The following is a 796,396-nucleotide window of genomic DNA, read 5'->3' on the forward strand; positions in this document are numbered from 1 at the left end:
ATATAGTTAGTTATTAACTAAAATAAAAATAAGAACACTATCGATAATATACAAATAGAAAACAAACAATAACAGTAATTTAAATATCTATTTATAGTTATCATTAATATTTGACAACATAACACTACAAAAAGTCAGTTAATTGTCAGCATTTCAATACAGCCATTCCTAAAGAAATAAAACGGAGTATTATCGCCCGCCATAAGAATCCATATACATAATCATAAGATTGATACAATATAAGTATCAACTGGAATAATCATGACTGACACCAAAATATACAGCGATGACCGTAGTCAATGCGCTAAATTTCTTTATCGTGGCTCATTTGGCCCTAAAAAAGGCCAAATTGATCTCCTCCAAAAAAATGGCTTTGATGCTTGGTTTGAAGACCAATTTTCTGTATCTCCTACTTATCATCTACCAAAACTCAAAGCACTTTTTGCCAGTTCAAGTTATAGCCGCGTGCAAGATGACATGCGCCAAGGTGTATGGTGGCAATGTGTTATCACAGGTGAAGATCAGTTACGTCAACGTATGGCTTATGCATTGAGTCAATTATTTGTTGTATCTTCACATGGTGTCGGATCATTAAATGAAGGTTTGGCTAATTATTATGACTTATTGGTTAGCCATGCTTTTGGTAATTTCAAAACGTTATTTAAAGCAATTACTATTAGTTCGATGATGGGGCAATATTTGACATTATCTGGTAGTAAAAAGCATGATCCTCAAACCAATACTTTTCCTGATGAAAACTTTGCCCGTGAATGTATGCAATTATTCACTATAGGGTTATGGCAACTAAATAAGTATGGCCAGCCTATTCTTGATCATAATGGCAATAAGATACCCACTTATAATCAAGATGATGTCGAGGATATGTCGCGTTTACTCTGTGGTTGGAATATTAATTATACAAATTGGCGTCATGATTGGATCAACCCTATGCAAGCAGATAATAGTCAGCATGATATGGGTGCAAAGACAGTAATGGGAACCCATTTCCCAGCAGGTCAGAATGCAGACCAAGATCTTGATGCTGTGGTTGAGATGCTATTTAACCATAGTAATACACCTGTTTTTGTTGCTATTCACCTTATTAAGCGCTTCGTTACTAGTAATCCAGGTCTGCACCATATACGGCGGGTTGTTGAAGTTTTTGAAGATAACGGCGATGGCGTGCGTGGTGATTTAAAAGCAACAATTAAGGCTGTCCTTACCGATCCTGATGTTTTTGCTGGAATCGCTCACGGAGCAGGACAAGGTCTTAAAGGTGAACATCAACATTTCGGTTTACTAAAAGAGCCTTTAATTGTGGTTGCCAATCAATTACGTGCATTAGATATGCAATCTGTCGGTGAGCATTGGTGGGATACCCAATGGGCAGGAGTAACTTACGGCCAAGATGCACTTGGTGCCGAAACTGTATTTAACTTTTATAAGCCCAATGATGCTCCTCAGGGCGAAATTGCTAATTTAGGTCTTGCTGCCCCTGAATTTACAATTATAACTACCGATATCATGCGTCGAACACATAATAGAATGTGGTACAACATTTTAAAATTGAATCAAACAAACGAAAAAGATTGGTATTGGGATAATACCGATTTTAACGACCACTCAATGGGAACAACAGAATATGTCGCGCTAATTAATGAACGTTTCTTTGGAGGGTTAATGTCGAAAAGTTTACAAGATTATATGTATAAAGCCTTGTCGACTCATACGTCACCTAGCCAGCTTAAAATCCGTTTTATTAATACTATTTATATTGCAACAACTGCACCTGAATTTTTCTGTGAAGGGTAATTAAAAATGAAATTATCACGTCGACATTTTTTAAAAACCAGTGCTATTGTCAGTGCGACGACCCTATCTGCATCAACATTCGCCTCATCACTACTACCTACTGGCGATGCACAATCATCAGACAACACCAATAAAGCATTAGTGTGTGTGTTTCTGTTTGGTGGTAACGATGCTTACAATATGATCGTTCCAACTCCTGGTTGTGATGCCTACCAAGACTATAAAGCCGCTCGACCTAAAATGGGCTTGCCAGAGAATCAGTTAAGTCCTTTAAATTTAACGACTACTAATGGTGTACCACTCAGTCTTAATAGTAATATGGCTTCATTATTACCGCTATTTGAAGCAGGAAATGCAACAGCTATTATCAATTCAGGCCAACTAATTCAACCTACGACTCGAGATGACATCAGTAATAATAGTGTTAAATTGCCACAATTCCTTATGGCACATAATCAGCAACAAGATTTGTGGCAATTAGGCACTGAAAACCTTGGTAATGATTATGGTTGGGCAGGACGAATGATGGAGATGCTCGGCGCTAGCGGAAGTCTATCACCTCTAATTTCCGTCAACCAAGGCCAAAAATTACTTCGTTATAAAAAAGCCCAGCAAACGGTTGTCAACAGTGCGGGAAGCGGTATATATACCGGTTGGAAGGACGAAGAGCGTCTTGATGGTTATTTTGCCCATTTTACCCAACGTCAGTATAGCAATATTTATATGCGTAATTATGCGAGTACAATGTCGCGTAATGTATCTGAAAATGAAGCGCTAAAAACAATTCTAGCTAAGCAGCCAAATAATTATTCTTACCCTAAATCAGATTTAGCAGAACAACTAGATATGGTAAGTCGTTTAATTAAAGCCCGTGATGATATGCACCAACATCGGCAGGTATTTTTTGTTGGTCTAGAAGGTTTTGATACTCATAAGGACCAACAAAGACTTCACCCACAACTTCTTAAACAAGTAAGTGATGCCCTAAGTGCCTTTAATACTGATATGGTAGATTCAGGCCTAAATGATCAAGTAACTTGCGTAACAATGTCTGATTTTGGGCGTCGTTTACAAGCAAATGCGAGTGGTACTGACCATGGTTGGGCTGGACACCAAATTGTGACAGGTGGTGCGGTACGTGGTAATAATGTTTACGGTGAGTGGCCACAATTGACCAATAATAGCCAACATAATTATAATAGTGGTCGAATTATTCCAACCATTGCAGCAGATCAAGTCAATGCTTCATTATGCCGTTGGTTAGGTTTATCAGAAACACAGACATTATCAATATTCCCAAATTTAAATAATTTCAATTCACCTTATATTGAATTTATTTAATTATCGTTAAAAATGTCGAGCCTATTCTCTATCTATCAAGAGAATAGGCTCGACGCTTTATTTAATCTTCAACAGCCATTACATGTACTGGAATACCGCGAGCCGGATTAAGTTGTGCCGCTAAGTTTGCAGCCAAAGCTGGGGTTTCCATAACAGCAGTCACAATCTCAATATATACCCCTGTTGTTGCTGTTTGTGCCATTGCTAATGCTTTATCAAGTTCAGCGTTAGTTTCTACTTTAGCCACTAACCAATCACTAATACCAAACGCCTCAGGCAATAAAGTGTAATTCCACTGACATAAATCGTTATAAGCGATCATCGGGTCTTTACACAAAATGCGTTCAATCAAATAGCCATTATTATTAATAACAAAAATAATCGGTGTTTGATGATAACGATGAAATTGTCCAATTTCCTGCACAGTTAATTGATGAGAGCCTTCACCAGTTAATAACACCGTACGCTGCTGAGGATTCGCTAATGCGGCACCTAAAGCGGCAGGTGTCGCCCAACCAATACTGCCCCATAATGTTTGATTATGAAAACTCGCTTGCTTAGGTAAATGTGCCATGCCAAGCCCCATCGATACCGTACCAGTTTCAGCAATAATCTGATCACCCTCTTTAAAGAACTGCTCTAAGCGTGGGTATAAAGAAGCGGCATCAATAGCAGTATCAGCTGATACTTGAGTTGGGCTGTAACCCATATAACATGGATAATCAACATTCGTGCGTGGCTTTAATAAGACTGTAATAGCGTCTAATAGGGCGACTAAATCCACCGCATCATAATGACACTCATCGCATTCAATTCGATCACCATAGACATTAATAGTATTTTGCGGCCATTCAGCACTAAAGGCACCGGTATTAAAGTCAGTTAATAACGCCCCTAAATTAACCACGCAATCACTATTTTCAATTACCTCACGCACAGCACGATTGATAACCTTACCATCATATAAGCCAATAAAATTAGGATGTGTTTCATCAATAATTGCTTTATCAGCAAACATAGTCGCGAATGGCAGGTTAGCTGTTTCAATCAACGTTTGAGCTGAAACTAAGGCATTATAAACACGTAAATGTTCACCGACCATAACCACTGGATTGCGGGCTTCATTAATCTGCATTGCTATTTTTTGTGCGAGTGCATCAACATTTTTAGACTCATTAGGTGCTGCATAACAAAAATCAAATGGCTGTGGGTTATCTAATTTTAGATAGGCAATATCTTCTGGAACACCAATATAAACAGGAAGTTTAGTCATTAACGCCATTTGGATAATACGTTGTATTTCAACCTCGGCATTATCAGCACTCAATACTACATTGCCTATGGTTACTTCAGCAGCCATTTTCACAAAGGTATCAAATTTACCATCACCTAATGTATGGTGAATTAATTTATCCGTTGTCATTAAGCTTGAACTTGGCATACCTGCAATAAATATTATTGGTAAATGCGCCGCAAAAGAGCCAGCAACACCACATAATGCGCTTAACTCTCCTGGACCATAAGTCGTATTTAATGCTGCAACACCATGAATTCGTGCATAACCATCAGCGGCGTAAGATGCGTTTAATTCATTAGAACAACCAATCCATTCAATGTCGCTATCATTACAAATAGCATCATTGATTGGAAAGGCAAAATCACCAGGAACACCAAAAACATGATGTAGATTAATCGCTTTTAATGCTTCAATAAGATATTCAACAACGGTAAGTGAAGGTTTCATATTTATAGCCTTGATCATAATAATTATCTACTTAACAATAAGCAGTGTGTTCAAACATCCTAATCCTTTTAAATAAAAGAGTAAGCGCCAAGACTCAAAAACTGTTTTGCACTTTTCGAAACAATAATCTGTATTTTAATATTTTCGCACGACAGTACGGAAATATGAGCGACAACAATATCGTGAGTTAATGCTATGAAATCTATCGAATCTTTACGTTATTTTATTGCTACAGTTAAACAAGGTAGTTTTTCTGCAGCAGCAGAACAGCTTAATGTTGCTGTTTCATCTATTTCAAGACATGTACAACAATTAGAAAAAGAATTTAATTGCCCGCTGCTGATTAGACATACGCGACGCTTATCATTAACGGAAACAGGACAACACGTTTATCATCAGGGAATAGCTATTTGTGCGCAAATCGATCAATTAGTCGATGAGATAGCCTTACACCAGCAACGCGTTCAAGGGCATGTGAAAATTAGCGCGCCACTATGGTATGGTACGCATTATATCGCGCCACTTTTACCAGCATTACAACAACAATGGCCAGATCTCACTATCTATCTTAATTATAGTGATGAAGAATTAGACCCTTATGGCGCTGATTACGATATTTATGTTCGAATTGAAGATTATTCTGACAGTAGTTTTATTGCTCGCCCATTACAACATATAGAATATTGGACCTGTGCCAGTGCGAACTATTTAGCAACTGCTGCGCCACTACATCAACCAACAGATCTAGAACAGCATCAACTACTAGCGCAGCATTTTAGACACATTAGCACTCAATGGTATTTTGAACAAACTCAAACAGAAATAACAACCAAGCAAAAAATAGAACTCAACGCCGCTTGGTTATCAAGTAATAGCTCACTGGCGCTATTAGAGGCAGCACTACAAGATGGTGGAATTGTTTTACTCCCTCATCATATGGTCATCGCTGCAATTAACGAAAAAAAACTGGTGCGCGTATTAAATGAATTTACCGCATCGCCCTTTAATACAACCCATTCAATGGCGCTTGTTTACACTAAAAACAAAACCCAAGAATTAAAAACAAAAGTGGTTGTTGAGCATTTATTAGCCCAACTTGGTCAATAATTAATATAAAAATGCCCCCTATTAATAACTTAATTAGGAGGCATTAGTTTGGATACCGCTCTTCAATAATTAATTATTGATGAATGCTTTACGGCCAGCATAAATAGCAGCCATTCCAAGTTCATCTTCAATACGCATTAATTGATTATATTTTTCAACACGTTCACCTCGACAAGGTGCTCCTGTTTTAAGATGTCCTGTACGTAAACCTACAGTCATATCAGCAATAAAACTATCAATGGTTTCACCTGAACGGTGTGAGACAAATGCTCCCCAACCAGCGCCGTAACACATCTGAATTGCGGCAATCGTTTCAGTCAATGTACCAATTTGGTTTAATTTAATTAACGCAGAGTTAGCGACCTTTAGATCAATACCTTTTTGGATATATTTAGTATTGGTAACTAATAAATCATCACCAACAATCTCAATACGATCACCTAAGGTTTTATTGAGGATAGGCCAGTTGTCCCAATCATCTTCAGCTAAACCATCTTCAATTAATACGATAGGGAATTCATTAACTAATTTCACGTAATACTCAACCATTTCAGCTGACGTTAATTGGCGATTTTCAGAACGAAGGTTATACATTCCATCTTCATAAAACTCACTAGAAGCAGGATCCATACAAATACCAACATCTTCACCCGGACGTAGACCAGCCTTCTCAATAGCTTTAACAATCAACTCAAGAGGTTCACGATTTGAATTAACCGCAGGTGCAAAACCACCTTCATCACCGACACCAACACTGAGGTTATTGTCTAATAAAACCTGACGTAGAGCGTGATAAACTTCACTGCCCCACTGTACTGCTTCACTAAAAGTTGCCGCCCCATAAGGCGCAATCATATATTCTTGAAAATCGGGTCCCTGCCAGCGAGCATGCACACCGCCATTAAGAATATTCATACAAGGAACCGGTAATAAATTCGCGCCTAAACCACCAATATATTGATATAGCGGTAACTCTGAAACATCAGCAGCGGCACGAGCAACAGCTAATGAAACGCCAAGAATAGCATTTGCACCAAGGCGACTCTTATTTTCAGTACCGTCAAGATCAATCAAAATCTGATCAACAAGTGCTTGCTCACGGGCATCAATATTAATTAAAGCAGCGGCAATTTCAGTATTAATTAGTTGAACGGCTTTTAGTACACCTTTACCGCCATATCGATTCATATCACCATCACGTAACTCAACAGCTTCTCGCGAACCCGTACTTGCCCCTGAAGGTACTCCTGCTCGAACGGTATGACCACAAGCTAACGTTATTTCAACTTCTACAGTCGGATTACCGCGAGAATCTAATATTTCGCGAGCATAAATATTATCAATTAAAAAATCCATATAATTAGCCTCAAAAAAAATTAATCAGAAAATCTGCCACATATATTTATTTAAATGTTTTAATTCTAATCTTTTCAAAAACATACTAAAGTTAATAAATAAGAGTAAAAAATATCTTTATTAAAAATAAAATACGCTACAGATATATTAGAGCCTAATTTCACTATACACCGAGATAAAACAAACACAATGTAAATGATAATTATTTTTATTTATAAGTAAATCACAAATGGAATATAAAATACTATTTATAATCTTAACCAAGGTGTAATTATAAATAATTGTAACCAACGTTAATATCTGGATTTTAAGATGAGTTATATTTAACAGATTGTTATAGTAACCGATTGGAAAAATAAATTTTAATGACTGTAAATATCAAAGAATTATAATCAGCCATAAATATTTATGGCTGATTTTTATGATAAAAAATCAGTTAAACATTAGACGATTCAATACTCATTTGGAGTACATCCTCACCAGCAACAGCAAAATGTAGTTCAATACCGCCTTTCGATGTTATGTTTTTTATTAGCTTAATATCATGTTGACTATATTGTTTTAAAACAAGCTCGTGAATTTCAGAAATCAATTTATCTTTATCCACTACCGTTGTCTTTTTTTTGCCTTCAAACCACATAAAACATTTCACATACTGATTATAAACACAGTAATAATAAACCAGATTAATCAGATTCAAAAGCAGATAACTGTTAACAAATATTAACCGTGTCACAAAGGTAACTACAATAATCAACATTTGAGTCAATTATGTACGATTTATCTTAAGCCTCGGCGTTTAAGATGCATAACACTGGCCTTAATAGTTACTTGCTATTAAATCACCAACAACAATTAACATCACATTAACTATTTTCCATCCGCGATATATGTTTTAAATTCATAGAAGCATATTTATAATATAAAAACCGCCATTATTATTAACTTTCGTAACAACAATAAATCCTGCTTAATTAAAATCATCTTTAATAAATAAAAAACCATTTTTAATAAGTGGTAATAATTACTTCTAAACAGTTTGACTTATATAACAAATAATACGTTGCAGATTTTAAATAATATTTGACGGTTGCTATTAACCCCGATATAAATGTAATTGATATCTATTTACGTTTAAATAAAACCATATAACTAATAACATTAATATACTTTTAACCTGATTTTTATTAGTGACTTTTCCTATTATCAAACTATGTTCGGAGAAATAATAATGGCAAATAGCATTGCCTTATTGGGTAACCCAAACTGCGGTAAAACCACATTATTTAATACCTTGACGGGTGCCAGACAGCGTACTGGTAATTGGGCGGGCGTAACTGTTGATAAAAAAGAAGGAACTTATCAGTATCATAACCAAACGGTAACCGTTGTTGATTTACCCGGCATTTATTCAATGAGCTCATTTGACGAACAAGGATCTGTTGATGAACAAATTGGCTGCGACTATATTTTAAGTGGTGAAGCAGATCTTGTAGTTAATATTGTCGATGCTGCTAATATCGAGCGTAATCTTTATCTTACGCTGCAATTAATTGAAATGAATGTACCCTGTCTAGTGGTACTCAATATGCTCGACATTGCGCGACAAAAAAATATTGTTATCGATGCTGAAGCATTATCAGCTCAACTCGGTTGCCCTGTTGTATGTTTAATCGCTAATAAAAATAAAGGTGTTGAACCATTAAAAGCCGCGATTGAAAAACAACTCATCACCCCACAAACATCCTCTTTTAAAACACATTTTCCACTACAATTGCGCCAGGTAATCACACAGTTAAGCGCTGATTTCCCCGACACATTAATTGCAGAAAACAATAAGCAATGGCTTGCTTTAAGATTACTAGAATCAGACATATCAGCACAAAAACATATTTTAAACACTGATATTCCTGATCGTGTAACGCATTATCAGGATTTACTTTTTCAAGCATATAATGAGCATGCAGATCTATTAATTGCAGATGCTCGCTATCAAACTGTCGCTGATCTCATCGCCCAATCAACCTCTCATGAACAAGCAACTCAGCATAAATTAACCCAATGGATAGATGCAATTGTCCTTAATCGCTATCTCGGATTACCGATCTTCTTATTGGTGATGTATTTAATGTTTTGGTTTGCGATTAACATCGGTGGCGGACTACAACCTATTTTTGATGAAGGCTCAGCTGCAATCTTTATTCATGGTACTGCATGGCTATGTCAATATCTCAGTCTACCCATGTGGTTAGGGGCGATTTTATCCCAAGGTCTTGGTGGCGGTATAAACACAGTAATGCCCTTTATCCCGCAGATAGGGCTAATGTTCTTATACCTTTCGGTATTAGAAGATAGTGGTTATATGGCTCGCGCTGCTTTTGTTATCGATCGCTTAATGCAAGCTATTGGCTTACCCGGTAAATCATTTGTACCACTGATTGTTGGGTTTGGCTGTAATATTCCATCAATTATGGCTTCGCGGACGCTTGAAACACCACGAGATCGCATCCTAACCTCTATGATGGCACCTTTTATGTCTTGTGGTGCTCGACTTGCAATCTTTGGGGTTTTTTCTGCCGCTTTTTTTCAAGGTATGGGCAGCTTGATTGTGTTCTCGCTATATCTACTTGGTATTTTAGTCGCAGTACTGACTGGTTTTGTATTAAAGAAAACACTCTTAACGGGTGAAGCATCTCCTTTTATTATGGAATTGCCAACCTATCATGTGCCAAGCCTTAAAACGACCTTAATCCACAGTTGGAGTCGCCTCCGTGGCTTTTTAGTTAAAGCTTGTCGACTTATCATTCCCATCTGTATGATTGTTATGGCACTTAACAGCGTTACATTTTCTGGACGTGTAATTGAACCAGGACAACAACAAAATTCTGCTTTATCAGACATTGGTCGCTGGGTAACACCGGTATTATCACCGCTTGGTGTTGACCAACAAAACTGGCCAGCAAGCGTAGGTTTACTCACTGGATTCTTAGCCAAAGAAGTTGTCGTGGGTACGCTTAATACCCTTTACAGCGCTGAATTAGCAAACCAAAAAATCATTGATGGTGCTGACGGTACGCAACCCTTCCATCTACTAACCGAGCTGAAAACAGCATGGCAAGATACCGTCACTGGTGTTGAAAATAGTTTCTCATTAACGACCTTAAAAAATCCGATTAAAGCCAGTGAAGCAGATGGCAGTATGAATACCACGGCGATGGGGCAAATGCATAATCAGTTTGGTTCGATGGTCGGTGCATATGCATATTTAATTTTTGTCTTATTGTATGTGCCCTGTGTATCAACAATTGGCGTAATAGCGAAAGAAATAGGCCGCAACTGGGCTTGGTTCTCTACTTTCTGGGGGATAGCTGTTGCGTATGCACTCGCAATTGCTTTTTACCAAACCGCGACATTTACAGCCCACCCAATGGCAACAATTGGTTGGTTGGTATTTGCTTGTTCACTAATAATAAGTTTTATTATTGGCATTCGTTATTTAAGTCAAAAAGTTGATTGGCAACTATCAATTCCAACAACACCAGCTCAACATAAAAGTGGAGGATGTCACTAATGACTTCCTTAATTAGCGTTAGAAATGCCGTACGAACAGCCAGAGTTATTTCTCTAGCTCAGCTATGCAAAAAATTTAATAGTGAGCCACAATGGCTACTCGTATTGCTAGATGATTTAATAAAAAGAGGCAAAATAGATCGCTGTGAGGCAACGAAAGCCTGCAATCAAACTTGCCATGATTGCCAAATAAACTCACAAGATATTATTTTTCGCTGGCGTGATGAGCAAATAGCGATAGCTAATATTTAACGATCATTGAGCAGCTCGTGTTATAGCCATAAAAAAGACCACTTTCACAGGTGGTCTTTCTATTAATGGTGGCTTTAACTTTTTATACAGTACCATTCTTCTGTTTTTTATAATGTTTATAAGCCTGAGCAAAGTTTCCATCATCATAGTGTTCTAACAAAAACAGTGACAATTCTTCATTAGAAATATTCATCATCGTATCCAATTCATCCGTTGTATTGGTTGCCTGACAATGAGTATGTTGATTATTTAAAACAATGTGTTGAGTATACATAAGCAATCCTTGCAAATTTGTATAGTCTTCATCATGTCTTAATTCATTTATTTCTTATAACGCTAGCTATCAAAAACACCACACAGATCAACATTACATTAACAATTTAGCCACTTTAACCACACTTAACTGCAAACCACATGTAATGAAAAAGGCACTAATATGCCTTTATTTTCATAGGCTTGATTGTATTTAAGCACCTGAGAAATTGTATAACTTATCAGTATCAATCGTTAACCGAGTAAACAATTCATTAGTTAAATCTTCTGTCAGAGCTAAAGCTAACCCTAAAGTCTCATGCTCAAAAGCATTAATAAGTGCAATAGCTTGCTCTGGTTGAGTAGCATGCAATACCATATATTCAGCTTCCATCAACTTTTGTTTATGGGCTGTTTGTTGTTCGAATTGATGGTAAGCCTGCTGTACAATTGGCGCAAATTGATTCCAGTCCACCATTGCTAACGTTTGTAGCTTACGGAATTTCCAATAGGCAGAATGGCTATCAGCTTTATTATCACCGAGCGTCAATGCTTCAGGAACAGATGTCATTCCTTGATAAAACGGTAAATACACGCTTAGGGCTGTCATACCATAAGCGATATATTGAATTTCCCCAATCGCAATTGGTAGCTGCGGACGTAACTGTAATACATGTGAATGTTCTGTTCGAAAAACAGCAATAGGGCGATAAGGATCACTAGGGTTACAATGAGCATAAGGATCATGATCAGTTGCTTGATAATGGTTACGTAAACCTTGCATCACATCATATACACTGAGCTTATTTTTAGGTGTTAAATAAACTGGAAATGATTCACCTTGATCTATTTTCGTTGTAAGACCATCAGTGTACATATGTTGCAATGTCCATACCCGTGGGTAATTATATGTTTTATCATGCTCAACATCTTGTGAATAAGCTCGATGAAAATTAAAGCTACTACTGTTTTCTGCTGATGGTAATTGGTGTTTTTTAGCAAAATCGACTAAACCAGCAGAGGCCATAAAATCAGGATGATTGGCGACATAATCAACTAATCGACCTTGATTAGCAGATACAAAATACTTATCAGCAGGAATCTTAGCAGCCATCCAATGATGTCCACTCCCCGTCTCTAAATACCAAATACCGTCTTTATCAACGAATGCGACCCCAAAACCTTCCGCTGTCCCTTGAGTTTCGATAATGTGCCCTAACAAAGCCACACCTTCTTGAGCACTATGCACTCGAGGTAAAATAACATTAACAATGGCATCTTCACCGATACCTGTTTTGGTTACATAGGGATCAACAGCTAAAACCTGAGCATTATTAAATACCGTTTCAGTCGCGGTGATACCGACACCTGCAGAATTAAATCCTGCAGCACCAAAACTGGTACCATTAGTATCAAAGTCAGAATTTGAGGTATATTGCAGCGCATTTTTGGCAGCAGGATAAGTAAAATCATTTCCCATCGCCCCAATAGAATGAAAATCATTTAATTGAGCCGTTTCTGCAGGGTGAAAGTTAAACCGCTTAGCATTGATCGCTTCGTGATCTTCATTACGAGCAATGATAAACGAACCATCAACAGTCACTTGGTTACCAACAAGAATCGTAGTGCAAGCGCTCGCTGCTATTTCAGGTTGCTCAACTTCGCTATCAGAATAATATCCTTTCATCAAAAATCGCCCTTTAAATAAAAAACACCGTTAAATATATACGGTGAAAAGCAGATGTATTTTGCGATCTATATCACACATTTATGTTATTAAAAGGTATTTTTGTATTTAAAATTCATTGTCGATCTCGATCCTGTAAATGCAATTATCAATGAATAGGGTAATAGACACCTTTCTATACCCCAATAATATGTTGTTTATTTGTTAACCGTATGGATAAACAAGGGCGAACAGTGAAAATCTTGTATTAAATTATCCACTTTATAAAAATATTCACTGCTTGTTTTTTGAACACTTTTCTAACTATTGATTCTAGGTTGGCTTACGCTATATCTGCGCGCTATTTTCTGACTGAGCAGTACCTAGATATTCGAGTTGTTCCGTTATATCGAGCCAACCAATAAAGATGAATCACCAAACAAGAAAGATAACGCCATTAAATCTATATTAAATACCGAAAAATAAAACACTGTAGCACTGATATTCGTTTCATATAAAAAACAACTAAATCAACCTGTAAATATACAAACTTACTTGTTTATTTTAGAAATATAAAATAACAATTCGTCGGCGCAGAATAATTAAATCAGCTACGAGGTGTTAATTTTTAAATTCACCGCTCGTAGATGAAATCGACATAACATTATGAATATTATGTATTTTAATTTAACAACAGGAGAAAAATGTAGTAATGACTAATCAAATTGCTTTAGTAACAGGAGCTAATGGTGGCATTGGTTCGAAAATTACTGAAGAGTTGGTAAAAGCAGGCTATCGCGTTATCGCAGGTTATTACCCAAGCGAAAAAGACAGAGCAACCGCTTGGATTAATGATGCCAAATATACTCAAGATGAAGTGCGCTTATTACCATTAGATGTAACTGATGCAGAACATTGCCAAGAAGTATTAACAGCTTTATGGCAAGAAGAAGGCCAAATCGATGTACTTGTTAATAACGCAGGTATTACACGAGATGCATTATTTAAACGTATGAATTTTGAACAATGGGATGCTGTTATTAAAACAAATCTTAATAGTTTGTTTTATGTTACTCATCCTCTTTTCACCTTCATGTGTGAAAAAGGTAGCTGTCGTATTATCAATATGACTTCTGTTAACGGTTTAAAAGGTCAATTTGGTCAAGTTAATTACTCTGCGGCAAAAGCAGGAGTGATTGGTTTTACCAAAGCGTTAGCCGCAGAAGGTGCAAAATTTGGTGTTACTGTTAATGCTGTTGCACCGGGTTATACCAATACTTCAATGGTCTCTGTTTTAAAACCAGAAGTGATTGATAGCATTTGCTCAACGATTCCTATGAAACGTCTAGCCGAACCCAGTGAAATCGCTGCAGCTGTTGTATTCCTTGCCAGTGAAAATGCTCAATACATCACTGGTGAAACATTATCCGTTAATGGCGGCTTGTACATGCACTAATGCTACAAAAGGATTGTAGGCATGAATAAAATTTACATTGTAGCGGCAAAACGTACCCCAATAGGTAGCTTTAACGGCTCATTAAAAACATTGTCTGCGGCAAAATTGGGTTCTATTGCAATCCATGCGGCTGTTGAACAAGCTCACTTGTCCAGTGAAGAAATTGATGAAGTAATTGTTGGTAATGTTATCAGTGCCGATCAAGGAATGGGAATTGGCCGTCAGGCCTCTTTATTATCGGGAATTCCAGAAACAGTTCCAGCCTATACATTAAATATGGTTTGTGGCAGTGGTATGAAAACTGTTATGGATGCAGCGTCACACATCAAAGCAGATGATGCCGAAATTGTTGTTGCAGCGGGGGCAGAGAGTATGTCTCAAATTCCATTCTGTGTACCTGCAGCCATTCGTAATGGTCAAAAAATGGGAAGTCTAACCCTCAAGGATTTGCTCGTTACTGACGGTTTGACTGATGCTTTTCATCACTATCACATGGGTGTAACAGCTGAGAATGTAGTTAGTAAAGAAGGACTTACACGTGAACAGCAGGACGTATTCGCATTAAATAGTCAAAAAAAAGCTATCAGTGCAATTGAACAAGGTAAATTTGTATCTGAAATTGTACCAATTGAAGTGGTAACTCATAGGGCAACGACTATTGTTGATACGGATGAATATCCAAAATCGAACACGACTATAGAATCGTTACAAAGTTTACGTCCAGTATTTAAGCTTGATGGTACCGTAACGGCAGGGAATGCTTCTGGTATTAATGATTGTGGCAGCGCGATTATCGTTGCATCTGAGAGTGCTGTTGAAAAATACAATTTAACCCCACTAGCTGAGATTGTCAGTTATGCTCAAGCTGGTGTTGCACCAGAAATAATGGGCTTAGGGCCAGTACCTGCCGTATTGCAAGCTTTAAGTAAAGCCAAATTGTCCTTAGGTGATATTGATTTATTCGAATTTAACGAAGCCTTTGCTGGTCAAGCATTAGGAGTCATGTCCGAATTAGCTAAAGATACAGGTGTACATGTTGAAGACTTAAGTCGACGTGTAAACGTAAATGGCGGTGCGATTGCATTAGGTCACCCTCTAGGAGCTTCTGGTAACCGTATTCTTGTTACTCTTATATATGAAATGCTTCGTTCCAATGCTAAATATGGATTAGCAACTTTATGTGTTGGTGGCGGTATGGGAACTGCGGTCATTATCAAACATATTTAATTATGTTTACGATAATAATCTAATTTTCTATTTCTCTTCCTGTTTTATTCTCTATGTTATAAGGAAAATAATTATGTACAACGAAATGTTTAAATCTTTTTCAGAGCAAGCAGAAAAAACGCTAGCTCCTTATATGAAATTCAATCATCTTTTTACTAAAAATATTGAAAATATAGCTGAATTACAACTTGCAGCTGTTCGTGCTTACTCAGATCTTGGTCTAAGTCAGCTAAAATCAATTGATCAAATAAAAGATATACAAAGTTTGGGTGTCTACAGTACTCAACAAATTCAATCATTAACTAAATTGTCTCAACAATTAATCGATGATAGCAACAAATTCTCTAATATTGCTCAAGAATTCAAGAACGATATTGAAGAGCTTGCGGCTGAAAATATGAAGCAAAGCGCTACCGCTAAATGCATCTGATATGTTTATAATTGCCGCCTGATCATTTAGGCGGCTTTTTTATAGCTAAAGAAGGTCGTTAAAATGGATAGCCGTTTTTTTTCAGAATATTTTTCTAGTTTAAATAATATTAACGAAACTTGGTGGAGTAATTTTAAATTAGAAAATACAGCTATTACTAGTCCATTAACTCAAGCATTGAATGATTTAACACTAAAAGATAGTCAAAAGTTGATTGAAGGTACATGGTCAAAACCTGATAGCCTTACAAAGATACAAATGGAATGGTGGGAAAGCCAAATGGCTATTTGGCAAGAAGTTATCACTTACGATAAAAAAACATCCCCTGTTATTCAACCAGACGAAGGCGATAAACGGTTTTTAGATCCAGCTTGGGATAATGATGCTTTTTATAACTGTATCAAACAATCTTATTTGCTTTTAAATAATAAAATTCAACAAGCTATCAATGATATTGATGGTGTTGATGACAAAGTAAAAGAGCGCTTAAGTTTTTTTTCTCGACAAGCGCTAAACGCTTTATCACCAACGAATTTCTTAATGACAAACCCTGAACTAACACGACTAACCATTGAACAAGATGGTGTTAACTTAGTTAACGGTTTGAAATTACTAGAGCAAGATATCGAATCAAGTGCTGATGTATTAAGAATTCGCATGACAAATAAAGAAGCTTTCCAAGTCGGTAAAGATTTAGCAAATACTGAAGGGAAAGTTGTCTTTAAAAATCATTTATTCGAATTAATTCAATACAAATCATTAACGGCGAAAGTTAATGTAACACCTCTACTTATTATTCCGCCTTTCATAAATAAATACTACATTCTAGATTTACGTGAAAAGAATTCCATGGTGCGGTGGCTTCTTCAGCAAGGTCATGCTGTATTCATGATTTCATGGAGAAATCCAGATGCATCTATGAAAGATATCGATTTTGCTGATTATATAATCGATGGTGTAATTAAGGCGACCGAAGTTGTTGAAGATATAACTAAGGCCAAAAAAATTAATGCCGTTGGTTACTGTATTGGTGGTACTTTGTTGGCAGCTAGCCAAGCATATATGATTGCAAAACGTATACGTAATCGTATTAAGACAGCAACGTACTTTACAACATTATTGGATTTTTCGCAGCCTGGAGAGATCGGTGCATATATCAATAATGAAATGATTTCCGCGATTGAACAAAGTAATGCTCAAAAAGGCTATATGGATGGCCGATCTTTAAGTGTTACTTTTTCATTATTGAAAGAAAATAGTTTGTATTGGAACTATTACGTTAATAATTATTTAAAAGGTAATAATCCAATTGACTTCGATTTATTGTACTGGAATGGTGACAGTACTAACGTGACTGAAAAATGTCATAGCACCTTATTAAGAAGTCTATATTTAAATAACAAATTGATAGATCCTAAAGGACTTAAAATAAATGATGTATACTTAGATTTAACAAAAATAAAAGTACCCTCTTATTTTATATCTGCTCAAGAAGATCATTTAGCACTTTGGAAAAGTACTTACTGTGGCGCTTTAAATCTTTCAGGCAAGAATACTTTTGTATTAGGTGAATCAGGACATATTGCTGGTATTGTAAATCATCCAGATCGGCAGAAATATGGTTACTGGACTAATGATACAATATCAAAAACACCAGAATCCTGGTTTGATAAAGCAAACCACCAAACAGGATCTTGGTGGGTCCACTGGAATGATTGGTTGAAAAAACAAGAAACTGCTAAACCTATTTTAGCCAATAGATTTGGAAGTAAAAATAATCCCGTTCTAGGTAATGCTCCTGGAGTCTATGTTTTACAAGGTTTACCTATTGTACAAGAAACTATTTAGGCATTAGTTTTACAATCAATTAAAAATATTTATTTGTTGTGATTTCTAATTGATCTGTTAATAAGTAATTTAATATAACGTCTCTTTATTACCACCGAAATTAGACAGAGTTAATCATTCTTCTGACATCGGTGGTGATCGAGTACTGCATCTTATTAATTTATAGAATACATCATCCACGCTCATATAAATAAACTCCCAATACTGTTTATCAATATAATTAAATTCTTTATTTGCCAACACTTTCCTTACAAAACACCTGACACCGTATTATGACAATTTTCATCCTGTTATAAAAAACTTTATAAAATAATGGCTTTATTTTCAGTCTCAAATAACGACTTCTTTTTGGCAGATTCAGAATAGAATGGTATCGCGATTAAATGCTGAGTAGCGGTGTATATTATAAAATATAGGGTGAAAGTGAGGATAGATTAAGCACAGGGCTTATCTTGAAATGAATAATATAACTTTTGGTGAGCTGAAAACGAATCTATATCTGTGTATATTCAAAATAAAAACAAACATAAAATTCAAGCTTTGACCCTTGAGTCAAAGCTTGATTGATTTATGTGTGAATATTTTCAACGCTAGACTTTTTAAGCTTTCGTCTATACATAGCACTAATGCTTTGTAGTTCGCAGCTATACGCGAAACTAAGTCTAAAACAATGACAGCTACTATTACGCTTCAGCGTTAAGCAGAGCAACTGATTGTTGAGCAATCACAAATTCTTCGTTAGTTGGAATCACCATCGCTAATGGCGTATTTGGTTGGCTAATGATACCTTCAGCACCAAAACGGGCTGCTTCATTACCCGCAACATCTTCACGGTAACCAAAAATTTTCAGTAGACGCATAATTTCACGACGTACTGGCAGTGAGTTCTCACCGATACCACCAGTGAAAATGATGCCATCTAACTCATCTAATGCGACCATATATGAAGCAATATATTTAGCAGCACGGTAGCTAAAGACTTCAAATGCAAGTTTAGCATCATGATTACCAGCTTCCATCGCTTCAATAACGCCACGACAATCACTGGTTAAGCCTGAAACACCTAAGAAACCAGAATTACCCACTAGTTCTTGATGTAAACGTTCAGGTGTCCAACCTTTCTTCAATAGATATTCAAGAATACTTGGATCAATATCACCACAGCGAGTACCCATCATTAGACCAGCAAGCGGGGTGAAACCCATTGAAGTATCAATACTCTCACCATTTTTAACGACACAAACAGATGCGCCGTTACCAAGGTGAACAGAAATAAAGCTTGATGCTTCAACAGGTTTATTAATCCTTTTTGCAGCTTCACGAGTAACATAATAATGGCTTGTACCATGTGCGCCATAACGACGAATATTATATTGCTGACAAACTTCTTTAGAAATTGCATATGTATATGCTTTTTCAGGCATTGTTTGATGGAAGGCAGTATCAAACACAGCAAACTGTGACAAGGTAGGAAATGCTTTAGCAGCGGCACGCATACCCAATACATGGGCAGGATTATGTAACGGAGCTAAATCACTCAACGCTTCAATATCAGCCATTACTTGCTCATCAACGCGAACCGTTGAATTAAACTTAGTCCCACCATGTACAACACGGTGACCAATAGTGACGATATTATCTTTCATACCAAGTTCATCAACCAATGCAACGATACGATCAATTGCTTGTTGGTGATGACCATCAAGGCCTGTAAGTTTGAACTCTTGTTTTTCACCGTTAACTTTCCAGCTAACGACTGCTTCAGGGAGATTAAAACACTCACCAAGGCCACTTAACGTAGCTTCACCGGTTACGGTATCAATCAACGCAAATTTAAGTGAAGAACTACCAGAATTGATTACGAGAACTAAAGAATTGCTCATGGTTATCTCATCAGAATTTTTAAGGGCGAATTTCGGATTTAGTAAAAACATCCAGTTTCGGATTTACTCAGTTCAATGCGTGATATTCATTCAACTCAGTAAGTACGTGCTAATCATATTACTCAATTTTTTTTTAATGTCTCAACTTTTGTTTCAAAAAACCCTCAAAAGTTTAAAATTTACTGGTTTAGATCAATTTTAAGACTAAAAATCGATTTAATTCGCATAAATCCGCACCATTTGATCAAATTAAGTTGAGTGTTTGATGGACTTTTTTTTGCCTTTTAAGCTATCACTAACGATATCTTATGGTTTTACCATCAAATCGATTAATAATTAACCGTATTTAGTGCGTGAATCTCAATTGAGAAATGGAATAGACACAATAAAAATAATATTATCAGTTATGCATTCTTGCAGCGAATACTAAATAGTAAGAAAACATTACTGATCACAAACAAATTCGCTTTTTTTGAGATGATAGTTAAATTATTCATCTACTGATGAGCTATCCATTGCTTGATAATAGTCATAAAGACTATCAATATCAGTACTACACATCATTGTCATTGCTGCTTTTAATTGTGGAACTGACCAATTCCACCACTTCATTTCTAGTAATTTATTAATCTGTAACGGTGCAAAACGTTTTTTAACACACCGACCAGGATTACCAACAACTATCGAATAAGGTTCAACATCTTTAGTGATCACCGCGCGCGTCCCAATCACAGCGCCATCGCCAATCTTAACGCCAGGCATAATCACACATTCAGCGCCAAGCCAGACATCATTGCCAATAACAGTGTTCCCTGCACGCTCAAAACCACTTTTGACCCCATCCCCGAACTCCTCAAAATCAAAAGGGAATGAAGAAATCCAATCATGGCGATGGCCTTGATTACCTGCCAGCATAATCACGACCCCACTCGCTATTGAACAAAACCGACCAATAATAAGCTTATCGACTTCACCAAAAATACCTGACTGCCAAACCTCATTACTCGATTTGTCGCCCAATAAATAGTGAACACATTGATCTTCAAAATGATGTTGATGGTAATAGCCAGAATAATAGCTGTAATCACCGACTTCTATATTAGGGTTCGTGATATGTTGTTTAATTTCATAACCACCAATCCAAGATGGAAAAATGCTCAACGCCATTACTATTCTCCTTTTTATACTCAACATTCAAAACAAAACGGCATATTATAACTAAAATATAAATCACCTTGGATCCCACTATGACACTCAATCATTTGCACGACGCTTATTTAGGTGAACTCTATGGTATTAGTTTTTTTACCACCTTTGTAGAACAGTATAGTGACCATAGTCATAACAATAAATGGCAAACCTTATTAGATATTGAGGTTATTACAGCCAAGAAACTAAAAACAGCACTCGTACCATTAGGCATTCAATGTCCTGATTACGATGTTGAAATGGCTCAAAAAGGCATAGCAGATGCTAATAAATGGCTCCATCTGCCATGGCCAACATTAATTAATACCATGGTTAGTTGGGTCGCTCCTTATCAACAGCGCTATCAACAACAAGCAGACAATGCTCAACAACATCAGGATTTATTTGCACTCGTTGCTGATCATGAAAATGCTATTTATGATTTTCTGCTAGCTGAGCAGGCAGGTTCAGCTGAAAGTCTTCAAATATTGCAGCGTTTTATTAATAAGCACAGTTGATATCTTTATAATAAATATTTTTATTACAATCATTTAAGCCTTATTCTTGTAAAGATAAAGGCTTTTTAATCTTCAAGAACCATTGCTTTAATTAGAAGTTTACCCCTATTTACACGCCTTAATATTCTTTTCTTACTAACGTTCAGCCTCTTGGGTTGCTACTGTAACCGCTCAGCAGTGAACGAAATAAACTATCGACCTCAGCCTTCACCTTCCCCCTCAAATGAAGCCATTATTTTTTTGCATTGGTAATTTAAATATAAAACAGCTTATAGATGTCGATGAAATACATTCATCTAAAAAACCAATATTTAATCAACCAAATAACATTTCCCCATTGATATTTAAGAGAAAATCATACACTTAAAACGCCTTTTGTGACGGCGATCACCAAGCATAAATTATTGAATAAGATGAAAAAAAAGCAAATTCATTGTGAGCACCTTCATATAATAACACTAGGTGTAATTATATATAATTACACCTAGTGTTATTATATCAACGTTGTATGAACATCTATCCCTGTTGTGATTTTAACAGTTGAATTAATATTAACGTGAAAGGAATAACAATATGCAATGGCTTGACTGGTTAGCACTCATAGCTTTCTTTTTAGTGATGATAGGGATAGGTCTTAACGCCTACCGAAAAATTAAAGGTTCAAACGATTTTTATGTTGCTGGAGGTGGACTTCCTTGGTGGCTTGCCGGCATTTCACACCATGTTTCAGGCTATTCTGGCGTTGTCTTCACCGGTTATGCTGCAATTGCTTATTCGACGGGATTTAACTTATATATATGGTGGGCGATGAACGTCGCTCTGGCTTGTTCTCTTGGTGCATGGCTAGTCGTACCACGTTGGGCTCGGCTTCGAAAAGCATTAAATATTCAGTCCCCAACAGAATACCTTAAACTTCGTTACGATATAAAAACCCAACAAGTTATTGCATGGTTAGGTGTATTACTAAAACTACTTGATACGGCAGGTAAATATGCCGCTATAGGGGTACTACTTTACGGTTTTGCTGGGGTTCCAATCCATTACGGTATTCTTATTGCTGGCTTCATTGCTATGTTATATGTCACTGTTGGCGGACTTTGGGCTGATACAATGAATGACTTTTTCCAATTCTTTGTTCAAGTTGCTGCTGGCTTAGCGATGTTTTTTATCATTCAAAACCAACTAGGAGCCGTTGGTACTAACTATTTATCAATGTGGGATAAACTTCCTGCTGGTCACTCTGACTGGTTCAATAGCGAATATTCACCGCTATTTTTTATTAGTTTTAGTATTGTTATTTTCCTTAGTTACACAGGCGGTACTTGGAACCTAGCATCACGCTTTATTGCTTCACCAACCGGGCGTGCAGCAAGAAAAGCCATGGTACTATCTTCAGTTCTATATTTAATTTGGCCACTATTCTTATTTGCTCCTATGTGGGCAGCCCCTCTTCTTCTTCCTGATTTAGCAATTGCCGACCAAACTCAAATATATTCAATGTTAACGGTAAAATATTTACCAGCAGGCGCTGTTGGGATTGTACTGGCTTCAATGTTTGCAGCAACACTTTCCATGGTAGCTTCAGATGCAAATGCGATCAGCTCAGTACTATCAAGAGATATTCTGCCATTACTTAGTAATAAGTTTAGAAATGAAAATGGTGATACGCCCTTAAAAATTGCACGTATCGTTACCTTTACTTTTACTCTTGCCACAATTCTTATTGCCTTAAACAAAGATTACTTCGGCGGTATTATTGGTCTAATCCTGGTTTGGTTTGGTGGTTTAATTGGACCAGCATCAATTCCTATGGTTTTAGGACTATTACCTTTCTATAAACATTGCGGACCTAAATCAGCCCTAGGCTCAATGGCTATTGGTTTATCCGTCTTTGTATTTACACGCTTATTCGTCGCAGAACCATCAATGGCTCTCTCTGTCGGCGGCCCAGTTATTTGTTCACTTATCTTCTTTAGTCTAGCGGCAATCTATAACCGTAAGTTCGAGGTTAAACCTGAAATCGAAGATCTGATGGTGAAATTAAGCCGAGATGAGCAAGAATCAGAAATGGAACTCGCTGAGAGCAAATAATAATGACATTGACACAGAATCCCTTAAACAACATTGAAACCATTTGGCGTAATGAGTTAGTCAATAATATCTTACCGTTCTGGAATGCTGCGATTGATACAGAAAATGGTGGAGTATACACCTGCTTTAGCAATGATGGTTCTACGCTTTTAAGCCATGATAAATACATATGGTCACAAGGACGTTTCTTATGGAACTGGAGTCGTCAGGCATACCTTATTGAACAAGGTTATCTTGATGGTGATGCTAAAAGCTATATTGACCAAGCAAAGCTTACTGCTGATTTTTTAGATAAAAACGCGTTACTAGAAAACGGTAATTGCTGTTTTGTCTTAACTGAAAACGGTAACAAAAAAGAACGCATGAATGGTGAAAGTTATGATCTTTCATTCTACGCTGATTGCTTTGTTGTGATGGGATTCTGTGAATATGCTTATGTCAGTGGTGAGCATTATTATTTTGAAAAAGCATTGTCACTTTATGACACGATTAAAAATAGATTAAAAAGCGGTTCAGTTAAAAGTGAACCTTACCCAGCAGCTGAAGGCTTTGAACCTTATGCATTTGAAATGATCGTACTTGGTATCACTAACGAATTATTACGCTATGCCATTAAATACAATCATAGTTCATTAACGCATTTAAAATTTGCATGTACACATAGCTTAAATCGCATCTTTTCAGACTTTCATCATCCAAAGTCATTAATGCCATTTGAAATGCGCACTAGCAAAATGAATCAACACACTTTATTGGCAAGCCATGTAACACCTGGGCATACACTTGAGAATATGTGGTTTTGTATACAAGCCGCACAGTTACTTGGAACATTAGAGTCCTACCTGCCTAGGATTATCACTATTACTAAGCAAATGTGGGCAATAGGCTGGGACAAAGAGCATGCTGGCCTATTCCGTTACACTTCTCGCCTTGGGAGCAAACCTAGTGGGAGTTTATTAGGTAACGACCGCTACGAAAATCTGGTTCTCGATACTTGGGACACTAAAATTTGGTGGGTGCATTCTGAAGCATTGTATACGCTGCTACTTACTTACCAATTAAGCGGTGATAAAACCCTATTATCTATGTATCAGCAAACTGAAGCTTATGTATTAGCAACCTTTCCCAACGATGAATTTGGTGAATGGACGCAAATAAGAAATCGCTTCGGTCAACCGCTTAACAAAGTGATTGCACTCCCCGTCAAAGACCCGTTTCACATCATGCGTAATTTGCAATTAATCGTGCAACTTCTTGGAATAAAAGAGGAAAACGTATGATTATTGGAATGAGTAAGGTTGATATTACACCTTCAATGCCAATGAAACTGGCCGGCTTTGATTTTCGTAGAGGTCATTACGAAAAAGTTGGAATGCCCATTTTTTGCCGTTGCTTAGTATTTGAACAAAAAATTGCATTGATAAGTCTCGAACTACTTTTCATTGGCGATTATCTCGATGCTTTAATTCGAGATAAAATTGCAACTTACAACGAACTAAAAAAGCTTAATCTACAGCTGTCAGCAACACACAGTCATTCTAGCATGCAGTCTGCGAATAACCATTCTCCAAGACTTGGCGAATTTAGTGCGACATATTGTGAAGATGTTGCCAACAAAGTAATTACAGCAATTAAGCAAGCACTTTTGAACCAAGAAATAGTTACGGTTAATAAAGCCATCACTAGCTGTGATATCGCAATATATCGTCGTGTTATCAATACTAAAGGGAAGATAGAAATGGCACCTAATAGTAATGTAGAAATTGATAAGAGCGCGCATATATTCCAATTTATTAGAACGGATGGAACCACAAAGGCAATCCTTATCCATAATCATTGCCACCCAACTGTCTCCGCAGACAACATCCTCTCAGGTGAATATCCAGGAGTGGTTTGTCATCAAGTAGAAGCGACATATGCCAATTCTGTTTGCTTGTTCTTACAGGGGTTCTGTGGCGACATTCGGCCGAACCTTTGCCGAGATAATCAATTTTATAGGGCCCATTTTGATGAGATCATTCGCATAGGTACTTCACTCGCCTCTCGCTACCTGAAGGCAATAAAAACATCGATTAAGATAAAAGAAGAATCAGTTGTCGTTTATTCAGAGAGGATGGTTTCTTTACCTTTAAATAAACCACAAAACTGGTTCGAGCTTGAAGAATATAAAAAATCACAAGCTCAAGATGATATTCATTTTGAATGGGCTGTTCATCAGCAAGGATTATTAAATAAAGATGCTATAAAAAGTAATAATTCACAACAACAAATAAAACTTTGCTTCTTAAATATTAATAACATTTTAAAATTCATAATGATTAACGCAGAAGTTGTAAATCATTACCAACACTATATAACTAAAAACATTGATTCATCCATCCTTGGGGTTGGATATTGCAACGGCATGATTGGTTATATTCCAACACAAGATCAAATTATACAAGGTGGTTATGAACCCGACTTATCATCTTATTATTTTTATTTACCCGCGACATTTACTCAACACGTTGAAAGCTGTTTAAAACAAGCATTAAATCAAATTATTGACGAGAACTAATCATGACTAAATTACTTAATAATAAAAAAGATCAATTATCTTACCAAGTTTATTCAACAAGACAGGCTATGGGTAAAGCAGCGGCAAACTATACCGAGCAGCTATTGATTAAACTTCAACATGAGCAAGATAGTGTGCGTATTATTTTTGCATCAGCGCCTTCTCAAAATGAGTTTCTGGCCCATTTAAAGGCTTCAACTAAGATTGACTGGTCAAAAGTCACAGCCTTTCATATGGATGAATACATTGGTTTACCAACGGGGGCTGAGCAAGCATTTAGCCACTTCATTAAAAATTCATTACTTGATGAAGTCAAACCCTCTACGGCACATTTTATTAATATTGATGCACAAGATAGCGTGCAAGAATGTCAGCGCTACGCCGCTTTATTACAACAAGCACCGATTGATCTTGTTTGCTTAGGAGTCGGTGAAAATGGTCATATTGCCTTTAATGATCCATGGGTTGCTGATTTTAATGACAAAGCCATTGTCAAAAAAGTTCAGCTTGATACTCAATGTCGTCAACAACAAGTTAATGACGGTTGCTTCGCAGCCCTAGACAATGTACCGCAATACGCACTAACGCTGACAATTCCAACCTTAGTCAACGCTAAACATATGGTTTGTATCGTACCAGCAGCAACCAAACGTGAAGCAATAACCGCAATGATCAATGGCGAGATTAGCGAAGATCTCCCTGCATCAATCTTAAGAAAACACCAGAGTGCCGCATTATTTCTTGATAATGAATCAGGAGCAGACTTGCTATGATCATTACAGGAAAAACCTTGGCCGAGCAGCCAATCCGAATCTATACCGAAGCGGGTATTATCTCTCAGGTAGAACCTATCGCGACTACTGATACGACTAGCCTACCCTACATAGCACCAGGCTTGATTGATCTTCAGGTCAACGGCTTTGCAGGGGTTGATTTTAATACATTACCATTAACAAAATCAGGCATCACCCACGCGACAGAGCAGATGCTGAGCTTTGGGGTAACGGGCTATTACCCGACAATTATCACTAACAGTGACGATAATATTTGTCAGCTATTTAGTGATTTCCAGCAGTTCAAACGTAATGATGCTCAACTTGCACAAACCTTACTTGGTTTTCATCTAGAAGGGCCATTTATCTCACCGAATGATGGACCTCGAGGGGCACATAATCGCGACTATGTTCAAGCACCTAATGTTAGCCTTGTTCAAAAATGGTATGACGCATCTGAAGGTCAGCTAAGTATTCTGACGTTATCGCCTGAGTGGGAAGATGGTTTACAAGCAACCATTGAATACTGTGTTGCGATGGGCATTAAAGTATCAATTGGCCACTCTGCTGCAACTCCAGACCAAATTCAACAAGCCACACAACTTGGTGCAACCATGTCAACTCACCTTGGTAATGGTTGTGATTTACAGATCCATCGTCATCACAACTACATTTGGCAGCAGCTCGCGGAAGACCAATTGTGGACGGCGATTATCGCAGATGGCTTTCATCTCCCTCCAGCAGTAATCAAAGTCATTTTAAAAGCCAAGCAAGATCAAGTGATTTTGACCAGCGATACCACTGCATTTGGCGGAATGAAACCAGGCCGTTATCAAACCCATATTGGCGGTGATGTCATACTGACAGAGCAAGGAAAATTACATCTAGCCAGTAATCCAGAGTTACTTGCAGGTTCTGCTAAATCCGTTCTTGATTGTATAAATTACCTCATTAATTCCGACTTACTGAGCGCAAACAGTGCTTGGAATAAAGCCAGTTATAGTCCATCAAGTTTCATGGGACTAAAAAACAGAGGATCTCTAGAAGTAGGTCAACGTGCGGATATCGTTATGTTGAATAAAAACGACAACGGACTGTCGGTCTTACAAACCATTCTTGCAGGAGAAGCAGTTTATACTGCTTAACAAACCATGAGTTTATCTAAAGATTACTTACATCAAATTACCCAACATTTGAACTGTATTCATGATTCTGAGTATCAAAATATCTTAGAAGCAGCAAAGCTCATTGCTTCACAAATAGCCCAAGATAAAGTGATCCATGTTGCAGCATCAGGTGGCCATTCAAATCTAGCAACCCAAGAGATTTTCTTTCGTGCTGGCGGATTAATGCATATTAATCCCATCATTGATGAAGGGACGTTATTAACCAATGGTGCCTTACGTTCGATGGCAATTGAACGACTGGCTGATTATGGAAAAATCGTCGTTCAAAACAATCCAATGCAATGTGGTGATGTTCTACTATTAATTAATGCCTATGGTATCAATGCTGCGGTTCTAGACATCGCACTTGAAGCAAAAAAGAAAGGCGTCACGGTTATTGCCATCACATCAATAGAGCATGCTCAGCAGACCTCGGCTGAGCACCCGGCACGTCACCCAAGTAAGCAAAACCTGTGTGACGTTGTTGATCTCGTCCTTGATTGCAAAGTTCAAGTCGGTGATGCCGTTGTTCAAATAGAAGGTATCACTCAAAAAGTCGCGGCAATATCAACATTCGCTAATTCGTTTATCCTTAACGCACTCGTCATTGAAACCGTTAACTTACTCGCTCAACAAGGAATCGAACCTCCAATTTGGAAGAGCGGTAACGTTATTGGTGGCGATGAATGGAACCAGCAATTCATTGCCCGCTTTAAAGACAGAATCCGCTTATTGTAATGCATCAGCTAGCGCGCTTCTTCTAGCGCGCTGCAACTTAAAAACAAACCAATCTCGGTTAATTCACCATTAACCGCTAGCAAGGTCTTGCCGAAAGACATGACCTAAAAATAACGATAAAAATATTTTTATTAAAAATAAATCTTTTGCAAGGAGAATACCGATGACAAATAGCATTAGTAAACTAAGTCTCTTATTATATAGCTGGGGTAAACGTAGCCGGTTTTATTTATTAAGCACTCTATTATTACTTGTTTCACAAGTACTTCATGCAGAGACAAATAATAGTGAAAATAAAAACAAACAACCTGTAATTGCATATCATGTCGATTTTCGCGTACAAGTTATGCCAATTACAGCGCTAAAAGCAATGGTAAAAGAAATATCATCTTTAGGGTTTAATACAATAATAATGGAATGGGAAGCAACATACCCATATAAAAAGCACAACATTATATCTAATCGTTATGCTTATACTCGAAAAGAAGTAAAAGAGTTTATTGAATATAGCGAAGATCTGGGACTTGATGTTATCCCGCTACAACAAAACTTTGGTCATGCTGAATATATTTTAATGCATGAACGTTATGCTTATTTAAGAGCCGACGCGAGACAACTATCACAAGTTGACCCAACACGATTAGATGCAGCCAGAGATCTGTTTGAAGAACTTTTTGACGATATGTTCTCCACGCATAATTCTCAATATGTTCACATCGGTGGAGATGAAACACGCTTACTCGATTGTGCAAATTGCCAAATCGCATGGGGGGATCTCGGTGAAGAAGCCGGTAAATCTAAAATCTATGTCGACTACATGAAAATGATAGCAGAAATTGTAACGGAACGAGGGAAAACCCCACTGATCTGGGCTGATATGATTCTTAAGCATCCAGACGCTATTAAAGATATGCCCAAAAATGTCATTTATATTGATTGGAATTATGGCTGGGCTTTTGATCGCTTTGGCTCTGACCCACGAGATTTAATCAAGCAATATGGCCTTGAGTTTTGGGGAGCACCTTCTATCCGCTCAGGCCCCGATGATTATCATAGTAATTCGTGGGAAAAACACCTTAAAAATATGGCAGACTTTATCCCTGAAGCTAAAAAAGCGGGTTATACCGGCATGGTGTTAACGTCTTGGTCTACATCCGGTGAGTATGGTTATAATTGGTTCAGTGGTGAAGTTGAAACAATTGAAATCTACCCTATTCGTCAGGTCTATCCACATTCATACCCTAATGATGCATTTAGAATGACAACCAGTGCTTTTATTGACGCACTACAACAAAATGAACCGATTAAAGTTAAAGGCTATGCCCGTAGTTATGCTAAGAATCGATTTGGTATAACCGCAGCAAAAGCGAATGCTCTTTGGAATATTCTGAGTGCTGAAGTGATGAATAACACAGTAGTAATAGGATCGGTTAAATTATCAGGTGAAAAAGGACTCTCTGAAGAAGATCGTCGTCTGGCAGAGCTAAGTCTAGAAAAAATAAGAGAATTACAAGCACAGCTTAAAAATATAGAGCCTAAATATAACAAAGCGGAATTTTCACATTATACGCTACAACTTGATTTACGTGAGTTTTGGTTAAATTATCGAACAATTCAAGGCTGGGTTCAATCTCAGGAATTTACCCGTAAAGATAAACCAGCAGCTATCGCAATGTTAACCACATTATTGGTTAAAGCCGAGCAACTCAATCAGCGTTTTTATGCTTCATTTGATGGTGCGCTATATGCATCAGAAATTGAAACCCTCAATGAATACCGCAACCATAAAATTGAAGTATTATTACAGCGACTATCAAATCAACGTTGATTATCAATAACCGTTTTTAAATTGACAAAATTGACTACTATTGTTTAAACAGATATTGCGAATTAAGCAATATCTGTTTTTCTAGTGTTCATCATATCGACTTTATTTAGCTTCAATAAATAGTATTAATATTTATAACCAAGATAAAAATCTAGTCATATATTTAGCTAAAATAAATAGCCACGACTGAAAAAACTATTTTAATATATAAAGTTAGTTGTCTATAAAATCAAAGCTAATAAATAATTTGTGCATTTAGAAGTGACTCGATATGATAAAGGTAGTTAGAGGCTCAACGATAATTAAAAACAATTATGAAACCAAAAAGTTTATCTCTAGAAAGAAAGATTCTTTTATTTGAGCAAATTATTAATGGCTACCAAAGCGATGAAATGATTACTCGTAAAGGCTTAGTCGAAACAAATGGCCTTCGTCCTGCAACCGTAACCCAACTTATTTCCGACCTAATCTCTCTTAATATGGTAAAAGAAGATACAAAAGCTCAGGTATCAGGCCCAGGTCGCCCTGAAGTATGTTTAATTCCCAATTTACAAGCATTTAATGCCGTTTTTGTATATGTAGACTCATTGACCATTATTTCATCATTGGTAAACCTCGCCGGAGAGGTTCTTTTTACAACTAATATTGAAGTTGATAATCGAGAGGCAACCAAAGAAGAATTAGTCTTAGCCGTCGAATCTTTAGTCATTAAAGCCATCGAATCTGCAACACCTGCGATGACAATTTGTGGCATTACTTTATCGCTACCAGGTATTATCGATCGCGAAAATCAGGTTTGGAAGTATTCTAATCGTTGGCCCAATGCGACTAATATTTCGTTTAAATCGCTTGCATCTACTATTAACTATAAAATTAATCTTGTTAAAAATCTTCAGTCTGAGCTCAATGCCTTTGTTTTAGAAAATAGCCAACTGCAATCAAGAAATACCCTATACATACACTGGGGAGAAGGAATTGGTGCTGCAAATTATGATTCTCAAAGAATGACTCGCTTTAGAGAAAAAGGATTATTCAGTGAATTGGGTCAAACGATTATCGATTCAAATGGTAACACCTTAGAACAAGCTGTTTCTCTTGCTGCTTTACGCAACGAATTGAGTCATTGCCTTGGTTGTCTAATTGGCAATGAGAAACAATGTGCTGAACAAGTGATTAAACAATCACTATCGTCATTACCATGCTTGGAAACGGCCACTCAGACATTTACGCGTGCGTTAGTAAATACCTATCTCACCTTATTCCCTGATACCATCATACTGACAGGACCATTTGTTCAAAATGAGCAAGTCTTCAACTTATTGAGCCAACAATTTTTTGCGCAACTACCAAGTTATTATTCGTCTGACATTCAGTTACTCGTCAATACAAACTCTGTAAAAAATGAACTGCAAGGCTCGATAGTGCCCTTTTTTAGCCAATATGTTAATGAAACAATCTCAAAAGAGCCTTGCTAACAAATACATATTACATAGCGTTATTTAATTGAGAAAGACAAGACAGGATAGAATTAACTAGTATGCTGAAAAACGACGAACCGTTTGATGTTAAAGTGATAAATAAAAGACTTCCCTGAGGAAGTCTTTTATTTTAAACATAAATCCTTAGCTGACTAAATCTGCCGCTTCACGTGCAAGACGACCTATTTCATCCCAACGACCTTCATTAATCATCGCCTTATCAACCATCCACGTACCACCACAAGCAAGTACTCTATCTATCGCTAAATACTGTTTAATATTCTTCGATGTAATACCACCAGTAGGCATAAACTGAATTTGGCCATAGGGACCCAGTAAAGACTTCACCATATTGATACCGCCCGATGCTTCGGCAGGGAAAAATTTAAGGGTGGTGATCCCCATTTCAATTGCCGCTTCTACCGCACTTGGATTATTAACACCTGGAATAATATCGATTCCAATCTCTTGGCATGCTTTTACTGTCTTAGGATTAAACCCAGGAGATACGACAAACGTCGCCCCTGCTTCTTTAGCTGCAATCGCTTGCTCAATATTTAAAATAGTTCCTGCACCAATAAGCATCTCAGGTTGCGCTTCACGTAATAAACGAATCGCATCAACAGCGGCATCTGAACGGAAAGTAATTTCAGCGGCCGGTAAACCATTATCAAAAAGAGCCTTACCCAAAGGGATAATATCTTCAGCGCGATCAATTGCAATTACAGGAATAACTTTAATAGCAGCAAGCTGTTGGGCTGTCGTCGTCATTACACAATTTCCTTGTTGATGTATTGATTAAAAATGTTAGTCGTCGTTTGATCGTTATTACAATTAATTTCTGCAGTTTCAGAGGCTGGAATGATGGCGCCTTTATGTTGAATAACAATACCTGCAAGTTGATGCCCTAATTCAGAACATTTAACAGGAGACAGTCCACGAATAACCCCTGCAATAAATCCAGCATTAAATGAATCGCCAGCAGAAGTTGTATCAACCACATTTTTCACAACGGTTGCCGCAACAAAAGTTCGTATATCCATCATGAAATTCTCATAATAATTCCCTTTCGGCCCCATTTTCACAACCGCTTGTTTTACCCCTGTTTGCTTAAGCCGAAGCAGTGTTTCTTCTTCAGAAGTATCTCCCCATAATGCGGCTTCGTCGTCATTGGTCACTAAAGCTAAATCAGTAATAGCAAATAGTTGTCGGTAACAATGACGAGTAGTCTCACTATCTTCCCAAAGTGCAGGTCGATAATTGGAGTCAAAAATAATACTGACACCTTTTTTACTTAAGCGAGTAAGCAAATCAATGAGTTGTTGACGATCATCAGGGGGTAAAATAGCAAGACTGATACCACTCAAATACACCATATCAACACCATCAAGATGTTTAACTACCCTTTCAAACTCAGAGTGGCGCAGCATATAACGAGCTGCGGATTGATCACGCCAATATAAAAAAGTACGCTCACCAAATTCATCAAGTTGAATCAAATACAAACCAGGCTGCCGATGCTTATCACGCAGCACAGTAGCCGTATTTATTCCCTCTTGTTGCCAACGCATGATCATACCGTCACTGATCGCATCACATCCCAATGCTGAAATATAATCAATGGCCACCGATTGCCCCGCAATACGAGCAAGATATACCGCAGTATTAAGAGAATCACCGCCATAGGTTTGTTGCATGGCACCAAATGATGAACCATTCAGTTCAATCATACATTCGCCAATCAGTGCAATACGCTTCATTTACGTACTCCTGATGGCTGAAAGTATTCTTTGGCATTGTGGTAACAGATATCTTGAACAAGCTTGCTTAGCATATTGATATCATTAGGAACTTCGCCATTCATTACCCAATTACCAATAGTGTTACATAGGATTCGGCGGAAATATTCATGGCGCGTATAGGATAAAAAGCTACGAGAATCCGTAAGCATACCGACAAATTGACTTAATAATGCCAATTGTGACAATTGTTCAATCTGACGCTGCATTCCATCTTTTTGATCGTTAAACCACCATCCCGATCCAAATTGAATTTTTCCGGCAATCCCACTACCTTGGAAATTACCAATCATTGTTGCCAACATCTCGTTATCACGGGGATTTAGACAATAAAGGATGGTTTTTGGTAGCTCATTAGTAATATCCATATCATCAAGCAACGCAGCTAATTGAGAAGCAAATGGGCGATCTCCAATGGAATCAAAACCGCAATCAGCTCCAAGAAGCTGGAACATACGAGTATTATTATTACGTTGGGCGCCAATGTGTAATTGCATAACCCAGCCTCGCTTAGCATATTGTCGACCAAGCCACACTTGAACAGCGGTACTAAACTGATCAATTTCATTATCAGTTAAGGTTTCACCGTTTAATCGACGACGAAGGATTGCATCTAAAACACGCTCTGAAGGTGTCTTACTATAACGAACGACCTCAATACCATGATCAGCAGCGCGACAATTATGTGCAGCAAAATGATCAAGCCGCAGCTCTAATGCGCTTAATAAGTCACTAAAACGATGAATATTAATATCAGCGACTTCACCAAGTTGCTGCATATACTCAGCAAAACCATCAAGTTCAATTTTAAAAGCACGATCTGGACGCCAACTTGGCGTTACATCAACATCAAAACTATCATCTTGTGCAATCATTTTATGATATTCAAGTGAATGGATAGGATCATCTGTTGTGCCTGCCATAACAACATTCATGCCTGTCATTATTCCACGTGCAGAAAATTCTGGTGTCGCCAACATTTCATTACATTGATGCCAAATACCTTCCGCAGTATCGGGACTAAATAATGTACCAGTAATACCAAAAGGACGACGAAGCTCTAAATGCGTCCAATGATAAAGTGGATTACCTAGTGTTTGCGGCACAGTTTTAGCCCATGCCATATATTTTTCAAAATCAGAACTTTCTTTTCCAGTAATTAACGCCTCAGGTATACCTGCTGCGCGCATACCACGCCATTTATAGTGATCACCTTCAAGCCAGATTTGGCCGAGGTTTTTAAACTGACGGTTGTGAGCTATTTCCTGTGGATTTAGGTGACAATGGTAGTCGTAAATAGGCATATCTTTGGCGTAGTCATGATATAACTGACGCGCTACATCATTAGAAAGTAAAAAATCATCACCAAGAAACGTTTTCATGTTTTGCTCCATGCAATATGCTGGGCATAACAGCCCAGCTTATTATTATCTTAAAGAGAGGCAACCGCAGCGCGAGCGCCTTGAGTAATGATTAATTGATATGCTTCAGTTAACGCATTAACAAAGCTTTGATTTTGAATTAAATCGGTACCGAAAATAGCCTCAATAGATAATAAAGCTGTCACGACCGAAGGCTGAATACCATGTTCAGCATAAATAGCATTAAATTGCGCAACCATAGGATCTCGCACATCTATCGGATTATTCTGCTCATCGACAGCTGCGACATAGCGCATCCAGCCAGCAATACCCATTGCTAACCATTTATAATCAGTATGTTGTTCTAAGTGATGACGTAATGATCCCCCCATTCGTTGAGGTATCTTTTGGCTACCATCCATGGCGATCTGCCATGTTTGATGCTTTAAACTCGGATTAGTAAAACGTTCAATTAATAACGAAGCATATGCTTGTAAATCTGTACCTTCAGGCATGGTTAGTGTCGGTGCTTGTGCTTGCATCATCATATCGAATGCCGCTTTACGATAACTGTCGTTAGTCATCGTATCTGAAATATGAGCATAACCACCAAGATAACCAAGATACGCTAGAAATGAATGACTTCCATTTAGCATCCGTAGTTTCATTTCCTCAAACGGAACAACATCAGCAACAAATTCAGCACCAGCAACATTCCACTGTGGACGACCATTAACAAAATTATCTTCAATGACCCATTGGCGGAAAGGTTCGCAAGCAATACCACAAGGATCTTCAATACCAACTAACTGCGCAATTTCTTCCAAAGTTTCAACTGTCGCAGCAGGAACAATGCGATCAACCATGGTACAAGGGAAAGTAACATTAGTCGCAATCCAATCCGCTAGCTCTTGATCAACTAAATATGCAAAATCAAGTACAGCTGCTCGTGCAACATGACCATTTTCTTGAACGTTATCGCATGACATTACCGTAAATGGTTTAAGATTTCGGTCACGTCGCATGCGTAACGCTTCAACAATATATCCAATCGCAGAAGTTGGCTGACAAGGGTTTTCAAGATCAGCTTGAATCAAGCTATTGTTTTTATCTAATCGACCCGTCGCCGGATCAGCGCAATAACCTTTTTCAGTTATGGTCATAGACACAATCGCAACTTGTTCTTCTGCCATTTTTTCAAGTACAGCAGATTTACCATCCAACATCGGATGCAGTGACTCATTAACTGAACGAATTAATTTCACATCGGTACTGTGTGCACCTTTTTCAATAACGGTATAGAGATGATCTTGTGCACGTAACTGATGAATAAGATCTTCACCACCAAATAGATTAATCTCACAAATTCCCCAGTCACAGCCCGTTTTTTCAAGCATTTCATCGGTAAATAGAGCTTGATGAGCACGATGGAAAGCCCCAAAACCGAGGTGAATAATACGGCTTTGTAAAGCACTACGATTATAGGTTGAGCAAATAACATGATCATGTAATGGAATATTTGAAATAGTATTCATTTATGCAGTCCTTTATCTCGTAAATTCACACTGACGGGATAGTTGTTAATAGAGATTAATAGCCAAGTACAAGGCGTGGTAGAAATAAACTTAGTTCAGGGATAAATGTTACAGCCATAAGTGCAATGGTGAGTGCAGCATAAAAGGGCAGTAATGGCTTAATAACTTTATCAATCGATACTTTTGCAACAGAGCAACCTATAAATAAAGCGCTACCTACAGGAGGGGTACAAATACCAATTGCAAGATTGAAGGTCATCATTATGCCGAAGTGCACAGGATCAACACCCAGATCTAAAACTATTGGTAAGAAAATAGGAGTAAAAATCAGTACTGCCGGCGTCATATCCATAAAGATGCCAACAATAAGTAAAATCACATTAATAATAAGCAGTATCATCAATGGATTATCAGAAATAGCTAATAACGCATCAGCGATCATATATGGAATATCAGCACTTGCCATGGCCCAAGACATCCCCATAGAAGCACCAACAAGAAGCAAAACAATGGATGTAGTGATCGCTGATTCAAGAATAATAGCGGGTAACTCTTTAACCTTAACTTCTCGATAAAATCCGACGGCTAATATTAAGGTATACACAACAGCAATTGCTGATGCTTCAGTTGCCGTAAAGATACCGCCAATGATTCCTCCCATAATAATCGCAATTAATAATAGTGAAGGTATGGCTTTGATTGAAGTATCAACCACCTCAGCAGTACTAGGACGTGGTGCGATAGGATAACCACGTTTCTTGGCAATAAAGCCAGCCACAACCATCAAGCTAACCCCCATAATAAGACCTGGAATATAGCCCGCTAAAAAAAGTGCTGCGACAGATGTTCCGCCAGATACCAGTGAAAATACAATAAGAGTATTACTCGGAGGAATAAGAAGCCCAGTCGGACAAGAGGTTATATTTACTGCTGCAGAAAATTGTTCGTCATAGCCTTCTTTCTTTTGTAAAGGTGCCATCGTTCCACCCACAGCTGCTGCAGATGCAACAGCAGAACCAGAAATCGAGCCAAACATCATATTAGCAATGATATTTACATGCGCCAGAGATCCTGGTAATCGACCAACGAGTACTTTGGCAAAATTAATCAATCGAATAGCAATACCACCTTGATTCATGATATTACCTGCCAAAATAAAAAACGGAATAGCTAATAGAGCGAAATTATCTAATCCTGCAGCCATTCTCTGCGCTACAACGGCAATGGCAGGCTCTAAAGGTAAACTCATCATTATGGTGATAAGTGATGATAAACCGATAGCAAAAGAAACAGGAATTCCTAAAGTAAGGAGAACTGCAAAACTACCAAATAACGCGAAAATGAGCTGCCATTCCATTGTAGAAATCCTTTTTAATTAGTGTTGTTGAGTTTCTGATGTGATCAAATTATCTGAAGTTAACTGTTGTACTTTTTCAATAGTGAAAACAGTGGAATAAAACATCATTAATGCGCCACTAATCGGTAAACAAAAATAGATATATCCCATTTGTAGCCCAAGTGCGGGAGTTAATTGGCCGGTTGATAAGGTTTTCAACGCGAGGTTGGTACCACCATAAATTAATACGATAAAAGCAAAAGCTGCGATGGCTAACTGAATAATAATTTCATTAATAATCTTACGTTTTCCAGTCAATCTCATTGTTAATAAATCAATCGCAAGATGTCGTTTTTGACCTGTCGTGTAAGCAGCACCAATAAGAGCCACCCACATAAACAAATATCGAGCAAGCTCATCGGTGATCGTACTTGGTTTACCTATGACGTAACGAGAAAGGACTTGCCAGATAACACAAAACACAAGAAAAATTGAGAGAGACACGGTAAACGTGGCTAACCCTCGATTTATATAATCAACCAATTTTCTCATTTGTCGTTCCTTAAGATGAGGTGGCATGTCAAACCCTACCTGGTCAACCAATGACATTTGGTCGCTACGATATTTGGATTCATCATATTGATAATGCGCATTAGTATATTTAACAGCCGTGAATAGTCACGTGAGCAACTTCACAGTTATCATTGGTCAACCAATTAAGGTATTTTATTGTGATTCCGGTCAATCAATTTGCTTTTTATCTTTGACTTCACCCTGATTACGCACCAATATGACGCTGTATTCACGTCTACTCCATACAATGGATGACCAATTTCACGGAGATATAAGAAATGATGACGCGTAAAAACTTGCTAACTGCAATTATTGGTACGGCTTTAACTTTTGGTGTATCGGCTTCTTCTTATGCATCAACTACGTTAAAGTTAAGTCATAACAACCCTCGCGATCATGCAGTGCATAAAGCGATGGATCATATGGCAAAAGAAGTGCGAAAATTGACAGATGGTGAGGTACGCATCCGTATTTACCCTGATGCTCAATTGGGTAACCAGCGGGAATCAATGGAGTTAATGCAAAATGGTGCGCTGGATATGGTTAAATCAAATGCCGCAGAACTAGAGGCATTTTCACCCGCTTACTCTGCATTTAATATCCCTTACCTATTCCGTGATAAAGGTCATTTTTATAAAGTGCAAGAAGGCACTATCGGAGAAGAAATTCTTGCCTCATCCCGTAACAGCGGATTCATTGGCATGACATATTATGATGCAGGTGCTCGTAGTTTTTATACAAATAAACCAATAAAGACACCTGCAGACCTGAAGGGTATTAAAGTACGTGTACAGCCAAGCCCATCAGCTATCAACATGATTAATGCATTAGGTGGTAATCCTACCCCATTAGCATATGGTGAGCTCTATACCGCACTACAACAAGGTGTTGTTGATGCTGCTGAGAATAATATTCCTTCTTTTAGTTTAAGCCGTCACAGTGAAGTTTCTAAATATTTTAGTTTAGATGAACATACTATGGTTCCTGACGTACTGGTCATTTCAACCAAAGCATATGATTCTCTCTCTGAAGAACATCAAAAAGCGCTTAAACAAGCAGCCTTAAGTTCAATGCAGCTAATGAAAGATCTTTGGGCTGAATCAGAAGCAAAAGAACGTGCAAAAGCCGAACAATTAGGTGTGAAATTTATTTCAGTCGATAAAACTGCTTTTGTTGAAGCGGTGCAGCCAATGTATAGTGATATTGAGCAAAAGAATCCAGCACTCGACCAAATAATTAAAAGAATTCAAGCCGTTCAATAATAAAACATCGAATTAAGCTAATAACAAAGAGGTTGACCAATTTAATTTGGTTATTATGATAGTACTAAGTGCAATTTAATATAGCGGTAATATCATCATGATCCCTTTTGAACCTAAACGGCCTTATCAAGAATTAGGATTAGTACTTAGACAAGAGCTAATTGAAAACTCATATAAAGTGGGTGACAGGTTACCACCCGAACGTGATATTGCTGAACGACTCAATGTCAGTCGTACAGTCGTTCGTGAAGCACTTATTATGTTAGAACTTGAAAATTTGGTTGAAGTAAAAAAAGGATCTGGTGTCTATATCATTAATATCCCCAACCAACCAAATAGCCGTGAAAATGTTATTAGTGACGATGTAGGTCCTTTTGAGATGCTACAAGCTAGACAGCTACTAGAAAGCAATATTGCTGAATTTGCAGCAACTCAAGTAACGCCTGGCGATATTGTAAAAATGCGGGCGGCATTAACATTAGAACGAAATGAATTTGTTAATGGCACCAAAGAATGTACTGGCGATGAGTTATTTCATCTCTGTATTGCTGAAGCGACTCAAAACTCAGTGTTAGTCGAGATGCTAAAACAATCTTGGGCGCGTCGTGAGCAAAGTCCAATGTGGCAAAAATTACATACGCGCATCATTGACTTAGATTATCGCGAAGAATGGTTAGAAGACCATGCACGTATTTTAGCAGCCATGCAACGCAAAGACTCCGTTGAGGCAAAAAATGCAATGTGGCAACACCTTGAAAATGTGAAACTGCGATTATTATCGCTTTCTGATATTGATGATCCTAATTTTGACGGCTATTTATTTAATTCAAATCCAGTCGTTTCATTAGGAATAGATAATTAACTATTATTAGTTTACATATTTAAGGCTAATCATCTATTAGCCTTTATTTAAAATAATTAAATTAATTAATTTTCATTTACCCCGTATATAACTTAATTCGAATGATATCGAATGGGTTAAGTATATCTGCTAAAAGGTAATTATAATGGAACAAACGTGGCGTTGGTATGGTCCTAATGACCTTGTCTCTCTTGATGATATAAAACAAGCAGGCGCAACAGGTATTGTTAACGCACTCCATCATATTCCAAATGGTGAAATTTGGACTAAAGATGAAATATTAAAACGCAAACAAATCATTGAAAATAAAGGGCTTACATGGTCTGTTGTCGAAAGTGTACCAGTCCATGAGGAAATAAAAACCCAAACAGGAAACTTTCAGTATTGGATTGACAATTATAAACAAACACTACGTAATTTAGCTGAATGTGGCATAGATACAGTATGTTATAACTTTATGCCAGTATTAGATTGGACACGAACAGATCTTGAATTCGAAATGCCAGATGGATCTAAAGCACTACGATTTGATCAAATTGCATTTGCTGCTTTTGAACTTCATATATTAAAACGTCCTGACGCCATCGATGATTATAACGCAGAAGAACAAGCTCAAGCATTAGCGTATTTTGAAAATATGTCTGCGGCTGAAATTGATCAGTTAACACGTAATATAATTGCAGGCCTTCCTGGAGCTGAAGAAGGCTATACATTAGCCGCGTTTCAAGCTCAACTTGATCGTTATGCAGGCATCAATAAAAATAAATTACGCCAGCATATGAAATACTTTTTAACCGAATTAATGCCAGTATGTGAAACAAATGGTATTAAGATGGCAGTGCACCCTGACGATCCACCACGACCGATTCTTGGTTTACCGCGTATTGTCTCAACAATCGAAGATATCGATTGGTTGACACAAGAAGTACCAAGCCAAATGAACGGGATCACTATGTGTACAGGATCTTACGGTGTTCGAGGTGATAATGATTTAGTCAACATGATCAAACAACATGGCGATCGTATTTATTTTACTCACCTCCGCTCAACACAGCGTGAAAATAACCCAATGAGTTTCCATGAAGCAGCTCATCTTGAAGGCGATGTCGATATGTATAATATCGTTATGGCTATTTTAGAAGAAGAGCATCGACGTAAAGAATTAGGAGATAACCGCCTAATTCCAATGCGTCCTGATCATGGACATCAAATGCTTGATGATTTAAAAAAGAAAACTAATCCCGGTTATTCGGCAATTGGACGTCTAAAAGGTCTTGCTGAAGTTCGTGGCTTAGAAATGGCACTAAAACGCACATTTTTTAATCATTAATATCTTTCAATTAATCGCGTGCTCCTCTGAGCACGCTTTTTTGTATAAAAAACATACCGTCATTTACCATAACTATAGTCATAAATAGACTAATCTTTAAATGCACTGCATTCATTCTAAGTCACGCGTGATGACTTTTATTCTCTATAGACAAAACGCAACTAAATTTACATTAAAAACCATCTCTAAAAAATAAACACCATAAAAACAATATAATAGCTCATTACCCTTTATTGCCGATTTTAAAGTTAAAATTTATTTGCATAAAATTGACACTAATAAGCATTAAAACATCCATAATGAACACAAATGTTGACAAATATTAACATTAAAGTGTTTATCAATAGGGATGCACTTAGCGTCTACATACCACTTTAATCGCAAGAGGAAGATAAATGAAAAAGATCTTACTGATAGCCTTAAGTGCTGCAGCAATTATGACTGGATGTAAAACGCTGCCAGTACCAGGTACGGCAAATATGTCAAATCCTGCCGCTGATTATTGTGTACAACACGGTGGTACCCACAAAATCACCACCAATAAAGATGGTAGCCAAGCCGGTGTCTGTGAATTTGATAACGGTAGTCAATGTGATGCATGGGCATTTAAACGTGGAACATGCACTAAAGAAAATAACGCGCCTATCGTTTACTGATACTAATCATATCAGCTAAAATACATAACGGGTATACGAGGATCCTCCCCCTTTCTTTGTATACCCGTTTCCTATTCTAGAATTAATTTTCTGCATCAATAAAATAAAAATGTTATTTAATAATGACTTGATAACTTACTCTCGCTCTACTGCCAACGTCAAGTTTTCCAAATAACTGCCAGGCAATCGTCCCCTGATAACCTAGCTGATTTATCCCCTCAGACGTAATAACTTGGCAGCGTAATGCAGATGGCAAATGATGATCATCACAAGTTATTATTGTTGCTAATGCTGTAAACTGAGGAACAGAAGTAGATATATGAATATTTGAGATAACACTTTCAGAACTATTTAGTACATCAATATTATATTCAATCACATCCCCTGGTATTGCTTCAATCGATGTTGAGACCTCACCACCTTGTGTAATATTTTTCACTGTCTCGGTGAAAGTAATACCAGACGAGTATGATGAATAACTAATTGATATAATTGAAATAAAAAATAAAAACTTACGTATAAAAACTAACATAACCTAGCCTCTACCAATACTGCTTCGTAAATAATAATTTTATTACTTATGATTTTATTGTTTCATTAATTACTCATTGTCTTATTTTTAAGAAATAGCCATACACCTCAACAACGGAACGATGATCAAGTTATATTTTTTTACGGTTAATGTAAGATCAATTACGACTATAATGATTAACTGGTTATTAAATCATTCAAAAAAGCTTATTAAGCTAATAAATAACCACTTATTAATCTACTCTAGAAATAAAAAAACCTTAAGAAACAAATGATTATGGTTTTTATGTCTCAATTACCTATAGATTCAAGCGATCATCCTTGATCATTGTTCCATACTGGTTTTATATTTAATATCTACGCTATGCCATTAATTACTAAACATCGATTAGTTTAAATAATAATTAATTCTTTATTATTACTATTAAATCGAAATAAATTCTTTATGCTAATAAAACAATTTAATAACTGATTAGAGATATATCTTGAATAAAACCAAACACATATGTGATTTTTTAAAAAATAATCACTTACTAACATTATGTACTAGCGCTAATTCAGATTTATGGTGTGCTAGTTGTTATTATTATTTTGATCAAAAAAAAATGTCTTTATTTATTATGACAAATAAAGATAGCCATCATAGTCAACTAATGATAATGAATAAAAATATTGCAGGTACAATTTCACCTCAGCCTAAAAATATAATTGATATTAAAGGTGTTCAATTTAAAGGTAAGATTGAGGAACTTACAAATAAAGATGCCGAGATAGCAAATACCATTTATTACAATAAGTTTCCTGAAGCAAAGTTTATTTCAGCACCAATTTGGGAAATAAAACTAACAATGTTAAAAATGACAGACAACAGCTTAGGATTTGGGAAAAAGCTTTTTTGGCGCCAATAATGCATAAAATAACAGACAGCTAAGAACACTTAACAATACATAATCAAAATGTCAACAGGTGATTTCCCCCCTTTTTTGTTGCCATAAGCTTAGATATAGTTGCAGCATTAATATTCAACCTAATACTGGTAAATATTAATAATTATCTGTTAAGGATAAAATCAATAAATGTTGTTCAAATAACAACTATTATTGGTTACCTCTTCTACACGTCGTACAGGATTATACTCTCAGGAGTCACGTCTTGTTTTTGCCGATCTATATGATCGGCTTTTTTTTATTAAATTTTTTTTTTGCTTATCGAGTGAGCATTACATACTATACATATTTACCCACTGTAATAAACTCATTACAATTGGCAAGAATAATAATTAATAAAAGATATAAAGCCCATAAAAAATGAACAATAATGGAAATCCCCCCTCATTCGAGATATTAAACCAATTACCTGGGTGTTGGGGTTGTAAAGATATAAATTCAGTTTTTGTTTATGTTAATGAGGAATATGCGAGGATCATCGGTTTTAATAACCCTCGAGACTGTATTGGTTTAACTGATTTTGATATACCACATTTAAGCGCTGAATATGCACATCTCTTTCAGCAACAAGATTTACAAGTAATGACATCTGAAAAGCCTTTACGCATACTTGATATTCATCCATACGCTGATGGCTATTGGCGAGCACATTTATTCACAAAAACAGCATGGAGAGATGATAAGAGCAAAATTATTGGAACCATTTTTTCAGGTATAGAGTTAAAACACACTTCTTTACTTGAGATAGGACATTGGATCTGTCGTAGCGATAAAACAAGACAACAAGAAAGAAATAACTTTAATAAACACGTAAATATTTTGCTTAACACTCGAGAATCCGAAGTGTTATTTCTCTTACTTTATGGAAAAAAACCACAATACATATCAAAAACTCTACAATTAGCAGTCAAAACTGTTGAGAATTATGTTGTTAGGTTAAGAGAAAAATTTAATGCTAATTCAAAAGGTGAATTGATTGAATTAGCACTTGATGCCGGTTTTGGTTCTCATATTCCAGAAAGTATGTTGAAAACCCAACAATCTATCATTTTAAAAGAATACTAACCGGTATGAGCAGAGTAATAATTACTCTGCTCATTCATTTAGTTATGGTGCTAAACGCTCAATATCCCAATCATTTTCATCATTACGTAAATAAATAAAACGATCATGTAAGCGATGTTTACCGCCTTGCCAAAACTCAATCGAATCAAACTTTACTCTATACCCCCCCCAAAAACTCGGAAGTGGTACTTCACCAGCAGAAAATTTCTGCTTTAACTCAAAAAACTTGCCTTCAAGAGCCTGACGAGCAGAAAGACGAGAACTTTGTTTACTCGCCCAAGCAGCAATTTGACTTTCTTTCGGTCTACTTGAAAAATATTTCATTACTTCAAGCGTCGACAATTGCTCAACATGCCCAGTAACATGTACTTGTCGCTCCAATATATGCCATGGAAAATGTAAACTTATTTTATTATTTATATGCAATTGTTCAGCTTTACGGCTACTTAAATTAGTATAAAAAATAAATCCATCATCATTAACATCTTTTAGTAACACAATGCGCTGGAAAGGTTGACCATCAGCATTTACAGTTGCAACAGTCATCGCTGTCGGGTCAGGTAAATTAGCATCAACAGCTTGCTGTAGCCATTTATTAAATAATTCTAAAGGGTCCTTAGGTAAATCATCGCGTCGTAACCCACCTTTAGTATATTCTCGTCGAATATCAGTCAAATCCATCTTTTCTCTCCTACTACAAAATACTCAATAATTAATTATTAATATCTAGTTCTTATGAATAACTGAATAAAGAGTACTTCCCTACTGCAAGCAGCTAATTGTTGCATAAAGAAATAGACACATTTATCGAAAAACAACTTTTGTTGAGAAACAGTCAACTGTACATCTCAGAGTTTTGATAAATTATATCAATCAGATATCTTCATATTCAGCATCTCTTTAATCAGCTCTTTACTCATTGAATGCTGCCGTTAACCTTTTTGGTGCTCCAATTATGACACTTTTCAAACGCCAAGTTATTAGTCTAACTGTGTTAGTTTGCGCTGTTGTTAGCGCAGCAACTGCACAACAACTTTATTCAAGTTATTCAACATTAAAACATCAACATATCCTAGCGTCACAGACAGATATTAATCGAGCTTTAGTTATACTACCTCAAGCGCTCACAAACCTAAATGTTCCAATGCTGTCAAACACCCAAGAGCAAGAACTATTAGTTATCACAAACCAATTATTTTCAAGTGCTAATTATAGCCAGATAAACCTGACATCAGCTGACTCTAACCAACTCATTCGTCAAGATAACGTTATACCAACGACACATTCGCCAGGTTGGTTTCAAGAAATATTTAAGATCCCATCTCATACAGAGCAGCGAGTTATTGAATATAAAAACGAAACATTAGGTCTGTTAACCGTCACAGCACAGCCGATACTTAATTACCAACAGTTATGGCAAATAAGTTATCAGACAGTAGCAATAAATATATTAATTACCATCATATCAATTTTTCTCGTTTATTTTATTTGTCATAAAAACCTTTCAGCATTAACTCGCCTAACGGTACGCGCTCGAACCATAGCCAATTTAAATCAAGCACCTCTTTCAATACCTAATGAATCAGATTTGGCAATTATTGTTCGAGCATTTAATAAAATATGTTATCAATTAGATACAAATTTCAGAAATCAAGCAGATGAAGCCATGAAACTAAGGCAACAGGCCTATCTTGACACAACATCAGGTTTAGGTAACCGCAGTTTCTTTATGCACCAACTTAGTTCATGGCTAAATGAATCTTACAAAGGAGGATTGGGGCTAATTCAAACGGATTTAATTAATGAGTGCTATCAAAATGAAGGGTTTAAACAGGGAGATGAATTAGTAAAAACAATAGCCGATCGATTAAATGAAGTACTTACTTTTAATGATGCGACACTGGCTCGTCTTTCTAAAGATGAATTTGCCATTCTTATTCCAAACATTTCTATAGAAAAGCTACAACTTTGTAGTAAATCATTAATTAATATTTTTAATGATTTAAGTGCAACAGCTACCACGATAAATAACAATGCAGCTATCGGTTTAGTCTTTAATGAAAACAAAAGCACACCAAGCCAAATATTAACTCAATTAGATAATGCATTAACCCAGGCAAAGATAATGCCTCAAGAAGCTATTTTTATCATAAAAGATATTAATACCCAAATAACGCTAGGTAAACAACAATGGAAATCTTTACTTGAAGAAGCAATCAGCCAAGACTTATTTACCTATAAATATCAGCCTGCAACTCTATCAAATGGCACTAATTATCATTATGAAGTTTTCACCGCAATCAAAAAAAATAGCAACTACTATTCAGCTGGCATGTTTTTAGGCGCGATAGAAGATTTAAAAATAGGAAGTTGGTTTGATCGACATGTTATTGTTGCGATTATTAATAAATTAAATGCAGATAGAACTAGCGGACCATTTGCAATAAATATCACCAACAGTTGTATCAATGATTCGAGTTTTATCCGCTGGCTAGATAACTTACTGCAAAAAAACACCCTATTAAATACTCGGCTATTTTTTGAAATTCAAGAGATAAGTTGTATCAGACATACAGATGCTACTGGTATTTTATGCTCAATCATTAGAAAACATCACTTTGGATTTGGCATTGATAACTATGGCCGCAATTTCCAATCATTAACCTATTTAAAAGAACTCCAACCTAATTACGTTAAAATAGATTATGTCTATACTCATCAACTAAATGATCAGACAAAATCAACGGTACTGTCATCTATCTGTAGAACGGCACATAGCCTTAATATAAAAGTTATCGCAACTAGAGTAGAGACAGAAACACAGTTAGAAAGACTTTCTGAATTATTTGTAGGTGGCTATCAGGGATTCATTACTGATAAGCAACGACAGACAGCTTAATATATTTACAGTGTAAATTAAAAACACCCTTAGACTCTATTTACAGTGTAAATTCAATATCCAACATGCTATCCCTAATTGAGATTTACAATGTAAATAATCATACCGTAAACAAACAATGAGCATCAGCATGCATATATGTTACTTCGAAGAAATCCTTAGCTGCAGTGTTTAGCTGCAGTGTTTAGCTGCAGTGTTTAGCTGCAGTGTTTAGCTGCAGTGTTTAGCTGCAGTGTTTAGCTGCAGTGTTTNCTGAGGGGTTTGGCTGAGGTGTTTGGCTGAGGTGTTTGGCTGAGGTGTTTGGCTGAAGTGTTTGGCTGAGGTGTTTGGCTGAGAGGTTTGGCTGAGAGGTTTGATTTATTTACAGTGTAAATCAGATAACTCAATTTACACTGTAAATATGATTTGATTTCAGTTTACACTGTAAACCGAAATACTATCGACTACCACTTATGCCCTTGGTATTGTTCCTCAACTAATTTACCTCGCTCAGTTAGAAACGCCAATAATGTCTGTGGATGCTGCGTTGTAATCAACTCTTGAGGGAAATTAACATGATCTAATAACGTTTGAATACTTGAGAAATTACCTACGTCAGCAGCAAAGTGAGCATCAGACCCCGTAGTTATTCTAGCGCCAACGTCTTTAGCTATCATAGCAATATCTTCACATCGTGGAGCACTACCCACTCGAGATCGTCCCAATGATGAATTATTAATTTCGACTAACACATTATATTCAGCAGCCGTACGAATAACTTTTTCAAAATCGAAATCATAATTAGGATTCCCCGGATGACCAATCGCATCAACAACACCAGATTTAATGGTATTGATCAGCGCCTCTGTATGATCTAATCGAGTGGTAGGTTTAAAAACTGGCTCATGCAAGCTAGCTATTACCCAATCTAGTTTAGCTAAAACAGTCTTATCCAAATCAACCTCGCCAGCAGTATTTACGATATTAGCTTCTACACCGCGTAATACAGCAACACCATTTAGAAAACGAGGAAGTACTCGTTGATTAGCAAAATACCAGAAATGAGGAGCGCCAGGCATTAAAGATGCGTGATCTGTATTACAAAACATCTTTAACCCCTTCGCTGCAGCAGCTTGAGAATTTTCAATAATTGTACTATAAGCATGGCCACTTGATAATGTATGGGTATGGGTATCAACTTGAATCTGCATAACGTAAACCTCTAGTGAACTGAAGAAGATAAAGAATAATAGCGAGCAACAACATCACGTAAATGCTGCTGGGCCAACTTTCGACTGGATAAATGGTACCGCTCGACCATAACTAACCAAGATTGTTTCTGTAAAATTTTTGCAATCGCAAAACCTAAATCATCATCCCAATGGCAATCATCTCGCAATAGAAACTGTGACAACCAACTTTCAAGGCTTGCAACCACGACATCATAACCAAGCCCACCGGCAACAAATATTTCCAATTGATGATTGATTTGTGATTGCGATAAACCATAATTTAGAGGTTGTTGAACATTATCAGAATATAATTTAAAGAATAAGTGACTATCTAATTGGTTGAATTGTTCAACACGCTGACAAGAAAAAGAAGCGCCAAACAAAGATTGGGCATCATCAAACCATAACTGAGCAGCATTCGATAATGGCTTAACGCACAACAATGAATGATGACCACTCGCAACATCTTTAGTAATACCTAATCTTAGGGGCCGCAATAAACAATGAGACCAAAAATCAACTAACTCACTAACCGCGCCAAAACTTGTACCGATATAATCAATATTCTCATCCTTCGCCTGTTGCAACACGGTATTAATTAATTGCGTACCAATCCCCTGTTGTTGAAAACCATACGCGACTGCAATACGCAATATACGATAACAATGCTGTTCTGCTGCAATAGCATAACCTAAATGTGCCGCCAGTGATTGCGCCAGCAAATGCCCTTGTGGACGACGCTTGCCCTGCATCACTAACTGGGCTAATTGTTTATCAAATCCGCCCTCTTTCGACACCACACAGCAACCAATAATTACCTCAGATTGTGAAGCAATAAGTAGTCTTAAATTAGGATCATCCAAGAGTTGTTGAATATCATTAGGAGAGGTTTGGTAATGAGCATTAATTAATAAACCAAAAAGTTGATTCAGCAATACTTCATTATGAGCGAGTTCTGCCGCTGGCAACACCGAATAACTTATCGATTCAGTAACAGTTGTGGTTTCTATATCAATAAGATTAGGCGCTTGAGCTGCAAGTAATAATGCTTTAAAAACCCAAGCCTCTAGTGGATCACCTTTCGCCCATCTTATTGGCTGCTCCAAATGATAACTTCTCCATTGGGGCATACTCTCAGTTAATCTTTGTTTAAATTTAATCTCAAATCCACGTCCAGTGCCTTCATAACCATGAATAGTGGTCGCAAAAACTAATCGGTTATGACATCCAAGTAGCGCAGTTAAAATCGATGCAGGGATAGCAGCAGCTTCATCTACAATAATAAAATCAAAATTATGAGCTTCATTCACAATCCTATCGGCAGCGATAAATTCAACTCGACTCGCTCCTAAATGCAATTGATGACGATGAGGATGATCGGTTGCTGGTAATCGTAACTTAGCATGTTTAAACACCGTCTCAGCGCAGGCAAATGAAGGCGCAGTAACAGCAACTTTAATCGTTCGAGTTTGTAATAATTCTGCCGCTGCAATACCTAACGCTGCTGATTTTCCACGGCCACGATCAGCTGATAAAACTAATGGTCGTTTACGGTGCCCTGTCATCACTTTAATAATCGCATCTACAGCTTCAGACTGGCCGGCGGTTAAACAACTACGCTGAGTGTTAATATCAATAAAGGTAGGCAGCGAAATTACCTGTTGGAACAACGTCATTAAAGAAAGCTGCTGCTGTGGTTGCGATTGCTGAATGAGCACTACTTCAGGGTTAACAAATAATCGACCTAAACGTTGATAAAACGGCGTAGCTGCATCGCTTAAACGCCATGTAGGTGGTGCTATAATCACTAATATACCACCGCCTCTAATCGTGCCAGAAAGTGCACCTAGCGTATCAGCATTGATCCCATCTAAACCATTAATAACCACCATATCAAACTCTTGTCCAAGCCATTGCTTTGACTGTTTAAATGATGATGATGTAAATGATACAGGTGCATTCTCACCACTCCATAACCGCTGTGGAAAGTGTTTACCAACAATGACAGCTGTTGTTGCTGCCCATTCTAAACTACCTTCTAATACCACTAATTGGCGGCAAAAATGCTGCGATAACTGCTGCTGAAGTTGAGCAAAAAAAGTATCTAACGGCACCGACATAAATAGATCCAAAAATAAATGACAAATAAATCATAACACAGCCACAACAGGCATAAAAAAACCACGCATAATAGCGTGGTTTTTATTAAGCAAAATAAACCGTTACTTCAGATAATCATCTAAATAAGCTAACACATCATTAATTTGACGATCACTCATCTTTTTTAATTTAAGCTGTAACTTATCACCGTCACGAGTATAAGAAACTTTTCCTTTAATTAAATCTTGTGATGTTGGCTTTTCTACTACAGCTTTAGGATGTAATTGCTCGCCTAATTGCTCTAGTTTTCCAGTCACTTCACGAGTAATACGACTAATCCCCTGCGCATTAATTGTTTTCCATAATGACGCATTATCACCACTTAAATCAGCAATCATCTGCTGTTGCTGCTCATGATTTAAACCAAAAAAGATACGATGAAGTTTCACAATTGTTGGACGACCAAGTTCACCAACACTTGGATAAGCCATCAACAATTCCATAGGCAAACTAGCCGCTTTTAACGCACCACTGACTAATGCTTCACTACATTGTAAATATTTAGCGAGCTCTTTTTGATCAGCAACTTTACCCGAGTCGAGCAACGATTGCATTTCTTTACCACGTTCAAACAGTGATAACGGTTTATGCGCGTTAGCTACATCAGATAGAAACTTAGCATGTTCAGTATTGATGCCTTGAGCGACATAAATTAAAAAATCTTTATGAGCAATAATACAAGACATGCGACGGCGACTACCGTCTAATACTTCAATACGACCATCATCAAGCCAACGGCCCACAGCTGGATATTGTTGGCCACGATCTTTTAATGTCACCAAAATATCCGCTAAAGCATGCTCATTTAAGAAGGCTTGTTCACGGGCATTTTCAGCAAAAACGATAGTTTGAGTACTGACATCATCTGCCTTTACTTTTACTAATTCAAAAGCAACAGTATCTTCACCCGCAACAGCTAATTCAATAACCGCAGCTTTATCACGAGCTGCTGTTTGTGCTTCTGTAACGTTAGTAGCGCGGCGTTTATCTGCTTTGCCAAATAAACGTGCGTTAAGATCTGTAGTTTTAATTGCCATCTGTCAATTACTCCTCGTTCAAGTTTGCCCAGTGGCTGTGCATAACACGTTCTAATTCAAGACCAACCCGCTGAATAGCTTCCTGAGCGGTTGAAAGGGTCTTTTTTCCCCCTTCAAATTCAGCAGCAGTAAGATCAAAAACAGTACTATAAGTATCAGCACATGTCTCAAAAGCACGGCTTCGTGGCACTGTTGCCATCATTACTTGCTCACGTAACAAGTAATTCATTTCCGTTAATACAGAAACTTGCTTTTTATTATCATCTTCAAACATAGTCGGCATTAGACGAATAAATTCTAATCCATGCCAATCTTCTGGAAACATCTCATAAACGGTAGGTAAATGCTGAAAAAAGTTAACCGTAGATGCCCAGTCTAAACGCTTTGCAGCACATGGAATAATCAAAGCATTAGATGCATACATTGCATTCCATACTAAAGGATCGATATGAGGGCCAGTATCAATCATAATGATATCAAACTCATCAGCGATAGGATCAATCACTTTCTCTTTAAGCAAACGGACAATATCAAGATCTTGATTTACGGCTAAATCCTGCCAAGCGTCAGCATTGAACATGGCATCTTCAGGGAAAGCTGCGATCGTTTTAAGGTTTGGATATTGAGTTGGCATTACCACATTATCCATCACAAAATGCTTATCCGTTAATACTCCCTCAGGCACATTATCTAACATAACATCGACAGCAGAATAAATCGTTTCTTGCTTACCAATACTGATCAAAGGGTTGAGAAATAAACGTAATGATCCTTGAGGATCGAGGTCAATAAGGCAAATTCGGTAGCGCTTATCTAAATCTAACGCTAAACAAGCAGCAATATGTACTGCTGTCATTGATTTTCCAGTTCCCCCCTTTTGATTCTGAACATTCACCACCCATGGTTTACGTCCAGCACCTTCTCGTTCATAAAAGGCAGGTTTTTTTGCTGCAGCCATCAATTGATGCGCTTCTTCAAGGGTTATTGAATAATGGTTAGCTTTATTTTTAGTAAATTGATGACCCGTTGCTTCCATCCGTGAAATTGCATCATCTAATTTTCGACGAGTTAAACCTGAACGTGTCTCCATTAGCGCTTTTGACATTGGCGGAAAAACCTCGTCACGACGCTCTTCTAAGACAATTTCAATACGATCAGCTTGTACTTGTTTGGTTTGCTCTGCAATGTTGAGCAAATTTTGTATCGTCTGTTCCCTATTCATTATTACTCTACGCCATGATGATTGACTGACTATATTGTACAATAGATATCACTATAAACAATAAAAAGCTGAACAAAAACATGTGAGACTAATCTCAACTAAAAAACATACTTTAATGCAAAAAGCATTAAATTTAATACTTTTTAGACTTAATCTAGTTTTAATATCTAACTTAATCCCCCAAGAAAAACCATTTCATAAAAATGTTACAGCGTCACAAGTTTACATTGTAAATCTTACTTCGGTCAGTCTTAAGCGGAACAATGAAAAAATAGGGATAGTTTACGGTCAATGCTATTTCAATATTAAAATCATCTTTTATACTAATAATATAATAATGCTAATGAAATTAGCCAATTTCATTAGCAAATCAGTCTAAAATTGAAAATAAAGGCTAATTATCTAAAAAACAAGCTGAAATTAGATATCCCATTATCAAAAAAATAGCTCGCTACTTGATCATTGTTCCATTGGAAATTTAAATAAAATGAAACGATGATCAAGCGACAAAAAGCATTAAAATAAGGCTGTAAACCACGTATTTTCAACTAATTAATAACGGAAAAATGATCAAGAGTAACAACGATGATCAGTTAGTTACTTTAAACGCTACGGAAGCATGTAAAATAAGAGTAGAACTACGGAGAATGCTGATTCAATAAGGGCTGTGAGAATATAAAGATAAGATTAAAGTAACTAAAACAAAGCGAAATTTAAGCATTCGGTCAGATTGAAATACACATTTTTCCTGATGATCATTGATCCAACAACGGATAGATGACATTTAGCCCTCTTTTTACGTTGAATGTCATTTCAATTAGCTGTTAAATCAACTTCAAATAGACACTAAAGAGAAGGCTCAAGGATAAAATATCAATTTGAAACTTGAAAACGCATAATCATGATCATCTTTCCAGTACAAGAAAGAGCAGAATCGACATAGAAAGTGCGCCTTTTCACTAAAAACACACACTTTACTATCATGGCTGTGGATAACATTGTGGAAAAGGTGAGAGTGAATGATGATCATGCTTTCATTATTATTATGATCATGTTTTCAGGTTGCTAATGATCATCTTTCCATAGCTATTATGATCATGCTTTCACGCTCTATATGATCATGTTTCTGGATTTACATTGATCATCGTTCCAATAGCAGTAAAAATAATACCACTTATAAACAAGTACTTACGTGGGTATTTTACACCTGATCATTAGATCATAATATCAATAAGATCAGATTTAATCATAAAGATCAGTTTTAAAATCTTTAAATAAAAAACTTTCTTTCTTGATCTTTTTCTATTAATCTTTACGGAAAGATGATGCTTCTACGGCCAATGACAAATGAACTCCGCTCGAAATACTAAAAAAAACCCGATTGATAAGATATTGATCGAAGCACCAAGATCACACAAAGATGGTCATTTATTTGTGATCCCAGCAAATCTGGTTGACTGGTTACCTCAGTATCAACATTTTAAAGGTGTGACCAAAAGTATTATTGAGTTATTAAATATTATTTCATTACGTGGCCTATCAACCCAAGATGGTATGGTTTCAACAACTGAACTTATTGAAGCTACTGAAGGGCAATTAACTCGAGCAGCAATTCAACAACGTTTACGAGCAGCGGTGACAGTTGGTTTATTTAGCCAACAACCAGTACGGTTTGAAGAAGGTCTGGCTGGTAAAACAATGTTGCATCATTTTATTAATCCAGCCTTGCTGATTTCTCAACTTGGTACCGGTAGTTTACTCTCAGAACAATTTAAACAACGTGAAAAACAAAAGCGTTCTAAAGCGTTAGCACAAAATCATGTTAATCGTCGTTTACTGACTGAATATGGCTTAGGTACTCCTCCTTCTATGCCTGATGAAGCAGATCAAATTGTGGTATCACCAACCAGTTGGGCTGGTATCATTGATCAGGCTTTAGCACCGCCACGGACTAAAAAAAGTTATCAAAAAGCAATGGTTGCGATCAGTGGAACGAAAGCGATCATCGAAACTCGATCTTCAAAATCGATCATGACAGTTGATGATCTTATGACGTTGTTTGCGTTGTTTACGTTAACAGTACAATACCATGATCATCATCTTGCGGATTATGAAATTCAACTACGATCAATGGCGAATAAAACCCCTGTATATATTACTGATATTTTGGCATTACGTGGTAAAAAAGACAGTGGTCCAGCACGTGATTCTATTCGCGAAAGTATTGATCGTATTGAATTTACTGATTTTCAGTTGCATGAATTAACAGGCCGCTGGCTTAGTGAAAATATGCCTGAAGGTTTTAAAAGTGATCGGTTTCGATTTATAGCACGTACAATCACAGCATCAGAAGAAGCACCTCAAGAAGGTGAAGATGGTGAAATTCGAATTAAACCTAATCTGTATATTTTAGTTTGGGAACCGTCATTTTTTGATGAATTATTAACTCGCGATTATTTTTTCTTATTTCCACCAGAGATCTTACGTCAACATACATTAGTGTTTCAGTTATACACATTTTTTAGAAGTCGAATGTCTCGTCGTGTGGTAGATTCAATGCTTTTAAGCGAGTTAAATCAAAAGCTTGCAAGGAATATTGAGTGGCGCCGTTTCTCTTCAGATATTATTCGGGAACTGAAGAAATTAGCGGAAGGAAAAGTAACCGAGACAATGTTTGCCGTGAATTTATGGGGATATCATTTAACGATATCTGCTGACGATATTGATAAACGTTATACTGATTATCGCGTTGATATTCGGTCTGACGCTGAAGAGGTTATTCGTTATTCTCGAGCGAAAACAACCAATGAAGGCAAACGTAACATGGCACCAACAATGCCAAATCCATTACGTAATGAAATTATGCCAAAGCAAGCATTGGATCAATTATCTGCAATTATTGATGGTGAATTTGAACCGATCCAGCGTAAAGAACCTCGTCCTCGTGGTCGTTTAGGACGTCGAATAAAGTTACGTAAACATTTAGTTGAAATTAACGCAGATGAATTAACAATCGTTTTATCTAAATATACCTCTTCAGAAGCGCTACAACGTAGTATAACAGCGTTATCGGCAATGACTGGTCATCCGGCTACTACAATTACAGAAGAGTGTCAGGGATATTTAGAGAAGCTTGATTGGCTTCATGTCGCGGGTGAGCGAGTGAGCTATGAAACGTTAAGCAAAACGGTCGAATTGTATAATAGCCGTCAAGATGAGCGTCATTTGTCGATTGAGCGTTTAATTTCAGGATTAGCTGTTCGTCGCAAGATATGTAAACTGGTTCATGAGGGCCATATTACCGAGCAAGTATTAACCGCATTAGACGATGTCGCTAAAGGTATTTAACGAAGAATCATTGTGGAGTACAGAGAAAGAGAGTGCTTCTAGGTGCTCTTTTTGTTTTAATAAACAGTAAATAGAGTTAACACGTAATGCCGAATGTGCAGGACGTGATACTAAGTATTATTGTTAGCGGAGTTAGACGATGTTGTTCAGTAAGAAGGATTTTAGCAGTGTCTTATTTTGTATTATTATTAGTACGCCAGCTGCTAATGCCTATGCTGCTGAAGCAGATCGTCCCGTAATTGATCGCCCTAAAATTGGGGTAGTGCTTAGTGGTGGTGGAGCGAAAGGTGCTGCCCATATTGGGGTGCTTGAGGTTTTAGAAGAAAACCGTATTCCTGTAGATATCGTGACGGGTACCAGTATGGGGGCCTATGTCGGTGGTATGTATGCCATGGGTCTCTCTGCCAAAGAAGTCAAACAACGTACTTTTGATATAAATTGGAATACGGGTTATATCGATCGAGCGAGCCGTAATGACTTATCGTTACGACGAAAAAAACAAAATGATACTTATCAGCTGCATACCGATTTAGGTTTAGGTATTGATGGTGAATTTAAATCTCGTCCAGGTGCTTTTCAAGGACAGGGGCTAGCTGTACTTTTACGTCAACTCACTGATAATTTACCGGCATTAAAAACGTTTGATCGACTCGCTATTCCTTATCGTAGTGTTGCCACTGATATAACTAAAGTAACACCTGTTGTAATTGGGTCTGGTCATTTAGCTACGGCAATGCAAGCATCTATGACCGTACCTGGTGCGTTAAAACCCGTCCATTTAGATAATAAATTATTGGTCGATGGTGGGGTGGTTAACAATATGCCAGTTGATGTCGCTAAGCAGCTTGGTGCTAATGTGATTATCGCTGTTGATCTTCGTGATAGTTTAATGCCCAAAAAAGATTTAGACAGTGCCTTAAATATTGTGTCGCAGTTAACAACCTTTATGACCAATGCTAGTGCTGATTATCAAAAAAGCTTAATGAAGCCTAGCGATGTTTATTTACAGCCTAATGTTTCTTTTATGACAGCGGCTGATTTTGATAAATTAGAACAAGCTTATCAAGCAGGACGCAAAGTGGCTCTAGCGTCGTTACCTCGTTTATTACGCTATCAATTATCACCGTCAGCATATGCTGAATATAATAAACAAAAAAATCTTCGTCGAGTGCGTTTATCTGCACATGACTCTTATTTTATTGATGATATTAAAATTGTAAATAATACTAATCTTCCAGATAAAACGCTATTAGCGCAATTAGAGTTAAAAACTGGAAAAGTTATTACTAATAAAGAGTTAGAGCAAGCCGTTAAGCGTTTACAAAGTGAAGATATCTATGGTCGAATTAATTATTCAATAAAACAAAAAGATAATAAAAATATTCTTATTATGGATATTAATGAGAAATCATGGGGACCTGGGTATTTAAACTTTACGCTCGCATTTGAAGATGATTTTGAGAGTCGTTCTGATTTTTCTTTTGGTGCTCAATATATTTATACCGATCTTACCGATAAAGGTGGTGAGTGGTTACTTGAGTGGAAATTAGGTAGCTGGAAAAATATAACTACCGAGTTTTATTTCCCAATTGATTACCAACAACACTTTTTTACCGCATTTGGTGCTGAAACAAGTAATGAAATTCGTCGGTTTGACAACTTCAGTTATTATAATCTTAACGAAAAAGAATTAAAAAATATTGATGCTAAATATAACCAAACCCATGCTTATGTTGAAATGGGTTGGAATATTAAACCTTGGGCAGCATTAACGTTAGGTTATAAAGGACAAACGGGTAGCATTACCGTTACTTCAATTGATCGTAAAGAAAATTATGATACCTATGGGCCATATATAAATCTGACTTACGATGATTTGGACAGTTTTTTCTTTCCAGCTCACGGTTCTTATTTTAATAGCGAAATTGGATATAGTAATACGCTCCGTCGGCCAGATACTGGTAAGCATGAATATGGTGATACGTTATATTATGATGTATCGATGATAAAACCATTTACATATGATAGACATACACTAGTCGCTTCAATAAAAACTGCCGGTTCAGATGCAGATGATTTATTGCCTATTTATGCACAAGATCTGGGTGGATTATTTAATCTATCAGGTTATCATCGCTATGAATTAAATGGTCGCTATAGTGCTTTAACTAGCTTAGTTTATCGTTATCGAGTGATTGATAATAATTTTGGTGCGATTAAATTACCCGTTTATGTTGGTGGCTCGCTTGAAAAAGGAGGTGTATGGGATCGTACATCAGCGATGAGTTGGAATAGTGCAATTACTGCGGGCAGTGTATATGTTGCCGTAGATTCTATTTTAGGGCCTGTTTATTTAAGTTATGGTCAAACATCTACTGGCGAAAGTTCATTTTATCTTTCATTAGGTGGAACATTATAAATATTAATAAATCCCAGCCTAAGTATGATTATTTTTTATTGTAGGTATAATTTTATTTAATACTTTACATGTTATTGACAATTAACTACTGCTTTTGTTGATAATCGTTCTTGATATAACCTTTTGCTTTTATTTGTATGTTTTCTATTTGTAAGGATACGAATGGATTAACAACCAAGCAGTTAAAAGTATTATATGATTTTTTTCGAGCCTTTTTAGGCTCGATTTTTTTTATGATTATTTTAATGTAATCATAAAAATACCGCTGACAGTGATCCACAATATGATACTGGCAATAATAAAAGCATCAGCAGCCCAATAACTTGTTTGCATTACGCTTTCCTTATTTTTAAGAGGCGGGAGTAATCAATCGCAATATGCTAACTATTGATGGTAATAAGCAGTGATTTTAAGGTGATAAATAAGCTACAAGCTGTTGTTAAATAAATAATAAATGTTAGATATGTTCGAATGAGATCTGCATCATTTATGGGGTAGGAATCGGTGTTATATTTTATAAGGCGAAATAATAGTCTTTATAATAAGACGTAATTGATAATTTGCGGTCTCTATAATTTTATCTTGTGTCAGGTGGGCTGACATCATAAGTAAAAATTAGAGAAGGACGTATTATGAAAAGGCTGCATTATTGGATCTTGCTGTGTTTATTGTTATCAATTGTTGGTTGTAATGATAGCAGCTCTAAAGTTGATGCAGTGACGGTTGATTTTTCACCTAAATTTAGTGCATTTCAGATATTAAATGATAGTAATGAAGCAACGGCTAAGAATGTACAAGCTCCGATATTAGTTGCTGGTAAGTTGACGGTAACTAATCTAGATGAAAACACCACAGAAACCTTTGATTGGAAAGCGTATTTAAATTTAGACAGTTTTGAAATATCATCGGCAACTACGTTAGGACTAGCACCTGCTAATTATCATTTTGTGCTTAATTTACAGCATAATGAACAAACCTATTATGGTGAGCTTACCACTGAAGTGACCGGTGACAAGGCACTAGTGGATATGGCAATAAGCCCAGTGCTAGGTAATATTGATACTCAAATATCCGTTAATCCTGAGATGGCAAAGCTATTTTTTAATATGGATGCGGCTCAATTAAATTTATTAGCATTAAATAATCCTATGGTTGGGATTGAGATTGATAATGCTGCCGAGATGAAATTCTTGATTAATCCGGCAACATCACGGTCTGATTTATATTTTAATATTGCGTTTGGTAATTATAATTTAGGGGTTAATTTTTATGATGATAATAAACATATAGGTAAACTTGCCCTTTCTAATTCACCACTGATTATTGATGCGACGACGACGAATATTCATTACGATATTGTGCCGTTAATGGCGGTTGCGGTGTTTGATTTTAACTCGCAGGGTGATACCACTAACTTAACAATCGAAATTCCTTCTAATATTGTTAACCATGTTAATGACATAAATAATTTACGTACTCAACTTAAAGTGATTAATCCTGACAGCATGATTGTCTTTGATAATGCAATTACGTTTAGTCCTCCAACAACGACTAATAGCGCTTATCAAGCAACCATTCCGCTTAATTTAAGCTTTGCTGATGCAAATAGTGAAGCATTATATTTAACCCTCAAATTTTTCGATGATAGTAGCCAGACGGTGAATGCAGATGCTTTTGCAAGTTGTACTTCTGATAACTTTGTTTTAGCCAAACAGGATAAAACATTAGGGTGCCAAGTAACGTTTAATGACTCTGAAGTTGATGTGATCACGGCTTTAAATGCTCAATTTGTAGTGAATGTTTATGATGTTAATGGTAATCCCATTAAGGGCGCTGAAGTTTATTTAGATGATGCATTAACACCGATAGGTATTACGGGGGAGGATACCTTTACCAGTGAAGGTGCTTTAGTGTTTAAAACCAGTGTTGGTGCGCATGATATAAAAGCCAAAGCGATAGGATTCATGGTTCAAAAGGCAGTAACGGCCGCACCATTAAGTATTAATAATGTCGATTTATATCTATCAGAACGTCAAGATACGACAGATCATATTGAAACCGCTAATTATGATATGCGAATAGCCTCAACGGCAAACGTTAATATTACGCCTACAACAACTCAGATAAATGCGCAGGCTATATTAAGTCAGCGATTACCAACACTGGATGTGGATTTCGATAAAAAAACCGGTGTGGCGCGGGTTATTTATAATAAAACTGGCTATCTAACCGAAGCGGATCCAGCGAAGCCTGTTGCAACGGTAGTGATGGATTTTCTTGAGCAGCAGCGTGATCTTTTAAGATTATCTTCAACAGACTTAGCTAATGTTAGTCAACAAGTACGTCAAACTGAGGTAACGGGAGCGCAGCGTTATTATTTTCAACAACAGCATCATGGACGCGATATTTTCAATGCTTTATTGCAGGTGAATGTTAATCGAGACGGACGTATTTTAAGTGTTAATAATGGTTTTTCACCCGCGGTTGATCAAGTTGTAACAAGTAAAGTTGCTCCAACGATCTCGATTCAGCAAGCGATCATTAATGGAGCGAAGGAGGTAGGGATCAATCTTATCCACCAGCCAACGATCGACAGTGAAGATCTTAGCCGCGATGATCAAAAATCGACCGTTCGTGCAACGACGGCATCGAAAGAATTAATTGAAGCAAAATTAGTATATTTTCCAATAAAAGGCGATCTGTTACGTTTAGCATGGAGTTTTGTTTTATTCACCCACGATCAACGTCATGTTTATCAAATGTTGGTGGATGCTCAAAATGGCGATGTATTAGCTTTCTTTGATCAAGTTGACAGTGATAGCTATGAAGTATTTCCCGTTCCGATTGAATCACCAAGCCATGCTACTCCCGTTAACACGCGTCAAACAATAACTAATCCGGCAGTAAGCCCTGGCTCACCGTGGAAGTGGCATGATACTAATGCCAGTATTGGTGCTGAATATACCATTATGCGAGGGAATAATGTTCATGCTTATAACGATTCAGATAACAGTGGTTCACCCTCAGCAACAGAACCTGATTGTGGTGCTGGATTAAATTGTTTATTCCCATTGGATTTAAGTTTAGCGCCAGCAGATAGCAGCTATGCAGCGACAGCTAATTTATTCTATTGGAATAATATTATTCACGATATTACCTATATGTATGGTTTTGATCAGGCCTCAGGAAACTTCCAAGTTAATCAATATGGTGGTGCAGGGCTTGGTGGCGATGATGTTCGCGCAGAATCACAAGATGGCGGTGGCTATAACAATGCTAACTTTTATACTCCAGCAGACGGTAGTCGACCGCGAATGCAAATGTATTTATGGAATCTTACTACCCCTGAGCGTGATGGTGATTATGATGGCGCCATTATTGTTCATGAATATGCCCATGGTATTTCTAATCGCTTAATTGGTGGCGCAAGTAATGTTAACTGCTTGAATAATTATCAGCGTCCTTCTGAAGGGATCAGTGATTTATACGCATTAATGTTAACGCATCAAGCCGGTGCAGCAGGGACAGATCCACGTGGTATCGGGACTTATGTATTAGGTCAGCCTGTTACTGGTGCTGGTATTCGTCCACAGCAATACAGTACTGATCCTGCCATAAACGATTACACCTATGAAAGTATTACCTCTGGCATGTCAGTACCGCATGGTATTGGCTCTGTTTGGACTCAGGCTGGCTGGGAAGTTTATTGGGCACTGATTGCTGCTCATGGTTTTGACAGCGATTTTTATAACTCAGCAGGTGGTAGTGGTAATCAACGTGCGTTGTTGTATTTCACCGAAGGGCTGAAAAATACTATTTGTTCGCCAAGCTTTATCGATGCTCGAGATGGGGTAATTCAAGCCGCGATTGATAATTATTCTGGTGAAGATGTGTGTTTGGTATGGCAAGCGTTTGCTGATTTTGGATTAGGCGTCGATGCGATATCTGTTAGTAATAACAGCTTAAATGTGACGGATGGGTTTGCTATTCCAACCGCTTGTGATAATACCGCTGATGTATGGGTTGAAGATACCCATTATGACTATACTGGTACCTTACCGGATACTGGCAATGAGCCTGATGCCAATATGTTCGGCTTGAGTATGTGGCGTAGTAAAGCGATTTGGAACCGTACTACCGTCGGTAGTACGGGTGGCCATCAAAACCCAGAATATGGCCAACCGAACGAGATCCACGTTAATGTTAAAAATCGTGGTGCAGCAACAGCCTTTAATACGACGGTTGAAGTGTATTGGGCGCATGCTGCAACAGGATTATCATGGCCTGCAGATTGGAACTTATTAGGCACTGATACCATCGGTAGTTTAGCTGTTGGGGCTGATGCAGAGGCAACTGTCGGCTGGACGCCATCGGGTACGGGTCATTATTGTTTAATTGCACGATTAGTTAACCCTCAAGATCCAATGACGAATCCTGAAACCGCGAACATCAATTACAATACTCGTTACAACAATAATATCGCTTGGCGAAATATGAATGTGGTTGATTTATTAACGAGCTTAACGGAAGAAGTTAGCTTTATTGCCCGTAGTATTGCCAAAGATAACAGTCCAATCATTCTTCAGATTGGTACTGCTGAGCAACAACGGTTTTTACAACAAGGCGGGCAACTACTGCTCAATTTAGTTAACTTTACAGGGCAAGATGAATGGCAAACGATCACTCAATTACCACATATTATTCGTAATTTAAATACAGCGACGACAACCACCAGCCAAGGTAAAAATGAAGGAGTGGTTAGATTACTGTTTAAAGCGGGTCCAATGGCGGTTACCGACAATATTCGTGGTGTTTATCATCTCGATGTGATGCAACTGGACGATAATGCGAATCAGGCTAATGGTGGTATTGCGTATGAGATTGTGACTCGAACACAGCTTACTGATAGCGATAACGATACTATTCCTGATGTGCAAGATATCGATGACGATAATGATCAGCAACTAGATACTGTTGATAATTTCCCACTTGATGTATTACGTCAGTAATTAACTGCTGGTCTAAAACAAGAAAACCCCTCCGTTGCTTTGTTATGGCAATGGAGGGGTTTTATTTTTAGGTGTGGTGGTAAGGGTTATAAACCAATTTGGTCTTCAATAATGGCAATGATTGCTTCAGGAGACTCAGCTTGGCGTAAACTGTCACGGAAACTTTCATGGATGAGTTTACGAGCAAGGCCTGCAAAGATACGCATGTGTTGATCACCTTGGTCTTTATTTAGCGTTAACATGATAATGAAATCGACATCGCCAGAGTCAGACATCCAATCAATAGGTTTATCAAGATGGGCAATACTGATACTAGAATGACGAATATGTTCAGATTTAGTATGTGGAATTGCAAACCCATGTCCTAAACCGGTTGAGAATACCGCTTCACGCGCCCACACATCATCTTCAAGCTTATACACATCATCAGTACGACCTTGAATACCTAAGTTACCGACTAATGCTTGGATTACTTCTTCTTTATTAGCAAAGTCTGCGGCTTTAAATACACATTGCTGAACTAAGATCGGCTTTAATTGTGCTTGACGTTGTTCAAGTAAGGCCTCAACGTCTTCAATTGTGGCGCACTCACACGCCTGTGCAAATAACGTTTGGCTATCAGTGAAGTTGATTGTAGTTAAATGCGCTTTAGTGGCAGCGATCTTAGGGGCGCTCATACTTATTTCATCAAGACCTGCGCCAACCAATAATGGTAGTACTTTACTGTCTGCACCAAGTTCGCCACATAAACCAACCCATTTACCGTGAGCATGGGCAGTAGTAACCACTTGCTTCAATAGGCGTAGGAAAGCGGGCGCTAAGCTGTTATACAGTTTTGAAACACTAGCGTTATCACGATCAACCGCTAATAGATATTGGGTCATATCATTGGAGCCAATACTGAAGAAATCAACTTCCTGACAGAATAAATCAACAATAAACGCTACAGATGGTACTTCAACCATGATGCCTAGTTGAATATCGGTATCAAAGGCAATGTTTTGTTCGGTCAGTTGTTGTTTTACTAATTGTAATTGTTGCTTAACCCAGCGGATTTCTTCAATGCTTTGAATCATTGGGATCATGATTTTTGCTTTGCCATGGACCGATGCACGTAAAATAGCCGTTAGTTGGGTATGAAATAGCGCTAAGAACTGTGGGTATATACGCACAGCACGGTAACCAAGGAACGGATTATTTTCATGAGGCAGGGCAAGGTAATCAATTGGCTTATCACCACCAATATCCATGGTACGAATGATCACAGATTTACCATTGGCTGCGGTTAACACTTCACGGTAATGATTAAACTGCTCTTCTTCATCGGGTGCTTGGTGGCGATCCATAAACAGCATTTCAGTGCGGAATAAGCCAATTCCCTCAGCACCTTGAGCAAAAGCATTAGCAGCTTCGACTGAACAAGCGATATTAGCCGCTACCTCGATTGTATGACCATCAGCGGTAGTTGCTTGCTGGTGGGCATACTGACTTTGCTGTTGTTTAAGGGTATTGGCGAGTGTGATTGCGCGGTTGAAGTAACCACTAACTTCGATGCTAGGCTCGATAGCCAATACACCTAATTGCGCATCAAGATAAACATTATGATTCAGTGCTGTTGTACACTCTTTTAGTTCAATGCCAGATAAGGTTGGAATATTAAATGCGCGCGCTAAAATTACCGTATGTGAGGTGCTGCCAGCGTGGGTTAATACCAAACCTTGTAATAATGCTTTATCAAGCCCTAAAAATTGACTCGGAGTTAGATCGTTAGCGATAACGATACTTGGTTGCTGTAGTGAGAAAGCCGTTTGGTTATCGAGTACGTTAGGGTAAGCGGCTGTTAATAATTGCAGTGAGACATCTTTGATATCTAGTACGCGCTCACGTAAGTAACTGCTTGCTGACTGTTCAAGTTGCTGACACAGTTTTTCCATTACCGCTAAAATAGCATTCGCAGTTGAATGGTTGGCTAGCAGTGCCATCACACCATCAATAAAACTTGAATCATTAATAATCGCTAGGTGAGCACTGGTAATTTCTTGTTCGTGGTGTGAGCCGTTAGTTATAGTCTGATTTAAGTTAGTGCTTACTTGCAGACGCGCTTGTTCAAAACGCTGCGCTTCATTATCATCGTGCGCTGCTATGGCAAACTGTTGTGGATCAATTTGGCTCATGGCAACTAACACGCCACAACCAATGCCTGGAGCAAGTCGTTTACCCGTGATCAAATGTGGCTGGTGGCGAAGTAATGATTGCGGCAATACAATTTCACTATCATCAGCTAATGTTTCAAGTGCTTCATCGCAATGAGGGAACTGCTGTTCAATATAGCTTTGTAATGTTTGGCAAGCTTGCTCACTGTCAATACCTTCAAAGTTCAAGGTACAGTTATCATTTAATAAAGTATCTGTACCGACTAACGCTAATACACTTTTCGCATCACCTGAATTATTAGTTCGGTGGTTAGTTAAGATAATTTGACAGGCAAACTGACGACACTGCTGCTCTAAATGATTCGCTGGACGAGCGTGAATACCATTAGGTAATACACATTGAAACTGAAATTGATGAGTCATAAATAAAACGCCTTAATTTATTTAATGTTAGTGGTGAGTTAACAACAGTTGCTGACATTGAGAAAAAATGCGTCGTGGATGCTGTAATGCATCTTGAATAGAAACTTCTAGACAGCGATGCTTTTTAAAACGATCACTTTGCTCGACATTAATATCGGCAGCGAGGATGACAATATCAGCACGCTCAACATCCTGGTCGGTGAGGCGGTTTTCAATTCCCATTGCTCCTTGGGTTTCGACTTTGATTGTGATCCCGAGTTTTTTCGCTGTCTCAATGAGCTTGTCGGCTGCCATATAAGTGTGTGCAATCCCTGTTGGACATGCGGTAATCGCGACAACTCTCATGTGTCTCTCCTGTTGTTAAATAATGTAGTGCTAGTTCGATGGCATGAATATAAGTATTTATGAGATTGCAAGATAGAAGATAAACGACGCTTTTATAGGACATTTGTAACCGTAATAACCAATCGTGATAGGGATCTCATTGCTTTATAGACTGGTATTAGAATAACGAACTAGCATTTTTGTGCGTTTTTGATGTTAGCTTTATTTGGGACTGATTGGGTATCAAATGGGTTGTTATATAAGAGTGTGGACTCAATGGCTAAAATAATGACAAGTAAAATGAGCAGGAAAGAAAAATGCAGCATGAGCGGGGGACTACATGCTGCGAAAGGTCATTTCAAGGGGATGAGAATGACAATATTTATATATTTAAGCTGTACATTAATTATTAATGATTTTAAAAATATAAAAACTGGATAAATATCGCTTTAATAGCCCTATTCTATCCAATCATTATTTATCTGATATAACGCAATACTACACAAATAATAGCTGAAGATTTTATTGATATATAAATAAAATAACAAACTGTGATATTGAGCCAAAATATCGTTATATAACAATGAGAGTCCACTCACAGCTATTTACGGTTGTTACAAATATGCAGTGAATGCGTAATTTATCCTATATCACCACGAAACTTTATTCTTAATAATGCTTGCCAATAACGATACCGAATATCATTTAAAGATAACGATAAAATTAAATTTGTGGTCATGAATGATAATTTCGACCGTGAATATATATTTAATAAATTACAAAAGGATTTGAAATGAAATTCAAACGTACGCTACTTGCAATGGCCGTTATCGCTGGCACATTTGGCTTAACTGGATGTGATGACGAAACAAATAATATTGACGTGAATGTTACTAATCCCAATGGTAATGGCGGTGATACTTTACCACCGGTTGATGAAGGTGATAAACCTGTTTGCCCACCGACAGGCGATGAAGACTGTGACGATAAACCAAGTACAGAAAAACCGGTGATTGATATGGGTGTCCATGTTCCCGTTGAGTTATCGGGTATGGACGTAACGCGCTATGTTAATCCATTTATCGGTACTGGTAATTTAGGTAATACTTATCCAGGCGCGACTACACCTAATGGTATGGTGCAATTATCACCTAATAACGGTTCTAACGGCTGGGAATATATTTCTGGTTACTATTATCATGATGCGCGTACCAGTGGTTTTTCTCATACTCACCTTTCAGGGGCGGGTGCCGGTGATTTAAATGATATTTTGGTCATGCCAATTAACTCCCGTTCTGATTTTATGATCAACGAAGGCTCTGCGACCCTGAATTTAGAAGCATCACATTTTAAACATAAAGATGAACAAGCGACTGCAGGTTACTACAAAGTCGATCTGCTTGATTATGATATTACTGCCGAATTAACGGCTTCTGATCGCGTCGGTGTTCATCGTTACACTTTCCCTCGTGATCAAAAATCAGAAATTATTGTCAATACTGGCTTTAAGCTTAACTGGGATTACACTTCAGACTCGTTTATCCGTTGGGATAAAGAAAATAACCGTTTGATTGGTCATCGCTTCTCTGATGGTTGGGCTGCATCTCAAAAAGAATATTTTGTGATGGAGTTTGATCAACCGATCAAAAATGTCCGTTTTGCTTATTACGATAAAGAAACCAAACAATATGTTAATGCGCCAGCTGATTTTACTGAAATAGGCTCAATTGAAGGCTCTCAAAACTATGATATCGTTAATGATCGTGATCTGTTTGGTAAGTATCAATATGCACGTGCTTATGTTGAATTTGATACTGAAAAACAAGAACTAACGGTTGAAGCAAAATTAGCCCTATCAAGCACAGCGATTGGTAACGACGGCACGAATAAAGCGCCATTAAGCGGCGCATTCTTAAACTTAACTGAAGTTGCTGATAAAAACTTTGATGATGTACGTTTAGATGCCACCAATGAGTGGGAAGCGTTATTAGGTAAAGTCAAAGTGGAAGGCGATGAAGCCTATAAGCAAACTTTCTATACTGCGATGTACCATGCTTTCTTAGGTCAAACCACCCACTCAGATCTTGATGGTAAATATTACCGCGCCTTCCAAGGCCGTAATGCTTATCCAAATGGACGTCCAGCTTGGGGCCAAGAAGCGCCATTGGTGGATGGTATTCGTTTAGCTGATGCTAACAATGACGGTAAGGCTGACTTTACTCGCTATGACACTTTCTCTCTATGGGATACATACCGTAACGTGCAACCACTAGCCTCTATCCTTACTCCGAATGCGTTAGCTGATGTTGTGCTGTCGATGTTGTCGTATGCAGAAGAAGAATTTACACCTTTGGATGCAGAAGGTAATGCAGGTCAACCACGTAAAGGCCGTCTACCTGAATGGACGTTTAAAGGTAACGAAACTGGGATGATGATGGGTATGCACTCAACCCCTGTTATCTATGACGTGTTGGCGAAAGGGATTCTTGATGCGCGGATGACTGAACTTGGCTTTAGTCAATTAGAGCAAGATGACATTAAAGCACGTTTAATTACCGCGATGGTGACGGATGCGCGTAGTGGGTCTGCTGTCTCGTGGATCAAAGAGTACGAGCAAAATGGTTGGGTACCTGCACAGTTACATGATGTAGAGGCTGATGCATATGGTAAGCACTCACCTTTTAAAGACTCATGGACAGCATCATACTCACTTGAATATTCAATGAATGATTGGATGATTGCTAAATCGATTGCGTTAGTGTTTGGTGAAGATGATCCGCGTTACACTGAATTTGCTGACCGTTCTAATAACTGGCAGGCACAGTTTGATTTCGGTGGTGAGCCTAATACACCGTGGAAAGGTTGGTTTAAAGCGCGTGATTATGATGGCCAATTTATTGATAAAAACTGGACCGATCCAGTAACGGGTGGTACGGCAGGTAAAAACTGGCGTCCTGATATGTTTAACTGGGCGTTCTCAGAGTCAAACGGTTGGCAGTATTTCTTTAGCGTGCAACACGATATGCATGGTTTAAAAGATCTCATGACCCAAGCAGATCGTAAGTTTAATCCAGACGCTAAAGATGGAGCATTATTTGCCGCTCGTTTAGATGAATATTGGTCAACTTACCCTGATCGTAATGCGGGTGACAACCAATTCCCAGTATTTAATACCGGTAACGTTGGTCAGCACGTTCAAGGTAATGAACCTGATTTACACGTTCCTTATTTGTATAACTACGCCGGTCAACCATGGAAGACCCAAGCCGCGATTGTGGCATCAACGAACGTTTGTTATGACAACACTGCCGATGGTATTTGTGGTAATGATGACTTTGGTACACTTTCATCATGGTTTGTTTTCCGTGCCCTCGGTTTCTATCCAGTAAACGCAGGCAGTATCTATGAGATTGGCACGCCAATGTTTGAAACAGCCTCGATTGATGTGGGTAATGGGCAGTCGTTTAACGTAACAGCTAAAAATGTTAGCCGTGAAAATATTTTTATTCAGAATGCGACTTTCAATGGTAAAGCGTTTAACCGTACGTATCTAACCCATGATGAGATTATGTATGGTGGCGATCTGGTATTCACTATGGGTGATACTCCGAATAAACTTTGGGGAGCCGCAGTAGATTCAACTCCGCCAGATACAGGTATTGGTCAATTCTTGCATGCTGACTCGCTACCTGCTGGAGCGCGTTAATTAAGTAACCTTGTTTAAATTATAATCATTGATATAAATCCCACGATAATAATCGTGGGATTTTTTATTTAAAGGTAAAAATATTATTAGTAATCGTTATCATGGCTAAATAATAAATTGTGATATCGAGTCAAAATATAGTTATAGAGCAATGAGAGTTTACTCACAGCTATTTATTGCGGTTACAAAGATGCTGTGAATGCGTAATTTATCCTATATCACCTTATTTTTTTATTCTTAATAATACAGCCAATAACGCAGTGATATTTATTATTAGCGATTAGGACTGATAATAAATTACATCAAGCGCATTTCTTTGGTTGTTTTAATAAATATTGTCATCGTTCTGGTAAGGGATGGATGCCACTAAATATAGGGATGGATATACGATGTTTAAACTGTCAATAGTTGCTGCTGCAATCGCACTCTCGATAGGTCTTAGTGGGTGTAATCATGATAATGGATCAGGATCGTCTACCAATAAAGATGATCATCAGCCAACATTGGCGGTATTAAAATATGTTGATCCTTTGATTGGCACTGATGGTTTAGGCAACGTTAATCCAAGCCCTGTTACTCCTGAAGGTATGATTCAGCCAAGCCCTGATAATTGGAATCCTAATAACTGGGGCGGTAAAGGCTCACCTTCGGATTATCATCATTATTTAAATCAATTGTCGGGTTTTAGTACGACGCATATTTCTGGTGCGGGTAAAGGTGATCTCAATGATTTCGCTTTTCTACCCTATACTGGCTTTCATTCGACAGCAGTGACGATGGATAAGCAGACTGAGATCTCAAAAGTTGGCTATTACGCGGTTGATCTTTTAGAAACCAAAGTAAAAGCTGAATTAACTGCCACTGATCGGGTTGCTTTTCAGCGGTATAGTTTCCCAGAGGGTACTGATCGTAAAGTAAAAATTGATTTACAACATGAACTGTTAGAGCAGTATGGTAACCATTCACGCAGTATCTACTATAAAAAAGTCGCTGATAATGCGATTGCAGGAGCCCGTACCAGTAATGAATGGGGTCAGTGGCAAACGGTGTATTTCTATGCTGAATTTTCAGAACCGTTCAGTGGCCATATGGCTTATGTTGATGGTAAACAAACAGCAGTGACGGAAGTTGGCCTAGCTGATTATCAAGGTTATGGCGATAAGCGTGATCGTGTCCGTGATGTAGTGACCCATTTAAACTTTGGCGAGGGTAAGCAACCGATCACCGTTAAAATTGCTATCTCTGGCACTGGTATTGATGGCGCAATAGCGAACTTAAGTGCTGACACTAATGGCTATGATTTTGATGATGTGGTCGCAGATAATCAGCAGCAATGGGCTGATGTGCTCAATAAATTTACCATTAAAGGTGGCACTGAAGCAGATAAAACCATGTTCTACACGTCACTCTACCGTACTTATATTGCCCCATTTGTATATCAAGATGTTGATGGTAAATACCGTGGTATGGATGGCAAGGTACATCAAGCTGAAGCGGGGTTTACTAACTATTCGGTGTATTCAATGTGGGATACTTTCCGCGCTGCACACCCACTTAAAACCATTATTGATAAAGATCGCGCTATTGAATATGCCCATGATTTAATGAATAAATTTAAAACAGGTGGGGTATTACCGAAGTGGGAATTACATTCTGACTACACCGGTGAAATGGTTGGCTATCCGGCGGTATCAGTCATTGCCGATGTAATGGTTAAATATCCAGAGGCATTTACTCAGCAAGATTTTGAATTAGCACTTAAAGCAGCCGATGTGTCAGCGAACTTTGATCTTACTATTACGCAAGATTGGGTACCTTATAAAGATGCTTGGAATGGTGATAAACGCTTTACGGTCATGACCCGTCATGGTGAATATGCTGAGCAGCATGGTTATGTACCTGCCGATGCTAAAAAACAGCCGCAAGATGGTGGCGTTGCCCAAGATAAATATGATGAGTTAGTCAATGAATCGGTGTCATACGGTTTAGAAAATGCGTATTACGATTGGTGTATTGCTCAAATTGCTAAGTTAGCCGGTAATGAAGCGCAATATGACCGTTATATAGCGCGTTCACAAGCTTATAAGCCTTACTTTGATCTTGATAAAGCTGAGTATGGTAAATATGGTGCGACTGGATTTATGCGCCCTAAAAATCATGATGGTTCATGGGTAAATAACTATCCATCATGTGCTATTGATAGCCAAGGTGATCCAATTACGCCGTTACCAGTAGACTGTGATATTAGTGATGCCACATCGTTTGATATTTTCTGGCCTTATCGCGCCGAGCACCGTGGTCAAGATTTTACGGAAGGTAATACTTGGCAATGGAGCTGGTTTGCACCGCATGATATTGATGGTTTAAAACAGACCATGGGTGGTGAAGCGAGCTTCTTGCAGAACTTAGATGCATTATTTATTGCCAACGATAAAGCTGATACCTCACAAGGGGATATGACAGGTTATATTGGTCAGTTCATTATGGGTAATGAGCCTGATCATCACGTGCCATACCTATATAACTGGACCGCAGAGCCATGGAAAACTCAAGAGTATGTCGATCAGGCAATGAAACAATTTTTCCATCCCACCAAAGCGGGTTTAATTGGCAATGAAGATGTCGGTCAAATGTCAGCTTGGTACATTATGGGGGCGTTAGGTTTCTATCAAGTAAACCCAGGTGCGCCAATCTATACCATTGGGCGGCCATTATTTGATGAAGTGAAATTTGATGTTGCTGGTGGTCAATTTACAATCACCGCTGAAAATAATAGTCCTGATAACTTGTATGTTGAGTCGGTGACAATTAATGGCAAGCCTCTTAATACTCACTTAACGTTTGCACATGATGAAATACGCGCTGGTGGCGAACTGCATTTCGTGATGACCAATAAAAAGCCAAGCAATAACTAATTTTATTACAAAAAGGTATTAAACTTTCGTGATAATGGTTAAATAAAAGATAGTTATAATATTATTAGTTGTTGATTATAAATGATAAAAATCCGAGTTTGTGTAACTAGATTCGGATTTTTTTAATTTGAAGCAGTAATTATGAGGTCAAAGCCACAAAATAAAACAACAACTATTGTTTAAGCTAATGTTTGATAATAAATTTATTGTGCTACGAAAATCTTATGCCTCGTTAAGTTGATTCTGAACAATTAGCTTACGAGGCAGTCCTTCCTTGATTATCATTCTGATTTAGTTCTGGTTATCCTCTGATTCACCTTAGTGTGGCATGGGGACTTTTAGTGCGCGCTTTTGTTCAAGATCCTCCTTTTATATGCTAACTCTCGTGTATTCCAAGTCGTTATTCAATATAACTATTACCTGTAGGTAATAATCTTTTGTTTTTTGATTGTATTGTTTGTTTTTGTGTAATTGTTAATATGACCCCATCGAAACGCAGACAGCGTTGACAAACAATTATAAAGACAAGGTTAGACGACTCATGAAAACAGTTATTAAAGCAATCATCGCTACCGCTATTATCGCCACTTCTTACACGGCATCTGCACGTGATGGCGCATTTACAGGTAACGTTAGTTTCAACAATCAAGCTAACAATGCTGTGGTTGCAAGCCACTACGCAGTCAATGGTAGCGCTGATAAATCACATTCAGGCATTGTGGTTACTAACAAAAATACCCACATGAGCTTTAATGAAAAACTGCTATCAGCCGCTGATAAGTAATATTTCACTACTATGGTAAACAAACGCTTATTACATCTTTTTATTATTACATTTAAGTAAAAGTGTTTTGGTTTTATCTCTATTGTTACCAAATGGGTGGGGTGTAGAATGACGACATCGACACCAACAAGAACAAATAAACTCGATATAGCTTCTTACGCTATCACCCCTTTATAACGCGCTATCAAACAAATTCAGACTTATGGCTATCGCGGTAAGTCACTATAAATTAATTAAAAATTATCGGAGTTTTACTATGAGCAATGTATTTTACATGCCACCTGTAACCTTAATGGGTCCTAATGCTATCCAATCTTTAGGGGCTGAATTAGCGTCAAAAGAATTGAAAAAAGCCCTTATCGTCACTGACGGTGTGTTAGTTGAAGTGGGTCTTGTTAGCAAGCTAACGGATGAGCTAACCGCTCACGGTATTGATTACGCAATCTACGATGGCGTTCAACCAAACCCAACTGAGAAAAACATCGAAGATGGTCTTACTCTACTTGCACAAAGCAACGCTGACTTCGTGATTTCATTCGGTGGTGGTTCTTCTCACGATACTGCGAAAGGTATCGCATTAGTTGCTGCTAACGGTGGTCATATCCGTGATTACTCTAAAGGTGTGCATCTATCTAAGAAACCACAACTTCCATTGGTTACAGTGAACACAACTGCGGGTACTGCATCAGAAATGACGGTATTTGCGATTATCACTAACCAAGAAGATGAAACTAAATACCCTGTAGTTGATAAGCACTTCACGCCTATCATCGCAGTTAACGATTCAGAGCTAATGGTCGCAATGCCTAAGTTCCTCACTGCAACCACAGGTATGGACGCATTAACGCACGCAGTTGAAGCGTATGTTTCAACAGCAGCGACACCAATTACTGATGCATCAGCAATCAAAGCGATTGAGTTGATTGTTAATAACTTAGAAGCAGTAGTCGCTAACGGTCAAGACCGTGCAGCACGTGATGCAATGCAGTACGGTGAGTACTTAGCCGGTATGGCATTCTCAAATGCTTCTCTAGGTTACGTACACTCAATGGCGCACCAATTGGGTGGTGTTTATGACTTGTCACACGGTCTATGTAACGCAATCCTATTGGCTGAAGTATCACGCTTTAATGCACAACAAGTACCAGGTCGTTTTGTTGATATTGCGAAAGCAATGGGTATCGACACTGCAGCGATGACACAAGAGCAAGCAGTAAATGCAGCCCTTGAAGCGATTGATGCACTCTCTGAGAAGGTAGGTACAAAACAACGTCTAGCTGACCTGGGTGTTACTGAAGATAAACTCGCATTCATGGCACAAAATGCCCTAAATGATGCCTGTTCTCTAACCAACCCACGAAAAGCGAGCCTAGAAGAAATCATTAATATCTTCAAAGCACGTATGTAATTACCCTGACTATCGGTAATGACTCTTAAATAAAAAGGCCGCTAAAGCGGCCTTTTTTAGATCTGGATGTTGATGAAGGATAATTGGTGTATTTAACCTGCGACTATCATTACATGAGATACTTTCATTAATTAATATATTTTTCACCAGCTTATAACCAAGTAGTATCATATGATTTTTTAATAAAACTTACATTCCTAAAACAAATAATACTGACTAATTAGATGGTTGAAAACTATAATAAACTCTTTATTTATGTGATTAATGTGACATTATATGCAGTAACACTTATATCTAATTGACGCATTCATAATGAGTAATATTTCAACTTTAAAAAATAACATAGACACAAAAACCCTTAACCTGTTTCTATTATCCATCGCAACTATGGGTATATACCCTTTACTATGGTTGTATAGAAGCAATCTAACGATTAGTGACATTACCAAATCTAAAATCACTGGTGACACCTATATAATTTGGATTGCTGTCTGTGTTGGATTAGGTGGTTTTTTTTCTCGTCATAATCAAAGCTTATTCCTTGTGTTAGGTGCTATTTTATCTATATCTTCAACAGTTCTTTATATTGTTTGGGCTTTTAAGGCTAAAAAAGTACTTCAAAAATACGCTCTTAATGAATTTAGATTTGAATTAAAGATGAATGTTTTTTATACCTTCTTTTTTAATATGTACTATATAAACTATTGCGTTAATGACCTTCCAGAAGCATTGAATAAACAACAAATACTCAATGGGCAAGCAACAGAGCATGTAAACTAACCCCTTCCCGTTGCTAAAACACCAAGCCGCACAATGTATGAGTGCGGCTTAAGAAACAACAAACGAACCGTCGTTATTACATACAACCTCAAGTGATAGTTAAACTTTCAGCTACATTATCCTTTTATACCTCAGTATTTGCCTTTCGCTTGTGCAAGCCTATATCGCTAACGTTTATAACGGTGTTAATAATCATTGCCTGCCATAACAGCAAACACGTAAACACCTACCTCAAGAAAATCGCCTATCTACCGCCTCCACAACCAAACAAAGTAGTTAAGCATTTATTAGCTTCTGTATAAAATCATCCAACTTTGTGTCTAATAAAAAACAGCCAAAATCAAAATCCAATAAATACACAAATCTTTTATTGTATTCTCCAACACTCAAACATATAAACACATTCCCCAAACTTCTAATTATTGGAATAATTTGGGATTTATTAGATATATCAGGATTATCAATATACGGTTTAAGTTCTACGTATGTAGCTTTTGCTTCATCAGCAGAATACAACAAAGGCCGCTTAGGCGGCCTTTGTTGTATATGGACGTTACCGCGTATAGGATCGCATTAGATGAATACTCCCTTTTGGTATACCTTGTCTATTATGAAATTAACATAATAGAAATAAAAAAGGCCCATCGATTTCTCGATGGGCCTTCTCTTAATCACACTTCAAAAATGAGATTAATAATAAATGCAACATTGCTGCACTTATTTATATATTCTTATAAGCAAACAACATTGGTAGCTAGTAGGCCTTTAGGCCCATTTTCTACATCAAAAGAAACCTTTTGATTTTCGTCAAGTGTTTTAAAGCCATCAGAGATAATTGAGGCAAAGTGAACGAATACGTCAGCACCGCCATTATCCTGAGATAGGAAGCCAAAACCTTTAGCTTCGTTGAACCATTTTACTAAACCAGTTGATTTGATAGACATAATATATCCTTGATAATTAAATAATAAGTAAGAAATTAGACGAATTATCTAATTACAAGCCAACAACGTTAGCAGCTTGAAGACCTTTTTGACCTTGCTCTACTTCAAATGATACTTTCTGACCTTCAGCCAAGGTTTTAAAACCTTCTGAAGCGATAGCACGGAAGTGAACGAATACGTCAGCACCACCGTTGTCTTGAGTTAGAAAACCAAAACCTTTCTCTTCGTTAAACCATTTTACTAAACCAAGTGTTTTATTAGACATAATGTGTCCCTTATATTTATTTCATTGAGGTGTCGCAACACGCGACGGCCGAAATAACGATGTTTGAACTATCGAGAAAGCAAAGGGAAACACGGATAAAACAACATAAATGCAGCGATAAACAGTTTTCTTCTACGAAAAGGATGACAAATTTCAATTTTCAGCGAGTAAGATTATTAAATTAAGCGAATTCGTTTATTCGATTAATTTAATACCCTTTAGCTATTAATAAGAGATGGTGAAATTACCAATGAGTTTATTATCAGCGTTAGTAATATCGCCTTTACAGGTTTTTTCACAATATGTGAAATTAATATCAGGATTATCAACATTGCCTTTTATTAATACATGTCGAGTTAATACATCACTATTTAACTGATGAATAGTCGAATTCCAAGAATGTTTATTTTTTAATAAATTAAAGTTTACGTTCATTATTTTATCGCTTCTTTTGTTTGTGTATCTATTGTATTTACAGGACGGTTTTGTTGAAACCAAAATCGTTTACGACCAAGAGTTCGAGACATAAGCATATCCTTAGCTTTATCATTAACTTAAATGCGTGTTTTTGATTTTTCTTAGTACATTCAAATTATAAAATGAGTATAAAATCTATTTATTATAGGTAACGAGGGAAATAGGAACGTAACGACAAATACAAACAAAAGTAGATATTAGAAGTGGTTATTATTTTCGATGGTACGGTATAACTAATTATTTTTACTTTTCAAAGCGGCGCAAATAGCATATGGCTCTTTGCGCCAACTTAAATTCTTATAGCCCTACAACGTTAGCAGCTTGCAGACCTTTTTGGCCATTTTCTACATCAAAAGAAACCTTTTGACCTTCAAGTAATGTTTTAAAGCCTTCAGAAACAATAGCTCGGAAGTGAACGAATACATCAGCACCGCCATTATCTTGAGTGATAAAGCCGAAACCTTTTTCTTCGTTAAACCATTTTACTAGACCAGTATTTGAATTAGACATATGTGTCCCTTAATTTTTAATATTCAGAAATTTGTCGCGAAAATACGACGAGCTGAGAGTTGAATTATTAAATTGCTATGATGATGAAGCTAAGGGAAACAACTGAGGACAAAAACTGCTAAGAAGATGTATCTGTGGTTTTACTTGGACTTGATTTTTCATTTTGTAATTAATAACTCTGAACAACAGAGCGAGGTCAATAATAGAGTAATACCTAACTAAGTCAACATAAATATTCAAAGAAAAATGAACAATCTTCTTTTTATTCTGTTCATGGCAAAGGGTAAGTATTTATTTTACTTATAAATCAACACCATAAAGAACACTCATCATCACCAAATAAGCCGCCGATTTTTAATTTGAATAATTATGCTAGCTAATATTTGTTAGTAAGAAAATTAAATTTAGTATTGTATGAGTGTCGTGCTAATAAGTTTGAGGTTAAATGATCGTCAATTAGAGTGATTTTTTCATACTTGAACGTTACAACATATAGAGTCACTTCATTGTCTTATTGTTAAATACATTATTCACCATACGCTAAAAAGCCTTGATCACTCATCAAGGCTTGTCTTTTCTACTCACCATCTACAATGACGTATATAACCCGTCATTTCAGTAGATGTACTCTCCAGCATATCGCAGTAGAGCCTAAGTGGTGCAGCGGTGATACGCTGCTCGATTGATGTGCCAGTTTAACTTAGTAGCCTTGATCGTTACCCGAATGAGACAAAACATTTGCAAAGCTTTTTTTGCCTGGTTGAACCACAGAAACAAAGGAGGCACGACTGTAGAAGAAGTATGTAAAACAAAGCTGTTTCTAGCTTTATGTTAAAATATTTTTAATACACAACCAAGTAATTACGCCGTGAAAAGGTACATTAATAACTACGTCTATTTCAATGTTTATTAGTTCAACCATTTATGAAAAACGAGGGTAATCTCCTTGTCTTTAGTAAAGATTAAGTTGATATCAGCGAAATCATCAATAATTACATTAGCTTCTTCAAGCTCATGTTTTGCATGACTAGTTGTAAGAGCGATAGTAAAGCAACCTGCTTTATGTGCTGATCTGATTCCAACAGGTGAATCTTCAAATGCGACACATTGTTGTGGAAGAAGGTTTAATTGCTTTGCTGCAGTTAAAAACGGTTCTGGGTGTGGCTTACCGTGGGTGACATCTTCACCACAGACCATGACATCAGGAAGGTTAAATCCTGAAGCTTTTAGACTTGTTGCTGCAACTTGACGAGGACCACTAGTGGCAATGCTCCACATTCCATTAGGAATTTGATTAACAAACTTTAATGCTCCTGTGATTGCTTTGGCTTTTTTCATCTTCTCGACAGCGATGCGTTTCACCTCAAGTACACCGTCTTCAGTATCGTACTTAGGATTAACTTCAGCTAACGTCTCGTTTATTTTTCGACCATGTACGAATGGACGAACATCGGTAAAATTAAGCTGCTTCACTGCAGACCATTCTTTCCAGATTTCATCGATTACAGAGGTTGTATCTACCAATGTTGCATCTACGTCAAAAATGAAACCACGTACTGTAATTGTGTTCATCAAGATAATATTCCATTTGTTACAATTAAAAAAATGGTTATTCAAAAGAGATAGACTAAGGAACAGTACATTTATTTAAGCAATGCCTTTTAAATAAATTTATCACTAGACTTAAACTATTTTTGTGACGATGCTCAATTAGATACGCATTAAATAATAAGCTCGTGGGTTTACAGCTCTCAGTTCACATAAAATCTTTCATATTAATACCGCCCTTTGTGACGATGTGTTTGCTGGTTATCGAATAGTAGATTTTAGATGTGATTAGTAAGCTATAACGGAGTGATGTTTTGATGAGATCTTAGAAATTAGATACAAAAAAACCACTCATCATGAGTGGTTATAATGTTGGAGCAGGCTGCCCGGAATCGAACCTTGCTTCTTCAACTTGGAAAGCTGACATAATACCATTATACGAAGCCCGCACTTCTAACATTAAATAGAATAGCCAATGACATCCCACTACGGGTGGTTATTCTCTATAAGCATGCTATGACAATAATCCTGAACTTAACCTTGATGAGCAGGGGTTACAATCTCGGATTGCATAAATAATCGACGGTTAAATATACCAATTATCCTTCATCAACATCCAGATCTAAAAAAGGCCGCTTTAGCGGCCTTTTTGTCTACAAGTAATTACCGATAGTCAGGGTAATTACATACGTGCTTTGAAGATATTAATGATTTCTTCTAAGCTCGCTTTACGTGGATTGGTTAGAGAACAGGCATCATTTAGGGCATTTTGTGCCATGAATGCTAACTTGTCTTCAGTAACACCCAGGTCAGCTAAACGTTGCTTAGTACCTACCTTTTCAGATAGTGCATCAATCGCTTCTAGAGCGGCATTAACCGCTTGCTCTTGGGTCATCGCTGCAGTGTCGATACCCATTGCTTTAGCAATATCAACAAAACGCTCAGGTACTTGTTGTGCGTTAAAGCGTGATACTTCAGCCAATAGGATGGCGTTACATAGACCGTGTGACAAGTCGTAAACACCACCCAATTGGTGCGCCATTGAGTGTACGTAACCGAGAGAAGCATTTGAGAATGCCATCCCCGCTAAGTACTCACCGTACTGCATTGCATCACGTGCTTCACGGTCTTGACCGTTAGCGACTACTGCTTCTAAGTTATTAACAATCAACTCAATAGCTTTGATTGCTGATGCATCAGTAATTGGTGTCGCAGCCGTTGAAACATACGCTTCAACCGCATGCGTTAATGCGTCCATACCTGTGGTTGCAGTAAGGAACTTAGGCATTGCGACCATTAGCTCTGAATCGTTAACCGCGATGATAGGCGTGAAGTGCTTATCAACTACAGGGTATTTAGTTTCATCTTCTTGGTTAGTGATAATCGCAAATACCGTCATTTCTGATGCAGTACCCGCCGTTGTGTTCACTGTTACCAATGGCAATTGTGGCTTCTTAGATAAATGCACACCTTTAGAGTAATCACGAATATGACCACCGTTAGCAGCAACCAATGCGATACCTTTCGCAGTATCGTGAGAAGAACCACCACCAAATGAAATCACAAAATCAGCGTTGCTTTGTGCAAGTAGAGTAAGACCATCTTCGATGTTTTTCTCGGTTGGGTTTGGTTGAACGCCATCGTAGATTGCGTAATCAATACCGTGAGCGGTTAGCTCATCCGTTAGCTTGCTAACAAGACCCACTTCAACTAACACACCGTCAGTGACGATAAGTGCTTTTTTCAATTCTTTTGACGCTAATTCAGCCCCTAAAGATTGGATAGCATTAGGACCCATTAACGTTACAGGTGGCATGTAAAATACATTGCTCATAGTAAAACTCCGATAATTTTTAATTAATTTATAGTGACTTACCGCGATAGCCATAAGTCTGAATTTGTTTGATAGCGCGTTATAAAGGGGTGATAGCGTAAGAAGCTATATCGAGTTTATTTGTTCTTGTTGGTGTCGATGTCGTCATTCTACACCCCACCCATTTGGTAACAATAGAGATAAAACCAAAACACTTTTACTTAAATGTAATAATAAAAAGATGTAATAAGCGTTTGTTTACCATAGTAGTGAAATATTACTTATCAGCGGCTGATAGCAGTTTTTCATTAAAGCTCATGTGGGTATTTTTGTTAGTAACCACAATGCCTGAATGTGATTTATCAGCGCTACCATTGACTGCGTAGTGGCTTGCAACCACAGCATTGTTAGCTTGATTGTTGAAACTAACGTTACCTGTAAATGCGCCATCACGTGCAGATGCCGTGTAAGAAGTGGCGATAATAGCGGTAGCGATAATTGCTTTAATAACTGTTTTCATGAGTTGTCTAACCTTAATCTTTATTATTATTGCTGAACGCTGTCTGCGTTTCGATGAGGCCATATTAACAATTACACAAAAACAAACAATATATCAAAAAATCAAAAGATTATTACTCAATGGTAATAATTATTATTTTATCCAGTAGTGGTAATTCAATCTATTATGGGGTGAACAAATATAGAGTGAGTGTTGTAATCGAATATTAGAAAGCAAAACCATACATTAGTATTCAGGTCAAACTATCTCAGTAAATAATGATGAGAGTTTAGTCAGTACGTCAGTATATAAGAGTTATTTAGGTATTGGTGATAGTTACAACAAAGCATTTTTAATGGTCATTCTATGTGATGGATGTGAGATAAAGTTTTGTCATGACATGATCTTAAATACGGTTTCATTGTTAAAAGAGCGAGATAAATCGGTTGGTTATGGAAAGGTTGGTAAGCGAGTTAAATAATGGATGGAAAGAAAACCTTTCGTATTAAAATGTTTACACATGTAAACAAAACACTGTATTAATGATAATCAATCTTCCAATAGAGAATTGCATAGTATTGCATGTATCAATACCATCTACGCCTTAAATGAATGCAAGCAATAGTCTTGTATATGCAGCATGGATGCTTAGTAAACTAAATGAAATGTTCAATCCAAACCAAATAGGTATATTAATGAAAGCTGCTCTTAAAACGTTCGCTCTTGCTTCTTTATTAACATCATTTACTGTAAGTGCTTCAACAGGTTGGATTATTACTAATAATGGTGTCATTGGTTCTCCTCAGGTTAAGCAAGGGGGAGTGACAGCAGTTTCATCGTTTGAAAAAGGTGATGGTGGCTTGGTATTTTCAGTCATTATGGTAACTGACAATAGCGCCGATGATGTAGGTATAAAAATGATTGAGGTTGATTCCCCAATCATGGTTAACGGTAAAAAGATCGTTATGCAAGCGCAGTTACAAGGGCAAATGAAAAGCTATAACCCTAAAACAAAGGCTGGAACTCAATATATTTTAAATGAGTTCAAGACTAAAGATGGCGTGACAATTGAAAATCTTACTTATTCAACCGTTGGTTTTAATAAAGTATTCCACGAACTTAAATAATTTAACTTATTAAATGATTAAATTGGTAATAGCTAAAGGTGGATTTGTGACATTAGTAAATAAAATAATAATAGCCCTGTTAGTAATATTAATATTTGGTGTTTATCTTGATTTTTTCCACTCAGGATCTTGTGATACGGCAGGATTAATTAATGAGTGTGATTTATCTGCTATTTATTTAAGTTAAATATATCAACTATTAATACTATTTCAGCGTATAAGTTAGAGATTGATTAATATCTTATTAATCAGGTGGATAAAATGATATTAATAGTTTGATATACAAGGTTAGATCAGCCGTGATATCAATAGCTATTATTCTAATAACAGCTTTTTAGCTTTAGTTATGAATATTGTTATTAGATATAAATGTTGGATAATTAGCTAATGTATATGTCAAAGTTAGAATTTATTATGATGTGTATAGCGTAAAATATCAGATATATTCAGATAAAAAGGCCACTGATTACTCAGTGGCCTTTTTATTAACAGCGTAATTACTCGTAGCCGAGGTAATTACATCCGTGCTTTGAAGATATTTACGATTTCTTCTAGGCTTGCTTTGCGTGGGTTGGTTAAAGAGCAGGCATCATTTAGGGCATTTTGTGCCATGAATGCGAGCTTGTCTTCTGTTACACCCAAATCAGTTAAACGTTGCTTAGTACCGACTTTTTCAGAGAGTGCATCAATCGCGTGAGTTAATGCGTTCATTCCTGTGGTTGCCGTTAGGAACTTAGGCATTGCGACCATTAGCTCTGAATCGTTAACCGCAATAATAGGTGTGAAGTGCTTATCAACCACAGGGTATTTAGTTTCATCTTCTTGATTAGTGATAATTGCAAATACCGTCATTTCTGATGCTGTACCCGCGGTAGTGTTCACTGTGACCAATGGTAGTTGTGGTTTCTTAGATAGGTGCACACCTTTAGAGTAATCACGGATATGACCACCGTTAGCAGCAACCAATGCGATACCTTTTGCAGTATCGTGAGAAGAATCACCACCAAATGAAATCACGAAGTCTGCATTGCTTTGTGCAAGTAGAGTAAGACCGTCTTCGATGTTTTTCTCTGTTGGGTTAGGTTGAACACCATCATAGATTGCGTAATCAATACCGTGAGCGGTTAGCTCATCAGTAAGTTTGCTAACAAGACCCACTTCAACTAACACACCGTCAGTGACGATAAGCGCTTTTTTCAATTCTTTTGACGCTAATTCAGCCCCTAAAGATTGAATAGCATTAGGACCCATTAACGTTACAGGTGGCATGTAAAATACATTGCTCATAGTAAAATTTCGATAATTTTTAAATAATTTATAGTGACTTACCGCGATAGCCATAAGTCTGAATTTGAGTTTACGTTGAGGGATATACTGTAGGAGGATGTAATGCGGCTATAATAACAATTACTAATTAATCAACAATGAAACTAAAATCAAAAACACTATTACCATTTGGTAATAATTAGAGGGTGGATAACAAATTGGTGTGTTTGATTATCATTTGAAATTATTTGTTACTAATAGATATTTTGATTAAAGACTAAGAATTATTTATATACTTAAAGAATCAACTAGTTATGAATTATTAATAATGTTGGAAAATCTATTAACAGCAGGGCGATTAGATAATGACTACTGATTATTATTCATTTTCATTAACAGATAATATCGTTTATGTGTTGTTATAATAAATATATGTAAAATTCTTGGATGTGTTTTTTATTATAATAGAGATATTACGTCTTCGAGTAATATTATCTAACTTATGCTTTATATCTAATTAAGAAATACTATTTTTATATTTAGTAATAATGGTTTTGATTATAAATATAATTATTATTATGATTTTTTTACTTTGTATTTATGTTTATACGATTAACTTATTATTAATGAATTAATTATATAAATATTGTTAAGGTAATGATGTTAGCCTATTGGAAATCCTTTTTAGCATGTCGTAGTCCTGTATTAGTACGCTAATTTTACATTTGTAAATTTAGCGTATTTTATTTTTAAACTAATTATATGCAGTGATAATTATTATTTATTTTGTTTTTTAACCATAGCGTGTAAGAAATAATAACAGTTAAAGTTGTTATTTTTTTGAATTATTTAGGAATTAATTTATGTCTAATGGGAACGTATTTAAGCAGCCCAAACCGTTTTATTTGATTTTTTCAATTGAGTTTTGGGAACGATTTGGTTTCTATGGAATGCAAGCTATTTTAACTGTGTATATGGTTAAAATTCTTGGGATGTCAGAATCAGCGACATTCACATTATTTGGTGCTTTCACTGCACTTGTTTTTGGATCTGTTGCTATAGGCGGGTGGGTAGGTGATAAAATATTAGGGACTAAACGTACTATTCATCTTGGGGCGATAATTCTAACGGTTGGTTATGCATTATTAGGATTATCAGCAAGTAGTCATTACGGTGATACTAGTTTAATTTATATTGCGATGGGTTTTATCGCTATGGGGAATGGTTTATTTAAAGCAAATCCATCAAGCCTATTAGCTAAAACGTATGGTGAAAATGATCCACGTCTTGATGGTGCATTTACAATGTATTATATGGCAGTAAATTTAGGTTCATTTTTCTCTATATTATTAACGCCATGGATTGCTGAAAATTTTGGTTATAGTTTTGCCTTTGGGGTCAGTGCTGCAGGTCTTGTTATTACTATTACTAATTTTATTATCAGCGGTAAGATAGTAAAACATATTGGATCTAAGCCCGATATGAGACCAGTTAATCGTACTCATTATTTGGGGATTTTAATCGGTGCTATTATATTGAGTTTTATCAGTTCAATTTTATTACAGCATCTATTTTATGCGCATTTAATCTTGATCATTGTTGGTATCATTATTGTTTTTTTGTATTTCCGTGAATTATTTTTAAGTCATGATCTTGAACGTGCAAAAATGATTGTCGCATTTTTGTTGATGTTGCAAGGTGTCATATTTTTTGTACCATTTCTTCAGATGCCAACATCGGTAAACTTTTTTGCGATTCATAATGTCTCTCATGATTTATTTGGCTTTTCGGTAGCTCCTGAGCAATTTCAAGCATTGAATTCATTATGGGTTATGGCTGTAAGTCCTATGCTGGCAATTATATATAATAAATATGGTGATCGTTTTGCTATGCCATTTAAGTTTGCAATTGGGATGGTATTTAGTAGCTTCTCTTTTTTAGTCTTGGTGCTTGGTGCTCATTTTGCAAATAGCGATGGCATTATCAGTTCTAACTGGTTGGTATTATCTTACATTTTTCAAGCTGTTGGTGAGTTACTTGTTTCGGGGCTAGGTTTAGCAATGGTTGCTCAACTTATTCCACAACGTATGATGGGATTTGCTATGGGAATGTGGTTCTTAACGTTAGCCACTGCCGCGGTGTTCGCTGGCTGGGTTGCAACATTAACAGCAGCACCTGCCGGTATTATAAATCCTCATCAAACACTCGCACTTTATAAGCATATATTTAGTTTTATTGGATATACTACAGCAGTAATTGCAGTCTTAACGTTAATTACTGCGCCTTTATTAACTCGTATTATTCGTGGAGAGTCAAAAGAGACTAAGGTTGTATTCGTATAATTTATTTGAAGAGGGTTATTATGAAATTAATAACCTTTTTCTTCTATGATATTTTTTCATTCTAGAATCAATGATTTAAGTTTGTACGTCAGTCATTTGCTCTTGTGTGATGGTTGCTTTATCAATACCTCTTTGCTAAATACAATCTGTGTTTCTAAGGAGACATATAATAATTATATAAAGTACATAATATGGATAAAATTCGAATGATTATTACCACATAGTAAGTATTGGTGTGACAGCTTATTTGTTAGAGAGGCGAGAGAAATATAAAATAAATTTGGTACTTTAGTATAATATGAACTTTGTTCTATCAATGAGTTTTGGCAAATTGTTAATGTTATAAAGTGATAGGCATTCCTGCTAATAATAGAAGTATATAAAAATGAGATATTTGTTGTTATGTCTGCCTTTGATGATCGTTGGTTGTAATAGCCAACCTAATTTCCAACCTGATTTGAATAAATCTGTGTCAGAAGCTACTCACGAAACTAAACCTCTTTTTGATGTTGGATATTCAGATCTCAATGGTGATGGGTTAAAAGATGCACTTGTATTGCTCAAAGGATCTGATTGGTGCGGTTCTGGTGGCTGTAGTTTTATGGTTTTTGAAAACCTCGGTAGTCATTATAAACTTATGTCACAAAGTTCGATAACAAGTCCACCGATTAGCATTGCCAACAGTGAAACTAATGGCTGGAAAAATCTAATTGTTTGGACGAGTAATATTGGCTCAGTATTAATGAAGTTTAACGGTAAGACGTATCCTTACAACCCATCATTAGAGCCTATTGCGAGTCAATCACAACAATTAGGTTCACAATTAATTTTAAAAAATTAGTACGTTTATTCAATAATATAATAAACACACTTGGGCTTGTCGCCGAGTGTGTTTATTTAATTTTATTGATATCTATCTAATATTGAATCAACTAAGCGCATAAACTCTTTGTCATTAGCGTATTCAACGCGACAACGTTGCATTTCTTTATCAATAAGCTCTTTACTACCATTAGGAAATAGGCGACCCCAAGCATAAGGAACAAAAACGCATGTCTCCGGCGAATAATGTTTATTGCCTGGGATTTTTAAGTCGCGGCTAACATAAAACCGTTCTTTTTTGTTGGCGTCGAACCATGCTTTATATTTAGAGAAATAGAACCAGTCATCACACACCGTTAATCCCTCCACTCGACGGTTTTTAATATTAGCGCCGTAGGCTTGACGAATCATCGCTCGCCACGTCCGATATTGATTGATATATCGACCGTTTTCCTTTAAGTCGATATCGGTATCGACAATTCCTGCCCCGCAAACGAGGCGTGTTATTTCTGTTGTCATAATTATTACCAAAAAGCCCGCACAGAGGCGGGCTATTTATTTAAAAGTCGTATTGAGCAGATAGCATGTAGTTTCGACCTCGACCAATAGTCGTGCCACTATAGTTACCGCCGCCCTCGTATTGTTTATCGAGAACGTTATTCACCTTAAATCGGAACGTTAGCTCGCTATCATCTTTCATTGGCATACGGTAAATTGCGCCCGTATCAACTAAGGTATAACCCGCTTTTTTGCCTTGGTTATTATCATCGTTACCGTAACGAGAGCCGACATAGTAAACTCCCGCGTTAATGTCGATATTGTCGTTAACTTCATAGTTACCCCAAGCGTTAGCGGTAAACTCCGGAACGTCGGCAGGCGTTTTCCCGTTGTGCTTCGGTTGGCCTTTATACTTGGCTTTCATGAATTGCATTCCAGCCTTCATGGTTAGCTTGTCAGTTACTCGACCAGTAATGCCAGCATCAATACCCGTATGAATGCGCTTTCCGCCTTGGGTAGTAATACGGCTAATGCTTGGGTTATTTGGATCGGTATAGTCGCTAGTTACTGAGATATTATCTTTTACGATCTGGAATACTGACGTGCTCACTATTGCACGATTGCCGAAGATTTCTTGTTTAAAGCCTAACTCGTATAAATTCCCAGTTTCTGGCGAGCGTTCCATCCCGTCATTGGCATTACGGCTACTATCAACCGGAGATTGAGGCATAAATGACTGAGAATAAGTCGCGTAAATAGTTGAGTCTGGGTTCGGATGGAACATTAACGACGCATTAGGGATCACATTGTTATAAATCTTGTCAGAGCCTTTACCGTCACGCTTATCATTAGCCGAACGATCCTTGCGGTAATGGTCAAAACGTAGGCCCGCAAGCACTTGCCATTGCTCATTTAACGAGACCAAATCTTGAACGTATAGACCATAGGTTTGATGAGCATACGAGTTACCACTTGCAGGATTCATAACCACAGGGTTAAAGCCCGGCGTCGGCTTTGATGGATCTAAGCTCGCGGCTGTCTTCTTACCACCCCAACGACTATTGCGGTTGTAAACGTGGTCGACAAGGTTTGCACCAATCAACACTTGATGATTCACGTTACCGGTGTCGAAGTCGCCGTTAACGTCAACTGACGCAGTATGAACAGTGTATGAATTATCACGTTTGCCTGTTCCGAACGTATATTCGCCCGTTTTTGCACTGTCTTTGTTTAGCTTAACGCTAGAGGTTCGAGCGCTATTAGACATGTCTAAATAGTGATATCTAGCCTTCGCCGACCAACGCTCATTAATTTGATGAGACAGCTTAATCCCATAACTGTTTTCTTCTTTGGTATTATCTGACCACGGCATATCAAGAATAGTGTTACGGTCTCCGATAATATTGCCGTTATCGTCAAAATGAGCGCCGCTGTCATTGTGGCCGTCTTGCGTTTTATGGTCATAGGTCAATGACAACATGGTGTCATCGCTAATGTCATAATCCAGCATGATAGCTAGCAGATCGCGATCAGTTTTAGGATGATCACCATTAGCATAATGACGCCAATTCTCCTTGCTCTGTTTTGAGCCAATGAAACGATAGCGAAGATTTTCCGTCGCCGATCCGGTCGTATCGACAACAGAACGGAAGAAATTATCACTCCCGATATCTTGAGAAATCATTGTATGGCGTCGAGCTTCCGGGGTCTTGGTTATCATGTTAACCAAACCGCCTGGCTCTGACTGTCCATAGAGTAAGCCTGACCCTCCTTTTAGGATCTCGATATTTTCGTACATTTCGACGGGCTCTTGAATAAGAGAGTATTTTTGTTCGCCGTCTCTCAGATAACCTTCATTAGTGGTTAACTGGAAACCACGAATATAAAAGTTTTCGTGTCCGTCGCTTTCATGAGTTTGCACTGTCGAAGCATCATTTTTAAATGCTTTTTCTAGCGATGTTGCTTGTAAATCATCTAATAACTTTCGGTCTATTGTGTTTGTAGATCGTGGGGTCTCTAGCTGACTAACATCCATTTTAAACGCGGTATTTGTCGTTGAGGCTTTATAATCTGGACGCTCAGCCTTAACGACAACCTCATCAAATATCGAAGTATCGTTCGGATCCGACTCAGCGAAAGCAGAGAACGACAGGAAAGTCGAAGCGACTAAACATGCAACAGTAGATAACTTAAAATTATTCATAATTACAACTTTATTATGGTGACTTTTTGCCCGAAGGCGGCGGCATCTATTTGCGACTCAAAGGCTCTCAATCGCTTATAGATCGACATTAATTCGACGCAACTTGACCAGCGACGAATTAAAAATCGTAAAGAACTTTCAACTTTTGAATATGATGAGGTGATTTGTTTTAGAACACCTAGCGTTATAGCGGCTTGTAGAATTGTTGGGCTCATAAATATGTAAACAGTGAGCTCTGAATATTTACCATAGGCACTCGAGAAACTGTCAAACATCAAGTAGCCGCGATACATATTGAAATAATTATGTCGAACATCATTAAATAATGCTTTTACTGTTTGAGGGCCGGCTTTGTCGACATTGTCTTCACCAAGAACAAGTTCTTTTCTATATGCTGCTTCTACACGTTGATTGTTATATTCAAGTCCAGGAAGCTTTCGGCCAACATACATAAGGAACGCCATTCCTCCGAATGAAGAAATAACGGCAACGATTACCATTGAGTGCTCAACTTCGCCAAAGAATGGGATAACCTTTACCTTTTTTGATAGCTCCCACAGTAGCGGAATAAATGTTGCCAAGGTCATAAAGTTTCTAAGGATACTGATGCCGAGATCTTCGACGAGTTTTGCAAATCTCATCGTATCTTCTTGAATTCGCTGACTTGAGCCTTCAATGTGACGAATTAAACTCCAATGTGACATGTAATGTTCGTTCATTGCACAGCGCCAACGAAAAATCCAATGGCGGACGAAATAGTCAACGACGACGGAGATAACGACGTAAATACTTGTTAGTTTGAAAAAGTCGATGACGGTGTTTTTAAAATCACCAATAGATACTGTATTTGGAGCGATTAAAGCGGCTTGAATAAGATCGTAAAATTCACCATTCCAATAATTCAATTTGACATCGACACCAACACGAAACCAGTTAATCAGGACGACAGCCGCTGTACCGTAAACCGACCAAAAGACCCACTTTTTATTAAGGTAAAAACAACGAAACATGAAAGTAGCCTCTTGGATTTGATCAAATGATAATGATTATCATTACCTCTTATTTATGGTAAATGTTAACCCAAGAAGCAACAAGTTTAAACTAAAAATTAAATTTTATTGACAATAAAAAATGAGCTTAAGGTGATATTTATGGAGGATATTGGGTTTGCTTATTTGATGGTTGATATTGATATACTCTGTAAATTAATCATATTGCAGAGTATGTAGAGCGTTTTCATTAAGATGTATAGTGAGGAGGAGTTTACCGTTCACATAAATGGATGGTGATTTTATTAATTAAGATAACCACGCTTGAAACAATAAACTGTTAACCTATAAAGTGCTATTTTTTATAGGGTAACTGCAAGCTTGGTCTAGGTATGTTTCATCACCTGGCTTCTCTCTAACGACAAACATTATAGTTTCTTCTGTTAAGCTATCTACTGGCTGTTAATTGTTAACCTGAAAAGCAACCAGGTTTATAAAAACTAAGAATAACTAAATCCAAGTAAATATAGTTAAATTACTTGAATCGCAGCACTTTTATAAATGAAATATATTATCAATTTAAAATCATAATCTTAATAAAAAAATATCTATTCATTATGAATAAAAAGTGTAACAAAAATTGACAATCAAACACAAATGCTTATTATTCTCATTCTTGGGTTACCTCGGGGTAACATTAATGATGGTTTATTAGTTGAGGTCATCTTTGATGAATAGAAATAAGCTTGTCCTTGGATTGTTATGTTTGGCTAGTACAAGTGGCGCTGTAAACGCTGCAAGTATTTATAAAACGGATGATTCTAAGCTTGAAATTGGTGGGCGAATTGAAGCGAGAGCAGAAAATCGCGATCACGATATTAGTGATCTAAGCCGAACGAGAGTTAAAATTTCAGGCGAAACTAAGCTGACAGATACTATTAGCGGAATTGGTGTATTTGAACAGGAGTTTAAGGCTAAATCAGAAAAGACCCGTCATTTATACGTTGGTATTAAAGCCTTTTTAGATAATGGTTATGCAACACTTGTTTACGGTAAGACGGATGGTTCGATGAGTGCTGTTACTGATCTTACTGATATTCAAGCTGCTTATGGTGCGATAGCTGCTGACAAGTTCAAAGTCGGTAAGCGAGTTGCAAACAGTATTGCCGCCACTTATGCAAATGACTCCGGAACCACTTTAAGCGCAAATTATGCCGGAGCAGAAGGTAAAGCCAAAGGTGACTTTGATGGCGGTTTTTCTATTGCTGGATCACAAGTGATTGCTGATAGCGGATTAATAGCAGGTATCGGTTATGCGAAACAAGCCAAGGTTGAGAAGAAATCGAAACAGCAATTCGATATAGGTTTAGGTTACCAATTAGATAAATTATATCTTGGTGCTTTATATACGAAGCGGAAAGTTAAAGATAAGACCGGTAACGGTTATGATCTAGTTGCAGCTTATAAAATTAATTCAACCTATAAGGCAACTATTGGTTTCGGTGAATTGCATTTTGATAAAGGTGATGCCACTCGTGCAGTTAATACTGATATTACCGCGAAGTGGAATAAGCAATTTCGAACTTATGCAGCAATTAATTACGATACCGTTAATAACACAGTGCAAGAAATGATCGGCGTTCGTTACGATTTCTAATCTCTAATAAGGTTTAATATGAAAACTAGTTTAAAAGTCTTAACTCTGACATTAGGCGCGATCATATCTTGCTCTGCGCTTGCTGCTGATTATCCGATGACAGTGACAGATGTAACGGGTAGAGCAATTACTTTCGATCATGAGCCGGAGCATATTGCTTTAGGTACGGCGAGAAATTTCCCGCTATTAGAGATCGTTTACGGTAAAGATGCCGGTAAACATCTAGTTGCTATGCGTGATGATATGAAGAACTCAGCGCCAAGCATGTATGAGCTTTATGTTAAGCGTTATCCATCGTTAGCAAACGCTCACACTATCGGTAAGATTAGTAAAGGGCAGTTTGATGCCGAAGCTTTTATTAATATGAAACCAAAACCCGATGTGTTAATCATTGGCTTAGACAGCGCCAAAAAGGCGGAATCAACTGGATTAATTCAAAAGTTAGATGATGCTGGGATCAAGGTTATAACGGCTGATTTCCGTGATAAGACGATTGATAATACATTAAAATCAGTTACCACAGTTGCGAAGGCATTAGGACAAGAGAAACGAGGTCAAGCATTCTCTGATTATTACCTCGAGCATTTAAATCACATTAAAGATGTGATTGCGAAGCATCCTGAAATCAAGACCAAAAATGTTTTCTTAGAGACAGCTGCGGGCTACACGTTTGAATCTTGCTGTGACACATATGCTGGCGGTAATATGAGTGATTTTATTACCTTACTTAAAGCTGAGAATATTGCCGCCAAGCCATTAAAAGGCGCTCATAAAGGTGTTATGTCACCAGAAACAATTATCACAGCTAGCACTGATGTTTATATTATGCAGTCAGCGGGATGGATTGATAAAAAAACGGGTAAAGCTACGCATGGAATTCCGCTAGGTTATGCGATGAATAAAGAAGAAATTGCGAGCCAAACTGCAATGCTAATGTCGCGTGATTGGTTAAAAGCGACCAAAGCTTTCCAAACTAAGAATGTTTATGCTGTTTATAAACCATTTTATAACTCGCCTTATAACTTGGTAGCGCTTGAATATTTTGCTAAGTGGATTCATCCTGATTTATTTAAAGATTTAAATCCAGAAGCGACTTTTGAAGAAATGAATAAAAAGCTCGGCAATAATGATGTAAAGGGTATCTTTGGCATCAATAACTTTGAAGCGATGTCCAATAAGTTTTGAATTCAATTAGATTCAATTAATTAGATATCAGGTTGAATATATCTTTTATTGCAAATATTTAGCCTCGTAATTGCGAGGCTTTTTATTGTTAACTTTTAACTTTATGTTTTTTATTTTCAAAAATATAAAGTGAATAGTAACCAAGAGAGCTTCGATGATGAAAAAGTTATTAATTTACCCATCAGTGACTGGTAGTAAATATATAACTAACGAGTTAATCCAGAATCATTCGGTTAGGTTTAGTGCATTTGTGATCCTCTCGAAGGGCTTTATTGATGGATTTTCGAAGGCTATTGATATTCGTTACGGAGGGACAGTATGATTTCACGTAAAATAGCAATTAAATTAGGTATATACGCACTGTTTATTTTTCTCGGTATTCTCATGAGATACTCTAATGATAATACTGTAGATAAGGTTATTGAGCTTGATGTATCGGCAAAGCAGCCTCAAATTGATTTAAATAATATGAGTGAAAATCCGTGGGGGGATGCATCAAAAGGCGAAATAACCTTATTTTAAATAATAAAAAGCCCCATTTATTGTGGGGCTTTTGCTAATTATTTTGTTTGCCTTGTTCTTCTTTCATTCGTTTAGCAATTCGAACAATTGCTTTGATATCTCGTTCTGAAATTATTCCGAGTAGTCCTTCAGCGATAGTTTGATTGGTTGAGGTATCAATCGAAATAAATCGTGAATTAGCTCCTGGCGCGATAGTAGGGACAAGATCTTCCACTTCACATCGAAAAACGTGGGTCATCTTTTCTAAAACATCGAGGTTAGGCATTGATCCCGTCTTTTCGTCGTCAGAAAGGTATCTAGTAACAGATGATCGAGATACACCTAATGTTCTCGCTAACTCAGCATGAGTCATACCGTCGCGGTTCATGTACTTGATTAAGTTTTGTTTGAACGCTGCTCGTAACTCGATGTATTTGTCGTCTGTTCTTCTGAATCTCATTTTTATTACTCCCGTACAAAAATTCCCTAAAAAATAGGAGAACGATTCGGAGAAACTACCCATTTTTACTGAGTTTGATTTTGTTATTTAATTGAATCACTCCGAACATAAAGTATATACCTTTAAAACAACTGACGGCATAAAGTTTTTCTATTTTTTATAGGGTTTTTGAAAGATATTTTTTAAATATAGCACAAATATTCAACAAAACTATTGTTATGTTTTTATAATAATTATTATTTTTTGTTTACTTTAAGGTGAGTTGTTGTTTTGTTTATTTTTATTATCATGTTGTATTATATGATTTTATTTAATAATTTGTGATTTTTAATAAAATTAAAATAATTAATAGTTGATTTTAAGGTAAACAAAATAGTGTTTATATTTCAGGGTTTGTTAGTGAAAGACAAGCCGTTTTCTTTTATTCGTTGCGGTATATTAGCGATAGCAGAATCGACGATTAAGCTTGTAATTATTATCAAGCTAACATCTTTGGTAACCTTTAGGTCGCAATGATGCATAATCTTTGATATGAATTAACTTACTTATGAGTGCTAGATTAGACCGTTATTGTCAATGCATCGCAGTGTTAACTTAACCTAGGATGTGTACAAGCTGGGACAGCAGAACAAGTAGAATATTGTTTATAAGCCTCTCAAACAGGCACAGAATAACTCTAGTCCATTGGCTAAATCGAACTCAAGCAATAGAGAAAAGATTTAATGTAGCGTCTTGCAGTGACGATTAAGGATTTGATTACTAATTGGATTGTAACGCTATAAATATAATTGATGACGTGTGACGTTTAAGAACGATCTTTTGGGGATTTTTTGTTGATGAATACCCATGTTGCGAGGCACTCAACATAAGTTTGAATTGTTATTTGTTTGTGTGAGTTTTTAACATTTATTGGCAACAAAATGACTCCTCCAAGTTGTTATTGATCGGGTATTTTTACGTCTTGTTTTCGAGTAATGATATGGACCATAATTTTACCATCTTCGTCGACTGATAGTTGTACAAATGCGTCATTGTTTACTTCATTTTGAGATGAATTTTTCAAGAGAAATCCTCTTTTGTTAGTGATGGTTTATTAATTGCCACTTACTATTATGAATAAGACAACAACAGATATTCAAGAAAAAATCTACAGAAAATGTGTCATAAATGGCCAAAAAACATGGGTGCTCTGGAATGCGATAGCGAGATATCAGCGTAAGATCATTATTATACGTAGTGGTTGCGATAGGAGTTGTGCGATTTAAGCACGTAGATAAAAGATAAAATATTTTTATAGCTTAAGTACGAAATATGTACAATTAATGTGAATGACGAGGACGTTTGTTTTTTATTGAGTAGTAAATGGAAAGCTAGCATTGGTTATAATGGCGACTTTATTCACTTTTATAGGGCATTAAATTAAACGAAATAAATGAAATCCTAAATTTTTCGGCTATGAAATATTTTGGTGTCGGGGGCTATTTTAAATAATATAACTCGACAGCTGATACTGATAATTTAGTCAAAGGATAACTATCATATTGAGGCACAATAAAAATCGAAACACGAATAATAGTTGTTAACATTTATTGGGGTTCGTTATCAATTCTGAAACTGATTAGTAGGTGCCTTAATTGGATATAATGTTTAATATCAGCGATGAAACATCGAGCTGTGTCGGCATGAGTAGGTGCTAAATGATCAACAAATTTGTACTTTCGATTAAATATAAAAAAAGGCTAAACATTAATGTTTAGCCTTATTAAATTAATACTTACTAATTATGAGCTCGTTATAAGAAAATACTCAATGTTGCTGCAATAGTGAAAGCGATGGTTCCTAATAACGTTTCCATTACTGTCCAAGTCTTAAGTGTTGTTTTCTCATCCATATCAAGTAGTCGACCGACTAGCCAGAAGCCTGAGTCATTAAAGTGCGATAATACTGTCGCACCAGATGCAATCGCGATTACGATAAAACATAAATCAAAAGCACTAAGGCCGGTAGTTGCTGCTACCATTGGAGCAATTAATGCAGCAGTCGTTGTTAAAGCTACCGTTGCCGATCCTTGAGCAACACGTAGTGCGGTTGCAATTAAAAATGCCGCCACAATAACAGGCATACCTGTATCGGTAAGAACACCAGCTAGCGCATCACCAATACCACTTGCACGTAATACCCCACCAAACATACCGCCAGCACCCGTTACCAGGATAACGGCACAAATAGGTGCTAATGAATCACCACATAGCTTTTCTAGTTTTGCCATGCCGTAATCTTTGGCAAATACCGCCAAACAGAATAGTAAGGTAATCATTAATGCGACAGGTGTTTTACCTAGCATACGCAAAATGTTTACCCAAGTTGACTGGGGATCAACCATGCCCATGACTGATAATGTATTCAGTCCTGTATCCATAAAGATAAGTACTAGTGGTAGCAGTAGAATTGTAATAACAAGTGAAAATTTAGGAAGTTTATCTTCATCAATAACACTTTGAGTTGCTAAAAATGCTTGGGGTAGCGGTAAATTAAAACGCTCACCAGCCCATAAACCATATAAATAAGCACCTAAATACCAAGTTGGTAAGGCAATCACCAGACCAACAAAAGTTAATAGTCCAATATTAGCGCCTAATAACTCACTGGCAGCAACTGGGCCTGGGTGCGGTGGCAGAAATGCATGCATCACGGCAAAAGCACCGGCAACAGGTAATGCATATTTAATAGTCGAGCCGCCAAACTGTTTAGCAACACTAAACAGAATCGGCATCATAACAATCAGTCCCGCATCAAAAAAGATTGGGAAACCAAACAGTAATGAAGCGACACCCAGTGCAAACGGGGCTTTATCAGAACCAAATCGGCCAATGAGTGTGTCGGCTAATACTTTTGCGCCACCAGTCACTTCTAGAATACGACCAATCATGGTACCGAGACCAACGAGAAGTGCAACAGATGCTAGCGTGCCACCAAAACCAGACATCATTGTTGGTACGACTTGATCAGCTTGCACGCCAGTAACAACTGCGGTTAAAAAGCTCACTAATGTCAGCGCTAAAAAGGCATGTATTTTAAAGCGCATAATGAGGATCAATAACAGGGCGATTGAGCCAGTAGCAACTAATAATAAGAATGTAGGATCTTGCGTCATACAGGATTTCTCCAGCAAAAATTAAAATTGAGGTAATAACGTTCTGTTTTTTTTATTGTGAATAACTTCACACACCGCGAAGTTACGGGTAACATGTTACCCGTAACATGGTAACTTACAAGCAATTCGATAAGCCCGTATCCAAAAATGAGAGGAAGGTAGAATAAATGACAGGCAGAAGCATCATTGTTATGGGCGTGTGCGGTTGTGGCAAATCAACAATCGGTGAAAACATTGCTAATAAGCTCAATGCAAAATTTATTGATGGCGATGATTTACACCCTAAAGCAAATATTCAAAAAATGGCAAGTGGTACGCCTTTAGAGGATATCGATAGAGCACCGTGGCTTGAACGTATCCGTGACGCAGCCTATAGCATTGAAACTAAGAATGAAACGGGTGTAATTGTTTGCTCTGCTTTGAAAAAGAAATATCGCGACCAAATTCGTGAAGGCAATAAAAATGTACAGTTTATTTTTCTTGATGGTAGCAAGTCACTCATTTTAGATCGAATGCGTGCGCGCCAAGGGCATTTCATGCGTGAAACCATGCTGGATAGCCAATTGGAAACATTAGAAAGACCGGATCAAGAAGTTGGCGTATTTACTATTTCAATCGATGGTTCTATCGATAACATTGTGGATGCTGCCGTTGCCGTATTGGTAGGAAATATCAATGAATAAGATTATTACTCGTATTACTCAACGAATTAAGCAGCGCAGTGAGACCAGTTACCGTCAATGGCTAGACATGACATTAGACATGGTCAACTCTGGTCGAGGTCGTCGTCAGTTATCTTGCGGAAACTTAGCCCATGTTGTTGCGGCTAATTGCTCTCAAGAGAAAAGCTCGATTTTAGATTTGTTACATTCAAATCTTGGTATCGTAACAGCCTATAACGATATGCTAAGTGCACATCAGCCTTACAAATTTTACCCTGATATTATCGCAGAAGCATTGCGACCGTTAGGGCATACCTGTCAAGTTGCTGGAAGTGTTCCTGCAATGTGTGATGGTATTACTCAAGGGCAACCGGGCATGGAGCTGTCGCTCTTTTCGCGCGATATTGTTGCTCAAGCAACGGCGATTTCATTAAGTCATAATGCGTTTGATGGCACATTATTGCTCAGTATTTGTGACAAAATTGCACCGGGTCAATTAATGGGGGCGTTATCGTTTGCTCATTTACCGACGGCTTTTATTCCCGTTGGCCCGATGGGTACAGGGATCAGTAATGATGAAAAAGTGACTGTTCGTCAGCAATATGCGGCAGGATCGGCAACCAAAGAAACCTTATTAAATATGGAATGTCAGGCGTATCACTCTCCAGGTACCTGTACATTTTATGGGACGGCGAATACCAATCAATTAGTTCTTGAAGCGATGGGATTAATGCTACCAGGATCAGCTTTTGTGGCTCCAAATAGTGCGTTACGCCATGCTTTAACTCAAGCGGCATCATGTAAAATTGCGGCTATGCATAGCCAATCACAACAATATCGCCCTTTATATGAAGTATTTACAGCGGAAAGTCTCGTTAATGGTCTTGTAGCTTGGCTCGCTTCGGGAGGAAGTACCAATCACAGCTTACATATGGTTGCTATTGCTCGATGTGCCGGACTTATTTTAACTTGGGATGATATTAGTGAGTTATCTGATGTGGTTCCGTTACTAGTGCGTATGTATCCAAATGGCCCTGAAGATATTAATGCCTTCCAACAGGCTGGCGGGGTGCCAGTATTAATGAAAAATCTGCATGCGTTAGGATTATTAAATACCAATGTTAAGACAGCATTTGGCGAGTTTGCTGACTTAATGACAACGCCGATTGTAAAAGATGAGCAGCTGGTTTGGGTTCCTTGCGGTGATAGTACCAATACTGAGGTGTTGGCAATACCGACACAAGTGTTTAGTGGCAGCGGTGGGTTAAAAGTATTGAGCGGTAATATCGGTAAATCAGTGATTAAAGTATCAGCCGTTGCGACTGAATATCAACAGATAACCGCACCAGCAAAAGTTTTTCAATGCCAAAATGAAGTAGAACAAGCATATAAAAATGGCGAATTAAATCAGGATGTTATTGTTGTTGTGACCCATAACGGCCCCGCAGCTAATGGTATGCCTGAATTACATAAACTAATGCCTATTTTGGGGAACATTCAAAAGTTAGGTTATCGTGTTGCGTTAGTTACAGATGGCCGACTATCTGGCGCATCAGGCAAAATAGCGGCGGCAATACATGTTACTCCAGAAGCTTTTTGTGGTGGTGAAATAGGCTTGATCAGAGATGGCGATATGATTGAGTTTGATGCCGTACGTGGCGTACTTAATGTTAATGCTGATTTGTCATTACGTCATGTGCCTGAGTTTACTTACCAAGATCAACCACAAACTTGGGGCCGAAATTTATTCGCAGGTTTTCGTTCTCAAATTTCAAGTGCTGATACTGGCGCGACTATTTTTAACTGATTTAGCATAAGGATATAAAATGAATTGTTGGCAACTAGACCCTAAAGACGTATTTAAGGCATCACCTGTTGTTCCTGTTATGGTTATCGAAAAGCTAGAGCATGCGCTGCCGATGACACAAGCATTACTCGATGGTGGGATAACAGTCTTTGAAATTACATTACGCACACCTGTAGCATTAGAGGCTATTCGTATCATTGCAGCAGCGATGCCGGAAGCAATGGTGGGTGCTGGAACGGTATTGAACTGTGAGCAGTATGATGCTGCTGTCGCCGCGGGTGCAAAATTTGTTATTTCACCTGGAATGACACCTGAATTATTAGCTCATGCTAAAAAAGGTCAAGCACCATTAATTCCTGGAGTGAGTTCTCCATCTGAAGTCATGCAAGCACTTGAACTTGGCTATCAACAGCTTAAATTCTTTCCAGCAGAAGCCAATGGCGGCGCGAAAGTATTAGCGGCAATTTCAGCACCATTGCCACAAGTGAGCTTTTGTCCAACGGGTGGTATTAGTCCAGCAAATGTTGATCAATATAAATCACTACAATGTGTAGCAACAGTAGGCGGTTCTTGGATGCTACCTAAAGATCTGATAGATAATGGCCAGTGGGATAAAATCACCCAGTTATCAAAACAAGCCGTAGCGTTACTGAGTTAATAGTATTTAAAGCGCATGATGTATTAGCATGATGCGCTTTAACCTAAGCTATCTCCTAAAAAGATTGAATAACCAATATTATTAATGGGTTTGGTTATCTTTTTATTTGATAGTTTTTTTAATAGTAACTCTGCCGCCATTTTACCCATTTGCTCTCGTGGTGTTTCAATACTGGCTAATGTGGGTGAAATAGCTTTACCTATATCTAATGCATTACAGCCAGCAATCGCAATTTGCTGTGGTATGACGATATGACGTTCTTGGCATAACATCATGGCACCAATTGCTAAATCATCATTGGTACAAAAAACACCATCTAATAATGGGTAGTCCAGAAGTGACTTTGCCATTAATAATCGTCCTTGAGTAAAGCTTGAGTGTTCTTCTGTAGCAATCATGATCGGCGTTAAGCCATTTTCGGTTATGGCGCGAGTATAACCATCGCAACGTAATTGAGTACGACGATCCATCCGCGCGGCAAAATACACAATCTGACGACGTCCACGCGCTATCATGAGTGATACCATTTCATAAGCAGCTTGCTCATGATCTAGGCCAACGACAAGCTCAATCGGTTTTTCCGGCAAATCAATTGTTTCTACAACAGATACCCCTGCTGACTCGATCATTTTTAATGTACGTCGAGTATGAATGCTTTCCGTTAAAATTAAGCCATCAACGTGATAGGACAATAAAGAGCATATTTTTTTCTCTTCTTCTTCGGGGCTATAACCGTAGTGGGTAATTAAGGTTTGGTAGCCTTGTGCTTTAGTTACTGCTTCAATTCCTTGAATTAAAGAGGCAAAGACTTGGTTAGAAAGGGAAGGAATTAAAATGCCAATCGCTTTACTATTACGGTTAGATAAAATATCCGGCGCTCGACTTGGTACATAACCCATTTCTTCAATCACAACGGCTATTTTTTCTCTTGTTGCAACCGCCACAGAGTTTGGATCGCGTAAGTAGCGACTAACCGTCATTTTGGTAACACCAACGTGTGAAGCAATATCATTCAGTGTTGGACGATGTTTAGGTATTGAAGACATAAAGTAGCCAAATCGAGATTTATTAAAATAGTCTAACATTTTATTAAGATAGACTCATAATGATTAAGACAATGTAAAGCAACAACTCTCATATTAACGAGATCTAAAAAAGGCCGCTCAAGCAACCTTTAATAAGATATTTAAGTGTTGTTACTCTAGATACCTTTTATCATTTTTTGTAACAGTAACAGTAACAGTAACAGTAACAGCATTTGTTGCTGTTCATCAGTCGATAATGGGCTAAGAAGGTTGTGGTTAACAGTAATCGGCACTGGTAATAAATGATGGCCATCTTTTGTGAGATAAATACGGAATTAGCGACGGCTATTTGGATCATTGCGTCTTTCTACTAGCCCTAGTTTTTCCAACTTATCTAATGTACGAGGTGTGGTTGAATTCTCAACTTTAGATTTTTCTGCAATTTCTCGTTGAGTAACTCCTTCCTTCTCCCGTAATTACATCATCGTTGGCCATAACGCAGCAGTAAGACCGTAGGGTTTGATGGTTTCTTCCCTTTATTTGCAGGTACTCAAGCTCTTGATTCTGAGATTAAACAACGTCAGCAGGTGTTTTCAAATATTGAAATATTGTCAGAACAAGGAATGGAATCATCTCAAAGCACCTGCCGTTTATTGCATTTAATGGGTTGTTAATTTTATTGCCCTGTGCGGTTTATTTATATCATTTGGCAAGTCTGAATCAGTTTGACAGTTGGCTTTATATTGTGCAGGTAGTTGAGTTGATCGCTGGATTTATTAACTTAATATTGATGACATTAAATATTCGTGATACCCACAGGTTAAGTCGGTAAGGTAATGGCAATTTATCGTATAACTTTATAAATATTTCTGATGCCTGATTCCATTTTTATTCTAGCAGATGAATTTGCAGAATGAACAGAGATCTTTGGTGGTTTAAAGTTTTGAGTATAAACAGCTTCTTCAATCCATAAGATTACATCGTAGCCTGTTCCACGCTCATCATCTCCTAAATCATGATCAAGACTTATCTCTGTAACATGACCTGTTTTTAATAGCTTTATTGCTTCATCTGGCCAATATACTCTTATCCAATTATTAGGTGTTACTCGTTCATCATCAAGAAAGACTTTCAAGGTAAACCTCTATAAATTAGTGACTTTTTTATCAATAAAAAACAGGTAATATTTAAAAATTCTTATATCGAGAACTTATTATAATACTTGAGTTAGCTATAAAGACTAGATTTTTATAAAAAGTTATAGAGAGAAGATCCATTCTTTTTTAAGTAATAGTTCTTCTCTCTATTTTAAGTGTTTAGATATTCATAGCGATCTATTGGATAAATTTAAACCTGATAATTTATCTTTTAAAAGCTCAATAGCATTTGGATTATTCCAGTTAACCTCGATTAACTCAGTACCCATTTTGCGACATGCTTGAGGTAGTACTGCATCATGAAATGCACTTATATCTTGTAAATATCTTAATGATAATGTCATTTCCTCTGGGCGTGCCCTTTTTTTCATTCGTTGATAAGCTATTTCAGGTTTTGTTTTTAAATAAATACAATAATCTATTGTTGGATAATCATGAATTTTAGCGATTAGATGCTTATAGCAATCCATATGTTTCGCAGCATCTTCAATTGTGTTTTCATAGTTTGACATGCAGGCATGAGTAAACACTAGATCACTTAATAACGATCGTTCAATAATATAACAATTATTAGGATTTAGGTTTTTTAATAAATTAGCTCTTTGTGTTGTGATGTAATATTGGAAATTATTTCGAGCATTTACATCCGCTGGATTAAAGCTAAATAATCCTAACAATCGTTGGAATTCAGTATCTGAATCTACGGGTTCTAAAATAGTAGTCGCTTGTAACATTGCTGCTAATTTAGGTAATAATGTTGATTTACCTGAGGCAATATTACCTTCGATACATATAATGAGTGCTTTTTGCATGAGTATTGTTCTCTATTTTTTACCTGAGAATAATATGTCTTTTTGCTTATTTTTATTCGACCAGAAATTAATATTAAACTGAGCATCATCTGATAACTCAATACGATGCCAGTATTGTGGTGGGCTGGTAGCAAATTGACCCGCATTTATTTCTACCCGTATTTCAGGTTCAGTTGCAGTACTATTTGCAAAGCCATAATAAATAACTTGACCCTCCATGACACATAATTGACCAAATACATCTTCAGCAGTGTTGTGATGCGATAAAAGTACTGGTGGTACGTTTTTTTTAGTAAAAAATGATGTTGAACGTTGAATTGTCCAATTTTCTGGAATTCTCAAATGACTCATATAAACCTCAACTTTTTAATTCAAACAAACATGCATTAATAATACATGTTTAAGTTGATAGTTCAATGTAAATGATAATTTTTATCATTAAGTTGTTCGTCTTGGTACGAAAATCATCGCTATCATCATTGGGCGAATTTAATCATTTATTATTTATCTATCTGTTTTTTTTATTGTTTTTTATTGGTGTGGGAGGTGGTGTTATATCTTGGGTAGAATGTCTTAATGTTAGAGTGAAATGTGAGCAAGTAAGATTGGTTTGCTGAGAGAAGAATAGATTTGTTTAACAGGTTCTGTATGTCATACAAAGGCCGCAGTGGGTGCGGCCTTTTGTTTTAAGTAAAAGATGTTAATCAACTGGTCAACTGGTCAATTGGTCAAGTTTGTCATAACTACGCAGTTTATAATTGAGGATAGATAATACCCAACAACCAATGAATATTGCGATAACAGCAATACCAACCATACCGAAGTGATCGGTCATTAGATTAATAGCATCCCAAAAAGAACCCGTTAACTTTAAACTTGATGCTAGTGCGCTAAGTGCTTCTAAGCCACCAATGATGACTGCGACAATGACTGATATTCCAGTGATGGTCATATTGTAATAGAGTTTACGTGACGGTTTTGAAAACGCCCACCCATAGGCTCCGACCATGACTAGATTATCAAGGGTATCAATTAATGACATGCCAACGGTAAATAAAATCGGGAAGATCATGATCAACCAAATATTCATCCCTTGAGAGGCATTGGTCGCTGATAATGCTAATAAGGTAATTTCACTCGCGGTATCAAAACCAAGTCCAAAGAGGAAGCCAATAAAATACATATGCCAGCTTTTATTTATAAATTTAAATGAAAAGTGGAAAAGTTTATTTAATGGTCCGGTTAATTGAATATTTAAATCCGCATCGGATGGGCGAATACCTTGTTTATAGGCATTAAATTTTTTATAGACCGATAGAAATATACGAAGGTTGATATAGGCCATAATTAATAAAAATAAAATTGATACGCTCGTGCCAATAATACCGCCAATATCACTAATAAAAGGGATTTTTGATTTAAAGGTGCCAACGGTTAGCGCAATTGCTGCTGCAGCTAACATTACAATCGTTGAATGACCTAATGAGAAAAAAGTGCCGATAGTGATTGGCTTTTTACCTTGCTGCATCATTTTACGGGTAGTGGTATCAATTGCCGCAATATGGTCAGCATCTACCGCGTGACGTAAGCCTAATGACCATGCTAAGAGTGACATTCCAAGCATTTCAGGGTGTTGATGAAAGGCAATTACCGCAATTACCCAGACGGTTATATTGATAAATATAAGGCTAGATACCAGCCATATCGCATTTTTTTTGGTGTTATCGCTGATTTTCATTAGATGTAGTCTCTAATATTTGTTGTTTATAATAAAAAGTTACGCTGCGAGGGTGAGTAAAATTTACTGTTTATCAACAACACAAAGCAAATATAATATCTCTGTTTTTAATAATAGTTATCATTCTCTTTTCTTTAATTGTTATGTAAATTTAAGTATTGGTATCATGTGATTAAGTTTATTATTTTCATATGGTTATCATTTTTAAATGATGGTTTTAATACCATGTTTTATGTGTGCTTATTATTTCTCTGTCATTATAAACATCCCTAAGGCGGATGTATTTATTTTTTGAGGGTTGTTATATATCAAAAAGTAGCACAGTATATTTTGGCTCTTTAATTTGATAATTAGTTTAAAATAATAAATAAAGGTGAATGTTATGTCAGTAACAGCTGAAGGAAAAAAAGTATCAATTTCAGGTTCATTTCCACAATCAGGGCAGCAAGCGCCTGAGTTTACACTTTGTGCCGCTGATCTAAGTGATTTAACACTCAGCTCATTAAAAGGAAAGAAGGTTGTTTTAAATATCTTCCCAAGTGTTGATACTCCAACTTGTGCGATGAGTGTTCGTGCCTTTAATAAAGCTGCTGCAGATGTCACTAATACAGTGGTAGTGTGCATCTCCGCTGATTTACCGTTTGCAACTAGTCGTTTCTGTGCTGCTGAAGGCATTGAAAATGTTAAAACAGCGTCGTTCTTCCGTGCGCCTGAATTTACCCAAGACTACGGCGTTAATATTAATGCCGGTCCTTTAAAAGGCTTAGCGGCTCGTGCGGTGATTGTTATTAATGAGGACGGACAAGTCATCTACAGTGAGCTTGTTGCTGAAATTAAAGATGAACCAAACTATGAAGCAGCAATAACGGCTTTACGCTAAAATTATTCCCCTATAGCCCATAGGCTATGGGGGTCTTTAGCTTCTATTTTGTTCGGCTTCGTTTATTATTACGGCTTATTCTTTTTATAGAAAGATGCGTTTTAAGATAATAGCCATACCCATAAAGCAATAATTATCCCTATTTATAGTGTTAATAAAAATCATAAAGCAAACGATTGCCTTTGGTTTTTTTTCAGGTAAAATCCCGCCATCTTAAATTCTGCTTGGTTAATATTAACGAACAATTCATTACGCAATATATTGAACAATAAGTGTTTATTGTTCTGATGTGTTATTTGTTGATGGTGAATTGTCATAATTCAATATCAACAATATTAGCTGCAGTTTATACGCAATAGCTGCCTCGTTAGTTTATTAATTGGTATAACGAAACATGATTAATATTGATGAAAAAATATCACTGCCTCGCTCTCTTTCTTTAGGTGCGCAACATGTTTTAGCGATGGATTTATATATTGTTCCTATTATTTTAGCGGGTTTATTATCATTAACTGTAGCTGATACTTCGGCACTGATTCAAATGACATTTGTGGTCGCAGGACTAGCAACCATTATTCAATCACGGTGTTTATTAAAATTACCCGTCATGCAAGGCCCGTCTTATATACCTATTGGTGCTATTGCGGCGATTGGCCAAACCATGGGAATGGGGGCGGTTTATGGCGCATTAATTCCAGTTGCATTATTGGTAGCATTACTAGGTAAGCCCTTAAATTTATTTAGTAAAGCGGTGAGAAAACTGGTGCCACCAATCGTTGGGGGAACAGTGATCATTGTGGTGGGGATATCATTATTACCGATCGCGTTTAATGGTATTTACAGTGGTGAACGTCCAACTGCAAATGTTGTGATTGCACTGGTGAGTATGGTGTCACTATCGAGCTTTATTTTATTGGGCTGTTTATTTAAATCATTGCATTGGTTGCGGTTAACCTCGGTGTTAAGTGCAATTGTATTAGGTACGTTGACTGCATCTTTTTATGGCATGACAGATTTTTCATCAGTGGCGACTGCGGCTTGGTTTGAATTGCCGAGTTTATTACCTTTTGGAGCGTTAACATTTGATCCGATTGCCATTTTGACGATGCTGTTTATCTCAATGATTGTGTTAGTTGAAACCACTGGCACATGGTGCGCTGTGAGTGCAGTGACTGGGGTTGAGTTAAAAGATGAGCGTTTAAACCGCGGTGCAACGGGTGAAGCTGTCGGGCATTTCTTTTGTGCAGCATTAGGTGGGAGCCCTGTTACGGGTTATTCAACCAATGCTGGCATTATTGCAGTAACTGGCGTTGCTTCGCGTCGTGCTATTATTGCCGGTGGCTTTATTTTGTTATTACTTGGATTAGTGCCTAAATTAACCAGTATCATTGCTTCTATTCCACATGCAGTGATTTCGGGGATTTTTACCGTTATTTGCGTTGTGATTGCGATGAATGGTTTTCGCGTTATTCAACATATTAACCTTAATGAACGTAATATGTTGGTGGTTGGTTTACCGATTATGTTGTCACTGGGCGCAGTATTAATGCCTCGTGAATTAGTTTACGCATTGCCGGAATTAATTGGTTATTTAGTTAATTCAGGGATTGCGATTGGTGCATTAGCCGCAGTAATACTGAATTTTGTTTTACCGAATGAACCTCAAATTGTAGCTGCTGAAATGGCAACTCAAACCGCGACTCAAACAAAAACAGAGACTAATGCATGATTGATATAACGATGATCAAATTTGCCGTTGTTGCTGATTGCTTTCATTGTCCGGTTAAAGGTGAGTTTGAGTTTAATGTTGATTGGTTATTATTAATCGATCATCAAGGGGATATAGCTGCAACCTATATTCCTCAACATCCACAATATGCCGATTTATTAGCGATATTTAAACGCAATAGCATTTTACACGTGATACCTAAAGGCGAATATTTATTACCGGGTTTAGTTGATTTACATTGCCATGCACCGCAATGGCCACAAGCGGGTAAAGGGCTTGATTTACCCTTGTATGATTGGCTACAAAATTACACTTTTCCGCTTGAAAATCGTTATTCAGATAATGCCTTTGCAGCGATGGTATACCAAGATGTTACCAAAACATTATTAGCGAATGGCACTACCAGTGCGGTCTACTTCGCGTCTATTCACCGCCAATCGACAGAGGTACTTGCACAAACATGTCTTAATGTCGGTCAGCGAGCTTATGTTGGCAAAGTTAATATGGACAATAGCGAACAGTGCCCAACATATTATTGTGAGCCTAGTGTTGCTGCTGCGATTGATGATACGGAATTGTTTGTTAATAACGTGTTTGAGCTTGCGGGTAACCAGTCACGGTTAGTGCGTCCGGTAATTACACCGCGGTTTGTGCCAAGCTGTACTAGTGAGTTATTACAGCAATTAGGCGGATTAGTTCAGCGTTATGATCTGCACATGCAAACTCATTGCTCTGAAAGTGATTGGGCGCGTGATTACAGCATGCAACATTACGATGCCAGTGATGTCACGATTTACGCGGATATGGGATTACTAAATAATAAATCGATTCTGGCACATTCTATTTTTCTAAATGATGCCGATATCGAAAAAATTAAGCAATTTAATGCAGGTGTTGGCCATTGTCCATTATCTAATATGTATTTTGCTAATGCAGCGATGCCAGCACGTGAGTTGTTAGATTTAGGTGTCCAAGTGGGCTTAGGAAGTGATATCGCAGGTGCGCCATCACCGTCTATTTTTCGGGCTGGTTTTGATGCTGTGAGTCATTCTCGTGTACGTGAAGAAGGGGTGAATATTTACTTACCAGCTTCTGAGCGTGGCACAACCAATGCACGTATCAGTTTTGTTGAAGCATTTTGGATGGCAACGGTTGGCGGTGGGCAAGTTCTTGATGCCAAAGTGGGTTTATTCAATCAGGGTTATCACTTTGATGCGATTGTCATTAAGTCTAATCCTGCTATTGGCAATTTACGCATTTGGCCTGAATTTGACAGTGCAAAAGATATTCTAGAAAAAATAATCACTTTAGCTCAGCCTGAAAACGTGGCTAAAGTATGGGTACAAGGTGAAGTAGTTATTTAATTTCGTTATTCTATTTGTTAATTATCAGCTTATTGATAATGCCGTTATATGTTTATGCATATAGCGGTTTTTTTATTTTTAATATAATGAAAAGTGTGATATTGAGCCAAGAGTAGCGGTTAGAAGAATATGCGGTATGTCACAGCGTATAATTGCTGCTACAAAAAGCCAGTGAATGCGTTATTTATCCTATATATCCTAATGTAAACTTTATTGATAATCCTGCCAGTATTTTTAACTGTAGTTATAAAAATAACAAGCTACAGACAACGAGATGAGCTAGGGAATGGATATGTCGACAATAAAAATAATGCCTTTGGCGCTGATGGTAGCGGCAGTACTCGCTGGGTGTAACAATGAAACCATATATAACACTACGACGATTGTGCCAGATAAAGATCGACCAGCGATTGAGTTAACGGGTAATACTAAGTTTGTCGATCCATTTATTGGCACTGGCTTTAACGGTCATACATTCCCTGGTGCAGTGGTTCCTGAAGGTATGATCCAATTATCACCAGATACTGAATTGCTCGGGTGGCACTCTTCATCAGGTTATCATTACGATAAAGATACCTTATTTGGTTTTTCTCATACCCACTTAAGTGGTACCGGTATGGGGGGATTAGGGGATATTTTATTTTTACCTTTTAGTGAAGATAATCAAAATTACATTGAAGGTAATGATGATTACCGTAAAGCTATTTCAGTTAAAATGGATAAAACAACTGAACATGCGGAAGTTGGTTATTATAGTGTCGAAATTGCAGATAATAATATTAAAGCAGAATTAACCGCTTCGGAACGTGTTGGTTTCCATCGTTATACTTATCCTCAAGGTGCTGATCAGAAATTAAAAATTGATTTAAATTCGATTTTAAACAGTGATTGGGGAGCAACCTCATTACGTAATCAATTAACCGTTAGCGATGATGGTTATACGATTACGGGTGAACGAGATGCTGCCCATTTTTCTGGATGGGCTAAAAATCAGAAAATTTTCTTCCATGCAACGTTTGATAAAAAAATCAAACATGTAGTTATTCTTGCTAACGGTAAAGCTGTAGATGGCTTAACGGCAGAGCATGTTTCAGAATTATTGAGAGATGACGCTGGTAAGCCACTTAAACGTATTACAGCTGACGTTACCGTCTATGTTGAATTTGAAGCAGGTGATACTCAAGTCGTGAATGCCGCAGTGGCTATTTCTGCCGTTAGTGCTGATGGTGCGAAAGCAAACCATGACGCAGAAGCACATCAATCCTTTGATGAAGCACGGACAGCGGCAGTGAAAAAGTGGCAACGAGCATTAAATTTTGATGTTAAGGGTGGCACCCCTGAGCAAAAAGAGATTTTCTATACTGCGCTTTACCATACAAAAATAGCCCCTCAAGTGCATCAAGATGTCACTGGTGAATTTAGAGGAATGGGGAAAGGCTCTATTCGTAATGGTGACGGTAATTACTCGATTGCCTACGGTCAAGCAACACCAGAGCAACCTAACTTTTCGGTCTATTCACTGTGGGATACTTTCCGCGCTTTACACCCACTAAAAACCATTACCGAACCTGAGCGCGCAGTACAGTACGCTAAAAATATGGTTCAAAAGTGGCAAGAAAGTGGTTTATTGCCAAAGTGGGAACATTTGGGTGATGAAACTGGCACCATGATTGGTTATCCAGCGGTAGCGGTTATTGCTGATGCTATCACTAAATTCCCTGGTGCATTTACGCTACAAGAGAAACAACAAGCGTTGCAAGCAGCAGTAGAATCATCGACTTATGATAACCATACGACATTAGGACAAGAGTGGGATCTCGATGTTTTAAAACGGGTGTTACCTGAGGCGATTAAGTTTTCTCAGCAGCATGGTTTTGTGCCAGTAGCTAATGAGAATGCTGAGAATATTAAAGAATCGGTGTCTTACGGTTTAGAAAATGCGTTTTATGATTGGGCGATTGCACAAATAGCAAAAGCGGCAGGTAATACTGAGCTTGAACAACAATATTTAGAGCGCTCACAAGCATTTCAACGTTATTTTGATCACAATCCAACCGAGTATGCTAAGCATGGTGTAACTGGGTTTATGCGCCCATTAACCATGGATGGTGAGTTTATTTCACCATTTGATCCGTATAAAACCGCCCATGAATCTGGCCCATATGCTGAAGGTAATGCATGGCAATGGACATGGTTTGTGCCACACGATATCAAAGGGTTACAAGATCAAATGGGCGGCGTTGCTGCATTTACCCAAAACTTGGATGCCACCTTTACCGCGGGCAGTAAAGGCACAGAAACTGCAGATATGTCAGGTATGATTGGTCAAGTTGCGTTTGGTAATGAGCCTTCGCACCATATTCCATACCTTTATAATTGGACGACTGAGCCTTGGAAAACCCAAGAGGTGGTCAACTATATTTTAGATGAAATGTACTTTGCAGAGCCTGCTGGCATTATTGGTAATGAAGATGTGGGTTCAATGTCAGCTTGGTATGTGATGTCGGCAATGGGTTTCTATCAAGTTAATGCGGCAGAGCCGGTATATACCGTTGGGCGTCCGTTATTTGATGAAGTACGTTTACCTGTTAAAGATGGCTTCTTTACCGTCAAGGCATTAAATAACGCCGATGATAATATGTATATTAAATCGGTTTCAATTAATGGTAAGGCTTTAGATAACGGATTGTTCTTTAATCACTCTGAGTTTAAAGCGGGTGGTGAGCTGAAATTTGTGATGACAGGTGATAAATCGCAAGTAATGAAATTACCAATGGTTGAATAAATTACTAATAATAAATAAAAAGGGAAGTTTAATTAACTTCCCTTTTTTATTAATTGTAATTACAAGCATTAAATATAAAAGTAGGATCGCGAAATTTAATTACTTGAAGTTTGATGCTTAAAGTAGCTATAAACATAATTTATTGACGCATAAAACATCAAAACATATCCTAATAGCTCAGAACTTTCTTCGGCAATATTTTTTACTATACGATGGTAATCATGCCCTAAAACTTGATGCCACATGCTTCCCATACCAAATAATCGGGAGTATACCAAGGTAATTCCAAGCCCTAAACATAGGATTGGAAAATAGTTGTTTTTCATAAACTCAGCTAAGGCTGAAAGCGTTTGTTCTCGTTCTTGAGAAGCATAGATAACGGTAATGAATGCTATTATGGATGCGGGGTAAACCCAAAAACCATGAAAGACTAATTGATCAAAAAATAAGTCTAGCTCTCTAATTAGCATACAGCTAAAAAAACCAGCAATAAGAAAGGCACAACGCCTATATAATGCTTGAGTCATGCCTAAATAAGCAAATGAAATGGAACAGCCGAATAATAATAACTCCTGAGTATATTCAGTTAACGATTGCTCCGGAATGTTATTTTTTAAATAAATAACATCATAGTTTATAATAATAAATGGGGTTGTTAATATCACTAAAAGAAAAATAAAATTAATGATTTTTAAAAAAATTATATTAGTATCTGAACGCATGTTATTACCAGTGGTATGGTTAAGCTATAAATTCTATTTCTTGTTTATCAGCATAAATAAAATATAGATATGATTGCAATGCTTATTTATATAAGTTCAGTATATGTTCAGAATTGTAATTTAGTAATGGTCATTTTTTCGATGAAATAAATATTCCGATCTAGGGTGTTGTTGTTATTTTTATTGTTTTATTTCATAGTGTTATGTTATTTGTTTTTTTAGTGTCCAAATAAAAACTTAATATTTATTAAAATCATTATTACTGTTAAGTAATAATGATTTTACGAGGGAAGATTATTCGTATGGCTTTATTGTTGTTGTTTTTGAGTTAAAACCAACGCAAAAAAGCAATGTTCAAGTGGTAACTATTGGATAAATGTCTCGCTATAAATAAAATACATTATTATGAGGTGTTAATATTTATACAAATAGCATTTATTTTCATCATAAACATTAATAGTTAATAAGGTGAAAATAGTACTACTCCCGCATATTTATTATAAAATGAAATAGTAAATATTATAATGGTCTGCTAAAAATAATTTTAAACGGATAGTTAGTATATTGAAGCAATGTCACTAAATTATCTTTCAGTTATAAAAATCCAGTAAATGTTCTTTTTTGCTACTACTTAAAGGTTATGTTTGTTTTTATTATTGAGCAATAGCTAGTTGACGATAGATTTCTCTATGTCGCTTCCCAATAATAAATAATATAGGTCGTAAATAATGACAAATAAACTGAGTCCAGTAGCACTCTCTATTGCATTAGCAATGGGATTAGTTGGCTGTAATTCTGATGATACTGCGGTATCTAAAGATAATATTGCTTCAGTTTCAGACGTATATTTACAATATGTAAACCCATTTATTGGCACTGGTGCTGATGGCCATACCTTCCCTGGGGCGGTGTTCCCATCGGGTATGGTGCAGTTAAGTCCAGATACTGAAATGGAAGGTTGGGGATCGGCAGCTGGTTATTTTGATCATGGAAAGCAGCAAGATATCCCTGTCTATGGCTTTTCTCATACCCATTTAAGCGGTACCGGTATTACAGATTTAGGTGATATATTAGTATTACCGTTTACTGAAAAATCGAATGTTACTTATAATACCTTTGATAAAGCCAATGAAACCGCTACTGCGGGTTATTATGCCGTTGAATTAAATCGTGGTGAGATTAAAGCAGAATTAACCACTACCGCACGGGTTGGCTATCATAAATATACCTTTGCTAAAGGTAGTACGCCTTTTATTAAATTCGATTTAGATCATACGCTAAATAAAAGTTGGGGTAACCGAACCACTGTCGGTAATATTGAAATTCTTGATGAATATACGATTCGAGGTCAACGTAGTTCCGACGGTTGGGCAAATAACCAACATATTTACTTCTATGCTAAATTTAACCAGCCAATTGTAAAAGCAACAGCATTAATCGATGGTGTTGAAACGGAAGTTAACTTAAATAACGAAAATATCGAAGCCACCAAGACCATCGCTTACCTAGAATTTGCCCCAACGACTCAACCGCTGGAATTAAAAGTTGGTTTATCTCCTACTGGGGTTGAAGGTGCAGAGAATAATCTTAATACTGAAGCCCCAAGCTGGGGCTTTGACGGAGTCTTAGCGCAATCTCAACAAGCATGGCATAACGAGTTAGCAAAGGTTGAAGTTGAGGGTGGTACTGAAGATCAAAAAGAGATTTTCTATACTGCTATGTATCATGCCTCGATTGCACCGATGATTTTCCAAGATGTCGATGGTAAATACCGTGCTATGCGTACTCAAGAGATCAAAGAAGCCGGTGAGACGCCTAACTATTCAGTGTATTCAATGTGGGATACGTTCCGTGCTTTTCACCCGCTACAAACAATCATTAACCCTCAACGTGCAACTGAATATGCTAATGATTTAATTCGTAAATACAAAGATGGCGGTATGTTACCTAAGTGGGAGCTACAAGGGCATTATACCGGCACTATGATAGGGTTCCCTGCGATTTCAATTATTGCAGATGCAATGGCAAAAGATTTAAAGGTTAATGCTCAGGATGCGTTAGAAGCGGCAGAGTTTACCGCGCGTTATCATGAGAAAAGTGAATTTCCTGATTGGACTGAAGATCAGAACATTGGTGCGGCTAACGTGGTACAAGTAAAGGCCTATGAAGAAAATGGTTTTGTTCATCATGGTTATTGGAACTCGGCATCATACACCTTAGAGTTTGCTTATGGTGATTGGGCAGTATCAGAAATTGCACGTATGGCTGGAGATGTGCAGTTACAAGATGAATTTCTGAAACGTGCCGATAACTGGTTACATCATTGGGATAAAGAGACGAGCTTTTTGCGACCAAAGAACCATCCATTAAGTGTTAGTCCTAATAAACCAGCGTTGCAGTTTAATCAACCAATCGATGAGTCACGCAAAGATGAATGTGTGGCGATTGATGTGGTGCAAACTGATGGCTCTATAAAAGAGATGGAAGACTGTCCATTATTGCCATTTGACCCATACTTTGTTGATGAATTTGCCTTTACTGAAGGTAATGCATGGCAATGGAAGTTCCAGCCCATGCACGATTTTGAGCGTCTAAAACAAGAAATCTATGCTGCTGATATGGCCAAAAATATACCTGATATGACGCCTGAAAAATCATTTCGTGAGGACTTAGATGAATTATTTACCGCTCGTTCTTCAAATACGGGCGAAGAGCTACCGGATCTAACTGGTTATATTGGTCAATACATGCATGGTAATGAACCATCGCACCATATTCCATATTTGTACAATTTGACTGATGAGCCATGGAAAGCTCAAGAATATTTAGATCAAATCATGAACCAATTCTATACCACAGAACCAACAGGTTTAATTGGTAATGAAGATGTTGGCCAAATGTCAGCATGGTACATCATGAGCGCATTAGGTTTTTATCAAGTGACACCTGCTGATCCTAGCTATTCAATTGGTCGTCCATTGTTTGATAAGGTGTCTATTGACGTTAAAGGCGGTGAGTTTACTATTGTTGCTGATAATAATAGCCCAGTGAATAAATACGTGCAGTCGGTAACAATTAATGGTCAAGCGTTGGGTGACAACTTAACCTTTAAGCATAGTGATATTAAAGCGGGTGGTGAATTACGGTTTGTTATGACGGGTGATAAGAAACAAGCTTTGCAGGCAACATTTAATTAGAAACGGCAATAGTCATTAATCGTTAATTAAAGCGTGCTCTTATATAAGAGCACGCTTTGTTATTATTAGTCAGTTGAGAGATCTAACCCAAAATGATCATCACATGTCGTTTGACTGGGTTGATTGGTATTATCATAGCCGCAGTGATCTGTTGCGAGAATATTATATTCAGTTCGAGCTTCTGCGAGTAATTGAAAAAACTCGGTTTTAGTTACTTTGCGCTCTCGGTAATAACTCGCATAAGTCGGACTGCCAGAGAAAAACCCTTGAGCGGTGCGTACTCGAGTATCATTTGGTGGTAAGGTCGTAAGCTGATTTTGCATAATACTGCCATCTGGCATCTGCACCTGATAAAGTACGCTATCATCGCCAATAAGAGTTGTTTTAGTGTCTAACGTCATTCCAAAAGACTCAAATGGCCCTGATATGTTACCACTGCAATCATTAGCTTTTTGATCAGCACTGAAGATTTTTTCATTACCATTAATACCGCAAATACCATTACCTAATGCGACGGTAGTTTCATCACATAATTCTGCCAATTTGGGTGGGTATAAAAATACATTACGTTGTTTAATCGCATTACCAAGCACTTCTAAATGAATAAAACCTCGATAATTATCATAACGATATGGCCAGCGACTGGAGACTTGAGGAGTACCGTCTGCGCCAAGTAAGGTATATTCACCAACCCAGTAGCCGTTTTCTCGTTGCCATGGCGTAAAATCAAGTAATCGAAAATTTTCAACATCACATTCATCGTCTTCGACTGCTAAAATAGGTGCTGATTGTTCAGTTTCAGTGATTGGTATTGGCGTTTCAACGACAGAGGATTCGGCATTTGTAGCTGTACTGTTGGTATTATCGTCATTACAAGCACTGAGCATGGCAGTACTTAAACATAATAATGTAGGAATAAGATAAGGAAATTTAGGCATAAGGAAACCTACGTTATGGCAAGAATATATAAAAACCTAGCCAATTTAGATGGTTATCGATGACTTACTTTTAAGAATATGTTGTCAATTATTATGAAAGAGTAGACTTTGTTACAACTTCGTATCTTTCATACAAATTGAAACATATTGCTGATATTTAAAAGAAACCAGAGCGAGTATATTTTATTTCAACACCCTTTCTTCTTTTTCCATTTTCACGGTTGTTGATCTTCTCAATCGTTTCAAGGACAGCAACAATGACAAGGTTTAAGTTAAGGATAACTCATGGTCTATCCCATCATCCTGATATTATAAAAGAGACCACGAATCCTCGACAGGCTTTACGTTTTCTTGAACGTGAAGTATCACCTTATACGTGTAGCTTTACTAAAATTATCACCACAGATAATAAACAGTATGTGAAAAGTGTGGCTGAGGATGATAGCCAAGCATTTCGCGATGATTATGTACCTGATAATCAGTTTGTTGTTTGGTGGCAAAGAGTGTGGGGGTTTATATCTAATAAGAGTAAATAATGACAATTTTTAAAAGCGCCACCCCGCGAGTATGATCACGGCAGGGTGGGGTTGGTGTTAGCGTGGTTGCATCATTTGAAGAAGGGAATGATCACTTGGTCATGATCACTTCAGCTTGACGTTCTTCAGGCTTATCCATTCCAGTTTGCCATAACCAGTAAGTAATATTACCTGGGCAATTTAAGCTCACTACTTTGTGATTACCGTGGCAATCAATCGCGTGAATAGTCACGCCCTCGGTATAACCATCCTTTAGGTAATCGAGATCACGAATCGCTTCATACACCGCTTCATCTAAACTCATGCCCATTTTCATATACAGCACCACAGCATGAGCAGTTGAACAACGAATACTCATTTCACCGGTGTGAGTACAAGCACAAGCACCATAGCGACTGTCAGCATAAGATCCTGCCCCAATAATTGGACTATCCCCTAAACGACCTGGGTATTTCCATGCCCAGCCAGATGTAGAAGTTGCTGCGGTAATTTTGTTATTAATATCACTGCTAAGAAAAACCGTGGTATCACGTACGCGCTCAGGATCGGTAGCATTGTTAGAAAGTGGTGCGAGTGGCACGTTGGGGAATGCCGCTTGCTGCTCAGGAGTCATTGCGAGTGCTAATTTCTGCCACCACACTTGTTTTGAATCTTCGATAAGGTTATTACCTGCAACTGCGTCAATTTCATTAGCAAAAATAGCCGCGCCTTCACCGACTAAAATTTCATGATTGAGATCGGTCATCACCTTGTAAGCAACTTCAATTGGGTGGATATAACCTTTTAATGCACCGACAGCGCCAGTACGTAAGTTATCGCCGTCCATCACCGAGGCATCTAATTCCATTTCACCTAATACATTTGGCCAACCACCATAGCCAACGGTGCGAACTCGTGGGTCTAACTCAACCAATTTAATGCCTTCAACCAATGCGCGTAAGCCTTCTTCTCCAGCTTGTAAGCGACGAGCTGAGGCTTCAATGCCCGGATAGGCTTCTGAGTTTGCTAATAAGATCATTTTTTCGTCCTTGTTATTGGTGCAACTGATCTTGCAAGATCAGCTGTTGGCAGAGTTCGGTTAATAATAGGGTGCCGTAGCCTGTGGCTGCTTTGCTGTAAATTTTGCGGTGACTCATACCGAGTGACATTGCGGCTGAATCAATATGGATCCATTTTTGATTAGGCTGAATAAAGTGTGATAAGAAGGTCGCCGCCACACAGGGACTGCCGTCAGGCTCTTCACTACCATGACGAAGATCTGCAAAGTCACTTTTAAGGGCGGTCGTAAACATGCCACCCATTGGCATCGGCCATAGAGGCTCTGAACATGCTTGACCTGCGATGTTAGCATCAGCTATCAAGTTATTATCATTACCCATCAATGAGGCATAAGCTTTACCTAGCGCAATCCCAGTTCCGCCGGTTAAGGTCGCAATATCAACTAAATAGTCTGGCTGATAGTGCTGTTGGGCATAGTGGAGTACATCGGCAAGTACCATCCGTCCTTCAGCATCTGTAGTGATGATCTCAACACTGGTTTTATTGAGCATGGTGACCACATCGCCAGGTTTAATTGCTTTACCAGAAGGCATGTTTTCAACTAATCCACACAATCCAATCACTCGAATCGGTAATTGCAGTTGCGCGATGGCATTTAATGCACCAACTACCGCTGCCGCCCCGCCCATATCAACTTTCATGGTACTCATATAACGTGGTTGTTTAAGGCTAATACCACCAGCATCAAAGGTGACCCCTTTGCCGACTAAAGCCACTGTAAATTTGGGGTTTTGTGGATGATAATCGAGGCACAATAAACGTGCTTCGCGATCACTGCCTTGAGCAATACTCATTAAACCGCCAAAGCCTTGTTCAAGCATCATGGCATCATCAAGATATGATAATTCAATGTTGTTAATGGCTAATGCTGCTACCGCTTCTACAAATGATTGCGGGTAAATAACATTCCCTGGTTTGTTGATTAATTCACGCGCAATGAGTTGACTGTGAGCCAGAATTTTACCATGGTCAAACGCATTGCTATCGGCGCTATTGGCATTAACGAGGGTGAAATCTGCCACTCGCGGCGCTAAGTTAGAGTTATTACTATGGCAATAATGATAGCTCGATAAAGCGAGCCCAAAAGACAACCATTTGAACCATTGCTGGTGGCTAAATTGAGTCGCAATATTATCGTCAATACATAGCTGTAGCGTTGTCGCTTGGGTAAATGTTGTTGCGATTAAATAACCAATATCTTGAATGTCTGCTACCGTAATTACACCTTTACTGATCTCAGCATTAAAATGACTAATGTCTTGGTTAACGGTTAATTGCTGACTTTTTCCTAGCGTAAGGTGGACCGTACGGATTAACTGATCGCACGGTTGGATACGGGAAAATGTTATCGTAAACAAAGAACTGTTCATTATTTAGTTCCGCCATCAGCAATTGGATGAGGCATTTCAGTTTGGGTTTGAAGTTGGTTGGTATCGCTACGCTGTTGCCAACGACGCATGCCTTTGTGAGAACGTAATTGTGGGTTCGCTATTTCATCCACGGCGAAGTTTAATAACGATAACCCGATGGCAATAAAGATTAATGCCAGACATGGCGCCAGAATTTCCCACCAAGCACCAACTAGCATCGATGATGAGGTTTGGACGTTATACAGCATCACTCCCCAGCTAATAGAATTGGGATCACCAAGACCTAAGAATGACAAACTGGCTTCGGTCATAATTGCGAGTAGTACACAACCAATAAAACTCGCGCCAACAATGGACATTAAGTTAGGAAGGATCTCGACAGCAATAATTCGCCATGGTGATTCGCCGAGTACTTCGGCCGCCCGAATAAATTCTTTTTCCCTAACCGATAAGGTTTGAGCGCGCACGACACGCGCTCCCCATGCCCATGAGGTAATTGCAATAACCACTGCAATTGTCAGCGGCCCTGCTTGACCGATGAAAGCCGCAATAATAAAGAGTAATGGTAGCTGTGGAATCACCAGCATGATGTTCATTGCTGCGGTTAGGATTTCATCGACCTTGCCACCAAAGTAACCAGCAGAGACACCAATAAGGGTCGCTAAAAAACACACCATTAGTCCAGCACCAAGCCCTACGGCAATGGATGTACGCGCACCATAGATCACTTGTGACCATACATCGCGTCCCATACGGGTCGTCCCCAGAATATGATCTGCGTCTTTTGACATCAGTAGAGTACGTTTGTTGGTGGCGAGGTTTGTTGCTATCCAACCTTCGGGATTGTTTTGGGCAGCTTTTACTACAAATGCTGGATATTCATGGGGATAGCCAGTACCACGGTCAGGGGCGTGTTGGGTGATCAATGGGGCAAAAATAGCGGCAAATCCAAAAAGCAGCAGGAGACATAAGCCTGCTAGTGATTTTGGGTTACGGATTAATAGTTTAATAAGACCCATCATATTATTTATCTCCTTTACGCAGGCGAGGATCTAGCACCACAATTAACAGATCAGCCATAAAATTAAAGAACAGCATAAACATGGTCATTAACAGTAATTGTCCTTGTAGGACTTGATAATCACGGGCGTGAATGGCATTTAATAGCACAGTACCAAGACCTGGGTAGTTAAAGATCATTTCAACGATTAACTGGCCACTAATAGCTGTACCTAATGCCATTGAAAGTGCAGTGACGCTTGGTAACATAGCGTTACGTGCAGCATAGTTAAAAATCACGCGATGTTCGCTAAGACCTTTGGCTTTGGCCATGGTGATAAAATCTTCATTAAGAAGGTTAATCATGTTGTTACGCATGCTAATTAGGAAACCACCAATTTGGCTAACAGTGGCACACAATAATGGTAGGGCGGCGTGGTACATCACATCTTTATAGAAAGCCCAACTTGACCAGTCTGGTGTGGTACCTGACGTGTAAGCATTGCCCGTTGGAAACCACTCTAAACCGATAGCAAAAGTGAACATTACCAGCATGGCAATAACGACCGATGGGATTGATTGCACCACCAACATACTTGGTGAAATAAAGCTATCGTAATAACTACCACGACGCCAAGCGGCAAAAATGCCCATTATCGAACCGATACAAAACGATAAAATAACCGCGGTGCCAGTTAAAAATAATGACCAGCCAATAGCACCACCTAATAAATCATTAACCGATAACGGATAAAATTTAATTGAGGTTCCCCAATGACCAGTAAATATATTGATAAGGTAGGAAAAATATTGTTCATATAAAGGACCATCGACAAAGCCAAGTAATTTCTTCATGGCTTCTATACGCTCTGGACTTACATGTGCTGTAGCGTTGGCAAACATCATTGTCACCGGATCACCGGGCATTGCACGAGGTAATATAAAATTTAATGTCGCCGCGAATAATAATGCGACAAAATAAAACGATAATCGCCGAAAAAAGAATCCCATCTTAGTTATCCCTAATAAAGATATATATTCGAGAAATAAAAACCGCAACCGAAAGTGCTGTTGCGGTATTTATTTATTATGCTTTTGGTTTAAGATCTAATACGTGTAATAAACGCTCAGGTACACCAGACCAAGCCAAAGGACGGCCTTTAGGATTGTCACTGCTCCACCAACCGGTGTAACGACTTTCATTGAATTGGTAGACATCAACGCCAGACATTACAGGAATGGTGATTTGATTTTCTGCAATGATTTTCTGGATCTTATGGGCAATATCTTTTTGTTGATCTTGATTGGCTGTTTTGTAGAAGCTATCAAGCAATTGGTCTAGTTCAGCGTTTTTAAAGAAGTGCATCGCAAAGCGTGGCATGCTGGCACCTTCTTGGTAACGGGAGTGATAGGCGCTGTTCCAATAACGGTAGGGATCGGCACCGTTGAAGTAGTTGGTGTAGGCCATATCATAACTACCACTGGTCATCGCTTGGTTATAAACAGCAAAGTCAGAGGTTCTGGCTTTAGCATTAATACCGGCTATTTGCAGTTGTTCAACGCCGAGTTGAACGGTGTTATTAAAATCGGTCCAACCTGTAGGTGATTGAATTTCAATTTCTATTTTTTTGCCTGTTGGGGTTTCAATATAGCCATCACCATCAATGTCTTTAAAGCCCGCTTGAGCTAATAGTGCCTTTGCATTATCAATATTATAGGTGTTGAAGCCTTTGTATTGATTGTAAATATCCTTATTTGCCCAGAACTCTAAGCCTTTTCCTAACCCTGATGCGTAATCATTGACGATGCCATTACCATAGAAGGCGACATCAATGATTTTTTGGCGATCGATAGCCATAGAAAGTGCGCGGCGGAAATCAATATTATTAATGGCTTCGTTATTACCAGGGTGAGGCGATTTGAAGTTCATCATAAAAGCTTGTGTGCTAGCAGCAGGGTACCAGTATTTATGGTTGGGGTTACGGGCGGCATAGATCATATCAACGTCAGGAATAAAGGCACTGGTCCAGTCGAGCTCTGACTTAATGATTTTATTGAGTAACTGATCGTTAGTGGCAATTTGTGGTACTCGCAGACAGTCAACTTCAAGATTGTCATTATCCCAATAATTAGGGTTACGACATTGCACATATAGCTGCGGAGTAAAAGTCTCGATTTCTGTAAATGGACCTGAGCCGACAGGGTTTTCATTAGTAAATAGTTCCGGGTTTTTAATGTCTTTCCAAATATGCTTGGGTACGATAGGAATCGTAGATATTTCATAAGGTAAGTTAGAATTTGCTTCAGTTAATTCAAAAATAACCTTGTCACCATCTTGATAAACACGCTTGATCCAGTTGTCCATGCTTTTAGGATCAAGTTCTGGCTTATCATGAATAAGTTGGAATGAATACACGACATCTTCTGCGGTAAAGGGCTTACCATCAGACCACTTTACACCTTCACGGATTTCAAATGTCACCTGCATAAGATCATCAGACATGTAGTAATTTTTAGCTAACCGCATAACGGGCTTATTACCATGCATTTGGTTAAAAATGACTAAAGGCTCATAAATAAAGTCGGAGGTGGTACGTAAGTTTGTCGCAAGGTAGGGGTTAAAGTTACGTATCATCGTGGGGTAAAAATCAGCCACAATCGTTAGGTGATTTTTTTCTTCAGCAAAAGCTGTTGGTGCGCTAAGGGCAGCTAATGTCACTAACGCTAAGCTATGCGCTTTATTTATAATCATGAAGATTCCTTATTATAGATGTAGGGTTTAAATTCCGTGTTAAACATGATGAAAGCTGGTTATACGTATTAATTACTATTATTTCTTTTGAATATAATTAATTTGAACATGGTCGCAAATGTTATTTTTACTTTTATTATTTATTTAGTATGGTGCTGATCTCATTTTTATATTTAAAGGTTAAATAGGAATAAAAAGTTTAAAAATAAAAGTCGTAACAAGATACGCATATAAAAATATGCGTATTTGAATTATTATTAATATGGTTTAATAAAGTTTATAAATTAATATGTGCCTCGAAGGTGATATAAGGTTAAATTTTGTTTTAGTGTTTCAAGATCACACTCACCAATATAATCAATTCGATGTTTAGCACCCGTTATATGGCTTGGTAATAAAGTAAAGCTACTGTTATTAAAGCGCCCCTGACATTCAAGTTGTGGTTCAACAAATAATGCAGGGTGATCACAGTCTAATTCTAGCCAAATACTATCGTTATCTTGCTGCCAGGTGGCGGCAATGGTCGAATGCTGTAATTGTGCATGTTTAAATAAACACGGGTAATGATCATTTTCTGTCACACTCCCATCTGCGCAAGTTAAGCTAACATGGTAAAAAAACTGTTTGGTTTCAGCCGCTGTTAGAGCTTCATCAGATCGCCATAGAATATCACTGCTATCTGGGGTTAACTGTGTCTTTAATGGCCATGTCGCAACGACATTACCTTGCCAATCTACCTTGATCACCTTTCCGCTAATTGGCATTGATTGATGATGATCATTAACCACATGTAGGCATAATGGCTGTTGCGGTTGCTGAATAAATGTTGCTAATACCGGAGCGAAGAAACGTTTAGCATGGTGGTGGAGCTGTTTCCAGCGTCCGGTATATTCAATGCTCGACCATGAGCTTACAGGCCAGCAATCATTAAGTTGCCAGTAAAGAATGCCACGACAATGTTGTTTATTTGCGCGCCAAAATTCGGTTGCGGTTTTTATTGCTAATGCTTGTTGGACTTGGCTTAAGTACAACATATTGGCAAAACCGACCGGGAAACGGAAATAACGGGTAAACATCTCGGTAATAATACTGTTACCACGGCCATTTTTTTGATGCTGTTCAAAAGTCGGTGAGGTGACGTTCCAATCTTCAACATCAGCAAAGGTTTTGACCGTTGGCAGTGATGGCCATGATTGATAACCAAATTCGGAACAAAAACGTGGCTTAACACTGTGGTAAGCATCAAACGATTTACCTGAATGCCATACATCCCAAAAATGCATATCACCACGGTTATCATCATGCCATGCATCACCAAAGTCGAGTTCGCCATTACACGGTGAACTGGCCCAAAAACGACGGCTTGGATCGTACTGTTCAACCACTTGTTGCAGCATGCGATTTAAACGGTCGTAGTTAACCACATATTTTTCACGATTGTGTTTAGATTCGTCATACCAGCCAATAGCACCAATCACTTCATTATCACCACACCATAATGCCAGTGATGGGTGAGCGGCTAAGCGTTTAACTTGATCACGAATTTCTAATTCAACATCCACTAAAAATTCAGAGGTTGATGGATATAACGCACAGGCAAACATCAGATCTTGCCATACCAATAATCCGAGCTCATCACACAATTCATAAAAAATATCGTGCTCATACATACCACCGCCCCAAACGCGGATCATATTCATATTAGCCGCAACGGCATCTTCTAATAATTGACGGTAGCGTTCTGGTGTCTGACGACTAGGCAGGGCATCTAGTGGAATCCAGTTAGCCCCTTTGGCGGTGATTGCATTGCCATTAACGACAAATGTCATTGCACTACCAATATCATCGGCTTGAGTATTTAAAACTAATTCGCGCAAACCGAGTTTTTTGGTGATGGTTTGATTATTGAGGGTGACAACCAATGGATATAACGGTTGAGCACCATAGCCCGCGGGCCACCACCGTTGTGGTTCAGTCACAATAACCGTTGTTGTTATCGTTTGGTGGCCTTTGGTTGCACTATCTAGGCTAATAGTATGCAGTTGCTGATTAAAATCGAGTGTAAGTGTTTGCTCCGCATGGGCAGTTATTACTTCGTATTCAATAGTAAACCTGACTTCACAGTCGCCATTGGTTAGCCATGTTTGTTGAGTACCAACATGATGTAAACGGGTGTGATACACAGGGGTTAATGTCAGTGACTGGTATACGCCAGTTGATAATAAACAAATGCCCCAATCCCAACCAGCATGACATTGCGTTTTACGAAGGGTATTCATATGCGGAATTTGATTATTACCCACGGCCCACGGTACAGCAAAAGGCAATCTATCCGCGCGGCGTTTGGCTTCAATATCATTACGCGCCAATGCAATACTAATATGGTTTATACCGCGCTGTAGATAAGGCAGTACATCAACTTGGTAAAGACGAAACATATTATTGCAGGTCAACACTTGGGTACCATTAATACAAATTACCGCCATGGTATCAACAAACGATAAATCTAAATCAAAGGCTGTTACATCAAGCTGATCTTGTTCGACAGTGAATTCACGAGTAAGTAACCATTCACTCTCACCAACCCACTGAATTAACGTTTCGTTACAGCCATAGTAAGGTTGCGGTAATAAATCTGCAGCGATTAGAGCAGAGTGAACATCACCAGGTAAGGTGCACGTTGTATGAATATGAGAATGCTGAGGTGAAGTGAGCGTCCACTGACCATCTAATGAAATATGTGACACGTAACAATCCTTATTATTGTGTGAAAATGAAGCAACACGGAACACAATGAAATAAGAGTGTATTACTATGTAAAGTGAATTAGCAGTGGATTAAACATGCAATAACTGGACTTTTGTATCAATTTGATGGATTTGTGACCGGCTTATATCACTTTTGTCGTTAGTCATTATTGTTGCAATTAACAATAATTTACGTTGAAAATTTTTAGTTATGTGGATTAAAAAAGCAGTAGTTAACAACCACTGCTTGGTTAATTAATGGACTCGGTATTCGGTAGGAGTCTTACCGGTTTTTCGCTTAAAGACTCGACAAAAATAATTAGAATCATGGTAGCCACAGCGAGTCGCGACTTCCTCCAAACGGAAGTTGTAGCGTTTTAACATAAATTTAGCCCGTTCCAATCGTACCCAGGCAATATAATCGGCAAAGCGCATATGGCCTTCTTGACGAAATAAACGTGACAAGTGATTTGGGGAAATATTAAACCGCTCAGCAACAGTATTGCGGTTGATATTACGATGGAAGTTTTCTTGCACGTAAATACAAATACCTTTAAATAAATCTTGGCTACGACGAGTACAATCGGTGGTCGGCATTTCCAACATATCTTTGCAATAACACAGTAATGCTATTAATAAAAATTTATCCGCCGGCTGTTTTTTCTTTTCGTGGGTGAGGCTTGATAGCGCATTGAGAATATGATCGATAGCATGGCTACTACGTTGTGGCACACTGTATTTTTGGACATCATAAAAACCATCTTCATTCTCACGCTTACTGACTAAGCTAAAGCCAAGCTGACTTTTACCAAATAATAAGCTTAATACTGAGCATTCGTGTTGCCAGTCAGGTTTATTCCAAGCGTTGGCGGGAATGAATAATGCGTCACCAACTCCAAGCGTGACATCGGTGATGTCTGGTTGTTGGTTATCAAAACTATTGGCATAGCGGCCTTTAAATACTAATTCTAAGCGTGGAAAGTTAACTTGGTAACTCGATTCAAGTGGCAGTAATGAATCACCTGCAAACCAGATGTCATTTAAAGATTCAAAATCAGAAATGGCACTATCGAGTAAATCGATAAAAATATTATGCATGTCTTGCGTCTACTTATTGTTATTTTTCATGGACTAACAAATCGATACAGACGTATTAAACGTACCTTATGTGTTAATGTGCGTATTATTATTTAGCTAGTTATTGAATGCGATACAATGCTTTTGAATTTGTTATGTTGATACAAGTTTATTGAGTTGATAGAAGTATTATGCGCATTTTTGAGTTGTTATAGAAAAAGCCACCTTAAAGAACGTGATCTAAGGTGGCTTTGTTTTAGGGGGAAATTGAGACACTTTAATTTAATCGTGTCTTATGTAGCATTAAGCTTGAGCTAGATGCGCTTCAATTTTATCCATGATCTGTGGTGCTTTCTTTACCGCATCAGCCACACCAACACGGACAATCTTTTTACCCGCGAAACGCTCTTCGTTTTTAATCGCAATGTCTTTCGTTAGAATCACGATATCAGCGTCAGCTACATCATTCATCGTAATTTCATTTTCAATACCGATAGATCCTTGTGTTTCAATCTTAACATCCCAACCTTTTGCTTTTGCTGCTGTTTCTAGTGCTTCTGCTGCCATGTACGTATGTGCAACACCAGATGGGCAAGATGTAATACCTAATAATTTCATGTGAATCTCCAAATTTATTATTGAATGCATTTAGCATGTTGATAAGTGAATGCGATGTTATTAATCAAAACTTAGGTCAAGGTCATCAGAAGCAGCGACTGGTGCTTTATCATTTTGACGTTGTTCAATCGGTTTTTTAAGGAAGTTAACCATTAGTGCTGTTGTTACTGAGCCGGCAATGATAGCAACCACGTAGAAGATACGACCATCAACTACGGGTAGTACAATCAGACCGCCCCATGGTGCATGGTTTAGTACACCAAATAAGAATGCTGTTACGTTACCAACGATGCCACCAACGACGATTGAAGGGATTACACGCATTGGATCTGAGGCTGCGAATGGGATTGCGCCTTCAGTGATACCGATACAGCCCATGATTCCAGCCGCTTTACCCGCTTCACGCTCTTCATCAGAGTAACGCTTAGGCGATAAAAGAGTTGCAAGGAACATACCTAGTGGCGGTACACAGATAGCAACACCAACACCACCCATTAACCATGGTTGAGTACCAACTTGTGTTTGAGCAAATAGGGTTGCTACTTTGTTGATAGGGCCACCCATATCAAAGGCAGTCATACCACCTAGAATGACACCTAAGAATGCTTTAGATGTGCCAGCCATGCCTTGAAGCCATGCATTCATGCCTTCCATTGCCATTGCAATCGGCGCACCGATAACCCAGATAACAAGACCTGAAACAATGAACGTACCACCAATAGGAAGAATGAAATAAGTTGAGATGGCTTTGAGTTTGTTTGATAGCGGAATACGTTTTAGTTGTAGTACTACGTAACCGGCAATGAAACCAACAATGATTGCGCCAATAAAGCCGGCGTTAACTTGGTTAGCAAGGTAAGCACCAATCATACCTGGCGCAAGAGCTGGACGGTCAGCGATAGAGTAAGCAATGTAGCCACCTAGCACCGGTACGAATAATGTGAAACCTGCGATACCCATGTCCCAAAGGCCTTCAAGGAAAACACCTTGAGGAACTGCGCCTTTACCACCTAGCATTACTGAAAGTGCAAGTAATACACCGCCAGCAACAACGAACGGTAACATATGGCTGGTACCAGTTAATAGGTGCCGTTTTAATTGCGACAATTGGTTTTTCATAAGAATAACTCCATTTCGTTATGACAACGTTGGCCACGGATAAGGACAAGAACATAACAGGTTTAAGATGGCGATAAGCCGTTTTGTTGGAGCTATTATGTGCGGCTAAAAAAATTATCGGTATGGGATAAAACGTGCATTTGCTGGACATTTGTAACCAGCCAAATGAGATGTGATTTAACTCTCAGGTTTGAGGTGGGGATAAAGAGATCTAGCGCACATAACATGCGCGAATGGTGTTTGCTTTTGATTGCAGCAACAAAAATAAAGCTTTGACAGCCTAATATTGTGGTGATTTGTATAATTGATCGCGGCAGTAAAGGTGGATTAATCTAACCGAAGACGATATTGATCTGGCGTTGCACCAGTGTATTTTTTAAATAGCGTAATAAACGGTGAGGCTTGATGATAACCTAACGTTAATGCCGTTTCGTTAACTGACATTCCTTGGCGTAATAGGTGTAGTGAATAGATAAATCTACGTCGTTGTCGCCACTCCGTAAAACTGATCCCTAATTTATTTTTATAATGGCGTGCTAAGGTACGTTCAGTCGTGTGCAGCTGTTGTGCCCATTGCGCTAAGGAAAGGTTATTAATCGGATTATGTTCTAATTCAATTAAAATCGTCTGTAATAACTTATCTTCGCTGGTGGGTAAAAATTGATCGTGTTCTTCACACAGTAATACTTGATCAAATAACACCGTGATTAAGTGTTTATCCTGTTCGCTGGTTGCGACCGTAATCTGACGCAGACGTAGATCCTCAATGATAGCGGTCATAATTGCACTGACTTCTAATAAACAAGGGTAAGCGGGAAGCTTATCTGACAGCGGTGGACAAATATTCATTGAACAGTAATTAAGGCTGCGTCGAATATAGCTTTTATGCTCTATCATCGGTGGCATCCATAGTGCATAACGTGGTGGCGCTAAAAAACGTTTGCTCGCAGTGCTAAGTTCAATAATACCATTGCTTACAAGATGTAACTGTCCCCAGTAATGACTATGATTGAGGGTGCTCGTATCTGGCTCAAACACTTCATGGACAAAAAATATATCATCAGGTGGGTTGTTATTATCAATAACTGGGTTGTAAATAGTAGTCATGATCTGATCCAAACAACATTGCTAAATTATAAGTATATCAGCCACTAAGAAGGTGATGAAAGAGGCAATTGATATGAGTAATTACTTTTATAGTGCCAAGTGTTAATTAAATAACGCAATTTAATAATTAACAAATGTATTTTAAATAATAATATTGTATTTGTTATTCATGGATATTTTTTATTTTAAAGACTATTTTTGCAATTAAAATTATTATTGTTGTTTTTATGACATTCTCATTGATGTAATCGTTTATTTTCTGATTCTTTATTTTTTTATCACAATTCCACACGTGAGCTATATAGGAATATTATGAGATTTAGAACTGATATAAATGGCTTACGTGCCTTAGCCGTTATTGCGGTGGTATTGTTTCATTTTAATCCACCTTGGGTTCGTATTCCTGGTGGTTTTGCTGGCGTTGATGTTTTTTTTGTTATTTCTGGTTTTCTAATGACCAGTATTATATTTAGAGGATTAGAAAATAATAATTTCTCTATTATTAAGTTTTATATAGCCCGTGCTAATCGTATTATTCCTCCATTGATGGCGATGTGCTGTGTATTATTAATATTAGGTTGGTTTTACTTAACGCCCGTAGATTATCGAATCTTGGGTAAGCATATTGCTGGCAGTAGCGGTTTTATCTCTAACATTTTTTATTTTAAAGAATCAGGTTATTTTGATGCTGGATCTCATGAAAAATGGCTATTACACACTTGGTCTCTCTCTGTGGAATGGCAATTTTATATCATCTACCCTGTAGTGTTGGTTATTCTTAAAAAAGTTTTTAGCTTCAAGAGTATAAAGAAAATACTGGTGATTATTACCGGCTGTGGTTTTGTATTTAATCTGTACATTAGTTATCAAAATCCGACTTACGCCTATTTTCTGCTTCCTGCTCGTGGATGGGAAATGATGTTAGGTGGATTAGCGTATTTGTATCCAATTCAACTTAATGAAAATAATAAGAAATATTGTCAGTGGCTAGGGGTACTATTAATTATTGCGGCTTATAGTACTATGGGTGAGCAAGACATGTGGCCGGGGTATTTAGCATTAATGCCAGTTGAAGGCGCATTTCTTATTATTATTGCTAATCGTCACCATAGTTTTTTTGAACACCCTATTTTACAACGATTAGGTACATGGTCGTATTCCATTTATTTATGGCACTGGCCGTTAGTTGTAATTGGGTATTATCTATCTATCCCATATTTTGAATTTGTCGGTCTTCCTATTTCAATATTATTAGGGTATTTAAGTTATCGCTATATTGAAAATCGAAAAGTGTCGACTCAATCGGTATCAATATCGCGTCAAATAGTAACCTCTATTCCATTGTGGTTAATTGTTGTGGTTGGGGGAGTTGCTGCGGTGGTATTTAAGCATCATGGTTTTGCTGTTGATAGATTTCCAACCAGTGTGAATAATATTGTTAAAGATATAAAGCCAACCCCTAATCGTGATAATTGCCATATTTACAGCTACCAAGACCCGACTAAAGCATGTGAATATTATGGTCATAATATTGATTGGGCGGTATTAGGAGATAGTCATGCTATTAGTATTAGTTATGCCTTAGCCAATCGTCTAAAAGCCACTGATCAAGGGCTTAAACACTTTAGCTTTGCTGGTTGTATTCCCTCGTATGGCCAAAAAAACAACTTTAGCCTCTGCTCACGGTGGTATAACGAAGCTGCTGACTATATTTTACAAAATAAAAAGATTCAAAATGTGGTGTTGATTAATCGCTACTCTGCCGGGTTATATGGTGAAAATGAAGGTATATATCCGCAGTTAGCACATAAAAAAATGCCAGAGTATGCGGGTATATTAACCGCATTTGATAAGTTGGTTTTACAATTAGCTCATACCAAAAAAAATGTTTACGTGATAAAACCTGTACCAGAAATGGGACGTAGCATAAGTAAGTTATTCTATGAAAATTATTGGGTAGGTAAGCCAGTTAAAGATATTATATCAATGTCAAAATCTTATTATAAACAGCGTAATTACGATATTTTGCGTCATTTTAAACAAGCTCGATATCCAGCTAATGTTCATTTTATAGATTCACAAAAAGAGTTTTGTGATGCCCGTTATTGTTATGCTGTACGAGATTCACATCCTTTGTATCATGATGCTCATCATGCCTCACAGCAGGGGGCTGAGAAACTTGTGTCGCAGATAGTCATTTAGCTTTGCTGTTTATATATTAGGAATAATAATCTGCCGCGGAAGGATGAACCCATTGTGACAAAATGGTATTATCTGCGCCCGTTTTACTCCGTGACTCTTGGATAACTTAATGAATTTTGATCGTATTGTCTGTTTTGACCTCGAAATGTGCTGCTGGAATGATGGCCGCACATCGCGAACTGGTGAAATCATCGAAATTGGAGTGGCGGAACTGGATTTAAATACTGGTCGTATTGTGCGACGCGCTCAACATTATGTTCGACCTGTGCATGATGAAATTTCGCCTTTTTGCACTGAATTAACAGGTATTAAACCTGATTTGATTGAAAAAAATGGTAAGCCATTAGCGACTATTTTACGTTCTATTGAACAAAAGTTTGGTGGGCGTCATAAAATCTATGCCGCTTGGGGTCATGATGATCGTATTTTAAAGAAAGAATGTGCAGCTAAAGAGTTAAAAGTTCCGTTTCGTGAGTATATAAATTTAGCGACGCTATTTAAATTACAACGCCATGTAACGAATAAGCGCCTTGGGCAACGTGCTGCGATGGAAATTGCAGGTGTGAGTTGGGAAGGACGTCAGCACTCAGGCTATGTTGATGCTTATAACTTGGCTCGATTAGCCGCGACGATGTTCTGTGACAAAGAGTCATTAACGAACGATTAGCGTGGTTGGTTAATAAACATAAATCTTTTTTCTAAACCTTAAATTTTTTACATTCTGATACAGAGTAAGAAATTTAAGGTTTTTTCTTTTAAATCCATAAATGTCCGACTAAGCATTTTCTATGTCCGATTACGAATATATGTTTCTCATAGGAAGTGACAAAATAACCTCGTTATCTATTTCAATTTCCCTTATTGAAATGACTGTTTTATCTAAGGCCGACAATGTTCTATTTATTACCTTTTTTTACTGTTGCAATCTGGGCAGGGAATGCCATTGTCAATAAGATGGCATTCAGTGTCATCGATCCTGGAGCGATTTCTTTTTATCGTTGGTTTTTTGCTTTAGTTGCGTTAACCCCTTTTTTAGCCAAGTCTGTGTGGCGTGAACGAGCAATTATTAAACCTTATCTCACTAAGTTAGCTTTTTTAGGCTTACTTGGAATGGTTCTTAACCAATCATTAGGTTATTTTGCCGCAGCGACCACGAGTGCGACCAACATCGCATTGATTATTTCATTGGTGCCATTGGTGAGTATGTTTTTAAGTGTGCCATTATTAGGTCAACGCTTATCACCTTTTGCACTCGTAGGGGCGGTTTTATCATTAAGTGGTTTGGTATTAATGCTAAGTCATGGCCATGTAAGTAGCTTAGTGAGTCAGGGTATCAAGCAGGGCGATGCGTTAATGCTGATCGCCGCTGTGGTGTATGCTTTATATTGTGTGTTACTTAAACGCTGGAAAATGCCGATTTCAAATTGGCACTCAGTTTATGTGCAGTGCCTATTTGCGGTAGTGATGTTAACGCCGTTATTGTTAACGAGTCATCGTATGGCTATTACAGCAGCAGCTGCCCCTCTAATTATGTATGCAGCATTACTTGCATCAGTATTAGCGCCATGGTTGTGGATGCAAAGCATTGAGCGTTTAGGCGCAGATAGAACGGCGATGTTCATGAACTTGTTGCCTATCATGGCGGCAGGTATTGCGAGTGTGATGTTAGGTGAGCATTTACACACTTACCATTATGTTGGTGGCATTATGGTGCTATCTGGGGTTGCTATGGCGCAAAAACGTGCGAAAGCGAAGAAGGTCGTTGAAGCGGTTATCGCATAGTCAGAATGTTATTTAATCCATAAATAAAAACGCCGCAATCATCATGATTGCGGCGTTTTTTTTGCTCTCTATAACGCTGGTGTTAAATAAAAGCCAGTAATGGTGAAATACACAGTAAAACACCAGTGACAATAATAAGGTTAGTTGCGATGCCTTTATATTGGTGTAACTGAGGAACTTGATACACTAAATACGCTGGAATCAAACAGCCAACAATACCGAATATCGGTGAGCAGATAGAGGTAAATGATAGGATGGGTAGATTTAAAGCAACGGCGCCCCATGCCACCAAGATAATAAAAAGAGTGGTAAATTTATCAACCAGCTTAGTGTTAATCTTATGACTTTCAAATTTACGCTCTAATATATTCATTGCTAAACCACGACACGCTTCTTTAAAGGCGAGGAAAACCCCAAAGAATGATGTCACTACGGCAAAGATATTGATCACAATTCCAACAATCGTCGCCCAACTACCAGGAAAGTAATGGGCAATCATGGCGAGAGCTGAAATATTCAATGCCATCGCATGTTTTGCTTCGGTTTGATTGATTGCAAAAGTAAATGATATTGCAAAGAAAAACACCACCACAAACAGAATAGTGAAAGCAATTTTCATGGCTCGAGTTGCTTTGTAGCGTGCAACTTCAATCGATTTTTCATGTGAGCGGTAAGAAATAACCATTGGGCTCAATGATTGAATGAACAGAATCGATGTCAGTGTAAAGGGTAAAGTAATAATGGCATTTTTAAGCATTAAGCCCCAGTTTGCCACAGGGGTGATATTATCAAAACTCCATTGTGGGACTAATAATACCGCCATCACCGCAACTAGTAGCAATACTGTTACCGCCATAAAACCAGAGATTTTAAATAAGAACTTTTCACTTTTCGAGCCGATATAACTTAATAAGCTTATTAAGGCCAAGCCATAAAAGACATTATTGTTGAGATGAGTTTTGGTGATCCCAAAGGAATGTAAGTAAGAGGCGCTATCATTGGTCACGGTTAATGAATAAACCAGCACCCAGATCACTAACATTAAGAAATATAATATCCCTAATGCAATGCCCCAGTTTTTGCCTAAATAACCTGAAATCACACCCGGATAGTCAGTACATTTTTTTGATTCCGCTAAGGTATTAATAAATAACTTTTGGAATAAATACATCGCAGGGTAGCCAATTACTGCGGATAGTAAAAAGACCCATAACCCCATCACTCCGACCTGAACCGGTAAGAATACTATCCCTGCACCGACAGCCATACCAATGCTCATCACTATCCAACCGATGTCTACATTGTCAAATTTGATCGCTTGTTGCCATTGTTCTTGGGTCATATTGGCTCGAACATGCAATGGCGTGTTCGTTGTTGTAGGAGATATCTTGACTGTTTGGTTCATATTAATTTCAGCCTTGAATAGTTAACCCAAACACAGTGTTTGGCTTATTATTTTGGCGGCGGCATGGCCAACCGTGTTCGCGTCTTGTTAGAAATATAAAACCGTCAAACTATAACTAGAGAGCAGTGAAAGAGTACTAGTTGCTCATGAAGCATGCTTTAAGTTGATGTTATTTAATATTTTATAACCACTTATCAAAAATAATAATAATGCGTAAACGCACAAAATGTCGTAATAACAGAATGTAGGGTTGTGTTATTTTTATAAGTTAGGCAGTGGTTTTTCTAATAGTGTTCGCGTTGTTTATTGCGGGAATTATTGCGCTAATAGGGTGTTTTTTAAATAACTAGAGGTAATAATATATCTCTAAAAAGAATATCAAGACGGGGTAAAACGCGGTTTTGACTGTTTTTTGCTGAGGATTATAGAAATAAGACAATATAATCCTCTAGATAAACATAAAAAAGCAAACGAGTTACCTAGCCTTTTCTATATATCTAGAGGAGTTACTCTCTATCTTACTGAATGTATGGTTATTTATTAATCATGATATCAAGGATCTGTACATCCGTTTGTGTCATTGAGCCATTGGCCAGTGCTGATAAGTTACGAATTGTACTGTCAACATCGTGTGCAACAATACCTTCATTACCCGTGACCCCAATACCATCTAGTGCCATCAATGCTGATTTTACGGCAGAGCCAGCTGACGATGATACTTTCATTGCGCAGCTCGTTTTTGCACCATCACAGATCATACCTGCAATATCACCAATCATGCTGTTGATTGCCGCGCTAATTTGCTTGATATCGCCACCGAGTAGCCATGTCATGCCTGCCACTGCACCCATTGATGCGGTGGTTGCGCCACATAATGCAGATAATTTGTTTTGGTAGCTTTTAATATAAATTGCCATTAGGTGCGACAACATTAATGCGCGAATAAGTTGCTCATCGTCAGCTTTGATAAATTCAGCAACCACAACAACGGGCATGGTGGCTGCAATACCTTGGTTACCAGAGCCTGAATTACTCATCGCAGGCTTCATCGCACCGCCCATACGGGCATCGGAAGCGGCAGCGGTGCGCAGTAATACGTCAGTTAATAAGCCACCGGCAAGTAAACCGCGTTCAACACTGCGTTGGAATGTAGCACCAACTTGAAGGCCATAATTACCTTGGAGACCTTCAATAGAAAGATCGTTGTTGAGCTGATAAGCCTGCTTAATAAATTCAATCTCAGCTAACGGTGCTTGGGTAGCAAAATCAAAAATGTCTTGTGCACACGCATCAATAAAAGGATTACTCTTGATGGTTTTTTTAGTTGCATGGGAGGTATTTTGAGGCTCAGCAATATAAGTTGTGATGCCATCTTCTTCAATTGCTAATACATGAGTATGGCTATCTGCAATTGTCACTGCTGCTGAATGGTTGGTACTAAAGATGGTGACTTTGGAGTAAAGAATATTACTAACATTGGCAACATTAACCGTCACTATTTTTTTATCCAGCATTGTTTTTGCGATAGCGACATTGTCAGTAGTTAGATTTTTGAGCACTTCCAACTGCGCGCTGCTATCACCTGCAACCGCACCTGCAGCGGCTGCTATTTCTAATCCTACCATACCTGTGCCTGGAACAGTAACACCCATACCATTTTTCATTAGATTAGCAGAAACAAGGACATTAATAGCCGTAATGTCTTGATGGTTTATATTGAGCTTATTGACAGCAATTGCTGCGGCTAATGCAACGGATACAGGTTCGGTACAACCCAGAGCTGGAACAACATCGCGTTTTACAACATCAATAAATGCTGGCCAAAGTGTGTGTTTCATTGCAATCACCTAATACTCTATATCAAAGAGTCAAAAATTACGGCTAAAAGAAAAATTTCATATTTACGAGGTAAATAATTAGTCAGCGGTGCATGTTATTTATTGATTGCGAGTATACATTTAGTCGTAAAGAAAAAAATCGTATATTTATTACTTACAGCAAGGTTAATTAGCAATATTTTCTACTATAACTATAGTGGGTAGTGTTATTGTTATATTGATCACAGTTTTTATGGGTTTATTTTTTACGTTAGCGGTGGTTAATTTTTATGGTGATGATGAAAAAATTGTTACGATAGGGACTGAAATATCAGTTTATGGTGGCAGGGATAGGCACTTTCTAGGTATCATTGTTATTTGAAAGATTATCTAAAGGTTGAGGAGCAATAACTTCAGCCTTTTATTTTCTTTAAAAAAGTAAACGTTTGCGTTGGTTGGCGATGAGGATTAACGACCAATGATAGCGGATTGAAACCAGACAATTATAGGAAGCCATCATGTCTGTTGACAGTACACATAATACTCCAAGTGAATCAACACGTGGTTTAGACCGTTATTTTCAAATCACTGAGCGCGGTAGCAGCGTTAAACAGGAAATTATTGCCGGATTAACCACCTTTTTAGCAATGGTATATTCGGTAATTGTTGTACCAAGTATGTTGGGTACGGCAGGATTTGATCAAAGTGCAGTCTTTATCGCGACCTGTTTAGTGGCGGCATTTGGTTCACTGTTGATGGGGCTATGGGCTCGTTTACCTATGGCTATTGGGTGTGCAATATCATTAACGGCTTTTACTGCATTTAGTTTAGTACTTGGTCAAGGGGTAAGTATTCCCGTTGCATTAGGTGCGGTGTTCTTGATGGGGGTCGTGTTTACTTTTATTACGGTTACCGGTATTCGCGGTTGGATCATGAGAAACATGCCAACGGGTATTGCTCATGGTACTGGTATTGGTATTGGTCTCTTTTTATTATTGATTGCCGCAAACGGCGTTGGTTTGGTTATCAAAAATCCACAGCCAGGCTTACCTGTTGCGTTTGGTGATTTCGTATCATTGCCTGTGATTATGTCGTTAGTCGGTTTAGCGACCATTATTGGACTTGAGAAACGTCGCGTACCGGGTGGTATTTTATTAGTGATTATCGCTATTTCAGTCTTTGGGTTAATTTTTGATCCTAATGTGAAATATCATGGTTTATTTGCATTACCGACATTCGGTGGTGACGGTTCATTATTAGGTTCTCTTGATATTATGGGCGCGCTTAACCCGGTGATCTTACCGACAGTATTAGCGTTAGTGATGACGGCTATTTTTGATGCAACTGGTACGATTCGAGCTGTTGCTGGCCAAGCTAACTTATTAACTGAACGCGGTAATATTATTAGCGGCGGTAAAGCATTAACTGCCGATTCTGTCAGTAGTATTTTTGCGGGTTTAGTGGGCGGCTCACCTGCTGCTGTTTATATTGAATCAGCGGCAGGTACGGCAGCTGGTGGTAAAACGGGTTTGACAGCAACTACGGTTGGTCTGTTATTTGTATTAATGCTGTTTTTAGCGCCGTTAAGTTATTTAGTACCTTCTTATGCGACGGCTCCGGCATTAATGTATGTTGGTTTATTGATGTTAAGTAATGTTAGTAAACTGGATATGGACGATTCTGTTGATGCATTATCAGGGTTGTTATGTGCGGTCTTTATTGTCTTAACGGGTAATATTGTTACTGGCATTATGCTCGGTTTTGTAAGTTTAGTGATTGGCCGTGTTGTATCTGGTGACTTTAAACGACTCAATATCGGTACGATTATTATTGCAATAGCACTAGTTGTCTTTTATGCCGGAGGCTGGGCTATTTAAGCTCACAAGACTATTTATTTATAATCAACCCGCGAATTAACGCGGGTTTTTTTATGTTCAAAATTATTATGTAGATATGTTTTTTTCAGATGCTCAAGCGTAAACTATTGTCAGATCTCTTTATTTTGGAGTTGTTATTTATGAAAAAAACCTTATTGGCGTTGGTTGTTGCCATCGGATTTAGCCAAGCTGCCAATGCCTGTACTGGGATCACATTAGCAACCACTGGCAATGATCATATTCAAGCGCGTACCATTGAGTGGGGACACAGTAATCTCAATAGTAAACTGGTTATTGCGCCACGCGATTATTCTTATACTTCAACCATGCCCGATCATAAATCAGGGCTAACGTGGGTGAGTAAATATGGTTTTGCTGGCATATCTGTTAGCGATGATAAGTTTATTGCGGAAGGGATCAATGAAAAAGGGTTAACTGCGGGGCTATTTTATTTTCGAGGTTATGGCTCGCTAGCAACGTATAATCCTAAAGATACTGCAAATAATATTACTGATATGGATTTTGTACGATGGATGCTCAGTCAATATTCTACTGTTGCTGAAGTAGAGGCGGCATTAAGTAAAATTAAGATCGTCACCGTGTATTTTGATGAAAAAGGCCAACCTTCGCCGACTGCGCATTGGCGAGTGTCAGATAAGCAAGGTAATAGCATCGTAATTGAAATTATGGATCACGGTAAGATCAATATCTATAAAAACACTGCTAAAGTATTAACGAATTCTCCTGATTATAATTGGCAGGTAACTAATCTTAATAACTATATTAATTTGCATCCTGGTATTAGTAAGCCTCAGCAAATTAATGGTGTTGCTGCGCAATCTTTTGGGGTTGGCTCTAACTTTGTCGGTTTACCTGGGGATATTTCACCACCGTCGCGCTTTGTTCGAGCGGCATTCTACGTAAATAGCGCACCAGCATTAAAAACCGCGCAGCAGGCAGTATCACAAGCATTTCATATTCTGAATAATTTTGATATTCCGATTGGGAGTGAATTTAACGATAAAGCACATATCCCTGATTTACCTAGTGCCACCCAGTGGACATCCGTAATCGATCAGAATAACGGTGAGTTGTATTACAAGACTATGTATAACAGCACTATTCGTCGAGTTGACTTAGCAACACTTAATTTCAATGCTAAACAAGAACATATTCAAGCGTTAGACAATGGCACATTTAGTTATCAGGATGTGACTGTTAAATAAAGAAAAGCCAGCGTAAATGCTGGCTTTTTATTAGGTTAATTGTACCTTTGGCGTCGGTGGTGGTGCTTTATGGATAAGCATATAAGCAGAAATACCGACAAAAATAAGAATGAAATAATCGAGTAGCCCATGTGGAACTGTCATAAATGGATGGGCAAATAAAGGACTGAGTACCGCGCCAATACTAAATGCAAAGAACATTATTTGGGCATTAGCAAATAAGAGCTCATCCGTCAGGGATTGGGTTGATTGTGCAATGGCTATTGGATATAGGGCAAAAATAGCGCTGCCAAATAGCGTTGTGCAAACAATTAGGAGTGGCGTATTTTCGGTTATTTGAAAACCCAAAATAGCGACAACACCAATTATACTAAATAATACAATTGATTGTGGTTTTGTTAGTTTCATTTGAATGATTTTTGATAGCGGTTTTGTCAGTATACCGCCAATAATAATACAGGCCATTAAATAGCTAGTTTTGTGTTGGTCATAACCGCAATTATGGAGCTCTAATGGCATCAAACCATATAGCGAGCCTAAAATTAACCCAGATGCTAAACAGCCAAGTAAACCTTGAATATTAATCTGACCAATAATATCTAAACTAATTTTAGTTGTACTGGTTATTATTGGTGCTGTTTTACACATTATGATTAAAGGCACTAGCGAGAAAGTAATCATTGCTGCAATAGCAATGAAAGGAGCGTAACCTTCAGTTCCCGTTATGCTGATCCCTGTTTGGCCAACGGCACGGCCTAAACAAAGTACTGCTGTATTCGTTGCTAATCGTGCTGCTTGTTGTGATTTTGGTGTGACTAATAATAGCCACGATTCACATGAAATAAAAATACCTGCGACAGCTATTCCAGCAAAAAAACGACATATTAGCCAAATGGAAATATGAGGATAAATAGCCAAAATAACAACGGTCACAATATACAATAAGATAAAGAGTAAAATCCCACCTTTATATTGCAGTTTATTAACGATCGGTTTTGTTACAAACGCACCCAACAATACACCTAAGTAAAAGATACTGGTGAGATCACGTGCAAAAGATTGGTCAAAGCCAAAATTTTTAAAAGTAAACGGTAAAATACTCATTAAGAAAGCAGTACCGATAGAAAAAAGCCCAAGAGAAACTAAGACCCCATTATAACTTGTATATTTGAGATGATTCTCTGTAATTCGAGTCATTTACCCCTTCCACGTATAAATTATTTTTATCTATTTTATGTTATAAGGGGTATTTTTTTCTACTAATAGCGTAACAAATGTAACTCATGTGAGATCTTGGTTACAAAAATAGAATAATTATTACAAATTGTTCAGGTGTTGTTATAGAAGCCTGTGATAGACAGTTGTTGATAAATTATAGCGATCAATATAATACTCACGTCTGTTAGCTATTAAACAAAGCGGTTGTTAATTGACCTTAATATTCATATTTGGTGTATTGTAACGATCAAAAATGGAAACTTGCTTTGCGAGATCTGCATTTTGTCTAGGTTAGTTTATTAACTTGAAAACTGTCGAAATATAGACAAAATAACAAAATAGCGTCATTTAATTGCTATTCAAGGACACTTTCGTTTTTAAACTATTTAAAATCAGTCGCTTATTTTTATTTTGTTACGTAATTGTAATGAAAAAATATTCATGGTTAATGAGAATATAACCTCAATTAGCATTTTTAATGATAGTGATTTTTAATTCATTCTATTTGTGTATCTAACGTTGCAATTTACATGGGATGACAATTAATTTAATGCTGGTAGATTTTAGAAAAAGACGAGTTACCTTAGGGTTTTGTCATTATTTTATTATTTATTAAACGTTGGGGTTAACTATGAAAGTTGTTATTGAAATTTTAGAATCAGGCACATACCGAGATCAGGCGTGGGAAGGAACGTTCTTATCTACTAAAGGTGAGTTGCGTGCTGTGACACCATCTTATGCAGCCCAACTGATTGGTCAATCAAAAGCCGCGCTTTATCTTGATGACCATGGGGAAATGAAATTTGCATAATTACCTATATGGTATCCAAAATTAGAAATGGCGTTTCTATTAACTAAAAATAGAAACGCCATTTTTTAAGAATGTATGTTAATAGTATTTACAATGTAAATTTGTTATTAATCAATTCATTACTTAAAATCAATGGTGGTAAAGTGTGGGTTTTTTGTGATTGCAGTCATTGATGAAAGATTACTTAATACTACCGGCTGCTGCTGTTGCTCAATCAATAACATAATACATTCTTCACGGTTCTTATTATAAAATGTATCGTGTGCAATACCTATAATATGGCTGCCATCATTTAACGTTAGCTTAATGTTCAAATGATGCATACAGGCTATTTCGATATAATCATGTTGGTGACAACTTAGCATGCGATTATCCTTATAGAATTGATAACTATCATTAAGTAATTATACTAATAGTTAGCGAAATAAATCTAATAGGTTATGTATAAAGGTCAGTAGCATACCTAAAAAATCCATTAGTCCTGCAAGAAATGAAAACATCGTGATATCTAATTTATGAGTAATACTATAAACAATAGCAAAAGGGTCGTAGAAAACGACCCTTTAATTGCATTCTTTATTTTATTACGCGGTGGCAGGTTGCTTTTTGATCTTTGCTTTTAAGAAGCGATCAATTGGCATTTCTATTAGTTTATAACATAGGAAACCAGCGATGGCGCTACCGATAATCATCGCCATAACATAAAGCGGTCCAATATTAATAATACCAAGCTTACGCATTACGATAGTAACACCAGTAATAATAAATGGATGTACTAGGTATAATGCATATGAAGACATGCCTAATTGATATAAGAGGTTAATCTTTGGTATTTTGGATTCTAAAGAAACAAAGCCAATAAATAATAGAAACATTGGAATGCCATAAACAATAATATGTCCTAAGGTATGGATCCAAAGTGAACTATAGAAATTATTTGTTATCATTATTGCTATTGCTATCAGTGTAGTAATGATAGCTGTTTTAGTTGAAAGCATTTTATTGGTTATAATCTTATATGCAACAATACCCATTACAAACTCTATTAGCACTGGGTTTGTAATAAATGTGGTTGGTTTTAGCACCCATTTTGGATCTACTGGTGGGAATACTAGACCTATTATTACAAGAATAATTAAAGTAATAGATGTAAATAACTTTTGATTATTTTTAGAGAATAAAAAGAAAGCAAAGACTAAATAGAAGAAAAATTCATAGCTTAATGTCCACGCATTATTAATTAAATAAGGGTTTCCATTAGGTATTAAAGTAAAAGAAGAAAATATAGATGTAGGTCGCGTTGATGATGAATTGACTAAATCTGGATTGATTAGATAAATAGTTAACGCGACGCAGGTTAAAATCCAATATAAAGGTGCGATCCTTACTACTCGAGCTTTCATAAATGAAGTAAAAGACTGTCGATTTCTATCTACAGTTAAGCACATGATAAAACCAGATATAATGAAGAATAGATCGACACCACTACCACCAATTTTAAATGAGCTCAGAAGATCAATGTTATAAATTGTTGCCTTATGGCTTGAGTGGGCAATAACCACCATAATTGCAGCTAAGGCGCGTAGATATTGTATCGATAGGTACACAGTAAATCTCTTTATATTTAGTGGATAGAAATTTTTAAAATATGTTAACACTAGCCAATATAAAGACAACCGAAGTGCAAGTTTTATTTGTGAAATGCACGTAAAACCATAACTAAAAACTATATAAATAATTTTATCATTTGTTTTGTGAATGTGACTCTGAGTCTAAATAATCATTATTGCCTCTGTTTTTTTTTATTATCGTTAATAAAGATAAAAAATCATAAATGACTAGGATTAAACATTTAGAGTGAGGAATCGCGTTTTAAGAATGCTAACTAATACTATGATAATGATTTGAATTTATTGAGTTTGGTATTTTGATAATAGTGTTACTGGAAATTATATAACGCGTTAATTTTGCTTACTCGAAGCAACCATTATTATCACCACATTTATATAATGACATGGAAAGTAATCTGTCATTGCTCGTGTTTTCATCCATTTTAAGCTTTACGCTCAAAAAGTAGTTAATTGGAACTTTTTTGTGTTTTTTTGCTTTACAGTTACGGCTGATAACTATAGTATTCACCGCAGTTACGGAGAGATGGCTGAGTGGTTGAAAGCACCGGTCTTGAAAACCGGCATACGTTTATAGCGTATCTAGGGTTCAAATCCCTATCTCTCCGCCAAATTTAATTGTTGAGTTTCGACTTGGCAATAAAAAAGAAATTAGTGTGCCGACTTAGCTCAGTAGGTAGAGCAACTGACTTGTAATCAGTAGGTCACCAGTTCGACTCCGGTAGTCGGCACCATTAAATTTCGGTGGGATTCCCGAGTGGCCAAAGGGAGCAGATTGTAAATCTGCCGGCACTGCCTTCGAAGGTTCGAATCCTTCTCCCACCACCATTATTTGTAAAGATACATCGCAGGTATCGTATAATGGCTATTACTCCAGCCTTCCAAGCTTGAGATGCGGGTTCGATTCCCGCTACCTGCTCCAAACAATTCCCTCTTAGTTCAGTTGGTAGAACGCCGGACTGTTAATCCGTATGTCACTGGTTCAAGTCCAGTAGAGGGAGCCAAATAGAAAAGCCCGCAAGCAATTGCGGGCTTTTTTACGTCTAAAATTTGGTAACAGTAGGGTGTTAATCCTTAAATAGTGGTTCATCATCACTAGGAAATTCCCTCTTAGTTCAGTTGGTGCTTCTTTATTGGGAAGATTAGCGGACTGTTAATCCGTATGTCACTGGTTCAAGTCCAGTAGAGGGAGCCAAATAGAAAAGCCCGCAAGCAATTGCGGGCTTTTTTACGTCTAAAATTTGGTAACAGTAGGGTGTTAAGCGCTCAAATACTGGTTCATCCGTCACGATATAATTCCCTCTTAGTTCAGTTGGTGCTTCTTTATTGGGAAGATTAGCGGACGGTTAATTCACATATCACTGGTTCAAGTCCAGTAGAGGGAGCCAAATAGAGAAGCCCGCAAGCAATTGCGGGCTTTTTTACGTCTAAAATTTGGTAACAGTAGGGTGTTAATCCTTAAATAGTGGTTCATCGATCACGATATAATTCCCTCTTAGTTCAGTTGGTGCTTCTTTATTGGAGAGATTAGAGCCTCCGGTATATATTAAATTCGGTATACTTAAAAACGTCATAATTTAGTCATATTATTTTCATTGAATGACAAGAAGATAGGTTACCTTGTTTAATAAATATGTAATTAACTATGAAAAAGTACCTTTTCCTTATTAGTCTACTAATAAATTGTACGTCAGTATTTGCGATACCAAATTTTTCAAAAATTGATACCTATACAATAAAAGCCGATCAAAATTACCTTGCAGCTACTGCGGCTAAAAATAAAAATGGCACTATTAATGCGGTCATTGAAATTCCGACGGGAAGCAATGAAAAATGGGAAGTTAGCAAAGTTGATGGCTCAATAATTAACTGGGAATTTAAAAATGGGCAACCACGTATTGTTCATTACCTTGGTTATCCAAGTAACTATGGCACGATTCCCAATACGGCATTACCGAAATCTCTAGGTGGTGATGGTGACCCATTAGATGTGTTAGTGCTTGGCTCTGCAATGGTGCAGGGAAGCATTGTACAAGTTCGTTTGATTGGTGGTTTAAAAATGCTAGATAATGGCGAACAAGATGATAAATTACTCGCAGTACCAATTACAGAGCAATCCCCATTTAAAAAAATCCATTCAATAAAGGAAATGCAGCAATATTATCCAGGTGTATTAACTATCATCGAAACATGGTTCTCTAATTATAAAGGCTCTGATGCAAAGGTTGATATTCAAGGGGTAATCTCTAAACAAGAAGCATTAGACGTTCTTGATAAAGCAATTAAATATTATAATGAGACTTAGAAGAGATAATTTATATTATTGATATATTAAATAAATTTAAAAGTTGCTCATAGTAGTGACTTTTTATTTCGTCGATTGCGTTGTCTACTTTGATAGTTAAGTGGTTTTACTTCTTTTAATGTTACGACTATAAAAAGATAAATTGAACTGATGTAATATATAAATAAAGATTTCATAAATAGTGAATTACTACTCATAAGTTTATTGTAATAATAAGTTAAAATTAATTATGAAGTTACTTGCACATGAGAAAAAAGAGATTATTTATTCCAAAGCTGCCTCAATTGATAAAAATTCAATCTCATAATAATATTATGATATTTAATGAAATAGATAACAGAATTGAATTTTGCAAATTAATGTCTGAGTTCGTAGAGAAATATAATGTATCTATTTATGGATTCTCTTTATCTGATTCAGAGTGTTATTTTATTCTTTATAGCGAGGATCTTGAAAGTTCTAGCCGTTATATACAATTACTATTGAAATCATATACGTCCTTTTTTAATAAAAAATATAAAAGAACTGGAACGTTATGGTCTGGACGGTATCATAATATGCCTTTTGAACTGAATGCATATTTATTAATTGTGTTATCCTATATAGAGAAAAAAGTTTCTCATGATGAGCTGTATAGGAGTAGTTATCTTTATCATATCGGTAAAGAGATAGACCCGTTAATATACAATATTTTAAATAAAAATTTTACTAAGAAACGGTTGGATGAAAAAGAATATATTCTTTTAAATTATAAATTGGTATTGAAAATAAACCATAGCCAATTCTTCAGAGAAAAAATAGAACCATATATTCATCAAAATTGTTTACTATCTACAATAAAAAATCTTAAAATCCACGAAGATAATGAGAAAAAAACATTAAAATTTCATTCTGTAGGTCGACCAAAAAAGCATGTTTTCAAATTTAATTTAAAAGAAAATATATTGAATTTTGAAAGAGAGTGTGGGATTTGCTTTAATAAGCATGGCTATCAAAAACTAAACCTACAGTTTTTTAATAACCAAGGTGAATTATCGACAGATGGAACGTTATCTATTATTTCATCGGCAAAAAATTTATTACTTGATAATGAATATTATTTTAAGGGGTGGTATCAATATGAATTTTTTTGTAATGAGCTTGATATACTTGAAGAACATTATGAATGTGGTTCTGAAATCATAGGTAAATCAAGCATTGTAGATGAGGTTGAGCAAATTGCTTTATATTGGGAAATATTATCTAAATTTGGTGTATCATCCTATGTTCACCTCCATATAAATAATGTTGGTGATTCAAAAACATTATCTTGTTATAGAGATGCTTTAAAGAAATACTTCTTACCATATAAATTATTGCTAACTGATAATGATCTTAAAATATTAGAATCAACACCAGAAATTTTATTATTAAAGCATCCATCAATATTATCTGATGTAGTAAAAATGGCACCTAGGGTATTAAATTTCATAACTAATGAGTCTTATTCTAAATTTGAACGATTTCAATTTTTGTTGAATAAATTTAATATACCTTTTATTTTTGATAAGAATTTAAAATTAACAAAAAACACTAATAATATTAATTATAATAATAATGTTTTTTGTTTTTATTCAGGTGATGATATTTTATGTTGCGGTGGAAACTACTTAATCAATAATATTAATGCATTTGGAGGATCATTAAAAACAGAAAAAATACTCTCTCTGTCTAATGCTGTTTCTATAGACAAAGATCCATTATCCATAACAGTATTGAGTTTTAGTAATAACCATTATAAAGCTATTGAATTGTGTACCGAGCTAAGAAATAGATACAAGTCTTTGATTGTAAGATATTATCCAGTAAAGAAAAGAAAAAAAACAGAGTCATTTTTAAGAGAAATAAAGGATAGATTTATTTGGTTTGTTGATGAAAAAGAAGATAAATATTTTTTGTATGATAGTGAAAAAAAAGAATATGTTGATAAAGATATATATTTATATATCTCTCAGAAAATATCTTGTTAAAGTTAACTTAGGTTATTCATAAAGATATATGAATAACCTACTTTCTTTTAATGGCTATAATAGAGATGATAATAAATCAGGTATTGAGTTAATAGTTTCATTATTATAATGACTATTATCTCTCAAATCCCATATGTTTATTTCTGAGTTTCTTTTTATCGTAATAATTAACTTGGGTTTTTTGCTTCTAGCTCTATTATGTTGTTTCTTAATTGATGAAAATGAAAAATCATTTAAAACGACAAAATTAGAAGCGATATCTCTAATCTTAAAATATGTTGCTACGATCTCATCATTATCATCACTGCTCTCATTAGTAATTATAATATCAATACTACTGATCGGTAAATTTTGAGATGTTTCTAATAATAAGAGAAGTCGCTCTAGACCAATTGCAAATCCAGAAGCCGGTGTTGCTTTTGAGCCAAATAATTCAAATAAGCCATCATAACGGCCACCACCACACACCGTACTTTGACTACCAAGCTCTGAGGTTACCCATTCAAATACAGTCTTATTATAGTAATCTAACCCTCTAACTAACCTTGGATTTATTGTATATTCGATACCAGATAGAGTTAATAACTTGGATAAGGATGAGAAGTGTTTTTGAGAATCTTCACTTAAATAATCTAATAATTTAGGAGCTTTATTAAGTAACGGTTGCATGTCCGGATTTTTAGAATCCAATATTCTTAAAGGATTTTTATCTAAACGATACTGGCTATCTTCATCTAATTGGTCGTAGTTATTAGTAAGGTATTGAATTAATACTTTATGGTATTCAGCTCGCTCTTTACTATCACCAAGAGAATTGATTTCTAACTTGACTTTATCCAGTAAATTTAAACTTCTAAAAATATCACGCGTCAAGATAATCAATTCAGCATCAATATCCGCTCCGGCCATGCCAAAAGTCTCAACACCTAATTGAGTGAACTGGCGTAAACGTCCTTTTTGAGGTCGTTCATAACGAAACATTGGACCTTGATACCATAAGCGCTGATAGCCCATACCTGATAGGTTATGCTCTATGGCTGCTCTAACGCAACCGCTTGTTCCTTCTGGTCTTAAGGTGATATGACGACCACTTTTATCTTGAAAATCGTACATCTCTTTAGTAACAATGTCTGTTACTTCACCCACCGATCTTTCAAATAATTTTACATCCTCTAACAGAGGTAATCGAATTTCATTATAACCGTATTGAGATAATACGTTATGGATGCGTTTTTCCATCCATTGCCAAAGAAATGATTGAGTAGGAAGGATATCGTTCATCCCACGGATTGACTGAATATTTAATGTCATGATTTGCTATTTCCCTTTCCAAAAAAGAAAGAGCACCCACCTTTAAGTAAATAAAAAGCGGGTGTTCGTCGGCGATAGATTATACGCCGTTTATTCTAATTATTAACGTTCTATAATAGCGCGGACTGTATATTGACCATTATCATCAACGACTACGCCGTGGATCTCATGCTCAAAACCAGGGAATGATTGGTCAAATTTCTGTAATGCTGATAAATAACAAAGAATCGCATTATTATCAGCTGGAACTCGCTCTCCTGGCATTAGAACTGGAATACCTGGAGGGTAAGGAACCAACATACTCGCCGCCACGCGATCCGCGAAATCATGAAGAGGAACAAATTCGGTTTCACCGCGCACTGTTTTTTGGTATGCCTCTGCGGGAGTGATAACTGGCTCAGGTTCGGCATTGACCGCGGCTTCTAACTGTTCTAATAGCTGAAGATCTGACATTTTTTTATGCATGGTATCGCACAAGTCTTTTAAAGACATATTTACGTACTCTGCAGCATGAGATTTTAAACTAGGAATTGCATCGATAACTAAAGTTCCATTGTCATACATACGTTTAAATTCTAGTAAACTCTCAATTAACGTACCCCATTTACCTTTTGTAGTACCAACAGAGAATAGAATTAGTAAAGTGTAATCACCGGTTCGAGCGATTTCAGTTCTGCGGCAATCGAGAAACTTAGTCACAATATAGCCAGGGATACCCATTTCTTTAACTTGACCACTAGGAGTCATACCCGGACATTTAATCGTAACCTTAACCGGATCTAGCATACAGTCAGTTGTTTGAATATCTTCTTTTGAAAAGCCATGCCAATCATCATCGGCACCTAAAGCCCAGCATGACGGCTCTGAAGAGAGTAAACTCATCGGTGCTTCTTCAAAGCTATACTCTTGATGTGTATTCGGATTTGTTACTTGACTTGGTTGCAACACATCAAAGAACCAAGCACTTTTACTATCACCATATTTTTCAAGTAATTGACGTTGAATTGATACCACCGTTTTACGGAATGAAATGGCATCCTCAATAGATTCTTGCATCAAAGATAAACCAGAGTCACCTTCCATCATTGAAACGGCAACGTCCATCGATGCGATAATCGGATAGAATGGTGAGGTAGTACCATGCATCATAAAAGCATCGTTAAAATTATGGTAATTAACGGGCGCTCTATCACTTTGCTTAATGTGAATCATTGAAGCCATGGATAACGCGGGTAGCATTTTATGCGTTGATTGGACTGCAATAATAGTAGGACGATCTGATATATCCTCATCGACACCCATTGCAAAACGACCTTTATATAAAGGATGGAATTTTGCGTATGCATACCATGCTTCATCAAAGTGAATACGAGGTACAACCCCTTTTAATTCAGAAACCACGTTATTAACGTTGTAACAGAAACCATCGTAAGTGCAGTTTGTGATCACCGCATATACTGGACGTACAGTTTCAGCTGGTTCTTTAATTAAAGCGCTATGGTGAATCAAGCTTATAATATGATCTTCAGATAAACGATGTGTTGGAATCGGACCAATCATACCTAAACCATTTCGAGTTGGTTTAAGATACACAGGACGAGCATGGGATAAGGTTAAACCTTGGTTTAATGATTTGTGACAGTTTCGGTCAACGATACAGACTTCATTTTCAGGGATCACAGCCTGAGTTACAATTCGGTTAGAGGCTGATGAACCACCGACTGAATAATAAGTTTTATCCGAACCAAATAAAGTAGAGGCACGATCCTCTGATAGTTTTGATGGACCAATATGCTCCAAATAGTCACCCATTTCACTGGTGGCAACACCAATATCAGCTCTCATCATGTTTTCGCCGAAGAAGTTAATAAACTCCGCACCGACAGGATGTTTTTTATAAGCCATACCACCCATGTGTCCAGGACAATCCCAGTAATAATCACCATCTTCAGTAAAATTTTTTAAAGTCTTAAAGTAAGGCGGTAATAGTTGATCATTGTATTGCTTAATAGCCATACTGATACGATTAGCGGTAAAAGAAGCCGTTTCAGAAAGTAAATAAATATACTCATGAACTTCTTTTAGTATTGATAAAGATAATTCAGCGATAGTATTATTTGAAGACAAAATAAAGAAAGGAATTGATTTATTTCTTTGACGAACATCTGTAATAAACTCAATTACTTTTTTTTCTTGATCTTGCGTCATTAATTTATCGTGAAAGTATAAACCAATCGCACTGAAGTTAGGGCATGATTGAAAATAAACAGTTGCATCATTAATGCTATTCGCATGACTAATATGAAACTGCAAACTTTCTAATTCAATTTGTAACTTATTAAATGAGTTGTTAACTGGGCTTGATTGGTTGATTTCAGATAAATCACCAACAAACAGAATCTCTCTATTTATTTTCATTATATTCTCATTTTTTATTTGGGATTATAAACACACATGGAAAAAAGTAATAAGATGTTACTTATATTATTTTACTTTACTTTTATCTATGAGTGCTCAGCTCAAAGAAAGTTAATAACAACGAGTAATTAAAGTATGTCGACTTTAATATGTATTACTTATTAACTTTCTTTAAGTGGATTTTTTATTATTACGGTTAGGTTAACGTATTACTATTGATTGGTATCCTTGATATAAAGTTCAAGTTCTCCTCTTTTTGCTTTGCCTGCCGCAACTAAAGCGTAAAGTGGTATTGTACAAACCATCATGGTAATGCCCCAAAATAGTGCATCATTACCAGAGCCTAGCAAAGCGAATACTGAATAAACCATACCGATGACGACAAGAGCTCCATATGTTACGTACGAATGTGTTTTATTGAGTTTCTTAGCTGACATGATGATTGGTAGTGCTACCAAGGCATACATGTATGGTAGTAAAGAAGCAAATACAGACATTAAAATAATAACTTGGAACTGTTTAGCTAGGTTTGGAGACGCAGTCATTAATAGAACAATACTCATTAATACACCTGTAAAAACGAGACTTTTTACGGGTACATCATTCTTGTTCACATCACCAAAGAATTTAGGGAAGATTCCAGATTTCGCACCAGCACGAGGCGCTTCAGATTGAAGAATCAACCAACCACAAATTGAACCAAAACAAGCAATAACACTCAGACCAGAAGCAATATTACCAGCCATTGGACCAAACATGTAACTAGCAGCAGCAGCAAACGGTGCTGGAGATTTAATTAACACATCATGGGGCACAATACCCATAATTACAGCACAACTTGCCACATAACAAACTGAAGTAATAAGTAGACCATAAATTGTTGCTTTTGGTACGGTTTTCTCTGGATTCTCTACTTGGCCACTGGAGACACAAGCGGATTCGATACCTAAGAACCCCCAAAGAGCGATGGATGATGATGAAATTATTGCGTGAGTGTCACTTTTCCCAGTTGCGTTCCATATCTGGATGTAATTGTGATAATCGAACCACCACCATCCTAATATAGCAACACCAAAAATAATGACGAAACCACAAATAGCGGTAAAAGATTGCACGCGACCTGCAGTTCTTGCACCAAAACTGGCAAGTGTAACGAATGCCCATAAAATGATAATAGCAGTGATCGCACCGGTTAATGGATGCTTTAGTGCAGGGAAGAAATAACTTAAATAACCAATGCCAGCAACAAGCAATGCAACGTTACCAACCCAAGCACTAATCCAATAACAGATGGTACTCTGAAAACCAATAAAAGGTCCGAAAGCATCGTTAGCATAAGCAACAATACCACCTGTCCTTGGCGTTAATAGACTAGTTTTAGCAAAGACTAACGCTAAAGCCATAACACCGATTATTGTAACAACCCAACCCCAAATAGATATTGAACCTATTGTTGCTAGATTAGTTGGTAGCATAAATACACCAGAGCCCATCATATTTGATGCACAAACTATTGTAAGGGCGAGAATACCCATTTTATTAGCTTGTTTGGCGCTCATCTGAGACGACATACTTATTAATCCTCAAGAAAACAACGATGGGCTGATATTAATAAATAAATGCCTTTAAAGTGTGATCCTCGTCACCATATATGATGTATTTAATTTTTCTATCGTATTTTATTAAAGATAAATAGTGTTTTTTGTAATAAATGACTCTGTCACCATTTTAGATAAAAATACAAATTAGCAATTTATGAGATTAATAAGTGGTAATTGAGACAATAGTTGATGGTTTTAAAATATCGGCAGTAATCCATGTTGCATAATGGGGAACGTGATCAGTTAATATTATAAGATAGCTATTTGTTGATATAGGAGGGCTCGGTTGTTAGTTAGAAATATAAAATGATTAATGTTGTAAATATGGCAATAGTTATATTTTTTTAAGTAAACTATAACCATAATTTAAATAAGGGTAATAGAGGAGGAGACAATTAAAATTAAGATATTAATAGAACAGGGATAAGCCAATATTAAAACGATCAGCGATACTGTCGGTGGATAATAGTTTTTAGTCGTGCGTTATATTTTATCTTTTTTGCGCATTTGTGTGAGTAAAATTTTGTAATGCATGCATAATTGTGCAAAAAAACAGTGCTTTTGTGTAAAGGGTATTAATTGGTATTCCCTTGGTGAATTATTTAAGTATTCTCTGAACCCAGAGATAAGAGCTTATCTCACATATTCTAAATTTAATTTCTAAATAAAAAACACTATATAATAAGGAACATGTATGACTAATTTTTCTCGTAACATTCTAATTGCAGCTGTCGCTATGGGTACAACATTTGCTTCAATGAGCTCAATGGCTGCACCTAAAGATGGTAATTTAAATTTTAACTTCCAAGGTACTATTCCAGCGAAACCTGTTACTCCTGGTGATTGGTCTTTCGTTACTCTTGCTGGTACAGCATATAACCCAACATCTATTAACTTAGCAGCAGTTGCTCAGTCAAATGGTGGATATGACCTAGAAACATCAAGCCCTGAAGTATTTGCTGTTAAAGTAACCGCTGGTGCCTTTACTGCAAGTTCTAAAATTCAAGCAACTTTATCATCAACCTCTGTATCTGGTTCTGGTTTAATTGGTGATACGGCTGCACTAATTCCTAGTGTAAGAATTAACGGTGTGACATTAACATCTGCAGCTCAGGACGTATCGACTCCAGCTGCTGGTGCAACCCAAGCAACAATGTCTCTAACGTCATCATTAGAGATCCCAGCTGCAAACGTAAATCCTACCGGTGGTAATGTTTCAACAACATCAGCAATTATTTTCTCTGCTGATGTAACAACATCATAATATAATCAATGAGATAGGAGAAGAGCTAGCTTAAGCTAGCTCTTTTAAAGTGGATGAACAAATTTTTTATTTTATTTCTATTTATCAGTCAACAAGTTTTTGCGATAAGTGTTGATAAGATGATTGTTGTCAGTAAAGGCAATAATGATAGTTCTATTATTACTGTTATGAATGATGATAGTTACCCTGTTTTTGTTAAGGCTCAGCTATCTGAGCTGATGCCCGATGGAAAATCGAAGTTATTTGATAATCATGATTTTAAACAGTGGCCAATATATCTTAATCATACAGATTTTATTATTGATCCTAAATCAAGAGTAAAAATAACAGTAAATAATTTACAAGAAATGCTAGGAAATAAAGAAAATAAAGATAGGATAATAGGTATTAGTTTTATTCCTGAATCATATGAAAAAAACAACTCTTCAGAGAAAAGCCTAAATATCTTAACTGGTTTCAAAGTTTGGTACATTATTCCAAATAACTTAAAAGAAGTCACTGGGAATGTTACATATAAAAAAGAATCAGCTGGGAAATACGATGTGTTCAATAATACAGATACGGTGTTAACGTTTAATATTAATGCTTGTCAGGCAATGAATGTAGAATTAAATAATGAATGTAGTGACACCATAATGATTCTTTCTGGAAAAAAGAAAACTATAAATCTCAATAAAGTAGAGCAAGGAACTGTTGTGATCACCGCTCAAGATTATAGAGATAGATTTAAGAAAAAAATAAATATCAAAATATAAAATATTAAATGGCTGAAATTATGAATAAATATATAGTAATGCTATTGGTAATGAATAGTTCTATAGCATATGCAGATAAGGATGTTTTGGTAACATCAATATTGACAAACAGACTTGTTGAAAATAATTATTCGAATTTACAGTCTGTTAATTTATTACCAACAGTTAAAAATAGCAGTAATTATAATAATCTTCTTAATTTTTCTAAAAAAGAAATAAAGGTAGTTATTGTTGGTTTAGAGGATAAGTTTGAACCATTGACTATATCTGCTCAAGTCTCTTATTATTCAGTTGTTATTAGTGATACTAAAGAGATAGTAGTCTATTTAAATAATATTGGTATTAAAAATAATGATGCAATAAAAATAGCAAATACGCTCGCGGCAGGTATATCCACAAGTAATAAATGTACTGGAGAAAGAAACTCATGTCTTATATCTAACCAAAATTTAGAGTTTGTTAATGATTATTATGATAAAGTGCTTAGAATATTTATTCCAAGTTCATATTTTAAGAAAAAAAGAAAAAAAGAAAAATATTTAAAAGATGATGGATTGTCAAACTTATGGATCACAAAGTTTTATGGTAACTATGAGCATAATAGCTCCAGTAGTTATTTTTCAACTCTAGATAACTATATTGGTTTAGGGCCTGGATATTTAAATTTTAATGGGTTAATTAATCAACAAGATCAAGATGTCAAGTCTGCACAGTATGTATATAACTTTAATAAGTATACATTATTATTTGGTCTTAATGATAATATTAATGATCTTTCTGATATTACTCAAAATAGCTTTTTATCCGATAAAAAATTTACGGGAGTGACATTCGCTAAAACGAATAATCTACTAGTAAAAAATATTGCTAATAACAGTATTCAATTTTTTACACCATCGGAAGGAACTTTAGAAGTAAAAAAAGATGGTAAAGTTATATTTCAAAAATATGTACAGTCAGGACAGAACAGTTTATTCTATTCTGAATTACCACCTGGAAGTTATAACGTATCATTAACTGTCACAAATAATAAAAACATTATATATCAAGGTGATGACTATATTTACAATCTAAACTATGGTGATTCTGGTAGTAGTCCATATGCTAGAGTTGGCAAGGTTGAAATAAATGATTTAGATTATAATGATCTTGAAGTAGGTATATCCTATCCTATTTTTGATAGTTTTAAATTGTTACTTAACAGTTATTTAATTGGTAATGATTTTTATTATTCTACTGGGTTAAGATATCGAGGTGAGCAGTTTAATACATCATTAAATTATTCAAAAGGTAATGCCGAAGAAAAAACAAGATTTAACTTGAATTATGGTTTTTTGTTTTTACAAGTTACAAGAAACAAGAATGATAACCAAAATGATAAATATTATAAAATAACCACTCAAAATAACACGCAGGCTAATTTAAGTGCTAATTATCAGTTGGATGGGAAAACAAACTTATATTCTAGTGTTTTTTATAATAAATATGATAATAATAATGATGAGAATTATGATTTTAATGTTGGTTTAACAAGGAGATTTGATAATAATATCTCTATTAATACTTCTTATGCGATTAGGAATGATAATAATCTATTCAGTGTTAATATTTCTATTCCATTAGGTAATAATATTAACTATTCAGGTTCGATTAATTCATCAGAAGATTATAATCAATTTTACTCGTCTATTAATTACACCGATAAGTTATATGGAAAAAATATAACTATAACACCATCTGCCACTTATACTCCTGAAAATGATGATTCATGGGTCAAATCTATTAATGCTAGCATTAATAGTAATAATAAAAATTATGATTCATCTTTGCGTATTGGATCTAATAACTCAGATGTTAATTATGGTATTTCATTTAGTACAACTCAAGTTGTGAGTGACTATGGTATTGATTACACAAATGAAAATACATTATCATCATTATATATAAATGCGCCTAACAGTAGTGATATTTTAGGAACGTTAAATTTAATTAATAGTTCTAATGGAAATAATCGAGAATATAATTTAAAAGATGGACAGAAAATTTATATACCTACATATAGTCAAGATAAAATTAATTATAGTATTAATAATAATATTTTTTTGCGTAATTCAACTATAAATAATCGTAATAATGTTGATTTTATCCCAGGTAAAATGAAAACATTATCGTTAGATGTTATAGATAGTTCATCGATAACTGTAATTAATTCAGGATTAGAAAATATTAATTGTAAAGGATCTGCATGTCTTAAAAAAACACCAATTCAAAATAATGTAGTTGATTTAATTGTAGAGCCAGATAAATACTTTGAAATACTTTTGGGTGAAAAAATATGTTGGCAGGGTAATTTATCTAAGTTAGATAAAAAAGCGATAGTCTGTGGTGAATAGTATGAGAAAAATATTAATATTTGTTACTGTAATATTTAGTTATTATGGACATGCAGCAACTAGTTTATCTGATATAATTACATTAAATGCTAATATAGTTAATATGGATGATATAAATAGTGCTGATATTAAATCTACAATTGTCGGTGATAATTATAAAACATTAGTCTATGATAATTCAGTATCAACGTTTAGACCGATTACATTTCAGCTGAGAAGTACAACGACTCAAGTAATTAATCAGTATAGCTTTAATGTTTTATATAAAAACATGACGTGTTCACAAAATAATTCTGTTATTAGTGTTCCTCTTTATTTATCAATAAATAATATTAATGAGCAAGATAATAAGATTACTCTATTAGGAAGAGGTTTTTGGTATAAAGTAACAACGGGAGAAGCTAACTCACCTTATAATCAATATATATCTGATGTTTATTTTAAAGTGAATTTTGGCAATATAACTAATAGCTCTACAAGTGATTTACCTTGTTATGGTAACGTCATTCTTCTAACATCTATTGATCTCTGAGGTTTGTTATGAAAAAAATCTTCCTTTTATTTTTATCAATATGTTATTCTCAGAATGTATTTGCAGCGGCAATACCTATAACCTATAACATCACAATGGATTATAACGCTGTTACAGATCAATTTGAAAATGCTCGAATAACGGGTGGTATAGCTAGTGTAATTACTGTCAATGGTTCATATCCAATACAAATAGATACAGCTAAAGATAGTATTGAGGGGAGGAATTATGGCAGTGTAATCGGGTTTACTGATGCTTTAGCTTTTACAGTATTACGGCGGACATCTTCTTTTTTTGATTTATCTTTAGTTAATCAAAATGATAATAAGTATAAAGTGCTCTCAAAAAATCAATTGATTCGTTCTTATGTAAATTTATTCTATAACGATGGTCGTTCTGCTACTATTTCTTCAAACTATGGTTGCAATATCGTAACACCAAGTTATACATCTTCCCAGCAAATAGTCGCCTCCGCTAATCGTGATTGTAGTGGGAACACTGTAGCAATGCTTGTTCAGCGAGGTGGTACATTTGGTGGATCAAGAATGAGTTATTTTTTTGATTTGAATAATAATATTAAAAGGTATTTAAGTAATCCTGCAACAAAAGTTGGGAATTATACAGGATCGGTTGTATATACTGGTGATAGTATTGCTTTGTGGGTTAATGGTGGGGGATTTGGTCCAAATACCGAGTCATATACTTTTAATTTTACTATTAATAAGAAATTAGAATTAACGTCAATAAATTTTCCTAATGGTAAAATATCTACTTTTAATGTAAAAAAAACTGGCAATAATTACATTGGAAATAGTGCATTAAATTTTAATGTTGATGGTGTGTTTAATTTTTCAAATAAGTTAAACTTTCAATTAACCTCAGCTAATACTATAAATAATAAATTAGTACTTAGAAATGGTAGTCATGATATTTTTTACACTGCTAACTTAATAAATATAACGACTGGAAAAAAAGAAGTATTTAATAGTAATAATCAAATGCAGCAATTTAATATATCATCAAATAATCAATTTCAGGGTTTATTAGATTTTAATTTTATATCGCCAGTAGCTAATACTCCAAATGGGAATTACTCTGATCAGCTGACAATGATAGTTTCTCTTGAACTTTAATTTTGTGGAATGTACTTATGTTAGATTTAGATAATTTAAAATCTGTGCTTTTTCAAAAAAAAATACAGCCATTCTTTCAGGATATAGTAGATGGTAATCGAAATATTGTTGGAATTGAAATATTAGCACGATGGGTTGAAGACGATAAAGTATTATATTTACCTGATTTTTTCATCACTAAATTTGAAAAACATGGTTTGTTGGTTGATTTTACCTGTTCATTAATAGAACAAATAATTAGTATTTTTTTGGTTAGCGTTAATAAATTTTCGGATGATTTTTATATTTCGCTTAATGTGACAGAAGAAATTTTATCTAACTATAAATTTAAAATTTATATCAAACAGTTATCATTATATTGTAATATTGTTTTAGAGCTAACAGAAAAAAAAAGTATTATATGTAGTGATTGTATAAAGAATGATATTGAAGAGTTAAGATCAGAAAAAATAAAGTTCGCAATTGATGATTATGGTATGGATAATTCTACATTATTATTACTATATGATTATAAATTTGATTTTCTTAAATTAGATAGGTATTTTATATCAATGTTGCTTGAAAATTCTCAAAGTGAATTTAATTATAAAAGGAAATTAATTATAAAAAATATTGTAGATCTATGTATTGTATTAGATATTAAATTAGTAGTTGAAGGGATTGAAAATATCGAACAAGAACGGTTATTAAAAGATATCGGTGTGAAATATTTTCAAGGATATTTGTATTCAAAACCGATGAGATTTAATAATTTTTTTCAAAACTAATTTTATTAAAAGTTTACTATGTTCTGCACAATAGTTACATATTAAAATATTCCTATGTATTTTATTTATTATTGGTTGCATAATATATGGATATATCTTATGAAATGCAAAGTTATAATAAAAACAAAAACAGATTTAACACCAACAATTATTGTAGATGATTATTGTTTTTTTTCTATAAATAATATTGGAAAACAAGAGTCTATATCTATTGGTTCAAAATCAGATAATATGATTATATTAATATTATCTGAGGATAATATTATTTATCAAGGGAAATCATTTTCAAAATTAGCTATATCTCCTATAGGAGATAACAGTGTTTTAGATATTGATATTTTTTCTAAGACATATGTTATTTGTTATGATTTAAGTGAGGATATTTGTCAAAACACTTATTCAGGATTATATAACTTCATTAATCCATATAACTATATTATTGAACAACTTATTCCTGATGTTAAAGCTAATGATGCCATAATAATAATGGCGTTAAAGCATCTTGCATTGTTATCATTAACATATAAGAAAACTATTCCAGATTTTAATCGTATTCAACAGTTTATATTCACTAATATTAGAAATTCTGAACTATCACTTGATCTTGTCGTTGATAATTTATTCATGTCGCGTAGAAAAATACAATATATCCTCAGTAGGAATAATACTTCTTACGGTAATTTAGTCGATGATATAAGATTTGAAATATTATCAAATGAAGAATTATCTGGACTGTCTATCCAACAAATTCTATCTAAAGCAGGTGTGAAAAATATAGCAACTGCAAATAGAGTTTTTATAAAGAAGGCTGGTATAACGATGCGGGATTTTTTATCTAATGAAAAAAAATGAAGTATATAATTTTATTGATAACTATTCAGAGGTTGCAATTTTAATGGATGATGATGGAATAGTTATTCATCACAATAATAATGTTTTTGATTATCAATTTTTCGAAAAACCTATTCTTGGGAAAAATATAGCTAAAATATTTCTGGAAAAATCTAAATTATTAGGGCCATTAACATATGCCCAGGCTTTGAATTGCCAAGAGAAAGATAGATTATGCTGGTTGCAACAGGACACTATATTAAATACCGAATATTATGAAGATATACTTTATACAACGATTAGGATTATTGTCGCTCTCGATAGAGAATATTTAATATTACTAATAAATAAAGCACAATCATTCAAATAAAAGATAACACCTTACAAAAGGTTAAATTGACAGTTTTTAACTTTATACATTATTAATGTGATTTTAGAATAATAATTTGTATTATATTGAAACTGACAATTATAATAGGTGCTTAATATTTCCTTCATTAAATTAATCTAAAAGTTACTCATAGTAGTGACTTTTTTTTAGTTAAAATGTTTAAATTTAAGGAATGCTCTGAGTTATAATATAATGGAGTTACAATTAATACAGTATTAGTAATTGTAACTTAATATATTATTTATTAGGCGTTTTTATTTTTCTAAACCACAGCTGTTAGATAGCTAATTTCAAAAAATATATGTATCTGTTATCAAAATTATAAACGATTGCATATGCTGTATCATCTTCTATATCGAGTTTATCATTAAGTAGTATTGCCCTCCTTTTAGCGTATGATAAATCTATTCTGTTTTTAGATTTATCATCATGTCAAAAACCATTGATTTTTATCACCAAAATGCTGGATTTCTAATTGAGCAATACCAATCACTTACTTTTGAGCAAGTTCATCAAAGTTGGCGAGCATATTGGCCACTGACTTCAAAAAGTGACGTTGCGAAAGTATTAGATGTTGGTGCTGGAACTGGACGAGATGCACTTTGGTTTGCGCAGCATCAGTGTGATGTTTATGCGATTGAGCCAGCAGCGGCATTGCGTGAATTTGGTCAACGTTATACGCAAGACTGCTTTGATAAAATTACATGGTTGGATGATAAATTACCCGAGTTAAATAGTATCACTGAGCTAGGAATTCGATTTGATTGTATATTGCTCTCGGCGATATGGATGCATATTGCGCCTAAATTACGGGAACGTTGTTTTAGAAAATTAGCTAATTTATTAGCACCCAGTGGCCAGCTTGTGATTTCTCTTCGGCATGGTGATTTTAATGATGCTCGAGTGGCTTATGCGGTAAGTGTAGAAGAACTCGAACAACTAGCGAAAAAACATGCCTTACAAGTGAATGCAATATCATCACTAGATACCGATGAATTAGGTCGTAGTAGTGTACAGTGGCAAACTGTTGTAATGCAATTACCTGACGATGGTACAGGTGACTTAATAAAAATACGGCAGATTATTGTTAATGATGCTAAATCTGCAACTTATAAACTGGCGTTGCTGCGCACTTTGTTACGCATTGCTGATGCGTACCCTGGAGCTGTGCTCGAGCGAAAAAATAATAAAGTTAAATTGCCACTTGGGTTAGTCGGTTTATATTGGATTCGACAATTTAAACGTCTTATTGATATCGATATTAACGGCTTTGGTATCCAGCAAAGTAATGCGTCGAAAAAAGGCTTAGGCTTTGTTAAAGATGCAGGTTGGAATAAATTAAAACATCTTACAGCTGATGACTTAGCTATTGGTGCTATTTTTATAGGCGATGAAGCTAAAGCATTACAAACGGCTATTCGTGATACATTAACAACCATTCAAAATGGGCCTGTGACTTTTATTTATCAAGGAAATAAATCGAATACTTTATTTCAAATAGAACGGCAGACGTTGCGCTCAACGCCTACCTTGGTCTTAGATCTTGAGACATTAACAAGCTTTGGGCACTTCATTTTAGATGAGAGTTTGTGGGAATGTTTACGGCTCTATAGCAGTTGGATAGAGCCATTGGTCGTTAATCAGTGGATAGCTGAGATGCGGCGTTATAAGTGTAATGAAGAGCGTGGTATTCAATTACAAACCTACTATGACTGCTTAAAATGGATTGATGAAAGCCATGATACTCGTGATGTTAGAGGAAAAATCACTCATTTACAGCAAGCAGGCTATGAATTAAAGAGTGTTTGGAGTGGCAAACGTTTACAAGCCGATTATCAAGTCGATCATTGCTTACCTTTTGCTTATTGGCCGAATAATGATAAATGGAACTTATTGCCAGCGAGTAAAATTGAAAATAATAACAAGCGTGCTCGCGTACCGACTAAACGTCGTTTGAGTGAATCTCGCGAACGGATTGTAAATTGGTGGCAAATAGCATGGCAAACTGAGACTGAGCAAAATCGTTTTTTTGATGAAGCCATATTATCATTACCCCATTTGCCGCTAACGTGCCGTAATTTTGATGATGTTTTTCAGTCGATGGGACTTCAAATTTATGGTGTCAAAAGTCGTTTACTTGTTGGTGAGTGGTAGTTGGTTAATAAAAGTATATTTAAACTTTTTATCTTTGTTGTGAAGATTAATGATGTGCAGTAATAGAGACTTTATTATTTAGTGTAAGGCTCTATTGCTATCTTATAGCTATCAGCTCGTTTCTAATATCTACATGCGTTTCCAGACCGATAATATTCTACCTCCATTGTTCACTTTTTATAAATAATGAATTCATATTTCACCTAATTATCAAAATATATTAAATAAATATAATGAGAACGATTCAAGCGCAATAACAACTAGAGATAAAAATGAGTCGGGGTAACGAAATAATGAAACAAGATAAAATGCCATTTCAGGTGTGGATATTAACACTTGCAGCATTCGCAATTGGCACTGCAGAGTTTGTGATTGCAGGTATTCTGCCGCAGTTAGCAACATCATTATCAATTACAGAAGGTCAAGCTGGTTATTTAATTAGTGCTTACGCATTAGCAATCGTTATTGGTGGGCCAATATTAACGATCTATTTGACTCGATTTAATAAAAAAGCAGTATTAAGTGGATTGATGGCGCTTTTTATTATCGGAAATCTATTCTCAGCTTTTGCGCCAAATTATCACTTACTTTTAGTTAGTCGGGTTATCGCAGGCCTTACTCAAGGCCCATTTTATGGTATTGGTGCCGTTGTTGCGACTAACCTTGTTGCTGAAAAAATGGCTGGGCGCGCTGTTGGACAAATGTTTGCTGGCTTAACGCTGGCTAATGTACTTGGGGTGCCTGCTGGAACATGGATCAGTTTACAGTTTGGTTGGCATAGTACATTCATTAGTGTTGCTGTATTAGGTACGCTAGCAATGTTTTCAATTCTAATGTTTATCAAAGCGGCGGGTCATAGCGAGGCAAAAGACATTAAAGCGCAATTAATGGCATTCAAAAATCCATTGCTATTAATAAGCTTAGCGATCACAGCTCTTTCATGGTCTGGTTTTATGGCGTTGTATGGTTATATTGCACCTATTGCGATGCATATTACGGGTTATAGTGCTGGTGCTATTACTTGGCTTCTTGTTGTGGTTGGTGTTGGGTTGATTATTGGTAATATTCTTGGTGGTCGTTCTTCTGATAAAAACTTAAATAAAGCATCTATTTTCTGGGCTACTGCAATGATCCTTTCACTTATTGCGGTGGGCTTAGTGGTTGATAATAAAATTTTATTTGTAATTGCTGCTTTTATATTTGGTATTGCATCTTTTGCAAATGTACCAGCAATGCAACTTCGAGTTATGAATCATGGTGGTGAAGGCCAAGAACTGGCAGCAACAGCGAATATCTCAGCGTTTAACTTAGCTAATGCATTTGGTGGCTTCCTTGGTGGTATAGTACTTGATAGTCAACTGGGGGCTGGAATGATCCCATTTGCCGCTGCAATTATTCCTGTTGTTGGGGTAATACTTATTGCAACTATCAACCGCCGAGAAACTCAGCAGGGGCGAGCGGTATTGGATACAATAAGCTAACAATATTAGAAATAGTTACTCGTACGGGCTTTAATTAATAGCGATGGTTACTTAAGCATTAATCGAGCTATTATTACCGTCATAATGATAAGACAACGGCTGATATCTTGATAAGTAAATTTTTGTACTTATTGAAGATGATCGCCGTTGTCTTTTTATCTTGTTATTGAAAAAATCTTTTATTTAGCGTTTTTCAAAGATCAGTTAGCCATAAGTGACGATATCATGTGGCTATATTAATTTATGTATTAGAGGTGGATTACTAACGTGTTACTTCAAGATCTTGAGGTTATATTAAAGGTTGCAGAGTTTCGTAGTATTACACTTGCAGCAACCCATTTAGATATGAGAATAGCGACAGCAAGTGCTGCTGTTAAACGTGTAGAGGCTTCACTCGGGGTCGAGCTATTCATTCGTACAACCAGGCAGTTACGTTTGTCTCCTGCTGGGGAGCACTATATACCGCAGTGTGAGCAAGCAATGTTAATACTGAAAAGTGCCAAACAAAATGTTCGTGAAGATTTAGGTATTATTGATGGCGAAATTAGAATCGCACTTTCGTCTGATCTTGGTAGGAATATAGTAATACCTTGGCTAGATGATTTTTTGGAACAACATCCTAAAGTCAGTCTTAGGGCGAGTATTAGTGATCGTAATATTGATTTTTATCATGACTCAGTTGATATGGCGCTGCGTTACGGTTCGCCTAGTGAAGCGAATGTATATGGATTTAAAATTTGTACGGTGCCGCGAGTATTATGTGCTAGTCCTGAATATTTGGAAAAACGTGGAACCCCGTTGACGGTTGAGGATCTTGGTGATCATAATGCGCTGTTATATCAGTTAGATAGACTTATTCATGACGAGTGGGTATTCACTAATAATGGCAGTTTGAACAAAATAAAACTTAAGGGGAATCGGGCTTCTGACGATGCTGATTTAGTAAGACGTTGGTGTGTTGCTGGTTTAGGCATTGCTCTTAAATCGAGCTTAGATATGTCTAAAGATCTACTGAATGGTAATGTTATTAGTATTATGGCTGATTATCAGCCAATAGGAACGGAGTTGTGGTTAATCTGTCCTAGTCGACAGTCAATTACGCCCACGGTTCGATTACTAAGAGATTACCTTAGAGCACAGACGAAAGGCGTGTTTAGTCGTTTAGTTGATAAAGGTATTTTAACCGCAGATATGCTCAAGTAATTTTTGAGAGAAAGTCAGTGGAAAAAGAGCGAGAGATTTTACTTTTTAGGTTACCTGTAATGCAGATAATATTTTGAAAAAATGACGAAATCACAACGATACAATGCTCATAACTTATTTATAAGCATTGTATATAATATTATTGTTGATTCAGCCAATTACGTGTAACTATATCGATATCTTGTCCGTCGCGGGATACTTGATAATCTAATTCAGCAATGATTGCGTTTGAAAATCGTAAAGCATCTAATTTAGCCAGTTGATTTTCAGTGAATAGATTTTTGCGGTCTTGGCGAAGTAATAAAACGGCTTTATCAATGCTACCTAATAACCCTTTGGGTTCTGAAAGCGCTCTAATTTTAAATGTATGGTGAAGGAATTGTGGTTTCCATAACGGCACGATGAGCCACTGTTTATTGCTAACCGCCTGTTCAAACGCAGTAAAGCAATCCTCCTCTGTTCCGGTATGAAAGCGATAGCCAGCGCTATTTAATCCATATTGCTCCATCATTTTTAGTGAAAAACGAGTAATACCTGCTCCAGCATTAATTCCTTGGATATCTTTAGCCATTTTTTCAATGACATGAGGTTTTAATAGATCGCTAATCTCTGCAACGTCTTCACTCGGAATATAGCTAGGTACTCCCCATAGTGCATAGGGCTTATAATGTAGGCCAAGCTCAATTAATGGCTGAACAGTATCAACATTAGCTTTATAAAGACCATGGCTAGACGGAAGCCATGCCGAACAAAGTATATCTATTTCGCCGAATGTTAGTTTTTCGAAATTTTCTTGATGTGGAGAAAAAATACGTTGTACTCTAAATCCCATGTCCATCAGGGTATGACGAACGAGAGAAGCTGTAATACGATGAAATGAAAGGTCAGTGACACCAATAGTTATAGCGTGATTCATAATAAACTCGTTTAGTTTTATTTGGTTATGAATATGATATTAAATCTATTATGAATTTTTTAAACAGGATAAGGGTTGATAAATTATCTAATTCTATTTGATAATTAACATGGTTAAAGACATCGGTAATATTCACTATTTTGTTTTGAATACGCGTTAATGTAAAGAACTATTCGTGAAAAAACAGAAGCTGGTGTTTTATCTTTAAAATCATTATCAAATCTAATTTGATAATGATTCAAGTCCCACGCTATTTTTCATTTGAGCTATGTTTATTAATCTCAGGCTTTCCATATCGTAAATACATAGGATTGCCTAAGATGTCATTACCCTCTGAAATGAAGATGATCGGCTTTAAAAAATCGTTACCAATAACAGCTATCGATAGTCTGATTGAAGTTGTAGCCCCATTGCCAACGATCGGTGATAGCGAAATTCTCGTCAAGATAACAGCAAGTTCGATTAACCCGGCTGACGCTAAGGTTCGTATACGTAGTGCTAAAGATAAAGTGCTTGAGCAACTTAGAGTTGTTGGCTTTGATGCTGTGGGTGAAGTTGTTGGTTGTGGACGTGATGTTGTTGGGTTTAAGCTCGGTGATCGCGTTTATTATGCGGGAGATGTGACTCATCAAGGCGCTAATGCGGAGTATCAAACAGTAGATTATCGTATTGCTGCGCATGCTCCTGCAAGTTTGTCTGATGAATCTGCCGCGGTAATGCCATTAGCAACGTTGACAGCTTGGGAAGCACTTTTTGATCGCTTACGTATTCGTCCAGAGGAAAAGAAAACCTTACTTGTGATTGGTGGTGCGGGTGGCGTTGGTTCTATCGCTATTCAATTGGCAAAACAATTAACGAACTTAACTGTTATTGCAACCGCATCACGCCCTGAAACAACACAGTGGGTGATTGATATGGGGGCCGATTATGTTGCTGATCACTACCGTCTTGTTGAATCTGTTCGTGATCATGATATTCAATATGTCGATTATATTTTTAACCTTGCAGATACTAAGGATCACTGGGACTCGATGGTAGAGTTAATTGCGCCACAAGGAATGATTAGTTCTATTGTTGAGTTTGATGGTGGGATTGATCTCTCGGCACTTCAGGGAAAATCAGTCGGTTTTATTTGGGAATTTATGTTTACTCGCTCATTATTTAAAACAGAAGATATCCAAAAGCAGCATGAGATCCTATTCCAAGCGGCAAATTTAATTGATTCTGGTCGTCTAAAGTCAACATTAACAACAACTTTAGATGGGTTTAATATTAATACTTTAAAAGAAGCACATCGCTTAATTGAGACGGGAAAAACCATTGGTAAGATTGCAATAAAATATTAACTTAAATTATTAATATCATAACCTTAATAGATTAATTTTGATGAAGTTTGCTAATTTTGTCGATTACTATCCAATAGTCAAAGACTAAATAAAGATGAACAACAACCCATTAACAACTTAATTTATAAGCGATTAATGGGTTGTTTGATGTAGATTATGCAAGTATCTGACTAATAAATAAAAATACACTCGTGAGCATAGGGATAGCACTGTATTTCGTTACTTGTTTAAGTGTCAGTTTGGTCATTTTTGGTGCAAAAATATTGACTAAGATACTGATATTACAAAAAATGAATACACCATAGGTTTTTATATCTATATCGTGATTTTTTAATAACTTTATTTGCGCCAGAATTAATATCACATTAAATGTAATACTAAGTAGTCGGGCTATTTGAAACTGTGGCGTTTTAAATTCACTTCTTGAGTCACTTTCACTTGCTTTGATGAGGTCATTTTCTGGCTGACTCATTAATATTACTTCCTGATATAAAAGGGATCATTGTTGCCCAGTTCATCAATAATATGGTTAATGATGAGTGATAGTGAGCAACAGGTTTTTAAATCTATAATATTATGATCGCACAGCAACGTAGGTTGTGCAATTATTCACAAAGCGAACTTAACTTGCATTAAATAAGGTTAGTTTTGGTTTCGTTGATCTTTCTTCCTTGCGAGTTTCTCTGCGCGTCGTGCTAGTCGGTGATGAGTACTTTCTGTACCAATATGTTGTTCACCTCTTGCGATGGCTAAAGATATTTGTTTTTCACGCTCACGAAAGCGTGCAAGTTGTTGTGGTGAATGTTGTCCATGACATTTAGCACAACTGATGCCTTGCTCGTATAAATCTGATTGTTTATCAGCTTCAGTAATGGGTAATCGACACGCATTACAAATATCATAATCGGCTTGTTCTAATTGATGATTGACCGCAACTCGGCCATCAAAGACATAACAGTCACCTTGCCATAAGCTGTCTTGCTGTGGGATTTCTTCGAGGTATTTTAAAATGCCGCCTTCAAGGTGATAGACCTCTTCAAAGCCTTGTTGCTTCATATACGCGGTAGATTTTTCACACCGAATACCGCCAGTACAAAACATCGCGACTTTTTTGTGTTTAGTCGGATCCATATTGTTTTTAACGTAATCAGGAAATTGTGTGAATGTCTCGGTATTGGGGTTAATTGCGCCTTTAAAAGTACCAATTTCGATTTCATAATCATTACGGGTATCTACAACCAATACCTCAGGATCGGCAATAAGATCATTCCACGCTGTAGGTTTGACGTAAGTGCCTACGACATGGCGAGGATCAATACCTTCAATGCCTAGTGTTACGATTTCTTTTTTGAGTTTTACTTTGGTGCGGTTGAAAGGCTGAAAATTTGAGAGGGATTCTTTACAAACAATGCCTGTGAGAGAAGCGTCAGCATTTAACCACGCTAACAAGGTATCAATTCCGTTACGATCGGCCGCAACAGTGCCGTTAATGCCTTCACTTGCTAGGAGTAAGGTGCCACGAATGTGATGTTTTTCCATTAGAGCGAGCATGGGTTCACGTAACTCAAGATAGTTCTTAAGCTCCACAAACTTATACAGCGCACAGACAACATACTGATTCATGATATTTCCTTGTTTTAATAGGGGGTAATAGCCAATTAAATTTATGGAAATAAGTATACCTGACTAAAATAGTCAGGTATACGTGGTGAATTAAATATTTCCTGAAAGCGGCTTATTTACTTGGGGGGAGTTTGATAATTATTTACAAGGTACTAATTTAAGGGTGTAATTTTCGCTAGCTGTTGTTGGTGGCGCATAAGTAATAAAACAGTTATCGCGAGCAAGGACGGTATTTTGTTGGTTGTTCCCCTCTGAGTCTGTGATTGCTTCTTTTTTGGTGTATTTTTTAAAGGTAATATTAACGGCGTGTCCACCATTTGCTAATGTTGCACGTGTAATCGCTAAATCACCGTTACTATCAAGATTACTTATTAATAATGGTAGTGAATATTCTTCTGGAGATGGATACCCATAGTTAAAGGTGCAAGATGAAGTACTGTCCATGCGACAACCTGGAAATGGTAAATTACTCATGGGATTAAAAGTCGTGCAAGTCATATCTAAACAATCATTAGATTTATTTGATACATAACGACGTTGCTCGAGCCCAGCAATCGCCATTTTGCTATACCCCATTTTAAGTCCGGAATTTACAGCGGCTTCGAGGCCTTTTAGTACGGCATTATTGGCATCTTTCTGAGTGTTAAGGAAACGGGGCATAGCAACAACAGCTAAAATACCGAGAATGATAATAACTACAATGAGCTCAATAAGAGTAAATCCATTTTTTTTCATATTCAGTTTAGGCGTGTATATTTGCGGTAAGAGTATAAGTGATGGATTTTGTTTTTTACTGGTAGTGGTGTCAATCTTTACAGGCATTATTGTGCTGTTGTTGTGTGGTCGTACACGGTTTTCAAAAATAAATTTAATTTGCTAAAATAGATCAGTTGATTTGTAGCATTGTCAGCGTAGCCATTAGCTGTTAGTGTCGCAGCCCTTATGCATGTATTACAGCGTGCAACCTTATATTAAACAACGTATCGATACCTCTTTTTAATGGTAATAGCGGTATGTTGACGTTTACAGGACATCATTTTGAGTCAGACGGCATTTTCTACCCTAAATCTTCATTCTGATCTATTGAGCAACCTAGACTCACTAGGTTATGAAGCAATGACACCTATTCAAGCTCAGAGCCTTCCGCTTATTATTGATGGCAAGGATGTTATTGCTCAAGGTAAAACGGGATCAGGTAAAACCGCAGCGTTTGGCTTAGGATTACTTAATAACCTTAATGTAAAACGTTTTCGCGTACAGACATTAGTATTGTGTCCAACGCGTGAATTAGCCGATCAAGTTGCTAAAGAAATTCGTCGTTTAGCGCGCGCAATTCATAACATTAAAGTACTGACGTTGTGTGGCGGTATGCCATTTGGACCTCAAATTGGTTCATTAGAACACGGTGCGCATATTATTGTTGGTACGCCTGGACGTATTGAAGAACATGTTCATAAAGGTTTCTTACGCCTTGATGAACTGAATACGTTAGTGCTTGATGAAGCTGATCGTATGCTAGAAATGGGTTTTCAAGACTCATTAGATACGATTATTGATGCCGCACCAAGTGATCGCCAAACGTTACTATTTAGTGCGACGTTCCCTGATCAAATTGCTTCTATTGCAAAACGTATCATGAAAAACCCAGTACAAGTGAAAGTCGAATCTAATCATGATAATAGCAGTATCTCACAGCATTTTTACAAGGTAAGTGGTAATGAAGATCGCTTAGATGCGGTACGTTTGTTACTGAATCAACACCGCCCTGAATCATGTGTGATTTTCTGTAATACTAAGCGTGAAGCGCAAGAGATGTCTGATGATTTAGAAGACTTTGGCTTTAGTTCTATTGCGCTCCATGGCGATTTAGAACAACGCGAACGTGATCGTACTTTAGTATTGTTCTCTAATAAGAGTAAATCAATCTTGGTTGCGACAGATGTTGCTGCTCGTGGTTTGGATATTGATAATCTTGATATGGTGATTAACTACCATCTAGCACGTGATACTGAAGTCCACGTACACCGTATTGGTCGTACTGGCCGTGCCGGTAGTAAAGGCGTTGCTTGTTCATTATTCAGTGATAAAGAACACTATAAAGTTAAATTACTTGAAGATTATCTTGATCGTGAAATTGAGGGTGAAGCATTACCTGCCGGAAATTTATTAGATCAACCGACTTTCCGTCCAGAAATGATCACATTAATGATCGATGGCGGTAAGAAGCAAAAAGTACGTCCTGGCGATATCTTAGGCGCGCTAACTGGCGATCAAGGGATTGCAGGTACTGCGGTTGGTAAGATTAATGTGTTTGACCACTGTGCTTATGTTGCAGTTAAACGTGAAGTTGCACGTGAAGCACTACAGAAATTAGAAAAAGGTCGTATTAAAGGCCGTAATTTCCGTTCACGTCAATTGCGTTAATCGATCCATAAACGCAGATAAAACACTATGATGCCGATGGTGTGCTTTAAAAGCACACCATCGGCTTTTTTGTTACTGTAATATGTGATTATAACAATTGCCGTATTCAGTAACGATTTTTAGCGTTGCATTTGAGAAGGCTAATATGACAGTATTGTAAATTAATTGTAACTATTAGGGTTTGGGGCTGCTGTTTCGTATATAAATTAGTATTGTTAAGCTAATGATTTAAGGTTATTACACCGTATTGCTACTTGTCTTATATTTAAAAAGAGTATCCATCTATGCATCAAGAAATGATTGGATTGACGATTGCAGGCCTTGGCGTATTGGGGCTTGGATGTCAATGGCTTGCATGGCGTATGAAATTACCCGCGATTTTATTATTGCTTATTGCCGGCTTAGTAATAGGTCCTGTGGCTGGCATATTTAACCCTAATATTCTGTTTGGTGATTTATTGTTTCCGCTGATCTCATTAGCGGTAGCGGTTATTTTGTTTGAGGGTAGCTTAACCCTCAATTTTGCAGAAATAAAAACAGTTCGAAAAAACGTTAAAAGTATCGTTACTATTGGTGCGATTATCACATGGATCATCACCAGTGTTGCCACACATTATCTGTTAGATTTCAGTTGGTCATTGGCGTTCTTATTTGGTTCGATGACTGTTGTGACTGGCCCGACAGTGATAGTGCCATTGTTACGTACCGTCAGGCCACAGGCTAAACTCGCTAACATTTTGCGCTGGGAAGGAATATTGATCGATCCGATTGGGGCTATATTTGTCGTGATCGTGTATGAGTTTATTGTTTCTAGCAGCAAAATGCACAGTTTGGCAGTGTTTGGTTTAATGTTATTGGTGGGATTAGTTATTGGCGCTATTGCTGGGTGGCTAATTGCTTATGTTCTGCGTAACCATTTAATTCCCGAGTATTTGCAACCGTTTGCTGTTTTAGCCGTTGTGCTTGGCGTGTTTGCTGGGGCTAATGCGCTTGAATCAGAAGCTGGATTATTAGCGGTAACGGTGATGGGAATGTGGCTGGCGAATGCCAAAGATGTCGATATTCGTCATATTCTTCATTTTAAAGAAAATCTGACGATTTTGTTAATTTCAGGATTATTTTTAATTTTAGCATCCCGTATCCAATTGGCAGATTTCCATGCGTTAGGCTGGGGCGCAATTACATTATTTGTTGTTATTCAGTTAGTCGCAAGACCTGCTTCTATCTTCATCTCGACAATGTTTAGTCAATTAGCGTTTAAGGAAAAGTTATTCTTAGCATGGGTTGCACCAAGAGGTATTGTTGCTGCGGCAATTTCAGCATTATTTGCGCTTAAATTAATCGATGATGGTGTTGCTGGGGCACAACTATTAGTGCCACTGACCTTTATGGTAATTATCGGTACGGTGGTGTTACAAAGTTTAACTGCTCGGCCAATAGCGCGATTACTAGGTGTTGCTGAACCATCACCGAAAGGATTTTTGGTTGTCGGCGCCAATGATGTGGCACGACAAATCGGTTTAGCTCTTAAAAAATATGATTGTCGCGTTATGATGACCGATTCTAACTGGGATTATATTCGTGCTGCTCGAATGGCGGGTTTAGAAACCTATTATGGCAATGCGGTTTCTAGCCATGCCGATGAGTATTTAGATCTGATCGGTGTTGGGCATTTATTAGCACTAACGCCAGATAAACATTTTAATGCTGTTGTCACTAATCATTATGAAACTGATTTTGGTCAGCGTAATATTTTTCGCTTAAATGGTCGTCGCCATAATAGCGGCTTAGAAAAACACTCGGCGACTCAAGCTCATAGTGGTGCGGTACTTTTTGGGGATGATATTAGTTATAAAAAATTAGCGAGTTTAATTAACCAAGGGGCTGAAATTAAGCATACTAGATTAAGTGATAGTTTTACTATTGATGATTATTATCAGCAATATAAAGGGATGCCACTTATTCCTTTATTTGCAGTTGATCTAAAGCAAAACATTCACCTATTTACCGTTGCTTCAACCGTGGAAGCCAAAGCAGGTTGGACGATTATCGCTTTAGTAAAAGAAGCAGATTAACGTTAATTATTGACTAATAATGATTGAAATTTAAAAGCACCATTAATGGTGCTTTTTTTATCCTAAATAGAGAGTGATGAAGTTCACAGTTCTATTAAAAATCTAGCTTGTTAGATGTTACGTTAGCCATTGAGAACAGTTACAAATGTTACAGAGAGGTGGTCTTTAAAAGCTGATGTTATTTTTGGATAGCAAGTCGCACTATTTTTTATTTAATGATCCATTTCTTGAATTAATGTCACATTGACTTTTATTATAAATAGTAATGGTAGTCTTATTTTATAAGGTTATTAATAACTGTATTTTCTATTCCTTATGGGGGATATTTTAAAGGTGTGATATTCCTTCATATATACTGCCGTTATTTGGTTGAAAATGTTTCTAAATGTTTCTGTTGTCGTTTACCCTCTGATTTTAGTAAAAGAATAAACGTGATTTACCTCTATTTTAGTTGTTTTTTTTACCTTTATTATCCTCCGCAATCACAGAGTACTTGGCAGTATTCTGACTAAACACAAAGTAGCTGTACAAATAATAATAAGATACGGCTCATCATTAAATCTCAGGGGATTTTAAATGATCAAGCAACAGACGTTGGCAAAGAAGACCTTATTAGCAGCAGCCATTGGCTCGTTAATGTTTACGGCAGGGTGTAATAGTGATAACACTAATTCCACGACGGAAGAGAAGAAAAAGCCACAACTTGCGGTAAAGTTTCAAAATATTCTTGATCGTACCGGCACACCTCAACATCTCGCAGAAGTGAGTGCTGGTAATCATATGGCTTATACACCATTGCATGATGATGGTGCATGGCATGGACATTTACTGCCAGATTTAGCCAAATATCCTCAAAACAAAGGTGGCTTTGGTGTTACTGCCATTGCTGAAGAATATAACACTTCGGTTGCAGAGTATTTTGATAAGCTTTCGATTTTAAAAGATGGCCAGCCTGTTAATTTTACAGCGAATGCATACAGTATTCCTGGCGCGTTAATTCAAACCATGGTTGCTGACGGTATTAAAGTTGAAATGAAGTTACAGTTTGTTTCTTCGCGTTCATCGATTGTTGAAACCATTATTACTAATGATACTGGCGCAAACCTAGAATTGGTTTGGGATGGTAAATTAGTTGATGGTTATTATGCTAAAGATGGTAAGGCTAATCCTGATTATAAAGCGACTGTCGCTGAGCAATTACCTAACTTTACCCGTACAATAACAGCTGACAAAACCGGTGATATTGATATTGCGTTTGGTAAAGAGCGTGATTCATGGATGGTGCGTACCAGTGGATCTTCCGCGTTTAATATTCAACGTAATATTGCCACTACGACCCATATTAATGGGCTTGAGTATCAATCTGTCGCTGAAATCGGATCACAACCAATTCATACTTTGTATACCGTGTTTAGCCATACATTAACTGCTGCTGAGTGGCAGCAAGAGCAAACCGTCGTTGCTGATATTTTAAAACACCCAATTAGCTATATGAATGCAACCACTGAGCGTTGGGAACAATATTTAAAAAATGGTTTAGTGAATAAAGGTGCTACGTCAGATCAAGAACGTGTAGCAGTAAAAGCGATGGAAACCTTAACCGGTAATTGGCGTAGTCCTGCAGGTTTTGTTAGTTATGATACGGTAACGCCATCAGTTACAGCGCGTTGGTTCTCTGGTAACTTAACTTGGCCGTGGGATACGTGGAAACAAGCGTATGCAATGGCACATTTTAATCCAGATTTAGCAATGGCAAACATCCGTACTGTGTTTGAGCATCAAGTTAAAGCCGATGATGTGTTACGTCCATACGATAAGGGCTATTTGCTTGATGTGGTTGGCATGAACATGTCTAAAGAGCGTGGTGATGCGCTTGGCCTGACTGAAATGAATGACTCACAGTCATGGAATGAGCGTAACACTAAACCATCATTGGCTTCGTGGGCTGTGTGGGAAGTTTACACAACCCTTAAAGATAAATATAACCGCGCTGATGATGCACAAGCTTGGTTACAAGAAATGTACCCTAAATTGGTTGATTACCATAACTGGTGGTTAACAGCACGCGATACTAATAATAATGGTATTCCTGAGTATGGTGCAGCAGTTGATCCTGCGCATACAACTGTAGATGGTCAGCTAATTTATGAATATAAAACAGCAGCAGATCCTGAAAAGTGGATTTCAGCAAAAGGTATTGCTGAATATAATAAATTATTAGAGTCATTCGATTACATTGATATCCATAGTCCAGCACAAACCGCTGCATCGTGGGAATCTGGACGTGATGATGCGGCAGTATTTGGTTTTATTGATACTATTGCTGATGCGCAAGGTCTAACTGACGTTAAAGAAATTGCAATTATCGATCAACTTGGTCGTTATGCTCATAAACAGCATGGATTTGATAATACTTATTCTGTGAATGGCGAGAAGGTGACTTATGCCAATACTGATCCTGAGAATATCGTTAAATTAAACCTAGCTAAAAAAGATTGGCAGGTTAAGTTTAGTGAAAACCGTGATGATAGTGGCCAATTGGTAGGTTATTCATTGATGCAAGAATCTGTTGACCAAGCATCATATTGGTACAGTGATAATAAATACTTAGCACAAATTGCGACAGTATTAGGCCATGATCAAGAAGCAGCAGCGTTTACTGAGAAAGCGGCAGAAACTAAAGATTATATCAATCAATGTATGTTTGACCGCGAAACAGGTTTTTACTACGACATTAATATCGATGCTAATCAAGCGCGTTCATTAAATAATGGCTGTGCAGGTAATCCGATTGTTGAACGTGGTATGGGTGCTGAAGGTTGGTCACCGCTGTTTAATGGCGCTGCCAATCGTATTACCGCTGCGGCAGTGGTTGAGAATATGATGGACCCTGCGAAATTTAATACCACAGTACCGTTGGGTACTGCTTCAGCTGATAACCCAGCATATGGTGCCGATATTTACTGGCGTGGCCGAGTGTGGGTTGATCAGTTCTATTTTGGCGTCAAAGGAATGGCTGACTATGGCTACACTAAAGAAGCCAACGAGATGGTTAATAAGCTATTTAAAAATGCTGAAGGCTTAACCCTTGATCGCCCAATTCAAGAGAATTACAACCCAGAAACAGGCGCAGTACAAGGTGCTAATAACTTCTCATGGAGTTCAGCGCATTTATACATGCTTTACAATGATTTTCTAAAATAGCGTTAGTACTCTTTAATCGAGTTTATCGCTGACCGAGTTTATAACGGATACTTTTCCCCTTGTATCCGTTTAAATCACGCCAATACATTAACATGTATTGGCGTTTTTTATGGCTGTTATTTCTTAATCAATCAAATTTTGTGCTTTTAATTGCGCTAAAATCATTAAAGTCGCTGTTGAGCTAATTTCGGTGTCGTTGCTGTTGAGCCATCGAATTTCTTCAATTTCAGATGCTGGTAATAAATCGCCATTATATTCAGCATAGTAACAGGTCATGTTCACCATAATTCCCGTCGCTTTACCATGGGCTTGGGCCTGAAAGCTCCCCGCATGGCACAATGATGTAGGAATAAGATCTACCGATAACTCTTCTTTAATTTCACGGACTAATGCTTGAGCGTCTGTTTCGCCAGTCTCTCGTTTACCACCGGGGATATAATAAGCTGTTTTTCCGTATGATCGAGCGCCTAACAACTTTCGTTGGTCAATATGAAGCCAAGCAAGTTTATCAATGTGTTGAGGTTTGTTCACGCTATTCTCCTTTGCTGTCGCTAGTGTAACAGTTTCAGCAAAGATAAAAAAAGTGACTATCATTATTTCAATCTATGTTTGCATTTATTTGTGGGGCGAACTGTTTAGATGCGTGTCTATTGTAAATGTTTATAGGCATAATCATCACCCTTTTTAGTTGGTAATGGTTAAATTTTATTTTGTTTTTAACTAAGGAATACGGCGTAATGAAATTCCGTTTAACGAGCACTTCTTATATATTATTAGTCGCTGTCTTTTTTGCTGCTATACAAAACCTAGCGTTGTGGAAGCATTTAAGTGAGTTATTTTCTGAAAGTGCCACCAATGATGGGATTTTTATCGCTACGATTCCGTTATTTATTATTGCAGCATTAAATATTATTTTTAATTTACTGCTTTGGCCGTGGTTACAGCGACCATTAGTTGCGATTCTGATATTTATCTCAAGTTTAGTCACGTATGCGATGTATAGCTACGGGGTTTATTTTGACTATGGGATGATTGTTAATGTATTTGAAACCAATCCTGCAGAAGCCGGAAGCTACTTTTCTATAGCGGGCATGGTATGGATGATTGTGATTGCGATTATTCCAATCTTTATATTGTGCCGAATTAACGTTGTTTATCGCTCAGCATTAAAAGAACTTATTGCACGTGGTGTTAGTATATTCGTTTCGTTATTAGTGATTATTGTCATCGCGGCTGGTTATTATAAAGATTATGCTTCATTAGTACGTAATCACTCTGAAATTAAAGCACTCATTAACCCTACTAACTATATTTCAGCGACTTTTCGATATGCTAAATATCAATTAATTGAAGCGAAAATGCCCTTTACTGATATTGGCTTAGATGCCAAAGACTTACATTTAAGTGATAAGCATAATGTTGTTGTCATGGTTGTCGGTGAAGCCTCGCGTTCAATGAATTATTCATTAAATGGTTATGATCGTGATACAAACCCTGAATTAGCTAAGCGTAATGTGATTAGCTTTTTGAATGTAAAATCATGTGGTACGGCGACTGCGGTGTCATTACCTTGTATGTTTTCAGTGATGACTAAAGCTAATTACGATGCTATAGCGGCTCGTCATCAAGATACAGCAGTAGATATTTTACAACGGGCTGGTATTGATGTTTCTTGGAAAGATAATGATAGTGGTTGTAAAGGGGTTTGCGATCGGGTTAAACATATTGTAATTAACGCTGATGTTGATCCTAAACTTTGTCATGATGGTACATGTTACGATGAGGTATTGCTTAAAAATTTACAGGCTCAGATTGATGATGCCAAGCAAGATACCTTTATTGTGCTTCATATCATCGGTAGTCACGGCCCAACATATAACGATCGTTACCCTGCGAAATTTAAAGTATTTAAGCCGACATGTAATACCAGTAATTTGCAAGAATGTAGTCGTCAACAGGTAACCAATACCTACGATAATACTATTTTATATACTGATCATATTCTAAGTAGTGTGATTGATATGCTTAAAAGTGATGATCATAATGCCAATACTGCGATGATTTATATGGCCGATCATGGTGAGTCTCTTGGTGAAGATGGAATCTATTTGCACGGTTTACCGTATTCTATTGCGCCTAAAGAGCAAACCACAGTCCCTTTAATTTTATGGTTATCGCCTGCTTACCAGCAGAGCCAACATTTAAACCGTCAGTGTTTACAACGTGAAGCTGCTGCTGGTGGTTATTCACAAGATAATTTATTCCATTCTTTATTGGGTATGATGGATGTTAAAACAAAGGTTTATGATGCGAAGTTAGATATATTTGCTCAGTGTCGACAATAATATTATTTAACCCTACACAAATAAAAGAGGGCATAGGTCCTCTTTTACTTTTATTTCACTGGTCAAAATGTATCATTCGGCCATCAATAAATTCATTATTTAAAATAATAAGACAGAGAGATAACCATGAAACCTGGTGCAACGGGATTAAAACGCATTATTGATGCAACTGGATATTCGATGCAAGGTTTAAAAGCCGCGTGGATAAACGAAGCTGCTTTTCGTCAAGAAAGTATTTTATTAGTTGTTATGACAATAGTTTCATTTTTTATGCCTGTTACAAAAGTGGAACGATTAATGATGATTGGATCATTATTTATTGTTGTGATTGCAGAGCTGATTAATTCAGCTATTGAAGCCGTGGTTGATCGTATTGGGCCTGAGCGTCATGAGCTGAGCGGTCGAGCGAAAGATATTGGCTCAGCAGCCGTATTTGTTGCGCTGGTATTAGTGGTAATCACTTGGGGCAGTATATTATTTTTATAATGATTATTGTGATAATTTAAAGATTAGTTAATTAACGCCAGTATTTTTAATTACGAAAATACTGGCGTTTTTTATTTACTTGCTATGGCTGATAGCTCGTGGCTTTATCTGAAATAATTTGTCCATCTTTGATGGTGATAATTCGATTTGTGCGTTCAGCTAAACTTACATCATGGGTTACAATTATCAGAGTACGACCTTGTTGGTGTAAATCATTAAATAACGCTTCAATTTCTGCCCCCGATTTAGAATCAAGTGCGCCTGTGGGCTCATCAGCTAAAATTATTTGCGGATCATTGACTAAGGCTCGCGCAATAGCTACCCGTTGTTTTTGGCCGCCAGAAAGTTGATTTGGCTTGTGATGCATACGATCGCCTAACCCCACTTGTTCAAGTAAAGCGGCTGCTTTTTGATGGCGTTGCTTGGTTTTAGTGCCTCTATACACTAAAGGTAGAGCGACATTATCAAGTGCTGTGGCATATTCTAATAAATTAAAGCTTTGAAAAACAAAACCTATATTATGATTTCTAATTTTGGCCAGCTGGTGGCTGGTTAAGGTAGCAACATCATCATCGTTAAGGCGATAATATCCGCAGGTGGGAATATCCAAACAGCCTAATACATTCATAAGGGTCGATTTACCTGATCCTGAGGGACCTAGAATAGATAAAAACTCACCTTTATTAATAGTAAGAGAAACATTATCCAATGCTTTTACGAGATGTTCCCCTTCACCATAATATTTACAAATGTTGGTCAATGAAACTAAAGGATGCTGATTCTTAGCAAGAATGGTGGGTATTTTACTCACTTTGTAATGCCTCTAATGGAGTAATAGTTGCGGCTTTATTGGCTGGAAACCAAGCAGCAGCAATGCCGACAATAATTAATGCCAATACCACAATAGCCATAACGGAAATTGATAATTCTGGTTGTGGTTTACCTAAGGAGGTATAAATATAACTATTAGAGATGGGGATTCTCTTTATAATATTGATTAAGCCAACCGTTAATCCTAACCCGATAACACCGCCAATCATCATGGTCATCATGGCTTGAATAAGATAATGGCAACGAATGTTATTAGGAGTGGCACCCACAGCCATACGAACGCCAATATCACGAGTAGCACGTTTAACGCTGGCATACATCACATTGGCAATACCAATACCGGCTACCATCAGTGTAACAAACCCAATAATGCCTAAAAATGTTTGCAAACCAAGTAGAAAATTTCGCATCGACTCTTGATTAAGCAGCATATCATCAGTTTGAATCAGTGTTTCATCATCGATGCTAGCGTTATATTTCTTGGCTAAGACTTGACGAATAGTAATCGCTAAACGTTCTCGGTTAGCGTGTGATTGAGGCTCAACATTAAACGCTTTAATCGGTTGTTGTGGAAAAAAACGCTGCCAAGTGACTAAAGGAACAAGCGTGGTATACGTTGACTCTGAGCCTTGTTCAATACGTCTTGGATCATCCAATATGCCGATAACGGTGAAATCAACATTACCTATTTTAAGTGTTTTACCAATTGGATTTGTATCAAGCTTATTGTTTTCACTGTAATGATAAGGCTTTTTATTAAATAACATCATCGCGGTGACTTTACCTAGAACGACCACCTTACGTTGCTCGGAAATATCGGTGGGATTAAACCATCGTCCTCCAGAATGGATTACTAAGTCATTAATATCCTGATAATTATTTTCTACTGCTAATACTTGAGTAAAAGCACTACGGTCGCCTTTGGTAACGGGTTCATCCCAAAGAGCGGAGCTTGAAAGGCGTTTTATTTCAGGTAATGCCGCTAAGGTTGCTTTATCTGTGATGTGTAAATCTACGTCTTTACCACGAAAAAAGCGCCCCTGAGTAATACTAGCAGTGCCGCCAGTGACATAAATAAGATCGCCATTACCGCTGGTGGTGTTTCTGATGAGTCCTTGGCGCAGCCCTTCTCCGGTTGCTAACATGGTACTGATGCAGACGGTTGACCATACAATTGCAAGAATTGTCAGACATAACCGCAGTTTTTCTGCAGCCATTTCATGAAAAATTTGTTGAAATGGAAACATATTATGCCCTCGCACTTAATGCTATAACGGGGGTGAGGTTAGCCGCTCTTCGTGCAGGAAAAAATGCTGCCAGCAAAGCTAATATCGCGGTGATGGTTAAGGTCAGAATAATAGCAGTACTGGTTAGGGTGGGAATGCCGAGCCATTGTGGTAACTGACTCATCGCTAAAAATTTAATGATTACCCATGATAAACTAAACCCCATCACCGTACCTATAATAACTAATACAGCTCCTTCAACCATAAATTGAGTCAAAATATGGGTTGGAGTAGCACCAATAGCAAGCCGCACCCCAATTTCACGGGTACGCTCTGTCACTGATAAAAACATAATATTAGCGACACCAAGTGCACCAACGGCTAATGTCATTGCACCACTGGCGGCTAAAAATAGTTGAATCCCCCTAAATAACGCTAAATATGTCTTAGCGAAGCGACTAAAATCAGGCATGTTAATGGCTTGAGTATCTTGAGGATTAAATTGAAGCACATGGGCAAAATAGGTTTGTACTACGTTACGTAATTTAGTCCGAGAGACCGTATCTTGAGGCTCAATGATCGCTTCTGATGGCAGATTTTGCCAAATATTGCCATAAGTCGCCGAAGGAATAATGGCGCTCTTAGGTGAGAATTGAAAATTATATTCACTTTTAGGCGCAATACCAATAACACTAAAAGGAATCGCATTAATTTTTATTTTATCCCCAATTGACAGCTTGGCTTGTTTTGCAAGTCGCCAGCCAACAATAACAACCCGAGTGTGATTGTGTTGATCGCTTATGGTAATGGGGCGTGAACCTGATATCAGTTTTATTTTTTGTAAAGGAATAAAGTGAGTATCAACGCCACTGAGTTTTGCTTTTAATTTGATCCCTGCCATATCTGTTATCTGTGGCTTGTCGGCATTAAAGATAATGGAAAGGTGTTTTACTTGTGGCAAGGTTGCGAGTGCCTCATAGTTTGCTTGAGTTGCATTGAGTGCTCGTCTTGCTGGGTAACCTTGCCAAGGCTGTGATGTTTTTCCCATCGATACTGTTTGAGTGTTTGATATGAGAGCCGACATTGATTGTTTATTGACTTGATAGAACCCCTCGCCGAGGGCAACTAACACTAACACGGAAATGATCCCCCAAATAATAGCAATAATTGCCAATGAGCTACGTAGTCGATGAGCAATGATTGTTTGTAGGGTTTGTGATAATAGCGCTATCATTGTTGCAGTGCCTGCGATAGCTGTACGATGCTTTTATCGTTTAATTGCCCGGTTAAACTCAATAATTGGATGCGGTGTAACCAGTAGGTATAAAGTAAATCTTGTAGACTTTCTTTGCTTTTATAAGCTTTTTCTTGGATCTGAATAATATCGAGTGCCGTAGTACCGTCAGTGCCAGAGGTATAAATGATTTGTTTAGTTTTAAGCGCTTTTAGATCGGCTTGTAATTTTTTACTTCCAATATCAACTCGTTGCCAATCAAGGTCTAACTGATTAAAACGGGTATTGATATCATTGGTTAAATCCAATTCAACTTGGCGCAATTGTTGCTGAGCGATTTGGACACCAACTTTAGCTTTACCGACTTGTGAGCGTATTTTTCCGTTAAGATCGAGTGGCACCTTGAGGGTGATGCTAGTACTAAGGTCATCACTATGGCCATTAAAATCATTGCTATAACTAATATTACCCGACAGGTTAGGATAATATTCTACTTGTTGTTGCTTAACGGTTAGTTTGCTTTGATGCAGTTTTTGCTGAGCTGCAAGTAGGTTAGGACTGTTATCTTGCGCCAGTTTTAACCATTGTTGTTTGGTGTTCTTTTGTAGCGGTGGTCGATGGAAATGATGACTATTAATTTCATCAACCTGTTGTGGTGGTTGATTGATCAGTTTTGCCAGTATCGCTTGTTTCTCTGCCAGCACTGATTGTCGACTTAATAAATCACTATAAGCGCCAAAGACATTGGTATTGGCATCATCAACCTCTGTTGACAGAATAAGACCTGCTTGATATTTCTTTTGAGTGAGGGTTAATAAATGTAATGCATCTTGATGTTGTTCATGCGCGATATTAACTGAAACTTGTGCTTGAGCGACTTTAAAATAAGCATCAATAACATTATAAGCGAGACGATTCTGTTCTTTTTTTACATCTAGTTGAGCATAAACGACCTGAGCTTGTGCTTGATCAAGCTCGACCCATGAACGACTATCCCAAATCGATTGACTGAGGGTAATTGTATAGCCTGGGGTCGAATTTTGGTCGTGATCAGCCCATGTTTTACTTGCTGTGGTTGATAAGTCAGGTAATAAAACGCTTCTAGCGATTCCGGTGTCAAATTGGTTTTGGGTTTGCTGGAGTTGCTTGATTTTATAATCGGGATTAGTGGCTTTAGCCGCAGTCCAAGCTTGCTCCATCGTAAGCGCATGACTTGATAAACTCCATAATGAAAAACTCATCGCAATAATGAGTGTTGTGGCTGAATGTATTTTAGTCATTAGTATCACCTACTGTACTGGCATCTATCAGTGATTGCTTAGTATCAATACCTTTTTTTATCTCTACATTAATGCCATCAGATAACCCCAGAGTGACAGCTTGGTAGTGATAACCTTGTTCTGAATCGTCAGGGATTAATACTTGCGCGGTATCGCCATCAAAGTGAAGTGCACGTTCAGGCAGTGTAATAACATTGTCAGCCTTGGTTAAGGTGATCTCTGCGGTGGCTGAAAACCCAGAACGAAGTGTCATACCTTTAGGAAACTTAATCTGGCTGACTTCAACCGCAAAGCCATTATCAAAGCTTTGTTGCGCTTGATTGCTATTGGTATTGCTGTCAGCATTGAGTTTTTCTGATTGCACTGCAACTTTAGTGAGTATGCCTTCAATTTTTGTCTCAGGATAAGGGGATAAGGTTAATGTTACTGGCATACCTTCAGATAATTGTGCTGCATCATGCTCACTTACCGCACCTTTAAAGACAATATTACTCATATTTGCCATGGTCATAATTTCAGTGGCGGCTTGGTTTGATTCTGTCGATATGATGGGTTCACCGACATCAACTTTAATATCAATAACCGTTCCTGTAATCGGCGCACTAATGATTGAGGTTAATTTCACATTACCTGCAGTCGATTCACCTCGACTTTTTAAATCCATATCTTGTTGTTTTTGTTCGACATCAGCTAGTGCAGATTTTAATTTAGCTTTACTCTCTATATATTGATCAAAATTAGAGGGAATGATTTTTTGGGCTACCAGTCGTTGGTAGTTTTGCAGGCTTTTTTTTGCACGTTCAAGTTCAGCTTGGCTTTTGAGTAAATTAGCATGTGCTGCAGTAAGATCTTGTGGGGTCGGATTTGGGCGTAACTTAACTAACGGACTGTGGGCTGTAACGTGTTCACCGACACGGACATAAATATCATCAATAATGCCAGTTATTTGAGACTTCACTTTTACCACTTGTGCCGGCATGATTTCACCGACAGCTACCGCTTGTTTTTTTATCGTCGCTTGTTTGGCGGTTAAGGTTGTAAAACTATGTTCCGGTGGTGAGTGAGTTGTAGCATAGTAAATGCCACCTAAACTAATTGAAGCTAATGCTGCAGCGGTTAACCAGCGTTTTTTCATATTAATGTCCAACAACAAGGTAAAAATAGAATGAGTTGGTCAGTAGGTTTTCTTTTCTGAGATAATAATTTTAAGAAATAGGAGCCTAAACTGATAACAATATAGGCTAATAAGATAACGATATTTTGCCACGGCATTGTTAAGATTCAGTGGTTTTTTGTATGACAAAGGATGTCATAAAGTATGATAATAGCTAAATTTAGGAAGGTTAAGATAAGAATAGCGGGTTATAGCCGATAAATCTGCCTGTTTTGCGTTGTTTTTGAGCAACGCAAAACAGGTTAAAACGTAACAATTATTGTTTTTGGATTGCCCAAAGATGTAACAAATCTGTTGCAATGGTTGCCGCTGCAAGCGCCGTAATATCAGCATGATCATATGCTGGTGCTACTTCAACTACGTCCATGCCAACAAGATTAATACCTTGCAAACCACGAATGATTTTCAGTGCTTTATCTGATGTGATACCACCACACACAGGGGTGCCAGTACCTGGCGCATAAGCAGGATCTAAACAGTCGATATCGAAGGTTAAGTAAACCGGCATATCACCGACAGTGGCTTTAATTTTTTCAACTATCTGGGCCACACTCCAATCATTAGCAGTATCGGCAGAGATAACATTAAAGCCAAGTTTGTCACTGTGTTCTGTACGAATACCAATTTGTACTGAGTGAGTAGGATCAATTAAGCCTTCTTTCGGTGCATGGTAGAACATAGTGCCATGATCAAACTTACTGCCTTGATCGTAAGTGTCAGTATGAGCATCAAAGTGAATTAATGCCATTTTGCCAAATTGTTTAGCATGAGCACGTAATAACGGTAGCGTCACGAAGTGATCACCACCAAAAGTAAGCAGGGTTTTACCTTGCTCTAATAAACCGGTCGCGTGTGCTTCTAAGCGTTCACACATCTGACCCGCATCACCACAATCAAATACTAAATCACCACAATCGGCAATTTTAATTGATTTTAATAGGTTAAAACTCCATGGCCAGCGTTTGCCTTCCCAGGCAAGGTTGGTCGAGATTTGACGGATAGCACCAGGGCCCATACGACTGCCAGAACGACCTGTGGTCGCCATATCAAACGGCACCCCAGTAATAATAACATCAGCGTCAGACTCCAGTGGTGAGAAGTTTAACGGTTGACGTAAAAAGCCAAATGCATTGGCGTATAAAGAATAATCTGGGTAATTAGCTAGTGTTGCCATGGTTTTCTCCAACAACAATATTATAGGGCGAAGGCCCACTAAAAGACCTATCACTGCCTTATTACAGTGATAGGATGCTCTAAAATAGGGTGACTAATTTTTAGTCTTAAATTGCGCGAACATCTTCTAGATAGGTATACCCTTCTAGCCCATCAGCTAGCTCTTTGAGAATACTCTCTCGTTCATTTTCTGCAAGGTGTTGCTGTGCCATTAGTTGATATTGATGCAGGAATTCATTGGAATCTAAATGCACGTAGCGCAGTACATCACCAACGTTATCACCACGATCAATTTTTTCGATGTTATAACCACCATCAGCAGTACAGCGCACAACAGCAGTATCAGTATCACCAAATAAATTATGCATATCGCCTAAAATTTCTTGATAAGCACCTACCATAAAGAAACCAATACGGTAAGGTTGTTCATCACTCCAAGTTGGTACTGGTAATGTGCTTTCGATACCTTGGTTTTCAACATATTGATCAATCGCACCATCTGAGTCACAAGTGATATCAAGAATAATCGCTCGACGCTCAGGGGCTTTATCTAAATTGCTTAATGGTAAAATAGGGAATACTTGTTCAATACCCCATGCATCAGGTAATGATTGAAACAGTGAAAAGTTCACAAAAAACTTATCCGCTAAACGTTCATGCAGCTCATCTAAAAGTGGGCGATGTGCTCGGTTTTTAGTTGATAATGTTTTTGCAAGTTCATGGCATAAACGTAAACTCACTTGTTCAGCCCAGGCTCGATCAATAAAGCTGATCATTCCAACGGCAAATAATGAGTGAACTTCAGCTAAATCACTTTGGTTATCGTGGTAAAGCTCGACTAAGGAACGGTGATCGGCGTTATCCGTCAATTCTTTCCACGAACGCCACATGTTATGCAAGATATGTGGCGCATCTTCAGCTGGCGCATTAATACTTTCCGCTTTATAGCTTTCGATGCCAACGACATCTGTAATTAATACAGCATGGTGCGCCGTCAAGTTACGACCTGACTCTGAAATAATACGTGGCATTGGCATGGCGTATTCTTGACAAATATCACCTAATACATACACCACATTATTTGCATATTCGTTGATGCTGTAGTTCATCGAACAACTGCTTTGGCTACGAGTACCTTCATAATCAACCGCCAAACCACCACCTACGTCAACGGTTGTAATACCTGCGCCTAATTTTTTAAGCTCAGCATAAACACGTCCAGCTTCACCGACACCATTACGTACATCACGGATATTGGCGATTTGTGAGCCTAAGTGAAAATGCAGCAACTGTAGACAATCGAGCATTTCTCGTTGACGCAATTCTTCAACTACGGTTAATACTTGCGATGCCGATAAACCAAATTTAGATTTTTCACCACCACTTGCTTGCCATTTACCTTTGCCTTGAGAGGCTAGACGTGCACGTAGGCCTAAGCGTGGTGCGACGCCAAGTTCAGCCGCTTCTTGTAAGATGATCTTTAGCTCGGAGAGTTTCTCAAGCACGATATATACTTCGTGACCCAATTTTTCGCCAATTAACGCTAACCGAATATATTCACGATCTTTGTAACCATTACAGACAATCACTGAGCTTGCTTCTTGCGCCATAGCAAGTACAGCCATCAGTTCGGGTTTACTGCCTGCTTCTAAGCCTAATTGACGTTGTTGCTTGGCATATTGGCTTTTTAAAATCTCGCTAACCACTTCTTGTTGTTGGTTAACTTTGATCGGATACACGGCAAGGTAATCACCTTTATAACCATAATTTTCAATTGCTTGATTGAAAACACTGCATAAACTATCAACACGATGATGCAGAATATCAGGAAAGCGTACCAAGACAGGTAACGATGCGCCTGCTGCAATTAATTCATCGGCAAGTTGCGATAATCCGATAGCATTGGTTGGGTTATTTACATCGGGACAGGCAACAACTGAGCCGTCTTGAGCTATATCAAAATAACCTTGGCCCCAGTAAGGCGTATTGTAAACGTCACGGGCATTATTAATTGTCCAATCACTCATTGTTTAATCTCTTCCTGAGCGAAAATACTTCAGCCTTAAAATATAGATGCATAACATCCCTGCTTGGCTGCAGTAAATATCGAAATAGTGTGGCGACTGACGCGATAATGGTCAGAATAAAAGTACTTTGTTATTGAAATCTAGTGGCGCTGTTATTAGCGTTGTAGCATTTTCAATTACAAGCTACTGGGACTACCTGAACTGGCATCATCATTACAAGTCATGAACAAGCGTGTTGTTCTTCTTGCTAGGTTAGGCTTGGCTTTGGTTATTGCGTTGTCGCATACTTTATTGAGACTAAAAATAGCCTTCGAGTATAATGCTGCGAGAGTTGTCATTGCCATTTCCATTAAAGGTCGTGCTATTACAGCAAGCACAGTATGACAGGGAATAAGAATGCCCGATGCAATCTCAATCTACACCTCAAACCAATAATTGGGTGCGTTGCGATTAGACAATCGAATCGTTTTTAGCGCAAACAAAAAAGATTCATCGTTATGATGAAATATAATTGTTACGATTGAAGCAGAGGATTAACATTTAAGAGAGTAAGCACAATAATTGCGTATTTAGTGATAGTTATGTTTAATTAATTAACGACTAGATAACTAAATCATTGATGTAAAAATAAGATTTTTCATTGGATAAACCAATGATGTGAATAGTATGTAATTATAATATGTAGCTGAGAATAGTGTATTTAAGGCACTTATTATCTTTATAAATATGAGATTGTTAATTTAGAACCATATTGGTTCAGATTTTAAGGAGTATTCAGTGGCAGGTGCAAGTTTATTAACATTGCTTGATGATATAGCAACCGTACTTGATGACGTTGCATTGATGACCAAAGTGGCAGCACGCAAAACTGCTGGTGTACTTGGCGATGATCTGGCATTAAATGCTCAACAAGTCTCAGGTGTACGTGCTGAGCGTGAACTACCTGTAGTGTGGGGAGTCGCTAAAGGCTCTTTTAAAAATAAACTAATATTAGTGCCAGCGGCATTATTAATCAGTGCAGTTGCGCCGTGGTTAATTATGCCGATGTTATTACTTGGTGGTTTATTTCTGTGTTTTGAAGGCGTAGAAAAAATAGCAGAGAAACTGTTCCATCATCCGCAAGATAGTGATCAGGATGCTAAAATAATACCAGATGATGTCGATATAGTTGCTTATGAGAAAGAAAAAATTAAAGGCGCAATAAGAACCGATTTTGTTTTATCTGCTGAAATTATTGTGATTGCGTTAGGCACAGTACAAGATCATCCCTTTTTGACGCAAGCGATTGTTGTGAGTGTAATTGCGGCAGTAATGACAGCAGGTGTTTATGGTATTGTTGCGGGCATAGTGAAACTTGATGATGCAGGGTTATACCTTGTTAATCATAGCAAAGGTGCTGGTTTTAAACGTAGTTTTGGTTCACTACTGGTGAATGTTGCTCCTTATTTAATGAAGGCATTGGCAGTAGTAGGTACTATCGCGATGTTTTTAGTTGGGGGCGGTATTGTTGTCCATAGTATTCCACACGTACATGTCGTGGTTGAGCATCTAGCCCAGCTAATCTCTTTTCCTGGTGCTCATGCTATTGTGCCACCACTATTGAATGGTGTTGTTGGTATTCTTGCTGGAATAGTGGTGCTGGTGGTTGTTAGTTTGATTAATAAAATACGCGGCAAATCAGCACATTAATTACTTCTTTTAGTTGCTGTAAATCATCGTTGTATAAAATTGGAAATGCCAGTGGTATGACTATCACTGGCATTTTTTATGGCTATTTTATGTTATTACCACGTGTATTTAATACCCATACGGTAACGAGTTTGGCGGTTATCGGTATAGCGGCTTTGACTCACATTACCCACTTCTACGAATGGACGCCACATTGTACCTTCAGCTGTTTTGTAGGTGTACATTAAACGGAAGTTATGCAGGTAGTTAGTATCTTTATTATCAAATTGTGGTAGAGCGTCGCCTTCCATTTCTTGCCAAATTTGGAATTCATATTGAAAGTCCCAATTATTGGTATTGTAGCCTAGCCAGAAATCCACTTCTTGAATTTTAGAGATATAATTTACATTATTAAGGTTTGTTTGGTTGTAATCCCAGAACTTCCACTTATAACGACCTTGAACGCGAATACCATTATCAAAGCGGTAATTTAAACGCGCGTAAGGCACATAGACTAAACCTTGTGATGTAAAGTCGAGAGAAAGACCGCCAATACCCATGATATTGTCAGTTAACTTTTTGTAGTAATACGCTGAAAACTCAGAGCCATTCATGGTCATACCATCAAACATGGTATTGAGTTGATCGTTGTTATAACGTGCGTCTAATTCAAAACCAATATTCTTACCCGTATCTAAAAAGGCTTTAATACGATCGCCATGTCGTTGGGTACCATCACGATATTCATGGCGGTATTCAATCGTGGTTTTGTAATCATTGGCATAGCTAAAACTTGTCGCAGACAAAAGGGTGGTCGCAAGGATTACTTTAGTAACAGTGTTCATTGATTGTCCTTAATTATAATGAGTGTTGTTACGCCTGCTCTATCACAAAGAGCAAGCGTTAATTGTTGTCGTTACAGGTATCGCAAATAATCGTTTTGGCGAATGCTATAAATAGGCATTGGCACTATGTGCTGGTACGGTTGTTGGGCGCCAAGGATCACCGGTATGTTCAAGCCATGGAATTAATTCTTCAGTAATTAATTTTTCAATAAGCATTGGGTTCGTGGCGGCAATATTGTCCATTTGATAAGGATCTATCTGATTGTCATGCAGCACATAAGTGAGTGGCTTTCCAATTTTTCGATCAATCATTAAGGTATAACGCTGGGAGCGGATTCCACGGCGGCCATATGATTGACCGCCATAAGGCATGAAAGTATAAAATTGTGATGTTGGCTGAATGTCACCATCAATACCGCGTAAAGTATTGGCAAAGTTGGTTCCTTCAACGGTATCTGGAATCAGATCCTCCATGCCCATTAAACCAAGCATGGTTGGGTAAATGTCTGGAGCGGAAAACAGTAGGTCATTCTGTTGTGGGTTAAGCTTGCCCGGCCAACGGAATATCATTGGAATACGCATCGCTTCGTCATAATGAACATTTTTGGTTGGGTTACCGTTAGATCCCATGCAACAACCGTGATCTGAGAAAAACACTACGAGGGTATCTTCAGTAAGATTGAGACGATCTAATTCATCAACAATGCGTCCGAATTGCTCATCAACACCATTAACCATCGCCATATATTCTTTGAAAAATTGCGGTCCATAACCTTCTTGGTAGGCTTTATCCCATTGTACATTTGGGCGGGTATTTAATTGTTGTGACGTTTTACCACTGAAACGATCTAAGTATTTTTGCGGAACTTCGTCGTAAGGTGAGTGAGGTGGATTCATTGATACTACAAGAGTAAATGGTTGATCTTGTTTACGATATTGCCCATTTTCATTACGTAAGTATTTAATCGCAATGTCAGCTTCGTGCTCTGGACTCCATTGATTAATACGTAGCGGTTTATCGCGAGTTGTATCATTAGTCCAATACATTGGCGTCATATGCTTGTCATAGGTGCCATAGGCATACCAGAAATCAAACCCATGGCGACGATCTGGTGCTGTCCAGTCATTCCAATAACGGCCTTCTGCGGGATTATTATAACTAGGCACAAAAGGGGCTTGTGGCGCATCGAGGTGCCATTTACCGATATAACCCATGCTATAGCCTTGTTTTTTTAGAACATCAGACCATGTTAGGGTGCTTTTTTTTAGTTCAATTCCAAAATCTTTACCGCCAAATTGACCTTCAACACCAGTATGGCTGTTTCCCTGAATACCGTTGCGATAAGGATATTGTCCGGTCATTAACATGCCACGGAAGGGGGTACATAGTGGAAAATTAGAGACCGCTTGACGTAATACTGCACTTTGTCGAGCAAATTTATCAATATTAGGCGTCATTGATGGATCTTGCTGCATAAAGCCTAATGCTTGAGCTCGAAATTCATCAGGAAAGATGATGACTAAATTCGGTTTTTTTAATGCTTTTTCTGAGCTTGTTTTTGAAGTCGTTGCAGCTTGGGCATAACCTGCTGATAAGGTTGCAGCAACGGCACCACTAGCAGCCATACCTTTCAGTAATCCTCGACGTGATATAGACATCAACAAATCCTTATTAATTGAAAATATATATTATCTGAACATGGGCTTTTGAATTGCTTCGGATCGTAAGGTAATGAAGGTGTTTTGGCTGTGTTATTGGTCACACAAAAGAGATCGAAAGCAAAATAATGTAATTATTTGCGGTTTGGTTGTAAATATGAGAGATATGAACTGATATTTTATAAATCTAAGCTATGAATAGTTGGTTTATTTACTTTCGTTCTATATGATAGAAGGACTTACGTAACCTTACGTAATATTTTAGTGAAAGATATCGAAAGAATGTGAAAGAGATCAAAAGTTTTGTCTTGTCGCATTGTGGCTTTGTTTTTTAAGTGTAAGATTATTTCGAAATTAAATGAAAGAGATTTTATTTGATTTCACAAGGAGACAAAAGTGAAAAGTGCAATTGAAAGGCGAATGGAAATCGTCAATGTGGTTAATCTGGAAGGAAAAGCCCGTGTCGAAGATCTCGCTGAAAAATTTAATGTCTCAAGTGTCACCATTCGCAGTGATCTGAGTTTCTTGGAAAAGAATGGTTATGTTGTGCGCTCTCATGGCGCTGCGATTCCTAACTCAGGTGTGATTGCGGAATTAACCATTCATGAAAAGCGGCGGCACAACGCGGGTGTTAAATCACTCCTTGGCCAAGCAGCTGCCAAGCTTATTCATAATGGTGACACCGTGATTCTAGATTCGGGGACAACAACACGCGAAATCGCAGCCAGCCTTAAAAGTATGGAAAATGTTGTTGTCATGACTAATGGTCTGGATGTGGCAATGGAGTTAGCTTCAGCACCTGGTGTTGAAGTGTTAATGTCAGGTGGCGTACTTCGTAAAGAAGCGTTATCTTTTTCAGGCTCACAAGCCGAAGCTGGCCTAAAGAACTTTCGTTTTGATAAAGTTTTTCTAGGTGTTGATGGTTTCGATTTGCGAGCAGGTATCACAACACACAGTGAACAAGAAGCAAGTCTGAATCGTTTAATGTGTGAAATTTCTGAACAGGTTATTGCGGTTGCAGACTCTACTAAATTTGGTAAACGTAGCTGCCACATGATTCGTGAGTTCGGAAACATTGATATCTTAGTAACGGATGCAGGTATTCCTGAAGATTATTTAGCTGGTCTTCGAGAAATGAAAGTTGAAGTTATTATTGTAGAAAAAGAGCACTGACTTATTAACTCCATAATCACACCAGAGACTATGATTGTGGAGTTAATTAATGAATACGCTACAAACTCTCGTTCAACGCCATAAAGCAGGCGCTAACAATGGTATTTATGCTGTTTGCTCTGCACATCCGCTGGTAATCGAAGCAGCATTTTCTCAGGCGTTGGATGATAATTCAGTTTTATTAATAGAAGCAACGTCAAATCAAGTGGATCAATTTGGTGGTTACACTGGAATGACACCGATTGATTTTCGTGAGTTTGTATTAGCAAAGGCTGAACAATTTAATTTTCCTACCGACAATCTTATTCTAGGTGGTGATCATTTAGGCCCTAATCGTTGGCAGCATCTTCTTGCTGAAGAAGCAATGTTGCATGCCGATGATTTAATTGCAGCCTATGTTGCTGCTGGCTTTAAAAAAATTCACTTAGATTGCAGTATGTCCTGCGCCGATGATCCTATCCCACTATCTGATGAAATTGTAGCTAACCGTGCAGCCCGTTTAGGTGCTATTGCTGAAAAAACCGCGATAGCAACTTTTGGCTATAGCGACTTAGTGTACGTCATTGGAACTGAAGTACCTGTTCCTGGTGGTGCCGCTGAAACGCTAGATACGATTGAAGTTACTTCACCACAAGCAGCAATGAAAACAATCGAAACCCATCGTTGTGCATTTGCCGCCGCAAATATCGCTGATTGTTGGACACGAGTCATTGGTCTTGTGGTTCAACCAGGGGTTGAGTTTGATCACACTGGTGTTATTGATTATTGCTCAGAAAAAGCTAATGCATTAAGTGGTGTCATTGATAATTTTCCTCATATGGTGTTTGAAGCCCATTCGACTGATTACCAAACCCATGCGGCTTATCGTCAATTAGTTCGTGATCATTTCGCTATTTTGAAAGTCGGTCCTGCACTGACATTTGCGATGCGTGAAGCGCTATTTAATTTATGTGAAATTGAAGCTGAAATTATACCTAAAGCGCATTGTTCTAATTTGCGTGAGCGTATTGAAGCGCAAATGTGTGAAGCTCCACAGCATTGGCAAAAATATTATCACGGTAATGAGGCTGAACAACGTTTTTCACGCTGTTTTAGTTTCAGTGATCGTATGCGTTATTACTGGCCTGATAGTGTCATTAATCAGGCTCAAGAAACGTTATTTAGAAATTTATCTCGGGTTGATATTCCATTCCCCCTTCTTAGTCAATATATGCCACAACAATTCCAACATCTGCGTGAAGGTTTGATTACAGCAGACCCTAAAGCATTGGTATTAGACACTATTCGTCAAGTTTTACGTGCTTATTCTCAAGCGTGTACTGAAAAATTAATCGCAGAGGTTTAAATATATGGAACAGTATTTAGGTTATTCAGAAGCAGAACTACAACGCTTATCGGGTTATTGGACAGCGAAAGAAATCAATCAACAACCAGATTGCTGGGCACAAACGGCAGCAATTACACGTGAGTGTGAAGCTCAAATTAAACGCTTTATGGATAATGTTTATAGTCACTCAAACTTGCGTATTGTGTTGACTGGTGCTGGTACATCTGCCTTTGCTGGACGTGCATTAGCGCTAGGGCTTTCGCAGCGCTTACAGCGTCGAATTGAAGCTATTTCAACCACTGATATTGTGTCAAATCCTAACCAGTGCTTTGCCGAAAATATTCCAACATTGCTAGTGTCGTTTGCGCGTTCTGGTAACAGTCCTGAAAGTGTGGCTGCGGTTGAATTAGCGAATCAAACATTAACCCAGTGTTTTCATTTGGTGTTGACCTGTAATGCTGACGGTAAGTTGTATAAATGTTGCAGTAAAGATAAGCAATCACTTGCACTTTTAATGCCTGCGGAAACGAATGATCAATCTTTTGCCATGACATCAAGTTTTTCATCAATGATGCTAGCTGCTTTTTCGATATTAATGTATGGGAACGATTACACGAAAGATATCGAAAGCATTTGTAAGTGTTCTGTGGGTTTGATCAAAGATTTAAACGCACAAATAAAGGATACTGCTAACCAGGAACTAGAGCGGGTTATTTATTTAGGCAGTGGTGGTTTACAAGGTTTAGCTCAAGAATCTGCATTGAAATTACTTGAGTTAACAGCCGGTAAAGTTGTAGCGACTTACGACTCACCATTAGGGTTCCGCCATGGACCAAAATCAATTGTAAATCAAGATACTATGATTGTGGTGTTTATCAGTAATGATCCATACACCCGTAAATATGACCTTGATTTATTAGCTGAAATTTGTCGCGATAACATTGCTGCTCAAGTAGTAGCGATTACGGCACAAGCGGATGAGATTGAAACGCGTGCTGATGTTATTTGCGTTCCAGGCATGGAAGCTGCGACGGATGTTGAATTACTTTTCCCTTATATGTTGTATGCACAAATGTACTCTTTTCATCGTGCATTAGCGTTAGGGAATACACCTGATAACCCATGTCCTACTGGTGAAGTTAACCGTGTAGTGCAAGGGGTAACTATCCATAAATTACATAACAATTTTAAATAATTACGAAAGGTAGAACAATCATGACAACGCCAAACATTGTATGGACACGAATTGATGAACGTTTGTTACATGGTCAAATTCGTATTACTTGGGGTAAACACTCAGGCGCTAACCTTATTTTAGTCGCTAATGATGACGCTGCTGAAGGCCCTAATGCAGCTTTTATGCAAGCAGGTATGAAGGCATCTGCGGGCGGGGAATATGCAGTACGTTTTTTCTCAATCCAAAAAACAATTGATGTGATTAGCAAAGCATCACCCCAACAAAAGGTCTTTATTCTGTGTAATAACCCAACGGATGTTGCACGTTTAGTCGAAGGCGGCGTACCAATTACTCATTGTAATGTCGGTAATATGCATTATCACGAAGGTAAGCGTCAGATTAATAAAACAGTTTCTGTTGATGCAAAAGATATTGACGCTTTTGAGCGTATGGTAGCAAAAGGAGTGACTTGTACGATTCAAAACACTCCAGATCAAAAACCAATCAATGTACTTGAACTGGCTACAAGCGCCGCTTAATCGCGATAGCCAAACTCCAAACGTGTAAAAAGGAATAGATCATGTTTTTAGAAGCTGCGTTAGTAGCGGTTTGGGCCTTCTTTTGTGGTATCGATAAATACGATGTTGCATTGAATATCCACCGTCCACTTATTACAGGTCCTGTTGTGGGCTTGATCATGGGTGATATGCAAATTGGTTTGATTGCAGGTGCTACTTTAGAACTTGCTTGGTTAGGTCTGGTACCTAACGCGGGTGCTCAGCCACCAGATGTGACATTAGGAACGATTGCTGCGGTTGCCTTTGCAGTGATGACGGGTCAATCAGCTGAAGTCGCGATGGGTGTAGGTATGCCTATTGCGGTAATGATGCAGATGTTGGTTATCGGCTTCTTTGCAATGACATCATTCACTATGGGTAAAGCGGATCGCTTTGCTGAACGAGGTGATTCATCAGGCATCGATAAACTATTAATTATAACCATTTTACTGCGTGCCATGCTGTATGCCTCGGTTGCCTTTGTAACTGTTTACTTTGGTGAACATGCTGCAACCTGGATTGATGAAAATGCACCTAAAGCACTACTAACTGGTTTAGGTATTGGTGCCAAGATGGTTCCTGCGATTGGTTTCGCAATGTTGTTGAAAATCATGTGGTCAAAAGAAGTGGCAGGTGTGTTCTTCATTGGCTTCGTAATGACGACTTACTTAAAACTACCAATTATGGCTGTCGCAATTATCGGCGCCTCAATTGCAGCACTGTACTACTTCTTTAGCGGTTCAAACAACGGTGGCTCTAACAATCAACCTGGAGAATTTGAAGATGGCATCTGATATCACAGCGGGAACACTTCGCGATAAAAACACGGAAGAACATGTAAATTTGGTTGATGATATCGATGCGTATGAAGATACCACACCACGTAAAGTGATTACCAAGAAAGACCTCTGGATGTGTTCAATCCGCGGTTTATTCATGGAAGGTAACTTTAACTTTGAACGTATGCAAGCGGGTGGTTTTGCTTACTCGATTATTCCGGCACTTAAAAAGATCCATGGTGATAACAAAGCTGATTTAGCCAAGGCACTAAAGAACCACCTGCAGTTTTTTAATGCTTCACCTAAGCTGTTTACCTTCTTATTAGGTACAGCGATTGCGATGGAAGAGAACAAAGAAAAACCATCAACTGTTAACGTAATGAAAGTTGCTGGTATGGGACCAACAGGTGGTATCGGTGACGCTATCGACCACATGACATTGATGCCATTAACGCTAGCGTTAGGTGCTTCAATCGCAATGGAAGGCTCTATTGCAGGTCCATTTGTATTCTTCTTCTTGTACCAAATTGTTCACTTTGCGGTTTACTTTGGTTTGATGTTCATGGGCTATAAAGCGGGTACTGCCGCGATGGTTAACATGAGTGATTCAACTGAGAAACTGGCTAAAGCGGCCAATATTATGGGTATCTTTGTTATTGGTGCGCTCTCCGCGACCTTTATTAAGGTGCAGACGACCCTCAGTCTCGAACTGGGGGGAAAGGTGGTGGACTTGCAGACCGCATTATTTGACAAAGTAATGCCGAATATTCTGCCACTGATGTTGGTGTTCTTCATGCTTAAGATGGTGAAAGGCACTGGATTCTGGGCTAAGCCACCAGTATTGATTTTCAGCACACTTGCTGCAGGCGTTGTTGGTCACATGTTGGGTATTTTGTAATAACACCATCGTTTAGTAGTGATGAGAACCATCATTAATAATCTCAAGGGGGACAGCGCTCCCCCTTATTTTCAAGGAAAGAATCATGATTGGTATCGTTGTTTCAGGTCATATTAACTTTGCATCAGGCATGGAATCTGCCGTATTAGCGATTGCTGGTGAACAACAGCAAATGGCGTATGTTGATTTCGTTGAAACTATGTCAACTGATGAGCTAGAGCTAGCTTTACGTCAAGCAGCAAAAGATGTTGATAGCGGTGATGGGGTATTGTTTTTAACTGATATTCCAGGTGGATCTCCTGCTAATCGTGCGTTAGCAATACTGATGGATACACCGAATGTTGAACTTATTGGTGGTGCTAATTTACCCATGATTGCCAATGCTGCATTTGAGCGTGATGATGCAGATTTAACTGAACTTGTAGATACTTTGCTTGATATTGGTATGTCATGCATGAAAGACATGCGTCGTGAACTTAATAGCATGATGACGCAATCGGCTGAACTTGAATGTGAAGACGGACTGTAATTATGCGCTTTGCACTTCATCCACAACGTATATTCACCCCCACTGGGATTCGCTATAACCACTATGTAGTAGTGAATAACGGCAAGGTTGAAAGCATCACTGATAGTCAACCTTTTGATTGTGAAGTGATTGAATTAGATGGTCAAACATTAGTCCCCGGTTTTATTGATATTCATATTCATGGTCGTGCGGGTGCTGATGTAATGGATGCCACTCCGCAAGCATTACAAACGATAGCACAAGCATTGCCAGCGACAGGAGTCGTGGCGTGGGTTGGAACAACAGTAACTGCACCTTGGCAAGATATTGTCTCTGCCTTACAGCAAGTACGGCACTTTTGTGAGCAACCACAGCAACAAGGCGCAAGGTTATTAGGCAGTTTTCTGGAAGGGCCTTATTTTACGGAGACTCATCGCGGCTCACACCCAACTCAATATTTAACAGCGCCAACCATTGCGGCGTTAGCAGAATTAAAAGAAGTTGCTGCAGATTCATTATTACGCGTAGCCCTTGCACCTGAATATGACGGTGCTAATGAAGCCATTCAATGGCTAACGGCTAACGGTATTAAAACCTCGATTGCACATACGAATGCTAATTTTGAACAAGTGACCCAAGCACATCAACACGGTGCTGATTGTGGAGTGCATTTATTTAACGGTATGAGTGGCTTGCATCATCGAGAGCCTGGCTGTGCTGGTGCTGTTCTGTATCACGATATGTTAGTTGAACTGATTGCTGATGGTATTCATGTACATCCAGTAATGATGCAACTTGCTTATCGAATCAAGGGTTATCAGGGCATGGCATTAATCACTGATTGTATGCGTGCTGGTGGGCTTGATGATGGTAAGTACCAACTTGGCGCGCAGATGGTTAACGTCATCAATGGTGAGGCTCGTACTGACGATGGTTCACTTGCAGGTAGCACTTGTAGTTTAGATCAAGCGATTCGAAATATGATTTTGTTAGCCAATGTACCTGAATGGGAAGCTATCCAGATGGCAACAATGGTACCTGCAAAATATTTAGGTATTGATCATCAACTAGGTTCGATAGCAACGGGATATAACGCCAGCTTTGCAGTACTTAATTCTCAATTTGAAATTCAAGCAACCTTAATCGACGGTGAGTGGTATTACCCAACATCGCATTAATAATAATTCGTAATCATTCACACCTTAGTTAAGTGTTGTGAGTAATGTAATGATTTAAGAGGTTTTTCATGGAAATTCGTCAACCAATTCATAGTCAGCATGCCAAGCAATTAGACACTGCAGGTCTTCGTGAGCAGTTCTTAATTGAAAATATGTTTCAAGAAGGTGAGATCACCCTTACTTACAGTCATATTGATCGCATCATTGTTGGTGCAGCTGTACCGACAACGAGTGCGATTGCTTTTGAAGGTGGTAAAGAGATCGGGGTTGATTACTTTTTGCAACGTCGTGAGTTAGGCATTATCAATATTGGTGCTCCTGGCTTAGTGATTGTTGATGGCGAAACCTTTGAAATTGGATCGCGTGAAGCTATTTATGTTGGTATGGGCGCACAAGATATTCGTTTTGAAAGTGTGGTTGCTAATAATCCAGCTCGCTTTTACTTAAATTGCGCGCCTGCTCATCATAGCTACCCAACCCGTAAAATTACTCGTGAAGAAGCATCACCAGAGCAAATTGGTAGCCAAGAAAACTGTAACGTTCGTACTATTTATAAATATTTACACCCATCTGTATTACCGACTTGCCAGCTACTAATGGGCATGACTGAACTCGCACCTGGTAGTTTGTGGAATACTATGCCATGTCATACGCATGAGCGTCGTATGGAAGTGTATTTGTACTTTGATATGAGCCAAGACAACATCGTGTTCCATTATATGGGCGAGCCACAAGAAACCCGTCATATCGTGGTGCGTAATGAACAAGCTGTGATCAGTCCAAGCTGGTCAATTCACTCTGGAGTGGGCACTGCGGCTTATACCTTTATTTGGGGTATGGTCGGTGAAAACCAAACTTTCCACGATATGGATCATGTCGCGATGAGCGATCTTAAATAAGCCGTTGTGGTTAATTATTAATGAATTTAGCTGGTAACGCTGGCAGTGATTGTCAGCGTTATTATACAAGGATAGAACTCGATGAAGATGTTTGATTTAAGCGGTAAAGTTGCGATTGTAACTGGTTGTAATACAGGTCTTGGCCAAGGTATGGCACTTGGACTTGCAAAAGCTGGGGCAAATATTGTTGGTATCGGCCATCAAGAAGCACCTGAAACCCAAGCACAAGTTGAAGCATTAGGACGTAAATTTCACTACATCACTGCCAATTTAATGCAGCAAGATAAGCTTGAAAGTATTGTTGCAGAAGCGGTTGAAGTAATGGGAAGTGTTGATATTTTAATTAACAACGCCGGCATTATTCGTCGTGAAGACTTACTTAAATTCTCTGAAAGTGATTGGGATGATGTGATTAACATTAACCAAAAAACCTTGTTCTTCTTATCCCAAGCCGTTGCTAAACGTTTTGTTGAGCAAGGTAATGGCGGCAAGATCATTAATATCGCGTCAATGCTGTCTTACCAAGGTGGTATTCGCGTACCGTCATACACCGCGAGTAAATCAGCAGTAATGGGCCTAACCCGTGCATTAGCGACTGAATTAGCTGAGTATAATATCAACGTTAATGCGATAGCACCTGGTTATATGGCGACAGACAATACAACCGCACTGCGTGCAGATGCTGAGCGTAATGCAGCGATCCTAGAGCGTATTCCTGCTAATCGTTGGGGTTTACCCTCTGATTTGGAAGGTCCAGCGGTCTTTTTAGCATCAAGTGCTAGTGATTACATTAATGGTTATACCATCGCTGTTGATGGCGGTTGGTTAGCACGCTAAGGAGAGCTGCTCATGACAACATTAGGTTCAAAAGAAACGATTTTAGCAGCAATGAAGCGAGTCTATCGTTACCAAGCGCAAAACCAAACTCGCAGCGTGGTACGTCGTAGTGGTAAAACACGTTTTATTAAAGATACCGACTGGGAACGTGGCGTGTTTTGGTCGTGTGTCTCAGCGGCATGGTTAGCGACTGATGATAATGAATATCTTGATGGGGTGATGAATTATACCCTCCATACGGGATTCCGTACTGGGCCGAATGATCGTTTTGCTGATGATCATATTTGTTGTCAAGCCTACCTTGATATTTACCCATTAGTTGATCAAATTGAAGCATTAGAGCCAACTATTAAAGCCTTGGATCTTATGGTTGAAAACCCACAGCCTGGTCGTAAAGATTGGTGGTGGTGTGATTCATTATTTATGGCACCACCTGCATTTGCAGCGTTAACTCAGCGTACTGGTGATAGTAAATATCTTGATTATATGAATACGGCATTTTGGGATTCCGTTGAGCATCTACTCGATCCTGAAACAGGTCTATTCTACCGTGATTATCGTTATATTCCTGATGGCAATGGTGGCGAGTTACGTGAAGCCAATGGCAATAAAGTTTTCTGGAGCCGCGGTATTGGTTGGGTATTAGCCGCTATACCACGCTTATTAGCGCGTATGCCTGAAGATTATCCTCATCGCGATAAATATTTAGCATTATTTACTGCGCTTGCTGCTGAAGTGATTAAGTATCAACAAGCCGATGGTTTTTGGCGTACAAGCTTGCTTGATCCTGAAAACTTCCCGGCACCAGAAAGCAGTGCGACTGCACTATTCTGTTATGGCTTAGGGTGGGGTATTAAGCAAGGCCACCTTGATGCTGAAACGTATATGCCAGTGGTTGAAACATCATGGGCTGCATTACAAACCTGTATTCACGATAATGGCATGATGGGTTGGGTACAATTACCCGCTTTCAATCCTCGTGATGTCGCGTTTGAGCATAATATTGATTACGGTGCAGGGGCTTTCTTATTAGCTGCAACCGCAGTCGCTGATTTAGTGTCATAAATAATAATAACGTCAATGTGAGTTGGTGAAAAAGCGAGGTTATGTTAAGCCGATTTGCTCGTCAGATCGGCTTTTTTATATCTAAAAAACAATAAATAAGGATATTTTAATGAATAAGTTAGTCATGATTGCTACCGCTACTATTACGGTGATGGCTAGTTATAATGTCGTTGCTGAAACAGTTGTACCTAAGTCTGCAATATATAATATTAACCATACCGAAATCGCGCCCGTTATTGATGGTATTGCGCATGATAATGAATGGAAGTCAGCACAAGCGTTAACAGTTTTCAGCTTTCCTTGGCGTGATACTCCAGCTCCTGCAACAGAATTTAAAGCATTATGGCATGCTGAGACACTCTATTTTCAATACACAGTGACGGATAAGAATGTTGCAATAGGGACTGATCCTGAGCGGGCGATTTTAGACTCCGATAGAGTCGAGATATTCCTTGCTAAAGATGCGGAATTATCGCGTTATTACACCATGGAAATTGATCCTAAAGCACGAGTATTTAGTGCACAAGCAAGCTATGACATGATGAATAAAAAGCGTGCGTCACTTGATAGTAATTGGACATGGAAAGGCTTAGAAACTAAAGCCAGCCTAACTGACAGTGGTTATATTGTTGAAGGTAAACTGCCATTGCAGACATTAACGGATTTATCGCTATGGCAAAATAAACAACAAACACAGCTATTATGTGCATTAATGCGAGCTGAGTTTACTCAACAAGCCGACGGTAAGTTAGATATGGGTTGGATGACATGGGTTGATCCTAAAACACCGACACCAAACTTTCATAATCCACAAACATTTGGTAGCTGTCGTTTAGTGAAGTAATTGCTTTAAAAGAAAATCACGGTAGTTAAAAAAGGTTTATGCCAGTATTTAGATAATACGGTGTAGGCCTTTTTTATTTTAGGTTGATGTTTTTTATCCTTAACCGTTAGCTTTTAGGCGTGAAGGGCTGCAAATATTGGGATAATCACTAAACTCTGTGAGATAATACTTGGCTAAGGTATAAATCGGCCAAGATTAGGGCTAGATTTATTCTCTCCGAGATATTTTTATTGTATTCCCAATCGAGTTAGTGGACTTAATGATACGTATTAATGAAGTTAAATTACCGTTAGATCATAGTGAAGTCGCTTTACATGATTTTGTCATCAACAAGTTATCGATAAATAAAGATCAATTGGTTGATATTCATGTTTTTAAACGAGGCTACGATGCCCGTAAAAAGAATGATATCTATCTTATTTATACTTTAGATATCACCTTGAAAGATGTTGATGAAGAGCAATTACTAACGACATTTGCTGACGATCATCAGGTGAAAAAATCACCAGATACTAGCTATAAATATGTTGCTCAAGCACCTGAAAACTTAACCGAGCGTCCAATTGTTATTGGTATGGGTCCATGTGGTTTATTTACTGGACTTATTCTCGCGCAGATGGGATTTAAACCTATTATTCTAGAACGTGGAAAATCAGTACATGAGCGTGCCAAAGATACTTTCCGTTTTTGGCGTACGCGCGAGCTCAACACTGAATCAAATGTTCAATTTGGTGAAGGTGGTGCTGGTACATTCTCTGATGGTAAATTATACAGCCAAGTGAAAGATCCTCGTTTCCTAGGGCTTAAAGTAAAACAAGAATTTGTTGCAGCGGGCGCACCGGCTGAAATTATTTATCTCAGTAAGCCTCACATTGGTACTTATAAATTGGTAACGATGGTTGAAAAGATGCGCCGTAAAATTATTGAACTTGGCGGTGAGATTCGTTTTGAAACTCGCGTTGAAGAAATCAATATTGAAGATAACCAAGTGTCTGGTGTGACATTATCAACCGGTGAAGTGATCCCGTCAAAGCACGTAGCATTAGCTATTGGTCACAGCGCACGCGATACTTTTAAGATGTTGTATGACAAAGGCGTACATCTTGAAGCGCAATCATTTTCAGTTGGCTTCCGTATTGAGCATAAACAAGAAACTATTGATGTAGCACGTTTTGGTAAAAATGCAGGTCATCCATTGCTTGGCGCCGCTGATTATAAACTGGTTCACCACTGTAAAAATGGTCGTTCAGTCTATAGTTTCTGTATGTGTCCTGGCGGCGTGGTTGTTGCAGCGACATCAGAGCTTGAATCAGTGGTAACTAATGGTATGAGTCAGTACTCACGCAGTGAGCGCAATGCTAATAGTGCGATTGTCGTTGGTATCTCACCGGAAGATTTTGCTAATGATCCAATGCAAGGTATTGCACTACAGCGTCAGTTAGAGCGTAATGCTTATATTCTTGGCGGTAGCAGCTATGATGCGCCTGCACAATGCGTAGGTGATTTCTTAGCAGGTAAAACGGTTAGTCAGATGGGTGATGTTGAACCATCTTACAAACCTAATGTTAAATTGACTGATCTAAGCACCAGTTTGCCGGCTTATGCGATTGAAGCTATCCGTGAGGCATTACCTGCGTTTAATAAAAAGATCAAAGGTTTCTCAAATGCCGATAGCATGCTAACAGGTGTTGAAACTCGTACATCTTCGCCGGTACAAATTAAGCGTGGTAAAGACTTCCAAAGCATTAATACCAAGGGTTTATATCCTGGTGGTGAAGGTGCTGGTTATGCTGGTGGTATTTTATCTGCGGGTATCGACGGTATTAAAGTTGCCGAAGCTATCGCACTTGATATGTTAAATGCGTAATTAGTTAAATATAGAGGTGTGATAACAACGAATCCGTGTTTGTTATTGCACCTTTTATTCTCGCTCAGCTACCTTGTTGTTATCTTTTTTAGCTTCGCTTCTCATCCTCATTTATTTTCACATCTGTAAAAGAATCGACCAGCAGAACATTTGCTAATTACACGACAGCTGTAATTTTAATGGTTAGTTTGTAAAGTAAAAAAGTGTAATGTCAAAAAAACGACAGTTTTAGTATTATTGATAAGAATATTAATTAATACCAATTGTTGGTTTTTTTAATGGTTATTGTTAATAGTTTTAAGTTGCTAGTCATGCTGAAATATTTGGTTACAATAACGCAAAATAAGAGTAAATAGCCTTTATCGATTGATAGAGTGCTAAGGGTTTACTGATAGTAATAATATGGAAATATAGTCGGATATAAATAGTAAATGTTAAATGAAAGGCGGTTCTTTTTATCATTAATGCCGTATTTGTTATTGCTTGTAGCGGGTATTGTTGATTCGGTTGGTTTTTTGCACCTTAAAAATGGGGTATTTGCTTCTTTTATGAGTGGTAACTCAACTCACATGGGAATGATGCTGAGTTATCACGATTACCCTCGTGCTTCTATTTATATTGCAATATTGGGTATTTTCATTATAGGGGCAATGTCTGGCGAATTAATTGCTTTATCTAGTCGCCGATTCTACCGTGGTGTTGTTATGACTTCGGTATCGATTGTGCTGCTATTTGCCACTATTATGCAGTACTATGTGCCTTTTTTAGTGATTAATTTTATTATTTGTTACGCCATGGGGATGCAAAATATTGCCTTGCGATTAACTATCGAAAAAGCGATACCATTAACCTATGCCACTGGTTATTTAGTTAATATTGGTCGTTTATTGGCGTTAGCCATTGTTGGCAAAGGTGATAAAAAGCGCTTGATGCAATACCTTGGTCTATGGGGATCATTGATCAGTGGCGCAGTGATAGGAGGGATCATTATGCAAACAATACCTCAATACTCATTATTACTGCCATTAGCATTAACAACTTTAATTGCTATTACATTGCTCTATATTGAGCATACTCATCGCTCGACGCCAATTGATACTGAGTTGTAACCGCGCTTATCAATTCACACTGTAAATAATAAAAAAGCCAGCATTAAAGATGCTGGCTTTTTTAGTTATATTTGAAATTTAAGCGCTTAAAATAGCATCACGCATTTTACATATAACATCTTGTTTTTGTTCCGTTGTTAACGTGCGTAATGGTAAACGTGGATCCCCTGCGTCAATATCATGCAGCATCATTGCCGTTTTGCCTGCAGCAACACCGCCGTATTCAACTAAGACACGAATAACAGCAATCACATTATCCATTTTATTGATCACAGTTTGGTGATCGCCTTTAGCAAAAGCATCAATCATGTCGTGATAAAGTGGTGCGGCATAATTATAAGTACTGCCAACGGCACTGATAGCGCCAACCGCTAATGCACCAGGGAAGTGCTCATCAACGCCCCATGGCACATCAAATTTACTATCACAAACACGTAAACAGCGTTGGTATTCATATAAATTAGTGCTATTAAATTTCACACCGTATAAATTAGGAATAACCTTATCTGCTGCCAATAAGAACTGTTCCATATCAACCGTTACGCCGCTCATTTCTGAGTGGTAGTAATAAAACCCTTTTGATGGAGCAGCTTCGGCAACTGCTTTACAGTAATTGACGAGATCAGTGACATTATTAGGTTTGAAGAAGCAAGGACCGATAGCAGAAGTCGCATAAATGTCTAATTGATCAGCATGACGCGTTAATTCAAGCGTGTCAGCGATACTCAAAGCACCAGTATGAATAATTAGTTTTAATTTACCTGTACTTGCTTTTACCCAACGTTCAGCGACTGCTTTACGTTCAGCCACTGAACAATGAATACCTTCACCTGTTGTTCCTAATACATAAGCGCCAACAACATTGGTGGCAATTAAATGCTTAGCAATTGCATCGATGGCATTATAGTCAATTTCACCATTAGCCAAAAATGGAGTATGAGGGGCTGCAATTAAACCTGTTAGCTTTTCCATGTCTCAGATCCTTACCTGTGAAGTTTAACTTCTAAATAATAATATTTGTGGAGTTTAGTTATCATACGAAGTGATATTTCGGTTGGCAATAAAAAAACAATGGCATTAACTGCTTTTGCTAGAAACTGTGATCTATTGCTATTAATTGTAAATATAAATTTATAAATGATTATTTTGCCGCGAAATAACAGTTAGATTTGATTTTGGAGTAAAACTTCATAATGATGATGACGCCATCAAGGCTAAAAATTGCAAGGATAACCTATGAATGCCGCCACCGACGCGATTCAAGTTGGTAAAATTTTAGACACGTTAGGCAGTTTACGCGATAGTTTGACTCCATCCGCTCGTCGAATTGCTGATTATGTTTTAGCTCAACCGCAGTATGTTACAGAGCTTTCAATTGCTGAACTGTCACAACAAGCTAAAGTGGGTGAAGCTAGTATTATTCGTTTCTGTAAAGGGCTTAATTTTAAAGGTTTTCAAGATCTTAAGATGAAGTTAGCCATTGAAGTTGCCACACCTAATGATGCAGAAAAACATATGCTTGATACCGAGTTAACCCCTGAGGATAACGCTGAGCATATTGGCCGAAAATTGCAGCAGACAATCAGTAATGTACTAGGTGAAACACTCAACTTATTAGATTTTTCTGAATTAGAAGCGGTTGCGAGTGCTTTTCAACAGCAAAAACGGATTTACTTTTTTGGCGTTGGTTCATCAGGTATCACCGCAGAAGATGCTAAAAATAAATTAATGCGGATTGGTTTTGATGTCGATGCATTAACCAATAACCATTTTATGTATATGAAAGCTGCGTTATTAACTGCTGACGATATTGCGATTGGTATTAGTCATTCTGGGACATCAAAAGAGACCATTAAAGCGTTAGAGTTAGCAAAAGAGTGCGGTGCTATGACCGTTGCCTTAACTCATAATCCTTTATCACCATTGGCTACATTGTCAGATTACGTGTTAATTAATGGTAATCGACAAGGACAGTTGCAAGGTGACTCTATTGGTACCAAAATCACCCAACTATTTGTATTAGATATACTTTATACGTTGTTAGTTCGTGATAATCCTGACTATACACGCCAGCAGAAATATAAAACAACTCAAGCTCTTGATTGATTAATTAATAGAGCAGCAGCGAGGCCACATTCTAATGTGGCTTTTTTTATGAGTAAATTTTAACGTTACATTATATTTTCTCCTTGAATCAATGGGCGCTTTTTTGAGCATTCAAGTGTGACTGGTATCGTTGTTTTGACGTTATTTTAGACAAATAGTGTGCAATATATCTCTATTTAAAATGTTTATTATTGCGTCACTCCAATGATAACGACAGTATGGAGTCAAACTTCATAACGTTGATATTTTTGGAGCTAACGATCATGGTTCAGCGCTCACAAGCACTTCTTGCACGTATAAATAATGGCTTTATTTCTTCTTGTCAGCCTATAGATGATAGTCCAATGGATCAGCCACAGATTGTAGCTGCAATGGCACAATCATCTGTTTTGGGCGGAGCCTCAGGTTTACGTATTGAAGGTATTGCTAATTTACGTGCAACTCGGCCTCATGTTGATGTTCCTATTATTGGCATCGTAAAACGAGATTTAACTGATTCAGATGTAAGAATTACGCCATTTTTACAAGATGTTGCAGATCTTGCTGCTGCAGGGGCTGACATTATTGCCATCGATGGTACGCAACGCCAACGGCCTGAAACCGTCGCTAACCTCATTAATGCCATTCATCAATACGGCTGTTTAGCTATGGCTGATTGCTCCAATTTGGCTGATGGTGATATGTGTCACCAACTTGGTGCCGATATTATTGGGTCGACATTATCAGGTTATACGGGAGGAAATATCCCTACGAAACCTGATTTAGAATTAGTGATGGCATTGCATCAGCGTGGTTATTTTGTGATGGCAGAAGGGCGTTATAACTCGCCAGATTTAGCTGCTCAAGCGATTACGGCTGGTGCTAATTGTGTCACTGTCGGTTCTGCAATTACGCGTATTGAACATATTTGTCAGTGGTTTAAAGGGGCTGTAACTAGTGCATCCGCCGCTCATGAATTACCAGCTAAGGATATCGCATGAGTGTTTGTCTAGCGGTGGATATTGGTGGTACCAAAATAGCGGCGGCACTCGTGGATTGTACAACTAGTCATATTATTGAGCGTTGCCAAATAGCGACCCCAAAGACGCAACAGCCTGCTATTTTATCTGCAGCATTAGAGTCACTATTAATTCCATTTATAGCCCAAGCAGATTTTGTTGCTGTTGCTTCAACAGGCATTATTAATAACGGTATTTTAACTGCTTTAAATCCTACTAATTTAGGTGGCTTAAATCGATTCGAACTCGTTGATTGTATTTATAAAATTACTCAATTACCTACTTATGCTATCAATGATGCCCAAGCGGCAGCGTGGTATGAATTTATTTCACTTAATCCTAATAGCAACACTGACAATATGTTGTTTATTACTATTTCTACCGGTATCGGTGGTGGGTTAGTGTTGAATCAACAATTACAAACTGGTGCTCGTGGTATTAGTGGTCATATAGGTCATACCGTAGTGAATGCGAATGGACCTTTGTGTGGTTGTGGCCGTCAAGGTTGTATTGAAAAAGTCGCCTCAGGTACTGCTATTGGTGAAATTGGAACGTCATTATTTAATCATTTATGCAGTGGACAAGACGTTTATCAATTGGCACTTGAAGGTAATAGTGCTGCGTTAAATATTATTCATTCTTCAGCTGCTGCGGTGGCTGAGTTAATCGCTAATCTGACCATTACATTAGATCTCGATACCGTTGTTATCGGTGGCAGTGTTGGTCTAGCGCCAAATTATTGTAATTACATTCAGCAATATCTAAATGAAAAACCAGAACTTTATCGACCTCGTATTATCCTCGCTCAATCAGGTGGAGATGCGGGGTTATTAGGTGCTGCAAGTTGGTTTGCACAACAACAAACTCATTAATAATTATTTAAATATTTTATCTCAACCCCTATATGGTGAGGCTTATATGGAAATTCAAGCATTTGGTACGGTAAACTATATCGTGCTGTTCGCATATCTAGTTGGCGTAATGTTGGTGGGTGTTTATTTTGCCCGTCGTCAAAAATCTGCAGATGATTATTTTAAAGCCGGTGGCCGAATACCGGGCTGGGCTGCGGGTGTCAGTGTGTTTGCTACCACATTGAGTTCTATTACTTTTATGTCTATTCCTGCTAAGGCTTATACATCAGATTGGACTTTTCTTGTCGGGCAGTATTTAGCGATTCTTATTCTGCCAATCGTATTTTATTTTTATATCCCATTTTTTAGAAAGCTCAATCTAACCTCTGTATATGAATATTTAGAGCGTCGTTTTGATATTAAAATGCGTTTATTCGCTAGTATGTCATTTATGTTATTTCATATTGGTCGTATTGCGATTATTACCTACTTAACGGCACTAGCATTAATGCCTTTTGTGAATATTGACCCACTAACAATTGTATTTTTAATTGGTGTGTTATGTATTGTATATACTTTCCTTGGCGGTATTGAAGGGGTTATTTGGACTGACGTAATTCAAGGTATTATGTTGTCAGTTGCTGCGGTTTTAATCTTTGTCACTATCTGTTTTCATGTTGATGGTGGTGTTTCTGAAGTGTTCCGTTTAAGTGCAGAACAAGATAAATACTTCCCTAGTTCAAGTTTTGAATGGAGCTGGACGAACAGTACCTTGCCAGTACTTATGATTGGTTTCTTATTCGCTAACTTACAGCAATTTACGGCGAGTCAAGATGTTGTACAGCGCTATATTGTTACAGATTCGATTGAAGAAACGAAAAAAACATTGATCACTAATGCTAAATTAGTCGCTTGTGTGCCTATTTTCTTCTTCGCTATCGGTTCGGCTTTATATGCCTTCTATAGCCAAAATCCACAGTTGATACCTGAGAATTTTAATACTGGCGGTATCTTACCTTTCTACGTTATTTCGCAAATGCCAGCAGGTATTGCTGGATTGATTATTGCCGCGATTTTTGCAGCATCACAATCAAGTATTTCAAGTAGCTTAAATAGTATCTCTGCATGTTACACCATGGATATTTATAACCGCTTTGGTGCAGAGAAGAATATGCAGCAAAGCTTTAAGACCGCACGTATTGTTACGGTTGTTGCTGGTGTGCTAGGTGTTGCCGCCTCTGTGTATTTAATTAAAAGTAATGAAAGTCAATTATGGGATGCGTTTAATAGCCTAATTGGTTTAATGGGTGGGCCGATGACGGGTCTGTTTATGCTGGGTATTTTTGTTCGCCGAGCGAATGCGGGCAGTGCGCTATGTGGTGTGATTGCGGCGGTGGTAGCAATATTGTTTGTTCGTGGTTTTACTGACCTTAACTTCTTCTTCTATGGTGTGATTGGTACTTTAATGGTGGTGGTAGTCGGTTTTATAACCGCACCTTTCTTTAAAAATAAATCAGCTGAAGAACTTGACGTAGTGACTGAATAATAAACTTAAAATAAAGCGGAAAAGATTGATACTTTTCCGCTTCTTATAAAGGATAAGAAGATGATTTTTGGTGAAATCAAACAACCGTTACACGCATTACCAACGGCTTTTCAGCAAGCGATAAATTTTATTAATAGTAATGATATGGCGTTATTGGAAAATGGTCGTTATGAAATAGATGGTGATCGTATTTTTGCTAATGTAATGAGCTTTGAAACCCAAGATGCGGCGAATAAACAGGGTGAAGTACATCAACAATATATTGATTTTCAATATTTAATCAGTGGTGAAGAACGTATTGATGTTTCATCAAGTTTAGCTGGCTGTATACCTGCAACTGATTATGACAGTGATAATGATTTTGCTTTAGTTGAAACGATGCCTGATACCAGCTCGCTATTATTAAAGCCGGGGATGTTTCTTGCTATTTTTCCACAGCAACCACATAAACCAGGCTGTGTTATCACGACACCGATGGTGATTAAAAAGGTCGTTATCAAAATTCATCAAGCATGTTTGTCGTGATCTTACGCTCAGCGTGATTGTAATGATAATTAACATTTATTGGAGATGTTATGAATAAATCATTTACTCAATTCGCAATAATGTGTTCACTATTATCCTTATCAACCAGTGCTATGGCTGAGCAGCTATGGCCTGATTTACCTCAACCGATTAAAAACGGTATTAGTGCCCAAGCTGATAATATTGTTTATGTCGGTTTAGGTGCTGCTGGTAAGTCGTTCTATGCAATGGATACTGCTAGTAGTAAGCCGCAATGGCAAAAGTTGGCTGATTTTACAGGTCCGGTTCCTGACCAAGCAACGGCAGCGGCTGTTGACGGGAAAATTTATATTTTTTCTGGATCAGGGAAGCTTAAAGCAACGGATAAATCGCCAATTATTTTTGATAGTGTTTATGTTTACGATATAAAAAATAATAATTGGTATAAGCAAAATACTCATACTCCTGTCGGTTTGTTAGGGGCCGCCGCTTATCCTTTAAATCAAACTGAAATCGCAATCTTTGGCGGTTATAACAAACCACAGTTTGATCAGTATTTGCGCGCTGTTTCTACGATAGATAAACATGCTGAACCTCATAAATGGCAACAAACAGTGACTGATTTTATGGCACGTGCACCAGAGTCTTATCAATGGAACCAAGACATTCAGGTTTATCATACTGATACTAATAGTTGGTCTACCAAAGGCAAGAGTCCTTATCTCGCTAATTGTGGTGCAGCATTAGTGGGGGAAGGGGATAATATTACTTTAATTAGTGGTGAAATTAAGCCTGGATTACGTACTCCGATAGTAAAAACGGTCACTATAAAAGGCTCTCAAGTTGATTGGCAACAGTTGGCATCCTTACCTGATGCTGCGAATGGTCAATTACAAGAAGGTGTTGCCGGTGCTTATGCAGGTAAAAACCAAGGTGTATTAATTGTGGCTGGTGGTGCTAATTTTCTTGGCGCAAGGGCGAAAGCGGAACAAGGCGATTGGTTTGCGCATGACGGCTTGAGTAAGCATTGGAGTCAAGATATTTACACTTACCATAATGAAAAATGGGCGTTGGCGACGACTAAATTGCCACAAGGATTAGCTTATGGTACTGCTTTTTCCACACCAACGGGTGTATTGATGGTTGGAGGAGAAAATGCTACGGGTAAACCACAAACAAAAGTATATATGCTGCGTTATCAGCAATCAGATATTCGTGTGATTGATTAACTATACAGTAACGTCAAGCTACTGTTTTTGAAGTAGCTTGATGAATAAAATAGCGGGTGATCATACTCTCTGAATTCGTCGTTGGTGATTGCCATTAAGTGCATATGTTCTTACACTGGTTATCGTTGCTTTGTTGATAATGGAGAATGATATGTATACGCCTATTCCTTGTAATATTATTAACGGCGTTATTTTTGATTTAGATAATACACTGGTAAGTTCAAAATTAGACTTTGATTGGTTACGGCAGCAGTTAGGCTGTACGGCTGATACTGATTTATTACAGTATATTGATGATATCGCGGATATTTCTCTGCGAATACAACTAGAAAACAAAGTTATTGAATATGAATTAGCCGATGCCCGTCAATCAGCGATTATGCCTGAATGTGATGAATTATTGTCTTATCTTGGCCAACAAAAAATCCCTACTGCGGTTGTGACACGTAATTGTTCTCAAGCTGCAATGTTGAAGATAAATCACCATAAGCTGCAATTTGAACGTATTGTTTCACGTGAAGATTTCCCACCTAAACCAGCACCTGATGCTTTAATCGATATTGCAGAACAGTGGCAGCTAGATCCTCAAAATATACTTTATGTTGGTGATTACGTTTATGATTTACAAGCAGCTTATCATGCGAATATGCCATCATGTTTAGTGACTAATGGTGAGGATTTACCTTTTCTTAATCAGGCATCGGTTGTGGTTCAACAGTTGGGAGGCTTAACCAAAATTTTACGTGAGCAAGCATATATGTTACCGCAAGAGCATGATAGGGTAGAGTCTAATGCCCAGTCAGGAAATTAATTATGGCTAATCCAGTGAACCCAAAAGCATTACTTCATAGCAAATGGACTAAAGTGGTTGTGGATAATAAAGAAAAGCATTTTGAGATAGTAACCGTATTATTTAATGATAATCAGCAAGTCGAAAAGTGTGTTATTCAAGCGGTAATGACTAATCGACTTTATGATATTAATTGGCAAGATTTAAAAGACGATCAGATTTGGCTTATAGGTTGGAATTAAGCGTTATTTTCTCAAGTTCCAATAATGTTTGTTTTTTATCGAGACCGCCAGCATAACCAGTTAATTTTCCATTTTTGCCAATCACACGATGGCATGGAATAACGATTGATAATGGATTTTTACTGTTTGCCATACCAACGGCTTGGCAGGCTTTTGGGTTACCAATCGTAATTGCGAGTTGTTGATAGCTCCAGTTGATGCCATACGGAATAGTCAGCAATGCTTGCCAAACACGTTGTTGGAACTCTGTACCTTGAGGGGCTAACGGTAAATCAAATTGTTGTCGTGTTCCTGTGAAGTATTGTTGCAGCTGTTGCTCACATTCAATTAAAAGTGGGTGTTGCGGTGCGTAAGTTGCTACTTCAATGGTTGGTGTCTGGTGTTTATATAAAATTGCAGTTAACGCATTATCAGTGGCATATAACGTTAAACAGCCTAATGGTGTGTCTATAGTGCGGTAATAAGTCGACATTATAAAAACCTTCGCGCTATACATTGAGAATCAAGTATAGCGCGATTAATTATAGGTAAGAAATTGATTAATGGTGCTGTTTTAAATACTCAAGTGCGCCTACGATCGCAGCAACTTGCGCCATATTACATTCATTATCTGTAACACGAGGGCTATCAGGATAGACTTCTGTTGTTGAGGTATATTCTGCATCAGTTACGCTAGCACATAGCCCTAACGCTTTTAGAGAATAGTTTATAACCCCTTCTTGAGTTATCGGTTCACCGATAATATTGCCATTGCTATCTGCTGGTGCAATATGGGTAACATGGCGAACCGAATCAATAATGGCTTTTTGGAAATCATATTGAGGGTTTTCACTGTCGCCAACACCATAAAAGCCGTCAGGTACGGTATCTTCGATATATTCTTTACCATCACGTGCTGCTAGCGCTGGTCTAAATTCACTTTCATCACTGTCTGTGGTTTCATGCAAATCGAGATGAGCAAGGAAATGCGTTTGCTGAGCTTGGACTAGTTTCATTAAGGCCGCTGATTCTTCTGCTGGACTATTAGCATAAAATGAACGGTTAGGATCAACAGCATTGGGGTTCCAACGATTAATCGTTTCATATCCCCACGGGCTGACACAAGGCACAACCAGAATATTAAAGTCAGCACTATATTGTTCAGCTTTTAGTGTCAGAAAAGCTAATGCGCCATGGACACCACTTGTTTCATAACCATGAATACCGCCAGTAATAAGTACCGTTGGTTTAGTTGGATCCCAATTATGAGTCTTAATCGCAAACAGTGGGTATTTTTCTGGCGCGTAAGACAGTGCACCGTATTGCTCAACGTCGAACTTTTCACTTAAAGTGTGGATTTTAGAAACAACTTGCTCAAGATAACTACGTTTAATAGTAGTTTGTGCTAACCATGCTGCTTTTTCTGTGGCACCCCATTTAATACCTGGTGTTCCAATTGCATATTTAAATGAATTATCCATTGCTTTACCTATTCATTATTATTGATTTGTCTGTTTTAGAGGGTAAACAGCTGGCAATATTTAAGCAAATTTTATTAAATTATCATGTCACAGAAATAGAAATGTTGATCAGTATAGTCAAATAAAATAGGGGTTATTAACCTAGAAGAAAGCAAATTTATGTTGCATTAATCTGCCGTTAAACACTATTGTCATACAAGTTGTTTGGCCTATAGTAACTATGTTCACAAAATTGTTATTATTAAGGAAAAGACGATGAGTACTACAATCTTGACTGAAGTTCAAATTGAAGACGCTAAGCAACACCTTACTCGTCCTCTAGCCACACCTACAGATTTATGTGTAGACGCGACTAAAGAGATCAGTGGAGCTCTAACTGCAATTTTAGCTGATGTATTTGCTATTTATATGAAGACCAAGAATTTCCATTGGCATATGAGTGGTGCACATTTCCGTGATTACCATTTAATGTTAGATGAGCAGAGTGCGCAATTATTTGCAATGACTGATGATATTGCGGAGCGTGCGCGTAAAATTGGTGGTCGAACAATACGTTCAATTGGTGAAATTTCACGGATGCAACGTATTTTAGATAATGATGCTGATTATGTTGAACCTGCTGATATGCTTGCTGAGTTGTGTGAAGATAATAAACAATTAGCTGCCGAACTTCGTGCTGCGCATATTTTATGTGATGAACGTAATGATTTCTCTTCAGTGAGTATGATTGATAATTGGATTGATGAAACAGAACGTCGTGTTTGGTTTCTTTATGAATCATACCGTCATTGAGTGATATAACATTTACTTAATTGTTAATTATGAAGGATAGATTTAATAATCTATCCTTTTTTTATTACCTGAAAAGCGGATATTTAAAACGAAAAGTTAGTTATTAAATTGATAACTTATTAATCAATATTTATTGGTCTTTTTGTTGTTTTTTAGAGGTGGGATACTTGGCATTTATAAATGTGAATAAATTATAGTTGATATATTAAAGAATAAATATTTTATATGAATTATATTGTTATTTTTATGTGTATTTGTGTGTGTTTATGACTCTTTTTCTTTTTTTATATGTCTTTTTTTGAATATGTATTCATGAGTTAGGTTCTAATTGACTGTTGTTTATATTGGTTGTGAGTATAAAATGGCGATGATAAAGAATATTTATTGTGTGTGAGCCGCTGTTTTTGGTCGATATGGTTGTTGGTTTTTATGTTTACTATTTAGCTTAGATAGTATTTAGCATAAATGAAAAATAACTATCGACTTGAAATAACCTATAAAAAAAATAATTAAAATGGTCAAGGAGTTAATCATGTCAATGGAACTTTCTCGAAGGAGTTTTATTAAGCATGGTATCATCGCTGGTATTTGTGTTTATACCGTCCCTGCATTAGCTAGATTTAATCTTAATTTAGATGGTAGTAATAGTTTAGTTGCTCCGGAATTAGCATCATCTTGGAAGTCTAATTTTAAAGTACGTTTTCGAAGTGACGCTATTGCTAAAGTAACGGGTGAAAAAGTATATGGTCGTGATTTACGTTCAGCTGATATTGATGGTTGGCCAAGTCAACAATCATGGGCTTATTATATTCGTTTAAATCGTGCCGATCGTATTTATCAAGGTGTTGATTTAAGTTTATTACCGGCGAATGCTCAGCCGAGTAAAATAGTTACTGCTGCAACATTAATTAAAGATAATATTGAATTACCGCAATTTTATGGCACTAATATGTTAGTGGCTGAAGGAGCAATGCCTGACTATATTGGTCAAGCTGCAATGCTACTTATTTTCGATGATTTTCTAACTTATCATCGAGCTAAAAATATGCTGCAATTTAATACTGACATTATTAAATATGGTAAACAACATCCTTTAGTGGCTGCTGGTAAAGACCCTTGGGGAGTGTGGCGCATCACTCGTGAGCAAGGTAATGCTCAAGGGATCCTTCCTGATAAATATAGTCCATTACAAAATGGGGTTAACTTTCCGAGTTATGTGGATTATAAACCATTTTGGCCTCAACCTGATCGTTTAGGTTCGCCATTGCAACAACAAATGGCTGTAGCAAAAGATATTGAGGCTAGCCTCGCTGCTGACAATAATTTTGTTTTAAAACGTGACTATCAAACCCAGTTTATTGACCCGATGTTTATGGAGCCTGAGTGCTTTAATGGTTGGTTTGATAGCAAAACACAGACAATGCACACCATTCCTTCTTCACAATCACCGAATAACTTTTTTGGCTTTGCCACCTCAATGCTTACCAAAGGGCCTCTTGCTGGCAAAGTTAAAAATTTAGTGGTTCATTCGCCATTTATTGGTGGTGGCTTTGGTGGTAAAGATCACTCAATTTTGCCTTATTATGGTTTATTAGCGGTGATGTACAGTGATCATCCAGTGCGAATGGCGAACGATCGTTTTGAACAGTTTCAAGCAGGTTTAAAACGTCATCCATTTACGATGACTAATCAATTAGCGATAGATAAAACAACCGGTAAGTTTCAGGGTATTGTCAGTAATATGGAGCTTGATGGCGGTGGTCGTGAAAATTTTAGCTCTGTGGTCGCTGAAGTAGGAGCGAGTGCATTACAGTCTATTTATTATTTCCCTAAAAATGATATTACTGCTGTCGCTAATGTGTCTGAAAATCCAGCATCAGGTTCGATGCGTGGTTTTGGCACTTTACAAACCATGTCTGCCATGGAAATGATGGTTAATGAAGCGGCTCAGTTACTCAATATTGATCCGATTGAATTAAGATTGCGTAATGTTATTAAAACGGGGCAACTTAATACTCAAGGTGCTGTACCAACCAGTACTGAACATTATGCTGAAATATTAACACAAGCCCAGCAGCATGAAATGTGGGTTAATCGTCACCAACGTCGTAAGGCATATGAAGCGAAGCATCCCAATAAACTCTTTGGTACTGGTTTCGCCATTTGTACTAAAGATTATGGTGCTGGTGATGATGCGCCAGCAACTTATATTGAAATGGATAAAACCGGTCGCATTGTGATGGGAATTTCTGCCGTTGAAATAGGTACTGGTGCACAAACGTCTCAAGCCGCAGTGTTAGCTGATTATTTTGGTCGTCCGGCAGATACGATTAATCTTGCTGAAGTGCATGGTTGGGATCCGCTCCAAATGATCAATACCCAATCACCGTTTACGATGAGCCAAGCCTACCAAGATAAAATGCAACAAAATCCGCGGTGGACACCTATTATTCCATACGCCTCTTCTGCATCGACATCAGCATATTTTCAATCGAAAGCGACCGAAAATGCCGCCAAAGTTATTTTTGAGTATGGGCTATGGCCTGCGGCGAAAGCAATTTGGAGTAAATTGTATTATAGCGGCGATCTCGCAGCGATGGATTTTGGTGCAATGGAAGATGCGGTCTGGGTTGACGGTAAATTAAGTGCCAATGGTATGGAGCCTTTACCACTTGATATGCTGGCTCAACATGTCCATCAACACGGTTTAGTAACCGCTGCAATGGTGCATACATTTAACCGTTGGGGTTGGGTTGAAGCTGAATTTACCGTTGAAGGGCAAAAGCAAACCTATCAGTTAGATGCAATGGCCATTAAATATGGTCATGGTGCCGATGATAGTAAGAAAAAATTAATGACCAGTAGTGGTTGGCATTTATTAGATCGTAATAAGGTTAATTATCCTGCCACTTCTTTGAATAATGCGATGGTCGTGTATTACGCGCCATGTGCAACCTTAGTTGAATTAGCGGTGGAAAAAGGCTCTGGAAAGGTTGAGGTTATTGCGACTCAAACTTGGCTTGATGCTGGAAAAGTGATCGTTAAAGAGTTGGTTGAGGGGCAGATTGAAGGTGGCTTAGTAATGGGTATGGGCCATGCATTATATGAGTATTTACCAGCAGGTGAAGAGGGGCCAGGCAACGGTACTTGGAACCTCAATCGTTATCAGGTGCCATTAGCCACTGATGTTGGTATATGGCAAATGAACCATACTATTTTACCGCCATTTAATAACTCAGATCAGCGCAAAGGTATTGCGGAAGTGGTGATGATCCCGATTGTCCCTGCAATTACAGAAGCATTGTATCAAATTACCAATACACGTTTTTACCATTTACCTGTTACCGCCGCTGATATTAAGGAAGCACTCGCATGATCACTGTAACTATGACAATTAATGGCAATATTGTGGGTCCAGTAGACGTTGATGAATCAGTTAAAATGATCGACTTTTTACATGAATATCAAGGGCTAACTGGTACCAAGTTTGGTTGTGGTATTGGTGTTTGTCATGCGTGTACCATTATTGTTGATGATGCGGATGGTAGCTCACACACTGAGCGCACTTGCATTAATGGTGTTGGCAACTTTAATGGTAAAAAGCTGCGTACTGTAGAAGGTCATGCTAAGCGTAATCTGATGGGACAAATTACGGCCTTAAGCCCAGTACAGCAGACCTTTGTCGATCACTTTTCCTTCCAATGTGGTTGGTGTACTTCTGGTTTTGTGAATGAGTCTACGGTGTTAGTTGAGCAATTAGCTAAGCAACCAGTAGATAAAGCACAGGTTGAAGATGTGATTGAGAATGCCTTGAAAAATCATATCTGCCGTTGTTCTGGTTACCGTAAATATTATGTTGGCCTCCGTGATCTAGTACTTTCACAGCCGGGGTTAGTAAAATGAAACCGAGCCTAAAAGTTAGCGTAATCTGCGGTTTGCTATTAAGTTCTGGCGCGGTTTACGCACAAGCGCCATTACCTGCAAACATGGCACAATTAATTGCTCAAGGTAAATATTTAGCGACAGCGGGTGATTGCGATGGTTGCCATACAATTGCGAGTGGTCAAGTCTATGGTGGTGGACGATCATTCGACACCCCTTTTGGGACATTATATTCAACCAATATTAGTAGTGATAAACAATACGGTATTGGCAACTATACTTATCAGCAATTTGTTGATGCGGTGCGTAATGGTGTTGCACCTATAGGTAATTTATATCCTGCGATGCCTTATGCGTCTTATCACCGTATTAGTGATCATGATATGCAAGCTTTGTATGCTTATTTTATGCATACCAAGCCAGCGACGCAGCCAAATCGAGAAAATGGTATAGGTTTCCCTTTCAATATTAGAATGGGATTAAAACTATGGAATTTGGTTGGTTTTGATAAAGCAACATTTAAGCCAACAGCTGATAAAAGTCCCCTTTGGAACCGAGGTAAGTATTTAGTCCAAGGTTTAGGCCATTGTGGAGAGTGTCATACTCCTCGTAATTTTATGATGGCAACTGAACAAGACCATGCGCTGGAAGGTGCAGTCGTCAATTACCTTAATGCGCCTAATATTACCGCGAAAAATCTGACTCAAGAAAAGTGGACATTTCATGATTTAGCACAATTCTTAAAAACAGGTCAATCACCGAAAGGCACTGCGTTTGACGATATGTATGTTGTCGAAAAACACAGTTTAACTCAGCTTAATGATCATGATATTACTGCGATAACCAGTTATTTATTAGATCAAGCACAGCCGCAATCAAGCTCAAAATCACAATCTAAATTAACACCCTTAGCTGTCTCACCGTTGGACACTAAGCTACCGGGATACCGTATTTATATGGATAAATGCTCTGGGTGTCATGGTTTAAGTGGTCAAGGATTACCAAATGTTGCACCGGCTTTAAAAAATAATGCCACGATTGAAGATAGCAATATATTCAATACTGTTGCGGTATTAACCAATGGTATTAGCCAGCAAGGTTATAATCAGCAGCAGTCTTATTATACGATGCCGGGTTATAAAAATAGCTTAAATGAGCAACAAATGGCTGATTTGATAACGTATTTGCATCATAGTTTTTCTACGCAAATAACAACAACGACTGCAAAACAAGTTGCTGCAATTAAAAAACAACTGTCAAACAACTGATCATGAAATTAGCCTGTGTTATCGCAGGCTAACTTCATTTTGTTGTCATCTAATTAAAGTGATAAACAACCTATGAATGCATTAGATAAACAGGTGTTGCTTGATTGTCAAACATGGTTAAACCACGGTAAATCGGTGTGGTTATGTACTATTTTATCAACTTATGGTTCAGCACCTCGTCCAATCGGCTCGTTATTTGCGACAGAAGGAAGTATCCGTTCGGGATCAGTTTCCGGTGGCTGTATTGAAGATGCTTTTATGAAATTAATTCAACAGCATCAGTTAGATAAACCGATGCAGGTCTTTGATTATGGAAGTCATTTAGCTGCTGATGGTAGTCGATATGAATTACCTTGTGGCGGTCATATTTCGTTGTTGATTGAGTATTTACAACCGAATATTAACTATCATTGGCTTAATGAGTGGTTAACGGCGGCGATGACAAATAATGCTTTTGTGCGGCTGATAAATATTGAATCAGAGCAGCGCTGTATTACAACCGATCTTGATGCCTCATCTTTTACTACGCCGTGGTTAACGGTTCATTACCAACAACATTGGCAACTATTATTATTGGGTATTAGCCAAGTCAGTGAAGAGGTTGCGCGATTAGCGGTTAGAGCTGGGTTTGCGGTTCGCTTGTGTGATATGCGTGATAATTATCAACAAAACTGGCGTTGGACATCAGCTGATGGTGGCATTGATGTTGAGTGGTGTGCTGCTGATGATTTTGTTGAGCGTTATGCTAATGATTATACTGCTGTATTAGCGCTAGCACATGATCCTCGGGTTGATGATCTGGGGCTAATGGGGGCGTTAGAGTCATCTGCATTCTATATTGGCGCTTTGGGATCACAGGCTAACAGTGAGCGTCGGCGGGAACGATTAATGCGTATTGGTGAGTATAAACAACAGCAATTAGCACGCTTACATGCACCCATTGGCGTGGCGATTGGTAGTAAAACACCGATTGAGATTGCTATTGCTATTATGGCTGAGGTGATTGCCGCTAAAAATGGTATTGAGTGTGATTCATGGCACTATCGCCATGGTTGATTGTGTTATTCCTGCTGCGGGGTTGTCATCTCGAATGGGAGCATGGAAACCAATGTTAGCCTATCAAGACAGCACATTATTAGATATCGCAATCAAACATGCGTTAATGTTTTGTTCTCAAGTGATCGTCGTTGCTGGGTATCGCGCCGAGGAGTTGATACGGCATTATCAACATCAACAACAGATTACAGTGGTGGTTAATCAGGATTATCAGCAGGGGATGTTAAGCTCAATTCAAGTGGGTATTAAGGCAGTAACAAGCTCGAAGTTTTTTATTACCCATGCTGATATGCCTTGTATTGAGCCGCAAGTCTTCAGGTGGTTATGGCAAGCTGGTTGTGCGCGAGTTGTATTTCCTGGTAATAAACACCAGACAGGACATCCTGTTCTGATTACTGCAGAGTTAATACCTCAAATTCTAGCACTACCTGTTACTGCTACCATGAAGCAAGTATTACAAACGGGATCAGAGCATTATTTACAGCTAACAGCGACGAGTGGTATTTATCTAGATATTGATACGCCTGAAAAGTATCAGCAATTAATAGCTGGAAATAAACAGCAAGCAGTAAAATAAAGAGTATAAAAAAGAGAAGCCGATATGCTTCTCTTTTTTTATTTTTGGCTTAATGATAAAGCTAATTTAGCTTGTCATGCCCCATTTTAAGTCATCATCAAGCTCTTCAATCGCCTCGTAAAGATAAGATTCAACTTGCTCTTCCACTAAGCCATCAGGCTCTTCAAAGAAAGCGATATGGAAAATAGCGTCACCTTCATTCACTAGTGGTAATGTTTGCTGGCCAATTACAATACCACCTTGTGGGGCAATAACCGTTGCTTCACTGCTGCCAGCCGGATCGCTAATAGTAGCAATAACTTGATTTTTATCTACTTTCTCACCTAATGCTACATGTGAGCGTAGTAAGCCATCAAAATCAGCACGTACCCAACGTGTCGCCTTAGGTACCATTGGCTCAACCACTTTTTTACTACGACTAGTACGCAACATTTCTAAGTGATGCATCACTTTTAATACTCCTTGTACGCCAGAGCCAACGGCATGGGCATCAAGGCGTAGTGCTTCACCTGCTTCAAAGGTGATCACTGGAATATTAAACTCTTCTGCCGCAGCACGTAATGATCCTTCACGTAAGCTGGCATCAACGACGACTGGAGATCCAAAAGCCATCGCCATTGCTTTTGCTTGTGGATTATCAAGGTTGGCACGAATTTGTGGCAAATTAGTACGATAGATAGCTGCAGTGTGTAAATCGACGACATGTGTCGCGCGGCGTACAACGTGATTAAAATATTGATAAGCCATTCGTCCAGCAATTGAGCCACGCTCTGCCCCTGGAAAGCAACGGTTAAGATCACGACGATCTGGTAAATAACGTGATTTATGGATAAAGCCAAAAACGTTAACCACAGGTACTGCAATGATAGTACCGTGAAGTTTTGATAAATCTATTTTTTCAATAACTTGACGGACAACCTCAATGCCATTGAGCTCATCACCATGAATAGCTGCATTGATCAGCAATACTGGGCCTGGATGTTTTCCATGTAGAATATCAACCGATACCGATAAAGGAGAGTGGGTATATAGGCGAGCAATTTCGAGTTCGCAGTTGGCATGGTTTCCCGGTTCAACCATTAAATCTGAAAATTCAAACGGGATATTTTTTGTGGCCATGGATACGTCCTGTATATGGGCTATTAGGATATGATGATCGTTTAATGTTTACGCATAGATAATCATGGCGTTATAACATATTGAGAATAATCATAAATTCCATTTTAAAACAGGAACAATATCACATTTAATTGGATTTAAAGTAGCGTAAATGTATCAATTTGTATCAGATGTAAAGATAAATGGTGCGAAGTGTATTAAAAAAGCACTGCAATTGGCTTGCAGTGCTTTTATGAGGATAGCTATGAGTCTTTAGGTTCGTTAACGGCTACCTGAATCGCACTGTTTTTATTGGCTAATGGTTGGCGCATTAAGCGATTATATTGTGCCACATCGAGCTCAAAGGCTTTTTTCTGTTGATGTGAAACCGATGCTGCTAATGGGATCTTCGCAGTTAATGGGTTAACAGGTTTTCCACGAACTAAAAATTCGTAATGAATATGTGGCCCTGTGACACGGCCTGTTCTACCTGATAGCGCAATTTCTTGACCACGTTTCACGCGTTGACCAACTTTGACCAGAATACGACTGTTATGTAGGTAACGAGTACTGTAATTAGCACTATGCTTGATCACAACATAACGACCTGCATAAGGGTGGTTTGTAACCCGTGTTACGACCCCATCGCCGGTAGCTAAGACGGGTGTCCCTATTGGCGCGGCAAAATCAACGCCGTTATGTGGTTGAATTCGCCCCGTTACTGGGTGTCGACGGTGGGGATTAAACGGTGAGCTAATACGGAACCGTTTTGTTGTTGGGTAACGTAAAAATGCCCGTTGCAAGCTTTCGCCATGTTGGTCATAAAAATTACCATCACTGTTTAAATACGCGGAAAACTGTTGTTTATTGGTATATAAACGGACAGCCTGAAGTTCCGTATCGCCACTGGCTTGATTATTGACATACTTTGCTTTGCGTACAACTTCAAAGCGATCGCCTGTTCTTAGATCACGATCGAAATTTAGTTTATCTTTAAAAATAGCCATAATTTCATGAATATCAGTGTAATTTAGGCCTGCTTTTTTTGCCGATGAACTAAAGCTACCATGAATTTCACCATTAATGACTTTTTCACGCCATATGCCAGGTAAGGTGATTTCTTTAACACTAAAGTCGTTATTTTTCTCTCGAGTATAGTTAATCATATGTGCAACGTTAAACTGTAGTTGCACTTTATTTAAACGATGATCACTATCTGTTACCCAAAATCGTAAGATATCACCTGGACGTAAGTTATCAATTTGTAAGCTATTTAAATCAGCTGCCATGATGTCTTTTACATCGGCTTGCGGTAAGTTTAATTGCGCAAAAATCTCACTGAGTGTGTCACCATTTTTGACTTTGTACTCATAAGTTGGTGGTAGCACAATATCTTTAGTTACAGCTGCTGGTGTCAGGGTTTTTAATACCACTTGGGGGGTGGTGATTAAAGGCAGTTGTATCTCTTTATGATGTGTTGAAGGGGTGGTGTTAATTGAGAATACGGCAGCAGCAGTAACAAGAGATAGTCCAATAAGACTAATAAGGCGGTAGTTTACAAAATTAGTTAGTACTGTCGTTTTAAACGTAGACATAATGCTCGTCAGTTCTTTTATTTTTAATGAGTGCGTCTGCACTTGGCTTATTTAGCGAGCATGTATGAAAACATACCCTTTCTGAACCTTAAATGAATTAATACCTTCCACGCGATTTTTTTGCTTAATTTTTCGATGATTACGTGCATAAAGTATACAAATGATTGTTATACGATATTTTGGCTCTTAGTTGAGTAGAAATTGCAGTTTCGTCCAGCAAGGGAAGCAAGGTTAAGCTGGACGAATGTTGTCCTAATAAGCATAAGTAATATGGTAATGTTTATTACCTGAATAATTATTAGGGGTGAGTATTGGCCTTGGTGTAGTAGGCGCTAGTGTATTTTTTCTTTGGCCGTCGCGCTATTTCTCGTTGTTCTAAATGCGCGTCTTTGTGAGAGTTTATTTGTAAATAATTATTTTTATTGATAGAGCTTACCACATCAGTTTGGACTTTTTCTGCCGTTGTTAATTGATGGGTATGATCGATATATTCAATCATCTGTTGAGTCGATAATGGACTTGATACCGTGGTTGAACTTGGCATTGACGCAAATGCCGATAATGAATGCAGTGCAACCGATAATGTTAGTGTTATGATCAATCGTTTCATGAAAAACCTCATGTTATTCAGTGAGGGTATTTAATCCTACAGCACCTGAATTGAGAGTGAGTTGTTAATTCATGTATAATTCATGTTATTCGCATAACAGATGAGCTTTATTTCGGTATAGAATAGTTTCTCTGAGATAATTAAAGTGAAGGTGTTATGGCAGAGTTAGCGCAAGAAATCGGTTTTATGCAGCGTGCATTAGCATTATCGCAGCAAGCACTTCCCGCTTGTCGTCCCAATCCTCCTGTTGGATGTGTATTGGTGAAAGAGGGGAAAATTGTTAGTGAGGGTTTTACCCAACCGCCCGGATTACATCATGCAGAAGCAATGGCATTGTCAAATTATGATTTACCATTAAACGAGGTGACAGCGTATGTAACCTTAGAGCCTTGCTCATTTGTCGGTCGTACACCGTCTTGTGCGCATACTTTGGTTGCGAAAGGTATTAAGCGAGTTGTTGTTGCGGTACTTGATTCGGATCCACGTAATAGTGGTAAAGGGATTGATGTTTTAAAGCAAGCTGGTATAGAAGTGAGTATTGGTTTGTGTGAGCAAGAAGTCTTTAACTTTATATCACCTTATTTATTAAAAAATAAATAATATTATTGTGATAATAAAACGAAAAGCCGATTTAAATGGATAATAAATATATTACCACTATTAAATCGGCTTTTAGAATATCACGAATAACAACGTAAACTTAAATAATTATTTAGTTGAAGTTTTGTGATGCTCACGAGATGATTCTTTATGATCATGCTCTTTAGTTTTGTGATGACGATGTTCGTCATGTTCGTGGCGATCGCCATGAGTTTGCTCTGGATGTTTATGACCTTTAGGATCACCACCGTGTTGAGTATGTGGATGGCTCTTCTCATGTTCGCGGTCTTCGTGATGGTCACGATTATGCTTATGCTCTAAACCATCGTCATAACGACGTTCCATTTTCTCATGTTCGAATTCAGCACCGTGTTGATGACCGCCTTGTGAACCTTTGTGCTCTTGACTATTGTTATGACTCATATCTTAATCCTTCAATAAACAGCGTTAATAATAAGTTGGTGTCTGTCTATGGAATTTAATTTACGCCGATTTTAAATTTGAACAATATTCTTTTTTATAATCAAATATTTTATTTTTGATAATTGCCGAATATTAAAAATAGGTCTATTAAGTAAAAATATACTGTGAGGTAAATTAAATTAAATGGGTGATTAAAATTTGTTCGATAGCTTATAAAAGTGAAAACATAGCTATTAAAAATAAACATTTATTTAATGAATGATAAGAGGATTATCAATTAAAGAAAAATCACAAATTAATTAATAGGTATTTATTATGATTGATAAACGTTCCGAGCATAAAGAACATTCTCATCACAATCATCGTCAAGAGAAAGTTAATGCGCCAACAACTAAATTAGAACAAAAGCAGCATTCACATCCTAAATTGAATAAGCAAGATCATAGCCATAAAGAAGAAATCACACCTAAACATAAAATGCATTGATTTAGATGTGAGTTTTTATAATAAAAGTCTCTATTAATCATATTATTAGAGGCTTTTTTATTTCGGTATTTTATAGTTGATATGTCTGTTCATTTGATTCAACTAATATAGCTCCCGCGAATTGCTGAATAGTTTTCCATGCGGTTGGAGTAATTGTGATGCCTCGTTGCCAAGTATTCTTTTTTGTAGTTAATAGGGTTGTCGATGCAATATGCTTAAGTGTGATTGATGGCATGGGTAATGATATACGATGCTTGTTAATTTCAATCGATAAGTAATGTAATGGATCGATATGTGTGTCTTTTATCGGCATTAGTGTGGTTGGATAAAGATATACTTCAGGTAATATTTGACCTGCATTTAAGATATAGGTCACATGATGTGATGCTAAAGGATTAAACCAATAGGCTCTGACTGATAAACCAATATTTGATAATTTAATTAATTCGCTAAATGCTAACCAACGGTTATGGCATTGTTCTATATTTAAAATAACTTGTGATTGGAAGGTGAGTTTTTCAACCGTATAATCGAGTAATATAGGTAAGTGACATAAAATACTATAACCGTGTAAATCAACTGTGACTTGTTGTGCTGTTTCTGTGGTAATTTCAACAGGGTAATCTTGTTCATGAGCTAATAGTGCTAATGCATTAATAAAGTGATCGATACCATGCAATCCTACCATTTCTAAATCTGCAACCATATTAGCAATAATGTCAGCCTCACCATTATACCGATGTAGCCCTGCAAAGGCTTTACTGCACATAACCACTAATTCATTGTGTGAGATATTCATGAATGGCGCTCCTTTATCTCAGAGTGAGATTTGGCTGTAGGAAGTATTGGAAATAACCATTCGTTAGCATGTATTTCATCGATAAGTGGCGCCCCTTGATAAAAAGTGACTCGTAGCCAGCGATCAGAACGCGGATCAAATTTAGTTGCACCAAGCATAGCTAATTTACAGCGTAATAAATGTATCGGTAAGGCTCGACGAGATAAAATATTGATTTGAATATCACCCATTGGGCTGTGTCCAAGTGTCCAAGTTCGGCGAGCAATAGTTCGAAAATGTGGCTGTTGTAATAAGAATGTCGCTATTTTTGTGTGTGGTGATACTTGCTTTAAAGCGAGATATAAAGCCTGTGTTTGGCGGGCTATATCTAATGGTAATTGTTTTTCTTCACCGAGATCGTCGCCGTGAATGCCGATGCGAGGTTCTTCTTTATCAGCAGAGCGATACCAAAACCAGTAATTATTATCCGGTTGTTCAAAATCAATCTTTAAAGCCCATTGATAACGTTGTTCTAATAATGCAGTAAGATCACTAGCCGTCGTGCCACTGATTAAAGCTAATGTCTCATCAGCATTCATTTGATGTTCAAGATTATCAGTTTGTTTAGGGTAAAGTTCTAATAAACACGCGATGATTATTTCTTGTGCTTCTTCGCTAAGAGATTGACTGTGGTGTAATAATGTTTGCCAGTATTGATGAGGGATAACTACGGCAGATAATTGGGATAAAACGTGCTGTAATTCAGATATTGCGATGTGATTTAGACGTTGTTGGTGGTTATCTATAGTGACTATTTGTTGTAAATGTATGACAGCTCGCCGCAGTAACGTAGTCAGTTGTCGATTTGTAGCGAGAGTAATAGTCTTGGTAGAAATTATTGCAATTGCTGTTTCTCGAACAAACATCCATTGATCAATTATCCGTGGGTGACAAATTAAATAAGGTGCCATCCCAAGTCCTGTTGCATTGCCGATACCTAAATAACGTTGTAGAGGACGCGAAAGCCGAACTGCTGTTTTTCCTCCTTGTTGTTTCGCTAAAAAATGCACCCAATCAAGACTGAATTGACGCAGAATATACACCGCGCACATTTGGGCACTAAACGATAAGTTAAAATCAGGGTTATCTGCTAATAATTCAAAATCGGCAATACCAAACTTACCGTTGCCATATACTGCGGTTGTCCGCAAAATATAGCCAACATTGACTAAAATATCATGATCAGGTTGTTGACCGTTAGCCAGTCTATCTACGAGATGATTAAAAACGCGCACGCTTTTATTGGCTCTAGCTAGAACAAGAACGTTATTTTTATTTCTCCCCGCTTCTTGTAATGGAACATTATTTCGCAGTTGATGTAAGCAATTATTATCAACTGCGCCTTGTATTAATGCAAAAGTAATGTCCCATTTTTCGGCAATAACCCGATCGTTACGATCTTCGTCATTGATTGCATTAGAAAATATGACTAAATGATAATACTGTGAAGGTGTTATTAGACGATAGATTACGGTGCCAAAGCCTTGAGAGGATAACTCCCACAGGGTCACTTTTATGTGCCATTGCTGATTAGCCATGCGCCGGATCAAACTACGTACGAAACTAAGCCGATGTTGATGCATTGCACCAAGTTTATGGGGATCCATCACCACATTAGGGGCGCGAAGAGCTAATAAGTTACGAGAAGAATAATGTGCATTCATAGTGCTCACCATATCTATTATCGCTAAAGTCAGTCATATTGTGGATGTTTACAGGCTGAGCATTATTCGTTCGCGAGAGATACACGCTACTACCCGCAATGGAACTTATGCTATAAGCCTTGTGCTTTGGCCATTCGTAGTGCAATACGTGGCGCATCCCATAATGATGGTAGTAAAATTAAAGAGACAGGTACTGCAGTGATCACAATAAAAGATTGCAATGCCGATACACCACCAGAACCTAAAGAAATTAAGATAATTGCGGTTATTCCCATAACAACCCCCCAGAAAGCACGAATTAATGCATTAGGCTCAGTACTACCACTGATGACAACACTAATGGTATAAGTCATCGAATCTCCGGTAGTGACAATAAATATCGTGGTGAGAATAAGAAATAACAGAGAAACAATCGTCGGGAATGGTAGTTGTTGGGTGATTGCTAATAATGCCCCTGGGAGATTAAATCCTTCAAATGCTTTACTGACTGAGCCGGGATCTGCGATTTCAAACGCGACACCTGTACCGCCAACAATGGTGAACCAAAAACAGGTAATTAAGGGTGCGCAAAGACTTAAGGTTAGGATTAATTGACGGATGGTGCGTCCTCGTGAAATTCGAGTGATGAAAATTGCCATCATAGGTCCATAACCAAGGAACCAACCCCAGAAAAAAACGGTCCACCAACTTAACCAATTTTCATCACCGCGGTAGGTTGCCATTGGAATGATATTATCAATCATCGTACCGACACCTTGTAAGTAACCACTGATAATAAATCCTGTTGGGCCAACGAATAAGATATAAGCCATAAGCGCTACTGCAAGGATGATATTCCAGCGACTAAGTATTTGAATACCGCGATTAAGGCCACTTAACGCAGATAATGTATAAATGGCGATTGCAAATAAAATAACAATAAATTGGGTTGTGAAACCATCTGGGATAGCAAATAGAGAATTAAGAGCAAAGCTGATTTGTAACCCTAGAAAACCAATCGGGCCGATAGTACCGGCCGCAACCGCAATCACACAACAAGCATCAATAATTGCCCCGGTTGCACCTTTGAGGGCTCGATCACCTAATAATGGATATAACAACGTACGAGGCTGTAAAGGTAATCCTTTGTCATAATGAAGGTGAGATAAAATGATAGAAGTTAAACAACCGGTAATCGACCAGGCCAAAAATCCCCAATGCATAAAGGATTGTGCTAGAGCATTAATCGCGCGTTGCCATGGTGATGCGACTTCACCATATAACGGCGGCACGGTGATGTAATGGGCTATTGGTTCAGCAGCTGCCCAGAAGACTCCTCCGCCAGCGAGAAGTGTACAAAGTAGAATTGGAATCCAACGAATAGTTTCAATTTCTGGTTGTTCAAGATCACCGAGCTTAACATTACCAGTACGGCCTAAAGCGAGCACTAATCCGATAATAAAAGTCAGTAATAATAATAATTGCCAGTAAGGGCCAAAAATTTTAATAGCCCACCCAAAGCCAGTATTGATTAAACTCGATAATAAGACACTATCATATAGAGCTAAGGCTATAAATAGTGCAATAAATCCGCCACTTAACCACAGTACAGGATTGGTGAGACCGAAATTTTCAGCGGCAGAGGGTGCTGTTTTATTGCCTTTTACCGTGTTGGTCAAGTCTGACATTGGTTGTCTCCACGCATGAGTGAATTAGCTGTAGTAACAGCGTATAAAGGTCATTGCCAACTTGGTTGTTATTGTTATTGGGCTAAATATTAATAATAGGCGGCAAATAAAAGTTGAGATCCTATTACTGGGTTAGAGTGTAGTATTGCTTGGCTGTTACAAACTTGATGAAGTTGGATTGTTGTTATTTATCAGGTCGCTATGAGCCCTTTTTTTAAAAAATTTAGCCAGTTAGTGCCGATAATTTGATTGCATTCGTGTAGATTAAAACCATGATCAAGCAGTCCTTGGTAAATATTCATCATGCCAGTGCTATTTTTGAACCAAGATAATGGCTCTGGCCAGCCTGCGTTATTTGATGAGCCTTCACCATAATCAATTGTTTTTGACCAACGGCCATTACGCATCCACTCAAGTACATGTTGAGGTTGGTTAAGGCATAAATCACTGCCAATACCGATATGTTCAATACCTATGAGCGCAGCAGTATCTGCAATCATGTGGCAGAAATCAGTCAATGTGCATTGACTGCCATTGGGTAAATGAAACGGATATAAACTAAACCCAATTAGGCCATCTCGTTGGGTAAGTGCACGTAGTACGGTGGCTGATTTATTACGTAACGCAGAATGTGCTGCGCTCGGGTTTGCATGGCTAATACAAAGGGGGCGCGAAGATAAATCAATCGCTTCTAAGGTTGAACGTTCCGCGCTGTGAGACATATCAATGATCATGCCGACTCGATTCATTTCAGTGATCACTTGCCGACCAAATCGAGTTATTCCACCGTCATGTTGCTCATAACAGCCACTCGCGAGTAAGCTTTGGTTGTTATACGACAATTGCATGATTAATAATCCTTGCTGGCGCATTACTTCAACTAAGCCGATTTCATCGTCAATCGGTGAGCAGTTTTGAGCGCCAAGTAAAATCCCAATCCGCTCACTGGTTATGGCGAGAATAATATCTTTTGAGGAGCGAATTGGCATAATAAGGTCTTGATATAATTCAAAATAGTGATTCCATTGTGCGAAACGAGTTAATGTTTCTCTGGCTGTCTCGTGATATACCAAGGTGATATGTACTGCTGTTATGCCACTATTTTTTAATGATTCAAAGTAGGCTCTATCCCAGCGGCAGTATTGTAATCCATCGATAATAATCGGTTTTTCGTTAGACATAGCAACCCCTCAATAGGCACGCTGATAGGTTGTTTTTACAATGGTGTAGAATTCTTTAGCGTATTGACCTTGTTCACGAGGGCCAAAACTGGATTGTTTTCGACCGCCAAAGGGGACATGGTAGTCTGTGCCTGCGGTGGGTAAATTGACCATGACACAGCCAGTTTGTGCTTGTTGCTTAAACAATGTACTACTCGATAAGCTTTGGGTAATAATGCCACTGGTTAAACCAAAGCGAGTGTCATTTACTGTAGCAATCGCTTCATCTAAATCATGCACTCGAATAACACAGGCCATTGGTGCAAATATTTCTTCTTGGTTAATATCCCATTGATTTTTAGTATTTAAAAAGAGTGTTGGCGCCATATAAAAGCCATCATGCGCTAAGGTTAGCTGGTGGCCACCAATAGCAAGTTCAGCGCCATGTTGATGAGCTTTATCAACCCACAGCATATTATTTGTTAATTGATGACCATCAACGACGGGTCCCATAAAAACATCGTCTTCTAGTGCATGACCTACCTTCAAACTTTCAATACGTTTAATGAGTGCCGAAATATAAGCATCATGAATATTGTCCATAACCACTAACCGTGAAGATGCAGTGCATTTTTGTCCTGTTCCAGAAAAAGATCCCATGATGGTTGCTTCAACCGCGATATCTATGTCGGCATCATCTGCGATAACTAAGGCATTTTTACTGCCCATTTCAAGTTGACAGCGCACAAAATTGGGTGATGTAGCGGTTGCTACTTGACGACCAACTTCAACTGAACCGGTAAAACTTACTGCATTAATCTGGGCTGAGTGGATCAGCGCATTACCAATCGTATTGCCACTACCAAGGATCAGATTAAAGGTACCGCAAGGAAGACCTTGGCGATGAATAATTTCAGTTAAAGCCACGGCACTGGCAGGAGTGAGGTTAGCTGGTTTCCAAATAACGCTATTCCCAAAGGCTAATGCTGGTGCTATTTTCCACGCAGCGGTTGCTGTCGGAAAATTCCAGGGTGAAATAATAGCCACTACGCCAACCGCTTCACGATTTATTTCTATTGATACTCCTGGACGAGTTGATGTCGCGAGATCACCTATTTGACGGAGGACTTCTGCGGCAAAATACTGAAAAAATTGTCCAGCTCGAAAAATTTCGCCACGGCCTTCAGCCATAGATTTACCTTCTTCTTGTGATAATAAGCGACCTAATTCATCACAGCGGTTAATGAGTTCATCACCAATGGCGTGTAATATTTTTTGTTTTTGTTCTAAGGGCGTTTTTTCCCATAGTGGCTGAGCTTCAATAGCTGCCTCAATCGCTTGTTGGAGTTGTTGTTCGCTAGCTTGAGCAAAATTACCGATGGGTGTAGAGATATCTGAGGGATTGATATTGGTGATAGTAGTAAGACCACGTTGCCATTCTCCATTGATATAGAGGGCGCTTTCTGCTTGTCGAGGGATATCAAACTTAGTGGTTTCTATCATATAAAATCCTTTATATTCATTGTGTTAATTAATTTATTAGCAAGCAATGATAGACAGTGATCAATATAAGTATGTATCTGAAAATCAAACAGTGCGTATTTTTATCAGATTATTTATTAGTGGTGAGAAGGGATATGAATGGCAGAATCAGTAATTTCGGCAAGATATAGAATGGTTAATTATTTATAAGTTCTTATTATAAGAAGAATTTTAGTAAAAAAAATGGCCTAACAGATGTTAGACCATTTTTAGATTCGTTATTTAACAACAATACTGTTCTTACGAAGAATAACTTATGCTAGTAATTCGTTCGCAGTGTTTACGATGTTTTCAACAGTAAAGCCAAACATTTTGAATAGTTCTTCAGCAGGCGCTGACTCACCAAATGTTGTCATACCGATGATGCGACCGTTAAGACCTACATACTTGTACCAGTAATCAGCAATACCCGCTTCGATAGCGATACGAGCAGTTACATCTGCAGGTAATACGCTTTCACGGTAAGCAGCATCTTGCTTATCAAATAAGTCTGTAGCTGGCATAGAAACTAGACGTACTTGACGACCAGCTGCCGTTAGCTCTGCGTATGCTTCTGCTGCGATACCTACTTCAGAACCTGTAGCGATCAAGATTAGCTCTGGCTTACCAGCACAATCTTTAAGGATGTAACCACCCTTAACGATGTTAGCTACTTGCTCAGCTGAACGATCTTGTTGAGTTAGGTTTTGGCGAGAGAAAATTAAAGATGTTGGACCATCTTTACGCTCAATCGCGTACTTCCAAGATACTGCTGATTCAACTTGGTCACATGGACGCCATGTGCTCATGTTTGGTGTTAGACGTAGAGACGACACTTGCTCAACTGGTTGGTGAGTTGGACCATCTTCGCCTAGACCGATTGAATCGTGTGTGTACACTTGGATGTTCTGAATTTTCATCAGTGCAGCCATACGTAGTGCGTTACGTGCGTATTCCATGAACATTAGGAATGTTGCGCCGTAAGGAACGAAACCACCGTGTAGCGCCATACCATTGATGATTGCAGTCATACCAAATTCACGTACACCGTAGTGAATGTAGTTGCCTGATGCATCTGTAGGTGTGATTGACTTAGAACCAGACCACATTGTTAGGTTTGATGGTGCAAGGTCAGCAGAACCGCCCATGAACTCAGGTAATAGTTTACCGAATGCTTCAAGTGCGTTTTGTGATGCTTTACGTGATGCAATGTTAGCTGGATTTGCTTGTAAATCAGCAATAACTTTACTTGTTTCAGCTTCCCAGTTAGCAGGTAGACCGCCGTTCATACGACGAGTAAACTCAGCCGCTAGTTCAGGGAATGCTGCAGTGTATGCCGCAAACTTCTCGTTCCAAGATGCTTGCTTAGCTTTACCTGCTTCTTTTGCATCCCACTCAGCGTAAACTTCAGTTGGGATTTCAAATGGGCCGTGGTTCCAACCAAGGAATTCACGTGCAGCTTTGATTTCTTCAGCGCCTAGTGGAGCACCGTGACAGTCGTGAGAACCCGCTTTGTTTGGTGAACCAAAACCGATGATTGTCTTACAACAGATCAAAGTAGGCTTAGCTGTTTCAGCTTTAGCTTCTTCAATTGCAGCATTGATTGCAGCAGCGTCATGGCCATCAACGTGACGGATAACATGCCAGCCGTATGCTTCAAAACGCTTCGGAGTATCGTCAGCAAACCAGCCTTCAACTTCACCATCGATAGAGATACCGTTGTCATCCCAGAAAGCAACCAGCTTACCAAGACCTAGTGTACCCGCTAGAGAACATGCTTCGTGAGAGATACCTTCCATCATACAACCGTCGCCCATGAAAGCGTAAGTGTTGTGGTTTACGATATCATGACCTTCACGGTTGAATTGTGCAGCCATTGCTTTTTCAGCAAGCGCCATACCAACAGCGTTAGTAATACCTTGGCCTAGAGGACCCGTTGTTGTTTCAACACCTGGAGCGTAACCGTATTCTGGGTGACCAGGTGTTTTTGAATGCAGTTGACGGAAGTTTTTAAGATCGTCAATTGATAGGTCGTAGCCTGTTAGGTGAAGTAGAGAGTAAATAAGCATAGAACCGTGGCCGTTTGATAAAACAAAACGGTCGCGATCAGCCCATTTAGGATCTTGTGGGTTGTGGTTCATATGACCACGCCATAGTACTTCTGCGATATCAGCCATACCCATAGGTGCGCCAGGGTGACCAGAGTTTGCTTGTTGTACACCGTCCATGCTTAGAGCACGGATAGCGTTCGCTAACATTTTACGTTCCATAGAATTTTCACCAAATATTTAGGTAAATGTAAACTTAAGAAAGCGGCTACATGAGCCGCTTTCTGAATATAGTGCTTAGCTATTAAAGACGATCTGCGATCATTGTCTCTAGTTTGCCTTGGTCAACTGCGAAGTTACGAATACCTTCAGCTAGTTTCTCAACAGCCATTGCTTCTTGGTTGTGATCCCATAGGAACTCAGAGTGAGTCATCGCTGCAGGACGATCTTTTAGCTCAGTTGTTGCAACAAGTTTTTGCTCAACAATACCAGTCGCATCTTCAAGTTCTTGAAGAAGTTGTGGGCTGATAGTTAGACGGTCACAACCTGCTAGCTCAAGGATTTCGCCAATATTACGGAAACTTGCGCCCATAACTACAGTGTTGTAGCCATGCTCTTTGTAGTAGTTGTAGATGCTAGTTACAGAGATAACGCCTGGATCTTCTTGAGCTTCAAAATCACGGCCTTCTTTCGCTTTGTACCAATCCATAATACGACCAACAAATGGTGAAATTAGGAATACGCCAGCTTCAGCACATGCACGCGCTTGAGCGAAAGAGAATAGAAGAGTTAGGTTACAGTTGATGCCTTCTTTTTCAAGAATCTCAGCTGCACGGATACCTTCCCAAGTAGACGCTAGTTTAATAAGGATACGATCATTGCTGATACCAGCATCGTTGTAAAGTTTGATTAGGTGACGTGCTTTAATAACACTTGCTTCAGTGTTGTAAGAAAGACGAGCATCAACTTCAGTTGAGATACGGCCAGGAACAACATTAAGAATTTCTTTACCAATGTTTACTGCAAGCATGTCGCAAGTATCTTGGATTTGTTGTGCTTTATCATTGCTCTGTGCTTTTGCGTAAGCAATAGATTGGTCAATTAGAGGTGCGTACTCAGCAATTTGTGCTGCTTTTAAGATCAACGATGGATTTGTTGTCGCATCTTCAGGCTGGTATTTGCTGATATCTTTGATGTCACCAGTGTCAGCAACAACAGTAGTTAGTGCGCGTAGTTGTTCTAGTTTTGTGCTCATATCTATCGACCTTATGTATAGGGCTTATGTCATGATGGCATCAGTTATAGCCTGAAATGCCCGCATGTTCAAAAGAATTCATACTGACTCTTAACCACATTGGTTATAACCATTAACTCACCAAGTGAGCAGATGGAATGTGCAAGAGCATTTGATGGATTGATAATTGTCTTTTTTGTCTTTATTGTCAATTTAAAATGGGAATAAATCATATTTAGATCGCAATAAAAGCGATTTTAAATTTCATTTATTGTTAATTCATGAGCTGGAGGCGTTTATTTACTTTTTAGAGGGTGAGCATTTGATCTGCTTGATGATCAAATGCTTGGTTGTGCGACGGATATAAAAGTTAAGGGTATAAAAGATATTGTTAAAATAAGATTAAAAAAAACCATCAGATCGTAATCTAATGGTTTCTTGTAGTGGTTTAACTTTAACTGTTTGATAAAATTAGAATTTGTAGTCAACACCCACAGAGTAAATCGTTGTATCTGAATCGATATTTAAACTTCTGTCATTATGACTATCTTCAAGTTCGGCTGTTAAATAATCAACACCAGCACGAACGTTTAAATGTTCAGCAACTGCAAAGTTAACTCCGGCGCCTGCCGTCCAACCAAAACCATCAACATCAATATCGCCACGATTTATGTCTTCATGGCCGTTATAATTAGCATCAGCAGCGACGTAAGCGATACCTGCTTTGCCGTAAACAGAGAAACGATCATTAAGTGGGAACATAATACGTGGCGTTAATGTCGCATAACCTTTTTTAACATGCTCTTGTTCACCGGTTTGACCGATTGTTGCTTCAAGGCCTAGGTTTTCAGTGAAGTTATAACCACCGTAAACACCGTAAGCAAGTACATCATCATCTAAGTTAAAGCTCTTGTCGTGTCCATGGGCACTAAGGTTAGTTGATGCATTACCGATGTTACCACCAATGTAAGCGCCTTGTTGATCGGCAATCGCTGAACCTGAAGCAAGAATTAATGCTAGTGGCAATAGTACTTTTTTCATGATGTTGTCCTTTTATTTCAATGAATAACTTGTGTTCTGATATTCATAGTACGGATAGCATAATGAGAAATGTCAGGGTTTTGAAAGGTGTTTTATTATGAAGCGTTATTTTACAGATAGCTGATACTATTCTGACGTTCAGCTTACATTCAGCATTTTTTGCGGTCGGTTTTATGATTAGTTAGCGATTAATGATGCTTAGCGTTGTATATTTGAATGTAAATAAATCTACGGTTTTGGCTGTGATCGATTGGCTGTTATAGGGGATCATGTCAATCGTACATAATGGTAGTGAGGTGTTGTTAGGGTAAGTCGGAGCCAAACTGAGCGTCGTTTTTGTTTGTATATAATAAAGGTTAATAGTGTCACTGATTGCAATTAGAGTGCTAAATAACGGTAAACGTGGTGATAGCTTATATAAAGTATATTCGATTGTGTAAAAGCTGTTGCTGTAACTGCGAGAGCCGCCTTTATTAAGATAGTTCTGATAAGCACTATTTTGATATACATGTGGTAATTGTAATAATAATGGCACTAAGAGATAGCTAAACCCAACCGCACTAACACTGTAAGTGATTAATGTGGATTTAGGAAAGGGAGCTAAAGCGAGGATCAAAGTGATACCGCTGGTTATTAGTATCTCAATAACATGATGTTGACTAAAATTGATGATGTCGTGGTTAGAAGCATTAATGATATTAACAATAATGTTAGTCGTTAATGTAGAGTGATAACTGAGTTGTACAAAAAAAGTAATAACAATCAATAATACGATGCTATAACGGATTAAGTAAATTGAAGCACACAAGCGTAATAAAGCATAAAGCAGTGTGGCTTGTAGCAAACTGTGGGTAATACCTCGAATAAGCTCAACGTGTATTGTGGCTTGATTTGATACGATCCCTACAAACATACAGCTTAAAATAAGAGCGATATGACCAGTATATTGATTGACTGTCATTCTACGCTTCATGGCGTACTCTCGACGTTAATAAGCTTTGTTTGCCCACTAATATGAACCTCATCGTCTATATTATTGCTGGTATCTTTTAACTATAGGCGAAGAAATTGTGTTGCTTTTAAAAAGCGTTTATTAATCCTAAAAGCACGACATAATAGCTATTGTAATAATTGTTCTAGTGTCATAGGAGAGGATATTAAGCCTAATTCTTGTGCTGGTGTGAACCCTGCTTTATTTTGGTGACAAAGGTTGTGCCAAGCGCGATAGATATCCAACAACGGTAATAAACTTGCAGGACGAAGTTTACGACGAGGCTCATTAACCATATGGCTAAATTGGTCATAAAAACGCTGTTGATAGCTAATTACCGCTCGGTGCGTGGCAACTGTTAACCAATGTTGCTGATTTTTTTTACTGCCACCAAGATGACAAATTCCTTTATTGCCTGTTTTATTACGACTAAATGCCCACCGATCTCGCCACCATCCCATCAGTACGATATCTATTTTTTCAACATGTTGTCCGTGTTGCCATTGATCGTCTTCAACAACATAAAGCGGGTCGATGGTGTGGTTATTAATACGATCAATAAAAACAGATAGGCAAGCTGAACGTAGTAATGTTTCCTGAGGCATAAATACCGTTAAGGTAGGAATACTCTGACTAAGTAATTCACGTAAATATAAAAAATGACTATATACCGTGTATTGAGGACGAATAAGGCAACCTTTAGTCGGGTAGTTAATCGTCACTTCACCACTAAGCGGATTTTCCATATTTTTTCGCGCTAAAATTTGACGATAAGTTGCATCAATATGAGCTAATAGCCCTTGTGATGTTGTCGATGTATTATGAGGATGATGGTAACTATGAGGCGCGATAAAACGTGTACCTATACGGTATGCGTCGTGATGAGCAACATATGTAGCTGCTGGTTGAGTTTGATAATTTACATGTTGACTAACAACATAACCTGAATCTGTCTCAGCAGTTGCTATCCATAATACGCCATTATTACTGTGAGGTTGCAATGGAGCAAGATCAGTAGCTAGATGACATGCTTGTGGTTGTTTGCCTAGTCGTGCATCAAAAATCGTCAGTTGGTGACGACAACGAGCTGCAATATTATTAAGCTGATCATAAAAGGTTTTAGGATTCATAGTAAGACGGCGGCAAATTTCTCGTACCGTATATCCAGTAAATAAATACGCTAATATTTTTTGCTGTAATTGATGTTTGTTATTACTGTTTGACCATGGATCAACAAAAGTATGCTGACAGGCTTTGCAACGATAGCGTTGGCGTTCTCCACTAAAACCAAAGGCATGATAAAACTGACGATAGGTGAGAACGGGTAGTCCGTTATGTGGACAAGCATTATTTGAACAGGCAGCGAGGCCACTATTTTGTTCTAGTGTAAAGCGCTGTTTTTCTGCAACAACGTCATGATTACTGAGTACTGGCGGAAAAGCACCGCATTCGCGGCAAATAAGTACTGGACGTTGTAAATTATTATTTTGGAGTACATATAATTGTGGATCGGTACGACTAAAATTAGCACAAGCGACCGTTTTACAATAATTGAATTGAATATTATCACTGGCGGGTGGCAACTGATCCAACGTTGTTTGTGTTGAAGATAAAGTCATGGAGCGTCGCCTTTTGCATGTTAGGTGGAGGTGATTATACCCAACGGCAATGATGATGCTGAGATATTATTAACATTATTACTTTTATGGATAATTTAAATGTTAGCAGGTATAAAAAAGTGAAAAACGTATCAGGAAGGCACGTCTTTCACTTTATGCTATAAAACTCTCGCCACAGTATTACTGCTGTAAGAAATTATAGATTGATTGCAGTTTCTAGTGCTACGTTCATCATTTCGTTGAATGAGTGTTGACGTGCTTCTGCACTTAATTTCTCGCCGCGCTTAATGTGATCAGAAACAGTTAGAATAGTTAATGCTTTAGCACCAAGTTCAGCTGCAACACCATAGATACCAGCTGCTTCCATGTCTACACCTAGGATGCCTAGTTTTTCCATTTTATCGAACAGACCAACTTCTGGGCTGTAAAATAGATCAGCAGAGAATACATTACCGACACGCACTGCAACATTTTGTGCACGTGCTTGGTTTACTGCTGTTTCAAGTAAGTGATAGTCAGCAATAGCAGCGAAATCATGGTTAGCAAAACGAATGCGGTTAACTTTTGAGTCAGTTGAAGCACCCATAGCAATGATTACGTCCATTAACTTAACGTCATCATGAACAGCACCACAGCTACCAATGCGAATGATGTTTTTAACCCCAAAATCTCTGATTAGCTCATGTACATAAATAGAGCAAGATGGGATACCCATACCATGACCCATTACTGATACTGGTTTACCTTTGTAAGTACCAGTGAAACCGTACATGCTGCGAACATCACATACGCGTTTTACATTTTCTAGGTAAGTTTCTGCAATAAATTGTGCGCGCAGTGGATCACCAGGCATTAAAATTGTTTCTGCAAAATCGCCAATTTCAGCATTGATATGTGGAGTAGCCATGAAGTGCTCCTTGGTTTATGAGTTATTCAGAAGCAAAGTTTATGCTTCAATTTATGGTAGTAGTTTATGGAATTAAATATTTACACCTTGAGATCTGGATCACAAAAATAAGGCTATTTCACTAGATTAATGATGTTGATTACCATATCTGTTGAAAATGTGAAGGGTATCGTTTTCTTTTTCGTGGCTAGTTAAGTGAGTTATTCAGCTGGAAGTGATAATTTAAATATTTAATTTATTGATTAATATGTATTTTATTTTCAATCGATAGTTTTATTTATCTGTTCTTAAAAAATCAATAACCACTAAAATGTAATGGATTACATTAAGGGTAATGATTATTGATGGTTGTTTATGATAAAAACAGTCATTCAAATAATGAGTGTTGAAAGAGGTTCTTCTTGAACATGAACTTGGGTAGAATTAACCAAAAAGGCCGCTGAGAATAATATGTATAATTTAACCCAATTATCAGACAGTGAGAGAATGCGTATCGAGTTAGATAAGCAAGCTTCGTACACCGTTTGGAAAGTGAAAAATGGCAAAGTGGGTTATGAGGCTTTTGCTGAATTAACCAATAATATTGAAGATGATGATGAGCGTGATTTTTGTCAGCAAGCCATTATGAAATATAAAACGCTAATGGGTGTTAACTAATACCGAATATAGCCATATAAAGCCCAGCATACAGATCTTATGTATGCTGGAGAAAAACTAGATACGTAAATCATCTGAATGTTAATGATGATGCGTTTTAGCCTGTTCATTACCAGTGTATGTCGCTGGTTTAACAGCAACATCCACTGTTATTTCACCAGCGTATTTAAAGATCAATGTCAGTGGAAAGTGTGAATCAATTGTTAGCACTTCGGTGAGATTAAATAGCATTACGTGAAAGCCACCAGGCTCTAATTGTTGCTGATGTTCAGCGGTAACTGTAATGGTATCAACCTGTCGCATTTGCATTAATCCATTGCCATTATTTAAAGTATGTAACTCGACAATTTCAGCGATAGGTGAGCGTGCTGCTATAAGGGTATCGTCAATCTTGCTGTGATTGATAATTGATAAAAAAGCGGCAGCAACCTTAGATGTGGGTGGAACAGCTTTTGACCATGGGTGATCTATTTCGATAGCAGTTGCAGCTACTGCGGTAGGGGTGGTGACAATAATAGTCATTAATAAGGCAGTAAGTATTTTCAACATAATGGCTTTCCTTTGCCTGTAATATGAAATTGAATGTACTTTAATAGTGTAGTATCTGTGACGATATTTCGCCGGATGTGCCAAAAATTTACACGCTAATGGTTGCTGCTAATTTATTCGAGGGTGATGATAGTAACGATTGTTTATTGAGCTTAGTGTTAATATTGTGCTCGCAATGATATTAATTGAGACTATTATTTTAATATTGCGTATTCTGTGTACAGAAACTGATCAAATGGTGAATTACAGTGAAAACAACTGAATTTTCTGCACTTGATGACGACAATGATAAACATGAGGTGTCGTTTTCATTACACGCAGAAAAACGTTCTGGGAATAGAGCGTCCCCAGCGAATACTCCTGACTTTAGTCAACCAGCATCTAGCTCTGATGTTGTTAATGATAGGATGGTGACTGAAACAATGACAAAGCCACGTTCTAAGCGTTTAACGGATTGTCCTGCTTGTGATGGTAGTGTTTCTCGTCGTGCCCATTTTTGTCCTCATTGTGGTGAACCCGATCCTTCGCGTCATATGCAGCGGACGCAATGGTTTTCTCGTATTGTGTGGACAATCATTATTGTTGCGGCTGGATGGTATGCTTATACTTCTTTGGTGCCGTTGATTGTTGATCGCCTTAAAGGCTGATGCCATAGATATAGCTATTAACAAATTTTCGCTAATATCTAGGTATAAATATATTTACCCCAATAGTCGCTTATCGATTATTGGGGTTTTTTGTAGGTAATCAATGTGTTTTTTGCATGCCACGAGTTTGATTCATTGTGCGTGAACCTGCGGTACCATAACTATTAATATCGTATCGATTAGGAGAATAGCCAATACGTGCGCGGTAACGTCGGTCGAGTGGATATAAATTAATATTGTAATTATCAATAAGTTGCTTGATCACCACATTCATTTCTTTTTGTGGTGTATTTTGTTCCCTAAGATAATAATAAAGATTCTCTGCGCGTTGTTGATTCATTGTGCCCTCCAATAGGAAATGTTTGCTGATGAGCAATCAGGAATACACAGGAATTGGGGTTAAATAACATCAAAGGGGTTGATGTTGTGTAGACTAATTATATTAAATTTAAAGTAAATGATAATAAGGTTAATACTCAAATTACTTTTACTTAATAGTAATAATGTATCGTTGATTGCGTCAATCGTTTCGTTATTTGAGTGCAAGTAATAATTTTAGTTGCTTAAAGGATTAATGCCCCTAACAATCAATTAGCCGTTAAATTAAGAGAAGACTCAGATGTTCAAGCAAAGTACCAAGATAAATATAGTGAGTATCGGAGTTGGGATATTAATTTTACCATGGCTACCGCTACTTATTAGTCAACATTCATTACTCAAAATGATGACCGATGCCATTGGTGGAATTGCGTTTGCATTAGCATGGGGAATTGGTTTGCCTGCGGTTGTAAGTTATGGTGTTGCGATAGTCGTTCTACTGGCACCAATGGCATTAGTGTTTTATTGGATAAAACACACACTAACGACCATCGCGAAGGCGTAGATAATTTATTCTGTAGTAGTAAAATCAAACACAATAACTACTACAGAATAATTAAGCTCAATAATTAAACCAATTTATGCTTCGCTGATGGTAATAATGCTGATTTTTTGGTTCGGATAACGAATCTCAAGCTCCTGCTGTGCAGTTTTATGCGAGTCTAATTCACTGGCTGCATTAATGTTGTATTGGCAAGGAACATCAAAATGTGGCGATACAACATAAGTAACTTTGAAGTTTTTCATTGATAATAGCCTTAATTATTTAATCGAATAACTAAACGAATTGGCTGAAATTCTACAAATAATGCAGTGTTTTTAAATTGATCTGGCAACGATAAAAAGTGCTTTTAAGTAAATAATTGAGCAAACTTAAATGCCGATTTTGTGAGCGATTGGGTGGCGATTGTTGCTGAAAGGCGATTTAAAACGAATAAAACAAGAAGATCAATGATGATCTTCTTGTTTTAATTGACAGTCGATCTGCGGTAATTAATTAAACTTACGCACCTTCAAAATGATAAGTCATGTCTGTGGTATATGTCATTTTGGTAAATAATGTATTGGTTAACTGCTCCGTTAATGCCAATGCATCAGCAACCGTTGTTTTCTCAAACTCGTTGATTAGAGCCTGTGCTTTTTTAGGTTGGCGCTTGTAAATTTTTAGATAATTCTTTTCAAGTTCGCGTTGTTTAGATGCCGTCTGTATTTCAAACTTGTGATAAGCCGTTTGTACGATTGGAGAGAAGTCTTTCCAGTTTGTCATCGCTAACGTTTGTAGTTTACGGAATGCCCAGTTTGCAGATTCACTATCAGCTTTATTGGTACCGATAGTTAGTGCATGTGGAACTTCAGTCATACCTTGGTAATAAGGCAAGTAAACCCCAAGTGCAGTCATGCCATATGAGATGTATTCTACATCGCCAATAGCTGTTGGTAAGTTAGGGCGCACTTGTAAGACATGTGATTCTTGGGTACGGAATACAGAGATAGGGCGGTAAGCTTCTTTAGGGTTTTGGGTTGCGTATGGGTCATGTGACGTACCTTGGTAATGATTACGTAACCCTTGTTCAACATCAGCAACGCTAAGTTTTTTGGTTGGTTTCAAGAAAACAGGGAAGGTTGTACCTTGATCTATCTTGGTTGTTAAACCTTGAGTGTACATGTGTTGTAATGTCCACACTCGAGGATAGTTATAAGTCACATCATTGAGTGTGTCTTGTGAATAAGCAGCATGGAAATTGAATGGCTTACCTGCTTCTGGTTTATATAAACCATGTTGTTCCGCAAAGTTAACTAATGTTGGTGATGCCATATAATTAGGGTTATTAGGTAAGTAAGTCGTTAAACGTCCTTGGTTTGCAGAAACAAAGTATTTATTTGCAGGGATTTTCTCTGCCATCCATTGATGACCACTACCACTTTCTAAATACCAAATACCGTCATTATCAACAAATGCAACCCCAAATCCTTCAGCAGCACCTTGAGTTTCAATGATCTTACCAAGTAACTCTACACCTTCTTTTGCAGAGTGAATACGCGGTAAAATCACGTTTTCAATAGCGTCTTCACCAATACCTGTTTTGGTTACATAGGGATCGGCTTTTAATGCTTTGGCGCCATTATAAATGGTTTCTGTTGCTGACATACCTACACCAGCAGAGTTAAAGCCTACTTCTCCCATACTTTTATTATGAGTATCAAAATCGGACATTGAGGTGTATTGCAATGCATCTTTTGCTGCAGGGTAGCTAAAATTATTCGCATTAGAATGGAAGTCACTTTGCTGCATTTTTTCTGCTGGGTGCAAAACAAAATGTTTAGCGTTATTTGCTTGGTAATCTTCATTACGAGCAATGATATAAGAACCATCCGTTGTGGCTTGGTTTCCGACTAAGATAGTAGTACAGGCACTGGCTGGAAAAGCGACAATTGCGGTTAATGCTGTGGTTACAGCTGATGCTAAAAACGTTATCTTTTTCATTTTATATATATATTGATTGAATGATAGATTAGTTATACGGGGAATTTTGGTGTGATTTTGTGAGGAAGGTCACTTTTGTATATCGATGATAGGTATAATTATTTTGCAGTTTTATACCTTATTATATTGATTTAAATTAAAATATTCGTTAATTAAGTATAGCCATTTGTGAGGATGTAGCGGTTATTTCTCGGGGTTGATGAATTATTAAGGTATTATAAATAATAGAAATTTATAATAAATATCAGTGATGTAATGTCATTTACTAGGGAATTAGAGGACGAGATTAACCCATGAGAAATAAAACATTCATTATCAGCGCATTTACTACGTTATTACTATCAACGTCGGCACAAGCTGCTGAATCTTTTGTTTTACAACCTGTTAGTGATAGTAATGCGGTTGCACCGTTAGTTAAATTCGATGATAGCACTCATTATTTTGTTGGTATAACGGGTGGCACAAGTAATATTAGTATGACAGCTATTACGGCTAATAACACTCAGTTATCTTCGCCTGATGCAGCAGGGGTTGTTGGTGCTGATATTGGTTTTTATACTGCTGGTGGTGCGGGGCGTATTTATTATAGTTGGCAGAAAATGTCAGCTCAGTCCAATTTGAATGGTACTAAAGCAATTGAAACGGATGTGACGTTGCATTTATTAAATGCTGATTATATTTTCCGTGCGGATAAAACAATTAATCCTTTTATTGGTGCTCATTTAGGCTACATGATGGCAGATAGCAAAGGTCAGGATTATGGTTCAAATAGTCAATCAGATAAAGTGCTTGGTATTCAAGCTGGCGTCGCTTGGCGTATTTCAAATCATATTACGGCTGAAATTGGAGTACGTCATACCGCAACGCAAAGCGAAGATATTAAACCGTGGTCATCAAAGAAAATGACGTCACAAATAAAAAGTATTTCAACAGGGTACGCATCATTAAATTATCGTTTCTAAGATCATGTTTTGATTATATCCCCGTGTGATCATTGATTTGTGTAATAGCCTCGTTGAGTTATTTTCTTAAACGGTGAGAAAACTGAAGGTTTACTCATCCGTTTAGCCGCGTATAATGCATCCCCCTAGTAAACGACAACCATTATCAATAAAGGACTTCACCTTGAAGCTATTCGTTAGAGATCTCACTGTAATTGACGCATCTTACTTGTGCCCACAACGGGGAATGGTGGGTGAGAGTTGGATTCTTGATGTGGTGATGTCGGGTGAGTTGAATGAAATGAGCATGGTGCTTGATTTCAGCCGCGTTAAAAAGCAAATTAAACAGTTAGTTGATCAATATGTTGATCATCGGTTATTGATCCCTGCTGCATCAGCTGCAATTCAGACCGCGACAACTAAAGCAGAATACATGACGGTTGATTTAGTGAGTGATCAACACACGATTCACTTACATAGCCCTGAACAAGCATTTTGTTTTATTGATGCAGAAGCTATCACTATTGAAAGTGTGACGAAACATGTACAGCAAGTGTTGCTTGGTAATTTACCTGCAAATGTACAAGGATTAGAAATCATCTTACGCCATGAGAAAATTGATGGTGCGTTTTACCATTACAGCCATGGTTTGAAAAAACACGATGGCAATTGTCAGCGTATTGCTCATGGCCACCGTTCACCGGTTGAGTTAGTAGTTAATGGTCAACGTAATGCTGATTTAGAGCAACAATGGGCACAACGTTGGCAAGATATTTACTTAGGTTCACAAGAAGATGTTATCAGTGTTCGTGAGTTAAATTTAAGCGCGGCAGCGGTAAATGTTAATGATGAAACGCATTATGGTTTTCGTTATACCGCCCCACAGGGTGAATTTGAATTAGCGATAGCAAAGTCAGTGACTGAAATTTTAGCAACCGACACCACTGTTGAGTTATTAGCTTGCTACATTGCTGAACAAATCAAACCACAATTAGTTGCAACTGATCGTCTTGATGTTTTTGCTTACGAAGGTGTAGGTAAAGGCGCGATGGTAACGATAGGCTAAAACTCTGTTTATTGCTTTGTAATTGATTAAAAAATAAGCCCAATGTGATATTTATTTTTAGGAATAATATCGGATTGGGCTTTTTTTGTGGTTGCTTTTTCATCAAAAAATGGTCAATAGTGAGAGCTTTCGCACTAAATCTAGTTATACCACTTAATAGTCAGTCATTTATGCGTAGACTTAGAATAAGTGTCATAAACAAGAGGGATCGATTATGCCTTTAGCGCCTCTAACCAGTGACAAGCTGTATCGTATTGCAGCCTTAAACGGATTGAATGATGCGTGTAAGTCAACCAAGCACCTTACACCATTAGATGAAATCGTAGGACAGGAGCGAGCTCAACATGCGGTTGAGTTTGCAATGTCGATAAAAGAAAAAGGTTATAACATTTATGCTATTGGCCGCAATGGCTTAGGTAAACGTACCATGGTGATGCGTTATTTAAATCGTCATGAGCCTAATGGCAATAGTCATACATTGTATGATTGGTGTTATGTGTCTAATTTTGGCGATACACGTTGCCCTAAGGTACTTAAACTTCCAGCAGGGGAAGGCTGTAGCTTTAAAAAAGACATTGAAAACCTGATGAAGCGATTAGTTAAAGCGTTTCCATTAGCGTTTGATAATGAGCTTTATTATTCACGCGCGGAAAAATTAAAAGCAGAGCTAGCGACTAAACAAGAAACGACCTTAAAGTCGCTAACAAAAAGCGCTGAAGAGCGTGGTGTCAGTGTATCAATCACAACTCAGGGTGATTACCAGTTAGTCGCAATGAATGGTAAAGAGCCGCACAGTGAGGATAGTTTCGCGGCATTGTCAGCTGAAGATCAACAATTGTTTGAGAATACCATTAATGATCTGGAAGTTGAACTGCGTGGTATCGTGCGTAAATTGACTGAATGGGAAGAACAATATTCAAATAAACAACAAAAGCTTGATGAAAATATCGCTCAAGAAGTTGTCGGTCATTGCATTAAAGATCTGCAGTTAAAATACAAAAAAGTAGCTGATGTAAAAGCATATTTAGCTGATATGTATACTGATATTTTAGAAAATATTGATATTTTTCTTGAAGAAAATGAAGAACAAGTAGCACTCGCATATGCTTCATTAGATAAGAAAATGCCGCGGCGTTACCAAGTAAATGTCTTAGTACATCAGCTTGATGAGCGTAAATTTCCTATCGAAGTTGAAGAAAGTCCTAGTTACCATTCAATTTTTGGTTATATTGAAAATGCGACTTATAAAGGAACGGTATTTACTGATTTTTCTTTAATTCGAGCAGGTAGTCTTCATCGTGCCAATGGTGGGGTGTTGATGATGGATGCGGTGAAAGTCCTTGAACGTCCGTATGTGTGGGATGGACTAAAACGTGCACTGCGTGCGCAAAAATTAAATTTAAGCTCACTTGAGCGAGAAGTTACCCTCTCAGGTACGATTTCATTAGAGCCTGAAGCTATTCCGTTAAATGTGAAAATTATTCTGTTTGGTGATTATCAGACTTATCAGTTATTACAGCACTATGATCCAGAATTTAAAGAACTGTTTCGTGTTACCGCTGATTTTGAAGATGATATGCCGCGTAATGATACATCAGAAGAGCAATATGCACGTTTCATTGCCAGTATTGTGCATGATAACGACATGCTACATTGTGATCGTAAGGCCATTGCTCGTATTATTGAATACAGCTCACGCCAAGCTGATGATCAAAATAAACTCTCATTGCACTCGGCTGATATTGCTAATTTATTACGTGAAACTAATTACGTTGCGCGAGCTTCTAATGCCACGATGATCCGCAGTAGCCATGTTGAACAAGCGATGTTAAATCAAGAGTTACGGGTTAGTCGTTTAAAAGATCATGTTATGCAAAGTTTCGTCACTGGGACAACATTATTAGATGTTCATACACATGCAGTTGGACAAGTGAATGCATTGTCAGTGATCTCAACCTCCGATTATCAGTTTGGCGCGCCGAGTCGTATCACCGCGACTACCGCTTATGGTAGTGGAGAGGTGTTTGATATTGAACGTAGTGCTGAATTAGGCGGTAATATTCACTCAAAAGGAGTGATGATTCTATCTGCTTATCTGGCTTCTGTATTTGGTAAAACAGCGAAAATCCCCTTAACCACCCACCTTACTTTTGAGCAATCGTATGGTGGTGTTGATGGTGATAGTGCATCTATGGCTGAAGTATGTGCAATTATTTCGGCTTTTTCTGGTTTACCACTACGACAAGATATTGCGATTACCGGTTCAATGAACCAGTTTGGTGAAGCACAACCGATCGGTGGTGTTAATCAGAAAATTGAAGGCTTCTTTGATGTGTGTGGTATTAAAGGCAGAACGGCAGGCCAAGGTGTGATAATACCTGAGTCTAACGTGCATAATTTAATGCTACGTAAAGATATTGTTGAAGCTGTTTCAAAAGGTGAGTTTCAGATTTGGGCGATCAGTCATGTATCGCAAGCGATTGAAATTTTCACCGGCAATGCGGTTGGCATTGAGGCTGAACAAGGTTTTTATCCATCAGATACCGTATTTGGTTTAGTACAAAGTAAGCTTAATGCATTACGTCGTTAGTAACGATTTGTGCTTTTATATCTACAAATGAAATAATTATATATTTTATGTCCAATTAATATGAGCTGACTACATTGTGGTCAGTTTGTATTATTATGAAAAGGAATAGTTATCTTTTTAGGTATGTTAACTGACAGAAAATTCCCATTTAACATATAAAATATCATTACTATCAACGTCATTTTAAATTAAAAATAAAGATCTAATAAAAAATCAATTCTAATCATTGTCATAAATTTTTACATTTTTATATTTATATATTATTGATACAAATAATATATAAGATTATTGTAATATGAAATTTATAACTATGAGTTTTAGATGTTAAGTAAAAAATTGGTTTATTTATTTGCTGTAATCTCACTTTCGGGTTGGTTAGTATCTTCTTTACTTATTGTTTTGGATAATAGAAATGAAAAACAATATATTAATGAAAAGATAACTGAAAATGCTTTCAATATTGTCCATCAAGCTTTGCAAGATAAAAAGAATGATGCTGAAATTGTTGCTCAAATGCAAGAATGGTTTGAAAAAGGATGGACAGCACAAACTGCTTCTATAACAACTATTTGCGATAATAATCGTAGGAAATTGAATCAAATTTTATCAAGTGATTCAATTGCTATTGTTTGTAGATTGCGTATTTAGTGAGTCTCATGAATAAAAAAATAATTATTTTGCTATTATTAATGTTGGCTCTTTCCGGTTGGATTACAACTGCTGTACAAATATATTTAGTTAGTGAAAACAAAGCACTTCTTTTGGATAAGATATTAGATAACCCTTTCAATTTGGTATCTTTACAACTACAAGTTGAAAGAGATATAAAAGACCCAGTAGAAATAATTAAATTTTGGGTTAAGAATGGTTGGACGGCTGAAACGGGATCATTATTAACTATTTGTAATAATAATAAAGAAAAATTATCGTCTATATTGTCAAATGCTCAGATTAATGATGCATGTCGTTTAGTTAATACGGGTGTTTAATAGGTATGTTTTTTTAAAGTCGCTTTGGCGGCTTTTTTTAATTTAAAGATAGCTAGAAATGAAGTGAGTAGTCGTATATAAAAGTAGCTTGTAATGAAGATTTTATTTGGACATATACGTTTTGTTGGCTATCAATGTTGTTCATTATGAAAGATGATTGGCAAATTATAGATATAAAAAATGCCGGCCATAGCCAGCATTTTTTTATTTATCTATAAAAAAGATAAATTATAGAGCTACAACGTTTGCAGCTTGAAGACCTTTTTGGCCTTGCTCTACTTCAAAAGACACTTTTTGGCCTTCAGCAAGAGTTTTGAAACCTTCAGAAGCGATAGCACGGAAGTGAACGAATACGTCAGCACCGCCGTTGTCTTGAGTAATGAAACCAAAACCTTTCTCTTCGTTAAACCATTTTACTAGACCAGTTGTTTTGTTAGACATGAGATGTCCCTTATTAGTTGAGATTAATTAACCGCTAAAATGCGATGTGCTACGTGGTTAAATTATTAATGTTACTGCCAATACAAGGGAAACACAGAGATACAAAACGAAACCGTCAATGTAGCTTTAGTTTAACTTTTACTTGGTGTTGCATTTAATAACTCTTAAACAACAGAGCGAGATGGATAATAGCAGTTGTGGTGCTGATGTACATCTATTTTTGCGTGTTTTTTTTAAAAGCATGCCATTAGTGGGGGTGTTCTTCGTTTTTTTTCTAATCTAAGATGCTGATAATAATTGATTTTGATGACAAATGACCGTTGGTGAAGATCTTTATCTATTGTCTTCATAATCTAGCGCATTAGAAGGCGTTATTATGCTAAAGTACTAGGTGTAGCTTAGCTTTTATGATTAAAACAATATGCTAGATTGATGGTTTAAGTGTAATCATCGTTCGTAGTTAGGGATCATATAAACATAAAACTAATCCTAGAGATGAACGAGAATAAGGAAAGCAATAATGACTCATGAAACTAAAACAATGGAAGTACCTGTTGCTATCGCTGATAGGGTACAGGCGCTTATTGACGGATTTAAAGCGAAAGAAATATTTAAGGCTGAGCGTAAAGCTGTGGTGAATAATTTTCTTGCTATGGATGGTCTTAGTTGTGAGATGGCGGTGTACAGCTTACCGCAAAGTGAGTTGCTTGATACACTTCGATTTGTCTATGAATTATCGGGTACAAATAGCAAATTCATCACAAATATTTTAATTCAATCAAGAGAAAATCCTAAGAAAGTGTTGTCTGATGCTCAGAGAACAGCAGCTAAGAGCTTATTATTTAACTTGATTAATGATCCGTCTGTAGTCTCGGCAATGAAAGAAATTTAATCGTCGTACATAGATTACAAATGATAAAAAACCCGCATTTATTCTCTATAAAAGAGCGTTATGCGGGTTTTTTTTATCTGTAACGTTTATTTATGAATGGATTATTTCTGTTGCTGTAGATGTAGTTTGTGACAATGTTCATTAACCTCATCAAAATGACGTAATGTTTTTTCGTTGGGCTTTTCGCCTTTTAAACTAACTACAACCAACGCAATAGATGCTAATAAGAAAGCCGGAATAATTTCGTATAAGCTAAAGACAGTTGAATTCGGCCATGCTGAGTGAGCGGCAATCCAACATAGCACAACTGTTGCACCAACAACCATACAGGCGATAGCACCATGAGCACTACAACGGCGCCAGAATAATGAGAATAAAACCACGGGTCCAAATGCTGCTCCCATGCCGGCCCATGCGTGGCCTACTATTGATAAAATAGTACTTTGTGGGTTACTCGCAAAAATCATAGCAACTAATGACACTGCAACTACAGCTAAACGGCCAAGAAGAACTTGGGACTTTTCAGTTAGTTTAATATCGAAGAAATGAGCAATATCTTCGGTTAATGCACTTGATGATGCTAATAGTTGTGCTGCAACCGAGCTCATTACAGCAGAGAGTACCGCAGCAATCAGAACAGCTGCAATCCAGCTTGGGAATAAGCCTTTTGCTAGTTCTAAAAAGATCATCTCGTTATCGAAGTGATGGTTTGCACCTGAGTAGTACATGGCTCCAGTAATACCTACGGCAAATGCACCTACTAAAGAAACAATCATCCAACTCATACAAATTTTTCGAGCAACACTCATGCCTTTTACATCACCAATAGCCATAAAGCGAACTAAGATGTGCGGTTGACCAAAGTAACCTAGGCCCCATGCAAGTAATGACAGCACACCAATCGTACTTGTATTATCACTAATAACTGAAAAGTAATGTGCGGGTAATACACTTTGATCAATTGCTGGATCTAGGTTGTACCATGTCACTATTGGTGTAATTAATAGCGCAAAGAACATTAATGAGCCTTGGAAGAAATCAACCCAGTTAACGGCTAAAAATCCACCAATGGCAGTGTAAACCATTAAGAATATTGCCCCGATCCATACTGCTTGTGTATAAGGAATGTGGAATAAGGTTTGAATTAAGAAAGCACCACTTACAAAACCTGCAGCAGCATAAAGTGTAAAGAAGATAAGGATAACTAATGCTGTCATTAATCTGAGTGTGCGATTATCGCTGCCAAATCGAGCATAAAAGTAAGAAGGGATCGTTAGTGCATCACCGACATTTTCAGTATAAATTCGTAGTTTTCTCGCCACGAAATGCCAATTTAAATAAGCACCAATGGTTAAACCAATAGGTAACCAAATTTGATCTAAACCTGAAACAAATACAGCTCCAGGTAAACCTAATAATAACCAACCGCTCATATCTGAAGCACCAGCACCAAGTGCTGTAACACCAGGGCTTAAGCTACGACCACCAAGAACATAATCTGAATTTCCTTCTGTTTTTCGTGCCGCGACTATTCCGATAGCAAATATAATACAAAAGTAAACTGCTAACACGATATAGTAAGTAGACATTGAATCTCCTTTATTGTTTGACCAGTAGTTTTTAACCAAGAAATGAGTTTTGGTATAAAGGTTACTGGTACCTTATTTATTACTTGATTTAGATTTTTTATATCTATTTATTATTCTGACGGAATTAGCGTTCTACTAACTCGTTAAAAATATCAAAATGAAACTTTTTACTTATAATAAAAAGTTTTAAATTATTTATGGTTATTAAAAATACCCAAAATGTGTTAATTATGCAAATTAAAGATTTGTTAGTATTGAGTGGTTCTCGTTTTTTACTGTTATTTTTTTATTTTGTATTAAAGTTTTTCTGTTTATTTATTTATTTAAGGTCTTGATCTTATTGTTTTTTTGTTTGGTTTTTTTATCGAGTTGATATTTGATGGCTTAGCTGTTTTTTAGTATGACTATTTTGTTTGTGATTAATAATTATTCGTGATTGTGAATTCTAATTTGGTCGTTAATATTCAGTTTTATCTGTGTTGATATATATCTATTAGAAGGGGGTAAGTGAGTTGTTATTTATCTTGCTTATGATTGGCGTTGATTAATAATACACATTGTAATGTGGTTTATTTGATTAAAACTAACATTAGTTGGCAGTGTTTAAGTCGATTGTAATTAACGTTCGATACGATGATAAGTTGTTATTATATTGCTTTTATTTCTTTAGGTAATGTGTAGATTTTGATATCGCTATGATTGACCATAAATCATATGCTGTTGAGGCTATTATCTTTAATTTTATGTGAGTTATCATGATATGACTCCTTTATTATATAGAGATAATCGGAATAAAATACTTTCCGTTATCCAAGAAGGAATCAGCATCTTGATGGCTGTTATTGGTCAAGCGATCCTAACGACTAAAGTAAAATGTTGTCGGTATTTTTTATCACTCATCGTTATTAGCATGTTCATTTGACTTAAATTGGCCACTTTAGATAAATAGGATAGTTTAGGTTTTATAAAAAGAGATACTTTAGCTTCATACCTCTGTATTGATCAAATGCAACTTGATGTACTCATTGTCGCGTCAAGCTTTCATAATGATAACATGATGTTATCTGAATTTTTAAAGAATAGTTAGATGACTAAACTTATTAAAATTTAGAATGTGTTTTTTGGCTTGTGATTATCAAAAACAGGCTAATTTATGAACGTAATTTGATGATGTCCATCTTATAATTAAATGTAATGTTAAATATATTATTTATGTCTCTGTGCGCTTCGGATATAAAATAGAGAGGTGAGTATATATGATTTTTTGTTAAATTTATCGCATTATAATGATATTTTTATTCATATAATCATGAATGGCAGACGCTAGGTGAGATTTATATAATTGATGGTGTTATATGGTTAATTTATTTCTAAAATAATAAACACGAGTAGCATCGATATTACTCGTGTTTATAAAGGATCATATTTATATGTGTTTGTATCTATAAGTTTTTTTTAGTCCCATTCATTTGATACATTTAATGTTTCTACGTTAACGTCAGAACCTTTTTCTAAAGTACCGAGGTTAGTGGTAATAGATAAATTTTTAGGGTAATTAATAAAAATAATATCATCCGAAATTTCTTCAATAGAATGAGATACACCATTAATTCCAATATGATCTTCTGATAAAATATTTTCGATTAGGTCTTTAGGGATTTTAATATAAACTTTAAGACGATCTTCTTCTTCAGTAATATTATCAACAGTAGCGACACCCTTTATATTTCCAGTTAAAGCACCTTTCCCAAGGAGTGATCCAAATTCTGGACGCACTTCTAAGTTCACCTTGTTACCGACTTCTAATTCTCTAAAGGTTGTAGTGTTAATTGCTTGATCTATATCGAAATAAACTACATCACCACTAATTCGAACAACAGTTAATGAGCAGCCATTTACGAGCATGACAGTACCTTTTTCAATTGATTCCAATATATCTTTTGGAAAAGTAATGCCATGTCTTTGGGTGTCATCATTTTTTGATATTTTTTTAATTATTCCAGCGCCCTGAACTATACCTTTGAACATAATAATCTCCTTTTGTCGATAAACATATTTAAAATGAAAATCTTCATTTGGAAATTAGTCTAATGATAAAAAAATAAAATTCAATACTAAATAATATTTTTTTGATATTTAATCCGTTTTTAATAATTAACTTTTTATTTTAATTTCTATTTTAGACAAGGTGTTTAAGATGTGATTTTCTTTAGATAGGTGTTTTTAGTTGAAATTAAAGCTAGTAAGTAGATGATTTAAAATGGTATTTGATAAACTAAGTAATTAATAATAGCCACTATAATATTAATCGAATATTTTATTTCTATGCGGCATTTAGTTTTGATTATTTTAAATTTTTATTATTATCAACATTGTAATTTGTTTTAAAATAAAGTATATGCATCAAGTTCTTGTTATTTTTATTAAAATCTTATTCTTTCAATTAATATGTAGTTAAATGCTCTTATTTTATATTTAAAGGTGTTTTAAAATAGACCTGAATTAATAAATAACAAAGTTCTATATTAAAAATGTGACATTAACCCAATAAATTTAACAATGCATCCATATCATACAAATTTCCCTTACATACCTAATGAAATTTAGTTAGTCTCTAGCCATACCTATGCAGCAAGGTTGTATGCTGATTGAGTATGTGCAATGCGGAATTTAAAGGAGATTGTATGATAAAGAAAATCCCAATGATTATTGGTGGCGGAGAGAGGGATACTTCAGAACATGAATATCGTGAACTCACACTAAATAGCTATAAAGTTAGTATACCTATCATTAATCAAGATGATGTTGAGGCGATTAAATCACAAAATGTGGAAAATAATCTAAATATCAATCAGATAGTGAATTTCTTATACACTGTTGGTCAGAAATGGAAAAGTGAGAATTATTCTCGTCGACTAACCTATATTCGTGATTTGGTAAGATTTCTCGGATATTCTCCTGAAATGGCAAAACTAGAAGCTAACTGGATCTCAATGATATTGAGCTCAAAAAGTGCCTTATATGATATTGTTGAAACAGAGTTAGGTTCTCGTCATATTGTAGATGAATGGTTACCTCAGGGTGATTGTTATGTCAAGGCCATGCCAAAAGGAAAATCTGTTCATTTGCTAGCCGGTAATGTGCCTCTATCTGGTGTTACTTCTATTATTAGAGCAATTCTGACTAAAAATGAATGTATCATTAAAACATCATCAGCTGATCCATTTACGGCAATAGCATTAGCTTCAAGTTTTATTGATACAGATGAACACCATCCAATTAGCCGTTCAATGTCGGTAATGTATTGGTCTCATAACGAAGATATTGCAATCCCACAACAAATTATGAATTGTGCTGATGTTGTTGTTAGTTGGGGTGGATATGATGCAATTAAATGGGCAACAGAACATACACCGGTAAACGTCGACATATTAAAATTTGGGCCGAAGAAAAGTATTGCGATTGTTGATAATCCTGTAGATATTACAGCTTCTGCTATTGGTGTGGCTCATGATATTTGTTTTTATGATCAGCAGGCCTGTTTTTCAACCCAAGATATCTATTATATAGGCGATAACATTGATGCGTTTTTTGATGAGCTTGTAGAACAATTAAATCTATATATGGATATATTGCCAAAAGGCGATCAAACATTTGATGAAAAGGCATCATTTTCATTAATTGAAAAAGAGTGTCAATTCGCAAAATATAAAGTTGAGAAAGGTGATAATCAATCTTGGTTACTTGTTAAATCACCGCTAGGATCTTTTGGTAATCAACCATTAGCTCGATCTGCATATATTCACCATGTCTCCGATATATCAGAAATAACGCCTTATATAGAAAATAGAATTACTCAAACTGTAACAGTTACTCCTTGGGAGTCATCATTTAAATATAGAGATGTTCTAGCCTCTCATGGTGCTGAGCGTATTGTTGAGTCAGGGATGAATAATATTTTCCGTGTTGGTGGTGCGCATGATGGTATGAGACCTCTTCAACGTTTAGTTAAATATATTTCACATGAAAGACCTTATACATATACAACCAAAGATGTAGCCGTAAAAATTGAACAAACACGTTATCTAGAAGAAGATAAGTTTTTAGTCTTTGTACCATAAAAGGGAATTAATATGAAAAGTGAAAACAATTCTGTACCAATTGATCATGTTATAAAAGTTGATAACGAACGTCATATACGTGTTTGGGAAACTTTCCCTAAAAATCAATGTGATAAAAGAAATAATACTATTGTTATTGCTTCTGGTTTTGCTCGAAGAATGGATCATTTTGCAGGTTTAGCTGAATATTTATCAACCAATGGATTTCATGTTATTCGTTATGATTCACTTAATCATGTTGGATTAAGTAGCGGTGAAATTGATCAGTTCTCAATGTCAGTAGGTAAGAAAAGTTTATTAACCGTTATTGACTGGTTGAAATCAGAGCATGGTATTGATCAGGTAGGTTTAATTGCATCGAGTCTTTCTGCTCGAATTGCTTATGATATTGTCGCTGATGTTAATTTGTCTTTTTTAATTACTGCCGTTGGTGTGGTCAATTTACGGAATACTCTTGAACAAGCGCTTAAATATGATTACTTGCAGATGGAGATAGATGAAATACCAGAAGATTTAGATTTCGATGGATATAATTTAGGTTCAAAGGTATTTGTTACAGATTGTTTTGAAAATAACTGGGATACATTAGATTCAACTATAAATAAAACGAAAAATTTAAATGTCCCATTTATAGCTTTTGTCGCCAATGATGATAGTTGGGTACAACAGCACGAAGTCGAAGAATTAATGAGTAATATCAATTCAGATAAAACCAAGATTTACTCTTTAATAGGTTCATCACATGATTTAGGTGAAAACCTAATTGTGTTAAGAAATTTCTATCAATCAATTACTAAAGCAGCAATTGCATTAGATAGTAATTTAGTAGGGTTAGTAAGTGAGATTATTGAACCACAATTTGAAGCTCTCACTATTGCTACAGTAAATGAACGTCGTTTGAAAAATAAAATACAAAGTAAGTCATTAGCTTAATTACAACTGATACATAAACCAACAAAAGGAATATATTATGAAGTTTGGAAATATTTGTTTCTCATATCAGCCTCCAGGTGAGTCACATAAAGAAGTCATGGATCGCTTTGTTCGTTTAGGCGTTGCATCAGAAGAACTAAATTTTGATACTTACTGGACTCTAGAGCATCATTTTACTGAATTTGGACTAACAGGTAACCTGTTTGTTGCTTGTGCTAACTTACTTGGTCGAACCACCAAACTGAATGTTGGTACTATGGGTATTGTTCTTCCAACAGCTCACCCTGCACGTCAGATGGAAGATTTATTACTTTTAGATCAAATGTCAAAAGGCCGTTTTAATTTTGGTGTTGTGCGTGGCTTGTACCACAAAGATTTCCGCGTTTTTGGTGTAACGATGGAAGATTCTCGTGCTATCACTGAAGATTTTCACACCATGATTATGGATGGTACAAAAACAGGTACACTTCATACTGATGGTAAAAACATCGAATTCCCAGATGTAAACGTTTACCCAGAGGCGTATTTAGAGAAAATTCCAACATGCATGACTGCTGAATCAGCAGTAACAACGACTTGGCTTGCTGAGCGTGGCTTACCGATGGTTCTTAGTTGGATTATTACAACGAGTGAAAAGAAAGCTCAAATGGAACTCTATAATGCTGTTGCTCGAGATAGCGGTTACAGTGAAGAGTACATTAAAAACGTTGATCACAGTATGACCCTCATCTGTTCTGTAGATGAAGATGGCAAAAAAGCTGAAGATGTGTGCCGTGAGTTTTTAGGTAATTGGTATGATTCATACGTAAATGCAACCAATATCTTTAGTGAAAGTAACCAAACTCGTGGTTATGATTATCATAAAGGTCAATGGAAAGATTTTGTTCTTCAAGGACATACTAATACTAAACGTCGTGTTGATTATAGCCACGATCTAAACCCTGTAGGTACACCTGAAAAATGTATTGAAATTATTCAGCGTGATATTGATGCAACAGGTATTACTAATATTACCCTTGGTTTCGAAGCAAATGGCTCTGAGGAAGAAATCATTGCCTCTATGAAACGCTTCATGACGCAAGTTGCACCATTCTTAAAAGATCCAAAATAAATAAATCACTCAGATTAACTTTAATAAATAATATAAGGAATATAACATGAATTTTGGATTATTCTTCCTCAACTTTCAGCCTGAAAATACATCGTCAGAAACAGTTTTAGATAATATGATCAATACTGTCTCTTTAGTTGATAAAGATTATAAAAACTTTACAACTGCTTTAGTCAACGAGCACCATTTTTCTAAAAATGGTATTGTCGGTGCTCCGATGACAGCTGCAAGCTTCCTATTAGGACTAACTGAACGTTTACATATTGGTTCTTTAAATCAAGTAATTACAACGCATCACCCGGTTCGTATTGCAGAAGAAGCAAGTTTGCTTGATCAAATGTCAGACAGCCGCTTTATTCTAGGTCTAAGTGATTGTGTTAATGATTTTGAGATGGATTTCTTTAAACGTCAACGTGACTCACAGCAGCTACAATTTGAAGCTTGCTATGACATCATTAATGAAGCTATCACAACTAATTACTGCCAAGCTAATAATGATTTTTATAACTTCCCTCGTATCTCAATTAATCCTCATTGCTTAAGCAAAGAGAATATGAAGCAATATATTTTGGCTTCTAGTGTGAGTGTTGTTGAGTGGGCTGCTAAAAAAGCGCTTCCACTAACGTATCGTTGGAGCGATAGCCTTGAAGATAAAGAGATTCTTTATAAGCGTTATTTAGAAGTTGCAGCAAAGCATAATATTGACGTTTCTAATGTCGAGCATCAGTTCCCACTGCTTGTAAATTTAAATCATGATCGTGATGTTGCTCATCAAGAAGCAACGGCCTATTTAGTAAGTTATATTGCTGAAGTATACCCACATCTAAATCAGCAACAAAAAATTGCTGAACTTATTAGCCAACATGCGATTGGTACTGATAATGATTACTATGAATCAACATTAAATGCGTTAGAGCGTACAGGTTCAAAGAATGTATTACTTTCTTTTGAATCAATGAAGAATCATGATGATGTTGTAAAAGTGATTAATATGGTTAATGAGAAGATTCAAAAGAATTTACCAAGCTCGTAAGTGTAAAGGAAGCGGTGTTATTATGAATAAATGGAATTACGGAGTCTTCTTCGTTAACTTTTATAATAAAGGCCAACAAGAGCCATCAAAAACGATGAATAATGCATTAGAAACATTACGTATTATTGATGAAGATACATCTATTTATGATGTGATTAATGTTGATGACCACTATCTTGTAAAGAAAGACAGTGAAGATAAAAAGCTAGCGCCTTTTATTACACTAGGGGAAAAGCTATATGTGCTTGCTACCAGTGAAAACACAGTTGATATTGCAGCGAAATATGCATTACCGTTAGTTTTCAAATGGGATGATATAAATGAGGAACGACTTAAATTGTTGAGTTTTTATAATGCATCCGCAAGTAAATATAACAAGAATATAGATTTGGTTCGACACCAGCTTATGTTACATGTCAATGTTAATGAGGCAGAAACTGTAGCAAAAGAAGAACTCAAATTATATATTGAAAACTATGTAGCATGTACACAGCCTAGTAATTTTAATGGCTCGATTGATAGTATTATTCAGAGTAACGTGACAGGGAGTTATAAAGACTGTTTGTCATATGTAGCGAATCTTGTTGGTAAATTTGATAATACTGTGGACTTCTTACTTTGTTTTGAGTCAATGCAAGATCAAAATAAGAAAAAATCAGTAATGATAGATCTTAATAATCAAGTTGTTAAGTTCCGCCAAGATAATAATCTAATCTAATCTACAATCATTGCCTCTTATAATGGCAGTGCTAATTTAAAGTTCTGCCATTATATTTAATTATATTTTAAATAGGATTAAACATGACTATTACATTAGATACTTGCGAAAAAGATATTATTGTAAGTACAGAGATCGACGATATTATTTTTACATCATCACCTCTTGATATTACTTACGATGAACAAGAAAGAATAAAGCATAAATTAATATTAGAATCATTTCGTTACCACTATAATAATAATGAAGATTATAAGTCTTTCTGTAATACTCAGGGGGTAGACGAAAATATTTCTTCACTTGATGATATCCCTGTTTTTCCGACCTCAATGTTTAAGTATGCAAAAATATGTACAGCAGATGAGTCTAACATTGAAAACTGGTTCACAAGTAGTGGTACGAGTGGTGTAAAAAGTCATATTGCCCGTGATCGTGTAAGTATTGAACGTTTACTTGGTTCTGTAAATTATGGAATGAAATATCTTGGTTCATTTCATGAAAATCAGCTAGAACTTGTTAATATGGGACCTGATCGTTTTAATGCTAAAAATGTTTGGTTTAAGTATGTAATGAGTCTTGTTGAGTTATTATATCCAACTACATTTACTGTAAATAACGATGAAATAGATTTTGAACTTACTATTAAAAGTTTAAAAGAAATCTATAATAAAGGAAAAGGTATTTGTTTAATTGGCCCTCCGTATTTCATTTATTTGCTATGCCAGTACATGAAAGAGAATGATATTGAATTTAATGCAGGTAATCGCATCTTTATTATTACTGGCGGTGGTTGGAAAACTAAGCAAAAACAAGCACTAAATCGTCAAGATTTTAATCAACTATTGATGGAAACCTTCCATTTAGCACATGAAAGTCAGATTCGAGATACATTTAATCAAGTTGAATTAAATACGTGTTTCTTTGAAGATAACCGTCAGCGTAAGCATGTTCCGCCATGGGTTTATGCACGTGCACTTGATCCTGTAACTCTAAAGCCTGTTGAAGATGGTCAAGAAGGGCTTATTAGTTACATGGATGCATCATCAACGAGTTATCCAACATTTATCGTTACTGACGATATCGGTATAATTCATACAATTAAAGATCCAGATCCGTACCAAGGCACTACGATTGATATTGTCCGTCGTTTGAATACGAGAGAGCAGAAAGGGTGTTCATTATCAATGGCATCAGGCTTGAAATAGCTTACAAGGAAGATGTATGATTTTAAATTGTAAAATAATTAAAATTGAAGCTTCTGAATGTAATATTTTTAAAGTATTTATTAAGCCTGATAAGTGTCTCAATTTTAAAGCTGGTCAATATGTTTTAGCATATTTAGATGGTAAAAAATTACCTTTCTCAATTGCTAATTGTCCGACATGTAATGAGCTTATAGAGTTACATGTTGGGAGTTCGGTAAAAGAAACCGCAGTTAAATCTATTTCTCATTTTTTAGATGCTTTTGTGAATAGCTCTGAAATACAAATAGATGCACCTCATGGTAATGCTTGGCTACGTGAAGATAGTAATTCTCCATTATTACTTATAGCTGGAGGTACTGGGTTATCATATATCAATAGTATTCTTAGTAATTGTGTAAATAGGAATTTGCCCCGTTCTATTTATGTTTACTGGGGAGTTAATAATATTGATTTATTATATGCAGACACTCAATTAAAAGCTCTTTCTAGCGATTTTAACAATGTTAAATACGTACCTGTTTTGGAAAACTTTGACAATAATTGGTACGGAAAAAAAGGCAATGTTATTGATGCAATAATAGAGGACTTTGGTGATTTATCAGAATTTGATATCTATGTTTGCGGCCCTCAAGGTATGACACGTAGTGTTCGTGAAAAGTTAACATCACTTAAAAAAGCTGATACTGATAAAATGTTTGCCGATGCTTTTGCATATATGTGATACTAATTTAAATTAATTAAAATCTAACTGATACCTTAAAGTTTATCTGAAGGTATATTGAATTAAATTATTAACTCTATTTTTTGGTTTGTAATCTCACCAATAAATAGAGTTATCATCAGACTTTTAATTAACTTTAAACTAAGAGGTTGAATATGTTTACCGGAATTATTGAGGCTGTTGGTAATATATCGGCCATCACTTCAAAAGGATCTGATTTTGAAGTCTCAGTTAATTGTGACACGTTAGATCTAGCTGATGTGAAAATAGGTGATAGTATTGCTACAAACGGTATATGTTTAACGGTAGTTAAACTGACAGCCAATAGTTATGTCGCTGATCTATCTATAGAAACATTAAGTCGAACTGCTTTTAATTATTATAAAGTGGGCCAAGCCGTTAATTTAGAAAAAGCGATGTTACCTACAACTCGTTTTGGTGGTCATATTGTCTCTGGCCATGTTGACGCTGTCGCTGAGGTAATTGAATGTCGAACTTCTGGGCGTGCGATAGATATTTGGATTAGAGTACCATCCCAGATAGAAAAGTATCTTTCGGAGAAAGGTTCAGTTACGGTTGATGGCGTTAGTTTAACTGTAAATGCAGTTAGAGGTAACGAGTTTAAATTAACAATTGTTCCGCACACTGTAGTTGAAACGACAATCGCTGACTTTAAAGTTGGAAATAAAGTTAATATCGAAGTTGATGTTCTTGCTCGTTATATTGAGAGGTTATTGTTAGTTGATAAACCAGAAGATAAGCAATCTAAAATATCAATGGATTTATTAGAAAGAAATGGTTTTCTCTTATAAGTTTCCCTTCAATAGAAGATAATAAAAGGAATAATTATGACTTTAAGTACAGCTCAAGAAATTATTGAGGATATTCACCAAGGGAAAATGGTAATATTAATGGATGATGAAGATCGCGAAAATGAAGGCGATCTTATCATTGCATCAGATAAAGTAACGCCTGAAGCCATAAATTTTATGGCAACTTATGGTCGAGGTTTAATTTGCCTGACATTAAATAAAGAACGTTGCCTGCAATTAGAATTGCCAATGATGGTGAAGAGTAATACCGATAAATTTGCCACCCCGTTTACTATTTCTATTGAAGCTGCTTCTGGGGTTACAACCGGTATTTCAGTAAACGATAGAGCCCGTACCGTTCAAGCGGCTATAGCGGCAACAGCAACGGCGAAAGATATCGTTATGCCAGGACACATTTTTCCATTAATGGCTCAAGATGGTGGTGTATTAGCTCGTGCTGGTCATACTGAAGCTGGTTGTGATGTTGCACGTTTAGCAGGGTTAGAGCCGTCAAGTGTTATTGTTGAAATATTGAATGATGACGGTACGATGGCGAGACGTCCGCAGTTAGAAGTCTTTGCTAAAAAGCATGGTTTAAAGTTAGGCACTGTTGCCGACCTTATTGAATATCGAAATAAATATGAAACCATGATTGAACGTATTTCTGAGTGTAAATTGAATACTGAGTTTGGTGAATTTGATATGATTACTTATCGAGATAAAATTAATCATCAAATTCATTATGCGTTACAGAAAGGTAATATTGAGCCTAACTCTCAAACTTTAGTACGAGTGCATTTACAAGATACATTCAAGGATATTCTGCAAACAGGATCAACTCGATGGACATTACCGGCAGCGATGGAGCGTATTAGTTCTGAAAATGGCGTTCTGGTTATAGTTACTAAACAAGAAGATCCCGAAATGGTAATCAGTAAAATTCAGAATCTAGCTTTGGAAAATAAAGAAACACCTGTCGTCAATAGTCAATCACGTCAGGTCGGATTAGGTTCACAAATATTATCGGATCTTGGCATTAGAAAAATGCGCTTATTATCATCTAGTAGTCAGCTTTATCATTCATTATCCGGTTTTGGTCTTGAAATAGTTGAGTATGTGTGCGATTAAGATTTTATTTGATATAGAAAAAACTCATTAAATATAGACGGTCACTCCCTATGTCTTATGCAGGAATAAGGCTAGCCGTTATTTATACTAAAATTAATTATAAATATTATAGGAATAACCATGAAGGTAATTGAAGGCGCCATCGTAGCACCAAATGCAAAAGTTGCCATTGTAATTGCACGTTTTAATAGTTTTATTAATGAAAGTTTATTATCTGGTGCGCTCGACACATTGAAACGTCAAGGTCAGGTTAGTGATGATAATATTACAATCATTCGTTGTCCTGGAGCTTATGAGTTGCCTCTTGTCGCTCAGTTAACGGCCAAAAGTGACCGTTACGATGCAATTATAGCCTTAGGTTCTGTCATTCGTGGCGGAACGCCGCATTTTGAATACGTAGCCAGTGAGTGTAACAAAGGTCTAGCACAAGTCGCGTTAGATTATAATATTCCAGTTGCTTTTGGGGTATTAACCGTTGATTCAATTGAACAAGCCATTGAACGTGCAGGTACTAAAGCTGGTAATAAAGGAGCAGAAGCTGCCTTAAGTGTACTTGAAATGGTTAATATTTTGGCTCAAGTTGAATCTTGATAGAAAAGAAGCAGCAATATAATGAGAATATGATTTTACCATCGTAATTATTATAAAACTGTTTACTAAAATTAAACTACGAGTGTTTAATTACACTCGTTTATAAATATATTTACTTAACGATAATTAAATAATATATAAGTAATATTAGCTGATTAAGTTTGTTGTTATTGAGAAAAAATAAATGCTTCTTTATTTTACTTAGAAGTATTTAAGAAATATTTAGGAATGTTATGGTCAATGTTAGGGAAAGAGTATCCTTAAAAGTGGGTATTAATAGTAATGCTCCTGCTGAGTTGCTTTCGTTTAATGGCCTTGAATCGGGTAAAGAACATATAGCGCTCATTTTTAAAGATGCAGATAAAGCTTTGGTTCCTTTAGTTCGTATGCACTCTGAGTGTTTAACTGGTGATGTTTTTCATTCATCACGCTGTGATTGTGGAGAGCAGTTAGATGAAACCATTGAAATAATGGCTGAGCTAGGTGGAATTATTTTGTATCTACGCCAGGAAGGCCGTGGGATTGGACTTTATAATAAGATCGATGCTTATAAGCTACAGAGTCAAGGTATGGATACTTATGAAGCGAATAATCATTTAGGTTTTGATGATGATTTACGAGAGTTTTCTGAAGCTGCTCAAATGCTTACAGCTCTTGGTATTAAGGATATACGCTTAGTAACAAACAATCCTAAGAAAATCTTTGATTTACAGCAAAATGGTATAAATATTGTTGAAGTTGTAGGCACTAAAGCTCATTTAAAAGAAGGTAATGAAGGATATTTAAAAGCGAAAGCTTCTCATGGCCACCATTGCTTTAATTTTGATAAATGAATATTGACCCTTTTTATGAATAAAATTAGCCCGCTTTTTATCGGGCTTATTTTATTTAAAACATATAAATTAGATTAAGTTTATGCGCTTAAAATGGTATTAAGATCTGCCTCTGGGGTTGATATCGAACGCATATCAAATTTTTCTGCAATAATAGCGAGTAGGTTATCTGTTAAAAATGCAGGTGCAGTAGGGCCGGTGTAAATACCTTTAACACCAAGTGCAAACAAGGTTAGTAGAATTACAATCGCTTTTTGTTCAAACCAAGACAGCACTAAGGTTAGTGGTAATTCGTTAATGCTACAATCAAATTCATTAGCTAATGCTAGTGCAAGTTGAATCGCTGAATAAGCATCATTACATTGGCCCACATCGAGTAGACGTGGAATACCATTAATGTCACCAAAGTTATTTTTATTAAATCGATATTTACCACAAGCTAAAGTTAAGATTAGTGAGTCTTGAGGTACTTGTGCTGCAAAATCAGTGAAATAACTACGTTCTTCTTTAGCACCATCACAGCCACCAACAAGAAAGAAGTGGTTAATATTACCTTGCTTAACTTGATCGATAACGGCTGGGGCAGCATTCATTAGAGCATTACGACCAAAACCGATAGTGATCATATGTTCGATTTCTGTGTGCTGAAAGCCATCTAAGGCTAAGGCACAATCAATCACTTGACTAAAATCATCGCCTTCAATATGTGCTACACCTGGCCATGCTACGATACTGCGAGTAAAGATACGATCTGCATATTTACCTACATTCGGATTAATTAGGCAGTTTGAGGTCATTACTATCGCGCCAGGGAAGTTGGCAAACTCAAGTTGTTGATTTTGCCATGCACTGCCGTAGTTACCGACGAGATGTGGATATTTCTTTAATTCAGGATAACTATGGGCAGGTAACATTTCACCATTAGTATAAACATTAATATGTTTACCTTCAGTTTGTTGCAAGATTTTTTCAAGGTCGTGCAAGTCATGGCCTGAAACTAAAATACACTTTCCTTGAATAGGTTTAACGTTCACTTGGCTTGGTAGTGGATGACCGAAAGTGTTGGTTTCGCCTAAATCGAGCATTTCCATCACTTTGTAATTCATCAGACCAATTTCCATTGAACATTCAAGTAAAGCATTAAGATCGGTTGGATCCGTACCTAACCAGCTCATGATGTGATGATATTGAGCATAAATAGCATTGTTTGTTTGCCCTAATACACGTGCATGCTCCATATAAGCAGCTGCGCCTTTCAGGCCGTATAGACATAATAAACGTAAACCAATAACATCTTCATTAATCGTTTCATAACCGCGGTTAACCGCTACTTGTGGCGCGAGCGTTAGGATGGCATCGATAGTATTCGGTAATGTAAATTCAGCCACGGTAGGTAGGGTTGGTAATGGTTGCTGCGCTAGTGTTGTTGCTGCTATTACTGCTTGTTTGAGACGAGTTTTATAATTTTCTGCGAGGTTAGCTAAAGCTAAAATACGTTCACGATCAAAGTTGACATTGGTTAAGGTTGCAAAAAATGCGCGTGGTGCCCAATGGTTAATTTCATCATCAATAATATCAAACTTATGCGCTAAATCGGCCCAATAAGAAACACCTTGTAGTATGTAAACTAACACATCTTGTAGGTCTGAAATTTCAGCGGTTTTACCACACATACCTGTGGCATAAGCACAGCCTTTCTTTTTAGGGGCTTCAAGGGTTTGTTCACATTGAATACAGAACATCAAAAAATCTCCAGTGTGGTGATTATTGTTATAAATAATAATTAATTCATCACCAAGCAGTAACTATGCCAATTTTTAAGTTTATGTTATATAACAATTTTATCGTTGGCATGGATTGTTTTGATGTCAAATACACATCTGGCGGGTTGTGTTTATGACATCATTTGCGCGATAAATCTTACTTAATACCGAGCTTTTTACCCATACGGTAAAGATTGCCACGATCCGTTTGTAAAAAAGTGGCAGCTTGGGACCAATTGGTATTTGTTTTTTCAAGTGCATGCTCAATAAGTTGTTTTTGATATTGCTCGATTAGTTGTCGCATTGGCTGGGAGTGAGATGGAAAAAATGGTGATGTGTTTTTAACATCATTGGTCAGGGGGATATCGAAATAGTGACTAGCTATCGTATGTTGGTTATCTTGAATTGCGCGTAATGCTGCACGCGTTAAGGTGTGCTCTAATTCACGAATATTCCCCGGCCATTGTTTCGTTTCGAGCATACTCAAGACACTAGGTGATATATGAAGGTTAGGAAGATTAAATTGGTGTCGAACTTTTTCTAGCAAGTAGCCAGCAAGAACCGGAATGTCATCGTGGCGTTCACGTAATGATGGCACAAAGATAGGAAATACATTGAGGCGATGGTACAAATCAGCTCGAAAGTGACCGAGTTCGACTTCTGTCTCTAATTGACGGTTAGTGGCAGTAATAATGCGGACATTGACATGCAAATGCTGATCACTACCGACGCGTTGGAGTTCACCTTGCTGAAGTACACGCAGTAATTTCGCTTGTAGTAAAAGAGGTAATTCGCCTATTTCGTCTAAAAATAAGGTGCCACCATCAGCGAGTTCAAATTTACCCGCTCGATGGTTATTGGCTCCAGTAAACGCGCCCTTTACATGGCCAAATAATTCGCTTTCCGCTAAGCCTTCAGGTAGAGCTGCGCAATTAATATAAATCATTGGTGTGTCTGCGCGCGAAGATTGAGCATGAAGGGCATGAGCGACTAATTCTTTACCTGTACCTGTTTCACCACTGATTAATACGGCATAGTCAGATGTGGCAACTGTAGCGATATTGGTGCGTAATCGTTGCATGGCTTGACTAATGCCAACCATCTCACCTTGTTGTGAGCGTGCTTGTTGGATCAACGTATCGGTTAGTGATTTTTGTTTTTTATGTTGATCTTTAAGGGCATTAAATTGGGCTATATTGCGTAATGTTGCAGCAGCTAGAGCGGCAAATGTTTCAATGGCAACTGTTTCTATATTATCAAATGCGCCTACTGTCAGTGAATCTAGCGTAAGTACGCCGACGAGTTGTCCCTCAACGTATAAACTACAACCAAGGCAATCATGAATATCAATGGCTTGATTTTCATTTAATAAAAGACCGTCAAAAGGATCGGGTAGTGCACAATCGGCATCAAACCGTAGCGGATGTTTAGTGGCCATTATCGCTTCTAAGCGTGGATGGGCTTGCGGGAAAAAACGTCGACCGAGAACGGCTGGAGATAAACCTTTAACTGCAACAGGAATTAACAGCCCTTGTTTATCGAGTACAAATAAAGCACTTGCATCGCAGGGAAATACTTGATCAATACCATCAATTAAATGTTGATAATGCTGATCACTGGCGAGATTAGCACTAAGATTAAGGGCAATATTAAGTAATACATTATTGAGTTTTGAATTCATAACAACCTAGCTAATGTGAGTTATTCTATGTCAGCAATATTGATGTCTTTATCACATCACAGCTTGGATGGTGATTCTTTATTTGAAAACAATAAAAAATAAAAAAGATGGATCTGAGATCCATCTTTTAAGTTGAGGAGGTCTGCTGATTATTGCGCTTGCCAAATTCGTTGACACTCAGCACTACCATTAGCAGCAATCGGTTTTTCAAATAGCCATTGCAGCGGTGCAACTACAGGACTCGTGGTGAACCGAATTGAGGTTTTAAGAATGGCTGATAATGGTACTTCAAGATTAAATTTGTCAAACGTTCCGTGAACTTCAATCGGAGTTTGTAAACTGAATATTTGTGCTTTTTTGGATTGCGGTGATAAATATAAATTGAAATCACGTTTCTTATAGCTAGCATCAAATGCGCCATGAACTTGAATTCGTGAAGTATCAAGCAGTAAATCACGTTGTTTCATGTTGCCATTATGAATATTAAAGCCGCCAGCGACGCAATTTAGTACTGAGTTATCTTTAGTGGTAAACGTTGGCAATACCGCATCAGCTAGACTGACCGCCCACAGGTCAATTAAGTTTGCTTGAAAGGCTTTAGGCCATGCTGCAAATCCAATAAAACCGTTGGCGTTATTCATTAAGCTTTCAGGTGTGTTAGCAATACTACTGAGATTAAATTTAGCGCTGATCTTACCGTGCATATCGGTTTTGGGATCGATACGGCGGGCAATAATGCCATAGTCGAAATTTTTAACCAGTCCATTAAGTTTAATCGCAAATTTATCACCCTTAGCGACAACGGAACCATCAATATTGATATCACCGCCAGGTAACTGGATATGTAATGGTTTCAGCGTTAGTAGACCATTATTTAAGGTCCAATCTAATTTACCTGCGCCTAACCAATCTTTGCCTGAACGTACGTTACCGACATTAAGTTTAAAAACAGCGTTGAGTAAATTTAATCCTTGTGGGCTAATTGCGTCGACAGGTTGATGATTTGAGGCAATCACTTGCTTCGACTTTTGATTCTCTGGTAGCCATGCTTGCCAGTTTTTAAGTTTGAAATCGTTGATCTGAATAAAAGGTGCATTAAGGACCAATTTCACATCGGGGCGATTGCGGCCATCACCTTTAAGCGGAGGTAAGAAATCACCATGGCCTTTAAGAGTACTACTACCAACGTTGATTATCATGTTACGTAGGTGGTAACCAATTTTATCCATAGATAGCGATGCCGCGACTTTAACTGGTCCATAAGGCGGTAACTTTATACCGGTAAAGTCATCGAAGCGATTTAAGTTTGGCGTAGTGGCTTCAAAGGTAAGATTGAGTTTTTTGGGATCAATCGGTAACACAACTTGCGATTGGGCTTTAAAACTAATCTCGCCAACATTTGCACTGAGCTTAACCGGAATCGATTTACGGCCATCATTGGCTTGTTTTAACGATACTGAATCGAGGTTAATCGCAACGGGTTTATTGGCTGCTCGTCCATCAAGTGTGAGGTGAGTTGCTGTATTTGGACCTGTAACGAAATGACCTTGATTAAGGATTATATTAAATGCTTTACCAGTGTAACTATCGGCAAGTTTTAATTTACCGCCATTAAGCTGAGCATCAATCTTTGCCTGTTCCATTAATTCTAACAGTGTGCGTCCTGATAACGACACTGCAAGTTTGGCACTATCTAAACTCATGCCTAGATTATTAACAATATCAAATTGGTGTAAAATGCGGCCAATGTTTGGTTTATTGACTGCTAAATTTAATTGTGAATTAATGAGTTGATTATTAATGTTAAACGCAATATCACCATGATAAACACTCCCTGCATAGCTAGCACTAAAAGGCGATTTACTTAGTTTTCCGTCACGTACTTTGCCTTTAAATGCCATATTATCGACTTGTTGTTTCGCCCATAGCATCTTATTGACGTGCAAATTAACATCAGCATCTGCAATAACGACTTTATTGCTCAAAATCGGTACATCAAGGTTAACGCCTTGGGTCGGGACTGTTTGTTCAACTTTCGGCAAAGCTGCTTTATCAACAAACTGACTAAGCTGAGTAAAATCAAGGGTGTTAAATTGGCTGTTAAGTTTTAAAAACTGATGGCCTTGTTGTGGTCGCCACTGTAAATCTATTTTTCCCTGACTATTCAGTAAGGTTACATCAGGAATCGCAAGATCCAGCCACTCACCGGTATTTGTTAGCTTACCCGTGAAGTTAATTTTGCCATGCATAGAAGCACGAGTACCTAACCATGGACTCAGTTTGCCAGCATCATTACTGTGGACGTTGAGATCAAACCAACTACCTTGTTGCCAGTGCGTATGAACTAATTTTCCTTGGGCTTTGATGTCGATCACTGGGCTTGAAAAGTGCAGTGATGGGGTCCAATCTCGATGATTAATAATGTCTGATAATGTGCCAGCCTTAGCAGTAATAGTGACGGGGATATTCATTATCTTACCGCTAACATTAGAGCTGAAAGGTTGTTCCATACCTGAGTGTAGCTTGGCTTTATCAATTGCAAATGAAGCTTTAGCGCCCCAGTCGACATTGGCATCATTAATCGTGAGCCCAAGTTGGCTATTATCTAACCATTCTTGTAGTTTTGTTCCTTCAGTCGTTAATTGCAGTTGAGCATTTTTAAGATGACCCGTTGCGTTAGGTAAACCTGAGATCCAGCCTGCCATTTCGCCTAATTGTGAATCTTTAGCACCTAAGGTTACGTCAACTTTAGATGTCCATTCAGTAGCATCAATACTGGCGTTACCTTTAAATGCTACATTGGCAATATTCGCTGCCATTGGTGCAGATAACTTGCCTTTTTCGCCATCAATATTGAGTGAGATAGTATTAACGGGAGTACCGAGTCCTTTAATCTCACCAATCTTCAATGCGAAATGAGTACGGGTTTTTACCAACCATTGGTCTAATGCTTTTTGTAGTGGGGATTGTTGTGCTGCTGCATACATAGAGGCACGCATCATTTGTGGCTGTGGTTGTAGCCATGGACGAAGATCGATTTCGGGAATATCTAACTTGCCATTAATGATATTTAATTGCTGTGCATTCTGTGCAAAACGAACGTTAATATGCCCATTAGCAGAGGTAATGGGGCTACGAACTTGTATATCTTTAAAGGCAAAACCTTTATTTGATGCACTGAGTTCTGTAGTAATAGATAAGGGAGCAACATGTTGTAAATCAAGATCTAACAGACTCGCAATTTGATTAGTATCTTTCCAATTTAAACTTATATTTGCCGTCGAATCATCACCGCTACTGAATGGCGTAATGTTGGCATCAACATCTAATTCCGCACCAGCAAAGCTGCCTTTTGCAAATAATTGACCGTGTTGATTATTAATTAATTTTTGCAGGTCACCCGTCAGTGAAAGGTTATATTCGCTACCCATGGCATCACCTTGAGCGACTAATAACCATTTATCAGGCTTGGTAAGTGCAAGATGATCGAGGTAACCATCGTAATAAGTGTTTTTAGCTTGATCTTCATAATTAACACGAACTTTTTCGGCATTGATGTTATTACTCAATACCAGTTTAAATGCTGTTGATGATGATGGCTGCTTTGACGGTGTCGGTTGTTTTTTAAATACCCAGTTTTCATGACCTTGTTGATCACGAAGTAAGTTTAAAGAAATATCTTTAAGATTAAGATAATCAATTTTGAGGGTGTTTTGCAGTAATGGTAATACCGAAATTTTAGCAGCAATGTAGCCTGAACTTAGCATTGGCTGCCATGGCATTGATTTAAGGTTGGCAATAGTCACATCGCTTAGCTCTATTTCAGGGCTAAAGGAAAGTGTTAATGCCATACTGCCTTTAATATCAGTTTTGCGGTCAAGAGTCTTAGTTAACCATTGATTAATTTCACTACGATGAGTACTTAGATCAAGTTTAACACCATAAGCGAGTACACCCGAGATCGTGACGATAGGCGTTAACAGTGCAACTATTGTCCATACTGCTACTTTTTGCAGTGTCTTTTTTTTGCGAACAGTAGGTGTGGTTTGGGGGGTATCTTGTGTCATTACTTATTCAGTTTCTATCCGTGGTCATGAAAGATAAATCCAGCAGTGATTATGAGTAAAAGGGTGATGTTTTACTTAGTTTATTGTTAGCGCTGGAACGGTATATTATGAGATCTATTATACAGTGTGACATTCCGCAATGTCTGTGGTTCCATTCATTTTTCGTATTTTCATTGCTAAAAATGCATTGTTAGTGGATTTTTAACGAAATATGTCGGCATACCTTAGTTATTAATTGGTTAAGTTGTTAATTATCGATTGACGAGCTATGCATTATAACTGAGTGTGATACTGGCTTTGGTGAGTTAATGCCATAAATAAGAGGTCAGTTAAGGTCTGCTGCGCTGCATGTGATGCAATTGAATAATTGTGTGGTTGATATTGGCTATGATTCGATGTTTCGATTGCTAGTGTATCAAGAGAAAATTGTGCTAATTGCCGTAACGGAGTGGAGTGGGGTGACGTTAAAGCAATTAATGTTGCGCCTTTCATTTTTGCACTATGAGCGGTAAGTAATGCATCTTGATGATTACCGTCATAACAAATATGACATTGAATATCGGTTGGGCCAAGGGTCTTTGCGATATCAATTTGGCTCCGACTGTCTTGTTCTGCAATAGCCATCATGCCAAGTGTGAGTAACTTAGTACTGAAATCTTTAGCGATTATGGCGGAATGACCAAAACCGACCAGTTGAATACGTTGTGCATTGATAAATAAAGCAATGATATTTTTAAGATTTTGCTCATCAATTGCATTCGTGGTTTCAATAATGGCATCTGTTTTTTGATGCGCTAATTTTTGGGCAATGGTTATTAATGTATCACTATGGCTAATTTGGTTTTGTAATTGTTGAGGATCATTACCAATCGCTTGCTGGCGAGCTAATTCTTCTTTTATGGCATTTTTGAAAGCAGGAAAGCCAGTAAAGCCGAGTTTTTGGGTAAATTTAACAATACTCGATTGGCCAACGTTCGCTTGTTGTGCGAGTTGGAGAGAAGACAATGACACGACTGCTGCGGGTTGTTGTAATATTAAGGCGGCAATTTTTTGTGCACTCGGTGATAGTTGCGATTTTATATTAGCAATTTTAGCGATAATGGTCATAGCGTTATTATCTGTCGATAGTTATGTATTTATCATAAGCGATAGTAGCTGATAAAAGCATGATTTTTCTCTTCTCTGTGTAGCAATGTATTTATCGCTATATTTTGATAGTTATAGCAGCGACTACTGTTGTGTGTCGGTGATTTTCTTACGAATAAATTCAATAACGTCAGAAAGGTTTGGCACTAATGATGGTTGCTTTTTCCATATACAACCGACATTCATGGTGGGTAATTGTTCATTAAGTGGGCGGCGAATAAGACGACGACCTTCTAGTGAGAATTGGCGATAGACTAAATCAGAAAGAATTGTCACACCTTGCCCCATCGCAACGAGGCTACGAACAGATTCTAGTGAGCGACTGTGAAAGTGAATATTAGGTGCTAATTGTGATGCTTCCCAGTAGGCGGCCGCATTAATAAGATGTTCGTCCATATCTAATAAAATAAACGGCTGCTGAGCGACATCTGCTAAGGTGATCGTTGTTGAGTATTGCAACGGATTTTCGGGGTCAAGCCATAGATTGCGTTCAGAACGTAACATTATCTCATAATGTAAATGCGTTTTTTCCTGTAGATTAGAAACAATAATAATGCCGAGATCGAGTGTATCGGTAAGGAGTGCTTGTTCAATATCTGCTCTATCGCATTCATGGATGTTAAATATAATATTGGGAAATTGCTTACGAAGTGCAGGAAGTAATGTCGGGAGTAGATATGCCGAAAAAGTTTCGGTAATGCCTAATCGGATTTGTCCTGTCATGTCTGCTGGTGGCAATACAATGCTTTCTACTGCATGTTCAACATCGTTTAGAATGTTACGAGCTTTTATAACAAATACTTCACCCGCAGCGCTAAGGTCGACACCTTTAGCATGTCGAATCAGTAGCTTGCAGTCTAGTATGTGCTCGAGTTTTTTTAATGCAATCGTCATTGATGATTGCGACACATTACAACGTAATGCCGCTCGAGAAATTTGCCCTGTTTCAGCTACTGCCACTAGGTATTCCAACTGACGTAAAGAAAGTGGATGGCTCATATTGTTTTTATCTATATTGGTTGTTAGAAAATATATATTAGCAATATTGGTGGTGGGTTTATACATTGGTCTTATTGTGTACCCAAGAGATCTATTTGTTTATGTCGATAGAATATAAGAAAGGTTATTGCTCATTATGTCGTTCTCGTTGTGGGACGATAAATCAGGTTAAAAATGATAAATTAATAAAAGTTGAGCCTGATCCTACACATCCAACAGGAGCTGCGATGTGTATGAAAGGGCGTGCTGCTCCTGAGTTAGTTCACAACCCTAATCGTATTCAGTTTCCGATGAAAAGGACGACCCCTAAAACAAATCCAGATCCTGGCTGGCAACGAATTTCCTGGGATGAAGCATTGGATATCGTCTCTGAAAACCTCACTAAGATAAAAAAACAAAGTGGTGCCGAGGCTGTCGCATTTGGAGTAACAACCCCCAGTGGTACGCCAATGTCCGATAGTATTGATTGGGTAGAGCGCTTTATTCATGCATTTGGTAGCCCAAATATTTGCTATGGCACCGAAGTGTGTAATTGGCATAAAGATCATGCTCATGCTTTTACTTTTGGCTGTGGAATGCCAATTGCTGACTATAGCAATGCAGATTTAATTATGTTGTGGGGACATAACCCTACCAATACGTGGCTCAGTCAAGCAAATGCTATTGGCGAAGGGCGTAAACGCGGAGCGCGAACATTAGTTATAGATCCTCGCAAGACGCCACTCGCTGCTAGTGCTGATGTATGGCTGCAAGTAAAGCCAGGCACAGATGCTGCTGTTGCAATGGGATTAATTCAGTTAATGATTACTGATGATATGTTTGATCAATCGTTTGTTCGTTGTTGGACTAACGCGCCATTTTTAGTACGCAGTGATGATCAGACATTATTAAAAGCGATTGATTGTGCCGAGATAACAATTGCTGATGGTGATTATGTGGTGTGGAATACCCAGCAGCAGCAATTAATGTCTTATAACAGTGATCTGGTGATTGCAGATAATCTTGGTGCAGAATTAGCGTTATCAGGCCAATATCCGATCCTCTTAAAAGATGGTACCACTGTTGTTTGTCAGCCCTCCTTTTCTTTGCTTAAACAAGCATGTGAGTATTACACCGCTGATCAAGTAGAAGCTATTTCCGGTGTAAAGGCACCAGATCTACTCAAGGCTGCCAAGTTAATTGCCTCCAGTCATCGAGTGGCTTATCACGCATGGACAGGTATTGCCCAGCAGTTGAATGCCACCCAAACTGAGCGTGCAATTGCGATTTTATACGCTTTAACGGGAAGTTTTGATCAGCAAGGAGGAAATCGTCGTTATACACAACCGCCAATTAATAAAATGAATGGCTTGGATCTTATGACTAAGCAGCAGCGAGCTAAAGCCTTGGGGTTGAAAGAGAGACCGTTAGGGCCAGCTAAACAGGGCTGGATTGGTACGCGAGATATGTACCAAGCAATCATTACAGCTAAGCCTTATAAGGTGCGTGGTTTTGTTGCTTTTGGCGGTAACTTGTTATTAAGCCAAGCAGATACTGAGCTTGGTATAGAGGCCTTTCAGCAGCTTGAGTTTCATGTTCATTGTGATTTATTTGAAACTCCGACAACCCGATATGCAGATGTACTATTACCCGTAAATACGCCATGGGAGCGTGAAGCGATTAGAGCTGGATTTGAGATTAATGCCGAGGCTGTTAGTCATATCCAATTGCGACAACAAATGGTGACTAGCCGCGGAGAAGCTAAATCAGACACTGAAATTGTGTTTGCTCTGGCAAAAAAATTAGGTATGGGGAATGTTTTTTTTAACGGTGATATAGAAGCCGCTTGGGATCATATGTTGCATCCATTAGGTTTGACTGTCGCCCAACTTCGAAAAAAACCTGCCGGCATAAGCTTCCCTTTGCAGCAGTCAACTCTGCAATATCGCCATCTTCATCAAGGAAAAGTGAATGGTTTTGATACGCCATCAAAGCGGGTCGAAATTTATTCTGAAACGTTACTTAATGCAGGTTATGCGCCATTACCAGAAATAAAGCAGGCTAATGCCGTTGATGTAGCCTTGCCGTTGCTATTGACTTCCGTTAAAAATGGCTATTACTGCCACAGCCAACAGCGTAATTTAGTTTCATTACGTAAGCGTGCACCATTACCGATGGCTTTTATTAGTCGCTCGGTGGCGACAAAGAAGGGGATTAATAATGGTGATTGGATAATAATTAAAACAGCAGAGGGGCAAGCGCATTTTTGTGTCTCAGTAGACCCTGATTTAGAGGATAACGTAGTGGCTGCCGAATACGGTTGGTGGCAAGCATGTGATGATATTGGTCGTGACGGTTTTCCTGTTTCAGGTTTGGGAAGCAGTAATTATAACCGTCTTATCAGCGCTAGAAAAACCGATGCTATTAGTGGCTCTGTACCAATGCGAGTAGGTTGTTGTGATATTGCATTATCAACTGAACTTGTGAGTAATAGGCGTCCATGGGCAGGAAAGATTGCCTTTGTTATCACTAAAAAGAAATTGCTTACTAATGGGGTGATGGAGATAACTTTTACGGCGAATGATAACCGTCAGCTCCCCGATTATCTTGCAGGACAGCATATTAGTTTATGTGTTAATCAAGGGACGGCGGCGGAAATTACTCGAGCTTACTCTTTAACGGGGGCTGCTCAAGTTGCAGATCGCACCCGTTATACGATTGCTGTACGACATCAAACAGGGAGAGATAAACAAGGAAATATCGTTGAGGGTAAAATGTCGAGCTACCTTCATCAGCATTTACAGCAAGGCGATATTGTTCATTTGAGTGCACCAAGTGGTAATTTTACTCTGCCGCAGAAGATTGATTATCCAGTAGTCATCTTTGCTGGTGGTATAGGGATCACTCCGTTTATTAGTTTTCTAGAATCGATTTCAGAACCCGAGACGATGCCTGAAGTGTGGCTATATTACGCTAACTTAAATAGTGACACACATGCATTTGCAGACAGACTGAATACGTTAGCTCATCGAATGCCAAAATTGCATGTTATTAACCATTATAATGATCCTCTGCCACGGGATAACAAAGGAGAAGATTATGCAACGAGTGAACTTATTACAGCGGCAGTAGTCAATGATACTTTACTTGAACAGCGCGCACGATTTTATTTGTGTGGACCTGAACCGATGATGCAAGCAATTACTGAGCAATTGATTGAACGAGATGTGGCAAAGTTTGATATTTTTAGTGAAGCTTTTCAATCTCAGTCAGTTGTTAAAATAAAAACTAATCAGCAGTTTAAAGTGAAATTCTTACGATCTAAAAAAGATGATGTAACTTGGACTTCTGCTGATGGTTCTATTTTAGATTTTGGGGATAAAATGAAAATTGCGATGCCTAGTGGTTGTCGAGTAGGGCAATGCGAAAGTTGTGCCGTTCGTATTGTTTCAGGACAAGTAATCCATCTTAATGGCAAGCAACCTGAAGATCCTCAAATGTGTTTAGCTTGCCAAGCGATACCAACGAGTGACTTGATCTTAGATATATAAATCGAGCAGCTATTTGAAATAAATAATGAAAATTGTTACTCAAATAACAGTATTTATCGATTATGCTATCGATAACGTTATAGGTATTAGAGAATTACAATGAAGATTGATTTAACGCATTTAGTCACTGAGAGTCGTAACAGTGCTAGCGAAGCGATAGATACTTTGTCTACGCTAGATATGCTGAAAGTTATCAATGATGAAGATAAAAAAGTGGCGCTGGCTGTAGAACAAACATTGCCAGCCATTGCACAAGCTGTTGATGCTATTGCTGCTGCTTTTCAAAATGGTGGCCGATTGGTTTATGTTGGTGCAGGTACTTCTGGCCGATTAGGCATCCTGGATGCAAGTGAGTGTCCGCCTACATATGGCAGTGCTCCAGAACAAGTTGTTGGTTTAATTGCTGGTGGCCATCAAGCTATTTTAAAAGCGGTTGAAAATGCCGAAGATAATATAGAAATGGGTGCTGAAGATTTAAAAGCAATTAATTTTTCAGCGCGTGATGTTTTGGTTGGTATTGCTGCTAGCGGTCGGACACCTTATGTATTAGGTGCAATGGCTTATGCGCGTTCAGTTAATGCTATTGTTGCTTGCGTAAGTTGTAATCCGCAAAGTCCCATGACGGCTGCAGCTGATATTGTGATCACTCCAGTTGTTGGTGCTGAAGTTGTGACTGGATCTTCTCGTATGAAAGCAGGCACAGCACAAAAATTAGTCCTGAATATGCTAACTACCGGCGCAATGATCCGTATTGGTAAAATTTATGGCAATTTGATGGTAGATGTTGAGGCCACTAATGCCAAACTGGTTGAGCGCCAAAAAAATATTGTGATGCAAGCAACTGAGTGTGATCGTGCACAGGCTGAGGCTGCATTAGATGCGTGTAATGGTCATTGTAAAACTGCAATTGTGATGATATTAACGGGAGTCAATAATGTGACAGCGAAAACACTTCTACAGCAAAATAATGGTTATATTCGGTCTGCAATTGCGAAAAACTGTTAAGTAATATCATTGTTAATGATAAACACACACCAACACGTGGTGTGTGTTTTATTTATTAACTAACATTATTATATTTTTGTGTGTGCTTATGCTGTACTACAGATTGTTTGTTAGAATTATCATTAAATCTACATAAACGCAAAGAAATAACTAATGCGGATGAAGACAATATAAATAGTACTAGTAAAGAAGTCATACTGTAATCAAAATACTTATATCAGGAGTAGTATCGATACAATATACAGAGACAGTCGTCCTATTGTTATCGTTATGTCAGATCTGCTATATAGCGAGTAAACATTTTTAAAATAAATGTTGAACTATTCGTTTATAGTAAATAAACAATGTATTAAATAATTGAATTTATTTTAAGTGATTAATATTTATTTGTTTTTTATATGGCATTTTGCCATGTGTGATTTTTTATCTATTTTATATTAATTTGATTTATTTTTAATTTAATACTTTATTTATACCAAAATTTAAAAGCCGCTATAAAGCGGCTTTACTGGGTTACATCGATTCAAATTCTTTTTGAAAATTGAGTACTTTTTCTAAATAACGGCGGGCTTCTGCTTTGGGGTGCTTATTGGTTAATGCCCAATAAACCTGATTGGGTTGTAATTGATTGATATCTTTCATTGCTTGTTTTCGATCAGTATCAAACGTTGCCAATACGCCACCAGTGCCGCCATTATAAGCTGAAATCATAGCGTAGTCTTTTGTCACTGGATGCTGGACTTCTTTTAAGTAACGGTTTTTTAAAATATAGAAATAGGCAGTGCCAGTATCAATATTATTTGCGGGATCAAATAAATATTCTTTTGTCGGAATACCTGGCTTGTTTTTTACCAGATTAAAGACATCTGCACCTGCAGTTTTAGGAATAACCTGCATTAATCCATAGGCGCCAGCATGACTAACTGCGAATGGATTAAAGCTACTTTCTGTTTTGACGATGGCATATATTAAATCTTCATCGATATCGTAACGTTTGGCTGCTTGACGTATAAGATCTGCATATTGATATTCACGTTGCTCAAGATGATCATTTACCATATCAATTTCAACATAATACGCAGTGCCATGCTGGAGTTTCTTTGTTTTAAGTTTATTAGCTATCAGATAGTCAGCATATTTACCCGCGCGCCAAGGCCATTGAATATTTTGATTTTCATGATCTTTTACTTGGCCTAATAAAAAAGGTTTACCATTTAATGGGATTGACTTATCACTAAAAATATCAACTTGAGATGGATCTGCTGGCATTAATAGGGTTTCTTCAATCGCTTTTTTAAGCGTCGCTTCTGGAGCATAATTCGCAACCGTAGATACATAAATCTTACCATTGTCAAAATCAATATGCGCTCGTGTACGGTAGCCATCAAAATATTTCACATAGCGGTGTTTACCTGCTTGTAAATAATCTTTGTCACCCCATTGCTTTTTGACTTGGTTCTCGAGGTATTTGAATAATGCTTGACGTTGCGCTTCAGTAAGAGCGGTATGATTGTTATTACTATTATGGTTGTGGTTACCATTATGGTTACTGTTATGATTATTATTGCCAGCATTAGTCGAAGGCGCGCAATTATAAATACAATCAGGTGTCGGAGATGATGAACATGATACGGTTAATAAACAAGCAGTGACCGCGAGCCAAGCCTTTTTCATTATGATCCCTAATTATTTTGAACCATGGATCTGCTTTGAAGGTATCAATAGCATATCTATGATATTTGATGCTAAATGTCATTGATTTTAGAGGGATTAGTTTACCTAAGCTATAGCGTTTATTGATGTAATTTTTTTAATGGTTACGATGAATTATTTTAATCATAAAAGGCGTTATTTATTAATAACTATCACCTATTGAATTAATAGAAAACTAATATTGTCTTTATCTCTTTTAGTGCTATAAATTATCTAAATAGAATAAACGAGCTGGTCAACTACGATGGGTAAATCTAAAGAATTAGATTTTAAATTTATCCATAAAAAGAACGTTACTATGTTTTTTGATTACGCTATGTTTATAAACAATATGATATTTAATGATTATCAATAATCATACGAACAATTAGGATAATAATAATGTCAAAGTGCCCTTTTAATCATACACAAACCGTTAATCCATCCATTAACCCAGGTAATGGTACTTCTCCAAGTGATTGGTGGCCAAATCAACTTAAATTAGGTTTATTACATCAACACAGTAGTGAATCAAATCCAATGGGTGCAGATTTTGACTACGCAGCTGCATTTAAAACATTAAACCTAGAAGCAGTTAAGCAAGATCTTCGTGATTTAATGACTGATTCTCAAGATTGGTGGCCTGCAGACTTTGGTCATTATGGTCCTTTCTTTATTCGTATGGCTTGGCATAGTGCAGGTACTTACCGTACTTCTGATGGTCGCGGTGGTGCAAGTACTGGTAACCAACGTTTTGCACCATTAAACAGCTGGCCTGATAACGTTAACCTTGATAAAGCACGTCGTCTAATTTGGCCTATCAAGCAAAAATACGGTAATAAAATCTCTTGGGCTGACCTAATTATCCTTACAGGTAACGTTGCTCTAGAATCAATGGGCTTTGAAACAATCGGTTTTGCTGGTGGTCGTGTTGATATCTGGGAACCTGAGCTAGATGTTTATTGGGGTAAAGAAAAAACGTGGTTAGCTGATGATACTCGTTATGAAAAAGATGACGCAGTTCGTGAATTAGAAAATCCATTAGCAGCTGTTCAAATGGGTCTTATTTATGTGAACCCAGAAGGTCCAGATGGTAACCCAGATCCATTACTTGCGGCTGATGATATTCGTCAAACGTTTGCTCGTATGGCAATGGATGATGAAGAAACTGTTGCACTAATCGCTGGTGGTCACTCATTCGGTAAGACTCACGGTGCAGGCGATGCTGCGCATGTTGGTGCAGAACCTGAAGCTGCTGCTGTTGAAGAACAAGGTTTAGGCTGGTCTTCAAGCTACGGTAGTGGTAATGCTGCTGATACAATTTCAAGTGGTCTTGAAGTTACTTGGACAACAACACCAGCAGAATGGAATCATACTGGTTTCTTCCATAGCTTATTTAGCCATGAGTGGGAATTGGAAAAGAGTCCAGCAGGTGCACATCAGTGGATCGCTAAAGACGGTCGTGATGAATACCCTGATGCATTCGGTGATGGAATGCACAAAGGTACAATGTTAACAACAGATATCTCACTACGTGTTGATCCTGTTTATGCTGAAATCTCACGTCGTTTCTATGAGCACCCTGAACAATTTGCAGCTGCATTTGCTCGTGCTTGGTTTAAACTTACTCACCGTGATATGGGTCCTCGTGCTCGTTACTTGGGTTCTGAAATTCCAACTCAAGAGTTCATCTGGCAAGATCTGATCCCTGCAGTTGAATATGATCTTGTTAATGATGCAGATATTGCAACATTAAAAGAAGAAATCGCAGATTCTGGTCTATCAGTACGTGAGCTTGTATCAACAGCATGGGCATCAGCATCAACATTCCGTGGTTCTGATATGCGTGGTGGTGCTAACGGTGCACGCGTTCGTCTAGCACCTCAGAAAGATTGGGAAGTTAACGAGCCAGCTCAACTAGATAAAGTACTAACTGTACTTGAATCAATTAAGGCTAACTTTGCGAAAGAAATTTCTCTAGCTGACCTGATTGTACTTGCAGGTGGTGTTGGTATTGAAATGGCAGCGAGAAAAGCTGGCCGTGATGTATCTGTACCGTTCGCTGCTGGTCGTGCGGATGCAACTCAAGCACAAACTGATGTTGATTCATTTGCAGTACTTGAGCCTATTACTGATGGTTTCCGTAACTTCGAAAAAGCGAAGTACACTGTTGCAATGGAAGAGCTATTACTTGACCGCGCACAGTTGCTAACTTTATCAGCACCTGAAATGACAGTGCTAATCGGTGGTATGCGTGTTCTTGATACTAACTATCAAGCTAGCGAATTCGGTGTATTCACTGATCGTAAAGAAACATTAACTAATGATTTCTTCGTAAACCTACTTGATATGGCAACAGTATGGAAACCAACATCTGTTGACCAAGATATCTTTGCTGGTACTGATCGTAAGACAGGTGAGCAGAAGTGGATGGCAACACGTGTTGACTTAGTATTTGGTTCTAACTCTCAACTACGTGCAATCGCTGAAGTTTATGCGTGTGCTGATGCTGAAGATAAGTTCATTAATGACTTTATCAATGCGTGGGTTAAAGTAATGAATGCTGACCGTTTTGACCTTAAAAAATAAGGTTACAGCTCAGTAGTATCACTACTCGATAATATTGAATGAGAGGCGCTGATTATCAGCGCCTCTTTTTTTATGGGTATTATTCCGTTATTGTCCAACTCCCCCCATCATTCCCTGCCTATAGTGAATGCGAACCATCCTCCGTCATTCCCTACAGTGAGGTTACGAACGAGATAGGGAATCTATTATCAGCTTGTTGTATTGGAAAAAAGTCAGTAATTAAAAGATGAGCCCTCGATTTTGTGATTTATCTTGGATGTTAAATGTAATAAACCATCAGAGTTATAATTTTTTTGTATTATTACGTGAAGAATATGAACATATTTTCCAAAGAATAAATGCAGCTAAGTTTTTAATATAATAAGTTGTTGTGGGTTTGATAATATCTGAGGGAGATAATTTAAATGGTGAAGATGATTGAAGAAAAGAAACGTGGATTTTGGCTAACGGCATTTTTGGCGTTCATGATGGTCATAAATCTTTTGTCTGTCTTTGTTTATTTTTTAAATCCAGACATGATTATAACTGCATTTCCAAAGACATCTTTAGGGGTAGTTTATCTGTTAGGAGGTGTGTCCTTATTTAATGTATTTTTAGCTATTAGCATATGGATGTGGAAAAAGATAGCGATATATGGGTTTTATGCTGTTGTTATATTTGGTGTTTTAATGAATTTGTATATTGGTGTTGGGCTCATTGGTTCACTGTCTGGTTTAATGGGAGGTATTATTTTGTTTTTAGTAACAAAAAACAAGATGCAATATTTCGTATAATATTTTTGCTGGTGTCTTTAATGCTCAGTGGCACCGTAAATAGATCACGGATAGCTCATGCTTCGCTTTCGAGATGACGGATAATAACCAATGTCATCTTTTATGAAAACCATTACATTTAGTTACACTTGTTGTGTTTTCAACTATCGTATTTATTGCTTAAATACAGGCTCATTCTTTATTGAGGTATCAAAACACATATGGACGACCCCTCGAGTTGTTCTTTAATTCCTAACTCCTCTTCTATGGAGTTTGTTCAATGCTAGAATTATTTCTTCAACCTGAAGCGTTAATGATCTTTGCGACCCTATTTGCACTGGAAGTGGTATTAGGTGTCGATAATATTGTATTCATTTCTGTACTTTGTGAACGTTTACCATTACATCAGCGCAAAATGGCTCGTAATATTGGTATAGCGTTAGCTGTTGCTGCTCGTATCGGACTAGTATTCTCTATTAGTTGGGTAATGTCATTAACACAACCATTAGTGAATGTGTTGAGTTATGATTTTTCTGGGCGCGATTTGATTATGATTGGTGGCGGCGCATTCTTATTAGCGAAAAGCTTAAAAGAATTGTGGATGTGCTTCAGTCATGCTCATCATCAACAAGCAAGTACAGTGAGAGCGGGTATTGCGCTAGTATTATTGCAGATTGTTGCAGTTGATGCAGTGTTCTCAATGGATTCAGTAATCACTGCGGTTGGTTTAACAAGCGAAGTTCCACTTATGGTTGCTGCTATTTTGGCATCGGCTGTGATTATGGTGCTGTGTGCTGAGAAAATTAACGATTATGTGATGCGCTACCCTGGGTTGAAAACGTTAGCACTACTGTTCTTAGTTATGTTGGGCGGTATGTTAATGGCTGAAGGTTTTGCAATTCACTTGAACAAAGGATATGTGTATTTCGCAATGGCTTTTGGTTTAATTATTGAAACTTGTCATATTTTGCTTAAGAAGCAGAATAAGAAAATAATTAAACGTGTCTATCCACAACAATGTGGTTGGGCAATCAAAGCGAAGTAAGCTTCAAATAAAAAATAGTGCTAATACCGTTCACCCTAAATGGACGGTATTAGTTTCATACAATATCCATATAGCCACATTTTCTCCATCAATATTCTAATCGCTAAAAATAAAATCCGCATACTCCCTTAAGTGAGACACTATTCCTAACGGTATGTATTGATATAGTTAAATCATGTATTGGTTTAAAATATAGCGAATGCTGAACCATCATTAATACTAAAAACAGTTTAGTCCAGATCTTCTACCATCAATATATTTTCTTTTTAATTTTCCCTTTTAAATTGTATTTAAATTTATAACATTACGTTCAATGAACTGAGAGTAAATATCTTCCTCTATGATTTGCAGGTTGTGTACAGAGTTATCATTCTTTTTATAAGAATCAGAGTAAGAAAAATCGATAAACGCTCACGTTATGAAAAATTATGACAATTGATTAAATAATAACCCTTGAATTATTTGCTTTCTGATACCATTTAATGATGATATATCAATATTTTTTGATTATTAACTCAAAGGAAAATGAATATGTGGACTGTTGATCAATTAGTAGAAATTTTAAGTAAAAATGATCAGTGGAAAATTGAGCAAACGGATCAGACGATTATTATTCGTAATCAAGATGGTGTTTCAGCTTATGTGGCGCTTGCCGGCGAGCAAATTTTGGTGGAAGCACCTCTATTTCCAATGGCGATGGTTACTGATGTAGTAAAGCTTAATGATACGATTTTACGTACTCATGAAATGTTTCCATTGACCAATATTTCGATCCATACAGTTGATGGTGATGATTATTATATCGCATTTGGTAGTTTGAGTAGCCAATCTAAGCAAGAGAGTATTTTAATTGAAGTAGCAACATTATTTGTGAATGTTGAGGGCTTTCTTGAAATGTATCAACCATTATTAACCGAGGCGTAATCCATGAGTGTATTTAAAAAATTGTTTAATTTAGTGCGTGGTTCGGTGAATACCGCTGCAGAATCTGTTGCTGACGCTAATGCTATTACGATTTTGAATGAAGAATTACGTCAAAGTAAGGTTGAGTTGCGTAAATCGGATGAAGCGCTGGTTTCAATTATCGCAAAACGTAAGCTCTCACAACAAAAAGTGAATAGCTTTGATGCTAGCATTAATGAATATGAAAAACATGCTCGTACAGCAATGGAAAAAGGCCAGCAAGAGTTAGCGCTTGAGTGTGCACAAAAGGTCGCTGAGTTACGCAGCCAGCAATCTACAGAGCAAGCATATTGTGATGGATTTTTAAAATCTGAAACAACGATGAAAAGTAAAATTGCTCAGGCAAAAGAACGCTTACGTCAAATCGAACAACAGGTTGATGTTGTTGCGGCGCAAGAGAGTGTCATTAAAGCGCAAAGCTCTGTGGCGGCCGCTAATGCAGGCAGTAATAGTAAAATGAGTACCGCATTAGATTCTCTAGATCGTATTAAAGCGCGTCAAGCAGAAGCCTCTGCTAAGTTTGAAGCGGCAGAAGAGCTAGAGTCTGAGTCTTCATCATCGTCATTAGATAAAAAGTTAGCTGAGGCGGGTATTTCAAAATCAACGTCATCAGCAGAAGATGAGCTTGCTCGAATTTTGGGTAAATAACGTCATTCCTTGTGCGTCTTTTTTATACCTTTTATCGTGAGGTAAAAGGTATTTTTGGTGTTTATATGTTCGATTTTTTTAAGAAAAAACCAGTAGAGAAAAAGTCTCTCATTCCAGAAGTTCTTGGGTTGAGATTAGGCGGCGTCATCGAATTAGATGCGTTAAAAATGAAAATCATTGAACCAGATCTAACCATTTCTGGTGCAGCAAAAACCCAATTAATTCAGGCTGTCGGTGTGGTGCAGTTAGATAATTCGACGCGATTGATTCGTTATTACACTGATGATGAAGCGATGGTTCAGGTTTTGATGAATGGAGAGTCGGATGCTGATGTGCAGCAGTGCATGCTTTCTTATTATTATTCAACGACCCCGATTGATACTGATATGCGCTGGAATGAATGGTTATCAAAAGGTGTTGTAAAATCACATTGGGATCTTGATGGTGTTAATTTTACAAAGTTATGGGAAAACGAATTACCTGTCGCGATGACAGAAACAACATGGACTTCTGAAACTGAGTGTAGTCGAACGGATCAATTTGTGATGTTGTATAGCCGTGACGTAAACGCAGATTTATGTGAAGTGTTGATCGTGTCAGCAGAAGAACAGGTAGTTAATAATAGTGTTGATCGTTGCTTGGTATTAAGTACGGCATTTGAGCTACAACCAAGTGATTTTACAGTTAATTAAAAATACAAGGAATAGTAGATGTCGGATTTAATGGTGAGTTTATCGACCCTCGGTGATTTTGGGTTGTATTTTGGGATCTCTTTAATTTTCTTGGTCGTTTTTCGTTTTATTTTCCCACTAGTGACGCCTTATAAAGAATGGGAATTGATTAAAAGTGGTAATGTAGCGGCAGCTATTGGAATGGGTGGTTCGTTTATTGGATATGCCCTTGCTGTTAGCTCTGCGATTTCGAATAGTCAAAGTGTGTTAGATTTTTCTGTTTGGGGTGTTGTAGCACTCGTATCACAAGTGATAGCGTATTTTATTATTCGTATTATCTTCCTTCCTAAAATTGCTGAGCGTATTGAACGTGATGAAGTGTCTGCAGGCGTTATTTTAGCGTCTATTGCGATTGCTGTTGGTTTGTTAAATGCTGCGTGCATGACGTATTAATGACTTTGAGGATTATATTATGAAACGTAGTAGTAATATTCATCGTAATCAGATGCGTAAATCGTACCAGTATCAGAATTGGGCTCCGATCACGATAGTTGCTTTAGGGGCAACCATAGTGTTAGCTGGCTGTAAGGATAACGAAACGTTAGCGCAAACCCAATATGATTCCTTACAAGATTGTATTAATGCTGACAGTTCCAACCCCAAACAAGTAGAAATGTGTGCAACGGCTTATCAACAGGCTGTGGATGCTGCACCAAAGTTTGATTCAGAAAGTGATTGTCAGTCTTCTGGCACTGATAATTGTCGTCAGATACAAGGCAGTAATAACACGAGTTATTGGGTTCCGGCACTTGCAGGTTTTATTGTTGGACGAATGATGGACAATGGTCGTCAGTATTCATCTCAGCCCATTTATTATCCATCCTCAAAGCGAAACTCTGATATGGGTCAATGGACTCAGGGTCGCTATAAAGAATCGACATCTCAGAATTATAAAAGCAAATATAAAAATGAAAAACCTGCTGTTAGCCGTACAATTTCACGCGGTGGTTTTGGCTCTAAAGCGAGTGCAAAATCGAGTTGGGGTGGTAGTCGTGGCTGGGGTGGTTAATTAATGTTACGGATCCCAATAAAAGAGCGCTCAGATTGGCGAATTACGGCCAATGAATTTGGCTTTCGATTCCATACTTTTGATGGAGAGGAATACTGGACAGAACGTTATTACTATCAATTTTCTTTAAAGCAAATTGAACACGATCTCGAAGCTCCAACGGAGGAACTTAATCAAATGTGCCTTGCTGTTGTGAATGATGTCGTAAACAGCGATGTTCTAATGGAAAAATTTGCTATACCTAAGGCGAACTGGGAACTTGTACGGAATAGTTGGTATAACAAAGAACCATCGCTTTATGGACGGTTTGACTTTAGTTATGACGGCAAAAATCCGGCTAAATTGCTCGAAGCTAATTTTGATACACCAACCTCAGCATATGAGTGTGGTTTCTGGCAGTGGATTTGGTTAGAAGACAATGTGAAATTAGATCGAATATCACGCGCTGCAGACCAATTTAATTCATTTCAAGAAAAGTTTATTGAGCGTTTATCGACGTTAGCTAAAAAAGCCAAAACAAAAGTATTGTATTTTGCATGCAGCCTTGAGGGTGGTGAAGAAGATTATGGAACCATAACATACTTTGCTGATTGTGCTCGTGTTGCAGGATTAACACCCAAAATTATTTATCTTGAAGATATTGGAGTAGATGCTCAGGGTAAGTTTACGGATCTGAATGATCATGTTATTCGATGGATTTTTAAGTTGTACCCGTATGAAATGCTATTTCGAGAGGATTTTTCGAAATATTTAGATAATGGTACATTATATTTAGAACCACCGTGGAAAGCGATTATCTCAAATAAAGCGATTTTGCCGTTATTATGGGAGAAATATCCTCATCATCCTAACTTATTACCTGCTTATTTTTCAGATAAGAAACATTTACTCGATGATAAAAAAGGTATTGTTAAAAAGCCAATCTTTTCACGAGAAGGGGCCAACGTTAAAATAAAAAAAGAGGGCAAAGTTATTGCTGAATCCGATGGCGACTATGGTGAAGAAGGTTATATTTATCAGGCGTTTCATCCTTTGCCTAAATTTGGAGACGATTATACCGTTATTGGTAGTTGGGTTATTGGTGATCAAGCTGCGGGTCTTTCTATCCGTGAAGATAATACTTTAATAACTAAAGATTCATCTCGTTTTATTCCTCATATTATTCTATAAGACGAGAGTGTGGGATCTAAGAAAATCGGTAGCTAATTATAGCCTACCGAATTTTGGTACTCAGACTCTAGTTATTGTTGAGTAGCTCTCATATTGATGTACTTAACTAAAACGTTTACGTTCCACAAAGAAATGCAGTAGTGCCATGCCACCATGACCAATTAAATAAGCTTCAATTAGCCCTGTGAGTGATTTATGTATTTCACGTGCGTCATTGGCATAAGGGGAGTTATTTAGCCACAGTACTAACCATAGTAATGCCGCTACCTCAATTAAAATTAATGCGCCAATTCCTAAACCTTGAATAATATTACCTAAACCTTGTTCTCGTGGTTCTGGTAATTTCCCTTTTATAATCTGCTTTAAATCATCTTTTAAAACGGTGTTATCACCAAAAAGATAAGGGAAAAACTGTCTAAAAGATTGCTTAGTTAGCATGAAAATAATCATTCCAAGCGTAGCAATGACGGTCAGTGAGCCTAAAATAATATGCAGCCATAAAAAAAGCGTATTAAACATACCTGCTTTTACTGCTCCAGCATGTGTCATGTGCAATAGGTTGCTATTTAATATTTGGAGAATAATTAATCCAGCAAGGGTGGTGTGTAGATGGCGCAATCCGACATTAGGAAAGTAATAACTAATATAACGCCAAAAGGAACGTAAAAGGGGCATGCTGTCTCCAATAAAATAATAACGAAGGGGATTGAATTTTTATAAATTTAGCATAGGTGGTCGTTTTCGAGATGTAATTATCTGTCACTACAAAGCAAAATAATTATTCATAAATAAAGCTATTAGCTGTTTATTTGGCGATAAATGTTAAATAATTGCAGTTAAGTCTGTTAGGGATATTTTGTTTTCTGTGTATGGAGATCACCGTGAGTCAACCTTCAATAGTACCGACATTATCACAAATACATGTTTATCCAGTAAAATCGATAGCTGCGTTAACCCAATCTCAAGCTTGGGTTGAAAAGCAAGGGTTAGCCTTTGACCGTCGTTTTATGGTGGCCAGTGACGATGGGATAATGATAACCGCTCGTAAATATCCGCAAATGGTTAAAATTACCGCAACCCTGACGATGACAGGGTTAGTACTGCAATACCCTAATAAAGCTGATTTAGTCTTACAGTATGCTGATTTTGCGATGGAGGATGCTGCAGCGACAGTATGGAATGATAATTTTTCTGCATACACAACGACGGCATTAGCTAACCAATGGTTCAGCGAGATTATTAGTCATTCGGTACAGTTACTTTTTTGTGGTCAACAATCAAATCGGGTTCGACCTAAAATTGGTCATAATGTCAGTTTTGCTGATGGCTATCCGCTGTTGGTTATTAGTGAGGCATCATTATCAGCGTTAAATGAACGTAGTAGTGAGCGACATACAATGGCACAATTTCGAACTAATTTAGTCGTATCTAATACTGAACCATTTGCCGAAGATGGTTGGAAACGGATCCGTATTGGTGAGGTAGAATTTGAAGCTGTCAAACCGTGTGCGCGCTGTATTCTTACGACGGTTGATCCACTTACTGGATATTTTAGTCCCCTTAAAGAACCTTTAAAAACGATGGCTACCTTTCGCGCAGATGCGATGGGGGAAGTGTTTTTTGGACAAAACTTAGTTGCTCTTAATGAAGGTATTATTCGTGCAGGGGATGAGATTGAAATACTAGCAACAAAGCCAAAAGAAATTTACGCTGATAATATTGAAACGAAATTATTACTTACCTGCGTAGAGCGTGAGGATATTGCCGCTGATTTTACAACCTTTTGGTTTGAGTCGCATCAGCAGCTACCTTTACCGCCTTATTTGCCGGGGCAACATTTACCGTTGCAACTTGAAATTAATGGTGAATTTATTTCACGACGTTATACCTTATCATCTAGTCCTTCTCGACCTGGACGCTATGCTGTTTCTGTAAAGAGGATTGATGATGGACGAGTCTCTAATTGGCTACATCAACATTTTCAAGTTGGGGATGTACTTGTCGCTGACAAACCAGATGGTGATTTTCATTTAGGTATTCATACCGATAAATTATTATTACTGTCAGCGGGGAGTGGTATCACGCCGATGCTATCGATGCTGAGGTATTTATCTGATCACGATAATATTCGTGATGTTGTGTTTTATCATCAATGTCGTACAGAAGCTGATATTCCTTCTCTGCAAGAATTACATCAACTTGAAAATATGCATCCATCACTTGATTTACGTATTGTTCTTAGTCAACCAAGACGCGATTGGGAGGGGGAATCTGGGCGATTAAGTATTAGTCACTTAGCGATGATCAGTGATTTAGATAAACGACAAGTGTTTGTATGTGGACCCGATGCATTTATGGTTGCCGCTAAAAAACTATTGTTAAAAATGGGCGTATCCCCAGCGCGTTATCATCAAGAAGCTTTTGGTCCTTTACGTGGAACATTAGCGCCTAAACAAACATTAAATCTTAATATTAATGGGCATATATTTAGTGGTGACAATCAGAAAACCTTGTTAGAGCAAGCGGAAATTGCGGGTATTGGCCTTAATTACAGTTGTAGAGCTGGTTTTTGTGGTGTGTGTAAAGTGACATTAGCCTCAGGGCAAGTTGAGCAGCCTGATGTTCCTGGGTTATTACTACAAGAAAGACAGCAAGGTAAAATATTAGCCTGTTGCTGTATCCCTAAAACAGATCTTGAAATCACAAAGTAAGCTTTTTCTCTATAAAAAGAGCGCGGATATTATTGTCTTTGTTGAGTTTGAAAAATATTGATTGGTGAATATAACGGCAAACTGTCGTAATAAACGAGTTGATTTAAACGGCTTCTTATTCAAGAGGCCGTTTTTGTATAAATTCACAATAAAAAAGTCATTTAAAAGAAGAATATTTTGATACTTGCTGCTGAAAAGGTATTTAATGTGGAGTATGCTTGCGACGCAAACGATTACAATAAAGTAAGGATCTCGTATGTTCAATAAGCCACTTATCGCATTATCTATCGCTTTAGCTCTTTCTGGGTGTACAACAACACCAGCCGTTCAGCACCAACCTTTCTCACTGACTGTCGCTCATATTAATGATACCCATTCTAATTTTGACCCAGTGAAGTCAAGCTTTAAAGCTGATGGTACGCGTGTCTATAATGAATTTGGTGGCTATCCTCGCCTACAAACTATGGCGAAAGAATATAAAGAAGAAGCGAAGAAAGAGAATCAAAGCCTACTGTTTCTACATGGTGGCGATGCATGGCAAGGTAGTGCGTACTTTAAGCTAAATCATGGTGCTATGAATGCTGATATGCTAAGCAAAATGGGCTTAGATGCAATGGCATTGGGTAACCATGAATTTGATCTAAATAATAAAAAACTCAATGCTTTTATTAGTAGTATTAATTTCCCTGTATTAGCTGCAAATATCGATGCTAGCCAAGATGCAGATCTGAAAAATCAAACCAATTTACGCCCTTACCAAGTGTTTGCTTTTGATGGTAATAAGAAAACTATCGTCAAAGATATTAATCATTTACCGAAAGATAGAAACATCGTCGCTGTATTTGGTCTAGCACTCGATAATATGCCAAATATTGCGCCTAATACTGGCGATGTTAAATTTAATGACATGGTGAAAACGGCTCAAGCTACGGTCGATATGCTACAAAGTAAAGGGATCGATAATATTATTGCATTAACACATATCGGTAATGCAGTTGATTTAGATGTTGCATCGAAAGTGAATGGTATTGATTTAATTGTTGGTGGTCATTCACATACATTATTAGGCGACTTTACTGATTTAGGGTTAAATAATAATGGTATATATGCTCAGATGGTGAAGAATCCCGACGGTAAATCTGAAACTTGTATTGTTCAAGCGGGAGAGTATGCACAAGCGATTGGTCGAGTAAATGTAAGTTTTGATGCTAAAGGCGATGTGATCGAATGTGCGGGGCATAATACATTGCTAAGTAATGATGAATTTTATCATCATGCAGATCGAAGCAAAAAAGATAAATTTAGTCCGGTAGAAACTACACGAGTAGAACAATTTATCGATAATCATGAGAAAATCACTATAGTCGATGAAGACGTTTTATTGCGTCAGCGTATTGATAGCAAATATAAACCAGCCGTTGATAAAGCGTACGGAAAGACGATTGCCCAAGTACCGTTAGAAATTAAACATGAACGTCGTCCAGGTGATCGTGGTAGTGATAAACATGGCTCAGATGTTGCTCCATTGATTGCTGAGGGGCAATATTATTGGGCAAATGAACCTCAGGTACAAAAAGTCACTGGAATGAAAGTGGATTTCTCCTTGATCGGTGCCGGTGGTATTCGTACTAATATCGAAGCAGGGCAATACCGTGAAGGTAATGTATCCTTAGAGCTATTACCATTTTCTAATTTTATGTCTGTTGTTCCAGTTAAAGGCTCAGTGATTAAACAACTATTAGAACAAACAGTTGTTGCTACTCTTCCTGAAGGTTCTCATGCAGGTAAGTTCCCGTATGGCGGTCATATTCGTTATAGCTTTATTGAAACAGTACCACATAAAGCAGGTAAACTTGGTAAGGTTGAGGTAATGACTGGTACTGAGCAACATCCTGTATGGACACCAATTCAAGATAACAAAACTTACAATGTTGCTATTAATAATTATAACGCAACGGGAAATGATGGCTGGACGCCATTATATCAAGCACAGAAGAACCATTCTGGGCGTGTAGATCTTGCTTATATTGATGGCAAACTAACTGGATTCAAAGTTAAGAATATCGAGAAAGTAGGCGACAAATATCAAGTAATCTATCAAGGCGCAACGCCAAATTGTAAAGCCGCTAATACGGTATGTAATACTGATGCTCAAGCTTTTATTGATTACGTAGCACAGGCTCGTCATCAATTAGTACCATTGACATATTCAGTAGTGACTCTTGATCGTATAACAACAAAATAATATTTATTTAATCTATATAATGGGTAATGTGCTTCAGCATGTTGCCCTTTTTTTGCGATTATTTTAAGGTCAAAGCTCAAAAATAAAAATCTATTCATCTTTTTTGTAACCGCTATATTGGTGATATATACGGTATAAGTTGATAGAAAAATCAGCAATTTCAGTGTGTTGATTTAGATGTAAATAGATATTGAGATGGTTTTATGTAATGTAATATCTTGAATGATAAGTAATAAAAAAAATTTTTGTTTTTAGACCGTTAAAAATTAAAAATAATGCTATACAATCGGACGAATTTCATTAGTATAGACCTCGGCCTGTAATTCAGACCTATTTATATGTAACATTATGTTTTAGAAAACTTTCTCTGTAACGCTTTACCAGTGTCATGAAGCTTTCCACTCATAAGCTATAACATAAATAATTCTTTTTCTGGCTACATTACGCAATTTTGCGAATTATTTAATAAAATATTGGAGACATTCATGTCTAAATCAACTGGTATCGTTAAGTGGTTTAACGAAGAGAAAGGTTTCGGTTTCATTACTCAAGACAATGGCGGCGCTGACGTATTCGTTCACTTCCGTGCTATCACTGGCGAAGGTTTCAAAACTTTAGCTGAAGGTCAAAAGGTTTCTTTTGACGTAGAACAAGGCCAGAAAGGTCCTCAAGCTGCAAACGTTGAAGCTGCTTAATTCGCTTTTTCGTTAAAGTTTCTAAAATACCGACATTATGTCGGTATTTTTTTATTTAAATTTTAAATTTTTATTATTAACTCCCCGCGCTTTATTGATCAGATTAATAACGAGTATTAAATTAAACCATTTGAGTAATTTTCTGGTTTTTATACACTTATCGTTATTCGTTATCTCTGTGTAATTCTTCATGATGAACTCATCTTCAAATACTACCGCAGCATTGTCTTGTTTACACTTTTTTGAATTACGCTCGGGTTTTGAGCATCCTCAGTTAGTGCCTTTAAGTGCCGATCTATTACCCGGACAGCATCTTGCGTTATCTGGTGCATCTGGATGTGGGAAAAGTAGTCTCTTACAAGTGATCGCAGGATTGAAATCGCCACGGAGTGGCTATTTTAATTATCAACAGCAGCAGATTGATACAGGGTCATTGTCGTTTTGGCGTCAGCAAATATGTTATTTACCGCAACAAGCAGTAATGGGGGCTGAAACGGTGTTGGAGGTATTGTTATTACCATGGCACCTTAAAGCGATGCAATCTTCCCATCCATCGCAGCAATATTGTCAGCAAGCATTACTGCAAGCAGGGTTGAATATTACGCTCGATAAAGAAGTCACAATATTATCTGGCGGTGAAAAACAGCGCTTGGCGATTGCGCGAGCAATACTTATGCAGCGTTCGATATGGTTGATGGATGAACCAACATCAGCGTTAGATCCAGCGGCCCGTAATAATATTATTGAGTTAATCAAGTCATTGAAAATTATCTGTATTTCGGTATCTCATGATCCAGTATGGCTTGCGACGGCGGATCAGGTTTACCACATGGATATGGAACAGGAATAGACTAATGACAGCCACTATCACTCATACAATCGACTTACATTGGTCAGCTATGGCTGGATTTTATTTTTTCCTACTGATTCCATTAGTATTATTCCAGCGCTGGCAGCTCGGTTTGAGCCGTACGATGATCACTTCAGTGTTGCGAATGACATTACAATTATCTGTTGTCGGTATTTACTTACATACATTATTTGGTTGGCAGAGTATTAGTCTTAACGTTGTTTGGCTAACTGTTATGGCCCTTTTTGCCAGTTATACCATTTGTAAGCGGTCTGAAGTTAATTTAAAACGGGTACTGCCTGCTGTTATTTGCGGACAATTTGTCGCATTGTCGGTGGCACTACCCGCTGTTTTAGCGGGTGTTATTCAGGTGTCACCATGGTGGCAAGCACAATATATGATCCCAATTGCGGGAATGTTATTAGGCAATAGCTTAACTGCAAATGTATTGGCATTGTCACGTTGGGGAAGTTTACTTAAAGAAAATCATCATGAGTATCAATACTATTTAGCGATGGGAGCACCAAACCCAGCTCAACCGTTTATTCGTACTGCTTTTAAAGCTGCTCTCGCGCCACAATTAGCTTCAATGGCTACATTAGGGATTGTTAGCTTACCAGGTATGATGACTGGACAAATTTTAGGGGGAGCGATGCCATTGGTTGCGGTGAAATATCAATTAGTCATTATGGTCGCAATATTTGTCTCAGGCGTGCTTTCTGTCGCAACGACATTAACCATCGTTAACCGACGTTCATTTGATGCCTACGGTAACGTTTTGTAATTTTAAATGCGTTATAAAAATAAAAAGCAGCTAATTGCTGCTTTTTAATTATCTGCTTGGTAAGCACTATTATTAAATTTCTGTAATCGGAAAAATTTCAGTCGGCGTTATGATTTCATCTTGAGCTGCAATTGTTTGCAATTCCCATTCACCGCGGCGGTGGGTTTCTTTTAATATTGCGTAACATGCATTATGAGCATGTTCAAAGGCTTGTTGTGCTGACCAACCTTTTAATAAACCACCAGTAAATAACGATGAAATAAGATCACCCACTCCCACTGGTTGATTATCAAAGGCTAGATGCGGACGCTGCGCTAAATAACAACCATCTTTGGTCGCTAGCATCATCGAGAACTTATCTTTTGATAAACTGTGAAGATGTTTCACTAACACCATTTTGGGACCAAGTGTTAGCGCATGCTGACACGCTTTGACTGCATCATCTAATGTATTGATGGTCATACCTACAAACTGACTGAGTTCAAACTGGTTAGGGACAATCACATCAGCCAGTGGCATTACATCATTAATAAGGTATTCAGAAATACCGTCAGCTACGATACAACCTTTTTCAGGATCACCCATTACAGGATCACAAATGTAAATTGCATTAGGATTTTGTTGTTTTACCATTTTAACCGTATCAATAATGGCTAAACATTGATCAGCACTACCTTGATATCCGGTAAGGACTGCTTCACAGTTTTTAAGCTGATCAATGTTGTTGATGCCTTTGACAAGATCAATTAAGTCTGTTGCTGGAAATGCTTTACCTGTCCAACCTTGCTTATATTGAGTATGGTTAGAAAATTGTACGGTATGTAATGGCCATACTTCAAATCCCATACGCTGAAGAGGGAATACTGCAGAACTATTACCAGCGTGACCGTAAACAACATGTGACTGTATTGATAGAATGCCTTTCATCGAGGTTCCTTATAACCATCGTATCTATAGGTATACTTTACATGTGCTGATATCAGAAACCTAGTCATTTTATATCGTAATTATTCCTTGCAAAAATGCAGACTATTTATTGTTCGACAATAAGTACAATTTCTTTTTACTGCTAAATAAATAGAACAAGTAATGTAATTGAAATATGTTTTATTGGTTATTTTGTCTGTTTTTTGAACGATTAATGTGTTTTTATTGATTTTTATATTTTAATTTTTTATGTTAAAAAACATGTGGTTACTATCTTGTTCAGTGGTTATCCACAATTTTTCATCTGTTTTTATAAAAAAAATATTTACAGCATCAAAAATAGGCGTTAATGTTCGATTCGTCTGTTACTCGGACCTAATGTGTGTTGAACCAAAACCACAATGTCATTTCTAATCATTGTTATTCGTTTATGTTGCAAACGTAGTAGCAGTGCCAAGCTATAAGAAGGGTGATCTTATAGTTAAGAAGTAGTAGGTCAATGAGTAAAGCTCTATACCACGGTTAAGTAACTGTTTGGTATAAAACTATTTAAACTCAAATTGATAGCCTCAAATATATATGCTGATAAGAAAGCAATATTTGGGCGTAAAGGAAATATAAACTATGACTTCACAAACAGGTATTATTCGTAGCTTCAACCCAGTTGAAAAAATTGGTTTAATTACTAGCGATCTTGGTGGCGATATTCGTTTCGATGCATCTCAAGTTTGCAGTCGTTCACAACCTTCATCTGGTAGTATGGTTGAATTTACGTTAGATGATTCAAGCAATAAACTTAAAGCGGTTAAAATTCGTTTTATCTAATTTAATTAATGAGCTAAATGTTAGTAAGTACTAATGTTTAACCATGATTAAATAAAAAATCCCGGCTTTGGTCGGGATTTTTTATATCTATTATATTAATTTATATAGCCAACTAAATAAGTGGCCTCGCTGTGATAATGATGTCAATTTAAGCGACTAATTAATTATTAATTTTCATAATATTGATATTGTTGTTTTACATATTAATGACCAATAGTTGATATAAAAAATACTGATACTGCAATATTGATATTATGTCTGCTTAAATCTTGATAAGATAATAAAACTACTCATTGAGTGGTTTTGCTTAGAAAAGGTAGAGAAAATGCATGAGTTGACAGATAGTGATTATGATATTCTTCACGCAATGGAAAACATTGTTGATGGTATTGCTGCAATGTGGGGAGAGCATACTGAAGTATTACTGCATTGTTTAGATTCACGTAATCCGTCAATTATGAAGATTGCTAATGGACATATTACGGGACGTGAGGTGGGTGCACCAATCACAAATATTGCGTTAGTAAAATTAAATGAAGGACAGGATGTTTCTAAAGCTTATATTACTAAGTCTCCAGATGGTAAAACTTTACGTTCATTAACCACGGTGATTCGTAATAAGCAGCAGCAAGCGATAGGTTTACTTTGTGTTAATTTTAATCTTGACGCACCATTTCAGTCGATGATCCATAGTTTAATGCCAACGATTGGCGCTTATTGTGATCATGGTGTTACAGCAGAAACATTTGCACGTAATAATGATGAAATGATGCATAGTTCAATTGAAAATGTTCGTGAGCAGGTCACAACGGATAGTTCGATACCGCCATCAAAGAAAAGCCGAGAAATTGTGACGCGGTTACACGAGTTAGGTATTTTTGATCTTAAAGATAGTGCTCAAATAGCGGCAAAAGGATTAGATATTTCAATCCATACTATTTATCGTTATTTACGAGAAATACGTGCCCACTGATTTAGTGTATGAGTTCTAATATATAGGACTCATGATTAATATATGCATGCCAATTCAATCAATAAATCATCGTTTCAGCTTAAAATTAAAGCATCGAATTGGCATTGTTTTTATTATGTAATATTCATAATATCGACATTATTGTATTGTTACGCGATAAGTGACATACCCTTTTTCGGCAGGTGCTAATACACCATTTAATATCCACTTTATTGCGCCACTATAGCCATTGGTGTTACTTCCATCGGCTGTCAGAATATTACACGACGTAATGTTGGTTGGTGTTTGAGTGGCTGGTGAGTTACAACTAATCTGATTCGATAATAAAGTATGTTCTGGCACAGCATCAAAGATATTGATGGTACTAATATTGCCTAAGCCATTATTTATAAAATAAATTTTATACTCTAATATATCTCCCGGTCGAGCTTGGTTACTGCGACTTTCAGTATCTGCTTGAGTGATGTTTTTTACTGTTTTTTCAATATCTAATGTACCCGAATTACCAAAACTGACTTTAATTGTATCGGTATCACTAACGGTTGTCGTGAGTGCTGTGTTACTGAAATCCATAATAGCATTAAGTTGGTATTTGTATTCACTGTGCAAGGGGACATTTTTCGGTATGATAACTTTTATAATCACGCATACTTCAGTTATGGTATTAGCACTTACTGTTATTGGACTATTTATTAAGCTATCGGTTGGGTCTAATTTACCATCACAATTATTATCAGAGTACAGTATATGATTCCATGGGTATCCTGATGGCGTAGTGGTGACATTATTAATATTAAAGCTGACTGTACCGCTGGTATTAATTTTAAATTTATGACTTAAAAAGATAGGTAAACCGGGTTCACCTTCGATGTAATTATCAGGATCTAATGTAGCTATACTGACTTTACCAAAATTAATATTTTCTAAAATATTGCCCGCCGCCGCTGTTACGAGCATGAAACTATCACTGATTGAACTATTAATGACTTTGCCGACTAAACCTAATGCAGGATCAGTGATATCCGACTCTGATATGTCAATCCATGTTGCTTGCGGAATAACTTGAATTTTAATTTGTTTATTAGCTAACTCAACGGGAATAATAAATTGATAGTGTCCGTTACCTGTTGTGATTGTTTGTAGAATTTCTTGGCCGTTAGCATAGCCTGTTATGGCAATATCATCATAGATTGCTTTTACAATAAAATTAGCTAAACCTTGTTCTTCACTTTCTTGTTTGCCATCATGGGCAGTTGCAATGCCTTTACCATTATCTTCAAACACCTTGCCGTTTAATACAATTTGGTTAATGAGATTAAACATATAATCTTCGACTTCGCCATTATCGACAGTACCTGTTGGGCTGGTGCAAGTGTTTGGGGTATCACATAAACGAAACCGAATAAAGGTATCACCGTTATAGCCATTGGTATAGGCGGCATTTAAAAGAATAGCAATACTGGCTGTGGTTGTATTAACATTTTTATCGATTAGTACATTTTCTCCAACGCCATTAAAGTTACCGTCATGATTAAGATCGACAAAGACATTCAGATAACCACTACCACCTGATATTGCAATTGGAATGGTAGTCGGCGTTGCAACAATAATACTATTAGGCATTGTCACGCCTTCTTCATCATCCTCACCAGTAGTATTATCACCAGTGGCATCCGGACTGTAGAAGTAATATAAATCAGGATCCCATTTGGTTCCTAAAATTAGATCAGGCGTACCTGATACATCAACATCGTTATTACGGTGTCCTACCTGCCCGTAACTGCTAGGCGCATCGCCTTTATCAATACTTGAAATACATCCTGCTGCATCGTGAAATTCTACTTTTGTATAAGTACTTGGGATCACAAAGGTTGCATCTCCTGTCAGCATATTAATGCGATACATACCGACTTTATTAAATAAATCATAATTGCCATTGCCATTGGTATCGTGATCGCCACCAATGGTAAAGGCATAAAAATGATTTAAATCATCCGTTGCTACAGCTCCTGTCCAAATATTAGGCGCTTTAGCACCGTTAAAGTTTAAGTTAATAGTGGTCACGATATTTGAGTTAGGATCATAGCGGTATAGCATCGGCGTTGTTGGATTTGTTTTTGCAGCAGCAATTGAGCCCGCATTAATGAAACCATTACCGGTTAAATCAACCGCATATATAAATCCATCGGTTTCTGATACTGCCCAATCAGATCCTATACGTATGCCGTCAGGGTTAGTGCCTATAATCGTATTTGGAAGTTTTTTTACGCTGTAGGTCATCTCATTTAAATCAATACTGATCAAACTATCCCAGCGATTCATTGCGATATAATAGGTTTGTCCATCACGTGAAATGGTTCCCATATTAGCCGTGAACTCGCCACCGATATTTTCAGGTAATCGATCGCCTTTATTGATCGCGACGGGACCGTCATTATCGGTAGAATTTATGCTGTAATTATTATCAGCATAAATGTGACCCAATGGTATAAAACTTGTTCCGCTGGTATCTGTTACAACAAGGGCAATATAGCCGTTATCAACATAGGTGGAATACATTTTTCCTGTCATGCGATCAAAAGCTAAGCCATTCATTAATCGATAATTAACGTTGCTTTTTATTGGATCGAACATAAAAGTGAATGGTTGATCTGGTTCAACTGATGAGTAGGTGAAGTTATTACCGTTATCGACAGATTCTGTGACATAGAGTTTGTCACAAGTGTTATCTAAGTTGAGATCAGAGATAAAGATACGATAATCTTCAACTTCCCCATTAAATACTTCACCAACAGGACTATTACATGCAGTGCTAGAACAAACGCGAACTCGTAGATAGGTATAGCCTAAACTTGCCGTGGAGAGCACGGTAAAGGCATGTGCAACTGTTGTGTTCGGAGTGGTTGTGGTTGAATTTATAATTTGTTCATTGGCATCATTCCAATCACCATCCCGATTCCAATCGATCCATGCGTATAAATGCATGGTCGTTAAATTTGAACCAGTATCAAGCGTGGTCAAAATATTTAATGTTTCATTATCTCCTGGTTTCATATTGGTATTATAACTTACGCCATCTTCATCATTAGGGCTATCTGTGGTGTCATCTTTAGTCGCTGAACCATTTTGTAAGGTACCGTCATCAGCGTCCCAATGTATGCCTAAGGTAATATCAACTTGGTTATCATTATCAAAATTATATTGATGATGGCGAGCACCATTATCCGCTTTAGTTGTGTTGTAGTTAGCATTACTTGTATTCAATCCATTATCTGGAGCATCACCGTAATCAATAGCAATTAAACGAAACACATAGGTACAATTATAATTGTTGCCATTAGTTACAGTTAAAGGGTTTGCACATGAAAAAGAAGCTAGTTCATAATCTGCTGGTCCTGTCCATGTGAAATTGTAGGCGCTTGGCGTCACTGGCTTGGTATCACCAGAGGTGAAATTAACAGCGATGGCATTTGAATCAGTGGCAATAAGGTTAAAATCAGTAGGTAAAGCCGAGCCATTTTGTATGGTGGCATTTAAAGTAATACTGGCTTGTACAAAGGAATACGCTCTAAATCGTACTTTATCTAATGCCGCACCTGAGCGACCATTAAACCCTGCAATAGCTTGTCCTACTGGTGCCACAATACGATTATAATAAGTGCCGGGATAATTACGATTTGGTCCTATTTTTCCGGTAGATGGTGCAGCAGGAGCCGCACCAATTTGTAATCGGTTAGTGCCTGAGTTAAATGTAACAGGGGCACAATAGAGGCGGAACCAACCCATAACTGGCCATGTGGTTGTATCGGCATCAACACCAACAACTGCTTGATTGGCAGGACAATCCCCAGAATATAATGTGCCTGACGTCGGGCCTCCCCAAGGTGTTGTTCCCGCTGTGGTCAGCGTTGCCGTATTACTGATAACACTGACTTGTGAGCATTGTCCTCGCAATGCGGTGCCATCTAAATTACCACCTGTATTTTGATTATAAAAATCAAAGCCTGTCATTAATTGTCCTGGTGGACATACTCGTTCGCCAAACTCACCACCGCCATTACCACCAATATCAAGTAAGGTGCTTTGATAAACTAAACCGACACCTTCAGCGGCATAGATCGTCGGTGGCGGAATAATAAATATTAGCCCCAAAAAAATAATGACCATTGGTTTTAGTTTTTTTAATATCATATTTAACATTGATAAGACCTTATCTAATTGGGTGATAAGTATTCTTGAAATAATATATTTAATAAAATTATCAGTATTTTAAAATTTCATATTCTTTTTTTTGATAAAGTGTTTTTTTTTGAGGTTTTAATTTCATTAATAGTAAAAAAAAACATTTTGATAATGTTTTTTTTATTATTAGCTTTAAGACACTAGCTCTTGTTTTTTAAAGCCGTTAATTCTTTTTTTTAAGAGAAGATATTCATTTTTTCACCTTATAGTTGTTCTGCATGTGATTTTTTGTCGCTGATGTTTTATTTCCTCTAAATAAGATAATTTTATGAAACACTTTTTATTTGTAATATGTTGTAAGTTTTTTATTTTAATTGTTTTATCTTTATTTTCGTTGGTGAGCTACGCACAACAATGTAGTTCAGGGATCAATGTGTCTAATGGGCAGTATTATTTTGATGGTGATAATGTCCCTGGGACAACGGGATGGGGCGCACGTAACTTAACTGTTAATCCTACAGGGTTAAGTGGAGGAACTGGATCGGGCGGTCGTATTATTGTTGATTCAACATGGGGGTGGAATAATGGTAATCAGTGGACAAATCGTAATGATGCAACAGAAGCAATCAATATTACCTTAACCATTAATGGTGTCACTTATGCGAGGTTAACTACGCCGAGTAACAGTCAAAATACAGCCACATTATCAGCGTTAAATGGGGCGAGTTTTATCAGTGGTGGCGGTAATGTTAATGTGAATCCGTTTGGTCAATATACGCATGGTGCGCAGCTGTTATTACCCAATTCAGTGACAACAATCAGTAATGTTCAAATTTCAGGGACTGAAACCCCTTTTCAAGGTTCAGGTGGATTTTTTGGTATAGGCGCACAAGCCTCCGCAGGGGATGACGGTGGTATTCGAGTTAACTCTATTTTACAGTGTGGCTTTGAAGCAACAGATGCCCCTAGCAGTTATGGTATTGCCCGCCATAATCGTGATTTAGTGGCGACGAATTTACGTCTCGGCGCTAATGTTAGCTATGAGTCTACAAATTTAAATAGTACGTTAGCTGATAGAGATAGTTTCGATGATGGTATTAGTAGCTTTCCACAAAATATAATCGATCCCGTAACTGGAGCTATTAGTTTAACGGCAACAGTCACTAATGGTTCTGGAAGTAACACTAATCTTGTTGGTTGGGTTGATTGGGATCAAGATAATATCTTTCAAGCAGACGAAGGTGTTGCGATTACTGTCCCTGCTGCTGGAAGTTCTAATTCTGCGTGTACCAATACAAGTAGTAATGATTTTTCCTGTAATTTAGATTTTGTTGTACCTACAGCTGATCGTTCTAATAGCGGTTATTTTTTCTCCCGTTTTAGACTATCAACGGATGCATTAACGACGAGCACTATATCAACCAGCGTTACTGGTGGTGAAGTGGAAGATTACCGTTTTTGTATTGGTTGTTTTGATATTAGTGGTGCTATTTTTATTGATGAAAATGGTGATAGTAATATTACTGGAGATGGGGTTACAACTAATCAACCTTGGGTACATTTATACCGTGATGATGATAATGATGGTGTACCAAGTGCGGGTGATACATTAGTCAAACAGCAAGTCGCCAATAATGGTACTTATCTCTTTTCGATGCTACCTATCGATACCTATTTCGTTGCAGTTGCACCACCAAAACTAAGTGGTGCATTGGCGGAACAAACTTATGCTGCCAGTAACACTTATAGTAATGCTTTCTGTGATGCCAATGGTGATGGTGCCGTTGGTGATATACCAAGGACGACTTCGGGAGCATGTTATAGCGGTATCGATGGTGATCGTGCTGATTCAACATCCAATTCAACAACGCGTGAACATATTACCAAAGTTGATTTATCTTTTTCTTCTGGCAATCAAACCAATGTTGATTTTGGTTTTTCTTATAATGTGGTAACGAATACTGATAACAGTGGTCAGGGCTCGCTTGAGCAGTTTATCCGTAATGCAAATGCATTAGCTGGTGTTAATGAAATGCGTTTTGTGCCCACAGTACCTGCAAATGATAGTGACGGCAGTGCTGATTGGTGGGTCGTAACGCCAACATCAAATTTAACGACTATAACGGGAACTAATGGTGCCAATACAACGATTGATGGTACCGCTTATAGCAATGCCGATGGCACCACGATTATTGATCCAAATCCTGGTAATTTTTCTGCATCACAAACTATTGGTAGCAGTGATGGTTGTAGTGTTGAAACACTACCTGCGCTAGCAAAGCCTGAGCTACAAATAGATCGTCCGACAAATAGCAGTGCTTATAATTCAGAGCTGTTAATAGTTAATGCCGATAATACTACGGTACGAAATGTTTCTTTAACTGGAGGATCATTAGGTATTAATGTTTATTCAGGCGGGATCAGCGGAAGTTTATTTGAACAGAATTTGATTGGTATTGATCCTGCTGGTAATGATCGCGTGATTGGGCAGGATACTTGCGGAACCTCTACAGGGTGTGCAGGTATTGCAATTGCGAATCCGAGTAATGCATCGTTAATTAGTTCGACTGGTATTATTCAAAATAACGCTATTAAAACCGCCCATAACAATATCAGCTTTGGTAATTTAAATGGCCAAACAGCAACCGATCACTGGTTAGTTAAACATAATCAACTATTGGGTACGACATCAACGTCAAGTAGTTATGTTTATCATAATATTTATATCCGTTATGGTACTCCTGCTTATCTTGATGTACTTGGTAATCTGATGCGTGATGCAACAGGTGATGGTATTTATCAATTAGGTACCAGTAACGTGGCCCTTAACCAAACCTTTACCAGTAACGATATTCAAAACTCCGGTGCTGCGGGTATTCATGTCACTTCAGGCCATACCGATATTATTACCTGTAACGTTATTCATAATAATGGCGGTGCGGGTGTTTCTGTCGATGGTAATACTAATGTTGATGGTTACCTCATTACAAAAAATAGTTTTGTTGGTAATACATTAAACGCGATTGATTTACATCGTGGTACGACAGGGCAAGGAGTGTCATTAAATAATGATGCTTGTAATACAGATGGTACCGGTGGTGCAAATAATAATCTTGCACGTCCTGAAATTGATTTTTCATTCTTAACTGGAACGAGTTTACGTGTCATTGGTAATTACTGTGGTACAGGAACGTTTACGGTTGAAATATATAAAGCCAGTAGTGCGACAGGAGATATCGGAAGTGACGGTAAAGAGGCTGGAGAAGGATTAACTTTCCTCGGTGAGGTTACAGGACTTACTGGCGGTGCGCTTGATGAAACATTAACGGTTGCGGGACTCTCTATTGGCGATGAGATTACTATTATCGTGCACCGTACAGCGGATAGTGGGTTAGGTGTTGTTCAAGATACATCTGAGTTTAGTGCCAATAGTTTAGTCGATAGCTTAAATAAAGATTGGGGAGATGCGCCAGATAGCACGTTAGCAACAGGAGTAAATGATTATCACACCCTACGCGAAAATAATGGTGCTAATCATGTAATAAAAGATAGCAATAATGACAATACGCCAGATGTGATTCTGGGGGTGCTGATTGATGCTGACTTTAATGGTTTTAATACCTTAGATGCTTTAGGTGATAATCTAGATAATCTTAACGATGAAGATGGCGCTACTGCGGAAGGTTATTATGTTATTAACCGCCCTAAATCTATTAGTGTCACAATAACCAAAGATCCTACCTTAGCCACAGCAACATTCCATCTGCATGGCTGGTTTGATTGGAATCGAGATGGTGATTGGGATGATCCCGATGAACATGTCATAAATGAAACCACAGTTGCACCAGGTACGGCTAATTATAATTTTATGGTACCTGCAACGGCAGTATTAGGTGTCAGTTATGCTCGTTTTAGAGTTTGTAGTACAGGGGACTGTAATACCCCAACGGGTTCAAGTATTGATGGTGAGGTTGAAGATTATAGCGATATTAATATCAGTTTAGATTTTGGTGATGCGCCTGATAGTGGTGTCGGTGTTGGGCCTGATAATTATCGCACACTTGAAGCTGATGATGGCCCTCGTCATGAAACCAGTCCAGATCTGTATTTAGGTACGGGGACAGATACTGAAGTAGATGGATTACAAAATGCTACCGCAACGGGTGATAACACTAATAATACCAATGATGAAGACAGTCTGACCTTACCGCCACTGACCACGTTAACTACTACTTATAATGCTACTGCTGTGACAAATAATACGACGGGTAACGATGCTTATGTGTATGCATGGCTGGATTTGGATCGTAATGGACGCTTTGATCGTGATGAACTTGTGAGTAATGGTACCGGAGCTGGTGGTGCAGTAGTGGTTGCTAATGGTGATACCAGCAAAACATTAACATGGCTTGGTATCTCGAGTTTAACTAATAATAGCGCGATCTATTTACGGATCCGTATCGTTGCTTCGTTATTAACCGATACTGCAACTGGTTCTGATGAAGATCCGCGTTCATTTGGCTTACAAACCAGTGGTGAAGTGGAAGATTATCGCTTACAAGTAGCAGATCAAGATTTTGGTGATCTGCTAGATACCTATGATACGTTAGCGTTAAGCGGTGGTCCTTATCATGGTTTAGGCAATATTAATAACCTTCATATTGGCAGTAATAACATTGATACTGAAGCGGATGGGCAACCGAGTGCGGCCGCGAATGATGATGATAATAATGTTAATGATGATGAAAATGCTTTTGCTACTTTGCCTGCCCCCATTCTGGCTTTAACTGCCTCAGAATACACAATCGCGGTGCCAGTGCATAATAATACGGGTAGCAGTGTTAATTTATCCGCATGGTTAGATTGGGATAATAATGGCCAATTTGAAGCGGAAGAGTATGCCACCGTTGTTGTGCCACACGGTACGGTTGTAGGTAACCCGATGACGTTAACGTTTACGGGGATTTCAGCCGCGAATGTTTCTACTGCTGCATTACGTTTACGTTTGTCGACCGATAATTTGGCAAATACTGCATGGGGTGGTGGTGCTTCAGATGGCGAGGTAGAAGACCATTATATTCCCGTGGGTGACTTTGATTTTGGTGATGCAAATGATGTGATTGCAGGTACCGCTGGCGGCAGTGGCGATTATCGCTCTCGTTTAGTCGATAATGGACCTTATCATGGCATTATAAATTCGTTGTATTTAGGTGCTGAGATCCCAGATGCTGATCCAGATGCTTACCCATCATTAGGCGCCAGTTATGCTAATGGTGATAATGATAATAATCGTAATGATGAAAACGGGGTTGATTTTATTCCGCTGTCATTGGCACATGCTACTTATACCGCAAGAGCTACTGTCAATAACACCACCGGCAGTACAGCAACTGTTCATGCATGGATTGACTGGGATCAAAATGGTGAGTTTGAGCAAGATGAATATACCAGTGCACCCGTTACGAATAATACCACGGGAACGGTCGATTTAATTTGGACCACTTTTACTGGTCGCATTACCGGTTGGACGGTATCTCGCGTTCGAATCACTACTGACAGTTTAACCAATACAGCTGGGGCTACGAACCTTGAGGATACACGATCGCTTGGACTTGCCAGTGATGGTGAGGTAGAAGATTACCGAGTGTATATCGGCGAACATGATACAGGTGATGCTCCTAATAGTTATTTAACGATTCCATTAGATGGCGGTCCTTGTCATGCATTAACAGCAACGAATACGTTATATTTAGGTTCGACATTATTTGATAATAATCTTGATGGTCAACCAACACCTAATGCTAATGGCGATGATATCGATGGTATCGATGATGAAGATGGCATCTCTGGTGCGTTACCATTACTGTTAGTTTCTGACGCCACATATTCGATTAATGTTAAACATAATAATACGACAGGTTCGAGTGCAACCTTAATTGCTTGGTTAGATAAAAATCAAAATAATCAATTTGATGCTAATGAAGTTTTTGATGGCTTTAGTGTTAATAATGTCATTACTGCTACCAATGAATTAGTCACTGGACGCACGCTGACATGGTCAGGCTTATCTGGGCAAACCCAAGGTACGATGGCATTACGTATTCGTTATACAACGAAACCGTTAACCGCCAATGATTTTGGTGGTCCAGCACCTGACGGTGAGGTGGAAGATTATATGGTCTTCGTTGGTAGTTACGATTTTGGTGATGCCAGTGATGATAATAGTGGTGCAACATCGACTTCAAATTATCGCACTCGTTTAGTGGATGCTGGCCCATACCATGGCATTAGCAGTGATTTATATATTGGTCCGAAAGTGCCAGATGCTGAATCAGATGCATACAATAGTGTCGGTGCCGCAATGGCTAATGGCGATGATGATGATTTAAATGGTGATGATGAAGATGGGGCTCAGATCTTACCGTTAGATAATTCACCAATACCGACCAGTTATCACACTAAGGTTCTTGTTACCAATAATACAGGCAGTAATGCGACGTTACATGGCTGGATAGATTGGAATTTAAATGGCCGCTTTGATGGTGATGAGCATACGAGTTTAACGATTAATTCTGGTGTTACTAACCAAACGGTAGATTTAACGTGGACAAGCTTTACTGGAATCTCTGCTGGTGCCGCTGTTGCTAGGTTTAGATTAACCACCGATGATTTAATTAATGGTGCCGCGGCAACAAACCTTGAAGATACTCGCTCACTGAATGGTGCGTCTGATGGTGAAGTGGAAGATCATCGCTTGTATATTGGTAATCAAGATATGGGGGATGCTGCTGATAGCTTCTTAACCTTGGCCAATAGTTTAGGTCCTTTCCACGGTCAATCACTTTATACCTCGTTATTTTTAGGGCCAGTACCAACCAATGAAGGCGATATTGATGGCCAACCAACGACAGCTGCATTGGGTGATGATGATGATGGTCTTGATGATGAACAAGGTATAAATCAGCCATTAGCCTTTATCTCAACGGCCGATAATACCTTTGATATTGATGTGAAGTTGCAAAATACCACGGCTAATAATGCCACTCTCACCGCATGGCTAGATAAAAATCAAGATGGGGTATTTTCAGCAAACGAAGTTGTGAATACCGTAAATGGTGCTCCATGGGGGATTAATAATATTTCCCCTGGTAGTAGCTTTATTACTGATGGTACAGCCATTGCGTTGCATTGGTCAGGTATTAGTGGATTACAGTCAGGTGTTATGACGCTACGGTTGCGGTTATCAACTGATCCTCTTACCGCGACACAATGGGGTGGGCAAGCCATTGATGGTGAAGTTGAAGATTATGTGATTTATGTGGGTAAATTCGACTTTGGTGATGCGAGCGATAATGGTGCAGGTGGTACAAATGCGAGTAATTATCGCACTGAGTTAGGTGATTCAGGCCCTTATCATGGTATTACTGAACAGTTATTTATTGGCTTACAAGCACCCGATGATGAAACTGATGCCAACATTAATATAGGCGCTGGTGTTGCTGATGGCGATGATACAACGGGGCGTAATGATGAAAAAGGCGCTTATTTATTACCACTAGATAACAGCCCTGAATCAACAACTTATGTCGCGCAAGTCACCGTAACCAACAGCACTACAAAGGCAGCAACATTACATGGCTGGGTTGATTGGGATGGCAATGGTCGCTTTGATGGTGATGAATACTCTAGTTTACCTGTAGTTGCAGGTACTAGTGGTGATGTATTAGAGCTAACATGGACCGCGCCTTATCCGTCAATTATCAGCGGTGATGTTGTGGTGCGTTTACGTTTAACGACCGACACCTTAATTAATTCTGCTGCTGCGACTCCAACCCAAGAGGATACCCGCTCATTAAACGGTGCTTCTGATGGTGAAGTGGAAGATCACTCTCTTTATATCGGTAATTATGATTTAGGTGATGCACCTGATAGCTATCTTACACTTGCTATTAGTCGCGGTCCTTATCATCCACAGCGTGATTTTACGACATTATATTTAGGTAATATGCCCGTTAATGAAGGTGATGCTGATGGGCAGCCAAGTGCAGATTCATTGGGTGATGATGATGATGGCTTAGACGATGAACAAGCCATTTCACAACCATTAGCGATTGTTTCACCGTCGATTACGACATTCTCTATTCCTGTGCGATTAAATAACAGTACCGCAAATGCCGCTACCGTGATTGCGTGGTTGGATAAGAATCAGGATGGCTTCTTTAGTGCAGATGAAGTGGTTGATACCATTAATGGTGCAGCTTTTGCGGTTAATAACGTATCAGCAGGTACCAATGCTACCAGTGATGCTAATGCTCTTACTTTTGTGTGGAATGGTTTAGCTGGACTCACTTCAGGCAATATGGCATTGCGTATTCGTTTAAGTAATGATCCTCTAACAGAGACTCAGTGGTTTGGACGAGCATCAAACGGTGAAGTCGAAGATTATATGGTTTATCTGGGTGATTTTGATTTTGGTGATGCACCAGATACTAGCCCTGCTGCAGCAATTAATGATTATCAAACCGTATTAAGCAATAACGGTCCACGTCATTTAATTATTAATGATCTTTATATCGGCAAAAAGCCGGATATTGATGACGGTACATTAGAAAATGCCACGGCTACCGCTGATGATATTACTGATGATGATGATGAGGGAGGCTTTATTTTTCCACCATTAACGGCAGGAATGAATGATTATAAAATATCTGTTATCGCAACAAATAATACTGGCAGTAATGCTAGCTTAGTCACTTGGATTGATTTTAATAATAATGGTGTCTTTGAGGATGACGAAGGTCAAATCATTACTATTCCTAATGGCGCGATAGATGCAACGGGTGAGATTGAGTGGAATAATATTCCAACCATTAATAATGGCGCTACATTAACATTACGTTCGCGGTTAATTCCACGTGTTATTTCACAAATGAATCAAGCCTCGCCATTGGGCGTTGAATTAGGCGGTGAAGTTGAAGATCATCGTATCAATGTTGGTAAACAAGATATGGGTGATGCGCCGGAAACTTACGGCACAGATCCGCTCAATAATGGCCCACATCATATTATTATTAATACCTCTAACTTGTATTTAGGTAGCAGTAATATTGATGAAAATATTGTAGTTGTCGCCTCTAATAATGCTCAAGGTGATGATGTAGCTGGTGTTGATGATGAAGATGGTATTACAGAGCCATTATCACCAATTGCAATCGATGGCAGCGGTTATTCTCTTAATGTAAATGTAAAAAATACGACTGGAAATAATGCCTATTTAGTTGGCTGGATTGATGCTAATCGCAACGGTGCCTTTGAACCGATTGAAGGGCGGGTTGATATTATACCAACCACACAAAATGGTAATTATGTTTATAAGTTTGATAGTAATCAATTAACGTATTTAACGGCTGGTGTGAGCTATATCCGCTTTCGATTATCAACGGATCCATTAACCGTTACCGATACTGGTGGATTAGCCAGTGATGGTGAAGTCGAAGATTATTTAGTGATGATTGGTGCTGCTGATTTAGGTGATTTACCTGATACAAGTAATGCAACAGCAACCAATAATTATCAAACAGATTTAATTAATAATGGCCCATTACATAATATTAATACTTTACCAAGTTTGTTCCTTGGCAAGGTTGCACCAGATGCTGATGGTGATGCTCCTCAATCCGCAAATTCACAAGGAGACGATGATAATGGCAGTATTCCTGATGATGAAGAATCACTAGGGCATGCATTGATCCCTGTATTACCAATCAATACTGAATATCAAACTTTTGTGACTGTCACTAATGGTTCTGCTACGAATGCATATCTTTATGTGTGGATCGATTGGAATCGAAATGGTGATTTTGAAGCGGATGAAATTGCTCAGCAAGGTATTGTTGATGCAACAGGTACTGCACTAGTCAGTACAAATGGTGCCTTCCTTATTCCAGCCAATAGTGGTACTGCAAGTTATCGTCTTGGTTGGACAACGCCAGTCGCAACGGTTAACGATCGAACCTATGGTATTCGTTTACGTGTAACCACCGATGTTTTGGTTGATGATGTGAGTTTGACAATATTTGATGCTCGATCATTGGGCGCCGCTAATGATGGTGAAGTTGAAGATTACTTCTTGACTGCAAAAAATAGTGATTTAGGCGATGCGCCTGATAGTTACCGTACATCAACAGGGCGAAATGGTCCGTATCATGCTTATTTAAGTCTTTTATATTTAGGTTCTGCGAATATTGATAATGATTCGACCGTGATCCCGTCAGCGGCGAGTAATAGCGATGATAATACTAATAATGATGATGAAAATGGTGTCGTTCAGCCGTTGCCTTTCGTCGCTGCAACAGCTAACAGCTATAGTGTGGATGTCTCGGTATATAACCAGACCGGGGTAATGGCAACATTGGTTGCATGGCTTGACAAGAATCAGGATGGAGCCTTTACCGCTGATGAAGTCGTCGATGATCTTAATGTTGTGACGGGTAGCAACCCATTTAATAATGTTGGCTTTAATACTAATAATTACCCAACAGGTAGTGATAACCGAACGAATAAAGTGACTTTAACATGGAATAATTTACCCGCCTTAACACAAGGAACATTGGTGCTGAGAATTAGACTTTCTCATAGTGAATTGACTGATGCTGATTGGTTTGGTGGCGCTGCTGGTGGTGAGGTTGAAGATTATACGGTTTATGTTGGTAATTATGATTTTGGTGATGCCGAGGATGGTCAGGCAGGTACTGCAGCAGGGGCTGGAGATTACCGTACTCGTTTAAGTGATCAAGGGCCTTATCATGGTATCAGTGCTGATTTATTTATGGGGACTAATGTTACAGATGCTGAAGCTGATGCCTATCCTAGTTCTGCTACAAGCAAAGCGGATGGTGATGATGATAACGGTGGTAATGATGAAGATGCAGTGACATTTACCGCCTTAGATAATAGCCCTGCGCCGAGCAACTATAATGCGACAGTGAAAGTAACTAATAATACTGGTAATGCCGCAACTTTATATGGTTGGATTGATTTTGATCGTAATGGTCGTTTTGATGCTGATGAAGTCGCAAGTGTGTCGATTTCAACTGTGACGACAGGGGCTGATGTCATATTAACATGGTCAACAATTCCTAATATTAGCAGTGGTGATACCTTAACTCGGTTTAGATTAACCACCGATACTTTAGTTCATACTGGGGCTATGACAGATGAAGATCAGCGTTCATTAGGTGGCGCAAGTGATGGTGAGGTTGAAGATCACGCACTTTATATTGGTAATTATGACGGTGGTGATGCGCCAGATAGTTATCAAACTTCTGCGGCAACAGGAGGGCCGGCTCATCGGTATAATACTCAACTGTATTTAGGCACCAATAACATTGATGCTGAAGTTGCTGTGGGCAGTATCGGTGCCGATTACGATGATAATACTGGTGATGATGAAAATGGTTTAACACTTTCGACTGCAAATGATGGTGATAGTAACTATCAATTAACAGCAGATGTTTATAACAATAGTGGTGTTGATGCCAAACTCATAGTGTGGATTGATTGGGATCGTAATAATAGTTTCGATGCTGATGAAGCCATTGTGATTAATAATTTAGCCAGTAATGCTACTTTAACGCCGACATTAGTGACATGGAATACCATTTCCCCAGTTATCACTCCTGGTAATTACTATGTACGTGCGCGATTAATGGCAAGTACTGACGCTATTAGTGGCGCTACACCGGGAGGGCTCGCAAACTCAGGTGAAGTAGAAGATCATATTTTAGTGGTGAAAGATTCTACCGTGATTGTGGTGGAAGCTTGTCAAAATGCCAATGCTTCTTTTGCCGCTCAAGGCGGTTTTGATGTGGAACAATTTGAGCATGTAGGTACCACAACATCCATTGATTGGGTAACGCATAATTATCTACAATCCGCACGTGTGTTGTCTGCTAATTCGGTATTAAAAGACGGTACGTTAGGGATTAGTTTCTCTGGTAATGCAGCCAACCATATAGAAAATGGCACCACGCAAACATCAAATAATATCTATACCAATGTGCAATTTTATAATGGTTACGATGCGTCCAATAATCCAAATGCTAATGTTACTCGTTATCGTTTAGTGATGCCTGCCGATGGCTCGATCACTGTTAACAGCCTTAAATCCGGTGACGAAGATGCTGTGCTAGTGATCAGTGGGGTGACAACGTTGGGCCCTATTTTATATTACGGCAGTAATCAGACGGCTAATTTATCTGGCACCTTCACCTTCAATCAAAATGACACTATTGATTTTATTTTCCGTAATACGACCCCTACGGGCTATACGGGAACGGCGGATTTTGACATTACCTTTAACTGTAAATTGGATTATGGCGATGCGCCTACAGGCTACCCAACCCTTAAAGCTGATGATGGTGCGCGCCATATTATTGAAGGGACGACAGGCGTAGATACATTAGTGCTTGGATCAGGAAAAGATATTGATCTTGATGGTCAGCCAGAAGTTAATGCTTTAGGTGATGACAATGACGCTGAAGGTGATGATGAGACTTTAGTTATTCCTGCCAATATTACTGCAGGTACTGCTGAGTCGATTGATTTTGTTGTTGCTGGTGGAGCGGGCTTTATTAATGTCTGGGTTGATGCCGATATTGACAATAGCTTTACTACTGATGGCGAGCATGTATTACAAGATGTGGCTGTTGCTACAGGATCTAATCCTCTTGATGTAATTGCTCCTTATTTGGGAAGTAGCGGTAATACCTTTATGCGGGTGCGTTTATGTTCTATTGCCAATCACTGTAATACACCAACAGGATTAGCTGGTAGTGGTGAAGTCGATGATTATCAATTTAATTTATTGCCAGCTGAAAATGGTTTCGGTATCAGCAATTGTGATAACCATGCTCAATTAACCCAAGTTTGGTGGGTTCAAGGATCACAAAGAACCATTATTGATTTTACTAATTTAACAACCAGTGGTTATCCAACGATTAGTAATGCCAATGGTACTAATATGGCAACCGGTAATGGCGCAACAGAAGGTACTGTTACCATTACTGATCCACTAAATGGTGCTGTGATTGTTTATGGTGATGGGCGAGGTGTCTTTAATGGTTCGACGAATGCTGCCGTAGCTTTACCGTTTACCACGGGAGCGTCCGCAGATTTCCCTATTACCGTGACGCCAAGGCCAGGTAATGACCTCAATCAGTTTTATGTGTTTGGTAATAATTTCAATATTATCAATGCAGGAGAACTTGATTTTAGTACCTCAAATATTATCAACAGAGGTACCGTTCAAAATAATTCAGCACTTGAATCGCAATTAGTTGTTCCGCATGGTAACCGTAGTGATTCATGGTTATTGACCATGACGCGGAATGGTCAATTACAAGCCTTTGCTTTAACTGCTGGAGGAATTAATTTTACGCCAGTTATTAGTACAATTCCTAATGGCTCTGGGCCTGCGACGAATAAAGGCGCAATGGATTATTCACCTGTTACGGGTAAGTTAGTGATAGCTAGAGATGGTATTAGTCGTTTATTTATTGGTGATTTTAATCCTAATACTGGTGAGTTTATTAATGTTACATCGGTGACAACAGGTATTGCGAGAGTCGGCTCATCTCCTCGTTTTTCACCGGACGGCAAACGAGTGTTCTTTGAAAATGGAGCGGGCGGTGATAATGGTCCACTAACCTATTATGATATTCCTTCGAATACTGTCACAACGGTTAGTGGTATGCCAGGCAATGTCCAATCAATTAAATTTGGACCTGATGGACGTCTGTATGCATGGCGTGGAACGAATCTGGATGTGATTGAAAATTGGGCAACGACGCCAACGTATACCACCAGTTTAACAATGCCAGGCTCAATCGGTGTCGAGAGCTTACCTGAAGTTTATGCATATTGTGATTATGTGGGCGGTACTGTCACTATTAATGATTTTGGTGATGCTCCAGATTTAACCACTCAGACTGAAACGGGTGATTACCGTACTACGGCAGTCAATAATGGTGCCGAGCATATCTCAATATTTAGTGATGTTTATCTTGGTCAATTACCGCCAGATACTGATGATGGTACGTTACAGAATATTACTGCGACGCAAGATGATATTAGCGGTGATGCTGATGAAGATGGACTGCAATTATTACCGTTAGTGGCCAGTGCAACACATTACCAAGCAACGGTAACTGTTACCAATAATAGTGGCAATGACGCTTATCTTTATGCATGGATTGATTGGGATAATAATGGCAAGTTTGATAAAGATGAAGCAATAGCGGCGAATAAAATTACTATTAATACTGGGGCTAATTTAGCCGCACAGACACTGACATGGGCAACATTGCCTGAACTAACGAGTACTGATTCTTTCTATATTCGAGTACGGATAATGTACGAAGATCTAGCAGATACCGCGATGGGTGATGCCGAAGATCCAAGATCTTATGGCAGTGTTTCTGGTGGGGAGGTTGAAGATTATCAGTTGGTAGTTGAAGCCGTTGATTTTGGTGATGCTCCTGTAGGTTACGGTACATTAAATGCTTATCATCGCCCAAGTTCGACCTTATTCCTTGGTGAGCACCTAGGTGATACAGAAGCGGTACCCATTCCCGATCTACTTGCTATGACAGATGATAATAATGCCTCTCCAGATGATGAAGACGGTGTTAATGTTTTACTGCCTATTCCGCTGGATGCGACTGAATATAGTGTAGTGGTAGAGGCATCTAATTTATCCATAACCACAGATGCAACATTATGGGGTTGGATTGACTGGAATTCAGATGGTGCATTTGATGCAACTGAAGCACAACAATTGCTTGTTACGCCTGCGACAATAAATGGTCAATATACGTTAACGTGGAGTGGTTTATCTGCATTAACGCCAAGCGTATCTTATCTGCGTTTACGATTAACAACCGATACTTTAACTGCGGCAGATTGGAGTAGCGCTGCCACTGATGGCGAAATTGAAGATCATAAATTAGTCATTGGACTATTTGACTTTGGTGATGCTCCTGAGAGTTACGGTACTGACCGAGTTAATTTAACGGGCGAAGGTAATGGTCCGATGCACCCAATCAGTAGCACTATTTTCTTAGGAACAGTTGCTACAGATGAAGAAGGTGAAGGTTTTGTTGATGGTATAGATAATTATGGTACCGCTATTGATGATAACTTTGCCTTTAATAATGATGAGGATGGGGTCACGATTCCTACATCGATTGCTGCACAGCCTGGAGATACAGTCGCACTTACTGTGCATGTCCAGACCGATGTGGCCGCTAAAGTTCATGGATGGCTAGATTTTAATGGTAATGGTGTATTTGATCATGCCACTGAAGCTGCGACTGCGATACCGTTAACCAATGCTGATAATAATACCGCTAAAACGCTGAACTTTACTGTTCCCGGAGATGTTAAAGAAGGGATCAGTTATTTACGAGTACGTATTTGTGCTGATACGTTGGCTTGTGATACGCCACATGGTTTAGGCGGGGATGGTGAAGTTGAAGATTATCAAGTCACACTCGTTGTACTGTACGATTATGGTGATGCCCCAGAAGCCACAGGTTATCAAACTCTCTTCTTATCTGGCGGTCCTCGTCATGCATTAGGTAATACTACGATTAGTCTTGGTTCAATACTGGGTGATGTTGATACTGATGGTTTTGGTGATGGTACTGATACTAATGGTAATGCAACAGATGATGATATCAAAGGTGTGAGTCCTAGTGATGAAGATGGTATTACGAGTTCTTTCCCATATATTTATGATTTAGGCAGCGATTTATCGTTTACTGCAATTTGTAATGATCATGATGGTAGCAGTGATCTGGCTGCTACGGTTTATGCTTGGGTTGATTTCAATCTTGATGGCGACTTTATCGATGCCGGTGAATTTACCTCTCAGGCATGTACTGATACCAGTAATACGGCTAACGGCAGTGCTGTATTAGCCTTTACTGGGTATGCGACTCCAACGTCAGGTATATCTATTTTACGAATGCGTATTACCACCGATACGTTGTTACAAGTAGATGTTAATAAATCAGCCAGTAACGGTGAAATAGAAGATTTTGAATTATATCTTTATCAAGTCAGTGAGCTAGATGGGGGGGATGCTCCTGAGAGTTACTTGGTTGAATACAGCGAAGGTGGACCATCACATGTATTCTCAAGCTTAATGTATCTTGGGGCTAATGATGTTGATGGTGAAAATGCGGCGGCTAGCGCAATGGCAACCAGTGATGATAATAATACTGCGAATGATGAACAAGGGATCACTCTGCCAAGATTACTACTGGGTGCGACAACCTATAGTGCGACAGCAACTGTCTTTAATAATACAGGTAGTGACGCGACGTTACTGGCGTGGCTTGATAGTAACCGTAATGGTAGCTTTGAAGCCTCTGAAGCCCTGCCTCCAATTACGATTTCGACCAGCGCTTCAACCAGTGATCATACGTTAGCATGGACTGGATTATCTCCTATTGGTTATGGGACATATAATTTACGAGTACGGTTAGCACCAGAAACTGATGGCTTATCAATGGCAGATCATGGTGGTTTTGCCACTAATGGTGAGGTTGAAGATCATCAATTAACGGTTTATGACTGTATTACGGAAGAGACAACAACCTTTATGGATTTAACTGTTGGTTTAAGTAATGGTCGTTATCCGCCAACGACTTGGCAAAGTAAAGGCTTGCTTATTGAAGAAACCACCACAAGCTATCCATTCACACGCATTCAGGATGTTAATGTTATTGGTCATGGTGAACCGTTTGGTGGTGGCGATACTAAGATGTTGTGGGCTCAGACCAATGCGATCTCTTATACCTTGGTGAATACAGATGGTTCGCCACGTACATCTAATTCGGTTTCTTCTGTTGGTGATCCCGCGGGTTCTGCTGCAACCATTCATGTTATCGCTCTCGATTTGAATAACGTGATTATTGGTTCTAAAACCTACCCAGATAACGGTCCAACATTTGAGATTAATAGTAGTGATACTGGTGGTGTGGCTATTCATCGAATGGTGGTTTATACATCAGGATCGGGTGCTGGTTCGACCGCTTTTGATGGCTTCTTTGGTGGTATAACTGAAACGTGTACGGTTGCCGTTGCACGTGATTATGGTGATGCGCCTGATAATGGCTCAGGAACGAGTAACGCAAATTATAATACGACTTTATCTGATAATGGTGCGAGTCATGTTCAGTATGATTTTGATACCAACGGTCAAGTTGATATTACGTTAGGTAATGAGTGGGATACTGATGATGGCACGTTGCAAAATACACAAGCTAATGCCGATGATAATACAGGGACGCCTAATGATGAAGACGGTGTTGTTTATTCTACGACCATGAAGCCTGATGACGCTGAAATTATTCAAATTACAATTACGGTTGATCCTGGAACGAATTTATCTGGTTTAGAGCTTTATGCTTGGATTGATTGGAATCGTGATGGCGATTGGGATGATGCGAATGAGCAAGTTGTTAATGACAGCACAGCGACAGCAAATGCACAAACATCTTACACAGTTACAGTACCGACAGCATCGAGTTTAGGTTATACCTATATGCGGGTTAGAGTTTGTTCAGATGTTGGTTGTAATACTCCGGTTGGTGAAGTTAGTAATGGTGAAGTAGAAGATTATCGTATCTTTGTTTCTGATTTAAATTTGGATAATACTTGTGATCGGTTCCTTGTTACAAAATCGTCGAATAATGGTGCATCTTTTGAATATACTCGAGTAGACCCTCTGAACTCTGCATTTAATTTTAGTGACATAAAAACAGGGATCACTGATTATCCAGAATTAAATTCATTAGCTTTTGATCGTATTACTGGCATGGTATATGGCACTTATATTAATAGTGCGAATAATGTTGCTATCGTGATGACAGATAAGCAAGGTACTAGCTTTATTCCTCGTGGTGAAATTATATCGAATGGCAGTTATAACTTAAGTAAAATTAATGGTTCAAGTCCCCAAACTTATGTTGCAGGTGATGTCTTTACTGATGCAATAGGATCTCCGAATACCGGAACATTATCAACGTCAGGTAATGAGTATTACATTACTAATAGCGCATGGAATAGTGTTGTAACTGTAAACTTAGCGGATATGACATTCAGTATTAAACCATTACCACCAGAAATATTAGCCGGATCACTACAACGTATTGGGCCTGATTGGGCTGTGTCATATCATGATGGTTTAATTTATGGTGCAGATCTTACTGGCCTTAAGAATGCGGGTGTACCGAAATTGTATCAGTATGATATTGCCGCTGATACCGTTGTGAGTAGTAATCTTAACTTTAATGGACGTAAACCACCTAACTTTGCGAGTGGCGCTGTTGCAACCGATGATTCTACACATTTATACATGTTAACGAATGGGGGAGATCACGATACAACCGGTGACGGTAATTATGATTTGTTTAATCGAATTGGTATGTATCGTATTAACCTAGTGAGCGGCTTTACTACATTCGTTGATAGTAGTACTGATACGTCATTACAGTTTAATGATGCTGCTGGGTGTTTATTGAGTATCGATTATGGTGATGCGCCGGAATCATATGGTAGTGCTGGGCATCAAAACAATGATCCGTTGATGAATGGCATACCTAATTTGATATTGGGTACGCAGTGGGATCCAGACCTATCTGATAGATACAGTTCTGATGCAACGGGCGATAATTTATCGGGATTGAATGATGAACAAGGTGTTGCGATACCGGCTGATATTATTGTTGCTACCGTTACTTCTCTTCCAGTCACCGTAACAGGCATAATTGGTACAACTAATTATCTGAGTATTTTTACCGATTTAAATGGTAATGGTGTCTTTACTGATACATCCGAAATATTAGTTAATGATTATCCAATAACGTTAACAGCAGCGACTCAGATAGTGAATGTGTCTGTATTATTAGATGCGGTAGCCAGTGGTGGTTATAGCGGTGATAGCTTTATACGTTTCCGTTTATGTGATGCACAAAATATGTGTAATACCCCGACAGGATTAGCAATAAACGGTGAAGTTGAAGATTATATGTATAACTTGGTTAATCAAATTGTGTTGAATGGCCAAGTATTTGAAGATAATGGCAAAGGTAGTGCGGTTGCTCATGACGGTAAACGTGAAGATCAGGAGCGGGGTTTAGCGAATTTTATTGTGAAAGCAATTTATCGCGGCCCAGGCATTGCCGGTTATGTGACAGGCCAAGAAATAATTCAAACGATAACCGCTGGTGACGGGAGTTATAGTTTAGTTATTCCTGTTGAATTAGCGGGTGAAGATATCGAAGTGCAAGTTGTTAAACAAGCACAATGGTTAGATATCAGTGAAGTTGATGCTACTGAAGTAATTTTAGGTATTCATGATAAAGTTACTAACGTATCAGTAACCGATAGTTTGATGCTAGTGACTCCAGCCGCGGGCGATTTCTTGGAACACCTTGATTTTGGTAAAGTGAAAGTACCAACATTAGAGCCTGATAATTTCACGGAAACAGAACCAGGTTTAGCTGTTTTCTTCAGTCATAAATTTAATGTTAATACTAGCGGTAATGTCAGCTTCAGTATTAATAATAAACAAGCTTCTCCATCAGGTTATAGTTGGCAGCCAATACTGTATTTTGATGCAAATTGTAATGGCGAATTGGATGCGGGTGTAGATGGTTTAGTTATTAATCCAATGGCAGTAAATGCCAATGGAACGACACAAGTTTGTGTGTTAGTGAAAGTGATAGTACCGAATAATGTACCATTACATGCAGAGTATAATTATCAACTTAATGCCGATATGGTATTTAGTGATGCAATAGGTACTGGGCATGGTGTCACTCGATTAGTAAGTGATATCGATACAATAAGAGTGAGTTTCCATGGTGCGGGTGAGCTTGAAATAGAGAAAACGGTAACCAATATAACTCAAATGGGAACTGAATCGCGTAGTAATCAAGCTCAACCAGGTGATGTGTTAGAGTATAAAATTTACTTTATTAACAATGGCTCTGGTAATATAGATAACATTAAATTATTTGATGCCATACCTGAATATACAGATCTTTCATCTGTGATTAGTTGTACCTCTCCTGCGGTGTTATTACCATCAAGTCTTACCTGTAATATTACAACAGTAGATGGCCTTAATAATATGGGTTACGAAGGGGGGATTGAATGGCAACTAATTGGTACATTAGTGCCAGCGGAAAGTGGATATGTGACTTATCAAGTCACCATAAAATAATAAGGTATATATTGTTTTCAAAATAATATGCATAAGTATTCGCATATTACTAAAAATAAAACCATTATTAAGTAAGTTATTAATTTAGCTTGCTTATTGATGGTTTTTTTTTAGGTACGGAATTTGCTGATTACCTTAATAGATATGGGAGTATGGAAATTAATGTAAAGTTATTAAGGGATAGAGGGATAACTAGTGATGGTTAAAGTATGGTTTTTTTTAATAGTCAGCCTTTGTATACCTAATATGGTTCATTCTTGCGTGTTGAGAATATCTAAAAGCATTAATCATCATAATCTTCCTTTTTTATTTGGAATAACGAACTATGACAATGAATTTATTGCAATAGGTGGTGTAAAACCAACTATTTATACATTTAATGAAAACGTCGAAATTAAAGCCAGTAAAGAAATAATAGATAACTTTTATGGGTTTGAAATTAAAGATATAAGTATCCAAAAGTTTAATAATAAAAATAATATCATATTCATTCTTAATGAATATAACGGAAAAAATACTGGTATGGTATATACGCTAGAAGGGAAACAAGAATTATATAGAGAATTATCTCTTTTATATAAAAAGTTAGCGATTAAAACGAAACTTTCATCAGGTAAAAATATTAATATATCTGGAATGGTGAGTGATGAAAATAATGTTTATCTAATAACAAATTCAAGCAATAATAACGATTTTTTATTTTCAATTGCTAAAACTAAATTTGAAAATTACATAATAAACAATCATCTTTCACTAGATGATATTTACGCTTATCCCGTTGACTTACCAATTAAAAATGGAATTAAGGCTCAGCTTTCTTCTATTGCTATTGATGAAGAAGAAAATGCTTTATATGTTACAGCTACCGTCAATGGTGAAAATGATATTTTAGGGAATTATTATGGTTCGATTTATTTGGAATATATTAAACCTAGTAGAGCTATAAAATTGAATTATGACGCAATAGAAATTAAGTATGATAAACAACCATTATTAGAAAAAATAAAATCTATTGCTGTAATGTCTAATAATAATAAAGAGATAAAAGGAATACTATTATCTCAGAATCGAGATGGCACCAGTAAAGTATTTGATTTTACGTTTAAAAAATAACGGCATTATTGTTTTTAGCTGAGAATGTTTTTATTAATGTGTGCTGGTGTTAATAAATAATTAGTGAATCAGTGGTCTCAAATATATATGTAGGTTGATTATGTTGAAAAAAAATATAACACATCAATTTCATCGAATAGTGATAGATCTAGTATTATGTTTGGCTGTTTTTGCTAGCCTTTTATTTTCTATATCAGCCCATGCTTCTCATTGGCGTGGCGGTGCTATGACCTGGGTTTCTAGTGCTATGGATCCTGATGGTATAAAAAATGATGTCACAATAACGATGAAAACTGCATGTCGAGTTGGTGCTAGTTGTCAATCTGCAGGTTCATTAACGACTCCGGGATTAACAAAAACCAGTTCAACACAAATAACTGATCAAACTGTGAACGGGGCTTATCGGTTACAAATATTTGAACATGTCGTCAAAAATTTAGATTTAAATACAACCTATAATCCCTATTATAATTCTGGTGCTCGAATTGGGGCACTTTTAAATAATGCTAATGGTAGTTGGAGTATACAATCAACGATTTTATTAAAAAATGGTAATCGTTCTCCATTAATTGACATGCCAATTTTATATCAAGTCCCACAAAAATATACTGATGGTTCAACATTGGTTAATTATACGAAATTAATTCCTGCTTTAGATCCTGATGGCGATACGATTAAATTTAGAATGGCTAATAATTCTGAATTAGGTGGAGGTAGTAGTGCCAATGCGCCTGGTATGTCTATTGATGAAAATTCAGGTTTATTAACATGGACAAATTCAGGAAATATGACAGCAGGTTTGTACAGTGCTGGTATTGTTGTTGAAGATTATGATGAAAACGGCGTTCTTAAATCAAAAACGCATTTTGATATTATGTGGGAGCTTAAAGGGGTTGCTGAGTTAGCTGATTATACTGGGTATCCAAGTGATGAAGTTGTGGTTAAAAAAGGAGACGATTATTCATTCACTATTACTGGAACTAATATAGAGGTACTGAGCCTTGGTGATTTTAATGGCGCATTAACAGAGCCGACGCCGAATACATTTACTTTTACACCTGGTCCTGTTGGTACTGGCTTAGCTCCAGGCATTTATCCAATGACATTCCAAGTTATAGATACAACAGGTACTTATACTGATAGTTATTTTACAGTAACTTATATTGTTCCAGATCCTCTAGCACCAGAATTACATGATATTCATGGTGATTTTTCGGGGTATTTTTCCGGTGATCTTGTTCAGCTGGATGTTAGTAATGATGCCACATCAACAGATATAGATAGTACCCACTATAATACCGGTCAACTTAAAATTACTCCGAGCTATAAAGATTCGGCTAATGAAAGGGTTTATATTAATTCCACTGGTGACGGGGTTGGTCAAATACGCCACGATACGGTTAATGGTAATGTTTATTTTGAAGGTAATTTAATTGGTACCGTTGATCCAACTAAAGATGGTGACGGGGCTGCATTACAAATAAATTTCACGACAGATGATGCAACACCAGCAGCGACTGGCGCATTAATGCGCTCAATTTACTTTCAAGATAACAGCGGGGTTTCTGGTAATCGAAAAGTTAGCTTATATATTGTTGATGATACTGGACTCAGTAATATTTATGCTGCAAATGTGAGTGCTGTGCTATCTGATACGGGAGATGCGTTATTAACGGGAGATCATGCCTACCATGCAGAAAAAGATTCAGATAAGAATTCAAGTGTCGATTTACGTTTAGGCACATTATGGGATGGTGATGGTGGCCTGAAGAATATATTAGCAAATGCTGATGATAACGATGGCACCGATGACGAAGATGGCGTTATTTTTCCGGCTTTTGGCAATCTAGTGGGTTCGACATTCAATTTATTGATCAATATTCAACAAGAATTCGATAATGGACGTCAAATACATGCTTGGATTGATTTTGATGGTAATGGTGTTTTAAACAATACGACTGAAAAAATCATTACTGATATAAGTGCAATCGAAGGCGATAATAGTTATCCGATTACGATCCCCAATAATGCAAAACTAGGTAATCGTTATTTACGCGTTCGTTTATGTAGTAGTGGTGAAGCATGTAACACTCAAGGTGGAAAAACCTATGATGGAGAAGTAGAAGATCATCTTATCAGGATAGGTGATGTTGATTTTGGTGATGCGCCAGATACCACTGCATCAACGGGGGCGGATGATTATTTAACCCTTGATAGTAATGGCGGTCCATATCAATTTGTGCATCCTGATCTTTATATTGGTTCAACTGCTCCAGATGCTGATCAAGGTATATTGCAAGATGCCACCGCAACAGCAGATAATCTTGATAGTACAGATGATGAAAGTGGGTTGAATCTTATACCCATTCAAAATTTATCGACTGATTATAAACTTTATATCCCCACAACCAATAATACTGGTGCTACAGCAACATTAATTGGTTGGATTGATTTTAATAATAATGGTCAGTTTGAAGATTCAGAAGGGCAAATAGCTTCAGTGCCTTCAGGTGTTACTCAAGTTAATACCGAGTTAGAATGGAATGCTATTTCTCCAAGTAATCAGCCTTATTTATTTATACGTTTACGTTTAATTGATCGAGCTGTAACAAATATTACTGAAGTATCTTCTCTAGGCCCTGATGGCTTAGGTGAAATTGAAGATCATCAAATTTTAATGAATGATATTGATTTAGGTGATGCACCAGATAGTTATGGCATAGATCCGTCTTTAGGTGGGGCTTATCATTTAATTAAAAACACTACCGATTTATACCTTGGCGATTCAACCATTGATAATGATACTAATGCCCAAGCATCTTCTGATGCATTAGGCGATGATATTAGTGGCAGTGATGATGAAAATGGTGTGACATCAATTCTCATGCCAATTCCATTAGGAAGTACTTCATATGCTGTTGAATTAAACCTTAAAAATATGACGGGTAATCCTGCTTATTTAGTGGGTTGGATTGATGCTAATAGAAATGGAGTATTTGATGCGATTGAAGGAAAGGTTGATACGATTTCAACAGGGCAAGATGGGACTTATACGTATACATTTAATGTTGATCAATTACGCTATTTAATTCCTGGGCAGAGTTTTTTCCGCTTTCGTTTATCAACAGATCCTCTCTCTGTTACCGATAGCAATGGCGTAGCGAGTGATGGCGAAGTCGAGGATTATAATGTTTTATTAGGTGGTGGGGATTTTGGTGATTTGCCTGATACTTCCAGTGCCACTGCTGCAAATAACTATCAAACGGATTTTGTCAATAATGGTCCATATCATAGCATTGATGCATTATCGAGTTTGTATTTAGGTACGCAAGCTCCTGATGCTGATATAACTTCTTTACAATCGATTAATGCTGATGGCGATAACCTCGATAATATTAATGATGAGGATGGGTTACTCTCTAAAATATTGCCAGTATTGTCGAATGGCGCAGGTTACCAAGCAAATGTTTCCGTCACTAATAATTCAGGAAAAAATGCTTATTTATATGCATGGATTGATTGGGATAGAGATGGCAGTTTTGAACCTGATGAATTAATTCAACAATCAGTCACACAGCCTTATGGTGTGCAATTTATTCCGGCAAACAGTGGCACACAAACTTATGCCTTGAGTTGGCTAAATGATGTCGCTACTGTCAATAATCGAACTTATGGGGTACGTCTACGTGTAACAACTGAAGTGCTAACTGATGATACAGCAACGACAACTATTGATGAACGATCGCTAGGATTAGCGCCTGATGGTGAAGTTGAAGATTATTATCTTACTGCTAATAATATTGATTTAGGTGATGCGCCTGATAGTTATAAGACTCTGATACTAAGTGATGGGCCGGGTCATGCCTATGTCAGTAATTTATATCTTGGTGCTTCAACGATTGATCATGATGTAACGACGGTGCCGAGCATACAGAGTAATAGTGATGATATAACAGGCAGTGATGATGAAACGGGTATAGATCAACCGATTCCAATTTTACCATTAAGTGCAACCTCATTTAGTATTGATCTTTCTGCCTATAACCAATCTGGTTCAACGGCGACATTAATTGCTTGGTTAGATAAAAATCAAGATGGTGAATTTAGTGCGAGTGAAGTTGTTGATGAATTACATGTTGCCGCTAACAATACGCCATTTTTAAATGCCTCTTTTAGCTCTGATAATTATCCATCAGGCAGTAATAATAAAACCGATAAAATAACTTTAACTTGGAATAATCTGACAGGATTAAACATCGGCAATATGGTGTTACGTGTTCGAATTGCTAATACCAGTTTAACGGCCAACGATTGGTTTGGCTTTGCTGATGGTGGTGAAGTTGAAGATTATACTGTGTATGTCGGTAATTTTGATTTTGGTGATGCTGCTGATAGTGGAGCCAATGCGAATTCAACCAGTAATTATCGGACAACGCTAGCAGATGGTGGTCCTTATCATGGATTATCAAGCTCCTTGTTTATGGGGGCGAGTATGCCTGATGGTGAAGCTGATGCTAATAATTCTGTCGGGGCAGCTAAAGCTGATGGTGATGATAATACTGCAAGTGCAGATGAAGATGGGGTTCAACTTGCGCCGTTAGATAATAGTCCGGCGCCGACTAGTTATACCACGAAAGTAAACGTAACGAATACAGGCACTCAAAGTGCGACTTTATATGGTTGGATCGATTGGGATAAGAATGGCCACTTTGATGGTGATGAAGCGACAAGTGTTGTTGTACCTGCTGGCACCACAGCCCAAGATATTGACTTAACTTGGACTAGTTTTACCGGCATCAGCGCTGGCGATACCGTTGCTAGATTCCGCTTAACTACCGATACCTTAACCAATAGTCAAACTAACCAAACGTTAGAAGATACCCGTTCATTTGGTGGTGTATCGGATGGTGAAGTTGAGGATCATAGTCTTTACATTGGTAATCAAGATCTCGGTGATGCACCTGACAGTTATCAAACCTTGAGCAGTAACAATGGTCCATTCCATGGGCTTGGTAAATACAGCACACTTTTCTTGGGTAATACCTCTGTCAATGAAGGCGATACCGATGGCTATCCAACGGCTGATGCAAGCGGTGATGATAGTAGTACCACAACAGATGATGAACAAGGGTTAGTGCAGCCATTAGCCTTAGTGTCAGCGAGTGCAACGAGCTATAGCGTTGATCTAAAATATAAAAACTCAACAGGCAGTGATGCAACTTTAATCGCTTGGTTAGATACCAATCAAGATGGTCAATTTAGTGCAACTGAGGTGGTTGATACCATCGATGGTAATCCATTTGCTATCAATAACGTGCCTAATAATAGTAATTTCACAACGGATGCAAATGCTAAAACATTAATGTGGAATGGCATTAGTGGATTAACTCAAGGTGGCATGGCATTACGTATTCGTATTGCGAATCAGCCTTTAACTGCCGATGATTGGATGGGCGGCGCTATCACGGGTGAAGTCGAAGATTACATGGTGTATATCGGCGACTTTGATTTTGGTGATGCCGCTGACAGCGGTGCCAATGCGAATTCAACCAGTAATCATCGAACAACATTAGCCGATGGTGGCCCTTACCATGGATTATCAAGCACCTTGTTTATGGGGGCGAGTATGCCTGATGGTGAAGCTGATGCTAATAATTCTGTTGGGGCAGCTAAAGCTGATGGTGATGATAATACTGCGAGTGCAGATGAAGATGGGGTTCAACTTGCGCCGTTAGATAACAGTCCGGTGCCGACTAGCTATACCACGAAAGTGAATGTCACGAATACGGGTACTCAAAGTGCGACTTTATACGGGTGGATTGATTGGGATAAGAATGGTCATTTCGATGGTGATGAAGCGACAAGTGTTGTTGTACCTGCTGGCACTACAGCCCAAGATATTGACTTAACTTGGACTAGTTTTACCGGTATTGGTGCTGGCGATACCGTTGCCCGATTCCGTTTAACCACCGATACCTTAACCAATAGTCAAACGAATCAAACGTTAGAAGATACTCGTTCATTTGGCGGCGCATCGGATGGTGAAGTTGAGGATCATAGTCTTTACATTGGTAATCAAGATCTCGGTGATGCACCAGACAGTTATCAAACCTTGAGCAGTAGTAATGGTCCATTCCATGGGCTTGGTAAATACAATACACTTTTCTTGGGTAATACCTCTGTCAATGAAGGTGATACCGATGGCTATCCAACGGCTGATGCCAGTGGTGATGACAATAGTACCACAACGGATGATGAACAAGGGTTAGTGCAACCGTTAGCCTTAGTGGCAGCGAGTGCAACGAGCTATAGCGTTGATCTGAAATATAAAAATTCAACAGGCAGTGATGCAACTTTAGTCGCTTGGCTAGATACCAACCAAGATGGCCAATTTAGCGCAACTGAGGTGGTTGATACCATCGATGGTAATCCATTTGTTATCAATAACGTGCCTAACAATAGTAATTTCACAACGGATGCAAATGCTAAAACATTAGTGTGGAATGGCATTAGTGGATTAACCCAAGGTGGCATGGCATTGCGTATTCGTATTGCGAATCAGCCTTTAACTGCCGATGATTGGATGGGCGGTGCTATCACGGGTGAAGTCGAAGATTACATGGTGTATATCGGCGACTTTGATTTTGGTGATGCCGCTGACAGCGGTGCCAATGCTAATTCAACCAGTAATTATCGCACAACGTTAGCAGATGGTGGTCCTTATCATGGATTATCCAATACCTTATTTATGGGGATCGGTATGCCGGATGGTGAAGCTGATGCTAATAACTCTGTCGGGGCTGCTAAGGCTGATGGTGATGATAATACTGCGAGTGCAGATGAAGATGGGGTTCAACTTGCGTCGTTAGATAACAGTCCGGTGCCGACTAGCTATACCACGAAAGTGAATGTCACGAATACGGGTACTCAAAGTGCGACCTTATACGGGTGGATTGATTGGGATAAGAATGGTCATTTTGATGGTGATGAAGCGACAAGTGTTGTTGTCCCTGCTGGTACTACCGCCCAAAATATTGATTTAACCTGGACTAGTTTTACCGGTATTGGTACTGGCAATACCGTTGCCCGATTCCGTTTAACCACCGATACCTTAACCAATAGCCAAACGAATCAAACGTTAGAAGATACCCGTTCATTTGGCGGCGCATCGGATGGTGAAGTTGAGGATCATAGCATTTATATTGGTGACTATGATTTTGGTGATGCACCAGATAGCTATCAAACAACAACGGCATCTCAAGGTCCAGCTCACGGCTTAATAAATAAATCAACACTCTATATTGGTACTAATACTATTGATGCTGAAGCTGATGGTTATGCGAGTGATAATGCCGCTGGTGATGATACTAATGGTAGTGATGATGAAAATGGTATTACTCAAATATTGCCAATTTTATCGACTAGCACAACCTCGTTTAATACCACTATTGCTGTGCGTAATTCAACAACATCAGGCGTTGATGCTACTTTAATTGCATGGTTAGATACCAATCAAGATGGTGCCTTTAACGCTAATGAAGTTGTTGATTTTATTGACTATGATAGTAGTGGTAATAGTGCATTTAATACGGATAATATTCAGTATAATAGTGCGAATAAAGATGTGATATTAACATGGAATAACCTCTCGAGTTTATCTCGAGGCTCTATGGCATTACGTATTCGTTTAAGCCACGATCAATTAACGGCGGATGATTGGTATGGTGTCGCAACTGATGGTGAAGTAGAAGATTATATTATCTTAGTGGGGGATGTTGATTACGGTGATGCACCGGATACAGGCGCAAATGTCGGATCGGATAATTATCGCACTACTTTAAGTGATGATGGCCCGCGTCATATTATATCTTCTGATTTATTTATGGGTACGGTAGCCACTGACTTTGAATCAGGTGCCGTAACGCCGCTTCCATTTGCATTTGTCGATGATAATAACGGCAATAGTGATGAAGATGGGCTGGTCTATGGACCATTATCAACGACGCAAACCGAATTTAATGCAACGGTAACCGTTACCAATAGTAGTAGTGTGAATGCCTACCTGTACGCTTGGATTGATTTTGATCGTAATGGTCGTTTTGATCGTGATGAGTTTAGCGCGAATGATGTGATCACAATTGCAGCTGGTAGCGCGGGGAGTACCGAGTTATTACAGTGGACCAGTATGTCTGGACGGAGCAACAACACTGATGTTTACATGCGGGTTCGGCTTACTCATGAGTTGTTAACTGACAGTGTGACAGGTGCAAACGAAGACCCTCGTAGTTATGGTGCTGTATCATCAGGTGAAGTCGAGGATCATTGGGTACAAGTAACGAATAATGCTGATAAAGGTGATTTACCTGATAGCTATTCTACTTCAGATGCCTTGGGTGGGCCGTGGCACTACAGCAGTACACAAATAAAAATAGGCGTACAAGCAACAGATGCTGAAACATTAAGCCAAGCGACATCAGTAGCAAATGGTGATGATGTGAATGGTGATGATGAAGATGCGACTATTAGTGATAGTGTTGCAGGCGCAACTGATTACAGCACCACAATAGCAGTAACAAATAATAGTTTAGGGCCTATTTATTTAAATGCGTGGGTAGATTGGAATCTAAATGGCAGTTTTGAAGCAGCTGAACATTATTCAGATACAGTGGCAGCAACGGCTACTTCAAAAACCTTAACCTGGACGGGCTTAACGGCATTAATCACGGGTCATTATCCAATACGGATTCGGTTAGGTGATGTTGCGTTAACGAGTAGTGGATTTGTCGGTTACGGTGGTGATGGTGAAGTTGAAGATCATCTTATACAAGTATTACCTGTTGTGTTAAGTGGAGAATCGGCACCTTCCGTTGATTATGGTGATGCGCCCGCTAGTTATGGTACTTATGATGTTGATAACGGAGCGAAACATACCCTTTCTGCCGGATTATTTATTGGCGCAACTGATCCTGATGTTGATATAAATGGTCAACCATCAATAAATGCAGATGCTGATGATCTAACCGATACTAATGATGAAGATATAACACTTACTAAAGTGTTATCACCATCGATGTCGAATTGGGATATCGACGTTATTGTAAATAATAATTTAGGTAGTGCTGCAACATTATATGGGTGGATTGATTATGATCGGGATGGTGTATTTGAAGCCGCTGAATTTACTTCTGTTGCAGTACCTAATAGTGGAACGGTTAATCTTGCTTGGAGTGGATTAACAGGAGGTACTGTTGGTCAAACATATATTCGTTTAAGATTAACCACTGATGATTTAAATGTGACTCAACCTGATTTACCAGCAACGAATGTCGATGAGCGTTCATTAGGCGGCGCAACAAACGGTGAAGTTGAAGATATTAGTCATAAAATAACCTTCCATCTACTTATTCAACAGAATGCTGGGTCGTTTGAGTATCGGATTGAAGGTAATAGTAGTAATTATGATGTTATTGGCGTATTTGAAAATAAATACGGTATCGGTAATGTTACTTATGAGCAATTAGTACCAACAGACGATATTACTACTGACTTTACTTTGACAGATTACCAAATGGTAATGTATCAGCATGATAGAACCAATAGTACCAGTAATGATAGCCGCGCTGAACTTGATGCATTAATCGCTTACCGTGACCAAGGTGGAATATTACTGACTATTGCAGAGGGGGGAATATTCACAGATTCACCTGAGCGACTCAATGCTTATATTCTTCAACAGATGGGCTTCCCAGGGGCTTCTGCTACAGCTTTTGCTGATTATGCTCGCGGTAGATATTTACCAACTTTCCATCCATCAACTTCGGCAGGCGCACTTGCTCAAATATCACCTGTTGATACGACAAATTCATTATCCACAGTAAAAGGTATTGATCATCGAAGCATCTTATATACCACACCTGATGTTAGTGGTTCGTGTAATGATATTGAAGCGATGGCATGGTTAATTCCTTATAACCCAACCTCAACGGGAGGATATGACTTCCCTAAAGCTGATGTTGGTCCTTATATCGGTTCTGGAGAGCGTCAATTCTTCTTCACGCCGAACTATTGGAATTATAATGCGGCGGTATATCAAGAGGTTGCTAATTTTGCTTATGATTATTATGAAGACGCGTCTGCATTTAATGCTCGTAATAACTGGTTAAATGATCCAAGTAAAGTTAATTCTCTTTGTTCTGTAATTGAAGTTGATTTTGGTGATGCTCCTGATGTTGATTTAAATACGAGCCAAGGAAACTACACCACAGCTAATCAATTTAATGGTCCTAATCATCTCAATAATGGGGATGTGTATATAGGCTTAGCGCCAACCTTAGAAACTGATGCCTATGCTACGGTTGCAGCAGATGGTGATATGGATGATGGGGTGACACTTACGCCAGCATTCAGTGGTGAAAATACTTATAGCGTGACTGTTAATGCAACTAATAATACATCAACAGCTGCTAATTTAGTGGCGTGGTTTGATTTTAATCGTAATGGTCAATTTGAAGTATCAGAGGGAATGACGCAAGTTGTACCACCTAATACAATCGCAAAAGATTACCCATTCACCTTTACGTTAGGCGGTAATCTTGCAGCGAATAATTATTACGCTCGTTTTAGAATTTCAACTGATTCATTAACAACAGCCAGCGAATTAGGCGCTGCTAGTGATGGTGAGGTCGAAGATTATCTTATTGTTGGTGTGGCATCAGGTCTTTATGATGGTGGTGATGCTCCTGATTCTTACATGACTTCATTTGCAAGTGGTGGTCCATATCATGTGCAAACCAATAATCTGTTTATGGGCCAAAAAGCCAATGTCCAATACCCTGATATTGAATCACCAATACCAAGTATCGGTGCTAATAGTGACGATAATAACGGAAATGATGATGAAGACGGCTTACAACTGCCTCCACTATTCGTCGGAGATAGTGAATATACCTTACAGGCACTAGGACGTAGTGTAATAGGCACTGGCAAGACTGCAAAAATAGTCGTGTGGGTGGATTGGGATCGCAGCGGTACTTTTGATCCTAATGAGGGGAAAATTTATGATGGTATTCCTCATAGTGGAAGTTACACTCATGCTGATTTTACATGGACTGGGTTAAATATTACTGCAGGTGATTATTATGTTCGCGCTCGTATTATGCCAAGCACTGATGCGATTGATGAAACGATGCCTGGTGGTTATGCCTCACTCGGTGAAGTAGAAGATCACGTTATTACTGTGTCACCATCATCATTGACGTCTAGTGGATGTAACAGTGAAACCTTCATGTCACATAATTTCCGTGACTTCAATAATGATGGTTGGTTAATCAACGGCTTAGTCTCAAATGATCCTTATACTGTAAATTCTGCAATAATGCGAAATCGCGGTTTTTATGTCGTTGCTGATGCGAATTGGGATGTTACCTTAAAACGCCGAATTGAAACACGCGCGGGTGATATCATTAAAGTCAATGTATGGGTTGGGCAGTTAGGCAGTAATGTAAATGATTACTTTGAAATTTTCCTTGATAATGTATCAATTGGAACTGTTGCTAGTACGACGATGACGGGGGGTCATGAAGCCCCACAACAAGTGTTTGTTCAGGGAGTTGCACCAAGCAATAATATGGAATTGACCTTATTAATGCATCATCAACTACCTGGGAATAATGATTACAACGTCACTGATATTACGGTTGAGCGTATTGGTGCTGGTGGGTGTACTTATGATTATGGTGATGCGCCAGATACCTATTTAACCTTAGATGCCAGTGTTGGTGCTCGTCATGTAGTGACTGGTACCAATGGTTATATTAGTAACATGATGTTAGGTACAGAGCGTGATGCTGAAAGCGATGGTATTCCGAATGTAGCTGCTGATGGTGATGATACTGATGGCACCACTGATGATGAAGATATTGTTGTTCCAGCGTCGATTGTGGCATTAGCATCAACTGATATCGATTATGTTGTTAGTGGTAGTAATGGCTTCCTTAATGTATGGGTTGATGCCGATATCGATGGTGAGTTTATTACCTCGGGTGAACATATCATTCAAGATCAAGCGGTGAATGTAGGCTCAAATAATATTGCGACCTTAGTTCCTTATCTAGGAGTGACAGGGGCTAGCTACTTACGTATTCGAGTATGTGAATCAGAAAATAATTGTAATTCTCCAAGTGGGTTTGCTGAAGGCGGTGAAGTCGAAGATCACGTCATAACAATTACAGCACCGAATCTTGACTTTGGTGATGCGCCAGATACAGGTTCAGGTATTGGCCTTGGTAATTACCGAACATTATTTAATTTAGACCCGTTAGATTCCGGTCCTTATCATTCTCCTGACGTTGATTTGTATTTAGGTGCATTGAGCGCTGATAGTGAAAGCGGAACAGCAGCTAATATTCCAGCGTCTGGTGATAACGCAACTGGTACAAATGATGAAGACGGTATCGCAATATCACCATTATTAGTCACTAATATTAATTACAGCGTGACCGGATCCGTAACGAATACAACGGGTAATGATGCCTATCTTTATGTATGGATTGATTGGGATAGTAATGGCAGCTTTGATAAGGATGAACTTGTTGATAGCGGGGTTATTACTGTTACGGGTAATACAACTAACCAACCTCAAACATTACCATGGACAACTCTACCAACATTAACCAATGGCGATACTTACTACTTACGTGCTCGTATTACTTCTGATGTATTAGATGATAGTGCGACAGGTAGCGATGAAGATCCGCGTTCTCTTGGTATGGCAACTAATGGTGAAGTTGAAGATCACCGTATTGTTGTTGGTGATGTAGATTATGGTGATGCGCCTGATAGCTACAATACTTCAAGTGCAAATCAAGGTGCTTATCATGTGGTATCAACAAACCTTTATTTAGGTGATCAAGTTGGTGATACTGAAGTCAATGCTGTTCCTGATAAACTTGCGCGCAGTGATGATAGTAATACCAGTCCTGATGATGAAGATGGTATTAATATCCTAAGACCAATTCCACTCGATGCTATTGATTACAGCACGATAGTTGAAGTGACGAATAATACGGGTCATCCTGCAACATTATCGGCGTGGATCGATTTTAATCAAGATGGAGCTTTTGATGCAACAGAAACACAATCAATTGTTATTGCTAATGGAACAAACCAAGACCAAGCGACTTTAACTTGGACCGGGTTAGGTGCTGTTGGTTTAACTAACGGTATGACTTATATCCGTTTACGTATTACGACAGATGCATTAAGTGATAGTGATTGGGCGGGCGGCGCGAGTGATGGTGAAGTCGAAGATTTCTTACTGGCAATCGGATTGGGCGATTTAGGTGATGCACCTGATTCTTATGGTACCGATAGGGTAAATGTTGCGGGTGAAATAAGTGGCGCAATGCATATTGTTGAGCCAACGGCTGTGGTTTATCTTGGTGCTGTTGCTCCTGATGAAGAAGCGGATGGCTTTGTTGATGGTATTGATAATTACGGTAATGCAACTGATGACGATGTTGCAGCAGATGACGAAGAAGGTGTCACAATTCCAACAATTATTACTGCTCAGCCAAGCGTTCCTGTTCAGTTAATCACCCGTGTACATACTGATGCTAATGCGACATTACATGGTTGGATTGATTTTAACCGTAATGGTGTGTTTGATGTAAGTACAGAATCAGCAACTTCAGTGTCATTAATAGCAGCAGATAACAATACCGATAAAACCCTTTCTTTTGCTGTTCCTAGTGATGTATTAACTGGAATTAGTTATTTACGAGTACGTATTTGTCGTGATAGTACCGATTGTTCAACCCCGCATGGATTGGCAGATGATGGTGAAGTCGAAGATTATCAAGTTAATCTAGAAGTTGAATATGATTATGGTGATGCTCCTGAGAATATGGGCTTTAAGACCCTTGAAGCGAATGGTGCTCCTCGACATGCGACAGGAAGTTCATATATCTATTTAGGTACTGTTGTTGGAGATGCTGATAGCGATGGGTTCGGTGATGGTAGTGATGATAATGGTGATGCAACCGATGACGATGTCAAAGGGGTTAGTCCTAGTGATGAAGACGCCTTTACATCGATCCCTACTTATTCTCGAGGATCTGGAACGTTAGCATTAACGGTTATCTGTAATGATCATGATGGCAGTAATGACCTAGGCGCAACAGTCTATGGTTGGGTTGATTTTAACCTTAATAGTGATCTATCTGATTTAGGTGAATTTGCATCGGCTCCTTGTAATGATACTAATGCGACAGCCAATGGTACTGCAACGCTCAACTTTACCGTTGCTGACGATACCGGCTCTGGAGAGATGTATGTTCGGTTACGGATCACAAAAGATATATTAGCTCAGGAGGATATTAATCTTTCTGCTGGTGATGGTGAGATAGAAGATCATGCCATATCAACTAAAGATTATGGTGATGCACCAATGACGTATGTTGCTGGTGGAATGGCAAGTCACTATGTGCGTAGTAATTATATTGGCTCGGCAGTTGATGTTGATGAAAGTCATTATACCATTGCAGATGGTGATAATTTAGCTGTTGGTAGCGGTGGTAATGGCGATGATGAAACCGGTTCCACGATTAAGTTGTATAACCAGATTCAAAGTACTGGTTTAAATATGACGGGATCGAATATTGAATTAGATGTGACTCATGATGGTTATGTCTCTGTTTGGATAGACTGGAATAATGATGGTGACTGGAACGACAGTGATGAGCAATCGATAAATGATATGGCGGTAACTGCGGGTAATAACATTTTACCAATTTCAGCTTCAAGTGCGATGACTGGGACTGCGTTCTGGACACGAACGCGTTATTGTACGAATAGCAGTGATTGTAATACGGTTACTGGAATAGCAGATGATGGCGAAGTCGAAGATCACCGGATCGCGTTGACAGATTTGAGTTGTCTACCATTAGGTTCTCAATTCCGTATGGTGACGGGAGCTAATTCTTATGTCGATAATAGTACCAATGAGATTATTATTACTCCTGATGCAAATAGTCAACGTGGTGCGTTCTGGACTACCGACAAATTTGATTTAGCGTCGGCATTTAGAGTCCGTTTTGGTATTTACCTTGGTAGCAATGATGCTGGTGCTGATGGGGTTACCTTTACCTTACAAAATTCTCCTCTTGGTAATAACGCGATAGGTCAATTAGGTGGTGGATTAGGCTCTCAAGGGTTAGATCCTGCAATAACCATTGATTTTGATACTTATTATAATGGTGCGAGTTACCTTGATATTACTAATGATCACACCGCTATTTACGATCCAGCCTCAATACCATTTACTCGAATTGGGGCCACAACACATGATTTAGGTAATATCGAAGATGGTCAATATCATGAAGTTATTCTTGATTGGGATCCGACTACAAACATATTCACTTATTACTTTGATGGCATGCTAAAAGAAACCTTGACCCGTGATTTCATTAATCTTGATTTTAATGGTGATAGTAATGTTTATTACGGCTTTACTGGCGCGACGGGAGGAGCTAAGAATCTTCAGAAAGTGTGTATCCTAGAGCAAACTATTAGCTTTAGTGAATATGATTTAGGTGACGCACCTGATGTAGCGACTGGCTTTAGTAATGCTAATTACAACACCAAGAAAGATAATAATGGCGCTGCGCATTTACGTTATGATTTTGATGAAAATAACCAAGTTGATATTACCTTAGGTACAGAGTGGGATACTGATGATGGTACCTTACAAAACACTGCCGCTACTGCAGATGATATAACCAATACTCCAAATGATGAAGATGGTGTCACGTTGAATACGACGATGAAACCAGGAACCAATGAAAATATCACGATCTCGACCACGTTGGATCCAGGGTCTGATTTAACCACGGTTAATGTCTATGCTTGGATTGATTGGGATCGTAATGGTGATTGGAGTGATGCTGGAGAGCAAATTGTTAGTGCCGCTGCGGTGACGGCGAACACGGGGTTAACCTATCCAGTGACGGTACCACCGGGTGCTAGCATGGGTTATACCTATATGCGGGTACGTGTTTGTTCTGGCACTGAATGTAATACCCCTGTCGGTGAGGCGCCAAATGGTGAAGTGGAAGATTACCGTATCTTTATCTCGGATTTGGTTACAACAGCAACTTGTGATCAGCTCTATGTAACGAAAGCGGTCACCGATCCTAATTATACCCTGACTGCTGTTACTCCAGTGCAGCCATTAAGTTTTATTTTCTCGAATATTAAAACTGGTTTGTCTATTAATGGATTGAATTCATTAGCTATTAAGCGTGATACTGGAATTTTGTATGCGACTTATCGTGACAGTAACCAACAGTTAGCATTGATAGCGACTGATACCTTAGGTACTAGCTTTATTCCTCTGGGTGTGATTCGTTCGCAAGGTACTTACACGATTAATTACATTAATGGTTCTACATCACAAACGGTTAATGCTGGTGATACCATAACAGTTGGTGGCTCATTTAGTTGGCCTAATACGGGTAGTTTATCTCGCGATGGTAGTGAGTATTATATTACTCATAGTCAGTGGGACAGTTATCTGGTTATTGATCTGGCAGCGATGACATTTGAAGTGAAACCTACCCCTGCGGTAATGATTGATACTGGTGCTGGCGCATTACATATTAGTGCTGATTGGGCTGTATCAGAAACTGATGGTCTGATTTATGCGGCAGATATTTCCGGTAATGGCTTTACTTATGGCTTTAATATGGTTGAAGCTGAGCCAACAGTGCCGAAGTTGTATGCATTAAATCCGGTAACGAATACCGCTACTGTTACGAACCTCAACTTCAATGGGGCGAAAGCACCGAACTTATGGAGTGGTTCAGTAGTAACCGATGATTTGAACCATCTTTATGTTCTGACTAATGGTGGCGATCATGATACGAATCGTAATGGTAGTTATGATGTATTTGATCAGGTCGGTTTATACCGAATTAACATGCTTACCAATGACGCTTCTTATGTTGTCGGTAGTGGTGATGGCTTCTTATCACAGCATGATGCCTCTGGTTGTATTGCCAGTGTTGATCGTGGCGATGCCCCTGAAACTTACGGTAAAGCAGGACACCGTAATCGTGATGTAGCACTCAGTGGTACTCCTGATTTGATTCTAGGTATGCGTTGGGATCCAGATATTCATGACTTCTTCAGTGATGATGCCACAGGCGATAATGTCACGGGTGAGGATGATGAAGAAGGTGTTGCGATGCCTGCCGATATTATTGTCTCAACCGCAACTGTTATCCCGATTACTATCAGTGATACTACTGGTAGCGGCGGTCGATTGAATATCTTTGTCGATTTAAATAATAACGGCGTCTTTACTGACCCTGGTGAATTAGTCCTTGATGATTACAGCGTTACCAATGGGGTGAATAATGTCCCAGTGACCCTGAATGCGGCATATACCAATGGTTATAATGGCGATACCTTTATTCGATTCCGCCTGTGTGATACTGCTGATGTTTGTGATACTGCAACAGGGCTGGTTGATAATGGTGAAGTGGAAGATTACCAATTTAATTTGATCAACCAAATTGTGCTTAATGGGTTGGTATTTGAAGATAATGGTAAAGGCGGGGTCACAGCGCATGACGGTAAGCAAGAAGGTGATGAACGAGGACTCGCTAACTTTGTTGTTAATGCTATTTATAAAGGCACAGGTATTAGTGGTTATGTGACCAATCAAGTGATTACTTCGACCGTGACGGGAGGCGATGGTAACTATACCTTAGTCATACCGGTTGAGTTGGCGGGTGAGCCGATTGAAGTGCAAGTGGTTAAACAAGCTGCGTGGGTTGATATTTCTGAATCAGATGTGACAGATCCAGCCTTGAATTTAGTCGGTAAAGTTATTAATAGCTCACTGACCGATAGTTTGATGCTAGTCACGGCGACAGCGGGTGATTACTTAACGAATATTGATTTTGGTAAAGTAACCGTTCCAACGTTAGAGCCGGATAACTACACGGAAACAGAGCCGGGTTTAGCAGTGCTGTTTAGCCATAAGTTTGATGTTGATACCAGTGGTGATGTTAGCTTTAGTATTAGCGATCAACAAGCGTCACCATCCGGTTACTCATGGAATGAGGTGCTATATTTCGATGCTAATTGTAATGGTGAATTAGATGCTGGTGTAGATGGCTTTGTGACTAATCCAACAGCGGTTAATGCTGATACCAATACCCAAGTGTGTATATTAGTGAAAGTGATAGTTCCTGGAGATGTGCCATTACATGCGGTGTATAATTATCAACTTAATGCCGACTTAGCTTTTGCCAATACCAGCGAAACCCGCCGAGTGAGTGATGTGGATACGATTAAAGTTAGCTTTAGTGGGGCTGGTGAACTTGAAATAGAGAAAACGGTGAAGAATATTACCACCAATGGTACTGAAGGCCGCAGTAATCAAGCGATACCGGGTGACGAGTTAGAATATAAAATTTACTTTATCAACAATGGTTCAGGCCCAATTACTACGATTAAGCTTTATGATGCAGTACCAGAGTACAGTTATTTATCTCAAGTTATTGGTTGCACATCGCCAGAGACATTATTGCCATCAAGTATAGTGAGTTGCTCAATCATAACGACCGACGGTACTAATGCCATGAGTTATGAGGGCGGTATAGAGTGGCAATTAGGGGGTACGTTAGCACCAGGTGAAAGTGGTTATGTAACCTATCGAGTAATAGTGAAATAAACGAATCGTTTAATAAAAAGCAAAATAAAAAGCAAAATAAAAATATAAGAAAGTCCTTAACAGTAGGTGATTAATATTACCTGCTTCTAAGGGCTTTTTTTTTGGCGTGATAATTGCTGTATTGACGGGAGTATCATCTATAGGGATTTGACATGTTAAGAATCAATAAAAATTGGGTAGTTATTGCTATCACTCTTATATTGTCTTATTTGTTTTTAAATTTCAGTAATAAATTTTATTTTACTGAAAATAATTCCCATGGTTCTTCTTTGTCTAATAAAAGGATGGTATTTATTGATTCTGAATTATCAGAAAAATCTTATTTTAAAGAAAATGGAATAGTCGTCCATGAAATATCTAATTTTGATCAATTGCTCGATAAAATAACAAAAGAAAGTAATGTTACTGTGATAGATATTTTTATTCATAGTGATAAACAAAAAATAATTATCGGACAAGATATAATAACGATAGATAATATTGAACGTTATCAACCAAAACTTAATAAATTCGGTCAATATTTACCAGCTGATGCCCATATCAATTTATTAGGTTGTGATATTGCCAAGACACTGGAAGGTAAAGCGTTAATTGATTTATTTGCAAAATACACGGGGGTGACTGTCGCCGCGTCTGATGATAAAACCGGTCTTACTGAATTAGGTGGTGATTGGGATTTAGAATATGTAACTCATATGTCAGTATTAAAATTATCACAAGTTCCGCTTTTTTATCAATCATATCCGGCAATTCTTTCTCACGATGCCAGTTATATTCATCCTACGAAAATTGATCCTAGTACCACTGATACTGATGGTGATGGTGTTATGGATGATGTGGATGTCGATGATGATAATGACGGTATTTTAGATACCATTGAGCGTGATGCATTTTGTGTTGCAGCTGGAACAAATTATATTGGTCCTGCTTATTTTTCACATGTAGATATCGAAAATGTAGCGGCTACACCTTATGGTCAACCTAAGCCTTATGAGTGGGTTGATGGTAATCCTTCATCGGGTTGGCAACCATTCACTTGGACTGATCAGAGTCTTCCTATTAAATTTACCTTCAATTTAGTGGCACCTTTAGCGGCAGATGGCTTTTCTTTAGCGAATGACTACGGTGCTCATGGTGACGGTGTATACAATGGTGATGGTATTAAGGAAGCCAAGATCTCGTTATATAATAGCAATGACGATTTATTAGGTACTGAAACTTTCACGCCCTTGTATACCACTTCAAATGTGACAAAACAGTATACTTTTAGTCAGCTGTATACAGATATTGCGTATTTTATTATTGAAGCACCGTGGAAAGGACCTGGTACTGGTGGTGCTGCTCCTTATTATCAAGTCCGTGAAGTTGGGTTATTTACAGCCTCTGATTATTGTGCTCAATATGATACTGATGGTGATGGGCTCCCTGATCATGTTGATTTAGATTCTGATAATGATGGCATACCAGATAACTTAGAAGCGCAACCAACCAATAGTTACATCCCTCCCAGTGGTATTTATGATGCTAACGGGCTTGATACCGCTTATGCTGGTGGGCTTACTCCAGAAAATACTGATGGCATTGATGAGCCTGATTGGCGTGATTTAGATACCGATAACGATTTAGGTTCGGATGAGAGTGAATCTGCGGTGTCGATAACACACAATGATTTAAATCATGATGGTATTGATGACAATATATTACCCCCGCCAGCCCCCGGCGTTTGGGGGCCTGGTATTGTTAATTTAACGGTTAATACTTCCGCAGATTTTCTTGCGTTTTATCCTCAAGCTGCAACTGTGTCAGAAGTCCTTTGGCGAACAGATGCTTACCCTGCCGCTGATTATGGTGATGCGCCCGATACATCAGCGTTAGCTGCTATGAATAATTATCAGACCAAGGAATCTAACCTCGGCCCAGCTCACCTTATTGATCCTCATTTATATATTGGTACAACGCCTGCCGATATTGATAGTGGCTTATTGCAAGATCTAAATGCAATTTCTGATGACAGTGATGGAACGGATGATGAAGGCGGTATGACATTAATACCTATTCAAATTGCGTCAACTGATTATAAAATTTATATTCCTACGACTAATAATACTGGATCGACAGCAACATTAGTGGGGTGGATTGATTTTAATCGAAATGGACAATTTGAAGATAGTGAAGGGCAATTAGTTCAAATCCCATCGGGAGTGACACAAGTTAATACTGAACTTGAGTGGGATAATATTTCGCCAAGTAATAGTACTCATTTATTTATGCGTTTACGCTTAATTAATCGAGTTATCACTAATATTACTGATGTATCGTCGCTAGGTTTTGATGGATCAGGGGAAGTAGAAGATCACTTAATTGTAATAAATGATATTGACTTAGGGGATGCGCCTGATAGCTATGGTATTGATCCGTCATTGGGTGGTGCATATCACTTAATTAATAACACTGCGAATTTATATCTGGGTAATTCAACGATTGATAATGACACTTCAGATCAAGCGTCAAATGATGCATTGGGTGATGATAATAGTGGCAGTGATGATGAAAATGCACTGACATCGATGTTAACGCCTATTGCGTTGAATAGTACTTCGTATGCTGTTGAATTAACTGTACGTAATACCACCGGTAATCCTGCTTATTTAGTCGGTTGGATTGATGCTAATCGCAATGGCACGTTTGATGCGATTGAAGGGCAAGTTGTTACGATAACCACAGGACAAAACGGCGCTTATACCTATACCTTTAATAATAATCAGCTACGTTATCTAACGGCGGGTAATAGCTATTTACGTTTTCGTTTATCCACTGATCCACTAACGGTTATTAATAGTAATGGTGCAGCCAGTGATGGTGAAGTTGAGGATTATGCTGTATTGCTTGGTAGTATTGATTTAGGCGATTTACCTGATATCAACAATAATACTGGTGTCGGTAATTATCAAACTGATTTGGGTAATAATGGCGCACATCACAGTACTGATGGATTACCGACAATATATTTAGGTAGCCAATCCCCCGATGCTGATAATGTTTCTTTACAATCGACCAATGCTGATGGTGACAACCTTGATGGTATCAATGATGAAGATGGCTTACTGTCACCAATATTACCAGTACTAAGTAATGGTGCGGGCTATCAAGCCAATATATCTGTTACTAATAATTCAACCAAAAATGCTTATTTATATGCTTGGATTGATTGGGATCGTGATGGTGCCTTTGAACCTGATGAGCTGATTCAACAAGCTGTTACCTTACCTAATAATGTTCAATTGATACCTGCGAGTAGTGGAACTAAAACCTATACCTTAAGTTGGATTAATGATGTCGCGACATCTAATGGTATCAAATATGGTGTGCGCTTACGTCTGACTACCGAGGTATTAATTGATGATACAGGTACGACATTCGATGAGCGTTCGCTTGGTTTTGCTGCTAATGGTGAGGTTGAAGATTATTTATTATCAGCGACGAATAAAATTGATTTAGGTGATGCGCCAGATACTTATCAGACAACTATAGTCAATAATGGTCCAACACATACTTATTCCAATGGGTTATATTTAGGTGCAAATAATATTGATTCAGAATACAGTGTTGTGCCTAATCCTAATGCCACTACTGATGATGATACTGTTACGGATGATGAAACGGGTATTACTAAGCCATTAGCTTTTTATGATGCGCTTAATACAAGTTATAGCGTTGATATTACAGCAAATAACTCTTCTGGTTCAATGGCAACACTCGTCGCATGGTTAGACATTAATGGCGATGGTCAATTTAGTAGTAACGAAGTAGTTGATAACATTAATGGACTCCCGTTTACAAATTCTCCTTTCAACCCTAATAATTATCCTTCAGGTAGTAACAATCTCACCAATAAAATTACCTTAACTTGGAATAATATTACTTCATTGACTACCGGTCCTGTTGCGTTACGGGTGCGTCTTGCGAATACCTCGTTAACAGCAAATGCATGGTTTGGTCATGCCAATGGTGGTGAAGTTGAAGATTATATGGTGCAAGTGCTAGGGGCTGATTATGGTGATGCCCCCGTAAGTTTTGGTAGTGCCTCACATTTAGCCAGTAGTAATGATATTAAGCTCGGTGTGTTATTAGATTTAGACTCTGGTAATTGGGGCGATGGCATTGATGATAATAGTAATGCTACAGATGATGATACATCTAACGATCCAATTGCCGGAGTTGATGATGAAGATGGCATAGGATCTCTGCCAAGTCTTAACGCTGATGATAATAGTCTCAATGTCGATATTAGTGTGACGAATAATCATAGTGCACCAGCAACTTTATATATGTGGTTTGATAGTGATGGCAATGGCACTTTTGATGTTGATGAGTTGGAAACAGCCACAGTAGCAGCTAGCTCTGGTACTAATAATCAAACAATTATATGGAATAGCATTTTCCCTAAATATGGTACTCGCTATATTAGAGCACGGATCACCTCAGATAATTTAACCACGACAGCAACGGGTAGCGATCCTGATCCTCGCGCAATTGTTCAAGCGAATGATGGTGAAGTGGAGGATTATCAATTACCCGTGATTTATACCCATCCAAGTATTACTACACCAACAACGACGGATACGGACTTAGATGGTGTGACTGATGATATTGATATTGATGATGATAATGACGGTATTTTAGATGTCGATGAGATGAATAACGATCCTAATTATCTGTATGTTGATTATTTTGAAGCCGTTAATCCAAGCGATCCTAATCAGTGTCCATTAGTTAAACATACTGGTGATGGTAATTATGGTTCTCCAGCTCATGTCGGTGGTGTTGGTGATTCAAATCCATCAGGTAGCCCATTAGCATGTGCAGAGCAGCATGGTATGGGCAGTTCAGGTCATTCACAAGTTAATAATATGTGGAGAAATTATGGCGGAAGTTGTTCGAGCGGGCGTTTTTATGGTTATCTCACGCTGTGTAATGAGTTTGATACGACCAGTACACGTTGTCCACCACCTAGTGGCGGTGGTGCACACGCCTTTAATAATAATTTCTATCGAGTATTAAATAGTTATTTACCGACGGTAACGCTACAAGCTGGAGTTACTTATCAATTACGAGCGTTAATGTCCCAAGGTGTGATGACTAAAACACAGGGAGTGATAAATGGTACCGCGATTAATCCGAATGAAACTATTATCGGAGGTGAGAATTACTATACCTTTGATTATACGCCGACAGTAAATGAGCCTTTATCAATGCTGGCCATTAAAAATAATTTTGTGGCGAGTGGCAGTAATAATAGTGGCGGTGGTAATGATTATGCATTGTGTGGTGTTGATTTTGCAATTAAGGACTATGTGGCAGTCATTGACACTGATCTTGATGGTATTCCGGATCATCTTGATTTAGATAGTGATAATGATGGCATTCCCGATAATATTGAGGCGCAAACGACGGCTGGATACGTTCAACCTAATCCTGATTCAAATGGAACCTATGCCGCTAATGATGGTTTAAATAGTGCTTATATTACAGCTACCTATGGCCAAAATGGTATTACGCCAAACAATAATGACGCGATAGATGAGCCAGATTGGCGCGATACTGATTCTGATAATACTGAAACGAATGATACAGAGGAGGCTGGCTTAACTTCTGTCCTATCGGGAGTCGATAGTAATTTAGATGGTATTGATGATGCCGTTCTTCCACCTGTTTCTGGTGTGTGGGGACCAATGAATGCCAATATTAGTAACCCACTAAGTCATTATCCTGATAACGGTACAGAAATGCTGTGGCGCTCTTCTAATGGCCGTGATTATGGCGATGCGCCTACCACTTATGGTGAAGCTTCTCATGATTTACGGTTAGGATTAGCACAAGTTTATTTAGGTGCGACGCAACCCGATAAAGACAGTGGGTCTTGGGGAGATGGTATCGATGACAATACGAATGCCAGTGATGATGACACTATCGATGATCCAAGTGGTGGTATTGATGATGAAGATGGCTTAACCATACGACCACATTTAACGGAAGGTGATACAGCGGCTTTATTTACTGTTAATGCAACGAATAGTACAACTGATCCTGCAACGCTAATAGCATGGTTTGATAGTGATAAAAATGGCATATTTGATGCTGATGAAGCGCAAATAGTGACAGTAAACAGCGGCGAATTAAATAAAGCAGTAATACTTACGTTCCCAACATCGGCACTTACCGTTGGTGACCATTATTTACGAATTCGTATCACAACAGATAATTTAACGGTGATTAATGCTAGCAATGATGTTAGTGATGGTGAAGTTGAAGATCATTTAGTTATTGTGGCACCAATAGCAACGGCTGCTCATGATGGTGGTGATGCACCTGATACTTATTTAACGACTTATAGTAGTGGCGGCCCATATCATACACACAGTGCACAATTGTATTTAGGGGCAAATAACGTTGATGGTGAAGATGCTATAGCGAGTGTATCAGCTAATGCGGATGATAATTTAGTTAATAGTGATGAAGAAGGCTTAACGCTTGTTGCCATGAACAGTGGTGATACTAATTACACTCTCACGGCCAATGTATTTAATAATACAGGTAATGATGCTCAATTAATCGTTTGGATTGATTGGGATCGCAGCGGTACTTTTGAGGCTAGTGAAGCGCAACTTCAAGATGGCTTAGTCAGTAATAATACTGTGTCAAATACCGTCTTAAATTGGACTGGAATTACCCCGGCTATATCTGGTGGACGCTATATTATTCGCGCACGATTAATGCCTACCAGTGATGGTCTAACGGTTGCGGATGTCGGTGGTTATGCCTCTAATGGAGAGGTTGAAGATCATCTGTTGTATGTTAAAGATGCTGATTATGGTGATGCTCCTGCTAGTTATGGTAGTGCATCACATAATATTGGGATTCATACGATTCAACTTGGTACAGTTGTTGATTTAGATGCAGGTGATTGGGGTAATGGCATTGATGATAATGGCGATGCTAGTGATGATGATGCCATTGGCGATCCGATTAACGGTGTGGATGATGAAGATGGTATTGCGACTTTACCTGATATTGAGGTAGGCAGTGATAATTCTTATAGCTTGACGATTGATGTTAATAATTCTCACCCAACATTAGATGCTTCTTTACATGTATGGCTAGACAGTGATGGCAGTGGTACGTTTGATGTTGATGAATATCAGACAGCGATGATTGTTGCCGCAACTGGCGTTACCTCAGAAAATATTATGTGGTCTGGATTAAGTGGGATGACAGCAGGCACACGCTATGTCCGTGCTCGTATTACTACTGATAGTCTTACAACACTAGCAACAGGTAGTAATCCTGATACACGTGCAATTGGTTTGGCAACGGATGGTGAAGTAGAAGATTATGCCATCACATTCAATTACATACATCCAAGTTCTACATCATCAAGTACAACGGATACTGATAAAGATGGTGTGATGGATGATATTGATATTGATGATGATAATGATGGCATTACTGATTGTAATGAAATGCTCAATGCAACGGATCCTTTTGATGGTTCAGAATTTTTACAATACAGTGCGGTTAATTATGATATATCAAATGGTCTAAGTGATGTTGCTGCTTATCGTGTAAAAGCAGATACAACTTGGATATTAGGGACTTATCAAGCCAACCGTATTGTTGCAACAGGCGTATACGATAAAGTTGGCGCAACCCACCCAATGGATATTGTTTTAGGCGGGGGGACAACACAATATGCTAAAAATATTGTTGATACCACCGTTGGGTTAACCAATATTGTTTATCAGAATGGGTTTAGTTCAGGGAATGGGCCTGATTCGAATGTATTCAGGTTTACAACGACGATACCAAATAATATGGCAGGAAATTATAATTTCCGCTTGAGTAGTACTGATGAAGATAATGCGATTGCAGTTAATGGGGTAGTGATTGGCCATGGTGGTTCTAATTATTCAGGTTCTAACACCATTGATGTTCCAGTTACGTTGGCAGCTGGTGATGAATTAGTTATTGCATATAGAAATATTTATCCGGTTCATCAAAACGGTAATGTTTTTGTTACCTCAACGGTACAACTATGTGTGCCTATCGACACCGATAAGGATTCGATTCCAGATCACCTTGATCTAGATAGTGATAATGATGGCATTCCTGATAATCTTGAGGCTCAAGCAACTGCAAATTATATTCAGCCAAGTAATGAGAGCCATCTTATTACAGATCTTGATCAAGATGGCTTAGATGATGTTTATGATGCTGATACCTCTGATATGGACGAGACGGTTAGTGCAGGTCTTACACCCGTTAATACCGATAGTTCAGATAATGCAGATTGGCTAGATTCTGATTCTGATAATACAGAAACAGACGATACTACAGAGGCTAGTTTTTCCTTATCAGGTACTGATAGTAATTTTGATGGCATTGATGACGCAATCCTTCCACCACCACCCGCAACTGAATGGGGGCGTGTTAATTTTGTTGTTAATACAATAATTACTTCATCAACTGATTTTCTTAATCGTTACCCTTCCAATAATGGCGTAGAAGTCGATTGGCGTGCCTCACTAATGCCCGATTACGGTGATGCACCAGCACCTTATCAAGATGTGAGTCATACAACTTCATTAGCTGCTAAGCAGACTTATTTAGGTACAGTTAAACCTGATGGCGATAGTGGTTCATGGGGCGATGGTTCAGATATCTCATTTATTGCAAGAGATGACGATACTTGGGGTGATCCTGCTGGTGGAGTAGATGATGAAGATGGTATTGCCTTTGTTAAACTTGATGCTACTGATGTGACTTATAGCGTTGATGCGATGGTTACCAATACATTAGGTGTTGATAGTTATCTATATGCATGGGTTGATTGGGATAAAAATAATCGTTTCGATAAAGATGAGTTTATTGATGGTGGGGTGATTACTATCATCGATGGGACTAGTACTCAATCACAACCGATGACATGGACATCACTATCAGGATTGAGTGATGGGAATTACTATTTACGTGTTCGTATCACTTCCGATGTATTAGCCGATACCGTAACTGGCAGTAATGAAGATCCGCGCTCTTACGGTTCTGCAACTAATGGTGAAGTGGAAGATCACCGTATTGTGGTCGGTGAAGTTGATTTTGGTGATGCACTCGATGAATATCAAACAGCCTTGGCAACCAACGGTGCCTATCATGTTGTTACTCCAACCTTATTCCTTGGTGATCAAGTCGCAGACGGTGAAACGGATGCGATCCCCGATATTCTCGCTCGTAGTGATGATGCCAATACCAGCCCAGATGATGAAGATGGTATTAATATCTTACGTCCTGTTGCGATAGGTGCTTCAGAGTACAGCACTATTATCGAAGCGACTAATAATAGCGGTATTGAGGCTAATCTATGGGCATGGGTTGATTTTAATCAAAATAATCAATTTGATAGTGGCGAAGCTCAATCGACTACAGTTCCAACTGGAACGAATCAAGGCCAATTTACGCTGACTTGGACGGGACTCAGTGGTGTTACGCTTGCGCCGCACCGGATGAGTTATATGCGGGTACGTCTAACAACAGATACATTAACCAGTAGCGATTGGATGGGTGGTGCCAGTGATGGTGAAGTAGAAGATTATCTATTAGCGATTGGGCTTGGTGACTTAGGCGATGCCCCCGATAGTTATGGTACTGATCGAGTCGATCTCAACGGTGAAGGTGTAGGGCCACTTCATATTGTTGAAGTAACTCCTGTTGTCTATTTAGGTGCTATTGCACCTGATGATGAAGCTAATGGCTTTGTTGATGGTATCGATAATACGGGTAAAGCTACTGATGATGACGTCGCAGGGGTCAATGATGATGAAGATGGGGTGACGATTCCAACAATTATAACCGCTCAACCAAGCGTCCCTGTTCAGTTAATTACTCGAGTACATACTGATGCTAACGCAACCTTATATGGTTGGATTGATTTTAATCGTAATGGTGTATTTGATGCTGCAACAGAAGCAGCCACGCCTATTTCATTAATTGCTGCTGACGACGATACAGATCAAGCCTTAACCTTTACCGTACCAAGTGATGTTGTTCCCGGTATTAGTTATTTACGGGTACGTATTTGTCGTGATAGCACCAATTGTTCAACGCCACATGGTTTAGCTAATGATGGTGAAATTGAAGATTATCAACTGACGTTAGAGGTTGAATATGATTATGGTGATGCGCCAGAAAGTGCAGGCTTTAATACCCTAGCGGCTAATAATGGACCACGTCATGCAACGGGCAGTCCATATATTTATTTGGGTGCTGTTGTTGCTGATGTTGATATTGATGGTTTTGGTAGCGGTATTGATAATACTGGTAACGCTACTGGTGATGATATCGAAGGGGTTCCAGATGATGAAGATGCCTTTACGACGGCACCAATGTATACCAGAGGTAGTGGCACGTTAACGCTTGATGTGATGTGTAATGATCATGATGGCACTACTGATTTAGGATCGGTGGTATACGGTTGGGTTGATTTTAATGTTGATGGTGATTTATCCGGTAGTGGTGAGTTTATTTCTGCACCTTGTAATGATGTTGATGCCATATCTAACGGTTCTGCAACGCTCAATTTTACTGTTGCTGATGATAGCGGTTTTGGAGAAATGTATGTTCGCTTGCGGATTACTACAGAGACTTTGTTACAAAGCGATATTGATACTCAAGCACCGAATGGTGAAATAGAAGATCATGCCATATCAACGAAAGATTATGGTGATGCACCGATGACGTATGTTGCTGGTGGAATGGCAAGCCACTATGTACGTGCAAATTATATAGGAACGTCTGTTGATGTTGACTCAACACATTACACCACACCTGATGGTGATAATTTAGCAGTTGGGAGTGGTGGTAATGGCGATGATGAAACAGGCTCTACTATTAAGTTGTATAACCAAATCCAAAGTACGGGTTTAAATATGGCGGGGTCGAATATTGAATTAGATGCGACCCATGATGGCTATATCTCTGTCTGGATTGACTGGAATAACGATGGTGACTGGAACGATAGTGGCGAACAATCAATTAATGATATGGCAGTAACTGCGGGTAATAATATTTTACCTATTCCTACATCCAGTTCAGCCACAGGGACTAATTTTTGGACGCGAACGCGTTATTGTACGAATAGCAGTGATTGTAATACGGTTACTGGAGTAGCAAATGATGGTGAAGTGGAAGATCACCGTATTGCACTGACAGATCTGAGTTGCCTACCATTAGGTTCACAGTTCCGCATCGTAACAGGCGCTAATTCATATGTGGATAATAGCACTAATGAAATTATTATTACCCCTGATGCAAATAGTCAACGTGGTGGTTTTTGGACGACAGATAAATTTGATTTAGCATCAGCATTTAGAGTCCGTTTTGGTATTTATCTTGGTAGTAACGACGCTGGTGCTGATGGGGTCACTTTTACTATGCAGAATGATCCTGCAGGTAATCAAGCATTAGGTGTATTAGGGGGAGGACTCGGCTCTCAAGGGTTAGATCCTGCCGTTACGATTGATTTTGATACTTATCCAAATGGACCATTTTCATCTTATCTTGATATTTCAAATGATCACACCGCTATTTATGATCCTGCTGCCTTACCATTTACTCGAATCGGAGCAACAACGTATGATTTGGGTAATATTGAGGATGGTCAATATCATGAAGTTATTCTTGATTGGGATCCGACTACAAACATATTCACTTATTACTTTGACGGCATGTTAAAAGAGACCTTGACCCGTGATTTCATTAATCTTGATTTTAATGGTGATAGTAATGTTTATTATGGCTTTACTGGCGCGACGGGAGGGGCTAAGAATCTTCAGAAAGTATGTATTTTAGAGCAAACTATTACATTTAGTGAGTATGACTATGGCGATGCACCTGATGGTGCGGCGGGTACAACGACTGCCGACTATAACACTCGTAACGATGATAATGGTGCAGCGCACTTACGTTATGATTTTGATGAAAATAACCAAGTTGATATTACGCTAGGTACCGAATGGGATACTGATGATGGTACTTTACAAGATTCATCTGCCACTGCCGATGATGTAACCAATACCCCCAATGATGAAGATGGTGTCACGTTGAATACGACGATGAAACCAGGTACTAATGAAAATATCACGATCTCGACCACGCTAGATCCTGGCTCTGATTTAACCACTGTTAATGTTTATGCTTGGATAGATTGGAATCGTAATGGTGATTGGAGTGATGCTGGAGAGCAGATTGTTAGTGCCGCTGCGGTTACGGCGAACACCGGATTAACCTATCCAGTGACGGTACCACCAGGTGCTAGCATGGGTTATACCTATATGCGGGTACGTGTTTGTTCTAGTACTGAATGTAATACCCCTGTAGGCGAAGCGCCAAATGGTGAAGTGGAAGATTATAAAATCTTTGTTTCAGATCTCGTGACGACCAGTACTTGTGATAAGTTTTATGTCACAAAAGCGGTTACTGACCCTAATTATACTTATGCCTCGGTAACACCCGTCCCACCTTTAAGCTTTAACTTCAATAATATAAAAACAGGTGTGACTTATACTGGATTGAATTCATTGGCGATTAATCGCGATACCGGTATTTTATACATGACTTATCGTAATGGCGCTGGCAAATTAGCCCTATTAGCGACTGATACATTAGGCACTAATTTTATTCCATTAGGTGTGGTGCGCTCAGCAGGTTCATATACTTTACGTCATATCAGTAATGGTAATTCACGAACAGTTAATGCTGGTGATACATTGGCATTATTAGAAGGATTTATTATTCAGAATACATTCTTTGCTCCAAATACGGGCTCATTATCCCGTGATGGTACTAAATATTATATTACGCATAGTACATGGGATAGTTATTTAGTGATTGATTTAGCCAGTATGACTTTTGAGGCTAAACCAACGCCTGCAGCGATGATCAATACCACGTCTGATGCATTACGTATAAGTGCCGATTGGGCTGTTTCTGAAATTGATGGCTTGATTTACGCCGCTGATATTACTGGTAATGCTTTTGATTATGGCTTTACGTTTATAGAAGCAGAGCCAACCACACCTAAATTGTATGCGCTAGATCCTGTTGCAAATACGGTTGTTGTAACTGATCTTATTTTCAATGGTAAAGCGCCGAATTTATGGAGCGGGGCTGTTGTGACAGATGATCTTAATCATTTATATGTTATGACTAATGGCGGAGATCATGACTCGAATCATAATGGTAGCTATGATCTCTTCGATCAGATGGGGCTTTATCGTATTAATATGATCACCAATCAAGCTTCGTATGTTGTCGGTAGTGGTGATGGCTTATTATCTCAACATGATGCCTCTGGTTGTATTGCCAGTGTTGATCGTGGCGATGCCCCTGAAACTTACGGTAAAGCAGGGCACCGTAATCGTGATGTAGCACTCAGTGGTAGTCCTGATTTAATTCTAGGAACGCGTTGGGATCCAGATATTCATGACTTCTTCAGTGATGATGCCACAGGCGATAATATAACGGGTGAGGATGATGAAGAAGGTGTTGCGATGCCAGCCGATATTATTGTCTCAACCGCAACTGTTATCCCGATTACAATCAGTGATATGACGGGTAGTGGCGGTCGGTTAAATGTCTTTGTGGATTTAAATAATAACGGTGTCTTTACTGACCCTGGTGAATTAGTCCTTGATGATTATAGCGTTACCAATGGGGTGAATAATGTCCCAGTGACCCTGAATGCGGCATATACCAATGGTTATAATGGCGATACCTTTATTCGATTCCGTCTGTGTGATACTGCTGATGTTTGTGATACTGCAACAGGGTTGGTTGATAATGGTGAAGTGGAAGATTACCAATTTAATTTGATCAACCAAATTGTACTGAATGGATTGGTATTTGAAGATAATGGTAAAGGTGGGGTCACAGCGCATGATGGCAAACAAGAAGGTGATGAGCGAGGACTCGCTAACTTTGTTGTTAATGCTATCTATAAAGGCACAGGTATTAGTGGTTATGTGACCAATCAAGTGATTACCTCGACCGTAACGGGAGGCGATGGTAATTATACCCTTGTTATACCGGTTGAATTAGCGGGTGAGCCGATTGAAGTGCAAGTGGTTAAACAAGCTGCGTGGGTTGATATTTCTGAATCAGATGTGACAGATCCGGCCTTGAATTTAGTCGGTAAAGTTATTAATAGCTCACTGACCGATAGTTTAATGCTAGTCACGGCGACAGCGGGTGATTACTTAACGAATATTGATTTTGGTAAAGTAACCGTTCCAACGTTAGAGCCGGATAACTACACGGAAACAGAGCCGGGTTTAGCGGTGCTGTTTAGTCATAAGTTTGATGTTGATACTAGCGGTGATGTTAGCTTTAGTATTAGCGATCAACAAGCGTCACCAGCAGGTTATCCATGGAATGAGATATTGTATTTTGATGCCAATTGTAATGGCGAATTAGATGCTGGTGTGGATGGCTTTGTGACCAATCCAACAGCGGTTAATGCTGATACCAATACCCAAGTGTGTGTATTAGTGAAAGTGATAGTACCGGATAATGTGCCATTACATGCGGTGTATAATTATCAACTTAATGCCGATTTAGCCTTTGCCAATACCAGCGAAACCCGCCGAGTGAGTGATGTGGATACGATTAAAGTAAGTTTCCACGGTGCGGGTGAACTTGAAATAGAGAAAGCGGTGAAGAATATCACTACCAATGGTACTGAAGGCCGCAGTAATCAAGCGATACCGGGTGATGAGCTAGAATATAAAATTTACTTTATCAACAATGGTTCAGGCCCAATTACTGCGATTAAGCTTTATGATGCAGTACCAGAGTACAGTTATTTATCTCAAGTTATTGGTTGTACATCACCAGAGACATTATTGCCATCAAGTATAGTGAGTTGCTCAATCATAACGACTGATGGTACTAATGCCATGAGTTATGAGGGTGGTATAGAATGGCAATTAGGGGGTACGTTAGCACCTGGTGAAAGTGGTTATGTAACCTATCGAGTAATAGTGAAATAAAAATTTAATTAATTTTAAAATGATTTATTTAAATTGATTAAAATCATGGCTTTGATATAAGTGGATTAGGTGGTAATAATGTTTTTTAATATTATTAAGATATGATTTACTCATTATTGTTTTGATTTTAATAATTGAAACATTGGGTGTGTGCTATTTTAAATAAGAGATAAAGATTTATTTTTAACACATGCTGTCTGTGGTTTCTGGTCGTATTATATACCAATATATAAATGATAATTATAATTTTTAGGTTGGCGAGCTATTAATTTTGTTGAATGTGTTATTTTTAATAAACAGCGTAATTATTACTTAATATATAAATACAAGTTTATTTCCTATTTAGATATCAATTGTATCTAACAAAAATAAATATGGAATTTCGGTATGTCATATTGTTATGCTTTATTTTGTAATTTTACTATTTTTTTATCGATAGTTTTTTCTGCTTCTATCTTTGCTACAGCAGAAGAGTACGATTTTGGTGATGCAATTGATGATGGAAATAATACTACTCCATCAACATTACTTACAAATGATGGCGCTCGCCATAAATATATCCCCGGCGGAACAGTTACTGATGTTGTAGTTAATAGTAACTTATTACCTGCTGTTGATGGCATTACTTGGACATATGAGAATATGCCAAATAATAGTAATGCGAATGGTGCTAATAAAAATGATATGCTTGTTATTAATAATAATTTACTGGCGCAAGGAGCAAGTTATTCAGGTGGTGACGGGTATGATAGATTAGTTCTTGGGCACGACCAAAGCTACTATATTGTTGTATCTCAAGGTACGCATGCATGGCGTGTAACATGGCCTAATAATAAATATTTAAACTTAAATAATGTTGAAGAAATATTATTTGGGAACGTAACAAATCAAGTTGAAAGTCCTGTCTATTTAGGAACAATAAAACCCGATACAGAAGCCGGTAATTATCAATCCTTAACGGCTGATCTTGACGATACAAATAATGGCTCACATAGCTCAGGCAGTAATGATGAAGATGCCTATCAAAATACAACGCATTCTATTCCAACAGATAGCTTTTCTCTCTCAGTGCCTTGTAATGATCATGATGGTACTCAAGATCTGGGGGCAACTGTTTATGCATGGGTAGATTTTAATAGTAATCAACAGTTTGAAGCAATTGAGTATGCACTGGCCGATTGTGTTGATAATAATGATAGCTCAAATGGTTCCGCAGCGCTTAGTTGGACTGGTTTATCTGGTGTCACTAATGGCGATCAACTGCTACGACTACGAATAACAACGGATACTTTGCCAGTTGATGATGGTGCTACAGCTTGGGATGAGCGTGCTACTGGTGCTGCTAATGATGGTGAAGTTGAGGATCATATTTTAACCATTATTGATGTTCCAACTATCGATGAGGATGAAGGTGATCCTTCTCTTCTTGATTTTGGTGATGCGCCTAATACTTATGGTACTGATGATGCTTCAAACGGTGCTAAACATGAGATTTCAGCCAATTTATACATTGGTGCTACATTGCCTGATGATGAAACTGACGGTCAGCCAACAGCAAATGCCGATGGTGATGATGTAAACGGTGATGATGAGGATACTTTAACGCTTCCTGTACTTTCTCCTTCAATGAAAACATGGTCATTAGATGTACCTGTAACTAATACTACTGGCAGCCCTGCAACTTTATATGCATGGGTAGATCATGATTTAGATGGGCAATTTCAAGCGGATGAAATGGCCTCTGTGACTGTATCTAATGGTACGAACAATGCCAACGTGACGCTGAATTGGACTAATTTATCGGGTAGTGATGGTGGTGACGTTGGTGATTCTGTGATCCGATTGCGTTTAACTAGCGATGATTTAGATGTTACGCAATCTGATAATGCAGCTACAACCAATGTTGATGAAAGGGCGTTAGGTATGGCAAGTGATGGCGAAGTCGAAGATCACCATCATAAAGTCACGTTCCATTTATTGATTACTCAGGGTATTTCTGGAAAAGATCATAAAATAGGTGTGAGTGGTTCATCGGGTAATGATATTTACGCAATTTTTGAAGCGAAATTTGGTGTTGGTTATGTTACTCATGACGAAGTCGCACCTATTCAAGATTTAACAACGGAATTTACGTTAACAGACTACCAAACCATTTTATTTAAACATTTTAAAAATGCTGCGGGTACGCCTGAGTATGATACGAGCGACGAAATGGATGCATTAATCGCTTATCGTAATCAAGGTGGGATCTTACAGGTAACGACAGAAGGTGGACGTTTAGCTGATAATTATGAATATATACATTCATATATTGTTAATCGAATGGGATACCCAGGAGCAATAACAAACGCTTATAACGCTTATTCTGGTCCATCAAATATGACTCGATTACATACACCTACAGCCTCTGCTGGAGGTCTGGCAGTACAAAATACGATTACTACAAGTGGAACAATGGCATCATTACGAGGCATTGATCATCGTAGTATTTTATATGCAACGACAGCTGTTTCTGATTCATGTTCTAATATAGATGCTGTTGTATGGCTCATTCCTTATAACCCGACATCAACAGGAGGATATGCATTTCCTAAATCGCAGGTAGGGCCATATCTTGCTACCAGTGAGCGTGTTCATTATTTTACTTGGCATTATGGTGTGAGTAATAGTGTTAATTACCAAGAGTTTGCAAATTTTGCTTATGATTATTATGAAGATTCAGCGGCATTCAATGCGCGTAATAATTGGCTCAATGATCCAAATAATCTGAATTCAACCTGTCCTACTACTGAATTAGATTTTGGTGATGCGCCTGATACTAATGCTGCTCAGTTGATGAATAACTATTCTACCGCCTATCAATTTAATGGCCCACATCATACTAATAATGGCGACGTGTATATCGGTACTTCCCCAACATTAGAAACAGATGCTTATGTTTCAACAATGGCTGATGGTGATGTCGATGATGGAGTAACTCTACCTCCTGCATTTAGTGGTGAAAATACTTATACTGTCACAGTCAACGCGACCAATAACAAATCAACACCAGCCAATCTAGTCGCGTGGTTTGATTTTAATCGTAATGGTCAATTTGAAGTGTCTGAGGGTATTTCTCAAGTAGTGTCACCGAATACTACATCACAAAATTATCCTCTTACCTTTAATTTGACAGGTTCTCTGGTTAATAACACCACTTATTATGCCCGTTTTAGGATCACCACTGATGCTATTGATACTAGCAGTGAGCTCGGTGCTGCTAGCGATGGTGAAGTAGAAGATTACACCATAATGGTCGTTCAAAGTGGTATTTTCGATGGTGGTGATGCGCCAGAAAGTTATAAGACTACATTTGCTGTCGGTGGTCCCTATCATGAAAAAAGTACAACATTGTATTTGGGGAGTAATAATGTTGATGTAGAGACCGCAGTTGCTAGTGCATTAGCTGATGGGGATGATAACAGTGTTAATAATGATGAAGATGGACTCAGTGTAATCACTATCAATGCCGGTATGACTACTGCGAGCATAACCGCCCAAGTGTTTAATAATACGGGAGCTAATGCACAATTAGTTGTATGGGTAGATTGGGATAAAAGCGGTACCTTTGAAGCCAGTGAAGCCCAAGAACAAAATAGTCTTTCCAGCAACAATACCCTTACTGATATCACCTTAAATTGGGCGGGTTTAACACCGATTACTGGTGGTAATTACTTCATTCGTGCCCGTTTAATGCCAAGTGCTGATGGTGTAACTACTAGTGATATTGGGGGCTATGCAAGTGATGGTGAAGTGGAAGATCATTTGTATATAGTGACAGATACGGACTACGGTGATGCACCAACCAGTTATGGCAGCGCTTCACATTTTTTAAATTCTGAAACAGTGCAATTAGGTGCCACCATTGATTATGATGCAGGCAATTGGGGCGATGGCACTGACAACAATGCTAATGCCACTGATGATGATACTGTTGATGATCCTACTGGTGGTGTCGATGACGAAGACGGTATTGCTTCACTGCCTGATGTAGATGTGGCTACTGATACTTCTTATACTTTAGCCGTTGATGTCAATAATTCTCACCCAACTAATACAGCAACCCTTCATGTATGGTTTGATTCTGATGGCAACGGCAGCTTTGATGTCGATGAATACCAAACTGCGACTATTCCTGCCAATACTGGTGCGACTACCGAAAATATCACTTGGAATGGCTTAACAGGGTTAAGCACTGGCATCCGTTATGTACGAGCTCGAATTACTACTGATACTTTAACAACAGGTGCTACAGGGAGTGCTCCTGATACTCGAGCTACAGGGCTTGCTAGTGATGGTGAGGTCGAAGACTATCCTGTTAGCTTTACTTATGAACATCCGAGTATTGTCGATCCATCTACCACTGATACTGATAATGATGGCGTGATGGATGATATCGATGTCGATGATGACAACGATGGTATTTTGGATGTGGATGAAGGATTAATGTGCGGCGCTCCATCGATTGATGATATCGAATGTGCCGACGTGCAAGATTATAATTGGATCAATTGGACAACTATCAATGCAGCTGCGAATACCGCTGAAGGTACTTTAAATTTAAATGGTGAGATTATAAACGTCAATTATTCAGGTAGTGCAGAGAATATTTATAATCATAATTTTTTTAGTGACTCTAATGAATATTGCCCTGCCGCTTCAGGAATCACCTTTTTACGTACTTTAAATGCTGCAACTCATCAATTTACGTTTAGTAAGCCTATTATAAATCCAATTTTCCAAGTTTGGTCATTGGGAAGCGGTGGAACTGGTGTTCCTTATAACTTCCAACAAGATGTTAAGATATTGAAGCAAAATGGTAATTTAAGTCAGTCTGGAAATGTTATTACCGGCTTTGAAGGTGACGGTTCTATTCTTGGTGAAGGGGTTCTTTCTCAGATAAACTGGACAGGAACCTATGAAAACTGGACTGGAATAACGATAGCTGCAAGAGATTACCAAGAGTTAAACGGCTCTGGTGATCCTATTTGTAGTACTGTAGACACAGATAATGATTCCATTCCTGATCATCTTGACTTAGATAGTGATAATGATGGCATCCCTGATAACATCGAAGCCCAAACGACGGCAGGATATATCGTTCCTAATAATGATTTATCTGCTGATTACACCGCTAATAATGGTTTAAATACCGCTTACCTTACTACTAACGGCTTAACTCCAAATAATAATGACAGCACCGATGATCCTGATTGGCGCGATACTGATTCAGATAATACAGAAAATAACGATACCACTGAAGCAGGATTAACATTATCCGGCGTTGATACCAACTTTGATGGTATGGATGATGCGATTTTACCACCACCATCACCTACCGTTATATGGCAATCAGGGATTGTTAACTCTTCCACTGGCACCATTATGACTTCAACCAATGTTCTATTGAATTATTATCCTTCTCATAATGGTGTGGAAATGGACTGGAGGACGTCCTTAACACCTGATTTTGGTGATGCTCCATTACCTTATAAATCAGCTAGCCATAAAACATCACTTGCAGTAGAACAAACTTATTTGGGTACTGTACTACCAGATTTTGATACTGCTTCGTGGGGAGATGGTGTCGATACTAATGGCAATGCCACTGATGATGATACCGTTGGTGATCCAGCTGGTGGTATTGATGATGAAGACGGCGTGTTATTGCCCAATTTATTACTAAGTTCGACAAGTTATTCAATTAATGCCGTTGCAACCAATACGCTCGCCCCAGACAGTTATCTATATGCTTGGATTGATTGGGATAATAATAATAAATTTGATAAAGATGAATTTATTGATGGTGGTGTAATTACAGTCGTGAATGGGACGCTACAACAACCACAAGTATTGCTCTGGAGTACTTTACCGACGTTGGTTGATGGCAATGCTTATTATCTCAGAGTACGAATAACGACGGAGGCATTAGCGGATACAGTTACAGGTAGTACTGAAGATCCACGATCTTTCGGTGAAGTTAGTGATGGTGAGGTTGAAGATTATCGCATTATGGTCAGTCTGCTTGACTTTGGTGATGCGCCAGATATTGATGCAGGCACAGGTGTGGGCGATTATCAAACAACATTGATTGATGGCGGTGCTGCCCATAAAAAAGCAGATACTGACAGCGATAATCAAATTGATATTACTTTAGGGACCAATTGGGATGATGATAATGGAAGCTTGCAAGGCTTCCCAGCCAATGCTGATGATTTAGATGAAACGACCAATGATGAAGATGGGGTGACATTATCGTCTACAATGGAACCACCCGGTGGTAGTTTTGATTTAGATATTGTTATCACTAAAGATCCACAGTCTACGCTTAATGGACTACAACTGTACGCATGGATTGACTGGAATCGAGATGGTGATTGGGATGATACTGGTGAGCAGGTAATCAATAATCCAACGGCTACTGCAGGAAGCTCTAGTACTCCTATTAATGTTATTGGTGGAGCTGAGCTCGGTTATACCTATATTCGTGTCAGAGCTTGTTCAGCAGATACCAGCTGTAACACTCCAATTGGTGAAGCTGATGATGGAGAGGTTGAAGATCATCAATTCATGATTTCAGATTTAAACTTAGTCAACGTGTGTGATCAACTTTATGTCACCGAGTCTGCCGATGGTGGTAATAATTACACCTATTCAGCGGTCACTCCAGTTCAACCGCTGACGTTTGAATTTAATGCGATCCAAAATAACGTTTCTTATTTCCGATTAAATGCATTAGCGCTTGATAGAAATACCGGCATGATGTACGGCACGTATAATAGCAACGGTTATACGGAAGTGATGATGACTGATACTACGGGTACCAGCTTTAGCTCGCGAGGTCGAATTTTCTCTGATGGTAACTATAGTATTAGTGCACTTTCTGGAGGCACAGCAAACTTCTCTACAGGTACGGCTCTTCCCGCTACTATCGGAACGCTCTTTTTCCAACGTGGCCCTGTGAATATGGGTACCATGTCCCGTGATGGCACTAAATATTATGTTGCTAGTAGTGTATGGGATAGCCTGATTATTATTGATTTGCCAAGTATGACCTTTAGTGTTAAACAGCTGCCTGCTCAATTGGTTGGCGGAGCACCTAATGGTGCATTAAGGATTGGACCTGACTGGGCCGTTTCTGAAGTCGATGGTTTAATCTATGCGGTAGATCTTACGGGGAATGGCAATATTGGTACAGAGACAGAGCCAACAACTCCAACTCTTTATACTTATAATCCAGATACTAATGCTGTTACAACCACACCATTAAACTTTAATGGTGCTAAAGCGCCCAATTTTGCTACTGGCGCAGTGGCAACTGATGATATTAATCATTTATATGCATTTACATTAGCAGGTGATCACGACTCAACTGGGGATGGTTACTATGACATTAATAATGTCGTGGGTATGTACCGTATTAACTTAATTACTGCGGAGGCTTCTTTTGTAATACCAAGCACTATTCCATCGGTTAACTTTCATGATGCTGCTGGTTGTATTGCCAGTGTTGATAAAGGTGACGCGCCAGATACCTATGGACAAGTAGGGCACCGTAATGATGATGTAGATAAATCAGGCGCCCCTGACTTGATTTTAGGTACCCGTTGGGATCCAGATCTTCATGATTTTTATAGTAACGATGCAACGGGTGATGATCGTACAGGGGAAGATGATGAAGATGGTATTACTATGCCTGCCGATATTATTGTCGCTACGTCAACCACGATTCCTGTTTCCGTAACAGGTGGTAATGGCTTCCTAAGTGCATTTGTTGATCTCAACAATAACGGTGTATTTACTGATCCAGGTGAAAGAGTCCTCGATGACTTAGCTGTGAGTGCGGGGAATAATAATGTGGCACTGACATTAAGTGCAGGACCAACTGGCGGGTTTGATGGACTGACCTTCATCCGTTTCCGTTTATGTACCGTAAGCGATCTTTGTGATACGCCAACGGGTACTGTTGCTAATGGTGAGGTTGAGGACTACCAATTTAATTTAATCAATCAAATTGTTATCACTGGTACCGTGTTTGAAGATAATGGCTATCTTGGTGGTACTGCACATGATGGCTTTATTAATGGATCCGAAAAAGGCTTAGGTAACTTTACTGTTGAGCTTGTTTATAACGGCACTGGTATTACAGGTTACAACAATGGTGATGTGATCAATACCAAGATTACGACAGGGAAAGGCGATTATAGGTTTGTTGTTCCAGTCACATTCGCTGGAGAGCCATTATTAATTCGTGTTGTACCGCAGTCAAGATGGATTGATATCAGTGAAGGTGATGTCACGAGTATGCCACAAGTGACTAATACGAGTATCACTGATAGTGAAATGAGTATTATCGCTCAAGCTGGGGACAGTCTAACCGGATTAGATTTTGGTAAGGTTAGTGTACCAACATTAGAGCCGGATAATTATACAGAGACCGAGCCAGGCGTACCTGTGGTCTTTAGTCATAAATTCAATGTCAATACTGCAGGTGATGTTAGCTTTAGTATCGTTAATCCTCAAGCCTCGCCATTAAACAACAGTTGGAATCAAATCCTTTACCTTGATGATAACTGTAATGGCGAATTAGATGTGGGTGTTGATGGGCCAGTGACGAATCCAATTGCTGTGAGTGCAAATGGTACAACTCAAGTGTGTGTATTAGTAAAAGTGATAGTGCCTGAGAATGTACCATTACATGCGGTGTATAACTATCAACTTAATGCCGATATGGTGTTTAGCAGTAGCACGGTTACACGTCAACTGAGTGATGTTGATACCGTTAAAGTAAGTTTTAATGGCGCAGGGGAACTTGAAATAGAGAAAACAGTAAAAAATATCACCCAAGCTGATGGTGAAAGTCGCAGTAACCAAGCGTTACCAGGGGATGTCTTAGAGTATAAGGTTTACTTTATAAATAATGGCTCAGGTCCTATTGATACCGTTAGAATTTATGATGCAGTGCCAGAGTATAGTCAATTATCTCAAATCATTAGCTGTACATCACCAGCCACGTTACTGCCATCAAGCATTACAGCTTGTTCAATCATAACAGCTGATGGCGCAAATACTATGGGTTATGAGGGAGGTATTGAGTGGCAATTCGGGGGTACATTATTGCCCGCTGAAAGAGGCTATGTGACATATCGAGTGACGGTGAAATAGGTAGAAAAAGAGAAAGATCTGCATAGGTAATAACATAATTTAAGGAAAATCTAATTATTAATAAAATGAGACGAGATAATGGGTATTTAATTAAAACATAAAAGTGGCTTATTACTGTTTTAAATATATCGGAGGTGTTATGAATAGATTTCATAATATTATTATTCATAATACAGCCTTTATTTTATTATTATTTAGCGTTTCTATTAATGCAGAGCAACCTCGAGTTATTAGTAATAGTGGCTTTTCAAATGGTGTATTTCAAACCTGTGCCGCAGTTGGTAAATATTATTGTATGCGAGTATTTGCAGGTAGAAATGGTGATAACTATTTAAATGCAGGTAGTGGTTGTGCAACATTCAATGGATCATCAACATTTTATATGGGGGATGTTGTTGTTCAAAAAGGAACAATTCGAACATTAAATGCTGATGATCGAGCGACATTTTATTTCCCCAATGGGGTAACAAAGCAAATAAATGGAGGCCATAACGCTGGCGGAAATTGTGAGACAGGATCTAATCATACACAAACATTTAATCAAGATATCGTCCCATTAGGAACGACATTTACTGTAGCTGCAGATGTTAAAGTTGGTGGTGGTGGTGAAGCATGGGGACAAATGGATGTGTATTTTGAACCTTACTTACAAGATTATGGTGATGCTCCTGACGCCACTAATGGAACTGGGCCTAATAATTATCGTACTCGACAAGGAGATAATGGTCCCTCGCATCGTGCATTAAAAAGTGAATATACGACGTATTTAGGGGTAAATGTTCCGGATGATGACGATACTGGGCTTCAGAATGCAGATGCAACGGCTGATGATATAAATGCTGGCAGTAATTTTTATGGTATTGCTGCTGATGATGAAGATGGGGTGACTTATCCTAGTGTACGATATATTGATACCAGCTATTCAATTACGGCTGATGCAACTAATACATCAGGATCAAATGCTTATTTATATGCATGGTTTGATTTTGATAATAGCGGTACCTTTGATGTCGATGAATTAATTACAAATGGTACTGGTCCTGGTGGCGCTTATATTGTTGCTGGTGGTACAAATAATGTTACTCAAACATTAACATGGAATTCTCTTGCTGATTTAACGGCTAATGGTTATTACTTCTCTCGTGTTCGTATAAGTTCAACCTTAATTAATACAACGGCAACAGGTAGTAATGAAGATACTCGTTCTTTAGGCGCGTTAAACAATGCCGGTGAAATTGAAGATTACATGACTTGTGTTGGCTGCGTAGATATAACGGGTCATGTTTATGACGATGTAAATGGTGACGGTGATCTTAGTGATAAAGTTGCTGTTAATGGTGTCAGTGTTTATGTTTATACGGACGATGGTGACAATATTCCTAATGCAGCAGATGGCTCGCCAAGTTTCACTACCACAACAGATGTTAACGGGTATTATTCCTTCCTCCAAATTCCAGGTGTTACTTATTTTGTTTCTCCAAATCCTCCTGCTACAGGGGCTGCTGTTGCTGAACAAACATATACGAAAACGTTAACCGATAATATTAATGGTACTTTTGTTACCAGTTATTGTGATGCTAATGGTGACGCAATTGCGGACGTAACCCCAATTAATACCACCGGCGTTTGTTTTGGGGGCTGGGATGGTGATCGATCAAACAATAATGCTAATACTAATTTATCACTACGTGAGCATATTTCTCGGATTGTTTTTTCTGCTAATTCCTCGGCGGTAAATAATCTTGATTTTGGCTTTTCATATAATGTAGTAACAAATATAAATAATTCAGCCCAAGGTTCATTAAGGCAGTTTATCACTAACGCCAATACCATCTCAGGTGCAAATGAAATGCGGTTTGTTCCAGCGGTGCCAGCGAATGATACGAATGCCAGTGCTGATTGGTGGGTGGTGACACCAACGTCATCATTAACAACAATTACGGGAGCGAATGGTGCGAATACTACATTAGATGGAACAGCATATAGTTATAGTGATGGCGTTACTGTTATCGATTCAAACTCAGGTAATTATTCAGCATCTCAAACCGTTGGAAGTAGTATTGGTTGTAGTACTGAAACTATACCGGCATTAATGAAACCAGAATTACAGATCGATATGGCAACGAGCAGCAGTCCTTACAGTGCTGAGTTAGTGATAATTAATGCTGATAATACAACGATTAAAAATCTGTCATTAACCGGCGGATCGTTGGGTATTAATATATATTCAGCAAATATTACCGATACATTAATTGAAAATAATTTAATCGGTATTGATCCTGCAGGAAATAATGATGTTATTGGTCAACAAACCTGTGGTATATCGTTAGGTTGTGCTGGTATAGCTATTGCTAATTCAGGCAACGGAACGCTAAGTGGTGATAATGGTATTATTCGAAATAATGCGATTAAAACAGCTCATAATAATATATCGTTAAATAATTTAAATGCGCAGTCAAATACGGTTAATTGGCAGATTATTCACAATCAATTACTCGGTACAATATCTACAGCAGCAACTCCTTATCACAATGTTGTGATTAGTCGCGGAGTTCCTAGTTACTTAAATATTCAAGGAAATTTACTGCGTGATGCTACAGGAGATGGGATAAACCAAAGCTTGACGTCTAATGTGGATCTATTTCAAACAGTCACCAGTAATGATATTCAAAATGTGGCAGGCGATGGTATTCATTACCGTAGTGGTCGTCATTCTATTATTGAATGTAATCTATTACACAATAATGGCGATTCTGGCATTTCTATTGATGGTAATACTAATGTTCGTGGATATCTAATTACTAAAAATAGTTTTAATAATAATGATTCTAATGCTATAGACCTTCAAAATGGGGCAACAGGTAACGGTGTTTCTGTTAATAGTGATTTATGTAATAACAATACAGGTGCTGGCGCGAATAATAATTTAGCTCGTCCTCAAATTATCAGTGCAGTTTATGATGGCACTAATCTAACGTTACAAGGGAATGTATGTAGTACTGGTGAATTTACCTTTGAAGTGTATAAGGCCAATGCGGGTATTGGTGATATTGGTGCTGATGCTAAAAATGCAGGAGAAGGAGAAGAATATCTTTATACTATTAGCGGTATTGTCGGTTCAGTTTTAAATCATGTTATGCCAATTGCTGGACTCGTTAATGGTGATGAAATAACGGTAATCGCTTCTCGTATTGTGACAGGAGGACTTGGCGTTTTACAAGATACTTCAGAATTTAGTGCTAATGTACCTGTTGATATGGATATTGTATTGAATGGTAAAGTTTTTGAAGATAATGGCCAAGGTGGCGCTGTTGCTCATGATGGTATTCAAAATGGTGATGAACAAGGATTAGATAATTTTATTGTTATTGCTTTTTATGATGATGTGCCAATAACTGACTATGTTACGGGACAAGAAATAGATCGGGTAATAACAAAGGGTGATGGGCATTATAGTCTGACAATTCCAGTAGAATTATCACAAAAAGATATTAAATTAATTGTGGTATCAAAAGCGGTATGGATCGATATTTCTGAAAGTGATATGAGTTTAATGACTCAAGTTACCAATGGTTCTTTAACGGATAGTATGGTGCTAATTAATGCAACTGCTGGTGATAATTTAACGGATTTAGATTTCGGTAAGGTAAGGGAACCAATATTACAACCTGATAATTATACCGAAGCTCAACCTAATATTCCGATTGTTTTTAGTCATAAGTTTTATTTGAATACCAATGCTAATGTTAGTTTTAGTATTAGCAATATAAATAATTCTTCTAGTGGTTATATAAATAATCATGTTTTATATCATGATGTTAATTGTAGTGGTAAATTAGGTAGTACGATAAATAATCCGCTCATTAATCCAATACTCATGAATGCTGACACAAATACACAGGTTTGTATCTTAGTAAAAGTAATGATGTCAGATAATATGCCATTACATTCGGTCTATAAATACCAGCTTAATGCGCAAGTGGATTTTAATAATAGTGTAATACAACGTAATGTTACTGATAATGATACTATTGTCGTTAACTTTCGTGGTAGTGGTGAACTAGAAATAACCAAAACGGTAAAAAATATTACTCAAGGTGGCAGTGAAGGTGTGCTTAATACTGCGGAACCTGGTGATGTGTTAGAATACAAAATTAACTTCATTAACAGTGGGTTAGGTGATATTTCAGATATTAAGCTTTATGACTCAACGCCTGAGTTTACAGATCTTAATTCAATGATTGATTGTAGTATTGCCGTAATACCGACTGGATTGTCTTGTAATATCACAATGGTGAACGGTAGTAATATTATTGGTTATGAAGGTGGTATTATATGGGAATTGGTCGGTTCGTTGTCTTCTGGAAGTAAAGGAGAAGTTATTTATCGTGTTAAAGTGAAATAATCTTTAAATGAGTTGCATAATGCGATTATATTAAAACTATCCCATAAAGAATAAAAAGCAGTAATAATAAGACATTACTGTTTGTTTTTTTGTTTTTCTTAAATGTAAACTCTGGCTTATTAGTTGCATATATTCTTAAAGTTGATTCTTTTTCTTAAGTTTATATTACGCTATATTCTGGAGTTATTATTGTGGGATTTAATAATTTTAAAAAAGCATTTTATGTCATTATTCTATGTAGTCTGTTTTGTTCACCATTGATTAACTCTGCTGAGTTAATTTGTAATAGTTCTAGCCAAACAATTGATGGTGCCAGCATTACTACTTTAGATAACTATAATAGTGATCCTGCTGATGGATTCAGTGGTATGTCTATTGTAGGTAATGAACTTATTTCGAGTGCAGCTAATTCGGTAGGTAATCCTCTTAAACGTTTTGAATTAGAAATCCTCTCACCTGGAAGTAGTTTCACCTATCCCATTGGTATTGAAATTGAGTTTCGATTAAAAGGCGGTTGGGTTGCCGATAGTGATACTGACCCTATGTTTTGGTTAACCGATCATCAAAATATGAATGGTGTATTAATTGGTGATAACGCGTTATGGGTTGGTAGCCATGCAACTTGGAATGGTACTAATCAAACCATTAATTATACCAACGCATCGGTTAACAATATGTCTAATACTACAGGGAGATTAACCGCGACTTTCAAACGTTATCGAATGAAAATGTATGTGCAATCTGATAATTCGACTACGATTCAGTTAACGACAATGCAGGATGACGGTACTGTTATAGAAACCTCGCCAGTACGGACGGGAGTATTAAGTATTGATCCAGCCAATGGTATTTATTTTGCTCATACTACTCACTTTAATGACAACGCTGCTAATAATTATCATTTTGGCGGAACTAATTTTGTTGTTAGTGACAGCAGTGATTGTGATTATGGTGACGCACCAGACCCTAGCGTTGGGGTTAATATTGGAAATTATGAAACATTAGCTGCAACAGGTGGCCCAGCACATCAAATAGATGGTGTTATTTATTTAGGAACAACGCCACCAGATGCCGATAGTAATGCTTTTTTTGATGGTGTAGATACCAATGGTAATGCGACCGATGATGATATGGAAGGCACAGCAACGAATGATGAAGATGGCATTTCTAGCGCGATTATTGTTGCTGGGAGTAGTCACTCTTTAACTGCCATTTGTAATGATTATGATGCTATTAGTGGTGATCTAGGTGCTATTGTCCATGCTTGGTTAGACGTTAACCGTAATGGTGATTTTGAGGTTTCCGAATATTCATCTGCCGCTTGTAATGATACATCATCCACTAATGATGGAACGGCAACACTATCGTGGACAGGATTAACGTCATCTATTGGTATTAGTTATGCACGATTTAGAATTACAGACTCAATTTTAACTGATGATGGTAGTGGTAATGATGAGCGCGCTTATGGGGCGGTTAAAAATGGTGAAGTAGAGGATTATCAAATATCGATTACTCCCGTCGTTTCAGGATTTGTATTTAACGATAATGGCGCAACAACAGGGACTAAAAATAACGGTATAAAAGAAGGGGATGAAACTGGATTAGGTATAGCGGTTAATATTATCGCTCACGATACAGTTAACAATATTTGTTATACCACAACCTCCGATGCCGTAACGGGGGCTTATCAACTTTCGGTACCTATCGGTAGTTATAATATCTATGAGGCTGCACTAGAGATAGATATGGTAACCCCAACTTGTCCGCCTACCGTAGGGGTGTTTGATCCGTTAGCGGGTGGATATGATGGCGCGACAATTGGCGATCCCATAAATCATCATTCGAGTAGCGCGAATGTTCAAGCGGTTAATGTTATGGCGAATGTTACCGACGTTAACTTTGCAGATTTTTCTTATACCCCCTATCCGACGTGTTCTAAATTAGCGTATTTATTAAAAAATGCCCCAACAGATGTAACCAGCATTGATTTAGCACAAGGGACTGTAACACCATTGTTTAACAACGTTCTTGCTAGCGCTATCGGCGTGTTTGGTGGTAGTGGATATAATTTTATTACCAATACGATTATTGGCGATAATATTCGTGAAAATGATGATGTATTAATGATTGATGGCAATGGTGATGTGTTTATTTTGCCTATCACGAATTCAACAATGGCACAAAGTAATTACAATAGTGGTGATATTGATGATAACGGTGTTTTATTTTTAGTTCATAGTAATGGTACTCAAATGTATCAAATTGATGTGAACCCCAACAGCAGTACTTATTTACAACAAATAGGCGTTACATCAATTACTGCTCCTCCAATGGCTGATTGGGCATTTAACCCTATAGATAATCAGTTATATACCTTAACAAGAACCGCTCAACTTTATCGTTTTAATCCAGCAACAGGAGCAAGAACAGATCTTGGGAATGTTGGAACGGCGGGTACAACATCAGCCGGATGGGGAGCTATTTATTTTGATGAGCAGGGGTTTATGTATGCGGCTCAGAATCCATCTCCTGGAAGAATTGTTAGAATAGATATTTCAGATCCTAATTTAGGAATTAATAATTATAGCGCTGAAAATTTCACTCAAACAAATTCGGCTACAGGACAAAATGATGGCGCTCGTTGTCGTTTTGCTACCATCTTAATTGATTGGGGTGATGCGCCTATCAGTTATGGTACGTTATTAGCGAATGATGGGCCGCGACATCTTATTACAGGGGATGCGCCATATCTTGGGGTGCTATTACCTGATCGCGAAACGGATGGGCAAGCCTCATTACTTGCTGACGGTGATGATAGTAACGGTGCTCGACCGGATGATGAAGATGGGTATATTCAAACTGATATTAATTCAATTTTAGTGGGAGGGGACACTTACACTATCACCGTACCGGTTGTAAGTTCTGGTGATGATAATCTTTATGGGTGGATTGATTTTGATAATAATGGAACATTTGAAATTGAAGAACGTGCGACGACCTCTGTAAATTCTAGTGGAAATGTAAGTTTAAGTTTTACGGTACCGAATGATGTCGTTATTGTTGAAACAACCTATATTCGCTTACGTGTTTGCTCATCAGCAACTAATTGTGAAGATCCAACCGGTAGTGCTGGTGACGGTGAGATAGAAGATCATTTAATTAACTTAACCCCAATTGGTGATCTGGAATTAACATTAAGACTCGATCCGTTATCAACAGTGACATTAGGTGTGCCATTTAATGTTATTGCAAGTGTGATGAATAAGGGCGCTACAATCGTCTCTAATACGACCTTATCTTTTCCTATTCCTTCCGGTTATAGCTTTGTTCGTGCCTATCAAGGTGATGGTGTTACGCCATTAACGATAACTGAATATGATCCTGCTACTGGTATTATTGATTTGGGTAATATTGGTACGGGATTTAATGATTACGCCATTATACGTCTGGCTCCTCAAAGCATGACCGCAGGTGTAATTAATTCTGAAATTAAAACGGCATCTGTACAAGATATTGATTCTACACCTAATAATGGTTTTAGTAATGGTGAAGATGACACTGATGCTGTTACTCCGACAATCACTAATATTATTCAACCTTCAACGTGTGATGCTCCTAGAGCGTATGCTGGAGAGGATGCTTATGTTGATACTAATGGTGAATATATTGTGACACCTAATGCTGGCGATAAAAAAGGGTATTTATGGAGTTTAGATTTTATCGATTTAAATCAACCTCTGTATGCGGAGTTAGCGGTTTATTTAGGTGATCGCAGTGCAAATTCTGGAGGGGCGGCTGGCGAAATAGGCGCTGACGGAATGACCTTTGTATTATCTGCTGATCCACGAGGAATTAATGCTATTGGTGGCTTCGGTGGTGGCTTAGGTGTTGGGCCCGTAAATGGTGGAGTACCTGTTTCTCCTTCTGTTGTCTTTGAATTTGATACTTTTGATAATACTTTTATTGGTGCTAATGATGATGCCCTCGGTGGGCAATATATTGATCATACTGGGGTATATTTAAATGGACAGATATATAACACTGCACCAGCGACAACATTGATACCTGCGACGTCTGTTAATGGCGGCGAATTAGAAGACGGTCGTTATCATATTGCTCAATTTGAATGGGACCCAGCAACAAATATTTTTAGTTATAAATTAGATGGGCAAACAATAGGAACATTTACGCGTAATATACGGACTGATTTAGGCACGAATACCGTCCGTTTTGGGTTTACTGGTAGTACTGGCGCTGCATGGAATTTGCAAAAAGGGTGTTTTACTTTTGCGCCGAATGTTTTAGGTTCTGATTATGGTGATGCGCCTGATTCAACGACATCAACAGGATTTAGAGATTATCAAACCACTTATCAAAATGGTGGTGCACAGCATGTCCAAAGTGATGTGAATGATGATGGCGAAATTGATTTATTGTTAGGTAATAAGTGGGATGCTGATATTGGTATTTTACAAGATATTGCTGCAGTAGCGGATGATGATAATAATATACCTGATGAAGACGGTGTTAATATTCCTCAAACGATGACAATTAACACTATGACAGATATCAGTATTACCGTAACAGAAGATCCTGTTCGTCCTGAAACTGATATTTATATTTATGGCTGGATTGATTGGAATCAAGATGGTGATTGGCTCGATACCGGCGAACAAGTGGTGACTGAAACAAGCGGAGTCTTAGGGGTTAATAATTACTCAATACCAGTACCAGCGACGGCTAATGTTGGTTATACCTATGCTCGTTTTCGTCTTTGTGGAAGAAATGATTGTTCAACACCTTTAGGTCTGTCATCTGATGGTGAAGTGGAAGATTATCGTATTTTAGTGTCAGATTTGATCCCTAATACTACTTGTGATGTTGTTGTCCAAACACGTAAGCCACAAGCGAGTACGGACTATAGCTATAATGAATTAAATATTACCTCCGATCCTTTGTCATGGACCTCATTAGTTAGCCCTATTGCAATAACAAGTCTACCTAATTCAAATAATATTAATGCTATTGGCTTTAATCGTAATGTCGGACTTTTTTATGGTGCAGTTACAGACATGTCAACCACCGAACGCGAACATCATTTATTTGTAACTGATCGTATAGGCACGAGTTTTATCGATTTAGGAAAGATAACGGCTTTAAGCACATCAACTATAAAACGATTAGATACAGGAGATAGCTTTACCTTTAATAGCGGCGATGCATTAAGGCATACAGGATATGTATCAGCACCAGGAAAAGTGTTAGCTTCGCCAACAGTGGGTGATATTAGTCAAGATGGATCGACACTGGTTATTTGGCGAACAAGTTGGGATTCTTTAGTTAAAGTTGATCTCGCGACACAAACCTTTACAACCGTTTTGTTAGATATTGCGACATTGGGAACGTCGGTTGGTGGTGGTAATGTTGATGTAGGGGCTGATATTGCAATTAGTGCTCAAAATGGACTTGGTTATTTAGTTGATTTTGTTGGTGGTAATTTATATAGCGTTGATATTAATACTGGTGCAGTAATTGCGGCACCATTAAATTTTGTTGGCGCTCAACCAACACTTGATGGCAATAATAAGCTTCAACCTGGAGGCTTAGTTATTGATGACTGGATTAATATTTATGCCTTTACCAATGGTGGAAATCACGATAGTGACAATAATGGCACGATAGATCTCAATACTAAAGCGAGTGTTTATCAAATTAATGTTATTACTCAACGAACAAGCTTCATGCTGGATACCGATGAAACTCAATTACAAGGTAATGATGCCGCAGGTTGTGTTGAAGCGATAGATTATGGTGATGCGAAGAGTAGTTATGGACAAGTTTCACACCCTTATATTGATGTGACATTAGATGGTAATGCTGATATTCAAATTGGTACGTTCTGGGATCCTGAATTTACCTCGTGGCATAGTCCCAATAGTGATGCAGATGATAGCCATAGTTTAGATGATGAAGATTTTGCTATACCAGCTTCTATTGTTGTTGAAACAAGTACTCCTCTATCGATAAATATTATCGGCAGTGGTGTTATTAATATTTGGGTAGATTTAAATAATGATGGTGATTTTTCTGATCAGGATGAGCAGGTAGCAACGGAAGTTGCAGTTGTTAATGGCCTAAATACGATCCCTATCATTCTTAATGGTACAACTGCAGCTGGATTCAATGGTTATACTGTTATGCGTTTACGTGTTTGTTCTTCAACGGGGGATTGTAACACAGCCTCAGGTATGGCGAGTGATGGTGAAGTCGAAGATCATCGTTTTGAACTACTTAATCGAATTATTTTACAAGGTGTTGTCTTTGAAGATAATGGCGTTGGCGCAGGCGCTATTGCTCATGATGGTATACAAAGTAATAATGAAAAGGGTATCGCTGGCTATATTGTACAAGCTATATATAAAGGTTCAGGAACGGTAAATTATAATAATAACGATATAATACAAACAAATATAACTAAAGGTAATGGTTCATATCAATTAATTCTTCCTGTTGAGGTGGCCAATAGTGATATTTTGTTAAAAGTGGTAAAAAAATCCAACTGGATAGATATTAGTGAATTTGATAACACTCTTATTTCTCAAGTAGTATCATCATCGACAAATAGCATTACTGATAGCGAAGTATTATTAAATCCATCAGCAGGCGATATTATTAATAATCTTAATTTCGGTAAAGTTAAACAGTCAGTATTAGAATCTGATAATTTCTCAGAAGTAATACCAGGGAGTGCAGTTTATTTTACTCATAAGTTTACGTCTTTTACTGATGGTGATGTTAACTTTTCAATAATCAATAAGAGTCAAACCCCTAGCACTATTAATTACTCTACTGCTATTTATCATGATGAAAACTGTAATGGTAAATTAGAGACAGGTAACGAAAGTTTGCTATTAAATAATATAACGGTAGATGAAAACAATAGAGATGTTTGTTTGATTATTAAGATATTTATACCTAATGAGACACCTTTAGGTAGTATTTATAAATATGACCTAAAAGCTGATATAACATATTCTGATAATGTAAATACAGGACACGGAATAAAATGGGGCATTATAAATGAAGATCAAATAAAGGTTGCTTTTAATGGTGCTGGTGAATTGTTTATAAGTAAAACTGTCCAGAATATTACTCAAGGTACGGATATAAGTATAAGTAATAAGGCAGTTCCCGATGATGTAATAGAATATACCATTCATTTTAGTAATGTTGGACTAGGTAAAATTACGGATATTAAGTTATTTGATAGTGTTCCTCTTTATACATATTTACATGACCCTATTCAATGTTCTGGAGGAGATGTATTATTACCTTCTTTGATAACAATGTGTACGCTTGTTCTTAAAAATGGATTAAATACAAGTGGTTATGATGGTGATGTGGAGTGGGTATTAACTGGTACATTACTTGCTGGTGAGAAAGGTTTCGTTAAATATAGAGTAAAAATAGAATAGATAATGTAGTTTATATTTATATTAACTCTAGATGTTAATATGAATTCAATGACTGATTTAAATAAAAACCCTCATTATGGCCCTTTCTTATATATAAGATATAAGAAAGGGCTACTTTATTATAATGTGCATTGTTCTAATGTTATTTTTTGTTTTGCAAAACTGATTTTTTTTCATTTTGCATTTTTATTTGCTATTTGATTAAAGTAAAAATAACAGTAATTAATAACTTATGTTTGGCACGTAATTAGCATTGATGAAACTGCAATGTAACTTTAAATGATGAGGTGTACTGTGAAGAAATTATTACTAATTATTTTTGCTACTGTAGTGATGTCATTCTCGGTTTATGCTGAAAAGATGGAACCGCTATCAAGCCAAATGGATGCATATGTTGTGATGACTGATGATGCAGGCGAGGAAAAATTAAAACCTGCTGATGAAGTTTTGCCAAAAGATAAAGTAGAGTACAAGTTAACTTATACCAATAATACAGATGATCAATTAAAAGGTCTCGTTATTACAGGGCCAATTCCACAAAATACTTTTTTTGTTTCCGGTACAAATAACACCAAGATTAAATCTGATTTTGTCGTAAGTATTGATGGAGGACAAACGTTTGAACCTGAGCCAGTAAAACGAATGGTAATGAAAAATGGGGAAGAAGTTGAAGTAATTATTCCACCAGAAAAGTACACCGCTATTCGTTGGATGCCAAGTGTTCCAATTAACGCAAAGGAGAAACAAATTTTCACATACCGTATAGAAGTTAAATAGTAATTATTTAAACGGTAGTGAAATGTCATGCCCCATGCTATTTGCAAGGGTTTAGCTACATTATCGTAAATTAACTTAATGACCTATAAAAAGGTAACCACTTTATGAATACGCATTTAAAGCCTATATGTCGATGGGTTGCAGCGGGACTCATAACGGTAGGTGCAGGTACTATTACTAGCCAAGCCCTTGCAGCTACTTCTTCAACTCTCGCTGGAACTGAAATAAAAAACCTAGCATCTGTATCGTATGAAGATACTTTTGGTAACCCATACCAAGCCGATTCAAATGAAGCTGTTGTAACCGTTGCTCAAATTTATGGTGCAACGTTAGAAGCTGATAGAGATAAAACTGCCGCTCCTGGTCAACCTGTCAATCTTAATCATTCATTAATAAATACAGGTAATGGCTATGATTCATATGTATTAACGTATGGTCAAGATTTACCTACAGGTGATACTCGTCTTCCTGGTGGCGATAGCATCAATGCTGATAGTATTACTATGTATCATGATGTAAATGGCAATGGTGTAGCTGATACAGGTGAGCCAGTATTACCTAATGGGCAAGTCATTACTGTTGCTCCTGGTGCCACATATAATGTGGTGTTAGTTGCTGCAGTACCAGTGACAGCATTAAGCACCGATACTCTTGGTGTTCAATTAAAGGCAGAGGCCCATGTTGGTACAGGAGCTCCTGTTCCTGGTAATGTGCTTGATGGCGGTATTAATTATGATTCAGCACCTGATACTAATGGCGATTTAATTCGTGTATCAACAGATGCTGTTGTAAATATACAAAAAACAGCAACTCAACTTACGGGAGTAGGTACTGAGCAAGCATTAGGTATTGATGTTGATGGTAACCCGGCAAATGATTTACCTGTTAATTTAATTCGTTATGAAATAGAAGCGACCAATACGGGTAATACTGCTGCTGAAAACTTAGTGCTATTTGATGGCGCTCCAGAAGGTACTGTATTAGTTAAAACCAGTACGGGTAGTACGTATAATCCATCGAGTTCTGGTTTACTCGGTATCAATGGTGATACACCAATTACTACTGCTGATGATCTTACTGATGAAGGCAGCCATGGTGTTGATTTAGATCAAGATGGTAATGCTACTGATAATGGTGAAGCGGCACTTGATGGTGGTTTAGATCTTAATGGTAACTCAACGAAAACAGATACTGGCGTTGCTGGTGTGTACGCTGTTGATACATCATTAGATCCTAGTACTAAAATTTCGATGACTTTCTATGTTGCTTATTCACCATCGTTAACGCCTGGTGATACTGAGTTCTCGAATACCGCTTATGGTTGTGCTGATTTAGATGGTGATGGTGCTTATACTAGCCCTGGTGAATGTAATGATCCTGATCCTAAAACTGCTGGGCCTGATACGTCAAACAAAACCAAGACTAATTCTGAAACCACATATGGTGTAATGATTACTGATACAGGTATTGACCATAATGGTGACTTTACTGGTAACGGTGGTGGTGATGATGACGGTACTGCGAATGATACTCAAAGAGTAGATAAAGCGGCTGCTGGTAGTAAGGTTATCTTCTTTAACCTTGTTACTAACGAAGGTAATGTAGCTGATGCATTTGATCTAAGTTATGACCTTGGTTCATCAACATTCCCAACTGATACTATTGTTGAATATTGGAATGCCGATGGTTCAGCTAAATTAGTGGATACCTCAGTACCAAGTGACAGTATTGATGATACAGGTATTATACCGCCATCAACGTGTGACAATACGACTCCTCAAACGCTATATGGATTTACAATTAATTGTAACCAAAGATTGATCCGTGTTGTTGCTAAATTACCTGCAAGTTCAGGAGCTAAAGCAACAGCATCAACAATGGTTGTAAGTGCAACGTCTGATGGTGATAGTGCTGTAGTTGACACTAAAACTGAAGAATTAGGTGAGATTTCAGCACCAACAGTTGATGTGGCAAACCAACCATTTACAGCAACAGATATGGATCCAGCAGTAGATCTTGACCCTGTAGACACAGGTGATGGTTTCACTAATGCTGATGTTGCCAATCATTTTAATGATGTACCTTTAGGCTCTATTGTTAGTGCTGATATCTATGTCGCTAATAAAGGTGGAACAAGTGATTCATTTATTCTAACGCCAGAGGGAAGTTATAATACTGGGACAACAAGTTGGGATGCAATGCTACCATCGGGTTGGTCTGTTAAGTTTTATGATAATGGTATTACTAATGGGTTAACTGGTGCTGTTATTGCTGCACCAACCAGTGCTGAATTAACTCAGACTGATACATTACCACCTAATGCTGTTCAACATATTATTGCTAAAATCCAAGTACCTTCGGATGCTGTGTTGGCATTAGCAAATAGTAATCAGGCTAATGCAATTGATGGTAATCCAACTCCTGATGGTGATCTTGACTATATTATTTCAATATTAGTTACTTCAACATCAACCGGTGCAACTAACCGTAAGGTTGAGTCAATTGATGTGGGTTCTTTAGCTGCAATTTCTCTTACACCAACAGCAATCACTAACCAAGTTGAAGCTGGTGGTACTGCTTCATATAGCCATGTATTAGAAAATACTGGTAATACAACAGAAGATATCCTACTTACATCTACTAATAATAAGCCTGATTTCTCAAATACAATTCGTATTGATACTGATGGTGATGGTGTAGCAGATACTGAGCTAGGTAATGTCTGTGCAGGAACGCCTCCTAGTCCTATCCAAGTAATGCAAAACGATAAGATTAATGTCGTTACTGTTGAAGTTATTTGTGATAACGCAGCGGATACTACCCCTGAGTTTACTTTAGAGCCTGGTGAGCAAATACCTCTAGATGTTACGGTATTAACACCAAGTAGCGCACCTAATGGTTTAGTTAATATTACTGATATTACTGCTCAAACAACAGGTGGTTCAGCTCTTACAGTTAACGCTCAAGATTCTACTGAAATTGTAGAAGGTCAAGTACGTTTGTATAAGTATGCAACCTTGGATAGCGACTGTGATGGTACTCCTGATGGAGATAAAGAGTTTGTTGTTCAATTTGATGGCATAGCGCCAGAACAATGTATTATTTGGAAATTAGTAGCTTGGAACCAAGGTACTACCGATGCAATGAATACACTGATTCAAGATCAGCTTACAGAATATACTGATTTTGCAACTGTAGGCGGTGTTGTTGGTGGGCTAACTGATTGTCGTAATACAACTGATGTTGGTGCGATAGAGATGCCAACCAGTGCTACTTATGCATTGAAAGTTGCAGATGTTGGTGCTTTATGTAATCCAACCACAGCAACCGGTGGTGATATCAACGGAAATATTACAGTAGTAGCTGGTGCCTCAAATGTTACATTTGATGTAGGTACTCTATTAGCTGGTGATAAAGCTGTAGGTCAATTCATCGTTAAAATTAAATAAAGTAATCAAGCCTCCATTTTATTATGGAGGCTTATTAAGCTTATTTAATTTAAATAAGTTTAATAAGCCTAACTATCTTTGAATTATTTGCCAGTGGAGAGCGCTTATGGCACTCTTAAATTTAATGTTTAAAGTGAAAGTTTTTATTATATTCATTTTATTATGTATGAGTTCATATGCATTTTCTATGACAAGTGCAGGGACTAAAATATTAAATCAAGCAGAGATGAGATATTTTAATACTGAACTTGGTGAAACATTAATTATATTATCGAATTATGCGTCAGTGAGAGTTGCTGTTGTTTATGACTACGCATTAACACCTGAAGATGATAATACGACAGAACCGGAATCAACACGATTTGCGGCTGCTGGTAGTATTGTTACTTTTCCCGAAGTATTAGAAAATACAGGTAATATAAAAGACAGATACACTTTATTTGTTGAAAATTTACAAGGAGATACCGGTGATATATATACTCGGGATAATGAAATAATCATTTATTATGATCCTAATGGTGATGGCTTAAATAATCCTGGTGAAAGACGGTTAGAATTAGAAAAAGATGAAGATGGACATTATATTACACCCATCTTAAAGCCCGGTGAATTTTTACAATTAACGTATGTCGTTATTGTTCCACCAACAGCTAGAGATGATGATAATTATTTATTTTCTTTTAATACACAATCCGTGGGTGATCCTGAAATAACACGTAAAAATGAGCAACAAATAATTATACGTGAAGGCCCCGCAGTGAATCTGGCTATTCTATCAGACCCTGTTTGTCAGGAATTAGTCTCAAAGGGGAATGAAATTGAATATAGAGTGACTTATGACAGTATCGGTACTGAGCGACCAGAAGCTGCAACTGAACCTTATTCATTCTTTATTAGTGATGGTGGTGATGGTTTAGAAGAAGTAAGTCATGCTGGTTTGTTAATATCTGTTGCGCTACCTGCAAATATAACGATTCAACCTGATAAACGTATTAATGGGGAGCCAGCAAGAGATTACTCACCACGAACGATTATACCTGCAACATCAATGTTTGATGGCGGTATAGTGTTAGTTGGACTTTATGATAATATTATTAGTGGTGGTAATGATAGACTATTAAAATGGATTGATTATTCTATTTGGGATGGTCAAGGTATTGTTGAAAAAATGGGATTCTTAGTTACACCTAGTCATATGGATCCTAATACCAACGGACATTTCACCTATTATTCTATTGTTGATGATGTTGTTGGCGATGAACCGTTTAAAATTTATAGCCAAGCAAGTTTAGAATTGCTTAGTGATGATTCGCTAAATGTGAAAAGTAATGAGCAATGTAATACTTTAAATAATATACAGTTAGAATATAGCGGCGATACTAATATTAGTTTTCAAACTATTAGTATTGATGCTCAAGATTCGAATCTTAATTATTCAGATGGATTAGATTTTGCATCAGCAGACTTTTACTATCTTAATGAGACCCCTAATTTCGATAATAAATTAGATGCAGTATACGCTTATTTTAAATATTCACCAGCGAATGAGAATCGAGGGGAAATAGATGTAATTGGATCTAAAGATTCTAATTTTCCTGTTGTAATAACATCTCAATTTGGTGATGAGTTGAATTGGGTTTTTGTTGAGACTGGGGCCAATACGGGTGTTTTTAGAAGTGTTGTTCCTATATTTACGGTTTTACCTGAAAATGCTGATAGTCCTCGTGAACGTCTTGGTAATGAACATTGTGATAATTTTGATCTGACAGGGAATTCCAATGAGGAAATACAAACAAAAGCTAATGATTATATCAATTTAACAGCGAATAGTTTCAATGGTTCAACACCTACTAATTGTCGAATTGAAGCGAATCCTAATGATATATTAACGATAGAGGTATACAAAAAGGATGGAACAAGTACGAATCTTCGTACAACGGCTAAAGTTAGCCCTCAATTAACTGTCTTTGATTCAACACATTTTTTAACGGATAGTAATAATCAGATTATCTCGGGTTTAGCTGGAAATATTGTTAAGTTTTACAATACGGTTAATGGCCAAGTACCTCAAGTATTAGGTGAGCCAGTTGTCAGTGCAACATCTAATGAAAGAGGTAAAATCCTATTTCCTAAATTACCAGTAACGGCTGAAGGTTATTTTATTGTTGTCGAGCCAATTGATGAATATACATGGCCAACAAAATATACCGATCCGACTGTTTTTAATACATATAGTGTGGGTGCTCCATCTTATGGTGTTAATGGGTATTCGGGGGTTGCGAATTCAGGCTTATTTTATATTCAATCATTAAATGGTCTACCTACATTTGAAGGAATAACAAGTCTTGTACCTAATGCAACGGGCACTATAGTACATATATTTGATATTCCGTTAGATCCTGTTGGGTTAGAACATCGCTTAACATTACAAAAAGATGCAGATAAAGAGACGGCTGAAATTGGTGAGTTTGTTAAATATACTTTAACGTTGCGTAATAATTTACCCAATGCAACAGTATACAATACGCGTGTTATTGATGAACTCCCATATGGTTTTAAATATATGCCTGGAAGCTCGCGGTTGAATGATAAACCACTGGCTGATCCTGAAAAAATAGGTACATCTACAGTCCGTTTTAACATTGGAAATGTTGATGGTAGCGCAGTTGAGCCTAATAGAGGTATATATGTTATTACTTATGTACTGCAATTAACTGCTGGTGCTATTGATTCTGACGGCATTAATTCAGCTTCTGCTATTGCACATACATTAGCGACAAGTAGTGATGTGAGTGCGGGTGATGATGGTTTCCCTATTATTTCTAATATTGCCAAGTATCAGCTAGGGATTACTCAAACAGGGGTGATGTCAGAGCGCGGTATTATTTTTGGTAAAGTCTATGTTGATGCTCAATGTAGTGATGAAATTAAAAATAGTATGTGGCCGATTGGTGGTGTGAAAATTTATTTAGAAACGGGTGATTATGTTATTACTGATGAAAATGGTCAGTATTCAATGTTTGGTATCAAACATGGTAATCATGTTCTGAAAGTCGATAAGTTAACATTACCTACTGGAATTGAGCTAATGCCAATAGATACGCGGAATGCTGGTGTTGGTGATTCTCGATTTGTTGACTTAAGACGTGGTGAGTTCCATAAAGCTGACTTTGTTGCCCCATGTCCAATGGATAACCAGCAAGCTATTTATGAAGAGTTACAAGGAAGAAATAATAATATAAATGGTGATTGGTTATTTGAGACAGCTGAAAAATTTACAGGCTTAAAAAAGAATACACTAAAACCTAAAGTAGGAGAACTAGAGTCAGGGATTGTGAGTGGCCCTAATTCGGCACCTAATAATAGTCAGCAAGTTCCAACTCTAGTGAGTCCAATGTTATATTCATATAGTGGTTATGCTTTGGAATATAAGTCTGGAAATAAACAAGAAATAGAGAATCTATATAAAATATTGCCTGTAGATATTAAAGATGAGGCTTATATTTATCGTATTGATTCAAATAAAGAAGCAATAAGAATTGGATTTTCACATCAAGAAGACAATTTACTTAAGTTGGAAAAAATATTAGCTGAAAAAAATATTGCAACGATGACTGTGCCAACGATTTATAACCGTATTCCATATGAATCACGTTTGAATATTAATAATCAGTTAGCAGATATGATTCCATTACCAGAAAAAGATGTAATGAGAATTACAGCAGCAGAAGCCAAGGAAGGAACGTGGTATTGGCCAAAGAATAGTTATAGTTATCACGGTCGATTTATTGTCGTAGTTAAAGGTAATAATCTTCCTATCCTATATGTCAATGGTAAAGCTGTTAATAATGATCAAATGGGTGAGCGGATTATTAATAAGGAAAAAAATGCACAAATTATTGGTTGGTATGGTGTTGAGTTAGAACCCGGTGACAATTTAGTTGAAGTAAAAGTAAATGATAATTTTGGTAACTTCCGTGTTTTATTAACTAAAGTGTTTTCACACCCTAAATCAGCAGAACGTATTAATTTAACAACTGATGGTGAGGTATTAAAAGCCGATGGTGGACGCTCTGTATTACCAATTAAACTGCAGTTATTAGATGAAAATAATAACTTAGCAAGAGGTACTTATTTTGTAACATTAACGACAGATAAGGGGAATATTTGGTTGGACCCTGATATTCAAGAGCAAGAGACGGGTCATCAAGTTCGTGTAATTAATGGTGAAAAGATAGTTTATCTACGTAGTTCAGATGCGACAGGCCAAATAGAGGTTGTGGCTAATCTTGATGATTTCTCAGATACTTTAAAAGTTTATCAAGTTGCAGCGCAACGCTCATTATTTGTCTCTGGTTTACTTGAATATACTGGACGTTACGGTCGAATGAGTGGTGAAACACCATCTCGTCAAGCCGATGGATATGAAGATCGTAGTTACAGTGATGATGAGCGTGCCGCTCTATTTGTTAAAGGTAATGTTAAAGGCGGAATGCACTTAACACTCAGCTATGATAGTGATAAATCAGACGAAGAGTATCTACGCGAAATATCACCAGATAGCTATTACCCATTACCAGGTGATGCGAGTATCCGTGGTTATGATGCCAGAAGTACCAGCAAATGGTTTGCTAAGTTAGAGAAAGAACGTCACTTCATTATGTGGGGAGACTACAACACCCAAGAGGGAGCTGATACAGCTGATTTAGGTGTCACTAGTCAAACGCTAAATGGCTTCAATGGTATGTATAACAATGGTAAATTTATCGCGCAGTTATATGCTGCACGACCTGATGATTTACATAAAGTTGTTGAAATTAATGGTAATGGTACTGCCATGTTCTACAACATTGGTGATCAACGAATTGTTCGTCATACTGAGACAATAACATTAGTAACCTATGACCGAAATAATCCAGGTTTAGTATTAAGAGAGCGTAGCTTAACTCGTTATATTGATTACACCATTGATTATTTTTCTGGTGATATTCAGTTTAACCGAGTAGTTCCAAGCTTTGATGATGATCTTAATCCAATAAAAGTACGTATTGCTTACGACCTTAATGATGACGGTGAAGCTTATACTATTGCTGGGGGTCGCTTATCTTACCTATTTACACCATATTTAGCGGTTGGTATTAGCTATGAATCTAACGATCACGAGTTAGAAGGTTATGATCTTGGAAGCCTTTGGGTTAATTATGATATTGATAGTCAAACCCAATTAACAGCGTCTGTTGCGACAATGTCGCATGAAGGTAGTGAAAGTGCTAATACAGTAACGACCTCATCAATAGCAGGAGATAAGCTTAAAAATGGTACTGCGGCTAAGTTACGTTTAAAGCGTGACTGGGCTGATTCTTCACAAACAGAGCTTGAATATGCTTATGCTCAAGAAGGTTTCACTAACACAACCGGTGGTGTGACACCTGCACGTCAAGAAGTTCGTTTACGTCACCGTCAGAAATTGATTGGCTTAACGAATTTAAACATTGAAGCTAATCATTCAGAGTCTTTAACAACAGATGAAAAACAACAATCTGTTGGTGCTACGATTGATACTAAAGTCTTTGGTAGTGCATGGACGACCCGTTTAGGCTCTCGGTATATAAAGAATGAGACCAGTGATGGCGATAAGGAACAATATACAACAGCCATTGTAGGTGTTGGCCGTAGCTTTAACTTGTTTAATCGAGCAGGTCGTATTGATAGTGAATATGAGCAAAGCTTTACGAGTAATGAGCAACGACGCTTTAGACTTCAAGCTGATTGGAATATTCATAAGCAAGCTAATCTCTATACGCAATATGAATATATTGACTCAATTGGCGGTATTAGTAACTTAGGCAGTGGTACTACAAGTTTACTGACTGCAGGTATTGATGTTGATTGGCAGCATGGTGGTAGTACTTTCAGTGAGTTCCGTCAACGTGGTGCGTCAGACGGTCGTATATTAGAAGTTGCGAATGGTTACCGCGGTAAGTTTGAAGTTATCCCTGGTATTAGTATTGATCCTGCGGCTGAATATATTGAAGTCATAAAAGGTGAGGGTGAATCTGGTGTTGCTGTTTCATTAGGCATTGCGGATGTACGTAGCCCAAATTATAAGACCACAGGACGAATTGAATATCGTCATGGCGATGATCAAGATTATTACGGTATCTTAGGCGCATGGGTAACACGGTTAAGCCAAGATTGGAGTGCCTTAGTTCGTGAAGAATACCGTTATATAAGTAATAAATCGGCAACTAATAATTGGAATAATCACTTCAGTGTTGGTATCGCTTATCGTCCACGTTTAACTAATCGTTATAACATGTTGAGTGCTTATGAGTGGAAAGTTGATCGGAATGATATTAAACGTATCGCGCATATTCTATCTACCCATCAAAATTATCAAGCATCGAAGGATTGGTTATTATCTGGACGCCTAGGGATTAAGTGGGAAGATTATACCGATTACGATCAACACTATAATTCAGTATCTACTATTATTGATGGTCGTGCTCTGTATTACATTAATCGTCGTTGGGATTTAGATCTCCATGCCGGCGTATTAGGTACTGATGGATTAAGCAGTCGTCGTTATTCATATGGTGTCGGTATTAATTATCTAGTAATGAAAAATTTACGTGCTGGTATTGGCTATAACGTGATTGGTTTTGATGATAGTGATCTTGATCCTCAAGGTTATAACCTGCAAGGTTTTTATTTCAATGTAATGCTCAAGCTTGATGAAGGTTTATTTGGCTGGTTGAGCGAGTAGAGGTAATTAAATAATGAAAGTTATATTCTTTTTATTGCTTGTATGTGCCTGTTTAAGTGGTTGTGTAAATGATAGGGAAATATATACAGACTACGGTAAATTGGCATGTAATAAAGTATGCCCTGAGATTAAGTCATTACTTTGGCCTAGTGTTATTCATTTTGATTTTGATAAATCAAATATTACGGCAGCAGAAAAAAGTAAGCTAGATCAAGTTGCTAAAGTATTAAAACAACGCTCATCATTTAATATTGCAATTATTGGAGCCACAGATCCAACGGGAACTGTTGAATATAATAATGCATTATCATTGCGTCGTTCAGAAGTCGTGGGTAATTATTTACAAACACAAGGAATTGCAAACTCACGGATGGTATTAATTGGCACCGGTGAACATGAGTTATTTCTAAAAACAAATAATAAGCAAAAAAATGTCGTAAATCGTAGAACATACCTTATTTTGCTTGATGCCAATCATAATCCAGTAGATCTTTATTTTAATCAGCTGTCTTTACCATCAGAGCCTCTCATGATGAATAAAGTAAATAGCTTATAATAGGCGAGGATCGTCATATGAATTTTTTCTACAGGTTACTTCCTAAATTTTTGATAACAGTTGCATTGTTATTTAGTTTTGGTGCAATGGCATTGACTGAGTCCGGTATGGTTATTAAAAATCAGGCAGGAGCAACATACCGCGATAGTGCTGGTATTGAGAGAAGTACAACCTCTAATTTAGTTGAGACTATTGTTCAGCCTGTAGTTGCAATGACGCTAACGTCAGATCAATCCAAATTAGGTGCGCCTGATGGCAAGGTTATTTTTACACATGTGTTAACTAACACTGGTAATGTAACTGATACCTATAAGCTTGATTTAACATTGCCTGCAACCGTTATTAGCAGTGCGACTATTTATCCTGATATGAACCCTAAAGATGGTATTGCTGACGTTGGTGATCCCATTATATCAGGAACAACTCTTATTGGTCCTTTAGCCCCGAATGAAACATATTCTTTTGTTATTGTGGCTGATATTTATTCAACGGCAACTGTGGGTGATGTTGATTCATTGACGATTAAAGCCACCAGTCAAGGCGATGTTGTCGATGGTATTCCGGTATCAAGTACTGGAGTTGGTAACGCAACCAATACAGATACGGTAACGGTGACAGATTTACCTATTATTGAAATTACTAAAGCAATGAATGCCGATAATGGTGCTTCTCCAAGTGGTCCTTATGTCGTGACTTTTACCTATAGTAATGTTGGTTTAACCAATATGGACGTTGCCAATACAAATGGCGTTATTTTAAAAGATATTTTACCTGAAGGTATGAAATTTAATGGCGCGGTTAATTGGAGTATTTCAGGTACAGAATTAACACCGACGACAAATACAGGTGGAGGAAATGGCACCGACGGTAATTCAGATCTGACGTTCACAACCTGTATCGCTCCTAATACTGGATGTAGTGTGCGTGATGAAGTTGAATTTACAATGGATGGCCTTGCTTCTGGTGAATCAGCAACTATCTCATTTGAAGTGATGATTGCTAACGGTCTTTCTGCTGACACGTTATATAATAACGGTATATATGGTTTTGATGCAGATAATAGTGGTCAAGTTGATTCTGGAGAGAAAGAAACCACGAACACTAATATTGTACCATTTAGGGTCAATATGAATTTTGGTGTTATTGCCAATAATGGTGGTTGTGATGCTGGTACGGATAATAATTGTGATGGTAATGACGATACGAATCATGAAACCGTAAATGTACCTACAGCTAAACAGGGCGAACGTGTTGCATTTACTAATTATATTTGGAATATTGGTAATTCAGCCGATACGTTTAATATTACTTATGATACATCTTCTTTCCCAACAGGAACCAGTTTCTTCCTTTATAAAAGTGATGGTATAACACCATTGGTAGATACTGATGGTACATCAGATCCTGATACTGGGATTATTCCTGCAACGGGAGAAACGTGTCGTGCATATCAAGTAACTGACTCATCAAATAATTGTGGTTATAAGGTGGTATTAATTGCAACATTACCGCCAAACTTTTCGGGGACAGGTCCTTTTAAGGTCTTTAAACACGCGACATCATCTAATGATACGTCGATAACAAACAAAGTCATTGATGAGTTGGGGGCAATTGAAGCTAGTACCGTTGATTTAACTAATAATTTTAGAGCTGAAACTGCGACAACAACCGAAGATAATTGTGACGACTCGAGTGATAATTGTGGTTTTGGTGCAGGAGCTGAGCCAACACCTGTAACGACAAATGTTGTTGTGCCTGGTCAAACAACGCGCTTTACATTATATGTGACCAACACTTCAGCTGTCGCTGATGGTTATCAACTAGAATATAGTAGTACTGATTTTAATGCTGGCGTGTTACCTGCTGGTTGGACGGTTGAATTTAAAAATATAAGTAATGCTAAGATCTCGGATATCGCAGTTGTTTTACCCGATGCGACACAGGTATTTTATGCTGATGTAACCGTACCAATTACTAGCCCCACGGTAACTCAATCGATATATTTTAAAGTATCATCAGCAACTACAGGTGTGAGCGATGTTAAGCATGATGCTGTAACTACAGATAATAGTGGTTTATGTATTGGTTTAGTGTCTGATTCAAGCATGACAATTCCAGTCGGATCGTCAGGGGTTTATAAGCATACAATTACTAATACCAGTAATGATGCTATTAATAATATTCCGTTGACTATAACCAATAATATTACTGGATTTAGCGCTATTATTTATGAAGATACAGATAGTGATTTAAACTTATCAGCGGCAGATGTTGCCATTACGTCAATTGCAACATTAGCAGCTAAAGAGAGTAAGCTTCTTTTTGTGAAAGTATTTTCAGCTCCGAACTCTGCGGAAGGTATAACTAATATCACAACAGTAACAGCCACAGTTCCTTGTGGTACGGTGACAGTACAAGATTCAACGACGATATCTAACACCAATATGAGTGTTACTAAAGAGCAAGCGTTAGATGCTGGCTGTGATGGGAGTGCGGATGGGCCGTTCTCTACCAATAATATTTCAGCAGCACCTGATGAATGTGTTATTTATCAACTAAAAGCGCAAAACATCGGGATCAAAAATGCTGTGAATGTGAAAATAACAGACGCAGCACCAACATTTACTACTTTCCTTGTAATTCCAGGCACAATTCCAACCATAACGACGGGAACAATTAATCCGATAACGAATGGGGGACAGGGGGCTATTGTGGGTACCGCCGGTACTGTTACTCCTGGTAATTCAGAGACATTAATATTTGGTATAAGGATAGATAAATAAGAGCTAATTAAAAGTTATCGTTATTGTTGACGGAAACCCTTGCTTGGTTATTATTGATCAAGCAAGTTTTTTTATTTAGATAAATATAATGTTTAATTATTAAAATAAAACCCTGTGATTAAATAAGTAATTACAGGGTTTTGTTTATTTATATTAATAAACTAGTTATTTTTAGAAAGGATATTTATTGCTCGTTTATTACCTTTTAAAGCGGATTTTTTAAGCCAATACTCAGCTTGTGAAATTGATGAATTAACACCATCACCATTTATATAAATACTTGCTAAATTGTACATGGCTTTATTGTTGCCATGAGATGCCGACTTTTTATACCAATAAATAGCTTCGTTGAAGTCTTGTTTAATTAATTCACCTTGATCATATAATTTTGCCAATTCAAAGCTTGCTGCAGGATATCCTTTTTCATCGGCTGATTTTAGATTGTTAATAGCAATGTTAATATCGTTATCTATTAATTCTAAATTATCAATACTTAAAATAGCAAGATCAAATAATGCTTCTGGTAATTCATTCTCTGCTGCAGTTTTTAAATGCGTAAAACTTTTTTTAGTATCAATAGGGATATCATATAGTCCATGATGATAAATGTCACCTAACAGAAGATGTGAGTATTGATGGCCTTTTTCTGCTGATTGTTGCAATAAATTTATAGCTTGTGAAATATTACGATTTAATTCCAGATAAGAAATCGCTAATAAATGATTTGAATATTCATTATTATTTTTGTTATTTTTAAGAAGCTCAATAACTTTTAAATGTTGTTGTTGTCTGAAGTAGATGTATCCGAGCGAATAGGATGATGGAATGTGTTGATTCTCATGGTTAATTATCAAATGTGATTCAGCTTCTTTGTAGTCAATATCACCACCTCGCCCATCAATTAACATTAAAGCATAGTAATAACGACTAAGGAGATGATCTTTTTCAGCGGCTTGTTTATAAAGAGAACGTGCTTTATCTTCAGATAATGGAATTAATTTACCTTCTTCATATAGAGCGGCTAAATAAAACATTGCATCAGGATCGTCCCTTGCGTAAGAAATTATTTTATCAAGATATAATTTACGTTGATTAACGGATGTTTTTTTGTCTTCAATAGCTAAAATAGCGGTAGTTAATGGAAACTGTTGTTGGTCTTTATTTTGTGACGAAATTAAGTTTTGTTTGTTTGTATCTATATTAGAATTTGTTTGTAGGAAAGTATTTTCTGCTGAGCAGCTAGTTAGTATTATTAAACTTGATAATATGAGTCTTTTCATTATTGATTTCTCCTATCCCTGTACTATTGTTATTTTAGAACATAACTTAAAGGGATGTATTATGCGCGTGATATTTATTTCATTATGCTTTTTGTTATTAACAGCATGTGCTTCAAGTAATTTAACATCGTCATGGGTAGATAAGACATATACTAAAATGCCAATTAAAAGTTCATTAGTAGTCGCTATGTCTGATAATTTACGTATCAGACGTATATTTGAAGATGATATGGTTCAAGACTTACAAGCGAAAGGTGTTAATGCTATTGCTAGTTCGCAATTATTTCCTAATCGATTACCTTCAAAAAGTGATATAGCGGGGTATATTAATAAACATAATACCCAAACAGTTTTTGTTGCTAAATTAGTTAATATTGAGGAAAAAAATATTAATTATCCAGGAAGTCGTTATGGTTATGGAGGCTATAGTAGTGGGCTTTCATTTAATAATTATTATAATAACTCTTATAGTTATATTTATGATGATAGCTATACCGTATCGTACGAATTCGTTAATGTTGAATTTACGTTGTTTGATACACAAAGTCATAAGCCGATTTGGTCAACATCATCAGAGTCAGTTGATCCAAACAATATGAACGATATTATTGCTGAGTTAACTCATATTTTAATTGAAAATATGCAAGATAATGGTGTTGTGAGATAACGTTATTACTATAACCACATGTTTTTTGTCTTAGCCTTACGGCATTAGTGCCTGCCGTAAGGCTTTTTAAATTGTGGTAATGACAAAAATCAACTTTTGTATGATGAAATATTACGCACTTGAGTTGATTCCTTGTGGGTATTTTGATATTTGTGCTACAAATTGATATAAATCAAATAATAACAATGACAGTTACACTATTATGCACGAGAATTTCGGAATGAGATGAGGTCTGGTGGCCTTCTCGGTCTTCAAAACCGATGTGAGCTGTATAAGCTTTGGTAGGTTCAATTCCTGCCTCTTCCGCCATTTTTCGCGCGTTTAAATGGTTCCTCTGCCACTCTTACTATCTCATTTTGAGTCCATAGTATGAGTGCTGTTGTCTGCAATTCAGCCAAGGAACTTACCGTGACCACGATAACATCTTCAGAACTACCTTCTTCATCGACAGTATCAACTATCTCAACTATCAATTATCGTTTACCTCAAATTGAACAATTACTTCAGCATCCAAATTTAGCTGACTACGTGCGTTTACTCAGCCGTCCAGTTGTGACCAATACCTTGCGAGACTTATTTACGTCTATTCGTCAACACCCTGATTTTAAAACCCAAGGTGTTAATAATATTGATGTCATGGAATTAGTGCTTAATAGTTGTCGTCAACTGTACCGACGTCGTCAACAGCGGGTGATTAATGCTACTGGTATTGCAGTGCACACCAATCTAGGGCGTTCACCAATTAATGAGCAAATTTGGGACAATGTAAAAGCAGTTAATACTGGTTATAACAATCTTGAATTGAAGCTAAGTGATGGCAAGCGTGGTGATCGTAATGGCCTATTATCAACGTTAATCCATTCGTGGATAGGGGCTGAAGATTGTGTGGTGGTGAATAATAACGCCGCATCAGTATATTTAGTCCTCCATGCTCTAGCGGCTGGCAAAGAAGTTATAGTGTCACGGGGTGAGCAAGTACAAATTGGTGGCGGTTTTCGTATTCCTGATATTTTAGCACTTTCTGGGTGTAAGTTAGTTGAAGTTGGTACTACTAATATCACTACGAGCGATGACTATATTAATGCGATCACTGAAAATACAGCGATGGTATTAATGGTGCATCAGTCTAATTTTTCAATGCAGGGATTTACTGAGTCACCTGATATTCAAGATGTAGCTCAACGTTTACCTGAACATGTTTCATTAGTGATTGATCAAGGGTCTGGTTTATCGTCAGAGCAATACGCCCAAAGTGAGGTGTCATTACCGCGCTATTTGCAGATGGGCGCCGATTTAGTGTGTTTTTCTGGTGATAAAATTATCGGTGGACCGCAAGCAGGTATTATTGCTGGTTGCCAAACGCTTTGCCAACAATTAGCCAAGAACCCGATGATGCGTACTTTCCGTCCAGGACGAATTGTATTATCGATGCTAGAGCAATTATTAGTCCAGAAATTAAACCGTAATCCTGCCGCATTTGGTGTGGCACAGCAAGCGTTAGATCGTGCTAAAGACAGTCAATCTCTAGCTCAACAATGGGCGCAACGCTGGAAGTCTTATGTTCAGGCTGTGCCTCTTGTGATGCAAGTTGGTGGTGGTGCAATCCCAAGTGAAACTTATCCTTGTTATGGTCTAAAACTTACCTTACCGGGTAAAGCCCAGTTACATTTAGATGCGTTACGTGACTTGCCGATACCCATTATTGGTTATGTTAATAGTAATCAGCTGCTATTAAATGTCGCGACCTTATTAGAAAGTGATCATGCGGCATTTATTGCTCAACTTGATAATTATATTCAATCTTACACTCATACTGAGGCTAAATAATGGTGGCATCATCAACACAATATCAAGCCGTGGTTGGTCTTGCTGGCCATGTTGATCATGGAAAAACCGCACTTATCGAAGCATTAACTGGCATGATAACCGCGCGACCTCATGAGCAGCAATTAGGGATGACTCAGGATTTAGGTTTTGCCCATTTTCAAGACGATAATGGCAATACCATCGGGGTGGTTGATGTTCCTGGTCATGAGCGTTATTTACGCAATATGGTTGCTGGTGTCTGGCATTTGAATGTGCTGCTATTGGTGGTTGCCGCTGATGAAGGCTGGATGCCAATGACTACTTCACACCTTGATGTCGCCCATGCGATGGGTATTGAAGATATTGTGGTGTGTATTAACAAACGCGATAAAGTCAGCGCAGAACAGTTAGCAGTAATAGAAGATCAAGTTTTAGAACAGGTGATGGAACGCAGTGGATTGTTACCTGAAATTGTTACAGTTTCTGCGTTAAAAAAAGACAATATTGCTGCTTTACGTCAGCTTTTGATTGAAACAGTACAAGTTAATATTGCTCGTCATAAAGTGGTCGTGCCAGCTAGTAGTGATGAAAATATCGACGCTGACCAAGTTAGTGCGCCTTTAATGTATATTGATCGGGTCTTTGTCGTAAATGGTATTGGTACAGTTCTCACTGGTACGTTAGCGCAGGGGCAATTAGCGATTGGTGATAAAGTACGTTGTCAGCCATCAAATCTTGTTGGAACTGTGCGATCTATTCAAGCTTATCATCAACAGTTAACTTCAGTTTCGGCAACATGTCGTGTGGCTGTTAATGTCAAAGGTGTTGGTCGTAAAGACGTTGCCAGAGGACACTTGATAACTGGCATGGATCAACAAATCACTTTACGTGATCAATGCATTGTTCGATTAACAAAAACGGCGCTTAAGTTAAAAGTTAAAAAACAACGCCAAGTGGAAGTTGCAATGGGGACGTGGCATGGTACTGCACGTTTGAGTTATATCCCTAATACTGAGCTGGCACGATTAGTGTTTGAAAAGCCAATGCCATTATTATTTGGACAACGATTAGCGATGATCCAAAAAGGCGGTAGTGGTTTACAGCACGGTGCAGAAGTGGTGTGGACTGATTATATCTTTGGTTATCAAAAACGCCGTTTATATGATGTGTTGAATAATTTACCCCAGCAATTACAGCCAGAGTCACAAAGACAGATGTTGTTAGTATTACAGGGGTATTTTGAATGCCATGAAGTTGATTTCAAACCGTTAGAACAACAAACTTTCATCGCCCCATTTTGTTTTGATAGCCAATGGTTAGCCAATATATCTTTGCAGATCGAAACATTACTCAATGCCGGGATCTCTATGGCTTCAGCTGAATTATGCAGTCGTTTGCGAATCAACGATGCTGTGATTGAGTTGATAATGCAGCGCTTGAAACAGCAAGATAAAGTCCATTTAAGTTACGGTAAATGGTGCAGCGGACAAGGTGATAATGAAGATGATTTGCCGCAAGTAGCGTTAGATATTTTGCATCAAATTCGTCAGTTTGGTAAAGCAGGTCTTGAGCTTAATAAAGTAAAAATTACGGGTGGTAAAAAGTGGTTACGACAATTAAGTCATCAGAAATATATTACCGCACTTGATGAAAATATCTATTTTGATATGGGGGTATATTTAGCGCTTGTTAAAGCCGTAATTGCTGATCATCAACCCCATGATCGTATTTCGATGACAGATATAAAAGATCGTACAGAACTAAGCCGTAAATATTCAATTCCTCTTGCCAATCGAATGGAAAAAGATGGTTGGGTTAAGCGTGATAATGATGAACGTATTATTTTAAAAGCATGGCAATAAATACGACGCAAGTGATGTTTGAGATTTATTGTTAAGCAATGATGCCCCTTACTTTAAGCAGTGATAAGTAAGGGGCATTTTTGTATATAACAGCTGGTGATGTGATGAAAAAACGATTTCTGAAATATATGCTTCGACAGTTAATGTCGAAAGGTGTCGACATTGAGTGTCGATAGCGGAGGGTATGACACACGGAAGTCTGTATTTGTTATACAAGGAAGCATTTTTTAACCACTACATTTTATTAACTCATTGATATTAAAGGATCTATATAAATAATTCCTGTGTGGCATATTTCTTGCTTTAATAGGTTTTTTTGCGATTGACTAGGTAGACAATGAAAAGCTTTGTAATTGCAGATCCTGAGAAGTGTATTGGTTGTGGCACCTGCATGGCAGCATGTTCGACAGTACATAAACAACAAGGACTGCAAAGCCATCCCCGCCTGACCGTGGTTAAACTAGATGACGCTACCGCGCCTGTAATGTGTCGTCATTGTGAAGATGCACCTTGTGCCACTGTATGTCCAGTACAAGCGATCACCAAACAACAAGATCGTGTCATGCTTAATGAAACATTATGCGTAGGTTGTACTTTATGTGCTGTTGCTTGTCCTTTTGGTGCAATCGCTTTTGATGGTAGTCGACCTGTTGCGATGGCAAATAGTTATGATACCTATATCCCTTCAACCATTCGTTCAAGTAACCCTTCAACTTCAATTCCAAGCACATTTGGTCAAGATATTCTTGCTTGGGAACCTGGAGTAAAGAGCATTGCTGTTAAATGTGATTTGTGTGGTTTCCGTGAACAAGGACCAGCCTGTGCTGAAGTCTGTCCAACACAAGCGATCGTGATGATCGATGAAGCTAATATTGCTAAAGCGCGTGATATTAAACGTGAGTGTGCGGCAGATAGTTCAGCGTCAGCCAAAGGTGGAGCAGTAACACGATGAGCCCATTAGTTTTAGTTTGTTTTGCTGTAATCAGTTATGCCGTGGCTGCGATTTTATCGTACCAAGGACGTAAGTATGAACAAGAAAGTTTACGCCTTGCCGGTGTGATCAGTGCCTTTGGTGGCCTGTTTGGCATCATTGCAGGTATTAGCACTATAGTTACAGGTTACGATACTGCCGATGCGACAGCAGCAATGAGTCACTGGTTTACCATGGATATGTTATCAGCACTGATGGTGGTGGTTATTTCTGTGGTAACGATGGCTGCATCTGTTTATTCGATTAACTATCTTGAAGAATACTACGGCAAAGGTGGTTGGAAAGTTAATGTACTTTTCAATATTTTTGCAGCAGCGATGACAGCAATTGTGGTGTCAGCTAATGTAATGGTCTTTATTGTTTTTATGGAGATCATTTCACTGGCTTCGTGGCTGATAGTCATTAGTGATGGCAGTGCTAAAAGTAAAAAAGCAGGTTTGCAGTATTTTATTGCCGATCATGCTGCAAGTCTATTAGTTGTCGTCGCATTTATGATTGTTGCTTCTCATGCCGATAGCTATCAATTCAGTGCAATTATGCAAAACCCTGTTACTGGCGCGCTGGCATCGTTAGTGTTCCTACTGGCATTGGTTGGTTTCGGAATTAAAGCTGCGGGTATTGGCTTGCATGGTTGGTTACCGAAAGCGTATCCAATTGCACCGTCATATTGCTCAACCTTAATTTCTTGCGTAATGGTTAAGATCGGCATCTACGGTATTTTGAAGTTTGCGATTTTATTCCTTGGCGCAACCCAATTATGGTGGGGTTTCCTTGTGTTAATCTTTGGTGCCGTATCTTCTGTTCTTGGCGTAATGTATGCACTAGCAGAACACGATATCAAACGTTTATTAGCGTACCACACCATTGAAAATATCGGCATCATCCTAATCGGTGTTGGCGTTAGTATGATTGGTATTGCATCTCATCATCCAGTCTTGGCACTGCTAGGTCTATTAGGTGGCTTATACCACTTATTAAATCACGCAGTATTCAAGGGCCTATTATGTTTAGGTTCTGGTTCAATCGTATTCCGCATGCATACTAAAGAAATGGATGACATGGGCGGCTTGGCAAAAACAATGCCTAAGACTGCTGCTGCGTTCTTAATTGGTACTTTGGCAATTTGTGCATTACCACCATTAAATGGTTTTGTTTCTGAGTGGTTTATTTACCAATCACTATTTAGCATGGGTAAAGTAGGCACAGTAGCGAACTTACTATTTGGTCCATTCGGCATGGTAATGCTGGCCTTTACTGGTGCATTAGCTTGTATGTGTTTTGTGAAAGTGTACGGTATTTGTTTTACTGGCGCGCCAAAAACAGAACGTGCTGCGAATACTCGCGAAGTGGGTCCTGCGATGATCACTGCGACGACATCACTGGCTGTATTGTGTGTTGTACTTGGTGTATGTGCTCCGTGGATTGCGCCTTATTTCTCATCAATTGCATCTTCAATGTTGAACATGGCGCCAATAACGGTTGCACATGGTTTAACTGTTTACCCAGCCGTGGCTGACCAAGCAATTCTTTCTACCCCCGTGATTGCGATTGCACTGATGCTCTTAACCTTAGTGCCTGCAGCATTACTTTATGCATTCCGTCAACGTCGTCTTGCTCGCCGTCACCAAGGTGATCCTTGGGCATGTGGTTATCAATATGAACAAAAAATGACAGTTTCTGCTGCGAGTATTACTCGTCCGATGCGTCATATGTTTGGGTTTATTTATAACAATCGCCAAACGTCATTTACGGAGCGATTTGTACTGCCTTATTTAAGTAATGGTAGTGAAACACCAACATTAGATAGCCGTAAAGTCTGTCGATTCTGCATTATTGCTGTGGTAGTTGTGTTGTTGTTTGTTCCTCTCATTTCAGGAGTTAGTCTCTAATGTCCCCACTTGAAATGCCAACAGCGGGTTGGATTGTATTAGCGATTGTCCAAGCCATATTAATGCTGATGTTAGCGCCACTCGCTACCGGTTTCTCTCGCGTTATTCGTGCCAAAATCCATTCGCGCCAAGGGCCGGGTGTTTTGCAAGACTATCGTGATATTGCCAAATTATTACGTCGTCAATCTGTTGCTCCTGCTAATTCCGGCTTTATTTTTTGGATCATGCCATGGGTACTTGTGGTCACGATGCTATTAATTGGTATGGCATTACCGACCGTAACGCAAGTGTCACCGTTTCCAATTTCTGGTGACATTATTACTGACATTTACTTGTTAGCGATTTTCCGGTTCTTCTTCGCCCTATCAGGTATTGATTCAAACAGTATGTTTGCGGGTATGGGTAGTAGCCGTGAATTAACACTAGGTATTTTGGTTGAACCCATTTTAATCCTCTCAATTGTCGTGGTAGCACTGAGTGTAGGTACCACTGACTTAGGCTATATTAGCCATGCGTTAGCAAATAATGAGTGGCATCATCCATTGACGATTATTCTTGCGGGTGTTGTGTGTGCTTTCGCGCTATTTATCGAGATGGGCAAAGTACCGTTTGATAGCGCAGAAGCAGAACAAGAGCTTCAAGAGGGTCCTGCTACAGAATATTCAGGTTCTGCATTGGCAATGGTTAAATTAGGTTTAGGCCTAAAACAACTTGTAGTTGCACAGCTATTTCTTGCGATTTTCATTCCGTGGGGGAAAGCAAGCAGCTTGAGTTTCGGTGGCTTATTTTCAGCAACTCTTATTTTGTTGATTAAATTGTTTGTGGTGTTCTTGATTGCGGGTCTAGTTGAAAACACTATGGCGCGAGTGCGTTTTACTCAGGTTCATCGTGCGATTTTTCCTGCGTTTTTAGTGGCTGTATTGGCACTGATTTTTTTAATTTTTGGTTGGTAAGTAATAGATATGACAAACAATACATCTCAACAATTTCACTCGCAGCCACAAGCGGGTCGTATTGGTAAAAACTATGTCGATGGTGTGAATCATTTCTTTCCATCCGCGATTATTGATGAAGAATGGCAAACAGAAAACCAAGTTACTATCACCGTTAAAATGACCTCGTTGGTTGAGGTGATGAAATGGCTTTATTATGATCAAGGCGGCTGGTTAACAGTAACGTTTGGTAATGATGAGCGCAGCTTAAATGGTCACTTTGCGGTATATCACGCGCTTTCTATGGAAGGTGAAGTGAAAAGCTGGGTGACGGTTAAAGTTTTGGTCGATGCCAATAGCCAAGAATTTATTTCTATTACACCGACCATTCCAGCAGCAGTATGGGGCGAGCGTGAGATCCGTGATATGTACGGTTTGCGCCCTGTAGGTTTACCTGATGAGCGTCGTTTAGTGCTACCGGATGACTGGCCTGAGAATCTGCACCCATTACGTAAAGATGCGATGGATTACCGTCAGCGTCCACAACCTACTACAGAAACTGAAACTTATCAGTTTGATAACCAGTTAGGTGATGATAGCAACCGTATCGTACCTGTTGGTCCATTACATATTACTTCTGATGAGCCGGGTCACTTCCGTTTGTTTGTTGATGGCGAAGACATTGTCGATGCCGATTACCGTATGTTCTATGTCCACCGTGGTATGGAAAAATTAGCTGAGACACGCATGGGTTACCATGAAGTCGCGCAGCTAACAGATCGTGTTTGTGGTATTTGTGGTTTTACCCACAGTGTCGGTTACAGCAACACCATTGAAAATGCGTTATCCGTTGATGTGCCATTCCGTGCCAAGATGATCCGTACGGTATTACTTGAAGTTGAACGTCTACATAGCCACTTATTAAACATCGGTTTATCAAGTCACTTTGTTGGTTTTGACTCTGGCTTTATGCAGTTTTTCCGTGTTCGTGAAAAAACGATGGAACTCGCTGAATTGCTAACAGGCGCGCGTAAAACTTACGGTATGAATTTAATTGGTGGTGTACGTCGTGATTTCTTAAAGGATCAACGCGTTAAAGGCATCGCGATGGTTAAAGAAGTTCGTCAGAAGTTTTCTGAATTGGTTGATGTTTTACTTGCGACACCGAATATCGGTAGCCGTACTGAAGGCGTAGGTATTCTAACTAAGCAAATTGCACGCGATTACAGTCCAGTGGGGCCGCTAATTCGAGCAAGTGGTTTTAACCGCGATGTACGAACAGTTCATGGTCAATCATTAGAATCATACGGCAGCGTGCCAATTGATATTCAAGTTATGGAAAATGGTGACGTATTCTCACGAGTAATGGTACGTGTGCGTGAAGTGTTTGAATCATTAAATGTGATTGAGTACGGTCTTGATCACTTACCGCCAGGTGCAATTTTAACTGAAGGTTTTGATTACAAACCTAACAAATTTGCGCTTGGTTTTACTGAAGCACCACGTGGTGAAAACGTACACTGGAGTATGACTGGCGATAACCAGAAATTGTTCCGCTGGCGTTGTCGTGCGGCGACATATGCTAACTGGCCAACATTACGTTACATGTTACGTGGTAACACTGTGGCTGATGCGCCGTTAATTATTGGTAGTTTAGATCCATGCTACTCATGTACTGACCGTGTAACGATTGTTGATACTAAAAAGCAGCGCAGTAAAACTGTTCCTTATAAAGCGATTGAGCAATACAGCATTGACCGCAAGAACTCGCCATTCAAGCTTTAGGAGGTCATGTGTTTAAGTTATTAAAAACAGTACTTAAAACAGGTAATGTCACCATTAAGTATCCTTTTGCTCCGATGGAAGTGAACGAGGATTTTCGTGGTAAGCCAGAATTAGATGCTGATCAGTGTTTATCTTGTGGTGCTTGTACCCGTGCTTGTCCTGCCAATGCCTTGATCATGGAAACCGATACCAAGGCGGGGACTCGTCGTTGGGAGCTTTCAACTGCGCGCTGTATTTTCTGTGGCCGTTGTGAAGAAGTGTGCCCAACTCATGCGATTAAACTGACTCAAAATTTTGAGTTAGCCGTAACGAATAAAGCTGATCTTTATGATGAAGCGGTCTTTAGCTTAGCAAACTGTCGTCAATGTGATCGTCCATTCGTTGCTCGCAAGCTACTTGAATATGTGATGGATACTTTAGCGCACAGTGGTGTAACTGGTGAGCAACTGCAAGAACGCCGTAAACAACTTGAAACTTGCCCTGAATGTCGCCGTAGCAACAATATGTTAGATAGCGAAAATGTCAGTCACCTACGTTACCTTGAGGAGCAAAAGTGAAAGGTATTAAACAATTAGTTGGCACAGCCCATACTCAAACTGTACCGGTTGAATTGCCACCGAATAGTCAAAAACTAAAAGATGCATTGATCAAAGAAATTCGTCGTTCAGCGTATGTATACCGTGTTGACTGCGGTGGTTGTAATGCGTGTGAGATTGAGATTTTTGCAGCGACTACGCCAATTTTTGATACTGAGCGTTTTGGTATCAAAATTGTTGCCTCACCGCGTCATGCAGATATTTTGCTTTATACCGGTTCGGTAACCCGTGCAATGCGTGCGCCAGCATTACGTGCTTATGAAGCTGCTCCTGATCCTAAAATTGTAATTTCATACGGTGCATGTGGTTGTGATGGTGGTATTTTCCACGATCTTTATTGTGTCTGGGGGGGGACTGATAAGATTGTACCTGTCGATGTGTATATTCCTGGTTGCCCTCCAACACCAGCGGCAACTATTTTTGGGTTTGCGGTTGCGTTGGGTTTACTTGATCAAAAACTGAAAGCGAAAGTACACCAACCGGAAGAACAAAAGGCGAGTTTAAAACACACCGAAATTCCATTGGATATTAAGGTGATGATTGAACGCCAAGCGCGTTTACTTGCTGGTTATGTACAGGGACAACGTATTGCTGATGATGTATTGACCGTCCTTGCAACCTGTAGCGCAGATAATGTAGATCAAAAAATCAGTGCGTATCTTGCGACCAAAAATGATCCACGTTTAACAGAAATTGTTAATATTTTACTGTCAAAAACCATGGCAGCATTAACGGGATCGGCAGCTTGCCCAAATGCGCAGCAAGAGCCAGCATCATGTGGGGGCTGTAACCATGAGTGATGTTTTAGCTGAATTAACACAATCTCGCCATTTTCAAGGCCGCGTTTACTTTTATAGTTTAGGACGCAAGTTTGTAGATGAAAGCTATGATGTGCCAGAAGAAGCTAAACAGATCATGTACTACAGCTTAGCGATTGGTCATCACTTAGGGGTGGTTGATTGCCTTAAAGCAGTAATTGAATGTGAAGGGGATGAATACCTCACATGGATCAGTGGCCTGCCTGAAGATGGTGAAGCCTTTAATAAAATGAAAGGCTATTTTGTGTTTGGTGAAATCACTATTTATCCTGAGCATCTTAATATGCTGGCACTTGCTTTTGATCGGATTGATAGCACCACGCAAAATGCTCGCTCACAGCAATTAACCCGTGATTTTATTGCCGCCTTAGGGGATATTCACCGTGAACCGACGATGTATATGATGATTCGAGGAATACGCTAACCATGTTACAGGAAGTGAATTTGTCTACCGTTATGGGCGAAAGTGTCTCTAATGATGATGTTGATCTGTCTGTCAGCAATATCGTGCTTACTGTTGGTAATAGCATGATGGGTGATGATGGTGCCGGCCCATTATTAGCGAAAATGATCAAAGATAATCCAATTGCAGGCTGGAGTGTGCTTGAAGGCGGCTCGATGCCTGAAGATTGTTTGCACCTTATTCGTAAAGCTCAACCTCAGCGTGTGATTGTGGTCGATGCTGCAGATATAGGTGAACAAGCAGGAGAGGTAAGAATTATTGATCCAGAAACTATCGTTGATATGTATGTTGTTTCTACTCATAGTTTGCCATTAAATTTCTTAATTGATGATTTAAAAACCTTTGTCCCTGAGGTTATTTTTGTGGGTATTCAGCCTGCGATTGTGGCATTTTCATTTCCGCTAACTGAGATGGTGCAAACGGCAGTTAAAACTATTTACCAGCGTTTGCCTGAATGGCAAGGGTCGGGTGGTTTTGAGCATTGCTAATACTTATTTGTCGATATTATTGCTATCGGGTGTCGAGGTGTGTCGATAGTCACTGACGATAAGTGTCGATATAATTGACGAAGTTGATGACTTTATCGACATTGATAGAAAAGGAAGTACAGCACTGCATGTACTTCCTTTTTTTTTCTTTTAATTTCATTTGGTTAAAAATAAATTAATGATTTTGTAATTTATGGCACAACTAATGCTTTATAGGTATAGCAGCATAAGACTATGTTGCGAGATATCGATATCAACAAGGTATAGACCATGAACCGGTTTGTTTTTGCAGATCCAAATCTGTGTATTGGGTGTCGAACCTGTGAAATTGCATGTGTCGTTTCTCATCAAGCAGATGGAAAACTAACGGGTGTTGCTCCAGCTGATTTTTCACCACGTTTAACCTTGGTGAAAAATGCGCATGTAACAACACCTGTAATGTGCCGTCAATGTGATGACGCACCATGTGCGCAGGTTTGTCCTAATAACGCTATCGTTTTAGAAGATGGCTATGTAAAAGTGATTCAGTCACGTTGTATCGGGTGTAAAACCTGTGTCATTGCTTGTCCCTACGGTGCAATGAATGTCGTGACTAAGATGGTTGAAGAATCAAAAGGTGCGTCGCTATTTAAGCGTATGGTGCCTAAGTCTCAAGCATTAAAATGTGACTTGTGTTCTCATCGTGAAGCAGGTCCTGCGTGTGTAGAAGTTTGTCCTACTAGCGCTATTCAGATTATTGAAGCTGAAACATTGATTGAAACAAACAAACAAAAACGTGAAGCAGCTGCGCTCAATGCTGCTGTAGCGATTGCTCGCTAGTGTTGAAAACTCTCGGTTTACAATACGCATTAATAACAATTACAGCCAAAAGGTTAGTATGAAAAAATCAATTGTTGTTTGTCCCTACTGCGGTACTGGGTGCAAACTAAAGTTGGTTGTCGAAAATAACAAAGTCGTGGCAGCAGAACCAGCAATGGGTCGTACCAATGAAGGCCAACTTTGTTTGAAAGGCTACTATGGTTGGGATTTTCTCAACGATACCAACTTATTAACACCACGCCTAAAGCAACCAATGATTCGTCGTACACGTGAATCAGCCTTAGAAGCCGTGTCTTGGGATGAAGCTATTCAATTTGCCGGCGATAAGCTAATGGCAATTAAAAAGCAATATGGTCCAGACGCGATAATGACAACAGGTTCAGCCCGCGGTCCGGGTAACGAAGCCAACTATGTGATGCAAAAACTCGCAAGGGCGGTGATCGGAACCAATAATGTAGACCACTGTGCTAGGGTGTGACACGCACCATCAGTCTCCGGTCTGGAGACAACAGTAGGTAATGGCGCAATGAGTAACGCTATTCCCGAAATTCAACTTACTAAATGCTTACTCATTTTCGGTTACAACGCGGCTGATTCTCATCCAGTTGTAGCAAGACATATTCTTAAAGCCCGTGCAAATGGCGCTAAGATTATTGTATGTGACCCACGTAAGATTGAATCTGCGCGTGTTGCTGATCAGTGGTTAGCGTTGAATAACGGCTCGAACATGGCACTCGTTAATGCGTTAGCGAATGTGATTATCGAAGAAAATTTATACGATAAGTCTTTCGTAGAAAATAATACTGAAGGTTTTGCAGAGTTCCGTGAAATTGTTTCACGCTATGCACCAGAAACAGTAGAAGAAGTAACAGGTCTTAAAGCTGCAGATATCCGTATGGCTGCACGTACTTATGCAGCAGCACCAGAAGCCATGATTTTATGGGGTATGGGTGTTACTCAGTACGGTCAAGCGGTTGATGTGGTTCGTGGTTTAGCTGGCCTTGCATTGCTAACCGGTAACTTTGGTCGTCCAGGTGTAGGTTGTGGTCCGGTTCGTGGTCAAAACAACGTTCAAGGTACCTGTGATATGGGTATGTTGCCGCACCAGTTCCCTGGTTATCAGGATGTAACGGTTGACGCAAACCGCGAAAAGTTTGAAAAAGCGTGGGGTGTTGAACTTTCAGGTAAGCCGGGTTACCGCTTAACTGAAGTTGGCCACAAAGCTGATGAAGGTATTTGTAAAGCGTTCTATATCTTCGGTGAAGATCCAGCACAAACTGAAGCTGATCTCGCTGCAATGCGTGCCACTATGCGCAAGATGGAATTGGTTATCGTACAAGATATCTTCATGACCCAAACCGCTGAATTTGCTGATGTGATTTTCCCTGCAACGAGTTGGGGCGAACATGAAGGTGTTTACAGTAGTGCGGACCGTGGTTTCCAACGCTTTTATAAAGCAGTGAATCCAACCGGTGATGTGAAGCCTGACTGGGAAATCTTTAGTTTGTTAGCAACGTACATGGGTTACCCTATGTCGTATAACAATACTCAAGAAATCTGGGATGAGTTACGCGAGTTATGCCCTCTTTATACGGGTGCTACTTACGAGAAAATGGCTGATCTAAAATCTGTGCAATGGCCTTGTCCGACTGAAGACCATCCTGGTACATCGTACCTATTTGAAGGTAATAAGTTTACAACACCTTCAGGTAAAGGGATGTTTATTGGTGCTGATTGGCGTCCGCCACTAGAGCAGCCTGATGCAGATTACCCGTTAGTGTTGTCAACGGTGCGCGAGGTAGGTCACTACTCTTGTCGTTCTATGACAGGTAACTGTTCTGCACTACAAACCTTGGCTGATGAACCAGGTTATGTGCAAATGCACCCAGATGATGCCAAAGCATTGGGGATCGATGATCAACAATTAGTTTGGGTATCTTCTCGTCGTGGTAAAGTTATCTCACGTGCTAACTATAATGATCGCGTTAACAAAGGTGTGGTTTACATGACATACCAGTGGTGGATTGGTGCATGTAACGAATTAACCATTGAACATGTTGATCCTATTTCAAGTACGCCTGAATTTAAATATTGTGCTGTTAAAGTAGAAAATATTGATGATCAGTCGTGGGCTGAAAATTATGTACAAACAGAGTACAGTAATTTGAAAGCACGCTTGAAGAACCATGTTGCTAATGCGTAATTATATTATTTAAATAAGACCTATTAAGGTTTGTATTTAATATATAGCTGCATAAATGAAAATAAGGTTTCCAAGATAAAATGTTGCTTATTTTTATCTTGGTGCCTTATGTTATTTATTCTATAAATAATTATCCTAATTTATTTTTTAGCTCAAAAACTTGGTAATATTGTTACTTTTATTTTAGTGATGCTATTGTTAATAATTATTGATTGATATGGATCAATACTTAGTTATTAAAATACTTGAGAATTGTATAACAAATGCTTGAGTTATTATTCACGATTTTAGTCATATTATCAGCAAGAGTTAGTGTCGTATGGAAAACTTTGAAAGCGATTTAATGATTTTTTCTAAGGCATTATTGTCTATCAATGATATATCGGGTGTAATAAATTTTCTAAATAATGAAAGTTTGTTATTTATCGATGCTGATCGTGTTAATATTATTTTAAAAGATGATATAAATGCTCAATCAATTCTATATTATCAAGATGCAGATAAAAACTTCCAACACTATGATTATTCTGAAGATAATTTGAGTCTTCATCACGTAGTGTCGTGTGAATATAGTCATTATATTAATGGCGAAGAACTTTATCGAACATTTCCTCAATTATCTCTTCATCCGGCATACACTAATATTCAAACTTACTGTAAAATACCGCTGCTAATAGCGAATCAACAGTTGGGTGCGATTGAGTATATTAATCTTCGCTTACCAAGTTACGATGATGTAGAAAAACAATTTAAGTTGTTCAATAATATGGTTGCAGCAATGATCGAACATATTCTTGAGCATCAAATTGCCTCATCATTAACGCAACAATTAAGTAACGAACATAAAAACTACCAATTTTTAGTTGATATTACTAATGCTGTTATTAATCAGAGTTCAAAAAAAGAACTAATTGGGTCACTATTACACTTTTTATATCAACGTTTTGGGATGAATGAATTATCAATCATACAATCTCAAGATGGCCATTATAATCAATATTCTGGTGGTGATATTGAAGGTGAAATTGATTATCAATGTCATTTCTTTACCGATGACAGCATGATTAAAAATGCCGTTGAAAATAATAAAGCGGTTATTTTAACAGCAGCTGATATTTATAAATTAAGACGGGATGATAATAGTCCTTACTTTTCAGCACTGGCTAAAAGTGCCTGTGTTATGCCGATGATATTTCGTGGGGTAACCATTGGTTATATCTGCTATGTCAAAGCAGTAGAAACACAATTTGAGCCAAGTGAAATTGAATTATTTAAACAAATATCAGCACGTGTTGCATTAGCGATGCACAGTATCAAAGTACATCAATCAGCAACACCACACCGATCTCAAACTAAGTTTATCAGTGTTGAAGATAGCTATGATGAACATGCTATTTTCGATGACATTATTAGCCAAAGTGAAGTAATGAATAAAGTCCTAGAGCAAGTTGCATTAGTCGCAAGTTGTGATAGTACGGTATTGATTTTAGGTGAATCAGGTACGGGTAAAGAATTGATAGCACGTGCAATTCATAAAATGAGCCACCGCAGTAAAACAGAGATGGTAAAAATGAACTGTGCGGCGATCCCTAGTGGTTTATTTGAAAGTGAATTATTTGGTCATGAACGTGGCGCATTTACTGGTGCGGTTACTCAACGTGTCGGTCGATTTGAACAAGCACATAAAGGCACTCTCTTTCTGGATGAAATTGGTGATATGCCGTTGGAATTACAACCTAAATTGTTACGTGCTTTGCAAGAAAATGAAATTGAGCGCGTAGGTAAAAATCAGCTAATCAGTGTTGATGTACGGATTGTGGTTGCTACCAATGTCAATTTATTGCAAATGGTACAGCAGAAACAATTTCGTAATGATTTGTATTACCGATTAAATGTATTTCCAATTGAAATTCCGCCGTTACGTGAACGAGCAGAAGATATTCCATTATTGGTTAAGCACTTTACTCGTGAATTAGCCAAGAAAATGGGAAAAACGATTACCTCTATTGCTGCGGAAGATATGGCAATTATGCAGCAATTTTCATGGCCAGGTAATGTACGTGAATTACGTAATGTGATTGAACGTTCTGTCATTTTAACTCGCGGTCAGGTGCTAAATGTGCCAACCCAAGAGTTGGTGTCATTGCCACCAATATTATCCAATACGCCAGCCGAGCAAGTTGAGCCTCAGGCGGTGCAATCAAGTTGCGTTAAGTCGGCACCGATTGTGATTGATCGACAGATGATCGTGGATGCTTTAATAAGCTGTCATGGCGTTATCGCGGGGCCTAATGGTGTCGCCAATCAATTAGGACTAAAACGAACCACATTATTGTCTCGAATGCAAAAAATGGGTTTGAATAGCCAAGATTATCGCTAATTTAACTGAATGTTTAACCAACGCAGTGAATGTCGTAATAAATAAGTAAAGGAAAAAAATGTTGTCCACTTTAGAAGCGTTACCGGAATCGATATTTTGTAATGCAAGCGAGCGTTCTATTGTACGTTATCGCAAGGGCAAAAGTGATTGCTGTGAACTTGATTACATCATTGAAGAAACGCCGGTTGCGATTGCTTTTAATGGTGTTGCTTACACCGTAATGATGTGTACGCCAAATGACTTAGAACAGTTTGCGATTGGGTTTTCGTTATCGGAAGGGATCATCGATCACCATCGTGATATTCACGATATTGAAATGACGCCAACGTGTGATGGGATAAATATTGATGTCACGATTGCTAACCGTTGTGTTGCTCGTTTACAGCAAAAACGTCGTTCACTCGCAGGACTGACAGGTTGTGGTATCTGTGGTGAAGAAAAATTAGAAACGGTATGTCGAGCATTGGCGCCAGTACCCTCATCAGTGACGTTTGATCTAAGTTATCTTGATCCTGTATTGCAACAATTATTACGTAAACAGCAATTAAACCAGTTAACAGGATCTGCTCATGCGGCGATATACATTGATAATCAAGGTCAAGTTGCCGCAATTTTTGAAGATGTAGGTCGTCATATTGCATTAGATAAATTAGTGGGTTGTATTCATCAACGCCAGTTAAAAGGTGGCGCAGTATTAGTTACGAGTCGTGCTAGTTTTGAAATGGTTCAAAAAGCTGCAGCCGCAGGGGTTGAAGTGCTGCTCGCTATTTCATCAGCCACTAAAATGGCGGTTGATCTGGCTGAAAAACTTAATCTGACGTTATTAGGTCATTGTCGTAATGGTCGCGCAGATGCTTATGCGCATCCTGAACGCATTACAGGGATGATTTAGTCACGCTTAGGTATTGAATTTAATATTAATAAGTAAGTCTCCCTTAATTACTTATTAGTAATAAATCACCCGCTAAGTCGGGTTTTCATTCTATTACACTAAGGATAAAAATAAATGAAATTTAAACATATTGTTGCCGGTGCGCTTACTCTTTTTTCACCACTCGTTTTAGCACACCCAGGTCACATTGGCCCTCATACTTCTGCGGGATTTATGACAGGTTTTGTACATCCATTTACTGGCCTTGATCACCTATCTGTAATGATCGGTGTTGGTCTATTGGCTGCCTTGATGGGTGGAAAAGCAGTATCACGTTTACCAATGGCATTTATTGGCATTATGGTTGTTGGCGGCGCGTTAGGTGTTGCTGGAATGGTATTGCCTGGCATTGAAATGGGTATTGCTTTATCAGTAATTGGTATGGGTGCAATGTTATTGGCTGGTGGTCGTATGTCTGAAAAATTGGCAACAGGCCTAGTCATGGCATTTGCCTTATTCCACGGTATGGCACACGGTATGGAAATGCCTCTTGACGCGCAAGCAATGGAATATTTTATCGGGTTTGTTCTAGCAACCGTAATCTTACACGTAGCAGGTATTGCTTTGGGTAAGTTAGTTATGACATCAGCAGTGAACCAACGTGTTATGCGTGTGGTTGGGATTGTTATGGCAGCCTTTGGTGGCATATTAATGCTGTCTTAATTTAGCTGGATAATTGCAGTGAACGACAACTTTGCACGACAATATATTCATATTACCGGCATTGTACAAGGGGTCGGTTTTCGCCCCTTTGTCTACCAACTAGCGCTGCAATATGCGTTAGTTGGCTGGGTAATTAATGATTCGGAAGGGGTGAAAATAGATGTTCAAGGTAATACTGATAACCTTGAGCAATTTATCATCGATCTTCAACAGCAAGCACCGCCTTTAAGCCGTATTGATCACATGACGGTCACAGTCGCATCGTTGTGGTTAGCTGCTGAAAAACCTGCTCTATTTAGTATCGAGAAAAGTCAGCACTGTGATAGTACCACTGTGTGTATTTCTCCCGATCAAGGGTTTTGTAATGCTTGTAAACAAGACATTGCCAATCCTACCTCGCGTTATTATCAATATCCTTTTACCAACTGTACCCATTGCGGTCCTCGTTATAGCATTACGCGTGCTTTGCCTTATGACAGAGCAACCACCAGTATGAACAGTTTCGCATTGTGTAGCGATTGCCAGCAAGCGTATCAGAATCCACTTGATCGTCGTTATCATGCTCAGCCAATAAGTTGTGCTATTTGTGGTCCGTGGACTCGGTTGATTGATTACAGTCATAATCATACATTTTTATCAGCGACGGTAAGTGATAAGACGGAGTTAACACAACAAGCGGCAATAATAGAATTAGCTAGACGTCTTCAAGCTGGCGCAGTGGTTGCTATTAAAGGGGTAGGCGGTTTTCATCTTGTTTGTGATGGCACTAACGCTAAAGCTGTCACACAATTACGGCATATTAAACATCGCCAACAAAAGCCATTAGCGGTGATGGTTGCTGATATTGAAACAGCGCAGCAATTAGTGATAGGTGAGTCGATTGAGTGGCAAGCTTTAGAGTCTCAAGCTCGACCGATTGTATTAATGCAGAAGTCACCCCCTGTGACAGAAAACCAGGTAAAGATTCCTCGTCTTGCAGTGAATGTTGCGCCAAATGTGCCTTATTTAGGAGTAATGCTGCCTTATACACCACTGCATTATTTATTGTTTACAGCATTAGCTGAAGTTAACGCAACCGCAGTGCTCGTTATGACCAGTGCTAATGTGTCGGGTATGCCGATAGCAACTGATGTTCAGCAAGTCGAACAGCAATTTTCAGGTTCGATTAATTGTGTGCTTGATCATAATCGTCCAATTGTTCATGCCTGTGATGACAGTGTCGTGCATTACGCTGGTGGTAAAATACGAACTTTACGTATGGCGCGTGGTTATGCACCTTATAGTCAATTTGGCTATCAAGCGAAAACGATCACTTTAGCATTAGGCGCGCAACAAAAATCAACAATAGCGTTAGCGTTACCTAAACAGTGGGTATTATCGCCTTATATTGGTGATCTTAATAACCTTGATACTGAACAACGTTATCAGCAAACAGTCACGGATCTTCAAGCGCTATATCATGTTACAGCACCACAAATTGTCTGTGATAAACACGCTAATTACCATTCAACGGCCTTTGCAAACCAGCGGGTGATAGACTCTAAAAGGCCGTTAAATTTACTTCAAGTTCAGCATCATCATGCACATATTTTAGCTGTAATGGCGGAATTTAATCTTACTAAACCGGTACTTGGTTTTACCTTTGACGGCACAGGGTGGGGTGATGATGATACGGTGTGGGGCGGCGAGGTACTATTAGCATCCTGTGCTGATTATCAACGTATTGGTCATTTACGTCCTTTTCGCCTTATTGGGGGAGAACAAGCGATAAAAGAGCCTGCGCGGTTATTACTGGCAATGTTACTTGAGTGCTATGCGTTAGATGATATCAAAGCGATGCAGCTGAGTGCTTTTTCTGCTTGGAGTGAGGCACATTTTAATAACCTGTATCAGTTATGGCAAAGTGGCAGTCGTTCTCCGTATACATCCTCGATGGGACGGCTTATTGATGCTTGGGCTTGTTTATTAGGGCTGGTGGATAAGGTTAATTATGACGGTCAATGTGGGTTGTTATTAGAACAAGCCGCTGAACAGGATATCTATCATATCCCGTTATCGTTTCAGATGACTGCCGATGGGATTATTGATTGGCAGCCTCTGTTTGTACACGTATTACCGCTTGTTGGTGAGATAAATGATGATAAACGTCAAACATGGATTAATAGTTTAGCTCACGGTGTTTTGATGGCAATTGCAAAAATGATTGTCACTATCGCTAAACAGCATCCTAATCATGCTGTTGTACTCGGTGGTGGTGTGTTTCAAAACCGCGTACTAGTCAATAAAATTTATCATCAATTTTCAGAATTGTCACAGTCACTTTATTGTGGTGAAAAATTGCCGTCAAACGATGGAGCTATTGCTGCTGGTCAGTTGTGGTATGCGCTGCACCACCATCATATCAATCCAACGATCAAATCTCAGGAACCGTAATAATGCATGAATTATCATTGAGTATAAATACGGTTGATACCGTGGTTGAACAAGCTAAAAAACAAGGCTTTAGTCGCGTGACAAGCGTGACATTAGCCATTGGTACACTGTCATGTATTGAACCTCAGGCATTGGCAACAGGGTTCGAATTTGCTAGCCGTGGCACCATTGCAGAAGATGCCCAACTGAAGATTGAATCTGTTGCGGCTCGTGTTTGGTGCTTAGACTGTCAGCAACATGTAGAAATTCCAGAGCGTGGTGTGAGTTGTCCACGTTGTCATGGTTATCAACTTAAAGTTGAAGCTGGAGACGAATTAATGATTAAACATATCGAGGTTGAATAATATGTGTAATGTATGCGGTTGCGGCGATAGCCGAATTGAAGGTCATTCTCATGGCTATCATGACCACGACCATGATGGCCACCATCATCATGAACATCCACACCAGCATAATGACCATCATCACCTTGCTGCAGAGAGGCCGCAATCGGTTGTGATCCATCATCATTATCACCACCAAGGTGATGTTCATCATCATGTTCATTATACTTTGCCAGCAGGCGCCTTGCCTCAGCAAGCAACGCATGGACATCATCATGATCATGAAACCAATCATGCGCACGCACATTCACACGATCATGCTCACCATGGCGACAATCATCATGCGCAGCATCAACCAGAGCGTTTAGATACGGGTGATTTACATTATGGTAAAGGTGAAGCTGAAGTGCATGTTGCCGGTGTATCACAGCGCCAGTTATTAACATTAGAGATGGATATATTAGGTAACAATAATCATCTTGCAGCACATAATCGCGAGCACTTTATTGCAAATCGTCAGTTAGTGCTTAATTTAGTCTCAAGTCCTGGCTCGGGTAAAACAACCTTACTAACCGAAACGCTGATGAAATTAAAAGATCATTGTACTTGCGCGGTGATCGAGGGTGATCAACAAACCAGTAATGACGCAGATCGTATTCGAGCAACAACTGTGCCTGCAATTCAAGTTAATACTGGTAAAGGTTGTCATCTTGACGCACAAATGATCCATGATGCTTATCATCAACTAGCGATTAATGAACCTGGATTTTTGTTTATTGAAAATGTGGGCAACTTAGTGTGTCCTGCTAGCTTTGATCTTGGTGAAGCTTCAAAAGTGGCAATTTTATCTGTGACTGAAGGTGAGGATAAACCGCTTAAGTACCCAAATATGTTTGCAGCGGCTGATCTAATGATCATTAATAAAGTTGATTTACTGCCTTATGTTGATGTTAATATAGAAGATTGCATTGCTAATGCACGTAAAGTTAACCCTACAATCCAAGTGATTAAGCTGTCAGCTAAAACAGGTGAAGGCATGGATGCATGGATTAACTGGCTAAATGAAAATAGACAGCAACTGTAGTTAATTACTACATTTTAGTCGTTATTAATATGCCGTATATATCGTTTCTATATATGCGGCATTTTTATTTTTTGTGTGTTATCGATAATTAATGTTAATAAGTGATGGCATTCAAAAAATCGCTTAAATAGCAAAATTATTACTATCATTTTTTTTATTTATCTATAGAATCCCGCGCACATTAGCTAACAGAGCTTAAGCGCGTACTTGCGTTATGTCTCTCATTAGCGACAATTTTGATGATAAACAACGTAAGTAGCCAATGAAAACACATACCTTTGTTGCAGCAGCATTATTATTATCAGGCTGTGATGTCACCACTGAAACACGCCAACCACCAACAGTTAAAGATATTGAAATGTGCCAACAGCGTATTGCTGTTAAAACAAATTATGCTGTCACTGCGATGTCAGATAATAGTTTGGATAATAAATCTAAAGATAATCGTGGTTGGGTATATGTTAATTATCAAAAAGATAATAATCGTGGTTATTTAAAGTTTCGATGTAATTCAAGTTATGTTGAAGTCTGGGCAGCGGGTGCTGCGATGTGGACTGGCTTATAAGTCATTATGAGATGCTCGTACTATGATTAGTGCGAGCATTTTTATTTGATTAACATTTTATTTAAAGATGCGAGCTTGCAACTAAGGTAGGAAATAGATCTGTGTGTTTATAGTGATAATGGATCATATACTCACCATTAGTTGAAAGTGCTAAAAAATAGAGTAATTCATAGCAGTGTTTTTTCTTTACAAAACATTCAATAGTTTTTAATGCTATTGCATTACTTAGCGTCATTGGAAGCGCGCAATATGATGTGATAAATAAACGCGTATCATTTTCAATTTGAGCAACCACTTCAGTTATCTTTTTATTATTATCTACTAATTGTGGCATGCTGTTTTTTGTTAGTGGGTGCTTTATAACTCGTTGCATAATACGATAATGCTCATATTCAGCCCAACAGCATAATATATTGCCAAATAAGCTGATAGCTTGTTTTTCTATCTCAATGTAATACAGGTCAAGATTATCTAGAGCGACAATACCATTAATATTTTGTGCGTAATCGCTAGTAATACATTGGTATAGATTATCTGTTTGGTGTGGCATCAAGTGATTGATCGTCTCTATTCGAGCCGTGACTAATGTCGTAAAGAAATCAGCATCGCCATGTAAATGGATATGCTCATCAATAAATTGTAGAAAGTTTTGTTGTAATATCAATTGATTATTTTTACATAAAGGGATAGCAGAGTTTTTTATTACATTAGTGTACATTTAATAATATGCTCAATAAAAAGGGACTAATGAATAGTAATTAATTCATTAATCAAATAATGCACTGGTGTGTATATACTGTGATTACCATCAAATAAAAATCGCAACTATTTTATTATTTGGGCAATATGTTCCATTTTAGTATTTTTTGATTATTTTCAATGTGTTAATGGTATTTGTTGTGTGTTTGACGATTTGAAAATTAATTTAAAATATAGCTAGCCTATTTCGGGCGATATATTGCTTCTTAACGGAAATTAAATCAAGTATTCATGATGCTAGTCGCAAAAATAATGCAATGTCAAATATAGTTTAAATTTTATTTGTGAACAGTACTTATTCGTTTTTATTTAAGATTCTCATTACTTAAATTGCCGTTATTATATTGCGAGGTTTTTAAAGTAATGCCATAAGATTTAAGATTAGATTAAAACAATGTCATGCAGGTATTGTTTATTTTATTGATGTTAAAGGAATAATATGAGTAAATTTTTTTGGCTTACTTGGGCTTGTGTCGCAATATTACCTGCCCATGCTAGTGCGTCTGAATGGAATTCTTCAGGGATTGACGGCCATTATGTTTTATCTTCATTGATTGATGCGCAACAGGATCAGAAAAAAGTGTCCTTTTCGCTTTATAAGGCTAAATATAATAATAACGGTTTTGAACGATTTCTAAGTCAATGTAATAAGGATGGTTTTGATAAAACGGTATCAATGACTATTAATGGTCAAGAAGTGACGGTGGATAAGATTTGTCGTAGAACAACCGACAGTAAAAATTACTGGGTGTATACGCCAACAACTAATCAGGGATTAGCTTTTTTAATTACACAATTTAAATACACTGAAACAGTTAATATCCATAAGGTTTTTATCAATATCTATAATCAAAAAACAGATTTAAACTTTAGGGTTTCAGCTAAAGGCTTTACCCAGTCGTGGAAAAAGTAAAAAAGAGTGCTTTAACGATATAGATGCTACTTATGAGTTGTGTGAAAAAGCGATATCAATAGTTTGATATCGCTTTTTGCATTATTGAGTCAATGCTAGTTTTAGGTGCTCTAACGCTAGTTGCAATGTTTCTTGAGGGCAGCCTAAGTTTAGACGGATAAAACCACTACCATCTGATCCAAATGCAATTCCCATACTTGGTACAATGCCTGCGTTAATGAGTTTTTGTTCAAGTTCGTCATCACTTAAGTGTAACTTTCGACAGTCGACCCAAGCTAAATACCCAGCCTCTGGTGGCATGAATCGTAATAATGGTAGTTCAGCGTTAATAAACTTACTGAGTAAATCAATATTACCTTGAAGATAAGATATTAAATCATCTAGCCATTGGGAGGAGGTAGTATATGCAGCAGTAGCAGCACACATAGCTAAACTATTAAAGACATCCATACCATGCGCATCAAGACGACGAATAAAACGCTCACGTAATTCAGTATTGGGGATCATGATATTAGAGATCCGCAGTGATGATAAGCCAAATGTCTTACTTGCTGCTGTAGCTACCATTGTTTGTTTTAAAAGTGCTGGTGGTAGGCTTAATAGCGAATGATAGGAGTGATTAGGCATTGCCAAGTCTCCCCAGATTTCATCACTTAGCAGCCAAACATTATATTGTTGGCATAACGTAGCTAGTGCAATAATTTCGCTTGTTGTCCATGCTCGTCCAACAGGATTGTGTGGGTTGCAAAAGATCATCACTTTCGCCCCTTGCTGGAAACAGTGCTCAAGGTGAGTAAGATCCATGCAATAGTGACCATTGGTTTCAATTAATGGATTTTCTATAATTACACGATCATTTAACTCGGTGATTTTACGGAATGAACCGTAACCTGGTGTTTGAATAACAACGTTATCACCAATATTTGTTAGCATTTGAATAGCAACAGATAAGCCCGGTAAGACACCATGTACTGTTGTGATCCAGTCTTGATCTATGGTGAGTTGATGCCGACTATGGTACCAATTAATAATGGCTTGGTAATAGTCATTATCACGCTCAGCGTAGCCGAAAATACCATGGTTAATTCGTTGTTGCATGATATCAAGTACGGCTTCAGGTGCTTGGAAATCATAATCAGAAACCCACATTGGTAACTTATTTGAACCATCAACCCCAAGCTTTTGTTGCATGAAATCCCATTTGAGTGAACCGGTATGACGTCGGTTAATAACGCGGTCAAAAGAGTTTGTCATGATTATCCCTTATTTGTTTCTAAATCTGTCGAAATAACTACATCGTTATTATTTACACTGGGTGTTAAAGGCGCTTTTGCAATACCAAAGCCTGTGAATCCATAGATGATGGCGAAAATAACACCGGTGTAGCATTGAACCGCCCATGGAAGGTAATCGAGAGTTGAGACATTGAGCGTATGTGCCATATAAATGCCAGCAGCAGTCCAAGGAACAAGTGGTTCGATGATAGTACCTGCATCTTCAAGGGTACGAGAAAGGTTCTTAGTATCTAGCCCCATTTTGCGGTATGCGTCTTGGAATAATTCCCCAGGAATTAATAAGGCGAGTTTGCCGTCTGAGGTTGTACAGACGACAGTAATCGTTGCAATTACTGTTGATAGAATCAGTTGACCAGTGCTACGAATGAGATGTAAGAAACGGCCAAGTACAACATTAAGTGCCCCTGTTAGGCTTAAAATACCAGCAAATGAGAATGCACAGAATACTAATAGAATAGTGCTCATCATCGAAAATAAACCGCCACGGTTAAGCAGTTTGGTGATATCAGGAATGATCGTGGTAAGTGACTGTCCATTGTCGCTAAACATTGTAATATTAAAGCCGTTAACAAAGGCATTGAATCCTTGCTGTAAGCTAAATCCTTGGAAAATCATCCCTAGCGCAAGGCCTAATGCTGAAGCTGCTAGCATGAGTGGTAATACTGGTTTTTTGCTAATAGCACCCCATAAAATCATCAATGGGGGAATAATTAATACGATATTAAAGTGGTAGAGAGTATCGAGACCATTAATAATATCGACTACTTTCTGTGGTTCAGCGACTGTGGCAACATTGGTATTTTGGCCTGCGAAGTAGAATACAACTGCGGCAATGAAGAACCCAGGTAAGGTGGTATAAAGCATATGTTGAATATGTGCATATAAATTAGTACCAGCGACAATCGGAGCAAAATTAGTAGAATCTGATAATGGTGATAGCTTATCACCAAAATAAGCCCCAGATACTACTGCACCAGCTGCAGCTCCCATTGAGACATCTAACCCTGCTGCAACGCCCATTAAAGCGACACCGACAGTACCGGCTGATCCCCATGAAGTACCAGTACAGATAGAGACTAAGCTAGTAACAAAAAAAGCGGCAATAAGAATGTATTGGGGGCTAATAACTTTGAGGCCCCAATAGACCATATAAGGTATCGTGCCACTAATCATCCAACTTGCAATTAAGCCACCAACAGCGACTAAAATGAGAATCACCGGCATTGCTTTTGCTAATTTCTCAACAATAGCATCCATTATTTCATCCCAGCTATAACCCATTTTCATGGCGATAAAACCAGTAAATGTTGCTGATATGAGGAGTAAGGCTTCTATACGTAAGCCCATAATACCGTAACCCACAGCAAGTAAGATAAACATTACTGCAATAGGAGTTATGGCTAGTGCAAATGACGGTAGGGGTTTGTTGGTGGTCATTGTCTATCCTTATTATTTTTTATGTAGGGTGGAAACCAATGACATGATGGTAAGTGAGATAGATTTGCAAAAATGAGAACTATGTATTTATCTCATGTAAGCGCTTACATGAGATATGAAGTTCTGATCTCTATCACATTTTATTTGCTTTACATGCGTTTAAAGCGAGGACGAGTGGAGAGTCATCACTGACTGCCTTTCGACTAAAGTTGCGTAAAAACAATGATTTCTAGGTAGGATGTCAATTTTATTCTTAAGTTTTAGGGCGAGTTTTGCTGCAAAATTTGACATTTCATCAATGGGATTATGCATAGTGGTAAGGCGAGGGTATATATAACGAGCTAACAAGATATCATCAAACCCGATAATCGAAATATCTTTAGGGATTTGAATACCTTGCTCTTGTAGACTGGCCATTAATCCAGCAGCCATAACATCGTTAAAGGTTACAACCGCTGTTACTTCAGGACATTGGTTTAAAAGTGCTTTGCCTGCGAGTTCACCGCCTTCCTCACTAAAGTCCTGACTAATTATCCAAGTAGAGTTAATATCAAGGCCTGCATTTTTCATTGCATTACGATAGCCTTCTAATCGTTGGTTACGATCATCAAACGGTAGGTTACTGGTAATACATGCAATTTTTCGATGTCCATTCGCAATCAAGTAAGCAACTGAATCTGAAGATCCTTTACAGTTATCAATCCATACCGAACGGTTAGATATCTGAGCGATAGTGCGATTAAGTAGTACCATCGCTGGCAATTGAGCGCTATATCGAAGTAGGGTTGTATCATCAAGCATCTTTGCATGGACGACCATTGCTTCGCAGCCTTGGCTTATTAAAAAATCTAAACCTTCTTTTTCTCGTTGTGCGTTGTGGCCACCACTGACGACAACTAGCTGGCATCCTTGATGGCGAGCGACGGCTTCAACATGTTTAGCAATTAAGGCAAAAAAGGGATCGGCTAAATTTCCGGTTAGTAAACCTAAGGTATTATTTTTCTTACAAGCTAGTGCAGCGGCACGTGCATCTCGAAGATAATTTAACTGTTTAATTGCTTTCTCAACCCGTTCAATAGTCATTGGCTCAACATAAGCAGATCGATTTATCACACGTGAAACAGTCGCGGTTGAAACACCAGCGAGAATTGCGACATCTTTAATGGTTGTCATGAGTGTCAAGGTAGTTGCAAATAAAGTAGGAAGTGTAGCGTTATTTTTAAGAGGAATATGTGATGAAAATGCAAAAAAGAAAGATAAAGGATTGGAGCGGATAACGGGAATCGAACCCGTGTCATTAGCTTGGGAAGCTAAGGTAATACCATTATACGATATCCGCTTGATGAGATAACCATAAACATTTGAATGATATGGGTCAACATAATTATCTGTTAATACTACGATTAGTACATAAATATGAATAAATTGCGCTATTTTGAGTGGTTTTTGTTAGACATAATATCAATTTGTACATTGTATATTATTAATCAATGACATGCGTAATTACCATCTTGGTTATATAAATTTATTCAATTTTTATATATTTCATGGTAACTAGTTCAATAACCTTACAATTGTTAGCTGAATTTGTAACAGAGTGTGTATTTTAAACGGTATTTTATATTCATGATTTTGTAGATGTTCTAGGATACATGCATATGAATGCCAGCATCTGCATGTGTAAATACACATGCCGTAGTGTCATCTTACTTTTAATGCACCTGAAGTATTAATAATGAAGTTAAAAATAACCCCATCGAGTTTAGCGATAGTCATTGCCTTATTATTAACATTAGTGGCAATTGAATTGTTTTTTTTTAATGAAAAACAACAATTTGAACTACAAAGTAAGAAAAATAATTTAGCTTTAGAGCAATGTGTATCAAAGATTATAAATAATGAAATTAATAATATAGTAGTAAGTTTAAAAACGTTTAATTTATTGTTTAAATCATATGATTATAATCCATCAAAGTTTGAATCATTAGCAGAAAAAATAATAGCAACAAATAAATCTATTTCAGAATTGCAATTTGCACCACAGGGGATTATTCAAATGACATATCCTCATTCAAAAACTAATTCTGCAATTGGACATGATTTAAATAGATTAAAGAAAAGGAAAAACGGTGTTTCTTTATCAATAAAAAATAAAAGTTTTACCTTTATTGGCCCAGTTAAATTGATTCAAAACAATCAGTTGGCTTTTATTTTAAGGTTGCCTATTTTTGATGAAAGTTTAGATTTTGTCGGTTTTATTATTGCTATCAGTGGTGTAGAAAATATTAGTAAAAAGTTACCGTTTAAGGATTATTTATATAAAGTTGATGGCTTTAATCCTGATGGTGATATGTTAACGATATTTGATAATCGTGTTGATAAATCTAGTGGTGTTGTAAATGTTTTTAATGTCGCAGTACCTAATGGACAATGGGTTTTCTCGATGAAAAAACCAACTTATAACGCTTATGAATATAATATTATTCGTGTTTTATTATATGTTATGGTTTTTGTTTGTTTATTTTATATTTATAAGCGGGAACGTGAGATAGCATTAAAAAATACATTAATTGTTGATGACAATAACATGTTAAGACAAGTCTCTTTCACTGATGAACTAACAAATATTCCTAATCGTCGATATATGAATGAGAAAATCAAACAAATATTTTCTACTCATATTACTTTAACGCACAGTATTGCTTTTCTTGATATTGATCACTTTAAAAGAGTTAATGATACTTATGGTCATGATGCTGGCGATAAAGTTTTAAAAGAATTTGCTGATATTTGTCTGAATAATGTGCGTTCGAGTGATGTACTTGCACGTTGGGGCGGCGAAGAGTTTATTTTGTTTCTAGATAGAACGGGTAAAGATAACGCTGAAGAAGTCTGTGCACGTATTTTAAATACGGTTGAGCAGCATCAATTTTTATTTAAAGATCAAGTCATTCGTATTACTACCTCAATAGGATTAGCATCATTCTCACCACAAGATGATCAAATAGAAGTGGTACTTAAAGGTATTGATGAGGCACTTTATAGCTCTAAAAATAATGGAAGAAATCGTATTACCATAGTGTAACTATCTGATGTTATAAGTATTAACTACTGTTATGTAGTTAATACTTTCTATGGTTTATTACGTTTTCTATATGGAACGATGCATACAGACAGCACTGTCACCATAACTAGTTGGTGCTGATAAGCTGTTATCTATAATAAAGTCATACTTTTGCCAAAATTTGGCAGAATCTTGTACTGAAATTAACGATACCGATTGATAGTTCATGGTATTAAGTACGCTAAAAAGATGGTCTATCAATAACTTAGGAATCCCTTGTCCTTGCTCTGTCGGAATTATCGCTAAATCATGCAGATGTAGATGAATACTATCGATTACGGTACTTGTTTCATGTAATTTAGGCGTTGAGCCTTTATGGTAAGGATGGCTAATAAGGTAGCCTATGACATGTTGTTGATCATCTAGACAAGCAAAACAGGTTTGTGGTGATGCTGCTATTTTACTTTTTAAAACGTCGATACTTTCTGGAAAATCATCACCATAAGCAGCGTGTTGGATTCGCTCAATTTGTTGCCAATGTGATGATGTTATGGGGCTTATTTTCATTTTATAACTCGTAGTAATGACCAGATTTACTTATACCTAGCACTCATAATTAATGCAACATGATCACTATGCTTACTGCAAAATCAATTGTAACCAAAGTTGTATTTGCTGGTATTGTTATGTTATAACATCTCAACATTGTGGTGATAACTCTCATTATCGTCATTTTTTCTGTTGAATAATAAAAGAATATTGTGATGAACAGTCAACAAAGTCCTCATTCTACGAATAATGAATGTAATGATATAACATATCATAATCAAGCTGAGTACCGCTATTCATTGCTACTAACTGGTGTCTTCCAGCGTAGTGCTATTGGTTTGATTATGATTGCCCTCCTGTGGTGGGTATTAAGCGACTTAATTTAGGTTTCATTATGATCTCAGTAACGAACTTGACGGTTTTTTACCGTAATAATATTGCACTTGATAACATCTCTTGCACTATTAAAGACGGCGATTTGGTCGCAATAGTTGGGCCTAATGGCGCCGGTAAATCGACATTGTTAAAAGTACTCATGAAGCAAATAGCGCCGACGACAGGAAAAGTGTGTTTAGGGCAGTATTCAATGAAAAATATTGCCTACTTACCTCAAAGTACCCACATTGATCGTAATTTTCCGATTACAGTTGAAGAGTTTATTTCAGCTGGCGCTTGGCGAAGGAGTTCATTTTGGCGGCGTTTTACGCAAGCTGAATACCAAAAAATTTCACAAGCTTTGGTGACTGTGCAGCTATCAGGCATGGAGAAACGTCAAATTAGTGAATTATCAGGTGGTCAGTTTCAACGAATGCTCTTTGCGCGAATGCTTATTCAAGATGCTCAAATATTATTATTAGACGAGCCTTTTGCTGCTATTGATGCGCAAACGTCAGAAGATTTGATGGCTGTGATTAGAGGTTGCCAGCAGCAAGGTAAAACAGTCGTTGCTGTAATGCATGATTTATCGTTAGTCGCTCGTTATTTTCCTGAAGCAATCTTGGTTGCTACGCAATTGATAGCAAATGGCAATACTAAAACCGTACTTCAAAGTCACCATTTACAGCAGGCTGGATATCAGGCTTATTTAACCCCTTGTTTTGACCAAATTCATGCCCTGTCGACACCCCAAAATGTTGCAATAAAACCGCAACAGGAGTGCCATCATGAGTGAAGCTATCCACTTTTTAATACAACCTTTTAGTGATTTTAATTTTATGCAGCGTGCCCTATGGGGATGCTTATTATTGAGTATTAGCGGCACACCAATCGGCGTCTTTTTAACTCTCCGTCGAATGAGTTTAACTGGGGATGCAATGTCACATGCCATTCTTCCAGGGGCGGCGATTGGTTTTTTGATTTCAGGAATATCTGTTACTGCCATGACGATTGGTGGAGTGATTGCTGGTTGTATTGTCGCTATTTTAGCTGGCGTTGCTGCTAGGCACTCAAAAGCAGAAGAAGATGCAAGTATGGCGGCATTTTACTTATTGTCGTTGGCACTAGGCGTACTCATTATCTCTTCAAAAGGCAGCAATATGGATTTATTGCATGTCTTATTTGGTTCGACATTAGCACTTAATAATGCCGCTTTGATTTTGCTGACGTTAATTGCGTCGATAACAGTGCTTACTTTAGCTGTGCTCTATCGTCCCTTAGTCATGGAATGTGTTGATCCTGCTTTTTTTAAAACGGTGAGTAAATTAAGTGGGGTGGCTCATTATGGTTTCTTGCTTTTACTGGTGCTTAATCTGGTCGCAGGTTTTCAGGCGCTCGGTACATTAATGGCCGTGGGATTAATGATTTTACCTGCAACCATTGCGCGCTTTTGGAGTGGACGATTAGGCGGCATGCTTATCATTGCTTTTATTGCCTCGATCAGTAGCTGTTATATCGGTTTAATTCTTTCATATTATTTAGGTTTTGCGACCAGCCCATCAATTGTATTGGTAATGGGAGGGTTGTATTTGTTGTCACTATTATTTGGTCGCCAAGGTGGCATTGTTTTTAAAAATTGGAGTAAAAATTAGGATGTCAACGAAGTATTTATGGGATAAAAAAAATATTGTTGCTGCTGTTGTATTGGGTTTAGGTATTAGTTCATCAGCGATGGCTGATACAAAAATTCCGGTGGTTGCGAGTTTCTCAATTTTAGGCGATTTAGTGTCTCAAGTTGGTGGTGAACATGTGACGGTAAAGGATTTAGTCGGCATTAATGGTGATGTTCATACTTATAGCCCTGCGCCAATGGATGCTGTGGCAGTGAAAGATGCTCGCTTAGTGGTAATTAATGGGCTGGGACTTGAAGGTTGGTTACCAAGATTAATGGAATCAGCACATTTTAAAGGTGTAGAAGTTGTCGCTTCAAATGGGATTAATAAGCTAACGTTAGAGAAAGAACAATGTGATCACCATCATCATCCAGTAACGGAAGAAAAATGTGACTGCGATCACCATAATAATAATCATCATCATGGTGTGTATGATCCTCATGCATGGAATAGTGTGACTAACGTTAAGACATACGTTAAAAACATCGAAGCAGGTTTGGTGAAAGTAGATCCAGCTAACGCGAGTGATTATCAGCATAATGCACAAGTTTACCTACAAAAATTAGATAAACTTCAACTTGATATTCAGCAGCAGTTTGCCAATATACCAGCATCACAACGAGTTATTATTACTTCACACGATGCATTTCAGTATTTTTCACGTGATTATGATGTGACTTTTTTAGCACCGCAGGGAACGAGTACAGATGCTGAAGCAAGTGCTGCTGATGTAGCAAATATTATTAATCAAGTACGCGATGATCATGTGCGTGCTGTGTTTATTGAAAATATTACCGATAATCGTATGGTTGAACAGATCAGCCAGGAAACTGGAGCCAAGATTGGTGGAAAGTTATACTCAGATGCTCTGTCAGGTCCCAATGAACCTGCAAGCTCATATATTAAATTGATGGAACATAACACGGCAACTATTTCTAATGCATTAAAGTAATATTGAAACTATCGATAATAACCAAATTATTAAAAATAGATTAATTTAGTTTAATAGTGGCTAATAATCACCCATTTAGTCTTGGTGGGTGATTATATCATCTATTAAGTATAAGTGTTTTTTAATAATAAATGGTTTATCTATATTATATTTGATAGTTATTTATGGTTGTTTGCTTATTTTTGAAACTTGCGTAGTCGCTATTATAGTTGCGAGCATATTTTTAAGAATTTTGATTCCATTTTAAAGTATTAATCATTTTATAAAAGTTGTTAGAATGCGCGCCGACGATTAAGTTATATTATTTTTTGGATTAAAAATGGCTTCATTAGTAAGTTTTCTCTTATTACCGCATAAACAATTAAGGTATCGTTTAATTTTTGCACGATTTAAAATTAAAAGTACTGAAAGAACGATTCGTTATTGCGTGAGCCATGGACTAAATAACAATCTCCACTTTTTATTGCATCATTTAGATCGTTATTGCGCCGAATTTGAGGTGCTTTACGCGTTACTAATAAAAACTAAGTCATTATAAATCAATAAATAAAAACACCTTTTACTGGTTGATTACTAAATCTTTTGTTCGCTTGAGATCTCATGCGAAAAATCCAGTATCATACCAGCATGTTTATTTATAGTTACTAAGTATGAAAAATCCACAGACCATTCCTTTAGTTGATAATGTTGATACATTAACTCGATTAAAAAAAGCATTTGTTGCGGGTATTTGGGCGACATTAGCCAGCATATCTATTGGTTTTTTGTTTAAAGTCTGGTTGGCACAGTGGGTTGCAAAAGATGATTTAGCCTTATTCAATAGTGTGATTGATATTGTGTCATTATCATTGATTTTAATGACAGGCTTCAGGTCTTCAATGGTTGTTACATACAGCCAGACCCATAATGATCATGACATTATAAATATATTTCGCTTTAGTTTAATTGTGATGGTGTTAATTACATGGGGATTAGTTTTACCTTATATAAAACACGAACTGCATATTAATGTTGGCTATTTTGAAATGGTTGGTGTTATTTTTGGTATGGGGCTAAAAATATACTTTACTAACTTAATTGCAATGTACCGTTTATATGAGGTTTCTAATAAAGTCACTTGGATTGAACCTACATCAAATGTCATCACATTTGTGTGTTGTTATTATATATTCCACTTTACGGCATTAGCTTCTCTTTTTTATAGTGTCATGGTCTCTTCCTTGATTGTTGCCCATTTCATGTATTGGAAGCGCAGAAAAGAAGTTGCTACGAAACCGTTCACAACTGTTCAGCTTGATCCTAATATGCGTAATTATGTGCGCAAAAGTTTCACTGCCTCTTTAGAAGCTGGGGCAAGCATTCTAATGATTTACGCTGCTGTATTGCTGACGATCACCCACTTTAGCTTAGATGAATTAGGTGATTTCCAAGTTGTAGTAAGACCAATATTTACCTACATGACAATGCTATTTGTGTTTCCTATCTATCGCTTTGTATTACCTGAATTGTCACAGAGTGTGCGTAAAGGAGAACATTTGCAAATACGTGCGATTCGTCGCTGGATATATCGTTTAGCGATAATAGTGAGTGTGATCTTTTTCTTAGTCATGCTCATTGGGGGGAAAGACCTTATTGGTTTTATTTTCCCTGCGCAATATAAAGGTGCTGAAATTGTATTATTTCATTTCTCTATTTTCTTTATTTTCATGATGCTTAATGCTTATCAACTAGCCTATATAAAAGCTCATGGAAAATTTACCCTGAGTTTAATGATTCGGTTGAGTGGAATAGTAACACTGGTTGTTAGTTATTATTTGTTGGCATTATTTACCGCTAATGTGGTAGCGATTATTGTTGCGCTAGGCTTTGGTTATGTGATGATGTTTATTTTATCAACGATTGCTGAGCAGCAAATTTTACGTGAGTATCGGCGCCAAGGTATCGCTGTTTGTTAAGTGTGACGCTTATAAATAAACCTAGTGTCATAATATAAAAAAAGGTTGAGTGTGCAGTTATTGCGACTCAACCTTTTTAGTTTAGAGGGCGGGTGGAAACAGACAATTGCTACAACACTGGCGACATACCATAGCTATGACCATTAAGTAGTAGTAAACCAAGTAAGACCAGTAATATTCCCCCGATCAGTTTTACAATAATACTGGTCATGGTGCGCTGACGTTGGTTAGTCGCTAAATAGCGACTGACAATCTTTTTACCCGATAAGGTTAGTAATGCTATACCTGAGGTGGTAAGTGCTGTGCCTACTGCCATCAAAATCGCACTAATAACGCCAAGCCAGTACAATCCAACCATATTAGCGAATAACAATACTAAGATAGCGCCAGTGCAAGGGCGAATACCAATACTGAATACAATGACAATATATTCTTTCAAGCTGGTGGCATTATTGATTTCATCAGCGTTGGCGAAGTGTTTATGACCGCAACCACAGTCATTACCATGATCATGATGGTGTACTGTCTTTAATTGCCATGCTTGCTTTAAGCTACGGTAAATCACAATCACTCCAAGCAAAAGCATTGCCATAAAGCTATAGCTAATGAATTGATCGGCAGCATCGTTAACTTGGCGCATCGACGATTTAAAAAACACCAATAAAATACTAACTAAGGTGATGGCAACAATCGCTTGTACAAAAGCCGATACCACGGTCATTATCAGGCTGGCTTTTATCTTTGCAGGGTTAGTTGCAAGGTAAGTGGTAACAATCATCTTGCCATGTCCAGGGCCTAATGAGTGAAATATACCGTATAGAAAGCTCAATCCGGCCAATGAATAAGCTGCCGTTATATTTTGCTGGGCATCATAAAGTAAATCACTGAGCTGGCCATTAATATCACGTTGCCATTTAATGCTGGTCATCAGCATAGTTGGCCATTGTTGCCATAAATAATAACCACTTAATATAAATACCAGCAGTACGATAATGCGTGTTAGCCATGAGATTGGTGCCGAGCTAACCGCTGCATGGTGGTGATGCTCACATGCTGCGTTATGATCATCATTCCTAGTCTCTGAGTGATGGTGGTGGCATGTTTGGTGATGATGCTCGTGTTCATGCTCGTGGCAACAAGATGAGACGAGAGGGCTATTATCAGCCTCTGAGGTTGAGTGACAACCAGGTTTCATGTGGAAGATCCTAAATCAATGCTACTTAGTGGAAGGCGAGGCATTGTCGACGTTACAAAACAGTTGAACTGTCTGTGTAAAAACTTGGCCTAATTTATTATCAGGATCAGCATCCGCTGGAATCGACATTGCGTAAGTGACTTGTTCTGGTGTTGGATGTGGCTCTATGAGTTTAAAGCTACATGTTTTGGCTAATTCAGGTGACAGTATGATGTCACTTTTGTTAGCCCATGACATATCAACATAATAACTTGGTTCAAAGATCAACAACTTCAACGAATCTTTGGTGACGGTTTTAGGTCTTGCTAAAGGTAGCTCAAAAGTAAGCGTCGCTTTTGCGCGTGGCTTGATTAACTCACCGCCTGCAGGTATATGGTATTTAATTGGGGTTTCGTTATCATAAAAATAGGTAAAATAATGGGCGTTTTTCATGTTCTCCATGACGGATTGAGCAACATTTTTTAGCGTTTGTTGTTTGTGTGCCGCAGACATATCTTCGCCATCAAGCATATAAGCGGTGGTCATGGCATCAAATGTCCATACCATCTTAAACCCTGTAATTTGATTGTTATTACCTTCAATGTAGGTTTTCATATCAATCCATGAATGAGGGTGTGCTTGACTGGTTATTGGTGATAACGCAGCGATTGATAATATAAAACAGCAAAGGATATTCCTGCGCATGTAAAAAAGCTCCATATTCATCATTTGATGAGTAATAACGGTAGGGTTTAATGACCATATCTGTGTGATGTTATAACATAGAGTTATAGCGGGATCTAGATGAAGAGTATAGCGTTTATCTAGTTATAGGTAGGGGGGTTACATCATCAAATTGTTGTATTAGCGACAGTGCGGTATAAGGTCGATTGGGTTGCAAATGGTGCGATATTATCACTAAAAAAATAGCTTTAAGATAAAAACTCAAAAATCAGTTAGAATGTAATAAAGGGCGATGTATGTAAGTGAGTAAGAAATAAGGCAATAGTGTTTTATTTCCTCAGTATAATCGCGGCAAAATTAGCAGCAATTGATGAGAACAATTAATAATGAAAAAACAGTTATTTACTGCGAGTCTACTCTTACTTCTTAGTACCTCTGTCTTTGCTGCAACAGCAGAAACACAGTTACCGATTGAACTATCATCTGTGACGCAGGATGTTGATGTCGTCAATAATACCACCACATTAATCGGTAAAGTCGATATTGTGCAAGGTGGCGTTACTATTAAAGCAGATAAAGCGATTATTAAACTTAATGGTAAAACAAAAGAATTAAAAACCATTGAAGTGTATGGCAAACCAGCTTACTTCAAACGCGTAATGAAAGATGGCAAAGTTATCAATGGTGAATCTCGTTATGGTATTTACACGCCATCAGATAGCATGATGGTATTGAAACAAAACGTAAAAGTAACCCAAGATGGCAATACGATTCGTGCCAATGAGATTAGCTATAACCTTAAAGCGCAATTTATGAGGGCAACAGGCACGAAGTCTCAGCAAGTGAAAACCAAGCTATTACCAGAAACAAAGTAAAAGGAATGATTGTGGAATTAGTAACTGTTAATTCAAGTAACTTAGCGATTTATTTAAATTTAACCCAAGCTTATGAAGCAGAGTTTTCACCATTAACTAAAAAAACACCTGATGATGAGGGTAAGTTTGCGATAGATACGCCGATTGAAGGTAATGTTACTGGCTATTTATTGTATATCGATGGTAAGCCTGCTGGGTTGGCGGCAATTGCTAACGAGAGTGTTGATCATTACGAAGTGTGCGATTTTTACGTTGTACCTGTATTTCGTCAGCATAAAGCCGGTCAACGTTTTGCACATGTCCTATTTGATATGATGCCGGGTTTATGGCAAAGCAAGCAAATTGCGGGTGCTGATAATGCAATTGCTTTTTGGCGACGTGCGATTGGTAGTTACACCAATGATGTATTTGTTGAAGATATTTATCACGATGAATATTGGGGTGATGTGACCCGTCAATGTTTTAAAACCACTGCTTAGTTTGTGGTATGACACGGTCATCATTAAACTGATGTCCATCTAATTAAGCCCCTATTGCTTATTGCCGATATAAGTTATTTACTCAGTAAACAGGCGGGGCTTGATAAATATCGACGGTATCATATATTACAGTAATATTATCAGGTGCTGGCGCAATAGCTGCTCTAGTTTTTTGTTATTAAATAAGGACAAGCCTGCTCTTTCTTTTTAACCACGAGAGTAATTGCAGCGAGGTTATGGCTGTGTTCTCGAAAAACATTTTTCATTTTTAAAACCCTTTTTCTAATATCAGGTTTTAGAATTAAGTTTTTTATTATTTTTAAAAAACCATTTAAGCCTTCATCTTGTAGTAGTCGAGATGGCTCGAGTAAATGCATCGGAGCCATTGCTTCGTATTCAATTTCAAACCCACATTCTTGAATGAGTAGCTTCCACTCGTTAAGTGTAAGTGGTTTGGCTGGATGTTGAATCGTTTCAGTTAATGCTTTTTGAATCTCACGTTGTTTATTACTATCAATATCATTGGGAGTAATGCACATTTCGTGGATACCAAAACGGCCATTAGTTTTTAATAGTCGATATGCTTCTTTGATGATTTGTTTTTTTCGCGCACTAGATTGCATTGTTAACATCGCTTCACAATACACAACGGAAGCTATTTCTGAGTCTAGTGCCGTATCTTGTGCACTATTAACATGACAGGTTTGATTATTGCCGTTGAGATAGGAACGAACAATCTTTGCTGCTTGCTCATTTTGCTCTACTGCTGTGTAAGTTTTAGGTCGTTTAGCCAGAGTAATTTGAGCTGTTAATCCAACGCCAGGAGCAAACTCAATAACATCATCACTAGTGTTAATACTAAGCTGAGTGAGCATTTTATTGGTGAGTTCTAATCCCCCAGGACGTAATACCGTTTTTCCAATTTGAGCAAGTAACCAATGACCTGGTCGATTTTCTGTTTGATGTTTTTCTCCGGGCATCGCAAGTTTGTTCGACATATTTTCAGTATCCTATTGAAAGATAATTGGAACAAAAAATAGAAGTATTGATACCAAACTTACCCAGCGGAAAGTTACGCTAATCCCATCCATAAAAAGTTCCTCATTAAGGTTGAATCTAAAATGATAATCATTATCATATAATGATGCATTTGAAATATACCTTGATAATTATCAAGCAGAGGAGGGTAGGATGAGTTTTTCAATTATCTCTTTATTGAATAAGACGCAACTGGCACGACTGGAAACTCATCAAGAGAAAATAACCTATCAGGCTGGTACGATACTTTTTAATCAAGGTAATGAAGCCAATCACATGTACATTATCAAAAAAGGAAAAGTGACCCTTTATCGTCTTATGCCTAACGGTGAAGAAAAGGTGTTTAATGTTTTTCTTGCGGGTGATGTAATTGCTGAAATGGCGATGTTTATGTCACCTCGACAATACCCAATGACAGCACGAATAGAACAAGAATCAGTTTTAGCTGTATATAAACATACTGATATTAAACAGCTAGTTTCTCAAACACCTGAGCTAGCAGTAAACGTTATGGAGTATATGACCAATAAAATTCATCGCTTAGTTAATGATGTTAATATTTTAACGCAGGTAAATGCTAATCAACGATTTGTAATGAAATTGGCTGAAATATATAAAAAGCAGAGCATTAAAGAAGAAAAGGTCAATTTGTCTATAACGAAAAAATTATTAGCCACTCAATTAGGTATGACGCCTGAAACGTTATCAAGAACGATTAAACGTTTAAAAAATGAGGGGCACTTGATTGAAAATGGTAATATTTTGAAAATAAAAGATATTCCAACTCTTTGTCAGTCAGTAAATCTTACTGCTGATATTTTTTATAGCTAAAGCGTGTTAGACCAATTACGTGTATCAATTTGAGCTGTTGGCAATAGGTCGCTGAGTATCGTTCTGTTTTCTTGTCTTATGATGATAAAAAAGGGCTGCTCGGTGTTCGTTTATATTTATCAGATCCAGCGATTAAAGGTGTCTACTAGTACGTATAAGATGCATGTTGTTGAATAAGGTTTTTTTGGGTGTATGATTTGCAGATCAATAATTTTCTGTGAATAAATATGAACATAGTAATGCTAAGAACGTCCGTTTTAATAGCTCCTTTCCTCTTCATTTGTTCCCAGGCTAACGCTGGAACTGATGGTTTTGTATATGCTAAAAATTCGAATAAAACGATAGTTGTTCAATATACAGGTAAAGATAAGAATATCGTTATTCCTAACTCGGTGACGACGATAGAGGATTATGCGTTTGCAAATGATGGTTTAACAAGCGTAATTATTCCCAATTCAGTCGCTTTTATCGGGGTTGAATCGTTTCAAAATAATGCCCTAACAAGTGTGATTATTCCTAATTCAGTGACTGAGATCGGTATTGCAGCATTTAGACAAAATGCCTTAACGAGTGTGACGATCCCTAACTCGGTGACAGATATCGAGGATTTGACGTTTACAGATAATAATTTAAAGAGTGTGACTATTCCAGATTCAGTCACTGAGATCGATCCATGGGCATTTGCACATAATGACTTAACGAGTGTGATTATCCCTAAATCGGTGACGACTATCGGACAGGAAGCATTTAATGATAATAAAATAACCCAAGTTAATAACTTACCTTCTAGCGGTATTATTTACGCTCGGAATGATGATGGCACAGATAATATGGACAATATTATCTCGTATGGCGGCAAAGGAAAGGATGTCATTATCCCTAATTCTGTGACGACAATTGGGAAAGGGGCTTTTTCTGATAATGGCTTAACAAGCGTGACTATTCCTAAGTCGGTGACGAATATTGGGTGGTATGCCTTTAGTAATAATGAAATAACTGAAGTTAATCATTTAGCTTCTGACGGTATTATTTACGCTAGAAATGACAATGGTACTGATAATACCCAAGAGATTATCTCGTATGGTGGCAAAGAGAAGAATTTCATTATCCCAAGTTCGGTGACAACGATCGGGAATTATGCGTTTGCAAATGGTGCTTTAACTGGGGTGACTATTCCTAACTCGGTGACCACTATCGGGGATTGGGCATTTACAGAGAATGACTTAACGAGTGTAACTATTCCTGATTCGGTTATGGCTATTGGTGTTGGGGCGTTTCAAAATAATGCCTTAACGAGTGTTACTATTCCTAGCTCGATGACTGCTATTGGAGGATTGGCGTTTTCATATAACAACTTAACGAGTGCGACTATCCCTAATTCAATAATAGAACTTGGCGATGGAGTGTTTGCAAATAATCACTTAACAAGTATAACTATCCCTAATTCAGTGACGACAATTGGCGGAGAAGCGTTTTCAGATAATGCTTTAACGAGTGTGACTATCCCCGATTCGGTGACGACAATTGGCGAGGCGGTATTTTCAGATAATGCCTTAACGAGCGTGACTATCCCTAATTCGTTGACAGATATTCCGTGGTTAGCGTTCTCTCAAAATAAATTAACAAACGTGACTATTCCTCATTCAGTGACGGCAATAGGCCAAGATGCGTTTTCAGATAATGCTTTAACAAGTGTAAATATCCCTAACTCAGTGACGTCTATCGGTATTAAAGCGTTTAAAAATAATTTATTAACGCATGTGACTATCCCTAAATCGGTAACTTCTATTGGCTATGAGGCGTTTTATGAAAATAAATTAACGCGCGTAACTCTCCCTAAGTCAGTGACGAAAATTGGAGATAGGGCGTTTGATAAAAATGTTAAGCTAAAGCAGCTTAACAGTTGAGTCTTTTGGTTTGCATCATTATTAACTAACCGCCTATCGAGGCGGTTTTTTGTATTTTTATGTAACGGCTAGTTGCTGTTGATAGCCTTTAACTCCTGTAAAAATTCCCTTTAATATAATAAGAGTACATGTTCATGAGCCTAGTTATGCGACAAGTAATCATTGATGATGCTGAAGGTATTACCAATGTGCTTAATCCAATTATTCTTGAAGGTTTATACACGGTATTAGATACAATCTTTACCGTTGAAGAAGAAAAAGAGTTTATCGCACAATTTCCAGAGCGAGGCGTTTACCGTTGCTGTGAGAGCAGAAGGCTCTAAAGTTATCGGTTTCCAAAATGTAGAACCATTTGCGTCATATACTAAAGTTTTTGACCATGTTGGCATTATTGGTACATTTGTTTGTAGTAGTTGCCGCGGCCAAGGTGTTTCTAAGCAGCTGTTTGAATCTACATTTGCAGTAGCGAAGTTGAAAGGTTACGAGAAGCTTTTTGCTTATGTTCGTAGTGATAATGATCGTGCTTTAGCCGCTTATATTAAGCAAGGTTTTGAAGTTGTCGGAATTGCGAAAAAGCATGCAAAAGTCGCTGGAAAATATATCGATGAAATTCTTATTGAAAAGTTTTTGTAAGAGTTGAGTCGTAAAAAAGAGTAGATCACGTCAGAGTGACTTCCTATCACTTGCTATTTTGACTTCAAGGCTAAGTTTCATTTGTAGGACACTATGGATAGGTTAAGCAGCGTCTTAATACAGTGCTATATGAACATCAAGTCATATCATCGCAAGGAAAATCATATGATAAGGTGCTAGCCGTACTTTTACTTATCCCGATTTATATTCTTAGACCAAAATGCCTCGCACATTCATGAGTTAGTTCTAGCATTTTTTCTCCAAAATCACACTCGATAAAAAAGGCTAGATACTGTAGTACCTAGCCTTCAAAATTATGCAGTAGTAATTATGCAGTAGTAATTATGCAGTAGTAATTATGTTGCAGCTTACAATGCTGTCTCTAAAATCTTACGGCTATCAGCAATAGTGAGTTTTTCATGCTCGCCTAATGCCGTCATGCCATGTTTTTCAAGGCTGGCAATTAATACATCAATATCAGCGCGGCCTAACTCAACATCTGCTAGTGAGGTTGGTACATCCATCTCTTTAAAGAAGGCTATAGTGTGTGCGATTGCAGCATCAATACGTTCATCTGTTGTGCCTGTAGTAATACCAAATACGCGCTCTGCATATTGTAATAGTTTCGCTTGTTTCTCTTTACGACAAACCTGCATTACCGCTGGTAGTACAATACTTAAAGTACGCGCGTGATCGATACCGTAATTACCGGTTAGTTCATGGCCAATCATATGGGTTGTCCAGTCTTGTGGAACACCCATACCAATTAAGCCATTCAATGCTTGGGTTGCTGACCACATGATATTGGCACGTACTGCGATATCATCTGGCGTTGCAAGTGCTTTCGGACCTTCTTCAATAAGGGTGAGTAATAAACCTTCAGCGAAGCGATCTTGAACTTTAGCATTAACAGGGAAGGTGAGGTATTGCTCCATCGTATGCACAAAAGCATCCACAACACCATTAGACACTTGGCGTGGTGATAGGCTTAAAGTGGTTTGTGGATCTAAGATAGCAAATGTTGGTTTAACCAGTGGTGAGCCAAAGAATAATTTATCTTTACCACGAGAAACCACTGAACCACCGTTAGTTTCAGAACCTGTTGCAGGTAATGTTAGGACACAACCAATAGGTAGTGCTGCGATAACAGGAGCTTGATCGTGTAAGATTTCCCACGGATCAGCCCCTTCATAACAAGCAGCCGCTGCGATAAACTTCGTGCCATCAACCACAGAACCACCGCCAACAGCTAATAGAAAGTCAAAACCTTCAGCTTTTACTTTAGCAACGGCTTTCATTAAGGTGTCATATTGTGGGTTAGCTTCAACGCCAGCAAATTCGTCCCAATTAAAACCCATGAGTGCCGCTGTTACTTGCTCGTACACACCGTTTGTTTTAATCGAACCGCCACCGTAAACCACTAAGATTTTTTTATCTTTAGGAATATCATTGGCAATTTCAGCAAGTTGACCTTCACCAAAATGAATTTTTGTAGGGCTTTGATAGGTAAATTTGTCCATTGTACTTTCCTCTAAACAGCAAGCTGACGCTGATTATTATAATGATTTTGTATTATCAGATACTGAGTACCTTAGATAGCAATAGTCTAGGTTATAATGACGATTCACTTAATACATAATCCTCTTTAATACTTGCCTATTTCTCTTTTATTCGCATTATTTGTGATTGATTTGTGATAGTGGTCTGCTAAGGTAAATTAAATCCGTTTATGGGTAGATAACCATGAAGATAGAGAACATTGAATATCCAACCATTAGTCAATCGGCAATGATACCGTCGGCATTAATTACTCTAGCGGCCTCATTGTGTGAGCATTATGGGTTAGCGCATCAATCCGGTCGTGTTGATACGTATTTGGCTGGAATACGGCTGTTTAGAATTGATGGTTATCGAAAATATAGCCCGCAAATGTATGAGCAAGGCATTGTTATTATTATTCAAGGTCGCAAAATTGGTCATTTAAATCAGTATCAATTTAACTATGATCCACAGCAGTGTTTGCTAGTGACTACGCCATATCCGATTGTCTGTGAAACCTTTGCCTCATTTGAGCAACCGTTAATGGGGATTAATATTGATTTTGATATCACAGTTATTAGTCAACTCGTTACAATGATTGAGTCACAGCAGCAACGGCGATTTAATTATGAGGGCAGTTGTGGGGTGGCAACAACTGGGATGACACAACATATGTACCGCAGTGTCGAACAGTTATTAGAAGTATTGCACGATCCTCTTGATGCACAAGTTATTGGGCCATCTTTAATTCGACAGTTGTTTTATTATTTATTGCAAAGTGAGCAGGGATATTTACTGGCTCAGTATTGTGAACAAGACAGTGTGTTAGCCAAGATTTCAGCGGTTATTGATTATGTGCAGCAGCATTATGATACTAAATTACACGTACATGAATTAGCAGCAATGGCTGGAATGAGTGTTTCTGTATTTCATAAAGTATTTAAACAAGTGGTGACAGATCCACCGATGCAATATATAAAAAAAATACGTTTAAATAATGCTAAGACATTAATGTTACAACACGGAATGGCTGCTAATGTTGCTGCTGGGCAAGTAGGATATGAAAGTCCAACACAGTTTAGCCGCGAGTTTAAACGCTATTTTGGCTTACCACCGAGTAAAATTCATGAACATACAGGATTTATTCGGTAATATGTTCAAATAGAATGGATGATATGCAATTAAGGTGGTTTGATATGAAAATCGCCTTGGAGCGTATTGTTTCTAACAATAAGACTAAAATAATAAGGAAAATAATGTCTGAGCCCCATAAAAAAATTCTGATTCTATTTGCGCATCCATCGCAAAATCGCTCTGAAATCAATGTGCCACTCTTTAATGCATCAAAAGGTTTTGACCATGTCACAACTATCGATTTGTATGCTGAGTATCCTAGTTTCCGTATTGATATCGATAAAGAGCAGCAACGTTTACGTGATCATGATGTGATTGTATTTATGTTCCCGTTGTATTGGTATTCCACCCCGTCGTTATTAAAAGAATGGCAAGATCTAGTGTTGGAATATGGTTTTGCTTACGGTAGTGAGGGTACTGAGTTACAAGGAAAAAAATTCCTATGTGCGCTTACTGCTGGTGGCTCTGAATCGAGTTACCGTAAAGAAGGGTTTAACCATTTTACGATTCGACAATTATTACAGCCGTTAGAGCAAATGGCTGAATTAACGGGAATGGAATTTCTGGCTCCGTTCGCTTTATTTGGTGCCGGCACAGCAACAGAAGAGCAACGTGTTGTCAAACATATAGAAAATTGGCGTCGAGTGTTAGTCGCAATTGCTGATAATAAACTCAACTATGAGGTTGCGAGCAAATTATCAAAATTAAATCATAGTCTTGATAGTGTGATCACGGAGTAGCCATGACTGGAATATTTTTACAAGCATTTATCTATTTAGTGGCGGCAGTTATTGCAGTGCCGATTGCTAAACGGTTCGGATTAGGATCGGTATTAGGCTATTTAATTGCAGGTGTCGTTATTGGTCCTGTAATTGGTTTAGTTGGTAGTGAAACCACCACTATTCAGCACTTTGCTGAGTTTGGGGTGGTAATGATGCTATTTATTGTTGGTTTAGAACTTGAACCGAAAATGTTGTGGGGCATGCGCCATCGATTACTTGGTTTAGGTGGCCTACAAGTTGTGGTTACTACCGCTGTCGTGATGGGGATCGCGATTGCGTTAGGTGTTGGTTGGACATATGCTTTAGCTATTGGTCTTATTTTCTCCTTGTCATCAACGGCGATTGTACTACAAACCTTTAATGAAAAAGGATTAAGCAAAACGGAAGGTGGTAAAAGTGCCTTTTCAGTGTTGCTGTTTCAAGATATTGCCGTTATTCCGATGCTGGCATTGATTCCTTTACTTGCCTTACCTGAATTGGTTGAAAAAGCCCAAGCAACAGTATCTGCTGCTGCTGAGCATCATGAAGATCTTAGTTTAGTTGCAGGTTTACCCGGTTGGGGATATGCGATTGTAGTGATCCTTGCGATTGCAGGGGTTGTTGTGGGTGGGCATTATTTAAGCCGTCCACTGTTTCGGTTTGTTGCGGCATCAGGTTTACGTGAGATTTTTACTGCAACGGCGTTAATGCTAGTCATTGGTATTGCTGCGTTAATGAGTTTAATCGGTTTATCACCGGCTTTAGGAACTTTCCTTGCGGGGGTAGTACTGGCTAACAGTGAGTTCCGCCATGAGTTAGAATCAAATATTGAGCCCTTTAAAGGCTTATTACTCGGTTTATTCTTTATAACCGTCGGTGCTGGGATTAATTTCAGTATTTTATTTGATCAATTTGGCACCATTATTGGATTAACCCTTGGTGTTATGCTCATTAAAGCACTGGTATTGTTAATATTAGCGTTTATTTTTAAAGTTAAAGGCAGTGATCGGTGGTTGTTTGCACTTAGTTTGGCGCAAGCGGGTGAGTTTGGATTTGTATTATTGAACTACACCGTTCAAAACAATGTATTACCGTCTGAGTTAGGTCAAACATTATCGCTGGTGGTTGCATTGTCGATGTTCCTAACCCCTGGGTTATTTATTTTGTTTGATAAGGTTATTTTACCGCGATTTAGTGCTGCTAAAAATGAACGTGAAGCAGATGAAATAGATGAGCAAGGTAAAGTGATCATTGCGGGTATTGGACGTTTTGGTCAAATAGTGAATCGCTTATTAACCGCTAATGGCATGAAAACAGTGGTTCTCGATCACTCGGTGACTCAAATTGATAATATGCGTCAAATTGATATCAAAAGCTTTTTTGGCGATGCGACTCGACATGATCTCCTGCATACTGCTGGGATTGAAGATGCCAAAGTGTTTGTGGTTGCGATTGACGATCAAGAGCGTGCAACCGAGTTAGTGCATTATATTAAGCAAACCTATCCACATGTACGTGTTTTAGCGCGAGCTTATGATCGAGGCCATCACTATTCGTTGCGTTGCGCAGGTGCAGATTATGTGATCAGTGAAACTTACCGTTCGGCATTGGCTATGGGCGCACAAGCACTAAAAGAATTAGGCGTGCATCCTTTTAGAGCGGAACAACAAAAAGCGATGTTTGTTGAAACAGAAGCGAAAAGTAAAGATTTGCTGTATCAAACATGGCGTGATAGCACTGAAGAAGATCGTTTTAATAGCTCTTATGTTGAACTGTTTATGCAGTTAGAACAGACCTTAGGTGAAGCAATGAAGCAGGAACGCACGGATAAGCACACTAAATCGGAACGAGGTTGGACACCACCGCCTAAAAACTTTATTGAAGAAGCAGAGCAAATGAAGGTTGATAAGAATAATTAAGCGATTTTATTTCGTTATTCGACCGTCATAATTAGAGGCGCTAATGATTCAGTCATTAGCGCCTTTTGTTATTTAGAACTAACGAATTAATGGATACAATTTTTTGTAGCATTTGCATACAATTTCTAAATAACTGACTAAATTTATTTATGTTATTGTCAATAAGAGAAGCTTATTTCGAGCTTTATATGAATATTGGTAATAGGTGAAATGTTTAAAAAGAATCTACTTGCATCACTTCTACTTAGCTCTTTCGTTGCTCAACCAGCCCTCGCTGATACCACATTAAATATTTATAATTGGTCAGAATATCTTCCTGCAGAATTACTGACTCAATTTACTAAAGAAACTGATATCAAGGTTAACTATTCAACGTTTGAAAGTAATGAAACGATGTATACCAAGATCAAAATGATCGACGGTAAAGGGTATGATTTAGTATTCCCATCTACTTACTATGTTTCCAAAATGGCAGATGAAGGCTTATTAGCCAAACTTGACCATAGTAAAATTACAGCCTTTGCTCAGTTAGATACGACGATTTTAAATCAGCCGTTTGATCCGAATAATCAATATTCTATTCCGTATTTATGGGGTAGTACGGCGTTAGGCTACGACAGTGATGTGGTTGATGGTAAACAAATTACTCAGTGGAAAGATTTATGGAAGCCAGAGTTTAAAGGTAGTGTGTTATTAACCGATGATCCACGTGATGTGTTCGGTATGGCATTGATCATGAATGGACACAGTGTGAATAGCCGTGATGAAACCGAAATTAAACAGGCTTATGAAACGCTTAAAAGCTTAATGCCAAATGTGGCGCTGTTTAATTCAGATGCACCGCATATTCCGTATATAGCTGGTGAAGTTTCAGTCGGTATGCAATGGAATGGTACTGCTGTGCGTGCAGCAAATGAAAATCCAGCGCTCAAATTTGCTTACCCACAAGAAGGCACTATTTTCTGGATGGATAATATTGTGATTCCGGCAGCGAGTGAGCATAAAGATGCTGCTTATCAGTTCATTAATTTCTTATTGAAACCAGAAAATCAAGCTAAGATTGTTACCGAAATTGGTTATGCGACCCCTAATTTAGAATCATTAAATAATCTTCCTGACACTATTCGTAATAGTGATATTATTTTCCCAACCAAAGCCATTAAGCAAAAAGGTCAATTTTTGGCAGATGTTGGTGATGCGACGGCAATCTACCAGCGCTATTGGATGGAGCTGAAGAAATAATGAAAGTTATCTACACTGAAAAACAACGTTTACATCATGTACGTTTTGAATTTTTAAATGGTGAAGCCACCCCATGTTTTGAAAAACCAGAACGTGCAGACATGGTGCTTAATGCATTAAATAGTCATGGTGGTTTCACAATGGTTGAGCCTAATAGCTATGGTGATGCGCCTATGCGTTGGGTACACACGGATGATTACGTTGATTTTCTAGCAAGTTGTTGGGATCAGTGGGTTGAAGCATTTGGTGATGTGCATGATGCCTCACCATACTGTTTTGCACCTGCACGTCATTTACGTAACCGTATTCCTAAAGACATCGAAGGACGTTTAGGTTATTACAGTTTTGATATGACTGCGGCGATCACCGCCGGTTCTTGGAAAGCGATTGTTGCAGCGACTGAATGTGCGTTAACGGGGGTTGATTTAATTAAGCAAGGTGAACACGCCGCGTTTGCGTTATGTCGTCCACCTGGTCACCATGCTGCGCCTGATCTAATGGGCGGTTATTGTTATGCTAACAACGCAGCCATTGCAGCTGAAAGCTTTATTCGTCAAGGCGCGAAGCGCGTTGCAGTACTTGATATTGATTACCACCATGGCAACGGCACTCAAAGTATTTTCTATAATCGCAGTGATGTGTTATTTGCATCGATTCATGGCGATCCTGATTACGATTATCCTCATTACCTTGGCTTTGCCGATGAAGAAGGTGAGGGGGAGGGTCTAGGCTTTAATCTTAATTTACCGTTACCACTACATACAACAGATTGGTCTGTTTATGAACCAGTATTAGCGACGGCATTAGCGCGTATTGCTGAATATCAGCCTGATGCATTAGTGATTTCATTAGGAATGGATACTTTTGCAGATGATCCAATCAGCTATTTTAAATTAATGCGCACTGATTATCGAAATATTGGCTGGATGATTGGTTTATTAAATATTCCGACTTTATTTGTTTTTGAAGGCGGTTATGCGGTTGATGATTTAGGTCATAATACCGTTGCAGTACTTGATGGCTTTAATAAAGCACGAGTGTAGTTATCTATACTGCATAATTAAAAATACATGTGAAATTAAAAGCGATAGCCTGATGGTTATCGCTTTTTTTGTAAGTAATATTTGGTTTTTGAGCGAAGAAATAGATAGATTGCAAATCTAAATGAGAATCATTATTGATATTGCACTTTTTTGTTGTTAGTATAGCGGCACTTTTTTATATCCCTTTTAAGTATTAGTCTTATGTTTTTAGCGCCGTTAGTTTTGGCTCATATGTTGGTAAATAATGACTGTGATGAGTGTTGGCTAAGAGATGAAACTCGAGCAAAGCCTCGAGTAATAGATTTTTTAGTAGATCATAATCAACAGGCTGAAAAATATTTAGCATCATTGTCTAGTGGACAAGAAAAGCTGTTATCAGAGTGGGAAAATATGCCAACTCATAAAGCTGATCAGCCATGGAATAATATTAATGGTCATAAATATAAAATCATTAATAATGGCTATGGTATTTTAGTTACTGACGATGAGCATACTGATAAAGTTATAGTTGATTTTAATCAGCGCGCTAAAAATTATAAATATTATCGACATGGTAATTGGTCGATCAGTCCTGATCTAAAGAAAATTATTATTACTGAAAATACTGTCGGTGATGATAATTATACTGTTACTGTGCTTGACGTTACTAGTGGTAAAGTTATCTATCGTAGTAGCCAAGGTTATAGTGATAATGTTATTTGGGCTAATGATAATAATATTATTATAATCAAAAATAGCCAGTTAACATATAGGCCATATAAAGTTGAATCGATTAACTTAGTAACAACCAAGAAACATGTTCTATTCAATGAAAGCGATCCTAAATGGTTAGTTTCTAGCTATGTAACAACAGATAATAAATTTATTGTTATTCAAAGTAACGATGAAAGTAGTAGTGAACAATACTTAATACCTAGAGATAATATTACTCAAAAAGTATTAGTTAGAGCACGGCTGTCTGGTGTTGAATATTATGTTGATAGCGTTCAAAATCAGCGGTTTATTAAATCAAATAAAGATGGTTCTTTTGCAATTTATCGTGTGGGTAAACATAATGATTGGCTGAAAATCATTGATCCTAAAAGTGATATAGAGCGTTGGTTTATATCTAATAAAAATGTGATTCTTCAAATTAAAGATCAAGGTCAAACCTTTCTTAATAGTTATGATCATGATGGCAATATTTTGTTTTCTAAAAAATTATCTGCTGATGCCAGTGCGGGGTGGTTGGCTAATAATACTGATGCGAATAATAATGTAATTAATATTCGTACTATGGGTTTAAAACAGCCAGCAGCTTGGCAAGCGATTGATATTAATAAAGGTAATCTGGTTAGTAGTTCTGCTGATACCTATCAGAATTTTGATGCTGATAATTATACAGCTAAACAAATTACAGTGATGAATGGTAGTGTTCACGTGCCAGTCTCTTTAATCTTTCGTAATGATAAAGTTTCACCATTATCACCTGTTATACTTTACGGTTATGGATCTTATGGGGTTACAATGAGACCATATTTCATGCCGCAAATTATTTCACTTGCTGATAAAGGCGCTATTTATGCTATAGCGCATGTACGTGGTGGTGGTTTTAATGGTGAAGAGTGGCATAAAGCTGGCTCTGGTATTTATCGTCAAAATAGCATTAGCGACTTCATTGCGGTAGCGAAAAAGATGCAACATTATAGCCCTATACCGTTATTAGCGAATAAGGAGCTTAAGGCTAAGCGTGATATTTTAGCGATAGGAGCAAGTGCTGGTGGTACCTTAGTGGCAGCAGCTATTAATCAACAACCGCAATTATTCACAGCTGCGGTATTACAAGTACCTTTTGTTGATGTGTTAACCAGTATGTCTGATTCATCATTACCGCTAACATCACAACAATACCAAGAATGGGGGAATCCAAATAACGTTCAGCAACGTAAAATTATTGCTGACTATAGTCCATTTGATAATATTAAGTCACAACCTTATCCACCTATATTAGTTCGTAGTGGGCTTTATGATAGCCGAGTACCTTTTTGGGAGGCTGCAAAGTATATTGCGAAAATTAAAAAAAATTCGACAGTAACTAATCCTTATTTATTATTAACTGATTTAAAAGCTGGCCATAATACAGATGGTAAAAAAGCTTTATCTCAGCAAGCAATGGATTATATGTTTTTATTAAATCAATCGTCGCTTAATAAATAATTACCCTTAAAAATAGCTTACAATTAAAGATATTATAATGAAGAAGACAGTGATTGCTGTAGCTATTTCTACGCTTTGTGGAAATGTATATGCAGAAACTAATAACAATATTACAGAATTTTCAGAAGTGTTAGTAACAGCACAAAAAATTGAAAAAACGCCTTATGAAGTTAATGGCTCAGTTACAGTCGTTACTGAACAAGATATGCGTCAACAAGGAGCAACGGAATTATACGATGCTCTTAAAAATGTTGCGGGAGTAAGTGTTAGCGGCGGTGCCGGACGACCACAAAATATTACTATTCGTGGTGTTAGAGGTAATAGAATTAAAATTATTTCTGATGATGTTGAAACTGGTGATGGCTATGGTGCGACAGATCTTAACGATAAAGTTGGACGTAATAGTTTTGATTTAACCGAAGCTAAACAGATAGAAGTTGTAAAAGGTGGTGGTTCATCATTGTATGGCTCAGGTGCATTAGGTGGAATGGTTATAGTTACGACTAAAGATGCAAGTGACTATTTAACGCCAATGAAAGATACCGCTGTTGAGGTAAGTACAAATTATGTTGGTGAAAGTAATAAATACCAAGGTACAGTTAATATTGCTCAACGTATAGGTGATTCTGAACATTTACTTCGTTATAGCCAATGGCGGGGTAATGGCTCAGATAATTATGATCATGCTATTTATAATCGTGATATTGATGGCTTTAATATATCACTAAGTAGTGATTTTTATATTGGTGATCATCAGCAAATTTCAACCAAGTTAAGTCGATATCAAGATAGTATGATTCGTAATGAACAGCTAGGGTTTTTAACTAACGAGTATAATGAAAAAAATGATACGACAACAGATAAATACCAACTGACTTATCTTTATAATGATGCTGGAATGATGTTGTTTGACGATGCTAAAGTAATTGGTTATTACGCTAATACAAATAGTGATCGTAAAAAATATTATTATGAGCATAAGAAAAATAGAAATATTACTGAACATTATTATTATGCTGATCGTGGTGAGTTTAATGAGCAAAAATATGGATTAAAAACGCAGTTCCAACGCAAATTAGAGCGACATAATATTGTGTGGGGTGTGGATACGGCGTATAAAAATCATCGGCGTATTATGGATAAACGAGTTGATTTTAATGGTCATTCAAGCTTAGAACGTAGCCACCCCTTTGCGGATGCTAATACCTACGAAATGGGCTTTTACATCCACGATGATATTAACTGGAATGATTGGGAATTTGGTGCAGGATTGCGTTATGACTATCAGTTAATGCAGCCTCAAAATAAAAGTCAATTTGTTAATGTTGGCCTAAATGGTTTATCAACTTTAGATGACATGACATCTGACGCATTATCACCTTCGTTATCTGTAGCTTATAATTTTAATCAAGATCTTAAGGCTTATCTTAGCTATAACCGTGGTTTTAACGCACCTAATTATGCCAAAGTTTATGGTTATGTACCACATGATGGTATTCCACCATTTGATATTTTACCTAATTATAATTTAGAAGCTGAAACCAGTGATAACTTTGAATTAGGGTTTAAAGCTAGACAAGGTATTTATACGCTAAATGCAGCTGTATTTTATAGTAAATATAATAACTTTATTAGTCCACATAACGATCGTTTCAATGAAGATAACGGGCGTATGGAAGTTCGTTATATTAACGTTGATAAAGTAACGTCATATGGCTTTGAATTAAGCACAAGTGCTGAATTAACAGAAACATTAACGGCATCTGCTGATTTTTCTGTTGTCACGGCGAAGGATGATGAAAGTAATTATATTTCAACGTCATCCCCATGGGAAGGCGGTTTAACGTTAGATTATAGCCAAGATTTTGATGCCTTTGTACGTTGGAATTTTGCTGCCGCGATGAATAAAGTTCCGCAGTGTGGAGATAGTGTCGATCCTTTATCGTGTTCGCGTACATCTGGGTGGGGAACGGTTGATTTAGGTTTTAGTTATGAGCCAATTAATAATCTTAGTGTTAATGCCAATATCAATAATATTTTGAATCATGAATATATTCGTTATCAAGATGTTGCTGGTCTATCGGAATATAACAATAGATATAATACTGAAGCTGGACGTAATTTTAATGTATCTATGAGTTATAAGTTTTAAATAAAGGGATTTACTATGAAAAAAAATATTTTTGCGATGATAATACCATCATTATTATTTACTCCCAGTTTTGTAATCGCAAGTGAACTTTATTTCCCATCTCAACCAGCAGTAATATCATCAGAAGATGATGCTCGTCTGTGGGTCGAATCTCAATATCCATTATTATCTGGTGAACCACTGACTGGACTCGTGTTTGATAAAGAAACCGAGAGTTTAGCGGCAAAACAATATCGATTTTATCAAGATATTGTTAATGGTAAAGCATGTCATAGTACTGTGGTCGTGGATGTGGATAAAAAAACACATCAAGTCATTCAGTTGTTTACGCACTTAAAATCAGTTGATCAATGTACTAATGCAAAACTTGATCAGCGCCAAGTCCAACTTGATATGATGGGCGATCATGCTGATGTTACAGCAGCACGAACAGTTGATGCTGTCGTACAGGTATTCGATCCTGATCCTGTAACACAACTTAAAAGTTCCACTTTAAAATATACACAAGTATTGCCCCAAAGTGTTTATCAGCAGCATGACAATATTGAGGTTACAGAGATCAATGGCGTGCGCTATTTATCGAATAGCCGCGTGCAGATGGTCGATGTTAAAGCATTTGATATTGATGGCGATAATATCCAAGAAGCGGATGTGATAAATAGTCAGCAAGGATTAACAACATCTGTAAATGATTTTATTTATCGTCGTGATATTGCTGATTATGAAGCGGGTGATACTGCATTTTTAAATACCATGGCTTTTTATCATATTGATCAATCTATTCGTTATTTAAATAGTCTTGGTTTTGATCTCTTTTCACAACCAGTACGGGTAGATGCTTTTTTCGGTAATAAAGATAATTCAACGACTTATAGTGCACAGAATCTGATTGTTTTTGGTAATGGTATGTCTGCCGATGCGGAAGATGCCGGTGTTATTTTGCATGAACTGGCACATATGATTAACTATCGTTTAATTAGTAATTGGGAAGAAGGTGATACTGGTGCTATTGGTGAAGGGTTAGGTGATTATTGGGCAGCTTCTTACACTTATAGGAATAATCCATATTATGATATTGATACTGTATTTCGGTGGGATGGTATTAATACTAGTAAAATATCAACACGTACCGTTAATGATAGTGAAGCTAAATATATATCCGGTTTGGAATATCCAGCCCATGTTGTTCGCAATGGATCAAATGTCGATCAGTTATGGTCAACACCTTTATTCTCAACCTTAAAAGCAGCAGTGGCTGAGAAGGGAGATATTGCACATGCAGAAGTTGATAAGATTATATGGGAAGGTATTGCTGCATTAGGTGCTGGAGCGACAATGCCCCAGGCAGCCCAAAGTATTATTCAAGCTGCGCATCTTCTACATCCTCATGATGCTTATTATGCCAAGACATTTAGATTTTATTTTCAACAGCATAATATTTTATCAAATAGTATTGCTTATTACGCACCTCAATTTTTGGAGAAGAACGATAATCATCAATCATTAACAGTTGATGCTTATAATATGACTCATGCGCCTTTAGGTAATGTTGTGATTGATATTAATCCGTCAATAAATGAAGGTTATGATTTTGAGAAATTTAATAACCATCAAGCATTGAAAGTTAATGTTAATTTATCACAAGCTCCACGTTGCGGTGAACGTTTTTGGGTAGATATTAATACCAGTATTAATATTGGAGATTCTCAGAAAGTACAGCAACAGAATACACAGTTACCTTTTGTTATGTGTAAACCAATACTTTCTTTACCAGTAAAGGATGTTAATTCTCTTTTAGTCGATGCAAAGGCTATAAATGATTTAGGTGTGGTTGCTGTAGGTGAAAAAAATATGTCACTTGCCATTAATAGTGAGGACTTACTAAGCGATAACTTTGCTATTTCATTGGATATTGAGCATCCACGTATATCTGATCTTAAAATCAGTATTATTACGCCTGCAGGTGATCAAGAAATACCATTATTAGTTTATGAGAATATTAAGCCAACGCAATTTAAGCGATTATTAATGGCTAAATATAATAATAAATTGAAAGCATTAGTCGGAATACCATTAAAAGGGTTATGGCAATTGAAAATTATTGATCGGGTCCCGGGTGAAAAAGGAAAATTAGTGTCATGGGGAATTGCTAATATTTCAAGTTATCAACAACCGGATTCAAATAAAACCGATTCAAAACATGAGCATAAATCACAATCATTGGTTACTAATAATTCTAAATCAGGAGGTAGTGTTGGCTGGATATCTTGGTTATTAATGGTATCAGCTTTATTTATTCGTCATTTCGGTCATGGTAAAAAGGATTAATTTATGAATTATAAAATATCTATTATTGGGTCTTTTATTGCTTTAGCTTTAGTTGGGTGTAATAGTGGTTCATCTGACTCATCAACTGCAACGACTACTTCTGGTTCGACACAGTTGAACTATAAATTACAAGGTGAGCTCGCGAACAGCTCTGAAATTAGTAATGATATTTCAGTATGTGTCGATCTTGATGGTGATTTGAGTTGTAGCGAGAAAGACATTAATACGGTATCTACACGTGGTGATTTTTCTCTACAGCATAATAATACAGAGTTATTGACACAGGCGATAGTTGTCTCTGCTAAATCTTCTCAAACATCTGAAGAGTTTCGTTTATTAATTCCTGCGGCTAATAATTATCCAGAGCACAGCATACTATCAATAGCGCCTGTATCTACTTTGATTTATGGGTTGATGAATCGAGTTTCATCACCACTATCGTTTTTAGATGCTGTAAATAAAATGACGTTACTATTGCAAAAAACGATCAGTCCACAAATTACAGATCTTAATAATATTGCATTAGGTGATGCAGTTGCTCAGAAAAAATATGAATTGTTTAACCATAATTTAATTCAATATTTTATTGAGCTAAATCGTCTCAATAATCAGAACTATATAACGACGATTAGTCAACTTGGTGAGCATCTTGATGAGTTAGTACCCGCGTTTGTAAGTAATAATGCGCAAGCGATAAAAACAGTAAAAGATAAAATTAGACAGCAACAATTAACAATTGTTGGCAGCAATGATACAGGAGTGACGTCTTATTTAGTTGATGGGAAATTACAGTCATATCCTAGTGAAGAATATCCAGGGCAAGATGCTCAGTATGGTTTAGATCGTGCAGGAGTTAAAGGCTTTAAGCTAATTAAATTAGATAACAAGGGTAATGAGTTACCTCCATCCGCACCGCAGTGGACATGTGTTGAAGATGGTAATACAGGACTTATATGGGAAGTTAAAATTGACGATGTAACGAGCCCGCGTGATAAAAATCGTTTGTTTGCGATCAAGGCATCGGGATATACACCTAATCAGGGTGATATAGCGGCAGCGACTTGTTCCACCGATAGTGATTCATCAATGTGCAATACTCAACAATATGCAAAATATTTAAATCAAAGAGCATTATGTGGCAAAAAAAATTGGCGTTTACCAACAGCATCAGAACAATTTGATTTACTTGATTTAGGTGCCGCTGAAGTACAGCCTAATTTAGGAATAACAAGTGGTATGGATTTATCTTATTTCCCCAATATGATCAAAGGTGATTGGGGCGCGGGTTGGTATTGGAATAGTTCTCGCGCTATTTCATATTATGAAAATGTCCATTTTATTGGACTTGATCAACTTGGTGATACAACGGGTCATACTGATGCTAGTAATCTAATTCTTTGTCCAAAATCTGTTTCTGCGAGTGGAAAGTCTTGTGAGGATGCAAATACATTACCCGTTCGAATGGTCGCAAGTAAGGAATATTAAAATGAAATTAACCAATAAAATGCTAATATTAGTTATTGCGATATTTGCTAATTCTGTTTATGCAGCACCCGATCAAATTTGTTTACAAGGTGTGCCATTAAGTGCACCCAATAGTCGCTATATAATGAACAATAACGGTACTGTTAAAGATATTAAGACGGGATTAACTTGGATGCGTTGTCTCGTTGGTATGCACTGGGATGCGACTGAAAATTCGTGTACAGGTGAACCAATGGTAAATAGTTGGCAGTCTGCACTTATGACAGTCAAAAATATTAATAGCCCATTATCATCACATTATTTACGCCAGTTTGCGGGTATTAAACATTGGCGATTACCAAATATTAAGGAATTACAGTCATTGCAAGAGACATCTTGTTATATTCCAGCGGTTAATCGTATTGCGTTTCCAAATAGTGTAAAGGATGCATATTCTGTTGCAGGAACAGTTTGGTCTGCGACTCCAAGCATGATAGCAGACGAAGCATATATTTTTGGTCTGAGTGATGGGCTTATCTTTAAGCAGGGCGTAAATGCTGCAACTTATAGTAGTTTATTAGTTGCTGAGTAAGAAAAAATAACAAGACGACCTTGTTGGTAGACAGGGTCGTCTTAGTCACTAAAGCGTGATCCCCATATAAACACATAGTTCACGTTTAATACGAATAAATTCAGCTGTAGTGACTTTTTGTGCTTGGTAATCTTTACATTCCTCAAAGTTTATATCATCAACTTCAACTTCTAAAAAGGGCAATTCAGAACTATTGGTAAGTAAATAAAGGGCGCGATTACCGTCAATTTTATAATTTAAATCAAAAGCAACAATCGTTTCCATATTGATATAAATGTTATTTATTTTTAGTGCTTTTTTCATTACAGACATCCTATGTAAAATAACGATGAAGTCACATATTATTTGTGGTTATAAATAGCATATGCTGAGTTTTATATTTTGTATGTAAGAAGTTCTGCAATGAAAGATTGTATTATTCATTAACAGCAATCGCTTGAATTGAATCTTTTTTATGCTGTTTCCTTTCAACTTTTGCTAACCATAATAGTGGTGCTATGATCATAACAGTGCCTATCAGAGTAGTTGTGTCAGGCACTTCGTTGAATAATAAATATCCGACAATGACTGCACCAATTAAACCACTGTATTCGGCACTGGCAATTTTATTACTTTCCACTGCACGGTAAGCAACTACGCAAGTTGCAGCATAGATCAAAATTAATGCGCTAGAGCCTGATGCAGTAATGAGCGGCGACCAATCCCATGGTCTATTCTCCAATAATGCTAATATTAGTGACGCAGGCATGCCGATTAAGTTGGTCAATAATAATGTCTGGGCAACACTTTGTTGTGTTGGTAGTTTACGAATAAATAGGTTATTTATCGCAATGGTTAATGCGACTACTAATGCGCCAAAAGCAGCCCAACTAATGTCTGTTGGACGCACAATGACTAACACGCCAGCAAAGCCAATAATACCAGCACCAATAGAATAACGGCTGAGTTTTTCACCATAAATAATCATTGCCAGCGGAAGCATGATCAAGGGGGCTGCGTAGAAAATAGCATTAGCCGTTGCTAAAGGGAGGGTGCTTAATGAAATCACCATAAAAATCGCACCTAATAACCATACATGAGCTCGCACAAAATGCCATTTTAAGCCGATTAAAAAACTTTGCTTAGTTGCCGTTAAACAAAAGGGCAGTAAGATAATGACTGCTGATAGTTGACGGAAAAACACGAACTGAAATATCGCTGCATCTTTACCCATAGTTTTAATTAAGGCGTCAGAAAGTACCGCTACTAAATTACCAATAATCAAAATGGTCATTGCAAAGCCAACAGAGCGTTTTTTCATTATACCTACCGAAATAAACAAGGTGAGATTGTGGTGCTAGTTGAGCTTGAATAGTGCAAACAATAGCATTGGTGAATTTGCATCTTATGATGAATTTAACGTTATGTATAATGACATAATGTTAACTGGTATAAGTATTTCTAAGAGTTACTAATACTTACCAAGCAATAATGTCGCCATTGTAGCTTAGAAATTGTCCGCTGTTGTGTGGCGTTAATCTTGATAATAATTCCAATAAGCATTGTGCGGTATATTTAGGCGTGAATAATTTGTGTGGGGATACATTGTGTTGAAAAGGCTCAGAAAGAGCACTTGCTGTTGTACCAGGATGAAAAGCGATAACACAACATCGAGGAAGTTTAGGTCGCCATTCAATACTAATGGTTTTAATTGCCATATTAAGGGCCGCTTTAGAGGTTCGGTAACTAATCCAACCACCTAATCTATTATCTTCAATACTGCCGACTTTGGCAGAGATTGTGACAAAATAACTGCGGCGCGAGGCTTTTAGCTGAACCATAAAATGCTTAGCCAGTAACAAGGTTGGTAAGGTGTTAGTTTTTATATTGGTATAGAAAAAATCAGCCTCGAAGTGTTGAATCGACTTTTCTGGTGAATGTGTAGCTGTGTGAAGTATACCCACGGCATTGATCATAAGATCAAGCTGGATGAATTGGGTAGCCAGCGTGGAAATCTCTGTTTCTATAGTTATATCAACGTGATGCCAATGTAGTTGTGGATGTTGATAACGTGGTTGGTGCCGAAAAAATGTTGCATGGATTTGTGCATTAGGTTTAAGAATCAATAATTGTTTGATAATCGCAAGCCCAATGCCTCCAGTTCCACCAATAATTAATGCTTTCATTTGATCCTCCTTGAGATAGTTGCGCATGGTTATTTTAACCATGGCTGCTAAATTTCATTATAGTGAGATTATTTTAAGATTGGATGTATGATAAAATACACAATAATTATCTGTTTGGTTTAATAATTACGCAGTTAAATTCCTTTTAAGAATAAGTGCTTTACAGCCAATTCCGACCACTATAATATACGCTGCATGGAGAGATGGCTGAGTGGTTGAAAGCACCGGTCTTGAAAACCGGCATACGTTTATAGCGTATCTAGGGTTCAAATCCCTATCTCTCCGCCAAATATAAAAAAGCCGCTGTTTTTACAGCGGCTTTTTTACGTCTGAATAAAAGATACGTATTAATAGTGAATTTAAAGCAGGGTTAAATCTCTTTTCCTCTCTCCTTTGATTACTCTGATTTATGTTGATGCTATGTAACTCACGATTCGTCATTAATGATGATGATTTTTAGTTTTTTCGTATTAAGTATCATTATCTATGACTATTATTGCCGATGTTACGTTAGAGCGTAACAATAAGCCTCTAGCATTAAAGAATGAGGTAAAGAGCTGTTTAATGAAGTCATAGGAGGGAGCAGCGATTGCCTCTTATCATATAATGATTCTGAATCAACATTATTGCGAGAAGCATATGATGTTCTTGACCATGATACAGCAGATGAGCGATTAAGTTGTTAGATAAGCTTAGACAACATTTTAAAGAATTGAGCAAAATATAATTAAAGATAAACCGAGTGTAGACTCGGTTTATATCATTTTATTAATTTAACAAGCAATCATGTAATAATTAAGTTAGATAAATAAAAAGCTGGCTTAGCTATATAATAAAAAATTAATATATATTATCGCTTATGATTGTGTTTATGCTTGTGGCAATGTTTACACCAGTGATCATGTTTATAATATCCATGGTGATGATCGGGTAAAAAAACACAACCTTGTAGTAATATTAATGCAGCTATAAGCATACAACAATGTTTGAATAATCTATTCATTGCCACACCTTTTTATTTTATAGGTATGTTTGTGATTGCCGACAAAAACAATAATATGTTGATGGCGACGATAAGCTAAAAATGATTGTTTAAGCCAATGATCTTGGTTACGTCTCTTTAATTTATATTTATCATTTTTTTTATACACGCACTCATATGTTTTTTTCTGTGCTTTAAATATATAATGATAGTGTGACGTTCCTTTAAATGTCAGTTTATTTCTTGGTGTTTCGGTGTAAGCTGCGATAACTGCCCTACAATATTCTTTATTTGAGATTTGCTTTGCCGAAGCTGATAAAGGGGAGAGTAGACATACAAATGCTACAAAAAGTGTCATCATTTTATTCATAGTGATTCTCATTAAATAGTGTGTAGTATGGTTAAGTTAGTTATCAAACCCATAACCATGATTAACAAAGACTTTTCTTCCCGAAATTTTTCCAATGTAGCGTTCTTTATTACCATGTCTGTCTGAATGTCTTAATTGACCGCCTTTAAGAGATATAGGGCTACCATTGTCGGTAGTACCAGTACATATAACATAAGATTTATAGTTCCCTTTCTTTTGAGATAAGAACTTGCACTCAGTATTATCTGTCAAGGTGTAGCCTTCCTGTTCAAAAAGGAAATTGGCTTTTTGAGTCATATAATCATCAGCCCATGTCATTGGATTACTGCAGCCAGTAATAAATGTAGGGATAGCCATAGATAATAAAAATAGGTTCTTTTTTATATTCATATGAGATTCTCTGTGTTTTATTGGTTTGGAATATGTTCATAGAGATAAATAAAAAGTCGTAATTATTTTTCTCATTTCAATGCTGTGATTAATATTTGAATTTTTATATATCAAGCATGATAAAAACACTAATTATATATTTAGTGTTTTCATATGATTTATAGTTTGTTGTAATGTTTGGTATGAGGGCATTATATAGGGTTTGTATAATAGTAATATGTCAATATAAAGACGAAAAATATCAATATAAGGACATTTTAGCTTATTTAATCTATAAATGAGTATTACGATAAGTGCCACTTGTATCGCCTTACTCGGGAAGTAAGGCGAATAATTAATTAGTGAATACTTTGTCGTGCTTCAATGCTGCCGTGCGTTTGAATGGTTGTACCTTGAGATCCTGCACAGCCTGTTACAACCATGCCTAATAAGATAAATGCGATAATGTTCTTCATTGATAATCCTTTATTAGCATTTTGTTTATTCTATGAACAGTGTACCTGTAACCAGAAATAGCAACAAGGAGGCAGAAAAGTGCTAACTCAGGCAATAAAAAAGCCGCTGATTATAATCAGCGGCTGAGTGAGTTATATCGACATGATAGTTACAGTTTTTTTGAGAAAACGCCGCACAAACCAATGATGATTAACCCAAGGATCATAATTTCCCCTTTATTACTGTCAAAACCGGCTTTAACGCCAGAAATAGCAACAATTGCGATAGCTACTGGAATAATGTATTTAATCAATACATACCAGACATTAAACAGTGGAAATGAAACTTTGCCGTCGTTGGTGATTTCTTTTTTCAATTCGCTGCGATCTAAACGCCAACCAGCAAAAAGGCAGACCAACATACCACCAATCGCTAAAAAGATTTTATCGGTTAATAAATCAAAAATATCAAAAGCGCCAGTAGCAAATAGTGTTGGACCCAAACCGCCAATAGATAATGAGGCTAAGATACATAGTAATGCCATTACTCCGCTAGCTATAAGTACTGCGGTAACACGGCTAAAGCCTTTTTCATCAATTAAGTAAGCCACGACGACCTCTAGTAATGATACTGAAGAGGTAAGTGCTGCAACACTTAAGCCGATAAAGAACAATATTGCGAGTATTAAACCAATACCGCCCATCTCAGCAAACAGTTGTGGCACAACCACGAATACTAAACCTGGGCCTGCTGATGGTTCCATTCCAAAAGCGAACATAGCAGGGAACATTGCAATACCAGCGAGTAATGCTACGCCTGTATCCATTGCTGTGACCATTGCTGTCGTTTGTACAAGGTTCTCTTTTTTGCGCAGGTAGCTACCGTAAGTTAGCATGCAGCCCATGCCTAAGCTTAATGAGAAGAATGCTTGTCCTAATGCAGCCAATACAACGGAACTATCAATTTTTGAAAAGTCAGGCTTAAACAAAAATTCTAATCCAGCCATAGCGCCAGGTAGAGTCAAGCCTTTGATTGATACGATCATTAAAATGATAAACAATAGTGGCATTAAAATTTTACCGGCTTTCTCAATGCCGCCAGATACACCACGCATGACTACTAGAATATTAAAGAGTAGGTATAGTCCCATCCAAAAGAGAGGTTGTAGTGGGTTAGCAATAAAGCCACTAAAACTGTCACCAATAGCATCGGGTTGGCTCAATAAACCAGTAGCGACTTTATAGATATAAGCAATAGCCCAGCCACCAACAACCGGATAGAAGCCCATGATTAATAGGCCACTGAGCACGCCTAAGATGCCGACAAAAGTCCAGCGACGATCCGTGGTTTTAAAGGCTCCTACTGCAGATAGTCCTGTTTTACGTCCGACTGCAAATTCTGTCAGCATAACGCTAAAGCCAATCACGATAACAAATAGTAGATAAATAGAAACGAATGCACCGCCGCCATTTTCACCTGCGGTGTAAGGGAATTTCCAAATATTACCTAAACCTACAGCAGATCCTGCTGCTGCCATCACGAAGCCCAGTTTTGAACTCCATGTCCCTCTATTCGATGTTACTGATGATGTTGTATCCATACATGATCCTGTGATTATGATTAAGGTAATTGATTTTAAAGGATAATATATTTACTACACATATTTACTTAAGGGTGGTGAGATGAAACATAAAGGGTTTGTTTTAGTAAAGATATGGATTTGTTAAATATATTGGTTACTTTTTATCATGTATTTTATTGCTTTGAAATGAAAAACTGTAGCTAGGTAAGTAATAAAAGTGAACCTTAATAATAATTTTATGGTTAAAGTTGTTAATAAACAATGTGTTGCTTTTATTTTTGGTGGGTTTTTAGTGGTAGCATAAAATGCTAAAGTGGCGTTTTAATCCAACTTAGATAAAGATTTTACTCAGTAGCTATATAAGTAATATTGTTTAGTGGAATGATGGTTATATATAGGTAGTTATTCTGATACTAAGCTATTTCAAAGCATATAAGTTAGGTATATGGCGGAAGTTATCGTGGTAATAACTTAGACTTGTGATGAAATTTCATCATTGATGTATTATTGATCTTGTTTTGATTGTTTTTAATCAGCATTGGCGGAGAAATCTACAGTTGATGTTTTTATTATTATTATTACTTTACAGTGAGCGCGCTCGACTATATTATTCGCGGCATTGGAGAGATGGCTGAGTGGTTGAAAGCACCGGTCTTGAAAACCGGCATACGTTTATAGCGTATCTAGGGTTCAAATCCCTATCTCTCCGCCAAATTCTGAAGATTCGATTTATCGGGTTTTATAAAGAATTGGAGCGGTAGTTCAGTTGGTTAGAATACCGGCCTGTCACGCCGGGGGTCGCGGGTTCGAGTCCCGTCCGCTCCGCCAACATAAAGACATGGTGTTAATTAATTAACATGCTATGTAACGAAATTTTGTGCCGACTTAGCTCAGTAGGTAGAGCAACTGACTTGTAATCAGTAGGTCACCAGTTCGACTCCGGTAGTCGGCACCATTAAATTTCGGTGGGATTCCCGAGTGGCCAAAGGGAGCAGATTGTAAATCTGCCGGCACTGCCTTCGAAGGTTCGAATCCTTCTCCCACCACCATTACAATTCCCTCTTAGTTCAGTTGGTAGAACGCCGGACTGTTAATCCGTATGTCACTGGTTCAAGTCCAGTAGAGGGAGCCAAATAGAAAAGCCCGCAAGCAATTGCGGGCTTTTTTATGTCTAAAATTTGATAGTAATAGGGTGTTTAGCACTCGAATAGTAGTTTATCTATTGCTATTAATTATCTCTTAGTTCAGTTGGTGCTTCTTTATTGGGAAGATTAGCGGCCTGTTAATTCACATGTCACTGGTTCAAGTCCAGTAGAGGGAGCCAAATAGAAAAGCCCGCAAGTAATTGCGGGCTTTTCTATGTCTAAAATTTGATAGTAATAGGGTGTTTAGCACTCGAATAGTAGTTTATCTATTGCTATTAATTATCTCTTAGTTCAGTTGGTGCTTCTTTATTGGGAAGATTAGCGGCCTGTTAATTCACATGTCACTGGTTCAAGTCCAGTAGAGGGAGCCAAATAGAAAAGCCCGCAAGCAATTGCGGGCTTTTTTACATCTAAAATTTAGTGAAAGTAGGGTGTTAGTACTTAAGGTTTAATCATCCACTACCCATACAATTCCCTCTTCGCTCAGTTGGTGCTCTTTATTGGGAAGATTATTCGTGTCAGCGTAGCAAATTTTAGCCGTGATAAAGATTGGCTATCAGCAATGAAGATATTGAGGTGTTTAATTTCTCAGTATGTTCCGTAACAGTCAGGGTGATTATGTTTATTTGCTGTATTTTTTGTTTTATAAAACATCAACATGAATAACATTAATGTTTTTTGATTAATAGATGATCACTTGAAAATCTTTTTAATATTATTGCTTTACAGGGAAAGGTCAGCACTATATCATACGCGGCATTGGAGAGATGGCTGAGTGGTTGAAAGCACCGGTCTTGAAAACCGGCATACGTTTATAGCGTATCTAGGGTTCAAATCCCTATCTCTCCGCCAAATTCTGAAGATTCGATTTATCGGGTTTTATAAAGAATTGGAGCGGTAGTTCAGTTGGTTAGAATACCGGCCTGTCACGCCGGGGGTCGCGGGTTCGAGTCCCGTCCGCTCCGCCAACATAAAGACATAGTGTTAATTAATTAACATGCTATGTAACGAAATTTTGTGCCGACTTAGCTCAGTAGGTAGAGCAACTGACTTGTAATCAGTAGGTCACCAGTTCGACTCCGGTAGTCGGCACCATTAAATTTCGGTGGGATTCCCGAGTGGCCAAAGGGAGCAGATTGTAAATCTGCCGGCACTGCCTTCGAAGGTTCGAATCCTTCTCCCACCACCATTACAATTCCCTCTTAGTTCAGTTGGTAGAACGCCGGACTGTTAATCCGTATGTCACTGGTTCAAGTCCAGTAGAGGGAGCCAAATAGAAAAGCCCGCAAGCAATTGCGGGCTTTTTTACGTTTTGAGTTTGGTGAAGCTAGGTTTCGAGTCGCGAGAGTGTAGGGTGTTAGCTCCCACCACCATACAATCCCCTATTAGTTCAGTTGGTGCTTCTTTATTGGGAAGATTAGCGGCCTGTTAATTCACATGTCACTGGTTCAAGTCCAGTAGAGGGAGCCAAATAGAAAAGCTCGCAAGCAATTGCGGGCTTTTTTACGTTTTGAGTTTGGTGAAGCTAGGTTTCGAGTTTCGAGATTGCGAGAGTGTAGGGTGCTAGCTCCTAACACTATACAATTCCTTATTAGTTCAGTTGGTGCTTCTTTATTGGGAAGATTATTTGTGTCAGCGTAGCAAATTTTAGTCGTGATAAAGATTGGCTACCAGCAATAAAGATATTGGGGTGTTTAATTTCTCAGTATGTTCCGTAACAGTCAGGGTGATTATGTTTATTTACTGTATTTTTTGTTTTATAAAACATCAATATGAGTAACATTAATGTTTTTTGATTAATAGATGATCACTTGAAAATCTTTTTAATATTATTGCTTTACAGGGAAAGGTCAGCACTATATCATACGCGGCATTGGAGAGATGGCTGAGTGGTTGAAAGCACCGGTCTTGAAAACCGGCATACGTTTATAGCGTATCTAGGGTTCAAATCCCTATCTCTCCGCCAAATTCTGAAGATTCGATTTATCGGGTTTTATAAAGAATTGGAGCGGTAGTTCAGTTGGTTAGAATACCGGCCTGTCACGCCGGGGGTCGCGGGTTCGAGTCCCGTCCGCTCCGCCAACATAAAGACATAGTGTTAATTAATTAACATGCTATGTAACGAAATTTCGTGCCGACTTAGCTCAGTAGGTAGAGCAACTGACTTGTAATCAGTAGGTCACCAGTTCGACTCCGGTAGTCGGCACCATTAAATTTCGGTGGGATTCCCGAGTGGCCAAAGGGAGCAGATTGTAAATCTGCCGGCACTGCCTTCGAAGGTTCGAATCCTTCTCCCACCACCATTACAATTCCCTCTTAGTTCAGTTGGTAGAACGCCGGACTGTTAATCCGTATGTCACTGGTTCAAGTCCAGTAGAGGGAGCCAAATAGAAAAGCCCGCAAGCAATTGCGGGCTTTTTTACGTTTTGAGTTTGGTGAAGCTAGGTTTCGAGTCGCGAGAGTGTAGGGTGTTAGCTCCCACCACCATACAATCCCCTATTAGTTCAGTTGGTGCTTCTTTATTGGGAAGATTAGCGGCCTGTTAATTCACATGTCACTGGTTCAAGTCCAGTAGAGGGAGCCAAATAGAAAAGCCCGCAAGCAATTGCGGGCTTTTTTACATCTAAAATTTAGTGAAAGTAGGGTGTTAGTACTTAAGGTTTGATCATCCACTACCCATACAATTCCCTCTTCGCTCAGTTGGTGCTCTTTATTGGGAAGATTAGCGGTCTGTTAATTCACATGTCGTTGGTTCAAGTCCAGTAGAGGGAGCCAAATAAGAAAGCCCGCAATTACTTGCGGGCTTTTTTACGTCTAAAATTTGGTAACAGTAGGGTTTGGCGTTCAAATAGTGGTTCTTCCATTGATATACAATTCCCTGTTAGTTCAGTTGGTGCTTCTTTATTGGGAAGATTAGCGGCCTGTTAATTCACATGTCACTGGTTCAAGTCCAGTAGAGGGAGCTAAATAGAAAAGCCCGCAAGTAATTGCGGGCTTTTTGTATAGTTATTTATTTGATGTGGTTAAGAATATACGAAGTTAGTATTAACAGGCTCTGCACGCAATTTTGCTTGTTCGTTACGTTGCGTAAGAAGTAGTACAAATGCCGCAGCGAAAATAGGTAAGTGTCCTTCGACTTCGTGTATACCATGAATTATTGCTGTAGTAACGAAAGCAAAAGTTAACATGATCATCGTTAAGCGGTTTGCAACACCTGACATTAATAATAGCCCTAGTGATAGCTCACAGATACCGATAAAGAAGACAAAATGCATATCTGTACCAGCGTTTAAACCAATTTGAGGAAAGATATTGTAAAACGGGAACATTTCAATAAAGACAACAGCAAGGCCCGGATAAATGAGCTTTTCAGTTAGTGCAAGGATAGCAAGTTGAGCGCCAATACCAATACGTAATATCGTTACTGCTGAAAGCCATAATTCATCTGCGCTTTTTGTCGTAAATTTATTGATGAATTGTTTATCAATCGTAGAAACGTAAGAGCCCGTAAGTAACATGAAAATACCAATAGCGACAAATTCAAATACATAGTTAACCCAAATTTCCCAAGGTGTTAATAAAACCATTAATAATGAAGTCATAATAACCATTACGCCTGATAGGGATATGCTGATTGACGCAGTGAGTACAATTAATAATTGGGAGATTAATCCAAATAGAATAAATTCAGGTGTTAATACAATATTTGGTGCAATGAATCCTCCTTTAATAACTTGAATAGAAAAGAAGATCATTTGGATAAATACAAATACCATAACATATACTCGACGGCTGAGATTAATTTCAGCTCCCATCAGGATTTTTATAAAATTAGGCTTCGTTTCAAGACGTGTTAACCAAATTGCTAATACAGTAAAGATGGTGATAAAAGCAAATACTGTGGCATAAAAGAAGTCGAATTCAAAATAGACATCTTTCATGTCTTCTGGTGCAACAAACCATTGGACGTGTGCATGTGAAGGTAGTGAAAATAAAAGTGTTAATAATAAAAAAATATGTCGATATTGCATTTATTTACCTATTGGGATAAATGGATCATTTAAGGAATGGATAAACTGAATTAATTGTTTTCGTTCATGGGGCATTAACCGTACTGGTGTAACATCCACATAATCATTCATATACCCTGTTGGATACATATAATGATTGAGTACTTGTTCTAAATTATTAAATCTACCATCATGCATAAGGCGAGGAGCATTGTTTAAGTTTCTGAGAGACGGAACTTTATAAGCACCTTTTAAGTCTGGCCCAGATGTCCTCATATATTTAGAATTCATGCAGTTTGAACTAGTATCCCAATCTGCACATTTAAACTCTGATGCTTGATATTTTTGTATTCCAGTTAATCGGTCAAAATTAGCATCATTCCCTGTACCAATGGCAAAGAAACTATTATTCGTAAATCTCTTACCACTGTGACAATCCACACATCCTGTTTTTTCTCGGCTTAAAAAGAGTTTTAAGCCCTCTATTTCATTATAAGAAAGGGCTGTGCTAGTTGGCTCTTTTTTTATAAATGTAGTGTAGATAAACTCATCATATCGAGTCCATGTATGGTCAATTTTTGCCACATAGCTTGCAATCGCTTTACCTATTTGGGTGAATTTCTCCTTAGTGGTCATTGCTGAATTACAAAATGTCAGTGTTTGTTTGAAATCATTAATATAGTTGTCGCATACATAATTAACGGCTAACTCAGGTGTTAATTTATGATCGATTTTTAAAGCATCTAAAATTTGAGCCCATAGTGAATCTGTTCGCCCATCCCAAAAAAACCATGGTTGTTCGTGAACACCTCTTAAACTAGGTGCTTTGATATTACGCTTTAATACTTCGTGACTGATATTATTGATATCATGGAAATTAGATTCAGGAACATGACAAGACGCACAACTAATATTTCCCTTGTTACTTAATTTATTATCATTGAATAGTAAAAAGCCTAAGTTTTCTTTAGAATCAGACGGTATATTATTAATATTAAATTGATAATTTCTTAGCCTTTCATCTAATAAGCTTTCTTTTATTAAATCGATTTCTAAAGATGTAAATTTTGGTGTGTTATTTTTATTGTTTATATAGCTATATAATATTAATAGCATAATTATGAGAACAATAAAAATTCTACTAAATAGAGAACGAGTAATCTGATACAACATAATCACCGTTCGATAATTTTACTTTCCACTGACCACGCATATTAAAATAAAGACCTTCTAATAAACATAAGTTATTAGGCAGTGTGGTTAATTGAGGTTCAGTTGGTAAGCCATGTGCATGACCAAACATAAATCCTGATACTTTTAACTTTTCGCATTGAAAGCCTTTAGACTCGACCAAATAGCTATAAAATTTATCAGTGGCAGCATCGAGTTTTATGTTTTCATCTAACATTGTAGGTTGCGATGCAAGTACGTTGGTTGATGTGACTAACATTAGAGCAAATAGCAGTATATTGTATGACTTCATAATCAATGACATTAATTAATATTTTATAGTGATGGATAAATATTGCTTTTATCCTTTTGTGGCGCTGTTTATACGAGATAAACGGAATATCTCATAATTATTGATATTTCTCGTATCGATAAATAAAGTTAGACCATATTTTAACTTGTTGATTTTTTAGTATAATAAATGGAGATAATTGTGATTAATGAAACTTTTTGTTACATTTATGTATAAATAATCAATATAATAACATCAATAAAATATTATATATGTGCGGTTATCATACAACGAGCTCTAGCTATTCTTTGTGATAGAGGAGTAAAAATAAAGTTTATTAGTGACTGAAGCACTGATATGGATAACAGACATATATTTATGGTGTAAATAAAAAAGCCGCAAGTGACTGCGGGCTTTTTAGGTCTGAATATTATCAATAAAATGGGTTTACTAAATAAGTTGAATAATATTATTCAGTTCGAGTGATTGTAACTTGCGCTGCTGGATTTAAAAAACGATGAGTTGAATTTAAGGTTGATGTAGCTAATCCATCTTCAGTTGTAATAACACCTGAATGTAATGTAACTTGATCTTGCGTGTCATCTCTAACGCTATTAAATCCTTCGCCTTCGCCTTCGCCAGCAGGACCTGGAATAGTTGCTGCGGTTTCACTATTGGCTTCTGTACCACTATCCCAAACATTAAGTTTAACCGTGATAGAATCACCTTTAGCGAGTGTACTTATAACCTGTTTATTATCCGCAATAAATCCATCATTGGTATTAACTAGCATACTAGCAACGGATAAATAAGTATCAGTATTAGTCGAGGTAGTTAATGAGACTGTGTCACTACTACCGGGGAGAATAATTCCAGCACCAGATACAGCATCTAATACGTTTTTGTTTGTCTCTTTACTTGCAATATAATCACTGTTGTCTCCAGATTCAGCTAGCTTTTCTAAGCTGATTGATGCGGGTGAACCAATACTAAATAGTTTGTAGTCGTTATTATAAGCAATCGCTGTTACTGGTGATAATGGTTGATTATTAGTGAGGTTTGTAACGGTTACGGTATATTTTTTTGTATTCGATGAATTATCATGGCTATTAGGGCATCCAGATAAAATAATGATGCTTGCTAGTATGGGGAATAGATATAACTTCATCACAAACTCCTTATTTTACCGTTATTGTCATGATAGCTACAGGGTTAAGCCAGCGGTGAGATGAATAGTCAAGATCACTCAAGCCTCCTGTCGAATCACCATCGCCTAAGTTACCAGAGTGAATATGAATTTTAGTATTATGTGATGTCGTTTCAACGCCTGTACCTCCTGAGCCAAACGTAATAAATGGGGGATTAGGCATACTTGATGCTAACTCATCATTCGCTTCTGTGCCTGCATCATAACCATTTAGCATGATGGTATAAGTTCCTGCTGTGGAAGGTATTTTCCAGCTATCTAAACCAACGAAACCATCGTTTGTTGGAAGTAACATAGCGGTTAAAGATAGATGTGTTTCTGTTGTTGTGGTTATTGTAGCTGTTGTTGATACTCCTGGGTTTAATATGCCACTTGCTGGATTTTCTACAGTAATGCCACCATTATTCGACACAAATGATGATAATCCGCTAATATCACCACCTTCAGCCATGGCTTTTATTTCTGCGGAAGCTGTTGTACCCAGCTGAAATAAACGTGGCGAAGATTCAGAATGAGCAGCAATAAGTAACGGTGTGAAATAGATATTTTTAGTTGCATTGACGATAGATATTTCAAGTTCAGTCGATTGGACATGAGCAGAAAATAAAAAAACTGAAGCAAGTGATAATGTGGCTAATTTATTAAATGGTTGGTAATTATTTACAGTGGTTAATTTCATTGTAGAACCATCCTTCTTACTTAGTTAATCGTTGAGTGTTAGTTTAGTAGAAAGTGATAATTGCCTTTTTATTGCAAAGAAAAATAAAAATATAATATTACTCTGAGTAAACCTATATTAATCAATAGTGTGAAATGTGCTTTTTTTTGGTTAAATATTAGTGTCAATGGGGGATTATTGCTTTGTGCGGTATTTATTGTTAAAAATAAATATGCATAATTATTAATATTGAATAATCTGTATTTATGGTTTTACTAGAGAATATTATTATAGTGCTTCTAAAACAGTCAAAGTGATTGATAATAATATATTTTGCTTAACAACTGATCGCTTGGCTGTGATTTTAATATTATCTCTTTACAGATAAAGTCGATAGCTATATTATTCTCGGTATTGGAGAGATGGCTGAGTGGTTGAAAGCACCGGTCTTGAAAACCGGCATACGTTTATAGCGTATCTAGGGTTCAAATCCCTATCTCTCCGCCAAATTTAATTGTTGAGTTTCGACTTGGCAATAAAAAAGAAATTAGCGTGCCGACTTAGCTCAGTAGGTAGAGCAACTGACTTGTAATCAGTAGGTCACCAGTTCGACTCCGGTAGTCGGCACCATTAAATTTCGGTGGGATTCCCGAGTGGCCAAAGGGAGCAGATTGTAAATCTGCCGGCACTGCCTTCGAAGGTTCGAATCCTTCTCCCACCACCATAATTTGTAAAGATACATCGCAGGTATCGTATAATGGCTATTACTCCAGCCTTCCAAGCTTGAGATGCGGGTTCGATTCCCGCTACCTGCTCCAAACAATTCCCTCTTAGTTCAGTTGGTAGAACGCCGGACTGTTAATCCGTATGTCACTGGTTCAAGTCCAGTAGAGGGAGCCAAATAGAAAAGCCCGCAAGCAATTGCGGGCTTTTTTACGTTTGGAAATTGGTGAAATTAGGTTTTGAGGTTGCAGGGTGCTAGATCCCACCACCAAAAAACTCCCCCTTAGTTCAGTTGGTGCTTCTTTATTGGGGAGATTAGCGGCCTGTTAATTCACATGTCACTGGTTCAAGTCCAGTAGAGGGAGCCAAATAGAAAAGCCCGCAAGTAATTGCGGGCTTTTTTACGTCTAAAATTTGGTAGTAGTAGGGTATAAGCTCTTAAATAGTGATTCATCGATCGCTGTGCAATTCCCTTTTAGTTCAGTTGGTAGTTCTTTATTGGGGGAGATTAGCGTCCTGTTAATTCACATGTCATTGGCTCAAATCCAGTAGCGAGAGTCAAATAGAAAAGCCCGTAAGAAATTGCGGGTTTTTTACGTCTGTAGAAAATGATCAGCAAATCGTGTTGTGTCCAAACGGTGACCACCGTTTATTAATGGATCATTGGTTAAGCAGATCATAAAATAGTACTACTAAAATTTAGCTATTATATAAACTAATCCACTTTCTCTTTTGTACTTTAAATAATTCCCCAACAGGAATATCAAGATAATCACATAGCTGTTCAATAACTTCTAAGTCTACTCGAGTTGCTGTTTCATTATATAAACGTGTTAGCGTACCTCGATTAATGTCAGTATCTCTTGAAAGATCAGATATTTTTAAGCGATTCTCACCCATTAATTTGGATAAATGACACTTCAACTCAACTTGCGGCATATTAAGCTTTAAAAACGATATAAAGCCAAAGAAAGACACTGCTCTTACTCTGGTTTTTTGTGTTCTTTTTTTATAATAACCGTCATTCCTACAGTGAATGCCTGCGAGGGTGATAGGGAATCTATTTACGGCGTGTGGAAATCTTAAAGTGTTTAGCAATCAGGTTTGCTTATTTTGCCCCATTATGAGTTAGACCTAATACTCATTCATATTTTATTTACATGAGTTTTCATTAGTTTTATTTTCTGTCTATTTGAAGCGTTATAACTAGACGTGGTGATTTTATCGCTTGGAGGTGTATTCATAAAATTATAGAAATTAAATAATTTTAATTTTCAATTTATAGTTAATAATAGTTATTTAATACATTTCTTACTTTCTACATTCCTAATATACACATTCGACACCTGATCATTTTAAACCATTAGAGTTTGATAGGAGAATAATAATCTTATATCCAAGTTTTGTTGAGATTTTTAATTAATAAGTAAATACAGAACATAATGATTTAAATGAAGTTTGCGGTATGGGTTATAGAAAAGTGCTTGAATTTTTAATTAAAGATTATTGTTTCAATCCATGGAGAGTTAATTGAAAGTAATTCTAATAAATATGATCAGGCTCACTAACCGCTTTTAATTAATTACGTTGTAAAATTACTTATTAATAACCAAAAAAGGAATATTGACATTAAAATCATGCGTTAAATAAATACTGATGTAAATTTTTATTTTTAATTACGATAATTATGGCGCTTACAATGTTTATTGCAAATAATAATATTTTACTTGTATACGTTAAATAAGTTATGTAACGTATCTTATGTGAAATATGTTTTATATTGAAACTGTAGAACAAGGAAAGTTCAAATGATGAATATAAAAAAATTATTTTTAACCTGTTTAATAATAATGTCAGCCCCTTCTCAAGCTGAAAATATATTGACACCACAAATAAAAGAAGATAATCAGTTATCTAGTCATGTATCCACTAAAAATATGAAATTTCAATTTATAGGCTATATTCCACCAAAACAAACTCTTGATTATTTTTCTTCTTTACCTAAATTTTACCAAGATGATGTAAAAATAATAAAGAAAAATAAAATAAATATTAAATATATTGATATGCATGGGATGTAGCATTGATCTGTGACTCTTATTGATATGAAGTTCTCCATATATGACACAATTAAGATTAACTTATTGAATACACTCTGATAAAAAAGTACGTTGTTTTCTTTTTAATGCAGCGCTTATAAGCGCATCCTAATACTGGTACTGTCACGACGACACCAGACATTAGTATTGCTTCGTCATATATTGGTTTTATTGCAATATTAGCTGATTTGTTTATGTAAGCGTTAACTAATAGATTATATGCAGATCATTTTGCAAATTGTTATTGGAAGCCAGTGTTTTGGTCAAGAGGCTATTGCTTCTTGACCATAGGAGGCGAAAGTTTGTAGCCTTTGGAAACCTATATCAACCTAAATAAGCTCGAGATCTATCTCCACTCAAGTCGATGATTGGAGAATTTCGCGTGGTTTTGTCAAAATAGCCAAAGTGGCTCTTGTCTCCTCCAATGTAGTATGGCTACCTACCATCCATATAGAACTGTCTTTATATAAGAGCATAGGCATGTTGCATATTTAGCTTAATGCTGATCTTTAATATTGCATTGCCTAATAGCCAAAACCAATGCAATAGAGCAAAAATTAAAGCATGAAGAATCGTAGTTTGAAAATGAGTGAATTAAAAGTTTCTCCATTAAGAAATTAGACAATGTTATTTATTAAGCTTAACTTTATCCATCACACTATTAAGTGACTTATTTTTAACTATTAGACCACATGAGCAGAAGCACAGTTAGCACCTACAATCATCTAAATAAATATAGAATCATGATAGTCATAGTATGTACTGTTCGAATTTTTAGAATTATTCGGTAAGTGGCTGATGTGAGGTGGTAAGTCAACGCATAATGTTAAATTGAAATTTTGATATTTTAGATTAATGGTTTTGTTGAAAAATCTTTTATCAGAAAACACCTTTTTATAAGTATGGTTATTCCCAAGGTCATTATTTTATAAAACTATATTAAAAATAAGTAATACCAAACATAATATATTGATTTTGTGCTGTTTTAATTTGAGAAAATTTATTTCTTATTGAATTTTTTTATATAATTTTCATTATTCACTTTTGATTTCACTAAATTATTTTAGCATTTTTATATGTGATTTTTATATGTGATTTTTATATGTGATTTTTATATGTGATTTTTATATGTGATTTTTATATGTGATTTTTTAACTTGATGGGAGGTTGAAAAATTAGTTTAACAATAAGGAGTGATGTACTTGAGTGTCGCACATAAAAAATATTTTGCGCAATATTCATCAAATTTGAATAATTTAACTATTACGCCAACATAATTGGTTTTTGTGAAAGCATGATTTTGCTGTATTCCATTGGTGAATTTTTTAGATATTATATATGCCAAGAGCAAGAATCCGCTTGCTTAATATAGTTACACAATCTAATTAAACACATAATTTAAATAAAGCGCATATTAGGAAAATATAATGAATAAGTTATCTCGCAATCTTTTAGTTACTGCTATTGCTCTTGGCACTTCTCTTTTTTCTGTTAGTTCAATGGCTGCAGTAAAAGATGGTAACCTAAATTTTAACTTTCAGGGTGTGATTCCAGCTAAAGCAGTAACACCTGCCGATTGGAGTTTTGTTACTACATCAGGTGCAACATATAACCCAACATCAATTGCGTTATCTGCAGTTTCTCAAGCTGATGGTAGCTATAATCTTGAAACATTAAGCCCTGAAGTGTTTGCGATTAAAGTAACAAGTGGTGCATTTACTGCAAGTTCTAAAATCCAAGCGACTTTATCATCAAGCTCTGTATCTGGTACTGGTTTACTTGGCGACACAAGTACACTAGCTCCTACAGTTAAGATTAATGGCGTATCTCTATCTGCAACTGCTGCTGATGTTGCAACACCTGCATCTGGTGCAACACAAGTTCCTATGACTCTAACTTCTGCATTAGTAGTTCCTGTTGCAAACGTAAACCCAACCGGTGGTAACGTTTCATCAACTACGGCGGTTATTTTCTCTGCAGACGTAACTGCATAATACAACAATCAGAAAGGTATGAGCTAACTTAACGTTAGCTCATTTTTAAATAAATGAAAAAGATATACGTAGTACTTTTATTTTTATTATTTAGCCAACAAGCTTTAGCTATCAGCGTTGATAAAATGATAGTTATCAGTAAAGGTAATAATGAAGCTTCCAATATTACAGTTTTAAACGAAGACACTTACCCAGTTTTTGTTAAGGCTGAACTCTCTGAATTAATGCCAGATGGAAAAAGCAAATCTTTTGAAAATAAGAACTTTAAACAGTGGCCCATATATTTAAATCATATGGATTTTATTATAGATCCAAAATCAAAATTTAAGGTCACAGTAAATAATCTACAAGAAATGCTTGGCAATAAAGAAACAAAAGATAGGATTCTTGGAATAAGTTTTGTCCCAGAGTCTTACAAAAAAAATGATGAATCAGAAAAAAGCTTGAATATATTAACAGGGTTTAAGGTTTGGTATATTATTCCAAATAATTTAGATAAGGTTACAGGAGATATTACTTTTAAGGAAATTGAAAATCATAAGTATTATCTATATAACAATACAAATACAGTGTTAACGTTTAACATAAATGCATGCAAGGCAATGGGGCTTTCAATTGGAAACTCGTGTAATGAGAAAATATTAATTTTAGCTGGAAAAAAGAAAGTTTTAAATTTTACAGAAGTAAAAAAAGGTGATGTTTTTATTGAAGCTCAAGATTATAGAAATAGATTCGATAAGAAATTAACAATAAAAATTAAATAGAACTTAATGGCCGAAAAATGAATAAATACACAATTGTACTATTGGCATTAAATACATCTTTAGTATATGCGGATACAACTAGCTTAGCTATAACACAGTCAAATAATAGCCTTATAGCACAAAATTATTCAAATTTAGGTTCTATTAGTCTGTTGCCATCAATGAAAGATAACAGTAATTACAAGAATATATTAAATTTTTCAAAAAAAGATATTGAATTATCTGTTGTTGGGTTAGATGGTGCAACAGATCCTCTGCCAATTTCAGCACAAGTATCATATTACTCAGTTGTAATTAATGACAGTGATAAAATCATTAAATACTTAGAGAGTAATGGCATTAAGAAAAAGGACGCTTTAGCCATATCTAAAATGCTTGCTGCAGGAATATCAACAAGTCCTGATTGCGTTGGTGAAAGAAGTATTTGTATTATTTCTAATGATAAATTAGGGTTTGTAAATGATTATTATGATAATAAATTGAGAGTTTTTATTCCAAGTTCATTCTTTGTGGCAAAAAAATACGAAGAGAAATACCTTAAGGATGAGGGATTATCAAATCTTGCGATTTCTCAATTTTACGGTAACTTTGAGAATAATAAATATAGCTCTACTACTTATTTTGCAACTATAGACAATTATGTCGGATTAGGTCCTGGGTATTTAAATTTTAATGCTTTAGTAAATCAAGAAAATTCAGAATTTAGATCTGCACAGTATGTATATAATTTTAACAAATATACATTACTGTTTGGACTAAACGACAATGTAAACGATTTATCAGATATTGCTGGTAATAGCTTTTTATCAGATAGTAAATTTTCTGGTGTTACATTTGCAAAAACTAATAATCTTTTAATAAAGGATTCAGCAAATAATTATCTGCAATTTTTCACACCATCAGAGGGCACTCTAGAAGTAAAAAAAGATGGGAAAATAATTTATCAAAAATATGTACAGTCAGGGAAGAACTTACTTTATTACTCTGAGCTGCCAGCCGGCAGTTATAATGTATCTTTGTCTGTTGTTAAAAATAATAGGGTGATTTACCAAGGAAATGATTATGTCTATAATTTAAATTATGGCGATCAAGGAAATAGTCTCTATGCAAGAATTGGTAAATTCTATTTAAATGACAAAAATTATACTGGGTTTGAATTTGGGTATTCATTTCAGGTCTATAATAATTTAAAGTTACTTTTGAATAGTTATCTTATTGACAATAATTTCTATTATACTACAGGTTTGGGTTATTCATCTAATAACTTTACTTCGTCAATCAATTATTCAAAAGGAAATGATGAAGAAAAAATAAAATTTAATATGAATTATGGTTTTTTATATCTTCAGGTTAGTAAAAATAAAAATGAAATTACTGATGATAAATATTATAAAATTACAAACCAAAATAATATTCAGGTAAATTTAAGTGCCAACTATCAGCTAACGAGTGATATTAACGCTTATTCAAGTGTCTTTTATAATAAAGATGCTAGTAATAGTGATAATAATAATAACCCAGATAACTATAACTATAATTTTGGTTTAACAAAGCGATTCTCAAACAACATCTCAGTTAATACATCCTATTTGATAAGAAATAGTGATAATTTACTAAGTCTTAATATTTCTATACCTTTGAGCGATAATTCTAGCTATTATGGTTCTATAAGTTCATCTAACAACAACGAGTATTATTCATCTTTAAATTATAATAAAAATATAGATGGCAAGATTGTAAACGTGACACCATCTGTAACATATACATCAGATAGAGATGAACCTTGGATTAAATCACTTAATGCTAGTCTTACAAATAATAATGATAGCTATAACTCTAGCTTGCGAATTGGTTCAAATAACTCAGATATTAACTACGGTGGATCATTTAGCACCACTCAGATAATTAATAACTATGGTATTGATTATACAAGTGAAAATGCATTATCCTCGATGTATATAAAGACGTCTGAAAAAGATAAGAAACTTGGTAGTTTGACTTTGATTAATAATTCAAATTCCTATAGTAGGGAGTTTGATATTAAAAATGGAAAATCAATCTATGCTCCAGCATATAGCCAAGATAAAATTAACTATAGTCTTAATAGTAATATGTATCTTTTAAATTCTACGATAGATAATCGTGCCAATGTTGATTTTATGCCAGGTAAGATGAGAACATTATCTTTACATGTTGTAGATAGTTCTTCGATAACAGTAATAAATTCAGGTAGTGATAAGATTTCATGTAAAGGCTCTGCTTGTCTTAGTAATATAAATATTCAAAATAATGTGGTTGATTTGATTGTTGAACCAAATCAATACTTCAAGATCTTTACTGGCAATAAGCTCTGCTGGGAAGGTAAATTGACAAAATATGATAAGACAGCAACTGTCTGCGGTAATTAAAATGAAAAAAATATTATTTTTTATTTCTATAATATTTAGCCATTATGGGAATGCTGCAACTAGCTTAAATGAAATAATCACTTTGAACGCAAATATTTCCAACCCTGATGAAATTTTACCTGGTGAGATAAAATCAGAAATATTAGGCGACAAATTTCAAATTTTATCGTACAACAATAAAACAACTTCGTTTGATCCAATAATATTCTCAATACGAAGTACTGCTAATCGTAAAATAGATGCTTACAGCTTTAATGTTATTTATAAAAATATGAATTGCTCACAAAACAACACTATTGTTAATGTCCCATTGAGTCTATCTGTCAATGATGTTGCGGAGGATAATAACAAAATCACATTATCTGGTTCTAAGTATTGGTATAAGGTAACTACAGGGAATACTAGCTCTGCTTATAATCAATACATTTCTGATACATTTTTGAAAATAAGATTTGGTTATGTTACTAACAGTGCTTCTAGTGATTTAGCTTGTTATGGAAACATCACAATTTTAACCTCTGTCGATTTATAAGGTTTGTTATGAAAATAATTATAGTTTTATTGTTGACTTTATATTCATCTAGTAATGTATATGCGGCTAGACCAATTACGTATAATGTCACTATCGATTATAATTCTGTAAGTAATCAGTTTGAAAATGCAAGAATTATAGGAGGAGCTAGTTCCAATATTCAGGTAAATAATGGAGCAGCACCAATTGTCATCTCTACAGCAAAGGATTCAATAACTGGCTTGACATACTCTCAAGCTGGCAGTGGTAATCAGCAAATTTCTTTAAGAAGATCTTATTCTTTATTTGATTTTTTATTATCAAATAACGAGAATGGTTTTTATCATTTAATTGTTAATAATACCTTATCGCAATCTGTTTTAGACGTCTCAAATGGAGGAGAGAGTTATTTTAATGATCGCTATTTTAATCATGGATGTTCATTAGTCTCACAGAATACCAAGTATTTACAAATTATAACCAATGGGAATAGTCCTTGTAGTGGCGATACAACTCAATATAATACGACCGTATTTGACACACTAATATCAGCTGGTCAAACAAGGATGATATACTATTTTGATGTGAATAATTCTATAAAAAAATACTTAAGTAATCCAGCAACAAAAGTAGGTAAGTATACTGGTAGTGTGACTTATAATGGAGATAGTGTTTATTCTCGTGTTGGAGGTACTTTTTCTGAATATTATATTTTTAATTTTACAATTAATAAACTTAAACTTTTGACAAGTATTAATTTCCCAAATGGTAAAATTTCTAATCTTGCAATTAAAAAAGTAGGGAGCAATTATCAGGGAAAAAGCCAATTAAATTTTAATATTGATGGTGTTTTTAATTATTCAAATAAATTTAACTTTCAATTAACATCGGCTAACGGAGTAGACAACAAGCTATCATTGAGAAATGGTAGTAACAATATTTTTTATAATGTAAGTCTAACTAATTTAACAACAGGTAAAACTGAATTATTTAAGACTAATAATGAAATACAGAATTTTGATATAGCATCAAATGATAACTTTCAGGGATTATTAGGTTTTGATTTTATAGCTCCTATTTCAAGTACACCAAATGGCAACTATTCAGATCAGCTTACAATGATTGTTTCTTTGAATATTTAACATATTATGGAATTTATTTATGTTAGATTTAGAATTAGTAAATTTAAAATCTGTTATAGCACAACAGAAAATTCAACCATATTTTCAAAATATTGTTGATAACAATCGAAATGTTGTAGGTGCTGAAATATTAGCTCGATGGGTTGAAAATAATGAATTAGTATTTTCACCTGATATTTTCATAAAAAAATTTGAAGCAAAGGGCTTGCTTGCGGAGATCACTTGTTCACTAATTGAACAGATCATTTGTTTCCTTTCTACAAGTATTTATAAACACACGGATAAATTTTATTTATCATTAAACATTACGGAAGAAGTTTTATCTGATCGCAACTTTAAAATTTATATTAGACAGTTAAATAAGTACTGCAATGTTGTTTTGGAACTAACTGAAAATAAACCAATTGTGTGCGGAAGTTGTATTAAAAAAAATATTAGAACATTAAAATCTGACAAATTGAAATTTGCGATTGATGATTATGGCATAGATTACTCATCGCTTATGTTATTGTATGATTATCAATTTGATATCTTGAAATTAGATAAAAGTTTTATTAGTATGCTTTGTACAGATTTTCTAAGTGAATCAAATTATAGAAAAAAAATAATAATAAAAAATATAGTAGATTTATGCTGCTCACTGAAGATTAAATTAATTGCTGAAGGCGTTGAAACGTTAGAGCAAGAACTTTTATTGAAAAATCTCGGAGTAAAATATTTTCAGGGTTTTTTATACTCAAGGCCTATGAGAATTGACAAGCTATTTTTAATATTAGCTTAAATTTTTTTATTTTTTGTAAAATATATTTTTATATTAATTGTATTATGCAGAAAAGGAAATTAGAAGTGAAGTGCGAGATTACAATAAATAATATAATTGAATTAGTGCCAGCATATGGTACTGATATGTATAATTTTTATATCATAGATAATGCAAGTAAACATGAATTATTATCTATTTCTTCAGAATCAGAAAATACGATTGTTTTATTTTTATCTGGAGATAAAATCCATTATAATAGTAAGGGATTTTCTAAATATGTTATTGCTCCAATGGGTAGGAATTGTACATTGGATGTAACCATAACATCAAAAAGCTATATTATTTGTTATGACCTTACAGAAGAAATATATCAAGAGTCATGCTCAGGATTGTATAATTTTATTAACCCATATGACTATATAGTGGCGCAATTATGCTCTAACTTGAAGGGTAATGATGTAATCACCATCACCGCCTTAAAACACCTTGCTTTGCTATCTTTAACACATAAAAAGACTATACCTGATTTTAATCGTATTGAAGAGTTTATATTTACTCATATTCGAAATACAGACTTGTCACTGGATTTAGTGGCTGAAAGTTTATTTATGTCTAGAAGAAAAATACAGTATATTTTAAATAAAAATAATACTACTTATGGTCATTTGGTTGATAGTATTAGGTTTCAGATTTTTTCAAGTGAGGAAGTATCTGGATTGCCTATCCAACAAATTCTTTTACTTGCTGGGGTTAGAAATATATCAACCGCAAATAGAATTTTTTTAAAAAAATCAGGGATGACTATGAGAGAGTTTCTATCTAATGAAGATAAAAAATGTTTACGAATTTATAGATAATTATTCAGGTGTTGCACTTTTAATAGAAGAAGGAGGAAATGTTGTTTATCATAATTCTATAGTGTTTGAATATCATATTATAGATAATAACAGCAATATTATAGGTGAAAATTTATCTAAGATATTTTTAGAAAAAGCTAAGAAAGAAGGGCCTTTAACACATGCCCAGGCTCTTAGGGGCATAGAAATAAGTCGATTATGTTGGCTTAATCAAGGTATTTCATTGAATTTTGAGCATTATGATAATATTTTATATACAACAATAAGAATGATTATTAAGTTTGACAAAGAATATATGATTCTATTGATAGATAAAGCAAATCAACCATCATATTGAGTAAAAAGATTTTCTGAGTTAATTTCTCATTTGAAATTATATTCATTTCGATGATTTCCGCGCGTTCTAAAAGCTTTGCGTAATTGTCGATACTTTGACCATCGCTAGATAGTTGGCACTGATATGCTTAATATTTTGCGGTTTCTCTAATTAATTATCTTCTCTTAAACATATTTCTTTTTTCTTTTGTGATCAGGTTTGAGCAGAAATTTTACAACTAGTTAAAACTCCATGTGGAATGTTCTGGTAACCGCTCAATGGCATAAATTAGAGTTATTAAAAGAATATTACTTTATGTAATAGAGAATACTAATATTTATATTGACTTTATACATAGGTACATTATTAAAATCCTCGTTAATTTTATTAACGAGGATTTTTTATATTTCTTCAATACTAAATTTAATTTTTTTAAATTTAAATAGACGATGAATAATTATCTTCACTTTGCATTGAATGATTCAGCCATTATATTTAAATATTTTTCGGCATTCTACGATGGTCAAATAGCCTCTAATTCAAGTTGTTTTTATTTGGTCTAAATATAGATTTGCTTATTCGTGTATATTGCAATTTATAAAATTGAGTAACTGTTAGAACTGTCTATTATTTATTAAGGAATGATAAAGTATATAGGTAATATTTAATAAAGAAGGGGGGTTGTATATGATTGAAACGGTTAGTTTTACGGAGTCTGATATTAAGTAAGGTTCTATATCGACAATGGAATAATTTAAAGAAAGGTTGGCAGCTCGTAAATGATAGGGAGCTTTCATGTTCTAATTGATTAATTTAATGCTTTAATAAAGCAATGCTTAGTTAAGATATCACGAGAGGAAGAGGTGAGTTAAGCTAATTTCTTTTGCGAGAGAATCTTTTAATTAAAAATAGATTTAATATAATAACTAGGGACAGCGTCATTTAATAATTCGTAATAGACTGTGAAGAGACGGATGAGATTACGGTGCACGGAACGCCATGCCTGCTGTGATATTTCTTCATCTACGGGGTCGGTAAAAACAAGAATAGTGTGTTGTTTAAGATCGAGACTCGTTAAGTTAAAGCTTATATATTCGAGACTCTGAAATAGTGCGATTTCATTATTGTTTATTTTAATGGCGTGCAGTGTTGAGTTTTTACTTTATTCATCTAACGTAGCCTTATTAAATAATATCTTACCGAAGAGGTGTGCTTGATTGTGGGAAAAATCAAATTCTGGCTCAGCAGCAGTATGTATAGTAACAGTACAATTTTTTTATCTGTTGTTGAAGATCCCACAACCAAACAATTTCCTCTTAGTTCAGTTGGTGCTTTTTATTGTAGAAATCGTATTCTATCTTGAATTTTGTTGATGAAAGATCTTTGTCGCAATAAAGGCGGTGAAAGGAATGGTTAATACAATACCAATGCTGCTAGCTAAACCGTGAATAATACTTAACGCAATAATCAGGGTATTCATAAATTGTGCGGCAGGCATTGAAAGTCCCCATACCATCATAATGGTGGTTAATGAGCTGCCAGCAAAAGCAAGAATCAAGGTATTGGTCATCGTTCCCATGATGTCTTTACCGATGTTCATTGTGGCTAGCATTAACTGTTTTGCAGACAGTTTAGGGTTGGCTTGTTGAAGTTCTTGATAGGAAGAAGCAATAGATATTGTCACATCCATTACGGCAACAAACATCAACCAACGAATTTGAATAGGTTTGTTGGCGGCAAGGTATATCACATCTTCACCTTTATCTAAGTAAATACCCGATAAATGCGCCCATTCACCAAACAGTTATGCAAAAATTCCGGCCATAATAACGCCAACGAGTGTACCTAAAATGGCGCATAAGCTCTTTTTGTTATAGCCAGAATGATGATTTTTATAGCCATTAGCACTATGGTTATAAAAGCAGGGTTGATGCCACTAAAGATGGCTGGAATTAAAATACCAATAATTAATGCTGCTGTGAAATATAACGAAATAATAGCATGTAAGCATGCCTATCAATACCGTTTCGTTCAAAAACCACAATCTTGGCATGGTTATATGTCAGGTTTATTGACGTTTTTATTAACTTTTATTGCATGAGCTTTAAATCGATTTTATTTAATTGTAAAAATAGTACGTAAACAATAGGCCCACAATAATAGTGGGCCTGAAAATAGCGATATATTTGAGTTAATTATAATGCAGGAGGTAATTGCCTTAATAACGGAAAAGCTTGTTTTTGTTTATTATGAGTGGCAATAAATCCGATCAAAGTTTGATCATTTGTGTGTGCTTTAGCGACATAACCATCATTATCTCGTTCAATTGTCCAATGAATATCAGCCGCCGTGGTTATTCCAGCTAAACTTAATGGCAACCAAGGTGTTTTAGCTTTAATTAACATTGCTGGTAATGATAATGGTGTCGGTGTTCCTGCCAATGTTTTAGCTAGTGCCATCGCGGATAACATAATCGGTTGAATAAAAGCACTAATTTTGCCATTGATTTCAGCACAATCTCCAAGTGCGTATACGTTAACTGCTGAAGTTTGCAGCATATTATCAACAATGATTCCACGATTAGTGCTTATTCCTGCTTGCCGAGCTAAATGAATTTGTGGCATTAATCCCATTGCCGCAATGACAATATCAGTATGGATATCTTCTTTTCCTGATTGTGAAACAACCAACTTGTTATCTGCAGTATTTATTTCTGTGATGGTAGTATTTAATCGAACATCGATATTTTTTTGAATCAATACTTGATGCATTTCTGCAGCAATAAATTCGGGTAGTAACGTTGGCATTATGACTGATGCTTTATCACATAGGGTGATTTGCTTACCAACCGTCGCTAAATCAATGGCGATTTCAGTGCCAATTAAACCAGCACCTAAAACGGTAATATGTTTTGCTGTACTAATTTTTGAGTGGTTACGTGTTAACTCATCAAGGCTATTTAATGTAATGATTTTATCTATAGCATTACCTTCAAAGTTAGGGACAAAGGATTTAGCACCAGTTGCAATAATCAATGAAGAATAGTGTGATTGCTGTTGATTAAAACGTACCCATTGCAATTCAGTATTAATTTCGTCAACCACAGTATCGGTTATCAATTCAATATTATATTTGGTTGAAAATTCAATAGCTGTTTGTTTTATAAGATCAATTGCTTGTTGGCCTCGACTAAACACATGGCTTAGTTCTGGCTTTGAATAATCAGCTCCTTGATCGGCTGTAATTAAGGTAATTGCAGTATTTTGATCAAGTTTTCTAAATGATTTCACCCATTGGTAAGCAGCAAAGCCACTACCAATGACAATGATTGGGTTTGACATTGTTAGCCCTCACTTTGCTTAGTTAATAGGTTCAAAGACTTCTTTACCAATACCACACTCAGGGCAAAGAAAAGTATCAGGAACATCTTGCCATAACGTACCTGGAGCGACATCTTGATTGGGCTCACCTAATGCTGGATCGTAGATCCACTGACAAACAGTGCATAACATTTTTTGAAGATCCGTTGCTTGCTCACAGCAATTTGGTGCCTCATCTTCTATTATGTCCGATTCGTCTGCACAAGGATGTTCAACTATTACAGCTGTGTTTGTTGTAACTTTTTGATGAGTTGTAGAGGTCATTTGGGTCGTGAATGGAGTATAAGTGTCATAAGGACGTTCATTCTCCGCCCACTCTTTGGCAATTTGTTTACCATGATCACGGCATTGCTGTAAGGCTTTACCATCTGGGCGCCATTTAGCTTTAAGACTAACAGTAGTAAAGAAACCTGAGTCCGTTAAGCGAGCATGAATACGATCAACGGCACCGCCGTTCCAGCCGTAACTACCAAATGCGCCGGCTTTTTTATTTTTAAAACGTAAGCCAGTGATTTCCTCAAGTAAACCAGCTACTTTAGGCATCATGACATTATTCATGGTTGATGAACCAACAAGTACTCCTTTTGAGCGAAACATATTTGCAAGAATTTCATTTTTATCGTGACGAGCAACATTGAAGATCCGTACAATGACTTGATCATCAACTTCAGTGATCCCTTGTGCTATTGCATCTGCCATCATACGAGTATTATTAGACATAGAATCATAAAAAATAGTGATGCGGTTTTCTTGGTATTGATTCGCCCATTCAAGGTATTTCTCAATAATTTGAGTGGGGTTGTCACGCCAAATGACACCATGCGACGTCGCTACCATATCTACTGGTAAATTAAAGCCTAAGACTTCGTTAATTTTGTTGGTTACTAAGGGACTAAAAGGCGTCAAAATATTTGAGTAATAACGTAGGCATTGATCGAGTAGTTCGTTCTGGTCGACTTCGTCGTTAAATAGGCGTTCATCGCAATAATGTTGACCGAAAGCATCATTACTAAATAGAACAGCATCTTCTGTCATATAAGTCATCATACTATCAGGCCAATGTAGCATTGGAGTTTCAACAAATACTAATGCTTTACCATTACCAATATCAAGAGTATCGCCAGTTTTTACCGTGTTGAAGTTCCATTCAGGGTGGTGGTGGTGACCCACAATTGAATCAATAGCGTTTTGAGTACAATAGATCGGTGTATTAGGGATACGGCTCATTAATTCAGTTAGTGCACCAGCATGATCTTCTTCTGCATGATTAATAACAATGTAATCAATATCGTTAAGGTTTATTTCTTGTTCTAAATTTTGAAGAAAAGCTAAAGTAAACTTATGATCAACAGTGTCGATCAGTACATTTTTGCCTTCACGAATTAAATAACTGTTATAGCTAGTGCCACGGGTGGTTTTATATTCTGTGCCATGAAAATCACGAACTTCCCAATCACGTTGTCCAACCCAAGTAATATTATTTTTAACATGAATAGCCATTATAAATTTCCTTAACTCGTTAAGTTGTATTTTGAATGCATGTTATACCCTGGAATAATTTGTTGCAACCTAAAAGATTCATTTTAAATGCATGTTATTGTTTATTTGTTATTTATCATGGTGTTAGTTTGTGAACCGTTAGTGCGTAACGGTTCGTTATCAGAAGCTCGTGATATGATCTGTGAATTAAAGTGGAAAGGAGGAAGTTAACTAAGGTTAAAAACGAGAGCGACAATAGTGATAAGACTAACGGCATTGAGTACCGAGTATAAAATTGTTTTAGGCATGCTAAATGAAAGGTTATTGAAATCACGTTTTGAGCCAATGACGGTAATCGTTAAAGGCAATACCACTAATAACCCAAAAATCCAGCGAATAGCATCAGTAATTGTGTATCCAATTTGAGTTTCAGCAACAATAAAACCTAGGATAGATAAAATGAGGGTTGTGAGTGAAATTGCAAAGGTTCGATTATAAGAATCCATTAATTGAGCAAAAGCTTGATATTCTTCGTCCGTAAAATCTGATTTTTTTGCCATGTTTTTTTCAATCTAATAAAATAGGTTAACTGTCTATATTATAACGGATCATTGCTGAGATAACGAAAATAAAGATCCTGACTATTGAACAGGAATTAGTATGTTTATTGCTCTTTAATATGTCATTTTTGTTATTTAATCGTGTTTTTGAGTAAAATAATCACTAAAGTGCTTTTAAAATAATCGGTTAACAGTTTTTTTGTTTACAGTTATTTATTGGTGCAGTACTATACGCGCTATGGAGAGATGGCTGAGTGGTTGAAAGCACCGGTCTTGAAAACCGGCATACGTTTATAGCGTATCTAGGGTTCAAATCCCTATCTCTCCGCCACACATTGAAAAGCCGCTGATTTATCAGCGGCTTTTTCACGTCTGTATAAAAGATATGTATAGATAACGAACTGAAGTAGGGTTTAAATCTTCACACTCTCAAATCACCTCATCTGATGAAATAACCATTTATATATGTAAATATAGACGCTCTTATTTATGGGATATCTTGATAATGACTTTTGCACAATGGGCTTTTATTGCTGATCTTTATACACCGATTATTGTCGCTGTATGTATTATTTGTATGTTGTTATCGGCACGATACCGTAAGAGTGTCGGTTTATGGCAACTTGGTGGAGTACTATTATCGACAGCTTTTATTTATATGGTTATGTTTCTCGATAACTCGTTAGGTCTTTGGCCAGCTTTCGATTTGGATTACAGCACCCATACCGCAATAGCATTAGTTTTTATAGGGTATTTTATGGTGTATACACCCAAATTAAGTGTATTAATGATCCTCTCTATGGTGGGATATGCGGCTTTAATGATGCATCAAAAATACCATACGCTAGCAGACATTATGACTACCACAATTTGTGTTATGCCGATAATATTGTTGTGCCAATATAAATTATCGGTTATCGCCAAACGTTAGCTTTTCTTGGTTATAACAACGTAATTAAGTAGCGTTAATCCTATAACAAAGCACCAAAATTGAAAGGTAGGTAATACGGGAGCAACCGATCCTATTAGTAGCCCGGAGCTTAGCGCAATAGCAACTCTTTGTTGTATTGTCATGTTGTTAATTCCTTAGTCGTTATTATTTTCTAATGATTTTGGGTTATATTTTTCATCATGACGACGAAGTTTACGTTCCTTCCACCGCCAATGAATGATGCTTAGTAATGGGAAGGTAATAACGAGAGCAATAAAACCGATTATTATTTCTTTGACTAATACGTCATTAAAACCGTTATCAGTAAATAGGACAGCACCTATAATTTTACCTATTAGCACTCCTAAAAAAGCAGGAAGACTGCGACTAACAATAAACCGAAATAGCCCTTTTTTACGCTGTTGTCGCCATGTGGATATTTCCTGATCATGATCTGACATTAATATTACCCAAAGATATAAATGTGAGTAAATTATACGCTTGAAAACAGCTACATCTTATCTAGCGATATAAAAGTGAAACACCATTCACAAAGAACTAATGTAAAGGTAATGATTGCATGGTTGTATGTGAAATAAGTGTGATAGTGAGTTATTGTTATTCAGTTTTTTAAACCCGCTGTGATGACAGCGAGTAGTAATCAATCCGAGATGTATGGCGAAAAACCATAATAATAGCAGGGTGTAACACTAGCCTAAGTCGGTCAAAACTTCCTTTTCATTAAAGTGAATGTTGATGACATCGTTAAAATGCTGATGTTCTGTAATGAACGGTATTTTAATATCAATAACTTCGGATGGACTCATTGCTAGCCATTGGCCATTAACGGTCACTTTCCAAATGGTATCTTCTAATTTGATATATATTTTGGGCTGCATCCTTTGCCTTATGCTATTTTTCTATGGAATAACGATTATGAGTAGTGAGTTGCCTTATGGTATCGAACATAAATTAATCTTCAATTGATATTTATAATAATTAATACCTTTATTGATAATTTTACCCGTAAGACATTATTAATGTATATGAAGATTGTAATTTTGTGTGTTTTTAATAAAAAAGCTAACAGCAATGACTGTTAGCTTTATATTTTCAGCTAGATGCTAGTGAAGGCTGTTAATCTTCAAAGTCAACAATAAGCTCATCTTCTAAGTAATCAATCACACATCCTAGTGCTGGAGCTGAAACAATATAAGATGTTATTTCACCAACTTCAGGTGTTGATTGATGCAATACTTCCAGCACGCTATGATCTGGGTTATAAGCGACATTAAATTCTTTGGCAATACTGCAACTGTCATTGTATTCATCAACAGACAGTTCAATTTGACCATTGTACTCACCAATATCTGTATCAAAATTATCAACCAATATTTCGATCATGGCTTCATAGTAATGTTGGTAATCCATTGATTTTACCTTCTTTTCATATAAAAGATTTGCTATCTAATACGTTAGCGATAATGGCGCTATGTTACCCTATTTCAGACTGACAAAAAGCCTTAATCTAAAATAATCAGCTATTCATTATTGCATGGTACTCAATGTTTAGTTCGAGTTGTCGGTGGAATGACGAAGAGGTTGATTATTAAATGCTATATAGCCAGTTACGCTTTTTAATGGGTTGTTACATATCTTAGAGTATTTTAATTATTTGTTACATAAGTCCATTGGTATATTTAATGGTAAGTATAATATTATATTATGGTTAAAATAAAATCGTATTGGTAATAACATTTCATTAGTGAAAACAAAACACTGAATATAAGTCGGTTGTATGGAATGCAACTATTAAGAATTACTGAGGATGAAGTATTTAGGTCTGTTGGAACAAGTGGGTATACTTAGGAAATCAAGTGAAAACAATAAATAAAATAACAGCAGCTCTATTTAGTGCGATGATCAGTGGCAGCGTATATGCTTCTGATACTAAAGTCGTTTCTTTTATCCCAGGAGAAACAATAGTTCAGAATGGAGACGTGGTTTCCTATAATGGTGAATGCTTCATTGCCAAAAACAACCCAGGCGTATGGGAGTCTCCAAATGCAAATTCATGGTTTTGGGATGTAGCTGAATGTTCAGGTGATCCAGAACCAGAGCCAGATTTAGGCGCTATTATTCCGTTTATTCCTGGCAAGACTCAGGCTAATAATGGCGATGTTGTATCATATGACGGCCAATGCTTTATTGCTCAAAATAACCCTGGTATCTGGGAAACGCCAAGTGCGGATTCATGGTTCTGGAGTTTAACTGTGTGTTCTGGCGAGCCTGAACCTGAGGTGACGGAGTTAGTTATTCTCTCTCCTATAACGGGTCAGTTGCTAAATGCTAATGAAGCGATTGCTATTAAAGCGCGTATTGATGGTGAGTTAGCATCTAAAGTAGAGTTTTGGGTTAATGACATCAAATTAGCTGAAAAAGCTATTGATCAAAGTAATACGCTTTACTCGCAAACTTGGATGCCAACTGAAGCTGGTAGTGCAGCGATTAAGGTATTTGTATTTGATAAAAATAACCAGAAAATCGAGCAAAAATCTGTCTCAGTGATGGTAGAAGCTGAAGTTAATGATGATTTTACCGCGCCAATGGTGACATTTATTACCCCAGCTAATGGGGCTACCGTTAATGAAGCAGAGTCTGTCTCTATTTCAATTAATGCATCTGATGCAGATAATGATTTAACTAAACTGGTTGTTAACGCTAATAACCAACAAATTTGTACATTTGATGCAACAGCAGTCGATGTATTTACATGTGACTGGCAACCGACTAAAACGGGTAGCGTAACATTAAGTGCTATCGCAACCGATGCGCAAAATCTTTCTTCTACAGCTAGTTTAAATATCACCATTAAAGAAGAAACTGTTGAGCCACCGGTAACACCGCCTGTTGGTGGTTTGTGTGAAGAGTTTAATGTTTACCCAGACTGGACGCGTGATGGTCATGCTGGTGGTGGTGACATTATGGTTCATAAAAACATTGCTTATTCTGCTGCTTACTGGACGCAAAGTGTGCCTGGTAGTGATGCTTCATGGGCGTTGCACTTAAATTGTGATGGTTCAGAACCGGGCACTGCGCCAGTGCTTTCGTTACCAAATCCAATGGATCCTGTTCGTCTAGAAGTTGCAGGTTGGCCGAATACGTTTGTTGTTGCTAGTCCATCTTCAGTAGCACCGACAACATTAACCATTGCAACAAGCAACAGCGTTGACTTAGCGGATATTGATAAGTTAACGATAGCATTTGTTTCAGTTATTGAGCAGGCAAACCAAGCAGGTACAGCATCTATTATTATCAGTAGTGATGTGCTTGATAACGCCACCCAAGATAAAGGCTTATCACTAGGTACGATTGCGGTTCAACAAGCATTATCTAATGCAGTTGATATCACTGGTAGCAAAATTGATATTACGGCTATTAATGCGCTAAGCAATGATGTCAAAGGATGGACGCAAGCACACAACTTGATCGTATCAACCGTTGCACCACAAGCAACTTTTGGCTGGTCGCTATCGATTGGCGAATTTGCTTTTGATACTCATTCTGGCCGTCAGTCTGTTTGGGATAAAGCGTCAAACTACAGTGCCGAGCTACTGAAAAACTTTGATCTTTACAAGGCTGATAGTGCTACAAAAGCTGATTTTATTACGTTCACAAAATCGAGCACCACAGCGGCATTATCTGCTGAACAATGGCACAACGCGCTAGAGTATGTAAAACAAGTTACTGACTACGTGAAGACTCCGGCGATGTTGGCAAATATTCCAACAGCACAAGCGGCAAATTACTTTATGGGTAATACCACTCGTGAGCAACAAATTCGTAAAGCAGCGTACAGTAACGTATTTGCGATTTTGTTTGATGAGAATAATACGGATTTAACTGGTAAAATTGAAGCTTACCAAGGTGCGAAAGTGCCACTGTATTATGTCGGTACCGAGTTAGAAAAAGGCTCGTTAACGCGCATTGATGCATTGAATCGTGAGTTAGCAAATGCTGCAACCGTGATGGATAATGAAGCTTTCCTTTACGAAACACCGCAATCACAGTGGGTTCCATCTACAGTGTATAAGTGGAATGACTTCCTTGATGGCCTTAATGCGATGCACAACATTGGTGTTGCTGGTAATAAGTTCTGGTTATTGAATGATGACGTGGATGATGCCACTAACATCATGTATGCCAAAGTCGCGATTGCTGCTTTCTTAGCGCAAAGTATGCAAGAGACTATTCGTTACAATGCGTGTGATGAGAACAATTGGTCGGAAGTGAAATACGGTGCGCCAACTGATTATCCAATGTCAGCGAGTTGTGGTCAGCTAGGTCAGAAATATGCAGATTACGGCTTTAACCCTGCTTCAGGCTTAGATTATGCTTACTCTTGTCCTCGTGATAACAAAATGGAAGTCAGTGCCCTAACACATGCATCATGGTACGGTGCACCAGCACCAGTATTTGCAGCACCTGATGCTGTGTTAGAAGAGCGCGGTTTACTTGTTAACGGCAGCGTAGGTCGTTGGACGAATAGTGGCCACTGTAACGTTGTACCCGATAAAGTCGATACCTCTAAGCAAGTGTGGGAGCGTGACGAATGTAAAACGTATGTTGGTCAGAAAGCCGGTACGTTCCTTTGGGATGGTAGTAGTCAAGAAAGTGTTGAAGGTTGTGGCTGGTGGGGACGTGGTGTTATTCAAACCACAGGTCGTCAGAACTTCGGTACCCTTAACCATTACTTAGGCCGTTCACATGTTGACCCTGCGACCATAGGTCAAACTATTGATGGCGTCACTGTTGAAGCACCACCGACGAATCCGTTATATGCTGATCTTGATTTCTGTTCAAACCCAGGCTTGATTTGTAGCTCTGAAGAGAACAAAGAAATTAAGTGGATAGCGGGCTTGTTCTACTGGGTAACATCAGTACAAGCTTATTCAAATGCTGGTGGCCCATATGAAGGTTGGAACTACTATAACGAACTGAAAAAATATGTTGATAGTGGCCTGAAAGGCACTGAATTTATTGATGATGTTTCTGGTATTGTAAACCGTGGTTGTCCTGATTCAAGCTGTTCAACAGGCGCTGTTCATAACGTTAAAGAGCGTCAAGATAACTTTAAGTTAGTGTTAGAGAAACTTGGTCTTAATCCACAATAATGGGTAAAGAATAACGTTTATTTTACTAACATCAGCCATTGAAAATTGGCGCTAAATAACAAAGCCCCCTACTTTTTGAGGTAGGGGACTTTTTTTGTAAGGCTTAAATATTATTACGCTAATTTACGTTGTAATAACTTATTTCTGTTCAGCTAATAGGTCGATAAAGAATGCATATTCCAATGCATCCTCATGTAAAGCTTTAAAGCGGCCTGATGCACCACCATGACCAGCTTCCATATCAACTTTAAACAATAAACGGTTATTATTGGTTTTAAATTCTCGTAGTTTAGCAACCCATTTCATTGGCTCGAAATATTGTACTTGTGAGTCATGTAAACCCGTTGTCACCAAGAGGTGAGGGTAATCATGTGCAGTAATATTGTCGTACGGTGAATAACTTAACATATAGTCGTAGTATTCTTTGTGGTTTGGATTACCCCACTCATCATACTCATTGGTTGTCAGTGGAATCGATTCATCCAGCATGGTGGTAACAATATCCACAAATGGTACATGAGCCGCGACACCGCAGTAAAGCTCAGGAGCTTGGTTGATAATTGCTCCCATTAATAAACCGCCAGCAGATCCACCAACCGCAAAAATCTTATCTTTTGCGCCATAGCCTTGTTCGACTAGTGATTGCGTTACATCAATAAAGTCATTAAAGGTGTTTTGCTTGGTGAGCTTTTTACCATCGTCATACCATGGGCGACCAAGCATTTCAGATCCACGAATATGTGCAATAGCATACACAAATCCACGATCTAACAAGCTTAAACGCGTTGATGAAAAGCTAGGATCAATGATTGCGCCGTATGAGCCATAACCATATTGATATAGTGGATTAGTCCCATCTTTTTTGAAACAATCTTTGCGGTAAACAAGTGATACAGGTACTGATTTACCATCACGAGCTGGCACCATTATGCGCTCAGAACGGTAATTACTGGCATCAAAATCACCCAGAATTTGTGCTTGTTTTAATACTACATTACTGCCATCGCTAAGATTAAAATCATAGTGAGTGCCTGGCGTGGTCATGCTTGAGTAATATAAACGTAATTTGTCAGTATTAATCTCTTTATTACCATAGAGGTAAAGGGTGAACGCATCATCGTTGAAGTGTAATTGTTGCTGCTGTTGAGTATGCAGATCACGCACAGTAACGCGAGTTAAACCATTTTCACGCTGTTGATATACAAGATAATCATTAAAAATTTCATAATCTTCTAGCATTGCCCCTTCTTGTGCGGGGATAACATCTTGCCAGTGATCTTTATTGCCAATATCGGTGATGGCTACTTTCATTAAACGGAAGTTGACCGCTTTATAGTTGGTTAGAATATAGAACCAGTTATCAAGTTTTGAAATGCTGTATTCCAAACCAACTTCACGATCTAAAAACGAGATAGCTTGCGCATTAGCATCGTTAGCATCAATGAAAGAGACGGCACTAGTTTCGGTGCTTGAATGCCAGATATAGATGAGTGAGTTGTCTTTGCTTTTACCGATTGAAGTGTAAAAAGTTTGATCGGTTTCTTCAAATATTAACTGATCGTCAGCTTGTGGAGTCCCTAAGCGGTGACGATACACTTGGTAGCCAAGTAAGGTCTGAGGATCTTTGCGAATATAGTAAAACGCTTGGTTATCATTTTGCCATGCTACAGAACCACTAGTACCTGTTATTTCATCTGCAAGGTATTGACCTGTCGTAATATTCTTAATTTTAATCGTGTAGATACGACGGCTTACAGTGTCTTCACCATAGGCCAATAAATTTTCATCAACACTAATGCTTAGACTTGATACATCATAATAATCATGTTTGGCTGCGAGTTGATTTAGATCGAGTAATACCTGCTTATCTGTACCTGCAAAATCAGTAGCACGCACAGAAATAGGGTACTCATTATCACCAGATACTTCGCTAGAATAGTAGTAACTGCCTTGCTTTACCGGAACAGTATTATCATCTTTAACAATACGTCCTTTTAGTTCATCAAATAATGTTTGCTGTAGTGCGTTAGTGTGCGCCATCACTGCATCGGTGTAGCTATTTTCAGCATTAAGATGTGCAATGATCTCAGGATCCGTGCGGTTGTCATCTCTCATCCAATAGTAGTCATCAATACGCGTATCGTTATGGATGCTCATCTCATGGGGTACTTTTTTAGCAATAGGCGCAATAGCGACTTGATTGATAGTGTCATCATGAGGTGTAGCTGATGTTGTGTTGTTCACAGTGTTGTCCTTGTGTGGCTACTTGGCGAGATAAAACCGCTTAGTAAGACCATATAGATACAGCAATATTATTTGCTTTGTTTTGAGTAATCTTGGGGCTGATAACGTTTTTTTCAATCCTTTGTTTTACAAAACCGAATGGTTAACGGTAATGCGCGCGTGTATTGATAATTAACAGTAGAGATTAGAATTGTAATTGATGTTTTCATTATTAGTTTATCTATCTGAAGTGATTGGTTTTTATGTATTTTATAAAATATATTAGTGTAATTATTCTTAGATGATAAGAATGAATAAAAACGGATAACTAAGTGTGATCTTCGTCGCAAAATTTCTGGGTTAATTATTTATGATTAAATGAATAGTAACTTAGCTGATTGTAATGAAATGAAAAAAAGAACGATTATTGCGATAAGCGTAGTTATTTTAGCTGGGCTGATTGGTGCTTGGAATTTGTACCGAGTGATATACCCACACCATGTCATTAATGTTGATGGTAAAACATTGAATTTAGGGCAAGTATATTCTCAGCATTTATTGACTACTGTTGTTATAACGACTGATGGTGAAACAATACTAACGGTTACGGCACCAATAAATACGGTGGTTAAGCAATTAACAACTAAGCTTAAAAGTGAAGTCGATGAGGTAAATCATAGCCTTCCTGTTGGTGCTAAAATGCGGTTAGCAACTGCTTATTTCAACGCTGATATTACTCTTCATTTTTCAACGATAGCGACTTATAGCGGCCAGCATTATGCTGCAATCTCAATGCCATTAGAGGCTGTAACAGTAACATATACTGCTAATGATCAACTTCAGTTTGATGACATTATTGAGTTAGCACAACGCTATCAGAATAAGACGCAACAGACATTTAATGATCATTACAATTTTATAAAGTAATAGAATGAAAGCAGGAATAACGGCCAGTAAACGCTATTACTTGAAATGATTACAATGAAATTTGTGATGGTAAGTTGATTCTAGAATTTTGTGATTGTTTGTTTTTCTAGCGTGTAGATACTTTCATTTACTTTTGATTTTAATTTAAAGAAATAACATGAAAGTAAGTAGACGTTCATTTATCCATTATGCAGCATCAATGTCAGTATCGGCTGCTGCATTCACTAGCACTGGGGTTATTGGTCAACCGATACCTTCGAAAAAAGATAATGTGCTGTTTATTGCCATTGATGATCTTAATGATTGGATTGGTGCTTTAGGCGCGCATCCGCAGGCAAAAACCCCTAATATTGATCGTTTGTTTCACCGGTCAACAGCGTTTACGAACGCCCATTGTCAAGTTCCCGTGTGCGGGCCTTCTCGTACTGCTTTATTGACAGGGATGAGCCCGAGCACAACTGGGCTATATACTAATAAAGAGTTAGGTATCAAACCGTTTTCTCCTGTTGCTGAATCAGTTCTAGGCAGCTCTCCAGTCTTACCTCAACATTTTAAAAGTAATGGTTATTACACCATGGCATCAGGGAAAATTTCTCATCATGGTACCGCAGATTTTCGTCATGCTGAGCAGTGGCATGAGGAAGTGCCATTGTATGTTATTGGTTCTCGTGACGCGCATTTGTTTGCCAACGGTTATGGTTATGGTTCATATGGCAAAGATGATCATAAATATTATCCATTCCCCGTTGGTGGCGGACAAATTATTCAATCAGAGCATTATGGTCCAGGCACACCAGGAATGTCTTTATGTAGCGGGGCATTAGAGCGACGTGATATTCCTAATGGTGGCGTAATGCCCGATGAATATTTTGCGGATTGGACTGTTGAGCGGTTAAAGAAAACTTACGATAAGCCGTTTTTTATGGCATGTGGTTTCATTCGACCGCATGTACCTTACACCGCTCCAAAAGAGTATTTTGATTTATTCCCACTTGATGAAGTGATACTGCCAGAGACGATAAGTAAAGAAATGGCAGATATCCCTTTATATGGTAAAGCGTTAGCATTGGGGATTATTCCTAATGGTGATGCGGCTGCGGTTGAAAAAACCAATATTCGTAAAGAGTTAGTTCAGGGATATTTAGCCTGTATTGCATTTGTTGATGCGCAAGTTGGTAAATTGCTCGATACTTTAGAAGCCAGTCCACATGCTAATAATACCACGGTTATCTTTTGGGGAGATCACGGCCAAAATTTTGGTGAGCATATGAATTACCGTAAGCAAACCTTGTGGGGTGAATCAACGCGAGTACCGTTATTAATCAGCGTAGCAGGACAGCGTCAAGGTCAAATTTGCCGTCAAGCGGTGAGTTTACTTGATGTCTATCCAACGTTAGTTGATATGTGTGGTTTACCAAAAGTAGCAACCAATGAGGGGATTTCATTAGTACCACTGCTTCGAAATCCAAATTTTGAACGTAAAATTCCAGTAGTCACTACTTATGGTTATCAATGCCATGCGATTCGTGATCAGCGTTACACCTATATTCGTTACCGTGATGGTGGTGAGGAGCTTTATGATCGCAGTGTTGATGCTGATGAACACCATAATTTAGCTGCTGATAACCAGTATCGGGCGATTAAAAATAAACTGGCGCAGTGGTTGCCAAAAAATGAAGTATTACCGTTTGGTATGAAAGACTTTGATAACGAGGGCGGTGATTTTATTACCAAGATCCTCGCCAAGTTTGAAAATAATGGTATTCCTGTGTACTTGCAATAATTCCAACGATTAAAAGGCAGCCAAATTAAATATCTGGCTGCCTAATATTATTCTGTATTTAAAGGATATCGCTAACGTTTATAAACCTTGAATATATTGGGCATTAGTTGAGATAGGCACTAAGTTATTCAGTGCAGCTTTCGCATCATCATTACCCGCAAGCAGTGCTTCAAAGTGTTTAATTAACACTACTTTGTCTTGTTCTTGTTTAGAACCTGCACCAATGTTGGTTAGATCAATAAAGAATTCGTCAAACAAATGAGTGAAATCATTTACCGCATCAAAGTTTAAGAACTGTTCGTGGTTGTAAATACTTGGGTAGCCGCCTTTTTGCTTATCAACGGCAAACGAAATCCCCTTTATATTGGTAATCGTTGTTGCTTTTTCACATTTCAACATACAGCCAGCTTCAATCGCAGGTTTCTTACAGCCAACCGTTTGTTGGAAGAAACATTGACGGCTGGTCATCATTAGAATGGGATGATAAATGCTGTAACAAAGCTTAAAGTTTTCTGGACGGGTAATATTTCTGATTTGACCACGATTGATCTCGTTAGAAATAAACGCACCTGCACAGTTTAACTCTTCTTGTAACGTCAGTAGGGCATGTGAGTTTGTCGTGTTTAAGAACGGCCCTGCGACCCACTCAATGCCCATTTCGTAAGCTTTATAGGCAATACCGGTATTGTTAGTCACAATCCGTTTAGGTTTAACTTGCTCAAGAATTTTGACTGATTCTAAATAATCTTTACCAATCAATACTGCTGGGAACCAAGGAATTAAGCGTGGGTTATCTTGAAATAACGTAATATGCTTGAGACAGTTCTTTTTCAAGCTTTCAGGAAGTTTGAAATAGATATCAGCATCGGTTACATCAGCAAGGTGCAAATCTTTTTCATTTGCAATCATCAACGATAGTTTAGGTGTTTGTTCTACTTTATCGTGCTTAGGTAACGCAGGTAAATCCACATGCTTAATCACTTCACGTGAACCGTTTAATAAGAACTCTGCTTGGTTTTTTAACTCCGTGAGTTCTTTAAACGGTACCGTTAAGTTGGCGTCAAAGTTGTCGAAGTTCATTGGTGCAAGATCAAACGTTGCATTATTGAAGCTACGGAAACGCTTTTCAATAGTCTCTGGTGTCATGGCTATTTCATCTGCAACACGCAATAGTGAATCACTTTTCACTTCAAGTGATACATTTCCGGCAGTAATGTTAAGCGTTAGTGGAGTATTTTCTTTGGCAGAAAAAGTTAACGTTAAAGCAATTTTATCAATGCTTAAGTCTTTAATCTTGTCTGCTAGTTCTGCACCGAGGGCATTTTTATCATTATAAAGGTCTTGCTTTACATCTTGAATCTGGACGACAGAGATCGCATTACTTTTTTCAACAGCATAATTCATACTGTTATCACGTGGGTTATCTGTAAACATCTTCTTGTTCAGATTACCCTGCAAAAATGAGTTAGTGAAGCTACGGTTAAATACTTTATGTAAATTACTATCGTCAGCTAATAACTGACCAGACTCTATAAAACTATTGATCTGTTTACGCCATGTATCCACTACCGTGTAAACATAGTGAGCGCCTTTAATACGGCCTTCTACTTTTAATGAATCTACCCCAGCGTCTACCAGTTCCGGTAAATCAAAATAAGCTGAGTTATCTTTTAAGTTAAGTGGAAAGCGATGGCCTTCAGCTGTCACTTCGTACTCGTCACGGCATGCCTGGCTACAGCGGCCACGGTTACCTGAGTTACCAACACTTACAGAGCTTGAGTAACACTGGCCAGAGAAGGCAATACATAGTGCGCCATGGACAAAGACTTCGGTTAATACATCATGGTCATGGGCGACGGTCGTTAATGCTTTAATCTCACCTAAGTTTAGCTCTCGAGATAAGTTAACTCGTGTTGCCCCGATTTTTTGTAAGAATAAAATCTGGCCTTCGTTGTGGGTTGTTAACTGAGTAGAAGCATGGATATGTAATGACGGGAAATACTTTTTAACAATATTGAAAATACCCAAGTCTTGTACGATGATGCCATCAATACCACTGTTAACCAGTTTATTAAGCAAGCGCACTAAGCTAACAATCTCGTGCTCTAATATCACGACATTAAGGGTTAAAAAGACTTCACAGTTGTGCTGGTGTGCAAGTCGTAATACGCCATTTAGCTCATCAAATGAAAGATTGGACGCACGGTTACGGGCATTGAACATATCTAAACCACAATAGACAGCATTTGCACCGGCAACAATTGCCGCTTTAATTGCTTCTACGTCACCACCCGGTGCCAATAATTCTATTTTTCTACTCATGCGAAATAACTCACTTAATGCTTTTTTTGTGATTTTTTGAGGGGGGCATTCTACCTGTATATGCTAGTCAATACTACGAATTAGGGTTTAATTGATCTAGGTCAGTGAAAAAATATGGCATTAGTATTTCAAAATAAATGGCCGCTATAATATTGTACATAGTTAATTACAGTATCTTGGGTTGTCGATATTTTCTAATATTCAAACTTTCCATATCGACGGCAATTAGATTTTGGATACTGGTTTTCTCATTTCTGCAATGACGATTCAGCTTTCAATAATGGTAATTGCTAACATTGAATAGTAAGCTAATATTATTTCCGCATAAATGTGCGAGGTAAGAGTGAAGTACGAACTATTAGTTTTAGCTGCAATGACACGATTAGAGTCTCCAAATACTCAAGACATTGTTGCTGCAACAGGGATTTCTGAGAGAAAAGTACAATCAGTTGTTCACTCTTTGGTTGAAAACTTAGGGTTAAATATTCAAAGAGAGCGTCAAGGTCGAACTTTTCGTTTTACAATTAATGGATGGGGTGTTTTTGAATCGGGACAGATGATTCAATCTCAACTTAATAACATTGAACTGGTTATACCAAGTAGCACCAAGCTGGTTTCTTTCGAAGAAAAACATGCATATTTTGAACAAGTTAAGATGGATAACTTTAAAGAAAGTATGCGTTTAGAAGGGCATGATATAGCGAGTGATTTTGATTTATCACTTGATAGAGAGCAGCAACGTCAAATCTTGTTGAATAAATACTTAAATGTAAATTCCCTAGAGGCGGTCAATGGCGGATAAATACGGCACAACACAAGATCCTTATACTTATCCCAATAGTACGGTTCTTGTTAATAAGCTCAATATCACCAATGAAGATGTATTAGAAGCTGCTGAGCGTGATTTAACGACGTTAGCAGCAATGTATATCGAATTTCAATTGCCACCTTATGATTTTAAATACTTCTGCTTAATACACCATATTTTGTTTTCTGATTTATTTGACTGGGCAGGGGAGCTTAGAACAGTCGATATCTCAAAAGGAAATACCCGTTTTTGTAATGCCACTAGAATAGAAAAAGAAGCTAATAATTTGTTCTCGATGTTAGAGCAAGATAATTATTTAGTTGGTCTTGCATACGATGATTTTGTTACTAAATTAGCTGAGTATTATTGTGATATTAATGTTCTGCATCCATTTCGAGAGGGTAATGGTCGAGTTCAGCGTTTATTCTTTGAACATATTGCAATTAATTGTGGTTATAACATTAATTTTTCGGGGATCACGGCACAGCAATGGATAGATGCGAATATTCATGGTTATCATTGTAATTATGAACCAATGAAGGCTCTGTTTACTATTTGTGTAACGAAAGCTAAAAAGCCAATATGAGTCATAAACTAACGCATTAATGATATTTTGGTATGAGGTGCTAAAAGGACAGCAACAAGCAATGCTAGGTTGTGGGTTGAATAAATTGTTGAAACAACCCTCGGGGCTATTTCAACAATAATATTAACAACTAATTATTTTTATACGTTAATCGATGACGACTAAACAATTAGGTAATTCATTTTTATCTTCAGTATAAGGTAGAGCGTTAGCCAGTAATTTTCCAGACTGCTCTAGACACTGAATAAAGCCTTCAAATGTTCTTCCTGCTTTAACATCTTTGGTAAAGTCACGTACTAAGCTTTGCCATGCTTCATCGCTGATACAATCACTAATGCCGTAATCTGTTAGAATTTCAACATAATGTTCAGCTTCACAAACAAAGATCATCACGCCTAAATGTTGTTTCGTGCGATGAATACCATTGGCTAAAAATTGCTCGCGGGCAACAAGGCTTGCACGACGATATTTAACGGCTTTAGGTAATAAACGGTACTTAATTGCTGGAATACGGAATATTAACGTCAGAATAATAAAGGTCGATAACTGCACCCATAAAATATCTGTTAGTTCAAGCCACAATGGGGTAATGGTTAATATTGCAGGAACAAAAAGTGCAATAATTGCCGCCCACAATGTCGGAACAAAGTAATAGTCATCAGCTTTGGTTGCTACAACGGTCATTAATTCAGCGTCAGTGGTTTTTTCCATATCACTGATGGTTTGGCTAATCGTTTGTAACTGTTCATTTGTAAATAATTTCATTACCATCCTCCTGATGCACCGCCGCCGCCAAAACCACCGCCGCCGCCACTAAAACCACCACCACTGTTACCACCGCTATTTCCTCCAAAACCGCCGCTAAAGCCACCAGAACTGCTGCGGTTTGAACCAAAGTCACCGCTAGTAAATACATCACCATCACGACCATAATAGGTTGAACGATTACGACGACGATGGCTAAAGGCGACGATTTGAATGATGACAACAAATAGAATAAACAAATATAAATCGTAAGGTGGTTTATCCTCGGTGACCACAGGTTTATATTCGCCATGGATCGCGGCAATAATCGCGGTTACACCATTATCAATGCCAGTAGCAAATTTACCGGCTTTGAACGCGGGTTTAATTTGATGGTTAATAATATTAATTGCAATTGCATCAGGTAACGCACCTTCTAAGCCATAACCGACTTCGATACGCATTTTTTTGTCATTTTTAGCAATAATTAACAGCACGCCATTGTCATGTTGTTTCTGACCAATACCCCAAGCACGACCTAACTGGTAGCCGTAATCGGCAATAGGAATGCCATTGGTTGAGGGGATCGTTACCACCACGACTTGATTTGAGGATGTTTTTTCTTCTGTGGCAAGAGTCTGTTCGAGTTGTTGCGTTTGAGCTTGGTTGAGCATGTGGGCGTCGTCGACCACTCTCCCTGTCAATGCAGGGAAAGTGATTGCAGCCAATGCATTTTGGCTGATTAGCAACAAAAGTCCACATACCAAAAGGACTTTTTTCATTTAGAACTCAACCTTAGGCGCGACATCAGCATTAGGCGTGGTTGCTGTGAAGTTCGGTTTGATTTTTAAATCGCTATACATTGCCCAATGCCATAAACGACCAGGGAAAGTACGAATTTCAGTATTAAAAGCTTTTACTGAATTAATGTAATCGCGACGAGCAACAGCAATGCGGTTTTCTGTACCTTCTAACTGGGCTTGGAGTGCAATAAATTGTTGATTAGCTTTCAGTTCTGGGTAGCGCTCAGACACAACCATTAATCGAGATAAAGCGCTGCTTAATTGACCTTGAGCAGCTTCAAATTTCTTAAAAGCTTCTGGATTATTCAATGTTTCTGGAGTGACTTGCATTGAAGATACTTTTGATCGTGCTTCTGTCACTGCGGTTAAGGTATCTTTTTCGTGAGCGGCATAGCCTTTAACTGTGGCAACTAAATTCGGAATTAAATCTGCACGGCGTTGATAGTTGTTCTGTACTTGTGCCCAATCGGCGTTAACTTGTTCATCAAGAGTGGGAATCGTATTAATGCCACAGCCAGTTAGTTGAGTTAGCAATAATGCCACAAACAAATATTTGATTGATTTTAGATACTTCACCATAAAATTCCTTTGTTATGCTTTTAAGTGATTATTATTAATCAAGTAAAGCATAAATTTCAGCATAGTTGCTAAATGATTATCTACAATTATGACTATTTTATGTAAAAGAGTGATTTTTTGAACGATATTTAAAATTGCAGAGGCGGGATGAATGGATTCAAATGCTTTAAGGGAATGATAATTCTATAAAGAATAACCCATGCTAATGATTAACTTAGCACGGGTATTATAATGTTGTTAATCGTTAAATATTAATTATGAATGAGACGTACAACTAATGCGCCGGCTTCACGTAGTGCATCGGTGTTGTGACTTAATACGATACCTGCTGAAGGGGCGGTATAGCATTTTATTTCGTTGCCAAATAGGTCATATTGAGTTGCGACAACATCACCTTCGTTAACGGCAGCTAGCATCTCAACATGGGCTAACGTTAATCCGCCAATATCAGCACGAATAGAAGTGACAGTGTTAGCTTCTATGGCACAAGCTTCAATGGTCATGGTTGCTAATTGCTGTTGATTAGTAATAATTTTCATTACTCCAGTGACAGCACGATCAATTAACTCTGGCTGAGTAATTTTACCGCTTCCAACTTCAACCGTAATGGCACTAACACCATGAGCATTCCAAACGGTTTCTAATACGCCAAGATCGCCGGGATCATTTAAGATCGCATCTGGAGTCATTAACCTTGCCATTGCCAGTGCTGACTCTACTCGAAAATCAGCAAAAACATAAAGTGGATAGCAAGTGCCAGTGGTTTGTGTATGTAGATCTACTGCGATATCTGCATTAGGTAATAATAGCTGCTGCCATAACTGCGCCAGATAGCGTTCAGCTGCATTACCTGTGCTGTTACCGGGAAAATAGCGATTAAGATTAATGCTAGATAGATCTTGATCGGCACTGTGAAAATCACGATGGTGATGGATGATTCCTGATAAATTAATCGCAGGGATAATCGTAATGCAGCCACAGACTTCAGTGTCTTTTAACTGACGTGCCAGTTGCTGCGCGGTTAAAATACCATTGAGCTCATCACCATGGATCCCTGCGGTGATCATTACTTTTTTGCCTGCTCGCTGACCTTTAAATACCCATACAGGTAAAAGTTGGTCTTGATTGAGTGCGTTAGTCGCAACCTTAAACCAAAATTGGTGTTGACCAATAGCAAGATCATCAACGTTCAATGCTGAAATAACAGCAATATTATTAACAATATCACCCGTAATTTGGGTCGTAATAGTGGTTGTCATATGATTAATTAAATCCTGCTAGGTGGGCACAAATAACAATCACGCTAGATGTTACAAACAACAGCAGCATAAAGCGCCAGCTAAAGCGGATCCAATCACCCCAATCAATACGGCAAACGCCTAAAGTACCCATTAATGATGCAGATGTTGGAACAACGATATTGGTAAAACCATCGCCTAATTGGAACGCAAGCACGGTGACTTGACGAGAGATACCGGCAATATCACCTAAAGGTGCCAGTAATGGCATCGTCAGTGCTGCTTGGCCTGAGCCTGAAGTGACAAAGAAATTAAAGATAGATTGGAATAGATACATGATCCATACCGCAGCAACATCTGGAATACCACTAATGGCACCGCCAGCACTGTTTAATATACTATTTAATACACTTGGCTCATCAGCAGAACCATCACCCAGAATTAATAATACGCCTTTCGCACAACCAACAAGTAAGGCTGGGGCTAACATTACTCCAGCCCCTTCTTTAAATGAGGTTGCTATATCATTCAAGGTCATATTGTTGAGCTTGAAAATAACCCCAATAATACCGGCAACAAAACCCATCGTAAAAAATTGTGATGCTATTTCAGGAATATACCATGCGTGTACGACAACTCCCCAAACAACCCAACCTGTTGTGATAGCAACGGTTGCGATGACTAATGTATAGCCAAAGTGCCATTCTGATTGCTGAATATCAGCTGTTTTTTCGCGTAAGAATTGATCAGTTTTAAAGCTATAAGACAGTTCAGGATTGCGTTTGATTTTTGCGGCATAACGCATGGTGAAAATAACACCCATTAAGGTGAAACCAACCCACATTGGTAGACGTAGTTCCATACCAGAAAGTACAGGAATACCGGCAATGCCTTGAGCGATAGCAACTGAAAAAGGGTTCATCCATGATGATGCAAAACCGACTTGGGTTGCGACATAAGTAACCATTACTGTGGTAATGCCGTCATAACCTAGACGGAGCATAAGGGGGGCAATGATGATCGCAAAAGCAATTGCTTCTTCACCCATACCAAAGACAGCACCACCCAATGAAAATAAGACAAATAAAGCTGGAATGAATAAAAAGTCATTGCCTTTTGTTTTATGGATTAGCGCTAAGATACCGGCATCAATGGCACCTGTACGCATGACGACACCAAATGCACCGCCGATAACGAGCATAAACATAATTACGCCGACAGCTGATCCCCATTTACTACCAGAAACCAGACCTTCAAACATAAAGTTCATTAAGCCAATGCCACCACCGGCACTAAATAAACCGACAGTGTTGTAGATTTTGTCGCCATTAGCATCAATAGCATATTTAAAAGAGGCAGGGTCAATAACGGTACGTGTTTTTTCAACGCCATCAGCGATAAAGCTCACTGTTTGCTGAGAAAAACTGCCAGCCGGAATGAGATAGGTGAGTATGGTTGCTAATATACCCACCATGAAAATGATGATTAACGTGTCAGGGACTTGCCATGACTTTTTGGTATCCGCTGTTACGGGATGGTCAATTGAATTGTGCAAAATATAATCCACTACTAAATGATATTGTATGCACAAAATATCAATTATTATGCGTTGATTATCAATTTAATCTTCTTGTTGTGACCATGAATAGCATTATATTTAGTATAGGAAATACGAATATTTATCGGTAGTTGGAATAACACAGGGTTTTAATTGCATCTTTTTTATAAATATATGTTTATTAGTTTATTTTTTATTTTTTCATGTTACTTTTCCTCGCAAAATTTAACTGGCAACGATAAATTTAATTTCGTAATCTCCGCTAAATATTATGACTATTAATAAAAACAACAGCACGCTAAGTGCGTATCTTTTGATTGCATACAACATAAATAAAAGGAAGTAGAAAATGGTGGATTTATGGCCATTAATTGGTGTGGTGATTATCACCGCGGGATTAGCATTTAAATTAAATACCTTGTTAGTGATTCTAACAGCAGGTGTTGTTACTGGCTTAGTTGCTCACATTCCATTGTTTGAAATTTTATCTATTTTAGGTGAGTCATTTACTAAAAACCGTTATATGTCTTTGTTTATCCTTATATTACCTATGATTGGTATTTTAGAACGTTATGGCTTACGTCAGCGTGCTGAAACGTTAATCGGCAGTATGAAAAGTGCTTCAGTTAGCCGCGTGTTATTAACCTATCTTGCACTACGTAAATTGACCAATGGTATGGGATTACATTTGGGTGGGCATCCCTCAATGATCCGTCCGTTAATTGCGCCGATGGCAGAAGCTGCGGCAGAAAAACAAGTCGGTGAGTTAACCGATAAGCAAAGTCAACGTATCCGCTGTTTATCTGCCGTTAGTGAAAACTTTGGTAATTTCTTTAGTCAGCTATTGTTCATTGGTGCAGGTGGGTTGTTATTGATCAAAGGTGTTATGGAAGACAACGGTATTCAGGTTGAACTTGAGCAAATGTATTTGTGGGCATTACCGACCGCAATTGCATCTTTTGCCGTCTTTGCTGTGTGTTGCAAATTGGAAGATATGCGATTAGCGCGTCATTCGGTAACACAATCAGTGACATTAAAGGAGCAGGATAATGCTTGAGTATGTTTATCAAACCACAGGTTTATTGTTGATTGCTTTTGCTGTGCAAAGTTTCGCTGATAAAAATAGTGCGAAACGTTGGGGTACAGGAGCATTTTGGCTTATTTATGGTATCACTTTTATGTGTGGTCCATTGATGCCTCATTGGGTAACTGGCTTATTAGTACTGGCGTTAACTTTGCTAGCAACTGGCGGCTTTATGGGGATAGGTACTTATAACAGTACAGATGATAGCACTAAAGCTAAGAGCGCAATTACCCTTAAAAATAAACTGTTTATTCCTGCCGTATTGATTCCTATTGGTACGATTGTGATTAGCCAATGTACTGATTTAGGTGCGTTAACTGGGCTGGGTATTAGTTCGGTGTTGGCAATTGGTTTAGCCTTAGTGATCACCAAAGGAACAGCTGCACAAAGTATCAATGAAGGTCGTCGCTTAATTGATGGTATTGGTTGGGCGGCAATATTGTCACAATTTTTAGCCGCTTTAGGCTATTTATTTAGCCAAGCTGGTGTTGGTGATACCGTTTCACAATTGGTTAAAATGATAGTGCCAGATAATAACTTGCAAGCATATGTTGTGGCTTATTGTGTTGGTATGATGTTGTTTACAGTAGTGATGGGGAATGGTTTTGCCGCTTTTGCAGTGATCACGACTGGTATTGGTATTCCGTTATTGATTATTGAGCAAGGCGGTAACCCTGCCATTGTTGGTGTATTGGGAATGCTATCAGGTTATTGCGGTACATTAATGACACCAATGGCTGCTAATTTTAATGTTGTACCTGCGGCATTACTAGAATTAAAGAATAAAAATCAAATAATTATCACACAATGCCTACCTGGTTTTGTGATGTTAGCCTTCAATATTGTATTAATGTACACATTGGCTTTTTAAGGTAAGAATAATAATGAAAAAGATATTAATAACCGGATTTGAACCTTTTGGTGGTGCAGCAATTAATCCTGCATTAGAAGCCGCTAAACTATTAGATGGTGTTGTACTTAATAATGGTGAAATTGTTATTTGCCAAGTGCCAGTAACACGCTTTAAAGCAATAGACGCTGTTATTACTGCAATTGAGTACCATAAGCCTGATTTTGTTATTACAGTAGGTCAGGCTGGTGGGCGTGCTGGTATTACACCAGAACGTATAGCAATTAATATTGATGACTTCCGTATTGCTGATAACGAAGGTAATCAACCGATTGATCAACCTATTGTTGTTGATGGCCCTGATGGCTACTTCTCAACGTTGCCAATTAAGGCGATGACGCAAGCATTACAACAAGCAGGCATTCCGTGTCAGGTATCAAACACTGCGGGTACCTTTGTCTGTAATCACTTATTTTATGGTGTACAGCATTATTTACGTGATACGGCTATTGGACATGGTTTTATTCATATTCCACTATTACCTGAGCAAGCAGCCCTAACGGATCAACCAAGTATGTCGTTAGAGATGATTGCTGAAGGTTTAAAAGTAGCCGCTCAAGCTGTGATTGATAATGAACAAGATATTCAATTAATTGGCGGCACTATTTGCTAGATATACCAGATGTATTGATTTAAGAGCTACGCTTGTAGCTCTTCTTCAATAATATCAGGATAACGGCTTTGAATCAGGGTGACTTTATCGAGAGAGTGTAAAATCGCATCAATACACAGAGGATCGAATAGCGTTCCGGAGCCATTAATTAAATACAGCTCTACATCTTCTATTGACCAAGGTTTTTTATAAGGTCGATTACTTAATAGCGCATCAATAACATCTGCGACTGTAACAATCCGTGCTTCTAATGGAATATCGGTTCCTTTTAATTTAGCGGGGTAACCCTTACCATCATACCGCTCATGATGATGACGAATGATGTTAAGAATAATATTAAGTTCCTGATGATTATCATATTTGAATGTGGTTAATATATTAGATAATAATTGACAACCTAATTCAGGGTGTTGATTCATTATATCTCTTTCATGATCGGTATATATTTCAGTTGAATATAAAATATCTTCTGGAATTAAAGACTTTCCAATATCATGCATATCGGAAAAATGATAAACCGAATCAACAAAATTACCGTCACATTTTCTTTTTTTTGCTAAATAGAGTCCAATTAAACGACTATATTCAGCGACTCTTTTCAGGTGATTTTGAGTCTCAGGATCTTTATGGTGACTTAATAATAAAACGGTTTTAACAATAGAATGAAATGCCTTTTTATTATTAAAATCATCAGTAATAAGTAAAGTAATAAGAATAGAGAAAGTGGTGAAATAATCAATTTTGTCGCTGAAGAAATCTTTTACTTTAGCATTGATAAATAATACCCCGATAAAGGTACCATTAGTATAAATTGGACATGCCATGCTTGAAATACAATTGCTTTGTAATAATCGCAAATGAATGCGTTTTACTGACGATTGATGAGAAAGCATATTATCAATAATGCTTGGTTCTAACGATGATCTCATTTTACTAAGGCGGGGTGATTGGCTAATTGATGCAATAAAAGTTGGAAAATTATCACCATAATCAGGACTACGATATACAGAGTATAGATTATCGTGATCATCGATATGTGTTACTGCTATACCAATAATTTCAGGATAAATTTTTTGTGCGGAAGACACAAAGAGAGCTAACCGCTCTTGGAGAGAGCGCTTAGTATTTAAAAATGAATACATCAATAAGTCCTTTTTATGATCATATGCACGTTAATTTATATTTGATCAAAGGTACCGACTTGTATAGTTATTTATTCATTAATAATATGAATATTGGGTATTTATCATAGCTGAGACAGAAAAAGGGATATCAGCGCTGTCTTCTGCCTTATCCCATTGATTAAAATTAATTATTGCAATATTACTTTCCCTGTGGAGTTGGTCGACCAACTATATGTCTGCTCATTTTTACCTGTAAGTTTTGCTTGGCCATCATACAGTGAAATGTATTGATTATTGTTATCTTCATTGTATTTTAGAGGATGATCTTCTAAAGTTTCGGCCGTCCAATAACTTGCATTATTGTCTCTTTCATCAATGTAGAAACCACGGAAAGTGACGGTTGGTGTTAGTGGGTCATTGTCCACGAAGTTGATTTCATTATTATCACGTAAGCTATAAGCAATGATATCAGTGCTGATAATTGGTGCTCGAAATTTAACTGCGTTGTCGGTTTCGATTTTAAAGGTATTGGTTGATTTTTTACTCACATCAAGTGTGCCTTCAATAAGCGTTATTGTTGAATACTCAGTTTTATTTGCTGTGGCAATATACTCAGCGATATTACAGCTAAAGTTTGAAACGTTAGGATTAGTAGCTTCTGCTGCATCAAAACATTTACCCGCAATATTGATTATTAGCGTATTAATATCAGTAGAAATTTGTGCATAATTTTGCTTTTGTTCATTTGTTAATGCGGAAATATCTAATCCGACTTTATCAACAATAATATCTTCACCATCATTTGAGTTACATCCTAATAGTGTTGTTGTTATGAGTGCGGTTAAAACAAGTTTATTCATGATATCTCCTTAGGTATATTTGTGCTATCAGTGTGGTTTAGTGTTAATTATTTTCCCTATCTTAAATAACGATATTTATAGGGTGGATTATTGCTATTAACTAGAGTTTTGTTTTTAATATTACAAGTTAATAGTATGAGTATTATGTTGTTGTGATAAGTTGTATTTGTTTTTAATTGGAAGGTTAATGATAGTCATTTGTTGTTATTATGTAAATCTTTCATAGTGACGCTTTCGTTCTTAATTATAAGAAAGATGTCTTGAAAATAATATTATAAAGCGAATTTTTTGATTCATTATTTAAAATTTATAAAGCGAAAGTATCTTAAATACAAGCCTCGAAAGATGAGCCGAGTGACGAACTTATTCCAATTAGGGCGTTTTTAGCGTGCTCAAATCCCTCGCAGTATTAATGCAAATTCCAAATCACCAAACCTGTGTAAAAACTTAGCCGAGCGTTACATACTTACAGTCTCGGAAAAGCATGAAGTAAAACAAGCTAATATTGATGAAATGAACGTCGAGATTCGTTTAGAGCAAGGGTATGACTAACCAGCTTGTTGGCGTCAGATTGGTTACGGTTTCAGGAACTGTTCAGATAGTAAGGACATAATGTTAGTCCTGTTTGGTAGGGGCTTGTACCTTATCCTTATATTATATTTATACGTATCAAGTAAAAATTAACACTAATTTAATACATTAATATTTACCCTTATTTATACGTATTTTAAGAGCAAAACTTTAGCCTTATTAAATAAACGTTTATCTAATATTTGATGAGATATAGCTTAATGAATTCAGACAATAAGTCATATATTACTTATTGGCACTAGGCATTAAGGTAAATATATAACGATCACACCAGCTAAGAAGCTGGCCGTAACTTAAGGTTAATTAAATGAAAATACTGGACGGTAATGGCGCAGCAGCGACAATTGCTTATAAAACCAACGAAGTCATTGGTATTTATCCAATCACACCAAGTTCTTCTATGGCAGAGGCTTGTGATCAATGGGCGAGTCAAGACATGCCAAATGCGTGGGGTGATGTACCACGTATTATGGAAATGCAGTCTGAAGGCGGTGCTATTGCAACGGTACACGGTGCCTTAATGGCAGGCAGCCTAGCAACCAGTTTTACCTCATCTCAAGGTTTATTGCTGATGATCCCGTCGTTGTACAAACTTGCTGGCGAATTAACGCCGTTTGTATTGCACGTGGCAGCTCGAACTATCGCAACCCATTCCTTATCAATTTTTGGTGATCACTCTGATGTGATGTCCATTCGTCAAACAGGTTGTGCATTATTTTGTGCCTCTTCTGTTCAACAAGCACATGACTTTGCATTAATCTCACAAGCAGCGACATTAAAAAGTCGTTTGCCATTTGTGCATTTTTTTGACGGTTTCCGCACTTCGCATGAGCTGAACAAAATTACCGAAATTTCAGACGATGTGCTCCGTGAGATGATTCCAATGGATTTGATGGAAGCGCACCGTGATCGCGCGCTAACGCCAGATCGCCCTATGCTTCGCGGTACAACCTCCAATCCAGATACTTTCTTCCAAGCGCGTGAAGCGAGCAATCCATGGTATGACCAAGCGGCAGATCATGTGGTTGATACCATGGCGCAATTTGCAGAGCTAACGGGGCGTCAATACAAGCCATTTGAGTATCACGGTCATCCTGACGCTGAGCGTGTGATCATCGCGATGGGTTCATCGATTGGTACTATTAAAGAAGTGGTTGATCGTGAGTGCTCTTTAGGTCAAAAAGTGGGTGTGTTAGCGGTTCACTTGTACCGCCCATTCTCAGCTAAGCATTTCTTAGAGGTATTACCTGTAACGGCAGAGCGTATTGCAGTACTGGATCGCACCAAGGAGCCGGGTGCATTGGGTGAGCCTTTATTCTTAGACATAATGGCGACCCTGACCGAAGCTTTCCAGCTTGGACAACGTGCTACTTTGCCACGTGTGATTGGTGGACGTTATGGTTTATCCTCTAAAGAATTTGCGCCAAACTCAGTCGCTGCTGTCTTTGAAGAGTTGACTCAACCGTTATTGGCGATGCGTTCTCGGTTTACGGTCGGCATTAATGATGATGTAACTCACCTTAGTTTACCGTTGTTAAGTAACTATCCGTTGCTTCACACTCTCGGTTATAACAGCATTATGTATGGTTTGGGTAGTGATGGTAGTGTTAGTGCTGCAAAGAGTACCTTGAAGTTGTTAGGTGACCATACTGACGAATACGTGCAAGGGTATTTTGTTTACGATTCGAAAAAAGCGGGCAGCATGACGGTGTCACATTTGCGTAGTCGTCCATACCCCATCGATTCAACCTATTTAATTGCTTATGCAGATTTTGTATCGTGCAGCCAATGGAGCTTCTTAACCAAGCAAAACATGTTGGATAAATTGAAGCATGATGGCATTTTCTTATTGAATAGCCCGTACGATGCTGATCACGTGTGGGATCATTTGCCGTTTGAAGTGCAAACTGAAATTCTCGCTCGTAACGCACGCCTTTACGTTATTAATGCAACCAACATTGCGCACAGCACTGGCATGGGTCAACGCATTAATACCGTAATGCAAATGGCAATGTTGTGGTTAACAGAGCAGTTACCACAGTCTGGTTTATTAGCGTTATTGTCAGACACCATTGCGAAGACCTATTGCAGTAAAGGCGAGAATATTATTCAAGCCAACATTCGTGCGTTAGAACAAACCTTAGAGCGTTTACAAAAAGTGGAGACGACTCAAGCCGTGGCTAACGGTGAAATGTCACCACCACCAGTGTCTATGGAAGCGCCTGATTTTGTGAAAGCCGTAACGGGCGTGATGTTAGCAGGTAAAGGCGATGAATTGCCTGTGTCTGCTTTCCCACCGGATGGTACTTGGCCTACGGGAACCAGTCAGTGGGAAAAACGCAACATTGCCAATGAATTGCCTGAGTGGAAAGCTGATTTATGTACTCAATGTAATTACTGTGTGGCCGCGTGTCCGCACTCTGCGATTCGTGTGAAAGTGGTTGATCCTGTTGTATTGGAAGGTTCTGAACTGGAATCGATTCCATTCAAAGGCCGTGAGCGCAAAGGACAATCTTACGTGCTGCAAGTCTCACCAGACGATTGTACGGGTTGTAACCTTTGTGCGGTGGTGTGTCCTGCGAAAAGCCGTACCGAAGAAGGCGTTAAGTCATTAAACATGGTGCCAAAAGTGGAGCCAGTCGATGACAAACGTTCTTTGTTTGAAGAGTTCTTAGGCTTGCCAGAAGTCCAACGTAAAGAAATGGAACGCATTGATATTCGTAATATTCAATACGTTCAGCCACTGTTTGAATACTCTGGTGCGTGTTCGGGCTGTGGTGAAACGCCATACATTAAGTTGTTGAGCCAATTGTTTGGTGATCGCTTATTGATTGCTAACGCAACGGGTTGTTCGTCTATTTATGGCGGTAACTTACCAACCACGCCATATACCAAGGACGCAAATGGACGTGGTCCAGCGTGGGCGAACTCATTATTTGAAGACAATGCCGAATTTGGTTTGGGTTACCGTTTATCGGTGAATCATCATCGCGAGCGTGCGAAGCGTTTGTTAAGTGAGCAAGGCGAAGCCATTCTCGGTGCAGAGGCGCGAGATGCCTTGTTAGCAACCCCAGAGAAAAGCTACCCAGAGTTCTACCATCATATTGATCAACAGCGTCAAACCATTGAGCAATTGAAAACGCAATTAGCCGGTCAAGCAACCGCAGAATCTTTCTTAAATTCTGTTGATTATTTAGTTGATAAATCTGTGTGGATCATTGGTGGCGATGGTTGGGCGTATGACATCGGTTTTGGTGGTTTGGATCAAGTATTAAGTACGGGGGAAAACATCAATATTTTGGTGTTGGATACTCAGTGCTACTCAAATACAGGTGGTCAACACTCCAAAGCCTCACCAACAGGCAGTACCACTAAATTTGCCGTTAATGGTAAATCGCATAAGCGTAAGAACTTAGCCGCACAAATGATGATGTATGATCACGTGTATGTGGCACAAGTGTCTATGGGGGCGCAGATGAACCAAACAGTGAAAGCGTTCCAAGAAGCTGAAGCATGGTCAGGTCCATCCTTGATCATCGCTTACAGCCCTTGTGAAGAGCATGGTTATGACTTAGCCAATGCTTTTGACCATCAGAAATTGACAACGGAAGGAGGCTTATGGCCACTTTACCGTCATCAACCTTCTGAAAATGGCAAAGGCAAGTTCAACTTAGACTCAAAAGCACCAAAGGCCGATGCCTTGATACAGATTTTGAGTTCCGAGCGTCGCTATAAGAAAGTCATGGAAAATGATGGGGCAGATTTCTTAGCCGATATTGAACAAGCTGTCGATGCTGAGTTTGGTTACTGGACGGCGGTCAGTGAACACAATAAACAAAAATAAAGTATCGGTGTAGATGATTATTTTTATAGATGTTCGTAAGAGCATCTATTTTTTTATCTATGCACTGTTTAACGTTTTTTACTACGTTTTAAAAATGGCATCTGCTAAAGACTTGATGAAACGTACGCAAAAGCAAACGTTGAATAGATGATAAGTACTTTACCTAGAATTTGATCGTATAAAACTAGGACGTTATCGAGAACGAGTGATAGCAGCTTTTGGATAGTAATCTTTAATGTAACTATGTGATCAGATTACTTAAATATTTAAGACTTGTTACTTTGAAATACTTCTATCATATGAACTTTGTTATATAATCATTTGCAATTACAGATGGATTAAAGTCATATGGTCGAAAAACTTTCCAAATCTCAGCTTACTGACGCTATTGTCGAACAGGCGGTCTAACCATGGCAATTGTCTTCAATCAGCCTCAAACCATTGCGCAGTTGTTGGATAAATCACTCATAATTCCTGATTACCAACGCCCATACAAATGGCAACCTAAGCACGTTAATCAGCTGATTGATGACATTGTTAATTACCGTACTAAGTCCTGTTATCGGCTTGGTACGGTGGTACTGCATCAAGACAAAGATTCAGAAAGTGCAATACTTAATATCGTTGATGGTCAGCAGCGCTTGCTCACGTTAACCTTGCTTTGCACCATTCTGGATAGCGAAGAGGACAGCATTTCATCTAGCCTGCTTGAGCATAAATTTGAATCATCGGTCAGCATCAAAAACCTCAAGAATAATGCACAACTTATCTCTGAACGAGTAGCGAGCCTGCCAACTACAGAAAAGCAGGAATTACTTAATTTTGTGCTTAACAAGTGCGAGCTAATCCAAGTCACATTGGATGATTTGAGTGAAGCATTCCAGTTTTTCGATTCACAAAATGCGCGTGGTAAAGCACTTGCCCCTCATGATCTGCTAAAGGCGTATCACCTACGTGAAATGATGGACTCGACAGAGCAAAATGAGCGTTTGTATCACGTAAGCTTGTGGGAACAAGGCGTAAACCCAGACGATGGTTCTGCAAATTTGCACACCATTATGGGTGAGTTCTTGTTCCGTATGCGCCGCTGGGTTGATGGTGATTACGGCATCCAGTTTAGTCGCCATAACATTGATGTATTCAAAGGTATTAACCTAGAAAGTACTCAATACGCCTATGTCGATTCTATGCTTGCGCTGGATTATGCGATTGAAACTTTCAATGCCGATCCTGCGCGTAAATGGGACAAGCAAACCAAGGGCTATCCATTTCAAGTAGATCAGGTGATGATCAACGGTAAACGCTTCTTTGAGTATATTCAGCACTACATGGCGATTCACTCAGCTTTATTTATTGGCAAAGATTCAAGGCTATTTTCATTCGTTGAGAAGCACGCTAATTACAGTGGCAGCAATCGCAAAGGGGATAGCTACGTGCGAAACCTCTTTTTGTGTGCCGTGATGTATTACTACGACAAGTTCGGAGATATTGAGTTAGAGAAAGTGGCGCAGATTTGTTATCGCTGGAGCTATTTCTTACGCCTTGATCTGCAACGCATTGGAATGGAGTCGGTAGACAATCACGCTAAAGCGCGTAATGGATTATTTAGAGCCATTAGCAAAGCGGTTCATCCTCAGCAAGTGTTGAATTTTCAGCCACCTTATAAAGAGCCTAATTTTAACAACGCTAAAGATGTGCAGGCATCTATTGAAGCAATGAAATCGGGAAGTATTAATGAGTCAAACTAATCAAGTAAAGCCGTTATCAGTTAAAGAGCTTTTCGATAGCAAAACTCAATACGTGATTCCTATCTATCAGCGTAACTACGCTTGGGGCGCGATAGAGATTGAACAGCTTATTCAAGATATCAGTGATGCCGCAGGGCTGATTACCCAAGCAGAAGAAACCGTTACTGCCAAGCAAGATAAGTATTATCTGGGTAGCCTTGTGGTTTATCAACGTACTACGCATTCGCAGCAATCGAATGTGGTGTACGAAACCATAGACGGTCAGCAAAGGCATACCACGCTTTCTATCTTATTGGCGTACCTAAAGCATCGTGAGGTATTGGTTAGCGATAAACTTGAAGAGTTAGCGATTAACTTAACTTTTGATAGTCGCCCAAAGTCTTCCAGAGCGTTAGACGATATCTATTCGGGTAACACCAATGGTGAGTCAGAAGAGCCCAATATTCACGCTGCTTTCAACATTATTCAGCGTTACTTCGAAGAAAAAGGTTTAAATGCAGAGGCGAAAGCGAAGCAGTTCGTCGATTATCTATTAAATAGCGTCATCATACTGAGAGTCGTTGTGCCACCACAAACCGATCTTAACCATTATTTTGAGATCATGAATAACCGTGGTGAGCAGCTAGAAAAGCACGAAGTATTGAAAGCGAAATTCATGGCGACACTGGCTAATGATGAGGAAAGGGGCTGTTTTTCAACTATCTGGGATGCTTGTTCAAATATGACGCGTTATACCCAGATGGGCTTTCAATCAGATCTGCGAAAAGCCGTATTCGGTGACAGTTGGCATACGATGCCAGCTAACTTTGATGCGATTTTAGAAAAGCATACAAGCAAGCAGCAAAAGCAAGATGCAATGACGTTGCGAGATATCATCAAAAATAAGGCATCAAGCTCAAACACTGACGATGAAGAGCGAGAGAAGGAAGAGCGTTTTGGTACTGTTATCGACTTCTCCAACTTTTTACTTCATGTGTTAAAGCTGATGCAAACGGAAGAGAGCGTTTCGTTAGATGATAAGAAGCTAATCGATGCGTTTATCTCTAAAGATGATGGCTTGAAGGTTTGTGCCAAAGCGTTTGTGTATGAATTGCTTAAGTATCGCATTCTATTTGATAGCTACGTCATAAAACCTGATCAACACGATGAGAAGCGTAAGTGGAGTTTGCTCACACTGGATAACTCCTCAAGCAGTTCGAGTTATTGCTATTTAAATTCATTTGGTAAAGAAGAAGATAGCAAGCTAAATGAAAACATTCGTATGATATTGGCAATGTACCATGTCTCGAACCCTGCTTTAGTTTATAAACGTTGGTTAAACGACGCTTTAAGTATTTTGAATAAGAATACAACGCAGCAATCGAATTTTGTTGTTGATGGTGAAGTGTACTTAGCAGAGCTTGAAAGCTTAAGTGTTTGTTATTTTGAAGAAATCACAAAAGGTGAAAATTTAGCCTTTAGTGAAGATGGTTCGGGCGTATTACATAAAGGCACAGGTGTTCAGAATTTCGTGTTTAACAGGTTGGATTACCTACTATGGAAGCGTTTATCGGCAGAGGAATCGTTTGATGGTATCGGTAAAAAAGAACTTGGAAAGCACTTTGACGATTTTCAGTTTTCATTCCGAACATCTGTTGAGCATTACTTCCCACAAACCGATCCATCCGGTGCAAGAAAGATGGAATACGTAGATCGCTTTGGTAACCTTTGCCTAATCTCCCCAAGCAGTAACTCAAGGCTTAGTAATTATTCTCCGCAAGATAAGAAGAAATTCTATCAAGAGAACAATCGTGCCGAGAGTTTAAAACAAGCCATTATGATGAGTTATGACGATTGGGGACCAGAAGGAAAAGGGATGACTAATATACAGAATCATGAAAAAGAGATGATTGATGTTTTGGCAAATCTTCATAGTTACAATGACGATGTTTTAATCAATGCAGAGCAAATTATTCCTGTTCCTGAGGTTGAAGAGTATCAGGTTAAGTTCAGAGAGAAACAGGTAGAGCAACGAACTAGTAAAAAAACACAGCGTGATTACTCAAAATATCGCTTTAACGGGCAGGTTTACAATAAACGTAAATTAGCATTAGCGATTTTAACGCATTGGATTCATGTTAAAAAACCAACTGACTTAGCTGAAATTCATCGATCTCTTGAAGGTTATAATCTACTACGGGCTGTTGCTTTATTTGATCAGATCACTGAAAAGTATCTCAGTCGTTACCATTCCTCTGAAAATGATCTTTTGACTTTAGATTCAGGTGAACTCATCGCAATTTCCAATCAATGGGGAGATGACATCCCTAGATTGTTAGAGGCTATGAGTCAATACGGGATTCAGGCTGATAAGATAGATAACTAATGGCTCTAGGTTATGACGAAATTAGCGAAGAAGTATATGACAAGAGAGTAGAATGATCGTTGTTTCTTTGAGGAGGAGATAGAATCAATCCATTTATGATTGTGCTTATACAGTCATATTCTTGTTTGATAGCTCGCTGTAAATCAGACAGCGAGCTTAATTATCTATATCTAGAACAATTAACGCCATCATAGAGATGGTTTAATTGTAGGTCAATGTGCAAGTTTTATTGTTCCAACACAATTTTTTACTCATCGATATAAGTTTCAATGCTAGGGCAAGAACATATTAAGTTGCGATCACCAAATACGTTATCAACCCGATTAACACTTGGCCAATATTTGTTATTTTGGGTGTGTATTGATGGGAAGCAAGCAATATCCCGACTATAACAATGCATCCATTCTGCAGTTCGTAGATCAACTTGAGTGTGGGGGGCATTTACCAATGGATTATCATCTAAAGGCCACTCACCAGTTTGTACTTGATTAATTTCTTCACGAATAGCAATCATTGCCTCACAGAAACGATCTAATTCGGTTAAATCTTCTGACTCTGTAGGCTCAATCATTAAGGTACCAGCGACTGGAAATGACATGGTCGGCGCATGGAAACCATAGTCCATTAATCGTTTCGCGATATCTTCTTCTGATATACCAGATGCTGCTTTAATTGGGCGAATATCGATAATACATTCGTGTGCCACTCGGCCTTGTTTGCCACGATATAAAATAGGGTAATGAGGTCGTAAGCGCTCCATCACATAGTTAGCATTTAAAATCGCTAGCTCAGTGGCTTGTTTAAGCCCAGTTTCACCCATCATAGCAATATAGCCATATGAGATTGGCAAAATGGAGGCTGATCCTAAGGCTGCTGCTGATACAGCGTATTGGTTAGTTTGAGGCTGTTGTGAATCAACATGACCGGGTAAGAAAGGGCTCAAATGTGATTTGACACCAATAGGTCCGACACCGGGACCACCGCCACCATGTGGAATACAGAACGTTTTATGGAGGTTTAGATGTGAAACATCAGAGCCAATAAAACCAGGGCTAGTTAACCCAACTTGTGCATTCATGTTAGCGCCATCAAGGTAAACTTGACCGCCAGCGGCATGTACTCGTTCACAAACTTGTTGGATACCTTCTTCATAAACACCATGCGTCGAAGGATAAGTGATCATGATGCAGGATAAATTGTCACGATGTTGATCAATTTTTACTTGTAAATCATTGAGGTCAATATTGCCTTGCTCATCACATGCCACCACAACCACTTGCATTGAAACCATTGCTGCAGAAGCGGGATTAGTACCATGAGCAGAGCTTGGTATTAAGCAGACATTACGGTGACTATTGCCATTAGCTTGATGGTAACGTTGAATGGCAATAAGTCCTGCATATTCACCTTGTGCGCCAGAGTTAGGTTGTAGTGAGACAGCATCATAACCTGTAATCGTGCATAACATTGCTGACAGTTTTTGGGCTAATTCTTGATAACCCAGTGTTTGTGCCGAGGGTGCAAATGGATGTAACTGGCCAAATTCTGGCCAAGTAACCGGAATTATTTCAGTGGCAGCGTTGAGTTTCATGGTGCAACTGCCAAGAGGGATCATGCCATGAGTAAGTGAATAGTCTTTGTTTTCGAGTTGCTTCATATAACGCATCATTTTGGTTTCGCTATGGTAGCGGTTAAATACGGGATGCGTGAGGAAATCACTCTGGCGACGGCAATGCTCAGGAATAGCGGCAAATTCATCATTGGCAATAGTGTCGGTGTAATAGCTAAGGTCGAGCGCTTGATTGGTGAGTAAATGAAACAGAGTACGAATATCATCAATTGAGGTCGTTTCATCTAAGCTAATACCGAGCTTATTGGGGTATTTGCGGAAGTTGATACCAGCGTCTAATGCTTGTTGATAAAGTGGTTCTGTTTGCTCTGCCGTGACTAAGGTTAAAGTGTCAAAGAAGTGACTATTTTCAATAATAAAGCCGTTATCTTGTAAACTTGCAGCTAATATGGCGGTAAAATGATGAACGCGGCGAGCTATTTTTTTTAGTCCCTCAGCGCCATGATATAACGCATAAAAAGCGGCCATATTGGCAAGTAATGCTTGGGCGGTACAGATGTTCGAGGTCGCTTTTTCTCGGCGAATATGCTGCTCACGGGTTTGCATTGCCATTCGTAGGGCGCTATTGCCTTTGGCATCTTTTGATACCCCGATTACTCTTCCTGGCATGGTGCGTTTGTATTGATCTTTAGTTGCCATGAACCCAGCGTGAGGACCACCAAAGCCCATCGGTACGCCAAAACGTTGAGCGCTGCCAATCACGACATCCGCGCCCATTTCACCCGGTGGGGTTAATAGGGTTAATGCTAATAGATCACTCGCAACCGTGACTAAGGTTTTTTTATTGTGTGCAGAGGCAATAATATCGGTTAAATCTTCAATATGACCGTTAGTTGCAGGGTATTGCAATAAGGCGCCAAATACATCGTATTGCTCGAGCTTATCAGGATCATCAATGATGATATCCACCTCGATAAATTGAGCTCGAGTTTTAACTACATCAATGGTTTGCGGGTGAACATTTGCTGCAATAAAGAACTGCATGCTTTTATTTTTACCTGCACGTAGACATAATGTCATCGCTTCTGCCGCAGCTGTCGCTTCATCTAATAAAGAGGCATTAGCGAGATCCATGCCCGTCATATCCATGATCAACTGCTGAAAATTAAGCAATGACTCTAAACGCCCTTGTGATATTTCAGGTTGATAAGGAGTATAGGCGGTATACCAACCCGGATTTTCTAAAATATTACGTAAAATTACACTTGGGGTATAAGTATTATAATATCCCTGACCAATATAGCTTTTATTGATAATGTTCTTCGATGCAATTTGCTTCAGTGATGCGAGCATGTTCGCTTCACTTTGTGACACAGGCAATGCCATTGGCTCTGGCAATGCTATCGCTGCTGGTAGAGTTTGTTGGATAAGTTGCTCAATGCTTGATACACCAATTGTCGCTAACATCTGTTGTTGCTGCGATAGGCTTGGACCATTATGGCGTTGAGCAAAACAAGTATCATCACTAAGAATGCTGAGTAATGTAGTCGATGTCATTTTTCTTTCCTTGGCGTGGCATTATTCTTCAGCGATAGAAGCAAGGTAAGTGTCACTATCTATTAGTTCTGAAAGCTGTGACATATCGTCTAATTTTATTTTAGCGATCCAACCGCCGTTATAAGGGTCTTCATTAATAAGTTCAGGGCTATCATCTAATGAACTATTGGTTTCAAGAATTTGTCCACTCACTGGCGCGTAAATATCAGAGGCTGCTTTAACTGATTCCACCAATGAAAACGTTTTTCCCGCATCGGCTGCATCACCAATATCAGGCAGATCAACAAAAACGACATCACCTAACAATTTTTGTGCATGATCTGAAATGCCCATGGTGATAGTGCCATCACCGTTATCACGTACCCATTCATGGCTAGCTGTAAATTTTAGTGTCGTTTCCATGGCTGTACTCCTAGGGGTAGATTATGTAGGTAATCATGTTGATTAATATTGTTATTATTTATTTTTTAAGTAGGGATGTTAATTTGTTGATTTAAATTCTACGTAATCGTTTGCTTGTTGTCATAGCTATTTAACAATATTGCGGATCTGATCAAGATATCAACGATTGGCTTTTCCGTTCATGTTGTGCTTTTGGTAGGGTGAAACAATCGCTGGAGAATATCTGCTGTTATTGGAGTAAATCATCATGTCTCAACATTTATTACATACCCCGCTCTATGCTCTACATGTCAAGATGGGTGCTAAAATGGTTCCCTTTGCTGGTTATGAAATGCCTGTACAGTATGCTTTGGGGGTTAAAAAAGAGCATCTTCATTGCCGTAATGCTGCGGGGTTATTTGATGTTTCTCATATGGGACAGTTGCGTCTAAGCGGCGAAAATGCGGCGAAAATGCTCGAAATGTTAGTTCCTGTTGATATTATAGATTTGCCACAAGGTAAGCAGCGTTATGCTTTTTTCACTAATAAAGATGGTGGAATTGAAGACGATTTAATGGTGACGAATTTTGATGATCATCTGTTCGTTGTGGTTAATGCAGCGTGTAAAAAGCAAGATATTGATCACTTACAGTCACATTTGCAAACAGGTGTTGAATTGACAGTGATAGAGGATAGGGCACTATTAGCACTGCAAGGCCCTAAAGCGGTTGAGGTGTTAGCGCAATTAAATCCTCAAGTGCGTGAGATGGTATTTATGGATGCCGTTCGTATCGAGCTGTTAGGCCAAGAATGCTATGTCAGTCGTTCAGGTTATACTGGTGAAGATGGATTTGAGATTTCAGTGCTAAATACACATGCAGAAGCACTAGCAACAGCTTTACTTGCAGATGAAAATGTTGAATGGATAGGATTAGGTGCACGTGATTCACTGCGTTTAGAGTGTGGGTTATGTTTATATGGCCATGATCTCGACCAGACCACGACACCTATTGAAGCAAGTTTGTTATGGGGAATAAGTAAAGTTCGTCGTAGTGGTGGTGAGCGTGCTGGTGGCTTTATCGGGGCTGATGTAATTTTAACGCAGATGGCAACTAAAGCGGTAAGTCGTAAGCGAGTCGGATTGATTGGTCAAACAAAAGCGCCAGTTCGTGAAGGGAGCCTGTTATTTGATGCTGATGATAATCAAGTTGGGGTTGTAACCAGCGGTAGTTTTGGTCCCTCAATTGGTATCCCTGTAGCAATGGCATATGTTGCGTTGACTAGCAGTAATGTGGATACAGTATTATTTGCAGAAGTACGTGGAAAGCGATTACCAATGACAGTAACGCAAATGCCGTTTGTTGCTCAACATTATTATCGCGGTAAATAGGGTATCACGGTAAATAAGGTATAGCGGTAAATAAGGGACAGTAATGAGTTGCAACTGTAGTGAATAAGATTCTTTATTGAGGCGTATAATTGCACGCCTCAGTGCTTAAGTGTGAATAATTTATAAAACTTAAGTTATATTATTAAAATCTTTATAGACAGAACGAAACATTAACTGGAACCCTTCTTTTGTGAGTTCTTTTGCTTCGATTTTTGCGGCAGTTAAGCGTCGATAACACTCTGCGAGTGTTTTAATAAATAGATCTTTTTCTCTGGGTGTAAGATGTTGAATATCCATCGTAAAATCTTCTTTTTTGAGCATTGCGCTCTATATCTGAGATAGTATTATTATAATTAGATACAGATGTTAGTCGTAGTATCTTGCGTTCAATAATGATCATTATGATATGAACAGCTAGAGTATATTCTATTTAGTTATGTTCTGGTAGAGGCTTGTTTCTATAACATAGTTAAATTAATTGTTAATAATATTAACTAGTTATTTAGTTTGATAGGTATATTTTTCAATGCAACGTCTTACTTATTTTTACAATGGATAATAACAAGTAAGACATTGTGGTTGTTTTGTTGAATCGTGTTATTTTTGCTGTTTTTTTAGTTACTATTGCATAAGAATGTATACATGAACTCGGTTATTTTAGTCATATCATCAACGGTAATAAATTCTTCAGTTGTATGAACTTTACTCATACCAGTCGATAGGTTGACAGTTTTCAAACCGTTACCATTAAATACATTCGCATCACTGCCACCACCAGTCGATTTGGTGAATGGTGTTAAGCCATTTGCGGTAAACGCAGCCATAATACTTTGTACGTGCGGATCATTATCATCAATGTGATAAGCATTATAAGAGCGAGTAGATTCAATATTGACGCTAGCACCGTGTTTAGCCGCTGCTTGTTCAAAGACCTCAATCATATGAGCTGCTTGTTGCTCAAGTTTAGTATTATTTAAAGAGCGAGCTTCCGCTGCAAGATAAAGCGAAGGCATGACGATGTTGGTCACTTGACCACCTTGAACAACCCCAATATTAGCTGTGGTTTCTTCGTCAATACGTGATAAACGCATGTTACTAATGGCATCAGCAGCAACCGTCAGCGCATTAATACCTTCTTCTGGCGCTAAGCCTGCGTGGGCTGGTTTACCTGTGATAGTCACTTTTAAACTCTGTTGTCCAGGCGCAGTTGTCACAATCGCTCCAATTGCGCCACCTGAATCTAATACTATTGCCTTATTAGCGGTGATGTAGCTCATATCAAATACTTTAGAGCCTTGTAAACCACCTTCTTCGTGAACAGTGAAAGCTAATTCAATGGTCTTATGTTCTCGATTATCCGCTTGAATACAGCGTACTGCCTCCATAATGGCAGCAATGCCAGATTTATCATCGCCTCCCAGAATGGTATTACCTTTAGAACGAATAATCCCATCTTCAATAATCGGCTCAATATCATTACCTGGATTCACTGTATCCATGTGGCAACTAATCGCAATTGTGTCATTGATATTGCCATCTAAGCGAGCGTAGATATTAAAGCCGTTAGAAATAGCTTCTGGTACGGGTAGGCGATGGACACTGAAGCCTAACTCACCTAATTGCTCAGCAAGCGTTTCGGCAATGGCTTTTTCATTACGCGATTCGCTATTGATTTTGATCAGTTCAATGAAATGGTTAATAAGGCGTTGCTGATTAATTGTCGACATAATTTAGCTTCAAGTTGTCATTGGGGATCATGACTGTAAACGTAAACTGCTGGATGCGACTTGGGGCTAAATCAAATTAATTGATGATTTATTAATAAAAATGTCAAATTATGATGTGTGAGTCTTATTTTATTGCGGCGGTGATTGAGTGGTATAGCGACTCATTGAGTATGCGTGGAATTATTCGAGCCGTGGTTTAGATAATAAAAAACCACCGTTATTATAGTAACGGTGGTTTTTGTTGTTACCTATAAGCTAGATAGCAGTTATCCATTAAGGATTAACCCCAAACGATAAGGCTGTAGTTTTTCTTACCGCGACGGATAAGAGTGTAACGACCAAACAGTTTATCAGCATCTTGGAACTTGTAGTAAGCGTCACTTACTTTCTCGCCATTAACCATGATAGCGTTTGACTCGATATGAGTTTTCGCTTGGCTACGAGATGTTGCAAGTTCAGCATTAACAAGCACTTGTTGAAGATCGTCTTCACTAGATGCTTGCGCCGTTGGCATACCATCTTGTGCTAGTTGAGCAAAATCAGACTCTGATAAGTGTTCAAGATCATTTTCAAATAGGCAGCGAGTAATGTTCTGTGCTGCTTCTAATTGTGCTTGACCGTGTACTAATGCTGTCGCTTTTTCTGCAAGAATACGCTGTGCTTGAGGTGCTTTACCACTGTTACGATCATCTTCTTCGATCTGTTGAATTTCTTCTTCAGAAAGGAAAGTAAAGAAACGTAAGAAACGGTATACGTCAGCATCAGCTGTGTTCATCCAGAATTGGTAGAACTTGTATGGGCTAGTTTTGCTTGGATCTAACCAAACTGCACCGCCTTCAGTTTTACCAAACTTAGTACCATCAGACTTAGTAATTAGCGGTACAGTCATACCGAATACTTGCTGTTGGTTCATACGACGAGTTAGGTCGATACCTGCTGTGATGTTACCCCATTGGTCAGAACCACCAATTTGTAGTTCCATCCCCATGTCTTTGTTCATGCTTGCAAAGTCATAAGACTGTAGCAAGCTGTAAGCGAACTCAGTAAAAGAGATACCTACTTCGTCACGGTTAATACGTTGCTTAACAGATTCTTTGCTGATCATTTGGTTAACAGAGAAGTGTTTACCAATATCACGTAAGAATGTTAGTACATCCATATTACCGAACCAGTCATGGTTGTTTACCATGCGAGCAGGGTTAGTTGCATTGTCAAAATCAAGGAAAGGAGAAACTTGACGTTGGATTTTAGTAACCCAGTCTGCAACAATATCTAAAGTGTTAAGTGAACGCTCAGTCGCTTTGAAGCTTGGATCTCCAATCATACCGGTAGCGCCGCCAACCAAGGCTACTGGATTATGACCCGCTTCTTGGAAGCGCTTAAGGCAAAGTAGAGGTACCAGATGACCTAGGTGCAAACTATCTGCCGTTGGATCAAAGCCGCAATATAATGTAATCGGACCTTTTGCTAAACGTTCGCTTAAAGCTTCTTCATCCGTAATTTGAGCGATCAGACCGCGATCTTTAAGCTCCTGAATTAAATTCAAATGATTCATGTGTTCTCCAATAATCATTTTATTTACGTTTAATTAAAAATAGGTACGGCATTATTCAATGTCAGTATCTGGTTTATTATGACTTGTAGACCAATAAATCCTACAACAAATAACGCTATATTATTTGTCGCTACATTATATTCAATTTGATGTTGTTTACCACGAAGTTTTCTAAGGGCAAGCACAGGAAATAGAATTGCTAGGATTGTTAAGAAAATTGCTGCTGCACCTAAAGCAGGAACAAAGCCATTAGGATACACTAGAGTGAAAACCAAAGGTGGCAAGTAGCATAGTACAGCAGTCATTAATCTATCTGTTGTATTATTACCACGTTTGAAGGTACTTGCCAATGAATCAAATAACCCTAATGAAACACATAGATAGGAAGTGAACATGGCGATGGACGAGAAAGCACCAATTAGGTAAATAATGTTGTTATTTTGAATAAATATCTGCATTTGTTGAAGCATAACGCCAACACTAGAGCCGTGTTGTGCAACATATTGAAAACTATGGTTACCAAATCGAGGTAACGAGCCCAACATGCTAATCTCCCAAATAATATAAACAATGAGAGGAATTAAACCACCAGCAACAAAAATATTGCGCAATGTTTTCGGTTTATCACGGCCAATATATTTCACCATACTTGGTACACTGCCATGAAATCCGAACGCAGTAATAAACACAGGGATCGCCGCAAAAGCATATTTGGCTGAGTCGTGGTTGTTGACTAAAAAATGACCATGAAGATAAGGGATTATCGTGATAACCAGAATAAAGAAAATAACAATGTTACTAGTAAATAATACGCGGTTAGCAATATCAACCGCTTTGGTGCTAATAAATACAATGGTTGCAATAATTACAGTGAATATAATTGCAATGGTATGAGATGATAACGATATATGAAAATAATCAGTAAAATCACTTTTATATATAGAAGAAGCACCTGCTATATAAGCACAAGATAATGCATAGAGTAATAATAGGAGTGATATATTAATAACCCATTTACCGGGTTTACCAAATAAGTCATAGGCAATAGCTTCAAGGCCAGTACCTTCAGGATAATTAAGACAAACTTCTAATAACATTAATCCGGTATAGGTCATTACCCCCCATAAAACGGTCAATAGAAGAATGGTGTTATAAATTCCTAACCCCGCAGAAATTAAGGGTAAAGCAAGCATTCCAGCACCTAGCATAGTACCTGAAATAAGTAGTGTCGCGCCAATAGACTTTACATTCATGACGATTGTCCTGCAGATAGTACCTAATAGTTACCAAGGTATTAGGTAATAAAAACTTAACTGTCGATAATAAATAATCGACGATAATTAATAAATATATAAATTGGTTTCATTATTATAAAAAAACGCCAGTCATAAAGACTGGCGCTGTATTCCTTATTAAGCAGCTGTATGTGCTAATTTTTGTTTATTTTCTTCATCAATAATTTCACTTAGAAGGCTTGTGAATACATCACGAAGGTTATTCCAGTAATTATTAAAACGAATTTCATCACGTAGGAAGTGAGTCATAACCGCTGAACGAAGAATATAAACAGAACCAACTGTATTCCACTCGTTTTCACTAAAGCCACGGCTTTCTGCGTAAAGACGTGGTGTTTGACCATATTCTTCTTCTGATAGAGAAGTAGAAGAGGTTAGGAAGTCTTTAGTGTAAGTACGGCCAGTCGCGTAAGAACATAGTTCGTAAATGCGTTGGTTTAGTTTGTTGTGCGCTTCTAAGCTATCGTTACCGATTTCTTTGAAGGTAAAATCAACCATATGGAAGTCTGGGTGCATAAGAGGACGAACCTCAAAACGACGCCCATCGACAACAAATGGTTCTGCTGTTGCTAGTTTCTTAGCGAACCAATCAGCAGTTACAATACCACGGCCAATAACATGACCATAGCCACTTACATTTAACGGAACAAGACGGTGTGCAGCCCAAACAGCTGCAGCTGTAGCACCTGCTTTTGAGCCTTCCATGATAGAAGAGCCTAGTACTACTTGCTTATCTTCATCGTTATCATCGTCAGCTTCTTCAAATACATAAGCTGCGTGGTAAGAGATTAAGTCAACAATACGCTTATCTTTCATTGCAACAGCACCAGCTGCGTACTGAATGAAACCAACTTTATGTGGATCGACAGTAATAGAATCTGCTTCAGACATAGCAGCAAATGCATCGTAAACGTCACGTTTTGGCCATACCACACCTTCTGGAATGATCTCATCGTTACGATAACGTTCAATTAATGCATCATATTCCATGAATTGGTTGTCATCATTAAGGAACATAGAACGAACGTAACCACCGTAAGCAGCATCGACATGTACGTAGAAAGATGAGCCGTATTTCTCTTCACATTCTTGGCGAAGTTTCATTACTTCATGAACAGGGTCAATAGAGCCTTCTTCTGTTGTACCTACTACCGATACCATTCCTAGGATCGGAGTACCTTCTTCCATTAGTTTGAAGGTTACTTCACGCATTTTTTCAACGTCAGTACGGTAGTTACCATCAACTTCTAGTGGAATAATGTGTTCTTGACCTAAGCCAAGTACGTCCATTGCTTTCATCCATGAGTAGTGCTTAGAACGAGGAACAAGGAATTTACCTAATTTACCCGCATCAACCCCGACGCCACGTGCTGTTAATGCACGAACTTCTTCAAAAATACCGCGTTTTTTCAATTCATCAGTTAAATCAAGAATATCTTTAGATTTCATATTCAGTAACTGGTGCTCAGTCATACCTTCAACAAGATCTTTTGATTTCTCACAAGCTGCAATCGCGAGTGGCATTGTTTTAAGGTTACGTGCAACCCAAACACCTTCATAGTTAGCAACTGTACCGCCTGAAGTGATATGTGCCCATGATTTGTTTACATCGTAGCCAAACATGCGGCATAGGTCATGACCTGCAGCCAACTCAAGTTCTGTAGTCACAGGAGAAGCCTCATGTGCACAGTTATTTGGGTTGTAAAGCATGGTCATCACGTATGCAAGGTTTGATACCATTAATGTATCGGCATTCATATGGCCAAGGTAACGAGGTGAGAACCAAGGCACTGACTTTGTTTTAAGACGTGCAGATAGATCTTGTAGAATGCCTTCAGTACGGTAAAGCGTATCGCGGAAATCAGGCTGATGTTGTGTAACAGGAGTCATCAATGGTGCATCTTCCGGGTGGAAGTCAGAGCGCCAGTGCATATGTTCACTGATTGCGTAATCCATCATTTCTTTAAAGAATACTTGGTTTTCTGATTTTGGACCTAAGAATAGGGCATCTACGTTCATTTTGTCGCTCATAATAAAACCTATTTACTTATCAATAAACGCAATTCAAAAGACGGTTTGTGAGTCATAATGAATATATTGTTTTAGTAGTTAATTTAATAATTTTTGGTCTGAGACCGCTAAATCGATTGTTATAAAGAGAGGAAAGCCATTACCAATAGCTCATTAATTGTATTAACGGCTTTCTCTCTATTACCTGCGATAGCGTTGATAAACGTTAAGGAGGTTTTGCTATTTATTAATGTGCTTTAGCCGCGGCTTTTGTTAGTTCAGCTTTATTTGAACGCTTACCCCATGCGTATACGATAATTGGGATAATCACCATGACAAGTAAGCCGAAGAACTGGAAGTTGAAGTAACTGCTTGCAGTACCAACGTAGCTTGACGGAGCTTGGAAGCCAAAGTAACCCGCTAGTAGACATGTTGCGATACCTAAGCCTGAGCAGATCCACATACCGATGTTGCCACCAGGAACTGTAAAGCTACGTTTCATATCAGGACGCTTGTAACGTAGGTAGATTGCAGCAGAGAACATTAGTAAGTAAGCAACGATGTAAACAAGAGACGTTAGACCTAGTAGCATAAAGTAGAATGAATCTACGTTAGGCATTACACAGATAAGCACACCAACAATTGAGATTAGGATAGCTTGTAGGTAAATAAGGTTAACAGGCACGCCTTCTTTGTTGGTTTTTTGTAGAACTTTAGGTAGTGCACCTGCGTTAGCTGTTGCTTGTAGACCACGAACTGGACCAAGAACCCATGAGTTCACCTGACCTGCAAGACCGATCGCCATACAAATAGCCATGATAGGTGTTAACCAACCTAGACCCCACATATCGAAGTAAGTCTGGAATGCTTGGATAAGACCCGCAGTCATTGAAATGTGTTTAGTTGGAATACCGATGAAGATTGCGAATGAACCAACAACAGAAACAATAACCACAAATAGTGCAACTAGGAATACAGCAATAGGGTAGTTACGCTCAGCATTTTTAACGTGGGATACGTTTGACGCTGATACTTCCATACCCATAACTACGAATACGAAGCCAATGAATAGTGCCCAAGTACCTTTATCTGAAAAATCAGGAATAAGGTTTGCTGTAGTAAATGAAAGATCAGTAACAATAGGGTGACCACCTGCAAGGTAAGCGATCGCACATGCTACAAGGACGAAGAAAGGTAAGAACACACCCAAGATTACACAAAGAGTGGATACCCAACCTAGTGTTTTAACACCACGCATATTACCTAGCGTACATGCCCAATAAACCACTAAGATTACGGCAAGAATGTACATCTTGTTTTGTGCTAATGCAGGATCAAAAGCATAAGCAAAAATTGCGCCGACAATCATCAGAATTGATGTCATGCCGAAAACCATTTGAATCCATTGCATCCATACGGCAACGAAACCCATGCGCTCGCCAAATGCCTCACGAACCCAGATAAAGATACCACCATCTTCAGGCCAAGCTGTTGCTAGCTCTGCCGAAACAAGTGCCGTTGGAATCATAAAACAAATTGCTGCAGCTAACGTTAGGAATATCGTCATCATTCCTGGCTGCGCTGTCATTGGGAGTGTACGTACACTCATAACAACCGCAGCGGTAATCATGACGAAACTAAATACGCCAATTTTAGCGGGTGAAGCATTAGAGCTTGCCATTGTAGACCTCAAAATCTATCAGTTAAGCAGTAAAGACTTAAAAAACGATACTCTATAATTCATCTCAAAATATCGATATTTAAACTGTCTGTCCGTAAAAATCGATTTTATAGTAATGATCGATTTTACTTTTGTGAAGCGAATTTAGCTGTCAAATTCCGATAGTTTAATTTGCATTTTTAAGCAATTGTCGTTTTGGTGATAGTTGTATATTACGAGGAATTGATATTAACTAGTTTGCATATTACTTCAAAGTGGATGATTAGCGCACTAAGCGGGTGATCATTACGATGACTAAACTTGCGGCAAATGCAGTAATGGTCGCGATGAATAAGGTGACGGCAGGAGATAAAATATATAGGGAAATATAATGATCATTAGTTTCGCTAATGATACTTATGATGTAAGGCATTGTAATAGAAAGAAATGTACAAGAAATCCAAGCGAAAAATAATACCCATGCTGAATAGGATTGGATGACGATGAGTACTTTGTTATGGAAATATTCATATTGTTTAATAATATAATGTAAGCTAAATAGAGGCACTAATGACCACAGAATGATAGCGAGACTAAATATACTGTGTTGGTGGTGCCAATTGAACATAATTATATTAATGAGAAATATGCTAATAATAGAATAAATACGATAAGTCATAGTAGTAAAAGGTAAGTTAGGCATTAATGTCTATGATTGTATTTTTTATTAGGCATAAATATCGCTATATCGCTCATAAAAAAGCACAAGAGCGACTATTTCTAAATATTATGATTATAAAAATAACATTTGGTGAGTTTATATGTGTTTATGGTATCTTGAAATGGCATAATAAGATTGAATCTTGTTAGTGGTGGTCGTTTAAGGTATTAATTTAAAAGGTTTATATTTTGGTCTTCGCGATAAATTATCATTGTTAGTATAAAAAGCTGATTGTTGTAGATAATACGTTATCTTATTTAATGTTAAATTAAGGTATTATTATATTAGCGATTTAATGTCATATGAATAGTTATTTGCTTTATTAGCATTAAATTAATAATGAAATTACTGGTAAGTAGTAAGATTTTGGTAATATGTATGCGTAAAAATATTCGGTAATGATAAGTGATTGGGTCTTAGATAACGCCGAGTTTTATATTGTGTGTAACAAAACTAGATGGTTGATATGAATAAAGACAACTTTGCAACCATAAGCGATAGAGTAATGTGCCAAATTAGGCATGATATCTTATGTGGTGAATTTGAAGCTGGGCAGAAGCTTATTCTGAGTGAGTTAAAAGAACGCTACCAAGTTGGCGGAACACCATTGCGGGAGGCGATGGTGCAATTATCATGGCAAAAATATGTCACAATGAAACCACAGAAAGGATTTTGGGTTGCTGATGTATCGTTAGATGAGCTACGGGGTATTTTAAAAACTCGGTTAGCATTGGGGCATGTGGCATTACAAGATGCGATTAAAAAGGGTGATGAGGTTTGGGAGTTACAAATTTTAACCGCTTTCCATAAACTGAATCGTTTAGACCCTGAATCGACATTGTTTGATTACGATGAATGGGAATTACGCCATAAAGAGTTTCATTTATCGTTGGTAGCCTGTGATGGATCTGAATTTATTCGAGAAATGATCTCTCATATCTATGATCAACAAGAACGCTATCGTCATTTTCTACTGAATGCGCGTTTGTCACCAGAAAAACAGTATCATGACAACGGTGAACATGAAGCGTTGATGAAAGCAGTATTAGCACGCAATGCTAATTTAGCGTGCCAATTATTAGAAGAACATAGCGAGCGTTTATATCGCTTACTTGAAGAAGCACCATCGTTAAAAGCATTACTTAATTTACCCGGTGATGAAACGATCTGGTAATAGTCATCAATAATTGATTAAGTTATGAAGCTTAGCTTAATCAATTCCTTATCGTAATTTAAATGTGTGATGTGATTATTTCTAATGACGGCATGAAATTGAAATGCTAATTTGAATTCATGCTTGTTAAATGGAATTTAATCAATGTTCACACAACTTTCTCCTGCACAACCCGATCCAATATTGTCATTATCATTAATTTATAATGCTGATCAGCGTGATAATAAGATGGATCTCGGGATTGGTGTTTATCGTAATAATCATGGCCAGACTCCGATCATGACGGCTATCTCACAGGCTGAGCAACGATTACTACAAACTCAGACAACTAAATCTTATGTCGGTTTAGCTGGTAGCGAAGTATTTAATCAATGCATGATTGATTTGCTACTTGCTGATACTTCTGCACATTGTCGTACTGTCGGTGTTCAAACCCCTGGCGCAAGTGGTGCATTGCGAATGCTCGCTGATCTTATTCATGTAGCTAATGCTAATACCACGGTGTGGTTAACTGATCCAAGTTATGTTAACCATAAACCTGTTATGGAAGCCGCTGGACTTAAAGTTAAATTTTATCCTTACTTTGACAGTGTTACTAAGCGAGTAAATACTGATGCAATGTTATCGACATTAGCGCAAGCAGGTAGTAATGATGTGGTATTACTGCATGGTTGTTGTCATAACCCAACGGGTGCTGATATTGGTATTGAAGATTGGCAAGCGATTACGGCATTAGCGAATAAAAATGGTTTTATGCCGTTTGTTGATATGGCATATCTTGGTTTCGGTGATAGCCTTGAGCAAGATGGTGCCGGCTTGAAGTTTATGGCTGACAATATTGAAGAAATGGTGATCGCAACCTCATGTTCAAAGAACTTTGGGTTATACCGAGAACGTACAGGGGCTGCGTTGTTAGTGGGCAATACGATTAACAATGCTCAAAACGCAAAAGGTCGCATTCTAACTTTAGCGCGTGCAAGTTATACCATGCCACCGGATCATGGCGCTGCACTTGTCGCTGATATTTTGACCGATACTGCGCTAACTGCCGTATGGAAACAAGAATTGACTATGATGCAACAGCGTATTATTGGGTTACGTCAGCGGTTAGTGAAAACATTAGCTGCTAAAGGGTGTGATCAATTTTCGTTTATTGCGGATCATAAAGGTATGTTCTCAATGACAGGGTTGTCGCCAGAACAAATTATGCGTTTGCGTGATGAATTTGCAATTTATGCGGTAGGCGATGGCCGAGTTAATATCGCCGGTTTGCAAGAACAACAGATAGATTACCTTGCTGATGCATTGATTGCTGTCACGCAGTAATCACTGATTTTTTGAAGCTGTAAATAAGAAAAGGTTCGCTATATGGCGAACCTTTTACATTGATGTTGTTTAGCAGGGTTGTTGTTATTTGCCTGCAATCTTTGCAGCGAGTAAGCCTTGTAAAGCGTAGACATTGGTTGAACCATTAAATTCAAGTGCAATTGGGTCGTGTTGACCTGAGATCCACAGCTTTAATTCTGCATCTAGATCAAAGTGGCCCGTTGTTTCCACGGTATACATCGTAATTGATTTATAAGGTATAGAGCGATATTCTACTTTGCGGCCCGTTAATCCTTGCTTATCAATTAAAATTAAGCGGCGATCCGTTAAAATGATCATATCGCGAATTAATTTATAGGCTAATTCGATTTGTTCTCCCTGGCCTAAAATTGTTGCTAACTCTTCGGTAGCATCGTCAATACTCATTTCACCGGCATTGCCCAAGATAGCGTTAAATAGCCCCATGATTTATATCCTATAAAATAATTTACGAGTGTGTATTGAACGCAGTCTAATCGAATTGTGTTTTTTATGCTAGTGTCGGTGAGTTTGAACACGTAACGTACAATCTAAAGAAATGATAAGGTTGGAAATATAAAAAGCGGCAAGCTATTACAGAAGAAAATATGTATAAGTTTACACCCAAACCACAATGAAAGTGCTTTGGGTGTCGGTTCATTCAATTATAGCCGAAAGGAAGGGGGTGGGTTCTTATCTGGCTAACTCATTTAGGACATTGAGATGTAGCCTTTGTCTTTAATTATTTTTTGCCCTGCTGGCGACATAATCCAGGCCAAGAAAGCTTTGGCTGCTGGTTTAAGTTTTCCTGGTTGATTAAGTACTAAGAATGGACGAGATAGTGGGTAAGTGTTGTTTATTACATCAGCAACTGATGCTTTATGACCATTGATCGCCACAGCTTTAAGGGTTTTATCTATTGAGCCGAGGGAAACAAAACCAATGGCGTCTTTGTTATTGGCGACGATAGTTTTTTCAATACCATTACCGCTGGCTACTTGTGCGTGTTGGCTAATTGTTGAGACTTTCATACCATTGATTGTCGTTGTTAGTCCTATTAATTCTTCAAATGCTCCTCGTGTACCAGATCCGTTTTCACGGGTTGTGACTACAACGGGATCACTATTTCCACCCACGCCTGACCACTGAGGAATATCGCCTTCAAATATTTGCTTAATCTGCTGTTTCGTTAAATTGTTGACTGGGTTTGTTGGGTTAACAACCACAGCAATACCATCACGTGCGATTTCAGTTTCAACCAGGCCTGATTTTTTTTCTTTTGCAGACAGGTTGCGTGAAGCCATACCGAGATCATTAACACCTTCAATTGAAGATTTAATGCCTGCACTTGATCCTGTACCGTTAATATCAATAAACACATTAGGGTGATTTTGGTGGTAAGTTTCACCTAAGACTTCCATTACTTCTGTGACTGAGGTTGAACCTGAAACGGCAATGTGCTCGCTTGCCATTGCCGTCGCTGACATTGTGATGCTGGCTGTGATTAATGAAAGCGCGAGTAAAGACTTAGTCATGTGGCGTCCTTTAAAGTGATTAAATTGTTTAGAGACTAAATTAAAGGGCTAATGTGACAGCTTTGTTTCAAACTATAACGCCAGATTGTAAGGTAAGATCTCAAAAATAAGCGCAGATGTTAAAAACAGCTTAGTTAACAACCGCGACGTTTCCAGAATTGGTTTTCATCATGGCTGTAAACGTTAAAGGTTTTCTCCGCGATAATTGTATTGTTTATTTCTAGAGTCATTCTCCAATCACCAATTTTGTTGTCAATCGGTGCCCAGATAGTATCGCCGAGGTAGAAATCCCAATCGTTGTTGCGGATATACAATTCGCCATCAAAAGGCGCCATGATTTCGCCATCAGCGTCAGTGATATTAGGGTGATAAATACAATAGCGGATTTTTTCGCCTCGTGCTTTTTTGATATTAACCGTAAAGCCAAACTCAATATCGATTTCTGCAGGTACATCTAAAGTGAATTGTTGGATTTTGGGTAATTTTTTTGCTTTAGAGTCCCACGTTGAATAAATCCCGTATGAGTCGATACGAATAATTGCTTTTGATTTTGCCATTATAGAGCCGTTATTGCTGGTGGATGAGCCACTATTATAGCGACAAATACAAACTGACTACATATCATTAAGTATGTTACTTGTTTGAAATTATGATTATAAGATTATGTTTTATTTGATGTTGTAGTTTGCTTTAAGCGTCAAAGTTTTTATTAACAATAGTGTTTATGATGGAGCACCGTTATTAATATATATACTAGTGCTTATGAAATTGTCGTATCTAAATGCTTTTCGTGCTGTTGTTGAATGCCAAACCGTAACCGCTGCTGCAGAATTATTGAATATCAGTCAACCTGCGGTTAGTCGTTTATTATCAAGTTTAGAAGATCAATTAAAATTTAAATTGTTTATTCGTCAGCGTAACCGGTTAGTGTTAAGTGATGAGGGCCAAGCATTTTATTTAGAAGTGGCAAAAGTGTTTGATGCCGTTAATGGTTTAGACAGCGCTGCTGAAGCGATTAGAACTCATCATGTAGGATCATTAACGATTGCTGCAATGCCTGTACTTTCGCATGCATTTTTACCGCGAATATTAGCTAATTTCTTACAGCATAACTGCCAAACTAAAATTGGCTTAAAAACCTATCGTTCTGAAGATGTTGTACGCCAAATTCAAACGCAAACTACTGATATTGGTTTTGCGTTTACTACTAATGATATCGCTGGTGTAACCAGCCAAACAGTATCATGTCAATGTGTTGTATTAATTCCAGCATCATCGCCATTAGCACTTAAACGACAACTATCAGTGACTGATTTGGGAAGTGAGTGTGTGATTCGGCATGAAAAAGACATGATTCAGCGCTGTCTTGATAATTTATTACGTCGGCATGAAGTTAAAATTAATAAACAAATTGAGGTATCACTGGCAAGTACTGCCGCAGCTTTAGTTGCTGAGGGGGTCGGCATTGCGATTACTGATCCTTTTACAGCGTATTTAGCCAATGAAACACGAGATGTTGTTATACGACCATTAGCGTTTAATTTACCGTTTGAATTTACGATATTATATCCAGGATTAAGACCAATTCATCGACATGCTGAACGTTTTATTGAGCAGTTTATGTTAACTGCAGACAGGATGGATATTTACTTAAAAGTCGGTCCGATGCATAGCCTATCATGACCCTAAATAGCAATAGGTCACATTATGCATATGATGATGTTAATGATGTATTTTTCACTATCTAACTGTATTTAAAGACTTTAATTTTAATTTATGGAGAAGCTATAACCTAAAGACATAGTATATTGAGGTTATAGTATTATTTCTTATACCTGATTTTTCTTAATGTGATTTTTATCTTATGTCATTACATTAAGGAATAACCATGACAACGCGTGTTTCTATTATTGGTTCAGGTAACGCAGGGCTGACAGCAGCATATCATCTGACATTGCACGGTGCTGATGTATGTTTATATGGTGCGACAGGATTTGATCAACCGTTAGCAGATATAGAAAACAAGGGAGGGATCAAAGCCTTAGCTACTTGTAACGATGTTGAGTTATCTTTTGCTGGTTTTCAAGCCATTGATACTATCACTCGCGACCTGAAACAAGCGGTCGATTATGCCGATATATTGATTTTACCTGTTCCATCTTTTGCTCAAGAGCCGTTATTTCGTTCAATGTTGCCGCATTTAAAAAATGGGCAATTGATTATGTTGATGCCTGGTAATTATGGTTCATTAGTATTAAATAAAATTAAGCATGATGAGGGCTATCACGATTTAGATCTGACTTTTGTCGATGCGATCTCAATTCCATGGGCGACACGCATTGTGGGCCCAGCGGAATTAGCTATTTTGGGTATGAAAAATTATCTTCCTGTTGCAGCCTTGCCTGCTCATCGAACGGAAGTTGCTATTACACGTCTACAACCTTTGATGCCATTACCTTTAACGGCATTAGATAATGTTATTGCTGCTGGATTAGAAAATATTAATTTTGGTGGTCATCCATTACTTACCACATTGAATATGGGCTTGTTAGAGAATTTTGACGGCCAATTTAATTATTATAAAGATTGTTGTTCCGTATCAACTGCACGTGCTGCTGCTGTAATGGAAAATGAACGATTGGCTATTGGGCAAGCGCTTGGTCTGCATTTAATAACAGAACTTGATGCAATGAATGCCTTGTATGACATGGATTGTAAAACCGTTTATGACATTAATCGTACCTCGGAAACCCACGGTAAACTAAACAGTGCTCCTAATTCTGCAAGCAACCGTTATATCACCGAAGATGCTGCCTATTTATTGGTGCCATGCTACGAGTTTGCGCAATTAACAGGGGTTGATACGCCAATCATTACTGCATGCCTACATATTGATAATGCCTATAACGATACTGACTACTTTAAGTGTGGTCGAACATTGAAGCAAATGGGACTCGAAGGAATGGCTGTTACCGACATCATGGCATATGTCGCGTAATACAAAAAAAGCATAAGTCTCTAAAGGGGGCAGATAGATGGAGCCCCTATTTTCAAGGATCTCTTTATGAAAACGCTTAAATTTCCTTCAGCTTATACGATATTAATGTTGCTTACTGTTTTAATGGCAGCCTTAACATGGTTGATCCCTGCGGGTCAGTATCAAATGGTCAATAATGAGACCTTAGGAAAAATGGTACCGTTAGTGGGGTCTTATCAGACGGTTGCCGCTAATCCTCAAGGATTCCTCGATGTATTAATGGCGCCAATTCAAGGCTTTTATGATCCAGCTAATTATATGGCACGCGCCGTTGATGTTGCTTTATTTGTACTTGTTATTGGGGGCTATTTGGCTGTAGTTACTCGCACAGGTGCTATCGATGCTGGTATTGCTAAAACAATGGTACGCCTAAAAGGTAAAGAGCGGTGGATGATCCCTATTTTAATGGGCTTATTTGCTTTGGGAGGCACAGTATATGGTATGGCTGAAGAGACTATCCCATTTTATGCATTACTTATTCCGGTGATGATTGCTGCTGGTTATGATTCAGTTGTTGGTGTCGCCATTATTATGGTTGGTGCTGGAATTGGTTGTTTAGGTTCGACGATTAATCCTTTTGCGACCGTTATTGCATCTAATGCTGCGGAAATAAACTTTGTCGATGGTATTGGGTTACGATTAGCTATCCTAATTATTGGTTGGTTGGCGTGTGTTATTTATGTCATGCGTTATGCTGATAAAGTTAAACGTGATCCATCATTATCTTTAGTCGCCGAACAGCGAGAAGCAAATAAAGCATATTTCTTACATGGTAGTGATGAAGCTGCACCAGAATTAACCTTTACTCGTAAAATTGTGTTAGCTATTTTTGGTTTTACGTTTGCAATTATGATGTGGGGAGTTGCAGCTGAAGGTTGGTGGATGGCTGAGCTTTCAGCATTATTTATTGGCTCTAGTATTGTTGCGGGACTCGTTGGTAAATTATCTGAAGTTGAAATTACTGACAGTTTTATTAATGGTGCGCGTGATTTACTTGGAGTTGCTTTAATTATTGCGATTGCACGTGGACTGGTGGTGGTGATGGATGATGGCAATATTACCCATACCATTTTAAATTTTGCTGAAGGCTTATTAGTGGGTTTGCCGCAAGTGTTATTTATTAACGCTATTTATTGGATAGAAGCGGTATTGTGTTTAGTTGTACCATCATCTTCGGGATTAGCGGTATTATCAATGCCAATTCTGGCACCATTAGCTGATTTTGCTGGTGTGAGTCGTGAGTTGGTTGTTACTGCATTTCAATCGGCATCAGGGCTACCTAACTTAGTGACGCCAACATCGGGAGTGGTAATGGGAGGCTTGGCTATTGGTCGGATTGGTTATTCGACATGGCTACGCTTTATTGGTCCATTACTAGGGTTTTTAACCGCGATGGTAATGGTATTACTTAGTCTAGGGGTGATGTTGGGTTAATTTTATTTCTGAAAATCAGATAACAAGGGCGCTGATATCGCCCTTGTTATTTTGTCAGTATTAGTTACGCATCATGATGAGTTTTTTGGTGTAATCAAGTACAAACTGCTGACAGTCAACCGCAGTTTGTGGATCAAAATCTTGCAGGTGCAGATCGGTATTAGACAAAATACGGATGCCAATAAAAGGTACTTTATAGGCTTGAGCAACTAATGCTGCCGATGAAGTTTCCATTTCTTCTACTGCAGTATTAAAGTTGGTATGCAACCAATTAATACGATCAACTTCGCGGTTCCATTCATCAGCAGTGCCAATAATACCGGTTACTACCTTGCCTTTTTTATAACTACTCGCCATTGATTGCGCGATATCAACTAAACCTTGGTCAGCATAGAAAGCATTATGATCAACTAATTTACCTTGATCACGTAAGCGCATGGTGACGCTAAAATTCTGCCATTGAGTGGGATCGATGCCTTTTCCTTTTGGGGTAAATTCTGATTTATATGCCCCCATATTAAAACTGGTTTTACCAATAACGATATCACCACGTTGTAACAGTGGATCATGCCCACCAGATGTACCCTGATTAATAATTAAGGTTGGCTTAAAACGCTCTATTGCTAGCGTTGTTGCTGCTGCAGCATTAGCGATACCTACTTCTGTACGAGATACCACCACCGGATAATCATTAATTGTTCCTTGCCAAAATGTCCACGCACCGACTGTTGTTTGTGATGTATTTTCAAGTGCATTTATTAGGGCCGAGGTTTCTATATCCATTGCGCCTTGGATCAAGATTGGAGCTGAAGATGGCGTTGCTGCAACGGTTATTGGTGACAAAATAAGGCAGTAAAGTATGAAACCATGTTTAAGTAATGACATTTATTTTCCTAATAGGTTAAAAGCTAAAAATAGCGTGCAATGTAGTGAAAGCAAACGATTGCGTCAACTGTTTTTTTGACCTTCTTATCAATAGTTATTCTTATGCATACCATAAATATAACTTGTTAACTTGAAGGGGGTAATATATTTTATTGAGAGCGAAAAAACGCTTCTTTTGGGTGGTAGGAGTCATACAATGAAAGTTAAATTATTATCTGTACTTATCGGTGGAAGCTTGTTCAGTTCTGGCGTTTTTGCAACTGAAAGCTCATTGACAGAAATTGCGACAAAGACATTTGAAACGCTCAACAATATGCAATCACTCGCTAGTCAGCCAAGTAATGTTATTGAACGTGATGGTAAAAGATATCTACAATATCAAGGTAAAGAATATTGGTTGAATCATGAAAATTCGCCAAAATTCCCATTAAATGATGCAAATGGTGTTTATAGTGCGGCATTTCCATTTGTTGGTCCTGAATGGGAGTATGTTGCTTATAATGGTGGTTTTTACTTACTTCATCGTCAATTTGGGGTCATGAACTCTGATGACAGTGGTTGCTTTGTTGAATATTTACCAGCAGCGCGAGGTTCTCAACATGATGATGGTAGTTATATTTGGGAAAGCGAGTTAGTGCAACGAACGGTTACCTCTGATTGTGGTGATTTGGCGATGCCTATCATTTCTGGATTTAAGGCTGCCTCTATTTCTGATACCGGTGTTGAATTGGTGTGGGATGATATTGTACAAGGTAATAATTACAAGATTGAATTAACTGCACATACACCTGGTGAGTCTTCTATTACTTATAACTATACAGCCGATAGTTCAGGTTTTTATATTGCAGCTCTTGAGCCAAGTACCCAATATGAAGTGAAGTTAGTTGAATGTAATCAACTTGGATGTGATGAGAAAACTTTTTCTTTCAATACCCTATCATCACGTTTAAGTTACAACGATAGTCGTAAAGCAGCTAACCATTTAGTGGGTAACCTGAGCGCGAATATTGCACTAGCACAGACACATACTAGCGTTGCACCTTATGGTAATGATGAGCTTAAACATCCTAATTTGGTGATGAACCGAGAAAGTTTATTACTTGTTACGCCTAAAACTAGAAATGTTAATCAGCTATGGGTTGATGTTGAAGTTGATGGTGTGAGTATGGGGCGTTTTTTAATGCATCCACCAAGTGCATTACCTGATACTGATCAGCGCGATAATGGCAAAAGTAAAGTAATGTTCTCTCATTACGCATGGAGTTTACCGTTAAGCTGGGAATGGATGAAGCCAGGGTTGTCGCTACGATTTAGTGACAACCGTGGTCGTGAAGGTGAATTAACTCAAGACTTATTGGTCTTTGGTGGTGCGCCTGAGTTGGTTATTCAAAATATTGATATTGGTATGTTAGTTGAGCCTCGTAATCAATATGACATGATCAATAATATGGAACAGTTAGCCACTGATTATTTTCAGAAAATTCCAGTATCTAAAATGGTAGTAGCTGATTACACCCCGTTACACCTTCGTAAAATAACAATGCCTAATGGTAAGGTTTATACCAAAGCCAGTGAATATGAAACTCCAGGGTGGCATGGCGGTGACATGCGTGAGTCTATAGGCAAAAATTTAGTGTCTATTGGTATTAATAATGCCAACTTTGGGATTACTGATACAGCAGGAAGTAATTCTCATTGGGCACGACCGTTTAGTCATATTACCGCTCATAATAGCCGTGGTCGTTATTTAGCCAAAGATAAAGATGGTATCGTGACTTCGAAGGTCGTAAATCATGGTGGTAGTGGTGGTGGTGGTATTGTCACGCTAACTGATTCGCGTGGTAACGAATGGTCACATGAATTAGGGCATAATTATGGCCGAGGACATCACCCTAAAAATGCTTCTATTCATGATATGGAATCAGGTTGGGGTTGGGATGCGCGTTATAAACGTTTTATTGGTAACATTCATTGGTCTGATGCTGCAATTACCATGACCAACGATAACAGTGGTGAAAGTGTGCCTCCGTTTGCTAACGAATTTCGTTTTATGCGTGAAGCTATGGGGGGAGGAGAATTCGCATTAACAGGTTTAATTAGTCATTATACCTTAGAGCATCCAATGGCAACGCGGGTGACTCAAGATTGGTTTAATCGTTCCAATAATCTTGATGCAAATAGCTCAACAGGTTTTGTTCAATGGGATCAAGCGAGCCAACGTTATATTGAATCAGAAACGGTTTTAGCTACACCGACACAGCAAGGTGTTCCGGTGATCACTGTACTTGGAATTTATGATCCAGTAGAAGCAAATCCTAGCCAGATTTATCCATTAACGTATTCAAATTACGGTAACTTATTTGATCTACCTGCTCCAAGTACGGTTGCTCCTCAACGTGAAGGCTGGGTATCAGTGGTAGACATGAGTGATACCGAGCGTAATGATACTGAATGGCAAACCATTAAAATAGATAATCAATGGTTACCTTTATGTCAGTTTAATTACACTAATACTAATGGTGTGACGGCAAACTTTGTTGGTTTCGAGAACACTGAAACGGCTACATGTCAGGTATCATCTGATATGTACTGGTCGGTTAATAATCAACGTGAAGTCCCTGTTTCTAGCATTAATGGTTATCAACTGCTGGCCTCTAAAGGTGAGAAAGTAGGTAATGTGACCTATATCCCAACGATTGAGTTGGGTGAAAAAACATTATGTACCTTAGATAAAGCTGGTACATCACATGATGGTGCCGGATTTATTGAGAATAATCGCTGTATGCAAATTGCTGATGTTAAGCATACCAATGGTGCAAATTGGGCTTACGCAAGTCATCAAGGTGGAATTAAGCAATATAGTTTCGCTTCACAAAAACAGTGTAAATTAGTTGTTGAAGCTGAAAATGGTGAGATCAGTAATATTGCATTAAGTGGTTATCGCCATAATAGTAATGAAAGTAATAAGTTACATATCAACTTACCGGCGGATAACCATCCAGCCCGCATTACTATTGAATGTGCATCAACCATTGGTACTGAATCGGTATTAGATACAGTAATGACGCCACGTAACCCAGCGGTTGCTGATCTAAGGGGGCCAGTGATCATTGGTCAAGAGTATGGTTATAAAGTACTTGAATCAGCAATACCTGCAGGTTGGTTTGCACATACGGACGGTTTTGATCCAGCGATATTATCGACGCGCGATCGTAGCTCATTAGCAACGTTAAGTGTCGGTAGTGAAAGACCAAATGTTTGTCGTTTCCAATTAGCGATTAATGGCGTTGAGCAAACTGTACATGGTTACGTTGAGGATTTTGGTAACGGAGATTTTCAATGTACAGGCGGTTCGGAAATAACAGTGACAGATAGTCAAGGTGAACAACCATTGTTATCGGCTGTTAACCAATTTGAATGGATGTCTCTTAATAATCCTAAACAAGTGGGCCAACGAGTTAAAGCGGTTGCAGATAGTGATGCTAACTTATGTAGCGTAACTCGTGGTGGCTTTTACGGTGCAGGGTTTATTAATGCTGGCGGTCAATGTACTCAAGTTGCTGGTATAAAATGGTCTAATGGTAATCATTGGACATTCTCTAGTGGTCACGGGCAATACAGTTACCGTTAATTAAAGGTAAGAATAAATTAAGTAAATCCCTCAGCTAATAAGGTGAGGGATTTTTTATATTTTAATCGTCTTTTTAAAACAGTAATTGATACAGAAAACCAGCACTGATAGCCATACCAATAATAACCACTAAAAATGCGATAATCATTTGATTTTTGAAGATAGATTTTAACAATATCACTTCAGTTAAACTTGCACCCGCACTACCAATGATCAATGCCATCACCGCACCTAGGCTCATTCCTTTGGCTGCTAATGCGGCACTTAATGGAATAACGGCTTCAGCACGAATATAAAGTGGAATACCAATAATCGCAGCAACAGGGATTGCAAATGGGTTATTTTCGCTGGCGATTTTAGCCACAAATTCAGTCGGCATAAAACCGTAAATCATCGATCCTAAAGCGATTCCGCCGATTAAATATGGTAATACTTTTTTAAAATCTGTCCATGTGGTTTGCCAAATTTGAAGCCATTTATTGGTTGGTTTTGGGGTTGAGTTACAGCTAGAACCACAGCACGATGGTTTAGGCTCACTATAAGCTTCAGCTTTAATATATTTTTCAAAGCCTAATTTCTCTAATAGGTAACCCGCAATAATTGAAACCCCCATCGCGATCACAAAATAAAACACCGTTACTTTGATGCCAAAGGTAACTGCAAATAAACCAATAATAATTGGGTTAAGCAGTGGGCTCGCAAACAAAAATACCATCATAGTGCCAAATCCCGCTTTAGCACGTAACAACCCTTTTAAAAATGGAATGGTTGAACATGAACAAAAAGGGGTTATTGCACCGAGTAATCCTGCAATAAAGTAGCCTTTACCGTTTTTGCCACTAAGAATCGCCTGAATTTTTTCGGGTGGAATATAAACCTGTAGTACACCGACTAAATAACTAATAGCAAGAAAAAGTAAGGTAAGTTCTACTGCAAGAAAACCAAACATATGGAGGGTATTCATTATCATTTCTGAAGTAATAGTGATCATGATATTTGTCTCTGTATTTCTAGTATTATCGAAATATAAAGGTAAAAAAAGTCTTTGTCAAAATTATATTTCCATTATTATGGAAATATATCTAAAGGTAATCGTTAGATTTATTTAATATTATGATTTAGGGGATTATTTCTGATTGTTGTTCATCAATACAACATTCATCTTGGAGAAAGTTGATCACATTGGTTAAAGCATCATATTGAGCAACGCAAAAAAGAGTTCGTCCTTCACGGCGCTGAGTCAGTAATCCCGCAGAAGCAAGACTAGAGATATGGTGCGACAGGGTAGAGCCAGGGATCGCAAGTTGTTGCTGAATATCGCCAACAGCAATACCTTGATAACCAGCTTTAATAACACGTTTAAAAATGGCTAAACGGGTTGGATGGCCTAGCTCTTTGAGTGATTTAGCGATCTCGTTAATGTCGATCTGTTGATTTGTCATAATTAAAGGTGACCTTTTATTTCTGGTATTATCGAAATATAACTAACTGGAGCCTAAAAAGAAAGCTTACTGAAGTCGTTATTTATCTACAACTATCACAGAAACGGCGCTAGTAGTCATTTATTCTCTTTCAAATAACGTTCCTAAACTTGTGGGCGGTCGATACGTGCTATCAACGATAGAGTTTATAAAATAAATTATGACAAAAAAAATTATATTAGATACTGATCCTGGTATTGATGATGCGATGGCGATTTTATTTGCAGAAGCCCATCCTGAAATTGAATTAGTTGCCCTTACTACGGTATTTGGTAATGCAACTATTGATAATGGCACTCGTAACGCTTTGTATCTTAAAGAGCGTTTTAATATGCAAGCGACTATTGCCAAAGGAGCTAGTCAGCCATTGGTTCGTGCACCTGTAGGTCCTACTGAAATCGTGCATGGGGTAACGGGTTTAGGCGATTTTCAGATCCCAGAGTCATTTGCAGGGCGTTATGATTCACGTCCAGCATATCAATATATTATCGATACTGTAAAAGCACATCCTAAAGAAATTACCTTGGTGGCTGTCGGGCCATTAACCAACCTTGCTTTAGCATTACAAGCGGCACCTGAAATAGCAGAATTAGTGGCAGAGGTTGTGGTGATGGGCGGTGCATTTGGGGTTAACGATCACCATGGCAATGTTACTCCTTATGCTGAAGCTAATATTCATGATGATCCCCATGCCGCGGATATTGTGTTTTGTGCTCCTTGGCCGGTGACGATCATTGGATTAGATGTAACAGAAGAAAGTTTCTTTAGTGCTGGTTATTTGGATCAATTGCGCCATGATGCAGGCGATGTTGGTGAGTTTATCTTTGATATTAGTCGTTATTACTTACGTTTTTATTCTCAGAAAGTGGGTCTTGATGGCTGTCATGTACATGATCCTTCGGCGATTGCTTATGTAATTAATCCGGCATTATTCACCACTCGAAAAGGATCTGTGCGGGTTGTTTGTGAGGGGCCAGCAAGTGGAATGACGCTGCAGAAGCTGGATAAAAGGCAGTATCAAACTGATGACTGGTCATCGATGCCAACTCAACGCGTTGGGGTTACGGTTAATTCAGAGCAGTTATTAGCATTATACCATCAGACTATTATTGAATACGCCCACGTATAATCATATAACAAATGGCTACTTTTATAAGTAGCCGTTTGAGTATTAGGCTTAGGTATAAATATTCGTTTAGAACCAACAGCCAAAGCGACGAATATAGAAGCGTTTCATACTTTGTGCAACCAAGCAGTAACTAAATAAAATTGCAACTAACCAAGGGAAGTAATGCCAAGGTAGTGCTTGTAAACCAACTAATGGACCTAATGGCGAGAAGGGTAATGTAATACCTAAAACCACCACGAGTACTGTAGCAACAATCACCGGTAATGCTGCTGTACTTTGAATAAATGGAATTTTCTGGGTACGTAGCATATGTACAACTAATGTTTGTGATAATAACCCTTCAATAAACCAACCTGAATGGAATAAAGCTTGATGAGCTGGCGTATTGGCACCAAACACAAACCACATTAATGCAAAGGTTGTTACGTCGAAAATAGAGGACGTTGGGCCGAGCCAAACCATAAAACGGCCAATGTTCTGCGCATCCCATTTACGAGGCTTACGTAAGAACTCTTTGTCCATTCGATCCCAAGGCAATGCTAATTGAGAAATATCGTATAATAAGTTTTGGATCAACAACTGAATTGCTAGCATTGGTAAGAACGGTAAGAAGGCACTGGCTATTAATACGGAAAAGACATTACCGAAGTTTGAACTCGCAGTCATATTTAAGTATTTGATAATATTACCAAAGGTTTCACGACCTTTAATCACACCTTCTTCTAACACCATCAAGTTCTTTTCAAGTAAAATAATATCAGCAGATTCTTTCGCTATATCTGTACCAGTATCGACGGAAATACCCACATCAGCATCTCGCAGCGCTGGCGCATCGTTAATACCATCACCTAAAAATCCAACAGTGTGACCATTCTTTTGTAATGTTTTAAGTACTCGTGACTTTTGCAATGGGGTGAGTTTTGCAAAAATAGTTCGTTGCTCGACTAATTGCGCTAACGCAGTATCATCTAAACGTTCGATTTCGGTGCCTAATAATGGTTCGCCAGGCTCTAAACCCACATCGCGACAAACTTTGCTGGTAACGACTGGATTATCACCCGTTAATACTTTCACCATCACGCCATTTTCGCGTAACGCCGCAATTGCAGTAATGGCACTTTCTTTAGGTGGGTCTAAGAAGGTCAGCAAGCCGTGGACAACTAAATTACGTTCATCATCTTTTTGGAGAGGTAGTTCGCAACCTTTAATTCCTAAATCACGAGTACCGACCAATAAGACTCGAAAGCCTTGTTTATTATATTGCTCAGCTAACGCCATTAACTTTTCGCGACGAGTTGTATCAAGCGCGATCACGTGGCCGTTATCATTAATATGGGTGGCTATAGCAAGCATTTCTTCTACCGCACCTTTACAAATCAAGGTGTGGTTATCGTGTTCATCACCGACAACAATTGATAACCGCCGACGAACAAAATCAAATGGCAATTCATCCACTTTGTAAAAGCGACTTAAATGACTTAGAGTCTGGTTTTCTTTTGCAAAGTGTAAAATGGCCTGATCCATCAAGTTTTTTAATCCACTTTGATGGTGACTATTAAGCCAAGCAAGGGCTAAAACATGTTCGTCATTGCTGCCTTGAACGTTAATGTGATGTTCTAAAATGATCCTATCTTGCGTTAATGTACCTGTCTTATCGGTACATAAGACATCCATCGCACCAAAATTTTGGATCGCATTAAGGTGTTTTACCACCACTTTACGACGCGCCATCATCATCGCACCCTTGGCAAGGTTAGAACTGACAATCATTGGTAACATTTCAGGGGTTAAACCTACCGCGACGGCTAATGCAAACAGTGCTGCGTCAATCCAGTTACCTTTAGTAAAACCATTAATTAACAGTACAATAGGCACCATCACTAGCATAAAACGAATTAATAACCAGCTAACGCTATTTACACCGCGATCAAATGCTGTTTGCGAACGAGTACCGATAATTGACTTAGCTAATGAGCCAAAATAAGTCTCTGAGCCAGTAGCCACAACAACCGCCATGGCTGTTCCACTTGAGACATTGGTACCCATTAAACATATGTTCGGCATTTCAATTAGTTCAGCTTCATGGTTACTGTCAGCATTGGCTGTTTCTGAGGCTTTATTATTTATATAGATTGGTGATTGATAAGGAGTATCTGTTTTTTCAACAGGAATAGATTCGCCAGTTAATGCCGCTTGGCTAATAAATAAATCACGTGCTTCTAGTAATTTAATATCAGCAGGAATCATGTCGCCAGCCATTAAGTGAATAATATCACCGGGCACTAATTGCTGAAGTGCAATTTCAGTTACTTCTTCTGGTGCATTTGTATGGGCACGACGGCGTACAGTTGCAGTGGTACGTACCATTGATTTGAGTGCTTCAGCTGCTTTGTTAGTACGGAACTCTTGAATAAAACGTAAAGCAGCACTCAATGTCACCATCGTACCAATGATTACTACACTTGAAATACTTGTTGGTTGGCCATGTTCTTTAGGTAACCAGTAATTAGTAATATCACTAATGATTGCTAAGATAATTAGTACATAAATAAATGGATTATTAAAGGCAGCTAAAAGTTGAAAAAAAACATTAGGTGCTTTTTCATGAGAGACTTGGTTTACACCGTGTGTTTGTAAACGGTCTTCAACGTCATCCTGAGTTAAGCCTTGTTTGCTGGTGGATAAATTGGATAAAGTAGCATCAACGCTATTACGACCTTCTTGTGCAATTAAAAAAGGTGTATTAGTGTCTGCTTTTCGGCGTGAGTTTACCGTTGCATTTGATTTAATTTGAGTCATGAGCTTTGCTCTAAATAAAAATTTCACTCGATAGCGCGAGTGTTTATATAACAATTTATTGCATGCGAAATAAAAAATAATCGACAATCATGCTCAGAAAATAAGCATAAAAAGTAAATTAATATCGAAAGGGATTATCGACTAGGAGGAAAAAGAGAGTGGGTGTCTAGAATAAATAATATCATCAGTAGTTACCAAGAATAAATCACATCACATATAAAAACAGTAAGTGAATGCGATATCACTTACCTAGCAAGAAAACCAATAACTCTGCGTGTCCATGTTTGGCTCCAATAAAAGAATAAGCAATTTTAGTCATATATTCTGAATAAGTAAAAATGCAAATTAGCAATCTAACATCAAATAAGTGAGTGTTGATCCAGCAAGTTGATGTATTAGGCTGCGTGATTATATAGACGATAAAAAGGCTACCATTTGGCAGCCTTCAGTATTATCGCGATGATATATTATAAATTATCATTTTTTTCGTAGACAAAAACAGTTGCAGGAGGAATGTTAAGCCATACCTTTTTTACTTTGGTAAGAATGAGTTTATTTTGGTCTAAATTCTCTGCTCCAAATGGGCAACGATTTAAATAAGTATATTGGATCAACTTACCGCCATGATCTAATACCGTGCTTATATCACTTAAAGCTTTTGCTTTAGTCGTAGTAGAAAAATTCACAAAAGGAATGCTTGAAATAATGGTTTTGACTTTTTGATGTTGGTGCCTTTCTTTCATAGTAAAAAGGTCAGACACGCAAATAGTCTTATCTATTTTCAATAGCGACTTATGAAAAATTGGATTGTTTTCATAAGTATAAATAGTATCTACTGATTGAATTGTTGAAAGTTTACGAGTGATCACACCTGAGCCAGCACCCAACTCAATGATAGTGCCTTCTGGTGATATGTGTGAAATCATTTCTTGAACTAAAAATTGGCTGCTTGATATAACAGACCCAGTATTTTTAGGGTTTCTTAAAAATTCAATTATCACTATAGATAGATACCATAAAAAAAAGATAGTGCATAATTACACTATAAACGTGAAAAATCCGTCAAGAAATGTGATGTTTTGTGAAATGGACAATGAAATATTCTTGTTTATTACAGAAAATGAGTGAAGTAAGTATAACTTCATCAGTTATCGAGTATGTTGATCATTATCAGAATAAGTTTGGCAGTAAGAACTTCACCTGTCCCATAGACTCTAACCGTAGGGGAAAGGGTTTATAATGCGAATAAAAATGGCTATCTTAGAAAAGAGAGCCATTTGGATTATTATAGAAAATCATGGTCTATTTTTGATTTATTCACCGTGACTAAAAACACGATAATCAGTATAACCACGCTCATTGCCACCAAATAATGTTGCACCATCAAGATCATCGAGTGCTTGATTATATTTAAGACGGGAAACTAAATCAGGATTAGAAACAAATGGTCGCCCAAAAGCCACGAGATCAGCATAACCGTGTTGCAATATATCATCAGCACGTGCTTGTGTATAACTGCCTGCGACAATGATTGGGTTCGTGAATACAGATCGTAACGCAACTCGAAAACTCTCTGGGATCACTGGGGCATCGTCCCAATCAGCTTCTGATAAATGTAGGTAAGCAATGTCTCGTGTCTGTAGTTGTTCTGATACAGCTAAAATAGTTGGTACGATATCTGGGCAATCCATATCTTTAAAGGTGATAAATGGTGCTAAGCGTACACCTACTCTGTCACTGCCAATAGCATCACTCACGGCATCAACGACTTCCAGTAAAAAACGAGTACGGTTTTCTCTGTTACCGCCGTAATTATCCGTACGATGATTAGAGTTAGTACGTAAAAACTGGTCGATAAGGTAGCCATTACCACCATGAATTTCAATGCCATCAAAACCAGCTTCAATAGCGCGTTTTGCAGCATAGGCAAAGTCATTAACGACCCGTTTAATATCGGTTAATGTCATTTCACGTGGTTGAACACAATCAACCATATTACCGTTACCTTGTTCATCAGCAATCCACACTTTTGTTTCTACGGGCGATAAAGCCGAGGGAGCTATTGGCAATTGACCTTGTTGAAATACAGGATGAGAAACACGGCCAACATGCCATAATTGGCAAAATATTGCCGCGCCGGCTTGCTTGGCCGCTTGAGTAACTAATTTCCAGCCTTCAACCTGTTCATCGGTATAAACGCCTGGAGTAAAAGAATAGCCTTGTGAGTCATCAGAGATCTGTGTTGCCTCTGAAATAATCAGGCCAGCACTCGCTCGTTGTTGATAGTAGGTTGCCATCATAGGATTCGGGATGTTTCCCGGTTGACTGGTTCGTGCTCGTGTCATAGGAGCCATTACAACACGGTTTTGCAATGTTAGCTGGTTTAGTTTAACTGTCTCAAATAATGTACTCACGATAACCTCTTCTGTTCTTTATGTTTATTACTACAACGTATAACCAGCGAGTTGAGACTGATTTTTGCAGTAATATTTAATAATGTCAGTATATTGATTTAAAAGTATTTGATAATTGAGGGGGATTTAAATTCATTGTTTAGAATAACTAAACAATGAGCGGTGATAGTGGATAAATTTCAGTAAAGAGAATCAATAAAGGTATTTATGATATAACTCTCCCTAAACGTATTCTTCCGCATAGTAAAACGAGTGAAAAAGTATAATTAAGCTGTTCTGTTAATAAGCCTTCTCGTAATGATGGTGGTAAAATGGAAATTAGCTGTTATAAACTTGATAATTTACCCGTTTTTCGGGTTATCTCTATGTGAATGGGTTATCCATCAAATACACGATTTAATTTACAGACTAGTTGGTAATACTTATTAGGTTTAAATTCGGTAATATAAAGGGAAGTATTTATTCGTTTATTGTTACTTTCGAGTCGCTAGCTGATATACTTACGAGTTAGAACAATAATAACTAGGGGGAGGACGTATAGGTTTCTATAAGCTAATGTGCAATTCTTTTAATAAAAATATACTGCGAGCGTGTAAAAGCGCTCACAGATAGATTTTAAAATATTATTTAGTTATTACGGTATGCGATCGTTACTTACTCTATTTTTAACCCAGAGTTTTTAATATTAGCATGAACATGCTTATGCATTATATGGTGAGTATGCGTCTTTAGTTTATATGATACCCATTTTAGGGGTTATTTAGCTGATCGTTATTCAGGTAATTATTGGTCGGCTGTTATTGGTGCATTATTAATAGTTGCCGATCATGTAGTACTCAGTATTCCAAATGATGATCATATTACATTTTATTCAGCGTTAACATTAATTATCTGTGGATATGGTTTTTTAAAACAAATTGAAGTTGTTTACTTGGTGAGTTATATAAAGGTCGTGTAAGTGCACGTGATTCAGATTCTCTATATTCCTATATTGGCGGCAGCATTGGCCCATGTGGTTACGCGGCGAGTCGTTGGAGATGGTATATTGGCTTTGGCTTCGCGGGTATTGATATCTTACTCAATCTTATGATTTTTAGCTTTAGCCGTCATAATGTATTTTCATCTTATCAGCAGTGAGGATAGTACCTTTTCCTCATATTTGTGCGGTGTATCCTTGTTATGAATATGTTTCTTAAATAGAATGCTCGCGCTCAGCAAAGTGTTTAATAAAATAATAAAAAAGAAAGTAAGGAATAATAACAATGAAACTAGAAGCTGTAGATTATACTGCAGAGAATGCGAAACAGTTATTTGTTGAATCTCTGCGTAATACCGGGTTTGGCGTACTTAAAAACCATCCGATTCAGCAAAAACTAGTCCAAAATATCTATGATAATTGGTATAAATTTTTTATAAGTGAAGAAAAGTCTGATTTTTATTTTAATGTAGAAACTCAAGATGGTTTTTTTCCAACTGAGGTGTCAGAAACCGCAAAAGGACACGCTCAAAAAGACATTAAAGAATATTTCCATTACTACCCTTGGGGTCAATGTCCAACTGAACTTAAGCAAGAAATACAGCTGTATTATCAAGAAGCAAATCAGCTTGCAACTGAGTTATTAGCCTGGGTTGAAGAATATTCACCTAGCGCCATTTCTGAGAAATATTCCCAATCACTTTCAAGTATGATAGATGGCAGTCACAAGACTTTACTGCGTGTTCTTCATTACCCACCGTTAGATGATAATGAACAATTAGGGGCGATTAGAGCGGGTGCGCATGAAGATATAAACCTACTGACAATTTTACCTGCAGCAAATGAGCCGGGGTTACAAGTACTTGCTAAAGATGGTAATTGGATGGATGTTCCTTGCGATTTTGGCAATTTAATCATTAATATTGGTGATATGTTACAAGAAGCATCAGGCGGTTACTTTCCATCAACGACTCACCGTGTGATTAATCCAGAAGGCGCAGACAAAACGAAATCACGTATTTCATTGCCACTGTTTCTTCATCCAAAACCTGAAGTTGTTCTCTCTGAAAAATACACAGCACATAGCTATTTAATGGAACGCTTGCGTGAACTTGGTTTAATCTAAGCGGTTATTAAAAATTTACAGCCTCATTCTAATAAATTGTAGAGTGAGGTTTGATTCTACCCTAATAATTTGAGTATGAAAGATAATCTATAATTGTAGTTCTCATGTGAATAATATACTTAAGAACTGGAGATGGTAATGTTAAATAATATCGCTATACTAACAATTTTGTTGACGATACTTTTACTATCGACGACAGTTCGGGCTACTGAAATCACTGGTTGCGCGGTTAAAAAACAAGAAATTAAGATTCAGATTAGCTATGCAAAAGAATATAACAATACTCATCAGCTAAAGGGATTACAAAAAGCATTAGCAGAGGTTAATTTTCATTGCACAGATGAGTCGCTAAAAGCAAAACAACTGAAAAATATAGCTAACAAAGAGAAAAAAGTAGAAGAAAGAAAACAAGAATTAATAGAAGCAAAAGAGAATGGAAAGATAAATAAAATTAATAACAAAGAGAGAAAGCTACAAGAAGCAATAGATGAGCTTAAAGATGCGAAAAACACATACTTACATTATTTTAAATAAGATGATTCAGTGTTATAAAATGATAAAGTATTTTATATAGATAAAGGCCACGAGTGTGGCCAATTAGATTTTAGTTATTAGATTAATAATAATTAAACGACTACAGATGGTTAATTATTTATTATTCAATTATCTTCTACGTTAATTTGATGTTGGAGAGTTAAATCCATTCAGCTTGGATCCTTTAATACTTTTCATCCTAATCTTAAACAGTAAAAGGTATGAGTGTCCTATGTTTTGTCTAAATAAACTTACCTTTATCGAGGTATTTTAAGATATGACCTATTACTACTTGGTTAGTTCTCATACTTGCATGATCGACATTTAATTCAATAAAATCGCCCATATTGGGTAATTTAGTTGAAGAAACGGGCACTAATCCATCATTAGGTTCATTAAATGCCTTTCTTGTAATTCGCCACGGTTTATTACCTGCAATAATACCTGTTTTGTAAAACGGTTCAGGCAATGATTTAGCTAAATCTCCCTCATTAGTACCAAGAGCAAGCGACATTTCTCCTAAAAGACCAAAAATACTTTTTTCTCGGTAGGAATCACTGATTGGGCTGCCATTATTCGGCGTTCCCATCATAATCACTTTATCGATTTTTCGTTTATTAAGCATAGAAGGATGATCAGCTAAATAAGAGCGGATCATTAATCCACCTAAAGAGTGACCAATAAAATGGGTGTTATATGAATTGTCAAAGGTTAAAAAACAATCATTAATTTGTTTAACCACCTGTTTTTTTATGGTGTCAACAGAACGACCAACGGTTTTGTATTCTAGAACACAAGTGTTATAACCCGCATTTTTTAAACCATTTGTTATAAATTCCATTCCTTTTGCGTTTTGCCCAAAACCATGAATAACAATAATATTTTCATTTTTGGCGTGATTAGTCGGTAGAGTTGATGAGGCATAAACAGGATTTTGGAAAAAAGCCAGTAAAAGTAATAAATAAAAAGTAATTCTCAATTTCATATAGTTATTTTCTGATGCAGAATTTTAACAAATATAAATGAATTCACTGTGATTCTCATTGTTTTTTGAATCTTGATTAGTAAAACTTATCTTAACTTGTAACGAAGTGTGCATTTTTAAATAAAAGATATTATAAACAAATGGTTAAATAATTTATCAGTAGTGTTTTTATTTTAAAATACACTTTTTTTTGATTTTTAATAATCTATTTGTCACCATTTCTTTATCTTTGTTACAAAATGGTTTTATATTTACTGTAAGGTTAGGGGAGTAGTACCTCCTCAGTTTGTTCACTGCTTCAGCAATAAGCATTAATGAACTCTAAATTTTTCACCATTAGAAAATGTCATGCTATGAGCAAGTTTCTAATATTTAATTAAGTCGGTTAAATGTCGACTATCTTTTTGTCGGTTAAGTCAAAGCTTATCTTCAATTTCCTGCATAGTGAAACGCTCAAAAGCGATAACTTTACTTTTAGTCGAGGACAGCTTGCGGATGCGTTTACCTTCTTGTTCTTGTGGATAGAACCCACAAAACTCAGTTTTGTTACTACTATGTTTTATTCGTATTTGTAGCGCTCTATGCTTTTAATGGCAAGTGTGTATAATTCGGTCGTGTATTATACCATCTTGATATAAATCAGGTGGAATCTAGTGCTACTAAGTAATGACGTAGCACAATATTTCATAAAGGAATTGACGGTGTGACAGTCTCTATTATTTCTCTGAGTAACCATGCGAAAATTATTTATCCTGATAGCCAAGCTGAAAAATATTCACCATTATGGCGTTATCGAGTGAAATTTATACTTCGTGCAATCTACTATCGTAGAGCTTTCCAGCATATCACTTCTGAAATTGACTCTTCTTTGCTAGAAACTTTATGCCAACGCAATTCCCGCTTCTTAGAAAAGCCATTTCGTCCTTATGTTATTTATGGCACAAGTGGTATTGAACGTGCGAGATTTGTTGCACAGCATTTTAATTTTGTGTCTCAGTTACCTACCAATATTAGTGATGCTATTTACAAAAATAGTAATGGATTAACACTATGTGACTTTACCGTTGGTGATATTGATTACTGTTTTAAACTGACTTATTACTCTCGCTATCAAAAAGAGGGTGATATGAGCCTTACGCTCTTTAACGATATTGATGAAAATTTTTATACACTTACATTTGCTATTCGAAAGGTGAAAGGAAAGCGTCAATTAATCATTGGTGGATTACAAGGTCCTGCGAGTAGCCCCGAGAACAATCAAAAAATAAAGTTACTGACCAAAGCATTATTTGGACAACGCCCAAAAGATTTAATGATTAAAATGATCACGTTGATTGCGAATGCTTGGCAGGTTGATACGCTGCTAGCCATTAAGAATAGCGCTCATACTTATTCAGCCAAGCGTTATGCTACCGGTAAAATCAAAATGGATTATGATAAACATTGGATTGCATTAGGTGGTATTGAGTTTGATGAGAACCTATACCAGTTAACGCTGGATGATATTCGTCGTGATCCTGAAGATATTTCCCGTCCTAAACGCGCAATGTATCGTCGACGTTATGAATGGTTAGACAATACTAAGCAGCTTCTTGAGCAAAAGTTGAAATAATTATTATTGATTAAGTTTGTACATTATTACGAGAGTAACGGAAGTTATGATTATAATAGTGTACAAATTTTTCCTGTGGAGTATTATTCAATAGTAATATTGTTATTCAGTTTTCTTCCATGTTAATGAGCTAAGCACATTTGAACCATTAGTTATGGATTACCTATAAAATTTACTTTATTGGTTTGTTAGTGGTCATTTTTATAGCTAAGTTGAGTGTCAAAAATAATCTTTAAATAGTAAACAGTTTGAAGTAAAAGATTTCAACACTCAAAGAAGGGTAAAATAAAGTAATATTAGAAGATATAAGTAATAATATTTAATATGTGAAAGTATCAAACTCTTTAAATAAAAAACTTAAAAACAGTTCAAAGCGCTTAGGTTGAAATTTTCTAGATAAATAAATAATATTTAAGTTCACAGTATCTTCAGTTGAAGCATTAAAATTTATTATATATTTGTCAAGTATAGTTATGAGTTTTCCTGTATGAATATCTTTCTTAATATCTATTAATGATTTGAGTGCTATGCCCATACCTTCTAGAGCCCATACCTTCTAGAGCCCATAATCGAATTATTTCGCCGTCATCAGATAATTTTACTGGTTCTATAGATATAGATTCTTTTTTAGAGGTACCTTTTTTTCTAAAGTGCCAGGTGTTTAATTCTTTATGATTACTATTGATCATAACTAAACATTGATGATCTATTAACTCTTTAGGAGTTAATGGTTAACCGTGATTAGCTATATATTCCGGTGATACGCATAAAACTCTTTTACTTATAGCTAAACGTCTAGATATTAGGTTGCAGTCATCTAGTTCACCATATCTAATAATAATATCCATCCCTGATTCTTGAATATTTGTAACTTTATCATCTAGATAAACATATAGTTTAATGTCTGGATAAAGACGTGAGAATTCGTTAATAATCGGTAGAATATAATTCTTGCCTACATCTTTAGGAGCTGATATTTTTATTGAACCTTTTAATCCATTTGATTGATTTTGGACTAAATTTTCAATCGCATTAATATCATTCAATATATTGATACTTGCTTTATAATAAAGCTCTCCTGCTTCAGTTAGCGATATATGCCTTGTACTTCGATTAAGAAGTTTTACTTCTAACTTTGCCTCTAAATTTTTCAATTTTGTTGTTATTGAGGCTGGTGATAACCCAATTTCACGTCCAGCAGCCGCTAGACTATTATGTTTAATAATGGTTGAAAACATTGTCATTTCAGAAAATTTAGTCATGTTTATGATGATTAAAGATAATAATACTTTAATTTTGGCCCGTTTCCGCAAAATAGTTCGTTATTATATGATAAAAGTTATTATATGTTAAAACTTATTATATATGAGCATTGCTGATTATTATTATTTATTTTTCATCATTGTTATATTTAATATTTGTATTATTTGAATGAGTTATTTTCTTTGAAAATAAGATTTTTTGTTGAGTGCTTCTTATAGGTGACCTGATGAGAATAACGTATGGCTATGGTAATATAAAAATGACCTAAGATTTCTTTTAACACTAATATATTATTGCCGTTCATCATTAAGTAACTTGCGAATGAATGTGATACTTGTCTTGATAGTAAATTAAAAGTTCATCGTTTTAAGTAGATTCCAATAAGAATTATAATAAGACGAGAATAAAAGATCTGACGTTGGTTTATAGATTTCGTCATACAGTTATTTACTGATAGGTACCGATCTATTTTTACTATTTTTTGTTTTGGTAAAAGTTACTTTGTTTTTGCTTAATTGTCCTACCTTTCAGTTAAGCAGCTTCATTCCAACGTGATCTCGTAGATTGGTAGAGTTTAACTACTTTAATAATGTCAGGCTTTTACTTATGTAGGTAGGCTAAATCTAGCTTACACCTTGCAAGGTTCGTGGTTCCTCGATTCAATTTATCTTCCACAAATGAAATCTCATAAGATAAGTGTTTTTTCTAAAATCTGAAAAGTGTTGACTTGTTAATTGGGAGGCTATGGGTCATTTATCGTTTAAGCATCGATAATCTTCTTTTTGATCAAGATAAGGTTTATCTTCAATTTCCCGCATAGTGAATCGCTCAAAAGCGATAGTTTCACCTTTAGTCGAAAAGCTTTTTTGTATATATCTACCTTTCCATCCTTATGGATAATACTCGTAAAGCCAAGACTTGTTACGACTATCTTTTAGATCTCTAATCGTCATGACAAAACTGATAATATTGTTTTTATACACAGTGTTATTTTTTGAGAAAAAGCAATGTTTGTTTATGATGAATAAAACAGAGTGGTTTGATATTTAGGGAGGCTACGGTCATGTAATTGAAATGGCTGCGACAAAATTACATATCAGCCTAAATTAAGTCTATAAGCCTTAATTTAAGATACTTGTTTTGTAGATGTTAACAATAAAGTGTAATTAATGATTTGTTGATTTTGTTACTGGATATTTCAAAGGTCATTACATTTTATAATCAGGGCGAAAACGTTAAAACTCTAACTTAAGTTAGTTTCTTTAATTGGTTTGTTAAATCCATAATAAGTGAAACTTCAGCCCTTGCGGATAACGATAATGATGTAATTTAGGAATGTTGTTTTTTAGAGAGAAATGACCATTAATGTCATTAAATTGTAACAAATAATAAATAATCTACAGCTAAGTTTTTATTCTAACAGTATATTATTGATAATATTAATTTTAAACTTGGTTGTTGCATGATTGCTTCATATGCGAAATTTACGAAAAGATATCCAATATTTCATTTTAGTATTGTGATTTTGTGTATTTTTATGTTTTTTTGTAGTAGTTATTTACTTTTAGTGGATGAGAATATTTGGGCAATTTTAGGATTAATAACACCACTTCCCTTAATGTTTTTATTTGCTAACGCATCAAAATATAAAAGAAAATATTTACATGGTTAGTTTTTAGGTAGTTCAAATGTCGCTTATCTAGCGGCATTTTTTGTACCTAAACATGATAACTATCGCTTACATGCCACTATTTGAGGTGTTTTTATGTCTGTTAATGGCTTAATAATACGTAATTTTGTGTATTTCCTAATAATGCTTAGTTAGTTTTCAATTGGTCACTAAACATATACTTTTAATAGATGCTGGATATCAATAAATGGATAAGCAAGAGAAAGTAATACAGAGACGGTTAGCTCTTAAAATATCAAAATTAACAAGAGATAAATTTTTACGTCTTTATGCAAAGGTATATTTAACTCTTTAAATAAAATACTTATAAACGTGTTAACGATTAATTGAGGTTAAAATTTACAGTCGCTACTGAGTAAGTATTTTCACTAAAAAGCATGAATATTAGATTTAATTCTCTTGTTTTTTTATTCATATTGGTGAATAAAAAACGGCCCCCTATAAAGGTGGCCGCTGGCTTGGTGCTTATAGATAATCAGTATTAACGAAGATCATCAGTAACAGCAAGCACTGCTGCTAGCGTGTCGTGACCAAAGCCGTTACATTATTTTTTTTATGAAACGGCTTTATATCTTTAAGCGAGTTAGGGAACGCCATTCACCAAGCTCTATAAGTTTATTAAAGACTGAGCGAAGGTAGGCTAAATCAAGATTATACTTTGCAATACTTACCGTTCCTCTATTCCATTTATCTTTAATAAATGAAATCTCACCCGATAAGCGTTTTTTTCTAAAATCTGAAAAGTGTTTACTTGTTAATCGAGAGGCTATTGGGTCATTCATCGCCTTAGTAATAAACTATATATTTCTCACTATTAGAAAGCGTCATGCCATCAGTAAGTTGCCAATATTTAATTAAATCGCTTAAACGTCGATTATCTTCTTTTTGACCAAGCTAAGGTTTATCGTCAATTTCCCGCATAGTGAAACGTTCAAAGCGATAGCTTCTCTTTTAGTGGAAAATTGCTTTCGGATATGTTTACCTTCTCGCCCTTGTGGCTAACACTAGAAAAGCCATGGTTTTTTGCTGTTGTCTTTTTGATTTCGGATTGCCATAACAAAACTAATAATACTTTTTATATTCAGTATTATTTTTTAGGGAAAAAGCAATGTTTGTTTACGAAGAATAAAACATAGGTACGCAGAAGTAGTGGGTTAGGTTATGGATGTGTAACTAAGATACTGTATTTAAAATTATTTACCGTCAAATATTTTAATAAGATACACCTTACGTGCTTCACCATTAAAAATAATTTTCTTATCTTAAAATACTACTATTATTTCGCTCATCAAAAAATGAGAGAAAATTGCAATATTATAATAAGATCAATATCTTACTTAGTGTAACTATAATCCATTAAATGTAGTGGTTTCGTCACTATAAACCATAGTGTGGCATTATAGTGACATAACCTATTGTTTTAATTGATATTTGTTCTTGACTGTATTGTTGAGTATGAGTAGACTTGTGCTTGCTGGCCAGCACAAATTACTTTCTACTCATAAATATGGAATTGTTAGATGAAAATATTAAAAACGCTGGTTTTCTCGATTACGTTAAGTTTTTTCTGGTCGAATTTGTCACTAGCTAGCACAGGATGTTTTAATGGTGAGACTGATGGTTCTCAATGGATTGAACAAACGATTAATCTTAATCCATCAGTGATCATTGATTACAATTCATCTCGATGGAGTGACGTGAAATCATTTAAATTTAATTTCGGTGATAACGAAATTGAAAATCCGCGGTCATTTAGTATCACTGCAACATTAGCCACACCAACAACTGAAAATCAATCCGTATATGGAGTGCTAGAGAACGAAAATGGGGCGAGTGGCGGTTCAGTAAATGCTAATAGAACTGAATTATATATGAATTTGAATAATGACATATATTTCAATAGTTTAAAAACTGGAAAAATTAATTTAGGTTTAGGGCGAACAGGATCTCATGAAAAACTAGAAATCACAAAAATTACAGCTAGTTTTTGTGGCGTAGTGATTGCAAATGGCAATAGCGTCACTGTTGATGCAGCAACCCATAATTTAAGATCGGCAGATGGAGAGGCGCTTGTTCATTATGTCGATGCAGAAACAACCTATCGAGCTGAGATATCAGGATTAGCTACAGATGGGAAGGGCAATACCATCGAATCAATAACGGTGAATTATATTGATCCGCGCAAAAATAAAAATGTGACTCAGACATTAGTAGATAATAACGAGTATTACATTCATAGCGATGGCAAACTTTTTCTTTTTTATACAAATGATAGCGATCGAAATACTGGTGGTCACACAGTAAAATTTAGTCGAGTTAATCTAGATTAAATTTTTAATAAGGCCGCAATTGTGGCCTTATTTAGATCAAACTATCCTATTTTGCACAATGCATTTATTACGTACATTTTGGACGTGACTCATTTCAAATAATTAAGAGAATTGATATTGCAACAGATTTGTCTGGATGAAATAGGGATAAACCGACATTAATTATCGACTTGTTAGAATAAGGCTTATTCATTTGTAAATTAGAGGCACAAGTAGGATGTAATCCTCGTACACTTTAACGAGTTAAAAAGATTGGTTCATTAGTTGGTTTTATAAACCAGTTAATTTTAAGTGGTTTCTCTGGGGTATATCTAAGATTGAGATTATTTAGTAAAGACTTAACCTCAATATTCTGGATAGTGAAACGCTAAAAAGTGATAGTTTCACCTTTGGTAGAACTGCTTGCAGATAACACTTACAAAGCCATGGGTTCTTGTTGTTGTCTTTTAGATTTCTGATTGCCATACTAAAATTGATAACGCTGTATTTATGTACAGTATTATTTTTTAGGGAAAAAGCAATGTTTGTTTCTGATGAATAAAACAAAGGAGGTTTTATTCAGAGGAGACTTTATGGTTATATAATGAAAAAGACCGTCACGGTAGATTGTATTTAACGTTGAATGGAAGATTTAACTCATTAATGAATAACTAGTAGGTTGTAAGTTTGGAAGCTACTAATCAATGAATTAGTTCAACCTAGCGTAAAAGTCATCGAAAAATTTAAATTTATTTTTAAGGGAGGAAATTAATTCTTCCCTCTTTTTTAATGTTTAAAAGTGATAACGAGATCACAAAATTAATACCAAAAAGGTATTAATTTAACTAAAGGTAAATAGACTTTCTCTTACCAGGAGAGTAGCAATACAAGAATATGGTGTGTACAAAAAATTACATCTTTATGATGTGTTTTTTCGCACCTAAATTTCAGCTAAGCAGTTCTATATTAACATTATTCATATTATGTGATCCGATACTCGGTAACCACAATATGCAAAAATTATCAGAATTTTAAATGATATATAAAAATCTTTTTTTCTTGTCTTTAGGAATGTTCGCACTAGGATTCGATGCTTATATTATCGCAGGTTTAATTCCTGAAGTAAGTGCGGATTTTCATACTAGCTATGCAATAACAGGTCAAGCCGTGACCGTATTTACGTTATGCTATGCTATTTCAGCTCCTCTACTAACTGTTTTTTTATCAAAAAAAAATGCAAAGTTTTCACTAATACTAGCTTTAGTAATTTTTAGTCTAGCTAATTTTTTAAGTGCGTTAACAACTGACTTAACTTTTTTCTTCATTTGTAGAGCTTTTGCTGGGGTTGGAGCTGGGCTTTTTGCTCCCATTGCGCTAAGTTCTGCAGCCCAACTCTGTGATACATCAATGCGAGGTAGGGCATTAGGATTTACATTAGGTGGGATGAGTTGTGGAACAGTAATTGGTGTTCCTGTCGGTTTATATTTAAGTCATTTATTTAATTGGGAATTTTCACTGATTCTTGTATCATTAATTGGTTTATTAGCATTAATTGGAATAACATTAAAAATGCCAGTTATTCCGACACTTACACAATCAAGCTTAAAAGAGCGTTTTAATATTTTCAAAAACATTAAAATTACTAATGTTGTGATCGTTACATTTCTGACTGCATTTGCAAGTCTAGGTTTATATACTTACATTGCTCCATTAATTCATTCTTTTAATAGCCACGCATCTCTCATTCCATTTTTATGGTTCTGGGGGCTTGGTGGTCTAGTCGGTAGTTTTGCTATTGGGTATATTATAGATTGGTCAAAAAAACCTAAACACGTATTGGTTTGGGTCTTAATTACTTTGTCTTTCTCTTATTTATTATTATTATTTTCACTAGAATACTCAGTAACGTACCTTGCTATGATTTCAATGTTCCTTTGGGGGGCAATGGGATGGGCTTCAATGGCACCACAGCAACATATTCTTGTGGGGTTGTCATCTAATAATACAAATACAACATTAAGCTTGAATAGCTCACTAAATTATTTAGGTGGCGCTGTGGGCGCAATGTCGGGTGGGTTATTATTAACAACTCAAAATTATGTTTATTTACCACTTGCTGCATATGGTATTACAATCATATCTCTATTACTTCATACGTTATTGACATTAAAAAATAACAGATAGAACACCATCCTGACTATTGTCACTAAATTCCTACTGTCAATAGTCATTAACATCTGTGATCTATCTTTTAATGGTCACTTTACCCACAAAATTGGTGAGTTTTTCTGTATATATAAATACACAAAGCCTTGTATTTTGTTTGTATTAAATTGAGATTTAACTCACGAAAAACGCATTATTTTAGAGATGTTAAAATATTATCCGCAGACGTATATAGTATATGTTATTGATTATATTATAGGTGGAAAGATGATCTAGATGATATTAGAAAAATGGTTGCTAACCAGTCGTATCTTTTTCTCAACCGATTGATTTTGATAAATTAATTTTTGATAGGCTAATTAGGAAGGTCGGTAATTAATATTATACGGATGATTTTAACTCGTAGCCTGAGAGTGTAAGGAATCGTGTGCGTAATTTAAGTAAAGGTCGCTATGGTATTAAACTCACTTTTATTAAAGAAACAAAGAAAATGGCATTAATAGCTGAAAATCTTAAGCAGTTTCGATATAAAAAATTTAAGAATACAACCTGTTTAAGGTGTTTCGCCTTTCTGACGATTATGTACCAATAAAAGTTGATGTAAAATACCGTATAGCGAGGTGGAGTTTTGTGTTTGGACGTTACTCGTATCGATTAACATTAGATGCATACTGTTAAATACAGTAGTTATCGGGACAAATCGTGGTGTAAAAAGTGACAGGGTATTTATATCCTAATACTAGTGTCCCCTTATAGAATAAAAATAAAAATAAAAATAAAAATAAAAATAGAAGTTGATAGTTAATTATGAGTGTGAGTTTTTTAAAAAAAATACCTTTATCGTAAATGATATAGATTGCTTTACTCAAAATATAGGTGTTATTTTACCGAAAATATTCTCTCGAATTTAACGGAGCTAAACTAGATCTTAATGTTTTCATAATTGATGATAAAAACGAATCAGGTGTTAATGCATTGATACCTGTGTCTGAAGTAATTGATGAAAAAAATATTTAGATCATATTGGAGAATCTGTTTTTCCAATTGCATGGGCAGAAGGTGGTAACAATGTAGTTGTCAATTTTGATAAAAATGCGTCTATTTATTTTTGGGATCACGAAGAGCCTGAAAATTAAACCTTGTTAGGAACAGATATTTATGACTTTTATTTAAATTAAAAAAGTTTGATATTGATAGTATCGAATTAAAAGAAGGTCAGTGATATCTGTTTGGGCTGACCAAGATTTTTTGAACAGACTTAAATAACTATATGAATCCATAAATTATATTTCTTGAAGCACGCATTTCTATTCAATAATGATATTACTTATATCTAATAATCACATCAAAGATTAAGTCACATATCACTCATTATCGAGTGTGCATGAAATATTTAACGTTAAATGGCCGTCCATTGAGGCGGTCTTTTATCTGTATAGTGGCTAAGTTAATTTGGTTACTTCGCTACATTTCTGTTTATTCATATTTACTTGATATAGTCCAAGCTCTAACTCATTTCTGTCCATAAATGTGTTGGTGATTAATTGCGGTTAAAATTCACCTGTCGCCACTTGCTAGTTTTAACACTAAAAAAGCCTTAAGTTATCCACTTAAGGCTTTTGTGTTTTTATGCATTATTTTGAATAAAAAAACGGCCACCTAAAAAGGTGGCCGCTGGCTTGGTGCTTATAGAGATTCTGTATTAACGAAGATCATCAGTAACAGCAAGTACTGCAGATGGGGTGTCATGACCAAAGCCAATACTACGCTCTGGAGACTAACCGTATAGGCTATCTGGCTGATTGTTATGATCTTTAAATGGCATTTTAACAGTGTAAGACAAGTAGTTAAATTGCTCACCCACCCAGTTTGATGCCACTGTTAGGTTAGCTTCGCCTGGTTTATCTTTGCCTTCGCCGTGTTCGTCTTGGAATTCTGGCGTTACTGTTAATAGCGCTTGCTTGAATTTATTTTCAAGATTTTCAAGGAGCGCATCGTATGATGGAATACCTTCAGAACCAGCAACGAAGTTAAATGGAAGAAGTTAGAGATTAAAAATAAAATTACATATAAACAATGGGTTAAGTTTTTAATCAATGACTTATATTGCTTGTAAATACGACTTTTTGAGATATTAGGCGACGTTTAATGATGTTCGTCGCCATTCTGTCGCCATTTTTTATAGACTAAATAGGGGGTTTTTAGTGAGTGCTTCTGATAGGTGATCTGGTGAGAAGTGAGCATAACGCATAGTCATTGTAATATCAGAATGACCTAAGATTTCTTTCAGTACCAATATATTACCTCCATTCATCATGAAGTGACTTGCGAACGAATGGCGTAATACATGTGATGCTTGTCCAGATGGTAAATCAAAGTCCATCGTTTTAAGTAGGTTCCAAAACGAATTATAACATGGCGAAAATAAAGCCCCTGACGTTGGTTGATATATTTCGTAATACAGTTCTTTACTGATAGGTACCGATCTATTCTTACCACTTTTTGTTTTGGTAAAGGTCACTTTGTATTTACTTAGTTGACTACCTTTAAGCTGAGCCGCTTCATTCCAACGCGCTCCCGTAGATAGGCATAGTTTAACGACCTTAATAATGTCAGGGTTTTGACGAGTAGCTAGGCTATCTAATAGGATAGTAATTTGTTCTTTTGTGAGAAAAGCCATCACATTATCTTTTTTACGAAACGGCTTTATATCTTTAAGCGGGTTAGGGGAGTGCCATTCACCAAGCTCTATAAGTTTATTAAAGATTGAACGGAGGTAGGCTAAATCTAGATTACACGTTGCAATACTTGCTGTTCCTCTATTCCATTTATCTTCAACAAATGAAATTTCACCAGATAGGCGTTTTTTTCTAAAATCTGAAAAGTGTTTACTTGTTAATCTAGAAGCTATTGGGTCATTCATTGCCTCAGCAATAAGTATTAATAAACTATAGATTTTTTCGCCATTAGAGAGTGTCATGCCATGAGCAAGTTTCCAATATTTAATTAAATCACTTAAACGTCGATTATCTTCTTTTTGACCAAGCCAAGGCTTATCCTCAATCTCCCGCATTGTAAAACGCTCAAAAGCGATAGCTTCTCCTTTAGTGGAGAATCGCTTGCGAATACGTTTACCTTCTCGCCCTTGTGGGTAACACTCACAAAGCCATGGGTTCTTGCTGCTGTCTTTTAGATTTCTGATTGCCATAACAAAATCATTAATACTGTTTTTATATACAGTATTATTTTTTGGGGAAAAATCAATGTTTGTTTATGATGAATAAAACAGAGAAGGTTTGATGCTGAGGGTTGGTTATGGTCATGTAAGGAAAGGTCAGCTACGATGTGCTGTAATTTAACGTTAAATATTTTATGTGTTCTGTGAAATATAAAAGCCCATGGGGCTATATCTGATATGTCTTGTTGTTTAACTCACCGCGACAAAATACACTATAACGATTAAGCACAATAAAGGTCGCGTAATATGGACTTTTGTGACCCATTATTCGAAATTTTAATCCTTACTTACAATTACGAATATGCTCATAATCATAATTAAAGAACTTTATCTTATGTTAGAAAAACAAATATACGCTCTAAATACAGATGACTTAGCACAACATCCTGTCTGGTTTTTTCCAAGGGATGATTCAGTTGAAGATGAGGAGTTTTCAGTACGACCTTGTTGTTTAACAGATGAGGATTTAATGAACTACCAAATAATTGTTAAAACTATTTTTACTGATTGCGAGGGGGAAGAGTACGTGGGATATATATATTGGTCCAATCCTCCAGAAATTGGATATATACAACCTGTATTATTTACCACGAAAGAAGACTGTATTAGTTTTTGGTATGGTATTAGAAAGCCTGATTGGGCTTCTCATGATATAGAACAACAATCGATGCGTTCCCGCTTTCCTATAACCTTTCGTTCAGACGGTTTTGCTAATTTGCTACCGCCTATATTTGGAACATTAGAGGGAATCTATTATTTTGACAAGGATAAAACTATTCAGTACATATAATATTAGTCCGATTCAAAGTGGACTTCATTTTATCTGGGATAGGCTTTTGTAAGATTTATTTATTCCCCCTTTAGTAGATAAGCATTTGCCTTCTCGTCCTTGTGGATAACACTCACAAAACCATGGTTTTTTACTGTTGTTTTTTAGATTTCGGATTGCCATACTGAAACCAATAATACTGTTTTTATATACAGTTTTTTTGGGTAAAAAGCAATGTTTGTTTACGAAGAATAAAACAGAGGAGGTTTGTGTAGATTTAAGTGTAAAATGAGAGGTTACTGACATTATTAATTATTAACTATTAAGTTAATAGTTGCTATTATATGTTACCACCTAATTTATTTGAATTTTATGAAAAAATTTTTACTTTTAACTCTAGTATTACTGACTGCTTGTAATAATTCAGAGGATTATACACCACCTATTCATAAGCTTGATATTAATCAAACAGTAACCGATGAAGAAAATGTTAAATTAGAGCCGACTAATCAGTCAAATATCATTTTCACAAAACATTCATGGGTACAAACGTGTGGTACACAACAACTATTAACAACTCAAAATAAAGAGTCAATATCACTTTCGATTATGGCACCACGTTTAGAAAAAGATGAAAAATATTGTTTTGATTTTAATGGTGTTAATGATAAAGGTGATAAATATATAACAAAGGTAATATTAAATGTAGTTTCTCCATCTTTAGAAGTTTATGTTGATCATGCTTCTCTTCCAGCACTTCAACAATTAATGGATATCATTAAATCTGAAGAGCAAAACCCTACAACACAAAGATATATTTCTTGGTGGAGAATAAATCCTACCGATGAGCAAATGAAAGAGTTAAATATTACTCGTTTTCCATTAATTAATAACCATACATCGTCAGAATTAGTGCAGGCAATTGTTAAACAAGCACAAACAAAGCATAGACTTAATGTTAAACTTAGTTCCAATACTGCTCGTTCATTTTATAATTTGATGCCAATATTAAAAGCATTAAATACGTTCAATAACGTGACAATAACAAATATAGATTTATATGATGATGGCTCTGCTGAGTATGTCGATTTATATAATTGGAGAAATAGCGTAAATAAAATATATAATTTACAATTAGGAAAGGACTCTCTTGAGGATGTCATTTCTGGAGTTACAGACAATTATTCAGGATCAGAAATCGCATCAATTTATAATTGGCAGCAATTATACCCAACTAAGTATCATTTTTTAAGAAAAGATTACTTAACCTTAGAACCATCATTACATGAGTTGCGAGATTATCTTGGTGATAGTTTAAAACAAATGCAATGGGATGGTTTTAAAAAATTTAATAGTAAACAGCAAGAATTATTCTTATCTATTGTTGGTTTTGATAAACAAAAATTACAAAATGAATATAATTCATCTAATTTGCCAAATTTTGTGTTTACAGGAACGACAGTATGGGCAGGAGATCATGAAAAAGAATATTATGCAAATAAACAAATAGATGTTATTGATAATGCAATTAATGAATCGAGCCCATATTATCTTGGTAAAAGTTATGATTTGTTTTTTAAAGGTCATCCTGGAGCCGGTATAATTAATACATTAATCATGCAAAATTTCCCTACAATGATTGATATTCCATCAATAATATCATTTGAAGTTTTGATGATGACAGATATGCTTCCAGATGCTGTGGCAGGTATGGCTAGTTCTTTATATTTCACTATACCTTCTGATAAAATTAAATTTATAGTTTTTACTTCTTCTGACACTATAACTGATCGAGAAACGGCCTTACAAAGTGCATTAGTTCAGGTGATGATAAAATTAGGTATTGTAAAAGAGGAGAACGTTCTCTTCTGGGCCGACTTACCTAATTGTGAAACTGGCATTTGTATTGCTGCCTAATAGGTTGATGCTAGATTTAATTTGATATCTCACAGTTCACGACCATTTGGTCGTGAACTTTTCATATATGATGAAAGCTGCGATTATCAGTAACAATAATCTTGTTTCTATCAATTATTTTATTTGTTTTAAACACCATCAAATTCGATGTCAACAAACTAATCCCTTCTAAATACATATGCTTCATAATTATATGGGAAACGTTAAAACTCTAACTTCTTTAGTCCAAACCAAACCTATTAGTTCAATTTAAGTTAGTTTCTTTAATTGGTTTATTATAGGTGGTTTCTATAGTTATATGGTGTGGGTAAAGCGGGGTAGGAGATGGTTTCGTTTAGGTATACTCAAAAATCATACCAGTATGTTTCTGTTTTATCGCAATTTTCATGCTCTATATTAAATAGAGTGAGTATTGTCAATATAGATTACGTATGTTGGTGATATTATGATTAAACAATCAATAATGGTACACCGAGTAAAATGACTAAAGATAATCAAATTACGTTTAGGTTACGTGATGAATTTAATCGAGAAGATATTGCAATAAAAGTAATTAAATTGCTCCGCTCTGAAATTCAAATTTCTCCGCTCGTGATAGATGGTTCGTGGGGCTTGGGTAAGACAGAGTTTTGTCATAAATTGATCCATTTAATGTGCGAAGAAGATACTCATCATCTTATCTATATTGATGCATTCAAAGCAGATCATGCGAATGAGCCTCTACTTACAGTGTTAGCGAAAGTATTGGAAGTCCTTCCTGATAAAAATGAGAAAAGAGAACTTACTAAAAAAGCGATGCCAGCATTGCGATACAGTCTTAAAGTTGGAGGGAAAGCTTTAGTTTCTCACCTTCTTCGTCAAGACGCTGATTCTGTTATCGAAGGGTTTGAAGATGAGGTTCAGAAGGTAGCTGACAAAGCCATAGATGCATCAGTTGAATCCTTGCTAAAAGATCATATTGAGGCTGAAAAAAATCTGAAGGGGTTGCAAGATGCTTTAAAAATTATTGCGGATAAAAAGCCTATAGTACTGTTTGTCGATGAGCTTGATCGCTGTCGCCCAGATTTTGCTGTATTAATGCTTGAAACAATCAAACATACATTTGATGTGGATGGTGTTCAATTTGTTTTGGTTACAAATACAAATCAACTTAAAGCTTCTATTAATCATTGCTATGGGAATAACATTGATGCTCAGCGTTATTTGGATAAGTTCATAAAATTCACCTTTACTTTACCAAATACAATTAATGAAAATAGTAATAAAACTACTATAGCTGCAGTCCGTCATTACACAAATAGTGTTGCGAGAAGTACAATAATTAAGGATCTTGGTTTAGATAAAGATGCTTGTTTGGGATTAATGAAGCAGGTTATTACTATAAATAATCTTTCGTTGCGTGAAGTAGAGACACTCGTGCGCCATATGGAAATTTATCAGACTGTTTCTGGTGGACTTATTCAGAATACGCATTGGGTATATAAGTTAATGCGACTACTTGGTGTATTGATTACGAGCCTCAAACCTGACTTGGCAAATGCTATATTGTTAAATCAACTGGATGCAAAACGATTAGGCGAGTTTGTAGGAGTAGATAGCCGTCCTAAGTGGGAAGGAGGACATCCCTATCCTGCTCACCATGAAGTTCTGGTTGTAATTTTAGGTATGGAATGTCGTTATAATCAGGCTCAGTTTGTAATAAGTGATCCTGAACAAATAGATCTATGGAATGATTTAATCCATGGATATTTTAATGGTTGTCATTGGCCACCTGAGGAAGGAGAAAGACTTAAAATCGTTCAGGAAACGGTTGAGGCTATTTACCTTTCGAACTAAGTTACTTCTTCACAGTTTTCGATGTACTTTATAACTCTTTTATGTCCATCTATGAGTTAGTCAAACTATCGACTAACTCATTATTGAACATTATTCTTTATCTATAACCATAGCAACACGACCAATCACTTTAATATCTTCTTGTGAAACTTCAATTGAAGATTCCCCAAAACTCATTGCTAGTTTCTTTCCAGGCAAGCGCTGAAGATGGTTAATTGATAGTGAACCATCTATATCGATTAAGTATTTACCTGATGTTGGGTTAGTCTCAAGTGTATTCACAAAATAGAGATTATGATCTTGCTCTACAACAGTTGTTGTTAGTTCTTCCAAGTCATATTTTTTCAGAGTAACTAAATCTAAAGATATATGGCTTTTAGTTTCTAAGCTCCCGTTTGATATTTTTTCTATAGGGAGTGTTTTTATTGAAGAATCTTCTGTTTTCTCAAATGCTTCACCTTGATCGAGCATGAGCCACTTTAACGAGCATCCCGTAGCTAAATGTGTGCGTAATACGACTTCATAAGGGGTCATATTGCGTGTATGCCATGTTGATATTGTCGACTTTGGAACATCAAATACTTCAGCAAGATCTTGAAACTCAGAGACATTAGCTAATACTTTTAATTTTTGGGTTATTAAACGACCACCATCATAAGGAAACTGAGTTATTTTTCTTATTGGTTCATCTTTAATTAATTCAGAAGTTGAAGTGCTGTCTATATTTAAATCAGGGCATGTACCTGAGAGTATTTGCTCTTTATCAAACGGTTCACCCTCACCTAAAGCTAAATATCTTAAAGATGCTCCTGTTGCTAGACATATCCTAACGATAATTTCATGTTGGATCATATCTCGTCGATGCCAAGTCGCTATTGTTGTTCTCGGAACACCAATAAGTTGTGCAAGCTTACTGAGATTAGATGCACCAGTAACTGTTAGTAGTCTAGTGGTGAAATCCTTACCGCCTGTGTAATTAAATGTCTTAATTTCTGGTTGAGATATAGTCATCAAGAGTTACCGTAATTATATGTAATAAAACTATTTCAATATTTTATCTATTTACTCTTTGCATATAGCTAATGCGACACGGCCGAGAACTACAATGTCACTTTCTGAGATTTCAATAGATGAGTCACCAAAACTCATCGCTAATTTTTTACCTGGCAGTCTTTGTAAGTGATTTAGAGAGATAGACCCATCAATATCAATTAGGTAACGACCAGAAGCTGGATTTGTTTCTTGAATATTTATAAATAATAACTCGGCATCATTTTCTATGATTTTGGTGCTTTGAATATCGATGTTGTAGCGCTCTAACAATGTCATATCAAAGTTGAAGTTACAGTTATCTTCAACTAGAACACCATTTTGTAATTTCTCTTGAGAGAACTTTGCTAATCGTGAGTTATCAGCCGAATTAGCTTCAAAAGGCTTTCCTTCATCTAAAAGTAACCAGCGTAATGATAGACCTGTGGCCAAATGAACAATAATTGAGACTTCAAATGGCGTCGTATCTCGTTGCATCCACGTAGAAATAGTACCTTTAGGTATCCCAAGTCTTCGTGCGAGTCCTACATCAGTGGTTTCATTCAGCACTGACTTCAATTTAGCTATATATGATTTTCCACCTGAATAACTAAATCTTCTCAATTGGTCTTGATTGTTAGTCATTTGAGTCCTATAATCTTTGTGTGAGTTACTTTTAGGTCGAGTGAAGTCGATAAGTAACGAATTTAATTATTTAACTTCTTAGGATACCACTATGTTGAATTATCAAATAGCAATACCAGTCCCATTTGTGACAGTTGAACAATATTGCAACCTTACAGGTATGGCAAAAGGCACCGTTATTGATTACATCCGCAAAGGAAAGATCATCATAAAGAAGAAGGAGCTACCGAAAGAAAAGCCTTTAATTAATATGGTCGCAATGCAAAGACTTGCCCAACAAGAAGCTGAGATTAATTTTCCTTAATTTGGCTGTCTTCTTTCATATTGTAGTCGACTGATTTTGACTGCTTTAATTGACTCGGTTGGATGTGTTTATGATTCACTAACCGTTAATTGACTTCATTTGAATTGTTACATATCAAGGAACGATAACAATGTATGCGATTCCTCAGCCCAAACAAGACGCATTTTACAATGCCGCAATTCGTTTCTCTGAACGTGAGAACTTAGAGCAGATTGCAGTTGAATGTGCGTTGAAACCACAAATGCTACGAAACAAGCTGAATCCTAATCAACCGCATCAATTAACTGTGCGGGAGTTGGTAATCATTACCAAGCAAAGCGGGAACAGTGATTTAGTAAATAGCGTGTTGCTTGAGTTGGATTTAACAGCAGTGAAATTGCCATCAATGGGTGAGGGGAAATCACCCGTGATGGCCGCAATGACCATTAATAGTCACGCTGGTGAAATTAGTCGTCACTTAGTTGAAGTAGAAACGATACAGCGTTTAACCAGACGCAAGAAAAACGAAATTGTTAGTAAAGCTCAAGCTGCTATGCGTGAGTTGGTTTTATTAATGAATGATGTAGAGAACCGTTGTCAGGCCAGTACGCCTTTTATGTCGATGTGTACAGATGCAGTGATGAACGGTTTACCTATTCCCGGCTTGGCATAAGGAATTGAAATCATGATGCAGGCCCAGCAATTACAGAATCGAATACCATCAGCCACAGAATCATTGGCAAACATTCATGCATTGTTTGGTAGTGAATCAACAGTAGGACTGATTTATGACCATTTACCTGAAGATTTAAGACGGGCTATTTGCTCTGCAGCTCGATTAACCAAAGCTCATATATCAATGCCACTTGCTGAGATGGATGAAGTATCAAGGGCAAAAATACATAGAGCGGTAAATGCATTGTCTGAAGCATTAAAACCATTGGCTAATCGGCCATTAAAAGATTTTAGGTAATTGAGATGAACTATTTAGCAGTAATTTTAGGTATTGATGGCCGTATTGTTCGTAATTGTGAAACTGCAGAAGTAATGAATTTACAACTGGGTGAGTTTGAGAATCTTGAAATAGCGATTGAATCAGCTAAATCTCAATTGGAATATGAAATAGAACAAAATGGTGTGTTAGTTAAAGGTTCTAATCAAGGTGGATTTTTGATTTGTGATATACAGGAGTTTGCCGAGTTATGATTGAACCAAGGCTAAATAAAATATCCGGGCTTATGTCCGGTTTTTTTACACCTCAAGAAATCAGACAGTATACAAACGCACAGCCAAACTTAATAAGTGAGGCTGAATTTTTCATGCTTGGTCATTCTGACGATAAAGTTTTAAAACAAGCTTTACATTATTTTGATCCGAAACTTCCACGAGATTTAGCCCCGCAGGGCAGTCGCGGAGCGGCTGGGGGTAATAGCCTTGTCCAGTGGCGCAAAAGTCCGACAAGGGAGGAATTAGCGCAAAAAGGGGCTCAAGCGACAACAAGAGCTAAGAAGCAACGCCTAACACAATGGGGTCATTTGCTTAAAAAAGTGAAAGCGCGTCGTGGTGAGAATGTTAAGTATGAATCTGCCCCTAAGCCATTAATGTTTGAGCCTATTGATCTAAATTGGCAGCAAAATCCTGTTGGCTGTTTGCATGCACATGGATTTGTTCAAAATGCGCCAGTTATGGCTCGATTGTTTCATCGTGAGTGGTCGAATGAATGGCGAGTTCGATTGCAAGCTCAATCTCGCCCATCAATTATGCCACCGGCTCAATCTGGTGAAAGATTTACGGATAAGTTAACTGATGGTGCGGTTCGTAAAGTATTTGAATCGGGTGCGTATGTTCAAGCATTGCGTGGTGGTTACACTACTTTTGGCACATTGACGTTTACGGAAGCACAGCGCGAGAAAATATTAACCAGTAAACCACAATCAAAAAATAGAACTAAGCCTGGTTTATTTGGAACCATCGTCGTTATGAGTCCTCATGGCAAAGAACCTTATCGAATCAAAGCTTCTGGTTCTTTCTCATGGTTGGATGATATGGGCAAGAAAGGTGAGATGGCGGCCGTTAATCAAGAATCGATTAAACCAACAGGGGAGATTGATGAATTTGGCCGTAAGATTTTTGATATTGGTGATCCCTGTATTCGTGCTAGCGGCCCATGGACAAAAATTCGTGATTACTATCCTGATTCAAGCATAGGATCTGAAGTTAGTCGTTTTATCGATTTAGCCCAAAAGATGTATCAGCGTGGTTGGGTTCCTGACTATATGCCTGCTCGAGTAAAGCGTGGGCAAGAGAGAGTAAAACCAGCTGGCACTAAATGTGGAAAGGTTATTGCTGATGGCCCATTTACACCTATTCGCCGTGGTGATCGCAAAGATAAGATAATTCAACATCCTCGTTGTAAAGAAATAAAGAAAGGCGTATTTAAAATTTGCGCCGTTCCTCTTGATTATTGTTGGGTAGCTGAAATGCCAGCTAATGAAGATGGCGAACCAAATCCGCATGTTCATATTTTATTACGTTGGCAAGTGCCTAAAACACACTTCTTTGCATGGGTAGGACGGTTAGAACGTATTTGGGGTAATGGTTTTGCCAAAATTGAACGTATTAAACATGCTAAAGCGGGAGCTTCATACTTAGTTAAAGCTGTGGGCTATGCAGCAAAGGGAAGAGACGGCAATCAAGGTTTGATTCGAGGTAACCGCTATAGTATTGGCGCTGTTTCAAGAGCCAAGGATTGGGAAGAAATGGGCAGTTTTATTGCTGATAATATGGCAGCCATCATTGCTGAATGCGAAGAAAAGCTTGCTCGTAAAAATGCCCATTATGATGAGGTTGCTCGCCATGCTCGTATTAAATTAAAGCAAGCGAAAAAGCAGCACCAAATAACAAAGAATAATAAAAAGTTAGATGATGATGTTAAGGCTAAACGGATTGAAAAGCTTAAGGCAAGAATGTTGGAATTTGATCATGAAATTACGCAAGCCAGAGAGACTAAACGTAAACGTGGGGTGATAGCGACAGGCCATTACCAAATTACTTTTACTGGTGATAATGCGACTGAAAATTTTGATAACTTCTTGGGTTGGGCGTTTAACTGTCGCCAGTGGCAGGCGAATACTCGTAATGAAGCTGTGAAACTAGAGTTAGAACAGGCCAAAGCTGAATTAATTGATGAAATGAAAGGTGAACATAAAGCACTGCAAGATACTTTGGATATAACTGATCAACAATTAGAGCGTTTAGGTTATTTGGATAACCGCTTAGACAATGTTCATAAGGAACTAAATTATGCACGGACGTCACGGTTAAGGATGGCAAATACATTAAAGCTGCAACGTAGCTATTGGCGTGGATATGAAACTGCTTTGCCAGCAAATCGTTCAAGTTTGGATTATTGGTCAGCCTTTCTTAACCGCTATGAATTGGAACAAGAGGTTGAAGATAGAGATCAGTTATTGTCATTAGTTCACCAAGGATATTTAGAATGAATATAAGAATGATATATTATTATATCAAGATGATTTTATTTATGAATAAAAATAAGGCAACGCCAAAATTGAGGTGTTGCCTACTTTAATTATTTAATGGATTTAATTAATTTGACAAGGTTTTCAGTAGCGGAACTGAAAATATTTGTGTCTTGTTTCGAACGTTCAATATCAACAGTAGTTTTATTTTTATCTATCACAAAGTTTCGTTCAGTCTTTACTAGTTCGTGTGATAGTACTTTTAATGCATCAGGATCATTTATTCCTTCTGCGGCATGTAATGCTAACAATTTCATTTCGATATTGGTTATTTCATTTTGATAAAATTTTATATTTTCCATTATATTTCTATAGAGCCTAAAGTAATAAAAAGCAAAGACTTCAATAAAAATAACAATAGAAAATCTTGTTGTTAATGATAAAATATCATGCTTTGTAAGAGTATCGTTATTTGTTATATTTATATTATCTTTTAATACTTCTTGTTTTACTGTAGGAGTAGGTAATACTTCTTGTTTCACTGTAGGAGTAGGTAATACTTCTTGTTTCACTGTAGGCGTAGGCAAAGCGCCCTGCTTTTCGATAGGTATAGATAGTATTCCTTGTACTGTGAAAAATAGAACAAACCCTGCGATAATAGTTAAGCTAGAACCAAAAACTATATATATATCAGAACGTTTTGAAAGAAGTGCAATTTCGGTTCGTAATCTTTGAGTAACTATGTTGTTAAGCTTTGACATTCTTATTAAAGAACTATCCTTTTCTGTATCCTCTTGACTCATATTTTTTATATGATCATCTTTTTTTTGAAGCTTATCTTTTATTCTACTTTTTTTAGTATTTAAGGATACTTTGAGTAGTTGTAAATTTACATCTTCGTCTAAAGTATAATTAGTTATGTTTAAATTTAAATCTGCTGCTCTCTCTTTAATATATTTTATTATTTCTTGCTTACTTTCTTCATTCGATTTTAGAAGTTTTATATTGTTTTCATGTATATTAATAGCACCTTCAATTTCAGTTATTTCTTCTAACTGATATTTTAAAAGTGCATTTTTTTGATGTACCATATCTTGAATCGATGTAATATCAACCGGTAAAAACCGTAAATAATAATAAATGATCGTGATAACAAAAATAGATAAGGTTACTAAGCCAACATAAATATAAGATGTATCTATAGTCGATGTATTACTTGAAGATCTATAGATAAGTACTAAAATAAATCCAGCAATACTTGCTGCTATATAAGTTAACAATTTAAATATAATTTTATTTTGTGAATATAATTCTATATTGTTTTTTTTGTATTTTATTTCTGATTTCAGCACTTAATAAACCTTTATTATAAATTAATTAGATGTTGCTAAATTTATTAATGTATCTTCAATTACACTAAATATGACTGTTGTTGCATTGGCGGTAATTTACATGTATTCAAGAATAAATCAAGTTTCTAAGTTATTGCTTTAAAAGGGGGTGTGATTGTTTTGTTATTAATGTTGCATGTTAGTGCTTATGCAATCAATAATTCTCACGGGCGAATAACTACTGTATACTTGTACAGTGCTTTTGTTCGGGAGTGGCTATGGAAAACCTCAATTGGCGTGCATTAGAGTTTATTTTAAACGCAGCCGCGCAAAATACATTGGAATGCTGTAACGAAGAAGTGTTGTTTTTGGTGGGTTTAATTATCAAACAGGAACAAAAAAGGCAGCTTGATGCTGCCTGTGTAGAAGAACTTAAAGCAATGATAATTGACTATGAAGTTGCTTTGCTTGCTCGGGAGACATTACTTTCACCAAAGCCATAACTAATTCATTAGTATTTTTAGCGGACGGACTCAGAGTGTGGCTAAAACCAAGTGACATCACAAACGTATGTCCACACTCTGGATCTGTACATGAGCAATATAAATCTGCAGACGTACAAGAAAACCAATTAGTTTTTCCTATACGTGCTTTTTCACCACATTGATTGCAACTAACACGCATCGCCATTTGAATAACCCACCTTGATTTGATGAATCAATTATAAGTCAATTGCATGTTTATATGTACACTTATGATACTAATATTAGTCTTTGATTCGCTTTTACATCATTATCAGAATTTATCAATTCAATGACTTTACGAGCCAACGGAATTGACTCATTTTTCTTGTAAGTTTCATCTGCTTTAATCGGGTCGCCTAAGTTAGCTGTACCACTTGGAATGATTCCCGCTAAACCTGCAGGGAAGCGGTGGGCTGATAACATATCTTGAGCCGTTACACTTTTAATGGTGTTGAAATCATCTTTTGTCGCAATGTCACCAACGGGGATAATTTTAATACTGTCTTTGTTGCCGTTAGGAATATTGACAAATAAACTGCGAAAATTACCCACGCCTTTACTGCCTTGCATCGCTTGTTTTAGTTCATCTTCTTTTTTGCTGTCTAAACTTGGATCCGATGTGTAGAAAATAAAACCACAGTGAGCGCCGTTCTTATAATACTTGCGTCTAAATAGAGTTGCGTCTGTATTGAGCATGGCAGATTGTAATCCGCCGATATAATCAGGTACCCCATAGACTTGCTGATAAGGATCATATTGCTTCATAAAGATAATATCTTTAGCAGCATAGGTCTTATGGTCGCCATCACGCTGTAAATACTTATAACTACCGTCTTTACAAACACGTAGCCATACACTGGATAGGCACACTAATGCGATAACTTGATTGATACGATTGCGGATTTTTAGCAGTGCAGCATCACCAAATAAGCAATAGTTAAAGATAAAGGCTTCCAGCTCATGGCGTTGTAGTAATGGCGATAGGGTGATTTGTTCTGCGGCCATATTACGACGGCTGAAAATAATCGGTCCATGATAGGGATTACTTTTGCTGATCTGCAGTAGCGCTCCTCGGTCTAAAGGTGGTACCCAAAAATCATTATAATCATCAAAGTAAATGCCGCCTGTATCATCAATGCTATGTAACATGTCAAAAGGGTTAGCAGATTGCCATCCTTCAGTACCAAAGCTAAATACAGTAGTGGGATTGTTGTCTGCAGTCGTAGTTAGGCTGCTGTTGATATTGTTGTCCATGTAGAAGTCCGTTTCGTATTGTGATCAAGAGGTTCATTAGCTGCTGCATGTGATAGTGCAAAGAAAACATCGGCATGGCCTGTGGTTTCAGTACGATCAGCTTTAAAGGTCATAACATTGGTACTACCCGTAACGCCTCGTTTTATTGATAGAAAGCTAGCAGCTATATCTTTGTGTTCTGCATCCCAGCAAATACGTTGGCTTTCGATTAAATCAATCATCTTTAGTACCAGGCGATTTTTACTTTCAACACTGTAATGAATCGCATGTGCCTCACGAGGAAAGAGGTTGTAGAGCAAATCAAATACCCCTGAACCGATACCAGTAATATCTACCCCGATATAAGTCACATTATAGCGTTTGGTGATCTGCTTAATTTGCTCAACATGATGTTGAAAGTTGAGGCCACGCCAATGGTGTTTTTCTAAGACTCTGAACTTTTCACCGTCAAATTGTGGCGGTGCCAGCACTACCAAAGTGGCGTTATCCCGCGTTCTTGCCGGGTCATAACCCAACCACACTTCACGATTGGCAAAAGGTCGCACGTTCTTGGGCTTAAAGTCTCGCCAGCTACTTGCATCAACCCCGCATTTTTCTAATTGTTCAAACTTAAATACGCATTGAGCATCGTCAACGAAAATACACATGAACAAGTTTTTAAAATCATCATCACTGTATTCATCGCGTAGTTCGTCAACATCGAATAAACCACAGCCACCATTGGCCGCATCAACAATGGTGACGATGTAACGCCATTGTTTATCTGGACATAACCGACCACCATCGCGCATTTCGTCAAAGGATGGGAACTCTTTTTGTTGGCGGTCCTTGCGTTCACCTTTCCATTTATCACCCGTCCAAAAACCATAGGCAGGGTGGCCTTTAGCTGATGGTGTTGAAAAATAGGTTTTACGCCATTTTTTATGGGTAGCCATAGCGGATGCCAGTTTGTTGAGCTTTTCAAACTGGGGGATCCAAAAGTATTCATCAATATAAACATGGCCGTGGTATGACTGGGCGGTGTTGCTATTGGTTGATAAAAAACGTAACTCAGCATCACCATGGGCGGTTTTTAGTACGATAGGGTTACCGCTTAGTTCGACGCCTAAGAATTGCTTACCTAAGGCAATAATGTAACTGCGGAACACTTCTGCCTGCGCCCGTGATGCTGATAAAAATATCTGCGGGTCGCCAGTTAATACCGCTTGTTCTAATGCTTCACCTGCAAAGTAGTAGGTAGCACCAATTTGGCGTGATTTTAAAATATTACGGGTGCGCTGATGTAAGTTATTGCGCATATCATGTTGATATTCAAATAAACTATCGTGCCATTCTGTAAAATCTTCTGCCGTTAAATGGCTAACATCATTCTTTTTTGGACTGCCTTTCTTTTCTTTTTTATTGCTGCCTTTACTGCTTGATCGTTCCTTATTATTGGTGGAGTGATCACTATTCTCTGATGTAGGGGCTTTTTGTAATTGGGCGCGTTGCTTCTTCAATGTCACATGCTTATCAATCAGCATGCCGAGTTCTTTTATCTGATTAAGCGATTTCTCTGGTAAATCAGTCAGCATCACAATGCGTCTAGCGATAGCATCATCCACTTCTTCTTCACGTAGCAAATCACGCCAACAATATTTGTCAGCCCAATAATAAACAACCCGAGCATTGGGTAGCCCTAGTTCTAACCGTATTTCGTCAGGTGTCCAACGTCGCAAATATAGCCGTTTAGCTGCTTCACGAATTTCAGGAGAGTATGCCATGACGCAATGATACGCATAGTGATCATTCAAATGACTAATGAGTGTTCGACGTATTTCTGTTTTTCATCAAATCCGAATTGGGTAGAACGTCAACAGGTGCGAATGGTTACGCTATTGCGTATTCTTGCCGTGATTTGATAATTCGCTTGAATAACACTATGGATGAAGCATGGCAGGGAAGCTAAAAACCGGATGGATTCGGGTCGCCACGGAAGGCGACACTATTGATGGCCGTGCTATCAGTGGGCAAGACTTACTGGATATGGCGGAGTCCTATAACCCTAATGAATATGGAGCACGAATTTGGCCTGAACATTGGCGTTGGTACGCTTGCGGTGATGTGTTGGAAGTGAAGGCAGAAGAAGTCGACGGGCGTATGCGTTTGTTTGCTGTGTTAGCACCAAACTCAACAATGATTGAATTTAATCAGCAAGATCAAAAAGTATATAGCTCGATTGAGATTCAAGACAATTTTGCTAACACGGGTAAACCTTATTTGGCCGGACTTGCTATTACAGATTCTCCCGCCAGCCTTGGTACTGATCGTATTAAATTATTTTCAGCTAATTCCAATGGCCGTATTCATACTCAACCTGAATTATTCATGATGGATGAACTACATGAAGAAAAAGGCGTAATTCGTCGATTGTTTAGTTTTGGCAAGCAATCGCCAACCCCAAAACCTAAAGAAGAAGAAGCTATGAACACGGAACAGTTTGGTGCGTTAACGTCATCATTGACCGCACTTGCCGAAGGACAAACGGCATTAACAGGCTTATTAGAAAAGCATTTTTCTGTACAGCCTGATCAAGTAGTACCTGATGCCGTTCCCGAACCGGTATTAGAGCCTGAAGTCCCAAAGGATGGTGTAACGGCAGAACAGTTTAGTGGTTTAACAAATGCCCTTAACCAGTTGGCACAAGGTCAGAAAAGTCTAAATTCGCAATTCAGCAAGCTACTGGAAGAAAATCCAGATCAACGTCCAGATAATTCTGGCGGTGCTGATTTTGATACTAACTCATTGGTTTAAGGAAACAGTATGCAATTGAATCAAACGGCGAGTGCCAACTTAAATCAATATGCCCAACAACTGGCAAAAGCTTATGGCGTTACTTCCTCTGAAAAGCTGTTTTCTATTTCAGGACCGAAAGAAACCCAATTACGTCAGGCAATTTTAGAATCTGAAGCGTTCCTAAAGCGCATTACGGTTGTGGATGTTGATCAGATTGTTGGGCAGGTTGTCGATGTTGGCGCACTTGGCTTACATACTGGTCGTAAAGCTGATGGTCGCTTTAATAAAAAAGCTGATATTCGTGGTAACACTTACCAGCTAAAAGAAACGGATTCTTGCTGTGCGATCACATGGGATACGTTAAGTGTGTGGGCCAATAGTGGTAGTGCTGGCGAGTTTATGAAGTTGTTGAATAACTCGGCCAATATTGCTTTTGCATTGGATATGCTACGTGTCGGTTTCAATGGTGTTTCAGCTGCAGCAACCACCGATCCTGATACCAATACGAATGGTGAAGATGTCAATATTGGTTGGCAACAAATCATTGCGACTAAAAGTCCTGACCAAATTTGTAATCTTGATGTGTATTTAGATTATGCAGGTGGTGGTGATTATAAAACGTTGGATGCAATGGCATCGGATTTAATCAATAACTACATTCCTGCACAATTCCGTAGCCATCCGGGTTTAACGGTATTGGTTGGTGCTGATCTCGTCGCCGAAGAAAGTGCCCGCATTTATGACAATGCCGATAAGCCAAGTGAAAAGAAAGCCGCGCAGCAATTGCCGTTTTCTATTGCTGGTCGTCCTGCTGTGGTGCCGCCGTTCTTTCCGGGCAAGCGTATGGTAGTGACGATTTTAACCAATCTTCATATCTATACCCAAAAAGGTACCCGTCATCGTAAAGCGGAACATGTAGAAGATCGTAAAACGTTTGAAAATACCTATTTACGTTGGGAAGGCTATGCCGTTGGAAACCATAAATGCTATGCCGGATTCAATGAAGCAAAAGTGCATATTGGTGCCGATCCAACACCGGCTTCTATAACTGATACACCGTCAGCAGAGTAATGTTATGAGACGTTCCCCGTGTAGTCGAGATAGAGAAATAAAACATGCTCGTTCAACCGTGGAACGGGCTCATAAAACTGGGGTGTTATCACCAGAGTCAAACAGCTTACATTTACAGTTGATTGCGCTTGATGCTGATTTAAAACGTCTTAAAGAGCTTGATCGCATCCAAGACCGAATTACCATGAAGCGTGATGAACTGTTACCCAAGTACCAACCCTATGTGGAACGATATTTGGCAGAAGGTGATGTATTTAAAAATAGCCTGTTTGCACATGTTGTGGTTTGGTTATTTGATATTGAAGCGTTTGATCAGGCAATTAAGTGGGGCTTGGTGTGTATCGAACAAGACCAACCTACGCCCGATAATATAAAACGTAATTGGCCACATTTCATTGCTGACATGATATTGCAATGGTGCGAACGCCAAGCAGAAAACGGCCAACCTGTTGAACCGTATTGTTCAAGCATCTTTAGCAAAGTACGCCACGATTGGCGATTAAATGAAAAATTAACTGCAAAGTGGTTCAAGTTTGTCGGTTTACTGTTCATTCGAGATATGGACGGCAAACCGTTACCGAGTGCGATAGATGATGTTGAGAAATTGAAAGCCGCCCAAGCATTATTGCTTGAGGCGCATTCATATAATTCGAATATTGGGGTTAAGACCCTGATAGACAAAATAGATATGCGTATTCGTAAATTAGCGGATACCTGAACGACTACCGACCCCCAAGGGAACTGAGCCGAGGTAGTGCAGCAGCAATGCTAAACAATAACCAGTGACGCTTTTGTTTCCCTTACCCATTTAGGTGATGCGATGAGTTTTGGTGGCAAGCCCAATACTAGCGATACAACGAAAATAAGCGGCAATGGATGGCCTGATTTATTCACGGATGATTTCCGTCGTATTCGTCGCATTCCACCTGTTTTTGATAATGACTCAATGGCGATGGCAATAACCATTGCTGCGGATGCAGTGCAAGTTGAGTTAAGTCGGTTATGTGAAGCGGGTACCCCGCCAACCTTAACTGATGTACAAGCCGCGATTTATACACGTGCTGTTTATGCGCGTGCTCATGGTGATTTATTGCCAGAATTTGCGACGCAAGATCGACGTAAAGAAGCCAATAACATGGCAACCGATGAACCTGAACAGCAACACCAATTTTGGGCGCAATCAACCCGTGATATTCGCCAATTATTAGGCATGGGACGTTTTACGGTAGGGCTGATTTAATGACAACCCAAACTAAATTAGAACATTTAACCGCTTATTTGTTATCGCACTTAAATAGCAATTTATTGGATAACAAAATTGATGCGTGGCAAGAACGGGCAACGATTCAAGTTGACGGTGAAGACAGAGGCAATGGCGGCACGATTGCAGCCCAGTGGCGTTATCACGCGGTCGTTTCTATTGAAGATTTCCCGCATCAATTATTAGACCCACGAAACCTGTTCGCATTGGTGGCGTGTTGGTTGGCGGATTATGACCGTGACCGTAATTATGAAGAATTAGGCGATCCGGAAGTCAATATTGATGTGAATAACCACGAATCAGCCGATGTTGCCATTGAGCTAGAAATGATGGAACCCATCGAAATGATACCCGACTCTAACGGCATGATCACATGGCGTGGCGAAAAGTATCGAGTGCAAGCGGTGCCCATCGATGTTGCTGATGATGTCGAGGTGAGCAATGACCCTGGCTATTCAGCTTAATGAACGTGACCGCTTAAAAACTATCGAAAAAATGGCATTACTTGCCATGCCACCTAAAAAGAGAATTTGGTTACTCAAATCACTTGGTCGGTGGGAACGCCAGAATGCTAGACGTAGAATTAGCCAACAAAAAGATATTGATGGTAAAGCACTAGCATCACGTAAAGGTAAAACAAAAGGCAAGATGCTAAAGCGGTTAGGCAAAGGGTTAGAGCCTTATGTCAAAAATGCCAACCGTTTAGAACTGACATGGGGTAACCGTTTAACAGGTCGAATTGCAGCAAGGCATCATACAGGCCAGCCGCAGAAAATGACTGCCAGCCAAATGCGCAAACGCTGGGGAACACCGAATTATTCGGCACCATGCACTAAAGGCCAAGCCCGTAAATTGCGTGAGTTGGGTTATACCGTTGCCAAGAAAAATGGCAAGGGCAAGAAAAAGCCCACATTGCGTTACTTAATGGAAACCGTTAGCCATGGCAAAGCAGGGTTAATTATTCGTGAGTTAAGTAACCAACCTCATACCGTCGCATGGGATATTCCGTTACCAGAGCGAAAGATTCTAGGTAGCAAAGAACAGGATGTTAATCGTCAGCTTATTAAATTAATTGAGCAGGCAAATAAAAGGAATTAGGAATGGCTATTGGTCAGGTAGAGGTTAATAACCTCAACTTAGGGCAAGGTAGTGCGCCCGAAATTGAACGCCACTTTTTGTTTATTGGTCGAACTGCCAAAACAGAATTACAAGGCACTGTTACGCGTATTAACGCTGCCACTAATTTAGATGATGTGGTGGCAAATGATGCGCTTGGTAATAACGTTATTGCAGCACAAGCCAACGGCAAACAAAACTGGACAGCTGCAATTTATGGTTTGGGTGATGGTGCCTCTTGGGAAGATGCGATCGACCATGCTAATCAATCAGACAGCTTTGAAGCCGTGGTGTTGGTTGATGTAACCACAGATAAAGCCCAATTTGATTTAATGCAGGCAAAAGCTGAATCATTAACTAGCAAGCTAGGTCGCTGGATTTTCATTCTAGCTGCTACTCCTGGTATCGATAGTGAAGCTCAAACTTGGGCAGCCTATGAAACCGCGATGCTTGAATTAGTTAAAGATGTGGCTGCGCGTTGGGTTGTGCCAGTACCAATGCTTAACGGCAACAATATCGGTGTGCTAGCTGGGCGTTTATGTGATCGCATAGTAACGGTCGCAGATACACCAATGCGTGTTGCTACCGGTTCGGTGTTGTTATTAGGTGCGATGCCAACGGATAGCGCAGGTAAGTTACTGGAAATGTCCACTGTTACCACTTTAGCCAATGCCCGTTATTCAGTGCCTCAGACTTACCCCGATTATGAGGGTGTGTATTGGTCTGATGCCATGACGTTGGAAACCAAAACGGGTGATTATCAGTTTTTGGAATATGTCCGTCCGGTACACAAAGCCAATCGTCGTGTGCGTTTCAAGGCTATTAGCCGTATTGGTGATCGCATTCTTAATTCAACACCGCCAAGCATTGAACTAAACCGCAGCTTTTTTCGCAAAGTATTGTTCGATATGGCATTCACCACTGAAATTGGCGGTATCACCTTCCCCGGTGAAATCATGACTCCGCGTGATGAAGATGTGCAAATTGTGTGGGAAACCAAAACCAAAGTGGTGATCAGCATCATGGTGAGACCTCACAATTGCCCTAAATACATCGTGGTTAATATCGCGTTGGATTTGAGCCACGGAACGGAGAAATAACTTATGTCGATGCGTATTTCTGGCAAGAACATGCACTTCACCTTGGGTGATATTAAGTTAAAGGCGCAAAAGGTCACGTTATCTATTACCGACAATTCAGCGGTTAATAAAACAGGTGGTGTACCTGATGGTTATGTGGATGGTGATGTGGAAGCTTCGGGCGAAATGGAACTCGCCACCTCCCAATTTAACTTGTTAAGTAAAGCGGCTAAAAATGCGGGCTCATGGCGTGGTTTACCTGATTTTGATGCTATGTGGTACGGCAAAATTGATAAAGACGAACTCAAAATTGAAGCCTTTGGTTGTCGTATTAAATTATCTGATTTGCTTGATATTGATGCCAATGGCGGCAGTGCTTTAGTTCATAAAGTGCCGTTTGATGTTACCGATCCTAAATTCGTTCGTATTAATGGTGTGCCTTACCTGCGCGATGACGAAACTAGCGATTTAGTGCAGTAGGGGGCTGGATGGCAGATGTTATTGATAACGGCTGTGAAACGGAAGCCAAATTCACCGAAATGGCGTTGGCGAATCATCGAGCAAAATCATTTAAGCCACAAAAGAAAAGTGCGGCAGAGTGTGAAGAATGCGGCGACCCAATCCCCATTGCTCGCCAATTAGCGGTGCCGGGGTGTCAATGTTGCGTAATGTGCCAACAGCTAAAGGAATAGCTCAATGCATGATTGGTGGGATCGATTAACAAGCTGGATTGCTTACACAATTTCAGCATTTGGAGTGATCATTAGTTCACTCTCAATGGAAGATTTATATTTTATGTCGTCCATTGCTGTGGGGGTTATCGCCTTGTTATTGAATGTTTGGCATAAGCGAGTAATGCAGCGTATTGCTAGAGAAAAAGGGATTTATCTCAATGAACAAGTTTAAAAAGATAGTGTGCAGTGTGGTCGCTGCCATTGGTGTGTTGGCGGGTGGTGTTGCTGTTGAATCAACCGCGCCAGTGGGCCAAGTGGTGATTGCAGGTGAAAAGGTTGCCACAGTAAAAACCAGTCCTGCAGGTTTCGCATTAATGGGCAATGCAGAGGGGTGCCGCTTAGATCCTTATAAGTGTCCGGCAGGTTTAGTCACTAATGGCATCGGTAATACTCACGGGGTACCAGAGCGACCTATTGATATTACCCAAGTGGTAAAAGATTGGGCGGTGAATGTTGAACAGGCGGAACAATGCTTAGTGAACATAGCTCCCAAAGATAACCCCATGAGCCAAGGCCAGCATGATGCCTTTGCCTCATTTGTATTTAATACCGGTTGTACTCGATTTTTAAAAAATAAAGATGGTACCTCAACCCAAATAGCACGATTGATTAAGCAAGGTGAGTATGTCCAAGCCTGCGGCCAGTTAAAACGGTGGGTATATGGAGGAGGTAAGAAATTGCAAGGATTGGTAACTCGACGGGGTAATGAATATGACCGTTGCATGGCAGTGGATTAAAAAAGCATTAGTGATCCTGCCGTGGGTATTGGTGGCGTACTTAGCGTTATCAGTACGGGCGTTAGAAGTTCAAAAGCTAACGGCGCAACAAAGTCGTGATCAGGCGTTAATGGTGAATCAAGTTAACCATGCCCAAATACAACAATTAGTTAGTCGTAATCGCACCATTAGCCAGTTATTACAACAACGCCAACAATTACACATAGCGCAGGAGGCTAAGTCGCATGAAACCACAGCAGCACTGCGCAAAGCGTTGGCAACAAAGGCATGTTATCAGAAGCCTTGGCCTGATGATGTTATTAAGCGGTTGCAGCAACCCTATTAATCCGGTGCAAGTTGAAGTGATCACCTTGTTACCCGAGCCCAGTTTAATCACTCAGTGTAATAAACCGAGATTAACAGGCACCACGCCAGCCCAAACAGCGGCAGACGATGTGCCACGGCTAAAACTGGCATTATCGCAATGCGCAGCCCAAGTCCAAGATTATTTAACATGGTACGCAGAACAAGCGGCCTTATTAACAAAGTGAGTTAACACATGGAACAGAAAAAAGTTGTATTAGAAATTGGCGGTCAATCATTGTCATTTGTACCAACAGAAGTTGATTACAACGATTACATGAATGAACTCATGCCAGATAACAAAGTGGCTCCTGCGCATAACTTTGTATTCAACACTGCAGTTGAAGCAAGCAAACCCGTATTGCGTGACATTACCGCCAATAACCCTGCTGCAGTAGTACAGATTGCAGGTGTGTTAATGCAAGAGTTCGCGCCAGCATTAGATATTAAAGTAAAAAAATAGATGCCTTGGTTACGGCATTAGATCGTAACGACTTTGGCAAAATGTTGGCTTGGCGACGTAAGTGGCTGCCAAGCGAAAACGACAATGAAGCCAATTTAGCCCGCGCAGTGTGGTTAGAAAAAAATCACTGGGAAAATATGGCAATTGCCACGGCTAATGGAGTAGCTAAGGCGTTTAGTAGTTAAAGCAAGGATGCAATTTTGAGCCTACCTGATGCGCTAATGTTCCAAGTCGGACTGATAGATAGAATCAGTAAACCGATTGCTCATATTCAACGCCAATTCGGTGATCTTGGTCGGGAATACCGTTCGGGTACCCATACCATGATTGCGGGTGCTGCAGGTGTTGCGGGAGCGGGTTTTGCCCTGCAAGCAGCATTGATGCCCGCCATTGAAATGGATAGAGCACTTGGTGAAGTTAAAGCCTTGGGTGTGGCTGATGAAGCATTAAGTGCAGTAGCAAAAGAGGCAATGTTCTTCTCTGCAAAATACGGCCAAGCTGCAGTGGATGTGGTGCGTCATTCAGAGACTATCACTAATTATATGGGGCAGATGCCCGGCCACGTGTTGGCGTCTGTTTCTCGTAGTTCAGCAACGTTAGCCATGGCAATGAAGTCGGACGCTGACACTGTTGGGGTTTATATGAAAACCTTATACGGGAATTATCAGCAACAGGCTGATGCCATGGGAAAAGATGTTTGGGCAGCACAAGTGGCAGGCATGACAGCCGAAGTTAAAAAGCTATACGGCACCAACATGGACCAACTTAGTGGCATGGTTGATGGTATGCACTCGTTAACATCAAGCCTTGGTGTTGGGCTGCCTGAACAATTAGCTGTATTAGGTTTGCTGAATACTCAAATGAGCGAGGGTGACGCTGTCACTCAATATACCAACTTTTTAGAAGGTGCGATTGGGGCACAAGAAAAGTTAGGCGTTAGCTTGGTTGATAGCCAAGGCAATTTGCTGCCAATGCTAGATGTTTTGAAGAAGATAAAGCCTTTGATTGCGGGAATGTCAGGGATTGAAGCCCGTAATTTTCTAGATAGCGCAGGCTTAGGTGATGGTTCATTAATGCTAATGAACATGATTGAAAAAACTGACCAACTCACACATGGCATTAATACTTTGGGTAAGGTTAAAGGCATGGAAGCTGCCACCAAGATGGCCGCCACGATGACCGATCAATGGCAACGATTAGAGCAGGGATTGAATTCAGTTCGAATTGCTTTTGGTTATGCGGTAATGCCAGCCGTATTAGAGGTGGTCAGTGCGTTATCCAATGGTGCCCAAACCTTGGTTCAATGGACAACAATTTTACCTAATATTACCCGCTACATTGGTTATGCCGTGATTGGTTTCTTTGGCCTTGTTGCTGCAGGTGGCATGTTTACCTTAATGATGGGATTAGGCAAACAAGCCATGGTCGGTTACATGATGGTAGCTAAAACATGGTCGGTTATGAATTTATTGCTTACTAGTGGATTAGTAGCATTAAGAACTGCTTTGTTTGGTGCTTATATGGTGATGGTCGCTAACCCGATTTTTCTGATTGTTGCTGCAGTTGTGGCGGTCATCGCTGCCATTGGTGCCTTGGTTTATTACTGGGATGATCTCAAAGCCAGTTTCGGCGATACCACATGGTTTCAACTCTTAGAAGGCGCAATTACATTAATGACGGCACCGTTTATGGCCGCGTTTGAATTGGTCAAAGGTGGTTGGCAATGGGTAATGAGTGGCTTTACTGATACTAGCGGTTTTGATGGTTTATTTGCTGTTGCTGAAAAACTACGTGGTGTGTTTGGCGCTGTGTTTAGTTGGATAATGGAACAATTCGGCAAAGTGTGGAGCATGGCAAAGTCGGTTATGTCATTAATCCCCGGCATGGGTGGCGATGATGAAACGGGAAAATCTAAGTCAGTACAACAAGCAACCCCACGAGCCAATATTCCTCAAGGCGGTGCGGCTAAAAATATAGCTTCTTATACATCGGCATCAACCAGTTATGGCCCGATTAACATGCAAGTTAGTCAAATGAACTCACCGCAAGATTTTGCCTCTGAAATGGAAATGGTGGCGGGATAATGAAGTACCAGGATTTATTAATAGTAAATGGTGATCTTGTTTTAGATGCAGGACGTAACCCTGAAGTGATTCAAGACCGCGCGGTTATTGCTCAAGATATTAAACACGCCATTCTTGAAAGCCAATTAGCGGTAATGATGATTGCAGAACGCAGCCAATCTAAAAAAGCCGATATTCGCACTCAAATTGAATTATTGGTGGAAGAAGATGTGCGCTTGGTGCCGGGAACTGTACGCATTGAAGAACCTCGCTATGGCACTTTGTATATTTTTGCCCAAACCACCGATTTTGGTGATGTGTCGTTTTCAGTGATTGAGGCCAACGATGAATAATATTCCTAAGCCTGATTTTACCCAAATGGCAAAAGATGCAGGGGTGCCGTTAGATGAAGCCAGTTGGAAAAAGGCACTAAAAGAAGAAGCTGATAAGCAAGGTTCTATGATTGCTAACGATAGCCGTTTTTCACCATTCTGGCGATTGATAGAACATTTAGTGGTAAAGCCAACGGTATGGTTGGTTACAACATTATTAGTCGGTTATGTGTTGCCAAATATGTTTGTCGCTACTGCCGTTGATCAGTGGTTAGATTTATGGGCATGGCAATATAACTTAAAGCGTAAACCTGCTAGCCGCGCCAGTGGTGTGGTGGTGTTTGCTCGCAGTGCCAGTAAAGAGCCCGCGATTGTAATCCCTGCCGGAACATGGATTCAAACCGAACCGATTAATGGCACCGTTTATCGGGTCAAAGTTACAGTTGATACCACATTGACAGAAAATGACCTCACAGTGATGGCCGATGTAACCGCAGAAGATTGCGGGGCGGCGTTTAACTTAGGTGCAGGTTATTACCATGTGTTAAGTAAAGCCATTCCCGGCATTGCATCGGTAAGTAATGAAGCGGATTGGTTAACAGCTGCGGGAGCAGATGCTGAATCTAACGATGATTTACGCTTGCGGATCCGCAACCAATTTACCAGTGTTGCTAAGTGGCATATTGATGCGGCTTATCGTGCCTTACTCACCGCCCGCGCAGGTATCAATAACGACAATGTTTATTTTGAACACAATGCACCTCGTGGTGCGGGTACCGCCAATGCCTTTATTTTGTTAGACACTGGCGAACCAGCACAAGCGATGATTGATGATCTTAATACCTACATTAAAAACCAAGGTCAACATGGCCATGGTGATGATTTATTAGTGATGGCAATGCCAAACACTGAGATTGAAATAGGCTGTAATTTGTATCCGTTCCCGTCATTAACTGCAGAAGAACGCCAAATATTAATTGAACAAGTGGAATTATTTATTGGTACCGCTTTTCGTGAAAATACCGATTACAACGCTACTCGCACCGAACCTGCGACACGATTTAGTTTTTCACGCTTAGGCCAAGAATTACACCGTCAGTTTAGTGGTATTGAATCATTAGAATTTGATAACCGTGATTTTGTTACAGGCATGAATGTGCCACGCATTAAAACCCTCGGGGTGATCGATGCAACTGCCTAAATTAAAGCTACCGTTTTGGATGGGTCGTGGTGAGCTGGCAAAGCTGGCGTTAGTTTTTCATGGTTATTGGCAACGGGTTAAAACGGTATTGGAATTGCCATTAAAGCAATTAGACCCAATGACCGCACCTATCGGCATTGTTGATTTATTGGCATGGCAACGTGATGTGCAGCGGTTAGCCAAAGAGCCAGAAACCATTTACCGCATTCGTGTGGCTTTTGCTTATCAGTTCGCCAGTGGTGCGGGTTCGGTGGCTGGTTGGCATGACATGTTTGAAAAACTGGGCTTTGCGCATATCACTCTTGATGAACGTTTAAGCCATGTTGATTGGGATGTAATTAGCTTAAAAATCCGTGATGGTGATTTAAGTAGCATTCCGGGTTTATTGGATGAAATGTGTCGCCAGTATGGACGAACTTGTCGACGCTACCAATACACTACTTATTTAGAAATGCCGATTATGGCCAACCCCAATTTATTAGATGGTGATCAGCAGATTGCCGTTGCTACAACAAAACTTGAAGTGATGGTGCTACCAAGCCCACAAACAATGGATATGGATTTTGAATGCGTAGTGGCAACAAGCCGCGCATAGTCAAGGATGAAACAATGAGCAATACAGCAACCGTTATTACTACCAAAGCAGGTGAGGCATTAATTGCCCAGATGCAGGCTGAAAATAAAGTATTGGTGATCGATAAGTTTATTTTCGCCAACGTACCTAATCGCCCTGCGTTCCCAAACCGTGATGATGTTGTGCCGGTTGAACATGTGGTGCATGAATCTGCAGTACATGAGCAAGGCCGCTTAACTGAAAATTCCGTGATTTATTCCACCACACTGGCAAGTAATGTTGGTCCTTTCTCGTTTAACTGGTCGGGTTTATTTTGCTCTGAACACAATGTGCTTGTTGCTATTAACTTTCCGCCGCCAGTAGATAAAACCGTTGATGCACCGGGTATCACGGGTAATACCTTAGTGCGTTCTTTCGTATTGGAATATAAAGGTATTAGCGAAACAACCAATATCACGGTTGATCCATCAAGCTGGCAATATGATGCCCATAAACGCATGTCAAAAATGGATAACGACACCGCGCAAGCAATCATCGACCAAAACGGCAAAGATTGGTTTATTGATGATGGCTTTATTGTTACGCCACAATCGAGTGCTTATAGCATTAAAGCGGGTGCAGGTTATGTGTCAGGCCATCGCATTAGCCTTGGTTTTGATCGCATCATTCAGGTGCCAGAAAAACCAGCTTTTATTTATGTTGATGCATTCCGCGAAGGTTCACCAACAGGTGAATGGCAAACGAAATTTACCTTTGTTGTCGCTGCTGATGAAAAAGACGATTACACCGATGCCCAAGGCGTAAACCACTTTGTGTGCAAGATAGCGCAGGTGTTGGCTGATGGTAGTGTGGCGGATATGCGATCAAGTGGGGTTGTAGCAGATAAAACTTGGGTTGCAGAATATGTACCGCGTAAACAAGTAGAGAATGTTCAAGTTTTAAAAATGCAATCAGCTTTGGTTGGAGAAAGATTTGAGACTAAATATCACACTTATTTAGGGATGGGTGCTGCTAATTATCGTGTTTATGCATCTACCGATATAGTGCCTAATCATGGTGGTGAAACAGCTGCAGGAATTGCCGATGAAATGGGTGCGGGTTTTCTTCTAGCTAATGGTAATTACGCTATTATTGAGTACCGAACATATATACATCCGGAACAATGGGGGTTAAATAATAATCAGGCATTTTCTGGTTGTAATGCTGACCGCATAAACGCAATGATTGAGTATTCGGCACCATATAAATGGATGGGATCAATTAGCTCTACAAAAGCGGAATTAGGGAAATTAAGAGCGCGAATTTATGGTGGTATTGGACCATGGAAAATTAAGAAGCCTATATTATTGAATGCTTTTATGAACTGGGAAGGTATTCGAGTTGGTGCGTTTTACAATAACCCTAATTTTGGAACAATTATTCATGCAGACTTTGATAGTAAAGATCTCTTTGCATTAGATGCTGCTCCTTGGCATGCAGATGGTGTTCGTTATTTAGGTCGAGAGTATTCCCGAGGGCATTGGGATAATGGATATATTGCAGGTTGTATGGGAATGAATATAAATAGTTTGCAATGTTTTGTTGTTAATAATCGGAATTTACGAGGTGTCGTTAATTTAGCAGCAGCAACACAGTCTTTTGTAAATAAAAATAGGTTTGTTGGTGCGAATATTGGAATTCAGGTATCGGTTGCATGGGCTGGTTCTATTGAAAATAACAATATAGGTGCAAGAGCTATTGGTCTTTATAATGGTGCTGATGTAACTACCTATGGCTGTGAAAATAATTACTTATATGGGACGGGGACGCCACCGACAAAAGAAGAGTTTGATTGGCCAGATTTTCCCAATGAATCAGTAAAATATAAAACTGCAGGGATTGTTTCACGTTATGGTAATCCACATGCAGAAGATAATACCATTGAACATTTTCAACATGGTATCCGTGGAACGAACTGCTTATCTGCTAATTATTATGATAATTACATGGAAGGTGTTAGTGAATATTGTTATGTATTTCATACAATGTCTGCAAATGTTAACGTTGGCTATACACACTGTCAGAATGCCCAATTAATGTGGGTTGAAGGTTCTGCCGCGCATAATCGTATAAAATTTGATATTAGTGGTAGCCAAAATGTAATCGTGCTTGAAGCTGGCCATATTGGTTATGTTGAAGTTGATATAATTGGAGCCAAAAAGTCAGGAGTAGGTAAGAAGTTTAATTCTTATATTAATTTTATCGGTTTAGCCGAAGAATATTCTAATATTTATATAGATCCTGATTCTGGAGATGATAATAATTGGGGGTTTTTCAGAAATGCGCCTGTTCAAACCGTTCAAGGTGCTTTAAATCGTTGTCGTCATGGGCATAAGAATATTATTTATTGCCCAGCAGGAAAAATAATTCCTACTAAACAACATATTGGCGCAGATCTTATTACTGATTTTATCTGGTCGCAAACAAATACATCAATAGAATTTGTAAAAGATGGACGAGGTAATAATCCAATAATTAATATTACAACAACGAATGATATATCACATATGATCCCATTGATGGATGTCGTGATTAGATTACGTGATATTAATGTAAGTCAGAAAAACTCCTCAAACCTGACCTATAGTTCAGTATTTTATTGTTCTGGTAATAATGATATTCATTTAATTAACTCTAATATCGATTTACAACATGCATTGTTAACTGCAAAGTATGATAGTGCATCGAATATAAGGGTTGTACATAGTGGTGGTGTACTTAATGGCGGTGCATACGCAAATACAAATAGCTATGCTGGAGGGATGACATATATAGCTGTTGCTAACAATACTACTGTATCCGGTACAGTTGTTGGTGGCAACTCTAAAACAATGAAATTAGTTGGTATTATTTAATATGCTAACCCTAGACGGAACTCAATTACCACTAAAAAACCTGCGCATTAGTGTCCGTCAACAATTGGCCGGAAAGGATATGTCTGGCCAATCGTCAGCGACCGACCAAGCGGAAACAGGTACTAAAGGCAAAGTGCTGGCAATTGCTGGCATCATCCCATTCAACCAATCAACGCTACTAACTCAAATATTCAGCATGGCAGATACTCAAGATAATGGTGCCCGCCATGTTTTCCGTATAAGCAACCGCACAGCGGAAACCCTAAAGATTCGCCAAGTTAAATTCCAAGGAACGATTCGTGCTGATGAACAAGCCAACTTAAGACAATGGCAAGTGGCCTTTGAATTAATTGAGCATTTATCAGTGCCGGAACGTAAGGAGCTGCGCCAACCGGATAAACCTGCCGCACAACAAAAAGTGCAAGGGGAAACCACGCCAGTAACCAGCACAGAACAAAACGATGATGTACCGCCAGATACTGCAGTGGAACTAACCGGAGTCATGGGCGTATTAAAACGGATTGATAACCAACTTGCATGAATAAAGACATTAATAGTAAATTCCTTTGCCGCGCCTATTTAGGTGCGGTAAAAGTTAAAACCAAAAGTCATCGTATCGTCTTTAATGAAAATATCCCCGGACGATGTACTATCACCGTTGAAGGTAGTCCCAACGTTAACACCATTGTTGCGGTCGATTTAGGTTGGGGCGATGCCATTAGCCGTGTGTTCTTAGGTTATATTGAACGGGTACAACCTGCCGATAATGGTTGGTCCGTTATCTTCTGCCGTGAATTATCCGCTATCTTGTTCAAACCATTAAACGTAATGATGCGCCACCCCATACTAATGCAGCTGCTTGGGGAAGTAACCGATAAAACCGGATTGCAATTTGTGGTACCAGAACGCGCCTATAGTAAGACGGCCATCCCGTGTTTTTATTCTGATGGTAACGGCTATCGCATTATGGACGAATTAGCCCAAGCATTTAGTATTGATGATCTATTCTGGCAGCAACAAGGCAACGGCCAAATTTACGTGGGAAGTTGGGCCGATTCTTATTGGTCAAATAAACCTATCACCATACCCGCCCAATTAATGACGGGCCAAACCGCCACCAAATCAGTACAAGTGCCAGCTATCCCTAAGTTAAAGCCCGGTGTGGTGGTTAATGGCTTGCGGTTATCAGCGGTTGAGTTTTCAGATACGGAGGCAAAGCTAACATGGAAAACACAATAAGGCGGATTATCTATCGCTTGTTTCCAGAGCTAACGGGTAAATGGCATTTGCCTCGATGGGGTAAAGTGGTGGCATTACCTGAGCTACCAAACGAGGGCGATTATTCTGATCGCTTTTATCCCCATTACGCGGTTGATATTGTATTGCTCGATGAAAAGGGCGTTGAATATAAAGACAAAGCCCCATTATTAGCAGTGCCGTTACCAGTGCCGGGATTAGGTGATCATGCTGGAAGATTAGAACCGCCCGCAATTGGCAGCATTGTAGAGATAGGTTTTATCTTTGGCCAACCGGATAAACCCTTTATTCGTTGCGTGCTGCCACTTGGATTTAAACTACCAGGAATAAAAGTAGGGGAAAGCCGTTACCAAAAGCGCAAAGGGGTTTACCAGCTAGTAGACCAAGATGGTAACTTTGTTGATGAAACCGATGTGCTAGCCTCGCTGCAGTGCAAAGTACGTAAGGTGTTAGCTTCTGAATCACAAAGCTATCAAAGCCCTAAGACATGGGTAGGTTCTGAAAAAGAAAATGTGCTGAGTTTACTCAGTGATCTAATGCAAGTAGTCACGGAGCTATCAAGTACCTTAGCCAGTCATACTCATAACAGCCCATGGGGAACCTACAACCCAACCTAATCAAAGTGACTACATTACAGGCCATGGCAAAGCATCAACCAAATTAAAGCAACGCTTGGATTCCATCACTAAATAAACCGCTCTAATAATACCTACTTCAACGCCCACACAAGGGCGTTTTTTTATGCCTGTCGATAAGGTATGGAACAACAATCACCAACCCAACCACGAAGTGCACAGCCCCTCACGGAATCTGTCACGGTGACGTAAACCCTACGGAAACCGCACTACTCCTCCCCACCTGCAGGCTTTACGATCTAAAAATTTTTACAGTTTTATTTTTCGCAGTTCTGGCTGTGTAGAACTGCAGCAAATTAACGCACAAGCCCAGTAATAGCGGGGCTTGGCAGCTTGAGTGATGCGCTTAAATGCTATTCAGAGCCTTAAATAAAATTTCAATGAATGATCTAAATTACACCTTTTTTCAGTTTAATGATCACGTTTAATGATCTTGGTTGATTGTTAAGTCATTGATACCATTGGAGGTCGTGTGTTTTTCGTGGCGTTTTTTGACAAACTAATGATCACGGTTGTTTTTCAGTAATGACACAATGCCAGTATTTGCGTGGGTTGTAGGGGGATTTGGAGAAATGAAAAACTGAAATTTATAGTTTGTGTTTTTTACTTTTTTTACTTTTTTTACTGATTTTACTATTATTTAGAGTGAACGTTCACTCATACAATATGAGTGTGGTATTATATTAGAATGTTGCTATTCAGACTTATAAAATACATTTATTACTTTCTTCATCGATCACCTATTAATAGATAAAAAACACACTCAATATCATGATATCGAGTGATTAAGTTGGTTATTGCTATTCGGTTTTGAAGATATGTTTTGTGTGAAAGTAAGAAGACTTATTAATATATGGCTATGTTAAAGCGGGGAAAATATGAGAACAAGTAAATATCGAATAGGTTCACTTTCATCTAGTGAGCCAAGGAAAACAGAATTCATGATAGAGCATAGATTATTGCCGATCGCTTGGTATAAAGATATGAGAGAAAAAACCAATATTTTGTGGCAATTACAAAATTTAGATCTGTCATGGCGATGTTGCCACGAGAACCATAGAGCTTTGCAACAATATGTTGAAAGTCACAAAAAGGTGCTTTCTATTTCTTCGGAAATACACCTTTTGACGGATGAAGTTCAAGATGCGTTTGTAAAATTATCTCAGTTAATTACTAACTCTCTGGTTTCGTATACAGTGTGTTTGAATATGTGTGAACAGTATATGGAAAAAGTATATACTAAAGATAACGAAGCATTTCAACTCTGGAATAACTTTCGGAAGGAACTCCACAAAGACACTTTTGAGTACAAGTTTGGTTATGTCTTGAGAAACTATACTCAACATTATGGATTACCGGTGTCTGAAATATATATATCAACGGATTCTGTTTCGTTGACAGATATTCAAGTTTTTGCGTTGACGGAAAAATTATTTAATGGAAGTTTTAAATGGCCTAGTGATTTAGAGAGTGTACTACAAGCGCTAGATTCAGGGAAAGTCGATATAAATTTAGTTTTAATAGAGTACTTGAAGTGTGTTGATAAAGTTTATGCAGGTGTATTACGTAGTCATATAGAAGAATTATCTGCTTGTGACATGTATTTGAGTAATCTATGCAGAGAATTCAAAATTAAGTCTTGTGAATATCCAGTCGTATTTAAAGGCGATATTCTTCAAGGTGACGAAGTTCCAAAAGAGAAAGAGTTTATCCCCGTTTATATTTTGAAAAGAATGAAGGAAATTTGGGTGGAGAAGTTGAGCTTCAATATAACAAAGCATTAAAGAGTAACTTCCAACGCTTGGCATTTTTTATTCTATTGGTAGGTTTCGTATTGACGGTGTGGTGTGGTTATCTATTTGATTTTTTTATGATCTTTTAATGATTTTTTAACAGCGAAAGGCAAGTGGTTAAATTGCTTGCCAACCCAGCTCGATACTACTGTACGCTTATCTTTGTTGTGTCCGTCTTGGAATTCTGGCGTTACTGTTAATAGCGCTTTTTTGAGTTTATTTTCAACCTTATCTGATCCACTTTCTGTTTTAGGTGTTTTTATAGAAAATGTACTCATCAGCAGTGAGAATATTAACGCCTGCCATATCCAGTCATTATTATCGAACGAAGAAATAAAAAAACCATAGCTTAAAAATATTATAGAGAATATTTTTATGAATTTAATAGAATTATCCTTTTTCATTTTAGCTCTATCTTTATTCAGTAGTTAATGAAGATGTTCTACTCTTTTTAGTTAAATAGAAAAGAGATAACAGTCAAACTTAGCGTTAGGCGAGACTAGGTACGCGTTAATAAGTTTGATGTTAAATCACCGCCTATTGTGACGATTTTTGTATCTGCGCAGTAGCTGAGTTAATTGGCTACTTCTAAATACTGCTGCTATCCATATCTCTTTAGTAGAGTTTGAACTCTAATTCATTTCTGTCCATAAATGTGTTAGCGATTAATTGAGGTTAAAATTACCTGTCGCCACTGTGTCGCCACTTGCTAGTTTTTACACTAAAAAAGGCTTAAGTTACTCATTTAAGGATTTTGTGTTTTTATTCATTATTTTGAATAAAAACGGCCACCTAATTAGGTGGCCGCTGGCTTGGTGCTTATAGAGAATCGGTATTAACGAAGATCATCAGCAACAGCAAGCACTGCTGCTAGCGTGTCGTGACCAAAGCCAATACTGCGCTCTGGAGACCAGCCGTATAGGCTATCTGGTTGATTATTATGATCTTTAAATGGCATTTCAACAGTGTAAGACAAGCAGTTAAATTGCTCGCCCACCCAGTTTGATGCCACTGTTAGGTTCGCTTCGCCTGGTTTATCTTTGCCGTAGCCGTGTTCGTCTTGGAATTCTGGCGTTACTGTTAATAGCGCTTGTTTGAATTTATTTTCAAGATTTTCAAGGCGCGCATCGTATGATGGAATGCCTTCAGAACCAGCAACGAAGTTAAATGGAATTGCTTCATCACCATGAATATCAAGGAACATATCCACGCCTGTTGCTATCATCTTTTCACGGACGTAGAAAACTTCAGGGCTTTTTTCTAGTGATGGTGTTTGCCATTCGCGGTTAAGGTTAACGCCAATCGCATTTAAACGTAGATGACCACGTGCGCTACCATCTGGGTTCATGTTAGGTACAACATAGAATACAGCTTTGTTTAGTAAGGCACGACCAACGGTATCAGTTTCATCTAATAGGCGTTGAACGAGACCTTCAACAAACCATTCTGCCATTGTTTCACCTGGGTGCTGACGTGCAATAACCCAGATTTTTTTCTTCGCTGTTTCTTCACTATCTGCTGCGTGCTCATCACCAATAACCAATAGGCTGACATCACGGTTATCAAGTGTATGGCCGAGTGTTTCTAGGCGACAGTTATAGTGACTTTGCGCTAGGTGCAATAGATCTTGATGACGATCGTAGCTGTACGGTGCAAAGTAAGCGAAGTACATTGATTCATTTTCAGGAATAACCGTAAACGTTAATGTGTCACCATCAAATTCTGAAGGGATACGGAACCACTCTTCACGATCATAAGAGGCAACAACATCATAACCGTTCCAACCTTCAGGGTAGGCTGAGTTAGCAAGATCTAACAACTTAATAGTATGAGGCTGCTGTGCTTCTGATTCTAAACGGAAGTGAAACCATTGATGTAGTTCAGATTGGTTATCGTTAGGAATACTTAGCTGAATGTCGTCTTTATGATCTGCTTTAACAACATTGATGCTACCGCTTTCAAAGTTACTGAAAATTTTCATGGTGTTTACTCGTTATCATTATAAGTATTGAATTAGGCTATCACAAACCACAGCAATCGATAATGATTTTTGTTCATCAAAATAAGGTTCCATTGTTTAGCTGAGTGATAAATCATCAATGGTGCTGTTTAGAAGCATCAACCGTATAAAATAGTGATTATTGGCGTCGATAGGGTGCCGTTGTTGGAATCTAATAATACAGCTATGTATAAAATGCATATTTTTTATTAAAACATCAATTAAAGTACATTAATGTGATTGAGTCAGCTTTTTGAGTGATAATTTATGCAGTGATAGTGGTGGTGATATGCTTTATGTGGCTGGTTATCTTGAAAGTGGTGTGTTATTTGTATCAGCTTACCCATAGTGATTATTTTTGTGGTTACAACACTGAATGAAAACCTTACACCAACAGATTATTAAGTACATGCGTTTGTTTCATGTGCTACGTATTATTATCGCCTGCATTATAGCTTTTTCTGTCGATATTATTTTTAAGCTTCCTTATGGCACTTGGGCCCCTATTACTATTATTGTGGTGATGTCAGCTAAGTATTCAGGTGAAGTGTCAGATAAAGCCAGTCAACGAATACTCGGTACTACAGTCGGGGCAATTTTAGGACTGTCGCTGTATTTTTTCCCTATCGATAATGTTTATTGGCATTATGGGTTACTGATTGTGATGCTAAGTGTGTCGCTTTACTTTACGTTAGGTAAATACTCATACAGTGCAATTTTAACCTCAGTGACTTTGGTCTTAGTGGCTGGTAGCGGCCCTGGCGATTTACATATTGCATTATGGCGTACAACCAATGTGTTATGGGGTGGGTTAGTGGCGATTATTGCGAGCCAATATTTATTTCCAGCTAAAGCGACCGATCATTTTAAATTCGCTTGTGGTGATTTCTTACGCCTATTTCATCAGTACTATTCGGAACATAATGCGTTAGTCAATAGTGATGATGCCTATCGTGAGATCCAGCTCTCTCAATTACGTCAAACATTAAATAAGATCACAGCGCTAGAATCGAGTATTGGTCATGAGTCGCCTGAAATGAAACTGCCTGTAAAGAAAGCGATCGCGTGTCAGGTAAGAATGTTTAATTTACTCGAAAATATTATTCAGACTCAGTGGCGTCATCAATACAGTAAAGAAAAAGTGCAGGAAATAAGGGCATTATCACAGGCGAAAGAACAATTATCACTAATGTGTGGATTATTAGGGGAAGATTTATTATCAACTCAAAAGCCATTAATGGTGCTTAATAAAAAGCAGCTTGATATTTTAGCGTTATATCCGAAGTTAGCGTCAAGTGTTGATAGCCGGACTGATATCAGTTACTACGGTTATTTGTGGCTTAATCGAGAATTGGCACGTCAGGTTGCCGAGCTTTCTGAGTGGTTGTGCCAATTTGAAACGATTAAAAACGAAGTGCTATAACAGCTATTTCATTTCAGAATAATAGGCAGCAATATCGGCAATATCTTGTGAAGTAAGGTTCTGCAATTGTCCTTTCATCATGGTTGCCATTGGGCCAATACGCATATCATTAGTATAAGCGAGCATTGAATCATAAAGGTATTTCTGCTGTTGACCAGCAAGATTAGGGTAACTTGCTTGTGATGCTATGCCGTTACTACCATGACAAAAACGGCAACTTGGGGTTTTGAGTTCTCCTTTGCTTGCGTCACCTTTAGGCATGGCGTAAGCATTGCTGCTAACGCTAATGATGAGCACTGCGGCTGTTGAGAGTGTCCGGAAAATGTTAAATATATGCATTATGAATAAGCCATTAATTTATATGATTATAAGAAAGTTATAATAAAAATATACTATAGTTAATCAATGACTTGATATTTATTTGCTTCTAAATAGTGTAACAATAAATGTCGTAGATAATTACATTTTAGTGATGTTGTCTAGTTAACTATCTGGGTTGTTACGAATTCGAATGAAGCGAGCAAAACGGGGGATGCCATTGTTGGTATAACCGTTATGACGATATTGAATCGTTGAACCAATAGCTGGTGGCGATTGCCGCTGTTGATCATTAAAGCCTGAGCCAATTTTAAAGGTATTATTAGTCGCTGTTTTAACCCAGATCGCTCCCATCATACCTTGGTATTTTCCATTTCCTTCCTCATAGCCAATAATAATAGCTTCAGCATCTTGATGGTTTTTTAGTTTTAATAAGTGTGCTGTTCGACCAGAAGTGTAATTATTTGATTTATGATGCAGCATTAATCCTTCACCATCATGACTGCTAACAATATCTAACCACTGTACTAATATAGCCAGATTATCGAGAGATTTATGTTCAATCCACTGCAAATGAGTAAGTGGTCGATTATTGCTATCTCGCTGTTGTTTAATTAGTGCTTTTAATTGACTGTAGCGTTTACTGAATGGGGCACTATTATGTGGAAGATCAAACACCATATAATTCACCTGTTTCCATGCCTCATTGTTCGGCTCTGTATCAAGAACAATACGGGTTAATGCTTGAAATTTACCACGTTCAATCCAAAGTTCGCCGTCCAGTGGTGTTGAAGGAAAATTAGCATAAAACCATCTTGGGGCATGAATAATATTGCCTGTTTTTGTGAGAAGTTGCTGACCATTCCAATAAGCACGAATACCGTCGAGTTTTTCGCTAACTAAATAATCATCGAGAGTAAAATTTTCGTGGATTTGATGGTCATTACTATAATGAGCTGCATTTAACTGTTCATTGGGTAAACTTTTAGCCAGCATTAATGGTGGTTGAGCTGCAACAATAGGAAAACTAAGCGAGAGACTAATTAATGCTGCAATAGGTGTTAATCGCTTGCCACTAGGTTGAAAGATATGCGTATCATTATCTGGTGAAAAAGGCTGAAATGGTAATAGTGGCATGATATCGCTCCTTAATGAACATAGAGCCATAACAGTAAATAAATGGCTTAAATGGGTATATTACTACGTCGTCTTTTTAGTTGTGTTTGTGCTGATGTTAGAGTTACGTAATGTGAATCAGGTTACAGTTACATTATTTATGTGTTGAGAGTGCTATATAGGAATTAAGTATGTTGAGTATCAATATAGTCAAAATGATAAAAAAAGGTTATTTATCGACTGTATTTATGGGCGAGCTCGGGTAAAATTCTGCCATAATTGATCTCTATCTGTGGTATTGGCTGTAATGCAATCTTCTTCGTCGCGTTTTTTTACTCGTGTTAATCAATTTTTAGTCTCAAAGAATATCAATATTTCTTTTCATTGTTATTTTATTCATGCCATGAGTTTTATGGCGCTGGGGTTGTTTTCATCGCTGTTAATTGGATCAATTCTGAATACGATAGGTATTAAATTTTCAATACCTTTGCTGAGTGACGTATTGTGGCCGATAGCGAAACAAATGACAGGGCCAGCAATTGGTGTTGCTATTGCTTATGCGCTAAAAGCGCCACCATTAGTATTATTCTCTTCAACTATTGCTGGTGCTGCGGGGGCTGCAATGGGGGGACCTGTTGGTGCATACGTTGCCAGCGTTTGTGCGGCAGAATGCGGTAAACTTGTTGCTGGCGAAACGAAAGTTGATATTTTAGTGACTCCTGCGGTAACAGTATTAGTTGGTGTATTAATTGGTAGTTGGATCGGACCATTGGTTGGGGCTGTGATGACTCAATTTGGTCAATTAATTATGTCGACTACGCAATTACAGCCATTATTAATGGGGGCGCTAATTGCGGTATTAATGGGAATGGCATTAACCTTACCGATCAGTAGTGCAGCTATCGCAATTATGTTGAGTCTCAATGGATTGGCGGCAGGTGCTGCAACTGTCGGTTGTGCTGCACAAATGGTTGGTTTCGCTGTTATGAGTTACCGAGTTAATGGCTGGGCCGGCATATTCGCGCAAGGGTTAGGTACATCGATGTTACAACTACCTAATATTGTTAAGAATTATAAAATTTGGATTCCACCGATTATCGCCTCTGCAGTTCTAGGGCCAATAGCAACTGTTGTCTTTCATATGGAAAATACGCCGCTTGGTGCTGGTATGGGAACATCTGGATTTGTAGGACAGATTCAGACGTTGATTGCGATGGAACAACCTGGTGTCAGTAGTGGTTATATTTATGGGTTAATCGTTTTAATGCATTTTATTTTACCAGCAGCGATCACACTTATTGTTGCCTATATTATGCGTCGCCAAGGTTGGATTAAAGACAGTGATTTAGTCTTGAAATTAAGTTAATGCCGATAGTTAGTGATTATTAACGCTTAGCTAGGGTTGCTATTTGTTGTTGTTCCGCACAGCGAAAAAAAGCATCCGCTTGGCGTTGGCTGGCAATAAAAGCAAAGGGAGCCAGTCCTTCAATATGTAATTTAGTGCGATAACTGTGGGCTTTAAATGCTTTGGTAAATAGCTGTGGACTGAGATTATCGTTGGCAATGGTTGCTGTATAAATAGCGGTTTTATCATCGATACGCTTAAACAAATTATGGTCGACGGCGTAGCTGATTTCTTGATGTTGATCGACATTATCTATCGAATATTGGGTTAATTGTCCTCGAGATGGCGCTTGGAGATCGCTAAGATGGTAGATTTTAACGTCATAGTTATTTTTTCTGTCTGTCGACATAGTTAGGACGGTATTATCGAGTAAGCGTTCTTCTTTTACTGTGAGTGTACATTTAGTTTCTGTTTGACTATAGGTTGAGTTTTCTAGTAAAGGTATTGAAAATGCTGAAACAGTTAACACAATAAGTGGTGTGATCATAAATGTACCATAAAGTTATATAGTGTATTGAAATCCGTTAAATTAATCCTAGTTTGGCTAGAGTACATTTATCGGTTAATCTTAAAATATATTAGGATTGAAACAAATTATTAAAATTGAGAATCAAGGATGGACTTCCTCGAATTTACTAATAAGTAAGGTTTTTTTTAAAGATAGAATATTATTTGATGTGAAATTAACAATTCATCATCGGTTAAATGTTAATTTCATTAGCAGTTAAATATATTAGTTATTCTTAATCCAAAAAAATAAAATGGAGAAAGTGATTATGTCTACTAAGGCGACGAGTAAAACCCCTTTGTTATTATCTCTTTTAGCACTAATTGTTGGTGGTGCAATTGGTTATGGTGTAGGCGTAAAAGTAGAACAGAATAGTAGTGCACCGAATCTTCAAGCTTGTCAGCAACATATTAAGGCTCAAACAGATCAACTAGAGCATAGTGCTGAACAATATCAAGCACTAGTGGCTGATAGTGAAGAGCAAAGCAAGCAGTTAGAGCAAGCTACTACAGAGTTAACTGCGATGACGAAGTTAGTTGAGAAGCAAAAAGCCGATTTTGCACAACAATTAGCGTCTTTGGCGCAAAAGAAACAACAGTTATCAGTAAGTCAAAAAAAATTAGAAGTGACTAAAAAGAAATTAGATACTGAAGTTGTAAAATTAAAAACAACCACGAATAAGCAGCAAGTTGTTATTGATAAATCGCAACAGTACTTTGAACGTCAAGCAGAGATGCAGGCGAATGTGAAATCAACGCAGGCAAAGATTGTAGAATTACAACAGGCGGCGAAAGGTTTCAAAAAAGCCTGTGATGAGTTTAAATCTGGCAATAGTTGGAACTGGGTATCACAAAAAGATTGCGATAATTATGATCAGCAATTGGGATTATTGAAAAACAAACAAGCTATTTTAGCGACTCAGCAACAAGCTTTAGCGGTTATTAATGATGAAATTGGTAAGAAATAAAGGCTATTTACGGGCTCTATATTAAATAAAAAATAGCTGCAATTGCAGCTATTTTTATATCTGTAAGATTGTCATTGTGTTTAGTGCCCAATCGGACGTGCTAGTGAGATCGGAAAACCGCGCTCTTCAGCTATCTTCTCAGCATAACTAACGATATCGTGTTGGCTTAATTGATGAGCCACTGGAAACTCGTTTTCACGGGTTTGTGGTACTGGTGTTGGAATTAAATCTAATGTAGCAAGTTGTTCAATAATGGCATCAGCTACGGATAATGCAGATGAAGCTTTAACAATCTCAGATCGTGCATAGCGTTGATGAGAATAAGACACATCAGCTGCACGTAAGGTTGGATCATTTCCTGGAATTTGTTGAGCACCAAATAAGGGTTTTCCACCGACAGTCGCTTGATCAAACTTATTAACAAATTGCGCCATGTGGTTAATAGCCCGTTGCGTCCGTTGATCAATCTCTTGTTGTGACCAATGCTGTTGTAATTTTGCTTTAAAGGAAGAATCTAACTGTGGTTGAGCACTGTTTGCATTTGATGCAACTAAGCCATTCTTAAATAAAGTAATATCTTGTGTCATACCATGGAGTTGGAAGAAACCATCAGGATAAGGTGTTAACTGTGCCATACCGTTCGGTGTGCCACGTTCTCCATGAAAAATGACTTCAGGCCACTGTGCATCACATTGTGACCAATGGGTGACATAAGCTGCTTTAAATTCGACCATTCGTTGACGAGGAATATGTGCAAAGTCATCAATAGTCCCCGTTCTATAACCGCCGGCATTGACCAGATAGTCAACATGGATCTGATGTTGCTGGTTAGTCGCGTCTTGATAGCTAACTTGCCAGCCTGTGCTTTTTTCAGCTAATGATGTCACTTTAGTGCTGGTATGAACATGGCACGATGTCAGCTTTTCTAATGCTAGTGTCAATGTTGCTGCAATTCTAAATACACTTAAGCCATATTCTTGCACCATGACTAACGGGTATTTGAATTGATCTAAATTGATAGATTTAGCTACTGGGATCATCCACTGATCTGGCGTTAGCGGTTGGGATGGATTGTCTTGTAATGCTAGACGCTCCAAATCGCTACGTTGATATAGTTTAAAGTAATCCTTTGGTTCTCCCAGCACTTTATTTTTAAGATCGTGTTCTACCAGTGCTTGGTAAGTACGTTGTAATAACTCAAGTCGAGGTAATAAATCATTAGGATTACCAGCATCATTGCAAGGTATAGCAATAACGGTTGGCCTAATATTCGAAGTATGTTGGTAGACACGTAGTGTATCAATCGATTGTGTGAGCAGTGTCAGACATTGTTGATCTGATATTTCACGATAAAGATTTCCACCTGCGTGTAAGTGACAAATAGGGGGACCATTAACTAAACTTTTTCCTTCTTCAAACAACTGAACATTTATACCTTGCTCTGCTAATCGAAGTGCAATAGTTGATCCAGCTATACCGCCACCAATAATACCAACAGTGATAGGTGAATCAGAGAGGGGAAGCGATGTCATTTTACTTTCAATTAAATTCATAATGCTTGAACACGTAAATCAGCTAAAAGCAACAAAAGGATTTATTTAATAAAGGTATATGTAATAAATCCCTTGAATGCATGAATGAAACCATTTTACGTTGTAATAACATAAAGAGAAATAGTAGTGAATTAAAATCCTATTAAAAGCACATCAGTGGTATTTGTTTTGTGTATGTCATTGCAAGTATACATATCAAATTCCTTGTTGGAATTGGTTGCGATTTTGAGTGTATTGTTATGCTTGAGTTATTATAAATTGATATATTTACTTCATTTTATAGTGATAAAGGTAATGAATTAAATACTTTTTAAAAATAAATATAATACCTTTTTGAATAAAATTAGCAAAATCGTTTTTTATTTATACCTTTATTATCAATGTGTTGTGTTTTTTGTTTGGTGTTAATATTTATTTATTCTGGATTTTTATTTTTTCTTTTGTTAACTTTAATTATGTTTTTTTGAACTTAAATATAAAAATATGGTCGCGGATTATATTTCTATGTTGAGATATAGAGAAAACAGTAGTAGTGGTAATAAGTATAATAAAGGATAAATAATGTCTAAAATGAATTTGGTAGTTTTACCTCTTGCACTTCTTGTTTCTGGTGCCGTAAATGCAGCAACTGTAAACCCATATTATGTGGGTGCACGTGCTGGTGGTGTTCATTATGCTGATTTCGATGCTAAAACAGGCAATGATCATTGGAACCCAAGTCAAGTAACTTCAATCGACAAAGATGATTTTGCGGGTGGTGTTTTCATGGGTTACAATGTAACACCATGGTTTGCTGTTGAGACGGGTTATACTTGGCTAGGCGAAGTAAAGCTTAAAGAAGCTAACGCTAAAGTTAAGCAGCAAGCAATTGACTTAGTGGGTAAATTTACTTACCAAGCAACTGATGCATTAGACTTATATACTAAAGTTGGTGGTGCATGGCAGTTCTCTCATATTAAAGCTGAAGGTTTATCTGATCGTGATGATAGCTTGATCGCTACTGCTGGTCTTGGTGCTGAATATCACTTCACAAATAACCTTTCTGCACGTGCTGAATATCAGTACTACCACGATATGGTAGTGAAACCTGCAGAGACTAAAATTAACTGGGATGCACATTACTACGGTGTGAGCCTTGTTTACGGTTGGGGTGCTCCAGCAGCCGTTGCTCCTGTTGTAACTGAAGTTGTTGAAGCTACAACTATTCAATTAGAGCCTATTTCTGCGGCAATGCCATTCGCATTTGATAGCGATAAACTATCTGCAGAAGATAAGCAACGTCTAGATCCAATCGCACAACGTCTTGTGAACTTCCCTGAAGCACAACTTGTTGTTATTGGTCATACAGATAGCACTGGTGCAGAAGCATACAACCAGAATTTGTCTGAGCAACGTGCACTTACAGTTGCAACATACTTAACTAAGCACTTCAACATTGATCCTAGCCGTGTATCTGCGGAAGGTCGTGGTGAACTAGACCCAGCAGCATCGAATGATACTACTGAAGGTCGTGCTCAAAACCGTCGTGCTGATGTAACAACTCCTGGTTTTGAAATTGAACAAGCGGCTGCAGCTGCTGTTGTTCAATAAGTATTATTAAATAGTATTTTAAAAAAGCGCCAGATTGGCGCTTTTTTTATGCCTAAAAACCATGATAAGTGGAGTATCAATATCTTATTGTAGTTATTCAATTTTATAACGGGAGTATTATTTTTTCTGCCGTATCGAGAGAGTGTTATCATGTCAGATTCATGAATTTGGTAGATGTTAGACATAATAAATAAGCGGAGAATATTATGGCGATTTGGCAGCGACCGTTTACGTTAGCACTTTTTAATCAGACCTCTAAAAATACATTAGTCGAACATTTAGGCATTGAATACGTTGCTGTCGATGATTCATCGCTATCAGCCACTATGCCTGTCGATTCTCGTACGCATCAACCGCTAGGGATGTTACATGGCGGGGCTTCTGTCGTATTAGCTGAAACATTAGGTTCATTGGCTGCGAATTTTGCCGTAACCAGTGATTATTATTGTGTTGGCTTAGATATTAATGCTAACCATATTCGCGCCGTTCGTAGTGGTTTTGTTACGGGGAAGGCGACACCATTACATCTTGGTGCGACAACACAAGTATGGCAAATTGAAATTCGAGATGAACGTCAGCGTTTAGTGTGTACTAGCCGTTTGACGATGGCCGTTTTAAAACATAAAAAGCAGTAAATATAATGATCATTACTTTTTCTCAAGGCAAAATTATTGCGACTCAGCATGAGGTTGTTATTCGTATTGATGGCTGTTGTCGAATAATGATGCAGGCACAAGTAGACGAATTAACATTAATCGGTGGTGCTAATGTGATCACCGCTGTTGGTAGCGGTTTAAATTGGTCAGTTAAGTTAGATACAGATGAACAACTTCAGCAATTAGCCGCTGAAATAGGGATTGCAATCACACATTATTAACTGTCTAGATTTTTAGTTATATTTTATGAGCGAATGGTGACACGCATCGTGTTGATGTGATTTTATTTTTATTTACCTATGACAAAGAAATACTATTTTGGCATTATTGGTGAATCTGCATATAATTGCATCCAGAACTTATCTAATATTAATCACTATAAAGTAAATAGTATGTCTAATAAATATTTTGCGCTTTTACCGCTCGCTGTTCTTATTTCTAGTGTTGCCCAAGCAGCACCAGCTAATCCTTACTATGTTGGTGTTCGTTTAGGCGATGCTAACTATTCTCATTTTGAACAGAATGGCCATACCTCTAACCTTGGTTTGAAACAAAACGACCTTGGGGCGGGTATTTTTGCTGGTTATAATATTACGCCATGGTTTGCAGTTGAGACTGGTTACACTTGGTTGGGTGATGCACAGTTTAATCATCAAAATATTAAACAACACGCTTTTGATTTAACGGGTAAGGCAACATGGCATCTTAATGATAGCTGGGGTCTCTTTGCTAAAGCTGGCGGTAGTTATATGCTAACGGCCTATCATGGTAATGGCATTAGTGATACTGATGATCATCTTGTGGGTACCGTTGGTGCTGGTGTTGAATATCAATTAACCGATCATTTATCAACACGTCTTGAATACCAGTTCTATCATGATTTATCTTCGAAACCACGTGGCACTGATTTAAGCTATAAATTTGATACTAATTTCTACGGCTTAAGCTTGGTTTATAACTGGGGAGCAAAGCCAGTCGTGGTTGATACTATTGCGCCGGCAATGGCACAAACAGTGACGATTGAGCCTTCAACATTATCATTAGGTTATGGTATTAATCAGTATAAATTAACTGCAGCTAATGAAAGAGCATTACAGCCAATGATGAAGCGTCTAACTCGTTACCCAAGCGCTAAAGTTGTGGTGACTGGTTATACTTCAAATACAGGTACTGTGGCTTATAACCAAACATTATCGGAGAAACGTGCTCATGCTGTAGCTTCAGAGTTAGCAAAATATGTGGCTGATCCAGCCCAAGTAACAGCGCAAGGTATGGGTGAGCAACATCCGATCGCTAGCAATGATACGACAGAAGGCCGTACGCAAAACCGTCGTGTTGAAATTACCTCTCCTGCTTTAAAAATTGCGACAGAAGCTGCTTCTGAGCGTTAAGTTTTAGTTTTCTTATTACACGGTTATTGAATTCAAACCAGAGTAATAAAAGAAGCAATAAAAAAGCCAGCCTATGTTGATAATAATCATAGCTGGCTTTTTTTATATGATCATCATAAGGAACGATGACTATTTTTCTGGTGTATAAACCGCTTTCTTCCTAAGACATAATGACATGATCATGCCAAATATTGCCCCTTGAGTAATAATCGCTGAACCACCATAACTAAAGAAAGGTAATGGACTTCCCATGACGGGTAATACCCCGCTTACCATGCCTATGTTAATGAAACTATATAGGAAGAAACTTAACGCGAAAGAGGCACTGACTAAGCGTGCAAACGGCGATTCTGATTGATTTGCTAGCCAAATAACACGAAATGTCATGAAGGCATAAATCCCTAATAAAAAGACGCTGCCCCAATAGCCCCATTCTTCAGCAAAGGTTGAAAAAATAAAATCAGTATGGCTTTCTGGTATAAAGCCTAAATTGCCTTGGGTTGCATCGGTCCAACCTTTACCGCGTATTCCTCCAGAACCAATCGCAATTTTTGATTGAATGATTTGGTAACCAGAACCGAGCGGATCGGACTCTGGATCAAGAAACTGTAGTACACGTTTTTTCTGGTAGGTTTCCATTACGAAATACCAAGCCAACGGTATTGTTACTCCAATGATGCCTAAAACAGTCGAAATTAACTTCCAACTCATACCGGCATAATAGAGTACAAACAGCGCGTATAGAATGGTAAAAATAGCGCCATCTAGATCGGGCTGAATAAAAATAAGTCCAGCTGGAATCGCGGTGATGAATAGGCAAATAAGTACTTTTTTAATCGTCGGACGCCCAGCTTCAGCAATGAGTACCCACGCCATCATTAATGGTACTGCGACTTTAACAAGTTCTGAAGGCTGGAAACGTATTGGTCCCAGTGCTAACCAACGTCGTGAACCATTAGTACTGTCGCCACTAACAAAAACGCCCAGTAGCAGAATAACGGTTACAATAAATAAATAAGGTGTATAGCGTTGGTAAGTTGCTGGAGATATGGCTGACATGAAAACTAATGCGCCAATTGCAAGCATGCCACGTATTAGGTGACGCTCAATAATAGGTACACTAAAGCTACTAGCGCTCCATACGGTTAATGAACTAAATGTGATCAAAAGGAGAATTGATATACAAAGTGGTATATCAAGATAAGGACGGTATTTATTCATTAAGTACTACTGCAAACCACGCGTAATTGCGCACCGATGATAAGGTAGTGCTACTTTAAAATATTATTGCTTCACTACAAGATATATTTTGCAACAGAATGTATTTCTGTTGCAGTGGCCTAATAAATGCACAAAAGTTGTACTTAAATAGCCTTAACAAGAAATATTATCGATTGAATTTTCGGCAATGTCGCAGTCTTTAATATTATGTCTCAAGTATAATAACTGAAAATAATAAAATAACAGTGGAGTTGCAATGGATCGTTATTACTGGGGTGTTGATTTAGGTGGTACTAAAATTGAATGTGCAGTCATTGAGCGTAATAGTGACATTTGTGTCGTTCGAGAGCGAATCGCAACGGAAAGCGATCAAGGTTATAGCCATATTTTAAATCAAATTAAATTGTTGATTGATCGTTGTGTAGAACAATTAGGTCAGCGACCTCAAGCGATTGGATTTGGCACTCCCGGTACCTTAGATCCTCATTATGGCGTCATGAAAAATTGTAATTCCACCGCACTTAATGGCAAACCACTTGATAAAGATCTTATGTCATTATTAGGTGTAAAAGTTGTCTTAGCCAATGATGCTAATTGTTTCGCTCTAGCTGAAGCGCATTTTGGTGCCGCTAAGCGAGTAAAACCCGATGCTGAAGTCGTATTTGGCATCATTATGGGGACAGGTGTTGGTTCTGGAGTGGTTGTTAACGGTAAAGGCCTATATGGTCGCCATGGTATTGCCGGTGAGTGGGGGCATAATGTTATTGAGCCTAATGGTGCCGCCTGTTATTGCGGTCAATCAGGATGCTTAGAGACAGTGATCTCAGGCAAAGGACTAGAACGATTTTATACTGAGCAATCAGGACGTGTGTTGCCGTTGCCAGAAATAGTTGCACTAGCGGCCAATAACGATCTTCATGCGCAAGCAACGATGGCAAGAATGTCGCATTACTTTGGTATTGCTATTGCGCAGATCATCAATGTCCTTGATCCCGATGTTATTGTGATTGGTGGTGGAGTGGGAAATATCGATGCTTTATATCAACAAGCAGAACAAGCGATTATACCGCATTTATTTAATGGTGAGTTAAACACCCTGATTGTTAAGCCAGACTTAGGCGATAGTGCGGGTGTGTTTGGTGCTGCTGCTTTAGTTAAGTAAGTCGTGGTTAACTGATTGTCATTGTGTATTGAAAGATAATAAAAAGGCGTGATAATTATTTGTTACTATGAGTAACCAATAATTATCACGCCTTTTTTAAACAGCTTTTGTTGTACTTAGCTTGCCAAAATCTGAGGCTTACGCTGTAAGCTAGCAAACAGCATATAAATAGCTGTAGCTAATAGAACAATGAAGAAGAAGTCCATCAATCCATCTTTTTGTGCCATAAAGCTATTTGCGCCAATAGGGCCTAGTGCAGAGCCAATACTGTAACTAAATAGCATTACTTGGGTTGCAGCAACAATATAAGATGAATCCAAGTTATCACAGGCTAACGTAATCGCAATTGGGTATAACGCAAATGCTGACATACCAAGTAGTGCTAATGCAGTTATTAATACTGCGTAATTTGGTGATAAGTAAGTTAAACCCATCGCAAATACACCTAATAATGACATCAATGCTAACAGCAGTGTTTTGCTCATGCGAGTTGATAGCTTACTAATAATAGGCTGAATAACCATACCACCTAAAATAATGGCAGCCATCAACACCCCAATTTGGTTGGTTGTTAGCTCACTTTTTTTAAGAGCCAGTGGCATCAGACCGTAAATACTGCCCATTACAACACCAGAAGTAATACAACCGATAATAGCTGGCTTGCTTAAGCGTGAAATTTGCTTAAGAGACAATATTTGATGACCGCTGCTATCAGGTTGACCTTGCTTGATCAGTAGAGGCGGTAAAATAGCAATTAACAATAATGCCATAATAACGACAAAAGGAATAAATCCTTTAACGCCAAAATAACCTACTGCAAGCTGACCAATTGTCGTACCGCCATATAATGACGTCATGTAAAAGCCAAGACGTTTAGCGCGCTCTTTTGCGTTATCGCCAATCAATAACCATGATTCAACAACCACGAAAATACCAGCAACAGCCATACCTGCGATTAAACGCGCAAATAGCCATAGCTCTTTATATGGAAACAAAGGTAGCACAGCAACCGTTGACGCTAATAATGCAAGAAAGCTAATAAAGGCAACACGGTGACCTATTTTAGCAATAATAGGTTCAATCATTAATGATCCTATTAATAAGCCAATATAATAGATACTCGCTAACCAACTGGCATAACTACTATCGATGTTAAAATTTGCTAATGATAGTGGCACCAAGCTCATTAAGTAGCCTGAAGCAATTGCAAATACAGTTAGTCCTGCAACAGGCACAAGCATGCCGTTGCTTTTGTGACAAGTAGTGGTTTGTTGCACTACCGTACTCTCCACATAAATTCGGTTTAGATTATCTGTCTCTTTATATAAAAGGAATAACCCTGAAAGAGTAGTCAAACCCATCAACCAGAAAGGCTGAAAGGATGAAGAGACAGTGCTGTTTAAGTTAACTTTCGACTGAAAGCCGAGCGATTATTCACGCAACGGTAGCATGAGTAAAATGAGAAAAACTAATCCGAAACTGTGTTTTTATTTATAATATTATTGCTATAAAAAAAATGATTAGAGTTATGTTTAATCGAATGGATTCAATAGAGTAGCTACAATACAAAAACGCTGTTTATTTAATGGGTTATATTTATTACGTGGCTGAATAAATCAATTAGTAATCATAAAATCATTAGTGTTGTAATTGAGTTTAATAGCGATATCTTCCATATTTAGTACGAAAAAAATTAATGATGACCAATAAAAATTTTTCTTAGGAGGTTCATTTGTCAGGGGAATAAAAAAAGCCACTTCATCTAATATAAATTAATAAAAAGATAAAAGTGACTATTAATATTTATGAAAAAAAATATCGTTTTATTATTTAGCGTTTGTTTTTAAGATAACGCTTACGACGCTCTTCTTTCTTTTTGATCTTTTCTTCTGTTTTACGCTCTGATGCAATCGCAACATTAATCAATTCTTCAGTGATCATGTCAGGATGTTCAAGGGTAATGTTACCCAACGTGCCATTACGTAGTTCATTAATCAAAATAACTGAAGTTTTGTGTAAATCGACACGACCGCCACCTTTTAAGCAACCACGCTTGCGCCCGATCTCTTCTATTAATTCAATTTCAGATTCAGGAAGGTCATCATCAAGGTTATAACGTGATTTGATTAAATCAGGGTAAGCTTTAATAAGGTATTCGATAGTAAAGAAGCCAACATCGATGTAATCCATGGCAGTATCTTTAATCGCACCTGTTGCAGCTAAGCGAAAACCACTGTGCGGGTTTTCTACTTTTGGCCACAAAATTCCTGGAGTATCAGACAGTAAAATACCATTATCTAAATTAATGCGTTGTTGCTGACGAGTAACCGCAGGTTGGTTACCAGTAATTGCAACGGTACGACCCGCAAGCGCATTAATAATGGTAGATTTACCTACGTTTGGAATACCCATGATCATGGTACGGATCTTTTTGCCTGCTTCTTCACGCTGTGGCGCAAGTTTACGGCATAGATCCATGATCTGGTTTACTTCGTTTAAGTTCTCAGTAGTAATTGCAATTGCTTTTACACCTTGCTCTTTTTCAAGGTGATTAATCCAAAGTTGCGTCATTTCAGGATCAGCTAAGTCACGCTTGTTAAGTACTTTAACAACCGGTTTGCCATCATTTGTTTCACGGAATGACTTGATCAGCGGGTTTTCACTACTAAAAGGAATACGGGCATCTAATACTTCGATGATCACATCGACTTTAGGCATTGCCTCTTCTATTTCTTTACGGGCTTTGTGCATATGGCCCGGGAACCACTGGATACTCTGACTACTCATTTGATTTATATACTCTTTATTTTTGCTAGTAGCCCCATGGGGTACATCAGGGGGTACTAAAAACTTTTGTAAAAGATAGCAGTGGACATCATTTTCTATCCACACTGGTAATGCTGCTATCGCTTACATACAAATACTTATCACTGAGTTTACCATAACTGTTAGAGGATGCTTGCCCGTTAATGTATTTAGACGTTACAGCGCGGTAAGCATGGTTAGTTATTGTTCGGTAGCTATTACCCTGTAGTTATTGTTCAGGCGCTATTACTCAGTTGCAGCTAAAGCTTGTTGCCAAATACTAACCAAGCTTTGATCAAATAAGTAAAAGCTAATATCGAGTTGTTTAAATGCAGCCTCATTACAGACGTTAATTGCAATGGTAGCTGCTTGTGCTGGTGGCTAACGATAAATACCACACGAGATAGCAGGGAAGGCAATAGACTGGTACTGATGGCTAATAGCCAGTTGCAGTGAATGTCGATAAGCATTTTCTAATGCGAGTGCTGGATTTTTATGACCCTAATACATTTGTCCAACAGTATGAATAATATATTTAGCATTCAGTTCTCCCGCTTCAGTAATACGTGCTTCGCCAACAGGACAACGAATGCCATTTATTTCAGGAACTTCATAACACGCTTTTAATAAAGCAGGCCCAGCGGCACGATGTATTGCACCATCAACGCCTCCACTACCTAACATACGAGAATTAGCTGCATTAACAATAGCATCTGATATAGCGGTAGTTATATCACCTGCAATAATATTGATTGTCATTGTTTTACTCCTAGCTCAAGTATTTTATTGTTGATAAGTGATTCTAGAATATGATTTTTAGGTACACCTTGAAGCTCTGATAATAGAGCTAATTGGTTAATGCTTTTTTGTGAAAGATTAAATGAGCATTGCTTCTTTCCTACTTGTTTATCTCTGAATTTTTTCTGAGAATAGGCTTTTTTAATTGATTGGATAAAAAGTTTTTTAGTGTCTACATGAGCATCCCAACTATCAATGAGTAAGACTAGTTTATCAAAATCATTTTCAAAGCTGATATTTTTTATATCTGTTATATAGTTTGAGTTTTTAACATTATATTCGATGAAATAATTAATAGCCCACTCATAGATATTATCATCATTTGAAATTATCCATTTGAAATCATCGATTGTAATTATTTCATTCCATATGTCTCTTAATTTATTTATAAGAGATATTTTATCATTTCTATTCATTGATGATAGTTCAAAGAATTGTAGGATTAAATCATCTTTTTCTTTTGTTGAATAAGCTTTTTTATTAAAAGAGAAATAATCAAAAAAATCTAAACCTACAGAATTAGCATCATATTCATACTTTGATGTGTTAATGTATTTATAAAATAAAGTTAGAGGATTTTTATTTTGTGTTATTAAAAACCAAAGCCAGTTCGTTAATCTGCTATTGTTCTGTTTTATCCATATTAATTCATTCTCATTTAATAATGACTGATTATACAGTGCTTCTATTTCATTCAATATTTCATTTGCTTGTTCTTCATTTACTTTTTCTTCATCTGTTTTAGTTTTATTTTTAATTAATACAACTGTTTTAGCTTTAATTAGAGCGGTTGATATATGGGGGTTAGTATATTGTGGTATTACATCTATTGAACTATTTGTCATAGGATGAATATAGTACCAATAAAAACTATACTTTCTTTTATTATTTATTATTAATCTCATCTTCTTAACCTATAATCTACTATGTAGTATTGATGGTGATTTTACAGTGTATTTAAAGATGGTTTTGTGATGGTTTTGGCATAAATTTAATGGCGATTTATAGTAATCGTATGAGGCAGGTTCTTTATGGATATTGGGGGTTGCGGTAGGTGCGAAGTCGAGATATCTCCAGAGTAGCACAGTTATGGCATGACCGTCACTAAGGTCGACATTGTTCTCGGTAGCTTCGATGTTTTTAATGAGCTTATTTGTCTGTATGTTAATACTAGTATATTTAATAGTAAGAAATATATCAGTGAACGAATAACGCTAATACTTAAAGCATTATCAATAATTAGATTTATATTTACTGCGATATGAATAGAGAGGTTACTAATACCTGTAATGTAAGTGATAGTGATATTGGTTAAATAATAAATTACGCATGTTGTCTCTCTTATGTAATTACTAACGGAGATAAAACATGAATAATCACTTACAACAATTAAACCAAAATACAAACCCTACATATATGGGACTTGCTATCATTCCTGATTATACGATGATAGATGACTACTTAGCCAAAATTAAACTAGTGTTAGATAAAGCGATTACAGAACACCCTAGAACCTTTGTGGTTCGATTTGATTTACATTTACCAATACAACCTAATTGTGTTGATATGCCAAATGTATATGACTCTACCGTTATATCGAGATTTATTGATTCATTTAAAGCTCATGTTAAATACGATCTTATTGCCAAGAAAAGAGAAGGGAAAAGAGTACATGACTGTACAATCAGATATATATGGACGAAAGAAAAAAATGAATCTCAGCAAGCTCACTATCATGTTGCATTATTATTAAACCATGATACCTATTTTACACTAGGTAATTATGATGGTAGTGGTAATAACCTAGCATCGAGGGTTTATTCAGCCTGGGCGAGTGCATTAGGGATTGAATATTTTTCAATTAGTCGTTATGTTCATTTTCCGCAAGATACACCTACCTATTGTGTGAACATTAATAGTTCAACCTATATTAGCGATTATAATCGAGTGTTCTATCGCTTAAGTTATTTTTCTAAATTAGAAACGAAGGTGTTCGGTACTAAAGAAAAGAACTTTGGCTATAGCTTAAAGTAGTAAATAGTGTTTTTTTTATAGGTAATATGTGTTTAAAAAAATATTGATTAGGAGGGGGTAACCCCTCCTTTAATTATTATGTTTTATCTGTTTTGGATATTTTATTACTTTATTTTGTAGTGTGTTTTTTATTAGCTTGAGCTCTAGCGATATCACAGTATAAGGCTGGTAGGCGTTTAATTTCTCCGTTTGCTAGTACACAGTCAATTTCAGGGCCTATTGCACTACTGTTACCATTAGCGCCATTAGATCCTTGTGAGGCAAATGCAATTGAAGGTAAGTTAAGCACGATCATTATTGCAACAAATTTAAGTTTCATTTTATTTCCTATAAATTAATTGATATTGAATAATTACGTTTATTAATTTAAATACGAGGTATTTTATTTACGTGTTTCTCGCTTAGATTTTGTTTTACTTATCGTATTCAGTCTTGCGGCATTAAGTGCCTTATGGTGAGTTGCACTATTATTTTCATATTGTAAGTTGTGATGAGTATGGCAAATTCTCATTATTCTCATCTTTTAAAAACAGTAATTTGTAATCCACTAAATTAAAGTTAGAGGGATAATCAAATGTAAATGTTGATACTTCTATAGCGTAAATATGGTTTACAGCTATGTGTTTTTCTCCTTGTTGTTGATAGATTAAATACAGTTCAGCATCAGCAAGAACTAAACCCAAAGGTTGTATGTTGGACTGTTTTGTAAAGTATTTATCTTCAATCGTAATTACTCGTTGATAAGCAAGTGCTAAGCAGATCCTTTCAAAGACAGAATTAAATTGAGGACATTGCATTTGTGTATGAAGATCAATGCCAACATGTACTTTTGAGCTGATGTGAAAGGGAATAAAGGTTGAGAGCGTTAGTGTTTGTATTTGGATAAATGTTGAATCAATAACAGCTGATAGTGCTTGTGGTAAGACAGAGCGAAGATAGGATTCCGCTAATCCTAAAATGATATGTTCTCTTGGCCCTAAAACGAACTTTGATTGTAGATGCCTGCTATATCCGTAAGGTTTATCTCTGGTATCTTTATCGACATTAAAATAGGTTACGATAAGATCAAGATTACGTTGTATTGTTCTGATATCACGCTCGATACCTGATTGCCCTAATTCCTCCTGTAGCATTTGTGCCGTTACTTTTCGGCCTTGTGGAATTCGATTATAGAGTTCTAATGCGAGTGAGATATGCTCGCGAGTGGTTGGTTTAACTTTTTTTGCCATCTTGTAGACTCAAGCTAGCTGATTAAAAGCTGTATCGTAGGTGGGTATAGGGCATTAGATGCCTTATCAAGCTAGCAACCAGTAATAAACATATTACTGGTTGCCATACGATGATTAACAGCTGGCTTTTATTTGGTCGTAAGCGTCCATATCAACATAAGCTAAGAAGTTACCTTCCCACAGTTGATATAACTCTTTTGCATCTTGCTGGTGGGTTTTAAGCGATAACCAGCCACTATAAGAAGTAAACCAACAATTATTACTAATATCGAAATCCATGCTTTTTTCTAACTCAGGGTAATAACTGCCGAAGTATGCAAACTCAGTAATATATTCAATATTCCATTCTCCTGATGGTTGTTGGCTAATGGCAATTTCAACCGGACGGAACCCGCCATTTTTAGCATCATAGCTAGTATCTGTAAAATTGAATGTATAACAATCTGCTGATTGTTGATTGAGTTGTGTTGCCTGAGTGAGATAGTTGCATAGCGCTTGATTCAGTAGCGATTTAAGCTTATTTGAAACAGGTAATAGTGTTGGTGTGAATGAAATTACAGACATAATGAAGCCTCCTGTGGCGACAAGATATTGGTTGTGGAATAGGTATTAAAACCAGATAAGAATTAGCGCAGAATGGTTAGGCTAATATCATCGAATTGTTGGTATTGAATGTGACGCAGAAAAGCAGTGACCCAAGTATGAAACAGATCAATAACGGCTGGATGAAGCAGATCACAACGGCCACCAGCATCAGGCTGATAACACCAGTGGTTGATTAAGTGAAAATACAATTCAACATCGACAGATTTATGATGCGCGTTAATAAATGAAAAACTGGCAATAAATACCACCAGCCATTGATCACCATTTTTCTTGAGTTGTATTTCTACCGGGTGGAGTCCTTGTTTAGTTTGATAATAATCTAACGCCCTATAATTTATTACTAAGCGCGTTGCTTGATCTGGGATCGTATAACAGCTTAATAGCTTTTCAAGGTGACGGTGTAATGCGAGTGGTAACTGTAATTCGCCATAGTGTTGTTCAATCATAAATACCCCCGCTCAGCAAAAGAGACACACGTTTCTCCCACTACAAAATGATCCAACACTCGAATATCAATCAGCGCTAACGCATCTCTGAGTTTTTGCGTGATGTGTTTATCAGTATTAGACGGCTCAGCGATTCCTGATGGATGGTTATGAGCAAAGATCACCGCAGCAGCATTGCAGTTAAACGCCACTTTCACCACCTCTCTTGGATACACGCTTGCCGCATCAATGGTGCCAAAGAACAGTTCTTGGTATTCAATTAACCGATGTTGGTTATCTAGCAGTAATACCGCAAAAACTTCACGTTCATAGCCTGCCATTTTGTATTGCAGAAAATCTTTCGTTGCCTGTGGGTTGGTAAATACATCACCACGTAAATATCGGTTAGCCACAATCTCTGCGGCTTTTTCTAATACTTGATTTGCTGTCATGGGAGTATGAACAACATAGTCGTTTGGTTTGTGCATAGCCTTGATTCCTTATGCTTAATGGGCTTCTACACAAGGATGATATGTGTTTGAAATTTCTTTGATTCTGGATTTATGAGGGTAGTGGGGTAAGGCGGTGCGATGGAAGCTGGTGGGCATAATTAAAAAATACGGATTCCGCCAATTTGATGAATGAAACAACTTAAAGGAATTCATCATGAGATTCATCCGTTTAAAAGAAGTCATGCATATAACAGGTTTAGGACGTTCAAGTATTTATAACTACATGGGAGAAGGGCGCTTTCCTAAAACGGTATCTTTAGGTGGCAGAGCTGTGGCTTGGGTTGAGAGTGAAATACAGGATTGGATTAAAGATAAAGTGGCTCAAAGGGAGTACTAGATTGTAAGTTAGAGAATGGATTCTTTCACTTTCTTTTTTATTATTTTCTCTATTAGATTAGTTTTATTATTAGTGTATTTGTGGAATCTATTACCATTAAAGTGTAAAAATTTTAGTAATGCTGACAATCATATTTTTATAAATTAATAGTGAAAAAAACTCTATAAAAGAGTAAATTAAGATTATTAATATGCATTGCATTTGATTGTGCCTTTGACCGAGGCTATTAAGGTAAGTATTGAATGAAGTTAATTGAAGCATTATCTATTCTATCTAAATCATCTCCTTTTGCGGTGAGTACAGAGAGAACTGATAAAACCATATTACAATCTTATAAAGATTACTTATATATTGAAACAGAAGTGGAAGTAGCTTTTAAGCAGAAGCTATTGGCATTAAAAAATAACGAAATTATCTTTCTTTGTGGCAGTAGTGGTGATGGTAAATCTGAAATTCTTACGCGTTATAAAGAAGCTCATAAATTACGTGTTGATTTTCATTTAGATGCTACTCATAGTTTTACACCTAACCAAACAGCAATTGAAGCATTAGATGAGTGCTTTTCACAATTTAAAGAAATAGGTAAGCCACTTGTTGTTGGTATCAACGTTGGTATGCTTGGTAATTATGCAGAAGAAGGTGCTGAGCTACATAATGATATTAAAGCATCGATGAAAGCGTTTATGAGTAATAAAGTAGATGATATTGCTCATAAATATAAATTTATTGATTTCGAACAATATCCTAAATTTAAGTTTACAGAAAGTGGACAGGAAGTTAAGTTTGCTGAAGACTTTCTTTCCCGTTTGACTCTGCAGACGTTAGATAACCCATTCTACGCACTTTATGACAACGAAATAAAAAAGCTAGGTCATTGTACACTAACCACCAATTATGCTTTATTAAGCTTAGACTCTGTTAAAAATAACATTATTATTTTGCTATTAAAAGCTCGTTTAATAAAAGATCAGTTTTTAACTGCTCGTACTTTACTTGATTTTGTTTTTCAGATTTTAGCAATGGATAATTATTTATTTGATAACTTGTTTTCTGGCGCAGACAATGAGTTTTTAGAAAATATCCAATGCTTTGACCCAAGCAATATTCATACTCGCAAGACGGATGAGTTCTTTCTACAATTTGGCTTGGGTATTGAAGATGAGGAGTTTACGCAACTGAAAGAGCAAGTGAAGCCTTTTGGTGTGTTTAATTTATCAAATGCAGCTTCTTACCTACGAATGATTTACTTGTTAAAAGACGAAGAACAATTCGAAAATGATTACATTAATAAGTTAAAAGTAGATTTCGACAACTCTTTAGTAGATAAGTACGCAAATATTTGGTTGCTTCATCGTGACTTTGATGGCTCAGGTAAGCAGAAAAATGAACTAAACAAGTTCTACAAAAACATCCTTATTGCGGCTATTCATCGATACTGTAACCGTAACTCCCCAACATTAGACAAAGACCAATTCTTTATCTCTGAATATAATGGATTTAAAACAGCTGTTGGGCTTGAAATGAAGTCAAATTTCGCCTCTATTCTAACGCAAGGTCTTACTAAGATTGGCTCGTTCAATGCTTATATCAAAGTTGATGATCATTCTCTTCTTCCAATGTCGATTAGTATCAATTTGTTGGAGCTATTGGAAAAGATCAATCAGGGGTACCGACCTAATAAGCATGATAAAAATGCGGTACTTTTGTTAGACGAAGTTATTGAACAAATCGTTACTGTTGCGAACGAAAAAAACACCTTGTTCATTTTGAAAAGCGACAAACGTTACAAGGTTATTAATGAAGATGATGAGTATTTCGAAGTGAGTGGCATTTAATATGACGCAAGATAAGTTCAAAGATACTTTTAACCCGAAGCTTCCTCAAACTAAAAGTGAGGTTTCTGCGAGTAATAGCTCTCTAAAAAGTTATTTTCCTTTAGTTACAAATAAAAATAACAATTTTAGTGATGATAAGGCAATTAATAATATTGTTGTTGGTTCTATTTTAAAGTCTTTATTACGTAAAGAAATGAGAGAGTATGAATATGATAATTTTGTGCTCGACTGTAAATCAGTATTTTTAGATAAGCTTGGAGAAAAAGAATTCTGGGATATATTGCGGGAGATGTATTTTGATAATAAAGATATTTTTTCAGTTAGCCCTGAATTTTTACTATTTTATACGCAGGAAAACCAATCTAAAGGTACAGACTCTCGTATAGTATCAATGTTCGCTACTTTGTTAGGTGGAATGCGCATTGAAAGACTAGATGCTAAATTAAATTTTCTTGAGCGAGAAATACTGGCTACTTTACGTTGTAAAATGAAGAATAGCACGTTGGATACATCTAATGCTCAGCCATATCTACCTTTTCTTTCTAAAATGTTTCGTTCCGATTTGACTTTTTTATCAAATCATCCGAAGTACTTGCTTAATGAGTTTGAGTCGTTTTTATCACTCTATGCTTTTACTTATACGGCACAACTAAGCTTATCGTTGCAAGATTGGCGTTCAGGTGAAGAGCCAAATACGAAGCCGTTGTATTTCATAATGGACCATGAGCGAGCAAGCAATGAGCGAACGCACATCAAAAATCATGGCTATAGGTTATTTAGTAAATCAATATCACGACTTTTTCCAATGTTAAGTATGCTTGTACTTCTTCAGCCGAATAAAAGTAGTGAAATTCCATTGTGGGAAATGTCTAAGAATATTCAAGAGTCTGATTGTGATTACTCTACAGAAAGGCTGAAAAATTTTGCCAATGCATTTAAATCTAAACGTCAACTAACAACAGTATTAGAAGACTCTGAGTCAGCTATTGATTGGCTGGGCAATATTATGAAGTTAGCAATGGCACAATTTACTGTGGGTGATAGGCTGAAAATAAATAAGGAATACGTTTCTGAGATAGAAAAGTATCTCGCATCTCACTTTATTCAAAGTAGAGGCCGCAGTGGTCGAGTATTAGTGCTCAACCAAGATTACATCATTTTATTAACTAACCTTGTTGTTGGAGAAAAGGACAAACTTCGTTTTCATGAACTGATTGCAGCGTTTAGACAGCGTGGTATTTTCGTTGATAAGCAAACCGAACAAGAACTAATTAAATTCTATGAGCGCATTGGTAACGTCGAGCGCATGAGTGATAGTGGAGACGCAGTTTATGTCCGTAAAACAATTTGAGACCTTTCTAGTTGAGCAGTTTTTAGCTGATGCTGAAAACTATATAAAAGCGGGATTCCGGTATCAATTTAAATCACCAGATAGTGAAAACAGTGTGCGTTTGTATCAAGCGATGATCGCTCATTCGCAAAATGTTGTTAATGTGAGCAATGGTATTGGGCTACCGTTTATTCAGTTATCTAATTGTAAGGTTGTTCCTGTTATTCATAGTGAAGATCCCGAAGAGTCCCCAGGTTTTACTGAAAATTATATTTCTCACCTACGTGATGAAGTTGCTAGTCAGTCTGGTTATCTTAAGGGTTGTGCATTAATTGTTATTCATAATAGCTTGTTGGATACTTTGATTAACTCTGCAGAAGATCTTGCCCAAGTTGAGCAAGTGTGGAGCCCAAGTAAGATTAAAGCGGCGATGAAAGGGTTAATTGATCAGCAAGACAAAGGTAGAGATGTGTCTAACTGTCTTCTTGATGATCAGTTTGATGCGATTCTTGAAGATGGCGCAACCATGTTTGGCTTTGAATCACTTTATAAAGCAGTGGAAGATGGTGATTTATGCTTCAATGAGCTTGGTATGTTTGAAGACCCACTTGTAGCAGAGATGAGTGGTAATCCAAAACAAATTAAAAGGCGTCTTGAAGATAACCGAGCACTTTATAAAGAGCTCTCTTTTGAGGTTGAGCACTTTGGTGAGCAACTTCAAGATCGTTTGAAATCGTTTGGTGAAAAGTTTATTAACGAAAACTTCTCTGAAATAGATGCATGGAAAGATGTTGAGTTTGAAGCATTTTTGCAAGAGAAAAAACGCAACTCACAGCAGCAGCTAGTACTTGAGGATGAGCAAGCGAGTGAGGGTATGACCATCACTGCGCGTAATCGTGCAGAAACTAAAGCAGGTATGCGTGATCGTCATCTTATCATCGAGTTGAATGAGGGCGTAAATGACTTTGAATTGAAGTTGATTTTCCAAGGTGTAAGTAATTTAGATAAGAGCCAATTCAAAATTCAACCAGCTAAAGCGCTTAATAATGAAGAAGTGATTACTACTTATAATGGCTTAAAAACATCTAAGGCAAGCTTGAAAGGCACTTATAAACATGAGCCATTATTCTTTAACCTAGCATTGAAGCGCGAGAATAAATCAGAGGTATACAACTTCCGTTGTCTTGTTATTCGTAAGGGGGAGTTTTATATTGAGCCGTTTAAAAATATTTTCTTAGTAGAACCTGCTCCAGTCAAGCAGCGTTTAACGTTGAATATGGAAGAGAATAGGCTTCAAATCCGAGCGGAAGAGGGCACATCTTGTTCTTTGGTTGACGCTAAACAAGTCGTTAATGTCGCAGAGTATTCGTTTGTAGACTTTGAGACATTAGCTAATGAAGTTGATGAAGTTGATTTTGCGGTAAAATCGGGTGAAAACCAACTTAAATTTAATGTTGAAGGTGCGGTAGCGACAGATTCACTAAGTCTACCATTGCTGCTTAATCGAGGTCGTTACTATAAGCTTTTCAAAGATGAGTATAACGGTGAGTTTTACTCTCAAAAAGGTAAAGTTGGCATCGATAACAGTGAATTTGTTGTACCAGGTGTTCGCTTAAAATTACTGCGTTGGGAAGAGATGTTCATCAACCAGAAAGTAGTGTTTATCTCTGATTCTGCTTCTATCAAATTGGATGATCTACAGGGGGTTGATGACGCTATTTACTCTTCATATACTAAATTGTATGACTATCTTGAACAGCGCCATAGTACGCCATCATTGGTTTCTTGGGGGGACAATTTTACAGCGCTTGTTCAAAATGTTGTAGATGCAAGCTTAGCTTATTTCGAAGCGATACCGACAGGCAGCATGCTGACAAGGGAACAAAAAATAGCACTAAAAATTGGTTTAGTTAAGGTTGAAGATGAAGAGTATTATTCTCCATTCCATCCGCTAATCCTTGCTTACTACATAAACTTAAGAAACGTTATTCGTGAAGATGAAAGTTTTATCAATTTACCAGATGTGACTTTTGATCGCTTATCACCAAAAGGTTTGCTGCCATACGTTTATCATCCGAAGTATGAATTTGCTTATAACCAACAAGTTAAAGAAAATGCGTTTTGGATTAAGAGTATTCCTCAAGAAAAAAGCTCACTTACCTTCGTACGTAAGTTGGTTAAAGAAAAAATTGATGAGTTCCAAATGGCATTTAGTCAATTATTTACAGGCTCAGAGAAGAGTATTATTGTGAATGCGGTGAACCAAGACACTGCTGATGAGCTGTTCATGGGAGTCGTTGATTACATTCGTAGTAACCAAGGACAAGCCGCCTCGATTCATATCAATTTGTATGATGATAAACTTACGTTTAACGCGTTTGATCGCTTTGCAGAAATGGCTAACTATGATGAATTGAAAGAGTGGCTAGAGCTGAATAAAGGTAAAGTTCGTGAAGTTGCTGACACAATTGTTGATATTCTTCGTACTCGTCTAACTTACAGTAAGTTTACCAATGAGCAGGCAGCGAGGAGCGGCCAGTCATACGCACACCTTTCTTTCTTCCGTAACAATGACAAAGTGGACTGTTCTGACATAGCTATTGAAGATATGGCATCAGGTATAGCGTGTGATGGATTATTAACAGGAGACGCGTCAGAAAGTAAATCTGGATCTTACTTCACGGGTTTTGGTTTAAAAGGAACGGATTATCAAGAGCATCCGCACTTAATGATGGCAAAGTATATTGGTTCTTTATTAAAGCCTGCATTAAAACCTAATACTCAATACCACGGCGCAAATGCGGTTGCCCTTGCAGTTAGTGAAGATTTCAAAGGTCTGTTAGAGCGTTCTTATGATAGTTCTATCTGGACTACGATCATTGATCCAAAAGTGACATTGGACTTCTTCCATAGCAACGAAGATGTGGTATTGATTCACTATTCTGACCAGTACACTAGCTCATCTAGCTACGACGCGATTACAGTAACTGCGCAACGAGGTCTGTTTGAAAAAGTCATCAAGCAAGGTGATGGTGGACAAATAAATGAATTCAATGCCTTTAATGGCGATTGGTTGTTGAAGATGATGACATGCGCAGCAACTATCAATAAAGAGCGTAAAGGTGTCATTGGCGCTTATAAGTTTGTGATGGGCTTAGTGTACAATTCAGATATTACTTGGGTTCCACTTTCAGTTGCAGAAATGATACGTGTATCTGGCAACATTGGTTTAAAAATGTCAGACAGTGAATTCTCTCGTAACGTTCAAGGTTACAAAAAAGGTGAGATTTCTGATGATGTACTACTGGTGGGGTTTAAAAACCAAAAGATGTACCTGCTTCCTGCTGAAGTCAAAACAGGTTCAACACCAGATTACAAGAAAGCCGTTAAGCAAGCGAAAGAGTTATTGCGTTACTTAAGTGAAGATCTTCTCGGTAATGCGACATTAGCGAGTAAACTTTACCGTGGTTTGTTTATGCGTCAAGTGCTGATGCAGATTGATAAATATCGATTGTATAGTGTTTTTGAATCTGAATATTTTGACGCACTACTTGCACAGAAAGAAGAGTGGCTAAAAGGTGATTATTCATTGGCTGCAGTGGCAGAATATCCTGATGGCTTTGTAGTTAGCCACTTAGAAGGGGCAGGTTGTGTTGAGCCAGGCTATAAGTTATACGATGGTATCTTACGGGTTGATTTACCAATGGCATTATTGCCAACATTGGTGAAAACCCCCTTACAAGACGTGCTTAATTCTCTTGATGTAGTGAAGCTTTGCCATGTACCTGTGCAATATGTACTGAGTGGTGAAACACAATCTAAAGCGATTGATGTTGAAAGTGGTAAGGATGATAACATCATTGAGACCGTCGTTATTACGCCACTGCCAGAAGAATATGCCATTACAGACAATAATGAAGTTGTGGAAATCTCTAAAGGAGATTTGAATGAGCATAACCTGACAGATAAACCTAAAGTCGGTCGTGTAGCTGAAACAATAATTGATACTATGAGCGTTGAAGTTTCTCTCGATGAAGAGCCAGATCCGACTTCAAGCAAGCATTTGAATGTCCTGTTTGGTCATGATGTTATGAAAGATGTTCCATTAAACTGGGAGCCAACCAATACAGCAAAGTTTATGAATACCAACACTGGTATCATAGGCACCATGGGTACAGGTAAAACTCAGTTTACTAAATCGGTTATTACACAGCTTTATCGTAATCAAGCAGATAATGTGAATAGTTCGCCAATTGGTATGTTGATTTTCGATTACAAGTCAGACTATGTGGATGATAAGTTTTTAGAAGCAACCAATGCACAAAAGTATAAGTTGTTTAAATTGCCATATAATCCATTGAGCCTTTACGGTGATACGCCAATGCTGCCAATTCATACTGCCGCTGGTTTCTCTGAGACCATGGCGCGCGCGTATGGGTTGGGTAAAAAGCAACAGTTGCGTTTGGAAAATTTGATTCTTGAATCTTATGCTGCTGCCGGTATTCAGTCAGAAGATCCGTCAACATGGAGCAAGCCGGCTCCAACTATTGATGATGTTTGGGCGTTATTCCTCGATCAAGATAAAGTGGAAGAAGATTCATTGTATGCCGCACTCTCTAAGTTAGCGCGCTTTAAAATCTTTGAGTCTGAGCCAGAGAAAATGACGAGTTTATATGAACTTGTTGACGGTATTACTGTGGTTGAGCTTGCTGGATATCCGTCTGAGATCCAAAATTTAGTGGTGGCATTAACACTAGATCTGTTTTATTCACAAATGCAGAAGAAAGGTAAACCTGAAGTGGAAGGTGATTTCCGCCAAATTACCAAGATGATTCTAGTGGATGAGGCTGACAACTTTATGTCACAGAACTTTCCAAGCCTGAGAAAAATCCTCAAAGAGGGACGAGAGTATGGCGTGGGTATGATTTTGTCGACGCAAGACATCACGCATTTCCAAACTGGAGATAATGATTACTCAAGTTATGTGTTGACTTGGGTAGTACACCGTGTAGCTAAGATTAAAGCGCAAGATATTAAAGCGATTTTTAGCGTGAATGAAAAGGCCGAACAAGAAAGTCTTATGGAAACGATTAATAAGTTAGACAAACATTATAGTTTGTATATTGATGGAGCGAAGAAAATTGTCAAGATGCGAGATAAGGCATTTTGGGAGTTATTAGCATAATAAAAAAGGCAGTGTAAGCTGCCTTTTTTTGCTTGTGTGAATAGGATTTTTAAGGTTGTTATTGATGGATAATTATTATGTTTTACTACTACTTTTTATTCCGATTGTTTTTGTTGTCATTAAGAAAAAGCTGAGTGGTAGTGATTCGCCGATAAATGCTAATCTGGTTACTAAGTCACCTGAGGTGATTGAGTCAATTTCTGAAAAAAATGATCATGTATTTATTGACAATACAGTGAACGTTTTTATGCTTCCTGCCGAAGTTGCCGAAGTTGCCGAAGTTGCCGAAGTTGCCGAAGTTGCCGAATTCATTAAAGCGTATAAGCTCTCAGAGAAAGAATTGGTGACGGTTGATCTTATTCAAGAACAACTGGGTCAAGAGTTAACTGTCGCTGAGTTTTTATCTATGTCAGATGATGACTTTTTAGTCATTCGAGGTTTAGGAAAAGGAAAACTCGCACATATTGATGCTTTAAGAACTTTATTCTTACAGGGGCACTCTGTACTAAAGTCTGAGCTAGTTGTTGAGGAATATGTTCCTCATGATAATGATGGGCTTTTTATTTCTCAATTTGCTTTACCACATTATTACAAGGCTATTTGTAATTTACTTTTGGGGCATTTTGGTGAAAATGTTACTGTCGGTGAGATCCGTCAACTTGATATTAAAGAGCTGACAGCGATCCCGATGCTGGGTAAAAAGAAAGTGACGTTGATTTCGGAGATGATCGCCTATATTGATGAGAAAATGGTCAATGAATTTAACGGTCAAAGCTTAGGTGAATTGATGCCTTCTCATTTGCTCTTTAGCCATAATGAAGATATTGATTTATCCGTGCTTGAAGAAATATTGATTCAAGATCTCGAGAGTTTCTTTACTGCATTGAGTGAGAGGGATCAATTCATTACATCAGGTCGTCTGGGGTATTTATCTGCTGAAATGACCTTACAGGAAATTGGCGATACACTACCCAGCGGCAAGATAACGAGAGAGCGCGTCCGTCAACTTCAGCAACGTATAGAAAAGAACTGGCACGCACACATGCGTATCAGCCCAACAACACTGTGGATTAACGTTAAGTCAAACCTCAGCTTGCTGCGTGCTGAACTTTTCACTGAGTTGCAAAGTCGTTTTAGTTCAAAGAAAGGCTTTTACGAGTTTTTGGAAATGAGCTGTAACCTATCCTCCGGTGGGTTAACAAAAATTGTTTATCCAGAGATTCGCTCAACTATCTTAGATGACTTTTGGGTGATGAATGCATCACCTGCTTACGTAGAGACAATTACGCTTTATCTACAAGATCGTCTTGGGATTGAAAAAGCTGTTGCGGAGAATGCTATATCATATTTAGATGGCAAAAAGGTCGAATTGCTAGGAGAAATGGTAATTCCTATTAACTTATCAAAGCCCTTGGCACTAACTAATACATTGCTTGATTATCCGAAAGGTCTTGCTTGGAATATCTTGCATAAAAAAGTGAATGAAAAAGCGATAGCTAGAGCTCGCTTACCCGAAGAACGTATTGATGGTTCCATTAGTGCAGCAGTGGATAATGGGTGGGCGTATCAAATTGATCGTGGTACGTATCGACACTTGAACGCTTTAACGTTGACCGAAGATGAAATCGAACAAACATTACTGAGTGTACGAGAAGTCTTAGTGACAGAAGCTGGTCAAGGACGAAACTCACTAAACTTATCAGTTGATTATTATCAGAAAGGCCAGTCTAACGTGTTAGATTACTTTACTGTAAGACATATTGTTCGTTCATTTGGTGAGCGTCAGGGAATCTTTTTTAGTGGCAAGTCAGGGGCTGATACGATCAGTATTGAGCAGAATTTTAGTCTAGCCAGCCAAGAAAATGTACTGGTGGCACTGTTTGCCGCTAGCAATAAGCCATTGGATAAAAAGTTAATTGCTAGCAAAATCCGTAGTCAGTCTCTTGGTCATGCAGGCTATTATTTGGATAAATTACTAGCAAAAGGAACAATTGTCAGGGTCGATGAAGCGGATTACCAGTTAACAGAGCATGCGTTTGCAGGGCTAAACATTGAAGCGATTATCCATAAAGCAGCCGAAATTATTGAGAATGAATCTCGGGTGATTGAGATGGAGCGTATTCAGCGACATATTAATAATGCTTTTGATTTTAATCACAACAAGTATCTCTATCTGTCATTATTGAAGGCTTATGCGACTGACTTTGATTTTGAATGGTACTTTGTTTATAACTTGGTGTGCAAAACCGAGTTTGATTATGAAAGCCTAACGGATATGTGTCGTAAGCTGCTTAATGGCGATGAATCTTATGAAGATGCTATTGCGATTATTAACCAGCATTGTTTAATTGATTTGGGACGGGTTAGAAATGTTATTAAGCAAATCATTCAAAATGAAGAAACTTACCAATAAATACTGTTGAGTGAGAAAATTTGTATTATTATGATATACATCTCAAAAAGCACCGTTATAGGTGCTTTATTAATACCTATCATATTGAAAATAGAGATATGCGTGTATAATTAGACACCTTATCTGCGTGATGTCTAATTATGTGTTTACTTGATAAAATGCAATCCATTTCACGATGGCGACGTGGTGATGAGCGAGCGCCTCACAAGCTATTGATGCTGCTTTATGTACTATCTGAATACAAGAAAGGACATGAGCGTTTATTCCATTATGCCCAAGAAGTGGATGAGCCAGTAAAAGCACTACTGATGCAATATGGGCCAGCCAGAAGCACCTATAACCCGCATTATCCATTTTGGCGATTAGCTAATGAAGCCGATCCATTTTGGGAAATTGAAAATGGAGAAAAATGTCAGCTTTCAAGTAGCGGTGATCCGCGTAAAACCGACCTTATTACATACAATGTTAGGGCGGGTTTTGATTACAATTCATATCAATCCTTAGTTTCTAATCCACGCTTGATTGATGAAATCGCTTCCAAGTTGATTCAAGACAACTTTCCCGAGACATTACAAGAAGAGCTGTTTGTACGTTTTGGATTCATCACCCAAAGTGCGAGGTCCGAAATTTTGAAAAGATGTACAATGTTCGTATAACTATCAATGTGCCGTGTGTAGATTTGATTTAGCATTGGATCGAGTACCTATTGAAGCGGCGCATATTAAGTGGAAGCAGTATTAAGGTTTTTCACACTCATAGAATTATCAAAGATATTTTTTCTTAACTGAAAATGAAATTAGCTAGTCCAGATAAACACAGTAGTGTAGATATATATGACCTACATATTAGAAGGCTAGATCATTTATAATGAACATTTAATCTTTGCTGGAAAAATGGTTACATTTATCCTGACTGTAGCTATAAAAGCTATTGAGAATCTAAATTATAGTCATTATATCAATGTAATAAGTGTACGGCATCAGATGTCATTGGTGGTTAGTGATCTATTTTTTCATGTAAAACAACCGTTAGCTATATGGTTCTTTAAGTATATAAGTTCATTAAGTCACAACAGATCTGAGTTGAAGATATATTCAATACGATGATTAAATATGGTGTAAAATTACCACCGAGATCAGAGAAATTGAGTCTCGGTGGTGATAAGAAAACTATAAAGCCTCAGAAAATGCTAGCAAACTTTTATGATTTCTCAACGCTGCTATCCCATCCTCAATATGAGCAGCCCAAGCGGCCATCATCTCTTTATCATCTAAGTTGGGATAAGTTTGTTTAAGTACTAGTTCAGTGATTAATTGTGTTTCACCTAACCATGTAACTTTATCTAGTACTAAACTACCGTCTAGTTTTTTAGCTATATCAGTTGTGAATCGAAAATTTGATTCTATCGATCTAAAAAAAGCAATTCGAGACGATACATTGGGGGATATACCTGTACGTTGCTTGAGTAGCTTTAGCTGATCTTCAGTTGTTCTTGATAAATTCATTCTATTTGGTAGCATTTTAATTTACCTCTGCAACTGTTTTTGATTTTTGTTCCCAGAAATAGCCTTCTTTGAGCTTTGATGATTGAGTCGCACCATCAAATTTGATTTCATAGGCATGTGAAATACCGTATTTGAAATCAGCACAATTAAAGTATTTTTCATCAATTTCAGTATCAGTCGATAAAATAATCACCTGATGGCTTGCTTCTGGAAAATAATTGCTTATTAGTTTATCTCTGTGTTTAGAATCAAGACGACCTAGAGGTGTATCAATAATTATTGGTAGCTGTTTACCTGAGGTCTTTCCTAATGCTTCTAAAATAGCAATGGCATAGATCTGTTTTTCACCCGCAGATAATGCCTTGCGATTGATAGTTTGTTGTTTATCATCGATAAGTTCAACATCAAATGTTTTAGTGTTAATACGAGCAGAAAGCTTAAGATCTTCTTTACGGGCAAGATTCTTGTAACTTTTAATAAATTCTGCTTCTAATTGTTTAACGCGGACATCAGTAAGCTTTTCACTGAATTCAGCTAACATGAGATGTGCATTTTGAGCGTTTAATAAAGATGCCTCTGCGTTATGGGCAACTTTATGTTTATCGTGAAGCTTTTGTATTTTTCGTGCATTTTCAATTGCTTCACGATATTTACGTTTTGCTGACTCTGCGGTGTCTTTAAGTTTTAAGATGGCATTTGTGCGTTTATTATTTAGTGTCTGTATTGTATCAAGCTGAGATTGTAATTGCTCTTGCTCTGGAGCTCTTGCAATATTAGATGAAAGATTAGCTATTTGTTCTTCAACCTGCGCTAATTGTTGCTTTGCTACATTAAAAGTAGAAGATGATTTTTTAGCTTGAATATTCGCTTGAGAATAAACTGTATTGTATTCACGTTCAGAAATATCAAGTAATAATTCTGTTGAATTTTGATTGATATTTCGTTCGTTTAAACAATCTTTTATCGTATCTAACGCTGTTTTTGCATCCGTTAATCGAAAACTCAATGCTTTACTAAGTTCTGTCATAAAAGAGTCTAATTCAGTATTAAAAGACTGTGACTGTTTAGCTGATTTTTCATTATCTAGTTGCTCAAAGAGTTTTGATAATGTATTTGGAGCTAATGATAAAGGAAGATTACCTTCTATCTCAGTACGTAATGTTTTTTCGAGATCTTTACGTTCAATTTCTAGTGTATTTTGCTTTTCTATTTCTTGTTCACGACTTTGTGCCCAAGCGCCACCACGTAGTGATAAAGCAGCTTCTGCTTTACTTATATCATCTGTAATTAGTTGGACACGTGCTTTACATAATACAGCTTCATTCGCATCAGCTTTTGCTTTTTGTGAGGCTTTTTGTTGTTCTTTTTCTAATTTTTCAATTTGTGTTTTGATGTTTGTAGGCATCGCTGACGCATCATGTCGTTTTAGAAAAATAGCAAGGTCATTACGTAGACGTTCAACAACATCAATGCCGAGTAGACGTCTAACAGCGGTTTGAAGAACTTCACCTGATTCATCTTCTGCAAGTTCAGCGATTTTTTCACCATCAAAGAAGAATAAATCAGCAATACCAGATGGAATTAGTTCGTTTAAGAAGCTTTGGCATTGCTCGTAGTTTAATTCGATCTTTTTCGAGTCTTGCTCAAGAACGAGCTTATCTTTTTGACCTTTTGACCAACCACGAATTACCCTGTACTCGCTTTCGAGACCGTTTTGGCTATGACTAAAGACTAATTCAATGGAACATTTACCTTCACTAAGGCCTATGCCTTTGTGGATAAGTGCATCAAGTTGGTCTTGGTATTCTGCAGAAGACATACCACGGCCAAAAGCTGCTCGACCATATAAGGCAACACGTACAGCCGTAAGGATTGATGTTTTACCTGCGCCATTTAAACCACCAAATAAAACGATAGGAGCTGCGGCTTCGTGATAGTCTTTTTGTTTTCTTGGTGCTAGATCAATTTCATGTACTCCTCTGAATACACGGAAATTATTGACAATAAGATTTTTAATTATCATGTTATAGTTCCACCTTTGAAATGCGATCTAGCTGCGCAATTTCGTTTTCATATTTGTTTATTTGATCTTTATGTACGTCTAAGTCAGCTTTACTCTGTAATTGAGCATGTTTTTCTTTGATGTCTTCGAGTGAGCCCCAGTCTCTTTTAAGTAAGCCGCCAATCTTATCAAAGACACCAGTACGTCGACTTAAGCCTTCTAATGATATTTCTAAGTCGAGTAGTTTTTGAATCATTTCTGGAGCAACATCGTAATCACTGCCAAGTTGTTGGAGTATTTTTGCTTCAACTTCGCCAAAACTGTTATTGTCATTCATCACCCAATCGAGGTTTGTTCCATAAATGTCATGGTAAATACTTGGTAAAGAGTCAGCCCAATCTGGTTCATTCGGATCATTTAGCCATTCTTGGCGAATAGCATGGAGTTCTGGCTTGGTGATTAATGTAACTTGATAGCCTGACTCATTAAATGCTTTTTCTTGTACTAAAAGTTGTTTGACCCATTGCTTACGGAATTTAAGCATATAAGGACCAGGAACATGTTCGCGATCTGCCGTTAGGTCTTGCCCATCTTTTACTCGCTGATAGCTTACTTTACCTGTACGACGTTTAAAGTTACGATAAATAGGTTTATTTTCAGGTACGTTGGTATCAGCTAACATATTCCGAAAATCAAGCAATGGACGCATCCATTCTTCACCATTTTGAATCAAACTTTCCATTGCTCGGTCTTTGGTGACGACAGTACAAGTCCAGCAGCCAAAACGAGAATTGCCACAAGAAGGAGTACTATCATCAATCACCATTGGACACTCACCTTGATCTGATGAATCTTTATAAAGATTCCATAACGTGAGATTTTTGCCACCCCATGGGTTTTCCCATTCAAGGCCATAATCATTTGACCATTTTTTACCAATACCCATTGGTGAAATAGTAACTTCTAGGCTACATGCTCGTAGTATTTTCCATACATCATCCATACTCCATGTATCAATGGGAGTATAAATAAACGCGTTGGCAAGTGTGGTATGCCGGGCTAAACGGGTATTCTCAATTTTATGTTTGGCAATAACCTGCGCACGTGAAGCACTTTCTTGGCTACGAGAACCGAGTACAACAATCACTTCATCATGTTTGGCAACTTTATCTGTAATAAAGTCACTAACTGGATCTATTTTCATACGCTCAGTACACCAGCGAAAACTCTTTGTTGGTGCCGGATAACCTTTACCTAATAAACAAGACCAAAATGTTTCATTTGGTTTAGGTAAAACTTTATGAGTACTAATTGGTAATCCATCACGGCGAGCATTGTTGCCGATAGATTCTAATGATTTATTTACATGATCAACAACAAGTGGTGTTTCAACCAAGGTGTCTGATGCAACGATATAAACATGTTTAGTACGCTTGTCTTCGTCTAATGCTTGTAAGGCAAGATATACGAGCGTAACAACTGCTGATGAGTCTTTACCACCACTATAACCAATAACCCAGGGGCGGTTATCTGCACAATAAACGGTTTGAATATCATCAATAAAATGCTTAAGTGTAAAGCCTTCAGTATTTTTTTGTTCGCGTAATAATTCTCGACATAGAGTTGTGCTACTGACATTACGTAGTTCTTCATCTAATGAAGCATAATGTTCTAATTTTTCTGGTAAAGAATCGTGGTTACTATAGCGTTTGAAGCCTGCAAAAAACTCATTTTCGATATAGTCAATCTGTTCTTCGTCCAGACCATCGGCTGTAAAAAACTTAGCCATGGGTTGCCTCTCTACTTATAATGTATTGATTTTCTAACGCTCTTTCATCTGGTGTTAATGGTAGGGCGAGAGCATGTTTTAGTGCATTTGTTGTTAATATAATGTTGGTCGAAGCCTTACTTAACTTGCCATGTAGCATACTTCTGTTTGCCCATAGTGGATTTGATTTTTTCCAATCAACATTTTTAAGTTTCTTGATAGTTTCATGCCAGTCGTTTGGCTGTGCTGTAATGAGAGCACAACCTAATGTTCCAAGTGCATGTAAACCAACACCATGAGCATTGATATATTCTTGTCTAAATGCTGATGGTGAAAGTTCTTTTTTAAGTATCATTTGCCATTCAGGGGTCGATTCAAAAACAGCCTGCCAGTAATCACTTGCTAGTTTTTTTTCGTCTTCTGTAAAGCCGTCTTTGGTTCCTTTACCTAAAAGAGCCTTGTTAGCTTGTTTAATGCTACTGAGAGTAAATAATTTGCCACTTTTAGAGCTAATACTAGATTTTTCCATTTCAGTAAAACCTTTAAAAGGTTCAATAGTATCGGCTAAATAACGAGCTAATTCAGAGCTAATATCTCGATGATCATAAAGTGCGCCAAGTGAAGGGCTTGGTTTGACTGCGTATTTATTTAGATCTGCAAACATTTGTTGGCTACGTTTTAAGCCTTCATCAACAAAAAATAAGACAGGGATATTATCATGAGCCAAGTCTGGGTTTTCTTTTAAGGCCGCTTCAATTGCTGCTCGTCGATGCTGCCCATCATTAATCAATATTTGAGCATCCATAGGTATTTTAAGAGTGCCGAGATTTGGAGTGTTTATTTCACTATTCTCAATAAATGACACGCTTGATGCAACAGAAACGGTTAATGCTGAAAAGACATAATCATTTGGATTTTCAACAAGATACTTTACCATTTCAGGGATTCTAGATTTATTCAATGTTCGTTGAGCTCTTAACTCTGGTGGAACTTCGTCTTCATCAAAAACAAAAATTTTAGGGATTGTACTGAGCGGACAGGTGGCAATATAAAAGGGCTTGCCAGCTTGTAATCCTCTTACTGCAGGGAAAGAAAAGCAGTACCCATCTTGTGCTTTATTCATAACTAATCCTGACGTTAAATATGACGTTTTAACTATGATTGACGTTATTATATAACGTTGGCTTTAATGACCTAACGTATTTTAATTGACGTTGTGACGTGTATTTTAATTTAGGTTAACATGAATTGCACGTTACATTTAGGTATACAGCATTAAATCAATTTGATAGTTCAAAAAATATTCAGTTGGAAGTTATAATTTTAAATGATTGAATTTTTTTATTTTTACTATGTAATTTTAATTCAAATTCGTATCTTGTTATCATCGTTTCATTTAGCGAGGAGTATCTAAGTAGTTTGCCTAACCTTTTGTCAAAACTAAGCTGTTTTTTATATATTTCATTATGTTGTGAAAGGTAGAGGTGTTTGTTCAGTAGAGGCGGTCTACGACTCTCATCAACATAATCAAAGAAGTCGATATCTTGCTCTGCCATCTTGATCTTAATACGCTCAGTCAGAAAGGGCAGTGATTTATCAAAATCATCATAAGCGGTAAGAGTTAGCTTACCTGATCGAATATGAATTTTGATTAAATCAATATTGTCATCAAGCTCACCATACATCTGTAATGCCGCACCAACATAAACACGCAATAATAGTGGTAGTTCATCCATAAAATCACGATAAAAGATCAGTGAATGACTGTCGTTTAATAAGCTAGCAGACATTGTTTTATGTGCTTTTTCACATTGGGCGTTGATTAACTTAGTATCAGCAATCGCAAATAAAAGTTCTGTCGCCAAATTAATAACGGTGTTGTATTCACCAAATAGTGCTTTGATATCTCTTTTTAATGCTTCTGGTTGTTGTATGTAAGGTTTACGCTTTTCAAATAACCCCATTGCAAAGTAGAGTAACAAATCTTCTTTGCGATTTTTTTCTGCTTGTTCGAACTCTTCAGTATCAAACATATCTTGCAGTAGATTGAATACCTTTTTGTGTGAGCCAATGAGCTCTCTAATTTTTCCAGATTGCTCAAATTCTTCATTTGTAGGTATACGGCCCAGATCCAAGCAGGTATGCCAGAAATCATCAAATAGTGGCTGATGTTGGGTAATAAGTAATTTAGCTTTATCTTTGGAGTCTACTGGCTGAGGCGATGTGAGCTGTTGCCATGTATGATGACGTTTATATTTTTGCTGAAGATAACTTTGCTCTGCTAGTTTATCTTTGAAAATATAAAAAATACCAGGGGCGACAGCTATTGCTTCTTCTTGTAGATTTCGTTCAATATATGATTTGATTTCTGATTGAGCATAATATTTTTGGAATGTATTACGAGAAGTAATGACACCATCTTTGTATGATTTAAATTGTGCGATATAGCTATCATTAGCAAGCATGACCGATACTATAAGTAAGCTAGTTGCTAATTCCCACGCACTCAGTAACGCTTCTAAACGTTCATCTTGATCTTCGATAACATTAAGTACAAAGCCTAAGTTAACAATATCTGAAGGAGTTTTATCATTATCTGGCTGAAAGTTAGGATCCCAGCCTATAGCATCTAACCCATGTGCTTCAAGTTCTCTGAGATCATCACCTCGACCGCATCCATAGTCAAAAATAGAATATTCACCGTTTAAATAACCATTCTTAACTAACGTTTTCATAGGTGCTGAAAGATCGTGGCGTACAATCGCTGTTTTATGTCTATCTATGTGTGGAGCGTCAATAGATGGATTAACAGCAGAGGATCTGAATAATCTACCATCGACTAACTCATAACCGTGTCTTTCTATAATATTGTACCAAGAACGTTTGAAACCAATAATGCGAGTATTTTCGTATAACCCTGCGTTTTCACCTTCTTGAGTAATATTTTTAAAATGTTCAAAGTGCGAGTTACTCGGTGTGATCATGGTTTCTTTACGATGCAGAATCGGCGGGTTATCGGAGTTACTGTAATTGGTTATTTTATGTGTGAGCTTAACTAAATCGATATTTACACTTTGTTGTAGGGAAGGGTAAGACTCTGAATAAAAAGTAGGGTAGCTTAACAACGATAGTCGAAATTCTTTCTTATAAAGCTTTACAAGATCCCATTCATCAACCTTAACAGCTTGAGCAACAGCAGGAATAAAATTCTGTAATGATTGAGATGCTTCAATAAGAGCATCTTTATGAAGATATACAGCGTCAGGTAATTGTTTGCCTACTTTTAGTTGTGATATGAGCTCTTTAAATAGTGCTGCATTCATATTTCATCCTTAAATTCTGCAGTTAAGTAGTTATCTTTATTATATCTTTTTCCTGGGTAACGTAAGCCTGTTTTTGGTGATGGCAACATGTATTGAATAAATTGGCTATTGTCTGGACCAATGCTGACATGGAGTGGATTATTGTTGCCATAGAAGTAAATGCGGTCAAAAGGTAAGTTCTGCACGATATATTTGGCAATAATGCCCATATTTTTCTCAAACCCTTCGACAATAAAATCGCAAGCTAAGCCACCACGTTTACATATTAGATTACCCCGACTATTCATTTCATGACTTGTGTGTTGATCTAAAGTTGGTGCGGTATGTTGAGGGGATAATTTTTGTACTTTTTTATAGAGTTCAAAAGATGTGAAGCCATAGGTAATAGTAGTTAGACCAAAATGTTGTTCAATAGGCATTAGAATTAATGTTTTATAATTATTAATTACTTTTTGGGTATCATTGGAAGTTGGATTATTGTTATTAGCTAATTGCCACTCAGGATGACGTTGTTGATACCAGTTAATAATGTTTGATGTATTTATATTATTCATGGAATATTCTTCCAAAGAAAGTCAAGTATTTTTCATTTTTAGGATTATAACTTAGGGTGGTTGTAAATTATGTTTTTAATCCTAATCTTTATTGATGCAGTAATATGACTTTCATTATGTTGTTAAAATAACATAAAGTCGCTGTGCTATTAACGATCAGTGTCATACTAAAACTGTTTTAATATGAGAGACTACATGATAGCAGCAGATCGTATTTCTCAGAGAATTAAACGATCTAGACGTTATGTTTTTGAACGTCAAGATTTTGAAAACTTTGCTAGTTATTCTCAAGTTGGTCGAGCGCTTAATCAATTGATAGATAAAGATGAATTGATGAAGCTAGACTATGGTCTATATACTAAAAAAGATTAAATAGACTTATTAGTAAATTTATGACAATGCACCCAGGAGGAACAGATGCACTTATGCGTGAAATCTTTAAAATGAAGGGCGTTTATTTTGAAATGGACCCATTATCTTTACAAATTTTTGCTGGTGGAAGCACTCAGATATCATCTTCAATAAATTATTCGTGGAATCTAAAACAATTTAATCGTCGATTGGTTATCGGTCGTCGAGTACTTCATTCCCCAAGCTAAATATGAAAAACTATTCTATTCATGAAGAAGCTGCCTTGTGCAGCTTCTTCTATATATGCACTCCACCAGCTCATGATAGCCCTACAGAGTGTGATAAGTTGTCAATTACTAATAAAAAGCAGTTTATAGACTTAGATATATACTACTTTCATCACAATTTGTAGAGGTTTTAATTTCTTATGATACGCGCAATTTAGATGCACTTCATAAGGATATTGGCATGATTTATAAGCGTTCTTTACTGGCAAGTTCAATTTTATCTTTTTTAACAACGATCACTGTTGTGGGATGCAATAACAGTTCATCAACAAACACTTCTGAAAAAGATGCGTATTTTGATACCACAAATCCTCCTGAAATTGTTTTGAATTTACCGCATAACACCGGACCAATCGCTAAATTGCCAATATCTGGTTCTATTGAAGAGCCTGTTGTTGCTAATGATAACGAAGCCGTGATTTATTTAGTAGCTAAGCCAGATCAAGCTTTAACAAAAAACTTTAATCAGTATAGCTTACATATATGGAATAATAACCAGTGCGATCGCGCGGATGAGAGTGCGGTTAATGGGGCGTGGGATAATTCGCAAAATAAACCAATTGGTATCGATGAGTTTGGTCCTTATTGGAAAGTAAAACTCAAACCAGGTTCGACAAATTGTTTGAATGTTATTGTTCGAGATGATCAATTAAATAATCAGTTATCTGGTGATGGCAAAGTTGATTTTGCACTTATTCCTGATCGAACGGCTTCTTTTGTTGCAGGAAGTAATGAACCTAAGAATAGTCGAGAAGCCGCGTTTATCGCTATTTCTGGTATAGAAGGCGCAAAAGCCCATTTAATTGATGGTGAAACATTAATATGGGATGGTATTCAGTCTGCTAATGAAGTGCGCTTATATGTTTCTTTAGCCGCGAGTGTTGAGCCGAATAACAATTATCAATATGACGAACCCTATATTGTATTAAAGCCTAAAGCGTTAACTCTCGAGCAGATGCAAACGTTTCCTCATTTAGCGACAATGTCAGCCTATAGTATTCCATCGACAATTGATATGCGCTCAGTTGTTAAAGCTGAAATGGTTGCGTTAGCGGTGGATACAGAAGGAAATATTACGGCTGGTACAAAAGTACAGCCGGCAGGATTACTTGATAGTTTATTTGCTACCTATGCAGAAGCTAAGACGCTAGGGGCTGAAGTGACGGCTGATGGAGTGCAGTTTGATTTATGGGCACCATCTGCACAAAATGTGGTGTTAGTGTTATTTGATGGTGCCAAAAAAGAACGTGGTCGTTTACAAATGGCTCTTGATGGGCAGTCTGGTATTTGGTCTTTAAAAACAAATAAGGCCCAGGATGGTAGTTATTACCGTTATTTGATTGATGTTTTTCATCCAGTGTCAGGCAATATTGAGAAATACCAAGTTACTGATCCCTATGCGCTTAGTTTATCGATGAATTCATTATTTAGTCAGGTTGTTAATTTAGATGATCAGCAATTAAAGCCTGATGGTTGGGATGAGTTACAACGGCCAATTCCACAATCCAATCCTACAAAATTTGTTATTTATGAATCTCACGTACGTGATTTTAGTGGTTTAGATCAATCAACCCCTGAAGCTTTTCGTGGCAAATTTAAAGCATTTACAGAAACAGACTCTGTACCCGTTAAACACCTCAAGCAGTTGAGTAAAAATGGTATTACCCATCTGCATTTATTACCAATATTTGATATTGCTACAATTAATGAAGATCCAACCAAAGTAGCAGATATTAATATGCCATTTAGCCAACTCTGTGAGGTGAACAGTGAGGTTAAAACATCCTCATTCAGTGGTGATTGTCTGTCATCTTTAACTATTGCTGAAATACTCGCACGTGAAACAGAAAATGATACGCCTCAAACTCCAAGAGTGCAGGAGTTAAACCGTTTAGTTTCGGCAACTGATAGCTTTAATTGGGGATATGATCCTTTTCATTATACGGTGCCAGAAGGATCATACTCGACTAACCCTGATGGAAAACAACGTATTCTTGAATTGCGAGAGATGGTTCAATCGGTAAAAACAGATATAAAAATGAATGTGGTAATGGATGTCGTTTATAACCATACCAATTCAGCAGGACCAACGAGTGATACCTCGGTGTTAGATAAAATTGTGCCGTGGTATTACAACCGTTTAAATCCTCAAACTGGTGCTGTAGAAAATTCAACATGTTGTTCTAATACTGCACCTGAACATACGATGATGGCAAAATTAATTCAAGATTCACTCGTGGTGTGGGCGCGTGATTACAAGATAGATGCCTTTCGGTTCGATTTAATGGGTCATCATCCACTCAGTCAAATTAAAGCGTCATTAAAAGCGGTGCAAGCTGTTGATCCTGATGTTTACTTTTATGGTGAAGGGTGGAATTTTGGTGAAGTTGCCAATGACAGGTTATTTGTTCAAGCAACACAGGCTAATCTAGCAGGGACGGGGATTGGTAGTTTTTCTGATCGTTTACGTGATTCTGTTCGCGGCGGTGGCCCTTTTGATGGTGGTGATGGTTTAAGACAGCATCAAGGTTTCGGTAATAGCGCATTTGTACAGCCGAATGAAATGAGCTTAACGACGAAAGAGACTGCATTGCACCTTGCTGATTTAACACGTTTAGGGATGGCGGGAAATTTAAAGGATTTCCAGTTTATTGATGCAAAAGGGAACAAAATACGAGGTTCAGAGCTGGATTATAACGGCCAACCTGCCGGATATGCAAAAGATCCAACTGAAATTCAAAACTATGTTTCTAAACATGATAATCAAACCTTATGGGATAACCAGCAATACAAAATTGGCTATGATGTCGATATTCAAACACGGGTACGAATGCAAGCGGTGTCCCTAGCAACGGCAATGTTAGGCCAAGGTGTGCCATTTACACATATGGGCTCTGAATTATTACGTTCCAAATCAATGCAGAGAGATTCTTATGACTCAGGAGATTGGTATAATAGGGTTGATTTTACTCTGCAAGATAACAATTGGAATAAAGGGTTACCACGCGTTGATAAAGACGGTATGAATTATGAAATCATTCAACAAGTGATCCAAGGAAGTGGTGTCAATGCGCAGCCAAGTCGAGCAGATATGAACGTCATGGTTGATTATTATCTTGATCTTGCAAAGTTACGTCAAAGTTATCCATTATTAACCTTAGGGCGTGGCGATGATGTGATTAAGCGTGTTAGTTTTCATAATACTGGTGTAGATCAGCGTCCTGGTTTAATTGTAATGACGATTGATAATGGCAATACGGTAAATGACCTTGATCCGAATGTAGACGCAATGGTGATTGTTATAAATGCGACACCACGACAACAAAAGGTTGATCTTGGTCTTTCAGGCTTGGTGTTAAGTCCGGTTTATCGTTCTAATCTTGCTCATAATACGCAAGTGATCGACAATCAAATATCAGTGCCAGCATGGACCCCTGCGGTGTTAGTTAAACCACGACATAATATACGTAGTGAAGGTATTCCGGTGTTTATGAATTAAAGCATTATCATCGCTCACTAACGATACCCTTTATGCTGAGTACTTAGCGTAAAGGGTCGTTTTTATTATAAGCAAAATTAAGTTACGTAAGCGTGTTTGTAAGCACAGTTTGTAGGGGTACAGCTTTAGTAGGATATAAATTATCACTCTTACTATGTAGTTTATAATGATGGACTCATTATCTTTGTGCTCCGCGGTAAAAAAGATCACTTTTCCAGCGTCAATTACGGTGATATCAACAACGCCACAAATTCATTCAAGCCTATTATCTTCATCGTCGTCATCAGTATTGTCAGAAGCTGTTGTTATTGCTGAATGTGAGCTACACATTGCGCCTGATGCGAAAGTTTATGGTGATGGTTTTCAAATGTTGTCACAAACAGCGGGTACTTTTGCTCATCCTAAAGCAATTGGTCGTTGTCCTGATAATAATGCCGAATACCGTATTTACCCTCAAGCGGCGAACCAACGTTATTATAATTATCTTGTGATTGAAGATGGTGAGCGTTACGTGTTGTTTGGTTTTACGTCATGTCATCGTTTTGCGGGATATTTTGAATGCCAAGATAACAAAATTATTGTGTGTATAGATGGTGAAAATTGTGTCATGCCCGCAGATGAAACCAATCACATTAGTTTAGAAAATTGGGTGGTATTGTCATCGGAGACATTAGCTGATTTATACACGCGTTATGCCGCATTAATTAATATTGATCACCCATCCAAAAAGAATACCACTCAAGCTGCTCCTATCGGTTGGTGCTCTTGGTATGCCTATTATGCTGGCGTATCTGCGGCCGATATTCAACGAAATGTCGATCATATGCAAGGCGATAACCATGACATTGAATGGGTGTTACTTGATGATGGTTATCAAGCGTTTATGGGAGACTGGTTATCACCGTCTGACCATTTTTCTGGTGGAGTACAACAGGTTTTAACAGCACTAAAGGTTCAAGGAAAGAAAGTCGGCATTTGGTTAGCACCATTTATAGCAGAGCCGAAATCAACGATATTTAGACAACATCCAGAATGGTTTGTACGTGATGTCGATGGTGAATTACTGCGTGCGGATAAAGTTACCTATGGAGGGTGGCGCTGCACACCTTGGTATATTTTAGACACGAGTCATCCTGAAGTATTGGCGCATTTAACCCATGTGGTAAAAACAATGCAACAGCAATGGGGAGTTGATCTCTTCAAACTGGATGCTAACTACTGGGGAACATTAAAAGGGCAACGTTATCAAGCAAGCTGTACTGGTGTTGAAGCTTATCGTTTAGGAATGAAAGCGATTGCTGAGGGGGCTGGAGATGCTTGGTTGCTTGGTTGTAATGCTCCAATGTGGCCATCATTAGGTTTAGTTGATGCAATGCGAGTCTCTGATGATGTTGAGCGCAATAGTTATCGTTTTAATCAAATAGCCAAAGAGACTTTCTATCGTAGTTGGCAGCATCGTCAGCTGTGGCAGATTGATCCTGATTGTGCCACTTTTATCGACTTACAACAGACAAACAACGTTGAAGCACAAGCCGCTGATAGTCATAGTTATTCATTTCATCGCAATGCTTTGCTGGCTTCGGGCGGGTTATTACTATCAGGTGATCCATTGGCGCAGTGGAATAGTTTTGCACATCAAAGTTTTTTGCAATTGGTACAGCGTCAACATTATAGTCAACAAGCGGCAGTTTTTGATGATCTCAATTTAACTACAGCAAAATTGCCATTAAACCATAGTGATGGCTCAGTGCAGCAATTACAGTTTGTGTTTAATTATATTGATGAACCAGCAAAAACAGTTACGTTACACGCTGGCCAAGCAACAGATTGGTTTGATTATTGGAGTGGTGAATGTGTGGCTAAAAATAGTCAAACATATAAAGTGTTTTTGGTTGCAGGGTTAGCAAGTCACGTGGTTTATACCGTTTCACGATGATGCTTTATTGCTAGTAATGAATTGAATGAAATAAAAAATCCCAGCCGAAGCTGGGATTTTTTTATGCAGCAAGGCCAATCAGCTTAAGTAAACTTTCAGCTGTTTCAATTGCTTGGCGTCGATTTGTAATATTTAATTTTTGATATAAATTACGGATATGGGTCTTAATTGTTGTTGCTGCGACATCAAGCTCATTAGAAATTTGTTCATTACTATAGCCAGCATAAATTAATCCTAGTACCTGCCACTCTCGTTGTGTGAGTGGGCTAGAGCGAATAAGCTCCGGAATATTAGGAAGTGCTAATAGTTTATCAACAAAGGTTTCATCAAAATGTACGACGCGCGCACGTTGCTTGCTGGTCATTTCTCGTAATAAGTATTGGCTACGGTGTAAAGTGAGTTCGTCAAGTTGCTTTTGTTCGATCAGAGTATGGAGTAATCCACTGATTGTCTCTCCTTCACATAAGAAATTGCTGATCATACCGCTATGGTTACTAATGGTAAGAACTTCTTTTAATGTATCTAATGCTTGTTGTGGCTGTTCGCTAAGCTTGTAGAGTACGGCTTGTACAACGGTATTACGATGCTGATCAGTATGTAAACTATGCTCAATACAGTGTTGTTGGATTGTATTAAGCAATTGTTGTGCTTCATCTAAATTTTGAAGCAAGAGGTGACTTCGAACAATATTACGAGCATGTAGTTGTTGGAAATGGTTACAGTATGTAATGGGTAATGTGACTGTACTAAGCCAATATTGTATGGCGTCTAGATCATTTTTTGCTTGCCAGTATAGTAGCTGGCTAAAATCATAATTCGCTAGCCAGTCGATATGGTAAGTGGTGTTTTTAACCAGATTATTGCAGATATCGAGGTAACGTGTTGCTTTATCCAGTTCACCACGCGATACCGCTATACGAGCAAGCATCGAATATGCGTGAAGTGATTGCGATTTATCAAATGGCGCTAAGATCTCAAGACATTGATGAGCACATTGTTCAGCTTCTTCCAGACGATGCCAGCACCATAAAATCTGAGCTTTGAGACGTAAAGTAAACTCATGCAAAGGCACTTGTTGTAAATGCTGTTCTTTGATTAGCTTAAGGGCCTGATCTAATAATTCAAAAGCGGCATGAATAGCACCTTGAGCAACAAGAATCTCCGACTGTTGTAATAGTGCCCATAATGCCTGATGGTAGACATGGTATTGACGAGCCATTTTTTCTGTTTGTTGCATCATGGATAATGCTTGATTTAGATTACCCAAACAGTGATGCACTTCTCCAATAACAGAGGTTGCAACTATGCGGCTGCGATAGGTCGTTGCGGGTAGTTGTCCTAACGATAATTCCGCGAGAGCTAATGCTTCTTGTGGTTTACTTTGATTTATCGCGACTTGTGCACGTAGAGCATTAAACTCACCTTGAATAGCATCATCGATGGTTAATTTTCGTAATGCTAACTCAGCTTCACTTTGAGCTAATAGCTCACCGACATTATTATAACGATGTTGACTCTGCGCTAACCACGCTCTTAATAAGCATAATCTTGGTGAACAAAATAAAGCATCTTGGTCGAGTTGCTCAATAGCATACTCTAGTAATTTTAATTCGCCTTGATGGAACATATTCCACCCATGGTCACATAAAATATCAGTGATAAGATCTTGATTTTCACTTTTTAGTGTATGAACTAAAGCTTGTTGAAAATTACCTTGCTTTAACCACGCTTTAGCAGCATTACAATGTAACTCATTACGTTGCTGGGGGATCGTTGTATAACGCTGATGACGTAAAAACTCAGCAAATAAGTGATGGAAGCGATACCAGTTATCTTCACCTTCTAATTGTGTTAAGAATAAACCAAAACGATCGAGTGACTCTAGCATAGATAAGGCATCAGAACGTGCGGTAAGCTCTGTGATTAATTCAGCATTAAACATATCCAATATTGAGCAATGTAGTAAGAAATCTTTCGTATCATCGCTGAGTTGATCAAACACTTCTTCTGCTAAGTAATCCCATAAATGACTCCGATTAAAAGCAGCAATTGATTGGGTTGAATTTGCTAATGAATGTGGTTTTTGTTTTGCGTGTAGAGCTATTAATTGTAGTGCTGATGGCCAACCTTCGACTTGTTTACGTAATGTACTCAGTAACTCGCTTTCAATATTCTCAGAAATACGTTGATGGAAGAACCGTTGAGTTTCTTCGTCATCAAAAGCTAACCCAGTATTATCAATTTCTAATAATAAATCTCGAATGCGTAGGTTAGCCGTACCTAGAGGGGGCATTATACGACTAGTTACCACAAGGGTGATGTTATCTGGCATATGCTTTAAAAAGAAACGCATACCTTCATGAATATCATCATTGTCAATAACGTGGTAGTCATCTAATACGATGTAGCAGGTTTCTTGATAATTAGACAACTCAGCAAAAAGCGCATTCATGAGTGTGGTAATACATGCAAATTGTCGGCGCTCTGCCATTGCTTGGGTTTTTAAACAAGAGCTATCAGTTGCTTTATTAACCGCTTGAAGGAAATAGTTAACAAAACGGAAAGTCTCATTGTCATTATCGTCAATATTAAACCAGCCTGTATGTGGGATATCTTTTAACCACTGTGCCGCCATGGTGGTTTTTCCATAACCTGCAGGTGAGCGAAATAGAACTAATCGATAGTAAGATGCTTGAGTGAGTGCTTCAAGGATCCGAGGTCGTAAGATAGCATTATGTAGTCGAGCAGGACGAGTAAGTTTAGAAGGTATCCACATAATTAAGCTCTTTAAGATCTGTAATTTTAAGGCTAGACACATCAGGATATTTTGCCGATGCGCTTTTATGAGTGGATACTTTAACGCGCAGTTCGTTATAGACAATACATCTTAGAATTATTGTAACTATCATCTTTATAATCTTGAGCTAACTCACATAAGCAATATATTGAGCGAGTAAATTTTATTCATTAATCACTTCTATCGTTTCCTACGCCTTAATTCTCCTCCCCTTAATCATTTCGTTAGGATGATGCTTCATTTTTTTAATCAGTGCAGCATAGGTAGTAATTAAATAATACTACGGTGAGACATAACAATGAAAAAACACATTAAAGAACAAGCATTTGATAAAGCCTCATTTAAAGCATTAGTAATAAAACATTTAGTGACTACTTATGCCCAAGATACTAAAACGGCAACTGATAAAAGTTGGTATTTAGCGGTTGGTAAAGCACTGGCAGAAATTAGTACTGGTAATTTACTAGCAACTGAAAAACGAGTTATTGATGCGAATGCACGCAGTGTTAATTATTTTTCATTAGAGTTTTTAATTGGTCGTTTAACCGGTAATAACTTAATTAGCCTTGGGCTGTATGACCAAATCAGTGAATCTGTTGCCGAGCTAGGTTTGAATCTGACTGATTTATTGGAACAAGAACGTGATCCTGCATTAGGCAATGGTGGCTTAGGTCGTTTGGCTGCATGTTTTATGGACTCGTTAGCAGCACAAGAATTTCCATCAGTGGGTTATGGCTTACATTACCAATATGGTTTATTTAAACAGTCATTTCTTAATGGGCATCAAATTGAATTCCCTGATAAATGGTGTGAGGAAGAGGGGTATCCTTGGGAAGTACAGCGTCCTGAACTAAATCAAGTTGTTGGTCTGTATGGCGATGTTAGTTCTTATACTGATGAAAATGGACAGCAGTATGATCGTTGGAACCCTGCAGTAACGTTACAAGGTATTGCATGGGATTTGCCAATTATTGGTTATAACAATCAGTCTGTATTTCCACTGCGGTTATGGGAGTGTCGTGCGCCAGAGCCTTTTAATTTAGCCAAATTTAATGATGGTGATTATATCGGTGCACAGCAAGCTCAAATTGCTGCGGGCAATGTAACCAAAGTACTTTATCCAAATGATAATCACCACCAAGGAAAGGTCTTACGTTTAACGCAACAGTATTTTCATTGTGCATGTTCAATTGCAGATATTGTTGGTCGTCATCTTAAAAAAGGCCATGAAATTAATGCATTAGCCGAGTTTGAAACTATTCAGCTTAATGATACCCATCCAACTATCGCAATTCCAGAATTAATGCGGGTGCTGCTAGATGATTTCAAACTATGTTGGGATGATGCATGGGCAATTGTGTCTAAAATCTTTGCTTATACTAATCATACTTTATTGCCAGAAGCGTTAGAGAGTTGGAGTGAGGCGCTGATTCGGGAGTTATTACCTCGTCATTTAGAGATTATTTTCGAAATTAATCATCGTCTAATGGCTGAAGTTGAAGCTAAATGGCCGGGAAATGATGATATCAAGCGTAAGCTTTCTATTATTGCAGAAGGCCAGCAGCGCATGATCCGTATGGCTAATCTTTGTGTTGCAAGTAGCTATGCCGTTAATGGTGTTGCGGCATTACATTCTGAATTAGTTAAGCGTGATTTATTTCCTGAGTTTGATGCACTATTTCCTCAACGTCTACAGAATGTTACCAATGGTATTACACCGCGACGCTGGCTTAAGTACTGCAATCCTCAATTATCAGATCTTATTAGTGAAAAAATAGGCAATGAGTGGCCTGCTAATTTAGATCAACTGGAAGCTATTGCTCAATTTGCGAGTGACGATAAATTTCAGCAACGCTACCTTGAAGTTAAAAAAACAAATAAGCAACGTTTTGCTGACTGGGTGGCTGATAATCTTGATATTGAATTAGATGTTAATGCTATTTTCGATGTGCAAATTAAACGTCTGCATGAATATAAACGTCAGCATTTAAATTTATTACATATTTTATCGCTCTATCATCGTCTATTAAATGACCCTAGTTTTGATATGTATCCTCGCGTGTTTATCTTTGCAGCCAAAGCGGCTCCTGGTTATGCCTTAGCAAAAGATATTATTTATGTCATTAACAAAGTAGCAGATAAAGTAAATAACGATCCGCGGTTGAAGGACAAGTTAAAAGTGGTCTTTGTGCCTGATTATCGTGTGAGCCTTGCTGAAATCATTATTCCAGCAGCTGATGTATCAGAACAAATTTCTACGGCAGGCAAAGAAGCATCAGGAACCGGTAACATGAAGTTGGCACTTAATGGCGCTTTAACAATTGGAACGATGGATGGAGCCAACGTCGAAATTCGTGAAGAAGTGGGAGATGACAATATCTTTATCTTTGGCTTATCCGTTGATGAGGTAGAGGCCCTAAAAGCCGAAGGTTACAACCCTTACATTTATTATGAGCAAAATGGTTTATTAAAATCATCGATTGACTTACTTGATAGCGATGAATTTGATGCCGCTGATTGTGCTGCATTTGCCAATATTCGTCATAATTTATTGGAAGGTGGTGATCCGTATTTAGTGTTGGCAGACTTTGCTGATTATGTTGATGCGCATAACCGTATTGATACCGAATACCGTGATCAGAAATTGTGGGTGCATAAAACAATTTTAAATACAGCCTTGGTTGGTAAGTTTAGTTCAGATCGTAGTATTCGTGATTATGTAAATAATATTTGGCATTTATCAGCATTGCCTAAATAACACTTATATCGGATTGGCGTCACTAGTGGCGCCAATAGTTATGGTGTTTTTATTAGCCAAGCTTTGGTTATTCGTTAATTAAATCAAATTAGTTATTAACAATATCAACACTGAATCGTAGTGGTAATAATTGCCCCTTATGGAGAATAGAATGAAAGATAGCCAAATATTAAAACAAGTGGCAACGGTTGCGGGCATTGCTGATAGTTATGTAAATGCCTGGGGACATAGCACTCAAGTGAGTGATGAAACCTTACGTCGTTTGTTAGCTGCTTTAGAATATGATGTACGCAGTGATGATGCATTATTAGAGTCAAGCCTTAAACATAATCGCGTTGAAGTCTTAGCTGATGTAAAAGTAGTTCGTTACGGTGAGCCTGTAGAAATTGAATTACATTTAGGCATCAGTGCTCGAGTGAGTGATTTCAGTTGGCGTTTAATTGCTGAAGATGGGAATGTTTATGAAGGGTGGTTACAGTCTCAATTAATTCGCGATTCTCGTGCAGAAGGAGGCCCTTTAGTCTTCTCGTTACCTAAATTAGAGTGTGGTTATCATCAAATCGAATTAATTCGTAAACGTCGTAAATCCCCTTATTTAATGACTTTGATAGTGGCACCAGCAACTTGTTATAAGCAGCAGGCTTTAAAAGATAATAAGAAGATCTGGGGTACCAGTATTCAACTTTATTCTGTTCGAACTAGCCATAATTGGGGCATTGGTGACTTTGGTGATTTGAAACAATTGGTTATCGATGTCGCTAAGGCTGGTGGTGATTTTGTGGGCTTAAACCCAATTCATTCACTGTTTCCAGCAAACCCAGAAGGGGCTAGCCCATACAGTCCATCATCACGTCGGTGGTTAAACCTAATGTACATTGATGTTAGCTCTGTGGCGGAGTTTGCTCAAAGTGATGTGGCGCAGTTATTAGTTGGAAGTAGTGAATTTCAGCAACGGTTGAGTGATGTTCGCGATACTGATTGGGTTAACTATAGTGAAGTATCAGCATTAAAGATGTCTATACTGCCTTTGTTATATCAAGTATTTGTTACTCGTCATTTAGAAAAAAACACAGCCAGAGCAAAACAGTTTTTGCAATTTGTTGAAGATGGTGGTGAAAGTCTATTACATCAAGCAACGTTTGATGCAATACACGCTTATTTAAAGCAAGAGAATGATGATATGTGGGGATGGCCTGTATTCCCAGAAGCCTACCGTCATTTTGATAATCAAGCAGTACAAGGCTTTATTGATCAACATTACGATCAGGTTGAGTTATACATGTACTTGCAATGGTTAGCTGATAATCAGTTGGCTGAAGTGCATGAGTTAGCGAATGAAAATGAAATGGTCATTGGATTATATCGTGATTTAGCCGTTGGTGTTTGTGAGTCTGGTGCTGAGACTTGGGCTGATCATGGCGCATTATGTCAGGATGTGAGTATTGGTGCTCCACCAGATATTTTAGGCCCATTAGGTCAAAATTGGGGCTTGCCACCATTAAATCCTCAAGTGCTAAAACAAACCGCATATCAGCCATTTATTAATTTATTACGTGCAAATATGCGTAATTGTGGTGCGTTACGAATTGATCACGTCTTAGGTTTGCTGCGTTTATGGTGGATCCCTAAAGGGGAATCAGCGCAGCAAGGGGCATATATGTATTACCCTGTTGATGACATGATGGCAATTTTGGCATTGGAGAGTCATCGTCACCAATGTACCGTGATTGGTGAAGATTTAGGTACAGTACCTGAAGAAATCGTTGATAAATTATCAACAGCAGGCATTCATTCTTACAAGGTATTTTTCTTCGAAACTGCTGCCGACGGCGGGTTTTACTCTCCGATTCACTATAACGCCCAGTCAATGGCTGCGTTATGTACTCATGACATGCCAACCTTACGTGGTTTTTGGCATTGTGATGACTTAAAAATGGGCAAAAAACTTGGTTTATATCCAGATGCAGATCAATTGACACAGTTGTTTAACTCTCGCGCACAAAGTAAACAAAATATTCTAAATAGCCTTAATTGGCATGGAAATTTACCTGATGGCATTGGTTTAGATGCCGCTTATGTGCCGATGGATCGTATTTTGAGTGAAGCCCTACAAGTACATTTAGCCAGTGGTGCTAGCGCATTATTAAGTTTGCAATTGGAAGATTGGCTAGAAATGGATAAGCCTGTAAATATTCCAGGAACGGTAAATGAATATCCTAACTGGCGCCGCAAGTTATCAGTTAATTTAGATGATATTTTTACGCGTCAAACGATTAAAGATCTGACTACGCGTTTAAATCAGGCTCGTGAAAAAGTAAGCCACTGAGACTGATATATTAAGGTAAAAGACGATATGAATTTATCTTTGACAAAGAGCAGTGAAAGGGGAATGCAGCACCCTAAAACTGCTGCTTACTGCGATCTGAATAATCTATTAATGGTACTACCCCGTGCAGAGTTATTGCGTGATCCTGTGTATATGCATAACGAGATGGGGGCTCAATTTTGTCAAGTAGTGATTAATAATGAGCTTGTATCTGGTATTCGTTTTTTGGTGTATGCACCACATGCTTCAACCGTTGCCATTATTGGTGATTTTAATGGCTGGCAAGCTAAGGGTTATCAATTAACACGTATTAATCAAGATGGTATTGATAATGGTTTATGGGGGATCTTTGTCGCCAATTTAGCGGCAGGTGAGCGTTATAAATACCAATTAACAGATCAACATGGTCAGCAATTAGCGGATAAAACCGATCCGTGGGGATATTATGCCGAACAGTATCCGTCATTTTGTTCTTTAACGTATCAGCAAAATGCCTATCAGTGGCAAGATCATGACTGGCAAGCACGATCAGTGACAGAAAAGCACCAACAACCGTTGTCATTTTATGAATTGCACATTGGCTCTTGGTGTCGTCATGAAAATGGAGATTTTTATAGTTATCGTGAATTATCGCAAACGTTAATTCCGTACCTTAAAGAAATGGGCTATACCCACCTTGAGTTGATGCCTGTATCTGAACATCCATTTTATGGTTCTTGGGGGTATCAACCTATCGGCTTATTTGCCCCAACAAGTCGGTTTGGTTCTCCTGATGATTTTAAATACTTTATCGATCAATGCCACCTCGCAGGCTTAGGCGTGGTGCTTGATTGGGTTCCGGCTCACTTTCCAGCTGATGAACATGGCTTAGCTAATTTTGATGGTAGTGCGCTTTATCATGATCCTGATCCCCGTCGAGGTTGGCATCAAGATTGGCAAAGTTATATTTATGATTATGGGCGTGAGCATGTTCGTCAATATTTAGTATCAAATGCATTGTTTTGGTTTGAACATTTCCATATTGATGGCCTAAGAGTCGATGCTGTTGCGTCTATGGTGTATTTAGATTACTCCCGTAAGGATGGGGAGTGGCTCCCAAATGCTGATGGCGGAAATTATAACTACGATGCAATTAGCCTATTACGTTGGATTAATGACGAAGTTTATAGTCATTACCCTAATGCAATAATGATAGCTGAGGAATCGACAGCATTTCCAGGGGTATCAAAACCCACTTACTTAGGTGGGTTAGGTTTTGGTTTTAAATGGAATATGGGCTGGATGCATGACAGTTTATCTTACATAAAAGAAGAGATAACTTATCGTAGCGATCACCACAACACGATCACTATGCCGTTATTTTATGCCTTTAGTGAAAACTATATTTTGTCATTATCGCATGACGAAGTGGTGTATGGAAAAGGGGCTTTAATTAGCAAAATGCCAGGGGATGAATGGCAACAAACGGCTAATTTACGTGCATATATGGGGTATATGTATGGTCAACCGGGTAAAAAATTGAATTTCATGGGGACTGAAATAGCGCAAACGGCAGAGTGGAACCATGATGATCAACTGCAATGGTCGTTATTGCAGTTTGCTCGTCATCAAGGCATGCAGCAATTAGTTAAAGATTTAAATTACTTGTATTGCTCATCGTCTGCGCTATATCAATTAGATTGTGATTCTAGCGGGTTTGAATGGCGAATAAGTGATGATAGTAACAATAGTCTTTTAGCCCATGAACGGCTAGATATTGCAGGCAATAGAATGTTAGTGCTGTCTAATTTTATGGCAACGCCAAGATCAATGTATCGCATAGGCGTACCGTTAGAGGGGACCTATGAATTAGTTCTTAATACTGATGCTGCAACTTACTGGGGTAGCGATTATCCCCTCATAACAACGATTGCAACAGATAAACAGCCTAGTCATGGTCAGCCATATTCAATATTGGTAACAGTACCACCATTGGCGACAGTATTTTTTAAGTTTATACCGAATTCATAATAATGGATGTAGTGATAGGAATAGATAACCATGAATAAATTATCAAATTGGTGGCATGATGCCGTTGTGTATCAAATATATCCACGCAGTTTTTGTGATTCAAATGGTGATGGTATTGGTGATCTACAAGGTATTATTTCTAAGTTAGATTACTTACAAAATCTAGGCGTTAATGTTATTTGGTTATCGCCTGTTTATCGTTCACCGATGGATGATAATGGTTACGATATTTCTGACTATCAAGATATTGCACCAGAATTTGGCACGATGGAGGATATGCAGCAATTATTGGATGAAGCTAAGTATCGTGGTATTCGTATTATTATGGATTTAGTGGTTAATCATACTTCGGATGAGCATCCATGGTTTATTTCTGCGCGTGAATCAAAAGATAGCCCATATCGTGATTACTATATTTGGCGAGATAAGCAGGTTGACGGAACTGAACCTGATGATCAAGGCTCACTTTTTGGTGGTAGTGCATGGCAGTATGACGAACAAACAGATGAATATTATTACCATTTATTTTCAAAACGTCAGCCTGATCTTAATTGGGAAAATCCTGCTGTCCACCAAGCAATTTTCGAGATGATGAATTGGTGGATAGACAAAGGTATTGGAGGATTCCGATTAGACGTTATTGATTTAATTGGTAAAGAAATCGATAAAGGGATCACGGGAAATGGGCCTAATTTGCACCCTCTGTTACAAAAAATGAATAAAGCAACGTTTGGTGACAAAGCGTTGTTGACGGTGGGTGAAACGTGGGGAGCAACACCTGAAATCGCTAAATTATTCAGTGGTGAACAGCGTGAAGAATTATCGATGGTCTTTCAGTTCGAGCACATTACGCTAACGTGGAAAGAGGGAGATAAGTGGCAACCTGTTGAGTTTAATTTGCCTGCGTTGAAGCAAGTTTTAACAAAATGGCAAGTTGAATTAGAAACGGAAGGTTGGAATTCACTGTTTTGGAATAACCATGATTTACCTCGAATCGTGTCAAAATATGGTGATGAAGGCCAGTATCGTGTCGAGTCTGCTAAAATGCTTGCTACAACTTTGCATATGATGAAGGGGACACCTTATATTTATCAAGGTGAAGAGATTGGTATGACGAATGTCGCCTTTGAGTCTATTGAAGATTATTGCGATATTGAAACACTAAACTTTTATCATGAGCGTACCGCGAATGGTGTGACAGAAGAAACGATGCTAGCGGCTGTACATGAAAATAGCCGTGATAATGCACGTACTCCAATGCAATGGGATAGCTCATCCTGTGCTGGATTTTCAAGTTCAAAGCCATGGATAAAGGTAAATCCGAATTACAAAAATATTAATGTTGAAGCGGCATTAAATGATGCGCAATCGATCTTTTATCATTATCAGCGTTTAATTGAATTGCGTCGTGCTTTTCCGCTGATTGTGAATGGACGCTTTAAGCCATTATTAGAACAACATGAGCAAGTTTTTGCTTATCTGCGTGAAGATGAACACCAGCAAATTGTTGTGATAAATAACTTTAGTAATCAAAGTGTTGTTATTAGCGTACCTAAGATCTTAGAAGATAAAAATTTAGAGTGTTTAATTTATAACTATGAACCACATTTGCAACTTAGTTCTCAGTTGGTATTACAACCGTATGAGTCATTCGCTGCATTGATTGTTTAGTTAATTGGTAAAGCCGTTATATTAATGCCGACGTAAATTACGTCGGCATTTTTATAGGCTGAATAAAAGACAAGAGCTCACTTATGAGGTTAAGTTTAAGGCTATATCGTTGTTATCAAATAACAATAATATTTTAATTTGCACGATATAAAATAGATAATGAATGGGGATGTTGAATATATGAGACATTCACATCTTTAACAATAATATTTTGGGTACTTGTATCACACACCATACTCCATTTAGTACTTTTTGGTAGATTGAACGTTAATGAGGTATCAGTCGCGTTTATTAAATAGAGCAACTCGCCATCGTGATTAAATAAATCAATATGCAGTGAGAAATGATCAATGTTCAGCCATTGTGCCGGTGTGATTTGTGTCCCGTTAGCATTAGACCATGTTATTTTATTCTTATTTCTATTCTCGTTACTAAACGCACGAATAACATCAGGCATAATTTGTTGACGGATCGCTATAATATCAGCAAGCCATTGTTTAAAGACGTCATTAATATGAGACAAATTCCAATCAGCCCAGCTAATTGGGTTATCTTGGCAATAGGCATTATTATTACCTTGTTGACTATGAGATAGACTATCGACGGCAAGTAAGTGAGGAATACCAAAACTAAATAATAGCGATATCATTAAATTTCGTTTCTGCTTATCACGCAGTAATATAATTGCCGTATTATTGGTGTCACCTTCGACACCGTGATTATTAGAACGGTTATCACTGTGTCCATCACGGTTATTCTCACCATTAGCTTCATTATGTTTGTCGTTATATGACACAAGATCTTGAAGTGTGAAGCCATCATGGTAACTAATAAAGTTAACCGGGAGTTTTTGTGGCCAACGACTGGCACTGAAGATATCTCTTGAACCCATTAATTGGGTAGCGAAATTTTTCGCAAAATTAGGCTGTTGTAGCCAATAGCTTTTTGTTATATCGCGAAATTTATCGTTACATTCATGCCAGTTATCCGGGTAGTTTCCTAATTGATAACCGTTTGGACCAATATCCCAAGGTTCAGCAATTAACTTTACTTTTTGTAAGATAGGATCTTGTGCAATAGCCATGAAAAAATCGCTATGAGGAGAAAAGTTTTCATGGTCACGGCCGAGAGTTGTTGCAAGATCAAACCTAAATCCATCTATATGATATTCATTTACCCAATGTCGTAGAGTGTCTAATACAAGCGTAAAACTGGCTTGATGGGTTAAATCGAGAGTATTCCCACAGCCGGTATAGTTCATATATTGCTGAGGGTTATTGTGTAAATAATAGTTTTGATCGAGTGCTTTTAAATGAAAACAAGGGCCGTTATGATCTCCTTCAGCTGTATGGTTAAATACAACATCTAATATAACTTCAATATCATTCTTGTGCAGCTCTCTAACCATATGCTTTAGTTCGTTAACCGCATCTTTTTCGGCATAATTAGGATGTGGTGCCATAAAGCAGACGCTGTTATATCCCCAAAAATTCGTTAAGTTATTTTCTTTTAGGTGCGATTCCGTTACAAACGAAGTTATTGGTAATAATTGTAAGGTGGTGATGTTTTGTTGTTTAAAAAATTGAATGATATCAGGTTGGCATAGCCCTAAGTATTTCCCTTGATATTGCGGTGCTATATGAGGGCACTGTTGTGTAAAGCCTTTTATGTGTAATTCAAATAAAATGGTTTTTTCTATGGGGTGATTGGGGGCGGTGTCATTCTCCCAATCAAAGTTATGATCAACAACGATCGATTTTGATAGTGTCCAACTCTGCTCTGTATCAAGAGGGGAGTTATATTGTAATGGCTTGCTTAGGCTATGACTATAGGGGTCGAGAAGTAGGCGGCTATGGCCATCATTATCGATAGTTTTAAACCCGTATTGTGTGCCAGACGTTATATTAGGTATAAAAGTGTAATATACGATTTGATCGTGAGTCTTAAGTTTATATTCTTGATTTTCGCTGTCAGTAAAAATAATTAAAGAGACAATGTTATCAGGACTATGAATAGAGAAGTTACAACCATCATCATATAATGTTGCACCAAATGGAAATGGAGAGCTTTTTTTATTTTTCATTGTATATTTCTCGATATATCTGATTGTTGACTGTATTTATTTTACCGTTAAAGGAAACGATTTTTATCATCCTCATTAGTGTGATTAATATCACTAACTAATTAATGTTGTTTTTTTCTACGCCCTAAATATCACCCTTATAAATAATTAAATTGGGATGATGCAGAGAGTCATGTTTATGCAGAATATTAACCCCGAAGGTTGCCCTACTGCACCCATGAATTATTCAAATTTTAAGGGACACACGGATGAAATTTACATTAATGCCTATTGCCGCAGCATTGCTAGCCGCATTTACATCGACAACCGTTCTAGCTGAAGAAACAGTAGAGACAAATAATGTTAATGCTGATGCTATTGCTGCCGAGAATATGGCTGTTGACCAGCAGACAGCAGTTGAAATGCTAACTGATGGCTGGGAAGTAAGTGGTTATGGTTCTATGAATTACCGTTCAAATACAGATTTTCAATCATTTGATTCTGAGTTAGGTAAGCCAGATTATCGTAGTGCGGGAACATCAGGTAAAAGTGCAAACCAAGTTGAATTTGTTGTAAAAAAGAAAACTGCATTTTCAAATGGCGTTAAGAGTGATTTTGTTGTTCGTGCTGAGTATGGTAATGGCGATTCTTATTATTACAGCTCTCCTGGTGCTGAGAAGACAAATACTGTGGCTCAGTTTGAAATAAAAGAAGCGTATGTTGCATTAGCAAACTTACCTTATTTTGGTGAAGGCACTGAAATTTGGGCGGGTCGTCGTTACTTTAACCGTGCTGCAGGTATTTTAACTGGTGAGTTCTGGAAGCAGTCTTCTGGTATGGGTGCCGGTTTTGAAACAACTTTATCAAATGAGAATAAAATGGGTATTGCAGTTATATCTGCTGATCCAGAAGCGGGTAATGGCATTAATTGGGCAAACCCAGATTTCCAACCTGCACGTCCTATAGATGGTAAGCGTAGTACTGTCCATTCATTAGATTTGTACTACTACAATGTAAAAGCGTTGGGCGGCAGTTTTGATTTTGATGCCAAAATTATGAAACGTGCAGATGAGGTGCTTACTAAAGATCAAGCTAAAGATGGTTATGGTTTTGCTGTAACGTATAACCGTGATTACTATGGTTTAGATGGTTGGACACAAACAGCATTAGCTTATGGTCATGGTATGGCGTCTAACCGAGGGGTTAACTTTGGTCAATGGAGTGGCGATTGGTTAAAAGACTCTGAATCTTGGTTTGCAACATCTTACGGTGTCTTAAATATTAATGATCGTTGGCAGATGGGCTCTGAATTAACATATTGGGCACCTCAGGATATGAATTGGGGAGCAACTGGGAATGGTAAAGATAAAGTCACTCGTTTTATTGCTGCTGTTCGTCCAACTTATAAAGTAAATAATAATTTCCGCCTAGAAATGACAGGTTCTTATGCTGTTGAAAAAGTGAATGGTAATAATTGGGGGCGTGAAGATAATGCGACTGATTTTTATAGTTTAGAGCTTGCACCTGTATTTACTGTTAATGCTGACTATTTTGGCCGCCCTCAAATTAAACCATATGTAACTTGGGTTGCAACGTCAGATGTGAAAGCTGCTGATGCAATAGGTATTACTGATAAAAATAAGAAAGATCAATTTGTATTCGGTATTCAGGCCGAAGTTTGGTTTTAATTTGGCTTAAATTAGATAAGGCAGCTTTATGGCTGCCTTTTGTCTATATAATAATAAGAGGTAAAATATGCTCACATTAAAAACAACTGCGGTAATAGCATGCTCAGTATTCGCAATGGTAGGATGTAGCAGCGCTGATATAGCATCGGTAAATAAAAAAGAAGTATTAACGCTGATCAATAAACCTGTATGTTGTACATCCTATTCGCAATTTTCATGGATACCATTACAAGGTGCTGATATATCAGTAAATATTAATGAGCATTCGCAAGTTGGTTTATTTCCAGATGGAAAAAGTTATTTTGCTGCTTTCTCATTACCTGAGCATGTTGAGCAAATGCGAATAACGCTAGATAGTTTAATTCGTAATGAACGTGTTTTTGCGTCTAACATTATGTTTTTAAATGATAAATTTGAGCCAGTGAAAAATATTAACTTATCAGAATTTGAATTAACCTCTCCCAATTTATTACAGCGCGCTGCTTATCAGCATATTTTTACGATGACGGCAAAAATGGCACCTTATATGGTTGTTTATTCATCACAACAATATCAAGGTAAGTCTATTACTATTCCTCATCCAGAGCGTTTACGTGCGCAAGAGTTAGGTTTACCTCGTCCTATTGTTATCGATCCTGAGATTAGCTATGCTGAAACGGGTCAACTGCATTTAACATTAAAACCAATAAAATTAAAAAGTTATCAAGCGAAAATCCCTGCATCATTAGTACCAGTGTCTACTACGAAGACAAGTGACAACATGTTGTCTGAAACTGAAGATTTTTATAATCAGCAGATTAAAAAGGCGATTGAACAAAATAATATTAAAAAAGCGCTGCAATTATTAAACGAAGCGAAACGAGCGGGATCAATGACTGCAGAATCAGTGTTTATTAAATTAGTTAAGTAATAAGTGATAGCACATTATAGCTACGGAGCCTGTGATGATATTAAACACTTCAAAGAAGCCATTTTTTGAAGTGTTTGTGTATACGGATAAATAAACATTGGAAATAATATGGAACCATTATTAAACAGATTTCCTTATATTAAAGAAATTTTTTCTGTCACGGCGAAAAAGAAAAAATTAATTGGGAAAAATGGAGGGGTACTAGCACCTTCAGAACTATTTGAACATTTATTAATTAAAAATCACCAACAAGTACCTTTTGTTTTTGGTGATAATATTGATGGTTATTATGAAGGCTATACACATTCATTTACCTTAAATAAATACCATCATAAATGTGGATGGATATTGGGTGGTTTTGCATCATTTATTGATAAACAAATAAATGATAAAACGAGAGATATAAGCGCCAATATTTATCCTTATGGCGTGACACACTATTACGATACGGATAGTTGTAATCCATGTAATGATACATTGATGATTTTCTCTGGTACTACATCTCAACAACGTTGTGTTGCTCTCGTTGTTGAAAGCGAGCAAGCCGCTATCTTATCTATTTCTCCCCAATTAAATATCAGTTTAACTGGCTCGGTTACTAATGTTTTTGATAATGGCGTGGTATATCAAGTATCAAAAGAACAACATAGAAAAGGTATGCCAGCATTTGTTGCGCTATGTGCTGATAAATCTTTTATCTGTGAAGAGGTGGCGGCAACGTTTGAATACCCTGAGCTGAATCAGATAGCTTCATTTAACGGCCAATGCATTGTTCCTATGCTTAGTTCGCACTCTTTAGAAACAAGTATGACGGTGTATATCACTTTTGCTGATACAGAGGCTGAAGCCATTATTATGGCTAATGCTCAGTTAGCGCAAGATGGCGTTACCCAGCATAAGCAAACTGTTTATGATAATTTAACTCAAACGTACTTATGGACTTCAGATCTAGAGTATAACCGCGCGCTGATGTGGACTAAAGCTGCAGGACGAGTCTTTGTTTCTACTGAATATAGTAATTGTATTTGGGCTGGGCTACCGTGGTTTAAAGATTGCTGGGGGCGAGATACTTTTATTGCATTGTCAGGTATTTCATTAGTTAATGGCTTTATGGATGAGGCAAAAAAAATTATTGATTGTTTTGCACAATGGCAAGTGAAAGATCCGGATGATCGTCATTATGGCCGTATTCCAAATCGTGTTAGTGCGTTTGATCAGATGATTTATAATACTACTGATGGTACACCATGGATGATTCGTGCAATGTGGGATTACCTTCGTTATAGCGGTGATATTGATTATGCGAAGGTAATTTATCCCGTGGTACAAACGTATATAGCCGGCGTAGAAAAACATTATTTAGATGATTATGGTCTTATGATACATAGAGATCCTGATACGTGGATGGATGCAAAGTTAGCTGGGGTTTTACCATGGTCATCACGAGGTGATCGTGCCAATGATATCCAAGCATTGTGGTATACCAGTTTACAAGTCGCAGTAAAGCTAGCTGTATTAAATAGTGATAGCGAAAGTAAGCAACATTATCAATATTTGGCTGATACAGTAAAACGTCATTTTTTATCATTATTTTGGGATGCGTCACGTTCACAGTTAGCTGATTGTATTAAAGCGAATAATGATCGTGATATGAAAGTGCGACCGAATCAATTAATGACATTAACTGTACCCTATGGTAATGATTTTATTGATTTTAAAATAGGTGCTGCGATTTTATCGAATACTGTTTCTGAATTATTATTTCCGTGGGGGATCACTTCATTATCACAGTATGATCCGCAATTTCATCCTTATCACGATAACCAGAATAACTACCATAAAGATGCTGCTTATCATAATGGCACCATTTGGGGCTGGAATGCAGGCTTTACCATCACCGCATTAACCTTATATAGCTATACTGATTTTGCTTATTCTTTAACTAAGAATTTAACTGAGCAAATATTATATAAAGGCCATAGAGGGACAATGAGTGAAAATGTTGATGCATTCCTCGATAAAAATAGCAATATCACCTTATCAGGAACGTATGCGCAGGCATGGTCAGTATCAGAGTTTACTCGTAATGGCTTTCAGGATTATTTAGGTTATCAACCTGATTTAATCGAAGGGGTGATTACATTGTCTCCTTCATTACCGAGTGCTTGGGATAAGGTTTATGCAAGGCTTGAGATAGGTGAAGGTAACTGTTTGGTTATCGGTTTTACGCGTGGTCAAACAGGCGAACAATGCTATGAGATATCACTTCAACACTATGTGGATTTATGTATTAAATTAAAATTGATAGCAGCAGATAAATCAAAACACCTGGCTGTCTTAACCGCGAAAAATAAGACTATGGAGATTATTTTTGATCCTTATACGCTGAATTTGTCCTGTAATGGTGTAGAGATTGAAATGCTAGAGGTACAGCAAAGCTATCAATCTGAAATAGGAGAGTTGGTGTTTGCACAACCAGATTTAAATATTACCTCCCAAGCGCTTCAAACAACCAATTGGCTGCAAAGGCAAATAGAAAAATATGAATTGGTAAATGTAGATTAATTATTGAAGAAAACCCTCCAGTTGGAGGGTTTTTTATTAATAATGATTTTGAATTAAGTACCAACTTCTTGGTATAAGCGACGACAAGCTTTACCATCGTTATGAAATAGATAGCATCGTTGTGGTGGAATACCAAGATGGAAGGTATCACCGGTATGGATATCAAGAGTATCACTATGTCGACAAACAAATTCAGCATCGATATCTTTGAGATTAATATAAGCTTGAGTTTCGTACCCAAGTTTTTCAACAACTTGTACCTTACCTTCAATACAGATATCACTTTGATCACAATGGACAAGGTGCTCAGGACGAATACCTAAAGACATACGAGTATTTGGCTGAACACTTGTTCCATCTACTGGGATCCAGAATGAGATGCCGTTATCCATTTGAATTTTGACTTGATCTTTTTCAGCTTCAAGAGCGGTAACACTCATAAAGTTCATTTTTGGTGAACCAATGAAGCTGGCAACAAAGCGATTTTGCGGGTAATGGTAAAGTTCTAAAGGTTTACCCACTTGGGAAACATAACCACCATCTAAGACAACGATTTTTTCAGCCATTGTCATCGCTTCTATTTGATCATGGGTTACATAAATCATGGTACAACCAAGCTGTTTATGTAATTTGGCGATTTCAATGCGCATCTGTACACGTAATGCTGCATCAAGGTTTGATAGTGGTTCATCAAGTAAGAATATAGCCGGCTGGGATACTAATGTTCGGCCGATGGCTACACGTTGACGCTGACCGCCAGATAGTGCTTTAGGTTTACGATCAAGAAGTGGGGTTAACTGGAGAATATCTGCAACTTTTGAGACACGACGCTTGATCTCATCTTTATTTGCTTTTGCCAGTTTTAAACCAAAAGACATATTGTCATACAGATTTAAATGTGGATATAGAGCATAAGATTGAAATACCATGCCGACGCCTCGTTGCGACGGCGGTACATCATTCATTCGTTTGTCACCAATAAATAAATCGCCAGATGTAATATCTTCTAAACCTGCAATACAGCGTAGTAAAGTTGATTTACCACAACCAGATGGACCAACGAAGACAACAAATTCTCCATCTTCAATTTCTAGATCAACGTTCTTGGAAATTAAGTTATCTCCATATGCTTTACATACATTTCGTAAAGTGACACTCGTCATTGTGCCTATTCCTCTATTGGTTATAACTAGCTAACATTTTGTTATTTAAACAATCGCTAGATTTAATACGAAAGAGTGTAGGTAAAGTTATTGTTTTCTACATCATCCTTAATCCTCCTTTATCAAGGGGGGATGATAGAGGAGGAGTCTGGAGAACATACTTTTAATGATGATTAATCAGGAAAGATTATTTGCTGTAATGATATGTGTTCGATATCACATATTGATTGTTTTTTGTGATCTAGATCGTGACTAATTTGGGTTATGTTCACATTTTTTAACAGAGCTAAGCGGGGGCGTAGAGCGTAGGATGATGTGTAACATTCGTGAATTATAGAAGATATATCGAGAAAAACGTTATGACCTTTGTATGACGTTATTAGATTAATAAAATAATAAAGGATGTTAGATAATGACTAAGGTACTTACGACAGTTGCTTTATGCACCATCGCGGCATTGAGCTCATTTAATACGTCAGCAGCTATTGAGGAAGGGCAGCTAACAATTTGGGTGAATGGTGACAAAGGTTATAATGGTCTGGCAGAGGTTGGTAAAAAGTTTGAAGAAGAAACCGGTGTTAAAGTCACTGTTGCTTTTCCTGATAATTTAGCTGATAAGTTTCCTCAAGTAGCGGCTACTGGCGATGGTCCTGATATTGTAATGTGGGCACATGACCGTTTTGGTGGTTATGCACAGTCAGGTTTATTACAAGAAGTTAAGCCATCTGCTGAATTCCAAAAGAAATTCTCTGATTTTACGTGGGACGCTGTACAGTCAAACGGAAAGTATTACGGTTATCCTATCTCGGTTGAATCTCTTTCTCTAATTTATAATAAAGATCTTGTACCTAATCCTCCTAAAAATTGGGAAGAAATGGTCGCATTAGATCAGAAATTAGTAAAAGAAGGTAAAAAGGCCATCATGTGGAATTTACGTGAACCGTATTTTACGTGGCCAATTTTATCTGCGGATGGCGGGTATGCTTTCAAGAAAACACCAGAAGGCTATGATTCAAAAGACGTTGGTATCAATAATGCTGGTGCGCAACGAAGCATGGCTTTTATTAAGTCACTGGTTGATCAAAAAGTGATTTCACCTGACATGGATTACAGCATCTCAGAAGCTGAGTTTAATAAAGGTAAAGTTGCGATGACAATTAATGGGCCATGGTCATGGAGTAATATTGATAAGTCCGGTATTAATTACGGTGTAACAACGTTACCTATGTTCAATGGTAATCCTTCAAAATCCTTTGTTGGTGTCCTCTCTGCTGGCGTAAGTACTGCATCACCAAATAAAGACTTAGCTATTGAATTTATTGAAAATTATTTACTAACAGATGAAGGTTTAGCAAAAGTCGATAATGATAAGCCGTTGGGTGCTGTAGCTCTAAAATCGTACCAAGCAAAAATTAGTAAAGATAGTCGTATTGCCTCTACCATGCAGAATGCACAGCAAGGCGACATTATGCCAAATATTCCTCAGATGACTGCTTTTTGGTATGCCGAAGGTAATGCGATCCAAAATGTTGTTGATGGCCGTCAAAGTGTTAAAGATGCTTTAGATGCTGGCGCAAAACAAATGCTTAAGTAATTTCTTTTTTAGGGGAAGTGATTCCCCTATATTTTTATCTGAATGCAGGATATTGATATGGAGTCAGTTCAAGATCTCGAGCTATTTGAATCAAATAACAAAAATAAATCCTTTAAATATAAGAAAGAAATTAAATGGTTTATTTTAAGTTTGATCGCCTTGGTAAATGGCTACGCGACAGTATTAATGTATGCACAAGGTGAAGTTGCCTTTGCATTATTAACCGTGGTATTGACAGCATTAGCAGTTTATATTTTTGGTAGCAGTAAAACCTATGCCCAACGTTATATCTATCCAGGTATTGCTGGGATGATCATTTTCATTATTTTCCCTCTTTTATATACGGTAAGTTTAGCTTTTACTAACTATAGTGCGACAAATCAATTAACGTTAGAGCGCACGCAGTCAATATTAGAGCAGCGTACATTCCAGGCTGGAAAAAGTTATAACTTTGAGTTGTATAAAGCTGGTGGCGGCTATCAAATTATTATCGATGATGATGGTAAATTGTTATCTACAGGATTAATTGATTTTAATAATAAATCGGTAAAATTAAAACCAGTAGTAGAGGCTTTTGGTAATACAAAGCCGATAAAAAATTATAATGAATCACATCCTGTTGCTATTAAATTAGAAGCGATTGTTCAAGCTTTTGGTAAAAAATTACCCATCAAAGATATTGTTAAAAACCGAAGTCAAATTTCAAGTCTAATCTTGGAATTACCTGATGGTAATGAAATTCGAATGAGTGGCTTACGAAAATTTGCTGCTGATTATCCTTTATTTACAATGCAATCTGATAACGTCACATTATTAAATAATCAAACAGATCAGTTATATAAGCCGAATATGGATACGGGCTTTTACCAACCTGTTGATAGTAAAGGTGAATTTGTTGGTGAACATATTTCTCCTGGGTTTGTTGTTGATGTAGGTATAGATAACTTTAAACGTGTTATTGAAGATGATGGTATCAAAGAACCATTTGTCGGTATCTTTATCTGGACGGTTGTTTTTGCCTTTTTAGCAGTAGCATTAACACTGATTGTTGGTATGGTGTTAGCGTGTATTGTGCAGTGGGAACCATTAAAAGGTAGTGGCTTATACCGTATTTTATTAATATTACCTTATGCCGTACCATCGTTTATTTCGATTCTTATATTCAAAGGTTTATTTAACCAAAGTTTTGGTGAGATAAACATGCTATTAAGTTCAATATTTGGAATTAAGCCAGCATGGTTTTCAGATCCTGTATTGTCACGATTAATGGTTGTTATCGTGAATACATGGCTAGGTTTTCCTTATATGATGATCTTATGTATGGGATTATTAAAATCAATACCTGATGATTTATATGAGGCATCAGCGATTGATGGTGCAAGCCCATTCCAGAATTTTATAAAAATTACTGTACCATTAATGATTAAACCATTAACACCATTATTAATTGCATCATTTGCTTTTAACTTTAATAACTTTGTAATGATTCAGTTATTGACTGGTGGTGGTCCTAATATGGTGAATACATCAGAGCCTGCTGGTTATACCGATTTATTAGTAAGTTACACCTATCGTATTGCCTTTGAGGGCGGTGGTGGTCAAGACTTTGGCTTAGCAGGTGCAATAGCCACGATTATTTTCGTGATGGTGGCAGGTATGGCGTTACTTAATTTGAAGTTTACTAAGTTGTCACAAGACTAAGGAGTCGGTCATGGCGATGGTACAATCTAAGACATTAAAATATCGGTTATGGGCAACACACTTAGTGTTGTGGTTTTTTCTCGCGATCACAATATTTCCTTTATTAATGATTATTGCAATATCGTTCCGTGAGGGTAATTTTTCAGGAGGGGAGTTAATTCCAAGTAATCCAACATTAGATCATTGGAAACTCGCACTAGGTATTACAGTAGAACATGCTGATGGTTCAATAACACCACCACCATTTCCAGTATTATTGTGGTTGTGGAATACCATCAAAATCGCGACGATCACCTCTATATTGATTGTAGCGATGTCAACGACCAGTGCCTATGCGTTTGCTCGATTACGTTTTGCGGGTAAAGAAAATATCTTAAAAGGGATGATGATTTTTCAAATGTTCCCTGCTGTATTGGCGTTGGTGGCATTGTACGCATTGTTTGATCGATTAGGACAATATATTCCATTCCTTGGTTTAAATACTCATGGTGGATTGATATTTGCGTACTTAGGCGGTATTGCGTTGCATGTTTGGACGATTAAAGGTTATTTTGAAACAATCGATCATTCATTAGAAGAGGCTGCAGCTTTAGATGGAGCAACACCATGGCAGGCATTTAGATTGGTTCTATTACCTTTATCGGTGCCTATTTTAGCGGTAGTCTTTATCTTATCGTTTATTGGTGTTGTAACAGAAGTTCCTGTGGCATCAACACTGTTATCTGATGTTAATAATTACACGCTAGCCGTTGGGATGCAGCAATACTTGTACCCTCAAAATTATTTATGGGGTGACTTTGCAGCAGCGGCAGTGTTATCTGCTTTACCTATTACGATAGTCTTTTTACTTGCTCAGAAATTTTTGGTTGGTGGTTTAACTTCTGGTGGGGTAAAAGGATAAAATACGAAATTATTAATAAAAGGGCTCTCTCATTAGAGCTCTTTTTATTTTAAATTGATTTTAATATTTGGTTATTATTTTCCATTTCAATATCCATAATTACTCTGTGCAGCTTTTTTAATATATGTACTCCACCAGCACATGATCTCTTTACGTTGCTCTAAATAATCAGAGCGGTTGTAACTTGCCCTTACTTCATTTTGATCTGCATGTGATAAGCACGCTTCAATAAGCAAACTATCAAAACCTTGTTCGTGAAGTGCGGTAGAAGTGACTGAGCGTAGACCATGAGCGACTATTCATCTTTTAATCCCAAGCTGCGTTTAATAGCAGCATTCGCTGTAAACAGGCTTACATGGCTACAAGTGTCACGTAAGCCAAAGAAAATATAATTAAGCTGATCATCACTTTAGTAATATTAGCGAGTGGGTTGGCGTGAATTAAATTTTTGTAACTAAAATTATTTAATTAATGTTTTGGAATATTCTTTTAATGGTTAAATATTTATTATTTTTTCTAATGTGTGCAATTCACGATGGACGTGTAGATGAGTCTAAATTGCGAAATATTATTTAATACTTATTTTAATAATTTGCCTTTTACATTATTAAACATTGATAATAGTCGTTGGTGGTCGAGGAGGTGCTGTTGAATAAATTGTCGACATACAATGACTCGTTTAGTGTAATCCTCGGGTAGAAGGAGGTTTAGCTCGTGTGCAATAGTTTGAGCGTGTTTGATCTCTTGTGCCGATGGTGGTGTTAACGCTTCCGGAATAGCTTTTATAATAGAGGTTTCTAATGCTTCAGAAAATCCTCGCCATGTAGTTAGGTCAATACGAGTTTCATCCGTTAACGATAATAAAGCCTGTTGTTGTTCTGAGACGGTAAAGTGATAAGTAATTTTTCCAAGTTTAAATTCAATGATATTCATAATAGAGTCATGTTAATAATACTGTTATTTATAGTAAGTATATGCAGAAAGAGAAGAGAAAATAGATAGCTAATTTCTTATAATAATTCATCGTTTAAGCTTTATTTAAGTATTCAATTAATGCCTTAGCAAAGACATAAACGATAAAAGCCCGCACTGTCGGAACAGTACGGGCAAGAGTTATACTTAGAATTACGCTTCTAGCGGCGCACGCCAGTCATCAGCACCTGAAGTACCTGAAACAGTGTGATCCCAATTAATTTTTCGGTAAGCCATAGAGATTTCAATCAGTTGAGTAAAATCAGCTTTGGTTGAGTCTTGGCAATGTGGCATTTGATTGTCGATATTAACAATCGTTGCGTCTGTTAACGTTGTTGTGAAGTAGTGCTCTTGCTTACCTTCAACAGAAGTGCGGTACCACTTAAGTTCAACGGTTGGTAGCATTTCACCTGATGCCAATGAGTTGTACATTAGCGGAACCGCTTTGTTCAATGCCACGGTGAACTTGAAAGGCTTATGGACACGTTGACCAGCAGGTTGACCTGATTGTGGGTCAGTTGGCACTGTCACGATATGCTTAAATTCTTGCACTAGCATTTGGTCTTCATGACCTTCAACGTAAATGTTACCGACAGAATCAGCTGTAAATGCGCCAGCAGTGATGTTGCCCTGAGTTTGGCCTTGGATAGAAATATAACAAGGAGTTGGCATTGTAATGTCCTTAATATTAAAAAGTTTAGAATGTGCGCGTACATATAGCAGGATGTGTGCCAAAACTTAAAGTAATGTAACTTGTTGTTTTTATATGATATTTATATCTTTTGTTTTATCAGCAAACAGAAGTGAGCGAGTTGTTGCTTATATCGGGCGAAATGTTGCTTAACGGGCAAGATATTGCTTACATTGAGCAATATCTTGCTTAAAAAGGTACCTCTGTAAAAATATATCATTATTTTCAGTGGGTTATGGTGTTATCTCTTGGCTTAATAGTTGCATGACTATTGCTCGTTATGAGTAGTAACGAAATAATGGTGTCTTTCGTGGCAGCATTTTGATCTATTTTACGGGGAGTAATAACCATTGAGTACGATGGGATTTTATCAGAGTCGGCAATTTAAGTTTGTGGATGATGAAAGCAAACTTAGAAATTCTACAAGATATCAATTAATTAGAGATGAGATTAATCGTCTTAATAATCCATCTTATGGAAAAATTGATTGGGATAAAATCAAGATGTTGTGTGAGGATCTTGCTCGAACTGACGGGTTAAACTTTCTGACAACACTCTATTATACGACTGCATTGGTCAAAGAACAGAGGGTGAGTGGGCTTGCAAATGGGCTTGAACTTCAACTTGCTGCGTTAATGCATCTCTATGAAAATAAAGATGTTAACCTAGTTAAATGTGCAGATCTCTATCGCTGGATGATTGCCAGAATAGGTGATGATTTACGTCGATTAGAGCCTAAAGAATCACAGCTTAAGGATCTTTACCGTTGTGAACGTTGCTGTAAAGAAATTTATGAACTATTTTTAGACGTACATCCTCAACATGTTCCTGATTTAGAAGCCATTAGTTATGTGATTTTTGAACATGTCGATTATCTTGAAGGTAAGTTAAAGCTAATAGAGGCAGATAAACAAAACCATATTAATGAGCAACAAGATATCCCGCCTAAATTACCTCTGCGTAATAAACATCGCATACGCTTGTCTTGGGTGTTTTGCTTAGGTTTGTTATTAGGATTATCAGTTTTTGCTGTTAAAGATTATTTGAGATCCACAACAAATTCATTGCTAAAGCGAGTTACGGCAGAGAAGTTAGAAGCTCAAGTACTTACTTCAGAGCAAATTGCTCAATTGCAGCATCAATATTCTCCCTCTGTATTCACCGATAATAAGGCGGCTATTATTCCTTTATATTTGCGTCAAGCGAATGATGAAATTAATGCATTATCTGGTAAGAATATAGCTCAAGCACTCTCTTTGATGAATACCGTTAAGCAACTGTATCCTAAAGATGCAAAAATAGAACAACATCAGCAGTATATAGCAGATATTCGGGAGCGATTTGAGACACAATATCGGCGCTTTAAAACAGCCAGGACCAATATTGCAAATTTACAAAAAACAATAAATCAAAGTCGAAGCAATAAGTTGGCTTCACTTTCAGAAGAAATTAACGACTATGCAATTGGTTTATCACCTGTTTATGGAAGAATCAGTTATATTGAGCAACAAATAGTTAATAAGAATCAGTCAGAAGTACAAAAAGAGCTTCAACAACTTGATAGTGAAATAAAAGGGTTAGAATTAAAATTTTCACAATTAACAGATCAAAGTAAAAATATTTAAATGCTATTAGCGTTGTTTAATGAATGGATACGAATAGGGAAGGTTGGGTTAAGCGATGTATAGAAAATATCTAAGCATATTAATAAGCGGATGTGTATTAACAGCATGTACTGGAGAGACAACCGCTTCAGTAACCAGTAAAACGATACCAGCTGAAAAAATTACTCAAATAGAAGCGAAAGTAAAAAAGCTTTACCCTGATGCAGATACCAAACTTCAACATCAAATCGTGGATGTTGCTGTTGAATCACTAGAAAGTATGGTGTTTATCAAAGGTGGAGCCTTCATGATGGGGGCATTTAAAGCCCCTTGTAACCCCATTTCTACGGATAGAATGGATTGGTCGCCAGATGCTAAGTGTAATACCGCTTTGTCGAATGCTGAAACTGGCGCTAATTTTATGCATAAAGTAACCTTAAGTAACTACTCATTAGCTAATCATGAAACGACCTATCACGGCTTTGATGCTTTTAAAAGGGCGCATAATCTGCCCGTTGTCAAAGCTGAAAATAGGGCGAAATATGACCTTTCTGATGAACAGTTTAAAAATAAAGCAACACCAACCAAAACATGGCAAGAGGCAAAAGATTACTGTTTATGGCTGGGTGAATTAGCGGGGTATCCGATTGATTTACCCACAGAAGCACAATGGGAATATGCAGCAAGAAATCGTGGAAAGCATCTATATTATGCTACCAACAACGGTTATCTCCAACCCAAAAATGGTAGGCATTTAGTTGATGGTAGGTATGTCGATTATACAAAAGATGAATGGAATTATGGTGGCCTCTTTGAATCTAAAGATATTAAGCAATTCCCTCCTAATCCACTAGGTTTGTATGATATGACAGGTAATGTAACAGAGTGGATTAATGATTGGTATGCTAATGATTATTACCAACATTCACCCGAAATCGATCCTCAAGGACCATCAACAGGGACTAGAAAGGTCATGAGGGGTTGGGGGGGAGATGCACCATTTATAACCTCGCGAGGAGGTGAAGCCATTGTTCAAGATAAATATTACCCAACATACGGCTTTCGTTGCGCGGTTCAACAAACGACACCAGTAAAGTAGTATTCAGTTAGTGCCGACAATAACACTTGGCTATTGTCGGCAGCTCCAAATTAAATTTCTAATACTCTTTTCTTTTGTTTTCTATGTTGGAAATCATAAATGGTGAATGGAGTTGAAGGGATCATCCCCATATTATCTAAATGATTTACACTAGCTAATTGAGCTATCCATTGATTAAATTCTATTTGCTGTTTTCCATCTAAAATTTTATTTATTCGCTGTAGGTTATTCATAAGCGCATCATCTGAACTTTGTTTTTTACCTTCGACATTCATGTGGGCTAACACTTCAACAAACTTGCGCCAAGAGCGAATAGTACCGCTTAATAACACATAAATTGCTGCTTCCTGCTCCTCCTCAAGATTAAACCAATATGTATGTACTAGGGTATTGAGCATCATTCCCACCGTTTCAGGAGGAAGAACTCTTAAACTAACGCCACTCAATATGTTTCGATCTAAAATTCGCTTTGTTAAACGTTTGGCTTCATCTGAAATGAATAATTCTTTGTTGATATGAGCTAATCGGTCTGACCACCACTCCCCAATATTTTCAGTACCAATTTCTATTGCATCTTTTATTGTGAAATCTTTTTCTGTAAATGCACTAAAAGCGGCTATATATAAATAAGTGTAAGCCTCTTTATTTATATTATCCATAATACGGTAGCCAATAGTATCAATCGCTTCCCAAATAATTTTTGCCAATTCAAATAGCTGTGAAAAGTCAATTGTGGTGCCAAACCCACCGGACGCTCCAGGTCCCCATACTAAGCGTGCACAACAATGGCATTCAAATTTACCCTTGATTAAACGAAGCTGAAAATCGATTCCAGCACCAAGCCCAAACGCCACATTGCCTTCAGCTTTAATTTCAATTAAAGCCGAAAAATCAGTCGTCCCCGTCTTTTGAGGGGTTAGCCACTCTACCTTTCCACTTAATTGTCCGCCAGCTTGAGCACCAGCAAACCCTTCAGCACTTACACCTATTTGCCCAGAAGGTTTTACTCCCATCGTAGGGTGAGGTGAGAAAATAACCCCAGTTCCCGCACTTTTCTCAGCCTGATTACTGATCATAGCTTTTCCATTAACCATAGCGGTCACTAAACAACTTAATGTTAATGTTGCGCTACATCTAAAGTGGCCTAGAGGGTATAAGGCAGGTTTTCTGTCAGCATCAGTATAAGTAATAAGTGCGGAGTAACCTTTTTCATGTGGGAAGTAACTATTAAATGTAACCGCACCCTCTGCTAATGAAGCGGAAGACTCAGCTGCAAAGCCGAGATCAAATTTAGCTTGTTTAAGATTAAAATCACCTTTCACACTGGCTTGTGCTGCAAATCTTAGTAATTGCGCTTCCGCACTGACGGCATAAACCGTTTCGCCGTTGGCATCTTTAAATTCTTTATTTGCTTTCCATTCTTTGAGCTTATAACCAGGGACTTGCCAGCCTATTATTTTACCTTCGAATTGGCCGTCAATAGTGTTCTTAATACCATCTGTCATGCCATTTGTAATATCTGATGATATTGCCTTACCCATTTCTTTCCAATTGCCGCTAGAGACAGCTTGATTCAAGTGGGTATGGTTTTCTGAATGACGCCAAAAAGGTTTTTCTCGTGTCATAAAATCTTGGCGTATGTAAACCAATTTATTTTGTGAAACGATAAAGATCTCAATAATCCCAGTTTTTTTATTCGTTAGCGCCACACTTTTTGACGAGAAGTTTTTTTGATTAATACCTTGTTTTACAGAGGATTCATCAGTACTAGCCACTGCTTTTATATAGTATTCTTGCCGCTTCAGTTCTGTATTGATCTCTGAGATTAAAGCATCAACGAGTGTTTTCTCTGTTGGTTCAAAAGTAAAAACCTTATTAAGGAATTTTTTCCTTTCTTCTAGTTCAATTATTTTTGCTTGTGCCATGTTCCTATTAATATCACTGCGCTTGATGCCAATTGTATTTACAAAAGGATCATCTTCAGGCGTTGGTTGTGCTTCAGTTTGTGTATTAACAGGCAGAGCTCCTGAAGAAATAGCCATGTCATACCATTTTTGTCGCATGGCTTTATGCTTAGCAACAGCGGCAGAATCTTGATTTGCATTGTTTTCAGGCGCTTTTTGCAATATTTGCTCATATCCATCAATCAGTTGTTGAGTATATGAAATCTCTTCTTCAAGTAATTCTTGAGCATGTTTATCTAACAACAAGTATTCTTTCGTTTTATCTCCTGTTTTGAATACAACATCGCACACTTCTATTCCTTTGCAGGTAGGTCTTGCAATGGCACACCCACCTTCTGTTGGTCGATTCATATTTACAGGTTCAACAGGCTTTAGTTCTATTGAGCTTGGTTTTTCTTGATTTGGTAAGGTAATACTATCGTTGATGTTTATTAGATCTGGATTGGGTTGGTATTGGGGATTTAACTCCAACAGCTCAACAAGGCTAATCTTGTTTTTGATCGCAATACCTAACAGAGTGTCATTTGGCTTAACGGTGTATATGTTTGTCATAAGAAAATAATACCTGTTAGGATGCTAGAAATTTATTAATACTATCAATCTGTTGATCGCTGATAACCCACTGAAACTGAGAGCGTAACTTCCCTTCATGATGCTGAGGAGGAGAGAAGTGCTTCCAGCCTTTATCCCACCAAATTAAGTTATCGATACCGGGAAAAATGTTTATTTTTTCTTCTTCGTTTAATACCGTAATTAATGCATTAAGAACACGAGGTTCGTAGAAACGAAATAAAGATTCGCCATAAGAAGTATTCGCGGTTAGACGACCTCTAATTTGTTGAAGCAATTCATTCATAATCAACGATGATGTAAAAAAACAACCGATGGGTGAGTGCATTGATTTGTCATATATCAATTGATAAAAATCAGGATTCATATCACTTAATTGAAGAAGGATTGGCCCATCAGCAATAGATTGAAATGGTGATTCTTCAAAAATTTTCTCAAATATAGGATTATCTATTGCATAGGTATAGCACCACTTAAAGATATCAGGGCATAGTAGTGGTTCAATAATTGCGTATTGATAATGATTCAGTTCTATTGGTGTGAATGAATTTAGGTCCATTACTTTGGAGAATGAATCGGACATGTACCACCTCCACATGTACATAACTCTACAAATAAAGCTCCGCTTTGAAGTACTGCGGAGTAATTAATTAAAGAAGCAGGAACTAACGCCACTGCCGCTTCAATCGCGCCTGGTAATAATGGCGAAACACCCGCATAGCCAGAACCATTTCCAGCACTGCCGCCTGAATTGAGATTAATTGCAGCACCTGATATCGATACACCTGAAGCATCTATTTTGACAAAGCTACCACCTGCTTTAAGGGTTAATTCCGCGCCAGCTTCAATGACAATTTTGCTGCCTGCTTTGAGATGCACTTCGTTACCAGCATCGAGCAGTAAGGCTTTACCTTGTTTCATGTGTAAGCTGCCATCAACCGCCAGCGTATAGTTGCCTTTGGTGTGTTGGCGACTTTCACCCTCAACAGTTAAATGATCATTAGCTTTAATATGACTAAAACGTTCATTTGCTACATCTAGGTGTAAATTGTGTTTAATGTTATCGGTACGGTCATTTTCAACTAATACGTTGACATCCTTTTGGGCATGAACATAGATTTCTTCTTTACCGGCTTGGTCTTCAAAACGCAGTTCGTTATAGCCATCGCCTTGGTGAGTTTCTGTTCTTAATACCGTACGGGTTTTATGGGCAGGTAACTCATAAGGGGGTTGGTTCGTCGCGTTATAGGTACGGCCAGTAATAATAGGCTGATCGGGATCGCCTTCTAAAAAACTAACAATGACTTCATGGCCAACGCGGGGAAGGGCAACCATACCATATTGACTGCCCGCCCAACCTTGAGAGACTCGTACCCAACAGCTTGCTTTGTCATCGCTGTTACTGTAACGATCCCAGGGGAATTGAATTTTAACACGGCCATATGTATCACAATAAATCTCTTCCCCTTCAGGGCCGACAACGTTGGCAATTTGTGGACCATCCACCCGTGGTTTTACGTTAAACGGTGGGCGCCAAGGACGATGAGCTGGGATCACAATAAACTCATTATTATAAGTCGTTGCTCCTTCGCCGCCAGCTTCTTCCAATGCTTGAGGCTGAGTACCTATGTGCGTGACGGCAATGATCAGCCAATCACGATTACAGGTATCATCATCATGATCTTGCAGGGTAAATTTCACTCCAGGAAGAATAGTGGGCACATTACTTTTAGCATTTGCGGTATGGGCATTACGTCGTAATGATTCAATTCGGAACTGCACAAAGGGCTTACCACTTGCATCGTCTTTATAACGACCAGGGTAATCATAATGCTCATATGTAGCTTGTTGATAATCTGCTTCTTTAGCTGCAGAGGTTTGTAGAAAACTATAAGCGGGCTTTTTAAAGCTATAATCTTTTAGCTGAGCTGATGATGAGCCAATTTGGGTATTACGCGCAAATGTTCGAATAAAAGGCACGCTACTGCTACCCCCATTACGACAGTTGTAAGTAAGAGGCTCTGCTAAGCTTGCCACATTTTGGGTATTGTCAGTAAAGATAAGGGTATTTTTATTACTACCATGATTGAAGTAATAAACTAATCCTTCTTCAGCGGCGATTCTATCGATAAAGGTTAAATCACTTTCACGGTATTGTGCGCAGTATTCACGTTGTGTGAATGGGCGGTTAATAGCAAAATTGTAATCATTAATACCCATTTCTTGCAGCAAGATAGAGATAATTTCTGGCACCGTTTGTGTCTGAAAAATACGACAGTTTTGACGTAGTGCTAAGCGTGCAAAAGGTGGCACAAATTCTACTTGGTAGATTGTATGGCTATGTCCCGTATCACCTTGAACAAACTGACGCACAATACCATGCCATTGCTGCTGTAATTTTCCCTGTTGCCAAACCGTCAATTTAGCATTGCGATCAATGGTTTCATTAGGGGACAAACGTGGGTTGCGGCTGGCTAAATTTACTGTAAAAGAAAAAGGTAAAGACAAGGTATCGTTGCCTTTAAATTCAGTTACAGCAAACGTTGATGCATCAAGCCCTTCAACGGTAAAGGTGAATTGTAATCCGGTTTGTTGTGCCATGATATTACCTTAATTAAGCCTCAGCTAAAGCGATGAATAAATGCTTTAGCAAAGACATAAACGATAAAAACCCGTACTGTCGATAACAGTACGGGTAATATTTATACTTAGAATTATGCTTCTAAAGGCGCACGCCAGTCATCAGCACCTGAAGTACCTGAAACAGTGTGATCCCAATTAATTTTTCGGTAAGCCATAGAGATTTCAATCAGTTGAGTAAAATCAGCTTTGGTTGAGTCTTGGCAATGTGGCATTTGATTGTCGATATTAACAATCGTTGCGTCTGTTAACGTTGTTGTGAAGTAGTGCTCTTGCTTACCTTCAACAGAAGTGCGGTACCACTTAAGTTCAACGGTTGGTAGCATTTCACCCGATGCTAATGAGTTGTACATTAGCGGAACCGCTTTGTTCAATGCCACGGTGAATTTGAAAGGCTTATGGACACGTTGACCAGCAGGTTGACCTGATTGTGGGTCAGTTGGCACTGTCACGATATGCTTAAATTCTTGCACTAGCATTTGGTCTTCATGACCTTCAACGTAAATGTTACCCACAGAATCGGCAGTGAATGCGCCAGCAGTGATGTTGCCCTGAGTTTGGCCTTGGATAGAAATATAACAAGGAGTTGGCATTGTAATGTCCTTAATGCTGAAAAATAATAATTTTGAATATTTAGGTACTTCAATAGCATTAAATGTGCCAATTTATTTTTATTCGTAACTGGTTGTTTTTATTTGATTAGACTTGGGTTTTTATGTTTTTCAATTAAGTTGAGCAAATTATTGCCTAGAGTTGGGCAACAATTTGCTCGCTAGGCAATAATTTGCTCATTTTGAATATGTTGGATATTTGTATTTCGTCGGAAGTTATTGCTAGTGTTGATGTTGGTAATTTATAACCGATGGATGATGGAAAAATATAATTTAACTATTGATATAAACATTGTCGCCTATGTTGATACTGCTTCCCATATTGGCAGGTTTTGCTGTGTTAGTGCCAAGACTGACAGCATGTGAGCCTTGCTCAAGAAAACAACTTCCACATCCCGTATTCACAAGGTCACCGGTACGTGCAAAGTTTACACCATTAACATTGGCCGCTCGTGGTGATTGAGCCACGATTGGACCTTGGCCACTGCAACTTTTGCTACCACATGGACAGGTTGCGGTATCGCCAACTAATGCAATGGGTTGTCCATTAATCATTACATTTGAGTTACCGGATATCACAGCACCTCCAGTTGATGTTTTGCTGCCTAATGTGATGACATCATTCATTTTAATTATTGCTCCTGAGTAATAAATCTAATTAGCGTAGCACATTAAAAAGTGGGGCAATAATTTGCCCAGCTAGTGGATATGTTTATTTTATGTTGCGGTTTGTTATGGTTTTTAGGTATAAGTTTTCATTTGGATGTATTTTTCATTTTTGTGATATTGCTTCAGAGGTCAATGGGTGCTTTTAATTTTTTATTTAATAATCAATATGTTATAAAAATTTGATTAAGGGATATATTTGTTTAGTAAACCTACAGGGAATTTTACGTAACATTATGTAAAATAATGATATTTTTTTTAAATGCATTTTTTTACTTATTTTTTCATGTTTGCATCTTGAATGCATTTTGTAAGATTGATGCTTGAATGATTATGATATTAGATGTTTAATCCGCACCAATCCTTATGCAACATGAGGACATTGTCATGCAATTTGAAATGGCTAGGTTTGATAAAAAAAATAAATATAACAGGGATAAGATATGTCAAAAGAAGGCAGCGTAGCACCAAAAGAACGTATTAATATTAAATATGTTCCTCATCGTGGTGATGTGCAATCGGAAGTTGAATTACCATTAAAAACGTTAGTAATTGGTGAATTTAAAGGTCATGTTGAAGATACTGCGATTGAAGATCGTAAAGCTGTTTCAATTGATAAAAATAATTTTGAATCAGTTATGCGTGAAAGTAATTTAATACTGACGACATCAGTTAAAAATAAATTATCTGATGATGATTCTGATTTATCTATTTCGCTTTCTATTAAAGGATTAGATGATTTTTCCCCTGATGCGATTAGTCAGCAAGTACCTGAATTAAAAAAATTAATTGAGTTAAGGGAAGCGTTGGTTGCTTTAAAAGGTCCACTTGGAAATATTCCAGCATTTCGTTCTCGTCTTCAAGAACTTATTGAGTCTCAAGAGTCTCGTGAAAAGTTATTAAGTGAGTTGCAACTTGTTAGCGGCGAAGCAGAAAAATAATCATTTCTGTGGTTAAAATTCTTTTAAGGGAACAATAAATGTCTGTACAAAAAGCTGTTGAATCGTCAAGCGTAATCCAAGGCAGTTTACTTGATGAAATTATGCTTCAAACTCGCATGGTACCAAGTGATGATGGCTATGATATTGCCAAAAAAGGTGTTGCTGCTTTTATCGAAAATCTATTAGGTAGCGAGCATGGTGTTGATCAAGTCAATAAAGCACTTGTTGATCAAATGCTCGTTGAACTTGATAGTAAAATTAGTGCTCAAATGGATGAGATTTTGCATAACGATTCGGTTCAGAAAATTGAATCAGCGTGGCGTGGCGTCAAGATGTTAGTTGATCGTACTGATTTCCGTGAAAACAATAAGATCGAATTGTTAAATGTAACCAAAGAAGAATTGCTAGACGATTTTGAGTTTGCGCCAGAAACAGCTCAATCTGGTTTATACAAGCATGTATATTCTTCTGGTTATGGTCAATTTGGTGGTGAGCCTGTTGGTGCTATTATTGGTAACTATGCTTTTACCCCATCATCACCAGATATAAAATTATTACAGTATATCGGTGCTGTTGGTGCAATGGCTCATGCTCCTTTTATTTCAGGTGTAGCCCCTGAGTTTTTTGGTATCGAATCTTTCGAAGAGTTACCAAATATTAAAGATTTAAAAGCAACATTTGATAGTCCTCGTTATATTCGATGGCGTCAATTACGTGATTCTGATGATGCTCGTTATTTAGCTCTAACTGCTCCACGTTTCTTACTTCGTACACCATACGATCCTAATGAGAACCCAGTAAAAACATTTAACTATCGCGAAAATGTTAGTGATTCTCATAATAATTATTTATGGGGTAACACATCATTTGCATTAGCTTCACGTTTAACCGATAGCTTTGCGCAGTACCGTTGGTGTCCAAATATTATTGGTCCTCAAAGTGGTGGTGCAGTTGAAGATCTTCCTGTGCACTTATTTGAATCTTTAGGTGAATTACAGGCTAAGATCCCAACAGAGGTTTTGATCACGGATCGTAAAGAGTTTGAACTAGCGGAAGAAGGTTTTATTGCATTAACTATGCGTAAAGGTAGTGATAATGCAGCATTTTTCTCTGCTAATTCAATTCAAAAACCAAAGGCGTTCCCAAATACGAAAGAGGGACGCGAAGCCGAAATGAACTTTAAGTTAGGTACTCAGCTACCTTATATGATGATCATTAATCGTTTAGCGCATTATGTGAAAGTATTGCAGCGTGAACAAATCGGTTCTTGGAAAGAGCGTCAAGATCTTGAGCGTGAATTGAATGCTTGGATCAAGCAGTTTGTTGCGGATCAAGAAAATCCGCCAGCTGATGTTCGTAGCCGCCGTCCATTACGTGCTGCGAAAATTGAAGTACTTGATGTTGAAGGCGATCCGGGTTGGTATCAAGTAGCATTATCTGTACGACCTCATTTTAAATATATGGGGGCAAACTTTGAGTTATCGCTAGTTGGTCGTTTAGATCAGGCATAAATTTAATGTCTTATATTGAGCTAGCAGATAGAGCTTATGGTGTCAGTCTCTTTGAACGATTAGAGACTGATACGCCTCAAATAACAATGACGATAGCTCCTGATACGAAGCAGATATTAGATTCAATTAAACGAAATGTGGCGCAATTGCTTAATAGCCGACTTGGTGAAGCAATGAGTGCGCCGCAATTAGGTTTGATTGATTTTAATGATGCGACATTGGGAACACATGATTTGGCATTACAGATTAAATTGGCCATTCGGCGTTGTCTTGAGTGTTATGAGCCACGATTGAAACAGATTGATATTCGATATATACCTGATGATGGAAGCCCGTTAAATATTTTTTTCCATATAACAGCATGTATCAATTCTAACGCACTGCATGAATCAGTACGTATTGATTTGCTATTGGATAACAGTCGTAAATACCGAGTAATTTGACTTTGTCACAAGAAAAATATTTTAGAGATGAACTGGCTTTTTTAAAAGAGCAAGGAATTGCTTTTACAGAAGTGCATCCTCAGCTATCCCGTTTCTTACAAGGGCGAAATACAGATCCTGATGTTGAACGGTTATTAGAAGGGTTTGCTTTTTTAACTGCGCGTCTGCGGGAAAAAGTTGAGGATGAATTCCCTGAGTTAACGCACTCCATCATTAATATGTTATGGCCTAATTATTTACGACCAGTACCTAGTTTTAGTATTGTTCAGTTTTCACCGATCGAAAAAGCGATCAGTGTTCGTCAAATAATTAAAGCAGATACTGATGTTGATAGCAAAGCAGTACTTGAAACGGTATGCCGATTTAAAACTTGTCGGGATATAGATATTTATCCACTAAAACTTGTTGATGTGACTACATCACATAGCCGTGAATCGTCGATTATTGATTTACAGTTGGATGTGTTAGGTGAGCAAGGTTTAGCTGATATTAATCTGAAGACATTACAGTTTTTTCTTGGTGGTCAGCATTATAGTGCACAGATGCTTTATTTATGGCTGAATCATTATTTATCGCATATTGAATTGATATGTGGTGATAGGAAGTTCTCTATTCCAGCATCACATTTTAGAAGTCGTGGTTTTGATAGTGCTGATGCAGTGATGCCATACCCCAAGAATGTGTATGAAGGTTATCGAATTTTACAAGAATACTTAACTTTTTCTGATGCGTTTTTATTTGGTGATGTGGAAAATCTAGATCGTTTTATTACACCGGATATGGGACAAGTGTTTCATCTTCGATTTGTATTTTCAAAGACATTACCAGCGGATGTTCGTGTTCGTGAGGAATGTTTTAAATTATTTTGTACCCCCGTTATTAATTTATTTTCTCATGATGCTGATCCTATTGATCTAACGGGAAAACGTTCTGAATATAGGATTATTCCGTCAAGTCGTTTTCAAACACATTTTGAGATATTTAGTATCGATCATGTGCAAGGTAGACAAGAGGCTCATCAATCACGTGTACGAGGGCAAAAACGGGTTTATACCGCTTTTGAAAGTTTTCAGCATGAGATTGAGCGCTCACGTCACCGCTTAGCTCTTTATTATCGTGCCAGAGTTAAAGATAGCATGCGTAATGATGGTTTTGATCATTATATTTCTTTTATACGTGGTGATGAGACCCAAGCTATCGGATTTAGTGAAGCTATCTCATTACAATTAACTTGTACTAACCGACAGTTACCATTGGAATTAGGTTTAGGTGATATTTGTGTTCCGACCAATAGTTCACCATCGTTTGCGACCTTTTCTAATATTACAGAGCCAACGCAACCTTTAAGACCTACTTTAGATGGCAGTTTATTGTGGACGTTAATTTCTAATTTATCGCTTAATTATCTTTCATTATTATCGAAAGATGCACTGTGCTCTGTGTTACGAGCATACGATTTTAGAGCACTTGTTGATCAGCAGGCTGAGCGTGTTGCAAAGCAACGTCTTGATGGAATTGTAAAAATAACCTCTAAGCCAATAGAGAGAATTATTAAAGGGTTACCTGTTAGGGGCTTACAATCTAAGTTAGAACTTAATCAAGCAGCTTTCAGTTCTGAAGGTGATCTATATTTATTCGGTAGTGTATTGAGTCGATTCTTCTCCTTATATGCCAGCATAAATTCATTTCATGAACTTATTGTGATTAATAGTGTGAATCAGGAACGGTATTCATGGGGAACACAAGTGGGTTTACAACCTTTGATTTAACGCCTGATGATATCCATTTCACATCAGAAAAAGTAGATATATTACAACAACAAGCGCGATCCTATGACTTTTATCAATTAGTTGAGTTATTGCAACGTTTAGCAGATCAAGATCCTGATAGTGAAGACTGGGAAACAAACTGTCGCCTATTATTTAAATCTAATCCAAGTTTAGGTTTTGCAGCGAGTGATATTTCAAAATTAGAGTTATTAGAGCAGGGCGGTTTTTGTCTTGAAACAACTTTTTTTGGACTAAATGGTGCGCAATCTCCTTTACCTGGCTTTTTGCTTGAACAAATTGCGACTGAGAGTGAAACCGGTGTGCGTCGCCATTTCCTTGATTTTTTTAATAATCGCTTATTGGCTTTGGTTTATCGCATTTGGCGTAAATATCGTTATTACATTCGTTTTCAAGAAAATGCCAGTGACGGATTTTCATCACAGCTATTTGCTTTTGTTGGTCTTGCTGATGATGAACTTCGTGGGGAAACGGCTATCAACTGGGGAAAAATGCTGTCTTATGCCGGTACATTAGCGGGTAGAAGTCGATCCCCCCAAGTGGTTGCAGGGATCATTGCACACTGCTTTGATTTAGAACGAGTTTCTATTCGGCAATGGGAAGAACGTAGTGTAATTATTCCAACTCAGCAGCGTATGTGTCTCGGTATGGTGAATAGTGCGTTAGGTGAAAGTACGATTATTGGTTCAAAAGTACGGGATTGTACGGGTAAATTTGTTATTGAAATTAAAGGATTGACTCAAGATCGATTTAACGATTTTTTACCTTCAGGTAAAGAATATCAATCATTTTGTAAATTAGTCGAATTTATTCTTCGCGAGCAGATGGCATTTGATTTGGAGCTAGAACTTAAAAAAGAAGAAGTGCCATTATTAAAACTAGGGAAAGACTCAACTATGTCTCTAGGTTGGTCTTCCTTTTTAGGTCAAGTTGATAAAGATCGCAAAGTTTGTATCCAAGTTCGTCAGTAAAAGGATAAATCTATGACTGAACAAAAACGTCTTAAATTAAAAATCACTAATACGCAGTATTTAGAACCTGGCTTATCTGCAACAAAAGAATTTATTGCTGCTGGTGGAACGATTGGTTCAAGTTCATCTAGTGATTGGTGTCTTAAAGATCGTCAAGGAAGGCTAGAGTCGACTCACTGTCGTATTTCATTAATTGATGGATGTTTTTGTATAACAGATGTTTCTAATCTGACTTATATCAATGACGCTCAAATGCCTATTGGTTGGGATAAACATGCCCGATTAAATGAAAATGATGTTATTTCCCTTGGTCCCTATTTGATTCGTGTTTCTATCGATAATTCGTTTAGCGATAAGGATAAAGATATTGAACATATGTTATCTGACTCAGAACATCTTGATTTATTTGGTGAAGAGTTAGATTTAATTGTTGAAGAAAAAGAGTTTGCTATTGATGATCCTTTAACTGCACTCGATGCATTAAAACATCATCTAGAGACTGAATTTACGCTACAACATCCTCAGTCAGATGCGCAATCATTAATTAATACTCAGTATCAGTGGTTTGGTCATGATAGAACAATACAGGCAGATACCGATCATGATCCAACTTCAGCTATTTCGTTGAGTCGTTTTAAATCGAATTCAAATGAGGATTTAAAGTCATGCGCTGTAGCAACATATATTAATAAGGATAAGATAATGGACGATAAAACGCTGGATTTACTTGAAGAAGAAATGAGCCGAGAATTTTCTTACTCAAATAATCAATCTGACGTAATTAATGACGAAAATCATTTATTAACAGGTCCATTATTTCGTGGATTAGGTGTACGAGCGAGTAACGGTGATAACCTTGCTGAAATGCAGATGCTTTCTGAAGAAATGGGGGCGTCATTACAAGCAGCAGTAAAAGGATTAATTGAACTACATCAACAAGTGAATACTAGTCGCTATGGTGTAATGAATAAAAATTTACAGCCGATTGAAGATAACCCATTGCGATTAGGGTTAAGTTATGACGAAACAGTGCAAGTAATGTTTGATAACCAGCGTAGCGTCGTACATTTATCCGCCCCTGCTGCGATTGAAGAAAGTTTACGTACTGTTAAAGATCATAATGAAGCTGTACATATTGCTATCAATGATGCTTTAAATCAGATTATACAAGCCTTTTCTCCTGAGGTTTTGATGCGTCGTTTTTTACGTTATCGCCGCCCTGGACAAGTCATGAGTGAGTCACCTGAAGCATGGGCTTGGAAGATGTATCAGAGTTACCATAAAGAGTTAACATCAAATCGTCAACATGGCTTTGAGAAGCTATTTTGGGAAATCTTCGATCAATCTTATGACAAGAACTTGCGAGAGAAACAGCTGGAGGTATAAATGTGAAAATATCTTCTTTGATGCATGTAGTTATATATGTGTGGTTGTTATTGTTAATCGGGTGTAGCTCTAAATATGATCCATCTTTAGAAGCTAGTACGATAACGATGAGTATGGTAACTACTGATTCAATAAATATTAATAATAATGAAGAAGCATCACCGGTCGAATTAAAAGTTTTTGAGCTTGAAGATGATTCAATGTTTAATTCAGCATCTTATGATCAATTAGCTTTGAAATATAAAGCAACATTAAAAAGTAATTATATTGATGACTATGATTATGTTTTGCTACCCAATAAGTTTAAGTTTATTGAAAAAATAAAATTAGATGCTGACACGCGTTATATCGGCGTTATGGCGTTTTTTTCGGATAGTGATCATAGTGACTGGAAAAAGTCAGTAAAAGTAAAAACATTAGGTAGAGATTATCATCTACTTATTTATATAAAAGATAATCAAGTGATGTTGGACAGGGTTGAGTAATATGTCATCTAAAAGCCGAGTAATATGGAATGAGGGGTTATTTATAAAACCTCAACATTTCCAACAACAACAACGCTATTTTGAAAGTGTAATTGATGAAAGACTTAATTCTGTTAGTTTATATTTATATGGGATAACAGAGTTAATCTTAAATTTGGAATTCTTAAGTTTTGGTCGTATTGCGATAGAACGAGCAGCTGGAATTATGCCTGATGGCACGTCATTTAATATTCCTCAGCAAGATTTATTACCAGATGCGTTAGAAATAATTGATAGTTCACTCGCGAATCAAATTATTTACTTAGCTATTCCGTTACGTAGTGATTCTCTGACTGAAGTTAGTTGGGGTGACTCTATCAGTATGACGCGTTATAAGTCTAAACGCGAAGAAGTGAGAGATATTCATTCTTTACAAGGCGATAGTTGTTTAATCGATGTGAGTTCTGCGAATATTAGGTTAATGCTAGGTAAAGATGATCGTAGTGCTTATGCTTCTATTGCTATCGCTCGTATTTTAGAAAAGCGTCCTGATGGCAGTGTAATGCTAGATGATAATTTTATCCCTTGTCACCTTAATGTGAAAGCCGTACCACGTTTGCTGCGCTTTATTGGTGAAATTTCGGGATTAATGCGGGAGCGAGCAAAAAATATTGCACTACGTATCGGTTTATCAAACCAAGGTGGGGTTGCCGATGTTGCTGATTTTATGTTGTTGCAAATGTTAAATCGCACTCAACCTAAATTACAGCATATTGCACACTTGCGTAGCGTTCATCCTGAAGTGTTATATCAAGAATTGACGTCTATTTGTGGTGAGCTAGCAACGTTTACTGATGAAAGCAGAATGGCAGCAGAGTTTGGTAGTTATGATCATGATATGCCTGATCTCTCATTTCTGCCGGTGATGTCAATGTTGCGCCAAGCGCTAAGTATTGTGCTTGAACCTCGTGCTGTATCAATTCAGTTACATAAGCGTAAATATGGTCTTATGGTGGCATCGATTCAAGATACTAATCTTGTTATTGATGCTGAATTTATATTGGCGGTTCGTGCACGTATGCCTCAGGATGAATTACGTAAGCTATTTATGCAACAGACGAAAATAGCATCAGTTGAGAAAATACGTGAACTTATTTCATTGCAGTTACCAGGGGTTCCATTATCCCCATTGCCTGTTGCTCCGCGTCAGTTGCCTTATCATGCTGGCTATACGTATTTCCAACTCGATAAGACCAGTACGGCATGGAAAATGTTTATTAATTCTAGTGGTTTTGCATTCCATGTCGCAGGTGATTTCCCTGATCTTGATCTTCAATTTTGGGCGATTAGGAGTTAATTACGATGGATAGTGTAGTAAAAAAGTCTGGTCGTATACGCGAAAGCAGCTATGACGATTTACTGTTTGATAATGTAGAAAATATTAATCAAGACCAAGACTTTTGGTTTCAGTTACGTGGGAATAATATTAATTTATTTATTGATGCAGCCACACCATTATTAGGTATGGCTTTACGTATTAGGCATTTAGGACGTTGCGATAATATTGAAGAAATTTATCAACAAGCAGTTGAAGAAATTAAGTCAATTGAAGTAGAACTAACCGAGGCTGGTTATGAGCATGCCGTTATTTTAGCTTATCGCTATATTTTGTGTTCATTTGTTGATGAAGCTGTAATGAGTACATCTTGGGGCGCAGATAGTGCTTGGGCTGAACACTCGTTATTAACTCGGTTCCATAATGAAACGTGGGGGGGAGAGAAGGTTTTTTCTATTCTTTCACGATTAGAGGCTGAGCCAGAGCGATACCACGATTTGCTGACGTTTATCTATCTTTGCTTAGCTCTAGGGTTTGAAGGTCGATATAAGGTGATGAATAACGGCAAAGAGGCTTTTGATAAAGTAATTGCCAATCTTTATGAAATTTTGCGTCATTTAAAAGATAAAGAGCCGCAACCATTAACATCAGCAACAGAGCATGTGGCTGCGAAAAAATATAAGTTAACGAAGCAAATACCTCTTTGGACTATATTTATTGGTTTTTCTTTATCGTGGATTGCTATTTTCATTGTGTATTCTGTTTTATTAAATAATAAATCAATTGATGTTTTAACACAGCTTAATCATATTCTTCAATAGGACATTATCATGATCAGAATTGAACTTCCGGTGCTAATTAATAAGTTAAATGCACAAACTAAACTTGCATTGGAACAAGCGGCTGCATTATGTATGAGTCGTAAAAGTAATGAGGTGACTTTTGAACACTTTTTATTTTCTCTTTTAGAAAACCCATTATCTGATGTGCGAGTTTTAATAAACCATGCAGGTTTAAATAATGAAGTTATTAAGCAAATATGTGGTGAAGCAATGCCACATGAAATCGGTAATGATACCTATCCTTCTTTTTCACCTTTATTGGTAGAGTTATTGCAAGAAGCATGGTTACTTGCATCAATTGAAATGAATGAAGTTGAATTACGATCAGGCGTTATATTTTTAGCGGCATTAATACGACCAGATCGTTATTTAGCATTTAATTTAATTAAAGCGTTTGAAAATATTAATCGCGAGTCATTCCGTAAACAATTTTCGTCTTTAGTTATGGAATCATCAGAGACAGCGGTTACTAATACTGCTTTAGCACAAACGACGCCAGCCTTAAGTAATGACAGTAGTACCCTTGCTCGTTTTTGTTCAAATTTCACTGAACAAGCCCGCCAAGGAAAATTGGATCCTGTACTTTGTCGTGATAATGAAATTAATCTGATGATTGATATTTTATGTCGACGTCGTAAAAACAATCCAATTGTTGTAGGTGATGCGGGTGTTGGTAAAAGCGCAGTTATTGAAGGGCTAGCTTCACGTATTGTGGCAGGAAAAGTGCCGGAGTCACTGCAGCAGGTAGAGCTATGGGCACTTGACCTTGGTTTAATGCAAGCTGGTGCTTCGATTAAAGGTGAATTTGAAAAACGCCTAAAATCAGTATTAGATGAGGTTAAGCATTCAGCAACACCTATCATTTTATTCATTGATGAAGCCCATACGATGATAGGGGCTGGCAACCAAGAAGGCAGTGGCGATGCTGCTAATTTACTTAAACCTGCTTTAGCTCGTGGTGAACTTTGCACGATTGCTGCGACTACTTGGAAGGAGTACAAGAAGTACTTTGAAAAAGATCCAGCATTAACGCGTCGTTTTCAATTAGTGAAACTTGATGAGCCAACGACAGAACAAGCTGTTGATATTATGCGTGGCCTCCATAGTGTTTATGAGAATGCGCATAATGTATTGATTAGTGATGATGCGTTACGTGCAGCAGCAGAATTATCGGCTCGTTATGTCTCTGGTCGCCAACTACCGGATAAAGCGATTGATGTGTTAGATACAGCTTGTGCGCGTATTGCGATTAATTTGAGTGCGCCACCACGTCGCATTGCTGAAATAGAGAGCCGTTATCATCAGCGCCAGTTAGAAATAAAGATGATTCATCGCCAGCAGCAATTAGGGCTATCTATAGATGACGATCGTTTAGCTGTCTTGATCGAAGCTGAAAATATAGAACAGACAGAATGTGAGTCTTTGTATCAAGCATGGCAGCAGCAAAAGATATTAGTGACTGATATCATTGAGACACGTAGGCAGATTCTCTCTCAAAAATCAGAATCAGTAGCATTAACAACAGATAAACTAGAGTTATCTGCTGATGAATTACGAGATAGATTAGTGGATCTTTATGCTCAACTTGAGCAAATTCCACATGATGAATTGCTTATTTATCCAGAAGTAGATGCAGCGCAAATTGCTCAAGTCATTGCTGATTGGACAGGAGTACCTGTTGATCAAATGAATACTGATGAATTAACCAAAATTACAGAATTACCCCGTATTTTAGGTGAAGCAATTAAAGGTCAAGATGTTGCTATTGCAGGCATTCATCGTCATTTATTAACGGCTCGTGCAGATCTTCGTCGTCCAGGACGGCCTAAAGGGGCTTTCTTATTGGTTGGACCTAGCGGGGTTGGTAAAACTGAAACTGTAATACAGTTAGCAGAACAGCTCTATGGGGGGCAGCAATTCTTAACCACAATTAATATGTCAGAGTATCAAGAGAAGCATACAGTGTCTCGCTTAATTGGTTCTCCTCCTGGCTATGTCGGTTTTGGTGAAGGTGGTGTCTTAACAGAAGCTATGCGCAAAATGTCTTATTCGATTGTGTTGCTTGATGAAGTTGAAAAAGCGCACCCTGAAGTTTTGAACTTGTTTTATCAAGCTTTTGATAAGGGAGAGTTAGCGGATGGTGAAGGTCGTATTATTGACTGCCAGAATATTGTCTTTTTCTTAACCTCTAACCTTGGTTATCAAACTATTGTCGATTATGCCGATCAGCCAGAGTTACTAGAAGAGAAGATGTACCCAGAATTGGCTGCTTTTTTTAAGCCAGCATTATTAGCTCGTATGGAAGTCGTGCCATATTTACCACTAAATAAAGAGGTGTTGGAACAGATTGTTCGCGGTAAGTTATCACGATTAGAGAAGCTATTAACAACGCGTTATAAAGCTGAGGTGATCATTGAGCCTTGCCTAATTGAAGAGATTTTACGTCGGGCGACACGTGCTGAAAATGGTGCGCGTATGTTAGAAGCGATTATTGAGGGGCAAATGTTGCCACCAGTTTCTTTAGCCTTATTGAATCGACTAGCTCATCGTGAAACGGTCACTCGCATTCATTTGACGGTAGTGGATGGACAGTTCAGTGGTGAAGTGGAGTAATTGTCATGCAACAATGGCTTCATTGTATATCAGCATTAATTAGTTATAGAGATAGAGTTAAGCTGACTGATTTTTATAATAATACGTTAAAGCAAGAGTTAGCGTTAACGGCCAGTTATGTTGTTTATCCGACAGCAGATGGTCGGGCTTTGTTTGTTGCTGGTAATAAAGGTTGGACATGGGATGTGAGTGATTTTGATCACCCTTTTTCTCATGTATTACAACAAGCATCATTGATTTTACTTGATCATAATCGGTTAGTTTATTGGCAACAGAATGAACCGTTTAAGCAATTAGCTGAATTAGTTGATTCTCGCAGTAGTTTATTAATTGCGCCACTATTTAATAGTGATAAACAAGTTACTGCGATTCAGGTACTTATTGGGCAACAGAATATAATTAATGGATTGTTGACTGATGATAATTGGCATGAGTTTAGTGATGCGTTTGTTGCACAATGGATGTTACTCAAAGATATGGAGATGCAGCATTCGCATAAACAACAACTGAGTGATTCTATTGTACGTTTGAAAGCTCAACAGCAGGAAAAAAATGCATGGTTAGATATGACATGCAAATTGATTGGAAGCAGTGTTGTTATGGAGCAGTTGCGTGAGCAAATAGCAATGGCTGCTGGTTCTAATCTCACGGTGCTTATTCAAGGTGAAACTGGCTCAGGCAAAGAGTTGGTTGCGAAAGCTGTTCATAGCTTGTCATCTCGTCGAAATAAACCTTTTGTTGCAATTAATTGTGCTGCAATCCCTGAAAATTTACTAGAAAGTGAGTTATTTGGTTATGAGAAAGGGGCATTTACAGGCGCACTGACAAGCCGTAAAGGGTTGATTGCCCAAGCTGATGGCGGTTCATTATTTTTAGATGAAATGGGCGAGTTACCATTGGCTTTGCAAGCTAAATTATTGCGAGTATTGGAAACATACCAGTATCGGCCTTTAGGATCGAATAAAGAGCAATCTTCGAACTTTCGTTTAATCGCTGCAACTCATGTCAATTTGCGCCAAAGTGTGAATGATGGTGGTTTCAGACAAGATCTTTATTATCGTATATATCAATATCCATTATTGGTGCCAAATCTGAATAGTCGATTGATTGATATTGATGAGTTAGCAACTTATTTTATCCATCAGTATAACGATCGTGAGCAACGTAATATTTTAGGTTTATCACTATCGGCGCTTAGCAAGCTTAAAAGCCTGAACTATCCGGGTAATGTACGTGAACTACGATCATTAATTGAATTTGCTTGTGTCCAAACTCAGTGTGGGGGAATGATTGAAAAATCAGCTTTCACTACCAAGTTGCCATTAGATATAAAAATGGTAGTGAAGGAGTTTGCTGCTCATGGTGATGACTTTTCAGCGATCAATGATTTACGTACAGCATTAGAATCTTATGAAAAAGCCATCATCCGCAATCGATTAGAACAGTATAACGGTGATCGTGCTAAGGCTGCTGAAAGTTTAGGACTACCTAAACGTACTCTGGCACATAAATGCCAAAAGTTGGAGATCCAGATCAGATGATAATGAAATGGATAGTATTACCGTTAAGTTTGATTTTTGTACCTAGCTTAGTATCAGCACAACAAGATTCTACAGTAATGTTAGATCGAGCAAATCAGTGTCGAGATATTGAATCAAAGCTTGAGCGTTTACAGTGTTTTGATGAGGTTTTTGATACACCTATTGCAGCTGTTGAAACATTGATGAGTCGTAATGCTGTGCAATATCCGTCATCGTGGATACGTGCGATGAAGAGTGAGCAAAATCGTGGGGATACAAAAGGCTTTATTTTAAATCAACAAGATGAAGGTAATGGATTATCACGTATGTGGTTAACTGCAACCGCAATGAATGCCCCACTGACTGATACTCAGTTGGGGCCAATTCTTATGCTGACTTGTTTCGAAAAAATTAGCCGTATCCAATTAATTTTGCCAGAGCCAATTCAAGCCGGACGAGTCAGCATATCAATTCCAGGATCACCTGTGGTAACACAAGATTGGATTAGTGATGATAGCGGATATTTATTACGTTCTGGTCGTGGAATACCTGCAATTGATGCAATAAAAGCGATGACTTCTGCACCACAATTGATATTACGTTCTGACATAGCAGGTATTGATAATTTAGAGTTTGATAATAAAAATCTTGCTGAGGCACTTACGCCAATGCGAGAAATTTGCCGTTGGTAGGAGTATTAAATGTCAATGATAAGTTTTAGAGAGCAATTGCTCACTCCTATAATGGCAGATAATCCTGTTGGTGAGCGTTTGAGGGATGATCCTCAGCTGAACTTTATTGATAGCCAGATGATGAAGGTGGGTTCACTTTCTCATGGTGAAGTGCAATGGGAAGAGGTTGAAAGCAGTGTAATAAGTTTACTCTCGACGAAATCGAAAGATATCAAGCTACTTACAGTGTTAATGCAGTGTTTACAACATAAATCTACGCCTGAACGTTTCACTTTATCTATTGGTGTGCTGGTAGACTTTATCTCGAATTTTTGGTTTGAATGTCAACCTATACCTGGTAAACGCGGCGTGGTTCACCGTAAAAAGTTTTTTAATCAAATTTGTCAGCGAACGTATGTCTCAGCAGATAAATTAGACAGTACTTTGTTTGATACGGAACTTAAAACAGTATTAGAAACGCTGCTACGAGAGCTTTATCAGCATGCTGAAACGCTGATGTTACCTGTAGATGTTGTTAATGATATCAGTGCGCGTTTACGACATAAATTAGCTCAAGTGAGTAGCATCTCTAAAGTTAACCCCCTAAAGGCAAGGATAGCTTCAGCGGTAGATTCGTCTAATTCTAATAATGTGACGTCAGCCGTATCTGCAGTGCCGATACCTAATTTAAATATTGATAGTAGTAGCGATCGTAATTTTAAAATGTCACTCCTAAAAATTGTTGAGTGTCTTTCTGAACTTGGTTGTGATGGTGTGATGTTAAGCCTCCGTATTCGTCGTTTTGCAATGTGGTATTCAATTCATAGTTTACCTGATGCTAACGTGAATGGAGAAACACAGTTAATGCCAGTTTCATTTGATCGTATTAGTGATTATGAAGAAGGTTTACAGCGTGGGGCTGATATTGAATTGTGGCGTCGAGTAGAAGAAAGTTTAACTAAAGCTCCTTATTGGTTAGATGGACATTTCTTAAGTTATCGTATCGCAATAGCATTGGGACAAGATATGTGGGCTGCGATTATTAAAGATGAATTACAACGCTTTATTCAACGATTACCAGCATTGAAAACTTGTTCATTTAAAGGGTCGATGCCTTTTATTAGTGAAGTGAGCTTGAAGTGGTTAGATAGCTCTGTTGGCAATGTAAAGGTTGATGAAGCGGTTCAAATGGGCAGTTGGAATGAGAGACGTGATGAAGCGCTTGCACTAGCACTTGAAGAGGGAATTGCTCCTTCTCTTAAAATGCTGAATGACGGGTTATCACAAGCAACTGAACCGAGAGATGCTTTTTATTGGCGTTTGTTATCTGCTGATGTGATGAAGAAAAACGCATTGCCTGCAATGGCATCAGAGCAATATCAGACTTTATATCGTCAAGTAAATGAAATGTCGGTTACAGAATGGGAACCGTCATTAATTGAACAAATTAAAAATAATATTGCAGCAGAATAACCACAGGGAAAATATAAAATGTGGAATTTAATAAGATCAATCAGTTTCAGGCTAGTTTCAAGTTTTAAAACATCATTACCTGTGATTATGTTAGCTACATTTATTCTAATTAATGTAGCTATCTGGTGGGCGGGCCCCTGGTTAGATATTTATGGCCAACAACCTTTAGCTACTGTTATATCTCGTGTCGTTCTGAGTATTATTTTTTCTTTGTGCTGTTTTACAGTATGGGGAGTTATGCAATGGCGTAGCTTGCAACGTATCAACAAAGATAAAGCGCGCGAAGATAGATTACTTGAAGATCCTATTAAACGTTTAGAAGAACGTCAACAGGTTGAACTTAATCAAATAATGGGTGAACTAAAACAAAATTTAAATAAGCGTAATTACCTTTATTGTTTGCCATGGTATTTGGTATTAGGACTAGAAAATGCGGGTAAAACAAGCTTAATTAATCGTTCAAGTCAGAATTTTGCTTTTTCTAGTGTAATGCGTGCATCAGGGAAGAAAAGTGAGAATCCATATTCTTTTGATTGGTGGATCGGAGATGATGCCGTACTGATTGATCCCGATGGTGAATTATTGACACAACGTCAAAATGAAGAGAGTAATGATGGAGAATTAGAGCGGCGTTTATGGCTTAATTTTGTCAATTGGCTAGAAAAAACGCGTTCACAACGACCATTAAATGGGGTTGTTATTGCTCTTGATATAGAGCACCTTGCGAGTTCAACTGTTGCAGAGCGCCGCGCATACGCTAATTTATTAAGAGCGCGATTACGTGAGTTGATGGAGATCTTATCAACACGAATGCCAGTATATATCGCATTGACTAAATTGGATCTTTTACATGGCTTTGAACCTTATTTCCGCAGTTATACCCAAAGTCAGCGTGAAGAGGTCATGGGATTTACTTTTTCACTGGATACTGTAAAAGATTTTGATCACTGGTTAGCTGAATTTGACCACGATTACACTCAGTTTATTGAACGGATTAATGATTCCTTACCATTGGCGTTACGTCATGCCGTTGATACTGAAGATCGTACCGCCATTTATAGTTTTTCTCGTCAAGTAGCTGGATTACATGATGTATTAAAGCAGTTACTAAAAGATGCGTTTGCTTGTGATCAGTTTTCTACACCTGCGTTAATTCGTGGTATTTACTTTATGTCTGTTTATCAGCAAGGGGTACCCACTAATGCATTTGTCGATGCTGCATCTCGTCGTTATGGTTTATCAAATACTATTAATAGTGCGCAACACTCTAAAAACTCAACTACTTTTTTTGTAAAGAGACTTTTTAACGAGATTATTTATCCAGAAGCGGGGATTGCATCTGACAGTTTGCGTGTTATTCGCCATAAGACAAAAGTGTTATCGATGTCGGTATTAGCATGTAGCATTGCATCTGTATTGTTAATTGGGGGTTGGCAACGTTATTACAGCCTAAATATTGCTCATGAAAATGCGGTACTTGATCAAGTTAACCAATTTAAAGAGGAATATTCGAATGCTAAATTAATGCGTTCAGAACAGGAATTATTAGCACCATTAAACTCAATTCGTCAAGCAACATTAGAGTTCGGGGTGTTTCAAGATCAGCCTAAGTATGTATCTGATATGGGGCTTTACCAAGGACATAAAATTGGACCTAAAGTTGAAGAGACCTATTTAGGGTTACTGCAATTTCGGTTCTTGCCAGCATTAATGAAACAGTTAGCTGCGGATATTAAAAATGCTAATTCTGAGCAACAAGAGTTATCTGCATTACGGGTCTTTAGAATGTTGACCGATCGAAGTGGACGACAAGATGATGTTGTCAGAAGGTATTTTGAACAAGTCTGGCAACAAGCTTTTCCTAATGATGCTAAAACTCAAGAACAATTACTTGCGCATTTGAATTATTCGTTAGCATATACTGATTTACAAGGTCTTCGTAATCATGGAAATAAAAATGCGATTTCGATAATGAGTCCGTACGATAATTTAATTGAGGACACTCAACAAGATCTTAGTTCATTGGATTTGGCTGATCGTGTATATGACAATTTAAAACGTACAGCAGAGCAAACATTAGGTGCGCCTCTTAATATTAAAAAAGCGGTTGGTCCTGTATTTGAGGTCGTATTTGGTCAGCGTATACAAGACGGAGCTCTAAATATTCCACAGCTATTAACTATTAAAGGGTTTAATAATTACTTTTTACCTAAAATAGAGTCACTGTCAGATATAGCATTGGCTGATAGTTGGGTGCTAGGCGAATCAACAGTAGCAAAGTTTAGCGCAGAAGATAAGCAAGTTTTACGTCAGAAAATTCGCAATTTTTATGTCGATGATTATGTGAACACATGGCAATTAGCGTTAAATAATATTGAAATAAAATACTTTTCTGATATTAATGAAGCGATAATTGTTTTAGGTAATATAGTTGGACATAAGCAACCAATAGAGCGTTTTATTAAAACAGTTGATATAAATACTCAGTTATTTCCGAAGTTACCTGAAAATGATAAAGCGCGTTTGGCGTTGATGACATCACCGCAATATAAGGTGGCATCAATGATTGCAACACCGTTTACTGATATAGATTCAATTTTGGACGATAATGGTAATCAACCTGCATATTTACAAGAAGTTATGGCTTTAGTACAGCAGCTTTATCATTATATGAAAGCGATTCAAGATGCACCTGATAAGGGTAAAGCAGCTTTAGAGGCAACGAAAAATAGACTAGCATTAAAAGGCAATGACCCTATTTCAGCATTGCAACAAATAGCAACTAATTTACCGAAACCACTTGATAGTTTAGTAAAAGAGATTGCAGAAGAAAGTTGGTATGTGGTTAAGCAAGAAGCGATTAAATATGTTGAAGTACGTTGGCAGCGTGATGTTTATAAAGAATATCAAGAAAAATTGATTTCTCGTTATCCATTCAATAGCAGTGCATCAAAAGATGTATCACTAAAAGATTTCGAAACTTTTTTTGCGCCCGATGGCACATTGGAAAGTTTTTATAACAATGACTTGAAACTATTTATTGATGATAATATATCAATGGGTACGAATAGTAGTAATGCGCTGTCATTATTACGTAGTGATGTACTAAAACAATTTGCTAATGCGGAAAAAATACAACAAGCGTTCTTTAATCGTAAAGGTATATTAGATGTTGAGTTTACGCTTGAGCCAATTAATTTAAGTGCTAATCAACGTCGTAGTGTGATTAATGTTGATGGTCAGTATGTTGAGTACAGTCATGGTTCTCGTCGGCCAATAGAATTAGTTTGGCCTAATACATTACGTGAAACTGCAGTATCTAAATTATCATTAGTTCCTGTGTCGAAGAATTTATCGCCACGAGCTATTACGATTCAAGGACCATGGGCATTTTTCCGTCTTCTTGAACGAGGTCAAGTTGTAGGTGCTAGTGAAACGAGTGTTGATTATAGATTCACTATCGATGGTGGTGATGTCGTTTACCGATTAAATACGGAAGAGGACGCTAATCCATTCACATCGTCATTATTTAGGAATTTTAAATTGAGTAAGACACTCTATTAATTAAGTGTCAGTCTGGTATCTCAAGAGTTAGATACTTGCTAATTATAGAAGAAGCTGCCTTGTGCGGCTTCTTCTATATATGCACTCCACCAGCTCATAATCTCTTTACGCTGCTCTAAATAATCAGAGCGGTTGTAACTTGCCCTTACTTCATTTTGATCGGCATGTGATAAGCACGCTTCAATAAGCAAACTATCAAAACCTTGTTCATGAAGAGCGGTAGAAGCGACTGAGCGCAGTCCGTGAGCGACTAATTCATCTTTTAGCCCTAGACTACGTTTAATAGCAGCGTTCGCTGTAAATAGGCTTACATGGCTTGTTGTATCACGCTCACCAGGGAAGACATAATCATGCTGTTCACTGAGTGGACGTATTTGATCTAAGATCTCGATAGCTTGTAGCGTTAACGGTATACGGTGCGCTTTTCGACGCTTCATATTTTCAGCTGGAATCGTCCATACTCGATTTTCTAAATCAATATCAGCCCAACGTGTTGTAGCAGCTTCTTTAGGTCTCGTCATTGTGTGCAATTGCCACAGAATGAGTAATTTGGTTTTCGTTTGAACTCTTGCGCAGGCGTTTAAGCGCTCTAAAAAGTCGGGAAGTTGTTCTGGTCGTATTGTTGGCATGTGTAATACGGTATTTTTTCGAAATACTTTAATGATCTTTGCCAGTGGGTTGGCATGTATTAAGCCGTGGTTAACCGCAAAATCCATTATTTGATTAACACTCTGGCATATTCTTTTAACGGTTGAATATTTACCGTCTTTTTCTAATGGCCGTAAAACAGCAATAGTACCGACAGCATTAATTGCAGTGATTGGAGTTTTGCCAAGGTGAGGGAAGATATATTTATCTAATGTCCTCCATTCACGGTAAGCGTGTTCGGGCGTGATGTTGTCCTTTTTGCGCTCAAACCATAATTCAGCGATGGTTAAAAAGGTGTCTGCTTGTTGTTTGCGAGCTTCTAGCTTTTTGGTTTGCTCAAATAATTTTGGATTTATCTGCTGTGCTAATAGCTCACGATACTCAACCGTTTTTGTGCGTGCATTTGCCAGTGATAGATCAGGATAAGTGCCTAGAGTGAGTTTCTGTGTTTTGTTTGTTACAGGATCACTATATTTAAATTGCCATGATTTAGTGCCAGCAGGGCGTACACGAAGCTGTAATCCATTACCATCTGATAGGGTAAATTCCTTGCCTGTTGCTGCTATAGTTTTCACTTTTCTATCAGTAAGCCGTGTCACTTGACGAGCCATATTCGTAACCTCAAAACTAGACTTCGCCAGTATATATTAGTTTCGATTTATGGGGTACATCATGGGGTACTAAAAGTGTTGGCTTGGGGTATTATTTAGTGGATTTCAATGGACGATGAATTATGGTTAACTTATTGATTGGTAATGTTAAATGTGGTTTTTATTAAACGTTAATGGACGTGGTGTTTTTAGTCCCGGGAACCACTGGATACTCTGACTACTCATTTGATTTTTATACTCTTCATTTTTCTAGTTAACCTATGGAGTACAACCAGAGGCACTAAAATTTACTGTAAACGATAGCGGTGGACGTCTTTTTCTATCCACACTGGTAATGCTGCTATCGGTTACATACAAATACTTATCACTGAGTTTACCATAACTGATAGGGGATGCTTGTCCGTTAATGTATTTAGATGTTAATCTTAATGGCAGTCGTTGTATTATTGGGTTGTTGTAGTTGTCATGCATATCGGCCAACAGTATGAGTAATGAGCAATACTGCCCATTACTCTATTTATTATTTTAGAAACAATTGTTGATATTATTTGTTGGTGTCCAGTTGCTGCCATCGTCAGAGCAATATTCTTTATGAATGCCATTAAAATAATCATCTGATTTATGGTATTTTTTGCTAATTAGATCTCGAGTTATATTAACACTACGATCAGCTTCTTGAATGGTATAACTACGCCAGGCACTATTTGCTGAGTGTATAGAGGTATCTGAAAAATCAGTACTAATAGAGTTGAAGATGTTTAAATCACTAGCGGTAATATTATTCAAATTCCCTTTCAAATTAAGAAATTGTTCACCTTCATTTAATGAATTACCACTATAACTGAAATAGCCACGGTAACTAATATTATCAACATTATATTCAATTTCGACATCTTGTTGATTTAAATGTTGAGTATCAGCGACAGCTAATTGACTACATGCTGCTAAGTTAGGTTGATTTGAATCGACATAGGTGTTGCTGATTTGATAAGAGGGATTACTATTTTGAGCGATTGATTCTCGAATAGTACAACCACCTTGTTCAAACTCATTGGCGTATGAGAAACGGATACCGTCACGTTGTAATGAATATACGCGATCTAAATGTACATCCCTAATGATAGTAGATAGATCATCACTTACTTCATAGATACTTTTTGTACTTTCAGATTCTTTATCTGAGATTGTGCGATAAACAGTTTCTTCTTTATGCCAAGTTTTATCATCAGGATCACCATTGTAGCTCCATGGCCCTTGATAATATTCAACGCTAGCTAGTCATGCGTCAGGGTGTTTTTTTTCAAGTGCAATAGTATCTTGATATGATTTTTTTAAAGAAGGAACTAAAGCAATGGCAATATCATGCAATTCAGCATTACCAGAAGCAATGAAATCACCGTAGAGTTCATCAGCGGTAACACCATAACGTTGTGCTAATCGTTTTTCTTGTTCTAATAATCGGTTTTGAATGTTGCTGCGTATTTCCGATTGTTCTTTGATCGTTTTACAACTTAGTTGTTGCTTATCTTGACGTAATTCTCGTTCGATGGTGGACCATAATACGGTTGTTAAAGGGGTGATGTTTTCGATATCAGTATTCGATGAAATAATGATATTTGGTGGAATAACCATTTGGTAAGCTTCAGTTACTTCGCCAAGATCTTCATCAATCGCACCAACAGGAACATCAACAATCGTTGGTACATAGTCAGAACAAGACGCATCGTTAGCATCAAGGACAATATCAAAATTACCACCAGTTGTTGTTATAGCGTAGGGTTCACCAGAATCTCGTTTATTATTGTAGTTTAAATCAAGATATACCGTTGCACCGACAATATAGCCATCAATTGCTTTACCAGAGATTGATGTGAAATTTGTTGTTTCTTCAGAACTATCGCCACCACCACAAGCAGATAGAACTAGAGTTGATGATATAGCAAGAGCAAGAGATGTGACTTTCATTAATTATTCCTTAATAGAATGAAAATATTACAAGTTAAGATATGAGGTTGGATCGTAAAAAATAATCGCGGAATAATACTGCTAATGATGAATATTAGTAGTGTGTGATTTTATAAAATTTTGATCTAACTCGTAATTAATAAAAACATCAATTATCGTTATTAATTATTGGTTATTTTATACAGATGAAGAGCTTATCTTAATATGCTGGTGGTTTTATATTGGTGAGTTAAGTAATTATTTCCCCCTATTTTTTATATGACGTTTTAGCATTAATGTCTGAACAACATGGTTATTAGTTTGTGAATATCTGAGAAATAGAATACTTAGTTAATTTATGAAAATATATTTTCTATGTACTACATATATTCATTGCTTTAGATTGAAATGAGTAAATAAATATTTACTACAGAGTAAAACCGTACTTTATTAATATATACAGTTCAATGTATGTTAATAACTATAATTGAATATTTATCTATTAGTTAATTAGGAAAAAAGAAATAATTTAGATTATAGCCTAAAGTTAGGGGAGTGTTTCAGCGGTAATATATGTTTTCAAATATCTTTATATAAAATAGCCGAGTTAATATAAATAGACGAATTACTATTATTCACTGCTGAAATAGTAATTCATTCTTTGTTCAGAAAAGATATGTTTTTATTTGTATGTCAAATTCACCTTATCTTTAATCAAGATTTAAAATAACGAGCATATTCGATTTATGTCTAGGTCTAAAACGACAACATTGAGCAAGTTTACTAATTATCGTTTTTTAGGGCTTGCAGGGCTTTCATTAGTAGCTGTTGCTGTAATAATGGCTAATTATCACCGTTCATCGTCGCATTCTATCGAAGATCCTGTTTCGATATCGGCGCCAGCCCATAAAGATAATACTGTATTACCATCAACTACAACACTTCCAGCGAAGTCTGATACTGATGCTACTTCATTAGCGACAGACGCACACAAAGCAGTATCGAATACCGCAGAAAAGGTTATTAAAAAATCAATGGCACCAGTCATTGGCGACAGTGTTAGCAATGAACCTAGTTATCAATACACTATTAAGCCAGGTGATACACTCAGTGAGATTTTTGCTCACGAGAAGATTCCATATTCTGTTATGTATTCCATCATTTCAGCTGATCGTAATTTTAAGGTTGCCGATCTAAATGCAGGAAATATTGTACGTTTTTGGATTGATAGCGCCAATCACCAATTAACAAAATTCCAGCTTCAACTTAGCCTTGCTGAAAATATTGAATATACCCTTACGCCAAAAGGTAATTACGAAGCCAAAAAAACAGTACTAAAAGGTGTATGGCATGATGCTGTTATCACTGGCACTATTGATGGTAGTTTTTTATCTTCAGCCAAAAAAGCGGGATTGCAATACAGTGATGCAACTCAAATCATCAATCTTCTACAAAATAAAGTGAGTTTCAATCATCTCAAAGTTGGCGATAAATTTGAGGTCGTCACTAACAATAAATTCATAGGCAGTACGCCAACAGGTGATAACCAAATACTTGCTGTACGTATTTATACTAAAAAAGACGTAATTTCAGCTTATAGTGATGGTCATGGCAATTTTTACGATCAACACGGTGAAGGTTTACAACCGGCCTTACTACGCTGGCCAACCGCTATTCATTATCGTATTACTTCACCATTCAGTTTAGCTCGCGTTAATCCTGTATCAGGCATTCTTGAACCACATTATGGTGTCGATATCGGTGCGCCTTCTGGTACTCATGTATTAGCGACAGGGACAGGTGTGGTTACACGTGTTGCGTACCAAAAATATGCGGGTAACTACATCAATATTCGGTATAACAAAACATATAGTGCACGCTTCCTTCACAATAGTCGTATTTTAGTTAAAAAAGGCCAGCATGTAACACGTGGTCAAGTTATTGCCTTATCCGGTGCGACAGGGGAGGTTACTGGGCCACATGTTCACTATGAACTGCATATTGACGGAAAACCAGTCAACCCAATGACAGCTAAAATACCGCTAGCAACATCAGTGTTACCTAAAGAAAAGCAGGCATTTGAAGAACGTGTCGCTCAATATAATAAAATGATGTCAACAGAGAGTGGTGAGCCAACTTCAAATATTAAACTTGCTAATAAATAATTAAGCAAACAAGTACGGATAAAAGCCCTCATATTGAGGGCTTTTTTATTAATATATGGTTACTGATTTTTTGATAAATAATTATATAGTATCTACGCATGCTAATTAAACATTGAACTTAATCGTATGCTAAATTTTAAAGCAATAGAATATTATAATTGTTTTTAACAATTATATGGTTATATCTATTATAAACTTGGTTATTTTACTTGGAGTATAGTGAAGAGAGTTAAATTTATAGTCAGTTAAATGACATGTAATAATATAAGTAAATTGCAAAGAAATAAAAATAAATGCGAATTCAATCACGTTTTCAGTATGGGTTAATATTCGGGTATAAGTATGGATGTTAAAAAATATACAAATACTTAGTTATATTAAATTATGAGATTTAATTAGTTATCTCTAATTACTAGAGTTGTTTTAAATTTGCGCATGGAAGCTTTTATGATGATTTTAGATAAATCAAATATCTCTGTTAGCACTAAGAATTCTTTATTTATGGAAAGGGATCAGTGTGGTAAAAATAAGAGTGAAATACTACAAGAAATTGGACAGTTGTTAGAAGTAACAGTTAAAGATAGTGTTCATAAAACTGTAAATATTAATTCATTTTTATATTGGATTAAGCCTGCTATATTACATAATCAATATATATTAATTGATAGTAAAGGAAGTATTGAACCTATCGGGTATCTTATTTGGGCTTGGGTTGATAATAAAACTCTTTTGGGATATTTAAATAATGATCATTTTATTCTACATCCAATGTGTTGGAATGAAGGTAACAATTTAATTATAGTTGATTTTCTATGTACAGAAAAACCATATACGTTATCTGTAATTAAGAAATTATATCGAAATGCAAGGTATAAAGCATTTATATCATGCAGAGATATAAATATCTGCATTAGAGATAAATCAGGTTTAGTCATAAAACACAATAGGAAATAACTTATGAGTGTTAAAACAACATCGGTAAGGAAAATAAAAAAGTTAAATTTTATTGAAACAGGTTTACCTGAGATATCTTTTTCTTCATTTGATACTTTTCGATTAATAGGAGCAGAACTTGCTTGGTTCAATAGTGATTTATTAAAAAAATATAATATTAATGGTTCAAAAGAAGAGATAGAAGCGTTTTTATTAAACGAATATTCTTATGTGTCCTCAAACTATTTAAATTCAAATCGTTTAATCATTAATGAATGTAAAACTTTTTGGGCCGATCGTTATGGTTCTAGACATGAAGTTTGTAATGGTGGTAGTGCTCGTTGTGGATTTGATGGTGTTTTTCAAGTCAAGGGTATTGGTATAACACCACTATTAGCACAAAATATGAGTAAGTCACATTCTCATGGCAAACTGTTTTTAGATGAAGCTATTTCTGAAGCTATTTGGGGTGAAATTTGTCATCGACACTTACCTTATGGATCGATTAGAACTTTAGCTATTATCAAAACAAATGTTCAAGAAGAGTTCTCATATTTAGGTAATAATCCAAAGAAACCATGTGCTTTAGCGATAAGAGAGTTTTCTATTCGCCCTGCACATTTTGAAAGAGCCACTTTTTTTTGGCCTTTACCTGAATATATTTCTTTAAGAAATGATGATGCAGATCGAGTAAGAGAATGTATTAATTATTTACCGATCTCATTAGGTGTTAGTGATTCAACGTTATCGTCTAAAAAGGAGTTATTTGATTGTTTAAAAAGCTTTGTAGTTCGTATAGCAAAACAAATAGCATATTCTAGAGTAAAGGGAATACCACATGGCTCTTTGACTAGCTCCAATATTAGTATTGATGGTCGTTTTCTTGATTTCGGAACGATTACTGCAGTACCTGATTTTGGTAATTATGTTCTGGCTGATGGTGTAGGTGCAGTTTGGGACGATCATATTTTAATAACTAATTGGTTGAAGAATTTATTTTTAAATATAGATAGTTATTCTATTCTCAATGATGCTTTATCTAATAGTTTAGTTCAGGAGTTAGTGAGATTTTTTCTTGATGAACTCGAATATCAAGAAAATTATGCAATTTTAGAAGAACTTGATGTTAAGAATAAAAGTAAAGATAACTTAATATTAGCAGGTGATATAAAAAGAAATTTGATCTCTCGACATAGAATAAATATCGGTGATTTTTGCGTTGAAGATTTTAAAAGTAAGATTGTTAATCTAGCAAAAGAAAAGAGGTTGAAAATAGGTAATGTTAAGTTTGAACTTCGAGATTTTAAATATTCATCATTTACTATTTTGAATGATGAATACTTAAGTAAGACAAAATATTCAAATGAATCAATCAACAGATTAATTGCCAATTATTGTTAAGGTGTCGAATAGTGTTTGATTTTCTTGAGCTAATTTTAATTTCAACATCATCAATAACATTATTTACAACGGTTGTATTATTGGTGTTTTATAAGTATGGAAAAGAACAAGTAAATGTTAAGACATTACCATCAGTGTCTGTTTTTGTTCCTTATTATAATGAAGATTCTGATGTTTTATTAAAAACATTATCTTATTTAGATAATCAAGAATATCCATTACTGCTTGAAGTTTTAATAATAGATGATGGGTCAACGAATGACAGTAAAAAAGCTGTTGAGCAATGGTTAAACGTTCCAAGGCGACAAAAGTACTTATTAATAAACAAACATAAAAATAATGGGCGTAAAGGTTTTGCGTTGGATTACGCTCTCAGCTTAGAGATTGCAACAGGAGATGCTTATGTCATTGTTGATAGTGATACGTTTATTCAATCTGATGGGATTAAAGAATTAGTCAGTAAATTATGGTCTGATAATAGATACGCTGCAGTGTGTGGATATATAACTCCTAATAATTATAAAGATAGTTTTATTGGTCTCCTTCAGCATTATGAGCACATAAGTTTTTATGGTGCAATTAGATCGGCACAAGATAAGTTGGGATGTGTTCCCGTGTTAGCTGGTGCTTTTGTGGCACATCGCGCATCAATTATAAAAGATCTTGGTGGTTGGAGTGAATGGTTAGTAGAGGATATTGCTTGGTGTTGGAAAGCAATATCGAATGGATATAAAACAGGGTATGCGCCAAAAGCAAAAGCTTCAACACAATGTCCAATTGATTCTAAAGGTTTGTTTAATCAAAGGCGCAGGTGGGCGAGAGGACGAGTAGAGGCGTTTGTTGTCGCTTGGAAGACTCATTGGTTTGCTGGTATATGCTCAACGCCTTGGTTCTTTATTACAGCATCACAATATATTTTCCCATCAAGTTTAATTTTATTGGGACTTATGCTGGTATTTCATATTTGGATCCCTCTTATTCTTGGTGGAATAAATATGATCTTTTATTTAATTCTGCTTCATTTGTATATTAAAGAGAACGATTTGCAACGAGAGTTAACAACGAGTCAAATATTAAAAGCACCTTTGTTTTCATTAGTATTGGAGTCGATAACGTGGTTGCCAAATTTATTAGGATATATAGACGAAATTTTAAGGAAAAAGAAAATATGGTTAACAAGATAAATAGTCTTTTAACCTTTAATGAGCGCAGTACTCTTTTACTGTAATTAATAGAAAGGGAATTATTATGTATAACTTAAATGCGAATGAGATATTGATGGTCGATGGTGGCGGGGATGGTGGTTATAATGGCCAAGGTGGTGGTGGTATGACATCAGGACCTGGTTATGGTGGTCAAGGTGGTGGGTTTGTTGGAACATCTAATGGAAATGGTGGTGCTACTTCTTGTTTAGGAGGTGTATTAGGGAATGCCACTGCTGGTGTAATAGGTGGAGCAGTAAGCGGAGGATTAGGAGGGGCTGTTGTAAATGGTTCAATTGGTGCCGTTAGTGGCCTTGGTGGTTGTATGTAAATTTATTTCCCCTTACCTTTATAGGTAAGGGGGATAGGATGTTAATAATGAATATTTTAAAATGCGTAATAATGCTATTGTCTACAGTTTTCTCTGGGGGAGTAATTTATTTTTTAAATAAAAAAACAGCTTATTTAAATGAGGTTGATGGTTTTTATTTGTCATTATCATTGACTTTTTTTATGTCCATTTTCATGTATTTTTTGTTAGTTTATCTTTATATGAAATTAAAATAGCACGTTGATTATCATAGGAGGCTCCTATGATAATCATATGAGTGTGTTTGTCTTTTATGGTGTCTTTATTTTAGTTATATGATGGTATATGTATGAAAATTTTTAGTCTAAAAAATAAGTGTAACTATTTTTCTGTGAATTGGGCTTTAATGAATAACTGTAATTATAAATGCAGCTATTGTCATCCAGACTTAAATAGTGGTTCAATTAACGCACCTCCATATGAAGTTGTGGTTCAGTTTGTAGAAAATATTAGTTCAGATGCCAAAAAGCTTGGTTTAACGCCTTATTTTGAGTTTGGAGGAGGGGAAGTAACTCTTTTACGTTATTTTAGTAAATTAATACAATTGATACATGAAAATGGTGGATTAGTTTGTATTGTTTCAAATGGTTCAAAGTCTTTGTCATGGTGGCGAGAGAATGCTGAATATTTGAATGGTGTGAGTTTGAGTTACCATGTCAATGATATTAAAGATGAAAATAATTTTATTGAGGTAGCAAAAACCTTAGAGAGTTCTAAAAATACTCGATTGCATGTTAATGTGATGATGGATCCTCAAAAGTTTAATGATTGTTATTCGTACGCTCAACGTTTAAAAGAACAAGTTAAATGTTCAATTGCACTGCAACCTCTATTTGAAGGTTTTGGCCATGGTGGTATTACCCAAAAATACAATTATACCGATAAGCAAGAGTCATTAATGAAAAGCTTCAGAGGGTGGCCAGACGAAAAGAATCTTCCTGAACCTAGATCTTTTTTGGATATAGAATATATAGATGGTTTAAAGGGGACTGTTTCTACTTTTGATTTGCTTATTAATGATCAAGTAAATTTTATTGGTTGGGATTGTTATGCTGGCGTTGAAAGTATAGTAATTACTTTTGCAGGTGAAATATATCGCGCATGGTGTATGCAAGATGGATCAATTGGATCTATATATGATACAGAGATCATTTTACCAGTAAAACCAACTCGTTGTCGTACAAAAATTTGTCAGTGTGGTGCAGATCTTTCTTCAACTAAAATTAATAAACGATTAATTGAACAATTAGATAATTCAATTGCTGTGACGCAAATTCTTTAAGAGATAATAGATATGGTTGCACGAGGTAAACATCTTTATCGACCTGAATATTTTGAAGCGCAAAAAGTAACCAGTGAGGGAAGAATTCTACTTAATGCTTCTTTTAATCAAAATATTTATCTTTGTCTTTCAATGTTAGTGCTGATTGCTATTGTAACCTTCATCACGCTTGCTGAATATACAAGAAGAGAAACGTTAGTTGGTCTAGTTAGCCCCCTTGAAGGAATGGTTAAGGTTCAAGCTAATGATTCGGGCTATATTGAACAAATTTTTGTAAAAGAAGGTGATAAGGTTGAAAATCTTACACCTCTTTACGAAATAAAAACCGAGCGCTTTGATGATTCAGGAATTGCTGTAAAGCAAAGAATTCTAGTTTCGATTGAAAATCAATATCAATTACTTGTTGAAAGAAGACAGCAAGAATCGGTGAAAGCGAATTTAGAGCGTCAAGCTTTGGTTGAAGATATTACACGATTAGATATTGAAAGTGGTATTTTAAAAAATCTCCTTAAGTTATCCAACCGTGAATTGAAACTGACTCACTTATTAGCAAATAAACAGAAAACACTTCTAAAAAACCACTTCTTATCAGATTACGATTATCAAAAGATACAGCTTGATTTGCTTTCTAAGCAGTCGAAAACTGAGAGTCATAATTTAAATTTACAAAAGTTATTACGAGAAAAGCAAAATCGTATTACAAGTCTTAAAAATAAAGATATCAGCTTAGATATTACGCTGAAGGATCTCGATAGACAGCTAGAAGCGATGATGCAAACAAAAGTGGAATTTTTGTCTAAGGGGGATAGCCAAGTGCGATCTCCAATTAAGGGAATTATTGCGTCAATTCTTGCAAATACGGGGCATTCAGTTACCAATGGCCAGCCATTGCTAGTTATTGTCCCTGAAAGTGATAAAACGTTTGTCGAATTATATGCACCAAGTCGCAGTATTGGTTTTATGAAAGTTGGCCAAAAAGTGAGATTGAGATTTGATGCTTTTCCCTATGAAAAATTTGGTGCTCAGGTGGGAACAATAACGAGTATTTCAACGTCAGCGGTAGCACCTGAAATGATTGTGAATCGTCGCTTGATTAATAATGCTGAAGTTGAGGGTTTATACCAAGCAAGAATTAAACTTTCAAAACCTACGATCACTGTTTATGGACGAGAAGAACGTTTGATTTCAGGAATGACTGTTGTGGCAGATGTTGAGCTCGATACTCGAAAGATCTATGAGTGGATTTTAGAGCCATTTTACACCATTAAAGGGAAGGTTTAGCGAGTGAATATCAGTAGTCAATTAGATTGGGTATGGGGTAAGAAGCTGGCGTTAGTACGCCAAACTGAAACTGCTGAGTGTGGTGTTGCCTGTCTTGCGATGATTGCTGATTGGCATGGATATAAAATTAGCTTAAGACACTTACGAGGAAGATTTGATGTTACTCAACATGGTATGTCTTTCGCGCGACTTATTGAATGTAGTGAATTGCTGAAGCTTTCTGCGAGGGCTGTTCGACTTGATTTAGATGAATTGCATCAGTTGAGTACACCTTGTATTTTGCATTGGAATTTAAATCACTTCGTGGTTCTGAAATCCGTTAAAGGAAATAAAGTTGTTATTCACGATCCGGCAAATGGAATAGTTCATCTTTCATTGTCTGAGGTAAATAAGTCTTTTACAGGTGTCGCTCTAGAATTATCTCCTATGCATGATTTTAAAGAGGAGGATGAAAAACAAAAGACTAAGCTTTCAGATCTTATTGGTAAGACCGTTGGTTTAAAAGCTTCTTTAATTAAAATTTTTATATTTGCACTTGTATTGGAAGTTTTAGCACTCTTATTACCTATGCTTAACCAGATTGTAATTGATGAAGTACTCGTGGGTTATGATAAGAATTTGCTGGTATTAATTATATTCTCAATTCTTCTTATTACAGCTACACAAACACTAATTGGTCTTGCAAAAGAATGGGCAACAATAACTTTATCTGTCAATTTCAATATGCAATGGACAGCTAACGTTTTTCATCATTTGTTTCGCTTACCTATAGAGTGGTTTGAAAAACGTGATATTGGTAGTATCAGTGCAAAATTTGCTGCAATTAATGTTATTCAAAATACACTTACTACAAGCGCTATCCAAGCGCTACTTGATTTAGTGTTAGCTGTTGGCACATTAGTTGTTATGTTATTTTATAGTACAACTCTTTCTATAATCGCAATTATTGCAGCATTAATTTATGTACTGCTACGTTTTACTTGGTTTGGTGCTTTTAAACGAGCAGAAGAAAATAGCTGGGAAGCGAACACTAAAGAAGAAAGTTATTTTTTAGAAACAGTCAGGGGAGTATTGAGCCTTCGCGTGAACGGAACACTTCCTTGGCGTGAATCAGCGTGGCGCAATATTAATATTAATAGACGTAATGCCCAACTTTATGAGATGAAGCTTGGGATGATTTATAACACGATAAATATTACCATTATTAGTTTAGTTTCTGCCGCGGTACTTTGGTTTGGGGCAAATTTAGTTTTAAGTGGGCAATTTACTATTGGGATGCTTGTTGCATTTTTATCTTATCAAGGACGTTTTTCTGGCAGCATTAGTTCGTTAATTGACAAGTATTTCGAATATAAAATGTTGTCTGTTTATAACGAAAGATTAGCGGATATCGTACTTACTCAAAAAGAAAAAAATAATGAATATGGTTTTGCACCTATTCAATTAAAAATGGCGACTGATAATGATAAGTTGATCGATTTTTCAAGTGTCTCTTTTTCTTATGGTACGAATGAACCTCTTCTTCTTAATAAGGCATCATTTCAACTTAAACAAAACGAAATCGTTGCTCTCGTGGGTCCATCTGGATGTGGAAAATCAACAATATCTAAGCTTCTGCTTGGAGTTTATCAACCAACGGCAGGCCATATTACGTTTTTTGGAAATTCGAATGTTTCTATAAAAGATGTAAGACAACGTATTGGTGCTGTTCTTCAGGAGGATCAATTGTTTAGTGGTTCTATCATTGAAAATATCACTTTTTTTGGATCTGAGCTAGATGAGGATTGGTTAGTGCAGTGTACTCAAAAAGCGGGTGTGCATGATGATATAGAGCGCCTAAATATGGGGTATCACACGCTCATTGGTGAGATGGGGTCGAGTTTATCTGGCGGACAAAAGCAACGAATTTTAATTGCGCGAGCTTTATATAAAAAGCCTGAGTTGTTGATATTAGATGAGGCTACGAGCAGTTTAGATGTACATACGGAGTCACTTGTTTGTCAGACATTTAGAGATATAGATCTTCCTATTCTTATGATTGCTCATCGCCCTGAAACGATCGCATCTGCAGATAGAGTATTACTTCTGCGAAATGGCTTGATAACCGAAGTAGCAAATTCATTTAAATAAAGGTGGGATCATGTATCAATCTCAAAGAATACTTTGCCCGGTGACAGACACAACATTAAGCGATGTTCAAATAACGGAACGATACGGTTGTTATTTTGGAATTGAGCCTTGGGTAAGCTTTTCAGGTTGTCCCTCTATTACAATGACTCGAATTTCGGATAGCACGTCTATTACTGAATCATTTGTAAATTCGAGATCTATAAAAATAGGTAAGGGTTGTTATATAGAATCGACTATGCTTCCTGCATTTCCTTCAGGACCAACGAAATTGACATGTGTAGCAATTAAAGATGGCGACTTTGGACAAATTACAATAGGTAAAAACAGTACTCTTCAAGGGACTTCGATTTGTTCGTATAAGTTAGTCGATATTGGTGATAGAGTGATCTTTGGACCTAATGTGGTGATTATGGATTGCAGTGGTCATGATATTGAAAAACGGGGTACCTCCGTTGAGTTAGAACGTTTGAAAATAGAACCTGTTCATATTGGTGATGATGTTTGGATCGGCTATGGAGTCATTATTTTGCCAGGTGTATCGATAGGTTCTAAATCAGTGATTGGTGCAGGCAGCGTCGTGACAAAAGATATTCCTAAAGGAGTATTAGCAGCCGGTAACCCTTGTGTTGTTAAGCGATTAATATAGGAGTCACGCGGATTTTTAATCAGTTTTGGCACGTTTGTATAATTTAACGCTAAGGAATATAAATGAAACAAGTAATTTTTATTTTAGTTAACATCTATTATCTTTATTTATTAGGAGGAATTATAAATACTAAAAATGACTTTCTACTCTTATCTATGCTATTTATCGTCCCAGTTGGAGTCTGGAATATAATAAATTTTTTTGAAGTAAAATTTTTAGCGTTTTTAAGGAAATAATTGAATGTTATGCGTAGAAACTTTGTCATCTAAATATGTTTTTATAGTAAGAGTAAATTGCTAATACAATAAAAATTAAATTCACATCAGAATTATATTCTCTCTAAGATAATTATTAATGAGTCTCAACCATCATTTATTCAAATAAACGCAAAAAAATCCTCGTTCTATCTCAATCTAAAAAAGAAACATTATCGTTTGTAATAACCATTATAAGCTAAGCGTTAATATTATCTTAATATGGTTGTTAATTATCGTTAATTGTTTTTTTAATCATCAGTGTTAGTTTTGTTTATATAAGAGTTAATATTGTTTTCCATTATCTATACGATTGAATTAAGTGTCAGCAATATAATTCATAAGCTATTTCTTATCATAATGAATATTGTTTAATAACTTTTGAGTTAGATGAGTAAATAAAAATGTTAAATGCATTAAGGGTGACTCATGTATGTAAAGCAAATCGTAAGAGATTCAGCTCGTCTTAATTCTATCAGCATTGGTCCAAAACCGACAAAACTACCTGTATATAAAGATTATTTACCACCTTGTAATCAAAGTTGCCCTACGGGAAATGATATTCAAGGTTTTCTAGCATTAGTGAGAGAATTTGAGTTTAAAAAGGCGTGGCAAAAATTAGTTATTAATCAACCTATGCCCGCTATTCATGGTCGTGTTTGCTACCATCCTTGCGAGTTGAGCTGTAATCGTATTCACAGTGATTCACCTGTCTCCATTCAACAAGTTGAGCGTATGCTTGGAGATCTTGCTTTAGATCAACACTGGTCTTATCCAATTATTGCTGAACAAACCAAGAATAAAGTACTCATTATCGGTGCTGGGCCGGCAGGTCTTGCCGCTGCTTATCATTTACGCTTAGCGGGACATCAAGTCGAAATCCGTGACGCGAATCCTCAGGCTGGAGGAATGATGAATTACGGTATTCCAGCTTATCGATTACCACGCGATATTTTACGGCAAGAAATTCAAATGATTGCAGATATGGGGGTGAAAATAACACTCAACCATAAAGTGGATAATATCTTAGAGGAAAAACAGCAGGGTCAGTTTGATGCTGTATTTATTGCTATTGGTGCACAAATCGGCCGATCTCTTGCGATTCAAATAGAAGATTTTGGGCCGATTTTAGAAGCAACAGAATACCTTAACCTCGTAGGTAACAATCAAGCACCGCAACTTGGAGCTCGAGTTGCTGTTCTCGGTGGTGGTAATACGGCCATGGATACTGCGCGTGTTGCTAAACGTTTGGGCGCGGAAGAAGTGATGGTCATTTTCTTTTCTGATCGTGATCATATGACTGCTCATGAATTTGAGGCTGAAGAAGCAGAAGCTGAAGGTATTCAAATTCATTGGTTACGGAATTTAAAGTCAATTAATGGCGACGAGCTTGCCGTTGAGGTAATGGAGGTTGATGTAAATGGTGATGCTCAACCGACAGGAAAGATTGAGACGTTGCATGCTGATGCGATGGTGTTTGCTATCGGTCAAGATATTGAAGGCCAACTATTCAGTGATGTTGATAATATCGAAGTTAATCATGATGGTACCGTTTATGTTAATGAACATATGATGACCACTTATGAAGGCATTTTTGCTGGCGGCGATATGATTTCATCTTCGCGATCAGTAACAATATCGACAGGTCATGGTAAAAAAGCAGCGCGAAATATTGATGCTTGGCTACGTGGTGGCGTGTATTTAAGTGAAGAAAAGCATCAAGTTGTCACTCATGACATGCTTCAGCTTTGGTATGAAATTGATTCAGAGCGTAATCCTATCAAAGAAACGGGTGTCGCAGAGCGTGTTAAAGATTTTAGCGAAGTGGTTCATGGACTAACACAAGATCAAGCAGTGTATGAAGCCACACGTTGCTACAGTTGTGGTAATTGTTTTGAATGTGATGGCTGTTATGGCGCATGTCCAGAAGACGGGGCAATTTTAAAACTTGGTAAAGGGAATCGGTATAAGTTTGATTATGACAAATGTACGGGATGCCAAGCCTGTGTCAATCAATGTCCTTGTCATGCTATTGAGATGACTTCCGCTGCAGATATTTATTGCCAATCTAGAAAACAATAAGGGAAATACTATGACACACCAATATAAAACAATGGATGGCTGTAGTGCTGTTTCTCATATTGCTTATCGGACCAACGAAGTTGCAGCAATATATCCGATCACCCCGTCATCACCGATGGCAGAATTAGCGGATCAATTCGCAACCGAAAAACAAGTTAACATATGGGGTGATATTCCCAATATTATCGAAATGCAATCTGAAGGTGGAGCGGCTGGCGCAACTCATGGCTCGCTACAAACAGGGGCGTTAACGACAACGTTTACCGCATCGCAGGGATTATTGTTAATGATCCCAAATATGTACAAGATTGCAGGCGAATTAACGGCAACGGTTTTTCATGTGGCAGCCCGCTCATTAGCAACAGGTGCACTATCAATATTTGGTGATCATCAAGATGTTATGGCCTGTAACCAAACAGGTTTTGCGATGTTAGCTTCGAGCTCAGTACAACAAGCGCATGATAATGCCTTAATTGCGCAAGTTTCCACACTAGGATCACGAGTGCCATTTCTGCATTTCTTTGATGGATTTCGAACATCACATGAAGTGAATAAAATTGATGTGATGGCCGATGATATTATTCGCCAGATGATAAATGACGATGATGTGATCGCGCATCGTCAACGTGGATTATCCCCTGAGCGTGCATTTATTCGTGGTACAGCACAAAACCCTGATATTTACTTTCAGGGACGTGAAGCGGTGAATCCATATTACAAAGCGATTCCCCAAATTGTAAAACAAGCAATGGATAAATTTGCCTTATTAACGGGGCGTGAATATAAACTGTTTAATTATTATGGCGATCCTTCAGCAACTTCTGTGATGATTATAATGGGTTCAGGAGCACAGACAGTTCGTTTAACTGTTGACGATCTTAATGCTAAAGGCGCACATATTGGTGTGATAGAAGTGCATTTATATCGTCCGTTTGCTGTTGATTTTTTCACGGATGTTTTACCAAAAACCTGCCAGCATCTCATTGTGATGGATCGTTGTAAAACCCCAGGTGCAGTAGCTGAACCACTTTATACTGATGTGATGAGTGCGTTAGTAGAACAATGCTCTACTGGTCAACGAGCGCAATTACCTAAAATGACCGGTGGTCGTTATGGGTTGTCGTCAAAGCAATTTACGCCAGCAATGGTAAAAGCAGCTTTTGATAATGCTGTTAGTGACAGTCCAATAAGCCAATTTACAGTCGGTATTAATGATGATGTTAGTTTAACTAGCTTAGCCATTGATTCTCAATATACCTTAGAACCCGCTAATACAGTTCGAGCGATTATTTATGGTTGGGGATCGGATGGTACTGTTGGAGCCAGTAAAAGTACCATTAAAATTATCGGTGGACTTGATGGAAAGTTTGTTCAAGGCTATTACGACTACGATTCTAAAAAAGCAGGCTCAAGAACCGTTTCACATTTACGTTTTGGCGATCAACCTATTGAAGCACCATGGATGATAGAAAGTGCTTCATTTATTGGAATTAACCAATTTAACTTTTTAACAAAGTTTGATTGTTTACAACATGCAGAGCAAGGTGCAAAAGTATTATTAAACTCACCTTATGATGCGGAGCATGTCTGGCAGCATTTGCCTCAGATTGTGCAGCAACAACTGATCACTAAGCAATTAAGTTTGTATGTGTTGAATGCGATGCAAGTTGCAGCAGAAACCAATATGGGGCGCCGTATTAACACCATCATGCAAACAGGTTTCTTTATGCTGACAGATATTTTGCCGCAGCAAGATGCTATTACGCAAATTAAACATTCAATTGAAGTTGCTTATGCTCGTAAAGGGCAAGCTGTGATTGAGATGAATTGGAACGCAGTTGATCAGGCTGTTTCTGCTATGGAGCAGGTTATGATCCCTGAAACTGCGACATCATTGATTAGTATGAAAGAAACGATTACTCAAGCCGAGTCATCATTTTTACAGAACGTTACTAAAGAAGTGATGGCAATGAGAGGGGATTTAATTCCTGTTTCGCAAGTGCCTTGTGATGGTACTTTCCCTTCAGGTACTACTCGGTTTGATAAACACCGTCAGGCCGTGAGTGTGCCAGTCTGGAACCCTGAATTATGTATTCAATGTGGTAATTGCTCTTTCATTTGTCCACATGCCACTATTCGCTCAAAAATATATACTAAAGATGCACTTGCAGAAGCTCCTGAAGGCTTTAAATATACAGATGTTATAGCTCGAGGCTTTCCTGACACCGCTTATACTATTCAAGTGTATGCAGAAGACTGCATGGGATGTACGCTTTGTGTGGATGCTTGTCCAGCACATAGCGCCACAGATTCAAGTCGTAAGGCCTTGCAAATGGTGCCAGCAGCAGAACAATGGCACCAACAAGCGCCAAATGTTGAGTTCTTTGAATCGTTACCGCAATTGCCTATTAATCAAGTAGATTACTCAACCGTGAAAGGAGTGCAGTTTTTACCGCCACTTTTCCAATTCCCTGCGTCCTGTGCAGGTTGCGGTGAAACCGCTGTTTTAAAAGTTATTAGCCAATTATTTGGTGAGCGATTGATGATTGCTAATGCGACAGGGTGTTCATCAATATACGGGGGCAATATGCCAACCACACCGTGGACATCAGGTGAAAATGGTTATGGTCCAGCATGGTCAAATTCGTTGTTTGAAGATAATGCTGAATTTGGATTAGGTTATCGAATCTCGGTTGATCATCAACAACAAGTTGCTCGCCGATTATTAATGGAATTAGCCGATATTATTGGCCCCAAATTCACTCAAGAAGTATTGAATGCTAAACAAACAACAGAACAAGAGTGCAGAGATCAACGACAGCGCATTGATAAAGTACGCCAATATGTCAAAGGGAATCCTAAAGCAGCAGCGCTTAATTCCGTTATCGACGCAATGGTTAAGCGTTCTATCTGGATTGTTGGAGGAGATGGTTGGGCTTATGACATTGGCAGTGGTGGCCTTGATCACGCTTTAGGTACCTCAAGAAATATTAATATTTTGGTGATGGATACTGAGGTTTATTCAAATACAGGCGGTCAAGCATCAAAAGCAACACCTTATGCGGCTACTGCAAAATTTGCAGCAGGGGGGAAACAAACGTTTCGTAAAGAATTAGGCTTACAAGCGATTTCTTATGGAAATGTGTATGTCGCACAGATTTGTTTGAATGCTAACCCGCAGCAAGCATTACAGGCATTACGTGAAGCAGAAGCTTATGATGGACCATCTCTGATTTTATCTTACAGTCCATGTATTGCTCATGGTTTTGATATGACAAAAGCACGTAAACAAGCAAAAAATGCAGTTTATTCCGGTCACTGGCCTTTGTATCGTTATAATCCGAGCCTAAAAGATCATGGAGTGAATCCATTCACACTTGATTCTCTTCGTCCGACAATAACGAAAGCTGAATTTATGAAGGCTGAAAATCGCTTTAGCCATTTATATAAAATAAATCCAGAGCATGCTGAGGCTATGTTTACTCAAGCTCAGACTATTGCTTTGAAAAAATGGTCAGTATTTGAAGAGATGGCTCAAAATAATGCTGAGTCGTTTATACCAGAATTAAATACAATTCAATTGTAATGGCGGGTGGGGCTGAAGTATTTGGTGTTATTTTTAAGTCGATATTCAGTCCTGAGAGTTGTTGCTAGTTTTCGAGTCTGGTTATGGTGTACACCGCAGCGTTAGTTCAACGCTGCGGTTCCACTCTGTTTAAATATCGCTTTAATCAGAGCGACCACGGCCGAGAATAGGGAATTGCTCAATGACTTCAGTTCCTCTTATGGCATATAAGGTGTCGAAGTTGTTTAGTGTTGTATCGCAATGACTTGGAAGTAAAATGAGTTGTTGGCCTATTTGTAGTGGTTCATGGCCATCGATGAGGTTAATAATACCATGTTCATCACCTCCTGTTTTGTAACTCAGCGTGCTATCACCTTCGACTTTAGGCATACCAAGATCAATCGAAAGACATTTCATGCCTGCATCAATAACCGCTCGCTGTGGAGTAGGGTGACTAATAACCGTACTTAATACTTTTAGAGCGACATCAAATTGGTTATTTTGGTCTTGATTATTTTCATCGCCAATAGCTTGATAAGTGGTATCCATAAACAAATAAGAGCCTGCTTGAATTTCACTAAATCCTAGTCCTTGATAAGCTGCATATGTGCCTGTTCCTCCGCCACTAATAATGTCAGGGGCTAATCCTTTGGGTTTTAATACGGTATTAATATAATTAAAAAGATCTTCAACGACTGTTCTTGCTTGAGTATTTCGCTCTTGATAACCTTTTATATGTTGCAAGTGGCCACTGTATGCTTGTAATCCAACATAGCTAACGCCATCAGAATAATTAATTGCTTCTATTAATGAAACTAAGTCATTACCGATTTCAACTCCGCATCGTTGCTGACCGCTTTCTACTTCAATCATCAATTCAATACAAATTCCAGCCTCTGTCGCCGCTTGAGCGATATCTATGACGTGTTGCTGGTGATCTATTACTTGAATAAAACGATAGTCAGGATATTGCTGATAAAGTTTGACTAAACATTGAATCTTATTTTTTCCAGCGATAGGTGTGGTTATTAGAATGTCGTTAATACCTCCGGCAGCCATAACTTCTGCTTCACCGAGTTTTGCCGTACATATTCCTTGAGCCCCTGCATCAATCTGCATTTGCGCTATAGCGGGGTTTTTATGGGCTTTAGTGTGCGGTCTTAATTTTAATTCTAGAGCATCAATACGTTGTTGCATTTCACGTAGGTTATTTTTCATTTTGTCGAAATCAACAATCAAAGCCGGCGTAGGTAGTTGAGTAATATCCATTGTTATCCTTGCTATCTTTTTATTTTCAAGGGGAGATAAAGATAAGGCTAACAGATCAAACTCACGGCTTGCAAAAATTAATGTAAGCGAGTTATAAATTTTACATCATTCTTATTAAGGTTGGGAGAACTGAAGCTGCTCTGATGAGAGATTATTTATTTTTTTAGTGCTATTAACGTTAATAGTTACTTTAAAGTAAATATTAAAAAGTTAAATAAAGAGTGACTCTATTATGAGTTTTTATTCTTAATAATATAGCTTGTGATTCAATAAAAACAGCCTATTCTGTAATGGAATTTATATCCTTTTTAGGGATTTGTGCGTGTATTTTATCAGTATTAATATATTGGTTCATTCACTGATGAAATCCATTACATTGTTTAAATTCGTAAGAGGTAACATTTTGTTAGACATCGGTGTCTATTTTTAAGTGCTAAATTATAAAAAACATAATATTTTTATTTCATGATTTATGTTTTTGTTTATACTGTGAAAATTGATTGTTGATTAATTTATATGAATATAAAAATTTTAAAATCAAGATATGCTTTAAACTTAACTCAAAAAGATATGGCTTTATTGTTAGGTGTTTCAAGAAATACATATATAAAAATTGAAAGTGGGATTGTTATTCCAAAAGTTGATCTATTATTAAAAATATCAAAATTGACTAATAAGAAAATTGCTTATTTTTATAATAATGAATATAGGAATAATGAAAAGATTTTAACATTATTAGATTCCTCTAAAGGAAATAAAAAGCGGATAATGATTTTATGTGAGATTTTATTACAAGTTGAAGTCGCTTTAAATAAAGAACATAAATAACTTAAATATCATCTTTGTGAACGCTTATAATATATTGATGCTTCATAATGACAGATATAATTTAAGGTTTTTATGTATTAATTATCTAACTAATCCTATTGATTATAAAAATATAAATCACATGAATAACATTTCTTTTGATAAGAAAATAAAGGGATCTCGAATCATCTCAAATATCAGCCAAAAAAAAATGGCTGAGAAGTTAGGGATATCAAGACAAACATATATAGATATTGAAAATGGTGTAAGGATACCAAAAGCGGATACTATTTATAAAATATCAGTTATTACAAATCAGAGCATAAATTATTTTTTTTATGATAATACTGAAATAGGTGATATTGATCAAATATCCATATTGTTAGAACAATTACCAGAAAGTAAAAAAAAGTGGTTTTTCGAGGTTTTGAAAAAAATCATTGAATGTGAAGATTTATTATAATGAACTATAATTTAAATAAAATAAAAATAATTTCATTAGCAATAAAATCTAAAGAAATAAAACCATATTTACAGCCTATAGTTGATTTTAATAATAAAATTAAAGGATTTGAAGCATTATCGAGGTGGGTAAATAATGAACATGAAGTTCTATTGCCTTATGTATTTATTGAAGATATAAAAGCTAATCATCAATTATTAGATGAGTGGACGATTAGTATAATTGAACAGTTAATTTGTTTTTTAATGCCAAGAAAAATGAAATTAATTGATCTCCATTTGAATATATACAGTTCAACATTAAATACAACAGTTATAGAACGTATAATTTGTTTAAATAAATATGTGAATGTAGTCATTGAAATTATAGAAGATGATATTATTTATAATGAAGATGAATTTATACGTAATTTAGATATATTATCTAAGTATGGCGTTAAATTGGCCATTGATGATTTTGGGTGTGGTTTTAATAATGAGTCGAGGTTATATAAATATAAATTCGATTTTATAAAGATAGATAGATCATTAACATCATTGATAGATGTCGATATAGAAAAATATAAGTTGATAAAAAGAATTAAAAAGTTATCAGATGAAATGGGTACAACGATTATTGCTGAAGGTGTTGAAACTATAGAGCAGGCAAAATTATTGAAAGGTTTAGATATAAAGAGATACCAAGGGTTTTTATATTATAAAGCATTACCTTTAGAGATAATAACTGAATTACAGTGGTAAGGTTAAGTCATGGATTTGAAATATGATTAAAAATTTGATTTTTTTATATTTGATATCATTTTTAATTACTAGTGGTTTTTTGACTATAAAAATAGAAAAGTTAAAAAATGAAATAGAGCAATCTTTTAGATATTTGAGTGATAGTATTTATAGATATCAAATTAATACTATCAACTCTAAAGTTATTTATGGAACAAAAGAGATTGAAAACATTTTGTACTTAACAAAAGTTAAAAATGACGAAACAGTAAAAGATATCTCAGAAAATTTTTCTAATTTTATATTAGATAGTCGTAGGAATGAGATTGTTAGTGGTAATATATGGACTGTAGCAAATATTTATCCTAAATATATGTTCGTTGAACCATATAGAAAAGCATATGAAAGAATACACGAACATACAGATACAGACAATGAGAGAAGTTACTTTGATTATTTAGTTGGATTAGAAAATATAGAAGTCAATTTAGAAAAATCCAATTTATCTATATATGAAACAATGAAAGTTTATGGACCATATACTGAGAGTGATACTAATGAGGAATTAATTACAATATATTATCCTTTGTATGTTAATAGGAAAATACAATCAATATTATTATTGGATATAAAATATGGTTTTTTTGATGAATTTATAATTAATTTTAATAAAAGAAATTTTTCGGTAATAAAAAAAGAAGATGATATTAATATTAGTCAGATGATTTTTGATATTATAGCAAAGAATAATTATAATGATAAAATTCATATACCTGTTGAGATTGAGAAAAAGTATTTTTTATTATATAGCATTTTTGTATTTCTATTTTTTTGTGGATGGTATTATTTGATTACTTTTTTATTCAAGTTTGTAACTGAGAGTAAAAAAGATAAATTAACTGGATTATATAGAAAAGATTATCTTAATGAGAAAAATTTAATCAATTGTATTATTGTTATTGATATAGATTTTTTTAAAAAAGTTAATGATACTTATGGTCATCAGGTCGGTGATTTAGTCATCGCTGAAGTTTCCAATCGAATTAGAAATACGATAAGAAAAACTGATGTGGGGGTTCGGTGGGGAGGCGAAGAGTTCGTTCTATTACTTGATGGTGTAATGAATATTTCTGATTTAAATGTAAAACTAGAAAAACTACTAAAAATAATCAGTGATAAAAAAATAGAAGACATAAATGTAACAATTTCTATTGGCGCCTTTTTATCATCGAATAGTATTATGCTATCTGAAGCATTTAAATACGCGGATGACGCTCTTTATCAGTCAAAAATGGCAGGAAGAAATCAATATACTATTTTTACTGATGAAAAATTAAAGTAGAAAAAGCCTTAAAATTTTATTTTCATTTATAATATAGCCATTGTAGAGATTATATATTAGTGATTACCTAGCAGTATTAATATTGTTGATGAGGTAGGGCGCAGCAATTGCTGCGCCCTAAAAAAGACTGGCATTAGAAGTGCCAGTCTTTTTTTTCGTGTAACCTTATCATACATATTTAAAAGTCGGCATCGACTTCAAAGATCATTGGCTCGCCAGTCACAGGGTGTGCAAGGCCAAGATATTGTGCGTGTAGATGTAAGCGCTCGGCTTTTTGACCGTATAAGTCATCCCCGACAATTGGCATGTTCATGCCGTTGTGATGAGCTGAGTGGATGCGTAGTTGGTGAGTACGGCCTGTTTTAGGGTAATAATAGACTTTGGTTTTACCGTCTTTGCGCTCGATAACTTGCCATTTTGTTTGTGCTGGTTTGCCGTGTTCATAGCATACTAACTGGCGGGGACGATCATCTAGATCAACTCGCATTGGTAAGTTAATTTCGCCGTGATCGTGTTCAGCAATGCCATCTAATAGCGCCACATAACGTTTTTCTGCAGTACGGTTAATAAATTGTTTTTGCAGAGCTTTATGCGCATCTTTAGTTAATGCTATCACTATTAGCCCTGAAGTTGACATATCCAAACGATGTACAATCAGTGGGCTATCACTATCTGGGAACATCGCTTGCATACGGCTATAGACAGAGTCCGTGATCACTTTACCTGGAACAGAAAGGAATTCTGCGGGTTTATTGATAACCACCATTGCTTCGTCTTGATAAACAATCTCAAGTTCTTTGCCTTCGGCGGGGTTTTGTAATAACGGGTTAGCATCAATTTCAATACCAGTAAGCATATGCTGTAAAATTGGCTCACATTTGTTTTTACACGCTTCATAAAAATATTTGTGCTTACGAATTTGTGCAGCAGGAGATGCTCCCCACCAAAATTTTGCCATCGCTAATGGTTTGAAATCTTGTTTAAAGGCATGCTGCAATAGTTTAACTGTGGCGCATTCGCCTGCCTCTTGTGGCGGTGTTATATCCCCAAATAAGGTATTTAAATCTTTTGCTTCACCATACTGATTTAAAAATTGATATTGTGCGTAACGGTGCTGTTGTAATAATGTCGTTAAGGTGTCGTACTCTGATTTTAGTAAGGCTAGTTGTTCTTTATCTGCTTGTAACTTATCGCTAATTTCTGCAAGTGTTTGAGTCCACTGTTGACGAATAGTTTTCTGCTGGTGCTTATCAAACGCACTTTCACGGGCTAAACGATGGAATTCTTGCGTCATAAATTCGCTATCGTTACTTTGTTCGGCTGCTGTCCGCTGTAATTTACGTTGTTTGCGTTGCTCTATCATTTGTAAACGAAATGACTCAGAGGTTAACTCTGCTTGAGTTTGGGCTGTCTGATACTGCTGTTGCAACTGAATGTAGCTTGGTTTGGATTTAATCGCCGTAATCTTAGCGCTAATATTATCTATGATAATTTGTTGAGTGCTGATAGCTGGATTAATGTTGAGAGCATCAACCACAGGCAGAACAAAATGTGGTAGATGTGTTTGGCCAGCAATTTTTCCAGAAAATGCAGATAAATAACCGATATCACCTTGCGAGTTTTGAACTAATAAAACGCCAAACATATGGCCAATAGCATCATCATTATTTAACCCAAAGTTATGCTGCCATTGATCTTGAGTTTCGATATGTTGTTGTAATTCTTGAGCTGCTAATACACATAATGGATGTGGTGTGTAGCAAAAAGGAAAAGTAAAGCGCTCAGGCAGTGATAGCGTATCAATAGCAGTGATGAAGTGGGTAAAGGTGTTGTCAGATGCGTGCATGATGTTATCTATTACGAATAGGGGCAGCGATTCTAGCATTTATAACACTTAAATTCGAGTTAACTAATAGGTAACGGTTTTGCTTAATACTGGTTGTTTAAGATTAAATATTTCATAGATGTATATAAAATATTTCTAATTGACATCTATTTAACCTAATTATAATGAGTGTCAAATTTTGAGTATTAATATTACTTTTTTATAATAGAGACATTTTAATTTTTTAGGATTATAGTTTGTCCAAGATATTTAAGATAATTACCGAGGTGTATCATGAGCTTAAAAATCAAATGTGAACATATGGAATTAACCGATTCAATTAAAGTATTGGTTGCCGATTATATTGAAAAATTGATGGTTATTGATCCAGAGTTTAAGCATGTTCATGTGGATATTTTTAAAGAAGATACAGGTTATGCTGTTGATTTAAAAATGGATACAGAAGAATTCAATAAATTAAGTGCTAAAGCTCATAATGTTAATCTTGATGAGTGTATTAAAGAAGCATTTTTTCATTTTGAAAAAGTAATTGAAAAGAAAGTGGCACATCAATAATAAGTTACAGTTTATTATTGTGATTAGAAGGCTCTTATTAGAGCCTTTTTTATTATCTGCTATTTATAATAATAAATTATTTTTTTAATAAGTAATAAATAAGGGCTGAGTAATGTTATTTACTAAGCCCTAATATAATAATATTAATTACTGATCACTTGTCGAGTGGTGACTAAGCAAATATTGGGTAGCTGATCAGTCAAAAAAGCTTGTTTACCTTTAATGCGTTTACTATTAAGTACATAAGTCCTTTCATTCAGCTTACCTTGAAAATCCCATTTACTGAATGCTTCATGACGAGCATCAGAACACGATGTTTGTAACACATAACTTTCGGTGACTGAAGTATCACAGCGGCCCGCAGTATTTTTTACGCCGTGAAAGCTAACATGGCTATCACGATCTCGATAACTGGTTACTGCAAGTGCGTTGAAGAGGTGAATATTGTCTGCTTTATCGTTGTAAGACAATATACGGTGTGGGTTGGTTTTCAATGTCACGTCAGCAAGTTGTATTAATTCGCTAGAACAAGGGATGGTTTGACTCTTTAGTATACTGTCCATTGATGTTTTTGCCGTTGCTTGTGCAATATACATACTTGGTAATAGACAGACTCCAATAATAAAAAGCGATGCACCTTTCATCTCTGATCTCCGATTAATACTTTTTCAATGGCATAACTAACAACTGAACATCAAACTGTTCACCATTAGCTTGTTGCATGCGTACTGTAATCACTTGATCGGCTTTAAGAGCATTTTTAACACCCATAAACATTAGGTGATAACCATTGCTTGCAAGCGTAACACTGGCTTTTGCTGGAATTTCAAGTGCATCTACTTTACGCATTGCCATTTGACTATCACGCATAAACATACGATGAAATTCGGTATGCTTAGCGATAGTCGTGGCCGCGCCGGTGAGGGTGATCGCTTTATCGCTATTATTGATAATTTTCATATAGCCAGAACTGACTTTTGCGCCAGGAATAGTGGCTTTCGCAGTGGCATTCTCAATGGTTAATGCAGCGTTTATCTGCTGAATATTAGTATAATCGTGTTGGGTTGATGACTGATGGTCAGCATGAGCTATTTCAGTGGCAAAAACCGCCGATGGAAAACAGCTAAGTAATAATGCTAAGTACAAAGAACTTTTTTTCATTGTTATATCTCCTATTGTTTAGCAATGGCTTTGGCGTAAACACGTTCAATACCAGCTGCAAGCTCAATCGGGGTGGTGTTATGGCTCATCGCACCGACTAATGTGCCTGTTTCATCAATAATGTAGAACCGCGAAGAGTGATCAACGGTGTAGCTTAATTCCGATGATTCCATGTCGACAATGTCAAAATAGACCCCATATTGTTTGGTTAATGCATCAATTTGTTGTTCTGTACCGGTAACGCCGACAACGTGATCGTCAAAATATTTAGCAAACTGATTTAAAGACACTAAATCATCACGCTCAGGATCGACACTAATGAATAATCCTCGTACATGGTTATAGGTTTGTGGCGATAAGCGTGATAAAGCCGCTGATAGAACCCCCATTGAAGAAGGGCACACTTCAGCGCAGTTTAGAAAGCCAAAATAAAGTACAACGATATTGCCTTTATATTGATCAAGGCTGACAGTGCCATTTAAGCTATTAAGTTCAAAAGGACCACCAAGATCTTTAAGTGGCTTAACATTTTCACCAACAGGGGTGGTGGTGTTATAGACATAACATCCCATCAATGTTGCAAGAAAGAGTGCTCCCACAAGAAGCACTATTTTAGTTGGGTTTTTGGTCATGAATGCGGCTCCATTATTATCGTTGGAAGCGCATTAACTTGATAATTTTCACTGAGACTTTCAGATGAAAAATCCAATGAAATCAGGGTGCAAAATACCATAATGTTAAAAATAGAGCTTAACAGCATTTTCTTACCCCATTGCGCATCAGGCACTTTTTGATAGCCTACTTTGGCAATATATAGCCAATGTAAGCTCACTAACCCCATGCCTAATGCATACCAACTACCAGCGTAACCAAGGTAAGTGAGAGTCAGTGCCGCCATAGCAAAAGCAATGATATAACCAATGATATGGTGACGCGCACGCGCAATACCGACTTCAACAGGTAATACTGGGATCGAAGCGGATTTATAATCTTCGAAACGATAAATTGCAATGGCATATGAGTGAGGAATTTGCCACAAACAAAAAGTAATAAAGAGTACCGCAGCACCGGTATCAAATTGGCCAGTAACAGCGCAATAGCCAATAACGGGCGGACATGCACCAGATAAGCCACCAATTAATGTGCCGTGTACTGATTTTCGTTTGAAGTACAAACTGTATAAGCCAACGTAAACCACGAACCCAAGTACACCAAATTGAAATGCCACTAAAGAAGTGTATTGATAAAGGGTAAAAAAGCCGGCAACACATAATGCTGTCGCCCAAACTAAAGCATGAGATACAGGAACAACTTTTTTGACCAATTCACGCTCACAGGTGCGTTTCATTAACTTGTCGATATCAATATCGATGACATTATTGAATACACACCCTGAAGCAACAATTAAGGTTGTACCCACACATACCGCGAGTAGTAGTAACCAATTAATATTGCCTTGAGAAGCAAGTAGGACGCCACCCACGGCGGCAACTAAGTTGCCACCGATGATGCCCGGTTTAGTAAGTTTTAGATAAGGTTTAATCATAGAACATCCCTGATCAATGACCCATTAGCATATTGTGGTTTAAGTGATCCATGATCCACAAAGAGCCAATAAGAATAATAGAAACAATGACGACCACGAATACGGCAGATGACGTATTCCACATTTGTTCTGAAGAGGTGTTCATATGAAGGAAGAACACCAGCTGTACCAGGATCTGTGCCACGGCGAACACCATGATCACACCAATAATGAATTGGGTAGAGCCAACTCCTGCCATTACCATAGCGAAAGGAACAATCGTCAAAATAATGGAGAACACTAGCCCTCGAACATATTCTTTTACACTGCCGTGTGCTTGGCCACCTTGACCATGTTCAGTTGAGTGTTGGTTAGTTGAATTGTCCATTACAATACTCCCATTAAGTAAACAACACTGAACACACAGATCCAGATAATATCTAGGAAGTGCCAGAACAGGCTTAAACAGGCTAAGCGGGTTTTGTTTTCTGCAGAGAAGCCATCACGCTTAAAGTGGAAGAACAGCACGATCATCCACACTAAACCTGCAAATACGTGTAATCCATGAGTCGCAACGAGACCATAAAATGCTGACCAGTACGCGCTGCTGTGGAATGTCGCACCTTCACTACTAAAATGATAGAACTCGTATAGTTCCATGATTAAGAAAGAGAAACCAAGCATGAAGGTGATGCCTAACCATTTGAACATACCTTTCATATCTTCATGGTTAGCTTTTAACATCGCCATGCCGAACGTAAAACTACTAAACAGTAGTAATGCGGTTTCTGCTAATACAAAGCTAAGGTTAAACAGCTCTTTGGGTTCAATTAAGCCTGCAAAACTGTTGGAGTAAACGGCGTAAACTGCAAATAAAGTACCGAATAATAAACAGTCACTGAGGATATAAATCCAAAAACCAAAAATGGTATCACCAGCATAGTCATGATGGTCATGATCATCGAGATCATGACCGTCATTAGACTGAGCAGGGACATTGAGGTTAAATGTATCTTTTACTTCTGTAGTCATAGCTGCTCTCGTCCCTTATGCCATTGAGTCTGCTGGTTTTAGACCTGATGGATCGAAATCATCATCATCTTCACCATCTTCGTTTTCAAGTGTCTTCTCACCGCGCGCTTTAGCAAGATGTTTACGTTCAATTGCTTCAACTTCAGAAACTTCAACGTAGTAATCTTTATTGCGTTGGAAGCTATAAATGATCCATGAAGCAATCATGCCCACCGTACCTGCAATAACCATCCACCAGATATGCCAGATAAAAGCAAAGCCAAACATTAATGAGAACATACTGATAACTACACCTGCCCACGTGTTTTTCGGCATGTGGATGCGCTTATAACGCTCAGGTTCTTTGTAAGCTAAACCATGTTCTTTAGCGTAATGGTGCTCATCACGGTCATGAATTTTAGGTAATAGAGCAAAGTTATAGAATGGAGGAGGGGACGATGTTGCCCATTCCAAAGTACGGCCATTCCATGGGTCACCAGTAAGATCCACATTCTTTTTACGATCACGGATACTGACGTAAATTTGATAGAATTGAACCGCGATACCGGCAGCGACAATACAAACACCAAATGCAGCTACCCATAAGTAAGGTGCCCACTCTGGGTTATCTGCAACATTAAGGCGACGAGTCATACCGTTAAAACCAAGTACATACACTGGCATGAAGGCAACAAAGAAACCAACAGTCCAAAGTACGCATGAGATTTTTCCTAGGCGTTCATCAAGGGTGAATCCTGTTGCTTTAGGGAACCAATAAGTGAGACCAGCAAAGTAACCAAATAGTGCACCACCAATAATAACGTTATGGAAGTGGGCTATAACGAACAGGCTGTTGTGTAGAACAAAGTTAGCTGCTGGTATAGCAAGCATTACGCCAGTCATACCACCAATAGTAAATGTGATCAGGAACGCAATCGTCCACCACATACTGGCACTGAACTCAACCCGTCCTTTATACATGGTAAATAACCAGTTGAAGATCTTAACCCCAGTTGGAATTGAGATAATCATGGTAGCAATACCAAAGAAGGCGTTAACACTTGCTCCTGCGCCCATGGTAAAGAAGTGATGCAGCCATACGATAAATGACAACACCATAATAACCATCGTTGCCCATACTAATGACGTATAACCAAAGAGGCGTTTACGAGAGAAAGTAGCAGTTATTTCGGAAAAAATACCGAAAGCAGGTAATACCAGAATATAAACTTCAGGGTGACCCCATGCCCAAATTAAATTGACGTACATCATTTGGTTACCACCCATATCAGTGGTAAAGAAATGGGTGCCAACATAACGATCTAGCGTAAGCAGCGTTAGAGTGACAGTCAAAATAGGGAAGGCGAGTACAATCAGTGCGTTGGCACACAGTGATGTCCATGTAAATACCGGCATTTGCATCATTTTCATGCCTGGCGCACGCATACGAAGGATAGTAACAACAAAGTTAATCCCTGTTAGCAATGTACCGATACCTGATATTTGCAGTGACCATAACCAATAATCAACCCCGACCCAAGGATTTGCATCCATGCCCGAAAGCGGTGGGTAGGCTAACCAACCAGTTGCGGCAAACTCACCAATAAACAGTGACATGTTAATTAAGATAACACCGACAACGAATAGCCAAAAACTCAGGGAGTTTAAAAATGGGAAGGCAACGTCGCGGGCACCTATCTGCAATGGCACAATAATATTCATTAAACCCACCACGAATGGCATCGCAACGAAGAAAATCATGATCACGCCATGAGCAGTAAAGACTTGATCGTAGTGTTCTGGTGGAAGATAGCTAGCATCAATCGTTGATGCCGCTTGTTGAGAACGCATCAGTATTGCGTCAGAGAAACCACGTACGAGCATCACCATTGAGACGATGATGTACATAATACCTATTTTTTTATGATCAACAGAGGTAAACCATTCACTCCATAAGTAGTGCCATTTCTTTTGATAAGTGATTAATCCTAACAGTGCCAGTCCACCGAGCACGACTGCTATCATGACCGGGAAAACAACTGGATCGGTAAAAGGAATTACATCCCAATTTAATTTGCCGAAAATTGGATCCGCTTCGGCGTATACATCCCCTTTATAGGCCATTTTGGACTCCCGCGTGCTTCTCAATAATGTCTTTAAATTTAAGCGGTGCAACAGAGGCAAAATATGTCACCGGATGTGGTGCAGTTATTTGTTCTTTAGCATTCGCTGTTAGTTGGTCATAGCTATTGCTATTTAATACTTGCTCAGAGGCTTTAACTTTTTTAATCCATTGTTCAAAATCAGCGTCATTAACAGCGTGTGCCTTAAATCGCATGTTAGCAAAGCCATAACCACTGTAATTTGCTGAGATTCCTCGATAAGATCCTTCTTCCTGAGCCATGAGATTTAAACGGTTTTCCATACCAGCCATTGCGTAAACTTGGCTACCTAGCTGTGGAATAAAAAATGAATTCATGGCGGTATCTGAAGTAACTAAGAATTTAACTGGACGGTTAACTGGCAAGGCAATTTCATTGACTGTCGCGATCTGTTGTTCAGGATAGATAAATAGCCATTTCCAATTCATTGCAACGACTTGAATGGTTAATGGTTCTTTATCAGAAACGATTTCTTTTCTTGGATCGAGAGAATAAGAGGTTTGGTAGGTGATCCAACCAAGCGCTAAAACAATAAGACAAGGTACAGTCCATACGATGACTTCTATTTTAGTCGAATGCTCCCACTCAGGAGTGTATTCAGCCTCTTTGTTGCTATGACGGTATTTATAAGGAAAATAAATGGTCATGAACAAAACAGGGACGATAATGATTGCCATCAGTAATACTGAGGTAATTATTAATGATGATTGCGCTTCGCCAATGATGCCTTTCGAGTCAAAGAGCACCATATTGCTACTGGCGAAAAGAGCGATCAAAAGTAATGTTGCAAGTAGGGTAAGAAGAATTATTATCATCTTCTTACTACGAATTATTTTCATTTTTCCTCCATGAACTAGCCTACTCATAAAAATCCAGTAATAACTGTTATAAAATAACCAACGACTGTTAATTTAAAGGTTAATAACTTGTGATTTTAATGGTTCTCAGTGTAACAAAAGATAACTACATGATATATATTATTTTATTATATTTACAAGCTAAAAATAGCTCGTTAATGTTGCTTGTTTGTTCATAAAGTACAATAACTAAACTTATCTTTATCATCTTCGTTGTTGGATTTCCCTATTTTGGATCAATTAACACTAGTAATAAAATGCTTATTTTAAATAATTGTACTAAAAATGTTAAAAAACATACCTGTGTTATGTTTTTGAAAAAAAGTTTTCAATTTATTGATGATTTAATAGACGTTTTGCTGGGGGGCTGTTTTCGAGGTGGCAATAATAATGTTGAGGATAATCGTCAATGTTTGACATTTAGTTACTGTGTTATTTTTGAATATATTGGATACTGTATCTAGTACTGATTTTTATAGAGTAATGAAGATATTATGGCGCAAAAAATGACCATGGCTGATATTTCAAAGCAGCTTGGAATTTCAAAAATGACAGTGTCACGTTATTTTAACGGCGGTTATGTTTCAGAAGAAAATCGTCTTAAAATTGATGCCATCGTAAAAGAAAATCACTACACCCCTAATAAATTTGCGCGTTCTATTCGTAGCCAATCAAATATTATTGGCTTTATCGCGCCGCGTATTGAGTCTTATACCACTAGCTTAGTGATTAAAGGGGCATTAGCGGCCGCGAATGAATCTAATGCACGAATGCTGTTTCATGCGACAGGGTTTAGCCATGAATCTGAACGTCAAGCGGTGAGTGAATTTAGTGGTTTAAATGCCCTTGGTACGATTGTTATTGCTTCAAAACACAGTGTAGAAGAGCCATTTTATCAAGGATTAGAAGATCTTATCTTTATTGGTAAACAGATCCCAGATCACTGCTGTTTATATTACCCTGAAAAAGCGGCTATTACGGCGTTGGTTTCCCAAACTATTCACCAATTACAGCAACAGCAAGCACCATTTACAGCAATTCATTATATCTATGATGCACGCATGCTTTCGTCTCGTACTCAACTAATGCAAATGACAATCGCTGATATCGCACCGACACTGCCTTGTTCATTACAAGCGTTAGCTGATTCAGAACAAAAAGAAGCCTATCAAACAATTACACTGCAACCTAATCAGGTTTATTTCTGTGCTACCGATAATATTGCGATTCGTTTGTATCGTCGTGCTAAAGAGCTGAATTTAAAAATTGGCCATGATATTTGGGTGATAGGGATTGGTGATTATGACTACAGCGATTTATTAGTGCCGAGTTTAACTAGCGTTGCTTTTAATTATTATCAGATGGGTTATCAAGCAGTAAAGAAGCTCATTAAACGTGATTCAAGTTCCTGCGAAGGTCAATTTGAGTTAAAAATCAGAGAAAGCTCTCAGTTCATTTAAAAACATTTTGCATATCAATCCATTCGATCTTACCTTGTGTGTTATCGGTAACACATAAAGATAATACATCGCATTCAGTAAGGTTAAATGGATGAATCACTCTAATAAAGCATCAATAACATCACTGTCATGGTGGAAAACAGCGACAGCTTATCAAATATACCCACGGAGCTTTTTTGATAGTAATCAAGACGGTATTGGCGATATTGAAGGGATCATTGCCAAACTTGATTACCTAGCTGATTTGGGTATTGATTTGGTGTGGATTTGTCCATTTTATCAATCTCCGAATGATGATAACGGTTATGACATTAGTGATTATCAAGCGATCCATCCTGATTTTGGCAGTCTTGAAGATGTTGATCGCCTAATTTGCGCGGCACATGCCCGTGGTATTCGTATCATTATGGATTTGGTGATTAATCATACTAGTGATGAGCACCCGTGGTTTATTGAATCTCGCCAAAGTAAAACTAACCCTAAACGTGATTGGTATATCTGGCGTGATGGCTGTGAGCCTACCTCAGAAAAACCGACTTACGACCCTAATAATTGGGAAAGTATTTTTCATGGCAGTGCATGGCAATATGATGCCGAGACTGCCCAATATTATTTACATCTCTTTTCTAAAAAGCAGCCTGATCTTAATTGGCAGAATCCCGAAGTTAAACAAGCCTTATTTTCGATGATCCATTGGTGGTTAGCGCGTGGTATTGATGGCTTTAGAGTGGATGCGATTAGTCATATTCAAAAGCAACCGAATTTGCCTTCATTACCTAATCCGAAGGGTGATGATTATGTGTCTTCATTTGATTATCACATGAATGTTGATGGGATTGAGCAGCATTTATATGAACTGCGCGATCAGGCTTTTGCACCGTTTGATATTGTTACCGTTGGCGAAGCGAATGGTGTTGATGCAAAAGATGCGTTGACCTGGGTTGCTGAATCGACTGAGACCGATAAAGGTGGTGTTTTTAATATGATCTTCCAGTTTGAACACATGAAATTGTGGGCAGAAGAGCAGAACCGTGATCAATTTAATCTTGTTGAATTTAAGCAAATATTAACTCGCTGGCAAAATGCATTGGAAGGTAAAGGCTGGAATGCGCTGTATCTAGAAAACCATGACCAAGCTCGCTGTATTAATACCTTTGCCAATGTTAATCATTGGTATGGTAGCGCAACCGCATTAGCAACCTGTTATTTCTTGATGAAAGGAACGCCGTTTATTTATCAAGGGCAAGAGCTTGGCATGATCAATCATCAATTTATGGCATTGGATGAATTTAATGATGTTTCAGCTAAAAATTTAATCACCAAATTGCAGCAACAGGGGCAATCTGATCAGTCTATTTTAGCGTTATTAAATCAAGTCTCTCGTGATCACAGTCGTCTTCCAATGCCGTGGAACAATCGTCCGTTTGGTGGTTTTTCGAAAGTGAAACCATGGATAATGGTTAATCCTAATTACACCGAGATTAACGTTGAACAGCAACAGCAAGATTCGAATTCGATTTTACAGTTTTATAAACAGTTAATTATGCTACGAAAAAATAATCAAAATTTAATTACTGGTCGTTATCAATTATTGCTAGAAAATGACACTAATATTTATGCATATCAAAGAATTAGTTCCGATGAAACCTGGATTATCATCACCAATTTAAGTGATATTGAGGTTCAGGTTGATATTGATAATACGCAGCTAGGAGAGTTAGTACTGGATAACCAAACACCGAATAATGACAACGTGAGACTAGATTTTATGGCCACAAAAATAGCGCCAGCCTATGCCGCTTATGTGTTTGTGAAAAAACATTAATTGTGTTTATGGCAGGTCATTGATGACGTAAACCTGCCATCTCAATCAAGGAATTAGTTATGAGTAAATTGTTCTCGTTTGATTTTTGGCAACGATTTGGTAAATCCCTAATCGTTGTTATCGCAGTAATGCCTGCTGCCGGTATTATGATCTCATTGGGTAAAGTGGTTGCCATGTATGCCGGTGGGATTGGCGCTATCGAAACCTTAGGCCATATTATGGAAAATATTGGCTGGGGTGTGATTGTTAACCTGCATCTATTGTTTGCTGTTGCTATTGGTGGTTCATGGGCAAAAGAGCGCGCAGGTGGTGCATTTGCAGCTGTTATTGCTTTTATTCTAATTAACCGTACAACTGGGGTTATTTTTGGCGTTAATGGCGCGATGATGAGTGATCCCCACGCGACAGTGATGAGTCTGTTTGGTACTGAACTGCCTGTTTCTCAATTTTTTACGACTATTTTAGGCGCACCAGCACTTAACATGGGGGTATTTATTGGCATTATTTCGGGTTATCTGGGAGCCAATTTATATAATCGCTATTACGATTTTTCTCGTTTACCAGAAGCATTAGCGTTCTTTAATGGTAAACGGTTCGTACCTTTTACGGTAATTTTTTATTCGGTAATTATTGCATTAGGATTAGCCGTTGTCTGGCCGCTAGTACAAGGTGCATTGAATGATTTTGGTCAATGGATTGCAAGTTCAAAAGATAGCGCGCCGATTATCGCTCCATTTGTTTATGGAACGTTAGAGCGTTTATTGCTGCCATTTGGCTTACATCATACGTTAACTATTCCAATGAACTACACCGAGTTAGGTGGTGCATACCAACTACTAACGGGTCCAAGCGCTGGTTCAAGTGTTTATGGTCAAGACCCATTATGGTTAGCGTGGGTGAGTGATTTAAATAACTTGAAATTAACCGATCCAACCACTTACCAGCACTTATTAAACACGGTTCATCCTGCGCGCTTTAAAGCCGGTCAAGTGATCATTGCTGCTTCTTCACTAATTGGTATCGGTTTGGCTATGTACCATTGTGTCGATAGTGATAAGCGTCTGCAATATAAGCCAATGTTCTTCTCTGCTTGTCTTGCTGTTTTGCTTACTGGTGTGACTGAGCCGATTGAGTTTATGTTCATGTTTGTCGCGCCAGTATTATATGTTGCCCATGCGATATTAACTGGCCTAGCTTTTGCGCTGGTGGATCTGATTGATTTACGTATACATGCTTTTGGTTTAATTGAACTTATTACACGAGTTCCGATGATGATTTCCGCAGGAATTGGCAGTGATTTAATTAGTTTTGTATTGGTGTGTATTGCTTTCTTTGCAATTAACTACACTTTGTTCCGCCTATTAATCGTTAAGTTTAATATTCCAACACCTGGGCGTGCTGGTAACTATATTGATGAGAAAGCCGAAGGTATGTCGCAAGACGATAAACTTGAAATCATTATTCAGAACTTAGGGGGGCGCGACAATATTGCCGAGATTGATGCTTGTATGACACGTCTTCGTATTACCGTTAAAGATCCTGCATTAGTCGCTGATTATACATTATGGAAATCAACGGGTGCATTGGGGTTAGTGATTAAAGATCAAGGTGTACAGGCCATTTATGGACCAGGTGTTGATGTGATTAAGTCGGCATTGATAGATAAGTTTGCTATGGCGTAATAAGCAATCGCGAATAGGGGGAATTATCGATAAGCGTAGTAGTAATGCTACGCTTTTTTATCTCACGTAACATCGATAAGTGAATAATTTATGAAGTTATTGACATTAAATACCCACAGTTGGCAAGAAGATAATCAATTACAAAAATTAGACATAGTGGCTCAGGCAATTATAGAGCAACATTGTGATGTTATTGCGTTACAAGAGGTGAATCAGCATCATCTTAGTACTGTTATTAGTGAGCAGACATTAAGTAATCATCCTGTGCGTGAGGATAATTATGGCTATTTATTACAGCAAAAATTAGCTGAATTAGGTCATCATTATCAATTAACTTGGGATTTCGTTCATCAGAGTTACGATGTTTACCAAGAAGGACTCACATTTTTAACTCGATTACCGATTATTGAACATCAGGTTATTGATTTAAATGATCACTATGATGAAAGTAATTGGAAGCATCGTCGTGCTGTACGAATTAAAGTTGTTTATCAACACCGAGAAATTGATTTTTATAATTGCCACTGCGGCTGGTGGAATGACAAAGAAAGCCTATTTACTGATCACTTAAATAGAATTACAGCAGTATTATCATCTCGATTGAGTTTCTTGTTAGGCGACTTTAATAATCCTAGCCATATTCGTAATGAGGGCTATGATTATGCGTTACAATGTAACTTATATGATTGCTACTCTATCTCTGAGAGTAAAGATACGGGCACAACAGTTATTAAAAATATTGATGGCTGGCAAAAAAATACTCAAGCGTTACGACTTGATTATATTTTTAGTAATCAGAAAGTTGCTGTAATGCAGCATCGGGTTATTTTTAATGATGATTTTTATGAGGCGGTGTCGGATCATTTCGGGATCATTATGGATGTGACTATTGTCACAGAGTAGTTTGTAAATAAGCTTTGGATATAAAAAAGCTCAAATTCAACGGTGAATTGAGCTTTTGCTATATTCTATTGCTATCTCAGATCAATATTTGTGACTTCAGCGTGAATCAAGTAACTCTCTGACTTTGGTACTTTGAAGCTGATAGGTTTACCTTGTTGCTGAGTCTTGGGACGGAAATAGGTTTCTGGCATACGGTTAATTGCGCGCCATAAGGTAACATCTTCAGCTGCAATTGTTTGACCCTGCATATCACTTAAACGTACTTTCATCGTGACATTAACGACTGATTTTGAATTTTGGTTAGTCATCATTGTTGGAATAACCAGTGTACCATTTTTATAATGTGCAGCTGATAACAATATATCCACGCCGCTATCACTAAGTTGTTGGATTGCTTTTTTAGCACCAAGTTCAACAGTAACTCCTTTTGAGGCGCTAATAATAGGGATCGCAGCTGCGGACGTTGCTATAACAGGTGTTTCAGTCGTAACGTTAAGTGTTTGTTTTGTTTGGGGTGTATTAGTCTGATGTTTATATTGCCAAGTAAAGTTATCATGCAGAATAACTTCACGGCCATCATTGAGAGTGAGTGTTTGATCGGCTGCCCATACAGAACTTGAGGCTATTAATGCAATGATAGCACCGCATAGTTGAGTTTTATTTAGCATTATTATGTCCTTAATATCTTATTGCGGTTGATGGTCTATGGCTTTAAGGAATAATGCAATTTCTTTTGAAAGTAATGCTATCAATGCATTGTTATCAAGACGGTAGATTTCATCTTCGATATAAGTGAAAGATTGATAAATAAACTTTTCTTGCTTAGAAATATGCTTGAATAATTCCGTATGATTTAATGTTTGTTGTAACAGTTGTTGCAGTTGTATTAGTGAGTGCGTCGCGCTTTTTAATTCTGCTTCAATCTCATCATTAAGTATTATATTTTCTTTACTTTCATTTATTTGAGTTAATATACGTAAAATTATATTAGAGCTACGGCTACAAAGAAGGATATGTTCACTTGTTTGTGAATTGCGTTGTGGTTCACCTAAATATCCCATCCAATGATCAAAGAGGTTGGTATCGTAGACAACACAATTTTGGAAGTGATGCTGTAACTTTTCAGTGTGTTTTTGGTCTTTATTCGATAAGTAAAGATTGAAGCTAATTAAGTAATCAATATAGCCTTTAACGGTAGTACTAAGCTGAGTTGGAAATGATTTTTTTTGCCAACCAGGGGTTAGGATAAACACAAATATAAGTGGAATAATAACGCCTAATACCGTGTTATCTAGACGAGGTAACATAATATTGTCACCTTGGCCATTGAGCGAGAAACCGGCGAATACAAATAAGGTCACAAAAAAGACCGCAAAACCATAGTGGCGTGCAGATGTATGGAAAAACAATACCGCTGCAATACAAAATATGAACGGTAAAATACTACTTGCCACTTGGAAATGTAGTAATCCGCTTACTACAATTAAACCGCAGATAGTACCAGTTAAGCGCTGTAATAATCGTGTCCATGTCATTGATAAATTTGGACGAAGGATAAGCAAACTTGTCATTAACGTCCAAAAACCAAAATCGAGATCCAAGAGACGAACAACGATCAGGCCAGTAGTGAGACTTAATGTTCCACGAAGTGCATGACGAAAGTAACTTGATTTTAACGTCATTTGGCTGGTTAATTTAGAAATAATATCACGCCATTTCCAGGTTAAAACTATCGGTTTTACGATTGTAGGATTGGTGATAGTACTCGATTGATTTTTGAGCTCGCATAATGAAAGATAAATAATATCGAGCTTATTAATAAAAGATTGTGCAGCGATTGCCTCTTGCTGGGCTTCCGCGGGTACTTGATAGCGACGTAATGCTTCAAAATCAACATTTGGCAGTGCTAAATGGTGGACATTATTGACACTCACTTGTGCGAGGTATTGGCTAATTTGTTGATCCGCGTGATGGATATGTTCTAACCATTGTGGGCAACTCTGCTTTAAAAGTGGCGTCGAGGTGAAATACATTAGCCGTGTTTGTTCATTAATATGTTCCGCTATTTTTAAAAAACGGTAGATATCTTGTAATTTTGCACTGTCTTCACCGCAACTAAATTGTTGGTGGATCCGATATTCAAGTGTGTGTGACAGAGTTGCTATCTTTGAGCGTAATTGGGCTGATTGAATGAATAGCTGGTTTTTATCGGTGGAGAATACAAAGCCTTGATCATGGATCATCAGTTTTTTAGCGAGTGCTTGGTAAAGGTCCGATAAAATATCTTTTGATTCTTGATTGGGTAGAAAAGTAATGGCTAATGCTTGCCAGAAAATGTACCACATTGCACCGCCAGTTAGCCACATAGGTATTAACCATACAGGGCGCCCTTCAAGGTGTAATAACATGGCATAGATGGCTAATAGAATAGCAGCGAAACCAATCGCTCCTAAACGTGGCGTTAATACTGCGAGCATAAAGAGCGCAAAACTAACAATTGCTAATGATCCAACAAATAACAATGAGTGTGGAAAAACGACTTCAATACCTAAACTGATTAAGAAAAATAATGGTAAAGCAATCGCAAAATCTAAAATACGATATTTAGTTACGCTAGATGTATCAGCAAAACCACAACTGATGCTACCGAGTGAGAATGCAATTCCCATGGTGACATGTCCCATGAGAAATAGAGGAATAGAGCAACTAATAAAACTAAGGGCTGCAATATTTGTCCTTAGATTAAAAAAAGTTCGTAATGATGGATAACGAAGTAAAATATTTGATTGAATCATTGTCAGCACAGTAGTTAATGAAAAATGCGTATTATTATAATTTATCGCTTGTTGGTATAATTAGCCAGTGTGATGGCTGATTTTAGTGATAAAAATACAGGAAAAAATGATTCATCAGAGACTTTTATATACCGCAATAACACCACAAATTAAGCATAAAGATAACGCGCCATAACGAATGGTTTCTTTCGGTAAAGATTGTGTCGTTTTTAATGCTAGCCAATATCCTGCCCATGCAGCAGGCAGTAAGGGTAAGGTTAACCACAGTTTTTCGAGATTTAAAAATCCAGCCGGAATCAAGGTTATTAATGAGATAATTGAACTAAAAACAAAAAAAGCAGATAGATTACCACGGAGTTGATTCGCTTCTTGATGCTGTAATAGTATGGCCATTGGTGGTCCTCCAATGGCAGAACTAGTACCAAATAATCCAGAGAAAAATCCAGCGATAACCATTCTTGTTGGCGTTGGTTCAATTCTAAAAGGCATTATGCTAATAAAAACGGCCAGTAATACTAATAAACCAACCCACAATGATAAAGTTTGAGTTGAGACAAAAACCAGTAAAGTGGCACCAGCAATAGATCCTGGAATACGACCAAAGATCGCCATCTTTAATCCTCCTAATTCAATATTGCTTCGGTACTTGAGGCTATTAAGCAATGAAATAAACAATGCGACTAAACAGATAGGAGCGGGAACATATTGAGGGGCAATAATAATAAGAATAGGCGCTGAAACTATAGCGAGCCCAAAGCCGATAGCTGTTTGTACAAAAGACCCTACAAAGATCATAGCAATGGCAAGTAAAGTCGTTGGTTCGATGATCATAGTCGTCTTCTTATTAAAAGGGAGCAATAAAGTGACTGCAAAATAATATTATTAGCGTTTAATGTAAATAATAAACTGTCTAGAGAGAGAATAATTGCGAATCGTTAAATCTAAGGAGGAGAAACCATCGATAAAGTACATTGTTGGGTCTTATCGATACAGTCAATCTGTAATTGAATATTACTGAGCCACTGTTGCTGATTAAGAGCTGACCATTCCATTGATGCTTGCCGTTCTCCAGCTTTATAAGTAATGGTGTAATCTGCCGCAGTCAGTCCTTCAATCATGAAAAAACCGTCATCTTCAATCTTATAAGTGAGTTGATGTTGGGTATTGTTGTTGATAAATGTAATCGTAGCTTCTGAATGACCATCAAAATTAGTAATGATACCGTCAAGACCAAAAACCCTATTTAGACGAACGATAACATCAGTAATTCCACCTTTCTGAGTGTTGATTAATAGTGGGTTATATTGTGGTTGCAAGTTAATATCGATGGTTTTGGGATTCAGTTTTAATGCGATGTTATCGGCGATAGCGACACCATCTAATACAAAAATACCATTGGCGTCTGACCGTGTTTTTTTACGATAGATACTAAGGCCAATATTAGGTACTGGCGTGCCAGTATGATCGACGATTTGGCCTCTTACCGTAGCATAACCATAGTGATTAGGATCAATTGATGAGAGTTGCCAATCAGTTACTTTTGAAATTTTTAAGCCATAACTATAGCTAGCTAATAATGAAATTGAATCATGTGTCGCATTCGCGGTCAGTTTTATATTTTGGTTGAATTCAACAGCAACAGATGCTGATACGGTAAGTTCTTTTTTGTAGGAAGCACGAATGTTGTAATAACTTTGATTTGAAGTGATTATTGATGAAAAAAAGCAGTTAACACATTGATAACGGTAATTTGCATTATACAATAATTCGCTATATTGAGATGATTGAAGTAGCTCTAATTCCAATGTTTCTGTTGTACTTCTTATATAATTGGTTGTAAAAGTATACTCCGTATAAGGATTATTATTAGTATGAATATCATTGATCATTAATGAAGCAGATAAGTATGAGTTTAGTTGAGAGCGAATGATAATATTGGTATTAATTTTGGTTTTAGTTTGAATAGCATTAATATTGAATGAAGCAATACTATTGTAGTAACGGTATTCAAGTTGGTTAAATCTGGTATCATCATCGTTACTAAAAAGATCTGAACGATTATAATTAATTTTCAGATAATGGTTAGCATTAAAATTGAAATCAACTTCACCTAATAACTTATTTTCCTTTGCAATCCAAGCGAAGGTGATGCCTATATTCGATGTTGGAATTGCACGAAATCCAGCAGTGAGCTCTGTTGCTAATGTAGAGTGAAAAGCACTAATACCTAACGTAAAGTTATCTTTTATTCCGTAACTGAAGCGAGAGCGTTTACGTTGATTTCTATCCATTTCGCCCTGAATAGAATAAGCAAAATATCCTTGTTTTAATACTGATTCTGATGTGTTGGCAATGTGAATTTGAGTGTTGACGATTTCACCAATACCAATACGCTCTTTAAAATTAACCATATCACCAGGCATTACCGAAAAGCCGTCAACAATATATCTACCTGAGTCGTTTGCCTGAACAGTTTTAACGAAAATACCATTAACATAAATATCAACGTACGCATTAGCAAGTGTGCTTCTTTCATCATAGAAACTACCTTCGCCATTAGTTTCATAATTCGTTAGGCTGTAGCCATTTTTAGTTTGGAAAATATTATTTGTTATTGATTCAGGAATAACAACATTACCTATTGTTAGGCTCGCATTTGCGATCAGGTCCTCATAGAAATAGCGGTAGTAGGTAAGGGCGTTATCACTATCCGATTGCATTGATATATCGATAAATTGCTGGTGGTTGCGAAAAAAAAATCGCTTGCTACCTCAGTGTTAATTTGTTGGGTATTATATTGGCTGCTAAGTGCTAAACGACTTTGTATCATTGTTGTATTCGTCGGTGATATACGGGGTTGAGTCGCTAATTTTTTTATTTGTTTGGCTTTTTCTATAGAAATACGGCGAGCGCGGTCTATTGCTTTTTGAATATCTGTAGGTGAAAGGTATTGCGTTTGTATGTTTAAAATATAGCTATCAGTATCCCAATAAACATTGGCATTGAAACAAATGGCAATATCTTTCCAATGTAACCAATATTGTTCTTCAATGTAATGGACATTAATATTATGTACTTTTTTGTTTGTTGTGGAATTACAGTGTTTTTCTTTAAAATTGATGGTTGTTTGACCATCATTAGGTCTTAATGCTATAAAATAATGACAACGCTCATTATCACACTTTTTATCAACTCCATAGAGTAATGGTAATAGCGTTGATATATTTAAATAAGGCGTTTCATCATCGAGTAGCACTCTAAAAAATGAGTCATAACGTTCATTCGTTTTAATCTCAATAAATGCTTCTGATAACTCATCTGCAAATAATGATGCAGAAATAAAACAAATTAACAGGTAGCTATAAACACACTTTTTGCTGTTCATCATTAATCTTTATCGTTGTTTTTCCATTATAAGCAATATCTAGATCTGATTGACGAAGAAGAATAAATTGCTTATATGTATCGGCACCTAATAATTCTATTTTTTTTTGATAGCGTGAGTTGTTAATGATTGTTAAATGATTTTTACTGCATTTAATAATAGCCTTTGGTGGTGTTGTTCTATCCTTTTTTTGGTAGTAAATAGGAATGGATGAATTAACAAGCATTGCTAGATCAAATGAAATTGATGTGTCTTCATCGGTGGGTGGGTTTAATTTTTTTATTACTTCCTGAGTGAATTTTAAATGAGTACGGTATTCGCCACTCAAGTAGTTATTAGGGATATCTGAAATACGCAGCCTTATAATTTTTCGTTCGTTTGGCATCAAGGTACTTATAACGGGAGGAGAAACACGTAGAAAAGGGGTAAGATCTTCATTTTTTTGATTAATATTCTTATGACGAGTTTGATATTTTGACATAGGTGATTCAACAAAGGAGGGAGATATTCGTACTCTAATAGATTTGTCTCCAGTGTTAGACACGAGAAATTTTTGAGTTGTATTTGCTTCTGTAGTGATCACTCGTAATGGCGCTATTTTCATGTTTGCCATTGAGTAATTAGAGAAAAAAATTATAAATATTAATAGCTTATGCATTTTTATTCCTTGTTATTTTACATACTCAGCATGTAACATGAGTGAAGTGACTGACTCTCCACTTTTCATGTTTGCCGGTATGATAATTGTTCCATCAATACTTAACTTCTTTGAGTAACCTTTAGAATCTATTGCAACGAGTCCTTTCGTATTAAATCCATCTCTGTACTTTATATTTTTGATGAAAATACTATTATTATTGTTATTTAATGCATCAATTTTTATATAAGAGTTTGGCTTTCCTTTTAATTTAAAACTAAAACTGCCATTTTCAATATTATCTTTAGAAAATTTAATTTGTTGTGAGTAATTGCTTTCAATAACAGTGATTATAATATTTTCTTGTTCAATAAAATCAATAGCAAAAATATTTGTACTTATAAAAAGGAAAGCGAATAAATAATTATTGATATACAACGGTAACATTAAACGATCCAGTGTAGTTACCAACGGTCAGTGCTCCTACTGCATTATCTATATCAGCCGTACCACCGGCTTTCACTTCTGTTGCACCACTTAATACAATCGATGAGTGATTAAGATTAATACCTATAATTGGGATGGTTTTTGTTCCATCTGTCGTATGAGTTAAAGTCGCTGTTGTGTCGGTTGTAATATCTGTTGTTGTTCCATCGTGACCACTAATAGTGAATGTCGCCGCACCTCCATCAGTGGTAGCAACAATGACATCTTCCGTTCGATCTGAGAATATCGTACCAAAGTCTAACGGACTGGTTTCTGCGATGGATAGAGGAGGTATAATCTCAATGGTTGCTTGAATACTTCCCACTTCGGCTTGTGCTAACGATGGCATTATTGCTAATGCAACAAAAGCTAATTTTCTCATCGAGTTGCGCATACTACTTCCTCTTATTTGATTACATTTTTCACCTTATTTAAAGTTAGTTGATGAAATTATGAAACTCAATTAATCGATAGCGATGAGGTGGAATAAAAATTAAACAAAATTCCCACTAAAAATCATTAATATTCAATTGGTTATTTTTGTGGTTGGTTTTTTAATGTTAGATAAATAGAATATTCTTATATTTAAGAAGTTTTATGTTGTAGTGTTTATAATTGAAGTGTGTTTAATTAAACAATAAAAATAGCAAATAATGCTACTTTATTGTTTAGGGTTATATTTGAATTAAATCTATTTTTCTATTATTTTTTCAATAAAGTGAATATAGATAATTAATATTATATTGATGCTAAATAAATTCAGTAAATATTCAGCATCACGCGCATTAGAGAGTGTTTCACTAAAAAGCATTATGACGGTGACGATGAATGATGCTAGTGCAGACTTTATTAGCCATGGTCTTGTTTTATTAATAAGGAATTCTTTATTAATAATCGACATGAATATAAATAAAAAGGGTAGGCACTGTAATACTATTATTATAGGGAATAAGATATCAAAAAAAGGTGAAAAAAACAAATGACCTATTCGGCTCTTATCCCAGTTGCCAACAATATGATCATGCCAACCGTTCCATGTTAAACCGTAATAGGCTGTTTGAGGATGAATTATCCCTAAAGAAATGCCGACTATTTTATCAAGAAAACCATGTTTTAACCAATATGCTGCTAAAAACAATTGAAGGGGTATTATATATAAAGAAATTTTTTTCACACGTATAGGTCCTAAAAATAATGTAAGTTTATAATAGTTATTTATTAACGTAATATTTTATTTGAATTTAAATATAAATGGAATTGAGATCACAAAATAGGTAATTAATAAAAATGACATTCACCCTGTGAATATAACAAGATGAATTATTAAATATCATTATTTATTTCATTTAATAACCATTGACGAAATGCTTTATATTTAGGTCGTTGATCAGTGTTTTTTCTACAGACTAGATAATAGCTAGCGGTTGCATCTATAGCGGGTAATGGATTAATCAAGATCTTTTCAGCTAGAGCCTTTTGAGCAAATTGGTAACGACCCATCACAATTCCCAAAGAGTTTAAAGCTGCTTTCATATAAAGATCACTATGGTTAAAGCTGTATTTTTTTAGATTTGGGTTTATATCACTACCGATAATATCTAACCATTGTTGCCATGCTTGAGATTGGCTACGGTGAATAAATGTTGCGTTGCGTAAGCCTTCAATACCATGTTGCTCAAGGTTTAGTTGTTGGGCATATTCGGCAGTACATAGAGGCATACGCTGCTCATTTAATATTTTTTCGTAGTGTAAGTTTGTTGGTGGTGATTCAAGGTAATAAATAGCAACATCTATCGGTTCATAATCAAAATCATAAGCATTATTTTGAGCTTGTAGACGAATATCTAAATTAGGGTAACGTTGTTGAAAGCGGGCTAATCGAGGCATTAACCAATATGAAGCAAACCCATTTGAGGTGCCAATATAGAGTTCACCACTTAACTCGTCATGAGTGATGTCGTTTAGTTCGGTGTAAATATTATCAAATGAAAGTGAGACTGTTATTTTGAGGCGTTCACCTTCAGGGGTAAGTGCAAGTTGCCGTGTTTTTCTAATAAATAGTTTAAACCCCAACTGTTGCTCAAGTTTTTTCATCCTATGACTAACAGCACTTTGTGACATATTAAGTTCTTGTGCCGCTAGAGTAAAACTTAACGTCCGAGCGGCAATATTGAATACATGCATATTGGCCATGAATATCTGCTGGTCACCCATATTTTAACTCTCTTTTATTTTTATACATGAAAAAAACTAATTTATAGCGGTTATTTGTTCGTTTGTGAAGTGTATTGGTTATGGTTTTAATAGGCTCATCTTAATCAAAGGACACTGAACGATGAATACAAAAATGAAGAAGAATCCTCTTAAAGTCGTGATCATTGGTGCTGGCTCTAGCTACACGCCAGAATTGATCGAAGGTATGTTGGCGCGTAAGAATGAAATGACAATTAGCGAGTTATGGTTAGTTGATATAGATGATGGCTGGCACAAAGCTATGACTATAAAATCATTGACTGAACGTATGGTGAAACATGCTGGTGTTGATATGAAAATTCATCTCACTAAAGATCGTCAGCAAGCATTGAAAAATGCCGATTTCATATGCTCACAATTTAGAGTTGGTTGTTTAGAAGGACGTATTCGAGATGAAACCATATCCTTAAAACATGGCATGATAGGTCAAGAAACGAATGGTTTAGGCGGCTTTGCCAATGCGTGTCGAACTATTCCTGTTGCATTAGAAATATGTCGTGAAATCGAACAATTATGTCCAAAAGCGTGGTTGCTTAATTTTACCAATCCATCAGGTATGGTAACAGAAGCTATTTTAAAACAAACTAATGTAAACGTGGTGGGCTTATGTAATGTACCCGTTACGATGCAAAAAGGTGCCGCAAAAATTATTGGTTGTAATGAAGATGAATTAGTTATGCAAATCGCGGGTCTTAATCATCTTGTTTGGGCAACAGAAATTATTCATGACGGTGAAAATAAACTCCCTCAGGTTTTAGACGCTGTTTTAGCTGGTGATAACAGTATGGTACCCCAAAATATTCCTGCTTTTGGATGGCCAACAAAGTTAGTACGAGATATCGGGTTGATTCCATGTGCTTATCTACGTTATTACTACCAAAGCCAAGATATGCTCGATGATGAAGTTATTGAAATGAAAGAGCATAAACTTGGTTGTCGTGCTGAAGTTGTAAAAGATATAGAAAGAAAGCTTTTTGAGATATATGAAAACCCACAGTTAAATGTCAAACCTAAAGAGTTAGAACTACGTGGTGGGCAATATTATTCTGAAGCTGCTTGTGAATTGATGAGTGCTATTCATAACGACAAACGTACTATTATGCATGTTAATACACGTAATAATGGCGCAATAGCAGGGTTACCTGATGATTGTGCCGTCGAAGTGAGCTCAATTATTACCAGTGCCGGCCCTAAACCATTAAATGTTGCTCCATTACCTGTAGATGTACTTCGTTTAATTCAGTTGATGAAAGAATTTGAAACACTCACAGTAAAAGCTGCAATTGACGGTGACTTTAGCGCAGCATTACGTGCATTAGTCCTAAATCCAATCGTACCCACAGGTAAAATCTTGGAGAAAGCATTAGAAGAAACGATTATGGCTAATAGCCGCTATATGCCTCAATTTTCATCTTTAATACAAGAATTAAAAAAGAATAGTTAAATGAAGAGGTTGTAGCATGAAACTTATTATGAATGCCGATGATTTTGGGCTTACTCCGAAAGTTAACGATGCCATTATTCAGTGTTTACAAGCTGGTATAGTGAAATCAACAACATTGATGATAAATCAAGCGGCTGTTAGTGATGCTATTGTGCGTATTAATGCTGGAGATGTTATAGGAGATGTTGGTTTACATATAACATTAACGGCGGGAAAGCCTATTTTAGCGTCGAAGTTTGTAACGAGTCTTATAGACTCGGATGGTTATTTTCTTAAAAAACCACAATTATTTAGTCGTACTGATGTCGATGTAAAACAAGCCTATCAAGAAATGCACGCTCAATACCAGCGAGCGTTAGAACTTGGTTTTAACCCTAGCCATATTGATAGCCATCACTTTGCTGCAGCACTGCCTCAGTTAAAGTGTGCATTTGTACAGTTTCTTAATGATATTGGTCTACCTGCTCGTAGAGTTGATGTGTTTGATGCTGGTTTAGGTGGATTAACTGTGCCAACGACAGATGCCTTTGATATGAAATTTTTTGATCAAGGAGTATCTGAAGATAAACTTAAACAGTTAATCCTTAAATATCAAAAAATGATACCTAATGGCGTTCTAGAGCTGATGTGTCATCCAGGTTTACAACAAGATTCATTGTTGACTTCGGTATCTGGATATGTCGATCTCCGTTATCAAGAATTGCTTATATTAACGGATCCTCAGCTACGATTATGGTTACATAAGCAGGATATTCAATGTGTCAACTTTAGTGACTTAATATAGTTGGTAGAGAATATGTATTTGTCACAACTGAGTGAGAATTACATATTCTCTTTTTATTGAACTGGGCGTTATTTAGATAGTTTGTCTAAAAAAATCAAACCATTTTTTAAACCATTAGTGGTTAGGGTTTTATAGAAATTATCAATATCGGCTAAATATAGGCTGATAGCTTGTCTTTCTTCATCATTCTTCGTCATATTTAAAAATATAAGACACACGGTACCGGTTCTAGAATGGATCACTTGCTCTAATAATAGCGTACCTGCTTTTGATGATAATTTGATACCTAAGTCTAATGTATTGTTAGTCATTGCATGGCTAAAAACCGATAATAATTCATTATCAATATCTTCTGCCTGCGAGAATAGAGAGGCGAGGAACTTAACGTGTTTAGTTGCGAGTGCCGCTACCATGTTCTCAATGTTTTCAGGCATAGGGGATTGCTGCCAATGTAACATGTCATTAGGTGTTACGGTTGTTATTTGACCGCAAGTATTGGCTTTATCTATTGCAATATCATGATTTGAAATATAAAACATATTAAAGCAATGTTGGATCACCCATTCAAAATTGATTTCTGGTGTAGTGATGTTTTGCTGTGAAAGAACATTGGCAGTGGTGTTTTTAGCTTCACTGTGGAGTGATTGCACCATTAGGTATAGTGTAAAAAATATTTTTCCTTGATGAATCGCCTCATGTATACGATCATCCATTGATGATGAACGAGCTGTTAACTCGGTAAATGCCGCTATCTCCCTAACAGCAGCTTGAATGTGTAGTTCGATACTAATCGTATCATTAAGTCTTGTACTCATTAGCGTATTCCTTTTTCGCTGGTACAGTTTAATTGTGGTACAGATTAGTGATTAATGCACAGTGTAATAGTAGATCTGTGAATAACGTTCACTTTTTCTTAAAGCATATTTAATTTGCTTAAGCTATTACGTAGTGAAGTTAAGGAATATACTATTAAAAAAATAACTAGATGTATTCACCATGAATATTACTTATAGCGAAAATCGGCATTTACGGAAGTTTTTTCATTTACACGAGCAGTATCAAGCAATTATTTATCAAGATGTAAGAGAACGACTTCCTAATTTGATTGCTAGCCAATCTGCCAAAATAAAGACAGCAAGACAATTACGTAATGATGGCTTAAAAATCTATGAATATAAAATTGTAGCCGCTAAAGACGCAGTATTTCGGTTAGCTTATACGTATTTTAATGACACCATTAACGTTATTTATATTAGTCAAACAATAATAAAGCACCAGTTTTGTAAGTTATTAGAAAAAACAGAACTTGTTGATTAATATATATTATGGAAGTGTGGATGTAAAAATAAGCCGCTAAGTAATCTTAACGGCTTATTTATGTTTAGCTAAGTTTTATGCCAGACAGTTTTACTTTATTGCACTATCTACGGGTTCGACCCATAAAACGCCGACTTCTTTTTTTATAACCTTAACGGCTACACCTTTTGCTATTGTTGTATTTGATTTAATTAGCCATTGAATACCAGAGTAATTATATGTATAGCGTTCTGATGGTAATAAATCCTTTTCTAGTTCAAATGTTATAACTGCAAAATCACTATTTATATCAGTTTGAGCTGTTTTATTTTGTAATTTTTTCAGAGGCTTCCAGAGCGCAATTGTTAGCAATAACGTTATAATTGCCAAGGTTGAAATGGTACTCAACCAATTAGCTTCAACCATGCCAATATAAATTAACCCACTGGTTAGGAGCATAGCGATGCCAAAAAATAGCAATACTAGCGTACTGCAACCGAGTATTAGAACTTCAATGATAAGAGCTAGTAAGCCTAATACCACTAATGTTTGTGGAATATTGCCAAACATACAACACCTTAGCTCTAAGAATTACCTTTTTGAGCTTTATTAATAGAGTTAATGATGGATAGACCTTGAGCAACCATTGAACTTGCGTTTGTTGCGTCGTCAGCGAGAAGAACAACAGATGATTCTTTTGCAATGGCTTTCTTTGCTTCAATGGCTTTAGTTGCTAACTCAAGTTGAATCGCTTTCTGGCCTTGTTCAGTATCAGCCGCTTCACCTATTTTGCGTAATGCCTGTGCTTGTGCATCAGCAACAGCCAAAATTGCTGCTGCTTCACCCTCTGCTCTAAGAATTTGTTCTTGCTTATCAGCTTCGGCAGCTAGAACCTGAGCTTGTTTTTTACCTTCTGCTACGTTGATAGCGGATTGTCGATCGCCTTCAGACTCAAGAATTTGCGCTCTTTTTTCACGCTCAGCTTTCATTTGAGCTTCCATTGCTTCCATAACAGAGCTAGGTGGCACAATGTCTTTAATTTCGTATCGTAGCACTTGTACACCCCAAGGATCTGAGGCTGTATTGATAGCTGCAACAATGTTAGCGTTTAAAAGGTCTCGTTCTTCAAATGTTTTATCTAACTCCATTTTACCTAATTCACTACGCATCGTAGTTTGTGCTAATTGAGTAACAGCAAATCTGTAATCATCAACACCATAAGTCGCTTTATATGGTTCTAGAACGCGGAAATAAAGCACGCCGTCAACGACAAGACTAATATTATCTTTCGTTATCGCAGACTGTGATGGGACATCGACAGCTGTTTCTTTCAGGCTTCGTTTTGCACCAATACTATCAATGAATGGAATAATGAAATTTAGACCAGCTTCTTTGGTAGAGCGGTATTTACCAAAACGTTCAATAAGCCACGCTTGGTTTTGTGGTACAAAAATAATACTTAATTTAAGTGTAACTACAATAAATATCAGTAAGTACAATTGTGGACTGGTGAGTAGGTTAGTGATGAGATCGAGCGGCATTTTATACCTTCCTTATGTTTATTACCGATTAACTATTAGTTTATACTGTGAGCAAATAAAGTCTTATTATACCTGTTTCTTATCCCGATGATATATAATTGAATTTGAGATGTGTAGTCATGCGAAAAATTAACTATTGCGATAAAAGCTCAAAAGAGAAGATTTAAGTTAGTAAAGTTAATCTGGGAGTAATTAATAGTATAAACATGCCACAGAATATAAAACTGGGCATGTTAAGAATGTTTATATAAGAAAAGTAAAAATATTGGTCTAGCGTTGTTCTAGTGGGTATGAACGGTAGCTCCACATACCATAAGTGCGAAGAGCATCACGGTATATTCCGAGTAGTTCCTTATCTGAAGGGATCACTAATGTTGATAGAGGTTTATCAGCAACACTAATACTGTCAAAGGTGATACCGCGGGGGCCTGTTTGCCAACTGGCAATATCAAATAGTGTTTGACCTCGACGAACATGACTAGCTGAACTAATAATTGTTGCATGATCAATCTTGTGACGAGCTAATGCATAACTAACATATAATGCATTTTCAACGGTACTTCGCGCATAGTTATCTTCAATAATACGCTGGCGGGGTACACCATGTTGAATGAGCCAGTCAGCCATTAATTTAGCTTCAGTCTGATGGTTTTGAGGCATGCCTCCAGTGACAATGATCAAAGCCTTCGGTGACTGTTTTGCCAAACTTAAGGTTTTTTTAAGACGCTGAATAAGAATATCATTCATTGTTCCATCAGGATTTAAGGCATAGCCCAAAGTGACGATTGCAGTATTACCACTATAGAACTTGAGTGGCGTACTTTTCAGTGGAATTGCAACAATATGATCTATTGTATTAATTATGTGTTCTATATCGGCTTGACGACCAGGATTGAGTGAGGCTAGCTTTGTCATTTGTTTTATAGACGCTGCATTATTGCCCTTGAAGTTATGCCATACAGCAAGGTATGACAAAATATCAATATCATTAGGAGCGACAGTTTGTGCTTGTGTAAAGAGTGCAATTGCGCGATCAACATTGCCATTATATATTTGTGCGTTTGCTGCTGAAATGAGTAAGTCTGTCCGATAAGGTTCAAGTTTATATGCTTTTAATAGACGTGAAGTTACAATCTCAAGATTACTTGGCATCTTTGCGGTAAAACCCGCATGAGAGATACGAGATGGTGATTGAAACGCGATAAGAGCGTCGGTGAGTAGTTGATTGACGACTTGGCGTTTAGTTGTGTATTGAGTAATGTCTGTCGAAGGCGTAATACTTTGTAAGGGAACTGAAGTATTGGCAAATGTAATAGTAGAGTTCAAACAAAGTAAGCTAGCAATTAAAGTTGAAATTATATTCTTTTTCATCATCATTTAGGTATTATTATTTTGGTTAGAAATATACTAAATTGAGATGATCAAGAATGTGATCATTACGTGATATTTATTGTTAACCAATTGTGTGTTTTAATGATGATACTATGATCATCATTAATGTTGGAATTGGATTATCTCATAAGTTTCGTCGATAGCATTCCGCAGGGATTACACTTACTTAATAGTGTTCTGTTGGTAGTAATGTTAATGGATTGTTTTTACTGCTGTGTAGCCAATAGAGGCCCGAATTTTCATCTAAGATCAGTTGTAAGCGCTTCTGAGCTGCAATTATATAATCATAGCGAATAGCATTATTTTTATATGAGTTTGATTTATTATCGTCATCTGAGAAAATAACTGCTTTATTTTCACTTAAATTAGCATTGTTTTGATAAGCCCAATGAAAAACTTCAGGTGTTATTTTTAGAGTCGCAATGAATTGAGAATCTTTTTTGGTTATTTTTAATGATTCTGCTGACAGCGAGAGAGCTTGGTAACGACCTGTTTTTTTATCAGCAATAAAGCTGACTTTCGAATAATCAAAAACATTGCTTTGATCAGTTGGTGAAATATAAAAATTTGATACCTTAGATATTATACCGTACTTACCTATATATGAGCGGTAAACGACAGATAAAGGCTCATATAATGATTCTGATGTAATACTAACATTTTCATGAAAGAGTTTTTTATTATCGATAATAAGATGAGTGAAGCTATTCCATTTATTGGCGGAAATTTTATAACTGAAATCAGTCATTGGTTTACATTGGTTTGTTTCCGGTGTTACTTGACACCAAGCGATAGAGTAAAAGTCATCCGCTTTATAAAAAAATATCTTTTTATTTGTAGCCGTGATTTTGCCATATTTATTTATTTGTTGTGAAAAGAGAGCTTTTGTTTTGTTCCTTAAATCAACTTGTTGCTCTAAATTTTTGGTGATGAACGTAATATTATTAGTGCCGATATTTTCATGTTCAATTAGAAAATGAGTAGGTTCTGTTTGAGAAGGCGACATATACCATACACAACTACCAAATAGTGTTGTGGCAAGGATAGCAGCAGAAATAATGGTTTTTTTGTTAATCTTACTAATAGTACTGTTTGACTTTTGTTCGCTTAGATCGACTTCTTCACGAGTAAATTCGCGAATTTGATAACCAACTCTAGGCAAGGTTTCGATAACATCACCTTTATTTTTCTCATTAAGTTTTACCCGTAACGCACGAATAACTTGAAATAATGAGGCTTCAGTAACGATACGATCAGGCCAACCCACTTTAAGTAGATCATCTTTAGTTACTGGAGTACTGTGATTCTCAATAAGATAGCTAAGAATATACTGTTCGGACAAATTTAGCTTGAGCGTAGATTCGGATGTTTTAAGTACTCCTTGACTTGCTATGAAGCATACTTTTGTCCGAAATCTTATTTGCTCAATATTTACCATTTATAAACCTTGAATATTATTAGCTAGTCCGTCAATTCTATCATGAAAGAGTTATAAAATGACTTATAGGTGTTAAAAGTTACACCTGATAGTTGTATTTATATTTATAATATTAATTATTGACATAAAATACAACAGGCTAGGTGATTATTAATGTGGTAAATAAAAGATAAGCGATTAATAAGAATAGTATAAATCAACAATAAACAGGAATATGCTAAATAAGCAATTTTATATTATTAGATACTATTTTTTATCAATATAATGATGTTATTTGACGTAATTTTTACATTCAAAGAGATTAATTATATACTTATAAAAACCATGAATATAAATTATCAATTAAAGAAAGAGTATAAATACTCTTTCTTTAAATATTAATTATGATTGCAATAAATATTACTTTTGAAAAATTTCAGTGAACTCACGCTTCATTGGTGGGTTACGACGGGCTTTTTTCAATTGTTTACACATGTCTTTGACGCAATTAACCAGTACTTTATCAAGCATTGATGCTTTATACTCAGCTTGCTCATCGGCGCTCATGTCTTCTGGGAATTTGGTATCTTGCATTTCACCAAGAAAGTCAACGCCAGAATAGCTTTGGCTTAATGCAACTAGAGAGTGAAATTGCTCAAAATTATCCAAAACATTTTGTGCGCTTGCTGGTAATGCGTTCCATGCTTCACGTGATGTAGGCTCTGATACCTTATAAACGTTTACAAGCATATCAATCAACTCTGCTGGTACTTCCTCAAATTTTACTACTTGGCGAAGTTCTGGAGAACAGTCATCTAATGTGAATACTGTTTCTTCGATGATTTGCTCTTCGTTGTTATTAATTTCAGACATAGTTTTTCCTAACGCATTGTGTTTTGAGAGGAGGAATCCTATATTCCTACTGATAAATGTCAATATATGATTATAAAAGACATAATAAAATTTATTTTAGTGGATAGTCATGGTGTAATCACGTTGTTAAAGGACTTTTTTAAAAATAGGCATATATGGCACGAATAATGCAATTTGTTTTATATTATATGCTTGCTATCGTGAAGGATTTAATATGGGAGTGATGCGGATTTTAATGGCCGATGATATCGCTAGTGAGAGGTTATACTTAACGGCATGTTTAACAAACCTTGGTCATCATGTTAAGTCGGTTTCATCAGGAGCTGAACTCTTGAAATGTTATTCAGAATTTCAGCCTGATTTGTTATTAATTGATATTGAGATGCCAGAGCAAAATGGTATTGAATTAGTTCATACCATTCGTCTTCAGTACCCCGAATGGGTACCTATTATCTTTTTAAGTGGTCTTAATGAGCCCCATGTTATTGCTAAGGCGATCGATGTTGGTGGGGATGATTATTTAGTTAAGCCAGTAAATCCGATTATTTTAGCAGCAAAAATGCAGGCAATGAGCCGTATTGCAGTTATGCGGCAACGGTTAGAACATACTACGGTGCAATTGCAAAAGGTAAATAAATTATTGTTAGAACAGGTAAATGAAGATCCATTGACTAAGCTTGCTAATCGTCGATATCTTGATCAAAAGTTAAAAGAGTTTATCGCATTACATGGACGAAATAGTTTACCGTTAACGATTATCTTACTGGATGTGGATTTTTTTAAATTATTTAATGACTTCCAAGGGCATATAGAAGGGGATAATTGCCTTAAATTATTGTCCTCTAATTTGAAAAAAACATTTAATCGAGCCGGTGAAGTTTGTGGTCGCTATGGTGGCGAAGAATTTATTGTGTTAATTTGCAATTGTGATGAGAAACAAGCGGTTAAAGAATGCCAGCGGCTAAAGGATTCGATACAACGATTAGCTATACCACATGAAAATTCATTAATTAGTGATCAATTAACGGTGAGTCAAGGTGCTATTTCATGGGTGCCGACGGGATTGGAGTTAGTTGAGAATTTATACCAAGCGGTTGATACTTTATTATATCAAGCGAAAGAAAATGGCCGTGATCAATTTGTGACATCAGAATATCCATATTCTTTAGTCAGCCATAATGAAAACTAACTTTTACTTGTCCACGGTCAAAATTCATGCATTTTATGACCTAACTACTTGCTGGTAAAGATAAATGTGCTAGTCTTCTTAGAGTATTTTGACACTATATTATAACAATGGCTTTTTGAGTGATAAGTGTCGAGATATTACGTTTACGAGAAAGCCATTAGGTAATATGAATAGGATGATCATGGATATGCAATTAACAGAACAACAGGCTCGAGTTATTGGTTGCTTACTTGAGAAAGAAATTACTACTCCAGATCAATACCCTTTAACGCTTAATGCGTTGACGACAGCATGTAATCAAAAATCAAGCCGTGAACCCGTAATGGCGCTTGATGAAGCAACGGTACTTGATACTCTTGAAGAGCTTAAAGAAAAGCGTATGGTGAGCGACGTATCAAGTTTTGGCAGTCGTGTATCTAAGTTTCAGCATCGTTTTTGCAATACTGAGTTTGGTTCATTGCAATTTACTAAACAAGAGCTCGCTGCGATTATTGTATTGTTATTACGAGGGCCACAGAGTGCGGGTGAAATTCGTACTCGTACTAATCGTTTATGTGATTTTTCTGATACGCAAGAGGCTGAAGCGGTACTTGAGCAATTAGCATCAACTGCCAAGGGACCTTATGTTGTTAAATTACCTAAAGAGTCGGGTAAACGTGATTGTCGTTATATGCATTTACTCAGTGGTGAGATTGATATCGATAATTACACGCCGATGAAGTCTACGGCAGCAAGTAGCACTATTAACGAAGAGCGAATTATTACATTAGAGCAAGATATTGAACAATTAAAGCAGCAAGTTATTGAATTGCAAGCAATGTTAGAATCATTGACAGAATAGTTTCTATTATTTTGGAATACTGGTAGATTACTCAGCCTGTATTCTTACAGTTTTATTGCTTATGTAGGCTCAACATTATGTGTTGAGCCTGTTTGTTTTATGGCTTGTTATTATGTCTACCGCACCTTGGTTTGTTTATCTTATACGTACTCGTAAAGGGGCTCTTTATTGTGGTGTTACCACTGATGTTTGCCGTCGTTTTGAAGAACATCAACATAGTAAAAAAGGGGCTAAGTACCTAAAAGGTAAGGGACCTTTAACATTAATGTGGTCACAGCAGGTGAAGTCTAAACGTGATGCAATGCAGTTTGAATATCGAATTAAAAAACGTTTAACAAAAACACAAAAAGAAGATCTTATTCAGCAAGATATCTCCTTATATTCGTTGTTTTCTGATTAAAACGATAGCAGTATTTTTTGTGTACGCGAGTTATATATGTGATGTATTAGTTGCGGACACTGTTATTTAGAAATAGTTATAATCATAAAGGGTTTCCCATGGCGATCAGTGCCACTATATATAAAGTAAACATTAACGTAGCAGACATGGATCGCCATGTTTATCTTGATGGTCAGCATACAGTTGCTTGTCATCCATCAGAAACATTACAGCGCTTTATGCTGCGTGTGCTTGCTTGGGGATTAAATGCAGATACAGACTTACAATTTACGAAAGGAGTAAGCTCTGCAGAAGAACCCGACTTATGGACTAAAAACTTAGTAGATGAAATTGAATTATGGGTTGAGTTAGGTTTGCCTGATGAGAAACGTATTCGTAAAGCATCGCATCGTGCGAAGAAAGTGATTGTTTATGCCTATGGTGATCATGCAGCTCCTGTATGGTGGCAAGCGAATAAAGCTAAGATCAGTGCCTTAAAGAATGTATCTGTAGTCTTTATTCGTGATGAAGCATTAAAAAGTTTAGAGCAGTTAGTTGAACGTTCAATGCAGCTACAGTTAACGATTGAAAGCGAACAAGCATGGCTAAGCGATCAACATGGTACGAGTATTGCGGTTGTGCCTGAATGGTGGCAACGGTAACGAATACAACAGATAATTTATAGTGGAATAAGTGCAGACTTGTTCCATTTTTTTGCTTATTTTTAAGTGGTTTTTGTAAAATTAGGATCGTCATTGTTCATTGATAGTATATTAAGTCATCTCATGATAGCGTGACTGTAGTTCTGATTAACGAATCAAAATAGTACTTATTATGAGAATGATATTTTGAATATTAGCAATGTGCAATTTATCGCCATAATTATTAAAATAACAAGTTTAGATAACAAAAGGACTGTTTATGCCATCGGGAATTTATCGTTCAGCTAAAATTGTTTGGGATTATCATTTATTGCATCAACCATTAGTTAAAAGTGATTGTTTGTTTGTGCTTGGCAGTAATGACGTTCGAGTAGCAGAGTATGCTGCCCAACTTTTTTTACAAGGCTATGCGCCTTATATTGTTTTTTCTGGCAATGTGGGCGAAATCACGCAGGGGTTATTTCCATGTTCAGAAGCCGAGCATTTTGCGAATATTGCACGTGAAATGGGGGTACCAAATGATTGTATTTATATTGAGCCTCTGGCAACCAATACTGGGGATAATATAATAAAAACTCGCGAGCTACTACACGCTAAAAAGCTTGATCCACAGCGATTCATTTTGGTTCAAAAACCCTTTATGGAACGTCGGACACTCGCAACATTTGAAAAGCAATGGCCCAATAAATCCGCATTAGTGACTTCACCACCGTTAATGTTTGATGAATTTGCTAATGATGTTATTAGTTACGGTGATGTTGTGAATGTCATGGTAGGGGATCTACAACGTATTCGTTATTATCCGGCGTTAGGCTTTGCAACTGAACAAATAATTCCGCAACAAGTGTGGCAAGCATATCAATATTTAGTCGCAGCAGGGTTTGATGATCATTTATCGGCAGATCTTCCAAGATATTGATCTTGATATAATAAAAAGGCGTGTTTCTTAATATAAGAAACACGCCTTTTTTATTGGTCATAATTTATATGGCTATTAACCAGCGGCAACATTATCTTCAGGATAAACCAGTAGCGTTGGCTTTGGACGAGCTAACATATACGCTAATGTTAACGGTCCGAGACGACCAATGATCATCACGACAATGATGATGTATTTACCTGGTTCTGATAGAGTCGCACTTAAGCCCGCTGTAACACCAACGGTTGCAAAGGCTGAAATAGTCTCAAACATCACTTCATAAAACGGCGCTTTTTCCGTTAGCATTAAAGCAAACATTGCGATCAATAATACAATGCCACTAACTACGATAATCGCTAATGATTTAGTCACAGTTTGGTTTGAAATAGTACGCTTAAAAAGTACGACGCGATCACGCTGTTTTAAGAATGACCACGTAGCTAAAATAGCGACAACAAAGGTCGATACCTTAATACCACCACCGGTTGAGGTTGAGCCCGCACCAATAAGCATTAATAGCATTAGAACTAACAACCCTGGCTCAGTGAAAGCACCAATGTTGACGCTATTGAATCCAGCAGTACGTACTGTTGCTGATTGGAAAAATGCAGCAAGCCATTGACCGGAAGTATTTAAGCTTCCCAGCGTTTGCATATTATCGTGCTCAAGTAACCAAATCATCACTGTACCTACTAATAATAATATTGGTGTTGCAATAATCATTATTTTTGAATGTAGTGACAAAAAGTGAAAGCCACGATGTGCGTTACGCTGTAAATCTGAAATAACAGTAAAGCCTAAACCACCTAAGATAAATAACATGGCAATGGTAATGATCACTAATGGGTCATCGACATATTGAGTTAAATTATCAGAAAATAGCGAGAATCCGGCGTTATTAAAGGCTGATATTGAATGAAAAACAGCAGTAAACAAGCCTTTATCCCATCCCATCATCGGCACCCAGCGTAATGATAGAAAAAAGGTTCCGATTAGTTCACATATAATCACAAAAATAATAATGTGCTTAACCAGTAGACGGATATTGATGAATTTCTCTTGCCCGAGTTGCTCTTTTGTTAGCGATTGTTGACGTAGACTAACGCGTAAGCCAAACATATATAACAAAACAGCAGATAGGGTCATTTGTCCAAGACCACCGATCTGCATTAAGATCATTAATAGCACTTTACCACTGGTGGAAAAGTGAGTGCCTGTATCTACAACCCCAAGTCCTGTAACGCTAATGGCGGATGTTGCAGTAAAAAGTGCATCAACAAAACTTAAGCCAGAAACAGAAAAGACTGGTAGCGTTAATAAAATAGCGCCAGGGATCAGTATAGCCAAAAAACTAAAAATAATGATTTTTGGCTCAGACCAACGTTTACGCTTTTCTGTTTTTATAGGGACATACATCGCCCGATTTGGGATAAAACTCATAACTTTCTTAATGTTTCTGATAGTACGTCTTCAGGACCAGTAATAATAAGGATATCACCAACTTGCATTTCCATAGTCATATCAGGTGCTTTACGTACTTCTGGACCACGTTTAAGTGCTAACACTTGTGTTTCATCGCTACTTGCACATGGGTGTTGCGAGATAGGTTTACCCATATTCCGCGCAGTCACTACAACTTCAGCTAATGAAATACCACTGCCAAGTTCTGAGAATTCGAAAACACGTTTGTCTAACATGTTACGAGCGATACGAATACCCATATCGCGCTCTGGTCTTATGATTTTATCAGCGCCAATTTTTGAAAGGATTTTACAATGTGGAGTATCTTTGGCTTTGACCCAAACGGTTTTTACGCCTGCATCTTTTAATAAAAGTGTTGTTAAAATATTAGCATTAATATCATCACCAATTGCAACCATCACTAAATCATAATCATCAAGTTTCAGTTCAGCAATTGTAGCTTCGTTTGAACAATCAGCGACGACAGCTTGTGTTGCTATATCCGCAGCTTGGCGAACACATGTTTCATTAACGTCTATAGCTAATACTTGCGCTCCGCGTTCACTAAGTTCTTCACATAGCGACATACCAAATCGGCCGAGGCCAATAACAGCAAACTGTTTATCTTCAGGATTCATTCTTTTTCCCCACATTACTTTAGTGTAATGCTTTATCTGTTTTGTTGTTGATTGTAAAAACATTAATTTAACAAATTAGCTATCACCATGCTATCTGAGTATCCTTCTCGTCATGTCATTTCTTGTTATGACGATAGACATAGCAATATCAAATTCCGGTTAGGTATAATTTTCGGATATTGCTCGCATTTTTTATGTAATTCAAGTTAATGAATTCTAGTTTTTGTTCATGGTTTACTACAGTAAGATGATGAGTTAAATGTAACTATTTGATTGGAAATGTTTTTATGTTTATTTTGTATATTGTTATCAATTTTGTTATTGAAAAAAGTAATCTTATATTTAGCTCTAATTATGTTATTTACTCATTATATGTCGAATTATCAGCCAATCTTATGTTGATCTATTGTTTCGATGAACTAAAAATAAGCTCAATTAAAGGTGCTCTTCAGGTATAGACAAAATAAACCTAAATAACCATTATTTTGTCAACAATCGGTCAGGGAATAAAAATAAATGATTATCATTAGCTTGTTGAATAAAGATGTTTGCGACAAAAATAAGCCATAATTCTAGCAATAATAAAGCCACTTATTAATCCGCCAGTATTCGCAGCAAGATCCAGCCACTCACCAAAGCGGTTTACGTAAGGTTGAATTAATTCAATTGCGCCGCTCCAACAAAAGAAAAAGACAGCTATCCATTGCCAATGTTTGGGTTTAACAAAACCTACGGCAAACATTAATGCAGCATAAGCTATAAAGTGATGGGTTTTGTCTGTTCCGGCAACTATTGGTAACTCAGCTTGAGGCGTTAACGATAAGACGGTAATTAAAGTTAGTATAAGTAGGCTAATTAATTTCCAATAAGAATGAAAAAGGTGGTTTATTCGCGACATGGTAGCAAGTCTCGTTATAAATTATTTTATAAATTATTTTATAAATTATTTTATAAATTATTTTATAAATTATTTTATAAATTATACCGTTGCTAATCTTTGATAACAACGACGATAGTAGTGTATTGATGTTAAATACAGCTAGGGCAATGGGGGTTACGCTTACTTACACAGGTGTTAATTATAATTGAATAGAATATGGCAATGGCTACATTCTATGATGATGGTTGCTTTTATATTATTAATAAAGCTGGATAACCCATGGCTAAAGTTCATATATCACAATTGTTTCATACATTTCAACGTGCGCTACCTGTTATGGTTGCAGGTGAGGCGATAGAGGCGAGAACATTTAAAAAAGATCGCGGTATTGTGGTGCTAAAACAAGATGTCGATCATTTTGTATTTAATCAATTTGGTTTCGATAATAAAACACTGATTCTTGATAGTACCAGCTTGCTTAAGCAGCTAAAAAAGTCGATAGCAAAAGAGTTTCCGCGTAGCAATATGGCGTGGATTGTACATTTTGATGGTGTGGCCTCGATTGAAGCATTAGGTTCTGATTATCATTCACAGCCAAGTCTTTTTTAAAAAAAGGCACTTGGTTGTAATAACTAAGTGCCTTATTTATTAACGATAATGAGGTTGATTTATAATGAAGCTTTTATCCATACCATGCGGTGATCTGAAGATACGTCTTTTCCAGAGCCTTTTTTGCCAATACGAACATCGTTAACAAGTAATCGACCTTGCTCATCATGTGCTGGCCAATACACGCCAGAAGTAGTGATATTGAGATTATTAGATGGAATCGCATGGTCGACTTGTAAACCAAAGTTACTGGTTAAACGGTTTGGATAAGGGTTATCTTGACGACATTCGCCATCACTAAAACAGGTTTCAGCCCCTAAACTACTAGGAGTCAGTTTGCCATCAGTCGCTGTTTGGTTAACACGGTGATGGTTTAATAAGCTTTCAATTGTTTGACGGTAACCGTCACCCGCATAAGGATCGGCATTTAAATCACCAACAATCACAAACTTTTCATTTTCTGCAAGACCACCCGTTGCACCTTTATCATCGTAAATAAAGTCACCGTTTGTGATGTAGTTATTCCAAAATTGAATTTCGTCTCGGTTTTGCATCTTATTCTTTTGAGTCACGGTATCAAATACTGGTGGCGTTGGGTGTGACATCAAAATATGAATAGTCTGCTCACCATTAGCGGTTGGAATAATGATTGGCGCATCAACGTGGTTTTTTGATGATAAACGTAGATTGTCCCATTCAGTAGGGGTGTACCAGTCATCACCACATGCCATACCATCAGGTATTTTGTTGTCTTTATCATTACAATTGGTGATTTTTGGCATTTCTGCTGAAGGTAGATCTTTCCATTTAAAGGTTTGGAATGTACGCGTGTTGGCCGTGTCGATCTTATATTGCGACATCAGTGAAAATCCATATTGGCCATGATATAGACCAAATCCCCACGCATCGTTTGGACCTGAATTTACATTTTTATCGTTATTAAGATCAAAGCCGCTCATTAAACCAGTATTGGTTGCATAGCTCTCAAAGAACGGGTATTTGATTGGTTCTAGCGTATCACCACCATCAATACTATTTGGACTTTGACCGATAGAAAGATAATTATTTTGGAAACCTGTTAGTGCGGCTGTATTTTCACCTGTGCCGTCATTATTAAACTCAGCTAATAAAATTACATTCGGACGTTTTGTTTGAATGATTGCAGCAACGTTACGAATTTGAATGATTTTAAGCGCTTTTTCTTTTTCAGTATCGGTCAGGGTATTGTTATTAAAACCGTTAATTAATACTTGTTGCTCTGTCGGTGAGGTTTGCATTTCCTCGACCAGTTGTTCAAAACTACTACGATCAAACGAAAGGTTAAATGTAGCGATAGTGACATCACTTGTAGCGGGTTTAATGTCATTAGTATTATGACTATTACACCCACTTAATAGTGCAGAAGCAATGGCAATAGCAGCAAGACTTTTAATTAATTTCATAAGTAATCTCAGTAAATTAGCAACAACTATCATTAGTTGGCTCGAATTATACTGATAGGTTTATTATTACATAGTGATCTCAACAGCGTTTCTTTGTAACCAATACTGCTATAGCATCATGTTATTATTTAGTTTGGAACTAAGATCTATTTTTTGTTTATGACTGTTTATTTTCAGTTAAGTTATTAACAATGGTTGTTAATGCGCTATTTAGTTCAGTATTACTGAGTTTGTTGGTAACAAGGTCAAAATTATCGTAGAAACTAGGAATTGATAATGACGCTTTTACTTCACCTGCAAAATAGGGAGCAGAGCTAGCTGCCGTTGTTAATACCGTATTTGCGCCACCTGGGCCAGGTGATGTCGCCAGTAATACCATCGGTTTATTTTGATATACTTTAGGTTCAATGCGTGATGCCCAATCAAACAAGTTTTTATATGCTGCGGTATATGAACCATTATGTTCTGCAAAAGAAATTATGATTGCATCAGCTTGGGCGATACGATCTAAAAAATCTTGTGCTAATACTGGAATTCCAAACTCTGTTTCGCGGTCGATACTATAAAGCGGCATTTCAAAATCATTAATATCTAAAACATCAATATCAGCCTTAGCGACTAATGATGCCGCATAAGTTGCAAGGTGCTTATTAATTGATTGGCGGCTACTACTGGCTGCAAAAGTAAGTAATTTCATGTTTAATCCTTATCATAATTATTGTGTCGTTATACCGTTTGGTTGATAACTAGACATTGTTTGTGTGGATTCAGTGTATATTGATAGCCTAGATTAATTAATAAACCAAAAGTGTTTTAACTATTTCCATATGACCAATAATAAATTATTTGATGGTATTATTATTTTTGTTCAAGTTATTAAAAGTGGTGGCTTCGGTGCAGCAGCTGAGGTGCTAGGGCATTCAAACTCACACATTAGTAAAGAAATAAATAAATTAGAAACGCGCTTGGGAGTAAGGTTGCTTAATCGCACTACGCGTTCAGTAGCGCTTACTCCTGAAGGTGAAGTGTATTATCAAGAGTGCGTACACTTGATAACGGATGCTGAGCAGGCGTTGGGGCTAATTTCGCAAGATAGCCTAAATCCAAAGGGGATACTTAAAATAAGCTGCCCGGTATGGTTAGGGACTCAATATTTGCAACAGGCATTTAGTGACTATTTATCCCTGTATCCTGATATGCAGTTAGATATTGATTTAAATGATAAAACGGTAGATGTTGTTGCCGATGGTTATGATCTTGCTATTCGCGCATCAGTCGCATTAACTGAATCAAGTATTATTTGTAAACGTCTTTTTAGTAGCAAAATATACACAGTGGCGGCACCTTCTTATTTGCGACAATTTGGTACTCCTGAGCATCCATCTGAACTTATTCATCATCATTGCTTATGTTATAGCAATTTGAAGAAGTCTAATCGTTGGCAATATAGCAATGCTGATGGCAACACTTTTAATGTTGATGTTCAGCAAAAGTTACGCTGTAATAATACGCAGATGATGGTTGCGATGACGGTTAATGGAGCAGGTATTTGTCATGTGCCTGCATTTTATATTGAAGCACAATTGCAAAGTGGTGAGTTAACGGTATTACTCCCTGAGTTTGATAGTACACTAGTAAATGTGTACGTTGTGTATCCTAGTCGCAAACATTTATCTGCAAAAGTGAGACGATTTATTGACTTATTAGAGCTCATAATGAGCAAGTAGATGTTTTTTGAATCTATTGTCGTACAATTTTACATTTTTAGTCTTTTGTTTTTATGTTTTAGTGATATTTTCTAGAAAAATAGTTTTTAGGAAATGGATAACCACTATGAATAATGAAATTCGCCTTCGTGCTTTAGAACAAACAGATTTACGTTTTATTCACCAATTAAATAATAACCGTGCCATTATGTCATATTGGTTTGAAGAACCGTATGAGTCATTCTATGAGTTGGAAGAACTTTACCGTAAGCATATTCATGACAGCACTGAGCGTCGTTTTATTGCAGAAAACAATGAAAAAGAATCGATTGGGCTAGTTGAATTAGTAGAAATAAATAGCATTCATCGTAGTGCTGAATTTCAGATTATTATTGCTCCTGACTTTCAAGGCTGCGGTTATGCACGTGCATTAATTAATCGTGCTTTGAACTATGCATTTACGATTTTGAATTTACATAAAGTGTATTTACATGTAGCAACAGAAAACGAAAAAGCGATTCACTTATATGAAGAGTGTGGCTTTATTGAAGAAGGCCATTTAGTGAAGGAAATCTTCATTAATGGGCAATACACAGACGTTAAGCGTATGTACATGCTACAAGATCAATATATCGCTAGTCGTAATAAATAATAAAATGACCCTGACAGTGCAATACTGTCAGGGTGATAGCTGCTTAACGAACGATTAATGCTTCAAGTTCAGGAGTATTACTCAGATTACCCATTTGTGGGTCTGAGCAGGCTTGGTAATTGTGTCTATGTTGTTGTTCAACTCGGCCAGCCGCTTGTAAGCTAAAATTAGGTTGTTGTTTTAATGTGATTGTGACGTCATACCAGCAATGCTTATTTAACTTCAGTTCTATATGCTCTGTTTTTCCTGCCTTAATACGATGCTTTTCGGTTTTATTTCCATAACTGTTATCTTTTACAACAATGATGGTATCTTGATCACTTGGATTTATAATCTTAACGGCTAAATGTGGACGCTGTTTATGGCCTCGAAGTGCTTTGTGACGAATTTCTATCAATGGTAATTCTTGATGATCGCTGGTATTGGCTTTTATATGGCGAATAAAACCATTGGGGCCAAAAGTCATTAAATCAATATCGGTATTTTTACCCACAGACCATTTATCCGATACGATAGGTTTTAGCGGATTTCCGTTTTTACGCATCACCGTATAATTACGAGGCATCGTTAAGTCGATATCATTTTCATCAATCATGATACTATTGTTGCTTGGTACGTAGTTATATGTTTGATAAACAATCGATTTTTTACCGTTATTTTTATATTCAAATTGAACAGCTTGTGATTTTATTTGAATATCAACTTGCGGTGAGTAAGGTAAATCACACGAAGGGCGAACATAGTGATCTACTGCTGGAAGGCCGACTAAATTAGATTGAGGAATATTAGGTTCACCATGATCTTCATTCCATTGATCTGCTTCGGCTCGATAAGCATTTGCAGTCTTTATATCTGTTACTACCTCATCGGGAATATCAACCGTTGCATCTTTTTTTTCAAAGTCAAAACACGACATTAAATTACCACAGACTTCGCGTCGCCACGGTGAAATATTGTCTTCTCGAACCCCAGTAAACTGCTCTAAAAATTGTAATACTGATGTATGATCAAAGAGTTCAGAGTTAACATTTCCCCCCGTACTCCAGGGTGAAATAATGTAGGTTGGTACGCGTGGCCCAAGTCCGTGAGAAGCATTATGGATAAACTCTTTGCCTGCTCCTCCTGGATATGCGGTGTTATAATAATATTCACCATCTGTTTTAATATTGCTTTTACCATATTGGTTACCCAGAGGATCGCGGTGAGGCACTGAAGGAGGCGGCATATGATCAAATAAGCCATCATTTTCATCAAAGGTAATAATAAATACTGTTTTCGACCAAACATCAGGGTCGGAGGTAAGAATATCAAGCACTTTAGCGGTATATGCTGCACCTTGAAGTGGGCATGACGGTCCAGGATGCTCTGAGTACTCTTTTTCACACACAATCCAACTGACCTGTGGTAAACCTTCATTACTATTATATTGATCTTCAAATATTTCTATAGATAGACGATTATCTGTACCAATGCCTTTTTGATAGAGTGGATGTTGGCGATCTTTATAATGCAGTTTGCGGAAGGATTTGAATCCGTGTAATGGATTATCTGTATAATTATTATCGATATTTTGAAATAGTCGCCATGAAACACCAGCGTCTTCTAATCGCTCCGGGTAGGTTTTCCATCGAAAAGCGTCTTCCATGTCATAATGATAATTTTCTTTATCACTAAGATTTTTATCGTGATGAAAATCTTCATTGGCATTAGTTAAAACTGGCCCGCCACGTTTACCATAAGCATCATTAGTTCCAGTCCAAAACATGACACGATTGGGGTTTGTGCCAGTATGTAAACTACAATGATATGCATCACAAAGTGTAAAGTTGTTAGCTAATGCAAATTGAAACGCTAACTCTTGTTCACAAAAATAACCCATAGTGCGATCACTTTTTTGTGGTAGCCACTGATCCATTTTTCCATGGTTATAAGCCTGTTGAGCATTATCATAGAAGTGTGGTGTGCCACCAAAGCGCTCATAGCCGATATTTTCTGAGGTATTAAAATACCAAGGTAAAAGTTCGCTGACATAATTGCCAACTTTTGGATCGGGGGTTTCATTAAATTGTTGCCATACATAAGAGCCATTAGGTTGTTTTAATGGAAATCGATCCCCAAAGCCACGAATGCCAGGCAAAGTACCAAAATAATGGTCAAAGGCTCGGTTTTCTTGCATCAAAATAACCACGTGTTCAACATCTTTAATACTGCCATGGTGACGATTAGCAGGAATGGATAAGGCTTTTTCTATACTTGCAAATACATTTGAAGAGCTAGAAATAGTAGCGGCACCTGCGGCGGTAATGGCTGTTGTCTTAATAAATGAACGACGACTGTTACTGATCATTGGTATTCCTTACGCATACTGTTATTAATAAATAAGTTAATTGCAGTATGCGTAATGAGTATGTCAGCTTTGTTTGATTAACATGTTACTTTTATTACGTATAAAAAATATCGTTGATTATTTGTGTTATCTATACAATTTCTTGATGAGTGTTGTTTATTAATCGTGTCGGTTGCCATAACTGTTTTTTCTCCATGACTTTTGAAAAGATAGGATCTTGATAATGCTGTTCTAACCAAACTTTTAATTTAGGGTAGGGAGCATGGCGAAACCATTGTCTTTCAACATGCGAAAATTGGCGAATAAATGGTAAAATAGCATAGTCAGCGAGACTTGGTTTATCACACATAAAAAAGCTGTGTTTTTCTAGTCGTAATTCAAGATCATCAAGGAATGACTGGCATAAGTTTCGATAGATAGCGACATCGGGATTGTGATAGCGAATATCAGCTTTATAATGCTCTAGTGCTGCAATGTATTTACAGTCATTACGGGCGATGAGGTTGAGCATATCAGTAAACAGATGGCTACTATCGGCTAATAATAGATTTTGTGGATCATGCTGGTTCAGTGCCCAAATCATGATCGTTAAGCTTTCGTCAATATAATCACCGTTACCTAATACTAATAGTGGAACGGTGCCTTTATGAGTAATGGCAAGCATTTCTGCTGGTTTGTTTTTTAGTGAAATATCACGTATTTCTACATTTTGTTCAGCAAGGCGTAGACCTAAGCGTGCCCGAATGGCATAGGGGCATTGCCGTAGCGTATAGAGTATAGGTTGTGTCATTCATCCCTCCGAAAGATTCTGTCCTTTAATATAATTAAGTTTAGTGCAAATATTAATAAAGAAGACATTAGCTCCATTCTTCGCTGTATTGCTACTTAATATAACGATAATAATTCTATTTGTAATAGTGAAGCTATGGGTATATTAGATATAGAGTTTACAAATATTATATAGGGATATTATGAGTGATTTATCTATAAGCGATGTACTTGAACAGCGTCGCCAGCAGCAATATCAGGCGTTCATGTATCAGCCAATGCCAACCGCTGAGATGCGTATTGCTGATTTGAAGATATTAAAACAATTAATTACCCAGCATCAACAACAGATTTGCCAAGCAATTACAGCTGATTTTGGCTGTCGATCTGCTAGTGAGACGGCATTATTAGAAATATTTACTTCGTTAGAATCTCTTAATGACGCTATCAAGCAGGTTAAAAGATGGATGAAACCTCAGCGTCGACATACTTCTTTATGGTTTCAACCAGCTAAAAATAGGCTTATCCCACAGCCTCTAGGCGTTGTTGGCATTATTGTGCCATGGAACTACCCCTTATTTTTGACTATTGCGCCGATGGTCGCTGCACTGGCTGCGGGTAATCGAGTGATGGTTAAAATGTCAGAAAACTCTCAACATTTATGTCAGTTACTACAGCAATTATTTGCGGATGTATTTAGTGATGAGAAAATTTGCATTATTGCTGAAGAGGGACAAACGGGGATTGCTTTTTCAACGTTGGCATTTGATCACTTGATTTTTACCGGTTCGACTACCACAGGTAAAGCGGTCATGGCGGCTGCGGCAACTCATTTAGTCCCCGTTACACTAGAGCTTGGCGGTAAGTCACCAGTTATTCTAGCTGATGATTATGATGTGCATAAGGCCTTGACGAGAATACTTGGTGGTAAAGTATATAACAGCGGTCAAACTTGTGTTGCTCCTGATTATCTACTGATCCCTGAAGGGTTAGAAAGTGAGCTTATTAAACAATCACAAGCAATAATGGCGCTGCGGTTCAGTGATATTCAACATCCTGATTACACTTCAATTATTGATGATACTTCTTTTTCCCGCTTGTGTGATACCGTTGAAGATGCCGTTGAGCAGGGAGCAAAGGTGATTAATTTGATCCCTAATTCTGAACCTGACTCAAAACAACGTAAATTTCCATTGCAGCTTGTTTGTCAGCCAACAGACTCGATGACGGTGATGCAGCGAGAAATTTTTGGGCCTATCTTACCGGTCGTGACTTATAAAACGCTCCAACAAGCATTAGATTATATTAATGCGAGAGAGCGACCATTAGCACTGTATTTATTTAGTAATGACAAAGCAGTTCAACAGCAAGTATTAAACCAAACTCGTTCAGGTGGGGTTGCGTTGAACGATGTTATGTTACATGTTGCGCAAGAGGATTTGCCTTTTGGTGGTGTCGGGCACAGTGGTATGGGGCATTATCATGGTCGTGATGGTTTTGAACGGTTATCAAAAATGCGTCCAGTGATGTACCAAGCGGCTTTAAGCTCAACTAAGTACCTTTATGCGCCTTATGGACAAATAGGTAAGCGATTAATTAACTTTATTATAAATAGAAAGCTATCTCGTTATGAATGATGAAATAATAATTACGTATATAGGGTTCTGGCAGCGAGTGTTAGCTAGTTTGGTTGATACCGCTATTTTAGCCTTGATTAGTGCACCGTTAATGTATTTAGTCTACGGTGAAATGCACCCTCAAACTGATACGTTTATCATTGGACCTATGGACGCCATTATTAATTATATATTACCGTTTGTAGGTGTGATTTTATTTTGGATTTATAAATCAGCCACACCAGGGAAAATGGTGATCAAAGCACAGATCGTTGATGCTAAAACAGGCTATAAGCCAACAGTGAAACAATCAGTGATACGTTATTTAGGCTACTTTGTGTCAACCATTCCTCTAGGACTTGGTTTAATGTGGGTTGGTTGGGATAAAAGAAAGCAAGGTTGGCATGATAAATTAGCCAATACCATTGTCGTTAAACGGTATAAATAAAACAGTATTAAAAATACAAGAAAGCCGCTATTGATCGTTTCAACAGCGGCTTTCTTTATTCTCAAATACAGTCAGAATTACTTCTTAGTGTAAGCTGAGATGATCACCATTTGCACACCGTCGGCACGGCCTTGGATGTGAAGTGGGTTATCAGTCAAGCTGATGTTACGTACTGGCGTACCACGCTTGATAACCATACTTGAACCTTTAACTGGTAGATCTTTAATGATAGTTACGCTATCACCAGCTTGAAGGATAGCACCGTTTGCATCACGGGTAGGGATTGAAGCTTGTTCTTCTTCAACAAGACCTTTTTCAGCCCATTCTTTAACGTCATCTTCTACATACATCATGTCAACGAGATCCATTGCCCAATCAGTTTTAGTCGAAAGACGCTTAAGTTGGCGATATACCATAACTTGAACAGCAGGAACTTGACTCCACATGGTGTCGTTTAGACAACGCCAATGGTTTTCGTCAGTTGTTTCTGGATTTTCAAGCTGACCACGGCAAGTATCACAAAGTAGTACACAACAACCCGCGCTCTTGTCTTCAGAAGCAGGAACAGCGTATACCGCTAGATTGTTTTCAGAAGAACATAGCTCACATTTTGATTCACTACGCGTTTTTAATGCTTGTTCGATAGTCATGGGAATTGTCCATTGATTTATTGTGCCAATATTATGCCGTTCTATTGTACAGAATAAAAGTAAACTAGTCCCTGAACACGAAATTTATAGTACAACAGACTGTTTAATATCCATTCGGCTTTATTTTGTTAACTCAGTTGTATCAGTTAATAATCACTTTTAACTATTAAGTTACGTAACTTACGATAACTTTTGAGATGGAAACTGCGTGATAAAACAATTTGTATGCTGGTGGCATTTGCATTTACATAAAAAAAACGAGTCTTATCGCAGCGTATTCGTTTCGATCTGCAGCTGATAAATGAGAAGGGTAAGCTACAGCAATGATGACTCAGGCAAAGGAAAACAAGGATGTTTCTGTATAAATATAGTACGTTAATGCTAGCGATTACAGTAAGTGTGATGACTCCTGTATACGCATCCATAGATGTAGCAATGTTGTCTAATACTGTTTCACCGTATGTTGTCGGTGGCGATGATGTTGATAGTAATACTCCTGCTAGTGAAAATTTTATGGCGTCACTGCGAAATAATAAAGTAGCAGAAAAGCCTTTTTGTGGTGCAACGGTTATTAATGATCAGTGGGTATTAACAGCTGCTCATTGTGTGGTAACAGGCAGTGGTGAAAGTACCGTAGTGATAGCACCTTCAGATATTACCATTACGGTTGGACTAATAGATAACAGTCGACCATTAGAAAATCACATATTTTCAGCAACTCATGTAGTGGTATATCCTGACTATAGTCCTGAGGCAATCATAAAAACAACCACAGAGAGTAATAACCAGGTTACAACTGAAGTTATTACTACTGTGTTAGATAATGATGTTGCGTTGATCCGTGTTAATCGTAAGTTTAGTCGTGTTGGCCAAGTTAATTTACCTACGCAAGAGCAGGCTATAGACATTGAAAAAAAATTAAACCAACAATGGAATAATAGTGATTTTCAAGGTTCGACAATACATGATAAAAATCTCAAGGTACTCGGTTGGGGAGTAACCGATCCGTCAGGAAGTAGTGACTCAGCTTCTGATACTTTGCAACAAGCAATGCTAAGCCTATTTCCTATAGATCTGTGCTATAACCGCCTTGAATCCAATGAGCATCCTGGGTTAATAATTGATAACCCAGCAAATATTACTAAATTATGTGCATTACCATCTGAGATCTCAGGCTATATAGACAATACGCCTTATGGTATTGATGCTTGTTTTGGTGATAGTGGGGGGCCAATCTTGGCTCAAGATGATAATGGAAAATGGTTTCAAATAGGTATTGTTAGTGAGCTAAAATGTGGATCGATGACACTACCAAGTTTTTATGCTCGTGTAGGTACCTATACTAATTGGATTGCTGATAACATAAGTAAAGTGCCAAGTAATCCAATTACGCCACCTGATTTCCTTGCTGATAAATATGATGATACTGACAGTGAAGATTGTAATGATAGTCTTTCAGCGAACAATTGTAATATAGGTAAAGATCGCGATAGTGGCGGTAGTTTTAGTTTTATTGGCTTATTATTGCTTTGCAGTGGTGTGTTTTTTAGACGTTTAAGAATTTAAATAGCATAGATGCAGGAATAAGAATGTAATTAAACCAACACTAATAATAGATTTTTTTTATATTAAACTGGAAGTCTGTTTTATCATCAGACTTCCAGTTTTTTTATCTATTAAACAATAGCTTGTTTTTATGTTTTTACATTTTAAATATTTATTGAACTCGTTTTTATTTTATATCAAAGGCGGTGGGTTATCGTTGATAATTTTGTGAATAGTATAAGAAATCAATGTATAAGTTACATTTAATTAACAATTGAAGTCTTTTGGGTATCGAAATAAAGTAATAAATTAGTTGATTTTTATTGTAATTAGATTTAAGAAAATGCGTTGTTTTTATTAATTTCATTAAATATCAGTGTGTTATATTTTTTGTTCTCAGTTTGGAATATATTTTAAACTAATTATATGATGTTTTATTATTTTATCCCCAAAAACAGCGTTATCCACAGAAGCTGTGCATAACTCTGTGGGAAATGCGCTAAAGCTAGATTTGGTGCAGCCTCTGGTAAAGTCAATATATAGTTAATTGAAATTTATTAATAACGATAAATTTATTGATTTAGTTCAATGATCAAACAGAAAGCGTATTTTGTGCATTCGGCATTCAAATAAAGTTTAATATTTAAAATTTTAAATTATGAGTAAGCCGTTATTGGAATCTAAATGTTGATATTATGTTTCTAAATATAGCAACTACAGCATTTGTTTTTGGGATAAGGTTTATTCGGTAGTTGAAGATATTCCATATGCGAATTTAGAAGTAAAATAGTGTGAGCTATGTATTGAAATGAATGATATTTTTTTATTTTGGATGCCAAAATAATTATATTTAGCGGCTATCCATTATTGATGTTGTTATTTGTAATGGCTTCATTCCTTTACAGTAGAGCGCTGTATGTCATTCTCA

580 protein-coding genes, 33 tRNA genes and 9 pseudogenes are annotated in these 796,396 nt (G+C 37.6%); 374 read left to right on the forward strand and 248 right to left on the reverse strand.

The features are described from left to right. The first annotated feature begins 261 nt into the window (after nucleotides 1-261). Entirely contained in the window at nucleotides 262-1,812 is a 1,551-nt protein-coding gene (locus tag PPBDW_RS19235) for a DUF1800 domain-containing protein (RefSeq protein ID WP_036791643.1), read from the forward strand. Between the two features lie 6 nt (nucleotides 1,813-1,818). Then, nucleotides 1,819-3,153, forward strand: coding sequence for a DUF1501 domain-containing protein (locus PPBDW_RS19240; protein WP_036791646.1), 1,335 nt, complete (start codon nucleotides 1,819-1,821; stop codon nucleotides 3,151-3,153). 61 nt (nucleotides 3,154-3,214) lie between these two features. Here the strand turns inward: PPBDW_RS19240 and PPBDW_RS19245 are convergent, their stop codons facing one another. Beyond that, the gene (locus PPBDW_RS19245) at nucleotides 3,215-4,897 is read right to left on the reverse strand and encodes an alpha-keto acid decarboxylase family protein (RefSeq protein WP_036791649.1); all 1,683 of its coding nucleotides are present in this window, start codon (nucleotides 4,895-4,897) and stop codon (nucleotides 3,215-3,217) included. 195 nt (nucleotides 4,898-5,092) lie between these two features. Here PPBDW_RS19245 and PPBDW_RS19250 point away from each other — a divergent pair, with 195 nt between their 5' ends. After that, the gene (locus PPBDW_RS19250; protein ID WP_036791652.1) at nucleotides 5,093-6,004 is read left to right on the forward strand and encodes a LysR family transcriptional regulator; all 912 of its coding nucleotides are present in this window, start codon (nucleotides 5,093-5,095) and stop codon (nucleotides 6,002-6,004) included. A 69-nt stretch (nucleotides 6,005-6,073) separates the two neighbouring features. Here PPBDW_RS19250 and eno read toward each other — a convergent pair whose 3' ends face one another. Both eno and PPBDW_RS19260 read right to left on the reverse strand, forming a co-directional pair. Continuing rightward, nucleotides 6,074-7,360, reverse strand: coding sequence for a phosphopyruvate hydratase (gene eno, locus PPBDW_RS19255; RefSeq protein WP_036791654.1), 1,287 nt, complete (start codon nucleotides 7,358-7,360; stop codon nucleotides 6,074-6,076). Between the two features lie 436 nt (nucleotides 7,361-7,796). Next, the gene (locus PPBDW_RS19260; protein ID WP_036791657.1) at nucleotides 7,797-8,000 is read right to left on the reverse strand and encodes a hypothetical protein; all 204 of its coding nucleotides are present in this window, start codon (nucleotides 7,998-8,000) and stop codon (nucleotides 7,797-7,799) included. A 591-nt stretch (nucleotides 8,001-8,591) separates the two neighbouring features. On the opposite strand from PPBDW_RS19260, the gene feoB reads away from it, so the two are divergent. Continuing rightward, the gene (feoB, locus tag PPBDW_RS19265; protein WP_036791660.1) at nucleotides 8,592-10,931 is read left to right on the forward strand and encodes a Fe(2+) transporter permease subunit FeoB; all 2,340 of its coding nucleotides are present in this window, start codon (nucleotides 8,592-8,594) and stop codon (nucleotides 10,929-10,931) included. Next, a complete protein-coding gene (locus tag PPBDW_RS19270; RefSeq protein WP_036791663.1) occupies nucleotides 10,931-11,182 on the forward strand; it encodes a FeoC-like transcriptional regulator in 252 nt (83 codons plus the stop codon). The genes feoB and PPBDW_RS19270 overlap by 1 nt, the downstream gene beginning before the upstream one ends. A gap of 82 nt (nucleotides 11,183-11,264) precedes the next feature. Here PPBDW_RS19270 and PPBDW_RS19275 read toward each other — a convergent pair whose 3' ends face one another. Continuing rightward, complete coding sequence (locus PPBDW_RS19275) at nucleotides 11,265-11,456, reverse strand: hypothetical protein (protein WP_036791666.1); 192 nt, start codon at nucleotides 11,454-11,456, stop codon at nucleotides 11,265-11,267. A gap of 192 nt (nucleotides 11,457-11,648) precedes the next feature. Beyond that, nucleotides 11,649-13,121: a C69 family dipeptidase gene (locus PPBDW_RS19280; protein ID WP_036791669.1), complete on the reverse strand. Its 1,473-nt coding sequence runs from the start codon at nucleotides 13,119-13,121 to the stop codon at nucleotides 11,649-11,651. 691 nt (nucleotides 13,122-13,812) lie between these two features. On the opposite strand from PPBDW_RS19280, the gene PPBDW_RS19285 reads away from it, so the two are divergent. From PPBDW_RS19285 to phaC, 4 genes are all read left to right on the forward strand, one after another. Next, nucleotides 13,813-14,556: an SDR family oxidoreductase gene (locus tag PPBDW_RS19285; RefSeq protein ID WP_036791672.1), complete on the forward strand. Its 744-nt coding sequence runs from the start codon at nucleotides 13,813-13,815 to the stop codon at nucleotides 14,554-14,556. A gap of 21 nt (nucleotides 14,557-14,577) precedes the next feature. Beyond that, nucleotides 14,578-15,783, forward strand: a complete 1,206-nt coding sequence (locus PPBDW_RS19290) for an acetyl-CoA C-acetyltransferase (protein ID WP_036791674.1) — start codon at nucleotides 14,578-14,580, stop codon at nucleotides 15,781-15,783. Nucleotides 15,784-15,856: 73 nt separating this feature from the next. Then, nucleotides 15,857-16,213, forward strand: a complete 357-nt coding sequence (locus PPBDW_RS19295) for a phasin family protein (RefSeq protein WP_036791676.1) — start codon at nucleotides 15,857-15,859, stop codon at nucleotides 16,211-16,213. 63 nt (nucleotides 16,214-16,276) lie between these two features. Then, nucleotides 16,277-18,061: a class I poly(R)-hydroxyalkanoic acid synthase gene (gene phaC / locus PPBDW_RS19300; RefSeq protein ID WP_036791678.1), complete on the forward strand. Its 1,785-nt coding sequence runs from the start codon at nucleotides 16,277-16,279 to the stop codon at nucleotides 18,059-18,061. 683 nt (nucleotides 18,062-18,744) lie between these two features. Here the strand turns inward: phaC and PPBDW_RS19305 are convergent. Both PPBDW_RS19305 and PPBDW_RS19310 read right to left on the reverse strand, forming a co-directional pair. Beyond that, complete coding sequence (locus tag PPBDW_RS19305; RefSeq protein ID WP_036791680.1) at nucleotides 18,745-19,944, reverse strand: acetate/propionate family kinase; 1,200 nt, start codon at nucleotides 19,942-19,944, stop codon at nucleotides 18,745-18,747. A gap of 489 nt (nucleotides 19,945-20,433) precedes the next feature. Continuing rightward, nucleotides 20,434-21,111 (reverse strand): CatB-related O-acetyltransferase, encoded by a 678-nt coding sequence (locus PPBDW_RS19310; RefSeq protein WP_036791684.1) that lies wholly within the window; start codon nucleotides 21,109-21,111, stop codon nucleotides 20,434-20,436. 80 nt (nucleotides 21,112-21,191) lie between these two features. Between PPBDW_RS19310 and PPBDW_RS19315 the strand changes: the two genes are divergently transcribed. The 9 genes from PPBDW_RS19315 (at nucleotide 21,192) to PPBDW_RS19355 (ending at nucleotide 32,278) form a co-directional block, all read left to right on the forward strand. Next, the gene (locus PPBDW_RS19315) at nucleotides 21,192-21,650 is read left to right on the forward strand and encodes a hypothetical protein (protein ID WP_036791685.1); all 459 of its coding nucleotides are present in this window, start codon (nucleotides 21,192-21,194) and stop codon (nucleotides 21,648-21,650) included. A 573-nt stretch (nucleotides 21,651-22,223) separates the two neighbouring features. Next, the gene (locus tag PPBDW_RS19320) at nucleotides 22,224-23,741 is read left to right on the forward strand and encodes a sodium:solute symporter family protein (protein ID WP_036791687.1); all 1,518 of its coding nucleotides are present in this window, start codon (nucleotides 22,224-22,226) and stop codon (nucleotides 23,739-23,741) included. 2 nt (nucleotides 23,742-23,743) lie between these two features. Next, complete coding sequence (locus tag PPBDW_RS19325) at nucleotides 23,744-25,021, forward strand: AGE family epimerase/isomerase (RefSeq protein WP_036791689.1); 1,278 nt, start codon at nucleotides 23,744-23,746, stop codon at nucleotides 25,019-25,021. After that, on the forward strand, nucleotides 25,018-26,298 hold the full coding sequence (locus tag PPBDW_RS19330; RefSeq protein ID WP_036791691.1) for a hypothetical protein: 1,281 nt from the start codon (nucleotides 25,018-25,020) through the stop codon (nucleotides 26,296-26,298). The genes PPBDW_RS19325 and PPBDW_RS19330 overlap by 4 nt, the downstream gene beginning before the upstream one ends. 2 nt (nucleotides 26,299-26,300) lie before the next feature. Then, complete coding sequence (locus tag PPBDW_RS19335; protein ID WP_036791693.1) at nucleotides 26,301-27,071, forward strand: glucosamine-6-phosphate deaminase; 771 nt, start codon at nucleotides 26,301-26,303, stop codon at nucleotides 27,069-27,071. Further along, nucleotides 27,068-28,216: an N-acetylglucosamine-6-phosphate deacetylase gene (locus tag PPBDW_RS19340; RefSeq protein WP_036791695.1), complete on the forward strand. Its 1,149-nt coding sequence runs from the start codon at nucleotides 27,068-27,070 to the stop codon at nucleotides 28,214-28,216. Before PPBDW_RS19335 ends, PPBDW_RS19340 begins: the two co-directional genes overlap by 4 nt. Before the next feature lie 6 nt (nucleotides 28,217-28,222). Continuing rightward, nucleotides 28,223-28,975 carry a sugar isomerase domain-containing protein gene (locus PPBDW_RS19345; RefSeq protein ID WP_036791697.1) on the forward strand — a complete coding sequence of 251 codons (753 nt, stop codon included), beginning with the start codon at nucleotides 28,223-28,225 and terminating at the stop codon, nucleotides 28,973-28,975. A gap of 163 nt (nucleotides 28,976-29,138) precedes the next feature. Next, a complete protein-coding gene (locus tag PPBDW_RS19350; protein ID WP_054262187.1) occupies nucleotides 29,139-30,803 on the forward strand; it encodes a family 20 glycosylhydrolase in 1,665 nt (554 codons plus the stop codon). A gap of 314 nt (nucleotides 30,804-31,117) precedes the next feature. After that, the gene (locus tag PPBDW_RS19355) at nucleotides 31,118-32,278 is read left to right on the forward strand and encodes an ROK family protein (protein ID WP_036791700.1); all 1,161 of its coding nucleotides are present in this window, start codon (nucleotides 31,118-31,120) and stop codon (nucleotides 32,276-32,278) included. Between the two features lie 147 nt (nucleotides 32,279-32,425). On the opposite strand, the gene PPBDW_RS19360 is transcribed toward PPBDW_RS19355, so the two are convergent. The 6 genes from PPBDW_RS19360 to PPBDW_RS19385 are packed head-to-tail and all read right to left on the reverse strand — an operon-like array spanning nucleotide 32,426 to nucleotide 38,864. Next, entirely contained in the window at nucleotides 32,426-33,052 is a 627-nt protein-coding gene (locus PPBDW_RS19360; RefSeq protein ID WP_036791701.1) for a bifunctional 4-hydroxy-2-oxoglutarate aldolase/2-dehydro-3-deoxy-phosphogluconate aldolase, read from the reverse strand. Next, nucleotides 33,052-34,041 (reverse strand): sugar kinase, encoded by a 990-nt coding sequence (locus PPBDW_RS19365; protein ID WP_036791704.1) that lies wholly within the window; start codon nucleotides 34,039-34,041, stop codon nucleotides 33,052-33,054. The genes PPBDW_RS19360 and PPBDW_RS19365 overlap by 1 nt, the downstream gene beginning before the upstream one ends. Then, entirely contained in the window at nucleotides 34,038-35,462 is a 1,425-nt protein-coding gene (gene uxaC / locus PPBDW_RS19370; RefSeq protein WP_036791706.1) for a glucuronate isomerase, read from the reverse strand. Before uxaC ends, PPBDW_RS19365 begins: the two co-directional genes overlap by 4 nt. 50 nt (nucleotides 35,463-35,512) lie before the next feature. Further along, nucleotides 35,513-36,976 (reverse strand): fructuronate reductase, encoded by a 1,464-nt coding sequence (locus PPBDW_RS19375; protein ID WP_036791709.1) that lies wholly within the window; start codon nucleotides 36,974-36,976, stop codon nucleotides 35,513-35,515. A gap of 55 nt (nucleotides 36,977-37,031) precedes the next feature. After that, nucleotides 37,032-38,333: a TRAP transporter large permease gene (locus PPBDW_RS19380; RefSeq protein WP_036791712.1), complete on the reverse strand. Its 1,302-nt coding sequence runs from the start codon at nucleotides 38,331-38,333 to the stop codon at nucleotides 37,032-37,034. An 18-nt stretch (nucleotides 38,334-38,351) separates the two neighbouring features. After that, nucleotides 38,352-38,864, reverse strand: a complete 513-nt coding sequence (locus PPBDW_RS19385) for a TRAP transporter small permease (protein ID WP_036791714.1) — start codon at nucleotides 38,862-38,864, stop codon at nucleotides 38,352-38,354. Nucleotides 38,865-39,163: 299 nt separating this feature from the next. On the opposite strand from PPBDW_RS19385, the gene PPBDW_RS19390 reads away from it, so the two are divergent. The 4 genes from PPBDW_RS19390 to PPBDW_RS19405 all read left to right on the forward strand — a co-directional run bounded on the left by PPBDW_RS19390 (nucleotide 39,164) and on the right by PPBDW_RS19405 (nucleotide 42,995). Then, nucleotides 39,164-40,147: a TRAP transporter substrate-binding protein gene (locus tag PPBDW_RS19390; RefSeq protein ID WP_036791717.1), complete on the forward strand. Its 984-nt coding sequence runs from the start codon at nucleotides 39,164-39,166 to the stop codon at nucleotides 40,145-40,147. 97 nt (nucleotides 40,148-40,244) lie between these two features. Continuing rightward, nucleotides 40,245-41,009: an FCD domain-containing protein gene (locus tag PPBDW_RS19395; RefSeq protein WP_036791719.1), complete on the forward strand. Its 765-nt coding sequence runs from the start codon at nucleotides 40,245-40,247 to the stop codon at nucleotides 41,007-41,009. A 145-nt stretch (nucleotides 41,010-41,154) separates the two neighbouring features. Beyond that, nucleotides 41,155-42,339: a mannonate dehydratase gene (gene uxuA / locus PPBDW_RS19400; RefSeq protein WP_036791722.1), complete on the forward strand. Its 1,185-nt coding sequence runs from the start codon at nucleotides 41,155-41,157 to the stop codon at nucleotides 42,337-42,339. Between the two features lie 395 nt (nucleotides 42,340-42,734). After that, nucleotides 42,735-42,995 (forward strand): putative hemolysin, encoded by a 261-nt coding sequence (locus PPBDW_RS19405; protein WP_036791725.1) that lies wholly within the window; start codon nucleotides 42,735-42,737, stop codon nucleotides 42,993-42,995. A 112-nt stretch (nucleotides 42,996-43,107) separates the two neighbouring features. On the opposite strand, the gene PPBDW_RS19410 is transcribed toward PPBDW_RS19405, so the two are convergent. Continuing rightward, nucleotides 43,108-43,527 carry a hypothetical protein gene (locus tag PPBDW_RS19410; protein WP_054262188.1) on the reverse strand — a complete coding sequence of 140 codons (420 nt, stop codon included), beginning with the start codon at nucleotides 43,525-43,527 and terminating at the stop codon, nucleotides 43,108-43,110. Nucleotides 43,528-44,011: 484 nt separating this feature from the next. Here PPBDW_RS19410 and PPBDW_RS19415 point away from each other — a divergent pair, with 484 nt between their 5' ends. Together PPBDW_RS19415 and PPBDW_RS19420 are read left to right on the forward strand one after the other, a co-directional pair. Then, nucleotides 44,012-44,434: a YhbP family protein gene (locus PPBDW_RS19415; protein WP_036791727.1), complete on the forward strand. Its 423-nt coding sequence runs from the start codon at nucleotides 44,012-44,014 to the stop codon at nucleotides 44,432-44,434. Between the two features lie 399 nt (nucleotides 44,435-44,833). Continuing rightward, nucleotides 44,834-45,538, forward strand: a complete 705-nt coding sequence (locus PPBDW_RS19420; RefSeq protein WP_036791730.1) for a helix-turn-helix transcriptional regulator — start codon at nucleotides 44,834-44,836, stop codon at nucleotides 45,536-45,538. A gap of 42 nt (nucleotides 45,539-45,580) precedes the next feature. Here PPBDW_RS19420 and pdxH read toward each other — a convergent pair whose 3' ends face one another. After that, entirely contained in the window at nucleotides 45,581-46,219 is a 639-nt protein-coding gene (pdxH, locus tag PPBDW_RS19425; protein WP_036791734.1) for a pyridoxamine 5'-phosphate oxidase, read from the reverse strand. Between the two features lie 274 nt (nucleotides 46,220-46,493). Here pdxH and PPBDW_RS19430 point away from each other — a divergent pair, with 274 nt between their 5' ends. After that, nucleotides 46,494-48,437: a bifunctional diguanylate cyclase/phosphodiesterase gene (locus tag PPBDW_RS19430; protein ID WP_036791736.1), complete on the forward strand. Its 1,944-nt coding sequence runs from the start codon at nucleotides 46,494-46,496 to the stop codon at nucleotides 48,435-48,437. Between the two features lie 443 nt (nucleotides 48,438-48,880). Here the strand turns inward: PPBDW_RS19430 and PPBDW_RS19435 are convergent, their stop codons facing one another. The 4 genes from PPBDW_RS19435 to PPBDW_RS19450 all read right to left on the reverse strand — a co-directional run bounded on the left by PPBDW_RS19435 (nucleotide 48,881) and on the right by PPBDW_RS19450 (nucleotide 54,067). Further along, nucleotides 48,881-49,627, reverse strand: coding sequence for a phosphatase (locus tag PPBDW_RS19435; RefSeq protein WP_036791741.1), 747 nt, complete (start codon nucleotides 49,625-49,627; stop codon nucleotides 48,881-48,883). Between the two features lie 11 nt (nucleotides 49,628-49,638). Then, on the reverse strand, nucleotides 49,639-51,768 hold the full coding sequence (locus PPBDW_RS19440; protein ID WP_036791744.1) for a tRNA(Met) cytidine acetyltransferase TmcA: 2,130 nt from the start codon (nucleotides 51,766-51,768) through the stop codon (nucleotides 49,639-49,641). Between the two features lie 102 nt (nucleotides 51,769-51,870). Beyond that, nucleotides 51,871-52,845, reverse strand: coding sequence for a ParB/RepB/Spo0J family partition protein (locus tag PPBDW_RS19445; protein WP_036791747.1), 975 nt, complete (start codon nucleotides 52,843-52,845; stop codon nucleotides 51,871-51,873). 7 nt (nucleotides 52,846-52,852) lie between these two features. Further along, nucleotides 52,853-54,067, reverse strand: coding sequence for an AAA family ATPase (locus PPBDW_RS19450; protein ID WP_036791751.1), 1,215 nt, complete (start codon nucleotides 54,065-54,067; stop codon nucleotides 52,853-52,855). Nucleotides 54,068-55,414: 1,347 nt separating this feature from the next. Between PPBDW_RS19450 and PPBDW_RS19455 the strand changes: the two genes are divergently transcribed. The 3 genes from PPBDW_RS19455 (at nucleotide 55,415) to PPBDW_RS19465 (ending at nucleotide 64,843) form a co-directional block, all read left to right on the forward strand. After that, nucleotides 55,415-57,415 (forward strand): replication initiator protein RctB domain-containing protein, encoded by a 2,001-nt coding sequence (locus PPBDW_RS19455; protein WP_036791757.1) that lies wholly within the window; start codon nucleotides 55,415-55,417, stop codon nucleotides 57,413-57,415. A gap of 139 nt (nucleotides 57,416-57,554) precedes the next feature. After that, nucleotides 57,555-59,834: a patatin-like phospholipase family protein gene (locus PPBDW_RS19460; RefSeq protein WP_036791759.1), complete on the forward strand. Its 2,280-nt coding sequence runs from the start codon at nucleotides 57,555-57,557 to the stop codon at nucleotides 59,832-59,834. 632 nt (nucleotides 59,835-60,466) lie between these two features. Further along, complete coding sequence (locus tag PPBDW_RS19465; RefSeq protein ID WP_036791762.1) at nucleotides 60,467-64,843, forward strand: M36 family metallopeptidase; 4,377 nt, start codon at nucleotides 60,467-60,469, stop codon at nucleotides 64,841-64,843. 86 nt (nucleotides 64,844-64,929) lie between these two features. Here PPBDW_RS19465 and ptsP read toward each other — a convergent pair whose 3' ends face one another. Both ptsP and PPBDW_RS19475 read right to left on the reverse strand, forming a co-directional pair. Continuing rightward, nucleotides 64,930-67,419, reverse strand: coding sequence for a phosphoenolpyruvate--protein phosphotransferase (gene ptsP, locus PPBDW_RS19470; protein WP_036791765.1), 2,490 nt, complete (start codon nucleotides 67,417-67,419; stop codon nucleotides 64,930-64,932). A 27-nt stretch (nucleotides 67,420-67,446) separates the two neighbouring features. Beyond that, a complete protein-coding gene (locus PPBDW_RS19475; protein ID WP_036791768.1) occupies nucleotides 67,447-67,764 on the reverse strand; it encodes a PTS fructose transporter subunit IIB in 318 nt (105 codons plus the stop codon). Nucleotides 67,765-68,536: 772 nt separating this feature from the next. Here PPBDW_RS19475 and PPBDW_RS19480 point away from each other — a divergent pair. The 5 genes from PPBDW_RS19480 to PPBDW_RS19500 all read left to right on the forward strand — a co-directional run bounded on the left by PPBDW_RS19480 (nucleotide 68,537) and on the right by PPBDW_RS19500 (nucleotide 77,336). After that, on the forward strand, nucleotides 68,537-71,449 hold the full coding sequence (locus PPBDW_RS19480; protein WP_036791775.1) for a GH92 family glycosyl hydrolase: 2,913 nt from the start codon (nucleotides 68,537-68,539) through the stop codon (nucleotides 71,447-71,449). Nucleotides 71,450-71,838: 389 nt separating this feature from the next. Next, nucleotides 71,839-74,364, forward strand: a complete 2,526-nt coding sequence (locus tag PPBDW_RS19485; protein ID WP_036791779.1) for a GH92 family glycosyl hydrolase — start codon at nucleotides 71,839-71,841, stop codon at nucleotides 74,362-74,364. 541 nt (nucleotides 74,365-74,905) lie between these two features. Beyond that, on the forward strand, nucleotides 74,906-75,148 hold the full coding sequence (locus PPBDW_RS19490) for a hypothetical protein (protein WP_036791784.1): 243 nt from the start codon (nucleotides 74,906-74,908) through the stop codon (nucleotides 75,146-75,148). Nucleotides 75,149-75,404: 256 nt separating this feature from the next. Next, on the forward strand, nucleotides 75,405-76,556 hold the full coding sequence (locus tag PPBDW_RS19495; protein ID WP_036791787.1) for an iron-containing alcohol dehydrogenase: 1,152 nt from the start codon (nucleotides 75,405-75,407) through the stop codon (nucleotides 76,554-76,556). A 312-nt stretch (nucleotides 76,557-76,868) separates the two neighbouring features. Continuing rightward, complete coding sequence (locus PPBDW_RS19500) at nucleotides 76,869-77,336, forward strand: DUF4234 domain-containing protein (protein WP_036791790.1); 468 nt, start codon at nucleotides 76,869-76,871, stop codon at nucleotides 77,334-77,336. A gap of 276 nt (nucleotides 77,337-77,612) precedes the next feature. Here PPBDW_RS19500 and PPBDW_RS22975 read toward each other — a convergent pair whose 3' ends face one another. From PPBDW_RS22975 to PPBDW_RS19540, 9 genes are all read right to left on the reverse strand, one after another. Next, a complete protein-coding gene (locus PPBDW_RS22975) occupies nucleotides 77,613-77,855 on the reverse strand; it encodes a hypothetical protein (RefSeq protein ID WP_481133198.1) in 243 nt (80 codons plus the stop codon). Nucleotides 77,856-78,067: 212 nt separating this feature from the next. Further along, nucleotides 78,068-78,280 carry a cold-shock protein gene (locus tag PPBDW_RS19505; RefSeq protein WP_036791793.1) on the reverse strand — a complete coding sequence of 71 codons (213 nt, stop codon included), beginning with the start codon at nucleotides 78,278-78,280 and terminating at the stop codon, nucleotides 78,068-78,070. Nucleotides 78,281-78,332: 52 nt separating this feature from the next. After that, complete coding sequence (gene cspE / locus PPBDW_RS19510) at nucleotides 78,333-78,545, reverse strand: transcription antiterminator/RNA stability regulator CspE (RefSeq protein ID WP_036791795.1); 213 nt, start codon at nucleotides 78,543-78,545, stop codon at nucleotides 78,333-78,335. Between the two features lie 225 nt (nucleotides 78,546-78,770). After that, nucleotides 78,771-78,980: a hypothetical protein gene (locus PPBDW_RS19515; RefSeq protein WP_036791796.1), complete on the reverse strand. Its 210-nt coding sequence runs from the start codon at nucleotides 78,978-78,980 to the stop codon at nucleotides 78,771-78,773. 339 nt (nucleotides 78,981-79,319) lie between these two features. Continuing rightward, nucleotides 79,320-79,532 (reverse strand): transcription antiterminator/RNA stability regulator CspE, encoded by a 213-nt coding sequence (gene cspE, locus PPBDW_RS19520; protein ID WP_036791798.1) that lies wholly within the window; start codon nucleotides 79,530-79,532, stop codon nucleotides 79,320-79,322. 909 nt (nucleotides 79,533-80,441) lie between these two features. Beyond that, entirely contained in the window at nucleotides 80,442-81,104 is a 663-nt protein-coding gene (locus tag PPBDW_RS19525) for an HAD family hydrolase (protein ID WP_036791800.1), read from the reverse strand. Between the two features lie 349 nt (nucleotides 81,105-81,453). Beyond that, nucleotides 81,454-81,529: transfer RNA gene (locus PPBDW_RS19530), tRNA-Gly, on the reverse strand. Nucleotides 81,530-81,762: 233 nt separating this feature from the next. Next, entirely contained in the window at nucleotides 81,763-82,914 is a 1,152-nt protein-coding gene (locus PPBDW_RS19535; RefSeq protein ID WP_036791802.1) for an iron-containing alcohol dehydrogenase, read from the reverse strand. A 256-nt stretch (nucleotides 82,915-83,170) separates the two neighbouring features. After that, nucleotides 83,171-83,413, reverse strand: coding sequence for a hypothetical protein (locus PPBDW_RS19540; protein WP_036791784.1), 243 nt, complete (start codon nucleotides 83,411-83,413; stop codon nucleotides 83,171-83,173). Nucleotides 83,414-84,087: 674 nt separating this feature from the next. Here PPBDW_RS19540 and PPBDW_RS19545 point away from each other — a divergent pair. Both PPBDW_RS19545 and PPBDW_RS19550 read left to right on the forward strand, forming a co-directional pair. Then, entirely contained in the window at nucleotides 84,088-84,519 is a 432-nt protein-coding gene (locus PPBDW_RS19545; RefSeq protein WP_146145977.1) for a hypothetical protein, read from the forward strand. Nucleotides 84,520-84,565: 46 nt separating this feature from the next. Next, a complete protein-coding gene (locus PPBDW_RS19550) occupies nucleotides 84,566-84,706 on the forward strand; it encodes a hypothetical protein (RefSeq protein WP_155521680.1) in 141 nt (46 codons plus the stop codon). Nucleotides 84,707-85,035: 329 nt separating this feature from the next. Here the strand turns inward: PPBDW_RS19550 and PPBDW_RS19555 are convergent, their stop codons facing one another. Then, a complete protein-coding gene (locus PPBDW_RS19555) occupies nucleotides 85,036-85,806 on the reverse strand; it encodes an iron-containing alcohol dehydrogenase (protein ID WP_036791807.1) in 771 nt (256 codons plus the stop codon). Between the two features lie 842 nt (nucleotides 85,807-86,648). Between PPBDW_RS19555 and dtpA the strand changes: the two genes are divergently transcribed. Together dtpA and PPBDW_RS19565 are read left to right on the forward strand one after the other, a co-directional pair. Beyond that, entirely contained in the window at nucleotides 86,649-88,127 is a 1,479-nt protein-coding gene (dtpA, locus tag PPBDW_RS19560; protein WP_036791810.1) for a dipeptide/tripeptide permease DtpA, read from the forward strand. A gap of 385 nt (nucleotides 88,128-88,512) precedes the next feature. Continuing rightward, nucleotides 88,513-88,968 carry a hypothetical protein gene (locus tag PPBDW_RS19565; protein WP_036791813.1) on the forward strand — a complete coding sequence of 152 codons (456 nt, stop codon included), beginning with the start codon at nucleotides 88,513-88,515 and terminating at the stop codon, nucleotides 88,966-88,968. Nucleotides 88,969-89,030: 62 nt separating this feature from the next. Here PPBDW_RS19565 and PPBDW_RS19570 read toward each other — a convergent pair whose 3' ends face one another. From PPBDW_RS19570 to PPBDW_RS19580, 3 genes are read right to left on the reverse strand one after another with little or no spacing between them, the layout of a single operon-like run. After that, entirely contained in the window at nucleotides 89,031-89,468 is a 438-nt protein-coding gene (locus PPBDW_RS19570) for a hypothetical protein (RefSeq protein WP_054262190.1), read from the reverse strand. A 40-nt stretch (nucleotides 89,469-89,508) separates the two neighbouring features. Continuing rightward, a complete protein-coding gene (locus PPBDW_RS19575; protein ID WP_036791817.1) occupies nucleotides 89,509-91,650 on the reverse strand; it encodes a TonB-dependent siderophore receptor in 2,142 nt (713 codons plus the stop codon). 2 nt (nucleotides 91,651-91,652) lie between these two features. Then, a complete protein-coding gene (locus PPBDW_RS19580; protein ID WP_054262191.1) occupies nucleotides 91,653-92,660 on the reverse strand; it encodes a putative transporter in 1,008 nt (335 codons plus the stop codon). 709 nt (nucleotides 92,661-93,369) lie between these two features. On the opposite strand from PPBDW_RS19580, the gene PPBDW_RS19585 reads away from it, so the two are divergent. From PPBDW_RS19585 to PPBDW_RS19595, 3 genes are all read left to right on the forward strand, one after another. Continuing rightward, nucleotides 93,370-94,296, forward strand: a complete 927-nt coding sequence (locus PPBDW_RS19585; RefSeq protein ID WP_036791820.1) for a porin — start codon at nucleotides 93,370-93,372, stop codon at nucleotides 94,294-94,296. Nucleotides 94,297-94,314: 18 nt separating this feature from the next. Further along, a complete protein-coding gene (locus tag PPBDW_RS19590; RefSeq protein WP_036791823.1) occupies nucleotides 94,315-95,481 on the forward strand; it encodes an ABC transporter substrate-binding protein in 1,167 nt (388 codons plus the stop codon). A gap of 318 nt (nucleotides 95,482-95,799) precedes the next feature. Next, on the forward strand, nucleotides 95,800-96,003 hold the full coding sequence (locus PPBDW_RS19595) for a hypothetical protein (RefSeq protein ID WP_036791825.1): 204 nt from the start codon (nucleotides 95,800-95,802) through the stop codon (nucleotides 96,001-96,003). A gap of 34 nt (nucleotides 96,004-96,037) precedes the next feature. On the opposite strand, the gene PPBDW_RS19600 is transcribed toward PPBDW_RS19595, so the two are convergent. The 3 genes from PPBDW_RS19600 to PPBDW_RS19605 form a co-directional block, all read right to left on the reverse strand. Then, nucleotides 96,038-96,442: a helix-turn-helix domain-containing protein gene (locus PPBDW_RS19600; protein ID WP_036791827.1), complete on the reverse strand. Its 405-nt coding sequence runs from the start codon at nucleotides 96,440-96,442 to the stop codon at nucleotides 96,038-96,040. Nucleotides 96,443-97,379: 937 nt separating this feature from the next. Then, a complete protein-coding gene (locus PPBDW_RS22880) occupies nucleotides 97,380-97,505 on the reverse strand; it encodes a hypothetical protein (protein WP_279382183.1) in 126 nt (41 codons plus the stop codon). A 729-nt stretch (nucleotides 97,506-98,234) separates the two neighbouring features. Continuing rightward, complete coding sequence (locus tag PPBDW_RS19605; RefSeq protein WP_036791829.1) at nucleotides 98,235-99,596, reverse strand: GntP family permease; 1,362 nt, start codon at nucleotides 99,594-99,596, stop codon at nucleotides 98,235-98,237. A gap of 167 nt (nucleotides 99,597-99,763) precedes the next feature. Here PPBDW_RS19605 and PPBDW_RS19610 point away from each other — a divergent pair, with 167 nt between their 5' ends. From PPBDW_RS19610 to PPBDW_RS19620, 3 genes are read left to right on the forward strand one after another with little or no spacing between them, the layout of a single operon-like run. Continuing rightward, the gene (locus PPBDW_RS19610; protein ID WP_036791830.1) at nucleotides 99,764-100,279 is read left to right on the forward strand and encodes a gluconokinase; all 516 of its coding nucleotides are present in this window, start codon (nucleotides 99,764-99,766) and stop codon (nucleotides 100,277-100,279) included. Continuing rightward, complete coding sequence (gene edd, locus PPBDW_RS19615) at nucleotides 100,272-102,065, forward strand: phosphogluconate dehydratase (RefSeq protein ID WP_036791832.1); 1,794 nt, start codon at nucleotides 100,272-100,274, stop codon at nucleotides 102,063-102,065. Before PPBDW_RS19610 ends, edd begins: the two co-directional genes overlap by 8 nt. A 19-nt stretch (nucleotides 102,066-102,084) precedes the next feature. Then, nucleotides 102,085-102,723, forward strand: coding sequence for a bifunctional 4-hydroxy-2-oxoglutarate aldolase/2-dehydro-3-deoxy-phosphogluconate aldolase (locus PPBDW_RS19620; protein WP_036791834.1), 639 nt, complete (start codon nucleotides 102,085-102,087; stop codon nucleotides 102,721-102,723). 38 nt (nucleotides 102,724-102,761) lie between these two features. Here the strand turns inward: PPBDW_RS19620 and PPBDW_RS19625 are convergent, their stop codons facing one another. From PPBDW_RS19625 to PPBDW_RS19650, 6 genes and pseudogenes are all read right to left on the reverse strand, one after another. Further along, on the reverse strand, nucleotides 102,762-103,769 hold the full coding sequence (locus tag PPBDW_RS19625) for a substrate-binding domain-containing protein (RefSeq protein ID WP_036792962.1): 1,008 nt from the start codon (nucleotides 103,767-103,769) through the stop codon (nucleotides 102,762-102,764). A 155-nt stretch (nucleotides 103,770-103,924) separates the two neighbouring features. Next, nucleotides 103,925-104,272, reverse strand: a pseudogene (locus PPBDW_RS19630) (MarR family winged helix-turn-helix transcriptional regulator); the annotation flags it as partial. A 320-nt stretch (nucleotides 104,273-104,592) separates the two neighbouring features. Further along, complete coding sequence (locus PPBDW_RS19635) at nucleotides 104,593-104,883, reverse strand: cyclic-phosphate processing receiver domain-containing protein (protein WP_036791836.1); 291 nt, start codon at nucleotides 104,881-104,883, stop codon at nucleotides 104,593-104,595. Nucleotides 104,884-105,072: 189 nt separating this feature from the next. Then, nucleotides 105,073-105,717 (reverse strand): deoxynucleoside kinase, encoded by a 645-nt coding sequence (locus PPBDW_RS19640; RefSeq protein ID WP_054262192.1) that lies wholly within the window; start codon nucleotides 105,715-105,717, stop codon nucleotides 105,073-105,075. 12 nt (nucleotides 105,718-105,729) lie between these two features. Next, nucleotides 105,730-106,068 (reverse strand): TehB family protein, encoded by a 339-nt coding sequence (locus PPBDW_RS19645; RefSeq protein WP_036791838.1) that lies wholly within the window; start codon nucleotides 106,066-106,068, stop codon nucleotides 105,730-105,732. 361 nt (nucleotides 106,069-106,429) lie between these two features. Beyond that, nucleotides 106,430-107,455 carry a HoxN/HupN/NixA family nickel/cobalt transporter gene (locus PPBDW_RS19650; protein ID WP_036791840.1) on the reverse strand — a complete coding sequence of 342 codons (1,026 nt, stop codon included), beginning with the start codon at nucleotides 107,453-107,455 and terminating at the stop codon, nucleotides 106,430-106,432. Nucleotides 107,456-107,837: 382 nt separating this feature from the next. On the opposite strand from PPBDW_RS19650, the gene tpx reads away from it, so the two are divergent. From tpx to PPBDW_RS19670, 4 genes are all read left to right on the forward strand, one after another. Then, complete coding sequence (gene tpx / locus PPBDW_RS19655; RefSeq protein ID WP_036791842.1) at nucleotides 107,838-108,335, forward strand: thiol peroxidase; 498 nt, start codon at nucleotides 107,838-107,840, stop codon at nucleotides 108,333-108,335. 394 nt (nucleotides 108,336-108,729) lie between these two features. Then, nucleotides 108,730-110,064 (forward strand): uracil-xanthine permease family protein, encoded by a 1,335-nt coding sequence (locus PPBDW_RS19660; protein ID WP_045045630.1) that lies wholly within the window; start codon nucleotides 108,730-108,732, stop codon nucleotides 110,062-110,064. Continuing rightward, the gene (locus PPBDW_RS19665; RefSeq protein WP_036791846.1) at nucleotides 110,061-111,428 is read left to right on the forward strand and encodes an amidohydrolase family protein; all 1,368 of its coding nucleotides are present in this window, start codon (nucleotides 110,061-110,063) and stop codon (nucleotides 111,426-111,428) included. The genes PPBDW_RS19660 and PPBDW_RS19665 overlap by 4 nt, the downstream gene beginning before the upstream one ends. A 292-nt stretch (nucleotides 111,429-111,720) precedes the next feature. Beyond that, nucleotides 111,721-114,213 carry a GH92 family glycosyl hydrolase gene (locus PPBDW_RS19670; RefSeq protein ID WP_036791848.1) on the forward strand — a complete coding sequence of 831 codons (2,493 nt, stop codon included), beginning with the start codon at nucleotides 111,721-111,723 and terminating at the stop codon, nucleotides 114,211-114,213. A 95-nt stretch (nucleotides 114,214-114,308) separates the two neighbouring features. Here PPBDW_RS19670 and PPBDW_RS19675 read toward each other — a convergent pair whose 3' ends face one another. Further along, complete coding sequence (locus PPBDW_RS19675) at nucleotides 114,309-114,935, reverse strand: hypothetical protein (protein WP_036791851.1); 627 nt, start codon at nucleotides 114,933-114,935, stop codon at nucleotides 114,309-114,311. Between the two features lie 728 nt (nucleotides 114,936-115,663). Here PPBDW_RS19675 and PPBDW_RS19680 point away from each other — a divergent pair. After that, nucleotides 115,664-118,132, forward strand: coding sequence for a GH92 family glycosyl hydrolase (locus PPBDW_RS19680; RefSeq protein ID WP_036791854.1), 2,469 nt, complete (start codon nucleotides 115,664-115,666; stop codon nucleotides 118,130-118,132). A 65-nt stretch (nucleotides 118,133-118,197) separates the two neighbouring features. Here PPBDW_RS19680 and PPBDW_RS19685 read toward each other — a convergent pair whose 3' ends face one another. Next, nucleotides 118,198-119,070 carry a hypothetical protein gene (locus PPBDW_RS19685; RefSeq protein ID WP_054262193.1) on the reverse strand — a complete coding sequence of 291 codons (873 nt, stop codon included), beginning with the start codon at nucleotides 119,068-119,070 and terminating at the stop codon, nucleotides 118,198-118,200. A gap of 257 nt (nucleotides 119,071-119,327) precedes the next feature. On the opposite strand from PPBDW_RS19685, the gene PPBDW_RS19690 reads away from it, so the two are divergent. Continuing rightward, nucleotides 119,328-119,606, forward strand: coding sequence for a hypothetical protein (locus PPBDW_RS19690; protein WP_036791856.1), 279 nt, complete (start codon nucleotides 119,328-119,330; stop codon nucleotides 119,604-119,606). A 91-nt stretch (nucleotides 119,607-119,697) separates the two neighbouring features. On the opposite strand, the gene PPBDW_RS19695 is transcribed toward PPBDW_RS19690, so the two are convergent. From PPBDW_RS19695 to PPBDW_RS19740, 10 genes are all read right to left on the reverse strand, one after another. Continuing rightward, nucleotides 119,698-120,624 carry a glycosylasparaginase gene (locus tag PPBDW_RS19695; RefSeq protein ID WP_036791858.1) on the reverse strand — a complete coding sequence of 309 codons (927 nt, stop codon included), beginning with the start codon at nucleotides 120,622-120,624 and terminating at the stop codon, nucleotides 119,698-119,700. A 13-nt stretch (nucleotides 120,625-120,637) separates the two neighbouring features. Then, a complete protein-coding gene (locus PPBDW_RS19700; protein WP_036791861.1) occupies nucleotides 120,638-122,035 on the reverse strand; it encodes a leucyl aminopeptidase family protein in 1,398 nt (465 codons plus the stop codon). Beyond that, nucleotides 122,035-123,057 carry an ABC transporter permease gene (locus tag PPBDW_RS19705; protein ID WP_036791863.1) on the reverse strand — a complete coding sequence of 341 codons (1,023 nt, stop codon included), beginning with the start codon at nucleotides 123,055-123,057 and terminating at the stop codon, nucleotides 122,035-122,037. Before PPBDW_RS19705 ends, PPBDW_RS19700 begins: the two co-directional genes overlap by 1 nt. Before the next feature lies 1 nt (nucleotide 123,058). Continuing rightward, nucleotides 123,059-124,045 (reverse strand): ABC transporter permease, encoded by a 987-nt coding sequence (locus tag PPBDW_RS19710; protein WP_036791866.1) that lies wholly within the window; start codon nucleotides 124,043-124,045, stop codon nucleotides 123,059-123,061. A gap of 76 nt (nucleotides 124,046-124,121) precedes the next feature. Continuing rightward, nucleotides 124,122-125,786, reverse strand: coding sequence for an ABC transporter substrate-binding protein (locus tag PPBDW_RS19715; protein ID WP_036791868.1), 1,665 nt, complete (start codon nucleotides 125,784-125,786; stop codon nucleotides 124,122-124,124). A 284-nt stretch (nucleotides 125,787-126,070) separates the two neighbouring features. After that, nucleotides 126,071-128,533 (reverse strand): glycoside hydrolase family 2 protein, encoded by a 2,463-nt coding sequence (locus PPBDW_RS19720; protein ID WP_036791871.1) that lies wholly within the window; start codon nucleotides 128,531-128,533, stop codon nucleotides 126,071-126,073. A 255-nt stretch (nucleotides 128,534-128,788) separates the two neighbouring features. Then, a complete protein-coding gene (locus PPBDW_RS19725; RefSeq protein WP_036791874.1) occupies nucleotides 128,789-129,631 on the reverse strand; it encodes a helix-turn-helix transcriptional regulator in 843 nt (280 codons plus the stop codon). 282 nt (nucleotides 129,632-129,913) lie between these two features. Then, nucleotides 129,914-130,228, reverse strand: coding sequence for a PTS fructose-like transporter subunit IIB (locus PPBDW_RS19730; RefSeq protein WP_036791876.1), 315 nt, complete (start codon nucleotides 130,226-130,228; stop codon nucleotides 129,914-129,916). Nucleotides 130,229-130,288: 60 nt separating this feature from the next. Then, nucleotides 130,289-131,347 carry a PTS fructose transporter subunit EIIC gene (locus PPBDW_RS19735; protein ID WP_036791878.1) on the reverse strand — a complete coding sequence of 353 codons (1,059 nt, stop codon included), beginning with the start codon at nucleotides 131,345-131,347 and terminating at the stop codon, nucleotides 130,289-130,291. Nucleotides 131,348-131,674: 327 nt separating this feature from the next. Continuing rightward, nucleotides 131,675-132,454 carry an AraC family transcriptional regulator gene (locus PPBDW_RS19740; RefSeq protein WP_036791881.1) on the reverse strand — a complete coding sequence of 260 codons (780 nt, stop codon included), beginning with the start codon at nucleotides 132,452-132,454 and terminating at the stop codon, nucleotides 131,675-131,677. Between the two features lie 312 nt (nucleotides 132,455-132,766). Between PPBDW_RS19740 and PPBDW_RS19745 the strand changes: the two genes are divergently transcribed. The 3 genes from PPBDW_RS19745 (at nucleotide 132,767) to PPBDW_RS19755 (ending at nucleotide 136,438) form a co-directional block, all read left to right on the forward strand. Next, the gene (locus PPBDW_RS19745) at nucleotides 132,767-134,656 is read left to right on the forward strand and encodes an acyltransferase family protein (protein WP_036791884.1); all 1,890 of its coding nucleotides are present in this window, start codon (nucleotides 132,767-132,769) and stop codon (nucleotides 134,654-134,656) included. Between the two features lie 109 nt (nucleotides 134,657-134,765). Beyond that, a complete protein-coding gene (locus PPBDW_RS19750) occupies nucleotides 134,766-135,323 on the forward strand; it encodes a 3'-5' exonuclease (RefSeq protein WP_036791887.1) in 558 nt (185 codons plus the stop codon). A gap of 224 nt (nucleotides 135,324-135,547) precedes the next feature. Next, nucleotides 135,548-136,438, forward strand: a complete 891-nt coding sequence (locus PPBDW_RS19755) for a DMT family transporter (RefSeq protein ID WP_036791890.1) — start codon at nucleotides 135,548-135,550, stop codon at nucleotides 136,436-136,438. 82 nt (nucleotides 136,439-136,520) lie between these two features. On the opposite strand, the gene PPBDW_RS19760 is transcribed toward PPBDW_RS19755, so the two are convergent. Both PPBDW_RS19760 and PPBDW_RS19765 read right to left on the reverse strand, forming a co-directional pair. Beyond that, entirely contained in the window at nucleotides 136,521-137,780 is a 1,260-nt protein-coding gene (locus PPBDW_RS19760; protein WP_156312926.1) for an SLC5/6 family protein, read from the reverse strand. 596 nt (nucleotides 137,781-138,376) lie between these two features. Further along, nucleotides 138,377-139,681, reverse strand: a complete 1,305-nt coding sequence (locus tag PPBDW_RS19765; protein ID WP_036791895.1) for an L-cysteine desulfidase family protein — start codon at nucleotides 139,679-139,681, stop codon at nucleotides 138,377-138,379. A 497-nt stretch (nucleotides 139,682-140,178) separates the two neighbouring features. On the opposite strand from PPBDW_RS19765, the gene PPBDW_RS19770 reads away from it, so the two are divergent. Continuing rightward, entirely contained in the window at nucleotides 140,179-141,537 is a 1,359-nt protein-coding gene (locus tag PPBDW_RS19770) for an NCS2 family permease (protein ID WP_036791897.1), read from the forward strand. 140 nt (nucleotides 141,538-141,677) lie between these two features. Continuing rightward, on the forward strand, nucleotides 141,678-142,763 hold the full coding sequence (locus tag PPBDW_RS19775; RefSeq protein ID WP_036791899.1) for a linear amide C-N hydrolase: 1,086 nt from the start codon (nucleotides 141,678-141,680) through the stop codon (nucleotides 142,761-142,763). Between the two features lie 30 nt (nucleotides 142,764-142,793). Here PPBDW_RS19775 and PPBDW_RS19780 read toward each other — a convergent pair whose 3' ends face one another. Then, on the reverse strand, nucleotides 142,794-143,960 hold the full coding sequence (locus PPBDW_RS19780; RefSeq protein ID WP_036791902.1) for an MFS transporter: 1,167 nt from the start codon (nucleotides 143,958-143,960) through the stop codon (nucleotides 142,794-142,796). Nucleotides 143,961-144,612: 652 nt separating this feature from the next. On the opposite strand from PPBDW_RS19780, the gene PPBDW_RS19785 reads away from it, so the two are divergent. After that, entirely contained in the window at nucleotides 144,613-144,792 is a 180-nt protein-coding gene (locus PPBDW_RS19785) for a hypothetical protein (protein ID WP_036791905.1), read from the forward strand. Nucleotides 144,793-144,911: 119 nt separating this feature from the next. On the opposite strand, the gene PPBDW_RS19790 is transcribed toward PPBDW_RS19785, so the two are convergent. Both PPBDW_RS19790 and PPBDW_RS19795 read right to left on the reverse strand, forming a co-directional pair. Beyond that, entirely contained in the window at nucleotides 144,912-145,157 is a 246-nt protein-coding gene (locus PPBDW_RS19790) for a Rho-binding antiterminator (protein WP_036791908.1), read from the reverse strand. Between the two features lie 219 nt (nucleotides 145,158-145,376). Continuing rightward, nucleotides 145,377-146,450 carry an acyltransferase family protein gene (locus tag PPBDW_RS19795; protein WP_341534701.1) on the reverse strand — a complete coding sequence of 358 codons (1,074 nt, stop codon included), beginning with the start codon at nucleotides 146,448-146,450 and terminating at the stop codon, nucleotides 145,377-145,379. Nucleotides 146,451-146,940: 490 nt separating this feature from the next. Between PPBDW_RS19795 and PPBDW_RS19800 the strand changes: the two genes are divergently transcribed. From PPBDW_RS19800 to PPBDW_RS19840, 9 genes are all read left to right on the forward strand, one after another. Then, nucleotides 146,941-147,031, forward strand: a tRNA-Ser gene (locus PPBDW_RS19800). A 47-nt stretch (nucleotides 147,032-147,078) separates the two neighbouring features. Further along, a tRNA-Thr gene (locus PPBDW_RS19805) sits at nucleotides 147,079-147,154 on the forward strand. Between the two features lie 9 nt (nucleotides 147,155-147,163). Further along, nucleotides 147,164-147,248: transfer RNA gene (locus PPBDW_RS19810), tRNA-Tyr, on the forward strand. A 19-nt stretch (nucleotides 147,249-147,267) separates the two neighbouring features. Then, nucleotides 147,268-147,342: transfer RNA gene (locus PPBDW_RS19815), tRNA-Gly, on the forward strand. Between the two features lie 6 nt (nucleotides 147,343-147,348). After that, nucleotides 147,349-147,424: transfer RNA gene (locus PPBDW_RS19820), tRNA-Asn, on the forward strand. A 100-nt stretch (nucleotides 147,425-147,524) separates the two neighbouring features. Continuing rightward, a tRNA-Asn gene (locus PPBDW_RS19825) sits at nucleotides 147,525-147,615 on the forward strand. Nucleotides 147,616-147,717: 102 nt separating this feature from the next. Beyond that, a tRNA-Asn gene (locus PPBDW_RS19830) sits at nucleotides 147,718-147,808 on the forward strand. Nucleotides 147,809-148,065: 257 nt separating this feature from the next. Beyond that, a complete protein-coding gene (locus tag PPBDW_RS19835; protein WP_036791911.1) occupies nucleotides 148,066-148,725 on the forward strand; it encodes an inorganic diphosphatase in 660 nt (219 codons plus the stop codon). Nucleotides 148,726-148,970: 245 nt separating this feature from the next. After that, on the forward strand, nucleotides 148,971-150,734 hold the full coding sequence (locus PPBDW_RS19840; protein WP_036791912.1) for a HisS family protein: 1,764 nt from the start codon (nucleotides 148,971-148,973) through the stop codon (nucleotides 150,732-150,734). A gap of 54 nt (nucleotides 150,735-150,788) precedes the next feature. Here the strand turns inward: PPBDW_RS19840 and hisS are convergent, their stop codons facing one another. From hisS to PPBDW_RS19855, 3 genes are all read right to left on the reverse strand, one after another. Next, on the reverse strand, nucleotides 150,789-152,045 hold the full coding sequence (hisS, locus tag PPBDW_RS19845; RefSeq protein WP_036791915.1) for a histidine--tRNA ligase: 1,257 nt from the start codon (nucleotides 152,043-152,045) through the stop codon (nucleotides 150,789-150,791). Nucleotides 152,046-152,147: 102 nt separating this feature from the next. After that, on the reverse strand, nucleotides 152,148-154,463 hold the full coding sequence (locus PPBDW_RS19850; RefSeq protein WP_054262195.1) for an Orn/Lys/Arg family decarboxylase: 2,316 nt from the start codon (nucleotides 154,461-154,463) through the stop codon (nucleotides 152,148-152,150). Nucleotides 154,464-154,675: 212 nt separating this feature from the next. Next, nucleotides 154,676-156,034 (reverse strand): amino acid permease, encoded by a 1,359-nt coding sequence (locus tag PPBDW_RS19855; RefSeq protein WP_237043579.1) that lies wholly within the window; start codon nucleotides 156,032-156,034, stop codon nucleotides 154,676-154,678. 724 nt (nucleotides 156,035-156,758) lie between these two features. Between PPBDW_RS19855 and PPBDW_RS19860 the strand changes: the two genes are divergently transcribed. The 11 genes from PPBDW_RS19860 (at nucleotide 156,759) to PPBDW_RS19910 (ending at nucleotide 168,968) form a co-directional block, all read left to right on the forward strand. Further along, a complete protein-coding gene (locus tag PPBDW_RS19860; protein WP_036791918.1) occupies nucleotides 156,759-157,328 on the forward strand; it encodes a hypothetical protein in 570 nt (189 codons plus the stop codon). A gap of 119 nt (nucleotides 157,329-157,447) precedes the next feature. After that, nucleotides 157,448-158,083: a hypothetical protein gene (locus PPBDW_RS19865; protein ID WP_146145958.1), complete on the forward strand. Its 636-nt coding sequence runs from the start codon at nucleotides 157,448-157,450 to the stop codon at nucleotides 158,081-158,083. A gap of 8 nt (nucleotides 158,084-158,091) precedes the next feature. Beyond that, nucleotides 158,092-160,476: a TcfC E-set like domain-containing protein gene (locus PPBDW_RS19870; protein WP_036791925.1), complete on the forward strand. Its 2,385-nt coding sequence runs from the start codon at nucleotides 158,092-158,094 to the stop codon at nucleotides 160,474-160,476. Nucleotide 160,477: 1 nt separating this feature from the next. Next, nucleotides 160,478-161,008, forward strand: coding sequence for a hypothetical protein (locus PPBDW_RS19875; RefSeq protein WP_036791928.1), 531 nt, complete (start codon nucleotides 160,478-160,480; stop codon nucleotides 161,006-161,008). A gap of 8 nt (nucleotides 161,009-161,016) precedes the next feature. Next, on the forward strand, nucleotides 161,017-162,141 hold the full coding sequence (locus PPBDW_RS19880; RefSeq protein ID WP_036791931.1) for a hypothetical protein: 1,125 nt from the start codon (nucleotides 161,017-161,019) through the stop codon (nucleotides 162,139-162,141). A gap of 17 nt (nucleotides 162,142-162,158) precedes the next feature. Further along, nucleotides 162,159-162,908: an EAL domain-containing protein gene (locus PPBDW_RS19885; protein ID WP_036791934.1), complete on the forward strand. Its 750-nt coding sequence runs from the start codon at nucleotides 162,159-162,161 to the stop codon at nucleotides 162,906-162,908. Nucleotides 162,909-163,007: 99 nt separating this feature from the next. Beyond that, the gene (locus PPBDW_RS19890; RefSeq protein WP_036791938.1) at nucleotides 163,008-163,760 is read left to right on the forward strand and encodes a helix-turn-helix domain-containing protein; all 753 of its coding nucleotides are present in this window, start codon (nucleotides 163,008-163,010) and stop codon (nucleotides 163,758-163,760) included. After that, complete coding sequence (locus PPBDW_RS19895) at nucleotides 163,747-164,109, forward strand: hypothetical protein (RefSeq protein ID WP_036791940.1); 363 nt, start codon at nucleotides 163,747-163,749, stop codon at nucleotides 164,107-164,109. The genes PPBDW_RS19890 and PPBDW_RS19895 overlap by 14 nt, the downstream gene beginning before the upstream one ends. A gap of 450 nt (nucleotides 164,110-164,559) precedes the next feature. Beyond that, the gene (locus PPBDW_RS19900; protein ID WP_036791943.1) at nucleotides 164,560-166,284 is read left to right on the forward strand and encodes a class I SAM-dependent methyltransferase; all 1,725 of its coding nucleotides are present in this window, start codon (nucleotides 164,560-164,562) and stop codon (nucleotides 166,282-166,284) included. A gap of 293 nt (nucleotides 166,285-166,577) precedes the next feature. After that, nucleotides 166,578-167,765 (forward strand): MFS transporter, encoded by a 1,188-nt coding sequence (locus PPBDW_RS19905; protein WP_054262196.1) that lies wholly within the window; start codon nucleotides 166,578-166,580, stop codon nucleotides 167,763-167,765. A gap of 267 nt (nucleotides 167,766-168,032) precedes the next feature. Next, nucleotides 168,033-168,968, forward strand: a complete 936-nt coding sequence (locus tag PPBDW_RS19910; RefSeq protein ID WP_036791947.1) for a LysR family transcriptional regulator — start codon at nucleotides 168,033-168,035, stop codon at nucleotides 168,966-168,968. A gap of 139 nt (nucleotides 168,969-169,107) precedes the next feature. Here the strand turns inward: PPBDW_RS19910 and PPBDW_RS19915 are convergent, their stop codons facing one another. Further along, nucleotides 169,108-169,884 (reverse strand): glycine betaine ABC transporter substrate-binding protein, encoded by a 777-nt coding sequence (locus PPBDW_RS19915; protein ID WP_036791952.1) that lies wholly within the window; start codon nucleotides 169,882-169,884, stop codon nucleotides 169,108-169,110. Between the two features lie 320 nt (nucleotides 169,885-170,204). Between PPBDW_RS19915 and PPBDW_RS19920 the strand changes: the two genes are divergently transcribed. Further along, complete coding sequence (locus PPBDW_RS19920) at nucleotides 170,205-171,230, forward strand: zinc-binding alcohol dehydrogenase family protein (protein ID WP_036791955.1); 1,026 nt, start codon at nucleotides 170,205-170,207, stop codon at nucleotides 171,228-171,230. 154 nt (nucleotides 171,231-171,384) lie between these two features. Here PPBDW_RS19920 and PPBDW_RS19925 read toward each other — a convergent pair whose 3' ends face one another. The 3 genes from PPBDW_RS19925 to PPBDW_RS22885 form a co-directional block, all read right to left on the reverse strand. Then, complete coding sequence (locus PPBDW_RS19925) at nucleotides 171,385-171,702, reverse strand: hypothetical protein (RefSeq protein WP_036791959.1); 318 nt, start codon at nucleotides 171,700-171,702, stop codon at nucleotides 171,385-171,387. Between the two features lie 170 nt (nucleotides 171,703-171,872). Beyond that, on the reverse strand, nucleotides 171,873-172,853 hold the full coding sequence (gene trhO / locus PPBDW_RS19930; RefSeq protein WP_036791962.1) for an oxygen-dependent tRNA uridine(34) hydroxylase TrhO: 981 nt from the start codon (nucleotides 172,851-172,853) through the stop codon (nucleotides 171,873-171,875). Nucleotides 172,854-172,991: 138 nt separating this feature from the next. Beyond that, a complete protein-coding gene (locus PPBDW_RS22885; protein ID WP_054262197.1) occupies nucleotides 172,992-173,675 on the reverse strand; it encodes a prepilin-type N-terminal cleavage/methylation domain-containing protein in 684 nt (227 codons plus the stop codon). A 216-nt stretch (nucleotides 173,676-173,891) separates the two neighbouring features. Between PPBDW_RS22885 and dbpA the strand changes: the two genes are divergently transcribed. The 3 genes from dbpA to ygjK all read left to right on the forward strand — a co-directional run bounded on the left by dbpA (nucleotide 173,892) and on the right by ygjK (nucleotide 180,556). Beyond that, complete coding sequence (gene dbpA, locus PPBDW_RS19940; protein ID WP_036791964.1) at nucleotides 173,892-175,277, forward strand: ATP-dependent RNA helicase DbpA; 1,386 nt, start codon at nucleotides 173,892-173,894, stop codon at nucleotides 175,275-175,277. Between the two features lie 284 nt (nucleotides 175,278-175,561). Next, nucleotides 175,562-177,352, forward strand: coding sequence for a cation:proton antiporter (locus PPBDW_RS19945; protein ID WP_036791967.1), 1,791 nt, complete (start codon nucleotides 175,562-175,564; stop codon nucleotides 177,350-177,352). Between the two features lie 576 nt (nucleotides 177,353-177,928). Continuing rightward, nucleotides 177,929-180,556, forward strand: a complete 2,628-nt coding sequence (gene ygjK / locus PPBDW_RS19950; protein ID WP_036791969.1) for an alpha-glucosidase — start codon at nucleotides 177,929-177,931, stop codon at nucleotides 180,554-180,556. 123 nt (nucleotides 180,557-180,679) lie between these two features. Here the strand turns inward: ygjK and PPBDW_RS19955 are convergent, their stop codons facing one another. Beyond that, nucleotides 180,680-181,087, reverse strand: coding sequence for an NUDIX hydrolase (locus PPBDW_RS19955; RefSeq protein WP_036791972.1), 408 nt, complete (start codon nucleotides 181,085-181,087; stop codon nucleotides 180,680-180,682). Between the two features lie 206 nt (nucleotides 181,088-181,293). On the opposite strand from PPBDW_RS19955, the gene eptA reads away from it, so the two are divergent. Further along, complete coding sequence (eptA, locus tag PPBDW_RS19960) at nucleotides 181,294-182,901, forward strand: phosphoethanolamine transferase EptA (protein ID WP_036791974.1); 1,608 nt, start codon at nucleotides 181,294-181,296, stop codon at nucleotides 182,899-182,901. A 126-nt stretch (nucleotides 182,902-183,027) separates the two neighbouring features. After that, a complete protein-coding gene (locus tag PPBDW_RS19965; RefSeq protein WP_036791976.1) occupies nucleotides 183,028-183,387 on the forward strand; it encodes a diacylglycerol kinase in 360 nt (119 codons plus the stop codon). 82 nt (nucleotides 183,388-183,469) lie between these two features. On the opposite strand, the gene PPBDW_RS19970 is transcribed toward PPBDW_RS19965, so the two are convergent. The 7 genes from PPBDW_RS19970 to speA all read right to left on the reverse strand — a co-directional run bounded on the left by PPBDW_RS19970 (nucleotide 183,470) and on the right by speA (nucleotide 192,332). Next, entirely contained in the window at nucleotides 183,470-184,198 is a 729-nt protein-coding gene (locus tag PPBDW_RS19970) for an ABC transporter ATP-binding protein (RefSeq protein WP_054262198.1), read from the reverse strand. Next, complete coding sequence (locus PPBDW_RS19975; protein ID WP_036791979.1) at nucleotides 184,191-185,465, reverse strand: ABC transporter permease; 1,275 nt, start codon at nucleotides 185,463-185,465, stop codon at nucleotides 184,191-184,193. Before PPBDW_RS19975 ends, PPBDW_RS19970 begins: the two co-directional genes overlap by 8 nt. Nucleotide 185,466: 1 nt before the next feature. Then, nucleotides 185,467-186,678, reverse strand: a complete 1,212-nt coding sequence (locus PPBDW_RS19980) for an ABC transporter permease (protein WP_036791981.1) — start codon at nucleotides 186,676-186,678, stop codon at nucleotides 185,467-185,469. Next, entirely contained in the window at nucleotides 186,675-187,958 is a 1,284-nt protein-coding gene (locus PPBDW_RS19985) for a TolC family protein (RefSeq protein WP_036791983.1), read from the reverse strand. The genes PPBDW_RS19980 and PPBDW_RS19985 overlap by 4 nt, the downstream gene beginning before the upstream one ends. Further along, complete coding sequence (locus tag PPBDW_RS19990; protein ID WP_036791985.1) at nucleotides 187,951-189,093, reverse strand: efflux RND transporter periplasmic adaptor subunit; 1,143 nt, start codon at nucleotides 189,091-189,093, stop codon at nucleotides 187,951-187,953. The genes PPBDW_RS19985 and PPBDW_RS19990 overlap by 8 nt, the downstream gene beginning before the upstream one ends. 295 nt (nucleotides 189,094-189,388) lie before the next feature. Next, nucleotides 189,389-190,306 carry an agmatinase gene (speB, locus tag PPBDW_RS19995; RefSeq protein WP_036791987.1) on the reverse strand — a complete coding sequence of 306 codons (918 nt, stop codon included), beginning with the start codon at nucleotides 190,304-190,306 and terminating at the stop codon, nucleotides 189,389-189,391. A gap of 106 nt (nucleotides 190,307-190,412) precedes the next feature. Then, on the reverse strand, nucleotides 190,413-192,332 hold the full coding sequence (gene speA / locus PPBDW_RS20000; protein ID WP_036791989.1) for a biosynthetic arginine decarboxylase: 1,920 nt from the start codon (nucleotides 192,330-192,332) through the stop codon (nucleotides 190,413-190,415). A gap of 777 nt (nucleotides 192,333-193,109) precedes the next feature. Here speA and PPBDW_RS20005 point away from each other — a divergent pair. Further along, nucleotides 193,110-194,021: a DUF808 domain-containing protein gene (locus PPBDW_RS20005; RefSeq protein ID WP_036791992.1), complete on the forward strand. Its 912-nt coding sequence runs from the start codon at nucleotides 193,110-193,112 to the stop codon at nucleotides 194,019-194,021. A gap of 95 nt (nucleotides 194,022-194,116) precedes the next feature. Here the strand turns inward: PPBDW_RS20005 and PPBDW_RS20010 are convergent, their stop codons facing one another. Further along, nucleotides 194,117-194,845 (reverse strand): oligogalacturonate-specific porin KdgM family protein, encoded by a 729-nt coding sequence (locus tag PPBDW_RS20010; RefSeq protein WP_036791995.1) that lies wholly within the window; start codon nucleotides 194,843-194,845, stop codon nucleotides 194,117-194,119. A 105-nt stretch (nucleotides 194,846-194,950) separates the two neighbouring features. Continuing rightward, nucleotides 194,951-196,504, reverse strand: coding sequence for a sulfatase family protein (locus PPBDW_RS20015; RefSeq protein WP_036791996.1), 1,554 nt, complete (start codon nucleotides 196,502-196,504; stop codon nucleotides 194,951-194,953). A gap of 396 nt (nucleotides 196,505-196,900) precedes the next feature. On the opposite strand from PPBDW_RS20015, the gene agaR reads away from it, so the two are divergent. From agaR to PPBDW_RS20085, 14 genes are all read left to right on the forward strand, one after another. Continuing rightward, nucleotides 196,901-197,677, forward strand: a complete 777-nt coding sequence (agaR, locus tag PPBDW_RS20020) for a transcriptional repressor AgaR (protein ID WP_036791998.1) — start codon at nucleotides 196,901-196,903, stop codon at nucleotides 197,675-197,677. 49 nt (nucleotides 197,678-197,726) lie between these two features. Next, the gene (gene kbaZ / locus PPBDW_RS20025) at nucleotides 197,727-199,022 is read left to right on the forward strand and encodes a tagatose-bisphosphate aldolase subunit KbaZ (protein ID WP_036792000.1); all 1,296 of its coding nucleotides are present in this window, start codon (nucleotides 197,727-197,729) and stop codon (nucleotides 199,020-199,022) included. Between the two features lie 4 nt (nucleotides 199,023-199,026). Further along, nucleotides 199,027-200,199 carry an SIS domain-containing protein gene (locus PPBDW_RS20030; protein WP_036792002.1) on the forward strand — a complete coding sequence of 391 codons (1,173 nt, stop codon included), beginning with the start codon at nucleotides 199,027-199,029 and terminating at the stop codon, nucleotides 200,197-200,199. Between the two features lie 20 nt (nucleotides 200,200-200,219). After that, on the forward strand, nucleotides 200,220-200,720 hold the full coding sequence (gene agaV / locus PPBDW_RS20035) for a PTS N-acetylgalactosamine transporter subunit IIB (protein ID WP_036792004.1): 501 nt from the start codon (nucleotides 200,220-200,222) through the stop codon (nucleotides 200,718-200,720). Nucleotides 200,721-200,761: 41 nt separating this feature from the next. Continuing rightward, a complete protein-coding gene (agaW, locus tag PPBDW_RS20040) occupies nucleotides 200,762-201,532 on the forward strand; it encodes a PTS N-acetylgalactosamine transporter subunit IIC (protein ID WP_036792007.1) in 771 nt (256 codons plus the stop codon). Next, nucleotides 201,522-202,415: a PTS system mannose/fructose/sorbose family transporter subunit IID gene (locus PPBDW_RS20045; protein WP_036792011.1), complete on the forward strand. Its 894-nt coding sequence runs from the start codon at nucleotides 201,522-201,524 to the stop codon at nucleotides 202,413-202,415. Before agaW ends, PPBDW_RS20045 begins: the two co-directional genes overlap by 11 nt. Before the next feature lie 85 nt (nucleotides 202,416-202,500). Continuing rightward, nucleotides 202,501-202,944, forward strand: coding sequence for a PTS galactosamine/N-acetylgalactosamine transporter subunit IIA (agaF, locus tag PPBDW_RS20050; protein WP_036792013.1), 444 nt, complete (start codon nucleotides 202,501-202,503; stop codon nucleotides 202,942-202,944). A 2-nt stretch (nucleotides 202,945-202,946) separates the two neighbouring features. Next, nucleotides 202,947-204,101, forward strand: a complete 1,155-nt coding sequence (gene nagA, locus PPBDW_RS20055; RefSeq protein WP_036792016.1) for an N-acetylglucosamine-6-phosphate deacetylase — start codon at nucleotides 202,947-202,949, stop codon at nucleotides 204,099-204,101. Between the two features lie 68 nt (nucleotides 204,102-204,169). Then, on the forward strand, nucleotides 204,170-205,000 hold the full coding sequence (gene kduI, locus PPBDW_RS20060) for a 5-dehydro-4-deoxy-D-glucuronate isomerase (RefSeq protein ID WP_036792019.1): 831 nt from the start codon (nucleotides 204,170-204,172) through the stop codon (nucleotides 204,998-205,000). A gap of 81 nt (nucleotides 205,001-205,081) precedes the next feature. Then, nucleotides 205,082-205,837 (forward strand): 2-dehydro-3-deoxy-D-gluconate 5-dehydrogenase KduD, encoded by a 756-nt coding sequence (gene kduD, locus PPBDW_RS20065; protein WP_036792022.1) that lies wholly within the window; start codon nucleotides 205,082-205,084, stop codon nucleotides 205,835-205,837. A 12-nt stretch (nucleotides 205,838-205,849) separates the two neighbouring features. Next, nucleotides 205,850-206,902: a glycoside hydrolase family 88/105 protein gene (locus tag PPBDW_RS20070; RefSeq protein ID WP_036792024.1), complete on the forward strand. Its 1,053-nt coding sequence runs from the start codon at nucleotides 205,850-205,852 to the stop codon at nucleotides 206,900-206,902. Between the two features lie 109 nt (nucleotides 206,903-207,011). Next, nucleotides 207,012-207,746 (forward strand): carbohydrate-binding family 9-like protein, encoded by a 735-nt coding sequence (locus tag PPBDW_RS20075; RefSeq protein ID WP_036792026.1) that lies wholly within the window; start codon nucleotides 207,012-207,014, stop codon nucleotides 207,744-207,746. 259 nt (nucleotides 207,747-208,005) lie between these two features. After that, on the forward strand, nucleotides 208,006-209,613 hold the full coding sequence (locus PPBDW_RS20080) for an NAD(P)/FAD-dependent oxidoreductase (protein ID WP_036792029.1): 1,608 nt from the start codon (nucleotides 208,006-208,008) through the stop codon (nucleotides 209,611-209,613). A gap of 431 nt (nucleotides 209,614-210,044) precedes the next feature. Continuing rightward, the gene (locus PPBDW_RS20085; protein WP_045042188.1) at nucleotides 210,045-210,722 is read left to right on the forward strand and encodes a YoaK family protein; all 678 of its coding nucleotides are present in this window, start codon (nucleotides 210,045-210,047) and stop codon (nucleotides 210,720-210,722) included. Nucleotides 210,723-210,800: 78 nt separating this feature from the next. On the opposite strand, the gene PPBDW_RS20090 is transcribed toward PPBDW_RS20085, so the two are convergent. Next, nucleotides 210,801-211,694, reverse strand: a complete 894-nt coding sequence (locus PPBDW_RS20090; RefSeq protein ID WP_036792032.1) for a dihydrodipicolinate synthase family protein — start codon at nucleotides 211,692-211,694, stop codon at nucleotides 210,801-210,803. Between the two features lie 264 nt (nucleotides 211,695-211,958). On the opposite strand from PPBDW_RS20090, the gene PPBDW_RS20095 reads away from it, so the two are divergent. The 8 genes from PPBDW_RS20095 (at nucleotide 211,959) to PPBDW_RS20130 (ending at nucleotide 218,988) form a co-directional block, all read left to right on the forward strand. Beyond that, nucleotides 211,959-212,828 (forward strand): MurR/RpiR family transcriptional regulator, encoded by an 870-nt coding sequence (locus PPBDW_RS20095; RefSeq protein WP_036792035.1) that lies wholly within the window; start codon nucleotides 211,959-211,961, stop codon nucleotides 212,826-212,828. A gap of 263 nt (nucleotides 212,829-213,091) precedes the next feature. Further along, a complete protein-coding gene (locus tag PPBDW_RS20100) occupies nucleotides 213,092-213,808 on the forward strand; it encodes an N-acetylmannosamine-6-phosphate 2-epimerase (protein WP_036792036.1) in 717 nt (238 codons plus the stop codon). Further along, a complete protein-coding gene (locus PPBDW_RS20105; protein ID WP_036792039.1) occupies nucleotides 213,805-214,698 on the forward strand; it encodes an N-acetylmannosamine kinase in 894 nt (297 codons plus the stop codon). Before PPBDW_RS20100 ends, PPBDW_RS20105 begins: the two co-directional genes overlap by 4 nt. Nucleotides 214,699-214,744: 46 nt before the next feature. Beyond that, nucleotides 214,745-216,223, forward strand: a complete 1,479-nt coding sequence (locus PPBDW_RS20110) for a sodium:solute symporter family protein (protein WP_036792042.1) — start codon at nucleotides 214,745-214,747, stop codon at nucleotides 216,221-216,223. A 60-nt stretch (nucleotides 216,224-216,283) separates the two neighbouring features. Beyond that, nucleotides 216,284-216,748 (forward strand): N-acetylneuraminate anomerase, encoded by a 465-nt coding sequence (gene nanQ, locus PPBDW_RS20115; protein ID WP_036792045.1) that lies wholly within the window; start codon nucleotides 216,284-216,286, stop codon nucleotides 216,746-216,748. 50 nt (nucleotides 216,749-216,798) lie between these two features. Next, nucleotides 216,799-217,956: an N-acetylneuraminate epimerase gene (locus PPBDW_RS20120; protein WP_036792047.1), complete on the forward strand. Its 1,158-nt coding sequence runs from the start codon at nucleotides 216,799-216,801 to the stop codon at nucleotides 217,954-217,956. A 151-nt stretch (nucleotides 217,957-218,107) separates the two neighbouring features. Continuing rightward, nucleotides 218,108-218,767, forward strand: coding sequence for an HAD family hydrolase (locus tag PPBDW_RS20125; RefSeq protein ID WP_054262199.1), 660 nt, complete (start codon nucleotides 218,108-218,110; stop codon nucleotides 218,765-218,767). A 2-nt stretch (nucleotides 218,768-218,769) separates the two neighbouring features. Beyond that, nucleotides 218,770-218,988 carry a TIGR02450 family Trp-rich protein gene (locus PPBDW_RS20130; RefSeq protein WP_036792049.1) on the forward strand — a complete coding sequence of 73 codons (219 nt, stop codon included), beginning with the start codon at nucleotides 218,770-218,772 and terminating at the stop codon, nucleotides 218,986-218,988. Here the strand turns inward: PPBDW_RS20130 and PPBDW_RS20135 are convergent. Both PPBDW_RS20135 and PPBDW_RS20140 read right to left on the reverse strand, forming a co-directional pair. Further along, on the reverse strand, nucleotides 218,972-219,460 hold the full coding sequence (locus PPBDW_RS20135) for a methylated-DNA--[protein]-cysteine S-methyltransferase (RefSeq protein WP_036792051.1): 489 nt from the start codon (nucleotides 219,458-219,460) through the stop codon (nucleotides 218,972-218,974). The two genes, PPBDW_RS20130 and PPBDW_RS20135, sit on opposite strands and share 17 nt — an antisense overlap. A 67-nt stretch (nucleotides 219,461-219,527) precedes the next feature. Further along, nucleotides 219,528-220,448 (reverse strand): M14 family metallopeptidase, encoded by a 921-nt coding sequence (locus PPBDW_RS20140; protein ID WP_036792054.1) that lies wholly within the window; start codon nucleotides 220,446-220,448, stop codon nucleotides 219,528-219,530. Nucleotides 220,449-220,703: 255 nt separating this feature from the next. Here PPBDW_RS20140 and PPBDW_RS20145 point away from each other — a divergent pair, with 255 nt between their 5' ends. From PPBDW_RS20145 to PPBDW_RS20170, 6 genes are all read left to right on the forward strand, one after another. After that, the gene (locus PPBDW_RS20145; RefSeq protein ID WP_036792057.1) at nucleotides 220,704-221,240 is read left to right on the forward strand and encodes a Dps family protein; all 537 of its coding nucleotides are present in this window, start codon (nucleotides 220,704-220,706) and stop codon (nucleotides 221,238-221,240) included. A 532-nt stretch (nucleotides 221,241-221,772) separates the two neighbouring features. Further along, nucleotides 221,773-224,616, forward strand: coding sequence for a xanthine dehydrogenase family protein molybdopterin-binding subunit (locus PPBDW_RS20150; RefSeq protein WP_054262200.1), 2,844 nt, complete (start codon nucleotides 221,773-221,775; stop codon nucleotides 224,614-224,616). Further along, entirely contained in the window at nucleotides 224,613-225,143 is a 531-nt protein-coding gene (locus tag PPBDW_RS20155) for a (2Fe-2S)-binding protein (RefSeq protein WP_036792060.1), read from the forward strand. The genes PPBDW_RS20150 and PPBDW_RS20155 overlap by 4 nt, the downstream gene beginning before the upstream one ends. Further along, nucleotides 225,140-226,390 (forward strand): cytochrome c, encoded by a 1,251-nt coding sequence (locus tag PPBDW_RS20160; protein ID WP_036792063.1) that lies wholly within the window; start codon nucleotides 225,140-225,142, stop codon nucleotides 226,388-226,390. Before PPBDW_RS20155 ends, PPBDW_RS20160 begins: the two co-directional genes overlap by 4 nt. Nucleotides 226,391-226,462: 72 nt before the next feature. Further along, the gene (locus PPBDW_RS20165) at nucleotides 226,463-227,446 is read left to right on the forward strand and encodes an XdhC family protein (protein WP_036792066.1); all 984 of its coding nucleotides are present in this window, start codon (nucleotides 226,463-226,465) and stop codon (nucleotides 227,444-227,446) included. Further along, nucleotides 227,418-228,023 carry an NTP transferase domain-containing protein gene (locus PPBDW_RS20170; protein ID WP_235604250.1) on the forward strand — a complete coding sequence of 202 codons (606 nt, stop codon included), beginning with the start codon at nucleotides 227,418-227,420 and terminating at the stop codon, nucleotides 228,021-228,023. The genes PPBDW_RS20165 and PPBDW_RS20170 overlap by 29 nt, the downstream gene beginning before the upstream one ends. A 66-nt stretch (nucleotides 228,024-228,089) precedes the next feature. On the opposite strand, the gene PPBDW_RS20175 is transcribed toward PPBDW_RS20170, so the two are convergent. From PPBDW_RS20175 to PPBDW_RS20185, 3 genes are all read right to left on the reverse strand, one after another. Beyond that, on the reverse strand, nucleotides 228,090-229,142 hold the full coding sequence (locus PPBDW_RS20175; protein WP_036792071.1) for a succinylglutamate desuccinylase/aspartoacylase family protein: 1,053 nt from the start codon (nucleotides 229,140-229,142) through the stop codon (nucleotides 228,090-228,092). A 242-nt stretch (nucleotides 229,143-229,384) separates the two neighbouring features. Beyond that, entirely contained in the window at nucleotides 229,385-230,716 is a 1,332-nt protein-coding gene (locus PPBDW_RS20180; protein ID WP_036792074.1) for a peptidoglycan DD-metalloendopeptidase family protein, read from the reverse strand. A gap of 298 nt (nucleotides 230,717-231,014) precedes the next feature. Beyond that, the gene (locus PPBDW_RS20185; protein WP_036792077.1) at nucleotides 231,015-231,326 is read right to left on the reverse strand and encodes a hypothetical protein; all 312 of its coding nucleotides are present in this window, start codon (nucleotides 231,324-231,326) and stop codon (nucleotides 231,015-231,017) included. Between the two features lie 156 nt (nucleotides 231,327-231,482). On the opposite strand from PPBDW_RS20185, the gene PPBDW_RS20190 reads away from it, so the two are divergent. Beyond that, nucleotides 231,483-231,926, forward strand: coding sequence for a bifunctional diaminohydroxyphosphoribosylaminopyrimidine deaminase/5-amino-6-(5-phosphoribosylamino)uracil reductase RibD (locus PPBDW_RS20190; RefSeq protein WP_036792080.1), 444 nt, complete (start codon nucleotides 231,483-231,485; stop codon nucleotides 231,924-231,926). A 108-nt stretch (nucleotides 231,927-232,034) separates the two neighbouring features. On the opposite strand, the gene PPBDW_RS20195 is transcribed toward PPBDW_RS20190, so the two are convergent. Further along, complete coding sequence (locus tag PPBDW_RS20195) at nucleotides 232,035-232,349, reverse strand: hypothetical protein (protein ID WP_036792082.1); 315 nt, start codon at nucleotides 232,347-232,349, stop codon at nucleotides 232,035-232,037. A 315-nt stretch (nucleotides 232,350-232,664) separates the two neighbouring features. On the opposite strand from PPBDW_RS20195, the gene PPBDW_RS20200 reads away from it, so the two are divergent. After that, nucleotides 232,665-232,835: a hypothetical protein gene (locus PPBDW_RS20200; protein WP_156312911.1), complete on the forward strand. Its 171-nt coding sequence runs from the start codon at nucleotides 232,665-232,667 to the stop codon at nucleotides 232,833-232,835. Between the two features lie 70 nt (nucleotides 232,836-232,905). On the opposite strand, the gene PPBDW_RS20205 is transcribed toward PPBDW_RS20200, so the two are convergent. The 11 genes from PPBDW_RS20205 to deoD form a co-directional block, all read right to left on the reverse strand. Beyond that, nucleotides 232,906-233,634 carry a DUF3726 domain-containing protein gene (locus PPBDW_RS20205; protein WP_036792084.1) on the reverse strand — a complete coding sequence of 243 codons (729 nt, stop codon included), beginning with the start codon at nucleotides 233,632-233,634 and terminating at the stop codon, nucleotides 232,906-232,908. After that, nucleotides 233,631-235,337 carry a hypothetical protein gene (locus PPBDW_RS20210; protein WP_036792086.1) on the reverse strand — a complete coding sequence of 569 codons (1,707 nt, stop codon included), beginning with the start codon at nucleotides 235,335-235,337 and terminating at the stop codon, nucleotides 233,631-233,633. Before PPBDW_RS20210 ends, PPBDW_RS20205 begins: the two co-directional genes overlap by 4 nt. Nucleotides 235,338-235,447: 110 nt before the next feature. Further along, nucleotides 235,448-237,004, reverse strand: coding sequence for a BCCT family transporter (locus PPBDW_RS20215; protein ID WP_036792094.1), 1,557 nt, complete (start codon nucleotides 237,002-237,004; stop codon nucleotides 235,448-235,450). Between the two features lie 191 nt (nucleotides 237,005-237,195). Further along, a complete protein-coding gene (locus tag PPBDW_RS20220; RefSeq protein ID WP_036792095.1) occupies nucleotides 237,196-238,185 on the reverse strand; it encodes a membrane dipeptidase in 990 nt (329 codons plus the stop codon). Nucleotides 238,186-238,194: 9 nt separating this feature from the next. Continuing rightward, the gene (locus PPBDW_RS20225; RefSeq protein ID WP_036792098.1) at nucleotides 238,195-239,667 is read right to left on the reverse strand and encodes an aldehyde dehydrogenase family protein; all 1,473 of its coding nucleotides are present in this window, start codon (nucleotides 239,665-239,667) and stop codon (nucleotides 238,195-238,197) included. A gap of 293 nt (nucleotides 239,668-239,960) precedes the next feature. Further along, on the reverse strand, nucleotides 239,961-241,955 hold the full coding sequence (gene tkt, locus PPBDW_RS20230) for a transketolase (protein ID WP_036792101.1): 1,995 nt from the start codon (nucleotides 241,953-241,955) through the stop codon (nucleotides 239,961-239,963). An 82-nt stretch (nucleotides 241,956-242,037) separates the two neighbouring features. Continuing rightward, on the reverse strand, nucleotides 242,038-242,988 hold the full coding sequence (gene tal, locus PPBDW_RS20235; protein ID WP_036792104.1) for a transaldolase: 951 nt from the start codon (nucleotides 242,986-242,988) through the stop codon (nucleotides 242,038-242,040). Between the two features lie 450 nt (nucleotides 242,989-243,438). Then, nucleotides 243,439-244,008 (reverse strand): outer membrane protein, encoded by a 570-nt coding sequence (locus PPBDW_RS20240; RefSeq protein WP_036792106.1) that lies wholly within the window; start codon nucleotides 244,006-244,008, stop codon nucleotides 243,439-243,441. A 181-nt stretch (nucleotides 244,009-244,189) separates the two neighbouring features. Further along, nucleotides 244,190-244,981, reverse strand: a complete 792-nt coding sequence (locus PPBDW_RS20245) for a hypothetical protein (RefSeq protein WP_146145957.1) — start codon at nucleotides 244,979-244,981, stop codon at nucleotides 244,190-244,192. Nucleotides 244,982-245,127: 146 nt separating this feature from the next. Beyond that, the gene (locus tag PPBDW_RS20250; RefSeq protein ID WP_036792109.1) at nucleotides 245,128-246,618 is read right to left on the reverse strand and encodes a lactate dehydrogenase; all 1,491 of its coding nucleotides are present in this window, start codon (nucleotides 246,616-246,618) and stop codon (nucleotides 245,128-245,130) included. Nucleotides 246,619-246,814: 196 nt separating this feature from the next. Then, a complete protein-coding gene (gene deoD / locus PPBDW_RS20255; protein WP_036792111.1) occupies nucleotides 246,815-247,525 on the reverse strand; it encodes a purine-nucleoside phosphorylase in 711 nt (236 codons plus the stop codon). A 450-nt stretch (nucleotides 247,526-247,975) separates the two neighbouring features. Between deoD and PPBDW_RS20260 the strand changes: the two genes are divergently transcribed. Next, a complete protein-coding gene (locus PPBDW_RS20260) occupies nucleotides 247,976-248,182 on the forward strand; it encodes a DUF3283 family protein (RefSeq protein ID WP_036792112.1) in 207 nt (68 codons plus the stop codon). Between the two features lie 81 nt (nucleotides 248,183-248,263). Here PPBDW_RS20260 and PPBDW_RS20265 read toward each other — a convergent pair whose 3' ends face one another. Further along, a complete protein-coding gene (locus PPBDW_RS20265) occupies nucleotides 248,264-248,731 on the reverse strand; it encodes a copper chaperone PCu(A)C (protein WP_054262201.1) in 468 nt (155 codons plus the stop codon). A gap of 248 nt (nucleotides 248,732-248,979) precedes the next feature. Here PPBDW_RS20265 and PPBDW_RS20270 point away from each other — a divergent pair, with 248 nt between their 5' ends. Then, on the forward strand, nucleotides 248,980-249,378 hold the full coding sequence (locus tag PPBDW_RS20270) for a zinc ribbon domain-containing protein (RefSeq protein WP_230850411.1): 399 nt from the start codon (nucleotides 248,980-248,982) through the stop codon (nucleotides 249,376-249,378). A gap of 100 nt (nucleotides 249,379-249,478) precedes the next feature. Here the strand turns inward: PPBDW_RS20270 and PPBDW_RS20275 are convergent, their stop codons facing one another. Continuing rightward, the gene (locus PPBDW_RS20275) at nucleotides 249,479-249,718 is read right to left on the reverse strand and encodes a hypothetical protein (RefSeq protein ID WP_036792113.1); all 240 of its coding nucleotides are present in this window, start codon (nucleotides 249,716-249,718) and stop codon (nucleotides 249,479-249,481) included. Nucleotides 249,719-250,027: 309 nt separating this feature from the next. Between PPBDW_RS20275 and PPBDW_RS20280 the strand changes: the two genes are divergently transcribed. Further along, nucleotides 250,028-250,261, forward strand: a complete 234-nt coding sequence (locus PPBDW_RS20280) for a hypothetical protein (RefSeq protein WP_146145224.1) — start codon at nucleotides 250,028-250,030, stop codon at nucleotides 250,259-250,261. A 74-nt stretch (nucleotides 250,262-250,335) separates the two neighbouring features. On the opposite strand, the gene PPBDW_RS20285 is transcribed toward PPBDW_RS20280, so the two are convergent. Both PPBDW_RS20285 and PPBDW_RS20290 read right to left on the reverse strand, forming a co-directional pair. Further along, the gene (locus tag PPBDW_RS20285) at nucleotides 250,336-250,503 is read right to left on the reverse strand and encodes an addiction module component (RefSeq protein WP_107174117.1); all 168 of its coding nucleotides are present in this window, start codon (nucleotides 250,501-250,503) and stop codon (nucleotides 250,336-250,338) included. 256 nt (nucleotides 250,504-250,759) lie between these two features. Further along, the gene (locus tag PPBDW_RS20290; RefSeq protein ID WP_036792115.1) at nucleotides 250,760-252,241 is read right to left on the reverse strand and encodes a C69 family dipeptidase; all 1,482 of its coding nucleotides are present in this window, start codon (nucleotides 252,239-252,241) and stop codon (nucleotides 250,760-250,762) included. A 293-nt stretch (nucleotides 252,242-252,534) separates the two neighbouring features. Here PPBDW_RS20290 and PPBDW_RS20295 point away from each other — a divergent pair, with 293 nt between their 5' ends. From PPBDW_RS20295 to PPBDW_RS20315, 5 genes are all read left to right on the forward strand, one after another. After that, nucleotides 252,535-253,203 carry an outer membrane beta-barrel protein gene (locus tag PPBDW_RS20295; protein WP_036792116.1) on the forward strand — a complete coding sequence of 223 codons (669 nt, stop codon included), beginning with the start codon at nucleotides 252,535-252,537 and terminating at the stop codon, nucleotides 253,201-253,203. A gap of 163 nt (nucleotides 253,204-253,366) precedes the next feature. Next, nucleotides 253,367-254,248: a 6-pyruvoyl trahydropterin synthase family protein gene (locus PPBDW_RS20300; RefSeq protein ID WP_036792117.1), complete on the forward strand. Its 882-nt coding sequence runs from the start codon at nucleotides 253,367-253,369 to the stop codon at nucleotides 254,246-254,248. Nucleotides 254,249-254,462: 214 nt separating this feature from the next. Continuing rightward, nucleotides 254,463-256,838, forward strand: a complete 2,376-nt coding sequence (locus tag PPBDW_RS20305; RefSeq protein WP_036792118.1) for a Lon protease family protein — start codon at nucleotides 254,463-254,465, stop codon at nucleotides 256,836-256,838. Between the two features lie 321 nt (nucleotides 256,839-257,159). Beyond that, on the forward strand, nucleotides 257,160-257,486 hold the full coding sequence (locus PPBDW_RS20310) for a hypothetical protein (protein WP_036792119.1): 327 nt from the start codon (nucleotides 257,160-257,162) through the stop codon (nucleotides 257,484-257,486). 8 nt (nucleotides 257,487-257,494) lie between these two features. Further along, nucleotides 257,495-257,827, forward strand: coding sequence for a hypothetical protein (locus PPBDW_RS20315; RefSeq protein WP_036792120.1), 333 nt, complete (start codon nucleotides 257,495-257,497; stop codon nucleotides 257,825-257,827). 228 nt (nucleotides 257,828-258,055) lie between these two features. Here PPBDW_RS20315 and cspE (PPBDW_RS20320) read toward each other — a convergent pair whose 3' ends face one another. Next, a complete protein-coding gene (gene cspE / locus PPBDW_RS20320) occupies nucleotides 258,056-258,268 on the reverse strand; it encodes a transcription antiterminator/RNA stability regulator CspE (RefSeq protein WP_005372751.1) in 213 nt (70 codons plus the stop codon). A gap of 520 nt (nucleotides 258,269-258,788) precedes the next feature. Here cspE (PPBDW_RS20320) and PPBDW_RS20325 point away from each other — a divergent pair. After that, on the forward strand, nucleotides 258,789-259,160 hold the full coding sequence (locus tag PPBDW_RS20325) for a hypothetical protein (protein WP_036792123.1): 372 nt from the start codon (nucleotides 258,789-258,791) through the stop codon (nucleotides 259,158-259,160). A gap of 101 nt (nucleotides 259,161-259,261) precedes the next feature. On the opposite strand, the gene putP is transcribed toward PPBDW_RS20325, so the two are convergent. Together putP and PPBDW_RS20335 are read right to left on the reverse strand one after the other, a co-directional pair. Next, nucleotides 259,262-260,749, reverse strand: a complete 1,488-nt coding sequence (gene putP / locus PPBDW_RS20330; protein WP_036792126.1) for a sodium/proline symporter PutP — start codon at nucleotides 260,747-260,749, stop codon at nucleotides 259,262-259,264. Between the two features lie 1,455 nt (nucleotides 260,750-262,204). Continuing rightward, a complete protein-coding gene (locus tag PPBDW_RS20335; protein ID WP_036792128.1) occupies nucleotides 262,205-262,777 on the reverse strand; it encodes a hypothetical protein in 573 nt (190 codons plus the stop codon). A 656-nt stretch (nucleotides 262,778-263,433) separates the two neighbouring features. Between PPBDW_RS20335 and luxC the strand changes: the two genes are divergently transcribed. The 11 genes from luxC (at nucleotide 263,434) to PPBDW_RS20390 (ending at nucleotide 273,955) form a co-directional block, all read left to right on the forward strand. Then, nucleotides 263,434-264,870: a long-chain-fatty-acyl-CoA reductase LuxC gene (gene luxC / locus PPBDW_RS20340; protein ID WP_036792130.1), complete on the forward strand. Its 1,437-nt coding sequence runs from the start codon at nucleotides 263,434-263,436 to the stop codon at nucleotides 264,868-264,870. Between the two features lie 12 nt (nucleotides 264,871-264,882). Beyond that, nucleotides 264,883-265,803 (forward strand): activated long-chain acyl hydrolase LuxD, encoded by a 921-nt coding sequence (gene luxD, locus PPBDW_RS20345; protein WP_036792134.1) that lies wholly within the window; start codon nucleotides 264,883-264,885, stop codon nucleotides 265,801-265,803. 37 nt (nucleotides 265,804-265,840) lie between these two features. Next, the gene (luxA, locus tag PPBDW_RS20350; protein WP_036792136.1) at nucleotides 265,841-266,914 is read left to right on the forward strand and encodes a luciferase subunit alpha; all 1,074 of its coding nucleotides are present in this window, start codon (nucleotides 265,841-265,843) and stop codon (nucleotides 266,912-266,914) included. A 46-nt stretch (nucleotides 266,915-266,960) separates the two neighbouring features. Then, the gene (gene luxB / locus PPBDW_RS20355; protein WP_036792140.1) at nucleotides 266,961-267,947 is read left to right on the forward strand and encodes a luciferase subunit beta; all 987 of its coding nucleotides are present in this window, start codon (nucleotides 266,961-266,963) and stop codon (nucleotides 267,945-267,947) included. 22 nt (nucleotides 267,948-267,969) lie between these two features. After that, on the forward strand, nucleotides 267,970-268,665 hold the full coding sequence (locus tag PPBDW_RS20360) for an LLM class oxidoreductase (protein WP_036792143.1): 696 nt from the start codon (nucleotides 267,970-267,972) through the stop codon (nucleotides 268,663-268,665). A gap of 83 nt (nucleotides 268,666-268,748) precedes the next feature. Continuing rightward, nucleotides 268,749-269,870, forward strand: a complete 1,122-nt coding sequence (luxE, locus tag PPBDW_RS20365) for a long-chain-fatty-acid--protein ligase LuxE (protein ID WP_036792148.1) — start codon at nucleotides 268,749-268,751, stop codon at nucleotides 269,868-269,870. Nucleotides 269,871-269,886: 16 nt separating this feature from the next. Then, on the forward strand, nucleotides 269,887-270,591 hold the full coding sequence (luxG, locus tag PPBDW_RS20370) for a flavin mononucleotide reductase LuxG (protein ID WP_036792154.1): 705 nt from the start codon (nucleotides 269,887-269,889) through the stop codon (nucleotides 270,589-270,591). Between the two features lie 155 nt (nucleotides 270,592-270,746). Continuing rightward, the gene (locus tag PPBDW_RS20375; protein ID WP_036792157.1) at nucleotides 270,747-271,403 is read left to right on the forward strand and encodes a riboflavin synthase; all 657 of its coding nucleotides are present in this window, start codon (nucleotides 270,747-270,749) and stop codon (nucleotides 271,401-271,403) included. 36 nt (nucleotides 271,404-271,439) lie between these two features. After that, nucleotides 271,440-272,531, forward strand: coding sequence for a bifunctional 3,4-dihydroxy-2-butanone-4-phosphate synthase/GTP cyclohydrolase II (gene ribBA / locus PPBDW_RS20380; RefSeq protein ID WP_036792158.1), 1,092 nt, complete (start codon nucleotides 271,440-271,442; stop codon nucleotides 272,529-272,531). A 120-nt stretch (nucleotides 272,532-272,651) separates the two neighbouring features. After that, entirely contained in the window at nucleotides 272,652-273,122 is a 471-nt protein-coding gene (gene ribH, locus PPBDW_RS20385) for a 6,7-dimethyl-8-ribityllumazine synthase (RefSeq protein ID WP_036792161.1), read from the forward strand. A gap of 233 nt (nucleotides 273,123-273,355) precedes the next feature. Further along, nucleotides 273,356-273,955 carry a GTP cyclohydrolase II gene (locus PPBDW_RS20390; RefSeq protein ID WP_036792164.1) on the forward strand — a complete coding sequence of 200 codons (600 nt, stop codon included), beginning with the start codon at nucleotides 273,356-273,358 and terminating at the stop codon, nucleotides 273,953-273,955. A gap of 80 nt (nucleotides 273,956-274,035) precedes the next feature. Here PPBDW_RS20390 and hcp read toward each other — a convergent pair whose 3' ends face one another. The 5 genes from hcp to PPBDW_RS20415 all read right to left on the reverse strand — a co-directional run bounded on the left by hcp (nucleotide 274,036) and on the right by PPBDW_RS20415 (nucleotide 283,611). Beyond that, nucleotides 274,036-275,697, reverse strand: a complete 1,662-nt coding sequence (gene hcp, locus PPBDW_RS20395; protein WP_036792167.1) for a hydroxylamine reductase — start codon at nucleotides 275,695-275,697, stop codon at nucleotides 274,036-274,038. A gap of 178 nt (nucleotides 275,698-275,875) precedes the next feature. After that, complete coding sequence (gene norR / locus PPBDW_RS20400) at nucleotides 275,876-277,399, reverse strand: nitric oxide reductase transcriptional regulator NorR (RefSeq protein WP_036792170.1); 1,524 nt, start codon at nucleotides 277,397-277,399, stop codon at nucleotides 275,876-275,878. Nucleotides 277,400-277,548: 149 nt separating this feature from the next. Then, entirely contained in the window at nucleotides 277,549-281,466 is a 3,918-nt protein-coding gene (locus tag PPBDW_RS20405; protein ID WP_036792177.1) for an AsmA family protein, read from the reverse strand. Between the two features lie 273 nt (nucleotides 281,467-281,739). Next, nucleotides 281,740-282,573 carry a MurR/RpiR family transcriptional regulator gene (locus PPBDW_RS20410; RefSeq protein ID WP_036792180.1) on the reverse strand — a complete coding sequence of 278 codons (834 nt, stop codon included), beginning with the start codon at nucleotides 282,571-282,573 and terminating at the stop codon, nucleotides 281,740-281,742. A gap of 123 nt (nucleotides 282,574-282,696) precedes the next feature. Beyond that, nucleotides 282,697-283,611 (reverse strand): LysR family transcriptional regulator, encoded by a 915-nt coding sequence (locus PPBDW_RS20415; protein WP_036792182.1) that lies wholly within the window; start codon nucleotides 283,609-283,611, stop codon nucleotides 282,697-282,699. Nucleotides 283,612-283,712: 101 nt separating this feature from the next. On the opposite strand from PPBDW_RS20415, the gene PPBDW_RS20420 reads away from it, so the two are divergent. Both PPBDW_RS20420 and murQ read left to right on the forward strand, forming a co-directional pair. Then, complete coding sequence (locus tag PPBDW_RS20420) at nucleotides 283,713-287,141, forward strand: molybdopterin-dependent oxidoreductase (RefSeq protein ID WP_036792184.1); 3,429 nt, start codon at nucleotides 283,713-283,715, stop codon at nucleotides 287,139-287,141. Between the two features lie 99 nt (nucleotides 287,142-287,240). Next, complete coding sequence (gene murQ, locus PPBDW_RS20425; RefSeq protein WP_036792186.1) at nucleotides 287,241-288,146, forward strand: N-acetylmuramic acid 6-phosphate etherase; 906 nt, start codon at nucleotides 287,241-287,243, stop codon at nucleotides 288,144-288,146. Nucleotides 288,147-288,659: 513 nt separating this feature from the next. On the opposite strand, the gene mltC is transcribed toward murQ, so the two are convergent. After that, on the reverse strand, nucleotides 288,660-289,820 hold the full coding sequence (gene mltC / locus PPBDW_RS20430) for a membrane-bound lytic murein transglycosylase MltC (protein ID WP_036792188.1): 1,161 nt from the start codon (nucleotides 289,818-289,820) through the stop codon (nucleotides 288,660-288,662). A 420-nt stretch (nucleotides 289,821-290,240) separates the two neighbouring features. Here mltC and katG point away from each other — a divergent pair, with 420 nt between their 5' ends. The 9 genes from katG (at nucleotide 290,241) to PPBDW_RS20475 (ending at nucleotide 298,745) form a co-directional block, all read left to right on the forward strand. After that, nucleotides 290,241-292,427, forward strand: a complete 2,187-nt coding sequence (gene katG, locus PPBDW_RS20435; protein ID WP_036792190.1) for a catalase/peroxidase HPI — start codon at nucleotides 290,241-290,243, stop codon at nucleotides 292,425-292,427. Between the two features lie 404 nt (nucleotides 292,428-292,831). Then, a complete protein-coding gene (locus PPBDW_RS20440; RefSeq protein WP_036792193.1) occupies nucleotides 292,832-293,200 on the forward strand; it encodes a hypothetical protein in 369 nt (122 codons plus the stop codon). A 259-nt stretch (nucleotides 293,201-293,459) separates the two neighbouring features. Next, nucleotides 293,460-294,224: a TerC family protein gene (locus PPBDW_RS20445; protein WP_036792195.1), complete on the forward strand. Its 765-nt coding sequence runs from the start codon at nucleotides 293,460-293,462 to the stop codon at nucleotides 294,222-294,224. Nucleotides 294,225-294,755: 531 nt separating this feature from the next. Next, entirely contained in the window at nucleotides 294,756-295,148 is a 393-nt protein-coding gene (locus tag PPBDW_RS20450; protein ID WP_327082933.1) for a DUF2170 family protein, read from the forward strand. Nucleotides 295,149-295,151: 3 nt separating this feature from the next. Continuing rightward, nucleotides 295,152-295,835: a PspA/IM30 family protein gene (locus PPBDW_RS20455; RefSeq protein WP_036792198.1), complete on the forward strand. Its 684-nt coding sequence runs from the start codon at nucleotides 295,152-295,154 to the stop codon at nucleotides 295,833-295,835. Between the two features lie 65 nt (nucleotides 295,836-295,900). Then, complete coding sequence (locus tag PPBDW_RS20460) at nucleotides 295,901-296,527, forward strand: YjfK family protein (RefSeq protein ID WP_036792200.1); 627 nt, start codon at nucleotides 295,901-295,903, stop codon at nucleotides 296,525-296,527. Between the two features lie 18 nt (nucleotides 296,528-296,545). After that, nucleotides 296,546-296,959 carry a DUF350 domain-containing protein gene (locus tag PPBDW_RS20465; protein WP_036792203.1) on the forward strand — a complete coding sequence of 138 codons (414 nt, stop codon included), beginning with the start codon at nucleotides 296,546-296,548 and terminating at the stop codon, nucleotides 296,957-296,959. A gap of 19 nt (nucleotides 296,960-296,978) precedes the next feature. Further along, on the forward strand, nucleotides 296,979-297,575 hold the full coding sequence (locus tag PPBDW_RS20470) for a DUF1190 domain-containing protein (RefSeq protein ID WP_036792205.1): 597 nt from the start codon (nucleotides 296,979-296,981) through the stop codon (nucleotides 297,573-297,575). Between the two features lie 3 nt (nucleotides 297,576-297,578). Next, nucleotides 297,579-298,745, forward strand: coding sequence for a glutathionylspermidine synthase family protein (locus PPBDW_RS20475; RefSeq protein ID WP_036792207.1), 1,167 nt, complete (start codon nucleotides 297,579-297,581; stop codon nucleotides 298,743-298,745). A 102-nt stretch (nucleotides 298,746-298,847) separates the two neighbouring features. Here PPBDW_RS20475 and PPBDW_RS20480 read toward each other — a convergent pair whose 3' ends face one another. Next, nucleotides 298,848-299,420, reverse strand: a complete 573-nt coding sequence (locus PPBDW_RS20480; RefSeq protein ID WP_036792214.1) for a cytochrome b/b6 domain-containing protein — start codon at nucleotides 299,418-299,420, stop codon at nucleotides 298,848-298,850. A gap of 194 nt (nucleotides 299,421-299,614) precedes the next feature. Between PPBDW_RS20480 and PPBDW_RS20485 the strand changes: the two genes are divergently transcribed. From PPBDW_RS20485 to PPBDW_RS20505, 5 genes are all read left to right on the forward strand, one after another. Next, nucleotides 299,615-301,456 carry a hybrid-cluster NAD(P)-dependent oxidoreductase gene (locus PPBDW_RS20485; RefSeq protein ID WP_107187424.1) on the forward strand — a complete coding sequence of 614 codons (1,842 nt, stop codon included), beginning with the start codon at nucleotides 299,615-299,617 and terminating at the stop codon, nucleotides 301,454-301,456. A gap of 256 nt (nucleotides 301,457-301,712) precedes the next feature. Then, entirely contained in the window at nucleotides 301,713-303,701 is a 1,989-nt protein-coding gene (locus PPBDW_RS20490) for a bifunctional metallophosphatase/5'-nucleotidase (protein ID WP_036792219.1), read from the forward strand. A 485-nt stretch (nucleotides 303,702-304,186) separates the two neighbouring features. Beyond that, complete coding sequence (gene cspE, locus PPBDW_RS20495) at nucleotides 304,187-304,396, forward strand: transcription antiterminator/RNA stability regulator CspE (RefSeq protein ID WP_036792221.1); 210 nt, start codon at nucleotides 304,187-304,189, stop codon at nucleotides 304,394-304,396. A 190-nt stretch (nucleotides 304,397-304,586) separates the two neighbouring features. Continuing rightward, complete coding sequence (locus PPBDW_RS20500; protein ID WP_230850412.1) at nucleotides 304,587-305,246, forward strand: ABC transporter ATP-binding protein; 660 nt, start codon at nucleotides 304,587-304,589, stop codon at nucleotides 305,244-305,246. A gap of 4 nt (nucleotides 305,247-305,250) precedes the next feature. Then, nucleotides 305,251-306,030, forward strand: coding sequence for an ABC transporter permease (locus PPBDW_RS20505; RefSeq protein WP_036792223.1), 780 nt, complete (start codon nucleotides 305,251-305,253; stop codon nucleotides 306,028-306,030). A 72-nt stretch (nucleotides 306,031-306,102) separates the two neighbouring features. Here the strand turns inward: PPBDW_RS20505 and pdxY are convergent, their stop codons facing one another. Further along, nucleotides 306,103-306,957, reverse strand: a complete 855-nt coding sequence (gene pdxY, locus PPBDW_RS20510; protein ID WP_036792225.1) for a pyridoxal kinase PdxY — start codon at nucleotides 306,955-306,957, stop codon at nucleotides 306,103-306,105. 624 nt (nucleotides 306,958-307,581) lie between these two features. Here pdxY and PPBDW_RS20515 point away from each other — a divergent pair. Both PPBDW_RS20515 and PPBDW_RS20520 read left to right on the forward strand, forming a co-directional pair. Continuing rightward, nucleotides 307,582-307,782: a hypothetical protein gene (locus PPBDW_RS20515; RefSeq protein ID WP_036792228.1), complete on the forward strand. Its 201-nt coding sequence runs from the start codon at nucleotides 307,582-307,584 to the stop codon at nucleotides 307,780-307,782. A 325-nt stretch (nucleotides 307,783-308,107) separates the two neighbouring features. Beyond that, entirely contained in the window at nucleotides 308,108-308,755 is a 648-nt protein-coding gene (locus PPBDW_RS20520) for a helix-turn-helix transcriptional regulator (RefSeq protein WP_036792231.1), read from the forward strand. A 138-nt stretch (nucleotides 308,756-308,893) separates the two neighbouring features. Here the strand turns inward: PPBDW_RS20520 and PPBDW_RS20525 are convergent, their stop codons facing one another. Next, nucleotides 308,894-312,955 (reverse strand): GEVED domain-containing protein, encoded by a 4,062-nt coding sequence (locus PPBDW_RS20525; RefSeq protein ID WP_054262204.1) that lies wholly within the window; start codon nucleotides 312,953-312,955, stop codon nucleotides 308,894-308,896. A 415-nt stretch (nucleotides 312,956-313,370) separates the two neighbouring features. Here PPBDW_RS20525 and PPBDW_RS20530 point away from each other — a divergent pair, with 415 nt between their 5' ends. The 12 genes from PPBDW_RS20530 to PPBDW_RS20585 all read left to right on the forward strand — a co-directional run bounded on the left by PPBDW_RS20530 (nucleotide 313,371) and on the right by PPBDW_RS20585 (nucleotide 403,601). Continuing rightward, a complete protein-coding gene (locus tag PPBDW_RS20530; RefSeq protein ID WP_156312913.1) occupies nucleotides 313,371-333,233 on the forward strand; it encodes a GEVED domain-containing protein in 19,863 nt (6,620 codons plus the stop codon). Nucleotides 333,234-333,431: 198 nt separating this feature from the next. After that, the gene (locus PPBDW_RS20535) at nucleotides 333,432-334,346 is read left to right on the forward strand and encodes a DUF6929 family protein (protein WP_036792236.1); all 915 of its coding nucleotides are present in this window, start codon (nucleotides 333,432-333,434) and stop codon (nucleotides 334,344-334,346) included. Nucleotides 334,347-334,572: 226 nt separating this feature from the next. Then, complete coding sequence (locus tag PPBDW_RS20540; protein WP_156312914.1) at nucleotides 334,573-353,085, forward strand: L-type lectin domain-containing protein; 18,513 nt, start codon at nucleotides 334,573-334,575, stop codon at nucleotides 353,083-353,085. Between the two features lie 269 nt (nucleotides 353,086-353,354). After that, nucleotides 353,355-368,183, forward strand: a complete 14,829-nt coding sequence (locus PPBDW_RS20545) for a GEVED domain-containing protein (RefSeq protein ID WP_181950658.1) — start codon at nucleotides 353,355-353,357, stop codon at nucleotides 368,181-368,183. A 387-nt stretch (nucleotides 368,184-368,570) separates the two neighbouring features. Next, complete coding sequence (locus PPBDW_RS20550) at nucleotides 368,571-377,387, forward strand: GEVED domain-containing protein (RefSeq protein WP_036792246.1); 8,817 nt, start codon at nucleotides 368,571-368,573, stop codon at nucleotides 377,385-377,387. A 139-nt stretch (nucleotides 377,388-377,526) separates the two neighbouring features. Then, nucleotides 377,527-381,792, forward strand: a complete 4,266-nt coding sequence (locus PPBDW_RS20555) for a right-handed parallel beta-helix repeat-containing protein (RefSeq protein WP_036792249.1) — start codon at nucleotides 377,527-377,529, stop codon at nucleotides 381,790-381,792. A gap of 191 nt (nucleotides 381,793-381,983) precedes the next feature. After that, nucleotides 381,984-389,270 carry an L-type lectin domain-containing protein gene (locus tag PPBDW_RS20560; protein WP_243423031.1) on the forward strand — a complete coding sequence of 2,429 codons (7,287 nt, stop codon included), beginning with the start codon at nucleotides 381,984-381,986 and terminating at the stop codon, nucleotides 389,268-389,270. Nucleotides 389,271-389,564: 294 nt separating this feature from the next. Continuing rightward, nucleotides 389,565-390,047 carry a DUF11 domain-containing protein gene (locus PPBDW_RS20565; protein WP_036792252.1) on the forward strand — a complete coding sequence of 161 codons (483 nt, stop codon included), beginning with the start codon at nucleotides 389,565-389,567 and terminating at the stop codon, nucleotides 390,045-390,047. Between the two features lie 104 nt (nucleotides 390,048-390,151). Then, nucleotides 390,152-393,496: a hypothetical protein gene (locus tag PPBDW_RS20570; protein WP_036792255.1), complete on the forward strand. Its 3,345-nt coding sequence runs from the start codon at nucleotides 390,152-390,154 to the stop codon at nucleotides 393,494-393,496. Between the two features lie 106 nt (nucleotides 393,497-393,602). After that, nucleotides 393,603-400,262 carry a DUF11 domain-containing protein gene (locus tag PPBDW_RS20575; RefSeq protein WP_036792258.1) on the forward strand — a complete coding sequence of 2,220 codons (6,660 nt, stop codon included), beginning with the start codon at nucleotides 393,603-393,605 and terminating at the stop codon, nucleotides 400,260-400,262. Between the two features lie 13 nt (nucleotides 400,263-400,275). After that, complete coding sequence (locus tag PPBDW_RS20580) at nucleotides 400,276-400,818, forward strand: OmpA family protein (RefSeq protein WP_045043370.1); 543 nt, start codon at nucleotides 400,276-400,278, stop codon at nucleotides 400,816-400,818. Between the two features lie 17 nt (nucleotides 400,819-400,835). Beyond that, a complete protein-coding gene (locus tag PPBDW_RS20585; protein WP_036792259.1) occupies nucleotides 400,836-403,601 on the forward strand; it encodes a COG1470 family protein in 2,766 nt (921 codons plus the stop codon). A gap of 161 nt (nucleotides 403,602-403,762) precedes the next feature. Here the strand turns inward: PPBDW_RS20585 and PPBDW_RS20590 are convergent, their stop codons facing one another. Beyond that, nucleotides 403,763-404,881 carry an SEL1-like repeat protein gene (locus PPBDW_RS20590; RefSeq protein ID WP_036792262.1) on the reverse strand — a complete coding sequence of 373 codons (1,119 nt, stop codon included), beginning with the start codon at nucleotides 404,879-404,881 and terminating at the stop codon, nucleotides 403,763-403,765. 61 nt (nucleotides 404,882-404,942) lie between these two features. Between PPBDW_RS20590 and PPBDW_RS20595 the strand changes: the two genes are divergently transcribed. The 21 genes from PPBDW_RS20595 to PPBDW_RS20695 all read left to right on the forward strand — a co-directional run bounded on the left by PPBDW_RS20595 (nucleotide 404,943) and on the right by PPBDW_RS20695 (nucleotide 428,579). Next, entirely contained in the window at nucleotides 404,943-405,548 is a 606-nt protein-coding gene (locus PPBDW_RS20595) for a hypothetical protein (protein ID WP_036792264.1), read from the forward strand. Nucleotides 405,549-405,765: 217 nt separating this feature from the next. After that, a tRNA-Sec gene (locus PPBDW_RS20600) sits at nucleotides 405,766-405,857 on the forward strand. Nucleotides 405,858-405,956: 99 nt separating this feature from the next. Then, nucleotides 405,957-407,375 carry an L-seryl-tRNA(Sec) selenium transferase gene (gene selA / locus PPBDW_RS20605; protein ID WP_243423032.1) on the forward strand — a complete coding sequence of 473 codons (1,419 nt, stop codon included), beginning with the start codon at nucleotides 405,957-405,959 and terminating at the stop codon, nucleotides 407,373-407,375. Then, complete coding sequence (gene selB / locus PPBDW_RS20610; protein WP_036792265.1) at nucleotides 407,375-409,216, forward strand: selenocysteine-specific translation elongation factor; 1,842 nt, start codon at nucleotides 407,375-407,377, stop codon at nucleotides 409,214-409,216. The genes selA and selB overlap by 1 nt, the downstream gene beginning before the upstream one ends. Before the next feature lie 337 nt (nucleotides 409,217-409,553). After that, a complete protein-coding gene (locus PPBDW_RS20615) occupies nucleotides 409,554-410,168 on the forward strand; it encodes a 4Fe-4S dicluster domain-containing protein (protein ID WP_036792267.1) in 615 nt (204 codons plus the stop codon). Beyond that, the gene (locus PPBDW_RS20620) at nucleotides 410,165-412,096 is read left to right on the forward strand and encodes a proton-conducting transporter transmembrane domain-containing protein (RefSeq protein ID WP_036792269.1); all 1,932 of its coding nucleotides are present in this window, start codon (nucleotides 410,165-410,167) and stop codon (nucleotides 412,094-412,096) included. Before PPBDW_RS20615 ends, PPBDW_RS20620 begins: the two co-directional genes overlap by 4 nt. After that, entirely contained in the window at nucleotides 412,096-413,049 is a 954-nt protein-coding gene (locus tag PPBDW_RS20625) for a respiratory chain complex I subunit 1 family protein (protein WP_036792273.1), read from the forward strand. Before PPBDW_RS20620 ends, PPBDW_RS20625 begins: the two co-directional genes overlap by 1 nt. A gap of 9 nt (nucleotides 413,050-413,058) precedes the next feature. Then, nucleotides 413,059-414,813: a hydrogenase large subunit gene (locus tag PPBDW_RS20630; RefSeq protein WP_036792276.1), complete on the forward strand. Its 1,755-nt coding sequence runs from the start codon at nucleotides 413,059-413,061 to the stop codon at nucleotides 414,811-414,813. Between the two features lie 8 nt (nucleotides 414,814-414,821). Beyond that, nucleotides 414,822-415,370 (forward strand): formate hydrogenlyase complex iron-sulfur subunit, encoded by a 549-nt coding sequence (locus PPBDW_RS20635; RefSeq protein ID WP_036792278.1) that lies wholly within the window; start codon nucleotides 414,822-414,824, stop codon nucleotides 415,368-415,370. Next, nucleotides 415,367-416,209 carry an NADH-quinone oxidoreductase subunit B family protein gene (locus PPBDW_RS20640; protein ID WP_036792281.1) on the forward strand — a complete coding sequence of 281 codons (843 nt, stop codon included), beginning with the start codon at nucleotides 415,367-415,369 and terminating at the stop codon, nucleotides 416,207-416,209. Before PPBDW_RS20635 ends, PPBDW_RS20640 begins: the two co-directional genes overlap by 4 nt. Continuing rightward, a complete protein-coding gene (locus tag PPBDW_RS20645) occupies nucleotides 416,202-416,651 on the forward strand; it encodes a formate hydrogenlyase maturation HycH family protein (protein ID WP_036792283.1) in 450 nt (149 codons plus the stop codon). Before PPBDW_RS20640 ends, PPBDW_RS20645 begins: the two co-directional genes overlap by 8 nt. Nucleotides 416,652-416,683: 32 nt before the next feature. Next, the gene (gene hycI / locus PPBDW_RS20650) at nucleotides 416,684-417,178 is read left to right on the forward strand and encodes a hydrogenase maturation peptidase HycI (RefSeq protein WP_045045476.1); all 495 of its coding nucleotides are present in this window, start codon (nucleotides 416,684-416,686) and stop codon (nucleotides 417,176-417,178) included. Between the two features lie 270 nt (nucleotides 417,179-417,448). Next, a complete protein-coding gene (locus tag PPBDW_RS20655) occupies nucleotides 417,449-417,997 on the forward strand; it encodes a 4Fe-4S dicluster domain-containing protein (RefSeq protein WP_036792286.1) in 549 nt (182 codons plus the stop codon). A gap of 58 nt (nucleotides 417,998-418,055) precedes the next feature. Continuing rightward, nucleotides 418,056-420,200, forward strand: coding sequence for a formate dehydrogenase subunit alpha (fdhF, locus tag PPBDW_RS20660; protein ID WP_081045097.1), 2,145 nt, complete (start codon nucleotides 418,056-418,058; stop codon nucleotides 420,198-420,200). Nucleotides 420,201-420,519: 319 nt separating this feature from the next. Continuing rightward, nucleotides 420,520-422,580 (forward strand): sigma 54-interacting transcriptional regulator, encoded by a 2,061-nt coding sequence (locus PPBDW_RS20665; RefSeq protein WP_036792294.1) that lies wholly within the window; start codon nucleotides 420,520-420,522, stop codon nucleotides 422,578-422,580. 58 nt (nucleotides 422,581-422,638) lie between these two features. Next, entirely contained in the window at nucleotides 422,639-423,472 is an 834-nt protein-coding gene (gene fdhD, locus PPBDW_RS20670) for a formate dehydrogenase accessory sulfurtransferase FdhD (RefSeq protein ID WP_045043363.1), read from the forward strand. A 114-nt stretch (nucleotides 423,473-423,586) separates the two neighbouring features. After that, a complete protein-coding gene (locus PPBDW_RS20675) occupies nucleotides 423,587-424,174 on the forward strand; it encodes a HupE/UreJ family protein (RefSeq protein WP_036792296.1) in 588 nt (195 codons plus the stop codon). 18 nt (nucleotides 424,175-424,192) lie between these two features. Beyond that, a complete protein-coding gene (gene hypF, locus PPBDW_RS20680) occupies nucleotides 424,193-426,607 on the forward strand; it encodes a carbamoyltransferase HypF (RefSeq protein WP_036792303.1) in 2,415 nt (804 codons plus the stop codon). Between the two features lie 2 nt (nucleotides 426,608-426,609). Continuing rightward, entirely contained in the window at nucleotides 426,610-426,951 is a 342-nt protein-coding gene (gene hypA, locus PPBDW_RS20685) for a hydrogenase maturation nickel metallochaperone HypA (RefSeq protein ID WP_036792304.1), read from the forward strand. Nucleotide 426,952: 1 nt separating this feature from the next. Beyond that, nucleotides 426,953-428,014 (forward strand): hydrogenase nickel incorporation protein HypB, encoded by a 1,062-nt coding sequence (hypB, locus tag PPBDW_RS20690; RefSeq protein ID WP_036792306.1) that lies wholly within the window; start codon nucleotides 426,953-426,955, stop codon nucleotides 428,012-428,014. Nucleotides 428,015-428,276: 262 nt separating this feature from the next. Then, nucleotides 428,277-428,579, forward strand: a complete 303-nt coding sequence (locus PPBDW_RS20695; RefSeq protein ID WP_036792308.1) for a hypothetical protein — start codon at nucleotides 428,277-428,279, stop codon at nucleotides 428,577-428,579. Between the two features lie 61 nt (nucleotides 428,580-428,640). Here the strand turns inward: PPBDW_RS20695 and PPBDW_RS20700 are convergent, their stop codons facing one another. Continuing rightward, nucleotides 428,641-429,297 carry an acyl-homoserine-lactone synthase gene (locus PPBDW_RS20700; RefSeq protein WP_036792310.1) on the reverse strand — a complete coding sequence of 219 codons (657 nt, stop codon included), beginning with the start codon at nucleotides 429,295-429,297 and terminating at the stop codon, nucleotides 428,641-428,643. Between the two features lie 480 nt (nucleotides 429,298-429,777). Between PPBDW_RS20700 and PPBDW_RS20705 the strand changes: the two genes are divergently transcribed. Then, nucleotides 429,778-430,251: a hypothetical protein gene (locus PPBDW_RS20705; protein ID WP_036792313.1), complete on the forward strand. Its 474-nt coding sequence runs from the start codon at nucleotides 429,778-429,780 to the stop codon at nucleotides 430,249-430,251. 81 nt (nucleotides 430,252-430,332) lie between these two features. Here the strand turns inward: PPBDW_RS20705 and PPBDW_RS20710 are convergent, their stop codons facing one another. The 4 genes from PPBDW_RS20710 to PPBDW_RS20725 all read right to left on the reverse strand — a co-directional run bounded on the left by PPBDW_RS20710 (nucleotide 430,333) and on the right by PPBDW_RS20725 (nucleotide 434,322). After that, nucleotides 430,333-431,505, reverse strand: coding sequence for a MalY/PatB family protein (locus PPBDW_RS20710; RefSeq protein WP_036792315.1), 1,173 nt, complete (start codon nucleotides 431,503-431,505; stop codon nucleotides 430,333-430,335). Between the two features lie 2 nt (nucleotides 431,506-431,507). Beyond that, nucleotides 431,508-432,983, reverse strand: a complete 1,476-nt coding sequence (gene nhaC, locus PPBDW_RS20715) for a Na+/H+ antiporter NhaC (protein ID WP_036792317.1) — start codon at nucleotides 432,981-432,983, stop codon at nucleotides 431,508-431,510. Nucleotides 432,984-433,142: 159 nt separating this feature from the next. Continuing rightward, nucleotides 433,143-434,156, reverse strand: a complete 1,014-nt coding sequence (locus PPBDW_RS20720) for a LacI family DNA-binding transcriptional regulator (protein ID WP_036792984.1) — start codon at nucleotides 434,154-434,156, stop codon at nucleotides 433,143-433,145. Nucleotides 434,157-434,248: 92 nt separating this feature from the next. After that, a tRNA-Gly gene (locus PPBDW_RS20725) sits at nucleotides 434,249-434,322 on the reverse strand. Nucleotides 434,323-434,718: 396 nt separating this feature from the next. On the opposite strand from PPBDW_RS20725, the gene PPBDW_RS20730 reads away from it, so the two are divergent. Next, nucleotides 434,719-436,068 (forward strand): sensor domain-containing diguanylate cyclase, encoded by a 1,350-nt coding sequence (locus PPBDW_RS20730; RefSeq protein WP_036792319.1) that lies wholly within the window; start codon nucleotides 434,719-434,721, stop codon nucleotides 436,066-436,068. Nucleotides 436,069-436,134: 66 nt separating this feature from the next. On the opposite strand, the gene PPBDW_RS20735 is transcribed toward PPBDW_RS20730, so the two are convergent. Beyond that, entirely contained in the window at nucleotides 436,135-436,614 is a 480-nt protein-coding gene (locus PPBDW_RS20735; RefSeq protein ID WP_054262206.1) for a GNAT family N-acetyltransferase, read from the reverse strand. A gap of 197 nt (nucleotides 436,615-436,811) precedes the next feature. Between PPBDW_RS20735 and PPBDW_RS20740 the strand changes: the two genes are divergently transcribed. The 5 genes from PPBDW_RS20740 (at nucleotide 436,812) to PPBDW_RS20760 (ending at nucleotide 441,551) form a co-directional block, all read left to right on the forward strand. Further along, nucleotides 436,812-436,982, forward strand: coding sequence for a hypothetical protein (locus tag PPBDW_RS20740; protein WP_155762724.1), 171 nt, complete (start codon nucleotides 436,812-436,814; stop codon nucleotides 436,980-436,982). An 8-nt stretch (nucleotides 436,983-436,990) separates the two neighbouring features. Then, nucleotides 436,991-437,767: a metal ABC transporter ATP-binding protein gene (locus PPBDW_RS20745; RefSeq protein WP_036792321.1), complete on the forward strand. Its 777-nt coding sequence runs from the start codon at nucleotides 436,991-436,993 to the stop codon at nucleotides 437,765-437,767. After that, entirely contained in the window at nucleotides 437,760-438,623 is an 864-nt protein-coding gene (locus PPBDW_RS20750; protein ID WP_036792323.1) for a metal ABC transporter permease, read from the forward strand. The genes PPBDW_RS20745 and PPBDW_RS20750 overlap by 8 nt, the downstream gene beginning before the upstream one ends. 1 nt (nucleotide 438,624) lies before the next feature. Next, on the forward strand, nucleotides 438,625-439,596 hold the full coding sequence (locus PPBDW_RS20755) for a metal ABC transporter substrate-binding protein (RefSeq protein ID WP_054262207.1): 972 nt from the start codon (nucleotides 438,625-438,627) through the stop codon (nucleotides 439,594-439,596). 650 nt (nucleotides 439,597-440,246) lie between these two features. Continuing rightward, complete coding sequence (locus PPBDW_RS20760; RefSeq protein ID WP_054262208.1) at nucleotides 440,247-441,551, forward strand: lipopolysaccharide biosynthesis protein; 1,305 nt, start codon at nucleotides 440,247-440,249, stop codon at nucleotides 441,549-441,551. 109 nt (nucleotides 441,552-441,660) lie between these two features. On the opposite strand, the gene PPBDW_RS20765 is transcribed toward PPBDW_RS20760, so the two are convergent. After that, nucleotides 441,661-442,746 (reverse strand): nickel/cobalt transporter, encoded by a 1,086-nt coding sequence (locus PPBDW_RS20765; protein ID WP_082386860.1) that lies wholly within the window; start codon nucleotides 442,744-442,746, stop codon nucleotides 441,661-441,663. 21 nt (nucleotides 442,747-442,767) lie between these two features. After that, on the reverse strand, nucleotides 442,768-443,430 hold the full coding sequence (locus PPBDW_RS20770) for a DUF1007 family protein (RefSeq protein ID WP_258180341.1): 663 nt from the start codon (nucleotides 443,428-443,430) through the stop codon (nucleotides 442,768-442,770). Between the two features lie 365 nt (nucleotides 443,431-443,795). On the opposite strand from PPBDW_RS20770, the gene lptA reads away from it, so the two are divergent. Together lptA and PPBDW_RS20780 are read left to right on the forward strand one after the other, a co-directional pair. After that, nucleotides 443,796-444,284 carry a lipopolysaccharide transport periplasmic protein LptA gene (lptA, locus tag PPBDW_RS20775; protein WP_036792329.1) on the forward strand — a complete coding sequence of 163 codons (489 nt, stop codon included), beginning with the start codon at nucleotides 443,796-443,798 and terminating at the stop codon, nucleotides 444,282-444,284. 11 nt (nucleotides 444,285-444,295) lie between these two features. Then, nucleotides 444,296-444,763, forward strand: a complete 468-nt coding sequence (locus tag PPBDW_RS20780; RefSeq protein WP_036792332.1) for a GNAT family N-acetyltransferase — start codon at nucleotides 444,296-444,298, stop codon at nucleotides 444,761-444,763. Nucleotides 444,764-444,927: 164 nt separating this feature from the next. Here PPBDW_RS20780 and PPBDW_RS20785 read toward each other — a convergent pair whose 3' ends face one another. After that, complete coding sequence (locus tag PPBDW_RS20785) at nucleotides 444,928-445,761, reverse strand: methyltransferase domain-containing protein (protein ID WP_036792334.1); 834 nt, start codon at nucleotides 445,759-445,761, stop codon at nucleotides 444,928-444,930. 193 nt (nucleotides 445,762-445,954) lie between these two features. On the opposite strand from PPBDW_RS20785, the gene PPBDW_RS20790 reads away from it, so the two are divergent. The 3 genes and pseudogenes from PPBDW_RS20790 (at nucleotide 445,955) to PPBDW_RS20800 (ending at nucleotide 449,172) form a co-directional block, all read left to right on the forward strand. Next, nucleotides 445,955-446,632, forward strand: a complete 678-nt coding sequence (locus PPBDW_RS20790) for a Crp/Fnr family transcriptional regulator (RefSeq protein ID WP_036792336.1) — start codon at nucleotides 445,955-445,957, stop codon at nucleotides 446,630-446,632. A gap of 239 nt (nucleotides 446,633-446,871) precedes the next feature. Then, a complete protein-coding gene (locus tag PPBDW_RS20795; RefSeq protein WP_054262210.1) occupies nucleotides 446,872-448,539 on the forward strand; it encodes a leucine-rich repeat domain-containing protein in 1,668 nt (555 codons plus the stop codon). Between the two features lie 134 nt (nucleotides 448,540-448,673). After that, nucleotides 448,674-449,172, forward strand: a pseudogene (locus PPBDW_RS20800) (N-acetyltransferase family protein). A gap of 368 nt (nucleotides 449,173-449,540) precedes the next feature. Here the strand turns inward: PPBDW_RS20800 and PPBDW_RS20805 are convergent. Beyond that, nucleotides 449,541-450,692, reverse strand: a complete 1,152-nt coding sequence (locus PPBDW_RS20805) for an iron-containing alcohol dehydrogenase (protein WP_036792339.1) — start codon at nucleotides 450,690-450,692, stop codon at nucleotides 449,541-449,543. 223 nt (nucleotides 450,693-450,915) lie between these two features. On the opposite strand from PPBDW_RS20805, the gene PPBDW_RS20810 reads away from it, so the two are divergent. The 10 genes from PPBDW_RS20810 (at nucleotide 450,916) to PPBDW_RS20855 (ending at nucleotide 465,542) form a co-directional block, all read left to right on the forward strand. Continuing rightward, the gene (locus PPBDW_RS20810; protein WP_237043492.1) at nucleotides 450,916-451,863 is read left to right on the forward strand and encodes an AraC family transcriptional regulator; all 948 of its coding nucleotides are present in this window, start codon (nucleotides 450,916-450,918) and stop codon (nucleotides 451,861-451,863) included. Nucleotides 451,864-451,967: 104 nt separating this feature from the next. Beyond that, the gene (locus PPBDW_RS20815) at nucleotides 451,968-452,585 is read left to right on the forward strand and encodes an NAD(P)H-dependent oxidoreductase (protein ID WP_036792342.1); all 618 of its coding nucleotides are present in this window, start codon (nucleotides 451,968-451,970) and stop codon (nucleotides 452,583-452,585) included. A gap of 2 nt (nucleotides 452,586-452,587) precedes the next feature. Next, nucleotides 452,588-454,525, forward strand: a complete 1,938-nt coding sequence (locus PPBDW_RS20820) for a monovalent cation:proton antiporter-2 (CPA2) family protein (protein WP_036792345.1) — start codon at nucleotides 452,588-452,590, stop codon at nucleotides 454,523-454,525. 210 nt (nucleotides 454,526-454,735) lie between these two features. Further along, complete coding sequence (locus PPBDW_RS20825; RefSeq protein WP_036792348.1) at nucleotides 454,736-455,767, forward strand: extracellular solute-binding protein; 1,032 nt, start codon at nucleotides 454,736-454,738, stop codon at nucleotides 455,765-455,767. Next, the gene (locus PPBDW_RS20830) at nucleotides 455,767-456,810 is read left to right on the forward strand and encodes a histone deacetylase family protein (protein WP_036792350.1); all 1,044 of its coding nucleotides are present in this window, start codon (nucleotides 455,767-455,769) and stop codon (nucleotides 456,808-456,810) included. Before PPBDW_RS20825 ends, PPBDW_RS20830 begins: the two co-directional genes overlap by 1 nt. 201 nt (nucleotides 456,811-457,011) lie before the next feature. After that, the gene (locus PPBDW_RS20835; RefSeq protein WP_036792351.1) at nucleotides 457,012-459,006 is read left to right on the forward strand and encodes a prolyl oligopeptidase family serine peptidase; all 1,995 of its coding nucleotides are present in this window, start codon (nucleotides 457,012-457,014) and stop codon (nucleotides 459,004-459,006) included. Nucleotides 459,007-459,043: 37 nt separating this feature from the next. Continuing rightward, nucleotides 459,044-461,158, forward strand: coding sequence for a TonB-dependent hemoglobin/transferrin/lactoferrin family receptor (locus tag PPBDW_RS20840; RefSeq protein WP_036792354.1), 2,115 nt, complete (start codon nucleotides 459,044-459,046; stop codon nucleotides 461,156-461,158). A 15-nt stretch (nucleotides 461,159-461,173) separates the two neighbouring features. Further along, on the forward strand, nucleotides 461,174-463,486 hold the full coding sequence (locus PPBDW_RS20845; RefSeq protein WP_054262211.1) for a proprotein convertase P-domain-containing protein: 2,313 nt from the start codon (nucleotides 461,174-461,176) through the stop codon (nucleotides 463,484-463,486). A 3-nt stretch (nucleotides 463,487-463,489) separates the two neighbouring features. Beyond that, a complete protein-coding gene (locus PPBDW_RS20850; protein ID WP_036792355.1) occupies nucleotides 463,490-464,971 on the forward strand; it encodes an Lcl C-terminal domain-containing protein in 1,482 nt (493 codons plus the stop codon). 1 nt (nucleotide 464,972) lies between these two features. Beyond that, on the forward strand, nucleotides 464,973-465,542 hold the full coding sequence (locus PPBDW_RS20855) for an Lcl C-terminal domain-containing protein (protein WP_036792356.1): 570 nt from the start codon (nucleotides 464,973-464,975) through the stop codon (nucleotides 465,540-465,542). 48 nt (nucleotides 465,543-465,590) lie between these two features. Here the strand turns inward: PPBDW_RS20855 and PPBDW_RS20860 are convergent, their stop codons facing one another. The 3 genes from PPBDW_RS20860 to PPBDW_RS20870 all read right to left on the reverse strand — a co-directional run bounded on the left by PPBDW_RS20860 (nucleotide 465,591) and on the right by PPBDW_RS20870 (nucleotide 467,707). Continuing rightward, entirely contained in the window at nucleotides 465,591-465,845 is a 255-nt protein-coding gene (locus PPBDW_RS20860) for a hypothetical protein (protein WP_036792357.1), read from the reverse strand. Nucleotides 465,846-465,957: 112 nt separating this feature from the next. Further along, entirely contained in the window at nucleotides 465,958-466,842 is an 885-nt protein-coding gene (locus tag PPBDW_RS20865) for a DMT family transporter (protein WP_036792358.1), read from the reverse strand. A gap of 157 nt (nucleotides 466,843-466,999) precedes the next feature. Further along, nucleotides 467,000-467,707: an SDR family oxidoreductase gene (locus PPBDW_RS20870; RefSeq protein WP_036792361.1), complete on the reverse strand. Its 708-nt coding sequence runs from the start codon at nucleotides 467,705-467,707 to the stop codon at nucleotides 467,000-467,002. A gap of 197 nt (nucleotides 467,708-467,904) precedes the next feature. Between PPBDW_RS20870 and PPBDW_RS20875 the strand changes: the two genes are divergently transcribed. Continuing rightward, nucleotides 467,905-467,995, forward strand: a tRNA-Ser gene (locus tag PPBDW_RS20875). Between the two features lie 707 nt (nucleotides 467,996-468,702). Here the strand turns inward: PPBDW_RS20875 and PPBDW_RS20880 are convergent. From PPBDW_RS20880 to PPBDW_RS20890, 3 genes are all read right to left on the reverse strand, one after another. Beyond that, complete coding sequence (locus tag PPBDW_RS20880; protein ID WP_036792364.1) at nucleotides 468,703-469,059, reverse strand: hypothetical protein; 357 nt, start codon at nucleotides 469,057-469,059, stop codon at nucleotides 468,703-468,705. A 36-nt stretch (nucleotides 469,060-469,095) separates the two neighbouring features. Further along, nucleotides 469,096-469,449 carry a hypothetical protein gene (locus tag PPBDW_RS20885; protein WP_054262212.1) on the reverse strand — a complete coding sequence of 118 codons (354 nt, stop codon included), beginning with the start codon at nucleotides 469,447-469,449 and terminating at the stop codon, nucleotides 469,096-469,098. A gap of 604 nt (nucleotides 469,450-470,053) precedes the next feature. Next, complete coding sequence (locus PPBDW_RS20890; protein WP_036792367.1) at nucleotides 470,054-471,484, reverse strand: sodium-dependent transporter; 1,431 nt, start codon at nucleotides 471,482-471,484, stop codon at nucleotides 470,054-470,056. A gap of 603 nt (nucleotides 471,485-472,087) precedes the next feature. On the opposite strand from PPBDW_RS20890, the gene PPBDW_RS20895 reads away from it, so the two are divergent. The 16 genes from PPBDW_RS20895 to PPBDW_RS20970 all read left to right on the forward strand — a co-directional run bounded on the left by PPBDW_RS20895 (nucleotide 472,088) and on the right by PPBDW_RS20970 (nucleotide 475,386). Then, nucleotides 472,088-472,178: transfer RNA gene (locus PPBDW_RS20895), tRNA-Ser, on the forward strand. 39 nt (nucleotides 472,179-472,217) lie between these two features. Beyond that, nucleotides 472,218-472,294: transfer RNA gene (locus PPBDW_RS20900), tRNA-Asp, on the forward strand. Nucleotides 472,295-472,345: 51 nt separating this feature from the next. Then, nucleotides 472,346-472,421, forward strand: a tRNA-Thr gene (locus tag PPBDW_RS20905). Nucleotides 472,422-472,430: 9 nt separating this feature from the next. Next, nucleotides 472,431-472,515 (forward strand) — tRNA-Tyr (locus tag PPBDW_RS20910). A gap of 7 nt (nucleotides 472,516-472,522) precedes the next feature. Further along, a tRNA-Asn gene (locus PPBDW_RS20915) sits at nucleotides 472,523-472,598 on the forward strand. A gap of 774 nt (nucleotides 472,599-473,372) precedes the next feature. Further along, a tRNA-Ser gene (locus PPBDW_RS20920) sits at nucleotides 473,373-473,463 on the forward strand. 39 nt (nucleotides 473,464-473,502) lie between these two features. Beyond that, nucleotides 473,503-473,579: transfer RNA gene (locus tag PPBDW_RS20925), tRNA-Asp, on the forward strand. Between the two features lie 51 nt (nucleotides 473,580-473,630). Further along, nucleotides 473,631-473,706, forward strand: a tRNA-Thr gene (locus PPBDW_RS20930). A gap of 9 nt (nucleotides 473,707-473,715) precedes the next feature. Continuing rightward, a tRNA-Tyr gene (locus tag PPBDW_RS20935) sits at nucleotides 473,716-473,800 on the forward strand. A 7-nt stretch (nucleotides 473,801-473,807) separates the two neighbouring features. Then, nucleotides 473,808-473,883, forward strand: a tRNA-Asn gene (locus PPBDW_RS20940). Nucleotides 473,884-474,486: 603 nt separating this feature from the next. Next, nucleotides 474,487-474,577: transfer RNA gene (locus tag PPBDW_RS20945), tRNA-Ser, on the forward strand. Nucleotides 474,578-474,616: 39 nt separating this feature from the next. Then, nucleotides 474,617-474,693, forward strand: a tRNA-Asp gene (locus tag PPBDW_RS20950). A gap of 51 nt (nucleotides 474,694-474,744) precedes the next feature. After that, nucleotides 474,745-474,820: transfer RNA gene (locus PPBDW_RS20955), tRNA-Thr, on the forward strand. A gap of 9 nt (nucleotides 474,821-474,829) precedes the next feature. Next, nucleotides 474,830-474,914, forward strand: a tRNA-Tyr gene (locus PPBDW_RS20960). 7 nt (nucleotides 474,915-474,921) lie between these two features. Further along, nucleotides 474,922-474,997: transfer RNA gene (locus PPBDW_RS20965), tRNA-Asn, on the forward strand. A 299-nt stretch (nucleotides 474,998-475,296) separates the two neighbouring features. After that, nucleotides 475,297-475,386: transfer RNA gene (locus tag PPBDW_RS20970), tRNA-OTHER, on the forward strand. 248 nt (nucleotides 475,387-475,634) lie between these two features. On the opposite strand, the gene PPBDW_RS20975 is transcribed toward PPBDW_RS20970, so the two are convergent. The 5 genes from PPBDW_RS20975 to PPBDW_RS20995 form a co-directional block, all read right to left on the reverse strand. After that, the gene (locus PPBDW_RS20975; protein ID WP_036792655.1) at nucleotides 475,635-476,642 is read right to left on the reverse strand and encodes a hypothetical protein; all 1,008 of its coding nucleotides are present in this window, start codon (nucleotides 476,640-476,642) and stop codon (nucleotides 475,635-475,637) included. After that, the gene (locus tag PPBDW_RS20980; RefSeq protein ID WP_036793045.1) at nucleotides 476,643-477,737 is read right to left on the reverse strand and encodes a cytochrome-c peroxidase; all 1,095 of its coding nucleotides are present in this window, start codon (nucleotides 477,735-477,737) and stop codon (nucleotides 476,643-476,645) included. It abuts the gene before it with no gap. A gap of 25 nt (nucleotides 477,738-477,762) precedes the next feature. Continuing rightward, on the reverse strand, nucleotides 477,763-478,104 hold the full coding sequence (locus PPBDW_RS20985) for a hypothetical protein (protein WP_146146238.1): 342 nt from the start codon (nucleotides 478,102-478,104) through the stop codon (nucleotides 477,763-477,765). A gap of 448 nt (nucleotides 478,105-478,552) precedes the next feature. Then, nucleotides 478,553-479,251: a spondin domain-containing protein gene (locus PPBDW_RS20990; protein ID WP_036792652.1), complete on the reverse strand. Its 699-nt coding sequence runs from the start codon at nucleotides 479,249-479,251 to the stop codon at nucleotides 478,553-478,555. Nucleotides 479,252-479,261: 10 nt separating this feature from the next. Next, a complete protein-coding gene (locus PPBDW_RS20995; protein ID WP_054262216.1) occupies nucleotides 479,262-479,969 on the reverse strand; it encodes a spondin domain-containing protein in 708 nt (235 codons plus the stop codon). 395 nt (nucleotides 479,970-480,364) lie between these two features. Here PPBDW_RS20995 and PPBDW_RS21000 point away from each other — a divergent pair. From PPBDW_RS21000 to PPBDW_RS21020, 5 genes are all read left to right on the forward strand, one after another. Further along, nucleotides 480,365-480,455, forward strand: a tRNA-Ser gene (locus PPBDW_RS21000). Between the two features lie 47 nt (nucleotides 480,456-480,502). Next, nucleotides 480,503-480,578: transfer RNA gene (locus PPBDW_RS21005), tRNA-Thr, on the forward strand. Nucleotides 480,579-480,587: 9 nt separating this feature from the next. Beyond that, nucleotides 480,588-480,672, forward strand: a tRNA-Tyr gene (locus PPBDW_RS21010). Between the two features lie 19 nt (nucleotides 480,673-480,691). Next, nucleotides 480,692-480,766: transfer RNA gene (locus tag PPBDW_RS21015), tRNA-Gly, on the forward strand. A gap of 6 nt (nucleotides 480,767-480,772) precedes the next feature. Continuing rightward, nucleotides 480,773-480,848, forward strand: a tRNA-Asn gene (locus PPBDW_RS21020). Between the two features lie 522 nt (nucleotides 480,849-481,370). Here the strand turns inward: PPBDW_RS21020 and PPBDW_RS21025 are convergent. Beyond that, entirely contained in the window at nucleotides 481,371-481,649 is a 279-nt protein-coding gene (locus tag PPBDW_RS21025; RefSeq protein ID WP_424022323.1) for a helix-turn-helix domain-containing protein, read from the reverse strand. An 830-nt stretch (nucleotides 481,650-482,479) separates the two neighbouring features. Between PPBDW_RS21025 and PPBDW_RS21030 the strand changes: the two genes are divergently transcribed. From PPBDW_RS21030 to PPBDW_RS21070, 9 genes are all read left to right on the forward strand, one after another. Continuing rightward, the gene (locus tag PPBDW_RS21030) at nucleotides 482,480-482,752 is read left to right on the forward strand and encodes a hypothetical protein (RefSeq protein ID WP_036792646.1); all 273 of its coding nucleotides are present in this window, start codon (nucleotides 482,480-482,482) and stop codon (nucleotides 482,750-482,752) included. Nucleotides 482,753-484,197: 1,445 nt separating this feature from the next. Beyond that, nucleotides 484,198-484,764: a hypothetical protein gene (locus tag PPBDW_RS21035; RefSeq protein WP_036792643.1), complete on the forward strand. Its 567-nt coding sequence runs from the start codon at nucleotides 484,198-484,200 to the stop codon at nucleotides 484,762-484,764. A 53-nt stretch (nucleotides 484,765-484,817) separates the two neighbouring features. After that, entirely contained in the window at nucleotides 484,818-485,528 is a 711-nt protein-coding gene (locus PPBDW_RS21040; protein WP_036792641.1) for a fimbrial biogenesis chaperone, read from the forward strand. Nucleotides 485,529-485,545: 17 nt separating this feature from the next. Beyond that, the gene (locus tag PPBDW_RS21045) at nucleotides 485,546-487,936 is read left to right on the forward strand and encodes a TcfC E-set like domain-containing protein (RefSeq protein WP_036792638.1); all 2,391 of its coding nucleotides are present in this window, start codon (nucleotides 485,546-485,548) and stop codon (nucleotides 487,934-487,936) included. A 1-nt stretch (nucleotide 487,937) separates the two neighbouring features. Continuing rightward, nucleotides 487,938-488,468 carry a hypothetical protein gene (locus PPBDW_RS21050; RefSeq protein ID WP_156312915.1) on the forward strand — a complete coding sequence of 177 codons (531 nt, stop codon included), beginning with the start codon at nucleotides 487,938-487,940 and terminating at the stop codon, nucleotides 488,466-488,468. A gap of 8 nt (nucleotides 488,469-488,476) precedes the next feature. Next, nucleotides 488,477-489,589: a hypothetical protein gene (locus PPBDW_RS21055; RefSeq protein ID WP_036792634.1), complete on the forward strand. Its 1,113-nt coding sequence runs from the start codon at nucleotides 488,477-488,479 to the stop codon at nucleotides 489,587-489,589. Nucleotides 489,590-489,608: 19 nt separating this feature from the next. After that, a complete protein-coding gene (locus tag PPBDW_RS21060; RefSeq protein WP_036792632.1) occupies nucleotides 489,609-490,370 on the forward strand; it encodes an EAL domain-containing protein in 762 nt (253 codons plus the stop codon). 65 nt (nucleotides 490,371-490,435) lie between these two features. Then, complete coding sequence (locus tag PPBDW_RS21065; protein ID WP_036792630.1) at nucleotides 490,436-491,209, forward strand: helix-turn-helix domain-containing protein; 774 nt, start codon at nucleotides 490,436-490,438, stop codon at nucleotides 491,207-491,209. After that, complete coding sequence (locus tag PPBDW_RS21070; RefSeq protein WP_036792628.1) at nucleotides 491,175-491,546, forward strand: hypothetical protein; 372 nt, start codon at nucleotides 491,175-491,177, stop codon at nucleotides 491,544-491,546. Before PPBDW_RS21065 ends, PPBDW_RS21070 begins: the two co-directional genes overlap by 35 nt. 1,333 nt (nucleotides 491,547-492,879) lie before the next feature. Here the strand turns inward: PPBDW_RS21070 and PPBDW_RS21075 are convergent. Next, nucleotides 492,880-493,532, reverse strand: a pseudogene (locus tag PPBDW_RS21075) (YibE/F family protein); the annotation flags it as partial. Between PPBDW_RS21075 and PPBDW_RS21080 the strand changes: the two are divergent. Then, a complete protein-coding gene (locus PPBDW_RS21080) occupies nucleotides 493,456-493,626 on the forward strand; it encodes a hypothetical protein (RefSeq protein ID WP_156312916.1) in 171 nt (56 codons plus the stop codon). The pseudogene PPBDW_RS21075 and the gene PPBDW_RS21080 overlap by 77 nt on opposite strands. 94 nt (nucleotides 493,627-493,720) lie before the next feature. On the opposite strand, the gene norW is transcribed toward PPBDW_RS21080, so the two are convergent. From norW to PPBDW_RS21095, 3 genes are all read right to left on the reverse strand, one after another. After that, complete coding sequence (gene norW, locus PPBDW_RS21085; RefSeq protein WP_036792624.1) at nucleotides 493,721-494,866, reverse strand: NADH:flavorubredoxin reductase NorW; 1,146 nt, start codon at nucleotides 494,864-494,866, stop codon at nucleotides 493,721-493,723. A gap of 18 nt (nucleotides 494,867-494,884) precedes the next feature. Then, entirely contained in the window at nucleotides 494,885-496,405 is a 1,521-nt protein-coding gene (gene norV / locus PPBDW_RS21090; protein ID WP_036792621.1) for an anaerobic nitric oxide reductase flavorubredoxin, read from the reverse strand. Nucleotides 496,406-496,611: 206 nt separating this feature from the next. Further along, the gene (locus PPBDW_RS21095) at nucleotides 496,612-496,944 is read right to left on the reverse strand and encodes a hypothetical protein (protein WP_036792618.1); all 333 of its coding nucleotides are present in this window, start codon (nucleotides 496,942-496,944) and stop codon (nucleotides 496,612-496,614) included. A 240-nt stretch (nucleotides 496,945-497,184) separates the two neighbouring features. On the opposite strand from PPBDW_RS21095, the gene PPBDW_RS21100 reads away from it, so the two are divergent. Both PPBDW_RS21100 and PPBDW_RS21105 read left to right on the forward strand, forming a co-directional pair. Beyond that, nucleotides 497,185-497,275 (forward strand) — tRNA-Ser (locus PPBDW_RS21100). Nucleotides 497,276-497,449: 174 nt separating this feature from the next. Next, on the forward strand, nucleotides 497,450-497,875 hold the full coding sequence (locus tag PPBDW_RS21105) for a hypothetical protein (RefSeq protein WP_036792615.1): 426 nt from the start codon (nucleotides 497,450-497,452) through the stop codon (nucleotides 497,873-497,875). A gap of 155 nt (nucleotides 497,876-498,030) precedes the next feature. Here PPBDW_RS21105 and PPBDW_RS21110 read toward each other — a convergent pair whose 3' ends face one another. From PPBDW_RS21110 to PPBDW_RS21120, 3 genes are all read right to left on the reverse strand, one after another. After that, complete coding sequence (locus tag PPBDW_RS21110) at nucleotides 498,031-498,336, reverse strand: hypothetical protein (RefSeq protein WP_036792612.1); 306 nt, start codon at nucleotides 498,334-498,336, stop codon at nucleotides 498,031-498,033. Nucleotides 498,337-498,585: 249 nt separating this feature from the next. Next, complete coding sequence (locus tag PPBDW_RS21115) at nucleotides 498,586-498,774, reverse strand: hypothetical protein (RefSeq protein ID WP_036792609.1); 189 nt, start codon at nucleotides 498,772-498,774, stop codon at nucleotides 498,586-498,588. A gap of 238 nt (nucleotides 498,775-499,012) precedes the next feature. After that, nucleotides 499,013-499,306 carry a hypothetical protein gene (locus PPBDW_RS21120; protein WP_036792606.1) on the reverse strand — a complete coding sequence of 98 codons (294 nt, stop codon included), beginning with the start codon at nucleotides 499,304-499,306 and terminating at the stop codon, nucleotides 499,013-499,015. A gap of 446 nt (nucleotides 499,307-499,752) precedes the next feature. Between PPBDW_RS21120 and PPBDW_RS21125 the strand changes: the two genes are divergently transcribed. Then, nucleotides 499,753-503,049, forward strand: a complete 3,297-nt coding sequence (locus PPBDW_RS21125; RefSeq protein ID WP_036792603.1) for an Ig-like domain-containing protein — start codon at nucleotides 499,753-499,755, stop codon at nucleotides 503,047-503,049. 138 nt (nucleotides 503,050-503,187) lie between these two features. Here PPBDW_RS21125 and PPBDW_RS21130 read toward each other — a convergent pair whose 3' ends face one another. Further along, nucleotides 503,188-505,293: a S9 family peptidase gene (locus PPBDW_RS21130; RefSeq protein ID WP_243423033.1), complete on the reverse strand. Its 2,106-nt coding sequence runs from the start codon at nucleotides 505,291-505,293 to the stop codon at nucleotides 503,188-503,190. 357 nt (nucleotides 505,294-505,650) lie between these two features. Here PPBDW_RS21130 and PPBDW_RS21135 point away from each other — a divergent pair, with 357 nt between their 5' ends. Then, entirely contained in the window at nucleotides 505,651-506,199 is a 549-nt protein-coding gene (locus PPBDW_RS21135; RefSeq protein WP_036792600.1) for a hypothetical protein, read from the forward strand. Nucleotides 506,200-506,356: 157 nt separating this feature from the next. Further along, nucleotides 506,357-507,982, forward strand: coding sequence for a sulfatase (locus PPBDW_RS21140; RefSeq protein ID WP_054262217.1), 1,626 nt, complete (start codon nucleotides 506,357-506,359; stop codon nucleotides 507,980-507,982). Between the two features lie 78 nt (nucleotides 507,983-508,060). Here PPBDW_RS21140 and PPBDW_RS21145 read toward each other — a convergent pair whose 3' ends face one another. Next, nucleotides 508,061-510,304, reverse strand: coding sequence for a peptidase U32 family protein (locus PPBDW_RS21145; protein WP_036792597.1), 2,244 nt, complete (start codon nucleotides 510,302-510,304; stop codon nucleotides 508,061-508,063). Nucleotides 510,305-510,647: 343 nt separating this feature from the next. On the opposite strand from PPBDW_RS21145, the gene PPBDW_RS21150 reads away from it, so the two are divergent. Both PPBDW_RS21150 and PPBDW_RS21155 read left to right on the forward strand, forming a co-directional pair. Further along, entirely contained in the window at nucleotides 510,648-511,106 is a 459-nt protein-coding gene (locus tag PPBDW_RS21150; RefSeq protein WP_230850447.1) for a YhfG family protein, read from the forward strand. Next, a complete protein-coding gene (locus PPBDW_RS21155; RefSeq protein ID WP_036792592.1) occupies nucleotides 511,096-511,698 on the forward strand; it encodes a putative adenosine monophosphate-protein transferase Fic in 603 nt (200 codons plus the stop codon). The genes PPBDW_RS21150 and PPBDW_RS21155 overlap by 11 nt, the downstream gene beginning before the upstream one ends. A 147-nt stretch (nucleotides 511,699-511,845) precedes the next feature. On the opposite strand, the gene PPBDW_RS21160 is transcribed toward PPBDW_RS21155, so the two are convergent. From PPBDW_RS21160 to yfcC, 5 genes are all read right to left on the reverse strand, one after another. After that, entirely contained in the window at nucleotides 511,846-512,463 is a 618-nt protein-coding gene (locus tag PPBDW_RS21160; RefSeq protein WP_036792589.1) for a TPM domain-containing protein, read from the reverse strand. Next, nucleotides 512,463-513,224, reverse strand: coding sequence for a TPM domain-containing protein (locus tag PPBDW_RS21165; RefSeq protein ID WP_036792586.1), 762 nt, complete (start codon nucleotides 513,222-513,224; stop codon nucleotides 512,463-512,465). The genes PPBDW_RS21160 and PPBDW_RS21165 overlap by 1 nt, the downstream gene beginning before the upstream one ends. Beyond that, complete coding sequence (locus PPBDW_RS21170) at nucleotides 513,225-513,824, reverse strand: LemA family protein (protein ID WP_036792583.1); 600 nt, start codon at nucleotides 513,822-513,824, stop codon at nucleotides 513,225-513,227. A 251-nt stretch (nucleotides 513,825-514,075) separates the two neighbouring features. Further along, nucleotides 514,076-515,071 (reverse strand): succinylglutamate desuccinylase/aspartoacylase family protein, encoded by a 996-nt coding sequence (locus PPBDW_RS21175; RefSeq protein WP_036793034.1) that lies wholly within the window; start codon nucleotides 515,069-515,071, stop codon nucleotides 514,076-514,078. A gap of 16 nt (nucleotides 515,072-515,087) precedes the next feature. Continuing rightward, nucleotides 515,088-516,536 carry a putative basic amino acid antiporter YfcC gene (gene yfcC, locus PPBDW_RS21180; protein ID WP_054262245.1) on the reverse strand — a complete coding sequence of 483 codons (1,449 nt, stop codon included), beginning with the start codon at nucleotides 516,534-516,536 and terminating at the stop codon, nucleotides 515,088-515,090. A gap of 433 nt (nucleotides 516,537-516,969) precedes the next feature. Here yfcC and PPBDW_RS21185 point away from each other — a divergent pair, with 433 nt between their 5' ends. Genes PPBDW_RS21185 through pcp form a run of 3 tightly spaced genes read left to right on the forward strand, consistent with a single transcriptional unit; the run spans nucleotide 516,970 to nucleotide 519,227 of the window. Beyond that, nucleotides 516,970-517,677 (forward strand): DUF969 domain-containing protein, encoded by a 708-nt coding sequence (locus tag PPBDW_RS21185; RefSeq protein ID WP_036792582.1) that lies wholly within the window; start codon nucleotides 516,970-516,972, stop codon nucleotides 517,675-517,677. Beyond that, nucleotides 517,670-518,575, forward strand: coding sequence for a DUF979 domain-containing protein (locus tag PPBDW_RS21190; protein WP_036792580.1), 906 nt, complete (start codon nucleotides 517,670-517,672; stop codon nucleotides 518,573-518,575). The genes PPBDW_RS21185 and PPBDW_RS21190 overlap by 8 nt, the downstream gene beginning before the upstream one ends. A 13-nt stretch (nucleotides 518,576-518,588) precedes the next feature. Then, nucleotides 518,589-519,227: a pyroglutamyl-peptidase I gene (pcp, locus tag PPBDW_RS21195; protein ID WP_036792578.1), complete on the forward strand. Its 639-nt coding sequence runs from the start codon at nucleotides 518,589-518,591 to the stop codon at nucleotides 519,225-519,227. A gap of 26 nt (nucleotides 519,228-519,253) precedes the next feature. Here the strand turns inward: pcp and PPBDW_RS21200 are convergent, their stop codons facing one another. Together PPBDW_RS21200 and PPBDW_RS21205 are read right to left on the reverse strand one after the other, a co-directional pair. Next, on the reverse strand, nucleotides 519,254-520,369 hold the full coding sequence (locus PPBDW_RS21200; protein ID WP_054262218.1) for an HD-GYP domain-containing protein: 1,116 nt from the start codon (nucleotides 520,367-520,369) through the stop codon (nucleotides 519,254-519,256). A 170-nt stretch (nucleotides 520,370-520,539) separates the two neighbouring features. Further along, a complete protein-coding gene (locus tag PPBDW_RS21205) occupies nucleotides 520,540-521,211 on the reverse strand; it encodes a hypothetical protein (protein WP_036792576.1) in 672 nt (223 codons plus the stop codon). Between the two features lie 898 nt (nucleotides 521,212-522,109). Here PPBDW_RS21205 and nifJ (PPBDW_RS21210) point away from each other — a divergent pair. From nifJ (PPBDW_RS21210) to PPBDW_RS21220, 3 genes are all read left to right on the forward strand, one after another. Then, on the forward strand, nucleotides 522,110-525,646 hold the full coding sequence (nifJ, locus tag PPBDW_RS21210) for a pyruvate:ferredoxin (flavodoxin) oxidoreductase (RefSeq protein ID WP_036792573.1): 3,537 nt from the start codon (nucleotides 522,110-522,112) through the stop codon (nucleotides 525,644-525,646). A gap of 410 nt (nucleotides 525,647-526,056) precedes the next feature. Then, nucleotides 526,057-527,394, forward strand: coding sequence for a DUF262 domain-containing protein (locus tag PPBDW_RS21215; protein WP_036792570.1), 1,338 nt, complete (start codon nucleotides 526,057-526,059; stop codon nucleotides 527,392-527,394). Continuing rightward, entirely contained in the window at nucleotides 527,381-529,759 is a 2,379-nt protein-coding gene (locus PPBDW_RS21220; RefSeq protein ID WP_082386863.1) for a DUF262 domain-containing protein, read from the forward strand. Before PPBDW_RS21215 ends, PPBDW_RS21220 begins: the two co-directional genes overlap by 14 nt. A 247-nt stretch (nucleotides 529,760-530,006) precedes the next feature. Here PPBDW_RS21220 and gcvP read toward each other — a convergent pair whose 3' ends face one another. Both gcvP and gcvH read right to left on the reverse strand, forming a co-directional pair. Then, nucleotides 530,007-532,886, reverse strand: coding sequence for an aminomethyl-transferring glycine dehydrogenase (gcvP, locus tag PPBDW_RS21230; protein ID WP_036792567.1), 2,880 nt, complete (start codon nucleotides 532,884-532,886; stop codon nucleotides 530,007-530,009). Between the two features lie 21 nt (nucleotides 532,887-532,907). Beyond that, nucleotides 532,908-533,288 carry a glycine cleavage system protein GcvH gene (gene gcvH / locus PPBDW_RS21235; protein WP_036792564.1) on the reverse strand — a complete coding sequence of 127 codons (381 nt, stop codon included), beginning with the start codon at nucleotides 533,286-533,288 and terminating at the stop codon, nucleotides 532,908-532,910. A 247-nt stretch (nucleotides 533,289-533,535) separates the two neighbouring features. Here gcvH and gcvT point away from each other — a divergent pair, with 247 nt between their 5' ends. Beyond that, a complete protein-coding gene (gene gcvT / locus PPBDW_RS21240; RefSeq protein WP_036792561.1) occupies nucleotides 533,536-534,657 on the forward strand; it encodes a glycine cleavage system aminomethyltransferase GcvT in 1,122 nt (373 codons plus the stop codon). A gap of 129 nt (nucleotides 534,658-534,786) precedes the next feature. Here the strand turns inward: gcvT and PPBDW_RS21245 are convergent, their stop codons facing one another. From PPBDW_RS21245 to PPBDW_RS21275, 7 genes are all read right to left on the reverse strand, one after another. Then, on the reverse strand, nucleotides 534,787-534,978 hold the full coding sequence (locus PPBDW_RS21245) for a hypothetical protein (protein ID WP_036792558.1): 192 nt from the start codon (nucleotides 534,976-534,978) through the stop codon (nucleotides 534,787-534,789). A gap of 293 nt (nucleotides 534,979-535,271) precedes the next feature. Next, entirely contained in the window at nucleotides 535,272-536,384 is a 1,113-nt protein-coding gene (locus PPBDW_RS21250; protein ID WP_036792556.1) for a M20/M25/M40 family metallo-hydrolase, read from the reverse strand. A 280-nt stretch (nucleotides 536,385-536,664) separates the two neighbouring features. Next, complete coding sequence (gene tyrS / locus PPBDW_RS21255; RefSeq protein ID WP_036792553.1) at nucleotides 536,665-537,939, reverse strand: tyrosine--tRNA ligase; 1,275 nt, start codon at nucleotides 537,937-537,939, stop codon at nucleotides 536,665-536,667. A 29-nt stretch (nucleotides 537,940-537,968) separates the two neighbouring features. Then, on the reverse strand, nucleotides 537,969-539,192 hold the full coding sequence (locus PPBDW_RS21260) for an amino acid permease (protein ID WP_036792551.1): 1,224 nt from the start codon (nucleotides 539,190-539,192) through the stop codon (nucleotides 537,969-537,971). Between the two features lie 159 nt (nucleotides 539,193-539,351). Beyond that, nucleotides 539,352-541,265 (reverse strand): pyridoxal phosphate-dependent decarboxylase family protein, encoded by a 1,914-nt coding sequence (locus tag PPBDW_RS21265; RefSeq protein ID WP_036792548.1) that lies wholly within the window; start codon nucleotides 541,263-541,265, stop codon nucleotides 539,352-539,354. Nucleotides 541,266-541,491: 226 nt separating this feature from the next. Next, nucleotides 541,492-542,925, reverse strand: a complete 1,434-nt coding sequence (locus tag PPBDW_RS21270; protein ID WP_036792546.1) for an APC family permease — start codon at nucleotides 542,923-542,925, stop codon at nucleotides 541,492-541,494. Nucleotides 542,926-543,187: 262 nt separating this feature from the next. Further along, a complete protein-coding gene (locus PPBDW_RS21275; protein ID WP_156312918.1) occupies nucleotides 543,188-543,532 on the reverse strand; it encodes a hypothetical protein in 345 nt (114 codons plus the stop codon). A 559-nt stretch (nucleotides 543,533-544,091) separates the two neighbouring features. Between PPBDW_RS21275 and PPBDW_RS21280 the strand changes: the two genes are divergently transcribed. Both PPBDW_RS21280 and PPBDW_RS21285 read left to right on the forward strand, forming a co-directional pair. Continuing rightward, on the forward strand, nucleotides 544,092-544,799 hold the full coding sequence (locus PPBDW_RS21280; protein WP_330144403.1) for a GntR family transcriptional regulator: 708 nt from the start codon (nucleotides 544,092-544,094) through the stop codon (nucleotides 544,797-544,799). A 144-nt stretch (nucleotides 544,800-544,943) separates the two neighbouring features. Continuing rightward, complete coding sequence (locus tag PPBDW_RS21285; protein WP_036792540.1) at nucleotides 544,944-546,125, forward strand: amino acid aminotransferase; 1,182 nt, start codon at nucleotides 544,944-544,946, stop codon at nucleotides 546,123-546,125. Nucleotides 546,126-546,209: 84 nt separating this feature from the next. Here the strand turns inward: PPBDW_RS21285 and PPBDW_RS21290 are convergent, their stop codons facing one another. The 3 genes from PPBDW_RS21290 to PPBDW_RS21300 all read right to left on the reverse strand — a co-directional run bounded on the left by PPBDW_RS21290 (nucleotide 546,210) and on the right by PPBDW_RS21300 (nucleotide 548,235). Continuing rightward, a complete protein-coding gene (locus PPBDW_RS21290; protein WP_036792538.1) occupies nucleotides 546,210-546,590 on the reverse strand; it encodes a PH domain-containing protein in 381 nt (126 codons plus the stop codon). A 263-nt stretch (nucleotides 546,591-546,853) separates the two neighbouring features. Further along, nucleotides 546,854-547,678 (reverse strand): phosphate ABC transporter substrate-binding protein, encoded by an 825-nt coding sequence (locus tag PPBDW_RS21295; protein WP_036792536.1) that lies wholly within the window; start codon nucleotides 547,676-547,678, stop codon nucleotides 546,854-546,856. Nucleotides 547,679-547,812: 134 nt separating this feature from the next. After that, nucleotides 547,813-548,235 (reverse strand): DUF3859 domain-containing protein, encoded by a 423-nt coding sequence (locus tag PPBDW_RS21300; RefSeq protein ID WP_036792533.1) that lies wholly within the window; start codon nucleotides 548,233-548,235, stop codon nucleotides 547,813-547,815. Between the two features lie 205 nt (nucleotides 548,236-548,440). On the opposite strand from PPBDW_RS21300, the gene PPBDW_RS21305 reads away from it, so the two are divergent. The 3 genes from PPBDW_RS21305 to PPBDW_RS21315 all read left to right on the forward strand — a co-directional run bounded on the left by PPBDW_RS21305 (nucleotide 548,441) and on the right by PPBDW_RS21315 (nucleotide 552,149). Beyond that, nucleotides 548,441-549,361 carry a LysR family transcriptional regulator gene (locus PPBDW_RS21305; RefSeq protein WP_036792531.1) on the forward strand — a complete coding sequence of 307 codons (921 nt, stop codon included), beginning with the start codon at nucleotides 548,441-548,443 and terminating at the stop codon, nucleotides 549,359-549,361. Between the two features lie 205 nt (nucleotides 549,362-549,566). Then, on the forward strand, nucleotides 549,567-550,676 hold the full coding sequence (locus PPBDW_RS21310; protein ID WP_036792528.1) for an NAD/NADP-dependent octopine/nopaline dehydrogenase family protein: 1,110 nt from the start codon (nucleotides 549,567-549,569) through the stop codon (nucleotides 550,674-550,676). Between the two features lie 66 nt (nucleotides 550,677-550,742). Further along, nucleotides 550,743-552,149 carry a YfcC family protein gene (locus PPBDW_RS21315; protein WP_036792525.1) on the forward strand — a complete coding sequence of 469 codons (1,407 nt, stop codon included), beginning with the start codon at nucleotides 550,743-550,745 and terminating at the stop codon, nucleotides 552,147-552,149. Between the two features lie 60 nt (nucleotides 552,150-552,209). Here PPBDW_RS21315 and PPBDW_RS21320 read toward each other — a convergent pair whose 3' ends face one another. After that, a complete protein-coding gene (locus tag PPBDW_RS21320) occupies nucleotides 552,210-553,034 on the reverse strand; it encodes a 5'-methylthioadenosine/S-adenosylhomocysteine nucleosidase (RefSeq protein ID WP_036792522.1) in 825 nt (274 codons plus the stop codon). 196 nt (nucleotides 553,035-553,230) lie between these two features. Here PPBDW_RS21320 and PPBDW_RS21325 point away from each other — a divergent pair, with 196 nt between their 5' ends. Next, entirely contained in the window at nucleotides 553,231-556,665 is a 3,435-nt protein-coding gene (locus PPBDW_RS21325; protein WP_036792520.1) for a M66 family metalloprotease, read from the forward strand. A gap of 73 nt (nucleotides 556,666-556,738) precedes the next feature. Here the strand turns inward: PPBDW_RS21325 and PPBDW_RS21330 are convergent, their stop codons facing one another. Together PPBDW_RS21330 and PPBDW_RS21335 are read right to left on the reverse strand one after the other, a co-directional pair. Further along, the gene (locus PPBDW_RS21330) at nucleotides 556,739-557,656 is read right to left on the reverse strand and encodes a permease (RefSeq protein ID WP_036792518.1); all 918 of its coding nucleotides are present in this window, start codon (nucleotides 557,654-557,656) and stop codon (nucleotides 556,739-556,741) included. Between the two features lie 127 nt (nucleotides 557,657-557,783). Beyond that, nucleotides 557,784-558,107, reverse strand: coding sequence for an ArsR/SmtB family transcription factor (locus PPBDW_RS21335; protein WP_412457840.1), 324 nt, complete (start codon nucleotides 558,105-558,107; stop codon nucleotides 557,784-557,786). Nucleotides 558,108-558,306: 199 nt separating this feature from the next. Here PPBDW_RS21335 and PPBDW_RS21340 point away from each other — a divergent pair, with 199 nt between their 5' ends. Next, a complete protein-coding gene (locus tag PPBDW_RS21340) occupies nucleotides 558,307-559,275 on the forward strand; it encodes a nucleoside hydrolase (RefSeq protein WP_036792516.1) in 969 nt (322 codons plus the stop codon). A gap of 66 nt (nucleotides 559,276-559,341) precedes the next feature. Here the strand turns inward: PPBDW_RS21340 and mgtA are convergent, their stop codons facing one another. The 3 genes from mgtA to PPBDW_RS21355 form a co-directional block, all read right to left on the reverse strand. Then, nucleotides 559,342-562,074 carry a magnesium-translocating P-type ATPase gene (gene mgtA, locus PPBDW_RS21345; protein ID WP_036792513.1) on the reverse strand — a complete coding sequence of 911 codons (2,733 nt, stop codon included), beginning with the start codon at nucleotides 562,072-562,074 and terminating at the stop codon, nucleotides 559,342-559,344. Nucleotides 562,075-562,541: 467 nt separating this feature from the next. Continuing rightward, nucleotides 562,542-563,075, reverse strand: a complete 534-nt coding sequence (locus tag PPBDW_RS21350; RefSeq protein ID WP_036792511.1) for a class I SAM-dependent methyltransferase — start codon at nucleotides 563,073-563,075, stop codon at nucleotides 562,542-562,544. A gap of 312 nt (nucleotides 563,076-563,387) precedes the next feature. Further along, the gene (locus PPBDW_RS21355) at nucleotides 563,388-564,488 is read right to left on the reverse strand and encodes an alkene reductase (protein ID WP_036792509.1); all 1,101 of its coding nucleotides are present in this window, start codon (nucleotides 564,486-564,488) and stop codon (nucleotides 563,388-563,390) included. A gap of 1,262 nt (nucleotides 564,489-565,750) precedes the next feature. Between PPBDW_RS21355 and PPBDW_RS21360 the strand changes: the two genes are divergently transcribed. Both PPBDW_RS21360 and PPBDW_RS21365 read left to right on the forward strand, forming a co-directional pair. Further along, nucleotides 565,751-566,590: a 2OG-Fe(II) oxygenase family protein gene (locus PPBDW_RS21360; protein ID WP_036792507.1), complete on the forward strand. Its 840-nt coding sequence runs from the start codon at nucleotides 565,751-565,753 to the stop codon at nucleotides 566,588-566,590. A gap of 138 nt (nucleotides 566,591-566,728) precedes the next feature. Continuing rightward, complete coding sequence (locus PPBDW_RS21365) at nucleotides 566,729-567,124, forward strand: DUF1090 domain-containing protein (RefSeq protein WP_036792506.1); 396 nt, start codon at nucleotides 566,729-566,731, stop codon at nucleotides 567,122-567,124. Between the two features lie 241 nt (nucleotides 567,125-567,365). On the opposite strand, the gene PPBDW_RS21370 is transcribed toward PPBDW_RS21365, so the two are convergent. Then, on the reverse strand, nucleotides 567,366-568,109 hold the full coding sequence (locus tag PPBDW_RS21370; RefSeq protein WP_054262220.1) for an alpha/beta fold hydrolase: 744 nt from the start codon (nucleotides 568,107-568,109) through the stop codon (nucleotides 567,366-567,368). Between the two features lie 703 nt (nucleotides 568,110-568,812). Between PPBDW_RS21370 and PPBDW_RS21375 the strand changes: the two genes are divergently transcribed. Next, nucleotides 568,813-569,721 (forward strand): VirK/YbjX family protein, encoded by a 909-nt coding sequence (locus PPBDW_RS21375; protein WP_036792504.1) that lies wholly within the window; start codon nucleotides 568,813-568,815, stop codon nucleotides 569,719-569,721. Nucleotides 569,722-570,040: 319 nt separating this feature from the next. Here PPBDW_RS21375 and PPBDW_RS21380 read toward each other — a convergent pair. Both PPBDW_RS21380 and PPBDW_RS22950 read right to left on the reverse strand, forming a co-directional pair. Then, nucleotides 570,041-570,983: pseudogene (locus tag PPBDW_RS21380) on the reverse strand (LysR family transcriptional regulator). Between the two features lie 2,257 nt (nucleotides 570,984-573,240). Then, nucleotides 573,241-573,456 carry a phage integrase gene (locus PPBDW_RS22950; protein ID WP_419680105.1) on the reverse strand — a complete coding sequence of 72 codons (216 nt, stop codon included), beginning with the start codon at nucleotides 573,454-573,456 and terminating at the stop codon, nucleotides 573,241-573,243. 738 nt (nucleotides 573,457-574,194) lie between these two features. Here PPBDW_RS22950 and PPBDW_RS21385 point away from each other — a divergent pair. Beyond that, nucleotides 574,195-575,004: a hypothetical protein gene (locus tag PPBDW_RS21385; RefSeq protein ID WP_036792501.1), complete on the forward strand. Its 810-nt coding sequence runs from the start codon at nucleotides 574,195-574,197 to the stop codon at nucleotides 575,002-575,004. Between the two features lie 1,014 nt (nucleotides 575,005-576,018). After that, entirely contained in the window at nucleotides 576,019-577,167 is a 1,149-nt protein-coding gene (locus tag PPBDW_RS21390) for an MFS transporter (RefSeq protein WP_036792500.1), read from the forward strand. A gap of 1,684 nt (nucleotides 577,168-578,851) precedes the next feature. Here the strand turns inward: PPBDW_RS21390 and PPBDW_RS22835 are convergent. Then, nucleotides 578,852-579,190, reverse strand: a pseudogene (locus PPBDW_RS22835) (M14 family metallopeptidase); the annotation flags it as partial. 138 nt (nucleotides 579,191-579,328) lie between these two features. Beyond that, entirely contained in the window at nucleotides 579,329-580,357 is a 1,029-nt protein-coding gene (locus tag PPBDW_RS21395; protein ID WP_036792499.1) for a phage integrase, read from the reverse strand. 364 nt (nucleotides 580,358-580,721) lie between these two features. Here PPBDW_RS21395 and PPBDW_RS21400 point away from each other — a divergent pair, with 364 nt between their 5' ends. The 3 genes from PPBDW_RS21400 to PPBDW_RS21410 all read left to right on the forward strand — a co-directional run bounded on the left by PPBDW_RS21400 (nucleotide 580,722) and on the right by PPBDW_RS21410 (nucleotide 584,909). Continuing rightward, nucleotides 580,722-581,177 carry a hypothetical protein gene (locus tag PPBDW_RS21400; RefSeq protein WP_036792498.1) on the forward strand — a complete coding sequence of 152 codons (456 nt, stop codon included), beginning with the start codon at nucleotides 580,722-580,724 and terminating at the stop codon, nucleotides 581,175-581,177. Nucleotides 581,178-581,528: 351 nt separating this feature from the next. Next, on the forward strand, nucleotides 581,529-583,073 hold the full coding sequence (locus PPBDW_RS21405; protein WP_036792497.1) for a PKD domain-containing protein: 1,545 nt from the start codon (nucleotides 581,529-581,531) through the stop codon (nucleotides 583,071-583,073). A gap of 480 nt (nucleotides 583,074-583,553) precedes the next feature. Further along, entirely contained in the window at nucleotides 583,554-584,909 is a 1,356-nt protein-coding gene (locus PPBDW_RS21410; protein ID WP_156312919.1) for a KAP family NTPase, read from the forward strand. 90 nt (nucleotides 584,910-584,999) lie between these two features. Here the strand turns inward: PPBDW_RS21410 and PPBDW_RS21415 are convergent, their stop codons facing one another. Further along, a complete protein-coding gene (locus PPBDW_RS21415) occupies nucleotides 585,000-585,920 on the reverse strand; it encodes a helix-turn-helix domain-containing protein (RefSeq protein ID WP_054262222.1) in 921 nt (306 codons plus the stop codon). Between the two features lie 51 nt (nucleotides 585,921-585,971). Next, on the reverse strand, nucleotides 585,972-586,583 hold the full coding sequence (locus tag PPBDW_RS21420) for a helix-turn-helix domain-containing protein (RefSeq protein WP_082386864.1): 612 nt from the start codon (nucleotides 586,581-586,583) through the stop codon (nucleotides 585,972-585,974). Between the two features lie 91 nt (nucleotides 586,584-586,674). Here PPBDW_RS21420 and PPBDW_RS21425 point away from each other — a divergent pair, with 91 nt between their 5' ends. The 5 genes from PPBDW_RS21425 to PPBDW_RS21445 all read left to right on the forward strand — a co-directional run bounded on the left by PPBDW_RS21425 (nucleotide 586,675) and on the right by PPBDW_RS21445 (nucleotide 590,369). Then, complete coding sequence (locus tag PPBDW_RS21425; RefSeq protein ID WP_036792496.1) at nucleotides 586,675-586,887, forward strand: hypothetical protein; 213 nt, start codon at nucleotides 586,675-586,677, stop codon at nucleotides 586,885-586,887. A 130-nt stretch (nucleotides 586,888-587,017) separates the two neighbouring features. After that, nucleotides 587,018-587,539 carry a phage regulatory CII family protein gene (locus tag PPBDW_RS21430; protein ID WP_036792494.1) on the forward strand — a complete coding sequence of 174 codons (522 nt, stop codon included), beginning with the start codon at nucleotides 587,018-587,020 and terminating at the stop codon, nucleotides 587,537-587,539. Nucleotides 587,540-587,551: 12 nt separating this feature from the next. Beyond that, nucleotides 587,552-587,839, forward strand: a complete 288-nt coding sequence (locus tag PPBDW_RS21435; protein ID WP_036792492.1) for a hypothetical protein — start codon at nucleotides 587,552-587,554, stop codon at nucleotides 587,837-587,839. A 5-nt stretch (nucleotides 587,840-587,844) separates the two neighbouring features. Beyond that, nucleotides 587,845-588,072 carry a hypothetical protein gene (locus PPBDW_RS21440; RefSeq protein WP_036792491.1) on the forward strand — a complete coding sequence of 76 codons (228 nt, stop codon included), beginning with the start codon at nucleotides 587,845-587,847 and terminating at the stop codon, nucleotides 588,070-588,072. Nucleotides 588,073-588,185: 113 nt separating this feature from the next. Continuing rightward, nucleotides 588,186-590,369: a hypothetical protein gene (locus PPBDW_RS21445; RefSeq protein WP_156312920.1), complete on the forward strand. Its 2,184-nt coding sequence runs from the start codon at nucleotides 588,186-588,188 to the stop codon at nucleotides 590,367-590,369. Between the two features lie 89 nt (nucleotides 590,370-590,458). Here the strand turns inward: PPBDW_RS21445 and PPBDW_RS21450 are convergent, their stop codons facing one another. Further along, nucleotides 590,459-591,700 (reverse strand): hypothetical protein, encoded by a 1,242-nt coding sequence (locus PPBDW_RS21450; RefSeq protein WP_036792487.1) that lies wholly within the window; start codon nucleotides 591,698-591,700, stop codon nucleotides 590,459-590,461. A gap of 257 nt (nucleotides 591,701-591,957) precedes the next feature. Here PPBDW_RS21450 and PPBDW_RS21455 point away from each other — a divergent pair, with 257 nt between their 5' ends. Further along, a complete protein-coding gene (locus tag PPBDW_RS21455) occupies nucleotides 591,958-592,182 on the forward strand; it encodes a hypothetical protein (RefSeq protein ID WP_036792484.1) in 225 nt (74 codons plus the stop codon). On the opposite strand, the gene PPBDW_RS21460 is transcribed toward PPBDW_RS21455, so the two are convergent. From PPBDW_RS21460 to PPBDW_RS21470, 3 genes are all read right to left on the reverse strand, one after another. Continuing rightward, nucleotides 592,112-592,363, reverse strand: a complete 252-nt coding sequence (locus PPBDW_RS21460) for an Ogr/Delta-like zinc finger protein (protein WP_080173999.1) — start codon at nucleotides 592,361-592,363, stop codon at nucleotides 592,112-592,114. The genes PPBDW_RS21455 and PPBDW_RS21460 overlap by 71 nt on opposite strands. Before the next feature lie 68 nt (nucleotides 592,364-592,431). After that, nucleotides 592,432-593,457, reverse strand: coding sequence for a phage portal protein (locus PPBDW_RS21465; RefSeq protein WP_082386865.1), 1,026 nt, complete (start codon nucleotides 593,455-593,457; stop codon nucleotides 592,432-592,434). Then, nucleotides 593,430-595,220 (reverse strand): terminase large subunit domain-containing protein, encoded by a 1,791-nt coding sequence (locus PPBDW_RS21470; protein ID WP_036792482.1) that lies wholly within the window; start codon nucleotides 595,218-595,220, stop codon nucleotides 593,430-593,432. The genes PPBDW_RS21465 and PPBDW_RS21470 overlap by 28 nt, the downstream gene beginning before the upstream one ends. 169 nt (nucleotides 595,221-595,389) lie before the next feature. On the opposite strand from PPBDW_RS21470, the gene PPBDW_RS21475 reads away from it, so the two are divergent. The 24 genes from PPBDW_RS21475 to PPBDW_RS21590 all read left to right on the forward strand — a co-directional run bounded on the left by PPBDW_RS21475 (nucleotide 595,390) and on the right by PPBDW_RS21590 (nucleotide 613,775). After that, complete coding sequence (locus PPBDW_RS21475; RefSeq protein ID WP_036792480.1) at nucleotides 595,390-596,250, forward strand: GPO family capsid scaffolding protein; 861 nt, start codon at nucleotides 595,390-595,392, stop codon at nucleotides 596,248-596,250. A gap of 9 nt (nucleotides 596,251-596,259) precedes the next feature. Beyond that, nucleotides 596,260-597,303, forward strand: a complete 1,044-nt coding sequence (locus PPBDW_RS21480) for a phage major capsid protein, P2 family (protein ID WP_036792478.1) — start codon at nucleotides 596,260-596,262, stop codon at nucleotides 597,301-597,303. A 4-nt stretch (nucleotides 597,304-597,307) separates the two neighbouring features. Further along, a complete protein-coding gene (gene gpM / locus PPBDW_RS21485) occupies nucleotides 597,308-598,021 on the forward strand; it encodes a phage terminase small subunit (protein WP_036792473.1) in 714 nt (237 codons plus the stop codon). Nucleotides 598,022-598,123: 102 nt separating this feature from the next. Continuing rightward, nucleotides 598,124-598,543 carry a head completion/stabilization protein gene (locus tag PPBDW_RS21490; RefSeq protein ID WP_036792469.1) on the forward strand — a complete coding sequence of 140 codons (420 nt, stop codon included), beginning with the start codon at nucleotides 598,124-598,126 and terminating at the stop codon, nucleotides 598,541-598,543. Further along, nucleotides 598,543-599,028: a phage tail protein gene (locus PPBDW_RS21495; RefSeq protein WP_036792466.1), complete on the forward strand. Its 486-nt coding sequence runs from the start codon at nucleotides 598,543-598,545 to the stop codon at nucleotides 599,026-599,028. The genes PPBDW_RS21490 and PPBDW_RS21495 overlap by 1 nt, the downstream gene beginning before the upstream one ends. Beyond that, a complete protein-coding gene (locus PPBDW_RS21500) occupies nucleotides 599,006-599,662 on the forward strand; it encodes a virion morphogenesis protein (RefSeq protein ID WP_036792463.1) in 657 nt (218 codons plus the stop codon). Before PPBDW_RS21495 ends, PPBDW_RS21500 begins: the two co-directional genes overlap by 23 nt. A 2-nt stretch (nucleotides 599,663-599,664) precedes the next feature. Next, on the forward strand, nucleotides 599,665-600,780 hold the full coding sequence (locus PPBDW_RS21505) for a DUF2586 domain-containing protein (RefSeq protein WP_036792461.1): 1,116 nt from the start codon (nucleotides 599,665-599,667) through the stop codon (nucleotides 600,778-600,780). A 3-nt stretch (nucleotides 600,781-600,783) separates the two neighbouring features. Continuing rightward, entirely contained in the window at nucleotides 600,784-601,239 is a 456-nt protein-coding gene (locus tag PPBDW_RS21510; RefSeq protein WP_036792459.1) for a phage protein, read from the forward strand. Between the two features lie 8 nt (nucleotides 601,240-601,247). Then, nucleotides 601,248-601,451, forward strand: coding sequence for a TraR/DksA family transcriptional regulator (locus PPBDW_RS21515; protein ID WP_036792456.1), 204 nt, complete (start codon nucleotides 601,248-601,250; stop codon nucleotides 601,449-601,451). 4 nt (nucleotides 601,452-601,455) lie between these two features. Further along, complete coding sequence (locus PPBDW_RS21520) at nucleotides 601,456-601,665, forward strand: hypothetical protein (RefSeq protein ID WP_036792453.1); 210 nt, start codon at nucleotides 601,456-601,458, stop codon at nucleotides 601,663-601,665. Continuing rightward, the gene (locus PPBDW_RS21525) at nucleotides 601,652-602,230 is read left to right on the forward strand and encodes a lysozyme (RefSeq protein WP_036792450.1); all 579 of its coding nucleotides are present in this window, start codon (nucleotides 601,652-601,654) and stop codon (nucleotides 602,228-602,230) included. The genes PPBDW_RS21520 and PPBDW_RS21525 overlap by 14 nt, the downstream gene beginning before the upstream one ends. Further along, the gene (locus tag PPBDW_RS21530; RefSeq protein ID WP_036792447.1) at nucleotides 602,205-602,555 is read left to right on the forward strand and encodes a hypothetical protein; all 351 of its coding nucleotides are present in this window, start codon (nucleotides 602,205-602,207) and stop codon (nucleotides 602,553-602,555) included. Before PPBDW_RS21525 ends, PPBDW_RS21530 begins: the two co-directional genes overlap by 26 nt. Further along, entirely contained in the window at nucleotides 602,521-602,760 is a 240-nt protein-coding gene (lysC, locus tag PPBDW_RS21535; RefSeq protein WP_243423034.1) for an Rz1-like lysis system protein LysC, read from the forward strand. Before PPBDW_RS21530 ends, lysC begins: the two co-directional genes overlap by 35 nt. Nucleotides 602,761-602,768: 8 nt before the next feature. Continuing rightward, nucleotides 602,769-603,035, forward strand: coding sequence for a putative phage tail assembly chaperone (locus tag PPBDW_RS21540; protein ID WP_036792443.1), 267 nt, complete (start codon nucleotides 602,769-602,771; stop codon nucleotides 603,033-603,035). 41 nt (nucleotides 603,036-603,076) lie between these two features. Further along, a complete protein-coding gene (locus PPBDW_RS21545) occupies nucleotides 603,077-603,220 on the forward strand; it encodes a DUF6890 family protein (protein WP_424022325.1) in 144 nt (47 codons plus the stop codon). 15 nt (nucleotides 603,221-603,235) lie between these two features. After that, entirely contained in the window at nucleotides 603,236-605,119 is a 1,884-nt protein-coding gene (locus PPBDW_RS21550; protein WP_243423035.1) for a phage tail tape measure protein, read from the forward strand. Continuing rightward, a complete protein-coding gene (locus PPBDW_RS21555) occupies nucleotides 605,119-605,451 on the forward strand; it encodes a DUF2590 family protein (RefSeq protein WP_036792440.1) in 333 nt (110 codons plus the stop codon). Before PPBDW_RS21550 ends, PPBDW_RS21555 begins: the two co-directional genes overlap by 1 nt. After that, a complete protein-coding gene (locus PPBDW_RS21560; protein ID WP_036792438.1) occupies nucleotides 605,444-606,631 on the forward strand; it encodes a baseplate J/gp47 family protein in 1,188 nt (395 codons plus the stop codon). The genes PPBDW_RS21555 and PPBDW_RS21560 overlap by 8 nt, the downstream gene beginning before the upstream one ends. A gap of 19 nt (nucleotides 606,632-606,650) precedes the next feature. Continuing rightward, nucleotides 606,651-607,226, forward strand: coding sequence for a phage tail protein (locus PPBDW_RS21565; RefSeq protein WP_054262246.1), 576 nt, complete (start codon nucleotides 606,651-606,653; stop codon nucleotides 607,224-607,226). Nucleotides 607,227-607,240: 14 nt separating this feature from the next. Beyond that, complete coding sequence (locus PPBDW_RS21570) at nucleotides 607,241-610,099, forward strand: phage tail-collar fiber domain-containing protein (RefSeq protein ID WP_054262224.1); 2,859 nt, start codon at nucleotides 607,241-607,243, stop codon at nucleotides 610,097-610,099. Nucleotide 610,100: 1 nt separating this feature from the next. Continuing rightward, complete coding sequence (locus PPBDW_RS21575) at nucleotides 610,101-610,640, forward strand: baseplate complex protein (RefSeq protein WP_036793001.1); 540 nt, start codon at nucleotides 610,101-610,103, stop codon at nucleotides 610,638-610,640. Continuing rightward, nucleotides 610,637-611,338: a hypothetical protein gene (locus PPBDW_RS21580; RefSeq protein ID WP_036792433.1), complete on the forward strand. Its 702-nt coding sequence runs from the start codon at nucleotides 610,637-610,639 to the stop codon at nucleotides 611,336-611,338. Before PPBDW_RS21575 ends, PPBDW_RS21580 begins: the two co-directional genes overlap by 4 nt. Next, nucleotides 611,323-611,973 carry a hypothetical protein gene (locus tag PPBDW_RS21585; protein ID WP_243423036.1) on the forward strand — a complete coding sequence of 217 codons (651 nt, stop codon included), beginning with the start codon at nucleotides 611,323-611,325 and terminating at the stop codon, nucleotides 611,971-611,973. Before PPBDW_RS21580 ends, PPBDW_RS21585 begins: the two co-directional genes overlap by 16 nt. 896 nt (nucleotides 611,974-612,869) lie before the next feature. Then, nucleotides 612,870-613,775, forward strand: coding sequence for a hypothetical protein (locus PPBDW_RS21590; protein WP_156312921.1), 906 nt, complete (start codon nucleotides 612,870-612,872; stop codon nucleotides 613,773-613,775). A gap of 71 nt (nucleotides 613,776-613,846) precedes the next feature. On the opposite strand, the gene PPBDW_RS21595 is transcribed toward PPBDW_RS21590, so the two are convergent. Further along, nucleotides 613,847-614,188, reverse strand: coding sequence for a hypothetical protein (locus PPBDW_RS21595; protein ID WP_036792429.1), 342 nt, complete (start codon nucleotides 614,186-614,188; stop codon nucleotides 613,847-613,849). A gap of 431 nt (nucleotides 614,189-614,619) precedes the next feature. After that, nucleotides 614,620-615,765 carry a M14 family metallopeptidase gene (locus PPBDW_RS21600; protein ID WP_036792424.1) on the reverse strand — a complete coding sequence of 382 codons (1,146 nt, stop codon included), beginning with the start codon at nucleotides 615,763-615,765 and terminating at the stop codon, nucleotides 614,620-614,622. A gap of 394 nt (nucleotides 615,766-616,159) precedes the next feature. Between PPBDW_RS21600 and PPBDW_RS21605 the strand changes: the two genes are divergently transcribed. After that, nucleotides 616,160-617,206, forward strand: coding sequence for an FUSC family protein (locus tag PPBDW_RS21605; RefSeq protein ID WP_036792422.1), 1,047 nt, complete (start codon nucleotides 616,160-616,162; stop codon nucleotides 617,204-617,206). Between the two features lie 3 nt (nucleotides 617,207-617,209). Here the strand turns inward: PPBDW_RS21605 and PPBDW_RS21610 are convergent, their stop codons facing one another. Continuing rightward, nucleotides 617,210-617,545 (reverse strand): c-type cytochrome, encoded by a 336-nt coding sequence (locus tag PPBDW_RS21610; RefSeq protein WP_107174045.1) that lies wholly within the window; start codon nucleotides 617,543-617,545, stop codon nucleotides 617,210-617,212. Nucleotides 617,546-617,689: 144 nt separating this feature from the next. After that, nucleotides 617,690-618,661, reverse strand: coding sequence for a DNA ligase (locus tag PPBDW_RS21615; RefSeq protein WP_230850450.1), 972 nt, complete (start codon nucleotides 618,659-618,661; stop codon nucleotides 617,690-617,692). Between the two features lie 286 nt (nucleotides 618,662-618,947). Here PPBDW_RS21615 and PPBDW_RS21620 point away from each other — a divergent pair, with 286 nt between their 5' ends. Then, nucleotides 618,948-620,006, forward strand: coding sequence for a PTS sugar transporter subunit IIC (locus PPBDW_RS21620; RefSeq protein WP_036792994.1), 1,059 nt, complete (start codon nucleotides 618,948-618,950; stop codon nucleotides 620,004-620,006). Between the two features lie 19 nt (nucleotides 620,007-620,025). Here PPBDW_RS21620 and PPBDW_RS21625 read toward each other — a convergent pair whose 3' ends face one another. Beyond that, nucleotides 620,026-620,532: a hypothetical protein gene (locus PPBDW_RS21625; RefSeq protein WP_036792419.1), complete on the reverse strand. Its 507-nt coding sequence runs from the start codon at nucleotides 620,530-620,532 to the stop codon at nucleotides 620,026-620,028. 289 nt (nucleotides 620,533-620,821) lie between these two features. On the opposite strand from PPBDW_RS21625, the gene PPBDW_RS21630 reads away from it, so the two are divergent. Next, nucleotides 620,822-621,520: a hypothetical protein gene (locus PPBDW_RS21630; RefSeq protein WP_036792417.1), complete on the forward strand. Its 699-nt coding sequence runs from the start codon at nucleotides 620,822-620,824 to the stop codon at nucleotides 621,518-621,520. Between the two features lie 80 nt (nucleotides 621,521-621,600). On the opposite strand, the gene PPBDW_RS21635 is transcribed toward PPBDW_RS21630, so the two are convergent. Then, on the reverse strand, nucleotides 621,601-623,052 hold the full coding sequence (locus tag PPBDW_RS21635; protein WP_235604169.1) for an FAD-dependent oxidoreductase: 1,452 nt from the start codon (nucleotides 623,050-623,052) through the stop codon (nucleotides 621,601-621,603). A gap of 582 nt (nucleotides 623,053-623,634) precedes the next feature. Between PPBDW_RS21635 and PPBDW_RS21640 the strand changes: the two genes are divergently transcribed. The 4 genes from PPBDW_RS21640 (at nucleotide 623,635) to PPBDW_RS21655 (ending at nucleotide 626,710) form a co-directional block, all read left to right on the forward strand. Next, entirely contained in the window at nucleotides 623,635-624,663 is a 1,029-nt protein-coding gene (locus PPBDW_RS21640; RefSeq protein WP_036792413.1) for an OmpA family protein, read from the forward strand. Between the two features lie 206 nt (nucleotides 624,664-624,869). Next, nucleotides 624,870-625,298 carry a hotdog fold thioesterase gene (locus PPBDW_RS21645; protein ID WP_036792411.1) on the forward strand — a complete coding sequence of 143 codons (429 nt, stop codon included), beginning with the start codon at nucleotides 624,870-624,872 and terminating at the stop codon, nucleotides 625,296-625,298. A 5-nt stretch (nucleotides 625,299-625,303) separates the two neighbouring features. Beyond that, nucleotides 625,304-625,540, forward strand: coding sequence for a DUF3389 domain-containing protein (locus PPBDW_RS21650; protein WP_036792410.1), 237 nt, complete (start codon nucleotides 625,304-625,306; stop codon nucleotides 625,538-625,540). A gap of 171 nt (nucleotides 625,541-625,711) precedes the next feature. Beyond that, complete coding sequence (locus PPBDW_RS21655) at nucleotides 625,712-626,710, forward strand: outer membrane beta-barrel protein (RefSeq protein WP_036792409.1); 999 nt, start codon at nucleotides 625,712-625,714, stop codon at nucleotides 626,708-626,710. 129 nt (nucleotides 626,711-626,839) lie between these two features. Here PPBDW_RS21655 and rodA read toward each other — a convergent pair whose 3' ends face one another. Beyond that, nucleotides 626,840-627,931, reverse strand: a complete 1,092-nt coding sequence (gene rodA, locus PPBDW_RS21660; RefSeq protein WP_036792407.1) for a rod shape-determining protein RodA — start codon at nucleotides 627,929-627,931, stop codon at nucleotides 626,840-626,842. Nucleotides 627,932-628,187: 256 nt separating this feature from the next. Here rodA and PPBDW_RS21665 point away from each other — a divergent pair, with 256 nt between their 5' ends. Further along, entirely contained in the window at nucleotides 628,188-629,093 is a 906-nt protein-coding gene (locus tag PPBDW_RS21665; protein ID WP_036792404.1) for an ROK family protein, read from the forward strand. A gap of 116 nt (nucleotides 629,094-629,209) precedes the next feature. Here the strand turns inward: PPBDW_RS21665 and PPBDW_RS21670 are convergent, their stop codons facing one another. From PPBDW_RS21670 to PPBDW_RS21685, 4 genes and pseudogenes are all read right to left on the reverse strand, one after another. Continuing rightward, on the reverse strand, nucleotides 629,210-630,370 hold the full coding sequence (locus PPBDW_RS21670; RefSeq protein ID WP_237043496.1) for an MFS transporter: 1,161 nt from the start codon (nucleotides 630,368-630,370) through the stop codon (nucleotides 629,210-629,212). 553 nt (nucleotides 630,371-630,923) lie between these two features. Further along, a complete protein-coding gene (ylqF, locus tag PPBDW_RS21675) occupies nucleotides 630,924-631,880 on the reverse strand; it encodes a ribosome biogenesis GTPase YlqF (RefSeq protein ID WP_036792397.1) in 957 nt (318 codons plus the stop codon). Between the two features lie 399 nt (nucleotides 631,881-632,279). Next, nucleotides 632,280-632,657: pseudogene (locus PPBDW_RS22840) on the reverse strand (macro domain-containing protein). Next, nucleotides 632,654-633,601 (reverse strand): hypothetical protein, encoded by a 948-nt coding sequence (locus tag PPBDW_RS21685; protein WP_036792394.1) that lies wholly within the window; start codon nucleotides 633,599-633,601, stop codon nucleotides 632,654-632,656. The pseudogene PPBDW_RS22840 and the gene PPBDW_RS21685 overlap by 4 nt, the downstream one beginning before the upstream one ends. Before the next feature lie 463 nt (nucleotides 633,602-634,064). Between PPBDW_RS21685 and PPBDW_RS21690 the strand changes: the two genes are divergently transcribed. After that, entirely contained in the window at nucleotides 634,065-634,730 is a 666-nt protein-coding gene (locus PPBDW_RS21690; protein WP_036792391.1) for an inovirus Gp2 family protein, read from the forward strand. 109 nt (nucleotides 634,731-634,839) lie between these two features. On the opposite strand, the gene PPBDW_RS21695 is transcribed toward PPBDW_RS21690, so the two are convergent. From PPBDW_RS21695 to radC, 5 genes are all read right to left on the reverse strand, one after another. Beyond that, complete coding sequence (locus PPBDW_RS21695; RefSeq protein ID WP_036792388.1) at nucleotides 634,840-635,049, reverse strand: hypothetical protein; 210 nt, start codon at nucleotides 635,047-635,049, stop codon at nucleotides 634,840-634,842. Between the two features lie 154 nt (nucleotides 635,050-635,203). Next, nucleotides 635,204-635,959, reverse strand: a complete 756-nt coding sequence (locus PPBDW_RS21700) for a WYL domain-containing protein (protein ID WP_036792385.1) — start codon at nucleotides 635,957-635,959, stop codon at nucleotides 635,204-635,206. Between the two features lie 114 nt (nucleotides 635,960-636,073). Next, nucleotides 636,074-636,523, reverse strand: a complete 450-nt coding sequence (locus tag PPBDW_RS21705; RefSeq protein WP_036792382.1) for a DUF2787 domain-containing protein — start codon at nucleotides 636,521-636,523, stop codon at nucleotides 636,074-636,076. A gap of 62 nt (nucleotides 636,524-636,585) precedes the next feature. Continuing rightward, nucleotides 636,586-637,011: a DUF2787 family protein gene (locus tag PPBDW_RS21710; RefSeq protein ID WP_036792380.1), complete on the reverse strand. Its 426-nt coding sequence runs from the start codon at nucleotides 637,009-637,011 to the stop codon at nucleotides 636,586-636,588. Beyond that, a complete protein-coding gene (radC, locus tag PPBDW_RS21715; protein WP_054262225.1) occupies nucleotides 637,008-637,478 on the reverse strand; it encodes a RadC family protein in 471 nt (156 codons plus the stop codon). The genes PPBDW_RS21710 and radC overlap by 4 nt, the downstream gene beginning before the upstream one ends. Before the next feature lie 178 nt (nucleotides 637,479-637,656). Between radC and PPBDW_RS21720 the strand changes: the two genes are divergently transcribed. The 6 genes and pseudogenes from PPBDW_RS21720 to PPBDW_RS21745 all read left to right on the forward strand — a co-directional run. Next, nucleotides 637,657-637,839 (forward strand): AlpA family transcriptional regulator, encoded by a 183-nt coding sequence (locus PPBDW_RS21720; protein WP_036792376.1) that lies wholly within the window; start codon nucleotides 637,657-637,659, stop codon nucleotides 637,837-637,839. Between the two features lie 242 nt (nucleotides 637,840-638,081). Further along, on the forward strand, nucleotides 638,082-639,674 hold the full coding sequence (gene dptF, locus PPBDW_RS21725) for a DNA phosphorothioation-dependent restriction protein DptF (protein ID WP_036792374.1): 1,593 nt from the start codon (nucleotides 638,082-638,084) through the stop codon (nucleotides 639,672-639,674). 1 nt (nucleotide 639,675) lies between these two features. Continuing rightward, on the forward strand, nucleotides 639,676-641,025 hold the full coding sequence (dptG, locus tag PPBDW_RS21730; protein ID WP_036792371.1) for a DNA phosphorothioation-dependent restriction protein DptG: 1,350 nt from the start codon (nucleotides 639,676-639,678) through the stop codon (nucleotides 641,023-641,025). Continuing rightward, nucleotides 641,006-646,189: a DNA phosphorothioation-dependent restriction protein DptH gene (dptH, locus tag PPBDW_RS21735; protein WP_036792370.1), complete on the forward strand. Its 5,184-nt coding sequence runs from the start codon at nucleotides 641,006-641,008 to the stop codon at nucleotides 646,187-646,189. Before dptG ends, dptH begins: the two co-directional genes overlap by 20 nt. A 64-nt stretch (nucleotides 646,190-646,253) precedes the next feature. Continuing rightward, complete coding sequence (locus PPBDW_RS21740) at nucleotides 646,254-648,602, forward strand: sigma-70 family RNA polymerase sigma factor (RefSeq protein ID WP_054262226.1); 2,349 nt, start codon at nucleotides 646,254-646,256, stop codon at nucleotides 648,600-648,602. 140 nt (nucleotides 648,603-648,742) lie between these two features. Continuing rightward, nucleotides 648,743-649,340: pseudogene (locus tag PPBDW_RS21745) on the forward strand (phosphorothioated DNA-binding restriction endonuclease); the annotation flags it as partial. A gap of 431 nt (nucleotides 649,341-649,771) precedes the next feature. Here the strand turns inward: PPBDW_RS21745 and dndE are convergent. From dndE to PPBDW_RS21775, 6 genes are all read right to left on the reverse strand, one after another. Then, the gene (gene dndE, locus PPBDW_RS21750) at nucleotides 649,772-650,122 is read right to left on the reverse strand and encodes a DNA sulfur modification protein DndE (RefSeq protein WP_036789710.1); all 351 of its coding nucleotides are present in this window, start codon (nucleotides 650,120-650,122) and stop codon (nucleotides 649,772-649,774) included. 1 nt (nucleotide 650,123) lies between these two features. After that, nucleotides 650,124-652,130, reverse strand: a complete 2,007-nt coding sequence (dndD, locus tag PPBDW_RS21755; protein WP_036789712.1) for a DNA sulfur modification protein DndD — start codon at nucleotides 652,128-652,130, stop codon at nucleotides 650,124-650,126. A gap of 1 nt (nucleotide 652,131) precedes the next feature. Beyond that, nucleotides 652,132-653,898 carry a DNA phosphorothioation system sulfurtransferase DndC gene (locus PPBDW_RS21760; RefSeq protein ID WP_036789714.1) on the reverse strand — a complete coding sequence of 589 codons (1,767 nt, stop codon included), beginning with the start codon at nucleotides 653,896-653,898 and terminating at the stop codon, nucleotides 652,132-652,134. Beyond that, entirely contained in the window at nucleotides 653,891-655,000 is a 1,110-nt protein-coding gene (gene dndB / locus PPBDW_RS21765; protein WP_036789716.1) for a DNA sulfur modification protein DndB, read from the reverse strand. The genes PPBDW_RS21760 and dndB overlap by 8 nt, the downstream gene beginning before the upstream one ends. Nucleotides 655,001-655,181: 181 nt before the next feature. Beyond that, entirely contained in the window at nucleotides 655,182-657,200 is a 2,019-nt protein-coding gene (locus PPBDW_RS21770; protein WP_036789718.1) for a DNA phosphorothioation-associated putative methyltransferase, read from the reverse strand. Then, nucleotides 657,197-657,754, reverse strand: coding sequence for a hypothetical protein (locus tag PPBDW_RS21775; protein ID WP_054262228.1), 558 nt, complete (start codon nucleotides 657,752-657,754; stop codon nucleotides 657,197-657,199). The genes PPBDW_RS21770 and PPBDW_RS21775 overlap by 4 nt, the downstream gene beginning before the upstream one ends. A gap of 195 nt (nucleotides 657,755-657,949) precedes the next feature. Here PPBDW_RS21775 and PPBDW_RS21780 point away from each other — a divergent pair. The 3 genes and pseudogenes from PPBDW_RS21780 (at nucleotide 657,950) to PPBDW_RS21790 (ending at nucleotide 663,827) form a co-directional block, all read left to right on the forward strand. Beyond that, nucleotides 657,950-658,353 (forward strand): annotated as a pseudogene (locus tag PPBDW_RS21780) (DUF6088 family protein). Between the two features lie 220 nt (nucleotides 658,354-658,573). Next, nucleotides 658,574-661,891 (forward strand): pullulanase-type alpha-1,6-glucosidase, encoded by a 3,318-nt coding sequence (gene pulA, locus PPBDW_RS21785; RefSeq protein WP_036789721.1) that lies wholly within the window; start codon nucleotides 658,574-658,576, stop codon nucleotides 661,889-661,891. A gap of 166 nt (nucleotides 661,892-662,057) precedes the next feature. After that, nucleotides 662,058-663,827 carry a glycoside hydrolase family 36 protein gene (locus PPBDW_RS21790; RefSeq protein ID WP_243423037.1) on the forward strand — a complete coding sequence of 590 codons (1,770 nt, stop codon included), beginning with the start codon at nucleotides 662,058-662,060 and terminating at the stop codon, nucleotides 663,825-663,827. Between the two features lie 61 nt (nucleotides 663,828-663,888). On the opposite strand, the gene malT is transcribed toward PPBDW_RS21790, so the two are convergent. Beyond that, complete coding sequence (malT, locus tag PPBDW_RS21795; RefSeq protein ID WP_036789723.1) at nucleotides 663,889-666,603, reverse strand: HTH-type transcriptional regulator MalT; 2,715 nt, start codon at nucleotides 666,601-666,603, stop codon at nucleotides 663,889-663,891. A gap of 319 nt (nucleotides 666,604-666,922) precedes the next feature. On the opposite strand from malT, the gene PPBDW_RS21800 reads away from it, so the two are divergent. The 4 genes and pseudogenes from PPBDW_RS21800 to PPBDW_RS21815 all read left to right on the forward strand — a co-directional run bounded on the left by PPBDW_RS21800 (nucleotide 666,923) and on the right by PPBDW_RS21815 (nucleotide 675,389). Next, nucleotides 666,923-669,382: a glycogen/starch/alpha-glucan phosphorylase gene (locus PPBDW_RS21800; protein ID WP_036789724.1), complete on the forward strand. Its 2,460-nt coding sequence runs from the start codon at nucleotides 666,923-666,925 to the stop codon at nucleotides 669,380-669,382. A gap of 151 nt (nucleotides 669,383-669,533) precedes the next feature. After that, nucleotides 669,534-671,708, forward strand: a complete 2,175-nt coding sequence (gene malQ / locus PPBDW_RS21805) for a 4-alpha-glucanotransferase (RefSeq protein ID WP_036789727.1) — start codon at nucleotides 669,534-669,536, stop codon at nucleotides 671,706-671,708. Between the two features lie 129 nt (nucleotides 671,709-671,837). Then, nucleotides 671,838-673,718, forward strand: a pseudogene (glgB, locus tag PPBDW_RS21810) (1,4-alpha-glucan branching protein GlgB); the annotation flags it as partial. A gap of 30 nt (nucleotides 673,719-673,748) precedes the next feature. Then, nucleotides 673,749-675,389 carry a glycoside hydrolase family 13 protein gene (locus PPBDW_RS21815; RefSeq protein ID WP_036789736.1) on the forward strand — a complete coding sequence of 547 codons (1,641 nt, stop codon included), beginning with the start codon at nucleotides 673,749-673,751 and terminating at the stop codon, nucleotides 675,387-675,389. 133 nt (nucleotides 675,390-675,522) lie between these two features. Here PPBDW_RS21815 and glgX read toward each other — a convergent pair whose 3' ends face one another. After that, entirely contained in the window at nucleotides 675,523-677,472 is a 1,950-nt protein-coding gene (gene glgX / locus PPBDW_RS21820; protein ID WP_036789738.1) for a glycogen debranching protein GlgX, read from the reverse strand. A gap of 248 nt (nucleotides 677,473-677,720) precedes the next feature. On the opposite strand from glgX, the gene PPBDW_RS21825 reads away from it, so the two are divergent. The 3 genes from PPBDW_RS21825 to PPBDW_RS21835 all read left to right on the forward strand — a co-directional run bounded on the left by PPBDW_RS21825 (nucleotide 677,721) and on the right by PPBDW_RS21835 (nucleotide 682,614). Next, nucleotides 677,721-679,139: a carbohydrate porin gene (locus tag PPBDW_RS21825; protein ID WP_081045044.1), complete on the forward strand. Its 1,419-nt coding sequence runs from the start codon at nucleotides 677,721-677,723 to the stop codon at nucleotides 679,137-679,139. A gap of 67 nt (nucleotides 679,140-679,206) precedes the next feature. After that, a complete protein-coding gene (locus tag PPBDW_RS21830; protein WP_036789740.1) occupies nucleotides 679,207-680,049 on the forward strand; it encodes a MalM family protein in 843 nt (280 codons plus the stop codon). Between the two features lie 108 nt (nucleotides 680,050-680,157). Continuing rightward, nucleotides 680,158-682,614: an amylo-alpha-1,6-glucosidase gene (locus tag PPBDW_RS21835; protein ID WP_054262230.1), complete on the forward strand. Its 2,457-nt coding sequence runs from the start codon at nucleotides 680,158-680,160 to the stop codon at nucleotides 682,612-682,614. A gap of 53 nt (nucleotides 682,615-682,667) precedes the next feature. On the opposite strand, the gene malK is transcribed toward PPBDW_RS21835, so the two are convergent. Continuing rightward, a complete protein-coding gene (gene malK, locus PPBDW_RS21840) occupies nucleotides 682,668-683,777 on the reverse strand; it encodes a maltose/maltodextrin ABC transporter ATP-binding protein MalK (protein ID WP_036789741.1) in 1,110 nt (369 codons plus the stop codon). 412 nt (nucleotides 683,778-684,189) lie between these two features. Here malK and malE point away from each other — a divergent pair, with 412 nt between their 5' ends. The 3 genes from malE to malG are packed head-to-tail and all read left to right on the forward strand — an operon-like array spanning nucleotide 684,190 to nucleotide 687,973. Further along, nucleotides 684,190-685,371, forward strand: coding sequence for a maltose/maltodextrin ABC transporter substrate-binding protein MalE (gene malE, locus PPBDW_RS21845; protein WP_036789742.1), 1,182 nt, complete (start codon nucleotides 684,190-684,192; stop codon nucleotides 685,369-685,371). 57 nt (nucleotides 685,372-685,428) lie between these two features. Next, complete coding sequence (malF, locus tag PPBDW_RS21850) at nucleotides 685,429-687,072, forward strand: maltose ABC transporter permease MalF (RefSeq protein ID WP_036789743.1); 1,644 nt, start codon at nucleotides 685,429-685,431, stop codon at nucleotides 687,070-687,072. A 10-nt stretch (nucleotides 687,073-687,082) separates the two neighbouring features. Continuing rightward, nucleotides 687,083-687,973, forward strand: coding sequence for a maltose ABC transporter permease MalG (malG, locus tag PPBDW_RS21855; RefSeq protein WP_036789744.1), 891 nt, complete (start codon nucleotides 687,083-687,085; stop codon nucleotides 687,971-687,973). A gap of 579 nt (nucleotides 687,974-688,552) precedes the next feature. On the opposite strand, the gene PPBDW_RS21860 is transcribed toward malG, so the two are convergent. Together PPBDW_RS21860 and PPBDW_RS21865 are read right to left on the reverse strand one after the other, a co-directional pair. Beyond that, nucleotides 688,553-688,906 (reverse strand): hypothetical protein, encoded by a 354-nt coding sequence (locus PPBDW_RS21860; protein ID WP_036789747.1) that lies wholly within the window; start codon nucleotides 688,904-688,906, stop codon nucleotides 688,553-688,555. 192 nt (nucleotides 688,907-689,098) lie between these two features. Continuing rightward, nucleotides 689,099-689,617, reverse strand: a complete 519-nt coding sequence (locus PPBDW_RS21865; protein ID WP_036789749.1) for an Hcp family type VI secretion system effector — start codon at nucleotides 689,615-689,617, stop codon at nucleotides 689,099-689,101. 378 nt (nucleotides 689,618-689,995) lie between these two features. Between PPBDW_RS21865 and PPBDW_RS21870 the strand changes: the two genes are divergently transcribed. Continuing rightward, nucleotides 689,996-691,261, forward strand: a complete 1,266-nt coding sequence (locus tag PPBDW_RS21870; RefSeq protein WP_036789750.1) for a type VI secretion system ImpA family N-terminal domain-containing protein — start codon at nucleotides 689,996-689,998, stop codon at nucleotides 691,259-691,261. A gap of 55 nt (nucleotides 691,262-691,316) precedes the next feature. After that, a complete protein-coding gene (locus tag PPBDW_RS21875; protein WP_036789751.1) occupies nucleotides 691,317-692,339 on the forward strand; it encodes a formylglycine-generating enzyme family protein in 1,023 nt (340 codons plus the stop codon). A 50-nt stretch (nucleotides 692,340-692,389) separates the two neighbouring features. On the opposite strand, the gene PPBDW_RS21880 is transcribed toward PPBDW_RS21875, so the two are convergent. From PPBDW_RS21880 to PPBDW_RS21900, 5 genes are all read right to left on the reverse strand, one after another. Continuing rightward, the gene (locus tag PPBDW_RS21880; RefSeq protein WP_036789752.1) at nucleotides 692,390-694,855 is read right to left on the reverse strand and encodes a LysM peptidoglycan-binding domain-containing protein; all 2,466 of its coding nucleotides are present in this window, start codon (nucleotides 694,853-694,855) and stop codon (nucleotides 692,390-692,392) included. Nucleotides 694,856-694,871: 16 nt separating this feature from the next. Continuing rightward, nucleotides 694,872-695,456 carry a DUF4123 domain-containing protein gene (locus tag PPBDW_RS21885; RefSeq protein ID WP_181319379.1) on the reverse strand — a complete coding sequence of 195 codons (585 nt, stop codon included), beginning with the start codon at nucleotides 695,454-695,456 and terminating at the stop codon, nucleotides 694,872-694,874. Next, nucleotides 695,432-697,474: a type VI secretion system Vgr family protein gene (locus PPBDW_RS21890; protein ID WP_054262231.1), complete on the reverse strand. Its 2,043-nt coding sequence runs from the start codon at nucleotides 697,472-697,474 to the stop codon at nucleotides 695,432-695,434. Before PPBDW_RS21890 ends, PPBDW_RS21885 begins: the two co-directional genes overlap by 25 nt. Nucleotides 697,475-697,587: 113 nt before the next feature. After that, nucleotides 697,588-698,106 (reverse strand): Hcp family type VI secretion system effector, encoded by a 519-nt coding sequence (locus tag PPBDW_RS21895; protein WP_036789749.1) that lies wholly within the window; start codon nucleotides 698,104-698,106, stop codon nucleotides 697,588-697,590. Nucleotides 698,107-698,397: 291 nt separating this feature from the next. Then, entirely contained in the window at nucleotides 698,398-698,751 is a 354-nt protein-coding gene (locus PPBDW_RS21900; protein WP_036789755.1) for a PAAR domain-containing protein, read from the reverse strand. A 482-nt stretch (nucleotides 698,752-699,233) separates the two neighbouring features. On the opposite strand from PPBDW_RS21900, the gene tssB reads away from it, so the two are divergent. The 14 genes from tssB to tssM are packed head-to-tail and all read left to right on the forward strand — an operon-like array spanning nucleotide 699,234 to nucleotide 718,312. After that, nucleotides 699,234-699,731: a type VI secretion system contractile sheath small subunit gene (tssB, locus tag PPBDW_RS21905; protein ID WP_036789756.1), complete on the forward strand. Its 498-nt coding sequence runs from the start codon at nucleotides 699,234-699,236 to the stop codon at nucleotides 699,729-699,731. 38 nt (nucleotides 699,732-699,769) lie between these two features. Continuing rightward, a complete protein-coding gene (gene tssC, locus PPBDW_RS21910) occupies nucleotides 699,770-701,242 on the forward strand; it encodes a type VI secretion system contractile sheath large subunit (RefSeq protein WP_036789757.1) in 1,473 nt (490 codons plus the stop codon). Nucleotides 701,243-701,247: 5 nt separating this feature from the next. Next, nucleotides 701,248-701,685, forward strand: a complete 438-nt coding sequence (gene tssE, locus PPBDW_RS21915) for a type VI secretion system baseplate subunit TssE (protein ID WP_036789759.1) — start codon at nucleotides 701,248-701,250, stop codon at nucleotides 701,683-701,685. A gap of 2 nt (nucleotides 701,686-701,687) precedes the next feature. Then, nucleotides 701,688-703,454 (forward strand): type VI secretion system baseplate subunit TssF, encoded by a 1,767-nt coding sequence (gene tssF, locus PPBDW_RS21920; RefSeq protein WP_036789760.1) that lies wholly within the window; start codon nucleotides 701,688-701,690, stop codon nucleotides 703,452-703,454. Next, nucleotides 703,418-704,443 carry a type VI secretion system baseplate subunit TssG gene (gene tssG, locus PPBDW_RS21925; RefSeq protein WP_036789761.1) on the forward strand — a complete coding sequence of 342 codons (1,026 nt, stop codon included), beginning with the start codon at nucleotides 703,418-703,420 and terminating at the stop codon, nucleotides 704,441-704,443. The genes tssF and tssG overlap by 37 nt, the downstream gene beginning before the upstream one ends. A 12-nt stretch (nucleotides 704,444-704,455) precedes the next feature. Continuing rightward, complete coding sequence (tagH, locus tag PPBDW_RS21930; protein WP_036789762.1) at nucleotides 704,456-705,829, forward strand: type VI secretion system-associated FHA domain protein TagH; 1,374 nt, start codon at nucleotides 704,456-704,458, stop codon at nucleotides 705,827-705,829. Nucleotides 705,830-705,849: 20 nt separating this feature from the next. Then, nucleotides 705,850-706,314, forward strand: a complete 465-nt coding sequence (gene tssJ / locus PPBDW_RS21935) for a type VI secretion system lipoprotein TssJ (RefSeq protein WP_036789770.1) — start codon at nucleotides 705,850-705,852, stop codon at nucleotides 706,312-706,314. A 1-nt stretch (nucleotide 706,315) separates the two neighbouring features. Continuing rightward, nucleotides 706,316-707,650 carry a type VI secretion system baseplate subunit TssK gene (gene tssK, locus PPBDW_RS21940; protein ID WP_036789773.1) on the forward strand — a complete coding sequence of 445 codons (1,335 nt, stop codon included), beginning with the start codon at nucleotides 706,316-706,318 and terminating at the stop codon, nucleotides 707,648-707,650. 5 nt (nucleotides 707,651-707,655) lie between these two features. Beyond that, nucleotides 707,656-708,450, forward strand: a complete 795-nt coding sequence (icmH, locus tag PPBDW_RS21945) for a type IVB secretion system protein IcmH/DotU (protein WP_036789782.1) — start codon at nucleotides 707,656-707,658, stop codon at nucleotides 708,448-708,450. Between the two features lie 9 nt (nucleotides 708,451-708,459). Beyond that, on the forward strand, nucleotides 708,460-711,084 hold the full coding sequence (tssH, locus tag PPBDW_RS21950; RefSeq protein ID WP_036789786.1) for a type VI secretion system ATPase TssH: 2,625 nt from the start codon (nucleotides 708,460-708,462) through the stop codon (nucleotides 711,082-711,084). A gap of 5 nt (nucleotides 711,085-711,089) precedes the next feature. Continuing rightward, entirely contained in the window at nucleotides 711,090-712,625 is a 1,536-nt protein-coding gene (locus tag PPBDW_RS21955) for a sigma-54 interaction domain-containing protein (RefSeq protein WP_036789789.1), read from the forward strand. Then, on the forward strand, nucleotides 712,595-713,296 hold the full coding sequence (gene vasI, locus PPBDW_RS21960) for a type VI secretion system-associated protein VasI (protein ID WP_237043494.1): 702 nt from the start codon (nucleotides 712,595-712,597) through the stop codon (nucleotides 713,294-713,296). The genes PPBDW_RS21955 and vasI overlap by 31 nt, the downstream gene beginning before the upstream one ends. Before the next feature lie 9 nt (nucleotides 713,297-713,305). After that, on the forward strand, nucleotides 713,306-714,748 hold the full coding sequence (gene tssA, locus PPBDW_RS21965; RefSeq protein WP_036789796.1) for a type VI secretion system protein TssA: 1,443 nt from the start codon (nucleotides 713,306-713,308) through the stop codon (nucleotides 714,746-714,748). Nucleotides 714,749-714,766: 18 nt separating this feature from the next. Then, a complete protein-coding gene (tssM, locus tag PPBDW_RS21970) occupies nucleotides 714,767-718,312 on the forward strand; it encodes a type VI secretion system membrane subunit TssM (protein ID WP_036789797.1) in 3,546 nt (1,181 codons plus the stop codon). 38 nt (nucleotides 718,313-718,350) lie between these two features. On the opposite strand, the gene PPBDW_RS21975 is transcribed toward tssM, so the two are convergent. From PPBDW_RS21975 to PPBDW_RS21985, 3 genes are all read right to left on the reverse strand, one after another. Then, entirely contained in the window at nucleotides 718,351-719,571 is a 1,221-nt protein-coding gene (locus PPBDW_RS21975) for a tyrosine-type recombinase/integrase (RefSeq protein ID WP_036789798.1), read from the reverse strand. 525 nt (nucleotides 719,572-720,096) lie between these two features. After that, the gene (locus PPBDW_RS21980) at nucleotides 720,097-720,357 is read right to left on the reverse strand and encodes a hypothetical protein (protein WP_036789799.1); all 261 of its coding nucleotides are present in this window, start codon (nucleotides 720,355-720,357) and stop codon (nucleotides 720,097-720,099) included. 492 nt (nucleotides 720,358-720,849) lie between these two features. Continuing rightward, the gene (locus tag PPBDW_RS21985; RefSeq protein WP_036789802.1) at nucleotides 720,850-721,536 is read right to left on the reverse strand and encodes a hypothetical protein; all 687 of its coding nucleotides are present in this window, start codon (nucleotides 721,534-721,536) and stop codon (nucleotides 720,850-720,852) included. Nucleotides 721,537-722,261: 725 nt separating this feature from the next. Between PPBDW_RS21985 and PPBDW_RS21990 the strand changes: the two genes are divergently transcribed. The 11 genes from PPBDW_RS21990 (at nucleotide 722,262) to nifJ (PPBDW_RS22040) (ending at nucleotide 738,847) form a co-directional block, all read left to right on the forward strand. Continuing rightward, complete coding sequence (locus tag PPBDW_RS21990) at nucleotides 722,262-723,680, forward strand: peptidoglycan DD-metalloendopeptidase family protein (protein ID WP_036789805.1); 1,419 nt, start codon at nucleotides 722,262-722,264, stop codon at nucleotides 723,678-723,680. A gap of 447 nt (nucleotides 723,681-724,127) precedes the next feature. Further along, complete coding sequence (locus PPBDW_RS21995) at nucleotides 724,128-724,634, forward strand: toxin-activating lysine-acyltransferase (RefSeq protein ID WP_036789808.1); 507 nt, start codon at nucleotides 724,128-724,130, stop codon at nucleotides 724,632-724,634. Nucleotides 724,635-724,637: 3 nt separating this feature from the next. Continuing rightward, nucleotides 724,638-726,014, forward strand: a complete 1,377-nt coding sequence (locus PPBDW_RS22000) for a protein adenylyltransferase SelO family protein (protein ID WP_054262232.1) — start codon at nucleotides 724,638-724,640, stop codon at nucleotides 726,012-726,014. Nucleotides 726,015-726,025: 11 nt separating this feature from the next. Then, entirely contained in the window at nucleotides 726,026-727,198 is a 1,173-nt protein-coding gene (locus PPBDW_RS22005; protein WP_036789810.1) for a glycosyltransferase family 2 protein, read from the forward strand. Between the two features lie 64 nt (nucleotides 727,199-727,262). Then, nucleotides 727,263-727,547: a hypothetical protein gene (locus PPBDW_RS22890; protein ID WP_036789813.1), complete on the forward strand. Its 285-nt coding sequence runs from the start codon at nucleotides 727,263-727,265 to the stop codon at nucleotides 727,545-727,547. 328 nt (nucleotides 727,548-727,875) lie between these two features. Next, nucleotides 727,876-728,868: a radical SAM protein gene (locus PPBDW_RS22015; RefSeq protein WP_036789818.1), complete on the forward strand. Its 993-nt coding sequence runs from the start codon at nucleotides 727,876-727,878 to the stop codon at nucleotides 728,866-728,868. A 12-nt stretch (nucleotides 728,869-728,880) separates the two neighbouring features. Continuing rightward, on the forward strand, nucleotides 728,881-730,149 hold the full coding sequence (locus tag PPBDW_RS22020; protein ID WP_036789821.1) for an HlyD family secretion protein: 1,269 nt from the start codon (nucleotides 728,881-728,883) through the stop codon (nucleotides 730,147-730,149). Between the two features lie 3 nt (nucleotides 730,150-730,152). Continuing rightward, nucleotides 730,153-732,279 (forward strand): peptidase domain-containing ABC transporter, encoded by a 2,127-nt coding sequence (locus PPBDW_RS22025; protein ID WP_036789824.1) that lies wholly within the window; start codon nucleotides 730,153-730,155, stop codon nucleotides 732,277-732,279. Nucleotides 732,280-732,514: 235 nt separating this feature from the next. Beyond that, nucleotides 732,515-732,925: a DapH/DapD/GlmU-related protein gene (locus PPBDW_RS22895; protein WP_272897496.1), complete on the forward strand. Its 411-nt coding sequence runs from the start codon at nucleotides 732,515-732,517 to the stop codon at nucleotides 732,923-732,925. Nucleotides 732,926-733,608: 683 nt separating this feature from the next. Then, complete coding sequence (locus tag PPBDW_RS22035) at nucleotides 733,609-735,261, forward strand: NAD(P)-binding protein (RefSeq protein WP_036789830.1); 1,653 nt, start codon at nucleotides 733,609-733,611, stop codon at nucleotides 735,259-735,261. Between the two features lie 10 nt (nucleotides 735,262-735,271). After that, entirely contained in the window at nucleotides 735,272-738,847 is a 3,576-nt protein-coding gene (gene nifJ, locus PPBDW_RS22040) for a pyruvate:ferredoxin (flavodoxin) oxidoreductase (protein ID WP_036789832.1), read from the forward strand. A gap of 141 nt (nucleotides 738,848-738,988) precedes the next feature. Here the strand turns inward: nifJ (PPBDW_RS22040) and PPBDW_RS22045 are convergent, their stop codons facing one another. Then, entirely contained in the window at nucleotides 738,989-740,095 is a 1,107-nt protein-coding gene (locus PPBDW_RS22045; RefSeq protein ID WP_036789835.1) for a DSD1 family PLP-dependent enzyme, read from the reverse strand. Between the two features lie 516 nt (nucleotides 740,096-740,611). Here PPBDW_RS22045 and PPBDW_RS22050 point away from each other — a divergent pair. From PPBDW_RS22050 to PPBDW_RS22065, 4 genes are all read left to right on the forward strand, one after another. Continuing rightward, the gene (locus tag PPBDW_RS22050) at nucleotides 740,612-740,923 is read left to right on the forward strand and encodes a helix-turn-helix transcriptional regulator (protein ID WP_036789838.1); all 312 of its coding nucleotides are present in this window, start codon (nucleotides 740,612-740,614) and stop codon (nucleotides 740,921-740,923) included. A gap of 121 nt (nucleotides 740,924-741,044) precedes the next feature. Next, entirely contained in the window at nucleotides 741,045-741,365 is a 321-nt protein-coding gene (locus tag PPBDW_RS22055; protein WP_181316478.1) for a helix-turn-helix transcriptional regulator, read from the forward strand. Next, the gene (locus PPBDW_RS22060) at nucleotides 741,365-742,105 is read left to right on the forward strand and encodes an EAL domain-containing protein (protein ID WP_036789841.1); all 741 of its coding nucleotides are present in this window, start codon (nucleotides 741,365-741,367) and stop codon (nucleotides 742,103-742,105) included. Before PPBDW_RS22055 ends, PPBDW_RS22060 begins: the two co-directional genes overlap by 1 nt. 22 nt (nucleotides 742,106-742,127) lie before the next feature. After that, nucleotides 742,128-743,426: a GGDEF domain-containing protein gene (locus PPBDW_RS22065; RefSeq protein ID WP_036789843.1), complete on the forward strand. Its 1,299-nt coding sequence runs from the start codon at nucleotides 742,128-742,130 to the stop codon at nucleotides 743,424-743,426. Between the two features lie 178 nt (nucleotides 743,427-743,604). On the opposite strand, the gene PPBDW_RS22070 is transcribed toward PPBDW_RS22065, so the two are convergent. Then, nucleotides 743,605-745,272 carry an RluA family pseudouridine synthase gene (locus PPBDW_RS22070; protein WP_036789845.1) on the reverse strand — a complete coding sequence of 556 codons (1,668 nt, stop codon included), beginning with the start codon at nucleotides 745,270-745,272 and terminating at the stop codon, nucleotides 743,605-743,607. A gap of 273 nt (nucleotides 745,273-745,545) precedes the next feature. On the opposite strand from PPBDW_RS22070, the gene PPBDW_RS22075 reads away from it, so the two are divergent. Next, entirely contained in the window at nucleotides 745,546-745,827 is a 282-nt protein-coding gene (locus PPBDW_RS22075; RefSeq protein ID WP_036789847.1) for an HPF/RaiA family ribosome-associated protein, read from the forward strand. 143 nt (nucleotides 745,828-745,970) lie between these two features. Here PPBDW_RS22075 and PPBDW_RS22080 read toward each other — a convergent pair whose 3' ends face one another. Genes PPBDW_RS22080 through cyoA form a run of 8 tightly spaced genes read right to left on the reverse strand, consistent with a single transcriptional unit; the run spans nucleotide 745,971 to nucleotide 752,525 of the window. Next, nucleotides 745,971-746,471: a hypothetical protein gene (locus tag PPBDW_RS22080; RefSeq protein ID WP_036789849.1), complete on the reverse strand. Its 501-nt coding sequence runs from the start codon at nucleotides 746,469-746,471 to the stop codon at nucleotides 745,971-745,973. A gap of 13 nt (nucleotides 746,472-746,484) precedes the next feature. After that, on the reverse strand, nucleotides 746,485-746,988 hold the full coding sequence (locus PPBDW_RS22085; RefSeq protein WP_036789851.1) for a copper chaperone PCu(A)C: 504 nt from the start codon (nucleotides 746,986-746,988) through the stop codon (nucleotides 746,485-746,487). A gap of 11 nt (nucleotides 746,989-746,999) precedes the next feature. After that, entirely contained in the window at nucleotides 747,000-747,620 is a 621-nt protein-coding gene (locus tag PPBDW_RS22090; protein ID WP_036789853.1) for an SCO family protein, read from the reverse strand. Continuing rightward, nucleotides 747,617-748,534 carry a heme o synthase gene (gene cyoE / locus PPBDW_RS22095; RefSeq protein WP_036789856.1) on the reverse strand — a complete coding sequence of 306 codons (918 nt, stop codon included), beginning with the start codon at nucleotides 748,532-748,534 and terminating at the stop codon, nucleotides 747,617-747,619. Before cyoE ends, PPBDW_RS22090 begins: the two co-directional genes overlap by 4 nt. 13 nt (nucleotides 748,535-748,547) lie before the next feature. Further along, nucleotides 748,548-748,901, reverse strand: coding sequence for a cytochrome o ubiquinol oxidase subunit IV (gene cyoD / locus PPBDW_RS22100; protein WP_036789859.1), 354 nt, complete (start codon nucleotides 748,899-748,901; stop codon nucleotides 748,548-748,550). Continuing rightward, nucleotides 748,901-749,545 carry a cytochrome o ubiquinol oxidase subunit III gene (gene cyoC / locus PPBDW_RS22105; protein ID WP_036789861.1) on the reverse strand — a complete coding sequence of 215 codons (645 nt, stop codon included), beginning with the start codon at nucleotides 749,543-749,545 and terminating at the stop codon, nucleotides 748,901-748,903. The genes cyoD and cyoC overlap by 1 nt, the downstream gene beginning before the upstream one ends. A 15-nt stretch (nucleotides 749,546-749,560) precedes the next feature. Beyond that, nucleotides 749,561-751,648, reverse strand: coding sequence for a cytochrome o ubiquinol oxidase subunit I (cyoB, locus tag PPBDW_RS22110; protein ID WP_036789864.1), 2,088 nt, complete (start codon nucleotides 751,646-751,648; stop codon nucleotides 749,561-749,563). Then, nucleotides 751,638-752,525: a ubiquinol oxidase subunit II gene (cyoA, locus tag PPBDW_RS22115; protein WP_036789866.1), complete on the reverse strand. Its 888-nt coding sequence runs from the start codon at nucleotides 752,523-752,525 to the stop codon at nucleotides 751,638-751,640. Before cyoA ends, cyoB begins: the two co-directional genes overlap by 11 nt. Before the next feature lie 512 nt (nucleotides 752,526-753,037). Here cyoA and PPBDW_RS22120 point away from each other — a divergent pair. The 4 genes from PPBDW_RS22120 (at nucleotide 753,038) to PPBDW_RS22135 (ending at nucleotide 758,413) form a co-directional block, all read left to right on the forward strand. Continuing rightward, complete coding sequence (locus PPBDW_RS22120; protein WP_036789867.1) at nucleotides 753,038-754,003, forward strand: LacI family DNA-binding transcriptional regulator; 966 nt, start codon at nucleotides 753,038-753,040, stop codon at nucleotides 754,001-754,003. Nucleotides 754,004-754,094: 91 nt separating this feature from the next. Then, on the forward strand, nucleotides 754,095-755,828 hold the full coding sequence (locus tag PPBDW_RS22125; RefSeq protein WP_036789869.1) for a glycoside hydrolase family 13 protein: 1,734 nt from the start codon (nucleotides 754,095-754,097) through the stop codon (nucleotides 755,826-755,828). Nucleotides 755,829-755,887: 59 nt separating this feature from the next. Beyond that, the gene (locus PPBDW_RS22130; protein ID WP_036789871.1) at nucleotides 755,888-757,510 is read left to right on the forward strand and encodes a PTS transporter subunit IIBC; all 1,623 of its coding nucleotides are present in this window, start codon (nucleotides 755,888-755,890) and stop codon (nucleotides 757,508-757,510) included. Between the two features lie 90 nt (nucleotides 757,511-757,600). Further along, entirely contained in the window at nucleotides 757,601-758,413 is an 813-nt protein-coding gene (locus PPBDW_RS22135; RefSeq protein ID WP_036789873.1) for an endonuclease/exonuclease/phosphatase family protein, read from the forward strand. A gap of 71 nt (nucleotides 758,414-758,484) precedes the next feature. Here PPBDW_RS22135 and PPBDW_RS22140 read toward each other — a convergent pair whose 3' ends face one another. The 10 genes from PPBDW_RS22140 to PPBDW_RS22185 all read right to left on the reverse strand — a co-directional run bounded on the left by PPBDW_RS22140 (nucleotide 758,485) and on the right by PPBDW_RS22185 (nucleotide 767,909). Continuing rightward, nucleotides 758,485-759,081, reverse strand: coding sequence for a DUF3157 family protein (locus PPBDW_RS22140; RefSeq protein ID WP_036789874.1), 597 nt, complete (start codon nucleotides 759,079-759,081; stop codon nucleotides 758,485-758,487). An 18-nt stretch (nucleotides 759,082-759,099) separates the two neighbouring features. Next, entirely contained in the window at nucleotides 759,100-761,082 is a 1,983-nt protein-coding gene (locus PPBDW_RS22145; protein ID WP_036789875.1) for an FUSC family membrane protein, read from the reverse strand. A 240-nt stretch (nucleotides 761,083-761,322) separates the two neighbouring features. After that, entirely contained in the window at nucleotides 761,323-762,039 is a 717-nt protein-coding gene (locus PPBDW_RS22150; RefSeq protein ID WP_036789876.1) for a sulfite exporter TauE/SafE family protein, read from the reverse strand. A 110-nt stretch (nucleotides 762,040-762,149) separates the two neighbouring features. Then, entirely contained in the window at nucleotides 762,150-763,928 is a 1,779-nt protein-coding gene (locus PPBDW_RS22155) for a carboxypeptidase-like regulatory domain-containing protein (RefSeq protein WP_036789877.1), read from the reverse strand. After that, a complete protein-coding gene (locus PPBDW_RS22160) occupies nucleotides 763,871-764,593 on the reverse strand; it encodes a hypothetical protein (RefSeq protein WP_036789878.1) in 723 nt (240 codons plus the stop codon). The genes PPBDW_RS22155 and PPBDW_RS22160 overlap by 58 nt, the downstream gene beginning before the upstream one ends. Further along, on the reverse strand, nucleotides 764,568-765,251 hold the full coding sequence (locus PPBDW_RS22165; RefSeq protein WP_036789879.1) for a fimbrial biogenesis chaperone: 684 nt from the start codon (nucleotides 765,249-765,251) through the stop codon (nucleotides 764,568-764,570). The genes PPBDW_RS22160 and PPBDW_RS22165 overlap by 26 nt, the downstream gene beginning before the upstream one ends. A gap of 12 nt (nucleotides 765,252-765,263) precedes the next feature. After that, nucleotides 765,264-765,677 carry a hypothetical protein gene (locus tag PPBDW_RS22170; RefSeq protein WP_036789880.1) on the reverse strand — a complete coding sequence of 138 codons (414 nt, stop codon included), beginning with the start codon at nucleotides 765,675-765,677 and terminating at the stop codon, nucleotides 765,264-765,266. Then, nucleotides 765,655-766,110, reverse strand: coding sequence for a DUF4402 domain-containing protein (locus PPBDW_RS22175; protein ID WP_036789881.1), 456 nt, complete (start codon nucleotides 766,108-766,110; stop codon nucleotides 765,655-765,657). The genes PPBDW_RS22170 and PPBDW_RS22175 overlap by 23 nt, the downstream gene beginning before the upstream one ends. Nucleotides 766,111-766,407: 297 nt before the next feature. Next, a complete protein-coding gene (locus PPBDW_RS22180; protein WP_036789882.1) occupies nucleotides 766,408-766,890 on the reverse strand; it encodes a hypothetical protein in 483 nt (160 codons plus the stop codon). A gap of 149 nt (nucleotides 766,891-767,039) precedes the next feature. Continuing rightward, nucleotides 767,040-767,909 (reverse strand): LysR substrate-binding domain-containing protein, encoded by an 870-nt coding sequence (locus tag PPBDW_RS22185; RefSeq protein ID WP_243423038.1) that lies wholly within the window; start codon nucleotides 767,907-767,909, stop codon nucleotides 767,040-767,042. Nucleotides 767,910-768,063: 154 nt separating this feature from the next. Between PPBDW_RS22185 and PPBDW_RS22190 the strand changes: the two genes are divergently transcribed. Continuing rightward, nucleotides 768,064-769,413, forward strand: coding sequence for a 6-phospho-beta-glucosidase (locus PPBDW_RS22190; protein WP_036792673.1), 1,350 nt, complete (start codon nucleotides 768,064-768,066; stop codon nucleotides 769,411-769,413). 16 nt (nucleotides 769,414-769,429) lie between these two features. After that, nucleotides 769,430-770,197 carry a carbohydrate deacetylase gene (locus PPBDW_RS22195; RefSeq protein ID WP_036789884.1) on the forward strand — a complete coding sequence of 256 codons (768 nt, stop codon included), beginning with the start codon at nucleotides 769,430-769,432 and terminating at the stop codon, nucleotides 770,195-770,197. A 68-nt stretch (nucleotides 770,198-770,265) separates the two neighbouring features. Here PPBDW_RS22195 and PPBDW_RS22200 read toward each other — a convergent pair whose 3' ends face one another. Next, complete coding sequence (locus tag PPBDW_RS22200; protein ID WP_036789886.1) at nucleotides 770,266-771,012, reverse strand: hypothetical protein; 747 nt, start codon at nucleotides 771,010-771,012, stop codon at nucleotides 770,266-770,268. A 181-nt stretch (nucleotides 771,013-771,193) separates the two neighbouring features. On the opposite strand from PPBDW_RS22200, the gene PPBDW_RS22205 reads away from it, so the two are divergent. Continuing rightward, on the forward strand, nucleotides 771,194-771,514 hold the full coding sequence (locus PPBDW_RS22205) for a hypothetical protein (RefSeq protein ID WP_036789887.1): 321 nt from the start codon (nucleotides 771,194-771,196) through the stop codon (nucleotides 771,512-771,514). Between the two features lie 90 nt (nucleotides 771,515-771,604). Here PPBDW_RS22205 and PPBDW_RS22210 read toward each other — a convergent pair whose 3' ends face one another. The 5 genes from PPBDW_RS22210 to PPBDW_RS22230 all read right to left on the reverse strand — a co-directional run bounded on the left by PPBDW_RS22210 (nucleotide 771,605) and on the right by PPBDW_RS22230 (nucleotide 776,716). After that, nucleotides 771,605-772,063, reverse strand: coding sequence for an NfeD family protein (locus tag PPBDW_RS22210; protein WP_036789888.1), 459 nt, complete (start codon nucleotides 772,061-772,063; stop codon nucleotides 771,605-771,607). A 14-nt stretch (nucleotides 772,064-772,077) separates the two neighbouring features. Next, nucleotides 772,078-773,034, reverse strand: coding sequence for an SPFH domain-containing protein (locus PPBDW_RS22215; RefSeq protein ID WP_036789889.1), 957 nt, complete (start codon nucleotides 773,032-773,034; stop codon nucleotides 772,078-772,080). A gap of 270 nt (nucleotides 773,035-773,304) precedes the next feature. Beyond that, entirely contained in the window at nucleotides 773,305-774,405 is a 1,101-nt protein-coding gene (locus PPBDW_RS22220) for a YdcF family protein (RefSeq protein ID WP_036789891.1), read from the reverse strand. 187 nt (nucleotides 774,406-774,592) lie between these two features. Beyond that, nucleotides 774,593-775,864, reverse strand: a complete 1,272-nt coding sequence (locus PPBDW_RS22225; RefSeq protein ID WP_036789892.1) for a winged helix-turn-helix domain-containing protein — start codon at nucleotides 775,862-775,864, stop codon at nucleotides 774,593-774,595. A gap of 399 nt (nucleotides 775,865-776,263) precedes the next feature. Further along, entirely contained in the window at nucleotides 776,264-776,716 is a 453-nt protein-coding gene (locus PPBDW_RS22230) for a DUF3069 domain-containing protein (protein ID WP_036789895.1), read from the reverse strand. A gap of 214 nt (nucleotides 776,717-776,930) precedes the next feature. Here PPBDW_RS22230 and PPBDW_RS22235 point away from each other — a divergent pair, with 214 nt between their 5' ends. From PPBDW_RS22235 to PPBDW_RS22255, 5 genes are all read left to right on the forward strand, one after another. Continuing rightward, nucleotides 776,931-777,905 carry a GGDEF domain-containing response regulator gene (locus PPBDW_RS22235; protein WP_036789899.1) on the forward strand — a complete coding sequence of 325 codons (975 nt, stop codon included), beginning with the start codon at nucleotides 776,931-776,933 and terminating at the stop codon, nucleotides 777,903-777,905. Nucleotides 777,906-778,086: 181 nt separating this feature from the next. Further along, nucleotides 778,087-778,746 carry a YceH family protein gene (locus PPBDW_RS22240; RefSeq protein ID WP_036789902.1) on the forward strand — a complete coding sequence of 220 codons (660 nt, stop codon included), beginning with the start codon at nucleotides 778,087-778,089 and terminating at the stop codon, nucleotides 778,744-778,746. Between the two features lie 112 nt (nucleotides 778,747-778,858). Further along, nucleotides 778,859-779,146: a GIY-YIG nuclease family protein gene (locus PPBDW_RS22245; protein ID WP_036789904.1), complete on the forward strand. Its 288-nt coding sequence runs from the start codon at nucleotides 778,859-778,861 to the stop codon at nucleotides 779,144-779,146. 98 nt (nucleotides 779,147-779,244) lie between these two features. After that, the gene (locus tag PPBDW_RS22250; protein ID WP_036789906.1) at nucleotides 779,245-779,787 is read left to right on the forward strand and encodes a YaeQ family protein; all 543 of its coding nucleotides are present in this window, start codon (nucleotides 779,245-779,247) and stop codon (nucleotides 779,785-779,787) included. A gap of 259 nt (nucleotides 779,788-780,046) precedes the next feature. Beyond that, a complete protein-coding gene (locus PPBDW_RS22255) occupies nucleotides 780,047-780,706 on the forward strand; it encodes a YdcF family protein (protein WP_036789909.1) in 660 nt (219 codons plus the stop codon). 75 nt (nucleotides 780,707-780,781) lie between these two features. On the opposite strand, the gene PPBDW_RS22260 is transcribed toward PPBDW_RS22255, so the two are convergent. The 3 genes from PPBDW_RS22260 to PPBDW_RS22270 form a co-directional block, all read right to left on the reverse strand. Further along, a complete protein-coding gene (locus PPBDW_RS22260; RefSeq protein WP_036789910.1) occupies nucleotides 780,782-782,146 on the reverse strand; it encodes a TrkH family potassium uptake protein in 1,365 nt (454 codons plus the stop codon). Beyond that, nucleotides 782,143-782,805, reverse strand: a complete 663-nt coding sequence (locus PPBDW_RS22265; RefSeq protein WP_036789913.1) for a potassium channel family protein — start codon at nucleotides 782,803-782,805, stop codon at nucleotides 782,143-782,145. The genes PPBDW_RS22260 and PPBDW_RS22265 overlap by 4 nt, the downstream gene beginning before the upstream one ends. A gap of 526 nt (nucleotides 782,806-783,331) precedes the next feature. After that, nucleotides 783,332-783,703: a VanZ family protein gene (locus PPBDW_RS22270; RefSeq protein ID WP_036789916.1), complete on the reverse strand. Its 372-nt coding sequence runs from the start codon at nucleotides 783,701-783,703 to the stop codon at nucleotides 783,332-783,334. Between the two features lie 261 nt (nucleotides 783,704-783,964). Between PPBDW_RS22270 and PPBDW_RS22275 the strand changes: the two genes are divergently transcribed. Continuing rightward, on the forward strand, nucleotides 783,965-784,294 hold the full coding sequence (locus PPBDW_RS22275; RefSeq protein WP_036789919.1) for a hypothetical protein: 330 nt from the start codon (nucleotides 783,965-783,967) through the stop codon (nucleotides 784,292-784,294). 59 nt (nucleotides 784,295-784,353) lie between these two features. On the opposite strand, the gene PPBDW_RS22280 is transcribed toward PPBDW_RS22275, so the two are convergent. Together PPBDW_RS22280 and PPBDW_RS22285 are read right to left on the reverse strand one after the other, a co-directional pair. Then, nucleotides 784,354-785,736, reverse strand: a complete 1,383-nt coding sequence (locus tag PPBDW_RS22280; protein ID WP_036789921.1) for an endonuclease/exonuclease/phosphatase family protein — start codon at nucleotides 785,734-785,736, stop codon at nucleotides 784,354-784,356. A gap of 157 nt (nucleotides 785,737-785,893) precedes the next feature. After that, the gene (locus tag PPBDW_RS22285) at nucleotides 785,894-786,433 is read right to left on the reverse strand and encodes an NADPH-dependent FMN reductase (protein WP_036789924.1); all 540 of its coding nucleotides are present in this window, start codon (nucleotides 786,431-786,433) and stop codon (nucleotides 785,894-785,896) included. Between the two features lie 130 nt (nucleotides 786,434-786,563). Here PPBDW_RS22285 and PPBDW_RS22290 point away from each other — a divergent pair, with 130 nt between their 5' ends. Further along, a complete protein-coding gene (locus tag PPBDW_RS22290; protein WP_036789925.1) occupies nucleotides 786,564-787,463 on the forward strand; it encodes a LysR family transcriptional regulator in 900 nt (299 codons plus the stop codon). 106 nt (nucleotides 787,464-787,569) lie between these two features. Next, on the forward strand, nucleotides 787,570-788,094 hold the full coding sequence (speG, locus tag PPBDW_RS22295; RefSeq protein ID WP_036789927.1) for a spermidine N1-acetyltransferase: 525 nt from the start codon (nucleotides 787,570-787,572) through the stop codon (nucleotides 788,092-788,094). Nucleotides 788,095-788,137: 43 nt separating this feature from the next. On the opposite strand, the gene PPBDW_RS22300 is transcribed toward speG, so the two are convergent. Both PPBDW_RS22300 and PPBDW_RS22305 read right to left on the reverse strand, forming a co-directional pair. Further along, nucleotides 788,138-790,441, reverse strand: a complete 2,304-nt coding sequence (locus PPBDW_RS22300; protein ID WP_036789930.1) for a phosphocholine-specific phospholipase C — start codon at nucleotides 790,439-790,441, stop codon at nucleotides 788,138-788,140. Nucleotides 790,442-790,571: 130 nt separating this feature from the next. After that, nucleotides 790,572-791,231, reverse strand: a complete 660-nt coding sequence (locus PPBDW_RS22305) for a glutathione S-transferase (RefSeq protein ID WP_036789933.1) — start codon at nucleotides 791,229-791,231, stop codon at nucleotides 790,572-790,574. A gap of 181 nt (nucleotides 791,232-791,412) precedes the next feature. Here PPBDW_RS22305 and PPBDW_RS22310 point away from each other — a divergent pair, with 181 nt between their 5' ends. Together PPBDW_RS22310 and PPBDW_RS22315 are read left to right on the forward strand one after the other, a co-directional pair. Beyond that, on the forward strand, nucleotides 791,413-792,846 hold the full coding sequence (locus tag PPBDW_RS22310; protein ID WP_036789935.1) for a coniferyl aldehyde dehydrogenase: 1,434 nt from the start codon (nucleotides 791,413-791,415) through the stop codon (nucleotides 792,844-792,846). Continuing rightward, nucleotides 792,839-793,273: an RDD family protein gene (locus PPBDW_RS22315; protein ID WP_036789938.1), complete on the forward strand. Its 435-nt coding sequence runs from the start codon at nucleotides 792,839-792,841 to the stop codon at nucleotides 793,271-793,273. The genes PPBDW_RS22310 and PPBDW_RS22315 overlap by 8 nt, the downstream gene beginning before the upstream one ends. 77 nt (nucleotides 793,274-793,350) lie before the next feature. Here the strand turns inward: PPBDW_RS22315 and PPBDW_RS22320 are convergent, their stop codons facing one another. Continuing rightward, a complete protein-coding gene (locus PPBDW_RS22320; RefSeq protein ID WP_036789940.1) occupies nucleotides 793,351-793,923 on the reverse strand; it encodes a PhnA domain-containing protein in 573 nt (190 codons plus the stop codon). A 351-nt stretch (nucleotides 793,924-794,274) separates the two neighbouring features. Here PPBDW_RS22320 and PPBDW_RS22325 point away from each other — a divergent pair, with 351 nt between their 5' ends. Beyond that, entirely contained in the window at nucleotides 794,275-795,489 is a 1,215-nt protein-coding gene (locus PPBDW_RS22325; RefSeq protein ID WP_036789943.1) for a S1 family peptidase, read from the forward strand. Nucleotides 795,490-796,396 lie beyond the last annotated feature (907 nt).

Source organism: Photobacterium kishitanii (assembly GCF_000613045.3).
GTDB classification, from domain to species: domain Bacteria; phylum Pseudomonadota; class Gammaproteobacteria; order Enterobacterales; family Vibrionaceae; genus Photobacterium; species Photobacterium kishitanii.

Bases quoted from the DNA above. Each gene is read 5' to 3' on its own strand.
- norV (WP_036792621.1), bottom strand. From the start codon at position 496,405: ATGGCTATTCATGTTAAAAATAATATTACTTGGGTTGGACAACGTGAT.
- PPBDW_RS19485 (WP_036791779.1), top strand. From the start codon at position 71,839: ATGTTTAAACTGTCAATAGTTGCTGCTGCAATCGCACTCTCGATAGGT.
- PPBDW_RS22290 (WP_036789925.1), top strand. From the start codon at position 786,564: ATGACCAATAATAAATTATTTGATGGTATTATTATTTTTGTTCAAGTT.
- PPBDW_RS19570 (WP_054262190.1), bottom strand. From the start codon at position 89,468: ATGACAACAGAAATAACACGCCTCGTTTGCGGGGCAGGAATTGTCGAT.
- edd (WP_036791832.1), top strand. From the start codon at position 100,272: ATGAATAAGATTATTACTCGTATTACTCAACGAATTAAGCAGCGCAGT.
- PPBDW_RS22165 (WP_036789879.1), bottom strand. From the start codon at position 765,251: ATGCATAAGCTATTAATATTTATAATTTTTTTCTCTAATTACTCAATG.
- PPBDW_RS21310 (WP_036792528.1), top strand. From the start codon at position 549,567: ATGACAACGCGTGTTTCTATTATTGGTTCAGGTAACGCAGGGCTGACA.
- nhaC (WP_036792317.1), bottom strand. From the start codon at position 432,983: ATGACCACCAACAAACCCCTACCGTCATTTGCACTAGCCATAACTCCT.
- PPBDW_RS20980 (WP_036793045.1), bottom strand. From the start codon at position 477,737: ATGCTATTAATATTATATAGCTATATAAACAATAAAAATAACACACCA.
- PPBDW_RS22260 (WP_036789910.1), bottom strand. From the start codon at position 782,146: ATGAGTTTTATCCCAAATCGGGCGATGTATGTCCCTATAAAAACAGAA.
- PPBDW_RS20485 (WP_107187424.1), top strand. From the start codon at position 299,615: ATGGAGATCACCGTGAGTCAACCTTCAATAGTACCGACATTATCACAA.
- PPBDW_RS19490 (WP_036791784.1), top strand. From the start codon at position 74,906: ATGAAAACAGTTATTAAAGCAATCATCGCTACCGCTATTATCGCCACT.
- PPBDW_RS19440 (WP_036791744.1), bottom strand. From the start codon at position 51,768: ATGTCGGTGCCGTTAGATACTTTTTTTGCTCAACTTCAGCAGCAGTTA.
- PPBDW_RS21700 (WP_036792385.1), bottom strand. From the start codon at position 635,959: ATGGCAAAAAAAGTTAAACCAACCACTCGCGAGCATATCTCACTCGCA.
- PPBDW_RS20135 (WP_036792051.1), bottom strand. From the start codon at position 219,460: ATGTCGACTTATTACCGCACTATAGACACACCATTAGGCTGTTTAACG.
- PPBDW_RS19535 (WP_036791802.1), bottom strand. From the start codon at position 82,914: ATGAGCAATGTATTTTACATGCCACCTGTAACGTTAATGGGTCCTAAT.
- putP (WP_036792126.1), bottom strand. From the start codon at position 260,749: ATGTCTACTTACTATATCGTGTTAGCAGTTTACTTTTGTATTATATTT.
- pdxH (WP_036791734.1), bottom strand. From the start codon at position 46,219: ATGGATTTGACTGATATTCGACGAGAATATACTAAAGGTGGGTTACGA.
- PPBDW_RS20185 (WP_036792077.1), bottom strand. From the start codon at position 231,326: ATGAAACGATTGATCATAACACTAACATTATCGGTTGCACTGCATTCA.
- PPBDW_RS21320 (WP_036792522.1), bottom strand. From the start codon at position 553,034: ATGTCATTACTTAAACATGGTTTCATACTTTACTGCCTTATTTTGTCA.
- PPBDW_RS19580 (WP_054262191.1), bottom strand. From the start codon at position 92,660: ATGTTTCGTTGTTTTTACCTTAATAAAAAGTGGGTCTTTTGGTCGGTT.
- PPBDW_RS20045 (WP_036792011.1), top strand. From the start codon at position 201,522: ATGGCATCTGATATCACAGCGGGAACACTTCGCGATAAAAACACGGAA.
- PPBDW_RS21185 (WP_036792582.1), top strand. From the start codon at position 516,970: ATGGTGGATTTATGGCCATTAATTGGTGTGGTGATTATCACCGCGGGA.
- PPBDW_RS21145 (WP_036792597.1), bottom strand. From the start codon at position 510,304: ATGAGTAGAAAAATAGAATTATTGGCACCGGGTGGTGACGTAGAAGCA.
- PPBDW_RS20880 (WP_036792364.1), bottom strand. From the start codon at position 469,059: ATGAATAAAATGATGACACTTTTTGTAGCATTTGTATGTCTACTCTCC.
- PPBDW_RS21545 (WP_424022325.1), top strand. From the start codon at position 603,077: ATGTTGGCTTGGCGACGTAAGTGGCTGCCAAGCGAAAACGACAATGAA.
- PPBDW_RS20120 (WP_036792047.1), top strand. From the start codon at position 216,799: ATGAATAAATCATTTACTCAATTCGCAATAATGTGTTCACTATTATCC.
- PPBDW_RS19895 (WP_036791940.1), top strand. From the start codon at position 163,747: ATGAAAAAAAATGAAGTATATAATTTTATTGATAACTATTCAGAGGTT.
- PPBDW_RS20525 (WP_054262204.1), bottom strand. From the start codon at position 312,955: ATGTTAAATATGATATTAAAAAAACTAAAACCAATGGTCATTATTTTT.
- hypA (WP_036792304.1), top strand. From the start codon at position 426,610: ATGCATGAATTATCATTGAGTATAAATACGGTTGATACCGTGGTTGAA.
- PPBDW_RS20305 (WP_036792118.1), top strand. From the start codon at position 254,463: ATGCCTTTAGCGCCTCTAACCAGTGACAAGCTGTATCGTATTGCAGCC.
- PPBDW_RS19700 (WP_036791861.1), bottom strand. From the start codon at position 122,035: ATGAACAGTTCTTTGTTTACGATAACATTTTCCCGTATCCAACCGTGC.
- PPBDW_RS22275 (WP_036789919.1), top strand. From the start codon at position 783,965: ATGGCTAAAGTTCATATATCACAATTGTTTCATACATTTCAACGTGCG.
- PPBDW_RS19430 (WP_036791736.1), top strand. From the start codon at position 46,494: ATGACACTTTTCAAACGCCAAGTTATTAGTCTAACTGTGTTAGTTTGC.
- PPBDW_RS19885 (WP_036791934.1), top strand. From the start codon at position 162,159: ATGTTAGATTTAGATAATTTAAAATCTGTGCTTTTTCAAAAAAAAATA.
- PPBDW_RS21385 (WP_036792501.1), top strand. From the start codon at position 574,195: ATGAAAATATTAAAAACGCTGGTTTTCTCGATTACGTTAAGTTTTTTC.
- PPBDW_RS22320 (WP_036789940.1), bottom strand. From the start codon at position 793,923: ATGACTATCGAACAAGCATTAAAAACGCGTAGTGAATCAAAATGTGAG.
- PPBDW_RS19650 (WP_036791840.1), bottom strand. From the start codon at position 107,455: ATGAAAATCAGCGATAACACCAAAAAAAATGCGATATGGCTGGTATCT.
- PPBDW_RS21875 (WP_036789751.1), top strand. From the start codon at position 691,317: ATGTATAGAAAATATCTAAGCATATTAATAAGCGGATGTGTATTAACA.
- PPBDW_RS22310 (WP_036789935.1), top strand. From the start codon at position 791,413: ATGAGTGATTTATCTATAAGCGATGTACTTGAACAGCGTCGCCAGCAG.
- PPBDW_RS22015 (WP_036789818.1), top strand. From the start codon at position 727,876: ATGAAAATTTTTAGTCTAAAAAATAAGTGTAACTATTTTTCTGTGAAT.
- PPBDW_RS20030 (WP_036792002.1), top strand. From the start codon at position 199,027: ATGGAACAGTATTTAGGTTATTCAGAAGCAGAACTACAACGCTTATCG.
- PPBDW_RS20105 (WP_036792039.1), top strand. From the start codon at position 213,805: ATGAGTGTTTGTCTAGCGGTGGATATTGGTGGTACCAAAATAGCGGCG.
- eptA (WP_036791974.1), top strand. From the start codon at position 181,294: ATGAAATTCCGTTTAACGAGCACTTCTTATATATTATTAGTCGCTGTC.
- PPBDW_RS20860 (WP_036792357.1), bottom strand. From the start codon at position 465,845: ATGAAAAAAGCACTAAAAATAAATAACATTTATATCAATATGGAAACG.
- PPBDW_RS19790 (WP_036791908.1), bottom strand. From the start codon at position 145,157: ATGCTAAGTTGTCACCAACATGATTATATCGAAATAGCCTGTATGCAT.
- PPBDW_RS21500 (WP_036792463.1), top strand. From the start codon at position 599,006: ATGACCCTGGCTATTCAGCTTAATGAACGTGACCGCTTAAAAACTATC.
- PPBDW_RS20265 (WP_054262201.1), bottom strand. From the start codon at position 248,731: ATGTTGAAAATACTTACTGCCTTATTAATGACTATTATTGTCACCACC.
- gcvP (WP_036792567.1), bottom strand. From the start codon at position 532,886: ATGACATCGACTACATTACTCAGCATTCTTAGTGATGATACTTGTTTT.
- PPBDW_RS21165 (WP_036792586.1), bottom strand. From the start codon at position 513,224: ATGAAAAAAGTCCTTTTGGTATGTGGACTTTTGTTGCTAATCAGCCAA.
- lptA (WP_036792329.1), top strand. From the start codon at position 443,796: ATGAAAAAACAGTTATTTACTGCGAGTCTACTCTTACTTCTTAGTACC.
- PPBDW_RS20470 (WP_036792205.1), top strand. From the start codon at position 296,979: ATGAAACGTAGTAGTAATATTCATCGTAATCAGATGCGTAAATCGTAC.
- PPBDW_RS20440 (WP_036792193.1), top strand. From the start codon at position 292,832: ATGGTGAAGATGATTGAAGAAAAGAAACGTGGATTTTGGCTAACGGCA.
- PPBDW_RS19965 (WP_036791976.1), top strand. From the start codon at position 183,028: ATGAAACCTGGTGCAACGGGATTAAAACGCATTATTGATGCAACTGGA.
- PPBDW_RS22135 (WP_036789873.1), top strand. From the start codon at position 757,601: ATGAAGTTATTGACATTAAATACCCACAGTTGGCAAGAAGATAATCAA.
- PPBDW_RS21415 (WP_054262222.1), bottom strand. From the start codon at position 585,920: ATGACTATATCTCAACCAGAAATTAAGACATTTAATTACACAGGCGGT.
- PPBDW_RS22075 (WP_036789847.1), top strand. From the start codon at position 745,546: ATGAGCTTAAAAATCAAATGTGAACATATGGAATTAACCGATTCAATT.
- PPBDW_RS21315 (WP_036792525.1), top strand. From the start codon at position 550,743: ATGAAAACGCTTAAATTTCCTTCAGCTTATACGATATTAATGTTGCTT.
- PPBDW_RS20125 (WP_054262199.1), top strand. From the start codon at position 218,108: ATGTATACGCCTATTCCTTGTAATATTATTAACGGCGTTATTTTTGAT.
- PPBDW_RS21530 (WP_036792447.1), top strand. From the start codon at position 602,205: ATGACCGTTGCATGGCAGTGGATTAAAAAAGCATTAGTGATCCTGCCG.
- PPBDW_RS21040 (WP_036792641.1), top strand. From the start codon at position 484,818: ATGAAAAAGATATACGTAGTACTTTTATTTTTATTATTTAGCCAACAA.
- agaF (WP_036792013.1), top strand. From the start codon at position 202,501: ATGATTGGTATCGTTGTTTCAGGTCATATTAACTTTGCATCAGGCATG.
- PPBDW_RS21615 (WP_230850450.1), bottom strand. From the start codon at position 618,661: ATGCCACTATTACCATTTCAGCCTTTTTCACCAGATAATGATACGCAT.
- PPBDW_RS19985 (WP_036791983.1), bottom strand. From the start codon at position 187,958: ATGACTAAAATACATTCAGCCACAACACTCATTATTGCGATGAGTTTT.
- PPBDW_RS20240 (WP_036792106.1), bottom strand. From the start codon at position 244,008: ATGAAAAAAGTACTATTGCCACTAGCATTAATTCTTGCTTCAGGTTCA.
- PPBDW_RS19515 (WP_036791796.1), bottom strand. From the start codon at position 78,980: ATGAACGTAAACTTTAATTTATTAAAAAATAAACATTCTTGGAATTCG.
- PPBDW_RS22170 (WP_036789880.1), bottom strand. From the start codon at position 765,677: ATGTTACCGTTGTATATCAATAATTATTTATTCGCTTTCCTTTTTATA.
- PPBDW_RS20250 (WP_036792109.1), bottom strand. From the start codon at position 246,618: ATGACTTTATCTTCAACACAAACAACGTTGGATCAGTTGCCACCCGCC.
- hcp (WP_036792167.1), bottom strand. From the start codon at position 275,697: ATGTTCTGTATTCAATGTGAACAAACCCTTGAAGCCCCTAAAAAGAAA.
- PPBDW_RS19870 (WP_036791925.1), top strand. From the start codon at position 158,092: ATGGCTGAAATTATGAATAAATATATAGTAATGCTATTGGTAATGAAT.
- PPBDW_RS22120 (WP_036789867.1), top strand. From the start codon at position 753,038: ATGGCGCAAAAAATGACCATGGCTGATATTTCAAAGCAGCTTGGAATT.
- PPBDW_RS21710 (WP_036792380.1), bottom strand. From the start codon at position 637,011: ATGATTGAACAACACTATGGCGAATTACAGTTACCACTCGCATTACAC.
- PPBDW_RS21815 (WP_036789736.1), top strand. From the start codon at position 673,749: ATGAATAAATTATCAAATTGGTGGCATGATGCCGTTGTGTATCAAATA.
- PPBDW_RS19245 (WP_036791649.1), bottom strand. From the start codon at position 4,897: ATGAAACCTTCACTTACCGTTGTTGAATATCTTATTGAAGCATTAAAA.
- PPBDW_RS21540 (WP_036792443.1), top strand. From the start codon at position 602,769: ATGGAACAGAAAAAAGTTGTATTAGAAATTGGCGGTCAATCATTGTCA.
- PPBDW_RS19555 (WP_036791807.1), bottom strand. From the start codon at position 85,806: ATGAGCAATGTATTTTACATGCCACCTGTAACGTTAATGGGTCCTAAT.
- PPBDW_RS21900 (WP_036789755.1), bottom strand. From the start codon at position 698,751: ATGAATGATGTCATCACATTAGGCAGCAAAACATCAACTGGAGGTGCT.
- PPBDW_RS22205 (WP_036789887.1), top strand. From the start codon at position 771,194: ATGAATATTACTTATAGCGAAAATCGGCATTTACGGAAGTTTTTTCAT.
- PPBDW_RS21775 (WP_054262228.1), bottom strand. From the start codon at position 657,754: ATGAATAATATAAATACATCAAACATTATTAACTGGTATCAACAACGT.
- PPBDW_RS19295 (WP_036791676.1), top strand. From the start codon at position 15,857: ATGTACAACGAAATGTTTAAATCTTTTTCAGAGCAAGCAGAAAAAACG.
- cspE (WP_036792221.1), top strand. From the start codon at position 304,187: ATGTCTAAATCAACTGGTATCGTTAAGTGGTTTAACGAAGAGAAAGGT.
- PPBDW_RS22200 (WP_036789886.1), bottom strand. From the start codon at position 771,012: ATGAGTACAAGACTTAATGATACGATTAGTATCGAACTACACATTCAA.
- PPBDW_RS19675 (WP_036791851.1), bottom strand. From the start codon at position 114,935: ATGCGTTCAGATACTAATATAATTTTTTTAAAAATCATTAATTTTATT.
- PPBDW_RS20855 (WP_036792356.1), top strand. From the start codon at position 464,973: ATGAAATTAACCAATAAAATGCTAATATTAGTTATTGCGATATTTGCT.
- PPBDW_RS22155 (WP_036789877.1), bottom strand. From the start codon at position 763,928: ATGCAATCGGATAGTGATAACGCCCTTACCTACTACCGCTATTTCTAT.
- PPBDW_RS21365 (WP_036792506.1), top strand. From the start codon at position 566,729: ATGTTAAATAATATCGCTATACTAACAATTTTGTTGACGATACTTTTA.
- PPBDW_RS20450 (WP_327082933.1), top strand. From the start codon at position 294,756: ATGTGGACTGTTGATCAATTAGTAGAAATTTTAAGTAAAAATGATCAG.
- PPBDW_RS19725 (WP_036791874.1), bottom strand. From the start codon at position 129,631: ATGCATAATATTTTTATCGATTTACTCGATAGTGCCATTTCTGATTTT.
- PPBDW_RS19765 (WP_036791895.1), bottom strand. From the start codon at position 139,681: ATGAAACACACACTTTGGCCAGCATTTATTGATGTTGTAAAACGCGAT.
- PPBDW_RS19315 (WP_036791685.1), top strand. From the start codon at position 21,192: ATGACACTCAATCATTTGCACGACGCTTATTTAGGTGAACTCTATGGT.
- PPBDW_RS21250 (WP_036792556.1), bottom strand. From the start codon at position 536,384: ATGTCGACAATTAATCAGCAACGCCTTATTAACCATTTCATTGAACTG.
- PPBDW_RS20535 (WP_036792236.1), top strand. From the start codon at position 333,432: ATGGTTAAAGTATGGTTTTTTTTAATAGTCAGCCTTTGTATACCTAAT.
- PPBDW_RS21630 (WP_036792417.1), top strand. From the start codon at position 620,822: ATGTCTACTAAGGCGACGAGTAAAACCCCTTTGTTATTATCTCTTTTA.
- PPBDW_RS19405 (WP_036791725.1), top strand. From the start codon at position 42,735: ATGAAAAAGATCTTACTGATAGCCTTAAGTGCTGCAGCAATTATGACT.
- dptG (WP_036792371.1), top strand. From the start codon at position 639,676: ATGACGCAAGATAAGTTCAAAGATACTTTTAACCCGAAGCTTCCTCAA.
- PPBDW_RS21760 (WP_036789714.1), bottom strand. From the start codon at position 653,898: ATGGCTAAGTTTTTTACAGCCGATGGTCTGGACGAAGAACAGATTGAC.
- PPBDW_RS21475 (WP_036792480.1), top strand. From the start codon at position 595,390: ATGGCAGGGAAGCTAAAAACCGGATGGATTCGGGTCGCCACGGAAGGC.
- PPBDW_RS20550 (WP_036792246.1), top strand. From the start codon at position 368,571: ATGTCATATTGTTATGCTTTATTTTGTAATTTTACTATTTTTTTATCG.
- PPBDW_RS19660 (WP_045045630.1), top strand. From the start codon at position 108,730: ATGATTAATATTGATGAAAAAATATCACTGCCTCGCTCTCTTTCTTTA.
- PPBDW_RS20165 (WP_036792066.1), top strand. From the start codon at position 226,463: ATGAATGCATTAGATAAACAGGTGTTGCTTGATTGTCAAACATGGTTA.
- PPBDW_RS19875 (WP_036791928.1), top strand. From the start codon at position 160,478: ATGAGAAAAATATTAATATTTGTTACTGTAATATTTAGTTATTATGGA.
- PPBDW_RS21455 (WP_036792484.1), top strand. From the start codon at position 591,958: ATGGAAAACCTCAATTGGCGTGCATTAGAGTTTATTTTAAACGCAGCC.
- PPBDW_RS20015 (WP_036791996.1), bottom strand. From the start codon at position 196,504: ATGTCTATATCACGTCGAGGATTACTGAAAGGTATGGCTGCTAGTGGT.
- PPBDW_RS19890 (WP_036791938.1), top strand. From the start codon at position 163,008: ATGAAATGCAAAGTTATAATAAAAACAAAAACAGATTTAACACCAACA.
- PPBDW_RS19590 (WP_036791823.1), top strand. From the start codon at position 94,315: ATGAAAACTAGTTTAAAAGTCTTAACTCTGACATTAGGCGCGATCATA.
- PPBDW_RS21580 (WP_036792433.1), top strand. From the start codon at position 610,637: ATGAATAAAGACATTAATAGTAAATTCCTTTGCCGCGCCTATTTAGGT.
- malQ (WP_036789727.1), top strand. From the start codon at position 669,534: ATGAAAGATAGCCAAATATTAAAACAAGTGGCAACGGTTGCGGGCATT.
- PPBDW_RS22070 (WP_036789845.1), bottom strand. From the start codon at position 745,272: ATGCACGCATCTGACAACACCTTTACCCACTTCATCACTGCTATTGAT.
- PPBDW_RS20675 (WP_036792296.1), top strand. From the start codon at position 423,587: ATGAAATTTAAACATATTGTTGCCGGTGCGCTTACTCTTTTTTCACCA.
- PPBDW_RS19945 (WP_036791967.1), top strand. From the start codon at position 175,562: ATGCATCAAGAAATGATTGGATTGACGATTGCAGGCCTTGGCGTATTG.
- PPBDW_RS21425 (WP_036792496.1), top strand. From the start codon at position 586,675: ATGTTGAATTATCAAATAGCAATACCAGTCCCATTTGTGACAGTTGAA.
- PPBDW_RS19900 (WP_036791943.1), top strand. From the start codon at position 164,560: ATGTCAAAAACCATTGATTTTTATCACCAAAATGCTGGATTTCTAATT.
- PPBDW_RS22185 (WP_243423038.1), bottom strand. From the start codon at position 767,909: ATGGCCAATATGCATGTATTCAATATTGCCGCTCGGACGTTAAGTTTT.
- kduD (WP_036792022.1), top strand. From the start codon at position 205,082: ATGAAGATGTTTGATTTAAGCGGTAAAGTTGCGATTGTAACTGGTTGT.
- PPBDW_RS21975 (WP_036789798.1), bottom strand. From the start codon at position 719,571: ATGGCTCGTCAAGTGACACGGCTTACTGATAGAAAAGTGAAAACTATA.
- PPBDW_RS19260 (WP_036791657.1), bottom strand. From the start codon at position 8,000: ATGTGGTTTGAAGGCAAAAAAAAGACAACGGTAGTGGATAAAGATAAA.
- cyoA (WP_036789866.1), bottom strand. From the start codon at position 752,525: ATGAAAATAATTCGTAGTAAGAAGATGATAATAATTCTTCTTACCCTA.
- eno (WP_036791654.1), bottom strand. From the start codon at position 7,360: ATGGATTTTTTAATTGATAATATTTATGCTCGCGAAATATTAGATTCT.
- PPBDW_RS20490 (WP_036792219.1), top strand. From the start codon at position 301,713: ATGTTCAATAAGCCACTTATCGCATTATCTATCGCTTTAGCTCTTTCT.
- cspE (WP_036791795.1), bottom strand. From the start codon at position 78,545: ATGTCTAATAAAACACTTGGTTTAGTAAAATGGTTTAACGAAGAGAAA.
- PPBDW_RS19495 (WP_036791787.1), top strand. From the start codon at position 75,405: ATGAGCAATGTATTTTACATGCCACCTGTAACCTTAATGGGTCCTAAT.
- PPBDW_RS19770 (WP_036791897.1), top strand. From the start codon at position 140,179: ATGTCTGTTGACAGTACACATAATACTCCAAGTGAATCAACACGTGGT.
- kbaZ (WP_036792000.1), top strand. From the start codon at position 197,727: ATGAATACGCTACAAACTCTCGTTCAACGCCATAAAGCAGGCGCTAAC.
- PPBDW_RS21135 (WP_036792600.1), top strand. From the start codon at position 505,651: ATGAATAGTAACTTAGCTGATTGTAATGAAATGAAAAAAAGAACGATT.
- PPBDW_RS19340 (WP_036791695.1), top strand. From the start codon at position 27,068: ATGATCATTACAGGAAAAACCTTGGCCGAGCAGCCAATCCGAATCTAT.
- PPBDW_RS20070 (WP_036792024.1), top strand. From the start codon at position 205,850: ATGACAACATTAGGTTCAAAAGAAACGATTTTAGCAGCAATGAAGCGA.
- PPBDW_RS20275 (WP_036792113.1), bottom strand. From the start codon at position 249,718: ATGAATCAACAACGCGCAGAGAATCTTTATTATTATCTTAGGGAACAA.
- PPBDW_RS19345 (WP_036791697.1), top strand. From the start codon at position 28,223: ATGAGTTTATCTAAAGATTACTTACATCAAATTACCCAACATTTGAAC.
- PPBDW_RS20850 (WP_036792355.1), top strand. From the start codon at position 463,490: ATGAATTATAAAATATCTATTATTGGGTCTTTTATTGCTTTAGCTTTA.
- nanQ (WP_036792045.1), top strand. From the start codon at position 216,284: ATGATTTTTGGTGAAATCAAACAACCGTTACACGCATTACCAACGGCT.
- PPBDW_RS21215 (WP_036792570.1), top strand. From the start codon at position 526,057: ATGGCAATTGTCTTCAATCAGCCTCAAACCATTGCGCAGTTGTTGGAT.
- PPBDW_RS20830 (WP_036792350.1), top strand. From the start codon at position 455,767: ATGAAAGTTATCTACACTGAAAAACAACGTTTACATCATGTACGTTTT.
- PPBDW_RS22305 (WP_036789933.1), bottom strand. From the start codon at position 791,231: ATGACACAACCTATACTCTATACGCTACGGCAATGCCCCTATGCCATT.
- PPBDW_RS21885 (WP_181319379.1), bottom strand. From the start codon at position 695,456: ATGTCCGATTCATTCTCCAAAGTAATGGACCTAAATTCATTCACACCA.
- PPBDW_RS20825 (WP_036792348.1), top strand. From the start codon at position 454,736: ATGTTTAAAAAGAATCTACTTGCATCACTTCTACTTAGCTCTTTCGTT.
- tssM (WP_036789797.1), top strand. From the start codon at position 714,767: ATGTGGAATTTAATAAGATCAATCAGTTTCAGGCTAGTTTCAAGTTTT.
- PPBDW_RS19915 (WP_036791952.1), bottom strand. From the start codon at position 169,884: ATGAATCACGCTATAACTATTGGTGTCACTGACCTTTCATTTCATCGT.
- PPBDW_RS21695 (WP_036792388.1), bottom strand. From the start codon at position 635,049: ATGAAACTTAAATTTGTTGCAATAATGATCGTGCTTAACTTACCTTCA.
- cyoB (WP_036789864.1), bottom strand. From the start codon at position 751,648: ATGGCCTATAAAGGGGATGTATACGCCGAAGCGGATCCAATTTTCGGC.
- PPBDW_RS21170 (WP_036792583.1), bottom strand. From the start codon at position 513,824: ATGGTGAAGTATCTAAAATCAATCAAATATTTGTTTGTGGCATTATTG.
- PPBDW_RS20720 (WP_036792984.1), bottom strand. From the start codon at position 434,156: ATGACAACCATTAAAGATGTCGCAATTCTCGCTGGTGTTTCAACCGCG.
- PPBDW_RS22080 (WP_036789849.1), bottom strand. From the start codon at position 746,471: ATGAAAGGTGCATCGCTTTTTATTATTGGAGTCTGTCTATTACCAAGT.
- pcp (WP_036792578.1), top strand. From the start codon at position 518,589: ATGAAAAAGATATTAATAACCGGATTTGAACCTTTTGGTGGTGCAGCA.
- PPBDW_RS21525 (WP_036792450.1), top strand. From the start codon at position 601,652: ATGAACAAGTTTAAAAAGATAGTGTGCAGTGTGGTCGCTGCCATTGGT.
- PPBDW_RS21110 (WP_036792612.1), bottom strand. From the start codon at position 498,336: ATGTCAGATCATGATCAGGAAATATCCACATGGCGACAACAGCGTAAA.
- PPBDW_RS20245 (WP_146145957.1), bottom strand. From the start codon at position 244,981: ATGAAGCGTAGAATGACAGTCAATCAATATACTGGTCATATCGCTCTT.
- PPBDW_RS20695 (WP_036792308.1), top strand. From the start codon at position 428,277: ATGAAAACACATACCTTTGTTGCAGCAGCATTATTATTATCAGGCTGT.
- PPBDW_RS19435 (WP_036791741.1), bottom strand. From the start codon at position 49,627: ATGCAGATTCAAGTTGATACCCATACCCATACATTATCAAGTGGCCAT.
- PPBDW_RS20200 (WP_156312911.1), top strand. From the start codon at position 232,665: ATGATTGATAAACGTTCCGAGCATAAAGAACATTCTCATCACAATCAT.
- PPBDW_RS22270 (WP_036789916.1), bottom strand. From the start codon at position 783,703: ATGTCGCGAATAAACCACCTTTTTCATTCTTATTGGAAATTAATTAGC.
- PPBDW_RS20835 (WP_036792351.1), top strand. From the start codon at position 457,012: ATGTTTTTAGCGCCGTTAGTTTTGGCTCATATGTTGGTAAATAATGAC.
- PPBDW_RS19625 (WP_036792962.1), bottom strand. From the start codon at position 103,769: ATGTCTTCAATACCTAAACATCGTCCAACACTGAATGATATTGCTTCA.
- PPBDW_RS19785 (WP_036791905.1), top strand. From the start codon at position 144,613: ATGAAAGTTGTTATTGAAATTTTAGAATCAGGCACATACCGAGATCAG.
- PPBDW_RS19600 (WP_036791827.1), bottom strand. From the start codon at position 96,442: ATGAGATTCAGAAGAACAGACGACAAATACATCGAGTTACGAGCAGCG.
- dndE (WP_036789710.1), bottom strand. From the start codon at position 650,122: ATGCTACCAAATAGAATGAATTTATCAAGAACAACTGAAGATCAGCTA.
- PPBDW_RS20885 (WP_054262212.1), bottom strand. From the start codon at position 469,449: ATGAATATAAAAAAGAACCTATTTTTATTATCTATGGCTATCCCTACA.
- PPBDW_RS20160 (WP_036792063.1), top strand. From the start codon at position 225,140: ATGAAACCGAGCCTAAAAGTTAGCGTAATCTGCGGTTTGCTATTAAGT.
- PPBDW_RS21280 (WP_330144403.1), top strand. From the start codon at position 544,092: ATGAATAAAGACAACTTTGCAACCATAAGCGATAGAGTAATGTGCCAA.
- PPBDW_RS19685 (WP_054262193.1), bottom strand. From the start codon at position 119,070: ATGCCTAAATTTCCTTATCTTATTCCTACATTATTATGTTTAAGTACT.
- PPBDW_RS20595 (WP_036792264.1), top strand. From the start codon at position 404,943: ATGCGCGTGATATTTATTTCATTATGCTTTTTGTTATTAACAGCATGT.
- radC (WP_054262225.1), bottom strand. From the start codon at position 637,478: ATGCACAAACCAAACGACTATGTTGTTCATACTCCCATGACAGCAAAT.
- speB (WP_036791987.1), bottom strand. From the start codon at position 190,306: ATGGCAACACTAGCTAATTACCCAGATTATTCTTTATACGCCAATGCA.
- PPBDW_RS21035 (WP_036792643.1), top strand. From the start codon at position 484,198: ATGAATAAGTTATCTCGCAATCTTTTAGTTACTGCTATTGCTCTTGGC.
- PPBDW_RS22950 (WP_419680105.1), bottom strand. From the start codon at position 573,456: ATGAATGACCCAATAGCCTCTCGATTAACAAGTAAACACTTTTCAGAT.
- PPBDW_RS20175 (WP_036792071.1), bottom strand. From the start codon at position 229,142: ATGGCCACAAAAAATATCCCGTTTGAATTTTCAGATTTAATGGTTGAA.
- PPBDW_RS20750 (WP_036792323.1), top strand. From the start codon at position 437,760: ATGAGTGAAGCTATCCACTTTTTAATACAACCTTTTAGTGATTTTAAT.
- PPBDW_RS21605 (WP_036792422.1), top strand. From the start codon at position 616,160: ATGAAAACCTTACACCAACAGATTATTAAGTACATGCGTTTGTTTCAT.
- PPBDW_RS20335 (WP_036792128.1), bottom strand. From the start codon at position 262,777: ATGTTCAAAGGTATAGTTCAGGGCGCTGGAATAATTAAAAAAATATCA.
- nifJ (WP_036789832.1), top strand. From the start codon at position 735,272: ATGACACACCAATATAAAACAATGGATGGCTGTAGTGCTGTTTCTCAT.
- PPBDW_RS21705 (WP_036792382.1), bottom strand. From the start codon at position 636,523: ATGTCTGTAATTTCATTCACACCAACACTATTACCTGTTTCAAATAAG.
- PPBDW_RS20190 (WP_036792080.1), top strand. From the start codon at position 231,483: ATGGCAGAGTTAGCGCAAGAAATCGGTTTTATGCAGCGTGCATTAGCA.
- PPBDW_RS21575 (WP_036793001.1), top strand. From the start codon at position 610,101: ATGCTAACCCTAGACGGAACTCAATTACCACTAAAAAACCTGCGCATT.
- PPBDW_RS21645 (WP_036792411.1), top strand. From the start codon at position 624,870: ATGGCGATTTGGCAGCGACCGTTTACGTTAGCACTTTTTAATCAGACC.
- PPBDW_RS21570 (WP_054262224.1), top strand. From the start codon at position 607,241: ATGAGCAATACAGCAACCGTTATTACTACCAAAGCAGGTGAGGCATTA.
- PPBDW_RS21835 (WP_054262230.1), top strand. From the start codon at position 680,158: ATGGAACCATTATTAAACAGATTTCCTTATATTAAAGAAATTTTTTCT.
- PPBDW_RS21370 (WP_054262220.1), bottom strand. From the start codon at position 568,109: ATGAAATTGAGAATTACTTTTTATTTATTACTTTTACTGGCTTTTTTC.
- PPBDW_RS22130 (WP_036789871.1), top strand. From the start codon at position 755,888: ATGAGTAAATTGTTCTCGTTTGATTTTTGGCAACGATTTGGTAAATCC.
- PPBDW_RS19395 (WP_036791719.1), top strand. From the start codon at position 40,245: ATGATCCCTTTTGAACCTAAACGGCCTTATCAAGAATTAGGATTAGTA.
- PPBDW_RS20845 (WP_054262211.1), top strand. From the start codon at position 461,174: ATGAAAAAAAATATTTTTGCGATGATAATACCATCATTATTATTTACT.
- tpx (WP_036791842.1), top strand. From the start codon at position 107,838: ATGTCAGTAACAGCTGAAGGAAAAAAAGTATCAATTTCAGGTTCATTT.
- tssB (WP_036789756.1), top strand. From the start codon at position 699,234: ATGTCAAAAGAAGGCAGCGTAGCACCAAAAGAACGTATTAATATTAAA.
- PPBDW_RS19705 (WP_036791863.1), bottom strand. From the start codon at position 123,057: ATGATGGGTCTTATTAAACTATTAATCCGTAACCCAAAATCACTAGCA.
- PPBDW_RS21465 (WP_082386865.1), bottom strand. From the start codon at position 593,457: ATGGACAACAATATCAACAGCAGCCTAACTACGACTGCAGACAACAAT.
- PPBDW_RS19350 (WP_054262187.1), top strand. From the start codon at position 29,139: ATGACAAATAGCATTAGTAAACTAAGTCTCTTATTATATAGCTGGGGT.
- PPBDW_RS22150 (WP_036789876.1), bottom strand. From the start codon at position 762,039: ATGATCATCGAACCAACGACTTTACTTGCCATTGCTATGATCTTTGTA.
- PPBDW_RS22090 (WP_036789853.1), bottom strand. From the start codon at position 747,620: ATGACCAAAAACCCAACTAAAATAGTGCTTCTTGTGGGAGCACTCTTT.
- PPBDW_RS20575 (WP_036792258.1), top strand. From the start codon at position 393,603: ATGGCACTCTTAAATTTAATGTTTAAAGTGAAAGTTTTTATTATATTC.
- feoB (WP_036791660.1), top strand. From the start codon at position 8,592: ATGGCAAATAGCATTGCCTTATTGGGTAACCCAAACTGCGGTAAAACC.
- icmH (WP_036789782.1), top strand. From the start codon at position 707,656: ATGGATAGTGTAGTAAAAAAGTCTGGTCGTATACGCGAAAGCAGCTAT.
- gcvT (WP_036792561.1), top strand. From the start codon at position 533,536: ATGTCTCAACATTTATTACATACCCCGCTCTATGCTCTACATGTCAAG.
- PPBDW_RS21395 (WP_036792499.1), bottom strand. From the start codon at position 580,357: ATGGCAATCAGAAATCTAAAAGACAGCAGCAAGAACCCATGGCTTTGT.
- PPBDW_RS20420 (WP_036792184.1), top strand. From the start codon at position 283,713: ATGTCGATAGAATATAAGAAAGGTTATTGCTCATTATGTCGTTCTCGT.
- PPBDW_RS20840 (WP_036792354.1), top strand. From the start codon at position 459,044: ATGAAGAAGACAGTGATTGCTGTAGCTATTTCTACGCTTTGTGGAAAT.
- PPBDW_RS19865 (WP_146145958.1), top strand. From the start codon at position 157,448: ATGATTGTTGTCAGTAAAGGCAATAATGATAGTTCTATTATTACTGTT.
- PPBDW_RS22160 (WP_036789878.1), bottom strand. From the start codon at position 764,593: ATGAACAGCAAAAAGTGTGTTTATAGCTACCTGTTAATTTGTTTTATT.
- PPBDW_RS21955 (WP_036789789.1), top strand. From the start codon at position 711,090: ATGCAACAATGGCTTCATTGTATATCAGCATTAATTAGTTATAGAGAT.
- PPBDW_RS19605 (WP_036791829.1), bottom strand. From the start codon at position 99,596: ATGACGCAAGATCCTACATTCTTATTATTAGTTGCTACTGGCTCAATC.
- tagH (WP_036789762.1), top strand. From the start codon at position 704,456: ATGACTGAACAAAAACGTCTTAAATTAAAAATCACTAATACGCAGTAT.
- PPBDW_RS22145 (WP_036789875.1), bottom strand. From the start codon at position 761,082: ATGGGAATTGCATTCTCACTCGGTAGCATCAGTTGTGGTTTTGCTGAT.
- PPBDW_RS19780 (WP_036791902.1), bottom strand. From the start codon at position 143,960: ATGACTCGAATTACAGAGAATCATCTCAAATATACAAGTTATAATGGG.
- PPBDW_RS21490 (WP_036792469.1), top strand. From the start codon at position 598,124: ATGAGTTTTGGTGGCAAGCCCAATACTAGCGATACAACGAAAATAAGC.
- PPBDW_RS20815 (WP_036792342.1), top strand. From the start codon at position 451,968: ATGTCTGAGCCCCATAAAAAAATTCTGATTCTATTTGCGCATCCATCG.
- PPBDW_RS21405 (WP_036792497.1), top strand. From the start codon at position 581,529: ATGAAAAAATTTTTACTTTTAACTCTAGTATTACTGACTGCTTGTAAT.
- PPBDW_RS19410 (WP_054262188.1), bottom strand. From the start codon at position 43,527: ATGTTAGTTTTTATACGTAAGTTTTTATTTTTTATTTCAATTATATCA.
- PPBDW_RS20155 (WP_036792060.1), top strand. From the start codon at position 224,613: ATGATCACTGTAACTATGACAATTAATGGCAATATTGTGGGTCCAGTA.
- luxD (WP_036792134.1), top strand. From the start codon at position 264,883: ATGAAAAGTGAAAACAATTCTGTACCAATTGATCATGTTATAAAAGTT.
- speA (WP_036791989.1), bottom strand. From the start codon at position 192,332: ATGAGTGATTGGACAATTAATAATGCCCGTGACGTTTACAATACGCCT.
- PPBDW_RS21050 (WP_156312915.1), top strand. From the start codon at position 487,938: ATGAAAAAAATATTATTTTTTATTTCTATAATATTTAGCCATTATGGG.
- PPBDW_RS21265 (WP_036792548.1), bottom strand. From the start codon at position 541,265: ATGAGCGACAAAATGAACGTAGATGCCCTATTCTTAGGTCCAAAATCA.
- cyoD (WP_036789859.1), bottom strand. From the start codon at position 748,901: ATGGACAATTCAACTAACCAACACTCAACTGAACATGGTCAAGGTGGC.
- PPBDW_RS21120 (WP_036792606.1), bottom strand. From the start codon at position 499,306: ATGGATTACCAACATTACTATGAAGCCATGATCGAAATATTGGTTGAT.
- PPBDW_RS19290 (WP_036791674.1), top strand. From the start codon at position 14,578: ATGAATAAAATTTACATTGTAGCGGCAAAACGTACCCCAATAGGTAGC.
- PPBDW_RS20080 (WP_036792029.1), top strand. From the start codon at position 208,006: ATGATACGTATTAATGAAGTTAAATTACCGTTAGATCATAGTGAAGTC.
- PPBDW_RS21335 (WP_412457840.1), bottom strand. From the start codon at position 558,107: ATGACAAATCAACAGATCGACATTAACGAGATCGCTAAATCACTCAAA.
- PPBDW_RS21245 (WP_036792558.1), bottom strand. From the start codon at position 534,978: ATGCTCAAAAAAGAAGATTTTACGATGGATATTCAACATCTTACACCC.
- PPBDW_RS19980 (WP_036791981.1), bottom strand. From the start codon at position 186,678: ATGATAGCGCTATTATCACAAACCCTACAAACAATCATTGCTCATCGA.
- PPBDW_RS21080 (WP_156312916.1), top strand. From the start codon at position 493,456: ATGCCACTAAAGATGGCTGGAATTAAAATACCAATAATTAATGCTGCT.
- PPBDW_RS20100 (WP_036792036.1), top strand. From the start codon at position 213,092: ATGGTTCAGCGCTCACAAGCACTTCTTGCACGTATAAATAATGGCTTT.
- uxaC (WP_036791706.1), bottom strand. From the start codon at position 35,462: ATGAAAACGTTTCTTGGTGATGATTTTTTACTTTCTAATGATGTAGCG.
- PPBDW_RS21895 (WP_036789749.1), bottom strand. From the start codon at position 698,106: ATGCCAACTCCTTGTTATATTTCTATCCAAGGCCAAACTCAGGGCAAC.
- PPBDW_RS19760 (WP_156312926.1), bottom strand. From the start codon at position 137,780: ATGACCCAAGAACAATGGCAACAAGCGATCAAATTTGACAATGTAGAC.
- PPBDW_RS19460 (WP_036791759.1), top strand. From the start codon at position 57,555: ATGTTGTTCAGTAAGAAGGATTTTAGCAGTGTCTTATTTTGTATTATT.
- PPBDW_RS20460 (WP_036792200.1), top strand. From the start codon at position 295,901: ATGTTCGATTTTTTTAAGAAAAAACCAGTAGAGAAAAAGTCTCTCATT.
- PPBDW_RS21995 (WP_036789808.1), top strand. From the start codon at position 724,128: ATGATGATTTTAGATAAATCAAATATCTCTGTTAGCACTAAGAATTCT.
- PPBDW_RS19385 (WP_036791714.1), bottom strand. From the start codon at position 38,864: ATGAGAAAATTGGTTGATTATATAAATCGAGGGTTAGCCACGTTTACC.
- PPBDW_RS20585 (WP_036792259.1), top strand. From the start codon at position 400,836: ATGAATTTTTTCTACAGGTTACTTCCTAAATTTTTGATAACAGTTGCA.
- kduI (WP_036792019.1), top strand. From the start codon at position 204,170: ATGGAAATTCGTCAACCAATTCATAGTCAGCATGCCAAGCAATTAGAC.
- PPBDW_RS21870 (WP_036789750.1), top strand. From the start codon at position 689,996: ATGGGATTTTATCAGAGTCGGCAATTTAAGTTTGTGGATGATGAAAGC.
- hycI (WP_045045476.1), top strand. From the start codon at position 416,684: ATGGGCGAAAGTGTCTCTAATGATGATGTTGATCTGTCTGTCAGCAAT.
- PPBDW_RS19775 (WP_036791899.1), top strand. From the start codon at position 141,678: ATGAAAAAAACCTTATTGGCGTTGGTTGTTGCCATCGGATTTAGCCAA.
- PPBDW_RS20390 (WP_036792164.1), top strand. From the start codon at position 273,356: ATGGTCAATGTTAGGGAAAGAGTATCCTTAAAAGTGGGTATTAATAGT.
- PPBDW_RS19565 (WP_036791813.1), top strand. From the start codon at position 88,513: ATGAGATATTTGTTGTTATGTCTGCCTTTGATGATCGTTGGTTGTAAT.
- PPBDW_RS19270 (WP_036791663.1), top strand. From the start codon at position 10,931: ATGACTTCCTTAATTAGCGTTAGAAATGCCGTACGAACAGCCAGAGTT.
- PPBDW_RS20890 (WP_036792367.1), bottom strand. From the start codon at position 471,484: ATGGATACAACATCATCAGTAACATCGAATAGAGGGACATGGAGTTCA.
- PPBDW_RS22000 (WP_054262232.1), top strand. From the start codon at position 724,638: ATGAGTGTTAAAACAACATCGGTAAGGAAAATAAAAAAGTTAAATTTT.
- PPBDW_RS20705 (WP_036792313.1), top strand. From the start codon at position 429,778: ATGAGTAAATTTTTTTGGCTTACTTGGGCTTGTGTCGCAATATTACCT.
- dptH (WP_036792370.1), top strand. From the start codon at position 641,006: ATGTCCGTAAAACAATTTGAGACCTTTCTAGTTGAGCAGTTTTTAGCT.
- PPBDW_RS20310 (WP_036792119.1), top strand. From the start codon at position 257,160: ATGTTAAGTAAAAAATTGGTTTATTTATTTGCTGTAATCTCACTTTCG.
- cyoE (WP_036789856.1), bottom strand. From the start codon at position 748,534: ATGATTAAACCTTATCTAAAACTTACTAAACCGGGCATCATCGGTGGC.
- PPBDW_RS20515 (WP_036792228.1), top strand. From the start codon at position 307,582: ATGACTTCACAAACAGGTATTATTCGTAGCTTCAACCCAGTTGAAAAA.
- PPBDW_RS22255 (WP_036789909.1), top strand. From the start codon at position 780,047: ATGCCATCGGGAATTTATCGTTCAGCTAAAATTGTTTGGGATTATCAT.
- PPBDW_RS20465 (WP_036792203.1), top strand. From the start codon at position 296,546: ATGTCGGATTTAATGGTGAGTTTATCGACCCTCGGTGATTTTGGGTTG.
- tal (WP_036792104.1), bottom strand. From the start codon at position 242,988: ATGAGCACAAAACTAGAACAACTACGCGCACTAACTACTGTTGTTGCT.
- PPBDW_RS19325 (WP_036791689.1), top strand. From the start codon at position 23,744: ATGACATTGACACAGAATCCCTTAAACAACATTGAAACCATTTGGCGT.
- PPBDW_RS20765 (WP_082386860.1), bottom strand. From the start codon at position 442,746: ATGAAACCTGGTTGTCACTCAACCTCAGAGGCTGATAATAGCCCTCTC.
- PPBDW_RS21155 (WP_036792592.1), top strand. From the start codon at position 511,096: ATGGCGGATAAATACGGCACAACACAAGATCCTTATACTTATCCCAAT.
- PPBDW_RS19680 (WP_036791854.1), top strand. From the start codon at position 115,664: ATGACAAATAAACTGAGTCCAGTAGCACTCTCTATTGCATTAGCAATG.
- PPBDW_RS20795 (WP_054262210.1), top strand. From the start codon at position 446,872: ATGCTAAGAACGTCCGTTTTAATAGCTCCTTTCCTCTTCATTTGTTCC.
- ribBA (WP_036792158.1), top strand. From the start codon at position 271,440: ATGACTTTAAGTACAGCTCAAGAAATTATTGAGGATATTCACCAAGGG.
- malG (WP_036789744.1), top strand. From the start codon at position 687,083: ATGGCGATGGTACAATCTAAGACATTAAAATATCGGTTATGGGCAACA.
- PPBDW_RS20215 (WP_036792094.1), bottom strand. From the start codon at position 237,004: ATGTCAGACTTGACCAACACGGTAAAAGGCAATAAAACAGCACCCTCT.
- PPBDW_RS21410 (WP_156312919.1), top strand. From the start codon at position 583,554: ATGACTAAAGATAATCAAATTACGTTTAGGTTACGTGATGAATTTAAT.
- PPBDW_RS21270 (WP_036792546.1), bottom strand. From the start codon at position 542,925: ATGGCAAGCTCTAATGCTTCACCCGCTAAAATTGGCGTATTTAGTTTC.
- PPBDW_RS21055 (WP_036792634.1), top strand. From the start codon at position 488,477: ATGAAAATAATTATAGTTTTATTGTTGACTTTATATTCATCTAGTAAT.
- PPBDW_RS21300 (WP_036792533.1), bottom strand. From the start codon at position 548,235: ATGGCAAAATCAAAAGCAATTATTCGTATCGACTCATACGGGATTTAT.
- PPBDW_RS19640 (WP_054262192.1), bottom strand. From the start codon at position 105,717: ATGCAAAAAGCACTCATTATATGTATCGAAGGTAATATTGCCTCAGGT.
- PPBDW_RS19880 (WP_036791931.1), top strand. From the start codon at position 161,017: ATGAAAAAAATCTTCCTTTTATTTTTATCAATATGTTATTCTCAGAAT.
- malE (WP_036789742.1), top strand. From the start codon at position 684,190: ATGACTAAGGTACTTACGACAGTTGCTTTATGCACCATCGCGGCATTG.
- PPBDW_RS21665 (WP_036792404.1), top strand. From the start codon at position 628,188: ATGGATCGTTATTACTGGGGTGTTGATTTAGGTGGTACTAAAATTGAA.
- malF (WP_036789743.1), top strand. From the start codon at position 685,429: ATGGAGTCAGTTCAAGATCTCGAGCTATTTGAATCAAATAACAAAAAT.
- PPBDW_RS20500 (WP_230850412.1), top strand. From the start codon at position 304,587: ATGATGAACTCATCTTCAAATACTACCGCAGCATTGTCTTGTTTACAC.
- PPBDW_RS21740 (WP_054262226.1), top strand. From the start codon at position 646,254: ATGGATAATTATTATGTTTTACTACTACTTTTTATTCCGATTGTTTTT.
- PPBDW_RS22050 (WP_036789838.1), top strand. From the start codon at position 740,612: ATGAATATAAAAATTTTAAAATCAAGATATGCTTTAAACTTAACTCAA.
- PPBDW_RS21460 (WP_080173999.1), bottom strand. From the start codon at position 592,363: ATGCGTGTTAGTTGCAATCAATGTGGTGAAAAAGCACGTATAGGAAAA.
- PPBDW_RS21555 (WP_036792440.1), top strand. From the start codon at position 605,119: ATGAAGTACCAGGATTTATTAATAGTAAATGGTGATCTTGTTTTAGAT.
- PPBDW_RS20745 (WP_036792321.1), top strand. From the start codon at position 436,991: ATGATCTCAGTAACGAACTTGACGGTTTTTTACCGTAATAATATTGCA.
- PPBDW_RS20505 (WP_036792223.1), top strand. From the start codon at position 305,251: ATGACAGCCACTATCACTCATACAATCGACTTACATTGGTCAGCTATG.
- PPBDW_RS20295 (WP_036792116.1), top strand. From the start codon at position 252,535: ATGAGAAATAAAACATTCATTATCAGCGCATTTACTACGTTATTACTA.
- PPBDW_RS19715 (WP_036791868.1), bottom strand. From the start codon at position 125,786: ATGATTATAAATAAAGCGCATAGCTTAGCGTTAGTGACATTAGCTGCC.
- PPBDW_RS21360 (WP_036792507.1), top strand. From the start codon at position 565,751: ATGAAACTAGAAGCTGTAGATTATACTGCAGAGAATGCGAAACAGTTA.
- PPBDW_RS19285 (WP_036791672.1), top strand. From the start codon at position 13,813: ATGACTAATCAAATTGCTTTAGTAACAGGAGCTAATGGTGGCATTGGT.
- PPBDW_RS20455 (WP_036792198.1), top strand. From the start codon at position 295,152: ATGAGTGTATTTAAAAAATTGTTTAATTTAGTGCGTGGTTCGGTGAAT.
- PPBDW_RS21515 (WP_036792456.1), top strand. From the start codon at position 601,248: ATGGCAGATGTTATTGATAACGGCTGTGAAACGGAAGCCAAATTCACC.
- vasI (WP_237043494.1), top strand. From the start codon at position 712,595: ATGCCAAAAGTTGGAGATCCAGATCAGATGATAATGAAATGGATAGTA.
- PPBDW_RS21390 (WP_036792500.1), top strand. From the start codon at position 576,019: ATGATATATAAAAATCTTTTTTTCTTGTCTTTAGGAATGTTCGCACTA.
- PPBDW_RS21030 (WP_036792646.1), top strand. From the start codon at position 482,480: ATGATGAATATAAAAAAATTATTTTTAACCTGTTTAATAATAATGTCA.
- PPBDW_RS20075 (WP_036792026.1), top strand. From the start codon at position 207,012: ATGAATAAGTTAGTCATGATTGCTACCGCTACTATTACGGTGATGGCT.
- PPBDW_RS20615 (WP_036792267.1), top strand. From the start codon at position 409,554: ATGAAAAGCTTTGTAATTGCAGATCCTGAGAAGTGTATTGGTTGTGGC.
- PPBDW_RS21590 (WP_156312921.1), top strand. From the start codon at position 612,870: ATGAGAACAAGTAAATATCGAATAGGTTCACTTTCATCTAGTGAGCCA.
- PPBDW_RS22225 (WP_036789892.1), bottom strand. From the start codon at position 775,864: ATGGTAAATATTGAGCAAATAAGATTTCGGACAAAAGTATGCTTCATA.
- PPBDW_RS19585 (WP_036791820.1), top strand. From the start codon at position 93,370: ATGAATAGAAATAAGCTTGTCCTTGGATTGTTATGTTTGGCTAGTACA.
- PPBDW_RS20755 (WP_054262207.1), top strand. From the start codon at position 438,625: ATGTCAACGAAGTATTTATGGGATAAAAAAAATATTGTTGCTGCTGTT.
- PPBDW_RS19975 (WP_036791979.1), bottom strand. From the start codon at position 185,465: ATGTTTCCATTTCAACAAATTTTTCATGAAATGGCTGCAGAAAAACTG.
- PPBDW_RS19925 (WP_036791959.1), bottom strand. From the start codon at position 171,702: ATGAGTCAGCCAGAAAATGACCTCATCAAAGCAAGTGAAAGTGACTCA.
- hypB (WP_036792306.1), top strand. From the start codon at position 426,953: ATGTGTAATGTATGCGGTTGCGGCGATAGCCGAATTGAAGGTCATTCT.
- PPBDW_RS19670 (WP_036791848.1), top strand. From the start codon at position 111,721: ATGTCGACAATAAAAATAATGCCTTTGGCGCTGATGGTAGCGGCAGTA.
- murQ (WP_036792186.1), top strand. From the start codon at position 287,241: ATGAAGATTGATTTAACGCATTTAGTCACTGAGAGTCGTAACAGTGCT.
- PPBDW_RS19365 (WP_036791704.1), bottom strand. From the start codon at position 34,041: ATGAAGCGTATTGCACTGATTGGCGAATGTATGATTGAACTGAATGGT.
- PPBDW_RS21650 (WP_036792410.1), top strand. From the start codon at position 625,304: ATGATCATTACTTTTTCTCAAGGCAAAATTATTGCGACTCAGCATGAG.
- PPBDW_RS22215 (WP_036789889.1), bottom strand. From the start codon at position 773,034: ATGCCGCTCGATCTCATCACTAACCTACTCACCAGTCCACAATTGTAC.
- PPBDW_RS20740 (WP_155762724.1), top strand. From the start codon at position 436,812: ATGAACAGTCAACAAAGTCCTCATTCTACGAATAATGAATGTAATGAT.
- PPBDW_RS19575 (WP_036791817.1), bottom strand. From the start codon at position 91,650: ATGAATAATTTTAAGTTATCTACTGTTGCATGTTTAGTCGCTTCGACT.
- PPBDW_RS20375 (WP_036792157.1), top strand. From the start codon at position 270,747: ATGTTTACCGGAATTATTGAGGCTGTTGGTAATATATCGGCCATCACT.
- PPBDW_RS20700 (WP_036792310.1), bottom strand. From the start codon at position 429,297: ATGTACACTAATGTAATAAAAAACTCTGCTATCCCTTTATGTAAAAAT.
- PPBDW_RS20820 (WP_036792345.1), top strand. From the start codon at position 452,588: ATGACTGGAATATTTTTACAAGCATTTATCTATTTAGTGGCGGCAGTT.
- PPBDW_RS20540 (WP_156312914.1), top strand. From the start codon at position 334,573: ATGACCTGGGTTTCTAGTGCTATGGATCCTGATGGTATAAAAAATGAT.
- PPBDW_RS21690 (WP_036792391.1), top strand. From the start codon at position 634,065: ATGAATAATCACTTACAACAATTAAACCAAAATACAAACCCTACATAT.
- PPBDW_RS21990 (WP_036789805.1), top strand. From the start codon at position 722,262: ATGTCTAGGTCTAAAACGACAACATTGAGCAAGTTTACTAATTATCGT.
- gcvH (WP_036792564.1), bottom strand. From the start codon at position 533,288: ATGGAAACGACACTAAAATTTACAGCTAGCCATGAATGGGTACGTGAT.
- PPBDW_RS19445 (WP_036791747.1), bottom strand. From the start codon at position 52,845: ATGGCAATTAAAACTACAGATCTTAACGCACGTTTATTTGGCAAAGCA.
- PPBDW_RS20570 (WP_036792255.1), top strand. From the start codon at position 390,152: ATGAATACGCATTTAAAGCCTATATGTCGATGGGTTGCAGCGGGACTC.
- PPBDW_RS19695 (WP_036791858.1), bottom strand. From the start codon at position 120,624: ATGATCTTATTAGCAAACTCAGAAGCCTATCCGGGCATTGAAGCCTCA.
- PPBDW_RS20475 (WP_036792207.1), top strand. From the start codon at position 297,579: ATGTTACGGATCCCAATAAAAGAGCGCTCAGATTGGCGAATTACGGCC.
- luxG (WP_036792154.1), top strand. From the start codon at position 269,887: ATGATTTTAAATTGTAAAATAATTAAAATTGAAGCTTCTGAATGTAAT.
- PPBDW_RS21095 (WP_036792618.1), bottom strand. From the start codon at position 496,944: ATGGCAAAAAAATCAGATTTTACGGACGAAGAATATCAAGCTTTTGCT.
- PPBDW_RS21830 (WP_036789740.1), top strand. From the start codon at position 679,207: ATGCTCACATTAAAAACAACTGCGGTAATAGCATGCTCAGTATTCGCA.
- PPBDW_RS20130 (WP_036792049.1), top strand. From the start codon at position 218,770: ATGGCTAATCCAGTGAACCCAAAAGCATTACTTCATAGCAAATGGACT.
- PPBDW_RS21865 (WP_036789749.1), bottom strand. From the start codon at position 689,617: ATGCCAACTCCTTGTTATATTTCTATCCAAGGCCAAACTCAGGGCAAC.
- mgtA (WP_036792513.1), bottom strand. From the start codon at position 562,074: ATGACTCAAATTAAATCAAATGCAACGGTAAACTCACGCCGAAAAGCA.
- lysC (WP_243423034.1), top strand. From the start codon at position 602,521: ATGATGTTATTAAGCGGTTGCAGCAACCCTATTAATCCGGTGCAAGTT.
- PPBDW_RS20145 (WP_036792057.1), top strand. From the start codon at position 220,704: ATGAGTACTACAATCTTGACTGAAGTTCAAATTGAAGACGCTAAGCAA.
- tssC (WP_036789757.1), top strand. From the start codon at position 699,770: ATGTCTGTACAAAAAGCTGTTGAATCGTCAAGCGTAATCCAAGGCAGT.
- PPBDW_RS21160 (WP_036792589.1), bottom strand. From the start codon at position 512,463: ATGAAATTATTTACAAATGAACAGTTACAAACGATTAGCCAAACCATC.
- PPBDW_RS22230 (WP_036789895.1), bottom strand. From the start codon at position 776,716: ATGTCTGAAATTAATAACAACGAAGAGCAAATCATCGAAGAAACAGTA.
- PPBDW_RS21060 (WP_036792632.1), top strand. From the start codon at position 489,609: ATGTTAGATTTAGAATTAGTAAATTTAAAATCTGTTATAGCACAACAG.
- PPBDW_RS22235 (WP_036789899.1), top strand. From the start codon at position 776,931: ATGGGAGTGATGCGGATTTTAATGGCCGATGATATCGCTAGTGAGAGG.
- PPBDW_RS19355 (WP_036791700.1), top strand. From the start codon at position 31,118: ATGAAACCAAAAAGTTTATCTCTAGAAAGAAAGATTCTTTTATTTGAG.
- malK (WP_036789741.1), bottom strand. From the start codon at position 683,777: ATGACGAGTGTCACTTTACGAAATGTATGTAAAGCATATGGAGATAAC.
- PPBDW_RS21880 (WP_036789752.1), bottom strand. From the start codon at position 694,855: ATGACAAACATATACACCGTTAAGCCAAATGACACTCTGTTAGGTATT.
- PPBDW_RS20805 (WP_036792339.1), bottom strand. From the start codon at position 450,692: ATGGACAAATTTACCTATCAAAGCCCTACAAAAATTCATTTTGGTGAA.
- PPBDW_RS20870 (WP_036792361.1), bottom strand. From the start codon at position 467,707: ATGAAAGCATTAATTATTGGTGGAACTGGAGGCATTGGGCTTGCGATT.
- PPBDW_RS19740 (WP_036791881.1), bottom strand. From the start codon at position 132,454: ATGACTACTATTTACAACCCAGTTATTGATAATAACAACCCACCTGAT.
- tssK (WP_036789773.1), top strand. From the start codon at position 706,316: ATGTCATCTAAAAGCCGAGTAATATGGAATGAGGGGTTATTTATAAAA.
- PPBDW_RS19920 (WP_036791955.1), top strand. From the start codon at position 170,205: ATGTCATTACCCTCTGAAATGAAGATGATCGGCTTTAAAAAATCGTTA.
- norW (WP_036792624.1), bottom strand. From the start codon at position 494,866: ATGTCAAACCCAATCATTGTCATTGGTAGTGGCTTTGCTGCTTACCAA.
- PPBDW_RS21610 (WP_107174045.1), bottom strand. From the start codon at position 617,545: ATGCATATATTTAACATTTTCCGGACACTCTCAACAGCCGCAGTGCTC.
- phaC (WP_036791678.1), top strand. From the start codon at position 16,277: ATGGATAGCCGTTTTTTTTCAGAATATTTTTCTAGTTTAAATAATATT.
- PPBDW_RS20085 (WP_045042188.1), top strand. From the start codon at position 210,045: ATGTTAAATGAAAGGCGGTTCTTTTTATCATTAATGCCGTATTTGTTA.
- PPBDW_RS19525 (WP_036791800.1), bottom strand. From the start codon at position 81,104: ATGAACACAATTACAGTACGTGGTTTCATTTTTGACGTAGATGCAACA.
- PPBDW_RS19375 (WP_036791709.1), bottom strand. From the start codon at position 36,976: ATGAATACTATTTCAAATATTCCATTACATGATCATGTTATTTGCTCA.
- ylqF (WP_036792397.1), bottom strand. From the start codon at position 631,880: ATGAGTAGTCAGAGTATCCAGTGGTTCCCGGGCCATATGCACAAAGCC.
- tssH (WP_036789786.1), top strand. From the start codon at position 708,460: ATGATCAGAATTGAACTTCCGGTGCTAATTAATAAGTTAAATGCACAA.
- ribH (WP_036792161.1), top strand. From the start codon at position 272,652: ATGAAGGTAATTGAAGGCGCCATCGTAGCACCAAATGCAAAAGTTGCC.
- norR (WP_036792170.1), bottom strand. From the start codon at position 277,399: ATGAATTCAAAACTCAATAATGTATTACTTAATATTGCCCTTAATCTT.
- PPBDW_RS19835 (WP_036791911.1), top strand. From the start codon at position 148,066: ATGAAAAAGTACCTTTTCCTTATTAGTCTACTAATAAATTGTACGTCA.
- rodA (WP_036792407.1), bottom strand. From the start codon at position 627,931: ATGAATAAATACCGTCCTTATCTTGATATACCACTTTGTATATCAATT.
- PPBDW_RS19320 (WP_036791687.1), top strand. From the start codon at position 22,224: ATGCAATGGCTTGACTGGTTAGCACTCATAGCTTTCTTTTTAGTGATG.
- tssG (WP_036789761.1), top strand. From the start codon at position 703,418: ATGGGGAACACAAGTGGGTTTACAACCTTTGATTTAACGCCTGATGAT.
- PPBDW_RS21205 (WP_036792576.1), bottom strand. From the start codon at position 521,211: ATGAATAAACTTGTTTTAACCGCACTCATAACAACAACACTATTAGGA.
- PPBDW_RS21445 (WP_156312920.1), top strand. From the start codon at position 588,186: ATGCTTGGTCATTCTGACGATAAAGTTTTAAAACAAGCTTTACATTAT.
- gpM (WP_036792473.1), top strand. From the start codon at position 597,308: ATGAGACGTTCCCCGTGTAGTCGAGATAGAGAAATAAAACATGCTCGT.
- PPBDW_RS22220 (WP_036789891.1), bottom strand. From the start codon at position 774,405: ATGAAAAAGAATATAATTTCAACTTTAATTGCTAGCTTACTTTGTTTG.
- PPBDW_RS20630 (WP_036792276.1), top strand. From the start codon at position 413,059: ATGACAAACAATACATCTCAACAATTTCACTCGCAGCCACAAGCGGGT.
- PPBDW_RS21400 (WP_036792498.1), top strand. From the start codon at position 580,722: ATGTTAGAAAAACAAATATACGCTCTAAATACAGATGACTTAGCACAA.
- PPBDW_RS22210 (WP_036789888.1), bottom strand. From the start codon at position 772,063: ATGTTTGGCAATATTCCACAAACATTAGTGGTATTAGGCTTACTAGCT.
- PPBDW_RS19735 (WP_036791878.1), bottom strand. From the start codon at position 131,347: ATGAAAAACCAATTGTCGCAATTAAAACGGCACCTATTAACTGGTACC.
- ygjK (WP_036791969.1), top strand. From the start codon at position 177,929: ATGATCAAGCAACAGACGTTGGCAAAGAAGACCTTATTAGCAGCAGCC.
- PPBDW_RS19855 (WP_237043579.1), bottom strand. From the start codon at position 156,034: ATGTCGTCTCAGATGAGCGCCAAACAAGCTAATAAAATGGGTATTCTC.
- PPBDW_RS21115 (WP_036792609.1), bottom strand. From the start codon at position 498,774: ATGCAGCCCAAAATATATATCAAATTAGAAGATACCATTTGGAAAGTG.
- PPBDW_RS22055 (WP_181316478.1), top strand. From the start codon at position 741,045: ATGAATAACATTTCTTTTGATAAGAAAATAAAGGGATCTCGAATCATC.
- nifJ (WP_036792573.1), top strand. From the start codon at position 522,110: ATGAAAATACTGGACGGTAATGGCGCAGCAGCGACAATTGCTTATAAA.
- PPBDW_RS22265 (WP_036789913.1), bottom strand. From the start codon at position 782,805: ATGAATCCTGAAGATAAACAGTTTGCTGTTATTGGCCTCGGCCGATTT.
- PPBDW_RS20785 (WP_036792334.1), bottom strand. From the start codon at position 445,761: ATGTCGAACAAACTTGCGATGCCCGGAGAAAAACATCAAACAGAAAAT.
- PPBDW_RS22175 (WP_036789881.1), bottom strand. From the start codon at position 766,110: ATGCGCAACTCGATGAGAAAATTAGCTTTTGTTGCATTAGCAATAATG.
- PPBDW_RS20790 (WP_036792336.1), top strand. From the start codon at position 445,955: ATGAGTTTTTCAATTATCTCTTTATTGAATAAGACGCAACTGGCACGA.
- tssE (WP_036789759.1), top strand. From the start codon at position 701,248: ATGTCTTATATTGAGCTAGCAGATAGAGCTTATGGTGTCAGTCTCTTT.
- hisS (WP_036791915.1), bottom strand. From the start codon at position 152,045: ATGACATTAAATATTCAGTCAATCCGTGGGATGAACGATATCCTTCCT.
- PPBDW_RS20195 (WP_036792082.1), bottom strand. From the start codon at position 232,349: ATGAGTCATAACAATAGTCAAGAGCACAAAGGTTCACAAGGCGGTCAT.
- PPBDW_RS22140 (WP_036789874.1), bottom strand. From the start codon at position 759,081: ATGCTAAATAAAACTCAACTATGCGGTGCTATCATTGCATTAATAGCC.
- PPBDW_RS19610 (WP_036791830.1), top strand. From the start codon at position 99,764: ATGACAGGCAGAAGCATCATTGTTATGGGCGTGTGCGGTTGTGGCAAA.
- PPBDW_RS20225 (WP_036792098.1), bottom strand. From the start codon at position 239,667: ATGATAGAAACCACTAAGTTTGATATCCCTCGACAAGCAGAAAGCGCC.
- PPBDW_RS21505 (WP_036792461.1), top strand. From the start codon at position 599,665: ATGGCTATTGGTCAGGTAGAGGTTAATAACCTCAACTTAGGGCAAGGT.
- PPBDW_RS21305 (WP_036792531.1), top strand. From the start codon at position 548,441: ATGAAATTGTCGTATCTAAATGCTTTTCGTGCTGTTGTTGAATGCCAA.
- PPBDW_RS19330 (WP_036791691.1), top strand. From the start codon at position 25,018: ATGATTATTGGAATGAGTAAGGTTGATATTACACCTTCAATGCCAATG.
- PPBDW_RS20415 (WP_036792182.1), bottom strand. From the start codon at position 283,611: ATGAGCCATCCACTTTCTTTACGTCAGTTGGAATACCTAGTGGCAGTA.
- PPBDW_RS21325 (WP_036792520.1), top strand. From the start codon at position 553,231: ATGAAAGTTAAATTATTATCTGTACTTATCGGTGGAAGCTTGTTCAGT.
- PPBDW_RS20590 (WP_036792262.1), bottom strand. From the start codon at position 404,881: ATGAAAAGACTCATATTATCAAGTTTAATAATACTAACTAGCTGCTCA.
- cyoC (WP_036789861.1), bottom strand. From the start codon at position 749,545: ATGACTACAGAAGTAAAAGATACATTTAACCTCAATGTCCCTGCTCAG.
- PPBDW_RS22315 (WP_036789938.1), top strand. From the start codon at position 792,839: ATGAATGATGAAATAATAATTACGTATATAGGGTTCTGGCAGCGAGTG.
- cspE (WP_005372751.1), bottom strand. From the start codon at position 258,268: ATGTCTAACAAAACAACTGGTCTAGTAAAATGGTTTAACGAAGAGAAA.
- dndB (WP_036789716.1), bottom strand. From the start codon at position 655,000: ATGAATAAAGCACAAGATGGGTACTGCTTTTCTTTCCCTGCAGTAAGA.
- PPBDW_RS20290 (WP_036792115.1), bottom strand. From the start codon at position 252,241: ATGAAAAAGATAACGTTTTTAGCATCAGCTGTAACCACAGCATTAACC.
- PPBDW_RS21340 (WP_036792516.1), top strand. From the start codon at position 558,307: ATGACAAAAAAAATTATATTAGATACTGATCCTGGTATTGATGATGCG.
- PPBDW_RS21655 (WP_036792409.1), top strand. From the start codon at position 625,712: ATGTCTAATAAATATTTTGCGCTTTTACCGCTCGCTGTTCTTATTTCT.
- dptF (WP_036792374.1), top strand. From the start codon at position 638,082: ATGAAGTTAATTGAAGCATTATCTATTCTATCTAAATCATCTCCTTTT.
- PPBDW_RS21565 (WP_054262246.1), top strand. From the start codon at position 606,651: ATGGGTCGTGGTGAGCTGGCAAAGCTGGCGTTAGTTTTTCATGGTTAT.
- ptsP (WP_036791765.1), bottom strand. From the start codon at position 67,419: ATGACTCATCAATTTCAGTTTCAATGTGTATTACCTAATGGTATTCAC.
- PPBDW_RS20770 (WP_258180341.1), bottom strand. From the start codon at position 443,430: ATGCGCAGGAATATCCTTTGCTGTTTTATATTATCAATCGCTGCGTTA.
- PPBDW_RS22895 (WP_272897496.1), top strand. From the start codon at position 732,515: ATGCTTCCTGCATTTCCTTCAGGACCAACGAAATTGACATGTGTAGCA.
- mltC (WP_036792188.1), bottom strand. From the start codon at position 289,820: ATGAAAAAGGCTTGGCTCGCGGTCACTGCTTGTTTATTAACCGTATCA.
- PPBDW_RS21430 (WP_036792494.1), top strand. From the start codon at position 587,018: ATGTATGCGATTCCTCAGCCCAAACAAGACGCATTTTACAATGCCGCA.
- PPBDW_RS21985 (WP_036789802.1), bottom strand. From the start codon at position 721,536: ATGAAAGTCACATCTCTTGCTCTTGCTATATCATCAACTCTAGTTCTA.
- PPBDW_RS21070 (WP_036792628.1), top strand. From the start codon at position 491,175: ATGAAGATAAAAAATGTTTACGAATTTATAGATAATTATTCAGGTGTT.
- PPBDW_RS21585 (WP_243423036.1), top strand. From the start codon at position 611,323: ATGGAAAACACAATAAGGCGGATTATCTATCGCTTGTTTCCAGAGCTA.
- PPBDW_RS22240 (WP_036789902.1), top strand. From the start codon at position 778,087: ATGGATATGCAATTAACAGAACAACAGGCTCGAGTTATTGGTTGCTTA.
- trhO (WP_036791962.1), bottom strand. From the start codon at position 172,853: ATGAATCAGTATGTTGTCTGTGCGCTGTATAAGTTTGTGGAGCTTAAG.
- PPBDW_RS22020 (WP_036789821.1), top strand. From the start codon at position 728,881: ATGGTTGCACGAGGTAAACATCTTTATCGACCTGAATATTTTGAAGCG.
- PPBDW_RS19475 (WP_036791768.1), bottom strand. From the start codon at position 67,764: ATGAGAGTTGTCGCGATTACCGCATGTCCAACAGGGATTGCACACACT.
- speG (WP_036789927.1), top strand. From the start codon at position 787,570: ATGAATAATGAAATTCGCCTTCGTGCTTTAGAACAAACAGATTTACGT.
- tssJ (WP_036789770.1), top strand. From the start codon at position 705,850: ATGCATGTAGTTATATATGTGTGGTTGTTATTGTTAATCGGGTGTAGC.
- PPBDW_RS21890 (WP_054262231.1), bottom strand. From the start codon at position 697,474: ATGGCACAACAAACCGGATTACAATTCACCTTTACCGTTGAAGGGCTT.
- PPBDW_RS19250 (WP_036791652.1), top strand. From the start codon at position 5,093: ATGAAATCTATCGAATCTTTACGTTATTTTATTGCTACAGTTAAACAA.
- PPBDW_RS19690 (WP_036791856.1), top strand. From the start codon at position 119,328: ATGACAAGGTTTAAGTTAAGGATAACTCATGGTCTATCCCATCATCCT.
- PPBDW_RS21600 (WP_036792424.1), bottom strand. From the start codon at position 615,765: ATGAAAATTTTCAGTAACTTTGAAAGCGGTAGCATCAATGTTGTTAAA.
- PPBDW_RS19465 (WP_036791762.1), top strand. From the start codon at position 60,467: ATGAAAAGGCTGCATTATTGGATCTTGCTGTGTTTATTGTTATCAATT.
- yfcC (WP_054262245.1), bottom strand. From the start codon at position 516,536: ATGGTGGGTATATTAGCAACCATACTCACCTATCTCATTCCGGCTGGC.
- PPBDW_RS20865 (WP_036792358.1), bottom strand. From the start codon at position 466,842: ATGAAAAAACGCTCTGTTGGCTTTGCAATGACCATTTTGATTATTGGT.
- PPBDW_RS19360 (WP_036791701.1), bottom strand. From the start codon at position 33,052: ATGACGACGACAGCCCAACAGCTTGCTGCTATTAAAGTTATTCCTGTA.
- PPBDW_RS21825 (WP_081045044.1), top strand. From the start codon at position 677,721: ATGAAATTTACATTAATGCCTATTGCCGCAGCATTGCTAGCCGCATTT.
- PPBDW_RS20210 (WP_036792086.1), bottom strand. From the start codon at position 235,337: ATGAATGCACATTATTCTTCTCGTAACTTATTAGCTCTTCGCGCCCCT.
- PPBDW_RS22190 (WP_036792673.1), top strand. From the start codon at position 768,064: ATGAAGAAGAATCCTCTTAAAGTCGTGATCATTGGTGCTGGCTCTAGC.
- PPBDW_RS20580 (WP_045043370.1), top strand. From the start codon at position 400,276: ATGAAAGTTATATTCTTTTTATTGCTTGTATGTGCCTGTTTAAGTGGT.
- PPBDW_RS19505 (WP_036791793.1), bottom strand. From the start codon at position 78,280: ATGTCTATCAAATCAACTGGTTTAGTAAAATGGTTCAACGAAGCTAAA.
- PPBDW_RS19595 (WP_036791825.1), top strand. From the start codon at position 95,800: ATGATTTCACGTAAAATAGCAATTAAATTAGGTATATACGCACTGTTT.
- PPBDW_RS19545 (WP_146145977.1), top strand. From the start codon at position 84,088: ATGAAAGCTGCTCTTAAAACGTTCGCTCTTGCTTCTTTATTAACATCA.
- PPBDW_RS20620 (WP_036792269.1), top strand. From the start codon at position 410,165: ATGAGCCCATTAGTTTTAGTTTGTTTTGCTGTAATCAGTTATGCCGTG.
- PPBDW_RS21520 (WP_036792453.1), top strand. From the start codon at position 601,456: ATGCATGATTGGTGGGATCGATTAACAAGCTGGATTGCTTACACAATT.
- PPBDW_RS20710 (WP_036792315.1), bottom strand. From the start codon at position 431,505: ATGACAAACTCTTTTGACCGCGTTATTAACCGACGTCATACCGGTTCA.
- PPBDW_RS21560 (WP_036792438.1), top strand. From the start codon at position 605,444: ATGAATAATATTCCTAAGCCTGATTTTACCCAAATGGCAAAAGATGCA.
- agaW (WP_036792007.1), top strand. From the start codon at position 200,762: ATGTTTTTAGAAGCTGCGTTAGTAGCGGTTTGGGCCTTCTTTTGTGGT.
- PPBDW_RS21470 (WP_036792482.1), bottom strand. From the start codon at position 595,220: ATGGCATACTCTCCTGAAATTCGTGAAGCAGCTAAACGGCTATATTTG.
- tyrS (WP_036792553.1), bottom strand. From the start codon at position 537,939: ATGAATCATTTGAATTTAATTCAGGAGCTTAAAGATCGCGGTCTGATC.
- malT (WP_036789723.1), bottom strand. From the start codon at position 666,603: ATGTGGATACCTTCTAAACTTACTCGTCCTGCTCGACTACATAATGCT.
- PPBDW_RS21720 (WP_036792376.1), top strand. From the start codon at position 637,657: ATGAGATTCATCCGTTTAAAAGAAGTCATGCATATAACAGGTTTAGGA.
- dtpA (WP_036791810.1), top strand. From the start codon at position 86,649: ATGTCTAATGGGAACGTATTTAAGCAGCCCAAACCGTTTTATTTGATT.
- agaV (WP_036792004.1), top strand. From the start codon at position 200,220: ATGACAACGCCAAACATTGTATGGACACGAATTGATGAACGTTTGTTA.
- PPBDW_RS20480 (WP_036792214.1), bottom strand. From the start codon at position 299,420: ATGCCCCTTTTACGTTCCTTTTGGCGTTATATTAGTTATTACTTTCCT.
- PPBDW_RS20325 (WP_036792123.1), top strand. From the start codon at position 258,789: ATGACTCATGAAACTAAAACAATGGAAGTACCTGTTGCTATCGCTGAT.
- PPBDW_RS19455 (WP_036791757.1), top strand. From the start codon at position 55,415: ATGAACTCCGCTCGAAATACTAAAAAAAACCCGATTGATAAGATATTG.
- PPBDW_RS19755 (WP_036791890.1), top strand. From the start codon at position 135,548: ATGTTCTATTTATTACCTTTTTTTACTGTTGCAATCTGGGCAGGGAAT.
- cspE (WP_036791798.1), bottom strand. From the start codon at position 79,532: ATGTCTAATTCAAATACTGGTCTAGTAAAATGGTTTAACGAAGAAAAA.
- PPBDW_RS21140 (WP_054262217.1), top strand. From the start codon at position 506,357: ATGAAAGTAAGTAGACGTTCATTTATCCATTATGCAGCATCAATGTCA.
- PPBDW_RS20140 (WP_036792054.1), bottom strand. From the start codon at position 220,448: ATGGATAATTCATTTAAATATGCAATTGGAACACCAGGTATTAAATGG.
- PPBDW_RS19990 (WP_036791985.1), bottom strand. From the start codon at position 189,093: ATGAAAAAACGCTGGTTAACCGCTGCAGCATTAGCTTCAATTAGTTTA.
- PPBDW_RS20110 (WP_036792042.1), top strand. From the start codon at position 214,745: ATGGAAATTCAAGCATTTGGTACGGTAAACTATATCGTGCTGTTCGCA.
- luxA (WP_036792136.1), top strand. From the start codon at position 265,841: ATGAAGTTTGGAAATATTTGTTTCTCATATCAGCCTCCAGGTGAGTCA.
- PPBDW_RS19380 (WP_036791712.1), bottom strand. From the start codon at position 38,333: ATGGAATGGCAGCTCATTTTCGCGTTATTTGGTAGTTTTGCAGTTCTC.
- PPBDW_RS19390 (WP_036791717.1), top strand. From the start codon at position 39,164: ATGATGACGCGTAAAAACTTGCTAACTGCAATTATTGGTACGGCTTTA.
- PPBDW_RS20520 (WP_036792231.1), top strand. From the start codon at position 308,108: ATGCATGAGTTGACAGATAGTGATTATGATATTCTTCACGCAATGGAA.
- PPBDW_RS22045 (WP_036789835.1), bottom strand. From the start codon at position 740,095: ATGGATATTACTCAACTACCTACGCCGGCTTTGATTGTTGATTTCGAC.
- fdhD (WP_045043363.1), top strand. From the start codon at position 422,639: ATGTTGTCCACTTTAGAAGCGTTACCGGAATCGATATTTTGTAATGCA.
- PPBDW_RS21275 (WP_156312918.1), bottom strand. From the start codon at position 543,532: ATGTTCAATTGGCACCACCAACACAGTATATTTAGTCTCGCTATCATT.
- PPBDW_RS21200 (WP_054262218.1), bottom strand. From the start codon at position 520,369: ATGTATTCATTTTTAAATACTAAGCGCTCTCTCCAAGAGCGGTTAGCT.
- PPBDW_RS19240 (WP_036791646.1), top strand. From the start codon at position 1,819: ATGAAATTATCACGTCGACATTTTTTAAAAACCAGTGCTATTGTCAGT.
- PPBDW_RS21435 (WP_036792492.1), top strand. From the start codon at position 587,552: ATGATGCAGGCCCAGCAATTACAGAATCGAATACCATCAGCCACAGAA.
- PPBDW_RS21510 (WP_036792459.1), top strand. From the start codon at position 600,784: ATGTCGATGCGTATTTCTGGCAAGAACATGCACTTCACCTTGGGTGAT.
- PPBDW_RS20445 (WP_036792195.1), top strand. From the start codon at position 293,460: ATGCTAGAATTATTTCTTCAACCTGAAGCGTTAATGATCTTTGCGACC.
- PPBDW_RS20205 (WP_036792084.1), bottom strand. From the start codon at position 233,634: ATGAATATCTCACACAATGAATTAGTGGTTATGTGCAGTAAAGCCTTT.
- PPBDW_RS22245 (WP_036789904.1), top strand. From the start codon at position 778,859: ATGTCTACCGCACCTTGGTTTGTTTATCTTATACGTACTCGTAAAGGG.
- PPBDW_RS22325 (WP_036789943.1), top strand. From the start codon at position 794,275: ATGTTTCTGTATAAATATAGTACGTTAATGCTAGCGATTACAGTAAGT.
- PPBDW_RS21790 (WP_243423037.1), top strand. From the start codon at position 662,058: ATGATGGACTCATTATCTTTGTGCTCCGCGGTAAAAAAGATCACTTTT.
- glgX (WP_036789738.1), bottom strand. From the start codon at position 677,472: ATGAAAAATAAAAAAAGCTCTCCATTTCCATTTGGTGCAACATTATAT.
- PPBDW_RS21800 (WP_036789724.1), top strand. From the start codon at position 666,923: ATGAAAAAACACATTAAAGAACAAGCATTTGATAAAGCCTCATTTAAA.
- PPBDW_RS19730 (WP_036791876.1), bottom strand. From the start codon at position 130,228: ATGAAATTATTAGGTATTACATCTTGCCCATCTGGTGTTGCACATACG.
- PPBDW_RS20090 (WP_036792032.1), bottom strand. From the start codon at position 211,694: ATGGAAAAGCTAACAGGTTTAATTGCAGCCCCTCATACTCCATTTTTG.
- PPBDW_RS20985 (WP_146146238.1), bottom strand. From the start codon at position 478,104: ATGAAGTCATACAATATACTGCTATTTGCTCTAATGTTAGTCACATCA.
- katG (WP_036792190.1), top strand. From the start codon at position 290,241: ATGTCAAAGTGCCCTTTTAATCATACACAAACCGTTAATCCATCCATT.
- PPBDW_RS21420 (WP_082386864.1), bottom strand. From the start codon at position 586,583: ATGACTAACAATCAAGACCAATTGAGAAGATTTAGTTATTCAGGTGGA.
- PPBDW_RS20260 (WP_036792112.1), top strand. From the start codon at position 247,976: ATGTATAATTTAACCCAATTATCAGACAGTGAGAGAATGCGTATCGAG.
- selB (WP_036792265.1), top strand. From the start codon at position 407,375: ATGGTGGCATCATCAACACAATATCAAGCCGTGGTTGGTCTTGCTGGC.
- PPBDW_RS21295 (WP_036792536.1), bottom strand. From the start codon at position 547,678: ATGACTAAGTCTTTACTCGCGCTTTCATTAATCACAGCCAGCATCACA.
- PPBDW_RS20975 (WP_036792655.1), bottom strand. From the start codon at position 476,642: ATGCAATATCGACATATTTTTTTATTATTAACACTTTTATTTTCACTA.
- PPBDW_RS21290 (WP_036792538.1), bottom strand. From the start codon at position 546,590: ATGGGGCTATTTAACGCTATCTTGGGCAATGCCGGTGAAATGAGTATT.
- PPBDW_RS19235 (WP_036791643.1), top strand. From the start codon at position 262: ATGACTGACACCAAAATATACAGCGATGACCGTAGTCAATGCGCTAAA.
- deoD (WP_036792111.1), bottom strand. From the start codon at position 247,525: ATGGCTACTCCACATATCAATGCTGAAATTGGCGATTTTGCAGAAACA.
- PPBDW_RS19860 (WP_036791918.1), top strand. From the start codon at position 156,759: ATGACTAATTTTTCTCGTAACATTCTAATTGCAGCTGTCGCTATGGGT.
- PPBDW_RS21860 (WP_036789747.1), bottom strand. From the start codon at position 688,906: ATGAATATCATTGAATTTAAACTTGGAAAAATTACTTATCACTTTACC.
- PPBDW_RS19280 (WP_036791669.1), bottom strand. From the start codon at position 13,121: ATGAAAGGATATTATTCTGATAGCGAAGTTGAGCAACCTGAAATAGCA.
- PPBDW_RS20730 (WP_036792319.1), top strand. From the start codon at position 434,719: ATGAAGTTAAAAATAACCCCATCGAGTTTAGCGATAGTCATTGCCTTA.
- PPBDW_RS22280 (WP_036789921.1), bottom strand. From the start codon at position 785,736: ATGAAATTAATTAAAAGTCTTGCTGCTATTGCCATTGCTTCTGCACTA.
- PPBDW_RS21495 (WP_036792466.1), top strand. From the start codon at position 598,543: ATGACAACCCAAACTAAATTAGAACATTTAACCGCTTATTTGTTATCG.
- dndD (WP_036789712.1), bottom strand. From the start codon at position 652,130: ATGATAATTAAAAATCTTATTGTCAATAATTTCCGTGTATTCAGAGGA.
- PPBDW_RS19750 (WP_036791887.1), top strand. From the start codon at position 134,766: ATGAATTTTGATCGTATTGTCTGTTTTGACCTCGAAATGTGCTGCTGG.
- pulA (WP_036789721.1), top strand. From the start codon at position 658,574: ATGATTTATAAGCGTTCTTTACTGGCAAGTTCAATTTTATCTTTTTTA.
- PPBDW_RS21440 (WP_036792491.1), top strand. From the start codon at position 587,845: ATGAACTATTTAGCAGTAATTTTAGGTATTGATGGCCGTATTGTTCGT.
- pdxY (WP_036792225.1), bottom strand. From the start codon at position 306,957: ATGAAAGGCATTCTATCAATACAGTCACATGTTGTTTACGGTCACGCT.
- PPBDW_RS21045 (WP_036792638.1), top strand. From the start codon at position 485,546: ATGAATAAATACACAATTGTACTATTGGCATTAAATACATCTTTAGTA.
- PPBDW_RS20625 (WP_036792273.1), top strand. From the start codon at position 412,096: ATGTCCCCACTTGAAATGCCAACAGCGGGTTGGATTGTATTAGCGATT.
- PPBDW_RS20405 (WP_036792177.1), bottom strand. From the start codon at position 281,466: ATGACACAAGATACCCCCCAAACCACACCTACTGTTCGCAAAAAAAAG.
- PPBDW_RS21640 (WP_036792413.1), top strand. From the start codon at position 623,635: ATGTCTAAAATGAATTTGGTAGTTTTACCTCTTGCACTTCTTGTTTCT.
- PPBDW_RS20010 (WP_036791995.1), bottom strand. From the start codon at position 194,845: ATGAACACTGTTACTAAAGTAATCCTTGCGACCACCCTTTTGTCTGCG.
- PPBDW_RS20095 (WP_036792035.1), top strand. From the start codon at position 211,959: ATGAATGCCGCCACCGACGCGATTCAAGTTGGTAAAATTTTAGACACG.
- PPBDW_RS19850 (WP_054262195.1), bottom strand. From the start codon at position 154,463: ATGAAAATAAATAGAGAGATTCTGTTTGTTGGTGATTTATCTGAAATC.
- PPBDW_RS19310 (WP_036791684.1), bottom strand. From the start codon at position 21,111: ATGGCGTTGAGCATTTTTCCATCTTGGATTGGTGGTTATGAAATTAAA.
- tkt (WP_036792101.1), bottom strand. From the start codon at position 241,955: ATGGAACGTAAAATGTTAGCGAACGCTATCCGTGCTCTAAGCATGGAC.
- PPBDW_RS20995 (WP_054262216.1), bottom strand. From the start codon at position 479,969: ATGAAATTAACCACTGTAAATAATTACCAACCATTTAATAAATTAGCC.
- PPBDW_RS20990 (WP_036792652.1), bottom strand. From the start codon at position 479,251: ATGAAGTTATATCTATTCCCCATACTAGCAAGCATCATTATTTTATCT.
- PPBDW_RS22285 (WP_036789924.1), bottom strand. From the start codon at position 786,433: ATGAAATTACTTACTTTTGCAGCCAGTAGTAGCCGCCAATCAATTAAT.
- uxuA (WP_036791722.1), top strand. From the start codon at position 41,155: ATGGAACAAACGTGGCGTTGGTATGGTCCTAATGACCTTGTCTCTCTT.
- PPBDW_RS22885 (WP_054262197.1), bottom strand. From the start codon at position 173,675: ATGCCTGTAAAGATTGACACCACTACCAGTAAAAAACAAAATCCATCA.
- PPBDW_RS21770 (WP_036789718.1), bottom strand. From the start codon at position 657,200: ATGAATGCAGCACTATTTAAAGAGCTCATATCACAACTAAAAGTAGGC.
- PPBDW_RS20760 (WP_054262208.1), top strand. From the start codon at position 440,247: ATGAAAAATCCACAGACCATTCCTTTAGTTGATAATGTTGATACATTA.
- PPBDW_RS21105 (WP_036792615.1), top strand. From the start codon at position 497,450: ATGACTTTTGCACAATGGGCTTTTATTGCTGATCTTTATACACCGATT.
- PPBDW_RS20315 (WP_036792120.1), top strand. From the start codon at position 257,495: ATGAATAAAAAAATAATTATTTTGCTATTATTAATGTTGGCTCTTTCC.
- PPBDW_RS21220 (WP_082386863.1), top strand. From the start codon at position 527,381: ATGAGTCAAACTAATCAAGTAAAGCCGTTATCAGTTAAAGAGCTTTTC.
- PPBDW_RS20180 (WP_036792074.1), bottom strand. From the start codon at position 230,716: ATGTCTACGTTTAAAACGACAGTACTAACTAATTTTGTAAACTACCGC.
- PPBDW_RS19275 (WP_036791666.1), bottom strand. From the start codon at position 11,456: ATGTATACTCAACACATTGTTTTAAATAATCAACATACTCATTGTCAG.
- PPBDW_RS22195 (WP_036789884.1), top strand. From the start codon at position 769,430: ATGAAACTTATTATGAATGCCGATGATTTTGGGCTTACTCCGAAAGTT.
- PPBDW_RS22125 (WP_036789869.1), top strand. From the start codon at position 754,095: ATGAATCACTCTAATAAAGCATCAATAACATCACTGTCATGGTGGAAA.
- PPBDW_RS22300 (WP_036789930.1), bottom strand. From the start codon at position 790,441: ATGATCAGTAACAGTCGTCGTTCATTTATTAAGACAACAGCCATTACC.
- PPBDW_RS22085 (WP_036789851.1), bottom strand. From the start codon at position 746,988: ATGAAAAAAAGTTCTTTGTACTTAGCATTATTACTTAGCTGTTTTCCA.
- PPBDW_RS19540 (WP_036791784.1), bottom strand. From the start codon at position 83,413: ATGAAAACAGTTATTAAAGCAATTATCGCTACCGCTATTATCGCCACT.
- PPBDW_RS19620 (WP_036791834.1), top strand. From the start codon at position 102,085: ATGAATTGTTGGCAACTAGACCCTAAAGACGTATTTAAGGCATCACCT.
- PPBDW_RS21285 (WP_036792540.1), top strand. From the start codon at position 544,944: ATGTTCACACAACTTTCTCCTGCACAACCCGATCCAATATTGTCATTA.
- PPBDW_RS22065 (WP_036789843.1), top strand. From the start codon at position 742,128: ATGATTAAAAATTTGATTTTTTTATATTTGATATCATTTTTAATTACT.
- PPBDW_RS21620 (WP_036792994.1), top strand. From the start codon at position 618,948: ATGCAATCTTCTTCGTCGCGTTTTTTTACTCGTGTTAATCAATTTTTA.
- PPBDW_RS19480 (WP_036791775.1), top strand. From the start codon at position 68,537: ATGAAATTCAAACGTACGCTACTTGCAATGGCCGTTATCGCTGGCACA.
- PPBDW_RS19500 (WP_036791790.1), top strand. From the start codon at position 76,869: ATGAGTAATATTTCAACTTTAAAAAATAACATAGACACAAAAACCCTT.
- luxC (WP_036792130.1), top strand. From the start codon at position 263,434: ATGATAAAGAAAATCCCAATGATTATTGGTGGCGGAGAGAGGGATACT.
- PPBDW_RS21330 (WP_036792518.1), bottom strand. From the start codon at position 557,656: ATGATCACTATTACTTCAGAAATGATAATGAATACCCTCCATATGTTT.
- PPBDW_RS22060 (WP_036789841.1), top strand. From the start codon at position 741,365: ATGAACTATAATTTAAATAAAATAAAAATAATTTCATTAGCAATAAAA.
- PPBDW_RS19840 (WP_036791912.1), top strand. From the start codon at position 148,971: ATGAGAAAAAAGAGATTATTTATTCCAAAGCTGCCTCAATTGATAAAA.
- PPBDW_RS20410 (WP_036792180.1), bottom strand. From the start codon at position 282,573: ATGACCATTATCGCTAAAATTGCTAATATAAAATCGCAACTATCACCG.
- PPBDW_RS19905 (WP_054262196.1), top strand. From the start codon at position 166,578: ATGAAACAAGATAAAATGCCATTTCAGGTGTGGATATTAACACTTGCA.
- PPBDW_RS20655 (WP_036792286.1), top strand. From the start codon at position 417,449: ATGAACCGGTTTGTTTTTGCAGATCCAAATCTGTGTATTGGGTGTCGA.
- PPBDW_RS20555 (WP_036792249.1), top strand. From the start codon at position 377,527: ATGAATAGATTTCATAATATTATTATTCATAATACAGCCTTTATTTTA.
- PPBDW_RS19665 (WP_036791846.1), top strand. From the start codon at position 110,061: ATGATTGATATAACGATGATCAAATTTGCCGTTGTTGCTGATTGCTTT.
- PPBDW_RS19745 (WP_036791884.1), top strand. From the start codon at position 132,767: ATGAGATTTAGAACTGATATAAATGGCTTACGTGCCTTAGCCGTTATT.
- PPBDW_RS20360 (WP_036792143.1), top strand. From the start codon at position 267,970: ATGAATAAATGGAATTACGGAGTCTTCTTCGTTAACTTTTATAATAAA.
- PPBDW_RS20220 (WP_036792095.1), bottom strand. From the start codon at position 238,185: ATGTCTAACGAAAAACCGATTATTATCGATGGATTACAATACTGCCGC.
- PPBDW_RS21635 (WP_235604169.1), bottom strand. From the start codon at position 623,052: ATGACATCGCTTCCCCTCTCTGATTCACCTATCACTGTTGGTATTATT.
- PPBDW_RS21190 (WP_036792580.1), top strand. From the start codon at position 517,670: ATGCTTGAGTATGTTTATCAAACCACAGGTTTATTGTTGATTGCTTTT.
- PPBDW_RS21685 (WP_036792394.1), bottom strand. From the start codon at position 633,601: ATGAGATTAATAATAAATAATAAAAGAAAGTATAGTTTTTATTGGTAC.
- PPBDW_RS19710 (WP_036791866.1), bottom strand. From the start codon at position 124,045: ATGGGATTCTTTTTTCGGCGATTATCGTTTTATTTTGTCGCATTATTA.
- PPBDW_RS20735 (WP_054262206.1), bottom strand. From the start codon at position 436,614: ATGAAAATAAGCCCCATAACATCATCACATTGGCAACAAATTGAGCGA.
- PPBDW_RS19305 (WP_036791680.1), bottom strand. From the start codon at position 19,944: ATGAGCAATTCTTTAGTTCTCGTAATCAATTCTGGTAGTTCTTCACTT.
- PPBDW_RS21625 (WP_036792419.1), bottom strand. From the start codon at position 620,532: ATGATCACACCACTTATTGTGTTAACTGTTTCAGCATTTTCAATACCT.
- nagA (WP_036792016.1), top strand. From the start codon at position 202,947: ATGCGCTTTGCACTTCATCCACAACGTATATTCACCCCCACTGGGATT.
- PPBDW_RS20665 (WP_036792294.1), top strand. From the start codon at position 420,520: ATGGAAAACTTTGAAAGCGATTTAATGATTTTTTCTAAGGCATTATTG.
- PPBDW_RS20810 (WP_237043492.1), top strand. From the start codon at position 450,916: ATGAAGATAGAGAACATTGAATATCCAACCATTAGTCAATCGGCAATG.
- PPBDW_RS20150 (WP_054262200.1), top strand. From the start codon at position 221,773: ATGTCAATGGAACTTTCTCGAAGGAGTTTTATTAAGCATGGTATCATC.
- PPBDW_RS20645 (WP_036792283.1), top strand. From the start codon at position 416,202: ATGAGTGATGTTTTAGCTGAATTAACACAATCTCGCCATTTTCAAGGC.
- PPBDW_RS21480 (WP_036792478.1), top strand. From the start codon at position 596,260: ATGCAATTGAATCAAACGGCGAGTGCCAACTTAAATCAATATGCCCAA.
- PPBDW_RS21260 (WP_036792551.1), bottom strand. From the start codon at position 539,192: ATGAATGTAAAGTCTATTGGCGCGACACTACTTATTTCAGGTACTATG.
- tssA (WP_036789796.1), top strand. From the start codon at position 713,306: ATGTCAATGATAAGTTTTAGAGAGCAATTGCTCACTCCTATAATGGCA.
- PPBDW_RS22250 (WP_036789906.1), top strand. From the start codon at position 779,245: ATGGCGATCAGTGCCACTATATATAAAGTAAACATTAACGTAGCAGAC.
- PPBDW_RS19420 (WP_036791730.1), top strand. From the start codon at position 44,834: ATGAACAATAATGGAAATCCCCCCTCATTCGAGATATTAAACCAATTA.
- PPBDW_RS20285 (WP_107174117.1), bottom strand. From the start codon at position 250,503: ATGAAAAACTTCAAAGTTACTTATGTTGTATCGCCACATTTTGATGTT.
- luxE (WP_036792148.1), top strand. From the start codon at position 268,749: ATGACTATTACATTAGATACTTGCGAAAAAGATATTATTGTAAGTACA.
- PPBDW_RS19645 (WP_036791838.1), bottom strand. From the start codon at position 106,068: ATGAGTCATTTGAGAATTCCAGAAAATTGGACAATTCAACGTTCAACA.
- PPBDW_RS22035 (WP_036789830.1), top strand. From the start codon at position 733,609: ATGTATGTAAAGCAAATCGTAAGAGATTCAGCTCGTCTTAATTCTATC.
- PPBDW_RS22890 (WP_036789813.1), top strand. From the start codon at position 727,263: ATGTATAACTTAAATGCGAATGAGATATTGATGGTCGATGGTGGCGGG.
- PPBDW_RS19450 (WP_036791751.1), bottom strand. From the start codon at position 54,067: ATGAATAGGGAACAGACGATACAAAATTTGCTCAACATTGCAGAGCAA.
- PPBDW_RS19335 (WP_036791693.1), top strand. From the start codon at position 26,301: ATGACTAAATTACTTAATAATAAAAAAGATCAATTATCTTACCAAGTT.
- luxB (WP_036792140.1), top strand. From the start codon at position 266,961: ATGAATTTTGGATTATTCTTCCTCAACTTTCAGCCTGAAAATACATCG.
- PPBDW_RS21595 (WP_036792429.1), bottom strand. From the start codon at position 614,188: ATGAAAAAGGATAATTCTATTAAATTCATAAAAATATTCTCTATAATA.